Origin of the sequence: Mesorhizobium sp. J428 (genome assembly GCF_024699925.1) — a bacterium.
GTDB lineage: Bacteria > Pseudomonadota > Alphaproteobacteria > Rhizobiales > Rhizobiaceae > Mesorhizobium_A.
The window spans coordinates 3,127,919-4,032,022 of record NZ_JAJOMX010000001.1; the positions used below are offsets into that span (position 1 = coordinate 3,127,919).

827 protein-coding genes, 6 tRNA genes, 63 pseudogenes, 1 riboswitch and 1 other annotated feature (1 of these 898 running past the window's edge) are annotated in these 904,104 nt (G+C 65.6%); of the genes and pseudogenes, 521 read left to right on the plus strand and 375 right to left on the minus strand.

Going from position 1 to position 904,104, the window contains the following annotated elements; all coding sequences use genetic code 11:
• Positions 1-185: 185 nt before the first annotated feature.
• Complete coding sequence (locus LRS09_RS15785) at positions 186-608, minus strand: Lrp/AsnC family transcriptional regulator (RefSeq protein ID WP_257810210.1); 423 nt, start codon at positions 606-608, stop codon at positions 186-188.
• Between the two features lie 128 nt (positions 609-736).
• Here LRS09_RS15785 and LRS09_RS15790 point away from each other — a divergent pair, with 128 nt between their 5' ends.
• Complete coding sequence (locus LRS09_RS15790) at positions 737-1,840, plus strand: saccharopine dehydrogenase family protein (RefSeq protein ID WP_257807762.1); 1,104 nt, start codon at positions 737-739, stop codon at positions 1,838-1,840.
• Positions 1,841-1,950: 110 nt separating this feature from the next.
• Here the strand turns inward: LRS09_RS15790 and LRS09_RS15795 are convergent, their stop codons facing one another.
• The gene (locus LRS09_RS15795; protein ID WP_257807763.1) at positions 1,951-2,799 is read right to left on the minus strand and encodes a MurR/RpiR family transcriptional regulator; all 849 of its coding nucleotides are present in this window, start codon (positions 2,797-2,799) and stop codon (positions 1,951-1,953) included.
• Positions 2,800-2,822: 23 nt separating this feature from the next.
• On the minus strand, positions 2,823-3,794 hold the full coding sequence (locus LRS09_RS15800) for an N-formylglutamate amidohydrolase (protein ID WP_308240307.1): 972 nt from the start codon (positions 3,792-3,794) through the stop codon (positions 2,823-2,825).
• Between LRS09_RS15800 and LRS09_RS15805 the strand changes: the two genes are divergently transcribed.
• The 8 genes and pseudogenes from LRS09_RS15805 (at position 3,769) to LRS09_RS15840 (ending at position 12,146) form a co-directional block, all read left to right on the plus strand.
• Positions 3,769-5,112, plus strand: coding sequence for a M20 family metallopeptidase (locus LRS09_RS15805; protein WP_257807764.1), 1,344 nt, complete (start codon positions 3,769-3,771; stop codon positions 5,110-5,112). The genes LRS09_RS15800 and LRS09_RS15805 overlap by 26 nt on opposite strands.
• 65 nt (positions 5,113-5,177) lie before the next feature.
• A complete protein-coding gene (locus LRS09_RS15810) occupies positions 5,178-6,761 on the plus strand; it encodes an ABC transporter substrate-binding protein (protein WP_257807766.1) in 1,584 nt (527 codons plus the stop codon).
• Positions 6,758-7,734, plus strand: a pseudogene (locus LRS09_RS15815) (ABC transporter permease). Before LRS09_RS15810 ends, LRS09_RS15815 begins: the two are co-directional and overlap by 4 nt.
• A gap of 1 nt (position 7,735) precedes the next feature.
• Positions 7,736-8,674, plus strand: a complete 939-nt coding sequence (locus tag LRS09_RS15820) for an ABC transporter permease (protein WP_257807767.1) — start codon at positions 7,736-7,738, stop codon at positions 8,672-8,674.
• Position 8,675: 1 nt separating this feature from the next.
• On the plus strand, positions 8,676-10,379 hold the full coding sequence (locus LRS09_RS15825; RefSeq protein ID WP_257807768.1) for an ABC transporter ATP-binding protein: 1,704 nt from the start codon (positions 8,676-8,678) through the stop codon (positions 10,377-10,379).
• Between the two features lie 117 nt (positions 10,380-10,496).
• Positions 10,497-10,721 (plus strand): annotated as a pseudogene (locus LRS09_RS15830) (lipid-transfer protein); the annotation flags it as partial.
• 194 nt (positions 10,722-10,915) lie between these two features.
• Positions 10,916-11,080: a hypothetical protein gene (locus LRS09_RS15835; protein WP_257807769.1), complete on the plus strand. Its 165-nt coding sequence runs from the start codon at positions 10,916-10,918 to the stop codon at positions 11,078-11,080.
• A 25-nt stretch (positions 11,081-11,105) separates the two neighbouring features.
• A complete protein-coding gene (locus LRS09_RS15840) occupies positions 11,106-12,146 on the plus strand; it encodes an ABC transporter ATP-binding protein (RefSeq protein WP_257807770.1) in 1,041 nt (346 codons plus the stop codon).
• Here the strand turns inward: LRS09_RS15840 and LRS09_RS15845 are convergent, their stop codons facing one another.
• Both LRS09_RS15845 and LRS09_RS15850 read right to left on the minus strand, forming a co-directional pair.
• Entirely contained in the window at positions 12,147-13,880 is a 1,734-nt protein-coding gene (locus tag LRS09_RS15845; protein WP_308240308.1) for an iron ABC transporter permease, read from the minus strand.
• A 98-nt stretch (positions 13,881-13,978) separates the two neighbouring features.
• Complete coding sequence (locus tag LRS09_RS15850) at positions 13,979-14,950, minus strand: ABC transporter substrate-binding protein (protein ID WP_257807772.1); 972 nt, start codon at positions 14,948-14,950, stop codon at positions 13,979-13,981.
• Between the two features lie 217 nt (positions 14,951-15,167).
• Between LRS09_RS15850 and LRS09_RS15855 the strand changes: the two genes are divergently transcribed.
• The 7 genes and pseudogenes from LRS09_RS15855 (at position 15,168) to LRS09_RS15885 (ending at position 21,828) form a co-directional block, all read left to right on the plus strand.
• Positions 15,168-16,325 (plus strand): ABC transporter ATP-binding protein, encoded by a 1,158-nt coding sequence (locus tag LRS09_RS15855; RefSeq protein WP_257807773.1) that lies wholly within the window; start codon positions 15,168-15,170, stop codon positions 16,323-16,325.
• 20 nt (positions 16,326-16,345) lie between these two features.
• Positions 16,346-17,482, plus strand: coding sequence for an extracellular solute-binding protein (locus tag LRS09_RS15860; RefSeq protein WP_257807774.1), 1,137 nt, complete (start codon positions 16,346-16,348; stop codon positions 17,480-17,482).
• Positions 17,483-17,541: 59 nt separating this feature from the next.
• Positions 17,542-18,363, plus strand: coding sequence for an ABC transporter permease (locus LRS09_RS15865; protein ID WP_257807775.1), 822 nt, complete (start codon positions 17,542-17,544; stop codon positions 18,361-18,363).
• A 26-nt stretch (positions 18,364-18,389) separates the two neighbouring features.
• A pseudogene (locus LRS09_RS15870) lies at positions 18,390-19,203 on the plus strand (ABC transporter permease).
• A complete protein-coding gene (locus LRS09_RS15875; protein ID WP_257807776.1) occupies positions 19,203-20,273 on the plus strand; it encodes a LacI family DNA-binding transcriptional regulator in 1,071 nt (356 codons plus the stop codon). The pseudogene LRS09_RS15870 and the gene LRS09_RS15875 overlap by 1 nt, the downstream one beginning before the upstream one ends.
• On the plus strand, positions 20,270-21,085 hold the full coding sequence (locus LRS09_RS15880) for an inositol monophosphatase (protein ID WP_257807777.1): 816 nt from the start codon (positions 20,270-20,272) through the stop codon (positions 21,083-21,085). Before LRS09_RS15875 ends, LRS09_RS15880 begins: the two co-directional genes overlap by 4 nt.
• Complete coding sequence (locus LRS09_RS15885; protein ID WP_257807778.1) at positions 21,082-21,828, plus strand: phosphodiesterase; 747 nt, start codon at positions 21,082-21,084, stop codon at positions 21,826-21,828. The genes LRS09_RS15880 and LRS09_RS15885 overlap by 4 nt, the downstream gene beginning before the upstream one ends.
• A 116-nt stretch (positions 21,829-21,944) precedes the next feature.
• Here LRS09_RS15885 and LRS09_RS15890 read toward each other — a convergent pair whose 3' ends face one another.
• Positions 21,945-22,247, minus strand: a complete 303-nt coding sequence (locus LRS09_RS15890) for an amphi-Trp domain-containing protein (RefSeq protein WP_257807779.1) — start codon at positions 22,245-22,247, stop codon at positions 21,945-21,947.
• Positions 22,248-22,364: 117 nt separating this feature from the next.
• Positions 22,365-22,541, minus strand: a pseudogene (locus LRS09_RS15895) (DUF3734 domain-containing protein); the annotation flags it as partial.
• Positions 22,542-22,789: 248 nt separating this feature from the next.
• Between LRS09_RS15895 and pstS the strand changes: the two are divergent.
• The 3 genes from pstS (at position 22,790) to LRS09_RS15910 (ending at position 26,758) form a co-directional block, all read left to right on the plus strand.
• Entirely contained in the window at positions 22,790-23,878 is a 1,089-nt protein-coding gene (gene pstS / locus LRS09_RS15900) for a phosphate ABC transporter substrate-binding protein PstS (RefSeq protein ID WP_257807780.1), read from the plus strand.
• A gap of 54 nt (positions 23,879-23,932) precedes the next feature.
• The gene (locus LRS09_RS15905) at positions 23,933-25,666 is read left to right on the plus strand and encodes a Na/Pi cotransporter family protein (protein ID WP_257807781.1); all 1,734 of its coding nucleotides are present in this window, start codon (positions 23,933-23,935) and stop codon (positions 25,664-25,666) included.
• Between the two features lie 108 nt (positions 25,667-25,774).
• Positions 25,775-26,758, plus strand: coding sequence for a DUF808 domain-containing protein (locus LRS09_RS15910; protein ID WP_257807782.1), 984 nt, complete (start codon positions 25,775-25,777; stop codon positions 26,756-26,758).
• A gap of 367 nt (positions 26,759-27,125) precedes the next feature.
• Here the strand turns inward: LRS09_RS15910 and LRS09_RS15915 are convergent, their stop codons facing one another.
• The 5 genes from LRS09_RS15915 to ytfQ form a co-directional block, all read right to left on the minus strand.
• Positions 27,126-27,851, minus strand: a complete 726-nt coding sequence (locus LRS09_RS15915; RefSeq protein ID WP_257807783.1) for a FadR/GntR family transcriptional regulator — start codon at positions 27,849-27,851, stop codon at positions 27,126-27,128.
• A gap of 3 nt (positions 27,852-27,854) precedes the next feature.
• Entirely contained in the window at positions 27,855-28,838 is a 984-nt protein-coding gene (gene yjfF, locus LRS09_RS15920) for a galactofuranose ABC transporter, permease protein YjfF (RefSeq protein ID WP_257807784.1), read from the minus strand.
• Entirely contained in the window at positions 28,835-29,836 is a 1,002-nt protein-coding gene (locus LRS09_RS15925; RefSeq protein WP_257807785.1) for an ABC transporter permease, read from the minus strand. The genes yjfF and LRS09_RS15925 overlap by 4 nt, the downstream gene beginning before the upstream one ends.
• Positions 29,833-31,365: a sugar ABC transporter ATP-binding protein gene (locus LRS09_RS15930; RefSeq protein ID WP_257807786.1), complete on the minus strand. Its 1,533-nt coding sequence runs from the start codon at positions 31,363-31,365 to the stop codon at positions 29,833-29,835. The genes LRS09_RS15925 and LRS09_RS15930 overlap by 4 nt, the downstream gene beginning before the upstream one ends.
• Before the next feature lie 252 nt (positions 31,366-31,617).
• Complete coding sequence (ytfQ, locus tag LRS09_RS15935; protein WP_257807787.1) at positions 31,618-32,577, minus strand: galactofuranose ABC transporter, galactofuranose-binding protein YtfQ; 960 nt, start codon at positions 32,575-32,577, stop codon at positions 31,618-31,620.
• A 134-nt stretch (positions 32,578-32,711) separates the two neighbouring features.
• Here ytfQ and araD1 point away from each other — a divergent pair, with 134 nt between their 5' ends.
• Genes araD1 through LRS09_RS15950 form a run of 3 tightly spaced genes read left to right on the plus strand, consistent with a single transcriptional unit; the run spans position 32,712 to position 36,392 of the window.
• Positions 32,712-33,713, plus strand: coding sequence for an AraD1 family protein (gene araD1 / locus LRS09_RS15940; protein WP_257807788.1), 1,002 nt, complete (start codon positions 32,712-32,714; stop codon positions 33,711-33,713).
• A gap of 13 nt (positions 33,714-33,726) precedes the next feature.
• On the plus strand, positions 33,727-35,469 hold the full coding sequence (araD, locus tag LRS09_RS15945; RefSeq protein WP_257807789.1) for an L-arabinonate dehydratase: 1,743 nt from the start codon (positions 33,727-33,729) through the stop codon (positions 35,467-35,469).
• An 11-nt stretch (positions 35,470-35,480) separates the two neighbouring features.
• Positions 35,481-36,392, plus strand: coding sequence for a Gfo/Idh/MocA family protein (locus LRS09_RS15950; RefSeq protein ID WP_257807790.1), 912 nt, complete (start codon positions 35,481-35,483; stop codon positions 36,390-36,392).
• A 328-nt stretch (positions 36,393-36,720) separates the two neighbouring features.
• Here LRS09_RS15950 and LRS09_RS15955 read toward each other — a convergent pair whose 3' ends face one another.
• The 5 genes from LRS09_RS15955 to ccoG form a co-directional block, all read right to left on the minus strand.
• The gene (locus LRS09_RS15955) at positions 36,721-37,179 is read right to left on the minus strand and encodes a hypothetical protein (protein ID WP_257807792.1); all 459 of its coding nucleotides are present in this window, start codon (positions 37,177-37,179) and stop codon (positions 36,721-36,723) included.
• 443 nt (positions 37,180-37,622) lie between these two features.
• Positions 37,623-37,799, minus strand: coding sequence for a cbb3-type cytochrome oxidase assembly protein CcoS (ccoS, locus tag LRS09_RS15960; RefSeq protein WP_257807793.1), 177 nt, complete (start codon positions 37,797-37,799; stop codon positions 37,623-37,625).
• Positions 37,796-40,189, minus strand: a complete 2,394-nt coding sequence (locus LRS09_RS15965; protein WP_257807794.1) for a cation-translocating P-type ATPase — start codon at positions 40,187-40,189, stop codon at positions 37,796-37,798. The genes ccoS and LRS09_RS15965 overlap by 4 nt, the downstream gene beginning before the upstream one ends.
• Positions 40,186-40,677, minus strand: coding sequence for a FixH family protein (locus LRS09_RS15970; RefSeq protein ID WP_257807795.1), 492 nt, complete (start codon positions 40,675-40,677; stop codon positions 40,186-40,188). Before LRS09_RS15970 ends, LRS09_RS15965 begins: the two co-directional genes overlap by 4 nt.
• Positions 40,674-42,251 carry a cytochrome c oxidase accessory protein CcoG gene (gene ccoG / locus LRS09_RS15975; RefSeq protein ID WP_257807796.1) on the minus strand — a complete coding sequence of 526 codons (1,578 nt, stop codon included), beginning with the start codon at positions 42,249-42,251 and terminating at the stop codon, positions 40,674-40,676. Before ccoG ends, LRS09_RS15970 begins: the two co-directional genes overlap by 4 nt.
• A gap of 163 nt (positions 42,252-42,414) precedes the next feature.
• On the opposite strand from ccoG, the gene LRS09_RS15980 reads away from it, so the two are divergent.
• Positions 42,415-43,836 (plus strand): sodium:alanine symporter family protein, encoded by a 1,422-nt coding sequence (locus tag LRS09_RS15980; protein WP_257807797.1) that lies wholly within the window; start codon positions 42,415-42,417, stop codon positions 43,834-43,836.
• Positions 43,837-43,925: 89 nt separating this feature from the next.
• Here the strand turns inward: LRS09_RS15980 and ccoP are convergent, their stop codons facing one another.
• From ccoP to ccoN, 4 genes are read right to left on the minus strand one after another with little or no spacing between them, the layout of a single operon-like run.
• Positions 43,926-44,789 (minus strand): cytochrome-c oxidase, cbb3-type subunit III, encoded by an 864-nt coding sequence (gene ccoP, locus LRS09_RS15985; RefSeq protein ID WP_257807798.1) that lies wholly within the window; start codon positions 44,787-44,789, stop codon positions 43,926-43,928.
• Between the two features lies 1 nt (position 44,790).
• Positions 44,791-44,943 (minus strand): cbb3-type cytochrome c oxidase subunit 3, encoded by a 153-nt coding sequence (locus LRS09_RS15990; RefSeq protein WP_085463940.1) that lies wholly within the window; start codon positions 44,941-44,943, stop codon positions 44,791-44,793.
• A gap of 9 nt (positions 44,944-44,952) precedes the next feature.
• A complete protein-coding gene (gene ccoO / locus LRS09_RS15995; RefSeq protein WP_257807800.1) occupies positions 44,953-45,684 on the minus strand; it encodes a cytochrome-c oxidase, cbb3-type subunit II in 732 nt (243 codons plus the stop codon).
• A 9-nt stretch (positions 45,685-45,693) separates the two neighbouring features.
• Positions 45,694-47,310, minus strand: coding sequence for a cytochrome-c oxidase, cbb3-type subunit I (gene ccoN, locus LRS09_RS16000; RefSeq protein ID WP_257807801.1), 1,617 nt, complete (start codon positions 47,308-47,310; stop codon positions 45,694-45,696).
• 148 nt (positions 47,311-47,458) lie between these two features.
• On the opposite strand from ccoN, the gene LRS09_RS16005 reads away from it, so the two are divergent.
• Positions 47,459-47,989 carry a hemerythrin domain-containing protein gene (locus LRS09_RS16005; protein WP_257807802.1) on the plus strand — a complete coding sequence of 177 codons (531 nt, stop codon included), beginning with the start codon at positions 47,459-47,461 and terminating at the stop codon, positions 47,987-47,989.
• Here LRS09_RS16005 and LRS09_RS16010 read toward each other — a convergent pair.
• Positions 47,972-48,307 (minus strand): GIY-YIG nuclease family protein, encoded by a 336-nt coding sequence (locus LRS09_RS16010; RefSeq protein WP_257807803.1) that lies wholly within the window; start codon positions 48,305-48,307, stop codon positions 47,972-47,974. The genes LRS09_RS16005 and LRS09_RS16010 overlap by 18 nt on opposite strands.
• A gap of 117 nt (positions 48,308-48,424) precedes the next feature.
• On the opposite strand from LRS09_RS16010, the gene LRS09_RS16015 reads away from it, so the two are divergent.
• Positions 48,425-48,943 carry a DUF2239 family protein gene (locus LRS09_RS16015; RefSeq protein ID WP_257807804.1) on the plus strand — a complete coding sequence of 173 codons (519 nt, stop codon included), beginning with the start codon at positions 48,425-48,427 and terminating at the stop codon, positions 48,941-48,943.
• Here LRS09_RS16015 and map read toward each other — a convergent pair.
• From map to LRS09_RS16030, 3 genes are all read right to left on the minus strand, one after another.
• Positions 48,940-49,722: a type I methionyl aminopeptidase gene (map, locus tag LRS09_RS16020; RefSeq protein ID WP_257807806.1), complete on the minus strand. Its 783-nt coding sequence runs from the start codon at positions 49,720-49,722 to the stop codon at positions 48,940-48,942. The genes LRS09_RS16015 and map overlap by 4 nt on opposite strands.
• The gene (locus tag LRS09_RS16025; RefSeq protein ID WP_085463946.1) at positions 49,719-49,931 is read right to left on the minus strand and encodes a ParD-like family protein; all 213 of its coding nucleotides are present in this window, start codon (positions 49,929-49,931) and stop codon (positions 49,719-49,721) included. Before LRS09_RS16025 ends, map begins: the two co-directional genes overlap by 4 nt.
• 110 nt (positions 49,932-50,041) lie before the next feature.
• A complete protein-coding gene (locus LRS09_RS16030) occupies positions 50,042-50,779 on the minus strand; it encodes a Crp/Fnr family transcriptional regulator (RefSeq protein WP_257807808.1) in 738 nt (245 codons plus the stop codon).
• A 139-nt stretch (positions 50,780-50,918) separates the two neighbouring features.
• Here LRS09_RS16030 and hemN point away from each other — a divergent pair, with 139 nt between their 5' ends.
• The 3 genes from hemN to LRS09_RS16045 all read left to right on the plus strand — a co-directional run bounded on the left by hemN (position 50,919) and on the right by LRS09_RS16045 (position 55,209).
• Complete coding sequence (hemN, locus tag LRS09_RS16035) at positions 50,919-52,265, plus strand: oxygen-independent coproporphyrinogen III oxidase (protein ID WP_257807810.1); 1,347 nt, start codon at positions 50,919-50,921, stop codon at positions 52,263-52,265.
• 44 nt (positions 52,266-52,309) lie between these two features.
• Positions 52,310-54,397 carry an ATP-dependent helicase gene (locus tag LRS09_RS16040; RefSeq protein ID WP_257807812.1) on the plus strand — a complete coding sequence of 696 codons (2,088 nt, stop codon included), beginning with the start codon at positions 52,310-52,312 and terminating at the stop codon, positions 54,395-54,397.
• A 227-nt stretch (positions 54,398-54,624) separates the two neighbouring features.
• On the plus strand, positions 54,625-55,209 hold the full coding sequence (locus LRS09_RS16045; protein ID WP_257807814.1) for a gamma-glutamylcyclotransferase: 585 nt from the start codon (positions 54,625-54,627) through the stop codon (positions 55,207-55,209).
• A 60-nt stretch (positions 55,210-55,269) separates the two neighbouring features.
• Here the strand turns inward: LRS09_RS16045 and LRS09_RS16050 are convergent, their stop codons facing one another.
• The gene (locus LRS09_RS16050; protein ID WP_257807815.1) at positions 55,270-56,796 is read right to left on the minus strand and encodes a UxaA family hydrolase; all 1,527 of its coding nucleotides are present in this window, start codon (positions 56,794-56,796) and stop codon (positions 55,270-55,272) included.
• Between the two features lie 265 nt (positions 56,797-57,061).
• Between LRS09_RS16050 and LRS09_RS16055 the strand changes: the two genes are divergently transcribed.
• Positions 57,062-58,261 (plus strand): MFS transporter, encoded by a 1,200-nt coding sequence (locus LRS09_RS16055; RefSeq protein ID WP_257807816.1) that lies wholly within the window; start codon positions 57,062-57,064, stop codon positions 58,259-58,261.
• A 31-nt stretch (positions 58,262-58,292) separates the two neighbouring features.
• Here the strand turns inward: LRS09_RS16055 and LRS09_RS16060 are convergent, their stop codons facing one another.
• Positions 58,293-59,078, minus strand: coding sequence for a phytanoyl-CoA dioxygenase family protein (locus tag LRS09_RS16060; protein WP_257807817.1), 786 nt, complete (start codon positions 59,076-59,078; stop codon positions 58,293-58,295).
• A 221-nt stretch (positions 59,079-59,299) separates the two neighbouring features.
• Between LRS09_RS16060 and yihA the strand changes: the two genes are divergently transcribed.
• Positions 59,300-59,968, plus strand: a complete 669-nt coding sequence (gene yihA / locus LRS09_RS16065) for a ribosome biogenesis GTP-binding protein YihA/YsxC (protein WP_374684920.1) — start codon at positions 59,300-59,302, stop codon at positions 59,966-59,968.
• A 30-nt stretch (positions 59,969-59,998) separates the two neighbouring features.
• On the opposite strand, the gene LRS09_RS16070 is transcribed toward yihA, so the two are convergent.
• Positions 59,999-60,487, minus strand: coding sequence for an SRPBCC domain-containing protein (locus tag LRS09_RS16070; protein ID WP_257807819.1), 489 nt, complete (start codon positions 60,485-60,487; stop codon positions 59,999-60,001).
• A gap of 113 nt (positions 60,488-60,600) precedes the next feature.
• On the opposite strand from LRS09_RS16070, the gene LRS09_RS16075 reads away from it, so the two are divergent.
• Together LRS09_RS16075 and LRS09_RS16080 are read left to right on the plus strand one after the other, a co-directional pair.
• Positions 60,601-61,527: a LysR family transcriptional regulator gene (locus tag LRS09_RS16075; protein WP_257807820.1), complete on the plus strand. Its 927-nt coding sequence runs from the start codon at positions 60,601-60,603 to the stop codon at positions 61,525-61,527.
• Positions 61,524-61,976, plus strand: coding sequence for a PaaI family thioesterase (locus LRS09_RS16080; protein WP_257807821.1), 453 nt, complete (start codon positions 61,524-61,526; stop codon positions 61,974-61,976). Before LRS09_RS16075 ends, LRS09_RS16080 begins: the two co-directional genes overlap by 4 nt.
• 1 nt (position 61,977) lies before the next feature.
• Here the strand turns inward: LRS09_RS16080 and msrB are convergent, their stop codons facing one another.
• From msrB to LRS09_RS16100, 4 genes and pseudogenes are all read right to left on the minus strand, one after another.
• On the minus strand, positions 61,978-62,475 hold the full coding sequence (gene msrB / locus LRS09_RS16085) for a peptide-methionine (R)-S-oxide reductase MsrB (protein ID WP_257807822.1): 498 nt from the start codon (positions 62,473-62,475) through the stop codon (positions 61,978-61,980).
• Positions 62,476-62,663: 188 nt separating this feature from the next.
• Positions 62,664-63,222 (minus strand): annotated as a pseudogene (locus tag LRS09_RS16090) (fasciclin domain-containing protein).
• A gap of 129 nt (positions 63,223-63,351) precedes the next feature.
• Positions 63,352-64,074 (minus strand): anti-sigma factor domain-containing protein, encoded by a 723-nt coding sequence (locus LRS09_RS16095; RefSeq protein WP_257807824.1) that lies wholly within the window; start codon positions 64,072-64,074, stop codon positions 63,352-63,354.
• Positions 64,071-64,610: a sigma-70 family RNA polymerase sigma factor gene (locus tag LRS09_RS16100; protein WP_257810213.1), complete on the minus strand. Its 540-nt coding sequence runs from the start codon at positions 64,608-64,610 to the stop codon at positions 64,071-64,073. The genes LRS09_RS16095 and LRS09_RS16100 overlap by 4 nt, the downstream gene beginning before the upstream one ends.
• Positions 64,611-64,741: 131 nt before the next feature.
• Here LRS09_RS16100 and LRS09_RS16105 point away from each other — a divergent pair, with 131 nt between their 5' ends.
• The gene (locus LRS09_RS16105) at positions 64,742-66,238 is read left to right on the plus strand and encodes an amidase (RefSeq protein ID WP_257807825.1); all 1,497 of its coding nucleotides are present in this window, start codon (positions 64,742-64,744) and stop codon (positions 66,236-66,238) included.
• Between the two features lie 356 nt (positions 66,239-66,594).
• Here LRS09_RS16105 and LRS09_RS16110 read toward each other — a convergent pair whose 3' ends face one another.
• The 4 genes from LRS09_RS16110 to LRS09_RS16125 form a co-directional block, all read right to left on the minus strand.
• On the minus strand, positions 66,595-67,029 hold the full coding sequence (locus LRS09_RS16110; protein WP_257807826.1) for a periplasmic heavy metal sensor: 435 nt from the start codon (positions 67,027-67,029) through the stop codon (positions 66,595-66,597).
• Position 67,030: 1 nt separating this feature from the next.
• Positions 67,031-67,459 (minus strand): hypothetical protein, encoded by a 429-nt coding sequence (locus LRS09_RS16115; protein WP_257807827.1) that lies wholly within the window; start codon positions 67,457-67,459, stop codon positions 67,031-67,033.
• Positions 67,456-68,013, minus strand: a complete 558-nt coding sequence (locus LRS09_RS16120) for a sigma-70 family RNA polymerase sigma factor (RefSeq protein WP_257807828.1) — start codon at positions 68,011-68,013, stop codon at positions 67,456-67,458. Before LRS09_RS16120 ends, LRS09_RS16115 begins: the two co-directional genes overlap by 4 nt.
• A 79-nt stretch (positions 68,014-68,092) precedes the next feature.
• Entirely contained in the window at positions 68,093-68,815 is a 723-nt protein-coding gene (locus tag LRS09_RS16125) for an outer membrane protein (protein ID WP_257807829.1), read from the minus strand.
• Positions 68,816-69,340: 525 nt separating this feature from the next.
• On the opposite strand from LRS09_RS16125, the gene argB reads away from it, so the two are divergent.
• On the plus strand, positions 69,341-70,237 hold the full coding sequence (argB, locus tag LRS09_RS16130; RefSeq protein WP_257807831.1) for an acetylglutamate kinase: 897 nt from the start codon (positions 69,341-69,343) through the stop codon (positions 70,235-70,237).
• 153 nt (positions 70,238-70,390) lie between these two features.
• Here argB and LRS09_RS16135 read toward each other — a convergent pair whose 3' ends face one another.
• From LRS09_RS16135 to LRS09_RS16150, 4 genes are all read right to left on the minus strand, one after another.
• Positions 70,391-71,830 (minus strand): GMC oxidoreductase, encoded by a 1,440-nt coding sequence (locus LRS09_RS16135; protein ID WP_257807833.1) that lies wholly within the window; start codon positions 71,828-71,830, stop codon positions 70,391-70,393.
• Positions 71,827-71,994: a hypothetical protein gene (locus tag LRS09_RS16140; RefSeq protein WP_176247478.1), complete on the minus strand. Its 168-nt coding sequence runs from the start codon at positions 71,992-71,994 to the stop codon at positions 71,827-71,829. Before LRS09_RS16140 ends, LRS09_RS16135 begins: the two co-directional genes overlap by 4 nt.
• Positions 71,995-72,180: 186 nt before the next feature.
• Complete coding sequence (locus tag LRS09_RS16145) at positions 72,181-73,086, minus strand: DMT family transporter (RefSeq protein WP_257807835.1); 906 nt, start codon at positions 73,084-73,086, stop codon at positions 72,181-72,183.
• A 78-nt stretch (positions 73,087-73,164) separates the two neighbouring features.
• Positions 73,165-73,959, minus strand: a complete 795-nt coding sequence (locus tag LRS09_RS16150) for a GGDEF domain-containing protein (protein WP_308240309.1) — start codon at positions 73,957-73,959, stop codon at positions 73,165-73,167.
• Positions 73,960-74,051: 92 nt separating this feature from the next.
• On the opposite strand from LRS09_RS16150, the gene LRS09_RS16155 reads away from it, so the two are divergent.
• Entirely contained in the window at positions 74,052-74,762 is a 711-nt protein-coding gene (locus tag LRS09_RS16155) for a pyrimidine 5'-nucleotidase (RefSeq protein WP_257807837.1), read from the plus strand.
• Positions 74,759-75,619 carry a DUF817 domain-containing protein gene (locus tag LRS09_RS16160; RefSeq protein ID WP_257807838.1) on the plus strand — a complete coding sequence of 287 codons (861 nt, stop codon included), beginning with the start codon at positions 74,759-74,761 and terminating at the stop codon, positions 75,617-75,619. The genes LRS09_RS16155 and LRS09_RS16160 overlap by 4 nt, the downstream gene beginning before the upstream one ends.
• 6 nt (positions 75,620-75,625) lie before the next feature.
• Here LRS09_RS16160 and LRS09_RS16165 read toward each other — a convergent pair whose 3' ends face one another.
• From LRS09_RS16165 to LRS09_RS16175, 3 genes are all read right to left on the minus strand, one after another.
• Complete coding sequence (locus LRS09_RS16165; RefSeq protein WP_257807839.1) at positions 75,626-76,579, minus strand: DUF1775 domain-containing protein; 954 nt, start codon at positions 76,577-76,579, stop codon at positions 75,626-75,628.
• Between the two features lie 63 nt (positions 76,580-76,642).
• On the minus strand, positions 76,643-77,017 hold the full coding sequence (locus LRS09_RS16170; protein ID WP_257807840.1) for a DUF2946 family protein: 375 nt from the start codon (positions 77,015-77,017) through the stop codon (positions 76,643-76,645).
• 59 nt (positions 77,018-77,076) lie between these two features.
• Positions 77,077-77,928, minus strand: coding sequence for an LOG family protein (locus LRS09_RS16175; protein ID WP_257807842.1), 852 nt, complete (start codon positions 77,926-77,928; stop codon positions 77,077-77,079).
• A 155-nt stretch (positions 77,929-78,083) separates the two neighbouring features.
• On the opposite strand from LRS09_RS16175, the gene dapD reads away from it, so the two are divergent.
• The 5 genes from dapD to LRS09_RS16200 all read left to right on the plus strand — a co-directional run bounded on the left by dapD (position 78,084) and on the right by LRS09_RS16200 (position 81,510).
• Complete coding sequence (gene dapD, locus LRS09_RS16180) at positions 78,084-78,938, plus strand: 2,3,4,5-tetrahydropyridine-2,6-dicarboxylate N-succinyltransferase (protein ID WP_257807843.1); 855 nt, start codon at positions 78,084-78,086, stop codon at positions 78,936-78,938.
• A gap of 3 nt (positions 78,939-78,941) precedes the next feature.
• On the plus strand, positions 78,942-79,319 hold the full coding sequence (locus LRS09_RS16185; RefSeq protein WP_257807844.1) for a DUF805 domain-containing protein: 378 nt from the start codon (positions 78,942-78,944) through the stop codon (positions 79,317-79,319).
• 4 nt (positions 79,320-79,323) lie between these two features.
• Positions 79,324-80,064, plus strand: a complete 741-nt coding sequence (locus LRS09_RS16190) for a hypothetical protein (protein ID WP_257807845.1) — start codon at positions 79,324-79,326, stop codon at positions 80,062-80,064.
• Positions 80,065-80,326: 262 nt separating this feature from the next.
• On the plus strand, positions 80,327-81,274 hold the full coding sequence (locus LRS09_RS16195) for an acyl-CoA dehydrogenase family protein (RefSeq protein WP_257807846.1): 948 nt from the start codon (positions 80,327-80,329) through the stop codon (positions 81,272-81,274).
• Entirely contained in the window at positions 81,274-81,510 is a 237-nt protein-coding gene (locus LRS09_RS16200) for an acyl-CoA dehydrogenase family protein (protein ID WP_257807847.1), read from the plus strand. The genes LRS09_RS16195 and LRS09_RS16200 overlap by 1 nt, the downstream gene beginning before the upstream one ends.
• A gap of 197 nt (positions 81,511-81,707) precedes the next feature.
• On the opposite strand, the gene LRS09_RS16205 is transcribed toward LRS09_RS16200, so the two are convergent.
• Positions 81,708-82,652, minus strand: a complete 945-nt coding sequence (locus tag LRS09_RS16205; RefSeq protein WP_257807849.1) for a helix-turn-helix domain-containing protein — start codon at positions 82,650-82,652, stop codon at positions 81,708-81,710.
• Between the two features lie 256 nt (positions 82,653-82,908).
• Positions 82,909-83,679 carry a GGDEF domain-containing protein gene (locus LRS09_RS16210; protein ID WP_257807850.1) on the minus strand — a complete coding sequence of 257 codons (771 nt, stop codon included), beginning with the start codon at positions 83,677-83,679 and terminating at the stop codon, positions 82,909-82,911.
• Between the two features lie 143 nt (positions 83,680-83,822).
• Between LRS09_RS16210 and dapE the strand changes: the two genes are divergently transcribed.
• Together dapE and LRS09_RS16220 are read left to right on the plus strand one after the other, a co-directional pair.
• The gene (dapE, locus tag LRS09_RS16215; RefSeq protein WP_257807851.1) at positions 83,823-85,010 is read left to right on the plus strand and encodes a succinyl-diaminopimelate desuccinylase; all 1,188 of its coding nucleotides are present in this window, start codon (positions 83,823-83,825) and stop codon (positions 85,008-85,010) included.
• A gap of 1 nt (position 85,011) precedes the next feature.
• On the plus strand, positions 85,012-85,614 hold the full coding sequence (locus tag LRS09_RS16220; RefSeq protein ID WP_257807852.1) for a transporter: 603 nt from the start codon (positions 85,012-85,014) through the stop codon (positions 85,612-85,614).
• Here the strand turns inward: LRS09_RS16220 and truA are convergent.
• The 5 genes from truA to LRS09_RS16245 all read right to left on the minus strand — a co-directional run bounded on the left by truA (position 85,596) and on the right by LRS09_RS16245 (position 89,349).
• Positions 85,596-86,351, minus strand: coding sequence for a tRNA pseudouridine(38-40) synthase TruA (gene truA, locus LRS09_RS16225; RefSeq protein ID WP_257807853.1), 756 nt, complete (start codon positions 86,349-86,351; stop codon positions 85,596-85,598). The two genes, LRS09_RS16220 and truA, sit on opposite strands and share 19 nt — an antisense overlap.
• Before the next feature lies 1 nt (position 86,352).
• Complete coding sequence (locus LRS09_RS16230; RefSeq protein WP_308240356.1) at positions 86,353-86,853, minus strand: N-acetyltransferase; 501 nt, start codon at positions 86,851-86,853, stop codon at positions 86,353-86,355.
• Positions 86,853-87,788 carry a methionyl-tRNA formyltransferase gene (fmt, locus tag LRS09_RS16235; RefSeq protein ID WP_257807856.1) on the minus strand — a complete coding sequence of 312 codons (936 nt, stop codon included), beginning with the start codon at positions 87,786-87,788 and terminating at the stop codon, positions 86,853-86,855. The genes LRS09_RS16230 and fmt overlap by 1 nt, the downstream gene beginning before the upstream one ends.
• Before the next feature lie 71 nt (positions 87,789-87,859).
• Positions 87,860-88,768 carry a phosphotransferase family protein gene (locus tag LRS09_RS16240; RefSeq protein WP_257807857.1) on the minus strand — a complete coding sequence of 303 codons (909 nt, stop codon included), beginning with the start codon at positions 88,766-88,768 and terminating at the stop codon, positions 87,860-87,862.
• 98 nt (positions 88,769-88,866) lie between these two features.
• Positions 88,867-89,349: a hypothetical protein gene (locus LRS09_RS16245; RefSeq protein WP_257807858.1), complete on the minus strand. Its 483-nt coding sequence runs from the start codon at positions 89,347-89,349 to the stop codon at positions 88,867-88,869.
• A 288-nt stretch (positions 89,350-89,637) separates the two neighbouring features.
• Between LRS09_RS16245 and LRS09_RS16250 the strand changes: the two genes are divergently transcribed.
• Positions 89,638-90,270 (plus strand): class I SAM-dependent methyltransferase, encoded by a 633-nt coding sequence (locus LRS09_RS16250; protein ID WP_257807859.1) that lies wholly within the window; start codon positions 89,638-89,640, stop codon positions 90,268-90,270.
• Positions 90,271-90,287: 17 nt separating this feature from the next.
• Here LRS09_RS16250 and LRS09_RS16255 read toward each other — a convergent pair whose 3' ends face one another.
• From LRS09_RS16255 to LRS09_RS16290, 8 genes and pseudogenes are all read right to left on the minus strand, one after another.
• Positions 90,288-90,587 carry a type II toxin-antitoxin system HicB family antitoxin gene (locus LRS09_RS16255; RefSeq protein ID WP_257807860.1) on the minus strand — a complete coding sequence of 100 codons (300 nt, stop codon included), beginning with the start codon at positions 90,585-90,587 and terminating at the stop codon, positions 90,288-90,290.
• Positions 90,572-90,763 carry a type II toxin-antitoxin system HicA family toxin gene (locus tag LRS09_RS16260; RefSeq protein WP_257810215.1) on the minus strand — a complete coding sequence of 64 codons (192 nt, stop codon included), beginning with the start codon at positions 90,761-90,763 and terminating at the stop codon, positions 90,572-90,574. The genes LRS09_RS16255 and LRS09_RS16260 overlap by 16 nt, the downstream gene beginning before the upstream one ends.
• Before the next feature lie 85 nt (positions 90,764-90,848).
• Entirely contained in the window at positions 90,849-93,302 is a 2,454-nt protein-coding gene (locus tag LRS09_RS16265; RefSeq protein ID WP_257807861.1) for an FAD-dependent oxidoreductase, read from the minus strand.
• Positions 93,299-94,186 carry a choline/ethanolamine kinase family protein gene (locus LRS09_RS16270; RefSeq protein ID WP_257810216.1) on the minus strand — a complete coding sequence of 296 codons (888 nt, stop codon included), beginning with the start codon at positions 94,184-94,186 and terminating at the stop codon, positions 93,299-93,301. The genes LRS09_RS16265 and LRS09_RS16270 overlap by 4 nt, the downstream gene beginning before the upstream one ends.
• Positions 94,186-94,494, minus strand: a complete 309-nt coding sequence (locus LRS09_RS16275; RefSeq protein WP_257810217.1) for an ABC transporter permease subunit — start codon at positions 94,492-94,494, stop codon at positions 94,186-94,188. Before LRS09_RS16275 ends, LRS09_RS16270 begins: the two co-directional genes overlap by 1 nt.
• 85 nt (positions 94,495-94,579) lie before the next feature.
• Positions 94,580-96,217 (minus strand): annotated as a pseudogene (locus tag LRS09_RS30355) (ABC transporter permease subunit); the annotation flags it as partial.
• 178 nt (positions 96,218-96,395) lie between these two features.
• Positions 96,396-97,397: a glycine betaine/L-proline ABC transporter ATP-binding protein gene (locus tag LRS09_RS16285; RefSeq protein ID WP_257807862.1), complete on the minus strand. Its 1,002-nt coding sequence runs from the start codon at positions 97,395-97,397 to the stop codon at positions 96,396-96,398.
• 334 nt (positions 97,398-97,731) lie between these two features.
• Positions 97,732-98,700: an ABC transporter substrate-binding protein gene (locus LRS09_RS16290; protein ID WP_257807863.1), complete on the minus strand. Its 969-nt coding sequence runs from the start codon at positions 98,698-98,700 to the stop codon at positions 97,732-97,734.
• Between the two features lie 212 nt (positions 98,701-98,912).
• Here LRS09_RS16290 and LRS09_RS16295 point away from each other — a divergent pair, with 212 nt between their 5' ends.
• From LRS09_RS16295 to LRS09_RS16315, 5 genes and pseudogenes are all read left to right on the plus strand, one after another.
• A complete protein-coding gene (locus tag LRS09_RS16295) occupies positions 98,913-99,701 on the plus strand; it encodes a DeoR/GlpR family DNA-binding transcription regulator (protein WP_257810218.1) in 789 nt (262 codons plus the stop codon).
• Between the two features lie 203 nt (positions 99,702-99,904).
• Positions 99,905-100,924 carry a sulfate ABC transporter substrate-binding protein gene (locus tag LRS09_RS16300; protein WP_308240310.1) on the plus strand — a complete coding sequence of 340 codons (1,020 nt, stop codon included), beginning with the start codon at positions 99,905-99,907 and terminating at the stop codon, positions 100,922-100,924.
• A gap of 83 nt (positions 100,925-101,007) precedes the next feature.
• A pseudogene (gene cysT, locus LRS09_RS16305) lies at positions 101,008-101,845 on the plus strand (sulfate ABC transporter permease subunit CysT).
• On the plus strand, positions 101,838-102,746 hold the full coding sequence (gene cysW / locus LRS09_RS16310) for a sulfate ABC transporter permease subunit CysW (RefSeq protein ID WP_257807864.1): 909 nt from the start codon (positions 101,838-101,840) through the stop codon (positions 102,744-102,746). Before cysT ends, cysW begins: the two are co-directional and overlap by 8 nt.
• Positions 102,747-102,750: 4 nt before the next feature.
• Positions 102,751-103,791, plus strand: coding sequence for a sulfate/molybdate ABC transporter ATP-binding protein (locus LRS09_RS16315; protein ID WP_257807865.1), 1,041 nt, complete (start codon positions 102,751-102,753; stop codon positions 103,789-103,791).
• A gap of 28 nt (positions 103,792-103,819) precedes the next feature.
• Here the strand turns inward: LRS09_RS16315 and aztC are convergent, their stop codons facing one another.
• The 3 genes and pseudogenes from aztC to aztA form a co-directional block, all read right to left on the minus strand.
• Positions 103,820-104,815, minus strand: coding sequence for a zinc ABC transporter substrate-binding protein AztC (gene aztC / locus LRS09_RS16320; RefSeq protein WP_257807866.1), 996 nt, complete (start codon positions 104,813-104,815; stop codon positions 103,820-103,822).
• Between the two features lie 11 nt (positions 104,816-104,826).
• Positions 104,827-105,701: pseudogene (gene aztB / locus LRS09_RS16325) on the minus strand (zinc ABC transporter permease AztB).
• Positions 105,698-106,504, minus strand: coding sequence for a zinc ABC transporter ATP-binding protein AztA (gene aztA / locus LRS09_RS16330; protein ID WP_257807868.1), 807 nt, complete (start codon positions 106,502-106,504; stop codon positions 105,698-105,700). The pseudogene aztB and the gene aztA overlap by 4 nt, the downstream one beginning before the upstream one ends.
• A 198-nt stretch (positions 106,505-106,702) precedes the next feature.
• Between aztA and LRS09_RS16335 the strand changes: the two genes are divergently transcribed.
• The 4 genes and pseudogenes from LRS09_RS16335 to LRS09_RS16350 all read left to right on the plus strand — a co-directional run bounded on the left by LRS09_RS16335 (position 106,703) and on the right by LRS09_RS16350 (position 111,225).
• On the plus strand, positions 106,703-108,004 hold the full coding sequence (locus LRS09_RS16335) for an efflux RND transporter periplasmic adaptor subunit (protein WP_257807869.1): 1,302 nt from the start codon (positions 106,703-106,705) through the stop codon (positions 108,002-108,004).
• 1 nt (position 108,005) lies between these two features.
• Positions 108,006-108,725 (plus strand): ABC transporter ATP-binding protein, encoded by a 720-nt coding sequence (locus tag LRS09_RS16340; protein ID WP_257807870.1) that lies wholly within the window; start codon positions 108,006-108,008, stop codon positions 108,723-108,725.
• Positions 108,715-109,917, plus strand: coding sequence for an ABC transporter permease (locus tag LRS09_RS16345; protein WP_257807872.1), 1,203 nt, complete (start codon positions 108,715-108,717; stop codon positions 109,915-109,917). The genes LRS09_RS16340 and LRS09_RS16345 overlap by 11 nt, the downstream gene beginning before the upstream one ends.
• Before the next feature lie 148 nt (positions 109,918-110,065).
• Positions 110,066-111,225, plus strand: a pseudogene (locus LRS09_RS16350) (acetyl-CoA C-acyltransferase).
• Positions 111,226-111,230: 5 nt separating this feature from the next.
• Here LRS09_RS16350 and LRS09_RS16355 read toward each other — a convergent pair.
• Together LRS09_RS16355 and pncB are read right to left on the minus strand one after the other, a co-directional pair.
• Positions 111,231-112,133 carry an alpha/beta fold hydrolase gene (locus tag LRS09_RS16355; protein ID WP_257807874.1) on the minus strand — a complete coding sequence of 301 codons (903 nt, stop codon included), beginning with the start codon at positions 112,131-112,133 and terminating at the stop codon, positions 111,231-111,233.
• Positions 112,134-112,331: 198 nt separating this feature from the next.
• The gene (pncB, locus tag LRS09_RS16360) at positions 112,332-113,639 is read right to left on the minus strand and encodes a nicotinate phosphoribosyltransferase (protein WP_257807875.1); all 1,308 of its coding nucleotides are present in this window, start codon (positions 113,637-113,639) and stop codon (positions 112,332-112,334) included.
• A gap of 125 nt (positions 113,640-113,764) precedes the next feature.
• Between pncB and LRS09_RS16365 the strand changes: the two genes are divergently transcribed.
• The 8 genes from LRS09_RS16365 (at position 113,765) to LRS09_RS16400 (ending at position 120,555) form a co-directional block, all read left to right on the plus strand.
• The gene (locus LRS09_RS16365; protein WP_257807877.1) at positions 113,765-115,165 is read left to right on the plus strand and encodes a hypothetical protein; all 1,401 of its coding nucleotides are present in this window, start codon (positions 113,765-113,767) and stop codon (positions 115,163-115,165) included.
• Positions 115,166-115,292: 127 nt separating this feature from the next.
• Positions 115,293-116,597, plus strand: a complete 1,305-nt coding sequence (locus LRS09_RS16370; protein ID WP_257807878.1) for an ABC transporter substrate-binding protein — start codon at positions 115,293-115,295, stop codon at positions 116,595-116,597.
• A gap of 66 nt (positions 116,598-116,663) precedes the next feature.
• Positions 116,664-116,948 carry a CopG family ribbon-helix-helix protein gene (locus LRS09_RS16375; RefSeq protein ID WP_257807880.1) on the plus strand — a complete coding sequence of 95 codons (285 nt, stop codon included), beginning with the start codon at positions 116,664-116,666 and terminating at the stop codon, positions 116,946-116,948.
• On the plus strand, positions 116,945-117,250 hold the full coding sequence (locus tag LRS09_RS16380) for a type II toxin-antitoxin system RelE/ParE family toxin (RefSeq protein ID WP_257807881.1): 306 nt from the start codon (positions 116,945-116,947) through the stop codon (positions 117,248-117,250). Before LRS09_RS16375 ends, LRS09_RS16380 begins: the two co-directional genes overlap by 4 nt.
• Positions 117,251-118,132 (plus strand): branched-chain amino acid ABC transporter permease, encoded by an 882-nt coding sequence (locus LRS09_RS16385; RefSeq protein ID WP_257807882.1) that lies wholly within the window; start codon positions 117,251-117,253, stop codon positions 118,130-118,132. It abuts the gene before it with no gap.
• Positions 118,129-119,127, plus strand: a complete 999-nt coding sequence (locus LRS09_RS16390; protein WP_257807884.1) for a branched-chain amino acid ABC transporter permease — start codon at positions 118,129-118,131, stop codon at positions 119,125-119,127. The genes LRS09_RS16385 and LRS09_RS16390 overlap by 4 nt, the downstream gene beginning before the upstream one ends.
• The gene (locus LRS09_RS16395) at positions 119,124-119,855 is read left to right on the plus strand and encodes an ABC transporter ATP-binding protein (protein ID WP_257810220.1); all 732 of its coding nucleotides are present in this window, start codon (positions 119,124-119,126) and stop codon (positions 119,853-119,855) included. Before LRS09_RS16390 ends, LRS09_RS16395 begins: the two co-directional genes overlap by 4 nt.
• A complete protein-coding gene (locus LRS09_RS16400) occupies positions 119,848-120,555 on the plus strand; it encodes an ABC transporter ATP-binding protein (protein WP_257807886.1) in 708 nt (235 codons plus the stop codon). Before LRS09_RS16395 ends, LRS09_RS16400 begins: the two co-directional genes overlap by 8 nt.
• A 14-nt stretch (positions 120,556-120,569) precedes the next feature.
• On the opposite strand, the gene pncA is transcribed toward LRS09_RS16400, so the two are convergent.
• Positions 120,570-121,163, minus strand: coding sequence for a bifunctional nicotinamidase/pyrazinamidase (gene pncA, locus LRS09_RS16405; protein ID WP_257807887.1), 594 nt, complete (start codon positions 121,161-121,163; stop codon positions 120,570-120,572).
• A 178-nt stretch (positions 121,164-121,341) separates the two neighbouring features.
• Between pncA and LRS09_RS30075 the strand changes: the two are divergent.
• The 7 genes and pseudogenes from LRS09_RS30075 to LRS09_RS16435 all read left to right on the plus strand — a co-directional run.
• Positions 121,342-121,809 (plus strand): annotated as a pseudogene (locus LRS09_RS30075) (xanthine dehydrogenase family protein subunit M); the annotation flags it as partial.
• A 3-nt stretch (positions 121,810-121,812) separates the two neighbouring features.
• Positions 121,813-122,178: a hypothetical protein gene (locus LRS09_RS30080; protein WP_308240357.1), complete on the plus strand. Its 366-nt coding sequence runs from the start codon at positions 121,813-121,815 to the stop codon at positions 122,176-122,178.
• Positions 122,175-124,925, plus strand: coding sequence for a molybdopterin-dependent oxidoreductase (locus tag LRS09_RS16415; RefSeq protein WP_257807888.1), 2,751 nt, complete (start codon positions 122,175-122,177; stop codon positions 124,923-124,925). The genes LRS09_RS30080 and LRS09_RS16415 overlap by 4 nt, the downstream gene beginning before the upstream one ends.
• A pseudogene (locus LRS09_RS16420) lies at positions 124,922-126,446 on the plus strand (6-hydroxynicotinate reductase). Before LRS09_RS16415 ends, LRS09_RS16420 begins: the two are co-directional and overlap by 4 nt.
• Positions 126,443-127,303, plus strand: coding sequence for a UPF0280 family protein (locus LRS09_RS16425; RefSeq protein ID WP_257807889.1), 861 nt, complete (start codon positions 126,443-126,445; stop codon positions 127,301-127,303). Before LRS09_RS16420 ends, LRS09_RS16425 begins: the two are co-directional and overlap by 4 nt.
• Before the next feature lie 152 nt (positions 127,304-127,455).
• Positions 127,456-128,040, plus strand: a complete 585-nt coding sequence (locus tag LRS09_RS16430; protein WP_257807890.1) for an amino acid synthesis family protein — start codon at positions 127,456-127,458, stop codon at positions 128,038-128,040.
• On the plus strand, positions 128,040-128,495 hold the full coding sequence (locus tag LRS09_RS16435) for a MarR family winged helix-turn-helix transcriptional regulator (RefSeq protein WP_257810222.1): 456 nt from the start codon (positions 128,040-128,042) through the stop codon (positions 128,493-128,495). Before LRS09_RS16430 ends, LRS09_RS16435 begins: the two co-directional genes overlap by 1 nt.
• A 27-nt stretch (positions 128,496-128,522) precedes the next feature.
• Here LRS09_RS16435 and LRS09_RS16440 read toward each other — a convergent pair.
• Positions 128,523-130,213: pseudogene (locus LRS09_RS16440) on the minus strand (hydantoinase B/oxoprolinase family protein).
• Complete coding sequence (locus LRS09_RS16445) at positions 130,210-132,282, minus strand: hydantoinase/oxoprolinase family protein (protein ID WP_257807891.1); 2,073 nt, start codon at positions 132,280-132,282, stop codon at positions 130,210-130,212. The pseudogene LRS09_RS16440 and the gene LRS09_RS16445 overlap by 4 nt, the downstream one beginning before the upstream one ends.
• Positions 132,283-132,490: 208 nt before the next feature.
• On the opposite strand from LRS09_RS16445, the gene LRS09_RS16450 reads away from it, so the two are divergent.
• Entirely contained in the window at positions 132,491-133,318 is an 828-nt protein-coding gene (locus LRS09_RS16450) for a ferredoxin--NADP reductase (RefSeq protein ID WP_257807892.1), read from the plus strand.
• Between the two features lie 194 nt (positions 133,319-133,512).
• Here the strand turns inward: LRS09_RS16450 and aguB are convergent, their stop codons facing one another.
• Both aguB and LRS09_RS16460 read right to left on the minus strand, forming a co-directional pair.
• The gene (gene aguB, locus LRS09_RS16455) at positions 133,513-134,388 is read right to left on the minus strand and encodes an N-carbamoylputrescine amidase (protein WP_257807893.1); all 876 of its coding nucleotides are present in this window, start codon (positions 134,386-134,388) and stop codon (positions 133,513-133,515) included.
• Positions 134,388-135,419, minus strand: a complete 1,032-nt coding sequence (locus LRS09_RS16460) for a histone deacetylase family protein (protein ID WP_257807894.1) — start codon at positions 135,417-135,419, stop codon at positions 134,388-134,390. The genes aguB and LRS09_RS16460 overlap by 1 nt, the downstream gene beginning before the upstream one ends.
• Positions 135,420-135,550: 131 nt before the next feature.
• Between LRS09_RS16460 and LRS09_RS16465 the strand changes: the two genes are divergently transcribed.
• The 16 genes from LRS09_RS16465 (at position 135,551) to LRS09_RS16540 (ending at position 154,733) form a co-directional block, all read left to right on the plus strand.
• Positions 135,551-137,263 carry an amidohydrolase gene (locus tag LRS09_RS16465; RefSeq protein WP_257807895.1) on the plus strand — a complete coding sequence of 571 codons (1,713 nt, stop codon included), beginning with the start codon at positions 135,551-135,553 and terminating at the stop codon, positions 137,261-137,263.
• 237 nt (positions 137,264-137,500) lie between these two features.
• Positions 137,501-138,595, plus strand: coding sequence for an ABC transporter ATP-binding protein (locus LRS09_RS16470; RefSeq protein ID WP_308240311.1), 1,095 nt, complete (start codon positions 137,501-137,503; stop codon positions 138,593-138,595).
• Between the two features lie 4 nt (positions 138,596-138,599).
• Entirely contained in the window at positions 138,600-139,520 is a 921-nt protein-coding gene (locus LRS09_RS16475; protein WP_257807898.1) for an ABC transporter permease, read from the plus strand.
• Positions 139,513-140,316: an ABC transporter permease gene (locus tag LRS09_RS16480; RefSeq protein WP_257807899.1), complete on the plus strand. Its 804-nt coding sequence runs from the start codon at positions 139,513-139,515 to the stop codon at positions 140,314-140,316. Before LRS09_RS16475 ends, LRS09_RS16480 begins: the two co-directional genes overlap by 8 nt.
• A 25-nt stretch (positions 140,317-140,341) precedes the next feature.
• Positions 140,342-141,376, plus strand: coding sequence for an extracellular solute-binding protein (locus LRS09_RS16485; protein WP_257807900.1), 1,035 nt, complete (start codon positions 140,342-140,344; stop codon positions 141,374-141,376).
• Positions 141,377-141,619: 243 nt separating this feature from the next.
• Positions 141,620-142,816: a serine hydrolase gene (locus tag LRS09_RS16490; protein WP_257807901.1), complete on the plus strand. Its 1,197-nt coding sequence runs from the start codon at positions 141,620-141,622 to the stop codon at positions 142,814-142,816.
• Positions 142,817-142,895: 79 nt separating this feature from the next.
• The gene (locus LRS09_RS16495; RefSeq protein WP_257807902.1) at positions 142,896-144,239 is read left to right on the plus strand and encodes an amidase; all 1,344 of its coding nucleotides are present in this window, start codon (positions 142,896-142,898) and stop codon (positions 144,237-144,239) included.
• A gap of 168 nt (positions 144,240-144,407) precedes the next feature.
• Positions 144,408-145,433, plus strand: coding sequence for a BMP family protein (locus tag LRS09_RS16500; protein ID WP_257807903.1), 1,026 nt, complete (start codon positions 144,408-144,410; stop codon positions 145,431-145,433).
• Positions 145,434-145,604: 171 nt separating this feature from the next.
• Complete coding sequence (locus LRS09_RS16505; RefSeq protein WP_257807904.1) at positions 145,605-147,110, plus strand: ABC transporter ATP-binding protein; 1,506 nt, start codon at positions 145,605-145,607, stop codon at positions 147,108-147,110.
• Entirely contained in the window at positions 147,100-147,561 is a 462-nt protein-coding gene (locus LRS09_RS16510) for a hypothetical protein (RefSeq protein WP_257807906.1), read from the plus strand. The genes LRS09_RS16505 and LRS09_RS16510 overlap by 11 nt, the downstream gene beginning before the upstream one ends.
• A complete protein-coding gene (locus LRS09_RS16515; protein ID WP_257807907.1) occupies positions 147,562-148,611 on the plus strand; it encodes an ABC transporter permease in 1,050 nt (349 codons plus the stop codon).
• A gap of 195 nt (positions 148,612-148,806) precedes the next feature.
• Positions 148,807-149,751, plus strand: coding sequence for an ABC transporter permease (locus tag LRS09_RS16520; RefSeq protein WP_257807909.1), 945 nt, complete (start codon positions 148,807-148,809; stop codon positions 149,749-149,751).
• Complete coding sequence (locus LRS09_RS16525) at positions 149,748-151,031, plus strand: amidohydrolase family protein (RefSeq protein WP_257807910.1); 1,284 nt, start codon at positions 149,748-149,750, stop codon at positions 151,029-151,031. The genes LRS09_RS16520 and LRS09_RS16525 overlap by 4 nt, the downstream gene beginning before the upstream one ends.
• Positions 151,032-151,078: 47 nt before the next feature.
• A complete protein-coding gene (locus LRS09_RS16530; RefSeq protein WP_257807911.1) occupies positions 151,079-151,414 on the plus strand; it encodes a hypothetical protein in 336 nt (111 codons plus the stop codon).
• A 116-nt stretch (positions 151,415-151,530) separates the two neighbouring features.
• Positions 151,531-152,694, plus strand: coding sequence for an Mrp/NBP35 family ATP-binding protein (locus LRS09_RS16535; RefSeq protein ID WP_257807912.1), 1,164 nt, complete (start codon positions 151,531-151,533; stop codon positions 152,692-152,694).
• A 221-nt stretch (positions 152,695-152,915) separates the two neighbouring features.
• Positions 152,916-154,733: an adenylate/guanylate cyclase domain-containing protein gene (locus LRS09_RS16540; RefSeq protein WP_257807913.1), complete on the plus strand. Its 1,818-nt coding sequence runs from the start codon at positions 152,916-152,918 to the stop codon at positions 154,731-154,733.
• A gap of 152 nt (positions 154,734-154,885) precedes the next feature.
• Here the strand turns inward: LRS09_RS16540 and LRS09_RS16545 are convergent, their stop codons facing one another.
• The gene (locus LRS09_RS16545) at positions 154,886-155,563 is read right to left on the minus strand and encodes a Crp/Fnr family transcriptional regulator (protein WP_257807915.1); all 678 of its coding nucleotides are present in this window, start codon (positions 155,561-155,563) and stop codon (positions 154,886-154,888) included.
• A gap of 119 nt (positions 155,564-155,682) precedes the next feature.
• Between LRS09_RS16545 and paaG the strand changes: the two genes are divergently transcribed.
• Positions 155,683-156,477 (plus strand): 2-(1,2-epoxy-1,2-dihydrophenyl)acetyl-CoA isomerase PaaG, encoded by a 795-nt coding sequence (gene paaG / locus LRS09_RS16550; RefSeq protein WP_257807917.1) that lies wholly within the window; start codon positions 155,683-155,685, stop codon positions 156,475-156,477.
• 276 nt (positions 156,478-156,753) lie between these two features.
• Positions 156,754-156,829: transfer RNA gene (locus tag LRS09_RS16555), tRNA-Thr, on the plus strand.
• Here the strand turns inward: LRS09_RS16555 and LRS09_RS16560 are convergent.
• From LRS09_RS16560 to LRS09_RS16575, 4 genes are all read right to left on the minus strand, one after another.
• Positions 156,817-158,346 carry a recombinase family protein gene (locus LRS09_RS16560; protein ID WP_257807919.1) on the minus strand — a complete coding sequence of 510 codons (1,530 nt, stop codon included), beginning with the start codon at positions 158,344-158,346 and terminating at the stop codon, positions 156,817-156,819. The two genes, LRS09_RS16555 and LRS09_RS16560, sit on opposite strands and share 13 nt — an antisense overlap.
• A complete protein-coding gene (locus LRS09_RS16565) occupies positions 158,343-158,681 on the minus strand; it encodes a hypothetical protein (RefSeq protein ID WP_257807920.1) in 339 nt (112 codons plus the stop codon). Before LRS09_RS16565 ends, LRS09_RS16560 begins: the two co-directional genes overlap by 4 nt.
• A gap of 9 nt (positions 158,682-158,690) precedes the next feature.
• A complete protein-coding gene (locus tag LRS09_RS16570; RefSeq protein WP_257807921.1) occupies positions 158,691-159,407 on the minus strand; it encodes a hypothetical protein in 717 nt (238 codons plus the stop codon).
• Positions 159,408-159,543: 136 nt separating this feature from the next.
• Positions 159,544-160,035: a hypothetical protein gene (locus LRS09_RS16575; RefSeq protein WP_257807922.1), complete on the minus strand. Its 492-nt coding sequence runs from the start codon at positions 160,033-160,035 to the stop codon at positions 159,544-159,546.
• Positions 160,036-160,097: 62 nt separating this feature from the next.
• Between LRS09_RS16575 and LRS09_RS16580 the strand changes: the two genes are divergently transcribed.
• Positions 160,098-160,352, plus strand: a complete 255-nt coding sequence (locus LRS09_RS16580; protein WP_257807923.1) for a hypothetical protein — start codon at positions 160,098-160,100, stop codon at positions 160,350-160,352.
• 248 nt (positions 160,353-160,600) lie between these two features.
• On the opposite strand, the gene LRS09_RS16585 is transcribed toward LRS09_RS16580, so the two are convergent.
• From LRS09_RS16585 to LRS09_RS16610, 6 genes are read right to left on the minus strand one after another with little or no spacing between them, the layout of a single operon-like run.
• Complete coding sequence (locus tag LRS09_RS16585; protein WP_257807924.1) at positions 160,601-161,983, minus strand: type IV secretory system conjugative DNA transfer family protein; 1,383 nt, start codon at positions 161,981-161,983, stop codon at positions 160,601-160,603.
• A complete protein-coding gene (locus LRS09_RS16590; RefSeq protein ID WP_257807926.1) occupies positions 161,980-162,282 on the minus strand; it encodes a hypothetical protein in 303 nt (100 codons plus the stop codon). The genes LRS09_RS16585 and LRS09_RS16590 overlap by 4 nt, the downstream gene beginning before the upstream one ends.
• Positions 162,279-162,689, minus strand: coding sequence for a DUF6232 family protein (locus LRS09_RS16595; protein WP_257807927.1), 411 nt, complete (start codon positions 162,687-162,689; stop codon positions 162,279-162,281). Before LRS09_RS16595 ends, LRS09_RS16590 begins: the two co-directional genes overlap by 4 nt.
• A complete protein-coding gene (locus tag LRS09_RS16600; protein WP_257807928.1) occupies positions 162,689-163,297 on the minus strand; it encodes a hypothetical protein in 609 nt (202 codons plus the stop codon). The genes LRS09_RS16595 and LRS09_RS16600 overlap by 1 nt, the downstream gene beginning before the upstream one ends.
• A gap of 26 nt (positions 163,298-163,323) precedes the next feature.
• Entirely contained in the window at positions 163,324-164,565 is a 1,242-nt protein-coding gene (locus tag LRS09_RS16605; RefSeq protein ID WP_257807929.1) for a hypothetical protein, read from the minus strand.
• Positions 164,566-164,580: 15 nt separating this feature from the next.
• Positions 164,581-165,375, minus strand: coding sequence for a sprT domain-containing protein (locus LRS09_RS16610; protein ID WP_257807930.1), 795 nt, complete (start codon positions 165,373-165,375; stop codon positions 164,581-164,583).
• 483 nt (positions 165,376-165,858) lie between these two features.
• Between LRS09_RS16610 and LRS09_RS16615 the strand changes: the two genes are divergently transcribed.
• Both LRS09_RS16615 and LRS09_RS16620 read left to right on the plus strand, forming a co-directional pair.
• Positions 165,859-166,239: a hypothetical protein gene (locus LRS09_RS16615; protein ID WP_257807931.1), complete on the plus strand. Its 381-nt coding sequence runs from the start codon at positions 165,859-165,861 to the stop codon at positions 166,237-166,239.
• 213 nt (positions 166,240-166,452) lie between these two features.
• On the plus strand, positions 166,453-166,806 hold the full coding sequence (locus tag LRS09_RS16620; protein WP_257807932.1) for a hypothetical protein: 354 nt from the start codon (positions 166,453-166,455) through the stop codon (positions 166,804-166,806).
• A 526-nt stretch (positions 166,807-167,332) separates the two neighbouring features.
• Here the strand turns inward: LRS09_RS16620 and LRS09_RS16625 are convergent.
• Both LRS09_RS16625 and LRS09_RS16630 read right to left on the minus strand, forming a co-directional pair.
• Positions 167,333-168,250: a Fic family protein gene (locus LRS09_RS16625; protein WP_257807934.1), complete on the minus strand. Its 918-nt coding sequence runs from the start codon at positions 168,248-168,250 to the stop codon at positions 167,333-167,335.
• An 86-nt stretch (positions 168,251-168,336) separates the two neighbouring features.
• Entirely contained in the window at positions 168,337-168,459 is a 123-nt protein-coding gene (locus LRS09_RS16630; protein ID WP_257807936.1) for a hypothetical protein, read from the minus strand.
• A gap of 1,031 nt (positions 168,460-169,490) precedes the next feature.
• Between LRS09_RS16630 and LRS09_RS16635 the strand changes: the two genes are divergently transcribed.
• Entirely contained in the window at positions 169,491-171,290 is a 1,800-nt protein-coding gene (locus tag LRS09_RS16635) for a ParB/RepB/Spo0J family partition protein (protein WP_257807937.1), read from the plus strand.
• Between the two features lie 49 nt (positions 171,291-171,339).
• Here LRS09_RS16635 and LRS09_RS16640 read toward each other — a convergent pair whose 3' ends face one another.
• From LRS09_RS16640 to LRS09_RS16650, 3 genes are all read right to left on the minus strand, one after another.
• Positions 171,340-171,501, minus strand: a complete 162-nt coding sequence (locus tag LRS09_RS16640; protein ID WP_257807938.1) for a hypothetical protein — start codon at positions 171,499-171,501, stop codon at positions 171,340-171,342.
• A gap of 11 nt (positions 171,502-171,512) precedes the next feature.
• Positions 171,513-172,706: an endonuclease/exonuclease/phosphatase family protein gene (locus LRS09_RS16645; RefSeq protein ID WP_257807940.1), complete on the minus strand. Its 1,194-nt coding sequence runs from the start codon at positions 172,704-172,706 to the stop codon at positions 171,513-171,515.
• A 169-nt stretch (positions 172,707-172,875) separates the two neighbouring features.
• The gene (locus LRS09_RS16650; RefSeq protein ID WP_257807942.1) at positions 172,876-173,448 is read right to left on the minus strand and encodes a recombinase family protein; all 573 of its coding nucleotides are present in this window, start codon (positions 173,446-173,448) and stop codon (positions 172,876-172,878) included.
• 218 nt (positions 173,449-173,666) lie between these two features.
• Here LRS09_RS16650 and LRS09_RS16655 point away from each other — a divergent pair, with 218 nt between their 5' ends.
• The 5 genes from LRS09_RS16655 (at position 173,667) to LRS09_RS16675 (ending at position 176,262) form a co-directional block, all read left to right on the plus strand.
• Positions 173,667-173,984 carry a hypothetical protein gene (locus tag LRS09_RS16655; protein ID WP_257807944.1) on the plus strand — a complete coding sequence of 106 codons (318 nt, stop codon included), beginning with the start codon at positions 173,667-173,669 and terminating at the stop codon, positions 173,982-173,984.
• Positions 173,981-174,727: a hypothetical protein gene (locus LRS09_RS16660; protein ID WP_257807946.1), complete on the plus strand. Its 747-nt coding sequence runs from the start codon at positions 173,981-173,983 to the stop codon at positions 174,725-174,727. The genes LRS09_RS16655 and LRS09_RS16660 overlap by 4 nt, the downstream gene beginning before the upstream one ends.
• 73 nt (positions 174,728-174,800) lie before the next feature.
• Complete coding sequence (locus LRS09_RS16665; RefSeq protein WP_257807947.1) at positions 174,801-175,004, plus strand: hypothetical protein; 204 nt, start codon at positions 174,801-174,803, stop codon at positions 175,002-175,004.
• A 479-nt stretch (positions 175,005-175,483) separates the two neighbouring features.
• On the plus strand, positions 175,484-175,774 hold the full coding sequence (locus LRS09_RS16670; protein WP_257807948.1) for a DUF1778 domain-containing protein: 291 nt from the start codon (positions 175,484-175,486) through the stop codon (positions 175,772-175,774).
• Complete coding sequence (locus tag LRS09_RS16675; RefSeq protein ID WP_257807950.1) at positions 175,771-176,262, plus strand: GNAT family N-acetyltransferase; 492 nt, start codon at positions 175,771-175,773, stop codon at positions 176,260-176,262. The genes LRS09_RS16670 and LRS09_RS16675 overlap by 4 nt, the downstream gene beginning before the upstream one ends.
• A gap of 77 nt (positions 176,263-176,339) precedes the next feature.
• On the opposite strand, the gene LRS09_RS16680 is transcribed toward LRS09_RS16675, so the two are convergent.
• Together LRS09_RS16680 and LRS09_RS16685 are read right to left on the minus strand one after the other, a co-directional pair.
• A complete protein-coding gene (locus tag LRS09_RS16680) occupies positions 176,340-177,260 on the minus strand; it encodes an IS5 family transposase (RefSeq protein WP_257807951.1) in 921 nt (306 codons plus the stop codon).
• 41 nt (positions 177,261-177,301) lie between these two features.
• Positions 177,302-178,056, minus strand: a protein-coding gene (locus LRS09_RS16685) for an IS5 family transposase (RefSeq protein ID WP_257803987.1) whose coding sequence is annotated in 2 segments (ribosomal slippage) — positions 177,302-177,723 and positions 177,723-178,056 — 756 coding nt in all. Because the reading frame shifts where the segments join, the coding sequence is not laid out codon by codon here.
• A gap of 174 nt (positions 178,057-178,230) precedes the next feature.
• Here LRS09_RS16685 and LRS09_RS16690 point away from each other — a divergent pair.
• The 13 genes and pseudogenes from LRS09_RS16690 (at position 178,231) to LRS09_RS16745 (ending at position 189,304) form a co-directional block, all read left to right on the plus strand.
• Positions 178,231-178,554 carry a hypothetical protein gene (locus LRS09_RS16690; protein WP_257807953.1) on the plus strand — a complete coding sequence of 108 codons (324 nt, stop codon included), beginning with the start codon at positions 178,231-178,233 and terminating at the stop codon, positions 178,552-178,554.
• 1,176 nt (positions 178,555-179,730) lie between these two features.
• Positions 179,731-180,063: a hypothetical protein gene (locus LRS09_RS30360; RefSeq protein WP_374684921.1), complete on the plus strand. Its 333-nt coding sequence runs from the start codon at positions 179,731-179,733 to the stop codon at positions 180,061-180,063.
• Between the two features lie 15 nt (positions 180,064-180,078).
• Positions 180,079-180,132 (plus strand): annotated as a pseudogene (locus LRS09_RS30365) (hypothetical protein); the annotation flags it as partial.
• A 61-nt stretch (positions 180,133-180,193) separates the two neighbouring features.
• A protein-coding gene (locus LRS09_RS16695) for an IS3 family transposase (RefSeq protein WP_257804818.1) occupies positions 180,194-181,425 on the plus strand; the annotation gives its coding sequence in 2 pieces (ribosomal slippage) (positions 180,194-180,485 and positions 180,485-181,425; 1,233 coding nt in all).
• Positions 180,478-180,594 (plus strand) — a sequence feature (AL1L pseudoknot). It overlaps the preceding gene by 117 nt.
• Entirely contained in the window at positions 181,311-182,303 is a 993-nt protein-coding gene (locus tag LRS09_RS16700; protein WP_257807954.1) for a CpsD/CapB family tyrosine-protein kinase, read from the plus strand. The genes LRS09_RS16695 and LRS09_RS16700 overlap by 115 nt, the downstream gene beginning before the upstream one ends.
• A complete protein-coding gene (locus tag LRS09_RS16705) occupies positions 182,215-183,435 on the plus strand; it encodes a hypothetical protein (protein ID WP_257807955.1) in 1,221 nt (406 codons plus the stop codon). The genes LRS09_RS16700 and LRS09_RS16705 overlap by 89 nt, the downstream gene beginning before the upstream one ends.
• Positions 183,436-183,524: 89 nt before the next feature.
• The gene (locus LRS09_RS16710) at positions 183,525-183,839 is read left to right on the plus strand and encodes a hypothetical protein (protein WP_257807956.1); all 315 of its coding nucleotides are present in this window, start codon (positions 183,525-183,527) and stop codon (positions 183,837-183,839) included.
• Complete coding sequence (locus LRS09_RS16715) at positions 183,832-184,401, plus strand: hypothetical protein (protein WP_257807957.1); 570 nt, start codon at positions 183,832-183,834, stop codon at positions 184,399-184,401. Before LRS09_RS16710 ends, LRS09_RS16715 begins: the two co-directional genes overlap by 8 nt.
• Entirely contained in the window at positions 184,401-184,712 is a 312-nt protein-coding gene (locus LRS09_RS16720; RefSeq protein WP_257807958.1) for a hypothetical protein, read from the plus strand. The genes LRS09_RS16715 and LRS09_RS16720 overlap by 1 nt, the downstream gene beginning before the upstream one ends.
• A 622-nt stretch (positions 184,713-185,334) precedes the next feature.
• Positions 185,335-186,150, plus strand: a complete 816-nt coding sequence (locus tag LRS09_RS16730) for an ArdC family protein (protein ID WP_257807959.1) — start codon at positions 185,335-185,337, stop codon at positions 186,148-186,150.
• A gap of 114 nt (positions 186,151-186,264) precedes the next feature.
• Positions 186,265-187,867 (plus strand): annotated as a pseudogene (gene istA / locus LRS09_RS16735) (IS21 family transposase).
• Positions 187,764-188,498, plus strand: a complete 735-nt coding sequence (istB, locus tag LRS09_RS16740; RefSeq protein ID WP_257807960.1) for an IS21-like element helper ATPase IstB — start codon at positions 187,764-187,766, stop codon at positions 188,496-188,498. Before istA ends, istB begins: the two are co-directional and overlap by 104 nt.
• Before the next feature lie 338 nt (positions 188,499-188,836).
• On the plus strand, positions 188,837-189,304 hold the full coding sequence (locus LRS09_RS16745; RefSeq protein ID WP_257807962.1) for a MucR family transcriptional regulator: 468 nt from the start codon (positions 188,837-188,839) through the stop codon (positions 189,302-189,304).
• 871 nt (positions 189,305-190,175) lie between these two features.
• Here LRS09_RS16745 and LRS09_RS16750 read toward each other — a convergent pair.
• Positions 190,176-192,890 (minus strand): AAA family ATPase, encoded by a 2,715-nt coding sequence (locus tag LRS09_RS16750; protein WP_257807963.1) that lies wholly within the window; start codon positions 192,888-192,890, stop codon positions 190,176-190,178.
• Entirely contained in the window at positions 192,887-193,345 is a 459-nt protein-coding gene (locus tag LRS09_RS16755) for a MobC family plasmid mobilization relaxosome protein (RefSeq protein WP_257807964.1), read from the minus strand. The genes LRS09_RS16750 and LRS09_RS16755 overlap by 4 nt, the downstream gene beginning before the upstream one ends.
• A 970-nt stretch (positions 193,346-194,315) precedes the next feature.
• Between LRS09_RS16755 and LRS09_RS16760 the strand changes: the two are divergent.
• Positions 194,316-195,232, plus strand: a pseudogene (locus LRS09_RS16760) (integrase core domain-containing protein).
• Between the two features lie 95 nt (positions 195,233-195,327).
• Positions 195,328-196,151: pseudogene (locus LRS09_RS16765) on the plus strand (IS3 family transposase); the annotation flags it as partial.
• A 192-nt stretch (positions 196,152-196,343) separates the two neighbouring features.
• On the opposite strand, the pseudogene LRS09_RS16770 reads toward LRS09_RS16765, so the two are convergent.
• Positions 196,344-197,629 (minus strand): annotated as a pseudogene (locus tag LRS09_RS16770) (IS110 family transposase).
• 137 nt (positions 197,630-197,766) lie between these two features.
• Between LRS09_RS16770 and LRS09_RS16775 the strand changes: the two are divergent.
• The 7 genes and pseudogenes from LRS09_RS16775 to LRS09_RS16805 all read left to right on the plus strand — a co-directional run.
• Positions 197,767-198,069 (plus strand): annotated as a pseudogene (locus LRS09_RS16775) (transposase); the annotation flags it as partial.
• A 165-nt stretch (positions 198,070-198,234) separates the two neighbouring features.
• Positions 198,235-198,645: a hypothetical protein gene (locus LRS09_RS16780; RefSeq protein ID WP_257807965.1), complete on the plus strand. Its 411-nt coding sequence runs from the start codon at positions 198,235-198,237 to the stop codon at positions 198,643-198,645.
• A gap of 162 nt (positions 198,646-198,807) precedes the next feature.
• Complete coding sequence (locus LRS09_RS16785) at positions 198,808-203,289, plus strand: hypothetical protein (protein ID WP_257807966.1); 4,482 nt, start codon at positions 198,808-198,810, stop codon at positions 203,287-203,289.
• Positions 203,280-205,502 carry a glycosyltransferase gene (locus tag LRS09_RS16790; protein ID WP_257807967.1) on the plus strand — a complete coding sequence of 741 codons (2,223 nt, stop codon included), beginning with the start codon at positions 203,280-203,282 and terminating at the stop codon, positions 205,500-205,502. Before LRS09_RS16785 ends, LRS09_RS16790 begins: the two co-directional genes overlap by 10 nt.
• Positions 205,480-207,195, plus strand: coding sequence for a glycosyltransferase (locus LRS09_RS16795; protein ID WP_257810223.1), 1,716 nt, complete (start codon positions 205,480-205,482; stop codon positions 207,193-207,195). The genes LRS09_RS16790 and LRS09_RS16795 overlap by 23 nt, the downstream gene beginning before the upstream one ends.
• 215 nt (positions 207,196-207,410) lie before the next feature.
• Positions 207,411-208,758: pseudogene (locus tag LRS09_RS16800) on the plus strand (UDP-glucose/GDP-mannose dehydrogenase family protein).
• A gap of 147 nt (positions 208,759-208,905) precedes the next feature.
• A complete protein-coding gene (locus tag LRS09_RS16805; protein WP_257807968.1) occupies positions 208,906-209,631 on the plus strand; it encodes a bifunctional 2-polyprenyl-6-hydroxyphenol methylase/3-demethylubiquinol 3-O-methyltransferase UbiG in 726 nt (241 codons plus the stop codon).
• Between the two features lie 114 nt (positions 209,632-209,745).
• On the opposite strand, the gene LRS09_RS16810 is transcribed toward LRS09_RS16805, so the two are convergent.
• The 8 genes and pseudogenes from LRS09_RS16810 to LRS09_RS16845 all read right to left on the minus strand — a co-directional run bounded on the left by LRS09_RS16810 (position 209,746) and on the right by LRS09_RS16845 (position 218,088).
• The gene (locus LRS09_RS16810) at positions 209,746-210,531 is read right to left on the minus strand and encodes a trans-aconitate 2-methyltransferase (protein WP_257807969.1); all 786 of its coding nucleotides are present in this window, start codon (positions 210,529-210,531) and stop codon (positions 209,746-209,748) included.
• Positions 210,532-210,535: 4 nt separating this feature from the next.
• Positions 210,536-211,315 carry a sulfotransferase gene (locus LRS09_RS16815; RefSeq protein WP_257807970.1) on the minus strand — a complete coding sequence of 260 codons (780 nt, stop codon included), beginning with the start codon at positions 211,313-211,315 and terminating at the stop codon, positions 210,536-210,538.
• Positions 211,316-211,809: 494 nt separating this feature from the next.
• Positions 211,810-212,574 (minus strand): annotated as a pseudogene (locus LRS09_RS16820) (transposase).
• Between the two features lie 148 nt (positions 212,575-212,722).
• Complete coding sequence (locus LRS09_RS16825; RefSeq protein ID WP_257807971.1) at positions 212,723-213,559, minus strand: dipeptide ABC transporter ATP-binding protein; 837 nt, start codon at positions 213,557-213,559, stop codon at positions 212,723-212,725.
• On the minus strand, positions 213,556-214,428 hold the full coding sequence (locus LRS09_RS16830; protein ID WP_257807972.1) for an ABC transporter ATP-binding protein: 873 nt from the start codon (positions 214,426-214,428) through the stop codon (positions 213,556-213,558). Before LRS09_RS16830 ends, LRS09_RS16825 begins: the two co-directional genes overlap by 4 nt.
• Position 214,429: 1 nt before the next feature.
• Complete coding sequence (locus tag LRS09_RS16835) at positions 214,430-215,347, minus strand: ABC transporter permease subunit (RefSeq protein WP_257807973.1); 918 nt, start codon at positions 215,345-215,347, stop codon at positions 214,430-214,432.
• A 10-nt stretch (positions 215,348-215,357) separates the two neighbouring features.
• Positions 215,358-216,362 (minus strand): ABC transporter permease subunit, encoded by a 1,005-nt coding sequence (locus LRS09_RS16840; protein WP_257807975.1) that lies wholly within the window; start codon positions 216,360-216,362, stop codon positions 215,358-215,360.
• A gap of 133 nt (positions 216,363-216,495) precedes the next feature.
• Positions 216,496-218,088, minus strand: coding sequence for an ABC transporter substrate-binding protein (locus LRS09_RS16845; RefSeq protein WP_257807976.1), 1,593 nt, complete (start codon positions 218,086-218,088; stop codon positions 216,496-216,498).
• A gap of 507 nt (positions 218,089-218,595) precedes the next feature.
• Here LRS09_RS16845 and LRS09_RS16850 point away from each other — a divergent pair.
• The 3 genes from LRS09_RS16850 (at position 218,596) to LRS09_RS16860 (ending at position 221,824) form a co-directional block, all read left to right on the plus strand.
• Complete coding sequence (locus LRS09_RS16850; RefSeq protein ID WP_374684922.1) at positions 218,596-220,572, plus strand: long-chain fatty acid--CoA ligase; 1,977 nt, start codon at positions 218,596-218,598, stop codon at positions 220,570-220,572.
• 101 nt (positions 220,573-220,673) lie between these two features.
• The gene (locus LRS09_RS16855) at positions 220,674-220,853 is read left to right on the plus strand and encodes a hypothetical protein (RefSeq protein WP_257807977.1); all 180 of its coding nucleotides are present in this window, start codon (positions 220,674-220,676) and stop codon (positions 220,851-220,853) included.
• A 5-nt stretch (positions 220,854-220,858) separates the two neighbouring features.
• On the plus strand, positions 220,859-221,824 hold the full coding sequence (locus LRS09_RS16860) for an alpha/beta fold hydrolase (RefSeq protein WP_257807978.1): 966 nt from the start codon (positions 220,859-220,861) through the stop codon (positions 221,822-221,824).
• 11 nt (positions 221,825-221,835) lie between these two features.
• Here LRS09_RS16860 and LRS09_RS16865 read toward each other — a convergent pair whose 3' ends face one another.
• From LRS09_RS16865 to pgi, 3 genes are read right to left on the minus strand one after another with little or no spacing between them, the layout of a single operon-like run.
• Positions 221,836-222,873: a sulfurtransferase gene (locus LRS09_RS16865; protein ID WP_308240313.1), complete on the minus strand. Its 1,038-nt coding sequence runs from the start codon at positions 222,871-222,873 to the stop codon at positions 221,836-221,838.
• Positions 222,806-223,531 (minus strand): HAD family hydrolase, encoded by a 726-nt coding sequence (locus tag LRS09_RS16870; protein ID WP_257807980.1) that lies wholly within the window; start codon positions 223,529-223,531, stop codon positions 222,806-222,808. Before LRS09_RS16870 ends, LRS09_RS16865 begins: the two co-directional genes overlap by 68 nt.
• A 3-nt stretch (positions 223,532-223,534) precedes the next feature.
• Positions 223,535-225,178 carry a glucose-6-phosphate isomerase gene (pgi, locus tag LRS09_RS16875; RefSeq protein ID WP_257807981.1) on the minus strand — a complete coding sequence of 548 codons (1,644 nt, stop codon included), beginning with the start codon at positions 225,176-225,178 and terminating at the stop codon, positions 223,535-223,537.
• 176 nt (positions 225,179-225,354) lie between these two features.
• Here pgi and LRS09_RS16880 point away from each other — a divergent pair, with 176 nt between their 5' ends.
• A complete protein-coding gene (locus LRS09_RS16880) occupies positions 225,355-226,848 on the plus strand; it encodes a PLP-dependent aminotransferase family protein (protein WP_257807982.1) in 1,494 nt (497 codons plus the stop codon).
• Between the two features lie 140 nt (positions 226,849-226,988).
• Complete coding sequence (locus LRS09_RS16885) at positions 226,989-228,575, plus strand: trimethylamine methyltransferase family protein (RefSeq protein ID WP_257807984.1); 1,587 nt, start codon at positions 226,989-226,991, stop codon at positions 228,573-228,575.
• A gap of 16 nt (positions 228,576-228,591) precedes the next feature.
• Here the strand turns inward: LRS09_RS16885 and LRS09_RS16890 are convergent, their stop codons facing one another.
• Positions 228,592-229,560 (minus strand): nitronate monooxygenase family protein, encoded by a 969-nt coding sequence (locus LRS09_RS16890; RefSeq protein ID WP_257807985.1) that lies wholly within the window; start codon positions 229,558-229,560, stop codon positions 228,592-228,594.
• A gap of 203 nt (positions 229,561-229,763) precedes the next feature.
• On the opposite strand from LRS09_RS16890, the gene LRS09_RS16895 reads away from it, so the two are divergent.
• Positions 229,764-230,894, plus strand: a complete 1,131-nt coding sequence (locus LRS09_RS16895; protein ID WP_257807986.1) for a hypothetical protein — start codon at positions 229,764-229,766, stop codon at positions 230,892-230,894.
• Here LRS09_RS16895 and LRS09_RS16900 read toward each other — a convergent pair whose 3' ends face one another.
• Positions 230,895-232,493 carry a cisplatin damage response ATP-dependent DNA ligase gene (locus LRS09_RS16900; protein ID WP_257807988.1) on the minus strand — a complete coding sequence of 533 codons (1,599 nt, stop codon included), beginning with the start codon at positions 232,491-232,493 and terminating at the stop codon, positions 230,895-230,897. It lies immediately after the preceding gene.
• Positions 232,493-233,503 carry a ligase-associated DNA damage response exonuclease gene (locus LRS09_RS16905; protein WP_257807989.1) on the minus strand — a complete coding sequence of 337 codons (1,011 nt, stop codon included), beginning with the start codon at positions 233,501-233,503 and terminating at the stop codon, positions 232,493-232,495. Before LRS09_RS16905 ends, LRS09_RS16900 begins: the two co-directional genes overlap by 1 nt.
• Before the next feature lie 104 nt (positions 233,504-233,607).
• On the opposite strand from LRS09_RS16905, the gene LRS09_RS16910 reads away from it, so the two are divergent.
• The 3 genes from LRS09_RS16910 to pdeM are packed head-to-tail and all read left to right on the plus strand — an operon-like array spanning position 233,608 to position 237,797.
• Positions 233,608-234,519, plus strand: coding sequence for a class I SAM-dependent methyltransferase (locus LRS09_RS16910; RefSeq protein WP_257807990.1), 912 nt, complete (start codon positions 233,608-233,610; stop codon positions 234,517-234,519).
• 48 nt (positions 234,520-234,567) lie between these two features.
• Complete coding sequence (locus tag LRS09_RS16915) at positions 234,568-237,087, plus strand: ligase-associated DNA damage response DEXH box helicase (RefSeq protein ID WP_257807993.1); 2,520 nt, start codon at positions 234,568-234,570, stop codon at positions 237,085-237,087.
• Positions 237,087-237,797: a ligase-associated DNA damage response endonuclease PdeM gene (pdeM, locus tag LRS09_RS16920; RefSeq protein ID WP_257807994.1), complete on the plus strand. Its 711-nt coding sequence runs from the start codon at positions 237,087-237,089 to the stop codon at positions 237,795-237,797. Before LRS09_RS16915 ends, pdeM begins: the two co-directional genes overlap by 1 nt.
• Here the strand turns inward: pdeM and LRS09_RS16925 are convergent.
• The 5 genes and pseudogenes from LRS09_RS16925 to LRS09_RS30090 all read right to left on the minus strand — a co-directional run.
• The gene (locus LRS09_RS16925; protein ID WP_257807996.1) at positions 237,794-238,261 is read right to left on the minus strand and encodes a DUF3429 domain-containing protein; all 468 of its coding nucleotides are present in this window, start codon (positions 238,259-238,261) and stop codon (positions 237,794-237,796) included. The genes pdeM and LRS09_RS16925 overlap by 4 nt on opposite strands.
• Before the next feature lie 2 nt (positions 238,262-238,263).
• Positions 238,264-239,064, minus strand: a complete 801-nt coding sequence (locus LRS09_RS16930; RefSeq protein WP_257807997.1) for a TIGR02186 family protein — start codon at positions 239,062-239,064, stop codon at positions 238,264-238,266.
• 3 nt (positions 239,065-239,067) lie between these two features.
• Complete coding sequence (locus LRS09_RS16935) at positions 239,068-239,991, minus strand: sulfite exporter TauE/SafE family protein (protein WP_257807998.1); 924 nt, start codon at positions 239,989-239,991, stop codon at positions 239,068-239,070.
• Between the two features lie 182 nt (positions 239,992-240,173).
• Positions 240,174-240,740, minus strand: coding sequence for an SEL1-like repeat protein (locus LRS09_RS30085; RefSeq protein ID WP_308240358.1), 567 nt, complete (start codon positions 240,738-240,740; stop codon positions 240,174-240,176).
• A 51-nt stretch (positions 240,741-240,791) separates the two neighbouring features.
• Positions 240,792-240,887: pseudogene (locus LRS09_RS30090) on the minus strand (hypothetical protein); the annotation flags it as partial.
• Between the two features lie 3,368 nt (positions 240,888-244,255).
• Here LRS09_RS30090 and LRS09_RS16945 point away from each other — a divergent pair.
• From LRS09_RS16945 to LRS09_RS16990, 10 genes and pseudogenes are all read left to right on the plus strand, one after another.
• Positions 244,256-244,726 (plus strand): MerR family DNA-binding transcriptional regulator, encoded by a 471-nt coding sequence (locus LRS09_RS16945; RefSeq protein WP_257810226.1) that lies wholly within the window; start codon positions 244,256-244,258, stop codon positions 244,724-244,726.
• A 183-nt stretch (positions 244,727-244,909) separates the two neighbouring features.
• Positions 244,910-246,707 (plus strand): annotated as a pseudogene (locus LRS09_RS16950) (acyl-CoA dehydrogenase C-terminal domain-containing protein).
• A 65-nt stretch (positions 246,708-246,772) separates the two neighbouring features.
• Positions 246,773-247,945: an acyl-CoA dehydrogenase family protein gene (locus tag LRS09_RS16955; protein WP_257807999.1), complete on the plus strand. Its 1,173-nt coding sequence runs from the start codon at positions 246,773-246,775 to the stop codon at positions 247,943-247,945.
• 7 nt (positions 247,946-247,952) lie between these two features.
• On the plus strand, positions 247,953-248,408 hold the full coding sequence (locus LRS09_RS16960) for an OsmC family protein (RefSeq protein ID WP_257808000.1): 456 nt from the start codon (positions 247,953-247,955) through the stop codon (positions 248,406-248,408).
• A 64-nt stretch (positions 248,409-248,472) separates the two neighbouring features.
• Positions 248,473-249,681 (plus strand): acetyl-CoA C-acetyltransferase, encoded by a 1,209-nt coding sequence (locus tag LRS09_RS16965; RefSeq protein ID WP_257808001.1) that lies wholly within the window; start codon positions 248,473-248,475, stop codon positions 249,679-249,681.
• Between the two features lie 197 nt (positions 249,682-249,878).
• Entirely contained in the window at positions 249,879-252,098 is a 2,220-nt protein-coding gene (locus LRS09_RS16970) for a 3-hydroxyacyl-CoA dehydrogenase NAD-binding domain-containing protein (protein WP_257808002.1), read from the plus strand.
• A gap of 145 nt (positions 252,099-252,243) precedes the next feature.
• On the plus strand, positions 252,244-252,783 hold the full coding sequence (locus LRS09_RS16975; RefSeq protein WP_257808003.1) for a thioesterase family protein: 540 nt from the start codon (positions 252,244-252,246) through the stop codon (positions 252,781-252,783).
• 62 nt (positions 252,784-252,845) lie between these two features.
• Positions 252,846-253,463 (plus strand): 2-hydroxychromene-2-carboxylate isomerase, encoded by a 618-nt coding sequence (locus LRS09_RS16980; protein ID WP_257808004.1) that lies wholly within the window; start codon positions 252,846-252,848, stop codon positions 253,461-253,463.
• A gap of 83 nt (positions 253,464-253,546) precedes the next feature.
• Entirely contained in the window at positions 253,547-254,191 is a 645-nt protein-coding gene (locus LRS09_RS16985; RefSeq protein WP_257808005.1) for a helix-turn-helix transcriptional regulator, read from the plus strand.
• Positions 254,192-254,338: 147 nt separating this feature from the next.
• Positions 254,339-255,193, plus strand: coding sequence for a thermonuclease family protein (locus tag LRS09_RS16990; protein ID WP_257808006.1), 855 nt, complete (start codon positions 254,339-254,341; stop codon positions 255,191-255,193).
• Here the strand turns inward: LRS09_RS16990 and LRS09_RS16995 are convergent.
• The 3 genes and pseudogenes from LRS09_RS16995 to LRS09_RS17005 all read right to left on the minus strand — a co-directional run bounded on the left by LRS09_RS16995 (position 255,156) and on the right by LRS09_RS17005 (position 257,609).
• Positions 255,156-256,833, minus strand: a pseudogene (locus LRS09_RS16995) (lysine--tRNA ligase). The gene LRS09_RS16990 and the pseudogene LRS09_RS16995 sit on opposite strands and share 38 nt — an antisense overlap.
• Before the next feature lie 75 nt (positions 256,834-256,908).
• On the minus strand, positions 256,909-257,346 hold the full coding sequence (locus LRS09_RS17000) for a hypothetical protein (RefSeq protein WP_257808007.1): 438 nt from the start codon (positions 257,344-257,346) through the stop codon (positions 256,909-256,911).
• The gene (locus tag LRS09_RS17005; RefSeq protein ID WP_257808008.1) at positions 257,343-257,609 is read right to left on the minus strand and encodes a type II toxin-antitoxin system Phd/YefM family antitoxin; all 267 of its coding nucleotides are present in this window, start codon (positions 257,607-257,609) and stop codon (positions 257,343-257,345) included. Before LRS09_RS17005 ends, LRS09_RS17000 begins: the two co-directional genes overlap by 4 nt.
• A gap of 87 nt (positions 257,610-257,696) precedes the next feature.
• On the opposite strand from LRS09_RS17005, the gene LRS09_RS17010 reads away from it, so the two are divergent.
• A complete protein-coding gene (locus LRS09_RS17010; protein WP_257808009.1) occupies positions 257,697-258,110 on the plus strand; it encodes a tellurite resistance TerB family protein in 414 nt (137 codons plus the stop codon).
• Positions 258,110-258,926 (plus strand): annotated as a pseudogene (locus LRS09_RS17015) (sterol desaturase family protein). Before LRS09_RS17010 ends, LRS09_RS17015 begins: the two are co-directional and overlap by 1 nt.
• On the opposite strand, the gene LRS09_RS17020 reads toward LRS09_RS17015, so the two are convergent.
• On the minus strand, positions 258,920-259,795 hold the full coding sequence (locus LRS09_RS17020; protein ID WP_374684851.1) for a transporter substrate-binding domain-containing protein: 876 nt from the start codon (positions 259,793-259,795) through the stop codon (positions 258,920-258,922). The pseudogene LRS09_RS17015 and the gene LRS09_RS17020 sit on opposite strands and share 7 nt — an antisense overlap.
• Positions 259,796-260,025: 230 nt before the next feature.
• On the opposite strand from LRS09_RS17020, the gene LRS09_RS17025 reads away from it, so the two are divergent.
• Complete coding sequence (locus tag LRS09_RS17025) at positions 260,026-261,840, plus strand: glycosyltransferase family 2 protein (RefSeq protein ID WP_257808010.1); 1,815 nt, start codon at positions 260,026-260,028, stop codon at positions 261,838-261,840.
• Positions 261,841-261,957: 117 nt separating this feature from the next.
• Here LRS09_RS17025 and ppk2 read toward each other — a convergent pair.
• Positions 261,958-262,847 (minus strand): annotated as a pseudogene (ppk2, locus tag LRS09_RS17030) (polyphosphate kinase 2).
• Positions 262,848-262,983: 136 nt separating this feature from the next.
• On the opposite strand from ppk2, the gene LRS09_RS17035 reads away from it, so the two are divergent.
• Both LRS09_RS17035 and phoU read left to right on the plus strand, forming a co-directional pair.
• Positions 262,984-264,237 (plus strand): ATP-binding protein, encoded by a 1,254-nt coding sequence (locus LRS09_RS17035; RefSeq protein ID WP_257808011.1) that lies wholly within the window; start codon positions 262,984-262,986, stop codon positions 264,235-264,237.
• An 84-nt stretch (positions 264,238-264,321) separates the two neighbouring features.
• Entirely contained in the window at positions 264,322-265,044 is a 723-nt protein-coding gene (gene phoU, locus LRS09_RS17040) for a phosphate signaling complex protein PhoU (protein WP_257808013.1), read from the plus strand.
• A gap of 71 nt (positions 265,045-265,115) precedes the next feature.
• On the opposite strand, the gene LRS09_RS17045 is transcribed toward phoU, so the two are convergent.
• Complete coding sequence (locus LRS09_RS17045; protein WP_085464099.1) at positions 265,116-265,649, minus strand: GcrA family cell cycle regulator; 534 nt, start codon at positions 265,647-265,649, stop codon at positions 265,116-265,118.
• Positions 265,650-266,049: 400 nt separating this feature from the next.
• Here LRS09_RS17045 and LRS09_RS17050 point away from each other — a divergent pair, with 400 nt between their 5' ends.
• Genes LRS09_RS17050 through LRS09_RS17060 form a run of 3 tightly spaced genes read left to right on the plus strand, consistent with a single transcriptional unit; the run spans position 266,050 to position 269,169 of the window.
• Positions 266,050-267,243 (plus strand): aspartate aminotransferase family protein, encoded by a 1,194-nt coding sequence (locus LRS09_RS17050; RefSeq protein WP_257808015.1) that lies wholly within the window; start codon positions 266,050-266,052, stop codon positions 267,241-267,243.
• 14 nt (positions 267,244-267,257) lie between these two features.
• A complete protein-coding gene (gene argF / locus LRS09_RS17055; protein WP_257808016.1) occupies positions 267,258-268,181 on the plus strand; it encodes an ornithine carbamoyltransferase in 924 nt (307 codons plus the stop codon).
• Positions 268,182-268,185: 4 nt separating this feature from the next.
• Positions 268,186-269,169: an Hsp33 family molecular chaperone gene (locus LRS09_RS17060; protein ID WP_257808017.1), complete on the plus strand. Its 984-nt coding sequence runs from the start codon at positions 268,186-268,188 to the stop codon at positions 269,167-269,169.
• On the opposite strand, the gene apaG is transcribed toward LRS09_RS17060, so the two are convergent.
• Positions 269,162-269,554 (minus strand): Co2+/Mg2+ efflux protein ApaG, encoded by a 393-nt coding sequence (gene apaG, locus LRS09_RS17065; protein WP_257808018.1) that lies wholly within the window; start codon positions 269,552-269,554, stop codon positions 269,162-269,164. The two genes, LRS09_RS17060 and apaG, sit on opposite strands and share 8 nt — an antisense overlap.
• A 79-nt stretch (positions 269,555-269,633) precedes the next feature.
• Here apaG and LRS09_RS17070 point away from each other — a divergent pair, with 79 nt between their 5' ends.
• Entirely contained in the window at positions 269,634-270,254 is a 621-nt protein-coding gene (locus tag LRS09_RS17070; RefSeq protein WP_257808019.1) for a CDP-alcohol phosphatidyltransferase family protein, read from the plus strand.
• Positions 270,244-270,630 carry a RidA family protein gene (locus LRS09_RS17075; RefSeq protein ID WP_257808020.1) on the plus strand — a complete coding sequence of 129 codons (387 nt, stop codon included), beginning with the start codon at positions 270,244-270,246 and terminating at the stop codon, positions 270,628-270,630. Before LRS09_RS17070 ends, LRS09_RS17075 begins: the two co-directional genes overlap by 11 nt.
• Here LRS09_RS17075 and LRS09_RS17080 read toward each other — a convergent pair.
• Positions 270,627-271,811 carry an O-succinylhomoserine sulfhydrylase gene (locus tag LRS09_RS17080; protein WP_257808021.1) on the minus strand — a complete coding sequence of 395 codons (1,185 nt, stop codon included), beginning with the start codon at positions 271,809-271,811 and terminating at the stop codon, positions 270,627-270,629. The two genes, LRS09_RS17075 and LRS09_RS17080, sit on opposite strands and share 4 nt — an antisense overlap.
• Before the next feature lie 58 nt (positions 271,812-271,869).
• Positions 271,870-271,947, minus strand: a riboswitch (SAM riboswitch).
• A gap of 127 nt (positions 271,948-272,074) precedes the next feature.
• On the opposite strand from LRS09_RS17080, the gene LRS09_RS17085 reads away from it, so the two are divergent.
• Positions 272,075-273,160, plus strand: coding sequence for a 2'-deoxycytidine 5'-triphosphate deaminase (locus LRS09_RS17085; RefSeq protein ID WP_257808022.1), 1,086 nt, complete (start codon positions 272,075-272,077; stop codon positions 273,158-273,160).
• Here the strand turns inward: LRS09_RS17085 and LRS09_RS17090 are convergent.
• Positions 273,153-273,944: an ion transporter gene (locus tag LRS09_RS17090; RefSeq protein WP_257808023.1), complete on the minus strand. Its 792-nt coding sequence runs from the start codon at positions 273,942-273,944 to the stop codon at positions 273,153-273,155. The two genes, LRS09_RS17085 and LRS09_RS17090, sit on opposite strands and share 8 nt — an antisense overlap.
• 100 nt (positions 273,945-274,044) lie before the next feature.
• On the minus strand, positions 274,045-275,220 hold the full coding sequence (locus LRS09_RS17095; RefSeq protein WP_257808025.1) for a dipeptidase: 1,176 nt from the start codon (positions 275,218-275,220) through the stop codon (positions 274,045-274,047).
• Positions 275,221-275,349: 129 nt separating this feature from the next.
• Here LRS09_RS17095 and LRS09_RS17100 point away from each other — a divergent pair.
• The 4 genes and pseudogenes from LRS09_RS17100 (at position 275,350) to LRS09_RS17110 (ending at position 277,445) form a co-directional block, all read left to right on the plus strand.
• A tRNA-Gly gene (locus tag LRS09_RS17100) sits at positions 275,350-275,423 on the plus strand.
• Positions 275,424-276,196: 773 nt separating this feature from the next.
• Positions 276,197-276,277: pseudogene (locus tag LRS09_RS30370) on the plus strand (hypothetical protein); the annotation flags it as partial.
• Positions 276,278-276,443: 166 nt separating this feature from the next.
• The gene (locus tag LRS09_RS17105) at positions 276,444-276,998 is read left to right on the plus strand and encodes a hypothetical protein (RefSeq protein WP_257808027.1); all 555 of its coding nucleotides are present in this window, start codon (positions 276,444-276,446) and stop codon (positions 276,996-276,998) included.
• 177 nt (positions 276,999-277,175) lie between these two features.
• On the plus strand, positions 277,176-277,445 hold the full coding sequence (locus LRS09_RS17110) for a DUF6460 domain-containing protein (RefSeq protein WP_257808028.1): 270 nt from the start codon (positions 277,176-277,178) through the stop codon (positions 277,443-277,445).
• A 40-nt stretch (positions 277,446-277,485) separates the two neighbouring features.
• Here the strand turns inward: LRS09_RS17110 and LRS09_RS17115 are convergent, their stop codons facing one another.
• Positions 277,486-278,562 carry a quinone-dependent dihydroorotate dehydrogenase gene (locus LRS09_RS17115; RefSeq protein WP_257808029.1) on the minus strand — a complete coding sequence of 359 codons (1,077 nt, stop codon included), beginning with the start codon at positions 278,560-278,562 and terminating at the stop codon, positions 277,486-277,488.
• A complete protein-coding gene (locus LRS09_RS17120; RefSeq protein WP_257808031.1) occupies positions 278,562-278,909 on the minus strand; it encodes a DUF952 domain-containing protein in 348 nt (115 codons plus the stop codon). Before LRS09_RS17120 ends, LRS09_RS17115 begins: the two co-directional genes overlap by 1 nt.
• A gap of 120 nt (positions 278,910-279,029) precedes the next feature.
• Between LRS09_RS17120 and LRS09_RS17125 the strand changes: the two genes are divergently transcribed.
• The gene (locus LRS09_RS17125; protein WP_257808033.1) at positions 279,030-279,461 is read left to right on the plus strand and encodes a hypothetical protein; all 432 of its coding nucleotides are present in this window, start codon (positions 279,030-279,032) and stop codon (positions 279,459-279,461) included.
• Here the strand turns inward: LRS09_RS17125 and LRS09_RS17130 are convergent, their stop codons facing one another.
• From LRS09_RS17130 to galE, 3 genes are all read right to left on the minus strand, one after another.
• Positions 279,462-279,857 carry a hypothetical protein gene (locus tag LRS09_RS17130; RefSeq protein ID WP_257808035.1) on the minus strand — a complete coding sequence of 132 codons (396 nt, stop codon included), beginning with the start codon at positions 279,855-279,857 and terminating at the stop codon, positions 279,462-279,464.
• 123 nt (positions 279,858-279,980) lie between these two features.
• Positions 279,981-280,835 carry a D-alanyl-D-alanine carboxypeptidase family protein gene (locus LRS09_RS17135; protein WP_257808037.1) on the minus strand — a complete coding sequence of 285 codons (855 nt, stop codon included), beginning with the start codon at positions 280,833-280,835 and terminating at the stop codon, positions 279,981-279,983.
• Positions 280,836-280,995: 160 nt separating this feature from the next.
• Positions 280,996-282,045 (minus strand): UDP-glucose 4-epimerase GalE, encoded by a 1,050-nt coding sequence (gene galE, locus LRS09_RS17140; RefSeq protein ID WP_257808038.1) that lies wholly within the window; start codon positions 282,043-282,045, stop codon positions 280,996-280,998.
• Between the two features lie 276 nt (positions 282,046-282,321).
• Between galE and hemA the strand changes: the two genes are divergently transcribed.
• A complete protein-coding gene (hemA, locus tag LRS09_RS17145; RefSeq protein ID WP_257808039.1) occupies positions 282,322-283,599 on the plus strand; it encodes a 5-aminolevulinate synthase in 1,278 nt (425 codons plus the stop codon).
• Here hemA and LRS09_RS17150 read toward each other — a convergent pair whose 3' ends face one another.
• Together LRS09_RS17150 and mscL are read right to left on the minus strand one after the other, a co-directional pair.
• The gene (locus tag LRS09_RS17150; protein ID WP_257808040.1) at positions 283,600-284,772 is read right to left on the minus strand and encodes a pyridoxal phosphate-dependent aminotransferase; all 1,173 of its coding nucleotides are present in this window, start codon (positions 284,770-284,772) and stop codon (positions 283,600-283,602) included.
• Positions 284,773-284,886: 114 nt separating this feature from the next.
• The gene (mscL, locus tag LRS09_RS17155; protein ID WP_257808042.1) at positions 284,887-285,309 is read right to left on the minus strand and encodes a large conductance mechanosensitive channel protein MscL; all 423 of its coding nucleotides are present in this window, start codon (positions 285,307-285,309) and stop codon (positions 284,887-284,889) included.
• 211 nt (positions 285,310-285,520) lie between these two features.
• Between mscL and LRS09_RS17160 the strand changes: the two genes are divergently transcribed.
• Positions 285,521-289,015, plus strand: coding sequence for a NahK/ErcS family hybrid sensor histidine kinase/response regulator (locus tag LRS09_RS17160; protein ID WP_257808043.1), 3,495 nt, complete (start codon positions 285,521-285,523; stop codon positions 289,013-289,015).
• A gap of 1 nt (position 289,016) precedes the next feature.
• Here LRS09_RS17160 and LRS09_RS17165 read toward each other — a convergent pair whose 3' ends face one another.
• From LRS09_RS17165 to LRS09_RS17210, 10 genes and pseudogenes are all read right to left on the minus strand, one after another.
• Positions 289,017-289,652 (minus strand): response regulator, encoded by a 636-nt coding sequence (locus LRS09_RS17165; RefSeq protein ID WP_374684923.1) that lies wholly within the window; start codon positions 289,650-289,652, stop codon positions 289,017-289,019.
• 144 nt (positions 289,653-289,796) lie between these two features.
• Positions 289,797-291,386 carry an FGGY-family carbohydrate kinase gene (locus LRS09_RS17170; RefSeq protein ID WP_257808044.1) on the minus strand — a complete coding sequence of 530 codons (1,590 nt, stop codon included), beginning with the start codon at positions 291,384-291,386 and terminating at the stop codon, positions 289,797-289,799.
• Between the two features lie 2 nt (positions 291,387-291,388).
• The gene (locus LRS09_RS17175; RefSeq protein WP_257808045.1) at positions 291,389-292,069 is read right to left on the minus strand and encodes an HAD family phosphatase; all 681 of its coding nucleotides are present in this window, start codon (positions 292,067-292,069) and stop codon (positions 291,389-291,391) included.
• A 69-nt stretch (positions 292,070-292,138) separates the two neighbouring features.
• Positions 292,139-293,611 (minus strand): mannitol dehydrogenase family protein, encoded by a 1,473-nt coding sequence (locus LRS09_RS17180; RefSeq protein ID WP_257808046.1) that lies wholly within the window; start codon positions 293,609-293,611, stop codon positions 292,139-292,141.
• 11 nt (positions 293,612-293,622) lie between these two features.
• Positions 293,623-294,396 carry an L-iditol 2-dehydrogenase gene (locus tag LRS09_RS17185; RefSeq protein ID WP_308240359.1) on the minus strand — a complete coding sequence of 258 codons (774 nt, stop codon included), beginning with the start codon at positions 294,394-294,396 and terminating at the stop codon, positions 293,623-293,625.
• Complete coding sequence (locus LRS09_RS17190) at positions 294,393-295,391, minus strand: ABC transporter ATP-binding protein (RefSeq protein ID WP_257808049.1); 999 nt, start codon at positions 295,389-295,391, stop codon at positions 294,393-294,395. The genes LRS09_RS17185 and LRS09_RS17190 overlap by 4 nt, the downstream gene beginning before the upstream one ends.
• 30 nt (positions 295,392-295,421) lie before the next feature.
• Positions 295,422-296,248: pseudogene (locus tag LRS09_RS17195) on the minus strand (carbohydrate ABC transporter permease).
• 12 nt (positions 296,249-296,260) lie between these two features.
• Positions 296,261-297,133 (minus strand): carbohydrate ABC transporter permease, encoded by an 873-nt coding sequence (locus LRS09_RS17200; protein WP_257808051.1) that lies wholly within the window; start codon positions 297,131-297,133, stop codon positions 296,261-296,263.
• A 298-nt stretch (positions 297,134-297,431) separates the two neighbouring features.
• A pseudogene (locus LRS09_RS17205) lies at positions 297,432-298,743 on the minus strand (sugar ABC transporter substrate-binding protein).
• A 115-nt stretch (positions 298,744-298,858) separates the two neighbouring features.
• Positions 298,859-299,755, minus strand: a complete 897-nt coding sequence (locus LRS09_RS17210) for a LysR substrate-binding domain-containing protein (RefSeq protein ID WP_257808052.1) — start codon at positions 299,753-299,755, stop codon at positions 298,859-298,861.
• 37 nt (positions 299,756-299,792) lie between these two features.
• Between LRS09_RS17210 and LRS09_RS17215 the strand changes: the two genes are divergently transcribed.
• The gene (locus tag LRS09_RS17215; RefSeq protein WP_257808054.1) at positions 299,793-300,110 is read left to right on the plus strand and encodes a hypothetical protein; all 318 of its coding nucleotides are present in this window, start codon (positions 299,793-299,795) and stop codon (positions 300,108-300,110) included.
• Between the two features lie 6 nt (positions 300,111-300,116).
• On the opposite strand, the gene LRS09_RS17220 is transcribed toward LRS09_RS17215, so the two are convergent.
• The gene (locus LRS09_RS17220) at positions 300,117-301,064 is read right to left on the minus strand and encodes a sugar-binding transcriptional regulator (protein ID WP_257808056.1); all 948 of its coding nucleotides are present in this window, start codon (positions 301,062-301,064) and stop codon (positions 300,117-300,119) included.
• A gap of 190 nt (positions 301,065-301,254) precedes the next feature.
• On the opposite strand from LRS09_RS17220, the gene LRS09_RS17225 reads away from it, so the two are divergent.
• The 5 genes and pseudogenes from LRS09_RS17225 (at position 301,255) to LRS09_RS17245 (ending at position 306,653) form a co-directional block, all read left to right on the plus strand.
• On the plus strand, positions 301,255-302,277 hold the full coding sequence (locus LRS09_RS17225; RefSeq protein WP_257808058.1) for a PotD/PotF family extracellular solute-binding protein: 1,023 nt from the start codon (positions 301,255-301,257) through the stop codon (positions 302,275-302,277).
• A 163-nt stretch (positions 302,278-302,440) separates the two neighbouring features.
• The gene (locus LRS09_RS17230; protein WP_374684852.1) at positions 302,441-303,268 is read left to right on the plus strand and encodes an ABC transporter permease; all 828 of its coding nucleotides are present in this window, start codon (positions 302,441-302,443) and stop codon (positions 303,266-303,268) included.
• Entirely contained in the window at positions 303,268-304,056 is a 789-nt protein-coding gene (locus tag LRS09_RS17235; protein ID WP_257810229.1) for an ABC transporter permease, read from the plus strand. The genes LRS09_RS17230 and LRS09_RS17235 overlap by 1 nt, the downstream gene beginning before the upstream one ends.
• Before the next feature lie 4 nt (positions 304,057-304,060).
• Positions 304,061-305,123, plus strand: a pseudogene (locus LRS09_RS17240) (ABC transporter ATP-binding protein).
• Positions 305,124-305,330: 207 nt separating this feature from the next.
• Positions 305,331-306,653, plus strand: coding sequence for an amidohydrolase (locus tag LRS09_RS17245; RefSeq protein ID WP_257808059.1), 1,323 nt, complete (start codon positions 305,331-305,333; stop codon positions 306,651-306,653).
• Between the two features lie 90 nt (positions 306,654-306,743).
• On the opposite strand, the gene LRS09_RS17250 is transcribed toward LRS09_RS17245, so the two are convergent.
• Positions 306,744-307,208 (minus strand): hypothetical protein, encoded by a 465-nt coding sequence (locus LRS09_RS17250; RefSeq protein ID WP_257808060.1) that lies wholly within the window; start codon positions 307,206-307,208, stop codon positions 306,744-306,746.
• Positions 307,209-307,677: 469 nt separating this feature from the next.
• On the opposite strand from LRS09_RS17250, the gene LRS09_RS17255 reads away from it, so the two are divergent.
• Positions 307,678-309,069, plus strand: coding sequence for a M20/M25/M40 family metallo-hydrolase (locus LRS09_RS17255; RefSeq protein ID WP_257808061.1), 1,392 nt, complete (start codon positions 307,678-307,680; stop codon positions 309,067-309,069).
• Complete coding sequence (locus LRS09_RS17260) at positions 309,066-310,001, plus strand: nucleoside hydrolase (RefSeq protein WP_257808063.1); 936 nt, start codon at positions 309,066-309,068, stop codon at positions 309,999-310,001. The genes LRS09_RS17255 and LRS09_RS17260 overlap by 4 nt, the downstream gene beginning before the upstream one ends.
• A 261-nt stretch (positions 310,002-310,262) precedes the next feature.
• On the opposite strand, the gene LRS09_RS17265 is transcribed toward LRS09_RS17260, so the two are convergent.
• Entirely contained in the window at positions 310,263-311,435 is a 1,173-nt protein-coding gene (locus LRS09_RS17265; protein WP_257808065.1) for a M20 aminoacylase family protein, read from the minus strand.
• A 73-nt stretch (positions 311,436-311,508) separates the two neighbouring features.
• Between LRS09_RS17265 and LRS09_RS17270 the strand changes: the two genes are divergently transcribed.
• Entirely contained in the window at positions 311,509-312,198 is a 690-nt protein-coding gene (locus LRS09_RS17270) for a phosphoribosyltransferase (RefSeq protein WP_257808066.1), read from the plus strand.
• A 73-nt stretch (positions 312,199-312,271) separates the two neighbouring features.
• Positions 312,272-313,021 carry a tyrosine-protein phosphatase gene (locus LRS09_RS17275; RefSeq protein ID WP_257808067.1) on the plus strand — a complete coding sequence of 250 codons (750 nt, stop codon included), beginning with the start codon at positions 312,272-312,274 and terminating at the stop codon, positions 313,019-313,021.
• Positions 313,022-313,028: 7 nt separating this feature from the next.
• Here LRS09_RS17275 and LRS09_RS17280 read toward each other — a convergent pair whose 3' ends face one another.
• The gene (locus tag LRS09_RS17280; RefSeq protein WP_257808068.1) at positions 313,029-314,639 is read right to left on the minus strand and encodes a PAS domain S-box protein; all 1,611 of its coding nucleotides are present in this window, start codon (positions 314,637-314,639) and stop codon (positions 313,029-313,031) included.
• 130 nt (positions 314,640-314,769) lie between these two features.
• The gene (locus LRS09_RS17285) at positions 314,770-315,165 is read right to left on the minus strand and encodes a DUF6455 family protein (RefSeq protein WP_257808069.1); all 396 of its coding nucleotides are present in this window, start codon (positions 315,163-315,165) and stop codon (positions 314,770-314,772) included.
• A 143-nt stretch (positions 315,166-315,308) separates the two neighbouring features.
• Between LRS09_RS17285 and LRS09_RS17290 the strand changes: the two genes are divergently transcribed.
• The 6 genes from LRS09_RS17290 to LRS09_RS17315 all read left to right on the plus strand — a co-directional run bounded on the left by LRS09_RS17290 (position 315,309) and on the right by LRS09_RS17315 (position 321,910).
• Complete coding sequence (locus tag LRS09_RS17290) at positions 315,309-316,616, plus strand: NAD(P)H-dependent oxidoreductase (protein ID WP_257808070.1); 1,308 nt, start codon at positions 315,309-315,311, stop codon at positions 316,614-316,616.
• A 371-nt stretch (positions 316,617-316,987) separates the two neighbouring features.
• Complete coding sequence (locus LRS09_RS17295; RefSeq protein ID WP_257808072.1) at positions 316,988-318,247, plus strand: imelysin family protein; 1,260 nt, start codon at positions 316,988-316,990, stop codon at positions 318,245-318,247.
• Positions 318,248-318,288: 41 nt separating this feature from the next.
• On the plus strand, positions 318,289-319,782 hold the full coding sequence (locus tag LRS09_RS17300; RefSeq protein WP_257808073.1) for a di-heme oxidoredictase family protein: 1,494 nt from the start codon (positions 318,289-318,291) through the stop codon (positions 319,780-319,782).
• Positions 319,782-320,831, plus strand: coding sequence for an imelysin family protein (locus tag LRS09_RS17305; RefSeq protein WP_257808074.1), 1,050 nt, complete (start codon positions 319,782-319,784; stop codon positions 320,829-320,831). Before LRS09_RS17300 ends, LRS09_RS17305 begins: the two co-directional genes overlap by 1 nt.
• Entirely contained in the window at positions 320,821-321,537 is a 717-nt protein-coding gene (locus LRS09_RS17310) for a DUF1513 domain-containing protein (protein ID WP_257808075.1), read from the plus strand. The genes LRS09_RS17305 and LRS09_RS17310 overlap by 11 nt, the downstream gene beginning before the upstream one ends.
• Positions 321,443-321,910 (plus strand): DUF1513 domain-containing protein, encoded by a 468-nt coding sequence (locus LRS09_RS17315; protein ID WP_257808076.1) that lies wholly within the window; start codon positions 321,443-321,445, stop codon positions 321,908-321,910. Before LRS09_RS17310 ends, LRS09_RS17315 begins: the two co-directional genes overlap by 95 nt.
• A 4-nt stretch (positions 321,911-321,914) precedes the next feature.
• On the opposite strand, the gene proC is transcribed toward LRS09_RS17315, so the two are convergent.
• The 3 genes from proC to LRS09_RS17330 all read right to left on the minus strand — a co-directional run bounded on the left by proC (position 321,915) and on the right by LRS09_RS17330 (position 325,085).
• Positions 321,915-322,727, minus strand: coding sequence for a pyrroline-5-carboxylate reductase (gene proC, locus LRS09_RS17320; protein WP_257808077.1), 813 nt, complete (start codon positions 322,725-322,727; stop codon positions 321,915-321,917).
• Between the two features lie 71 nt (positions 322,728-322,798).
• Entirely contained in the window at positions 322,799-324,118 is a 1,320-nt protein-coding gene (locus LRS09_RS17325; protein ID WP_257808078.1) for an O-antigen ligase, read from the minus strand.
• Positions 324,087-325,085: a glycosyltransferase family 2 protein gene (locus LRS09_RS17330; protein WP_257808079.1), complete on the minus strand. Its 999-nt coding sequence runs from the start codon at positions 325,083-325,085 to the stop codon at positions 324,087-324,089. The genes LRS09_RS17325 and LRS09_RS17330 overlap by 32 nt, the downstream gene beginning before the upstream one ends.
• A gap of 150 nt (positions 325,086-325,235) precedes the next feature.
• Between LRS09_RS17330 and LRS09_RS17335 the strand changes: the two genes are divergently transcribed.
• From LRS09_RS17335 to LRS09_RS17350, 4 genes are all read left to right on the plus strand, one after another.
• The gene (locus LRS09_RS17335; protein WP_257808080.1) at positions 325,236-326,351 is read left to right on the plus strand and encodes an acyltransferase; all 1,116 of its coding nucleotides are present in this window, start codon (positions 325,236-325,238) and stop codon (positions 326,349-326,351) included.
• 133 nt (positions 326,352-326,484) lie between these two features.
• Complete coding sequence (locus LRS09_RS17340; RefSeq protein WP_257808081.1) at positions 326,485-327,660, plus strand: glycosyltransferase family 4 protein; 1,176 nt, start codon at positions 326,485-326,487, stop codon at positions 327,658-327,660.
• The gene (locus LRS09_RS17345; protein WP_257808082.1) at positions 327,657-328,457 is read left to right on the plus strand and encodes a WecB/TagA/CpsF family glycosyltransferase; all 801 of its coding nucleotides are present in this window, start codon (positions 327,657-327,659) and stop codon (positions 328,455-328,457) included. The genes LRS09_RS17340 and LRS09_RS17345 overlap by 4 nt, the downstream gene beginning before the upstream one ends.
• Complete coding sequence (locus tag LRS09_RS17350) at positions 328,450-329,325, plus strand: DUF6492 family protein (RefSeq protein WP_257808083.1); 876 nt, start codon at positions 328,450-328,452, stop codon at positions 329,323-329,325. The genes LRS09_RS17345 and LRS09_RS17350 overlap by 8 nt, the downstream gene beginning before the upstream one ends.
• On the opposite strand, the gene LRS09_RS17355 is transcribed toward LRS09_RS17350, so the two are convergent.
• Positions 329,326-330,579: a lipopolysaccharide biosynthesis protein gene (locus LRS09_RS17355; protein ID WP_257808084.1), complete on the minus strand. Its 1,254-nt coding sequence runs from the start codon at positions 330,577-330,579 to the stop codon at positions 329,326-329,328.
• Between the two features lie 261 nt (positions 330,580-330,840).
• On the opposite strand from LRS09_RS17355, the gene LRS09_RS17360 reads away from it, so the two are divergent.
• From LRS09_RS17360 to LRS09_RS17375, 4 genes are all read left to right on the plus strand, one after another.
• A complete protein-coding gene (locus LRS09_RS17360) occupies positions 330,841-333,237 on the plus strand; it encodes a GumC family protein (RefSeq protein WP_257808086.1) in 2,397 nt (798 codons plus the stop codon).
• A 92-nt stretch (positions 333,238-333,329) separates the two neighbouring features.
• Positions 333,330-334,229, plus strand: a complete 900-nt coding sequence (folD, locus tag LRS09_RS17365; protein WP_257808087.1) for a bifunctional methylenetetrahydrofolate dehydrogenase/methenyltetrahydrofolate cyclohydrolase FolD — start codon at positions 333,330-333,332, stop codon at positions 334,227-334,229.
• 148 nt (positions 334,230-334,377) lie between these two features.
• Positions 334,378-335,340, plus strand: coding sequence for a GlxA family transcriptional regulator (locus tag LRS09_RS17370; protein WP_257808088.1), 963 nt, complete (start codon positions 334,378-334,380; stop codon positions 335,338-335,340).
• Positions 335,341-335,475: 135 nt separating this feature from the next.
• On the plus strand, positions 335,476-336,216 hold the full coding sequence (locus LRS09_RS17375; RefSeq protein ID WP_257808089.1) for a carbon-nitrogen hydrolase family protein: 741 nt from the start codon (positions 335,476-335,478) through the stop codon (positions 336,214-336,216).
• Between the two features lie 107 nt (positions 336,217-336,323).
• On the opposite strand, the gene LRS09_RS17380 is transcribed toward LRS09_RS17375, so the two are convergent.
• Entirely contained in the window at positions 336,324-337,100 is a 777-nt protein-coding gene (locus LRS09_RS17380; protein ID WP_257808091.1) for an SDR family oxidoreductase, read from the minus strand.
• Between the two features lie 134 nt (positions 337,101-337,234).
• On the opposite strand from LRS09_RS17380, the gene LRS09_RS17385 reads away from it, so the two are divergent.
• A complete protein-coding gene (locus tag LRS09_RS17385; RefSeq protein WP_257808092.1) occupies positions 337,235-337,477 on the plus strand; it encodes a DUF982 domain-containing protein in 243 nt (80 codons plus the stop codon).
• Here LRS09_RS17385 and edd read toward each other — a convergent pair whose 3' ends face one another.
• The 3 genes from edd to zwf are packed head-to-tail and all read right to left on the minus strand — an operon-like array spanning position 337,478 to position 341,479.
• Positions 337,478-339,295, minus strand: coding sequence for a phosphogluconate dehydratase (gene edd / locus LRS09_RS17390; RefSeq protein WP_257808093.1), 1,818 nt, complete (start codon positions 339,293-339,295; stop codon positions 337,478-337,480).
• 10 nt (positions 339,296-339,305) lie between these two features.
• Complete coding sequence (gene pgl, locus LRS09_RS17395; RefSeq protein WP_257808095.1) at positions 339,306-340,010, minus strand: 6-phosphogluconolactonase; 705 nt, start codon at positions 340,008-340,010, stop codon at positions 339,306-339,308.
• Positions 340,010-341,479: a glucose-6-phosphate dehydrogenase gene (gene zwf / locus LRS09_RS17400; RefSeq protein WP_257808096.1), complete on the minus strand. Its 1,470-nt coding sequence runs from the start codon at positions 341,477-341,479 to the stop codon at positions 340,010-340,012. The genes pgl and zwf overlap by 1 nt, the downstream gene beginning before the upstream one ends.
• A 192-nt stretch (positions 341,480-341,671) precedes the next feature.
• Here zwf and LRS09_RS17405 point away from each other — a divergent pair, with 192 nt between their 5' ends.
• The gene (locus LRS09_RS17405; protein WP_257808097.1) at positions 341,672-343,147 is read left to right on the plus strand and encodes an aldehyde dehydrogenase family protein; all 1,476 of its coding nucleotides are present in this window, start codon (positions 341,672-341,674) and stop codon (positions 343,145-343,147) included.
• On the plus strand, positions 343,144-343,896 hold the full coding sequence (locus LRS09_RS17410) for an SDR family oxidoreductase (RefSeq protein ID WP_257808099.1): 753 nt from the start codon (positions 343,144-343,146) through the stop codon (positions 343,894-343,896). Before LRS09_RS17405 ends, LRS09_RS17410 begins: the two co-directional genes overlap by 4 nt.
• A gap of 7 nt (positions 343,897-343,903) precedes the next feature.
• Here LRS09_RS17410 and LRS09_RS17415 read toward each other — a convergent pair whose 3' ends face one another.
• Positions 343,904-344,143 carry a hypothetical protein gene (locus LRS09_RS17415; RefSeq protein WP_257808100.1) on the minus strand — a complete coding sequence of 80 codons (240 nt, stop codon included), beginning with the start codon at positions 344,141-344,143 and terminating at the stop codon, positions 343,904-343,906.
• A gap of 142 nt (positions 344,144-344,285) precedes the next feature.
• Between LRS09_RS17415 and zigA the strand changes: the two genes are divergently transcribed.
• From zigA to LRS09_RS17430, 3 genes are all read left to right on the plus strand, one after another.
• The gene (gene zigA, locus LRS09_RS17420) at positions 344,286-345,485 is read left to right on the plus strand and encodes a zinc metallochaperone GTPase ZigA (protein ID WP_257808101.1); all 1,200 of its coding nucleotides are present in this window, start codon (positions 344,286-344,288) and stop codon (positions 345,483-345,485) included.
• 92 nt (positions 345,486-345,577) lie between these two features.
• Entirely contained in the window at positions 345,578-346,696 is a 1,119-nt protein-coding gene (locus LRS09_RS17425) for a beta-ketoacyl-ACP synthase III (RefSeq protein ID WP_257808103.1), read from the plus strand.
• A 5-nt stretch (positions 346,697-346,701) separates the two neighbouring features.
• The gene (locus LRS09_RS17430) at positions 346,702-347,265 is read left to right on the plus strand and encodes a sugar O-acetyltransferase (protein ID WP_257808105.1); all 564 of its coding nucleotides are present in this window, start codon (positions 346,702-346,704) and stop codon (positions 347,263-347,265) included.
• A gap of 12 nt (positions 347,266-347,277) precedes the next feature.
• Here LRS09_RS17430 and LRS09_RS17435 read toward each other — a convergent pair whose 3' ends face one another.
• Entirely contained in the window at positions 347,278-347,766 is a 489-nt protein-coding gene (locus LRS09_RS17435) for a CAP domain-containing protein (RefSeq protein WP_257808106.1), read from the minus strand.
• 220 nt (positions 347,767-347,986) lie between these two features.
• On the opposite strand from LRS09_RS17435, the gene LRS09_RS17440 reads away from it, so the two are divergent.
• Positions 347,987-348,205 (plus strand): hypothetical protein, encoded by a 219-nt coding sequence (locus tag LRS09_RS17440; RefSeq protein ID WP_257808107.1) that lies wholly within the window; start codon positions 347,987-347,989, stop codon positions 348,203-348,205.
• A 187-nt stretch (positions 348,206-348,392) separates the two neighbouring features.
• Entirely contained in the window at positions 348,393-348,713 is a 321-nt protein-coding gene (locus LRS09_RS17445) for a hypothetical protein (RefSeq protein ID WP_257808109.1), read from the plus strand.
• Positions 348,714-348,764: 51 nt separating this feature from the next.
• Here LRS09_RS17445 and LRS09_RS17450 read toward each other — a convergent pair whose 3' ends face one another.
• The 6 genes from LRS09_RS17450 to aceA form a co-directional block, all read right to left on the minus strand.
• Positions 348,765-350,048 carry an FAD-binding oxidoreductase gene (locus tag LRS09_RS17450; RefSeq protein WP_257808110.1) on the minus strand — a complete coding sequence of 428 codons (1,284 nt, stop codon included), beginning with the start codon at positions 350,046-350,048 and terminating at the stop codon, positions 348,765-348,767.
• A 107-nt stretch (positions 350,049-350,155) separates the two neighbouring features.
• The gene (locus LRS09_RS17455) at positions 350,156-351,589 is read right to left on the minus strand and encodes a glutamine synthetase family protein (RefSeq protein ID WP_257808111.1); all 1,434 of its coding nucleotides are present in this window, start codon (positions 351,587-351,589) and stop codon (positions 350,156-350,158) included.
• A 92-nt stretch (positions 351,590-351,681) separates the two neighbouring features.
• Entirely contained in the window at positions 351,682-353,229 is a 1,548-nt protein-coding gene (locus LRS09_RS17460) for a WD40 repeat domain-containing protein (RefSeq protein ID WP_257808112.1), read from the minus strand.
• Between the two features lie 66 nt (positions 353,230-353,295).
• Positions 353,296-353,748, minus strand: coding sequence for a response regulator (locus LRS09_RS17465; RefSeq protein ID WP_257808113.1), 453 nt, complete (start codon positions 353,746-353,748; stop codon positions 353,296-353,298).
• A 189-nt stretch (positions 353,749-353,937) separates the two neighbouring features.
• On the minus strand, positions 353,938-354,180 hold the full coding sequence (locus LRS09_RS17470; protein ID WP_257808114.1) for a hypothetical protein: 243 nt from the start codon (positions 354,178-354,180) through the stop codon (positions 353,938-353,940).
• Between the two features lie 97 nt (positions 354,181-354,277).
• Positions 354,278-355,567, minus strand: a complete 1,290-nt coding sequence (gene aceA / locus LRS09_RS17475; protein WP_257808115.1) for an isocitrate lyase — start codon at positions 355,565-355,567, stop codon at positions 354,278-354,280.
• A gap of 237 nt (positions 355,568-355,804) precedes the next feature.
• Here aceA and LRS09_RS17480 point away from each other — a divergent pair, with 237 nt between their 5' ends.
• Positions 355,805-357,253, plus strand: a complete 1,449-nt coding sequence (locus LRS09_RS17480; RefSeq protein ID WP_257808117.1) for an XRE family transcriptional regulator — start codon at positions 355,805-355,807, stop codon at positions 357,251-357,253.
• A gap of 18 nt (positions 357,254-357,271) precedes the next feature.
• Here the strand turns inward: LRS09_RS17480 and LRS09_RS17485 are convergent, their stop codons facing one another.
• Together LRS09_RS17485 and LRS09_RS17490 are read right to left on the minus strand one after the other, a co-directional pair.
• Positions 357,272-358,207 (minus strand): NADPH:quinone reductase, encoded by a 936-nt coding sequence (locus tag LRS09_RS17485; protein ID WP_257808118.1) that lies wholly within the window; start codon positions 358,205-358,207, stop codon positions 357,272-357,274.
• 48 nt (positions 358,208-358,255) lie between these two features.
• Positions 358,256-358,876: a hypothetical protein gene (locus LRS09_RS17490; protein WP_257808120.1), complete on the minus strand. Its 621-nt coding sequence runs from the start codon at positions 358,874-358,876 to the stop codon at positions 358,256-358,258.
• Between the two features lie 133 nt (positions 358,877-359,009).
• Between LRS09_RS17490 and LRS09_RS17495 the strand changes: the two genes are divergently transcribed.
• From LRS09_RS17495 to LRS09_RS17515, 5 genes are all read left to right on the plus strand, one after another.
• Positions 359,010-359,948: a DMT family transporter gene (locus LRS09_RS17495; protein ID WP_257808121.1), complete on the plus strand. Its 939-nt coding sequence runs from the start codon at positions 359,010-359,012 to the stop codon at positions 359,946-359,948.
• 151 nt (positions 359,949-360,099) lie between these two features.
• Positions 360,100-361,194: a polyamine ABC transporter substrate-binding protein gene (locus LRS09_RS17500; RefSeq protein ID WP_257808123.1), complete on the plus strand. Its 1,095-nt coding sequence runs from the start codon at positions 360,100-360,102 to the stop codon at positions 361,192-361,194.
• A 63-nt stretch (positions 361,195-361,257) separates the two neighbouring features.
• On the plus strand, positions 361,258-362,397 hold the full coding sequence (locus LRS09_RS17505) for an ABC transporter ATP-binding protein (protein ID WP_257808124.1): 1,140 nt from the start codon (positions 361,258-361,260) through the stop codon (positions 362,395-362,397).
• Positions 362,398-362,407: 10 nt separating this feature from the next.
• Complete coding sequence (locus LRS09_RS17510; RefSeq protein ID WP_257808125.1) at positions 362,408-363,376, plus strand: ABC transporter permease subunit; 969 nt, start codon at positions 362,408-362,410, stop codon at positions 363,374-363,376.
• A gap of 1 nt (position 363,377) precedes the next feature.
• A complete protein-coding gene (locus LRS09_RS17515) occupies positions 363,378-364,196 on the plus strand; it encodes an ABC transporter permease subunit (RefSeq protein WP_257808126.1) in 819 nt (272 codons plus the stop codon).
• Here the strand turns inward: LRS09_RS17515 and LRS09_RS17520 are convergent.
• Positions 364,193-364,438: a DUF6460 domain-containing protein gene (locus LRS09_RS17520; protein ID WP_257808128.1), complete on the minus strand. Its 246-nt coding sequence runs from the start codon at positions 364,436-364,438 to the stop codon at positions 364,193-364,195. The two genes, LRS09_RS17515 and LRS09_RS17520, sit on opposite strands and share 4 nt — an antisense overlap.
• 66 nt (positions 364,439-364,504) lie before the next feature.
• Complete coding sequence (locus LRS09_RS17525; RefSeq protein ID WP_257808130.1) at positions 364,505-366,316, minus strand: AsmA-like C-terminal region-containing protein; 1,812 nt, start codon at positions 366,314-366,316, stop codon at positions 364,505-364,507.
• 175 nt (positions 366,317-366,491) lie between these two features.
• Between LRS09_RS17525 and LRS09_RS17530 the strand changes: the two genes are divergently transcribed.
• Positions 366,492-368,450, plus strand: a complete 1,959-nt coding sequence (locus LRS09_RS17530) for an acetoacetate--CoA ligase (protein WP_257808131.1) — start codon at positions 366,492-366,494, stop codon at positions 368,448-368,450.
• Positions 368,451-368,732: 282 nt separating this feature from the next.
• On the opposite strand, the gene LRS09_RS17535 is transcribed toward LRS09_RS17530, so the two are convergent.
• From LRS09_RS17535 to LRS09_RS17545, 3 genes are all read right to left on the minus strand, one after another.
• A complete protein-coding gene (locus tag LRS09_RS17535; RefSeq protein ID WP_257808132.1) occupies positions 368,733-370,424 on the minus strand; it encodes an iron ABC transporter permease in 1,692 nt (563 codons plus the stop codon).
• Positions 370,425-370,494: 70 nt separating this feature from the next.
• Positions 370,495-371,538, minus strand: coding sequence for a Fe(3+) ABC transporter substrate-binding protein (locus LRS09_RS17540; protein WP_257808133.1), 1,044 nt, complete (start codon positions 371,536-371,538; stop codon positions 370,495-370,497).
• A 196-nt stretch (positions 371,539-371,734) separates the two neighbouring features.
• Complete coding sequence (locus LRS09_RS17545; protein ID WP_257808134.1) at positions 371,735-375,619, minus strand: PAS domain S-box protein; 3,885 nt, start codon at positions 375,617-375,619, stop codon at positions 371,735-371,737.
• A 213-nt stretch (positions 375,620-375,832) separates the two neighbouring features.
• On the opposite strand from LRS09_RS17545, the gene LRS09_RS17550 reads away from it, so the two are divergent.
• The 3 genes from LRS09_RS17550 to LRS09_RS17560 all read left to right on the plus strand — a co-directional run bounded on the left by LRS09_RS17550 (position 375,833) and on the right by LRS09_RS17560 (position 378,166).
• Positions 375,833-376,279 (plus strand): phasin, encoded by a 447-nt coding sequence (locus tag LRS09_RS17550; protein ID WP_257808136.1) that lies wholly within the window; start codon positions 375,833-375,835, stop codon positions 376,277-376,279.
• 228 nt (positions 376,280-376,507) lie between these two features.
• Positions 376,508-376,584: transfer RNA gene (locus LRS09_RS17555), tRNA-His, on the plus strand.
• A gap of 382 nt (positions 376,585-376,966) precedes the next feature.
• The gene (locus LRS09_RS17560; RefSeq protein ID WP_257808137.1) at positions 376,967-378,166 is read left to right on the plus strand and encodes a tlde1 domain-containing protein; all 1,200 of its coding nucleotides are present in this window, start codon (positions 376,967-376,969) and stop codon (positions 378,164-378,166) included.
• Positions 378,167-378,175: 9 nt separating this feature from the next.
• Here the strand turns inward: LRS09_RS17560 and LRS09_RS17565 are convergent, their stop codons facing one another.
• On the minus strand, positions 378,176-378,976 hold the full coding sequence (locus LRS09_RS17565) for an alpha/beta fold hydrolase (RefSeq protein WP_257808138.1): 801 nt from the start codon (positions 378,974-378,976) through the stop codon (positions 378,176-378,178).
• A 23-nt stretch (positions 378,977-378,999) separates the two neighbouring features.
• Positions 379,000-379,770 (minus strand): IclR family transcriptional regulator, encoded by a 771-nt coding sequence (locus tag LRS09_RS17570; RefSeq protein ID WP_257808139.1) that lies wholly within the window; start codon positions 379,768-379,770, stop codon positions 379,000-379,002.
• Positions 379,771-380,037: 267 nt separating this feature from the next.
• Between LRS09_RS17570 and LRS09_RS17575 the strand changes: the two genes are divergently transcribed.
• Positions 380,038-381,564: an aldehyde dehydrogenase gene (locus LRS09_RS17575; RefSeq protein WP_257808141.1), complete on the plus strand. Its 1,527-nt coding sequence runs from the start codon at positions 380,038-380,040 to the stop codon at positions 381,562-381,564.
• 34 nt (positions 381,565-381,598) lie between these two features.
• Positions 381,599-382,369, plus strand: coding sequence for an SDR family NAD(P)-dependent oxidoreductase (locus LRS09_RS17580; protein WP_257808143.1), 771 nt, complete (start codon positions 381,599-381,601; stop codon positions 382,367-382,369).
• 20 nt (positions 382,370-382,389) lie between these two features.
• Here the strand turns inward: LRS09_RS17580 and LRS09_RS17585 are convergent, their stop codons facing one another.
• Complete coding sequence (locus tag LRS09_RS17585; protein WP_257808146.1) at positions 382,390-382,623, minus strand: hypothetical protein; 234 nt, start codon at positions 382,621-382,623, stop codon at positions 382,390-382,392.
• On the opposite strand from LRS09_RS17585, the gene LRS09_RS17590 reads away from it, so the two are divergent.
• The 6 genes and pseudogenes from LRS09_RS17590 (at position 382,622) to purU (ending at position 388,789) form a co-directional block, all read left to right on the plus strand.
• Entirely contained in the window at positions 382,622-384,118 is a 1,497-nt protein-coding gene (locus LRS09_RS17590) for an ABC transporter substrate-binding protein (RefSeq protein ID WP_257808148.1), read from the plus strand. The genes LRS09_RS17585 and LRS09_RS17590 overlap by 2 nt on opposite strands.
• A 74-nt stretch (positions 384,119-384,192) precedes the next feature.
• On the plus strand, positions 384,193-385,182 hold the full coding sequence (locus LRS09_RS17595; protein WP_257810230.1) for an ABC transporter permease: 990 nt from the start codon (positions 384,193-384,195) through the stop codon (positions 385,180-385,182).
• 8 nt (positions 385,183-385,190) lie between these two features.
• Complete coding sequence (locus LRS09_RS17600) at positions 385,191-386,120, plus strand: ABC transporter permease (RefSeq protein ID WP_257808150.1); 930 nt, start codon at positions 385,191-385,193, stop codon at positions 386,118-386,120.
• Positions 386,121-386,123: 3 nt separating this feature from the next.
• Entirely contained in the window at positions 386,124-386,951 is an 828-nt protein-coding gene (locus LRS09_RS17605) for an ABC transporter ATP-binding protein (protein ID WP_257808157.1), read from the plus strand.
• Positions 386,951-387,734 (plus strand): annotated as a pseudogene (locus LRS09_RS17610) (ABC transporter ATP-binding protein). The gene LRS09_RS17605 and the pseudogene LRS09_RS17610 overlap by 1 nt, the downstream one beginning before the upstream one ends.
• A gap of 170 nt (positions 387,735-387,904) precedes the next feature.
• Complete coding sequence (gene purU, locus LRS09_RS17615; RefSeq protein ID WP_257808159.1) at positions 387,905-388,789, plus strand: formyltetrahydrofolate deformylase; 885 nt, start codon at positions 387,905-387,907, stop codon at positions 388,787-388,789.
• 24 nt (positions 388,790-388,813) lie between these two features.
• Here purU and LRS09_RS17620 read toward each other — a convergent pair whose 3' ends face one another.
• Entirely contained in the window at positions 388,814-389,614 is an 801-nt protein-coding gene (locus LRS09_RS17620; protein ID WP_257808160.1) for an IclR family transcriptional regulator C-terminal domain-containing protein, read from the minus strand.
• 402 nt (positions 389,615-390,016) lie between these two features.
• Here LRS09_RS17620 and LRS09_RS17625 point away from each other — a divergent pair, with 402 nt between their 5' ends.
• The 13 genes and pseudogenes from LRS09_RS17625 to LRS09_RS17680 all read left to right on the plus strand — a co-directional run bounded on the left by LRS09_RS17625 (position 390,017) and on the right by LRS09_RS17680 (position 406,151).
• The gene (locus LRS09_RS17625; protein WP_374684853.1) at positions 390,017-390,988 is read left to right on the plus strand and encodes an ABC transporter permease; all 972 of its coding nucleotides are present in this window, start codon (positions 390,017-390,019) and stop codon (positions 390,986-390,988) included.
• A gap of 13 nt (positions 390,989-391,001) precedes the next feature.
• The gene (locus LRS09_RS17630) at positions 391,002-391,889 is read left to right on the plus strand and encodes an ABC transporter permease (RefSeq protein WP_257808161.1); all 888 of its coding nucleotides are present in this window, start codon (positions 391,002-391,004) and stop codon (positions 391,887-391,889) included.
• A gap of 35 nt (positions 391,890-391,924) precedes the next feature.
• Entirely contained in the window at positions 391,925-393,553 is a 1,629-nt protein-coding gene (locus LRS09_RS17635; protein ID WP_257808163.1) for a peptide ABC transporter substrate-binding protein, read from the plus strand.
• A 191-nt stretch (positions 393,554-393,744) separates the two neighbouring features.
• Positions 393,745-395,557 (plus strand): annotated as a pseudogene (locus tag LRS09_RS17640) (ABC transporter ATP-binding protein).
• A gap of 16 nt (positions 395,558-395,573) precedes the next feature.
• Positions 395,574-396,188, plus strand: coding sequence for a dimethylsulfoniopropionate lyase (locus LRS09_RS17645; RefSeq protein WP_257808165.1), 615 nt, complete (start codon positions 395,574-395,576; stop codon positions 396,186-396,188).
• 64 nt (positions 396,189-396,252) lie between these two features.
• Complete coding sequence (locus LRS09_RS17650) at positions 396,253-397,503, plus strand: sarcosine oxidase subunit beta family protein (RefSeq protein WP_257808167.1); 1,251 nt, start codon at positions 396,253-396,255, stop codon at positions 397,501-397,503.
• An 8-nt stretch (positions 397,504-397,511) separates the two neighbouring features.
• On the plus strand, positions 397,512-397,784 hold the full coding sequence (locus LRS09_RS17655) for a sarcosine oxidase subunit delta (RefSeq protein WP_257808170.1): 273 nt from the start codon (positions 397,512-397,514) through the stop codon (positions 397,782-397,784).
• A complete protein-coding gene (locus LRS09_RS30375; RefSeq protein WP_374684854.1) occupies positions 397,781-398,209 on the plus strand; it encodes a 2Fe-2S iron-sulfur cluster-binding protein in 429 nt (142 codons plus the stop codon). Before LRS09_RS17655 ends, LRS09_RS30375 begins: the two co-directional genes overlap by 4 nt.
• Positions 398,167-400,740, plus strand: coding sequence for a sarcosine oxidase subunit alpha family protein (locus tag LRS09_RS17660; protein ID WP_374684855.1), 2,574 nt, complete (start codon positions 398,167-398,169; stop codon positions 400,738-400,740). The genes LRS09_RS30375 and LRS09_RS17660 overlap by 43 nt, the downstream gene beginning before the upstream one ends.
• Complete coding sequence (locus LRS09_RS17665; protein ID WP_257808172.1) at positions 400,733-401,242, plus strand: sarcosine oxidase subunit gamma; 510 nt, start codon at positions 400,733-400,735, stop codon at positions 401,240-401,242. The genes LRS09_RS17660 and LRS09_RS17665 overlap by 8 nt, the downstream gene beginning before the upstream one ends.
• A 14-nt stretch (positions 401,243-401,256) precedes the next feature.
• Positions 401,257-402,885: an NAD(P)/FAD-dependent oxidoreductase gene (locus tag LRS09_RS17670; protein ID WP_257808174.1), complete on the plus strand. Its 1,629-nt coding sequence runs from the start codon at positions 401,257-401,259 to the stop codon at positions 402,883-402,885.
• 11 nt (positions 402,886-402,896) lie between these two features.
• A complete protein-coding gene (locus LRS09_RS17675) occupies positions 402,897-404,063 on the plus strand; it encodes an FAD-binding oxidoreductase (protein ID WP_257808176.1) in 1,167 nt (388 codons plus the stop codon).
• Positions 404,064-404,186: 123 nt separating this feature from the next.
• Positions 404,187-406,151, plus strand: a complete 1,965-nt coding sequence (locus LRS09_RS17680) for a pyridoxamine 5'-phosphate oxidase family protein (protein ID WP_257808178.1) — start codon at positions 404,187-404,189, stop codon at positions 406,149-406,151.
• Here the strand turns inward: LRS09_RS17680 and LRS09_RS17685 are convergent.
• Positions 406,117-406,929 carry a helix-turn-helix domain-containing protein gene (locus LRS09_RS17685; RefSeq protein ID WP_257808180.1) on the minus strand — a complete coding sequence of 271 codons (813 nt, stop codon included), beginning with the start codon at positions 406,927-406,929 and terminating at the stop codon, positions 406,117-406,119. The genes LRS09_RS17680 and LRS09_RS17685 overlap by 35 nt on opposite strands.
• Positions 406,930-407,298: 369 nt before the next feature.
• Here LRS09_RS17685 and LRS09_RS17690 point away from each other — a divergent pair, with 369 nt between their 5' ends.
• From LRS09_RS17690 to LRS09_RS17705, 4 genes and pseudogenes are all read left to right on the plus strand, one after another.
• On the plus strand, positions 407,299-408,495 hold the full coding sequence (locus LRS09_RS17690; protein ID WP_308240360.1) for a CoA transferase: 1,197 nt from the start codon (positions 407,299-407,301) through the stop codon (positions 408,493-408,495).
• Between the two features lie 74 nt (positions 408,496-408,569).
• Positions 408,570-409,622, plus strand: a complete 1,053-nt coding sequence (locus LRS09_RS17695) for an ornithine cyclodeaminase (protein ID WP_257808182.1) — start codon at positions 408,570-408,572, stop codon at positions 409,620-409,622.
• Position 409,623: 1 nt separating this feature from the next.
• A pseudogene (locus LRS09_RS17700) lies at positions 409,624-410,803 on the plus strand (amidohydrolase).
• Positions 410,804-410,834: 31 nt separating this feature from the next.
• Complete coding sequence (locus tag LRS09_RS17705) at positions 410,835-412,181, plus strand: FAD-binding oxidoreductase (RefSeq protein WP_257808184.1); 1,347 nt, start codon at positions 410,835-410,837, stop codon at positions 412,179-412,181.
• Positions 412,182-412,315: 134 nt separating this feature from the next.
• Here LRS09_RS17705 and LRS09_RS17710 read toward each other — a convergent pair whose 3' ends face one another.
• On the minus strand, positions 412,316-412,891 hold the full coding sequence (locus LRS09_RS17710; protein WP_257808186.1) for a glutamine amidotransferase: 576 nt from the start codon (positions 412,889-412,891) through the stop codon (positions 412,316-412,318).
• Between the two features lie 28 nt (positions 412,892-412,919).
• Positions 412,920-413,708 (minus strand): alanine--glyoxylate aminotransferase family protein, encoded by a 789-nt coding sequence (locus LRS09_RS17715; protein WP_257810234.1) that lies wholly within the window; start codon positions 413,706-413,708, stop codon positions 412,920-412,922.
• On the opposite strand from LRS09_RS17715, the gene LRS09_RS17720 reads away from it, so the two are divergent.
• Positions 413,707-414,252 carry a hypothetical protein gene (locus LRS09_RS17720; protein WP_257808187.1) on the plus strand — a complete coding sequence of 182 codons (546 nt, stop codon included), beginning with the start codon at positions 413,707-413,709 and terminating at the stop codon, positions 414,250-414,252. The two genes, LRS09_RS17715 and LRS09_RS17720, sit on opposite strands and share 2 nt — an antisense overlap.
• On the opposite strand, the gene LRS09_RS17725 is transcribed toward LRS09_RS17720, so the two are convergent.
• A complete protein-coding gene (locus LRS09_RS17725; protein WP_257808188.1) occupies positions 414,213-415,142 on the minus strand; it encodes a LysR substrate-binding domain-containing protein in 930 nt (309 codons plus the stop codon). The two genes, LRS09_RS17720 and LRS09_RS17725, sit on opposite strands and share 40 nt — an antisense overlap.
• Before the next feature lie 236 nt (positions 415,143-415,378).
• On the opposite strand from LRS09_RS17725, the gene LRS09_RS17730 reads away from it, so the two are divergent.
• Together LRS09_RS17730 and LRS09_RS17735 are read left to right on the plus strand one after the other, a co-directional pair.
• Positions 415,379-416,932: an ABC transporter substrate-binding protein gene (locus LRS09_RS17730; RefSeq protein ID WP_257808189.1), complete on the plus strand. Its 1,554-nt coding sequence runs from the start codon at positions 415,379-415,381 to the stop codon at positions 416,930-416,932.
• A 153-nt stretch (positions 416,933-417,085) separates the two neighbouring features.
• Positions 417,086-417,259: pseudogene (locus LRS09_RS17735) on the plus strand (ABC transporter permease); the annotation flags it as partial.
• Positions 417,260-417,295: 36 nt separating this feature from the next.
• Here the strand turns inward: LRS09_RS17735 and LRS09_RS17740 are convergent.
• Positions 417,296-417,571 carry a hypothetical protein gene (locus LRS09_RS17740; protein ID WP_257810332.1) on the minus strand — a complete coding sequence of 92 codons (276 nt, stop codon included), beginning with the start codon at positions 417,569-417,571 and terminating at the stop codon, positions 417,296-417,298.
• Between the two features lie 115 nt (positions 417,572-417,686).
• Between LRS09_RS17740 and LRS09_RS17745 the strand changes: the two genes are divergently transcribed.
• From LRS09_RS17745 to LRS09_RS17770, 6 genes are read left to right on the plus strand one after another with little or no spacing between them, the layout of a single operon-like run.
• A complete protein-coding gene (locus LRS09_RS17745; protein ID WP_257810236.1) occupies positions 417,687-418,109 on the plus strand; it encodes an ABC transporter permease in 423 nt (140 codons plus the stop codon).
• Positions 418,109-418,996 carry an ABC transporter permease gene (locus LRS09_RS17750; protein WP_257810237.1) on the plus strand — a complete coding sequence of 296 codons (888 nt, stop codon included), beginning with the start codon at positions 418,109-418,111 and terminating at the stop codon, positions 418,994-418,996. Before LRS09_RS17745 ends, LRS09_RS17750 begins: the two co-directional genes overlap by 1 nt.
• The gene (locus LRS09_RS17755; protein ID WP_257808190.1) at positions 418,993-419,838 is read left to right on the plus strand and encodes an ABC transporter ATP-binding protein; all 846 of its coding nucleotides are present in this window, start codon (positions 418,993-418,995) and stop codon (positions 419,836-419,838) included. The genes LRS09_RS17750 and LRS09_RS17755 overlap by 4 nt, the downstream gene beginning before the upstream one ends.
• Positions 419,835-420,716, plus strand: coding sequence for an ATP-binding cassette domain-containing protein (locus LRS09_RS17760; RefSeq protein WP_257808191.1), 882 nt, complete (start codon positions 419,835-419,837; stop codon positions 420,714-420,716). Before LRS09_RS17755 ends, LRS09_RS17760 begins: the two co-directional genes overlap by 4 nt.
• A gap of 13 nt (positions 420,717-420,729) precedes the next feature.
• Complete coding sequence (locus LRS09_RS17765; RefSeq protein WP_257808192.1) at positions 420,730-422,277, plus strand: hydantoinase/oxoprolinase family protein; 1,548 nt, start codon at positions 420,730-420,732, stop codon at positions 422,275-422,277.
• Positions 422,267-423,379 (plus strand): DUF917 domain-containing protein, encoded by a 1,113-nt coding sequence (locus LRS09_RS17770; RefSeq protein WP_257808193.1) that lies wholly within the window; start codon positions 422,267-422,269, stop codon positions 423,377-423,379. Before LRS09_RS17765 ends, LRS09_RS17770 begins: the two co-directional genes overlap by 11 nt.
• A 57-nt stretch (positions 423,380-423,436) precedes the next feature.
• Here LRS09_RS17770 and xseA read toward each other — a convergent pair whose 3' ends face one another.
• Positions 423,437-425,005: an exodeoxyribonuclease VII large subunit gene (xseA, locus tag LRS09_RS17775; protein WP_257808194.1), complete on the minus strand. Its 1,569-nt coding sequence runs from the start codon at positions 425,003-425,005 to the stop codon at positions 423,437-423,439.
• Between the two features lie 111 nt (positions 425,006-425,116).
• On the opposite strand from xseA, the gene LRS09_RS17780 reads away from it, so the two are divergent.
• From LRS09_RS17780 to LRS09_RS17790, 3 genes are read left to right on the plus strand one after another with little or no spacing between them, the layout of a single operon-like run.
• A complete protein-coding gene (locus LRS09_RS17780; protein WP_257808196.1) occupies positions 425,117-425,575 on the plus strand; it encodes an SRPBCC domain-containing protein in 459 nt (152 codons plus the stop codon).
• Positions 425,576-425,611: 36 nt separating this feature from the next.
• On the plus strand, positions 425,612-425,857 hold the full coding sequence (locus LRS09_RS17785; RefSeq protein ID WP_257808197.1) for a type II toxin-antitoxin system ParD family antitoxin: 246 nt from the start codon (positions 425,612-425,614) through the stop codon (positions 425,855-425,857).
• Entirely contained in the window at positions 425,858-426,175 is a 318-nt protein-coding gene (locus tag LRS09_RS17790; protein ID WP_257808198.1) for a type II toxin-antitoxin system RelE/ParE family toxin, read from the plus strand. It abuts the gene before it with no gap.
• On the opposite strand, the gene LRS09_RS17795 is transcribed toward LRS09_RS17790, so the two are convergent.
• Entirely contained in the window at positions 426,176-427,129 is a 954-nt protein-coding gene (locus tag LRS09_RS17795) for a LysR substrate-binding domain-containing protein (protein ID WP_257808199.1), read from the minus strand. It lies immediately after the preceding gene.
• A gap of 177 nt (positions 427,130-427,306) precedes the next feature.
• On the opposite strand from LRS09_RS17795, the pseudogene LRS09_RS17800 reads away from it, so the two are divergent.
• Positions 427,307-427,480 (plus strand): annotated as a pseudogene (locus LRS09_RS17800) (DUF1127 domain-containing protein); the annotation flags it as partial.
• A gap of 226 nt (positions 427,481-427,706) precedes the next feature.
• Here the strand turns inward: LRS09_RS17800 and LRS09_RS17805 are convergent.
• Positions 427,707-428,615, minus strand: a complete 909-nt coding sequence (locus LRS09_RS17805) for a DUF937 domain-containing protein (RefSeq protein ID WP_257808200.1) — start codon at positions 428,613-428,615, stop codon at positions 427,707-427,709.
• Between the two features lie 302 nt (positions 428,616-428,917).
• Here LRS09_RS17805 and LRS09_RS17810 point away from each other — a divergent pair, with 302 nt between their 5' ends.
• Positions 428,918-429,925, plus strand: a complete 1,008-nt coding sequence (locus LRS09_RS17810) for a sensor domain-containing diguanylate cyclase (protein ID WP_257808201.1) — start codon at positions 428,918-428,920, stop codon at positions 429,923-429,925.
• Between the two features lie 77 nt (positions 429,926-430,002).
• Here LRS09_RS17810 and LRS09_RS17815 read toward each other — a convergent pair whose 3' ends face one another.
• Positions 430,003-431,376 carry a glutamate--cysteine ligase gene (locus tag LRS09_RS17815; RefSeq protein WP_257808202.1) on the minus strand — a complete coding sequence of 458 codons (1,374 nt, stop codon included), beginning with the start codon at positions 431,374-431,376 and terminating at the stop codon, positions 430,003-430,005.
• Between the two features lie 265 nt (positions 431,377-431,641).
• On the opposite strand from LRS09_RS17815, the gene LRS09_RS17820 reads away from it, so the two are divergent.
• A complete protein-coding gene (locus LRS09_RS17820) occupies positions 431,642-433,300 on the plus strand; it encodes a P-loop ATPase, Sll1717 family (RefSeq protein ID WP_257808203.1) in 1,659 nt (552 codons plus the stop codon).
• Positions 433,297-433,713, plus strand: a complete 417-nt coding sequence (locus LRS09_RS17825) for a hypothetical protein (protein WP_257808204.1) — start codon at positions 433,297-433,299, stop codon at positions 433,711-433,713. Before LRS09_RS17820 ends, LRS09_RS17825 begins: the two co-directional genes overlap by 4 nt.
• Before the next feature lies 1 nt (position 433,714).
• Here the strand turns inward: LRS09_RS17825 and LRS09_RS17830 are convergent, their stop codons facing one another.
• The gene (locus tag LRS09_RS17830) at positions 433,715-434,452 is read right to left on the minus strand and encodes a 16S rRNA (uracil(1498)-N(3))-methyltransferase (RefSeq protein ID WP_257808206.1); all 738 of its coding nucleotides are present in this window, start codon (positions 434,450-434,452) and stop codon (positions 433,715-433,717) included.
• A 41-nt stretch (positions 434,453-434,493) separates the two neighbouring features.
• Positions 434,494-435,135, minus strand: coding sequence for a hypothetical protein (locus LRS09_RS17835; RefSeq protein WP_257808209.1), 642 nt, complete (start codon positions 435,133-435,135; stop codon positions 434,494-434,496).
• Between the two features lie 72 nt (positions 435,136-435,207).
• Here LRS09_RS17835 and LRS09_RS17840 point away from each other — a divergent pair, with 72 nt between their 5' ends.
• Together LRS09_RS17840 and LRS09_RS17845 are read left to right on the plus strand one after the other, a co-directional pair.
• Positions 435,208-435,912: a type 1 glutamine amidotransferase gene (locus LRS09_RS17840; RefSeq protein ID WP_257808210.1), complete on the plus strand. Its 705-nt coding sequence runs from the start codon at positions 435,208-435,210 to the stop codon at positions 435,910-435,912.
• 221 nt (positions 435,913-436,133) lie between these two features.
• A complete protein-coding gene (locus LRS09_RS17845; protein WP_257810334.1) occupies positions 436,134-436,265 on the plus strand; it encodes a hypothetical protein in 132 nt (43 codons plus the stop codon).
• On the opposite strand, the gene LRS09_RS17850 is transcribed toward LRS09_RS17845, so the two are convergent.
• The 4 genes from LRS09_RS17850 to LRS09_RS17865 are packed head-to-tail and all read right to left on the minus strand — an operon-like array spanning position 436,238 to position 439,815.
• A complete protein-coding gene (locus LRS09_RS17850) occupies positions 436,238-437,023 on the minus strand; it encodes a metallophosphoesterase family protein (RefSeq protein ID WP_257808211.1) in 786 nt (261 codons plus the stop codon). The two genes, LRS09_RS17845 and LRS09_RS17850, sit on opposite strands and share 28 nt — an antisense overlap.
• Before the next feature lie 9 nt (positions 437,024-437,032).
• Positions 437,033-437,815, minus strand: coding sequence for a (Fe-S)-binding protein (locus tag LRS09_RS17855; protein WP_257808212.1), 783 nt, complete (start codon positions 437,813-437,815; stop codon positions 437,033-437,035).
• Between the two features lie 40 nt (positions 437,816-437,855).
• The gene (locus tag LRS09_RS17860; protein WP_257808213.1) at positions 437,856-439,001 is read right to left on the minus strand and encodes an alpha-hydroxy acid oxidase; all 1,146 of its coding nucleotides are present in this window, start codon (positions 438,999-439,001) and stop codon (positions 437,856-437,858) included.
• Positions 439,002-439,026: 25 nt separating this feature from the next.
• The gene (locus LRS09_RS17865) at positions 439,027-439,815 is read right to left on the minus strand and encodes an FCD domain-containing protein (protein WP_257808214.1); all 789 of its coding nucleotides are present in this window, start codon (positions 439,813-439,815) and stop codon (positions 439,027-439,029) included.
• A gap of 146 nt (positions 439,816-439,961) precedes the next feature.
• On the opposite strand from LRS09_RS17865, the gene LRS09_RS17870 reads away from it, so the two are divergent.
• The 8 genes from LRS09_RS17870 to LRS09_RS17905 all read left to right on the plus strand — a co-directional run bounded on the left by LRS09_RS17870 (position 439,962) and on the right by LRS09_RS17905 (position 446,433).
• The gene (locus tag LRS09_RS17870; RefSeq protein ID WP_257808215.1) at positions 439,962-441,455 is read left to right on the plus strand and encodes an FAD-linked oxidase C-terminal domain-containing protein; all 1,494 of its coding nucleotides are present in this window, start codon (positions 439,962-439,964) and stop codon (positions 441,453-441,455) included.
• A gap of 62 nt (positions 441,456-441,517) precedes the next feature.
• Entirely contained in the window at positions 441,518-441,769 is a 252-nt protein-coding gene (locus tag LRS09_RS17875; protein WP_257808216.1) for an AbrB/MazE/SpoVT family DNA-binding domain-containing protein, read from the plus strand.
• Positions 441,766-442,173 carry a type II toxin-antitoxin system VapC family toxin gene (locus LRS09_RS17880; protein ID WP_257808217.1) on the plus strand — a complete coding sequence of 136 codons (408 nt, stop codon included), beginning with the start codon at positions 441,766-441,768 and terminating at the stop codon, positions 442,171-442,173. Before LRS09_RS17875 ends, LRS09_RS17880 begins: the two co-directional genes overlap by 4 nt.
• Positions 442,170-443,384: an FAD-binding protein gene (locus tag LRS09_RS17885; protein WP_257808219.1), complete on the plus strand. Its 1,215-nt coding sequence runs from the start codon at positions 442,170-442,172 to the stop codon at positions 443,382-443,384. The genes LRS09_RS17880 and LRS09_RS17885 overlap by 4 nt, the downstream gene beginning before the upstream one ends.
• Before the next feature lie 40 nt (positions 443,385-443,424).
• Positions 443,425-443,805: a DUF4870 domain-containing protein gene (locus LRS09_RS17890; RefSeq protein ID WP_257808220.1), complete on the plus strand. Its 381-nt coding sequence runs from the start codon at positions 443,425-443,427 to the stop codon at positions 443,803-443,805.
• 50 nt (positions 443,806-443,855) lie between these two features.
• Positions 443,856-444,083, plus strand: coding sequence for a DUF433 domain-containing protein (locus LRS09_RS17895; RefSeq protein ID WP_257808221.1), 228 nt, complete (start codon positions 443,856-443,858; stop codon positions 444,081-444,083).
• 157 nt (positions 444,084-444,240) lie between these two features.
• Positions 444,241-445,560, plus strand: coding sequence for a glycolate oxidase subunit GlcF (glcF, locus tag LRS09_RS17900; RefSeq protein WP_257808222.1), 1,320 nt, complete (start codon positions 444,241-444,243; stop codon positions 445,558-445,560).
• 294 nt (positions 445,561-445,854) lie between these two features.
• Positions 445,855-446,433, plus strand: a complete 579-nt coding sequence (locus LRS09_RS17905; RefSeq protein WP_257808223.1) for a hypothetical protein — start codon at positions 445,855-445,857, stop codon at positions 446,431-446,433.
• Positions 446,434-446,881: 448 nt separating this feature from the next.
• Here LRS09_RS17905 and LRS09_RS17910 read toward each other — a convergent pair whose 3' ends face one another.
• The gene (locus LRS09_RS17910) at positions 446,882-447,754 is read right to left on the minus strand and encodes a bile acid:sodium symporter family protein (RefSeq protein ID WP_257808225.1); all 873 of its coding nucleotides are present in this window, start codon (positions 447,752-447,754) and stop codon (positions 446,882-446,884) included.
• A 210-nt stretch (positions 447,755-447,964) separates the two neighbouring features.
• A complete protein-coding gene (locus LRS09_RS17915) occupies positions 447,965-448,729 on the minus strand; it encodes a L,D-transpeptidase (protein WP_257808226.1) in 765 nt (254 codons plus the stop codon).
• Positions 448,730-448,935: 206 nt separating this feature from the next.
• Between LRS09_RS17915 and LRS09_RS17920 the strand changes: the two genes are divergently transcribed.
• Both LRS09_RS17920 and LRS09_RS17925 read left to right on the plus strand, forming a co-directional pair.
• Entirely contained in the window at positions 448,936-449,574 is a 639-nt protein-coding gene (locus LRS09_RS17920; RefSeq protein ID WP_257808227.1) for a DNA-3-methyladenine glycosylase I, read from the plus strand.
• Positions 449,552-449,971, plus strand: coding sequence for a DUF1801 domain-containing protein (locus LRS09_RS17925; RefSeq protein ID WP_257808228.1), 420 nt, complete (start codon positions 449,552-449,554; stop codon positions 449,969-449,971). The genes LRS09_RS17920 and LRS09_RS17925 overlap by 23 nt, the downstream gene beginning before the upstream one ends.
• Positions 449,972-450,020: 49 nt before the next feature.
• Here LRS09_RS17925 and LRS09_RS17930 read toward each other — a convergent pair whose 3' ends face one another.
• Both LRS09_RS17930 and LRS09_RS17935 read right to left on the minus strand, forming a co-directional pair.
• Positions 450,021-450,482 carry a hypothetical protein gene (locus LRS09_RS17930; RefSeq protein ID WP_257808229.1) on the minus strand — a complete coding sequence of 154 codons (462 nt, stop codon included), beginning with the start codon at positions 450,480-450,482 and terminating at the stop codon, positions 450,021-450,023.
• A gap of 8 nt (positions 450,483-450,490) precedes the next feature.
• Positions 450,491-450,724, minus strand: a complete 234-nt coding sequence (locus LRS09_RS17935) for a hypothetical protein (RefSeq protein WP_257808230.1) — start codon at positions 450,722-450,724, stop codon at positions 450,491-450,493.
• Positions 450,725-450,900: 176 nt separating this feature from the next.
• On the opposite strand from LRS09_RS17935, the pseudogene LRS09_RS30380 reads away from it, so the two are divergent.
• The 4 genes and pseudogenes from LRS09_RS30380 to hisG all read left to right on the plus strand — a co-directional run.
• Positions 450,901-451,619: pseudogene (locus LRS09_RS30380) on the plus strand (ATP phosphoribosyltransferase regulatory subunit); the annotation flags it as partial.
• Positions 451,620-451,648: 29 nt separating this feature from the next.
• The gene (locus tag LRS09_RS30385; protein ID WP_374684924.1) at positions 451,649-452,443 is read left to right on the plus strand and encodes an ATP phosphoribosyltransferase regulatory subunit; all 795 of its coding nucleotides are present in this window, start codon (positions 451,649-451,651) and stop codon (positions 452,441-452,443) included.
• Positions 452,444-452,678: 235 nt separating this feature from the next.
• Complete coding sequence (locus tag LRS09_RS17945) at positions 452,679-453,788, plus strand: ATP phosphoribosyltransferase regulatory subunit (protein WP_257808231.1); 1,110 nt, start codon at positions 452,679-452,681, stop codon at positions 453,786-453,788.
• The gene (gene hisG / locus LRS09_RS17950; protein WP_257808232.1) at positions 453,785-454,474 is read left to right on the plus strand and encodes an ATP phosphoribosyltransferase; all 690 of its coding nucleotides are present in this window, start codon (positions 453,785-453,787) and stop codon (positions 454,472-454,474) included. The genes LRS09_RS17945 and hisG overlap by 4 nt, the downstream gene beginning before the upstream one ends.
• Here the strand turns inward: hisG and LRS09_RS17955 are convergent.
• From LRS09_RS17955 to groES, 9 genes are all read right to left on the minus strand, one after another.
• Positions 454,471-454,893, minus strand: a complete 423-nt coding sequence (locus LRS09_RS17955; RefSeq protein WP_257808233.1) for a DoxX family protein — start codon at positions 454,891-454,893, stop codon at positions 454,471-454,473. The two genes, hisG and LRS09_RS17955, sit on opposite strands and share 4 nt — an antisense overlap.
• Positions 454,894-454,999: 106 nt before the next feature.
• Positions 455,000-455,431 (minus strand): DoxX family protein, encoded by a 432-nt coding sequence (locus tag LRS09_RS17960; RefSeq protein WP_257808234.1) that lies wholly within the window; start codon positions 455,429-455,431, stop codon positions 455,000-455,002.
• Between the two features lie 125 nt (positions 455,432-455,556).
• Positions 455,557-456,948, minus strand: coding sequence for a class II fumarate hydratase (fumC, locus tag LRS09_RS17965; RefSeq protein WP_257808235.1), 1,392 nt, complete (start codon positions 456,946-456,948; stop codon positions 455,557-455,559).
• 125 nt (positions 456,949-457,073) lie between these two features.
• The gene (locus LRS09_RS17970) at positions 457,074-458,141 is read right to left on the minus strand and encodes a GGDEF domain-containing protein (protein ID WP_374684856.1); all 1,068 of its coding nucleotides are present in this window, start codon (positions 458,139-458,141) and stop codon (positions 457,074-457,076) included.
• 248 nt (positions 458,142-458,389) lie between these two features.
• Entirely contained in the window at positions 458,390-458,569 is a 180-nt protein-coding gene (locus LRS09_RS17975) for a CsbD family protein (protein ID WP_257808237.1), read from the minus strand.
• A gap of 70 nt (positions 458,570-458,639) precedes the next feature.
• Positions 458,640-459,167 (minus strand): GNAT family N-acetyltransferase, encoded by a 528-nt coding sequence (locus LRS09_RS17980; protein ID WP_257808238.1) that lies wholly within the window; start codon positions 459,165-459,167, stop codon positions 458,640-458,642.
• 5 nt (positions 459,168-459,172) lie between these two features.
• Positions 459,173-459,745: a helix-turn-helix domain-containing protein gene (locus tag LRS09_RS17985; RefSeq protein WP_257808239.1), complete on the minus strand. Its 573-nt coding sequence runs from the start codon at positions 459,743-459,745 to the stop codon at positions 459,173-459,175.
• A 258-nt stretch (positions 459,746-460,003) separates the two neighbouring features.
• On the minus strand, positions 460,004-461,647 hold the full coding sequence (gene groL, locus LRS09_RS17990) for a chaperonin GroEL (protein ID WP_257808240.1): 1,644 nt from the start codon (positions 461,645-461,647) through the stop codon (positions 460,004-460,006).
• A gap of 60 nt (positions 461,648-461,707) precedes the next feature.
• Positions 461,708-462,004: a co-chaperone GroES gene (gene groES, locus LRS09_RS17995; protein ID WP_257808241.1), complete on the minus strand. Its 297-nt coding sequence runs from the start codon at positions 462,002-462,004 to the stop codon at positions 461,708-461,710.
• Positions 462,005-462,303: 299 nt separating this feature from the next.
• Here groES and LRS09_RS18000 point away from each other — a divergent pair, with 299 nt between their 5' ends.
• Positions 462,304-463,110 carry a DUF2189 domain-containing protein gene (locus LRS09_RS18000; RefSeq protein WP_257808242.1) on the plus strand — a complete coding sequence of 269 codons (807 nt, stop codon included), beginning with the start codon at positions 462,304-462,306 and terminating at the stop codon, positions 463,108-463,110.
• Between the two features lie 3 nt (positions 463,111-463,113).
• On the opposite strand, the gene LRS09_RS18005 is transcribed toward LRS09_RS18000, so the two are convergent.
• Complete coding sequence (locus tag LRS09_RS18005; RefSeq protein ID WP_257808243.1) at positions 463,114-465,060, minus strand: TadE/TadG family type IV pilus assembly protein; 1,947 nt, start codon at positions 465,058-465,060, stop codon at positions 463,114-463,116.
• A gap of 128 nt (positions 465,061-465,188) precedes the next feature.
• The gene (locus LRS09_RS18010; protein ID WP_257808244.1) at positions 465,189-466,373 is read right to left on the minus strand and encodes an EAL domain-containing protein; all 1,185 of its coding nucleotides are present in this window, start codon (positions 466,371-466,373) and stop codon (positions 465,189-465,191) included.
• 189 nt (positions 466,374-466,562) lie between these two features.
• Here LRS09_RS18010 and LRS09_RS18015 point away from each other — a divergent pair, with 189 nt between their 5' ends.
• Complete coding sequence (locus tag LRS09_RS18015) at positions 466,563-467,423, plus strand: TIGR01459 family HAD-type hydrolase (protein WP_257808245.1); 861 nt, start codon at positions 466,563-466,565, stop codon at positions 467,421-467,423.
• 4 nt (positions 467,424-467,427) lie between these two features.
• Positions 467,428-468,408, plus strand: a complete 981-nt coding sequence (locus LRS09_RS18020; protein ID WP_257808246.1) for a bifunctional riboflavin kinase/FAD synthetase — start codon at positions 467,428-467,430, stop codon at positions 468,406-468,408.
• A 3-nt stretch (positions 468,409-468,411) separates the two neighbouring features.
• Here the strand turns inward: LRS09_RS18020 and LRS09_RS18025 are convergent, their stop codons facing one another.
• The 3 genes from LRS09_RS18025 to LRS09_RS18035 all read right to left on the minus strand — a co-directional run bounded on the left by LRS09_RS18025 (position 468,412) and on the right by LRS09_RS18035 (position 469,657).
• A complete protein-coding gene (locus LRS09_RS18025; RefSeq protein WP_257808247.1) occupies positions 468,412-468,972 on the minus strand; it encodes an HdeD family acid-resistance protein in 561 nt (186 codons plus the stop codon).
• A gap of 89 nt (positions 468,973-469,061) precedes the next feature.
• On the minus strand, positions 469,062-469,448 hold the full coding sequence (locus LRS09_RS18030) for a PIN domain nuclease (RefSeq protein WP_257808248.1): 387 nt from the start codon (positions 469,446-469,448) through the stop codon (positions 469,062-469,064).
• Positions 469,445-469,657: a type II toxin-antitoxin system VapB family antitoxin gene (locus tag LRS09_RS18035; RefSeq protein ID WP_257808249.1), complete on the minus strand. Its 213-nt coding sequence runs from the start codon at positions 469,655-469,657 to the stop codon at positions 469,445-469,447. The genes LRS09_RS18030 and LRS09_RS18035 overlap by 4 nt, the downstream gene beginning before the upstream one ends.
• A 273-nt stretch (positions 469,658-469,930) precedes the next feature.
• Here LRS09_RS18035 and ileS point away from each other — a divergent pair, with 273 nt between their 5' ends.
• Positions 469,931-472,924: an isoleucine--tRNA ligase gene (ileS, locus tag LRS09_RS18040; protein WP_257808250.1), complete on the plus strand. Its 2,994-nt coding sequence runs from the start codon at positions 469,931-469,933 to the stop codon at positions 472,922-472,924.
• A gap of 192 nt (positions 472,925-473,116) precedes the next feature.
• Positions 473,117-473,788 carry a hypothetical protein gene (locus LRS09_RS18045; RefSeq protein WP_257808251.1) on the plus strand — a complete coding sequence of 224 codons (672 nt, stop codon included), beginning with the start codon at positions 473,117-473,119 and terminating at the stop codon, positions 473,786-473,788.
• 9 nt (positions 473,789-473,797) lie between these two features.
• Here the strand turns inward: LRS09_RS18045 and LRS09_RS18050 are convergent, their stop codons facing one another.
• The gene (locus tag LRS09_RS18050; RefSeq protein WP_257808252.1) at positions 473,798-474,253 is read right to left on the minus strand and encodes a nucleoside deaminase; all 456 of its coding nucleotides are present in this window, start codon (positions 474,251-474,253) and stop codon (positions 473,798-473,800) included.
• 69 nt (positions 474,254-474,322) lie between these two features.
• On the opposite strand from LRS09_RS18050, the gene LRS09_RS18055 reads away from it, so the two are divergent.
• The 5 genes from LRS09_RS18055 (at position 474,323) to LRS09_RS18075 (ending at position 480,590) form a co-directional block, all read left to right on the plus strand.
• Positions 474,323-476,356 (plus strand): pseudouridine synthase, encoded by a 2,034-nt coding sequence (locus tag LRS09_RS18055; RefSeq protein ID WP_257808253.1) that lies wholly within the window; start codon positions 474,323-474,325, stop codon positions 476,354-476,356.
• Complete coding sequence (rsmD, locus tag LRS09_RS18060) at positions 476,356-476,910, plus strand: 16S rRNA (guanine(966)-N(2))-methyltransferase RsmD (RefSeq protein WP_257808254.1); 555 nt, start codon at positions 476,356-476,358, stop codon at positions 476,908-476,910. Before LRS09_RS18055 ends, rsmD begins: the two co-directional genes overlap by 1 nt.
• A 144-nt stretch (positions 476,911-477,054) precedes the next feature.
• Entirely contained in the window at positions 477,055-478,380 is a 1,326-nt protein-coding gene (locus LRS09_RS18065; protein WP_257810238.1) for a pitrilysin family protein, read from the plus strand.
• On the plus strand, positions 478,377-479,723 hold the full coding sequence (locus LRS09_RS18070) for a pitrilysin family protein (protein WP_257808255.1): 1,347 nt from the start codon (positions 478,377-478,379) through the stop codon (positions 479,721-479,723). Before LRS09_RS18065 ends, LRS09_RS18070 begins: the two co-directional genes overlap by 4 nt.
• Before the next feature lie 48 nt (positions 479,724-479,771).
• Complete coding sequence (locus tag LRS09_RS18075) at positions 479,772-480,590, plus strand: patatin-like phospholipase family protein (RefSeq protein WP_257810239.1); 819 nt, start codon at positions 479,772-479,774, stop codon at positions 480,588-480,590.
• Positions 480,591-480,593: 3 nt separating this feature from the next.
• On the opposite strand, the gene LRS09_RS18080 is transcribed toward LRS09_RS18075, so the two are convergent.
• On the minus strand, positions 480,594-482,048 hold the full coding sequence (locus LRS09_RS18080; protein ID WP_257808256.1) for an MATE family efflux transporter: 1,455 nt from the start codon (positions 482,046-482,048) through the stop codon (positions 480,594-480,596).
• A gap of 17 nt (positions 482,049-482,065) precedes the next feature.
• On the minus strand, positions 482,066-483,892 hold the full coding sequence (locus tag LRS09_RS18085; protein ID WP_257808257.1) for a monovalent cation:proton antiporter-2 (CPA2) family protein: 1,827 nt from the start codon (positions 483,890-483,892) through the stop codon (positions 482,066-482,068).
• Positions 483,893-484,120: 228 nt separating this feature from the next.
• On the opposite strand from LRS09_RS18085, the gene LRS09_RS18090 reads away from it, so the two are divergent.
• Genes LRS09_RS18090 through lpxK form a run of 6 tightly spaced genes read left to right on the plus strand, consistent with a single transcriptional unit; the run spans position 484,121 to position 489,682 of the window.
• The gene (locus LRS09_RS18090) at positions 484,121-485,464 is read left to right on the plus strand and encodes a TldD/PmbA family protein (protein ID WP_257808258.1); all 1,344 of its coding nucleotides are present in this window, start codon (positions 484,121-484,123) and stop codon (positions 485,462-485,464) included.
• A complete protein-coding gene (locus LRS09_RS18095; protein WP_257808259.1) occupies positions 485,451-486,251 on the plus strand; it encodes a 3'(2'),5'-bisphosphate nucleotidase CysQ in 801 nt (266 codons plus the stop codon). The genes LRS09_RS18090 and LRS09_RS18095 overlap by 14 nt, the downstream gene beginning before the upstream one ends.
• A gap of 53 nt (positions 486,252-486,304) precedes the next feature.
• Positions 486,305-486,556, plus strand: a complete 252-nt coding sequence (locus LRS09_RS18100) for a DUF4170 domain-containing protein (protein WP_257808260.1) — start codon at positions 486,305-486,307, stop codon at positions 486,554-486,556.
• A gap of 3 nt (positions 486,557-486,559) precedes the next feature.
• On the plus strand, positions 486,560-487,342 hold the full coding sequence (locus tag LRS09_RS18105; RefSeq protein WP_308240314.1) for a lysophospholipid acyltransferase family protein: 783 nt from the start codon (positions 486,560-486,562) through the stop codon (positions 487,340-487,342).
• A complete protein-coding gene (waaA, locus tag LRS09_RS18110; protein WP_257808261.1) occupies positions 487,339-488,664 on the plus strand; it encodes a lipid IV(A) 3-deoxy-D-manno-octulosonic acid transferase in 1,326 nt (441 codons plus the stop codon). The genes LRS09_RS18105 and waaA overlap by 4 nt, the downstream gene beginning before the upstream one ends.
• A gap of 4 nt (positions 488,665-488,668) precedes the next feature.
• A complete protein-coding gene (lpxK, locus tag LRS09_RS18115) occupies positions 488,669-489,682 on the plus strand; it encodes a tetraacyldisaccharide 4'-kinase (RefSeq protein ID WP_257808262.1) in 1,014 nt (337 codons plus the stop codon).
• 7 nt (positions 489,683-489,689) lie between these two features.
• Here lpxK and LRS09_RS18120 read toward each other — a convergent pair whose 3' ends face one another.
• The 3 genes from LRS09_RS18120 to LRS09_RS18130 form a co-directional block, all read right to left on the minus strand.
• A complete protein-coding gene (locus tag LRS09_RS18120) occupies positions 489,690-489,920 on the minus strand; it encodes a DUF2093 domain-containing protein (protein ID WP_085464273.1) in 231 nt (76 codons plus the stop codon).
• 75 nt (positions 489,921-489,995) lie between these two features.
• Positions 489,996-491,816, minus strand: a complete 1,821-nt coding sequence (gene mutL, locus LRS09_RS18125) for a DNA mismatch repair endonuclease MutL (RefSeq protein WP_257808263.1) — start codon at positions 491,814-491,816, stop codon at positions 489,996-489,998.
• 54 nt (positions 491,817-491,870) lie between these two features.
• A complete protein-coding gene (locus tag LRS09_RS18130; RefSeq protein ID WP_257808264.1) occupies positions 491,871-493,946 on the minus strand; it encodes a bifunctional diguanylate cyclase/phosphodiesterase in 2,076 nt (691 codons plus the stop codon).
• A gap of 245 nt (positions 493,947-494,191) precedes the next feature.
• On the opposite strand from LRS09_RS18130, the gene LRS09_RS18135 reads away from it, so the two are divergent.
• Together LRS09_RS18135 and prmB are read left to right on the plus strand one after the other, a co-directional pair.
• Positions 494,192-495,403, plus strand: coding sequence for an acyl-CoA dehydrogenase (locus LRS09_RS18135; RefSeq protein ID WP_374684857.1), 1,212 nt, complete (start codon positions 494,192-494,194; stop codon positions 495,401-495,403).
• On the plus strand, positions 495,403-496,350 hold the full coding sequence (gene prmB, locus LRS09_RS18140) for a 50S ribosomal protein L3 N(5)-glutamine methyltransferase (RefSeq protein ID WP_257808265.1): 948 nt from the start codon (positions 495,403-495,405) through the stop codon (positions 496,348-496,350). The genes LRS09_RS18135 and prmB overlap by 1 nt, the downstream gene beginning before the upstream one ends.
• A 3-nt stretch (positions 496,351-496,353) precedes the next feature.
• Here the strand turns inward: prmB and LRS09_RS18145 are convergent, their stop codons facing one another.
• Entirely contained in the window at positions 496,354-497,532 is a 1,179-nt protein-coding gene (locus tag LRS09_RS18145; RefSeq protein ID WP_257808266.1) for a diguanylate cyclase, read from the minus strand.
• A gap of 92 nt (positions 497,533-497,624) precedes the next feature.
• Positions 497,625-498,611, minus strand: a complete 987-nt coding sequence (locus tag LRS09_RS18150; RefSeq protein WP_257808268.1) for an isopenicillin N synthase family oxygenase — start codon at positions 498,609-498,611, stop codon at positions 497,625-497,627.
• 234 nt (positions 498,612-498,845) lie between these two features.
• Here LRS09_RS18150 and LRS09_RS18155 point away from each other — a divergent pair, with 234 nt between their 5' ends.
• Positions 498,846-499,325, plus strand: a complete 480-nt coding sequence (locus LRS09_RS18155) for a cupin domain-containing protein (RefSeq protein ID WP_257808269.1) — start codon at positions 498,846-498,848, stop codon at positions 499,323-499,325.
• 48 nt (positions 499,326-499,373) lie between these two features.
• Here LRS09_RS18155 and LRS09_RS18160 read toward each other — a convergent pair whose 3' ends face one another.
• A complete protein-coding gene (locus LRS09_RS18160) occupies positions 499,374-500,480 on the minus strand; it encodes a mandelate racemase/muconate lactonizing enzyme family protein (RefSeq protein WP_257808270.1) in 1,107 nt (368 codons plus the stop codon).
• Between the two features lie 164 nt (positions 500,481-500,644).
• Between LRS09_RS18160 and LRS09_RS18165 the strand changes: the two genes are divergently transcribed.
• The 3 genes from LRS09_RS18165 to LRS09_RS18175 are packed head-to-tail and all read left to right on the plus strand — an operon-like array spanning position 500,645 to position 503,411.
• A complete protein-coding gene (locus tag LRS09_RS18165) occupies positions 500,645-501,832 on the plus strand; it encodes a glycine C-acetyltransferase (protein WP_257808272.1) in 1,188 nt (395 codons plus the stop codon).
• On the plus strand, positions 501,832-502,866 hold the full coding sequence (tdh, locus tag LRS09_RS18170; RefSeq protein ID WP_257808273.1) for an L-threonine 3-dehydrogenase: 1,035 nt from the start codon (positions 501,832-501,834) through the stop codon (positions 502,864-502,866). Before LRS09_RS18165 ends, tdh begins: the two co-directional genes overlap by 1 nt.
• Entirely contained in the window at positions 502,863-503,411 is a 549-nt protein-coding gene (locus LRS09_RS18175) for an HPP family protein (protein WP_257808274.1), read from the plus strand. The genes tdh and LRS09_RS18175 overlap by 4 nt, the downstream gene beginning before the upstream one ends.
• Here the strand turns inward: LRS09_RS18175 and LRS09_RS18180 are convergent.
• On the minus strand, positions 503,408-503,614 hold the full coding sequence (locus LRS09_RS18180) for a hypothetical protein (protein ID WP_257808275.1): 207 nt from the start codon (positions 503,612-503,614) through the stop codon (positions 503,408-503,410). The two genes, LRS09_RS18175 and LRS09_RS18180, sit on opposite strands and share 4 nt — an antisense overlap.
• Positions 503,615-503,681: 67 nt before the next feature.
• Here LRS09_RS18180 and LRS09_RS18185 point away from each other — a divergent pair, with 67 nt between their 5' ends.
• From LRS09_RS18185 to LRS09_RS18215, 7 genes are all read left to right on the plus strand, one after another.
• The gene (locus LRS09_RS18185; RefSeq protein WP_257808276.1) at positions 503,682-504,239 is read left to right on the plus strand and encodes a DNA-3-methyladenine glycosylase; all 558 of its coding nucleotides are present in this window, start codon (positions 503,682-503,684) and stop codon (positions 504,237-504,239) included.
• A 66-nt stretch (positions 504,240-504,305) separates the two neighbouring features.
• Entirely contained in the window at positions 504,306-505,205 is a 900-nt protein-coding gene (locus LRS09_RS18190) for an MBL fold metallo-hydrolase (RefSeq protein ID WP_257808277.1), read from the plus strand.
• Complete coding sequence (locus tag LRS09_RS18195; protein WP_257808278.1) at positions 505,202-506,212, plus strand: fumarylacetoacetate hydrolase family protein; 1,011 nt, start codon at positions 505,202-505,204, stop codon at positions 506,210-506,212. The genes LRS09_RS18190 and LRS09_RS18195 overlap by 4 nt, the downstream gene beginning before the upstream one ends.
• Before the next feature lie 46 nt (positions 506,213-506,258).
• Complete coding sequence (locus LRS09_RS18200) at positions 506,259-506,693, plus strand: DUF2059 domain-containing protein (RefSeq protein WP_257808279.1); 435 nt, start codon at positions 506,259-506,261, stop codon at positions 506,691-506,693.
• Positions 506,694-506,734: 41 nt separating this feature from the next.
• Positions 506,735-507,010, plus strand: coding sequence for a hypothetical protein (locus LRS09_RS18205; RefSeq protein WP_257808280.1), 276 nt, complete (start codon positions 506,735-506,737; stop codon positions 507,008-507,010).
• 123 nt (positions 507,011-507,133) lie between these two features.
• Positions 507,134-507,664 carry a TRAP transporter small permease gene (locus LRS09_RS18210; RefSeq protein ID WP_257808281.1) on the plus strand — a complete coding sequence of 177 codons (531 nt, stop codon included), beginning with the start codon at positions 507,134-507,136 and terminating at the stop codon, positions 507,662-507,664.
• Positions 507,661-508,983 carry a TRAP transporter large permease gene (locus tag LRS09_RS18215; protein ID WP_257808282.1) on the plus strand — a complete coding sequence of 441 codons (1,323 nt, stop codon included), beginning with the start codon at positions 507,661-507,663 and terminating at the stop codon, positions 508,981-508,983. The genes LRS09_RS18210 and LRS09_RS18215 overlap by 4 nt, the downstream gene beginning before the upstream one ends.
• Here the strand turns inward: LRS09_RS18215 and LRS09_RS18220 are convergent.
• Positions 508,980-509,315, minus strand: coding sequence for a TIGR01244 family sulfur transferase (locus LRS09_RS18220; RefSeq protein WP_085464292.1), 336 nt, complete (start codon positions 509,313-509,315; stop codon positions 508,980-508,982). The two genes, LRS09_RS18215 and LRS09_RS18220, sit on opposite strands and share 4 nt — an antisense overlap.
• A 133-nt stretch (positions 509,316-509,448) precedes the next feature.
• On the opposite strand from LRS09_RS18220, the pseudogene LRS09_RS30390 reads away from it, so the two are divergent.
• Both LRS09_RS30390 and LRS09_RS18225 read left to right on the plus strand, forming a co-directional pair.
• Positions 509,449-509,514, plus strand: a pseudogene (locus LRS09_RS30390) (hypothetical protein); the annotation flags it as partial.
• The gene (locus LRS09_RS18225) at positions 509,495-510,550 is read left to right on the plus strand and encodes an FAD-binding oxidoreductase (RefSeq protein WP_257808283.1); all 1,056 of its coding nucleotides are present in this window, start codon (positions 509,495-509,497) and stop codon (positions 510,548-510,550) included. The pseudogene LRS09_RS30390 and the gene LRS09_RS18225, both read left to right, overlap by 20 nt.
• Positions 510,551-510,625: 75 nt before the next feature.
• Here the strand turns inward: LRS09_RS18225 and LRS09_RS18230 are convergent, their stop codons facing one another.
• The 7 genes from LRS09_RS18230 to katG all read right to left on the minus strand — a co-directional run bounded on the left by LRS09_RS18230 (position 510,626) and on the right by katG (position 521,354).
• Positions 510,626-511,774, minus strand: a complete 1,149-nt coding sequence (locus LRS09_RS18230; protein ID WP_257808284.1) for an acyl-CoA dehydrogenase family protein — start codon at positions 511,772-511,774, stop codon at positions 510,626-510,628.
• 7 nt (positions 511,775-511,781) lie between these two features.
• A complete protein-coding gene (gene pimC, locus LRS09_RS18235; RefSeq protein ID WP_257808286.1) occupies positions 511,782-512,984 on the minus strand; it encodes a pimeloyl-CoA dehydrogenase large subunit in 1,203 nt (400 codons plus the stop codon).
• Between the two features lie 150 nt (positions 512,985-513,134).
• Complete coding sequence (locus tag LRS09_RS18240) at positions 513,135-514,316, minus strand: acetyl-CoA C-acyltransferase (protein WP_257808287.1); 1,182 nt, start codon at positions 514,314-514,316, stop codon at positions 513,135-513,137.
• A 3-nt stretch (positions 514,317-514,319) separates the two neighbouring features.
• On the minus strand, positions 514,320-516,002 hold the full coding sequence (locus LRS09_RS18245) for a long-chain fatty acid--CoA ligase (protein WP_257808288.1): 1,683 nt from the start codon (positions 516,000-516,002) through the stop codon (positions 514,320-514,322).
• Positions 515,999-518,089, minus strand: coding sequence for a 3-hydroxyacyl-CoA dehydrogenase NAD-binding domain-containing protein (locus LRS09_RS18250; RefSeq protein WP_257808289.1), 2,091 nt, complete (start codon positions 518,087-518,089; stop codon positions 515,999-516,001). Before LRS09_RS18250 ends, LRS09_RS18245 begins: the two co-directional genes overlap by 4 nt.
• A 40-nt stretch (positions 518,090-518,129) precedes the next feature.
• Positions 518,130-518,921 carry a 3-oxoadipate enol-lactonase gene (gene pcaD / locus LRS09_RS18255; RefSeq protein ID WP_257808290.1) on the minus strand — a complete coding sequence of 264 codons (792 nt, stop codon included), beginning with the start codon at positions 518,919-518,921 and terminating at the stop codon, positions 518,130-518,132.
• Positions 518,922-519,125: 204 nt separating this feature from the next.
• The gene (katG, locus tag LRS09_RS18260) at positions 519,126-521,354 is read right to left on the minus strand and encodes a catalase/peroxidase HPI (RefSeq protein ID WP_257808291.1); all 2,229 of its coding nucleotides are present in this window, start codon (positions 521,352-521,354) and stop codon (positions 519,126-519,128) included.
• Between the two features lie 188 nt (positions 521,355-521,542).
• Here katG and LRS09_RS18265 point away from each other — a divergent pair.
• Positions 521,543-522,427 (plus strand): annotated as a pseudogene (locus LRS09_RS18265) (LysR substrate-binding domain-containing protein); the annotation flags it as partial.
• Between the two features lie 6 nt (positions 522,428-522,433).
• Here the strand turns inward: LRS09_RS18265 and LRS09_RS18270 are convergent.
• The 3 genes from LRS09_RS18270 to guaB form a co-directional block, all read right to left on the minus strand.
• Positions 522,434-522,826 carry an MAPEG family protein gene (locus LRS09_RS18270; protein ID WP_257810242.1) on the minus strand — a complete coding sequence of 131 codons (393 nt, stop codon included), beginning with the start codon at positions 522,824-522,826 and terminating at the stop codon, positions 522,434-522,436.
• A gap of 92 nt (positions 522,827-522,918) precedes the next feature.
• A complete protein-coding gene (locus LRS09_RS18275) occupies positions 522,919-524,547 on the minus strand; it encodes an MFS transporter (protein ID WP_257808292.1) in 1,629 nt (542 codons plus the stop codon).
• Between the two features lie 93 nt (positions 524,548-524,640).
• The gene (gene guaB, locus LRS09_RS18280) at positions 524,641-526,146 is read right to left on the minus strand and encodes an IMP dehydrogenase (RefSeq protein WP_257808293.1); all 1,506 of its coding nucleotides are present in this window, start codon (positions 526,144-526,146) and stop codon (positions 524,641-524,643) included.
• A gap of 209 nt (positions 526,147-526,355) precedes the next feature.
• Between guaB and LRS09_RS18285 the strand changes: the two genes are divergently transcribed.
• The 3 genes from LRS09_RS18285 (at position 526,356) to LRS09_RS18295 (ending at position 530,053) form a co-directional block, all read left to right on the plus strand.
• Positions 526,356-527,486 (plus strand): YjgN family protein, encoded by a 1,131-nt coding sequence (locus LRS09_RS18285; protein ID WP_257808294.1) that lies wholly within the window; start codon positions 526,356-526,358, stop codon positions 527,484-527,486.
• On the plus strand, positions 527,476-528,516 hold the full coding sequence (locus LRS09_RS18290) for a M48 family metallopeptidase (RefSeq protein ID WP_257808295.1): 1,041 nt from the start codon (positions 527,476-527,478) through the stop codon (positions 528,514-528,516). Before LRS09_RS18285 ends, LRS09_RS18290 begins: the two co-directional genes overlap by 11 nt.
• A gap of 106 nt (positions 528,517-528,622) precedes the next feature.
• The gene (locus LRS09_RS18295) at positions 528,623-530,053 is read left to right on the plus strand and encodes an MFS transporter (RefSeq protein ID WP_257810243.1); all 1,431 of its coding nucleotides are present in this window, start codon (positions 528,623-528,625) and stop codon (positions 530,051-530,053) included.
• 5 nt (positions 530,054-530,058) lie between these two features.
• On the opposite strand, the gene LRS09_RS18300 is transcribed toward LRS09_RS18295, so the two are convergent.
• Positions 530,059-530,787 (minus strand): RlmE family RNA methyltransferase, encoded by a 729-nt coding sequence (locus LRS09_RS18300; protein WP_257808296.1) that lies wholly within the window; start codon positions 530,785-530,787, stop codon positions 530,059-530,061.
• Positions 530,784-532,226, minus strand: a complete 1,443-nt coding sequence (locus LRS09_RS18305; RefSeq protein WP_374684858.1) for a Ppx/GppA phosphatase family protein — start codon at positions 532,224-532,226, stop codon at positions 530,784-530,786. The genes LRS09_RS18300 and LRS09_RS18305 overlap by 4 nt, the downstream gene beginning before the upstream one ends.
• Positions 532,227-532,455: 229 nt before the next feature.
• On the opposite strand from LRS09_RS18305, the gene LRS09_RS18310 reads away from it, so the two are divergent.
• Positions 532,456-532,529, plus strand: a tRNA-Gln gene (locus LRS09_RS18310).
• A 38-nt stretch (positions 532,530-532,567) separates the two neighbouring features.
• Here LRS09_RS18310 and LRS09_RS18315 read toward each other — a convergent pair.
• A complete protein-coding gene (locus LRS09_RS18315) occupies positions 532,568-533,473 on the minus strand; it encodes a LysR family transcriptional regulator (RefSeq protein WP_257808298.1) in 906 nt (301 codons plus the stop codon).
• Between the two features lie 107 nt (positions 533,474-533,580).
• Here LRS09_RS18315 and LRS09_RS18320 point away from each other — a divergent pair, with 107 nt between their 5' ends.
• The 5 genes and pseudogenes from LRS09_RS18320 to arsK all read left to right on the plus strand — a co-directional run bounded on the left by LRS09_RS18320 (position 533,581) and on the right by arsK (position 540,661).
• A complete protein-coding gene (locus LRS09_RS18320) occupies positions 533,581-534,978 on the plus strand; it encodes a VOC family protein (protein ID WP_257808299.1) in 1,398 nt (465 codons plus the stop codon).
• A 10-nt stretch (positions 534,979-534,988) separates the two neighbouring features.
• Positions 534,989-536,407, plus strand: a complete 1,419-nt coding sequence (locus LRS09_RS18325; RefSeq protein WP_257808300.1) for an FAD-binding oxidoreductase — start codon at positions 534,989-534,991, stop codon at positions 536,405-536,407.
• Between the two features lie 51 nt (positions 536,408-536,458).
• A complete protein-coding gene (locus LRS09_RS18330) occupies positions 536,459-537,985 on the plus strand; it encodes an aldehyde dehydrogenase family protein (protein ID WP_257808301.1) in 1,527 nt (508 codons plus the stop codon).
• Positions 537,986-538,000: 15 nt separating this feature from the next.
• Positions 538,001-539,234, plus strand: a pseudogene (locus LRS09_RS18335) (pyridoxal phosphate-dependent aminotransferase).
• A gap of 215 nt (positions 539,235-539,449) precedes the next feature.
• Positions 539,450-540,661: an arsenite efflux MFS transporter ArsK gene (gene arsK, locus LRS09_RS18340; protein ID WP_257808302.1), complete on the plus strand. Its 1,212-nt coding sequence runs from the start codon at positions 539,450-539,452 to the stop codon at positions 540,659-540,661.
• On the opposite strand, the gene LRS09_RS18345 is transcribed toward arsK, so the two are convergent.
• The 3 genes and pseudogenes from LRS09_RS18345 to LRS09_RS18355 all read right to left on the minus strand — a co-directional run bounded on the left by LRS09_RS18345 (position 540,642) and on the right by LRS09_RS18355 (position 547,294).
• Positions 540,642-541,523 (minus strand): transglutaminase family protein, encoded by an 882-nt coding sequence (locus LRS09_RS18345; RefSeq protein ID WP_257808303.1) that lies wholly within the window; start codon positions 541,521-541,523, stop codon positions 540,642-540,644. The genes arsK and LRS09_RS18345 overlap by 20 nt on opposite strands.
• A 2-nt stretch (positions 541,524-541,525) precedes the next feature.
• A pseudogene (locus LRS09_RS18350) lies at positions 541,526-543,935 on the minus strand (circularly permuted type 2 ATP-grasp protein).
• Positions 543,932-547,294, minus strand: a complete 3,363-nt coding sequence (locus tag LRS09_RS18355; RefSeq protein ID WP_257808304.1) for a DUF2126 domain-containing protein — start codon at positions 547,292-547,294, stop codon at positions 543,932-543,934. Before LRS09_RS18355 ends, LRS09_RS18350 begins: the two are co-directional and overlap by 4 nt.
• A 150-nt stretch (positions 547,295-547,444) precedes the next feature.
• Here LRS09_RS18355 and LRS09_RS18360 point away from each other — a divergent pair, with 150 nt between their 5' ends.
• The 6 genes and pseudogenes from LRS09_RS18360 to guaA all read left to right on the plus strand — a co-directional run bounded on the left by LRS09_RS18360 (position 547,445) and on the right by guaA (position 552,274).
• Positions 547,445-548,722 (plus strand): RsmB/NOP family class I SAM-dependent RNA methyltransferase, encoded by a 1,278-nt coding sequence (locus LRS09_RS18360; RefSeq protein ID WP_257808305.1) that lies wholly within the window; start codon positions 547,445-547,447, stop codon positions 548,720-548,722.
• Between the two features lie 205 nt (positions 548,723-548,927).
• Positions 548,928-549,314, plus strand: a complete 387-nt coding sequence (locus tag LRS09_RS18365) for a PaaI family thioesterase (protein WP_257810244.1) — start codon at positions 548,928-548,930, stop codon at positions 549,312-549,314.
• A 1-nt stretch (position 549,315) separates the two neighbouring features.
• A complete protein-coding gene (locus LRS09_RS18370) occupies positions 549,316-549,966 on the plus strand; it encodes a 5'-methylthioadenosine/S-adenosylhomocysteine nucleosidase (RefSeq protein ID WP_257808306.1) in 651 nt (216 codons plus the stop codon).
• A gap of 60 nt (positions 549,967-550,026) precedes the next feature.
• Positions 550,027-550,299 carry a hypothetical protein gene (locus LRS09_RS18375; RefSeq protein ID WP_257808307.1) on the plus strand — a complete coding sequence of 91 codons (273 nt, stop codon included), beginning with the start codon at positions 550,027-550,029 and terminating at the stop codon, positions 550,297-550,299.
• Positions 550,274-550,708, plus strand: coding sequence for a type II toxin-antitoxin system VapC family toxin (locus LRS09_RS18380; RefSeq protein ID WP_257808308.1), 435 nt, complete (start codon positions 550,274-550,276; stop codon positions 550,706-550,708). Before LRS09_RS18375 ends, LRS09_RS18380 begins: the two co-directional genes overlap by 26 nt.
• Positions 550,705-552,274, plus strand: a pseudogene (gene guaA / locus LRS09_RS18385) (glutamine-hydrolyzing GMP synthase). The gene LRS09_RS18380 and the pseudogene guaA overlap by 4 nt, the downstream one beginning before the upstream one ends.
• A 742-nt stretch (positions 552,275-553,016) precedes the next feature.
• On the opposite strand, the pseudogene LRS09_RS18395 reads toward guaA, so the two are convergent.
• From LRS09_RS18395 to LRS09_RS18420, 6 genes and pseudogenes are all read right to left on the minus strand, one after another.
• Positions 553,017-553,619 (minus strand): annotated as a pseudogene (locus LRS09_RS18395) (AAA family ATPase); the annotation flags it as partial.
• 59 nt (positions 553,620-553,678) lie between these two features.
• Positions 553,679-554,587, minus strand: a complete 909-nt coding sequence (locus LRS09_RS18400) for an SMP-30/gluconolactonase/LRE family protein (RefSeq protein WP_257808310.1) — start codon at positions 554,585-554,587, stop codon at positions 553,679-553,681.
• Positions 554,588-554,654: 67 nt separating this feature from the next.
• Positions 554,655-555,665 carry a zinc-binding alcohol dehydrogenase family protein gene (locus LRS09_RS18405; protein WP_257808311.1) on the minus strand — a complete coding sequence of 337 codons (1,011 nt, stop codon included), beginning with the start codon at positions 555,663-555,665 and terminating at the stop codon, positions 554,655-554,657.
• Positions 555,666-555,756: 91 nt separating this feature from the next.
• Positions 555,757-556,653: a sugar ABC transporter substrate-binding protein gene (locus tag LRS09_RS18410; protein ID WP_374684925.1), complete on the minus strand. Its 897-nt coding sequence runs from the start codon at positions 556,651-556,653 to the stop codon at positions 555,757-555,759.
• Between the two features lie 95 nt (positions 556,654-556,748).
• Complete coding sequence (locus LRS09_RS18415) at positions 556,749-557,504, minus strand: ATP-binding cassette domain-containing protein (protein ID WP_257808313.1); 756 nt, start codon at positions 557,502-557,504, stop codon at positions 556,749-556,751.
• Entirely contained in the window at positions 557,501-558,433 is a 933-nt protein-coding gene (locus LRS09_RS18420; protein ID WP_374684926.1) for an ABC transporter permease, read from the minus strand. The genes LRS09_RS18415 and LRS09_RS18420 overlap by 4 nt, the downstream gene beginning before the upstream one ends.
• Positions 558,434-558,654: 221 nt before the next feature.
• Here LRS09_RS18420 and LRS09_RS18425 point away from each other — a divergent pair, with 221 nt between their 5' ends.
• Positions 558,655-559,569: a GntR family transcriptional regulator gene (locus tag LRS09_RS18425; protein WP_257810248.1), complete on the plus strand. Its 915-nt coding sequence runs from the start codon at positions 558,655-558,657 to the stop codon at positions 559,567-559,569.
• Here the strand turns inward: LRS09_RS18425 and LRS09_RS18430 are convergent.
• The 5 genes and pseudogenes from LRS09_RS18430 to LRS09_RS18450 all read right to left on the minus strand — a co-directional run bounded on the left by LRS09_RS18430 (position 559,561) and on the right by LRS09_RS18450 (position 565,208).
• A complete protein-coding gene (locus tag LRS09_RS18430) occupies positions 559,561-560,511 on the minus strand; it encodes an ABC transporter permease (RefSeq protein WP_257810249.1) in 951 nt (316 codons plus the stop codon). The two genes, LRS09_RS18425 and LRS09_RS18430, sit on opposite strands and share 9 nt — an antisense overlap.
• 28 nt (positions 560,512-560,539) lie before the next feature.
• Positions 560,540-562,046: pseudogene (locus LRS09_RS18435) on the minus strand (sugar ABC transporter ATP-binding protein).
• Between the two features lie 74 nt (positions 562,047-562,120).
• Positions 562,121-563,071: a sugar-binding protein gene (locus LRS09_RS18440; RefSeq protein WP_257808315.1), complete on the minus strand. Its 951-nt coding sequence runs from the start codon at positions 563,069-563,071 to the stop codon at positions 562,121-562,123.
• 115 nt (positions 563,072-563,186) lie between these two features.
• Positions 563,187-564,179 (minus strand): substrate-binding domain-containing protein, encoded by a 993-nt coding sequence (locus LRS09_RS18445; RefSeq protein WP_257808316.1) that lies wholly within the window; start codon positions 564,177-564,179, stop codon positions 563,187-563,189.
• 54 nt (positions 564,180-564,233) lie between these two features.
• Positions 564,234-565,208, minus strand: coding sequence for an NAD(P)-dependent oxidoreductase (locus tag LRS09_RS18450; protein WP_257808318.1), 975 nt, complete (start codon positions 565,206-565,208; stop codon positions 564,234-564,236).
• A gap of 144 nt (positions 565,209-565,352) precedes the next feature.
• Between LRS09_RS18450 and LRS09_RS18455 the strand changes: the two are divergent.
• From LRS09_RS18455 to LRS09_RS18475, 5 genes and pseudogenes are all read left to right on the plus strand, one after another.
• Positions 565,353-566,095 (plus strand): annotated as a pseudogene (locus LRS09_RS18455) (ATP-binding cassette domain-containing protein).
• 25 nt (positions 566,096-566,120) lie between these two features.
• Positions 566,121-567,200: an ABC transporter permease gene (locus LRS09_RS18460; RefSeq protein ID WP_257808319.1), complete on the plus strand. Its 1,080-nt coding sequence runs from the start codon at positions 566,121-566,123 to the stop codon at positions 567,198-567,200.
• Between the two features lie 28 nt (positions 567,201-567,228).
• Positions 567,229-567,996 (plus strand): FadR/GntR family transcriptional regulator, encoded by a 768-nt coding sequence (locus LRS09_RS18465; RefSeq protein WP_257808320.1) that lies wholly within the window; start codon positions 567,229-567,231, stop codon positions 567,994-567,996.
• 40 nt (positions 567,997-568,036) lie between these two features.
• On the plus strand, positions 568,037-569,071 hold the full coding sequence (locus LRS09_RS18470; protein ID WP_257808321.1) for an aldo/keto reductase: 1,035 nt from the start codon (positions 568,037-568,039) through the stop codon (positions 569,069-569,071).
• A gap of 52 nt (positions 569,072-569,123) precedes the next feature.
• On the plus strand, positions 569,124-569,960 hold the full coding sequence (locus tag LRS09_RS18475) for an amidohydrolase (RefSeq protein ID WP_257808322.1): 837 nt from the start codon (positions 569,124-569,126) through the stop codon (positions 569,958-569,960).
• A gap of 83 nt (positions 569,961-570,043) precedes the next feature.
• Here LRS09_RS18475 and LRS09_RS18480 read toward each other — a convergent pair whose 3' ends face one another.
• The gene (locus LRS09_RS18480) at positions 570,044-571,195 is read right to left on the minus strand and encodes a fumarylacetoacetate hydrolase family protein (RefSeq protein WP_257808323.1); all 1,152 of its coding nucleotides are present in this window, start codon (positions 571,193-571,195) and stop codon (positions 570,044-570,046) included.
• A 291-nt stretch (positions 571,196-571,486) separates the two neighbouring features.
• Here LRS09_RS18480 and LRS09_RS18485 point away from each other — a divergent pair, with 291 nt between their 5' ends.
• The 12 genes and pseudogenes from LRS09_RS18485 (at position 571,487) to LRS09_RS18540 (ending at position 584,657) form a co-directional block, all read left to right on the plus strand.
• Entirely contained in the window at positions 571,487-572,221 is a 735-nt protein-coding gene (locus LRS09_RS18485) for a FadR/GntR family transcriptional regulator (protein ID WP_257808324.1), read from the plus strand.
• A 98-nt stretch (positions 572,222-572,319) separates the two neighbouring features.
• The gene (locus LRS09_RS18490) at positions 572,320-573,456 is read left to right on the plus strand and encodes a sugar ABC transporter substrate-binding protein (RefSeq protein ID WP_257808325.1); all 1,137 of its coding nucleotides are present in this window, start codon (positions 572,320-572,322) and stop codon (positions 573,454-573,456) included.
• 68 nt (positions 573,457-573,524) lie between these two features.
• Positions 573,525-575,048, plus strand: coding sequence for a sugar ABC transporter ATP-binding protein (locus LRS09_RS18495; RefSeq protein WP_257808326.1), 1,524 nt, complete (start codon positions 573,525-573,527; stop codon positions 575,046-575,048).
• Positions 575,048-576,094, plus strand: a complete 1,047-nt coding sequence (locus LRS09_RS18500; protein WP_257808327.1) for an ABC transporter permease — start codon at positions 575,048-575,050, stop codon at positions 576,092-576,094. Before LRS09_RS18495 ends, LRS09_RS18500 begins: the two co-directional genes overlap by 1 nt.
• Before the next feature lie 6 nt (positions 576,095-576,100).
• Positions 576,101-577,051: an ABC transporter permease gene (locus tag LRS09_RS18505; protein ID WP_257808328.1), complete on the plus strand. Its 951-nt coding sequence runs from the start codon at positions 576,101-576,103 to the stop codon at positions 577,049-577,051.
• Between the two features lie 300 nt (positions 577,052-577,351).
• A pseudogene (locus LRS09_RS18510) lies at positions 577,352-577,552 on the plus strand (ABC transporter permease); the annotation flags it as partial.
• Positions 577,549-579,021, plus strand: a pseudogene (locus tag LRS09_RS18515) (dipeptide ABC transporter ATP-binding protein); the annotation flags it as partial. The pseudogenes LRS09_RS18510 and LRS09_RS18515, both read left to right, overlap by 4 nt.
• Before the next feature lie 93 nt (positions 579,022-579,114).
• A complete protein-coding gene (locus tag LRS09_RS18520) occupies positions 579,115-581,226 on the plus strand; it encodes a catalase (protein ID WP_257810250.1) in 2,112 nt (703 codons plus the stop codon).
• 27 nt (positions 581,227-581,253) lie between these two features.
• A complete protein-coding gene (locus LRS09_RS18525) occupies positions 581,254-581,763 on the plus strand; it encodes a hypothetical protein (RefSeq protein ID WP_257808329.1) in 510 nt (169 codons plus the stop codon).
• Between the two features lie 213 nt (positions 581,764-581,976).
• On the plus strand, positions 581,977-582,279 hold the full coding sequence (locus tag LRS09_RS18530) for a DUF982 domain-containing protein (RefSeq protein ID WP_257808330.1): 303 nt from the start codon (positions 581,977-581,979) through the stop codon (positions 582,277-582,279).
• Between the two features lie 445 nt (positions 582,280-582,724).
• Positions 582,725-583,144, plus strand: a complete 420-nt coding sequence (locus LRS09_RS18535) for a DUF2231 domain-containing protein (protein ID WP_257808331.1) — start codon at positions 582,725-582,727, stop codon at positions 583,142-583,144.
• A 17-nt stretch (positions 583,145-583,161) separates the two neighbouring features.
• Positions 583,162-584,657, plus strand: a pseudogene (locus tag LRS09_RS18540) (PQQ-dependent sugar dehydrogenase).
• Positions 584,658-584,788: 131 nt separating this feature from the next.
• Here the strand turns inward: LRS09_RS18540 and LRS09_RS18545 are convergent.
• The gene (locus LRS09_RS18545) at positions 584,789-585,292 is read right to left on the minus strand and encodes a cytochrome b (RefSeq protein WP_257808332.1); all 504 of its coding nucleotides are present in this window, start codon (positions 585,290-585,292) and stop codon (positions 584,789-584,791) included.
• A gap of 79 nt (positions 585,293-585,371) precedes the next feature.
• On the opposite strand from LRS09_RS18545, the gene coxB (LRS09_RS18550) reads away from it, so the two are divergent.
• The 5 genes from coxB (LRS09_RS18550) to LRS09_RS18570 all read left to right on the plus strand — a co-directional run bounded on the left by coxB (LRS09_RS18550) (position 585,372) and on the right by LRS09_RS18570 (position 590,514).
• Positions 585,372-586,481 carry a cytochrome c oxidase subunit II gene (coxB, locus tag LRS09_RS18550; protein ID WP_257808333.1) on the plus strand — a complete coding sequence of 370 codons (1,110 nt, stop codon included), beginning with the start codon at positions 585,372-585,374 and terminating at the stop codon, positions 586,479-586,481.
• Positions 586,478-588,985 (plus strand): cytochrome c oxidase subunit I, encoded by a 2,508-nt coding sequence (gene ctaD, locus LRS09_RS18555; RefSeq protein ID WP_257808334.1) that lies wholly within the window; start codon positions 586,478-586,480, stop codon positions 588,983-588,985. Before coxB (LRS09_RS18550) ends, ctaD (LRS09_RS18555) begins: the two co-directional genes overlap by 4 nt.
• Positions 588,985-589,368, plus strand: a complete 384-nt coding sequence (locus LRS09_RS18560) for a hypothetical protein (RefSeq protein WP_257808335.1) — start codon at positions 588,985-588,987, stop codon at positions 589,366-589,368. The genes ctaD (LRS09_RS18555) and LRS09_RS18560 overlap by 1 nt, the downstream gene beginning before the upstream one ends.
• Positions 589,369-589,409: 41 nt before the next feature.
• Positions 589,410-590,000: a cytochrome c oxidase assembly protein gene (locus tag LRS09_RS18565; protein ID WP_374684927.1), complete on the plus strand. Its 591-nt coding sequence runs from the start codon at positions 589,410-589,412 to the stop codon at positions 589,998-590,000.
• Between the two features lie 286 nt (positions 590,001-590,286).
• Entirely contained in the window at positions 590,287-590,514 is a 228-nt protein-coding gene (locus LRS09_RS18570) for a hypothetical protein (RefSeq protein ID WP_257808336.1), read from the plus strand.
• A 158-nt stretch (positions 590,515-590,672) separates the two neighbouring features.
• On the opposite strand, the gene LRS09_RS18575 is transcribed toward LRS09_RS18570, so the two are convergent.
• Positions 590,673-590,987, minus strand: coding sequence for a low affinity iron permease family protein (locus LRS09_RS18575; RefSeq protein ID WP_257810252.1), 315 nt, complete (start codon positions 590,985-590,987; stop codon positions 590,673-590,675).
• A 412-nt stretch (positions 590,988-591,399) separates the two neighbouring features.
• Positions 591,400-591,903, minus strand: coding sequence for a ferritin-like domain-containing protein (locus LRS09_RS18580; RefSeq protein ID WP_257808337.1), 504 nt, complete (start codon positions 591,901-591,903; stop codon positions 591,400-591,402).
• A 177-nt stretch (positions 591,904-592,080) separates the two neighbouring features.
• Here LRS09_RS18580 and LRS09_RS18585 point away from each other — a divergent pair, with 177 nt between their 5' ends.
• Together LRS09_RS18585 and LRS09_RS18590 are read left to right on the plus strand one after the other, a co-directional pair.
• On the plus strand, positions 592,081-592,917 hold the full coding sequence (locus LRS09_RS18585; protein ID WP_257808338.1) for a Ku protein: 837 nt from the start codon (positions 592,081-592,083) through the stop codon (positions 592,915-592,917).
• Positions 592,918-592,926: 9 nt separating this feature from the next.
• The gene (locus tag LRS09_RS18590; protein ID WP_257808339.1) at positions 592,927-593,748 is read left to right on the plus strand and encodes a Ku protein; all 822 of its coding nucleotides are present in this window, start codon (positions 592,927-592,929) and stop codon (positions 593,746-593,748) included.
• 239 nt (positions 593,749-593,987) lie between these two features.
• Here LRS09_RS18590 and LRS09_RS18595 read toward each other — a convergent pair whose 3' ends face one another.
• Together LRS09_RS18595 and LRS09_RS18600 are read right to left on the minus strand one after the other, a co-directional pair.
• A complete protein-coding gene (locus tag LRS09_RS18595) occupies positions 593,988-594,338 on the minus strand; it encodes a helix-turn-helix domain-containing protein (RefSeq protein WP_308240362.1) in 351 nt (116 codons plus the stop codon).
• Positions 594,339-594,365: 27 nt separating this feature from the next.
• A pseudogene (locus LRS09_RS18600) lies at positions 594,366-594,578 on the minus strand (Crp/Fnr family transcriptional regulator); the annotation flags it as partial.
• A gap of 340 nt (positions 594,579-594,918) precedes the next feature.
• Between LRS09_RS18600 and LRS09_RS18605 the strand changes: the two are divergent.
• The 4 genes and pseudogenes from LRS09_RS18605 to LRS09_RS18620 all read left to right on the plus strand — a co-directional run bounded on the left by LRS09_RS18605 (position 594,919) and on the right by LRS09_RS18620 (position 599,368).
• A complete protein-coding gene (locus LRS09_RS18605; RefSeq protein WP_308240315.1) occupies positions 594,919-595,989 on the plus strand; it encodes a sn-glycerol-3-phosphate ABC transporter ATP-binding protein UgpC in 1,071 nt (356 codons plus the stop codon).
• 61 nt (positions 595,990-596,050) lie between these two features.
• Positions 596,051-597,374 (plus strand): annotated as a pseudogene (locus LRS09_RS18610) (ABC transporter substrate-binding protein).
• 238 nt (positions 597,375-597,612) lie between these two features.
• Complete coding sequence (locus LRS09_RS18615) at positions 597,613-598,473, plus strand: carbohydrate ABC transporter permease (protein ID WP_257810255.1); 861 nt, start codon at positions 597,613-597,615, stop codon at positions 598,471-598,473.
• A 1-nt stretch (position 598,474) separates the two neighbouring features.
• Positions 598,475-599,368, plus strand: coding sequence for a carbohydrate ABC transporter permease (locus LRS09_RS18620; protein WP_374684859.1), 894 nt, complete (start codon positions 598,475-598,477; stop codon positions 599,366-599,368).
• Positions 599,369-599,736: 368 nt separating this feature from the next.
• Here LRS09_RS18620 and LRS09_RS18625 read toward each other — a convergent pair whose 3' ends face one another.
• Complete coding sequence (locus tag LRS09_RS18625) at positions 599,737-600,114, minus strand: nuclear transport factor 2 family protein (protein ID WP_257808340.1); 378 nt, start codon at positions 600,112-600,114, stop codon at positions 599,737-599,739.
• 304 nt (positions 600,115-600,418) lie between these two features.
• A complete protein-coding gene (locus LRS09_RS18630; RefSeq protein WP_257808341.1) occupies positions 600,419-601,141 on the minus strand; it encodes an SDR family oxidoreductase in 723 nt (240 codons plus the stop codon).
• A gap of 104 nt (positions 601,142-601,245) precedes the next feature.
• Here LRS09_RS18630 and LRS09_RS18635 point away from each other — a divergent pair, with 104 nt between their 5' ends.
• Positions 601,246-602,220 (plus strand): LysR family transcriptional regulator, encoded by a 975-nt coding sequence (locus tag LRS09_RS18635; RefSeq protein WP_257808343.1) that lies wholly within the window; start codon positions 601,246-601,248, stop codon positions 602,218-602,220.
• Positions 602,221-602,460: 240 nt separating this feature from the next.
• Positions 602,461-603,381 carry an AraC family transcriptional regulator gene (locus LRS09_RS18640; RefSeq protein ID WP_257808344.1) on the plus strand — a complete coding sequence of 307 codons (921 nt, stop codon included), beginning with the start codon at positions 602,461-602,463 and terminating at the stop codon, positions 603,379-603,381.
• A 146-nt stretch (positions 603,382-603,527) separates the two neighbouring features.
• On the opposite strand, the gene LRS09_RS18645 is transcribed toward LRS09_RS18640, so the two are convergent.
• From LRS09_RS18645 to LRS09_RS18665, 5 genes are all read right to left on the minus strand, one after another.
• Positions 603,528-604,343 carry an NAD(P)-dependent oxidoreductase gene (locus LRS09_RS18645; RefSeq protein ID WP_257808345.1) on the minus strand — a complete coding sequence of 272 codons (816 nt, stop codon included), beginning with the start codon at positions 604,341-604,343 and terminating at the stop codon, positions 603,528-603,530.
• Positions 604,340-604,639: a MarR family winged helix-turn-helix transcriptional regulator gene (locus tag LRS09_RS18650; protein WP_257808346.1), complete on the minus strand. Its 300-nt coding sequence runs from the start codon at positions 604,637-604,639 to the stop codon at positions 604,340-604,342. Before LRS09_RS18650 ends, LRS09_RS18645 begins: the two co-directional genes overlap by 4 nt.
• Positions 604,640-605,086: 447 nt before the next feature.
• Positions 605,087-607,267 (minus strand): molybdopterin cofactor-binding domain-containing protein, encoded by a 2,181-nt coding sequence (locus LRS09_RS18655; protein ID WP_257808347.1) that lies wholly within the window; start codon positions 607,265-607,267, stop codon positions 605,087-605,089.
• A gap of 3 nt (positions 607,268-607,270) precedes the next feature.
• Positions 607,271-607,723 (minus strand): (2Fe-2S)-binding protein, encoded by a 453-nt coding sequence (locus tag LRS09_RS18660; protein ID WP_257808349.1) that lies wholly within the window; start codon positions 607,721-607,723, stop codon positions 607,271-607,273.
• Positions 607,724-607,764: 41 nt separating this feature from the next.
• On the minus strand, positions 607,765-608,178 hold the full coding sequence (locus LRS09_RS18665) for a c-type cytochrome (RefSeq protein WP_257808351.1): 414 nt from the start codon (positions 608,176-608,178) through the stop codon (positions 607,765-607,767).
• A 370-nt stretch (positions 608,179-608,548) separates the two neighbouring features.
• On the opposite strand from LRS09_RS18665, the gene LRS09_RS18670 reads away from it, so the two are divergent.
• The 4 genes from LRS09_RS18670 to LRS09_RS18685 are packed head-to-tail and all read left to right on the plus strand — an operon-like array spanning position 608,549 to position 611,875.
• Positions 608,549-609,862 (plus strand): MFS transporter, encoded by a 1,314-nt coding sequence (locus LRS09_RS18670; protein ID WP_257808352.1) that lies wholly within the window; start codon positions 608,549-608,551, stop codon positions 609,860-609,862.
• A 59-nt stretch (positions 609,863-609,921) separates the two neighbouring features.
• Positions 609,922-610,290: a DUF1330 domain-containing protein gene (locus LRS09_RS18675; protein WP_257808353.1), complete on the plus strand. Its 369-nt coding sequence runs from the start codon at positions 609,922-609,924 to the stop codon at positions 610,288-610,290.
• Positions 610,291-610,309: 19 nt separating this feature from the next.
• Positions 610,310-611,290, plus strand: coding sequence for an SDR family oxidoreductase (locus LRS09_RS18680; protein WP_257808354.1), 981 nt, complete (start codon positions 610,310-610,312; stop codon positions 611,288-611,290).
• A 3-nt stretch (positions 611,291-611,293) separates the two neighbouring features.
• A complete protein-coding gene (locus LRS09_RS18685; protein WP_257808355.1) occupies positions 611,294-611,875 on the plus strand; it encodes a DedA family protein in 582 nt (193 codons plus the stop codon).
• A 174-nt stretch (positions 611,876-612,049) separates the two neighbouring features.
• Here the strand turns inward: LRS09_RS18685 and LRS09_RS18690 are convergent, their stop codons facing one another.
• On the minus strand, positions 612,050-612,730 hold the full coding sequence (locus LRS09_RS18690; RefSeq protein ID WP_257808356.1) for a TetR/AcrR family transcriptional regulator: 681 nt from the start codon (positions 612,728-612,730) through the stop codon (positions 612,050-612,052).
• Between the two features lie 79 nt (positions 612,731-612,809).
• Between LRS09_RS18690 and LRS09_RS18695 the strand changes: the two genes are divergently transcribed.
• Positions 612,810-613,550 (plus strand): SDR family NAD(P)-dependent oxidoreductase, encoded by a 741-nt coding sequence (locus tag LRS09_RS18695; RefSeq protein ID WP_257810257.1) that lies wholly within the window; start codon positions 612,810-612,812, stop codon positions 613,548-613,550.
• A 76-nt stretch (positions 613,551-613,626) separates the two neighbouring features.
• Here the strand turns inward: LRS09_RS18695 and LRS09_RS18700 are convergent, their stop codons facing one another.
• From LRS09_RS18700 to LRS09_RS18710, 3 genes and pseudogenes are all read right to left on the minus strand, one after another.
• A complete protein-coding gene (locus LRS09_RS18700) occupies positions 613,627-614,211 on the minus strand; it encodes an intradiol ring-cleavage dioxygenase (protein WP_257808357.1) in 585 nt (194 codons plus the stop codon).
• A 48-nt stretch (positions 614,212-614,259) separates the two neighbouring features.
• Positions 614,260-615,349, minus strand: a pseudogene (locus LRS09_RS18705) (aldo/keto reductase).
• Positions 615,350-615,379: 30 nt separating this feature from the next.
• Positions 615,380-616,372, minus strand: a complete 993-nt coding sequence (locus LRS09_RS18710; protein WP_257808358.1) for an MBL fold metallo-hydrolase — start codon at positions 616,370-616,372, stop codon at positions 615,380-615,382.
• Positions 616,373-616,546: 174 nt separating this feature from the next.
• Here LRS09_RS18710 and LRS09_RS18715 point away from each other — a divergent pair, with 174 nt between their 5' ends.
• Positions 616,547-617,452, plus strand: coding sequence for a LysR family transcriptional regulator (locus LRS09_RS18715; RefSeq protein WP_257808359.1), 906 nt, complete (start codon positions 616,547-616,549; stop codon positions 617,450-617,452).
• Between the two features lie 108 nt (positions 617,453-617,560).
• On the opposite strand, the gene LRS09_RS18720 is transcribed toward LRS09_RS18715, so the two are convergent.
• Complete coding sequence (locus tag LRS09_RS18720) at positions 617,561-617,896, minus strand: Atu4866 domain-containing protein (protein ID WP_257808360.1); 336 nt, start codon at positions 617,894-617,896, stop codon at positions 617,561-617,563.
• Positions 617,897-617,998: 102 nt separating this feature from the next.
• Here LRS09_RS18720 and LRS09_RS18725 point away from each other — a divergent pair, with 102 nt between their 5' ends.
• Entirely contained in the window at positions 617,999-618,889 is an 891-nt protein-coding gene (locus tag LRS09_RS18725) for a LysR family transcriptional regulator (protein ID WP_257808361.1), read from the plus strand.
• Between the two features lie 116 nt (positions 618,890-619,005).
• Here LRS09_RS18725 and LRS09_RS18730 read toward each other — a convergent pair whose 3' ends face one another.
• The 3 genes from LRS09_RS18730 to LRS09_RS18740 are packed head-to-tail and all read right to left on the minus strand — an operon-like array spanning position 619,006 to position 622,290.
• A complete protein-coding gene (locus LRS09_RS18730; protein ID WP_257808362.1) occupies positions 619,006-619,890 on the minus strand; it encodes a bifunctional 2-polyprenyl-6-hydroxyphenol methylase/3-demethylubiquinol 3-O-methyltransferase UbiG in 885 nt (294 codons plus the stop codon).
• Positions 619,891-619,908: 18 nt separating this feature from the next.
• The gene (locus tag LRS09_RS18735; protein WP_257808363.1) at positions 619,909-621,621 is read right to left on the minus strand and encodes a solute carrier family 23 protein; all 1,713 of its coding nucleotides are present in this window, start codon (positions 621,619-621,621) and stop codon (positions 619,909-619,911) included.
• Between the two features lie 33 nt (positions 621,622-621,654).
• Positions 621,655-622,290 carry a carbonic anhydrase gene (locus LRS09_RS18740; RefSeq protein WP_257808366.1) on the minus strand — a complete coding sequence of 212 codons (636 nt, stop codon included), beginning with the start codon at positions 622,288-622,290 and terminating at the stop codon, positions 621,655-621,657.
• Between the two features lie 490 nt (positions 622,291-622,780).
• Between LRS09_RS18740 and LRS09_RS18745 the strand changes: the two genes are divergently transcribed.
• Positions 622,781-623,107 carry an STAS domain-containing protein gene (locus tag LRS09_RS18745; RefSeq protein ID WP_257808368.1) on the plus strand — a complete coding sequence of 109 codons (327 nt, stop codon included), beginning with the start codon at positions 622,781-622,783 and terminating at the stop codon, positions 623,105-623,107.
• On the opposite strand, the gene LRS09_RS18750 is transcribed toward LRS09_RS18745, so the two are convergent.
• Positions 623,108-625,021, minus strand: coding sequence for a PP2C family protein-serine/threonine phosphatase (locus LRS09_RS18750; RefSeq protein ID WP_257808369.1), 1,914 nt, complete (start codon positions 625,019-625,021; stop codon positions 623,108-623,110).
• A 375-nt stretch (positions 625,022-625,396) separates the two neighbouring features.
• Here LRS09_RS18750 and LRS09_RS18755 point away from each other — a divergent pair, with 375 nt between their 5' ends.
• The 4 genes from LRS09_RS18755 to LRS09_RS18770 all read left to right on the plus strand — a co-directional run bounded on the left by LRS09_RS18755 (position 625,397) and on the right by LRS09_RS18770 (position 628,648).
• Positions 625,397-626,206 (plus strand): amino acid ABC transporter substrate-binding protein, encoded by an 810-nt coding sequence (locus LRS09_RS18755; RefSeq protein ID WP_257808370.1) that lies wholly within the window; start codon positions 625,397-625,399, stop codon positions 626,204-626,206.
• A gap of 248 nt (positions 626,207-626,454) precedes the next feature.
• The gene (locus tag LRS09_RS18760; protein ID WP_257808371.1) at positions 626,455-626,955 is read left to right on the plus strand and encodes a 2'-5' RNA ligase family protein; all 501 of its coding nucleotides are present in this window, start codon (positions 626,455-626,457) and stop codon (positions 626,953-626,955) included.
• Between the two features lie 108 nt (positions 626,956-627,063).
• Positions 627,064-627,468, plus strand: coding sequence for a host attachment protein (locus LRS09_RS18765; RefSeq protein ID WP_257808372.1), 405 nt, complete (start codon positions 627,064-627,066; stop codon positions 627,466-627,468).
• A gap of 85 nt (positions 627,469-627,553) precedes the next feature.
• Positions 627,554-628,648, plus strand: coding sequence for a nitroreductase family protein (locus LRS09_RS18770; RefSeq protein ID WP_257808373.1), 1,095 nt, complete (start codon positions 627,554-627,556; stop codon positions 628,646-628,648).
• Positions 628,649-628,652: 4 nt separating this feature from the next.
• Here LRS09_RS18770 and LRS09_RS18775 read toward each other — a convergent pair whose 3' ends face one another.
• Positions 628,653-629,132 (minus strand): SRPBCC family protein, encoded by a 480-nt coding sequence (locus LRS09_RS18775; RefSeq protein ID WP_257808374.1) that lies wholly within the window; start codon positions 629,130-629,132, stop codon positions 628,653-628,655.
• Positions 629,129-629,467, minus strand: a complete 339-nt coding sequence (locus LRS09_RS18780) for a helix-turn-helix transcriptional regulator (protein ID WP_257808376.1) — start codon at positions 629,465-629,467, stop codon at positions 629,129-629,131. The genes LRS09_RS18775 and LRS09_RS18780 overlap by 4 nt, the downstream gene beginning before the upstream one ends.
• Positions 629,468-629,654: 187 nt before the next feature.
• On the opposite strand from LRS09_RS18780, the gene LRS09_RS18785 reads away from it, so the two are divergent.
• From LRS09_RS18785 to LRS09_RS18810, 6 genes are all read left to right on the plus strand, one after another.
• Positions 629,655-630,002, plus strand: coding sequence for a helix-turn-helix transcriptional regulator (locus tag LRS09_RS18785; protein ID WP_257808377.1), 348 nt, complete (start codon positions 629,655-629,657; stop codon positions 630,000-630,002).
• The gene (locus tag LRS09_RS18790) at positions 629,999-630,454 is read left to right on the plus strand and encodes an SRPBCC family protein (RefSeq protein WP_257808378.1); all 456 of its coding nucleotides are present in this window, start codon (positions 629,999-630,001) and stop codon (positions 630,452-630,454) included. The genes LRS09_RS18785 and LRS09_RS18790 overlap by 4 nt, the downstream gene beginning before the upstream one ends.
• 83 nt (positions 630,455-630,537) lie before the next feature.
• On the plus strand, positions 630,538-631,041 hold the full coding sequence (locus tag LRS09_RS18795) for a pyridoxamine 5'-phosphate oxidase family protein (protein WP_257808379.1): 504 nt from the start codon (positions 630,538-630,540) through the stop codon (positions 631,039-631,041).
• Between the two features lie 54 nt (positions 631,042-631,095).
• Positions 631,096-632,211: an aminotransferase gene (locus tag LRS09_RS18800; protein ID WP_257808380.1), complete on the plus strand. Its 1,116-nt coding sequence runs from the start codon at positions 631,096-631,098 to the stop codon at positions 632,209-632,211.
• A gap of 2 nt (positions 632,212-632,213) precedes the next feature.
• Positions 632,214-632,564, plus strand: a complete 351-nt coding sequence (locus LRS09_RS18805) for a Spx/MgsR family RNA polymerase-binding regulatory protein (RefSeq protein WP_257808381.1) — start codon at positions 632,214-632,216, stop codon at positions 632,562-632,564.
• A gap of 1 nt (position 632,565) precedes the next feature.
• Positions 632,566-632,787, plus strand: a complete 222-nt coding sequence (locus LRS09_RS18810) for a type II toxin-antitoxin system HicB family antitoxin (protein ID WP_257808382.1) — start codon at positions 632,566-632,568, stop codon at positions 632,785-632,787.
• Positions 632,788-632,798: 11 nt separating this feature from the next.
• On the opposite strand, the gene LRS09_RS18815 is transcribed toward LRS09_RS18810, so the two are convergent.
• On the minus strand, positions 632,799-634,049 hold the full coding sequence (locus tag LRS09_RS18815; RefSeq protein WP_257808383.1) for an aminopeptidase: 1,251 nt from the start codon (positions 634,047-634,049) through the stop codon (positions 632,799-632,801).
• 295 nt (positions 634,050-634,344) lie between these two features.
• On the opposite strand from LRS09_RS18815, the gene LRS09_RS18820 reads away from it, so the two are divergent.
• Positions 634,345-635,511, plus strand: a complete 1,167-nt coding sequence (locus LRS09_RS18820; protein WP_257808384.1) for a YbfB/YjiJ family MFS transporter — start codon at positions 634,345-634,347, stop codon at positions 635,509-635,511.
• A gap of 113 nt (positions 635,512-635,624) precedes the next feature.
• On the plus strand, positions 635,625-636,902 hold the full coding sequence (gene sbmA / locus LRS09_RS18825; RefSeq protein ID WP_257808385.1) for a peptide antibiotic transporter SbmA: 1,278 nt from the start codon (positions 635,625-635,627) through the stop codon (positions 636,900-636,902).
• 2 nt (positions 636,903-636,904) lie between these two features.
• On the opposite strand, the gene LRS09_RS18830 is transcribed toward sbmA, so the two are convergent.
• Complete coding sequence (locus LRS09_RS18830; RefSeq protein WP_257810258.1) at positions 636,905-637,885, minus strand: polysaccharide deacetylase; 981 nt, start codon at positions 637,883-637,885, stop codon at positions 636,905-636,907.
• Between the two features lie 1,293 nt (positions 637,886-639,178).
• Here LRS09_RS18830 and LRS09_RS18835 point away from each other — a divergent pair.
• From LRS09_RS18835 to LRS09_RS18870, 8 genes are all read left to right on the plus strand, one after another.
• Positions 639,179-639,844, plus strand: a complete 666-nt coding sequence (locus LRS09_RS18835; RefSeq protein WP_257808386.1) for a tetratricopeptide repeat protein — start codon at positions 639,179-639,181, stop codon at positions 639,842-639,844.
• A 7-nt stretch (positions 639,845-639,851) separates the two neighbouring features.
• Entirely contained in the window at positions 639,852-641,285 is a 1,434-nt protein-coding gene (gene der / locus LRS09_RS18840; protein WP_257808387.1) for a ribosome biogenesis GTPase Der, read from the plus strand.
• Positions 641,286-641,427: 142 nt separating this feature from the next.
• On the plus strand, positions 641,428-642,582 hold the full coding sequence (locus LRS09_RS18845; protein WP_257808388.1) for a cell wall hydrolase: 1,155 nt from the start codon (positions 641,428-641,430) through the stop codon (positions 642,580-642,582).
• Positions 642,583-642,816: 234 nt separating this feature from the next.
• Entirely contained in the window at positions 642,817-643,218 is a 402-nt protein-coding gene (locus tag LRS09_RS18850) for an AtpZ/AtpI family protein (protein WP_257808389.1), read from the plus strand.
• 36 nt (positions 643,219-643,254) lie between these two features.
• Positions 643,255-644,004 (plus strand): F0F1 ATP synthase subunit A, encoded by a 750-nt coding sequence (locus tag LRS09_RS18855; protein WP_257808390.1) that lies wholly within the window; start codon positions 643,255-643,257, stop codon positions 644,002-644,004.
• Between the two features lie 73 nt (positions 644,005-644,077).
• Positions 644,078-644,302, plus strand: a complete 225-nt coding sequence (locus LRS09_RS18860) for a F0F1 ATP synthase subunit C (protein ID WP_085464432.1) — start codon at positions 644,078-644,080, stop codon at positions 644,300-644,302.
• Positions 644,303-644,361: 59 nt separating this feature from the next.
• Positions 644,362-644,973 carry a F0F1 ATP synthase subunit B gene (locus tag LRS09_RS18865; RefSeq protein ID WP_257808391.1) on the plus strand — a complete coding sequence of 204 codons (612 nt, stop codon included), beginning with the start codon at positions 644,362-644,364 and terminating at the stop codon, positions 644,971-644,973.
• Between the two features lie 10 nt (positions 644,974-644,983).
• A complete protein-coding gene (locus LRS09_RS18870; protein ID WP_085464434.1) occupies positions 644,984-645,463 on the plus strand; it encodes a F0F1 ATP synthase subunit B in 480 nt (159 codons plus the stop codon).
• Between the two features lie 243 nt (positions 645,464-645,706).
• On the opposite strand, the gene LRS09_RS18875 is transcribed toward LRS09_RS18870, so the two are convergent.
• Positions 645,707-646,360, minus strand: coding sequence for a ribonuclease HII (locus LRS09_RS18875; RefSeq protein ID WP_257808392.1), 654 nt, complete (start codon positions 646,358-646,360; stop codon positions 645,707-645,709).
• A 123-nt stretch (positions 646,361-646,483) separates the two neighbouring features.
• Entirely contained in the window at positions 646,484-647,638 is a 1,155-nt protein-coding gene (locus tag LRS09_RS18880) for a PA0069 family radical SAM protein (RefSeq protein WP_257808393.1), read from the minus strand.
• Positions 647,639-647,781: 143 nt separating this feature from the next.
• Here LRS09_RS18880 and LRS09_RS18885 point away from each other — a divergent pair, with 143 nt between their 5' ends.
• A complete protein-coding gene (locus LRS09_RS18885; protein WP_308240316.1) occupies positions 647,782-648,336 on the plus strand; it encodes a glycosyltransferase in 555 nt (184 codons plus the stop codon).
• Between the two features lie 199 nt (positions 648,337-648,535).
• Positions 648,536-648,822, plus strand: a pseudogene (locus LRS09_RS18890) (GIY-YIG nuclease family protein).
• A gap of 211 nt (positions 648,823-649,033) precedes the next feature.
• Here the strand turns inward: LRS09_RS18890 and moaB are convergent.
• From moaB to LRS09_RS18925, 7 genes are all read right to left on the minus strand, one after another.
• The gene (gene moaB, locus LRS09_RS18895) at positions 649,034-649,585 is read right to left on the minus strand and encodes a molybdenum cofactor biosynthesis protein B (protein ID WP_257808394.1); all 552 of its coding nucleotides are present in this window, start codon (positions 649,583-649,585) and stop codon (positions 649,034-649,036) included.
• Positions 649,582-650,451 carry a 4-(cytidine 5'-diphospho)-2-C-methyl-D-erythritol kinase gene (locus LRS09_RS18900; protein WP_257808395.1) on the minus strand — a complete coding sequence of 290 codons (870 nt, stop codon included), beginning with the start codon at positions 650,449-650,451 and terminating at the stop codon, positions 649,582-649,584. The genes moaB and LRS09_RS18900 overlap by 4 nt, the downstream gene beginning before the upstream one ends.
• A gap of 20 nt (positions 650,452-650,471) precedes the next feature.
• Positions 650,472-650,657, minus strand: a complete 186-nt coding sequence (locus LRS09_RS18905) for a hypothetical protein (protein WP_257808396.1) — start codon at positions 650,655-650,657, stop codon at positions 650,472-650,474.
• A 91-nt stretch (positions 650,658-650,748) separates the two neighbouring features.
• A complete protein-coding gene (locus tag LRS09_RS18910; RefSeq protein WP_257810260.1) occupies positions 650,749-651,585 on the minus strand; it encodes a S49 family peptidase in 837 nt (278 codons plus the stop codon).
• 100 nt (positions 651,586-651,685) lie between these two features.
• Entirely contained in the window at positions 651,686-652,468 is a 783-nt protein-coding gene (locus LRS09_RS18915) for a tRNA1(Val) (adenine(37)-N6)-methyltransferase (protein ID WP_257808397.1), read from the minus strand.
• A gap of 3 nt (positions 652,469-652,471) precedes the next feature.
• Positions 652,472-652,696, minus strand: coding sequence for a DUF2007 domain-containing protein (locus tag LRS09_RS18920; RefSeq protein ID WP_257808399.1), 225 nt, complete (start codon positions 652,694-652,696; stop codon positions 652,472-652,474).
• Between the two features lie 44 nt (positions 652,697-652,740).
• Positions 652,741-653,094 carry an iron chaperone gene (locus tag LRS09_RS18925; RefSeq protein ID WP_257808401.1) on the minus strand — a complete coding sequence of 118 codons (354 nt, stop codon included), beginning with the start codon at positions 653,092-653,094 and terminating at the stop codon, positions 652,741-652,743.
• A gap of 80 nt (positions 653,095-653,174) precedes the next feature.
• On the opposite strand from LRS09_RS18925, the gene LRS09_RS18930 reads away from it, so the two are divergent.
• From LRS09_RS18930 to LRS09_RS18940, 3 genes are all read left to right on the plus strand, one after another.
• Positions 653,175-653,612 (plus strand): YqaA family protein, encoded by a 438-nt coding sequence (locus tag LRS09_RS18930; RefSeq protein ID WP_257808402.1) that lies wholly within the window; start codon positions 653,175-653,177, stop codon positions 653,610-653,612.
• Positions 653,613-653,721: 109 nt separating this feature from the next.
• Positions 653,722-654,735: a polyprenyl synthetase family protein gene (locus tag LRS09_RS18935; protein WP_257808404.1), complete on the plus strand. Its 1,014-nt coding sequence runs from the start codon at positions 653,722-653,724 to the stop codon at positions 654,733-654,735.
• A gap of 106 nt (positions 654,736-654,841) precedes the next feature.
• Positions 654,842-656,857 (plus strand): tetratricopeptide repeat protein, encoded by a 2,016-nt coding sequence (locus tag LRS09_RS18940; RefSeq protein ID WP_374684860.1) that lies wholly within the window; start codon positions 654,842-654,844, stop codon positions 656,855-656,857.
• A gap of 243 nt (positions 656,858-657,100) precedes the next feature.
• Here the strand turns inward: LRS09_RS18940 and LRS09_RS18945 are convergent, their stop codons facing one another.
• A complete protein-coding gene (locus LRS09_RS18945) occupies positions 657,101-657,421 on the minus strand; it encodes a hypothetical protein (RefSeq protein WP_257808407.1) in 321 nt (106 codons plus the stop codon).
• Positions 657,422-657,594: 173 nt separating this feature from the next.
• The gene (locus tag LRS09_RS18950; protein ID WP_257808409.1) at positions 657,595-657,876 is read right to left on the minus strand and encodes a hypothetical protein; all 282 of its coding nucleotides are present in this window, start codon (positions 657,874-657,876) and stop codon (positions 657,595-657,597) included.
• Between the two features lie 199 nt (positions 657,877-658,075).
• Between LRS09_RS18950 and LRS09_RS18955 the strand changes: the two genes are divergently transcribed.
• From LRS09_RS18955 to glyS, 3 genes are read left to right on the plus strand one after another with little or no spacing between them, the layout of a single operon-like run.
• Positions 658,076-659,065 (plus strand): glycine--tRNA ligase subunit alpha, encoded by a 990-nt coding sequence (locus LRS09_RS18955; protein WP_257810261.1) that lies wholly within the window; start codon positions 658,076-658,078, stop codon positions 659,063-659,065.
• Position 659,066: 1 nt separating this feature from the next.
• Positions 659,067-660,317, plus strand: coding sequence for a 3-phosphoshikimate 1-carboxyvinyltransferase (locus tag LRS09_RS18960; protein WP_257808410.1), 1,251 nt, complete (start codon positions 659,067-659,069; stop codon positions 660,315-660,317).
• A 3-nt stretch (positions 660,318-660,320) separates the two neighbouring features.
• Positions 660,321-662,681: a glycine--tRNA ligase subunit beta gene (glyS, locus tag LRS09_RS18965; protein WP_257808411.1), complete on the plus strand. Its 2,361-nt coding sequence runs from the start codon at positions 660,321-660,323 to the stop codon at positions 662,679-662,681.
• Positions 662,682-662,697: 16 nt separating this feature from the next.
• Here glyS and LRS09_RS18970 read toward each other — a convergent pair whose 3' ends face one another.
• Positions 662,698-663,267 (minus strand): hypothetical protein, encoded by a 570-nt coding sequence (locus LRS09_RS18970; RefSeq protein ID WP_257808412.1) that lies wholly within the window; start codon positions 663,265-663,267, stop codon positions 662,698-662,700.
• Positions 663,268-663,413: 146 nt separating this feature from the next.
• On the opposite strand from LRS09_RS18970, the pseudogene LRS09_RS18975 reads away from it, so the two are divergent.
• From LRS09_RS18975 to LRS09_RS18985, 3 genes and pseudogenes are all read left to right on the plus strand, one after another.
• Positions 663,414-664,387: pseudogene (locus LRS09_RS18975) on the plus strand (L-threonylcarbamoyladenylate synthase).
• Positions 664,388-664,396: 9 nt separating this feature from the next.
• Positions 664,397-665,819 (plus strand): annotated as a pseudogene (locus LRS09_RS18980) (FAD-binding oxidoreductase).
• A 189-nt stretch (positions 665,820-666,008) separates the two neighbouring features.
• Entirely contained in the window at positions 666,009-666,575 is a 567-nt protein-coding gene (locus LRS09_RS18985) for a DUF6101 family protein (RefSeq protein ID WP_257808413.1), read from the plus strand.
• A gap of 6 nt (positions 666,576-666,581) precedes the next feature.
• Here the strand turns inward: LRS09_RS18985 and ubiA are convergent, their stop codons facing one another.
• Positions 666,582-667,565, minus strand: a complete 984-nt coding sequence (gene ubiA / locus LRS09_RS18990) for a 4-hydroxybenzoate octaprenyltransferase (protein ID WP_257808414.1) — start codon at positions 667,563-667,565, stop codon at positions 666,582-666,584.
• Positions 667,566-667,692: 127 nt separating this feature from the next.
• On the opposite strand from ubiA, the pseudogene LRS09_RS18995 reads away from it, so the two are divergent.
• Together LRS09_RS18995 and purD are read left to right on the plus strand one after the other, a co-directional pair.
• Positions 667,693-669,112, plus strand: a pseudogene (locus LRS09_RS18995) (sodium:proton antiporter).
• 7 nt (positions 669,113-669,119) lie between these two features.
• Positions 669,120-670,394 carry a phosphoribosylamine--glycine ligase gene (purD, locus tag LRS09_RS19000; RefSeq protein ID WP_257808415.1) on the plus strand — a complete coding sequence of 425 codons (1,275 nt, stop codon included), beginning with the start codon at positions 669,120-669,122 and terminating at the stop codon, positions 670,392-670,394.
• A gap of 1 nt (position 670,395) precedes the next feature.
• Here the strand turns inward: purD and LRS09_RS19005 are convergent, their stop codons facing one another.
• From LRS09_RS19005 to LRS09_RS19015, 3 genes are all read right to left on the minus strand, one after another.
• Positions 670,396-670,689, minus strand: a complete 294-nt coding sequence (locus tag LRS09_RS19005; protein ID WP_257808416.1) for a hypothetical protein — start codon at positions 670,687-670,689, stop codon at positions 670,396-670,398.
• Positions 670,690-670,787: 98 nt separating this feature from the next.
• Positions 670,788-671,015 (minus strand): hypothetical protein, encoded by a 228-nt coding sequence (locus LRS09_RS19010; RefSeq protein WP_257808418.1) that lies wholly within the window; start codon positions 671,013-671,015, stop codon positions 670,788-670,790.
• A gap of 59 nt (positions 671,016-671,074) precedes the next feature.
• Positions 671,075-672,355, minus strand: coding sequence for a caspase family protein (locus tag LRS09_RS19015; protein WP_257808420.1), 1,281 nt, complete (start codon positions 672,353-672,355; stop codon positions 671,075-671,077).
• Positions 672,356-672,491: 136 nt separating this feature from the next.
• Between LRS09_RS19015 and LRS09_RS19020 the strand changes: the two genes are divergently transcribed.
• Both LRS09_RS19020 and LRS09_RS19025 read left to right on the plus strand, forming a co-directional pair.
• Entirely contained in the window at positions 672,492-674,264 is a 1,773-nt protein-coding gene (locus LRS09_RS19020; protein ID WP_257808421.1) for an acyl-CoA dehydrogenase, read from the plus strand.
• Between the two features lie 7 nt (positions 674,265-674,271).
• On the plus strand, positions 674,272-675,024 hold the full coding sequence (locus LRS09_RS19025; RefSeq protein WP_257808422.1) for a crotonase/enoyl-CoA hydratase family protein: 753 nt from the start codon (positions 674,272-674,274) through the stop codon (positions 675,022-675,024).
• A 254-nt stretch (positions 675,025-675,278) separates the two neighbouring features.
• On the opposite strand, the gene LRS09_RS19030 is transcribed toward LRS09_RS19025, so the two are convergent.
• Positions 675,279-675,857: a TetR/AcrR family transcriptional regulator gene (locus tag LRS09_RS19030; RefSeq protein ID WP_257808423.1), complete on the minus strand. Its 579-nt coding sequence runs from the start codon at positions 675,855-675,857 to the stop codon at positions 675,279-675,281.
• A gap of 67 nt (positions 675,858-675,924) precedes the next feature.
• Between LRS09_RS19030 and LRS09_RS19035 the strand changes: the two genes are divergently transcribed.
• The 3 genes from LRS09_RS19035 to LRS09_RS19045 are packed head-to-tail and all read left to right on the plus strand — an operon-like array spanning position 675,925 to position 677,010.
• Positions 675,925-676,302 (plus strand): nuclear transport factor 2 family protein, encoded by a 378-nt coding sequence (locus LRS09_RS19035; protein ID WP_257808424.1) that lies wholly within the window; start codon positions 675,925-675,927, stop codon positions 676,300-676,302.
• Positions 676,303-676,339: 37 nt separating this feature from the next.
• A complete protein-coding gene (locus tag LRS09_RS19040) occupies positions 676,340-676,624 on the plus strand; it encodes a putative quinol monooxygenase (RefSeq protein WP_257808425.1) in 285 nt (94 codons plus the stop codon).
• Positions 676,625-676,647: 23 nt separating this feature from the next.
• On the plus strand, positions 676,648-677,010 hold the full coding sequence (locus tag LRS09_RS19045; protein WP_257808426.1) for a nuclear transport factor 2 family protein: 363 nt from the start codon (positions 676,648-676,650) through the stop codon (positions 677,008-677,010).
• A gap of 139 nt (positions 677,011-677,149) precedes the next feature.
• On the opposite strand, the gene LRS09_RS19050 is transcribed toward LRS09_RS19045, so the two are convergent.
• Positions 677,150-678,508: an esterase-like activity of phytase family protein gene (locus LRS09_RS19050; RefSeq protein ID WP_257808427.1), complete on the minus strand. Its 1,359-nt coding sequence runs from the start codon at positions 678,506-678,508 to the stop codon at positions 677,150-677,152.
• 350 nt (positions 678,509-678,858) lie between these two features.
• Between LRS09_RS19050 and LRS09_RS19055 the strand changes: the two genes are divergently transcribed.
• Positions 678,859-679,590, plus strand: a complete 732-nt coding sequence (locus tag LRS09_RS19055; protein WP_257808428.1) for a hypothetical protein — start codon at positions 678,859-678,861, stop codon at positions 679,588-679,590.
• 139 nt (positions 679,591-679,729) lie between these two features.
• Here LRS09_RS19055 and pdxH read toward each other — a convergent pair whose 3' ends face one another.
• Positions 679,730-680,344 carry a pyridoxamine 5'-phosphate oxidase gene (gene pdxH / locus LRS09_RS19060; RefSeq protein ID WP_257808429.1) on the minus strand — a complete coding sequence of 205 codons (615 nt, stop codon included), beginning with the start codon at positions 680,342-680,344 and terminating at the stop codon, positions 679,730-679,732.
• Positions 680,345-680,493: 149 nt separating this feature from the next.
• Between pdxH and LRS09_RS19065 the strand changes: the two genes are divergently transcribed.
• The 4 genes from LRS09_RS19065 to LRS09_RS19080 all read left to right on the plus strand — a co-directional run bounded on the left by LRS09_RS19065 (position 680,494) and on the right by LRS09_RS19080 (position 683,339).
• Positions 680,494-680,835 carry an RT0821/Lpp0805 family surface protein gene (locus tag LRS09_RS19065; protein WP_257808431.1) on the plus strand — a complete coding sequence of 114 codons (342 nt, stop codon included), beginning with the start codon at positions 680,494-680,496 and terminating at the stop codon, positions 680,833-680,835.
• Positions 680,836-680,910: 75 nt separating this feature from the next.
• On the plus strand, positions 680,911-681,846 hold the full coding sequence (locus tag LRS09_RS19070; RefSeq protein WP_257808433.1) for a DnaJ C-terminal domain-containing protein: 936 nt from the start codon (positions 680,911-680,913) through the stop codon (positions 681,844-681,846).
• A 60-nt stretch (positions 681,847-681,906) separates the two neighbouring features.
• Positions 681,907-682,719: an enoyl-ACP reductase FabI gene (gene fabI, locus LRS09_RS19075; RefSeq protein WP_257808434.1), complete on the plus strand. Its 813-nt coding sequence runs from the start codon at positions 681,907-681,909 to the stop codon at positions 682,717-682,719.
• A 32-nt stretch (positions 682,720-682,751) separates the two neighbouring features.
• Complete coding sequence (locus LRS09_RS19080) at positions 682,752-683,339, plus strand: histidine phosphatase family protein (protein ID WP_257808435.1); 588 nt, start codon at positions 682,752-682,754, stop codon at positions 683,337-683,339.
• 5 nt (positions 683,340-683,344) lie between these two features.
• Here LRS09_RS19080 and LRS09_RS19085 read toward each other — a convergent pair whose 3' ends face one another.
• On the minus strand, positions 683,345-683,590 hold the full coding sequence (locus LRS09_RS19085) for a DUF1344 domain-containing protein (RefSeq protein WP_257808436.1): 246 nt from the start codon (positions 683,588-683,590) through the stop codon (positions 683,345-683,347).
• A gap of 335 nt (positions 683,591-683,925) precedes the next feature.
• On the opposite strand from LRS09_RS19085, the gene aroC reads away from it, so the two are divergent.
• The 12 genes from aroC (at position 683,926) to LRS09_RS19145 (ending at position 693,990) form a co-directional block, all read left to right on the plus strand.
• A complete protein-coding gene (gene aroC / locus LRS09_RS19090; protein WP_257808437.1) occupies positions 683,926-685,038 on the plus strand; it encodes a chorismate synthase in 1,113 nt (370 codons plus the stop codon).
• Positions 685,039-685,156: 118 nt separating this feature from the next.
• The gene (gene ribB, locus LRS09_RS19095; RefSeq protein WP_257808438.1) at positions 685,157-686,257 is read left to right on the plus strand and encodes a 3,4-dihydroxy-2-butanone-4-phosphate synthase; all 1,101 of its coding nucleotides are present in this window, start codon (positions 685,157-685,159) and stop codon (positions 686,255-686,257) included.
• 41 nt (positions 686,258-686,298) lie between these two features.
• Positions 686,299-687,225 (plus strand): histone deacetylase family protein, encoded by a 927-nt coding sequence (locus tag LRS09_RS19100; protein ID WP_257808439.1) that lies wholly within the window; start codon positions 686,299-686,301, stop codon positions 687,223-687,225.
• 5 nt (positions 687,226-687,230) lie between these two features.
• Positions 687,231-687,482, plus strand: a complete 252-nt coding sequence (locus LRS09_RS19105) for an exodeoxyribonuclease VII small subunit (RefSeq protein WP_085464473.1) — start codon at positions 687,231-687,233, stop codon at positions 687,480-687,482.
• Positions 687,483-687,551: 69 nt separating this feature from the next.
• On the plus strand, positions 687,552-687,815 hold the full coding sequence (locus LRS09_RS19110; protein ID WP_257808441.1) for a type II toxin-antitoxin system Phd/YefM family antitoxin: 264 nt from the start codon (positions 687,552-687,554) through the stop codon (positions 687,813-687,815).
• On the plus strand, positions 687,812-688,204 hold the full coding sequence (locus LRS09_RS19115) for a type II toxin-antitoxin system VapC family toxin (RefSeq protein WP_257808442.1): 393 nt from the start codon (positions 687,812-687,814) through the stop codon (positions 688,202-688,204). The genes LRS09_RS19110 and LRS09_RS19115 overlap by 4 nt, the downstream gene beginning before the upstream one ends.
• Before the next feature lie 108 nt (positions 688,205-688,312).
• Entirely contained in the window at positions 688,313-688,603 is a 291-nt protein-coding gene (locus LRS09_RS19120) for a DUF2277 domain-containing protein (protein WP_257808443.1), read from the plus strand.
• Positions 688,600-689,520, plus strand: a complete 921-nt coding sequence (locus LRS09_RS19125; RefSeq protein ID WP_257808444.1) for a pirin family protein — start codon at positions 688,600-688,602, stop codon at positions 689,518-689,520. Before LRS09_RS19120 ends, LRS09_RS19125 begins: the two co-directional genes overlap by 4 nt.
• A gap of 79 nt (positions 689,521-689,599) precedes the next feature.
• Positions 689,600-691,510 (plus strand): 1-deoxy-D-xylulose-5-phosphate synthase, encoded by a 1,911-nt coding sequence (dxs, locus tag LRS09_RS19130; protein WP_257808445.1) that lies wholly within the window; start codon positions 689,600-689,602, stop codon positions 691,508-691,510.
• 160 nt (positions 691,511-691,670) lie between these two features.
• Positions 691,671-691,940, plus strand: a complete 270-nt coding sequence (locus LRS09_RS19135) for a hypothetical protein (RefSeq protein WP_257808446.1) — start codon at positions 691,671-691,673, stop codon at positions 691,938-691,940.
• A 50-nt stretch (positions 691,941-691,990) separates the two neighbouring features.
• Positions 691,991-692,752, plus strand: coding sequence for a TlyA family RNA methyltransferase (locus tag LRS09_RS19140; protein ID WP_257808447.1), 762 nt, complete (start codon positions 691,991-691,993; stop codon positions 692,750-692,752).
• Complete coding sequence (locus LRS09_RS19145; protein ID WP_257808448.1) at positions 692,749-693,990, plus strand: class I SAM-dependent RNA methyltransferase; 1,242 nt, start codon at positions 692,749-692,751, stop codon at positions 693,988-693,990. Before LRS09_RS19140 ends, LRS09_RS19145 begins: the two co-directional genes overlap by 4 nt.
• Positions 693,991-693,993: 3 nt before the next feature.
• Here LRS09_RS19145 and LRS09_RS19150 read toward each other — a convergent pair whose 3' ends face one another.
• The 4 genes from LRS09_RS19150 to LRS09_RS19165 form a co-directional block, all read right to left on the minus strand.
• On the minus strand, positions 693,994-694,698 hold the full coding sequence (locus tag LRS09_RS19150) for an NAD-dependent deacylase (protein WP_257808449.1): 705 nt from the start codon (positions 694,696-694,698) through the stop codon (positions 693,994-693,996).
• On the minus strand, positions 694,695-695,864 hold the full coding sequence (locus LRS09_RS19155; protein ID WP_257808450.1) for a Fic family protein: 1,170 nt from the start codon (positions 695,862-695,864) through the stop codon (positions 694,695-694,697). The genes LRS09_RS19150 and LRS09_RS19155 overlap by 4 nt, the downstream gene beginning before the upstream one ends.
• An 86-nt stretch (positions 695,865-695,950) precedes the next feature.
• Positions 695,951-697,363 (minus strand): metalloprotease TldD, encoded by a 1,413-nt coding sequence (gene tldD, locus LRS09_RS19160; protein ID WP_257808451.1) that lies wholly within the window; start codon positions 697,361-697,363, stop codon positions 695,951-695,953.
• Between the two features lie 79 nt (positions 697,364-697,442).
• Positions 697,443-697,946, minus strand: coding sequence for an invasion associated locus B family protein (locus LRS09_RS19165; RefSeq protein ID WP_257808454.1), 504 nt, complete (start codon positions 697,944-697,946; stop codon positions 697,443-697,445).
• Positions 697,947-698,300: 354 nt separating this feature from the next.
• On the opposite strand from LRS09_RS19165, the gene coxB (LRS09_RS19170) reads away from it, so the two are divergent.
• The 11 genes and pseudogenes from coxB (LRS09_RS19170) (at position 698,301) to rnhA (ending at position 707,399) form a co-directional block, all read left to right on the plus strand.
• Positions 698,301-699,164: a cytochrome c oxidase subunit II gene (gene coxB, locus LRS09_RS19170; RefSeq protein ID WP_257808455.1), complete on the plus strand. Its 864-nt coding sequence runs from the start codon at positions 698,301-698,303 to the stop codon at positions 699,162-699,164.
• A gap of 40 nt (positions 699,165-699,204) precedes the next feature.
• The gene (ctaD, locus tag LRS09_RS19175) at positions 699,205-700,866 is read left to right on the plus strand and encodes a cytochrome c oxidase subunit I (RefSeq protein WP_257808456.1); all 1,662 of its coding nucleotides are present in this window, start codon (positions 699,205-699,207) and stop codon (positions 700,864-700,866) included.
• Between the two features lie 72 nt (positions 700,867-700,938).
• Positions 700,939-701,871: a heme o synthase gene (gene cyoE, locus LRS09_RS19180; RefSeq protein WP_257808457.1), complete on the plus strand. Its 933-nt coding sequence runs from the start codon at positions 700,939-700,941 to the stop codon at positions 701,869-701,871.
• A 2-nt stretch (positions 701,872-701,873) separates the two neighbouring features.
• Positions 701,874-702,029, plus strand: coding sequence for a hypothetical protein (locus LRS09_RS19185; protein ID WP_257808458.1), 156 nt, complete (start codon positions 701,874-701,876; stop codon positions 702,027-702,029).
• A complete protein-coding gene (locus LRS09_RS19190; protein ID WP_257808460.1) occupies positions 702,029-702,658 on the plus strand; it encodes a cytochrome c oxidase assembly protein in 630 nt (209 codons plus the stop codon). The genes LRS09_RS19185 and LRS09_RS19190 overlap by 1 nt, the downstream gene beginning before the upstream one ends.
• 1 nt (position 702,659) lies before the next feature.
• A pseudogene (locus LRS09_RS19195) lies at positions 702,660-703,551 on the plus strand (cytochrome c oxidase subunit 3).
• A gap of 147 nt (positions 703,552-703,698) precedes the next feature.
• Positions 703,699-704,085 carry a DUF983 domain-containing protein gene (locus tag LRS09_RS19200; protein WP_257808461.1) on the plus strand — a complete coding sequence of 129 codons (387 nt, stop codon included), beginning with the start codon at positions 703,699-703,701 and terminating at the stop codon, positions 704,083-704,085.
• Positions 704,082-704,845, plus strand: a pseudogene (locus LRS09_RS19205) (SURF1 family protein). The gene LRS09_RS19200 and the pseudogene LRS09_RS19205 overlap by 4 nt, the downstream one beginning before the upstream one ends.
• A gap of 52 nt (positions 704,846-704,897) precedes the next feature.
• Entirely contained in the window at positions 704,898-705,908 is a 1,011-nt protein-coding gene (gene ispH / locus LRS09_RS19210; RefSeq protein ID WP_257808462.1) for a 4-hydroxy-3-methylbut-2-enyl diphosphate reductase, read from the plus strand.
• Positions 705,909-705,921: 13 nt separating this feature from the next.
• Positions 705,922-706,890 (plus strand): homoserine kinase, encoded by a 969-nt coding sequence (locus tag LRS09_RS19215; RefSeq protein ID WP_257808463.1) that lies wholly within the window; start codon positions 705,922-705,924, stop codon positions 706,888-706,890.
• Complete coding sequence (gene rnhA, locus LRS09_RS19220) at positions 706,887-707,399, plus strand: ribonuclease HI (protein ID WP_257808464.1); 513 nt, start codon at positions 706,887-706,889, stop codon at positions 707,397-707,399. Before LRS09_RS19215 ends, rnhA begins: the two co-directional genes overlap by 4 nt.
• 25 nt (positions 707,400-707,424) lie before the next feature.
• Here the strand turns inward: rnhA and LRS09_RS19225 are convergent, their stop codons facing one another.
• Positions 707,425-707,910 carry a peroxiredoxin gene (locus LRS09_RS19225; protein ID WP_257808465.1) on the minus strand — a complete coding sequence of 162 codons (486 nt, stop codon included), beginning with the start codon at positions 707,908-707,910 and terminating at the stop codon, positions 707,425-707,427.
• Between the two features lie 78 nt (positions 707,911-707,988).
• A complete protein-coding gene (locus LRS09_RS19230) occupies positions 707,989-708,777 on the minus strand; it encodes a protein-disulfide reductase DsbD domain-containing protein (protein ID WP_257808466.1) in 789 nt (262 codons plus the stop codon).
• A gap of 148 nt (positions 708,778-708,925) precedes the next feature.
• Between LRS09_RS19230 and LRS09_RS19235 the strand changes: the two genes are divergently transcribed.
• Positions 708,926-709,534, plus strand: coding sequence for a YqgE/AlgH family protein (locus LRS09_RS19235; protein ID WP_257808467.1), 609 nt, complete (start codon positions 708,926-708,928; stop codon positions 709,532-709,534).
• Here the strand turns inward: LRS09_RS19235 and LRS09_RS19240 are convergent.
• The 4 genes from LRS09_RS19240 to thrC form a co-directional block, all read right to left on the minus strand.
• Entirely contained in the window at positions 709,525-712,344 is a 2,820-nt protein-coding gene (locus tag LRS09_RS19240) for an EAL domain-containing protein (RefSeq protein WP_257810262.1), read from the minus strand. The two genes, LRS09_RS19235 and LRS09_RS19240, sit on opposite strands and share 10 nt — an antisense overlap.
• Before the next feature lie 70 nt (positions 712,345-712,414).
• The gene (locus LRS09_RS19245) at positions 712,415-713,011 is read right to left on the minus strand and encodes a GNAT family N-acetyltransferase (protein WP_257808468.1); all 597 of its coding nucleotides are present in this window, start codon (positions 713,009-713,011) and stop codon (positions 712,415-712,417) included.
• Positions 713,012-713,026: 15 nt separating this feature from the next.
• Positions 713,027-714,319, minus strand: coding sequence for a pitrilysin family protein (locus LRS09_RS19250; protein ID WP_257808469.1), 1,293 nt, complete (start codon positions 714,317-714,319; stop codon positions 713,027-713,029).
• Positions 714,320-714,332: 13 nt separating this feature from the next.
• On the minus strand, positions 714,333-715,736 hold the full coding sequence (gene thrC, locus LRS09_RS19255) for a threonine synthase (protein ID WP_257808470.1): 1,404 nt from the start codon (positions 715,734-715,736) through the stop codon (positions 714,333-714,335).
• A gap of 126 nt (positions 715,737-715,862) precedes the next feature.
• Here thrC and LRS09_RS19260 point away from each other — a divergent pair, with 126 nt between their 5' ends.
• Positions 715,863-716,465, plus strand: a complete 603-nt coding sequence (locus tag LRS09_RS19260; protein WP_257808471.1) for a hypothetical protein — start codon at positions 715,863-715,865, stop codon at positions 716,463-716,465.
• Here LRS09_RS19260 and LRS09_RS19265 read toward each other — a convergent pair whose 3' ends face one another.
• On the minus strand, positions 716,466-717,149 hold the full coding sequence (locus LRS09_RS19265) for an HAD family phosphatase (protein WP_257808472.1): 684 nt from the start codon (positions 717,147-717,149) through the stop codon (positions 716,466-716,468).
• Between the two features lie 157 nt (positions 717,150-717,306).
• Here LRS09_RS19265 and LRS09_RS19270 point away from each other — a divergent pair, with 157 nt between their 5' ends.
• The 3 genes from LRS09_RS19270 to LRS09_RS19280 are packed head-to-tail and all read left to right on the plus strand — an operon-like array spanning position 717,307 to position 719,131.
• The gene (locus LRS09_RS19270) at positions 717,307-718,440 is read left to right on the plus strand and encodes a site-specific DNA-methyltransferase (RefSeq protein WP_257808473.1); all 1,134 of its coding nucleotides are present in this window, start codon (positions 717,307-717,309) and stop codon (positions 718,438-718,440) included.
• A gap of 55 nt (positions 718,441-718,495) precedes the next feature.
• Positions 718,496-718,726: an AbrB/MazE/SpoVT family DNA-binding domain-containing protein gene (locus LRS09_RS19275; RefSeq protein WP_257808474.1), complete on the plus strand. Its 231-nt coding sequence runs from the start codon at positions 718,496-718,498 to the stop codon at positions 718,724-718,726.
• Positions 718,727-718,729: 3 nt separating this feature from the next.
• On the plus strand, positions 718,730-719,131 hold the full coding sequence (locus LRS09_RS19280; protein WP_257808475.1) for a type II toxin-antitoxin system VapC family toxin: 402 nt from the start codon (positions 718,730-718,732) through the stop codon (positions 719,129-719,131).
• Here LRS09_RS19280 and LRS09_RS19285 read toward each other — a convergent pair.
• Both LRS09_RS19285 and mutY read right to left on the minus strand, forming a co-directional pair.
• Positions 719,125-719,734, minus strand: a pseudogene (locus LRS09_RS19285) (HAD family hydrolase). The gene LRS09_RS19280 and the pseudogene LRS09_RS19285 sit on opposite strands and share 7 nt — an antisense overlap.
• Positions 719,731-720,843, minus strand: a complete 1,113-nt coding sequence (gene mutY / locus LRS09_RS19290; RefSeq protein WP_257808476.1) for an A/G-specific adenine glycosylase — start codon at positions 720,841-720,843, stop codon at positions 719,731-719,733. Before mutY ends, LRS09_RS19285 begins: the two are co-directional and overlap by 4 nt.
• A gap of 58 nt (positions 720,844-720,901) precedes the next feature.
• Between mutY and LRS09_RS19295 the strand changes: the two are divergent.
• Positions 720,902-721,400, plus strand: a pseudogene (locus tag LRS09_RS19295) (DUF721 domain-containing protein).
• Here the strand turns inward: LRS09_RS19295 and LRS09_RS19300 are convergent.
• Positions 721,397-721,549, minus strand: coding sequence for a hypothetical protein (locus LRS09_RS19300; RefSeq protein ID WP_257808477.1), 153 nt, complete (start codon positions 721,547-721,549; stop codon positions 721,397-721,399). The pseudogene LRS09_RS19295 and the gene LRS09_RS19300 overlap by 4 nt on opposite strands.
• Positions 721,550-721,715: 166 nt before the next feature.
• Complete coding sequence (locus LRS09_RS19305; protein WP_257808479.1) at positions 721,716-721,964, minus strand: DUF433 domain-containing protein; 249 nt, start codon at positions 721,962-721,964, stop codon at positions 721,716-721,718.
• A 184-nt stretch (positions 721,965-722,148) separates the two neighbouring features.
• On the opposite strand from LRS09_RS19305, the gene LRS09_RS19310 reads away from it, so the two are divergent.
• The 3 genes from LRS09_RS19310 (at position 722,149) to LRS09_RS19320 (ending at position 726,727) form a co-directional block, all read left to right on the plus strand.
• Complete coding sequence (locus LRS09_RS19310) at positions 722,149-722,865, plus strand: DsbA family protein (protein WP_257808480.1); 717 nt, start codon at positions 722,149-722,151, stop codon at positions 722,863-722,865.
• A 51-nt stretch (positions 722,866-722,916) separates the two neighbouring features.
• The gene (smc, locus tag LRS09_RS19315; protein WP_257808481.1) at positions 722,917-726,378 is read left to right on the plus strand and encodes a chromosome segregation protein SMC; all 3,462 of its coding nucleotides are present in this window, start codon (positions 722,917-722,919) and stop codon (positions 726,376-726,378) included.
• A 91-nt stretch (positions 726,379-726,469) separates the two neighbouring features.
• A complete protein-coding gene (locus tag LRS09_RS19320) occupies positions 726,470-726,727 on the plus strand; it encodes a PepSY domain-containing protein (protein WP_257808482.1) in 258 nt (85 codons plus the stop codon).
• A 106-nt stretch (positions 726,728-726,833) separates the two neighbouring features.
• Here the strand turns inward: LRS09_RS19320 and LRS09_RS19325 are convergent, their stop codons facing one another.
• Positions 726,834-727,283, minus strand: a complete 450-nt coding sequence (locus tag LRS09_RS19325) for a hypothetical protein (RefSeq protein WP_257808483.1) — start codon at positions 727,281-727,283, stop codon at positions 726,834-726,836.
• A 476-nt stretch (positions 727,284-727,759) separates the two neighbouring features.
• Complete coding sequence (locus LRS09_RS19330) at positions 727,760-728,104, minus strand: VOC family protein (RefSeq protein ID WP_257808485.1); 345 nt, start codon at positions 728,102-728,104, stop codon at positions 727,760-727,762.
• A 165-nt stretch (positions 728,105-728,269) separates the two neighbouring features.
• Between LRS09_RS19330 and LRS09_RS19335 the strand changes: the two genes are divergently transcribed.
• The 3 genes from LRS09_RS19335 to LRS09_RS19345 all read left to right on the plus strand — a co-directional run bounded on the left by LRS09_RS19335 (position 728,270) and on the right by LRS09_RS19345 (position 731,039).
• Positions 728,270-729,205, plus strand: a complete 936-nt coding sequence (locus tag LRS09_RS19335; RefSeq protein ID WP_257808487.1) for an extensin family protein — start codon at positions 728,270-728,272, stop codon at positions 729,203-729,205.
• A 99-nt stretch (positions 729,206-729,304) separates the two neighbouring features.
• Entirely contained in the window at positions 729,305-730,297 is a 993-nt protein-coding gene (locus LRS09_RS19340) for an extensin family protein (protein ID WP_257808489.1), read from the plus strand.
• 40 nt (positions 730,298-730,337) lie between these two features.
• Positions 730,338-731,039: an LssY C-terminal domain-containing protein gene (locus LRS09_RS19345; protein WP_257808491.1), complete on the plus strand. Its 702-nt coding sequence runs from the start codon at positions 730,338-730,340 to the stop codon at positions 731,037-731,039.
• Between the two features lie 76 nt (positions 731,040-731,115).
• Here LRS09_RS19345 and LRS09_RS19350 read toward each other — a convergent pair whose 3' ends face one another.
• A complete protein-coding gene (locus tag LRS09_RS19350; RefSeq protein WP_257808492.1) occupies positions 731,116-731,634 on the minus strand; it encodes a hypothetical protein in 519 nt (172 codons plus the stop codon).
• Between the two features lie 85 nt (positions 731,635-731,719).
• Positions 731,720-732,322 (minus strand): NADPH-dependent FMN reductase, encoded by a 603-nt coding sequence (locus LRS09_RS19355; RefSeq protein WP_257808493.1) that lies wholly within the window; start codon positions 732,320-732,322, stop codon positions 731,720-731,722.
• Between the two features lie 85 nt (positions 732,323-732,407).
• Between LRS09_RS19355 and LRS09_RS19360 the strand changes: the two genes are divergently transcribed.
• Positions 732,408-732,776 carry a helix-turn-helix domain-containing protein gene (locus tag LRS09_RS19360; protein WP_257808494.1) on the plus strand — a complete coding sequence of 123 codons (369 nt, stop codon included), beginning with the start codon at positions 732,408-732,410 and terminating at the stop codon, positions 732,774-732,776.
• A 99-nt stretch (positions 732,777-732,875) separates the two neighbouring features.
• On the plus strand, positions 732,876-733,835 hold the full coding sequence (locus LRS09_RS19365; protein WP_257808495.1) for a fatty acid desaturase family protein: 960 nt from the start codon (positions 732,876-732,878) through the stop codon (positions 733,833-733,835).
• 6 nt (positions 733,836-733,841) lie between these two features.
• Here LRS09_RS19365 and LRS09_RS19370 read toward each other — a convergent pair whose 3' ends face one another.
• On the minus strand, positions 733,842-734,231 hold the full coding sequence (locus tag LRS09_RS19370) for an acyl-CoA thioesterase (protein WP_257808496.1): 390 nt from the start codon (positions 734,229-734,231) through the stop codon (positions 733,842-733,844).
• A 153-nt stretch (positions 734,232-734,384) separates the two neighbouring features.
• Here LRS09_RS19370 and ppdK point away from each other — a divergent pair, with 153 nt between their 5' ends.
• Complete coding sequence (gene ppdK / locus LRS09_RS19375; RefSeq protein WP_257808497.1) at positions 734,385-737,048, plus strand: pyruvate, phosphate dikinase; 2,664 nt, start codon at positions 734,385-734,387, stop codon at positions 737,046-737,048.
• Positions 737,049-737,290: 242 nt separating this feature from the next.
• Here ppdK and LRS09_RS19380 read toward each other — a convergent pair whose 3' ends face one another.
• Positions 737,291-737,488, minus strand: a complete 198-nt coding sequence (locus LRS09_RS19380; protein WP_257808498.1) for a type II toxin-antitoxin system HicA family toxin — start codon at positions 737,486-737,488, stop codon at positions 737,291-737,293.
• The gene (locus tag LRS09_RS19385) at positions 737,489-737,725 is read right to left on the minus strand and encodes a DUF1902 domain-containing protein (RefSeq protein WP_257808499.1); all 237 of its coding nucleotides are present in this window, start codon (positions 737,723-737,725) and stop codon (positions 737,489-737,491) included.
• A 188-nt stretch (positions 737,726-737,913) separates the two neighbouring features.
• Between LRS09_RS19385 and LRS09_RS19390 the strand changes: the two genes are divergently transcribed.
• Complete coding sequence (locus LRS09_RS19390) at positions 737,914-739,002, plus strand: glycosyltransferase family 9 protein (RefSeq protein ID WP_257808500.1); 1,089 nt, start codon at positions 737,914-737,916, stop codon at positions 739,000-739,002.
• 5 nt (positions 739,003-739,007) lie between these two features.
• Here the strand turns inward: LRS09_RS19390 and LRS09_RS19395 are convergent, their stop codons facing one another.
• A complete protein-coding gene (locus LRS09_RS19395) occupies positions 739,008-739,379 on the minus strand; it encodes a DUF427 domain-containing protein (protein ID WP_257808501.1) in 372 nt (123 codons plus the stop codon).
• 104 nt (positions 739,380-739,483) lie between these two features.
• Here LRS09_RS19395 and LRS09_RS19400 point away from each other — a divergent pair, with 104 nt between their 5' ends.
• The gene (locus LRS09_RS19400) at positions 739,484-740,218 is read left to right on the plus strand and encodes a polysaccharide deacetylase family protein (protein ID WP_257808502.1); all 735 of its coding nucleotides are present in this window, start codon (positions 739,484-739,486) and stop codon (positions 740,216-740,218) included.
• Positions 740,219-740,243: 25 nt separating this feature from the next.
• Here LRS09_RS19400 and LRS09_RS19405 read toward each other — a convergent pair whose 3' ends face one another.
• Entirely contained in the window at positions 740,244-741,632 is a 1,389-nt protein-coding gene (locus tag LRS09_RS19405; RefSeq protein WP_257808503.1) for an aminotransferase, read from the minus strand.
• Positions 741,633-741,738: 106 nt separating this feature from the next.
• A complete protein-coding gene (locus LRS09_RS19410) occupies positions 741,739-742,101 on the minus strand; it encodes a hypothetical protein (protein WP_257808504.1) in 363 nt (120 codons plus the stop codon).
• A gap of 165 nt (positions 742,102-742,266) precedes the next feature.
• Here LRS09_RS19410 and LRS09_RS19415 point away from each other — a divergent pair, with 165 nt between their 5' ends.
• Positions 742,267-743,892 carry a long-chain-fatty-acid--CoA ligase gene (locus LRS09_RS19415; protein ID WP_257808505.1) on the plus strand — a complete coding sequence of 542 codons (1,626 nt, stop codon included), beginning with the start codon at positions 742,267-742,269 and terminating at the stop codon, positions 743,890-743,892.
• 93 nt (positions 743,893-743,985) lie between these two features.
• Positions 743,986-744,768: a DUF1499 domain-containing protein gene (locus LRS09_RS19420; RefSeq protein WP_257808506.1), complete on the plus strand. Its 783-nt coding sequence runs from the start codon at positions 743,986-743,988 to the stop codon at positions 744,766-744,768.
• 13 nt (positions 744,769-744,781) lie between these two features.
• Here LRS09_RS19420 and LRS09_RS19425 read toward each other — a convergent pair whose 3' ends face one another.
• From LRS09_RS19425 to LRS09_RS19440, 4 genes are all read right to left on the minus strand, one after another.
• Entirely contained in the window at positions 744,782-745,435 is a 654-nt protein-coding gene (locus tag LRS09_RS19425) for a mobile mystery protein B (protein WP_257808507.1), read from the minus strand.
• Entirely contained in the window at positions 745,432-745,602 is a 171-nt protein-coding gene (locus LRS09_RS19430) for a hypothetical protein (RefSeq protein ID WP_257808509.1), read from the minus strand. The genes LRS09_RS19425 and LRS09_RS19430 overlap by 4 nt, the downstream gene beginning before the upstream one ends.
• Entirely contained in the window at positions 745,580-745,888 is a 309-nt protein-coding gene (locus LRS09_RS19435; RefSeq protein WP_257808511.1) for a helix-turn-helix domain-containing protein, read from the minus strand. Before LRS09_RS19435 ends, LRS09_RS19430 begins: the two co-directional genes overlap by 23 nt.
• Before the next feature lie 175 nt (positions 745,889-746,063).
• A complete protein-coding gene (locus LRS09_RS19440; protein ID WP_257808513.1) occupies positions 746,064-747,014 on the minus strand; it encodes an MBL fold metallo-hydrolase in 951 nt (316 codons plus the stop codon).
• 131 nt (positions 747,015-747,145) lie between these two features.
• Between LRS09_RS19440 and LRS09_RS19445 the strand changes: the two genes are divergently transcribed.
• The 5 genes from LRS09_RS19445 (at position 747,146) to LRS09_RS19465 (ending at position 751,312) form a co-directional block, all read left to right on the plus strand.
• The gene (locus tag LRS09_RS19445) at positions 747,146-747,748 is read left to right on the plus strand and encodes a biotin transporter BioY (protein WP_257808515.1); all 603 of its coding nucleotides are present in this window, start codon (positions 747,146-747,148) and stop codon (positions 747,746-747,748) included.
• Positions 747,749-747,832: 84 nt separating this feature from the next.
• Positions 747,833-747,907: transfer RNA gene (locus LRS09_RS19450), tRNA-Gln, on the plus strand.
• A gap of 58 nt (positions 747,908-747,965) precedes the next feature.
• A complete protein-coding gene (locus LRS09_RS19455; protein ID WP_257808517.1) occupies positions 747,966-748,889 on the plus strand; it encodes a glycosyltransferase in 924 nt (307 codons plus the stop codon).
• 224 nt (positions 748,890-749,113) lie between these two features.
• Positions 749,114-750,436, plus strand: a complete 1,323-nt coding sequence (locus LRS09_RS19460; protein ID WP_257808518.1) for a DUF2793 domain-containing protein — start codon at positions 749,114-749,116, stop codon at positions 750,434-750,436.
• Between the two features lie 69 nt (positions 750,437-750,505).
• Positions 750,506-751,312: a pirin family protein gene (locus LRS09_RS19465; RefSeq protein ID WP_257808519.1), complete on the plus strand. Its 807-nt coding sequence runs from the start codon at positions 750,506-750,508 to the stop codon at positions 751,310-751,312.
• Here the strand turns inward: LRS09_RS19465 and rfbD are convergent.
• Genes rfbD through rfbA form a run of 4 tightly spaced genes read right to left on the minus strand, consistent with a single transcriptional unit; the run spans position 751,280 to position 754,697 of the window.
• A complete protein-coding gene (gene rfbD, locus LRS09_RS19470; protein ID WP_257808521.1) occupies positions 751,280-752,182 on the minus strand; it encodes a dTDP-4-dehydrorhamnose reductase in 903 nt (300 codons plus the stop codon). The two genes, LRS09_RS19465 and rfbD, sit on opposite strands and share 33 nt — an antisense overlap.
• A complete protein-coding gene (gene rfbB / locus LRS09_RS19475; RefSeq protein ID WP_257808522.1) occupies positions 752,179-753,246 on the minus strand; it encodes a dTDP-glucose 4,6-dehydratase in 1,068 nt (355 codons plus the stop codon). The genes rfbD and rfbB overlap by 4 nt, the downstream gene beginning before the upstream one ends.
• A gap of 15 nt (positions 753,247-753,261) precedes the next feature.
• Positions 753,262-753,816 (minus strand): dTDP-4-dehydrorhamnose 3,5-epimerase, encoded by a 555-nt coding sequence (gene rfbC / locus LRS09_RS19480; protein ID WP_257808523.1) that lies wholly within the window; start codon positions 753,814-753,816, stop codon positions 753,262-753,264.
• A complete protein-coding gene (gene rfbA, locus LRS09_RS19485) occupies positions 753,816-754,697 on the minus strand; it encodes a glucose-1-phosphate thymidylyltransferase RfbA (protein WP_257808524.1) in 882 nt (293 codons plus the stop codon). The genes rfbC and rfbA overlap by 1 nt, the downstream gene beginning before the upstream one ends.
• A 198-nt stretch (positions 754,698-754,895) precedes the next feature.
• On the opposite strand from rfbA, the gene LRS09_RS19490 reads away from it, so the two are divergent.
• A complete protein-coding gene (locus LRS09_RS19490) occupies positions 754,896-755,414 on the plus strand; it encodes a hypothetical protein (protein WP_257808525.1) in 519 nt (172 codons plus the stop codon).
• Between the two features lie 39 nt (positions 755,415-755,453).
• On the opposite strand, the gene LRS09_RS19495 is transcribed toward LRS09_RS19490, so the two are convergent.
• From LRS09_RS19495 to LRS09_RS19535, 9 genes are read right to left on the minus strand one after another with little or no spacing between them, the layout of a single operon-like run.
• Positions 755,454-756,047, minus strand: a complete 594-nt coding sequence (locus LRS09_RS19495; RefSeq protein ID WP_257808526.1) for a prepilin-type N-terminal cleavage/methylation domain-containing protein — start codon at positions 756,045-756,047, stop codon at positions 755,454-755,456.
• On the minus strand, positions 756,044-756,427 hold the full coding sequence (locus LRS09_RS19500; RefSeq protein WP_257808527.1) for a type II secretion system protein: 384 nt from the start codon (positions 756,425-756,427) through the stop codon (positions 756,044-756,046). Before LRS09_RS19500 ends, LRS09_RS19495 begins: the two co-directional genes overlap by 4 nt.
• A complete protein-coding gene (locus tag LRS09_RS19505; RefSeq protein ID WP_257808528.1) occupies positions 756,424-756,906 on the minus strand; it encodes a GspH/FimT family pseudopilin in 483 nt (160 codons plus the stop codon). The genes LRS09_RS19500 and LRS09_RS19505 overlap by 4 nt, the downstream gene beginning before the upstream one ends.
• A complete protein-coding gene (locus tag LRS09_RS19510; RefSeq protein WP_257808529.1) occupies positions 756,903-758,123 on the minus strand; it encodes a type II secretion system F family protein in 1,221 nt (406 codons plus the stop codon). The genes LRS09_RS19505 and LRS09_RS19510 overlap by 4 nt, the downstream gene beginning before the upstream one ends.
• A gap of 10 nt (positions 758,124-758,133) precedes the next feature.
• Complete coding sequence (locus LRS09_RS19515; protein WP_257808530.1) at positions 758,134-759,813, minus strand: GspE/PulE family protein; 1,680 nt, start codon at positions 759,811-759,813, stop codon at positions 758,134-758,136.
• 19 nt (positions 759,814-759,832) lie between these two features.
• The gene (locus tag LRS09_RS19520) at positions 759,833-760,903 is read right to left on the minus strand and encodes a hypothetical protein (protein WP_257808532.1); all 1,071 of its coding nucleotides are present in this window, start codon (positions 760,901-760,903) and stop codon (positions 759,833-759,835) included.
• Positions 760,900-761,436, minus strand: coding sequence for a hypothetical protein (locus LRS09_RS19525; protein WP_257808534.1), 537 nt, complete (start codon positions 761,434-761,436; stop codon positions 760,900-760,902). The genes LRS09_RS19520 and LRS09_RS19525 overlap by 4 nt, the downstream gene beginning before the upstream one ends.
• On the minus strand, positions 761,433-762,059 hold the full coding sequence (gene gspM / locus LRS09_RS19530; RefSeq protein WP_257808535.1) for a type II secretion system protein GspM: 627 nt from the start codon (positions 762,057-762,059) through the stop codon (positions 761,433-761,435). The genes LRS09_RS19525 and gspM overlap by 4 nt, the downstream gene beginning before the upstream one ends.
• Positions 762,052-763,062, minus strand: a complete 1,011-nt coding sequence (locus tag LRS09_RS19535) for a PilN domain-containing protein (protein WP_257808537.1) — start codon at positions 763,060-763,062, stop codon at positions 762,052-762,054. The genes gspM and LRS09_RS19535 overlap by 8 nt, the downstream gene beginning before the upstream one ends.
• A 387-nt stretch (positions 763,063-763,449) precedes the next feature.
• Here LRS09_RS19535 and gspD point away from each other — a divergent pair, with 387 nt between their 5' ends.
• The 7 genes from gspD (at position 763,450) to LRS09_RS19570 (ending at position 769,809) form a co-directional block, all read left to right on the plus strand.
• Entirely contained in the window at positions 763,450-765,537 is a 2,088-nt protein-coding gene (gene gspD, locus LRS09_RS19540; protein ID WP_257808539.1) for a type II secretion system secretin GspD, read from the plus strand.
• 13 nt (positions 765,538-765,550) lie between these two features.
• On the plus strand, positions 765,551-765,877 hold the full coding sequence (locus tag LRS09_RS19545) for a prepilin peptidase (RefSeq protein WP_257808540.1): 327 nt from the start codon (positions 765,551-765,553) through the stop codon (positions 765,875-765,877).
• Between the two features lie 166 nt (positions 765,878-766,043).
• Positions 766,044-766,502, plus strand: a complete 459-nt coding sequence (gspG, locus tag LRS09_RS19550; protein ID WP_257808542.1) for a type II secretion system major pseudopilin GspG — start codon at positions 766,044-766,046, stop codon at positions 766,500-766,502.
• A 56-nt stretch (positions 766,503-766,558) separates the two neighbouring features.
• Positions 766,559-767,350 (plus strand): ABC transporter permease, encoded by a 792-nt coding sequence (locus tag LRS09_RS19555; RefSeq protein WP_257808543.1) that lies wholly within the window; start codon positions 766,559-766,561, stop codon positions 767,348-767,350.
• 170 nt (positions 767,351-767,520) lie between these two features.
• Positions 767,521-768,003, plus strand: coding sequence for a hypothetical protein (locus tag LRS09_RS19560; protein WP_257808545.1), 483 nt, complete (start codon positions 767,521-767,523; stop codon positions 768,001-768,003).
• Between the two features lie 214 nt (positions 768,004-768,217).
• On the plus strand, positions 768,218-768,868 hold the full coding sequence (locus tag LRS09_RS19565; protein WP_257808546.1) for an ABC transporter ATP-binding protein: 651 nt from the start codon (positions 768,218-768,220) through the stop codon (positions 768,866-768,868).
• On the plus strand, positions 768,865-769,809 hold the full coding sequence (locus LRS09_RS19570) for an NAD-dependent epimerase/dehydratase family protein (RefSeq protein WP_257808547.1): 945 nt from the start codon (positions 768,865-768,867) through the stop codon (positions 769,807-769,809). Before LRS09_RS19565 ends, LRS09_RS19570 begins: the two co-directional genes overlap by 4 nt.
• A gap of 202 nt (positions 769,810-770,011) precedes the next feature.
• Here the strand turns inward: LRS09_RS19570 and LRS09_RS19575 are convergent, their stop codons facing one another.
• From LRS09_RS19575 to LRS09_RS19590, 4 genes are all read right to left on the minus strand, one after another.
• Positions 770,012-771,439: a hypothetical protein gene (locus LRS09_RS19575; RefSeq protein WP_257808548.1), complete on the minus strand. Its 1,428-nt coding sequence runs from the start codon at positions 771,437-771,439 to the stop codon at positions 770,012-770,014.
• A gap of 48 nt (positions 771,440-771,487) precedes the next feature.
• Positions 771,488-772,210, minus strand: a complete 723-nt coding sequence (locus LRS09_RS19580; RefSeq protein WP_257808549.1) for a sulfotransferase family protein — start codon at positions 772,208-772,210, stop codon at positions 771,488-771,490.
• 130 nt (positions 772,211-772,340) lie between these two features.
• Positions 772,341-773,576 (minus strand): glycosyltransferase family 4 protein, encoded by a 1,236-nt coding sequence (locus tag LRS09_RS19585; protein WP_257808550.1) that lies wholly within the window; start codon positions 773,574-773,576, stop codon positions 772,341-772,343.
• A 17-nt stretch (positions 773,577-773,593) separates the two neighbouring features.
• The gene (locus tag LRS09_RS19590) at positions 773,594-774,727 is read right to left on the minus strand and encodes a glycosyltransferase family 2 protein (protein ID WP_257808551.1); all 1,134 of its coding nucleotides are present in this window, start codon (positions 774,725-774,727) and stop codon (positions 773,594-773,596) included.
• A 42-nt stretch (positions 774,728-774,769) separates the two neighbouring features.
• On the opposite strand from LRS09_RS19590, the gene LRS09_RS19595 reads away from it, so the two are divergent.
• A complete protein-coding gene (locus LRS09_RS19595) occupies positions 774,770-775,315 on the plus strand; it encodes a sugar transferase (protein ID WP_257808552.1) in 546 nt (181 codons plus the stop codon).
• Here LRS09_RS19595 and LRS09_RS19600 read toward each other — a convergent pair.
• The 3 genes from LRS09_RS19600 to LRS09_RS19610 all read right to left on the minus strand — a co-directional run bounded on the left by LRS09_RS19600 (position 775,290) and on the right by LRS09_RS19610 (position 779,689).
• Positions 775,290-776,243, minus strand: a complete 954-nt coding sequence (locus tag LRS09_RS19600) for an NAD-dependent epimerase/dehydratase family protein (protein ID WP_257808554.1) — start codon at positions 776,241-776,243, stop codon at positions 775,290-775,292. The two genes, LRS09_RS19595 and LRS09_RS19600, sit on opposite strands and share 26 nt — an antisense overlap.
• Before the next feature lie 17 nt (positions 776,244-776,260).
• Positions 776,261-778,240, minus strand: a complete 1,980-nt coding sequence (locus tag LRS09_RS19605; RefSeq protein WP_308240317.1) for a nucleoside-diphosphate sugar epimerase/dehydratase — start codon at positions 778,238-778,240, stop codon at positions 776,261-776,263.
• A gap of 159 nt (positions 778,241-778,399) precedes the next feature.
• A complete protein-coding gene (locus LRS09_RS19610; protein ID WP_257808556.1) occupies positions 778,400-779,689 on the minus strand; it encodes an O-antigen ligase in 1,290 nt (429 codons plus the stop codon).
• Positions 779,690-780,063: 374 nt separating this feature from the next.
• On the opposite strand from LRS09_RS19610, the gene cysD reads away from it, so the two are divergent.
• The 5 genes from cysD (at position 780,064) to LRS09_RS19635 (ending at position 784,447) form a co-directional block, all read left to right on the plus strand.
• Complete coding sequence (gene cysD, locus LRS09_RS19615; protein ID WP_257808558.1) at positions 780,064-780,969, plus strand: sulfate adenylyltransferase subunit CysD; 906 nt, start codon at positions 780,064-780,066, stop codon at positions 780,967-780,969.
• 1 nt (position 780,970) lies between these two features.
• A complete protein-coding gene (cysN, locus tag LRS09_RS19620) occupies positions 780,971-782,875 on the plus strand; it encodes a sulfate adenylyltransferase subunit CysN (RefSeq protein ID WP_257810264.1) in 1,905 nt (634 codons plus the stop codon).
• A gap of 21 nt (positions 782,876-782,896) precedes the next feature.
• Positions 782,897-783,706 (plus strand): 3'(2'),5'-bisphosphate nucleotidase CysQ, encoded by an 810-nt coding sequence (cysQ, locus tag LRS09_RS19625; protein WP_257808559.1) that lies wholly within the window; start codon positions 782,897-782,899, stop codon positions 783,704-783,706.
• A 71-nt stretch (positions 783,707-783,777) separates the two neighbouring features.
• On the plus strand, positions 783,778-784,053 hold the full coding sequence (locus LRS09_RS19630) for a type II toxin-antitoxin system HigB family toxin (protein ID WP_257808560.1): 276 nt from the start codon (positions 783,778-783,780) through the stop codon (positions 784,051-784,053).
• A gap of 79 nt (positions 784,054-784,132) precedes the next feature.
• The gene (locus tag LRS09_RS19635; protein WP_308240318.1) at positions 784,133-784,447 is read left to right on the plus strand and encodes a transcriptional regulator; all 315 of its coding nucleotides are present in this window, start codon (positions 784,133-784,135) and stop codon (positions 784,445-784,447) included.
• 2 nt (positions 784,448-784,449) lie between these two features.
• Here LRS09_RS19635 and LRS09_RS19640 read toward each other — a convergent pair whose 3' ends face one another.
• The gene (locus LRS09_RS19640; protein ID WP_257808561.1) at positions 784,450-785,370 is read right to left on the minus strand and encodes a carbohydrate kinase; all 921 of its coding nucleotides are present in this window, start codon (positions 785,368-785,370) and stop codon (positions 784,450-784,452) included.
• A gap of 29 nt (positions 785,371-785,399) precedes the next feature.
• Positions 785,400-786,623, minus strand: coding sequence for an ROK family protein (locus LRS09_RS19645; protein WP_257808562.1), 1,224 nt, complete (start codon positions 786,621-786,623; stop codon positions 785,400-785,402).
• Between the two features lie 277 nt (positions 786,624-786,900).
• Here LRS09_RS19645 and LRS09_RS19650 point away from each other — a divergent pair, with 277 nt between their 5' ends.
• The 8 genes and pseudogenes from LRS09_RS19650 (at position 786,901) to LRS09_RS19685 (ending at position 799,338) form a co-directional block, all read left to right on the plus strand.
• Positions 786,901-787,866: a sugar ABC transporter substrate-binding protein gene (locus LRS09_RS19650; RefSeq protein WP_257810265.1), complete on the plus strand. Its 966-nt coding sequence runs from the start codon at positions 786,901-786,903 to the stop codon at positions 787,864-787,866.
• Positions 787,867-788,228: 362 nt separating this feature from the next.
• Positions 788,229-789,312: pseudogene (locus LRS09_RS19655) on the plus strand (ABC transporter permease).
• Complete coding sequence (locus LRS09_RS19660; RefSeq protein ID WP_257808563.1) at positions 789,312-790,094, plus strand: ATP-binding cassette domain-containing protein; 783 nt, start codon at positions 789,312-789,314, stop codon at positions 790,092-790,094. The pseudogene LRS09_RS19655 and the gene LRS09_RS19660 overlap by 1 nt, the downstream one beginning before the upstream one ends.
• Before the next feature lie 144 nt (positions 790,095-790,238).
• A complete protein-coding gene (locus tag LRS09_RS19665) occupies positions 790,239-792,707 on the plus strand; it encodes a glycogen/starch/alpha-glucan phosphorylase (RefSeq protein WP_257808564.1) in 2,469 nt (822 codons plus the stop codon).
• A gap of 53 nt (positions 792,708-792,760) precedes the next feature.
• Positions 792,761-794,974, plus strand: a complete 2,214-nt coding sequence (gene glgB, locus LRS09_RS19670; RefSeq protein WP_257808565.1) for a 1,4-alpha-glucan branching protein GlgB — start codon at positions 792,761-792,763, stop codon at positions 794,972-794,974.
• Positions 794,975-794,993: 19 nt separating this feature from the next.
• A pseudogene (gene glgC / locus LRS09_RS19675) lies at positions 794,994-796,257 on the plus strand (glucose-1-phosphate adenylyltransferase).
• A gap of 8 nt (positions 796,258-796,265) precedes the next feature.
• Positions 796,266-797,705 carry a glycogen synthase GlgA gene (gene glgA / locus LRS09_RS19680; RefSeq protein ID WP_257808566.1) on the plus strand — a complete coding sequence of 480 codons (1,440 nt, stop codon included), beginning with the start codon at positions 796,266-796,268 and terminating at the stop codon, positions 797,703-797,705.
• A gap of 4 nt (positions 797,706-797,709) precedes the next feature.
• Positions 797,710-799,338, plus strand: a complete 1,629-nt coding sequence (locus LRS09_RS19685; protein ID WP_257808567.1) for an alpha-D-glucose phosphate-specific phosphoglucomutase — start codon at positions 797,710-797,712, stop codon at positions 799,336-799,338.
• 69 nt (positions 799,339-799,407) lie between these two features.
• Here LRS09_RS19685 and LRS09_RS19690 read toward each other — a convergent pair whose 3' ends face one another.
• The 3 genes from LRS09_RS19690 to LRS09_RS19700 form a co-directional block, all read right to left on the minus strand.
• A complete protein-coding gene (locus LRS09_RS19690; protein WP_257808568.1) occupies positions 799,408-800,055 on the minus strand; it encodes a glutathione S-transferase family protein in 648 nt (215 codons plus the stop codon).
• Positions 800,056-800,157: 102 nt separating this feature from the next.
• The gene (locus LRS09_RS19695) at positions 800,158-800,604 is read right to left on the minus strand and encodes an SRPBCC family protein (protein ID WP_257808569.1); all 447 of its coding nucleotides are present in this window, start codon (positions 800,602-800,604) and stop codon (positions 800,158-800,160) included.
• Between the two features lie 4 nt (positions 800,605-800,608).
• A complete protein-coding gene (locus LRS09_RS19700) occupies positions 800,609-801,223 on the minus strand; it encodes a TetR/AcrR family transcriptional regulator (RefSeq protein WP_257808570.1) in 615 nt (204 codons plus the stop codon).
• A gap of 249 nt (positions 801,224-801,472) precedes the next feature.
• On the opposite strand from LRS09_RS19700, the gene glgX reads away from it, so the two are divergent.
• Together glgX and LRS09_RS19710 are read left to right on the plus strand one after the other, a co-directional pair.
• Positions 801,473-803,458: a glycogen debranching protein GlgX gene (glgX, locus tag LRS09_RS19705; protein ID WP_257808571.1), complete on the plus strand. Its 1,986-nt coding sequence runs from the start codon at positions 801,473-801,475 to the stop codon at positions 803,456-803,458.
• Positions 803,451-805,090 (plus strand): annotated as a pseudogene (locus LRS09_RS19710) (alpha-amylase family glycosyl hydrolase). Before glgX ends, LRS09_RS19710 begins: the two are co-directional and overlap by 8 nt.
• A 20-nt stretch (positions 805,091-805,110) precedes the next feature.
• Here the strand turns inward: LRS09_RS19710 and LRS09_RS19715 are convergent.
• Positions 805,111-805,187 (minus strand) — tRNA-Pro (locus LRS09_RS19715).
• A 145-nt stretch (positions 805,188-805,332) separates the two neighbouring features.
• Between LRS09_RS19715 and LRS09_RS19720 the strand changes: the two genes are divergently transcribed.
• From LRS09_RS19720 to LRS09_RS19740, 5 genes and pseudogenes are all read left to right on the plus strand, one after another.
• The gene (locus tag LRS09_RS19720; protein ID WP_257810266.1) at positions 805,333-806,853 is read left to right on the plus strand and encodes a phosphomannomutase/phosphoglucomutase; all 1,521 of its coding nucleotides are present in this window, start codon (positions 805,333-805,335) and stop codon (positions 806,851-806,853) included.
• An 8-nt stretch (positions 806,854-806,861) separates the two neighbouring features.
• Positions 806,862-809,085, plus strand: a pseudogene (locus LRS09_RS19725) (AGE family epimerase/isomerase).
• A gap of 51 nt (positions 809,086-809,136) precedes the next feature.
• Positions 809,137-809,496 carry a type II toxin-antitoxin system RelE/ParE family toxin gene (locus LRS09_RS19730; protein WP_308240319.1) on the plus strand — a complete coding sequence of 120 codons (360 nt, stop codon included), beginning with the start codon at positions 809,137-809,139 and terminating at the stop codon, positions 809,494-809,496.
• Complete coding sequence (locus LRS09_RS19735) at positions 809,493-809,789, plus strand: DNA-binding transcriptional regulator (protein WP_257808574.1); 297 nt, start codon at positions 809,493-809,495, stop codon at positions 809,787-809,789. Before LRS09_RS19730 ends, LRS09_RS19735 begins: the two co-directional genes overlap by 4 nt.
• Positions 809,790-809,867: 78 nt before the next feature.
• The gene (locus tag LRS09_RS19740; RefSeq protein WP_257808575.1) at positions 809,868-810,449 is read left to right on the plus strand and encodes an NAD(P)H-dependent oxidoreductase; all 582 of its coding nucleotides are present in this window, start codon (positions 809,868-809,870) and stop codon (positions 810,447-810,449) included.
• Here LRS09_RS19740 and betB read toward each other — a convergent pair.
• Genes betB through betI form a run of 5 tightly spaced genes read right to left on the minus strand, consistent with a single transcriptional unit; the run spans position 810,443 to position 815,945 of the window.
• Positions 810,443-811,906: a betaine-aldehyde dehydrogenase gene (gene betB / locus LRS09_RS19745; RefSeq protein WP_257808576.1), complete on the minus strand. Its 1,464-nt coding sequence runs from the start codon at positions 811,904-811,906 to the stop codon at positions 810,443-810,445. The two genes, LRS09_RS19740 and betB, sit on opposite strands and share 7 nt — an antisense overlap.
• A 17-nt stretch (positions 811,907-811,923) precedes the next feature.
• A complete protein-coding gene (locus LRS09_RS19750) occupies positions 811,924-812,070 on the minus strand; it encodes a hypothetical protein (protein WP_257808578.1) in 147 nt (48 codons plus the stop codon).
• Positions 812,071-812,129: 59 nt separating this feature from the next.
• Entirely contained in the window at positions 812,130-813,788 is a 1,659-nt protein-coding gene (gene betA, locus LRS09_RS19755) for a choline dehydrogenase (protein ID WP_257808579.1), read from the minus strand.
• Positions 813,788-815,311, minus strand: a complete 1,524-nt coding sequence (gene betC, locus LRS09_RS19760) for a choline-sulfatase (protein ID WP_257808580.1) — start codon at positions 815,309-815,311, stop codon at positions 813,788-813,790. The genes betA and betC overlap by 1 nt, the downstream gene beginning before the upstream one ends.
• A gap of 49 nt (positions 815,312-815,360) precedes the next feature.
• The gene (betI, locus tag LRS09_RS19765) at positions 815,361-815,945 is read right to left on the minus strand and encodes a transcriptional regulator BetI (protein ID WP_257808581.1); all 585 of its coding nucleotides are present in this window, start codon (positions 815,943-815,945) and stop codon (positions 815,361-815,363) included.
• Positions 815,946-816,061: 116 nt separating this feature from the next.
• On the opposite strand from betI, the gene LRS09_RS19770 reads away from it, so the two are divergent.
• The 3 genes from LRS09_RS19770 (at position 816,062) to LRS09_RS19780 (ending at position 817,795) form a co-directional block, all read left to right on the plus strand.
• On the plus strand, positions 816,062-816,805 hold the full coding sequence (locus LRS09_RS19770) for an SDR family NAD(P)-dependent oxidoreductase (protein ID WP_257808582.1): 744 nt from the start codon (positions 816,062-816,064) through the stop codon (positions 816,803-816,805).
• Entirely contained in the window at positions 816,792-817,277 is a 486-nt protein-coding gene (locus tag LRS09_RS19775; RefSeq protein WP_257808583.1) for a hypothetical protein, read from the plus strand. Before LRS09_RS19770 ends, LRS09_RS19775 begins: the two co-directional genes overlap by 14 nt.
• A 347-nt stretch (positions 817,278-817,624) precedes the next feature.
• The gene (locus LRS09_RS19780) at positions 817,625-817,795 is read left to right on the plus strand and encodes a hypothetical protein (RefSeq protein WP_257808585.1); all 171 of its coding nucleotides are present in this window, start codon (positions 817,625-817,627) and stop codon (positions 817,793-817,795) included.
• A gap of 3 nt (positions 817,796-817,798) precedes the next feature.
• On the opposite strand, the gene LRS09_RS19785 is transcribed toward LRS09_RS19780, so the two are convergent.
• The gene (locus LRS09_RS19785; RefSeq protein WP_257808586.1) at positions 817,799-818,539 is read right to left on the minus strand and encodes a DUF3750 domain-containing protein; all 741 of its coding nucleotides are present in this window, start codon (positions 818,537-818,539) and stop codon (positions 817,799-817,801) included.
• Between the two features lie 79 nt (positions 818,540-818,618).
• On the opposite strand from LRS09_RS19785, the gene LRS09_RS19790 reads away from it, so the two are divergent.
• Positions 818,619-819,620 carry an asparaginase gene (locus tag LRS09_RS19790; protein ID WP_257808587.1) on the plus strand — a complete coding sequence of 334 codons (1,002 nt, stop codon included), beginning with the start codon at positions 818,619-818,621 and terminating at the stop codon, positions 819,618-819,620.
• A 46-nt stretch (positions 819,621-819,666) separates the two neighbouring features.
• Here the strand turns inward: LRS09_RS19790 and LRS09_RS19795 are convergent, their stop codons facing one another.
• Complete coding sequence (locus LRS09_RS19795; protein ID WP_257808588.1) at positions 819,667-821,025, minus strand: TIGR03808 family TAT-translocated repetitive protein; 1,359 nt, start codon at positions 821,023-821,025, stop codon at positions 819,667-819,669.
• Positions 821,026-821,298: 273 nt separating this feature from the next.
• Here LRS09_RS19795 and greA point away from each other — a divergent pair, with 273 nt between their 5' ends.
• Together greA and LRS09_RS19805 are read left to right on the plus strand one after the other, a co-directional pair.
• A complete protein-coding gene (gene greA, locus LRS09_RS19800) occupies positions 821,299-821,790 on the plus strand; it encodes a transcription elongation factor GreA (protein ID WP_257808589.1) in 492 nt (163 codons plus the stop codon).
• A gap of 233 nt (positions 821,791-822,023) precedes the next feature.
• Positions 822,024-823,352 carry an RsmB/NOP family class I SAM-dependent RNA methyltransferase gene (locus LRS09_RS19805; RefSeq protein ID WP_257808590.1) on the plus strand — a complete coding sequence of 443 codons (1,329 nt, stop codon included), beginning with the start codon at positions 822,024-822,026 and terminating at the stop codon, positions 823,350-823,352.
• Here LRS09_RS19805 and LRS09_RS19810 read toward each other — a convergent pair.
• The 5 genes from LRS09_RS19810 to LRS09_RS19830 form a co-directional block, all read right to left on the minus strand.
• Positions 823,342-825,375, minus strand: a complete 2,034-nt coding sequence (locus LRS09_RS19810; protein WP_257808591.1) for a YgiQ family radical SAM protein — start codon at positions 825,373-825,375, stop codon at positions 823,342-823,344. The genes LRS09_RS19805 and LRS09_RS19810 overlap by 11 nt on opposite strands.
• Positions 825,376-825,433: 58 nt before the next feature.
• Positions 825,434-825,820: a type II toxin-antitoxin system death-on-curing family toxin gene (locus tag LRS09_RS19815; RefSeq protein ID WP_257808592.1), complete on the minus strand. Its 387-nt coding sequence runs from the start codon at positions 825,818-825,820 to the stop codon at positions 825,434-825,436.
• Positions 825,817-826,038: an AbrB/MazE/SpoVT family DNA-binding domain-containing protein gene (locus LRS09_RS19820; RefSeq protein ID WP_257808593.1), complete on the minus strand. Its 222-nt coding sequence runs from the start codon at positions 826,036-826,038 to the stop codon at positions 825,817-825,819. Before LRS09_RS19820 ends, LRS09_RS19815 begins: the two co-directional genes overlap by 4 nt.
• A gap of 72 nt (positions 826,039-826,110) precedes the next feature.
• A complete protein-coding gene (gene scpA / locus LRS09_RS19825) occupies positions 826,111-828,234 on the minus strand; it encodes a methylmalonyl-CoA mutase (RefSeq protein ID WP_257808594.1) in 2,124 nt (707 codons plus the stop codon).
• Positions 828,231-829,670, minus strand: a complete 1,440-nt coding sequence (locus tag LRS09_RS19830) for a methylmalonyl-CoA mutase family protein (RefSeq protein WP_257808595.1) — start codon at positions 829,668-829,670, stop codon at positions 828,231-828,233. The genes scpA and LRS09_RS19830 overlap by 4 nt, the downstream gene beginning before the upstream one ends.
• Before the next feature lie 258 nt (positions 829,671-829,928).
• On the opposite strand from LRS09_RS19830, the gene LRS09_RS19835 reads away from it, so the two are divergent.
• Positions 829,929-831,509 carry a helicase HerA-like C-terminal domain-containing protein gene (locus LRS09_RS19835; protein ID WP_257808596.1) on the plus strand — a complete coding sequence of 527 codons (1,581 nt, stop codon included), beginning with the start codon at positions 829,929-829,931 and terminating at the stop codon, positions 831,507-831,509.
• 155 nt (positions 831,510-831,664) lie between these two features.
• Here LRS09_RS19835 and LRS09_RS19840 read toward each other — a convergent pair.
• A pseudogene (locus tag LRS09_RS19840) lies at positions 831,665-832,568 on the minus strand (LysR substrate-binding domain-containing protein).
• A 140-nt stretch (positions 832,569-832,708) separates the two neighbouring features.
• Here LRS09_RS19840 and LRS09_RS19845 point away from each other — a divergent pair.
• Both LRS09_RS19845 and LRS09_RS19850 read left to right on the plus strand, forming a co-directional pair.
• Positions 832,709-833,041 carry a nuclear transport factor 2 family protein gene (locus LRS09_RS19845; protein ID WP_257808597.1) on the plus strand — a complete coding sequence of 111 codons (333 nt, stop codon included), beginning with the start codon at positions 832,709-832,711 and terminating at the stop codon, positions 833,039-833,041.
• A complete protein-coding gene (locus LRS09_RS19850; RefSeq protein ID WP_257808598.1) occupies positions 833,038-833,817 on the plus strand; it encodes an SDR family oxidoreductase in 780 nt (259 codons plus the stop codon). Before LRS09_RS19845 ends, LRS09_RS19850 begins: the two co-directional genes overlap by 4 nt.
• Before the next feature lie 206 nt (positions 833,818-834,023).
• Here the strand turns inward: LRS09_RS19850 and LRS09_RS19855 are convergent, their stop codons facing one another.
• The 4 genes from LRS09_RS19855 to LRS09_RS19870 form a co-directional block, all read right to left on the minus strand.
• The gene (locus LRS09_RS19855; protein ID WP_374684861.1) at positions 834,024-835,376 is read right to left on the minus strand and encodes an RNA polymerase sigma factor; all 1,353 of its coding nucleotides are present in this window, start codon (positions 835,374-835,376) and stop codon (positions 834,024-834,026) included.
• Positions 835,376-835,738, minus strand: coding sequence for a YciI family protein (locus tag LRS09_RS19860; protein WP_257808600.1), 363 nt, complete (start codon positions 835,736-835,738; stop codon positions 835,376-835,378). The genes LRS09_RS19855 and LRS09_RS19860 overlap by 1 nt, the downstream gene beginning before the upstream one ends.
• A gap of 10 nt (positions 835,739-835,748) precedes the next feature.
• The gene (locus LRS09_RS19865) at positions 835,749-836,141 is read right to left on the minus strand and encodes an MAPEG family protein (RefSeq protein WP_257808601.1); all 393 of its coding nucleotides are present in this window, start codon (positions 836,139-836,141) and stop codon (positions 835,749-835,751) included.
• 308 nt (positions 836,142-836,449) lie between these two features.
• The gene (locus tag LRS09_RS19870; protein ID WP_257808602.1) at positions 836,450-837,625 is read right to left on the minus strand and encodes an AraC family transcriptional regulator; all 1,176 of its coding nucleotides are present in this window, start codon (positions 837,623-837,625) and stop codon (positions 836,450-836,452) included.
• Between LRS09_RS19870 and LRS09_RS19875 the strand changes: the two genes are divergently transcribed.
• The gene (locus LRS09_RS19875) at positions 837,600-838,346 is read left to right on the plus strand and encodes an alpha/beta fold hydrolase (protein WP_257808604.1); all 747 of its coding nucleotides are present in this window, start codon (positions 837,600-837,602) and stop codon (positions 838,344-838,346) included. The genes LRS09_RS19870 and LRS09_RS19875 overlap by 26 nt on opposite strands.
• Positions 838,347-838,426: 80 nt before the next feature.
• Positions 838,427-838,660 (plus strand): 2TM domain-containing protein, encoded by a 234-nt coding sequence (locus tag LRS09_RS19880; protein ID WP_257808605.1) that lies wholly within the window; start codon positions 838,427-838,429, stop codon positions 838,658-838,660.
• Between the two features lie 215 nt (positions 838,661-838,875).
• Here LRS09_RS19880 and LRS09_RS19885 read toward each other — a convergent pair whose 3' ends face one another.
• On the minus strand, positions 838,876-839,589 hold the full coding sequence (locus LRS09_RS19885) for a L,D-transpeptidase (protein WP_257808606.1): 714 nt from the start codon (positions 839,587-839,589) through the stop codon (positions 838,876-838,878).
• Between the two features lie 145 nt (positions 839,590-839,734).
• The gene (locus LRS09_RS19890) at positions 839,735-840,415 is read right to left on the minus strand and encodes a haloacid dehalogenase type II (protein WP_257808607.1); all 681 of its coding nucleotides are present in this window, start codon (positions 840,413-840,415) and stop codon (positions 839,735-839,737) included.
• Positions 840,416-840,578: 163 nt separating this feature from the next.
• Between LRS09_RS19890 and LRS09_RS19895 the strand changes: the two genes are divergently transcribed.
• The 5 genes from LRS09_RS19895 to LRS09_RS19915 all read left to right on the plus strand — a co-directional run bounded on the left by LRS09_RS19895 (position 840,579) and on the right by LRS09_RS19915 (position 844,361).
• Complete coding sequence (locus LRS09_RS19895) at positions 840,579-841,448, plus strand: branched-chain amino acid aminotransferase (RefSeq protein ID WP_257808609.1); 870 nt, start codon at positions 840,579-840,581, stop codon at positions 841,446-841,448.
• 158 nt (positions 841,449-841,606) lie between these two features.
• Entirely contained in the window at positions 841,607-842,203 is a 597-nt protein-coding gene (locus LRS09_RS19900; RefSeq protein ID WP_257808610.1) for a superoxide dismutase, read from the plus strand.
• A 183-nt stretch (positions 842,204-842,386) separates the two neighbouring features.
• Positions 842,387-842,815 (plus strand): cytochrome c, encoded by a 429-nt coding sequence (locus LRS09_RS19905; RefSeq protein ID WP_257808611.1) that lies wholly within the window; start codon positions 842,387-842,389, stop codon positions 842,813-842,815.
• A 155-nt stretch (positions 842,816-842,970) separates the two neighbouring features.
• On the plus strand, positions 842,971-843,411 hold the full coding sequence (locus LRS09_RS19910; RefSeq protein ID WP_257808612.1) for a cytochrome c: 441 nt from the start codon (positions 842,971-842,973) through the stop codon (positions 843,409-843,411).
• Positions 843,412-843,422: 11 nt separating this feature from the next.
• On the plus strand, positions 843,423-844,361 hold the full coding sequence (locus tag LRS09_RS19915) for a cytochrome c (protein WP_257808613.1): 939 nt from the start codon (positions 843,423-843,425) through the stop codon (positions 844,359-844,361).
• A gap of 3 nt (positions 844,362-844,364) precedes the next feature.
• Here LRS09_RS19915 and LRS09_RS19920 read toward each other — a convergent pair whose 3' ends face one another.
• From LRS09_RS19920 to LRS09_RS19930, 3 genes are all read right to left on the minus strand, one after another.
• On the minus strand, positions 844,365-845,831 hold the full coding sequence (locus LRS09_RS19920; protein ID WP_257808614.1) for an MFS transporter: 1,467 nt from the start codon (positions 845,829-845,831) through the stop codon (positions 844,365-844,367).
• 11 nt (positions 845,832-845,842) lie between these two features.
• Positions 845,843-846,391 (minus strand): TetR/AcrR family transcriptional regulator, encoded by a 549-nt coding sequence (locus LRS09_RS19925; protein ID WP_257808615.1) that lies wholly within the window; start codon positions 846,389-846,391, stop codon positions 845,843-845,845.
• A gap of 271 nt (positions 846,392-846,662) precedes the next feature.
• Positions 846,663-847,355, minus strand: coding sequence for a helix-turn-helix domain-containing protein (locus LRS09_RS19930; protein ID WP_257808616.1), 693 nt, complete (start codon positions 847,353-847,355; stop codon positions 846,663-846,665).
• A 223-nt stretch (positions 847,356-847,578) separates the two neighbouring features.
• Between LRS09_RS19930 and LRS09_RS19935 the strand changes: the two genes are divergently transcribed.
• Positions 847,579-848,652, plus strand: a complete 1,074-nt coding sequence (locus tag LRS09_RS19935; protein WP_257808618.1) for an acyl-CoA dehydrogenase family protein — start codon at positions 847,579-847,581, stop codon at positions 848,650-848,652.
• A gap of 103 nt (positions 848,653-848,755) precedes the next feature.
• On the opposite strand, the gene LRS09_RS19940 is transcribed toward LRS09_RS19935, so the two are convergent.
• Positions 848,756-850,207, minus strand: a complete 1,452-nt coding sequence (locus LRS09_RS19940; protein WP_257808619.1) for an acetamidase/formamidase family protein — start codon at positions 850,205-850,207, stop codon at positions 848,756-848,758.
• Between the two features lie 276 nt (positions 850,208-850,483).
• Here LRS09_RS19940 and LRS09_RS19945 point away from each other — a divergent pair, with 276 nt between their 5' ends.
• Positions 850,484-852,802: an acetamidase/formamidase family protein gene (locus LRS09_RS19945; protein ID WP_257808620.1), complete on the plus strand. Its 2,319-nt coding sequence runs from the start codon at positions 850,484-850,486 to the stop codon at positions 852,800-852,802.
• A 33-nt stretch (positions 852,803-852,835) separates the two neighbouring features.
• Here LRS09_RS19945 and LRS09_RS19950 read toward each other — a convergent pair whose 3' ends face one another.
• From LRS09_RS19950 to LRS09_RS19970, 5 genes are all read right to left on the minus strand, one after another.
• Complete coding sequence (locus tag LRS09_RS19950) at positions 852,836-853,015, minus strand: hypothetical protein (protein WP_257808621.1); 180 nt, start codon at positions 853,013-853,015, stop codon at positions 852,836-852,838.
• Positions 853,016-853,104: 89 nt separating this feature from the next.
• Entirely contained in the window at positions 853,105-853,386 is a 282-nt protein-coding gene (minE, locus tag LRS09_RS19955) for a cell division topological specificity factor MinE (protein ID WP_257808622.1), read from the minus strand.
• Complete coding sequence (gene minD, locus LRS09_RS19960; RefSeq protein WP_257808623.1) at positions 853,383-854,198, minus strand: septum site-determining protein MinD; 816 nt, start codon at positions 854,196-854,198, stop codon at positions 853,383-853,385. Before minD ends, minE begins: the two co-directional genes overlap by 4 nt.
• A 31-nt stretch (positions 854,199-854,229) precedes the next feature.
• A complete protein-coding gene (minC, locus tag LRS09_RS19965) occupies positions 854,230-854,976 on the minus strand; it encodes a septum site-determining protein MinC (protein WP_257808625.1) in 747 nt (248 codons plus the stop codon).
• A gap of 239 nt (positions 854,977-855,215) precedes the next feature.
• A complete protein-coding gene (locus LRS09_RS19970; protein ID WP_257808626.1) occupies positions 855,216-857,330 on the minus strand; it encodes a S9 family peptidase in 2,115 nt (704 codons plus the stop codon).
• A 133-nt stretch (positions 857,331-857,463) separates the two neighbouring features.
• Between LRS09_RS19970 and LRS09_RS19975 the strand changes: the two genes are divergently transcribed.
• A complete protein-coding gene (locus LRS09_RS19975) occupies positions 857,464-857,823 on the plus strand; it encodes an SH3 domain-containing protein (protein ID WP_257808627.1) in 360 nt (119 codons plus the stop codon).
• A 425-nt stretch (positions 857,824-858,248) separates the two neighbouring features.
• The gene (locus LRS09_RS19980) at positions 858,249-858,668 is read left to right on the plus strand and encodes a MucR family transcriptional regulator (protein ID WP_085464613.1); all 420 of its coding nucleotides are present in this window, start codon (positions 858,249-858,251) and stop codon (positions 858,666-858,668) included.
• A 37-nt stretch (positions 858,669-858,705) separates the two neighbouring features.
• On the opposite strand, the gene LRS09_RS19985 is transcribed toward LRS09_RS19980, so the two are convergent.
• Positions 858,706-859,062, minus strand: a complete 357-nt coding sequence (locus LRS09_RS19985) for a cytoplasmic protein (RefSeq protein WP_257808628.1) — start codon at positions 859,060-859,062, stop codon at positions 858,706-858,708.
• 228 nt (positions 859,063-859,290) lie between these two features.
• Between LRS09_RS19985 and LRS09_RS19990 the strand changes: the two genes are divergently transcribed.
• Both LRS09_RS19990 and LRS09_RS19995 read left to right on the plus strand, forming a co-directional pair.
• Positions 859,291-859,704, plus strand: a complete 414-nt coding sequence (locus LRS09_RS19990; RefSeq protein ID WP_374684862.1) for a helix-turn-helix domain-containing protein — start codon at positions 859,291-859,293, stop codon at positions 859,702-859,704.
• Between the two features lie 194 nt (positions 859,705-859,898).
• Positions 859,899-860,498, plus strand: a complete 600-nt coding sequence (locus LRS09_RS19995; protein ID WP_257808630.1) for a DUF6456 domain-containing protein — start codon at positions 859,899-859,901, stop codon at positions 860,496-860,498.
• Here the strand turns inward: LRS09_RS19995 and LRS09_RS20000 are convergent, their stop codons facing one another.
• Both LRS09_RS20000 and LRS09_RS20005 read right to left on the minus strand, forming a co-directional pair.
• The gene (locus LRS09_RS20000; RefSeq protein WP_257808631.1) at positions 860,499-860,933 is read right to left on the minus strand and encodes a SufE family protein; all 435 of its coding nucleotides are present in this window, start codon (positions 860,931-860,933) and stop codon (positions 860,499-860,501) included.
• 54 nt (positions 860,934-860,987) lie between these two features.
• Positions 860,988-861,338 carry a DUF5330 domain-containing protein gene (locus LRS09_RS20005; protein ID WP_257808632.1) on the minus strand — a complete coding sequence of 117 codons (351 nt, stop codon included), beginning with the start codon at positions 861,336-861,338 and terminating at the stop codon, positions 860,988-860,990.
• 507 nt (positions 861,339-861,845) lie between these two features.
• On the opposite strand from LRS09_RS20005, the gene LRS09_RS20010 reads away from it, so the two are divergent.
• Genes LRS09_RS20010 through LRS09_RS20020 form a run of 3 tightly spaced genes read left to right on the plus strand, consistent with a single transcriptional unit; the run spans position 861,846 to position 864,679 of the window.
• Positions 861,846-863,558, plus strand: a complete 1,713-nt coding sequence (locus LRS09_RS20010) for a HAMP domain-containing sensor histidine kinase (protein WP_257808633.1) — start codon at positions 861,846-861,848, stop codon at positions 863,556-863,558.
• Positions 863,533-864,312: a peptidoglycan-binding protein gene (locus LRS09_RS20015; protein ID WP_257808634.1), complete on the plus strand. Its 780-nt coding sequence runs from the start codon at positions 863,533-863,535 to the stop codon at positions 864,310-864,312. The genes LRS09_RS20010 and LRS09_RS20015 overlap by 26 nt, the downstream gene beginning before the upstream one ends.
• 22 nt (positions 864,313-864,334) lie before the next feature.
• Complete coding sequence (locus tag LRS09_RS20020) at positions 864,335-864,679, plus strand: DUF1491 family protein (RefSeq protein WP_257808635.1); 345 nt, start codon at positions 864,335-864,337, stop codon at positions 864,677-864,679.
• On the opposite strand, the gene LRS09_RS20025 is transcribed toward LRS09_RS20020, so the two are convergent.
• A complete protein-coding gene (locus tag LRS09_RS20025; RefSeq protein WP_257808636.1) occupies positions 864,680-865,681 on the minus strand; it encodes a hypothetical protein in 1,002 nt (333 codons plus the stop codon). It lies immediately after the preceding gene.
• Positions 865,682-865,856: 175 nt separating this feature from the next.
• On the opposite strand from LRS09_RS20025, the gene LRS09_RS20030 reads away from it, so the two are divergent.
• Complete coding sequence (locus LRS09_RS20030; RefSeq protein WP_257808637.1) at positions 865,857-866,048, plus strand: hypothetical protein; 192 nt, start codon at positions 865,857-865,859, stop codon at positions 866,046-866,048.
• Between the two features lie 5 nt (positions 866,049-866,053).
• Here the strand turns inward: LRS09_RS20030 and LRS09_RS20035 are convergent, their stop codons facing one another.
• The 3 genes from LRS09_RS20035 to LRS09_RS20045 form a co-directional block, all read right to left on the minus strand.
• A complete protein-coding gene (locus LRS09_RS20035) occupies positions 866,054-866,602 on the minus strand; it encodes a DUF1254 domain-containing protein (RefSeq protein ID WP_257808638.1) in 549 nt (182 codons plus the stop codon).
• Positions 866,595-867,158 carry a DUF1214 domain-containing protein gene (locus LRS09_RS20040; RefSeq protein WP_257808639.1) on the minus strand — a complete coding sequence of 188 codons (564 nt, stop codon included), beginning with the start codon at positions 867,156-867,158 and terminating at the stop codon, positions 866,595-866,597. The genes LRS09_RS20035 and LRS09_RS20040 overlap by 8 nt, the downstream gene beginning before the upstream one ends.
• 69 nt (positions 867,159-867,227) lie before the next feature.
• Positions 867,228-869,372, minus strand: coding sequence for a transglycosylase domain-containing protein (locus LRS09_RS20045; RefSeq protein ID WP_257808640.1), 2,145 nt, complete (start codon positions 869,370-869,372; stop codon positions 867,228-867,230).
• Positions 869,373-869,685: 313 nt separating this feature from the next.
• Between LRS09_RS20045 and LRS09_RS20050 the strand changes: the two genes are divergently transcribed.
• The 7 genes from LRS09_RS20050 (at position 869,686) to LRS09_RS20080 (ending at position 875,238) form a co-directional block, all read left to right on the plus strand.
• Positions 869,686-871,248 carry an alpha/beta fold hydrolase gene (locus LRS09_RS20050; RefSeq protein ID WP_257808641.1) on the plus strand — a complete coding sequence of 521 codons (1,563 nt, stop codon included), beginning with the start codon at positions 869,686-869,688 and terminating at the stop codon, positions 871,246-871,248.
• A 154-nt stretch (positions 871,249-871,402) separates the two neighbouring features.
• The gene (locus tag LRS09_RS20055; RefSeq protein ID WP_257808642.1) at positions 871,403-871,765 is read left to right on the plus strand and encodes a nuclear transport factor 2 family protein; all 363 of its coding nucleotides are present in this window, start codon (positions 871,403-871,405) and stop codon (positions 871,763-871,765) included.
• A gap of 125 nt (positions 871,766-871,890) precedes the next feature.
• The gene (locus tag LRS09_RS20060; protein ID WP_257808643.1) at positions 871,891-872,277 is read left to right on the plus strand and encodes a cupin domain-containing protein; all 387 of its coding nucleotides are present in this window, start codon (positions 871,891-871,893) and stop codon (positions 872,275-872,277) included.
• An 88-nt stretch (positions 872,278-872,365) separates the two neighbouring features.
• The gene (locus LRS09_RS20065) at positions 872,366-872,962 is read left to right on the plus strand and encodes a pyridoxamine 5'-phosphate oxidase family protein (protein WP_257808644.1); all 597 of its coding nucleotides are present in this window, start codon (positions 872,366-872,368) and stop codon (positions 872,960-872,962) included.
• A gap of 368 nt (positions 872,963-873,330) precedes the next feature.
• Entirely contained in the window at positions 873,331-874,407 is a 1,077-nt protein-coding gene (locus LRS09_RS20070; RefSeq protein WP_257808645.1) for a right-handed parallel beta-helix repeat-containing protein, read from the plus strand.
• Between the two features lie 292 nt (positions 874,408-874,699).
• Positions 874,700-874,909 carry a cold-shock protein gene (locus LRS09_RS20075; protein ID WP_257808646.1) on the plus strand — a complete coding sequence of 70 codons (210 nt, stop codon included), beginning with the start codon at positions 874,700-874,702 and terminating at the stop codon, positions 874,907-874,909.
• A gap of 116 nt (positions 874,910-875,025) precedes the next feature.
• Positions 875,026-875,238 carry a hypothetical protein gene (locus LRS09_RS20080; protein WP_257808647.1) on the plus strand — a complete coding sequence of 71 codons (213 nt, stop codon included), beginning with the start codon at positions 875,026-875,028 and terminating at the stop codon, positions 875,236-875,238.
• An 82-nt stretch (positions 875,239-875,320) separates the two neighbouring features.
• On the opposite strand, the gene LRS09_RS20085 is transcribed toward LRS09_RS20080, so the two are convergent.
• Positions 875,321-878,821 carry a PAS domain-containing protein gene (locus LRS09_RS20085; RefSeq protein ID WP_257808648.1) on the minus strand — a complete coding sequence of 1,167 codons (3,501 nt, stop codon included), beginning with the start codon at positions 878,819-878,821 and terminating at the stop codon, positions 875,321-875,323.
• A 439-nt stretch (positions 878,822-879,260) separates the two neighbouring features.
• Here LRS09_RS20085 and LRS09_RS20090 point away from each other — a divergent pair, with 439 nt between their 5' ends.
• The 29 genes and pseudogenes from LRS09_RS20090 to LRS09_RS20230 form a co-directional block, all read left to right on the plus strand.
• Positions 879,261-880,082, plus strand: coding sequence for a hypothetical protein (locus LRS09_RS20090; RefSeq protein WP_257808650.1), 822 nt, complete (start codon positions 879,261-879,263; stop codon positions 880,080-880,082).
• Positions 880,033-881,256, plus strand: coding sequence for a DNA-packaging protein (locus LRS09_RS20095; RefSeq protein WP_257808651.1), 1,224 nt, complete (start codon positions 880,033-880,035; stop codon positions 881,254-881,256). Before LRS09_RS20090 ends, LRS09_RS20095 begins: the two co-directional genes overlap by 50 nt.
• Positions 881,257-881,419: 163 nt before the next feature.
• Entirely contained in the window at positions 881,420-882,628 is a 1,209-nt protein-coding gene (locus LRS09_RS20100; protein WP_257808653.1) for a phage portal protein, read from the plus strand.
• Between the two features lie 114 nt (positions 882,629-882,742).
• Positions 882,743-883,066, plus strand: coding sequence for a DUF6107 family protein (locus tag LRS09_RS20105; RefSeq protein ID WP_257808654.1), 324 nt, complete (start codon positions 882,743-882,745; stop codon positions 883,064-883,066).
• A gap of 57 nt (positions 883,067-883,123) precedes the next feature.
• The gene (locus LRS09_RS20110) at positions 883,124-883,756 is read left to right on the plus strand and encodes an HK97 family phage prohead protease (RefSeq protein WP_257808656.1); all 633 of its coding nucleotides are present in this window, start codon (positions 883,124-883,126) and stop codon (positions 883,754-883,756) included.
• The gene (locus LRS09_RS20115) at positions 883,753-884,991 is read left to right on the plus strand and encodes a phage major capsid protein (RefSeq protein ID WP_257808658.1); all 1,239 of its coding nucleotides are present in this window, start codon (positions 883,753-883,755) and stop codon (positions 884,989-884,991) included. The genes LRS09_RS20110 and LRS09_RS20115 overlap by 4 nt, the downstream gene beginning before the upstream one ends.
• A 159-nt stretch (positions 884,992-885,150) precedes the next feature.
• Positions 885,151-885,720: a head-tail connector protein gene (locus LRS09_RS20120; protein ID WP_257808660.1), complete on the plus strand. Its 570-nt coding sequence runs from the start codon at positions 885,151-885,153 to the stop codon at positions 885,718-885,720.
• On the plus strand, positions 885,720-886,046 hold the full coding sequence (locus tag LRS09_RS20125) for a phage head closure protein (RefSeq protein WP_257808661.1): 327 nt from the start codon (positions 885,720-885,722) through the stop codon (positions 886,044-886,046). Before LRS09_RS20120 ends, LRS09_RS20125 begins: the two co-directional genes overlap by 1 nt.
• A complete protein-coding gene (locus tag LRS09_RS20130; protein ID WP_257808662.1) occupies positions 886,043-886,228 on the plus strand; it encodes a hypothetical protein in 186 nt (61 codons plus the stop codon). Before LRS09_RS20125 ends, LRS09_RS20130 begins: the two co-directional genes overlap by 4 nt.
• A complete protein-coding gene (locus LRS09_RS20135) occupies positions 886,209-886,619 on the plus strand; it encodes a DUF3168 domain-containing protein (protein ID WP_085464702.1) in 411 nt (136 codons plus the stop codon). The genes LRS09_RS20130 and LRS09_RS20135 overlap by 20 nt, the downstream gene beginning before the upstream one ends.
• 183 nt (positions 886,620-886,802) lie before the next feature.
• Positions 886,803-888,755 (plus strand): hypothetical protein, encoded by a 1,953-nt coding sequence (locus LRS09_RS20140; protein WP_257808663.1) that lies wholly within the window; start codon positions 886,803-886,805, stop codon positions 888,753-888,755.
• A 645-nt stretch (positions 888,756-889,400) separates the two neighbouring features.
• Positions 889,401-889,817, plus strand: a complete 417-nt coding sequence (locus tag LRS09_RS20145; protein ID WP_257808664.1) for a phage major tail protein, TP901-1 family — start codon at positions 889,401-889,403, stop codon at positions 889,815-889,817.
• Positions 889,814-890,152: a gene transfer agent family protein gene (locus LRS09_RS20150; protein WP_257808665.1), complete on the plus strand. Its 339-nt coding sequence runs from the start codon at positions 889,814-889,816 to the stop codon at positions 890,150-890,152. Before LRS09_RS20145 ends, LRS09_RS20150 begins: the two co-directional genes overlap by 4 nt.
• Positions 890,149-890,382, plus strand: coding sequence for a rcc01693 family protein (locus LRS09_RS20155; protein WP_257808666.1), 234 nt, complete (start codon positions 890,149-890,151; stop codon positions 890,380-890,382). The genes LRS09_RS20150 and LRS09_RS20155 overlap by 4 nt, the downstream gene beginning before the upstream one ends.
• On the plus strand, positions 890,367-890,933 hold the full coding sequence (locus tag LRS09_RS20160; RefSeq protein WP_257808667.1) for a phage tail tape measure protein: 567 nt from the start codon (positions 890,367-890,369) through the stop codon (positions 890,931-890,933). Before LRS09_RS20155 ends, LRS09_RS20160 begins: the two co-directional genes overlap by 16 nt.
• A 123-nt stretch (positions 890,934-891,056) precedes the next feature.
• Positions 891,057-891,707 (plus strand): DUF2460 domain-containing protein, encoded by a 651-nt coding sequence (locus LRS09_RS20165; RefSeq protein WP_257808668.1) that lies wholly within the window; start codon positions 891,057-891,059, stop codon positions 891,705-891,707.
• On the plus strand, positions 891,704-892,588 hold the full coding sequence (locus LRS09_RS20170; RefSeq protein ID WP_257808669.1) for a DUF2163 domain-containing protein: 885 nt from the start codon (positions 891,704-891,706) through the stop codon (positions 892,586-892,588). Before LRS09_RS20165 ends, LRS09_RS20170 begins: the two co-directional genes overlap by 4 nt.
• Complete coding sequence (locus LRS09_RS20175) at positions 892,585-893,022, plus strand: NlpC/P60 family protein (RefSeq protein WP_257808670.1); 438 nt, start codon at positions 892,585-892,587, stop codon at positions 893,020-893,022. The genes LRS09_RS20170 and LRS09_RS20175 overlap by 4 nt, the downstream gene beginning before the upstream one ends.
• A 2-nt stretch (positions 893,023-893,024) precedes the next feature.
• Positions 893,025-895,373 carry a glycoside hydrolase TIM-barrel-like domain-containing protein gene (locus LRS09_RS20180; protein ID WP_257808671.1) on the plus strand — a complete coding sequence of 783 codons (2,349 nt, stop codon included), beginning with the start codon at positions 893,025-893,027 and terminating at the stop codon, positions 895,371-895,373.
• 2 nt (positions 895,374-895,375) lie between these two features.
• Positions 895,376-896,908 carry a phage tail protein gene (locus LRS09_RS20185; protein ID WP_257808672.1) on the plus strand — a complete coding sequence of 511 codons (1,533 nt, stop codon included), beginning with the start codon at positions 895,376-895,378 and terminating at the stop codon, positions 896,906-896,908.
• Between the two features lie 20 nt (positions 896,909-896,928).
• Positions 896,929-897,195, plus strand: a complete 267-nt coding sequence (locus LRS09_RS20190; protein WP_257808673.1) for a hypothetical protein — start codon at positions 896,929-896,931, stop codon at positions 897,193-897,195.
• 57 nt (positions 897,196-897,252) lie between these two features.
• Positions 897,253-897,540 carry a hypothetical protein gene (locus LRS09_RS20195; protein ID WP_257808674.1) on the plus strand — a complete coding sequence of 96 codons (288 nt, stop codon included), beginning with the start codon at positions 897,253-897,255 and terminating at the stop codon, positions 897,538-897,540.
• 142 nt (positions 897,541-897,682) lie between these two features.
• A complete protein-coding gene (locus tag LRS09_RS20200) occupies positions 897,683-898,348 on the plus strand; it encodes a response regulator transcription factor (protein ID WP_257808675.1) in 666 nt (221 codons plus the stop codon).
• Positions 898,345-899,760: an ATP-binding protein gene (locus LRS09_RS20205; RefSeq protein ID WP_257808676.1), complete on the plus strand. Its 1,416-nt coding sequence runs from the start codon at positions 898,345-898,347 to the stop codon at positions 899,758-899,760. The genes LRS09_RS20200 and LRS09_RS20205 overlap by 4 nt, the downstream gene beginning before the upstream one ends.
• Positions 899,761-900,099: 339 nt before the next feature.
• A complete protein-coding gene (locus LRS09_RS20210) occupies positions 900,100-900,279 on the plus strand; it encodes a hypothetical protein (protein WP_257808678.1) in 180 nt (59 codons plus the stop codon).
• A gap of 126 nt (positions 900,280-900,405) precedes the next feature.
• Positions 900,406-901,533: a c-type cytochrome biogenesis protein CcmI gene (gene ccmI / locus LRS09_RS20215; protein ID WP_308240320.1), complete on the plus strand. Its 1,128-nt coding sequence runs from the start codon at positions 900,406-900,408 to the stop codon at positions 901,531-901,533.
• Positions 901,533-901,979: a cytochrome c maturation protein CcmE gene (gene ccmE, locus LRS09_RS20220; RefSeq protein ID WP_257808679.1), complete on the plus strand. Its 447-nt coding sequence runs from the start codon at positions 901,533-901,535 to the stop codon at positions 901,977-901,979. The genes ccmI and ccmE overlap by 1 nt, the downstream gene beginning before the upstream one ends.
• Before the next feature lie 4 nt (positions 901,980-901,983).
• Positions 901,984-903,973 (plus strand): annotated as a pseudogene (locus tag LRS09_RS20225) (heme lyase CcmF/NrfE family subunit).
• Positions 903,970-904,104: the start of a cytochrome c-type biogenesis protein gene (locus tag LRS09_RS20230; protein WP_257808682.1), read on the plus strand. It continues 336 nt past the right edge of the window; 135 of the gene's 471 nt are visible here — the first part of the coding sequence; the start codon lies at positions 903,970-903,972; the stop codon falls past the right edge of the window. The pseudogene LRS09_RS20225 and the gene LRS09_RS20230 overlap by 4 nt, the downstream one beginning before the upstream one ends.

Sequence of the window (904,104 nt, forward strand, 5' to 3'; positions counted from 1 at the left end):
TTCCGGCGCGGCCGATTTGGTCAGCCGACCGGAGCGCCTCCACACGTCGTTTCGGTTGCCGAACCGGTCCGGCTGCGCTTGCCAGGGAATGCTGCTGACCGAGAAATGGCGTATGGCTTCGAGAGGAGATCGGCTGTCTCGCTCCTTTCAGCACACAGGCTGAATATGCCCGCGTCCCTGGTGTGCTATCGCTCCACCTTTGTGTCGAGGATCACGGAGGTCTGCGTTCTCTCGACGCCGTCGAGATCGCCGATCTTGTCGATCACGCGATCGAGCGCCGACACGGAGGAGGTCGCGACGATGGCGATGAGGTCGACTTCGCCGCTGACGGAATGAAGCGTCCTGACCTCCCGCATCGCGGTGAGTTCGGCGATCGTCTTGCTGGCGGACTTCGGCTTCACGGTAATCAGGACATGGCCCTTGATCTGGGCGCGCTCGGCGGCGGCGCTTCGCCTCAGCGTGTATCCCGAGATCACCTTGCTGCGCTCCAGCCGTTCGATCCGTGCCTGCACGGTGGTGCGCGATAGGTTCAGCCGCCGCGCCAATTCGGCGACCGGCATGCGCGCATTCTCGGCCAGAAGCGAAAGCAGCAGCTCGTCCTTGTCCATCTTGTCGTTTTGCCCAGAGGGTTCGTCATAATGCTCAAACTTTGTCGTCAACTTTATCACATCCACGGTTTGAAACGCTAATGCCGGCATGGCGTGATGGAACGGCTTCATATCGGAAAGGGATTCTCATGAAAAAGATCGTCGTCGTAGGCGCCGGCAACATCGGCGAGACCATCGCGAACATGCTCGCTGAGACGGGCGACTTCGAGGTCCTGGTCTGCGACCGCGATCCGTCCCGTCTCGAAGGCATCGCGAGGCATCCGAACATCGCCATCCAGGTGATCGACATCGGCGATGCGGCCGCACTTGAAGCACTTCTCAAGGACCGCTTCGCCGTCCTGAGCGCCGCCCCGTTCCATCTGACCACGCGTATCGCCGAGGCCGCCTCCGCCGCCGGCATCCACTACCTCGACCTGACCGAGGACGTCGCCTCCACCAGGCGCGTCAAGGAACTGGCGAAGGACGCGAAGTCGGCCTTCATTCCGCAGTGCGGCCTGGCGCCGGGCTACATCTCCATCCTGGCCAACGACCTCGCCCGCCGCTTCGACACGCTGGAGACGGTGCGGCTCCGCGTCGGCGCCCTGCCGCAATATCCGTCCAATGCTCTCAACTACAATCTCACCTGGAGCACCGACGGCGTCATCAACGAGTATATCGAGCCGTGCGAGGCGGTGGTCGAGGGCCAGTTGACCAAGGTGCCGGCCATGGAGGAGCGCGAGGAGTTCTCGCTCGACGGCATGACCTACGAGGCTTTCAACACCTCCGGCGGCCTCGGCACGCTGTGCGAGACCTATGCCGGCCGCGTGCGTACGCTCAACTACAAGACGATCCGCTATCCCGGCCATGCGGCGATCATGAAGGCGCTGCTCAATGACCTGAACCTGCGCAACCGCCGCGATACGCTCAAGGACATCCTGGAGAAGTCGCTGCCGTCGACGAGCCAGGACGTGGTGGTGATCTTCGTCACCGTGAGCGGCTACAAGGATGGGCGTCTCGTCCAAGAGACGCATGCGCAGAAGATCTACAGCGGCGTCATCGGCGGCCGCCAGTACAGCGCCATCCAAATCACGACGGCGGCTGGCATCTGTGCCGTCCTCGACATGCTCGCCTCCGGCGCGCTGCCGCAGTCCGGCTTCGTCAGGCAGGAGGACATCGTCTTCGCGGACTTCCTCGAGAACCGCTTCGGCCGCCATTACGCGAGTCATCAGACCTCCGCCCGGCACGCTGCCTGACATCCGGCAGGCGGCGCGGGTGTTGGTCATCGCTCGCGCCGCCGGTCGAATGTCCACGAAGAGAAATCTTTTTCTCGCGGTGCGTAAGAGGCGGCTAACGCTTTCGGGGTTCAGGCGCCTTCGGTCACGTCGTTGGCACGCCTCACCTGCTCGATCCGCGATATGCGCGCCCGAAGGCGCGGGCCGTGCATCGCAACCACCTGTGCCACCAGCGCCTCGATATGGGCGAGGGCCGGGACCATCGTGTCGTAGGGCGACTGCACTTCGACCGGGCTTATCAGCGACACGCTCGCGCACGCAGCGGCCGGCGACTGCCAGCGATCGGTGAACAGGATGATCCCTGCGCCCATTTCCTCCGCCTGGACGATGAAATCAACGACATCCCTCTGGTAGCGGCGATAGTCGAAGCCGATCACCACGTCGCGCGATCCCAGATCCACGAGCCGGTCGAAATCGGCGCGCGTGGGCGAGCCGAGGTTGAGCACGCCCGCGCGAAACTGCTCGAGATGACCCGAAAGGATGCCGGCCATGAACCCGCTGAAGCGACCGCCAACGAGGATGATGCTCTTCGCCTCGATGATCATCCGGACGGCGCGGTCGAAGCTGCTCTGAGGCGTCGACGTCCGCGCCTCCTGCAACGCCATGGCTACCGAGTCGATATAGCCCTGCATTGCGCTGTCGCTTGGCGAGGGCTTGCGGCTATCCATCATCTGCAGCGGCGAGCGCAGCCGTTCCTCCACCTCGCCCAGCAGGCTGGCCTGGAATGCGGGGAAGCCCTCGAAGCCGAGCTTTACCACGAGGCGGTTGACGGTTGGGTCCGACACGCCGGCGCGCTTTGCGAGGCTTGCCGCGGTGGTGAGGCCGGCGCCGGGATAATCGCTCAGCAGCACCTGAACGATGCGTTCCTCGGACGGGGTGAAGGAAACCCGGCCGCTGCTCAGAAACTCGCGTATCTGCATTGCGCCCCGTCTGTTGTCCGCGCTCAGATCCTGCCCAGCGCCGCGCATAGTCTGCCTGCCCATTCCTCGACGGCCGCCGTGCTCCGGAGTTGGTCGTTGCGCACTTCGATCAGCAGCGCGTCGAGTCCCCGGGCGTCTCCATGTACGGGTATAGCGTAGTCGTCATCCTCGGCAATGCGATAAGGCTCGTCAAGCGCGAGGCTGAGGCCGGGTGCCTCCGCCGCGACCTCCTTCAGGAAGATCGCCGCGAGTCCACGTGACGCGCCCGCGAGAATCCCGAGATGCCAGGGGCGCGCTTCGCCCAGGTATACAGGCGTGAAACTATGAACGGTCAGCAGCCTGGTCTTGCGGCCTTCCGCGCGGCGGCGGTCGAGAAAATCGGCCACGGTCCGGTGGAAGGGCGTGAACATGCGCTCCACGCGGCGCGTGCGCTCTGGATCGTCTAGCAAGGCGTTGCCAGGAATCTCCGTTTCCTCGGAACGAGTCGGAATGCTGCTTTCGGCCGCCAAGGGGCGGTTCAGGTCGATGAGCAGGCGTGAATAGTTCGCCAGGATCGCGGTCGAATCGAGCCTGCGCGCCATGGCGCGGGTCAGGTCAGCTGCGCCGATGTCCCAGCCGATGTGGTCGCTTTCGGCGCCGACCGCGAGCCCGAGCCGGTCATATTCGGCTGGTATGTGGCATGAGGCATGCTCGCAGACGAGAACCCATTCCGACCAACTCCTGCTGTTCTCGACAGTGGCCGCAGGCGGCCAGTCAATAGAGGAATTTTCGTGAACGATTACAGGTATTTGCGACATGTCTGATCCTGGCGGGAAATGCCCATGCGGCGGTCGGAGGCTGCGGCGGCAGGATTGTAAGAGATCAGATATTTGTCCAGCGATTTTTATCTTATGAAATGATATTGACACTTTCGGGCAACCGATCATAGTGCGGATCGGCGGTCCCGACCGCCACTTCAAGGAGCCTTCCGTGTCCACAGATCCGCAGGACGCCATAGCCCGTGTGTGGGCCGTTCTGGATGCCGAGCCCGACTGGACGGTCGATCTTGCCTCCCGTCTGGTGCGTATCCCTTCCGTCAACCCGAAGTTCCCGGCCGGCAACGGCGACGTCGACATTTCGGGCCGGGAGGCTGAGGTTCAGGCGCTTCTGGATGGCGAACTGCGCGCGCTCGGCCTGACGACGCGCCAGTGGGATGCGCTGCCGGGCCGTCCGAACCTGGTAGCGAGGACATCGGCGGGCGATCCGGACAAGTCGCTCATTCTTTGCGGCCACGTCGATGTCGTCCCGGTCGGCGATGCGTCCGCCTGGTCGTGGCCGCCTTTCAGCGGCGAGGTGCGTGATGGTCGGCTGCTGGGCCGTGGCTCGCAGGACATGAAGGCAGGGCTTGCCTGCTGCGTGGGTGCGATCCGGGCGATCCGCAAGGCCGGCATCGAACTCGAAGGTCAGCTTGCTCTGCATTCGGTGGTCGACGAGGAGGCCGGCGGCTTCGGCGCGCGAGCCGCCGTCGCCGAGGGCGAGCACGCCGCGGCCGTCATCGTGGCGGAGCCGGGGCAGGGCGAGATCTTCCTCTGCCAGGGCGGGCTGGAGTGGCTGCGCGTCACGATCCGTGGTCGTCAGGGCCATTCGGCCTACCGCTACACCGGCTATTGGCCGCAGCCGCACGCCGCACGCACCGGCAACGAGCCAGTCAGTGCCGCCGATATCGCGACCCGGTTCCTGATGGCGCTGCGCGACTATGAAGCCGGCGTCGCGCGTTCAAAGTCGCATCCGCTGATGCCGGCGGGCGTCAATCATTTTGGCGTCGGAGTGGTGCAGATCGGCGCGGGCATGGGCCCTGACGGATTGCCGCAGATCCTGAGCAATCCCGGCATCGTGCCTGATGTTGCCGTCATCGACATCGACATGAAATTCCTTCCGCACGAAAAGACCGCGGAGGTCCGAGCCGACTTCGAGGCCTTCGTCGCCGGCTTCTGCGCCTCGGACCCTTGGCTGCGCGACAATCCGATCACCGTCGAGTGGGAGCTGTACGGACTGCATTTCCCGCCGATGAACACCTCTCCGGATCATCCGATCGTCGGCTCGATCCGCGCTGCGCGCGGGCGGCTCGGCCATGCACAAACGATCCTGCGCGGCTCGATCGGTGTCACCGACGGCGCGCACTATGCAGCCGCAGGCATGCAGGCACTGCGCTACGGCCCGGCGGGCGCGAACCAGCACGGCGCGGACGAATGGGCCGACGTGGCCTCCATCCGCGAGACGACCAAAATCCTGGCCGCCGCAGTCATCGATTGGTGCGGCGTCAGAAGCGAATAACCATCACCCGGCGGGCGAGGGTGCGCAGATGCCCCGCCAGCCAACCGACAGAGAGGACTTGAGATATGACAGTTTCCATTCGCGCCGGGTTCGTGGCGCTCATGATGGCGGGCACCGCGTTTCCCGCGATGGCCGAAACGCTGAATTGGGCGCGCGCATCCGACGTGCAGACGCTCGACCCGCACGCTTATAATGAAGGCATCACCCACACCTTCAATCACCAGATCTATGAACCGCTCGTCGCCCGTTCCGATGACGGCAAGCTGACGTCGGTTCTCGCCGTGTCGTGGGAAAACCTCCAGAGCGATCCGTCGATCTGGGAGTTCAAGCTGCGCGACGGTGTGACGTTCCACGACGGCACGGCGTTTGAGGCGGACGACGTCGCCTTTTCTTTCGAGCGCGCGATGAGCGACACGTCCAACGTCCGCTCCCTGCTGTCCTCGGTCGACCGCGTCGAAGTGGTCGATCCGCTGACGGTGCGCGTCCACACCAAGGGCGTGAACCCGCTGCTGGTCAACAACCTGATCAACATCTTCATCATGAACCGCGAATGGTCGGAGGCCAACAACGCCGCCAAGCCGCAGGACTTCAAGGCGGGACAGGAGAGCTTTGCCGCGACCAATGAGAACGGCACGGGCGCTTATAAGCTGGTCAGCCGCGTTCCCGACAGCAAGACCGAACTTGCGGCCTATGACGGCTACTGGGGCAAGGGCGAGTTCCCGCTCGACATCGACCGCATCGTCTACACGCCGATCCAGTCGCCGGCCACGCGTGTTGCGGCGCTGCTGTCCGGCGAGGTGAACTTCCTGCAGGACGTTCCCGCACAGGACATCGCGCGGCTCGAACAGGCACCGGGCATCAAGGTCGTTCGCGGACCGGAAAACCGCACCATCTTCTTCGGCCTCAACGTCGGCGCCGACAAGCTGGAGTTTGGCCAGGCCAAGGGCAATCCGTTCGCGGACAAGCGCGTGCGCCACGCCATGAACATGACGATCGACCGCGAGGCCATCAAGCGCGTCGTCATGCGCGGCGAGTCCATTCCGCTCGGCACCATCGCTCCGCCCTTCGTCAATGGCTACACCGAGGAGATGGGCAAGGTTCCGCCGGTCGATCTCGACGCTGCCAAGGCGCTGATGGCGGAGGCAGGTTACGGCGACGGCTTCAGCGTGACGCTGCACTGCACGAACGATGCCTTCGTCAACGAGGAGGCGATCTGCCAGGCGGCCAGCGGCATGCTGGGCAAGATCGGCATCGACGTGAAGCTCGACGTCCAGCCGGGCGGCGTGCAGTTCCCGGCAATTGCCAACGGCAAGACCGATTTCTACATCATGGGATGGGGCGTCTCGACCTTCGACAGCCAGTACCTGTTCGACAACCTCGTTCATTCGCGCTCGAACGGCCGCGGCGCCTGGGCGTCGATCAACTACACGAACGCTGATCTCGACGCGAAGATCGAATCCCTGGCGGCCGAGCCGAACATCGAGAAGCGCAACGCGACGATTGCCGACATCTGGAAAGTGGTGCAGGAAGAGACCTTCTATCTGCCGATCCACAACCAGATGCTGGCGCGCGCCAGCGCCGAGAAGATCGGTATCACGCCGAATCTCGGCAACCAGATCTTCGTCAAGAACGTGACCGTGGCTGAATGATCTCTTTCCTGCTTCGCAGGCTGGGACAGGCGGTGCCGGTGATGCTGGTTACCGCCTTCCTCTCCTTCGCCGCGTTCCGCTTCATCGGCGATCCTGTCCAGAACATGCTCGGGCAGGATGCGACGGCGGCAGACCGCGCGCAGCTCGAAGCCGTGCTCGGTCTCGACCAGCCTTTCCCGGTGCAGTTTGCGCGGTTTATCTGGTCGGCGTTGCAGGGCGACTTCGGCATCTCCACCCGTATCGGGCAGCCGGTTCTCCAACTCATCCTGGAGCGGCTACCCGCCACGCTGGAGCTGGCGGTGCTGTCCTTCGCGCTGGCGCTCGCCATCGGCATTTTCCTCGGCGTGACGACGGCGCTGAAGCCGGACTCCCGCATATCGCACATCATCATGACAGGTTCGCTCGTCGGCGTGTCGCTGCCCAATTTTCTTATCAGCATCGGCCTGATCTACGTCTTCTCGGCTAACTCGGCTGGTTGCCGGCCTTCGGCCGCGGCGAGACCGTCCAACTCGGCTGGTGGACTACGGGCCTGTTCACCGTGTCTGGCTGGAAGGCGATCATCCTGCCGGTGCTGTCGCTGGCACTCTTCCAGGTGACACTCATCCTGCGGCTTGTCCGCGCGGAAATGAGCGAGGTCCTGACGTCCGATCACATCCGCTTCGCCAGGGCGCGCGGCCTGCCGGATCGCCTCATCAATTTCAGCTATGCGCTCAAGAACACCATGGTCCCGGTGATCACGGTCTCCGGTCTCCAGCTTGGCACGATCATAGCGTTCGCGGTGGTGACGGAGACGGTGTTCCAGTGGCCAGGCGTCGGCCTGCTCTTCATCAACTCGGTCAATTTCTCTGACGTGCCGATCATGGCCGCCTATCTTCTGCTGGTCTCCCTCGTCTTCGTCGCTATCAACCTGATCGTCGACTGCCTCTACTATCTGTTCGATCCACGCCTTCGCGCCGGCGCCGCGGGGCAATAAGATGAGCGAGCAGCAGCTTTCCTCCAGCGGTCCGTGGCGACGCTTCCGGCGGTCGGAAATCGGCCGTTCCCTCCTGGCTTCCCCAAGCGCGATGATCGCTTTCGCGCTGGTGGTTCTGGTCGCGCTCGCGGCTGCTTTGGCGCCGTGGATCGCGCCGCAAGATCTGCGCGCAGCCGGCTCCTTCGATCTGATGAACGGTTTCACGCCGCCGTTCAGCCGCAACGAATTCTCGGACGCCTTCTTTCTGCTCGGCACTGACGATCAGGGCCGCGACATGCTGTCGGCGATGCTTTTCGGCGCGCGTACCTCGCTCGTCGTCGGCATCGCGGCGGTCGCGCTGTCAGCGTTCATAGGTGTGACGCTGGGCCTGATCGCGGGTTATGCGGGCGGCCGTACCGACGCGCTCATCATGCGCATGGCCGATGTGCAGCTCGCGATCCCGTCCATGCTGGTGGCGCTGCTGATCTTCGGCCTGACCCGCTCGCTGTTGCCCACAGGGATGCGCGACGCCATGGCGATATATGTGGTGATCCTCGCCATCGGCCTGTCCGACTGGGTGTCCTACGCGCGCACGGTGCGTGGCGCGGCGATGGTGGAGATGCGGCGCGAATACATCCAGGCCGCGACGATGATGGGGCGTCCGGCGAGCGCGATCCTGCGCCGCCACCTTCTGCCGAACGTTGCGCGGCCCATCCTGGTCATCTCGACCATCAATTTCGCGCTGGCAGTGATCGCGGAATCGACGCTGTCCTTTCTGGGCGCCGGGCTTCCGCCGAACCAGCCGTCGCTTGGAACCCTCATCCGCATCGGGCAGCAGTTCCTGCTCTCCGGCGAATGGTGGATCCTCACCTTCCCGGCCCTGGTGCTGCTCGTGCTTGCGCTGTCGATCAACATTTTGGGCGACTGGCTGCGCGAGACGCTCGATCCGAGGAGGCGCTGAGATGGAGCCGGTTCTCGAGATCGAAGGCCTGCGTGTCGAGTTCCCGCTGCGCGACGAAACGCTCGTGGCCGTCCACGATGTGACGCTCTCCATCGGAGCGGGCGAGATCGTCGGCGTCGTCGGCGAAAGCGGCGCCGGCAAATCGACCGTCGGCGCGGCGATCACCGGGTTGCTGCAGCCGCCGGGCCGGATTGCAGCCGGTCGCATCCGCGTCAAGGGGGCCGAGATCGACGCGACGGACGCCCGGGCCATGCGCGCGCTGCGCGGCCGGCGGGTCTCGACGATCTTCCAGGACCCGCTGACGAGCCTTAATCCGCTGTTCACCGTCGAGCGGCAGCTGGTAGACACGATCCGGACGCATCGGTCGATGTCGCTGGCCGAGGCCCGCGCGGAGGCGGTGCGACAGCTCGATGCAGTCGGTATTCCCGACCCGGCGCGCCGGGTGAAGAACTGGCCGCACGAGTTCTCCGGGGGCATGCGCCAGCGCGCGGTCATCGCGCTCGCACTCTGCTCGAACCCGGAACTTGTGATCGCCGACGAGCCGACCACGGCGCTCGACGTATCTGTCCAGGCCCAGATCCTCCAGCTCATCAAGACCTTGGCGCAGGAGCGGGGCATTGGCGTGATGCTGATCACCCACGACATGGGCGTGATCGCGCAGATCACCGATCGCGTCGCCGTCATGCAGGGCGGCCGTCTTGTCGAACTCGGCCCCACCCGCAAGGTTCTGGAGCAGCCAGAACATCCCTACAGCCGCGCCCTGATTTCGGTGGTTCCGCGCATGGACGTCAAGCGCGATCGCTTTCCTGTCGCCGGGCTTGGCAAGGGTGTCGACGCGGCACTGGAATGGTTGTCGGCCGGAACGCGCGCCGCAAGCGCGCCGGACGGACCGCTGGTCGAACTGCGCGACGTCGCGATGACCTATGGCGCGCGGAAGGGCCTGCTCTCACGCAAGTCAGGCTTCACCGCGCTCACGGGCATCGATCTGAAGATCGGGCGCGGCGAGGTGCTGGGCCTCGCCGGCGAGAGTGGATCCGGCAAGTCCACCATGGCGCGTATCCTCGCCGGCCTCACGCCTCCAAGCCATGGCGAGATGCTGTTCGCCGGCAGGAACGTGTTCACGGCAAGCCAGTCGGAGCGGATGGAGATTCGTCGCCAGACGCAGATGGTGTTCCAGGATCCGTATTCCTCGCTTAATCCGCGCATGAAGGTGGGAGACATCCTGGCCGAACCGCTGCTGCATCACCGTTTCGTTGCCGGCAAGGCGGCTGCGCGCCCCGTGGTGGACGAGCTGCTGGCCGCGGTTGGGCTTCCGGCCGATGCGGCCCAGCGCTATCCTCATGCCTTCTCCGGCGGGCAGCGCCAGCGCATCTCGATCGCGAGGGCGCTCGCCAGCCGGCCGAGCTTCCTGATCTGCGACGAGCCGACATCGGCGCTCGACGTATCGATCCAGGCGCAGATCCTCAACCTGATGAAGGACCTGCAGGAAAGGCTCGGCCTGACCATCCTGTTCATCAGCCACGACCTGCCGGTGGTGCGCCAGATGTGCGACCGCGTCGCCGTCCTGCAAGGTGGCGAACTGCGCGAGGTCGCCCCGACGGAGCAGCTGTTCACCAGGCCGCAGCATCCTTATGTCCAGCGGCTTCTGTCGCTCATTCCGGCCATGCCTGCGATGGCGGCAATCGACGACGCGCTCCCTGCCTGACGCCATCGCCTCTCGTGTGCGACCTTCGGGGGAGACAGCAACCGAGGCCCGAGGCCCCGCAGCATCCAGGCTGCCGATTTCCTCGCGCTTGACTGGCTGACGGTCGGTTCGGCGGCGGACGGCGACAACACCTATGGCGGCCAGGTCGTGACCAATCCGTCGGGCGGTCTCCTGTCCAAGGGCCATCCGCTCGGCGCGACGGGTCTCGCCCAGTGCTACGAGCTGACCAACCAGCTCCGCGGTACCGCCGGTCCGACGCAGGTCGACAGCGCGCGCACGGCGCTTCAGCACAATCTCGGCCTCGGCGGCGCCTGCGTCGTCACCCTCTACCAGGCGCAGTGAGGCGGCCGGGGCGAGCCATCGGCACAGGCCGGTGTGATCGCGACGATCTCGCCCATTCACATCACCGTCATCCCGTGGTGCGAGATGACCAGGTAGAAAATGCGGAGCTGCGCCTGCAGTGCCCGCATCGGCTTAATACCTGCGCCCGCGCGCGCCGCCGCCGGGCGTATGAGGCGCAGTTCCGGAACGAAGAGATGACCAGCCGCATCGGCCAGCGCGCCATCGTCGACGCGCTTATCGCCGGCCTTCCCCTCACCGACAACGAAAGCGCAATGGATACGATCGCGAAGACCTTCGAGGTGCTGTCGATCAGCGCTTCTGAATTTTCGGCGGTGGCCTTCGGGCCGGACTTTGGATAATGGCGGGGCAATTCGTGGAGATCGGATGACCCATATCGCCCTGCAACAGGTGTCGCGCCGCTACGGCGCAGTTCAGGCCGTAGACGGTGTGTCGCTCGATTTTCCGGGCGGTTCCTTCACTGCCTTGCTCGGCCCGTCCGGCTGCGGCAAGTCCACCCTGCTCAGGCTGATCGCCGGATTCGAGGCACCCGACGCCGGCACAATCTGTTTCGGCGATCAGATCGTAGCCGAGGCCGGGCGACAGGTTCCACCCGAGAAGCGCGGGGTGGGCATCGTCTTCCAGTCCTACGCGCTGTGGCCGCACATGGACGTCGCGGGCAACGTCGCCTATCCGCTGAAGACCCGCGGCGTCGAACGACAGGCCGTCGAGAAACGGGTGGCCGAGGTGCTCTCCGTCGTCGGGCTCGAAGGTTACGGCGCCCGCAAGGTCGACGAACTGTCGGGCGGCCAGCGGCAGCGCGTCGCGCTCGCCCGCTGCCTCGTCGCCGACACCGGCATCATCCTGTTCGACGAGCCGCTGGCCAATCTCGATATGCATCTGCGCGCCACGATGGTCGACGTCTTCCGCGAGATCCATCGGCGCACGCGTGCGACGATTGTCTACGTCACTCACGACCAGGCGGAGGCGCTGGCGCTGGCCGACCGCGTCGCTGTGCTCGACCGTGGCCGGTTGCTGCAGGTCGCGCATCCGTCTCAGGTCTACCGGTCACCGGCGGACGCGACCGTCGCCGGTTTTGTCGGGCGAGGCGCGATTGTCCGCGCGGAGGCGGTCGAACAGGGCGACGGCGCGGTGACGGTGAACGTCGATGGCGTCCAGTTTCCGGCGCGCGGCGATCGTCCCGCAAATGGCTCCATCCGGGTCCTGTTGCGTCCGGAGGCATTGAAGCCGGCCGATACGGGCCTGCCGGCCGTCGTCACGTCGACGATCTATCGCGGGCCCGTCCACGAAGTGCGATTGGCGCTCGGGACCGGCGAGGAGATCGCGCTCGACGCGCCCCATCCTCCCGCGGTCGGAGAGCGGATCCATGTCGCCATCTCGGATGCTTGGATTATCCCGGAGGGCTGATCACCGCCAGGGCAGCACGCCGGCGGGCAGTCGTCCGGAAAGGCGGTCGAGCAGGCCGAGGATCAGCACGACCGCAACGATGGTGGACACCGCGATCGCCGCGGCGTGCGCGGCGAGCCCCGCCTCTTCGAGACTGAAGAGGATGACCCCCAGCGTCTCGTTGCCGCCGGACCAGAGCAGTGCCGATACTGTCAGCTCGTTGAACGCGCCCATGAACACGAGCAGCGCCCCGGCCACCGTGGCAGGGGCGACGAGCGGCGCGGTGATTGTCCACATGCGCCGCAGGGCGCCGGCGCCGGCTGCTGCCGCGGCCTCGTCCAGGTCGCGCGGGATCTGCCGGATCGCCGTGGCGACGGGGCGCGCGGCGAAGGTCGCGAAGCGCATCAGATAGGCGACGAGGATGATCCACGCCGTGGCGTAGAGGCTGCCGATCAAAGGCAGCGGGCGCAGGAACAGCAGGATGCAGGCGATGGCCAGCGTGATGCCCGGTACGGCATAGGGCAGTTCGAGAGCGGCCTGCGCGCCACGTCGCCATCTCGCGCCGAAACGGTCGAGCGCGAGTGCGAACGGGATCACTCCGGCGGCGAGGATGACGGCGGCTGAGGCCGACAGCAACGTCGAATTGCGGAACGCCCGCATTGTCGCAGCCTGTCGCGTCAGAACTTCCGTAAAATTTGCCAGCGTCGCCGTCTCGAAGGTTAGCGTCACCCCGAAGGACGGGACCAATGCCGTTGAGACCAGCGCCAGCGCCGGCAGCACGACCATCAGCAGGATCGCCGTCCAGGCGAGCGCTGTGAGCGGCCAGCACCAGCGACCGAGCGGCAAGCGCGCCGGCAGCCCCCCAGAATAGCGCCCCGCGTCCCGCGTGGCCAATGCCTGCATGGCGACACCGGTCAGCGCCAGCGCGGCGATCACCACCGAAAGGCTCGCCATCTGCGGCAGCACGCCTGGCCCGAAGCTGGACATCTGCCGGTAAATCAGCGTCGGCAGGGTCAGATAGTTCACCGGCAGGCCGAGCAGGGCAGGGATGCCGAAATTGCCGACCCCAGAGACGAAGGCCAGCGCGGACGCCGCAAGCAGATAGGGCCGCATCAGCGGTTGGACGATCGTCAGGAGCAGGTGCGATGTCGAAGCGCCGGCCGCATGCGCGGCCTCGACGAAGTCGCGCGGAATGCGCGCCAGTCCGACCCGCAGCGTCACGAAGACGATCGGTGCATGCTGGACGCCGTAGAGCAGGATGATGCCCTCGCGGCCGATGACGGGATTGGGCGTGCCGGGCGGCGGCGCGATGCCGAGCGCATTGAGCAACGCGCTCGACGGGCCGAACAAGTGCAGCCAAGACAGCGCCGTCACCTGCGGCGCGATCATCAGCGGCAGGAGCAGGAGAAAGCCGAGCGTCCGCCGTCCCGGCATGTCCGTCAGCGCCACGGCGAGCGCGAACGGCGCTCCGATCGCGATTGCCAGCACGGCGCCGAAGAAGGCCGTGTCAAGCGTGTGCCAGGTCGCCCTGAGCGCTGTCGTCGTGGTGATCCGGCCGGCGAAGGCGGCGAGGTCGAGCTCCCAACCCGGCGCGATCGCGGCGAGCAGGAGCCGGCCGATCGGCAGCAGGCTGAGCAGGCCGACGACGGCGGCGACCCAGCAGATGGCGGCGAGGCGGCCCGGCCTTAGCCATGTCGCCCGTATCGCGCCGGGGCTGCGCTGCCCGGCGATGTCGACTGTATGGATCGATGCCAAACGGAGAGATGTCCTCTGAAAAGCCGTCTGGGAGCGCCGAGCCCGGCAGGTGCTAAATTGCCCCGCCGGACCGCGTTCGCAAATCTCCGGACAGGCCCTTACTGGCCCATCACTTCGGAGAATTTTTCCTTATTGGCCGCATCGTTGGCAAGGGTCGCGGCCGCGTCGTAGCCGAGAACCTTGATCGCCGAGCGCTCGGGATAGCCGGCGGGCAGGCCGGCGCTGGCGAGCGCCGGGATATAACCCTGCGACACGGCGAGCTTCTGGCCTTCCTCGGAGAGGATGAAGTCGATGAAGGCTTTCGCCGCCTCGACGTTCTTCGCCGTGGACAGGATCGCGACGGGCTCGGTAACCGCCGACACACCTTCTTTCGGGAAGACGAACTCGACGGGCGCACCCTTCGCCTTCTCGCGCATCGGCATGTAGTCGACGATCATGCCGAAGAGCTTGTCGCCGCCTGACACGGCCTTGAGCACGTCGCCATTGCCGCCGGCCGCCACCGCGCCGTTCTCGGCGAGCTGCTTGTAGAAGTCCCAGCCTCCGGCGAGGTTGCCGGTGAGCGTGACGGTATGGATCATCGCCGCGCCCGAGGTCAGCGGGCTCGGCATCGCGATCAGGTTCTTCGCCTCGGTCCTGGCGAGGTCTTCCCAGCTCGCCGGCACGAACGGGGCCTTGGTGTTGTAGACGATGCCGGTGGTGATCAGCTTGGTGGAGAAGTAGGTCTTGTCCTTGTCCATCAGGCCGGCGTCGAACGCAGCGACGTTAGCCTCGGGATAGGCCATGAGGCGGCCTTGGGCCTTGAGCCCTTCCATCGTCACCACGTCGGCAATCAGCAGCACGTCAGGCTGAGGCTGTCCGGCCTCGATCTCCGCCTGCAGCTTGGAGAGGATCTTCGGGGTTCCGTCGCGCACCCACTCCACGGTCACGCCCGGATTCTTGGCCATGAAGGCATCTGCCGTCTGCTGGGCGTCGGTGTTCGGCTGGCTCGTATAGAGAACCAGCTTGCCCTCGGCGGCCGAGGCCTGGGCGACGCCTGTGGCGAGAAGCAGGGCGGAAAGCAGGATGCGCATTATGAACCTCGTTGGTGATGCCGGACGAGCCGACAGCGACTTTTAGAAACCGCATCCCTACCCATTGCGATTGACGATTGCGTGACAGCCGCGCGGCCGGCCGCAGACACGTGTCTTCGCGAAGCGGCGATCGTCATCTGCCCGTTATGAAAGCCTCCTATCCCTGATCCCGCGGACGAGGTGGCTCCGCAGTTGCACAGCTGTGCAAGGGATTGGGATGAAGGAAGAATCTTATCTACGGATCACCGATCTGTCGGCCGGATATGGCGCGACGCGGGTGCTGGAGACTGTGAGCCTCTCCATCCGCAAGGGCGAGTTCGTCGCCCTTCTCGGCTCGTCCGGCTGCGGCAAGACCACATTGCTGCGCGCCATCGCCGGCTTCGTCCGGCCTTCCTCAGGAACGGTCTCCGTTGCGGGCCGCGACGTCACTCGCCTGCCGCCCGACAGGCGCGGTATGGCGCTCGTCTTCCAGTCCTACGCGCTCTGGCCGCATATGACGGTCGCGCAGAACATCGGTTACGGCCTGAAGCTGAAGGGAATGCCACGCGAGGCGATCGCCCGCCGGGTCGGCGAACTCGAAGGCCTGCTCGGCCTGTCGGGGCTTGGCCAACGCAAGCCGGCGGCCCTGTCCGGCGGCCAGCGCCAGCGCGTGGCGCTGGGCAGGGCGCTCGCCATCGATCCGCAGATCCTGCTCCTCGACGAACCGCTGTCGAATCTCGATGCGCGCATCCGGCTCAAGGTGCGGCACGACATCAGCGCGCTGCAGAAGCGGCTGGGCATCACCGCCGTCCACGTGACGCACGATCGCGAGGAAGCGATGGTGATGGCCGATCGCATCGTCATCATGGAGGCAGGCCGGATCGCCCAGCAGGGACGGCCGGAGGAGATCTACAACCGACCTGCCTCGTCCTTCGTCGCCGCCTTCATGGGCGCGGAGAACATGCTTCATCTCTCCGGCCACGTTGCCGATGGGTCAGCCTCGATCGAGGCCGGCCCAAACAACGATCCCGCCGTGCTGCAGCTGCATGGCCCCGCGCTGAGCAGCGGCACGTTCGAGGCTCGCTTCCGCGCCGAGGCCGCCGAACTCTTGCCCGACAGCCCCGTGTCCCGAAACAGCGATGGCTGCCTGCATCTCTTCGGCCATGTCGAGGCGGTGAGCTATCCGGGCGGCACCTGGCGCCACTCCGTGCGGGTCGGACAGGACGATCTGCTCGTCGATTCCCGAACGCCGTTCGAGCGCGGCAGCGCCGTGCGGGTGCGCATCCCGGCCGACAAGCTCTTCCTTTTCAACGCGAATGGCGTCGTGAGCGCCTCGCACACCGGTTCCCTGCACCACGGCCGGAAAGACCGGGTGCTGGAAGCAGCAGAGACATGATCAAACGGAGACTTCTCCCCATGAAGACAATCCTTCAGGCAGCGCTGGTTCTCGGCATCGCGGCCTCCCCGGCCTCCGCCGCCGAACTCACCGTCATCACCGCCGGCGACCAGAACATGGTCGACTACATCAACGAATATCTCGGCCCACTCTTCGAACAGCAGAACCCGGGCAACACGGTGCGTGTCGTCGGCACCGGCCCCGGCGATGCCGGCTCGCAGAAGATCGTCGAACGCTTCGAGGCGCAGAAGCAGGCCGGCGCGCAGACCTGGGACGTCGATGTCGCCGTCGCCCACGAGAAGTTCATCGGCCCGATGATCAAGGGCGACTATCTCGAGGCCTATCGCGACCGCATCTCCACCGGCAGGCTGGTGACCCGCGCCAATGCCGACATGGCCCTCGGCGCCCCGGTGAAGGGCTATGTGATGCCGATGTTCAACAGCCAGACCGCGATCGCCTACAATCCGGCGCTCGTGCCGAACCCGCCGAAGAGCTACGCCGAGATCGCCGAATGGGCGAAGGCCAATCCGAAGCAGTTCGGCTACAACGGCATCAAGGGCGGCGCATCGGGCGTCTCCTTCGTCATGGGCTGGATCTATGCCTTCGGCGACGGCGATGCCTCGAAGCTGATGAACGGCCCGTTCGAGGAAGCCGAGACGAAGAAGTGGGACGCGGCCTTCGCCAGCCTGAAGGACTTCACCACCAATGCCACGCTGACGCCCGGCAACGCCGGCACGCTCGACCTCCTGTCGCGCGGCGAGATTGCGATGGGTCCGGTCTGGGTCGACATGTTCTACTCGTGGCAGGCCAACGGCCAGCTGCCGCCGGAGTTCAAGCTGGTTCTGCCGGCTCCCGGCATGCCCGGCCAGCCCATGCACTACGTGATCCCGGCCAAAGCCCCGAACAAGGAGCTGGCCGAGAAGTTCGTCGAGCTGGCGACCAGCCCGAAGGTGCAGGCCGAAGGCATCGTCAAGCGCTTCAACTGGTATCCGGGCATCGACGCGCAATACGTCCAGCCCGAACTCGACGAGGCGACCTGGAACAAGCTGTTCACCGACGTCAAGCCGGAAGACCTCGCCACCCACGGCAAGCCGTTCCCGATCGCGCCCTACAACAGTGCGATTCTCGAAGCCTACGAACGCCAGGCCACCAACTGAGCCTGCATCCCCAATGGCGCCGCCCGGTTGGACCGGGCGGCGCATCCCATGGAACGCCCATGCCGCCGCGCCTGCTCGGACTGCTACTCGTCCTGCCTGCCCTCGCCGTGATCGTGCTTCTCTTCGTGGTGCCGCTGGCCGCCTCGGTGATCGGCGCGTTCGAGCTTGAGGGCGGCTACGGGCTTGGCAATTTCACCAAGGCCTTCGAGCTCTACACCTCCGACGTCATCTTCACCGTGCTGATCGTCAGCCTGTCGACGGTCCTGATCGGCCTCTTCTCCGTCGCCATCGGCGGCTACCTGACGCTCGGCGAGAACCCGCGGGCAGTGGCGATCCTGCGCTGGCTCTACCGCTGGCCGATGTTCATTCCCTTCATCGTGGTCGGCCAGGTGCTGCGCACCTTTCTCGCCAAGAACGGCCTGATGAACAACGTGCTGATCGGCGTCGGCATCATCACCCCGCTGCAGGCCGTGAGCCTGCTCGACTGGCGCGGCATCGTCATCGCCTTCGTCTGGAAGCAGACGCCCTTCGTCACGCTGCTGGTGGCAGGCGCGATGGCCTCCGTCGACCGCGGCACGATCGAGGCGGCGCGCAACCTCGGCGCCTCGCGGCTGCGCATCCTCATCGAGATCCTGGTGCCGCAGGTGGCGACGACCGTGATGGTCGGGCTGGTCCTGTCCTTCGTCACCATGATGTCGGTGCTGTCCGTCCCGCTGATGATCAACGCGCAGTCGCCGACGATGATCACGGCCGACATCGCCTTCCGCATCAACGCATATGGCGACTACGGCGTCGCCAACGCGCTGGGGCTGATCTCGCTGGTCGCGACGGCCTGCGTCGCCTGGTTCTATCTGCGCCAGAGCATGAGGGAGCGTTCATGAGTGCGGCGGCGGAAACCTCTGCCCGCATGCGGCAGTCGTCCATCGACCTGTGGTGGGTGCCGCGGGCGCTCGCGCTGGGACTGCTCGCCTTCATTATCTTCGGTCCGCTGACGAACCTCGTCCTGTGGACGGTCGCCGAGAAGTGGTGCTTTCCGCATGCGCTGCCGCTGGAATACGGTCTGGACTACTGGGGCGAGGTGTTCTCGTCGCGCGGCAACGCCATGGAGTCGCTGGGAAACAGCGTTTTCGTGGCGTCCATGACCGTCGTCGTCTCGCTGGCGCTCGCGGTTCCGGCGGGCTATGCACTGGCCCGGCTGAAACTGCCGCTCAGGGGACTGATCCTGCTGGCCTTTCTGATCCCGCAGGCTTCCGAACCTGCCCGTCTACGTCAACATCGCGCGGCTGTTCTACCAGATCGGTCTCAACGGCACGATCGCAGGCGTGGTCCTCGTTCATGTCACGCACGGGCTGGTCTATGCGGTCTGGATCGCGACCGCCGCCTTCTCGGCGGTGGATACCGAACTCGAACAAGCCGCACGGTCCGTCGGTGCCGGTGCGATGCGCGCGTTTCGCGACATAACGCTGCCGCTCGCCGCACCTGGCCTGCTTGCCAGCGCCATCTTCGTCTTCCTGGAATCGCTCGACGAGTTCACCGGCAGCTATTTCGTCGGCGCGCCCGACGTGAACATGCTGCCCCTCCTGCTCTACACCGCGGGGGCGGGGGGCAACTATCAGGTGGCGTCGATCACCGCGCTCTTGCTCCTGATCCCGTCGATCGGCTTCATGCTCGTCGTTGAACGCTTCCTGAAATCCGACGTGCTTTCGAAGGTCGGCCACTGATGTCGTCATCCGCAGAAGTATCCTCCGCGCCGGGACGCGGTTTTGTCAGCGCCCAGCAGGTGGCCGAAAGGGCGGGAGTGTCGCGTTCCGCCGTGTCGCGCGCTTTCACGCCGGGCGCCAGCATCGCCGAGGAGACGCGCGAGAAGGTGATGCGCGCGGCCGGCGAGCTCGGCTACCAGGTCAACGACCTCGCCCGCGGGCTGCTGGCCAACCGCAGCCGGCTGGTGGGACTGGTCGTGACCAAGCCCGAAGTCGGCTTCCGGGCGCATCTGGTCGCAGCCCTCACGCGCATCCTGATCCGGCGGGGCAACATACCGTTCCTGATCAACACCGGCAGCTCCGAGCAGGAGGTGCAGGCGGCTCAGACCGCCCTGTTCGGCTATCGTGCCGAGGCGACCATCATCCTCTCCGGTTCGCCGCCGTCCTCGTTCGTCGAGCTTGCGCGCCAGAACGGACAGCCGCTCGTCGTGATCGGCCGTTCCGAGCCGGACTGCGATCACGTCGCGATCGACAATGCGGGCACGGCGCGTCAGGCGGCGGCGCTTTTCGTCGGCCAGGGCCTGCGCCGGCTCGGACTTGCGGGCTCCGCGTCCGGCACGCCCACCATCGCCGAGCGCGAGCGGGTCTTCGTCGACGAGGCGCGCAGGCTGGGCGCCAGGGTCATCGTCGCCCGCGGCAAGGATTCCGACTATGCCGGCGGCGGCGAGGCGGCGCGCGTCCTTTTCGATCGTCCGGACAGGCCGCAGGCGGTCTTCTGCGTCAACGACCTGATCGCGCTCGGCCTGCTCGACACTGCGCGCGGCCGGTTCGGCCTTCGCGTGCCGGGCGACGTGTCGGTGATCGGCTTCGACGACATTCCCGAGGCGTCGTGGTGCGCCTACGATCTCACCACCTTCCGGCAGGACCCCGACGAGATCGCAGCCAGCGCCGTCGCGCATCTCGACCGGCGGCTCGCCTATCCGGATGCGCCGCCGTCGACCGCATTTCTGGGCGCGCCGCTGATCGTCCGGGGCACCACCCCTCCGGGCCGGGCATCTCGCCCGTCGCCGCAATCGGAACAGTCGTCTTGACCGCTCAAGCCTCCGGCATCGATACCCGCTCCCTGCGCGCGCAGGCCGTCCTGCACGAGGCCGGCAAGCTCGCGCTGTCGCATTTCGGCGCCCTGGCAAGCCTGCCCGTCGAGATCAAGCAGAACGGGCAGGACATCGTCAGCGCCGCGGACCGAGAGGTCGAGACGCTGGTGCGCGACCGGATCGCCGAGACATTTCCCGACGACGGCTTTCTCGGCGAGGAATACGGGCTCTCCGCCGGGTCTTCCGGTTACACCTGGGTCCTCGACCCCATCGACGGCACGAGCTGCTTCGTCCATGGCAGCCGGAGCTGGTGCATCTCCATCGCGCTGCTGAGGGGCGGGGAAACGGTCGCCGGGCTGATCCTCGATCCGAGCGCCGACGAGCTCTTCACGGCCATCTCGCGAGGTGGGGCCTTCCTGAACGGCCAGCCGATCGCGGTCGATCCGAGGACGGACATGCAGCATGGCCTGATCGGGGTAGGGGCCAGCTTCCGCATTCCGCCGCGCGCCGTCTCGGGCTTCATCGAGCGGCTGCTCGAACGGGGCGGGATGTTCGTGCGCAGCGGCTCCGGCGCGCTCAGCCTTGCCCATGTCGCCTGCGGCCGGCTCGCCGGCTATTACGAGCCGCACATCCATGCCTGGGACTGCCTCGCCGGGCTTTGCCTGATCCGCGAAGCGGGCGGCTGGACGGCCGAGTTCGCCGCCGACGGCGACCTGCTGCGCGGCGGGCCGGTGCTGGGATGCCCGCCGCAGCTGCGCGAAAATCTCCTCGACCTGGTCGCCGCCACATCCGCGGAGCGCGCCACATGAAGATCGTCCTCGTATCGGACCTGCATCTCGTCGCGCCCGGCGAAAGCCTGTTCGGCCTCGATCCGCTCAAGCACCTCGAGGACTGCATCGCCGACCTCAACCGGGTCCATGCGGACGCCGATCTGGTCGTCTTTTCCGGTGACCTGACGAACGATGGCGAGGCGTCAGCCTATGCCGCGCTCGCCGAACGGCTGGCGGATCTCGCCGCGCCCTATCGCCTCATGCTCGGCAACCACGACGACCGGGCCGCCTTCGCGGCCGCCTTTCCGCAGGCTCCGATGCAGGACGGCTTCGCCCAGTGCGTCGTCGACCTGCCTGGGTTCCGAGCGGTGCTGCTCGACACGCTTGAGCCCGGTCAAGTCGAGGGCCGGCTCTGCGAGACGCGGCTGGCGTGGCTGGACGGCGCGCTGGAAGGAGGGCGCGACACGCTCCTCTTCCTGCACCATCCGCCATTCGCCATCGGCGTGCCTTCGCTGGACAGCTCGCGCCTGCTCGATGCGGATCCGCTGTTCTACGTCCTGCGGCGCCACGGCAACGTCCGCCATATTTTCGCCGGGCATGTGCATCGTTTCGCCGGGGGCATCTGGCGGGGCATTCCTTTCACCACTTTGCGGGGCACGAACCATCAGTCCGCGCTGAAGCTGGACGGCCCGCATGCCGTCAGCTTCGAGGCGCCGGCCTATGCGCTGGTGCTGGCCGACAGCGACGGCCTCGTCGTCCACATGCACGAGTTCCCCACGTGAGAACGCCAGGAGACAACATCCCCTGGCGCCATCGCATCGACGGGTTCTGAGACCGGGCCGCCTCGGGCGGACGAACGCTTGAGCGCCGCCCGGTCGTATCCGGCGAGCCGATCGGCTCAGGCCTGGACCTCTTCCTCTTCGCCCTCTTCTTCCTCGTCGTCTCCCTGCTCGTCCTGCTCTTCGTCTTCCTCGTCTTCGTCAGCCTCGTCCTTCCAGGAAATCTGGAATTCGATTTCCTGCTGGCCGTCCTCGCGCTCGTGCTCGATCGAGAAAACGGCGTTGCCGGGGATCAGAACGGTCTCGTCTTCTATCTCGATCTCATAATCTTCGCCGGCTTCCAGAGTATCGGCAAGCCGGCGAAGCTCGACGATGAAGTCCTGAAGGGAGTAATTCTTCTCAATGTCGCGATCGGTCGTCATGTCTTTTCTCCACAGAGGCCATCTGGCCCCGCAGAGAGAAACGAAGAGCTGTAAAGCTGCTGTGACACCGGGATGACTGTACGAAATTCCTTTCGAAAAGCCGCCCTTCGAGACCGGTTAGCTCGGATCGTCGCGGTGCACGTCGTGGACGGTCATGCCGATCGATTCAGGCGGCTTCACCAGCCACTTGCGGTGCTTCAGCGTCTTGCGCGTGTCCTAGTAGCCCGCATCCCAGTGTTCCCGCATCGACGTGCCGGAGAACTCGTAGTCCTTGGCGTCCCTCTCATAAACTTTTGCTCCGGCCGGTTGCCGGTGCTCGCGGCGAGACAGCAAGTTGCGTCCGGGTCCGCGGCGCAGCGCTTGGTGAGAAAATACTGTCATTCAAACGTCAACTATTGGCGCTACCGAATCCACGACTTCGCTAAGTCCTGAAGCGCGATCGCGCTCCGGTGTTGGGGACCGTGCCGGATCTACTTTTCCGGATCTGACGTGACTGTGCGTTTCACGCTTTCAGGCTGGCGCGCAGCCAAGAAAGGCGTGCCATGATCGGTGTATTCCTCTCCCAGGCCCGAGGGCTGTCCGGAGTTCAGGGCGTTCTTGCCGCCGTTGCGGCACTCGCCGTTCTTGCCCTGCCGTCGCCCGCCCAGGCAGACCCGATCCAGGGCGCCGGCTCGACGTTCGCCGCGCCGATCATCAACCAATGGTCGCGGGATTATGAGGCGATCCGCACCGACGGCGGCGACTACACCTCACCCGACTGGCGGGTCGACTACGAACCCGTCGGCTCGCTGGCAGGCATCATGCGCCTCGCCCAGCCGGAGACGGACTTCGCTGCCACCGACGCGCCGCTGCCGCCGGAGGATCTGGCGAAGCGCAAGCTGGCGCAGTTCCCGATCGTCATGGGCGGCATCGTCGTGGTGGCCAACATCGACGGCATCGGCGCCGGCCAGCTGCGCCTTTCCGGCCCGGCGCTGGCCGATATCTATCTCGGCAAGATCACCACTTGGTCCGATCCGGCCATCAAGAGCCTCAATCACGACCTTGCCCTGCCGGACGCCCCGATCACCGTCCTGCACCGTGCGGACGGTTCCGGCTCGACCTTCACCTTTACCGGTTTCCTGTCGAAGGTCAGCCAGGAATGGCGGGACAAGCATGGCGCCGAGACCCTGATCGCATGGCCCGTCGGTCGCGGGGAAAAGGGCACGGGGGGACTGGCCGCCCTGTCCGCGGCGACCAGGAACGGCATCGCCTATCTCGAATACGGCCAGGTGGTGCGCGCCGGCCTTCCCTTCGTATCACTGCAGAATGCCAGCGGGGCCTTCGTGCGCCCTGAGCCGGCCGCCTTCCAGGCCGGCCTCGCGACCGTGACATGGGATGCCGCGCGCGGCTTTCATGCCGACACCACCAATCTCGCCGGAGCGGCGGCGTATCCGATGGCGGTCGTGACCTATGCGGTCGTGCCGAAGGATCGCGGCCAGACGCGCATCAACCGCGTCCTGGATCTGTTCCGGGTCGCTTTCAGCCAGGGCGCGGATAAGGCCTCCGCGCTCGGCTACATTCCCGTCGCGCCAGAACTCGCTGGCCAGATCGAAGCATACTGGGCCGAGAGCTTCGGCTCGGTGAACAACTAGGTTCGACAGACCAACAGGCTCTCTTGAGCCGCCCTCTCAGAATCGAGCACTCTCATGGAAATCGATATCTTCAAGGATATTCTTGTGCCGGTCATCGGCGGGCTGGGCATCTTCATGCTCGGTCTCGAATTCATGGCCAACGGCATTCAGGCGCTGTCCGTCAACAGCATGCGCAATTTCCTCGCCAGGGCCGCGGGAACGCCGATCAAGGGCGTGCTGGCCGGAACGCTGATCACGGGTGTCATACAGTCCTCGACCGCGATGACGGTCATGGTCGTCGGCCTCGTCAATGCGGGCGTGGTCGCGCTCAGGCCTGCTATCAGCGTCATCATGGGCGCCAATATCGGCACCACGCTCGGCAACGGGCTGATAGCCCTGCCGCTCGGTCCCCTCGGGCTGATCTGCGGCGGCATCTTCGCGCTGATCTACTGCTTCGCGAAGACCGAGAAAGTCCGCAACATCGCGCTCGCCTGCATGGGCTTCGCGCTGATCTTCTACGGCCTCAACCTGATGACCGGCGGCCTGCGCCCGCTACGCAACATGCCCGAGGTCATGGAACTGCTTCAGACGCTCAAGGCGGACTCGTATTTCAACCTGATCAAGTGCGTTCTGATCGCGGCCGCCATCACCGCGATGATCCACTCGTCCTCGGCGACCATCGGCATCGTCATGGGCCTTGGCGCGGCCGGCGTGCTCGACTGGACGACGGCCGTCGCCTTCTCGCTCGGCGCAGACCTCGGCACCACGATCACCTCGTGGATGGCTTCGCTCAATCTGTCGAAGAACGCCAAGCGGGCGGCCTACGCCCATATATCGTTCAACATCATCGGCGTATGCATCACTGTCCCGCTGTTCTTCATCTCTATCCAGGTTCTGCACTGGGCGATGGGTGCCTTCGGCATGGGCGATCCGGGCGTGGCGGTGGTCGTCGACGGCAAGGAGACTTTCCCGCTGGTGCCGGTGGCCGTAGGCCTCTACTCGACCGTCTTCAATATCTTCAACACCGCGCTCCTATTCCCCTTCGTCGGTGTCTTCGAGCGTGTCCTGTCCCGCGTCGGCCGCACCGACGAAGAGGATGTCGAGGATTACTCGACTCCGAAATACCTCGACAGCAAGCTGTCGGACGACTTCGCCAAGGCTGTGCCCGCCGTCCAGCAGGAGACCGCGCGCCACCTGCAGGCGGGCGCCATGTTCCTCAACATCGCGCGGGGCGACAAGAAGGCGCCGTCCGATCCGGGCGAACACTATCTCGCGACAGACATCCTCAGCCGCGACATCCGCAACTACACGGCCAATCTGATGAAGGAGGACCTGCCTTACGAGCAGCTCGACCTGATCGCTAGCCTCATCGAGGAGGCCGATTTCACCGCCGCGCTGACCGAATCGATGCACCAGGTCGCCCGCCGTGTGAAGCGCGAGAAGTTCTCGTCGCCGGCGCAGGCGATCGTCAACACGGCGCTCGACAAGCTCGACATGTCGCTGCGCGACATCATGCCCGACCATGGCATTCCCGATCCGCGGATGCCTGCCGGTCATGTCAGCTTCCCCGAGGTTGACGAACTGCGCGCCCGCACACTGGCCATGGGACCGAACGCGGGCGCCGGAGAGCGGGGCACGATCCTAGCGCTGCTCGGCTCCATCGAGCGCGCGGAGCTTCTGATCCGCCGCATCGACGCCGAGCGCAAGTCGGTCAACCGGCAGACCGTGGTGGCCCGCGCCGCCGCCCGCAAGGAGAACCGCGAACGGCCGATGGATGAGGGCACGCTGTCTCCTGTTCCGGCCGAATGATCGACTGAAGCGATGGTGTTGCCGCCAACAGGCGGCGACACCATATTGCGACAGCCAGATCGGAGCCGGGTTCCCTGACCTTCAATGGCACCGAACCCGGAGAGGCTTATGAGCGTCGGTCTGATCGCCCTTCTCGACGATGTTGCGGCACTCGCCAAGGCGGCGGCCGCCTCGCTCGATGATGTGGCAAGTCAAGCAGCACAGGCCAGCACAAAAGCCGCAGGCGTCGTGATAGACGACGCGGCCGTGACGCCGCGATACGTCACCGGCTTCTCCCCCGCGCGCGAACTGCCCATCATCTGGAAGATCGCGCTCGGCTCGCTCCGGAACAAGCTGCTCTTCCTTCTGCCGGCCGCCCTCGCGTTGAGCCTGCTCGTGCCGCAGGCGATCACGCCCCTGCTCATGCTCGGCGGCCTCTATCTCTGTTACGAAGGTACGGAAAAGATCTACGAGCTTATCCTCCCGCATGCCGCCCATGCGCAGGAGGCCGAGATCGAGGGAGCGTCGCTCGACGCCCAGACATTCGAGGACCAGAAGGTGGCGGGTGCGATCAGAACGGACTTCATTCTCTCGGCCGAGATCATGACCATCACACTGGGCTCCGTGCCGGATGCCGGGCTGCCGACGCAGGCGGCGGTGCTGGCCGTGGTCGGCATCCTGATCACAATCGGCGTTTACGGCGTCGTGGCGCTGATCGTGAAAGTCGACGACCTCGGACTGATGCTGGCACGCGGCTCGTTGCGCTCGCCCCTGGCCGGGCTGGCGCGTGCCGTCGGTCGCGGGCTGGTGCAGGGTATGCCCTATTTCCTGAAGCTGCTTGGAATGATCGGCACTGCCGCGATGATCTGGGTGGGCGGCGGCATCGTCCTTCACGGGTTCGAACAATATGGCTACGGCTGGCTGAGCCATATCCTGCACGACGTCGGCGAGATGGCCGCACTGGCTGTTCCCGGCATCGGCGCTGTCGTGTCCTGGCTGGTTCAGGCCGCAGGCGCCGGCCTCACGGGCATCGCGATCGGCGCGGTCGCGATTGCCGCCGCGAGCCTGCTGGTGTCGCCGATCCGTCGTTGGGCCCGGGCGCGTGCCGGGTAAATTCGCCGGCACCGCGTTCCGCTGACCGGCCCGGCCGGCGCCCGATCGAAGAGCGATCTCAGGTTTCGGCTTTCCGGGAACCATTCCTTAGCCCGTGCGTTTTCTCCGTTCGACCGGACCATGGGAGGATGTCATGCAACCGATGTTGCGGAGCTTCCTGGCCGAAATTTCGGCCAGCTGGCTGAGAACCACAAAGCGCAAGCCGTTCCAGGCGACATCGATCGGCGGCGAGCAGGAGAGCGTCGGGCCGAAGGATCGACAGCCGACGCCGTCGCGGCGGTCTCAGACCGCATGCTACGTACCGCCGCCACCGCGCAGCGACGATATTGCTTCGAACATGTAGAGCCTGCAGGCAAGCTCACGCAGTCTAGATCTCGGCAAGTTTCGATCCGACCCGGTCGCGGCCTTCCGTGATGACCACCTCGACGGCAGCCGCCGCCTCATCCTCATCCTTTCGCAGGATGGCTCGCGCTATCCTGCGGTGCTTGTCTGCGGAACTGGACTGTCGTGCAGCTTCGCCGAAGGGGGAGCTGAGGCGGAAGCTGGTCACCAGGGCCGCCTCCACCAACGTGCCGACCGAATACATGAACGGGTTCTTGGACGCCTCGGCCAGCGCCATGTGGAAGGCCAGGTCGGCTAAAGCGAACTCCTCCAGCGACCTGGCGTTCTCCATCGCGTCGGCATGCGCGAGCATCTGTTCGACATCCTTTGGCGTCGCATGGCGGCAGGCGAGGCGCGCGGCGTAGGGCTCGAAGGCGAGCCGCATCTCGGCGAGATGGGTCATGAACCGGCTGTCGGCGCCGTTGTCGAGGTGCCAGCGCAGGATGTCGGCGTCGAAGTAGTTCCAGGTCGACTTGTCCGTGACGCGTGTCCCGATGCGGGCCTTCGCGACGATCATGCCCTTGGCGGCCAGCGTCTTCATCGCCTCGCGCAGCACGGTGCGTGACACGCCGAAGCGGGCGGCGAGCTCGAAGTCTCCCGGTAGGGTTGAGCCGCGCGGATAGTCGCCGCCGACGATCGCCCGCCCGAGCGCGTCCACCACCAGCGCGTGGCTGTTGCGGACGCGTTCGCCGGTAATCGCCGCCTTGAGCATGGCTCAGGCCTTCCCGCCGGGAATGACGGCGCGGCGCCGGTCGGCGAGGCCGAGCAGCGCCTTCTGCAGCACGATGAAGACGAGCAGAAGCGCGCCGATGACGATCTTGGTCCACCAGCTCGACAACGTTCCGTCGAAGATGATGTAGGTCTGGATCAGCCCCATGATCAGAACGCCTATGAGAGTGCCCGCGACGAAACCGCTGCCGCCCGTCAGCAACGTTCCCCCGATGACGACGGCCGCGATCGCGTCGAGCTCGACGCCCACCGCCGCCAGCGAATAGCCGGCCGAGGTGTAGAGGGAAAAAACGATTCCCGACAGCCCCGCGAGAAACCCCGACAGCGCATAGATGGCAACCGTGGTGCGCGCCACCGGCACGCCCATCAGCCGCGCCGTCTGTGCCCCGCCGCCGAGCGCGAAGACATTAGCTCCGAAGCGGGTGCGGTGGGCGAGAAGGATGCCGGCGGCGAAGACCAGGAGCATCAGGCCGCCGATCAGCGTCAGTCGCCCCTTGCCGGGCATCAGCCAGTAGAGCGTCTGCAGCCAGTCGTAGAAGGGATGCGAGATCGGCACCGAGTCGACCGACAGCACATAGGCGAGGCCGCGGGCCAGGAACATGCCGGCGAGCGTGACGATGAAGGGCGGCATCTGCAGGACATGGATGATCAGTCCCATCGCCGCACCGAACAAAGTGGTGAGCGCGAGCAGCACGGCGAACACGGCCAGCGGATGCAGGCCGGTATCGCGCAGCATCACCGCGATGAACACGCCGGCAAAGGCGATCACCGAGCCGACCGAGAGGTCGATGCCGCCCGACAGGATGACGAAGGTCATGCCGACCGCGGCGATGCCGAGAAAGGCATTGTCGGTCAGGAGATTGCCGGCAACCCGTGTCGACAGCATCGCCGGGAACTGGATGTAGCAGATGGCATAGGCGAGCGCGAAGATCAGCACCGTCGCGGCGAGCGGCAGGAAGCGGGGGTTCATCGCCTGTCTCCCCTGTGGGCGAACAGGAGTGCGGCGCCCTGCAGTGCCGGGGACTGAAGCACGAGGATGGCGAGCACGATACATGCCTTGATGACGAGATTGAACTCGGGCGGGAAGCCGGCGACCAGGATGCCGGTGTTGACCGCCTGGATGATCATCGCCCCGATCAGCGAGGCGATCAGCGAGAAGTGGCCGCCGAGCAGCGAGGTCCCGCCGACGACGACGGCGAGGATGGCGTCGAGTTCGAGGAACAGGCCCGCATTGTTGGCGTCCGCGCCGCGGATGTCGGCGGCGACGATGATGCCGGCCATCGCCGCGCACAGACCCGACACCATGTAGGCCGTGACGATGAGCAGTCTTGCGTTCACGCCGGCCAGCATCGAGGCGCGCCGGTTGATGCCGACGGCTTCGATCAGCATGCCGAGCGCGGTGCGCCGCACGATCAGCGTCGCCAGCAGGCCGGCGCAGATCCAGATCACCACCGGCGTCGGCAGCCAGAAAAGCGAGCCTGAGCCGATCGAGGCGAGGCCGGCATGGTTGAAGGTGAGGATCATGCCTTCGGTGATCAGCTGCGCGATGCCGCGCCCGGCGACCATCAGGATCAGCGTCGCGACGATCGGTTGGATGCCAAGCACTGCGACCAGCAGCCCGTTCCACAGACCGCACAGCAGCCCCGCGCCGAGCGCGATCACCAGCGTCGCGGGCAAGCCGTAGCCCTGGGTGATGCAGCTCGCCGCGATCGCGCCGCAGATCGCCATCACCGCGCCGACGGAGAGGTCGATGCCGCCGGTGGCGATGACCAGCGTCATGCCGATGGCGAGCAGCGCCACCGGCGCGCCGCGGTTGAGGATGTCGATCGGGCTGCCGTAGAGCCGGCCATTGGCGAAGGAGATATCGAAGAAGCCGGGGAAGACGACGCCGATCATCGCCACCACCACGGCCAGCGTGAGGAGCTGCGGCGCGACCCGCCGCCCGAAGCGCGCGAGCGTCCCGTTCATGCGCTGGTCTCCGGGCTGGGCGACGGCTTGGCAATGGCTGCTACGATGCTGTCGGTGGTGATCTCCTCGCCAACGAGTTCGGCGACATGCACCCGGTCGCGCACCACGATCACGCGGTGGCTGTAGGTGACGAGCTCGTCGAGCTCGGACGAGATGACGAGCAGCGACATGCCGCCGGCACACAGTTCCTCGATCATGCGGATGATCTCGGCATGCGCGCCGACGTCGATGCCGCGTGTCGGCTCGTCGAGGATCAGGAAGTCGGGATTGGTGGCAAGCCAGCGGGCGAGCAGCGCCTTCTGCTGGTTGCCGCCCGACAATTGCCCGATCGGCTTTTCGGCGTCGGGCGTGCGGATGTCGAGCTTGCGGATATAGTCGTCGGCCATCTCGCGCTGGCGGCGCAGCGGCACGGGCTGCATCCAGCCCTGGCGGGCCTGCAAGGCGAGCACGATATTCTCGCGCACGCTCATGTCGCCGATGATGCCGCTGGTCTTGCGGTCTTCCGGCGAGAAGCCGAAGCCGGCGGCGATCGCCTCGCGCGGGGAGGCGAGCCTCAGCGGCTTGCCGTCCTTGCTCACGGTGCCGCCGTCACGAGGTGCTGCGGCGAAGATCAGCTCGGCCGTCTCGGTCCGACCCGAGCCGAGCAGGCCGGCGACGCCCACAACCTCGCCGCGATAGATGGAGAGGTCGAAGGGCGCGATGACGCCGGCGCGGCCGGTTCCCTTGAAGGCGATACGCGGCTGCGCGGCATAATCGAAGCCGCCCCGGCCGCGGTCGCGGGTCTCCTCCGACAGCTCGCGGCCGAGCATCATGTTGATGAGCTGGGTGCGGTCGAGCGTTGCCGCCTCGCGCACGCCGACAAGCTTGCCGTTGCGCAGCACGGTGATGCGGTCGGAGATATCGAACACCTGGTCGAGGAAATGCGAGATAAACACGATGCCGAGTCCCTCGGCGCGCAGCGAGCGCACGACGTCGAACAGCATCCGAACCTCGTCGCGGTCGAGGCTGGCCGTCGGCTCGTCGAGGATCAGCACCTTGCCCGAGAGCGACACGGCGCGCGCAATGGCGATGATCTGCTGGACGGCCACCGAATAGCTATCGAGCGAGCGCGAGACGTCGAGCGTAAGGCCATAGCGCGACAGCATCTCGCGTGCCGCCCGGTTGGTTTCGCGCCGCGAGACAAGGCCGAATCTGCGCGGCTGGCGGCCTAGCAAAAGGTTGTCCGCAACGGTGAGGTTGGGCAGGAGGTTGACCTCCTGGTAGACCGTGCCGATGCCGAGCCGCTGTGCCTCCAGCGTGTCGCGCGGGTCGATCGAGGCGCCGTCGAGCAGGATGTCGCCGCCGTCGCGGCGATAGGCGCCGGTCAGGCACTTGATGAGCGTGGACTTGCCGGCACCGTTCTCGCCGAGCAGCGCATGCACCTCGCCCGCCCTGAGGTCGAAGTCGACCCCGTCCAGCGCCCGCGTGCCGGGAAATGTCTTGCTGAGGCCGACTGCGGCGAGCAGCGTTGGGGTCTCTCCGTCAGCCACAATATCAATCCCAACTAACGTTCAACCGAGAAAATAGCCTATCCGCACGGCAAAGCACCCCCCCTCACCGTCACGCTTCGCGCCAACCCGGGCGAGCCGCTTGTCTCGCCCGTCCTTCGGACCCCCCTGCCCGGGGGAGAGGTGTCGCCAATCGCCGGAGCTGCCACTTCTCGCCCCCACGCAGTGGGGGAGAGGTGGATCGGGCGAAGCCCGAGACGGTGAGGGGGCTGCGCCAATCGTTCGGGTTGAGGCTCAGTAGCCGAGACCCTTGCGAGCCTCGTATTCCTTCGCCGGGTCGTCCTTCTGGGTGTAGAGCTTGGACTCGGTCTGAATGAACTTCGGCGGAACGGTGCCGCTGTCCTTGAACGCCTTCAACGCGTCGAAGGCGGGGCCGGCCATGTTGGGCGTCAGCTCGACGGTGGCGTTCGCCTCGCCTGCCGCCATCGCCTGGAAGATGTCCGGCACGGCGTCGATCGACACGACGAGGATGTCGGTGCCGGGCTTGAGGCCGGCTTCCTTGATCGCCTGGATCGCGCCGACCGCCATGTCGTCATTGTGGGCGTAGAGCGCGCAGATGTTCTTGCCGCCGTTCTCTGCCTTGAGGAAGCTTTCCATCACTTCCTTGCCCTTGGCGCGGGTGAAGTCGCCGGTCTGGCTGCGGATGATCTTGATATTGGCGGCACCTGCGATGCCCTGTTCGAAGCCCTTCTTGCGGTCGATGGCCGGCGACGAGCCGGTCGTGCCCTGCAGCTCGACGACGTTGCAATCCTTGCCGGCGACGGTGTCGACCAGCCACTTGCCCGCGACTTCGCCCTCGTGGACCAAGTCCGAGCCGACGGCGGTCAGGTACAGGTCCTTGTCGGAATCGACCATGCGGTCGAGCAGGACGACGGGGATGTCGGCTTCCTTGGCTTCCTTCAGCACCGCGTCCCAGCCCGTAGCGACCACGGGCGCCACGAGGATGGCGTCGACGCCCTGCGCGATGAAGCTGCGCAGCGCCTTGATCTGGTTCTCCTGCTTCTGCTGTGCGTCGGAAAACTTCAGGTCGATGCCGCGTTTCTCGGCTTCCTGCTTGGTCAGCGTGGTTTCGGCGGCGCGCCAGCCGGACTCGGATCCGATCTGCGAGAAGCCGATCGTCTGCGCCAGCGCGGCAGACGACAGGATGGTCATGGACGCGAGCAGGCTCGCGCCAAGAAGGGTCTTGGCAAACATGGATTTCCTCCCAAACGAGGGCGCATCGGCAGCCCGCGCAGAGAAAAATCATACAATAATACTTTTGTAAACCGCGGAATTCGCCTATGCCTCTGCGGGAAGGCCGACGAGCCCGATTCAGGAGGAAGTGCCGCATGCTCATCTCGCAGGTCGGGAACCCCGACGGGTCGATCATGGTCGTCGCCCGCGAGGGTGGTGACGCCCATGCCGTGAGGGGCGTGCGCAGCGCCTACGAGCTGGTGCGGGACTGCATCCGCTCCGGTCGCGCCGATCTTGCCGCGCATGTCGCTCAGCTCGGCTTCGGCCAGGCGGTTGACCTCGAGGCGGCGCTGGCGGAAGGCCGGCTTCTGCCGCCGCTGACGCATCCCGACCCGTCGCACCTGCACCTGACAGGCACGGGACTGACTCACCTCGGTTCGGCCGCCACCCGGGATGCGATGCACCAGAAGGCGGGCGCCGCCGAGGAGACGCTTACCGACTCCATGAAGATGTTCCGCATGGGCCTGGAGGGTGGCAAGCCGGCAAACGGCGCGGCCGGCGTGCAACCGGAATGGTTCTACAAGGGCAACGGCGCCAACCTCGCGGCACCCGGCGGCGCGCTCACCTCGCCCTTCTTTGCCGAGGACGGCGGCGAGGAGCCCGAGATCGCCGGCATCTACGTCATCGGCGACGACGGCACGCCCTTCCGCGTCGGCTTCGCGCTGTCGAACGAGTTCTCCGACCATGTGATGGAGCGGCGCAACTATCTCTACCTGGCCCATTCGAAACTGCGGCCGGCCTCCTTTGGTCCGGAGATCCGCATCGGCGCGCCGCCTGCCGACATCCGCGGTGTCTCGCGGATCCGACGCGCCGGCGAGGTGATCTTCGAGAAGCCGTTCCTGTCGGGGGAGGAGAACATGTCGCATTCGTTCGCCAATCTCGAGCATCATCACTTCAAGTATGCGCTGTTCCGGATGCCCGGGGATATCCATGTCCACATGTTCGGCACGGCGACGCTGTCCTTCGCCGACGGGGTGAGGACTGAAGTAGGCGACGAGTTCGAGATCGAGGCGCCTGATTTCGGCCTGCCGCTGCGCAACCGACTTGCCCTGGAACCCATCCCGCCGGCGGCGAGGATGGACGTGCGGGCACTCTGAAAGGCTGACGAAGATGACGTTCCGCAAGGCCGAATGGCCGCGCAAGCTGAGGTCGCAGCACTGGTACGGCGGCACCTCGCGCGACACGATCTATCACCGCGGCTGGCTGAAGAACCAAGGCTATCCGCACGACCTGTTCGACGGAAGGCCGGTGATCGGCATCCTCAACACCTGGTCGGACCTGACGCCCTGCAACGGCCATCTGCGCGAGCTCGCCGAGAAGGTGAAGGCCGGCGTGTGGGAGGCGGGCGGATTCCCGGTCGAGGTGCCGGTGTTCTCCGCGTCGGAGAACACGTTCCGTCCGACGGCGATGATGTTCCGCAACCTCGCGGCCCTTGCCGTCGAGGAGCAGATGCGCGGCCAGCCGATCGACGGCGCGGTGCTGATGGTGGGCTGCGACAAGACCACGCCGTCGCTCTTGATGGGAGCGGCGTCGACCGACATCCCCTCGATCGTCGTCACCGGCGGGCCGATGCTGAACGGCTATTTCCGCGGCGAGCGCGTCGGCTCCGGCACGCATCTGTGGAAGTTTTCGGAAGCGGTGAAGGCCGGCGAGATGACGCAGGCGGAGTTCCTGGAAGCCGAGGCGTCGATGAGCCGCTCGACCGGCACCTGCAACACGATGGGCACGGCCTCGACCATGGCCTCGATGGCGGAGGCTCTCGGTATGGCGCTGTCCGGCAACGCGGCCATTCCCGCCGTCGACTCGCGCCGCCGGGTGATGGCGCAGATGACCGGCCGCCGCATCGTCCAGATGGTGAAGGACGATTTGAAGCCGTCCGACATCCTGACCAAGGAGGCGTTCGAGAACGCCATCCGCACCAATGCGGCGATCGGCGGCTCGACCAATGCGGTGATCCATCTTCTGGCGATCGCCGGCCGCGTCGGCGTGGACCTGACGCTGGAGGACTGGGACCGCTGCGGCCGCGACGTGCCGACCATCGTCAACCTGATGCCGTCGGGCAAGTATCTGATGGAGGAGTTCTTCTACGCCGGAGGCCTGCCGGTCGTGCTCAAGCGGCTCGGCGAAGCGGGGCTGCTGCACAGGGACGCGCTGACCGTCTCCGGCGAGACGATGTGGGACGAGGTGAAGGACGTCGTCAACTGGAACGACGATGTGATCCTGCCGGCGGAGCAGGCGCTGACGCAGTCGGGCGGCATCGTGGTGGTCAAGGGCAACCTCGCGCCGAAGGGGGCGGTGCTGAAGCCGTCGGCCGCGACGCCGGAGCTGATGGTGCACCGAGGCCGCGCCGTCGTGTTCGAGGACATCGACGACTACAAGGCGAAGATCGAGGACGAGGCGCTCGACATCGACGAGACCTGCGTGATGGTGCTGAAGAACTGCGGACCGAAGGGCTATCCGGGCATGGCCGAGGTGGGCAATATGGGCCTGCCGCCGAAAGTGCTGCGCAAGGGCATCACCGATATGGTGCGCATCTCCGACGCCCGCATGTCGGGCACCGCCTACGGAACGGTCGTGTTGCACACCTCGCCAGAGGCAGCCGCAGGCGGGCCGCTGGCGGTGGTCCAGAATGGCGACATGATCTCGCTCGACGTGCCGAACCGCTCGCTGACGCTGGAGATTTCCGACGCAGAACTCGCCGCGCGGCTGGCCGCCTGGACGCCCTCGCACGAGAGGCCCGCCTCGGGCTATGCCTGGCTGCACCAGACGCATGTGGAAGGTGCAGATACGGGCGCAGATCTCGACTTCCTGAAGGGCTGCCGCGGCCGCGAGGTTGGCAAGGATTCGCACTGATGGACCAGCGCATGAAAATCGCCCTCGTCGGCATCGGCAAGATCGCGCTCGACCAGCACGTGCCGGCGATCGCCGCATCCGCGGACTGGAGGCTCGCCGCGACCTGCTCGCGCAACGGCTCGGTCGAGCATGTCCAGGCCTTCACCGATTTCGCAGCGCTGCTCGATGCGAGACCCGACATCAAGGTCGTCTCTCTGTGCCTGCCGCCGGTGCCGCGCTTCGACTATGCGGCGATGGCGCTGGAGGCCGGGCGGCACGTGATGCTCGAAAAGCCGCCGGGCGCGACGCTGGCCGAGGTGCATGCGCTGCAGGCGATGGCCGCCGCGAAGGGACTGACGCTCTTCGCCACCTGGCACTCGCGCATGGCGCATGCGGTGGCGCCGGCGAAGGCGTGGCTCGCGGGCAGAACGGTCAGCCGGGCGCACATCACCTGGCGCGAGGACGTGCGCAAGTGGCATCCCGGGCAGGACTGGGTGTTCGAGCCGGGCGGCATGGGCGTCTTCGATCCGGGCATCAACGCGCTGTCCATCCTGACCGAGATCCTGCCGAAGCCGGTTCACCTTACCCGGGCGGAGCTGGAGTTCCCGGCCAACCGCGACACGCCGATCGCGGCAAGGCTCAGCTTCTCCGGCAACGTCACCGCCGACTTCGACTGGCGCCAGGAAGGTCCGCAGACCTGGGACATCGAGATCGAGACGGACGGCGGACGGCTCGCGCTGCGCATGGGCGGCAATGTGCTGGAGATCGACGGCAAGGCGGCGGGGGGCGAGAACACGATCATGGGCGAGTATCCGGCGCTCTATGCGCGGATGGCCGAACTCGTGCGGCAGGGCGCTTCCGATGTGGACCTCGCCCCGATGGTCCATGTCGCCGACGCGCTGACGCTCGGCCGGCGGGTCGCCGTCGCACCCTTCGAATTCTGACCTGCTGGAAGACTTTGCCATGACCCGTTCGCGAAGGGCGGATGAGGGGCATGGCGACAGCTTTCGAAAGTCGGCGCCGCCCCTCATCTGGCTGCCGGACATCGGGCGGGACCCGCTGCCTGCGGCAGCCCCCACCCGTTCTAAGCCTTTCGTCATGCCACTGGCATGACGAATCGCCTGTGGCGACCGGCTTCTCACCCCGTAAACGGGGAGAGAGACGCAGCTCTCCGGCCGCGCGAAATCGTCGACCGCAGCGGATTTTTCGCGGAAGAAGGTAGGATCGTTCTGGGGCATTCACCTCCCTGCACAGGGGCAGGACAGGAGCTGCTCAGGACGTGTCATGCAGTTCGACCGGCACGGCGGCGGCGAGTGCAAGTCTCTCGATGAACGCGTCGAGGCCGTGGATCGCGTTGCCCTCGTTGCCGGCCTCGTCGGAGGCCTGCCCTTGGTGCAGGAACGACAGGCGGCACAGATGCGCCGCGATGGCTTGCATGTAGTGCGCAAATGCCCTGAGCGAATCGGCAATGTCCTCGGCATCGAAGGGATTGCTGCCGAAGCCGACCGGCATCAGGACGGGCGTCCAGGGCCTGCGGGCGGAACTGCGCAGCGTGCCCTCGACATAGGCGCTAAGCAGCGCATTGGCCTGCCAGGCGGCCCACAGCACGCACCAGCGGACCCAGAACGAGCGGCTGGCAGCCTGTTCGGCCATGTCGGCGATCGAGAACAGGCGCATGACGATCCTCGCCTTTAACGCCTGTTCCCTCCCCGCCTTCGCCCTCCAGCCCATCGCCGGCTCCCGTTTGACCGATCACAGTGTGGTGCATTCTCGAAAGGTGGGGATGGAAAAATTTCGGGCGCCAATGGGAACAAGGGGTTAGCGGAGAGTGGGCAGAAATCGATCCATCGGATGGATGTCCCGGAACCGACCGCCGAGGCTCTCAAGACAGCGCTCCCCTCGCGCGATCGTCATCCCGGCGACCGGAGGTCAGCCGGGATCGATTGACCGTGGCGGGTTCGCGCCGACCCTTTTCTTGCGACCGTGGGGTGTTTTCAGCGTGTAACCGGAGAGAGGAATGGATCCCGGGTCGCCTCCGGCGCCCGGGAAGACGGTCGCGTGGGAGGGCGTTGCGCGGAGCGTGCGAGACAGGCGGCTGGCCTCTCCAAGGGACCATGTGAAGCATGGAGGAGGGGCGTGTGGAATAGGGAGGGGGTGGAGGGGCGGTGCAGGGATTACCTCGCCTGCCGCGCCTGTGCCTTCGGCTTGTCCGGCTCGTCGTCGATGAGGATCCGTTCGCCGGCGCCGTCGAGGTCTTCGTACTGGCCGCTGCGCAGTGCCCAGAGGAAGGCGACCAGGGCCAGGCCGCCGAGGAAGAGCGCGACGGGGATTAGGTAGAGGAGGGTGCTCATGCCGGCCTCGTCGCCCGGATGACCAGGTCCGAACCGACCTCCTGCCGCGCCTTGCGGCGCGGAAGCGGTGCGAGGCGGAGTGCGTTGGCGATGACGATGATCGACGAGGCCGACATGGCGACGGCGGCGATCAGCGGCGTGACGTAGCCCAGGATGGCGATCGGCACGGCGAAGGCGTTGTAGAGGATGGCGATCGCGATGTTCTGGCGGATGAGCCGTCCGGCCCTGACCGCCACGTCGCGCGCCACCGGCACCGCCTCCAACCCGTCGCGCAGGAAGACGAAGTCGGCGGCGTTGCGGCCGACGTCGGCGGCACTCGCCGGCGCCATCGAGACATGCGCGGCCCCCAGCGCCGGCGCGTCGTTCAGCCCGTCGCCAACCATCAGCACCTTATGGCCGTCCTGCGCGAGCGCGGTGAGCCGCGCGACCTTGTCGGCGGGCAGCATGCCGGACCGGAAGCTTTCGATGCCGAGTGCCGAGGCGACGCGCGCGCAGGCCGCCTCGCCGTCGCCGGAAAGCATCTCGACCGGGCCGATGCCCGCCGCGACGGCTGCGACCGCGTCCGGCGCGCCGGGCCTGAGCCGGTCCTCGAAGGCAAATTCGGCGACCGCCTTGCCGTCGCGCGAAAGGACGGTGCCGTCGCCCGGGGCATCGGCCGCCCAGGCGGCGCGGCCGAGCCGCCAGACATGACCGCCGGCGCGGCCCTCGACGCCGAGACCGGGCAGTTCGGTGACGTTTGAGAAATTGGGTTGCCGTGAAGGCCAATCGCATATGGCGTCTACCCCCACCCCTCCCCCTCCCCACAAGGGGGAGGGGGACCAGGCGGCAGCGCCACGCTTCCAATCGTGCGGTATCGCAGAAGTTGGCGCCTCCCTCCCCCTTGTGGGGAGGGGCAGGGGTGGGGGTATGACGGCGAGACCTTCGGAGGCGATCGCCTGCGAGAGCGGATGGCGCGAATGGGCGGCGAGTGCGGCGGCGGTGGCGAGGAGCGCGGGCGCGATGGTCTCGGTGCCGACGAGGCGCGGGCGGCCGAGCGTCAGCGTGCCGGTCTTGTCGAAGACGACCGTGTCCGCCTCGGCGAGGCGCTCCATACCGGAGCCGTCCTTGACCATGACGCCGGCCTCGAACAGCCGGCGCGCGGCGACCACCTGCACGATCGGCACGGCCAGCCCGAGCGCGCAGGGGCAGGTGATGATGAGGACGGCGATCGCGATGGTGAGCGCCTGGTGCCAGTCGCCGCCATAAGCCATCCAGCCGAGGAAGGTGGCGAAGGCGGTGAGATGGACGACCGGCGCGTAGAGCGCGGAGACGCGCTCGGCGATGCGGCGGTAGCGGGCGCGGCCGCCCTCGGCGGCCTCCAGCATGCGGATCATTTCGGCCAGGAACGAACCGGAGGCGGCGGCGGTCGCCTCAAGCGTCAGCGGGCCGGTGAGGTTGAGCGTACCGGCTTGGACGGCGGCGCCGGGACCGGTCTGCGCCGGCGCGCTCTCGCCAGTGACGAGGGAACGGTCGAGGTCGGAGCGGCCGTCGATGACGCGGGCGTCAACCGGTATGCGCTCGCCAGCCGCGACCAGCAGGCGCTGGCCGGGCCTGATCTCCTCGACCGGGCGATAGTCGCGGACGCCGTCGTCCGAGATCACCAGCGCGCCGCGGGGCGCGAGCCGGGCGAGGCCGATCACCGCCTCGCGGGCGCGGTCGCGCATCACGTGGTCGAGCGTGCGGCCGATCAAGAGGAAGAACAGCAGCGTCACCGAGGCGTCGAAATAGGCGTAGTGGCCGTGGTTGATCGTCTCGTAGAGGCTCATCGCATAGGCGAGGGTGACGCCGATGGCGATCGGGACGTCCATATTCATGCGGCCATAGCGCAACGCGCTCCAGGCGGAGCGGTAGTAGATGCGGCCGGCGAAAAACAGCGCCGGCAGGGCGATCAGCGCCGAGACCCAGTGGAACAGGTCGCGCGTTGCACCCTCCGCGCCCGACCAGACGGAGACGGAGAGCAGCATGATGTTGCCGGCGGCGAAGCCGGACACGGCAACGGCGCGGATGAGCTCGGACAGCGTGCCGTCCTTGCCGGCCATCGCCTCGTCGAACAGGTTCGGCGCGTAGCCGAGACGGGTGAGCGTGGCGGTGATCGGCGGCAGCGCGCCGTCATGCCACTTCACCGAGACGCGCTTGGTCGACAGGTTGACGCGCGCGGCCTCGACGCCGGGCAGGCGGCCGAGCGCCCCCTCGATCGTCTGGATGCAGGCGGCGCAGTGGACGGCGGGCACGGACAGTTCGATCTGCCGGTCGCCATTGCCGAGGCTGCGCGAGGCGAGCAGCAGCTCCTCGTCGGACGGGATCGCGGCCTGGCTGGCGTCGAACTCGGCACCCGGGGCGCAGCAGCTCATTCGAACCTCCCCTTGCGGATGACGATGCGGCGCATGTCGCGCCAGGGATGCTCGGCGCCGATGTCGGCGGTGAACTGCATGATCCACACGCCGTCGGTCAGGTCTTCGGTGCCGGCTGCAGCTCCAGTGGGGTCGATCGCGAAGACGACATGCGTGTCCTCGCGCGTGGTGACCGGCCGGTGGAAGGTGGCGGATGCGCTGGCGATCGGCACCTTGCGGCCTTGCCCGTCGAGGATCGCATAGCTGATCGCCTCGCCGTCGATGGTGAGCTTGGCCGTGTAGCCAAGCGCCGCCTGCGCCTTCTCCTCGGTAGCCTTCTCGTTGAACTCCTGGCTCGCCACGTAGCTGTTCTGGACGACGAGACCGGTCCAGCTCTTGCGGGCGTAGACGGCCATGGTGACGTTGACCGCGATGATGACGCCGAAGAAGGCGACCATGATGGCGAGCAGGTGCCGGCCGGTGAACTCGTTGGGGCGCGAACGTGTCATCGTCTGGTCTCCGGTCCCTCGAACTGGGCGTCGTAGCTGTCGGTCTCGTAGCTGGACTTGTCCTCGATCACGAAGCGGAACGACTGCACCTTGCCCTCGACATGGTCCGCCGGCTGGCGGACATAGACCTTGAGGGTGGTCAGCTTGTCCGGCTCGACCTTCACCGCGAAGGAACGGTCGGCGGGCTGGTCGATGCCGACGACGCTCATCTCCGCGCCCTTGAGCCCCTGCAGCGTGACGATGATGGTGCGCGGCTCCGGGATCTTATTGAGGAGCTTCACCGTGTAGCCGTTGCGGATCCCCCCGTCCGACAGGGTGACGAAGAGCGGGTTGCGGTCGTGCAGCACGTTGACCTCGAGCCGGTCGCGGGTGAGCAGCGCATAGAGCAGGCCGACGCCGACCAGCGACCAGGCCGCGAAATAGACCAGCGTGCGCGGGCGGAAGATCTTGCGGATATGGAAGTGCGCCAGTCTGTCGGAAAGTTTTCCGTTGGCGTCGCGCACCCGTGTCGGGTCGATGGCCGAGGTGCCTCCGGCGGTGGCGATCGCCATGTTGTCGTTGTAGTCGGCGAGCGTGGCGTAGGAGATCAGGCCGCGCTCGCGGCCGAGCTTGTCCATGACGCCGTCGCAGGCGTCGATGCACAGCGCGCAGGTGATGCATTCGAGCTGCTGGCCGTCGCGGATGTCGATGCCCATCGGGCAGACGGCGACGCAGGCGTTGCAGTCGACGCAGTCGCCGACGGACTGGCCGGCGGCGGCGGCCTTCTTGGCGTGGCGCGAACGCGGCTCGCCGCGCCAGTCGTTATAGGTGACGGTGAGCGAGTTCTCGTCGAGCATCGCCGCCTGGATGCGCGGCCACGGGCACATATAGGTGCAGACCTGCTCGCGCATCAGGCCGCCGAAGGTGTAGGTGGTGGCCGTGAGGACGGCGACGGTGATGTAGGCGATGGGCGCCGCATGGCCGGTGAAGACGTCGACGAACAGGGTCGGCGCGTCGGCGAAGTAGAAGATCCAGGCGCCTCCGGTCGCGACCGCGATGGCCAGCCAGACGGAGTGCTTGGCGACGCGCTTGATGACCTTGTCGACGGTCCAGGGGCCGGCGTCGAGCTTCATGCGGGCGTTGCGGTCGCCCTCGATGGCGCGCTCGACCACGAGGAAGAGGTCGACCCACACCGTCTGCGGGCAGGTGTAGCCGCACCAGGCGCGGCCGACGGCCGAGGTGATCAGGAACAGGCCGACGCCGGCCATCACCAGGAGGCCGGCGACGATGAAGAATTCCTGCGGCCAGATCTCGATGAAGAAGAAGTAGAAGCGCCGGTTCGCCATGTCGATCAGCACCGCCTGGTCGGGCGCGAACGGCCCGCGGTCCCAGCGCAGCCAGGGCGTGAGGTAGTAGATGCCGAGCGTGATCAGCATCACGATCCACTTGAACCGCCTGAAGGCGCCCGTCGCGCGCTTGGGGAAGATCTTCTTTCGCGCCGCATAGAGCGGCTGGCGCACCTTGGCGGAATTCACCGCGGAGGCGTCGAGGCGCTCGATCTCCGTTTCCTTGTCGAGCTTGGATATAACGGTCATGGCATCACACAGGCGAGGGCTGGTCTGTGCCCGACCAATCGCATGCGCGGCGGCGGGGAGCCTTGATCAGGATCAACATGCAAGTTCTGCGTGGACACCGCTAACATCCTCAAACAAAGTGCGGATGGGAGGCTTCATTCCCATGCAGACCGAGGGGTGCCAAATGACTGCTGTAATCGGTTTCCTGAATACGATTTTCTGGGGCTACGTTCTCATTTACGGGCTGCTGGCGGTGGGCGTGTTCTTCACCGTCAGGCTGAAATTCATTCAGTTCGTCCATTTCGGCGAAATGTTCCGCGCGGTGCGTGGCTCCAACGCCGCCGACAAGGCCGGCATCACGCCCTTCCAGGCGCTGTGCACCAGCCTCGCTTCGCGCGTCGGCACCGGCAACATCGCCGGCGTCGCGGTGGCGCTCTATCTCGGGGGGCCGGGCGCGATCTTCTGGATGTGGATGGTGGCGCTGGTCGGCATGGCCACCGCCTATTCCGAGATGCCGCTGGCGCAGCTCTACAAGGTGCGCAACGAGGAGGGACAGTATCGCGGCGGACCCGCCTTCTACATCGCCCGCGGCCTCGGCGTGCCGTGGGCGGGCGCAATCTTCTCGATCTGCCTGATCCTCGCCTTCGGGCTCGTGTTCAATGCCGTGCAGGCCAATTCGATCGCCGACGCGATGGAAGGTGCCTTCGGCCTGCCGAAGCTCGCGACGGGCATCGCCGTGGCGGCGATTACCGGTGTTGTGATCTTCGGCGGCATCAAGCAGATCGCCAGGGTCGCCGAGATCGTCGTGCCGTTCATGGCCGTCGTCTATCTGCTGATGGCGATCTACGTGCTGATCGTCCATTTCGCGGACATTCCGGGCGTCCTCGGCACGATCATCGGCAGCGCCTTCGGCATCGGCGAGGCGGCGGCCGGCTTCACCGGCGGGCTCGCCGCAGCGATGCTGAATGGTGTCAAGCGCGGACTGTTCTCCAACGAGGCGGGCATGGGCTCCGCCCCGAACATCGCCGCCGTTGCGACGCCCGACCCGCACCATCCCTCCTCGCAGGGTTTCGTGCAGGCGCTGGGCGTGTTCATCGACACGATCCTGATCTGCACGGCGACCGCCGTCATGATCCTGCTGTCGGGCGCGCTGGTGCCGGACTCGGGCGTCACCGGCACGCAGCTGACCCAGGCGGCCATGCAGGCGCATATCGGCTCGGCCGGCGTCGCCTTCATCGCGGTGGCGATCTTCTTCTTCGCCTTCACCTCGATCATCGGCAACTACTCCTATTCGGAGAATGCGATGACCTTCCTAGGCGCAGGCACGGGAACGCCCATCATGATCCTGCGCGCAGCGGTGCTCGCGATGGTGCTGTGGGGATCGCTGCAGACGGTCGCGACCGTGTTCGACGCGGCGGATGCGTCGATGGGGCTGATGGCGACGATCAACTTGATCGCGATCGTGCTGCTGTCGGGGACGGTGGCGAAGCTGACGAAGGACTATTTCGATCAGAAGAAGCAAGGCCGGCAGCCGACCTTCGACGCGTCGATGTATCCGGAGCTGAAGGGGCAGATCGAGGCCGACATCTGGTCGCAGAAATCCTGACGCCAAAGCAAAAGGCCCGGCACGAATGCCGGGCCTCTGCGCTGGTCGGATGCCGGAGGGCAATCGCCCTCACAAATGCCCTCCGTCGGCTATTCGCCGCCGCCCAGCGAATGGACGTAGACCGTCAGTTCCTTGACCGTCGCCTCGCCGAGGCGCCCGGCCCAGGCCGGCATGATGCCGTGCTTCGGCGCAGCGATCTGCGCGGCGATCGCCGCCTCGTCCTTGCCGCGCAGCCAGATCGCGTCCGTCAGGTTCGGTGCGCCGAGGTCGCGCATGCCCTTGGCGTCCTCGCCGTGGCAGGAGGCGCAGTTGTCGGCGAAGACCGTCTTGCCGGGCTCGACGAGCGCGGGGTTCGACGGCGTGCCGCTGAGGGAGACGACGTAGGCCGCGGCGGCCGCGATCTGCTCCTTGTCGAGGGCGTCGGCGAAGGCCGGCATCTCGGAGAAGCGCGTCGCGTCGTCGGCGGTGAAGCGGATGCCGTGGCTGATCGTGGTCAGGATATCCTCCGGCTTGCCGCCCCACAGCCAGTCGTCGTCGTTGAGGTTCGGATACCCCGCCGAGCCCGCCGCGCCCGAGCCGTGGCACTGGACGCAGTTGACCTTGAAGGCAGCGGCACCGGCCGAGGTGGCGAACAGCCTCAGCTTCTCGTCGGCCAGGATCTCGTCGATCGGCTTCGACGCGATTGCCGCCGCATAGTCGCCCTTGGCGGCCTGCGCCGCCGCGAGCTCGTTCTTGATCTCGACGCGGCTCGAATAGCCAAGCACGCCCTTGGTGGCGGAGGTGAGCATCGGCCAGGCCGGATAGGCGATGGTGTAGGCAAGCGCCCACAGGATCGTGGCGTAGAAGGTCCAGACCCACCACCTGGGCAGGGGATTGTTCAGCTCCCTGATGCCATCCCACTCGTGTCCGGTCGTGTCGACGCCGGAAAGTTCGTCGATGTGCTTCTCGCTCATGTCAGTCGTCCTTGAGAGGGATTTGCGCCGCTTCCTCGGAAGCCTTGCGGCTGCCGGGGCGGAACGCGAAGAGGATCACGCCGATGAAGAAGACGGTCATCGCGGCGAGGGCCCAGCTGTCGGCGAATTCGCGCATCACGGTGTAGGTTTCCATGATCGCCTCCTATCGCGCGCCGGCGGTGTCGTCGTAGGTCGAGAAGTCGACCAGCGTGCCGAGCATCTGGAGATAGGCGACCAGCGCGTCCATCTCGGTGACAGCGGCCGGGTTGCCGTCGAAGTCGCCCAGCTTCGCCTTCGGGTAGCGCGCCGTGACGCCGGACGTGTCGGCGTTGGGGTCGGCCTGGGCGAGGAAGTCCGCCTGGGCGTTGTCGATCATCTCCTCGCTGTAGGGCACGCCGACGCGGGTGTTGGCCACCAGATGCGTCGAGATCGTCGCCGGGTCGATCGTCGCCGAGGACAGGAAGGCGTAGCTCGGCATGATCGATTCCGGCACCACCGAGCGCGGCTCGGTCAGGTGCTGGACGTGCCACTCGTTCGAGTAGCGGTCGCCGACGCGGGCGAGGTCCGGCCCCGACCGCTTCGAGCCCCACTGGAAGGGATGGTCGTACATCGATTCCGCCGCGAGGCTGTAATGGCCGTAGCGTTCGACCTCGTCGCGGAAGGGACGGATCATCTGCGAGTGGCAGACGTAGCAGCCCTCGCGGATGTAGATGTTGCGTCCGGCGAGCTCCAGCGGCGAGTAGGGCCGCATCCCCTCCACCTTCTCGATGGTGTTCTCGAGATAGAAGAGGGGCGCGATCTCGACGATGCCGCCGACGGTGACCACCAGGAGAGAACCCACGAGCAGGAGCGTCGCGTTCTTCTCGAGGATGGCATGCTTTTCAATCAGTGCCATGGTCGGCTCCTATTCGGCAGGCTGGAGGGCAGGCGAAGGTGAGCGACCGCCGATCGGCTCCTCCTCGCGCTGACGACCGAGGATGGTCATCGTGATGTTGAAGGCCATGATCAGCGCGCCGACGAGATAGAGAGCGCCGCCGAGCGCACGCATGACGTAGTAGGGATGCATGGCCGCGACTGTCTCTGCGAAGGAGTAGACCAGGAAGCCCTGATCATCGTATTCGCGCCACATCAGGCCCTGCATGATGCCCGACACCCACATCACGGCCGCGTAGACCACGATGCCGAGGGTGGCGAGCCAGAAGTGCCACGTCACCATGCGCACCGAGTAGAGCCGCTCGCGGTTCCACAGCTTCGGCACCATGTAGTAGATGGCGGCGAAGGAGATCAGGCCGACCCAGCCGAGCGCGCCGGAATGCACGTGGCCGATGGTCCAGTCGGTGTAGTGGCTGAGCGAGTTGACCGCCTTGATCGACATCACCGGACCCTCGAAGGTCGACATGCCGTAGAAGGCGATCGCCATCACCATCATGCGGATGATCGGATCGGTGCGGATCTTGTCCCAGGCGCCCGAGAGCGTCATCAGGCCGTTGATCATGCCGCCCCACGAGGGCATCCACAGCATGATCGAGAACACCATGCCGAGCGTCTGCGCCCAGTCGGGCAGCGCCGTGTAGTGCAGGTGGTGCGGGCCGGCCCAGATGTAGAGGAAGATCAGCGCCCAAAAGTGGATGATCGACAGCCGGTAGGAATAGACCGGGCGGTTGGCCTGCTTCGGCACGAAGTAGTACATCATGCCGAGGAAGCCGGCGGTGAGGAAGAAGCCGACCGCGTTGTGGCCGTACCACCACTGGGTCAGCGCATCCTGCACGCCCGAGAAGGCCGAGTAGCTCTTGATACCCGTGATCGAGACCGGGATCGCCAGGTTGTTCACCACGTGCAGCATCGCGATGGTGACGATGAAGGACAGGTAGAACCAGTTGGCGACGTAGATATGCGGTTCCTTGCGCTTCAGGATCGTGCCGAGGAACACGACGAGATAAGCAACCCAGACGATCGTCAGCCAGAGATCGACGTACCATTCGGGCTCGGCATATTCGCGGCCCTGCGTGATGCCGAGCAGGTAGCCGGTGGCGGCCATGACGATGAAGAGCTGGTAGCCCCAGAAGACGAACCAGGCGAGGTCGCCGCCGAACAGGCGGGCGCGGCTGGTGCGCTGCACGACGTAGAAGGATGTCGCGATCAGCGCGTTGCCGCCGAAGGCGAAGATGACCGCCGAGGTGTGCAGCGGCCGCATGCGGCCGAAATTGAACCAGGGCTCGATGTTGAGGTCGGGATAGGCGAGCTGGAGCGCCACGACGACGCCGACCAGGAAGCCCACGACACCCCAGAACATGGTGGCGATCGCGCCGTAGCGGATCGGCCCGTCCAGATAGGCGGACTTGTCGACGGTGGCGGCCGGCGAAAGCGCTGTCGTGCGCATCAGCACGATCGTGCTGGCACCGAGCACGAAGAACAGCACCCACATGTGTTGTGCGAAAAGGTTGTCGGTGGCGAAAGCCGCGCCGAGCAGCGCGACGAAGGCGAAGAGCCCAACGCCGATGATGTGTGGTCCGTATCTCATGGAAGGTCCCCGGCTTTACGCATGGGACGGGCCCATGCTTCGGGAGCCTCATCGCGCGGAGCGGCGGGCGATGCCTTGATCCATGTCAAGGTCGCTCCGCCGCACGCGCTGCACAGTCGCGCATCGCCTGCATCAGCCGGAGTCCGCGATGAACATCACGAGGTCGAAGCCTGCCGAGGGGTGCGGCGCGTCGCCCGCATGCCCTCTGTCGGCCGCCTGCGTGCCCGATCAGGCCATGCCGTGCGAGGACGTCTCGCACCTCCATGACGAGAAGCTGGCACTGTGTGATGCGCTGGAGGCGATCGCCGATTCACTGCCCGGACAGGTCGACCGCTTCGAATGCCTGCGCGTCGGCGCGATCCTGGCGCCGGCCATCCGCCGCAGCCATGCGATCGAGGAGAGCAGGATCTTCCCTGTCTTCGAGACGGCCTCGGCCGCGCCGGGCAGGGCGAGTTCGGTGGCGCGGCTCAAGGCCGAGCACCTGGCCGACGAATGCGCGGCGGCCGACGTGTCCGAGGAATTGCTGCGGGTCGGCCATGGCGGCGAGATCGGCAATCCGGAGGCGCTCGGCTTCATGCTGAGGGCCCTGTTCGAGGCGATGCGCCGCCACGTCGCCTTCGAGCGCGAGCACATCATGCCCACGATCGGCCCTCTCGACAGCCTAGATCGCGCCGGCTGAGAGTTTCTCCCGCCAGTCCGCCGCCTTCGCGCGCAGCACCTTGTCGGCCGTGAAGCCGAGCGTATCGTCATCTACCAGTTCAAGCGGTTCGAGCGAGAAGGCGTCTTCGCCGTCGCGTTTCCACGCCGCCTGCAGCGCCTTGTTCATGTGGCTGCCGGCGCGCAGCGTGAACCAGATGCGGTTGCGGATCATGTCGATGTCGGGCGTGTGCCCGACCCACGCCTCGCCCGAGCCGGCCGAGCGCACGACATAGATGGCGGCAGTGCTTTCCCGCTTCTTGTAGGCCGCGACCGCGGCGCGCCTGGCTTCGCGTTCCATGGCAGAACTCCTTCTCTCGACGGTGGCAGATAGGGGCAGTCGCGGAAACTGTCAATATTACCCGGATAAAAATTGACACACTAAATCCGGGCCGTTAGAAGGCGGCAGGAGACGAACATGGACGACAGCCAGAGACTGACGGTTTTCGAGGGCGACAGGATCGCCTTCTCCGGCCCGGCCGACGAGGCAGGCCGCTGGGTTCGCGCCGCGCTGCAGTCCGATCCCGGCAGGATCTTCCTCGCCCTGGACGACGCCGACGGCCGCGTGGTCGACGTCGACCTGCGCGAAGAGTCGGCGCAGCCGGCGCGCGGGCGGGGCCGGCCGAAGCTCGGCGTCTCGGCGCGGGAGGTGACGCTGCTGCCTCGCCATTGGGACTGGCTCGCTGCACAGCCGGGCGGCGCTTCGGTGACGCTGCGGCGCCTGGTCGAGGAGGCACGCCGGTCGGACGCCCAGGCCGCGCATGCCGTGCGCGAGGCCGCCTACCGCGCCATGACCACGCTCGCCGGCGACCGCCCCGGCTACGAGGAGGCGGTGCGGGCGCTCTATGCGGGGGAGGCGGAGCGTTTTCGGGAGCTGACCGGGGCATGGCCGCCCGACATCCGGGATTTCGTGCGCCGGGTGGCGCCGGCCGGCTAGGCCGCGGACCGCATCGCTGCTCCCGGTTCGCCGGCGCGCAGTGTCAGCACGGAGACGCCGGACGCGGTGACGGCGACGGTATGCTCGAACTGGGCGGACAGGGATCCGTCGCGCGTCACGACGGTCCAGCCGTCGGCCTCGGTCCTGACGCTGCGGCGGCCGCGGTTGAGCATCGGCTCGATGGTGAAGACCATGCCTTCGCGCAGCGTGAGGCCTGTTCCCGGCTTGCCGAAGTGGACGACCTGCGGCTCCTCGTGCATCTGGCGGCCGATGCCATGGCCGCAATATTCGTGCACGACGGAATAGCCGTTCTTCTTGGCGTGCCGTCCGATCGCCCAGCCGATGTCGCCAAGCTGCGCGCCCGGGCGAACCGCGCGGATGCCCAGCCACATCGCCTCATAGGTGGTCTGGACCAGCTTCCTCGCGGCCGGGTTCACCTCGCCGACGAGGTAGGTCTTGCTGGAATCCGCGATGTAGCCGTTCTTCTCCAGCGTGATGTCGAAATTGACGATGTCGCCGTCGCGCAACACGTCCGCCTGCGACGGGACGCCGTGGCAGACCACCTCGTTCAGCGAGGAATTCAGCACGAAGCCATAGCCGTACTGGCCCTTGCTCGCGGGGCGGGCCTGGAGGTCGTGGACGATGAAATGCTCGACCATGTCGTTGACTTCGAGCGTCGACAGGCCGGCGAGCGGGGTGCGGTCGAGGAGTTCGAAGACGGAGGCGAGCAGCCGGCCGGATTCGGCCAGCAGCGCGAGTTCCTGCGGCTGCTTGGTCATGCTTCGCCGACCGCCAGCGACTGCGCCGAGACGCCGGCGGAGCTGAGCTCGCGCGCGATGATCTCGCCGAAGCTGAGCGTCGGATTGGTCTCGCACAGCATGCCGATCCTGATCCAGTAGACGGCCTGCGCATTGATCGACCGGCACGACACCTTGCTCGCCCGGCGCAGCTGGTCGTGCAGATCGTCGTCTATGTTCACGATGCCCATCGGGGCGCTCCATATATGGTTCGTATATATAGCGTATATAGATCGTATGGAAAGATTCCAAGGGGGCGTTCGGCCTAGCTTGGGGTGCTACGCAAGCAGTGGCCCGCCGCTCAGCTCCCCGCCCTTATCTCCAGCCGTTCCAGGTTCGGCACGAAGACGTGGCGGTTGCTTTCGATGACGATCACCCCGTCGGTCCGGAGCTTGGTGATCTGCCGGCTGACCGTCTCGATGGTGAGCCCGAGGAAGTCGGCGATGTCGGCGCGCGTCATCGGCAGGTCGAAGGTTGCCGATGCGCTGTCCGGCTCGGCGGTCGGATCGATATGGCGCGCGATCATCAGGAGATAGCTCGCGACCTTCTCGGCTGCGGTCTTGCGGCCGAGCGTGACCATCCAGTCGCGCGCCTCGTCGAGTTCCTTCAGCGTCTGCTCGAGCAGCCTGTGTTCGAGGCCGGGCGATTCACGGATCATCCGATCGATCGTGGACTTCGGGAAAGAGCACAGCAGCACCGGTGTGGCAGCCTCGGCGGTGATCCGGCTCTCGGACTTGAAGGGCCTGCCAAGGAAGTCGGGCGCGAACTGCAGGCCGACGATCTGCTGCCGCCCGTCGGCGAGCGTCTTGGTGAGCTTCACCACGCCGGACAGGATGTTCGAATAGCTCTCGATCCGCTCGGCGTCGGCAACGAGCTCCTGTCCCTCGGCTGCCTTGTGCTTCCACGAGGTCTTCGACAATGCGGTAAGCTGCTCGGGCGTCAGCGCGCCGCAGATGCCGCGGTGCCGCGCCTCGCAGGACAGACAGAGCACGGGCGTTCCGTCGGTGTGTACGTCTTTTCTCAGGTTCTGCGTGCCCATCATCGCCTCTGCCTTTGAGTTAACACCTCGGAATGGCTTTCGCGCTGCGGCAGACTGTCAGACCCGTCCGGACCTTGATCCACGTCAACGTGCGGGGCGTGCGAATGGTGCATCTGTCAGGCGAACAGAGGATCAGGCAGTGACATTCGCCCAGACCAGCCGCCTTGCCGAGACCGCGCCGCGCTACACCAGCTATCCGACAGCACCGCATTTCCACACCGGGATCGACGAGGAGGCCGTGACGCGCTGGATCGACGCCATTCCCGACGGCGACGCGGTGTCGCTCTATCTCCATGTCCCGTTCTGCGACCGGCTGTGCTGGTTCTGTGCCTGCCACACCAAGCAGACGCTGCGCTATGAGCCCGTCTCCCGCTTCCTGCGTTCGCTGCATGCCGAGATCGAGACCGTCGCGGCGGGCATCGGCACGCGCACCCGCGTCGCCGCGATCCATTTCGGCGGCGGTTCGCCGACCATGCTGGCGCCCGCCGACTTCCGCGAGTTGATGGCCCGCATCAGGGCCGGCTTCAAGGGCGCCGACACGGCCGAGCTTTCGGTCGAGATCGATCCCAACGACATGACGGAGGAGAAGCTCGACGTGATGGCCGGCGCTGGGCTGACGCGCGCCAGCCTTGGCGTGCAGGACTTCGACCCCAGGGTGCAGCGCGCGATCAACCGCGAGCAGTCCTTCGAGCTGACGCGCGCGATCGTGCAGGGCCTGCGCAACCGCGGCGTCCGCTCCCTCAACCTCGACCTGCTCTACGGCCTGCCGCACCAGACGGTCGACAGCGTCATGGCGACCGTCGGCCAGGCACTGACGCTGCGGCCGGACCGGATCGCGCTGTTCGGCTATGCGCATGTGCCCTGGTTCAAGAAGCACCAGACGATGATCGACGAGGCGGTGCTTCCGGACGGCGCGGCGCGGCTGGAGCAGTCGCTGGCCGCCGCGCGGCTGGTGATGGAGGCCGGCTACGCGCCGATCGGCATCGACCATTTCGCGCTGCCGTCGGACAGCCTGACGCTGGCGGCGCAGGCCGGCCGGCTGCACCGCAATTTTCAGGGCTATACCGACGACCCCTGCGAGACGCTGATCGGACTTGGCCCCTCCTCGGTCAGCCGCTACCGCGAGGGCTATGCGCAGAACATCGCCTCAACGCTGGACTACCAGCGCCAGGTCGATACCGGCCATCTGGCGATCGCCCGCGGCGTCGAGCTGACGGAGGACGACAAGGTGCGCTCCTGGGTGATCGAGCGGCTGATGTGCGAGTTCGGCTTCTCGTCGGAGGAGGCGCTGGCGCGCTTCGGCCGGGCCTGCGCGCCGGTGCTTTCGGAGGCGGCGCTGCTTGCGCAGACCGACCGCGACGCGCTGCGCGAGAAGGGCGGCAGCTACGTCGTCCCCGCCGGTGCACGGCCCTATGTGCGCACGATCGCCGCGCGCTTCGACGCCTATCTCGCGCGCGGCACGGCGCGGCATTCGCTGGCGGTTTAGCCGGACGCGTTGCGAACAAGCCATGAACGATGCTTCATGGCGGCATGAACCTCGCCGTCCGTGATTCGACCGCCGCTGCTCCGGTGAAGGACTATCTTTCCCGCCTCAACGACGGGCAGCGCCAGGCGGTGGAGCATGGCGACGGCGGCGTGGCCGCGCCCCTGCTGATCATCGCCGGCGCCGGATCCGGCAAGACCAACACGCTGGCGCACCGCGTCGCGCACCTGATCGTCAAGGGCGCGGACCCGCGCCGCATCCTGCTGATGACCTTCTCGCGCCGGGCGGCCGGCGAGATGAGCAAGCGCGTCGAGCGGATCGCCGCGGAGGTGATGGGCGACCGGGCGCGGACGCTGACGGAGGGGCTGACCTGGGCCGGCACGTTCCATTCCGTCGGCGCGCGGCTGTTGCGCGACTATGCGCTGGAGATCGGGCTCGACGCGGCCTTCACCATCCATGACCGAGAGGATTCGGCCGACCTGATGAATCTGGTGCGGCACGAGATCGGCCTGTCGAAGACCGAGAGCCGCTTTCCGGCCAAGGGCACCTGCCTTTCGATCTATTCCCGGACGGTCAACGGCCAGGCGGAGCTGGAGCCGGTGCTGGGGAAATACTTCCCGTGGTGCGCCGGCTGGGCGGACGAGCTGAAGCGGCTGTTCGCGGCCTATGTCGATGCGAAGCAGGCGCAGAACGTGCTCGACTACGACGACCTGCTGCTCTGGTGGGCGCAGATGTGCGCCGAGCCGGCGATCGCCGAACATCTGGGCTCCCGCTTCGACCACGTGCTGGTCGACGAATACCAGGACACGAACCGGCTGCAGGCGGCGATCCTGACCGCGATGAAACCGGACGGGCGCGGGCTCACGGTGGTGGGCGACGACGCGCAGTCGATCTATTCCTTCCGCGCGGCCGAAGTGCGCAACATCCTCGACTTTCCGAACCTGTTTCCGGAGCCGGCGGATGTCGTCACGCTCGACCGCAACTACCGCTCCACAGACGCGATCCTGTCGGCCGCCAACGCGGTGATCGGCGAGGCGCCGGAGCGGTTCGCCAAGACGCTGTGGACGGACCGCCGCTCGGCCGAGAAGCCGGCGATCGTTACCGTGCGCGACGAGGCGGGGCAGGCGAATTTCGTCTGCGAGAAGATCCTGGAGGCGCGGGAGGAAGGCATTGCCCTCAAGAGCCAGGCGGTGCTGTTCCGCGCCGCGCATCATTCAGGTCCGCTGGAGGTGGAACTGACGCGCCGCAACATCCCCTTCGTCAAGTTCGGTGGGCTGAAGTTCCTCGATTCCGCGCATGTGAAGGACATGCTGGCGGTGCTGCGCTTCGCGGAGAACCCGCGCGACCGCGTCGCCGGCTTCCGCGTGCTGCAGCTGATGCCGGGCATCGGCCCGTCGGCGGCGGCGAATGCGATGGAAGCGATGGAGCGCGCGCTCGATCCGGCGCTGGGGCTGCAGTTCTTCCGCCCGCCCGCGCGCGCCGAGACCGACTGGCCGGACTTCGCGGCGCTGTTTTCGGGGCTGCGCCAGAAGCCGGCATGGCCGGCCGATCTGGAGCGCGCCCGCCTCTGGTACGAACCGCATCTGGAGCGGACGCACGAGGACGCGGCGGTGCGCCGCGCCGACCTGTTGCAGCTGGAGCAGATCGCGGCCGGCTATCCCTCGCGCGAACGCTTCCTCACCGACCTCACCCTCGACCCGCCGGATGCCGTGAGCGACGAGGCGGGGCCGCCGCATCTCGACGACGATTATCTTATCCTGTCGACCATCCATTCGGCCAAGGGGCAGGAATGGACCAATGTGTTCGTGCTCAATGCAGTCGACGGCTGCATCCCGATCGACCTCGCGGTGGGCGAGAAGGAGGAGATCGAGGAGGAGCGGCGGCTGCTCTATGTCGCGATGACGCGGGCGAAGGATTCGCTGTCGCTGGTGGCACCTCAACGCTTCTTCGTGCACGGCCAGGCTTCGCGCGGCGACCGCCACGTCTACGCCGCGCGCACCCGCTTCATCCCGGACCACATCCTCGGACAGTTCACGCGTTCCGCCTGGCCGCCGCCGTCCGCCGCGCAGGGACGGGGGCCGCAGCCGGATGTCAGGGTGGACCTGAAGGCGAAGATGCGGGGGATGTGGCGGTAGGGCTGAGTAGGACAGAACCCGCCGGTCTCCAGCGCGGCAGGTTCCTTGCGCGACGCGAGCCGCAGGCGGTATGCTCGCCGAGCTTGGCGGCTGAGGGGGCGACTATGAGGGCTGCGGGACGTCGTCTCACCTTAACGGAGGAACTGGTCTCGCTGGTCGAGAGGACCGAGCCGGATCCCGGACCTGAGCCGGGCACTGTCGACCACAGTGCGGACGAGTTCTTCGCAATGGCGGGCGACCTCGTCTCGGCCGAAAAGCCGTCGGAACTGTGGGTCTTCGCTTACGGCTCGCTGATCTGGAATCCCGAATTCGACATCATCGAGTCCCGCCCGGCGATCGCCAAGGGCTGGCACCGGTCATTCTGCATCGCGATGACGCGCTGGCGCGGCACGCGGGACCTGCCAACCTTGATGATGGCGCTCGACCGTGGCGGCACGTGCAACGGGATCGCCTATCGCCTGCCGGACGCTGATCACCAGTCGCAGGTTGCGCGATTGCTGGAGCGCGAGATCGATGGCAACCCCCCGACCAATGTGCCACGCTGGATCACCGTCCGGACAGAGCGCGGGGCGGTACGCGCATTGACCTTTGTGGCCGACCGGAAGGGGCCGGCCTATGCGGGCAGGCGGGACCGCGACGAAGTCTCCGCGATACTGGCGCGCGCGGCGGGGCATTGGGGATCGGCGGCGACATATCTCCAACGCACGGTCAGCAAGCTGCACGAGCACGGCATATATGACCGGAACCTCTGGGCCATTCAGGCCCGGGTCGCCGAGCACATCATCGCCTCCCAGGGTAAGGGCGGGCGGTAGCCCGACGGCGGCACCGGATGATGCCGTATCGCCATATCCCGCCAGGCTGGCCGACGTTCCCTACATCACCGCCCCGATCTGCCAGGGCACGAACTCGTTGTCGCCGTAGCCGAGTTCTTCCGACTTCGACTTCTTGCCCGACGCCACGGCGAGGATCTCGTCGAAGATCTGCCGACCCTTCTCCGCCACGCCGACGCCCTCAAGGATGTCGCCGCAGTTGATGTCCATGTCGTCCATCATGCGCTCGTACATCGGTGTATTGGTGGCGAGCTTGATCGAAGGGGCGGGCTTGCAGCCATAGGCGGAGCCGCGGCCGGTGGTGAAGCAGATGATGTTGGCGCCGCCGGCGACCTGACCGGTGGCGGACACCGGGTCGTAGCCGGGCGTGTCCATGAAGACGAAGCCCTTCTCGATGACGGGTTCCGCATATTCGTAGACGGCGTTGAGCGTGGTCGAGCCGCCCTTGGCGGCGGCGCCCAACGATTTCTCGAGGATGGTGGTCAGCCCGCCGGCCTTGTTGCCGGGCGAGGGGTTGTTGTTCATCTCGCCGTCGAGGCGGCTGGTGTAGTCCTCCCACCAATGGATGCGCTCGACCAGCTTTTCCCCGACCTCGCGGGTGCGAGCGCGGCGGGTGAGGAGGTGTTCCGCACCATAGATCTCCGGCGTCTCGGAGAGGATGGCCGTGCCGCCGTTCTTGACCAGGATATCGGCCGCGACGCCGAGCGCCGGATTGGCGGTGATGCCGGAATAGCCGTCCGAGCCGCCGCATTGCAGCGCCAGCGTCAGCTGCGAGGCCGGTAGCGTTTCGCGCTGCGCGGCGTTGACCGCAGGCAGCATTTCCCGGATGCGCGCCAGGCCATGTTCGATGGTCTTCTTCGTGCCGCCCGTGTCCTGGATGGTCATGGTGCGGAAGGTGTCGCCTTCCGAAATGCCATAGGTCGATTTCATCCGACCGATCTGGAACACCTCGCAGCCGAGCCCGACCAGCAGGACCGCGCCGAGGTTCGGATTGCCGGCATAGCCCCATTGCGTGCGCTGCAGGATGTCGAAGCCCTCGCCTGAGCCGGCCATGCCGCAGCCGGTGCCGTGGGTGAAGGAGACGACGCCGTCGACGTTTGGAAAGGCGTCGAGCAGGCCGGAGCGCTGCGCGGCCTCCGCCATGAAGCGGGCGACCGAGGCCGAGCAGTTCACGCTGGTGAGGATGCCGAGATAGTTGCGGGTGCCGGCGCGGCCGCTCTCGCGGCGAAAGCCCTCGAAGGTCGACTGTTCCTCGACCGGCAGCACGTTTTCCGGCCGCGCGTCGGCGCAGAACTGATAGTCGCGCTCGAAATCGTGGAGATAGACATTGTGCTCGTGCACCCAGTCGCCTTTTTCGATCGGCTGGCTGGCGAAGCCGATGATCTGGCCGAACTTGCGGACCACTGCGTCCTTCGCGATCGCCCGGCTCGCCATCTTGTGCCCGAAGGGAATTCTTGCGCGCGCAACGATGCCTTCGGCGGCTGTCTCGCCGGCCTCGATGCGCTCGACGGCGATCAGCACATTGTCGTCGGCGCCGAGCCGCAGGGTCCTGGCTGTTCTGCTGTCCACGCTGCGCTCCCCGGGCGGTTGCCCTGCAAACTTGTATGGTAGTTTGCTCGAAAGGTATTGCGTGAGCTGGCCGTGCGCAAGCGGCAGGGTGGTCGCAGATCGAATGGCCGCGCGCGAAGACGGAGGGCATGACGCCCGGCGGATTGCGCTGGCCCATCCGCACAGGCCCGCTGGCTTCGCATTTGGCGCCGTGCAGGTCGGTTTCGCGACACTTTCGCGGCGGCGGGCTTGCCAGCATCCTGCACGATTCCGGGTCAGTCCTGCCATGTCGACGCAAGTCCGCCATCCGATCTGGCTTCCCGCCGTCAGGGCGCCGGGGGCAAGTACCTTTGCGCTGCTCTATGCGGTGGAATCCTTTGCGCGCGCGTCCGTCGCCAGCGTGATCCCGATCCAGGCCTACGAGCTGCTGCACGACAAGCAGGCCGTCTCGCTGCTCTACACCTTCGTGGCGTTGACCGGCCTGTCGGTGACGCTTTTCATGCCGATGCTGATCGTCCGCTTCGCAAGGCGCTGGGTCTACACCGCCGGCGTCGTCTCGCTCGCCATCGGCGCGGCGATGTTCCTGACCGATACGCTGGCCGGCCAGCTTCTCGGCATGCTGTTCCGCGTCATGGGGGCGAGCGCGCTGTCGATCACGCTCAACCTCTACATCATGGACCACATCGCCAAGACCAGGTTTATCGAGGCCGAATCGATGCGCATGGCGTGGTCGACGCTCGCCTGGACCGGCGGCCCGACGATCGGCGTGTTTCTCTACAGCCATTTCGGCCTGTGGGCAGCCTATGGCGTGGTGGTGATGTTCTGCGCCATCCTGCTCGCTCTGTTCTGGTATTTCCGGCTGAGCGACGACAAGGCGATCCGGCCGGGCGTGGCCAAACCGACGAATCCGCTCGCCAATATCGGCCGCTTCCTGGCGCAGCCGCGGTTGCGGCTCGCCTGGGCGATCGCCTTCGGCCGCTCCTGCTTCTGGACCACCTTCTTCGTCTACGGTCCGATCCTGATGGTGGCGACGGGGCAGGGCAGCCTCGCGGGCGGCATGCTGGTCTCGGCCGGCAACGCGCTGCTGTTCTCCGCGCTGCTCTGGGGCAAGGCCGGCCGGCGCTTCGGTGCGCGGCCGACCATGACCTTCGCCTTCGCCGCGGCGTCGCTGATGCTGTTCGCGGCCGCCGCGTTCGGCGAGGTCGCACCGCTTGCGGCCGGCGGCTGCCTGCTTCTCACGGCGTTTTTCGTCATCGCGCTGGATGCGCTCGGCTCCACCGTCTTCATGCGCGCGGTGCGGGTGCACGAACGACCGCAGATGTCGGCGGTCTACCGCACCTATCTCGACCTCTCGGAACTCCTGCCGCCGCTGGTCTATTCCGTGGTGCTGGCGTTCACCGGGCTCGGCGGCGTGTTCGCCACGCTCGGGCTGTTCCTCGCCTTCTGCGGCTGGCTGACGTGGACATATGTGCCGAAGGGGCTATAGCCGCCCGGGACGGCGCCCGGGCGGCTGTCGCCTAAAGACCGCAGGCCCGCCTGATCGCCAGCTGGACAGGCGACGGCGGCAGTGCCGGATCGAACTCGCCGCTGGGCAGAAGCGGCGGCTGCGCCATGAAGCGGGGCCGGCCGGCGCGGTTCGGCTGGGCCGAGTGCACCAGGAAGGGATGGCAGAGATAGACCGTGCCGGCCTCGCCAGTCGCCAGCGCCTCGTCGCAGTGCGCCGTCGACGCGAAGCCGTCCGCGGCGAGCTCGCCCAGCGTCATGCCGTCCTCCCCGCGCGGCAGGAGCTGCCGTGCGATGTCGAGATGCGACCCGGCTCGTATCTTCGTCGGGCCGTCGGCCTCCGTCACGTCCGAGAACAGGAACAGCATGAGCAGCGCCCGTCCGCGGCTTTTGACGTTGACCCGCCATTGCATGAAGTCCGGAGCGTCGGTGCCGAAGCTTACATCGACGTGCCACCCCGCATCTCCGGGATCGTCGGGCGAGGGGAAACGGACGGGAAATGTGCCGAGGCCCGCCGGCGCGATCCAGCGCCCGGCGCCGACAAGCGTGTCGTGCGCGGCGTGCAGGGCCGGCGTGTTCGCCGCCGCCACGAAAGGCGGCGCCGTCATGAACGGAAGCCGGACGACCGGCTTCGTCCAGCCGGCGGGCTCGTCCGGCGACAGGCCCATCGCCTTCCAGAGGATGTCGCGGGCCTCGGCGGCGAGATCGGCGCCGAATGCGCCGGCGAGACTCAGATAGCCGCGTTCGACGAAGTGTTCGACCTGGGCCGCGCCCGGGCCTTGCTGATTGATTGCAGGCATTCCATGCTTCTCCTTCGGAGGCCGCCTCGCGGCTCCGGCAAATCATCTCGGCGCGTTTCCGCGCCCCGGCTCATGCGCGGGTCAGATGATCGGGAAAAAGCTGGACATGAACATCATGCAGGCATTCTAGGGTGGGCGGGGCGTGCCGGCAAGGCACGGATTTGATTGCCGAGGTTGACAAGTCGCGGCCCAGACCCGATGCCGGGCGCAACGGAGCAACAATCGTGACGGCACAAGACAGGGCGGAACTGGCGGGAGGAGACGGGCTGTTCGCGCGGCCGTGGGTGTTCATCCGCGGCGTGCCGGCGATGAAGTTCCTGCCGCCGGAAGGGCCACCGGAGATCGCCTTTGCCGGCCGCTCCAATGTCGGCAAATCGTCGCTGATCAATGCGCTGGTCGGCCAGAAGGGACTGGCGCGCACCTCCAACACGCCGGGCCGCACGCAGGAGCTCAACTACTTCGTGCCGGACGGCCATTCGGGCGAGGGCGCCGACCTGCCGCCGATCGCGCTGGTCGACATGCCGGGCTACGGCTTCGCGCAGGCGCCGAAGGCGCAGGTGGACGCCTGGACGAAGCTGGTCTTCGATTATCTGAAGGGCCGCGTGACGCTGAAGCGCGTCTACGTGCTGATCGATTCGCGTCACGGCGTGAAGGCGATCGACGACGAGGTCCTGTCGCTGCTCGACAAGGCGGCGGTGTCGTATCAGATCGTGCTGACCAAGACCGACAAGATCAAGCCGCCGGCCGTGCCGAAGCTGGTGGCCGGGACGCTGGAGAAGATTCGCAAGCGCCCCGCCGCCTTCCCGACGGTGATCGCCACCTCGTCGGAAAAGGGCGAGGGCATGCAGGAACTGCGCGACGCAATCCTGCTGGCGGCCAGCGGCGGGTGACGGCGCAGTCCCGATCGCCTCGTCAAAGGCTCATCCCTCCGCCCGCGCCTTGAGCGCGGCGTTCATGCGCTCGAAGTCGGCGCGGAAGCGGTTGGTGTCGATCGCCCAGAGAAGCACGCCCCTGAACGCCTCGCCGTGGACGAGGCGGGTGCCGGTCGCGGTCTCTTCCAGCAGGAAATAGTGCTCGCCGTCGAAGATTCGCGGGAAGACGAGCCGGCCGAGCCAGCGCAGCTCCCTGTCCTTTTCGGCGGCGAGCACGGTCGGGCGGAAGGTCATGGCGCTGCCGCCCGCCGGCTGCATGGTGTTTTCGAGCGTCGCGCCGACTTCCGGCGTGCCCTTCATGGCAACGATGAACGGGTTCCATTCCGGATAGGCCGCGCCGTCGGTCAGCACCGACCAGACTTTTGTGGGCGGCGCGTCGATCATCACTTCGGTGCGGACGTCGTTGCGGGGGGCGAGCGCGAAAGCGGCTCCGAGCGCGGCGACCACGGCGGCGGCGGAGAGGAGAAGCGTCTTCATGGCAGGGTCCTTCGGGTTCGATCCAGTGGATGCGCTGCACCCTGGACAAAACCTAGGACGAACTGGCCAATACGAAAATTGTGGAAATCTGTTTGGATGATATACAGAAACGTATGACAACGTCCGATCTCGGCTGGGAATTCTGGCGCAGCTTCCTTGCCGTGGCGCGCACGGGCTCGCTGTCGGCGGCCGCGCGGTCGCTGCGGCTGACCCAGCCGACGCTCGGCCGGCATGTCGACGCATTGGAGGAGGCGCTGGGCGAGCCGCTGTTCGTGCGTTCGCAGCACGGGCTCCAGCCGACGGCGCTCGCATTGTCGCTGGTTCCGCATGCGGAGGCGATGGCTTCCGCCGCCGACAGCCTGCTGCGGACCGCGTCGGGCGAGGCTGAGGGCGAGCGTGGCACGGTGCGGCTGGCGGCGAGCGAGATGATAGGCATCGAGGTATTGCCGCCGATGCTCGCCCGCTTCCGTGAGCGGTATCCGGGCATCGTGCTGGAGGTGGTGCTGTCGAACCGCAACGAGGACCTCTTGCGGCGCGACGCCGATATCGCCGTGCGGATGGTGCGGCCCCGCCAGGCCGCGCTGGTCGCGCGTCATCTGGGCGCGGTCGGCATCGGTCTCTATGCGATGCGGGATTATCTCGCGCGCCGCGGCGTGCCGCAGACTGCGGCCGAGCTTGCGACGCATACGGTGGTGGGCGTCGACCGCGATAATGCGGCGCTGGAGGCGATCCGCATCGGCGGCGAGCCGGTGTCGCGCGAGCTGTTTTCCTATCGCTGCGACAGCGACATCGGCCAGCTCGCGGCCGTCCGCGCCGGCGTGGGCATCGGCATCTGCCAGCACGGCGTGGCCGCACGCGACCCGGACCTCGTGCCTGTCCTGCCCGACCTGTTCCACTTCAGCCTCGACATGTGGCTCGCGATGCATGAGGACTTGCGCTATTCGAGGCGCGTGCGGCTGCTGTTCGACCATCTGGCGGCAGAGTTGCCGGCCTATGCGAAGACCGGGCGGCGTCCGGCGAGAGGGAAGAACGACGCATGAATCTCTCCGAGCAACTGGGCGCGGGACTGTCGGGCATCGAGCAGTTGCGCGCCATCATGGCCTCGGGCAGGCGCGCCGGGATCGCCACGACGATGGACTTCCGCCTCACGGTGATCGAGGACGGCTTCGTCGTCTTCGAGGGAACGCCGGGGCTGCATGTCTACAACCCGATTGGCATGGTGCATGGCGGCTACGCAGCGACGCTGCTCGATTCGGCCTGCGGCTGCGCCGTGCACACCAAGCTGAGCGCGGCGCAGGCCTACACCACGCTCGAACTGAAGGTGAGCTATCTCAAGGCGATGACCGCCAATACCGGCCCGGTGCGGGCCGAGGGAAAGGTGATCCAGATGGGCCGCCGCGCCGCCTTTTCGGAAGGGCGGCTGGTCGACGCCGCCGGCACGGTCTACGCAACGGCGACGTCGTCGCTGCTCGTGATGGAGCGCAAGTAGATCAGGCGCCCTGCGCCGGGTGGAAGGTCAGCGCCAGGCCGTTGATGCAGTGGCGCATGCCGGTGGGCTGCGGGCCGTCGTCGAAGATATGGCCGAGATGGCCGCCGCAGCGGCGGCAGTGGCATTCGGTGCGCGTCATGAAGAAGGAACGGTCCTCCCGCGTGCCGATCGCATTCGGCAGGGACTCCCAGAAACTCGGCCAGCCGGTGCCGGATTCGTATTTCGCGTCAGACGAATAGAGCGGCAGGTCGCAGCCGGCGCAGTGGAACAGGCCCTTGCGCTTCTCGTGGTTGAGCGGGCTGGTGCCGGCGCGCTCCGTGTCTTCGTGGCGCAGCACCTGGTAGACGTCCGGCGGCAGCTGCGCCTTCCATTCGGCTTCGGTCTTGGTGATCTCGAATTCGGCGGCCATCGCGGATCCGCCACGGCCACGCAGCATTGAGCCGCCGGCGAGAACCGCGGCGGCGCCAGCGGACAGATACAGGAACGCGCGTCTGTTCATGGTGTGCTCCTCCAGGCCGCTTCTACATTGGCGCGGCCGTCACGGCGAAATCAACTCAGCTTGAGCTGCCCGCGCCTGTATCCGGAGAAAGACGGCGCTCCGCCCTCCGCGACACGCGCGGAAGAGGGAGCGCCGGACGATCGCGCAGGCTCTCGGGGGTGCGATGGACCCTGCGCGAGCGACGGGAATCACATCTTCGGCAGAGAATACCTTGTCGATGACGTGGATGACGCCGTTGGACTGGTCGACGTCGGCGATCGTGACGGTGGCCACGCCGCCGGTCTCGTCGGTGAGCGTGATCTTGTCGCCGTCCATCTTGGCCTGCAGCGTGCAGCCGCCGACGGTCTTGACCGGATGCGTGCCGCCATCGTCCTTGATCATCTTGCCGATCGCGTCCGACATGGCGTCAACCGCCACGACGTGGCAGGTCAGCACCTTCGTCAGCATCTCCTTGTTTTCGGGCTTGAGCAGGTTGTCGACCGTGCCGGCCGGCAGCGCGGCGAAGGCCTCGTTGGTCGGCGCGAAGACCGTGAACGGGCCGGGGCCCTGCAGCGTCTCGACCAGGCCGGCGGCCTTCACCGCGGCGACGAGCGTGGTGTGGTCCTTGGAATTGACCGCGTTCTCGACGATGTTCTTCTCGGCATACATCGGCGCGCCGCCGACCATCGGATTGGCGGCATGGGCGACGCCGGCAAGGGCGGCGAAGGCGACAGCGGAGGCGAGGACGGAAGACGTGAACTTGCGCATGGCGTGACTCTCCTTGGGTTGTTCCCCGGGCTGGGGATGCAGGGAGCTACGGAAGCCAGGGAGACAAAGTTTCGCGGAGGTGCGGTCACGGTCGCGTGATCGGGTTCATTCGCCGGTCGAGCGCCCGTCTCAGATGCTCCGCAAATCCCCCGCCGCGACTACCGGTCCGGTCGGCGCGCCGGTGGGCGAGCCGCCTTTGGGTTCGAGGCTGATGGCGAAGACGGCGCCGGAGGCGATCTTTTGCTGAAGGTCCTGCGAGACGGCGAGGTGCACGTTCGATCCGGCGGGGATGACGCCGAGCGACTGCGGCGGCTGGTTGTTCTCGATCACCCAGAGTTCGAAGTCGCGATCTGCCGCGCGCTCGCCCGTCACGTGCGACAGGCCGATGTCCTTCGCACGGGCGTCGTAGACGACGAAATAATGCACGTCGCTCTGTTGCGGGGCGAGCGAGGCGACCAGCCGCCCGGCGGGCTCGACCTGAGGCGGCGGCGACACGAGGGGGAGCGCGATATACAGGGCGAGTGCTGCGAGCGCCGCCACCGTCAGCCCACGCCAGAAGGCGAGGCTCTGCCAGAGGCCGGCCCTTGCGGCGGCGGGCGTGGCGGCATTCGCGAAGAGGCGGCGGTCGAGCGCCTGTTTCACCGCGGCCGGAGGCTCCGCCGGCGCGTAAGCGTCTCCCATCGGCGCGAGTGTCACCTCCCAGCGGTCGACCAAGCGTGCGAAGCCGGCGTCCTCTTCGATGCGGCGCGCGGCGGCCGCGCGGTCCTCGGCGCCGAGCGTGCCGAGAACGTATTCGGCGGCGACGGCGTCGTCGCCTCCGAGTTCCCTCTCGCTGTCGTCGGTGCCGTTCATCGTTCCAGGCATTCCCTGAGTTTCAACAGGCTGCGCCGCAGCCAGGTACGCATCGTGTTGAGCGGAACCTTGTACCGCGCGGCGAGATCCGCATAGCTCTCACCCGCAATGTAGGCACCGCGCACGGCGGCTGCCTTGTCCTTTTCCAGTTCATCGAGGCAGGAGAATATCCTGTCACGTTCGCCGCCGGCCACCGCCAGCGCTTCAGGTCCCGGCGCCGGGTCGGCGACGTCCAGCGCCTCGTCCAGGTCGACCGCCGGTCGCCGCCTCTGCCGTATCCGGTCGATCGAATGGTTGCGAGCGATGGCGACCAGCCAAGAGATCGGGCTGAGATCGGAGACGGCGAAACGGTCGGCCTTGGTCCATATCTTGACGTAGACCTCCTGCAGCGCCTCCTCGGCCTCCGTCCGGTCGTTCAAGACACGCAGACAGACGCCAAAGAGTTTCGCGCTCGTCTGCCGGTAGAGCAGATCGAACGCTGCGCGATCCTTCATCGAGGTGCGCACGATCAACTTCGTGATGTCCTGAGGCGTCATCGCGGCCAAGTTAGGGCCTTGCGGGACATTTGCAACGGGCGACGGTGCGCGTCCGACGCGGATTTTTTCCGCTTCATTGCCAAGTTCGCGCGCGGTCGGGTAGCGTCGACGAGGAACGGGGGGAGCGCGCCATGTCAGCCGAACGGGTTTTGTGGGAATACGACGCGGTGGGGCAGGCCGAACTGGTGCGGAAGGGGGACATATCGCCCTCCGAACTCGTCGAGGCCGCGATTGCGCGGCTGGAGAAGGTCAATCCGCAGATCAACTGCGTGGCGGAGAAGACCTATGAGCACGCGCGGGCCGCCGCGAAGACCGTCGACCGTAACGCGCCTCTCGCCGGCGTGCCCTTCGCGATCAAGGATCTCGGTATCGCCCAGAAAGGCATAGCAACCCATTCCGGCAGCCGCGCGCCGGTGTTCGTGCCGGACTTCGATTCCGTTCTCACCGAGCGCTACCGCGCCGCCGGGCTGATCCCGATCGCGACGACCACCTCCCCGGAATACGGTCTGAGGCTGATGACGGAATCGGCCGCGTTCGGCGTCACCCGCAATCCTTGGAACACGGCGCATACGACGGGCGGCTCGTCCGGAGGGTCGTCCTCGATCGTCGCAGCAGGCGTGGTCGCGGCCGCCCATGCCTCGGACGGCGGCGGCTCGATCCGCGTGCCGTCCGCCTGCACCGGCCTCGTCGGCATGAAGACCTCGCGCGGCCGCGTGCCGCTGTCGCCGCTGGTGACGGAGAGCTGGTACGGCTTCGTCGTCGACCATGCGGTGAGCCGCACCGTGCGCGACAGCGCCACGCTGCTCGACCTGACGCATGGGCCCGATCCGCTGGCACCCTATGCTGCCCGCCCGCCGAAGGGAACGTTCGCGGCAGCCGCTGCGCGCGATCCTGGAAGGCTGACGCTCGCCGTCTACCGCGGCTCGCCGCTCGGGCTGGAAATCTCGAAGGAGACGCTGGCCGCGCTGGACACGGCGGTGGCGCTGGCGCGTGAGGGCGGCCATTCGGTCGAGGAGATCGACCTGCCCTATATCGATCGCCAGTTCATGGCGGATTTCGCCGGCAGCGTCGCCTCCGCCGTTGCCGGCCTGCTGCGCATGGAGCGCGTCCGCAACGGCCGCGACATCGCAGGCGATGTCGAGCGCGCGTCGCGGGTGCTGGGCCGATACGGCGAGCTGCGGACCGCCGGCGAGACCTATGCGGCGCTGGAGCGCCTGCATGCGGCATCGCGGCAGCTGATCACCGAGACGGCGAAATACAGCGCCGTGCTGATGCCGATCATCGCGCACCCGCCGCTCGCCGTCGGCGCGATGAACCCCAAGGGCGCAGACGAGCTCATCGAGAACCTGCTCGACAGGCTGCGGCTCACCTGGCTGCTCAAGCTCCCGCAGTTCTTCGGCCAGCTTCTGGACAAGAGCCTCTGGTTCACCCACTGGCCGGCGATCCAGAACATCTCCGGCCAGCCTTCCATTGCCCTTCCGGTGCACCTGACAGAGACCGGCCTACCGCTCGGCGTGCAGGCCGCCGGCCGCCCCGGCGACGAGGAGACGCTCTACAGCCTCGCCGGGCAGCTGGAACGGATTTCCGGCTGGGACAGGCGGCGTGCGCGGCTGGAGATGCCGCGATAGGTCACTTTCTGCCGGCATCGGATCGCCGGGCTTCATAGGCTTCCCGGCAGAGCGGCGATAGGTCAGCGAGATTCTCCTCAAAGCAAGCCTTTACGCGTCCTCCGCCCGGGCGTGTACTCCGGACACAACCTACGGAAGTCAGACATGCACGCGGCGCGCTGCTCGCTCGTCGGCTCGGGCGCGGCGCCTTGCGCAAGACCAGACAGTGAGGCAAGGACAATCGCGAAAGCGGTCGGAAAAATGTATCGCAGACGGGGCAGGCGGTGAATGCGTTTCATCGATATGTTCTCCTGATGCTGATGATACGCTTCGACAGGGCAGACCCTTCGCGAGGGCAGACCTTCGCGCCGCCGTCGTCAGTTCTTGTCCATGAACCGTTGGACCAATCGCTTACGGGTTTCGGCCGGAAGCTCCGCCACCGTCGAAACGAACGCATCCGTAAGTGCGTCGCCGATCTGGCTCCGGTGCTGCCTTGCTTCGTCGATCGCCGCCCGGAGCGCTGCCTGATCCAGCTCCTTTTGCTCCAGGATCGCAGCGCTCCGCGCCAGCGCATCGCTGTACAGCGACATCTGATGGTCTGCCATGGATTTGAGGGCGTCTAGCCGCGCCCTAAGGTTCGTGGAGGCCGGTTCGGGGAGGTGCTCGGCGATTCGGTAGGCCATCGCCATCGGCACCGGTTGAATCAGCCCCATCCGGCTGCGGGTCGCCGATGCTGCCCAGTAGGTCACGACGAAGACATTGACGGCGACAGAAAGGAGGAGAAGCACCGCGAGGGCGCGCCGGCCTGGCATGTCAGCCTCCCATCATGAAGAAAGAGGGATCGCTGTATGAGAACGCGGCTGCAAGAAGGTCGGAAAGGCTTGCGTCGGACGCTCCCGACACCGTGACACCCGAAAGGCCGAGATACGCTCCAAGGAGGCCGGCGGCGACCATGCCCGCGAGGGGGCTTGCGAGAGAGCGAATCCATGTGAACCGCAGAGGCTGGTTCGCCTGTGCGGCGATACGGGCGTTGACCGCCGCGATTGACCGTTCCGCACGCCGTTTCTCTACGACTGGGCCAGCCGTGCCGATGAAATCATCGAACAGCGCTGTCTCGCGCAGGACCGACGCCGCCCAAGGCTGGCGCGCCGCTGCCGTCGCTTCGCTCCGAAATCGTTCGGGCCAGCGCTCGATGTCGGCGCCGAATGTCTCGGCAAGCTCGCGGAAGTCATCTTCGTTCATCTTTGCTCTCCCTGCTTCCAGATCAAGTTCACGTAGTCTCGGCATGCACTGCGGCCGCGGGTCAGAAGCGACTCGAAACTCTTCTCCGATACTCCGAGGATGGACGCCCCGTCCCGAACGCTCACGTCATCGAGATGGAACAGCACCACCGCCGCGCGCTGCCGGTCAGGCAAAGATGCGATGGCGGCGGCGGCGAGCCGACGTCGTTCCAGGTCTATCAATATGTCGTCCGCCGCCGGCCGATCCTCGGCCACCTCCTCCACCTCCGCGAGCCCCTCGTGCTGCCGCTTGCGACGGCGGTCGAGCGCAAGATTGGTGAGGATCTGGTAGAGCCAGGTCGAAAAGCGCGCGCGGCCAGAATCGAAGCGGGCGGCATGGCGCCATACCCTTATGAACGCCTCCTGCGCGATCTCATCCGCATCGGCACTATTGCCGACCAGCCGGGCCGTGAACCGGATAGAGCGGCCCATATGACGGTCCATCAGAACCCTGAACGCACGCTGGTCGCCTCGCACGACGGCAAGCACAAGGGTCTCGTCGTCCAAGTCTTGCACGTCGTCCGCCACCGCCACGAGCCGCTCCGATCGACGCCTTAGAGCATACACGAAAAAGGCCGTCCGCGGCTCGACATGATCAGAAGTGGAGGTTTAGACCGATGCGGACTGTGTGCGCATTCAGTTCGACATTGCTCGATCCGACAACGCCGGTGTCGGTGCCGGAAGGGTCGATGACGCTGCCGTTGGCCGTCTGCGCCAGATGGACAAACTGATATTCGCCGCGCAGCGAGATGGTTTCGGTCACCGCGCGTTCGTAGCCGGCGCCGACCGCGTATCCGGTTGCGATCTTGTCGGGCGTGACGAGGGTGGCGGTGAAGCCGTCCTGTCCTGCAAGATCGATCGTTCCGTCCAGCCCGCCATAGGCAAAGCCGCCGGTCGCGTAGAAGAGATTACGCCCGGCGGCGTAGCCCACGCGCGCCCGCACCGTGCCATACCAGTCTAGGCTCGTAGAGCTCGTGCCGAGCGTTTGGTCAAAGGCAGCGGCGGTTGTTTCGTCACGGAGGTCCGAAACCTGGATATCGGCCTCGACGCCAAAGACAAGGTGGCCTGTCTGCCAGTTGTGACCGGCCTGGAGCCCGCCCGAGAACCCCTCAGGCGACAGCGAGCCCAGCAGGATCGGGGCCATGTCCGGAAATGCCTGAGCGTCGACTTCATCGCTCGATGCTGCGCCGTAACCTGCATTTATACCGGCGTAGAAGCCGCGCCATGAGCGGACGGCAGCCCCGCCAAAGCGATCGACCGAAGGTGACTCGAGATCGCCGGTCGGATCGGCGGCTGCCGCCGCGAAGCAGGCAGCCACCCATATGCAGGAGGCAAGTGCAACGGTACGCACGACACTATTATGCATAAAGAAGACCCTTCGATTGGAAGCCCTTGATCGGGACATGCCGCTAATACGGTCCGACCCGGGATTTCCTTCGCGACCTAAATCGCGGCAGCGCCTTCGAGGGATTTATGCCGCGCTCGCGTATCTGGAGCATCTTCAACGGGAGCATCCTCATGCGGTATATACGAGCACTTCTCTCCGCCCTGGCCGTTGTCGGCTCGACCCGGCTGGCGCCGGCCGCCGACGTCGTCATCGTCGCGCCCAGGCCCGGTCCGGTCCGGGTGGTTTCACCATTGCCGCGGCCAGTCGACGTGGTGATCGTCCGACCAGAGCACTGTTGGATCGAGACCGATTACATTCGAGTGGGCGACAGGCACGTCGTGCGGAGAGTGAAACGCTGCCGGTGAGCCTGCCGGCGGAGTTGTCTCGCGCAGATGCTTTGAACCCGTCGCATTCTTGCGCTAGAACGCCGCCGACCTCTCCAGCCGGGACCGCCTGATGACGACCGATACTGCCGCCACCGCCGAAATGCAGGCGCGCCTGCTTTCCAACGCGCTGCCCTACATGCAGCGCTACGAGAACAAGACCGTCGTGGTGAAATATGGCGGCCATGCCATGGGCGACGCGGCGCTAGGCCAGGCCTTTGCGCGCGATATCGCGCTGCTCAAGCAGTCGGGCGTCAACCCGATCGTCGTTCACGGCGGCGGGCCGCAGATCGGCGCGATGCTCAACAAGATGGGCATCGAATCGAAGTTCGAGGGCGGGCTGCGCGTTACCGACCAGAAGACGGTCGAGATCGTCGAGATGGTGCTCGCCGGCTCGATCAACAAGGAGATCGTCGCGCTTATCAACGCCGAGGGCGAATGGGCGATCGGGCTCTGCGGCAAGGACGGCAACATGGTCTTCGCGGAGAAGGCCAAGAAGACGATGATCGATCCCGATTCGAACATCGAGAAGGTGCTCGACCTGGGCTTCGTCGGCGAGCCGGTCGAGGTCGACCGCACGCTGCTCGACCTTCTGGCCCGCTCGGAGATGATCCCGGTGCTGGCGCCTGTGGCGCCCGGCCGCGACGGCCACACCTACAACATCAATGCCGACACCTTCGCGGGCGCCATTGCGGGTGCGCTGAACGCAACGCGCCTCCTGTTCCTAACCGACGTTCCGGGGGTGATGGACAAGGACAAGAAGGTGATCGCCGAACTGACCGTCGCGCAAGCCAAGGCGCTGATCCGCGACGGCACAATCTCCGGCGGCATGATCCCGAAAGTGGAGACCTGCATCGAGGCGATCGAGCGCGGCGTCGAGGGCGTCGTCATCCTCAACGGCAAGACACCGCACGCGGTGCTGCTTGAACTGTTCACCCAGCACGGCGCGGGAACGCTCATCGTGCCGTAGGGCGGAAGGCGCGGAGCCGCACCTGCGCGAAAGTCATCCCGGACGCCAGAGGCGATCCGAGAACCTTTCTTGTATACGATTGGCTTCCGCCGAGACTCGAACCGGCAATGGATACCGGATGGCCTTCGGCCTCCGGTATGATCAAGCATTGGGTTACGACGCCACCGTCCGCGCCAGGTGCTCTGCCAGCCGCAGTGAGAGCGCAGTGAGCGTGGTCGTCGGCGTGCATTGGCCGGCGGTCGAATAGACGGACGAGCCGGCGACGTAGAGGTTCTCCATGCCGTGCACGCGGCTGTCGGCGTCGACTACGCTGGTGGCCGGGTCGGTGCCCATGCGGGTACCGCCCATGTGGTGGTTGCCGGCGAGCTCCATGTCGGTCGGCCAGTCCTCGCCGTTCAGCACCCAGTCGCTGATGTGCAGGCGGCCGATGTCCTTGAGCGCGATGTCCTCGCCGAAAAGGCGCATCGATTCGATCAGCGTCTTGCGGTCGAGGTCGCCCTTCTTCCAGTGCAGCTCCATGCGCGGCACGCCCGCCGCGTCACGCTCGGTCTGGGACAGGGCGATATGGTTCGATTCGATGGGCGGCTGCTCCCAGTCGATGTGGACGCGCGCGCTGCACTGCAGATGCATGCCGATCGCGGTCGAGACCCATTCCGTGAAACGCGGCGCGTAGCAGGCCATCTCGGCGATCATCTTCTTGGTGCCGTGATAGGGCATGGTCTCGAGCTGGATGTGGAAGTTCGCCAGACCGCGGGCTGCCAGCGCTTCCGGCGTCGGGATCATGAAGCACTCGCCGTCCTCGTCGAATTCGAGCGCGTCCTTGTTGGTGATGAAGGCGTTGCCGGCCCAGTACATCGGATGTTCCATCCAGTAGCGGCCGAGCGCCTTGGCGTTCGGGACCACGGCACCATTCGACTGCGCGTTGGACCACAAGAGCAGGCGGGAGTTTTCCAGCCCACCCGTCGCGACGACGAAATAGGGCGCGGTAAAGTCGCCCGCCGGGGCGCCGGCCGAGTAGAGCTTCGCGCCGGTGACGGCCTTGCCGTTGCCGGCGAGTTCCAGAACGGTGGTGTTGAGCACGACGGCGACGTTGCGGCTCGCCTCCAGCTCGTCGCGGAACTGCGTGCCGAAACGGACCGCGTCGCTCTTGATCAGGTCCATGCGGCCGAAATTGTCGGTGAGCGCATGCGTCGGCTTGAACTCGCGCAGGCCGAGGATCGAGCGCGTCTCGTCGAGGAAGGGCTCGATGTCGGCGTGACGGATCGGCCAGCCCGAGTTCGGGATCCAGGACTTCGGCTCGAAATCGTAGGCGTCGAGAACCCGGCACCAGCCGGCCCAGTGGTTCGACGATCCGCCGAGATAGCGCAGCCGCGTCACGTCCAGGTCGAAATACTGGTCGCCGACGGTGACGCCCTTGTAGAAGTCCTGCGACTCCTCGGTGATCTCCTCGCCGCCCGCTTCGAACAGCACACAGGGGATGCCGCGCGCATCGAGCTTGCGGGCAATGGTGATGCCGGCGACGCCGCCGCCAACGATCGCGACGCGCGGGGCGTGGCTCGCCGCCCGGTAGGCGGCCATGTCCTCGAAGATCATGCGAGGTCGCTCCGCTTCAGGATCCAGCCGTCGACCTCGACAATGTCGTCATGTTGGGTCGGGCGGATATACTTGAAGAGGGCGATGGCGGGCAGGGCGAAGAGAAGCGCCTTGAGGATGCCGCGGCGGCTGGTCTTGGGCAGGGGTGACTCGGATCGTGTCATCGTTGCGGTCCCGGGTTGATACATTCGGTGCTGCCGGTTCAATTCGGCACGCCTGCATCTGCTCAAGCCAGAAGCGTGCCACTGCTGGTTGGCTATCGGGCTTCCGGGCCATTCACGCCCGGCATGGTTTTCAAATCCTTACCGGAGCCATGCGCCCGGAAAATCTTTCGACGGAATGGCTAACCGTCAATCAACGACCAGAAGCAACAGGATTCCGCAGACGATCAAGATACAGCCGATGGTCTCGAAACGGTTGATCTTCTCCTTGAAGAAGAACACCGACGAGGCAAAGGTAAAGATCATCTCGATCTGCGCCAGCGCCTTGACGATGGCCGCCTGCTGCAGCGTCATCGCCATGAACCAGCCGAACGAGGCGCTCGCGCCGACGAAGCCGACGAACAGCGACGGCTTCCAGGCGGCCGCGATGCGGGACAGCTCCGCGCGGTCGCGCGCCAGCATCCACAGCGCCATGATGAGCGTCTGGAAGGAGATCACCACCAGCAGTGTGACAGCGGCCTGCATGGCGAAGGTGGGACCGCCGAGCGACAGCGAGGCCGCCCGGTAGGCGACCGCCGAAATGCCGAAGCAGGTGCCGGAGGCGAGCCCGATCAGCGCCGTGCGTGAGAAGGTGGTGGTGACGAGGTTGCGCAGGGTGAGCGCTGCGTGCGCGACGGAGATCAGCATCACGCCGAACACCGACACCGCGATCGCCATCAATGTGCCCGCCGTCACCGTCTCGCCGAGGAAGACGAGGCCGAACAGCGCTGCCTGCGCCGGCTCGGTGCGCGAATAGGCAGTGCCGACGGCGAAGTTGCGGAACGAGAACAGGTGCACGAGCAGGAATGTCGCGACGATCTGCGTCAGCCCGCCGACGACAACCCAGCCGAGGAATTCGGCCGAGATCGCCGGAAAGGTATAGCCGCCGGCGCGGTTGAGGATGACGGTGTAGAGGACGGCAAAGGGGAGGCCGAAGCCGAAGCGCACGAAGGTTGCGCCCGTCGTGCCCATCACACCCTTGAGGTGCTTCTGGCCGACCGAGCGCAGGTTCTGCAGGAACGCAGACGCGATCGTGATGGGTATCCACAGTTCCAAGAGAGCCCCCGGGGCGAATGTCCGCCGCGGGTCTTAGTCTCTATCGTGCGAGTCTTGCAATGCGCCTGCGACGCCGCCTCATGCCGCCAGCCGCTTCTCGGTCTCGAACATGACGCGGTTGCGGCCGGCATTCTTGGCCCGGTAGAGTTGGCGGTCGGCCTGTCGCATCAGCTCGCCGATCCTGGCGTCCGGCCAGCACATCGTGCCGCCGATGCTGATGGTGAGCTGCAGCGTCCGTCCCTGGCTCGGCATGAAGCCGATCGCCTCGACCTCGGCACGTATGCGCTCGGCGGCGTGTTCCGCTTGGCTGACATCCGTGCCGGAGAGTAAAACCGCGAACTCCTCGCCGCCGATGCGGCCGACGATGTCGGTCTCGCCCGTCGCGCGGCTGATCGCGGCGGCGATCTCCATCAGGGCGTCGTCGCCGACGAGATGGCCGTAATTGTCGTTGATCCGCTTGAAGTGGTCGGCATCGACGAGCAGCAGCGCGCCGCGGTTCGACCTGCGCCGGGTGGCCTCCAGCGTGGCGAAGAACGCCTCGCGATTGAGGAAGCCGGTCATCGCGTCGCGTCGCGCCTTCTCGGCCAGCCTGGCGTTCGCCTGCTCCAGCGCGGCATGGGCGGCGCGAAGCTGGTCGTTGAGCACCTGCAGTCGCTGCTGCTGCCAGTAGGTGAAGGCGCTCGCGGGGAAGGCGATGACCAGCGGACACAGGATCGGCAGCCACAGGGACGCGCCGGATATTCCGATGCCCATCCCGGCGACGACCGCCAGCGAGGCGATGATCGACAGCACCGTCGCCAGCCCTGCCTTGATGAAGATCGAGACCATACTGCGTTCCATGGCGGCGTGATCGCAGATGAGGCTGAAATTCACGTTCAGTCGATCCGTAAAGTTTTAACGATCGTGGATCGATCGTTTCCCGATTGCCGCTTTTCGACCGCCATCGCCATGAAGTATGGAGCGGCATGACCAACAGTCCCGCTCCCGCCAGGTTCGCCCATGTCACCGACTGGGTTTTCGACCTCGACAACACGCTCTATCCGCATCACACGAACCTGTTCTCGCAGATCGACGTGAAGATGACGGCCTATGTGTCGGAGCTGCTGAAGCTGTCCGGCGAAGATGCGCGCAAGCTGCAGAAGCAGCTCTATCTCGAATACGGCACGACGCTGAACGGGCTGATGGAGCTGCATCGCATCGATCCGGACGACTTCCTCCAGAAGGTGCACGACATCGACTATTCCTGGGTCCAACCCAACCCGGTGCTGGGCGAGGCGATCAAGGCGCTGCCCGGCCGCAAGTTCATCTTCACCAACGGCGACCGCGGCCATGCGGAGCGCACGGCCCGCCAGCTCGGCGTGCTGGACGAGTTCGACGACATCTTCGACATCGTGGCAGCCGGGCTGACGCCGAAGCCGGCGCGCGGCACCTACGAGAAATTCGTCGAGCTGCACAAGGTCGCCGGTCCGAGCGCGGTGATGTTCGAGGATCTGGCGCGCAACCTTGTCGTGCCCAAGGCGCTCGGCATGACGACCGTGCTGATCGTGCCCAACAACTTCGAGCCGACCTTCTCCGAGATTTGGGAGCGTGACCCGGCGCTCGACGACGAGGTCGACTACGTCACCGATGATCTGACCGGGTTCCTGCGTACCATATTGGGACAGGCTTCCGCTTGAAGCGGTTCACTTCCGTCGAGGCGCGGATCGACGCGGCCGCGCACCGCGTGCTCGACCGGTTGCCGCAAGGCGGCGTGTCCGGCGCATTGGTCGAATTCGTCGTCTTCGGGCTGAAGCAGGCGTGGGCGTGCCTGTTCGGCGGCGCGCTGCTCGCCATCATGATCGTCACCGCGCTCGCCTGGCCGCAGGATGCGCCTCTCGAGCGCTACGATTTCCTCTTCCTCGCGGCGCTGTCGATCCAGGCGACACTGCTGGCTTTCAAGCTGGAGACGCCGAGGGAGGCCGTCGTCATCCTGATCTTCCATCTGGTCGGAACCGCGATGGAACTGTTCAAGACGAGCGCCGGGTCGTGGATCTATCCGGAGGAGGCGTTCTTCCGCATCGCCGGGGTGCCGCTGTTCTCGGGCTTCATGTATGCCGCGGTCGGCTCCTACATCGCCCGGATCACGCGCATCTTCGACATGCGCTACACCGACTATCCGTCGATCGCCGCGACGGCCGTGCTTGCGGCCGCGATCTACGCGAACTTCTTCCTCCATCATTTCATCTTCGACGCGCGTTGGGGCCTGTTCGCCTTCGCCTTCGTCCTGTTCCGCAGGACGCGGGTGCACTATCGCGTCTTCCGGCACACCCACCAGATGCGGCTGCTGGTCGGCTTTCTGCTGGTCGCGCTGTTCATCTGGTTCGCCGAGAACATCGCGACGTGGTCGCGGGCGTGGATCTACCCCTCGCAGGCGGACGGCTGGACGCCGGTCTCCCTGTCGAAGCTGGGCGCCTGGTATCTCCTGATGATCATCTCGTTCATGCTGGTCAGCCTCGTCCACCGGCCGCGGGGGCCGAGAGACGAGGCTCACTGAGCAGGTTTAGTGCTGGTGCCCACTGCCGCCGGTCGCGGACTTCACCGGCAAAGTGAGCTCGACCTTGCCCGCCTTCTCGAAGGTGAGCGTGACGGGCAGGGACTGGCCCTCCTTGAACGGCTCCGTGACCTGCGTGAACATCAGGTGCAGACCGCCCTGCTTGAGCTCGATGGTCTGACCGGCCGGGATCTCGACCCCGCCGTCGACCGGGCGCATCACCATCACGTTGTCCTTCATCTCCATCGAGTGGATCTCGGACTTGCCGGCAGCGGGAGTCGAGATGGCGACGAGCCGATCCGCCGCCGCGCCGCCATTGGTGATGGTGATATAGCCGCCGCCAGCGGGTTGGCCCGGCAGCATGGCGCGCAGCCAGCCGCCGGAGAGCGTCAGGTCGCCGGCCTTCACGGTGTCGGCCGCTGCGCCGTCGTGGTCGTGTCCGCCGCCCGATGCCGCTGCAATGGTGACGAAGGGAGCGGGGCGCTCCAGCGAATGCGGATCCTGACCTTCTGCCGCGATCTCGTTCCAGGCGACCTGTCCGTCCTTGCAGAGCTGCGTGACGATGAACGGGAGCCGCGTGCCCGGCTCGGCCGAGAGCGTGCCGCTGACGACGAACTCGTCGTAGAAGTCGTCGGCCAGGTCGCCGCCGCTCCAGGTGACGGTCTTGGTGCCCGACGAGACGTCCTTGCCGTGCAGCTTGTAGGCCTTGGCATAGTCGCCCTTTTCGACCGCGAGCTGCCAGCCGGCCTTCGGCATCGGCTTCGCACCGATGAAGCCCTCCGGCAGGTCGACCTTGACCGTGTTGGTGGCTTGGCCGTCGCAGCCGTGCGGAATGCGGACCACGGCCTTGTAGGATCCGGCCGGCGCCTCGGCGCTTTCCAGCGTGGAATGGGCGAAGGCGGTTACGATGGAAACGGCCGTGAGCGCACAGGCTGCGGCCAGGGGAAGGATATGACGACGCATGATGTCTCCTTTCGCGTCTGAAAAGTCATGACGGCCCGCGCGGTCGCGCAGGCCGATGGCTGATCAGGCGGAGAGGGGAGGCGCGCGTATGCCCGGAGGGCGTTCAGGCGGCAGGGAGGCAGGCGCGCGGTCGTCGGTGACGGGGAAGAGGGCAATGGCGACAGCCGGGATCGGCTCCCAGGCCGGCGCCGAGGCAAGGATCGCCTTGGCCATTGCCTTGAGGCCCCAGGCGCCGAGGACGCACTCGCCGCAGTCGTCGTGATGAATCGGCGTGCCATCCGGCAGCGGCTCCGCGCCCAGCATCGTGCAGATCACGAGATGGCCGTTGCTGCTCGCCTGCGCAACCGCCAGCGGCTGCACGGAATGGCCGATCATCAGGACGAGCGCGAGCAAAGCGAAGAGGCGCCGGTCGCGCCTCAGCCTTGCAAACCACGACACTGTCGCCCGATCCCGCATAGGGCATGCAATAACCCGCCCGGCGTGGCCGCGCCAGTGCGTCAAACTGGCTGTTCGATGCCGTAGAACGTCCTGATCACGTCCCATGCCTCGTCGGCGGTGTCGGCGTAGTCGATGATGTCCTGGTCGCCGGGCGAGATCGTGCCCTGCTCGGCGAGGAAGTCGAGGTTGATCGCGCGCGACCAGAAATCGCGACCGAACAGGATGACCGGGACGCGCTCCATGCGGCCGGTCTGGATCAGCGTCAGCGTCTCGAAGAACTCGTCCATGGTGCCGAAGCCACCGGGGAAGATCGCTACCGCCTTGGCGCGCATGATGAAATGCATCTTGCGGATCGCGAAATAGTGGAAGTTGAAGCAGAGCTCCGGCGTGACGAACAGGTTGGGCGCCTGCTCGTGCGGCAGCACGATGTTGAGGCCGATGGACGGCGCGCCGACATCCGCCGCGCCCCGGTTGCCCGCCTCCATGACGCCAGGCCCGCCGCCCGTCACCACGACGAACTCGCGGTGATAGGAGCCGGCCGAATGTTCGGAGCAGAGCCGGGCGAACTTGCGCGCCTCGTCGTAGTAGTGGCTGTTGGCCTTGAGGTTCTTTTCCTGGATTTCGTTCTTCGCGGCCCAGGCCGGGCCGCCCGGCTCCGGAATGCGCGCACCGCCGAACAGGATCACCGTCGAGCGGATGCCGCGCTCCGTCAGGATCATCTCCGGCTTCATCAGTTCGAGCTGCAGGCGCACCGCGCGCGTCTCGCGGCGGGTGAGGAAATCCTCGTCGTTCCAGGCGAGCCTGTAGGTCGTCGCACGCGTCTGCGGCGTGTCGGGAACCGCCTTGGCGCGCTCCAGATCCTCGTCGGAATGAGGCAGCGGCGTCCAGCCGTTCTTATCCATCGGATTCATCAGCAGTTTCCTTACCCGACCGTCTCTGTCCGTCCTGGATTTGCCGTGGGACCACAGTCCGGCGACGATCGAAGCGCAATTGACCCCACTATGCCCATGACATAGGTTCCGCGCGATTTCAGCCTAGCCGTCCAGCCGTTAACGGAGTGTTTTCCATGTCGAAGCCCGATCTGACCTCCCTCGAAAAGACGGTGGAGGCCGCATTCGAGGCACGTGACGGGATCAGCACCACGACCCGCGGCGAGGCGCGCGAGGCGATCGAGACGACGCTGGACCTGCTCGACAAGGGCGAGATCCGCGTCGCGGAGCGCGGCGCCGACGGCACCTGGCACGTGAACCAGTGGATGAAGAAGGCGGTGCTGCTCTCCTTCCGGCTCAACCCGATGGAGATCATCAAGGGCGGACCCGGCGACAGCGCCTGGTGGGACAAGGTCGCCTCCAAGTTCGACGGCTGGGGCGCAATGGACTTCGAGAAGGCCGGCTTCCGTGCCGTGCCCAACTGCGTCGTGCGCCGCTCGGCATACATCGCCCCCGGCGCGATCCTGATGCCGTCCTTCGTCAATCTCGGCGCGTATGTCGGCGCGGGTACCATGGTCGACACCTGGGTGACCGTCGGTTCCTGCGCCCAGATCGGCAAGAACGTGCACCTGTCCGGCGGCGTCGGCATCGGCGGCGTGCTGGAACCGCTGCAGGCCGGCCCGACGATCATCGAGGACAACTGCTTCATCGGCGCGCGCTCCGAGGTGGTGGAAGGCTGCATCGTGCGCGAGGGCTCGGTGCTTGGCATGGGCGTCTTCATCGGCAAGTCGACCAAGATCGTCGACCGCGCGACCGGCGAGGTGATGTATGGCGAGGTGCCGCCCTATTCCGTGGTGGTGGCGGGGACGCTGCCGGGCAAGCCTCTGCCCAACGGCCAGCCTGGGCCGAGCCTCTACTGCGCCGTCATCGTCAAGCGGGTCGACGAGGGAACCCGCTCGAAGACGTCGATCAACGATCTCCTGCGGGACTGAGCGATGGGCGGCCTGTCGGCGCGGCAGCTTCTCTGGCTCTTCTTGCGGATGAACGGCCGCATTAGTCGCGCGGCCTATCTTCTGGCAGGCCTGCTTGCAAATCTGGTGCCCGGTTTCCTGCTTTACCGCTTCACTCTGGCGCCGGTCGAGAGCCAGGCGGCGGATTCCTGGGCGATCGCCTTTGTTCTCATAGGCTTGCTGTCGGTCTGGAGCATTTTCGCATTGAGCGTGAAACGGGTGCATGATCTGGGCAAGCCAGGCCCGTATGCGCTTGCGCTTTTCGTCCCTGTGATCTCCTACGTGGTCTTCATCGTCCTTTGTGTCATGCCTGGCGATCCTGCGCCGAACCGTTACGGCGCCGAAACCAACTCGCCGGGGTGACGCGATGCAGTCCGGTCTCGACACCTCGGCGCGTTACAGGACCATCGACGCCGCCCGGGTGATTGCGACCGCCGAACTGCTCGAGGCGCGCATCGCCGACCGCTTTCCCGAATCCGGCCTGCGCAAGGTGGCTGTCGAGCTGATCGCGCTTGGAAGGGACATCGCCCGCGAGGCGACAGAGCTCGAGGCACCGATCCGCTGGCTGAGGGTGCTCACCGCGGCGACGATCCTGATCGGCGTGCTGGTGATCGGCTTCGTGATGACCATCCTGTCCTTCGACCGGATCGACACCGGCGCCTTCGACTTCGTCCAGGGCATCGAGGCGACACTGAACACGCTGCTCCTGATGGGGCTCGGCATGATCACGCTGACCCAGATGGAGGCGCGGTTGAAACGCCGCAGGGTGTTCACCGGCCTGCATTCGCTGCGTTCGGTGATCCACGTCATCGACATGCACCAGCTGACCAAGGACCCGGCGACGCTGTCGGCGGCGTTCCAGCCATCGACGCATTCGCCCCGGCGGACGCTGGCCGCGGCCGACCTGTCGCGTTATCTCGACTATTGCACGGAGATGTTGTCGATCACCGGCAAGTTTGCCGCTCTCTACGCCCAGTCCGTCAACGACGACGTGGTGGTGCGGGCCGTCAACGACGTCGAGAGCCTGGGCAGCAATCTGTCCCGCAAGATCTGGCAGAAGATCATTATGATCGCCGAGCAGTCCGGCACGCTCCGTCGCCCTAGCTGAGTCAGGGCTCGCCCGTCCTCGGCCGAGTTCCCGCCTGTTCCTTCAAGGTCAAGTCTTCGGGCTCTCCCGGTCAAGACCGCGTATCCCCGCGGCCGCTAGGCTTTCCGGCGGACATGCCCCGCTGCGAACGCCGACGACCGTTTGCTCGGCGCAGGTCCGCCAGAATGCGATAACAACGAAGGGGAATGTCATGAGCATAGATTTCAACCTGAGCGCTGAGCAGATAGCGCTCCGCGACGGAGCGCGCGCCTTTGCAAACTCGGTGCTGAAGGACGTTCGCAAGACGATCGCGCAGTATTCCAAGCCCGACGAGCGCTTTTATTCAACCAAGCCTTTCTTCGGCCAGGGCGTCGATGCGGGCTTCGTGAAGGCGCTCCTACCCAAGGAGGTAGGCGGCTCCGACATCGCGACGCTCGATTTCGCGCTCGCCACGGAAGAGCTGGCCGCCGTCGATGTGAACGTGCCGACTGCCATGCTAGGGAGCGGCCTTTGTATCAAGCCGGTGGCGATGTTTGGAACCGAGGAGCAAAAGAAGCGCTTCCTCACCGATTTCGCCGAAGATGGAACGCGCCTGGGGGCCCTGGCCTTCACCGAAGTGACCGGCGGCGCGAACTTCGACTCGCCTGATCCGCGGTTCGGCGTCAACACCTTCGCGACGCTGGAAGGCGACGAATGGGTGATCAACGGCCACAAGCACTACACCACCAACGGCACCGGCTGGGACGGAAACAACTGCCACCTCTATGCGGTCGTGTGCAGAACGGACCCAAGCAAGAACGCCGAGGAATCTCTCGCGGTGATCATGGTTCCAGGTGCCACTCCCGGCGTGCGGGTCACGGGGCTTCTCGATACGGCCGGCCACCGGGCGACGATCTCTCCGCGGATGGCTTTCGAGAATGTGCGGGTGCCGGCAAACAACATCCTGGGTAAGCCGGGCGACGGGATCAAGATCGTTTCCACGAATTTCGCCTGGACCGCGGCCTTGATCGGCGCCGCATGTGTCGGCGTGATGCGGGCCGCCTACGATCATGCCTTGCAGTTCGCACGCGAGGACTCGCGCTCCGGGCCCCATCCGATCATCGAATATCCGACGGTCGGCTACATGCTTGCCGACATCAAGATGAAGATCGAAGCCTGTCGCTACCTGACCTGGAAGGCGTGCCATCAGCATGCGACCGGTCAAAGGGGGCCGAGCACGAGCTTGCCGTGATGACGAAGGTGTTCTGCTCGGAAACCTGCGTGAACGTCGTTTACGATACGATGCGCCTGGTCGGCGTGGACAGCTACACCGATATGCATCCGCTGGCCGAGCTGATGAACGATGCGATGTGCTTCCCGCTCTATGACGGCGGCAACATGGGTGCCCGTCGACGCAACCTGCACAGCATCATCAAGAGCCCTTCCTACAGCTCGCTGACGGCCCCTTACGCGACCTTCAACGCCTAGGCCGCGTCTGCAAGGTTGCCGGAGGGAGTTGTATCCGGTCGGACCCATTCCGCCAAAAGGAACCGACCAGGTCCGACGTCTCCGGCAGCCTCGCAGGACATCGACGGCGCCAAAGCGGAAGAGAACGCGCGGCATACGCGTCACGAACGGGAAGGCGCAGGCGAGGAGGGCTTATGCCGGGAGACCTTGTCTCCGCGTCAAAGTCCCTTGCTCTGGTGCCTGTAGTCCCTCGGCGGAACGCCGAAATGCCGTCGGAAAGCCCTGCTGAAAGAGGACATGTCGTTGAAGCCCCATCGAAAGGCGGCTTCCGAAATCGTGAGGCACTTCCCCTCGCGCAGTTCGGATGCACACCGTTCGAGGCGCATTCCCAGGATGATCTGCCCGAAAGTCTCGCCGTGCTCCTCCAGCAATTTGTGCAGGTAGCGCGTGGATATGCCGAAATGAGCGGCAACCTTGGCCGGTGCTATCTCCGGATCGGCGAAATTGAGCTGGACATATCGGAGAATAGAATTGCGGAGAGCCGATCTGAAGGTCCGGTTCCGACCGTCATCGCCATCGGGCGCGGAGGCGCGCAGCGACATGGCAGCAAGATCGACGATCGACTTCGTCATGTCGGTCGAGCTGTGGCGAAAACTCTCCGGGGTCCGGGCGACCGAGGCGAGGAAATCGACGACGATCTTGCCGACCGGCGTCCGGCCCGTGACCGTGCGGACCACGAGATCATGGCCGATATGGGAATCGAAGACATGCTTCGGGATCTTGAATGAATATTGCTCCCACTCGTCGCTCACATAGTCGAGAAGGAACGGTTCCGACGAGTCGACAATGGTGAACTCGCCCGGCGTCGTGACGGCAGTCCGGCCGGCCTGGCTGACACGGCAGGTGCCGGCCACCTGCAGATTGAGGAAACAGTAGGCCTCTGAATCGCGGCGTATGCCTTGCGGCGTGCGCGCGATGGTCTGTTTCAGCGAAGAGATGTTGGAAATGCCGATGCCGTCAAACGCATGATCGGTGACGGTCCCGAGGAAATCCGTCTTGAACGACGGTTCCGGGTTGAGCGCGACATAGACGTTGCACAGAACGTCCCGCCAGTAGCTGAAACGTTCCGTCGTCCTGATTTCCGCCAGATCGAAGGTCTTCACACCCACGTCTCCACGTTCTTGCGGGAACACCGGGAAGTCGCGTGAAATAAAGCAACAATTGTGCCAGGGGCGTGCGCCCCGCAGCATTTTTCACGTCCCACCGATGCCCTGATCAGGCGAGACCGGACGCGTTGAAGTCGAAACCGACGTAGAGCAATGGCACACCTGCAGCCTTCGCGCCGCCTCGGTCTTCGCCTTCACGTCATGGATGATATCCAGAACGTGTCCGGCTATCAACGCATCCGGTGCGGAGCGGTCAGGCGGCCGCGCCGGTTCCGTAGGGAGTGATGTCGACGCGGTCCCGGCCCGCATTCTTCGCCACGTAAAGGCGTTCGTCCGCGCTTCGGTAGAGGTCGGCGAAGGTCGCGCGTCGGTCGAAGGTGGTTCCGCCGATGCTGATCGACAGCCGGTGCGGGCGACCACGCGGGCTGAAGGGGAGCGAACCGACGGCCGCGCGGATGCGATCCGCGACGATCACGGTGCGGGCGGCGTCGAGGCTGGGAAGGAAGACGCCGAACTCCTCGCCGCCGAGGCGGCCGACGAGGTCGATCTCCCGCACGGAGGACTTGATCGTGACCGCGATCAGCTTCAGCGCCTCGTCGCCGAATTCATGGCCGTAATTGTCGTTGACCGTCTTGAAGTGGTCGACGTCCACGACGAGGAACGCGCCGCTGCCGAGATCCTGCTGTTTCTCGACCCGCTCAAGATAGCCGTCCACCAGCGCCGTGAAGGCGCGGCGGTTCAGGCAGGAGGTGAGGGGGTCGGTCGCCGCGACATTCATCAGCTCGTGATGGGCGATGGACAGCTCGCGCAGCTTGCTGAGCAAGAAGTAGAAGATCGGCGGCGCCACCACCAGCGGGATGATGAAGTTGTTGAGCGGCTTTTCGCCCAGCTGCCACGTTCCGGTCTCGAACGAATAGGAATCGATCGCGAAGGCGGCTGCGATGCAGAACAGCGTCCCGAAGATCGTGCCGAGATAGACCCGCGCCTTGCCGCGCACGGACAGGTCCAGGCGATCGAAGCGCATTTCCGTTCAACTCCCACTTGGTTCGACTCTCTCATGCCCCGGTTAAGGCATGATAAAGGTATTCCTTTGGCAGCGGTGCTGAGCCATTGCAACCTGTCGCTGGCATCGTGACAGACACCGCCCTTTGGACTAACGCTCGTGCAATGAGCTTGCCTACCGATCCCGCCGCCAACCTCGCTGCCCTGATCCGCTGCCCCTCGGTCACACCGGTCGAAGGCGGGGCGCTGACCGCGCTTGCCGGGATGCTTGCGCCGTTGGGCTTCTCGGTCGAGCGACCGGTTTTCACCGAGCAGGACACGCCCGATGTCGAGAACCTCTATGCCCGGCTCTCCGGCAACGGCCCGCATTTGATGTTCGCCGGCCATACCGACGTGGTGCCGCCTGGCGACGAGCAGGCCTGGACGCACCCGCCCTTCGCGGCCGAGATCGCCAATGGCGAGATGTATGGCCGCGGCGCCGTCGACATGAAGGGCGGCATCGCCTGTTTCGTGGCGGCCCTTGCCCGCCATGTCGCGGCGCGCGGCGCGCCGAAGGGATCGGTCTCGCTTCTCATCACCGGCGACGAGGAGGGGCCGTCGATCAACGGCACGTCGAAGCTGCTCGAATGGGCGGCGGCCAAGGGCGAGACCTGGGATGCATCCATCGTCGGCGAGCCGACCAATCCCGAGCGGCTGGGCGACGCGATAAAGATCGGCCGGCGCGGCTCGATCTCCGGCACGATCGTCGTGCGCGGCGTGCAGGGTCATGTCGCCTATCCGCACCTTGCCGACAATCCGGTGCGCGGCCTCGTTCCGCTGGTCGAGGCGCTGCTGCATCCCGTTTTCGACAAGGGAACGGCCGATTTCCAGCCGACCAATCTCGAAGTGACGACGATCGACGTCGGCAATCCGGCGGCGAACGTCATCCCCGGCAAGGCGACGGCCTCGTTCAACATCCGCTTCAACGACAGCTGGAGCGCCGAGACGATCCAGGCCGAGGTCCATAACCGCCTCGATAGCGCCGCGCGCAAGTCGAAGCTCAGACCCGGCAAGACCGAGCCGGTCGACTACGAGCTCGTATGGCGCGACCGGCCGAGCCCGGTGTTCCTGACCAGCAACGACAAGCTCATCCGCACTTTGAGCGGCTCGATCGAGGCGGTGACCGGGAGGTATCCCGCGCTCTCGACTTCGGGCGGCACGTCCGATGCGCGCTTCATAAAGGACTATTGTCCGGTGGTGGAGTTCGGCCTCGTCGGCAAGACGATGCACATGGTGGACGAGCGCGTGCCGCTCGACGATCTCGAAATGCTGACGCGCATCTACGAGCGCTTCCTTGCGGACTGGTTCGCCTGACATGCCGAGCGGCGAAGAGATACAGACCTATTTCGCCGGCGCCTGGCGGCTGATGATGGGAAAGCCGGACGGCGTGCGCGCGCTCGACGTGTCGGCCGACGGATTCTGGAATTCGTTCTACGCGATCGTCGTGGCGATCCCTGCGCTGGGGGTGGGCTGGGCGGCCTTGGCGCTCGACCTCGCGGGCTATGGACTGGGAAGCCGCCTGTCGATCCTGCTGCGGCTGGCCGTCATCGACGTCACCGCCTGGGTGCTGCCGCTGCTGTGCCTCGGCGTGATCGCGCGGCCGATCGGGATCCTCGACCGCTACCCGCATTTCGTCGTGGCGAGCAACTGGGCGTCGGCGCTGCTGGCCTGGCTGATGCTGCCGGCGACGCTGCTGAATCTCTTCAGTCCGGCAGCCAGCGAGCTCAACGATACCGTCTCGCTGATCGTCTTCATCGTCGCGCTGGTGCTGACCTGGCGGTTGACGAACGCGGTCCTGGCGAAGGGAGCCGCAGTCGCGAGCGCCGTCTTCTTCGGCGTGGTCTTCGCCGGACTGTTCCTGATTTTCTTCCTCCAGAGGCTGTTCGGCCTCGACGGGGCTCAACTCTCGGCCGGATAGTCGACCTTGACGAGATAGAGCCCGTCCGGCGGCGCGACGGGCCCGCAGCGCGAACGGTCGGCCGCCTTCAGCGCCTCCTTCACGTCCAGCGGGGTCCAGCCGCCTTCGCCGACGCGCTTGAGCGTGCCGGTCATCGAGCGGACCTGATTGTGCAGGAAGGACCGCGCCGAGGCGCGGATTTCGATCAGGTCGCCGTCGCGCGTGACGTCCAGCCGGTCGAGCGTGCGCAGCGGGCTGTTCGCCTGGCAGTGCGCCGAGCGGAAGGTGGTGAAGTCGTGCCTGCCGACGAGGTGCTGCGCGGCCTCGTGCATGGCTGCTGCGTCGAGCCGCTTCGGCACCCACCAGGCGCGCTTTGCCTCCAGCGCCAGCCGCGCCCGGCGGTTGACGATCCGGTAGATGTAGTGCCGGGCGGTCGCCGAGAAGCGGGCGTCGAAATCATCGCCGATCTTGCGCGCGGCCAGGATTGCGACGGCGTCGTCGGCGAGGCCGAGATGCGCGTTGAGCGCGTCGCGCACCCGGTCCGCCGGCCAGTCCCTGGCGAGGTCGACATGCGCCACCTGCCCGGCGGCATGCACGCCCGCATCGGTGCGCCCGGCGCCGCGGATCGAGACCTCGTCGCCCGAAAACGCCTTGATCGCGTCCTCGATCGCCTCCTGCACCGAGCGCTGGCCGGCCTGCCGCTGCCAGCCGGCAAAGGCGCTGCCGTCATATTCGATGTCGAGGCGGTAGCGGGGCATCTCAGAGTCCAGAAAAGGCAGGAGCGTAGACGAGCCTGCCGATCGCCGGGGCCTCGCCCAAGGCGAGCGCCTGCAGCGCCTCGCACTGGTAGTCGCTCGCGAAACCAGCCGCGCGATCATGCGCATAGCCAAAGCGGCCGTAATAAGCGGGATCGCCGAGCACGATCGAGAGCGTTTCGCCGCGGTCCTTCAGCAGCATATGCGCGTTCTCGATGAGGGTTGAGCCGACCCTGGTCTTCTGCCGCCGCGGCTGGACCGCGATCGGGGCGAGCGCGACGGCGGCGAAGCGGCCCGCTTCGTCCTCGACGAAGAGCCGCGAGAACAGGACATGCCCGACGATCTCGCCCTCATGCGTCGCGACGAGTTCGAGAACAACGTCATTGTCGGCGACGAGGGCGTCGACCAGACCCGCCTCCGCCGGTTGGCCGAACGCTTCCGTCACGAGCTCCCGTATCGCCGCGCGGTCGCGGGCTTCCGCCGGGCGGATGACGAGGCCGCGGATCATGACAGGCGGTCTCCTTGGGCAAGGCGGACACCGCGCAGAAAGTCCCGCGCCGTCATCGGCCTGCCGCCGGCGCGTTGCACCTCGACGAGGCGCACCGCGCCGTCGCCGCAGGCAATGGCGAGGTCATCGTCCAGCACCTCACCGGGCCGTCCCGAGCCGTCCGACAGCGTGGTGCGCAGCACCTTCAGCCGCTCCGCTTTGCCGTTGACGGAAACCTCACACCAGGCGCCGGGAGCGGGCGACAGCGCCCGGATCGTATCGTGCACCTCGCGCGCCGGCCGCGCCCAGTCGATGCGGGCTTCCGACTTGTCGATCTTTTTCGCATAGGTGACGCCTTCGACGGGCTGCGGCGTAAGCGAAAGCTCGCCGCGTTCGAGCTTTTCCATCGCCTCGACCATCAGCGCCGCGCCCGCCTCGCTCAGGCGGTCGTGCAACTCGCCGCCGGTCATGTCGGAGCCGATCGCGACACGAGCGGTAAGCGCGACCGGGCCGGTGTCGAGACCCACGTCCATCTTCATCACCATCATGCCTGTTTCGGCATCGCCCGCCATGATCGCGCGCTGGATCGGCGCGGCACCGCGCCAGCGCGGCAGGAGCGAGGCATGACCGTTGAAACATCCGAGCCGCGTCCCGTCGAGGATCGGCTGCGGCAGGAGCAGGCCGTAGGCGACGACGATCGCAGCATCCGCGCCGAGCGCGGCGAACGCCTGCTGCTCGGCTTCGCCCTTCAGCGAAACGGGCGTGCGCACGTCGATCCCGAGCTCCGAGGCCACGCGGTGGACGGGCGAGGGGGTCAGCTCCAGCCCGCGCCGGCCGGCGGGGCGGGGTGGTTGTGAGTAGACGGCGGCGATCTCGTGCCCCGCCGTATGCAGCGCGCGCAGCGTCGGCACGGAGAAATCCGGCGTGCCCATGAAGATCAGTCGGAGCGTCATCGCGGCCTTCGTTCACCTCGTTGCCGCCGCATCAACAGCCTCGGCGTGCGAAGGTCAACCCGTCCGGGCGGTCAGCCCCTGACCGCGGCGACGTGACGGGCGAAGTCCGGCGTTTCCATCAGCGCCCGGCAGCGGGCGAAGCGGTTGTCGGCATAGGCGCGGAAGTCGTCGGCGGGATTGCCGTTGGCGAGCTGGATCAGGCCCCATAGCGTCCACAGGAGATCGCACATCGCCTTGTAGATGACGACGCGGCCGCGGTCGCCGGCAGACGGCTCGCCGCCGAAATAGGCGCGCAGCATCTCGTTCTCCTGTGCCGCGTCGAAGCCGCCTTCGACGGAGAGGTCGCCGAGGTCCCACATCGGATCATTCATGCCGGAATATTCCCAGTCGACGATCCACATGCGTTCGCCGGTGTCGAGGAAGTTCTCGCAGAGCGGATCGCAGTGGCAGGCGACGATCGGCAGCGGATGCGCCGCGAGCGCTGCGCGCACCGTCTCGTCCGCCTCGCGCACCACGTCGTGATAGCCGGCGGGCAAGTCGACGTCCTTGGTCGAGAGGATCTTCAGGTAGTCGTCGATCATCGCGAACAGTTCGAAGCGGAACGGGAACACCGCGCCTGAGGTGTGAAGCCTGCGGAAGGCCTCGCCGGCGCGCGCGGGGCTGCCGGGACGCGCGCGGAACTCTTCCGGCGACATCGTCACGGCGTCGGCGAGAAAGCGCGTCGCCATCACGCCGGTGGCGTCGTCGAAGTGCAGCACCTGCGGCGACACGCCGGCCCGCGCCGCCTCGCGCGCGGCAACCGCCTCGTTGGCGCGGCTAATATATTCCTCGGTGCCCTTGCCGGGAATGCGCAGGCAGACCTCGCCGGCCCGATAGACCCGGTTGGTCAGCCCGCCCATGCGTTGCAGCGGGCCGGTGTAGCCGGCGAGAACGGGAATGGAAGCGATGACGGCGCGTACGTCGGCGAGGTCTTCGGTCATGATGCGGCCCGGCTGATCATGCGCAAACCATAGATCAACACCGCCCCCTTTGGACAAGGGGGCGGCGGTTCATCCCGGTCAAACGGGAGCGTGCGCGATTAGTAGCCGCCGGGCGGGAGATAGGTGAGCGCACCTCGGATGGTGACGTTGCAGCCCGGGATGCCGAGGCTGTTGGCGGTGCCCGACATCGTCACCGTCACCGTCGTGGCGGCCACCGCCGAGATCGAGAATTGCGTGTTGATCGACGGAATGGCGACAGGGCGCGCGAAGATGTTTCCCGCGACGCTGACCTGGCCTGCGCCGCGCAGCGTCGGCGTGGCATCGGCGTTGGAAAGCAGCAGCGACCCGTTCGTGCTCATGATCGAGAGACGCTCGGGCGTCGTCTCCGCGCCGACATTGGCGAGGTATTCGACGACGAACGATTCGGAGATATCGTATTCCGCCATGCAGAGGCCAGTATTCGTGCGAGCGGTGATGACGACGATGCCCTTGAACAGCTTGGCCGCGTAGGCCTCGCCGGCGCCGGTGAGCGCGGTTGCCAGGACGACACTGGCAAGAAGGGACTTGCGGCCGATGGACATGTGATGGTCTCCGTTTGGGCGAGAATGCGTCGGGTTTGTATCGAAAGCCAACTTCCGTAGCGTCAATAATCGTGTGGAAGTGTCACCGTGTCGAGACGTTCTTTTGTGGCAGAGGTTTTTTATTCAGAACCAAGTCTTCCTATGCTGGTCAACTTCTTTGTGGCTCTGTCCGGGAAGAAACGTCTGAAATATCCCCGAGCGGATATTTCCGAGCCGAGCGAACTGCCGCACTTGCCCGGCCATGGCGGGTATGGAGTATGCTGCGGACGCGAGACATGAGGACATGCAATGGCCGACGGACATCACGAAGGTGCGCTCGGTCAGGTCTATGGCGCGAAGGCGCCGGCAGAGGTGGCGGCGCTGTACGACCGCTGGGCCGACACCTATGACGCGGAGATGGCGGCAGCGGGCTACCGCCACCCCTCGATCGCGCTTGCGCTTCTCGCGCGCCACCTGCCGCGCGGTGCGACGCCGGTGCTCGACGCCGGCTGCGGCACCGGGCTGGTCGGCGAATGGCTGGGCATCGTCGGCTATCCCGAAATCGAAGGTCTCGACCTCTCCACCGGCATGCTCGAACGGGCGAAGGCGAAGGGCGCCTATGCGCGGCTGCACAATCTGGCGCTCGGCGGCCCGCTGCCTTTCGCCGACGGCCATTTCGCCGGCATTGTCTCGGCGGGCGTCTTCACTACGGGCCATGTCGGCGCGGAGGGGCTGGACGAACTGATCCGCATCTGCCGGCCGGGCGGGGCGATCGTGCTGACGGTGAAGAACACGCTGTGGGAGGGCGGGTTCGCGGCGCGTATCGCCGAACTCGAAGCGCAAAGCCTGGTCAAGCGCGTCGAGGAGACGGAGCCCTATGTCTCGATGCCGGGAGAGGTTGGGACCATTCCGAGCCGGGCGGTGGTCTTGAGACGCTCCTAGGAATCGGCCGGCGGCACTTACGCGGCCTCGTTCATCGAACCGGTCGGGCTGACTGCTGCAACCACTGCATCAGTTGACCAGTCCAAGAACGCGGGATCTGTGCGAAGAACGTCGAGGCTACGCGGGCGCGGCGCTGCGCCCTGCCAATCCTCGAGCGCGAAGGCCAGTGCCACCGATGCTTCACGCAATGCATCGTCTAATGTATCCGCGACGGTGGTGACGCCTATAAGGTCGGGGAACGATACGCCATATCCGCTCCCGGGTTCCTTGTGGATCAGGGCGATGTAATGCGATGTCATCTTCAATCCCTGGGCCATTTTGCCCCTTCGTCGATCGACCGTAAGGTTCCGAGCGGAATGTCCCTGCGCGGATGGGTGACGATGACCGTGCGCCCGTCCGCGTGCCGGAACTTGTGGTGCGAACCGCGCACCGAAACGAGTTCGAAGCCGTCCGCCCTCAGGCGTTTGATGATATCGCGGCTGTCACGCAGCATCAACACGTCTCCCCCGACCCAACCTGGCCATCGGTATCTGAACGCCTCTCCGCCTTTCGCCAGATCCGCTTTGGCGCCACGCGCTCTATCCCTTCACCCTTTCCGCCTTCGGATCGTAGAGCGGCTCCATGTGCAGCGTCGCCGGCACCGTATCCATCGCTACGACCAATTCGTATGTTCCCGAGGCGAGGAAGTCGTCGCTCACACCGTCCGCGTTTCGCACGTAGCCGTAGCCGATGTTTTTCTCCACCGTGTAGCCGAAGCCGCCGGAGGTGAGGTAGCCGACCGGCTGGCCGTCGCGCAGGATCGTTTCGCGGCCTAGGAGCACGACGGTTGGGTCGTCGACGGTGAAACAGGCGAGACGCTTCTTCAGCGGCTGGCCGGCGACGGCCTCCAGCGCGCGGCGGCCGGAGAAGTCGGTGTTCTTGCGCAGCTTCACCGCCCAGCCGAGGCCTGCCTCGAACGGCGTGTCGTTAGGCGTGATGTCCGAGCCCCAGGCGCGGTAGCCCTTTTCCAGCCGCAGCGATTCCAGCGCGCGGTAGCCGACGGGGCGGATGCCGTGGCGTTCTCCCACTTTCATCAGCGCGTCGAACACAACCCCGGTCGCCTCGATCGGTACGTGGAGCTCCCAGCCGAGCTCGCCGACATAGGTGACGCGCAGCGCGCGCACCGTTGCGCCGGCGATCGAGATTTCCCTGACATGGCCGAACGGGAAGGCCTCGTTGGAGACGTCGGCGTCGGTGACAGCGGCCAGCACTTCGCGCGCGCGCGGCCCCATCAGCGACAGGGGCCCGAACTGCTCCGTCACGTCGGTCAGTTGCGCATCGGCGCTGTCCGGCAGGTGGTCGCCTATCCAGGCGAGGTCGTGGGTGCGGAAGCCTGTGCCGGTGACGATGTAGAAGCGGTCCTCGGCGAGCCGCGCCACGGTGAGGTCGGCCTCGATGCCGCCGCGCGAGTTGAGAAGCTGCGTGTAGGTGAGCCGGCCGACCGGCTTCGACACGTCGTTGGCGCAGATCCAGTCCAGCGCCTTCTGCGCGTCCGCTCCGGCAAGCTCGTATTTGGCGAAGGAGGACTGGTCGAAGATGCCGACCTTCTCGCGCACCAGCCGGTGCTCGTCGCCGACCGGGCCGAACCAGTTCTGCCGGCCCATCGAATAGACGTCTTCCGCCGCGACCACCGACGGAGCGAACCAGTTCGGCCGCTCCCAGCCGAGCTTGGAGCCGAAGACAGCGCGATGGGCCTTGAGCCGCTCGTAGAGCGGCGAGACGATGTAGGGCCGCCCGCTCTCATATTCCTCGTGCGGATAGGCTATGGTGTAGTGCTTGCCATAGGCTTCCAGCGTGCGGTCGCGCACCCAGTCGCGGTCGCGGTGCAGCTTCGAGAAGCGGCGGATGTCGACCACCCACAGATCGAGAGGCGCCTCGCCGTCGACCGTCCACTGCGCCAGCACCCAGCCCGCGCCGCCGCCCGAGGCGATGCCGAAGGCGTTGAAACCGGCGCCGACGAACATGTTGGCACATTCGGGCGCAGCACCCAGGATGAAGTTGCCATCGGGCGTGAAACTCTCCGGCCCGTTGACCATCTGCTTCACGCCGACCTCGGCGAGCGCCGGGATGCGCTCGATCGCCTGGGTCATGTGCTGTTCGAAATGGTCGTAGTCGTCGTCGAACAGGCGGAACTGCCAGTCGTTCGGCACGTCGCCATTGGGAGTATTTGGCGTCCACGGCTGCGGATTCGGCTCATAGCCGCCGAAGACCAGCCCACCGACCTCCTCCTTGAAGTAGGTGCGCCGGTCGGGATCACGGATGGTCGGTGCATCCGTGGAAAGGCCCGGTATCTTCTCGGTGATGACGTACTGATGCTTCACCGGCTGCAGCGGAACGTCGATGCCGGCCAGCGCGCCGACCTGCCGCGCCCACTGGCCGGCGCAGTTGACGACCTTGTCGCAGGCGATGTCGCCCTTGTCGGTCTTCACCGCGACGATCCGGCGGCCCTGCATCTCGAAGCCGGTGACACGCACATTCTCGAACAGCTTTGCGCCGTGCATGCGCGCACCTTTGGCGAGCGACTGGGTGATGTCGGACGGGCTTGCCTGCCCGTCTGTCGGCAGCCAGGACGCGCCGACGAGGTCGGAGACGTCCATCAGGGGGAACATCTGTTTCGTCTCGGCAGGCGAGAGCAGATGCATCTCCATGCCGAAGCTCTTTGCCGTGGTGGCGGTGCGGCGGAATTCGGTCCAGCGGTCCTGGTTGGTGGCGAGCCGCAGGCAGCCGGTCATCTTCCAGCCGGTGGCGAGCCCCGTCTCGGCCTCCAGCCCCTTGTAGAGCTCTACCGAATATTTCAGCACCCGTGTGATCGAGGCGGAGGAACGGAGCTGGCCGACGAGGCCTGCCGCGTGCCAGGTCGAGCCGGAGGTGATCTGCCCCATCTCCAGGAGCACGACGTCGGCCTTGTGGTCGCGTGCGAGGTGGTAGGCGGTCGAGCAGCCGATGATGCCGCCGCCGATGACGACGATCTGGGCGTGCGAGGGCAGCGTCATGGCGTGAGGCTTCCGAAACGGGACTGGTAGCGGTCGAGCGCGGCGTCGAGGCGCTGCAGGTTCTCTTCCGTGTAGGCCTCGTAGTCGACGCCCGGTGCGTCGAGATGCAGTTCCGACACCATCGACCACATGGATTCGCGCAGCAGCGAAGCGCACTGCATCGCGGCATGCGCCCGCACCAGTTCGGGCGAGGGCATGTCGCCGAAATAGCGTGCCAGCAATTCGCTGGATTGTTCCTCGTCGAAGCCGGCATTGGAGGCGAGGCCGGCGAGGTCGAACATGGCGGTGGTGAAGCCGGCATATTCGAAATCGATCAGCCACAGCCGCTCGCCGTCGTCGAGGATGTTGGCGGGCAGGAAGTCGTTGTGGCCGAAGATGATCGGCAGCGGCGGCTGTGTCTTCTCGAGGTCGGCGGCGAGTTGGAGGAAGGCCGGCAGCCGGTCGCTCATACGGCTCCCGCCCGCGCGCAGCGAGCGGGCGTAGTCGCGGATGACGTGAAAGACGAGGAAGGCGAAGCCGGCGCCGCTGATCTGGCGCGGCATCTCGACATGGAAACGCCGCACGATGTCGGCGACGCGATCGATATTGTCGGTGACATCGGCCGGCGCGTAGGTCTTGCCGTCGACGAAGCGCGAGACCATCACGCCCGGACCGGTGTAGACCACTTCCGGCGCGAAGCCGCTGGCATGCGCGGCGCGCGCGGTCATGATCTCGCGGGTGCGGAAGACGTGATGGAACGGATAGTCCTGGCCGAAGCGCACGACATATTTGCGGCCCGCGTCCTCGACCGTGTAGCTCTTGTTCGACAGCCCGCCCTTCAGCGGCTTCGGGTCGACGGGACCGGACCAGATCGGCAGCACCCAGATGCGGGCGTTCATTTCCATCAAGATGCACTTCCTCCCATGCCGGCGAGGCCGAGCCTCGCTCTCGTTCTGGCCGCGCCGGCCGAGATCAGCCGGTCGGCGATGATCGCGATCGCGGCGACCGCGAGGCCCGCGATGAGGCCGCGGCCGGTGTCGGCCTTGGTCAGCGCGATGTAGACCTCCTGGCCGAGGTCGCGCGTGCCGACCAGCGCAGTGATGACCAGCATCGACAGCGCGAACATGATCGTCTGGTTGATGCCGAGCATGATCTCGGGCAGCGCCAGCTTCAGCCGGATGCGCGTCAGGATCTGGCCGCGGGTCGCGCCCATCGCCCGGCCGGCCTCGACCACGCGCAGAATCGACACGTCTCAGACCGAGGACCGTGTAGCGGATCGCCGGCACGACAGCATAGGCGACGACCGCGAGCATGGCGGAGAAGTCGCCGACCCGGAACAGCATCACGACCGGCATCAGGTAGACGAAGGAGGGCAGCGTCTGCAGCGTGTCGATGACGAGCGATACGACGCGCCAGAGGCGCTCGTTCTCCGCGCATAACATGCCCACCGGGATGCCGATCAGCGCGGCGAAGAGCACCGAGACGCCGCAGAGGTAGACGGTGATCGCCGCCTTTTCCCACTGGCCGGTCGCGGCGATCAGGAAGGCGAGGACCGCCACCGTCGCCATCAGGCGGACGCCGCCGAGCAGGTAGCCGGCGACGGCGAGAAGCCCGGTCACGCCGAGCCAGGGCAGGTCGGAGAGGAAGCGCTTGAAGGGGACGAGCACGTTGAGCAGCACGGCGTTCTTCACCGCCTCGAACGTGTCGAAGAAGTTGACGTTGATCCACTTCACGGCCTCGGAGAGGAGTGCGCCTGTGGAGATCTCCCACGCCTCGGGCCATCGGCGGACGAAGGGCAGGACCATGCCGAGCGCATAGGTCGCGACGACCAATGCGAGCGCGGCCGCGATGTGCGGATAGCGAGCGGGCAGCGAGGCATCCGGCCGCGGGGCGGCGACGTCGCGCTGCGCGAAGGCCTGGCTCAGCCGGTCGAGCGCGACGGCGAGCGCCACGATGGCGAGGCCGGCGACGAGCCCCGCGCCGATGTCGAGGCGGCGAAGTGCGGCGAGCACGTCGAAACCTAGGCCGCCAGCACCGATCATCGAGGCGATGATGACCATGTTGAGCGAGAGCATGATCACCTGGTTGACGCCGACCATAAGGCTGTCGCGCGCCGAGGGCACGAGAACCCGCCACGTCATCTGCCGCCGCGTCGCGCCGACCATGCGGCCGAGGTCGCGGATTTCGGGTGCCACCTGGCGAAGCGACAGTGCCGTGATGCGCGCCATCGGCGGCAGCGCGTAGATGACGGTCGCGACGATCGCGGCCGTCGGGCCGAAGCCGAACAGGAACAGGATCGGCACCAGATAGGCGAAGGCCGGGATGGTCTGCATCATGTCGAGCACGGGCGTCAGCGCCCGCTCGAAGCGCGGATACCGGTAGGCAGCGATGCCGAGCAGCAGCCCGCCCGCGACGCCGATCGGCACGGCGACCAGCACCGAAGCGAGCGTGGCCATGGCGCTCTGCCACTGGCCGAAGACGAGGATGAAGCCGAAGCAGGCGGCGGCCAGCATCGCGAGCGGCCGCCCGCCGGCCGCGTGGCCCATCAGCGCTACGATGCCGATCACCGCGATCCACGACAGCGGCGGCGCAATCTGCACCGCGCTCGATCCCTGGCCGGACAGGAAGCCGGTGGCCAGCAGGCTGAGCGCGAGGCGGTAGGGCGCCTCGATGAGGGAGGCGAGGAAGCGGGTGAAGTCGGTGAAGGTGAACAGGCCGAAGCTGGCGTCATTGACCAACCATTTCATCGCGTCGGAAATCCAGCGGGCGGCGGGGATTTCCCAAGCCTTGGGATAAACGTCGATCCAGGCAGGCACCGGTGCCAGCCAGAGTATCGTGAAGACGGCGAGCGCGATCAGCCAGGGCACGGAGATGCTGCCCTTGGACATGCGCGGGGCAAACGGTGAGCCGGTTGGTCGAATGATCGAGGTGGTCATCAGAGACCCCCCTCTGTCCTGCCGGACATCTCCCCCTCAAGGGGGGAGATCGGCTGGCACGATGACCTTCGCAAATCGTCGAAGCCAGAAATTTGGCGGAGCCGTTCGAACTGCCAATCTCCCCCCTTGAGGGGGAGATGTCCGGCAGGACAGAGGGGGGTCCGGAGCGTCGCCACCCTTACCCCCTCAGCATCAGTTCGGCGACGTCGCGCCGTTCGAGCCGGCCGACGGGGGTGCCGGCGGCGTCGGTCACTTCCAGCGTCTCGCCGTCCGAGAACAGCCGCGCCGCTTCCGCGATCCGCGTGCCGGCCGCGACGCGGGGGCGGCCTTCAGCAGTGCCCGGCTTCATCAGCGAGCCGACGGCCACCACCTTGGCTTTCGCCACGTCGCGGGTGAACTCGCGCACGTAGTCAGTGGCGGGGTTGAGCACGAGGTCTTCCGGCGTGCCGGTCTGGACGATCTCGCCGTCCTTCATGATTGCGATGCGGTCGGCCAGCCGGATCGCCTCGTCGAAGTCGTGCGTGATGAAGACGATCGTCTTCTTGAGCTTCGACTGCAGCCGCATGAACTCGTCCTGCATCTCGCGGCGGATCAGCGGGTCAAGTGCGGAGAACGGCTCGTCGAGGAACCACAGTTCCGGCTCGACCGCTAGCGAACGCGCAATGCCGACGCGCTGCTGCTGGCCGCCCGAGAGCTGGCGCGGGAAGGAGGCCTCGCGGCCGGTGAGGCCGACGAGGTCGATCATCTCGCGGGCACGCGCCTCGCGCCTGTCGCGCGCGACGCCCTGGATCGACAGCGGGAAGGCGACATTGTCCAGCACGCTCAGATGAGGCAGGAGCGCGAAGTGCTGGAACACCATCCCCATCTGATGACGGCGGATCTCGATCATCCGCTTCTCGTCGGCGGCGAGCAGGTTCTCGCCGTTGAACAGGATTTCGCCTGCCGTCGGCTCGATCAGGCGCGAGAGGCAGCGCACCAGCGTCGACTTGCCCGAGCCGGACAGGCCCATGATGACGAAGATCTCGCCCTCGGCCACGTCGAGATTGACGTCGCGCACCGCGCCGACGAGATCGTTGGCGGCGAGCAGGCCGGCATCGGGCGAGGGATTGGCGGCGATGAACGACCTGGCGCCCTCGCCGAACAGTTTCCAGACATGGCGGCAGGAGAGCTTGGCGGTCATGCGGCGCGGCGAGGCGCAGAACCCCCCTCTGGCCTGCCGGCCGCCCTCCGCTTACGCTCCGGGCGTTCGTCACTCGAAAAGCCAAATCGTTGGCTTTTCGTCCGCTGCGCGGACCGCTCCTCACCCCCCACAAGGGGGGAGATTGGCGCGCGGTTCCCTTGTGGGGGGTGAGCGAACGGTTCGCGGAGCGAATTCATCGTGCCGGTGGCACGATGAAAGGTCAGCGAACGCCGGGTCGCTGCCGGAGGCAGCGGGCACCCGGCCGGATGTCCGGCAGGACAGAGGGGGGCGCGGAGGAGCACGGCTTAGCGATCCTGGTCGGGGAAATTATTCGCTACTTCTTGATCCACTCCGACCAGCGCGCCTCGTTCGCCGCGATCCATTCGGCGGCGACGTCGGCGACTTTCTTGCCGTCGAGATCGACGGCGGTGATCATCTTGCCCATCTCGTCATTGTCGATGGTGAAGGCCTTGATCGCCTTGTAGGCGCCTGGCCACTTGTCCTTCACGCCGGCCCAGCCGACCTTCCAGATCTCGCCAAAGGGCTTGCCGCAATCGTAGAGCGCGTCCGGGTTCGAGCCCCATTTCGGGTCGGTGTAACATTCCTTGGTGTATTCGGGGAATTCGATCCATTCGCCCTTGTATTTGGCCGGCGCCCAGTGCGGCGCGTAGATCCAGAGCAGGATCGGCGCCTGCCGCTGGTAGGCGCTCTCCAGCTCGGCGAAGAGCGCCGCGTCGGTGCCGGCATGGATCACCTCGAAGGGCAGGCCGAGGGCCGCAACGCGCTCGTCGTCGAAGCCGCCCCAGGTGACCGGGCCGCCGAGGTAACGTCCCTTCGGTGCGGTTTCAGCAGTGGAGAATATCTCGGCGCATTTCTCGTCCTTCAGGGCTTCCCAGTTGGGCAGACCGGGACACTTCTCCTTCATATATTCGGGGAACCACCATTCTTCCTTGGCCTTCATGCCGGTGGGACCGAAGTTTTCGACCTTGCCGGTGGCGGTGGCCGCATCCATGGCGTCGCGGCCGGTCGTCTCCCACATCTCCATCGCCACATGCAGGTCGCCCGCCTCGAGCCCCGCGAACTGCGCGAGATAGTCGGCCTGGACGTATTCGACGCTGTAGCCGGCCTTCTTCAACACCTCGCCCATCAGCTCGGTGGTGATCAGCTGGCCGGTCCAGTCGTGCAGCGTGAGTTTGATCGGGTCCGTGGATTCCTGCGCGACGACCGGGCCGCTGAAGGTGAGCGCGGCGGCAAGTGCCAGTCCCGCGCAGGCCGATTTAAGTCCGTGACCTGTGGCAATCATGTCCGAAACTCCTGTCCAAGTGTTCGCCCCGCCTCCGGTCGGGACAACCCCGCAGGAGGTCTTGTATCGGTCCGTCAATCTCACGCAGCGGCAGCCGGCTTGTCAACGATGCATGTGGTGTTTTATGGCTTCATGACCGCAATTCATCACAAAGCGGGCAAGAGCGGTCAGAAATGCCGCCAAAACGGGCAGATGGGTCTGTCATGTCCACAATGGTCCTGTCGAAACGCCACGCCGAGATCCTGCGTATGCTGCGCGAGGGAGATGCGGTCTCGATCTCCGACCTTGCCGCGCGGCTCGGGGTCTCGCTGGAGACGGTGCGGCGCGACGTGAAGCCGCTCAGCGACGACGGGTCAGTGGTGCGCATGCATGGCGCGGTCGGGCTGGCCGGGCTCGGCGGCGAGGCGCCGTTCGAACGGCGCATGCGCGAGAATGCCGCCGCCAAGCGCGCGATCGCGCGCCACGTGGCCGCCACCATCGCCGACGGCGAGTCGATCATGCTCGACACCGGTACCACGACCAGCTTCCTTGCCCGCGAACTGCTCGGCCACCGCAGGCTGACCGTCGTGACCAACTCCTCCGACATCGCCCGCACGCTCGCTACCGTGAACGGCAACAAGGTCTACATGGCCGGCGGCGAACTGAGGAGCGATTCCGGTGCGGCGTTCGGGGTCTCGGCGATCGAGTTCATCAGCCGTTTCTCGGTCGACCATGCGGTGATCTCGGTCGGCGCCGTCGATGCCGAGGGGCTGATGGACTACGACCTCGAGGAATCCGAGTTCGCCCGCACGGTGCTCGCCTGCGGCAGCCGCCGGCTTGCTGTCACCGATCACTCCAAGTTCGGCCGGCGCGGCCTGGTGCGCATCTGCACCTTCGACGCGGTGTCCGCACTTGTCACCGATCTGCTTCCGCCCGCAGATATCGCCGACGCGCTGGCGGCCAGCGGGGCGCTGCTCGAAGTGGCGCGGGTTGATGTCGCGGAGGCGGTCGAACGCAACTAGGCTGCGTTTCGTCGGTATCTTCCGGATTCGCCGACCTTGCCCTGAGAAGGCGCTGCAACGGGTGCGGAATCGACATCTGAATCCGTTCTCCACCCGAAAATCAAAACATCATTCTACATATGGAGAAATTTTTAGGATGAGTTGCTATTTTTAATTCCTACTAATTCGATAGGGTATAGCACGTCACTTTGATGGAGGTCGACATGCTGTTTACCCGAAGATCCGTGCTTTTCTCGGCCGTTCTCGCTGGCTCGGTCCAGTTCGGGGGTATGGGTTTCGCCTTCGCCCAGGACACGCTGAACAACGTTTCCTACGATCCGACGCGTGAGCTCTATCGCGAATATTCCGAGCACTTCGCCAAGGTCTGGAAGGAAAAGACCGGCCGAACGGTCCAGGTCTCCAACAGCCACGGCGGCTCCGGCGCGCAGGTCCGCGCGGTGGTCGAGGGTCTGCCGGCCGACGTCGTGACCTTCCCGCTCGAAGGCGACATCCTCGGCATCGAGAAGGCTGGCCTCATCGAGCCGGGCTGGCAGAGCGAGTTCCCCGCCGAATCCTCGCCCTACACCTCGACGATCGTTTTCCTGGTCCGCGCCGGCAACCCGAAGGGCATCAAGGACTGGAACGACCTGGTCAAGCCGGGCGTGCAGGTCATCACGCCGAACCCGAAGACTTCGGGTGGCGCACGCTGGAACTATCTCGCGGCCTGGGCCTACGAGCTCGAACAGACGGGCGGCGACCAGCAGAAGGCGCAGGACTTCGTCGCAGCGATCTACAAGAACGTGCCCGTGCTCGACACCGGCGCCCGCGGCTCGACCAACACCTTCGTCCAGAACAAGGTCGGCGACGTGCTGATCGCCTGGGAGAATGAGGCGCTGCTGTCGCTCAAGGAGTTCGGCGCGGGCGAATACGAGATCGTCGTGCCGTCGGTCTCGATCCTCGCCGAGGTGAAGGTGGCGATCGTCGACAAGAATGTCGACGCCAATGGCACCCGCGAGATCGCCAAGGCCTTCCTCGACGAGCTCTACAGCCCCGAGTCGCAGAAAATCTTCGCCAGGAATTTCTATCGCCCGCTCCATCCGGAAAATGTCGACCCCGCCGACCTGAAGGCCTTTCCGGAGGTGAAGCTGGTGAAGATCGGCGATGTGTTCGGGGGGTGGGCCAAGGCTCAGCCTGAGCACTTCGGCGATGGCGGAATTTTCGATAAGATCTATTCCAAAGACTGATCTACAGTCATCGCATCAATATCGCAGGGTGTGAGGGATCGTCCCTCACACCCTGCAAGTTTGTAACGGATCAAGGCGGGCCAATGGCGCACTTACGTTTTCGGGAGCCGAGTATCATCCCCGGCTTCCGCCTGACTTTTTCGTTCACCATTCTCTATCTGCTGCTGATCGTTCTCATTCCGATCGTTGGACTCTACGTCAAGGCATTCGAGCTCGACTGGCCCGCCTTCCAGCGCATCATCACCGGCCCGCGCTTCCTGGCGGCCATGAAGCTGAGCTTCGGCGCCTCGCTGCTCGCGGCCCTGTTCAACGTCGTCATCGGCGTGATGGTGGCCTGGGTTCTGGTAAGGCAAGTTCTTCGGCCGGCGCGTCCTTGACGCCGTCATCGATCTTCCCTTCGCGCTTCCGACCGCGGTGGCCGGCATCGCGCTCACCGCGCTCTACGTGCCGCAGGGCTGGGTCGGCCGCTTGTTCGCGCCCTACGACATCTCGATCGCCTACACGCCAGTGGGCATCTGGATCGCGCTGGTCTTCATCGGCCTGCCCTTCGTCGTGCGCACGGTGCAGCCGGTGCTGGAGGATCTGAGCCGCGAGGTCGAGGAGGCTGCCGCAACGCTGGGGGCGCCGAGGCGGACCACAATCCTGCGCGTCGTGCTGCCGCCGTTGATCCCGGCGATCCTGACCGGCTTTGCCCTGGCATTCGCGCGCGCGGTGGGCGAATACGGTTCGGTGATCTTCATCGCCGGCAACATTCCGCGGCAAACCGAGATCCTGCCGCTGCTCATCGTCTTCCGGCTGGAGGAGCGCGAATATTCGGCCGCCGCCGCAATTGCCGCGGTGATGCTGAGCGTGTCGTTCGTGATCCTCCTGCTGATCAACTTCCTTCAAGCCTGGAGCTACCGGAGGTTCGGCAATGGCTGACGTGACAGTCGCGACGTCGCACGCCCCCGCGCGGTCCGGCCGGCAAGGGCACTCGCCGGTGACCGAGGCGCCTTGGGTCAGGTACCTGCTGATCGCCGCGGCGATCGTGGTTCTCGGCTTCTTTCTTGTCCTGCCCCTCCTCACCGTCTTCATCCAGGCGCTCAGCCTCGGCTTCGGCACGGCGCTCGCGACCTTCGGCGACCAGGATGCGATTAATGCGATCCTGTTGACCCTGCTGGTGGCCGCGGTCGCAGTGCCGATGAATGTCGTGTTTGGCATCGCCGCTGCCTGGGCAATCGCGAAATACCGCTTCCGCGGCCGGGCGCTGCTCATCTCGCTGATCGACCTGCCGTTCTCGGTCTCGCCGGTCGTCGCGGGACTGGTCTACGTGCTCATGCTCGGGCCGTTCACACCCATCGGCGCGTGGTTCCTGCAGAATTACGACCTGCGCATCATCTTCGCAGTGCCCGGCGTGGTGCTCGCCACCATCTTCGTCACCTTCCCGTTCGTTGCGCGCGAGCTGATTCCGCTGATGCAGGACCAAGGGACAGGCGACGAGGAGGCAGCGCTGTCGCTGGGCGCCTCCGGCTGGCAGACCTTCTGGCGCGTCACGCTGCCCAACGTGAAATGGGCGCTGCTCTATGGCGTGCTGCTGTGCAATGCGCGCGCCATGGGCGAATTCGGCGCCGTCGCGGTCATCTCAGGCAAGCTGAGGGGCGAGACCGTGACCATGCCGCTGCAGATCGAACTTTACTATCAGGAATTCAGGTCTTTGGCGCAGGTGTCCGCCTTCAGCCTGGCCGCCGTGCTGGCGAGCCTTGCGCTGGTGACGCTGGTCGTCAAATCGTGGCTGGAATGGCGCTATGGCGACCAGCTTGCGGCAACCGGAAGAGGGCATTGAGGCAATGGAACTCAGCATCAGGAACGTCCGCAAGGAGTTCGACCGCTTCCCGGCGCTGCACGACGTGTCCCTCGACATCCGCTCCGGCGAGCTGATCGCGCTGCTCGGACCGTCCGGTTCGGGCAAGACGACGTTGCTCAGGCTGATCGCCGGGCTCGACTTCCCGACCGAGGGCAACATCCTCTTCGGCGACGAGGACGCCTCGTTCAAGTCGGTGCAGGAGCGCAATGTCGGCTTCGTGTTCCAGCACTACGCGCTGTTCCGGCACATGACGGTGGCCGACAACATCGGCTTCGGCCTGCAGGTAAGGCCGGGTGCGACACGTCCCGCCACGTCGGAAATCCGCCGCCGCGCGAGCGAGCTGCTCGACCTCGTGCAACTGTCCGGTCTCGAGAAACGCTATCCGAGCCAGCTTTCCGGCGGCCAGCGCCAGCGCGTGGCGTTGGCGCGCGCGCTGGCCATCGAGCCGAAGGTGCTGCTGCTAGACGAGCCGTTCGGCGCGCTGGACGCGCAGGTGCGCCGCGAGCTGCGCCGCTGGCTGCGCGAGATCCACGACGCGACCGGCCACACCACCGTCTTCGTCACGCACGACCAGGAGGAGGCGCTGGAACTTGCCGACCGGGTGGTGGTGATGAGCCAGGGCAAGATCGAGCAGGTCGGTTCGGCCGACGATGTCTACGACCGGCCGAACTCGCCCTTCGTCTACGGCTTCATCGGCGATTCCAGCGCGCTCCCGGTGCGTATCGAGGCCGGCGAAGTGTGGCTGGACGACCGAACGGTGGGACTGACGGCGAAGGATGTGCCAGACGGCGAGGCGACGCTCTATTTCCGCCCGCATGACATCGACCTTCTGGACGGCTGCGGCGGCTGCATCGCCGGCACGCTGGCCGCCAGCCGCCGCGTCGCGGGAACGCGGCGCGTCGAGCTGGAGGTCGGCGGCCGCGCCGAGCGGGTCGAGATCGAGATCCCGCTCGACCACCCCGCCGCCTCGAAGAGCCGGATCGCCTTCCGCCCGCGCAAATGGGCGGTCTATCCGAAGCGGTGACGGACAGCGCTCAGCTCAGTGCGCGCGCTCAGCTTCCCGTGACGGCGCCGGCAATGGTGCGGATGTTGTAGCGCATCATGTCGACATAGGTCGCCGCTGGCCCGTCCGGCGGCGACAGCGCGTCGGAATAGAGCGCGCCGCCCACCTTCAGGCCGGTTTCCTTGGCGATCTGCTCGATCAGGCGCGGATTGGTGATGTTCTCTACAAACACCGCCGCGGCCTTGTCGTCCTTCACCTGGTCGATCAGCTTCGCCACGTCGGCCGCGGAGGCCTCGGCCTCGGTCGAGACACCCTCCGGCGCGAGGAAGGTGATGCCGTATTCCTTGGCGAAATAGCCGAAGGCATCGTGCGAGGTGATGATCGCGCGCTTCTCGGCCGGGATCGCGGCCACGTCGGCCCGCAGCTCGGCGTCGAGCGCCTTGAGCGTCTCGGTGTAGGCGGCGGCGTTCGCATTGTAGCTGTCGCAGCCGGCGGCGTCCGCAGCGCAGAAGGCGTCGGCGATGTTAGCGACGTAGATCATCGCATTGGGGATCGACTGGAAGGCGTGCGGGTCGAAGGCGCCGTGGTCATGGGCCTCATGCCCGGCCTCCGCATGTTCCTCGCCTTCGTGCGCGTGCTCGCCCTCGGCATGCTTGTCATCGTCATGCCCCGCCTCTTCGTGGCCGTGCTCATCCTCCGCGGTGGGGATAGGCGTTACGCCCTTGGTGAGCTCGACGATGGGAGCCTTGGTGCCGCTGGCCTCGACGACGCGGTTGATGAAGCCCTCGAACTTGAGGCCGTTGGCGAGCACGACTTGCGCATCGCCGATGCGGGCGGCGTCCTGCGGCTTCGGTTCATAGACATGCGCGTCGCCGTTGGGTCCGACGAGGACTGAAAGGTCGATCCGGTCGCCGCCGACCTGCTTGGCCATGTCGCCGATGATCGAGAAGGTCGCGACGACCTTCAGCGGCTCCGCCTGTGCACCTGCGGGAAGGGTGGTCAGCGCGGTCGCAGCCAGAAGGATCGAAGCGAGGGATGTTCTCATGGTCGGGTCTCCTATGCAGTGCGGTGACGGTGGGCGCGCACGCGCCCCTGAAGACGCCGCGCGGGGCGGCGAGGATCGACGCAGCGTAGATCACGCCGGCCGACAGGATGATCGCCGGGCCGGACGGCAGTTCGGCGTGGTAGGAAAGGAGCAGTCCGGCGATCGACGAAGCGATGCCGATCAGGATCGACGCTGCCACCATCGGGCCGATGCGCGTGGTCCAGAAGCGGGCGGCGGCGGCCGGCAGCATCATCAGGCCGACCGCGAGCAGCGTGCCGAGCGCCTGGAAGCCACCGACGAGGTTGAGCACGACCAACGCCAGGAAGATGAAGTGCGTCGGCGTGCCGAGCCGGCTGACGGAGCGCAGGAAGAGCGGGTCGAGGCACTCCGCCACCAGGGCGCGCCAGAACACCGTCACCGTCACCGCGGTGACGAGGCAGACCGAGGCGATCAGCCACAGCGCGTCGTCGGTCAGCGCCAGCACCGTGCCGAACAGCACGTGCATCAGGTCGACCGAGGAGCCGCGCATCGAGACGAGCAGCACGCCGACGGCGAGCGAGATCAGGTAGAACGCGGCCATCGAGGCGTCCTCGCGCTGCACGGTGAGCCGCGACACCGCGCCCGCGCCCAGCGCCACGACCATGCCGGCGATCAGGCCGCCGATCGTCATCGGCACGATCTCCAGCCCGTAGAGCAGGAAGCCGATCGCCGCGCCCGGCAGGATTGCATGCGCCATGGCGTCGCCCGTCAGGCTCATGCGCCGCAGCATCAGGAACACGCCCACCGGGCAGGACGACAGCGACAGGAGCACCGAGCCGAGAAGGGCGCGCTGCATGAAGACGTAGTCGGCGAAAGGGCCGACCAGGAAGTCGTAGGCCGCGCTCATGCCGCCCTCGGGCCGTGATGGTGGTCGTGACCGTGGTGCGAATGGTCGTGGCCGTCGTGGGCATGGTTGTGCTCCGGCTCGCACCACGGCGCATCCTCGCTCCAGGCTTCGGTGAAGCGGCGCGCCTTGAGCAGGTTTTCTGGCTTCAGCACCTCCGCCGTTGCACCCCAGGCGACCGGCTGGCGGGCGAGAAGCAGGGTCTGCGGGAAATGCTCGCGCACCAGATCCATGTCGTGGCTCACCACGATGATCGTGCGCTTCTCGCCGTGCCAGCGTCCGATGAGCGCGACGAGGTCGGCGACCGTGCGCGCATCGATGGCGTTGAACGGCTCGTCGAGCAGGATGAGGTCGGCGTCCTGCACGAGGACTCGGGCAAAAAGGGTGCGCTGAAGCTGACCGCCGGACAGGGTGTCGATCGGCCGTGCCTCGAAGCCTTCGAGCCCGACCGCCGAGAGCGCCCGGGCCACCGCCGCACGGTCCTCGCCGGTGATACGTCCGAGCAGGCCGCGCTTTGGCCAAAGGCCGAGCGAGACGAGGTCGACGACGCGGGCGGGAAAGCCGCGATCGATCTCCGACTGCTGCGGCAGGTAGGCGATGCGCAGCGACGGATCGCGCACGCACTCGCCGGACATCGGGCGCAGCATGCCGACGATCCCCTTCAGCAGCGTCGACTTGCCGGAACCATTCGCGCCCACGACTGCCGTCAGCGTGCCGCGCGCGATCGTGCCGCTCAGGTGATGCACTGCCGGATGGCTGTCGTAGCCGAGCGTCAGGTCGCGAAAGGTGAGGCAGGGCTGGGTCATCGTCTCTCCGCTTGCGGCATGCGCCGCGAGAGGCGATCTACCTATGTTATGTTATTACATTCGTCAATCGCAAAAGGTCGCTCCGGCATCACCCGACGGAGGGCGCAGCGCCGGAAACCGCAGCGTGATTGACGCACGTCAAAGACCGGTCGCCTAAAGAATGTCACTCGACGCCATACTCTTCGTAGCGAGGCAAGCGTGGCCAAAGTTACCCCCTCCGACGGTTCGGTCACCTTGCGGGTGGTCAAAGACGGCGCCCCGGCGCTTTCCTTGCGCGACATCCTCGGCGATGCGGCGCCCAAGCCGTCGCGCTTCGGGAAAGGGGCATGGCGCTGGCTGCTGATCGGCGCGGCCCTTGTCGCCGCCGGCTATTTCGCCTGGGCCTATTTCGCGCAGGGCAGCGGCTACGTCTACACCACGCAGAAGGTCGGCAAGGGCGATCTCACCGTGGTCGTCACGGCGACCGGCACCGTGCAGCCGATCACCCAGGTCGACGTGTCGAGCGCCATATCCGGCATCGTCCGCAAGGTGAACGTCGACTACAACAGCGTCGTCTATCGCGGCGACGTTCTGGCCGAACTCGATGCCGATACCCTCCAGGCTGGCGTCGCCAGCGCGCGCGCCCATCTGGTCGTCGCCAACGCCAATGTCGCCAAGGCCAAGGCGACGGCCGACGCGTCGATTGCCACCTACGAGCGTCAGTCGGCGCTGTTCAACCGGGGCGTCATGTCGGCGCAGACGCTGGAGGACACGCGTCTGACCATGGATGCCGCCGCCGCAGCGCTCAAGGCCGCGGAGGCGGAGGTGCTCGTCGCCGATGCCGATCTGAAACTGGCCGAGACGAATCTCTCCAAGACGCTGATCACCTCGCCGATCGACGGCGTGGTGCTGACGCGCGACGTCAACGAAGGCTCGACGATCGCCGCCTCGCTGTCCGCGCCGGTGCTGTTTTCCATCGCCGACGACCTGAAGCGCATGGAGGTCCAGGTCGACGTCGACGAGGCCGACATCGGCGACGTCGCCGTCGGCCAGTCGGGCACCTTCACGGTGGATGCCTATCCCGACCGGGCGTTTCCGGCCGAAATCACCAAGATCCGCTTCGTCTCCGAGACGATCAACAATGTGGTGACCTACAAGGCCCTGCTCTCGGTGGACAACACCGAACTGCTCCTGCGGCCCGGCATGACCGCTACGGCGGACATCGTGGTCAACACGGTCCGCGCGGCCCTGCTCGTGCCGAATGCGGCATTGCGCTATACGCCGCCGCTGGAGGAAAGCTCCGGCGGTGGGCTCTTCAGCATGTTCAGGCCGCCGAACATGGGCGCGGTGACGACGCCGGACCTGCCGGGCGGTTCGCGCACGCTGTGGGTGATGCGCGACAAGGCGCCGGTCGAGGTGACCGTGGTGACCGGGGCCACCGACGGCCAGAATACGGAGGTGAAGTCCGGCGACCTCGCGGAGGGCGACGCCGTCATTCTCGACGCCGTCGCGGCCAATTGAGATGGCCGTTCCGGTCCCGCCGCCACTGATCGAGTTCCGCGCCGTGACTAAGGTCTACGGCAGCGGCGAAGCCGAGGTGCGGGCGCTCGACGGTGTCGACCTTGCCGTGGCACGCGGTGAGTTCGTCGCCATCATGGGTCCGTCGGGCTCGGGCAAGTCGACGGCCATGAACGTCATGGGCTTTCTGGACGAGCCGACATCGGGCGAATATCTGTTCCAGGGCGTTCCGACGAGCCGGCTCGATCGCGACGAGCGGACCCTGCTGCGCCGCCATATAATCGGCTTCGTCTTCCAGGGTTTCAACCTGCTCGCCCGCACCACCGCGGTGGAGAACGTCGAACTGCCGCTGATCTATCGCGGCATGAACGAGATGGACCGGCGCAAGCTCGCGCTGAAGGCGCTCGGCCAGGTCGGCCTTGCCGAGCGGGCGAACCACACCTCGGCGCAGATGTCCGGCGGCCAGCAGCAGCGCGTGGCGATCGCGCGGGCCATCGTCACCAGCCCGATGGTCCTGCTCGCCGACGAGCCGACCGGCAACCTCGACACAAAGATCAGCCGCGAGATCATAGCCATCGTCACCCGCCTCAACGCGGAGGAGGGCCTGACCGTGATCATGGTCACCCACGAGGACGATATCGCCGCCTATGCGCGCAGGGTGATCCGCTTCGTCGACGGCAAGATCGAGTCCGACAGGGTGCAGGAGCCGGCCAGTGTTCTATGAGACGCTGAAACTTGCCGCCCAGGCGATCCTGCGCAATCCGATGCGCTCGTTCCTGACGATCCTCGGCATCGTCATCGGCGTCGCGGCGGTCATCGCGATGGTGACAATCGGCAACGGTGCGACCGCCCGGGTGACCGAGGAACTGGGCAAGCTCGGCAGCAACATGCTGTTCGTGCGGCCGGGCCAGTTCGGGCCGGGGCGCGCCAGCACCCAGGCGAAATCCTTCACCTCCAAGGACGTCGCCGCGATCCGCGACCAGATTTCCGGCCTGCGCGCGGTCGCACCGATGGCGCAGACGTCGGCGACCGTCATTTTCGGCGGCGAGAGCCGGCAGAGCACCGTCGCCGGCACCAATGCCGATTATCTCGTCGTCGGCGACTGGACGATTTCGGCCGGCCGCTCCTTCCTGCCGGCAGAGGAGCGCGGCACCGCCGTATGCATGATCGGCGACACCGTGCGCGGCAAGCTGTTCGGTAGTTCGCAGCCACTCGGCAGAAGCATCCGGGTCGGCAAGGTCTCGTGCGAGGTGATCGGCGTGCTCGGCGAGAAGGGGGACTCCAGCATGGGCACGGACCAGGACGATGTCGTCCTGATGCCGCTGCGGACCTTTCAGCGCCGCATCTCCGGCAACAGCGACGTCGACACGATCCTGGTCTCGGCACGCAACGGCGTCGCCACCAGCAAGGTCCAGGGCGACGTCGAGCGCCTGATGCGCGAGCGGCGCGGCATCGCCTCGGGCAAAGAGGACGATTTCTCGGTCAACGACATGGCGCAGATCGCCGCCACCATGGCCGGGACCACCAGCATCCTGACCGGCCTGCTGGGCGCCGTCGCGGCAGTCAGCCTGCTCGTCGGAGGCATCGGCATCATGAACATCATGCTGGTCTCCGTGACCGAACGTACGCGCGAGATCGGCATCAGGCTCGCCATCGGCGCGCTCGAAAGGCAGGTCCTTACGCAGTTCCTGGTCGAAGCGACGGTGCTGGCCCTGTTCGGCGGCGTCGTCGGCATCCTGTTCGGCCTCGGCCTTGCCTTCGGCGTTGGCGTCTATCTCGGCATTCCCTTCGTCACCAGCCCGAGCATCATTGCGCTTGCCTTCGTGTTCTCGGCGCTGATCGGCATGGGGTTCGGTTATTTCCCGGCCCGCCAGGCGGCGCGGCTCAATCCGATCGAGGCGCTCAGGCACGAATAGGAACCAACTGGTCCCGCCTCAGGATGCTGCGGGAGAGGTCGGTTGGCGATCGTCTCGGGGCGACAACCGGTTTGCCGGTCCGAAAGGGCAAAGTGTCTTGACGCGGAGCCTTGAGCGCGCTTTGTGTCCGCTCCCGGAGGATTGTTTCATGCACCACGACCCGATCGTCATCGTCGCAGCCCGCAGGACGCCGATGGGCGGCTTCCAGGGCGTCTTGAAGGACAAGACCTCGCCGGAACTTGGCAAGGTCGCCATTTCCGCGGCGCTTGCGCAGGCGGGACTTGGTCCGGATGAGATCGACGAGGTGATCATGGGCTGTGTGCTGCCGGCCGGTCTCGGCCAGGCGCCGGCCCGCCAGGCAGCACTCGGCGCCGGCCTGCCGCAGTCGGTGCCCGCGACGACGGTCAACAAGATGTGCGGCTCCGGGATGAAGGCTGCCATGCTCGGCTACGATTCGATCGCGGCGGGCTCCGCCGGCATCGTCGTCGCCGGCGGCATGGAGAGCATGACCAACGCGCCGTACTCTTGGAAAAGGCCCGGGCCGGCATGCGGCTCGGCCATGGCCGCGTGATGGATCACATGTTCCTCGACGGGCTGGAGGACGCCTATGACAAAGGCCGCCTGATGGGCACCTTTGCCGAGGACACCGCGCGCGAGCTGCAGTTCACCCGCGAGGCGCAGGACGAGTTCGCGCTCGCCTCGCTGGAACGCGCCCGCCGCGCCATCGCCGAGGGCCGGTTCCGCAATGAAGTCGCGCCGATCGGCGACATCGTCGACGACGAGCAGCCCGGCAAGGCCAAGCCCGAGAAGATCCCGACGCTCAAGCCCGCCTTCCGCGCCGACGGCACCGTGACGGCCGCCAACTCCTCCTCGATCTCCGATGGCGCGGCCGCCATCGTCATGATGCGGATGTCCGAGGCCGACCGCCGCGGCATCTCGCCTTTGGCGGTGGTGCGCGGCCATGCGAGCCATGCCCAGGCGCCGGCCTGGTTCTCGACCGCGCCGATCGGCGCGATGAACAAGGTGCTGGACAAGGCCGGCTGGTCAACCGGCGACGTCGACCTCTACGAGATCAACGAGGCCTTCGCCGTGGTCGCGCTGGCAGCGATGCGCGAGCTTGGCCTGCCGCACGACAAGGTCAACGTCAATGGCGGCGCCTGCGCGCTCGGCCACCCGATCGGCGCCTCCGGCGCACGCATCCTCGCCACGCTGCTGGCCGAGATGGAGGCCCGCGACGTCAAGCGCGGCGTCGCCTCGCTCTGCATCGGCGGGGGCGAGGCCACCGCGATGGCGGTGGAGCGCATCTGAGCGCCTCAGCGCGTGGCGCCCGCCCGCCGCGCATTGTCTGCGATCGCCTCGACTACCTGCGCGTAGCGCGGGGCGGGGAGGTCGTGGCCCATGCCTTCGATCTTCAGGAAGCGCGCTCCCGCGATGTGCTTGGCAATGTCCTCTCCCGCCATGATCGGCACCAGCGGATCATCAGACCCGTGGATGACGAGCGCGGGCGCGCGGATCGCGCCGAGCAAGGGACGCAGGCTGCCGGTCGCCGCGATGGCCGCGACCTGGCGGCTCGTGCCCGCGGGATCGAGGCCGTGCGCCAGCTCGCCGAGGATCACTTCGCGCTGGGCGTCGGCGTCGAACGGATACCCCGGGCCGGCGATCCGCCGCGCGAAGGCGATCGCATGCGCGACATATCCCTCGAGGTCCGTCGCGGGCGACGGCCCCGGCCGCATCATCATCGCCATGACCTCCGGCTCGGCCTGCGGCAGGCCCGGCGCGCCTGTGCTCGACATAATGGCGGTAAGCGACAGCACCCGCGCCGGATAGGTCGCGGCAATAAGCTGCGCGATCATACCGCCCATCGAGCGGCCGACGATGTGGGCTTTGTCGATTTCCAGCGCGTCCATTAGCCCGATCGTGTCGGCGGCCATGTCGGCGAGCGTGTAGGGCACGTCGGGCGTGGTTCCTGTTGCCGCTGCCGCTGCAAGTGCTGCGAAGTCGGGCACCGGCGTGCCCGAGAGATGCGTTGAGCGGCCGGCGTCGCGATTGTCGAACCGGATGACGTGGAAGCCGTTGGCGGCGATGCTCGAACAGAACGCGTCGCTCCAGCGCAGCATCTGCGTGCCGAGGCCGGCAACGAGCAGCACCGTCTCGTCCTGCTCCGAGCCGAAGCTCTCATAGGCAAGGGTGATTCCGTTGGACCGGACAGTTGGCATGGCACGACCTCGTCTTCACGCTCGCAGGCGCAAGACAGAGGGATCGCCGGCGAGGCGGAATTCTATCCAGGTAAAAATAGCCGGAGTCAATAATACCCGGATAAAATAATGGCCGCTGCTCGATGAGCGGAGCGATGCCAGGTGCGCTGGTCGTAGAGAGCCGCAGCACGGCTCCGCCCGATGTGCGCAGGCTGCGCCTCACACCTTCAGGCCGATCTCGGCCTGGCCCTCGGTGCCGAAGATCTTCAGGTAGCGCTCGATCTCGGACTTCTCGCCGGTTGCCTTCAGCGGATTGTCAGAGAGCTTCACCGCCGGACGACCATTGGCCTCGACCACCTTGCAGACCAGCGAGATAGCGTTGAGGTTGTCGATCTCGCGCGGTGCGCAGCCCTCGAAGTCGTTCGTCAGGTTGGTGCCCCAGCCGAACGCCATCCGGACCTTGTCGTGGAAGTGGTGGTAGGCGGCGACGATCGTGTCGACGTCGAGCCCGTCGGAGAAGATCAGCAGCTTGTCGCGTGGATCGCGGCCCTTCTCCTTCCACCATTTGACGATGCGTTCGCCGCCCTCGATCGCGGGGGCGCTGTCGGGACGGAAGCCGGTCCAGTCGGCAACCCAGTCCGGCGCGTCGCGCAGGAAGGCGGCGGTGCCGAAGGCGTCGGGTAGCACGATCAGCAGGTTGCCGCCGTAATATTTCTCCCAGTCCTTCAGCACCTGGTAGGGCGCCCACTTCAGGTCCTTCTCGCTGTCGGCGAGCGCTGCCAGCACCATCGGCAGCTCGTGGGCGTTGGTGCCGACCGCCTCCAGGTCGTTGTCCATGGCGAGCAGCACGTTGGACGAGCCGGTGAAGGCGTTGCCGAGCCCTTCCTTTAGCGCCTCGACGCACCAGCGATGCCATAGGAAGGAATGGCGGCGGCGGGTGCCGAAGTCGGAGATGCGCAGGTCGGGCAGCTGCTTCAGCCGCTCCACTTTGTCCCACAGTTTTGCCTTGGCGCGGGCGTAGAGGACGTCGAGAGAGAAGGGGCCGAGCGAGCGCATCGCGGCACGCGAGCGCAGCTCGTTGATGATCGCGAGCGCCGGGATCTCCCACATCGAGGTGTACATCCACGGGCCGGGGAAGGTGAGCTCGAACTGGCCGTCCTTCTTCGTCAGCTCGTAGTCGGGAAGCTGAAAGTCCTTCAGCCAGTCGAGGAACTCAGGCGAGAAGATCTGCTTGCGGCCGTAGAAGGTGTTGCCGGCGAGCCAGATCATCTCCTTCTTCTTGAAGCGGAGCGTGCGGGCATGGTCGAGCTGGTCGCGCAGCTCCTCGATGTCGATCTCGTCGGCGAGCCTGAAGCGGGTGGCGCGATTGATGAGCTGGAAGGTGGCGTCGACCTTCGGGTAGACGCCCCAGATCATCTGCAGCATCAGGAGTTTGTAGAAGTCCGTGTCGAGCAGGGATCGGACGATCGGGTCGAGCTTCCAGGTGTGGTTGTACACCCGGCGCGCGATGTCGGTCTTGGTGGCCATGCTGAACTCTTCCCTCTCTCCGCGGAACTTCCTAGGCGCTGCAACGCGGAAAATCCAGCCGGGTGAAGCGGTTGTGCGGTGTCCGGCTTGCACAGAATCCGGAGAATTGCGCTAGAGTGCGCGTGATGCCTCGTTCCCTCACGCTCCCCTCCGGCCTGCCCGCCGCCCTCTCGCTCCTCTTCTTCCCGACTGCAGCCTTCGCGCATGCCTCCGACCGCGGCTATGTGCTGCTCCTGCCGACCGGGCACTACATCGCCGGCGGGGCGCTTGCCGTGGCAGCCAGTTTCGGCGTGCTGTGGCTGGTTCCCACCGGCGCGCTCGGGCGGCTCGCCGTGCCTAGGCTGACGCTCGCCGCTCGCTCGCCGGACCGACGCGCTGCGACGAGCTGGATTTCCCTTGCGGTGCTCGCGTTGCTCATTGTCGCGGGTTGGCTCGGCAGCCGCGACCCGCTGTCGAACCCGCTGCCGCTCGTCGTCTGGACGCTGTTCTGGATCGGGCTGACGATGCTGACGGGGCTCGGCGGAAATCTGTTCGACTGGCTCGATCCCTGGCGCGGCCCGGCGCGGCTTCTCGGCAGGGAGAAAGGTGCCGCGCCCTCATGGCTCGACCGTCTCGGATACGCGCCCGCGATCGTCCAGTTCGCCGCCTTCGCCTGGTTCGAACTGGTCTATCCCGCGCCCGACGATCCGGACCGGCTCGGCTGGGCGGTGTCGGTCTACTATCTCGTCAATCTCGCCGGCGTGCTCGCGGTCGGCCATGCCGCCTGGACCGCGCGCTGCGAGCCGTTCTCGGTGTTCTTCCGCATCGTGTCGAAGCTGGCCATCGTAGAGTGGCGCAACGGCAGGCTGGCGCTCTGCCTGCCGGGCGGGAAGCTCGTCAATGCCGAGCCGCTGCCGGTCTCCGGCGTGCTGTTCCTGCTCCTGGCGCTTGGCTCGGTCTCGTTCGACGGGCTGATGCGCACCTTCGCCTGGCTGGGCGCGATCGGCGTCAATCCGCTGGAGTTTCCCGGCCGCTCGGCGGTGATGGTCGAGAACACGGCCGGGCTCGTGCTGATGCCGGCCCTGCTCGCGGCGGCCTTCTTCGCCGCGGTTTGGGCAGGCGAGAGGCTGTCGGGCGAGCCGGTGCCGCTCGCCCGTGCGACCGGCACGCTGGTCTGGTCGATCGCGCCGATCACGCTCGCTTACCATGTCGCGCACTACCTGATCGCGCTGCTGGTCAACGGCCAGTACGCGCTGGCCGCGATCTCCGATCCGTTCTCGCGCGGCTGGAACCTGTTCGGCACGGCGGACAACTATATCTCCGCCGGCCTCGTCATGGGGCCGGGCGCGGCGTGGATCCTGTGGAACCTCCAGGCGGGCGCGATCGTCGCCGGCCATGTGCTCGCCGTCGTGCTGGCGCACATGCTCGCGGAGCGGCTGCACACGCGTCCGGGGGCGGCGGTGCGGAGCCAGATACCGCTGACGGTCCTGATGATCGGATATACCGTGTTCGGGCTTTGGTTGTTGTCGACACCGACCGGAGCATGACTTAGGAATAGCGTCGTCGTCGGCGTAGACAGCCGGCATTAAGATTTGCAATCGTTCATTTTTTTCGTCCTTCGCCGTTGACCGGAATTTGGGCTGGCAGGCGAGGCACCAAGCTAAGGGGAACAGCATGGTTGAAGAGCAGGCAAAGGTCAGCTTCCTCCGGAAGAGCATCAACCGACGTACCGCGCTCAAGGGCATCGGTGCCAGCGCCGGACTGGCGCTCGGCCCGGGCTACGTCCGCTATGCGCAGGCGCAGTCCTCCGCGCCGATCAAGATCGGCTTCCAGGCGCACCGCACTGGCATCGGCGCCTCCTATGGCCGCTGGTACGAGAAGACAACCACGGCGGCAATCAAGGCGATCAACGCCGCCGGCGGCATCAACGGCCGTCCGGTCGAGATCATCACCGAGGATGACGGCACCGACGCCAAGCGCGGCCCGGAAGTGGTCGAGAAATTCGCCAACCAGCACAAGGTCGACGTGGTCTACGGCACCCTGTTCAGCCATGTCGTGATCGCCTCGTCGCCGGCCGCGGGCGAGCTGAAAATTCCCTATTACGTCGTGTCGGAAGGACACCACGTCGCCTCGACCAAGATGAACCGCTACGTGTTCCAGCCGGGCATCACCGACGTGAAGAGCCAGATCCAGTCGACCGCGCCGTGGATCGCCGCGAACTACGGCAAGAAGATCACGCAGATCTTCCCGGACTTCGCCTTCGGCCACGACCACCGAGACTACCTGCCGCCGGCGCTGAAGGCGCAGGGCGCCGACGTGGTTGCGCAGATCGCGATCCCGCCGACGGAGACCTCGTTCACCAAATACTTCCCGCAGATCCCGGCCGACACCGACGCAATCTACCACGTCATGATCGGCCCGGCCGTGCTGACCTTCGTCAAGGAGCTCGGCGAGTTCTACGGCTCGAACCGGCCGCAGCTCTTCGGCTTCATCGACTCGCTCGAAGCCGTCGACATCAACTCGCCCGGCCTCGAATTCCTCGACGGCAGCCACTTCTGGGAAGGCGCTCCGCGCTATGCCCAGGCCGATGATACCGAGGCGATGAAGGCCTACCGCGCCGCCGTCGGCATCGACGAGAACGGTGCCGCCGTCGGCGACCCGAAGGATGTCTCGACCGCCGCCCACATGTTCGGCTGCTGGGAGACGCTCTACGTCATCAAGCAGGCGATGGAGGCCGCCGGCTACCAGGGACCGCAGGACCGCGCCAAGCTGGTCGAGGCAACCGAAGCGCTGACCGAGTTCCCGGAAGGGCCGGAGCATCCTCAGGGCGCCAAGACGTTCAACGGCAAGATCCACCAATGCTTCGGCATCCAGAACATCTCGAAGGTCGAGGGCGGCAAGCTCAAGGTCGTGCACAAGACCAAGATCGAGGACGGCCTCTACGAGCCCGAAGGCGACTACACGACACAGCCGCTCTGAGGCACGGGCCTTGCAGGGTAATGACGAGGTATATACCTTGTCATTACCCGAAGAGGAGTGTTCGCCATGGCCAAGGAAGCCGTGTTCACGATGAAGCTCGATGCTGAACTTCGTGACGCCTTCATGGAGGCGGCGAAGCATGCCGATCGGTCTGCATCACAGATCGTGCGCGAGTTCATGCGCGATTTCGTCGGGCAGGACCGCGAATATGTGACCTGGCTTCAGGGCAAGGTGGACAAGGCTCGTGCGGACATCGAAGCGGGCCGTATCCATACGCAGGAAGAGGTCGAGGCGGATATGGATCGACTGATCGCCGATCTGGAGCGCAAAGGGCGCGAGGCTGCCGAGTGAGGCTCGTTTGGACGACCTCTGCAAAGCAGGACCTTGGCGAGATCGTCACCTATATCTGGTATGACAGCCCGTCCGCGGCGAAGCGAATTCGCGAGCGTGTCGAGAAGACGACCCGCTATCTTCGGTCCCAGCCCTATATGGGCAGGGTCGGTGAACTGCCAGACACACGCGAGGCATTCGTTCCACCCAGCTATCGAATCGTCTACCGGATAAGCGACGGAACGGTATCGATCCTTCGCGTCCTGCATACGTCCCGCCAATGGCCGCCCGGCCCCGATGCCCCAGCCGACGAGTCCTCCTGAATGGCCTTTGGACCGCATCTCCTGCTTGCTTCGCTCGAAGGTCTCGTCATGGCGGCGGTGCTGGCGCTGATGGCGCTCGGCCTGTCGCTGGTCTTCGGCGTGATGCGGGTGGTCAACGTCGCCCATGGCGAGTTCTTCATGCTCGGCGCGGTGCTTGCCTGGTATTTCTCGACGCTGGTAAGCGGGCATCCGGCGCTCGGCTTTCTCCTGGCGCTGGTGCTTGCTCCGCTGGTCGTCGGCGCGATTGCGTTTGCGGCCGAGCGGCTGGTGCTTCGGCGCATCCATTACAATCCGGAGGCGACCATCGTCGCCACCATCGGCCTGCTCTATGTCCTCCAGCAGGCCGCGCTAACCTTCTACGGACCGGACGCCAATCCGGTCGTCGCGCCCTTCAATTACCGCGTGCTCCTGCCCTGGTTCGGCTATTCCGGCTACAAGCTGGCGGTGATCGCGGCGTCGATTGTGCTCATCGCGCTGACCTGGCTCGTGCTCACCCGCACTCGGGTCGGCCTCGTCATGCGGGCGACGCAATACGACCGGGAGACCGCGCAGGCCTTCGGCATACCGGTCGACCGCGTCTATGCCGGCGTCTTTGCGCTGGGCGCGATGCTGGCGGCGGTCGCGGCGGTGCTGATCGTCCCGATCCAGCAGGCGCATTACCTGATGGGCACCGACCCGCTGCTCTTGTCCTTCATCGTCGTCATCATCGGCGGGCTGGGCTCGCTGCGCGGCACGGTGGTGGCCGCGCTGCTGATCGGCGTATCCGACGGCATCATCTCCGTCTTCTTCTCGCCGACGCTGGCCAAGATGCTGGCGACGCTGCTGGTGGCCATGGTGCTGGTCTTCCGCCCGCAGGGCCTGTTCGGGACCGCTGCCCGATGAGCGGATACCTGTCCGCCCGCGACGACGCCCGGGTCTGGGGGCTGCACCTTGGCCTGATCGCGCTTCTGTTCGCCGCGCAATATGTCCTGCCCGACTATCACGGCGGCGTGCTCGCCCGCGTCATGGTGCTGGCGCTCTTCGCCATGGGCTACAACGTGCTGTTCGGATACACCGGGCTCTTGTCGCTCGGCCACGCGATGTTCTTCGCCGCTGGCCTCTACGGCGCGGGCCTGCCGATCTACCACTACGGCGTCCACCCGCTGCCTGCCTTCGGCATCGGCATAGGCTGCGGCGTCGCACTGGCCCTGGTCGTCGGCGCGCTGGCGCTGAGGACCACCGGCGTCGCCTTCATGATCGTGACGCTGATGTTCGCGCAGGTCGGCTACCTGATGTCGCTCTGGCTCGGCGATTGGACGCGCGGCGACGAGGGCCTCACGCTGTCGCGCGACGAGCGGATCATCGAGATCGGGCCGATGTTCCTCGACATGACCAGCCGCGACACGCGCTACGTCATCGCCTGGGCGCTGTTTTCGATCGGCCTCGGCATCACGCTTTTGATCGCCCGTTCGCGCTTCGGCCGCGTGCTGGTTGCGATCCGCGAGAACGAGGAGCGCACGCGGATGCTGGGCTTCGACACGTTCGCGAACAAGCTCGCGGCTGTGACCATCTCCGGCGCGCTCTCGGCGACGGCGGGCGCGGCCTATGTGCTGCTCTTCGGCTACATGGGCTCCACCTTCGCCTCGATCCAGTATTCGATCCTGCCGCTCCTCTGGGTGCTGCTCGGCGGGGCGGCAACGACGCTCGGGCCGTTCTTCGGCACGTTGGTGATGTTCTACCTCGCCGAAATGTCGAACGACGCGCTGAACGCCTGGTTTCCCGACGCGCGGCTCAACCAGATCGGCATTGTCGGCCTGGCGCTGATCCTGCTCGTGCTGTTCTTCCCAAAGGGCCTGTTCGGCTCGATCCGCGAACGGTGGCTGAAATGGCTGCCGTGAGCCCGCTCCTTGTCGTCAAGGACCTGCACCGCTCCTTTGGCGGGCTGAAGGCCGTCGACGGTGTCGACCTGACGGTCATGCCCGGCGAGGTGCGGGCGATCATCGGCCCCAACGGCGCCGGCAAGTCGACGCTGGTCGGCCTGGTCTGCGGCCGCATCGCCCCCGATTCCGGCTCGATCGTCTTCGACGGCCGGGACATCACTGCGCTGCCGGCGCATCGGCGCGTCAGGCAGGGCATCGCCTACACCTTCCAGATCACTTCGATCTTTCCGAACTTGACCGTGTTTGACAACGTCGCCCTGCCGGTGCAGCGCAGCCAGCATCATTCGGTCGGTGTTGCGCGGCTGAGGCGCGGCGTGCTGGAGGCGCTGGAACGTGTCGGCCTCTCCGACCGTCTCGACCAGCCCGCCGGCGAGCTGGCCTACGGCCACCAGCGTCTGCTGGAGGTGGCCATGGGCCTGTCGCTGAAGCCGAGGCTGCTGATCCTCGACGAGCCGACGCAGGGCCTGTCGGATGGCGAGATCGAGGGCTTCGTCGCGCTGGTGCGCGAGATCGCCCGCGACGCGACCGTCATGCTGATCGAGCACAACATGGACGTGGTGATGAGCCTCGCCGACCGCATCACCGTGCTCAACTTCGGCAAGGTGCTGGCAGAAGGCACGCCGGAGGAAATCCGCGCCAACGCCCATGTCCAGGCGGCCTATCTGGGGACGCCGGACGATGAGTGACGTTCTCACGATCCAGGGGCTCGACTGCGCCTATGGCGAGGTGCAGGTGCTGCATGGCGTCTCGCTCGCGTTGCGAAAAGCCGAGGTGCTCTGCCTGCTCGGCCGCAACGGGGCGGGCAAGACGACGCTGCTCAAGGCGATCATGGGGCTTGTGCCGGCACGCGCTGGTTCGGTCCGACTGGGTGACACCGAACTCACCGGCCTGCCGGCCTGGCAGGTGCCGAAGCACGGCGTCGCCTATGTGCCGCAGGGCCGCCGCCTGTTCGCCGACATGACGGTCGCCGAGAACATCGAGATCGGCCTGATGACGCGGGGAAGGGGGGCTGCGACGCGCGAGGCGGTGCTCGACCTCTTCCCGCTGCTGCGCGAGCGGCTGAAGCAGCGCTCGGGCACGCTGTCCGGCGGCGAGCAGCAGATGCTCGCCATGGCCCGCGCGCTGTGCCTCGAACCGGACGTGCTCCTTCTGGACGAGCCGACCGAAGGCCTGATGCCGTCGATGATCGCGAAAATCCGCGAGACCGTGGTGGAACTGCGCCGTCGCGGCGTTTCCACCATCCTGGTCGAGCAGCGTGTCGACGCGGTGCTGTCCGTGGCTGACCGAGTGGCGTTCCTTGAGAATGGACGTAATCGCGAGACGGTGGATGTCGCAGTGCTTCGGGCCGATCCGGAGATGGTGAAGCGGGTCGTGGGGGTGGGTTAGCGCTCTACGAGCCGCTAAGCCAGCACCACCCCCGTCTCTTTCATCTTCGCCGTCATCGCCGCCAGAGACCCGCCGAGATCAATCGCCCGGCAGGCATCCATCCTGACCGTCACGTCGAGCCCATGCTTCCTCGCATCGAGCGCGGAGAAGGCAACGCAGAAATCCGTCGCGAGGCCGACCAGCGTCACCTTGTCGATGCCGCGCTCCTTCAGATAGCCGCCGAGGCCCGTCGGCGTGGAATGGTCGTTCTCGTAGAAGGCCGAGTAGGAATCGATCGCCGTTCGAAAACCCTTGCGGATGACGATCTCGCCTTTGGTCCAGACGAGGTCCGGATGGAACAGCGCACCCTTCGTGCCCTGGACGCAATGGTCCGGCCACAGGGTCTGCGTGCCGTAGGGCATCTCGATCGTCTCGAAGGGCTGCTTGCCCGGGTGGCTGGAGGCGAAGCTCGAATGGCCAGCCGGGTGCCAGTCCTGCGTCAGCACGACATGGTCGAACCGTTCGATCAGCCCGTTGACGATCGGCACGATCTCATCGCCGCCCGCGACCGCCAGCGAGCCGCCGGGGCAGAAATCGTTCTGGACATCGATCACCACCAGAGCTTCCATTCGCCTTCTCCACGTGTAGATTTGCAGGGTCGACACTCGCCCGAAGCGCTTCGTTGCGTCAATCATGCAGTGCCGCGCAAGGGCTTTGACAGGGCGGGATCGAAGGTATCATTTGTATGCGAATGAAAATCCCGTGAGGGGCGCTTAGTCCGGGCATGACCCAGCAGCGTACGCCAGGCCGGACACGATCGAGGAAGCGGTGTCGCTTCTCTCGCAGGGGACATGGCGGCTTCTTGCCGGCGGGACTGATTTCTATCCGGCGCAGGGCAGTCGCCCGATCCGCGACCACATCCTCGACCTCAACGATATTGCCACCCTGCGCGGCGTCGAACGCACGGACGCAGGTATCCGCATCGGCGCGCGCACGACCTGGAGCGACATCGTCGGGGCGGATCTTCCACCGGCTTTCGAGGGGTTGCGGCTCGCGGCGCGAGAGGTGGGATCGGTCCAGATTCAGAACACCGGCACCGTCGCCGGCAATCTATGCAACGCCTCGCCCGCCGCAGACGGCGTGCCGGCGCTGCTGACGCTTGATGCCAGTGTCGAGCTTCGTTCCGCAGGCGGCATCCGCATACTGTCGCTACCGGACTTCATCCTCGGCAACCGCCGCACGGCGCTGCGGCCCGGCGAACTCGTGACCGCCGTGCTGGTGCCTGCCTCCGCGGCCGAAGGCCGATCGACTTTCCTCAAGCTTGGCGCGCGGCGTTATCTGGTGATCTCGATCGCTATGGTCGCGGCGCGGATCGCGGTCGAGAGCCGACGTGTCGCGCACGCTGCCATTGCGGTCGGGGCCTGTTCCGAAGTCGCGCAGCGGCTCACGGCGCTTGAGGCCGATCTGATGGGGCAGGAGGCCAATGCATCGCTGGCGCATGTCGTGCAGGACCGCCACGTGGCGGGGCTGACGCCGATCGGCGACGTCCGCGCGGACGCGTCATACCGCAAGCAGGCGGCGCGGGAGATCGTGGCGCGGGCGCTGGCGAGGCTTGCCGGCGGAGCAAAGGACATCGCCGCATGAGCCTTCCGGTGCAGGACATCTCCTTCGAGGTCAACGGCAACAGGGCCAAGGTGAAGGTGTCGCCGGTCGCGCGGCTGTCCTCAGTGCTGCGCGACGAGCTTGGCCTCACCGGCACGAAGGTCGGCTGCGACGCGGGCGATTGCGGCGCCTGCACGGTGCTGGTTGACGGCGCGCCGGTCTGCTCCTGCCTCGTGCCCGCAGCGCAAGCCAAGGGCGCTTCGGTCACGACGGTCGAGGGCCTTGCCAACGGCCATCTGTCGTCGCTGCAGAAATCCTTCCTCGCCCATGGCGCGGCACAGTGTGGCATCTGCACGCCTGGCCTTCTCGTCTCCGCCATGGCCCTCCTCGAGAGCAACCCGCATCCTTGCGAGACAGAGGTTGCCGATGCACTGGGCGGCGTGCTCTGCCGTTGCACCGGATACCGCAGGATCATCCAGGCGGTGATGGCGGCGCCACGCTTCCATAACCTTCCGGACAGCATGCCCGAGATCGGCAAGGCCGTCGGCGCCTCACCGATCCGGCTCGACGGCATTCCGAAGGTAGACGGCAGCGAGCGCTTCGGGGCGGACGAGACGCCGGACGGCGCGCTCGCGGTTGTCGCGATCCGCTCGCCGCACTGGCATGCCGCCTTCGCCTTTGGCGACCTCGATGCCTATGTCGCGGCCCAGCCCGGCGTCGCCGCCGTGTTCACGGCGCGGGATATCCCCGGCCGCAACCGCTTCGGCGTGATCGCGGCCTATGCCGACCAGCCGGCGCTGGCCGACGGTGTCGCGCGATTCCGGGGCGAGGCGGTCGCCCTGGTGGCCGGCGAGAAGGCTGCGATCGAAGAGCTCGACCTCGCCGCCTTCCCGATCGAATGGACGCCGCTGCCACATATGCTGGACCCTGTGGAGGCCCGGCGCGAGGGTGCGGAGCTGATCCATGCCGCCCGTCCCGGCAACATCCTCGCGCAAGGCGCGGTGGAGCGCGGCGATCCGGAGGCGGCGCTGGCGCGCGCCGCCGTCGTCGCCTCGGCGGAGATCGAGACTTCCTTCGTGGAGCATGCCTATATCGAGCCCGAGGCGGGCTCGGCCTGGATGGATAGCGATACGGTGGTGGTGCGCGCGTGCACGCAGAGTGCGGCCATCGACCGCGACGACACGGCGACCGTGCTCGGCCTGCCGCCCGAGCGCGTTCGCATCATACCCACCGCGACCGGTGGGGGCTTCGGCTCCAAGCTCGACGTGTCGGTGCAGCCGCTGATCGGCCTCGTCGCGCTGAAGACGGGCAGGCCGGCGCGGATGGTCTACAGCCGGCAGGAATCGATGATGTCGACCACCAAGCGCCACCCGGCCCGGATGCGGGCGGCGATCGGCGCGGACGCCTCCGGCAAGGTCGCCGGCATGGTCTTTGAAGGCGACTTCAACACCGGCGCCTATGCCAGCTGGGGGCCGACCGTGGCCAACCGCGTGCCGGTGCATGCCTCGGGGCCGTATCTCACGCCCAACTACCGCGCCCTCGGCCGAGCGGTGCATACCAACGGGCCCGTCTCGGGCGCGTTCCGGGGCTTCGGCGTGCCGCAGGCGACGATCATGCAGGAAGCTCTCTACGACGAGCTCGCCATGAAGCTCGGCATCGACCGGCTGGAATTCCGCCTTCGCAATGCGCTGCGCGACGGCGACAGCACGGTCACCGGCCAGCATCTCGCCTCCGGCGTCGGCATCGAGGCCTGCCTGGAGTCGCTGAAGCCGCATTGGGAGAGGGCGCAGGCGGAGGCACGCGCCGCCAATGCGAGGGACGGCCAGAGCCGCCGCGGCATCGGCATCGCCTCCTGCTGGTATGGCTGCGGCAACACCTCGCTGCCCAATCCCTCCACCATGCGCATTGGCATCTCGGCCGACGGCGCGGTGGTGCTGCACCAGGGCGCGATCGACATCGGCCAGGGCTCGAACACGGTCATCGCCCAGATTGCGGCCGATGCGCTCGGCCTGCCGCTGGCGAAGTTTCGCCTCGTCGGCGCCGACACCGCGCTGACGCCGGATGCCGGCAAGACGTCGGCCTCGCGCCAGACCTTCGTGTCCGGCAAGGCGGCACAGAAGGCGGCCACCGCGCTGCGCGAGGCGATCCTTCGCTTCGCCAACGTGTCGGCGGCCGGGCGGCTGCAGCTCGACGGCGCGGCGCTGACGGTCAGCGAGGGCGAGGCGACCCGGCGGATCGATCTTGCGTCCCTGCCGCCGGATGCGCTGGGCTATGCCTTCTCGGCGCAGGAGAGCTACGACCCGCCGACCTTGCCGCTCGACGCGAAGGGGCAAGGCGTTCCCTATGCCGTCTACGGCTACGGGGCGCAGCTGGTCGAACTGGAGGTCGACATGGCGCTCGGCACCGTGCGGCTCATCAAGATCACGGCCGCGCACGATGTCGGCCGCGCCGTTAACCCGCTGCTGGTGCAGGGCCAGGTCGAAGGCGGCATCGCGCAGGGCATCGGGCTGGCGCTGATGGAGGAATACATCCCCGGCCGCACCGAGAACCTGCACGACTACCTGATCCCGACCATCGGCGACGTTCCGCCGATCGAGACGATCATCGTCGAGGTGCCGGACCCGGAAGGCCCCTTCGGTGCCAAGGGGCTCGGCGAACATGTGCTCATCCCCACCGCGCCCGCGATCCTGAACGCCATACGCGACGCTACGGGCGTGCTGGTCACGAAGGTGCCGGCGACCCCGTCGCGGGTGCTGGCGGCGATCCGGTCGAAGGAGCCGACCCCATGAACGAGCTCGCCGAACGCTTCGAATCCCATATGCCCGACGAGAAGAAGGCGGCGGACAAGATCCGTTGCGATGCCTGTCCGGTCATGTGCTACATCGCCGACGGTCGCACCGGCGCCTGCGACCGTTATGGCAATTCCGGCGGCCGCATCATCCGCTGCGATCCGGTGACGATCCTCGACCACGCGGTGGAGGCCGGCCGGCCGCTGGTGCCGTTCGAGAAGGGCCAGCCGTGGGACGGCAATCCGGTCAACACCGACCGCCGCTTCGTCACCGCTATCGGCGCGGGTACGACCTATCCCGACTACAAGCCAGCCCCGTTCATCGTCTCGCAGGAGGTCGAGGGCGTCGATCTCGTCACCGTGGTGACCGAGGGCATCTTCTCCTATTGCGGCGTCAAGGTGAAGATCGACACCGATCGTCATATCGGGCCGGAGCGCGCCGTGGTGCGCGTGGAAGGCGAGGCGGTCGGACATGTCACGACCGCGGAATACGGCTCGCAGATGCTGTCTCTCGGCGGCGTGGCGCATCTGACCGGCGGCTCGAAGTCGGAGGGCCGCGTCACCTGCGAGACGCTGCTCTCGCTCGTCAACAAGCAGGCCGTGGAGCTGTCGATCGACGACGGCGAGACCGTGTCTCGTCCAGGCGGGCAAGCCGCCGGTCATCAGCGGCACGACGGAGCACCGCATGCGCGTGGGCTGCGGCTCGGCCACGATCGGCATGTTCGCCAGCCAGTGGCGCGGGCTCGTCGACGAGGTCGTGGTCGTGGACGACCACATCACCGGCGTCGTCTCCGAGCACCAGGCCGGCAAAGTGCTCGGCTGGGAAGATACCGGCATCAAGATCATCGGCCGGCGCTCCACGCCGGGCCGCTATTTCAAGGTGTCTGAGCCGGGCACCGGCTGGGGCGGTACAAGGCTGCAGAACCCGCTCGACATACTCGGCGACTGGAATGCGAAGAAGGGCGCGCGGCCCGGCCTGTCGATCCTGATGGTGTCCACCACCGGCGAGCATTTCGGCTACTACGAACTCGACGGCGACCTAAAACCGGTGGAGAAGCCGTTTCCGGACCGCCTGCGCAAATCGGTCGAACTCATCGCCGACAACAGCGAGCCGGCGCTCTGCTCGGTGCTCTTCGTCGGTGGCGCGGGCGGCAGCCTCAGGTCCGGCGTGACCGAGAACCCGGTCAACCTGACCCGCTCGGTGCATCGGCTCGAGACCTACGTCACTTGCGGCGGCGCGCCGGTCTATGTCTGGCCGGGTGGCGGTATCACGCTGATGGTCGACGTCACCCGTCTGCCGGACAACGCCTTCGGCTATGTTCCGACGCCGGCGCTAGTCGCGCCGATCGAGTTCACGCTGCGCCGCGACCATTATGAGCAACTCGGCGGCCACCTGTCGGAGATCCGCAGCGTCGAGGATGTCATCGCACGGGGCGGCGAGTTCCTGAACGAGCGCCGCGTCGCCGCCGCGCCGAGGGGCAACGACTGGCCGCCGTTTGCCCACCTGCGGTCCAGGCCTTGACGGGCAGTCCGCAGGTCGCCTGGCTGCCCGACGGCCGGCGTCTGCACATGAACCACGGCCCCATCGACCTGATCGTCGAGGCGTGGGGCGATCCCGGCGAGGTCGCCAGCGCCTACGCCCAGGCTGCCGATCGCTTCGGGACGATCCTCTCCGAACTTGTCGCCGAGCTGCCCGAACTGCGCCGCCCCGCAGGTCCGAGACCGCGCCCGTTCGACGGGCCGACGGCGCGGCGCATGGAAAGTGCGGTCTGCCGCTTCTCGGGGCGATTCATCACGCCGATGGCGGCGGTCGCCGGATCGGTCGCCGACGAGATGCTTGCCGCGATGGTTGCGGGGCGGACGCTCGACAGGGCCTATGTCAACGACGGCGGCGACATCGCGCTGCATCTCGCCCCCGGCGAGAGCATTCGCCTGGCGATCGCGGGCACGAGCAACGGCTTCGGCGACCGGCTGGTCATCCCGCATGCATCCGCCGTGCGCGGCGTGGCCACCAGCGGCTGGCGCGGCCGCTCCTTCTCGCTTGGCATTGCCGATGCCGTCACCGTGCTCGCCCGCGACGGTGCGGCGGCCGACGCGGCGGCGACGGTGATCGCCAACGCCGTTGATCTTCCCGGCCATCCGGCGATTACCCGCATGGCCGCTTCTTCATTGCAGCCGGACAGTGATCTTGGCGAAAGACTGGTCACGACCGATGTGGGCGTGCTCTCTCCCGAGGAAATACACGAAGCCCTTGCCCGCGGCCTTGCGGAAGCAGGGGAGCTTGCCGAAGCCGGCCTGATCGAGGGAGCGGCGCTGTTCCTGGCAGGGACGTCCTGCGTGACGGCCGAGGCCGGACTCCTCTATCGCCCGAACGGCTAGCGCCGGTAGCGGGGCGAAGGCTGCAATCGCTTTCCGACCGAAAGTAGGGAGGCGGACGGCTTGCCTGATATCGGCGTCCGCCTGTATCATCCCAAGGGCAAGTTTCTTGCAGTTCCTCACAATAATTTGCAAACAAATGAACGTTTTTTGATATGACAGACTTTCCTATCCGCAAAATTGCGCTCGTAAGTGAAGAAATCTTTCATGATGGGGGGCCTCCAGCGACCGTCCCGCGCCGGCGCGCAGCGGCTCTCGCGCTGGTCCACAACCCCTTCGCCGGCCGTTTCGAGCCCAACCTGCAACCGGCGATGGAAGACCTCAAGCCGCTCGGCGCGCTGCTGACGGAAAAGCTCATTGCCGCTCTCGGCGGAGACGTCTCTCTGATCGACGGCTACGGCAAGGGTGCGATCGTCGGCTCGGCCGGCGAGATCGAGCACGGTGCGCTCTGGCATGTGCCTGGAGGCTACGCAATGCGCGAGCGTTTGCCTGCGACGAAGGCAATAGTTCCATCTGCAATGAAAGTCGGAGGGTTCGGGAGTTCTCTTGACGTGCCGCTGGGGCACACAAATGCGGCCTATGTCAGAAGTCATTTTGATGCTATGACAGTAAATATTCCCGACGGACCGCGTCCCGACGAGATTCTATACTGCCTAGTCATGTCGTCCGGTCCCCGGATTCACAGTCGCATGGGTGGCCTGGAGGCTTCCCAGGCGAAAGGGGAGGACGGTTTGCGGTGATGGGCAACAACGATATGTTGGGTCCGTCCGACAGCGATGGTTCGGCGGACGCCTATAATCTCCAGGAGCAGATAGGCTTCATATTGCGCAAGGCGCACCAGCGCCATGTCGCGATCTTCTCTTCCCAGATCGGTGATCTGACGCCGCCGCAGTTCGCCGCGCTCTCCAAGCTTCACGACCTTGGCGAGTGTTCACAGAACTATCTCGGCCAGCTGGTCGCGATGGACGCGGCGACGATCAAGGGCGTGATCGACCGGCTCAAGCTGCGGGGCCTCGTGTCGGTGGCGGAGGACAAGGAGGATCGCCGCAGGATCGTGGTGTCGCTGACGCCGGCGGGGCGGGAGACCTTCGCCCGCCTCGCGCCGGTGGCGCAAAACATCAGCCTCACCACGCTGCAACCACTGACCAGCCGTGAATCGCAGACCTTGCTGCGGCTCCTGAACAAGATCAGCTGAACGGGACGACTCGCCCGCTTGGAAATGTCATCCCAGGGGGCCGAAGCGCGCTTCGGCCTCTTCCGCGTCGTAGTAGCCCATCGCGACGTCGTGGGCGACGAGCGCGCGCTCGCGCTGCCGCGGGTCGCCGTAGCCACCGCCACCAGGTGTCTTCACCTGTGCCCCGGTCGCCCGCGGCAAGCGGGATGTCCTGCTCCTTCGACAGATGCGGCGGCACGTGCTCCCTGCCGTTTCGGATCACCTTCACCCTGTTGAGGCCGCCGTTCTCGCCGCCGAGCGCGCCGAGCGGGCCGGTGCGGCCGTGATCCATGACAAAGGATGCGCGCGCCGTGCCGCGCAGGAGCTCGATTTCGTAGGCAAGGCCGAAGCCGCCGCGGTGCCGGCCGGCCCCGCCGGAGCCTTCGTGCAGCGCGTAGTGGCGGTAGAGCACCGGGAAGGCCTGCTCCATCACCTCCACCGGTGGCGATTTGGAGATGCCGATGGTCGAGCATCCGTTCGACAGCCCGTCGGCGGCGGCACTCCCCCCCATAGCCGCCGCCGGAGATCTGGTACATCACGAAGTCCCGCCCGCGCGCCGGGTCGTGGCCGCCCAGCGCGAAATTGCCGCTGGAGCCGGCCGGCGCGGCCGTCACCTGGTCGGGCAGCGCCTGCACCATCGCTGCGAAGACGGCCTCGGCGATGCGCTGCGACACCTCCGCCGCGCAGCCCGAGACCGGGCGTGGATAATGCGCATCGAGGAAGGTCCCTTCCGGCCGATTGACGACCAGCGGCTCGAACGCGCCGGCCGACAACGGCACATCCGGGAAGATGTGTCGGATCGCGAGGTAGACCGACGACAGAGTTGTCGCCAGCACGCTGTTCATCGGCCCGGCACAGGGCGGGCTGGAGCCGGCGAAATCGAAGGTAAGCGTGTCGCCGCGCTTCTCGACCGCGAGCGCGATCGTGAGCGGCTGGTCGACCACGCCGTCGGAATCGACGAAGGCCTTCGACCTGTAGATGCCGTCCGGCATCTCCGCGATCCGCGCCCGCATCTGCTCGGCCGCGCGGCGGCGCAACTCGGCGATCGCATCGGTGACGGTCTTGTCCCCGTAGCGGTCGAGCAACTCGTAGAGCCGGTCCTGCCCGACCATCAGCGCCGCCGCCTGTGCCTTGATATCGCCGATGCGCTGGTCTGCCACGCGGATGTTGGAGGCGATAATGGCGTGGATCTCCGGGTCCATCACGCCCTTCTTGTAAAGTTTCACCGGCGGCAGCCTTAGCCCCTCCTGCTCGACCGAGGTGGCCGAGGCGGAGAAGCCGCCCGGCACCGCGCCGCCGATGTCGGGCCAGTGGCCGGTATTGGACAGCCAGCAGAAGATCCGGCCGTTGCGCCACACCGGCTTGACGAAGCGCACGTCCATCAGATGCGTGCCGCCGAGATAGGGGTCGTTGACGATGTAGATGTCGCCCGGCTCCGGCTGCGCGGCCTTGCCATCGCGGATCATCTCGATCAGCGTGCGGGTCGAATATTGCATGACGCCGACGAAGACCGGCAGCCCGCCGATCCCTTGCGCGATCAGCGAGCCGTCCTCGGCCGAGTAAATGCCGTCGGAGCGGTCGTTGGCCTCCGCGATGACCGGGGAGAAGGCGGCGCGCGAGAAGGTCAGGTCCATCTCGTCGCAGACCTGCTGCAGGCCCGCCTGGATGACGGAGAGCGTGATGGCGTCGAGCGTTGTCATGTCCGCTTCACCTCGATGATGATGTTGCCTTCCTGGTCGCTCGTCACCCGGTCGCCCGGCTCCACGACCGTCGTGGCGTCGAGCTGTTCGAGGATCGCCGGGCCCGTGAAGGCGGCGCCGGGCGGCAGTTTCTCGCGGGCGTAGACCGGTGTGTCGAGCCATCTGCCGTCGAACCAGACACGGCGTGTTTCCACCAATGCGCCTGCGAGGCTATCGGCGCGGCCGGCCGGATCGATCAGCGTCGACAGGTCGACCTCGCCGCGCACGCCGATGACCGACGTGTTGAGGTTGACGAGTGCGGCGCGGATTTCCGGCAGCTTCACCCGGAAGCGGGCATAGTAGGCCTTCTCGAACAGGTCCTGCAGATGCGCCCGCGTCACCTCCGGCGAGGGCAGGGGCACGTTGAGCAGATGCGTCTGGCCGACGAACTGCATGTCGGCGGAATGGACGACGCGGATCGTCTGCGGCTTCACTGCTTCCTTCGCGATCAGCTCGCGCCCCTCGGCCACCTGGCGGGCGAGGATGGTCCTGGCCTTCGCCTCGTCCAGCGCGGCGACGGGCTGGTTCAGCGTGTTGACGAAGTCGTGCCGCATGTCGGCCACCACACAGCCGAGCGCGTTGGTGATGCCCGGCCGCGCCGGCACCAGCACCTTGGGGATGCCGAGCTCGCGCGCCAGCGCGGTTGCATGCAGCGGCCCGGCGCCGCCGAAGGCGAACAGAGCGAAGTCGCGCGGATCGTGGCCCTTGGAGATTGACACCATGCGGATCGCGCCGGCCATCTTGAGATTGGCGATGCGCAGCACCGCGCCCGCCGCCTCGGTCGCGCCGACGCCGATGCGTCCCCCGAGCCTTTCGGCGAAGATCGCCTCGATGTCGGGCACGCCCACCGGCGAATCGACCGCAAGCAACCGCTTCGGGTTGAGCCGCCCGAGGATCAGGTTGGCGTCGGAGATCGTCGGCTCCGTGCCGCCGCGCCCGTAGCAGACCGGGCCGGGTGTTGCCCCGGCGCTTTCCGGTCCGACGCGGATCAGACCGGCATCGTCGATGCGCGCGATCGAGCCGCCGCCGGCGCCCACGGTGTGCACGTCGACCATCGGCACGTGGATCGGCATGGCGTATTCGATCTCGATCTCGTTCGAGACCGCCGGCTGCGCGCCGCGGATCAGCGCCACATCGGTCGAGGTTCCGCCCATGTCATAGGTGACAAGGTTCGGGAAGCCGGCGCGGCGGCCGGTATAGGCGGCGGCCATGACGCCGGAGGCGGGGCCGGACATCACTGTCTTGGCCGCCTCGTTGGTGACGTAGCGGGCGGAAATCATGCCGCCATTGCCGTTCATCATCAGGAAGTCGCGGCTGTAGCCGCGCGCGGCCAGTTCGCCGCGCAGCCGCTCGACATAGCGCTTCAGGATCGGCTGTACCGAGGCATTGACGGCCGCTGTCACCCCGCGTTCAAACTCGCGAGCCTCTGACAGGAGGGAATGGCCGGTGGTGATGTGGTCGTTCGGCCAGAGCTCGGCCGCGATCTCGGCGGCGCGCTTCTCGTGCGCCGGATTGGCGTAGGCATGCAGGAAATGAATCACCAGCGATTCGCAGCCGGCCTCGACCAGCCGCCAGACGGCCGCGCGCATCGCCTCTTCATCGAGCGGCGTGCGCACCGCGCCCGACGCCTCCACCCGCTCGGGAACCTCGAGGCGCAGGTTGCGCGGAATTACCGGCACGAACGTGCCGGTCATGCCATAGGCATTGGGCCGGGTGCGGCGCCCGAGTTCCAGAACGTCGCGGAAGCCCTGCGTGGTGATCAGGCCGGTCTTCGCCAGCCGCCGCTCCAGCACGGCGTTCGTGGTTGTGGTGGTGCCGTGGACGATCAGGTCGATCCGGCCGATCGGAAAGCCGGTCGCGCTGAGTGCGGAAACCACGCCGAAAGCCTGGTTGTCGAGCGTGGTCGGGGTCTTGGCGACGTGGACCTTGCCCCCGCCCTCACCGTCGATCAGGATGAGGTCGGTAAAGGTGCCCCCCACATCGATTCCGGCCACCACATATTCACTGCTTGCCCGCACTTTCTCTGACATCGACTGAATCCGGAATGAGGAACTTTACCGCGGGCGCAATTTGGAACGGGCGACCATTGGCGCGACTTGACCCGAAAAACACAGGCATACTAATAATCCGGGCAGGCAAGGCGACCTCGATCATCGCCCGTGCGCCCCGGCAGATCGATACACCCGGCGCCTGCCCGCTCCATCCTCCCGGCGCAAGCCTGTGACAAGGAAAGACCGAATGCAAGACGCTGCCGTCACGAAGGACGCGACTGTTTCCGCGCTTCCTTTCCCGATCCCCGCGAACGTGCATGCCGAGCGCGTGGTGTCGGTGACGCACTATACCGACCGGCTGTTCTCCTTCCGCATCACCCGGCCGCAGAGTCTGCGTTTCCGCTCGGGCGAGTTCGTCATGATCGGCCTGCCCAATGCCGAGAAGCCGATCTACCGCGCCTATTCGGTCGCGAGCCCTGCCTGGGACGACGAGCTCGAATTCTATTCGATCAAGGTGCAGGACGGCCCGCTGACGCAGCATCTGCAGAAGATCCAGCCGGGCGATATCGTTCTGCTTCGGCCGAAGCCGACCGGCACGCTGGTGCTCGACGCGCTGACGCCTGCCAAGCGCGTGTTCATGATCGCCACCGGCACCGGCATTGCGCCCTTCGCCAGCCTGATCCGCGAGCCCGAGACCTATGAGAAGTTCGAACAGGTCATCCTCACCAACACCTGCCGCGACGCCGCCGACCTGCAATACGGCAACGAGCTCGCCGCGATGGCGAGTGAGGACCCGCTGATCGGCGAGATGGCAGGCGGCAAGCTCGTCTACTATGCGACCACCACGCGCGAGGAGACGCCCAACATGGGCCGCATCACCACGCTGATCGAGAACGGCAAGCTGTTCTCCGACCTCGGCATCCCGCCGCTCGACCCGGCCACCGATCGGGTGATGCTGTGCGGCTCGATGGCGATGATCAAGGACGTCGCGAGCCTGCTCGAAGCCCGCGGCTTCACCGAAGGTTCCAACTCGGCGCCGGCGGAGTTCGTGCTGGAAAGGGCATTCGTGGGGTGAGACGCCGGTTCGCCGGAGGCGAATTCATCGTGCCAATGGCACGATGAAAGGCGGCGAGCGGGTGGGAGCTGCCGGAGGCAGCGGGCTCCGCCTGAGGGCGGTGAAGCTCCACCATTGCAGGTCACCCCATCCACCCGGCTTCGCCGGGCACCGTCGGGGGAAGGGAGGGCGCCGACCGAAGACTGGCCGGCCTGCTAGCCCCCATCCGACCCCGCCAGCGTCCCGTACAGCTCTGGCCTGCGATCCCTGAACAGCCCCCACGCCGCGCGCTCGTTGCGCATGATCGCCCGGTCGAAACTCGCCGTCAGCACCGCCTCGCCCTCTCGTCCCGCGCTGGCCCGCAGTTCGCCCTGCGGCCCGGCAATGAAGGACGAGCCGTAATAAGTCTGGCTGCGGCCGTTGACGACTTCCGTCCCGGTCCGGTTGGCCGCCGCGACAGGCATCAGGTTTGCCCCCGCATGCCCGCGCATGGTGATGCGCCAGTGCTCCATGGAATCGAAATCGGGTCGTCCGGGCTCCGAGCCGATCGCGGTCGGATAGAGCAGGAATTCCGCTCCCAGCAGCGCCATCGAACGCGCCGTCTCCGGAAACCACTGGTCCCAGCAGATGCCGACGCCGATCGTGCCGAAGCGGGTCGGCCACACCTTGAAGCCGGTATCGCCCGGATTGAAGTAGAATTTCTCCGAATAGCCCGGCCCGTCCGGGATGTGCGTCTTCCGGTAGATGCCGAGCGCGGCGCCGTGGTCGTCCACCATCACGACGGTGTTGTAATAGGCCTGGTTCTTCCGCTCGAACAGCGAGACGGGAATGACCACGCCGAGCTCTGCCGCCAGCGCCTGCATCGCCGCCAGCGTCGGGTGGCCTTCGATCGGACGGGCGCGGTCGAAATGGGCCGGATTCTCCTCCTGGCAGAAATAGTGTCCCTCGAAGAGCTCTTGCACGACGACGATGTTGGCGCCTTCGGCCGCCGCTTGTCTGACCAGCCGCGAGGCGGTCGCGACGTTCTCCGCCACGTCGTCCGAACAGGCGAACTGCACGACGCCGAGCGTGACCTTGTTCACCTCCTGCATCACCGGTCCTCAAATCCCGTCAGCACCCCGACGGCGTTGTCGCCGATTTCCTCGACGGCATAGCCGCCTTCCATCACGATCAGCGTCGGCAGGCCGAGTTGCGCGATGCGGCGGCCGATCTTTGGATAGTCTTCCGTCTTCAGCCTGAACTTGGAGATCGGGTCCTTCTCGAACGTGTCGACGCCGAGCGAGACGACCAACACGTCGGGGGCATAGTCCGCTATCCTGCGGCAGCCGTCCTCGAGTGCGGCGCTCCACGCCTCCCAGCTTGTGCCCCAAGGCATCGGATAGTTGACATTGAAGCCTTCGCCCGGCCCTTCGCCGCGCTCGTCGGCATGGCCGAGGAAGAAGGGGTATTCGACCATCGGGTCGCCATGCAGGTTGACCACCAGCACGTCGCCGCGACGGTAGAAGATCTCCTGCGTCCCGTTGCCATGGTGGTAGTCGACGTCGAGGATGGAGACGCGTTTCGCGCCCTGGTCGATGACCCATTGCGCAGCGCTCGCGGCATTGTTGATGAAGCAGTAGCCGCCGGCGAAGGCGGCGCCCGCATGGTGTCCCGGCGGGCGGCAGAGCGCGAAGGCGGCGCGCTCGCCCGCCTGCACGAGACCGGCGGCGGTGATCGCCACGTCGTGCGACGACTTGATCGCATCCCAGGTGCCGGCGACGAAGGTGGCGCCGGCGTCGAAGGAATAATAGCCGAGCTGCGCGTCGATGCCTTTCGGCCGCACGTCGCCGCGCAGGCCGCGGGTCGGCCAGGTGAACGGCATCGCCGTGCCGTCGCGACCGGATTCCATCCAGAGCGGCCACACCGTCGGCAGGAAGTCGATGAAATCGGCGCGGTGCACGCGCTTGGCAATGGCGATGTCGTGCTCGTCAGGCGCAAGGATCGGCCCGAGCTTCACCGCCTCGACCCGTGACCTGACATACTCCGCCCGCGACGGCATCTCGAAGGCCGGCACGACCGCACCAGCGACCAGTTCGACATTGCCGGCATGGCCATGATGGCGGGGCGAGTAGATTGTCTTCATGCGTTGAATCCTGACGAGGCGAGGGGGCTTGGACGGCGACCAAAGGCTAGCGGCTTTGCTTCGCCGTCTGCAAGTCGGCTGTCTGGCCTACCGCGAAACTCCATCTGGACCAAAAATCGCCCGATGGCGCGATGCGCGGAAGCGGTGCTAGCCTGGTCGCAACGATAAAGGGGAACCTCATCTTGCAGGCAGACATGATCGTCACCAACGCGCGGATCCTCACCATGGACGAGGGCAATCCGGCGGCGGAGGCGATGGCGGTCGCGAACGGGCGCATCCTCGCGGTCGGCAGCCGCGCCGAGGCGGAGGCGCTTGCCGGTCCTGGCGCGAAGCGGATCGACACCGCGGGCAAGTCGGTGCTGCCAGGCTTCATCGAAAGCCATCTGCACATCCTGCTCGGCGCCGCCGAGCTTGGCCACCTGCAGCTCTTCGGCGTGAAGGGCTTCGACGAGCTGTCGCGAAAGGTGCGGGACTTCGCGGCTGCCAATCCCGACAGGCCGGTGCTGCAGGCGCAGGGTGCCGACTACACGATCCTGTCCGAGACCGAACCGGTAACGCGGCACCATCTCGACCGAATCCTGCCCGACCGCCCCTTCGCCATGTCCTCGCCCGACCACCACACGATGTGGGCGAACACCAGGGCGCTGGAGATGGCCGGCATACTGCACGGGAGAACGCTTGGCCCCGGCAACGAGATCGTCATGGGCGCCGACGGGCTGGCCGAGGGCGAGCTGCGCGAGAGCGAGGCGATGGGGCCGGTGATGGCGCTGGCCGGCGAGACGCGGCTGCGCCTCGGCATTTCGACCGGCGGCGAGCCCGAAACGCCGCCGACCGCCGCGGAGCGCGCCGCCGATCGCGCCGTGCTGCTGGAGGGCCTGAAGCACGCGGCGCGCCACGGCATCACCTCCTTCCACAACATGGACGGCAACGCCTACACACTGGAGCTTCTGTCGGAACTGCGCGACGAGGGCAGGCTGCTCTGCCGCGCCCGGGTGCCATTCCACTACAAGAACTTCATGCATCTCTCCGATCTCGACCGCGCCTCCGAGATGACCCGCCGCTTCGACGACGAGTGGCTGAAGTCGGGCTTCGTCAAGCTTTTCATGGACGGCGTGCTGGACTCGTGGACGGCCGTCATGGTCGAGCCCTATGCCGACCGCCCCAACTGGGTCGGCGAGCCGCTGTTTCCCGCCGACGAATTCGCCCGCATCGCCACCGAGATCGACCGCCGCGGCCTGCAGATCGCCGTGCATGCCATCGGCGACGGCGCGGTGCGCTCCGTGCTCGACGGCTACGAGGCGGCGCAGAAGGCCAACGGCAGGCGCGACAGCCGCCACCGCATCGAGCACATCGAGGTGACGACCGATGCCGACGTGCCGCGCTTCGCCGAACTCGGCGTGATCTGCTCGATGCAGCCGCCGCATCCGCCTGGCTCTCAAGGCTTGCCGCTGGAGCCGACCGTCTCGCGCATCGGCCGCGACCGCTGGCGGCTCGCCTATGCCTGGCGCACGCTGAAGGACACCGGCGCGCACGTTGTGTTCGCCTCCGACTGGCCGGTGTCGAACGTCGATCCGATCCTCGGCATCCAGTCGGCGATGCTTCGCAAGCCCTGGGCGGAGGGCCTGCCGGACCACAGCTACTCGCTGCACGAGGCGATCGCCGGCTACACGGTCGAGGGTGCCTACACGGAATTCGCGGAAGCCTCGAAGGGCAGGCTGAAGCCGGGCTATCTCGCCGACTTCGTCGTCCTGTCGCACGACGTGGAGGCGGTTGATCCCGAGGCGCTGCACGAGGTCCGTCCGGTGCTGACGGTTTGTGGCGGCACCGTCACCCACGAGGCATGAATGGGTTCCGGCACCGCCCCATCGCGGACGCATGCGCCCGAGTTTCAGGCAGTCTGCCGCGCCTTTGGTCAGAGGAACCGGCGGAGTGCACGGTGAGGCCGGCAAATGCACCCGGCACGCACCTTGCTTGGAGCACATTGAACGGAGATTCAAAGTCGCCATTGCCAAGGCCCATGCCTTGTGCTGACATCGAAGCCGCAACCGCCGCCAAGAGCGGAAGCAAAAACAGGGGATATCGTGCCGGCCAATCCGGATAGGAACGCAATCGACGTTCGCGCGGTTTCAAAAGTCTTCGGCTCAGGCGCCGATCGGGTGGCAGCGCTCGACAACGTCTCGGTCGTCATACGCGAGAACGAATTCTTCACCCTGCTCGGCCCCTCGGGCTGCGGCAAGACCACGCTTCTGAGACTGATCGCCGGCTTCGACTTCCCGACCGACGGACAGATTCTGCTCTACGGCGACGATATTGCGCCGCTGCCGCCCTACAAGCGGCCCGTCAACACCGTCTTCCAGTCCTACGCGCTGTTCCCGCACATGACGGTCGCCCAGAACATTGGGTTCGGGCTCGAAATGCTCGGCAAGCCGAAGGGCGAGGTCGCTGCCCGCGTCGACCAGATGCTGAAGCTGGTGCGCATGGAGGTGCTGAAGAACCGCAAGACCAGCCAGATCTCCGGCGGCCAGCAGCAGCGCGTGGCGCTCGCCCGGGCACTGGCGCCGCAGCCGAAAGTGCTCCTGCTCGACGAGCCGCTCTCCGCGCTGGACTACAAGCTGCGCAAGGAGATGCAGATCGAACTGAAGCGCCTCCAGCACGAGACCGGCATTACCTTCATCTTCGTCACCCACGACCAGGAGGAAGCGCTGACGATGTCCGATCGCATCGCGGTCATGTCGTCGGGCAAGATCCTGCAGGTGGGCACGCCGTGGGACATCTATGACAAGCCAGCGGAGCGCTTCGTCGCGGATTTTATCGGCGAGACCAATTTCGTCGTCGCGAAGATCGTCTCGGCATCCGGCGGCAAGGCAACCGTGACGCTGCCCTCCGGCAACACCATCCCAGCGACCTATGCAGAGGGGCTCGTTCCCTCCGGCGAGGCCACCATCGTCGTGCGGCCGGAGCATGCGCGCGTCGTCAAGGAGGGGGGACATCTGCCGGGCACGGTCGAGACCATCGTCTACTTCGGCACCGACACCAACATCCATGTCAGGCTGGAGAGTGGCGGCGTCTTCATCGCCCGGCAGCAGAATTCGCGCAGCGCCGCCTGCGGGTTCGAAACGGGCGAGCGCGTCGGCATCGCCATCGCCGACGACGCCGCCCAGGTGCTGAAGGATTGAGGCGATGACGACAGCCGCGGAGATCGCAGCCAGGGCCGAGAAGGACGATATCCGCAAGCGCTGGCTGCTCTCCACCCCGGCGCTCGTGATCATCTTCCTGGCCGGCATCGGCCCGCTTCTCGTGGTGCTGATCTATTCGTTCCTGACGCCCGGCCCCTATGGCGACGTCAGGTGGCAGTTCTCCACCGACGCATGGGTCGGCGTCTTCCTGCAGCGCGACATCTTCGACGACACGCTGGGCATCGCCGACGCGCATCTGTCGATCTTCCTGCGCTCGGTATGGCTGTCCTTCCTCACCACGATCCTGACGCTGATCGTCGGCTTTCCGACCGCCTATTTCATCGCCACGCGGTCCGAGAAGACCCAAGCGCTCTGGCTGTTCCTGATCACGATCCCCTTCTGGACCAACCTCCTCATCCGCACCTTCGCCGTGCAGGAGGTGATCCGCAACGAGGGCCTGCTCAACAGCCTTCTCGTCTGGTCGGGCATCGTCTCGGCCCCCGTGCAGATCCTCTATACCGACTGGGCGATCGCGCTGGGCATGATCTATGTCTACCTGCCCCTGATGGTCCTGCCGCTCTACGCTTCGATGGAGAAGCTGGACTTCCGTCTCGTCGAGGCCGGCTACGACCTATACGCCACACGGCTGCAGGTCCTGCGGCGCATCATCATTCCGTTGGTGAAGCCCGGCATCATCGCCGGCTCCATCCTGGTCTTCATCCCTTCGCTCGGCGCCTATGTCACGCCGCGGGTGCTCGGAGGCGGCAAGCAGATGATGCTCGGCAACCTGATCGAGCTGCAGTTCGGCGCCGGTCGCAACTGGCCGCTAGGCGCCGCCCTTGCGCTGACCTTGACCGTCCTCGTCACCGTCGCGCTGCTGTTCTACGTCCGCTACGCCGCGCAGGGAGACCGCCGGCATGGCTAGGTCGACCTTCGACATCAGGGCGCTGCCCGGCTTCGCCACCATTGCGATGATCTGCTTCGCCCTCCTCTACATCCCGATCCTCACCCTCGTCGTCTACGCCTTCAACGAAGGCAACTCGGTCGCGATCTGGCAGGGTTTCTCGCTGCGATGGTTTCGACAGGCCTGGAACAACCAACAGGTCATCGATGCCTCGATCCGCTCCATCCAGATCGCCTCCGTCGCCGCAGTTATCGCGACCGTGGCAGCCACGATGGCGGCGATTGCAACCACCCGGACGCGGCCGTATCGCGGCCTTACCTTCAAATACGCCTTCATCAACCAGCCGCTGATGATCCCGGAGATCGTCACCGCCGTGGCGTTGCTCATCGTGTTCGCCCGTATCAAGGTTGCTACCGGCTATTCCGGCCTCGGCTACCTCATCGCCGCGCACACCGCCTTCTGTATCCCCTTTGCCTACCTGCCGATCCGGGCGCGTCTGGAAAGCATGGACCTGACGCTGGAGACGGCCGCGGCCGACCTCTACGCCACGCCGTGGAAGGTCTTCACCCGGGTGACGCTGCCGCTGCTCTGGCCCGGCATCATCGCCGGCCTCATGCTCGCCTTCGTCATCTCGCTCGACGACGTCGTCATCACCGAATTTGTCAAATCAGGCGGCCAGGATACGCTGCCCACCTACATGCTTGGCCAGCTACGCCGCGTGGTGACGCCTGAGATGAACGCCATCTCGACCGTGTTTCTGGCGATCTCGATCCTCATCGTCACCGTCTTCTTCTTCATCAGCCGACGACGAACCTGACAATCCAGAAGGGAAAGGAAGCGAAATGAAACGTTCAACCATGATCGCGGCGCTGGGAGCCGCGCTGCTTGCCTCGACAGGCCTTGCCCGCGCCGAAGGCGAGCTCAACATCTTCAACTGGGGCAACTACACCTCACCCGAGCTGATCAAGAAGTTCTCCGACGAATACAAGATCAAGGTCACCGTCACCGACTACGATTCCAACGACACCGCGCTCGGCAAGATCCGTCAGGGTGGCCACGGCTTCGACATCGTCGTGCCGTCCGCCTCCTACGTCCAGATCTGGGTCGAGGAAGGCCTGCTGCTTGAAAGCAACCCGAACCAGATGGAGAACTTCAAGAACGTCGATCCGCGCTGGGTCGATGTCGACTTCGATCCGGGCCGCAAATACACGGTTCCGTGGCAGTGGGGCTCCACCGGCGTGTCGGTCGACACCGCGGTCTACAAGGGCGACATCAACACTTCCGCCATCTTCCTCGACCCGCCGGCCGAGCTCGCAGGCAAGATCAACGTCGTGCCGGAGATGGCCGACGTCATGCATCTTGCCATCACCTACATGGGCGGCGAGCCCTGCACAGGCGACAAGGAGATCCTCAAGAAGGTCCGCGACAAGCTGGTCGAAGCCAAGACCAAGTGGATCTCGATGAACTACGGCAACATCGAAGCCATGGCGAAGGGCGACTATGCCGCCACGGTGAACTGGAACGGCGCCTCGCTGCGCATGCGCGACGCCAAGGCCTCGATCCACTACGGCTATCCGAAGGAAGGCTATCCGCTGTGGATGGACAACGCCGCCATCCTCAAGGACGCCAAGAACGTCGAGAATGCCAAGCTGTTCCTGAACTACGTGATGGCGCCCGAGAATGCAGCGCTGATCTCCAATTTCGCCAAATATGCCAACGGCATCAAAGGTTCGGAGAAGTTCATGCCGCCGGAGATGGCGACCGCGCCGGAGATTGTCACCCCGGCCGAATTTGCCGACAAGGGCAAGTTCATGCTCCGCTGCGCGCCCGAGGTGCAAGAGATCTATACGAAGATCTGGACCGAAGTTCAGAAATGACGGGTGCTCTTCTCCCCGCTTGCGGGGAGAAGATGCCGGCAGGCAGATGAGGGGCGGCGCGGACAGGCCGCACGGGCGTCCCCCTCACCCCGCCTCCGCTTCGCTCGGCGGACCTCTCCCCGAGGGGAGAGGAGATCGCGGACGTCGACGCCGACTCCTTCTCCCCGGCGGGGAGAAAGTGGCAACCAGGTGGCCGGATGAAGAGGCGCCGGCAGCGATTGTCGGCATGGATGGGAAGTTCGATTGACGTCCTACCGCAACTCCGATCCGCGACCGCCGATCATGCAGGGCTCGCCGCCCCCGATGATACCGCCGCGCATCGACTGGGACCGGCCGCCGTGGAACCGTTGGTCGTTCCAGCACATCCGCGAGATTCTCCCGACGGTCGAGGTCTGGAAGGGATCGGGTCACGCCTCGCGGTTGCCGCGGGCGGAGCGAGACCTCGACATGCTGGCGGTGCGCTCGGTCCCGGGTGCGTCCTCGACGCTCGCCGGCCTCCTCGACGAGACCTTCACCGACGGCTTCCTGGTGCTGAAGGACGGCGCGGTCGTCTATGAGCGCTACTTCAACGGCATGACGCCGCGCACGCTGCACCTCTCGCAGTCGATGGCGAAGTCTATCACCTCCTGCGTCGCCGGCATCCTCGTCGGCCGCGGCCTGCTCGACCCGTCGCGGAAGGTCACGGACTACCTGCCAGAACTCGCCGACACGGCCTGGAAGGGCGCCACGCTGCAGCAGGTGCTCGACATGACGAGCGGCGTGCACTTCAGCGAGGAATACACTGATCCCTATTCAGAGATCGGACAGATCGACGTCGCCTCCGGCTGGAAACCTGTCCCGCCGGGTGCCGATCCCGGCTTCAAATGGCCCGCGCATGTCTGGGAGCTGATCCTGACGCTGAAGGCGCTCGACCGGCCGCATGGCGAAGCCTTCGACTATCGCTCCATCGAGACCGACGTGCTCGCCTTCGCCATGGAGCGCGTGACCGGAAGGCGCCTGGCCCAGCTCGTTTCGGACGAGCTGTGGCAGAAGCTCGGCTGCGAGGAGAGCGCCTGCTTCACGGTAGATTCGGCGGGCTATGCGCTCGCTGACGGCGGCTTCAACGCCACGCTGCGCGACTACGGCCGCTTCGGTCAGATGGTGCTGGACAAGGGCGCGGGCATCGTGCCGGCCGAATGGATCGACGCGTCGCGAAGCGGCGTGCACGGCCCGCAGTTCAGCACCCACATGCCGCAGGCGTCCTACCGCAACCAGTTCTGGATCGAGGACCCGCGCACCCGCAATCTCCAGTGCCGCGGCGTCTTCGGCCAGCTTATCCACGTCAACTTCGACGCCCGGGTCGTCACGGTAAAGCTGTCGAGCTGGCCCGACTTCACCAGTCCGGAATTGTCCGCAGCGACGCTCTCCGCCGTTCACGCCATTGCCGAGGCCCTGTCATGACCGATCTCGAACTCTGCTACCTGCCAGCCACCGAGGCGCTCTCGCTCTTCAAAAGAAGAAGCTGTCGCCGGTCGAGTTGATGAAGGCGGTGATCGACCGCGCGGAGAAGACGAAGGATAAGATCAACGCCTTCACCTACACCCACTACGACGAGGCGCTGGCGCTGGCGAAGAAGGCCGAGGCGAAATACGCCAAAGGCAAGAAGACCGGCCCGCTTGAAGGTCTTCCCGTCGCAGTCAAGGACGAGAGCTACATCGCCGGCAAGCCGACCTCGAACGCCTCGCTGATCCTCAAGGATTTCGTGGCGGAAAAGACCTCGCCCAACAATGAGCGGATCATGGCGGCGGGCGGCATCGTGCACGCCCGCACCGCGACACCGGAGTTCTCCTGCGCCGGCTACACCTGGTCCAGGCTGTGGGGCGTCACCCGCAATCCGTGGAACACCAAGTTCACGCCGGGCGGCTCGTCCGGTGGCTCGGGCGCAGCGCTTGCCGCGGGCCTTGCGCCGATCGCCACCGGCTCCGACATCGGCGGCTCAATCCGCATCCCGGCCTCGGCCTGCGGCGTCGTCGGCTTCAAGCCGCCCTACGGCCGCAACCCGGACGATCCGCCGTTCAACCTGGATTTCTACTGCCACACCGGCCCGATGGCGCGGACGGTGGAGGACACGATCCTGCTCCAGAACGTGATGTGCGGGCCGGACCCGCGCGACATTGCGAGCCTGCGCCCGAAGCTGACGCTGCCGACGAAATACAAGCCGATCAAGAACTGGAAGATCGCCTTCTCGATGGATCTCGGCCTGTTCGAGGTCGACAGGGAGGTTCAGACGAACACCCGCGCGGCTCTGGACGTCTTCCGTTCGCTCGGGGCGACCGTCGAGGAGGTCGATCTCGGTTGGCCGAAGAACGCGCTCGAGATGGGCATGGCCTATCTCAACCACCTGTTCGGCGCCTCGCTCGCCAGGTTGCTGGAGGAGCATGCGGACGAACTGTGCACCTATACCCGTAAGTTCGCCGAGGACGGCCAGGCATCGAAGGCGACGGAGTTCGTCGCCACGCTGGACACCGCCGCGCAGATGTACTCGACGCTCGGACCGTTGCTGGAGGACTACGACGTCTTTGTCTGCCCCACCAATGCGCTTGCCGCCGTGCCCGCCGACCACGACCAGTCGAAGGACGAGGTGAAGATCAACGGCAAGGCGGTGAACTCGTCGCTCGGCTGGGTGATGACGACGCCGTTCAACATGCTCTCCCGCTGCCCGGTGATTTCCGTGCCGACGGGACATGCGAAGAACCACGTTCCGACGGGCATGCAGATCGTCGGCCGCACCTATTGCGACGAGGACGTGATCCGCGCCGCGATGGCGTATGAAAAGGCGGTTGGCGGATGGTATGGAGCGCCGGCGGACCGGCCGAAGATCTGAGGCCGGGCAATCGCTGCGTTGCAGCCCTGCACCGTTCGCCGACAAATGTAGTGACGCCACGCTGCACTTGATTGCGGCAGGTTCAGACTCGTGCTTAGGATTTGTCCAAACGATAAAAAATCGTGAGGCGGGACAATCTCGTCCCTTGGGCAGCCAGAGGTGGTGGACATGAACAAACCCAACAATCTTATCGTGACGCGTCGCGCCCTGATGCAGGCGCTCGGAGCCGGTGCCGCGCTCGCCGCGATGCCGAGCCTTGCCGGCCGCGCATTTGCGCAGGAAAAGCTCAAGGTGGCGGCCGTCTATACCGTTCCGTTCGAGCAGCAGTGGGTATCGCGCATCCACCAGGCGGCGCTGAAGGCCAAGGACCGCGGCGACATCGACTATGTCGCGACCGAGAACGTCTCCAACACCGACTATGAGCGCGTGATGCGCGAATATGCCGAGGCGGGCAACAAGCTGATCCTCGGCGAGGTGTTCGGCGTGGAGGAGGCCGCCCGCACCGTCGCCGCCGACTATCCCGACACCGCCTTCCTGATGGGCTCGTCCTTCAAGCCGGACGACGCAGTGCCGAACTTCGCGCCCTTCGACAACTACATCCAGGATGCGTCCTACCTCACCGGCATCATCGCTGGCGCGATGACCAAGTCGAAGAACATCGGCATGGTCGGCGGCTTCCCGATCCCCGAGGTCAACCGCCTGATGCATGCCTTCATGGCGGGCGTGAAGGAGACGGCGCCCGACGCGAAGTTCCAGGTCGCCTTCATCGGCTCCTGGTTCGACCCGCCCAAGGCCAAGGAAACCGCCTTCGCCCAGATCGATGCCGGCGCCGACGTGATGTATGCCGAGCGCTTCGGCGTCTCGGACGCTGCCAAGGAAAAGGGCGTGCTGGCGATCGGCAACGTCATCGACACGCAGAAGGACTATCCGGAGACCGTCGTCGCCTCCGCGCTCTGGCACTTCGAACCGACGCTCGACAAGGCGATCGCCGAGGTCAAGGCCGGCACCTTCAAGGCAGCCGACTACGGCGTCTATTCCTTCATGAAGGAAGGCGGCTGCTCGATCGCCCCGCTCGGCACCTTCGAGGGCAAGGTGCCCGCCGACGTCATGGCCAAGGTCGCCGAGAAGGAGAAGGCGATCAAGGACGGGTCCTTCACCGTCGCGATCAACGACGAGGAGCCGAAGTCGAGCTGAGCCTGACGCCGCCGCCCCTTCTCCCCTTGTGGGAGAAGGTGGATCGGCCGTAGGCCGAGACGGATGAGGGGTGTCGGAAGAAACGCCGACCTCTCATTCCGTCCAGCACCCCTCATCCGTCGCCTTCGGCGACACCTTCTCCCACAAGGGGAGAAGGGAAGGCCGCGCCAGATGACCGTCCTCCGCCTTGCCTCGATCACCAAGCGCTTCGGGTCGCTCGTCGCCAACGACGCGATCTCGCTTGATCTCGCGCGCGGTGAGGTGGTGGCGCTGCTCGGCGAGAACGGCGCCGGCAAGACGACGCTGATGAACATTCTCTTCGGCCACTATGTCGCAGACGAGGGCACGGTCGAGGCCTTCGGCAAACCGATGCCGCCCGGCGATCCGCGCGCAGCACTCGATGCCGGCGTCGGCATGGTTCATCAGCATTTCACGCTGGCCGACAACATGACGGTTCTCGAAAACATCGCGCTCGGCACCGAGCCGCTGTTTTCCCCTCGCTTCTCCCGTCAGGCCGCACGGGAGAAGATCAGGAAGCTCTCCGCAGATTTCGGCCTGGAGGTCGATCCCGACCGCATGGTCGCCGCACTTACCGTCGGCGAGCGCCAGCGGGTCGAGATTCTCAAGGCCCTCTACCGCGACGCCCGCATCCTCATCCTTGACGAGCCGACGGCCGTGCTCACCCCGCTTGAAACCGACGCCCTGTTCGCGACGCTGCGAAAGCTCGTCGCCGAGGGCCTGTCGATCATCTTCATCTCGCACAAGCTGCACGAGGTGATGGCGATCTCCGACCGCGTCGTCGTGCTGCGCACTGGCAAGGTTGCCGGTGAGCGCCGCACCGCCGACACGGACCGCAAGGAACTCGCGGCTCTGATGGTCGGCCAGGAACTCGTCCCGCCGCCGGTCCCGGCGCCCGTGCGCGGCGCGATGCTCTTGTCGCTGCGCGCCGTCTCGACCGAAGGCGGCCGCAACCCGCTGCGTGCCGTCGACCTCGTCCTTTATGGTGGCGAGATCACCGGCGTGGCCGGCGTGTCGGGCAACGGCCAGGCGGCACTCGCCGGCCTCCTCTCCGGCACTGTCCGCGCCTCAGCCGGCGACTATGCCATCGCCGGCGCTTCCGTCGCCGACTGGTCCCCCTCGCTGGCGCTTGCCAAGGGCGTCGCGCGCATTCCGGAAGACCGCCATGCGGTGGGTGCTATCGCCGACATGAGCGTGATGGAGAACGTCATCTCCGAGCGCTACCGCACCGCCCGCTTCTCGAGGCGGGGCATCATGGACTGGAAGGCTGCGCGGGCCTTCGCGGAAGAGCTCATCCGCGACTACGACGTCAAATGCCCCGGCCCCGATGCCCGCATTCGGCTGCTCTCCGGCGGCAACATGCAGAAACTCATCCTCGGCCGGGCGCTCGATCCGGAACCCGCTATCATACTCGCCAACCAACCCACCCGCGGCCTCGACGTCGGCGCCATCGCCTATGTCCACGGCCGCCTGCTGGAAGCGCGCGCGAGGGGAGCGGCGGTGCTGCTGATCTCGGAGGACCTCGACGAGATCCTGACGCTGTCGGACAGGATCGTGGTGATGTCGGGTGGGAGGATATCGAGTGCGTCCGCGCGCGCGGAAAGGACGGTGCGGGAACTGGGCGAGCTGATGGCGGGAAGGCTGGACCATGCTGTCTGACGCCGTGAGATATACATCTGCAGTCGTGGACCTGTTGGGCGACAGCGAACTGACCGATGACGAGATCGAGCGGAGAGCCCTTCATCTGACTGGCGACGAGATGGTCACAAGACGCCTCATCGACTGGATTCCCGAGGTGTTCGCTTATGTGCTGATCGGCCACCATCTCAAGCAGTTCGAACTCGACTCCACGTTTCAGGCTCAGTCCGTTTCGGGAGATTGGCGGAGTTTCAGCTTCAGGAGTGAACCGATCGCGGCTTGGGCCGAAGCGATAGCCAACGCAATGATTCAAGACGGACCGCGAGAACATTTCCGGCGCGTTGTTGAGCGAAGCTCCACGCTTGACGCGGCGAATAATGCCCTGAACGCAAACCCGGACTTTGCAGGAATCCTGTCCGGACCGGCGTTCATCGGAATTCCGGCAGAGACCTATGCGGGGCAGGACGCCTAGATGCGCCTTGAACCCAAGCCCGCGCCCACGCTCGCCGTCACGCTCCTCTATCCCGCAGGTGCGATCCTGGCGACGGTGCTCATCGCCTCGCTGCTCGTGCTCGCTGCCGGCGCCAACCCGTTCTCGGTCTTCGGCCTGGTGCTGAAGGGTGCTGCCGGTTCGCAGTTCGCGCTGATGGAGACGCTGACGCGCGCGACACCGCTGGTTTTCACCGGTCTCGCCGTTGCCGTCGCCTTCCGCGCCAAGCTGTGGAACATCGGCGCCGAGGCGCAGCTCTATGCCGGCGCGATCATCACCGTCGTGCTCGGCACCGGCGCGCTGCCGCTGCCGGCCTTCGTCCTGCTCCCGCTGATCATCGTCTTTGCGGCCCTTGCGGGCGCCATACTCCTGCTCGGCCCTGCCGTGCTGAAGGTGCGGTTCGGCGTCGACGAGGTCGTCACCACCCTGCTCCTCAACTTCGTCATGCTGCTGTTCGTGTCGATGCTGCTGGAGGGCGTGCTGAAGGATCCGATGGGCCTCGGCTGGCCGCAATCGCAGAAGCTGATCGCCGACGCCCGCCTGCCGCGCATCGTCACCGGCCGTCGCCTGCATTACGGCTTCGTCCTTGCGCTGGTCTGCGCCGTCTCCGTCTGGTTCGTGATGAAGAAAACGACGCTCGGCTACGAGATGCGCGCCGTCGGCCATAACCCGGAGGCCGCCCGCTTTGCCGGCATGCCGGTCAACCTGATCCTCATCAAGACCGCGCTGATCTCCGGCGGGCTGGCGGCGCTGGCCGGGTTCTCCGAAGTCGCGGGGCTGAAGGGCAATCTGACCCTCGATCTGTCGCCGGGCTTCGGCTACTCCGGCATTGTGGTGGCCATGCTCGCCATGCTCAACCCGCTCGGCGTCGTGGTCGCCGCCATCTTCGTCGCTGGCATCTTCGTTGGTGCGGACGCGATGAGCCGCACCGCGGGCGTGCCCTCCTACATCGCCAACGTGATGGTCGCGACCGCGTTGCTGACCATGGTGACCGCGATCATGCTGACGCGGTATCGGGTGAGGTGGAGGTGATGGGATGGCGAATATGACACCCCCCTCTGGCCTGCCGGCCATCTCCCCCTCAAGGGGGGAGATTACTCACCTCGCCGACGACGCGTCACATCCCCGAGCGCAAGGCAAAGCCGTTCGGGATTGGCCAATCTCCCCCCTTGAGGGGGAGATGTCCGGCAGGACAGAGGGGGGTGTTTCCCACGCCCCAAGCCAGCCATGACCGAAGCCTTCGACATCCTCTTCCAGACCACGTTCTGGGTCGCCGCGATCCGGATCGCCTCGCCGCTGATCTTCGCCACGATGGGCGAGCTGATCTGCGAGCGGGCGGGGGTGCTCAACCTCGGCATCGAGGGCATCATGGTCGCCGGCGCCTTCGCCGGCTGGTTCACCGTATACTCCGGCGGCGACCTGTGGGCGGGCGTCGTGGTCGCGGCGCTGACGGGTGCGGCCTTCGGCCTGCTGCACTCGACGCTCACCGTCCCGCTCGGCCTCTCCCAGCACGTCGTCGGCATCGGCGTCACGCTGCTCGCCACTTCGCTCACCTATTTCACCTACCGGCTCGCGCTGCCCGAGGTCACCTCGCCGCCGAAGATCGAGCCCTTCCAGCCGCTGCCGATCTCGGTTCTCTCGGACATCCCACTCGTAGGCCAAGCCCTCTTCGCCCAGACCCCGCTCACCTATCTGGCCTTCCTCACCGTCGCCGTCGTCGCCTGGGCGCTCTACCGCACGCCTTTGGGTCTCGCCGTCCGCGCCGCGGGCGAGAACCCGTCGGCCGTCGAGGCGCAAGGCATCTCCGTCACCGCTATCCGCATGGGCGCGGTCATGGTGGGCTCTGCGCTGATGGCAGTCGGCGGTGCCTTCCTCACCATGTCGGCGTTCAATTCCTTCTTCTTCGAGATGGTCAACGGGCGCGGCTGGGTGTGCATCGCGCTGGTCGTCTTCGGCTCGTGGCGGCCCGGCAAGGCATTGCTCGGCGCCGTCCTCTTCGCCGCCTTCGACGCCTACCAGGTGCGCCTGCAGCAGGTCACTGGTGGCGTGGTGCCGTACCAGCTCTTCCTGATGCTGCCATATCTTCTCTCCATCCTCGCCCTCGTGCTGGTCGCCCGCCGCGCGACCTATCCCAAGGCGCTGATGGTGCCGTACCAGAAAGGCGAAAGATGACCTTCGACCTCCTCGTCCGCGGCGGCATCCTGCCCGACGGCACCCGCGCCGACATAGGCATCACCGGCGAGACGATCGCGGCCATTGCGCCGAACCTGTCGGCCGAGGCCGGCCGCATCGTCGACGCAACGGACTGCCTGGTCGCGTCGCCCTTCGTCGACCCGCATTTCCACATGGACGCGACGCTTTCCTACGGCATCCCTCGGGTCAACGCGTCGGGCACGCTGCTCGAAGGCATCGCGCTATGGGGCGAGTTGAAGCCGCTGCTGACGCATGAAGCGGTGAAGGAGAGGGCGCTGGCCTATTGCGACTGGGCGGTGTCGATGGGCCTGCTCGCCATCCGCACCCATGTCGATACCTGCGACGACCGCCTGCTCGCCGTCGAGGCGCTCTTGGAGGTGAAGAAGGAGATCGCGCCCTATATCGACCTGCAGCTCGTCGCCTTCCCGCAGGATGGGCTCTACCGAGACCCGACGGCGCGGCAGAACACGATCCGGGCGCTCGATATGGGCGTCGACGTCGTCGGAGGCATCCCGCATTTCGAGCGTACCATGGCCGACGGCACCCGCTCCGTCACCGACCTCTGCGAAATCGCGGCGGAGCGCGGTCTGCTGGTCGACATGCATTGCGACGAGACGGACGACCCGCTGTCGCGGCACATCGAACAGCTCGCCTACGAGACCCAGCGGCTCGGCCTGCAGGGCCGCGTCAACGGCTCGCATCTCACGTCGATGCACTCGATGGATAACTATTACGTCTCGAAGCTGCTGCCGCTGATGGCGGAAGCGCAGGTCTCCGCAATCCCCAACCCGCTGATCAACATCATGCTGCAGGGCCGCCACGACACGTTTCCCAAGCGCCGTGGTATGACCCGGGTGAAAGAGATGCTCGCGCTCGGTATCCGCGTCGGCTTCGGTCAGGATTGCTGTCTCGACCCGTGGTATTCGCTTGGGACTGCCGACATGCTCGACGTCGCCTTCATGGGCCTCCACGTGGCCCAGATGTCGCATCCGGCGGAGATGGCGAAGTGCTTCGACATGGTCACAACCGAGAGTGCGGCCATCATGCATCTCGACTACTACGGCCTCGCCGTCGGCAAGCGCGCCTCGCTCGTCGTGCTCGATGCCGGGAACAAAACCGAAGCCGTGCGCCTGCGGGCGGAACGGCTGGCGGTTGTCGCGCGCGGCAAGGTGGTGGCGGAGCGGCCCCGGCGTGACACGACGCTCGCCCTGCCGGGACGACCGGGCAGCGTGAACCGGCGGCACCGGACGCCGGAGTGACGAAGCCCTCCGCGAGAGGAGGGCATCGACATCTATTCCCAAACGGAATGTCGATTGCCGAAACCCCGGATCTCCAGCATATTCTCTCGATGCGAACCCTCGCTGCCCTCGCTTTTCTCCTCGGCGCGACCACCGTCCCGGCGGCCGCTTTCAGCGATGTCGAGATGGTGCCGGCTTATGTCAACGAATGCCCGGCACTGGCTCTGAACGCCAAACGCTACGAGGAAGTTCTGACCGCCACGCTCGCGGCCAACAGCAACGGCATCAAGGGCGCCGACGAGGCGCGCAGCCGCATCCTTCCCGGCGTCTACATCGAGCCTGGCCAGCGCGCCGCCTTCTGCCGAGAGTACTGTCGGACTACGGACCCAAAGGTCGCAAGGTGAGGGGCCTGGTCCGCGAGAAGTAGGACTCTCTCGCGGCAGGTTTGCCGGCGCACCGCTTGGTTCCCACCTCCATCTGCATTATGTCAGCGCCAAGACGTCACATCGCGAGTCCCGACATGTCCATTTCCAAGGAAACAGTCCTCGAGAAGCTAGCCACCATCAAGGGGCCGGACTTCGAGGGCGACATCGTCTCGCTGGGGCTGGTGTCGGAAATCTTCATCGCCGATTCCAAGGTGTTCTTCTCGATCACCGTGCCCGCCGCCCGCGCCAAGGAGCTCGAGCCGCTGCGCGCGGCCGCCGAGCGCGCGGTGAAATCACTGCCGGGCGTGGCCGGCGCGGTCGTGGCGCTGACGGCGGAGAAGAAGGGCGGCGGCATGGAGGCGGCTCCGCCGCGTCCCGCCCCGCCGCGCCCTGCGCCCGCCGCACGGCCGGCTGCGCCGCCCGCCCCGCCGTCGACGCAGTCCGGCAAGCGCGGAGTGCCCGGCGTCGAGGCGATCATCGCCGTCGCCTCGGGCAAGGGCGGCGTCGGCAAGTCCACCACCGCCGTGAACCTCGCGCTCGGCCTCGCCGCGCTCGGGCTGAAGGTCGGCATCCTCGACGCCGACATCTACGGCCCGTCGATGCCGAAGCTCCTCGGCATCAGGGGCAAGCCGACCACCGTCGACGGCAAGATCCTGAAGCCGATGGAGAAATACGGCCTCAAGGTCATGTCGATGGGCTTCCTGGTCGAGGAGGAGACGCCGATGATCTGGCGCGGGCCGATGGTGATGTCGGCGCTGACGCAGATGCTGCGCGAGGTCGATTGGGGCGCGCTCGACGTGCTGGTGGTCGACATGCCGCCCGGCACCGGCGACGCGCAGCTCACCATGGCCCAGCAGGTGCCGCTCGCCGGCGCCGTCATCGTCTCGACCCCGCAGGACCTGGCGCTGATCGACGCGCGCAAGGGCTTGAACATGTTCAGGAAAGTCGACGTGCCGCTGCTCGGCATCGTCGAGAACATGAGCTACTTCGTCGCTCCCGACACTGGCCGGCGCTACGACATCTTCGGTCATGGTGGCGCGAAGGCGGAGGCGGAGCGTCTCGGCGTGCCGTTCCTCGGCGAAGTGCCGATCGAGATGTCGATCCGCGAGAATTCGGATGCCGGCACGCCGGTCGTGGTGGCAGAGCCGGAAGGGCCGATCGCCGCGGTCTATCGCGACGTGGCGGCTAGGGTGCTGGAGCGCATGCGTGCGGAATCCTCGTCGGGTGCGGCGAAAGGCCCGGCGATCGTTTTTGAGTAACTGTTCGAAATTCCTGGCTTTTCGCCCCGCTCCTACGTTCGTCTGGTTGCTGCCGCTTAAATCCTGACATAACATGTCAGCTAGTCGATGTTTCGTAATGAAACAGGGCGCGACCCAGCGGCCGGTGGAGCAAGGACGGGGATACCCCGCGACACGCCGATCCGGAAAGCCCGCAAGGCAGCGTTTCGGACCGATGGGGCATGGTGTGAGGCGGCTTCGAAATGGCTGACGTGCAGTTCACGCGTCAGCTCGCGACGATTGTTTCTGTGGACGCGGTAGGCTTCTCGCGCCTGATGGGCCAGAACGCCGACGTGGCGGTCGCGGCCTTCGAGGCGCGGGCGGCGATCATCCGGGAGACGTGCCGCAGCTTCGGCGGCGAGATCTTCGGCGCGGCCGGCGACAGTTTCATGGCCGAATTCGGCCTGCCTGCCCGCGCGCTGCTGGCCGCGCTGGCCTTCCAGAAGCGCATCGTCGAGCTCAATTCAGCCACGCCCGAGGACGGCCGCATGGCCTTCCGGGCCGGCATCAACACCGGCGACGTGATCGTGCGCGACCTGAACCGCTATGGCGACGACGTCAACATCGCCGCGCGGCTGCAGGAATCCGCGCCCGAAAGCGGCATCGTCATCTCCGAGACGACGTTCAACCATGTCCAGCGGCTGTCGATCGCCCGCTGCCGCGACATGGGCGAGAAACGGTTCAAGAATATCCTCTATCCGGTGCGCAGCTATCTCGTCCTATCCGCCGAAGCGGACGCCGCCTCCGCCGGCGAGGAGAGCGCGGCCTCGCCGCGCGTGCCGACCATGCCGCTCGGGGCCTTGCCGGCCGGGCCGCCGGCGGTCGCGGTGCTGCCGTTCCGGGCGGCCGGCTCCGGAGCCGAGGCGGAGGCGATGGCCGACGGCCTTGCCGAGGACATCATCATCGGCCTGTCCAATGCGCGCTGGCTGCCGGTCATCGCGCGCAGCTCCAGCTTCCAGTTGCGCGACGCCGCGCTGTCGGACGCCACCGCCGGCCTCGCGCTCGGGGCGCGCTATGTCGTCTCAGGCACGGTGTCGCTCACCGGCCCGTCCATCCGGGTCAGGGCCATGCTGGAGGACGCCGTCGAGGCGAACACGATCTGGGCCGGCACCTTCGACGCCGACGTCGAGGGCATCCCCTCGATCCCCGACGAGATCGGCGGCGAGATCGTGGTGGCGCTCGCCAAGGAGGTCGACCGGGTGGAGCAGGAGCGCTCGTTCCGCCTGCCGGTCGAGAGCATGGACACCTGGCAGCTCATCCGGCGCGGGCGCTGGCACATGGGGCGCCGCACCCATGACGACACCGAGCTGGCGCTCGGCTTCTTCGAACGCGCGCTCGACCGATCGCCCAATTCGACCAGCGCGCTCAACGAGCTGGCCTGGTGGTATTTCTGGCGTTCCTGGCTGCGTTTCGGCCAGCCGCACGACTACGAGGCCGATCTGGTGCAGGTGGTCGCCTATGCCCGCAAGGCGCTGGCGATCGACCCGCACGACGCGCGCCCGCACTGCCATCTCGGCATCGCCGACATCATGCGCGGCCGGCCGGGCTCGGCGCTCAGGCACCTCGACGCGGCGCTCGCGATCAATCCCAGCTTCTCCTTCGCGCATTCCGCCAAGGGCAGCGCGCACAATCTGCTCGGCGAGGCGGCGAAGGCGATCCCGTCGCACCTGCAGGCCGAGAAGCTCAGCCCGTTCGACCTCTACCGCTTCCACAATCTCGGCGAACTGGCCGCCGCCTATGCCTTCACCGGCGATTTCGACGCATCGGCGGACGCCGCCAAGGCGTCGCTGGAACTGTCTCCGGCCTACTGGTATTCCGGCCTCATCCGGGTGGGATCGCTGTTCCGCGCCGGCCGGGAGGCGGAGGCGGCTGCCGAGCTCAATGCCTTCCGGCTGCGCCACCCGCATTTCCGGATGCGCCGGGCCGAGCTGGTTCCCTATGTCGACCCGGCCTCCAACCGCTTCCTGATCGGCAATTTCCGCGCGGCGGAGGAGGGATTGGCGCTGGCCGTTCAGCGCTGAGAGACCGTTTGGAAATTCCACTCTGGCGGCCATCTGATGGCGCTATCTGCGCTTCCGGTGCTCACGGACCTAAATGTCCGCTCCGCGCGTCGCCTGCGGCGACCCCGAAACCACCACCAGCTGACTCACCAGAGCGAATTTCGAAACAGTCTCTAGGGGCCGCCCGCCGGGGGCTGCAGAGCGACATGCGTGCGCAACCGTTCCTCGTCGAGGATCCGGATGCCGTTGCGGCGGATATCGATGATGCGCGCCTCGCGCCACTGCTTGAGGTTCTTGTTGACCGATTCGCGCGTCGCGCCGAGGAAATCGGCGAGCTCGGACTGCGAGATCCCGATCCAGCCGTCGTCGTCCGCGAAGGCCGACGACATGAACAGCAGCCGCTTGGCCAGCCGCGCGTCGACCTTCAGCATCACCTGGTCGCCGAACTCGCCGCTGATCCAGCGGATCCGGGCGCAGAGCAGTCCGATGATCGCGCGCGACAGCGCCGGCGTGCGCGTCACCCGGTCGACGAACTGCGCATGCGAGATCGAATAGACCTCGCATTTTCCCACGCAGGTCGCCGTGGCCGTGCGCGTGCCGCCGTCGAGCGCGCCGATCTCGCCGACGAGGCTGTGCGGCGTCTCCATGTTGGCGACGATCTTGCGGCCGTCGGGGGAATAGAGGGAAATCTCCACCGCGCCCTTGACGATGCCGAAGACGCGGTCGGGAGGATCGTCCTGCATGAAGAGCGTCTCGCCGTCCGCCCAATGTTCCGGCGCATGGCCGTCGAACAGAAGGTCGAACAGCTCCGCGGGCAGCTGCCCGCCCCGCGGCGCGGCCTGTCGCGGCATCCTGGCCCGCCTCATGCAGCTTCACCAATGTGTAGATCAGCGGCCGAAGGCGCCGCAAATTGAATGTGTCCCGTCGGCATGCAAAGAAGACCCCCGAGGAAACCTAGCCCAGGGAAAACATGATGACCAGCGATGCTGTTCTCCACGAGAAGCATGACGGCTATGCCACGGTGACGCTCAATCGCCCGAATCGCCTGAACGCCTTCAACGAGGACCAGCATCTAAGGTTGCGTGCCGCGCTGGAGGAGTGTGCCGCCGACGACGCCTGCCGCGCCGTGATCCTGACTGGCGCCGGCCGCGGTTTCAGCGCGGGACAGGACCTGTCCGACCGCGATCCGACTCTCGGCGGACCGCGCCCGGATCTCGGCCTGACGCTGGAGACCTACTACAATCCGCTGATCCGCCAGATGCGCGCGCTCGGCAAGCCGATCATTTGCGCGGTGAACGGCGTGGCGGCGGGTGCGGGCGCCAACATCGCGCTGGCGGGCGACATCGTCATCGCCGCGCGCTCGGCGAGCTTCATCCAGGCCTTCTCGAAGATCGGCCTGGTGCCGGACGCGGGCGGCACCTGGTGGCTGACGCGGCGCCTGGGCGAGGCGCGCGCCAAGGCGCTGGCGCTCACCGCCGAGCCGCTCGCCGCGCAGACGGCGGCTGACTGGGGTCTGATCTGGAAATGCGTCGACGACGCCGACCTGATGGCGGAGGCGCGCAAGCTGGCGGAAAAATTCGCCAACGGCCCGACGGCGGCCTATGCGCTGACCAAAGAGCTGATCCAGGCGGCCTCGACCAACTCGCTCGACGAGCAACTCGACATGGAGCGCACCTTCCAGCACAAGGCGGGGCAATCCGACGAATATCGCGAGGGCGTCGCCGCCTTTCTGCAGAAGCGTCCGGCGAATTTCCGGGGCAAGTAGGGCGAGCCCGTGCGGCGCCACCGGCTCCCGTCGGCGGCATTTACGATGGCGTGGAGAATTCGCTTCGCTCGGCTTGAATTCCGCAGCCATTGCCGATAAGACGCGCTCCACGCTGCGCCGCTTCGCGGACGGCGCCGGATTGCCGCTTTAGCTCAGTTGGTAGAGCACATCATTCGTAATTAGCGGGTCCGCTAGAGAATGACGTTCGAAGCCAGTGCGTTAGGGCTGGTGAGTGAAAGTTAGTAGGGCCATAGTATGGCCAGTGTGAAGGGTTAAGCCGCTTTAGCTCAGTTGGTAGAGCACATCATTCGTAATGATGGGGTCAGGTGTTCGAGTCACCTAAGCGGCACCAAAACTGACTGCTTCGTCAGTGCCACCCGTCAACGCCTTAAATGGCAAGGCGATTTTGGGGGTTCTAGGCCCCTCAATCCGGCAGTATTCGATGCGATCCGCGAAGGCCAGTTTGAGCACTGTCCGGCGCAATGCGATGTCGCCTGTTTGCCAGAGTTTCCAAGGGTTTGCGAGGAATGTGAGGGCCGGTTCTAGCTGCTCCTCGAATTTTCCCTTCGGTTCAGCCTGTTTGGCCATCTGTTCGGCTAGCACGATCTTGCTGCGCTCCAGTTCGGTGATCTTGCTCTCGTAGTTGCGGATGACTGTCGCGTTCGACGCATCCATGATGCGCGACAAAAGCGTCTCGATCTGCTTTTCCGCTGCCGCGATCTGGCGCTGACCCGACCGGATGATTTCGGAACCTTGCTGACGCCGCTGTTCCCAAGCAACCGCGAACATGGCACGCGCCAGCGAAAATAGCTTCGCCGTCGGTTCCAACCCACGGATCAGTTTGCCGACATCGCCTTCGAGCCGATCTCGTGGGATCGACTTGCCGTAGCTTTCGCAGCTTTTCGTCTGGCAGAGATAGTATGCGTAGGGCTTGTTGCGACCCTTGCTCCAGGAGGAGCGCAGCGGCACACCGCAGCCGGCACAGCAAGCCATGCCGCGCAGAGCGAAATCGTCGCCGATGTTCTTGCGTAGCGGAGCTTTGGATATGCCGTTGCGGCGCTCCTGCACCTTGTCGAAGGTCTCCAGGCTGATTAGCGCCTCATGGTGTCCCTTGAGCCAGGCGATGCCGTAGGTCTCACTGCAAATATACCCCGTGTAGAGTGGCTGCGTGAGGATTTCGGTCACACGCTGCTGCGTCAGTACGCCATTGCGGTCACGAGGGAAGTCGGGAAAGCTTTCGAAGAAGCGTTTGACTTCGGCGTCTGACTGGAAGCGGCCCATTGCCCGCCCTTCGAACGCCTCGCGGACCATCTTCGCGAAAGGCTCATGCGGAAGGAGAATCTTGCCCCGGCCTTTGACGGCCTCATAGCGGTAGCCGATCGCCGCCTGGTGGACCCAATAGCCCGACTGCATGCGCGCCTTCATCTTTTGGGCGACCTGGCGGCCGTTCTGCTTGCGCTCAAGCGCACCTTGGGCCGCCATGATCGTTTCAATGAATTCGCCTTCGGGGCTGTCCTCGAATTTGAAGTTCAGGCACTCGATCTGTGCACCGCGCTTTTTGAACGCGTCGCGCAGATCGAGATGGAAACGGGTGTCGCGGGCGAAACGTTTCAGGTCATCGAAGATGACGACGAAAGGCTCGCCGGGTTGCGCGTCGAGGAAGCTCAAAAGCGCGACCATGCCCGGCCGTTTCATAAAATCGCCACCGCCGCTGATCGTGTCCGGGAACACGGCAGCAACCTCATGCTGTTTGAGTGCCGCGTATTCGCGGCAGCGATGTTCTTGGCTATCTAAGCCATGGCCGTCCTCTTCTTGCGATTTGGACGACACACGGCAATAAAGAAGTGCCTTCTGTTTTGTTTGTTTCATTCGGCCTCCTTTGGCTCGGCGTTATCGGCAGTCTCCAGGATAGCCTTCAGATCGAGCACCTCGCCACACATTTCCGGTTTAGGGTTGAGTTGCCAGCCAAGGTCTACGAAGGCGACAACGATTCTCCACAGTGTTTCGATCAATTCGCGCTTCTGCTCGTCCGAGATATCCTGATCTTCGAAATAGGGTAGCCAGTCGGTCCAGTCGAAGCGCAAGGCCGGCACCGAGACCCTTGAAATGATGTCTTCGCCCGGCGCATGGTGTGACGCGCCTGCCGGTTGATCCGAACGGGCGACCGGCAGGCAGGCTTCATCTGGCTCATGGAGCTTTCGCATAGGCGGCCCTCAGCGCCGATACTGCATGCGGGATTGCGTGGCGCGGGTGCGAGAGGGCGCCGACCCGTTCTCGTCCGATGCCGCCTTGCGCTCGAAACGGCCGCCGCGATCCGATGAACGAGTCCGGCCTCCGTCCCGTTCGGATGCCTGTTCCTCCCGTTGCTGTTTTTCCGCCTCGATCTGCGGGCGGTAGAACTTTTCTTCCATCTCCTTACCCCAATCGTAGAACTCGGCATTCTCCGCGGCCTTGAACTCCTCCTTGATCAGCCGCTTGGCACCGGCATCGGTGATGCCGAGTTCGCCGGCAAGCCTCTGCCCCTGCTGAGCATAGGCGCGGGCAAACGAGATCTTGTCGCCTCTCTCGATCATCTCGCCGACGGCGATGGCGTAGTTATAGGCAACGCCCTTCTGCGCCTGTGTCAGCTTTTCCTCGCGTTCCGCCAGCTCCTCGCGCATCTGGTTCATCGTCTGGCCGGTGCGCGCCTTGAAGAGATCGCGCAGCACCGTCTCGGCCTTCGCCGCGTCGATCTTCTCGGTGCGGGCGAAGGCGTAGGCATAGTCGCCGAGCTTTTCCTTGAAGGCACCGCTCTTCTTGATCTCTCGCTCAATGATGCCGGTGATGGCGATCGATTCATCGAACTGGGCATCGGTGAGCAGGCGGCCGGAAAAGCTCTCGCGAGCCTCCACAACCCGGTCTTTTTCTTTCTGTTCAAAACTGTAGTTCATGGTTCACTCCTTCGGGCAAGTTTAAGAACAATTAGTGAACATTATAGGATGATCATCCTATAATAGGCAAATATTCCTTGCGACAGATTGTTTCATTTTACTTTCCGTAACTTTGGAGATGCATTGGATGGGGCCTTTAGCGCTCGCGATTACGACTCCACTGGCCCCGCCGCTCGATGTGGCTGCGCCGGTCGACCGCCCGTCCGAACTGCTCACGCGCGGTGCCGCGCAGGTTGTTCTCGCGCATCGATTCCTCGACGATGGCTTTGAGGCCCGTACGCTCTAGCTCATCGATCTTCGCAAGACGCTGCTGATGCGCCTGGCGCACTTCGCGTTCGGCTTGCCGCGTGAGCTCATTGGCGTCGAACGCGTCCTCACCCGCCCAGCGTGGCTTCAGATCGAAAGATTTTGCGCCGGCGTCGTCGACGAGACGCTGGCGCACCATTTCCACCCGTGAGTGGTAGCGGGTCTCAAAGCGTTTTTGCTCCTTGATCCGGGCCTCGTCGCACTGGCGCCAGATGTCGGTGACGCGCCGCCACTGGTGTGGGGCTTTCAGGGTGCTCGCCTCATGGCGCAGCGTTGCCAGATCGAAGCTGCGCGAAAGTTCCTCGGAGATGGTCAAAGCCATGGTGAGCCTCGTTTTGCCGGACAAATTTGCGAAGCGCGGATCGATCCAGGCATGCTCTGAGCATGAGATGGTTCGAACACCGCGAGGATGTGGAGGAGTGGCTGCGGCCGCTCGGCTACGATGCGTTCTGGCGCGAGATAGAGCGTTACGCAGTCACACTCGAAGCCAAGGTCAGCTGCGATATGCAGATAGAATCCGGCTCTATCGACGAGGAGACCGTTCTGACCGCACTCAAGGCGCTGGCCGTAGTCGATTTGGTCGAGCGCTACGAACTGGCGCGCCGTCCCGTCGATATGCCCTGGATATCGCTTCATTGAGCGGCCTCCACTGACTTGCGGAACGCAATCCAGCCGCAACGTCCGTCCGTCGCATCGGTGGTGAAAGCGCCATACGGTCCGATGAAGGTGCATCTGGTGTAATGCCGAGAGGCGTAGTCCCCGGCATCGCCGCCCATGAACGAGCGACCAGATGAAGTGCGGCAGGCCATAGAGTTGGTATGCACCAACTGCCGCCATCGGACCGGCGAGCCAGAGCAAATAGGAGAGGCGCAAGAGCCGTGGATGTTTCATGGCCGATGCCCCGTTGCCAGCGTCACTTTCGGGTCGGGGGTGAGCGTGCCGCCTTCCAGCGGGTTGGCGCCAAGCTCATAACAATAGGGCGCGATCTGATTCTGGCGGATTTTCTTGCAATGGATGAAGCCGACATCGGCAATGTGGAGGATTTGTTCGTCGCCCGGCAATCGCATCAGCGCTTCGGCGCTGAAGAGCCGTTCCCGCCCGGTCGAATAATTGCCGGTAAAACTCTGCTTGTCTGAGGCAAGACCCAGCCCGCGCTGAATGTTGAGTGTCTCGCCCATCGCGCGGCTCAGCCTTTCGGCCTCTTCAAAGTTCGAGAATTTGAGATACTGCTTGATCGTGCAGTTCTCTTCGAGAAGTGCGGTTTCTTTCTCCCCGTACTTACGCACGATGTCCTGGCGCGACTGCGTGATGAAGTGGCTGCGTGCAGAGAAAGCGCGCTGGATGGTGACGCGGTTCAGCGCATCGCGCAGCGGCGCGTTGCAGAACTCATCGAGGATATAATCGGCCTTGCCAGCGCCACCGGAAAGCTGCGCATCCATCAGTGCCAAGAAATGTAGTGCGAAGTAGGGTCCCAATCGTTCGGCATAGCGCGCCGGATTGACGAAGCAGACGATCCATTTGTCGCGGATTAGTTCGGCGTGGGTAACATCCGGCGCGCGGCCTGCGTTTGCCAGTGGCCCGAACGAGAAGATCTTGAGCGAGGTGAGCGCCGATCGCAGATGCTGCGCATAATGCTCTGGGTTTTGCTCGCGCATCTCGAGTACCTGGCGTGCGCTCGCCGCCAGCGTAGTATCAAGCGATCCCAGTGCCCCTTTAAGCGCTCTATCCCACAGCAGTGGGTCGGCGAGCAGCGCGTGCAATCCGCCCGGAAAAGCGAGGCGACGATGGCCGTCGAGCAACAGGTTGATGCCGAGTTCAATGAAGCCCGCACGCGGACTTTCGCGCCAATAAAAGTTCTTGTGGTCGTCCTTCGGCTCATCGATCAGCGCGTGGCTCATATTCTCGATAATGAAGGGCAGATGGCTTACCCCGGCATTCAGCGCGGCCACGGCGGAGCCGAAAGCATTGAGCGAAATGCGGTGCGGGTAGTTGGCGCCCATCACGCCAAAATCGTCGAGCACGCCGAACTTGCGGCCGTGCTTAAGGCACATCGGCCCGATCTGCGCCGCGACCTCACCGTTCTTAACGTCATTTACGAACATCGCGCGGCTGTGATCGGAAAGCAGGCTTTGCACCGCAGGGATCGCCACGCAGGTCGTCTTGCCCCCGCCCGCGGCAGCGTAGCAGATCGAGGAACCGGCATTGGCCGGCTCCCAGATCGGACGGCCATCGAAAGTAAGTCCGAGAATGCGCGCTCCAACCTTGGTCATTCGATCATCCCCGCGTTTCGCAGCTGCGCATCGGTGGCGAGCGAGGCCTGTTTGGGCGCGCCCCCTTGCGCGAGATAATCGGCCAGAGCCCGCTCCTTGGCGTAGAGCTCGCGCGCGAGGCGCAGCGCGTTGGAAATGCCCCCGAGGCAGGCCAAGGCAAGCATGATGCCGAGCACACCAAGCCCCCACCAATAGGGAGACGATGGCCAGACTGCCCAGGCGCCAAAGCCGCAGGCGGCAGCGAAAAGAAGCTGAATGTTGATGGCGACGATGACGCCGATGTTGCGAGACGGTGTCATGATGCCACGGGCTCTTGGCTGGCCCGTTTATCGCCGTGACGGGCAACGATCGCCTGCTCGACCGCCGTGCGCACCTGGCGCAAGCGCGAGAGCGGTCCGAAGTTCATCGCGACCTCGTCGTCACGCAGCGCCAGCGAATGCACGCGCAGCGTGCCGAACAGAAGCGCCAGCCCAATTGCGGCGATGGAAACGCCGGTGAGCGTGACGATTTCCGACGCCAGCAAATAGCGGCGGAAGACCAGCGCGAAACCGATCAGGCCAGTGGCCGGCAATCCCGCAAAGAACAGCAGCGGGCGCCCAACCGAGACATATTCGATGCGATCGATGGCGTAGCTCTTGCGCGGCGTGCGCAGCAGCCGGTCGGTCACTTCGAAGCCGCCGCCGCGAAAATAGACGAGCGGTTCCATCACGAACCTGTCTTGGCGGCCGTGCAGCCGCCGCTCGCATGCACCCGCACCATCTTCTGGTCGAACAATTTGAGGCTCGTCGGGCGGATCACCGAGAGCGTGCCGGAGAAGATCGCCCAATCGGTGCGGGTCTCGCCGATCGCCTGGTCGGCAACGCAGCCGCAGACATCGCCGGCGCGAGCGAGATCGCTCGCGGTCTTGTCCTTCAATTGCGCGAGCGAGCGCTCATATGCTTCGCGCGCCGCGCGCTTTTGCTGCTCGATCAGTGCGAAGGTTTGCTGGACCGTGCCGTCAAATCCAAAGTAGTCGCCCATGCCCTGGCTCATGCCGCGCAGGTCGTTCATGAACGGGCTATTGAGCATGCGCCGTGCCTGGTCGGCGGCGAATTCCTGCGCGGCATCGATCTGCGGCAGCGGGATCGATGCCGCCTGTTCGTCCGCCGCCTTGGCGACGAGGTTTTTGAAGTTGCCTTCGCACAAGGGCACATGGTCAGCGCGCACGACGCGCGATGCGATCTCCGGACCGATGATGAAGTAGTTGGCGCCGCCCCAGGCGATGATGGAAACCACCAGCGCTTTCGGCGCGATGTCTGCAATGTCTTTGAGCATGGACGTCATCCTTCTCGAATCGGGATTCAGGTTCGGTGAGTGGGATTGCTACGGACATCAGCGGCATGGCCGTTGGCGATGGGACGGCCGCGGCTTGGCGTCGGTGGACGCGGCGAGCCGTCGCCGTCGTCGTCATCCTCGCTCCTGCGCATAGCGCCGTTGCGCTGCTCCTGCCTGTACGTGTCCCAGGTCAAGGCCCAGAAGGTGTAGGCCCACAGCGTCAGCGGAAAGATCAGCTCCACGACGACGCAGATGGCGGCCACGGGCAAGAAGTGGGCGATGTAAGTGAATGTGTCGGACACGCCGGTGCGCTTCGGGAAAGCAGGCGCGACGACCATCGTCTTCTCGATGCTGGCGACAACGGCCGCGAGACTTTGGCCGTGACGCGTGAGCAGCGCGCCGAGGCGCGCCTGCGCTTCCGGGCGGCCGGGGAGGCTAACGCCTGCCTGCAATTCGCTGGCGTAGGCCGAAAGCAGCGTTAGCGGTGTGACCGCCTCCAAGGCACCAGCATCCTGGCGGATTTTGGCGTCAATCGTTTGCAGGCCCGCACGGCGCTGATTGAGGTCGCGGCTCTCGTCGCCAAGAACCGATTGATATTCAATCAGCCCGGCATGCAGGCGATCAGCAATCTGGTGGCGCTGCGCATCCGCAGCCACGACCTGCTCCCCGATGCTCGTCGCACGTCCGGCATATTCCTGCACGGCGCGCGCCACCGGGCCGTTGCCGCCTTTGCCGCGTCCGGAGATGCACGATTCCGCGATCTCACAGGCGGTCTTTTGCTCCAGGTCCGATACAATGGCGCGGATCGCCGGATCGGCAAGCGAGGCTTGCGCCGCAGCACTGGTCTGCGCGCTGACGTAGGCGCTTAAAGCGGCACCGTGCTCTTGTAGCCGCAGCTCACCCACATCCCGGAATACCAATCCGGAATAGGTCGCGGCAAAGAGGCCAGCGCCAACCGCAAGAATCGAGCCGATGCTCACTAGTGTCGCACCGAGAAAGCCGGTAGTGGCCAGCGGTGCGCCGCGCTCGATCGCCAGCTTGTTGACGCCAAACGCGACGATCGTAGCGCTAAGCGCCAGCGTTGACGCCTTCACAAGCGGCCACCAACCGCTGCCCTCGATAATGTTCGGCATGGCCAGGAACAGCATGATGCCGCTCAAGACGGCGAGTAGCGGCAGCGCGACATCAAGGATCGGCGGCAACCGCCGGCGCTTCGGCAGGCGGAGCGGCTCCGCTACTTGAGACGACGGAATGTTGCCGTGGAACATGACGATCTCCAGTGATTAGCGCGCCGCGAGCGGCAGGTTGCAGGTCGTGCAGGCAAGGTGGGCGTTCGAGCGCGACCACGCCCGAAGGTCGCAGCCGCCGCACACGAAGCGCGTGCGAGTGTTCTTCGCGATCGCCGGCGCCATGGCGGGCGCGGCGACGACGGGGGATGCAGGGCGGTTCATCCGGTTGTCGCGCCACTCGACGACATGGCCGGAGCCGAGCAGCTCGGCGCAGACGCGCTCGAAAAGACCGCCTTCGATGATGTAGTGGGCCATCTGGAAACCGGTGCGAGCCCCTCCGGGCTCGCCGGTTTTGGATGGCATCAGGCCGATCGCTTCCATCTTCTCGGCCCATTGCAGATCATGGTAGCCGCCGGCGCCCTTGCCGCCCTTGCGGTTCGGCTTGCCCAAATCCTCGCGCCACTGGTGCGTCATCTCGTGCACGAAGATCGACAGGCTGCCGACATCGCCCGACGCCTCGAACCAGGTCGGGTTCATCGAGATTTCGTGGGCTGGAATGCCGTCGCGATCCTGGAAGGCGCGTGGACAGAAAGTGCCGAGCGGGCGTCCGCGCTTCAGGGTGATGACGCAGTTCTGCAACTTACCCTGGAACAGCCTTGCATTGTAGAAGTTGAATGCAGCCTGCCACAGAGCGTAGGTTTCCACTGTCGGCAGGCGCGGCCGCGAATTTTTGTACAGATCAAATTTGAGCGCCTCCGGTTCGCGTTCATCCGTCTGGCGGAACAGCGCTTCAAGGACCGGGACTTTTGCGTCGTTGGATGAGTACGCGACGCTCGATGATTTCTGCATGGTCGGCCGCGCTCCTGGTTCGCTATGCCTGCAATTGGGAGCACGCTAGGCTGGACCGGCTGGATCAATCGCAGTCCGATCACAGCGGGAACGTCAGGTTGAGAGCCGTCAAACGGGTTTTTCGCATTATGGCTGGACCAATCACCGACGCCGGACTAGTCACTGGACCAATCACCGAGGTGGAGCGCGCTAGGGTCGCTGAGGCTGCTCGAATCTATTCAATCGGGATGAGCCTGTCCGCGCAGGCACTGGCAGAACGCATCATGCACCATCCAAAGGTGGAGTTGCGGGCCATGCCGCGCGACGGGATAAGACCGCTATCACGCCGCGCCATCGAGAACCTGCTATTGGGCAAGCGCGTCAAGGCGCCGACGATTCATTCGGTGCGGCAGTTTATACTGTTAGAATCCGGCCTGCCGGAGCATCTGTTCCGCATCGACGAAAAGTTGATACGCGCGGCACGCGCGGAGATGGCCTTCCGCGTTGTCGGACAGCGCCCGCACGGGGCATTTCGAGCAGTTCGTGTCGAAGCTGATAGTCACTCAGCAGGAAGGCCGCTACAGCATCCCTTTCGAGATACAATATGATCGGGGCGAACGACTGCTGTTTTCACGCGGCGTCGTTATCATCGACAGGCCGCATTCGCCGGATCAGCAGCGCATCTTCGTGAGCGGCTACTGTGTCCCGGTCGAAGGCCATCTCTGCTGCACAATGTACGATCACATCAATGCCGAGGCATATATAGTCAATATCGACATTCCCGATTTCGCTACACGGCATTTCGGAACCATAAGGAAGGAGCGGGGCACGCTGCAAAGCATCTTCCAGCAAGGCTCAACGCCCGCGCGCGTCTGCTTCCGCTGAAAATCCAAGAGCGCATCGACAAAGTCGTGCTTCGACCGAGTTCGGACGTTCCGAAAATCCACATGGACCTTTTGAACAAATACGGCCGTTTCATGCAGGACCAGGAGTTTACTCTTTGGGCTCAGCCCGAAAATGCTGACATTTTCTGGATTGGCGGAAAAGTATATAGCGAATACTGCTTGAAAATTATTAAGGCGCGACCAGATTATATAGGTGAATGATGAAGATATTGACATAGTATATTTGACTTATTACGAGGCTGTTTATTCGCAAGCCATCGCTGGAAGTGACCTTTCGGAGGTTCGCCGTCTCCATGCAGAGCGCCTTCCGATCAATCACCGGTTCATGGGAACTGAACAGACGGGCCTTCATAAGGCTGCCGCCAGCGGGACAGACGCCTTATTCTACTACTTTCTGCTTCACCCGGATATCGACCTGAGCATCACGGACGTAAACGGCCGTGACGCTGCCAGCTATGCCGAGATTATGGGGCGCTGGGAACGCGGCGAAGAAATTCGGCAGCAGGCGCGTCAAGGCCAGCAACTTAAGTTTTGCCCGAAGCCATAGCAAGGCGCCCGATCCCAACGTTGGCAGCCACCTTGTTCTATCGCAGCAGGCCTATGAGATGACGATCGTTTGCCAATTGACCCGCCCCCTGATTTTCATCCAACTGCTATTGAAGCCTAGCAGTCGATGATACCTCGTAGAACAGGCTGGGCAGTGAACCGCCGGAAGGCAAGCTGTGTTTCGTCGGACGAAACCAGCATTGCAAGGGGCTTCGCCCCGTTGCATCCCCTCTGCTTTGGCGCGGTTCCGGCATCGAGCCGTCACCACGCCAGCGAAACGTCCGCCGTTTCATCGCGTGCAGGCGGAGCGTTCCTGCCCCTCCCGAAACCCAACCCATGACCAATCCTGCACGGATTGGATGCCCGCCAGCGTCTGCCGCTGGACCGCATTAGGGTGTCTGCCGCCCTAAACCGCGCCATGCTTTCCCACATGGAGGCGACTGGTAGGACTTCGCTCTCCCCGGCCCCATCGACCAAGGAGCCTTCGATGCCCCTTGGAACCCTGATATGGAACTTTGCGCCCGATCCTACGGCTGGGGCGATGCGGAGGTCGGCCCGGCAAGCCGGGCCTCAACCTCCTTTTCGATGCGCTCCAGATATTCATCCAGACCCGCATCGAGGCGTTCCAGCATCAACGCCTCGTAGGGTTGCCCGTCTCCCGCGACGCTTCGCCGTTCCAGCGCGTTGAGATAGGTATCCCTCTGCTCTGGACCGATCTCGACGGGCGGCCAGCCGTCCCGCAGCAAAATCAGGTTCATCAGAAGCCGCGCCGTGCGGCCGTTGCCGTCCGAAAACGGATGGATCGCCACCAGCCTGAAATGCGCCTCGAACGCCGTGCGGGGCGCTGCGGGCTGGCCGGACAGCCATACGCCGAGTTCGTCCATCAGCGCGGGGATCTTCACCGGGTTTGGGAAAACCACGCCGGAGCCGACGATGCGCCGCTGGAATTGGCTGTAGACCCCCGCCATGTCCGGCTTCGACTGCGCCATGACCATCTCATGAATCCGGCAGATTTCCGCCTCGCCAATCGGCTTCGCTCCTTCCGCCAGTTCGCGCACGAATTGCAAGGCGTTGAAATGATCGACGGCCTCGAACAAATCTTTCAGTGGTTTTCCGCCCACGGTCACGCCATCCCGCAGTATAAGTGCGGTTTCGCGTAAGGTCAGCGTGTTTCCTTCGATGGCGTTGGACGTATAGGTCAGCCTGATATCGAAATCAGCACGCAACGCTTCAAGCGTTTGCTGCCCGAGAGGGCGCATGGCGTCGAGGCGTTGCTTTTTCTCTTCAATAGACTTCCACATCCTTGATAACATAGCTGATTTCGCGCGCCGTTGCCAGAAATACCATCCGGTGACGACGATTCCGATGGCCGGACCGAGGATGAGTTGGGGGGCACCACTTTGTGCGATTTGCCTTGGGATGTCCCAAGCCGGCAAGCCGAACATGCTGATGGCGCTCGATGCTCGCTTTGCGCGAATGGTCGCACTTTATGGCTAGTCAACCACCGTTGCGGCTGGTCGAAGCGGGGCGACTATCGGATCACGCCGAACGAGATCAGCCCATGCCCGACCATCGAGACCACGCCGGAGAGGAGTGCCAGCCCGATCAGGATGCGGCCATACCAGGTCAAATGGTCGTCACGGCGATCGCGCATCGAACTTGACAGCCTTTTCGTGACTGGCCGCCTTGCGGATAAGCATCTGGAGCAGCCTGGCGTCCGGGACGGGCGACATTGGTGTGGTCCGGCGAAACTCGCTGATTGCCGCCGATGTCGAAACCGCCGGCTGCGAGCGGAAGCCTGACAGTATCAGGTCCATAACGCGGCTCGCTTCCGCATCGTGATTGATGATCTTCGGTTGATCCGCCATGTGACGCCCCGCACGAGCCGCCTCAGCGCATCAATGATGAAGTCTCATTGATTCCTTGTAAAGAGCCGGAAAAGGCGATGGTTATTAGGCCAGATAATGCCCCTCGTTCGCTTCAGGAATTTACCGCACCAAGGCAGTAATTCCTGGATCGTTGGGGTCGTCAAAGAAATAAAGGCGGTAGCCGGCGCGAACGTTGCTGAACGCGCCGGCTAGGTGCGACACGGGAATTGGGGGATATGTCGCACCGCCTCAATCAATAGGATCTTTCCGCCAGACTGGCGAGTTCAAGTTGATGCGGAGCTTTCTCCGCCTTGGTCGCCCCTTTGGCGGCGCACGACCGCTGTTTTGGCATGTGGTGCAAGATTCATTTATGCCGCCCCGGCGTGCGCCGGGCGGGCTCTATCTCGCTTGCGCTCGACCGAACCCCGGCTTCGCACGGGCTGTGCCGGGTTTCGGCCCATGCGGGTCACGATCCCTGACGCGTTGAGTTGCGGCGGCTGGCCGGCAGCCGCCAGGTTTGCTCTGCGCGCGCGTTTGCGCGCGTGAACCCTTTCGTCCAGCTTACACCGACGGCGGGGAGCAAGAGCCAATAGCCGAAGTCCTCCGGCCCGCTCTTTCGCCGCTTCGCGCCTCCCGTGTAGTCGGACCGCGCTTCACGCGCCCCAAGGGGTTCGGCTTTGGCGTCCCCGCCTTACGGTCGACCGACCAACCCGCTGACGCGGGTTTTCTAGTTGGTCGCTCGGCGCTGGCCAGGGGTTCATGCGCGGTCTTTGTCTGGGCCGTGCTGTCAACCCAAGGCTAGAACAAGGAGACAGCCATGAAACTGGACCATTTATCTCTCGAGCAATTGAAGCTCTCCCCTCTCAACGTCAGGTCGAAGGGCGGCGCCGACATTGCCGACCTTCTGCCCTCCATCCGTTCGCTGGGCGTCATCCAGCCGTTGCTGGTCAGGCCAAACTGCGAAGGTTTCGAGATCGTAGCGGGCCAGCGGCGCTACCATGCGCTGGTGAAGCTGGCCGGGGAAGGATATGCCGAGCCCGTCCCCGTCGCCATCATGGAGGAGGGGGACGACGCCAAGGCCATCGAGGCATCGCTGGCCGAGAACGTCGCCCGCCTGCCGATGGACGAGGTCGATCAGTACAAGGCGTTCGCCGCCTTGAAGGCGCAGGGGCTGGGCGTGTCCGAGATCGCCGCCCGCTTCGGCATCACCGAACGGCTGGTCGGTCAGCGGCTGGCCATCGCCAACATCATCGCCCCTATCCTCAACGCCTACCGCCGCGAGGAGATAAGGCCCGATACGTTGCGCCTTCTCACCATGGCGACACCGCGCCAGCAAAAGGCATGGTGGAAGCTGTTCAGGAGCAAGGACGAGCAGGCCCCCACCGGGCACCGATTGAAGGCGTGGCTGTTCGGCGGAGCGCAGGTTCCCGTCTCCAACGCCCTGTTCGACGTCGAACATTATGACGGGGCTATCGTGTCCGACCTGTTCGAGGACGAGCGCTATTTTGCCGACAGCGAGGCGTTCTGGGCGTTGCAGAATACCGCCATTGCCGAACGGCGGGATGCCTGCCTGCAAGCGGGATGGGCCGAGGTCGTGGTGCTCGATACGGGCGAGCGCTTCCAGACATGGGAGCATGTCAAAACCCCGAAGAAGAAGGGCGGCAGGGTCTATGTCGCCATCACGCAGGACGGGGAAGTCACTTTCCATGAAGGCTGGCTCACCGAGAAGGAGGTCCGCCGCTTGGCGAAGGCGGAGGCATCCGGCAAGGGAGGCGAACCAGCCAAGGCCGAGCGCCCTGAGCTGACCAAGACGATGCGGAACTATATCGGTCTGCACAAGCATGCCGCCGTGCGGACGGAACTGCTGGCAAGCCCGTCAATCGCCCTGCGGCTGGCGGTGGCGCATATGGTCGCCGGCTCCGGCCTGTGGACTGTGGAAGCCGAGAAGCAGAAGGCCGACAACACCGCCATCCGCGACAGCCTTGCCGCCTCGCGGGCACAGGCGGGGTTTGCGGAGGAACGGAGCCGTATCCGCGAGCTTCTCGACATCGAGGGCGACGGTCCCGTTGTCTCGCACGGCAACGGCTTCAACCTTGCGCGCCGTTCGCTGGCCGATATCTTCGACAGCCTGATGCACATGGAGGATGCCGCCGTCCTGCGTATCCTCGCCTATGTCATGGCCGAGACGCTGGAAGCGCAGTCGGGCATCGTGGAGGCGCTCGGCGCATTGCTCTCGACCGACATGAAGGGCTGGTGGACGGCGGACGAGACGTTCTTCGACCTCCTGCGCGACAAGATGGCGGTCAACGCCATCCTGCGCGAGGTCGCGGGCGATGTGACAGCCGATGCCCATATCGCCTCGACCGCCAAGGTGCAGAAGAAGATCGTTGCCGACTGCCTCGCGGGCGACAACGGCCGCACCAAGGTCGATGGCTGGCTTCCCCGCTACATGGCGTTCCCGGCGCAGGGCTACACGCCGCGCTTTCCCGAGGCCTTGTTCGGACGCGGCGGAGCAGGCGTCGATGCTGAGGAAGGCGAAGCGGACGACGACAGCGACGATGCTGAAGCATCTGCCGAAGCCGAGGACATGCTTGAAGATCTGACGCAGGCGGCTTAACGGCTCCGCCCGCGAATATGCGCCGCCCGGCCCCGGCCGGGCGGCGTTGCTACATCCAGAAGGGCCTGACCCAACCCAGCCACAAGAAGAGCAGCGCAAGCAGTGCGGTCCCGCCCGCGCCGAGGAAGGATCCCTTGCGGCCGGGCGTCCAGTAGGGAATGGGCTCGGCCTCTCGTGGGACGGAGTGTTGCTCGTTGTCACGCATGCGCATGGAGTCTTCCTTTATTGCCCGATCGTGATCTCGATCGGGCAGTGATCGCTCGGAAACATCGGCGCAAAACTCAAGACGGTATTGCCGCCCGGGAAAGGCTGCGGCGGCGGAAACTTCACGGTTTCGTCGGCGGCCTCCAGCGTGCAGGCCTCGATATAGCCGTCCGGCTCACCCATCCGCACGCCCACGGCTTTTGCTTGCTCCTCGATGGCGATGCGCTGTGCGACGGGAATGTTATTGGGCGTGGGATCGTGGACCAGCGGGTCGGGCCGCAGCAGGATTTCCGTGCCGGGGCCGATGCGCCCGCTCTGCGGCCCGGAAATCAGGAAGAAGTCTCGGCTGCCGATGGAGGAGGGCATATAGGGCTGCCAGTCGAAATTCGCGGCCCCGGCAAAGGCCTCGTGAGCGAGGCGTTTTCGGAAAGAGCGGCTTTGCGGATAGTTGCGCGGCCAGCACTGGCTCTGCTGCGCGGGTTCGATTCTGATTGCGGGATCGACCGCGCGCAAGGCCGCCGCATGACGATCATCCGCCTCAAGAAACTTTCGGTTGTAGTCGCCCGCCACGATCACCGTGCGGCCTTCCGCCGTCCGGTCCCTGATCCAGTTGCCCAGCGTGACGATCTGCTTGTCAAGCACCGCGCAGTCGTCCATCAGGTCAGGATAACGGACCGGGTCGTTGGAATCCTCATCGGCGCAGGATGCCTTGAGATACACCGACAGCACCGTGTAGTCGGCGCCTTCGTGCGTAAAGGCGATGCCGACACCGCCGCGTACCGGACGCTCGCTCTCATAGACGCAGCCTGACCAGTGGGTTTCGCTGAGCGCGTCGAGCTGCACGGGCTGGACCGAGAGGCCAAGGCTTTTGCGCCAGGCAATCGCGGTGAAGATCTCGCCGCGGTCCTGCACACACGCGGCCGTGCCGCAGCGCGTCTCGAACAGCAACTCGTATCCTTCGCCGAGCACGTTGCGCGCGCCCGCCATGCTGCCGATCTCCTGGAGCGCGACAATGTCCGGGTCTGTCCGCGCGATATGATCGCGGATCACCTGCATGTCGGCCTCGGTGCGCACATGCCCGCCGCGCGGCGAGACGCCGGCTTCCTGCGCAAGATTGGCGATATTCCAGCTCATCGCTTTGAGCGGCTCTGCCTGCGCAGGTGTTGCGCCAAGCCCGAGCATCGCGGCCGCAAACAAACGACTGATCATCATGCGAGCTCCCTCCCCAAATAGATATGTCGGGAGAACTATATCTCTAGCCGAAACGAATCATAGTTGGATCGTTTCTTTCGCCTCATAGAAGAATAAACCTTCTCGTCTATGCGCCCTTATAAAGTCTCGGCCAGGGAGACTTGGGGCCGGTCATCCGTGTTCCGGTCACTCAATTCGCCGGTCCTGCCATCGAGCGGTTGATGGCGCGCGTCAGCGTCCACGGTTGAATCCCATGCTCGGCGGCGATCTGCACCCGTGTCGCCTGCTTTGTCTCGATCCGGTAATGCGCATCGAACACCTGCACCGGCGTCAGCTTCGGCGGGCGGCCGAGACGCTTGCCGCGCGCGCGCGCCGCCTCAATGCCTTCCTTCGTCCGCTCGATCAGGTTCTCGCGCTCATACTGCGCATTGGCGCTCAGGGTATTGTATTGCCAGCGGCCATAGGCCGTATCCATGTCCAGCCGCACGCTGGCGATGTGGATGCGTATGCCGCGCTCCTGGAGCTGGAAAAGCTGGTTCGCGGCGTCCCGCACCGAGCGAAAGGCGCGATCGAGCGCCCAGACCACCAGAACGTCCCCCGGCCGCAGCCGCGCGATCACCTCATCGTAGACCGGCCGCTTCCGCGCGACGGCGGAGAGGGTTTCGAGGTGGAGTTCATCGGCCACATGGCGCAGGCCGAGGATTTGCCGGTCCGGGCGCTGCTCGGCCGTGGACACGCGCAGGTATGCAATGCGTCTTGTCATGTTTCCTTTCGTTTCAATGGGTTGGCAAGTTGGCGGATCGCCACATAAACGACCCCTTTTGTGCCCGTCACGCCGCCGCTCCGGCAAGGCGCGGAAACCCGCGATTTCTATAAACATTCTAGCAGATCAGCAGGCCGTTATTCAAATATCAACAAAATCGGTCGTTTATGTTGAGGAATTCTCTCATCGTCAAAAGAACAAGAGCTTTCCTGCCGGGGATGGTTGTTTCGGCTGTTTTGGGCGTCCAGCCGTCTTATGCCGCAAGCCTCACCGCCGGCGACATACTCAAGGAAATGCCGGCCAACGAATTCGTCGTCTATGTCGCTGGCATGGTCGAGGGCTTCGCCTACGCCCGCTTCCGCAAGGATTCCATCGAGGCAGGTCGGACGGTCGAAACCGGGATGCGTTGCATACGCGACTTTTATCTCACCAACCCGAAGATCATTCTCATGATCGAGGATGCATTCCGCCTGCACGCGCAGCACGCGCCGTCCGTCGTGCTGGCCGCCATGCTCAAGAAGGAGTGCGGCGAATGATGCGACTGGCCGGGTCATTGCGCAGGGAGTTTACCAGACGCAGCGAAGCCGCCGCCTTCCAGCGTTTCCAGCAACAGCAACATGAGGAACGCAAGCGCCGGGACCGCGAGGAAGACATCGGCGATGACACGGCCGAACTCCTGGACATGGCGGCACTGATCGTCACCGAACGGGAGATCCGGGAATTCCGCTTCGCAATCACCCGCTACGATGCGGCGACGGTCGAGGCGCTTCTGGAGAATGAAACCGCGCTGGAACTCATCCTCAAGCAGAAGCGGGAAATGCTCACGCGCGCCTATGTGCTGCCGGACGGCCGCCGCGTCTTCAAATCCGAGGACGGCATCCGCGTCTTTGACGAGCACGGCACCGAACTCGATGCCTCCGACGTCGACCCCGATCTCATCGGAGCACGCCATCCGAGCTGGGAAGCCTACAGGCCGATCCTTGAAGAGAGCATGCGCCTCGCCGAAGAGCGCCGTACGCTGCTCGCTTATCAGGCCAAGCTGGACGAGGCACGCGAGCGTCTCGATGCGGGCGACCTGACGCGCGAGGAATTCGAGCGCCTGCGCGGAGAGCTGGTGGTCGACATGCCGGAGGCGGTTCGTAGCAAGATTCCGGGGCTTGCCGGCGAGCGGCAGCCCGAAGCCGGGCAGTCCGCACAAACTGCCGTCGATCTCGACATATCGGACGACATGATTCCGAGTTCCAGCCCGGTCAGCCTGGCGCCGGGCATGGGCCGCTAGGCCGACCACACAGAGCCGAGCACACCGCAACCCACCAGAACTTCACTCCTGAAACCCAGCACAGGAGACGGCGATGGCAACTCACAATGACATCTATCGGGTAGCGAGGGACCCCAATTATCGCATCTTGTATGAGGGAGAACGCATACAGGAGACGTTCGCACGCACCGCCCCAGAGGTGCAGAACGAGATCGACAGGAAGCAAAAAGAAGAAGACCGAGGAAAATATCAAAAACAAGAAAAAGAAGACCGGCCGCCGACGAGGACGCCAAGGTGATCTGCACCGATCTGGTCCGGCAGGGCATGCTCGGCCGCCCCGACTATCTGGGGCGCGCGCGCTATGTCGGGGAGCATCTGACGGATCGGCATATGCGCGGCGCGGCTACCATGCATGGGCGCTGCCGGTGGTTCGGCATATGCGCCGCTTGCGCCGCGCAACGGCCTTCTGGCGTGTCCTGGCGCAGGCGCGGGCCGATCACATCGCGTCCCTCGACGGCGATGCGTCACGCCGGAGCCGCCTCGGTGCGCTTCTCTGCGCCATCGGCCATCCGGTCTGTTATTTGATCGGCGGTCTTGTCCGTGAGCCCGACTGGCCCTCGCTTTATCGGGACCGCGCCACCAGCGTTGCGTTGTGATCATTCGGCGGAACATTGCCTATCTCGCGTCGCAGCACGGTTATGCCGGTGCTGCGGCACAAAAAATATTGTCATGACATTGTCGGGCAATTGTGGTAATCTGAGGTTGAAAGGTAGAAGAATGACCACCCGCACCACCCGATCTGAAAAGCTCGACCTGAGGCTCACGCCAGAGGCAAAGCGCGTCCTGGCAGCAGCGGCCGCCGCCGAACGACGCTCGGTCGGCGATTATGTCCTCGCCACCGCGCTCAGCCGCGCCGAGGAGACACTTGCTGACCGTCGCAGCTTCGGGCTCGACACAGAACGTTGGCAAGCCTTCGTATCGGCACTTGACGCACCGGTTCGCGACATGCCGCGTATGAGGAAATTGCTCAACGACCCAAGCATATTCTCCGGCAATGAAACCGCGTGAGCGTTTTCCGCATCGAAAAGCTGGTACGGCGGCACGCGGTCGACAGCTTCGACTGTGGTGAGGAGGCACTCAACCGCTTTCTGATCCGCTTTGCCCTTGGCAATCAGCAGGCGAGTGCTTCGCAGACCTATCTCGGACTGGTGGATGACGTTGTTATCGGCTTCTACACTCTGGTCGTGGGCGAAGTGGCATACATTGATGCCCCAGAGCGTCTGACCAAAGGGCTCGCCCGCCATCCCGTCCCGATAATGCTGCTAGCCCGTCTTGCCGTTCATCGCGGCTGGCAGGGCAGGGGTATCGGTGCTGGGCTCCTGCGCGATGCGGTCCTACGCACTCTCCAAGCAGCCGATATCGCTGGCATTCGTGCACTCGCCGTCCATGCCAAGGACGATGCTGCCCGTTCCTTCTATCGCCGTTTCGATTTCGTAGAATCGCCCAGCGATCCGCTGCATCTCTTCGCGCTGATGAAGGATCTGCGCAGCCTGTAACCAGCACCGCCGGTTCCGCTCAGGTCTCGATCGGGCATTTCGGCAGGAACGACACATTTTGCGCCAGGCAAGTGCCGTCAGGCTGCGTCCGGCCATTTGAAAGAGAACGCCCTCAAGCCAGGAGAGTCGAGGCGATCAGCGTGTTCAAAAGTGTCGGGGGCGCAACGCCCGTAGGCGGTGTGGACGGATTTGATCAAGATGAATGCCGCTGCGAGAGCGACGATGGAGGCGAAGTTCTGCTTCATCTTCTCGCAGCGCAGGGCTATCCGCTTGAAGCGTTTGAGCTTTCCGACGGTTTGTTCGATGCGGGCGCGGCCCTTGTAGATGGCTTTCGCGAAGAAGCCGGGCTTGCCCCTCTCGTTGGCCTTGCGTGGAATGACCGGGATGATGTCGCGCGAACGCGCCGCCTGGCGGTTGGCCTTGCTGGCGTAACCCTTGTCGGCGACGGCGGCGCGCGGATCGACATCGGGGCCGAGCCCGAGCAGGATCGGGAAATGCGGGGCGTCGCCCTTCTCGCCGCCGGTGAGGTCGAAGGCGATGGGATGGCCGTCGAAGTCCGTCTTCACGTGGATTTTGGTCGAGAAGCCGCCGCGCGAGCGACCGAGCGCCTGACCCTTCTGCCCCCTTTTGCACCGGCAGCCGAGACATGGGCGCGCACGATGGTCGAGTCGAACATCTGCACCAGATGCACCGACGAAGACAGCGCGGCGAGGTGACCTGCTCAGCCGATCAAAGCGCTTCCACACACTGTTCCACTTGCCGAACCGCTCCGGTAGCGCGCGCCAAGCGATATTGTGGACCGAGAAATAGTGCATCGCCTCCAGGAACAGCCGATCGACCCTACCCTTGTCGCCCCGCCGTGGCAAGGAGGCGCGAAACACCTCCAGCGCCACCGACCAATCCGCTCCGCCATCTTCGTGGACATCGCCGACCTCCAAATCAGTCGGCTCTCCATGATTCAGACAAAGCGCATCAAAGGAATCCCCCGCGATCTTCATGCGGCAGTCCGTCCACACCGGCTAGGGTCAGGACTCATTGATCAGAGCCAGAAGATGACGGTGGCTGCGATGCAGATGGCCGAGAAGAAGGTGTGGGCGCATCGGTCGTAGCGGGTGGCGACGCGTCGCCAGTCCTTGAGTTTGGCGAACAGGTTCTCGACCTTGTGGCGGTGGCGATAGAGGGCGGTGTCGTAGGCGTATGGGACTTTGCGGCTACGGCTGGATGGAATGCATGGCTCGATGCCTCTGGCTTCCAGTTCCTCGCGGAACCAGGTGCTGTCGTAGCCGCGATCAGCGATGAGATGAGAGGCGGGCGGCAAGGCGTCGAGCACCAGGCGGGCACCCTTGTGGTCGCTCATCTGGCCTTCCGACAGGAGCAGGATGATCGGCCGGCCGTCACCGTCGCAGACGGTGTGGAGCTTGGAGTTCAGTCCGCCCTTGGTGCGCCCGATACGACGGGGAACATCCCCTTTTTAAGCAGGCTCGCCGCCGTGCGATGAGCCTTCAGATGCGTCGCATCGATCATGATGCGCTCGGGTTTCGGACCCTCGCCGGCAAGTCCGGCGAAGATGCGGTCGAAGACGCCGAGGCGGCTCCAGCGGATGAAGCGGTTGTAGAGCGTCTTGGGCGGGCCGTAGCCAGCCGGTGCGTCCTTCCACTGGAGACCGTTGCGGATCACGTAAACGATGCCGCTCACCACCCGCCGGTCATCGACCCGCGGAACCCCGTGCGACAGCGGGAAGAATGGCGATATCCGCGCCATCTGGCGCTCGCTCAGCAGAAACAGATCACCCATCACGGCCTCCTTCTCGGAGACCGTCAATCACAATTCAATCGGAATTAATAGGTCCTGAGCCTAGATCCGTTGTACAGTTCCTATTCGGACCGTTTCAGCCAGTTTCTTATCGCGAATACAATTGTCGCTGGAGCAGCGATTGCAATCGTGCGAGTTCCGGGAGATGTGAGAAACATGTCTTTCATCTTCTCGGCTTGGCTCAGCATCAAACATGTCATTGAGATCGCGCTGCCATTTTCGCATGATGCATTGCACGTTCACGCCGGCCTGCTGATTTTTCTCACGGCATTGGTGCTCATCAGGCAGCCTCGGATCGCATGGACCTTATGCCTCGGTCTCGCGGCCTGGAATGAGGTGGTCGACCTTATGGCGCCTTACAATACGTTCGCGCCAACGGACTTTTGGTTGCGAGAAGCTGGTCCCGACCTGTTTAACACAATGATATGGCCGACGATCATCCTCGTGATTATAAAATGCCGCAAGGATATTCGTCATTGACTTGACCGATCATATCTCTCTGTTCTGTGGGCTGATCGGCCTCAAAACCGGTCGTTTTTTCACTCAAGAGACAGCAGTCCGTCGAATGCCTAGGGGCCATGCCCGCATCGATTCTTTGTTTGTTAGCGCGTAGTAGTATAGTTTGTCGGCGACGATACCCAGAGACGAGATCCGGGCCTTTGCAGACATTCACGCCGACAAATAATGCTATATCGTGATAGTGCGTTCAGCGCCGACTTGTAATCACAATCTATATCTCCTTTCTGCTTCAACGCAGCGAGGCGTAGCACTTTCGTCAGTGGGATTCGACAGCGTTGACGCGTCGTGCTTCACTTGACACAGCGGGATTTCAATAACAGTGCGTGGAGCCGCGTCGATATCCGCCGACTTCGCTGCCGTCTGTCGTGGCGGCAATCGATCGTCATCGAATATGGCTTTCCGACGTTGGACCGCCGAGAGGTAGGATGAGATACAATTGGGATCGATCACCGACCTTTTGGGAACGTCATCGGGCCAAGGTGATCGCTATGGCGATCATCGGAGTGAGCGGGGCAACCTTGATTTGGGGCGGCCTCATCTAGGCCATCGCAGCGTGGTCATCGCCATGCTGTGGCCTGTGTCAAAGGTCGGCGATATCCCCCAATGTTGGCACCCGTCCTTGGTGGCAAGGGCGCTGCTAACTCGACGGGATGAAGAATCTCGCTTGTCGTCTTCTATCAGGATCTGGAATTCGAGCACGTGAACGACCAGACTGGCGAGGTCGAGCAGATGGAAAGGCTGATTGCGCGAGTTCCGTTCAACGCGGCACAAGTCTGCTCTCCTACCCAACACGGATCAGCCTTTATTGCGCGAATCCGCCTTTGCACCGATCGAGTGTGCGGAAGCTTCGGCAAGGCTACCACCGCAAATATCAAGGATGGCAAAAGAAAATCTATCCGGATATTTTACTATTTTGTAATGAATATAAATACCATATAATACTGGTACAATTTTAACAAAACAATAGAATTCCACGTGAATCATCGCAGTTGTTACGTATTAATTTCGATTATTTGCTTTACCCCTGCTCCTGCGGGCGGGGCGGTTGTCACATGGTCTGGTGTGACCAGCTCCCACTGGACCGAAGCCACCAACTGGGTCGGCGGTGCCGTGCCGGGTAATGTGGATACGGCATTCGTGGATGCCGCGCCGACAGCGGCTGTCGATGGTGTTGCGGCCGCTGCCGTTGCGAATGTTTATGTTGGCAATGCCAACGGTAGTAACGGTTCCCTGTCCCTTCTAAATGGCGGGACGATGAACAGCGGCGGGGAAATCCGCATCGGCAATAGCGGCACGGGAACACTAACGGTCGAGGATGGGGCAGCAGCTTCTGCCGGCACACTCCTTTACGTCGGCAATAACAACGGATCGAACGGGACACTGACCATCTCAAGTGGCGGTGAGGTTAGCAGTGCCCAGTCATGCGTACATCGGTGCTGCCGCTGGCAATGCGGGGTACGGCGACGGTGACGGGGCACGGGATCCGAATTGAGTAGCGATGCGATGTTGTTTGTCGGCAACGGCGGCACGGGAACGCTGACGGTTCAGAATGAACCGCGCCGGGTTGATCGGAGGCTCCAATCCTTGAGAAGGTGGAGCCATGACAAGCAAGACAACGAACAGGTTTTCTCCCGAGGTCCGTGCCCGCGCGGTGCGGCTGGTTCTGGATCACGAAGGCGAGCACACCTCGCGGTGGGCGGCGGTGTCGTCGATCGCCGCCAAGATCGGCTGCACGGCGCAGACGTTGCATGAGTGGGTGAAGAAGGCCGAGCGCGATAGCGGCGTTCGCGCCGGTGTGCCTACGGATGTGGCGACGAAGCTCAAGGCTCTGGAACGCGAGAACCGCGAGCTTCGGCAAGCCAACGAGATCCTGCGCAAGGCGAGCGCGTATTTTGCCCAGGCGGAGCTCGACCGCCGGTTCAGGCCATGATCGCGTTCATCGACGATCATCGTGGGGCGCATGGGGTCGAGCCGATCTGCAAGGTGCTGCCGATTGCCCCGTCGACCTACCATGACCGTGTCGCCAAGCGCGTCGATCCCTCCCGGCTGTCGGTTCGGGCAAGACGGGATGCAGCCTTGAAGGATGAGGTTCGCCGCGTGTTCGAGGCTAACTTCCGCGTCTACGGCGTTCGCAAGGTCTGGCGCCAGTTGCAGCGCGAGGGCTTCGATGTTGCCCGCTGCACGGTTGCCCGCCTGATGAAGGCCATGGGTCTCGAAGGCATCATCCGCGGCAAGCCGCTCCGCACCACGGTGAGCGACAAGGCCGCACCTTGTCCGCTCGATCACGTCAATCGCCAGTTCCATGCCCCGGCACCGAACATGCTGTGGGTCTCCGACTTCACCTACGTCGCGACCTGGACCGGCTTCGTCTATGTCGCCTTTGTCATCGACACTTATGCGAGAAGGATCGTCGGCTGGCGGGTGAGCCGGACGGCGCATGCGAGCTTCGTCCTGGACGCTCTGGAACAGGCTCTCCACGATCGGCGGCCAATCCATCGCGGTGGGCTCGTGCACCATAGTGATAGAGGCAGCCAATACGTCAGCATTCGATACACCGAGCGCCTGGCGGAAGCCGGCGTCGAGCCGTCGGTCGGCAGCGTCGGCGACAGCTATGACAACGCTCTCGCCGAAACCATCAACGGTCTCTACAAGGCCGAGGTGATCCACCGACGCGGACCATGGCGCTCATTCGAGGCAGTCGAGTTCGCGACGTTGGAATGGGTGGACTGGTTCAACAATCGCCGGCTGCTGGAGCCCATCGGCAACATCCCGCCGGCGGAAGCCGAGGAACGCTACTACGCCATGCTGGTAGAACCAGCCATGGCCGCGTGACTCAAACGAAACGGCCTCCGGAAAACCCGGCGCGGTTCACAATAGAGGAAAGGGGCTTCTCGCAAGCCTTGGCTGACCCAAAATCAGGGCTGTCTGAATCTTATCGATCGTTGAGAACATCTCTGCAGTTTTCTGGAACGGACGGTGCTCCACGGACGTTGCTCGTGACCAGTTCTGAGCCTTCAGAGGGAAAGTCGACCACCGTATTCAAGCTGGCAGAAGACTTTGCCTCGCTCGGGGCTAATGTGATCGTCGTCGACGCGGATATGCGAAAGCCTAGCGCTCATCGGATATTTGGCGTCGACAATGCTATCGGTCTCAGCAATGTGCTGACCAGCACGTTCCGTCGGGAGGATATGGGCAAACTGATTAAGCGAAAGGAGCGAATTAGCATAATTACCGCTGGAACGATCCCGCCAAATCCCGCTGACCTTCTGTCATCGACGCGGATGAGCTTGCTGTTGGAGAATCTCGGCCGGAAGTATGACATCGTCTTGGTTGACGCCCCTCCGATCATCGGTCTGTCGGATGCACCAATCTTGAGCCGTTTGACAGAGGCAACGCTTCTTGTGGTCTCGACAAACCAGGTAACACGGAAGTCAGCCCGCACTGCGTTGAAACGGATACGCGCCGCTGGCGCAAACGTGGTTGGTGCGGCTATGACAAAGTTCGCAGTTGGAAAGTTCGACTATAATTACAGCTATAAATACCTGAACTACAACTACTACAATTATGGTAGCGACCTGCCACAATTGGCCGGCGCGACCTTCAAGGATACGGAAACTCGAGATGCGAGCAATTGGTCGTTGGGCGCTCTTTTTGGGCGCCTGCGTCAGCAGTTTGGGAATATCGCTGATCGCATCAAGTCGGTTTCTTGAGAGCGATCGACCCTACCTCGCATCGACAATCTACCCGCTAAATGTTGAAGCGGTGCTGACGCTTGTAGTCAGGGCCTTGAGCTCGGAGAGCGCAGCGCAGCGATTGGACGACTTCGAAGAGCAAATACGACGACAGATCCCCACAAACGCTGGAGACGCTCGTCTTTACAGCGTTTTAGGTGAAATCTATCGTCAAAGAGGGAACACTGCTGCCGCCAATGCGATGTTCGGTCATGCGCTCCATCTGGCGAAGACGGAGGTTAATGCGCTAAAGTGGGACATCCTTCGCCTGCTGACGGATGGCGACTATGCAAGCGCCTTGAACCAACTCGACGTCATGTTCCGCCGTTGGCCCGATAATATTGTGTCAATTGCACCAGTCCTGCCGGAAGTATTCTCCGACCAGGAGGCCTATCCGCTGCTTCTTCGTAGGCTTGAGCAGTTGCCTCCTTGGAGGATTGCTCTATTGCGGGCTTTGAGTGCCGGCAACGGTCCTAACCTAGATTTTGCGTCTCAACTCATAATAGATCTGACTCCTGGAGCGGCGCCGCCATCGAATGCCGAAATAGCGCAGATTACGTCACCGCTATTTTCGCAGAAACAATACGATGCAGCATATCTAACCTTCTTGCTCACACTCTCGCCCGAGCAGCGACCATTATCGGGTTTTATATTTAATGGTTCTTTCGCTGGCAGCCCTTCGGCAAGGCATTTCGACTGGAATCTTCGCTCTCAGCCGGGAGTTAAAGTAAATTTTGGATCGCCATCGACCGGACTTTCAATCGAGTTTGCCAACACGCCAGTCCGGGGCATCGGCGTAGAGCAATACCTTAGTCTCCCGCCCGGCGATTATCAGTTCGAAGCTAATATGTCGGCTGAGGCCGCGCATTTACCGAAGTCGCTCTTCTGGACAATCGATTGTGCCGATCCGACTTCAAGAGTTCTTTCACTCGAGATAGATTCAGGTGACTATCGCGATCGAGTTAAGCATGGCAAGTTTTCTGTCATTCCTGGAAGCTGTCGGCTGTACGTTTTGAGGCTTCAGACCACGGCATTGGCAGAGAACTGGAACGATAGGTATCGGGGACGCGTGTTTGCGAAAAATGTTAGAATAGAGACCGTCCCGCTATGAGCTTTGAACGGAGCCGCATTCGAAAACTACTTCTTGGAGTATGTATCATCGTTTGCTTGTTGTTTGGGGGAGGTACTGAGCGAGGATTGATGGTAGAATATGCGCTTCAGATTCTAACGATCTTTTGCGCAACTTTTGTTTTGATTTATCGACCGTGGTCGAAATCAACACAGTTGGGATTCGCCTTTTTCTTTTTACTGCTCGCTATTGGTTTCGGCCAGTTGATACCTTTGCCATTTTCCCTGCTCGAGTCCTCACGTCCGATTGGCCTTCTTCCCTATGGTGAGGCTGGATCAGCGACTATTCTAGCCCCGATCAGCCTCAGTGTGTCACGTACGCTCGAGGCTACGGTTTTTGCTTTTGGTACCGATCTTGTTTTTCTCTGCGGCAACAAGCTTGGCTGATGACGAACTGGCGGGGCTTATTCCATTTTTTATGATTGGAATTATCTGCAATTTAATTGCAGCACTCTTGCAATACTCATTTAGTGCGAATGCGACCCTGAGTGATATTCTCGGATATAGAACAATGATTGGTATGTTTGCAAACGTTAATCATTTTTCAACACTTGTATTTGCGAGTATTCCAATATTTGTTTATAGTGGGGTATTTCTGCGGAGACGAATTTTTTCTGTTGTGTGCCTTTCGCTGATATTCCTAATATTGCTAGCTGCGGGATCTCGAGCTGGAATTCTGATCGGAATGGGAGCCCTATTTGTTTCAATTGCCTCCCTTCTTTGGCGAGGGCGAATGAGCTCGGGAATCACCCTTGCTTTGATTATCATGCTGGCAATCTACGGTTATGGTGCACTCTCTAAACTTGGCGAGGAGGGTATTGGCCTCGACGCTATACGCGGTGATATCGCGCATACGACGTTGGAAGCTGTTAGGGACAATTATTTGTTCGGTGTGGGTTTCGGAACCTTTGATCTGAGTACCCAGTCTATGAGAAAGCCGAAAACATAATGTCGTTATATATCAATCATGCACACAATGATTTTCTGGAGATCATTCTAGAAGGCGGTCTGGCTGCGGCGGCTCTGCTCGTCGCCTATGCCGTGGCTCTATCCATTCGTTGGATCTACGTTGGACGCGCGGCTCTTCAGCGATTGGTCATTCTATCAATCGCCTTCATTGCGCTTCATTCGATGGTCGACTATCCGCTTCGGACAATGGCGGTCGCCATCACTTTCGCCTTTATGAACGCTCTTTTCTTCTCGACTATAGGGGCAAATGCAAGCCGATCAGCTCGTCCGCTTCCTCCGAGTGAACGATGAGCCTTCAACGACAGCTGTGAAGCGCATAGGTAGAACTCTGACCATCTTCTTCGCGCCGGTCTGACAGAGCACCTTGGAGGAGATACTCGCGCTGGGCGTAGTGGTGTCGGCGGTAGCGTGTCGGCGCGGTCGTAGCCCTCCGATGAGGGCCACGGTCATGCTGTTTTGAGTTTGGCATCGATGTAGGTGCCAACTCCTCGGGAGCAACTCGCTAAGGTGGCTCTGCGGAGTGTCGGTGATACGCGCAGGGACATCGGCGAGCTGGCGAGCTAACCCTGCGGATCGATGTTATTGAGCTTGGCAGTGCCGATGAGGCTTCGTTGATGGCGCCCGCTTGGCATGCGATCTGATCCGACACAGTGCCAACTCCAAGTCCTCGTCCTACGATGATCGCTGCGGACGTCGCGCTGGAGCGGCCCGTTCCTCCATTCTCATCCTTGATCCTGGCCGCGCCTTGAGCGGCCTTCTTCGGGCTGTCCTGGCAGGGCGCAATCGCCCTTGCAACGGCGTACGCCGTCTTTCGCTTCGCCCGCCCTTCGGGTGCAAGGGCGCTCCCGCCCCGCCTCTCCGGACGCCATCAGGCCGCGACGGTCGCAGCCCAGGCAGGCGAAAGGAGAACATCATGGCCCGCATACAGAAATTCGATGTCCATCAGGAGATCACCAACCGCATCGTGGCGGCTCTCGAAACCGCAGGTGAGTTCCGGCTTCCTTGGATCAGAAACAGGGGCGGCTCGATGAAGCGGCCCGTCAACATCGCCTCAGCCAAATCCTACAACGGCGTCAATATCGTCTCTTTGTGGGTGGCCGCACAGGCATGCGACTATCCCTCGCATCTCTGGGGCACGTATCGCCAGTGGCAGGAACGCGGTTGCCAGGTCCGCCGCGGCGAGAAATCCTCGCTGATCGTCTTCTACAAGGAACTGGAATTCGAACAGATGAACGAGCAGACCGGCGCAACCGAGCAGGTCGAGCGGCTGATGGCACGCGCGAGCTTCGTGTTCAACGCGGCACAGGTCGACGGCTTCCCGCTCGACGCGGACGAACCGCTTCCCGGAGAACCCGTCTTCGATCCGATCGAACGGGCGGAAGCCTTCACTCGGACCACGGGTGCGAAGGTCGAGGAGGACGGTGATCGCGCCTGCTACATTCCTTCGCTCGATGTCATCCGCATGCCAGACCGGAAACGCTTCATCGGCACCGAGACGACTACGCCGGCGGAAGGATTCTACTCGACCCTATGCCATGAGCTCGTGCACTGGTCGGGCACAAAGCATCGTCTCGACCGTGACATGACCGGTCGCTTCGGAACCGAGAGCTACGCCATCGAAGAGCTGATCGCCGAACTCGGCGCCGCCTTCCTGTGCGGCGATCTTGGCATAACGCCGGAACCGCGCGCCGATCACGCCCAATACATCTCGAACTGGCTCAAAATGTGAATCGGCATGCAATTTTGACCCCCTAGGCGGGAGGATCGGCGTCCAATTTTGACCCCCCCCTCGTGAAGTCGATCTGCGACCATCCGTTCGTTTTGGCGAGCGGGTGGAGAGGGGATGAAGACAGTGGACACGATTGCCCGGGTTCGGCGTGCCTTTCATGTGCAGGGGTGGTCGCTCAAGCGGATCTGCCGCGAGCTGCACGTGTCGCGCAACACCGTCCGCAAGATCCTGAGGTCCGACGAGACATCGTTCTCTTATGAGCGGGAGCGACAGCCGAAGCCGAAGATCGGACCGTGGAAAGACCAGCTCGACGGGCTCCTGAACGGCAATCTCGGCAAGCCGGCGCGCGAGCAACTGACGCTGATCCGGATCTACGAGGAACTGCGCGCGCTCGGCTATGAGGGCGGCTACGACGCCGTGCGCCGCTACGCCGGGAGCTGGGCGAAGACGAGAGGATCGGCGACGGCCGAGGCCTACGTGCCGCTGCTCTTCGCGCCAGGCGAAGCCTACCAGTTCGACTGGAGCCACGAGATCGTCCTGCTCGCCGGCGTGACGGTGACCGTGAAGGTCGCCCATGTCCGGCTCTGCCACAGCCGCATGATGTTCGTGCGGGCCTATCCGCGCGAGACGCAGGAGATGGTGTTCGACGCCCACGACCGGGCCTTCGCCTTCTTCGGCGGCGCCTGCACGCGCGGCATCTACGACAACATGAAGACGGCGGTGGAGACGGTCTTCGTCGGTAAGGAGCGGCAGTACAACCGTCGCTTCCTGCAGATGTGCAGCCATTATCTGGTCCAGCCGGTTGCCTGCACACCGGCCTCGGGCTGGGAGAAGGGGCAGGTCGAGAACCAGGTCGGGCTGGTGAGGGAGCGCTTCTTCACGCCTCGGCTGCGCTTCAGGAGCTACGAGGAGCTGAACGCCTGGCTGCTCGATAAGTGCGTCGCCTACGCCAAGGCCCACCGCCATGTCGACCAGCCGGAGCGCACCATCTGGGACGTGTTCGAGGAGGAGCGCGGCAAGCTGGTCGAGTATCGCGGCCCTTTCGACGGCTTCCACACGGTTCCCGCCTCTGTCACGAAGACCTGCACCGTGCGCTTCGACAACAACAAGTACTCGGTGCTGTCGACCGCGGTCGGCCGGCCCGTCGAGATCCAGGCCTATGCTGATCGCATCGTCATGCGCCAGGACGGCACGATCGTTGGTGAGCATGCCCGCTCGTTCGGCCGCAACCAGACGGTCTACGATCCATGGCACTACGTCCCGGTGCTGGCGCGCAAGCCCGGCGCGCTGCGCAACGGTGCACCGTTCCAGGGCTGGGAACTGCCGCCGGCGATGGAGCGGGTCAGGCGCAGGCTGAAGGCTGCCGACGACGGCGACCGGCAGATGGTGTCGATCCTGACGGCGGTGCTGTCGGATGGGCTCGCTGCCGTAGAGACCGCCTGCCAGCAGGCGCTTGCCGAGAACGTCTGCTCGTCCGCCGTCATCCTCAACATCCTGGCCCGCCGGCGCGATCCGGCGCCTGCCGTGACCATCCTCACCCCGGATGCGCTTCGCCTGCGACACGAGCCGCAGGCCGACTGCGCCCGCTACGACAGCCTCAGGAGGGCAAGCTGATGGAACGCACCCAGGTTCTGGACCTGATGGGAACGCTGAAGCTCTACGGCATGCGCAGCGCCTACGACGAGATCATGACCACTGCGATCAAGCGCCAGCATGAGCCGCCGAGGGTCGTCGGCGACCTGCTGTCGGCCGAGATCGCCGAGAAGCAGGCGCGCTCCATCAAGTACCAGCTCACCGTCGCCAAGCTGCCGCTGGCCAAGGACATCGACGACTTCGACTTCCCCGGCACTCCCGTCAACGAGACGCTCGTGCGCGACCTCGCCACCGGCGCCTTCGTCGCCGACCAGCGCAACGCCGTGCTCATCGGTGGCACCGGCACGGGCAAGTCGCATCTGGCCATCGCGATCGCCCGCGCACTCATCCGCAACGGAACTCGTGGCCGCTTCTTCAACGTCGTCGATCTGGTCAACCGGCTGGAGACCGAGCACCGCTCCGGCAAGCAGGGACGCATCGCCGACTACCTCACCCGGCTCGACTTCGTCGTGCTCGACGAGCTCGGCTACCTCCCCTTCGCCCAGGCCGGCGGCCAGCTCCTATTCCACCTGATCAGCCGGCTCTACGAGCGGACCTCCATCATCGTCACCACCAACCTCGCCTTCGGGGAATGGCCGGCCGTCTTCGGCGACGCCAAGATGACCACCGCTCTGCTCGACCGGCTCACCCATCACTGCGAGATCATCGAGACCGGCAACGAATCCTGGCGCTTCAAGAACCGCACTCAAAGCTAAAGCCGGAAAGTCTCACCGACGCGCCCGACCGGGCTGCGCAACCCAGACCAGCTCCACCCGGTCGGGCGCTCACCGTCGCGCACTACGAGGGGGTCAATATTGGACGCCGATGCGGGGTCATCTTTGCGCGCCGATTGACACTCAAAATCCTGAAAGACGACAAGAAGGCCGTGTTCACCGCCGCCTCGAAAGCTTCCGAAGCGGCCAATTGGCTGCTGACCCGTGAAGAGGGCGCGCCATAAGGCGCGCACTCTTCCTGCAGATATTGCCTGCCGAACATTTGCCGACTATCGCAGCGACATTGAGTTCCCTTTCGCAATCCCAACAGGAATCTGTCCATGGCCGAGCAAATCGAACGCGACCAGATCACGTCGCTCACCGCCGATATCGTATCGGCCTATGTGTCCAACAATCCGGTTCCGGCCGGTGAGCTTGCCAGCCTCATTGGCGACATTCACAGGTCCCTGACAACTCTCACCACGGGAAAGAAGGAATCTCCTGCCGAGCCGCAAAAGCCGGCCGTTCCGGTGAAGAAGTCTGTCTACGAGGATTACATCGTCTGTCTGGAAGACGGGAAGAAGTTCAAATCGCTGAAGCGTCATCTTGGTGTGCACTACGGTCTCACGCCCGACGAATACCGCGCCAAGTGGAACCTGCCGGCCGACTATCCGATGGTGGCGCCGGCCTATGCCGCAGCCCGGTCGGCATTGGCAAAGACCATGGGGCTTGGACGGAAGAAAGCCGAAGTTCCGGCAACGGCGCCCGCATCGGCAAAACGGGGGCGCAGAGTTGGCGCGAAGACGTAGCTGAATTTTTGCCGGCAAGCAGCCCTGTTGGACCGCAAGCCATTTTCATGGCGCCGACGGACGATTTGTTGGGTGCATTCAGAGCGACATCAACAGGCTCGTCTGCCGACCGTTTCGTGGACCAGTTAGGGGCAGCTATCGCAGGCTACGGTAGTGCGGCCGAACATACGTTCCATCGTCGCGCGTGTAACCGCTGACATAGGAAGTGCGCGGATTGCCGGTTACCGTCGAGATTGCCCCGTATCCGATTGCAGTCCTCCGGCGTCTTTCTTCCTCTAGCCGGGGTAGATGTTCGCCCTGTCCGCCTTCAACGTATCGCTGGCGGTCGACACGCTGATTAAGGCCGTCTCCGAAATAGATGAAGGAGGGGTTTCTTGGAGCAGTTTCCTGCGCATGCGTCATCTCTAGGGAGGTTGTCACAAGAGCAGACAATCCCAATACCCCGATCCTGATGTAGCGCATATGCCCGCCTCGTATTTTGAGTTGAGCATACCCCAAAGCTAAGAATCTATTCTTTCTACAATAGAGACAATTTTTCGCTAAACATTCGTTCAATCGGAAAGCTATCGTGCCGATGACGCCGGTCGAGAGGTCGGCGCGTTTTTCGGTCTGACCGCTCTGCACCCTCCGCAGCTTCGGCAGGTGTAAGCCAACGTTGTAGTGTTGATACGAGGCGATTCAGTAGCCGATGACAAGTTACGCATATCGAAACTTGAGCGGATCGACACGATGCCGACGCCGCGAAGACGCCGGCCGGCGAATCTATGCCCGATCTGGACGCGGCGGCTGACGCGGCAATCTCATATCGCTTCTCGAGCAGTTTGAATCGCAAATGACCGCGATGATGCAGCAGTGCTGCCAGATGGAGCGGTTACGATAGATCGAGCCCCTGTTCCCGTCTCAATCGACGACCACGTTGACGCAAAAGGGAAGCTGCCCATATCGGAATATCGTCATCGCTGACATAGACGCGCAGCGCTTCGCGGTGTCGGGTCATGGCGACATAGCTGAGTGCTTCGTCCATACTGCGCGATGCCAATACATAGGAGCGATCCACGGTTGCTCCCTGCGATTTGTGGATCGTCACCGCGTAGCCATGATCGAAATGGACGTATCGACGCGGGTCGAATGCGACGCGGGCTGACGGTCCGACCTCACCATCGATGGAAACAATGACCTGGTCGGTGTCGACTGTCTCGACGGTGCCGAGCATTCCATTCTTGACGCCGAGGTCGCGATCATTGCGGGTGAACGCGATGCGGTCCCCAGCCGCAAAGGCTCGTGGACCCGTCTCGGTCATGTAAATGGTCTCGGCCGGCATATCTGCCGACAGACGAACTGCACGCCGAATTGCCTGGTTGATGGCGTATACGTCCTTGCGGCGGTGTGCGAAGGCCAACTGCGTCGAGGATGCGCAGGTTTTCCGATCTTGGAGATACTCTTCCAAAAGCGCTGCGAGAGCTGTCTCCCGCGCACTGCTGCGGTGAACTGCCCCCTCTGCGTCATAGGCATTCAGCGCTTCTTGCAAACGCCCTTCGGCAAGGTCGCGAGAAGCATGTCTCTGCCACGCTTCCCGCTGTCGATGTATCGCTGTGAGGCGAGCAGCACCGTGACAATCGATGAGTGCGCGGAAAGGTGTCCCGGCCTCGATGGGCTGAATTTGACCCGGGTCGCCGACCAGCACCAGCTTGGCGCCTATCTGACGAAGCTTGCCGACAATGCGCATCATCTGGCGCGTGCCGACCATTCCAGCTTCGTCGACAACAAGGATATCGCCCTTGGCGATGGGCTCGTAGCCGTTTTTCCAGCTCGTCTCCAGTGACGCCAGTGTTCGACTCTCAATGCCGGATGCATTCCGCAGGCCTTCTGCCGCCTTGCCGGACAATGCGGCTCCGTGCACCTTGACGCCTTGACGCGCCCAAGCGTTGTTGGCCGTCTCCAACATCGTGCTCTTACCCGATCCGGCAAGTCCAACCACGCAGGCCAATTGCTGACCGCCAAGAATATGATGCAGTGCCGCTTTCTGCTCCTCACTCAGTTCAGCACCGAAGCGGTCCTGCAACCGTTCGTTCTGCTCCCGTATCGTCTGTGTGACGTGGTGTGGTGCGATGGCAAGGCCACTCGACATTGCCAAGGCTTGCGCATCTGCCTTCAGCTTATGAACCGCGTTTCGGTAGTCCTTGGTCGTGATATGACCGTCGTCCAGCCGGACAAGTTCCGGGGAGGCCAACGCTTTGTCGATCGCCGGACGCAAAGCGAGAGGATCATCGATGAAGTCCGCCAGAGCCCGCTTGACGTCCAGTTCGCTGAACGACTCGTGCTTATGTGAAATATGCTCCAGGATCAGCCTGGGCTGATCAGCCAATTGGGTTCTGGTGAACGGGATCGGTTCTTTCGGCAGCACCAGCTTCTGCCGCGGGTCTGGCCTCAAGGCCGCGGCGAGGGTTTCGTCCAGCGCCTTCGAAAGGCTACCCCTTTCGCGGTCCATTGCCCTACGGACACGAAGATGCCGGTCGATCAATTCCTGCCGTTCAGCCCGATCGCGGGCGTCGCAGGCTTCGGCTTCTTTTGTCAGTTCGCCGAGCAACAGGTTGTATCGGCCGTTCAATCGTGCCCAGGCGGCTCTGATCCCGCGAGGCAAGCGTTGTTGGCGAGCAAGGTTCTCCGCAATCCTGCGCTTTTGTTGGGCTAACAAGAGCGTGTGGCGCTCTTGGCGCTGTTCGATCACCAAGCGGTTTCGTCGTGCTTCAAAATCCGGGCTGACGGTTGGCAGACGGGATGAACGATCTTTGGTCGGCAATCCCTCGAAGAGTGCCGTTGCTTCCTCCACCGGCGGCAGATCGTCTGGTTCGCCCAGTCGAACGCGCAGCTCCTTCGGCTTCAGCCCCAACCAGCGGGACAGAGACCATACTTTGCCATCGGCATCGACGGCGACGAATCCGCGCCGATCTCCGCGGGCAAGGCAATATCCCTCGTCCCACAGCGAGGCCGCAAAGCTGCCGCGTGAGTCGGATTGTGCCCAGCACTTCTGGAACAGAGATTTGACTGCCTTCGGAGCGTGCCCGGTTCGTTTTGCCTGTCCGGCCTCAGCGCGTGAATAGTTCGAAGGATCGCGGCGGGTGTAATCAATAAACCCTTCGGGTGTCGACCAACCATGGTCGCGATAGAGCGCAATCGACATGTCCATCAGCTTGCGCTTGCTGTGCGCCATGTTGATCGCCTTCATCCGGCGGATATCGATGCGCGACCAGACGCAATGGGCATGACGACGTCCATGCTTCTCATGAAAGACGATTGCACGCGGTTGCCCGCCAAGGCCGAGCTTGGCTTCAATTCGGGTGATGGCCTCCTCGAACTCTTCCACCGTCACCTTCGTACCCGGCGGTGGGTTCAGCGAAAGAGAGAAGAGGTATTTTCGGCACTGAGTGCCCTGAGCGACAGCCTCGACTTCAGCGAAGGCCCCGTCGAGATCGTCGGCGATGAAGCCCACGACGGAATGCACGCTCACATGATCATTGTCGGAGAGGTTCAGAAGATGCCGCGCCAATTCGGCGCCGAACCCCCGTTCATTTCCCTCCAGGATCATCGCTCACGGCCCAGCGCGGCGACCAGTAGGGTGCGGAGGGAAAGCACATATCCATAGGCTTCCTCAATCTTTGCCCGTTCACGCTCCTCAATCACCAGAGTGCCGACATTGGCCTGACGGGCCAATTGATTAAGATTATTGGCGATGCGGGACTGACCCAAGAGACCAAGCGCCTCGGCTACCGCCTTCTTGTCTTCGACGACCGAGCCTGGCCGCCGCGCGCGGCGGCGTTCCTCTTCAGCAAACAGGCAGGCGCGGATATAGGCGCTGAGGGTCATGCCCGCCGCCATGTCCTCCAGCTTCTCACGCTCGGCCTCGGTCAGCCGCAGCGTAACCGGTATCGACTTCCGGCGCCTTTCTGTCCTTTCCCGTTTGGGAGAAGCGGCATTTTTGAATGAAACGGGCAGTGGTGTTGTTACCATGCCGGCGCCGGTGTCTGACTTCGTGCCGCTCATTGGGACGGCCCCGATCGATGCGGGCGTCGACGGGAAACTGGTCCACTTTCTGCGGGTTTCGAGGCTTCCTTTGCTCCTCCGGCGGCCGCCTCGAACTCCCGAAGTCTGCGGGCTACCTCCGGCGAGGCCTTGATTTGACCCGCCCAATTCTCCAGCTCTTCAAGGATTGAGAAGACCGGCTGCGTTTCTAGATTGCTCTCCTTAGGTGCACCAGCAATTTCAACAAGTTTAGTCGGTTCTCCAAATCGTTGGTTGTTCTGGGGCCACAGCGAAGAGCACTCGTTGCTCTCGGTTGCGACCATGTGCCGAGAATCACGATTGGTAACAGAACCCCAGTGTGAATCAGCGTGCAAAATTGGCGCTGACTCAGTTTTCATAGCATTGTAACGAGGAGTGACAATGGTTTCACAAAAGGATCATTGCCATGGTCCAAGCCTTCCGACCGTAGCCTTGTTCCTCTCGGCTTTGTTATTGATGCTGCCCACGGTGAGTCCGATGCGACGCTCATCACCATCCCTCCTTCAACTATGGCGAGTGCCTGTCCGACTCGCGGAACGAGATCAGGACGGGGCACAGCCGGTATCAGCTGCGTTTGGCGGATCTGCCGCCGGTCGGCAAGCTATTCGGCTGGTCGTTCGGGTGCAGCGATGATCGGGATCGACGACTGTGTGTGGCGACGCAACCAGCGCTATGGAACTATCATCTGCGATCTGGAGCGACGCAAGACTATCGCATTGCTTCCGGATCGAGAGCGTCGACGGTCCACAGCCTCAGATCGATACAGTTGCCCGGGACCGGGGGGCGGCTACGTAATTTCGGTGGCGAAGGCACTGCCGAAGGCGAACCAGGTCGTCGAGCGCTGGCATTTGACGGATAACGCCAGCCCGGCCGAGCTGCCTTCTGATTTTTGGCCCGTTCTGAGCTGGAATTTTCCACTTATGATCCCGGTTTCGGGGGAGGGAGGATTTCCGTGAAGAGGTCGAGGTTTACGGAGGTGCAGATCGCCTTCATCCTGCGCCAGGCGGAGGAAGGAACAGCGGTCGCGGAAGTATGTCGTAAGGCAGGCATTTTGGACGCGACGTTCTACAATTGGGAGAAGCGCTATGGCGGCCTGACACCGTCCGTGGTGAAGCGCATGCGTCGGCTCGAGGGCGAGAACAACGGGCTGAAGAAGATCGTCGCCGTCCTGCCGCTCGACAAGGCCATGCTGCAGGATGTTGTCCGGGGAACGCTATGAAGCCTGCCTGCCGGCGACGGCTCGTTGATGAGGTCCGTGCGGATTGGAAGGTGTCGATCCGCCGGGCTTGTGCGACGTTTCGAATCGATACGTCGCTCTATCACTACAGGTCGAAGCGCGGCGAGCAGGCCGACCTCAAAGCCAGAATCAGGGAGATCGCCCAGATGCGGGTGCGCTATGGCTACCGGCGGGTCCATGTCCTGCTGCGTCGCGAGGGCTGGGTGGTCAATCCGAAACGGATCTATCGCCTTTACGAGATGGGCCATCAGCTGCGGAACGGTGAGGCGGACAAGCAAGCGATCCAGTGAATCGATTGCCCGCCGAAGACCGAAGCGCCGAGTGAAGGTGTCGAGTTCGATTTCTCTCGGCCGGGAAAGCCCACGGATAACGCATTCATCGAGTCGTTCAATGGCAAGTTCCAGGCGGAGTGCTTGAACGCCCACCGGTTCCTGAGTCTTGACGACGCCCGGGCCAAGATGGAGGAATGGTGTCAAGACTACATAGTCCGACCCCACAGCGATATCGGCAACAAGCCGCCGATATCGCTCATGAAAGGCTCCTGGCGGCCGTCCCGCCCTCAGCCTCACCACCCCGAAGTTCCGACCCGGAGCGATCCAAACACGCAGAGCAGCTCAGCCGGTCGCAGGTAGAAATTCCACTTATCCAGAGCCATCTCGCAAGTAATCTGACGTTGCCCCCTGGAATGCCCTCGGTTTGAACTGGACTCCGTCGAAAGGAGACGGAGATGAAGAGAAGCCGGTTCACGGAAGACCAGATCATCGGCGTGCTGAAGGAGCACCAGGCGGGAATCCCGACGGCAGAGCTGTGCCGCAAACACGGGATCTCGGAGGCGACCTTCTACAACTGGCGTAATCGCTATGGCGGCATGGAAGTGTCGGACGCCCGGCGGCTGAGGAGCCTCGAGGACGAGAACCGGCGGCTGAAGAAGCTACTAGCGGAATCTATGCTGGACGTCGCGACGCTGAAGGAAGCACTGGGAAAGTTCTGACGCCCAGGACAAGGAAGCGCTTCGTGGCCTGGGCGATCGAAGAGAAGTGCTACTCGCAGCGGCGTGCCTGCAGTCTGGTCGGGCTCGACCCGAAGACCTATCGCTATGCGTCGCGGCGACCGGACGATGCCGCGGTGCGGGCGCGGCTGAAAGAGCTGGCGCTTGAGCGGCGTCGGTTCGGCTATCGGCGGCTGCTCATCCTTCTGCGGCGCGAGGGCATCGAACTGAACCACAAGAAGCTGTTCCGGCTATACCGGGAGGAGCGGCTGACGGTGAAGAAGCGCGGCGGCCGCAAGCGGGCGCTGGGCACGCGGGCGCCGATGACGCTGCCGCAGGGAGCAAACCAACGATGGAGCCTGGACTTCGTATCCGACATGCTCGCCGATGGCAGACGCTTCCGCGTCCTGGTGGTGGTCGACGACTTCACTCGGGAGTGCCTGGCACTCGTGGTCGACACGTCACTGTCGGGCATGCGGGTGGCGCGGGAACTGGACGCCATCGTCGAGACGCGCGGCCGACCGCTGATGATCGTCTCCGACAACGTCCTATGTTGGGAAGAATTGGCGGTATCGGGCGTCAGGTCACGGGGCATCTGAGCGATCAGATACCCTGATAAAGTTGCCCAGGCGGGCTCCGCCGTCAAGAAGCGGTCTCTCCCATAGCAAACACAGAGTACGCACGATGGCGGCTCTCACCGTCCTTAAGACGAGATCCTGAATCCCAAGCGGAAGACCTGAACATTATCTACGAGGTCAGCGAACTGCCTCCACGGCCCTTGTCAGAAAAGGGTTCTTCCGCCTGGGCTCGCCCCCTCGAAGAAGGGACGATAGGGTTCGCCGTGTTTGATCACGGCGTGTACGGTACGCGCCATCTTGGCTGCGATTGCGGTATAGGCTTTGCGACGCAGGTGAGCGTTGTGCCGATCCTTGGCTATGTAGCGCTCGAACCTATCGCGGAAGCTGTTGGTTCGGTGTAGCACTGCGGTTTGCCCTGCCATCCAGAAGGTCCGTCGAAGCCGGGCGTTGCCATATTTTGAGATCTTGCTCTGTCCTCGGAACATGCCTGATTGCACGGTGGCGAGATCCATGCCGCAGAACTTTAGGAACTGGCGATGATGCCCGAAACGGCGCAGATCGCCGGCTTCGGCGAGAATGGTCAGGGCGTTGATCGGCCCAATGCCCGGAACGGTGACCAGTAGCTGGTAGTCGGGATGGTCGGACAGCAGTTCCACAGCGCGGTTCTCGACCTCATCGCGCTGGCGCACCAAGCCGCGACCCTCGGCGAGGACCAGCCGGAACATCCGCAAGGCATCGGACTCTGCTGCTACAGGTAAGCCGACAGAGTCTTTGGCAGACTCGTAAATATCTGAAAGCAGGAGCGTTTTGGAAACCTTCCGGCCGACGACGTTCCAGGCGGCATCAATGAAGGCCTCCTTCGTCATTGCCGAGATCATGTGCGGCGACGGGAACTGTTCCAAAAAGGCCAGGAACCAGTCGCTGCGTGCGCTGCGATGGAACCGCTCGGCTTCAGGGAAATACAGCGGCAGGTAGTGGGTCAGGATCCGGTGCCAGAGTTCGGTCTTGGAGCGCGAGATGATCTCGTGCGTCTTGGAAAGCTCCTGAATGTCGTTCGTGCCCGCGATCAGCGGATCGTGGAAAAACTGGACCGCGCCGATCTCCAGCATGCGCAGGATGACCTGGGCGTCCTTTGGGTCGTTCTTGTCCCAGCTGTTGTGAAGGGCTTCCCGCGTCCGAGCGAGGGCAACCGAGGAGATCAGCTTCAGCTCGAAACCGGCTGCGCCCAGATGATGCGCGAGTGCCCGATGATAATTGCCCGTCGCCTCGAATCCGATCCGGACCGGCAAGCCATACTGGCGAAGAACCGCGATCAGTCGCTCGAAATCCTCGAGGCTGTTCCGGATCGCCAATCGGCGCCGGCGCGCTTTACCGGGAACCGCGATCAGCACCTCATGCCGGTGTTTGGAAATGTCGATGGCTACAAGAAGGGGCGAAACGGGGATAGTGTTGGCGATGGTCATGGCCGGTCTCCTTTACGGTGTGGTTCGCAAAACCACTGTAGAGACCCGAGACCCGGCTATGGCCACCTGCTGCGCTATTTTGAAGGCTGCGCAGGAGGCCATAGCCTTCCCAAACAATCTTCTTCCCGACGTGCTACGGCACCGAGCTGACGTCGCGGGCGATCCTGCAGTGGCAGGAGGACAACCGCGTCGAGTGGCACTACATCGCGCCGGGCAAGCCGACCCAGAACGGCTTCGTCGAAAGCCTGAACGGCCGCTTGCGCGACGAATGCCTCAACGAGCACCTGTTCCGCGGCATGGCAGCGGCACGCCGCATCATTGAAGAGTGGAGGATCGACTACAACGAGCACCGGCCACACACGAGCCTGCGTGGCCTCACCCCGAACGAGTTTGCAAACCGGTCCAGATCGGACCACAAGGAGAACAGAGTCCAGTTATGAATGAGGGCTGATCGGGGGCAACGTCAAATCAGCAAACGGAAGACTTTATACGTTCTTGGGATCCTGAACTTCGATCGGGAGTGTCGGATTGACACCAAGCCGCCGCAATGCAATGCACTTATGATATACCAGACCCCACCCGCATGGATCGCTGAAGGAATTCTCATGAAAATTAAATATCTGATCGTGCTCAGCACCGTCGTATTACTGGCTGCGTGCAATGAAAGTGATACCAATTCCTCATCGACTCCAGTCTCGACTCCTGCGCAACCCGTACCAACGACGGCTACACGTTCAAATATAGAAAGCCTTACTACCAAGAGGGCAGAGGTACGAAAGGAGTTCCTTCGAGCTCGTGAGGAATTCCTAGCAGCCGACGCTGCGCTAAAGTTAAAGCAGACTGAACTTGAAGCTGCTAAGGAGGCCGATAATGAAACCGGTGTTCCTGCTCTAAATAAAGAGCTCGCGGGGCTAAAGTTAACTCGCGGCAACGCCGCTGCGGCGTACCTGACTGCTCGTCGAGATTACGTTGATCTCGTCAACCGCCTCGAAGGTCCGAAACAGGTACAGAATTGACAAGTGTCGTGACGTTGTAGATCGATCAATCTCAATGTGGTCGTATTTCTGCCAGAGCGGCTTGAACAGCCCCGGCATTCCCGGCATTCCAGGCACTGCGGCAGTTGCTTGATTTGAGCTCTGCCGCCACCAGAATGTCGTGGCTGTTTTATGGAGAGACGTTTGTCAACGACGCCATTCCGGACCTGTGTCATCGTGGTCGCGATGCACCGAAGCGGCAGTTCCGCGCTGACTTTCGTGCTTAAGTCGCTGGGCGTCTCGCTCGGTGACAATCTGCTGGACGCGACCGACTCAAATCCAAAGGGACATTGGGAGGCTTCCGACGTCGTCGCTGCGAATGTTCGGATGTTCAAATCGCTGGATTTGTCCTGGGATAGCGTCGAGAAGTTTCCCAACGGCTGGTTCAGTTCGGCGGGTGCGGCCGACCTGGAGGCGTTCGTCGCCGCGACGCTCGAGAACAATTTCAGTAAGAAGTTCCTTTTCGGGTTCAAGGATCCGCGCCTGTGCCGCACCCTGCCTGTTTGGCTATCGCGACTGAAGAGGCACAATGCCAGGCCGCTGTGCGTCCACATTACGCGCAATCCCCTAGAAGTCGCAGCCTCACTCAACAAGCGGGACGGGATACCGGTCGCCCGCGGCCTCATGCTGTGGTTGCGCTATGTCACCGAAGGAGAACTTTACAGCCGATCGTCTGACCGGACTTTTGTCACTTATGAGGATCTCCTTTCCGATTGGCAGTCGGTAGCGGACAAGGTGGCGTCTACGGCGAACATCGTTTGGCCCCGCAACCAGCTCCGCGCCCGGGCCGAGATCGAGGAATTCCTTGAGTCCGACTTGCGTCATCATGTTTCGTCCGACGACAAGCTTCTTCGGCGCACGGATGTTCCCCATCTGGTCAAGGTCGCGTTCGGGGCGCTTCGGGAGCTCGCAGCCGATCCCCGCGATGCTTCGGCAATGGAGGCGCTCGACGGCGTGCGTCGTGACCTCGACAATGCGGATGCCAATTTCAACGCCTTGGTAGCAGGTCTTGAGGGTGAGGTTCGCAATGCAAAGCAGGCCGGCGCCTCGGCGGCGATGCGGCACAAGGAGCAGTTCGCGCAGGTGGGAGAAGGCGTCGCCAGGTTGGCGCAGACAGTTGGGATCCTCATAGGATCGCCGGAAGCCGATGTGAGGACGGTTGGGACCGAGAGCGATGCGGATACGACCCCTCACGACAAGAACCCCGAACCGACAGCGATTCTCCGGATGCTTGACAAAATGGAGAACGAGGTCGGGGAATTCGCCAGGATCCGGGCAGGTGAAACGGGCGCGGCCATCTTGGATTTGTTGCGCGATGTCTCGGGGATTCTTCCATCTGATGTGGCGGAAGAGATTCTACGGCGCAACGAATCGGTTCCGGTGCCGGAATTGTTGGCGACCCTCCGAAAGGGCATGTCGCACCTGACCAACGAGATCGCCGGAGTTCAAGAGCTTCGGCAGAATGTCCAGGAACTGGAACAGCGGCTGGCCAGCGCGGAGCAGGAACGCCAGGCAAGTCTGGTATATCTCGACGAGCTCGGAAATCTCCTCAAGACGGAGCAGCAACGCGCCGCGGCGGCAGTCTCGGCAGCCGCGTCGGCGACCGCCGAGCGGCAGAACCTTGAGGAGCGGCTACTTCGCGCGAAGGCGGAACTGGAACAGCGGCTGGCCAGCGCGGAGCAGGAACGCCAGGCAAGTCTGGCGAATCTCGACGAGCTCGGAAATCTCCTCAAGACGGAGCAGGAACGCGCCGCGGCGGCAGTCTCGGCAGCCGAGTCGGCCGCCACCGAGCGGCAGAACCTTGAGGGGCAGCTGCTTCGCGCGAAGGCGGAACTGGAACAGCGGCTGGCCAGCGCGGAGCAGGAACGCCAGGCAAGTCTGGCGAATCTCGACGAGCTCGGAAATCTCCTCAAGACGGAGCAGGAACGCGCCGCGACGGCAGTCTCGGCAGCCGAGTCGGCCGCCGCCGAGCGGCAGAACCTTGAGGAGCGGCTGCTTCGCGCGAAGGCGGAACTGGAACGCCGGGATGAGTTATACATCGAGGCGGAGGCCGCGCTTACCGAGAGCGTGCGGCGGCTCGAGTCGGAGCGCGCTAGCCTCGTTACGGCTCTGGCCAGAGGTTCGGAAATATCCGAGCGCGCCAAGAAGCAGGCGACTGCTCATATTTCGCGCATGCGAAAGAAAGCGCGGGACAGCAGCGCAGCGCATCGTGAGGAGATTGCCGACCTTGAGAGAAAGTCCCAAGAAATCGCCCGCGCGGCGCGCGAACGGATGGTCAGGGTCGCGACCGCCGTAAGCGAGGCAGACGAGTCCCGAAATCGCTTGCGGGAACGCGCGTTGGCGCGCTTGTCGGACGCGATGGCTGAGCGGACCACCATCGTCGACATGGCGCGCCACCTGACGCGGGCGACAAGCGAGGCGCGGAGGTCGACAGTTGCGGCGGTCGTAGGTGCGGCTGCCGCTTACCGAAATTCTGTTATCCCTGTCCCTGTCCCAAGCCAGACTATCGATTTGGGTGTCATGAGGGTCGAAGCGGAAAGTTACCCGCGCAAACCCGGCTTCATGAGAGCGATCGGTTCGGGCATCTACGGGCGGCGGAACAAGGCGACCGTCGCACGGCTCTTCGATCGCGAATACTACAAGAGCCAGCTCGACGAGCAGGTGCCGTTAGACGAGGACCTCCTTGCCCACTACCTCCGGAGTGGATGGCGCAGGGGGCTGAACCCACATCCGCTATTTAGCGTCCGCTATTATCTTGAGACCTATGCCGACATAGCGTCCAACGACCTTGAGCCGTTCAGCCATTTCCTGCGGCACGGCGACAGGGAAGGCCGCAATCCGCATCCCCTTTTCCTCAACGGATACTACCGCGCGCTGCGTGGCGGAAAGCTGGATACGTCGGTCAGCGTCATCGAGGACTTCCTTGCAAGCGGGACGGAAGGGGTCGACCCGCATCCGATCCTTGATCTCGCCATGGTGGCTTCCGCTTGCGACATGCCCGGCGCGAGCGCGTCCGAGGCGCTGATCCATTACCTGAACCAAGGCTGGCGCGATGGCGTCGATCCGTCGCCGCTGTTCAGCGCCGATTACTACCGTTCGCAATTGGGCGAGGCGGGGACGGCCGGAATCGAACCCTTCGAACATTTCGTTCTCTACGGTGCGCCGAACGGGGTCTCGCCGCATCCGCTGTTCGACATGACGCACTACCGCGCGCAACTCGGGGGAAGAGATCTCCGTCACGTCGATCCGCTCGCGCACTACCTGACACTTGGCGAAGCGGAAGGGCTCACGCCGCACCCGCTGTTCGATCCGGCGATTTGCCGAAAGACAATGTTACCGGGCGAGAATCTGTCACGCGGGCTGCTTTGGCACTATCTCTCCGAGGTCGTTCCGGTGCTGGCGCGGGTCTTTGACGACGCTCACTACCGGCGACAAGTGGGGTCGACCGTCCCCGCGAACATCTCACCGCTGTGGCACTATGTGACGGAGGGATGGCGACACGGTGTCGATCCGCACCCGTTGTTTGCGGTCCGCTATTATCTTGAGACCTATGCCGACATAGCGTCCAACGACCTTGAGCCGTTCAGCCATTTCCTGCGGCACGGCGACAGGGAAGGCCGCAATCCGCATCCCCTTTTCCTCAACGGATACTACCGCGCGCTGCGTGGCGGAAAGCTGGATACGTCGGTCAGCGTCATCGAGGACTTCCTTGCAAGCGGGACGGAAGGGGTCGACCCGCATCCGATCCTTGATCTCGCCATGGTGGCTTCCGCTTGCGACATGCCCGGCGCGAGCGCGTCCGAGGCGCTGATCCATTACCTGAACCAAGGCTGGCGCGATGGCGTCGATCCGTCGCCGCTGTTCAGCGCCGATTACTACCGTTCGCAATTGGGCGAGGCGGGGACGGCCGGAATCGAACCCTTCGAACATTTCGTTCTCTACGGTGCGCCGAACGGGGTCTCGCCGCATCCGCTGTTCGACATGACGCACTACCGCGCGCAACTCGGGGGAAGAGATCTCCGTCACGTCGATCCGCTCGCGCACTACCTGACACTTGGCGAAGCGGAAGGGCTCACGCCGCACCCGCTGTTCGATCCTGGTTTCTACAGCCAAAGAATACCGGCGGCGGAGGTGACCTCGCGTGGTCGCCTTTGGCATTATGTCACTGGCGGTAGTCGCAATATGCGACGAACTCATTGGCTGTTCGACGGCAACTATTTTGCAAAGCGCAGCGGTGTCACGATACCCCCTGGCGAAACCCCTTTGGGGCATTACGTCCGCCACCAGTTGTTCGACGATCCATCGCCGATCTTCGATGTCACGCATTATCTAATCAAGGTGGGCGACAGACTGAACGGACAACATCCGGCTCTGCATTTCCTAAGCACCGACCCGAAAGACTTCGTCAGTCCGCATCCCCTTTTCGACGGTGAGTTCTACAGAGCTCAGCGCGGCGTGGCCGGGGTGACGCATCCGAACCTGCTCATTGACTATCTCGAGGCCGTACCCGCGATCTCCTCCGCGAGCCCCGGTCCGTATTTCGATTCCGCATACTATCTGAAAAGGTATGTCGACATCTCGGGCGGCGGCGTCAATCCATTACCACTACCTGGCACATGGCGCTGACGAGAATCGTAACCCAAGCGAGTACCTTCAATACCGAATTCTATCGTCAGGCGGCGGGCCTTGGCGCCTCAATGAATCCCCTGTCGCACTACGCGACGAGCGGTGCCGAACTTGAATTGCCCGCATCACCCGAAGCGGCTTTGCGCACTAAGCGCGAGGACCTAACTCGCGCCTTCGATGGCGTCGCGCCTACAAGCGATCGGCTTGTGCCCGTTTATCTTCCCGGGGGCCTCAAGCGCGTCGGGCAATGCAAATCGGTGCTCGTCGTCGGCCATACCGCCGGCAAACATTTTAGCGGAAGCGAACGCAGCTTCCTTGATATGCTGGACGGGCTCGCCGCGATCGGGTTGAACGCAGTAGCGGCATTGCCGCAGGACGTCCCGGCATATACCGCGGAGGTTGCGAAGCGAGCCTGCCAGGTCGTGATTGCCAAGTATGGATGGTGGCGAGACAATCCGGTGTCCGCGGAGACTCTCCGGAGATTTGAAGACATTATTTTCAGAACCGGCGTCGATGCGGTTCATGTCAACACGATCATGCTACGCGAGCCGTTGATCGCGGCGGCCAACTGTGGCGTGCCGTCGATCGCCCACATCCGAGAACTCATCACACATGACGAGGCATTGGCTCAGGTCATCGGGGAGACCCCGGAGCGGATCGTCGAAATGACCCTTGAACGGGCCGACTGGATCATTGCCAATTCCCGTGCGACAGCGGAATGCTTCCATAAGGAGGGGTTCACCCATGTCGTTCCGAATACGACTGACTTTGAAGCACTGGACATTCCGAACATCGTCGATCCGTCGGCGGTGCGCTTTGGAATCATATCGAGCAATCTCCCGAAAAAGGGGATCGATGACGTCATCGAACTCGCCCGCGCATGCGAAGACGCGGTGCCCAATTCACGTTTCGTTATCATAGGTCCCGAGAATACATTCATTGATGGCCTCAAATCCAAGCAGGTGCGAGGCGAGCTCCCGTCCAACTTGACCTTTGCTGGCTATGCCGACACGCCATTAGAGGCGATCAGGATGACCAACGTCGTCCTTAGCTTCTCGCATTTTGCCGAATCCTTTGGACGTACGGCACTTGAGGGCATGGCGGCCTGCCGGCCGGTGATAGCCTATGAATGGGGCGCATTGCCCGAACTGGTGGAACACGGGTCGACCGGATTCCTGATCCCCTATCGCCAACCTCTGGCCGCGCTCGATCACGTCCGCGAACTGTGCCAAAGTCCCAAATTGATTGCTGAACTCGGAAGAAGGGGCCGTGAAGCCGCCTTAGAGAAATTCTCCAGGACGCGGTATGCGGAGAGACTCGCGTCAGCTTATTCCACAATATTTGAAGGGGATTGGCCCGCGGATCCAGATGTTGGCGACCCGACTGGCGGTAACACCTCCTTGTCGGACGACATAGCGCGGTCGGCCTCGTCCGTCTCGGCTCTGACGCAGATTGAAGCGGAAACGAGCGGTATGCTCGTGGACGCCGGCAGTGCCGCCGGTCTGTTGGTGAAGAAAGCCAGGGCACTTGCGGACCGACGACCAGCGCCTGAAACACTGAAGGTCGCCTATTTCTGCTGGCATTTCCCTGTGCCGTCGGAAACTTTCGTTCTGAACGAACTGCGGACACTTGTCGAATGGGGCTATGATGTCCGCGTCTTCTGCAAAGAGATCCCCTATAAGGATTTCCGGCCCGATTTCGCCATCGAGTGGGAGCGGGTCTCGTCCCCGGAGCAATTTGCGGAACGCTTGCGGGAGACGGGCAGAACCGTCGTTCATGCGCACTTCACCTATCCCACCGTGACGAACATGGTCCTGCCGGCCTGCGAACTTGCCCATGTGCCGTTCACGTTTATCGCACATGCGCAAGATATCTTTCGCTACAAGAATGACGAACTCAACAGAATCGGTGAAATCGGCCGATCGCAGTGGTGCAGGCGTGTGCTTGTGCCCTCGAAGTTTCATCGGAGGTATATTGCGGAGCGCGGCGTTCCCGAAAGCAAGATCGTCATCAATCCGAACGGCATCGACGCAAAGCTCTATAGTGACGGAAAAACAGAAGGGAGGGAGACGCGACCTTTCCGCCGCGTCGTCGGGGTTCACCGCTTTGTGGAGAAGAAGGGTCTCATTCATCTTGTGCGGGCCGCAAAAAACCTTGAAAACGAAGGTATTGCGGTCGACATCTACGGCTATGGGGATCTCGAAGACGAGTAGCAGAGCAGCAATAGCGGAACTCGGATGTTCCAACGTCACGATACACGGTCCGGTCCGGGATCGCGAACATATGCTGTCTGTGTTCCGTCAGGCGGATCTTTTCGCATGCATATCTGTCCGGGCGGCGGACGGAGATATGGACGGCATCCCCACAGTGCTCATGGAAGCGATGGCCAGCGGATTGCCGGTGATCACAACGAACGCCGCCGGCATACCAGACCTCGTCGTACCCGACCTGACCGGAATCGTTACCGAGCCCAACCCCGAGGCGGTAGAGACGGCGATCAGGCGCTATTTCCAGATGCCGGACGGCAAGGTGGCTGCCATCATACGCGCTGCCCAGGAGAGAGTTGAGAAACACTACGACATCAAGCGCCTGACCCGCACCTTGCTAGCAATATGGGAAGGCCGCGTTTTGGACCTTGTCATAGTGAGCTGGAATAATCTCTCCGAACTCAAGGAAGTCATCGCCAGGCTGCTGCGCAACACGTCCATGCCTTACCATCTGACAATCTGCGATAACCAGAGCCAGCCGGACGTTCGCGCTTACCTCAGCCAGCTTTCGGAAGAACAGGAAGCCGTCTCGGTCATTTTCAACGATCGGAACGCGATGGTGGGGCCGGGCACGAATATAGCCGCCCAGAACGGCTTTGGGGAATACATTCTCTATGTCTGCGGTAAGGAGGGCATGACTTTCCAGCCTGGATGGGAGATTCCGTTTATGCGGACGATGGACGAGAACCCAAAATATGGACTGGCTGGCACCCTGGCTCACTCGCCCACCTATCTCTATGGCAGGCAGTATCCCGGCGGGGTCGCGGAGTTCGGCAAGTTCCGCAACCCGGAATTTGCCAGTGAGAATCCGGATCGCCCGTTTAGCCACGTCCAAGGCGGACTGTTTGCAATCAGGCGGAAAATGTTCGAGGAAATCGGGGGGTTCAGCGAAGCTGTGCCGCACAATTATACGGATGTCGAATACAGCTTCTATGTCGAGAGCAGAGGCTGGGAACTCGGACAGGTGGACGAGATGATATCCCTTTACAACAAGAGCAGGCCGGCCTTGCTCGCACGTTTCGAAGAGACGATGATGTCGGCGCATCCCCCGCAGCTTCAAGAGTTGGAAGTGCTTGATGCGATTTCATCGGGGGGACGCCATATCTGCAACATATGCGGCTGGAATGGTCCGTCCTTTCGAGAGGGCGAGCATGACTTGCGGTGCCCGTCCTGTTCATCCAGTATGGCGGATCGCAGCCTCTTCCGTTGGCTCGCCCCCTCGCCTTACCTTTATCGTCGCCTGCCAGCGCTTTCCGTGGGGCTCACGGGCGAGATTGCCCGCTACTGGCAGCAACAGTTTCAGGGACCTGCTCTAACCTGGCGAGAGTTCGAGGAAATTCGAACAGATGGGCTTCCCAACAAGAGCAGTTCGCTGGAAATCGGGGTGATACGCGGCTTTCCCCTGCGCGACAGCGGATCGAATTCAATGCTTCGCGAGTTCTCGCGAGTGCTGAAGCCCGGCGCACCACTGCTGATCCAATCCGACCCCAATACGCCATTTCACCGCGACTACAAGATGGACAGTGCTATGTCCGAATTATTCAGTTCATCTGGCTTCGACGTCGCCGGGTTGAAAGTATACACCAGCAAGGCAAACGAATTTGATTGGGCGCCGATTTTCATCCTTACCGCATGTTGAGGGGTTTCATTCCTGAATTAGTCTTGCCGTAGTTTCGAGAACCGCCGAATAAGTGAAGATAGAATGAATCTCTAATACGGCGGAACACGGAAGTCTTCTTCGGCCGAGCACCGATCATGCGTCCATCGTAGTCTGCACCATAAACCTGTAAGAGTAGTTTTCGATGTTTGTCCGCCTACCCTCACTGTTGATTGTCTACTAAGGAGATCCGAGGCGTGAAGATTACGATATTCGGAACCGGTTATGTCGGCCTTACAGGCCGCCGTGTTTGCAGAATCTGGTCACGATGTCATGTGTGTTGATGTTGACGAAGCGAAAGTCGCCACGTTGCGGCAAGGTATCGTGACGATCTACGAGCCCGATCTGGAGCGCCTCGTCTTTGAAAACCACGCCGTCGGTCGTCTTCACTTCACATCGATCGCCGCGGAAGGCATATCGCACGGTGAAGTACAATTCATCGCCGTAGGCACGCCCCCTGACCGGGATGGCGCCGCTGACCTTCAATATGTCCTTGCAGTGGCCGATACCATCGGCGAGCACATGGAGGGCCATAAGACCGTTGTGGTGAAATCGACCGTTCCCGTCGGCGCCGGCGACAGGGTGCGTCGCCGGATTGAGGAGCGATTGGCGGCGCGTGACCGAACGGACCTAACCTTCGATGTCGCGTCCAATCCCGAATTTCTGAAAGAAGGTTCGGCGGTCGCCGACTGCATGAAGCCCGACCGGATCATAATCGGGATCGCGACAGAGGGGGCGGACAAGGTGCTGCGCGAAATCTACGCCCCTTTCAACCGCAATCACGAGAAGATCGTCACGATGGACGTGCGCAGCGCCGAACTGACGAAATATGCCGCCAACTGCATGCTCGCCACCAAGATCAGCTTCATGAACGAAATCGCCAACCTCGCCGATCTTCTCGGCGCCGACATCGAACGTGTGCGGCAGGGTATTGGTTCGGATCCTCGTATAGGCTACCACTTCATCTATCCGGGTATCGGCTATGGCGGTTCCTGCTTTCCCAAGGACGTCCAGGCGCTGATCCGAACAGCCGAGGAGACGGGGCTCGACCCGCTGGTGCTCAAGTCGGTCGACCTTCGCAACCGGTCGCAGAAACAGCTCATGGTCGAGAAGATCATGACCCACTACTCCGGGGCGGTCAGAGGCCGCGTCTTTGCGCTTTGGGGGCTCGCCTTCAAGCCCAATACGGACGACATGCGCGAGGCGCCGTCCCGTGTGATCATGGAGGAGCTGTGGAAGGCAGGGGCGACCATCCGTGCCTTCGATCCCAAGGCAATGGAGGAATGCCGGCGCATCTACGGCGAGCGCGAAGGACTGGTGTTGTGCGCCACCCAGGACGAGGCGCTTGAAGGAGCCGACGCGCTGATCGTCGCGACGGAATGGCGTAGCTTCCAGGCGGTCGACTTCAGGGCCCTAGGCAAAAAGCTCAAGGAAAAGGTGATCTTCGATGGTCGCAACGTCTACGACCCCGCGATGGCGGAAGCAAATGGCTTTTCCTATTACGGCGTCGGACGCGGAGCGCCGCTCAAAAGGAACGTTGGTTAGCTTGGGGAACGTGGTGTTTGCCTCGTCCACGGTCACCAGGGCCTGAGCGCGCAGGATACACCGCGTTCTCAACGGCTGACGTGGCGCAGAGCATCCGATGCGAGTTGAGCTTTCGAAATTCACAAGTCCGGAGCAAAAGGTACAGGTATGAATATCTATGGTCGAGACAAAGCGTTTGCTCAACTAAATAAGACGATCGCTCCGGGCGACGGGATGTTCCGGGAGGAAAGTGTCTATTTTTCGGTAGGGGCGAGCGCTATGGATTGCATTATGCTGTCACTCACGGCCGCGCGAAAGCGACCCGACTCTGTCCACCGAATTCTCGATTATGCCTGCGGCTATGGTCGCGTTCTACGGTGGCTGAAGGCGGAATTTCCATCCGCCTATTTACTCGGCGTGGACGCTGATCCAAAGGCGGCTTCTGCGGCCGGTTCTGTGCTGAACGTGGAGACGCACCCGCTCGATGTATCTCTTGCGAATCCGCTTGGCGAATCATTCGACCTGATCTGGGTGGGCTCCCTGTTCACGCACCTTCCCGAAGCAGAATCTGCGCGAGTTCTCGCCTTCTTGCGGGACCATTTGAATCCCGGTGGTGTGCTGGTTTTCACAACGCATGGCGCCCTGGTCGAGTCACGCATTCGATCGGGCGAGCGCAATTATGGCCTGTCGATTGAAGGCGTCGAATCGTTGCTTCGACTTTACGATGCCTCGGGCTACGGCTTTGCATCGTATCCGAAGCAATCCGGCTACGGGATTTCCATTATGCGAACGTCCCATATTGCGCAGATGTGTGAAACCGCCAAGCTTACGCCTGTATGTTTTCGCAGCCAAGGCTGGGCCGGTCACCAGGACATGCACGCTTCACAACGCTAGAGCTGGCCGACCAAGGCACGCGTTCACGTCTTGACCTCAAACCTCCATAGAGAGCGGGAGCGCCGAGCGTCCGTCACGGTCGCGTCTCATCACACTCCGGGGTCTGACAGTGTCTCAACCGTAAGCGGCGTCCGCACGCGGTAGAGGAGCGACCAGAAGACGGATCTCGTTCGTGCGCAGGATATCTTCATTGTATATCCTCCGGAGCCGATCTGGGATTGGAAGTTTTGTTTCCATGCGTTCCTGCGCAAGTATTTCGAATCCGGCGCCTATTGTTGCTTCTGCAATATCGTCGGCGGTCGCGCGATTCAAGGTGAGAAACTGATCCCACTCCCGGTCTTTACGCGATTGGGGATTGTCGGAGTTCATTACCTTGTCGTGGATCACGTCTATCTGGTCCAGCAGGTGCGCCCATGGCCGCTGGTCGTAGCGATAGAGATGAGACCCCTTTGGAGAGTAATAGAGGGGATCGATTTGAATGAACAGGAGCCCATCCGGACGAAGTCTGCCCCTCAACATTCGCATCGTCGTTTCGAGTTGGTCGAAAGGAACATGCTCAAATACCGACCATGCGAAGATTAGGTCTAGGTCAGCGTAAGAAGGGGGAAGGGTGCCGGGCGGAGCCTGACTGATCTCGAGGTTGCTGGGGATGTCTGTTTGAAGAAATGTGCGTAGGGCCTCCCGGAGATGCTCAAGCTGGGCCGGAATTATATCGCATCCGAAGAAAAGAGAGGTCGGATGCCGTAACGCAAAGGAGGAAATGGCAATACCCTGTCCGCAACCGAAGTCCAGAATTCGTGCCTGCTTATTGAAGTTGACCCTGTCCCCGACGAAGTGCCGTACCGTCCCGTATTCATGCGTCACACGCGCCCTGAAGCCGGCGTCGGCAACTTCTTTCATTCGCTCATGCATCGACACGGGAAGCCTCGTCGAACTTGAAGGGGAACAGGCGCCATTCGCTGAGATCGAGCCCGGAGATCTTCTCGGCAAGGTTTATGTCGGATTGAAGCCGGGAATGGACATCCAGAAGTTCGTCACGGGAGAAGCGCGGCCGAACCTGTCCTTCTTTGGGAGCCTCGGCGATCGTCAGATGATCTCCCGCCACGACGAGTTCGTTGCCGACGTTCAGAGCCCGGTTCAGCGCTGCTGGCCCGTCCTCGACTTCAAGAAAGGAAAAGGCGTCGGTAACGAATCTGTGCGGGTTGTTTCTCAGCGTCTCGAAGTGAAGGAAGCATACGTTCTCGCGCCCGAATAGACTTATGACGCGCGCCATCGCATTGGCATGTTGAGCATTGGCGAGATCCATTCCCTGCTGTGGCGTGGTCTCGAGGATCGGTTCGGAGCCTAGGAGCCGTCCTCGGCGATAGTTGTGGAGATACAGCGAGATGTATTTTTCGGTCGGATGGCGAAGACAGATGATGAACCGCAAGTTTGTTCCGAAAGCGTCCTTGATCCGGTGCATGGCCTGCGGGTGATGAAAGTAAAGGGCGGACGCCTCTCCCACCCACCGTTCATTGCCCGCGTCTGAAAATTGTTCGGTGAGATAGTGCGAGACATTCTCCGGCACATAGTCCTTCTTAGAGAAAAAGAGCGGCTCCTTCAGTTTCGTCATAAAGATATCTGGGTGACGGGCGAGATTGGCCTGAAGGTAGGTGGTGCCGGCTTTTTGCTCTCCGGCGATCATGAAATTCGGAACTCTCAATATGCACTCCTGCCCGCAATCCCTTGGAGGCGCTTAGTCTACATACTCGGTCGCGGGCCTTCAATCTCCAAAGGCGAACGACATGCTCGGCGGCGCAGTCGCGGCGGCGTCGTAGGGATCGCGCGCCCATGGTACGCGCTGTCGCCGCCCGCCTTGTGCTATGCGTTGCTCGGACGGTAAGAGTATAATACAGAATTGGCACTCTGGAAGAGGGCCATGTCATAGTCTCGGCTTGCGATAGCTCGACCACTCGCGGGGGCGTTAGCGTTTGGTGTCCATGCGTTTCACTTTCATACGGCGTTCCTTCCAGACGGCTATCTAGGCGGTGATCGGTATCTCGTGGAGATGGTGTCTCACGACGTGGTGTAGCTAGCGGCCTTGGTCGTCGCGCTGTCCGTCATTGCCGAGCTGATCAGCGCGCCACGGCTGGCAGGCAGATGAGGCGATCATCGCTCACTTTCCGGCGCCTTCCAGTGTCATGTAGCAGGCGCGCTGGACGGCCCGCTCGTCGTTCTGTTCCTGCAGCTGCGCGTCGACGAGGCGGACGATGGCGTCGTCGTCGGGAAGATGCAAACCACGTCGATTCCTCGCTTGATCTCGCCGTTGAGGCGCTCGATTGGGTTCGTCGAGTGCAGCTTGGCCCGGTGCTCCTTCGGGAAGGTCATGGCGAGCACGTCCGGCTCGGCGTCATCGAGGATGGCGGCGAGCATTGGCATCTTCGGGCGGACCTGATCGGCGACGGCGCGCCACTGGGCGCTGGCGGCTTCCGATGTCTCCTGCGCGAAGGCTGTGGCGATGAAGGCGGAGACGACGCGTCGGCCTTGTCTGTCGGCATGCGCCAGCACGTTCCTCATAAAGTGCATCCGGCACGCTGCCAGGTGGCCGAGAGCACCTTGGTGACGACGGCCTTGAGCCCTCATGGGCATCCGAGACGACCAGCTTTACGCCCCTGAGGCCGCGCCGGGCGAGCTTGCGCGGGAACTCCGTCCAGATCGCTCGGCCTCCGACGTGCTGATCTCCATGCCCAGAACCTCGCGCCAGCCATCGGTGTTGAGACCGACCGCGATGATGACGGCGACGGACACGATGCGGCCCCCGCGACGCACCTTCAGATAGGTCGCATCGATCCACAGATACGGCCAGTCGCCTTGGATCGGCCGTTCCAGGAGGGCTTTCACCTTGCCGTCGATCTCTCCGCACAGCCGCGACACCTGGCTCTTCGAGATACCGCTCATGCCCATCGCCTTGACCAGTTCGTCGACCGAGCGCGTCGAGATGCCCGGACATAGGCTTCCCGAATTCCTCTAGCTGTTGGAGGATGAAGAACACTGGAGTAGTTTCTAGGCTGTTCACCCTCAACTGCACCACTTCCCCTTCCGGTTCAGCGCCTCACGCCGCCTTTGCCGCTTTGCGCGCGAGACGGGCCTTGATGCTCTCGACGTCGGCGCGCGGGGTCGCGGCGAAGAGGGTCTTGGTGTAGCTGTGCTTCGGGTTTGAAAACACCTCCTCGCGCGGGCCGTATTCGACCGCCTCGCCGAAATACATCACCATCACGTCGTCGGCGATGTAGCGCACCACCGACAGATCGTGGCTGATGAAGACATAGGTGAGCTGGAACTCGTCCTGCAGGTCGGCGAGAAGGTTCAGCACCTGCGCCTGGACGGAGAGGTCGAGCGCCGAGACCGGTTCGTCGAGCACGAGCAGGCTCGGATTGAGCATCAGGGCGCGGGCGATTGCGATGCGCTGGCGCTGGCCGCCGGAGAACATGTGCGGGTAGCGGTTGAAGTGCTCCGGGCCGAGCCCGACCTTGATGAGCATCTGCATGGCGCGCTCGCGCCGCTCGTCGGCCGGGACGTTGGTGTTGATCAGCAGCGGCTCGCCGAGCACGTCGCCGATCTTCTGGCGCGGGTTGAGCGAGCCGTAGGGGTTCTGGAACACGATCTGCACCTTCCGCCGCAACTCCGGCGTCAGCCCGCCCTTTGCGATGTCGACCTTCTGTCCTTCGATCAGCAGGTCGCCCGCGGTCGCCGCGTCGATCATGGTGATGATGCGCGCCAGCGTGGACTTGCCGCAGCCGCTCTCGCCGACGATGGCGAGCGTCTTGCCCTTTTCCACGGTGAAGGAGACGCCCTTGACGGCATGCACCACGCGAGCCTTGGAGAACAGGCCGCCGGGCACGTGATAGTCGCGGACGATGTCGCGGCCTTCGAGGACGACGGTGCTCATAGCGGGCCCTCCATGGGCGGCGTGACGACGGCCGGTGCGGCCTGTTCGAAGATCAGGTCGGAGACGGTCGGCAGCCGGTCGCCGGTGGCGTTGTCGGGAAGGGCGGAGAGCAGGGCGCGGGTGTAGTTGCTCTTCGGGTTCTCGAAGAGGGTGAGGACGTCCGCCTCCTCCATCTTGCGGCCCTTATGCTGGACGATCACCCGGTCGGCCGTCTCGGCGACGACGCCCATGTTGTGGGTGATCATGATCAGCGCCATGCCGTATTTCTCCTGCAGCGAAACCAGCAGGTCGAGGATCTGCTTCTGGATCGTCACGTCGAGCGCCGTGGTCGGCTCGTCGGCGATGAGCAGCTTCGGATTGCAGGCGATCGCCATGGCGATCATGACGCGCTGGCACTGGCCGCCGGACATCTGGTGCGGATAGGAGGTAAGCCGCTCCGCCGGATCGGGAATGCCGACGAGCCGCAAAAGCTCGATCGCCCGCTCACGGCGCTGGTGCCGGTCCATGTGCATGTGGAGCCTCAGCACCTCCTCGATCTGGAAGCCGACCGTGAATGACGGGTTGAGGCTCGCCATCGGCTCCTGGAAGATCATCGCCATGTCCTTGCCGATGATCTTGCGCCGTTCGGCGTCGTCGAGCTTCAGAAGGTCCGTGCCGGCGAAGCTCATCCTGTCGGCGCGCACCTTGGCCGTCCAGGGCAGGAGGCCCATGACGGCGAGCATCGACACCGACTTGCCCGAGCCGGACTCGCCGACGATCGCCAGCACCTCGCGCTCGTCGACCTTGAGCGACACGCCGTCGACCGCCCGGAACGGACCCTGCGCGGTGTCGAACTCGACGACGAGGTTCTCGATTTCAAGGAGTGCCATGTCAGCTCCTCTTCAGCTTCGGGTCGAGCGCGTCGCGCAGGCCGTCGCCCATCAGGTTGATTGCCAGCACCGTGATGAGGATGGCGAGGCCGGGCAGCGTCACCACCCACCAGGCGCGCAGGATGAATTCGCGCGCCTCGGCGAGCATCGTGCCCCATTCCGGGGTAGGAGGCTGCGCGCCCATGCCGAGGAAGCCGAGGGCGGCGGCGTCGAGGATGGCGGTCGAGAACGACAGCGTCGCCTGCACGATCAGCGGCGCCATGCAGTTCGGCAGGATGGTCCGGAACATCAGCCTGAGCGGCTTGGCGCCGGCTACCTTGGCCGCGACCACATAGTCCTTGGTCTTCTCCGACAGCACGGCCGCGCGGGTGAGCCGCACGAAATGCGGCTGCAGCACCAAAGCGATGGCGATCATCGCATTGATGAGGCCGGGACCGAGCACTGCGACGAGGACGAGCGCCAAAAGCAGCGACGGGAAGGCGAGGATCACGTCCATCACGCGCATGATCAGCGTGTCGGTGCGCCCGCCGACATAGCCGGCGATGACGCCGAAGAAGATGCCGACGGTGAGCGACAGTGTCGTCACGATGACGCCGATGAAGAGCGAGAACCGCGCCCCGTAGAGGAGGCGCGAGAGAATATCGCGGCCGACGGCGTCGGTGCCGAGCAGATAGGCCGAGCGGCCGCCCTCTTGCCAATAGGGAGGCACGAGGATCGCGTCGCGATATTGTTGCTGCGGCAGGTGCGGCGCGATCAGCGGCGCAAACAGCGCGAGCACGACGAGGACGACGAAGACCCAAAGGCCGATGACAGCGCCCTTGTTCTCGGAGAAGTAGTACCAGAATTCGGACAGGCGCTGGCCGAGCGTCACCGCGTGGCGATCGGCTTCCTGGAGGGCCTGGGGTGTGGTGGTTGCCATGACGCCCTCCTCAATGCCGGATGCGCGGGTTGATGAGGCCGTAAAGCAGGTCCACGATCAGGTTCACCAGCATGATGATCGAGGCGATGATCAGCAGGCCGCCCTGGATGACGGGGTAGTCGCGCTTGAACACCGAATCGACCATCCATTTGCCGATGCCCGGCCAGGAGAAGATGGACTCGGTCAGGATTGCGCCGGCGAGCATCACGCCGACCTGCAGGCCGATGGTGGTGACAACCGGGATCATCGCGTTGCGCAGCGCGTGCACGCCGATGACGCGCAGCGGCGGCAGGCCCTTGGCGCGGGCCGTGCGCACATAGTCCTCGCCGAGCACCTCAAGCATGGCCGAGCGCGTCTGGCGCGCGATGACAGCGAGGGGGATCGTGCCAAGCACGATCGTCGGCAGGATGAGATGCGAGACCGCGGACCTGAACGCGCCCTTCTGGCCCGAGATAAGCGAGTCGATCAGCATGAAGCCGGTGACCGGCTGGAAGAAGTAGGAGAAGGAGATGCGGCCCGACACCGGCGTCCATTGCAGGAAGCCGGAGAAGAAGATGATGAGCAGCAGGCCCCACCAGAAGATCGGCATCGAATAGCCGATGAGGGCCGTGCCCATGACCGATTGATCGATGAAGGATCCACGTCGGATCGCCGCGATGATGCCGGCCGGGATGCCGAGGATCACCGCGAAGATGATGGCGCAAAGGGAGAGCTCAAGCGTCGCCGGGAACAGCTTGGCGAAGATGGTGAGCACGGGTTCCTTGGTGGTGATCGACCGGCCGAAATCACCGGTGAGCACATTGCCGAGATAGTCGAGATACTGGATCACGATGGGCCGGTCGTAGCCGAGCTCGTGCGAGATCTTCTCGTAGCGTTCCGGCGACATCACCCGTTCGCCCGACATCAGCATCACGGGGTCGCCCGGCAGCAGCCGGATGAAGGCGAAGGCGACAATCGAGACGCCGATGAAGGTCGGGATCAGGACGGCGAGGCGTCCCAGGAAAAAGCGCAGCATGGCCCACCCAAAGGTCTGTGCCGGACGTGCGGCCGCGCGGAACGACAGGTCTCGCGAGGTTCATCCGTGCCGGTACGCGCATAGCAAAGGGGGCGCCCGTCGCCGGGCACCCCCGCGAGGATGCTATGTCAGCTTACTCGGCAATGTCGACGCCCGTGAAGGCGTGATGGCCGAGCGGGCTCATCACATAGCCGGAGACCTTCTTGGACATCGGCATCACGACGACCGAGTGGTCGAGCGTGACCCACGGCGCCTCGCGCTTGAAGACGACCTGGGCCTCTTCGTAGAGCTTGGCGCGCTCTGCCTGGTCGGTCGAGGTCTTGGCCTGCGTCACCAGCTTGTCGAACTCCTCGTTGCACCACTGCGCGCGGTTGTTGCCGCCGACCGCGTCGCAGCCGAGCAAGGTGTGCAGGAAGTTGTCCGGGTCGCCATTGTCGCCGGTCCAGCCGAGGATGACGGCACCGTCGCGGTCCTTGGCCTTCGAGCGGTCGAGATATTCGGCCCACTCATAGGTGACGATCTCTGCCGAGACGCCGATGGCGGCGAGGTCGGCCTGGATGATCTCGGCGGCGCGGCGCGCGTCGAGCATGTAGGGGCGCGCAACCGGCATCGCCCAGACCTTCATCTTCAGGTCCTTGACGCCGGCGGCCTCGAGCGCGGCCTTGGCCGCGGCCGGGTCGTATTTGTCGTCCTCGATCGCGTCGTTGTAGCCCCACATCGTCGGCGGCATCGGGTTCTTGGCCACGGAGGCCGCGCCCTGGAACACCGCGTCGACGATCGCCTGCTTGTTGATCGCGCCGGCAATGGCCTTGCGGACCTCGGTCTTGTCGAACGGAGGCTGCATGGTGTTGAAGGCGAGATAGGCGACGTTGAGGCCGTTCTCTTCCATCACCTGCAGGTTCGGGTCGGCCTTCATGGCGGCGACGTCGGCGGCTGCCGGATACGGCATCACGTGGCATTCGCCGGCCTGGAGCTTCTGGTAGCGGACCGAGGCTTCCTTGGTGATGGCGAAGACGAGGTCGTCGATCTTCTCCTTGCCCTTCCAGTAGTCCGGGTTCGCCTTGTACTGGATGCGCGCGTCGAGCTGGTAGTCGACGAACTGGAACGGACCGGTGCCGACCGGCTTCTGGTTCAGCTGTTCCTTGGTGTTCGCTTCGGCCAGCTTGTCGGCATATTCCTTTGAGACGATCGAGCCGAAATCCATGCCGAGATTGGTGAGGAACGGAGCTTCCTTCTGCTTCAGCACGAACTTGACGGTCATGTCGTCGACCTTGTCGATCGAGGCGATCAGGTCGGGCATCCCCATGCCGGCGAAATACTCCCATGCGCCGCCGGTGACGTAGGCGTTGTACGGATTGTCGGCCTTGAGCTGGCGCTCGAAGGAGAAGATCACGTCATCCGCGTTCATCTCGCGGGTCGGCGTGAAATAGTCGGTGGTGTGGAACTTCACGCCCGGGCGCAGCTTGAAGGTGTACTGCAGGCCGTCGTCGGAGATCTCATAGCTTTCGGCGAGGCCGGGCTCGATCTCGGTGGTGCCGGCCTTGAACTCGACGAGGCGGTTGTAGACGGGACGAGACGACGCGTCGAACGTGGTGCCGGCGGTATAGAGGGCGGGGTCGAAACCCTCCGGTGAGCCCTCCGAGCAGTAGACCAGTGTCTTTGCGCTGGCCACGCCGCTCAGGACGGTTGCGGCAAGCAACGCCGCCGCAAAACTCAGTTTTTTCATAAATAACGCTCCCATTTTTTTACGCTTGAGCCACTGACAGGCTCGCGAAGCCGCATATAAGCATCGAATTCGGAGCATTGGAACTCCCCCCGGCGTGGCGTTGGGGAATGTTTGAAATCCGTCGGGCGCGCGGCGGGATCGGTGGGAAACGCGAGACTTGCGTGCTTCGGTCATCTCACCCTAGATAGACCCACCAAGGATCGATGGCCGTTTGCGGCCGGCATGAAATACAACAAGTCCTGGTGGCACTCTGCCGGGACGTGGAGGGAGCAGGGAATGGCAAAATCGGCAGGAAAGTCCGGTGCGGGAGCACGGGCCGCTGGCAAGTCGGCGAAGGCCGCTGCGCCGAAGAGCGGTCTCGCGGCGCGCACCAAACCGTCCGACATGAAGAAGGCGCCCGCCGAAGACGCGAAGAAATCGACGGCAAAGGCGACGGCGGAGAGCAAGGCGAAGCCGGCCGCCGTGCCGGCGAAGGCGAAAGCAGCACCTGTCGCGAAGGCGAAGCCCGTGGCCGCTGCGAAGGCCAAAGCAGCTCCGGCCACGTCGGCCGCCAAGCTCGCTGTGTCCAAGCCCGCCGCCCCCAAGTCGGCGGCTAAGGCCGCAAAGCCAGCTGCGGCCGCCGCAGCAGCGGCGCCTGCGAAAGCCGCGGCGAAGCCTGCAAAGCCCGCGCAGAAGCCCAAGGCCGCAAAGTCTGCGGAGGCGAAGCCGGAGGCCGTGAAGGCGGCCGCTGCGTCTGCCGAGACGCCGGCGGCGGAGACCGTCAAGCCGGCCACCGCGAAGCCCGCCGCCAAGGCGAAAACCTCGAACAAGCCGACCTCGGCATCGAAGCCCTGGCTGGCGAGCTATCCGAAGGAGATCCCCGCCGAGATCGGTCCGATCCCCTATCAGTCGATCGGCGATCTGCTGGCGGATTCGGTCAAGAAGTTCTCGACCCGGCCGGCCTTCACCTGCATGGACAAAACGCTCACCTATGCGCAGATCGGCGAGATGGCCCAGTCCTTCGCCGCCTTCCTGCAGTCCAAAGGACTGCAGAAGGGAGCGCGGGTGGCGATCATGATGCCGAACGTGCTGCAATATCCGATCGCGATGACTGCGGTGCTGCGCGCGGGCTACACGGTCGTCAATGTCAATCCGCTCTACACGCCGCGCGAGCTCGAGCATCAGCTGAAGGATTCCGGCGCCGAGGCGATCATCATCCTGGAGAACTTCGCCCACACGCTCCAGTCCATCGTCGCCAAGACCAACGTGAAGCACGTCGTCGTCGCCGCGATGGGCGACCTGCTCGGCCTCAAGGGCCATATCGTCAACCTGGTCGTGCGCCGGGTGAAGAAGCTGGTGCCGGCCTGGTCGCTGCCGGGGCACATCAAGTTCAACGATGCGCTCAAGGCCGGCAGCCGCGCTACCTTCAAGCCGGCGAAGGTCGGTCCGGACGACGTCGCCTTCCTGCAATATACCGGCGGCACGACGGGCGTTTCGAAGGGCGCGACGCTGCTGCATCGCAACGTGCTCGCCAATGTGGCGCAGAACGACGTCTGGGTGCAGACCGCCTATCTCAAGCGGGCGAAGCCCGACCGGCTGGTCTATGTCTGCGCGCTGCCGCTCTACCACATCTACGCGCTGACGGTGAACGCGCTGATGGGCATGCAGCAGGGCGCGCAGAACATCCTGATCCCCAACCCGCGCGATATCCCCGCTTTCGTCAAGGAGCTGGGAAAGTATCCGTTCAACATCTTCCCCGGCCTCAACACGCTGTTCAACGCGCTGCTCAACAATCCCGACTTCCAGAAGCTCGACTTCAAGCCGCTGCTGCTGACCTTCGCCGGCGGCATGGCGGCGCAGAAGGCCGTGTCGGAACGCTGGCAGAAGCTCACCGGCTGCATCATCTCGGAGGGCTACGGCCTGTCGGAAACGTCGCCCGTGGCGACCGCCAACCGCTTCGACGCGTCGGAGTTCACTGGCACGATCGGCATCCCGATCCCTTCGACGGAGATCACGATCCGCGACGACGACGGCAACGACCTGCCGCTCGGCGATGTCGGCGAAATCTGCATCAAGGGCCCGCAGGTGATGGCCGGCTACTGGAACCGCCCGGAGGAGACCGCGAAGGTCATGACGGCCGACGGCTTCTTCAAGTCGGGCGACATGGGCTTCATGGACACGCGCGGCTACGTCAAGATCGTCGACCGTAAGAAGGACATGATCCTCGTCTCGGGCTTCAACGTCTATCCGAACGAGATCGAGGACGTGGCGGCAACCCATCCCGGCGTGCTCGAATGCGCCGCGATCGGCGTGCCGGACGAGAAGTCGGGTGAAACGCCGAAGCTGTTCGTGGTCAAGAAGGACCCGGCGCTGACCGCCGACGTGCTGAAGGCCTATCTCCGCGAGAACCTGACCGGCTACAAGGTGCCGAAATACATCGAGTTCCGCACCGACCTGCCGAAGACCAATGTCGGCAAGATCCTGCGGCGCGAGCTGAGAGGTTGATCCTTCTTCCGCAGGAGGCCGCTGCGGCTTTGCGCTGAATCAAGGCGTTGCGGGCCGTTGGTCGTCACGGTGGCTGTCGTGACGACCAATGGGGCAGGACCATGAACAGGGAATGGCACGAGGCGCACCCGCTTGCGCGCAATGCGACGTTCGAGGAGCGCCTCGAATGGCACAGGCAGCACCGCGAGCAATGCGGCTGCCGCGAATCGCCGGCGAACATCCTGAAAGAGCTGGAGAAGCGCGGCCTGCTTGGACCTCGCGCTACTCGCAAGAACGGCTGACCCGCATGCCGTCGCGCCGCGCCGTGCTTCTGGGAGCCGCCGCGGCCGGCGTTCTGGCAGGCGGCGGCGTCGCGACGGCTTCTTTCCGGCGGACGCTGGCGGCAGCCGAGGCGCGCATCTCCCAGGGCAGCTCGACCATCGAAACCCGCCTTGGGACGATAGAATGGGGTGAGGCGGGCACCGGCGCGCCGATCCTGATGATCCACGGCACGGGCGGCGGCTTCGACCAGGGGCTGGCCTTCTGCCGCCGTCTCAGCGCCGACGGCTTCCGGATCATCGCGCCGTCGCGTTTCGGCTATCTGCGCAGCACCTATCCCGATGATCCGAGCTCGGCGCGGCAGGCGGATGCGTTCGTGGACCTGCTCGACCATCTCGGGATCGACAAGCTGCCCGTCGCGGGCGGCTCGGCTGGTGCGTTGTCGGCGATCGAGTTCGCCATCCGCCATTCCGACCGGTGCAGCGCGCTGATCGCGATCGTGCCGGCTTCATATGCTCCAGAGCGGCCGAGCTTCCAGCCGATGAGCTGGTGGCAGGAGAAGACGATGCGGGCGATGCTGGAGTCCGATCTGCTTTTCTGGGCCGCTCTGGGGATGGCGCGCGATACGATGATCGGCACGATGCTCGCGACCGACCCGGCCCTGGTCTCGGCGGCATCCGCCGCGGAACGGGCCCGCGTCGACGAGATCCTCTCCGGCATCCTCCCTGTCAGCCGCCGCAGCCGCGGGCTTATGAACGACGCCCGCCTCGCCTCCGACCCGGCGCGGTCGGAGCTTGAGCGCATCCGCGCGCCGACGCTCGCCACATCAGTGGAGGACGACCGTTTCGGCACGGCCGACGCGGCGCGCCACATCGCGCGCGAGATTGAAGGCACGCGACTCGTCGTCTATCCGACCGGCGGACATGTCTGGGTGGGTCACGACGAGGAATTGTTCGCGGAGGTCGCACGCTTCGTCCGCGGCCTGCCGACATAGACGCCGCCGGCCTACTTCTCTCCCGTCACCACGGGCCGGAGCGGATCCCTGGACCAGTCGAGCATCGATCCGTCATAGACCGAGACCTTCTCGTGGCCGAGCAGAAGCCGTGCGAAGGCCACGTTGCTGGCTGCGACCCCGGCGCCGCAATAGGCGATGACAGACGTGTCGGGATCGATTCCGGCGTCGGTGAACCGTCTTTCCAGAGAGGCAGGATCCAGGTAGCGGCCGGTTTCGGGGTCGACCAGCGTGCCCGTCGGCACGTTGATGCTTTGAGGGATGTGGCCGGGACGTCCGTAGACGATCAGAGAGTCTCCCCTGAATACGTCTGGCGGGAGGGCGTTGACGAGTTGCGAGCTGCCGTCGTCGAGAGCTTTGTTGACGGCCCTGGTGTCAACGAACACGCGCTTGTCGGCCGGCCGCCAGGCAAATTCCTCCAGCGGAGGCGTGGCGGGCGGAACCGCTCCTGCCTTCACGGGGAGGCCTGCGGCCTTCCAGTCGGCAAAGCCGCCGTTCAGCACCGCGGCATTGGTGAATCCGAATGCGCGCAACATGAGCCAGACGCGCGCAGCCCAGCCCGGTTGCGCGGTGGAATAAACCACGACGAAACTGTCCCGCCCGATGCCGAGGGAGGCTGCCATACGCGCGAAATCCTCGAGCGGCGGCAATGTGAACAGCAGGCCTTTGACGGGGACGGACAGGTCACGCTCGAGATCGACATAGCGCGCGCCGGGCACATGGCTTTTCAGGAATTCGGCTTCTCCCGACAGCGGCGCAAAGGGCTTGTCCTTCGCGGCGACGAGCGTCGTCGTGACGTCGAGCACGACGAGCCCCGGCTCGCCGAGCCGCGCGTGGAGCTCCTGCGGCGAGATGAGGAATTCGGGATGCGCATAGCTTTCCATGGCCGATCCGGGTTCCGCCGGCGCCATGATGCGCGGGCAAGAATCTCCTGTCACACGCGCCGCGCCGTGACAACCGGTCCTAGCCGGCGAGGGCGTTCCTCTCGGCGAGAAGCATTGGCAGATCGGCGACGGAGCCGATGATCGCATCGGCGCGCGCGCGCTTGAACGTGCCTTCCGTCCCGGTGCCGGAGAGCACGCCGATCGAGAGCCCGCAACCGGCATTGTGCGCCATCTCGATGTCGTGGCCGTTGTCGCCGATGATGGCCACCTCGGAGGGCGAGAGGCCGGTGAGGTCGCAGAAGGCGAGCACCGTGTCCGGCGCCGGCTTCGGCCGGGCGACCGCGTCGTAGCCGTAGGCGGCGTCGAACATGCCGGCGATGCCGAGCATGAGGATGGTCTGCTGCGCGCCGGCGGTGGAATCGTTGGTCGCCACGCCCATGCGGTAGCCACCCTGATGCAGCGCGGCGAGCGCTTCCTTGACCCCGGCCACGGCCACCGCCTTCGCCGCACCGTTGATGGCGGTGATGCCGTTGAAGCGGACGACGAGCTCCTGGCGCAGCGTCGGTTCCAGGTCCGGATACCAGAGCGCCACGACATCGGCGTTGGTGCCCGCCGCGAAGACCGAATCGGCGACGAAGTGCTTGGCCTTGAAGTCGTAGCCCGCCTGCTCCATCAGCCGGTCCGCCCGCAGACGGTCGCCGCCGGCGGCTTCCAAAGCCATCATGTCGCCGATCGAGAACCAGGTGCGGTCGAAGTCGACCAGCGTACCGTCCTTGTCGAAGAGAATCCCCCGGATGCGCGCCACAGCCTATTCCTCCGTCGCCAATGCGTGAATGTGCGCGACGAGGCCGGCGGTCGATGCGTCCCGCCCGGCGGCCGAGGCCTTGCCTTCGACGACCGGCAGCAGCCCGGTCGCCAGTTCCTTGCCCAGTTCGACGCCCCACTGGTCGAAGGCGTTGATGCCGAACAGCGCGGCCTCGACGAAAACGCGATGCTCGTAGAGTGCGACGAGGCGGCCGAGCGCGAACGGATCGAGTTTCTGGTGGACGATAGTGACGGAGGGCCGGTTGCCCGAGAAGACGCGGTGCGGCGCGATGGTTTCCGCCTTCGCTGCGTCCATCCCTGCTTTCAGGAGCTGCGCGCGCGCCTCGTCCAGCGTGCGGCCGCGCATCAGCGCCTCGGACTGGGCGAGGCAGTTCGCGACGAGCAGCGCGTGATGATGCGCGAGTTCAGGCTCGAACCCTTCGGCCGCGACGATGAACTCGACCGGGATGACGTCGGTGCCCTGGTGCAGCAGTTGGAAGAAGGCGTGCTGGCCATTGGTGCCGGGCTCGCCGAAGACGAGGGGACCGGTCGGCGTCGTGACCGCCGTGCCGTCGATCGCGACGCCCTTGCCGTTCGATTCCATGTCGAGCTGCTGCAGGTAGGCCGGCAGGCGCGATAGCCGCTGGTCGTAGGGGATGACGGCGCGGGCCGGATAGCCGCAGATGACGCGGTGCCACCAGCCGATCAGGCCGAGCACGGCGGGCAGGTTCTCCAGGATCGGCGCGGTGCGGAAATGCTCGTCCATCGCATGCGCGCCGGCGAGGAAACGGCGGAAATTCTCCGGCCCGACCGCGATCATGATCGGCAGGCCGATCGCCGACCATAGCGAATAGCGTCCGCCCACCCAGTCCCAGAAGCCGAAGACGCGCTCTTCGGGAATGCCAAAGGCGGCAGCCTTGTCGATCGCCGTGGAGACCGCCGCGAAGTGCAGCGAAGCGAGGTCGGCGCCGACCGCGGACTGCACCCAGGCCTTCGCCGTGGTCGCATTGGTCATCGTCTCGATGGTGGTGAAGGTCTTCGAGGCGACGATGAAGAAGGTGGTTTCCGGATCGAGCTGTTTCAACACATCCGCAATGTGCGCGCCGTCGACATTGGAGACGAAGTGGGCGCGCGGCCCGTCATGGAACGGGGCGAGCGCCAGCACGGCCATCTGCGGGCCGAGATCCGAGCCCCCGATGCCGATATTGACCACGTCGGTGATCTTCTTGCCGGTCGCGCCCTTCGTGCGGCCGGAACGGATGGAATCGGCGAAAGCGTAGAGCGCGTCGAGCACGCGCTCCACCTCGCCGGCCTCCTTCGAGCGTCCGTCGGCTACTCCCGCCGTCGCGCCGCGCAGCGCGACATGCAGCACGGCGCGGCCCTCGGTCAGGTTGATCGGCTCGCCCGCGAACATTGCGGCTCGCTTGCCTTCGAGGCCGGCCGCGAGGGCGGCTTTCTCGAGGAGCGTCATCGTCTGCGCGTCCACCGCGCATTTCGACCAGTCGAGAAGGAGATCGTCGAACGTCAGCGAGAACGCGCCGAATCGGCCCGGATCGGTCCGGAACGCCTCCCGCATGTCCATGGGCGCCTCGGCGGCGCGATGCCGCCGCAACGATTCGATCGATTCGGAGAGTTCCGCCCGTGCCAATTGGTCCCCCAGCGTGGTCGTCGTCGGCGCAAGCTAGACCGAGATGAGACCTTATTCCACTTCGGAGGCTGGCCCAATTGTCACAATACAAAACGAAAATGTGGCGTAAGTGATTGTGCCAGCCTTGCTGACATGTTAGTTCCAGGCTAGGCTTGCCCATAGAGAGGGAGTCCGCCATGTCGTCGCGAAACGATGCCGCCATCTGGTCCGGCCTGTTCACCATCTCGGCCGAATCCGGCCAGACGCTCCAGGCCCAGATCCGCCAGGCGATCGTAGCCGCCATCCTGGATCGACAGATCGCAGCGTCGATGCCGCTGCCGTCCTGCCGTATCCTGGCGGAGAAGCTCGGCGTCGCCCGCGGCACGGTGGTGCTCGCGTTCCAGCAACTGGTCGACCAGGGCTTCCTGATCGCGCGCGAGCGGCGCGGCCATTTCGTCAATCCCGAAGTGCTCGCCATGCCCGCCCGCGGCCCACAGAAACATGCCGACAACCAGGACGGCGTCGACTGGAAGGCGCGCCGCAAGGTGATGCCCAGCGACCTGCCCAAGCCCTCGAAGCAGAGCAACTGGATCAAGTCGTCCTACCCCTTCGTCTACGGTCAGTTCGATCCGGCACTGTTCCCGACGGCAGAGTGGCGCGAGTGCAACCGCATGGCGCTGGCGGTGCTGGAAATCCGTAACTGGGCGGCCGACATGGTCGACCAGGACGATCCGGCGCTGATCGAGCAGATCCAGGCGCGGCTGCTGCCGCGGCGCGGCATCTTCGCCAATCCCGACGAGATCATCATCACGCTCGGCGCGCAGAACGCGCTCTACATGCTGGCCACGCTGCTGATGGCCAAGGGTGCGCGCGTGGCGATGGAGAACCCGGGCTATCCCGATGCGCGCAGCGTCTTCCGTCTCGCCGGCGCCGAAATCGTGCCGGTGCCGGTCGACAAGGACGGGCTGAAGGTGGGCCAGATCCCGGCCGATTGCGGCTTCGTCTTCACCACGCCGAGCCACCACTGCCCCACCATGGTGTCGCTGAGCGCCGAGCGCCGCGCCCAGCTGCTTGCCGACGCGACGCGCAACAACCAGATCATCATCGAGGACGGCTACGACAGCCAACTCGTCGACGAGGCGCCGCAGCAGGCGCTGAAGAGCATCGATCGCTCCGGCCGCGTCGTCTATGTCGGCTCGATGTCGAAGACGCTCGCACCCGGCCTGCGCCTCGGCTACATCGTCGCCTCCGCCGATCTGATCGCGGAACTCAGGGCGCTGCGCCGCTTCATGCTCAGGCATCCGCCGGCCAACAACCAGCGCGCCGTGGCGCTGTTCCTGTCGCTTGGCCACCACGAGGCGCTGGTGCGCAAGCTCTCCGGCGCCTTCAGCGAGCGCCGCAAGCGGCTCGTCCAGGCGGTGTCGGCCTTCCTGCCCGAATGGAAGTCGTCGCCCGCCACCGGCGGCACGTCGCTCTGGCTCGAAGGTCCGGCGGGCGTGAATGCGTCCGCGCTGGCGGAGATGGCCGCTGCGCGCAGCGTGCTGATCGAATCCGGCGACCGCTTCTTCGACGGCCCTTTGCGGCCGACGAACTTCCTGCGGCTGGGCTTCTCGTCGATCTCGCTCCAGCACATCGAGCCGGGAATCCGCGAACTCGCGACGGCTGCCGGCAGGCGTCCCGCGGCCGCCTGATCTGGACCAGCCGGCGAGGGCCTGTGGCCCAAAAACTGGACTTCCCGGCCTTTGCCGGGCGGCGCAAGACTGGCCCGCATGTGAACGGGCGGCAGTACGGTGAGGACAAGCCGGCGCCGCGAGGAATCGGGGAACCAGTCATGAACGCAGTCTTGCAGGAGCAGGATTTGGGCGATGGCAGCCGCATGCGCCGGTCGGGAGGGCGTGAGGCCCGCCGCGCGATGCGCGCGGCCCCTCTGGCGGAGGACGTGCGGCCGATCCGGCCGGGCATGGAAGGCGGCCGCTACACGCCGCTCGCGGCCAACGACCTGGAGCGCATCCACGAGGCGGTCCTGACGCTGCTCGAGACCGTCGGCTTCGCCAATGCGATCCCGTCCTGCATCGAGACGTGTATCAAGGCCGGAGCGACCCATGGCGAGGACGGCCGGCTGCGCTTCCCGCGCGGACTGGTCGAGCACACGATCCGCATCGCCGCGCGCAACTTCACGCTGCACGGGCAGGACCCGCGGCATGACATGGTGGTGCAGGGAAAGCGGGTGCATTTCGGTACGGCGGGTGCTGCGGTGCACCTGGTGGACGTGGAGAAGCGGGAATACCGGGAATCGCTGCTACAGGACATCTACGACGCCGCCCGCATCGTCGACGGCCTCGACAACATCCATTTCTTCCAGCGGCCGATGGTGCCGCGCGACGTGGTCGACCCGTTCGACATGGACCTGAACACGCTGTACGCCTGCGTGTCCGGCACGACCAAGCATGTCGGCACGTCCTTCACCGTGGCGGACAATGTCGGCCCTGCTCTGGAGATGCTCTATGCGATCGCCGGCGGCGAGGAGAAGTTCCGCGCCCGTCCCTTCGTTTCCAACTCGAACTGCTTCGTCGTGCCGCCGATGAAGTTCGCCGAGGATGCCTGCGGCGTGCTGGAAGCCTGCGTGAAGGGCGGTATTCCGATCCTGCTGCTCTCGGCTGGACAGGCGGGCGCCACGGCCCCGGCCGCGATCGCCGGTGCGGTGGTGCAGGCGGTGGCCGAGGTGCTGGTCGGCCTCGTCTACGTCAACGCCCTCAAGCCCGGCCATCCCTGCATCTTCGGCACCTGGCCGTTTGTCTCCGACCTGCGCACCGGCGCGATGTCGGGCGGCTCGGCCGAGCAGGCGCTGCTGACGGCGGCCTGCGCGCAAATGGCGCATTTCTATGACCTGCCGGGCGGCTCGGCGGCCGGCATGGCGGATTCGAAGCTGCCCGACATCCAGTCCGGCTATGAGAAGGGCATCACCAACGTGCTCGCGGGCCTGTCGGGCCTCAACCTGATCTACGAGTCGGCCGGGATGCACGCCTCGCTGCTCGGCTTCTGCCTCGAAAGCCTGATCATCGACAACGACATGCTGGGCCAGTGTCTGCGCTGCGTGCGCGGCATCGACGTCTCCGACGCGGCACTGTCGGTCGACGTCATCACCGATGTCTGCATCAACGGGCCGGGCCACTATCTTGGCCACGGCCAGACGCTGAAGCTGATGCAGACCGAATATTTCTATCCGGCGATCGCCGACCGCTTCAGCCCGAAGGAATGGAACGAGAAGGGCAGGCCCGACATCGTCCAGCGCGCGATCGCCGAGAAGAAGCGCATCCTGTCGACGGTCTTCCCCGACCACATCCCGCGGTCGCTGGACGACCAGCTGCGGGCGAGGTTCGCCAACATCCTTCTGCCGCGCTCGGCGATGGTCGGATAGCGACCGACCGCCCGCCCTACGCGGCCTTGGCCTGGGCAGAGAGGCCGAGCCTCGCCCGCGCGGCGTCGTATTCGCGCGCGAGCCGGTCGACGAGTTCACCGGCCGAGACGATTTCCTTGACCACGCCGATGCCCTGGCCGCAGCCCCAGATTTCCTTCCATGCCTTGGCCGAACCGAAATCCATCTTGGACGGATCGGATTCGGGCAGATGGTCCGGGTCCATGCCGGCATTGCGGACGGAGCCCTTGAGGTAATTGCCGTGCACGCCGGTAAAAAGGTTCGAGTAGACGATGTCGGCCGCGTTGGACTCGACGATCATCTGCTTGTAGGCGTCGACCGCGCGCGCTTCCTTCGTGGCGATGAAGGGCGAGCCGATATAGGCCATGTCGGCGCCCATCGCCTGCGCGGCGAGGATTGCGCCGCCATTGGCGATCGCGCCCGACAGGAGCAGCGGGCCGTTGAACCACTGCCGGATCTCCTGGATCAGGGCGAAGGGCGACAGTGTGCCGGCATGACCGCCCGCGCCCGCCGCCACCGCGATCAGACCATCCGCGCCCTTCTCGATCGCCTTGCGGGCGTGACGGTCGTGGATGATGTCGTGCAGCACGATGCCGCCGTAGGAATGCACCGCCTGGTTCACCTCCGGCACGGCGCCGAGCGAGGTGATGACGATCGGCACCTTGTATTTCACGCACATGGCGAGGTCGTGCTCGAGGCGGGCGTTCGACTTGTGCACGATCTGGTTGACCGCGAAGGGGGCTGCCGGCCGGCCCGGATTGGCGCGGTCGTGCGCGGCCAGCGTCTCCGTGACTTCGGCCAGCCATTCGTCGAGCTGCGCCTCGGGCCGCGCGTTCAGCGCCGGGAACGAGCCGACGATGCCTGCCTTGCACTGCGCCAGCACCAGCGGCGGGTGCGAGATGATGAACAGCGGCGAGCCCACCACCGGAATCCGCAGGTTCTTGGTCAGGATCTCCGGCAGCGCCATTCTCGTCTCCTCCGTGTCGATTGACGTTTGCGTAAACGTAATGTCTGTCTAGCAGAATGACGGCGGCGCGCAATCTTCGCAAGCCTGCCTTGCCGGTGGACAAGCGCCATCCCGTACCCTGCGCGAAGGCCGGCAGGTTGATTGCCGCCTCACCTGCGGTTAACGATTGCGGGAAAGGGCCTTGCCCGAAGGGAAAACGCCGCTTGGATCCGATCGAACAGGCGATCAGAAACGCATTCACGAAGGGCGATCCCGAGGATCGAGCCTTCCGGGAAAAGGTTTATCGTTCGGCGAGTGCGGCACTCGAGAAGGCGCTCCAGGCGAATGCCTCGATCACGCCCGAAGCCGCAGCGCGGCGGCGCAAGAGCCTGCTCGCCGTCGTCACCAGCGTCGAGTCGGAGTTCGTGCCCGCGGTCGAGCCGGCGGCTCCTTCGGTCTCGCCGCCGGTGGCGGCTCCCTCCGCACCGATGCAGGAGCCGGCGGCCCCGGACATCCCGGCGCCCGCTGCCGCGCGCCGCGAGGAACCGTCGTTCTTTCCGGAGTCGCCTCGGGTCGAGCCGCCGGTTTCGCGCGATCCCGCGCCCGACTGGCCGACCGCGCCGGCCCCGCAGCGCGCCGAACGTCCGGCGCTCGCGGGAGAGCCGCGGCGGCCCTCGGCCGAGCCCGCCGCGCGGTCCGAGGAGAAGCCGAAACGCGGCCGGAGCCGCTGGGGCTCGATCGCCGGTCTCCTGTCCTTCCTCATCATCGTCGGCCTCGCGGTCTGGATCGCGGCGGAGGTCGGTCTGTTTGCCCCAAGGGACAGCGGCCAGCCGCAGGGGTCCGGCCCCGCCGCGTCCGACAGCGGCTCGGGAACGGACGGCGCGCCGCGCAGGCCGGGCGAGGACGAGGCCCTGGAGAACTGGATCGTGGTGTTCTCGCCTGACGATCCCACCACCGTCGCCGCGGCGGCCGGAGCGAAAGCCGAGGTCGTGGACGCGGGCGGCGACAAGGCGATCCGCATCGCGTCCGGCCAGTCCGGAGCGGTGGTGCGCTTCGACATCGGGCAGGGCACGCTGGAGAGGATCACCGGCAAGCATGCAGTGTTCGACATCGTCGCCCGCACCGGCGACGGGCCGGAGACGCAGATGTCCGTCTCGTGCGATTTCGGCGCGCTCGGCGAGTGCGGCCGCAACCGCTACATCGTCGGCTCGCAGCGTTCCGAGTTCCTGCTGCAGGTGGATGTGCCGGCGGGAACGCCGGCGGGGGCGGGCGCGATCGAGATCCAATCGGATGTCGAGGACGGCGGCAAGGCGGTGGAGATCCTGCAGATCAGGGTCAGCGCCACCGCGCCCTGATCAGTCGGGCAGCAGCGCCTGGAGCGTTTCCAGCCGGTCTGCCTCGGCGGTGGGCTTGTCCCATCTCAGCCGCGAGATGCGCGGAAAGCGCATCGCCACGCCGGAACGGTGGCGGGTCGAGCGGTTGAGGCCCTCGAAGGCGATTTCCAGCACCAGCCCGCTCGTCATGTCGGCCCGCACGGAGCGGACCGGCCCGAAACGCTCGATCGTGTTGTCGCGGACATATTTGTCGATCTGCCTCAGTTCCTCGTCGGTGAAGCCGAAATAGGCCTTGCCGACCGGCACGAGCTCCAGATCGGCCTCGTCGCCGGCCCAAACGCCGAAGGTGTAGTCCGAATAGAAGCTCGACCGCTTGCCGTGGCCGCGCTGCGCATACATCAGCACCGCGTCGACCGTGAACGGATCGCGCTTCCACTTGAACCACGGCCCTTTCGGCCGGCCGGGCACGTAGGCGGAATCGTGCCGCTTCAGCATCACGCCCTCGATCACCGGATGCGGCGGCGACATGCGCCGGGCGTTCAGCTCGTCCCACGTGTCGAACGGCACCAGCGGCGAGAGGTCGAAGCGCTGCGGGTCGAGCGAGGGCATCAGCGCCTCCAGCCGCGCCCGCCGCTCGGCGAAGGGCAGGGGGCGCAGATCCTCCGCGCCGAGCTGGAGAAGATCGTAGCAGCGCATGAAGGCGGGATATTTCGCGGCGAGCTTCGCCGAGACCGTCTTGCGGTTGAGCCGCTGCTGCAGGTCGGAGAAGCTGCCCGTCACCGCGGGGGAGCCCACCAGCAGTTCGCCGTCGATCGCCGCCTCGAAGTCCATGGCCTCGAGGAGGTCCGGGAAAGCCGTCGCGACGTCGTCGCCGGTGCGCGAGTAGAGCCGCCGCACGCCGCCTTCGCCGATCGCCTGCACGCGGATGCCGTCCCATTTCCACTCCGCGGCGTAGTCGGCAGGATCAGCCTTCTCGAGGTCGCGGTCCTCGACCGGATGGGCAAGCATGACCGGCCTGAACATGGCGAGCGCCGCCGAGGACGGCCTTTCCGCCCGACCCTCGAGCCAGGCGAAGAGCGAGAGATAAGGCGGCTTCAGCCCGTGCCATAGCTCCTCGATCTCGTTGGCTTCCTTGTTGCCGAGCTCCGCCAGCGCCTGCTTGGCCAGTCGCGCCGAGACGCCGATGCGCAGCCCTCCCGTCGCCAGCTTGATCAGGGCGAAGCGGGCGGGGATATCGAGCCGGTCGAGCAGGTCGGCGAAGATGCGCGGGCCGTCGGCCCGCCCGGCGCGCTGCAGCGTCGCGACAATCTCGGAGAGGCGGGGATCGTGCGTTTCGTCCGGTCTCGGCGTCTCCGGCCAGACGAGCGAGATCGTCTCCGCCAGGTCGCCGACATAGTCGTAGGAATAGCCGAACAGCACCGGGTCCATGCGCTCGGTCACCAGCGTCCTGAGCATCGCCGGCTTGACGGAGGGAATGTCGAGATCGCCCGTCAGCACGGCGAGCGCCAACCCACGGTCCGGATCGGGCGTGGCGGCGAAATAGTCGACGAGCAGCGTCAGCTTGCCGTTGCGCGACGGCGTGAGCACGAGACGGTCGAGGAGCTCGGCGAAGCGGCGCATCAGTCTCCCTCGTCCTCGTAGCCGATCAGGTGCAGCGGCTGGGCGGCGATGCCGGCGAGCGCGCACCACCGCACCAGCGCCTCCTCGCGGCCGTGCGTCACCCAGACTTCCGAGGCACCGGTCTCGGTGATGGTTGCGGTGAGCTCGTCCCAGTCGGAATGGTCCGACAGGATCAAAGGCAGTTCGACGCCGCGCTGCTTGGCGCGCTGGCGGATGCGCATCCAGCCGGAGGCGAAGCAGGCGACGGGATCGGGAAAGCGCCGCGCCCAGCGGTCGGCGAAGGCCGAGGGCGTGCCGACGACGATCGCGCCGGCGAATTGGTCCTTCGTGCCGGACTCGATGGTGGCGGGGGCCAGCGGCCCTAGGTCGATACCCTGAGAAACGTAGTAGTCGCAGAGCCTCGCGAGGGCGCCGTGGATGTAGATCGTCTCGCCATAGCCAGCATCGCGCAGCAGGCGGATCACGCGCTGCGCCTTGCCGAGCGCATAGGCGCCGACGAGGTGGGCGCGCTCGGGAAACTGCCGGACCGACTCCAGGAGCCGCGCAGTCTCCCCGGCGGATTCCGGATGGCGGAAGACCGGCAGGCCAAACGTCGCCTCGGTGATGAAGACATCGCAGGCGATCGGCTCGAAGGCGGCGCAGGTGGGGTCGGCCCGGCGCTTGTAATCGCCCGAGGCGACGATGCGCATGCCGTCCATCTCGACCGCGATCTGCGCCGAGCCGAGGACATGGCCGGCGGGATGGAAAGTGACGCGCGCCCCGCCGATCTCCATCGCCTCGCCCAGCCGGACGACCTGCGCGGAGCCGGCAAATCCTTCGCCGTAGCGGATGCCCATGATGTCCAGCGTCTCGCGGGTCGCCAGCACCTTTCCGTTGCCTGGGCGGGCATGGTCCGCATGGCCGTGCGTCACCAGCGCCCGCTCGACCGGCCGAACGGGATCGATGAAGAAATCGCCGGGCGGGCAGTAAAGCCCTTCCGGACGGGTGTGGAGGAGGTCGCGGGCGCGCATGACATAGAGATAGGCTATCGGCGCGCTCAGGGAAGCCTCTTGCGCAGAGCGATTGGCAGGAGCATAAGCGCGCGCCGTCGGCCGGCGGCGCCAGTCATATCGTCATGAAACCCTTCGATCCGTCTTCCGGTGATGCCCTCGCCGACAGGCGCGCCGACTTCGCCGACATGCTTTTGCAGTCGGGCGATGCCGCGGCCGCTGCCGAACTGATGCTGCAGGCGCTCGAGAAGGCGCCGGGCTGGGCCTATGGCTGGTTTCGGCTCGGCGAGATGCACGAGGCCGCCGGCGCTGTCGCGCCGGCCGCGGAAGCCTTCCGCATGGCGCTGAAGCTCGATCCGGAGGACCACGCCGGCGCCGTGCTCAAGCTCCATCTCACTGGTGCAGCCGAAGACCCCGAGGCGATGCCCGCCGCGTTTGTCGAGACCCTGTTCGACCAGTACGCCGGCAAGTTCGAGACCTCGCTGGTGGTCAAGCTCGGCTATCGCGCGCCGGAACTCCTGTTCGATGCGATAAAGGCGACCCATCCCGGACGCTTCGCCTGCGCGATCGATCTCGGCTGCGGCACGGGGCTGATGGGGGAGCGTCTGCATCCGGTCTGCGACCGGCTCGAAGGCTACGATCTCTCGACCGGCATGCTCAAGGTCGCGCGCGCCAAGGGCATCTACGACGTGCTGGAACAGGCGGACCTCGCCGTCCTCTCCTTCGACACGCCGCGTGCCGATCTGGCCGTCGCGGCGGACGTCTACATGTATGTCGGGGCGCTGGAGACGGCTTTCGCCAACGCCAGGACCATGGTCGTGCCGGGCGGCCTCTTCGCCTTCTCGGTCGAGAAGCTCGACGAGGCCGACGGCTTCGCGCTGTGCGAGACGCGCCGCTACGCGCATTCGCAGGCCTATGTCGAAAGCTGTCTTTCGGATGCCGGCTTCCGGCTGCTGTCGCTCTCGGAAGCGACGATCCGCAAGGATCGGGAGCAGGCGGTGACCGGAATGATCGTGGTGGCCACCCGGCCGGATTGATCGACCCCCCCTTGGCTCCGCGCATGTTCTGCATTAGTTCTGGTTGCGGTGACGCAACAGACGGCCATTCGCTCGCACGCTTCGCCCGCGCATCTTCCCGAACCCTTCCTCGACTGGTTCGCGCAGCGCGGTTGGTCGCCGCGCGCCCATCAGATCGAGCTCTTGTCCAGGTCGCAGGCCGGCAGGTCCGTCCTGCTCATCGCCCCGACCGGGGCGGGGAAGACGCTGGCCGGGTTCCTGCCGTCGCTGGTCGATCTGGCCGAGCGGCCGAAGCGCAAGCCGGGCGAGGCGTTCCGCGGCATCCACACGCTCTACATCTCGCCGCTCAAGGCGCTGGCAGTCGACATCGAGCGCAACCTCGGCAAGCCGGTCGAGGAGATGCGGCTTCCGGTGACGATCGAGACCCGCACCGGCGACACGCCGACCCACAAGCGCCAGCGCCAGAAGCTCGACCCGCCCGACATCCTGCTGACCACGCCGGAACAGCTGGCATTGCTGATCTCGGGCAAGGATGCGGAGCGGTTCTTTTCGGGCCTGCGCTATGTGGTGCTGGACGAGCTGCACTCGCTCGTCACCTCCAAGCGCGGCCATCTCCTGTCGCTTGGCCTCGCGCGCCTGCGAAAGCTGGCGCCGCGGCTGCAGACGGTGGGCCTGTCGGCGACGGTGGCCGAACCGGACGAGTTGCGGCGCTGGCTGGTTGCGCAGAACCCGCCGGGCGACATGGGCGACCTGATCACCGTCGAAGGCGGTGCGAAGCCTGTGATCACGATCCTGGAGACGGACGAACGCCTGCCCTGGGCCGGGCATTCGGCGCGCTACGCCATTCCGGCGGTGTATGACGAGATCCGCAAGCACCAGACGACGCTTCTGTTCGTGAACACCCGCAGTCAGGCGGAGATGCTGTTCCAGGAATTGTGGCGGGTGAACGAGGACTCGCTGCCGATCGCGCTGCATCACGGCTCACTCGACGTCGCTCAGCGCCGCAAGGTGGAAAAGGCGATGGAGGCAGGCTCGCTGCGGGCGATCGTCGCGACGTCGACGCTCGACCTCGGCATCGACTGGGGCGATGTCGACCTCGTCGTCCATGTCGGTGCACCGAAGGGCGCGAGCCGGCTGGCGCAGCGCATTGGCCGCTCCAACCACCGCATGGACGATCCGTCGCGCGCCATCCTCGTGCCGGCCAACCGGTTCGAGGTGATGGAGTGCCGTGCAGCGCTCGAGGCCAACTATCTCGGCGCGCAGGATACGCCGCCGCTGGTCGATGGCGCGCTTGACGTGCTTGCGCAGCACATCCTCGGCTGCGCCTGCGCCGAGCCGTTCCGCGCCGACGAGCTCTTCGACGAGATCCGCTCCGCGGCACCCTATGCCGGGCTCGACCGGCAGACCTTCGACCAGGCGGTCGATTTCGTCGCCACCGGCGGCTACGCGCTGCGGACTTATGAGCGCTATGCGCGCATCCGGTTGACGAAGGACGGCCTGTGGCGCGTCAGCCATCCGCGCGTCGCGCAGCAGTATCGGCTCAACGTCGGCACCATCGTCGAGGCCGCTTATCTCAATGTCCGCTACGTTCGGTCCGGCCGCGGCGCGGCAGGTCGCGGCGGTCCGGTGCTGGGCAAGATCGAGGAAGGCTTCCTCGAAACCATCGCGCCGGGCGACACCTTCCTCTTCGCCGGCAAGGTATTGAAGTTCGAGGGTATCCGCGAGAACGAGTGCTTCGTCTCCAACGCAACCGGGCAGGATGCGCGCATCCCGGTCTATGCCGGCGGCAGGTTCCCGCTGTCGACCTACCTCGCCGACGAGGTGCGCGGCATGCTGGCGGACCCGAAGCGGTGGCAGAGCCTGCCGGACCAGGTGTCGGACTGGCTGCGCATCCAGCGCGACAAGTCGGTGCTGCCGAAGCGCGGCGACCTGCTGGTCGAGACCTTTCCGCGCGGCAACCGCTTCTACATGGTCGCCTATCCGTTCGAGGGCAGGCTGGCGCACCAGACGCTCGGCATGCTGCTCACTCGCCGCATGGAGCGCATGGGCGCGCAGCCTTTGGGCTTCGTGGCGACCGACTATTCGATCGCGGTGTGGTCGATGCGCGACGTCGGCGAGATGCTGGCGTCGCGCAGCATTACGCTGGCCGAGCTTTTCGACGAGGATATGCTGGGGGACGACCTGGAAGCCTGGCTCGCCGAAAGCTGGCTGCTCAAGCGCACCTTCCGCAACTGCGCCGTTATCTCCGGCCTGATCGAGAAGCGCCATCCGGGGCAGGAGAAGACCGGCAGGCAGGTGACGGTCTCGGCCGACCTGATCTACGACGTGCTGCGCGCGTACGAGCCCGACCACATCCTGCTCAAGGCCACGCGTGCGGACGCGGCGACGGGCCTGCTGGACATCCAGCGGCTGGCCGAAATGCTGTCGCGCGTGAAGGGTCGAATCATGCATAAGCCTCTCGACCGCATCTCGCCGCTTGCCGTGCCGATCATGCTGGAGATCGGCAAGGAGCGGGTGAACGGCGGCGCGGCCGACGCGCTGCTGCAGGACACCGAGGACGATCTGATCGAAGAGGCGATGGGCGGGTGATGCTGGCGAGGAGACATGAGGCGGAGACGTTTTCCGCCACCGCCGTGATCGCCGGCGAGGAGGCGTTCTGCGACCGGCGCGGCGCGTTGTTCTTCCCTGCGCATGGACTGCTTGCCGTATCCGACCTGCATCTGGAGAAGGGCTCAGCCTATGCCCGCCGCGGCGTCCTGCTGCCGCCCTACGACACCGCGGAGACGCTGACGAAGCTGGAGGCGGTGATCGCGGATTTCGATCCGCGCATCGTCGTCAGCCTCGGCGACAGCTTTCACGACCGCGTCGGCTCCTCGCACATGCCGTCGATCTTCCGCGACCGGCTGGAGAAGATGATGCGCCGCCGCGACTGGCTGTGGGTTACTGGCAACCACGATCCCGACGCGCCGGAGAACCTGTCGGGCACCAGCGTCACCGAGGTCGCGCTCGGCGGGCTGATCTTCCGGCACGAACCGACCGCAGGCCAGTGCGCCGGCGAGGTCGCCGGCCATCTGCATCCGGGCGCGCACATCGTCCGGCAAGGCCGCTCCGTTCGCCGCCCGTGCTTCGCGAGCGACGGGCTGCGCATGATCATGCCCGCCTTCGGCGCGCTCACCGGCTCGCTCAACGTGCTCGACCGTGCCTATGCAGGCCTGTTCGACTGGCGCGTCTTCAGGGCGCATGTGCTGGGAAGCGAACGCGTCTACGCGCTCAACCGGTCGGTGCTGTTCCCCGGCTAGGCAGTCGCGAGGAACGCCGCCACCATCATGACCACCGCAAAGACGGTCAGCCGCACCCGCCAGCGGCCATACCAGAGGGGCAACTCGTCGCGATGGGCGGAGAGGCTGTCCCACGCGCCCTGCGCGGCGAAGGCGACGGCGAGCAGTGCGAACGAGCCGGGTTCGCCGATCAGGAGCGCGAGCCAGCCGGCGAGAACCGGGATGGCAGTGGCGGCCAGGGTAAGATTCTCGCCCGGCGTCTCATGGGCGATCACAATCCCGAAGCGCGCGCCGCCGAGAAAGGACAGGACGAGCGCGGCATAGGTCTTGAGCAGCGAAATGGTGCCGTCGCGCCAGACGTGATCCTGCGGGATCGACCCCAGCCAGAGGACGAGGATGAGGAACGGGATGCAGCCGGCCAGGACAAGCCGCAGGCCGGGCCTTGCTGGAACGCTGCCTGTCTCGCCCTCGCTGTCGATCGCCATCGTCAATCCTTGCGGAAGATCAGCCGGCCCATCCAGCCGGTGAGCATGGCAAGCGCGACGGCGAAGAGACCGTAGAAGAAGCTGTTCTCATGGGCGACGCGGAACACGGTCTGCTCGAAGCCGGCCTTGACGATGGCGAGGCTGGAGGAGGTCTCCTTCATGAACTCGCCGTTGCGGAACAGGAAGGCCCGCGCCTTGTGCGTGCCCACCGGCACGTTGGGCGGCAGCCTCAGCGTCGCGCGGAAGAGCGTCTGCGACAGGAATTGCACGCCGCCGACGTTCTCGCTGTAGAGGCCTGCCGCGAGCTTGCGGTCGCGCAGCGCCGCGGTGAACTCGGAGATGGTGGCGGGGTTGCCGCTGCGCTCCTGCGGTTCGAGATAGATGTAGGCGGTGCCGAGCGAGAGGCGCTTGTAGCTGTCGGGATTGGTGATGTCCTGCGGCGCGCGCGTGGTGGCGACCGAATAGGACAGCGGCACGTTGACGAAGGTCTGCGATTGCGCGTTGACCCAGACGCCGAGGAAGCGCGACCGGCGCCATAGCACCAGCGGCTGCGCGGGGCCTTCCAGCACTACGATCACGTCATAGCCGCCCTGGCGGCTGATCTGCGCGTCGGCATTGTCGATCGCGCCGAAGATGGTCAGGTCGGCGCCGGAGAAGTCGGAGGTGATCGTGACGCGGTTCGTGGACAGGCCTATCTGGATGTTCTCGGGCAGGTGCGCCGGCGCCTCCTGCTGGGCGAATGCCGAGAGAGGAGCGGCGCACAGGCCCAGCATGACGGCGAGGAGGACGATCGCGGCGCGCATCGCCTAGCTCCCGTCCGGCGAGGCGATCATGTAGACGCTGCCAGGCGCCACGAACATGTCGAAGGCGAGACGCAGCGCAACCGCAAGCACGAGCGCGGCGAGAAGTGCGCGCAACTGGTCGCCGCGCAGCCGCTGGCCCATCCGCGCGCCATACTGCGCCCCGGCCACGCCGCCCACCATCAGCAGGAAGGCGAGCACGATGTCGACCGTCTGGTTCAGCGTCGACTGCACCAGCGTCGTGTAGGCGGTGGTGAACATGATGTGGAACAGCGAGGTGCCGATGACGACGTTGGTCGGGACCTTCAAGAGGTAGATCAGCGCCGGCACCATGATGAACCCGCCGCCGACGCCCATGATCGCGGCGAGGAAGCCGATCGCGGCGCCGAGCGCGAGGACCGGAATGACGCTGACGAACAGCTTGGAAGCGCGGAAGCGCATCTTCAGCGGCAGGCGCAGAATCCAGTTGTGCTGGCCGGATTTCTTGAGGGTCGGCGCCGCACCCGCGCGCGCCTGGCGGATCGCGTTCAGGCTCTCGATCAGCATCAGCCCGCCGACGGTGCCGAGGAAGACGACGTAGAGCAGCGAGATCGCCAGATCGAGCTGGCCGAACGAGCGCAGGATGGCGAAGACATAGGCGCCGATCGACGACCCGATCACACCGCCCCCAAGCAGGACAAGTCCGAGCTTGATGTCCACGGTGCCGCGCTTGAGATGCGCGAGCGTGCCCGAAAACGAGGAGGCGATGACCTGGTTGGCGCCGGTCGCCACCGCGATCGCCGGCGGGATGTTGTAGAAGATCAGCAGCGGGGTGATGAGAAAGCCGCCGCCGACGCCGAACATGCCCGACAGGAAGCCGACCGCCGCGCCCATGGCCAGCAGGACGAAAATATTGACCGACATCTCGGCGATGGGGAGATATATACCCACCCGTCAGACCTGACCGAAAATTGCCCTAAACGCCCGCACTCGCACGCGAATTTCCCGTCCCAGCGTGAGAGGCTCTAGACGGCTCTTGCGCCCACATTGCGGCGAAGTCAAACCGCAATGCGCCCCTCGGCGAATATTCCGCCGACTTTCGGAAATGAAGGTTAAGCCGTCGGCGGGGACGGCTACTTTTTCGCAAGAAGCGCGCGGACGAGCTCTTCGGTGACCCGGCCCGTCGGCTGCATTCCGTTGTCCTTCTGGAACTGGCTGATTGCCGCCGTCGTCTTAGCGCCCATCACGCCGTCGGCGCCGCCCGCGTCGTAGCCGTTCTTGTTGAGGATGAGCTGGATGTTGCGGATGGCCTGCTTCATGTCGACGCTTGCGGTCTTCGAAGGGCTCTCCGTCCAGCCGTCGGGAATGGAGGTGTCGTTCGACTCGACGTCGAGTTCCTTCGGCTTCCACGCCTCGGCCGCTGCGCGGGCGCGCTGCAACTGTTCGGGACGCAGCGCGTTGGCCACCTCGTCGCGCTTCTGAGCGGCGTCCTTGTCGCCGTTCTTCGCGACGAGCGCGAACCACTTGTAGGATTCTTCCAGGTTCTGGGACACGCCCACGCCCTTGGCCGAGAGGATGCCGAGGTTGAACTGGCTGTCCTTCACGCCGAGCTCCGCCGCCCGGGTGAACCAGCGGCCGGCGGATTCGTTGTCGGTGGTGCCATCGGCTCCCATCGCGAACAGCACGGCGAGATTGTGCATGGCGCTGGCGTTGCCCTGCTCCGCCGCCATCTGGTACCAGGTCTTGGCCTTGACGATGTCGCGGGCGACGCCCGTGCCCTTTTCGTAGAAATTGCCGATGCGGTCTGCGCCGGCGCGAAGCCTGCATCCGCGGCCCGCTCGTACCATTTTGCCGCTTCTGCGAGATCCGCCTTCGTGCCGCGCCCTTCGGCGTAGCGGCTGCCGATCTCGAACAGCGCCTTCGGGTCGCCTTGCTCGGCCGCCTCCCGCAGCGCCTGCGGACCGGCTTCGGCCGGTACGACGATCGGCTCGGGGGAAATCTCTTCCGACACCGTCGCTTCGTCCGCTTCCGTCATGGCCGGCTCGGTGGCCGCGGCGTGGGGCACGGCGGCGGTCGTTCCGGCATCGGTCGCGCCGGGCGCGGGGTTTGGCATGGTCACGGGGCTCACCGGTTCGACCGGCTCGACCGTGCGGGGCGTATCGGCTGTCTCGGTGCTTGCCTTCGCCGCCGGCTCTTCGGCCACCGGGGCCGTTTCAACGGCCTTCGGCGCCTCGGGCTTGGATATGGCGACCGGCTCGCCTTCGGCGAGGAAGGCCTTGCCGAGCTGAAGGCCGGCAAGCGCGATCACGACGCCGCCGGCGGCCATCAGCGCCGTCTTGCGGTGGTTCTTGAGAATCCTGCCGAGGCCCGACGATTTCCGTCCACCGGCGATGTCGATGCCCTTCTTCTGGGCTTCCGCCTCGGCCGCGGCAGCCTGCGCGGCGCGGCGGGCGGCGGCGATGAAGTCGGACTTGGCCGCTTCGCCCTCGGCCTGCTGCATCGGCTTGGCACGCTCGTCGCGCACCCGCTTCATGATCGTGCTGAGGTCGGGCGCGCCGGAGCCGGGCTCGAGCGGCCGGTTGGCGATCTTGGGATCGATCGGCTCGTCGATGTCGACAGTGGGCGCGAGAGACTGAGTAGGAAGTTCGTCTCCGGCGAGTGGGACGGCCTTCACGGCGTCCTTGCGCCCGGCGAATGCGCGCGCCAGCCCGCTCAGCATCGAGCGCCTGGCGGGGGCGTCGACGCTCGGCGGGCTTTCGATCTCGTCTTCAAGGGCCGCAGACGCCGCCGCCGCCGCCGCCTCGGCGGGCGTGCGTCTGGTGCGTGTGCCGTCGATGGGGTCCATTGGATCAAAGGCGTCGGCAGGTTCGAGCGGCGGCGTCTCGGCAAGCGATTTGAACGCGCGGGGCGCCGAAGTGCTGCTCGATTCCAGCGTGCCCAGACGATCGACGATCTTGAGCAGGGTGTCGTGGATCGCTTCGAAGGTGCGGGCGTTTCGCTCGTCCGAGCGGCGGGCGAGGGAGTCCAGCGCGTGCAGATCCTTCGCCAGCGCCTCCACGGCGGGTGTGTCCATGCGCGACCCGGCGATCTGGCGGATCGTCTGCTCGGCCGCCGCGCGCGCAGATTCGAGAATCGCATCGCGGCTGCCGGCGATCGACTGCTCGATCTGCTCCAGGCGCGGGCCGATGTCCTCGAATTCGGGGATCGACGGCGCCGGCTTGCGCATGTGTTCGGACAGGCTCGCGACCTGGCTCTCCAGACTCCTGATGAGGCCGGGGTCGATGCCCGCGACCTCGCGCGAAGACTGTTCGAGCCGGGCGGAAATGTCTTCAAGGCGCGCTTCCAGGCCGCTGATCGAGGCCTTGCCCTGCGATCCCACCGACTGGTCGAATCGGCGCGAAAGCTCTTCGAACCGCGCGTCGATCGCGTTCATCAGCGTGGCGTCCTGAGGCTGTTCGAGCCGGGTCGCGAGTTCCTCGATGCGGCCTTCGAGCTCGCGGAAGATGGTCTGCCCGCGCCTTGCGGTCTCGCCCTGCGCTTCCAGCATGTCGGAGATCGTGGAGAAGCGGCTTTCGAGACCGCGCACCACCGAATCGGCATCCTGCGGGGCGAAGCCTGAGTCCAACTTCTCTGCAATCGCCGCGACATGACGCGCGAGATGCTCCAGCGAGGCGTCGGGCATCGCCACGCGGCGCGCCATCTCGTCGACACGCAGCGACAGCATGTTGATCCGGTCGATGATCTCGCCGCTCGGACGGTCATCGTTGAGTTCCTCGATCTGGCGGGCGAGCGAGGCGATGCGCGCCTCGATGCGCTCGAACTGCTCGATCTGCGGCACCGGCGACTGTACGTTGACCGACGAGGCGACGATGGCGCGCGAGATCTCGTCGAGACGTTCGCCGATCAGCGCCAGCGCATCCGGCGCGGCGGCGTTCTGGTGGCGCGCGAACTGTTCGACGGCGCCCGCCAGCGTGCGCACCTTGTCTTCCATCGTGCGCAACGACAGGGATTCGGGCAGGTTGTTGACCGCGTCGCTGATCTCTTCCAGCCGCGCCGTCAGCGCCTCGATCGCCGGATCGCTCCCGCCGAAGCGGTCGTTGGCCGTGACGCGTTCCTCGAAGGCGTCGAACCGGCGGTCGAACTCGTCCCAGCGGCGCTCGACGGCATGGACGCTGTCTTCCCGCGCCAGCCGGTCCATCGTTGCCCTGACCTGGTCGAGCTCGGCCCGGAGCATGCCGATGCCGCGATCGTCGCTGCGCTGGGCGAGCGCGCCGATCGAATCCGAAAGACGCTCCAGCTCGTTTGTCAGGTCGACACCCTGCAGGCCTGAATTGGCTGCCGAATAGGCGCGCTGGATATCGGCGCGCAGCGCCTCGAATTCGCGGCTCAGCCCGCTGGACATCTGCTGTCGCAGTTCCTCGCGCATGCCCTTGAGCTCGGTCGCGATCTTGGAAATCGTCGCGACGCCTTCCTCCTGACGCCTGTTGGTCTCCACGGAGCGGGCGAGATCCTGCATCGAGGAGCCGAACTGGGCGCGGTGCTGCTGAGGCTGCCCATAGTCGCGCGAGCGTGGTTCGTCCTGGTAGTAGGTGCGTTCCGCAGCGTAGCGGTCGCTGGTGCGAAGCTGCGGCCGGGACTCTTCCCTGGACCGGTCGAGCCGGGCGCCGATCGCGTCGAGCGTCCGCCCGATCTCGTCGATCGTCGAGCTGGTGCGCCTCGGACGGCCGGCGTTGAGCTGCTCGAGATAGGACCGCTTGCTGTTCATGGTCGCGCCTGTTCTCAACCTTAGCCGACGTCTTCCGCCGGCCCCAAAAGGAGGCTCCTCACGGAATCGTTAGCGGCTCAGGCCTGTGCGAAGCTGGCCTCGGCGCGCTCGTTTTCCGCCGATCCGGGTGACGGTGAACACACAAGACAGGATAACCACTGTGTTCCGGCGAGCGCACATTCCGCCGGATATGGTAAACAAGGCGTTAACCAACATTACCAAATTGCCTGCGAGCCCTGCGCCGGGCGCATGGCCGATGCGTCATTGCGTCACTTGATTGGCCGGCGAAGGGTCAGTATATGCTTTACGTAAACGTAAGAACGCCACATTTGCTGCGCTCTTTACTCTTATCGTCAAACCGAGGATGATTCGCCGGCCGCGGCGACATACCTTTCGTGCGTCGCCGCACCGGCGCCGATGCACCCTTTAGCAACGGACACAAGAACAATGATGAAACTGGTCCTGGCGGCTGACACCGCCGCGAATGCGTTTGAAAATGGTTCCACCGGGGCATCTGCCGAGCATGGCGAGGATCTCGCCCGCATCGGCGACATGGCCAAGATGTTCGGTGTCACGCTGCGCACCCTGCGCTTCTATGAGGACAAGGGGCTCCTCAATCCGAAACGCGAAGGCACGACCCGGCTCTATACCCGCCGCGACCGTGCCCGCCTCCGTCTGATTCTGCTCGGCCGCAAGGTCGGCTTCACGCTTCGCGACGTGAAGCACATGATCGACCTCTATGATCCCAAGGGGCCGAACACGAAGCAGCTCAAGGTGGTGCTCGACAAGTCGGAGAAGCAGATGGGCCGACTGCTGAAGCAGCGCGAGGCGCTCGACGAAGCGATCGACGATCTGACCAAGGCGATGGACGTCGCGCGCAAGGCGCTGGCGAGCCGTCAGCCGGTCGCCGCGAACGGCTGATCGCTTTTCCTTTTCTGGCATTTTGCCACGGCCGTCCCGCGGGGGCGGCCGTTCGTTTTTTATGTCCCGCGACAAATATTGACGTTTACGCAAACGTCAATATTTGCTAGAGGACCTTAAACGAGACATCCGCCTTCCGGCGCATCCGCCGGGCGGAATGCCGATCTGCCATTGGAGGAATAGATGCCGATTTACCGCGCGCCGGTTCAGGATACGCTTTTCGTGTTGAATGAGGTGCTCGGTTACGAGCGGTATTCGAACCTGCCGGGCTTCTCCGACGCCACTCCCGACATCCTCGAGGCGATCCTGGGGGAGGCTGCGAAACTCGCCGAGAACGTGCTGCATCCGCTGAACCGCGTCGGCGACGTCGAGGGGTGCGAGCGCCATGACGACGGCTCGGTGACGACGCCGAAGGGCTTCAAGGAGGGCTACGACGCCTATCGCGAGGGCGGCTGGCTCGGCCTCTCCATCCCGGCCGAATATGGCGGGCAGGGCCTGCCCTACACGGTGCACTCGGCCGTCGGCGAATACATGTCATCCGCCAACATGGCGCTGATGATGTATCCGGGCCTGACTCAAGGCGCGATCGCCGCGATCCTCGCCCATGGCTCGGACGAGCAGAAGTCCACCTATGTGCCGAAGATGGCCGAAGGCATCTGGACGGGCACGATGAACCTGACTGAGCCGCATTGCGGCACCGACCTCGGCCTGCTGCGCTCGAAGGCGGTACCCAAACGGCGACGGCTCCTACGCCATCTCCGGCCAGAAGATCTTCATCTCGGCCGGCGAGCACGACATGTCCGAGAACATCATCCATCTGGTGCTCGCCCGCATAGAGGGCGCGCCGGAGGGCGTGAAGGGCATCTCTCTCTTCATCGTGCCGAAGTTCAACCTCGGCGAAGACGGCTCGATCGGCGACCGCAACGCTGTCTCCTGCGGTTCGATCGAGGAGAAGATGGGTATCCACGGCAACGCCACCTGCGTGATGAACTATGACGGCGCGCGCGGCTTCCTCCTCGGCGAGGCGAACGGCGGCCTGAAAGCCATGTTCGTGATGATGAACGAGGCGCGCCTTGGCGTTGGCCTGCAGGGCCTTTCGGTGTCCGAGATCGCCTACCAGAACGCCGTCGCCTATGCGAAGGAGCGCATCCAGGGCCGCTCGCTGACCGGCGCCAAGGCCAAGGACAAGAAGGCCGATCCGATCATCGTCCATCCCGACATCCGCCGCAGCCTGCTGACGATGAAGTCGTTCAACGAGGCTGGCCGGGCGCTGATCCTGTGGACCGCGATCAAGTCCGACGTGGCGCACCGCTCCGGCGACGACAAGGAGCGCCAGGTGGCCGACGACCACATGGGCCTGATGACCCCCATCATCAAGGGCGTGCTGACCGACAAGGGCTTCGACCATGCGGTGATGGCGCAGCAGGTGTTCGGCGGCCACGGCTACATCGAAGAGCACGGCATGAGCCAGTTCGTGCGCGATGCGCGCATCGCCATGATCTACGAAGGCGCCAACGGCATCCAGGCGCTGGACCTCGTCGGCCGCAAGCTGGCGATGAACGGCGGCCGTGCCGTGCAGGCGTTCTTCAAGGAGGTCGGCGACTTCTGCGAGGCGAACCGCTCCGACGAGAAGATGGCGCCTTACACCAAGTCGCTGAAGAAGGGCCTGAACGACCTCCAGGCCGCGACGATGTGGCTGGTGCAGAACGGCATGGCGAACCCCGACAATGCGGGCGCGGCCTCGACCGACTACATGCATCTCTTCGGCCTTGTCGCGCTCGGCTACATGTGGGGCCAGATGGCCAAGACGGCGCACGAAAAGCTCGCCGAGGGCGCCAATGGCGACGCGTCGTTCTACGAGACGAAGCTGGTCACCGGCCGCTACTTCATGGAGCGCGTGATGCCCGAGACGGCGGCGCATCTCGCCCGCCTGTCGACCGGCGCCGAGACGATGATGAAGCTGCCGGCGGAGGCCTTCTAGGCGGCGTCTGCGCTTGCTTTTGTTCAAGCTTGAACTATATAAAGCCATCTGCCAGGAGGAACCCAGTGGCCGCAGATCCCGCAACCGTCCTTGACCTGCCGAAGCCCCGCTGGGTGACCGACGACGTCGCCATGCTCTACGATATGGCGACGCGCTTCCTCTCCGAGGAAATCGCGCCGCGCTACGAGGAATTCGAGAAGAACGAAATCTTCGACCGCGAGAGCTGGGAGAAGGCCGGCGCGGCTGGGCTGCTCTGCGCCTCCATGCCCGAGGAATATGGCGGCTCCGGCGGCACCTTCGCGCATGAGAGCGCGATCATCGAGGCGATCAGCCATGTCGGCGTGGACGGCTTCGGCATCGCGCTGCACAATTCCATCGTCGCCCCCTACATCCTGCACTACGGCTCCGAGGAGCAGAAGAAGCGCTGGCTGCCGAAGATGGCGACCGGCGAACTGATCGGCGCCATCGCCATGACCGAGCCCGGCGCCGGATCCGACCTCCAGGGCGTCAAGACGCGGGCCGACAAGGACGGCAACCAGTACCGCATCAACGGCTCCAAGACCTTCATCACCAACGGCCAGCTCGCCAACCTGATCATCGTCGTCACCAAGACCGATCCGTCGAAGGGCGCCAAGGGCACCTCGCTGATCGTGGTCGAGACCGACGAGGTCGAGGGCTTCGAGCGCGGCCGCAACCTCGACAAGATCGGGCTGAAGTCGAACGACACGTCGGAGCTGTTCTTCAACGACGTGCGCGTGCCGACCTCGAACCTGCTCGGCCATGAGGAAGGGCAGGGCTTCATCCAGCTCATGCAGCAGCTGCCGCAGGAGCGCCTGCAGATCGGCACCACGGTCATCTCGGTGATCGAGAGGGCGCTCGCGCTAACGATCGACTACGTCAAGGAGCGCAAGGCGTTCGGCAAGTCGATCCTGGAATTCCAGAATACGCAGTTCAAGCTCGCCGAGCTGAAGACGCAGGCCACCGTTGGCCGAGTCTTCTACAACAACTGCGTCGAGCGCCACGTCAATGGCGGGCTGGACCCGGTGACCGCCTCGATGGCGAAATACTGGCTCTCCGACCTGCAGGGCAAGGTCGTGGACCAGTGCCTCCAGCTCTTTGGCGGATACGGTTTCATGAATGAGTTTCCGATCGCCCGTATGTATCGCGACGCGCGCGTGCAGCGTATCTATGGCGGCACGAACGAGATCATGAAGGTGCTGATCGCCCGGAGCCTCTGAGGTCGACATGTCGAAGCACATCGCCACGCTCCGCTGGAGCCAGGACGAAGGGGACCACTTCTCGCTCGGCCGCTACACGCGGGTGCACGAGATCGCCTTCGACGGCGGCACGACCGTCATGGGTTCGGCTTCGCCTGACATCGTGCGAGAGCCGTTCTCCAATCCCGTCGGCGTCGACCCGGAAGAGATGTTCGTTGCCTCGATCGCCTCGTGCCACATGCTGTGGTTCCTGGACTTCGCCCGCCGCGCCAAGGTCGAGGTGCTGTCCTACGAGGACAAGGCTGAAGGCATTATGGAAACGGATGCGGCCGGCCGCACCTCGATCACCAAAGTGACGCTGCGGCCCAAGGTCGAGGTGTCTGGCGACGCTGGCGACCTCGACGCGATTCATCACAAGGCCCACGAGGCCTGCTTTATCGCCAATTCGGTGAAGACCGAGATTACCGTCGAGCCGGCCGCCTGATCCGCCAGCCGACGCAATGCCTGCCGCCGCCCAGCGCGGCGCAATTAGAAACTGGAGCAAGGAAATGGCTGAGGTTTATGTCTACGACGCCGTCCGCACGCCGCGCGGACGCGGCAAGAAGGACGGTTCCCTGCACGAAGTGCCGGCGGTGCGCCTGGCGGCCAAGGTTCTGGAGGCGGTGCGCGACCGCAACGGGCTCGACACGGGCACGGTCGACGACATCGTCTTCGGCTGCGTCGACCCGGTCGGCGAGGCCGGCTCGGTGATCCCGCGCGCCGCGACCTTCGAGGCCGGCTACGACACCAAGGCGCCCGGCATCCAGCTCTCGCGCTTCTGCGCATCTGGCCTCGACGCGATCAACCTCGGTGCGGCCAAGATCGCCGCCGGCCAGGACGACATCGTGATCTCGGGCGGCGTCGAATCGATGTCGCGCGTCGGCATGGGCATGTCGGGCGGCGCCTGGTTCATGGACCCGTCGGTCGGCCTGCCGTCCTACTTCGTGCCGCAGGGCGTCTCGGCCGACGTGATCGCCACCAAATACGGCTTCTCGCGCGACGACGTCGACGCCTATGCGGTCGAGAGCCAGAAGCGCGCCGCGAAGGCCTGGGAGAAGGGCTACTTCAAGAATTCGGTCGTGCCGATCAAGGACCAGAACGGCCTGACCATCCTCGACCATGACGAGCATATGCGCCCCTCAACCGACATGCAGTCGCTCGCCTCGCTCAATCCGTCCTTCACCATCCCGGGCGAGATGGGCGGCTTCGATGCCGTCGCCATCCAGCGCTATCCCGAGCTGGAGGAGGTCAACCACGTTCACCACGCCGGCAATTCCTCCGGCATCGTCGACGGTGCGGCCGCGGTGCTGCTCGGTTCCAAGAAGGGCGGTAAGGCGATGGGGCTCAAGCCGCGCGCCCGCATCAAGGCCTTCACCAATATCGGCTCGGAGCCGGCGATCATGCTGACCGGACCGGTCGACGTGACCGAGAAGTTGCTCAAGCAGGCCAAGATGAAGCTCTCGGACATCGACCTGTTCGAGCTCAACGAGGCCTTCGCTTCGGTCGTGCTGCGCTATATGCAGGCCTTCGACATCGATCACGCGAAGATGAACGTCAACGGCGGCGCCATCGCGATGGGCCATCCGCTCGGCGCCACCGGTGCGATGATCTTCGGCACCGTGCTCGACGAGCTGGAGCGCCGCGACCTCAACACCGCTCTCGTCACGCTGTGCATCGGCGCGGGCATGGGCACCGCGACGATCATCGAGCGCGTCTGACGCCTCTTTCTTCTCCCCGCCTGCGGGGAGAAGGTGGCCCGAAGGGCCGGATGAGGGGCAGGAGACAACGGTCGCAGGTTCGCGCCGCCCCTCACCTGCCTGCCGGCATCCTCTCCCCGTGAACGGGGAGAGGGACGCAGCTTCACCGTCGCGCCAGTCCGCTGACGAAACCGAAATTCCAGGAGGGAGATCTCCACATGAGCACCTACACCAACTTCAAGGTCGAAACCGACGCCGACGGGATTGCGCTCGTCACCTGGGACATGCCCGGACGCTCGATGAACGTCTTCACCGAAGAGGTGATGCGCGAGCTCGACAGGATCGTCGACGAGGTCAAGGCCGACGCCGCGATCAAGGGCGCCGTCATCACGTCCGGCAAGGACAGCTTCTCGGGCGGCGCGGACCTGACCATGCTCCAGCGCATGCTCGGCGTCTTTGCCAAGGAGAAGCTGAAGGATGCCGACAAGGCGACCAAGGCCCTGTTCGACAACGCCGGCTACATGAGCCAGCTGTTCCGCAAGCTCGAGACCAGCGGCAAACCGTGGGTCTCGGCGATCAACGGTACCTGCATGGGCGGCGCGTTCGAGCTGTCGCTGTCCTGCCACGCCCGCGTCGCGGCGGATTCGGACAAGGTCAAGATGGCCCTGCCGGAGATCAAGGTCGGCCTGTTCCCCGGCGCCGGCGGCACCCAGCGCGTGCCGCGGCTTGCGGACACGCAGGCGGCTCTCCAGATGCTGACCTCGGGCCAGAACCTGTCGCCCGCCAAGGCGAAGGCGATGAACCTGATCACGGCGGTGGCACCGGCCGACAAGCTGATCGAGACAGCCAAGGATCTGATCAAGGGCGGCCTGAAGCCGGTGCAGCCGTGGGACGAGAAGGGCTTCAAGCTGCCCGGCGGCCCGGTCTATTCGGCTGCCGGCGCCAATCTCTGGCCCCCGGCGATCGCCATCCTGCGCCGTGAGACCTACGGCAACTATCCGGCGGCGTCGGCAATCCTGAAATGCGTCTATGAGGGCCTGCTCGTGCCGTTCGATACCGCGCTCAGGATCGAGCAGCGCTACTTTACCGAGATCATGCAGACGACCGAGGCGGCGATGATGATCCGCTCGCTGTTCGTGTCGCTGCAGGAGCTCAACAAGGGCGCGCGCCGTCCGGAAGGCGTGCCGGAGACGAAGTTCAAGAAGATCGGCGTCCTCGGCGCCGGCTTCATGGGCGCCGGCATCGCCTATGTCACCGCGCAGGCGGGCATCCCGGTCGTTCTGATCGACCGCGACATCCCGGCCGCCGAGAAGGGCAAGGCGCATTCCGCCGGCCTGATGGACGGGCTGATCAAGAAGGGCCGCGCGACGGCCGAGCAGAAGGAGAAGCTGCTCGCGCTCATCACCGCGACCGACGACTACGCGCTGCTCGACGGCTGCGACATGGTGGTCGAGGCCGTGTTCGAGGATTCCGAGATCAAGAAGGGCGTGACCGAGAAGGCTGAGGCGGTGCTCAAGCCGGCGGCCATCTTCGCCTCCAACACCTCGACCATTCCAATCACCTCGCTCGCGACGAACTCGAAACGGCCGAAGAACTTCGTTGGCATCCACTTCTTCTCGCCGGTCGACAAGATGATGCTGGTCGAGATCATTCTCGGCAAGAAGACGGGCGACAAGGCCGTCGCGATGGCGATCGACTATGTCCGCGCCATCAAGAAGACGCCGATCGTCGTCAACGACACGCGCGGCTTCTACGTCAACCGCTGCGTGCTGCGCTACATGTCGGAGAGCTACCAGATGCTCATCGAGGGCGTGCCGCCGGCGATGATCGAGAACGCGGCGAAGATGGCCGGCATGCCGGTCGGTCCGCTGGCGCTGACCGACGAGACGGCGGTCGACCTCGCGCAGAAGATCATGAAGCAGACCATCCGCGACCTCGGCGAGAAGGCCGTCGACCGGGAGCAGTTCGCGCTGATCAACACGATGGTCGACACGCACGGCCGCTTCGGCCGCAAGAACGGCAAGGGCTTCTACGACTATCCGGCAAAGCCCGCGAAAAAGAAGCTCTGGCCCGGCCTCAAGGACCTCTACAAGCAGCAGGATCCGGACAAGATCGACGTCGAGGTGCTGAAGCAGCGCTTCCTTGTGACGATCGCGCTGGAGGCTGCCCGCGTGATGGAGGAAGGCATCGTGGTCGACCCGCGCGAGGCGGATGTCGGCTCGATCCTCGCCTTCGGCTTCGCGCCTTACACCGGCGGCGCGCTGTCCTACATCGACGGCATGGGCGCCAAGGCCTTCGTCAAGCTCGCCAAGGACCTGCAGAAGCAGTACGGCAAGCAGTTCAAGGCGCCGAAGCTTCTCGTCGACATGGCCGACAAGGGCGAGACCTTCTACCAGCGCTTCAACCCCTACAAGGACGAAGCGAAGAAGGCGGCCTGACTTTCCTCTCCCCGTTCACGGGGAGAGATGCCGGCGGGCAGGTGGGGCGGTGCACGCTTCCCCGATTGCCGGCGCAACCCCTCATCCGGTCCTTCGGACCACCTTCTCCCCGTCGAACGGGGAGAAGGAGACGCGGAGTCGTTGCATGTGCGTGTGGGGCCGCCTGGCGCGGACGATGCTCACCGCCAGGTCGCGCGGGCCCTACCGGATGGGCGGCGAAAGCCGCCTTTCGTTCCGCTGCCTGCCGACCGACATCGACACGAACCTTCATCTGAACAATGCGCGCTACATGATGCTGGCCGACATCGGCCGCATCGACATCTTCCTGCGCGCCGGCCTGTTCACGCTCGCGCGCGAGCGCCGCTGGGCGCCGATGATGGGCGGCCTGCAGGCGGTCTACGTTCGCGAGATCAGGCTCTGGAAGTGGTTCGAGGTGGTCTCAACGGTGGAGACCTGGGAAGATACGCAGATGATCGGCCGCCATCGTTTCGTGCTGGACGACGGCCGCACCGCCGCGCTCGTGATGACGACGGCGGGCGTGTATGATTCTACCGGGAAGCGCTTCGTCCCGATCGATGAGATCATTTCCATTCTCGGTCACGAATACACGCCACGCCGCCCGACCGAGGAGGAGCGCATCTTCATGGCCTCGCATGCGGGACTGCGCGCATTGGCGAAGGGTTGATAGCGGGGCATACGTCCATCTAGTGTGCTGCGCCGCTCGAAACCGACGAGGATAAGCCGCACATGCCCACCATCGACTACTACATGACCTGCGTTTCGCCCTGGACCTATCTCGGCCATCGCCCCATCCAGCAGGTGGCGGAGCGCCACGGCGCGACACTGGTCGTGAAGCCGGTCAACCTCGGCGAGATGTTCAAGGTGTCGGGCCAGGTCGCGCTCGGCGAGCGGCCCGCGGTGCGCCAGCGTTATCGTTTCATAGAACTCCAGCGTTTCGCCGAGATGCGCGGGCGCAAGCTCAATCCGAAACCGAAATTCTTTCCCGTCAATCCGACACTGGCCGATCACGCGATCATCGCGATCCTTCAGTCCGGCGGCGATCCACTCGCCTACATGGACAGCGTTTTCAGCGCGGTCTGGGCGGATGAAAAGAACATTGCGGACGAAGCGACGCTGGCCGAACTGCTGAAGGCTGCGGGTTTCGACGCGGACGCGATCCTGGCGCGTGCGAATGAGCCGGAGACCGCTGCGATCCGGGCGCGAAACACACAGGACGCCGTCGACGTCGATGCGACTGGGGTTCCCTCCTACGTGCTCGCCGGCGAGCCGTTCTGGGGGCAGGACCGGATCGATCTGCTCGATCGCGCCCTCTCTTCCGGCCGGGTGCCCTTCAAGCCGCTGTGAGTTAAGCGCCTCGCGACTGGACACTCCCGGAGCGGAGAGCTACATACAGGTAAAGGTATTTTTTCCTGTTCGTGGACGAGCCTATGCTCTCGCATGACCGTGTTTGGGCTGCCATCGACGCGCTCGCGGAGCGCTATTCGCTCTCCGCATCTGGCCTCGCCAAGCGCGCCGGACTCGATTCGACGGCGTTCAACAAATCCAAGCGGCAGTCAGTCGACGGCCGCCCGCGCTGGCCGTCAACCGAATCGCTCGCCAAGGTGATGGAGGCGACCGGAGCCTCGCTCGAGGAGTTCATCAATCTCGTGAGAGGGCCGACGGCCTCCGACAGGCTGCCGGCGCAGCCTGCCTCGGTGCCGCTGATCGGCTTCGCTCAGGCGGGCGCGGGCGGATTCTTCGACGATGCAGGTTTTCCTGCCGGGCAGGGGTGGGATCTGGTCGAGATTCCCGCGGGCGCCCGCGACGGCGCCTATGCGCTCCAGGTGCAGGGCGATTCCATGCTGCCTTTGTATCGCCATGGAGACCGGCTGATTGTCGATCCCAACGCAAGCATCCGCCGCGGCGACCGCGTGGTGGTGAAGACCCATGGCGGTGAGGTGATGGCCAAGGTGCTCGAACGGCGGACGAGCCGCGCGATCGAACTGATGTCGCTGAACCCCGAACATCCCGTCCGCACGGTGCCGACGACCGAAATCGCCTGGGTGGCGCGCATCGTCTGGGCCAGCCAGTAGGCCGGTGCGAAGCCTCCCCTCCTCATCTCGGCCGTCGGACTGGCCGGAGCCGTCGCAGCCCTTGCGGTCACGGCCTACAGCTTCGGCCGGCAGGAGCTGCGACCGGACCCGGCGAGCGAGATCCGCCAGTCGGTGCCGGGACGGCCGATGCCCGTGCCGGAGGTGCCGCCTGAACCAGCGAAGACCGATCGGGCGCCTGCTCCGCCTCCAGCGCCTTCGGTCACGGCCCAGGCAGAGCCTGTTCCGGCCTCGCCACCCCCTCCGCCTGCTGCTCCTTCGCCCCGTGCGGTCGGACCGTCGATCATCGCCGTTCCGCCGGTTGATCCGGGCACGCTCGAGCGCGTCGATCCGCGTCCGCCGCTGAGCGTGATCGCGCCGGCCGCGCCGCCGAAGAAGCCTCCGCCCAAGCCGCTCCTGTTCCAACCTGTCGCCGAGGCCGCGGGCGTGATCGCCGCGGGCGGGCGCACGATCATCATCTCGGATGTCGATGTCGTGGGAGATGGGGAGGCCTGCGCGCGTCCCGAAGGCGGCGAGTGGCCGTGCGGCCGCGCTGCGCGCACCGCGTTCCGCTCTTTCCTGCGCAGCCGTGCGGTAACCTGCGACTTTCCCGAAGGCGAGGTACCCGACCGACTGTCGACCACGTGCCGCGTCGGCCCGCGCGACATCGGCGAATGGCTGGTCGAGAACGGCTGGGCGCGGGCGAGCGGCGACAAATATGCGGGGAAGGCCATGGCCGCGCGGGACGCCGGTCGCGGCATCTACGGCAAGGGTCCGGCCGCCCTGCCTCCCGAGCTCTCGTCTCCGGTCGACCTGCCGGCGAGCGGGACTGCGCAGGAACCGGCGGAAGCCGGAGACATATCGATCCTGCCGCCCGAGACCGGCGCGTCGCAGTCGGACGGCACGTCCGAGGGGCAGCCCCCGGCAGCGCCGGAAGCTACCGGGCCGGGCGAAGCCTCGCCCGGTCTCAGCCCGCTGCCGCCGCCGTCTTCGCCGCTCCGCTGAGCTCTCCCGCCAGCGCCCGATCGATGAGGGCCGCGGTTTCCTTCGCGCCGTAGAGGGCGGCGAAGGAGCCGAAGCGCGGTCCGCGTTCCTGGCCGATGACCACCTGGTAGATCATCTGGAAGAAGGCTCCGGAAACGCCCGGCCCGCCGGTCGGGCTCTTCTTCTCGTGATCCTGGTAGCGCTCGATCTCGCGCGCCACGTCGAGCGCGGCGTTCTGGATCACCTCGCCGTCGGTGCCCGAGGGCAGGGCGCGCAGCTTGCCGGCGAGCTCCGCCAGCGCGGCGCGCTCGACTTCGTCCGGCGCGCGGTAGACTTTCGACGGCTTCACGAAGTCGTCGTAGTAACGGATTGCGTAGCCCGCGAGCCTGTCGAGCTCAGGATGCGTCTGCGCGGTCACGCCGGGCGCGTAGCGCGAGATGAAGCCCCAGAGCACGTTGCGGTCATGCGCGTTGGAGGCGCTGACGAGGTTGAGCAGCAGCGCGAACGTCACCGGCAGGTCGATCGGCGGCGGCTGGCCGTCATGCATGTGCCAGACCGGATTGCCGAGCCGCTCCTTCCAGTCCTGCCGCGGATAGGCGGAGAGGAACGCGTAATACTCGTCCACCGCCTTCGGGATGACGTCGAAATAGAGCTTCTTCGCCTGGCGGGGCCGCTGGAACATGTAGAGGCCGAGACTCTCGGTCGGCGCGTAGGTCAGCCACTCGTCGATGGTCAGACCGTTGCCCTTCGACTTGGAGATTTTCTGGCCGACCTCGTCCAGGAAGAGCTCGTAGACGAAATGCTCCGGCGCGCGCCCGCCCAGGATCACGCAGATGCGGTCGTAGATCGCGGCATTGGTCTGGTGGTCCTTGCCGAACATCTCGAAGTCGACGCCGAGCGCCGCCCAGCGCATGCCGAAATCCGGCTTCCACTGCAGCTTCACCGCGCCGCCCGTCACGGGCAGCGTCGTCTCGGTGCCGTCCTCGTCCTCGAAGGTGATCGTGCCGGCCTTGGCGTCGACGTGCTTCATTGGCACGTAGAGCACCCGGCCCGACTGCGGCGAGATCGGCAGGAAAGGGCTGTACGTCGCCTGCCGCTCGGGGCCGAGGGTGGGCAGCATGACGTTCATGATGTCGTCGTGACTTTTCGGCGGCCTTCAGCAGCACAGCATCGAACCGGCCGGACTTGTAGTAGTCGGTGGCGCTGGCGAACTCGTAGTCGAAGCCGAACGTATCGAGGAAGCGCCGCAGCATCGCATTGTTGTGATGGCCGAAGCTCTCGTAGTCGCCCCCGAACGGGTTGGGCACGACGGTGAGCGGCATATGCAGATAAGGTTCGAGGAAGGCGCGGTCCGGCACGTTGTCCGGGATCTTGCGCATGCCGTCCATGTCGTCGGAGAAGCACAGGAGCCGCGTCGGCACCTTGTCCTCGGTCAGCACGCGGAAGGCATGCCGCACCATCGACGTGCGCGCCACCTCGCCGAACGTGCCGATGTGCGGCAGGCCAGACGGCCCGTATCCGGTCTCGAACAGGATGGTCTCAGGCCAGTCGCGCCCCTTGTAGCGGGCGACGATCTTCCTCGCCTCCTCGAAGGGCCAGGCTTTGCTCTCATGCGCCGCGGCAACGATCTCGGGCGTTATGATGGGAGCGGGGGCGGTCATGACATCTACCTTGTTGGCCGGCTTCGGCGCGGCTTGCTAGGTGCATTTGTCTGACGGTGTCAAGGAAAAGCCGGATCAATCGGTGCGCGACACGCGCTTCAACCGCGCCTCGGAATGCATCTTGAGCAGAAGATCGCGGATGTGAATGAAGAAGCGCGGCGGAAGGACCCCAAAATGAAACTGCCCCGGCTTGCTGCGCGACACCGGCCGTAGATCCGGTCCCGGCCAGATGAAGTCGTTGGCTTCGGTCACCACGACGTAAGATCGCTCACCGTCAAGACCGAGATGCGCCTTGACTTGTGGCGGCATTTCGACTGCTTCATCGCTTTGTTTTGGAATCGCATGGGTGATGGGCAACACCGTCGCGATGAGCAGGCGCGGTTCCAAGTTGCGGATTGCAGCGATGACGCAAGGCCGGTCCTTGAGGCCCTCGTCTAGTCCGGCACGGTCTTCAGACCACCACAGATACGAATAATTGATGACTAGACCGGGAATGGGAACCGGTAAGGTCAAGGCTTCCAATCGCCGAGCAGGGCGTCGAGGTGATCGAACTCCCCCGGAACCTTGCTGTTACGGATCGCTTCGAGTGTCGCTTCGTCGAAGTCGGCGACGGAACGAGCGATGCGCCCCTTCACGACGAGGTCGTACATTTCTGCCGACATCAGCACGGATTCCGCATGGCCGTCGCGAGAGATAGCGATCGGCTCAGCCTTGGCCTCTTCCTGAAAACGCTCGAAATCCCGTTGAAACTCGCTGGTCGAGACGATCCTGGTCATCAAAGCCATCTTTCCTGACGGCGGCTCGGCGCTTGTAACGGAGAAACACGCCGCCTACCTTCTCGTCCATAGCATAGGAACCGCATCGTGCCAAAACCCTCCGCCCATGAAGCCCTGATCTATCTGATGGTGGTGACCTCCGCCTCGGATCGAGAGATGAACGATGCCGAGCTCGCCCATATCGGCGATTCCGTGCAGTCCTGGCCGATCTTCATGGACTACGATCCGAGCCGGCTGGTCGAGGCCGCGCGCGACTGCCAGAAGCTGCTGCAGGAAGAGGGCGGGCTCGACAAGGTGTTCGGCCTAGTGCTCGAGAGCGTCCCGCTTCACCTGCACGACACGGCCTATGCCGCTGCCGTCGAGGTTGCGGTCGTCGACCGCGAGATGCGGCTGGAGGAGCGGCGGGTGCTGGAGCGCCTGCGGTCCTGGCTGGCGATCGATGCCGACACGGCGCGCGCCATCGAGATTTCGGCCAAGGCGCGCCATCGCACGCTGACCTGATGGACGCGCTGCCTTCCGAAGGTGCGGTCCGCCTCGCGGCGTTTCTCGCGATCTTCGGCGGAATGGCCGTCTTCGAACTCATCTCGCCGCGGCTCGAACGTCCCGAGATGGTCGGCGCGCTGAAGACGAGACGCTGGTTTACGAACCTGTCGATGGTCGTGCTGTCGTCCATTCTTCTGCGGCTGGTGTTTCCGGCGGCCTCTGTCGGTGCCGCGGTCTGGGCTGAGGCGAACGGCTGGGGCATCTTGCGCGCGATCGGCTTCGATCCGCTCATCGCCGGTATCCTGGCTTTCATCATCCTCGACTTCGCCGTCTGGCTCGAACATCTGGCGAGCCATAAGATCCCGTTGCTGTGGCGGATCCACCGCATGCACCACGCCGACAATGGCTTCGACGTCACGACCGGGCTGCGCTTCCATCCGCTGGAGATCCTGCTCTCCATGGTCTGGAAGGCCGCGGTCGTCGTCCTGCTTGGGCCTCCGGTCGTCGCGGTGCTGGTGTTCGAGATTGTGCTCAACGGGACGGCGATGTTCAACCATTCCAATGTCCGCCTGCCGCTGCCGTTCGACCGCGTGCTCAGGCGGGTCCTGGTGACGCCGGACATGCACCGGGTTCACCACTCGACCATCCGACGGGAAATGGATTCGAACTACGGCTTCAACCTTCCCTTCTGGGACAGGCTGTTCGGGTACCTACAACGATCAACCGGCCAAGGGGCACGACGCGATGGACATCGGGCTCGCCGAATGGCGGGACAACGAATCCGCGTCCCTCGTATGGTCGATGCGGCTGCCTTTCCGGCGCGGCGATCAGTAGAAGCTGACCGGGAAGTAGCGGAGGTAAAGCTCGGCAAAGGAGCCGTTGGCCTGCAGTTCGCGCAGCGCGAAGTTGAAGGCATCGGCAAGTGCCGCCTCCGACGGCCTGACCGCGATTGCGAGACCGAGGCCGAGCTGTTCCGGCGCGAGATAGGGGCCGCCGACGAACCGGCAGCACGCCTGCGAGTCCGAACCGACGAGCCAGAACGACAGCCGCATCCCGTCGCCGAAGGCGCCGTCGATCTTGCCGGCGCGCAGGTCCTCGTAGAGCCATTCGGGACGGCTGTAGGTGACCGGCTTCACGTCGCCGAAATAGCTGCGCAGGATCTTCTCATGCGCCGAGCCGGCCATGACCCCGATACGCTTGCCGGACAGGGCCACATGGAGAGGCTCGGCGACCGCATTCGCCTTCTGCATGACGAAGCGGGCGGGAAACTGGAGGTATGGCCGGGTGAAGACGTAGCTCTCCCGCGTGGCAGGCGTGATGGCGAGCCCGGCCAGGATCGCCTCGCCGTCGCCCTTCGCGAGCGCGTCTTCGAGTTCCGGCCACGGCAGGGCCTGGATCTGGCATTTGTCGCTGATGCCGAGTTCCGCGCAGATGCGCCGCGCCAGATCGACATGGAAACCGGCGAGCCGGCCTTCGGAATCGATGTAATTGAAGGGCGGGAAGTCGACGGTGGTCAAGAAGCGCAGCCGCTGGAGCCCTTCGAGCTGCGGCTTGGGCAATCGCTCCTTCGGGTCCCAGAAGTTGGGGATCTGCGGCTCCGCGGACAGGGCGGCTCCGCACAGCGTGGCCAGCACGGCCAGGATCGCCAGCAGTCGTGTCAAGAAGCTCTCCGGCTGTCTCCGCCGGATCGGGCCGGCGCACATGATCGATGCGGCATAGCATAGCGCGGGATTGCGGCAAACGCCGACACGGCGTCGACATCACACGGAAAAGTGGTGGCATTGACGGACGGGTGCGTCTTTGCAAAAGTGCAACCCATTGGGGAATTCGGCTGCTTGGGGCAGCGGCCGATCAACATGCATGAGCAGTTTTGGATCGGGGCAGTGTGCGGCGCCGGATGCGTGCGCGCGTGCGCCATGCTGCGGGGGCGTGCATGTCCGTTGCGGACGTGTCAGATGCAGGGGGAAGGACGGCGGCGGCTGCGTTCGGCGCACGCCTGCCTGCGCTCACGCCCCGGGCGCGCGCAGAACTCGACGAATGGTCGGCGCTGCTGCGGCGGCTGGGAGTCTCGCCGCAGCGTGCGGCCGATCTCGCCCTGACGGCCGAACGCTGTGGCACCAGCCTGCCGGACGAGCTGCTTGCCTCGGGCGCCGTGGACGAAAACGCGCTCTATTGTCAGATCGCGAAGAAGCTCGGCTTGGCCTTTCGGCCGCAGCTTGCGTCTCGTGAACTGCGGATCGACGCCGGCGACGCGCTCGGACTGTTGAAAGGCAACCAGTCCCGGCTGCTCCAGGTGATCGGCGCCGGCGGCTTCGTCACTTATGTCACGGCGCCGAGACCGGGTGATTGTCCTCGCATTCGGCGTCTGATCCAAGATGCGCCTGGGCTTGCCGAGCGCATCTGCATCGTGCCTCCGTCAGCCGTTCGCCGCGCACTGATCGAGATAGCCGCCCCGCGCCTCACGGCCGCCACCCGCGATGGGCTGTTCGCGGCGCAACCGCGCTTTTCCGCCAGGCTGGTGGCGAACGGCTGGCAGGGGACGCTGTTCGGCGGCCTCGTCGTCAGTCTCGCAACAGCGTTCATCTTCGCGCCAGTGTGGGCCCTGCTCGCCCTGCACCTGTGCGCGACCTTCTTCTTTTTCTGCTGCGTGTGGATACGGCTCGCCGCTGCGTTCGGAAAAATCTCCCGGCCGCGGGTGAGCGCGGTCGGCCTCGATCCTTCGACGCTGCCGGTCTATTCGATCGTCGTGGCACTGCGCGACGAGGCCGACGTGCTGCCGGATCTCCTGTCGGCACTCGGACGTATCTCCTGGCCGCGGGCGCGGCTCGAGGTGAAGTTCGTTTGCGAGGACGACGACCGCAGCACGATCGAGGCGCTGCGCGTGCACGGCCTGCGGCCTTGGGTGGAGATCATCGAGGTGCCGCGCGGCATGCCCGGCACCAAACCCAACGCGTTGACCTACGCACTTCCGCTCACACGCGGCGAGTTCATCGCGGTCTACGATGCGGAAGATCGGCCACATCCGCTCCAGCTCTACGAGGCGTGGAGCCGCTTCCACACGGAGGAAGAAGATCTGGCTTGCCTGCAGGCGCCGCTCGAGATCGACAACGGCGCGGCCGGCATCCTTCCGCGCATGTTTGCATTCGAATACGCGGCCCTGTTCCACCGCTTCCTGCCTTATCTCGCGAGGAAGGGGCTGTTTCTTCCGCTCGGCGGCACGTCCAATCATTTCCGCCGCTCCGCGCTCGAAGAGGTGGGCGCGTGGGATCCCTACAACGTCACCGAGGATGCTGACCTTGGTGTCCGCCTCGCGCGCTACGGCTACCGGACGGGCGTGATCTTCTCTCCCACGGGCGAGGAGGCGCCGGAACGATCGATCGTGTGGCTGAAGCAGCGCACGCGCTGGCTGAAGGGCTGGGCGCAGACATGGCTTGTCCACATGCGCAACCCGGCGGAACTCGCATCCGATATCGGCCTACGCTCCTTCGCTGCGGTCCAGATCCTGCTGGCAGGCCTGCTTGTCTCGTCGCTGCTGCATCCCATGCTGCTGGTGACGGGGATTTTTCTTGCGGCGAGGGCGATCGCTGCCGGGGGGGCTGACCCCGCTGCAGTTCTTTTTCTTCGCCATGGATGCCTTCAATCTCGTCCTGGGGCGGCGCGTTCCTGCTGCTCGGCTGGCGCGCGAGCCGGCCGCCGGCGCGGCGGGGGTTCTGGAAGATCGTCCTGTTTACGCCGCTCTACTGGATGATGATGTCCGCCGCCGCCTGGCGCGCGCTGTTCCAGCTGTTCACCCGCCCGCATCACTGGGAGAAGACGCCGCATGCGCGGCGCCGGCTTAGCCGCGCCGAGACAAAATCGGGCCGGGCTACAATCCGAGGAACGCCGGGCCGTCGCCAATGATCTTCGAATCCTCGGCGCCGATGACGGCCATGTCGCGCCCGGCATAGGGGATCGAGCGGAGGAGGCGCCGTATCACCGCGACCCGAGCCCGGCGCTTGTCGTTCGCGGCCACGATCGTCCATGGGGCATGCGTGCTGTGGGTTCGCTTGAGCATCGTGTCGCGGGCTTTGGTATACTCGTCCCACAGCTTCATGCCGGCGATATCGATCGGCGAGAACTTCCAGTTCTTCAGCGGCGAATGCCGCCGGTCGTGGAAGCGCTTCAGCTGCATCTCCTGGCCGATGCTGAGCCAGAACTTGAAGAAGCGTATCCCCTCCTTGCAGATGCGCTCTTCGAAATAGGGCGTCTCGTCGAGGAACTTCTCGTGCTGCTCGGGCGTGCAGAAGCCCATGACCGGCTCGACACCGCCGCGATGTACCAAGAGCGGTCGAAGGTCACGAATTCACCGGCCGTGGGAAAATGTGTCACATAGCGTTGATAATACCACTGCCCGCGCTCGGTCTCTGTCGGCTTGGTGAGCGCGACGTTGCGCGCGGTGCGCGGGTTCATGAATTGCCTGACAACGAATATCGTTCCGCCCTTGCCGGCAGCGTCGCGCCCCTCGAACACGATCATCACCCGCTCGCCCTTGTCTTGAAGCCAATGCTGCAGCTTCACGAGCTCTATCTGGAGCGTCTCGACCGTCTTGTCGTATTCCTTGCTTGCCAGCTTGTCGTCGTAGGGATAGCCGCCCGACTTCAGCGCATTCTTCTCGACCCAGTCCGGCAGCTTCGGATTGCCGACATCGAAGGTGCGCTCCTTGCCGCCGATCTTGAGTTTCACCTTCTCGGACGGCTGGTCCTCGGTCTTCGCCATGCTGCGGGCACCTTTTTCTCGTTTCAACTCATGCTATTGGGAGGGGGACGCGCGTAAAGCGCGTTGTCGCCGGACCGTGATGGTCGAGGATGGACAGGGTGCCGGCCGCGAGGGCCGCGGGTTTGCCGAGGGGCAGATGGAAGGTTCCGGCCTGGGTGAAAACGTGACGCACCGTCTCCTGTCGGCGCGCTGGATCCTCATCGCCTCCATCGCCGGCATCTTTCTCGTCGCGTCGCAGGGAGGCGCGGGCTACGGGCTTGCGGCCGCCGTCTGCGCCATTGTCATCGCGGTGACCGCGTTCGCGCCCCGCCGCAGTCTGCGCGAGCGCCGGGCGGATCGAGATGCCGAGGCCAATCGGCCGGCGCTGGCCTCGATGACCGCCGAGGCGCTGGCCGCCGCCGTCAGCGACCCGATGGTCATTTTCGACCGCAGCGGCTCGGTCGTCCATGTCAACAGCGCCTGCGCGGTGGCCTTCGCGGGCCTGTCGCCGGGCACGTCGCTGTCGCTGCGCTTCCGCGCGCCGGAAATGCAGGAGATGATTGCCAGGGCGCTGGCGCAGGGACGGCCGCTGTCGATCGACTATTCCGAGAAGGTGCCGGTGGAGCGCTTCTTCCGGGTGACCGTGTCACCCGTGGGCGACGGCGGCGACCGCTTCGTGATGATCTTCAAGGACCAGAGCGAAATCCGCCGCATCGACCGCATGCGGGCCGACTTCATCGCCAATGCGAGTCACGAACTGCGCACGCCGCTGGCCTCGATCTCGGGATTCATCGAGACGCTGCGCGGGCCGGCAAAGAATGATCCTGCGGCGCGCGAGCAGTTCCTCCAGATCATGCAGGCGCAGACCGCGCGCATGGCGCGGCTGATCGACGACCTGCTCTCTCTGTCGCGGCTGGAGATGAAGCCCTTTCTCAGCCCTTCGGACCGGGTCGACCTCAAGCCGCTGATCGAGGGCGTCATCGACGCGCTCAATCCGCTGGCGGAGGAGTCCGGGGTGCGGATCGACGCGGTCCTCGGCGGCGATCCGCTGACCGTGGCGGGCAATCGCGACGAGCTGATCCAGGTGTTCGAGAACCTACTCGAGAACGCCTGCAAATATGGCCGCAGCGGCGGGCTGGTGGAGGTGACGGTCAACCGCGCCGGGCAGCAGAACGGCATCGACATCTCCGTGCGCGACCACGGTCCCGGCATTCCGGAAGAGCACATTCCGCGCCTGACGGAGCGCTTCTACCGCGTCGACGTCGAGACGAGCCGCGGCCAGAAGGGAACCGGCCTCGGCCTCGCGATCGTCAAGCACATCCTCACCCGCCACCGGGCGCGCCTCACCATCGGGTCGCGGCCGGGCGAGGGGGCAACTTTCACGGTTCATTTCCCGCCCGCCGGCATCTGAATGAAACACATGACGGCTTCTTTTTTCCGTCATCGCCATGCTTTAGCGTGTCGATTCAACCTGTCGGAGGTTTGAAGACGCTCAATGCAAACGCAGCACATCGTTCGGGCCTATGATTCCGACCTGAAATATCTGGCAAGCCGGATCGCCGCGATGGGCGGCCACGCCGAGCGGATGGTCGAGCAGGCCGTGCAGGCGCTCGTTACCTCCGACCTCGGTCTTGCGAAGAAGGTGGTCGAGGACGACGCGGTGCTGGACGAGGGCCAGCGCGAGGTGGACGAGAAGGCGATCGTCGTCATCGCGAAGCGTCAGCCGATGGCCGACGACCTGCGCGAGATCATCGGGGCGATCCGCATCTCGGGCGACCTCGAACGCGTCGGCGACCTCGGCAAGAATATCGCCAAACGGGTCGTCGCCGTGACCGAGACGCAGCAGCCGCTCAGCCTGTTCCGAGGCCTGGAAGCGCTCGCAGAGCTCGCGCTGACCCAGCTCAAGGAGGTGCTCGACACTTACGCGTCGCGCTCGATGGATCGTATCCGGTTCGTCCGCGACCGTGACGACCAGATCGACGCGATGTACACCTCGCTGTTCCGCGAACTCCTCACCTACATGATGGAGGACCCGCGCAACATCACCGCCTGCACTCATCTCCTGTTCTGCGCCAAGAACATCGAGCGCATCGGCGATCACGCCACCAACATCGCCGAAACCGTCTACTACGTCGTCACCGGCCAGCAGATGCCGCCCGAGCGCCCGAAGGAGGACAAGAGCCACAAGGTGATGCTCGAGGACCTGGTGGACGATTGAGCAGCGCAGATCCAACGTAAGAAAGGCGGCTCATGGCCGCCTTTTCTTCATTTGGGTTGGCCCAAGGCCGCCTATCGGTTGCGGCGGCGCTCGGCGGCGGGCTGGAAAGCCAGCTTCGCGTGATATTTGCAGTAAGGGCCCGTCTCGGCGGACTCGTTGCCGCAGAAAGAGAAGTCCTCGCTCAAGGGATCGCCGTTGGGCCACTTGCAGGTGCGCTCGGTCAGTTCCACCAGGCGCAGCCGGCGCGAGATCGGCACGACGACGTTGTTCTGCACCGGGCGGATATAGGTCTGGGCGACCGCCTCGGTGTCGAACTGCACCTGCAGCGCCGTGGCTCCGATCGAAGCGGGCATGGAACGGGTCTGGCTCGACATGCGGCCTGCAGACTTGGACACACTGCCGGCGCTCACGGCAGCCTTTGGCGCCTTCTTTTGCCGTGCCGGCGCGGCGGTCGCCCGCCCACGGCTCGACAGCTTGAGCCGATGGACCTTGCCGATCACCGCATTGCGGCTGACGCCACCGAGGCTCGCCGCGATCTGGCTGGCGCTCAGGCCCTCGCTCCAAAGCTTCTTGAGAAGTTCGACGCGCTCGTCATTCCAGTTCATCTATCACGATCCTCGCGAAGTCATGCGGAGCAGGAATCCGAAAGCAACCCGGTAAACCGGGCAATACCACATCTATTCGGATTGATTGGTCCGCCGCACGAAATCTGGTATTTTGTTGTCCTTAAACTACCGATCGCTGGACTCCGTGACAAGAGTCCCGGATGCAACACGAATCGGATTTTTCGGTTTTCCCCAACTTGGGGCAGGGTGCCTGTCGATAGACCGGCAAAGCATCGGACGGCACGCGCCCACCTGCTATCCCTGCATTGACATCGCGGGCGAAAAAACCAATATTCCGCCAGCAGGCCGCCCCTCGGGCGGCTTTTTTGATTTGGGGTTTGAATTCGGCGAAAACAAGGTCCGCGCAGGAAGCCGGGCCACAATGCCGCGGATGGTGATGATGAACAGTGGAGCCCTCTTCGAGACCTTTGCACGTGCGCCTTTGGCCTTCGAGCGAGGCGAGGGTTGCTGGCTCACCACCACGGGCGGCGAGCGATATCTCGATTTTGCCGGCGGCATCGCGGTCAACTCGCTCGGGCATTGCCATCCGCATCTGGTCGCGGCGCTGACCGAGCAGGCCGGGAAGCTGTGGCACGTCTCGAACCTCTACAATGTTCCGGGCCAGGAGCGGCTTGCGGAACGTTTGGTCGCAAACAGCTTCGCCGACCGCGTCTTCTTCACCAATTCCGGCGCCGAAGCGTTGGAATGCGCGATCAAGACCGCGCGGCGCTACCACTATACGAACGGGCATCCCGAACGTTTCCGCATTATCACCTTCGAAGGTGCCTTCCACGGCCGCACGCTGGCGACGATCGCCGCCGGCGGCCAGAAGAAATATATGGAGGGCTTCGGTCCCAAGGTCGAAGGCTTCGACCAGGTGCCGTTCTTCGATCTGGAGGCGGTGAAGGCTGCGATTACACCGGAGACGGCGGCGATCCTGATCGAGCCGCTGCAGGGCGAGGGCGGCATCCGCGAACTGCCGCAGGGCGGCCTCGCTGCGCTGCGTAAGCTGTGCGACGAACACGGCCTGCTGCTCGTCCTCGACGAGGTGCAGACCGGCGTCGGCCGCACCGGCAAGCTGTTCGCCTATCAGTGGACGGATGTCGAGCCTGACATTGTGGCGATCGCCAAGGGGATCGGCGGCGGCTTCCCGATGGGCGCATGCCTGGCGACGGACGCAGCCGCCTCCGGCATGACGGCCGGCACGCACGGCACGACCTTCGGCGGCAATCCGCTGGCCATGGCCGTCGGCAATGCCGTGCTGGATGTTGTCCTGTCCGACGGCTTCCTCGACGAGGTGAGCCGCAAGGGCCTGCTGCTGAAGCAGGGCCTGGCAGCTGTCGCCGACGATTTCCCGCAGGTGGTGGAAGGCATTCGCGGCGTCGGCCTCATGGCCGGCCTCAAATGCCGGATGCCGAACACCGACGTGAACAAGGCGCTGCGTGGGCAGCACCTTCTCGCGGCGCCCGCCGGAGACAATGTCGTTCGTCTCCTGCCGCCTCTGATTGCCGACGACGACGAGATCCGCATCGCGGTCGACCGCATCCGCGCGGCCGCGGCCAACCTCGCCGCAGCGATCGACAACGCCGCCTGAGGCGGGAGAGTTTCATGAGTATACAGCCCAGACATTTCACCGACCTCTCGCTGGTGAGCGCCGAGGATCTGCGCCGCATCCTCGACGACGCCAAAGTGCGCAAGGCCGCGCAGAAGGCCGGCACCGCCGAGCAGCCGTTCGCCGGCAAGGTGCTGGCGATGATCTTCGACAAACCGTCGACCCGCACCCGCGTGTCCTTCGACGTCGCCATGCGCCAGCTCGGCGGCTCGACCATCATGCTCACGGGCGCCGAGATGCAGCTCGGCCGTTCGGAATCGATCGGCGATACGGCGCGCGTGCTGTCGCGTTACGTCGACGCCATCATGATCCGCACCACCGCGCATGAGCGCATGACCGAGCTGGCGGAGAATGCGACGGTGCCCGTCATCAACGGACTGACCGACGACACCCATCCGTGCCAGATCATGGCCGACGTGATGACCTTCGAGGAGCATCGCGGCGCCGTGAAGGATCGCGTCATTGCGTGGTCGGGCGACGGCAACAACGTGCTCCATTCGCTGATCGAGGGCTCGGCGCGCTTCGGCTACAAGCTGAACATGGCGGTGCCCGAGGGCAGCGAGCCCGAACAGCGCTATGTTGACTGGGCGCGCAAGAACGGTGGCCGGCTGACAGTAGGTCATTCGCCGGAGGAGGCGGTCGCCGGCGCGGACGCTGTCGTCACCGATTGCTGGGTCTCGATGAACCAGGAGCACCGCGCCCGCGGCCACAACGTGTTCCTGCCGTTCCAGGTGAATGCCGACCTCATGGCGAAGGCGAAATCCGACGCCCTGTTCATGCACTGCCTGCCGGCGCATCGCGGCGAGGAGGTCACCGACGAGGTGATCGACGGGCCGAACTCGGTGGTCTTCGACGAGGCGGAGAACCGCCTGCATGCGCAGAAGGCCGTGCTCGCATGGTGCCTTTCCGGAGCAGTCTGACGTGATGGAACCGAAACTTGGCGAGTTCGGCTTCGCCGGCGACGACCATGTCGTGCCGTTCGAGGTCGCTCCGCTCGACGTGCGCGGCCGCATCGTGCAGCTCGGGCCGGCGCTCGACCACATCTTGGCCCGGCACGACTATCCCGAACCGGTGGCGCGGCTGCTGGCCGAGGCGATGGTGCTGACAGTGCTGCTCGGCACGGCGCTGAAGTTCGAGGGCAAGTTCATCCTCCAGACCCGCTCCGACGGTCCGGTCGACATGCTGGTGGTCGATTTTGCCACGCCGTCTGCGATGCGCGCCTATGCTCGCTTCGACGCGGACCGTTTGGCCGAGTTCGTCGCCGCGGGCACGACCGCGCCGCAGGACCTGCTCGGCAAGGGCGTGCTCGCCATGACCGTCGACCAGGGCGAATACATGCAGCGATACCAAGGCATCGTCGAACTCGCCGGCCAGTCGCTGGACGAGGTGGCGCGCACCTATTTCCGCCAGTCGGAACAGATCCCGACCGATGTGCGCCTCGCGGTTGCGCGCCATGTCGTGCGCAGCGAATACGGACCCGACGAGCGCTGGCGCGCCGGTGGCCTGATCATCCAGTTCCTGCCCGAGGCCCCGGAGCGGTTGCGCCTGCCGGATCTGCCGGGCGGCGACGGCGATCCGGGCCAGGATTTCTCCGAGATTGCGGATGGAGCATGGCACGAGGCCGTGACGCTGCTGTCGACGGTCGAGGCGTCGGAACTGCTCGACCCGACAGTCGAGTCCGAGCGGCTGCTCTTCCGGCTCTTCCACGAGCATGGTGTGCGCGTGTTCGAAGGAGTTCCGGTGCTCGACCAGTGCTCCTGCTCGCGCGAGCGCATCCGCGGCATTCTGGAGGGCTTCACGGCCGAGGAGATCGCCGATTCCATCGAGGACGGCGAGATCAGGGTCTCCTGCGAGTTCTGCTCGAAGAAATACGAGTTCGACCCAGCCGAGTTCGTCACGTCTAATTGACGGTGCGGATCACGCCCGGAAGGTCCAGCGAAAAGGCTGGGATCGTTACGTCGAACAGCGCGCCTTCCTCATTGCGCATCGTGTAGTGGCCGGCCATGAAGCCGGTCGGCGTGGTGAGCGGGCAGCCCGACGTATACTGGTAGGTGTCGCCGGGATTGAGTTCGGGCTGGTCGCCGACGACGCCCGGGCCGCGCACTTCCTCGACCTTGCCGTTGCCATCGATGATTCGCCAGTAGCGCGTCAGCAACTGCACGAAGCCTTCGGAATTGTTCGCGATCGTCACCCGGTAGGCCCACACATAGCGGCTCTGCTCCGGATCGGAGCGGTCCGGCATGTAGATCGGCTCCACCTCGACTTCGATGTTGCGCGTGACGGCGCGGTACATGATGGTTTCCTGCAGTTGCCCTCGAAGTGTCGCCGAGCGCCTGCCGCCGGTCAACAGTCGATGAAGGTGAGGAGGTCCGATGCTCGACGGTTGGGCGCGCAGACGCATCGACCCGGCGCTTGATGCGATTGCCGGCGCGCTGCATGCGGCCGGCATATCGGCGAACGCGGTCACTCTCTCCGCCTTCGCGATCGGGGCCGGCGCTGCAACCGCTATCGCCCTCGGCCATCTCTGGGCCGGCCTCGTGCTCATCTTTCTCAGCCGCCTGTGCGACGGCCTTGACGGGGCGGTCGCGAAGCGGGCCGGGCGGACCGACCTCGGCGGCTATCTCGACATCGTGCTCGACTTCTCCTTCTACGGCATGATCCCGCTCGCCTTCGTGATCCTCGATCCGGCGAACAACGGCGTTCCCGGCGCAGTCCTGCTCGCCGCCTTCTACGCCAATGGCGCGAGCTTCCTTGCCTTTGCCGCGATGGCCGAGCGGCGCGGCATGAGCAGCGACGCACGAGGGCCGAAATCGCTGTTCTTCACCACGGGTTTGGCAGAAGCAACGGAGACGCTCGGCATCTTCGTCGCCTTCTGCGTGTTCCCGGTTGCGTTCCCCGTCCTGGCCTATTGTTTCGCAGCGATGACGGCGCACACGACGCTCTCACGCCTCATACTCGCATATCGACTGTTTGGAGAGACCAATGGATCGTAGGTCCGTCAGCTCAGGTTCCTATCTCGAACCGATCCTCGGCTTCACCCGTGCGGTGAGGATCGGGCAGCACATCGCCGTCGCCGGCACGGCGCCGATCCTCGTCGAGGGCGGCACGGCGGCGAAAGGCGACGTCTACGGCCAGACGATCCGCTGCCTCGAAATCATCGAGAAGGCAATCGTGGATGCAGGCGGAACGCGTGGCGACGTGATCCGCACCCGCATCATGCTCACCGACATGACCCAGTGGCGCGAAGCGGCGCGGGCGCACGGCGAGTATTTCGCCGAGATCCGGCCCGCCACCACCGTGGTCCAGGTCGTCGGCTTCGTCGACCCGGACTGGCTGGTCGAGCTCGAAGCCGACGCGATCGTCTCCTAGACTGCCGCCTTCAGCGCGCGGTCGAGATCCTCGATGAGGTCGTCCGTGTCCTCCAGGCCGACCGAGAGGCGCAGAGTGCCCGGCCCGATGCCGAGCTCCGCGCGCGCCTCGTCGGTGAGGTTCTTGTGCGTCGTCGTCGCCGGGTGGGTGATCAGGCTCTTGGCGTCGCCGAGATTGTTGGAGATCTTGACGATCTCCAACGCATTGGAGAGGGCGAACGCCGCGCTCTTGCCGCCCTTCACGTCGAAGCAGATCAGCGTCGAGCCGCCCTTCATCTGCCGGGCGATGATGTCGGCCTGCGGATGGTCCTTGCGCCCGGGATAGACCACGCGCGAGATGCCGGAATGATCTGCCAGCCAGTCAGAGATCTTACCGGCGCTTTCCGTCTGCTGCCTGACACGCAGCGGCAGCGTTTCCAGGCCCTTCAGGAGGGTCCAGGCGTTGAACGGCGACAGTGACGGGCCGGTGTGGCGGAAATAGTCGTGCAGGTTCTTGTCGATCCATTCCTTGTCCGAAAGGATCACGCCACCGAGGCAGCGGCCCTGGCCGTCGATATGCTTGGTCGCGGAATAGACGACCACATGCGCGCCAAGCTCCAGCGGCTTCTGCTGCAACGGCGTGGCGAAGACGTTGTCGACCACCACGCGGGCGCCGATCGAGTTGGCGAGCCTGGCCACAGCCGCGATGTCGACCACCTCCAGCGTCGGATTGGTCGGGCTTTCGAGGAAGAACAGCTTGGTATTCGGCCGTACCGCCTTCTCCCATTCCTCCTGCTTCGTGCCGTCGACCAGTGTGGCGTCGATGCCATATTTCGGCATCAGAGTCTCGATGACCCAGCGACAGGAACCGAACAGGGCACGTGCCGCCACGACATGGTCACCGGCCTTGACCGAGCAGAGCAATGCCGCCGAGACGGCCGCCATTCCCGAAGCGGTCGCGCGCGCGTCCTCGGCGCCTTCCAGCGCACACATGCGCTTTTCGAACATGTCGACGGTCGGGTTGGCGTAACGCGAATAGATGAAACCCGGCTCGTCGCCCTTGAAACGGGCTTCGGCGCTCTCGGCCGTCTCGTAGACATAGCCCTGCGTGAGATAGATCGCCTCGGAGGTCTCGCCGTGATGCGAGCGCGATGTGCCCCCATGCACGAGAGCCGTCTGCGGCCGCCAGTTCCTGTTCGCCATGTCCCAAAACCCCAACAACAAAAAACCGGCCGCGAGAAGTCGCAACCGGTCCACAGAGCCTTGCGGCCACACGGTCCTTTAGCGACTTGTTTTACGTGGCTGCAAGCCGACCGGCCAAATCACCACGGGATAACCGCCTCATAGACCTGTGGCCGACTTGCGTCAATCCGGCTGATCCGTAGAGATTCGCGGCGAGCCTGGGCGTGCGGTCCCGGCTGCCGTCGCAGATCCTGTGGGCGGAGAGAGTTCGAGAGAGTGAGTCCTTGCGTCAGACCGGCATCCTTCCCGACCGCGACATCGCCGCCCTGTTTTCCTCCGGCGCGCTGACGAGCGGCCGCCCGCTCGACGCCGACCAGATCCAGCCTGCCAGCCTCGATCTCAGGCTCGGAGAGACGGCCTGGCGCGTACGCGCGAGCTTCATGCCGGGGCGCCACGCGACGGTGGAGGACAAGCTGGCGCGGCTGAAGCTGCACGAGATCGACCTGCGCGAGAGCGCGGTGCTGGAGACGGGATGCGTCTACATCGTGCCGCTGCTGGAGAAGCTCGCGCTCCCGACTGACGTCTCCGCCTCGGCCAATCCGAAGAGCTCCACCGGCCGCCTCGACATCTTCACGCGCGTCATGGCCGACCATGCGCAGGAGTTCGACAAGATCCCGGCTGGCTATACCGGTCAGCTCTATATGGAAGTGAGCCCGCGCACCTTTCCGATCGTCGCCCGCACCGGCTCGCGCCTGTCGCAGATCCGTTTCCGCAAGGGGCATTCCCTTCTGTCGGAGGCCGAACTCGCGGCCCTGCATATCGAGCAGACGCTCGTCGCTTCGGAGGAGCCAAACATATCCGGCGGGGGCATAGCGCTCTCGATCGATCTCGAAGGCGACGCGAACGGGCTGATCGGCTATCGCGGCAAGCGGCACTCCTCGCTTGTCGACGTCGACAAGCGTGCCGCCCACGACATCCTCGACTTCTGGGAGCCGCTCCACAACCGCGGCAGCCGCGACCTGATCCTCGATCCGGACGAGTTCTACATCCTCGTCAGCCGCGAGGCGGTCCACGTGCCGCCCGATGTCGCCGCCGAGATGACGCCCTTCGATCCGCTCGTGGGCGAATTCCGGGTCCATTATGCCGGCTTCTTCGACCCCGGCTTCGGCCATTCCGCGGCCGGCGGCGCCGGCAGCCGCGCGGTGCTGGAGGTGCGCAGCCACGAGGTGCCGTTCATCCTGGAACACGGCCAGGTGGTCGGCCGCCTCGTCTATGAGCACATGCTGTCACGCCCCAAGGCGCTCTACGGCACCGACCTGAAGTCGAACTACCAGGCGCAGGGCCTGAAGCTGTCGAAGCACTTCAGGTAGCGCTGCCCGTCTTCCTGAGCTCACGCACCTCCTCGCGCAGCGCCCTGATCTCGCGCAGGATCTCGTCTTGATCCTCCTGTAGCGCCTCCCGCTCCGCGCTCGCCTCAGCCTCGTGCTCTTCCTCCATCGCGGAGACGATGACGCCGATGAACAGGTTGAGCACGGTGAAGGAGGTCGCGACGATGAACGGGATGAAGAACAGCCAGGCGGTCGGATAGACTTCCATCACCGGCCGCACCACGCCATCCGACCAACCCTCCAGCGTCATCACCTGGAACAGCGTGTAGAGCGAGGCGCCGATGTCGCCGAACCGGTCGGGGAAGGACTGGCCGTAGAGCTTCGTCGCCATCACCGCGAAGACATAGAAGACGAGCGCGAGCAGCAGGATGATCGATCCCATGCCGGGCAGCGCCGTGATGAAGCCGGTGACGACACGCCTGAGGGACGGGACGATCGAGATCAGCCTCAGCACGCGCAGGATGCGCAGCGCGCGCAGCACCGATAGCCCGCCGGTGGCCGGAATAAGCGCCACGCCGACGACCAGAAGGTCGAAGATGCGCCACGGATCCTTGAAGAAGTCGAGCCGGTAGACCGCGAACCGCGCCAGCAGTTCGAGCACGAAGACGGCGAGGATCAGGCTGTCGGCGATGGCCAGCGCCCCGCCGAACGCTGCCACTGCCGAGGGCGAGGTCTCCAGGCCGAGCGTGATCGCGTTGATGAAGATCAGGGCGGTGATGAGCGTTTCGAAGCGGCGCGATTCGATGAGCGTCTTGAGGGCGGTCACGGCGGCTCCGGCGAATGTTGGAAACTCGCAGACAGATGATGCGTGCGCCGCAAGCCGTCAAGCGCGATCCCTAAACAGCGGCGGTAGAAACGGTGGAGAGTTACTGCGGCAGGGTCTCCAGCAGGAAACGGACCTGGCTGCCGCCCATCACCTCGCCGATGTCGGCGGGCGACATGCCGCCCTTCAGCAGCGCCTCGGTAATCTTCGCCATGCCCGTCGCGTCGAACGGCGTCGTCACCGCGCCGTCGAAATCGGACCCGAGCCCGATATTCTCTGCGCCCACCAGATTGGCCGCATAAAGCTGCGCCCTGGCGATGTCGTCCGCGCTCGTGCCGCAGACGGCGACGTCCCAGAAACCGATACCGATCAGGCCGCCCTTGTCGGCGATCGCCCGTACCTGGTCGTCGGTGAGGTTACGGCCGTTGTCGCAGGTGCCGCGCACGCCGGTGTGCGAGACCACGATCGGCTTGGTCGCCATGGCCAGAACGTCGTCGATCTGTGCCATCGAGCCATGCGCAACGTCGACGATCATGCCTCTCGCCTCCATGCGGCGGATCATCTCGCGCCCGGCCTCCGTCAGCCCCGTTCGCGCGACGCCGTGTGCCGATCCTGCCATCTCATTGTCGAAGAAATGCGTTGGCGCCATCATGCGGTAACCGGCGTCGAACAGCACGTCGACATTGGCCGGATCGCCTTCCAGCACCTGGGCTCCTTCCAGCGCGAGCACGCCGGCCACGATGCCGGGCTCGACCTTGCGGCGCGCCAGAAACCGCTCCAGGTCACCGCGGCTGTAGATCATCGTCAGCTTCCCGTCCGATTTCGCCGCGAATTCCTTCAGCCGCTCCGCCTGGTAGAGCGCGCGTTCCTTCAGGCTGGTCCACGTCCTGATCGGCCAACGCTGCGCGACGGCGAGAAGCGTGATGTTGTCGCTGTCGGGCGCGTTGTGATCGATGTTCAGGCCGCGCGGTGTCTTCGATACCACCGAAAAGGCCTGCACCGCGACATTGCCTTCGATCAACCGCGGCACATCCACCTGCGCCCGAATGCCTCTTTCGAGCAGGTCGCGGCCCCACAGCAGCGAATCGGCATGGAGATCCGCGACCGTGAGCGTCTTGTGGAGTTCTGCCGCGCGCTCCGAGACGGAATAGGGTGGCGGTTCGATCACGCCATTCATGGCACGCTCCACCTCGGCGGGCGCGACGAAGAAGAAGATGCCGAGGCCGACGACGATCAGGACAACCAGGACCCCAAGGGCCCATTTCAGGAATCGCGGCATTGTCTCCCCCTCATGCAGACCATCCGACAGGTGCGCGCAAGCATGAGATGCGTCAAGCACCGAGATCCGGCGCCAGCGGAACAAGCGCCTTGACAGCGCACCGTCGGATCGCGGATGACTGTCGCCGCCGCGGGTGTAGCTCAATGGTAGAGCAGCAGCTTCCCAAGCTGAATACGAGGGTTCGATTCCCTTCACCCGCTCCAGCGCTTCTCCGGCCGAGCCACCAGCCTTCAATCCGATGGCGGTTAAACCTTCCCTAGGGGACCCTCTTTACTTGATTCAGTAGAAAAAACGAATCCGAATTGCACCGAAGAGTATGTAGGGCAAACATGCAATCTATGGCGACGTAGAAATCGGCACAGAGTATATTAAGCATCAAGAAAATATCTCGGCAATTGAATTACAATAAGACATATGTGTGACGAATTTCACACAATATGACATATACTATGTAATATAATCCGTATGACTGAGATAAAATCCAATATATTGCAAGATTTTCCTTGCCATCCGGTGTTGCAACTGTATTTTCCGTCCGGTCAAAAATTGAATCCTGGAGGATAGGATGACGAGGTTGTCGCATGCGGCCAAAATCGCCTCGCTGGCGGTTGGAGCCACGCTGCTGCTGGCTGGGACGGGCAGCGCGCAGATCGGAAACGGAGCACAGACGGTTGAAGCCTTTCCGTCCGGCCAATCGTCCGCTTCGGGTCCCGTCGGTCCGGGACTGAGCCGCCTGCCTACCACGACGCCGCGAGTGATGCCTTACCAGGCTACAGGCGGATCACTTCCGGCTGCTCAGGCTGCCGGCGCGATTGGGGAAAGCGGCGTGGGAAATAACGCGTACGGGCTGAACAGCGGCTACAAATGGCCCTATACCATTGCCCGAGTGGCGGTCATGGGCGCCCCGTTTAATACCGGGAACGGCGCGCTGGTTCCTGTTGCAAGCCGTCCGTATCGTTTTTCCGGCAAGCTTTGGATGCGCTTCGGCTCAAGCTGGTATGTCTGCACTGCTTCACTTGTGAAAAAGGGCGTTCTCATCACGGCGGCGCATTGCGTACATAATTATGGCCAAGCTGCCGCTGGTAATGCAAGCGAGGTGCGTTGGTATCCGGCAAACTACTCGTCTACGGGTGGCCCATGGGGGGCACTACCCGGCTCAGTCTTGGCGTATCCCCTTACCGTATTTTTACGGCACCGATACTTGCCAATCTGGTGCTATCGGTGTGGTCTGCAACAACGATATCGCCACAGTTCGGTTGGCACCACGCAACGGCGCCTATGCTGGAACTACTCTTGGCGGCTGGTATGGGTATGGTTGGAACGGCTACAGCTTCCTGGCGACACCCATCTTCGGCAACGCGACGGTCGCGGCGATCACTCAGATTGGCTATCCCTCGGCGATCGACAACGGCTATCTAATGCTGCGCGGCGATACGTTTGGTAAATACATTGCGACCACTGGTGCGAACGGTAAGCAATTGATGAACATTCAGATTGGCTCCGCCATGACCGGCGGTTCCTCTGGCGGTCCTTGGCTCGTCAATTTCGGCACATCTCCGGTTGTTACTGGCAGCGCCTCGCTTGGGAACTCAGCCGTCCGCAACACCGTCGTTGGTGTGACGAGCTGGGGCTATACCGAAGTGGGCGTCAACGTCCAGGGGGCATCTTGGTTCGGCCAGAATGCTGAGTTTCCCCTCGCCGCTTATGGCAGCTACGGCGCGGGCAATATCGGCAAGATCATGTACGATACTTGCACCCAGTCGCCCGCCAATTGCTAATCAGGTGAGCAAGGGCCTCCGGATGGAGGCCCTTGCCAATACATTGCCAGCCGCCGCGCCTAAAATATCTTCTTCTCCATCTGCTCAAATAAGTCTGGCGCGTCCGTTTTGCATCGTCCGCCGGCTTGATCTGGCCGCTTTCGGTGCGTATGCGCGCGCCATGATGGAGGTTTTTCCATGCCCGACGGCGTGAACCGCATTCTTGGCGACAGTCCGCTGCGCCTGCTCCTGAAGTTGGCGGTCGCCTCCTTCATCGTCGGCATGATCATGGCCTCGCTCGGCCTGTCGCCATGGGACATCCTCATCGGCGCCCGAGATTTCCTGGTCCGGCTCTGGAACATGGGCTTCTCGGCCATCGACCAGTTCCTGGGCTACATCCTGCTGGGTGCAGCCGTCGTGGTGCCGATCTGGCTGGTCCTGCGGCTGATCAACTACCGCCGCGGATGATCACGGCTCCAAGGACGAAAGGGCTTACCCGCCGGGCGACTTAATCCAGTCTAGCCTCCGCCCAACGTTCTGTTGCGCTGTCGCGGATGTCGCGGATGGAGGCCAGGCCCTCCCTGGCGGCGAAACGGGACATGCCGGAGACGATATCGCCCGGCAGGCCGGGGCCGGCGTAGATCATCCCCGTATAGAGCTGCACGAGATCGGCCCCGGCGCGGATTTTCTCGATCGCCGTCTCGGTCGACTCAATTCCGCCGACACCCACCACCGGAAAATCGGGGCCCAGTCGCCGGCGCATCCGCGCGAGCATGGCGGTCGAGCGGAGAAAGAGGGGGCGACCTGACAGCCCGCCCGCTTGCCGCGCCGTCTCCGTGTCTTCGAGGCCGCTGCGGGAAAGGGTCGTGTTCGAGACGATCAGTCCATCCAGCTTCTGCGCGAGCAGCTCGCCGGCGATGTTGTCGAGATCGGCATCGATGAGATCCGGCGCGATCTTCAGGAAGATCGGCGTCGCAGCTTCCGTCTCTGCTCGCGCCGCGATCACCCTGCCCAGCAGTTCGGCGAGCGCCTCGCGGCTCTGCAGCGCCCGCAGCCCTGGCGTGTTCGGCGACGAGATGTTGACGGTCAGGTAGGACGCACGTCTGGCGAAGGCGCGCACGCCCGCCTCGTAGTCGGCGATCCGGTCGGTCGAATCCTTGTTGGCGCCGATGTTGACGCCGACGATGCCGCCGCCCTGACGCTTTGCCAGCCTCTGCGCCAGCGCCTCATGGCCCTGATTGTTGAAACCGAGACGGTTGATCACGCCACGGTCGCTCATGAGGCGGAAGATGCGCGGCTTGGGATTGCCGGACTGGGGCAGGGGGGTGACCGTTCCGACCTCTGCGAAGCCAAAACCCAGCCGCAGCAGCGCATCCGGAATCTCACCGTTCTTGTCGTAGCCCGCCGCCATGCCGAGCGGATTGGGAAAGCGCAGACCTGCGACCTCGACGACGAGGCGCGGATCGGGCTTCGCGGGGCAGGCGAGCGGCACACCAGACCTGAGCGCTGCGATCGAGAGGCCATGCGCCGTTTCCGGGTCGAACGCGAAGAGGAGCGGCAGCCCGAATTTGAAAGGAGAGATCATCAGGCGCCGAGGTCCGGAAACATATGGTTGCCGTCGGGGCCGAGCGGCATCTCCCTGACCCAGAGCACGGCGGAAACGGGCAGAGGTGCATAGAGGTGGGGGAAGAGCGCGCCGCCGCGCGACACCTCGTAGCGCATCGCAGCGCCGAATGCGCCGTCGTCGACCGCGATCAGCAGAAGGTCTCCCTGGCCGGCGAAGTGTTTCGCCGCGGTCTCCCGCACCTGATCGGCAGTGGAGAAATGAATGAAGCCGTCCGCGAGGTCGATCGGTGCGCCATCGAACACGCCGGCTTCCACCGCCTTGTCCCACAGCGCGCGCGGCGCGATCTTGTAGATAATCCGTGACATGGCTGCGCTATAGACGACAAGCCGGCGCGCCGGAAGCCGGGCAGACCCGGCCGCGGACATGTCCACCGCATTTCCGGCGTAAAGATCCGGGAAGATCGCGAGACGAGGCAGGAGGTCCCCATGCTCATCGCTAGACTGGCAGCTTTCGCTCTCGCCGCGACCGTTCCGGCCGCCGTCGCGCAGGAGGCGGAGACCCGCTACACGCTCGAAAAGACGCCGGACGGCTATGTCCGCATGGATACCCGCACGGGCGAGATGTCGGTCTGCACGGAGCGCACGGGGCAGCTCGTCTGCCGCCTCGCCGCCGACGAACGTTCCGTCTGGCAGGATGAGATCGACCGGCTGGCACGCCGTCTCGACGAGGTGGAAAAGCGTCTCGGCGCGCTCGAAGGACCGCGTGCACCGCAGACGGCGCTGCCGAGCGAGGAGCAGTTCGAGCAGAGCCTGACCTTCATGGAGCGCTTCTTCCGACGCTTCATCGACATCGTGAAGGATCTGGAAGCCGAGACCGATACTGCAAAGCCCGAAGCTCCGTCGCCGCAGAAGACCTGATCAACCGACGGTCGGCGGCGAATACGGCGTGAGGCCGCCAAGTTGAAGCAGCGCGGAAGCCCCAAACAGCCCGACTGCTACCCACAGCGTCACCTGGGCATAGTGGCCGTAGACTTCGCGCATAATCGTCGTGAAGACGAACCGGGCGTCGGTCTCTGCCGGTCGGTTGACTTCGTCCAGATAGAGCCAGACTTCGCTGTGCCGCGGGTTGCGCGAGGCGGCCGTCATCGCCCTCCAGAGAAGGATCAGGGACATGATGAGCGCCAGCACGGCGCCCGATCTGAACGAAGAAACCGGCGCGAAGGAGAAGCCGACCATTACGCAGCCGATCGCGAGCCAGCCGAACATCACCGCGCGTCCGACGCATTCGACGGCCACCTGCCTGATCTGGTTCATCTCGCTCTCCGGCAGAGCACTATGGGACGATCATTGCTGCGGCGGGGCCGCATCGCAAATCACTTTGCGGAGAAGCCGCCCGGCGGCGTTTCGTTCCCGCGAATGTCCGGAATTTCGCGCGGATCAGGTATGCGTGCCGCCGCGGCTCGCCGCTGCCGGAAGGTAGCGCTGGATCAGCTCCTGCACATGGGCGTTGCGGCCGTTTGCGCTCTCGCCGCCCATCACCGTCACGATCAGGCGCTTTCCGTCGCGGTTCACCGAGGTGACAATGTTGAAACCCGAGGCGCGAATGTAGCCGGTCTTGATGCCGTCGATGCCGCCGGTTTCGAGCAGCTTGTTGTGGCCGCGCACCATCTTGCCGGCATAGGCAAATTCGCGCGTCGAGAAGTAGGCGTAGTGGTGCGGGAAACGCTGTCGCAGCGCCATCCCGAGCAGGGCCATGTCCCGCGCGCAGGTCTGCTGCCCGGCGTCGGGAAGACCGGAGGCGTTGCGGAACGTGGTCTTCGTCATCCCGAGCGCGCGCGCCCTGGCGGTCATGTTCGCCGCAAACTGCGCCTCCGATCCGCCGAGATACTCGCCGACGGCGGCCGCCACGTCATTGGCCGAGCGCACGACGAGTGCGCGGATGGCGCTGTCGACGTCGATCGATCCGCCCGGCTTGATCCCCATCTTGGTCGGTGGCTGCGAGGCGGCGTGGGCCGAGATCGGGATCTGCGTCGACTTGCTGATGCGGCCGGAATCCAGCGCTTCGAACAGCATGTAGAGGGTCATCATCTTGGTGAGAGAGGCCGGATAGCGCATCTGGTCGGCCGAGGCGGAGTAGAGCGTGCGGCCGGTGTTCGCGTCGACGACGATCGCCGCATACTTCTCCGACTGGATCGGCTGGACCTCCAGCACTCTGGTCGGCGAACTCGTGGAACAGGCCGCAAGCAAGAAGGCCATCGTCCCTGCCAGGACAAGCCGCAAGATCGGTCTCATGTTCATTCCGGTCGCCTAGAACCCTCACGTCCCGCCGGAATGGCGGGGATTTGCCCCTCGGCGCCACGTGTCGCGCTGCCGCGGCGCGGCGTCAACTCCCGCGGGAATTGCCGCGCACATGCCTGTGAGTTCTCCAGAAGGTGTTGCGTCGATGCCGCGCTCAGGCACCGATCCGCCCAGTAAAGCCCATCCAGCCGCCCGAATCCTGCGAGTCGGCGTCCCAGATCGCATTGCGCTTCGACAGCGCCTTCTCCCAAGCGATCGAGGTCTCCGCGATCGTGTCGATGCTGTCGTAGCGTGGCACCCAGTTGAGCGTCGATTTCAGCAGCGTCGGATCGGCGATCACGCAGGGCATGTCGCCTTCGCGCCGCGGCCCCAGATGCACCTCGATGCTGCGCCCGCTCGCGCGCTGCACCGCCTCGATCAGGTCGAGCACGGAATATCCGTGGCCGTAGCCGCAGTTCGCGACCAGGTTGCCGCCGCCCGCGCGCAGGTGAAGCAGTGCCAGGCGATGTGCGGCGACGAGGTCGCTCACATGGATGAAGTCGCGAATGCAGGTGCCGTCATGCGTCGGATAGTCGGTGCCGAACACCTCGATGCGACTGCGCTTGCCCAACGCGGCCTCGACCGCGACCTTGACCAGATGCGTCGCGCCCTTGGTCGACTGGCCGGTGCGGCCGCGCGGATCGGAGCCGGCGACGTTGAAATAGCGCAGCGCGGCGTAGTGGAATTCGTGCGCGCGGGCGACATCCCGCAGCATCAGCTCCGTCATCATCTTCGAGACGCCGTAGGGCGTTTCCGGCGCCAGCCTGTAGCTCTCAGGCACCGGATCGGAATGCGTCATGCCGTAGACGGCGGCGGTGGAGGAGAAGATGAAGTTCTTTACCCCGCCGCGCACCGCCGACTCGATCAGGGTGCGCGACTTGGAGGTGTTGTTCTCGTAATAGGCGAGCGGATCGGCGAGCGATTCCGGCACCACGGCCGAGCCGGCGAAATGAATGATCGAATCGATGTCGTTGCGGCGCAGGATCGTCTTCATCAGCTCTTGGTCGGCGATGTCGCCGATGACGAGGCGCGCTTCCGAGGGCACGGCCCAGCTGAAGCCGGTCGACAGGCGGTCGAGCACCACCACGTCCTCGCCGTGGTCGAGCAGTTCCCACACCATGTGGCTGCCGATATAGCCGGCGCCTCCCGTCACAAGTACAGCCATACGAAGCACCCTTTGGCCGACCAAGGCCGGCTAGACGCGCCGGCCACCCGGATTTCCGGTGCCGCAAGGTTAGCGCGAAAGGCTTAAGGAAGCGTAGGCTGAAAACAGAAGGTTACCGGCGTGTCTTGATCCAGGACAAAGCGGCATCGGCCAGAAACGTTCATTTGGGAATAGCTGCTGCGTCGGCAGCGTTTGCCGTGGCAATTTGACCGCAAGCGGCGAATGGATTCCCCCGGCGTCCGGGACTATGTTCCGGCGCGAATGCAGGACTAGGGCATGAACTATCAGCGTTTTTTCCAGGAAGCGATCGATCAGCTCCACGCCGAGCGCCGCTACAGGGTCTTCGCCGATCTCGAGCGGATCGTGGGCTCCTTTCCGCGCGCGATCTGGCGGTCGGGTGGCGAGACCAAGGAAATCACCGTCTGGTGCTCGAACGACTATCTCGGCATGGGCCAGCATCCGGACGTGATCGCGGCCATGCAGAATGCGGCCGGGTGCATGGGCTCCGGCGCCGGCGGAACGCGCAACATCTCCGGCACCAATCATCCGCTGGTCGAGCTTGAGGCTGAACTCGCCGACCTGCACGGCAAGGAAGCTGGCCTCGTCTTCACCTCCGGTTTCGTCTCCAACGAGGCGTCGATCTCGACCATCGGCCGCCTGCTGCCGAACTGCCTCATCCTTTCGGACGAACTGAACCATTCTTCGATGATCGAAGGCGTGCGCCGCTCAGGTGCCGAGAAGAAGGTCTTCCGCCACAACGACGTGCGCCATCTGGAATCGCTGCTCCAGGCGGCGGGGCGCGAGCGCGCCAAGCTGATCGTGTTCGAATCCGTCTACTCGATGGACGGCGACATCGCGCCGATCGCCGAGATCGCCGACCTCGCCAAGCGCTACAACGCCATGACCTACATCGATGAGGTCCATGCGGTGGGCATGTATGGCGGTCGCGGCGGCGGCATCACCGAGCGCGAGGGGCTCGCCGACCGCATCGACGTGATCGAGGGCACCCTGGCCAAGGCGTTCGGAACGCTGGGCGGCTACATCACCGGCACCAAGGAAGTGATCGACGCGGTTCGCTCCTATGCGCCGGGCTTCATCTTCACCACGGCATTGCCGCCGTCCATCGCCGCGGCCGCAACCGCCTCGATCCGCCACCTCAAGGTATCGGGTGCCGAGCGGGAGGCGCAGCAGCGCCAGGCCACGCATACGAAGGACGTTCTGTCGGGAGCCGGCCTGCCGGTCATGCCCTCGCAGACGCATATCGTGCCGGTGCTCGTCGGCGATCCGGAGCTGTGCAAGATGGCCAGCGACCGACTGCTCGCAGTGCACGGCATCTATATCCAGCCGATCAACTATCCCACCGTGCCGCGCGGCACGGAGCGCCTGCGCATCACCCCGACGCCGTTCCACACTGACGGCCTGATCGACGGCTTGAAGGATGCGCTGGTCGAAACCTGGACTGCGCTCGGCATCCCGTTCAGCGACATGCGCAAGCCGGGCATCGAAAAGAGCGACCGGATCATCCCGCTGGTCGTGCCGTCCGCCGGCGGCTGATCAGCGGTTCCTGATCCACGTCGCCAGCCGGTTGGCGGATTCTTCCACCTGATCCAGCCGGCGGTGGAAGCAGATACGGAAGAAACCGGCGCCGTCCTCCTCGAACGCCGTGCCGGGCGCCAGCCCGACATTCGCCTGGTCGACGATGTCGAATGCGGCCTGGCGCACGTCCGTCACCCCATCGATCGAGAAGTAGAGGTAGAACGCGCCCGCGGGCACGCTGAAGCGGGCGCGACCGGTCTCGCCGAGGATACGGCAGACGATGTCGCGCGCCTGATGCGCCCGCTCGACCTGCGAGGCGATGAAGGCGTCGCCCTGATCGAGGGCTGCGACTGCGCCGCGCTGCATGAACTGCGCGACGCCGGAGGTTGAATACTGGATCAGGTTCTCGAACACGGCCTGAAGGTCGGGATGGACCTTGACCCAGCCGACGCGCCAGCCGGTCATGGCCCAGTTCTTGGAGAAGCTGTTGACGAAGAGGATGCGGTCGTCCGGCTCCATCACGTCCATGAAGGAGGGCGCGCGCCGGCCGCCATAATAGAACAGCGAATAGATCTCGTCGGCGACGATCCAGATGCCCTTTTCGCGCGCCAGCGAAAGCAGCGCCTTCAGCGTCTCTATGTCGGCGGTCCAGCCGGTCGGGTTCGACGGCGTGTTGACGAACAGCGCGCGCGTGCGCGGCGTGATCGCCGCCGCCACCTTGTCGATGTCGCAGGTCCAGCCATTGTCGGACCAGTCGAGATGGACCGGAACCGGCCTGGCACCGGCGACGCCCGCCGCGGCGGCGAGGTTCGGCCATGCCGGCGACAGATAGACGATCTCGTCGCCCGCGCCGGCGATGGCGTCGATAGCGAGCTGGATCGACTGCATGCCGGAGCCGGTGACGATGAATTCCTCCGCGGCGAAGTCGCGGCCGAAATGACGCCTGTGGTAGCGCGCCAGTGCCTCGCGCAGTTCGGGAATGCCACGCTGCCAAGTGTAGAACGTCTCGCCGGCGGCGAGCGCCTCCATCGCGGCGCGGGTGATGAAGTCTGGCGTCGGCAGGTCGCCCTCGCCGGCCCAGAGCGGGATCAACCCCTCTTTGCCGCGGCCGTGGTTCATGACGGCGACGATGCCGCTTTCAGGCGCGAGGCGCGCTTCGGGGCGGAGATAGGATGTGATGGAGGCAGGCAAGGAAGGCTATCCGGTTAGGCGAGGCCACTGCCTTAGCGGTTTTGCGGTCCCGACAAAACAGAAATCCCCGGCCACGAGGCGACCGGGGAGCGTACTGTGGACGTCTCCTGACGATCAGGCCTTCTTGGCGAGAAGGTCGCGGATCTCCGTGAGGAGCTGCACGTCTGCGGGGGGAGCGGCTACTTCGACCGGCTTCTCCTTCTCGAGGCGCTTGCGCAGGTTGTTCAACAGCTTGACCATGATGAAGATGATCCAGGCCAGAATCAGGAAGTTGATCACGACGGTGAGGAAGCTGCCATAGGCGAACACCGCGCCCTGCTTGCGGGCCTCTTCCAGAGACGTCGCGGTCACCGAGGACGACAGCGGCAGGAAATAGTTGGAGAAGTCGAAGCCGCCGAAGATCGCGCCTACGATCGGCATGATGATATCGCCCACCAGCGACGAAACGATCAGGCCGAACGCGCCGCCGATGATGACGCCCACGGCAAGGTCCATGACGTTGCCCTTCGAGATGAACTCCTGGAATTCCTTCAGCATCTGGTCCCTCCAAAATGCGAGTTGAACAGGTCGCCTGCAATCCATCGGCGGCCCGATCGCGCGACCATAGCGGATTCCGTTCCGGCAGACAGTGCAAAATTCGCCGCCTCGGCCGTCACCAAAGAGACCTTCCCGCGACTTACGTCGCCCTTGATCGCCCGGCGCAAGATGCGCCATGGTTCGGCCACGCCGGACAAGGAGGAACTCGGGCGTGCAAGGCTGGGTCATCGTCATCATCGCGATCGCCTACGTCACGCTGCTGTTCGGCGTGGCGAGCCTCGGCGACCGCCGCGCCGCCCGGCTCGGCTCGGGGCATTCGCGCCCGTATATCTATGCGGCGAGCCTGGCGATCTACTGCACGTCCTGGACCTTCTTCGGCTCGGTCGGTCTCGCCTCCGAGCGCGGGCTCGAATATCTGGCGATCTATATCGGTCCGGCCCTGGTCTTCCTGTTCGGCTTCCCGCTGCTGCGCCGGGTGATCCGTCTCGCCAAGACCGAGAAGATCACCTCCGTCGCCGACTTCCTCGCCGCCCGCTACGGCAAGAGCTTCGCCGTCGCCTCGATCGCCACCATCATCGCCACCGTCGGCGCCATCCCCTACATCGCCCTCCAGCTCAAGGCGATCTCGGGTTCGGTCAGCCTGATGGTCGAGCACTACAACGGCGCGGCTCCGGCCCTCGATTTCTTCATCGGCGACGTGTCGCTCGCCGTCGCCTTCCTGCTCGCCGTCTTCGCCGTGCTGTTCGGCACGCGCCACGCCGACGCGACCGAGCATCAGGACGGGCTCGTGCTCGCGGTAGCGGTGGAATCGATCGTCAAGCTGGCCGCCTTCCTGGTGATCGGCCTTGCGATCACCTTCTTCTTCCTCGGCGGTCTGGACGGTTTCATCGCGGCCACGTCGGCGAATGCGGAAGTGGCCCAGGCCGCGAACTACCAGACGTCGCCCTCCACCTGGATCGTGATGACCGTGCTGAGCGGCTTTGCGATCCTGCTCCTGCCGCGCCAGTTCTACGTCACCATCGTCGAGAGCCGCAGCGAGGGCGAGCTGCGCACGGCGACCTGGCTCTTCCCGCTCTACCTGGTGGTGATCAACCTGTTCGTCCTGCCGATCGCGTTTGCCGGCCTTACTCTCGTGGGCAATCAGACCTCGGCGGACCTCTATGTTCTGTCCGTGCCGCTGCTTGCCGGCCACGACCTGCTCGCGCTCGCCGCCTTCATCGGCGGCCTGTCGGCGGCGACCGCGATGGTGATCGTGGAGAGCGTCGCGCTCGCCATCATGATCTCCAACGACCTGGTGATCCCGATCTTCGCCCGCGGCATGCTGCGCCCGACCGAGCGCCGGCGCGAAGACCTGTCGACGGTGATCCTCAACATCCGCCGCGCCGCGATCTTCATCGTCCTGTTCGTGGCGTTCCTCTACTATCGCGAGGCGACGACCAACACGCGGTTGGCCTCGATTGGCCTGATGTCCTTCGCCGCCATCGCCCAGTTCGCGCCGGCTTTCGTGGGAGGTCTCGTCTGGCGCGGCGCCAATGCCCGCGGCGCTATCCTCGGCATGACGGCGGGCTTCGCCGTCTGGGCCTACACGCTGCTGATCCCGTCGCTGCTTCCGCCCGACACCGACTTCGTCGCGCACGGCCTGTTCGGCATCGCCGCGCTGCGGCCGCAGGCGCTCATCGGAACCGTCGCCGAGCCGCTGAACCATGGCGTTCTGTGGAGCCTCGCCATCAACACGCTCTTCTTCGTGCTAGGGTCGCTGTCGCGCGCCTCGAAGCCGCTGGAGCGCATCCAGGCCGCGCTCTTCGTGCCGCGCGACCAGAACCCGATGCCGAGTCTGCGCCGCTTCCGCACTGCGGTCACCGCCAACGACCTGCGCGAGACGATCTCACGCTATCTCGGCGTCGAGCGGACGGAGCGCTCGTTCGAGACCTTCGAGAAACAGTCGGGCGCGCGCATCGTCGGATCGGAGCCGGCGAACACGGCACTCATCCGCTATTCCGAGCAGTTGCTCACCAGCGCGGTCGGCTCGTCGTCGGCTCGGCTGATCCTGTCGCTGCTGTTCCAGCGCAACGACAAGTCCTCGCGCGATGCCTTCCGCCTGCTGGACGACGCGTCGGAAGCGCTGCAGCAGAACCGCGACCTCTTGCAGATCGCGCTCGACCAGATGGCGCAGGGCATCACCGTGTTCGACCGCGATTTCCGGCTGACCTGCTGGAACCGCCAGTATCGCGTCCTGTTCGACCTGCCGGAGGAACTGGGGCAGGTGGGCGTCTCGCTCACCCATATCCTCGACCTCCTCGTGCAGCGCGGCGATCTGGTGCCGGGGGCGGAGACGACCATCCTCGACCGCCTGTCGACCTATGACCAGCCCTGGCAGCTGGAGCTCAGGACAAGTGGCCGGATCGTGGAGCTGCGTTCGAACCCGATGCCCGACGGTGGCATGGTGGCGACCTATGCGGACATTACCGCGCGGGTGCATGCCGACAAGGCGCTGAAGGTCGCCAACGAGTCGCTCGAACAGCGCGTCGCCAGCCGCACGGCGGAGCTGACCCGCGTCAACCGCGAACTGGCCGAGGCGCAGATGCTGGCCGAGGAGGCCAATCTCGGCAAGACCCGCTTCCTCGCGGCCGTCGGCCACGACATCCTCCAGCCGCTCAACGCGGCGAGGCTCTACTGCGCCTCGCTGATCGAGCGCACGCGCAAGGGCTCGGAGCGGGAGGCGGCCGCCAACATCGATTCCGCCCTCGATTCCGTCGAGGCGATCCTGGGTGCCGTGCTCGACATTTCGAGGCTCGATGCGGGCGCGATGAAGCCGCAGGCGACCGTCTTCAGACTCGACGGCCTGCTGCGGCAGATCGGAACGGATTTCCAGCCTCTCGCGCGGGAAAAGAACCTCAGCCTGCGCATCGTGCCGTCCAGCATCGCGGTAATGACCGACCGCAACCTGTTCCGGCGCCTGCTGCAGAACCTAGTCTCCAACGCGATCAAATACACCCGCTCCGGCAGCGTGCTGGTCGGCGCGCGCCGCCGCGGCTCGCTGGTCGAGATCCAGGTGGTCGACACCGGCATCGGCATTCCGTCGGACAAGCTGAACAGCGTATTCCAGGAGTTCCTTCGGCTGGATGAAGGCGCGAAGGAGGCACAGGGCCTTGGCCTCGGCCTGTCGATCGTCGACCGCATTGCTCGCGTGTTGCGCCTGGAGTTGAGGCTTGGCTCGACCGAGAAGGGCACGATGTTCTCTGTGCTGCTGCCGATTTCGGCCGCGCAGGAACTCCCGCTTCCGGAACGTGGCCGGGTCGAGCGTCAGGGTGCCTTTTCCGTCGACGGCATGACCGTCTACTGCATCGACAATGACGAGCGGATCCTGGAAGGGATGCGCCAGCTTCTTGAGGGCTGGGGATGCCGCGCGGTGCCGATCTCGGGCAGTGCCGCGCTCGACGCCATGGATGCGAAGGAATTGCCGCGGCCTGACATCGTGTTCGCCGACTACCATCTCGACGACGAGACGGGCTTCGACCTGATTGCTGCCTTGCGACTACGCTTCGGCGAGGACGTGCCGGCGGTGCTCGTGACGGCCGACCGGTCGGCGGATGTGCGCCAGAAGGCCGCGAACCTCGATATTCCGATCCTCAACAAGCCCGTGAAGCCGGCCGGCCTGCGCTCGATGCTCGCCCGCTATCAGCGCACGGCCGCGGCGGCGGAATAGGTCAGGCGGTCGGCAGCGGCTCCGAGCCGATCTTGGAGAGCTGGATCACGGCCTGCGTGCGGCTGTCGACGCCGAGCTTCTGCAGCACGGCCGAGACGTGCGCCTTGATCGTCGCCTCGGACACGCCAAGCTCATAGGCGATCTGTTTGTTGAGCAGGCCCTCTGCGAGCATCGACAAGACGCGCGACTGCTGCGGCGTCAGCGACTGCAGCCGCTGGATCAGGTCGGAAATCTCGGGATCCGCCTCGACGCCGAGGTCGATGTCCTCCGGCGACCAGATGCCGCCGGCGAGCACGGTCGAGATCGCGGTGCGGATATGTTCCATGCTGGACGACTTGGAGATGAAGCCGGACGCGCCGAGGCTGAGCGCGCGGCGGATCGTCTCCGGGTCGTCATGCGCCGACACGATGACGACCGGCACGCCGGCCTGAATGCCGCGCAGCGCGACGAGGCCGGACAGGCCGCTGACGCCGGGCATGGCAAGGTCGAGCAGGATGAGGTCGAGATCGTCGTTGGCCGCCACGATTGCGCGCGCGGTCTCGAAGTCGCCCGCTTCAAGGATTTCCGGATCGCCGCCGATCCCGGCCAACGCCTGTTTCAGCGCGCCGCGAAACAGCGGATGATCGTCGGCGATCATGAACCTGACGCCTGTTGCCACCCGTTCCTCCCGAATATCCGACGGTCTGTTGCCAACGGTATGAGTCAGGACTTTAGGGACTCGGCAAAGCATTTCAAGCGCCGCATCGCCGCGAGAGCCGGAGTTTTCCGGCGATTTCGATGTCTAGCCCCGATGTTCTTCGGCTATCCGCGACAATTCCTGCCAATGGCGGTACATCGCCTTCAGGATCGCATCGTCACGGTCAAAGGCGGAGCGGACGGTCGGATTGGGCATCCGCCGCCGTTCAGGCTGCCTCATGGCCCGGCAGGCAGTGGCAAGATCGGGATGGATGCCGGCCGCCGCTGCTCCGGCCATCGCCGTGCCGAGGAGCACGGCGTCTTCCGCCTCCGTCTCCACCACGTCCACGCCGGTCGCGTCCGCATAGAGCTCCATCAGAAGCGGATTGCGCGTGTGCCCGCCGGTGACGTGCAGGGATTCGATGCTGTAGCCGTACGCGTTCATGTGCTCGAGGATTTGTCGCACGCCGAGCGCGATCGCCACCGCCGTGCGCCAGTAGAGCCGGCACAGCCCGTCGAAGGAAGCGTCGAGCGTCAGGCCGCTGATCGCGCCGGTGGCATGCGGATCCGCGAAGGGCGATCGATTGCCGTGGAAGTCCGGCAGGACGTGCAGGTCTGCCGCCAGATGCGGCTCGCTCGTGCGCAGTTCGGCAATCCTGCCGATGATCCGCGCGTGCACCTGCGCATCGGGCTCGCCGCCCTTGCCGTGCAGCCGGATGATGTGGTCGAGCAGCGCGCCTGTCGCGGACTGGCCGCCCTCCGATTGCCAGAGCCCGGGCAGGGCGGTGCCGAAATAGGGCCCCCAGATGCCCGGCACCATGCGCGCATCGCCGGCAAACGCCATCACGCAACTCGACGTGCCGGCGATCAGCGCCAGGTGCCGGTCGGCAGCCTCGGAGGCATGCGCGCCGATCACGCCGAGCGAGCCGGCGAACGCGTCGATCATTCCGGGACCGACGAGGCAGGATGGCGACAGGCCGAGTTCATCGGCTGCCGCCGGCGTCACCTTGCCGATGGCTGTGCCGACTGCGCTGGCCTCGTCCGGCAGGCCACCGCGGGCGAGCATGTCGCCCAGGCCGACCCTGTCGAAGAAATCGCGCCGCCAACCACCGTCATGTGCCAGGTAGGTCCATTTCGTCGTCAGCGTGCATTGCGAGCGCGCCGTCGTTCCCGTCGCCTTCCAGGTGAGGAAGTCGGCGAGGTCGAAGAAATGACCGGCCGCCGCCCAGGTCGCCGACGCGTTCCGCTTCAGCCACATCAGCTTCGGCGTCTGCATTTCCGGCGACATCACCCCGCCGATATGGTTGAGCACCGGATGGCCGGTGGCGGTGCATTCGTCGGCCTCGGCGAGCGCACGGTGGTCGAGCCAGACGATCGTGTCCCACCCGCTCTCGCCGCCGGCCGACACGGAGAGCTGGCGCCCGTCCGCCCCGCGCACCACCAGCGAGCATGTCGCGTCGAAGGCGAGCGCGCAGATGTCGTCCGGCCCGGCCGCCGCTTTCGTCCTCGCAGACTGCACCGCGCGGCACACGGCACGCCAGATGTCCTCGGAATCATGCTCCGCCTGGTTTGCCGACGGACGGTTCATCGCGATCGGCTGCTCGCCCCGGCCAAGCTGCCGGCCGGCCGCGTCGAAGATGCCGGCGCGGGCGCTGCCGGTTCCGACATCGACGGCGCAGATCAGGCCGCGCGCCACGGTCAGGTCGCCGGCGTGCCCGGAAGGATCAGGTCGGGAAGAAGGCGCATGTCGTCGAAGATCGCGTCCGGTGCGAGCGCCTCGACTGCTGCGCGGAGCCCGCTCGGCGCGGCATGTGTTCCTCCCGTAAAGGCGAGCACCCGCATCCCGGCGCTCTTGGCCGCCTGGATGCCGGCCGGACTGTCCTCGACTACGACGCAGTCCCGCGGCTGCGCGCCCATCTCGCGCGCCGCATGCAGGAAGAGGTCGGGCGCCGGCTTGCCGTGCTTCACCATGGTGGAACTGTATATGTGCGGCTCAAGGCTTTCCAGTAGGCCCGTCAGCGACAATGAGAGTCGTATCCGTTCCGGCTTGGAGGAGGAGGCCACGCAGCGCGGCCCGGAAATGCGCGCCAGCGCGTCGGCGATGAACGGAATCGGCTTCAGGTCGCGGCGGAAGCGGTCGTTCAGCCGTCCGCGCAGCACATCCAGATGCGCGTCGGTGACTTGCAGCCCGAAATCCTCATGCATGATCGACACGATCGTCGCCATCGAGCGGCCGAGGAAGCGCGTATAGGCAAGGTCCGCGGCCAGCGGTGCGCCGAGCTCGACGAAATAGTTCGTCAGCACGTCGATCGAGAGCGGCTCGCTGTCGACCAGCACGCCGTCACAATCGAAGATGACAAGACCGGGGCGAACACTCATGCAACCATCCGTCGCGACCGGGGCTGCCGCCTCCTTGACCCGGCCCGTTTCATTGCGGCACCGCCTTCTCTACGATCCGAGATAGCGGCGCAAGGTCGCCTCCGTGCCGTCGGTCCACAGATGGCGCAGCCATTCGGCGAAGCTTGCTCGAAAGGCGGGCGCTTCGCCGACGGCGCCGTAGACATCGTCCATCGACAGCCAGGCCGACGGCTCCGACCTCGCGGCGTGCGAGACCACCTGCAACCGGTCCCAGCCGGGATCGTTCGGCGCAATCTCGCGGCCGGAATCGCTGACGCCGTAGCAGTAGCGGCACCAGAGTGCCGATTCGAGCGCGAGGCCCGACACGCCTTCGCCGCGCGCCAGCCGGTCCGCGATGCTCGGCACGATGAATTTCGGCTGGCGGTTCGACCCGTCGAGGCAGAGCCGCCGCACCGTGTCGCCGATCTTCGGATTGGCGAAGCGCTCCTCGATCAAGGCGTAGTAGTCGGTAAGACTGGTGTTTGGAACCGGCGGCAGCACGGGAATGATCTCCTCGTGCTCCACCTTGCGCAGGAAGCCCAGCACCAGCGGATGCGCCATTGCCTCATGCACGAACTCGATGTCCATCAGCCCGGCAGGGTAGGCGATCACCGCGTGGCCGCCGTTGAGGATGCGGATCTTCATGTGCTCGTAGGGCGTCACGTCCAGCACGAACTGGACGCCGACCTTCTCCAGCGCCGGGCGGCCGGCGGGGAAATTGTCCTCCAGCACCCATTGCCGGAAGGTCTCGCAGAACACCGGCCATTCGTCCTCTATGCCGAACTGATCGGCGGCGATGTGGCGCTCCCGCTCGCCGGTCGCGGGCGTGATCCGGTCCACCATCCCGTTAGGGAAGGCGATCTCGTTGCGGATCCAGCCGGCGAGCGTAGGGTCGGAGAGCTTCGCCAGCCCCACCACCGCGTTGCGCGTCACCACCCCGTTGTGGGGAATGTTGTCGCAGGACATGACGGTGAAGGGCTGGACGCCCCTTGCCCTACGGCGCTTCAGCCCGGCCACGATCAGGCCGAACACGGTCTTCGGCGAGCCCGGGCGCGCACCATCGGCGACGATCGCGGGATGGGCGGCGTTGAATGCCCCGGTCGCCGGGTCGATGAAATAGCCGCCCTCGGTGATGGTCAGCGAGACGATGCGGATCGCCGGATCCGCGAGCTTTTCAATGATCGCTGTGGCATCGCCGGGTTTCAGGTAGTCGACCATCGCGCCCGTCACCCGCGCCGACATCCGTGTCGCGTCCTGCTCGACGACGGTGGTCAGCCAGTCCTGCCGCTCGAATTTTTCCCGCGCGGCAGCGTCCGCGTCGAGCACGCCCGCGCCGACGATCGCCCAGTCGTGACCGGAGCCGAGATTGAACAGGTCGTCCAGATAGACCGCCTGGTGTGCACGGTGGAAGTTGCCGACGCCGAAATGCAGTATGCCGCCGGAGAGACGCGCGCGGTCATAGCGTGGCACGGCGACGTCCTTGGGCAACCTGTCGAGGTTCTGGGCTGTGAGCCTGGTCGGCATTGTCGTGATCCTCAGCTCATCCAGTTGCCGCCGTCGACGTTGTAGGTCTGGGCGACAATGTAGTCGGCTTCCGCTGAAGCCAGGAAAACGGCCATGCCGGTGAGATCGGCGGCGGTGCCCATGCGCCCATAGGGCACGGCCTCGCCGACCAGCTTCTTCTTCTCGCCCGGCTTGCGGCCCTCATATTTCGCGAACAGCGAATCGACGTGGTCCCAGTGCTCGCCGTCGACCACACCCGGCGCGATGGCGTTGACGTTGATGCCGTGCCGAATGAGGTCCAGCGCCGCCGACTGCGTCAGCGAGATCATCGCCGCCTTGGTAGCGCAATAGACGCCGACGAGCGCCTCGCCGCGCCGTCCGGCCTGGCTCGCCATGTTGATGATCCTGCCGCCGCGCCCCCGCGCGATCATCGATTTCGCTACGGCCTGCAGCATGAACAGCGCGCCCGCGACATTGACCGAGAACAGCCGGTCGTAGCTTTCGCGCGTGATGTCGACGATCGGCGCGAGGTCGAACAGCGCCGCGTTGTTTATGAGGATATCTACGCCGCCCGCGCGCGCCTCGACCGCCTTGACCGCCGCGTCGATCGAGTCCTGCCGCGTCACGTCGAGCGACACTGCATAGGCCTTCGGTCCGATCTCGGCGGCGGTTGCCGTCGCCGCATCGACATTGATGTCGCCGATCGCCACCGTCGCGCCCTCACGCACATAGGCCTCGGCGAAGGCGCGGCCGATGCCGCGCGCCGCTCCCGTGATCAGCGCGGACTTGCCTTCCAGACGCATCAGCGGATCGCCTTTCCGTCCTGGTCGAAGCGGTGCAGCTTGGTGGCATCAGGCGTCAGCCAGACTTCGTCGCCGTGGTCGACATGGATCTCGCCATCGGCGCGCACCGTCAGCGTGCCGACCTCCGAGTTCACATGCAGGAACGTGTCGGAGCCGAGATGCTCGGCGACCCCGACCGTGCCCTTCCAATCGCCGGACGCAGTCGAGACCTTGAGGTGCTCGGGCCGGATGCCGATCGTGGCCGCATTGTGCTTCGACGCCGCGACCCCGGTGACGAAGTTCATCTTCGGCGAGCCGATGAAGCCGGCGACGAAGAGGTTCTTCGGCGATTTGTAGAGTTCCAGCGGCGAGCCGACTTGTTCGATATTGCCGGCGTTGAGCACGACGATCTTGTCGGCCATCGTCATCGCCTCGACCTGGTCGTGCGTGACGTAGATCATCGTCGTCTTGAGCTGCTGGTGCAGTTCCGAGATCTCCAGCCGCATCGTGCCGCGAAGTGCAGCGTCGAGGTTGGACAAGGGCTCGTCGAACAGGAAGGCAGATGGCTGGCGCACGATGGCGCGGCCGATGGCGACGCGCTGGCGCTGGCCGCCCGAGAGCTGGCCGGGCCGGCGTTCGAGATAATTGGTGAGGTTAAGCGTCGCGGCCGCGGCCTTCACCTTGCGGTCGATCGTGGCCTGGTCCTCGCCCGCCATTTTTAACGGGAAGGCGATGTTCTTCGCCACCGTCATATGCGGGTAGAGCGCGTAAGACTGGAACACCATGGCGAGCTTGCGCTTGGCCGGCGCCTCGTTGGTGACGTCGCGCCCGTCGATCTCGATCGTGCCGCCGCTCGTGTCCTCAAGCCCCGCGATGAGGCGGAGCAGCGTGGACTTGCCGCATCCCGACGGCCCGACGAAGACCACGAACTCGCCGTCCTCGATGACGAGGTCGATGTCGGGGATGATGTTCGTCGCGCCGAAGGATTTCGACACGTTCCTGAGCGTGATGTTGCCCATTTCAGTCCCTCCCGGAATGTTGCGTGGGCGCTACTTCACGGCGCCGAATGTCAGGCCGCGCACGAGCTGCTTCTGGCTGAACCAGCCCATGATCAGGATCGGCGCGATGGCGAGCGTTGAGGCGGCCGACAGCTTCGCCCAGAACAGTCCCTGCGGGCTGGAGAACGAGCTGATGAAGGCAGTGAGCGGCGCGGCCTCCGTCGTCGTCAGCCGGATCGTCCAGAACGCCTCGTTCCAGGCGAGGATGATGTTGAGCAGCATCGTCGAGGCGATGCCGGGCACTGCCATCGGCGTCAGCACGTGGACGATCTCGTTCCACAGTGAGGCGCCGTCCATCCGCGCCGCTTCCAGGATCTCGCCCGGAATCTCGCGGAAATAGGTGTAGAGCATCCACACCACGATCGGCAGGTTGATCATGGTCAGCATCACGGCAAGCCCGATGCGGGAATCGAGCAGGCCGAGGTCGCGGAAGATGATGTACATTGGGAACAGCACGGCCACCGCCGGCATCATCTTGGTCGACAGCATCCACATCAGCACGTCCTTGGTGCGCTTGGTTGGCGAGAACGCCATCGCCCAGGCGGCCGGGATCGCGATCAGCAGCGCCAGAAGCGTCGAGCCGACCGACAGGATCACCGAATTCATGAACGGCTTGAAGTAGTTGTATGCTGGCCCTGAACCTCCGCATAGCTCTCGGTCGTGAAGGATGGGATGAGCTGGAAGCCGGCAATAGCCTCGGTCTCGGACTTGAACGAGGTGATGACGGTGTAGAGGATCGGGAAGAAGATGATCAGCGCCACAATCCAGGCGGCGACCGTCGCTACGACCTTGTGCTGCGTGGTAACCCTGCGTGCCATCGTCGTTCTCTCTCACTTGTCCAGGTTCTTGCCGACCGCGCGCATGGCGAAGAAGGCGACGATGTTGGCGAGGATCACGGCGATGATGCCGCCGGCGGACGCCTGGCCGATTTTGAATTCCAGCGACGCCTTCTGGTAGACGAGGAAGGGCAGGTTGGTGGACGCATAGCCCGGCCCGCCGTTCGTCGTGACCAGGATCTCGGCATAGACCGCGAGCAGGAAGATCGTCTGGATCAGGATTACCACCGTGATCGCCCGCGACATGTGTGGCAACGTCAGGTACCAGAACCGCGACAGCGCGCCGGCCCCATCCATCTCCGCCGCCTCCTTCTGCTCGCCGTCGAGCGACTGCAGCGAGGTCAAAAGGATCAGCGTCGCGAAGGGCAGCCACTGCCAGGCGACGATCATGATGATCGAGAACAGCGGATACTGTGCAAACCAGTCGACCGGCTGCAGGCCGAGGAAGCGGGCGAGGTCGGCCGAGACGCCATAGCCCGGGTGCAGGATCATGTTCTTCCACACCAGCGCCGCCACCGGCGGCATGACGAAGAATGGCGAAATCACGAGGATGCGGACGAAGCCCTGGCCGAAGATCGGCTGGTCGAGCAAGAGCGCGAGCAGGATGCCGCCGACGACAGTGATCAGCAGCACCGCGGCGACGATGATCAGCGTGTTGAGGATCGCGAAGAAGAAGGCCGGGTTGGAGTAGAACAGGGCGTAGTTGGCGAAGCCGACGAAGCCGTCGCGCATCGGATTGAGCGGGTTGTACTGCTGGAACGACAGCCACAGCGTGATCGCCAGCGGCACGATCATCCAGATGAACAAAAGCACCACCGACGGCGCCATCATCAGTCGGGCAAGCGTGCGGGTCTGTCGCGTGGCCATGATGTTCCTCCAGTCGTCCGGATTCTCGAAGTCTGTCCCGAATCCCCCTCACCCGGCCTCCGCTTCGCTCGGCCACCCTCTCCCCCCGAGGGGAGAGGAGTTGATCCGACGTTCGCAGCCAATCCCCATTCCAGATGGCGGACAGGCTGACCAACCTCCTCTCCCCACGGGGGAGAGGGTGGCCGAGCGAAGCGGAGGCCGGGTGAGGGCCGGAACGCTACGTCCTCAGATGGTCTGCTGGCTCGGAAAAGGTGGCCGCCCGGACGGGGTCCGGACGGCCGAGGCACCGGGAGGTTGCCTATTGGATGTAGCCGCCTTCCTTCATCGCGGCGGTGGCGGCGTCCTGCGCCTGCTTCAGCGCATCGTCGACCGACATCTGGCCGGCAAGTGCCGCCGAGAAGAGCTGGCCGACGGTGGTGCCGAGACCTTGGAACTCGGGGATCGCGACGAACTGCACGCCGACATAGGGAACCGGCTTCACCGTCGGCTTAGTCGGGTCGGCCGCATTGATCGAGTCAAGCGTCATCTTCGCGAAGGGGGCGGCCTTCTGGTATTCCGGGTTCGCATAGAGCGAGGTGCGGGTGCCCGGAGGCACGTTGGCCCAACCTTCCTTGGAGGCGACGAGGTCGAGATAGGACTTGCCGGTCGCCCAGGCGATGAACTTCTGCGCGGCCTCCGCCTTCTGCGTGCCGGCGGGGTACTGCGAGGTTCCACGCCCACAGCCAGTTGCCGCGCTTGCCGAGGCCGTTGTCGGGGGCGAGCGCATAGCCGACCTTGTCGGCGACGGTGGAGTCCTTCGGGTTGGACACGAAGGAGGCGGCGACCGTGGCGTCGATCCACATGCCGCACTTTCCCTGCTGGAACAGCGCCAGGTTCTCGTTGAACCCGTTGGAGGACGCGCCCTGCGGGCCGGCATCGGTCATCAGCTTCACATAGGTGTCGAGCGTGTTCTTCCATTCGGGCTGGTCGAACTGCGGCTTCCACTCCTCGTCGAACCAGCGTGCGCCGAAGGAATTAGACATGGCGGTCAGGAAGGCCATGTTCTCGCCCCAGCCGGCCTTGCCGCGCAGGCAGATGCCGTTGATGCCGGCGGCGCGATCGGTCATCTTGCGGGCGGCCTCGCCGATGAACTCCCAGGTGGGCGCGTCGGGCATCTTGAGTCCGGCTTTCTCCATCAGGTCGGTGCGATACATCACCATCGAGCTTTCGCCGTAGAACGGCGCGGCGTAGAGCTTGCCGTCGGCCGAGATACCGCCGCGGATGGCGGGCAGAAGGTCGTCGACGTCGTAGTCGGCGCCGAGATTGTCGAGCGGCAGGAGCCAGTTCTGCTTCGCCCAGATCGGAACCTCGTAGGTGCCGATGGTCATCACGTCGTACTGGCCGCCCTTGGTGGCGATGTCGGTCGTGACGCGCTCGCGCAGCACGTTCTCCTCGAGCGTCACCCAGTTGAGCTGGATGTCCGGATTCTTCGAGGTGAAGTCGTCCGTCAGCTTCTGCATGCGGATCATGTCGCCATTGTTGACCGTGGCGATGGTGAGCGTCTCCGCCTGGGCCGACCAGGCAAGGGCAAGCGTGGAACACGCGCCCAGGATGAGCGTCCTGAATGTCATCGATTTCCTCCCAAACAGCCTTATTGAGCAAATGCCTTGGCTTTGGGCAATTACTCACACTCTCTGATTTAGGTCAAGACGGATTCGTTGCTGCGGCGCAGCACGCGGGCGCGCGTCAGGGAGTGGAGCGGGCGAGCTCGCCAAGCAGCCATTCGCGAAAGGCGCGAATCTTCGGCACGTTGCGACGGGCCGACTGATGGACCAGCCAGTAGGAATGGTTGTCATGGCCGAGGATGTCGAAAGGCTGGATCAGGCTTCCGGCCGCAAGTTCCTGGGTGAACATCGCCGGAGTGAGAATGCCGACCCCGAGACCCGCGACGACGGCACGGCCTTCATAGCTCTGCGAGCCGAACTGGCTTCGCGGACGCGTCGCAAGCGCGGAGGCCGCGTCTACCCCGGCGAGGCCAAACCAGGTCGCCCACCAAGGGTCGCCCGCATCGACGATGGGAAGCCTGAGCAGGTCGGCGGGTTCGTGCACGCCGCCGATGCTGGCGGCAAGCGCGGGGCTGAGCATCGGGGTGAAGGTTTCACGAAACAGGAAATGCGAATCCAGTCCGGCCCACTGTCCGATCGAACTCGAGCGTATGGCGACGTCGATGTTGTCGCGCGCCAGGTCGGCAAGAAGGTCCGATGTCTCGATCCGTACCGCGATCCTCGGATTGTCCATCTGGAAGGCGCCGAGATGCAGCGCCAGCCAGTTCGCGGCGAAGGTGGGGATCGTGCTGATCGAGAGCGTGCCCTGGCCGGTCCGCGCGGTCTCGTAGGCCTCCGCGATCTTCCTGAAGGCGTCCGTCGACGCGATCGCCAAGGCCTGCCCCGTCTCGGTCAGCAGCACCTGCCTCGGCCTGCGTACGAACAGCGCGGAGCCGACCCGCTCTTCCAGGACCTTGATCTGGTAGCTCACGGCCGCCTGGGTCATGGCGAGTTCTTCGGCTGCGCGGGTAAAGCTCAGATGCCGGGCCGCCGCCTCGAAGGCGCGAAGTGCTGACAGAGGGGGAAGACGGCTCGACATGCATAAGGCCTGTTGATCTATAGCGCGCCACGTTCGATTGGTCGGCAAGGCGCTGATGGCCCATATCGACGACATCGGATTCTGCCGGAAGGAGGTTTCCATGTCGATCGCAATCATTCGTTCGATCCTTGCCAACATGCGCCGCGCAACACGGGTTCTGATCCGAGAACACGCCAGAAAGCGCAGGAATGCCATGGCTGTGCAGCATCTCGCGGCACTGCCGGCCTATTTGCGGCAGGACGTCGGTCTCCGGGAAGATGTCGACATCGTCGACTTGGTCGAACACGGCATCAGGCAGCGCGCGGCCGACGAGGGCACGCGCCGCGCCCTCGCCATCCTGCCGCATGCGATATAAGCTTGGCTATGGCAGCTGCAGGAGAGCCTCAGCCGTTGCCTCGTCGGTGATCAGCCCATTGACGAGCCGGCCGCGAATGGCGGCGGAAATGGCAGGGAGTTTGGCCTTGCCCATCGCCGCCGCGATGACGAGCGAGCGGGAGCGGTCCGGGATCGGGGCGGACGCGACTCGGTCGTTGGTCATGCCGTCGATGAAGGCGCCGTCCTGGTCGAACGCCCAGCCGACGATCTCGCCGACCGCGCCGGCCTTGCGCAGGGCCAGCAGCTCGGCTTCCGACACGAAACCGTCGAGAACGAGCGGGGCCGTGGGGCCGAGTTCGCCGATGCCGACGAAGGTGACGTCCGCGCGGGCGGCGAGTTCGAGGGTAGGGCGGATCATCGCCTGTGCATGCAGCATGTCGCGCTCGGCCTTCGACGAGGCGATGACCGGCAGCGGCATGGGGAAAGACCGCGACTTCACCGTGTCGGCCATCGTAAAGACAACGTTGTAGTAGGCTGCGGACCCGTCCGGGCCGATATTGCCCGTCAGCGACACCACCTTGTGCTGCGGCCCGTCGATCGAAGGAAGCTGTTCGACCGCAGCCTTCAGCGTGCGCCCCGTGCCCATGGCGAGCACGATCGGCTCGTTCCTGCCGAGCCAGCGCTCGATTTCGGCCGCGACCGCCTGGGCGACGCCGAGCGTGTTGGACGCGGAGCCGGGATCGCTCGGCACCACCTCGCAATAGGACAGGCCGAATCGCTCGGTCAGGTCCTTGGCCAGTGAGAGGCACTGCGCGATCGGATGGTCGATGCGCACCTTGACCAACCCTTCCGCCACGGCAAGCGACACGAGCCGCTGCGCCGACTGGCGCGAGACGCCGAGCTTGGCGGCGATCTGGTCCTGCGTATTGCCGGCGACGTAGTAGAGCCAGCCGGCGCGGGCCGCGTCGTCGAGCTTGGGATTGATCGTCGCCATGAGCCGGCTTTCCGGGAAAACAAGGTCGCGCCTTGATAAGACCTTTCCGCCGCGGCGGGCAACTGCTGCCGTTTCGTCCACCGCTTGCCGTTTCTTTGGGCTTGCGGGCGTATGGCTTCAAAAATAAGCTTGAATGGACAAACCGCCACGCCGGCAAGAGACGGCGGGGGCATATTGACAGGGGCACCTCATGAACATCTTCCGCACTGCGATTCTGGCAGCGGCATCGACACTCGCGCTCTCGGTGGCATCCGCCGAGGCCAAGACGTTGACGATCTCGTGGTGGGGCTTCAACGGCGAGAAGCTCGACCAGTTCATCGTCAAGCCGTTCCAGGAGAAGTGCGGCTGCGAGCTGGTGTTCGAGACCGGCAACAATGCCGACCGCCTCAACAAGATCAAGCAGCGCGGCGGTGCGGGCGTCGACGTCGCCTATTTCACCGATTCCTATTCGCAGATCGGCATCGAGGAAGGCCTGTTCCAGAAGGTCGACCCTGCGAAGATCCCCAACCTGGCCGGCCTCTACGACCTTGCCAAGGATCCGCAGGGCGGCTACGGCCCGGCCTACACGATCGGCCGCGTCGGCATCATGTACGACGAGGCGAAGGTGAAGCCGATCACCTCCTGGGCGGACCTGTGGCGCGAGGACCTCAAGGCCTCGCTGTCGCTGCCGGGCATCACCACGACCGCCGGCCCGATGGTCGTGCTCCTCGCCGGCGACAAGGCCGGCACCGATGCCTTCACCAATGCCGATCCGGCCTTCGCCGAGATCGAGAAGATCAAGCCGAACGTGGTCAAGAACTACAACACGGGCTCCGAGCTGGTGAACCTGTTCTCGACCGGCGAGGTCACCGCCTCGCTGGCGCAGGACTTCGTGCTCGGCCAGCTCAAGAAGGCGGTCCCGACCATCAAGTGGGCCGACCTGCCGGACGCGATCGCGACGCTGAACACGGTCAACATTCCGAAGGGCGCGGCCGAGCCGGAGCTGGCGCACGAGTTCATCAACTTCATCCTAGACCCGAAGTTGCAACAGACGCTGGCCGAGAACGGCGTCGATGCGCCGGTCGCGACCGCAGTGACGCTGACGCCGGAACAGGCGGTGCAGTGGACCTACGGCGCCGACATGATCAAGAACCTGAAGCGGATCGACTATTCCAAGCTCAATGCCGCCAAGGGCGGCTGGATCGAGCGCTGGAACGAGATTTTCGGTGGGTGAGCGACCGGTTCGCGAAGCGAATTCATCGTGCCGGTGGCACGATGAAAGGTCGCGAACGCCGGGGAGCTACCGCAGGCAGCCGGCCCACGGCCGGGCGGCCGGTTTGCGTCCGACGTTATAGTCCCGTGATTGGCCTCCCACTCCTCCCGCCGGCGGCAATGCCATGCTGAAACGCTACATCGGCTGGTGGCTCGCGCTGCCGGCGACGCTGCTCGTCGCGCTGTTCCTCATCCTGCCCGTCGCCGGCACCATCGGCTCGACCTTCGGAGAGGGGGCCGGCCCCTTTGCGCCTTACATCAACTTCTTCTCCAGCGGCTTCCGACGTCGCGTGCTCTGGCGGACGCTGGAAATCTCGCTCGCAACGACGGCCATCTCGCTGCTGCTCGGCTTCCTGACGGCCTATGTCGTCTCGCGCGTGCCGCGCAACTTGAAGAGCGTGCTGATCATCGCCGCCGTGTTCCCGCTGCTCACCGGCGTTGTGGTCCGTTCCTTCGCCTGGCTGATCATCCTCGGCAAGAACGGCATCCTCAACACGACGCTGATGGGGCTCGGCATTACGTCCGAGCCTTTCGCCATGCTCTACACGCAAGGTTCGGTCATCGTGGCGATGGTCTATCTGTTCACGCCGCTGATGATCCTGACGCTCGTCGGCGTGCTGGAGAACATCCCGGACGACCTGATCCAGGCGTCGTCGTCGCTGGGTGCGAGCCCGGGCGCCACGTTCCGGCAGGTCGTCTTCCCGCTCGCCGTGCCCGGCCTGATCGTCGGCGCGGTGCTGGTCTTCACCGGATCGTTCACCTCCTACGCGACGCCGCAGCTTCTCGGCGGGGAGAAGCAGATGGTGATGGGCACGCTGATGTACCAGCAGGCAATGGTGAACTTCGACTGGATCAGCGCCTCGACGATCGCGACGATCATGGTCGTGATCACCATCGCGATCGTGCTCCTGATGACCCGCGTCGCGAAGCGCCTCAACCCGATGGCGACATGATGGCGACCAAGATTCCCCTTCCGCTGATCCTTTTGACGATCGCCGTCTACATCTTCCTGGTCGGCCCGCTGATCATCGTCCTCGGCGCGGCCGTGTCGGACACATCCTATCTCACCTTCCCGCCGCAGGGACTGACGCTGCGCTGGTTCGAGCGCATCTTCGAGATCGGCGCTTTCCGGCGCACCATTGTCACCAGCATGCAACTCGCCGTCCTCGCGACTGCGCTCGCGCTGATCCTCGGCATCCCCGCTGCCTACGCGCTCAATCGCTACCGCATACAGCTGCCGGCCTGGCTGTCGACCGTCTTCGTGCTGCCGATCCTCGTACCGGAGATCGTGCTGGGCTTCTCGCTGCTGAAATCGGTGGCGGTCGGCGCATCGCTGCCGATCTTCCCGACGCTCCTCATCGGCCACACGCTACTGGTGCTGCCCTATGCTGTGCGGGTGATCTCGGCGAGCCTTGCCTCGTTCGACTTCTCGATCGAGGAAGCGGCGATCTCGCTCGGCAGCCCGCCGGCCAAGACCTTCTTCACCATCGTGCTGCCCAACGTCCGCTCGGGCGTGATCGCGGCCTTCATCCTCGCCTTCATTACCTCGATCAACGACGTGTCGACCTCGCTGTTCCTGACCGGCCCCGGCATATCCACCCTGCCGATCCAGATCCTCGCCCATGTCGAGCAGTTCTTCGATCCCGTGATCGCCTCCGTCTCTGTGCTGCTGATGCTTCTCACCGTGCTCGTCATGGCGATCGTGGAGCGGACGCTCGGCCTGACCTTCCTGACGAAGTGACCTCATGACCCAGCCGCTCTCCGTCCGAAACGTCACCGCCCACTACGGCACGACCAAGGTGCTGGAAAACCTGTCGCTCGACGTGGGCGAGGGCGAGCTGGTCTCGCTGCTCGGCGCGTCCGGCTGCGGCAAGACGACGACGCTGCGCCTCATCGCCGGCTTCCTCGAGCCGACCTCCGGCACGATCACGCTCGGCGGGCGCGATCTCACCCGCCTGCCGGCCTACAAGCGCGATATCGGCCTCGTCTTCCAGAACTATGCGCTGTTCCCGCATCTTACAGTGCTCGAGAACGTCGCCTTCGGACTGAAGCAGCGCGGGGTGGCGGGTGCGGAGCGAGAGAAGCGGGCGCGCGGCATGCTGGAGCGCGTCGGCCTGGCGCCGCTCGCCGACCGGCTGCCCGGTGCGCTGTCCGGCGGCCAGCGGCAGCGTGTGGCGCTGGCGCGGGCGCTGGTCATCGAGCCGCCGCTCCTGATGTTCGACGAGCCGCTGTCCAACCTCGACGCCAAGCTCCGGATCGACATGCGCGTCGAGATCCGCCAGCTGCAGCGCGCCAACCGCACCACCGCCGTCTACGTCACCCACGATCAGGAGGAGGCGTTCTCGATCTCCGACCGCGTGGCGATCATGAATGCCGGCCGCATCATGCAGTTCGACACGCCCGAGACGCTCTACCAGCGCCCGGCCAACGCCTTCGTCGCCCGCTTCGTCGGTTTCGAGAACCTGATCTCGATGAAGGTCATCGCCCGCGACGGCGCGGGCGTGACGGCCGAGGCGGCGGGCGGCGCGAAACTGACGCTGTCGCGCGAGCGCTTCGGCGAGATTCCCGACAGCTTCGTCTTCGCGAGCCGCGCGGACGGGCTGAAGGTGATGGCCGGAGCGGGCGAGGGGATGCCGGCGACGACGGGTCTGCGCACCTATCTCGGTCGGGCTTACCGAGTACCAGTGCGAGACAGCCGCAGGCCCGATCGTCGCGAATGGTGCTCTGTCGGAACCGCTGGAGCCAGGCTCGGCTGCGACGCTGGTGCCGGTGCCGGATCAGTGCTGTGTGCTGGGGGTGGAAGCTTAGGGTGGACTTGGCCGGAAACACCCCTCTCTGGCCTGCCGGCCATCTCCCCCTCAAGGGAGGAGATTGGCAGCTCCGGCGATCCCGCTCTTTCTGCGAGGCTGGCGATTGGCGAAAGCCTTCGCGACAGCCGATCTCCCCCTTGAGGGGGAGATGGCCGGCAGGCCAGAGGGGGGGTCTCAAACCCGCGGCTGACGCCGGTCGGTTGCCATGACCCTCCTGCTCACCAACGCCCTCCTCCTCCCCTGCACCGCCGACATGCCGGTGGTCGAGAACGGCTGGGTGCAGGTCGACGGCGAGACGATCACGGCGACGGGCGCGGGCGTCCCGCCCCACATTCCCGGTGCTGAAACGGTCGATTTCGGCGGCGACGTGCTGATGCCGGGCATGGTCAATCCGCACTGCCACATGGCGATGACCTTCTTCCGGGGCCTCGGCGAAGATGTCGACGACCGGCTGTTCCGCTACATGCTGCCGCTGGAGCGCAAGTTCGTCACGCCGCAGGCGGTGCGCGCGGGCAGCGCGCATGCCGCGCTCGAGATGATCATGGGCGGCGTCACCACCGTCGCCGACATGTATTACTACGAGACCGAGGTCGCCGCCGTGGTGGACGAGGCCGGCATGCGCGGTGTGCTCGGCCAGACGCTGGCCGACTTCGATCCGCCCGACCACAAGAGCTTCGACGAAGGCTTTGCGCTGGTCGACAAACTGGTCGAAGCGTATGGCGACCATCCGCGCGTCACGCCCTCGATCGCGCCGCACGCGCCCTATTCGACGGGGATCGAGGTGATGCGGCGCGTCGCACGCTTCGCCGAGGACCATCCCGGCGTGCCGGTGCAGATGCATGTCGCGGAGACCGACCAGGAGGTCGAGTGGGCGCGGACGAATTTTGGCTGCACGCCGGTCGAGACGGTGGAGAAGGCGGGGCTGCTGCGCAAGGGCCTGATCTGCGCCCATTGCATGCAGGTTTCGGAGAGCGACATCGACAAGATGGCGCATGCCGGCGTGTGCGTCGCGCACAATGCGCGCTCCAACGGCAAGGCCGGGCGCGGCATCGCACCGGTCGAGACGATGCGCCGGGCGGGCATTCCGGTCGGGATTGCCACCGACGGCGCGATGAGCGGCAACACGCTCGACCTGTTCGCGCAGTTCGGACCGGTGTCGATGTTCCAGAAGATCCTCGGCCACAGCCGCAAGCCGATGCAGGCGGTGGAGGTGATCCGCATGGCCACCGCGGAAGGCGCGAAGGTGCTGGGGCTCGATGCGACCATCGGCTCGCTGGAGGCCGGCAAGCAGGCCGACCTGATCCGCATCGACCTCTCGGCGCCGCGCTGCCAGCCGATCTACGACATCTATTCGACCCTGGTCTTCACAGCGATGGCGGGCGATGTGCGCGACACGATGGTGGCCGGAAAATGGCTGATGCGCGAGCGCGAGGTGGTGACTCTGGAGCGCAAGAAGGTGATGCGCGACGCGCTGCAGGTCGCCTCGACCTTCAAGGCAGAGATGGCACGGATCGACGCGGGGGCGTGAGCGTACGCGACCTCGCCCGGGCACGCATGCATTGCGCCCGGTTCGGCCGATTCTCGCAGGGGATGGACTGCGCGCGACGTTTGGCGCGGTCTACGATGTGTCGATTGCCTGCTCCCTCCCAGGGGGGAAGGCATTGCTGAGGATGTCGCGACCCTCGCGGCTCGTTTGCCGCGCGCGACCGGACGGTCCATTGCCGTGGTCTTCATCGCCGAATGCGGCCTCGTCCAGGACCGTCAGGCGACGGATCCGCGCTGCCATGTTCAGGATGATCATCGCAAAGGCACGCAGCGACACGGCGAGGGCAAGCGCGTCGGCGGGATCGGTGCCGTAGCGGACCATCGGCACGGCCGGCGACCACAGCCTTCCGGGCTCGTTGCATATCCGACCGACGATATAGTCCCTGACCTCCGCATCGGCCACCCACAGATAGGCCAGTGCGGCCGAGCGAACCGAATAAGACCGGCCGGCCGCCTGTTCGGCGAGATTGGCAAGGGAAAGCAACAGCATGACGATGCGGTCCAGCACGTCCGTCCCTGTCTTTTCCTTCCAACCCATCGCCTGCTCCTTTCGACCGGCCATAGTGTGGGGCATCGCGGGAAAGGGTGGATGGAAAAAAGTTCAGCGTGGAGGAATTGCGAACGAGAACAAGGGATTGCGGGAGAGGGGCGCGGAAATCGATGCACAGTACCTGAAGTTGTGTCTTCGTCTCGCCGGGCTACGAACACCCCCTCCACCACGCTTCGCGTGGCCCTCCCAAGCATACGCCCCCTCCACCGCCTTCGGCGGTCCCCCTCCCCCGTAAACGGGGGAGGATCAGGGCGCGGCCGTGCGGCACCCGATACTCCCCTGCGAAGCGGGGGAGGGGGACCACGCGAAGCGTGGTGGAGGGGGCGTATGCCGCGCGAGGACCACGACAGTGTGGTGGAGGGGGCGTGTCAGCAGGGTCGTAAGGGGCTAGAACTCCCGGGACCGTGGCGATTCCATCCATAGCCGGATGGGATGCCGCGGGCCTACGGAGCATTGCATGACAGAACAGATCGCCCAGCTTCCCGTCGTCCTCGCTCACGCAGAGGCAGGGATCGATGCCTCGCTTCGGCGCCTGTTCGAGCTGATCCGCATCCCGTCGGTCTCGACCGATCCGGCCTACAAGGCCGATTGCCTGCGCTGCGCCGAGTGGCTGGCGGCCGATCTCGCGGGGATGGGCTTCGAGGCTTCGGTGCGCCAGACCACCGGCCATCCGATGGTGGTCGGGCACGATCATTCCGGCGACGGGCCGCATGTGCTGTTCTACGGCCACTACGACGTGCAGCCGGTCGATCCGCTGAACCTGTGGAATTCAGATCCGTTCGAGCCGGTGCTGGTGCCGCAGCCGAACGGCGACGCGCACATCGTCGGGCGCGGCGCATCCGACGACAAGGGCGCTCTGTTCACCTTCCTCGAAGCCTGCCGCGCCTGGAAGGACGTGACGGGCAGCCTGCCGATCCGTGTTTCGGTGCTGCTGGAGGGCGAAGAGGAATCGGGCAGTCCCAGCCTGCCGGGCTTTCTCGAAAAGGCGGCCGAGGAGTTGAAGGCCGACGTCATGCTCGTCTGCGACACCGACATGTGGGACACCGAGACGCCGGCGATCACCACCATGCTGCGCGGCATCGTCAAGGAAGAGTTCTGGGTGCGCTGCGCCGACCGGGACCTGCATTCCGGCATCTACGGCAATGCGGCGCGCAATCCGCTGCAGGTGATGTCGGAGATCATCGCCAGCCTGCGCCGGCCGGACGGCAGCGTGGCCCTCGAAGGTTTTTATGACGGGGTGAAGGAGCTGCCGGTGGAGCTCGCCGAGCGCTGGAGGAGCCAGCCCTTCGATGCCGAAAAATTCCTCGGCGACATCGGCCTTTCCATCCCGGCGGGCGAGAAGGGCCGTTCGGTGCTGGAGCAGGTCTGGTCGCGACCTTCCTTCGAGGTCAGCGGCATTTCGGGCGGCTATGCGGGCGAGGGGTTCAAGGCGGTGATCCCGGCGGAGGCCAATGCAAAAATCTCGTTCCGGCTGGTCGAGGGGCAGGACCCCGACAAGATCGCCGCCGCCTTCCGCGCCCATGTCAGCGCAATGGTCCCGGCCGACTGCTCCGTCGAGTTCCGCAACCACGGCACCAGCTCGGCGACCGTCATGCCGGTCGACAGCCCGCTGCTGACGAAGACGCTCGGCGCGCTGGAGGACGAGTGGGGGCGCTCGGCGATCGCCGGGACGGGCGGCTCCATCCCCATCGCGACCGTGTTCAAGGACAGGCTTGGCATGGACTCGCTGTTCGTCGGCTTCGCCCGCTTCGACAACCGCATCCACAGCCCGAACGAGAAATACGACCTGTCGAGCTTCAGGAAGGGCATCCGCTCCTGGATTCGCGTGCTGGCGGCGTTCGCAGAATGACGCGCAAGGTCGTCATCGACACCGACCCGGGCATAGACGACGCGGTCGCGATCCTGTTCGCACTCGCCTCGCCGACCTTCGAGGTCGTCGGCATCACCACCGTTGCAGGCAATATCAGCATAGGGACCGTGACCCGCAATGCGGGCCGGATCCTGGCCCTGGTCGGGCGGTCCGATATTCCCGTTGTCGAGGGGGCATCGGAGCCGCTGTCGCGCAAGGGGTTCGACGTTGCAGAAATCCACGGCGACGACGGGCTGGGTGGCGTCGCGTTTCCCGAACCGGCCGCCGCGCCGCTCGAGGGGGCGTCGGAGTGGCTTGCCGAGGCCCTGCTCGGCAGCCCTGCCGGCAGCATCGACATCCTTGCGCTCGGGCCACTGACCAACATTGCCCGGCTGGTAGAGGACGATCCCGCAGCCGCCAGACGCATCGGCCGGATCGTCGCCATGGGCGGCGCGGTGGATGAACGGGGCAATATCGGCCCGCGTTCGGAATACAATCTAGCGGCAGACCCCGAGGCGGCGGACATCGTGCTGCGCGCGGGCCTGCCGCTGGTGCTGATTCCGCTCGACGTGACCCGCAAGGTGCGCGCGGGGCGCGATTACCTTGCGCGGCTGAGGGCGTCCGACAGCACCCCGGCGCTCGTCTCGGCCGATCTCATCGAGGCCTATTTCCAGTCGGGCAGCGAGAGCCGGCCGCTGCACGATCCCTGCGTGATGCTCTATGCGGAACGGCCGGGCCTGTTCGGGGTGGAGAAGATCGCGCTGTCGCTCGACCTCGGCGACGGGCCGGACGCCGGCGCGCTGCTGCGGGATGTGGACGGTGGCGTGGCGGTCGAGGTCGCGATGCGGGTCGATGCGGCCGGGGCGCTGGAGCTGCTGGCGAGCGGTCTCGCGGGGTGGACTAGGCGGAGGGGCGTCACGGCAGGTCTGTGACGCGTCGTCGTCCGGCCCTCGGCTATGGCCTCGGGCGTTCGCACCTTTGAAAGGTCCACTGGACCTTTCAATTCGCCTGCGGCGAAACGGGTGCTCACCCCCTCACCGTCTCGGGCTTCGCCCGATCCACCTCTCCCCCATTTCATGGGGGCGAGGAGTGACGCCAATCGCCGACGCTGCACCTCCTCGCCCCCACGCAGTGGGGGAGAGGTGGCACGCGAAGCGTGACGGTGAGGGGGCTTCGTAAAGGGCCGACCGACGTCAGCCGCCGAGTTCCTGTTCGACCAGCCTCGTCCAGAACGCCACGCCGGGCAGGATCGCGTCGTCGTTGAAGTCGTAGCGCGTGTTGTGGTGCAGGGCGCCGTCTTCCGCCGGGCCGTTGCCGAGCCAGACATAGGCGCCGGGCACGCGGCTGGAGAAGATGGCGAAATCGTCGCCGGCAGTGGACGGCGGGAACGCGGTCATCACGCTCGCCGCGCCGAGGGCGGCCTGCGCGGCCTCCGTCGCCCGGCGCGTCGCGTCGGACTCGTTGATCACCGGCGGCATCTGCCGGATGAAGCGGTAGTCGGCCTCGATGCCGTTGGCGCTGGCGATGCCCGCCGCGACCCGGCCGATCTCGGCCTCCACCCGGTCGCGGGTCGCATGCGAATAGGTGCGCGCCGTGCCGCCGATGCGAATCTCGTCCGGGATGACGTTCAGCGCCTTGAAGTCGCCGGCGGCGAGCGCGCAGGCGCTGACCACGGCGGTGTCGATCGGGTCGGTCCCGCGCGAGACGATCGTCTGCAGCGAGGAGAGGAACTGGCCGGCGGCCACGATCGGGTCACGGCCAAGATGCGGTTTGCCGCCATGGGTGCCGACGCCGCGGAAGGTGACGTGCCAGTGGTCGGACGAGGCGAGCTGCGGCCCTTCGACCACCGCCATCTGCCCGACCGGGATGCCCGGCATGTTGTGCAGGCCGTAGAAGCGGTCGATGCGGAAGCGGTCGAACAGGCCGTCCTCGACCATCGCCTTCGCGCCGCCGCGGCCTTCCTCGGCCGGCTGAAAGACGAAATGCACCGTGCCGGCGAGGTCCTTGCGCTTCGCCAGCGCCCGGGCGGCGCCGAGCAGCATGACGGTGTGCCCGTCATGGCCGCAGCCATGCATCTTGCCGGGGACTGTCGAGCGCCAGGGTCGATCTGCCGCCTCAGGCATGGCGAGCGCGTCCATGTCGGCGCGGAGCGCGATCGCCGGGCCATCGGTCTCGCCGCGAAGCGTGGCGACGATGCCGGTCTTGCCGAGGCCGGCTTCGATCTCCAGCCCGCAGCCGGTCAGGAATTCGCGCACGATGGCGCTTGTCCGCTCTTCCTCGAAGCCGAGTTCGGGGTGGGCGTGCAGGTCGCGCCGTAGCGCCACTAGGGCTGCGAGGTCGTCGGGGGCGAGGATCGTATCATTCATGGCTGGACTCATCCTTCGCCGGGCGGGAGAAAGCAACCGTCTGGATTCGGAGTCCCCCCAGGTGGCGCGGTCGATGTCTTACGAACCTCACGATTTCTGGCAGGAGATCCGCCCAGCGGGCGGTTTCTCGCACGAGGCGCGCGGCGGGCTTTCGCATCTGTTTGCGGCGAGCCTGCCGGACGGGCGCGAGATCGCGCTGCCGATCCGCGTGCTGCCCTCGGGCGACCGTGCCGTCGCCTCGCTGATCATCAACCAGGCGAGCTTCGCCGTGGAGGATGCGCTGGCCGAGGCGATGGCCGGCGAGGCGCGGGCCTTCGCGCCGGAGGTCGTGGTGGGCGTGCCGACGCTCGGCCTGCCGCTCGCCGCCAATGTCGCGCGCCGCCTCGGCCATCCCCGCATGGTGGCGCTCGGGACGTCGCGAAAATTCTGGTACGACGATGGCCTGTCGGAACCGCTGCGCTCGATCACCAGTCCGGGCGAAGGCAAGCGGATCTATCTCGACCCGCGCATGCTGCCGCTGCTGAGCGGGCGGGCGTTCGTGCTCGTCGACGACGTGGTGAGCACCGGCACTTCGATCCTCGCGGTGCTGCGCATGCTGGGGAAGGCGGGGCTGCGCCCGCAGGCCATCGTCGTCGCGATGCGGCAGGGAAACGCCTGGCAAGAGGCGCTCGCGGCGTCGCCCTTCGCAGACGTTCCCGTGCGCTCGGCAATCGCCACTCCGCTCCTGTCGCCTGGTATCGACGGAATGTGGCACCCGTTGTGATCGGATCGCGGCTTGTGTTGCCGCGCGGCCTGCGGCACAAGCCGGGCCTGTCCATCCTTTCGGGACCAGAGCCATGACCATCCAGCCCGACCAGCGCCTCCTGCGGCTTTCCGGCGCCCTCAATGTCCGCGACCTCGGCGGCTATGCGACGGCCGGCGGCGGCTCGACCCAGTGGGGCAGGGTGCTGCGCGCGGCGAGCCTGCACAGGCTGGAGGCCGCCGAGCTGGAGGCCCTCGCCGGGCGCGGCCTCGCGACCGTGATCGACCTGCGCCGCGCCGGCGAACTGCACGAGGCGCCGAACCCGTTCTCGCGCCACGGCGGCGTCGCCTATCACCATGTCTCGCTGTTCGACCGGCTGGCGCCGCTGGAGCTGGTCGGCTCAAGCGACAACATCCTGCTCGACCTCTACAAGATCGCCTTGCGCGAGCGCGGGCCCGAATTCGCACAGGTGCTCAACCTGATCGCCGACGCGCCCGACGGCGCCGTGCTCTTCCACTGCACCGCCGGCAAGGACCGGACGGGGCTGATCGCGGCGATCCTGCTGCTGGTCGCCGGCGTCGACCGCGACCAGATCCTGGAAGACTATGCGATGACCGGGCCGCTGATCGCGCCGATGCTGGAGGAACTGGTCGAGCATGCGCGGGCGAAGGGGCTGAACGTCGACGGCTTCCGGCAACTGCTGGCCTGCGAGCCAGCGACGATGGAAGGCGCGCTCGTCGAACTCGACACGGCGCATGGCGGCGTCGAAGCCTATCTCGCCGCGATCGGCCTTCCGGACAGGACGGTCGAACGGCTGCATGACCGGCTGACGCTGCCGGCCTGACGACAAGTCAGCCGTTTCGCATCCGCTTCAGCGCCTGTTCCGCCAGCAGGGCGGACAGGTGACGGAGTAGGTCGTCGGGCACGAAAGGCTTTTCCATGACGGGGCGCCCGCTCGTCGCGAGGAAGCGGCCCGCGTTCGGGCCGAGCGAATCCCCGGTCATGAACAGCATGCTCTCTGCCAGCGCCGGACGATTGTCCCGCAGCCATTCGAAGAGCGCGCTGCCGTCCATCTCCGGCATACGCAGGTCCGAGACGACGATGTCGAACCCGTCGCCCGCGGCTTCGATCCTGGCGCGCGCCTCGCTGCCGTTCGACGCGGTCTCGCAGTCGATGCCCGCCCGCTCGAGGATTTCGGCGACCAGTTCCGCGATCTCGGCTTCGTCGTCGACGATGATCGCTCTCAGCCGCGGCGGCATCGGGGCGGCGGCGGGGCGCGCTTCGTCCGGTGTCGCGCCGGTCGATGCCGAGGCGTCGACGGGCAGGCGAAGTTCGAAATGCGCGCCCGCAGCGCTTTCCAGCAGGGTGAGCGACCCGCCCTGCGCCAGCGCCAGGTTGCGCGAGATCGGCAGACCGATCCCGGTGCCGGCCCCTTCCGGCTTGGTGGTGAAGAAGGCGTCGAAGATGCGTTCGCGGTTCTCGGCGCGGATGCCGGGGCCGTTGTCGGCGACGACGACGGAGAGCATGTCGCCGTCCCGCCTGGCGGTGACCAGCACCCGGCGCTCGCCGCCCATCTGTTCGAGCGCCTGCGTCGCGTTGACCAGCAGGTTGACGATCACGTTCTGGACCTGGTCCGGATCGGCAAAGACCGGCGGCAGGCCGCTTTCGATGTCGCGATCCAGGACGACGCCGTTGGACCGGATACCGTAGAGAACCAGCTCGATCGAGCCTTCGACGAGTGGCGCGATCTCGATCGCCCGTTTTTCCGGCTTCCGCTGCCGCGCGATGGCGAGAAACGTGCGGATGATCCGGGCGCATCGCTGCGCAGCGGTCTCGATCCGCGCGGCCCGATCGGCTGAGGAGGGCCGCGGCCCGCCGGCCTGCAGCTCCTCGCGAAGGATGCCGGACTGGCCGACCACGATCGACAGCGGATTGTTCAGCTCGTGCGCGATGCCGGCCAGAAGCGAGCCGATCGCCGACAGCTTCTCGCTCTGGTGCAGCGCGTCGCGCTGTCGCTCGATCTCGGCCGCCGCCGCTCTTGATGCGGAAAGGTCGCGCAGATTCGCCGTAAACAGACGGCCGCTGGCGAGGTTGACCTCGGTGATCGCCAGTTCCACCGGAATGATGCTGCCGTCCTTGCGTCTGGCGTCCATTTCGACGCGGCGACCGAGCACATGCGGGGTGTTCGTGGCGCGATAGCGCGCCATGCCGTTGTCATGCGCGGCCTTGAGGTGATCCGGGACGATGAGGTGCGATATTTCGCGACCGACCGCTTCCGCCTTCGAATAGCCGAACGTCGCCTCGGCGGCAGGATTGATCGAGACGACCACGCCCTTCTCGTCCACCACGACGACGGAATCGAGCGCGGATTCGATCACCGCCGCGTAGACCCGCGCGTGCTCCTCATGCGTGTTGAGTTGCCGGGTCGTGGTGTCTGCGGCGTCGCCGGCGGGGATGGTCATGCGGAAGGGCGCTTCGGAACCTGGTTCGTGCACGCACCCCACGCCGGTTCGACATTCATCGGCCGGCGCGGGTCGCTCCGATCATCTTTCCGACGCGGGTTGCCCTTATGTCAACTGTCCGACAACCGCCTCAGATGATCGCCGCGAAGCTGGGCTGGTTCGGGCAGAACTCGGCGGCGTGTCCCCGGGCGGTGCCGTTGTCCAGTTCGCGCCGGCAGCGGCCCTTGTCGCCGCATTTCGAGCAGGAGACCGCGACATCGCGGAAGAAGGCGGGCGCCTCGCGCTCGAGCCTTGCGGCGTCTATGCCGTAGGCCTGCATCATCCGGAGCATCAGGCGGTCGGCGCCGACGCCCTTGCCGACGATGTCGCGGAAGTCGGCGACGTCCATTCCGGCGTCGCGCGCAAGCTCGGCAACGACCGACGGATCGCATTCGTCAAGCTCGGCGAGTGCCGCGCGGGCGGAGCGGAAGTCCTGCCACTTCTCCGCCACCCTGTGGAACACCTCGCGTGCGCTGGAAGCGGTCATCGTTTCCTCCTTCGATCCCAGTCGATTTGAGGCGACGCTAGCAGCAGCCCGGCCGCGCCGGGTTGATCTCGATCAACCGCCGGCGTTGACATTGCACCACCGGCAATTCTACCAGCGGCGCCAGAAGTGAACGGAACATGCCGATGACGAATGTCGCACTCACGGGCCTCGCGCGCGAGCTCGCCAGCCGCGCCGACGAGGGCAGGCCGGTGCGCATCGGTGTCATCGGCTCCGGCGAGATGGGCACCGACCTCGTCACGCAATGCATGCTGATGAAGGGCGTCGAGCTCTCGGCCATGGCTACGCGCCGGCCGCATACGGCAAAGCACGCGATCGAACTCGCTTATGGCGAGACGTCGAAGTTCGCCGAGGCCGAGGGTCAGGGCCGCGTCACCGCCGCGATCGAACAGGGCCGCATCGCCGTCACCTCGATCGAGACGATGGTGACCAATCCGCTGATCGACGTGGTGGTGGACGCGACCGGCAAGCCGGGTGTCGCCGCCGACTTCAACCTCCTTGCCATGGAGCATGGCAAGCACCTGGTGATGATGAACGTCGAGGCGGATGTCACCATCGGCGTCTACCTCAAGAAGCAGGCCGAGCGGCTGGGCGTGGTCTACACGGTCGGCGCGGGCGACGAGCCGTCGTCCTGCATGGAGCTGATCGAGTTTGCGTCGGCGCTCGGCTACACGATCGTGTCGGCCGGCAAGGGCAAGAACAATCCGCTGAACCACGATGCGGTGCCCGACGATTACCGCGAGGAGGCGGAACGGCGCAACATGAACCCGCGCATGCTGGTCGAGTTCGTCGACGGCTCCAAGACGATGGTGGAAATGTGCGCCATCGCCAACGCCACCGGGCTGGTGCCGGACGTTCCGGGCATGCACGGGCCGAAGGCCGGGCGCGACGAACTGGCGAAGATCCTCATCCCGCGCGAGGACGGCGGGGTTCTGTCGCGGAAGGGCGTGGTCGACTACACGATCGGCAAGGGTGTGGCGCCCGGCGTGTTCGTGGTGGTGGAGGCGACGCATCCGCGCATCATCGAGCGCATGGACGACCTGCATGTCGGCACCGGGCCGTATTATTCGTTCCACCGGCCCTACCACCTCACCTCGCTCGAAGTGCCGCTGACCTGCGCGCGCACGGTCCTGTTCGGCAAGCCGGACATGGTGCCGCTCGACAGGCCGGTCGCTGAGGTCTGCGCTGTGGCCAAGCGCGACCTGAAGCCGGGTGAACGGCTCGATTCGATCGGCGAGACGATGTACCGGTCGTGGACGATGACGGTTCCGGACGCGCGGGCGGCGCTGGCGATACCGTGCGGCCTGCTGGAGGGCGGCAAGGTCACGGCGCCGGTGCGCAAGGGCGAGTTGCTGACCACTGCCAATGCGGAGCCGGACCGCACGACGAAGCTCTACGCGATGCGGCAGAAGCAGGAAGCGATGATCGGGTAGGGCTGCGCGGGGCTGCCGGCGCTTTACGAGTCCCCCTCACCGTCTCGGGCTCCGCCCGATCCACCTCTCCCCCATCTCATGGGGGAGAGGAGTAGCAGTTGAGATGTGGGTTCCCCTCCTCGCCCCCACGCAGTGGGGGGTGAGGTGGCACGCGAAGCGTGACGGTGGGGGTTAGCCGGCGCGGATCGAGCAGCGCCTCGTGGCACGATGAGCAGGCGCGCGATCGGCTGTTATGTGATCGGTTGAAATCAAGGCAACATGCCCTTATGCCTGAAACATGACTTTTCTTCTCTAGTTAAATGGTGCAGTATCCGGGCGGTCGAAGCACCGGCGCGGGAAGCCGGCTTTGTCGTGTCCGAGGAACAGATCTCATGAAAATCAGCACCTTGCCTGCCGCGCTCTGCGCTCTCGTGGGTTTTTCGGCATCCGCGCTCGCCGTTGAGCCTGCGGCCATCGTCAAGACCTATTCCGACATCGCGCTCGCCGGCTATGAGGACAGCCTGACGACGGCGAAAGCGCTCGATGCCGCCGTGGACGCCCTGATCGCCAAGCCGACGCCCGAGACGCTGGACGCGGCGCGGAAAGCGTGGCTCGCCGCGCGCGTGCCCTACCAGCAGACCGAGGCGTTTCGCTTCGGCAACGCGATCGTCGACGAGTGGGAAGGCCGCGTGAACGCTTGGCCGCTGGACGAGGGGCTGATCGACTATGTCGACGCCGGCTACGGCACCGAGTCGGATTCGAACCCGTTCTATGCGGCGAACGTGATCGCCAACACCAAGATCAGCGCCGGCGGCGACGAGGTCGACGCCGCGACGATTACGCCGGAGGTGATCCAGTCACTGCAGGAGATCGGCGGCTCGGAGGCGAACGTGGCCTCGGGCTACCATGCGATCGAATTCCTGCTCTGGGGACAGGATCTCAACGGCACCGGACCTGGTGCGGGCAACCGCCCGGCGACCGATTTCGACACCGCCAACTGCACCGGCGGCCATTGTGACCGCCGCGCGGAATATCTGAAGGCCGCGTCCGACCTGCTGGTCGCCGATCTCGAGGAGATGGTGGCCAACTGGAAGGAAGACGGCGAGGCGCGCACGACGGTCGAGGGCGACCCTACGGCCGGCCTGTCGGCTATCCTCACCGGCCTAGGCTCGCTCTCCTATGGTGAACTCGCCGGCGAGCGTATGAAGCTCGGCCTCTTGCTGCACGATCCGGAGGAAGAGCATGACTGCTTCTCCGACAACACGCACAACTCGCACTACAACGACATCGTCGGCATCAACAATGTCTATCACGGCCGCTACAAGCGCGTGGACGGTTCGGTCGTGGAAGGTCCTAGCCTCGCAGCACTGGTGCGCGAGAAGGATGCAGCGGTCGCGGACGAAATGGGTGCAAAGCTCGCGGACACGCTGAAGGCGGCCGAGGCGATGAAGGCGCGTGCCGAGACCAAGGAGGCCTACGACCAGATGATCGGCGAGGGCAATGCCGAGGGCAATGCGGCCGTGCAGGCCGTGATCGATGGCCTGGTGGCCCAGACCCGCTCGCTGGAGCGCGTCATTGCGTCGCTCTCGGTGGGTGACGTGACCATCGAGGGCTCGGACAGCCTCGACAATCCGAACGCCGTGTTCCAATAGGAGCTGCCCGCCGGCCCCGTTGCGGGCCGGCCGGTCACGTCATGAAGATCCGTTTGACATCGTTCCTGCTTCTCGCGGCGACCGCGGTCGTCGCGGGCGGGTTGCGCGACGATCTTTCGCCGACGGACCGGGAGCGGGTGCACGACATCACGCTCCCGGCCACGGATTTTTCCAAGCCGGAGAAGTTCGAGAAGATGCAAGGGGGTGCTGCGACGACGCCGAAGGTCGGTGACGCCAATGCCCTGTCGCAGCCCTCGGCCAACCTGTCCTTCGCCGACAAGGAGCGTTTCTCGCTCGGCAACGGCATCTTCCGCAAGGACTGGGTGACGGCGCCCTCCTCGACGCAGGCGTCCGACGGGCTCGGTCCCCTGTTCAATTCGCGCAACTGCCAAGCCTGCCATATCAAGGACGGGCGGGGCCATGCGCCGCTGTCGCCCGGCGCCGACGCGGTGTCCTATCTCGTGCGGCTTTCCGTGCCGCCGGATGAGGAACAGGCCAGGCTGATCGCCGCCGGCGCTCTCGCAGCCGCCCCGGACCCGGTCTACGGCCTCCAGCTGCAGGACAATTCCGCGGCGGGCCTTGCGCCGGAGGGTCGCGTGCACATCGATTACGAGGATGTGCCGGTGGCGCTTTCGGAGGGCGAGACGGTCACCCTGCGCAAGCCGACGCTCACGATCGACAAACCGGGCTTTGGCCCGCTCGCCTCCGGCCTGATGATGTCCGGCCGCATCGCGCCCGCCATGTCCGGCATGGGGCTGCTCGAGGCGATCCACGACGCCGACATCATGGCCCATGCCGATCCGGACGACAAAGACGGCGACGGCATCTCGGGCCGCCCGAACCTGATCGCCGACGGCAAGAGCGGGCTCCTGATCGGCCGTTTCGGCTGGAAGGCGGCGCAGCCGAGCGTCGAACAGCAGACCGCGCACGCCTTTGCCGGCGACATGGGCCTGTCGACGCCGATCCTGCCCGACAATGCCGGCGACTGCACCGAGGCCCAGCCGGACTGCCGCGCCATGCCGAACGGGGCGCAGGAGCGCTACGGCGACACGGAAGTGCCGCAGGACGTGCTCGACCTCGTCGTCTTCTATTCGCAGAACCTCGCGCCGCCGGTGCGGCGCGGCTTCGACAAGCCGGACGTGCTTGCCGGCAAGGCGGCGTTCTACCAGGCCGGCTGCCCCGTCTGCCACGTGCCGAAATATGTCACCAGCCGCAATGCGACGCACGAGGCGCAGCGCTTCCAGCTCATCTGGCCATATACGGATCTGCTGTTGCACGACATGGGGCCAGGGCTGGCGGACGGTCGCTCGGAAGGTCTGGCGGACGGCAGCGAATGGCGCACGCCGCCGCTCTGGGGCATTGGCATCTCGCACAAGGTGAGCGCGGAGGCGGGCTTCCTGCATGACGGCCGCGCCCGCACGCTGCAGGAGGCGATCCTGTGGCATGGCGGCGAGGCGCAGAAGGCGCGCGACAACTACGTGGCGCTGCCGAAGGCCGAGCGCGACGCGCTGGTGAAATTCCTGGAGTCGCTGTGATGCGGAACCTGCTGGGTGCGCTTGCGCTGCTCGCCTCTATCGTCCCGGCTTCGGCGCAGGGCGTGGGCGGGCAGGTACTCGACGGCTTCGTCGCGCCGTCGCTTGCGGATTTCACCCGCTCGACGGCTGGCCTCGCGTCGTCCGTCAAGGCGCTGTGCGAGACGCCCTCCGACGCGACGCTGACAGCCTCGCACATGGCCTTCGCGGCAGCACTTGAGGACTGGGGCCATGTCTCTATCCTGCGCTTCGGCCCGCTCGCGGCCGACGGACGCTTCGAAAAACTCTTCTTCTGGCCGGATGCGCGCAGCATCGGACTGAAGCAGGTGCAGGGGCTGCTGGCGTCCGGCGATCCGGGAGAGATCGCGTCCGGGATGAGCGGGAAGAGCGCGGCGCTGCAGGGCTTTCCCGCGCTGGAATTCGCGCTGTACGGCACCGGGTCGGAGAAGCTCGCGGCGGGCGATCCGTGGCGCTGCTCGGTCGCCGCCGCGATTTCGTCGAACATTGCCTCGATCGCGGCGTCGGTCGCCGGGGAATGGGCCGACGGAATGCCGTTCGCCGCCTCGTTCTCTGCGCCCGCCGAGGGCAAGGAACCTTATCGGAGCGAGGCGGAAATGCAGGGCGAGATCGTCAAGGCGCTCGCCACCGCGCTGCAGTTCGTCCGCTCCGCCGAACTGTCGCCGCCGCTGGGCGAGGCGCCGGCCAAGGCCAACGGCCGCCGCGCGCCGATGTGGCGCAGCGACCTGACCGCGCCGCTGATCGCCGCGCAGGTGGACGGCGTGCGCAGGCTGCTGGCGACCGCCGGCTATGAGCAGTCGCTGCCGGAAGACAGCCGCTACGTGGCTGCCTCGATCCGCTTCGAACTCGACAATGCGATCCGCACGCTGGGCCTGGTCAAGGGGCCGGCCGAACAGGCGTTCGGCACAGAGCCCGACCGCGGCCGTTTCACCTACGCCGAACTCGCACTCCACCACGCTGGCGAGCTGATTGGCAGCGATCTTGCCGCCGCGCTCGGCCTGACCATGGGGTTCAACGCGCTCGATGGAGATTGACCGCCGCACCTTCCTGACGCTTGTCGGCGCCGCCGCCATCGCGCCGTCGGGGGCGATGGCCGCCGACGAGCAGCTCTATCTCGCGGCGCGGGCGCGGGGAGGCCAGCACGAGGTGGCCGTGCTCGACGCACGCGGCGTCGACCGGCTCGTGCTGCCGATCGAGGACCGCGGCCACTCCTTTGCCATCGACCACGTCCGCCGCACGGCCGTCGCCTTTGCGCGTGCGCCGGGCCGCTATGCGGTCGCCTTCGACATCGACGGCAAGGCCGTGCCGCAGCCGCTGGTCGCGGCCGAGGGCCGGCATTTCTTCGGCCACGGCATCTTCTCGCCGGACGGACGGCTGATGTTCGCCTCGGAGAACGACTATGAAGCCGGCAAGGGCGTGACCGGCATCTACGATGTCGGCAAGGGGTTTGCGCGGCTCGGCGAGTTCGACTGCGGCGGCATCGGCCCACACGACGTGGTGCTGATGCCGGACGGCAGGACCGCCTGTGTCGCCAATGGCGGCATCCTCACCCATCCCGACTACGACAAGCTGAAGCTCAACATCGACACGATGGCGCCGAGCCTCGCCTATCTCGACATGGCGAGCGGCGACATCGTCGAGCAAGGTGGCGCTGCCGAAGGAGCTGCACAAGCTGTCGATCCGCCACCTGATCGTCGATGCCCATGGCGCGGTCTGGTTCGGCTGCCAGTACGAGGGTGACAAGGGCGATCGTCCGCCGCTGGTCGGCCGCCACCGCCGCGGCCGCGAGGCGGAACTGTTCGCCGGGCCACCGGACCTGCTGCGCCGCATGGACAACTATATCGGCTCCGTTTCGGTCGATGCCTCGGGCGAGGTGGTGGCGACATCCTCGCCGCTCGGCGGCCTTGTCGCCTTCTGGGATGCCGCGACCGGCCGCTATCTCGGCGAGCAGAGCATGGCCGACGTCTGCGGCGTGGCGCCCTTCAAGCCCGGCCACGTGCTGGCGACCACAGGACGGGGGGCCGTCGACGACATGTCGCCCGCGGCGCGCGCAGCGATCCTGGAGGAGTCCGCGGCGAATCCGGCCTGGGACAACCACCTGCGGCGGGTGTGAGCCTTCACCCCAGCTCCACGCCGCGCCTGCGAGCCGCTTCCACTGCTTCCGTCAGCAGCGTCTTCAGCCGGTCCTCGCCCATCAGCACCGACAGCGCGGCGGCGGTCGTGCCGTTCGGGCTCGTCACCTGTTCGCGCAGGCGGGTGGGCGTTTCGTTGCTTTCCTTCGCAAGGCAGGCCGCGCCGTAGACGGTCTGCATGGCGAGCAGTTTCGCGGTGGCGGCAGGCAGGCCGGCAGCCTCGCCGGCGGCTGTGAGACATTCGATGAAATGGAAGATATAGGCGGGGCCGGAGCCAGACACGGCCGTCACCGCATCCATCAGGCTTTCGTCGTCGATCGTCGCCACCGCGCCCGATACGGACAGGAGGTCGGCGACGAAGGCGCTCGCCTCCTTCGTGACGTTCGGGTTGGCGAAGGTTACCATCATGCCCTTGCCGATCGCCGCCGGGGTGTTGGGCATGCAGCGCACGACCGCGGCTGCTGCGCCCAATATCTCCTCGAACACCGCGATCCGCGTGCCTGCCGCGATGCTGAGATAGGTCGCGCCCATGCCGGCGAAGTGTTGATAGGTGGGCACGACGTCGCGCATCACCTGCGGCTTGACCGCGAAGATCACCAGTGTCGGCGCGGTCTCCTTGGGCATCTCCGCCGCGCTGGCGCCGGTGAGGGCTCCGAGCTCCGCGGCCCGCGCCCGCAGCGCCTCGTTAGGCTCCACAACGAACACTTCGTGCGGCTTGAGCTTGCCCGATGTCAGCCAACCCGACAGCATGGCATGGCCCATATTGCCGCAGCCGACGAGAACAACCAGAACCGACATTTTGCGCCTCCATTCCTGTCAGGGGAATGGACCGGCCTGCCGATCGTTGCAAGGGGCTGGAGAATACTCGCTCAATCCGGAATGCGGGTCGCCACTGGATAGCGCGCGACGAGCCGCAGTCCGAGCGTCGCCATGACGAAGAACAGCCAGACCGGATCGGCGCGGCGGAAGAAGAAGGATTCGAGGAAGGCGTTGAGCGCGGTGAACAGCAGCATCATCATGAACATGTCCGCCAGCAGCACGTTCTCGCGCCGCGGTCCCGAGCGCAGGTAGTCGGACAGCGGGACGATGAGGAAGGCGATGACGGCGGCGATGAGCGCCGGGACGCCCATGATCACGGCGATGTCGAGATAGCCGTTGTGGCCGTGCACGATGCCGCGGATGTCCCAATCGCGGTCGAACGGCTGGTCGGTGTTCATCAGGAACGGGGTTCCCCAGAAGCTCTCGAAGCCGTAGCCGGTCCATGGCCGCTTCGCGATCATCTCGCCGGAGAACTCCCACAGCGCCGTGCGCCCGGTGTAGGTCATGCCCGGAAAATACTCGGCCGCGAGCTGCTTCAGCGGCGCGATGAAGACGATGCCGAGCGTGCCCAGCGCCGTGCCGACGATGGCGAGCGCGAAGATCAGCGGCACCAGCCGCCTCAGGCCGATGATGCCCGGCAGCATGACGAGCAGGATGGCCATCGGGACGAGGCCCGCGGTCGTCTTAGAGCCGGTATTGGCCATGAACAGCATCGCGCCGGCGAATAGGACCGTTCCGATCTTCCGCCAGCCGCGCCGCCACAGATAGAGGCCCATGAAGGACAGGCAGGCCATAACCGGGCCGGCGATGTTCTTGTGGCTGAAAGAGCCGCGCCAGAAGCCCGCATGCTGCGGTTCCATCGAATCCGCACTGTGGATCGCCTCGGTCGGAAAGGCGATGAGGCCGAAATAGCAGAGGCCGACCGTCACCAGCCCGGCGAAGGCGAACACTGTCGACAGGGAATCGGCGTCGCGCGGCACGGTCAGCACGGCTCCGATGGTCAATATGCCGATGAGCGTGAACATCGCGGCGCGGAAGGCCGAGGGCGCATCCGTCGCATGCATCACCGACAGCGCAAGGAAGGCGAGCAGGATCACCCACCACGGGCTGACTAGCGACATCAGCACGCGTCGGTCGACGAAGCAGGCGAGCGAGAAGATCGCGAGTGCGCCAAGCGAGCCGAAGCCGAGCTGGTTGACGATGTCGCCACCCTCCTGGACGCCGGGCGCAGGCGCCGGCTGGAACGGCTTGAAGGAGATGATGACGACCGTCAGCAGCGCGGCCGCGAGGATGGTGCCGATACGCCGCGCCGTGAAGGCGTCGGCGATGCGGTCCCAGTCAATTCTTCTCGGGAGTGCGGTACTGTTCATTGGCATAGCCGAATTCGGCGCCGATCCGGCCCAGAGCAACATAGATCGGATAGAGTGCGATCGATGTCGAGCCGGAACTGGCGTAACGCGCGGCGGCCCTGAGCGGCGAGGCACCAAGCAATGCCAGGCTGCGCGCGACAACCTTGAGCTTGCCGAGAGGGTCCGCGGCCCGCTTGCGCTTCTCGACCAGGGTCGAGATCACGCCGTTGCGCAGCGCGCGCGCCCGGATCCAGTCCGCCTTGACGCGCCGCTCGGGCACAGCTTCGTAGACCGGGGCTTCCGCGCACCAGCCGAGCCGGAAGCCGGCGGCCGCCGAGCGCGAGAGAAAGTCGCTGTCGCCGCCGCCCATGAAATTGAACGCGAGCTCCAGAAAGGGCGAGCCCATCTTCTCCAGCACGTGGCGCCCGATCAGCAGATTGCCGGACGAGTAGAGGGCCGGCACGAGGCCGCTCGTCTTGTAGGGCGTCGAGAAGACCGGATGGCTTTCCCAGTGCTGGTGCGCCGGATTGTCGAACACGGGCAGCTGCGGCCCGCCGACGATGTCGGCCGGCAACGTTTCCGCCGCCCGGCACATCCGCTCCAGCCAGTCCGGATCGGCGATCTCGTCGTCGTCGATGACGAGGAGGTGGCGGAAATTCGGGAACTGGATCAGCGCGGTGAGCCAGCCGGCATTGTAGGCGCTGCAATTGCCGCGCTCATGCGCGATGATCAGCAGGCCGGGAATGCGGCCGCTGTCGAACCACGGGCCCGCCGCCGTCACGCCCTCCCGGCCCTCGGCGTCGTTCTCCATCACAATCACGGCAAGGCGGCGCTGCGTGCGCTGCCGCTCGAGCGAGGCGAGCGTTTCCAGCACCTGCTTGGGGCGGCGGAAGGTCGGCATCGTCACAACCACGTCCACGGCCTGCGCATCGAGGCCGGGGCTGCGGGCGACGAGCGAGATCGCCGGGTCGGAAGGACGGGGGTTCATGTCGGCGCAATGCGTCCGTTTGGCTCCGAATGTCTATGAGGCTTCGTGATTAAGGGCCCGTTAAAAGCCCTGAACGCGACAGCTGGAGGTTGATTTCTGATGCCGTTGCTCTCAAGGTGACGTTCACATCTCGACCGGACAACAATGCCGATGCGGCCAGAAAACCTGCCAGCCCTAACGTCTCTTCGTTTCCTCGCCGCTGGTGCAATTGTCGCATTCCACCTCGGGAAGCAGTTCGATCTCTACCGTGCCGGAATCCTGGCCAATGGGGTGTCGTTCTTTTTTGTGTTGTCAGGCTTCATCCTAGCCTACAATTATCGTGATCTGCCAGATGGCACGGGGCGCTACCTCGTATCGAGATTCGCCCGGATCTGGCCCATACATCTGGTGACTTTCCTGCTGGCTTGCCTGGCACTGGCTCCCTCGGGCGATGTCCTGTCGGCGATTGCAAATCTGCTGTTGCTTCAAGCCTGGTTTCCGCATTCCGCATATGTGCTCTCGTACAATTCGGTGTCGTGGAGCATTTCTGTCGAGGCCTTTTTTTACATCCTGCTACCATTGCTATTGGTGGCGAGTCGGCTCGGCTTGATCGTAGCCGGCATCGCGTCGGCTTCTTTTCTTGCCGCTTGGCTCGTTGGTCAATCGGGCTTGTTCGATGCGGCAACGCAGCGTCATTTTTCGCTGCATTTTCCGCCGATGCGACTGGCGGAATTCGCGTTCGGCGTGCTCGTCGCCCGCTGGTTCGCCGGTGGGCGCGCGGGGCATCGGATATTGTCTGGAACTGCGGCGGAAATTGGCTCGCTGCTCGTGGTCGTCGCCTGGCTCCTGCTGCTCCGCGAGGCGGCGGCTTCGCTGCGGGCAAGCGGCAATGTCGCGCTGTTCTCCTGGCTCGCAATTTGTGCCGGATTCCCCGCATTCGGCCTCCTGATATGCGTGTTCGCAAACGGGGCTGGGGTGTTGTCACGGTTGCTGAGCTTACGCCCCTTCGTCCTGCTGGGAGAGATCAGTTTCGTCACGTACATGTGGCACCAACTCGTTCTGCACTTCATCAGGAGGCAGGGGTACGTCGAAGAGTTCGGCACCGGCGCGGTGCTAACCCTTGGGCTGGTGGCCGTATATGGAGGATCCTATCTGCTGTGGCGGTTCATCGAGGTTCCTGCCCGCAGAATTATCCTGGCGAATGTACGATTTTGGCCGGCAGCAGGAGAGCGTTGCTGGCGTCTAATGCCAGATGCATGTTCCTCCGGCGCCATGAAGACGGGTTAACCGCACATTAAACAAATATTATCTTCGGCTGCCGCTCAGTCCGAATTCCGATACGCCGAAGGTAATTTCGGATACCGGCTTAACCCCTCCGAGATGCGCTCGTGCTAACGCCTCGTGGCAACAGGAAGCCGCAATGCATCTGGTATTCGCCACCTCCATCGTCCCTTCCGGAACCGCCACGACGGGCTATGAGATCGCCAATGCCGCGATCGTCGACGCGCTGCGGCGGGCGGGCGTCAGGGTTACGGTGCTCGGCTTCATCTGGCCGGGCGCGGCGCCGTCCGATCCCGAGCATACGATTGTCCTTGGCGAGGTCGATGTCCGGACGGATAATGCATCGGGTCTGCAGAAGGCGAGCTGGCTGCTCAAGGCGATGTCGACCGGCCTTACATTTTCCTCTGTGAAACTGCGCGCGGCGACGCCCGACCAGGTCCGCGCGGCGCTTGCCTCGATCGGGCCGCATGACGGCTATGTCCTCAACGCCGCCCAGTTCGCCGGCGCCTTCGAGGGCGTGTTCCGCGACCGGCCGTCGATCTTCGTCGCGCACAATGTCGAATACCGTTCGGCCGAGGAGAACGCGGCGGCTGCGCGCGGGCTGATGCAGAAAGTGCTTTATACGCGTGAGGCAGGCCTGCTGCGGGGCATCGAGCGCCGGCTGTGCGACCGTGCCGATTTCGTCTGGACGCTGGCCGAGGACGACCGGCCGCTCCTCGGCATCGATCAAAACGACCGCTCGTCCGCGCTGCCGCTCGTGACGCGCCTCGAGCCGCCTCCGCCGCCGGGTCCGCGCGAGACGACCTGCGACGCGGCGCTGATCGGCACCTGGACCTGGCAGCCGAACCGCATCGGCCTTGAATGGTTCCTCGGCGAGGTGGTGCCTCATCTTCCGGCCGATTTCACCGTCCGGATCGCCGGCAAGACGCCCTCCGACCTCGCGAGCGCACATCCCGGCGTGAAGTTCGTCGGCTTCGTGCCGGATGCGACCGAGTTCGTGCGCTCAGCTCGCGTGATCCCGCTCGCTAGCCGCGCCGGCACCGGCGTCCAGCTCAAGACGATCGAGACCTTTGAGCTGGGCCTGCCCTCCGTTGCGACGCCGCGGTCGCTGCGCGGCATCGCCAACGTGCCGGACAACTGCGTGATCGCCGACGATCCTGTGGGGTTTGCGCGTGCGCTGGTCGATGTTGCGCGCAATCCCGGGCCGGACGCCGACGGCCGTGCGTTCCACGCCGCGCAGCGCGCCGCGCTCGACCGCGAGATCGCACGCGGCCTCGCCCGCATTGCCGCCGCCGGACATGAGGCCGCGGCATGAATCTCCAACCCTCGCCGCCGCCCCAGCCCCGCCAGCCTTCGATGGAGATCCTGGGCGTGCCGGTGGTGGCCATGGGCTGGCAGGAGGCGCTGGACATCCTCGGCGGATATCTGCGCAACCGCTTTTTCATGCCGGTCGGCTTTCTCAACGCGCACAATGCCAACGTCGCCTGCGCCGACCGCGAGTTCGCCCGCGCGCTCGACAGCTTCCTCGTCCTTCCCGATGGCGTGGGCGTGGACATCGCGGCGAAATGGCTGCACGGCCGACCCTTCCCGGCGAATCTCAACGGCACCGATTTCGTGCCGGCACTGATCGCGTCGATATCCTCACCGTTGAAGGTGGCGCTGCTCGGCGCGACGCAGGAGAACGCCGGCGGCGCGGCCGAGCAACTGTCCGCCCTTGCACCCCAGCACGAGTATCGCGTCATCCACGATGGCTACTTCACCAAGGAGCAGGAGCCGGACATCATCGCCGACATCGCCGACTATCGGCCGGACATTCTGCTCGTCGCCATGGGCGTGCCGCGGCAGGAACTGTGGATCGAGCGCAACCTGACGTCCATCCACTGCACGATGCCGATCGCCGTCGGAGCGCTGCTCGACTTCCTCTCCGGCCGCGTGCCGCGCGCGCCGCTCTGGGTGCGTCGTCTGAGGCTCGAATGGCTCTACCGCCTCTGGATCGAGCCCGGCCGGCTGTGGCGGCGCTACGTCGTCGGCAACCCGCTTTTCCTGGCGCGGGTGCTGGCACAGAAATTCGGCGGCTACCGCGCCGGCACGGAGCGCGTGCGCGATGCATGACGTGCTTCGCCGCACGAACGCGATTGTCACGGCAAGCTACAAGCCGGATCTGGAGCGCTGCCGGCTGCTGTGCGAGACGGTGGACCGCTACGTCACCGGCCATTCGCATCACTATATCCTGGTCGCCTCTGAGGATGTCGCGCTGTTCCGGCAGCTCGAAGGGCCACAACGGACGGTGGTGGACGAGCACGACCTGCTGCCGTCCTGGCTGCGGTCCTTTCCCGATCCGCTCTCCCGCTTCCGCAAGCGGGTCTGGCTGTCCGTGCGCACGATGCCGTTGCGCGGCTGGCACGTGCAGCAGCTGCGCCGCATCGCTATCGCGCATCATGTCGGCGAGGAGGCGCTGGTCTATTGCGATTCCGATGTCGCCTTCCTGCGCCCCTTCGATTGCCGTTCCCTGTGGGACGGGGGCGACCTGCGCCTCTTCCGCCGCGACGGCGCGCTTGCCGACGAGGGCCTCGACGACCAGCGGCTGTGGGCGAGCAATGCAGGCAAGATTCTCGGCCTCTCGGCGCAGCCGCGGAACGACTACATCGCGACCGTCATCGCCTGGCGCCGCGACGCCGCGGTGACGATGTGCCAGCGCATCGAGCAGGTGACCGGCCGTCACTGGGTGGCCGGCATCGCCTCGAACAGGCATTTCTCCGAATGCATGATCTACGGCCGCTACGCGGACGAGGTGCTGGAAGGGCAGGGGCACTTCCACGCCTCGAACGAGCTCTGCCGCGTTTACTGGACCGGACCTGCTCTGTCGGACGAGACGTTCCGCGAATTCGTCGCCGCCATGAGTCCGGACCAGGTGGCGATCGGCATGCAGTCGTTCATCGGCACCGATGTCGGCCGCATCCGCCGGCTCATCGAGGCCTGATCAGACGGTCTTCGCCGGCAGCCGCATCGCGCTGTAGGTGAGCAGTGCCGAGGCGATGTAGAGCAGCGCGAAGACCGCGTTCAGCACGATGACGAGCTGGCTGACTTCGAGCGACTGCACCAGAACCACCGCCAGAAGCACCGCCTTCAGGCCGGCGAGCAAAGCGAGGTTGATTGCGCGCAGCAGGGTCTGGCCGCGGGCGAAGAGCAGCTCCGCCTGGTATTCGACGAGATTGCGCAGGCCCGGCACGAACAGGGCCAGTCCCAAGAGCGGCGCGGCCTCCGAAACGTTCCTGCCGAGCAGGGTCGGGAAGTAGTGCAGGATCACCGCCAGCACGGCGAGCGCAGCGGTCGAGGCGACGAAGACCGCCGCCTCCAGCCCGACCCGCCGGATGGTCTTCGCCAGAAGCTCGGGCGTGCGCATCATGCGCTGCACCAGCATCATGGTGAAGGTGCGGATCGGAATCGCGGTCAGGTCCACCAGCCGCATGATCATCGCGTAGATGCCGGCGAGCTGCGCGCCGCCGAGCGCCAGGACCAGCAGCTTGTCCATCTCCATCTGCAGGTAGAACAGGATCTCGGCCCCCGCCACGTAGAGCGAATCCGGCAGGCGGCGCAGATAGACCCTCGGCCTGAGCCTCAGCCGGCAGCGCGGATAGAAGAAGCCGGCCGCGATCAAAAGCGAGACGGCGTTGGCCGCGAGATAGAACAGGCTCCAGGTCGGCAGGTCGCGCACCGGCATGAACGCGAAGGCGCTCGCCGCGATGGCCCTGAGCACCGTGCCGAGGATGACAAGAATGGACGCGCGGCCGAAGCGACCCATGCCGTTGTTGACGATCACCACCGTCTCGACCGGCCGCCAGAGGAGCGCCTCGGCCGCGATCACGGTCAGGAAGACCGGCAGCGCCATCTGACTGCCGAAGAACAGCGCGTGCGCGGTGAAGCTCGCCAGCCCGAGAACCGGCAATGAAATCAGCGCCATGAAGATGAACCCGGCCGTGAACACGCCGATGAGGGCAGGGCGCACGGTGGCGGTGCGGTAGAGCGCGGTGATGTAGCCGAAGGCCAGGATGCGCGACAGCATCACGCCGGCCGCGGACGCGGTCGCAAACAGGCCGAATTCGGCGATCGTGAGCGTGTTGGCCAGCGCGATGAAGTAGATCAGCGAGAAGACCAGTCGTCCGGCTGAGCCGCTGATCGCGCTTGCATAGTCGCGCAGGACGCCGATCCGTCCACGCAGCATCGCGGAAATCATGGAGGCCGGTTTCCGTTCGATTGTTTCGCCGCTCGGCGTGACGCTGGACACGCCGCAACCCTAGCGGGGAAAGTTTAACGTGTCGTTCAGCATTGCTGCTCGCGAAGGCGGAACGGGCGCCGCGGAACACGTGAAAAATGTGTCCATCGCCATATATCTTGCCACAGAAATTAACCATTTGTTTCCCATGGCTCTTTAGCGTGCCTTAACGATTGGGAACCCTCCAGTCGGCAGGCATGACCGAAAAGGCGCTAGGGGCGAATGATCAACCCGGACCATCGAGACCAGGGAAGACCCCCGCGTTCTCTGCTTTCGTTCGGGCAGACTCCGTCGAGACCCGCGGCAGGCGACCCGGCATCGGCCGGCTTCGACGCCGCCGAAACCTCTGCCGCCGAGCGGCACCGCATCGCGCGCGCGCGCCGCGAGGCGCGCTCCAACCGTCTGCTCGAGGCGCTCGCCGCTCTGCCGGAGACCGTCGAGGAGGAAGCGCCTCGCCCTGCCGCCGCCCGGGCGGCACCCGTCGCGCCGGCACCGGCGCCGCCGCCCCGGGCACCCGAAGTGGTCGCGCCGCCGCCGTCCGCCACCGCGCCGGCTCCCGCCGGGGAGCTGTGGCGGCCGCTGATAGACCCGCTGAAGATCTGGAACGGCATCGTCCGCTCGCGCTGGATCATCCTGGCGACGACCGTGGCGGGCGCCGCACTCGGCGTCATGATCGCGCTGTCGACGCCGAAGAAGTTCGAATCCGTCGCCGAGCTCCTCGTCGACCCCCGCGACATCAAGATCACCGACCGCAACGTGACCGAGGGCGGCCTGCCGTCCGACGCCACGCTGGCGATCGTCGAGAACCAGGTGAAGGTGCTCACCTCCGGCAACGTCCTGGCCAAGGTCGTGGACAAGCTGAACCTCGCCGCGGACCCCGAGTTCAATGGCGACGAAAAGAGCTTCGGCCTGGGCGCGCTCGTCTCGGAGCTGAGATCGATCTTCTCGCGCAGCGAGAAGGGCGAGGGCGACCTGCGCCGCGCGCTGGCGATCCAGGGCCTCGCCAAGAGCCTCGACGTCGAGCGCGGCGGCAAGACCTTCGTGGTCTCGATCTCCGCCGTCACGCAGAGCGCCGAGAAGTCGGCGCTGATCGCCAACACGCTGACCGAGACCTTCCTGCAGTCCTACGGCGACATCCAGTCCGACACGGCGGGTCGCGCCTCCGATGAACTGTCCTCGCGCCTTGCCGAGCTGCAGAAGGGCCTCGACGAGGCCGAGCGCAAGGTGGAAGCCTACAAGGCCGAGCGTGATCTCGTCGACGCGCAGGGCCGGCTGATCTCGGACGACGAGATGGTCAAGCTGAACGACCAGCTGACCATCGCCCGAGCCCGCACGATCGAGCTCAACGCGCGTGCCAGCTCGATCCGCGACCTCAATCCCGATGCGGTGGTGGGAGGCAGCCTGCCCGAGCAGATCAGCTCGCCGGTGATGGCGGAGCTGCGCACGCAATATGCGACGGCCAAGCAGGAGGTCGAGCGCCTGTCGGTCCGGCTCGGACCACGCCACCCCGAGCGTCTGGCCGCCGAGGCCCAGCTCGCCGGCGCGCGCGATTCGCTCGCCTCGGAACTGCGGCGCATCAGTTCCTCGATCCAGGTAGACCTCAAGCGCGCGGTGCAACTCGAGCAGGACCTCGCCAGCCGCCTCGCCCAACTCAAGGCGCGCCAGGCGCAGGTCAGCGAGGACCTCGTCACGGTGCGCGAACTGGAGCGCGAAGCGGCCGCCAAGCGCGCCGTCTACGAATCCTTCCTGCTGCGTGCGCGCGAGACCAACGAGCAGCGCGGCATGAACACCGCGAACATGAGCGTCATCTCGGTGGCCCAGCCGCCGCTCGAGCCTCTCGGGCCTTCGCGTAGCATGACAGTGATCGCCGCCACGATCCTCGGCTTCATGGCCGGCGTCGGCATCGGCGGCGCCCGCGGCGCCATCGACAGCCTGCGCTCGGGCGGAGGCGGAAGCCCCGTCCGCCCGGCGCCGCGCCCCGCACCCGGCCGCCCGCGCGACGAGACCGACGACGAGATCGACAGGATCATGCACTCCGCCGCGCGGCGCGAGACATCCGAAGCGGCCACTGCAGCCACGAGGCGCACGGCCGAACCGGCTCCGGCCGTCGCCGCGGCCGAAGCCAGAAAGAGCGCTCCGCCGCAGCCCGAGGCCTATCCGTATGTCCCGACGCAGACGGGCTATCCGGGGCAGCCGATGCCGCAGCCCGCGCAGCCGCCTGGCTGGTACGATCCGCAGGCGGCCTATGCCGCCCAGCAGCAGGCTGCCTACCAGGCCTGGCTTGCCGCGCGCCCGCAGCCGCCTGCCTATCCGCCACAGCCCGCGCCGACGCAGCACTGGGGCGCCTGGCCCGAACAGCCGGGCCATGCCCAGCCGGTCTATCCGCAGCCGCAGATGCCGCTCAACATGCAGTCGCCGCAGCCCTGGCCGGCGCAGCCGCAGTTCGCGCCGCCCGCCGGCTGGCAGCCGCCGCAGGAGATGACGCAGCCGCCGCAGCCCCAGACCTTCCAGCAGGTGCAGGCGGATGCGAGCTCGATCGACGACATCCGCGAAAGCCTGCGCGAATTCCGCACCGCCGTGCGCGAGCTCGCCACCAGCCGCGCGCGCGGCCGCATGTGAAACGGGAATGCGGCATAGTACGCCGCTTTGACAGGTAGGACTCGCCGCTATTTCGTGCCATGACCGCGCCTGCCGAAGCAGGAGGGTGCATCATGGCTGAGATCATCGACGGCAAGAAGGCGGGCGAGGAGGTCGCTGCGAAGGTGGCGAAGGCCACTGCCGAACTGGTCGCGGGAACGGGCGTCAAGCCGGGTCTCGCCGTGGTCATCGTCGGCGAGGACCCCGCCAGCCAGGTCTACGTCGCCTCCAAATCGCGCAAGGCGCGCGAATGCGGCTTTCACTCCGTGCAGCACACGCTGGCGGAGGATACGCCCGAGGCCGAGCTCCTGGCGCTCATCGACGCGCTCAACGCCGATGCCGCCATCCACGGCATCCTGGTGCAGCTTCCGCTGCCCGCGCATATCGATTCCGGCAAGGTGATCCAGGCGATCTCCCCGGACAAGGACGTCGACGGGTTCCATTTCATCAATGTCGGCAAGCTCGGCGCCGGCGTCCTCGACACGGCCTTCGTGCCCTGCACGCCGGCCGGTTCGATGCTGCTGATCGAGCGGATCCACGGCCGCGACCTGTCCGGCCTCAACGCCGTCGTCGTCGGCCGCTCCAACATCGTCGGCAAGCCGATGGCGAACCTGCTGCTCGCCGCCAACGCCACGGTCACGATCGCGCATTCGCGGACGAAGGACCTGCCGGCGCTCTGCCGCACCGCCGACATCCTCGTCGCCGCCGTCGGCCGGCCCGAGATGGTCAAGGGCGACTGGGTGAAGGAGGGCGCGACCGTGGTCGATGTCGGCATCAACCGCATCCCCGCGCCCGAGAAGGGCGAGGGCAAGTCGCGCCTCGTCGGCGACGTGGAGTTCGCGTCGGCCGCGCAGCGCGCCGGCGCGATCACGCCTGTCCCCGGCGGCGTTGGGCCGATGACGATCGCCATGCTGATGGCCAACACCCTCGTCTCGGCCTGCAGGTCGGCGGGGGTGGGAAGGCCGACGTTCTGAGGCAGTAGGCAGTAGGGCTTAGGCAGCAGGGAAGCCGAATTCTGTTGGCGCTTCGTGTCTTGCCGAGTAATCCTCCTGCCTGAGCCCTACTGCCTACTGCCTGCTCCACCTCCTTCCCGCTCCCCTCGGCATCCTGTAGAACGCCGTCATGCCCGACCCCTCTGCTTCCGGCCGGCAATTCGCTTTCCTGCTGGTGGACAAGTTCCCCATGTTCTCGCTAGTGGCGGCGATCGACACGCTGCGCTCGGCCAATCGGATGCTGGGCAGGGATTTCTATTCCTGGAAGACGGTGTCGGCCGACGGCGAGGCGGTGGTGGCGTCGAACGGGCTGCCGCTCAAGATCGACTATGCGATCGCGGACCTGCCGGCGGCGGACATCCTGTTCGTCTGCGCCGGCCTGACCTTCGAGTTCCCCGGCAAGCCCAAGGTGCTCTCGGGCCTGCGCAGCCTCGGCCGCCGCGGCGCCGCACTCGGTGCACTGTCGGCAGGCTCGCACACGCTTGCCGAGGCAGGGCAGCTCGACGGCCACCGCTGCACGATCCACTGGGAGAATCGCGCCGGCTTCCGCGAGCGCTTCCCGGACATCGACTGCACGGGCAACGTCTTCGAGATCGATCGCAAGCGCTATACCTGCGCGGGCGGCACGACCTCGATCGACCTGTTTCTGGAGATCGTCCGCGCGGATTTCGGGGCAGGGGTTGCCAACGAGGTTGCCAACCAGTTCCAGCACGAGCGCATCCGCTCGGCCGGCGACCGCCAGCGCGTCGGGCCCGAACGCGACCTGACCGGCAAGTCGGACAAGCTGCGCAAGATCGTCGAGCGGATGGCGGACAATCTCGACGAGCCGCTGTCGGCGGTGGATCTCGCCAAGGCGGCCGGCCTGTCGGTGCGCCAGGTCGAGCGGCTGTTCCTGCGCCATCTCAACATGACGCCCGGCCGCTACTACATGCGGCTCCGGCTGGAGCGCGCCCGCGAGCTGCTGCGCCAGACCAACATGCCGATCCTCGACGTGGCGATCGCCACCGGCTTCACCTCGCACTCCTATTTCGCGCAGTCCTACCGGCTCCAGTTCGGCCGCCCGCCCTCGGAGGAGCGACGCACGACGTATTGATGCCGTCAGGAGGCGAGGAAGTCGCCGTCGCGAGCGCGTGGGGGAGGTGGTGGAGCGGACGAATCCGGCCGATGCGCGTGGGGAACTGCTTCCCCTCGTATACGTAGCGCCAGAGCTGAAATCAGAAGGCATGACATGACAGCCGTACGGATCGCAGCTGCACAGACTGCCGAATACAGGGAGGACGTTGAGGGCGCTCTGTCCTATGCCGTCGGGGTTTCGCGACAGGCGGAAGCCGAAGGCGCATGCCTGCTTTGTTTTCCCGAGGGATACCTCCAAGGGTATTTTACCGACGAAGCATCTGCACGCAGGGTTGCGCTAGATGTCTCCTCCAGCCGCTTCAATGATCTGATAAAACGTTTCCCGAAAGTCGCGCCCATAATCGTAATCGGTTTCATCGAGGTATCGATGGGCAGGCTATTCAACAGCGCCGTCGTCATAGAAGGGGCGACCGCGGTCGGCTACTATCGAAAAAGGCATCTTCTGCCGGGCGAGAGCGCCTTCTCCGCCGGGACGGATACGCCAGTCTTCACTGCCGGCGGCCTGCGTTTCGGAGTAAACATCTGCTACGACACCAACTTCCCTGCGGCAGCGCAGCGTGTTGCCGACACCGGCGCAACACTCATCGTCTGTCCCGCAAACAATATGATGCGAAGGGACAAGGCAGAAATCTTGAGAGATGCCCATAATTCTGTGCGTGGCGACCGATGTCGAGAGACCGGCCTCTGGCTCGTATCGGCAGATGTCACCGGCGAACGTGACGACCTCGTATCATTGGGGCCGACCGCTGTTCTCAATCCAGAAGGAGAGGTTGTGAAACAGCTACCGTTGGGGAGACCGGGGCTGCTGATAGCGGACATCCCAATCAGCGCTTGATAGAATTCTGCGTAACTCTCCCGCGTTCCTGAGTCATCATAGTCTCGCATCCCAAGGTGGATAAATGCATCGCAAGCTCGATGTGCGATCGCCGGGGCCGATACGGCCTACACCACCACGGGATTCGCCGCGCCGTCCATGCTGATCGACACGCCGGTGATGTAGCTGGCCTTGTCCGAGGCGAGGAACAGCACTGCGTTGGCGATCTCTTCGGGGCTTGCCATCCGGCCGAGCGGGATGCGGGCGACGCTGGCGCGGCGGGCTTCCTCGACGTCGATGCCAGAGAGCCGCGCCTCGGCGGCCAGCCCCTCGGCCACCCGCCCCGTTTCCGTTCCGCCAGGATTGATCGCCACGACACGTGCGCCGCGCGGCGCGTAGGCCGTGGCGAGGCCGGCGGTCACCAGCATAAGCGCCGCATTGGCCGCGCCGCCTGGAATATGAACCCGCGAGGCCACCTTGCCGCCGTTGCCGACGACGTTGACGATCACGCCCGATCCGCGCGCGGCCATAGCCTTCACCACGGGGTCGATCGCGTTGACGTAGGAGAAATATTTCGCATCCATTGCGGCGCGGTAGGCCTGCGGGGTGAGCTCGTCCGGCGGGGTGCGCTTGGCCGCGCCTGCGCTGTTCACCAGCACGTCGATCGCGCCGAGATGCGCCGTCATCGCCGCGATCGCGCCGGCCGCGGCGTCGGCGTCGCTCAGGTCGGCCGCGATGCCGTAGACGCCGGGCAGGGCGGCGCGGGCCTGTTCGATGTTTTCGCGCGAGCGCGACACGATGCCGACGCGTGCGCCTTCCTCAAGGAAAGCCTTCGCGCAGGCGAAGCCGATGCCCTTCGAGCCGCCGGTGACCACGACGCCCTTGCCCTTCAATCCGAGATCCATTGCGATTCCTCCGCGTTTCGCTTGAAGTCAGTCCCGCGCAAGCGATCGTTTGGCAAGATGAAAAGAATCCCGCCGGCGCGTGGAACCTTGGCCGGCCCGGACCGTTGCCGCGACGACTGCCGAGGGGTGATGCCATGCCGATCGACCAGACGTTTCACGAGCCGGTGCTGCTGAAGACCGGAAAGAGCGGTCTTGCCGAGATCAGGACGCTGGCGCAGGCCCGCGATCTTCTGCGGGAAGGCTGGCCCGAGACGCACGGCAAGTGGTACTACGCGGCCGATCGCGCCTGCGCGGACGCGGCCAACGGCAAGGCCTCGGTCCACATCGCCCGGCGCATCTTCGTCTACGCCGCCGAGGAAGCCCGCCTCAGGGCCTGATCAGGCGAAGACGCTCGCGCCAGCCTCAGCCTGACCCACCATGGCCCGGAACGCGCCGAACAGCTCGCGCCCCATGCCGTAGCCATTGGCGGTGAGGTCGGCCGTCACGCAGGTGCGCGTGGCGATCTCCTCCGCCGACAGGAACACTTCGAGTGTGCCTTCCTCGCCGTCGAGACGGATCAGGTCGCCGTCGCGGATCTTGCCGATCACGCCGCCGTCCAGCGCCTCGGGCGTCACGTGGATCGCCGACGGCACCTTGCCGGAGGCGCCCGACATGCGCCCGTCGGTCACCAGCGCCACCTTGTAGCCGCGGTCCTGCAGCACGCCGAGCACGGTGGTGAGCTTGTGCAGCTCCGGCATGCCGTTCGCCTTCGGCCCCTGGAAGCGCAGCACGGCGACGAAGTCCTTCTCGAGCTCGCCCGCCTTGAAGGCCGCGTTCATCTCCTCCTGGCTGTGGAAGACGATGGCCGGCGCCTCGACGCGCCGCCGCTCCGGCTTGACGGCGGAGGTCTTGGCGATGGCGAGGCCGATATTGCCCTTCAGAACCTTGAGCCCGCCGGTGGCTTGGAACGGCTTTGCCGAGGTCGCAAGCACCTTGTCGTCGCCGCTGATTGCGGGCGCGGGCTCGCGCACGACCGTGCCGTCCGCGCCGAGCTTGGCCTCGACCGCATAGGCCGCAAGTCCCTCGCCCCACACGGTCTGCACATCGTCGTGCAGGTAGCCGCCAGACAGAAGCTCGCGGATCAGGAACCCCATGCCGCCCGCAGCGTGGAAATGGTTCACGTCGGCCAGCCCGTTCGGATAGACGCGAGCCAGGAGCGGCACGATGTCCGACAGGTCGGAGATGTCCTGCCAGGTCAGCCTGATTCCGGCCGCCTGCGCCATGGCGATGATATGCATTGTGTGGTTGGTCGAGCCGCCCGTCGCGTGCAGGCCGACGACGCCGTTAACGAAGGAGCGCTCGTCAATCATGCGCCCCACGGGCGTGTAGGCATTGCCGAGATGGGTGATGGCGAGTGCCCGCTTCGTCGCTTCCTTGGTGAGCGCGTCGCGCAGCGGCGTGCCGGGATTGACGAAGGAGGCGCCGGGCGTGTGCAGGCCCATGATCTCCATCAGCATCTGGTTCGAGTTCGCGGTGCCGTAGAAGGTGCAGGTGCCGGGGCCGTGGTAGGATTTCGATTCCGCCTCAAGCAGTTCCGCGCGGCCGACCTTGCCCTCGGCATAGAGCTGACGCACGCGCGCCTTCTCGTCGTTCGGCAGGCCCGAGGTCATCGGCCCGGCCGGGATGAACACCGCCGGCAGGTGGCCGAAGGTCAGGGCGCCGATGACGAGGCCGGGCACGATCTTGTCGCAGACGCCGAGATAGACGGCGGCGTCGAACATATTGTGCGACAGGCCGACGGCAGTCGCCATCGCGATCACGTCGCGCGAGAACAGCGACAGCTCCATGCCCGGCTGGCCCTGGGTGACGCCGTCGCACATGGCCGGCACACCGCCCGCCACCTGTGCGATGCCGCCGGCCTCGCGCGCCGCCTGCTTGATGAGCTGCGGGAAGAATTCGAACGGCTGATGCGCCGACAGCATGTCGTTGTAGGAGGTGATGACGCCGAGGTTCGGCACGACATCGCCGCCCAGCGCCACCTTCTCGTTCGGCGCGCAGACGGCAAAGCCGTGGGCGAGGTTGCCGCAGGATAGAACCGCTCGGTTGGCGCGATTGCCAGTGGCCGCCTCGACGCGGCCGAGATAGTCCTCGCGCAGCGGTCGCGACCGCTCGCGGATACGGTCCGTGATGGCTTCGATGGCTTTCAGGGCGGACATGGCGGATCTCCTACGGAGCCCAGTAGATATCGATCGGTGCTGCTGCGGCGTCGAAAACGCGGGCGATGGGAAGCCTGGGCGCGGCCTGCGCCAGCGCCCGCTCGAGGACAATCTTCTTCGCCTCCCCCTCGATATGGAGCGCGAGGAGGCCGGCGTCCACGAGAAGCGGCAGGGTAAGCGTGATGCGCGGCTCGCCGCCGGATGGGGCATCGACGGACATGACGCGCCGCGGCTGCGACGGGTCGGTCAGCGCGTCGAGGTTGGGCGCGTCGGGGAAGAAGGAGGCGGTGTGGCCATCGGCGCCCATGCCGAGCACGACGGCGTCGAGCCGGGGGCCGAGCAGGGCGACGGCAGCATCGGCACCGTTGGCGGCTGCCTCGGCTGTGGCGGTGTCCGAATAAAGGCCGACGAACCGCGCCAGCCGCGCCTCGTTCCTCAGCAACTTCTCCCTGACCAGACGCTCGTTGGAGCGCTCGGAGGCGGGCGGGACGAAGCGCTCGTCCACCAGCGTCACGACGACCTTCGTCCAGTCGAGTTCCTTGCGCGACAGGGCGTCGAAGAACAGCGCCGGCGTCGTGCCGCCGGAGACGGCAAGCGTTGCGCCGTCCTTCGCCTCGATCGCCGCGCGCAGGCGATCGGCGACGGTCGCGGCAAGCGCGGAGGCGAGCGCGTCACGCGTCTCGAATGCCCGCCACCATGCCTTGCGCGATCCCATCAGGTGCTCTCGTGCCAGGTCCTGCCGTCGCGCTCGATCAGCGCGATGGCAGAGGAGGGGCCCCAGGTGCCGGACGTATAGCCCTGCGTCTCCTGCAGGTTCTCGGCCCATGCGCCCTGGATAGGGTCGATCCACTTCCACGCGGCCTCGACCTCGTCGCGGCGCATGAACAGCGTCTGGTTGCCGCGCACCACGTCCATCACCAGCCGCTCATAGGCGTCGGGGTTCCGCTCCTGGAAGGACTGGGCGAAGCTCATGTCGAGGGCGATGTTGCGCAGCCGCATGCCGCCGGGGCCGGGGTCCTTGATCATGATCCACTGCTTCACGCCCTCGTCGGGCTGCAGGCGGATAACGAGCTGGTTCGCCAGGATGCGGCCGGCATTGTCGCCGAAGATCGAGTGCGGGATGTGCTTGAACTCGATGACGATCTCGGACACGCGGGTCGCGAGCCGCTTGCCGGTGCGCAGGTAGAACGGCACGCCGGCCCAGCGCCAGTTCTCGATCTCGGCCTTGATCGCCACGAAGGTCTCGGTCGAGCTCTGCGCGCCGAGTTCCTCCTGATAGCCCTTCACCGCGCCGCCGGCCGAGGCACCTGCGCGATACTGGCCGCGGACGGTCATCTTGGGCGCTTCCTGGCCGTTGATGCGCTTCAGCGAGCGAAGCACCTTCAGCTTCTCGTCGCGCACCGCGTCGGCATCCATCGAGGAGGGCGCTTCCATGGCGACGAGGCAGAGGAGCTGCAGGATATGGTTCTGCACCATGTCGCGCAGCGCGCCGGCCTTGTCGTAGTAGCCGATGCGGTCCTCCAGGCCGACCGTCTCGGCGACGGTGATCTGGACGTGGTCGATATGCGCCGAATTCCACAGCGGCTCGTAGAGCATGTTGGCGAAGCGCAGCGCCATCAGGTTCTGCACCGTCTCCTTGCCCAGATAGTGGTCGATGCGGAAGATCTGCTGCTCGTCGAAATAGCTGCCGATCTGGTCGTTCAGCGCCTGGGCGGAGGCAAGGTCGCGGCCGATGGGCTTCTCGACGACGATGCGGCTGTTCTTGCAGATCAGCCCGCTGCCCTTCAAATGCTTGGCGATGTCGCCGAACAGCGCCGGCGCGACCGCCATGTAGAACACCCGGATGCGTTCGCTGTCGCCGACCTGCTTCTTGATGGCGTCGAAGCCTTCACCGGTCTTGCCGTCGGCTGCGATGTAGGAGAGGCGGGCGAGGAAGGTGTCGAGCTCCTGTGCGTCGATCTCGTTCGCCTTGACATGGTCGGTGATCGCCTTCCTGGCGAACTCGCGGTACTCCTTGTGCGTCATCTTCGCACGCGAGGTGCCGATGATCCGTGTCGGCTCGGTGAACTGGCCCGCGCGTTGGCGCTGATAGAGCGCCGGCAGCAGCTTGCGCTCGGCGAGGTCGCCGGTGCCGCCGAAGGCGATGAAGTCGAAAGGTTCGACGGGGATGATCTGGCTGGTCATGCTGTGCCCGCTGTCTGTTCCGGAGCGCTCCGGCCCTCGTATAATCTAATCGATTTAAAGTTCCTAGTCCCGCCGGAGCGATTGCTTCAGCTTGACACTGCCCGAGGGAGGGTCTTCTCCTGCGGCACCCCGGCCCGGCGCTATTGCAGTGCAGCATACCGCGCGGCCGGTGAAAAGCGAAAAGGAGCCGATATGGGCACCCACCTGTCTCGAACCGTCGCCGAGGGCGTCGCCTTCATGCAGATCATCGACGGCAAGCCGACCGACGCGCTGTCGGGCGCGCGCATCGACGTGGCTTCCCCCTCGGACGGCAAGGTGTTTGCCTCGATTCCCGCCTCGGGCGAGGCGGATGTCGACCGCGCCGTTCGCTCGGCGCGCAAGGCCTTCGACGAGGGCCCCTGGGGTCGCATGCCGGCGGTCGAGCGCGGCCGCTGCCTGACGCGGCTGTTCCAGCTGGTCGAGAGCCACGGCACGGAGCTTGCCGCGCTCGAATCGCGCGACACGGGCAAGCCGATCCGGCAGGGCAGGGCGGACATCACCGCCACCATGCGCTACTACGAATTCTACGGCGGCGCGGGCGACAAGATCCACGGCGACACGATCCCCTTCCTGCCCGGCTATACTGCGCTGACGCTGCGCGAGCCACACGGCGTCGTCGCCGGCATCATTCCCTGGAACTACCCGCTGCAGATTCTTGCGCGCGTGCTGGGCGCGGCGCTCGCCATGGGCAACACGCTGGTCGCCAAGCCGGCCGAGGACGCCTCGCTGACCGCCATCCGCATCGCCGAGCTGGCGCTGGAGGCGGGCATTCCGCCGGGCGTCGTCAACGTCGTCACCGGCTACGGCCGCGAAGCGGGCGCGGCCCTTTCGGCCCATCCGGGCGTCGACTACGTCACCTTCACCGGCTCGCCGCTTACCGGCACGGCGATCCAGCAGGCGGCCGCGATCAACAACCGTGGCGTGACGATGGAGCTCGGCGGCAAGTCGCCGCAGATCGTCTTCGCCGACGCCGACATCGAGGCGGCCGTTCCTGTGCTCGTCAACGCCATCATCCAGAACGGCGGCCAGACCTGCTCGGCCGGCAGCCGTGTGCTGGTGGAGCGTCCCGCCTACGAGCAGGTCGCGTCTGCGCTGGCGGAGCGCTTCTCGGCGCTGGTCGCGGGTCCCCACGACGCCGACCTCGACCTCGGCGCGCTGATCAACCCGAAACAGCGCGACCGCGTCGCCGGCATGATCGCCGCGGCTGAGGAGGCGGGTGTGTCGGTGCTCGCCCGCGGCTCCGTCGCGAAGGATGCGCCGGCCAGCGGCTGGTACCAGGCGCCGGTGCTGTTCGGCTCCGTCGATCCCGCCGCGACGATCGCGCAGGAGGAGGTGTTCGGCCCCGTTCTCGCGCTCTCCCCCTTCGACGGCGAGGAGGACGCGATCCGGATCGCCAACGGCACCGAGTTCGGCCTCGTCGCGGGCGTGTGGACGAAGGACGGCGCGTGCCAGCACCGAGTCGCCAAGCGCGTCCGCGCCGGGCAGGTCTTCGTCAACGGCTATGGTGCGGGCGGCGGTGTCGAACTGCCCTTTGGCGGCTTCAAGAAGTCCGGCCATGGCCGCGAGAAGGGTTTTGAGGCGCTCTACGACATGAGCGCGACGAAGACGATCGTCTTCAATCACGGATGAGCAGTCGCCTCGAGAACAAGGTCGCGATCGTCACCGGAGCGGCCTCGGGCTTCGGCGAGGGCATGGCGCGGCGCTTCGCGGAAGAAGGCGCGAAGGTCGTGGTCGCCGACCTCAACGCGATGGGCGCCGAGCGCGTCGCGTCCGAGATCGGCGGGAGCGCCATCGCCGTCGGCACGGACGTCACCGTGCGCGCCGAGATCGACGAACTGGTCTACGCGGCCATGCAGGCATTCGGCCGGGTCGACATCATGGTGAACAATGCCGGCTTCACCCACCGCAGCGGCAGCCTCATCGACGTGGACGAGGAGACGTTCGACCTCATCGCCGACGTCAACATGAAGGCGGTTTACTTCTCGACACTCGCCGTCGTGCCGATCATGGAGCGGCAAGGCGGCGGCTCGATCATTACGACCGCGTCGACATCCGGCATCAGGCCTCAGGCGGGCCTGACCTGGTACAATGCTTCGAAAGGCTGGGCGATCACCGCGACAAAGTCGATGGCGCTGGAACTCGCGCCGAAGAAGATCCGCGTCAACTGCCTGTGCCCTGTGTCGGGCGACACTCCGATGCTCGCCCGCTTCATGGGCGGCGACACGCCCGAAATTCGCGCGGAGATCCGCGCCGCCATTCCGCTTGGCCGGCTGTCCACGCCGCTGGACGTCGCCAATGCCGCGCTCTGGCTCGCTTCGGACGAGGCGGCCTTCATCACCGGCGTCGCGCTCGAGGTCGACGGCGGCTTCGACATCTAGCCGGGCTTCAACCTTCGACTTCCGTCTCCGGGCGGTCGCTGCCGGCGGCGTGTTCGGTGCGCCAGGCGCCTGAACTGTCCTGATATTCGATTTCCGCGTCGCGTCCGCCGAGCCTGTGCTCGTTTGCTGCCGCGAGCGCGGCGTTGCGCGCGCTGTCGTGGTTCGGAAACGTCTCGGAAAACACGTCGCCGACCTTGTAGGCCCAGCCGCCGTCATGCTGGACGACGCGATATACGATACCTGGCATTGCTACACTCCTGCGTTTCCGCACCAACAGCATCGGAGCCGGTGCGGTTCCCTCCGGAATATGGATCGGCGCGGCTGTCTTCACAATGCTCGCCGGATGGGTTAAGCGATGTAATGTAATAACATTACAAATCGAGGCTCCCTTGCACGCTCCCCTTTCCAGCCGCCTTCCGGTCACGGTCCTCTCGGGCTTTCTCGGCGCCGGCAAGACCACCCTGCTCAACCATATCCTCCACAATCGCGAGGGCCGACGCGTCGCGGTGATCGTCAACGACATGAGCGAGATCAACATCGACGCCGATCTCGTGCGCGAGGGCGGCGCCAACCTCTCCCAGACCGAGGAGAAGCTGGTCGAGATGACGAACGGCTGCATCTGCTGCACCTTGCGGGACGACCTCCTCAAGGAGGTCGCCGCGCTCGCCGAGGAGCGGCGCGTCGACTATCTCGTCATCGAATCCACCGGCGTGTCCGAGCCGCTACCGGTCGCCACCACCTTCGAATTCCGCGACGAGAAGGGCCGCAGCCTCTCCGACGTCGCCCGACTCGACACCATGGTTACCGTGGTCGACGCGGTGAACCTGCTGCGCGACTACGGATCGACCGATTTTCTGAAGGACAGGGGTGAGGTGGCAGGCGAGGGCGATGCGCGTGCGCTGGTCGACCTTCTCGTCGAGCAGATCGAGTTTGCCGACGTCGTCGTGCTCAACAAGGTCGGCGACGCGGGCGCACGCGCCGCCGATGCGGTGAAGATCATCCGCGCACTCAATCCGTCGGTGCGGCTGATCGAGACCGATTTCTCCAAGGTCGATCTCGACGAGGTGCTCGACACCGGCCGTTTCGACTTCGAGAAGGCGCAGGAGCATCCGCTCTGGTTTAAGGAGCTGAACGGCTTCCGTGACCATGTGCCGGAGACAGAGGAATATGGCGTCCGCTCCTTCGTCTACCGCGCCCGCCGTCCGTTCCATCCGGCGCGATTGCAGGCCTTCATCAATTCCTCCTGGGCGGGCGTGGTACGCGCGAAGGGCTTCTTCTGGCTGGCGACACGGCCCGATTTCGTCGGCGAGCTCAGCCAGGCCGGCGCGCTGGTGAGGACCGGCAAACGCGGCCGCTGGTGGGCGTCCGTTCCCCGGTCGATGCATCCCGACAGCGCCGAATGGCGCGCCGCCATGCAGGACTATATCGACCCGGTGTGGGGCGACCGGCGCCAGGAGCTCGTCTTCATCGGCGTCGACCCGATGGACAAGGCTGAATTGACCGCCCGCCTCGACGCCTGCCTCGTCGACGAGCGCGACTTTGCGCCGTCGCGGTGGCGGGGCCTCCCGGACCCGTTCCCGGCCTGGTAGCGCAGCGGAACGGTTGACGCGGGCAGCGCGCTGGTTTCTTTGGCGGCCCCGGCTATATTTGCTGGAAAAACGCGGGGAAACGGGAAACGCGCATGCACAGGGTCGCCATCACCGGCACGGGCATCTTCACGCCCGACGAGGTCATCACCAATGCGGAACTGGTGGCCTCCTACAACGAATATGCACGCCGCCAGAACGAGGAGCATGCCGACGAGATCGCGGCGGGCAGCCGCGAGCCGATGCCGATGTCCAGCGAAGAGTTCATCTTCAAGGCCTCCGGCATCGAGCGGCGCCATGTGATGAACAAGTCTGGCGTGCTGGATCCCGACCGGATGATGCCGAAGCTCAGGCCCCGCGCGGACGAGGAACTGTCGATCATGGCCGAGATCGCGGTGGACGCGGCGAACAAGGCGCTGGCGCAGGCCGGGCGCACAGCAGGCGAGGTGGATGCCGTGATCTGCGCGGCGTCGAACCACGAGCGCGCCTATCCGGCGATCGCGGTGGAGATCCAGCAGGCGCTGGGCATCAAGGGCTTCGCCTTCGACATGAACGTCGCCTGTTCCTCGGCGACCTTCGGCATACAGGCCGCCGCCGACATGATCCGCTGCGGCTCGGCGCGTTCGATCCTGATGGTCAATCCGGAGATCACCTCGGGCCACCAGGAATGGCGCGACCGCGACTGCCATTTCATCTTCGGCGACGTCTGCACCGCCGTGCTGATGGAGCGCGTCGACGGCGAGGTGCCGGGCGCATGGGAGATCCTGTCGACACGCCTCGTCACGGAGTTCTCCAACAACATCCGCAACAACAACGGCTTCCTGCGCCGCACGCACGACCAGATGGGCGAGCGCCGCGACATGCAGTTCATGCAGGAGGGCCGCAAGGTCTTCAAGCAGGTGGTGCCGATGGTGGCCGAGCTGATGCTGGGACATCTCGCCGACGAGGGCATGAAGCCGTCCGACCTGAGCCGCATGTGGCTGCACCAGGCCAACAAGAACATGAACGACTTCATCGGCCAGAAGGTGCTTGGCCGCGAGCCGTCGCGCGAGGAACAGCCGAACGTGCTGCAGGACTATGCGAACACGTCGTCGGCCGGCTCGATCATCGCCTTCTCCAAGTTCTCGGACGACCTGCCCGCCGGCAGCCGCGGCGTCATCTGCTCCTTCGGCGCCGGCTATTCGGCCGGCAGCGTGATCGTTCAGCGGATGTGACGCCGATGGCCGCCGATCAACCCCGCAGCGCGCGCGAAAAGATGGCGGCGGGCGAGTGGTACAGCTTCTGGGACCCGGAGCTGACGGCGCTGCGCGAGCGGGCGCAGGAGGCGATCTTCGAGCACAACACCCTGCCGCCGTCGAAGCGCGGCAACATCGCGCCCGCGCTGGCCGCCATCCTCGGCGCGGTCGGCGAGGGCTGCCGCATCGAGCAGCCGTTCCATTGCGCCTACGGCGTCAACATCGCGATGGGAGACGGCGCCTACATGAACTTCGGCTGCGTCGTCCTCGATCATGGCGGCGTCGCAATAGGCCGCAAGGCGATGATCGGGCCGCGGGTGCAGATCTACACGGTGGAGCACCACAGGGAGCCTGAACCGCGCAATGCCGGCATGGAGATCGCCCGGCCGGTGGTGATCGGCGACAATGTCTGGATCGGCGGCGGCGCGATCATTCTCGGCGGCGTGACGATCGGCGACGGCGCGATCATCGCCGCCGGCTCGGTCGTTACCCGCGACGTTCCGCCCGGGGCCACCGTGGCCGGCAACCCGGCGCGGGCGGTCGGGTAGGCGCCCGGACGCCTAGCGCGCGACGATCAGCGCCCAGTAGCGCCGGTCTCCCTCGCCCTTGGCGGAGGCCAGTCCGAAGCGGGTGAAGCGGGGGTCGAGCATGTTGCGCCGGTGGCCCGGCGAATTGACCCAGGCCTTGAAGAGACCTTCGAGTCCGAACCGGCCATAGGCGATGTTCTCGGCGGCGGCCGTTTCGACGCCGTTACCACGCACGCGGGTGAGGAAATCCTTTCCCCGGCCGGTCGTGTGCTTCATCCTGCCGGCTGCGGCCATCAGTTCGGCCTGCTGGCGCGCGGCGGCCTCAAGCCGGCTGTCGGGGGCGAGCGGGGAGAGGCCCGCGCCCTTGCGGATGGCAGCGAGATGTTGCTCCGCGGTGGCATTCGCGCCGGCGCCCTCGACCCTGAGCAGCGAGATCGACTGGCACCCCGAGAGCACCAGCACCATCATCAACGCCATCGCGACGCCGAGGGGCCAGAAAATCTTCGCTACTGTCTTGGTCACAACTCTACCCACTCATGCACTGCGGCTTCCAAGAGCGCCGGATCATGGCTTTTTGCGGATCACCGAAGCAGCGGCAGCCGGGCTCCGTGCCCGGCGATGAACTTCTTGTGACAATCCGTGATGGCCGTGCCGGAAACTTGCCCGTGAAAGCACCCGTATCCAGGTCAACCGCCCAATGATGGACGGGGAACACTGATCCAAGGTTAACAGGAGAGAAACCATGACCAAGTTTGCACTCGCCGCCGCGCTGACCCTCATCGCCGGCTCCGCTTTCGCGCAGGAAGTTCCGTTCTGGATCGTCGACGGCGATGTCGTCTACACCGGCCAGACCACCGCCGATGGGGCGGCTTTCACGGGAAATGCCTCCGCAACGGCGCGCTCGGGATTCATGCTCGACGGCGGCAACGTCAACTGGGACCAGAACTACAGCGGCAGGTAAGCCTTCGCAGCATCGGCCCTCGGCGTCGAACGCCCGCCATCAGGCGGGCGTTCGTGCGTCCGGGCTGGGCCGGCCTTGCCGGCGGGACATCCGGCCGCGTTGTGATGAAACCCGATCGCCTCCCGTACATTGAACAGGCAGACCGTTGCAGATCGGTCGACGAATCCGAAACGGAAAGGAGACTATCATGAAGAAGATCATTCTCGCCGCCGCGATCACCGCCGCCGCCGCGGGCGCGGCCTTCGCTCAGGAAGCGCCCTTCACCGTCATGAACGGCGAGGTGAAATATCCCGGCCAGATGGAGCGATACGAGCCGCGCGGTCCGTATTATGGCAATGCCTACTATGGCGACGCCTACGCACAGGTTCCCTCCAGCTACTACGTCGAGGAGCCCGGCTACATGATGGAGCCGCGTTATTCCTACGAACGCGCGCCGTCCAACGCCCCGGGCATCTACGCTTTCGACGGGCTGAACCTGAACAACGACCAGAATTACAGCGGCAAGTAGTGCGCTGCAGTCGAATGGTCGAAACGCCCGCCGAAGGCGGGCGTTTTCGTGTCAGAACCGGTCTCTGAGGGCGAACCAGGAGAGCGCCAGGAACAGCAGCGGCGAGCGGAAGCGCCGGCCGCCCGGGAAAGCCGGGATCTTGAGTTCCTCGAAGAGCTTCAGCCGGTCGCGGTTGCCGGCCACCGTCTCGGCGTAGAGCTTGCCCATGAAGTTGGACAGCATCACGCCGTGGCCGGAATAGCCGCCGGCCGAGATGACGTTCGGCATCACCTCGCGAACGAACGGCTTGCGCGGCACGGTGATACCGACATAGCCGCCCCATCCATGGGTGATCTCGACATCCCTCAGCGCCGGGTAGATCTCGGTGATCTGGCGGCGGATGTGCACGTGGATGTCCTTCGGATCCTTCACGGCGTAGATCTCGCGTCCGCCGAACAGGAGTTCGCCGCTCGGCGCGCGCCGGAAATAGCGCACCACGAAGCGTGAATCCGACACCGACTCGCCGCCGGGCAGAACGGGGCTCGCGGCGCCCAGCGGCACCGTGGCGCCGATGAACGAACCGATCGGCATGATGTGGGCGGCACTGACCGGTTCGAGATTGCCGCCATAGGCGTTGGTCGCGATAAGGCATTTCTGCGCGGTGACAGTTCCGCGCGGCGTCGTGACCCGCACCTTGCCGCCCTGCGCGGCGATCCCAGTCGCGGGTGTGTTCTCGTGCAGGTGCGCACCCGACTCAGCCGCCACCCGGGCCGTGCCGACGAGCAGCTTCATGGGGTGGATGTGGCCGGCGCCCGTGTCGCGCACGCCTCCGACATAGTGCGTCGAGCCGACCCGCTCGGCAGTCTCGGCCGCGTCCATGAGGGAGATGTTCGGATAGCCGAAGCGCGCGGCCGCCTCGGCATATTTTACGTAGTCGGGCAATTCGCGTGTCTTGTGCGTGACGTTCAGATGGCCCGGGCGGAAGTCGATCTCGATCCGGTTGGTCGACGCGAATTCCAACAGATGCGCCTTCGCCTCCTCGGCCAGGTCGAACAGCGCCTTGGCGCGGGTGAAGCCGAGCTCCTGCTCCATCTCCTCCGGTCCGGCGCGCTGGCCGGTGCCGAGCTGGCCGCCATTGCGGCCCGACGCGCCATCGCCGAAACGATGCGCTTCGAGGAGCACGACATTCGTTCCCGCCTTGGCGAGATGGACGGCGGCGGAAAGGCCGGTGTAGCCGCCGCCGATGATGACGACGTCGGTCGCGATGTCGCCGTCCAGGGGCGGGTATTCCGGCCGTTCACCGACGGTCGCTTCATACCAGGAATAACCAGGGGAGATGGGGGAAGTGTAAGGCATGGTGTTCTGCGAAGTGAGTAAGGGAACTACGTCCCGGCGAGCTTTGTGATCAATAGCCTAAGCAACTTCCCGACGCTTTCGATGATCTGCATCAACGAAGCCACCCCTCACACGTTCAGCAGCAGATACTCCCGCTCCCAGGGGCTGATCACCTCCATGAAGGTCTCGAACTCGGCCTTCTTGATGGCGGCGTAGGTCGACACGAACACGTCGCCCAGCATCGCGCGCAGCTGCTCGTCGTTCTCGAACAGCTCCACGGCCTCGAGCAGGCCGCGGGGCAGGTCGATCTCGTCCTCGTTCGCCGTCGTTCCGACCGGTGCGTCGGGCCGGATTTTCTGCTGCATGCCGATCAGGCCACAGGCGAGCGAGGCGGCGAGCGCCAGGTAGGGGTTGGCGTCGGACGAGGGGATGCGGTTCTCGACGCGCCGCGCCGCCGGGTCCGAACGCGGCACGCGGAAGGCGGTCGTGCGGTTGTCGTAGCCCCATTTCGTGTTGACGGGCGCGGAGGCCGCCTGCGTCAGCCGCCGGTAGGAGTTCACGTAGGGCGCGAACATTACGAGGGCTGCCGGCACGTGCTTCTGCATGCCGCCGATGAAGTGGCCGAAGGCGTCCGTCTCCGAACCGTCCTCGGCGGTGAAGACGTTCTTGCCCGTCTTCTTGTCGATGATCGACTGGTGGATGTGCATCGCCGAGCCGGGCTGGCCCTGGATCGGCTTTGCCATGAAGGTGGCATACATGTCGTGCTTCAGCGCCGCCTCGCGGATCGTGCGCTTGAACATGAACACCTGGTCGGCGAGCTCGATCGGGTCGCCGTGGCGCAGGTTGATCTCGAGTTGTCCGGCGCCCTCTTCGTGGATCAGCGTGTCGATCTCGAGACCCTGGCTGGCCGAGAAGTGATAGATGTCGTCGATCAGTTCGTCGAACTCGTTGACGCCGGCGATCGAATAGCCGGACCCGCCGGCGATCGGCCGTCCCGAGCGGCCGACCGGCGGCGTGAGCGGATAGTCCGGGTCAGGGTTCTTGCGCACGAGATAGAACTCGATCTCCGGCGCCACGACCGGCTTCAGTCCCATCCTGGTATATTCGCCGAGCACGCGGCGCAGGACGTTGCGCGGCGTGAACTCGACCAGCCGACCGTCCTGGTGGACGAGGTCACAGATGACCTGGGCCGTCGGGTCCGTTTCCCACGGCACAGAAGACAAGGTCGACAGGTCCGGCACCAGTTTCAGATCGCCGTCGTCCTCCGGATATTCGAAGCCGTTGCCGTCCTCCGGATAGTCGCCCGAGATCGTCATCATGAACGGCGCCGACGGCAGCGCCAGTGACGTGTTGGAGGTGAACTTCGTCGAGGGCATCATCTTGCCGCGCGCGACACCGGCCTGGTCCGGCGTGATGCATTCGATGTCCTCGATGCTGCGCCATTCCAGCCACTGGCTGGCTTCCTTCCAGTTCCTCACGCCGCGATAGTTCTTCAGGAATGCGGGCGTGCGTTCTCCGCCGCCTCGGCCTGACGGTCGGACTTCCTTCTTCGCGGGAGGCATCAATCACCAAGAGATGTTGCTGGTAAAGCCGACTATAGCCGCGCCCTCCGTGACTTGGGAAGGCCCCGGGTCCGGAATCCCGCCGATTCCGGCTATTGCGGGGCACCCGCAAGCACCGCGACGGCCGGCGGACCCGCTTCGCGCCAGATGCGGATCGAGCGGTCGTAACCACCCGTCAGCACGGTGCCCTCCGGTCCGAACGCGACCGAATAGACCGGTCCCCGATGGCCGACATACTGGGCGATCTCGGTGCCGTTCTCGAGATCCCAGAGCCGGGCGGTACCATCCAGCGAGCCGCTGAGGATACGCGTGCCGTCTTGCGACAGGGCGATCGTATAGACGGTCTGGGAATGTCCGTCGAACTGGCGCACAAGCCGCCCGCTCTGCAGTTCCCACAGCTTGATCGTCCGATCGCCGCTGCCGGTCACCGCGAATTTCCCGTCGTGGGTGAAGGCCATGCCGTAGGTGCCGCGCTCGTGCCCGCCCCAGTAGCGCAGCAGCGTCCCTTCGTTGACATCCCAAAGCTTCAGGTCGCCGTCGATGCTGCCGCTCAGCGCGCGGCTGCCGTCGTCCGAGATCGCGACGCCGGCGACCGACCAGCCATGAGCGCGTTCGACGTGCAGTGGCACGAGCTTCTCGAGATCCCAGAACAGCACCGTTCCCGCCTCGTGCCCGCTCACCATCCGCCGGCCGTCGGGGGAGATGGCGATCTTGTTCACGCCGCCATGGTCCTTGACGGAGAACACGTGCAGCGGGGCTCCATCGGCCAGGTTCCTGACGACGATCTCGCCATCGTCGCCGGCCGTGACGATCCGCTTGCCGTCGGGCAGGAAGATGGCCGATCGCACCATGTCGGGATGGCTTGCGACGGTCCTGACCAGCTTCCTGTCCGGGATGCTCCAGAGCTTGATGGTCTTGTCCGTGCTGGCGCTGAGGAAGGAGTTGCCGTCCGCCGCGAGCGACAGCCAGACCACGGCGTCGCGATGACCTTCCGCCTGCGTCGGCATGGGGTCAGGTTTCGGCATCGGCACGGTCGTGACCGGCGGGACTGTTGGCGGGGCGTTTTCGACGGGCGGCGCCGCAGCCGGAGGAGCGGCGGCGGTCTCCTGGGGCGCGGGCGGCGCGACCGTAGGCTCGACCGGAGCCGGGGCAGCAGGCGCAGGCGAAGTCTTTTCCTCCGTGCTCGCCGAAGGCGTCGCGGGTGCGGCCGGCGGCGCCTGCGCACCGGACGGAACGGGTTCGCCTGCCGCCTGTTGTCCAGAATCTTTGACGGGCTGTCCGGTCGTGCGCAGCAAGCCGAACTGATGCGCGCCAAGCGCCACGACGCCGACCACGCCCGCAACGGCGAGGAGAGGCACCAGCAGCGACCGGCTGGGTTTGGAGTCGACTGCGAACCTGCCGAACTGCTGGGTGTTCTGGACGTCGACACGCGGCCTGTCGGCGAGCCTCAAGAGCATGAGTGCTGCTCCGAACAGGCAGACCAAGCCGCTGGCGGCGAGGACCGCCACCAAAGCCGTATCGCTTGTCCATGACAGCGCCGACGACGTGCCGAGCAACAGATAGACGGCGCGAAGGCACCAGATGCCGATCGCCGCCGCCACGATGGCGAGAATACCTTGGGGAAGCCTGCCGAGCAGCATTAGCTCAACCCTCCTCCCCGCACTCTATCCCGCATGACGCAACGAAAGCTACCTGCCCCCGGCGTTTCAGGATCGGCGGTCGCGGACGGTCTCGATCAGCGGTTGCAGCCGTTCCGGCGTAACCGGCTTCGCGACAAGGGAATCGATCAATCCGCCCAGGTCCACGGTGTCCGGTGGCATGTTCTGCACCGTCAGCAGCACGACATGCGGCCTCGTGCCGTCCGACAGGCGCTTCTGCGCAGCGATCGGGGCGAGCGCAGCGTCGCACTCGCGCATGTCGCTGCCGCCATCCAGGATCACCATTAGCGGATCGATGCGGGCGATATGCGGCCCGGCCAGGCCGGGTTCACAGCTCACCGCCTTGAGACGCGCGCGCTCGACAATCCGCGACAGCACGATCAGGTTCACCGGCGAAGCGCTGACCACGATCACAGTCTCGGGCTGGGTGAGCGTCTGTCCGATGATCGCTTCCTGCGCTTCGTCGCGCGAGGCGATCGGGTCGACGTTCTCATTGGGCATCGGGCGGCACCGGCGGGCTGTTGGTCAGGATATTCCCTTAGTCATTTCAGGATCACGGCTCACGTCGAGCCGTAGGGCCTAATGCTGAGGATGAATTTCAACTATAACGGGATTTCCTGTCAAGCAAAGCAAAAAGGCCGGTGGATTTCTCCACCGGCCCTTTCGTCGTCATTTGTGCGAGCAGGACACTCAGCCTTTGTGCGACTGCGTCACAATCACCGGAATCAGCAGGTCGCCCCAGTTGCCTTCGCCGCCGTGGTGGCGGGCCGAGCGGACCAGCTCGACGGATACGCCGGCCTCGACGGCCTTCATCACCGACTGGTTGAGGCGATGCAGGTCGTTGGCGACCATGCGGATCACCGCCTGCTGGTCGTCGTTCATCGACGAGGACTGTTCCTCGGCGCGTTCCTTGACACGGGTCCTTGGGGTCATGGCTGTCTTCCTCAGGCTCTGATGGCCTCTCCAGGGTGTTTCCTCTGATACATCTCTCCGGGGCAGGTGTCCCGGAGATTCTTCGCGAACGGCCCGCTTACTCGGCGGCCGGACGGAACTGCTCGTGCTCGGTCGACTCGTGCATGGCCGTCGTCGACGACTTGCCGCCGGTGATCGCCATCGACACGGCGTCGAAGTAGCCGGTGCCGACCTCTCGCTGGTGCTTCGTCGCCGTGTAGCCGTTCACCTCCGCGGCGAACTCGGCCTCCTGCAGCTCCGAATAGGCCGCCATCTGGCGGTCCCTGTAGCCGCGGGCCAGTTCGAACATGCCGTAGTTCAGCTGGTGGAAGCCGGCCAGCGTGATGAACTGGAACTTGTAGCCCATCGCGCCGAGTTCCCGCTGGAACTTCGCGATCGTCGCGTCGTCCAGGTTCTTCTTCCAGTTGAACGAGGGCGAGCAGTTGTAGGCCAGCATCTTGCCCGGGTAGGCCCTGTGCACGGCTTCCGCGAACTTCCGCGCCTGGGCGAGGTCGGGTTTGCCGGTCTCCATCCAGATCAGGTCGCAGTTCGGCGCATAGGCGATCGCCCGCGCGATGCAGGGCTCGATGCCGTTGCGCACCTGGTAGAAGCCCTCGACCGTGCGCCCGGCGTCGTAGTCGACGAAGGGCTGGTCGCGCTCGTCGATGTCGGAGGTGAGCAGCTTGGCGGCCTCGGCGTCGGTGCGGGCGACGATCAGCGTCGAGGTGCCCATGACGTCGGCGGCGAGCCGCGCCGCGTTGAGGTTGCGGATGTGCGCCGCGGTCGGGATCAGCACCTTGCCGCCGAGATGGCCGCACTTCTTCTCCGACGCCAGCTGGTCCTCGAAGTGCACGCCCGCGGCGCCGGCCTCGATGAACGCCTTCATGATCTCGAACGCGTTCAGCGGGCCGCCGAAGCCGGCCTCCGCGTCGGCGACGATGGGGGCGAACCAGGTGTCGACCGACAGGCCGTTGCCTTCCGACGTCTCGATCTGGTCGGCGCGCTGCAGCGTGCGGTTGATGCGCTTGACGAGTTCCGGCGCGGCATTGGCCGGGTAGAGCGACTGGTCCGGATACATGGCGGACGCCGTGTTGGCGTCGGCGGCGACCTGCCAGCCGGACAGGTAGATCGCCTTCAGCCCGGCGCGCACCTGCTGCATCGCCTGGTTGCCCGACATGGCGCCCAGCGCGTTGACGAAGTTCTCCTCGTGAAGAAGCTTCCACAGGCGGTTTGCGCCCATCTCGGCCAGCGTCTGCCTGATCTGGACCGAGCCGCGCAGCCGCTTGACGTCTTCAGGGCTGTAGGGGCGCTCGATGCCATCGTAGCGGCCTTCCGGCGCGGACGGGACGAGATTGTAAAAATCGGTCATTGCGACTCTCCAGTGACAGGACGGGCATTTCGGTCCCGCCGTTTCCGATGTGACGGTATTTACATCGCAGCGCACCAAAAGCCAGAAAACTTCGAAAAAGCAGCCAAAAAATTAAGTTAGCCTGTGTTGCGATTTACTACGGCGCTGTGTAAATCTGTAAAAGATGTAAAAGCCACGCGATCGCAGGATTGGTCAAAAGTTGTAAATCACGCGTCGCGAGCCACTGGGAGCCGTCCTATGGCCGAGCAGAAGATCTTCGCCGGACCGCGCATCAGGCGCATCCGCAACGCCAAGGGGCTGACCCAGACGTCGATGGCCGAGGGGCTGGGCATCTCGCCGTCCTATCTCAACCTGATCGAGCGCAACCAGCGGCCGCTGACCGTGCAGCTCATCCTCAAGCTCGCCTCCGTCTACAAGGTGGAGCCTGACGAACTGCAGGCCGAGGCCGGCGGCACGATTTCCGCTCTGAAGGAGGTGTTCGCCGACCCCCTGTTGGCCGGCGAGCTGCCCGGGGACCAGGAACTTCTGGAGATCGCGGAAGCCGCGCCCAACGTCTCGTCGGGCGTGATCAAGCTCTTCCGCGCCTATCGCGAGCAGGCCGTGCGGCTGTCGGACCTGTCGGAAATGCTTGCGCGTGATGGCCGCGCCACTGCGCTGTCCTCAGCCCGCCTGCCGATCGATGAGGTGCACGAGGTGTTCGAGCGGCGTCCGAACCACTTCGCCTCGATCGAGGAGGAGGCGGAGGCCTTCACTGCGCTTCTCCAGCCCGGCGACGACCTCGCCGGCGCGCTCAAGGCCTGGCTGAAGCGCGAGGCGGGTATCATCGTGCGCGTACTGCCGGTGGCGACCATGCCCAACTGGCGCCGCCGCTACGATCGCCATTCGCAGCGCCTGTTCATCTCCGAGCGGCTGTCGCCCTTCGACCAGCTGCGCGAGATCGCGATGGAGGCCTGCCTCGTTCGTATGAGCGTGGCGATCGGAGCCGAGCTCCAGGCGCTGAAACTGTCGTCTGACGAGGCGCGCAGGCTGGCGCGCTTCGAGCTGGCGCGCTACGCCGCCCATGCGCTGATGATGCCTTACGGCGCGTTTCATTCCGCGGCGCTGCGGGCCCGCTACGACATCGACGTGCTGCGCTCTCGCTTCGGCGTCTCCTTCGAGCAGGCGGCGAACCGGCTGACAATGCTGCAGCGGCCGGGCGCGCAGGGCGTGCCCTTCTTTATGCTGGAGGTCGACAATGCCGGCCACCGCTTCCGCAAGGCGGGCGCGCAAGGGTTCCCCCAGGCGCGCTTCGGCGGAGGCTGCCCGAAGCTCTCGGTCCATGCCGCCTTCGCCCAGCCGGCCCAGATTCTCGTCGAGGCCGTCGAAATGCCGGACGGGGCGGAATTCCTGACCATCGCCCGCACGCTCGAAGGTCCGCAGGGCGCCTTCAACGAACGCCCCCGCCGCACAGCGCTGCTGCTCGGCTGCGACATCGGCTTCAGGGATGAGATCGTCTACGCGATGGCGCTGCCGGGCGGCCAGCCCGGCACCGCGGCCAAGCCCGGCCAGGTTCCGGCGATCGCCGTCGGCCCGGCCTGCCGGCTCTGCGAACGCTCCGGCTGCCTGGCGCGGGCCGAGCCGCCGGTGACGCGGCCATTGGGGCTGGATGAGATGGTGACGGGACTGAGCGCGTTCGATTTCAGGTGAGGGCCTTCAGGTGAAGTTCTAGGCCACATCCAGCACCACGTTGCCGACCGACCTGCCGGCCTCGACCTCTTCATGCGCTCTCGCGATGTCGCGCAGCAGAAAACGGGGGCCGATCGAGTGGCGGATGCCGCCGTCTTCGAGCGCCTTGGTCAGTTCGGCGATCGTCGCTTTCCTGTCCTCCGGCTTGAGTTCGTAGAGGAGGAAGAACTTCAGCGTGTAGCTGTTCCAGAGCAGGGCCAGGAAATTGAGCGCGATGTCGGTCGGCTGGTTCGAGCCGTAGCAGACCATCGTTCCGTGCGGCGCCATCACGGCCTCCGCGATCAGCCGCGCGCTGGAGGAGAGGTCCATGTCGATGATGCCATCGACGCCCTTGCCCTTGGTCAGGTCCTTCACGACCTTGGCAACATCCTTGGTCTGGTAGTCGACTACGAAATCGGCGCCGCCGCTGCGGGCATGTTCGGCCTTGGCGGCGGAGGCGGTGCCGATCACGCGCGCGCCCCGGGCCTTGGCAAATTGCGAGGCATAGTGGCCGACCGACGATCCGGCGCCGGTGATGAGCAGCGTCTTGCCGCCGACGGGTCCGAACAGGCGCAGGGCCTGCAGTGCGGTCAGCGCCGGAATGCCGAGGCATGCGCCGGTCGCGAAGTCGATCTTCGGCGGCAGGCGCACCGCCTGCTCGGCAGGAAGGACGCAATATTCGGCGGCGGTGCCGAACGGCCGTTTCCACTGCCCGTTCCAGATCCAGACGCGCTCGCCGATGCGGGCGTGGTCCACGCCCTTGCCGACGGCCTCGATCACGCCGGCCCCGTCCGAATGCGGAATGATGCGTGGCCACATCAGCGGCCGTCCGCGCCGGCTCTTCACGTCGGAAGGGTTCACGCCAGAGGTGTGGATCTTCACCCGCACCTCGTTCAGCCCCGGCTCGGGCGTTTCCATCTCGCCGACATGCAGCACCTGCGCCGCGGCGCCGTTGTGCTCGTGCCCAAGCTGCTTGCATCTCGATCACCTCCCACTGCTTTCGGCGCGCAGGCGCCCAGGACCGCTCTTGGTCTCCGAACCGAAGTAATAGCGCATGACAAGGACGCACGACCACAGCACAACGACCGGCGCCAAATGCAGCGTTGCCTCCAACGGGAAACGGCTGAGCAGCAGCCAGTGTGCAATGGAGAGCACGAGCACTGGATAGGCCAGCCGCTGGATCCTCTTCCACCAAACGCCGAGCCGGACCGCCGCTCCGGCATTGGAGATCGACGCGATCCCCGCAAGCAGCGCGAAGGCTGCCCATCCGGTCCACATCGAGGCGAAGGCCATGCCCTCGATGATCCAGTCGAGCCGGCCGATGCTGGCCGAAAAGACGACCACGTGGAACAGGGCGTAGAAGAAGGCCGAGAGGCCGAAGATCCGGCGGCGCGAGACCAGCCAGGCGATCCAGCGGCCCTGCGGGAACAGGGCGCGCAGCGGCGAGAGGCAGAGCGTGACGACCAAGAGCTTGGTCGCGACGTCGCCCGACGGGCGGATTGCAAAGCGCCAAGGTTCGCCGTTCGCCAGCCCCGCGGCGAGGACCATCGCCGGCAAGGCCAGCAGCAGGCAGAGAACGGCGTTGGGTCGCGAAAGGGTCGGCATGTGTCCCGTGTCGCAGGTGATACAAATCAAAGCGCGGGCTGGATCACGCCCCGCTTCGCCTTCTGCTCTAACGCGATAGGAGGATTCGCTCAGGCCGCGCAACCGCGCGGCCGGCAGCATATGGCACCAGGACATGGCAGAGACGGCAGTTCAGGCTTCGCCGAAGCGCGGCGACGAGAGGCTGGGGTTCATCCTGGTCACGCTGTCTGCTCTGTTCTGGAGCTTCGGCGGGGCGATCGCGCGGTTCGTCGAAGCGGGCGACAGCTGGACCGTCGTGTTCTGGCGCTCGGTCTGGGCGGCCGCGTTCCTGATCGGCTTCATGGTCTGGCGCGACGGCGTGCGCGGCACGCTGGCGCTGTTCAGGAAAATGGGTCTGCCGGGTGTCGCCGTGGGCATGTGCTTCGCGATCGCCTCGACCAGCTTCGTCGTGGCGCTCGCCTACACGACGGTCGCGAACGTGGTACTGATGCAGGCCGGCGTGCCGCTGCTTGCCGCCCTGATGGGCTGGATCATCTTCCGCGAGCGTGTCTCGCTTCCAACCTGGTTCGCCATTGCCGCGGTGATCGCAGGCGTAGCGATCATGGTGTCTGAATCCTTCACCGGCGACGTGTCGCCAATCGGCGACGGGCTGGCGCTGCTGATCGCGGTCGCCTTCTCCTCGGCCACCGTGATGACCCGCCGGTTCGCCCATGTGCGCATGACGCCGGCGACCTGTCTCGGCACGCTCATCGCGGCTGCCTTCGCCGCGACGCAGGCCTCGACCGTCATGGTGAGCGGCGTCGACATGGCGTGGCTGTTCGCCTTCGGCGCGCTCAATCTCGGTCTCGGCCTTGCGCTGTTCGCCACGGGCGCGCGGCTGATTCCAGCTGCCTTCGCAGCGCTTCTCGGGACACTCGAAACCGTCCTCGGCCCGGTCTGGGTGTGGCTGATCCACGGCGAAACGCCGTCGGCGCGCACCGTGCTCGGCGGGACGGTGATCTTCGCTGCCCTTCTCGTCCACATCGCGCTCGAATTCCGCCGCCAGGCGCAGCCGCGCAAGCCGGGCGTCACCGGCATGCCCGCGCCGCGCTGAGGTCCCCTGGGCGGCCTCTGGCCGGTTGCCGTTCCGTCCTGGATTTCGAGGCTTGCCGCACTGCGAAAACGCCAATAGGCTGGATTCAAACCCGGCCCTGAAGGACCGCTGTGGGAGCCGGGATTGGGGTTAAGACAGAGGAGAATACTCGATGCGCAAGGCAATCGGGATCACGGCCGCGACCGCACTGGCAAGCATCTTCGCCTTCGGCGCCTTCGCTCAGGAAAAAGTCGTCAACGTCTACAACTGGTCTGACTATATCGACGATTCCATCCTCGAGGACTTCACCAAGGAGACCGGGATCAAGGTCGTCTACGACGTGTTCGATTCCAACGAGATCCTCGAAACCAAGCTGCTCGCGGGCGGTACCGGCTACGACGTCGTCGTTCCCACCGGTGCGTTCCTCGCGCGCCAGATCGAGGCCGGCGTGTTCCAGAAGCTCGACAAGGCGAAGCTGCCGAACATCTCCAACATGTGGGACGTGGTGGCCACCCAGACGGCGAAATACGATCCGGACAACGCCTATTCGGTCAACTACATGTGGGGCACGACCGGCATCGGCTACAACGTCAAGAAGATCCAGGACGCGCTCGGCGTCGACAAGATCGACTCGTGGAAGACGGTGTTCGATCCGGAAGCGATGAAGAAGCTCAACGAGTGCGGCGTCTATATGCTCGACGCGCCGCAGGAGATCATCCCGACGGCCCTGAACTTCCTCGGCCTCAATCCGGACAGCCGTGACCCGGCCGAGCTCGCCAAGGCCGAGGAACTGCTGCTGGCCATCCGGCCCTACGTGCGCAAGTTCCACTCGTCCGAATACATCAACGCGCTCGCCAATGGCGACATCTGCCTCGCCGTCGGCTGGTCGGGCGACGTGTTCCAGGCGCGCGACCGCGCAGCAGAGGCCGACCAGGGCGTCGAGATCGCCTATTCCATCCCCGCGGAAGGCGCGGAGATGTGGTTCGACCAACTGGCGATCCCGGCGGACGCCAAGCATGTCGACGAGGCGCATGCCTTCATCAACTACATCATGAAGCCGGAAGTGGCCGCCAAGGCCTCCAACTACGTCTTCTACGCCAACGGCAACAAGGCCTCGCAGGAGCTTCTCGACAAGGAGGTGCTCGACGACCCCGCCATCTATCCGGATGAGGCGACGATGGCGAAGCTCTTCATCACGCTGCCTTACGATCCGAAGACGCAGCGGCTGATCACCCGGAGCTGGACCAAGATCGTTTCTGGACAGTGACATGAGAAAGCCCCGGCTCTCCCGGGGCTTTTTTCTTCGGGAATAGGGGGCGGGGGACGCCACATGAAATCGCTCGGCAGCATTCGCAGAAGCTTCGCGCCCTGGACGGACGCGACGGCGAAGCCTTACATTGTCTTCGAGAACGTCACGAAGAAGTTCTCCGACTTCGTCGCGGTCAACAACCTGTCGCTCGCCATCTACGAGCGCGAGTTCTTCGCGCTTCTGGGCGGGTCAGGTTCGGGCAAGTCGACGCTGCTGCGCATGCTTGCCGGCTTTGACGAGCCGACGTCGGGGCGCATCCTGCTGGACGGGCAGGACCTGCGCGGCATCCCGCCCTACAAGCGACCGCTCAACATGATGTTCCAGTCCTATGCGCTGTTCCCGCACATGACGGTGGCGCAGAACATCGGCTTCGGTCTGAAGCAGGAAGGCGTGGCGAAGGCCGAGATCGACAAGCGCGTCGCCGAGATGCTCAAGCTGGTCAAGCTCGAGCAGTTCGCGCAGCGCAAGCCCCACCAGCTCTCGGGCGGCCAGCGGCAGCGCGTGGCGCTGGCCCGCTCGGTGGCGAAACGGCCGAAAGTGCTTTTGCTCGACGAGCCGCTCGGCGCGCTCGACAAGAAGCTGCGCGAGGAAACCCAGTTCGAGCTGATGGACTTGCAGCAGAACCTCGGCCTCACCTTCATCATCGTCACGCACGACCAGGAAGAGGCGATGACGATGGCAGACCGCATCGCCATCCTCGACAAAGGGCAACTGATGCAGGTCGCGACCCCGGCCGAGGTCTACGAGGCGCCGGTGTCGCGCTTCGTCGCCAACTTCGTCGGCAACGTCAACATGCTCGAAGGCAAGGTGGCGGAGCGCGCCGAGAAGACGGCCCGCATCACGGGCGCGAGCGGCGCTCAGATCACCGTGGAGAACGCCGGCGAGGCAAAGGCTGGCGACGAGGTCGCCTTCGCGATCCGGCCCGAGAAGATCAAGGTCTCGTCGCGCAGGCCCGAAGGGGCGGCCAATGCGATGGAGGGCGAAGTGTATGACCTCGCCTATCTTGGCGACATGACCGTCTATCATGTGAAGCTGTCGGACGGGCAGGTCGTGAAGGCCTGCGCCCTGAACAGTTCCCGCGTGACGGAAGACCCGCTGACGTGGAACGACAAGGCCTGGATTTCCTTCGCGCCCGACGCCGGCGTCGTGCTGACGCGCTAGGAGAAGGCGCATGTCCGATCTCAGCACGTCCCTTCCGCAAGCCACTGTTCCGCGACCCGATGTCGTGACGCATACGCTGTGGGGCGCCATCAGCAGCCGGCTGGTGATCGCCGTCCCGTACCTCTGGCTGCTGGTCCTGTTCCTCATACCGTTCCTGATCGTCTTCAAGATCTCGCTGTCGCAAACGGCGATCGCGATGCCGCCCTATACGCCCACCTTCGACCTCTCGGCCGGCATTTCGGGCCTGTGGGAGGGGATCAGGGAATTCTCCTTCGACAATTATCTCTGGCTCGTCGACGATCCGCTCTACTTCAACGCCTATGTGTCGAGCGTGGTCATTGCCGGCATCTCGACCTTCCTCGCCCTTCTCGTCGGGTTCCCCATCGCCTACGGCATGGCGCGCGCGCCGACGACGCTGCGTCCGCTCCTCCTGATGCTGGTCATCCTGCCGTTCTGGACGAGCTTCCTGATCCGCGTCTACGCCTGGATCGGCATCCTGAAGCCCGAGGGACTGCTCAACCAGTTCCTGATCTGGACCGGCATTATCGACCAGCCGCTGATCATCCTGAACACGCACACGGCGATCTTCATCGGCATCGTCTATTCCTACCTGCCCTTCATGGTCCTGCCGCTCTATTCGACGCTGGAGAAGATGGACTATTCACTGATCGAGGCCGCGCAGGATCTCGGCTGTCCGCCGATTTCGGCGTTCTGGAAGATCACCTTCCCGCTGGCAATGCCCGGCATCGTCGCCGGCTGCCTGCTGGTCTTCATCCCGGCGACCGGCGAGTTCGTCATCCCCGACCTGCTCGGCGGGTCGCAGACGCTGATGATCGGCAAGACGCTGTGGAACGAGTTCTTCGCCAACCGCGACTGGCCGGTCTCTTCGGCCGTGGCGGTCATCCTGCTCCTGCTGCTGGTCGTGCCGATGATGTTCTTCCAGCGTGCGCAGGCCAAGGCGCAGGAAGAGGGACGGTGAGATGAGCCCGACCTGGTCCCGGTTCAACATCGCCTCGGTCGTGCTGGGCTTCGCGTTCCTCTACCTGCCGATCGTCCTTCTGGTGATCTTCTCGTTCAACGAATCGAAGCTGGTCACCGTCTGGGCCGGCTTCTCGACCAAGTGGTACGGCGAGCTGTTCCGCAACCAGAGCCTCATGGATGCCGCCTGGGTGACCGCGCGCGTCGCCTTCCTGTCCGCGACCTTCGCCACCATCCTCGGCACGATGGCAGCCCTCGCACTCACCCGCTACACGCGCTTCCGCGGCCGCATGCTGTTCTCGGGCATGGTCTTCGCGCCGCTGGTGATGCCCGAAGTCATCACCGGCCTGTCGCTGCTCCTTCTGTTCGTCGCCGTCGGCCTCGACCGCGGCTTCCTCACCGTGACGCTGGCGCACATCACCTTCTCGATGTGCTTCGTCGCCGTGGTCGTGCAGTCGCGGCTGATGACCTTCGATCGCTCGCTCGAGGAAGCGGCGATGGACCTGGGCGCGACGCCGGCGAAGACCTTCTTCCAGATCACGCTGCCGGTCATCCTGCCGGCGGTGGTCTCGGGCTGGATGCTCGCCTTCACGCTGTCGCTCGACGACCTGGTCATCGCCAGCTTCACGTCGGGCCCAGGCGCGACCACGCTGCCGATGAAGATCTACAGCCAGGTGCGTCTCGGCGTGACCCCGGAGATCAACGCCGCCTGCACCATCCTGATCGGCATCGTGGCGACCGGCGTCATCATCGCCTCGATCGTCAACAAACGCCGCGAGGTCCAGCGGCTGCGCGACGAAAGGGCGGCCGAGCGCGGCTAAGGTCCGCGCGGCGGCCGCAAAAGGGCGACCACCAGCCAGATCGGCAGGATCACCATCGAGCCGAGGATGAGGTTCGGTAGCGCCCAGGCCGCACCCTGCTGCAGCAGTTCCATCGTCCGCTCCGGCGTGAGGCCGAGTTCGATCAGGATGTCGGCGGCAGACAGGTCGAGCGCCGACAGGGCCGCGCCCGTCAGCAGCGATACGACCACGATCTTGAATACGCCGGAAATGATCCTGAACATTCCGCGTCCCGCCTGCAGGGCGAGACTATAGCGATTCGCCGCTGAGTTGAATCGGTCTCGCGCCGGCTACGGCTCGAATGTCGCCAAAACCGCCGACATGTAGGGCGCATCCCAGGATCCTCCGATAAAGAAGAACCTTGGTTCCTCTGTCGGAGATTGTGCCGGCTGCGCCCCGGCAGGCGCGCGCTTGTCGAGGCTGAGCGAGAGCGCGAGGCTGCGGCCGACGAAGGGCACGATTCCGTTGAGCGTCAGGGTGTCGCCCGACGTCCACGCCTTGGCCGCATCGATCCGCGCGACCCCGTTGCCGATCGTTGCCTTGAACTCCGCGCCCTCGATCGCGAGGGAGCCGCCTCCGACCGCGCTGAGCGGGAAGAACCCCGCGCCAGGCTGGTTTGCTCTCAGCTTGTCGAGGTTGAAGTCCTGCAGCGAACCCGCCCCGAGCTTGCCGCTGATCGTGCCCTCGGTCATGTAGGGCAAGGAGGTCGTGTCGGTGATCGGGCTCTTGAGCACGACGCTCAGCGACCCCTTCGCCTGCGGGGCGTTGCGGCTCCAACTGACCCGCTCCGCCATCTGCGCCCAGTCGATCCCGACCGCCGAGACCCGCATCTCGCCAATCTCGCCCTCCGGCTTGCGGTCGACCCGGAATCCGGCCTGGATCTCGCCTCCGAGCGCGGTGGCGTCGGAGATGTCGAATGCGGCGAAGCCGCTTCTCACCTGTGCCGTCGCGGCGACGTCGGTCAGCTGGATGCCGCCGCCTGTCGCGCGCCCCGCCGAAAGGCGCAGGTCGAGGCTCAACTGATCCGTGAAGGCGAGGTCAAAGACCGGGCGGTCCGAGGTCTGGCTGAGAGGCGCGGAGAAGGCGGCAAGGAAGCGCCCGAGATCGAGCGTCTCGAAGGCGAGCGTGCCCGACACGCTCGGCACCGGCCCGGACAGGGCGAGCTCCAGCGCACCCGCGCCCGGATTCTCGTTGATCGTCAGACGTGCGTCGGAGAGCTTCACGCCGTTCATGTCGCCGGTCGCGTTGCCAGTCAGGGAAAGCGCACCCATCGCGGCGCCCGGCGGGATGTCGGTCTGCGACCATTCGAGCGCCCGGCGCACGGAAGGCGAGCTCGCCGTCAGTGACCCATCGAAGGAGAAGCCTTCGCTGCGCGACACCACGCCCGAGAATGCAGCCTTGAACGGATCGGACTCGAAGGAGGCCGTCACCGCGCTCGCGTCGTGGGCGGCGAGCTTCAGCGGGGCGTCGACGCGCACGGCGTATCGAATGGATTCGCCTCGCCATATGCCGCTGCCGTTGAGCAGCGCCGGCGAGGCCGCCGTGCCCCATTCGGCCATCCCGCTCAGGTCGGTGGCAATGTCGCGGTCGCCCGTCGCGGTGACCAGTCGTCCCTCCGAGAAGCGGATGACGCCGAGGGCGGGACCGCCGCGCGGCATGTCCTTTCCGGCCGACTTGAGGATTTCGGCAAGACGCCCGCCGTCGGGCAGGAAGGGGAGGTGGAAGCGCTGGCTGATCTGCTCGACGCGCAGCACGGGACGCTCCAGCGTCACCATGTCGAACTCGATCCAGCCGAGCAGCGCCTGCCAGGTGGACAGGTTGACGACCAGCCGTTCGGTCTCCAGCACAGGCGGAGCGTCGGGCGCGCCCCAGCGACGGAAGCTGACATTCTCGAAGACGGCCTTGAGCGAGGGCCACAGCACGAGGTCCGGAGCCTCGCCGAGCGTCACCCGGTATCCGGTGCGCGCCGACAGTTCCTGCGAGATACGGGTGCGCACGATCTGGGTGGAGGCGATGAGCGGCAGGGAGACCAGCACGAGCGCGATCGCGACGCAGGCCGCGACAACCACCCAGATGGCTTTCCTGACAAGGGGAGCCGGCATACATCCTCAATGTCGGTCATTTAGCGCCGACATGCCCCGTTTATCGTAAGGAGGTGCCTTTTCAAGCCATTGTGGCTGGTCAATGACGGTTGCACACAAGCCTTACGTATTTCTGCGACTTGCCCTCGAAGGACGCTACATGCATAACCCGGTCGCTTCCGGGAGAGAGTTGCCGATGACCGCCGCCAAGCCCTTGTGGACCCCTTCCTACGCTGCGGTGGAGGCCGCGCCGATGACGCGCTTCATGCGCGCGGCCGAGAAGGCCGGCGCCGGCCCGTTGTCAGGCTTCGACGACCTGCATCGCTGGTCTATCGACAGCCGGGAAGAGTTCTGGAGTCTCGTCTGGGATTTCGCTGGCATCGTCGGAGAAAAAGGCTCGCGCGTGCTGGTCGACGGCGACCGCATGCCGGGCGCGGCCTTCTTCCCGGATGCGAAGCTGAACTTTGCCGAGAACCTGCTGAAGATGCGCGGCGCGGGGGATGCCATCGTCTTCAAGGGCGAGGACAAGGTCTTGCGCCGCATGTCCTGGGACGAACTGCGCGCACTCGTTTCGCGGCTGCAGCAGGCGTTCACGGCGGCCGGCGTCAAGGCCGGCGACCGCGTCGCGGCGATGATGCCCAACATGCCGGAGACGGTGGCCTGCATGCTGGCGGCCACCTCGCTCGGCGCCATCTGGTCGTCTTGTTCGCCCGATTTCGGCGAGCAGGGTGTGCTCGACCGCTTCGGCCAGATCGAGCCGGTCGTCTTCGTCGCGCCCGATGGCTACTGGTATAACGGCAAGCAGAACAATGTCGTGGGCAAGGTGAAGGCGGTCCTGCAGCAACTGCCGACCGTTCGCCAGGCGATCATCGTCGACTATCTCGGAACGGCGTCGCAGGCGGTGACGGATCTGCCGAACGCGGTGACGCTCGAGGCCGCGATCGAAGGGTTTTCCGCAGCGGAGCCGACCTTCGTCCGGCTGCCCTTCTCCCACCCGCTCTACATCCTGTTCTCGTCCGGCACGACCGGCATTCCGAAATGCATCGTGCATTCGGCCGGCGGCACGCTGATCCAGCACGCCAAGGAGCACCGGCTCCATGCCGGCGTCGAGGACGGCGATCGCGTGTTCTACTTCACCACCTGCGGCTGGATGATGTGGAACTGGCTCGTTTCCGCGCTGGCCGCGAACGCAACGCTGCTGCTCTACGACGGCTCGCCTTTCCATCCGGACGGCAACGTGCTGTTCGACTTCGCCCAGGCCGAGAAGATGACCTATTTCGGCACCTCGGCCAAGTTCATCGACGCGCTGCGCAAGGCGGGCCTTTCGCCGAAGGACACGCATGACCTCTCGACCGTGCGCGTGATCTCGTCCACCGGCTCGCCGCTGTCGCCGGAGGGGTTCGCCTATGTCTACGAGGCGATCAAGCCGGAGGTGCACCTCGCCTCGATTTCCGGCGGCACCGACATCGTCTCCTGCTTCGTGCTCGGCGTGCCGCTGAAGCCGGTCTGGATCGGCGAGATCCAGGGGCCGGGCCTCGGCATGGCGGTGGACGTGTGGGACGACGACGGCAAGCACGTGGTCGGCGAGAAGGGTGAGCTGGTCTGCACCCGCGCCTTCCCGTCCATGCCGGTGATGTTCTGGAACGATCCGGAGGGGGCGAAGTATCACGCGGCCTATTTCGACCGCTTCGACAATGTCTGGTGCCATGGCGACTTTGCCGAATGGACCGAGCATGGCGGCATGATCATCCACGGCCGGTCGGATGCGACGCTCAATCCGGGCGGCGTGCGCATTGGCACGGCGGAGATTTACAACCAGGTCGAGCAGATGCCCGAGATCCTCGAGGCGCTCTGCATCGGCCAGGACTGGGACAACGACGTGCGCGTCGTGCTGTTCGTCCGCCTCGCCTCCGGCGTGTCGCTGGACGAGGACCTGGAGAAGCGCATCCGGACCAAGATCCGCACGGGCGCCACGCCGCGGCACGTGCCGGCCCGAATCGTCGAGGTCTCCGACATCCCGCGCACGAAATCGGGCAAGATCACCGAGCTCGCGGTGCGCGACGTGGTGCACGGGCGGGGCGTTAAGAACAAGGAAGCGCTCGCCAACCCCGAGGCGCTGGACCTCTTCCGCGACCTGCCGCAGCTGCGCGGCTAGAGCCCGGGCTTGGTTAACGATTTATGACGGCGAAATTTACCTAGACTTCAGGGGTGGTACACTTCCGTAAACATCGGCGTACTCCGGTAAGGAGTTGTTAAGAAGCCACCCTGATAGTCGTGTGTAACTTGAGGGAGAAATCCCTGCGTCCGGCCTGGCCGGATCCAGCCATTCGCTCAAGCCCCGTGTGACAGCAAATCTGACTGAGGCGCCATCGGCGCCTCTCTTTTTGCCTGGAGCAGGCCGGACCAAAAGGCCCTGCGCGCTTCTGTTGGAATTGCTCTAGAGTTCCGCCTCGCGGTCGCGCATCAGGGCGCCCGACAACAGCGCCACGGGCACCAGCGAGGTCGCGATGATGGCCAGCGCGGCGATCGCCCCGTCCTCGACGACCCCGCGCGAGGCGTTCTCGTAGACATAAGTCGCGAGCGTGTTGAAGCCGAAGGGCCTGAGCAGGATCGTCGCCGAGAGCTCCTTGATCGTGTCGACGAACACCAGCACCGTCGCGGTGAAGATCGCGGGGCCGAGCAGCGGCAGGATCACCGTCGTCGCGCTCTGCATCGGCGTACGCCCGAGGCTGCGGGCGGCCTCGTCGAGATTGGGCGGCAGCTTCTCGATTCCCGACCGGATCGAGCCCTCGGCGAGCGCGAGGAAGCGCAGCGAGCAGGCGAGGATCACGGCCATCGCCGATCCGGAGATCAACAGTCCGGTCGAAACGCCGAGATACTGCCGGGCCAATGCGTCGACGCCGTTGTCGAAGCGGGCAAGCACGAACAGCAGCCCGAGGCCGAGGATCGTGCCGGGCAGGGCGTATCCCAGCGTCGCGAGCCTGACCAGCATCCCCATCTCGCGCGTGCGCGCCAGCCGCAGCGCATAGGTGAGCAAGAGGGCCGCCGAGACGGTGATGACCGCCGTGCCCGTCGCCGCGACGACGCTGTGGAACAGCGCCCAGCCGAGGGTGGGATCGAAAAACTGATCGAGCCGCCGCATGGCATAGCGCGCGAAGACGTAGAGCGGGATGCCGAAGCCGGCGAGAACGGGGAGGGCAGCCGCGGCCGTCGCAAGCAGCGCCCGCCAGCCCCGCAGGACGGTGCGCGGCGGCCTGACCTTCATCTGCGTCGCGCGCGCCGAGTGGAAGCGCTGGTTGCGCCGCGCCCAGCGCTCGGCCCACAGGACGGCAAAGACGATGGCGAGCATCAGGAGCGCGATCTGCGCGGCACCTTCGAGGCTGCCGCGATTGAGCCAGGTGGAATAGACGGAGAAGGTGAGCGTGCGCACGCCGAGATATTCCGACGCGCCGATGTCGTTCAGCGTCTCCATCAGCACCAGCGCCACGCCGGCCGCGATGGCGGGCTTGGCCACGGGCAGCAGGATGCGCGTCAAGACCTTGAAGGGCGACGCGCCGAGCGTGCGCGCCACGTCCGCGATGTTGCGACCCTGCATGATGAAGACGATGCGGGTCGTCATGTAGACATAGGGAAACAGCACCGCCGACATGACCAGCGCCGCCCCGGCCGTCGAGCGGATGTCGGGGAACCAGTAGTCCGCGCGGGTCTGGAAGCCGAACAGCGCCCGGATCGCGCTCTGGACCGGGCCGGAGAAATGGAAGAACTCGGCGAAGGCATAGGCCGCGAGATAGGGCGGCACGGCAAAGGGCAAGACCAGCGCCCAGGACAGCAGACGGCGGAACGGAAAGTCGAACGCCACCACCAGCCAGGCGCTGACGACGCCGATCGAGGCCGTGCCGAGCGTGACCAGGAAGAGCAGCAGCGCCGTGGTCCGCACGGCGCCCGGCAGCACGTTGCGGAGCAGGTGGGGCCAGTCCTCGCCGCTGCCCGACAGGGCGATGAAGGCGAGTGCGACGACGGGTGCGAGCACCGCAGCCGCGATCAGCACCGCCGGCAGGAGCGCCAGCGCATGACGCGGCCGCCGGACGCGCGACGAACGATCGCTATGTGCCTTTTCCACCAGTGTCATGCGGTGCTCGTCACGACGAAGGCCGGGAAGGTCGCCCCACCCGGCCTTCGCAGATCCACTAGTGTCCGCCTCAGCTCGCCGGGCCGTCGTCGAGGCCGACGCGGTCGACCATCTCGGAGGCGGCCTTGCGGTTCTTGGCGATGTCGGCGAGCGGCAGCGTGTCGGCGTGCAGCGCACCGAAGCCCTTGACGATGTCGGACGGTGCGAGGCCCGGCTCGACCGGATATTCGAACACCTGCTCGGCATAGACCTGCTGCGCCTTGTGCGAGGACAGGAACTGGATGAGCTTCACCGCATTGTCGCGGTTCGGCGCGTTCTTGGCCAGCGCGACGCCCGACACGTTCACATGCGTGCCGCCATTCTCGAAGGTCGGGAAGACGACCTTGATGGCATTCGCCCAGTCCTTCTGCTCGGGATCCTTCTCGTTGGTCATCATCAAGCCGACATAGTAGGTGTTGCCGAGCGCGATGTCGCATTCGCCGGCCGCGATGGCCTTGGCCTGGTCGCGGTCGCCACCGTCGGGCTTGCGCGCCAGATTGGCCTTCACGCCCTTCAGCCATTCCTCGGTCTTGGCCTCGCCCCAATGCGCGATGGCGGCCGAGATGAGCGCCAGGTTGTAGTCGTGCTGGCCCGAACGGATGCAGATCTTGCCCTTCCACTTCGGGTCGGCGAGGTCGGCATAGGTGATCGCGCTGTCGCTCACCCGGTCCTTCGACGCGTAGACGACGCGGGCGCGCTTGGTGAGGCCGAACCAGTTGCCGGACGGGTCGCGGTATTCGGCGGGGATGTTGCCGTTGACGGTGGCGTCGTCGAGCGGCTGGGTGACGCCCGCATCGACCGTCTTGGCGAGGCGCGCGATGTCGACGGTGAGGATCACGTCGGCCGGCGAGTTGACGCCCTCGGCGGCGATGCGCTCCTCGAGGCCCTTGTCGAGGAACAGCACCTCGGTCTCGATGCCTGTCTCGGCCGTGAAGGCGTCGAGCACCGGCTTGATCAGGTCCGGCTGGCGGTAGGAATAGATGTTGACGGTCTGCGCGGACGCGCCCGAGGCGGCCAGCCCGATCGCGAGAGTGACACCGGCGAATGCGGCGTGGCGTGCGAAGGCTCGTATCATGGTCGTCTCCTGCCCTTCGTGATGAGGTTTCCGGTCAGCCGGGACAGCCGCCGGGGCGGAAATCCTGACTGCGCGGCTCCTCAATGAAGCGAAAGGCGTTTTCCGTCAAGGAAAACGTAGTGAATTCAGTGGTTTAGAAACTTTCTAAACAACTTTCCTCATGTTTTTCAGGGACTTGGCGGTCGAGCCTGCGATGTCAGCCGGCAAGGACGCGCTGCGACGGAAAGACGATCTCGACCATCGTTCCCTCGCCGGGGACCGAACTGATGGAGAAGCGCGCCCGGTTTGCCTCGACCATGGCCTTGGTCAGTGGCAGCCCGAGTCCGGTTCCCTCGCCGCGCGGCCGTTTCAGCGCGTTGATCTGCTTGAACGGCTTGAGCGCCTGCTCGATCTCGCCCTGCGACATGCCGACGCCGGTGTCGCGCACCCTGAGCACAACATCACCGGTCGGCTCGTAGGATGTCGAGACGATCACCTGTCCGCCGGCCTGCGTATAGCGCACCGCGTTGGAGAGCAGGTTGAGCGCGATCTGGCGGATCGAGCGGAGATCGGCCACGACGTCGGGCAGCCGCGAGACGAAGGAGGACCGGATGATGACCCGCTCGCGGTTGGCCTGCGGCTGCATCATCGCGACGGCCTCGGCGAGCGTCTCGTTGAGCGAGACAGCCTCGTAGGACATCTCCTGCTCGCCCGCCTCGATCTTCGAGATGTCGAGCAGGTCGTTGACTAGATCGAGCACGTGGTTGCCCGACTTGTTGATGTCGCGCAGGTAATCGCGGTAGCGGTCGTTGACGATCGGCCCGAACTTCTCGTCGATCATCAGTTCGGAGAAGCCGATGATGGCGTTGAGCGGCGTGCGGATCTCGTGGCTGATGCGGGCCAGGAACTCGGTCTTCTGCGAGGAGGCGCGTTCGGCCTCGGCACGTGCCTGGGTCAGTTCCTCTTCGGCGCGCTTCCACTGTGTGATGTCGCGCAGCACCGCGCAGTAGCCGTTGGCGCCGGGCAGCCGGCCGATGGTCATGAACAGCGGAATGAAACCGCCCTGCGCCTCGCGGCCGATCACCTCGCGGCCGTCATTGAGCACGCTCGCAACACCGTTGTCGGAGAGGCCGCCCAGATAGTCGCGCGCAGCGCGCTGGCTCTCGACCGCGAACAGCGACACGAACGGCTTGCCCGCGACCTCGGTGCTGTCGAAGCCGAACAATGCCTCGGCGGGCCGGCTGATCGAGCGGATCGAGCCGTCGTTGCCGATGATGACGATGCCGTCCGTCGCGGTGTCGAGGATGGTGCTCATCTCGTTGACGCGCGATTCCAGGTCCTCGAGTTCCTCGATGGTCGCGACGGGTGCCGACGTCGTCGGCGAGGTGCGCAGGGCGAGCAGCAGCGCCTTGCCGCCTTTCCACGGCACCGATTGCAGCAGCGCATCGACGGGGAATTCCTCGCCGCTTTTGGTGCGCAGCCGTCGGCGATGGTCTTCCGGATCGCGATCCGGGCTGTCCTCGCCGTCGACGAACAGCGCGTCGAGGCCTCCCGCCATATCCAGCTCCGACAGCGAGGTGTAGCCGGTGAGGTCGTGGAATTCCGGATTGGCGAAATACAGCACGTCGCCCGAATGGATCAGGACCGGCACCGGCAGCCGCTCGAGCAGCGACGTGTCGACGGAGCGCGGGGCCTCTTCGGCGGGAGGCGCGGCGTGCTCTGTCTCCGCCGCGGCGAGGGAATACTCATCCGCCTCGGCAGCCGGCTCCGTCGTAGCCGCGGCCTCGTGCAGTTCAACGTCGACGGGCTCCTGATCCGAAGGTTCTTCCTCGACGCGCGCGGCCGCGATCTCGTCTGGCTCGGGCTCGCCGGGGTCGAGATGGTCCTCGACCAGGCCGTCGTCGTCGGCTTCGTCCGGCGTCTCATCCTGCCACTCTTCCTCGTCCGGGCCGGGCAGGTCGTCGGAATAGAGGTGCGGCTCGACCTCGGCGGGGCGCTCGTCCTCCGATGCTGACTCCTGTCCCCCCTCCGCCGGCTGTGTGGGTTCGGATGCTTCAGCTTCCGGCGAAGCCTCGGCGCCCGCCTCCTTGAGCCGCACGCCGATCTCGCGGAACGCGTTCTTCTCGGTCGGCGTCAGCCCGCGCTCGTTCGCGGCGGGACGGTGCTCGGCGAGGCGGATGATCTTGTCCGTCTGCCGGCGTTCCGGCGTCGCGTCGACCGAGATCGCCGGGGTTTCGCCTGCGAACGGATCGTTTGCCTCGGACAGTTCCGCGGCTGCCTCGGGGGAGGGCGCTTCGCCGCTTTTGCCGAGGGAAAAGCCGGTGGCCTCCTCGTCGACCACGGCGTCGCCGACGCGAACCACGCCGAAGCCCCGGAAGCCCTCGAAGGATCGGTCGCGCGCATAGACCGGCAGGGCGGCGAGGTCGACGGGGACCCTGAGGTCCGTTCCCTCGATCGGCCACATCACCGACCGCCCCGACCATGTGTCGCGCCGGTCGAGCAGGCCGGTGATTTCGCCGTCCGGATCGAGGCCGAACGTGTCCGCCACCTCGCGGAACGACTTGCCGACGATGTCGGCGGCACTCGACCCGACGCTGCGGCCGAACTCGTCGGAAATGGCGCTGAAGCGTCCCTGCGCGTCGGTGCGCCAGACGAAGCGGACCGGGCCGGAGCGGAGGTCCGGCCGGAACACGGCATCGTCCACGGCGGTATCGTCGTTCGCGGCGGTCGGCTCTGAGACGTCAGGCGTCTCTTCGACCGCGCCGGTTTCGGACGACGGCTCGCCGGAAAGATCGGATGGAGTGTCGACAGGCTCGGAATCGTCGCGATCCACAGCTTCCGGGGCGATTGCCTCGGCCGTTTCTCCGGCGGACAACATATCCTCGTTCGTATCGCTAAAATCCTCGGCGGCTTCGGCCAACTCGGCCTGCGGGTCCTCACCCGCATCGGACGCGCCGGTCCCGGTATCGTCCTCGACGCCTTCGGGCTCTTCGGCCTGGTCGATCTTTTCGGGCACATCGAGGGACGCCGTCTCTTCGGTCGTGTCCTCGAAATCCTCGTCGACGAGGAACTTTGCCGCGATGTCGGAGACCGCCGCGAGCGTCAGCGGACCGTCGAGATCGGGCAGTGCCGCCTCGTCGTCAGTTATGTAAGGCTCTTCCTCATCGATGGGCTGCTCGATTGGCTCCGGAGCGGCGCTGTCTTCAAAGAGCGGCTCGGGCAGCGGTGTCGGTGCTGGGGCGGCGGCCGTCGGCGCGTCGTCGAAATACCAGGTGTCGGTTTCGGCTGCCGGCGCGGCGGCGGCTCTGGCCGGGGGAGACGGCGGGAGAGCCGGGCTTTTTGGAGCCGCCGTCTTTACGGCAACGTCTTCCGTCCCCGCGGGCTGCGGGTCGTCCACGACGATGACGAGGTTGCGCTCGGGGTCGTCCGACAGGCGGGCGATCCCCACCGGATAGACCATGTCGCCGATGGGCACCAGGCGCTTGATCAGGCGGTCGGCCTCGTGGCGCACGTCGCCCGCGAGGCCGGCCAGCACGTCGCGGGAGGGGCCCGCCGTCATGAAGCCGGGGGAGGCCGCGATAGCCGTGCCGCTGCCGTCGATCAGGGCGGCATGGTGTCCGGCCTCGCCGATGCCGTGGATGGCGCGCGCACCTGTCTCCTCGGGGCTGCGCCTGCCGGCTTCGAGATCGGGCGCGACGAGCATGATGGCAAGCGCGCCGTCGGGAAGGGTCACCTCGCTGGCGAGGAAGCCGACCGCATGGCTGCTCAGCCGCTGCGTCACGCGCACGATGAGCGACCGCTTCGAGCCGATCGCGGGGAAGCCGGGCATGCCGGCGATCTGCCGCCGTGCGGCAAGGCCGAGATTGGATGCGCCGCCGCGCGCCTCCTCGATATCGTCATGGCCGAGCAGCGCAGCACCGGCGCCGTTCGCCCAGACGACCGTATCGAGGTCGACGCTCAGGATCACCACCGCGTCGCCCGCGAGAAAATGCGAGCGGACGGGATCCAGCACGGCGACGTCAATGAACGGATAGATCTGTGTCGGCATCTCGACCGTCACTCTGCTCCACCCCTCGCGCGAATGGTTGTAGTTAACAGACATTTAATACTGGGAGTCGACCGCCCGCGTCCATCATCCGTGCGCATCGCGACGCGGGTTTCGGCGTCTGTGGTTAATCCGGTGCAGCGGTTCCGCTGCACTGCAACAAAGATATTGCACTGCACAATAATATGGTCTATATTGGAATCATCGGTTCGGGTCGATGATTACGTGTCGCGTCCGAGCCCTTAAGGAAACGCTAGGAAGGAAGATAAAATGAGCAAGACCGCCAAGGACACCATTGAATTCCCCACCTTCGACGCTTCGAAAGCGACCGAGCAGCTGCGTGATTTCACGGAGAAGGGCATGGAGCAGACGAAGGAAGTCTACGCGAAGCTGAAGTCCGGCGCCGAAGAGGCCCAGAAGACGTTCGAATCCACCTACGAGACCGCCAAGACCTCCGGCGCCGACCTGTCGCTGAAGACGATCGGTGCGATGCGCGCCAATGCCGAGGCCGCCTTCTCGCATCTTGAAGCGCTGGTCGGCGTGAAGTCGGTTTCCGAGTTCATCGAGCTGCAGACCGCCTGGCTGCGCAAGAGCGTCGAGATGGGCGTCGAGCAGGCCAAGGAGATCCAGGCCGCCTCCACGAAGGCCGCCGAGGACGTCGCCAAGCCGTTCAAGACCGCCTTCGAGAAGTCGCTGAAGGACCTCAAGGTCGCCTGACGATCTCAGGCGTAAGCAATCCCGCGCGCGGTTCTCCTCCTCCCAACCGCTCCGGGTCGGTGGCCGGCTCCTCCTCCCGCCGGCGATCATGGAAAAGACCGGGTCCTCCCCCCGGTCTTTTTCTTTTTGGCGTCCCCGCAGCCGCATCTCGTGGCTTCGGCCGGGCTGAAAAGCCTTGAAATGTGCCGCGGCACGACGTATGAGCCCTGCGTCGCCGACAGGCCCAGTGCCGTTGTAGCTCAGATGGTTAGAGCGCCGGATTGTGGATCCGGAGGTCCTCGGTTCGATCCCGAGCAACGGTACCATTCTTTCAGCCGCCCAGACAGAACGATGCCGTGACTTGTCGCCGGCTCGACAGTTGGCGACAAGCTCAGGCGAGAGCCGGTTCTTCCGGCCTGGAAGAGCGGTCGGCTCTCCTTGTTCCTCCCTCGCGATCCGCCGCCTTCAGATGTACAACGCGGGCGCGCACGTTCGACGCGACGGGTAAGGAGAGCTGTCCTTGTTTGGTCACAGTGCCGCTCTACTGCACAGAATATTAACTCTACCAATTCACCATATGTCGTGCGCCATGGATCCAAACCGGCGTTGTCTTTTGCGAGTGTCGCGGTGCGCGTGAATATGTCGAGATGTGTCCAGCATGGGTCCCGCCGGTCTGACAGGTTTGCTTCGAAGGTCGTCGATATCGCGTTGAGCGCGGCGGCAATGCTTCTGGTCGGCACCGCACTGGCCGAGGCCGCCGACGGCGGCCGTCTCACCGACAGCGGTCGCCACCGTCCCGTCGTGGCGTCGATCGAACCGTTGCTGATGTCCAAGGTCTCGCCTTCCCGTTTCATGCGTATGTCGGCGCTCGCCGTTGCGCCCGTGCCGGCGTCGGCAGCCCCCGAGCGGTATGCCCGCTTCGACCATCTGGACATGCACACGCAGCAGGTTGCGTCGTTTGTCAGCTTGCACCGAACCGAAGCGACGGCGGACGCCGCTGGCGACCGGTTCATTTCCGACCAGGCGAATCCGATGGTCGCATCTCTGGGTTACCCTGCAAAGGAGCAGGCTCCGGCGGACGTGCTCGCTTATGCCAGCCCGTCTCCTCACGCCGAAGGCGGTGCGCTTGCTGCGATCAATTCCGCCGCAGGCATCGGCGCCGACGTCGATGTCGAAGAGGACGAAGACGCCGAGGCTCTGCTGTTGCCGCAGGTCGTTCCCCTCCCGCAAGCACGGCCGCTTGCCCCCGCGGCGGACACTTCGGATGCAGACGCCGAGGCGAAGAGCCGGGCCGAAAGGCCGAATTCGAACGGCCGGTCTCCTGTCGGGAAGGCCGCCGCGGAGGAAGAGGTCAAGACACCGGATTCCTCGCGCCCGGCGCCGAAGGCCGTCGCTATGGTGCGCCCGACCGTCAAGGGCGGACAGGACGAAGAGTCGTCGCCCGGCCTGTTCAAGAAGCTGTTCTCCGGACGGCCGCGCGCCGGCAACGGCGTTGCCGTCTACGACATCAGCGCCGGCAAGGTCTACATGCCCGACGGCAGCGTGCTGGCGGCGGCATCAGGCATCGGCAAGATGGCCAACAACCCCAAATACGTTCATGTGAAGATGAACGGCCCGACGCCTCCGCACACCTATAATCTCAGAATGCGCGAGACGCGGTTCCACGGGGTGGAAGCGATCCGCATGTTGCCGGTCGACGGCAAGAACAAATACGGCCGCGACGGCTTCCTCGCCCACACCCAGCTCCTGCGCGGCCGGCCGGGCCAATCGCACGGCTGTGTCGCCTTCGAGGATTACGAGAAGTTCCTTCGGGCGTTCAAGCAGGGCAAGGTCAAGCAGATGGTCGTCGTCCCCGGAGGAGGCGCAGGCGTGTTCGCCCGGACCGCAGCGAAGGGCAACGACGTCTAGGCTCGCCGACTACCTGCTTCGCCCGGCCTGCAGGAACTTGGCGATCGCCTCATTGACGAAGGCCGGCTCGTCCTGTGCCGCGGAATGCGAGGCGCCCGGGACGAAGGCGAGTTCGCAGTCCGGTATCGTGGCGGCCATGTCTTGCGAGCCTTGCACGCTCACCGACCGCTCGTGTTCGCCGTGCAGGATCAGGGTGCGGGCGGAGATTGCTTTGAGGTCGGACAGCGCAAAATCGGGTTCCGAGACCCAGAGTCCCTGGATGATGCGCTGCCAGTAGGCATCCCACCCGGCGTCGGTCATGTGGGCGCGCAGCTTGCGCACCACTTCCTGCACAAGCGGCCTCGCCGAGGCTTCGAATCCTTCCTGCCTCATCGCGCGGAAATGGTCGACGACCCCGTCATTGTAGCTCGACAGGCTGTAGGGCGTGCCGATCAGCACGAGGTTGGCGATGCGGTCCGGATGGCTGATCGCTGCGTGCAGGGCGCTGCATCCGCCGTCGCTGAAGCCGACGAGGCTCGTGCGCTCTAGTCCGAGCCTGTCCATGAGGCCGATCGCATCCTCCGCGAAGGCGGCGTAGGTGGCGGGCAGCTCGGCACCGCCGCTGCGGCCGTGGCCCCGCGTGTCCGGCAGGATCAGCCGGAACCGGTCGGCGAGGGGCAGCTGGTTGCCCCAGCTCTGATGGTCCATAAGCCCGCCATGCAGGAAGATGATCGGCTCCCCGGATCCCAGGTCGGCATAGGCCAGCCTGTGCGTTCCCAGATCCGCCTCGCGGACATCGCCGGGGATCGGTTCGATCATGTCGCCGGCCATGGTGTCCTCCTCCCCAATCGCCTCTAGCCGTTCGCATCCAGCCTGTCGGCGAGCGTGCCGGGCGCCGCGAACCCCGCCTCGCGGATGACCGAAGCCATGATCCGCGCGATTTCCGGCCTGCGCTCGAGGCACCGGGAGACCGGCCCGGCCGCAACGATCGAGAGGCGCTTTGCATCGAAGGCGATCGGCAGCGAGACGCCGGCGAGGTCGGGAATGTATTCGGAATTGCTCTGGTGGTAGCCGCGATCGGCAAAGGCGCGCAGTTCGGCCTCGATCCGCTCGATCCCCATCGGCGTGGTATCGGAATACTTCTCGAAGACCAGCTTGCGGTAGAGCTGCTCGCGCTCCTTCGGCTTCATCTGCGCCAGGATCGCCCGGCCGGCCGAACTGGCATGGATCGGAACCCGCGTCCCCACCTCCGCGAAATAGCGGATCGGCTGCTGTGATTCCCGCACGTAGAGGAACACCACGGAAAGGCCGGACGCGCAGCCGATCGCCGTCGTCTCGCCGGTACGGGCCGAGATCTTGTCGACCAGGTCCAGCAGTGCGCCCGGAAGCGGGTCCTTCTCGCCGATCACCTGCACGACCGTCTGCCAGCGCGGGCTTGGGAAATAGCCGCCGCGCAGCCGGGGTTCGTAGAAATAGCCCTTCTCCACCAGCGTGCCGACGAGGTTGAACGTGCTGGAGCGCGGCCAGTTGAGACCGTCGGCGATCTCGGCGAGCGTCGCGGGCTCGCCGTGCTTGGCGAAGAATTCCAGTAGCTCGACCACATTGGCCGCCTGCCTGACATGCATGGGCACTCTCCCCCGTCTCGGCGCGGCCGCACGGCCTGCCATTGGCGCATGGGTTTGGCTATAATTCAACCAGATGAATCCGGCAAGTCAGACTTATGGACGCCATGCCTTCCCGAGTTCAGAACCAGGCCGTGTTTAACGTAATGTAATCATTATAGAATCCTCGAAAATGAGAAACCAGACGGAAAAACAGCATCGAAGCGCGATTGACATAATTCCTGATAGTGATCTACGAATTCACAAATAGGCATTTGCCGGGAGGATCACGTGAACGCAGACGGCGCATTGCTTCATCCCGGCAGCGGCCCGCGCGAAACGCTCGCGCGCTACGAGAAGCTGTTCATCGGCGGCGAATGGGTCGCGCCGGAGGACGGCGGGCTGCTGGAAAGCATCGACCCCTCGACAGGCCGCCCCTGGGCGATAGTGGCCTATGGCGGCAAGAAGGACATCGACCGCGCCGTGGCAGCGGCCCGCGCCGCCTTCGAGGGGCCATGGGGCCGCATGCCCGGCCATGAGCGCGCCGCGCTGATGCGGCGCTTCGCCGACCTCTACCAGACGCACGCGCCGGAACTCGCGATCGTCGAGTCCCGCGACAATGGCCGGGCGCTGCGCGAGTCGCGCGTCGACGTCGGCGGCCATCACAATTCCTATCACTGGTTCGCTTCGCTGTGCGACAAGCAGGGCGGCCGGACCATCCCGCTGGACGACAGCGTACATGCCTTCACCACGCGCGTGCCGCTCGGCGTCGTGGGTGCGATCACGCCGTGGAACGTGCCGTTGATGGCGGCATGCTGGAAACTCGGCCCGGCGCTCGCCGCAGGCTGCACGGTCGTGCTCAAGCCGGCCGAGCTGACGCCGGTCAGTTCGCTGGAGCTGGCGCGCCTGTTCGAGGAGGCCGGCTTCCCGGCGGGCGTCGTCAACGTCGTGCCGGGCTACGGCCGCGACGGCGCGGGCGACCATCTGGTCACACATCCCGGCGTCGACAAGATCACCTTCACCGGCGAGGGCGCCACGGCGCGCGAAATCCTCAAGCGCGGCGCGGACACGCTGAAGCGCTTCACCTTCGAGCTCGGCGGCAAGGCGCCGCACATCCTCTTTGCCGACGCCGACCTCGACCAGGCACTCAATGCCGCGACGGGCTCTGCCTGGGCGCTGTGCGGACAAAGCTGCGCGCTGGGCTCGCGCGTGCTCGTCGAGCGTCCCGTCTACGACCGGGTCGTGGAGGAGTTCGCTCGCCGCGCCGCCAGGGTGCGCGTCGGCAGGCCGCTCGACGACGCGACCCATATGGGGCCGCAGGCGAGCCGGCAGCAGCTCGACAAGACGCTCTCCTATATCGGCTACGGCCGCGACGAAGGCGCGAGGCTGGTTTCCGGCGGCGGCCGCATCGCCCGCGACGGTCTTAAGGACGGCTATTTCGTCGAGCCGACGGTCTTCGCCGATGTCGCCAACGACATGCGCATCGCCCGCGAGGAGATCTTCGGTCCGGTCGCGGCACTCATCCCCTTCGACGGCGAGGACGAGGCGGTCGCGCTGGCCAACGACACCAGCTACGGGCTGACCGCCGGCCTGTGGACCCGCGATGTCGGCCGCGCGCATCGCGCTGCCGCCAAGATCCGCGCCGGCGTCGTCTGGGTGAATACCTATCGCTACCTGCGCTGGAGCATCCCCTATGGCGGATTCAGGGCCAGCGGCTGGGGGCGCGAGAACGGCATCGAGGCGCTCGACCCCTATCTGGACACGCGCGCGACCGTCATCAGCACGACGGGCCAGTTTCCGGACGCCTACGCGCAGTGATGCCGAAAGGACAGCAGGGAGGAGAATGAGAAACATGCGTCTGGCCAACAAGCTCGCAATCATCACCGCGGCTGCATCCGGCATGGGCCGGGCCGGCGTCGAGCTCTTCCTCCGCGAAGGCGCCTCCGTCTGCGCCGTCGACATCAATCCCGATGCGCTCGCGGCGCTGCAGGCCGAGCTCGATCCCTCGGGCGGGCGCCTCCATACCGTGCAGGCGGACCTGTCGCAGGCGCAGGGCGCGCGCGACAGCATCCATGCGGCGGCGGCGAAGCTGGGCGGCGTCGATATCCTCTGGGCCCATGCCGGCATTCCCGGCCCCGGCGGCATCGAGGGGCTCGACGTCGCGGAGTACCAGCAGGCCTTCGCGCTCAACGTCCAGTCCGCCACGCTGGGCGCCGGCGAGGTGATCTCTCACATGCGCAAGCGCGGCGGCGGATCGATCATCTTCACCGCGTCGGTGTCCGGCATGGTCGGCTCGATGTGGTCGCCCGTCTATTCGAGCTGCAAGTTCGCGGTGGTCGGCCTGACCAAGTCGCTGGCGCAGACCTTCGCGCCCGACAAGGTGCGGGTCAACGTCGTCTGCCCAGGCCTCGCCGAGACGCCGATGAAGATCGGCTTCACCGGCCGCGGCGTCTCCGCGGAGGCCGCGAAGGCGGCGGAGGACAGATATGTTTCCGGCGTGCCGCTCGGGCGCCTGGTGCGGGCCGACGAGGTCGCGCACGCCGTGCTCTGGCTCGCCTCCGACGATGCCGGTTTCGTCACCGGCATCGAGTTACCGATCGATGGAGGGTTCACCTGCAAGTAGCCGCCGGGAAGGCGGTGCAGTCAAAGCGGCGTTGAGCCGCCTTCGGCGAGAGGGCGGACTGCGGCGACGGACAGACGGATCGACAAAGCTGTCGCAAGAACAGCGAACTTTTCCAGTGAGTTGCGAAAAGAGACAGAAAGGGGAATGACCATGATTACTCGCCGTTCCTTGCTCGCCAGCGCCGCGGCGCTGGCGGTCGCGCCGGGCTTCGTCAGGCTGGCAGCCGCCGCGACGCCGAAGAACATCGTCGTCATGGCGAAGTCCATCGGCGACGTCGTCAACGGCTTCGACCCGGCCGAGGCCTATGTCGGCACCGACTACGAGATCACCAGCAATGTCTACCGCATGCTGGTCACGCTCGATCCGGCCGATTCAACCAAATATGTCGGCGATCTCGCCGAGAGCTGGGAAATCTCGCCCGACGGCATGACGATCACCTTCAAGCTCAAGCCGGGCGTCCTCTTCGAGAGCGGCAAGCCGGTCACCGCCGAGGACGTGGTGTTCAGCCTGCGCCGCCTGATGCAGCTCAACAAGTATCCCGCCGCCGATTTCGCGCAGCTTGGCTGGACGCTCGACGCCATGGACACGATCGTCCAGGCGGCCGACGAGCGGACCGTGGTGCACAAGCTTCCCGAGGTCAGGGCGCACGGCACCGTGCTCAACACGCTCGCCTCGCCGCGCGGCTGCGTGGTCGAGAAGGCGACGGTCCTCGCAAACGAGAAGAACGGCGACCTCGGCAACGAATGGCTGAAGACGCATTCGGCTGGCGCTGGCTCCTACCGCCTGGTCGAGTGGAAGGCGAGCGAGCGGATCATCCTCGAGGCCAATCCAAACGCGGAAGTGCTGCCCGCCGTGCCGCGCCTCGTCATCCGCCACGTCGCGGAGCCCGCGACCCAGCTCCTGCTTCTCCAGAAGGGCGACATCGACATCGCCCGCGACCTTGGCTCCGACCAGATCCAGACCGCGCGGAGCAATCCGGACCTCGTCGAACTCAGCGGCGACACCACCGCGCAGATGAACCTGTGCATGAACATGGCATTCGAGCCATTCAAGAACCCGAAGGTGCTCGAAGCGATCAAATGGGCGGTGGACTGCGAGGCGATCGCCAAGAACATCACCCCCGGGATCTGGGACGTCTGGCAGGCCTCCTTCCTGCCGAGAAACGTACGCGGCGCGGTGCCGAGCACGTTCCACAAGGACACGGCGAAAGCGAAGGCATTGCTGGCCGAAGCCGGGTATCCCGACGGCTTCGCGGTGACGCTCGACCATTTCTCGTCATGGCCTTGGTCTGATGTCGCCCAGGCGATCCAGGCGGACCTGGCCCAGATCGGCGTCAAGGCCGAGCTGATCGCGGCCGAGACCGGCCAGGTCATCACCAAATACCGCGCGCGCCAGCACGAGCTCGTCTTGATCTACTGGGCGACCAATCTCTACGATCCGGACTACAATGCGCGCGCCTTCTGCATCAACACGGATGATTCCGACGACAGCAAGCTGAAGTCGCAGGCCTGGAGAAACCACTTCGTCGATGCCGACCTGTCCGAAAGGGCGGATGCGGCCGGCAAGGAGTTCGACCAGGCGAAACGCGACGAGATGTACGACAGCCTGCAGCGCGACTTCATGGCCCGCGCGCCAGTGTCCTGGCTGCTCCAGAAGAGGGACATCGTGATGCATCGGAAGGAAGCTCCCGGTCTTCATCTCGGTGGTCTCGCCTATCTCAACAGGTTCGCCGGCATCACCAAGTCATGAGTGACGCGGACTTGGCGCAACCGCCTTCGAGCGCCACGAACCTGGGCCACGTGGCGGCCCAGGTGCGCGGTGCGATGTCCAACCTGCTGGGTGTTCTCGTCACCCTGTTCGGACTGGTGCTGCTCACCTTCCTGATCGGCCGGACCATGCCGATCGACCCGGTGGTCGCGATCGTCGGCGACAAGGCGCCGGCCGAGGTCGTGGAGAAGCTGCGGCTGGAGCTGGGGCTCGACGAGCCGCTGATCGTCCAGTTCTGGATCTACCTGAAGAACCTGCTCCAGGGCGATCTCGGCAGGTCGGTGATGACGGGCCAGCCGGTGACCGTGGACATCGTGCAGTTCTTCCCCTCGACCATCGAACTGGCAACGGCCGCGATGGTGATCGCGCTTCTGGTCGGCGTGCCGCTCGGCATCATGGCGGCGGCGCGCCAGGACTCCATTTTCGACAACATCGTCCGCGTGATTAGCCTCCTCGGCCAGTCGCTGCCGGTCTTCGTGCTGGCGTTGATCTGCCTCCTCGTCTTCTACGTGAAGCTCGGAATAGCACCCGGCACAGGCCAGCAGGACGTGATCTTCCAGGGTATGGTGCCGTTCCGGACCGGGATGATCGTGCTCGACTCCGCGCTCGACGGGCAGTGGGACGCGTTCTGGGACGCGCTCGCCCACCTCGCCATGCCGGCACTGCTGCTCGCCTACATCACCATGTCGATCATCACCCGCATGACGCGCGCCTTCATGCTCGACGCGCTGTCCGGCGAATATATCACTACCGCCCGGGCCAAGGGCCTGTCGGAGGGGCGCATCCTGTGGCGGCACGGGCTGGGCAACATCGCCGGCCGCTTGGTGACGGTCATCGCGGTGATCTATGCCGGACTTCTTGAAGGGGCTGTCCTGACCGAGACCGTGTTCTCGCGGCCGGGGCTGGGGCTCTATCTGACGCGGTCGCTGCTCAATGCCGACATGAACGCCGTGCTTGGCGCGACGCTGGTGATCGGCGTCATCTATGTCTGCCTGAACCTGCTGGCCGATCTCGCCCAGCGCCTGCTCGATCCCCGCGTCGATTGAGGCCCGGCATGGTCAACGCTCTTCCCGCCGCGCCCCGAGAGAAGCTTCCTCTGCGCTCCTGGCTGCTGAGTGACACGCCGGATTCACGACGGCAGGCGGCCTGGGGCAGGGCATACCGACGCTGGCTGCATTTTCGCCGCAACACGTTGGCGATGACTGGGCTGGTCACGGTCGTCCTGCTCATACTCGCCGCTCTTGCCGCTCCGCTGCTTGCCACGCATGACCCCGCGGTGATCGACCTCGCCAACCGCCTACAGCGTCCGTCCGCGCAGAACTGGCTGGGCACGGACGAGCTCGGGCGCGACCTCTACAGCCGCGTGCTCTACGGCGCGCGGGTGACGCTGGGCATGGTGGTCGCCGTCGTCGTGCTGGTCGCGCCGGTCGGTCTCGCCATCGGCACGATCGCCGGCTATGCGGGCGGGCTGACCGACCGCATCCTGATGCGTATCACCGACATCTTCCTGGCCTTTCCGCGGCTGGTGCTGGCGCTCGCCTTCGTCGCAGCGCTGCGTCCTGGCGTCACCAGCGCGGTGATTGCGATCGCGCTGACCGCTTGGCCACCCTTCGCACGCCTGGCACGCTCCGAGACGCTGACGATCCGCCGCTCCGACTACATCAGCGCCGTCAAGCTGACCGGCGCATCCTCCGGTCGCATCGTCCTGCGCCACATCGTGCCCTTGTGCGTGCCCTCGATGGTGGTTCGCATGGCCCTCGACATCAGCGGCATCATCATGACCGCCGCCGGCCTCGGCTTCCTCGGCATGGGCGCGCAGCCGCCGATGCCGGAATGGGGCACGATGATCGCCACGACCAGCGGCTTCATCCTCGACCAGTGGTGGGTGCCAACTATTCCCGGCCTCGCCATCCTGGTCGCCTCGCTGGCGTTCAACCTCCTGGGCGACGGCCTGCGCGACGTTCTCGACCCGAAGCAGGAATAGACCATGCTCCTGGAGATGCAGAACCTTCGCGTCAGCTTTCCCGCCCCGCAGGGCATGGTCGAGGCGGTGCGTGGCGTGTCGCTGACCATCGGCCAGGAGAAGCTGGGCATCGTCGGCGAGAGCGGCTCGGGCAAGTCGCTGACCGCGCGCTCGATCCTGAAGCTGCTGCCGAAGCAGGCGAGGCTCTCCGCCGACCGTCTCGCCTTCGACGGCATCGACGTGCTCGGTGCCAATGAGGCGGCGATGCGGCGCATTCGGGGGAAGCGGGCAGGGTTCATCATGCAGGACCCGAAATATTCGCTGAATCCGGTCATGACGGCGGGAAGCCAGATCGCCGAGGCGTGGCGGGCGCATCGCGGCGGCAGCGGGAAGGCGGCACTCGAAGCCGCGGTCGATCTGCTGGCCCAAGTCCAGATACGCGACCCGAAGCGCGTGGCAGGCTCCTACCCGCACGAACTGTCCGGCGGAATGGGCCAGCGCGTGATGATCGCGATGATGCTCGCGCCCGATCCCGAACTGCTGATCGCGGACGAGCCGACCTCGGCGCTGGACGCGTCGGTACAGGCCGAGATCATGCGGCTGATCGAGGATCTTGTGTCGCGCCGCGGCATGGGGCTCGTGCTGATCAGCCACGACCTGCCTCTCGTCTCGCATTTCTGCGACAGGGTGCTGGTCATGTATTCGGGCCGCATCGTCGAGGAATTGCGCGCTTCGGAGTTGAAGCAGGCCCGGCATCCCTACACGCGCGGCCTCCTCGAATGCCTGCCATCCCTCACGCATCCGAGCGCGAGGCTGAGGGTAATGAAAAGGGACCCGTCATGGCTGGCCTGATGATCGAGGCCGAAGGCCTTACAGTCCGCTTCGCCCACATCGAGGCGGTCAAGGCCGTGTCGTTCGGCGTCGAGAAAGGGGCCTGCTTCGGCCTTGTCGGCGAAAGCGGTTCGGGCAAGTCGACGGTCCTGCGGGCGCTGGCCGGCCTCAATGCGGCCTGGACCGGACGCCTGCGCGTCGCCGGCAAGGATCTGGCGCCGCATGCGGTCGAAGGATTTCTTCCGCCGGGTCCAGATGGTGTTCCAGGATCCCTACGGCTCGCTTCACCCGCGCCAGACGATAGACCGCATCCTCAGCGAGCCGCTGCTCGTGCATGGGTTCCAGGACATCGATCTTCGCGTCAGGCGCGGCCTCGACGAAGTGTCGCTGCCGGCGTCGATCCGCTTCCGCTATCCGCATCAGCTGTCGGGCGGCCAGCGCCAGCGTGTCGCCATCGCGCGCGCCCTGATCTCGGAACCGGAGGTGCTGCTGCTCGACGAGCCGACCTCCGCGCTCGACGTCTCGGTCCAGGCGGAGGTTCTCAACCTGATCGGCGACCTGCGCCAGGCGCGGGGGCTCACCTACTTCATGGTCGGCCACAACCTTGCCGTCGTCACCCACCTGTGCCAGCGCATCGCCGTCATGCAGCATGGCGAAATCGTCGAGACCGTGACCGCCGAGGATCTGCGAACCGGCAAGGTCTCGCATCCGCACACGGCCAATCTCCGTCAGCTCTCCCTCGAGCTTACCGAAGCGGACGCCGTTCCGGCTCCTGGGCGCGATGCCGTCCGCCTGTCGTGGTGAGTTTTGCCGCGCGGGCAGGCCGGATGTGGATTGGCACGCCGCGCCTTTGCTGACATGAGATGTGCCGCTTCGAACCGGGATGGGATGATCGCCGCACCGGCTTTCGATTTGAGACATGGCGTGTCGCGTCGAAGCTCGCCGGCCGCCTGTTTTGCTGACAAGAGAGCATCATGAAGACCTACACACTCACCGTCACCTGCCAGTCCCGTCGCGGCATCGTCGCCGCCATCGCAGGGTTTCTCGCCGAGAACGGTTGCAACATCACCGACAGCTCGCAGTTCGACGATCGGGAGACCGGCCGCTTCTTCATGCGCGTCAGCTTCGTCAGCGAGGAAGGCCGCGACATCGATGAATTGCGCGCGGGCTTCGCATCCGCAGCGGCTGCCTTCGACATGGTTCACGCGTTCCACGACGAGGGCGAGAAGACGAAGGTCGTCATCATGGTCTCGCGCTTCGGCCACTGCCTGAACGACCTGTTGTATCGCTGGCGGATCGGGGCGCTGCCGATCGACATCGTCGCGGTGATCTCCAACCACATGGACTACCAGAAGGTCGTGGTGAACCACGACATTCCGTTCCACTGCATCAAGGTCACCAAGGACAACAAGGCCCGCGCCGAGGCCGACCAGATGCGCATCGTCGAGGAGAGCGGCGCCGAGCTGATCGTGCTGGCGCGCTATATGCAGGTGCTCTCGGACGACATGTGCCGGAAGATGTCTGGGCGGATCATCAACATCCACCATTCCTTCCTGCCCTCCTTCAAGGGCGCGAACCCCTACAAGCAGGCCTTCGCGCGCGGCGTGAAGCTGATCGGGGCGACGTCGCATTACGTCACCGCCGATCTCGACGAGGGTCCGATCATCGACCAGGACATCATCCGGGTCACGCATGCGCAGAGCGTCGACGACTATGTCAGCCTCGGGCGCGACGTGGAAAGCCAGGTGCTCGCCAGGGCGATCCATGCCCACATCCATCGCCGCGTCTTCCTGAACGGCGACAAGACCGTGGTCTTCCCCGCCTCGCCGGGCTCCTACGCCTCCGAGCGGATGGGCTGAGCGGCCAGGCGGGAGCGTTGGCCGTCAGGGGCGGCCGAGCGCCGCTCTGGCGGCGATCGCCTCCGCCGCCCTTTGCAGCTTCGGTACGTATTGCCGCTCGATCTGTTCGAGCGACACGGCGTTGCGTGCGGTGACGATGTTGATGCAGCACCGCAGCGCGCCATTGACGATGATCGGCACGCCCGCGCCCGCCTCGCTGTCGAAGAACTCGCCGGACTGTAATCCATAGCCGCGGCGCCGTGTCTCGGAGATGATCGCCGCCAGCCGCTCGGGATGCGCGAGCAGGTCGCGCGACTCCTGCGGATGGGGATTGTCGAACCGCAGGATACGCTCGCGCATGTCGTCGGGGCAGAAGGCAAGCCATGCCCGCCCGGTCGCCGAAATGCTGAACGGAAGCTGTGAGCCCGCGCCGCCGGCCCGGACGACGGAAAACTGGGCCTGCCGGGTGTTGGTGTCGGCGATGACGAGGCGGTCATTGTCGCAGACGACGATGTCTGACGGCCAGCCGAGGTCGAGTCGCAGGTCGGCGATCACGGGACGCGCAATGGTGACGATTTCGTCGACCGCGTTGTAGCCCTGGCTGAGCGCCAATGCATGCAGGCCGACCGCGAACACCTTCCCGGCGGGATCGTAGCTGGCATACCCAGCCGAGCACAGCGTCTCGAGCATCCGCAACGTGGTGGCCTTTGGCAGCTTCGCGCGCTTGTGGACGGCGGTCAGGCCCGCCGGCCCGATGTCGTTCAGCGCTTCCAGCACCTGGAGGACCTTCAGCGAGGCGGACACCGCCTTGTAGACCGGCTTGCGCGCAGTTCCGTCCCCCACCATTCCACCCCCCTACCATCGCTTTTGTCCGCCGCCGGCGGGACGCCGCACTCACCCGAATTGGCGCCGTTGATGATGCCGCTTCTTAGCCCGCGCCAAGCCTTCGATTCACATACTTGAACAACTGGCAGGTGTCATCAGCCCAATTGGTTCATTAGATGAACCCACACTTCTTTTTTCTTCGAAACGGGGCTTTGGCGGCATTTTCGCAATGGACAAGGCGCAAAACCGGTGGAAGACTGATCTCAGGCATGATGTGGAGACCATAGATCGTGTCGCTAGATAAATATAAGGTTCATCTAATGAACCAATCCAATGGGGCATGATGCTGATGAGATCCGATGCGATCCGCATGCGGCGGCATGCGGCATTTTTCGAAGCAGCAGTCGGTCCTCGGAAAGGAGCATGACAGTGCGCGGTGACCTGCTCGGTTACATCCTGCGGCGGATCTTGCACTCGATCCCCCTCGTGATCGGCGTCTCCATCATCAGCTTCGGCATCATGCACATGGCCCCTGGCGGGCCGCTGGCGGTCTATACGCTGAACGCCACCATCACGGCGGCCGACATCGAGCGCCTGCGGGTCGCACTCGGGCTCGATCAGCCGCTCTACGTGCAGTATCTCGGCTGGGCCAAATCCATGCTTTCGGGCTCCTGGGGATACACCCTGTTCGGCGGCCGCCCCGTGCTGGAGGTCATCGTCGAGCGGCTGCCTGCGACGTTCCTGCTGATGGGCACGTCGCTCGCGCTCGCGATGATCATCGGCACCCTGCTCGGCGTGCTCGGTGCCGTCCGGCGCTATTCGGTCTTCGACTATCTGGCCACGACGGGAGCGATGCTGGCCTTGTCCTTCCCGACCTTCTGGTTCGGGCTGATGGCGATCTACATCTTCGCCATCGAACTGCGCTGGCTGCCGTCCGGCGGCATGTATTCGCTCGGGGAGGAGGGCAATGTGCTCGATCTCCTGCGGCACCTCGTCCTCCCCCTGATGGTGCTGACCCTCGTGCTCGTTGCCACATGGAGCCGCTATGCGAGATCGAGCTTCCTGGAGGTCATCCAGCAGGACTACATCCGCACAGCAAAATCGAAGGGCCTGAGCGGCGGACGCGTGCTCGCGCGGCACGCCTTTCCGAACGCGGTTATCCCGCTGATCGCCCTTCTCGGCGTCCAGTTGCCGACGCTCTTTTCGGGCGCGCTGGTCGCGGAGACCATCTTCGGTTGGCCGGGGATGGGACGGCTGTTCGTCGATGCGCTCAACATGAAGGAATACTCGATCCTGATGGGCATGGTCATTTTCACGGCCCTGCTCGTCATCGTCGGAAACCTGCTCGCCGACATCTTCATCGCGCTGATCGATCCGCGCGTGAAACTGGCGTGACGGGGAGGGCGGCATGACCGACATCGCGATCGCGCCCCGCCAGAAGAGCCGCTCTTACGGCCGGATGATCCTGCGGCGGTTCGTCAGCCACCGCATGGCCGTCGCCGGCGCGGTGGTTGTTTTCCTGCTCTGCTTCTCGGCGGCCTTCGCGCAATTCCTCGCGCCGCACGATCCGCTGCAGATCGAGACCGCGCGGCGCTTCATTCCGCCATTCGCATCGTGGGAGTTTCCGCTCGGCACCGACGATCTCGGGCGCGACACGCTGAGCCGGCTGCTCTATGGCGGACAGGTCTCGCTAATCGTCGGCATCGTGGCGATGCTGACGACGATGGTGACCGGCACACTCGTCGGGCTCGCCGCCGGATACTATGGCGGCGTCGTCGACAACCTGCTGATGCGGCTCGTCGACACGCTGCTGTGCTTTCCGCAGGTGTTCCTGCTTCTGGTCATCGCGGCCTTCGTGCCGCCAACCATCCTGTCGATTTCGCTGATCATCGGTCTGACCTCGTGGATGGAGGTCTCCCGGATCGTGAGGGCGCAGGTCTCCACCATCAAGGAGATGGATTTCGTCCAGGCCTCGCGCGGCTTCGGCGCCTCGAACTGGCGCATCATGATCGTCGAACTGCTGCCCAACATCGTCGCGCCGGTCCTGGTCGCCGCCACCCTCAAGGTCGCGACGGCGGTGCTGATGGAATCCTACATCAGCTTTCTCGGCTACGGCGTCCAGCCGCCCCTGGCGAGCTGGGGCAACATGCTCACCAACGCCCAGGGCTACTTCGACACCGTGCCGTTCCTGGCGATCCTGCCGGGCGTCCTGATCACCCTCACCGTGATGAGTTTCAACTTTCTCGGTGACGGCCTGCGAGACGCCTTCGACGCCCGTCTGAAGATAGACCCGTAAGTTCAACATCGGTCCAAAAAAGAGGGAGAACAAGAATGTCGACTAAACTCACAGTGAATCGCCGCACGCTGATCAAGGGAGCCGCCGCCACCGGCCTCATCCTGCCGGTCGGCGGGCTCTACAGACCTGCAATCGCCCAGTCCAACCCCGACCGCGTCATCTTCGCGACGACGCAGGAGCCGGTGCAGTTCAACCCGCTCCTCTACGCCAACGGCGGCACCGACACGATCGTCGAGGCGCTGGTGTTCGACGCCCTGTGGGACGTCGACGACACGGGCGCTTTCGTCCCCAACCTCGCCGCCCGCCTGCCGACTCGCGAGAACGGCGACATCTCGCCCGACGGCAAGACCTGGAAGATCAATCTCAAGCAGGGCGTCACCTGGAGCGACGGCCAACCCTTCACGGCCAAGGACGTAGAGTTCACCTATCAGTCGATCGTCAATCCAAAGGTGGCGGCGCGCATGCGCAGCGGCTTCGACCTGATCGATACGTTGAAGATCGTAGACGACCACACGGTCGAGATCGTGCTGAAGAAATCCTACGTTCCGTTCTACTGGGCCTGGCAGGCGATGCACATCGTGCCGCATCATCTGCTGTCTAGTGAGGCCGACATGAACACGTCGGGCTTCAACGCGCAGCCGATCGGCACCGGCGCGTATCTTCTCAAGTCTCGCACGGCCGGTAGCCATATGGTCTACGAGGCCAACCCGAACTACCATCGCGGCGCGCCCAAGATTAAGCAGTTCATCCACAAGTTCGTGCCCGACCAGTTGGTCGCCTATGGCCAGATGAAGACCGGCGAGATCGATTATTTCGGCCTGGTCGGCATTCCCTACGATCGCTGGGAAGAAGCCAAGACGTTGCAGGACCGCACCTTCCTGCTCAACCCGCAGCCCTATGTGCAGTTCATCTACTTCAACACCGAGAAGCCGCAGTTCGTCGATCCGAAGGTCCGCAAGGCGCTCTACATCGCCTGCGAGATGCAGAAGTCGATCGACGACATCAATTTTGGCTCGACACCGCGCACGCTCTCCTACCTGCATCCTTCGCACTGGGCGTACAACGGCGCGCTGAAGGACGAGACGGCGAACCCGCAGCTTGCGGCGAAGATGCTGGACGAGGCCGGCTGGCGGATAGGCTCCGACGGCATTCGCGAGAAGGACGGCGTGAAGATGAAGTTCACGTGCTCCACCACGGCCGGCGTTCCCTCCCGCCAGGCGAGCCAGCAGCTGTTCCAGCAGAACTGGAAGCAGATCGGCGTGGACATGGAGATCAAGAACATGCCGGGCTCGGTCGTCTGGGGCGAATACACGACCCAGTCGCAGTTCGACACGCTGCTGGTGGCCTGGGAGCCGACGGTCGGCATGGACCCAGACTACTCCGCCCGCTGCCACTCCAAGGCGATCGGCAGCGGCGCGAACTACACGCTCTACAAGAACCCCAAGGTCGACGAGCTCCTCGATCTCGGTGTGACGCAGGAGAACGTCGAGGAGCGCAAGGCCACCTACGCCAAGGTGCAGGAGATCCTGCTCGAGGAGGTGCCCTTCGCGCCGCAGTTCGGCGTGGTCCAGGGCAACATGACGGTGAAGGCGCTGCAGGGCGTCAAGGTCAACCAGTATGTCACCGACGCCGCCTGGAACGTCCACGAATGGTCGCGGGCCTGAAGTTGAAACTGCCGGCGTCCTGGAGCGGGGCGCCGGCGTTCCGACCGGGACCGGCCATCGATTGAATGTCGCCGCCGAGGACGTCGTGCGGTTCGGGATTGCGAGATTTGCTGACGATGTATGCCGGGACAGACCTAGCCTTTGACCCGGCAGCCGGTCGACATTTCGTCCCCGCGGGAAAAAGGGAAGTCATGGATCAGCCGATCCTATCCGTCGAAGAACTCTCCGTTTCCTTTCGCACCGACGACGGGTGGCGCACTGTCGTGCGGGACGTTTCGTTCGACGTGGCCGCGAAGGAGACCGTCGCGCTGGTCGGGGAGTCGGGGTCGGGCAAGAGCGTCACCGCGCTGTCGGTGATGGGGCTGACACCGCCCGGCTCGAGCCGCGTCAAGGGCAGCATCAGGCTGAACGGGACCGAACTGCTGACGCTGCCCGAGCGGGCGCTGCGGCGGGTCCGCGGCAACGACGTCGCCATGATCTTCCAGGAGCCGATGACCAGCCTCAATCCGGTCCACACCATCGGCGCCCAGGTCGCGGAAGCGCTGGTCTCCCACCGCCGGCTTTCGGGAAGCGAGGCACAGGCCGAGGCGCTGCGTCTGCTCGAACGGGTGCGCATCCCCGCAGCGAGGTCCCGCTTCGGCGAATATCCGCATCAGTTCTCCGGCGGCATGCGCCAGCGGGTGATGATCGCCATGGCGCTCGCCTGCCGGCCGAAGATGCTCATCGCGGACGAGCCAACCACGGCGCTGGACGTGACGATCCAGGCCCAGATCCTGGCGCTCCTGAAGGAGCTTCAGGACGAGGAGGGGATGTCCGTCCTGTTCATCACGCATGACATGGGGGTCGTCGCCGAAATCGCGGACCGCACGGTCGTCATGTACGACGGCCGGATGGTCGAGGCGAACGCCACCGAGGCGATCTTCCGCAGCGCGGCCCATCCCTATACGCGCGCGCTCCTGTCGGCGGTGCCCAAGCTCGGCTCCATGACCGGTTTCTCGCGGCCGTTGCGCTTTCCCGTCGTCGACCGCGCGACGGGTCTCTCCGACCAGCCCGCCGAGACGCCGGACACCGTCAGCCACAGCGAACAACCTCTCCTCGACGTATCCGGCCTTACCACCCGCTTCGAGATCCGTTCGGGCATCCTGGGCAAGGTCCGTGGCCGGGTGCACGCCGTCGAGAACGTCTCGTTCCGGCTGAACGCCGGCGAGACACTGGCGCTGGTGGGCGAGTCCGGCTGCGGCAAGTCGACGACCGGCCGATCCGTCCTTCGCCTGACCGAACCGACGTCCGGATCGGTCCGGCTGCAGGGCAGGGAGATATTGCAGCTCCAGCCGTCGGAACTGCGCGAGCAGCGCCGGCACATGCAGATGGTCTTCCAGGATCCCTTCGCCAGCCTGAACCCGCGCATGACGGTCGGCGCGTCGATCGCGCAGCCGCTGGCGATCAACGGCCTGGCCGGCCGCGGCGAGGCGGGCGACCGCGTCCGGCACCTGTTGAAGCAGGTCGGGCTCGAGCCGGACATGGGGGGGCCGCTTCCCGCACGAGTTTTCCGGCGGCCAGCGCCAGCGGATCTGCATCGCGCGCGCACTCGCCGTCACGCCCCGGCTCATCGTCGCCGATGAGGCGGTTTCCGCGCTCGACGTCTCGGTCAAGGCGCAGGTCATCAACCTGATGCTGGAACTGCAGGCGCAGATGGGGCTCGCCTATCTGTTCATCTCGCACGACATGGCGGTGGTGGAGCGGGTCAGCCACCGCGTGGCGGTGATGTATCTCGGCGAGATCGTCGAGATCGGCCCGCGCGCCGCGATCTTCGGCAACCCGCAGCATCCCTACACGAAGCGCCTGCTTGAAGCCGTCCCTGTGCCGGATCCGGCGCGTCGCCTGATCAAGCGCGTCGTCGCCAATGACGAGATCCGCAGCCCGATCCGACCGGCCGACTACGTGCCGCCGGTGCGCCGCTACCGCGAAGTGTCCCCGGGCCACTCGGTGATGATCGAGGCGTGAAGAAGGAATTCCAGACATGGCCATCCAACCGAGACCGCAGCCCCTGCAGGCATTTCTCGACGCCGTGAAACGCGGCTTCGACGAGGCGTCTCCCCGCGAGGAGACGAAGGCGTGTCTGGAGCGGGTGTTCGACAGGCTGCGGCATCCGGTCGAGTCGTCGGCGCCCGCGCCCGCGCGCGTTCCCGCGACCGCCTTTCTCGAAGGCGCGATCGGACCGGCACGCGAGGCCGGAGGCGCGGTGGCGGAACTGGCGGACAGGTTGCGGCAACTCGATCCGTTCCTGTTCTGGCGCGCCCGCGGCGGCTCCGAGGCCGAGGCGGACCTGTCGGGACCCGACGCGATAGCGAACGCGATGGTCGTCGGCCCGAACGGCGTCGAGGACCGGAAGGACGTCTGGGTCGGCCTGTCGCTGGTCCCGCCAGGCGTGCGCTATCCTGACCACCGCCATTCGCCGGAGGAGATCTATCTGTTCCTCACCGACGGCCGCTTCCGCCATGGCGAAAGCGGATGGTTCACGCCCGGCATCGGCGGCTCGCTGTACAACGAACCGAACATCCTCCATTCGATGGAGGCGCCGCCCGAGGGGCCGCTGCTCGCCGTCTGGTGCCTGTTCGATGCGAGGCAGCAATGAACGCCGCGAGCACAGATCGCCATATGCATCCTGTCCGGCACGACACGACTGCGAAAGCAGCGTAATGCGTTACTCCGCCCTCTCGATCTTCCTCAACGGCCTGCGCCGGAACACGGGCTGGACGTCCGCCTGGCGCTTTCCGGAGCCCAAGCCGCATTACGACATCATCATCGTCGGGGGCGGCGGGCATGGCCTCGCCACCGCGCATTACCTCGCCAAGGAACACGGCATCACCAATGTCGCGGTGCTGGAGAAGGGATATATCGGCTCCGGCAATGTCGGCCGCAACACGACCATCATCCGCTCGAACTACCTGCTGCCGGGCAACAACCCGTTCTACGAGCTGTCGCTCAAGCTGTGGGAAGGGCTGGAGCGGGACCTGAACTACAATGCGATGGTGTCGCAACGCGGCGTCATCAACCTCTGCCACAACGACAGCCAGTACGCGGCCTATTTGCGCCGCGGCAATGCGATGCGCATGCACGGCGTCGATGCCGAACTGCTCGACAAGAACCAGGTCAGGGCGATGCTTCCCTACCTGGATTTCGACAACGGCCGCTTCCCGGTGCAGGGCGGACTGCTGCAGCCGCGCGGCGGGACGGTGCGTCACGATGCCGTCGCCTGGGGCTACGCGCGAGCGGCCGATGCGCGCGGCGTCGACATCATCCAGAACTGCGAGGTGACCGGCATCCGTCGCGAAAACGGCCGCGTCGTCGGCGTCGAGACGACGAAGGGCTTCATCGGCTGCAACAAGCTCGCGCTGGCGGCGGCGGGCAACTCCTCACGCGTGGCCGCGATGGCCGACCTCAAGCTGCCGGTCGAGAGCCATGTGCTTCAGGCCTTTGTGTCGGAGGGGCTGAAGCCGTTCATCGATACGGTCGTGATCTTCGGCGCGGGACACTTCTACGTCTCGCAGTCGGACAAGGGCGGCCTCGTCTTCGGCGGCGATATCGACGGCTACAATTCCTACGCACAGCGCGGCAACTTGGCGACCGTCGAGCATGTCGCCGAGGCCGGCGTCGCGCTGATTCCGGCCCTGTCGCGGGTTCGGGTGCTTCGCTCCTGGGGCGGCATCATGGACATGTCGATGGACGGGTCGCCGATCATCGACCGCACGCCGATCGACAATCTCTACCTCAACGCCGGCTGGTGCTACGGCGGCTTCAAGGCGACGCCCGCCTCCGGCTTCTGCTTCGCGCATCTGCTGGCGCGCGGCGAGCCCCATCCCACCGCAGCCCAGATGCGCCTCGACCGGTTCGAGCGCGGCTATGCGATCGACGAACGCGGCCTCGGCGCCCAGCCCAACCTGCATTAGAGCATTCCATGGCAAGTCTGGTTCCCTGTCCCCATTGCGGCGTTCGCCCGAAGGAAGAGTTCACGATCAAGGGCGCCGCGCTGCCGCGTCCGCAGGCCGGCGCGTCGCAGGCTGTCTGGTTCGACTATGTCTTCCTGCGCGACAATCCGCGCGGCCGTTATGACGAATACTGGCATCACAGCGCGGGCTGCCGGCGCTGGCTGGTGGTAACGCGCGACACTGCGAGCCATGAGATTTCCGCCTGCCGCGATGCGGCCGACAAGACGGCGGTGACGGCATGACCTCCTGGCGCCTGCCGACAGGCGGTCTCATCGACCGCTCGGTCTCCGTTCCCTTCACCTTCGACGGCCGCGGCTTCTCCGGCCATACCGGCGACACGCTTGCCTCCGCGCTGCTCGCCAACGGCCAGCGCCTCGTCGGCCGCAGCTTCAAGTATCACCGCCCGCGCGGCATCCTGACCGCCGGCGCCGCCGAACCGAACGCGCTGGTGACAGTCAGCAGCGGCGGCCGCATCGAGCCGAACACTCGCGCGACGATGCAGGAGCTCTATGCCGGCCTCGAAGCGACGAGCCAGAACCGCTGGCCCTCGCTCGGCTTCGATCTCGGCGCCGTCAACGGCGCATTTCGCCCTTCCTCGGCGCCGGCTTCTACTACAAGACCTTCATGTGGCCGGCGGCCTTCTGGGAGAAGCTCTACGAGCCGCTGATCCGTCGGGCGGCTGGCCTCGGTCGCGCGACCTACGAGGCCGATCCGGACAGTTACGAGAAATCCTGGGCGCATTGCGACCTGCTGGTCGTCGGATCCGGGCCGGCGGGCCTCGCCGCCGCGCTGACGGCCGCGCGCGCGGGCCTACGGATCGTCCTGGCGGATGAGCATGCCGAGCTTGGCGGCGCGCTGCTCTCCGAAACAGCGACCGTCGACGGCATGCAGGCTCCCGAGTTCGCGGCGCGCTGCGTCGAGGAACTGCGCAGCCTGCCGAACGTACAGGTTCTGTCGCGCACGACCGTCATCGGCTGGTACGACAGCAACGTCTTCGGCGCGGTGGAGCGCGTGCAGAAGCATGTCGCGGCTCCAGCCGCCAACCGCCCCGTCGAACGCTTCTGGCGCATCGCCGCAAAGCGCGCGATCCTCGCGACCGGCGCCGAGGAGCGGCCGCTGCTGTTCGGCGGCAACGACATCCCGGGCGTGATGCAGGCGAGCGCGATGCGGACCTATCTCAACCGTTTCGGCGTCGCGCCGGGCCGCAAGGCAGCGATCTTCACCACCAATGACAGCGGCTATGCGCTGGCCCGCGATCTCGACCGCGCCGGTGTGGCCCTTGCGGTGATCGTCGACAGCCGGCCGCGCTCGGACGTTGCTTATGATGGACCCGCGCGGGTCATCCGTGGCGCATATGTGACGGAGGCGAAGGGCGGCAGGTCGCTGTCGTCCATCACGGTCGCCGCATCCGTCAGGGTGGAGACGATCGCCGTCGACGCGCTGGCCATGGCCGGCGGCTTCAGCCCGATCATCCACCTGGCGCTGCATCGTGGAGGCAGACCGGTCTGGTCCGACGAACAGTCTGCTTTCCTCGCGCCGCAGGATCTTTCGGGCCTGACTCTGGCCGGCTCAGCCGCGGGTGCCGCGAGTATCGCGGAGTGCGTCTTGCAGGGCTCGGCCCGGGCGATGTCTGTTGCCGAGGAGCTTGGCGGACGGGCTGCGCCGATCGAGGTCTCCGTGACGGGCGATGTCTCGGCACGCCCTGAGCGGCCTCTCTGGTCGATCCCCGGCGTGCGGGGAAAAGCCTTCGTCGACTTCCAGAACGACGTGCACGCCGGCGACCTGAAGCTCGCCGCGCAGGAGGGGTTCGGCCATGTCGAGCTTGCCAAGCGCTACACGACCAACGGCATGGCGACGGACCAGGGCAAGCTCTCGAACGTCAACGCCATCGGCCTGCTTGCCGAGGCGCGCGGCATCTCGCCGGCCGAGGTTGGAACGACGACATTCCGGCCGTTCTACACGCCGGTCTCCTTCGGCGCTCTCACCGGCGCGTCGACCGGCAAGCACTTCCAGCCGGTCCGCAAGTCGCCGCTGCACGGCTGGGCCGAGAAGAATGGCGCAGTCTTCGTCGAGACCGGCCTGTGGTACCGCTCCTCCTGGTTCCCGCGTCCGGGCGAGACAGGCTGGCGCCAGAGCGTCGACCGCGAGGTCCTGAACGTGCGGGCGAATGCCGGCCTCTGCGACGTCTCGATGCTCGGCAAGATCGAGATCACCGGCAGCGACGCCACGGCCTTCATCGACCGCGTCTACTCCAACGGATTCCAGAAGCTGCCCGTCGGCAAGGCGCGCTACGGGCTGATGCTTCGCGAGGACGGGATGATCTACGACGACGGCACCACCAGCCGCCTCGCCGAGAACCGCTACTTCATGACCACGACGACTGCCTACGCCGCCGGCGTCATGGACCATCTGGAATTCTGCGCCCAGGCGCTCTGGCCCGAGCTCGATGTGAGGCTGGCCTCCGTCACGGACCAGTGGGCACAGATGTCGCTCGCCGGGCCGAAATCGCGCCTGATCCTGGAGGAGATCGTCGACGACGACATCTGCGACGAAAAAGTCGGTCTGCTAGCCGCGCGCGAGGTGTCGCTGTTCGGGGGGCGCCTGCGGGGTATGCTGTTCCGTATCTCCTTCTCCGGCGAGCGCGCTTACGAACTCGCCGTCCCCGCCGGCTATGGCGAGAGCGTCGCCGATGCCCTGATGAGGATCGGCGAGAGGCACGGCATCTGCGCCTACGGCGTCGAGGCGCTGGGCGTATTGCGTCTCGAAAAGGGCTTCGTCACCCATGCCGAGATCAACGGCACCGTGGTTCCCGCCGACCTCGGCCTTGGCAAGATGGTGTCGGCCACCAAGCCCGACTTCATCGGCAAGGCCATGCTGGCGCGCGAGGGCCTGTCCGATCCGGACCGGCCGCGCCTGACGGGCGTCGTCCCGATCGACCCCTCGCAGTCCTTCCTGCCGGGGTCGCACATCCTGTCGAAGGGGGCTGCCGTTACGCTGGAGAACGACCAGGGCTACGTCACCTCGGCCGGATGGTCGCCACATGTCGGGTCGACCATCGGCCTGGCTTTGGTGATCCGCGGGCCCGAGCGGCACGGCGAGGAGGTCGTGGTCTGGAACGGCCTGCGCAACGAGACGATCCGTGGGAAGCTCTGCGATCCCGTCTTCCTCGATCCGGCGAACGAGCGGCTGCATGTCTGACATAGAACTGATTCACCGCCCCGTGCTGGCTTCCGCGAAGCCGCTCGGCTCCGGCCGCGTAAGGCTGACGCCGCTGCCGGAAGGCACCGTCCTGCAGGTGTTCGGCCCGGCCGCGAGGGGCGCGTCGCTCGCCGAGATCGCTGCACGGGCCGGACTGTCGCTGCGTCCGAACGGTCCGGGCCAGTGGTATCTCGTCGGCGACGCGCAGGCCCGGCTGGAGCTCCCTGACGGCTTCTCGGTCGTGGACCAGAGTCACGGCCGTGTCCGCATGGCTGTCGAGGGCGACGCTGTGGAGCAGGCTCTCGCCAAGGGCACGGGCATTGACCTATCCCGGTTCGAGGTCGGCCACGCCACGAGCACGCTTGTCGGCCATGTCGGAGCCCATCTCACCCGCACGGCCGCCGACCGCTTCGAGCTCATGCCGCTGCGCAGCTTCGCCGAGAGCCTGTGGCATGACCTGGAGAGAATGGCCGCGGAATATGTCGTAACGTCGGAAAGATGATCCAGAGGCGCGCAATGGCCAAGACAGCACAGATCGACAGGAAATCCACGGCCGGCAAGAACCTTCATGTCGAGGAGCGCATCCCGCTTCTGGTGATCGGCGCCGGTCCAGCCGGCCTCGCCGCCGCCATCGAGGCGGCCCGGCGCGGCCTCTCCGTGGTCGTCGTCGACGAGAATCCGGTGTCCTTCAAGACCATGGGCGAGGAGGTCCCGCTACACTACGGGCAAGGCATGTCGGGTGCCGCGCGCAATCGCAACGCCATGATGGAGGCGTTCGTCGCTTCCGAGCCGTTGATCGAGGCCGCGTTCGAGGCGGGTGTCGACGTGCGGCTCAGCACCGCCTGCTGGGGTCTTTACGGGAACGGGTCGAGCGTACAGTGGCTGCCCGGCACTGTCGCCGGCCTGACCGACGAGGAACGCGGCTGGATGATCGGCGCCGACCATGTGGTGGTCGCGGCCGGCCGCCGCGACATGGGGCTCGGCTTCCCCGGCTGGGAAAAGCCCGGCGTGATGGGCGCGACCGCGGCGGTATCGCTCGCGAAGCAGGGTGCGTTGGCCGCGCGCAGCGTTGTAATGCTCGGAACCTCGACAGAGGCCCTGATGGCCGCGCTGGCGCTGCGCGCTGCCGGTGTAGAGGTCGCCGCCTTGGTCGAGCAGGCTGCCGAACCTGTCGGCGCGGCCGACTTGGTCGAGGCGCTGCGCGCGGAGGGCTGCGAATTCCTCAACGGTCATGTCGTGCGCGAGGCGCTCGGTCGCGACGGCGTCGAGGCCGTTCTCGTCTCGGCCCTCGACGCCGCCGGCCGCCCGGCCGGCGAAGAGCGCCGCATCGCTTGCGACGGGGTCGTGCTCGGGGTCGGCGTCACGCCGGTGGTCGACCTGCTGGACGCGCTCGGATGCCGGATCGTCTTCCAGCCGGAACGCGGCGGCTATGCGCCGGTGGTCGACACCGACCAGCGCACCAGCGTGCGCAACGTCTTTGCCGTCGGCGATTGCGCGGGCATATGGCCGGCCAAGTCGCGCGACAGGAGCATCGCCGAGGCGGAGGGCAGGCGCGCCGCCGCGGCGATCCTGTTCGATCTCGGCCTGGGCGACGGCGGCTCGGAGCCTGAGGGCGTACAACCGGAACAGCCGGCCTACGATCTGTCGGCCTACCGGCTTGCCTGGGTGCGGGCCTCGATCATCGAGGCGCGCGGCGAGTTCCACGTCTGCCAGTGCGAGGACGTCACGGCGCGCGAGATCCTGGAGGTCCGCCCGCCGCGCTATCTCGACTGGCAGGCCGAGCGGCGCAACGATCGCTCGCTCTCGGCGCTCTTGGGCGAGGGGCCTCCCAATCCCGACCAGGTCAAGCGCCTGACCCGCGCCGGCATGGGCCCGTGCCAGGGGCGACGGTGTCGCGAGCAGGTCGCGGCACTCCTGGCTTTGGAGGCCGCCGCGCCGCTCTCGGCAATCCCGCTCGCCTCGCATCGCGCGCCGGTCCGGCCCCTGTCCCTCGCCATCGCCAGCCAGATCCCCGAATCGCCGCAGGAGCGCGAGAACTGGGAAGTCTGGTTCGGCATCCATGCGCAGTGGCGGCCGTTCTGGGACGTGCCGCCGCTCTACACGGTCGCGGACAACGACGCGACCGGACCGGTGGCAAGCGAATGAGCGAGGCGTCGATGAGCGATCTGAAAGGTGCATCCGTCGTCGTCGTCGGCGGCGGCGTGACGGGATTGAGCACCGGCTGGTGGCTGGCGCAGAGCGGCGTCGATGTGCTGGTCATCGAAAAGGGCATGATCGGATGGGAGGCGTCGGGCCGCAATGGCGGCGGCTGCACGCACTTCCAGTCGCCGCTCTTCCTGGAGGAGCAGCGTCTATGGCCGCAGATGGACGAGCTGCTCGGCTATCCGACGGAGTTCTCGCACAACCGCATCCGTCTCGCCGCGAGCGACGATCAGATGGCGCTGTTCGACCGCGCCGTCGCCACCGCCGAGCGCATGGGCTTCAGGTCCGAGCGCCTCGATCCGAAGCAGGTGCGCGACCTCGTGCCGCTTGCGGGCGACAACATCATCGGCGGCCACCTCTACCACTTCGGCGGCCACGCCAATCCTCATCGCACCGTCCAGGCCTATGCCTGGGCGATGCAGGACCATGGTGGCCGGCTGATCCAGCACTGTGCCGTCACCGGCTTCCGCACCGAGGGCGGCCGGGTCACCGGCGTCGAGACCGAGCGCGGCGTGTTCGGCTGCGACCAACTGGTGATTGCGGCCGGCCCGCAGACCGGCCGCTTCTCGGCGATGCTCGGCCAGGAAGTGCCGATGGCGAGCGCGCGGGCCGAGATGATCGTCACCGAGCCGCTGCCGCTGATGGCCTATGGTGGCGTCGACGGCAACGGCCTCTACGGCCGCCAGACCCTGCGCGGCAATCTCGCCTATGGCGGTGGGCCGCACGAATGGCTGGAGCTTCCGGAGGACGGCGCGCCGGCGAAGCCTTCTACGCCATTGATGGGGCATATCGGCCGGCGCCTGCTCGAAATGCTGCCGAAGGCCGCGCACGCCCGGATCATTAGGTCATGGGCAGGAGTGATCGAGAACACGCCGGACGGTAGGCCGGTGATCGACCGGCTGTCCTCGCATCCAAATGTCGTGGTCGCCACCCTTTCCAGCGTCGGCTTCGGCCTGTCGCCGGCAAGCGGGCGGGCGATCCGCGACCTCGTCGTCGACGGCGCCTGCAGCTTCGCGGACATCTCGACCTTCCGGCTGGCGCGCTTTGCGAAGCTGGAGCCCGACTGGCGCGAACTCCAGGGCTGGCAGGCGTTGCACGCGGAGGCGGCCAGGGCGCAGTAGAGGCTTGATCGGGCGGCGCGCGCCGCATTCGCGACGATCTCTGCCGCATCCGCGCTCATCTTTGCGCCCCGGTCGGAACTGCCTGGATCTAAAATCGGCGACCGATCCCCAAGGATGTCCCGAATGGATGCAGACGCCCGACTGTTCATCGAGAACTCGACGCTTCTCTTCATCGCCTCCCGCAATGCGGAAGGGGCTATGGACGTCTCGCCCCGGGGTGGGCAGCCCTGCGTCATGCGGGTGGGCGACGATGGGAAGCTGCGGTTGCCCGACTACACCGGCAACCGCCGGCTCGATACGATCGGTAATCTCCTGAACGATCCGCTTGTTGCGCTGATCGTGCTCAACCGCGGCAGCGACCGGTATCTGCGCATCGTCGCCACCGCCGAAGTGTCGTTCCGGGCCGAGGATCTGGCGTGGTTTCCCGCCGACGAGAATCCGCCGATCAGCGTCATGGTTCTGGCGCCTGCCTCGGTCGAGTTCGTCGACACGGGGGCTTTCGCGCGCGCCGATTTCTGGCTCGATCCGGAGCTGCGCAGGAAGCCACCGCTCGACCTCGCCTCCGTCATCGGCGGCGACAAGCTGGCCCAGGCTGCCGCGGGCTTCGCGCCGGTGCTGAAGAACGAGGCAGAAGAACGCGTGCTGGCGCAGTCGGGCGTGCGCGACGTGTATGGCACGCCGAGCGACGGCGTGCGGAAAAAGGTCTGCGACGTCGCCGGCCCCGGCGGACTCGATTTCATCGATGAAGCGAGCTTCGTCGTTGTGGCGCATGAGGACGAGAATGGCGGGATCGCCATCGACCTAACGGCAGAGGCGCCGCTGTCGGTCATCCCTTTCGACAACCGCCATGCCTACCGTCTGCGGCTGTCCCCCGACATCAGGACGGGCGAGGAAGGCGAATGCGCGCTCCTGACCGTGGCGCCGGGCCGCAACGAACTGCTTCGCGTCAACGGACGGTTCGAGGCAGAGACACGCGCGGTGAAGATCGTGCCGCGCGAGGTGTTCTTCCACTGCTCCGCCGCGTTCTCCCGCTCCCGGGTCTGGCAGCGCGACAGGCGCACCTACTGGTCCGGCAAGCGCCGCTTCGTCTGCGTCGAGCGGGTGTGCGAAAGCCCGGAGGTCTCGTCCTTCGTCCTGACGCCCGTGGACAACGCGCCGATCGGCCCGGTCGAGCCGGGCCAGCACGTCCCCGTCTCCCTCCCCGGCGAGACGGGCGCCGCGCGGCAAAGAAGCTATTCCGTCTCCCGCTGGCCGGATGGGCGGAGCCTGCGCATCTCGGTGCGCCGCATCGGCGCCGGAGGCATGTCCGACCTGTTGCACGAGAAGGTCCGGCCGGGCTCAGAGCTGCTCGTCGGCGTCCCGGTCGGCCGGTTCGTACTGTCGAGCCCGCCCGGTCGTCCTGTCGTCCTGGTGAGTGCCGGCGTCGGAATCACGCCGCTTCTCCCCATGCTCGATCAGCTGGCGCGGGAGGACAGCGGCCGCGACGTGTGGTTCATCCATGCCGCCCGTGACGGCGCGCATCACCTGTTCGCAAGCGAGGCGCGCAGCATCGCCGCAGGCGCGAAGAACCGCGGCATCCGCCTGGTGTCGTGCTACTCCCGCCCGCGCAGGGAAGATCGATCCGATCTCGTCGGCCGTATCGATGCGGCCGCCATCGCCAACCTGCTGCCCGTCGACGCCGCCGATTTCTACATCTGCGGCCCCGAGGCCTTCATGTCGTCGCTTCGCGACGGGCTCGTCGCCCGTGGCACCGCGGCGGAGAACATCCGGTTCGAGGCGTTTACGGCCGCGGATGGCGGCCTGCTTGACCTTTCGGGCAGGCAGGTTGTCGCCGACAGCAAGGTCACGTTCGCGAAATCGGGCAGGACCGCGACCTGGACGCCGGGCGAGGGCTCGCTGCTCGACCTCGCGCTCAGCAACAGGGTCGAGGTGGACTATTCATGCCGGATGGGCGACTGCCAGTCCTGCGTCCAGCGCGTCACCAGCGGGGTCGTCGATTATCCCGCCGGCGAACTGCCGCTGCTGCCGTACAATCATATCCTGCTCTGCCAGGCTATTCCGCGTGGCGATCTGGTGCTCGACTGCTGATTCGTTCGCCGCGATAGGACGTCGGTGCGACACCGGCGACCCTCCGGAACATCGCCGCGAACGCGCTCGGGCTATCGTAGCCGGAGCGCCACGCGACTTCCTGGACCGAGTGGCGCGCTTCGAGCAGAGGAATGGCTGCGCGCACCCGGCAGTTCTCCCGCCACTCGGAAAAACTCATTCCGGTCTCGTCCTGGAAGCCGCGCTCCAGCACGCGCCGGCTCGCTCCCGTCACTCTCGCCCATTCCGCCAGCGTCCGCCGGTCGCCGGGATTCTCCTCGAGCGCATGGCAGATGCGGAGCAGCCGCCGGTCGGCGGGCATCGGCAGCCGATGTCGTTGGTCGCGTCCATGCTTCAGCTCGCTCAGGATCAGGGAAGCCAGATGCGGATAGGTGGCCGGGTCGCCCTCGCCGGCATAGAGATCGACCACCCGCAGCATCAGTTCGCCGAGAAACGGCGAGACGCGCAGCACGCTTATGTCGCGCGGCAGGTCCGAGGCGAGGTCGGGTCGGACATAGATCGAATGATAGAGCGGCGCCTGGGTGGACGACACGCCGTGTTCGACCCAGCCCGGCAGCCACGCCGCGTCGCCCGGTCTCAGCAGGATCTGCCCCGAACGGACGCGAATGGCGGCCGGCGACGTGACGGAGCGAATCAACTGCGCCCGCGGATGGCTGTGCATCTCCCCGTGAGTGGCGCCATCATACCGCAACTTCTGTCCGAAGACGGGCTCGGAACAGACCTGCAGTGCGTCGAAGCTGCGGTTCGGAAGAAATGACATGCTCGGCGACGATGACATTGGGTCCTCGGCGTTCACACCTGGCTGTGCTGTGGGCATTCGGGCGATCCGGCACGAGAGGCTGGACGGGCTCGAACGGCAGTCGCAGGATAAGCGAGCCAGAACGGCGACGCCACCCCGCCATTCCATAAGTCCTGCCTATCAATCTAGCTGGAAACTGCGAATTGAAGCAATGTGTCGGCATGACATAATAGCCGCCTAGGACTTGGTTTGGCGGCAGGACACATCACTCCGGACGACGTCGGACGGGAGCGGCTTCTTTTGGCTGGCACCTTCTAGCGACAGGAAGAAGCTGCCCAAGCCCGCAGCGCGACGTCGACACAGGGGGGCGAGATAGGACCGCTTTCAGGCATAAAGGTCGTCGACCTCACCTCGGTTCTGATGGGACCGTATGCGACCCAGTATATGGGCGATTTCGGCGCCGAGGTGATCAAGATCGAGCCTCCGGCCGGCGACCTGATGCGCAATGTCGGACCGGCGCGCTCGGCGTCGATGGGGCCGCTGTTTCTCAACGCGAACCGCTCCAAGCGCTCGGTCGTGCTGAACCTCAAGACCCCTGAGGGACGCGAGCTTCTGCTGGACCTGTGCCGAGACGCGGACGTCATGGTCTACAATGTGCGGCCCGCCGCGATGAAGCGCCTCGGCCTGTCATGGGAAGAGGTCCGGGCCGTCAATCCGCGTCTGATCTATGCCGGGCTCTACGGCTATGGCCAGCAGGGCCGCTATGCGGCGCGTCCGGCCTATGACGACCTGATCCAGGGCGGCGCGACGCTGTCGCATCTCTTCATGCTTTCGGGCTCGGAGGAACCACGCTACGTGCCGGCCGCTATCGCCGACCGGGTCGTCGGGCTGACGGCGCTGGGCGCCATCCTCGCCGCGATCATCGAGCGCAACCGCTCCGGCGTCGGCCAGCGCGTCGACGTGCCGATGTTCGAGACCATGGTCTCCTTCGTCCTGAGCGACCATCTCGGCGGGTTGTCCTTTGATCCGCCGCTGGACCATGGCGGCTATGCCCGCCAGCTCGCCCGCGACCGCCGCCCGCTGCCGACGGCGGACGGCCATGTCTGCGCGCTGGTCTACACCGACGAGCATTGGCGGCGCTTCCTCAAGGCGGTAGGCCAGGACGGTCTGATGGAGACCGATTCTCGCTTCGCCAGCTTCGCTGCGCGCAACCAGAACGTCACCTTCGTCTACGGCTGGCTGGCGGAGATTTTCCGCACCCGAACCTCCGGCGAGTGGATCGATCTCCTCGACGAGGCCGACGTCCCGGTGATGGCGATGCACACTTTCGAGACCATCCTGCGCGATCCGCATCTGGCGGATGTCGGTTTCTTCGCCGCGGTCGAGCATCCGAGCGAGGGCAGGACCATCGTCATGGCCAATCCGGTGCAGATGTCGGCGACACCGGTCGAGATCGCCCGCTTTGCGCCGAGGCTGGGCGAGCATACGGTCGAGGTGCTGCGGGAGCTCGGCGTGGCGCCGGACCGGATCGCGAATCTGCTCGACCGCGGTATCGTTGCCGAGCCGGCCGCTGCGACTGTCGATTGACTGGGCGGGCTGATCAGCGACGATACGAGACCAACCGCTCGGGCTTGCCCCGACCTAGAAACGGGAGAACGAAGATGCCTCTCAGTCCGCCGGGCCCGCTCAGCCTTGTTCCGTTCGTCAGCGTCCAGCACATGATGCAGCTGGTCGTCGAGTCAGGCGTCGAGCGTATGCTGTCCGACCTCGCCACCTATATCGAACAGGACTTCCGCCGCTGGGAGCAGTTCGACAAGACACCGCGCATCGCCTCGCATTCCAGCGCCGGCGTGATCGAGCTGATGCCGACCAGCGACGGGGTCACCTACGCGTTCAAATACGTCAACGGCCACCCGAAGAACATGCGCAGCGGGCGGCAGACCGTCACCGCCTTCGGCGTCCTGGCCGATGTCGACACCGGCTATCCGCTGCTGCTGACGGAGATGACGCTGCTGACGGCGCTGCGCACCGCGGCGACCTCGGCCGTCGCGGCGAAATACCTTGCGCCCGCCAACAGCCGCGTCATGGCGGTCATCGGCAATGGCGCACAGTGCGAATTCCAGGCGCTGGCCTTCAGGGCGATCTGCGGCATCGACACCGTGCGCCTCTACGACATCGACAGCCGGGCGACGGCGAAGGCGGTCCAGAACCTGATCGGAAGCGGGCTGACGGTCGTTCCCTGCACGAGCGCCGAGCAGGCGGTCGAGGGCGCGCAGGTCATCACCACCTGCACCGCCGACAAGCAATATGCGACGATCCTGTCCGACAACATGGTGGGCACGGGCGTCCACCTGAATGCCATCGGCGGGGACTGCCCCGGCAAGACGGAGCTGCATCGCGACATCCTGCTGCGGTCGGAGATCTTCGTCGAATATCCTCCCCAGACCCGCATCGAGGGCGAGATCCAGCAGCTGGCGCCGGAGCATCCCGTGACCGAGCTCTGGCAGGTCATCACCGGTGCTGCGGCCGGCCGCGCCGACCCGCGCCAGGTGACGCTGTTCGACAGCGTCGGCTTCGCGATCGAGGATTTCTCCGCCCTGCGCTATGTCCACGACCGGATCAAGGGAACCGCGCTCTACACGCCGCTGGACCTGCTCGCAGACCCGGACGAACCCCGTGATCTCTATGGAATGCTCCTGAGAGCCGCCGCCTGACATGACCAATCGACTGTCCTTCCCCCAGCCGACCGAAGACGACATTCGCGAGCTGACTGCCTTCCGCCACGAGCTTCACCGCGCGCCGGAGCTGTCCGGCGAGGAGAAGGAGACCGCGCGTCGCGTCTGCGAGATGCTGGCGCCGACCAAGCCAGACAAGGTCCTGACGGGACTGGGTGGCCACGGCGTCGCGGCGGTCTACGACAGCGGCAAGCCGGGGCCGACCATCCTGTTCCGCTCCGAGCTGGATGCGCTGCCAATCCAGGAGCTCGGCAAGGTCGAGTGCCCGTTCTCAGGTGCCCGGCAAGGCGCATCTGTGCGGCCATGACGGCCACTCGACGATCCTGCTGGGCTTTGGCCGCATCCTGTCGCGAGCGCGCCCGACCAGCGGCCGGGTGGTCCTGATGTTCCAGCCGGCCGAGGAGAACGGCGCGGGGGCCGTCGCCGTGGTCAAGGACCCGCGCTACGCCGAGATCAAGCCCGACTGGGCGTTCTCGCTGCACAATGCGCCGGAGGTGGAGTTCGGTTTCGCCAAGCTGGGCGTCGGCCCGGCGAACTGCGCCTCGCGCGGCATCCGCATCAAGCTGACCGGCAGCACCGCGCATGCTTCGCGGCCTACCGACGGCCGCTCGCCGATGCTGGCGATCTCCGAACTGATGCCGGCATTGCAGGCCTGCGGCAGCGGCAAGCCGCTGGGACCGGGCTTCTCGATGGTCACGGTCACGCATGCCTCGATGGGCGCAGAGTCCTTCGGCGTCGCACCGGGCGAGGCGAAGATCATGGCGACGCTGCGCACGGTCTACGACGACGACATGGAAGACCTCGTCGCGCGGGCGGAGGGGCTGGTCCGCGACGCGGCGCAGCGCCACGGCCTGTCTTGCGCATGGGAGTATGACGACGTTTTCGCTGCCTCGATCAACGAGGCGGAAGCGACGGCCATCCTCTCCGATGGCATGGAGCGGGCGGGAATCGGCCGGCACGACCAGACCGTGCCGTCGGTCGGCTCCGAGGATTTCGGCCAGTTCGGGCTCAGCGGCGCCAAGGCCGCGATGCTCTTCCTCGGCTCCGGTCCGGACTGGCCGCGCGTCCACACGCCGGAATACGACTTCCGCGACGAGCTGATTCCGGTTGGTATCCGCATCTTCTCGGAGACGCTGGCGACGTGCCTGGGAAACAGCTGAGTCGAGGCCGCGCGGGCAGGATCGAAGCGCTTTGACGAAATTCCCCTTCACGGAGGCCGACCCGGTCCAGTTCGGCGGCCCGCTGCCGGATGCGTCGGATGTCGTCGTCATCGGCGGCGGCATCATCGGCGTGACGACGGCGCTGTTCCTGGCGCGGAAGAACATCTCGGTCACCCTTCTCGAAAAGGGCCGCGTCGCCGCCGAGCAGTCGTCGCGCAACTGGGGTTGGATCAGGCAGCAGGGCCGCGATCCGGACGAGCTGCCGGTCATGATCGAGGCGCGGCGCCTCTGGCTGCAACTGGCCGAGGAATGCGGCGAGGACATCGGCCTGAAGCAGGCCGGCATCACCTATCTCGCGCGCACCGATCGCGAGGTGGCCGCGTTTACGGAGTTCGTGCGCCTTGCGAGGACGCACGGCCTCGACACACGCCTCCTCGACACAGACGAGGCCGCGAGCCTGATTCCCTCCATGTCGCGTCGCTACAAGGGCGGCATGACGACGCCGTCCGATATGCGGGCCGAGCCCTGGGTCGCGGTGCCGGCGCTCGCCCGATTGGCTGCCCGGGAAGGCGTCACGATCGTCGAGAACTGCGCGGCCCGCATGCTGGACCGTTCCGCCGGGCGGATCAGCGGCGTCTGGACCGAGAAGGGCCGCATCGCCACCTCCAGCGTGCTGGTCGCCGGCGGCGCGTGGACCTCGCTCTTCCTGCGCGCCCACGGCGTCTCGATCCCACAGCTCAGCGTCAGGGCGACCGTCGCCGCGACCGAAGCGATGCCCGAGATCCACGCCGGCGCCGCTACCGACGAGCACATCGCCTTCCGGCGGCGGCAGGACGGCGGCTATACGCTGGCGGCAGGCGGCGCGAGCCAGCTCTACGTCGGGCCGGACGCCTTCCGCCACGCGACGAAATATCTTCCGGCCCTGCGGACCAATCCGCTCGGCACACGCTACTGGCCCGCCGCGCCGAGCGGTTATCCCGACGCCTGGACGACGCCGCGCATGTGGGACGCCGATCGCGAAAGCCCGTTCGAGCGGATGCGCATCCTCGATCCCAAGCCTGAAGCCGCGGCGCTGCGCGCCATGACGCGGGGATTCCGGGAGCTGTTCCCCCAGCTCGGCGAGGTGCGGCTCAAGACGAGCTGGGCCGGCATGATCGATGCGATGCCGGACGTAGTGCCCGTCGTCGACCGCGTCGCGGCGATTCCCGGCCTCGCCGTCGCTGCCGGCATGAGCGGCCATGGCTTCGGCATAGGTCCCGGCTTCGGCCGTGTCTTGTCCGACCTGATCCGGGGCAACGCGACCGGGCATGACCTGTCCCGCTTCCGCCTGTCGCGGTTCAGCGACGGCAGTCCGATCCGGCTCGGGCCTGCCTTGTAGTCAGGCCAATCCGCCCAGCCATTCCGTGAGAAGCGCCGACGCCGCGGCGGCCAGCGCGCGGCCATGTTGCGCGGCATCGCCCCGCAGCCGGTTGATGTCGATCCTTGCCCCTGCGAGTTCGGCCGCATGCCCGATCAGCCATTGTTCGATGCGCGAGGCATCGGCTTCGGGATGGAACTGGACCGCCAGCAGGGTGCTGCCGCGCGAAAAGGCCTGGTTCGGACAGACAGATGTCGAGGCAAGGTGTGTACAACCGTCCGGAATCTCGAATGCGTCGCCATGCCAGTGCAGTACTGTACGCCGTCGAGATGGCGCAGCGGACTTCTCAGGCCGTCTGCCGATAGGGTGAGGGGCGAGAAGCCGATTTCCTTGACCCCCGTCGGCGCCACCTGCGCGCCCATCGTGGCCGCGATCTGCTGCCCGCCGAGGCAGACGCCGAGCAGCGGCCGGCCCGACGCCAGGCGGCGGGCGATCAGGTCGCGTTCCACGGCAAGGAAGGGATAGATGTCCATTTCGTAGACGCCGACCGGCGCGCCAAGCACGACCAGCAGATCCGGCGCGAGCGGGTCGAGCGCGGCAAGGTCGTCGATGCCCACGTCGCAATAGCGGATGCCGTAGCCCGCTTCGGCGAGTACCGGCCCGAACGTGCCGAGATCCTCGAAATGGACGTGCCGTATCGCGACGGCCGTCTTGCGCGCGGGATCTGTCATTGTCCGTGTCCTGTGATCGAGTTGGCTCTCAGGCAAGTGCCGCGGCTGCGCGATCCAACGCGCCGGAGCCGTGCGGGATGCCGAGCGCCGCCATGCCGGCTTCCAGCGCGCCGAGCACGCCGAGCGTCATGTGGGTGTTGACATGTCCCATATGGGCGATGCGCATGAAGCCGTCGCCGGCGGGATCGCCGTCGGGGGCCATGCCCAGCCCGATGCCCAGCGTCACGCCGGCGTTGGCCTGCACCCACTTCCTCAGATCGGTCGCGAATGGGGTTGCAAACTTCGCCGTGGTGACGGCGTGCGAGCGGTTCGATGGATTGGCGATGTTCAGCCCGATGCCCGATTTCCTGCCGTCACCGTCGCCCCAGGCGTCGAAGGCGGCCCACACGGCTCCCGCCAGCCGCTGGTGGCGACGCCACGCGGCCTCGATCCCTTCCTCGCGAACCAGTATGTCCAGCGATGCGCGCAAGCCGAACAGGTGGTGCGTCGGCGCGGTGCCGCCGAAGAGGTGGTAGAATTGGCTTGGGTCGATCCGCAGCGTCCAGTCCCAATAGGGCGTGCGCCAGCGCGAATTAGCGCCGGCCTTTTTCGCCTTGTCGGTCATCCACACGAAGCCGAGGCCGGGCGGCGTCATCATGCCCTTCTGGCTGGCGCAGACCATCACGTCGACGCCCCACAGGTCCATCTCGAACACATCGCAGCCGAGCGAGGCGATGCAGTCGACCGCGAGCAGGGCAGGGTGGCCGGCCCTGTCGATCGCCGCGCGCACCGCCGCGACGTCGTTGCGCACGGATGTGGTCGTGTCGACATGCGACATGAGCACGACCTTGATCTTCCCCCCCGGTATCCGCCTCGAGCGCGGCGGCGACCCTGTCGGGATCGACCGGCGCCTGCTTGCCGAAGTCCAGCCGCTGGACGGTGACGCCGAGCGCCTCCACCGACAACGCCCAGCCCTCGCCGAACCGGCCGGTCACCAGCGCGAGCGCATGGTCGCCAGGGCTGAACATGTTGGTGTTCGCGGCCTCCCATGCGCCATGTCCGTTGGCAATGTAGATCGCGACGTGATGTCTGGTGCGCGCAAGCCGCTTCAGGTCGTCGTAGATGCCCGGAACGATCTCGTGGAGCTCGCCCGAATAGATGTCCGGCGAGGCGCGATGCATCGCGTTGAGCACGCGGTCGGGCACGACGGAAGGTCCGGGGATGGCGAGGTAGTGGCGTCCAGTCGCGGTCATTCAAGATATCCGAATTGCGCACGTTGCGGGTATCGCGGCGTTCTCGGCGAGGTCAAGCGTGCAGATCGACGCTTGATCGACTCCGGCCGTCATGCGGCCGAAGGCCCGCTCGGATGCGCGTTGCGGTAGGTGGTGCAGTAGCGCAGGAAGCTCTTTGCCGGCTGGGACGGCTCCGACCTCCGGAACGCCACCGAAAGGTCGGCATAGATGGGCTTGTCCGACAGCGGGCGGTAGCAGACGCCGGGGAGGTCGAGGCAGCCGCACGAGCGCGGCACGAGCGCGACGCCCAGGCCGATCGCCACCATCGAGACGATGGTGACGAAATGCGCCGCCTGCGGCCCCATGCGCGGCACGAAGCCGGCGGCCAGGCAGGCGTCGGTCGTGTGCTTGTGGAAGCTGACATTCGGCGGGTGCCTCGGCGTGATGAAGACCTCGTCGCGCAGCTTGGCGAGCGGAACCGCGTCGAGCTTCGCCAACGGATGGCGGCTCGGCAGCGCAAGCGACAGTTCCTCGCGGACGAGCAGCGAGCTGCCGATGCCGAGCGGCAGCTCGATGGGCGGCCGGATGAAGCCGATGTCGAGCTTGCCGGCGGCGATCTCGCGCAGCTGGTGCTCCATCTCCTGTTCCGAGAGCTCGATCTCCACGTCGGGAAAATCGTCGCGGAACGCGGCGAGGATCGAGACCAGCACGCCGGTATAGGTCGCCGAGCCGACATAGCCGATCGCGAGGCGACCGATCTCGCCGCGGCCGGCGCGCCGGGCCGCCACGAGAGCGGTGTCGGCATGAGCGAGCGTCTGGCGCGCCTCTTCAAGAAAATGCTCTCCCGCACTGGTGAGTCGGACCGACCGTTGCGTCCGGTTGAACAGCCGCGCGCCGACGATCTCCTCGAGCGACTTGATCTGCTGGCTGAGATTCGGCTGTGCGATCCCCAGCCGTTCCGCCGCGCGGCCGAAGTTCAGGTCCTCCGCGACGGCCAGAAAGTAGCGCATGTGCCGCAGTTCGATGAGATGCCGGGACATCTGTCGTCCGGCTCTGGATGGCATGGAGTCTACCGGCATTCGAGGCTTCCACGATAAGCTGGGAGTATAAAAACCAACGTTATCGCATATTGGACCTATCCTTCGATAGCTTCCAGTATCAACCTCTGGGAAACCCGCGAAGTCAGAGAGCTTCCGGACCGTCAGCTTGATGGCGCGCGACCAGTCGTGAGCCAGGACGCGGCAAGAAATGCCGGACAAAAAAAGGGGACACTGCAATGAGAACACGCAAATTTCTGGCGTCCGCCGCGATGGCAGCGCTCATGTTCGGCGTCTCTTCCGCATGGGCGCAGAATGTCGTGACGATGGCCACCGGCCAGATCTTCCGCAGCATCGACCCGGCCAAGGTCACCGACTACACCGACTATATGGGCGTCGTGAACCTCTATGACGGGCTCACCAGCGTCGAGCCGGACGGCTCGATCGTCCCCGAGTTGGCCGAAAGCTGGGAAGTGTCGCCCGACGCGAAGGAAGTGACCTACAAGATCCGCGCCGACGCCAAGTTCTCCGACGGCTCGCCGGTCGAGGCGAGCGACGTCGTCTACTCGGTCGAGCGGTTGCTGAAGATCAACCAGGGTCCCGCTACGATGCTGGCCGGCGTGCTCTCGCCCGGCTCCGTGACGGCGGTCGACGCCAAGACGGTGAAGTTCACCCTGGCCAAGAACTTCGCCCCGTTCCTTGCCGTGGTGCCCGCGATCTTCATCCTCAACGAGGAGGCGGTGAAGCCGCATCTCGGCGAGGACGACGGCCAGGCCTGGCTCGCGACCAATGCCGCCGGCGCCGGACCATTCACGCTGAAGCTCTTCGACCGCGGCACGGCGATGACGGTGGTGCGCAACAAGGACTACTACAAGGGCTTCCCCGAGAACCCGATCGACGAGGTCCGCTGGGTGGTGCAGGCCGATGAATCGAGTGTGCGCTCGATGGCCGCATCGGGCGAGCTGACCATGACCGGCCCGTTCCAGTCGCCGGACACGTACCAGGCGCTCGAAGGCATGGGCTACAAGGTCGAGAGTCACCAGACCACCTCGACGCTGTACCTCAAGCTGAACAGCAAGGTCGCGCCGACCGACGACGTGCATATCCGCAGGGCGATCGCGCTCGCCACCGACTATGCGACGATCCGCGAGGTCATCTTCCCCGGCAACAAGCTGACGACGCCGCTGCCCGACACGTTCAAGCAGTTCCACGCCGACGATATCCCGGAGCCGAAGTTCGATCTTGAGGCGGCCAAGGCGGAAGTCGCGAAGTCGAAATATGCCGGCCAGCCGATCCCGATCACGCTCGGCTATCTCACCGGCATCAAATACCAGGAGGAGATCAGCCTTCTGATGCAGTCCAATCTCGAGCAGATCGGCTTCACCGTGAAGCAGGAGGTCAATCCCTGGAACCGCGTCACGGAACTTGCGACCAAGGTCGAGACGACGCCGGCGGCGAGCCAGATATTCTTCAGCGCCACCTATCCGTCGCCGGACTCGATGTTCTTCTCCCAGTATCATTCAAGCGCTAATGGCACATGGGCCTCAATGGAATGGATCGCCGATCCCGAGGTCGACCGTCTGATCGAGGAGGCCCGCGGCACCGGCGATACGGCCAAGCAGGTCGAGCTCTACAAGGAACTGCAGCACAAGCTGGTCGATATGCAGTCGGATGTCTTCCTGCTGACGCAGGTCTCCAAGCATGCGCTGAACAAGTGCCTGCACGGACTGTCCATCATCCCGATGCGCTCGTTCGGCTACGACTTCAGCCGCTACAGCTGGAAATGTGACTGATCGCTCTCGCCGATCTCAGTCTCCTCCCGCGCGGACGTGGAGGGGACCCGCTGTGGTATCGTCCCGGCTGGAATTGAGGTCTGATCTTTGTCCGGCGGCCGCGGGCGAGGCCGCGGCCGTCGCCGAGACTGTCAGATAGGCTGGACGCCACGGATGGAATTCCTCAGCTTTCTTGTACGACGCGTTCTCTGGTCGCTTCTCGTTCTCCTGGGATTGTCGATCGTCATCTTTGCGATCGCCCGGGGCATACCCGGCGATCCGGCGCGCATTTCGCTCGGACCGTCGGCGACGGTGGAACAGGTGGCGGATCTGCGCAACCGGCTCGGCCTCGACCGGCCCCTGATCGAGCAATACGGCCTATTTTTAGGCGGCCTCGTGCAGGGCGATCTCGGCCGTTCGCTGCTGACCGAGCGCCCCGTCGCCTCCGACATACGCGATACGTTCGCGGCGACCTTCGAATTGGTCCTCGTCACCATCACCGTCGCGCTTCTCGGCGGCGTGCCGATGGGCGTGGCGGCCGCGACGTGGCGAAACCGCTGGCCGGACCATGTCGTACAGTTCGTCTCGATCTTCTCGGCGGTCACGCCGACTTTCCTCAAGGCGCTGCTGCTGCAGATCCTGGCCGGCTATGTGCTGCATGTTCTTCCGACAACCGGGCGGCTGTCGCCCGGCATCGATTTCTCAGCCGACCTCACGGGAATGATGCTGTTCGATTCCCTCGCTGCGCGGCCGGCCGGACGTGTTCCTGGACGGGTTGCGCCATCTCCTTCTGCCGGTGATCGCGCTCTCGCTTGCGTCGATGGGACAGATCGCGCGGATCACGCGGGCATCGATGATCGACGTCTCGGGCCAAGACTATATCGAGGCGAACCGCGCCTTTGGCGTGCCCGAACATGTGCGGGTGTTCAAATATACGCTGCGGCCAAGCTTCGTGCCGCCGCTGACCATCCTCGGCCTGCAATTCTCGGCGCTCATCGGCAATGCCTTCGTCGTCGAGCTGATCTTCGCCTGGCCGGGCATGGCCGCCTACGGCATTCGGGCAATCCTGCAGAAGGACCTGAACGCGGTGATGGGCGTGGTCATGGTCTCCGGCGTGTTCTTCGTCATCGTCAACCTCGTCATCGACATCCTGGTCGGGTTCGTCGATCCGAGGGTGCGCATCAGGGGGCGCCGCTGATGTCGGATCTCACCCAAGCCATGGAGGAGCCGCAGCGCCTCTCCAACGCCTACCAGAACTGGTACCGCTTCTCCCGCAATCCGAGCGCCGTCATCGGTGCGGCGATCGTCATCTTCTGCATCCTCGCGGCAATCTTCGCGCCGCTGATCACGCCCTATCCGGAGCATGTCGGCGCGGTGGTCAACTTCCGCGCCCGACACCTGCCGCCGTCGGCCGAATACTGGTTCGGCACCGACAATGTCGGCCGCGACATCTTCACCCGTGTCGTCTTCGGCATGCGCATCTCGCTGCTGCTCGCGCTCGTCGTGCTCGGCACGGCGGTGCCGGTCGGCACCGTGCTCGGCCTGCTCGCCGGCTATTACGGCGGCTGGGTCGAGATCGTCATCATGCGCTTCACGGACATCGCACTGGCGATTCCGGGCCTTGTCATGGTGATGGCCGTTGCGGCGGTCCTGTCGCCTGACCTGCTGACTTCGATGATCGCGATCGCTGCGCTGTGGTGGACCTGGCATACGCGCCTGATCTATTCGATCACGCGGCAGATCCGCATCCAGGACTATATCGAGGCGGCCGAGACGCTCGGCGCGAGCAAGTTCCACATCCTTTTTCGCGAGATCCTGCCGAACTGCGTCTCCGCACTCGCGGTCAAGACCTCGCTCGACTGCGGCTTCGTCATCCTGATCGGCGCGTCGCTGTCCTTCCTCGGCCTCGGCATCCAGCCGCCGACGCCCGATCTCGGCACGATGGTGGCCTCGGGCGCAGCCTTCCTGCCCAGCTACTGGTGGGAATCGATCCTGCCCGGCTGCGCGATCCTGTTCCTCTCGCTCGGCTTCAACCTGCTCGGCGACGGCCTGCGCGACATGTTCGACGTGGAGGACGTGCGATGAGCGAGGCCCTTCTCAGCGTCCGCGACCTCTGTGTCGAGTTCACCACCTACAACCAGACCAGCAAGGTGCTGAAAGGCGTCAGCCTCGATATCCCGGCGCATTCGCAGATCGCGCTGGTCGGCGAGAGCGGGTCGGGAAAGTCGGTCACGATGAAGGCGATCATGGGCCTGCTGCGCCAGCCGCCGGCGAGGATCACCAAGGGCCAGATCTTCTACGACGGGCGCGACCTGCTGACGATGCCGGACCGCGACCGCATCGCGCTGCGCGGCACGGCGATGTCGATGATCTTCCAGGATCCGATGACGTCGCTCAACCCGGTCTTCACCATCGGCGACCAGATGGGCACGATCCTGAAATATGCCGACCGCCGGCTCGGCCGCGGCCGCAACGGGCGCGAGCGCAAGGCAAGGGTGCTGGAGGTGCTTGGCCAGGTCCGGATGCGCGATCCCGAGCGCGTCTTCCAGTCCTATCCGATCATGCTGTCCGGCGGTATGCGCCAGCGCGTGCTGATCGCGATGGCGCTGTTGAGCGAGCCGAAGCTTTTGATCGCCGACGAGCCGGGCACGGCGCTCGACGTCACCACGCAGGCGCAGATCCTGAAGCTCCTGAAGGACCTCGTGGTCGAGCGTGGCCTCGCCCTCCTGATGATCACCCACAATCTCGGCGTCGTGCGCGAGACGTGCAGCTATGTCTACGTCATGAACAAGGGCGTCGTGGTGGAGCACAGCTCGACGACCGACCTCTTCGCAGCACCGCGGGAAGACTACACGAAGGCCCTGATCGGCGCCGTGCCGCGCCTCACCGGCGGCACACGCTACGGCAGCGCGGAGGCCGCGACATGAGCCGGCCGATGCTCGAAATCGTCGATCTGTGCAAGACCTTCCCGGTCCGCTCCGCCCTCGGCCGGGTGACGGGCGAGGTCAAGGCGGTCAGCCATGTCTCGTTCTCGATCGAACGCGGCAAGGTCTACGGGCTCGCCGGCGAAAGCGGCTCCGGCAAGTCCACCATCGCGCGCATGATCATGGGTCTGACGCCCCCGACCAGCGGCGACATCCTGCTCGACGGCGAGAACATCACGACCGGCAGCGGTGCGCCGGACCACAAGCGCAAGGTGCAGATGGTGTTCCAGAACCCCGGCTCCTCGCTCAACCCGCGCCGCAGCGTCGCCCAGTCGATTGGCGTGCCGCTCCACGCTAATGGTTTTCCCCGTGCCGATCGCGCACGGCGCATCACCGAGTTGCTCGACATGGTGCAACTGCCGGCCAACTATGCCGAGCGCTATCCGCACGAACTGTCAGGCGGGCAGAAGCAGCGCGTGGCGATCGCGCGCGCGCTCGCCGTCGCGCCGAAGCTGCTCGTCCTCGACGAGCCGACATCCGCGCTGGACGTGTCTGTGCAGGCCAAGGTGATCGACCTGCTGGTCGACCTCGGGCGCCAGCTCGACCTGACCTTCCTCTTCATCTCGCACGATCTCAGCCTGATGCGGAATTTTGCCGAGGAGGTGGGCGTGCTCTATCTCGGCAGCCTTGTGGAGACCGGCGCGACCTCCGCCGTGTTCGAGAACCCGCAGCACGACTATACGAGGCTGCTCCTGGCGTCCGTTCCGGTCGTCTCGGCCGAGGAGGAGGCCATGCGGCCCAAGATCCCGCTGATCGACGGCGAGATCCCCACCGCCGAACAGCTGCTTGCGCTCAGGCAGGCGGGGCGAATTCAAGAGTGACAAAGGAAATGACATGATCAGGATCGGTATCGATGTCGGCGGTACCAATACGGACGCCGTCGCGATGGATTCGTCCGGCGTGATCGCGGGCATCAAGGCGTCCACCACGGCGGACGTGATGACGGGCGTCGTCAACGCGCTGCGCGCGATCCTGGACGCCTCGAAGCTCGAGGCAGATGCGATCGATGCGGTGATGATCGGCACCACGCATTTCACCAACGCCGTCGTGCAGCGCCGAGACCTGGCGCAGACGGCCGCCGTGCGGCTCGGACTGCCGGCAACGGCGTCGCTGCCGCCGATGGTCGACTGGCCGGACGACCTGAAGGCCGCCATCGGCAACAATGCCTGGCTGGCTCATGGCGGCAACGAGTTCGACGGCCGCCCGGTCTCAGACTTGGACGAGGCGGAGCTGCTCGGCATCGCGGCCGAGATCGCCCGGCGCGGCATCCGCTCGATCGCGATCACCTCCGTCTTTTCGCCGGTGAGCGCGGAGATGGAGAGGCGGGCCGCCGAGATCTTCGAGAAGGCGATCCCCGGCGTTTACGTCACGCTGTCGAGCGAGATCGGGCGCATCGGCCTCCTGGAGCGCGAGAACGCGGCGATCATGAACGCCTGCCTGCGCGAACTGTCCACGCATGTCATCGAGGCATTCCGGGCTGCCATCTCGCAGACCGGCATCAAGGGCCGTTTCTACCTGACGCAGAACGACGGCACGCTGATGGACGCCGCCTTCGCGGAGAAGTTCCCGGTGCTGACCTTCGCATCGGGGCCGACCAACTCGATGCGGGGCGCGGCCTTCCTGTCGGGCGTCAAGGAGGCGATCGTCGTCGACATCGGCGGCACGACGTCGGACGTTGGATCGCTGCACAAGGGCTTTCCACGCCAGGCAACGACGGCGGTCGAGGTCGGCGGCGTGCGGACGAATTTCCGCATGCCGGACGTGTTCTCGATCGGTCTCGGCGGCGGCTCGCGCGTTGTAGAGACCGCGAACGGCATCGAGGTCGGCCCGACTTCGGTCGGCTATAAACTCCTCCAGGACGCGCTGATCTTCGGTGGCTCGACGCTCACCACGTCGGACATCGCGGTCGCCTCGGGCAGCGCCGACCTGGGCGACCGGGCCAAGGTCGCGCATCTCAAGCCGGAGTTCATCGGCAAGGTGCGTGAGAAGATGCAGCAGATGCTGGAAGGCTGCGTCGAACGCTCCCGCCTCTCCGACACGCCGCTGCCGGTGATCGTGGTCGGCGGCGGGTCCATACTGGTCGACGGGCGTATCGGCGAGCTCGGTGTGATCAAGCCCAACCACTACGCGGTTGCCAATGCCGTGGGTGCCGCGATCGCGCAGGTCTCGGGCGAGGTCGACCGCGTCTACGTCCTGTCGCAGACCACGCGCGACCAGGCGCTGGACGATGCGAAGGCGCAGGCGGTGGATGCCGCGGTGGCCGCTGGCGCGGCCCGCGAGACGATCGAAATCGTGGATGTCGAGGACGTGCCGCTGGCTTACCTGCCGGGCAACGCCACCCGCATCCGTATCAAGGCAGTAGGTGAACTCCATGTCGACTAAGGGCTACACACTCACCGAGCGCGACCTCGTCCCCCTCTCGATCGGCGCGGCCTTCCTCGGCACGGGCGGCGGCGGCAATCCCTATCTCGGCATGCTGCGCACCCGCGAGGTGATCCGCAGCGGCGGCGTCGCGCGCATCGTACCTCTGGACGCGCTTCCGGACGAGGCATGGGTCGGCGCGGTGGGTGGTATCGGCGCGCCGGTGATCGGCTTCGAGAAGATCGCCGAGGGCGGCGAGTGCTATCGCGCCATGCGCGCCGTCGAGAATGCTACCGGCAAGACGATGTCCGCGCTGATTCCAGTGGAGATCGGTGGCGCCAACGCCATGGCGCCGATCATCGCGGCAATGATGGCCGGCCTGCCGGTGATCGACGGCGACGGCATGGGCCGCGCTTTCCCCGAGGGGCAGATGACGACGTTTTCGATCTATTCGGATGGGCGACGTGACGGACCGGCGGCGCTCGCCGACGACAAGGGCAACGTTGTCGTTCTCCAGCACGCGATCAACGCCGTGTGGAGCGAGCGCATCATGCGCACCGTCACCGTCGCGATGGGCGCCGGCGCCGGCGCCGCCGGCGCGCCAATGTCGATGGAGTTCGTGCGCCGCGCCGCGATCCCGAACACCATCACCCAGGCGATCGAGATCGGCCAGACCGTTGTCGACGCGCGCGCTAAGCGCCAGAACGTCGTCGAGCGCGTGGTGGAGGCGACGGGCGGCACGCTGTTCTTCGCGGGCAAGGTCACCGATATCCGCCGTGAACTCACCGGGGGCTTCTCGCGCGGCCAGGCGGTTATTGCCGGCATCGATCAGTGGGCGGGCGCCGAGGGCCGGATCGCGATCCAGAACGAGAACCTCGTGCTGTGGATCGACGGCAAACCGGTCATCACCGTGCCCGACCTGATCATCAATATTGAGCTCGATACCGGCGAGCCGCTGACCACCGAAGTGCTGCGCTATGGCCAGCGCATCGCCGTCATCGGGCTTCCCGCCCACGATCTCCTGAAGACGCCGGAGGCGCTGGACGTGATAGGCCCGAAGGCGTTCGGCTATCCCGAGCTCACATTCAGTCCGCTGGCGTTCAAGCGGGCCGCCGCGGCCTGAACGATCGCGAAGCCCGGTGGCGGAAACACGCAGCGGACGCTTGCTGCGGGCGACTGCTCAGAACAGGTCGCCCTGTCCGCTGGGCGGCTTTGCCGTGCCCGATTTCGGCCGTTGGCGTGGCGCCTCGCCGCCGGCCGAGCCGTCACCGGCCACCGCGCTCCTCGTCCCGTCGGCAAACCGCAGCGCAAGGCGCATGCCGTCGGAGATCTCCGCCGCCCGCTTGGCAAGCGTGCCGTCCTCGTGTTCGACCAGTGCAAAGCCGCGGTCGAGGACCGATTTCACCGACAGCGAATCCACCAGCCGTGTCGCCTGCGCCAGACGCTTGCGGCGCTCGGCGAGGAGGGCGTCGACCACCCGCGGCAGGCGCAGGGCCGCGCGCTCCAGCCCGCGGCGGGCCTCGGCGTTTCGGCGGGCGAAAGGTTCGATGGTCAGCCGCGCCGCCGCCGTTTGCAGCCGCAGCCTGCGCCGCTCGAAGTAGGCGTCGGCGCATCTCGGCAATTGCGCCGCGTTGCGCGCGAGATGCCGGCGCGCTTCCGCGATGCCGCGCTCCAGCGTCGCGGGCGAGAGCCGGATCGCGGAAAGCCGCGCCCTTCGCCGTTCGGCCGCCGCCACGGCGGCGCGGTCGAGCCGTCCTGCGATGTCGTCGAAGCGCCGGCGCGGCAGGGCGAAGAGCTGGTCCGGCGAGGGCAGGGCGCGCGCCGCGCTGCGCACCGCCTGCCGCTGCCGGTCGAGATGCCGCGACGTGCAGGTCCTGAGCCGCGCGCCGAGCGAGGTGAGCGTCGCCTCCAGCTCGACCTTCACCGGCACCGCCATTTCGGCCGCGCCCGTCGGCGTCGGCGCGCGCACGTCCGCCGCGAGGTCGATCAGCGTCCAGTCGGTTTCGTGGCCTACCGCCGAGATCACCGGGATGTCCGAGGCTGCCACCGCGCGCACAACCGCTTCGTCGTTGAAGCCCCACAGATCCTCGAGACTGCCGCCACCGCGTGCGACGATAATCACGTCCGGCCGGGCGATATCGCCATCCTCCGGCAGGGCATTGAAGCCCGCCACCGCGTTTGCCACCTCCGCGCCGGTCGTCTCTCCCTGGACGCGCACCGGCCACACCACCACATGCAACGGAAAGCGGTCCGAGATGCGGTGGATGATGTCGCGGATCACCGCCCCCGTCGGCGACGTCACCACGCCGATCACGCGCGGCAGGTAGGGCAGCAATTGCTTGCGGCCGGCGTCGAACAGGCCCTCGGCCTGCAGCCGGCGCTTGCGTTCCTCCAGAAGCGCCATCAGCGCGCCGGCGCCCGCCGGCTCCAGGTTGTCGATGACGATCTGGTATTTCGACGATCCGGGATAGGTGGTCAGCTTGCCGGTGGCGATCACCTCCATGCCCTCTTCGGGCCGGAACTTCAGCTTGCCGAACGTGCCTTTCCAGATCACCGCCTCGATGCGCGACCGGTCGTCCTTCAGCGAGAAATAGGCGTGGCCGGAGGAGTGCGGGCCGCGATAGCCCGAGATTTCGCCGCGCACCCGCACATTGCCGAACGCGTCCTCGACCGTGCGCTTGAGCGCGATCGAGATCTCGCTGACAGAATATTCGTGCGCGTTGGTCGGGGAATCGATGGTCTCATCCATGGCCGACACTGATCGGCAAACCTGTCGCTCCAGTCAAGAACACGAAGGGAACATGGCTTGACGCTCTGGTGGTTCCGCAGGCAGAAACGTCGCCTCGCCGGGGAGAGAAGCATGTCCGAGAAACCGAGCCTCACGCTGCGCCGCCGTCTCGCGGCCGTTCCGAAGCTGGTCTATCGCGCCTGGACCGATCCAGCGATGATCGTCATGTGGTGGGGGCCGACCGGCGCGAAGACGCTTTCCGCCGAGACAGACCCGCGCCCCGGCGGCCGCTATCACATCGTCTTCACCACGCCCGACGGCGAGACCCATGATGTTAGCGGTGAATACCGCGAGGCCGAGGAATTCACCGTGCTGTCCTTCGGCTGGATGTGGCGAACCTTGCCGGACCGCGCCTCGTTCGTGCGGCTGACCTTCGCCGATGACGGCAAGGGCGGGACGGATTTCACCATGCGTCACAGCCAGTTCTACGACGAGCCGGCGCGCGACCGCCATATCCAGGGCTGGACCGGCGCGCTGGACAAGCTGGAGGCGCTGATGGCGCGTCCGGACATCGACAATGTCAATTTTTGACATATATTCGTCGATGTCGCCAACGGGAGTTGCGCCATGAACGTTTCGGTCGGACCCAAATGGGAAGCCTTCGTCGCGGAAGCCGTCGAATCGGGCCGTTACGGCTCGGCCAGCGAGATCGTCCGCGAAGGGCTGAGGCTGGTTGAAGAGCGCGAGGCGAAGCTCGCTGCGTTGCGGCAGATGATCGAGGCCTCAATCGCCGAGGGCGGTGATTACTCAGACGAGGACATCGAACGGGAAATTAATGAGCGGGCCGAGATCTTACGCAGACAGGGCTTCTAGATGCGCCGGATCCGCTATCTTGGCGCCGCGAAACGGGACATTGCCAGGATCTTTGAATTCGTGACGCGAGAGAGTGGAAGTGCGGATATTGGGCTGCGGGTGATCTACCGCATCCGCGAAAAGTGCAGGAGGCTGGCCATGCTGCCCGGCACCTTGGGGCGCTCACGCTCAGAATTGGCTGATGACCTTCGCAGCGTCGCTTCCGGTTCGTATATTATCTTCTTTCGCTATCGGGGGAATCTGGTGGAGATCGCAAACGTGATCGAAGGGCACAGGGATTTGCCCTCTGCCATCAACGAGAAGCTCGACCCCAACTGATCACCACCCCGGCATCACCTGCCCCGGCCGCAGCCGCTTGCTGCGTACGCCGTTGAGCGCGGCGAAGTCGAAGGAATGCTCGTCCGCGGCGGGCGCGGTGATGTTGTCGAGGCTTTCGGTGATGTGGCGCGCCACCGCGTCGATCAATTCCCGCTGGCCAGTGTGGCCGCGCAGGATGCCGATCTGGCAGTCGGGCAGGGGCGCGAAGCCGTCGGCCTCGCCGAGCACCCGCATGCCGGGCCTGAGCGCGCATTCGGGCAGCACCGACACGGCGAGCCCCGACAGAACGCTGGCGATCACCACCGTCGCCGACCATGACGTGAACAGCACGCGGTATTCGCGGCCGGAGCGCTGCAGCGTCTCGGTCGCCGAGCGTCGCCACTGGCAGGTCGGCCGCCCGACCGCCAGCGGCACGACCGGCTCCTCATGCACGGCATGGCTGGCTGACGTCACCCACAGCAGCGGCTCGCGCCGCACGATCTCCGTGACGTTGACGTCGTCGCATTGCGTCACCAGCGCAAGGTCGAGCTGGCCCCGGCGCACCAGTTCGGCGAGATTGAGCGTCGGCTCGCAGATGACCGACATCTCGATGCGCGGATTCGATCGTGCAAAGCGGCCCATGATCTCGGGCAGGAAGCGGTCGGCATAGTCGTCCGGCGTGCCGATGCGCACCTGGCCTTCGAGCTGGGATTCGTCGAAGGCGGCGAGCGTCTCGCGGCTCAGCCGCAAGAGCCGCCTCGCATAGCTCAATAGCCGCTCGCCCTCCTCGGTCAGCTTGTTGGTGCGCCCGTCCTTCTCGAACAGCGGCTTGCCGATCCGCTCCTCCAGCCGCCGCATCTGCATGGAGACGGCCGACTGCGTGCGGAACACCGTGTCGGCCGCCTTGGTGAAGCTGCCGGTGTCTGAAATGGCGATGAAGGTCTGGAGCTGGTCGAGATCGAGGGGCGCGTTCATTGCATCTCTCATCAATCATTGTGATGATTAGGATCAGAAACATTCGTTAGACTAATCGATCTCCGCCTGTCAAATATGGCACGTCCACCAAGAGGGCGCAATTGATCGCCGCCGGAACGCTGCCCGCTGTGTGCCGGCGCGGCGGCCTGCGCCCGGACGTCACGAAGGAGAGATACGATGACGACGCTTGACCGCACCACGTTCCCGCTGACCGGCACCACGCGCCCGGCCGTGGCCGTGCGCGTGATCAACGCCGTCGCCAACCTCCTGCGCGCCTGGAAAAACCGCCGCGAGGTCTACCGCCTTGGCGCCATGACCGATTGGGAGCTGGCCGACATCGGCCTAACCCGCGGTGACCTGCATGTCGCGTGGCGCGAGCCGTTCGGCGTCGATCCGACCACCACGCTGGGAAGCCTCGCCGAAGCGCGCGCCGACAGGCGATGCGCGACGCCACGGAGCGTGCCGCGCGCCAAGTCTGCTGATTTTCGCTTACGCAGGCGCTCCCGTTCACACCCGGCTCCCCGCCGGTCGCCTGCCACTGCCCGGTCCCCTCCCAAGGGACCGGGCTTTTTCGTTCCTAGCGAAGCCTGTCCATTCCTTTCAGATACTGATCGAAGATCGACTCCATCCCCTTCTGGTATTCGTCGCGCTGTTTGGAGCCGCTCTCGAACATGTCGCCGAAGAGGTCGTCATAGGGATTGCGCGCGCGGCCGCTCGGGTTGGTCCGCTGCCGGGGCTGGGGTTCGGGGGCGGGCTCGGCCTTGCGCTGTCCGCCGCGCATCATCTCTTCGAAGATGCGGCCGAGCGGATTGTCGGCCATCGGGTCGGTCTGCCGCTGCCGGCCCTGGTTCCCGGGCTGCGGCGCGCTGCCCGCGGCCCCGCCGAGCATGTCCTTAAGGATCTTGCCGAACGGATTGTCGAACGGATCCATCGGGTTGGGCTGAGGTGTCGGCGCCTGGCGCTGCTGCGGCTGGCCCATCATGCCGCCACCCTGCTTCATCATCTGGTCGATGATCTCGCCAAGGATGTTGCCGCTGGCGCCAAATCCGCCTGCCTGAGCCTGCTGCGGCTGGCCTGTCGTCTGCCTGAACAGGCCGCCCATCATCATCGACGCCATTGCCGGCAGCATCTGCTTCAGGATTTCCTGCTGGATACCGGTCGCTTGGGCCGCCTGCGCGGCCACAGCCCGGGACAGTTCCTTCGAGCCGAACAGGTGACCGAGGATGCCGTTCCCCTCTGCCATGCCGGCGGGCGAGAAGGCGTTCGCCGCGTCGTCGTAATATTTCGCGTGGTTTCCGCTCGCCAGCGCCTGCAGGAAATTCGACACGCCGTAGGGGTCCGACGTGTTGCGCTTCAGCCCCTGACTGAAGGCAGGCGTTAGCGCCTCCATGGCGAGCGCGGCCTGCTGCTGCGACAGGTTGAACTGCCGCGCCATGAGTTCGACCGCGCGGCCGTTCTGCGCCATCATTTCGTAGAGCGGTAGCATCGTGGTCTCCTTGCATGCCTGTCGTTGCCCAAAACGTAATCGGGATTGCACGGTGCTGGAAGGGGTGATGACGAGGGACTTTCCCAACGAGGGGACCGTTGTATTGTATCCAGGTCTTTGCATTTCCGCCGCGCCTGCTAACCTCCGATTCACCAAAGGTGCAGAACCCGGTCGGCTCGAGTGGCCGGATAACCTCTTCTCCTTAGGTATCGTCTAGACGTAGGGGCGGCGTTAGCTCGCTGAAACCGGTTGGTGCTGCCTGATGCGAAAGTGCCGAACCGAAAGCGCATCGGAGAGCCAGCATGCCCTTACTGCGACCGATCGACCGAAACCCGTCGTCCGAACGACTCGAGGCGCATTGCCGCGGGTCAGCGTCGGCAGAGCCCGCCGCCGGCGCGGTGGCCACCGAACTTGCGACGCTTTACGCGGCGCTGGACAACATCGAGAGTGGCGTCATTCTGCTCGACCATGAATTGCGGGCGCAATTCATCAACACGGCCTGCCACAGGATGTTCAATTCTCCTCCGCAATTCGTTGCCGGCAAGCCGCTCTTCTCCGAGATGCTCGAATTTGCCCGGCGGAGCAAAGCCTATGCGATATCGTCGGAGGAACTCGCCAAATATGTATCAGAGCGCCTCGCCTGGGTCGCCTCGGGCAGCCAGACCCCGATCGACCAGCGCCTGAGCAGCGGGAGGGTCATCCGGTGCCAGTGCGCCGTGCTCCCCGCGGGCGGACGCATGCTGACTTACAGCGACATCACCGATATCGTCCATCATGCGGAGGAGCTCGAGCGGCTTGCGACGACCGATGGGATGACAGGCATCTACAACCGGCGTCATTTCATGACATTGGCCGACATCGAATGGAGAAGGTCGCGGCGCTACCGCAGGCCGCTGTCGTTCCTGATGATCGACATCGACTACTTCAAGTCGATCAACGATCGTTTTGGGCACCAGGTCGGCGATCAGATGATCGTGCATCTCACCAAGGTTGCGTCGGTCTGCAAGCGCGATTCGGACGTGCTCGCACGCATCGGCGGCGAAGAATTTGGGCTTCTGCTGCCGGAGACCGATCTTGCGCAGTCCCAGTTGGTCGCCGAACGCCTGCGCCGCGAAGTTGCCGAGAACCCGCTGGTCGCCGAGAGCGACCGGATATCGACCACGATCAGCATCGGTGTGGCCACCCGCGACGATACGATGGCCGGGACCTCGGATCTCATGAAGATGGCCGACCGGGCATTGTACGAGGCGAAGAACGGTGGTCGCAACCGAGTCGTCTGCGCCATCGGCACGGGACGCGCTTCCCCATAACGGTACTTGCCGTGGCCTCGTCGCTGCCCCAGTTTGGCAGTCAGGCTGGTTGAGTGGCGGACGTCACCGGCCTTCGCTCAGTAGGCATATTCCATGAACACAGGCTCGATCGAACCACCCCAGCGCGTGTGGTAGGCGTTGACCATCTCGTGCGCGCTCGTCGTGCCGCGCGCCACCACCTCGTCCAGCGTCGACAGGAAGCTCGTCTCGTCATAGCCGTCGCGGTTCTTGCGGCCGCGGTTTGTGAGACCCAGCCGCGAGATGGCGATAACCTCGCGCGCCACCTCCATCAGCGAGCGGTTGCGGAACATGGTCGCCAGCGCCTGTTCCGGCACCGCGTTGCGCATCGCAAGCACCTCCTCGAAGGTCCAGTCGCGAGTCAGTTCCTCGGCCGCGGCCAGCGCTTCGGCGTCGTAGAGCAGGCCGACCCAGAAGGCCGGCAGCGCGCAGATGCGCCGCCACGGGCCGCCGTCGGCGCCGCGCATCTCGAGGAAACGCTTCAGCCTGACATCAGGGAACAGCGTCGACAGATGGTTCGCCCAATCGCCCATGGTCGGCATCGCGTCCGGCACTTCGTTGCGCGCCTTGCCGGTCATGAACTCGCGGAAGGTCATGTGGGTCATGTCGATGTAGTGGCCTTCGCGGATGACGAAATACATCGGCACGTCGAGCGCCCAGTCGACATAGTCGGCGAAGCCGAAATCGGGCGAGAAGCAGAAGTCGAGCAGGCCGGAGCGCTGGTTGTCGGTATCGCGCCAGATGTCGCCGCGCCAGCTCTGCATCCCGTTCGGCCGCCCGTCGGTGAAGGGCGAGTTGGCGAACAGCGCCGTCGCCAGCGGCTGGAGCTTCAGCGACACCTGCATCTTGCGCCGCATGTCCGCCTCGCTCTCGAAGTCGAGGTTCACCTGGATCGTGCAGGTGCGGTACATCATGTCGAGGCCCTTGGTCCCGACCTTCGGCATGTAGCGCGTCATGATCTCGTAGCGAGACTTAGGCATCTTCGGCGTTTCGGCAAGCGTCCATTTCGGGCTGCCGCCGAGGCCGAGGAAGCGGATGCCGAGCGGTTCGGCGATCTCGCGCAGCTGCGCCAGGTGCGCATTGCCCTCGCGGCAGGTCTGGTGGATCGTTTCCAGCGGCGCGCCGCTGAGTTCGAACTGGCCGCCAGGCTCGAGCGAGATCGCGCCCTGTCCGGTCGGCTCGACCAGGCCGATGATGTTGCCCGCGTCGATGATCGGCTCCCAGCCGAGCTTGTCCTTCATCCCGTCGAGCAGCGCCTTGATGCCGCGCGGGCCGGCATAGGGCACCGGCGCGTTGCCGTCGACATAGAACGGGAATTTCTCATGCTCGGTGCCGATGCGCCACTTGTCGCGCGGCTTGTTGCCGGCGGCCAGATAGCCGACGAGTTCGTCCGTGCTTTCGATCGGGCTGAAATCCGTCGTGTCGCGCGCCATGGTGTCGCCCCCGGTAGTCTTTTGCGCGCGAGCATTGGCCGCAAACCCCCATCTTCGGCAAGCAAAATGTTCTGAGCCAGCCGTCAACGAAACTTGATGGCTTGGGGGCGCGGCCCTACCGCCAATCCCCGATCGTCGCTTGTATCACCGCCATCGCCGCCACCGCGGCGGTGTCGGCCAGTCATCTTTGGAAGATAAGCAACTAATAGTTGAAATATTGATCAAAGTTTGCAATCTGAGGACGCATATCCTCGGAGGCAGAAAAATGGCAAGCTCGATTCGCAGCGACCAGCCCCTTGGGTCAGTCAATTTCCAGCACGACCAAGGCCCCCGATCGCTATCGCTGGTCGATGTTCACGAGCCGTTTCTCTCGGCGCTCCAGACGGAACCGCGTCTGATCTCTGGCAGGAAGGGCAGCGGCAAGAGCACTGTCCTCTACGCTCTTCGCCATTACGATGAACTGCGACCTCGCATCCGATTAATAAGGCCAGAAGGTAATGTCCGGCAGGAACTGGAACGAGCAAGTCGCCATGTGATCGTTATTGCGACCCATCGCGAGTTCGAGCCGATCGTCGAGAGCGTCTATCGCAGAGCTTACGAACAGCAGATAGCCGCTGATGGGTTCCGGACGACCGAGACGCTGAGAGACGAATGGGAGGACAGGCTCTGGTATCAGATCATCTCATATTTCTATTCGCTTCACATCGCCGACCCGCATAGGCGGGCAGAGGAGCAGTTCAAGCATGTGATTGCCTATTGCGATCGGAACTTCCGGAAACGCTACATCGAGCAGAATTATCTTGAGATATCGGACAGCCTGGATTCGAAGGAGATTGCCGAGAAGATAGCTGTCAACGCACGGCGGGAGGTGATGGACCATCTCTCAAATGGACATCGGAAGTGCTTCTTGCTGATCGATTCACTGGAAGAATATCCGATCCACAACGAAAAATGGCTCGATGTCGTGAAAGGCTTCCTTCCCGCCATTGAAGCCATGCAGGCGAAATACAGCCCTCAGATCAACATAATGGCGACCATACCGGAAGAGATAGAATATATCTTTCGTGAACAACCCGGAAGTGAACCAGGTAAGAATTTCTCATCTGTCCATCGCATACGATGGAAGGCGAGAGATCTTAAGAGAATAGTCGCTCTCCGATTCATCGAGCTGATCAAGGAGATTGTGAACGAGGACTCTCTTCTTCATACATATTATGTGCGATACGAGACCAATGTCTTTGAGAAGATACTAAATAGACATGGCAATACAGACCTAACAAGCCATCGCGCCGTCGACGCGTTCTTGGCCGAACTCTTACCTGGAGAAGTAACCAATAGGATCGGGATCAGCGAGCAACTGTGGCCTTACATCATACGACATACTCATATATGCCCCAGGCACCTACTTCTGATCTTGAACGAAGCAATCATCTCTTCAGGGGACTACTGGAGGAGGTTCGGCAGACTCAACGAAGAATCTATCCGCCATGGGGTCTCGAGTGCCGAAAAGGTCATCTGCCCGAATGTATGTGTTCCCTATCAGTCGATCTATCCCGAGATACTCAATCTTGTGAGAATATTTTGTGAGCAGCTGCCATCGTTTTTTGATTTCAGGCAGTTGAGCAAGATGGCGAACGTTCTTGGCAAGCAGTTGATCAACCCCATCACCGACCGGCAGATTGGCAGCGACGGTGCGTGCAGACTATTGTTCAACATGGGCGTCATTGGGCGTGTGGAGAAACCGACCCAGAAGAACGTAATGAGGTATGAAGACACCAGGTATTTTTACACCAAGGAAGGAGTTCCGGAAATTAGCGATCGTTTCGACTATTGCCTGCATCCCGCATTTTCCGGGCTGTATGAAGCCCGTGATCGAAACAGAAACGACCACCGTCTCAGCTATCCGGAAGGAGTCGAGTTATGAAACGAATCGACATTTCCGAGGTCGCGTCCCTGGTCGGATCGCTGCTCATTCTTATCGGAAGCTTCTACACCGCCTATAGGTTGGGCGACCCCTACGCGGTTCGGCGAGGCGGTGCGCTTTTGGTCATCTATTCGCTCCTCTTCGCTTTTCGTGCCCACGTCCTCGACGAAGAGAGAGAGGCACTGGAGCGTACAGCAAACGGAGTTCCGGTGCCCGTGTTCGCGCCGCCGAAGGTGAAGTTCGAGGTCGAGGTAGACGAGGATTTTCGGCATATGCGCCGCTCGAGAGTGATGCTCACGCTCTCTCGCCTCTTCCGCGTCCACCTCATCATGGCTGGAGTCGGAGAAGTGCTGCATGGATTCGGCGATTTGATCTACATCCAACTGTTTGGCGAGATCGTAACATCACACTAACTTACCGCCAGTCGCCGATGGAAGCCTGTATCACTGCCATCGCCGCCACCGCGGCGGTGTCCGCTCGGAGGATGCGGGGGCCGAGCGGGATCGAGGTGACGTAGGGCAGGGCGCGCAGCTGCTGGCGTTCCTCCTCGGAGAACCCGCCTTCCGGGCCGATCAGCAGGCCGAGCTTGTTTTCGGGCACGGCCTGTAGCGCGGGCATCGGGTTGTTGGTCTCCGCGCCCTCGTCGCAGAAGATCAGCCGCCGTCCCGGCTCCCATTCCCAGATAAGCCGTTCGAGCTTCACGACCTCGTGCACCTCGGGAATCGCGAGGATGCCGCACTGCTCGGCAGCCTCCACAACATTGGCACGGATGCGGTCGATGCCGATGTTCGACATCTGCGTGTGCTGGGTCAGCACCGGCTGCAGCACGCCGGCCCCCATCTCGACCGCCTTCTGCACCATGTAGTCGAGCCGCCCCTGCTTGAGCGGCGCGAAGCAGTAGATGAGGTCGGGCAGGGCCGGCTGCGGCCTGACCTGCGTCATCAGCGACAGCCGCACCTTCTTGCGGTTCACCTCGACGAGGCTCGCCAGCCATTCGCCATCGACGCCGTTGAAGACGAGAAGCTGCGTGCCGGCATGCATGCGCAGCACGTTGAGGAGATAGTGGGCCTGTTGCGGATCGGGCTCGATCTCGCCATTCGCCTGCATGGCCTGCGGCACGAAGAGCCGCTGCATTCTGTAATTCGCTCGCATCGCCGGCAGCCATGCGGCAGGCTTGCGGCGAGTTCAAGGCATTATCCGGCGGAGGGATGCCAGACCGGTGCATAGCCCTGCGTCAGGGCCCGCACCGTGCTTCCCGGCGTCAGGAGCACGGCGTCGGCAGCCGGTTCGGAGGCGGGCAGCCAGCGTTGAAACGACCATTCCAGCCAGCCGGCGTCCGATTTCCCGTAAGCCTGTCCGTTGGCTGCAACCATTGCACCCGCAGGAAGTGCGGAGAGGCTGGAACCTGGGATACCCCCGTCCCGGTCGTGCCCCTGTCTGCTCGCCCATCTCTCCTTATACAGCACCGCGTCCATCTCGGGCGCGGTGATCGTCTCTCGCCCTTGTCCCGCCGCGAAGCATCTCGCGAATTCGGTCGCGCGATCGCGCCGGCAGTAGAAGCAGGGCCGGTGTCCGGCGGCAAGCGCTGTCGCCTCGTCGAGGAAGAACAGCTCCGTCCAGCCCGCGCCGCCCGTGGGCGAGTTCCTGCCCATCACCTCGCGCCTGCGGCCGCGAAAGTCGCATTCGCATAGGATCCACGCCCTAGTCGTCCAGCGGCGCTTGAGCAGCGTCTTCGTCGCGGGATCGTGGATCACCCCGCGGTTGCCGGTGAACATGCCGCGCGCCGGCACGGCATGGATCTCGCCGAACGGATCGACCCTGTTCTGCAACGGCATCCGCTCCTCCTTCCCGCCGGCGATACTCCATGATACCGCTCGGGCCTGTCCTGCCCACCCGGAAGCCGCGCGATGAAGGTGCTCGTCGTCGAGAATTATGACAATACCGGCCTCGGCCAGATGGCCACCGCGCTGGCGGAGGCGGGCGCTGAGATCACGCTGGTGCGCGCGCATCGCGGCGACGAACTGCCGGCCGGCGCGGACGGTCATGATGCGATCATCGTGCTCGGCGGCGGCCAGAACGCGCTCGCCGACGAGGAGTATCCCTATCTTCCGGCGCTCGCCGCGCTGATGCGGTCCTTTGCCGATTCGGGCCGGTCCGCGCTTGGCATCTGTCTCGGTAGCCAGATCCTGGCGCGCGCCTACGACGCCGAGAACCTGATCGGCGCGGCACCGGAGTTCGGCTGGCAGGAGGTGGCACTGACGCCCGAGGGGCGCGAAGATCCCGTCCTTTCCGCCGCGCCCGAGGTGTTTCCGATCTTCCAGTGGCACGACGACACATTTGTCCTGCCACGCGGCGCGACGCGCCTCGCCGGCAACGACGCGGCGCACAACCAGGCGTTCCGGGTCGGCCGGGCCGGCTACGGCGTCCAGTTCCACTTCGAGGCCGACCGGAAACTGGTCGAAGAGTGGCACGTGGCCTTTCCCGAGACAATCGCTAAGAAGCGCGCCGGCTGGATGGACATCTATCCCGCCGAGGCGGCAAGCTGTGGTCCCACCGCGGATGCGGCCGGCCTCGCGATCGCCCGCGCCTGGGTCTCGACCATCCGCTCCTGAGCTGCCGGCGTTGCCGGATTGCCCACGTACGGAAACTATCCCCAGCTGTGTGAGACAGCTCCTTTTCATTCGCGTTGGAGACGGATAGAGCCACGCCCGCGCTCGGCGCCGCCGGGTCGCCGGATCATGGCGGAACATTGTTACCGGTCGGGCGTTTTTGTGAAACCAAACGGTAACGTAGAACAGATAAATACTTCAGGACCGAAATCGAGATGACTCCCGTGAAAGCAGCTCTCCTGTCCGTCCTGATGCTGTCCGGCATTGCGCTGTGGGGCGCAGGCATCTACGCCGCCGATGCGGCGGGCGATCACGCCCCGGTGGACGGCTACGGCGTCGTCCAGGCTTCGCGCTGACCGTTAGCGCTCATCTGCAGAATCCGCTTCCGCGTTCCCTCTACCGACAGGGCAGTCAGCACGCCCGTGGAGAACGCCGCGGTGTCCACGTTCACCCTGTTCGGCAGGATCTCCGGCACGCTTGACGGGGTATGGCCGTGCACCACGACTTTTTCGTGCAGCAGCGGCGAATCGAGAAATGCGCTGCGGATCCAGATCAGGTCTTCCGGGTTCTGACGCGCCAGCGGCACGCCGGGCCTGATTCCCGCATGGCAGAAGAAGAAGTCGCCGAAGGCGACGCTGCGCGGCAGCTTGGCGAGGAACTCGAGATGCTCGCGCGGCATCGCCGCCCTGAGCCTGGTGGCCGCCTCCCACGCCAGCGCCTGCGACGAGAAATCGGCCTCGACGCCGTAGGAGAGCGCCGTCTGCCGGCCGCCGTGCCGCGCGAACAGGCTCTCGGCGTTCGGATCGGCGAGAAAGTCCACCAGCCCCGCATCGTGATTGCCGGCCAAGGCGATGTATCGCGCGTCGGTGTGAATCGCGCGAATCAGGAAGTCGATCACGCCCTTCGAGTCGGGCCCCCGGTCGATGTAGTCGCCAACATGGACGACGCGCCAGTCGCCCGGCGGGTTGTCGTCGATCTCCGCCCGGATGGCCTCATGCATCGCCTCCAGCAGGTCGAGCCGTCCGTGCACGTCGCCGATCGCATAGATGCGCAGGCCGGCGGGACCGGCGGCGTCGGTCAGGTGGATGCCTTCCGTTCCGATGCGCTCAGTCATCGCCCGCCCTCATCGCGAACCTCCGATCGGCGGCTCGCCAGTCATTCCGGCAAGCACTTCCGCCACATGCCGCGTCTCTATGGCGGAACCTTGCCGCCTGAGCCGGCCGGCCATGTTCATCAGGCAGCCGAGGTCTCCCGCAAGCAGCAGATCCGCGCCAGAGGCCCCGATCGCCTCCGTCTTCCTTGTCGCAATCGCGTTCGATACGCCTGAGGGCCGGGCGCAGAACGCGCCGCCGAGGCCGCAGCAGAGATCCGCCTCCGGCAGGTCGTGCAGCCGCAGCCCCTCCACCTGGCCGAGCAGGGCGCGCGGCTGGCCGCGGATGCCGAGCTCGCGCAGACCTGCGCAGGAATCGTGATAGGTCGCGATGGCCTCGAGGCGCGCCTCGACGGACGACAGTCCCCTGACGTCGCTCAGGAAGGACACCAACTCGTGCACCTTGGCGGAGAAGGCCGCTACGCGTCCTTCCCAGTCCGGATCTCCCTTGAACAGGGCCGGATAGTCTTTCTTCAGCATGCCGGCGCAGGAACCAGACGGCGCGACGACATAGTCGAACTCCTCGAAGGCCTCGATCGTCGCCTCGGCGATGGCGCGCGCGTCCTTGCGGTCCCCTGCGTTGTGGGCAGGCTGGCCGCAGCACGTCTGTGTCCTCGGAATCTCGACCGTGCAACCGGCCGCCTCGATCAGCTTCGCCGCGGCGAAGCCCACGACCGGGCGGAACAGGTCCACGAGGCAGGTCACGAACAGGCCGACGCGCGGCTTTCCGGTCTCGTCTTCGATGCTCGGACTCATTACCCGCCTGTTCGCTCCGGCGAGATCGTCCGTGCCGGTGTCAGCCCGGCCTGCGGGCCAGCCAGTCCTTGCCCGCGAGCCTGATGTCGCGTTTGCCGCACAGCGCCATCGTCGTGTCGAGCTCCTTGCGGATGATCTCCAGCGCCGTCGTTACACCCAGCTCGCCCATTGCGCCAAGTCCGTAGAGGAACGGCCGGCCGATGAATGTGCCCTTCGCGCCGAGACACAGTGCCTTGAGCACGTCCTGGCCCGAGCGGATGCCGCCGTCGAAAAGCACCTCGATCCTGTCGCCGACCGCGTCTGCGATCTCCTCCAGCTTCGAGATCGACGAATCGGCGCCGTCGAGCTGCCGGCCGCCGTGATTCGAGACGATGATCGCGTCTGCGCCCGACTGGGCCGCCATCTCGGCGTCTTCGCGGTCGAGGATGCCCTTGAGGATCAGCTTGCCGCCCCACTGCTTCTTGATCCACTCGACATCCGCCCAGGAGAGCTGGGGATCGAACTGCTCCGCAGTCCAGGACGACAGCGACGACAGGTCGGTGACGCTCTTGGCATGGCCGACGATGTTGCGGAACGTGCGGCGCTGCGTGCCGAGCATGCGCAGGCACCAGCCGGGGTGGGTCGCCATCTGCCAGACATGCTTCGGCGTGAAGCGGGGCGGCGCCGACAGGCCGTTGCGCAGGTCGTTGTGGCGCTGGCCGAGGATCTGCAGGTCGAGCGTCAGCACGAGCGCTGAGCATTTCGCCGCCTTGGCCCGTTGGATCAGGTTGAGGACGAAGTCCTTGTCGCGCATGACGTAGAGCTGGAACCAGAACGGCTTCGTCGTCACCGACGCTACGTCCTCGATCGAACAGATGCTCATCGTCGACAACGTGAACGGCACGCCGAACTTCTCGGCGGCCCGCGCCGCCAGCATCTCGCCGTCCGCATGCTGCATGCCGGTGAGGCCTGTCGGGGCGAGCGCCACCGGCATCGACACCTTTTCGCCGATCATGGTCGATTCGAGGTTTCGATTGGTCATGTCGACCAGCACGCGCTGGCGCAGCTTGATCTTGGCGAAGTCCTCCTCGTTGGCGCGGTAGGTGCTTTGGGTCCACGAGCCCGAATCCGCATAGTCGAAGAACATCTTCGGCACGCGCCGCCTGGCGAGTTTCTTGAGGTCGTTGATCTCGAGGATGGGTGCCATGGACAATGCCCGTCTGGTTATGAAGTCAGGATCTGCGGTCGGCGCTGCGCGCCCGCTGCAGGAGCCGCAGCCGCGAAATGCGCTGCCATTCTCCCGTCCGCTCGGCGGCGTCAACCGCCTCCGCGACGAAACCGATATGCGCCTCCGCAGCCTGCCGCGCCGCTGCCGGATCGCCGGAAACCACCGCGCCGTGAATCGCCTTGTGCTGGGAAAGCAGTTTCTCGCGCATGCCCGGCAGCGTGTAGATCAGCGAGCGGTTGAAGAAAACGCCGTCGGCCAGCAGCCTGTAGCAGGAGCGCAGCGTGTGCAGCAGGATGATGTTGTGCGCGCACTCGCCGATCGCATTGTGGAACTCGACGTCGATCTCGGCATCCGTGCTGAAGTCCTCGTCGGCGTTCGCGGCTTCCATCCTCGCCATGATGTTGTCGAGCATGGCCCGGTCTTCCGCCGTCGCCCGCCGCGCCGCATAGTCCGCCGCCATGCCCTCTATGTCACGGCGGTATTCGAGATAGTCGGCTGTCGCCTTGCGGTGCGAGGCGATCAGCTCGATCATCGGCGCGGTGAACACCTGGCCGACGATGTCGGCGACGTAGGTGCCGCCGCCGGGCCGAGTCGTGATGAGCCCGCGCTCTTCCAGTGATTTCAGCGCGATGCGCAGGATCGGCCGCGATACATCGAACTGCCCCGCGAGATCGCGCTCGCCCGGCAGCCGGTCGCCGACCCGCAGCACCCCTTCGAGGATGAGCGATTCGATCTGCTGCACGACCTCGTCGGCCGTGCGCAGGTGCTCGATGCGGGAAAAGACGTCGTTCAAGGCCGTGTCTCGACAGTCAGCCGCCCACTCCTAGCGGAACGAGCGATAACTGGTCAACTTTATTGTCCACTTGTTGTGTTGCGCCCTTCGGTCGGCTATTGGTTCGGGAGCGACGAACCGTGCGAAATGGGAAGGAGGCGTCGGCGATGTCGGTTGTAATGCCTGCTCCCGATCCGGGAACGATGCGCCGCCGCGACGAGATCGTGGCGGATATGCGCCTCATCGTGCCCGGCGAGGGGGTCGTCGACCAGCCGACGGGCATGCGCGTCTTCGAGAGCGACGGTCTCACAGCCTATCGCCAGCTTCCCCTCGTGGTGGTGCTGCCGGAGACGACAGCGCAGGTCTCGCGCATCCTCAAATATTGCCACGACCGCAACATCCGCGTCGTGCCGCGCGGCTCCGGCACCTCGCTGTCGGGCGGCGCGCTGCCGCTCGAGGACGCGGTGCTGCTTGTCATGAGCCGCTTCAACCGCATCCTCGACATCGACTTCGCCAACCGGGCGGTCGTCGCGCAGCCGGGCGTCACGAATCTCGGCATCACCACGGCCGTGCAGGACCAAGGCTTCTACTACGCGCCCGACCCGTCCTCGCAGATCGCCTGCTCGATCGGCGGCAACGTCGCGGAGAACTCCGGCGGCGTGCACTGTCTCAAATACGGCCTCACCGCCAACAATGTGCTCGGCATCGAGATGGTGCTGATGGACGGCGAGGTGGTGCGCCTTGGCGGCAAGCATCTCGACTCGGAGGGCTATGATCTGCTCGGCGTCATGACCGGCTCGGAAGGTCTGCTCGGCGTCGTCACCGAGGTAACGGTGCGTATTCTCAAGAAGCCGGAGGCGGCGCGCGCGCTGCTCATCGGCTTCCCGTCCTCGGAGGAGGCCGGCCAGTGCGTCGCCGACATCATCGGGACCGGCATTATCCCCGGCGGCATGGAGATGATGGACCGCCCCGCGATCCACGCGGCAGAGGATTTCGTCCATGCCGGCTATCCGCTCGATGTGGAAGCGCTGCTGATCGTCGAGCTCGACGGACCGGGCCCCGAGATCGACCATCTGATCGGCGAGGTGGAGGCGATCGCGCTTCGCAACGGCTCGACCGAGTGCCGCATCTCGGCGTCGGAGGCCGAGCGCCTGTCCTTCTGGGCCGGCCGCAAGGCGGCGTTCCCGGCCGTCGGCCGCATCTCGCCCGATTACTACTGCATGGACGGCACCATCCCGCGCAAGGAACTGCCAAATGTCCTAGCCGGCATGCGCGAGATGTCAGAGCGCTACGGCCTCGGCGTCGCCAACGTCTTCCACGCCGGCGACGGCAACCTGCATCCGCTCATCCTCTACGATGCGAACATTCCGGGAGAACTGGAGAAGGTGGAGAATTTCGGCTCCGACATCCTGCGCCTCTGCGTCGCCGTCGGCGGGGTCCTCACCGGCGAGCACGGCGTTGGCGTCGAGAAGCGCGACCTGATGCCGGAGATGTTCACCGAGATCGACCTCGACCAGCAGATGCGCGTCAAATGCGCCTTCGACCCGAAGCACCTTCTCAACCCAGGAAAAGTCTTCCCGCAACTGCGCCGCTGCGCCGAGCTGGGCCGCATGCACGTACATCGCGGCCAGATGCCGTTTCCGGACATCCCGAGGTTCTAGGATTGGAAGTAAGGCAATAGTGCCTTACATTGGATGTCGAGGGCCGAATTGGAAACACAACGATGACCACACTCACTGTCACGGCCAAGGGCCAGGTGACGCTGAAGAAGGAACTGCTGCAGCATCTCGGCGTGAAGCCCGGCCAGAAGATCGAGGTCGATGCCTTGCCTGACGGACAACTTACGATGAAGGCCGCACCACGAAAGGGAAGCTGGGAGGAAATCTACGGCATGCTCGCTGGCAAGACCGACAAGGTCGCGACGATCGAAGAGATGAACGAGGCGATTCGAAAGGGCTGGGCCGGCGAGAGATGAGGATCACTGCTGATACCAATATTCTGGTGCGCGTGATCGTCCTCGACGACCTTGCCCAGGCGCGGACGGCTTTGGACATCCTCGTAAAGGCTGATACGGTTTTCCTCCCGGTGCCGTGCCTCTGCGAATTCGCCTGGGTTCTCGAACGGACCTATGGGCTTTCGCGGCAACACATTGCCGCGTCTTTGCGTCAGATTATCCAGCGCGGGAATGTGGAAACAGATGCCCAGGCAGTCGATGCGGGACTTCGTGTTCTGGACGCCGGTGGTGACTTTGCGGATGGCGTGATCGCCTCGGTCGGCGCCCAATCGGGTGCTGATAAGTTTGTTTCCTTCGACCGCAAGGCGGTTGCCCGCGTCAAGGCTGCCGGCCTGTTCGCAGAACTCGCTACTATCAAGACATGACCACCTTCACCCCCACCACCGCCGCCGAGGTTCTCGATGCTGTCCGCTGGGCCGTGGGCGAGGAGCAGCCGCTGGAGATCGTCGGCCGCGGCACAAAGCGCGGCATTGGCCGGCCGGCGCAGACCGAGCATGCGGTCGACCTGTCGCGGCTGACCGGCGTGACGCTCTACGAGCCGGAGGAACTGGTGCTCTCTGCCCGCGCCGGCACGCCGCTGGCGGAGGTCGAGGCGCTTCTCGCCGCGCGCGGCCAGGAATTCGCCTTCGAGCCGATGGATTACGCGCCACTGCTCACCGGGAAGGCCTCTTCAAACGGCAAGTCCGGCACCGTCGGCGGCGCGCTCGCCGCCAATCTCTCCGGACCGCGCCGGCTGAAGGCGGGTGCGGCGCGCGACCATATCCTCGGCACCCACGCCGTCTCCGGCCGCGGCGAGGCGTTCAAGGCGGGCGGCCGCGTGGTGAAGAACGTCACCGGCTACGACCTCTCCAAGGCGATGGCGGGCTCATGGGGCACGCTGGCAGTAGTCACCGATCTTACCTTCAAGGTCCTGCCGCGCGCCGAGACCGAGACTACGGTCGTCCTGCGCCGGCTGGACGACGAGAAGGCGGTTGCGGCGATGGCGGCAGCCATGGGCTCGAGCGCAGAAGTGTCCGGCGCCGCCCACCTGCCCGAACTGGTCGCCGCGCGCGTCGCCGGCGGCATGCTCGGTTCCGATCCGGCGACCCTGCTGCGCGTCGACGGTTTCGGCCCCTCGGTCGCCTACCGTGTCATCATGCTTTCGGAACTCTTCGGCGGCCATGTCGAGACCGTCGATGCGGAGCGCTCGCGCGCGCTGTGGGCCGGCATCCGCGACGTGGCTCCCTTCGCCGATGGTGCGGACCGCCCGGTCTGGCGCATATCGCTCGCGCCGTCCGAGGGCTGGAAGCTGGTCGCGGCACTTCGCATGCAGGCGGCTGTTGATGCCTTCTACGACTGGCAGGGCGGGCTGGTCTGGCTGCGCCTGGAGGACGATCCTGAGGCCGAGCTGGTGCGCCGGTTGGTCCGCAGGCTTGGCGGCGGTCACGCGACGCTGGTCCGCGCTGCCGCCCCGATCCGCGCCGCCGTCCCGGTCTTCGAGCCGCAGCCAGGCCCGCTCGGAGCGCTTTCCGCGCGTGTGAAGTCCGAGTTCGACCCGAAGGGCATCCTCAATCCCGGCCGGATGGCGACCGTATGAACTTCTGGTAGAATATGACGCCGAAACGAGGGGAACCGAGATGACCGACACGAATCCGCCGCCCGCCGCACCGCGCGAGACCGACCAGTGGCTTGAACCCGGCAAGACCAACGTCCAGATCGTCTACTTCCTCTACATCGCCGGCATGTTCATCCCGATCCTGCCGCTGGTCGGGCTGATCATGGCCTATATCAACCGCGGCAAGGCCGGTGGCTGGGTCGACACGCACTACACCTATCTGATCCGCACCTTCTGGATCGGCCTGCTTTACGGCGCCATCGCGGTGATCCTGATGATGCTGCTGATCGGCTTCCTGCTCCTCGTCGCAGTGGCCGTCTGGATTATCGTGCGCTGCATCGTCGGTCTGCAGGCCGCGGGCAGGGGCGAGCCTGTGAAGAATCCGGAGAGCTGGCTGATCTGAAGCCGCGCGCCGCGCTTTCCGCGGGCGGCGCGCTACAGATGGAGGATGCGATGAAGATTTCCGATGTCCTGAGTTCCGACCCGGAAATCGTTTCGGGAGCCGTCGTGTTCAAAGGCAGACGGGTGCCGGTCGCGGGCCTGTTCGAATATCTGCGGGCGCGCGATACGCTCGACGAATTCCTGCTCGATTTCCCGACGGTGGAGCGAGAGCAAGTCGAGGCAGTCATCCAGTTGGCTGGCGAGGACGTCGAGCAGCTTATCCTGAAGCATGCCGCGTGATAGCTCAGTTCGATGGATCCGTGTCTGCACGGCTGGCGAAATCGCTCAACGCTGTGTGTGTCCGCACCTCGCGCTTTCCGAACGAATGGAAGGAGACGCGAAGCTCGGCGAAACGATCATCATCGCGCAAGATGGCACGGTATCTAAGGCATAATTCATGCAAACCACCTTTTCCCTCGCGCAGCTCGCCGATCCGCATGTGGCGGAGGCCGAAAAGATCCTGCGTAAATGCGTCCATTGCGGGTTCTGCACGGCGACGTGCCCGACCTATGTGACGCTGGGCAACGAGCTCGATTCGCCGCGCGGGCGCATCTATCTCATCAAGGACATGCTGGAGAACGGCCGTCCGGCCGACGAGGAGATCGTCACCCATGTCGACCGCTGCCTGTCCTGCCTGTCCTGCATGACGACCTGCCCGTCGGGCGTGCACTACATGCATCTCGTCGACCATGCGCGGGCGCATATCGAGCAGACCTACCACCGCCCCTTCATCGACCGCACGATCCGCGCCGTGCTGGCGCAGGTGCTGCCGTACCCGGGGCGCTTCCGCGCCGCGCTGAGGCTCGCCGCCTTCGGCCGCCCCTTCGCCGGCCTGTTCGGTCGCGTGAAGGCGCTGAAGCCGCTCGCCGCCATGCTCACGATGGCGCCACGCGCCGTGCCCCCCACCTCCACCGTCTCGAAGCCCGCCACTCACGGCGCGAATGCGCCGAAGCGCGGCCGGGTCGCGCTGCTTACCGGCTGCGCCCAGTCGGTGCTCGATCCGGCGATCAACGAGGCGACCGTGCGCCTGCTCACCCGCCTCGGCGTCGAGGTAGTCGTGCCGGAAGGCGAGGGCTGCTGCGGCGCGCTCGTCCACCACATGGGTCGCGAGGAGGCAGCCCTTGCCGCGGCACGCGGCAATGTGGACTCCTGGACGCGTGAGATCGAGCGCGGGGGGCTCGATGCGATCGTCATCACCGCGTCCGGCTGCGGCACCACGATCAAGGACTACGGCTTCATGCTGCGCCTCGATCCGGCCTATGCCGGCAAGGCCGCGCGCGTGTCGGCGCTCGCGAAGGACGTCACCGAATATCTCGCGGCACTCGACCTGCCTGAGCCGTCGCTGGCGACCGGCCTGTCCGTTGCCTACCACTCCGCCTGCTCGATGCAGCACGGCCAGAAGATCACCCGCCAGCCGAAGGACCTGTTGAAGCGCGCCGGCTTCGACGTGCGGGAACCGAAGGAAGGGCATCTGTGCTGCGGCTCGGCCGGCACCTACAACATCCTCCAGCCCGACATCGCGGCGAGGCTGCGCTCCCGCAAGGTCTCGAACATCGAAGCGACGGGTGCGGCGCTCGTCGCCACCGGCAACATCGGCTGCATGACCCAGATCGGCGGCGGCACGTCGCTGCCCGTCGTCCACACCGTCGAGCTGCTCGACTGGGCTTGGGGCGGGCCGCGGCCGGAGGGCATTGCCGTTCTGTCAGATCACGGCTGAATTTGGGGATCCGATGTCAGATATTGCGATCTTCTGGACTGGGCTTACTTTCCTCATAGGGGTCATCATCTTCGCAGTTGAGATGCTTGAGCGTAAGTCGAGAATATCGTCTGAGACGAGAGACAACATCCAAGCCGGTATAGAAGGCGGGATATCCCCCAAAGGGGGTTGTGGGACGTGTTCTCGTCCGACGGGAGCGATGGCGGCGGAGGTGACGGTGGTGGCGACTAGGTCGTGATTGTCGTCCGATAGCTAATCCACATAGGCTCGATGGGGCCGGGAAGGATAAACTCGGTGACTACCGAGGAATCGAAAGTATCGAAGGTTCTTGACCTCCTCAAGCAAGGAAGCCCTGACACGTTTCAGCAGCGGTTTCGATCTGCGGAGCGTCTGATGTTCGACGAGCGAGGCGACGATACGGCTTTCTTGTGTCGTCTCCTTGCGCGCGCGATCGCAAGCGACGAAGAATTCCCGAATGCGGACACCCTGTTGGAACGGGCAGTTTGCCGCGTTAGCGAGAACGAGCTGAGACTGCTCGCAGACATGATCCTCAAGTCGGGCAAGCATATTGAAGATCTTTACGGACTGCCCGCCGTCGTAGCCTCCCAAATTCCAGAGGCCTTTCCGATCGAGGTGTTGCTGCAATTGTATGACTATCGTGGGTGGTTCCAGTCAACGAATCCACTCGCGATACAGAGGGCGTGGCATCTCGTATTCGCTGACCCATTAACCTTTGCGGCCGACATTCCGACCCATGGAGAGCATCCGACTTGGCGCTTGCCGGCTACCGGCGAGACATTCTTGGTCGGAGGCAAATCGAGCGCGCACTGCACTTCATGCGGGCATCCGAGGGGCACATCTGGTCACTCTTAGCCCCGTTCCGGAAGGTCTAGGCCTGTCGCTGAACAAACTCACTCTCGAGACGTGCGCAAATTGCTCAGGTCAGATCTTCTTCTCGCACAGTCCAAACGGAACACTGGAACAGGTGGGACCTCCTCCTGACCCTGGCTTAGATTTTTGCGAAATCTATCCGTTGCCCGTTCGAGCCAGGTTCGCTCCGACGCCGCAGCGATGGACCCGGCAAAGTTGGGCATCGGGGCGTCAGAATCTCTTTCGCTTCGGTGGTCTTCCTGCATGGGTTCAATGCCCCGAGATTCCAGTTGTGCCCGAGACAAACCGGTCGATGAGGTTCCTTGCACAATTCGACTCGTTCCTGGGCGCCGAGGGCGGCGAGACCTTCCTTTGGGGCAGCGGCGGTATGCTGTATGTATTTTGGGACGAAGAGACACGCACGAGCTGCACATTTGCGCAGTGGACCTGACTATTCGCTCACCATCCGCCTCCGCCTCCGCCACAGCACGAACGGGATCGTCACCAGATACATGGTGATGCCGTAGACGCCCGACGGCAGCGAGAACGGCGGCAGGCCCGATGCCTGCTCCGCGATCAATGTGCCGACGGTGATGCCGACCGTCGCATTATGCACTCCGGTTTCGATCGAGATCGCCGTCGCCTCGCCGCGCTTCAGGCTGAAGATCCGTCCGACCACGAGGCCGAAGCCGAGCAGGATGATGTTGAGCAGCACGAGGCTCGGGCCGAGCAGCAGGAGGTTGTCGACGAAAAGCCGCCAGTTCGAGGCGAGCGCGCCCACCACCACCACCACGAACAGCGCCAGCGCGATCATCTCCAGCGGCCGCTCGATCGCCAGCGCGAGGCCGGTCGCGAAGCGCCGCAGCAAAAGCCCCAGCACCGCCGGCAGCGCGGTGATCAGGAACATGGTGAAGCCGAGCGAGGTGATGTTGATCGGCGGCGCGGCCGCGCCCATGAAGTGCCGGGCGAAGAATGCCGCGAGCAGCGGCATCGTCACCACCGCGATCAGGCTCGTCGTGGCGGTCAGCGACACAGCGAGAGCTACGTCGGCCTTCGCCAGCTTGGTCATCAGGTTCGACGTCACGCCGCCCGGGCTGAGCGACAGGATCATCATGCCGACCGCCAGCTCCGGCGACAGCTTGAAGGCGAGCGCCAGCGCATAGGCTACGGCCGGAATGACCACCAGCTGCGAGAACGCACCTAGCGCATAGGCCTTCGGCTGCGTCACGACGCGGACGAAGTCCGCCACCGTCAACCCCAGGCCGAGCGAGAACATGATCACCGCCAGCGCGAGCGGCAGGAACACCGTGATGAGACTGTCCAACGATCCCCTCCCTGATCGGCCGGAAGCGTCCGGCACGACAAGGCTTAGGCAAGATCGGGCGATTCCGCAATCGTATGAGCAGCGTCTCGCGGCAGCACCCGTCCAAAGCAAAGGGCAGCGCGACGGCGATCGCGCTGCCCTTGTCGCCGCGGGTTCCCCCGCCGACGCGGCCGCCCCCGTCCCCTGACGCGGCCTATCCCCTCTCCGGGATCACATGACGATGACCTTGGTCCCCACGTTCACCATTTCGTAGAGCTCGATCACGTCCTCGTTGCGCATGCGGATGCAGCCCGAGGAATTGTTGGTGCCGATCGTCCAGGGCGCATTGGTGCCGTGGATGCGGTAGAGCGTCGAGCCGAGATAGAGCGCGCGCGCGCCGAGCGGGTTTGCCTCGCCGCCGGCCATGAAGGCGGGCAGGATGCGGCCCTTCTTCTTCTCGCGCTCGATCATCTCCGCCGGGGGGCGCCAGTCCGGCCAGGTCCGCTTGTTGCTGACGATCTCGGTGCCGCGCCAGTCCATGCCTTCCTTGCCGACGCCGACGCCGTAGCGCCGGGCCTTGCCGTCGCCGCGCACGTAGTAGAGGAACTTGGACTGCTGATCGATGATGATCGTGCCCGGCTTTTCCTTGCTCGGATACTCCACCTCCTGCGGCAGATAGACCGGGTCCATCTGGAACTGCTTCTTGGTCGGAGCCGGAACGGCGGCGGTGCGCAGGTTGGGGTCGACCGCCCGGCGCTGCTCGGCGCGCCTCAGCTCCCGCAGCCGCGGCTGGTTCATCGCGATGCTGCGCCGCTCCACCGGTGCTGCGACGCGCCGCCCGTCCGGCGCGCGCTTCAGCTGCATCACCCAGGGCGCGGACAGGTCCGGCGAGACGACGAGCGGCGGGCGCTCCGAATAGCGGCTCTGGGCCGCGGCGGGCTGGGCGGCGAGTGCGGCGGCGGTCGCCGCGCCGGCAAGCAGGAGGATACGCAACATCACACTTTTCACTCTCGTTCTGGCGGCACATGATCGGCGGGACGAGCACCGAAACTGTCAGGAGCGTGCATCGCGACCGGTAGCAAAAGGTGAATCGGAATTGATAAAAGGCCGTCGATCGCGGAAACCATTTGGTGTGGTTACCGGCCGGTTCAGGAAAATGGTGAACGGCCGGTAAACCGGTTGTGGCAGGGAAAGGGCGTCGGATGGCGGAATTGGCGGGCGGGCTGATCGAGGGACCGGACGGCGTCGTGCGCTGCTCCTGGCACGGCAACCTGCCGGACTACCTGCACTATCACGACCACGAATGGGGCCGCCCGGTCGCCGACGATCGCCGCCTGTTCGAGAAGCTGTGCCTGGAAGGCTTCCAGTCGGGCCTGTCCTGGCTCACCATCCTGCGCAAGCGCGACAATTTCCGCGCCGCCTTCGACAATTTCGACCGTGAGAAGATCGCACTCTACGGCGAGGCGGATGTCTCGCGCCTTCTCGCCGACAAGGGCATCGTGCGCCATCAGGGCAAGATCCGCTCGGTCATCAACAATGCAAAGCGCGCCGGCGAGCTGATCGACGAGGCCGGCTCGCTCGCCGCCTTCTTCTGGCGCTTCGAGCCGGGTGAGGCGGAGCGGCCCGAACGCATCGACCTCGAACATCTGCGCGCCAATCCGACGACGGAGGTGTCGAAGAAGATCTCGAAGGAGCTGAAGAAGCGCGGCTGGAGCTTCGTCGGGCCGACCACGGTCTATGCATTCATGCAGGCGATGGGCCTGGTCAACGACCATATCGAGGGCTGCGTCTGCCGGCCGGCCATAGAAAGGGAACGCCTTGCCTTCGTTCGCCCCCGTTGAGCCGGGTGCGGCGGCGTATTTCGCGGCCTTGCCGAAGCAGGCCGGCGACGAACTGCTGCGGTTGCGCGAACTGGTTCGCCGCGTCGCAGAGGAGACTGCGGGCGTCGGTCCGCTCGCCGAGACGCTGAAATGGGGCGAGCCGTCCTACGCGCCTGCGAAGGCCGGCATCGGCAGTTCGGTGCGGCTTGCCGCGCTGCGCGACGGCCGCGTGGCGGTGCATTTCATCTGCCACACTGGACTCGTCGGGCGCTTCCACGAGCTCTATCCGAATGTCTTCGACTATCAGGGCAAGCGGTCGATCCTGCTCGAGCCCGGCAGGCCGCTGGACGAACAGGCGCTGTCTCATTGCGTGGCGATGGCGCTGACCTATCACCGCGACCGGCGCTCTTCCGGCTGAAGAAAAACGCCCCCTCCGCCGATCCTCGGGCGGATCGGGAAGGGGGCGATTATCCGGCCCGGGGCAAAGAAGGCCGGAATTCCGATGGCGCGCGGGCGCCTATTTCTCGTAGCGGCCCTTGTAGCCGCTGCCGCCGATGTTCCAGACCAGTGCGCTGCCTTCGACATCGAGCACGATGCCGGTGAAGCCGCGGCTGTCGGGCGTGTGCCGGCCGCTGACGCGGCTGCGGCCTGCGGGGTACCAGCGAGATCTTGCTGCCGTCCTGCGCCCAGCAGCCCTTGCCGTACTGGTCGTTGGCGCCATAGGCGAGCATGAATTCGAACGAACCGTCCTTGCGCAGCAGGAGTTCGGAACCGACCTCCATCACGCCGTTGAGATAATAGTGGCCCGCGAGCCGCTCGTGGCCGCCGCGGCAGCCCACCGTGGCGGCGACGCCGGTCTGCGAATGCACGCAGGCCGCGGCGGTCGCCAGCAGCGCGGAGAGCAGAAGCAGTTTCGCAGCGTGGCGCATGATCGCCCTCACGCCGGCAACGAAGCGCCCGACAGGGTCAGGCTGGTCAGGACGACGATCACGCAGGCGAAGACCGGATAGAGCGCCAGCATCGAGGTGCCGAACGCGCTGCCGGTGGCCATCTCCGCCAGCCGCGGGTCGGCGTCCGGCGAGAAGGCGCCCGGCGCAGGCGAGTGCGCTGTGGTGGTCTCGGCAGCGGGGCGCAGCGTGCGTTCTTCAGGGGTGATGGTCTCGGTGGTCATGGTCGTCGTCCGAATGTCTTGCTGTTCTTTTCAGTGAGTCGTGTTTCAGGCCGATGGCGCGGGGGAGGGGAGATGTAACGCTCCCTCCACCGCCTTGCCCCTCCCGCATCGATCCGCTAGGACACGCCCGCGCGGGAATCCGCGCGTAAAGCCCAAGAAAACACGCGGAATTCCCGATGGCCGACAAATCGCAGAAGATGCTGGCGCGCACGCCGCGCGGCTTTGCGGATCGCACGCCGGAGGACATCCGCGCGGTCGAGCAGATGATGGCCAAGATCCGCGCCGTCTACGAGCTCTACGGCTTCGAGCCGGCCGACCAGCCGCTGATCGAATACACCGATGCGCTGGGCAAATTCCTGCCCGACCAGGACCGGCCGAACGAGGGCGTGTTCTCCTTCCAGGACGACGACGAGCAGTGGCTGTCGCTGCGCTACGACCTGACCGCGCCTATGGCGCGCTACGTGGCGGAGAATTTCGAGCGGCTGCCGAAGCCGTTCCGTTCGTACCCGGTCGGGCTGGGTGTTCCGCAACGAGAAGCCCGGCCCCGGCAGGTTCCGCCAGTTCATGCAGTTCGACGCCGACACGGTCGGCACGCCGGGCGTCGCGGCCGACGCCGAGATGGCGATGATGATGGCCGACGTGATGGAGGCGCTGGGAATCAAGCGCGGCGACTACGTCATCCGGGTGAACAACCGGAAGGTGCTCGACGGCGTGCTGGAGGCGATCGGGCTCGGCGGCGAGGAGAATGCCGGGCGCAGGCTGACGGTGCTTAGGGCGATTGATAAGGCCGATAAATTTCCTCCGGAGGAGGTGCGGAAGCTATTGGGTGAAGGCCGCTGGGATGGCGGAAAGGAAGGTGAAGGCGATTTCACCAAAGGGGCGGGTTTGGATGATAACCAGATCACCCGATTGTCTGGCGCATTTATGTATCTGCTGCCGAACGAGAACCAGGATCAAGCCGACTATTTTGAGGAGTTCTTCAGGGATTTTCGGTCCACCGTGAGCGGTTCAGAAAGAGGCGAAGAAGGAATCTTTGAGCTTCAGCAGATATCCGAACTCTGCATTGCAGCGGGATATAATCGAGACCGCATCCGCATCGATCCCTCCGTCGTCCGCGGCCTCGAATATTACACCGGCCCGGTCTTCGAGGCCGAGCTTCTGGCGGAAATCCCCAACGAGGACGGCCAGATCGTTCGGTTCGGCTCGGTCGGGGGCGGCGGGCGGTATGACGGGCTGGTGTCGCGCTTCCGCGGCGAGCCGGTGCCAGCGACGGGGTTCTCCATCGGCGTCTCGCGGCTGATGTCGGCGCTGAAGGCGCTGGGCAAGCTCGACACGTCCGACACGATCGGCCCGGTCGTCGTGCTGGTGATGGACCGCGACACGGAAAGCCTCGGCCGCTACCAGAAGATGGTCTCGGAGCTGCGCCAGGCCGGCATCCGTGCGGAAATGTATCTCGGCGGGTCGGGCATGAAGCCGCAGATGAAATATGCCGACCGGCGCGGTGCTCCTTGCGTGGTGATCCAGGGCGGCGACGAGCGCGCCGAGGGCGTGGTGCAGATCAAGGACATGGTGGTGGGCGCCGAACTCGCGGCGAACATCGCGGGCCACGACGCCTACAAGGAAGCGCGGCCCGGGCAGGTGACGGTGCCGGAGACGGAGCTGGTCGCCACGGTGCGGGGGATTCTCGAGGCGCAGCGGGCGGAGAAGATGGGTGGCTGAGGCTTTGGCCTGGCCGACCCCCCTCTGGCCTGCCGGCCATCTCCCCCTCAAGGGGGAGATCGGCTGTCGCGAGCGATTTCGCCAATCGCGGACGTTGCCGTTCTGTCGGCTTGCGGGTTCAGGATTTTTGTCCGTCACAGGTTGAGGCAGGTGCCGAAACTGCCAATCTCCCCCCTTGAGGGGGAGATGGCCGGCAGGCCAAAGGGGGTGCGTTCACGCGGCGCATTCGTCGAGCATGACCGCGCTCGCCCAGTCCATCCTCTCCCTCTTCGCCGAGCGCGGCGCGCAGATGATTGACGTGCCGATGCTGCAGCCGGCCGATCCGTTTCTCGACATCGCGGGAGAGGACCTGCGCCGGCGCATCTTCCTCACCGAGAGCGAGACGGGCGAGACGCTGTGCCTAAGGCCCGAATTCACCATCCCGGTCTGCCTCGATCACATCGCCAACCGCGCCGCCACGCCGCGCCGCTATGCTTATCTCGGCGAGGTGTTCCGCCAGCGCCGCGACGGCGAGAGCGAGTTCGTCCAGGCGGGGATCGAGGATCTCGGCGATCCGGACACGGCGCGTGCCGACGCCCGCTCGCTCGCCGACGCGCATGCGCTGCTGGCGATGGCGCTGCCTGGCCTGCCGCTGGCCGTGACGCTCGGCGACCAGACCGTGTTCGAGGCGGTGCTGGCGGCGCTGGGCCTGCCGCGCGGCTGGCAGAAGCGGCTGGCGCGCGCCTTCGGCTCGGCGGAGATGGTGAAGGCAGCCCTTGCCGACCTCGCGGACCCGCCTGCCGGCCGCGGCCTTGCCGGCGAGGCAAACCTGATCGCGGCTTCCGGCGACCGCGCCGCACTTGCCGCCTTCATCGAGGGCGAGATGCGCGAGGCGGGCATTTCGCCGTCGGCCGGCCGCACGCCCGAGGAGATCGCGCGGCGGCTGATCGAGAAGGCCGAGCTGTCGCGCCTGCGGTTGACGCCAGCGCAGCTCGACGCGCTGAAGACCTTCCTCGCGATTCACGTGCCGCTGGCCGAGGCATCGCCGGCGCTCGCCCGTTTCGCAGCCTCCTCCGGCATCGTGCTGGGCCAGGCGCTAGACCTGTTCTCGGCCCGCGCCGACGCGATCCTGTCGAACGGTCTGAAGGCGAAGGACATCGCCTATGACGCGGCGTTCGGCCGTCCGCTGGACTATTACACCGGCGTCGTCTTCGAGATCGCGACGCCCGGCGGGCCGCGCCCGCTGGTCGGCGGCGGCCGCTACGACCGGCTGCTGACGCTGCTGGGGGCCGAAAGGCCGATCCCCGGCGTCGGCTTCTCCGTCTGGCTGGACCGGATCGAGAAGGCGCGGGAGGGCAGGGGATGAGCATCACCATCGCGCTGCCCTCGAAGGGCCGGATGAAGGACGACGCGGTCGCGAGCCTGGCGAAGGCGGGGATCGAGGTGCTGCCGACTACCGATGCGCGCGCCTACAAGACCCGCGTGAAGGGCCGCGACGATGTCGAGGTGGCGTTCCTGTCGGCCTCCGAGATCGCCCGCGAGCTGGCGCAGGGCACGGTCGATCTCGGCGTCACCGGCGAGGACCTGGTGCGCGAGGCGGTGTCCGACTGGTCGGCGCGCATGGGCATCGAGGCGCGGCTGGGCTTCGGGCGGGCGGATGTGGTGGTGGCGGTGCCCGAGGTCTGGTTCGACGTCTCGACCATGGCCGACCTCGACGACGTCGCCGCCGATTTCCGCCAGCGCCACGGCCGGCGGCTGCGCATCGCGACCAAATACTGGCGGCTGACGCAGCAGTTCTTCTCGCAGAAACACGGCATCCAGGTCTACCGTATCGTCGAAAGCCTCGGCGCGACCGAGGGCGCGCCGGCCGCGGGGCAGGCGGACGTCATCGTCGACATCACCTCCACCGGCTCGACGCTGAAGGCCAACCGGCTGAAGATCCTCGACGACGGGGTGATCCTGGAATCGGAAGCCTGCCTCGTCTCGTCGAAAAAGGTGCGCGGCGAGGCGGACGCGGCGACGCTCGCCGAGGTCGTCTCGCGCTTCGGCTAGCCGTTCTCGGCCAGCGGCGACACCTTGTTGCGCCGCTTGAGCCACGCGTCGAGCGACAGGACACCGCCGCCTAACAGCGCGACGAGGATCAGCCCGCCGGCCACGGCGATGTCCTTGAGCAGCATCTGCTGGTGCGTGAAGACATCCGTCGTCTGTCCATAATGGCCGACATAGGTGGCGAACAGGCAGAAGGCGGCGAGCACGGCGGCGACGATCCGCGTCTGGAAGCCGACGACCAAGAGCGCGCCGGCGGCGATCTCGAACAGCGCCGTGACGATCGCGACCAGAAAGGGCACCGGCAGGCCAAGCCCGCCGAAGTAGGCCGAGGCGCCGGGCAGATCCATCAGCGCGCCGTAGCCGCTGGCCAGGAACATCAGCGCGATCATGATCCGCGCCACCAGAAGGCCGGTATTGGTCATGGAAGCCGTCTCCCCCAACGGAATGCGACGGACTTTACGCCTTTTCCCCACGAACGAAAACGCCCGGCGCGAGGCCGGGCGTTCGAGGCAGGGAAGGAATGCGGGCTTAGGCGACCTTGCCGAGGCGGGCGTCGACCGACAGCGCGCCGGGGCCGGAGGCGATCAGCGCCAGAAAGCCGCCGGCGATGGTCAGGTTCTTCATGAAGATGAGCTGGTTCATCATCGACAGCATGCCGTTGGCGGCTTCCGGGAAGTCCGGGATGGCGATCGGGCCGAAATGGAACCAGAAAGCGGTGAAGGCGCAGAACAGCGCGAGCAGCGCGGCCGCGATGCGGGTCTGGAAGCCGACGAGGATGGCGATGCCGGTCAGCGTCTCGAAGATGGCCGAGAGCCAGGCGAGCAGCGTCGGGGCGGGGAGGTTGACCGAGGCGATGTAGCCGGCGGTGCCTTCGATCGAGCCAAACTTCTGCAGGCCGGCGGCGATGAACATGAATGCGAGCAGGATGCGCGCGACGAGGAGAAGGATGTTGCTGTTCATGGAGTGGATCTCTGTTGAGGACGTCGATCCACCCCATACAAGCTTCGCCGACGGCTGGCAGGCCCCCGCGCGCCTGACTCAGTGTTCAGTGAAAGAGAACAATCACGAAATTTTGTTCACAGGCCTCAGCCGGGGCTGATCATCAGCTCCGGCCGCACGATGCGGTCGTAGTCGGAGGCCGAGACGAGGCCCGTCTTCAGCGCTTCCTCGCGCAGCGTCGTGCCGTTCTTGTGCGCGGTCTTGGCGATCTTGGCGGCATTGTCGTAGCCAATGGTCGGCGCGAGCGCGGTGACCAGCATCAGCGAGCGGTTGACACCCTCGCGGATGTTGTCCTCCCGTGCCTCGATGCCGACGACGCAGTTGTCGGTGAAGGACACTGCGGCGTCGGAGATGAGCTGCACCGACTGGAGGAAGTTGTAGGCCATCACCGGGTTGAACACGTTCAGCTCGAAATGGCCCTGGCTGCCGGCGAAGGTGACGGCGGCATGGTTGCCGAAGACATGGACGCAGACCTGCGTCAGCGCTTCGCACTGGGTCGGGTTGACCTTGCCCGGCATGATCGACGAACCGGGTTCGTTCTCTGGCAGCGACAGCTCGCCGAGGCCCGCGCGCGGGCCGGAGCCGAGGAAACGGATGTCGTTGGCGATCTTGAACAGCGCTGCCGCGGTGGCGTTGATGGCGCCGTGCGAGAAGACCATCGCATCGTGCGCGGCGAGCGCCTCGAACTTGTTCGGCGCAGTGACGAAGGGCAGCTTGGTGATCTTCGCGATCCGCTTGGCAACCTTCTCGTCGAAGCCGATCGGCGCGTTGAGGCCCGTGCCGACGGCGGTGCCGCCCTGCGCCAGCTCGTAGAGGCCCGGCAGCGTCGCCTCGATGCGCTTGATCGACGAAGCGACCTGCGCGGCATAGCCGCCGAATTCCTGGCCGAGCGTCAGAGGCGTGGCGTCCTGGGTGTGGGTGCGGCCGATCTTGACGATCTTGGCGAACTTCTTCGACTTCTTGTCGAGCGCCTTGTGAAGGTGCTTCAGCGCCGGGATGAGGTCGTGGACGATCCGCTCCGCGCAGGCGACATGCATGGCGGTCGGATAGGTGTCGTTGGACGACTGGCTCATGTTGACGTGGTCGTTCGGATGCACCGGCTTCTTGGAGCCCATCTGCCCGCCCAGCATCTCGATCGCGCGGTTCGAGATCACCTCGTTGGCGTTCATGTTCGACTGCGTGCCCGAGCCGGTCTGCCATACGACGAGCGGGAAGTGCTCGTTCAGCTTGCCGTCGATCACTTCCTGCGCCGCGTCGACGATCGCCTTGCCGATCGCGGGGTCGAGCCGCTTCAGCTCCATGTTCGCCTCCGCCGCGGCGCGCTTGACGATGCCGAGCGCGCGCACGACCGACATGGGCTGCTTTTCCCAGCCGATCTTGAAGTTGCCGAGCGACCGCTGCGCCTGCGCGCCCCAGTATCGGTCCGCCTGGACCTCGATGGGTCCGAATGTATCGGTCTCGGTGCGGGTCTTGGACAAGCGGTCTCTCCAGCGTTCTGCAATGACGTGTGCGACGTATCCGCTGGACGCCGTGCGTTCAAGCGGTCAGGCCGGGGAGAGGCACGACAAAATCGTTTGAAAGAGATGCGGCCGCCGACGGCGGCCTAATCCTTGCGGTAGATGAACCAGTTCTTCCGCGCCTTGCCGTCCACGAGGGACGAGTGGCGGGTGATCTGGTTGCGGCCACTGACCTTCGAGGCATAGAGCGCGCGGTCGGCCTTGATGTAGAGATCCTCGGGGCCGGCGGCCTCCGAGGCCATGCAGATGCCCAGGGAGATCGTCACCGGGCCGCAGCTCATGCCCGTGTCGGTGCTGACGAAGGGGGCAGCCTCGATCGCAGTGCGGATCGCCTCTGCCACCCGCGAGATGCCTTCCTCGCTCATGCCCTCGCCGATGATGGCGAATTCCTCGCCGCCGGTGCGTGCGACGAACATGCCGGGCTGAACATTCGAGCCGATGATATCGGCGACGATCTGCAGGATGCGGTCGCCGACGGGATGGCCGTGGCGGTCGTTGAAATCCTTGAAGCGGTCGATGTCGGCGATGATGAGGGCGCTGAACATGCGGCCCTTCTCGCTGTCGTAGATCGAGGCGAGGGCGCGGTCGAAGGCGCGCCGGTTCCAGATCTGCGTCAGCGGGTCGGTGTCGGCGAGTTTCTTGTATTCCTCAAGCGTGACCTTGACCTTCTCGAGCTCTGCCGACTTGTCGATGATCGACGTCTCGATCTGGCGGCCCTGTTCCAGGGCAATTTCGGTGGCGGCCGACATGATGCCGACGATCCGCAAGAGGATATCCTGTGTGATCTGGCTGTTGAGCCCGCCGGAGGTCTTGCCGAGAATGCTGCCGTATTTCTCGAGCGAGGAACGCTCGCGCCGCAAGAGCGACATCACCTCCTCGATCTTCGTCGCGACCTGATCGCGCGCTTCCTCCAGCACGTTCCGGCCGTTGGTTCCGGCGAAGTATTTCCGTCCAATCCCGTCCAGCTGGTCCTGCGTCGGCATGGGGCCGAGCGCGCGGACATCGTCGCACAGCGCGTCGTTGGAACCGGTGCAAATCTCGTAGAAGATCTCATAATTGCGGGGCAGGCCGATGATGCCCATCTGGCGCATCGTCATCGCGATCTTCGTCGCAATGTCGGCTGGTTGAAAGCTGTTCGCCGCTGCCGTCCGCATATTCGCCCCGATGTTTCGCGTCCGGGTTGAAAGGCCGTACCGTCCCTCAGGCCCGGCGGCCATAGACCCGCGCGCTCAGGTCCGTCCCACACCGGATCTGCCGCTGCGTGAACATCTAAGGTATGCGCGCTAATATGCGGTTAATCTGCTGGTATCCCGAAGGTGCGGCCAGTGTGAAATGCGATTTTTCTGCAACTTATGGGGGCGGCGTGCAACGCCGCCCCAAATGTTCGTTCGCAGCGATCCGCTCAGAGAGCCTTCTTGACCTTTTCCTTCACGTCGCCGAACCCTTTCTGGATCTTTCCGGTAGTCTTCTCCGCCTTGCCCTTGGCCTCGGTGCTTCGATTGCCGGTGGCTTTGCCCACGGCTTCCTTAACGGAGCCCGTGGCCTGCTTGGCGGCGCCCTTGACCTGATCCTTATTCACCATGTCGCTTTCTCCCGGCTCCTGGATCGGAGCGCGACTGAAACGCGGCAGGCACCGCGCGGTTCCGGCACGGTCAGATCGGCTTGTACATAATCGTCGTCGAATCGAATTCTTGCCCCCTGGGATCGAGGCAGTAGCCGGGGATCACGCCGCTGGTGAGATAGCCGATCGATGCATAGAGCGGTTCGGCATGATCGCCCGTGCGCGTGTCGAGTGTGAGCAGACGGCGGCCGAGCGCCTGCGCCTCCTGCTCGACCCGCAGCATCAGCAGCCGCGCCAGACCACGGCGACGGAAGTCGGGATGCACCATCAGCTTGCGCACCTCCGCCCGGTGCGGCTGGTTGGGCGGCGTGTCGTAGTCGAGCTGGACGGCGCCGGCGATGCGTCCTCCGGCACGTGCGACGAGCAGGAGCAGGTTGCCGCCGTCGAGCCGGGGCAGAACCTTCCTCGCCCAGAAGTCCGCGCCGTCGGCCTGCGAATAGGGAAGGATGTAGCCGATGCTCGCGCCGGCATGGACGCAGGCATGCATCATCTCGCCCAACGCTTCGATGTTTGCAGCGACGTCGTCGCGTCCGAATTCCGTGATGGCGAAGTTTGTCATGGCGATCACGCGATAAATAGGAGGTATTTCGCGCCCGCGTCGACCGGCGTCTCGAACCGGCTTTCGCCGTGGAGCTGGTAGCGCAGGCAGTCTCCGGGCACGAGATCGTGGCGCTTGCCCTCGATCGTCAGTGAAAGCGCGCCTTCCCGCAGCAGGAGATGGTGTTCGAGGCCCGGGCGCGGCGGCAGGGGATAGTCGATGCGCGTGCCGGCCCGCAGTTCGCATTCCAGCACTTCTCCCGCTAGCGCCGCGGAGGGCGGCGACAGCGAACGGCGGACAAAGCCGGCGGCTCTGTCCTCCCAAACCGGCTGCGAGCCGGTCCTGACCAGCGGTTCGAACCGTTCCTCGACCATTCGCATCAGCCGCGACATCGTCAGTCCGTAGGCGGCGCACAGACGCCCCAGCGCCTGGGCGGTCGGGCTGACCTCGGCATTTTCCATCCGCGACAGGGTGGCCCGGCTGACCCCGCTCCGCGTGGCGAGTTCGTCCAGCGACCATCCGCGCTCCGTCCGCAGCGATTTCAGACGATCGGCGATCTGTCGGGCGAATGCGTCGTCTTGTAGGGAAGGAGAATCCATAAACGGGAAAATTTCCCAGATATGAGAGTATGTCAAGGGAGGGATTGCACAAGAGGGAACGCCCTCCTCGGCTTATGTCCGGGAAGGGCGTCCTGTGTCCGTCATCTTCTGTTGGAATCTCTTCCATCGTCTGATGGGACATCCATATAACGCCGGACTTTCCCGCCGGTTCCACGAAGCAACGAGATTTTTTCCGGCAAAACAAAAGGGCGGCCCTTTCGGACCGCCCTTCGCATTCCTGGCAGGTGACGGGACTTCTTAGAAGTCCATGCCGCCCATGCCGCCCATGCCGCCGCCCGGCATTGCCGGCATCGGGGCGTCCTTCTTCGGAGCCTCGGCGATCATGGCCTCGGTGGTGACCAGCAGGCCTGCGACCGAAGCGGCGTCCTGCAGGGCCATGCGGACGACCTTCGTCGGGTCGACGATGCCGAGCTGGATCATGTCGCCATACTCGCCGGTCTGGGCGTTGAAGCCGAAGGTGGCCGACTTGTTCTCGAGGATCTTGCCAGCGACGATGGAGGCTTCAGCACCGGCATTGGACGCGATCTGGCGGGCCGGAGCCTGCAAAGCGCGCTTCACGATGTTGATGCCGGCGTCCTGATCGGCGTTGGCGCCCTTGACCTTGAGGTTGGCCGAAGCGCGCAGCAGCGCGGTGCCGCCGCCGGGGACGATGCCTTCTTCCACCGCAGCGCGGGTGGCGTTCAGCGCGTCGTCAACGCGGTCCTTCTTTTCCTTGACTTCGACTTCCGTCGCGCCGCCGACGCGGATCACCGCGACGCCGCCTGCGAGCTTGGCGAGACGCTCCTGGAGCTTCTCGCGGTCGTAGTCCGAGGTGGTCTCTTCGATCTGCTGCTTGATCTGGGCAACGCGACCGTTGATCTCGGCCTTCTTGCCGGCGCCGTCGACGATCGTGGTGTTCTCCTTCTCGATGCGCACCTTCTTGGCGCGGCCGAGCATGTTGAGCGTCACGTTCTCGAGCTTGATGCCGAGGTCTTCGGAGATGACCTGGCCGCCGGTGAGGATCGCGATGTCCTCGAGCATGGCCTTGCGGCGATCGCCGAAGCCCGGAGCCTTGACGGCGGCGATCTTCAGGCCGCCACGCAGCTTGTTGACGACGAGCGTGGCCAGGGCCTCGCCTTCGACGTCTTCCGAGATGATGAGGAGCGGCTTGGAGGTCTGCACGACAGCCTCGAGCACCGGCAGCATGGCCTGCAGGTTCGACAGCTTCTTCTCGTGCAGGAGGATGTATGCGTCCTCGAGCTCGGCGACCATCTTGTCGGGGTTGGTGATGAAGTAGGGCGACAGGTAGCCGCGGTCGAACTGCATGCCTTCGACGACCTCGAGCTCGGTCTCGGCGGTCTTGGCTTCCTCGACCGTGATCACGCCCTCATTGCCGACCTTCTGCATGGCCTGCGCGATCATCTCGCCGATCTCCTTCTCGCCATTGGCGGAGATGGTGCCGACCTGCGCGACCTCTTCGGAGGTCTTGATCTTCTTGGTGGTCTTGGTCAGCGTCGCGACGACCTCGGCGACGGCGAGATCGATGCCGCGCTTCAGATCCATCGGGTTCATGCCGGCCGCAACGGCCTTGTGGCCTTCCTGGACGATCGCCTGGGCGAGAACCGTGGCGGTCGTGGTACCGTCGCCGGCGATGTCGTTGGTCTTCGAGGCCACTTCGCGCACCATCTGGGCGCCCATGTTCTCGAACTTGTCCTCCAGCTCGATCTCCTTGGCGACGGTGACGCCGTCCTTGGTGATGCGCGGAGCGCCGAACGACTTGTCGATCACGACGTTGCGGCCCTTCGGGCCCAGCGTGACCTTCACCGCGTCGGCGAGGATGTTGACGCCGCGGAGCATGCGCTCGCGGGCATCACGGGAGAATTTTACGTCTTTGGCTGCCATGTTCTTGCTCCTGGGCCATCAGGCCCGACTAAACCTGGTTGGAGAGTTACGGGCGATCGTTCAGACGATGATGCCCATGATGTCGGATTCCTTCATGATCAGAAGGTCTTCGCCATTGAGCTTCACTTCGGTGCCGGACCACTTGCCGAACAGCACGCGGTCGCCCGCCTTGACGTCCAGCGGAACCAGCTTGCCTGCCTCGTCGCGAGCGCCGGAACCGACGGCGACGATTTCGCCTTCCTGCGGCTTCTCCTTGGCGGTATCGGGGATGATGATCCCGCCTTTGGTCTTCTCCTCGGATTCGACCCGGCGGACGACAACGCGGTCGTGCAGCGGCCGGAACTTCGACTTTGCCATGTTCTTGATCCCTTGAGCGAAGCGGTTTGTAACGTCCGATGTTTCGGGCCGTCTGTTAGCACTCACCTATGGCGAGTGCTAACGTGGCGGTGAGATAGGCCGTCGCCATTTTCATGTCAAGGACCGAGGCCGCGATGACAGCGAAGCCGCACGAGACCGTGAGAGGACAGAACCGCTGCGGGGGCGTATGCTGCCAAATACTGCCGCGTTGATATGGCAGGCGGTAACCCGGCGATGGTTCGAGGGGGCGCCGTCGTCGCAAGGTCCGCTCCGATCCTTGGCTGTGAGGAGGAATGGCCATGACCGACTTCCACGTCTATGCCGGCGCCGAGCATACGATCGACCGTCCGCATGTCCGCAAGATCTCGCTGAATGATGTCCGCGAGGCGCTGCGGAAGGGGCTCGACGACTTCCGGGACAAGCCGTCCCATGTCGTGTTCATTGCGCTGATCTATCCGATCGTCGGCGTTGTGCTCGCCCGCTGGAGCTCTGGCGAGGACACACTGCAACTGCTTTATCCATTGATATCCGGCTTTGCGCTGATCGGCCCGTTTGCAGCACTTGGCCTCTACGAGATCAGCCGTCGCCGCGAGCTCGGCCTCGACACGTCGTGGCGCCACGCGCTCAACGTCGTCCGCGCGCCCTCCGTTCCGGGCATCGCGGCGGTGGGTCTGATGCTCGTCGCGCTGTTCCTGGCGTGGCTCCTCACTGCTGATGCGATCTACAAGGCGATCTACGTCGGGGACCGTCCGTCGACCATCGCAGCGCTGCTGGCCGACGTCATCGGCACGCAACGCGGCTGGACGCTCATCGTCGTCGGCAACGCCGTCGGCTTTCTCTTCGCGGCGGTCGCACTCGTCCTGACGCTGGTGGCCTTTCCGATGATGCTCGACCGCGATTGCGGCGCCGTGGCGGCCATCGAGACCTCGGTGCGTGCAGCTCTTGCCAATCCCGTGCCGGTCGCGGTCTGGGGTCTTGTGGTTGCCGCAGGGCTGTTGCTCGGCTCGCTGCCCCTCTTCGCCGGCCTGGCAGTCGTCATGCCGATCCTCGGCCATGCGACATGGCACCTCTACCGGGCGCTCGTCGCACCAGGGCGGGGGAGATGAGCCTCAGCCGACGATTCGGAGGTTGGACAGCTCGTCGGCGATCTTCCTGAATGTCTCGGCCAGATCGCCGCCCTTCGTGTTCCAGAACAGCTTCTCGTCGCGGATGCGCGAGAAGGACGCACAATTGGTGAGTCCGTCGATCTGCGCCTGCGTCGCGGCCTTCTCGGCCGTGGTTCCCTTGGTCGCGTCCAGATCGAGCGCGACCGTCATGATGATGACGTTCTTGCCCTTCGCGTTGGTGCAGGTCGTGGCGAGATGCTCGTCCATCGCCTTCGAATAGGTGGCGTTGGCGTAGTCCGTCTTCGTGATCGAATTGCTGGTGCCGAGGAAAAGGCGGCCGTAGGTGTAGGCGTTGGTGTAAGGCACGAGGTAGCCGAAGGCCGAATAGATTGCCTTGGAGCCGGCGAGATCGTTGCCGCCGTAGTTCCAGTAGGTGCCTGAATAGGTGTGCGCGGTGACGGAAGTCGGCGTGTAATAGGTGTTGGCGCCGTCGGTCAGCACGATGACGACCTTGTCATTGCCCTTCTCTGAATCGGCGCGGCCCTCGGTGAAGGGTTCTCCGCCCGAGACGGTGCGCCAGCCCCAGGCCAGCCCTTCCGGCACATTCGTCGCACCGTTGGGGGCCATCGCATCGATGGCCGCCTTGATCTTGTCGATGCCGGTCTGGCTCGAGACATCGACGAGGGGGGTGATGGGAGTGGTCGAGCAACTGCTGTTGGGGCCCTGGTCCAGTCCCATAGCTGCGGTGCCGGTGGCGGCCGGCGTGTAATATTTCGGCATATAGCGCTGGCGCACGGCGGCGCTGGAATTCGTCGATCCGTCCTTCCACCAGTTATTGTTCGCCGGGCGGCTGTTGCTGTCGGTCTGGTCGGTCTCGTCCGGCGCGAACATCGGAACGAACAGGGTCGCGGGAACCGAGCTGCTCGGAGTGGTATCGTTCGTGTTGTACGGATACGGGCGCGCCTCGACGCAGCCTTGCCAGGACGCGAAGCTGACCTGATCGGTGTAACCGACGTCTCTCGTGCCCCATGTCTTGCACGTCTTGCCGTCCCACTTGTATTCCACGCAATAGGACTCGGTTCCGGTTTTGACCCAAACCTGTCGCTTCATATCCTTGTAGAGCGTGAACCGGGTTACCACCTTGTCCTTCTCCGTCCCCCATCCGGTTCCGCGCTTGTAGTAGGCGCCGCCACTGAGCTCGACCTTCTTCGTCGAATCGGCCGCGCCCATCGTCGACCAGTCGAAATTCTCATGGTGGATCGGCGAGATGCCGGTGGTGTCCATCCAGGTGGACGTCTCGTGGCTCGACCCGACATTGACCGAGGCCGCGAATGGCACCAGCGAGAACTGCACCGGCTTGTCGACCTGCTTCATCTGAGCCGCCTGGGCCGAGATCGTGTCGACCAGCTGTTTGGCGGCGGCCTTGAGGAGATCGATGCGCTTTTGCCCGGAGCCCGTGCCGACAAAATCCATCGAGCCGGAATTGTCGAGGACGAGCGCGACCTCGAGCGTGTTCTTCAGCTTGATCTCTGTGCGCTCGGTGAAGTTGATCTTCGTGGAAGCGCCCGTGACGTGGTGGACCAGGTTTGTGAAAGGCGAGAAGAAATAGGGCCTGTACGTCAGCGTCGCCGACATTTTGAGCGTGCCGCCGCCGGTATTGTTCTGCGGCAGGACGACGGAAAGCGTGGTGTCGGCGGGATCGACGGCGTTCAGGTTTGCCTCGAAGAAATCGCCGGCATAGGCGATCAGATCGGCGTCGGACGCCCCGGTGATGGCCTGCCGCGCCGTCGCGATGCCGGCGGCGTCGAGGGCATTGAGAACGTCCACCCGCTGGCGGTTCATCTCGGTGAAATCAATGGCGAAAGCGAGACCGCCCAGCAACGGGACGGTCAGGATCGCCGTCATCATCGCAAACTGGCCGCTCTCATTCCTGCGGAAACGCCGGATCATCGTAAACCTGCCCCTACGGAGCCCTGGCTAGAGATCAGGATCGCAGAGAGCCGCTAATTTCCGGTTTTCCGGGTAGCTCAGAATTCTGCGCAGGGCTTGAACAGACGTTAACTATGTCTTGCCCGCTGTCATCGGGCGGGAAGCGTGGCCGGATCGCCGGAGACGGTCGGTTTCAGCTTGCGAGGCGGCGAAAAGCACTCGCCCCGCATCATGTCCACGCCGAGGTCGAGGAGAGCGACGGCATCTTCATCCGTGGCGACGTCGGTCGCGACGATGGTCATGCCCGACCTGGCGATGAGCTCGGCCAGATCCGCTCCCGCCACCGCCTTGCGACGGCCTCGCTCGCGGTCCAGCAGCCTGTCCGCGGCAAGCTTGACGATGCGCACGCCCTGTAGCTTGAGCCGCTCCAGACCGTTCTCCTCCGCTGGCCAGCCCTCGGCCGCAAGGGCCGCGCCCGATACGGCCAGCCTGACGATGCCGTGCTGGACGGGCTTGTCCTTGGTCGTGAAGAGCTCGGCGGGGATCGAGAAGATCAGCCCTCTGGCCAGCCCGGAATGCAGGTTGAGAAGGCCGCAGACCTCTTCGAGCGCCGCTTCGTTGCCGAGCAGTGCCGCGGAGACGGCGACGTGCAGCGGAAGCCTGGCGCCCTCGGCCCCGAGCTGGCGGCGGCTTGCATGCATGGCGGCCTTGACCAGCGCGAGCTCGAACGCAGCAAGGTCGGCCTGGTCGATCGCCGACGACAAACCCCGCACGATACGCTCGGACCTGTCCTCCAGCACGAGATGTGCAAGCACCTCGAAGCCAGCCGCCGCGCCCTGCGACACCGAGACGATCGGCTCCAGGCTGAGTTCGAGCTCGCGATCGGCCCATCCGGCGGGCAGCGACGTTCCGACTGTCGGCTTTGCCGCGGGCCTGACTTCGTCCGCTCCCCTTCCGGCCTCGTCACCGCAGCTGTTGGCCGGCGGAGCGTCCGTGGCTTCCGTCGAAGCACCCGGGCGGGCGTCGATCCGGTCGAGCATCCCGCCGATCTGCCGGTCGATCGTTGCGGTGAGCGACCCGAGCGTGAGCGAATTCCGTTCGTTGCCAGCCGCGAGCTCTTTGAGCGCGCCGTCGAGCGTGTGGGCGAGGCGGTCGATGTCGCCCTGCATTCGTTCGGCCTTGAGAAACAAATATGCCGCCAGCGCAGCCGTGACCGCGGCAAGTAGCAGCGTCACGAGAGTGAGGAAGGGCCAGAGCGCCGACGGGCCTGCGGCCGCGAGCGCCAGCCCGGCGCAGATGATAAGTGCCGCCGCGGTGATCGCGAGATATCGCATGCGCAGCTTCACGTGCCTCCGGGCGGTTTCCCGAACATCTCGCGGCCGCGGCGCCGATGTCCTGTCCTTAGGACATGTCGCATGAGGCCGGTTTCTTGTTAAGCGAAAGCTGGTGACAGGGTGAACCGGTTCGGTTAATCCGCTGCGGTCGCTTCTCGCGGCGGTGAAATCTCGTCAACCGGAGGCTCGATGGCCCATCGCGCGGACAGGATCGGCTCGCTTCAGGACATCGAGGGACGCTATGGCGTGATCCTCTCCGACGTCTGGGGCGTGGTCCACAACGGCGTGCGCGCCTTTCCGGACGCCTCGCAGGCGCTGTCGGCGGCGCGCTCTCGTGGACTGGCCGTGGTGCTGATCACCAACGCACCGCGCCCGCGAGCTGAGGTGCAGGCGCAACTCGACATCCTTGGTGTGCCGCGCGACGCATATGACCGCATCGTGACGTCCGGAGACGTGACGCGCGACCTGATCACGGAAGGCGCACGCAAGATCTTTCACATCGGTCCCGAGCGTGACCTGTCGATCTATGACGGGCTCGACGTGGAGCTCGTCGAGGAGTTCGAGGCCCTGACCGTCGTCTGCACGGGCCTGTTCGACGACGATACCGAAACGCCGGAAGACTATGCCGACATGCTGCGGCGCCTTCGCCAGCGCGACCTTCCCTTCGTCTGCGCCAATCCGGACATCGTGGTGGAAAAGGGCGACCGGCTGATCTGGTGCGCCGGGGCGTTGGCGCGCGACTACGCCCAGCTCGGCGGCCGCACCCGCATTGCCGGCAAACCGCACCGCCCGATCTATACCGCGGCGCTGCAGGCGGCCGCCGAGGTTCTCGGCCGAGACGTGTCCGAGCGCGACGCGCTGGCAATCGGCGACGGCGTCCTGACCGACGTCAAGGGCGCTGAACAGAACGGCATCGACATCCTCTACGTGACCGGCGGCATCCATGCGCGCGAATACGGCGAGACGCTCGAGCCTGATCCGGCCATGCTGGCCGCGTTCCTGGAGAAGCACGGCCGCCATCCCGTCGCCGTCATCCCGAGGCTGCGCTGACGCCATGCCGGAATTCGCCCGCGTCTCGGACCTGTCCACGCTGCCCACCCGGTTGCGCGGCGGCGTGGTGGCCATCGGCAATTTCGACGGTGTGCATCGCGGCCACCAGACCGTGCTCCAGCGTGCGCTCGACGAGGCGCGGGCGATCGGCGCGCCCGTGCTGGCCCTGACGTTCGAGCCGCATCCGCGCCAGCTCTTCCGCCCGGATATTCCGCTGTTCCGGATCACGCCTCCGGACCTCAAGGCACGACTGATCGGCACGCTCGGCTTCGACGCCATCGTGGAACTGCCGTTCACCCGCGCTTTCGCCGCGCAGACAGCGGAGGAGTTCATCGATCACGTACTCATCGAGGGGCTGGGGATCAGGCATGTGATCACCGGCTTCGACTTCCATTTCGGCAAGGACCGCCGGGGGGGGCCGGCCTTCCTGATGGAGGCGGGGCGCGTGCGCGGGTTCGAGGTCACGCTGCTCGACGCCTTCCGCGACGAGGGGGCGGAGGTGATCTCGTCGAGCCGCATCCGCAACCTGCTCTGCGAGGGCGACGTGGCGCAATCCGCCGGCCTTCTCGGCTACCGCTATACGGTCGACGGCGTCGTCTCGCGGGGCAAGCAGCTCGGCCGCACGCTGGGCTTTCCGACCGCCAACATGGCGCTTGGCGACGACAACGGCCTGAAGCACGGCATCTATGCCGTCCGGCTGCGCGACGGCTCGGGAACCTTGCGGGACGGGGTGGCGAGCTTCGGACGGCGCCCGACGGTCGATGAGGCTGGCGAGCCGTTGCTGGAAACCTTCGTCTTCGACTTTTCCGGCGACCTCTACGGCCAGGCCTGCGCGGTCTCGTTCTTCGGCTTCCTGCGTGGCGAGGAGAAATTCTCCTCGCTCGACGACCTCGTCGTCCAAATCCGCCGCGACGAGGAAGAGGCGCGCGCCCTTATGTCGGGCGTCCGGCCGCTCGGGCCGCTCGATCTCAGCGTCGCGTTCTGACGCCTACTTCTTCAGCGCCAGGCCGACCGCGATGAACGTCCATCCCTGGAAGATCAGGTCGATGGCGAGGAACATTCCGAGCACCCACAGGCTGTTCACCGGCCAGCCCGCGGCGATGATGAGGCCGAGCAGCACGGTGACCACGCCGCCTGCGACCACCCAGCCCCAGCCGCTGCTTGGCCGCTCCTTGAAACCCACCCAGATGCGCAGCGCGCCGGAAGCGAGCAGGCCGGCAGCCAGCATGAAGGTCAGCACCGCCGAGGCGAGCAGCGGGTTCATGAAGGCGACGACACCCGACGCGGCATAGAGGATACCGCTCAGGAGCCACCAGAAGAACCCGCCCCAGTCCTTGACGCTGAAAGAATGGATGATCTCGCCGATGCCGGCGATCAGCATCAGCGAGCCGACGACGAAGACCGAGGCGACGGTGGCGGTGAGGAGATTGGCGGCCGCGATGCCGCCGGCCACGAGCAGGAGCACGCCCAGCGCGACGAACCAGCCCCATTTCGCCCTCGCCTCGCGGAGCGCTTCGCCGAGGCTGCCGGTGGGGGAGGGGATCGTCATGGCGCGACTCCTGTATTGGATGCTGTAAGGCTAGCACGCGAGGCGCGATCCGGGGAGGGCTTTTTGCGGATGCCGCCGCGCGCAGGATGTCAGGCCTCGAGCAGGCCCAGCGGGCGGAAATGCTCGAAGTCGCGGTCGTCGTGCAGCAGATGGTGGCCGTTTTCGATGCAGTAGGTCGCGATGACGACGTCGATGGTCTTGCGGACGGTCCTGCCGAGCGATCTCAGAATTCGGTAGTTCCGTGCCGCCTTCGGCGCCAGTTGTGGAGCGCTCAGCGTCACATGATGGAATTGGCGCAAAAAACGCTCGATCCTTTCAGCTTGAAGATCGCTACGCGCGCCCTGCAAGACTTCGATGAGGATCAGATCACCAATCAGAATCTGATCGGTGTCGGCGAGTTGCCTGAGCTGAATAACCTGTCTTGTCGGGGACCGGTTGAACCAGTCGATCCACACCGAACTGTCGACGACGATCATTTGATTTCGCCGAAGTCTCGTCCTTCGCGCATTTCCTCAAGATTGCCTTCCCAGCCGATGCCCCAAAGTGCATCCAACGCCTCACGTTGCCGATGAAGGCGGACAAATTTTTCAAGCGCGGCCTCGATTGCAGCTTTCTTCGTCGAGACGCCCGCGATCTTTTTCGCCTCCTCAAGGAGTTGCTCGTCGATATCGATATTGGTCCGCATTACCGCATCCAATGTGTATGAATTTCCCTAATCATACACATTGCCGCTTTCACTCGCAATGAACCCCTTCCGTCCGCGCGGTTCCTGCGATACAGAGCCCGCATGACCCCGCGCCACCTCCTCAGCGCCATACGAATTATCGGCCCGGCCGTCCGGCCGGCCTGAACGGCTGCCGACGGTCCGGGTTTTCCCGCGCATTTGCGCGTCTTTCCATCCGTGATATTGGCCTGCCCGCGCGCTGTGGCGCTTCCGGGCAAAACCCTGCGACCGATCATGACCGACACGAAGATCGACTATTCCACCACGCTCTACCTGCCGCAGACGGATTTTCCGATGCGCGCCGGCCTGCCCGAGAAAGAGCCGCAGATCGTGGCCCGCTGGCAGGAAATGGGACTCTACAAGCTGTTGCGGAAGGACGCCGCCGGCCGGCCGAAATATGTGCTGCACGACGGCCCGCCCTACGCCAACGGCAACATCCATATCGGCCATGCGCTGAACAAGATCCTCAAGGACATCATCACGCGCTCGTTCCAGATGCGCGGGTTCGATAGCAACTACGTGCCCGGCTGGGACTGCCACGGCCTGCCGATCGAGTGGAAGATCGAGGAAGAGAACTACCGCTCGAAGGGCAAGGCGAAGCCGGACCTGTCGCAGCCGGACGCCATGGTCGAGTTTCGCCAGGAATGCCGCGCCTATGCCGAGAACTGGATCGCGATCCAGGCCGCGGAGTTCCAGCGCCTCGGCGTCATCGGCGATTTCGACAATCCCTACACGACGATGAACTTCCACGCGGAAAGCCGCATCGCGGGCGAATTGCTGAAATTTGCAATGTCCGGCCAGCTCTACCGCGGCTCCAAGCCGGTGATGTGGTCCGTGGTGGAGCGCACCGCGCTTGCCGAGGCCGAGGTCGAGTATCAGGACTACGAAAGCGATACGGTCTGGGCGAAGTTTCCGGTAAAGGAGTTCTTCCGCCGCGTTGCGACCGGTCCGGGTGAGAACGATTTCCGCCTGGAAGAGGTACCGGTCTCGGTGCTGATCTGGACGACGACGCCCTGGACCCTCCCGGGCAACCGCGCGATCGCCTTCTCGCCGAAGATCCAGTACGGCATGTATCGGGTGGTGTCGGCCGAGAACGAGTACGGGCCGCAGCCGGGTGAGCGTTTCGTTATCGCCGATGCGCTTGCGGACTCGTGCGCCGAAAAGGCCAAGGTGACCCTCGAGAAGGAGAGTGCCGTTCATGCGGCCGTGCTGGCCGAGATGACGGCCGAGCACCCCTTCAAGGGCCTCGCTGGCGGCTACCAATTTACCGTCCCGCTGCTCCCCGGAGATCATGTGACCGACGACGCCGGCACCGGCTTCGTGCACACCGCGCCCGGCCATGGCCGCGAAGACTTCGACGCCTGGACGGATGCGGCGAAGGATCTTCGGGCCAAGGGCATCGATACGGCGATCCCGTTCACAGTCGACGACGCCGGCTTCTTCACCAAGGATGCGCCGGGCTTCGGGCCGGACCGCGAGGGCGGCCCCGCGCGCGTCATCGACGACAACGGCAAGAAGGGCGATGCCAACAAGGCAGTGATCGACGAGCTGATCGCCCGCAACATGCTGTTCGCGCGTGGCAAGCTGAAGCACCAGTATCCGCATTCCTGGCGGTCGAAAAAGGCGGTCATCTTCCGCAACACGCCGCAATGGTTCGTCCACATGGACAAGGAACTCGACGGCTACGGCCTGCCGGCGGGCGCGGAGAGGGCTCAGTCGGACACGCTGCGCACCCGCGCGCTGGCGGCGATCGATGCCACCCGCTTCGTGCCCGCGCAGGGCCAAACGCGGCTGCGCTCGATGATCGAGGAACGTCCCGACTGGGTGCTCTCGCGCCAGCGCGCCTGGGGTGTGCCGATCTGCGTCTTCGCCGACGAGGACGGCAACGTGCTCAAGGACGATGCCGTAAACGCCCGTATCCTGGAAGCCTTCGAGAAGGAAGGCGCCGATGCATGGTTCGCCGAGGGCGCGCGCGAGCGCTTCCTGGGCTCCCGCGCCAACGAGCCTTGGACGATGGTCAAGGACATCCTCGACGTCTGGTTCGATTCAGGCTCGACCCACACCTTCACCCTCGAAGATCGGCCCGACCTGAAGTGGCCGGCGGACGTCTACCTCGAAGGATCGGACCAGCATCGCGGCTGGTTCCATTCCTCGCTGCTGGAAGCCTGTGGCACGCGCGGCCGTGCGCCCTACAATACGGTCGTCACCCACGGCTTCACCATGGCCGAGGACGGCCGCAAGATGTCGAAGTCGCTGGGCAACCAGGTGTTCCCGCAGGACGTGATGAAGCAGTCCGGCGCCGACATCCTGCGGCTGTGGGTGGCGACGACCGACTATTGGGAGGACCAGCGCCTCGGCAAGTCGATCATCCAGACCAACATCGACGCCTACCGCAAGCTGCGCAACACGATCCGCTGGATGCTCGGCACGCTGGCGCATGACAAGGGCGAGCAGGTCGCGCTCGCCGACATGCCGGAGCTGGAGCGGCTGATGCTGCACCGCCTGTCGGAACTCGACGAGATCGTGCGCAAGGGCTACGACGCCTTCGACTTCAAGCGCATTGCCAAGTCGCTGCTCGACTTCGCCGTGGTCGACCTGTCGGCCTTCTACTTCGACGTCCGCAAGGACGCGCTCTACTGCGACGCGCCGTCGAGCGTGCGCCGCAAGGCCTCGGTCGTGGTCGTTCGCCATCTCTTCGACTGCATGGTGAAGTGGCTGGCGCCGCTCCTGCCCTTCACCACGGAGGAAGCCTGGCTCGACCGCAATCCGGGCGCGCGTTCGGTGCATCTGGAGCAGTTTCCCGAGCTTCCCGCCAACTGGCGCGACGAGGCGCTGGCCGAGAAGTGGCGCAAGGTCCGCCTGGTCCGCCGCGTCGTCACCGGCGCGCTGGAGCTGAAGCGGGCGGAAAAGGCCATCGGCTCGTCGCTGGAGGCCGCCCCCCGCGTGTTCATCGCCGATCCGGAGCTCGCGGCCGCCGTCGCGGATGTCGACATGGCAGAGGTCGCCATCACCAGCGACATTTCCGTCGTGGCGGGCGAGGGGCCAGTTGACGCTTTCCGTCTCGACGAGGTGAAGGGCGTCGCGGTGGTGTTCGAGGCAGCGCCTGGCACGAAATGCGCCCGTTCGTGGCGTTATACGCAGGATGTCGGCTCGGATCCGCAGTTCCCGGACGTGTCAGCGCGCGACGCGGCGGCGCTGCGTGAGCTCGAGGCGCTGGGCCGTCTTTAGCGATTGTTCGCATTTGCCAGGCAATGTGACCGGACGGCAACGCCCGGTCGTTGCCGGAACGAATGCCATGGGATAAACAGGCTTGAATTCCCGGCGCCATCATTTTGCCGGATCGGGATGGGTTATCGGTGTCGGATGAAGGCGCCGAGGCTGGATGACCTTCCGAACGACACGAAGCGGACGAATATGAAGATGACCATCGAGCACGCCCGCATGACCCGCAGGATTTCCGCCGGTGCCCTCGTGGCCGTTTCGGCGGTCGCGCTGTCCGGCTGCGTCGGCATGGCGCCGACCTACGGCACCGGCAAGGCCGCCGACACCCAGCTGATGGAGGACGTAACCGGCATGTTCTCGCTGTCCGGCAGCAAGAAGCGTGAGCAGATCGACTACAAGCCCCGTCCCGAACTGGTGAAGCCGGCGGATACAAAGAACGCCCCGCTTCCTGCCCCGCAGGACAACATCACCACCGCTTCTGCTGGTGCCTGGCCCGAATCACCAGAGGCGCGGCTCGCCCGCGTCCGTGCCGACGCGACGCAGAACCGCGATAACCTCGGCTTCGAGCCCGAAGTGGATATGCCGATCGAGAAGAACCGCCGGACGGTGCGCGCCACCCGCGGCGACGACGTCAATCTCGACGGCAGTTCGGTCTCGGTGGACAAGCAGCGCAAGGATTTCAACGAGCGCCTCGCGATGAGCAACCAGGGCAGCGCGACCGAGCGCCGCTATCTGAGCGAGCCGCCGCTGGAATATCGCCAGCCCGCCGCGACCGCTGCGACCGACGACGTCGGCGAAGACGAGTGGAAGAAGGAAAAGCGCCGCAAGGCCGGCCACACCAAGAAGGGCTCCAGCTGGTGGCCGTTCTAGGCCAGTTCGTCAGAAGCGCCTTTCGGCGAAGAACGATCTGAGCAGGCTGGCGGCTTCGCTTTCCGCCAGTCCATCATAGACCTCCGGAGCGTGATGGCAGGTTGGCTGGGCAAAGAAGCGCCCGCCGCTTTCGACCGCGCCTCCCTTCGGATCTCTCGCCCCGTAGTAGAGCCGCCGCAGCCGCGCGAAAGAGATCGCCGCGGCGCACATGGCGCAGGGCTCCAGCGTGACGTAGAGGTCTGCTCCTGTCAGCCGCTCGCTGCCGGTTTCAGCGCAGGCCTGGCGGATGGCGAGGATCTCCGCATGCGCGGTCGGGTCTGCGAGCTCCCGCGTGCGGTTTCCGGCGCGTGCCAGAACGATCCCGTCGCGCACGATTACCGCGCCCACGGGCACTTCGCCGCGCTGGGCGGCGGCGCGAGCCTCGTCAAGCGCTTCGGTCATGAAATCGCGTCGCGATACGTGCATCTTTCCCTGAATTCCCTCGCGCGAATACTGCGCACCTGTTAGTTACCCGCCTCGAGAGGCAAAGGCCACATGAGCGACGAACGAAAGAAATCTCCTGGCAACCGCGGTCCCGGCGGACGCGATCCCGGCGGACGCGGCCCTTCGGGCGGGCCGAAGGGTGGCAAGCCGAGCTACGGCAAACCTGCTCGAAAGAAGGGCGACCGGCCGGCTGCCTATCGGACAGAACGTACCCCGCGGCCTGCGGGCGCCGCGGCCGAAAAGCGTGAGCCGAGGCCACGCCGCGACGATACGGCAGCATCGGCCGATGCTCCGAACAGGAGTTTCAAACCACGCGGAGAGGGTCGTAGCGAAAAGCCGGCGCATGGCGAGGGCCGTCCGTTTCGCAAGTCTACCCCGGGCGAGCGTCCCTTCGCGGCCAAGGGCGGCGACAGGCCGCATCGCAAGCCGGCGGAAGGTGGCGAGAAGCGCGAGTTCCGCCCGCGCCGCGACGCTGCAGCGAGGGAGACCGAGGGACCGAAGCGCAGCTACCGTCCGCGTTTGGACAGCGACCGCCCGCAGTCGGATCGGGGCGATCGGCCTTTCCGCAAGCCGGCGGACGCCGCTGGCAAGTCTTACCGCAAGTCCACCGAAGCCGGCGAGAAGCGGGAATTCCGCCCGCGCCCCGACGGCGATCGTCCCGGCCGCAGGGAACGGGCCGAGGGTGCCGACGCGCCCAAGCGCAGTTTTAGGCCAAGGGAAGAAGGCGCCGAGGGGGCTCGTCGGCCGCGCAATGATTCCGAGCGTCCGTTCCGGGCAAGGGTGGATGGCGACCGGCCCTTCCGCAAGCGCCCTGATGGCGACGCGTCGCGCAGCGGCCCGCGCGCTTCCGCGACCCGGCGTCCCGAACGCGACGTGGCGGCGCCCGAGGAAGGCGAGCGCATCGCCAAGCGCCTGGCGCGCGCGGGCATTTCCTCGCGGCGCGATGCCGAGGAGATGATCGCGGCCGGCCGTGTAAAGGTGAACGGCAAGGTGCTCTCCTCGCCCGCGGTCAATGTCGGATCCGACGACGTGATCCATGTCGACAACGAGTTGATCCCGGCGATCGAGCGGACGCGGCTCTTCCTGTTTCACAAGCCGGGCGGGGTGGTCACCACCAACCGCGATCCCGAGGGGCGCAAGACCGTCTTCGACGTGCTGCCGCAGGGCCTGCCGCGGCTGATGACCATCGGCCGGCTCGACATCAACACGGAAGGTCTGTTGCTGCTGACCAATGATGGCGGCCTTGCCCGCGTGCTCGAACTGCCCGCCACGGGCTGGCTGCGCCGCTACCGCGCCCGCGTCCATGGCCGCGTGGACGAGAAGGCGCTTGCCTCGCTGAAAGACGGCATCGCCGTCGACGGTGTGTTTTACGGCTCGATCGAGGCCTCGCTCGACCGCGAGCAGGGCACCAATGCCTGGCTGACGATCGGCCTGCGCGAGGGCAAGAACCGTGAGGTGAAGAACGTGCTCGGCGCGCTCGGCCTCGACGTGTCGCGGCTGATCCGCATTTCCTTCGGGCCCTTCCAGCTCGGCGAACTCGCCGAGGGCGCGGTGCAGGAGCTGAAGGGCAAGGCGCTGCGCGACCAGCTCGGCGACCGGCTGATCGCCGAAGCCGGCGCGAATTTCGAGGCGCCCATCGTTACCGAGTTCTCCAACAAGCCCGTCGTCCGCTCGCGCGACGCCGAGCCCCAAGCCGCGCCGGCCAGGCGCGAGCGGCGCGCCGAGCCGGGCGAGGGCGGGCTGATCAAGAACCGTAAGCGGGCACGGGAGGACCATCGCGAGGACGTGCTCGGCCGGCTCGGCACCAAGCCGGATCGCGGTCGCTTCGAAGGCAAAGGACCGGCTGGCGGCAAGCCGCGTGGCAGGACCGAAAAACCCTTCGAGCCACCAAAGTCTCGCAGCGCGAATGTGTGGATGGCGCCGGGCGCGCGCCCGCAAGGCAAGCAGGGCAAGGCGGATGAAGATGCGCCGCCCGGCCGGCGCTCGGAGGGCGCGCGCGATGGCAGCCAGGGCCGCAAGCGCCCAGCTGCGGCCGACGCATCCTTCCGTCCGCGCGGTCCCCGCAAGCCGCGCAAGGACGATTGATGCGCATCGTCGGCGGCGAGTTCCGCGGCCGCCCGCTTGCGACGCCGCGCTCCAGCGCGATCCGGCCGACCACCGACCGGACGCGCGAATCGGTCTTCAACGTGCTCGCCCACCGCTATGCGGACCGGCTGGAAGGCGTGCGTGTGCTCGATCTCTTTTCCGGCACCGGTGCGCTCGGGCTGGAAGCCCTGTCGCGCGGTGCTGCCTTCTGCGTCTTCATCGAGGAATCGGCGGAGGGACGCGGCCTGGTACGGGAGAATGTCGAGGCGTTCGGCCTGCAAGGCCGCACCAAGATCTTCCGCCGCGATGCGACGTCTCTGGGCCTCTCGGGAACGCTGGGCAGCTTCGGCCTGCTCTTTGCCGATCCGCCCTACGGCAAGGGCCTAGGCGAGCGGGCGCTCGCTTCGGCGCGGGACGGCGGTTGGGTCGTTCCGGGTAGTCTGTGCGTGGTCGAGGAGGCCGCGGATGCGCCGTTTTCCCCCGGCGACGGCTTCGAGATCGCCGACGAAAGGTCGTATGGCGACACGATCATCCGCTTCATCGAGGTGAAGTAGGACAACAATTTTTCGCGACGGCCATGTTGCGGACACGCGCTTTGGCGACATGTCCGGCTACAATCGCCTGATTCATGGAGGGCTTGGGCATTGCGGCATCATTTCTATCGACACCTTGCCACGGCGAGTGCGCTCGCCATCGTCATGCTCGCCTCGCCGGCCGTCATGGCACAGGAGGTGCGGCAGGAGCCGGTCACCGACTTCACCCTCGCCAACGGGCTCGAAGTGGTCGTCATCCCCGACCATCGGGCGCCGGTGGTCACGCACATGATCTGGCTAAAGGTCGGCGGCTCCGACGAGGAGCCCGGCAAATCGGGCATCGCGCATTTCTTCGAGCATCTGATGTTCAAGGGTACGACGAACGCCAAGCCCGGCGAGTTCTCCCGCCGCGTCGCCGAAATCGGCGGCCAGGAAAACGCCTTCACCTCCAATGACTACACGGCCTATTACCAGCAGGTCTCGCCCGACGTGCTGCCAGACATGATGCGTTTCGAGGCCGACCGCATGCGTAACCTGATCCTCACGGACGAGGTGATCGGGCCTGAGCGCGACGTCATCCTCGAGGAACGCAATTCGCGCGTCGACAGCGATCCGGGCGGCATCCTCGCCGAGGAGATCGATGCGACGCTCTACCAGAACCATCCCTACGGCACGCCGGTGATCGGCTGGAAGCACGAGATCGCCCAGCTCAACCGCAAGGACGCGACCGATTTCTACGACCGCTACTACGCGCCCAACAATGCGGTGCTGGTGGTGGCCGGCGACGTGGATGCCGAGACGGTGAAGAAGCTTGCCGAGGACACCTACGCGAAGGTGCCTCGCGGGCCGGACCTTCCGCCGCGCATCCGCCCGACCGAGCCCGAGCAGAACACGGCGCGAACGGTGACGCTGAAGGACGCGCGCGTCGGCGTGCCGAGCTTCCAGAAGAACTGGCTCGTGCCTTCGTACACGAGTGCCGTGCGCGAAAAGCTGGACGGCGAGCCCGAGGCGCTCGACCTTCTGTCCGAGATCCTCGGCGGCGGTATCCGCAGCCGCCTGCACCAGGAACTGGTCGTCAAGCGCGGCATCGCCTCGTCGGCCGGCGCCTATTATCAGGGCACCGCGCTCGACGACACCGACATCACCTTCTACGGCTCGCCGCGCGGCGCGGCGACGCTCGCCGAGGTCGAGGCCGCGATCGGTGCCGAGATCGCGAAGCTGATCGAAAGCGGCGTGACGCAGGAAGAACTCGACCGCGCACGCAACCGCTTCCTGCGCAGCCTGATCTTCGCCCGCGACAGCCAGTCCGGTATGGCGCGCATCTACGGGTCGACGCTGACCACGGGCGGCACGATCCGGGACATCGACGAATGGCCGGACCGCATCAAGAAGGTGACGCCGGACGACATCCGCGCTGTCGCGAAGAAATATCTGTCGCCCGACCGGGCAGTGACGGGCTACCTGCTGCCCGCGGGAGGAAACGCCGGATGATCACCCCTCGCATGGCCGCCGGCCGCGTCGTCGCCTTCGTTTCGCTGGTTCTCCTCTTCGCCTTGCCGGGTCTCTCTGCGGCACACGCCGAGGTGAAGATCCAGGATGTCGTGTCGTCCAGCGGCGTCCGGGCTTGGCTGGTGGAGGACTATACGGTTCCGATCGTCTCGATCCGCTTCGCGCTGCGTGGCGGCTCGACCCAGGACCCGGTCGGCAAGGAAGGGCTCGCAAACCTGATGACGGGCCTGTTCGACGAAGGGGCAGGCGATCTCGACAGCGACGCCTTCCAGCTCCGGCTGGACGACGCGGGTGCCGAGATGAGCTTCAGCGCTGGCAGCGACGCGATCTATGGCTCGATGCGCATGCTCGCCGAAGGCCAGGACGAGGCCTTTGCACTCTTGCGCATGGCGATCCAGCAGCCCCGCTTCGACGCCGAGCCGCTGAATCGCATCCGCGACCAGATCGTCGCCGGCATCCAGGCGAGCGCGCTCGACCCTTCGACCAAGGGCGAGATCGCCTGGCGCGAGGCCCTCTACGCCGGCCATCCCTATGCGCGGCCGGACGAGGGCACGGAGGCGACACTGGCGACCATCACGCCCGACGACGTCAGGCAGTTCCACGGCCGCGTTTTCGCGCGCGGCAACATGGTGGTCGGCGTGGTCGGCGCCATCGATGCCGAGACGCTGAAGCGACGGCTGGACGAGCTGTTCGGCGACCTGCCGGCCGAGCCGACCCTGTCGCCGGTCGTGCGCGCCGAGCCGAAGTTCGCGCAGCAGATCAACGTCGCCTCCAACCTGCCGCAGACCACGCTGCAGCTCGCCTGGCCCGGCATCGAGCGCAACGACCCGCAGTTCTTCGCCGCCTATCTGATGAACCATATCCTCGGCGGCGGCTCATTCTCGTCGCGGCTGTTCGAGGAGGTGCGCGAGAAGCGCGGCCTTACCTACGGGATCAGCTCCGCGCTGGTGAACCGCGATTATTCCTCGGCGCTGGTCATCGGCACCTCGACGCGAGCCGATCGCGCGGCCGAGACGCTGGCGTTGATCCGCTCCGAGGTGGCGAAGATGGCGGCGGAGGGCCCGAGCCAGGCCGAGCTCGACTTCGCCAAGAAATATGTGATCGGCGCCTACGCGATCAACAATCTCGACACGTCGGGCGCGATCGCCCGCACGCTGGTCGAACTCCAGCTCGACGGCCTGGGCATCGACTATATCGACCGCCGCACCGCCCTCATCGAGGCAGTGACGCTGGACGACGTGAAGGCGGCTGCGAAACGGCTGCTCGAGTCCGAGCCTGCGGTGATGGTGCTGGGTCCCGCGCTTTCTCAGGGCGCCGTCCAGTGATGGCGCCCGCCGCCGGGCACAGGCACGGGGGGCGGTCCGACCTTCGCGCTGGCCCTCGGCGGCGGTGGTGCGCGCGGGCTCGCGCATATCCATGCCATCGAGGCGCTGGACGAGCTCGGCATCAGCCCGGTCGCGATCGCCGGCTCCTCCATCGGTGCGATCATGGGCGCGGGCATGGCGGCGGGCATGACCGGCGAGGAGATCCACCACTACGCCAAGTCGATCCTCGGCCGCCGCGGCGAGGTCGCCAGCCGCATCTGGAAGTCGCGGCCCGGCAGCCTGCGCGAGGCGGTGGCCGGCGGCTTCCGGCTCGGCCAGTTCGACATCAGCCGCATCCTCAAGGCATTCCTGCCGGAAGCGGTGCCGGACACGTTCGAGGAGCTGAAGATCCCGCTCAAGGTGACGGGAACCGACTTTTACGGGCACAAGGCGGCCGTCTTCGAAAGCGGCGACCTGTTCTCCGCAATCGCCGCATCGGCCGCCATTCCGGCCGTGTTCCGCCCCGTCCTGCGCGACGGCAGGTATTATATCGACGGCGGCTTCTACAATCCGGTGCCCTTCGATCTCCTGCTCGGCAAGGCCGACATCCTGATCGCGATCGACGTCGTCGGCGCGCCGGACGGCGACCCCGCCAAGGCGCCGAGCGCGCTCGATCTGATGTTCGGCACCAGCCAGTTGATGATGCAGTCGATCATCGAGACGAAGCTCGCGCAGTGCAGGCCCGACATCTTTCTCCAGCCGCCGGTTTCCCGCTTCCGGGTGCTCGACTTCCTGAAGATCGACACGGTGATGAGCGAGACGGCGGCGCTGAAGGACGAACTCAAGCGCGCCGTCGAGGCGGCGGTGACGGCGCACGAGCGGCGGTAGGCCTTACTGCAGCGTCGCGGCCTTTCCGGTCGAGAAGGGCGAGTTCGCGGTCGGCGGCGGGGCAGGGATACTGTCCTCTGCGCCGGACGCGGCGGTTCGTGCGATCCGTCTCACCAGCCAGAAGCACACGATCGCCGAGGCGACGCCGAAGACGATGGCGCCGAGTGCCCATCCCGCAACCACCCCCTTAGCCCCGTAATAGGTGGAGCCGACCCAGACGAACGGGATGATGCCGAGCGTCGAGCGGCCCCAGTTGAACAGCGTGCCGTAGCCGGGAAAGCCCAGATTGTTGAACGCCGCATTGGCGACGAACAGCGCCCCGTTGAACAGGAAGCTGCCGGCCGCGAACAGGCAGAAGAAGACCACCAGCTCGTGCGCCTCGCCATGCGCGCCAAACAGGTCCGCCACCTGGTTCGAGAACAGGGCGAGCAGCGCCCAGACCGCCAGGCAGTAGACCAGCGTGACGACCAGGCTGTCGCGCATCGTCTCCATCAACCGGCCGTAGAGTCGGGCGCCGTAGTTCTGGCCGAGGATCGGCCCCACCGCGCCGGACAGCGCGAAGATGACGCCGAAGGCGACCGGGATGATGCGGCCGATGATGGCCCAGCCGGCGACTGCGTCGTCGCCGAAATCGGCCATCCGCACCGTGACGTAGGTGTTGCCGACCGGCGTGGCGATCTGCGTCAGCAGCGCCGGCACGCCAATGCCGAAGAACGGTCGCGTGGCGGCCCTCAGGCGCGCAAGATCGGGCATACGGATCAGCCGGTGCACCACATGCGCGCCGTGCAGCCCCACCGCGAGGATGATGAAGCGCGACAGCACGGTCGCGATCGCAGCACCCGTGATGCCGAGGTCGAAGCCGAAGATGAGCAACGGGTCGAGGATCGCCGCGGCCACCCCTCCGGACAGGGTCACGTACATCGCGCGCCTTGCGTCGCCGACCCCGCGCAGGATGCCGGTTGTGCACATACCGAGCGCCATGACCGGCGAGGACGGCACGACGATGCGCAGGAAGTCGACGCAGATCCGCGCCGTTTCGCCCTTGGCACCCATCCAGCCCACCAGCGTGTCGAGGAACGGCCACATGGCGAGCGAGAGCGCCGTCGTGGCGACGGCCATGAACACCATCGAGGCGCCGCCGAGCCGGGCCGCCTCCGTCCGGTCACCGCGTCCGAGCGCGCGCGACACCAGCGCCGACGCCGCGATGGTGAAGCCGATCGACACCGAGATCGTGAAAAACAGCAGCGTTCCGGCAAAGCCGATCGCCGCCGCCAGCTCTTGCACGCCCAGCATCGAGATGTAGAACAGGTTGAGCGCGTCGACGATGAAGATCGCGATGAGGCCGATCGACCCCGTGGCCGTCATCGAGATCACGTGCCGCAGGGTCGAGCCGGATGTGAACCGGGCCGCGCGCGGTCGCTCGGCCGGCTGTGCCGGCTGCGTCCCTTCCTGTGCCATGTCCGACCTTCCTCCGCTCAGCCGGGCGCTGCCGACGGTTCTTTCTTGTCCGCTTCCTCGATCGCCTTGTCGAGCCGGCGCGCCTCGCGGCTCGGCCGGGTGAGCGGCTCGGGCGAGACGGGCGACGTCGTCAGCGTGCTGTTGCCGGCATATGTGCCGCCACTTGCCTGCATGGCGAGGCGCTCCTCGTCGCGCCGCCGCACGTCTTCGGCAATCTCCAGCGCCTCCATTTCCGATACGCCAAGCCCTTCGAGGGTGCGGCGGCCGAACATCAGGCCGGACTCGAACGTTTCGCGTATCTCGTATTCCACGCCCTTGGCGCGCAGCTGCAGCGTGTGGGTGCGGTCGTAGGCGCGGACATAGAGCTTCACGTCGGGATAGTCGTGCTGGATCAGGTCGACAATCTTGTCCGTGGTTTCCCGCTCGCGGGTGCACACCGCGACGATCTTGGCGTCGCGGATACCGGCCGCCTCCAGCACGTCCTTGCGCGTGCCGTCGCCGAAATAGATGCGGAAGCCGAACTTCTCGACGGCGCGCACCCGGTTGGCCGAATTGTCGATGATCGTGACCGATGTGCCGCCCGACAGCAGGATCTGCGACGCGATCTGTCCGAAGCGCGAGAACCCGATCATGAGCACGTCCGCGCCGGCCTCGTCGAAGTTCTCCTCGATCTCGTCCGCGTCCAGCGGCGCCTTCAGGCGCTGGCCGAGGCGCACCACGATCGGCGTCAGCGCCATGGAGATGGTGACGATGGCGATCAGCAGCGATGCCGTCTCCTCCGACAGGATCGCGGCGCCGGTCGCCGCCGAAAACAGGACGAAGCCGAACTCGCCGCCCTGCGGCAGGATCAGTGCTACCTGCAGCGCGTCGTCATGACTGGCGCCGAAGAGGCGAACCAGCGGATAGATGAGCACGGCTTTCACCAGCATCATGATCGGCACCGCGACCAGGATAGCGACCCAGTGGTCGCGGATCACCGCGAGGTCGAGCGACATGCCGACCGCCATGAAGAACAGTCCGAGCAGGATGCCGCGGAAAGGCTCGATGCAGGCTTCAAGCTCGTGCCGGTAGGACGAATCCGCCAGCATCACGCCAGCGAGGAACGCGCCCATCGCCATGGACAGCCCTGCGAGCTGCATCAGAGTCGCCGCGCCCAGTACGACAAGCAATGCCGCGGCGATCATCGCCTCGCGAGCACCGGTGTTGGCGATGATGCGGAACAACGGGTTGAGCAGGTAGCGGCCGGAGACGAACAGGGTCGCCACAGCGGCGACCGCGACCGCCAGCTCCCGGTAGCCCGTTTCCTCGGTCTCGACGGCGAAGGGTGCCAGGATCGGGATCACGGCGAGCAGCGGCACGATCGCCATGTCCTGCAGGAGCAGGATGGAGAAAGAGATCTGGCCGTAGCGCCGGTTGAGCGCGCCCTGCTGTTCGAGGATCTGGGTCGCGAACGCCGTGGACGACAGCGCGAGGCCGAAGCCGGCCAGGATGGCAGCCGGCAGCGAGAAGCCGGCGAGCACCACCGCAAGCGCCGTCAGCACAATGCCGGTGGAGACCACCTGTGCGATGCCGAGGCCGAATATGTCCTTGCGCATGGCCCACAGCCGCGCCGGCTTGAGTTCCAGCCCGATGATGAACAGCAGGAACACGACGCCGAGCTCGCCGAGCTGAAGCAACTGGTCGCTGCCGGTGATCAGCAGTGTGACAGGTCCGATGGCGATGCCGGCCGCGATATAGCCCAGCACCGTTTCAAGCCCGAAGCGCTTGAAGAGGGGCGCTGCGATGACCGCGCCTCCCAGCATCAGCAGCACCTGGGCGTAGATCACTGGTCCGTGTTGTTGCATCGGCGGTCTCGTTTCAGGCTGGTGGCGCCATGAGATGACCGCCACCCATTGCAGAACCTGGGTGGGAACAATAGATGGGGTCCGGAGCTATGTCCGATCAGATTGAGTCATTTCTGTTTCGAAACGACGCGAAATGACCGGACGTCCGCAGCTATGCCCGGCCGCTCGTCGCTCCGCACCTGCGCAAGTCCGCCGCACGTGTCCAGTCGCAGCATGTTGGAAGCCGTCATGACAGATTCCCCCGATTCGAAGAAACTGGCCGAGCGCGTCGCCGCCCTGGTGGATGCGGCGAAGCGGGCAGGGGCCGACGCGGCCGACGCAGTCGCCGTTCGCTCGCGGTCGAAGGGCGTCACGGTGCGGCTCGGCAAGGTCGAATCGACCGAGGCATCGGAAAGCGACGACATCTCGCTGCGCGTGTTCGTCGGGCAGCGCGTCGCCAGCGTCTCGGCCACGGCTTCCTCGGACGCCGGTACGCTCGCCCAGCGTGCGGTCGCCATGGCGAAGGTCTCGCCGGAGGACCCTTACCAGGGGCTTGTCGATCCGGCGCTTCTTGCTGACGGCGTCGTCGACCTCGACCTGTTCGACCCGACGGAGCTGTCCGCCGAGCAGTTGCGCGAGGCCGCGCTGGAAATGGAAGAGGCCGCGCTCGCCATCAAGGGTGTCTCCAATTCGGGCGGTTCGAGCGCCAGCGCCGGCATGGGCGGCATGGTGCTGGCCACTTCGCACGGCTTCGTCGGCCACTACGCCGCAACCCGCTTCTCGCGCTCGGTCAGTGCCGTCGCCGGAGAAGGCACCGGCATGGAGCGCGATTACGACTTCTCCTCGCGCCAGCACTATCTCGACCTTGAAAGCGCGGCCGCGATCGGCAGGAGCGCCGGCGAACGCGCGGTGCGCCGTCTCGGCGGGCGCAAGGTGCCGACCGGCACTGTGACGGCCATCTTCGACCCGCGCGTCGCACGCGGCATCGCGGGCCACCTCGCCGGTGCGATCAACGGCGCCAGCGTGGCGCGCAAGACAAGCTTCCTGCGCGATATGATGGGCAAGCAGGTCGCCGCCGCGGCCATCACCGTCACCGACGATCCGCTGCGCCGCCGCGGCCAGTCCTCGCGGCCCTTCGACGGCGAGGGCGTGCGTGGAAAGCCCCTCACCATGGTCGATCGCGGCGTGCTTCAGCACTGGTTCCTATCGAATTCCGCCGCGAAGGAGCTTGGCCTAAAGACCAACGGACGCGGCGCGCGGTCCGGCTCGTCCGTGTCGCCGACCTCGACCAACCTGGCGATCGAGCCGGGTGCCATCTCGCCGAAGGACATGATCGCCGGTCTCAAGTCGGGCTTCTACGTGACCGAGGTGTTCGGCCAGGGCGTCAACATGGTGACCGGGGAATATAGCCGCGGCGCCTCCGGCTTCTGGATCGAGAACGGCGAGCTGACCTTCCCGGTGACGGAGGTGACGATCGCCTCCAACCTCAAGGACATGTTCCTGGCGCTCGTTCCGGCGAACGATCTCGACCGCAACTTCGGCACGGCCGCGCCAACGCTGCTGATCGAAGGGATGACCCTTGCAGGCAGTTGAACCCCGGCTGACGGCCTTCGAGGCCGACCTCGCTTTGATCGCCGACGCTGCGCTGCGCGGCGGCGAGATTGCCATGCGCTATTTCGGCCGCAAGCCGGACGTCTGGATGAAACCGGGCGATTCCCCCGTCACCCAGGCCGACATCGCCGTCGACACCTATCTGCGCGAGACCCTGCGCGCCGCCCGGCCGGAATACGGCTGGCTGTCGGAGGAGACCGTTGACACGCCCGACCGGCTGAAGACCGAGCGCCTGTTCGTCGTCGACCCGATCGACGGCACCCGTGCCTTCATCGACAAGCGCGACACATGGTGTGTCAGCATCGCCGTGGTCGAGAAGGGCCGTCCGCTCGCTGGCGTGCTGGCGTGCCCGGCCAAGGGAGAGTTCTACTCCGCCGCGCTCGGCGGCGGCGCGTTCCTGGACGGGACGGGCCTGTCGATCCGCGCGACCGACGCGTCGCCGTCCATCGCCGGGCCCAAGCCGATGGTCGATGCCGCGCGCGAGCGCTTTCCGGACCTGCGCACCGTGCCTTACATTCCTTCGCTCGCCTACCGGCTGGCGATGGTCGCGGCCGGTCGCATCGACGCCACATTCGTCAAGCCTAGGTCGCACGACTGGGATCTGGCGGCCGCCGACCTCATTCTCACTGAGGCTGGCGGCGGGATTCGTGCGCGGGAGGGCGGTTCGCCATTCTATGGCGGCGTCAGTCCGCAGCACGGCTCGCTTGTCGCGGGCGGCCCTTATCTACTAGACAGGCTCTCGGATATTCTGATCCGCCAGGACGCCTGAATCGGCCGCGCGATTTGCGACCGGTCGGAACCGAACGCTACGAGGAGAAGGCCATGTCTGACGATGGCGAAAGGAAGCAACTTTTGCATCTCGTCTTCGGCGGCGAGCTGAAGTCGCTGAAAGGCCTGGAATTCCGCGACCTCGAAGGCCTCGACATCGTCGGCATCTTCCCCGACTACAAGTCGGCCGAGCTGGCCTGGCGCGCCAAGGCGCAGGCCAGCGTCGACAATGCGCACATGCGCTATTTCATCGTCCATCTGCACCGCCTCCTCGACCCCGATTCGCAACAGGCGACCGGGCGCTAGACGGTGAGTGTAGGAGACATGTCGGCCGAGGACGAGGCGCCGCAGCCCGTGCGCAAGCGCAGCCCGATCGGCCGTCTCTGGCGGAAGATCCGCAAGCCGCTGGCACAATCGACCGTGGTGAAGAACCTGCTCGCCTCTGCGATCGCGTCGGGCCTGCGCTTCGTCAAGGCGACGAACCGGATCGCGCCCGGCTCCGACCCGGTGGACAGCTTCCTCGACGTCCGCTCGAACAACATCTACGTGCTCTGGCACGGCCAGCATCTGCTTGCCCCGGCCTTCGTGCCGAAGGGGCAGCGCCTGCCGACCATGTTCTCGCGCAGCGCCGACGCCGAGCTCAACGCGCTCGCGGCAAGCCGCCTCGGGCTGGAGCCCGTCAGGGGCTCGGGTGGACGCGACGGCAAGCACTCGATCGAAAAAGGCGGGGCGAGGGCGCTGATTGCCCTCAAAAAGGCGCTCGACCAGGGCAAGTCGGTCTGCATGATCGCAGACATACCGCACGGAACTCCCCGCGAGGCGGGGCTCGGTGTGATCACCCTGTCGAGGATATCCGGCCGGCCCATCGTCGGCGTCGCCTTCGCCACAAGCCGGCGCAAGGTGCTCGAGAAAAGCTGGGACAAGACGACGATCAACCTGCCCTTCGGGAGCTGCGGCATCGCCTCCACCGAGGAGATCCAGGTGCCGGCCGGCGCGTCGGAGGCGGAGATGGAAGACTACCGCCGTCGCCTGACCGACGCGCTTAACGTGGCGACGAAACGCGCCTACAGCCTGGCGGACGACCGCACATGAGCGAACGCTGGGCACGCGCACTGTTGGGCACATATCGCTGGGCTGGCGCCGCGGCCTATCCGCTGGTCGGCGGCTACATCGCCTGGCGCACCAGCAAGGGCAAGGAAGAGCGCAGCCGCCGGCGCGAGCGCTACGGCATTCCGGGCACGGCGCGCCCGTCCGGGCCGTTGGTGTGGTTCCATGCCGCGAGCGTCGGCGAGACGCTGGCCGTTGCGCCGCTGGTCGAGCGGATCATGGGCCTCGGCATCAACGTGGTGCTGACCACCGGGACCGTGACCTCTGCGGCCGTTGTGCGCGACCGCTTCAGCGAAGGCGTGATCCACCAATATGTGCCGCTGGATCTCAAGCCGGCGCTGAACCGCTTCCTTGCACATTGGGCGCCGGATCTTGCCATTATTGCCGAGTCCGAGATCTGGCCGATGACGATCCTGGAGCTCGGTTCGCGCCGCATCCCGCAGATCCTCGTCAACGGCCGGATGTCGGACCGCTCCTTCGAATCCTGGAAGAAGCGCTCCTACATCGCCGAGGCACTGTTCGAGAACCTCTCGCATGTCATCGCGCAGTCGGAGATCGACGGCGAGCGCTTCCGAACGCTGGGTGCAAGGCCGGTGACGGTGTCGGGCAACCTGAAGGGCGACACCGAGCCGCTTCCGGTTGACGACGCCGCGCTGGCGCTGATCTCCAGCCAGATCGGCAAACGCCCGACATGGGCGGCGGTGTCGACCCATGAGGGCGAGGAGCAGGTGGCCGCCTCCGTCCACCGTCTCCTGAAGCAGCGGCACCCCGACATCCTGACGATCATCGTGCCGCGACATCCCAAGCGCGCCGACGCGCTGGAGGCCGAGTTCGCGGCCGTGGGGCTGAAGGTGGCGCGCCGCAGCCGCAACGACCGCATCCTTTACGACACCGACATCCTGCTCGGCGACACGATCGGCGAGATGGGGCTCTATCTGCGCCTGACCGAGATCGCCTTTGTGGGTCGCTCGCTGACGGCGGAGGGCGGCCAGAACCCGCTCGAGCCGGCGCTGCTCGACACGGCGGTGCTGGCCGGGCGCAACGTGCAGAACTTCCGCGACGCCTATCAGAAGCTGGTCGACCGCGGCGGCGCCCGGCTGGTCCGCGACGCCGACATGCTGGCGGGCGCGGTGAACTTCCTTCTCACCAACCCGGCCAAGCGCCGCGAGATGATCGCAGCGGGCCGCGAGACGGTCGAGACCATGCGCGGCGCGCTAAACCTCACGCTCAAGGCGCTGGAGCCTTATGTCCAGCCGCTGATCGTCAAGGCGCGCCTCGAACAGGCCAACGGCCGCAGGATGAGGTAGGGCAATGGCCAGCGAGGCCCCGCCCTTCTGGTGGGATCGTCCCGACTGGAGGTCGGCGCTGCTGTGGCCGATATCGTCCGTCTACGGGCTGGTCGCGGCCCGCCGCATGCTGACCGCGCGGCGCGAGCATGTCGGTGTGCCTGTGCTGTGCGTCGGCAATCCGACAGTCGGCGGCGCCGGCAAGACGCCCGTCGCCATCGCGCTCGCAAAGCAGGCCCGCAGCATGGGTCTGGAGCCGGGCTTCCTGTCGCGCGGCCACGGCGGCAGCCTGTCGAAGCCGCATCTGGTCGATTCGCACCACGACAGCGCCAAGTCGACGGGCGACGAGCCGCTCCTGCTCGCCGGCGAGGCGCCGACCGCGGTGACGCCCAACCGGGCGGCGGGCGCGCGGCTTCTGATCGCAGAGGGATGCGATTTCCTCATCATGGATGACGGGTTCCAGAGCGCGCATATCCATTACGACTACGCGCTCCTGGTGGTGGATGCGCAGCGTGGGCTCGGCAACGGCCACATCATTCCGGGCGGACCGGTGAGGGCGCCGCTGGTCGACCAGATCCGCCATGCCCACGCGGTTCTGCGCATGGGCGAGGGCGACGCGGCCGATGCGCTGGTTCGGCTCGCCGCGCGCGCCGGACGCCCGATCTACGATGCGGTCGCTCGGCCGCGCCCCGGCAGCGGGGTCGAGGGCTGCGCACTTCTGGCCTTCGCCGGCATCGGCCATCCGGACAAGTTCTTCCGCACCGTCGAGGAGGCGGGCGGCAGGCTCGTCGCAACACGGCCTTTCCCCGACCATCACTACTACACCGACGAGAACCTCGCCGAGCTGCTGGACCAGGCGGATGCGGCGGGCGCCGACCTGGTCACGACGGCGAAGGATGCCGTGCGCATCCGCCATGCCTCCGAGGTCGCCGCGCGGCTTCTGCGGCGGCTCTCCGTCATCGAGATCGACCTGGAGTTCGATCCGCCGGGGATTCCGGAACGGATCATCGGCGACACGATCGCTGCGTTCGAACGGTAGGGATTGCTCAGCCGCGCTTGCGCAGGCCGGGATTCGCGTCGATTTCCCGCTTCAGCGAGATGGCGGCGGTGAGATAGGCCTCCTGCCGCGCGACGCTCCAGTATTTGAGCTCGTCGAGCGGTATCGCCTCGCCCGTCACTGCGCAGCGCACGAACGAGCCCGGGCTGGCGACCTGGAAGTCGCCGTCGAGATAGCGAATGCGCGCTTCCTTCGCGCCGGGGCCTTCGAAACGGTTCATGTCTGCTCGCGTTTGAAGCGCCTCATCCGCCATACTTCGCGCGGGAAATCAAGCTGCCGCCGTGGCGCAGGCCGCTTATCGCCGGCCGAACAGGCGTTCGATGTCGGCGAGCTTCAGCTCGATATAGGTCGGGCGGCCGTGATTGCACGTTCCGGACCCCGGAGTCGCCTCCATCTGCCGCAGGAGCGCGTTCATCTCCTCCGGCCTCAGCTTGCGGCCCGACCGCACCGAGCCGTGGCAGGCCATCGTGGCGGCGATCGCGTCGAGCCTTCGTGTCAGGGTCTCGGTCGTGTCGTGTTCGCCGATCTCGTCGGCGAGATCGCGGATCAGTTGCCCGGCGTCGACCTCGCCCAGCATGGCCGGCGTCTCGCGCACGGCGACCGCGCCCGGGCCGAAACGTTCGACCGACAGACCGAAACGGCGCAGCGTGTCCGCGTGTTTGGCGAGCCGTTCGGCGTCGTCCTCGCCGAGATCGACGATCTCGGGCACCAGGAGCATCTGCGCGGGAACGTCGCGGCTCGCCAGCGCCGTCTTCAACTGCTCGTAGACCAGCCGCTCATGCGCGGCGTGCTGGTCGACGATGATGAGGGAGTCCCGCGTCTGTGCGACGATGTAGTTCTCATGCACCTGCGCACGAGCCGCACCCAGATCACGGTCGAGCAGGTCCACCGACGGCTCCGACGCATCCGCGCGCATGTCGGTGGAGCGTGCCGTCTCGAACACGGCCTGCATCGCCTCGCCGAAGCCGCCCGCCGGGCCGAAGGAGCGGGCAGGCTGCGGCGCCGTCCAGAGAGGAGCGTGCACACCGCTTTCGCCGCGAGGCCAGGCCGGCGCGGCGGCTCGGTCGCTGTCCGCGCGGAACGCGGCCATCATGCCGTCCGCCCCGCTGGTCGCCGCCCGGATGCCGGAGCGCGCCAGTGTCTCGCGGATCGCACCGACGATCAGGCCGCGCACCAGGCCCGGATCGCGGAAGCGCACGTCGGACTTGGCCGGATGCACGTTGACGTCGACCAGGGCCGGATCGAGCGTCAGGAACAGCGCGGTGACCGGATGCCGGTCGCGCGGCAGAACATCCGCGAAGCCGGCGCGCAACGCGCCCGCGATCAGCTTGTCGCGCACCGGCCGGCCGTTGACATAGGCGAACTGCTGCAGCGCGTTCGCCCGGCTGTAGGCGGGGATGGAGATGTAGCCGTCGAGCCGCACGCCCTCCCGCAGCGCGTCGACCAAAAGCGAATTCTCGGCGAATTCGCGGCCAAGCACCTGTGCAACGCGTGCGAGCCGGCCTTCCGGGCCTTCTCCGGCAGGGGCGAGGTCGAGCGTGCTCCGGTCGGGTCCGGACAGGCTGAATCGGACTTCGGGGAACGCGATCGCAATGCGCTTGACCGTGTCGGCGATCGCGGTCGCTTCCGCGCGTTCGCCTTTCATGAACTTCAGCCGTGCCGGCGTCGCGAAGAACAGGTCGCGCACTTCCACCAGCGTGCCGCGATTGGCAGGCGCCGGGCGCACCGCCGCGACACGGCCGCCGTCCACCGCGATCTCAGCCCCGTTTGCGGCGCCGACCGTCCGCGAACGGATGGCGAGCTTCGACACTGAGCCGATCGATGGCAGCGCCTCGCCGCGGAAGCCCAGCGCGCGGATGTCGTTGATGTCGTCGGTGAGCTTGGAGGTGCAATGCCGCGCCACCGCAAGCGGCAGCTCGGCCTCCGGAATGCCCGAGCCGTCGTCGGTGACGCGGATGAGGCTGAGCCCGCCGCCGGCCGTCGCGACGTCGATACGCGTCGCGCCCGCGTCCAGCGCGTTCTCGACCAGTTCTTTGACGACGCTCGCCGGCCGCTCGATGACCTCGCCGGCGGCGATCTGGTTCACCATCGTTTCAGAGAGGGGGCGGATCGGCATTCCGCCATCTTACCGGGATTCGCCCCGGCGGCGAAAGCGGCGAAGGCGATTGTGTCAGGCGACGTTGCTTGCAGCGAGGCGGATGACCGGTTTCTTCGGCGAGCGCTGCGCCAGCCAACTGCGCGCCTGGTCGATCGGCATCGGGAAGGCGATCGAGTAGCCCTGCACCTGCTCGCAGCCGATCTTGAGCAGCGAGGACAGTTCCTCTTCCGTCTCCGCGCCCTCGGCAATGATGGAGATGCCCAGCCCGCGCGCGAGTTCGGTGATCGCCTTGACGATCGCGCTGTTGTCGCCGTTGGTGTTGATCTTTTGCACGAAGCGGCGGTCGATCTTGAGCCGGTCGATCTCGTTCGGGTTGACGTGGCTGAGCGAGGCGTAGCCGGTGCCGAAATCGTCGAGCTCAAGATGGACGCCGGCCGCGCGGATCAGCCTGAGCTTGCCGGCGATGCCGGTCTTCTCGTCGTCCAGGATCACCGACTCCACGATCTCGAGGGAGAGCTTCTGCGGCGGCAGGCCGTGTTTCTCGAGCGTGCTGAACAGGAACCTGGCGAAATCCACCTCGCGCAGTTCCGAGCCCGACGCGTTCACGGCGAGCCGGCCGAACTGGATTCCGTTGTGGTGCCACTCCGCCGCCGTTTCGATCGCCTTGTCCATGACGATCCTGCCGATCTCGGCCATGAGGCCGGTCTTCTCGGCGATCGGGATGAACTCTCCCGGCGAGATCATGCCGCGTTCGGGATGCGGCCAGCGCACGAGCGCCTCGATGCCGGCGACCGCGCCGTTGAGCAGCGACACCTGCGGCTGGAAATAGACCTCGAAGGAGCGGTCGGCGATTGCGGAGCGCATGTCGCGCTCCAGCATCTTGCGGTAGTCGAGCTCGCGGCGCAGTTCGTCTGAGAAGAAGCGGAACGAGCCGGTGGCGGATTTCTTGGCGTTGTAGAGCGCCAGGTCCGCATGAACCAGGAGGTCGCTCGCATTGTCGGCGTCGACCGGATAGACGGCGATGCCGGCGCTGGCAGCGCACTGGATCGTCACGCCCTCGAAATCCATTGGCTCGCCGATGCGGTCGAGCACCCGCTTGGCGACCATCCCGATGTCCTCGGTGCGGCCAGCGCCAGTGAGCACGATGACGAATTCGTCGCCGCCGAGCCGCACGCACATGTCCGAGGCGCGCGAGGTCTCGCGCATGCGCTGCGCAGTCGTTGCCAGCACGTAGTCCCCGGCTGCATGGCCGATCGTGTCGTTGATCTGCTTGAAGCCATCAAGGTCGATCTGCAGCACCGCGATACGCTCGCCGCGGCGCTTTGCGCCGCTGATCTGCGTGTCGAAATGGTCGATCAGGAAGGCGCGGTTGCGCAGTCCCGTCAGCCCGTCATGCGCGGCGAGGAAAGCCATGGAGTTGCGCGCTTCGATCAATTCGCTCGTCTTGCGGCCGATTGCGTTCGCCATCGGGCGGAAGATGAAGATCGCCACGGCGCCGAGCAGGAGAAGGGTGAGCACGTACAATGCCCGGTGCACCGTGAGCATGTCGCCGAGGCGGGTGTTGATCAGTACCTGGAGGCGCTCGCGCAGCTCCGTATAGGCGAGCAGCGTGGTGTTCGCGACGGTGGCGTCGAGATGCGCGAGTTCGAAGCGCGGCGAATAGCCCGACGCCATGACGTCCATCCCGGCCTCCTGTTCGCTGGCGGCGACGAAGCGGCGCGCGCGGGCGGCAAGCTCGGTGGTGAAGTGGTCGAGATGGAACGGTTGCGCAAACAGGACCTGTTCGAACATCGCGCGGTCGCGTGGCTGCACGCTTGCGTCTTCGACGCCCGACAGGTCGAGCAGCTTGTCGTAGTTGCGTTCGAAATCGGTGATTGAAGCCGAGAGGGCTGCGAGCATCTCGGGCCTCGCCTCCGGCCGGGTGAGTTGCACCTGGTTCGCGAGGAACACGATGCGCTGCGAGAGCGTGCCCTGCGTGCCGACGAGCATGAGGAGCTCGCGGTTGGCGCGGTGCTCGGAAAGCTTCTGATCGAGCAGCCAGTATGACGCCGTCGCCATCGCGGCGATCAGGGAGAGCGCGACCCAGTAGGTGACCTTCATCTGCCGTGTCAGGCGCGAAGGTCCCACAGTCTGAGAGGTGTCGTCCATCAAGAGGCGTCCCGGATGCGCATGTGTCCGTCTGCATTCTTCTGGCGAGGAGGTTAATGTCTGGAGAAGGAAACCCCGATTTGCACCGCCTGCACCGGCTATCGGCGTTGCTGGTTAGGGACGATTTGAACACATGGCTAAAAAGCGATGAATGCCCGCGCTCGACAGGCCGCCGACGAAGGGCTTTCGTCGGGCCACGAAATCGGCTTTAAGGGCGCCGGATTTCTCGCGAAGGAATGAAGCCGATGAACATGGAACACAGGCCGGCCAAACTGGCGGGTTTCGTCTGGAACGATCCCTTCCTCCTGGAGGACCAGCTTTCGGAAGACGAGCGCATGATCCGCGACGCGGCGGCCGCATTCGCCGCCGACAAGCTCGCTCCGCGCGTTGAAGACATGTATCTCAACGAGACCTCCGACCCGTCGATTTTCCGCGAGATGGGCGAGGCGGGCCTGCTCGGCGTCACGGTTCCAGAGGAATATGGCGGCATCGGCGCCAACTACGTCACCTACGGTCTCGTTGCCCGCGAGGTGGAGCGCGTCGATTCGGGCTACCGCTCGATGATGAGCGTACAGTCGTCGCTGGTGATGTATCCGATCTACGCCTACGGCTCCGAAGAGCAGCGGAAGAAGTATCTGCCGAAGCTCGCCTCGGGCGAGTTCATCGGTTGCTTCGGGCTCACCGAGCCGGAGGCGGGCTCCGATCCGGGCGGCATGAAGACGCGCGCTGAGAAGACCGCGGGCGGCTTTCGCCTCAACGGTGCCAAGATGTGGATCTCCAACGCGCCGATCGCCGACGTGTTCGTGGTCTGGGCGAAGCTGAAGAACGAGGACGGCAAGGACGAGATCCGCGGCTTCGTGCTCGAGAAGGGCATGAAGGGCCTGTCGGCGCCGAAGATCGAGGGGAAGCTCAGCCTTCGCGCCTCAATCACCGGCGAGGTGGTGATGGAGAACGTCGAGGTCGGCGAGGATGCGCTGCTGCCCAACGCGCGCGGTCTCGGCGGTCCTTTCGGCTGCCTCAACCGCGCCCGCTACGGTATTTCCTGGGGGGCGCTCGGCGCGGCGGAGGACTGCTGGTTCCGCGCCCGCCAGTATGGCCTCGACCGCAAGCAGTTCGGCAAGCCGCTCGCCGGCATGCAGCTCTACCAGAAGAAGCTCGCCGACATGCAGACCGAGATCTCGCTCGGGCTGCAGGCCAGCCTGCGCGTTGGCCGGCTGATGGACGAGCACAAGATGGCGCCGGAGATGATCTCCATCGTCAAGCGCAACAACTGCGGCAAGGCGCTCGACATCGCCCGCCAAGCCCGCGACATGCACGGCGGCAACGGCATCCAGATCGGCTACCACGTCATGCGCCACGCGGCGAACCTGGAGACGGTCAACACCTATGAAGGCGCGCACGACGTGCACGCGCTGATCCTCGGCCGCGCGCAGACCGGGCTGCAGGCGTTCTTCTGATGGTCGCGGCCGCGATGGCAAGCGCAGGCGATCCGCGCAACGAGGTAGCGGAACTCGTCACTCTGCGCGACGCGCTGCGCTATGCCGTGTCGGCCTTCTCGGCCGCCGACCTGCATTTCGGCCACGGCTCCGACAATGCGCTCGACGAAGCTGTATTCCTGATCCTGGAGACGCTCCACCTGCCGGTGGACGATTTCAACGCCTTCGCCGACGCACGGCTCACCCAGCGCGAAAAGGCCCTGCTCGGCGAGCTCATTGCGCGCCGCGTCGAGGAGCGGCTGCCGGCGGCGTATCTCACCGGCCGCACCTATCTGATGGGCGTGCCGTTCCGCAGCGACGCCCGCGCGCTCGCTCCCCGTTCCTTCATCGCCGAACTGCTGCGCTCGCCGCTCTTCGACGGCACGGACGAGGGGATCGGCCTGATCGATGACCCGCTGTCGGTGACGTCGGTTCTTGATCTCTGCACCGGCGGCGGTTCGCTGGCGATCTTCGCGGCTTACGCCTTTCCGAATGCCGAGGTTGACGGCGCGGACCTGTCGCCGCAAGCGCTGTCGCTCGCGGCCGAGAACGTCGCCGACCACGGGCTGGAAGACCGCGTCAACCTGTTCCAGGGTGATCTGTTCGACGCTGTGCCAGGCCGCACTTACGACCTCATCATCACCAACCCGCCCTATGTCGGACGCGAGGCGATGGAGGCACTGCCGCAGGAATTCCGCCACGAGCCGGCAATGGCGCTCGACGGCGGCGAGGACGGTTTCGACATCGTCCGCCGCATCCTCGCGGAGGCGGGTAAACACCTCAATCCGGGTGGTGGACTGCTCTGCGAGATCGGAACCGACCGCGATCTGCTCGAGGCCGAATATCCCGATACGCCCTTTCTCTGGCTCGACACCGAAGGCAGCGAGGGCGAAGTCTTCTGGCTGACGCGCGAGCAGCTGCCGGACTGACGGTCAGGCGCGGATGCGGCGGGCCCTGGTGGTGATCGCCTTGCACACCTGGTTCCGGCCCGCAGCCTTCGCCTGATAGACGGCGGCGTCAGCCTCTTCCATCAGCCTGGCAAATGATCTCGGCCTGTCCGGGCTGCGCACGCTGAAGCCGATGCTCGCGGTCACGACGCGCCTGATCCGCTTCGAACCGGACGCATGGACGTTTTCTATGTTGGTGCGCATCCGTTCCGCGACAGTTTCGGCGGTGTCCTGCGTGGTCTCGGTCAGCACCACGACGAATTCCTCGCCGCCCAAACGCGCGACGAGGTCAAGATGCGGCCGCACACTGGATCGCAGCGCCTCTGCGACCGCCACGAGGCAGACGTCGCCTTCAACATGGCCGAATGCGTCGTTGTAGGACTTGAAGTGGTCGATATCGACGACGAGCACGGCACAGGAGGCAGGCGCCGCACGTCCGAACGACATCAGCCGGCGGCGATTGGCGACCCCGGTGAGCGGATCGGTGGTGCTCAGCACCTCGAGCTCGCGGTTCGCGCTCTCCAGCGCCGCGCCGCGCTCCTCCAGGCGTTCGGCGAGGCGCTTGTTCTCGATCGACAGGCGCAGAGCCAGGACGAGCTTCCGTCCGAGATCGCGCCCTACCAGGGTAGCGAAAGGAGCGAGCAGGAAGAAGCCGATGGCGACGACCCAGCTGAATTCGAGCGAACTGAACAGTGCGCCGACCGCGTAGCACCAGAAGATCGGGAAATGGAACAGGTTGTAGGCCGTCTGGTGCACCACCGAGGGGATCGAGACGGTGACGGCGCAGAGGCCGATCGCGATCGTCACCAATGCCTGCTGCTCGTTCGCTATGCTGAGCATCCAGCCGCCGCCGATGCCCCAGGTCAGGCCGGACAGGAGGTGCATCACGCAGACGAACCGTTCCCACGTGCGGTCCGTCCAACTTTCCGGCATCCCGCGCACGCGCATCGCGGCCGTAACCACGTTGGTGGCGGCGATAGCGAAAATGCAGGCGAACCAGAGCAGTAGGCCCGCCGCGATATCGGCGGACCAGTAGACGTAGACGGCAAGCGACGCCCCGATGACGCTGAGGAACGAGGCAGGGGACGAGCTGTGGATCGCGTCCATCTGCAAGGAGAGAATCGACCTGTCGTCGCGTGTCGGCTCTAAAGCTGCTGTCGGCACGAAACATCTCTCCCCGGAAGCGGCTATCCTAGCGGAACCAGCTTTAACAATTGATGTCGTGCCTGCCTGCTGCGCGGATGCAACTATCGAAGCTATTTGGTCGTCGACCTGAACTTGCTCATGAGATAGGGGCCTGACCGGACCGGCTCGTATTTCGGCCGCTCACCGGCTGCTAGGAACGGCGGCAGCACCGCGATTTCCGCATCCCAGTTCGGCTGGTGAAAGAAGGCGAGGCTCTGGCGACGCTCCCCGCCGCCTTCGTCCACTCCCGGATTGACCACGCGATGGAGCGTGGAGACCCAGCGGTCGTTGGTCCACAATCCCATCAGGTCGCCGATATTGATCACGAAGGCGCCGGGCACGGGCGGCACCGGCGTCCATTCGCCATCGGGCGAGAGGATTTCGAGTCCCTTCGAACCCTCCTGCGGCAGGAGGATCGTCAGCGTGCCGTAGTCGGTATGCGCGCCCGCGCGCAGCTGCCCCGGCTCCGGCGGCACCGACTGTTCGGGATAGTTCAGCGCCCTGAGTGCGCTGATCGGATGGTCGATGAAGGAATCAAAATAGCGTTCCGGCAGGCCGATCGCGACAGCAAAGACGCGCATGATGCGCTGCGCCAGATCCTCCATCGCCTCGTAATATGTCGTCCACGCCGCCCGAAAGCCGGCTGGCGTCGCCGGCCAGATCGTCTCGGCATAGCAGAAGGCGAGCGCGTCCTTGTCGTCCAGTCCTGCCGGAACCGAAAGCGGCCCGCCGTTGAAACTCTCCTTCAGGTCCGGCGGTGTATCCACGCCCTTCGACTTCGCGAGCGCCTCCAGCTTGGGGCCGAGATAGCCGTAGGGATAGCCGGCATAGGGCGCTCGAGCGGCGTTCTTCTCGTCGTAGGGGAGGTCGAAGAACGCCTTGGCCTGGTTCCAGACGCCGTCGATCACAGACTGCGGCACGCCGTGATTGGTGATGGCAAGGAAACCGGTGGAGCGGCAGATCCCGTCGACCTCGGCGCCGAGTACCTCGCGTTCGGCGCCGCCGGCCTTTTCGAACCGGCCGAGATCGAAAACCGGAAATGCTGCTGTCCTGGCCATGCCCGTCTCCATATTGCGATGCCGGACAATAACCCGGCGCGATGGCATGTCGACAGGCCGGGAACGGCCTTGAGGTGGGAACTCCGCCGCGCAGTGGTTTCCTCATCGTAACTTTCAGGTTTCACGGCGCCGGTGAAGGGCCGCCCACGCGCCTTCGAGCCGAAACGCGGCGCTCCTAGATCGGGCCAGCCGCGGCGGCGACGCCGCGCCGCGCTCATGAAAGGACAAGACACTATGAGCATCCAGAAAAAGTCGGCCCCCGCCGAGCAGCTCCTCATGTTTCTCGACACGCTGGTGAGTGTGCGCCTGTCGGCCTCCGCCGGCGAGGACCGCATCAGCATCATCGAGCATCGCATGCCCTACGGCTCCAAGACGCCGATGCACATCCACCGCAACGAGGACGAAGTCTTCCACGTGCTCGACGGCACGATGCGCTTCCGCGTCGACGGCAAGGATACCGTGGCGCATGCCGGCCAGATCGTCATGGCGCCGAAGGGCATTCCGCACGCCTTCCGCGTCGAATCGGTCTCCGGCGCGCGCTGCCTGACCATCACCACCGGCGGCGATTTCGAGCGCATGCTGCGCGAGATGGCCAAGCCCGCCGCATCGGCCGAGCTGATGCCCTATGTCGAGCCGAACCTGCACATCCAGCAGGCGCTCGCCATGGCCTGCGCGCGCAACAACATCGACATCATCGGCGGGCCGATCGCCTGAGCGGACGGATAGTGGCATGCGGGCGACCGGCAGCCTGCATGCCATCGGTCAAAGCGCGTACTCGAACAGCGGGCGACCGAAGACCGTCGTGTCCACCTCGACTCCGAGGCCGGGTCCGCCGGGCGGCGTCATATGCCCGTTGGCGATGCGGAAGTCCGCGCGCGCGTTCGACACCGTCACCCAGTTGTGGAAGTCCACCGTGTGCTGGCGCAGGCCCTCGGGCGTCGACAGGAGGAGGCCGGCATAGGCCGCCGTGTCGATCTGCGCGCCACCCGTATCCTCGATCGTGATCCTGAGGTTCCTGGCGATCGCGATGTCGCGGAGCAGCTTGGCCTTCGTCACCCCGCCGACACGTGCGAGCTTGATCGTGATGCCGTCCACCAGTCCGTCGGCGATGGCGCGAAGCAGCACGTCGGCGCCGTCGATCGTCTCGTCCAGCACCAGGGCCCGGTCGCAGGAGCGGCGGATCGCGAGGTTCTCCTCATAGCTCTCGCAGGGCTGCTCCAGAACATAGTCGAGGTTGCGTGTCGCGGTCAGGAAGCGGCGCGTCTCCATCGTTCCCCAGCTGCCATTGGCATCGCAGAACAGCACCGTATCCGAGGGCACCGCGGCGCGTACGGCGTCGAGCCGGGCGATGTCCTCGTCGACGTCGAGCCCGACCTTGACCTGCAGGCGGCGGTAGCCTTCGGCGATGTATTTGCGCGCCCGGGCAGCCATGGCCTCCGGCGCCTCCTGCGCGAGCGAACGGTAGAGCGGCACGGAATGGCCGTCGCCGCCGCCCGACAGGGTCGCGAGCGACAGGCCGCTCGTTTTTCCCGTCAGATCCCACAGCGCCATGTCGATCGCGGACTTGGCGTAGCCGTGCCCCTTGAGAATGAGATCCATCCTGCGGTTCAGAGTCTCTATGGCCGCGGCATCGGCCCCCAGCAGAGTCGGCGCGAGCTGGCCGATCGCGGCCCGCGCGCCTTCGGCGAACGCCGGATCGTAGAAGCTGCCGAGCGGCGCCGTCTCGCCGTAGCCGGTGACGCCTTTCGCGCTGGTGATTCCGACGATGGTCGAGTCGAAGCCTTCCGCGCTCCTGCCGCCGGAGCAGCGATAGGTGCCGTCGCGAAACGGCTGCCATTGCCGGTAGACCGTGATGCGCGAAATGGTCATGTGCCAACTCCCCGGGCCGCCAACGGGATCGACCCGAGCCCCGGTGACAGGCTAGCCGAGCGCTCACGGTTCTGCTGAGCGAAATGCGGCGGCTGGGGTGGTCGCTTTTTCGATAGATTTCCGCACGCGCAGGCGCAATTGTCCCCGTCACACGGGAGACGACCATGCGCGACGCCTTTATTTCGCACCTCGCGACCGAACTCGACGGACTGAAGTCCACCGGTCTCTACAAGAGCGAGCGCGTCATCACCTCGATGCAGTCTGCCGAGATCGAGGTGGCAGGCGGTGCGCACGTGCTGAATTTCTGCGCCAACAACTATCTCGGCCTCGCCGACCACGAGGACCTGCGCGCGGCCGCCAAGGCCGGTCTCGACCGCTACGGCTACGGCATGGCCTCGGTACGCTTCATCTGCGGCACGCAGGAGGAGCACAAGCAACTGGAGGCGCGTATCTCGTCCTTCCTCGGTTTCGAGGACACGATCCTCTACGGCTCCTGCTTCGACGCCAATGGCGGCTTGTTCGAGACGCTGCTGTCCGAGGAGGACGCCGTCATCTCCGACGCGCTGAACCATGCCTCGATCATCGACGGTGTACGCCTCTCCAAGGCCCAGCGCTTCCGCTATGCCAACAACGACATGAAGGCGCTGGAAGAGGAATTGAAGAAGGCCGAAGCCTGCCGCTTCAAGCTCATCGCCACCGACGGCGTGTTCTCGATGGACGGAATCATCGCCAATCTCGCCGGCGTCTGCGATCTTGCGGAAAAGTATGGTGCGATGGTCATGGTCGACGACAGCCATGCCGTCGGCTTCGTGGGGAAACATGGCCGCGGCTCGGCTGAGCATTGCGGCGTCGAGGGCAGGGTGGACATCATCACCGGCACGCTCGGCAAGGCGCTCGGCGGCGCCTCGGGCGGTTACACGTCGGGCCGGCGCGAAGTGGTCGACTGGCTGCGCCAGCGCTCCCGGCCATACCTGTTCTCCAACACGCTGATGCCGGCGATCGCCGCAGCCTCACTGAAAGTGTTCGACATCGTCGAGAAGGGCGCTGCATTGCGCGCAAAGCTCGCCGGCAACGCCGCGAGATTCCGCGACAAGATGGGCAAGGCCGGCTTCACCCTCGCCGGCGCCGACCATCCGATCATCCCGGTCATGCTGGGCGACGCATCGCTCGCGCAGGAGATGGCGGCGCGGATGCTGAAGCGGGGGATTTACGTCATCGGCTTCTCGTTCCCGGTGGTGCCGAAGGGCCAGGCCCGCATCCGGACGCAGATGTCGGCGGCGCATTCGCAGCACGATATCGACAGGTGCGTGGAGGCGTTTGTGGAAGTGGGCAAGGAACTGGGGGTCGTCTGATGTCCAACATGATGCGCGCCCTCGTCAAAGCCCGGCCGGAGCCCGGCATCTGGATGGAGCGCGTGCCGATCCCGGAGATCGGACCGAACGACGTATTGATCAAGGTCAGGAAATCGGCCATCTGCGGCACCGACGTGCACATCTACAATTGGGACCAGTGGGCGCAGAAGACCGTGCCGGTTCCGATGGTGACCGGCCACGAATTCGTCGGCACGGTGGCCGACGTCGGTTCGGCCGTGACCGAATACAAGCTCGGCCAGCGCGTCTCGGGCGAGGGGCACATCGTCTGCGGCCATTGCCGCAACTGCCGCGCCGGCAGGGGGCATCTCTGCCGCAACACGCTGGGCGTCGGCGTCAACCGGCCAGGCTCCTTCGGCGAATACGTCGCGATCCCGCAGCACAATGTCGTGCCGATCCCCGACGACATCCCGGAGGAGGTGGCGGCAATCTTCGATCCGCTCGGCAATGCCGTCCACACCGCGCTGTCCTTCGATCTCGTCGGCGAGGACGTGCTGGTCACCGGCGCCGGGCCGATCGGCATCATGGGCGCGCTGGTGGCGCAATGCGTCGGCGCGCGCAAGGTGGTTATCACCGACATCAATCCCGTCCGCCTCGATCTCGCGAAGAAGCTCGGCGTCCAGCACGTCGTCGATGCCTCGAAGGACAAGCTCCGCGACGTCATGCGCGACATCGGCATGACGGAGGGCTTCGACGTCGGACTGGAAATGTCGGGCGCCGCGCCCGCCTTCCGCGACATGATCGACACGATGAACAATGGCGGCAAGATCGCCATCCTCGGCATCGCGCCGACCGGTTTCGAGATCGACTGGAACAAGGTGATCTTCAAGATGCTGCATCTCAAGGGGATCTACGGCCGCGAGATGTTCGAAACCTGGTACAAGATGATCGCGCTGGTCCAGGGCCCGCTCGATGTGACGGGGCTCATCACGCACCGCATTGATATCGACGACTACATCGACGGCTTCGAGGCGATGAAGAGCGGCAATTCTGGCAAAGTGGTGATGGACTGGTGAGGGGCCGTATAGAGCGTGACGCCGAGGCGAAATTTCCGAGCTCGAAGTTCCTGAAGAGCTTCATCACACGCCATGAACGTTCAGTCGATGGCATATCGAACATCAAGGCCGGTATCGCCGCCATAGCGGGTATGCTCGCGGTGGGCTATCTCGCCTATGTGACTGGTCAACCGCTGTTGCTGGCGCCGCTGGGATCGACGTCTGTCCTGCTGTTCGCCCAGCCGAGCAACCCTCTGTCCCAGCCGATCAACGTGATGATGGGCTTCCTGATCGGGGCGGTCGTCTGCGAGGCGGTATTTTTCGCGCTACCCGGCACCTGGCTCGCGGCCGCGGTCTCGGTGGGGCTCGCGATCGTTCTGATGCGGGCGTTCCGCGTCACCCACCCACCGGCCGGCGCGTTGCCGATCCTGGCCTTCGGCCAAGGCCTGCACGGCGTCAAGCTGTTCGCCGTCGTCTTCGTCGGCTGCACGATCCTGGTGGCATTGGCGCTGATCGTCCACCGCATCCCACCGAGGCGCCAGTATCCCCTGCGCGTCGAAGGCTAGACCTCGTCGAAGCGGCTGCCTTCCCTCGAGGGGTCTTTCCGCAGCACTGCCTCCTCGAGCTCGTTGGGAAGGGCTTCGTCGCTCTCCTGATACGGATTGTCGTCGTCTTCCTCGGGAAGTTCGCCGCTCGGCTCTTCGTCAAGCAGATCTTCCGGAAGCTCTACCAGCGGAACCTCTTCGCGTTCGGTCGGTCTGTCGGCCATCTTGCATTCTCCTTGCCTTTCCTCCCCAACCGTTCGAAGTGGCATCGGTTCCCGTTTCCTGAGCGCCATGACGACATCCTCCGACCTTGCCGCCTTCTTCTCCCGCTCTTCGACCGAAGTCGCGCGCGACCTGATCGGCGCCACGCTGCTGGTGGACGGCGTCGGCGGCAGGATCGTCGAGACGGAGGCCTATGCGGGCGACGATCCCGCCTCCCACAGCTTCCGCGGGCCGACGGCGCGCAACGCGGCGATGTTCGGGCCGCCGGGGCACGCCTATGTCTACCGCTCCTACGGCATCCACTGGTGTCTGAACTTCGTCTGCCTGCCCGGCAGCGCGGTGCTGATCCGGGCGCTGGAGCCGCTGGCGGGGATCGAGGTGATGGCGCAGCGCCGCGGAACGGAGGATCCGCGTGCGCTGTGCTCCGGTCCGGGACGTCTGGCGCAGGCGCTGGCAGTCGACGTCTCGCTCGACGGCGCGGCCCTGTCGCGCCCGCCCTTTCACCTCGAAGCCGGATCGGGATCGGCCGACATCGCCGTCGGCCCCCGCATCGGCATAACCAAGGCGGCCGATATGCCATGGCGCTTCGGCCTCGCCGGATCGCCTTTCCTCAGCCGGCGGATGTGACGGGCTCGACGCAGCCGGGGCGGGCGGATAGCTTCGACGGTTGATAGTCCGCCGTCCGGAAGAGTCATGACCGCCCAACTCGTCACTCTCGGCTCGAAAGGCGGCCCCGCGATCCGCCCCAGCGGGCCGTCGCCGACCTCCTCGCTGCTGCGGCTCGGCGGCCGAACGATCGTCGTTGACTGCGGCCTCGGCGTCTCTCGTGGGCTGGTCGAGGCCGGCGTCAACCTCAAGGAACTCGACCTCATCTTCATCACCCACTTGCATTCCGACCACGTTCTGGAACTGGGCGGCCTGTTGCATACCGCCTGGACGACCGGGCTCGACCGCGAGGTGCGCGTCTTCGGCCCGCCGGGCACCGGTCACTACTGGTCGCGTTTCGCGCAGGCGCTGGAGTTCGACATAGAGATCCGGATTGCCGACGAAGGCCGGCCGGACATCCGCGATCTCGTGCGGATCGAGGAATTCGTCGAAGGGCCGGTGCTGGACGAGGCCGGGCTGGCGGTCTCGGCGCTGCGCGTCGACCATCCGCCTGTCACCGACTGCTTCGCGCTGCGGTTCGATCATGCCGACAGGCGCATAGTGTTCTCGGCCGACACGGCGCTTTTCCCGCCGCTTGCCGATTTTGCGCGGGGCGCCGACGTGCTGGTCCACGAGGCGATGCTCGCCGACGGCGTCGAGCGGCTCGTCGCCCGCACGGGCAACGGCGCGCGGCTGAGGGAGCATCTGCTGGTCAGCCACAGTTTCGCGGCGGATGCCGGCCGCATCGCCACCGAAGCAGGTGTCGGGCGGCTGGTGCTCAACCATCTCATTCCCGCCGATGATCCCGCAATCACGCCCGACCATTGGGTCAGGGCCGTGCGGGAGACGTGGCAAGGGCCGTTGACAATTGCCCGCGACGGGCTGTTGGTTGAGTTCGGAACGGCCGGACGCGACAATGAGGAACCGGCCGCGGGAGGAATTGCATGAAGCTTGCCTCGGTGAGGAATGGCCGCCGCGACGGTCGTCTGGTCGTCGTCTCGCGCGATCTGACGCGCTGCACGGACGCCTCCTATCTCGTGCCCACCCTGCAGTCGGCGCTCGATGACTGGCGGCGCATCGCCCCGCATCTGCAGGCGCTCGCCGAATCGCTCGAGCACGGCGCGGTGCCGTTCGAGCGTTTCCACGAGCACGACGCGCTGTCGCCCCTGCCGCGCGCCTACCAGTGGGCGGATGCCTCGTCCTTCCTCAATCACGTCGAACTGGTCAACACGGCCCGTGGGCGCGAGGTCCCGGAAAGCTTCAGAACCGAGCCGATGATCTACCAGGGCGGCTCCGACGCGTTCCTGGCGCCGCGCGAGTCGATCCCGCTCGGCGACGAAACCTGGGGCCTCGATTTCGAGGGCGAGGTGGCCGTCATTGTCGACGACGTGCCGCTGGGTGCCGACGCGGCCACTGCGCGCGAGGCGATCCGGCTGGTCATGCTCGTCAACGACGTGTCGCTGCGCTACCTGGCCGCCGGCGAGCTCGCCAAGGGCTTCGGCTTCTACCAGGCGAAGCCCTCGTCCGCCTTCTCGCCCGTCGCCGTGACGCCGGACGAGCTGGGCGAGGCGTGGAATGACGGCAAGGTGCACCTGCCGCTGAGCGTCGACCTCAACGGCAGGCCGTTCGGCCGGGCGAACGCCGGCATCGGCATGTTGTTCGACTTCGGCGAGATCATCGCGCATGCCGCCAAGACGCGGCCCATCTGCGCAGGGTCGATCTTCGGCTCCGGCACCGTGTCGAACAAGGGCGAGGATGGCCCCGGCAAGCCGGTTTCGGACGGCGGCGTCGGCTATTCCTGCATCCTCGAACAGCGAACCGTGGAGAAGCTACTGTCCGGCTCCTCCGTCACGCCCTTCATGAAGGCGGGCGATACGGTGCGCATCGAGATGAAGGACGAGCGCGGCCATTCCATCTTCGGCGCGATCGAGCAGACGGTCGAGTTAAAGGGCTGAGAGACCGGGGGTGAGGATGGCTAGGTTTGCTTATGCCGCGCTTTTGTTGCTGAGCCTCGTCGGCTCGTCGGCAGCACAGGACGAGTTGCGCAACGCGGCGGAGCGCTATGTAAAGCTGGACGCGGTCCAGGACCTGCTCGACTTCATGCTTGGTCCGGGCTTTCTGGAGCCTCTGATGGGGGCATTGGCCGGCGACAAGTTGAAGCCTGATCTCAAGTCGCAGATGGTGGCGATCGGAACTGAGGAACTCGCGAAGATAAGACCCTCGGTCGAGGCGGCAATGGCGGAGGCAGCAGCCGAGATCTTCAGTGTGAAGGAGATCGAAGCCCTGATCGCTTTCTATAGCTCGGAGCATGGAGCGTCGGTGATCAGAAAGATGCAGCCGTTTAACAATGCCTATCTCGTCCGCATCACTCCCGATCTGCAACGCCTGCAAGCCGTCATGGAAGCGCGGGTTCGCGAGATTGCCAGCCCCCGATAAGCCAAGAGGTTCGAATGCGAGACGCGCTCCAGAACCCAACCATGTTCTTCGCCTTCTGCGGTCTGTGGGCAGCGGCGATGATCGCGATGTGGATTTCGGTGACGCGGCTCTGCTATGCCATCGAGGCACGCTCCGGCCGTCCTATACTGGGAAACGGCCTGCCCGGCTTCGCCAACGTCTTTCCGGTCGCTTTCAATTTTGGCGTGGCGAAGGACAAAGAGACTCAGCGCATGCGTTGGCGAATGATCCAGCGATTGCTGGTCATCGGCGTAGGATTTGCGTTCTTTTTGATCGTGCTGCGTGAGGCGGACATCTGAGTGCTTTACGCATCCGCCGAAGATTGTTATGAAACATACCAATCCGGTGCGTGTGTTTGCCTTGTGTAATCAAGGGAGATAGCGTCACTCTGGGGAGACTGAAGGTAACGTTCGGGAGGCGGCGTGAACCTTTCATCTATCGTGCACGCGCTTGCGAGATGGCTGGCCATCCTGGGCGGTCTTTTTCTCGTCGCCATAACGGTCATGACGGTGATCAGCATCGTCGGCCGCGCCTTCATCTCGGTCGGGCTCGGGCCGGTTCCCGGCGATTTCGAACTCGTTGAGGCGGGAATCGGCTTCGCGGTATTTGCGTTCCTGCCGTGGTGCCAACTCAACCGCGGCCATGCCGACGTCGACCTGTTCACGAGCTACCTCTCGCCCGCGGTGAATCGCGTCCTCAATTTGCTCTGGGAAATCGTCCTGGGGCTGGTCACGATCCTCATCGCCTGGCGCCTGTGGGTCGGCATGCTCGAGAAGCGCGAGTATGGCGAAATCACCTTCATCCTGCAGTTCCCGATCTGGTGGGGCATGGCCCTGTGCGCGGGCGCCGCCGTGGTCGGCGTAATCGTTGCCGTCTACATGATCGCGATCAGGGTGATGGAAGTCGTGCAGGGACGTTCCCTGCTGGCCCCGGCGGCGGGAGCAGTCCATTGAGCGCGCTCGAGATTGGCCTCTGGTCGTTTCCCGTCCTTCTGGTTCTCATTTTCCTGCGCATGCCGATCGGGTTGGCGATGCTGATCTGCGGTCTCGGCGGGTCATGGATACTGGCGGGCAGCACGATCCCGATCATGGCCAAGCTGAAGTCCGAAACCTACTCCACCTTCGCCAGCCATTCGCTGTCGATCATTCCGCTGTTCCTGTTGATGGGGCAGTTCGCCGGCCTCGGCGGTATGTCGCAGTCGTTGTTCAAGGCGGCGAACGCCTGGCTGGGCCACCGGCGTGGCGGCGTGGCGATGGCTGCGATTGGTGCCTGCGCCGGCTTCGGTGCGATCTGCGGTTCCTCGCTGGCGACGGCGGCCACGATGGCGCAGGTCGCGCTGCCGGAGCTGAAGCGCTACGGCTATTCGGGCGGGCTTGCGACCGGAACACTGGCGGCCGGCGGCACGCTCGGTATCCTGATCCCGCCGTCGATTGTGCTGGTGATCTACGCCATTCTCGCCGAGCAGAATATCGCCAAGCTGTTCCTCGCTGCCTTTGTGCCCGGCATCCTCGCGGCGATCGGCTACATGATCGCCATCTCGATATATGTCCGGCTCTACCCCGAGACGGCCGGGCAGTCGCCGCGCCTGCCCTATGGTGAGCGCTTCCGCGCCCTCGTCGACGTATGGCCGGTGTTGCTGGTTTTCCTCGCCGTGGTGGGCGGCATCTATTTCGGCTGGTTCACGCCGACGGAGGGTGCTGCGGTCGGCGCCGCCGGCACCGGCCTGATCGCTTGGATCAATGGCGGTTTGACCCGGCGGACACTCGTCCAGTCGATCCTCATGACCGCCAGCGCGACTGCGATGATCTTCTTCATCGTCTTCGGCGCGGCGATGTATAACGGCTTTCTCGCGCTGACGCAGATGCCGCAGATAGCCGCCGCCTACATATCCGGCCAAGGCTTCAATCCGTGGGTCGTCATGGTCGGAATCCTCGTCCTCTATCTGATCCTCGGCTGCGTGATGGATTCGCTGTCGATGATCCTGCTGACGATCCCGATCTTCTTCCCGATCGTGACGGCGCTCGACTACGGCCTCCAGCCGGAGGAGTTCGCCATCTGGTTCGGCATTCTGGTGCTGATCGTGGTCGAGGTCGGCCTAATCACGCCGCCGGTCGGCATGAATCTGTTCGTCATCAATTCGATGGCGAAGGAAACGCCGATCCTGGCGACCTACAGGGGCGTGACCCCCTTCGTCATCAGCGATCTCGTCCGCACCGCTATCCTGGTGGTCTTCCCGGCGATCTCGCTTTTCATGCTGCGATGGCTGTACTAGCCGCGCAGCTGCTTCGCCATCATGTAGAGGTTGGTCGAGCGTGCGCCGGAGCGGCAGTAGGCGAAGATCGGGCCTTCCATCTCGTCCAGCGCATCGGCCATCTTCTCGACGTCCTCGGACGTGATCGCGCCGCTGACAACGGGGATGTAGCGGAACTCCAGCCCCGCCGCCTTTGCCGCCGCCTCGATGCCTTCGTGCGGCACGGCACCGTCTTCCGGATCCGGACGGTTCGAGATGACGCTCTTGTAGCCGGCGGCCTTGATGGTCGGGATGTCCTCGGCGGTGATCTGGCCGGTCACGGCGAAGTCGTCGGTGATCTTGCGGTATTCCATCGGACACGATCCTCGTTCTGGTGCGCGGACTCATGCCACCACTGATGCCGGGGAGCAATGGTTTTCGGGACCGGGGAGGCTGGGCCATCCCACCGCCGTTGCCTCGCTTCGGTCGCCGGTCTAACCACGACCCATGAACACGGATCTCGACATCGTCATCATAGGAGCCGGCATCGCCGGTGTCGGCCTCGCGGCAGCGCTTGGGGCGGGGCCGAGGGTCGCGATCCTCGAGCAGGAAGCCCGCCACGGCTACCAATTCGACCGGGCGGTCGGCTGCGATCTATATCCGCAACTACGGCAATGCCGTCATCCGGGTGCTGAACGCGGCGAGCGCGCCGCTGTTCGAACAGGGCGATGCCAGCCTCTTCCCGCATCCGCTGCTGACCCCGCGCGGCGTGCTAAACGTCGCCGACGTGGACGGGCTCGCCAGGCATGAGGCGATGCTCGAAGGCGCGCACGGCATGGAAATCCTGACACGCGAGCAGGCGCTTGCCATGGTGCCGGCGCTACGTCCGGAGAAGCTGGCAGCCGCGGCCTACGAACGCGATGCACAGGACATCGACGTGTCGGCGCTGCACGAGGGCTGGTTGCGCAATGCGCGGGCCAATGGCGCGACGCTGATGGTCGGCACGCCGATGCTCTCGGCGGCGCGCGAAGGCGGCCGCTGGCGGATCGACACGCCAGGGGGAGCGCTCACAGCGACCATCCTTGTGGACGCGGCGGGCGCCTGGGCCGATGACGTGGCGGGGAGGGCGGGTGTCGCCTCGCTCGGCCTGCAGCCAATGCGCCGTTCGATAGCGGTGATCCCGGCGCCGGAGGCATATGACATCGCCGGTTGGCCGCTGATCGCCGATTCCGCCGAGGGCTGGTACGCCAAGCCCGATGCAGGAAAGCTCTACGTGTCGCCGACCGAGGAGATTTCGGTCGATCCGCACGACGCCTATGTCGACGACATGGTGCTGGCCGAAGGGCTTTGGCGCTTCGAACAGGCGGTGGACGTTCCGGTCAACCGCGTCGAGCGCAGTTGGGCCGGCCTGCGCACCTTCGCGCCCGACCGCACCCCGGTCGTGGGCTTCGGCGACGACGGGTTCTTCTGGCTGGCGGGGCAGGGCGGCTACGGCATACAGACCTCCCCGGCCCTGTCGGCGCTCGCCGCTGCGCTGGTCAAGGGCGAGCGGCCGCCAGATGAGCTGGAGGCGCTGTTGCCGGCCCTGTCGCCGACGAGGTTCGGATAGAGGCCCTGCTGCCTTGTCTTTTCCCGCAAGGTGCAGGCAGGCCAGCGGTCCCGGAACGACGGTTGGCCTCGATGCCTACGCCGCCTTGTCGAACAACCCTCCAAGCGCGGCGAGCCTGCGCAGATGAAAATCGCCATCGCCGAAGAGCGTGTTCATCATCGTCAGGCGCTTGAAGTAGTGCGTGACGGCATATTCCATCGTCATGCCGACGCCGCCGTGCAGCTGGATGGCGTTTTCGCCGGCGAGCTTACCGCCACGGCCGAGTTCGGCTTTGGCCGCATGCATGGCGCGGGCGCGCTCTGCTGCGTCGTCGCTGTCTGCCATCATGGTCGCGAACATGGCGATTGAGCGCATCTGCTCCGTGGCGATGAACATGTCGACCGCCTTGTGCTGAAGCACCTGAAATTGGCCGATGGCGACGCCGAACTGCTTGCGCACCTTGATGTAGTCGACGGTGAGTTCGTGCATGGCCGACATGACGCCGACGGCCTCCGCCGCGAGCGCCGCAATCGCCTGGTCGACGACGGTGCGGACAAGCGGCATGCCGCTGCCGGGATCGCCCAGCACATGTTCAGCCCGCACATTGTCGAAGGAGATTTCGGCGGCGCGCAGGCCATCCTGGGTCGGGTAGCCGCGCCGCGAGACGCCTGCGGCACCTGCGTCGACGACGAAGACGCCGACACCCGCCTCTTCGCCGGGCCTACCGCCGGTGCGTGCTGTGACGATCAGCTTGTCGGCGCTGTCGCCATGCAGGACCAGGCTCTTGGCGCCGGAGAGCTTCCAGCCGGAGCCATCCTTCGCAGCGGTGGTGGAGACATGCGCGAGGTCGTAGCGCGCGCCGCGCTCGACTTGGGCGAAGGCGTATTTGGCCGAGCCGTCGGCGATGCCGGGGATCAGCTCACCCTTCTGGGCGTCGCTGGCGCCGGAACGCAGGAAGCCGCCGCCGAGCACGACGGTCGCGAAATAGGGCTCCAGCGCCAGCACCCGGCCGAAGGATTCCATCACGATCATGGTCTCCACCGGCCCGCCGCCGATGCCGCCATGCTCCTCCGCGAAGGGCAGCGCCATCAGGCCCATCTCGGCATAGGCGGACCACATGTCCGGGCTGAAGCCCTCAGGCGCGGCCATGTATTTCTTGCGCTCCTCGAAGCCGTAGCGGTCCTTCAACAACCGGTCGAGCTGGTCCTTGATGAGCGACTGTTCCTCGGTCAGGTCGAAATCCATTGCGTCCTCACAATCCCAGCACGGCCTTGGCGATGATGTTCTTCTGGATCTCGTTCGAGCCGCCGTAGATCGAGACCTTGCGATTGTTAAAATAGGACGGCGCGGCGTGCGCCGCGTATTCGGGCCCGTCGAAAGGCTCGTTGCGGCCGTCGAGGTCGTGGCTTTGGTAGGGCAGGGCGAACGGACCCATCACCTCCATCAGGAGGTGCGTGGTTGCCTGCTGGATCTCCGAGCCCTTGATCTTGAGGATTGAGGACGCAGGATCGGGCTTGCCGGTATTGCCGCGCTTGGCATCGGCGGCGACGACGCGAAGCTGGGTCAGTTCCAGCGCCTTGAGGTCGATTTCGATCGAGGCGAGCTTCTCGCGGAAGCGCTCGTCTTCAATGAGAGGCCTGCCGCCGGAGAGTTCAAGCGCCGCGAGTTCGCGGATGCGGGCGATGCGCTGCTTGGACACGCCGATGCGGGCGATGTTTGTGCGCTCGTTGCCGAGCAGGAACTTTGCGTAGTCCCAGCCCTTGTTCTCCTCGCCGACGAGGTTTTCGACGGGCACGCGCACGTCGGTGAGGAAGACCTCGTTGATCTCGCGGCCGCCGTCCATCGTCACGATCGGGCGGACCTCGATACCGGGCGTCTTCATGTCGATCAGCAGGAAGGAGATGCCTTCCTGCTTCTTGGCCTCGGTGTTGGTGCGCACGAGGCAGAAGATCCAGTCGGCATATTGCGCAAGCGTGGTCCACGTCTTCTGGCCGTTGACGATGTAGTGGTCGCCGTCACGCACCGCGCGGGTCTTGAGCGAGGCGAGGTCGGAGCCGGCCCCGGGCTCCGAGAAGCCCTGGCACCACCAGTCGTCGAGATTGCGGATGCGCGGCAGGAAGCGCTCCTTCTGTGCCTTTGAGCCGAAGGTGTAAATGACCGGCCCCACCATGTTGACGCCGAAGGCGAGCGGCTGAGGGGCAGGGAATTTCTGCAGTTCCTCCAGGAAGATATACTGCCGCATCGGGTCCCAGCCGGTGCCGCCGTGCTCGACCGGCCAGTGCGGCGCACCCCAGCCATGCGCGTTCAGCACGCGCGACCAGGCGACGAGGTCCTCCTTGCCGAGATACTCGCCGTCCACCGTCTTGCGGCGAATCTCGGGATCGAGGTTCTCGGCGAAGAAGGCGCGAACCTCCTCGCGGAAGGCGTTTTCCTCGGGCGTGAAGCGAAGGTCCATTGGCGTTCTCCCTCTTTTCTCTTCTCCCCGTTCACGGGGAGAAGGTGGCCCGAAGGGCCGGATGAGGGGCATTTTCTGTCCGACGCAGGCGCTGCCCCTCATCTGCCTGCCGGCATCTTCTCCCCGTGAACGGGGAGAAGATGGTTGTCCTCACACGATCTCCAGCAGCCCAGCGCCGCCCATGCCGCCGCCGATGCACATGGTGACGACGGCATACTTTACGCCGCGGCGTTTGCCCTCGATCAGCGCGTGTCCGGCGAGCCGCGCGCCACTCATGCCGTAGGGGTGGCCGACCGCGATCGCGCCGCCGTCGACATTGAGCTTGGCCGGGTCGATGCCGAGTCGGTCGCGGCAGTAGATCACCTGCACGGCGAAGGCCTCGTTGAGCTCCCACAGGCCGATGTCGTCGATCTTCAGGCCATGGCGTTCGAGCAGCCGCGGCACGGCGAAGACCGGACCGATGCCCATTTCGTCGGGCTCGCAGCCGGCGACGTTGAAGCCGCGGAAGATCCCGAGCGGGGTGAGGCCGCGCTTCTCGGCCTCCTTGCTGCTCATCATCACCGAAGCGGCCGCGCCGTCCGAGAGCTGGCTGGCATTGCCGGCGGTGACGACACCGCCCTCGCGCACCGGCTTGAGGCCGGCAAGGCCTGCCGCCGTCGTGTCGGCGCGCGGTCCTTCGTCATGCGCGACCTCGATCTCCTTGTAGGAGATTTCCTTCGTCTCCTTGTCGACCACGGCCATACGCGTCTTCATCGGCGCGATCTCCGTGGCGAAGCGGCCGGCCTCGCGGGCAGCGGCGGTGCGCTTCTGCGATTCCAGAGCATATTCGTCCTGCCGCTCGCGCGAGATGCCGTAGCGCTTGGCGACGACCTCTGCGGTGTCGATCATCGGCATGTAGGCCGCCGGGTGCAGCGACAGCAGCTTCTCGTCCTTGAGCCGGAACGTGTTCTGGTGCTCGTTCTGAACGAGGCTGATCGATTCCAGGCCGCCGGCAATGCCGATCTTGACGCCGTCGTTGCGAATGGCGTTGGCAAGCAGCGACATCGACTGGATGCCCGACGAGCATTGCCGGTCGATCGTGGTGCCGGCGGTCGTGACAGGCAGGCCGGCCGTCAGCAGCGCGCGGCGCGCGACGTTGACACCGTCGGTGCCCTCAGGCATCGCACAGCCCATGATGACGTCCTCGATCTCGGCGCCCTCGATGCCGGAGCGCTTCAGCGCATGCCCGATCGCATGGCCGCCGAGCGTCGCGCCCGTGGTGTCGTTGAAGGCGCCGCGATAGGCCTTGCCGATCGGCGTGCGGGCGGTGGATACGATGACGGCGTCGACCATTCTTCAGGCTCCTTGGCTTTGGGATGCGGCCTTGTCCCGCTCTTCCCGCTTGAGTTCGAGTTTGGAAAGCTTGCCCACCGGCGTTCGCGGCAGGGCTGCGCGGATATCCAGCGCGGCGGGCACTTCGTGCGGGCCAAGCCGGCTCTTGAGGAAGGCGCGCAGGCCCTCCAGCGTCAGTTCGGCGGCGCCTGCGCGCAGCTTGACGAAGGCCTTCGCCGCCTCGCCGCGATAGTCGTCGGGAATGCCGATCACCAGCACCTCCTCGACGTCCGGATGTTCGTAGATCACCTGCTCGATCATCTGCGGATAGACGTTGAAGCCGCCGGAGATGATCATGTCCTTCTTGCGGTCGACGAGGAAGAAGAAGCCGTCCTCGTCCATGTGGCCGATGTCGCCCGTCAGGAACCAGCCTTCGGCGAAGGCAGCCGCATTCTCTTCCGGCCGGTTGAGATAGCCGGAGGTGACGTTGGCGCCCTTCACCGCGATCTCGCCGGTCTCGCCGGAAGCGAGTTCGCGGCGCGGATCGTCGAGCGAAACGATGCGCATGCGGATGCCGGGCAGCGGCAGGCCTATCGTGCCCGCCTTGTCGGGACGGCCGCGCGGGATGTTTGTGCCGGCGGGCGAGGTCTCGGTCATCCCCCAGCCGCCGAGCAGTTCGATGCCGGCGAGGTCTTTCAGCCTGCGTGCGACCTCGACGGGCAGGGGGGCGCCGCCGGAGCCGCAATAGTGCAGCGAGGAGATGTCGCGCTTCTCGAAGCCGTGCAGGGAGCAGATGGCGATCCACATCGTCGGCACGCCGGGGAAGACGGTCACTCCCGCCTCGATTTCGGCGAGCGCTGTCTCGGCGTCGAAGCGCGTGTGCAGGACCATCGTCTGGCCGTCGATCAGTGCACGCAGCATCACGGCGACCAGCGCGTAGATATGGAACAGGGGAAGGACCAGCAGCACCTTTTCCTGGCCGAGCCGCGTTAGCCCGTCCGCTGCGCTCCAAAGCGCGTAGGAGGAGGCGGCTGCCGACATGTTCGCATGCGTCAGCATCGCCGCCTTGGGCAGGCCGGTCGTGCCGCCGGTATATTGCAGCAGGGCAAGATCCTCGACTGCGACGGGCGGGAAGGCTGTGGGGACGGTGGCTTCGACGAAGTCGTCCCAGGCGGTCATGCCGTCTGCGGCGGGCAACGGGCCGGTGAGCGGAGATGGGCCGAAGCGTACATCGTCGCCGACGATGATGCGGTCCACCAGGCCGGACCCGAGGAGCGGAACGACGCCGGCCGCGATGCTGCCGATATTGGTGGTGACCAGCGTCCGCGCTCCGGAATCGGAGAGCTTGTGGGCGATGACTTTCGGCGCGTCGAGCGGGGAGAGATGCACCACCGTCGCGCCAGCCTTCAGCGCGCCGAAGAAGGCGTAGGGGTGGTAGAGCGTGTTGGGCAGGAGAAGCGCGACCCGGTCCCCCTTGCCGATGCCGATTGCCGCGAAACCGGCCGCGGCGCGGTCGGCCTCACGTTTCAGATCGCGGTAGCTGATCTTCGCGTTGCGGAAGATAAAGGCGATCGTATCGCCGAATTGCTCGGCGCTCCGGTCGACAGCCTCATGGACGGGCCAGGTGTCGAGGGCAACGTCCGGGGAGAAGCCCCCCGGATAGGACCTGGCCCAGGGCCAGGCGTCGCCCGCGATCGCCTGGATCATGCAGCGGCCTTGGTGGCATCGGCGAAGCTGCCGTTTTCGGCGGCCAGCTTCCTGAGCAGCGGCGAGGGCTTGTAGACCTCCTTGCCGGTCTTGCCGTACCAATAGTCGAGCCGCTCGACGATCTTCGGCAAGCCGACGAGCTCGGCCCAGAACATCGGGCCGCCCTTGCCGACCGGGAAGCCGTAGCCATTGACCCAGACCGTGTCGATGTCGGAGGAGCGGATGGCGATGCCCTCCTCCAGGATGCGCGCGCCCTCGTTGATCATCGGATACATCATGCGCTCGGTGATCTCCTCGTCGGAGATGTCGCGGCGGTTGACGCCCTTCTCGCGCGCCTTTTCGACAATCAGCGCCTCGACCTCCGGATCGGAGACCGGCGTGCGGCCGTCCGGATAGAGGTAGTAGCCCTTGCCGGTCTTCTGACCGTAGCGGCCCTGCTCGCACAGCGCGTCGCCGATGGCTGCCGTCTTGCCGAGCGACTTGCGCGTGCGCCAGCCGATGTCGAGGCCGGCGAGGTCCCACATCTGGTAGGTGCCCATCGGCCAGCCGAAATCGGTGAAGACCTTGTCGGCCTGGGCAGGCGTCGCACCCTCGAGCAAAAGGTCCTCGGCCTCGGCGCCGCGGGCGCCGAGCATGCGGTTGCCGACGAAACCGTGGCAGACGCCGACGACCACCGGCACCTTGCCGATCGCCTTGCCGACGGCGATCGCGGTGGCGATGACGTCCGGCGCGGTCTTGGCGCCGCGTACGATCTCCAGCAGCTTCATCACGTTGGCCGGCGAGAAGAAGTGCATGCCGAGCACGTCCTGCGGGCGGCTGGTGAACTTCGCGATCTCGTTGACGTCGAGATAGGAGGTGTTGGACGCTAGGATCGCGCCCGGCTTGGCGATTTTGTCGAGCGTGCTGAACACCTTCTCCTTGACGCCCATCTCCTCGAAGACGGCCTCGATGATGAGGTCGCAGTCGGCGAGATCGGCGTAGTCGGTCGTGCCCTTGAACATCGACATGCGCTTCGCCTTGGCCTCCTCGGTCAGCGAGCCGCGCGAGACGGAGATGCCGTAGTTCTTCTCGATGACGCCGAGGCCGCGCTTCAGCGCTTCGTCGGACATTTCGAGGATGGTGACCGGGATGCCGCCGTTGACGAAGGACATCGAGATGCCGCCGCCCATGGTGCCGGCGCCGATGACGCCGACCTTGGCGATCTTGCGCGGCTTGTCCTCCTTGCCGACGCCCGGCACCTTGTTCGCCTCGCGCTCGGCGAAGAACAGGTGGCGCTGCGCGCGCGACTGGTCGCCCTTGACGAGTTCGAAGAAGAAGTTGCGCTCGGCCTTGGCGCCTTCGGCATAGGGCATGGTGACGCTGTTGCGCACCGACTGCGCGCAGGCCTTTGGCGCGTCGAGGCCCTTCGACTTCTTCAGCACCTCCGCGATCTCGGCGTCGAAGGCCGCGATGTTCGCACGTACCGGCGCGAGCTTGTCGTCGCGCTGGCTGACGGGCACGAGAGAAGCTTTCGAGGCGATCTTTTCACGGGCGAACTTCACGGCATTGGCGACCAGGTCACCCTCGACGACCGCGTCAACGATGCCTGAGGCCAGTGCATCCTTGGCGCCGATCGGCGTGCCGGACACGATCATCTTGAGTGCCTTGGACGGGCCGGCGAGTCGCGGCAGGCGCTGCGTGCCGCCGGCGCCGGGCAGGATGCCGAGCTTCACCTCGGGCAGGCCGACCTTGGCCGCGGCGTCGGCGACGCGGAAATGGCAGCCCATGGCGAGTTCGAGACCGCCGCCGAGCGCGGTGCCGTGGATTGCTGCGACCGTCGGCTTCTGGAAGGTCTCGATCCGGTCGATGATCTCGGGCAGGAACGGATCCTGGATCGGCTTGCCGAACTCGGAAATATCGGCGCCTGCCACGAAGGTGCGCCCCGCGCAGGCGAGCACCATCGCGTCCACCGACGCATCGTCGCGAAGTTCAAGCAGCACCCGGTGCAGCGGCTCGCGGACGTGGAACGACATCGCGTTCACTGGCGGGTTGTCGATCGTCACGATGGCGACATTTCCGTCGCGGGTGACAGTCACAGGTTGGGACATCAGCTACTCCAGGTGGGTCGGTGCGAAAGAATGGTCGCCGTTAGGCGAGCCGGGCGGTATTGATGAACTGGCGGATCAGGGCGGTGACCGCAGCAGGCTGCTCCACGCAGGGGATATGGCCGGCATCCGCGACGATGCGGAAATCCGCGCCGCGGATGAGGTTGGCGGTCGAGCGCACGAGATCGGGCGGCGTCGAGCCGTCCTGATCGCCGACGATGCAGAGGACCGGCACCTTGAGCGCCCGGGTCGATTCCGTCAGGTCGCTGTCGCGCAGCGCCGCGCATGTGCCGAGATAGCCGGCGAGCGGGGAACGCACGAGCATGGCGCAGCAGCCGGCGAATTCCGCATTTGAGGGCGAGCGGAAGGCCGGCGTGAACCACAGCTTCATCACGGCGTCGGCGATGCTCTCGATGCCGCCGGCCTCGACGGTCGCGATCCGTGCATTCCAGCTTTCCTGCGTGCCGATCTTGTGTGCGGTGTTAGACAGGACGAGGCCGCGCACGAGATCCGGACGAATGGCGGCCAGACCCTGCGCAATGACGCCGCCGACGGAAAGGCCCACGATCACCGCCGCCTTCACGCGCAGTTCGTCGAGCAGCGCTGCGAGGTCGTTGACATGGTCGCTCATCGCGTAGGGGGCCGGCGTCGCCTCCGAGAGGCCGTGACCGCGCTTGTCGTAGCGGATGATGCGGAAGTCGGGACGCAGCGCTGCCGCGACCTTGTCCCAGATGCGGAAGTCGGTTCCCAGCGAGTTCGCAAACACGATGACGGGGCGATCGCCGCCCGTGTCCTCGTAATGCAGCACGATGCCGTTGGCGTGCGTGAAATTCATAGTCGGAACTCCTCCCTGTCCCGAAACATACTACCGAGTATGTTGCAAGGGCAACATCCGGTCAATCGTCGGGTTTTTATGCAGAGGGTGCATAATCCAAAAGCGGCCCAGCCCCAACGAAAAACGGGCGCGGATCTCTCCGCGCCCGTCTTTCGAGCAGAAATTCAGGCTGATGTGGCGGGCTCCCTGACGGGTGCGCCGCGATCAGGCGATGTCGAAACGGTCGGCGTGCATCACCTTGGCCCATGCCGAAACGAAGTCGTCCACGAACTTCGCCTTGGCGTCGGCGCTGCCATAGACTTCGGACAGCGCGCGCAGCTGCGAATGCGAGCCAAAGACCAGGTCGACGCGGGTGCCGGTCCACCTGAGTTCGCCGCTCGCCCGGTCACGTCCCTCGAACACGCCCTCGATGCCCGCCGCCGGCTTCCACACGGTCGCCATGTCAAGCAGGTTGACGAAGAAGTCGTTGGTCAGCGTCTCGGGCGTGTTCGTGAACACGCCATGGGTCGAGTTGCCGACGTTCGCGCCGAGAACCCTCAGGCCTCCGACGAGCACGGTCATTTCCGGCGCCGTGAGCGTGAGCAACTGCGCCTTCTCGACCAGCATCTCCTCGGCGGAGACGGTGTACTTGCCCTTTAGGTAGTTGCGGAAGCCGTCGGCGATCGGCTCTAGCACCGCGAAGGACTCGATGTCAGTCTGCTCGGCCGTGGCGTCGGTGCGGCCGGGCACGAACGGAACCTCGGTCGGGTATCCTGCCTTGGCGGCCGCCTGCTCGACGCCGGCATTGCCGGCCAGCACGATCAAATCGGCGAGCGAGACCTTCTTGCCGCCGGCCTGCGCCTCGTTGAACTCCTTCTGAACGGCTTCGAGCTTTGCAAGAACCGTCGCGAGCCGGGCCGGCTGGTTGACCTCCCAGTCCTTCTGGGGTGCGAGCCGGATGCGCGCGCCGTTGGCGCCGCCGCGCTTGTCGGAGCCGCGGAAGGTCGAGGCCGAAGCCCAGGCGGTCGAGACGAGGTCGGAGATGGAGAGGCCGGAGGCGAGGATCTTCGCCTTGAGGGCTGCCGCGTCCTGCTCGTCGATCAGCACATGGTCGACTTCCGGCACCGGATCCTGCCAGATCAGTTCCTCGGCGGGCACGTCCGGACCGAGATAACGGGCACGGGGACCCATGTCGCGGTGCGTCAGCTTGAACCACGCGCGGGCGAAGGCATCCGCGAACTCGTCGGGGTTCTCGTAGAACCGCCGCGAGATCTTCTCGTAGACGGGATCGAAGCGCAGGGCGAGATCGGATGTCAGCATCGCGGGTGCGTGCCGCTTGGACTTGTCGTGCGCATCCGGCACCGTGCCTGCGCCCATGCCGTGCTTCGGCGTCCACTGGTGCGCGCCGGCCGGGCTCTTGGTCAGCTCCCATTCGTAACCGAACAGGTTCCAGAAGAAGTTGTTCGTCCACTTGGTCGGCGTCGAGGTCCAGGTGACTTCGAGGCCGCTGCCGATCGTGTCGCCGCCCTTGCCGGTGCCGAAGCTGCTGGCCCAGCCCAGGCCCTGCTGCTCGATGCCGGCGGCTTCCGGCTCCGAACCGACGAGCTTCGCGTCGCCTGCGCCGTGGGTCTTGCCGAAGGTGTGGCCACCGGCGATCAGCGCGACGGTCTCTTCGTCGTTCATCGCCATGCGGGCGAAGGTCTCGCGGATGTCGCGGGCCGAGGCGATCGGGTCCGGATTGGCATTCGGACCCTCGGGATTGACGTAGATGAGGCCCATTTGGACGGCAGCCAGCGGGTTCTCCAACTCGCGATCGCCCGAATAACGCTTGTCGTCCAGCCAGACGTTCTCCTTGCCCCAGTAGACGTCTTCCTCGGGCTCCCAGACGTCGGCGCGTCCGCCGGCGAAGCCGAAGGTCTTGAAGCCCATCGATTCGAGCGCGACGTTGCCGGTGAGGATCATCAGATCCGCCCAGGAGATCTTGTTGCCGTATTTCTGCTTGATCGGCCAAAGCAGGCGGCGGGCCTTGTCGAGGTTGACATTGTCCGGCCAGGAATTGAGCGGCGCAAAGCGCTGCTGGCCGGCTCCGGCGCCGCCGCGGCCGTCAGCGGTGCGGTAGGTGCCGGCGGAGTGCCAGGCCATGCGAATGAAGAGGGGACCGTAGTGGCCGAAGTCGGCCGGCCACCAGTCCTGCGAATCGGTCATCAGCGCGGTGAGGTCCTTCTTCAGGGCCTCCAGGTCGAGCTTCTGGAATTCCTCGGCATAGTCGAAGTCCTCCCCCATCGGATCGGAGAGCGAGGAGTGCTGGTGCAGAATCTTCAGGTTGAGCTGGTTCGGCCACCAGTCGCGGTTCGATCGCATCGACGGGTTCGAGGCGATCGTCGCGCCATGGGCCACCGGGCATTTCGGCTCCGGGTTGGCTTCCGTGTTTTCATTGACCTCTAGCGCGTCCATATCGTTCTCCGATCGTATCCCGGCGCCCCCCGTGGAGCGGGGTACACCAATGTGTCGTGCGAATTCCCTTGGCTGCCGCGCTCGAAGCGGATCTTTAGGCGGCTGCCTAGTCTGGAATGGTTCCAAACTAGAAAACCCAGACGATAAACGCAAATTGCGTTTCATGTTCGTCGTGATAATCTGATCTTATGATCAGATTGACCGTCCGGCAGATGGAATATTTCGACGCGCTGGCGCAGACGCGCCATTTCGGCCGCGCGGCGGAGCTCGCGGGCGTGACGCAGCCGGCGCTCTCGGCGCAGATCGCGGAGATGGAGCAGCGGCTGGGATGCCGGCTGTTCGAGCGTGGCGGCAAGGCAGTCGGCATGACCGAGGACGGCCGGGCGCTCCAGCCGCGCATCGAGGCGATTCTCGACGAGATCCGTGACCTGGAAACCACCGCCAGGCGCGGCCGGCTGGCGATGGAGGGCAAGCTCAGGCTCGGCATCATCCCCACCGTCGCGCCATACATCCTGCCGAAGGTGCTGCCCGAACTTCGCGGCCTCTTCCCCTCGCTGACGCTCGAACTGCGCGAGTCGGTGACGCGGACGCTGGTCGACGAGACGCTCGGCGGGCGCATCGACGCCGCACTTGTCGCTCTGCCGCTCGAGGAGGCGGGGCTCGCCGCCGAGCCGGTCTTCGAGGACACGTTCCTGCTTGCGATCCCGGCGTCGGAGCCGGGCTTCGTCAAACCCCCGGTGCCGCCGGAGAGCCCGGTGCTCGAACGGCTGATGCTGCTGGAGGAGGGACATTGCATGCGCGACCAGGCGCTGGCCGTCTGCGGCAGCGCCCGCCCGGCCGCGATGGCGAACTATGGCGCGACCAGCCTCACCACGCTGTTGCAGATGGTCGCGCATGGCTTCGGCGTGACGCTGATTCCTTCGATTGCGCTACCATCGGCCGGCGAGATGCGCGACGTGCGGATCGTTCCCTTCGCCGAGCCGGCGCCGGCCCGCACGCTCGGCCTTGTGTGGCGTCGCGGCAGCGCGCGCGGCAACGAATGCGCAGCACTCGCCGCGACGCTGAAACGCCTGTTCGGCTCAGACGAGGCCGGCGATGTGCAGCGCGAACCAGACCCAGATCACCAGCAAGGCGAGGAAGCCAACGACGAAGGCGGGCTGGCGGTGGCGGATGCGGTTGGTGGTGACGTGGATCGCGGCGTGCACGCAGCGTGACAGGACGAAGATCCAGGCCAGCGCGACGGTGAGCATGTTGACGCCGTTGGCCACGTAGAGCGCCAGGCAAGCCGCGAAGAACAGCACCGGCAGTTCGAACTGGTTGGCGAGGTTGTTGCGGACGAACAGGCTTTCGGGCGGCTCGTTGCGGTTCTCGCGGAAGTCGGACGTCCTGACGCTTCCGGCCCGCACCGCAGCCTTGCGGCGCACCGAGATCAGCGCATAGATCGCGTAGATCAGGGCCACCTGCAGCAGCATCGGCCAGAAAATGGCGGTCTGGTTCAAGTCGGCCTCCCAGTGTCCGCGCCGACGCTACCCGATTCGCGGTGGCATGCAATCCACGGTGGCGCCTACAGGATATCTGGCGTGCCTTTGAGTGGCATGTCGTCACTCACCGGCACGGTCTGGCGCTCGATCATCCGGTGCACGCGCGGCCGCGCCGGCCCCTTGTGCAGCTTCTGCAGTGCTTCGTTCACTTCGGCATCGGCTTGCGTGCGGCGCTGATTGTGCCGCAGATACTCGATCCAGGTCGGGACATGATAGCTCTCGGTCCAGACCTCGGGGTTCTCGAGATCACGCAGGAGCGCCCATTGCCGCGCACCGTCGCGGATCCGGATGCGCCGGCGCGCCGTCATCGCGGCCAGGAAGGCGGGCACGTTCTCCTGCGCGATCGTGTAGTCGACCATGATCATGATCGGCCCGCTGCGGGCCTTGAGGTCGAGACGCAGCTCTGGTTCCCGGAACTGATCGAGCGGATCGAGGTTGAGCGCGCCGAACTCAGGCAGGCGGTGCCATAGCCCGACGGCGACGCTGGCGATGAGGACAGCACCCGATACGATGAGCGCCGTGGCCGGACCGGACGCATCCGCAGCCGCGCCCCAGAGCCAGCTTCCCATTGCCATGCCGCCGAACGTGGCCGTCTGGTAGAGCGAGAGTGCGCGGGCCACGACCCAGCGCGGGGTCGACAGTTGCACCGTGACGTTGAACAGCGACAGCGCAAACACCCAGCAGGCGCCGGCAGGGAGCAGCAGCAGGTGGCTGAGCCAGACATTGCTGCTGAGGGCGACGAGGATGTTGCTCAGGCCGAAACCGATGCAGGCGAGCCGCACGATCCACTCGTTGCTGAACCGTTCGCGCACGATACCGTTGATGAAGCCGCCGAGGATCGCGCCGACGCCGAAGGCGCCGAGCAGGCCGCCATAGGTCAGTGCGCCGCCACCGACGAGCTCGCGCGCCACCAGCGGCAGCAGAGCCAGAGACGAGATCGCGGCGATGCCGAACAGCCAGGCGCGGAACATCACGATCAGGAGGTTTGGCGACATCGAGACGTAGCGCAGGCCCGCTGACATTGCGCTGAGGAAACTCTCGCGCGGCAGGGCTCGCGGCGGATAGACCGGCTTCCAGCGCCACAGGGCTGCGATCAGCGTGATGTAGCTCACGGCATTGGCGAGGAACGCCGCCGCGACACCGGCTGTCGCGACGATGATGCCGCCGACCGCCGGGCCGACGGAGCGCATAAGATTGAAACCCATCGAGTTGAGCGTCACGGCGGCCGGAAGGTCTTCGCGGGGCACGATGTCGCCCACCGAGGCCTGCCAGGGCGGATTATGCAGCGCCGTGCCGCAGCCGAGCAGGAAGGTGAAGGCAAGCAGCAGCCACGGCGTGATCCAGCCCTGATAGGCGATTGCCGCGAGCGCCACCGACACGACCATCATCATGATCTGCGCGAACAGCATGATCCGGCGCCGGTCGAAATTGTCGGCGAGCGCGCCCGAGGCGAGCGAGAACAGCATGATGGGCAGGGTGGTGGCGCCCTGCACCAGCGCGACCATGCTGTGCGAATCGGAAATGGTCGTCATCATCCAGCCCGCGCCGACGCCCTGGATCAGCCCGCCGAGGTTGGAGACGAGCGTCGCGATCCAGAGGGCTCGGAAGGTCGGGTGCCGGAACGGGGCTAGGGTCGATGCGCGCTGCGGCACCTTGCGGCTTCCTCCTGCCAGGGGAGATTCGTCCCCTATAGCATAGGGACGCGGCGCGTGGTCGAATGGTTCCTTTGGCTGCGCCGATCTGGCCTACATTCCGCCCGGATAGTTCGGGCTCTCGCGCGTGATCGTCACGTCATGGGCGTGGCTCTCGCGCAGGCCGGCCGAGGAGATACGCACGAACTGCGCCTTCTCGCGGAACTCCGCCAGGTCGCGCCCGCCGACATAGCCCATCGCCGCCTTCAGGCCGCCGGTGAGTTGGTGCAGCACACCGCCGACCGGACCCTTGTAGGGAACCTGGCCCTCGATGCCTTCCGGCACAAGCTTGAGCGTGTCGCGCACCTCGGCCTGGAAATAGCGGTCGGCCGAGCCGCGGGCCATCGCGCCGACCGAACCCATGCCGCGATAGGCTTTGAAGGAGCGGCCCTGGTGCAGGTAGACCTCGCCGGGGCTTTCCTCGGTGCCGGCGAGCAGCGAGCCGATCATCGCGGCATTCGCACCGGCGGCGAGCGCCTTGGCGAGATCGCCGGAATATTTGATGCCGCCGTCGGCAATGACCGATACGCCTGACTTCGCGGCTTCCTCGGCGGCCGCGATGACGGCGGACAATTGGGGCACGCCGACGCCGGCCACGATGCGGGTGGTGCAGATCGAGCCCGGACCGATGCCGACCTTGACCGCGTCCGCGCCCGCGTCGATCAGCGCGCGGGTGCCCTCGGCGGTGGCGACGTTGCCGGCGAGGATGCGCACCGAGTTGGAGAGCTTCTTCGCCTTGGTGACGGCGTCGAGCACGCGCTGCGAATGGCCGTGCGCCGTGTCGATGACCAGCAGGTCGACGCCGGCCGCGATCAGCCGCTCGGCGCGCTCGAACCCGTCCTGGCCGACGCTGGTGGCGGCGGCGACCCGCAGGCGGCCCTGAGCGTCCTTGGAGGCATTGGGGTTGAGCTGCGTCTTCTCGATGTCCTTGACGGTGATCAGTCCGACGCAGTGGCCCTTTTGGTCGACCACCAGCAGCTTTTCGATGCGATGGCTGTGGAGCAGACGCTTGGCCTCGTCCTGGTCAACGCGGTTCTCGCGCACGGTGACGAGGTTTTCCCGCGTCATCAGCTCGTAGACCTTCTGCGACGGGTCGGAGGCGAAGCGCACGTCGCGGTTGGTGAGGATGCCGACGAGGCGTCCCGTGCGCTGGCCGCCTTCGCCGCCGTTCTCGACGACCGGGATGCCGGAGATGCCGTGCGCCTTCATCAGCGCCAGCGCGTCGGCCAGCGTGGCGTCTGGGCCGATGGTGACCGGGTTCACCACCATGCCGGACTCGAACTTCTTGACCTGGCGGACCTGCTCGGCCTGTTCGTCCGGCGACAGGTTGCGGTGGATGACGCCGATACCGCCGGCCTGCGCCATCGAGATGGCGAGCCTGGCCTCGGTGACCGTGTCCATCGCCGCCGACAGGATCGGGATATTGAGTTCGATATCACCAGCGATCCTGGTGCGCACGTCGGTCTCGCCCGGCATCACGTCGGAATGGCCGGGCTGGAGCAGCACGTCGTCGAAGGTGAGCGCCTGGGCGCCGGTCGCGGTCTCGATGATTTTCGCCATTGGCCGATCCTTGAATACGAATATGGCGCTGACGCCCGGGGTGTGGGCCGCGCCGACTCGAAATTTCCCTTTCAGGATTGGCAGCGGCTGGTAACACGACTGCGACGGAATGCAAAGCATCGAATCCGCTTCCGCTGTCGCGCGTTTCACTTGCAAGCCTCTGCCGGGGGTTGCAAGTTACCGGCCGTCGATGGGGATCGGGGACAGGCATGGCGACGACACAACCCTGGGGGAGGGCGGCACAGCCGCTGTCTTCGGAGCCACCGAGAAGCGTTGGAGGAAGCGTCGAGCCTTTCGTCTTCACCGGCACGACCCGCGAATATTTCGGCATCTGGATCGTCAACATTCTGCTGACCATCGTGACGTTCGGCATCTACTCTGCCTGGGCGAAAGTAAGACGGCTGCGCTACTTCTACGGCAACACGCATCTGGCAGGGTCCAGCTTCGACTACCATGCACGGCCGGTGCAGATCCTGATCGGGCGGATCATCGTGCTGATCGTCCTCATGGTCTACAACGTCGTCCTCAACGTGGTGCCGCCGGCGGGCCTCGTCTTGGTCCCGCTCTTCGTCCTGGCGCTGCCCTGGTTCGTCATGCGCGGGCTGCGCTTCAATGCGCGGGTGACGAGCTTTCGCAATGTCCGCTTCGATTTCCACGGCGGCTACTGGGGCGCGTTTCGCGCCTATGTGCTGGGTGGTGCCGTCACCTGGCTGACGCTCGGTATCCTGGCGCCCGTCGCTTCGCGCTGGATGTGGCGCTATATGCTCGCCAACACGATGTATGGCGGCAGGCCGATCACGAGCGATCCGGCGCTGCGCAAGCTTTACGGCCAGTGGCTCCTGCCGGCGGTGATCCTGCTCGCGACCCTCGTGGTGCTGGGCCTGTCCGCACTGGCGCTCGGCAGCGCGCTCTATGCGCTTTACGAGGATGTCTCGACCGGCACGAACGACGCGGACGCCGTCGTTGTTGCGATCCTGCAGGTGCTGATGACGTCCTTCCTGCCTTTCATTGTCATCCTCGCCATCGTGACGTTGATCTACCGCGCCGGCACGCGCAACGTGGCTCTGAACGCCACGGTGGTCGATGGACGCCACCGCTTCCGCTCCGCCATCCATCGCGGCCGCTTCACCTGGATCACCGTGACGAACCTGGTCGCGACCGTCCTGTCGCTCGGCCTCGCGCGGCCGTGGGCGGCGATCCGCATGGCGACGTTCCTGGCGGCCGCCACCGCGCTCGAAGTCTCCGGTTCGCTCGACGACTATCTTGGCGACGTGCAGGACACCGGTTCGGCGGTGGGCGCCGAATACATGGACGTCGAGGGCTTCGATTTTGGCTTCTGAACCCGTCCGCGGCGCCTGGTTTCCGCCGGGGTCGAGCCGCAAGGTCGAGGCGGCTATCTCGAGGGCGGGCGACGGCGACCTGATCGTTGTGGCCGGCGAGGCTGTGCTGGCACGAGCGGCCCCGGCCGAAATCGAATTTTCCGTGCGCGTGGGCTCAATCCCGCGCCGGCTGTCTTTCCCGGACGGCAGCCTGTTCGAGACGGCGGACAATGACGGCGTCGACGCTATCGCAGGCGCCGCAGTGCGCGCGGCAGGGGCCATCCACCAACTCGAGCGCTTCAGGCCGCGCCTGTTCGTCTTCGCCGCGCTCGTCGTGGGGCTCTGCTTCCTGATCTACCGCTTTGCGGTGCCGGTGCTGGTGGAGGTGGCGGTCGCGATCACGCCGCCGGTGGTGCCGCAACTGATGAGCCAGGGCGCGCTCGCCTCGCTGGACGAGACGCTGCTGGCGAAGAGCGAGCTGCCGGAAGCCCGACAGGCATCGATCCGCGAGGGTTTCTCTGCCCTTGCGGCGCTGACGCCGCGCGGGGAGAGAGGCTATGCGCTACACTTCCGCAAAGGCAGCTCGATCGGCCCGAACGCATTTGCGCTGCCCGACGGTTCGATCATCCTCACCGACGAACTCGTGACGCTGGTGCCGGGCCAGGATGCAGTCCTCGGCGTGCTGGCGCATGAGATCGGCCATGTCGAGCGCGAGCACTCGCTGCGCCAGCTCTACCGCGCGGCGGGCATCGCGGCCCTCATCATGCTGATCGGCGGCGACATTGGCGCGGGCGCGGAGGACATCCTCGTGCAGGGATCGGCGCTCGCGGGCCTCTCCTATTCGCGCGGACAGGAAGCAGAGGCCGACAGATCGAGCGTCGAGCTGATGCTGAAGGCAGGCAAGGACCCGGAGGCGATCGTTGGCTTTCTCGAGATCATGCGCGACAAGCTGGAAAAGGGCTCCGGGACGGATTTCTTATCCACTCATCCTGCGACGCAACAGCGGATCGAGGCCGTGAAGGCGTATGCCGAGGAGCTGGCGAAGAAGTAGCCCTCAGGCAAAGCGGCTGGCCCTGTCGATCGGTGGCGACAAGCCGCGCGCTCCGTGCTAACCGCGCGGCGACATGCAGGATCGCGCAAATTCTTCCTCCACATCCATGGAGCCTGCCCCGCTCGGCAGAACGGCACCTCTGGTGCTGGCGGTCGCATTGTTCATGGAGCAGATGGATTCGACCGTCATCGCGACCTCGCTGCCGGCGATCGCCTCCGACATCGGCACCAGCCCGGTCGCACTGAAGCTGGCGCTCACCGCCTATCTCGTGTCGCTGGCGATCTTCATCCCGGTGAGCGGCTGGATGGCGGAGCGCTTCGGCGCCAAGCGCGTGTTCCGCATCGCGATCGGCGTCTTCGTCGTCGGCTCGGTCGCCTGCGCGTTCGCGGGCTCGCTCGGAGCCTTCGTCGTGGCGCGCTTCGTGCAGGGCATGGGCGGCGCGATGATGACACCAGTGGCACGGCTCGTTCTGGTGCGCGCGACGCCGAAGTCCGAACTGGTGCAGGCGATGGCGTGGCTCACCATACCGGGTCTGATCGGCCCCCTGATCGGCCCGCCCGTCGGCGGCTTCATCACCACCTTCTTCACTTGGCACTGGATCTTCCTGATCAACCTGCCGATCGGACTGGCCGGCATCTATCTCGCCGGTCGCGTGCTGCCCGACATCGAGCCGAGCGGCGGCGGTTCGCTCGACAGGAAGGGCTTCGTGCTGTCGGCTCTGGCCGCCTCGGGCATCGTCTTCGGCCTGTCGGTCGTCAGCCTGCCGGCGCTGCCGCCCGTCGTTGGCCTGGCGACCGCGCTGTTCGGGCTCGTGTGCGGCTGGCTCTACGTGCGCCATGCTCGGCGTACTCCATTGCCGATCCTCGACCTCAGGCTCTTCTCCAATCCTGTCTTTCGTGCCGCGATCCTCGGCGGCTCGCTGTTCCGCATCGGGGCGGGCGCGGTGCCGTTCCTTCTGCCGCTGTTCTTCCAGCTCGGCTTCGGCATGACGCCGTTCCAGTCTGGCATGCTGACATTTGCCTCGGCGGGCGGCGCGATCCTGCTCAAGTTCATGGCCTCGGCGGCGCTCAGGGCCGGCGGCTTCCGCAACGTGCTGATCGCGGGCGGCCTGGCAGGGGCGGCCTTCATCGCCATCAATGCGTCCTTCACGGCCGGGACACCCTGGCCTGTCATCGTGGCCGTGCTGTTCGCCTCCGGCTTCCTGCGCTCGCTGTTCTTCACCTCGGTCAACGCGCTGGTCTTCGCCGAGATCTCGGAGGCCCAGGCCGCGCAGGCGACAGCGCTGGCGGCTGCAACGCAACAGATTTCGATCGCGCTGGGCGTGGCGGTGGCGGGCGGGGCGCTGGAGGCGATCTCGCTGATCACCGGCGAGGCGCTGACGACCCACGCTTTTGTCTGGGCCTTCCTTATCGTGGCGGCGCTCACCTCGCTCGCCGCCCTGCCTTTCGTCTGGCTCGATCCCGACGCCGGCAGCTCGGTGTCCGGCAAGGCCCCGGTGGCGCGCTCGACGACACCGATCAACCCGCCTCAGGAGTGAGGGCGTCAGTCCTCGGAGCCTGAGAATACCTGATCCACGTCCTTTCGCCCCTTGAAGTCCTTCGCGAGCAGGAACAGCTCCACCGACTCGTCGCGCGAAGCCGGCGGCTTGACGTGATGCACCGACTTGAAGTTTTGCTTCAGCATGGTCAGGAGGTCGTTTGCCGTGCCGCCCTGGAAGGTCTTGGTGAGGAAATGTCCGCCGGGCTTCAGCACCGAGATTGCGAAGTCGGCGGCCACCTCGCCGAGATGCATGGTTCGGATGTGGTCGGTGCGGCGATGGCCGGTGGTGGGTGCTGCCATGTCCGAGATCACCACGTCGGGCGGGCCGCCGAGCGCCTCGATGAGGGCGGCGGGCGCGTCGTCGTCGAGGAAATCCTTCTTCAGTATCACGCAGCCCGGCACCGGGTCCATGTCGAGATAGTCGATCGCAGCGATCAGCGGCTTCGCGTCGGTCGAGCCGAGCTTGCGCGCCGCGACCTGGCACCAGCCGCCGGGGGCGGCCCCTAGGTCCACCACCCGCATGCCGGACTTCAGCAGCTTGTAGCGCTCGTCGATCTCGATCAGCTTGTAGGCCGCGCGCGAGCGGTAGCCTTCCGCCTTGGAGCGCTGCACATAGGGGTCGTTCATGTGCCGCTCGAGCCAGCGGCGCGAGGATTCCTTCAGTCCGCTCTTCTTCTTGATCTTCGTTCGGAGGACGCGGGTCGGCCCCTTGCCAGAGGTCGGCTTCTTCATGGCGCGCTCCGCCAGCGGTTGCGCCGCCAGGCGCCGTCCGACGCCATCAGCTCAGTGAGGATGCCTTCGCGCAGGCCGCGGTCGGCGACCCTCAGCCGCTCCGACGGCCAGACCTGACGGATCGCCTCAAGGATGGCGCAGCCGGCGAGCACGAGGTCGGCGCGGTCGGCGCCGATGCAGGGATTGGCGACGCGGGCGGCGAAATCCCAGCCCAGCAGCCGCTCGGTCATTGCGTCAACATCGGCGCGTTCCAGCCACAGCCCGTCGACCCGCTTGCGATCGTAGCGCTCGAGCCCGAGATAGACGCCGGCGAGCGTCGTCACCGTGCCGGAGGTGCCGAGGAGATGGAAACGGCCGCCGCCGACGAGGCGGCCGAGCCTGTCGCGCCCCTCGAAGGCATTGAGCATGCGCGCGACGTCGGCCACCATGTCGTCGAAGACCTCGCGCGTGACGTGGCGGCCGCCGAAGCGTTCGGCGAGCGAGACGACCCCGACCGGCAGCGAGGTCCAGGAGACGATGTGGCGGGCGAGATGCGGGCTGCGCTCGCCCGAAAGATCAATCAGTGCGATCTCCGAGGAGCCGCCGCCGATGTCGAACAGCACCACCGCCTCTGTGTCCGGCTCGACCAGCGAGCCGCAGCCGGAGACGGCGAGCCGCGCCTCGGTCTCGCGGTCGACGATCTCGAGCTCAAGCCCCGTCGCCTCCGTGACTCGGCTGAGGAACTCTTCGCCATTGCCGGCCGAGCGGCAGGCCTCGGTCGCGATCAGCCGTTTCATGCGGATCTCGCGCAGGCTGAGCTTGGTGGCGCACACAGCGAGCGCGTCGATGGCGCGGGCCATCGCGGCGTCGCCGAGCCGGCCGGTGGCCGTCAGTCCTTCGCCCAGCCGCACGATGCGCGAGAAGGCGTCGATGACGCGGAACTGTCCGGGCCGGGTCGGCACCGCGACGAGCAGCCGGCAATTGTTGGTGCCGAGGTCGAGCGCGGCATAGACCGGCTGGTCGCCTGGGCGCGGCGCGCGCGGATAGGCCGCCGCGCCGTTCCTGCCGTTCGGTGCGCCCGCGGATTCGCCGGAAGAGGAGGCGCCTGCCGAGGGGGCGTCAGCCGCACCGCTGGATGACTGCGGTGTGCCGTGCGTCGCAACGGCAGCGTGCGCGCGATTCTCGGTCCCCGCATGTGCGGCCGGGCCTTGCGGATCCTTCGCGCCGGCCTGGGGCGCCGGCACTGCTGACCCGTCGCGCGCAAAAACCTTGCGGCCGCGCTTGCGCTTTCGCCTTTTGCGATGTGTCTGGCTGGGGGCCACGGCCCGCTCGCGCGTCGCCGCTTTGCCTGGCTGCCGCGGTTGTCCGCGATCGCCGCCGGACGTTCGGCGTTCGTCGCCGGTTTCGTCCGGATGCCCCCCGCGATGCGGCGCATTGCCGCTCGTGTCGGGGTCGTCCACGTGATGTCCTTCGTGCGCGGCGCGAACCCGATCGGGACGCGGCATCGCGCTTTGTCTAGCGTTGACGATAACATAGCAGTCCGTTGGCCAATCACCAAGGGGCTTGCGAGGAGGATCACACGACGGCGACCGTCCGGCACATGCCTTGAATTCGCCTTTGGGCTTGACTATTTCGCTCCCGTCGATAAAAGCCGCCGCACCATAGCCGCGACGATTTTCTCGGCAGCGTTGGGGAATAGGTTAACGGTAGACCCACGGACTCTGACTCCGTTAGTCCTGGTTCGAATCCAGGTTCCCCAGCCAACAATCTTCAGTTCCGATCCGCGCACCGTTCCGGCATCTCACGCCAGCCGCGTGCCGACCTGGCTCAGCAGCCAGGCCTGGAAGGCCTGGGCCAGCGTGTCGTCGCGTTTGCTCTCGGGCAGCACGACATAATAGCTGTTGTCGGTCGGCATCGGGCGGTCGAAAACGATGCGCAGGCGGTCCGACGCGATCTCGTCCTCGATCAGGTAGAGCGGCAAAAGCGAGAAGCCCATGCCGCGCACGGTCGCCTCGATTACCATGGCGAACTGGTCGAAGCGGTTGCCGCGATAGGCCTGCTCGCCGCCGAGGCCGTTGAGCTGGAACCATTCGGCCCACAGTTTTGGCCGGGTCGCGAGGTGCAGCAGCGGCCGGGTTTCGAGATCCGCCGGCTCGCGCACCGCGCTTGCCCCGAGGAGCGCGGGACTTGCCACCGGCAGGATGACCTCGCTGCACAGATAGGTGCAGACGGCGTTGGCCCATACCGGCTGGCCGTAATGGATGGCGAGGTCGACGTCCTCCGCCTCCAGGTCGAACGGCTGCGCGCGGGAGGCGACGTCGACGGCGACGCCCGGATGGCCTTCGAGGAAATCGCGCAGGCGGGGCATAAGCCAGCGGCTGCCGAAGGTGGGCAAGGTAGCGATCGACAGCACCGTGCGCCCGTCGGCGCCGGCGCGGGCGCGCAGCACCATCTCCTCCGACTGCGCCAGCAGGCGCTGCACCGAGGGCAACAACTGGCGGCCGGCGTCGGACAGGACCGCGCGCTGGCGCACCCGCTCGAACAGAAGCACGCCGAGCTGCTGTTCCAGCGTCTTGACTTGCCGGCTGACCGCGCTCTGCGTCAGGTTCAGTTCGGTCGCCGCACGGGTGAAATTGCCGTGGCGGGCGGCGCTTTCGAAGGCCTGCAGGACCATCAGGTCAGGGATCAGGGTTCGGCTCAGGTTCATTCCGGTTCCGCATCAAGTCAGTCAAAGACATCATGAGAGCGCGCGCGTAAGCTCAGATATGATCCGGATCGCGAATGATGGCTAGCATAAATTCGAGACCGATCCCGATGACCGATACACGCTTCGTTTCCGCCGACGACATCCGTTCCGCCTTCTCAGCCGCGATGTCGGCGATGTATCGCGACGAGGTGCCGGCCTACGGCACGCTGATGACGCTGGTCGCGCGGGTGAACCAGCAGAAGCTTTCGGCCGATCCGACGCTGAAGGCGCGGCTGGAGGCGACCGATTCGCTCGACCGCATCTCCGAGGAGCGGCACGGCGCGATCCGGCTCGGCACGCCGCAGGAACTGGCGATGATGCGCCGGGCCTTCGCAGTGATGGGCATGTATCCGGTCGGCTATTATGATCTGTCGACGGCGGGCGTGCCGGTGCATTCGACCGCGTTCCGGCCGATCGGCGATGCGAGCCTGAAGCGCAATCCGTTCCGCGTCTTCACCTCGCTGCTGCGGCTCGACCTGATCGCCGATGCGGCGCTGCGCGAACAGGCCGCAGAGGTGCTCGCGTCGCGAAAGATCTTCACCGACGAAGCGGTGCGGCTGATCGAAAAGGCGGAAAGCCAGGGCGGGCTCGGCGAGGCGGATGCGAAGCAATTCGTCGCCGAGGTGCTGGAGACGTTCCGCTGGCACGACAGGGCGATCGTCGATGCCGGCATGTACAAGCGCCTGCACGATGCGCACCGGCTGATCGCCGATGTGGTCTCGTTCAAGGGGCCGCACATCAATCACCTGACCCCGCGCACGCTCGACATCGACAAGGTGCAGGCGCTGATGCCGGAGCACGGCATCGCGCCGAAGGCCGTGGTGGAAGGTCCGCCGACCCGCGAGTGCCCGATCCTCTTGCGCCAGACCTCGTTCAAGGCGCTGGAGGAGCCGGTTTCCTTCATCGGCGACAACGGCGAGTGGCGGGAAGGCTCGCACACCGCCCGCTTCGGCGAGATCGAGCAGCGCGGCGTGGCGCTGACGCCGAAGGGCCGCGCGCTCTACGATGCGCTGCTGAACGAGACGCGCGCCAAGGTGCGCCCAGCCGCCGACGGCTCGAATGCGGACGCCTATGAGGCGGCACTTGCCGAGGTGTTCAAGGCGCTTCCGGACGACTGGAACGAGCTGCGCAAGGCGGGGCTCGGCTATTTCAGCTATTCGCTGACCGAGAAGGGCCGCGCCGTCGCCGGCCGCAGGGTCGACCTCGAAACGGCGATCGCCGACGGCCTCGTCCAGTTCGACCCGATCGTCTATGAGGACTTCTTGCCTGTGAGCGCGGCCGGCATCTTCCAGTCCAACCTCGGCGACGAGGCGGCGCAGGAATTCGTCGCGAGCCCCAACCAGATCATGTTCGAGCGCGATCTGGGGGCTTCGGTGCTGGACGAGTTCGCCCATTACGCCGAGATCGAGCGCGCCTCGATCGAGGCCTGTTTCGCGGTGATCGGCCAGGCCGTCGCCGCCGAGTGACGGACGCACGATGATCGAAGCGGGGCACATCGAGGCATTGCGGGCGTTGCTCGGCGAGAAGGGTCTTCTCGTCGCGGCGGCCGACATGGCTGCCTACGAGACGGGTGCGCGCTACGACAAGGGCAGGGCGGCCTTCGTGGCGCGGCCGACTTCGACGTCGGAAGTCTCCGCGGTCGTCGCCTATTGCGTGAGGCATGCAATCCCGCTGGTGCCGCAGTCCGGCAATACCGGCCTCGTGTCCGGCGCGACGCCTGACGCGAGCGGGGCGCAGGGCGTGCTGAGCCTCGACCGGCTGACCGGCGTGTTCGAGCTCGACCCGGTCAACCGCACGGTGCGGGCGGGCGCAGGGCTGCGGCTGTCGGACCTCAGCGGCCGGCTGGAGGAACAGGGCCTGTTCTTTCCGATCGACCTCGGGGCGGACCCGCGGCTGGGCGGCATGGTAGCGACCAACACCGGCGGCTCGCGCTTCCTGCGCTACGGCGACGTGCGCCGCAACACTCTGGGCCTCACCGTAGTGCTGGGCGACGAGGCCGGCACGGTGCTCGACCTCTCCTCGGCATTGCGCAAGAACAACACGGGCGTCGACTGGAAGCAGCTGTTCGTCGGCACGTCGGGCGCCTTCGGCGTCGTCACGGAATGCGTGCTCAACCTCGAACCGCTGCCGCGCCAGAGCGCCACGGCGCTGCTGGTGCCGTCGTCGTCCGAGGCGGTGCCGATGCTGCTGATGGCGATGGAGAATGCGCTGGGTTCGTATCTCTCCGCCTTCGAGGGCATGTCCGGCAATGCGGTGCGGGCGGCACTGGACCACGTGCCGTCGCTGCGCAATCCCTTCGGCGACGGCCGCGTGCCCGACTTCGTCATCCTGACGGAAGTGTCGCGGACGAACGCGCCGCGTGCGGGCGAGCAGCCGCTCGACGCCGTGCTGGAAGAGGTGCTCGCAGACATCTGGGAGAAGGACGATGCGCTTCTGGCGGACGCCTTCGTCGGCCCGCCGCACGAGATCTGGGCATTGCGCCATGCGCTGTCTGAGGGCGTCAAGCATCGCGGACGGCTGATCGCCTTCGACCTCGCCTTCCGGCGCGGCGATATCATGCGATTCCTCGACAGGATGAAGGCTGAGATGCCGGATCGCTTTCCGGGTGTCGAGATCTGCGACTTCGGCCATGTCGGCGATGGCGGCGTGCACTTCAACCTTGTCGTGGCGAAAGACGATCCGCGCCTCGCCGACGGGGCCTTCGAGGCGGCGCTGCGCGAATGGGTCTTTTCGGTCTGCGTCGAGGATTTCCAGGGTAGTTTCAGCGCCGAGCATGCGATCGGCCGCAAGAACCAGGTCTTCTACGACCGCTACACGCCGGCGCAGATTCGACGGTTGTCGGCGGCGCTGAGGGCAGCCACCTCGCCCGGGGAGCTCGGTGCGATCCAGTTTTGAGACGAATGGCGGCGCAGCCGCTGCAATGACGAGAACAGTGGAGAAGGACAGATGAGCAAGAGCGTCGACGTGAAGCAGGAGACCGCCGCGATCCTGGACCGGCTGGGTGTGCCGCGCGCGGCCTGGACGGGCGGCGGCATGGCCTCGTTCAGCCCGGTGAGCGGCGAGGAGATCGCCAGCCTCAAGGCCGTGTCGGCCGCCGAGGCGGGCGCCGCGATCGAGGCCGCGCACGAGGCCTTCAAGGAATGGCGGCTGGTGCCGGCGCCGAAGCGCGGTGAACTGGTGCGGCTGCTCGGCGAGGAACTGCGCGCCGCCAAGACCGATCTCGGCCGCCTCGTCTCGATCGAGGCCGGCAAGATCACCTCGGAAGGCCAGGGCGAGGTGCAGGAGATGATCGACATCTGCGACTTCGCCGTCGGCCTGTCGCGCCAACTCTACGGCCTGACGATTGCCACCGAGCGTCCCGGCCATCGCATGATGGAAACCTGGCACCCGCTCGGCGTCGTCGGAATCATCTCGGCCTTCAACTTCCCGGTCGCCGTCTGGTCGTGGAACGCGGCACTCGCGCTGGTCTGCGGCAACGCCATCGTCTGGAAGCCGTCGGAGAAGACGCCGCTCACCGCGCTCGCGAGCCAGGCGATCCTTGAAAAGGCGATCGCCCGCTTCGGCGGCGCGCCGAAGAACCTGTCGACGGTGCTGATCGGCGATCGGGCGGCCGGTGAGGCGCTTGTCGACCATCCGAAGGTGGCGCTGGTTTCCGCGACCGGCTCGACCCGAATGGGCAAGGAAGTCGGGCCGCGGCTCGCCAAGCGCTTCGCCCGCTCGATCCTCGAGCTCGGCGGCAACAATGCCGGCATCGTCTGCCCCTCGGCCGACCTCGACATGGCGCTCAGGGCGATCGCCTTCGGCGCGATGGGCACGGCCGGCCAGCGCTGCACGACGCTGCGCCGCCTCTTCGTGCATGACAGCGTCTACGACCAGCTCGTGCCGCGGCTGAAGAAGGCCTACACCAGCGTCTCCGTCGGCAACCCGCTGGAGACCTCGGCGCTGGTCGGTCCGCTGATCGACAAGGCGGCCTTCGACGGCATGCAGAAGGCGCTCGGCGCGGCGAAGGCCGAAGGCGGCGCGGTGACGGGTGGCGAGCGCGTTACCGACGCGGGCAAGGAGACGGCCTATTACGTCAAGCCGGCGATCGTGGAGATGCCGAAGCAGTGCGGCCCGGTGCTGGAGGAGACCTTTGCGCCGATCCTCTACGTCATGAAATATTCGGACTTCGACGAGGCGCTGGAAGACCACAACGCGGTGGCTGCCGGCCTGTCGTCTTCGATCTTCACCCTCAACGTGCAGGAGGCCGAGCGCTTCCTCGCTGTCGACGGCTCGGATTGCGGCATCGCCAACGTCAACATCGGCACGTCGGGCGCGGAGATCGGCGGCGCGTTCGGCGGCGAGAAGGAGACGGGCGGCGGCCGCGAGAGCGGTTCGGACGCCTGGAAGGCCTATATGCGTCGCGCCACCAACACGGTGAACTACTCCAAGGCGCTGCCCCTGGCACAGGGCGTCTCGTTCGACATCGAATAAGGACGAGCAGGCATCATGACCATCGTCTCCAAGATCAAGGAGGCGGGCTTCCGGCCCGCCTCGCGGATCGCCACGATCGGCGTCTCGAAGATCCTGCAGATCGGCGCGCGGGCCGCCGCGATGAAGAAGGATGGCCTGCCGGTCATCATCCTCGGCGCAGGCGAGCCGGATTTCGACACGCCGGACAACGTCAAGCAGGCCGCGAAGGCGGCGATCGACCGCGGCGAGACGAAATACACCGCGCTCGACGGCTCGCCTGAGCTGAAGAAGGCGATTGTGGCGAAGTTCCGCCGCGAGAACGGTCTCGACTATGCGATGGACGAGGTGACGGTCGCGACCGGGGCAAAGCAGATCCTGTTCAACGCCTTCATGGTGACGATCGATCCGGGCGACGAGGTCATTATCCCGACGCCGTGCTGGACTTCCTATTCCGACATCGTCGAGGTCTGCGGCGGCGCATCCGGTGCTGATCCCCTGCGACGCTTCCGCCGGCTTCCGGCTCAAGGCCGACCAGCTCGAAAAGGCGATCACGCCGAAGACCCGTTGGGTGCTGCTCAACTCCCCGTCGAACCCATCGGGCGCGGCCTATGGCGAGGCGGACTACCGGCCGCTGCTCGATGTGCTGCTGCGGCATCCGCATGTATGGCTGATGGTCGACGATATGTACGAGCACATCGTCTACGACGATTTCCGGTTCGTCACACCCGTGGCGATCGAGCCGAGGCTCAAGGAGCGGGCGCTGACGGTCAACGGCGTCTCGAAGGCCTATGCGATGACCGGATGGCGCATCGGCTATGCCGGCGGACCGAAGCCGCTGATCAAGGCCATGGCCGTGATTCAGAGCCAGGCGACCTCTTGCCCGTGCTCGGTGAGCCAGGCGGCTTCCGTGGAGGCACTGAACGGGCCGCAGGATTTCCTGGCGGAGCGGCGCGATAGCTTCCGGCACCGGCGCGACCTCGTCGTCGCCGGCCTGAATGCAATCGACGGCATCGACTGCCGCATGCCCGAAGGCGCGTTCTACACCTTCGCCGGCTGCGGCGGGCTGATCGGCCGGACAACGCCGTCCGGCAAGCGGATCGAGACCGACGCCGATTTCACCGACTACCTGCTCGAAGAGGCGAATGTCGCGGTGGTGCCGGGCTCGGCCTTCGGGCTCTCGCCTTACTTCCGCATCTCTTACGCGACATCCGAGGGTGAGCTGGAAGAGGCGCTGCGCAGGATCGCGGAAGCCTGCACACGGCTTGCCTGATCAGAGATCCGCGGGGCGGACGCTTCACGGCTCGGAGATCCTTCCCCGCGATCCTCGCCCTGTCGGCTACGGCGGCGGCACAGTCCGTCCGGCTCGTTGATCCAGCGGGTGGAGACGATTGACGCGAGGCGTTGGGCGCTTCAGGAAGGGGCGTCCCGCTGGTGTCCCTCCGTGATATCTCCCCAGGCCGTCTTCGCCGCAAAGGTGCTGCCCCGATGAGCGCGGATCGCGCATCCGCCGCGGTCATCTGGGCGCTCGGCGTCACGCAGATCGCCGGCTACGGCACGCTATTCTACAGCTTCGCGATCCTCGCTCCCGGTATCTCGGCCACATTTGGATGGCCGCAGGCCTGGATCTTCGGCGCATTGTCGCTGTCGCTGATCGCCGGAAGCTTGGCCGCCCCGTCGGCGGGCCGCCTTGCCGACCGGCTGGGGGCAGGGCGCACCATGACCGCCGGCTCGCTGGCCGCGGCCGCCTCGCTCATCCTCGTCGCCGCCGCGCCCAACGCCTATGTCTTCGTCGCGGCGCTTCTGGTCATGGAAGTCGCCGCCACCTTCGTGCTCTATTCCGCCGCCTTCGTCGCCATCGTGCAGGTCGGCGGCAGCCGCGCCTCGCTGTCGATCACGCATCTGACGCTGATCGCCGGCTTCGCGTCGACCGTCTTCTGGCCGTTCACGACCTGGCTGCATGGATCGCTCGACTGGCGGCAGGTCTTCCTGGTTTTCGCGGCGCTGCATCTCGCGGTCTGCCTACCTCTGCACGCCTGGATCGCCAGCCACGCGCGGCGAGCGAGGGCAGGCGAGGCCGTGGCGTCGCCGCAGGAGACGGCTCCGGCGGCGGAGGCCGCGTCGCCGGCGCGGCGCGCGATCTTCCTCCTCATGCTGGCCGGCTTCGCGGCCGAAGGCTTCGTCCTGAACTCGATCCTGATCCACATGGTGCCGCTGACGGTTGCGCTCGGCATGGGAGCGGCGGGGCTGTGGGCCTCGACCCTGTTCGGCCCCTCCCAGGTCGCGAGCCGGCTGGTCAACATGGTGTTTGGCGGCCGTCTGCCGCAGGTCTGGCTGGCCGTCATCTCCGCCTTGCTGCTGCCGGCCGGGCTGCTGATCCTGGTCGGCACGACGCCGTCGCTTGTCGGTGCGCTTGCCTTCGTGGTGATGTTCGGCCTCGGATCAGGCTTGAACAGCATCGTCGGCGGCACCTTGCCGCTCGAGCTGTTCGGCCAGGTGGGTTATGGCGCGATGGTGGGGTGGGCAAGCTCTGCGCGGCAGTTCTCAGCCGCCTTCGCTCCTTTCGCCTTCTCGGCGATGCTCGAAAATCTCGGCGTGGTCCCGTCGCTGCTGACGCTCGTGGGCATTTCGCTCGTCGCGGTCGCATCCTTCGCGACGATCGCAGTGCTGCGCCAAAACGCTAGTCAGCGACCGGGATAACATCCACCGACTGTTCGGAGGAGTGCCGGCCGACCGTGCGCAGCACGCCGACGATCGGCGCGACGTCGGCATAGTCTCGGCCGTAGCCGATGACGATATGGTCGTTGCCGGCGAGCATGGCATTGGTCGGGTCGAATTCGCGCCAGCCGGCCTCGCGCCCGCACCACACGCTCACCCAGGCATGCATCGCGTCGGCCCCCTCCAGCCGCTCCTTGCCGGGCGGGGGGATGGTGCGGATGAAGCCGCTGACATAGCAGGCCGGGATTCCGAGCCCGCGCAGGCCCGAGATCATCACATGCGAGAAATCCTGGCAGACGCCGGCCCGGAGGTGAAACGCCTCCGGCGACAGTGTCCGCACATTGGTGGCGTCGGGCTCGTAATCGAAGTCGCCGTGGATGCGCCGGCACAGGTCGAAGGCGAGCTCGAACACGCTGCGCGTCGAGGCGATGCTCTCCTGCGCGTAGGCGGTGATCGCCGGATCGATCGGCGCATGCAGGCTGCCGGCGAGGTAGTGTTGCGGCGAGTTGGGATCGAGCGAAAGGGTGGCGTCGATCTCGGCCTTCAGCCCCTCGACGGTCGGCGAGATGTCGAGCGGCGGCTCGGCGCGCGTCACGCTGACCCGCGCCTTCATGGTGAGGTCGAGCGTGTCGTGCGGCTCGCGATAGGCGATCGAGGTGACCGCATTGCCGAAGAAATCGGTGAAGGTTCGACTCTCGGTCGGCTTCGGGTCGAGCGCGATGTTGGCCGCGATCACGCGCTGCATGCCGGGCAGCGTCAGCGGCATGGTGCGCAGGTGATGCCGGCCGCCTTCGACGGTGGCGGGATAGTCGTAATGCAGGTTCAGGCGGATATCGTAGAGCATCGTCAGGTGAAATAGCTGCGCGAGAGCGCGTCGTATACGGCGCCGAGGCCGAACACGACCTCGTTGAGCTGCGCCGTGTCCAGGTCCTTCGCCTCGGCGATGGACAGGCGGGTATGCAGGTTCAGCACCTCCTTGGCGGCGGCGGTGAGATGGCCGGTCTCGTTGCCCGGCAGTTCGCCGATCTCCTCCTTCAGCCGGTCGAGCTGGAAGACGATCGAGCGCGGATTGAGCGGATCGAGCGCCAGCAGCTCGATCACCGAACGCCGGCTGGCGCTGACGCTGAACTGGCGGCGATGGGTGAGCACGCTGTCGCCGATCTCGAGCAGCATGTCGAGGCCACCGTCGGGCGCCTTGGCCGAGGCGAGCGCGCCGAGGATGCGCGCCATATGGATGCCGCGCTCGATGCGGCGGCCGATCTCGAGGAAGCGCCAGCCGGTGAAACGGTACATGTTCTCGTGCACGAGGCCCGAGAAGCCGGCGAGCTTGCGCAGGATGACGGTCATGGCGCGCGCCGCGTCGTCGCCGGGCTCCACCTTGTCGGCGAAGCGGTGCAGCGTCTTCGACAGGTCGTTGAGCGCCAGCCAGCCGTCGGGCGAGAAGCGGTCGCGAATCTGGCCGGCGCTGCCGGTCGCATGCCCGATGGTGCGCAGCACGCCGGGCGATACGGCGCAGGTCGCGTCGACGCCGAGGAAGTCGAGATAGGAGCGCACGGTCGTAAGCAGCGGCAGGCCGGGATCGACTGCCTCGGCGAGGCGCACGTGATAGGCGCGCAGGATGCGCATCTGTGCTCTCGAGTCGCTCCGAGTAGCGGCCGAGCCACATCATGTTCTCCGCCGCGCGGCTCGGCAGGTTGCCGGTGCGGGTGCGCGGGACTGGGACCGAATCGTCCGGCAGCAGCGTTTCCTGCTTTACCGACCGGTCGCTGGCAATCCAGACATCGGCCGCCTGCCCGCCGCGCTGCATGGTGATGGCGGTGGCGTCGTTGGTGCGGCCGATGCGGGCGAATCCACCAGGCATGATGGTCCAGCCGTCCTTGGTGCGGGCGGCGAAGACGCGCAGCGACATCGGCCGCGGCACGAGCCGGCCATGGGTGTAGACCGGCGTGGTGGACAGCGTCACCGCCTCCTGCGCGGCGAAGGCCGTGCCGTCAGCCGCGAGCCGCGCCAGCAGAACGTCGCGTTCCCGCGGGTCGAGGGCGGAGCCGAGGCGGGTCATCTCCGGATCCTCGAAGGGAAGCCGGGTCGACAGCGCTGGGCCGACCACCATGCGGTCGAGATTGTCCATCACATGCCGCTGTTCGGCCGCCTGCCCGCACCACCACGTCGCCACCGAGGGCAGCTTCGGCTCCGTGCCGTTGAGGGCGCGGGCGATGCCCGGCATGAAGGCGAGGAAGGCACGCGTCTCGACGATGCCGGAGCCGAGCGCGTTGACGACGGCGAGATTGCCGCTCCTCAGCGCTTCGACGATGCCCGGCGTGCCGATCCGGGAGTCGCCCTTGAGTTCGAGCGGATCCATGAAGGTCGCGTCCATGCGCCGCCACAGCACGCTGACCGGCTTGAGGCCCGAGACGGTGCGCACCATCACCTTGCCGTCGAAGACGCGCAGATCCTCGCCCTCGAGCAGCGTTATGCCGAGATACCGCGCGATCCAGGCATGCTCGAAATAAGTCTCGTTGAGGGGACCGGGCGACAGGATGCCGGTGCGGCCGGTCTGGTCGCCGCCGAGCGAGAGCAGCGTGTCTCGGAACTGGCGGAAGAAACCGGCGAGCCGGTGGACGTTCATGTCGCCGAACACGTCGGACAGCGCGCGCGTCGTCGCGACGCGGTTCTCCAGCGCGAAGCCGGCGCCCGACGGCGCCTGGGTGCGGTCGCCAAGCACCCACCAGCGCCCATCCGGTCCCCGCCCCAGTTCGAAGGCACAGAAATGCAGGAAATGGCCGCCGACCGGCTCGATGCCGACCAGCGGGCGCAGGAATTCCGGATTGCCGGCGACCAAAGCGGGCGGGATCAGTCCGCGCCCCACCAGCAGGTTCGCCCCGTAGATGTCGGCGACTATGCGTTCGAGCAGTTCGGCGCGCTCTTCCAGCCCGGCCGAGATTTCGTCCCACTCGGCCTGCGAGATGATGAGCGGCAGGTGAGCGAGCGGCCATTCGCGTTCCCGCGCGCCCTGGCCCTCATAGACCCGGTAGTAGACCCCGGCGTCGCGCAGATACTGGTCGGCACGGGCGAAGCGTTCCGAGCGCTCCTTGTAGGGGATGTCGGACAGCGCCGAGATCAGCATGTCCCAGCCGGGCCTGACCTCGCCGGATGCGTCGAGCATCTCGTCGGTCACGCCGGGGATCGGCCTGTATCCCGACAGAAGGCTGCGGCCGGGCTTGGCCGCTGCATCCCGTTTCTGTTCGCTGGCGATCACCTGAGCACCGGCCGCCGCAGGTCGAGCGTCATCGGGAAGTCGAGATTGGGCAGCTCCGCCGGGGGCACGAAGACCGAGGGCGTGTGTCCGCGCGGCTCGAAGCGGGCGAGCCGCCGCGCCTCGGCCTCGTTGGCGTTGACCGGAAAGGTCTCGTAGTTGCGGCCGCCCGGATGCGCGACATGGTAGATGCAGCCGCCGATCGAGCGGTTCGACCAGGTGTCATAGATGTCGAAGACGAGCGGCGTGTTGACCGGCAGCACCGGATGCAGGCCCGACGCAGGCTGCCACGCCTTGTAGCGCACGCCGGCGACCGCGGTCTCGCGGCTGTCGGTCTGCGTCATCGGCACGACGCGGCCGTTGCACAGCACCTTATGGCGCTCTGGGTTGAGCCCGTCCGTGCGCACCTGCAGCCGCTCGACGGAGGAATCGACGAAACGCACCGTGCCGCCGATCGCGCCCTGTTCGCCCATCACGTGCCAGGGCTCCAGCGCCTGGCGGAGTTCCAGCTTGACGCCCTCGTACTGGACCTCGCCGCAGAAGGGGAACCGGAACTCGAGCTGCGCCTCGAACCATTCCGGCGCGAAGTCGAAGCCGTGCGTGCGCAGGTCCTGCAGCACGTCCTGGAAATCCTGCCAGACGTGCCAGGGCAGCATGAAGCGATCGTGCAGCGAGGTGCCCCAGCGCACGAAGCGGCCATCGGCCGGGCCGGCCCAGAAGCGGGCGATCAGCGCGCGGATCAGCAACTGCTGAGCGAGGCTCATGCGGGCGTTGGGCGGCATCTCGAAGCCGCGGAACTCGATCAGGCCGAGCCGGCCGGTCGGGCCGTCCGGCGAGAACAGCTTGTCGATGCAGATCTCGGAACGGTGCGTGTTGCCGGTGACGTCGACCAGAAGGTTGCGGAACAGCCGGTCGACCAGCCAGGGCAGGGGAGGCGGCCCATTCGCCGGATGCGGCACCTGCGCCATCGCGATTTCCAGCTCGTAGAGCGGATCGTGGCGCGCCTCGTCCACACGCGGCGCCTGGCTGGTCGGCCCGATGAACAGGCCGGAGAACAGGTACGAGAGCGAGGGATGCCTCTGCCAGTGCAGCACCAGACTCTTCAGGAGGTCCGGCCGGCGCAGGAACGGGCTGTCGGTCGGCGTCGCGCCGCCCACCACGACATGGTTGCCGCCGCCGGTGCCGGTGTGGCGGCCGTCGATCATGAACTTGTCGGCGCCGAGCCGGCTCTGGCGGGCCTCTTCATAGACCGCCTCGGTCGTCGCCACGCAGTCCTTCCAGTTCGCGGAGGGATGGATGTTGACCTCGATGACGCCGGGATCAGGCGCGACGCGGATGACGTTGAGGCGCGGGTCGTGCGGCGGGGCATAGCCCTCGATGTGGATCGGCAGACCGATCCGCTTCGCTGCCTCCTCGGCGGCCGCGACCAGCTCCAGATAGTCTTCCAGCGCCTCGGTGGGCGGCATGAACACGCAGAGCCGGCCGTCGCGCAGTTCGGTCGAGAGCGCCGTGCGCACGGCCCCGCCGATCTCGGTCAGCGTCTGCTCGACGCGGTCCTGCTGCTCCGTCGCCGCCGTGAAGGATGCGGCCGTCTGGCGCTGCGCCATCTCGTCGGCGCCGTCCGTGGTGGTCGAAGCGGGCAGGATCTCGGCGCGCGGCGGCAGAGCGCCGCGCGGCACCGTCGGATCGACCGGGACAATGTAGGGAAACTGCGCAGGCGGCACATAGGGCAGGGCGCCGAGCGGCAGACGATAGCCGACCGGTGAGTCGCCCGGCACCAGGAACAGCCGGCCGCGGCGCGTCTTCCATTTCTCGCTGCGCCAGCGCGGACCGGCTGCCGTCGCGGCGGCGTTCCAGCGCTGAACCGGCAGCACGTAGCCGCTCGGATTGGTCAGCCCGCGCTCGAACACGCGGGCCATGCGGCTGCGCTCCTCCGGATCGGCGAGCTTCGAGTTCGACGGATCGACATTGTCGGGCAGCTTGCTTTCCTTAAGCAGCCATTCGCCGGGGTCTTCATAGGCCTCCGCGACCATCTCTCGTTCGACACCGAGTTCCGAAGCGATCTCGGTCAAGAGCCGCTGCGCGTCCTGCGGCTTCGCGGCGGTCTTCTCGCCTTCCCTGGCGATCAGCTTCTCGTCGGCCCAGACCGGCTCGCCGTCGTGGCGCCAGTAGAGCGAGAAGGTCCAGCGCGGCAGCGTCTCGCCCGGATACCACTTGCCCTGGCCGTAATGCAGGAAGCCGGTAGGCGCGAAGCGCTCGCGCAGCCGGCGGATCAGTGCATCCGCCTTCTCCCGCTTGGTGGGGCCGACGGCGGCGGTGTTCCATTCGGCCGATTCGAAATCGTCGATCGACACGAAGGTCGGCTCGCCGCCCATGGTGAGCCTTGCGTCCTGTTCCTTCAGGACCGCGTCGACCTTGTCGCCCAGGGCATCGAGCCTCGCCCAGGATTCATCCGAGAACGGCTTGGTGATGCGCGGATGCTCCGAGACGCGGTCCACGCGCATGGCGAAGTCGAAACCGACCTTGGCATCGCCGAAATAGCCGCCGGAGATGGGTGCCGCGTTGCGGTAGTGCGGCGTAGCCGCCAGCGGCACGTGGCTCTCGCCGGTGAGCAGACCGGACGTCGGGTCGAAGCCGATCCAGCCTGCGCCGGGCAGGTAGACCTCGCACCAGGCGTGCAGATCGGTGAAGTCGACCGACGTGCCGGCCGGGCCGTCGAGGGAGACGAGGTCGGGCTTGAGCTGGATCAGGTAGCCGGAGACGAAGCGGGCGGCGAAACCGAGATTGCGCAGGATCTGGACCAGAAGCCAGCTCGAATCGCGGCAGGAGCCGGTACGGAAGCCGAGCGTCTCCTCTGGCGTCAGCACGCCCGTCTCCATGCGGATGATGTAGCCGATCTGCTGCTGCACCTTGGCGTTGAGCGCGACGAGGAAGTTCACCGTGTTCGTTTCAGAACGATCGATTCCCGCCAGGAAATCCAGCAGCAGAGGCCCGGCCGGCTCGGGCTTGCGGTAAATCGCCAAGTCCTCCCGGATCTCCTCCGGGTATTCGAACGGCCAGGTCTCCGCGCTCTCTTCGACGAAGAAGTCGAACGGATTGTAGACCGTCATGTCGGCGACGAGGTCGACCTCTATCTTGAACTCCGTCACGGGCTCCGGGAACACGTAGCGCGCGAGGAAATTGCCGTAGGGGTCCTGCTGCAGGTTCACGAAGTGATTGGACGGACTGACCTTCAGCGAATGGCTCAGCACCTTGGTCCGCGAATGCGGCGCCGGCTGGAGGCGTATGACCTGGGGGCCGAGCACGACCGGCTTGTCGTAGGTGTAGTGCGTCAGATGGTAGATCGCCGCGTGGATCGCCATGGTGCCTCTTTTGGGTGCCCGTTACCCACTCTATCCACAATTTCACGGCTGCCGCCACCTCCATATTGCACTGCGGAACGGCGCGCGCGGCCCCCCGTTGGCCTTTTGCCGGCGTCCGCTATATGACGCCTCGCAAGAAAGGGGTGTGCGATGCGACTGGGCGGGAGGCTGGCGGCGGCTATCGAGGTTCTGGAAGACATGGAGCGACGGCATCGTCCCTCGGCCGACGCGCTGAAGGACTGGGGTCTGTCGCACCGATTCGCCGGCGCGGGTGACCGCGCGGCGATCGGCAACATCGTCTATGACGCGCTGCGCCGCCGGCGGTCTGCCGGATGGCTGCTGAGCGATGCCGCGCCGCGCGCCTGGGCGTTCGGCGGATTGATTCTCGAGACGGGCCGGACGGCCGCCGAGCTCAACGCGTCGCTCGACGGCGACCGCTTCGCGCCGCCGCCACTGACGGAGGCCGAGATCGCCGCCGTCGCCGCGCGCGACCTGGCGGACGCGCCCGAAGCCGTCCGCGCCGACGTGCCCGACTGGTGCGTGCCGCTGCTGGAGACAGCCTTCGGCGGCGACTGGGTCGAGGAGGCGCGGGCGCTCGCCGCCCGCCCGCCGCTCGACATGCGTGCGAACACCCTGCTTGCCACGCGCGACAAGGTGATCGGCGAACTCGCTGGCGCCGCACCCGCGGCGATCGCGCCCGACGGCATCCGCATTCCGCCGATCGAGGGCGACGGCCGGCACCCGAACGTCCAGGTCGAGCCCGCCTTCCAGAAGGGCTGGTTCGAGATCCAGGATGAAGGCTCGCAGATCGCCGCCCGGCTCACCGGGGCGGCACCCGGCATGCAGGTGCTGGACCTGTGCGCCGGGGCCGGCGGCAAGACGCTGGCGCTGGCGGCCATGATGGACAATCGCGGCCAGATTTTCGCGCACGATTCGGAGAAGGCGCGGCTGGCGCCGATCTTCGACCGCCTGAAGCGCGCCGAATGCCGCAACGTGCAGGTGATCGCCAATCCGGCCGGCCTCGCCGATCTCGAAGGCCGCATGGACCTCGTCCTTATCGACGCGCCCTGCACCGGCTCGGGCACCTGGCGCCGCCGGCCTGACGCCAAATGGCGGCTGACCGAGCGCCAGCTCGACGTGCGCATCGCGGAGCAGCGGTCGATCCTCGACAATGCCGCCCGCTACGTGAAGCCGGGCGGGTCGATCGCCTATGTCACCTGCTCGGTCTTCCCGTCCGAGAACCAGGACCAGGTGGCGGCCTTCCTCGACCGGCATTCCGACTTAGAGTCAACCGATCACGCCGCTCTCTGGACGGGCATGTTTCCGAAGCATGCCGAGAGGGCGCGGACGGGAGAGCACGGCGTCGTGCTGACCCCCTTGCGCAGCGGCACCGACGGCTTCTTCTTCGCCTCGCTGCGTCGGACCTGATGCCGGGATCTCCTTCGCCTCGCACGGCGATGATCTGCTTCGCTGGCTCGACCGATCGCTGCTGCGCTGCAGCATTGAGCAATTGCGGTGCGGGCCGGCCTTTGCGATAAGGCAGGCTTGCGGAGGACAGAGCGTGAAGGCGAACACACAGATCGATGCCGACTATGAGGAGCGCGTGCGCTCGAGCTTCGCGCGCCAGGTGGTGATGTCGACCATCGGCGCCGAGCTGACCAGCGTGACGCCCGGCACGATCGAGATCGAGATGCCCTATTCGACGGCGCTGACCCAGCAGCACGGCTTCCTGCATGCCGGCATCATCTCGACGGCGCTGGATTCGGCCTGCGGCTATGCGGCCTATTCGCTGATGCCGCCGGAGGCGGCGGTGCTGACCATCGAGTTCAAGCTCAACATGCTCTCACCCGGCAAGGGCGAGCGCTTCCTGTTCCGCGGCTCGGTGACGAAGCCCGGCCGCACGATCATCGTCGCCGACGGCCAGGCCTATGCCTATGCGGCGGACGGCGAGGCACGGCTGATCGCGACCATGACCGCGACGATGATGACCATCACCGGCCGCGAAGGCCTGGCGGGGTAATATGACGTTCGAGGTGCCGACATTCGCGGGGAGGCGGGTCCTGTTCGTGATGGCGGCCGAGGCCGAATACGGCCCGCATCTGAAGGCGCGCTTCACCCCGCTCATGACCGGCGTCGGGCCGGTCGAGGCGGCGATCGCGCTCACCGCGACGCTGGCGGGCCACGCCTCGCAAGGCGCGCTGCCCGACCTCGTCGTGTCCCTCGGCTCCGCCGGCAGCCGGTCGCTGGAACAGACGGGAATCTACCAGGCCACCGCCGTCTCCTATCGCGACATGGACGCTTCGCCGCTGGGCTTCGAGAAGGGCGCCACGCCCTTCCTCGACCTTCCGGCCGTGGTGCCTTTGCCGCTGCGCATTTCGGGCATCGCCGGGGCGACGCTGTCGACCGGTGCGAACATCGTCTCGGGCGCTGCCTACGATGCGATCGACGCCGACATGGTGGACATGGAGACCTTCGCGGTGCTGCGCGCCTGCCAGCGCTTCGGCGTGCCGCTCGTGGCGCTGCGCGGCATTTCCGACGGCGCGGCCGACCTGCGCCATGTCGGCGACTGGACCGAATACCTGCATGTCATCGACGAGAAGCTGGCGGGCGCGGTGGATCGGCTGGGACAGGCGATCGCGAAGGGCGAGGTGCCGATCATCGGCCGAGACTGACTGCCCATTGCGAGGAAACAGCCTCCACAGTACATTTGGTACAGTCATCGGAGGCGCGAAATGGGCGCGATACACATCGAGGGCATCGAGGAGACGGTCCTGAAATCCATCGCGCTGCGCGCCGAGCAGAACGGCAGAAGCCTCGACGAGGAAATCCGCGCGATCCTGGCAAGTGCCGCAAGCGAGAAGCCGGACCGGCTGACGCCGGAGCAAGCGAAGGCGCGTGCGGATGAGTTCGCGGCTATCCGGGCGATGACCAAGGGCTACTCGCCCGAGACGGACAGCACCAAGATAATCAGAGAGATGCGTGACCGCGGCTACTCTAATTATTGATGCAAGCGCGCTGGTCAAACTCCTCGTAGGAGAGCCGGATTCGGAGAAGTATGCACTTGCTATAAGAGATGGCAGGCGGCTTGTGGCCCCCGCTCATATCCTTGCCGAAACCGGAGAAGTGGTTAGCCGCAAGATACGTGCCGGCCACGTGGACGCTGCTCAACTGCGGGCTATAGTGCAGCAGCTAGAAACCGAACTCGAGGTCCTTCCTCTTGTTGATTTGCTCGAGGAGGCGGTTGGCATCGCATTGGACACAGGCGCAAGCGTCTACGACTGCCTCTATGTCGCCGCGGCGTCTCGTCATAGTCGACCATTGCTCACCGCCGACGCCCGCCTGATATCCTGCCTCGCGGGAACCCGCTACGAGCCGTTGCTGATTCCGCTCGACTCGGCTAATGCCCCGCGATGACAGCCCATCCCGACTCCATTCTCATCATCGACTTCGGCAGCCAGGTCACGCAGCTGATCGCGAGGCGCGTGCGCGAGGCGGGGGTCTACTGCGAGATACACCCTTTTCAGAACGCCCAGGCTGCGTTCGAGAAGCTACAGCCGAAGGGCGTCATCTTCTCCGGCGGCCCGGCCTCGGTGACGACCGAGGGCAGCCCGCGCGCTCCGCAGGTGGTGTTCGACGCCGGCGTGCCGATCCTCGGCATCTGCTACGGCCAGCAGACGCTTGCGACACAGCTCGGCGGCACGGTGGAGGGCGGGCATGCCGCTGAGTTCGGCCGCGCCGACGTCGAGATCAGGAAGGCGAGCCCGCTGTTCGACGGCTTCTGGCAGGTCGGCGGCCGCTATCCGGTCTGGATGAGCCATGGCGACCGCGTCACCAAGCTGCCCGACGGCTTCGAGGTGATCGCCACCTCCGAGAACGCGCCCTTCGCCATCGCGGCAGACGAGAAGCGGCATTACTATTCCACCATGTTCCACCCCGAAGTGGTCCATACGCCCGACGGCGCGAAGCTGCTCTCCAACTTCGTGCACAAGATCGTCGGGCTGAAGTCGGACTGGACCATGTCGGCCTATCGCGCCGAGATGATCCGCAAGATCCGCGACCAGGTCGGCACCGAGCGCGTGATCTGCGGCCTGTCCGGCGGCGTCGATTCCTCCGTCGCGGCGGTGCTGATCCACGAGGCGATCGGCGACCAGCTGACCTGCATCTATGTCGACCATGGCCTGATGCGCCTGGGCGAGAGCGAGCAGGTGGTCGGCATGTTCCGCGACCACTACAACATCCCGCTGGTACGTGGACGCGTCCGATCTGTTCCTGACCCAGCTCGCCGGCGTCAGCGACCCGGAGGTGAAGCGCAAGACGATCGGCCGCCTGTTCATCGAGGTGTTCGAGGCCGAGGCCGGCAAGATCGCCGCCGACGGAAAGGGCGCCCCGAAGTTCCTCGCGCAGGGCACCCTCTATCCCGATGTGATCGAGAGCGTCTCCTTTTCCGGCGGCCCCTCGGTGACGATCAAGAGCCACCACAATGTCGGCGGCCTGCCCGAGCGGATGAACATGCAGCTCGTGGAGCCGTTGCGCGAACTGTTCAAGGACGAGGTCCGCGCGCTCGGCCGCGAACTCGGCCTGCCAGAGAGCTTCATCGGCCGCCATCCCTTCCCGGGCCCCGGCCTCGCCATCCGCTGCCCCGGCGGCGTGACGCGCGAAAAACTCGACATCCTGCGCAAGGCCGACGCGATCTACCTGGAAGAGATCCGCAAGGCGGGCCTCTACGACACGATCTGGCAGGCCTTCGCCGTATTGCTGCCGGTGCAGACCGTCGGCGTGATGGGCGACTACCGCACCTACGACTTCGTCTGCGCGCTCCGCGCCGTTACCTCCGTCGACGGCATGACCGCGGACTTCTACCCCTACGACATGACCTTCCTCGGCCGCACGGCGACGCGTATCATCAACGAAGTACGAGGGATCAACCGGGTGGTCTATGACGTAACGAGCAAGCCGCCCGGGACGATCGAGTGGGAGTGATCTAAGGTCGTTTCCGACCATCTCGCTTCGTGCGATCAGGCGCTCGACATTCTGACGGCGTTCCACACCATATTCGGGAGCAGTCGATACCTACGCCCCGGCTGATATGACGGCGATACGCCCGTCAGCAACGCAACGCTCAACCGTGTAATTGACACGGTCGTAGGGCGCATCCGAGAGACTGCCCCTGATTTTCAGAGCTTCGGTGTTCACGACTTGCGACGTACATTCTCGACTGGACTGCACTGCGCCAAGTTTGATGATCGTCGGCTCGAGATGAGCTTGGGCCACGCGGCTCGGAACCGGATCGCGGTTATCTACAACGTGAACCGCTACCTCGTCGAAGGGAAGATCATGATCTCGCGGTAGATGGTGGACCGGGACGGGCCGGTGCGGGCGTGAACGGCTTTTATGCGGACAATACGGTCTGCTAGAGCATGGCCGCGCTGCCTCCTGCGGGGTGTTGCAGAGGCCAGACAAGGCGATGATTTGTTGTTGTGCAATAGACATTTAGCTGGTGGTAGTAGTGTGGCGGGGAGGCGGTGGAAAATAGGATAGTTTTACAGCCCGAGCCCTCTTCCTCTGCCAAGTCCGAGCCCATGATGGAAGGCAAGTTCCCGCCCCAGGCTGCGGCCTGAGTCGGATGCCATGCCGAGGTCCTGTTTGCAGCCGGCAATAATGGATTAAAGCCGCGAATGCGTTGCCATGTCGCCGGCCTGATACTGGCGCTGGCTGGCTTGATAGAGCTTCTGCCAGCGCTCGACGAAGCGGTTGGCCCGGCGCTGCGGCGGATAGTTTCGATGTCTGCGCCCCCGTGACGCTCATGGATCGAACGGAAGGCGGTACCCGCCTCGATTGACTGCAGCTGCTGAGGATCGCCGACCAGCCCCACCTTTGCGCCCGCTTCCGCCGCATGGGACAGCACACGCTCCATCTGGCGCGTGCCGACGATGCCGAGAGCGCGCCTTTCCGTGATATACGCCGACGCATCGACCTGCTCGCCGGACAGGACAAGACCACGCAGTTCGGCGCGGGCAGGGGCTGCTTCACGGTCACCTTCACTCACCTCATGGCGTTCGCGCTCTGCCATCATCTCCGCGGCACGATGCAGGCGCTGTTTGGCCTCGATCATCTCCTCGCCGCGCCCGTCTTGCCCCAACGCCACCAGATCGGGCGAACGCCCTATGGCGCCGACCACTTCGTTGAACTGGTCGATGCAGTCGCTGTAGTGCGCGAATATTGCCGCGTCGCGGCGCGTGAAGGTGGACTGCTGATGCGTGATGGTGCCGAGTGCAGCCGTCGATTGTTGCACTTGACGTTGCCCCCGATGCGCCCACACTTTTTTCTCGGCCATCTGCATCACAGCCGCCGTCATCTTCTGGCTCTGATCAATGTATCCTGAGCCTAGGTGCAGCCCCGTGCATTAACGTAGACCGACCGCAGCGTCGTGGTGGCGCAGATGAACAGGCGATTGCGCTTCGGGCCGCCGAAGCAGACATTGGCGACCACCTCGTCGATGAGGATCTTGCCGAGCAGCGTGCCGTCGGGCGCGAAGCAGTGCACTCCGTCGCCGGCCGACGACCAGATGCGACCCTCGGTATCGACCCGGAAGCCGTCGAACATGCCGGCGTCGCAGTCCGCGAAATCGACACCGCCTGCGAGTGACGCTCCGTCGGCCGATAGGGTATAGCGGCGTATTCTCGGGATGCAGTCCGCGAAATGCGATCTGCCGGTGTCCGCGACATAGAGAAAGGCCTCGTCCGGCGAGAAGGCGAGCCCGTTCGGCTGCTTCATGTCGGCGACCACCCGCGTGACACCGCCTCCGGAATCGATCCTGTAGACATGGCGGCCGTCCTGCTCCATCGGCGCCGCGTCGCCCTCGTAGTCGCTGTCGATCCCGTAGGACGGATCGGTGAACCAGACCGAACCGTCGGACTTGACCACGACGTCGTTGGGCGAGTTGAGACGCTTGCCCTCGAAACTGTCGGCCAGGATCGTGCGGCTGCCGTCGATCTCGTATCGGCTCACGCAGCGACCACGGTGTTCGCAGGTGATGAGGCGGCCCAGCCGGTCCACCGTATGGCCGTTCTGGTTGCGGCATGGCTGCTCGAAGATCGCCACCTGGCCGTTCATCTCGTCCCAGCGCAGGATGCGGTCGTTGGGGATGTCCGACCAGATCAGGTAGCGGCCGGCCGCGAAGTAGGCGGGGCCTTCGCACCAGCGCCCTCCCTGCCAGAGGATTTCGGGCCCTGCATTCTGGTGGATCAGACGGCCGAAACGTTCGTCGTGAATCTCATAGTCGATCGCGGGCAATCTGCGCTTCCTCCCTGAGGGCTGACCCCGAAGCCGCAAGGACGCGCGGCTTCCCATTCCTCGACGATCAGCCGATTTCCACGATCGCCTTGATCAGTCCGGCTTTTTCGTTTGTCCAGTGGGGAATGTCGCGCACAGCCCCAGTCAGGTCAGTTCGATGCGTAATCAGGCGATCCACCGGCACCGAACCTTGTCGCATTGCCTCGATGACGCGCTCGAAATCCTCCGCCGTGGCGTTTCGGCTGCCGAGGAGCGTCAGTTCCTTCCTATGGAAGTCGGGATCCATGAACCGGATCTGCTCCTTCACCACGCTGACCAGCACATAGCGGCCGCCATGCGCGGCGTAGTCGAAACCCTTCTCCATCGCTCCCGGGTTTCCAGTCGCATCGAAGACTACGTCGAATCCTTCGCCGGAGGTGAACCGGTCCAGCGCATGCGACCTGTCCCCATCGGCGGCGATCGGTGTGACGCCGAGGATGGCGGCCGTTGCGCGCGCGCGCTCCGTCTCGCGATCCAGCACCGCGACAGCGCCCCCGGAGAGCCGCGAGAACAGGGCAACACCGAGCCCGATCGGGCCGGTCCCAACGACGAGCACCCGGTCCCGTGCCGTCACCGCGGCACGTCGCACCGCATGCGCGCCGATCGCGAGGAACTCGACGGTCGCCGCCTGGTCGAGCGACAGGCCGTCGATAGGGATCAGGTTTCCCGGCGGAACCGCCAGGAGGCCCGCCATGCCGCCGTCCTGGTGCACCCCCAGCACCGACACGCGCACGCAGCAATTGGGTTTGCCGCGCCGGCAGGCAATGCAGCCGCCGCAGGACAGGTACGGATTGACCGCGAAGCTCTGCCCGGGCCCGATCCCGGAGCCGGCAGGCGCATGCACCACCTCGACGGCGAGTTCGTGGCCCATGATCCGCGGATACAGCAGGAACGGATGCTTGCCCTCGAAGATATGATAGTCGGTTCCGCATATGCCGACGCGGCGTGGCCGCACCAGCGCATAAGACGGGTCTGGTGTCGGGGCCGGGCGCTTCTCGACGATCAGCTTGCCCGGCTCGACGCAGACGAGGGCTTCCATGGACTGCACGTAGGTGTCTTTCGATGTCCGTGCGACGGGCGCACTCTCGCAGGAAGACGAGGGGCCGGCTGCGCGCCGGCCCTCGCATCGGCTATTTGAACTCGGCCATGTTGGCCTTGGTGACGAGGGCCGCGCCGGAATCGATCAGCGACTCGACCTTCTCGCCCCGGATAGCGTTGACCAGGGCCTCGACGCCGAGCGACGCCATCTTGGTCGGGAACTGGGCGACCGTGGCATTTTCGATGCCGGCCTCGAGCGCTTCGGCCTCGCCGCAGCAGAAGTCGAAGCCCACCAGGATCACCTTGCCCGCCAGATTGGCGTTCTTGATCGCCTGGGCGGCGCCGGCCGCCGGGGGGCCGCAGGCCGCGTAGATGGACTTCACGTCCGGATTGGCGGTGAGGATATCCTGCGCCACGTTGATGCCCTTCTCCTCGGTGCAGTCGGTCGCGCCGCTGCCGACGATCTTGACGTCCAGCCCGCCGAGCCCTTCCTTCATGCCCTTGACGCGATCGTCGAGCGACGGAACGCCGGGCACGCCCTCGAGGATACCCATCGTGTCGCCGGGCTTCAGCACCGACTTCAGATACTCACCGGCGATCTTGCCTGCGTTGTAGTTGTTTGTGGTGGCCAGCGCCGTTCGTCCGGTCCAGCCGGGGATGTCGTTGTCCATCAGCACGACCTTGACGCCGGCGCCGATGGCCTTGTCGAGCGCCGTGGCGACGGTCGGGTCGACTGGGGTGAGGGCGATGCCCTGCACGCCCTGCGTCACCATCGACTCGATCTGCGCGATCTGGCCTTCGATGTCGGTCGCCGAGGCGCCTTGGCCGAAGACCATCTCTATGCCTGGATTGGCCGCCGCGTAGTCCTTCGCCGCGTTCTCCATGGTGGCGAAAAACGGCACCGGGAACTTGGTGATGAAGCCGATTTTGACCGTATCGGCTGCGGTTGCCGGGGCGACGAGGCTGAACGCGACGACCGCTCCCGTCAGTATTGATCGGAACCTCACAGTGCTCCTCCCTCTTCTATGGACCGCTCCCCTCGAGCGATCTCCGGATCGCTTCCGTTTCCCGGAAGCGAATTCGTTCAGGCCTCTGCGCCGACGATCAGCGACACCAGTTCCTGCTGGTTGGCGCGATCCGGTTTCAGTTCGCCCATCTTGCGGCCCTGCCGCAGCACCACGGCGCGGTCCGCGAGGTCGATGACCTGCTCCATGTTGTGGGTGATCAGGATGACCGCGTTGCCTTCGTCGCGCAGCTGCCTGACCAGATCGAGAACCTTGCGCGACTCCCGCACGCCGAGCGCGGCGGTCGGCTCGTCGAGGATAACGACCTTGCGGGCGAAGACCGTCGCGCGCGCCACGGCGATCGCCTGCCGCTGACCGCCCGACATCAGCGCCACCGGGGCGTCGGACCTGGGCAGTCTGACCTTCAGCCGATCGATGACCGAGGCTGCCTCCCGATCCATCTCGCGGGCACGCAGGAAGCGCAGGCCGCGCGGCAACCACTTCGGAAATGCCAGCTCGCGGCCGCAGTAGAAGTTCTGCGCGGGCGTCAGGTTGTCGAACAGTGCGAGGTCCTGGTAGACGGTCTCGATGCCGGCGCTTCGTGCAAGCGCGGGCGTCGACAGGGATGCTAGGTCTCCGTCGAGGCGGATCTCGCCTTCGTCCAGCGTGTGCACGCCGCTGATGCCGCGCACGAGGGTGGATTTGCCGGCGCCGTTGTCGCCCAGAAGCGCCAGAACCTCGCCGCGATACGCGTCCAGGCTGACGCCCTTCAAAGCGTGGACCGCGCCGAAGCGCTTATGGCCGTTGCGGACCGAGAGAACCGAACCGGCGCTCATTGGGCCCTCGCCTGGTTCGCCCGCGCACGCCCCTCGAGATGGTTGCGCAAGACGTCCGCCTCGACGGCGAGCACGATGATCAGCCCGATGGCGATCATCTGGTAGAAGACGTCGACATTGAGCAGGTTCAGAGCGTTGCGGATGACGCCGATCATCAGCGCGCCGACCAGCGCATGGCCGAGATGGCCACGCCCGCCGAGGAAGGAGGCGCCTCCGATGATGACCGCTGCGATCGTGTCGAGCTCGAGCAGGTTGCCATAGAGCGGCGAACTGGCACCCGTGCGGCCGGACAGGACGACGGCGCCGATGCCGGCGCAGAGGCCGGCAAAGGCATAGGTCGAGACCAGCACCCACTTGACCGGGATGCCCATCTCCACGGCCGCCTTCGGATTGCCGCCGACCGCATAGGTCCAGCGGCCCCAGACCATGGTCTTCATTATCACCAGCACGAGAAGCGCGACGCCGAACACGACGAAGAAGGAGTTGGGCACGCCAAGCGACGACGTCTCGCCGAGGTAGTTCACCGCCTCGGGCATGCCGCGCATGGTCGTGTGGTTGATCGACAGTTCGAGCGCCAGGCCCCTGCAGATGCTGAGCGTCGCGAGCGTGATGATGAAGGGATGGGGCAGGCGGCCGAACACATAGACCGCGCCGTTGACGAAGCCGACCAGCGTGCCTGTCGCCAGCATCGCGAGGACGACCAGGAAGGCCGAATCCGAGATGCGGAAGACCAGTCCGCCGATGACGGTCGCCAGCGCGAGATTGGCTCCGACCGAGAGGTCGATGCCACGCGTCAGGATGACGAGCTGCTGTCCCATCGCCACGATGGCGATGACGGCCGTCTGGGCGAGTATGTTTCCGATGTTGACCGGCTTGAGAAAGTTCGGCGTCAGGAGGCTGATGGCCAGCACGAGCAGTGCAAGAATCAGGATCGGGCCGATGCTCAGCAGCCTTAGGCCAAGCGCCACCGCACCGCCGCGATCCGCATTGCCGCGGGCCCCGGACATTGCGTCCGGATCCCTCGTTGCCTCGGCCAACGCGGCCTCCTCCCCCATCGGTTTCTTATAGAGAAAAAGCCATTCAAAAGCGCTCGTCAAATTGTTTTTTATCGATTAAAAGTCATCTATCAGTCGCTGCGGAAGAGATGGATTTGAAGACGGACACCGTGTTCAAGCGCGCGTTCAACGACGCCATCGACCTCATGTCGCGCCTGGAGGACGGCGAGCCGCTGCCGTCGGAGAACACGCTGAGCATCCGCCTTGGGGTCAGCCGCACGACCGTGCGCAAGGTCATCGCATCGCTTAAGGCCAGCGGGGTGATCTCCGGCGCCGGACGGGAGCGCAACGTGCATCCCGCGAGCGAGGCGATGCACAGGTTTCCGCAGGACGAGACCGTGCCGATGGCCGCGCAGGTCGAGGAGCGCTTCATGGAATGGCTGCTGCGCGACAATGCGCGGCCGGGCACTGCGATCAACGAGCTCGATCTCGCCCGCAAGTTCGGTGTGGCGACGACCGGCATTCGCGAATTCCTGAACGGCTTCCAGCGCTTCGGGCTGATCGAGAAACGCCCAAATGCCGGATGGGTGTTCAAGGGCTTCACGGCGAGCTTCGCGCTGGAGCTTTTCGAGATCCGCGAGATGTTCGAACTGCGCTCGGCGCGCGCGCTGGCGGCGCTGCCCGAGAGCTCCCAGCACTGGCGCCAACTCGAGGCACTGCGGCAGGAGCATCTGGCGCTGCTCGCCGAGATCGAGACGCGCTACCATGACTTTTCCGATCTCGACAGCCGGTTTCACCGGCTGATCAGCACGGCCGCGCCGAACCGTTTCATCGACTCCTTCTACGACATCATCACGGTGATCTTTCACTACCACTACCAGTGGAACAAGCACGACGAGCGGCAGCGCAACGAGGTCGCGGTCCGGGAGCACCTGACCTATATCGAAGCACTGTTCAGCCGGAACATCAGCATGGTCGAACTGGCATGCAGGGCGCATCTGGCGTCGGCGCGCGACACCCTGCTGCGCTCGACATCCAGCCAGGAGCTGCTTGGCCGCGGTTCACCCTGACTGCGCCGTTCGTTTCGAGAACTGCTGATCGGCCAGCACCCCGATCAGGATCACCGAACCCATAACGGCGAAGTTGAGCGAGCTCGGTATGCCGAGCAGGTTGACGAGGTTCTGCAGCACCTGCAGCAGCACCGTTCCCAGCACGACGCCGAGGATCGACCCTTCGCCGCCCCTGAGCGAGCAGCCGCCCAGCACCGCCGCCGCGATCGCGTAGAGCTCGTAGAAATTGCCGTGCGACGAAGGCGAGATCGAACGCGTGTACATCGCGATGAACACCGCCGCGACGGCCGTCAGCGCGCAGCAGATTACATAGGCCGTGATCACGACGCGCGTGGTGTTGATGCCGCTGTAGCGCGCGGCCTCCTCGCTCTTGCCGACTGCGAAGAGATGCCGCCCGTAGACGGAACGGTGCAAAACGATGCCCATTACGAGGGTGATCAACAGGAAAGCGATAAGGCTGTGGGGGATGCCGTAAAGCCGCCCCGCGACCAGCCATTCCAGTGTGGGGAAACTGGCGCCGAAGGGGAAGCCCGCCGTCGCATCCTCAGTGTAGTAGCGCGCGATGCCGCGATAGATCAGGAGGCCGCACAAGGTCACGACGAAGGGCTGCAGCCCGACCCGGGCGACGAGGAAACCGTGCAGCAGGCCGATCAGGCAGCCGAGCGCCAGGACAACGAGGAAAACGAGACCGGGTGAAAGCGTGCCGGCCGCCACCAGATCGACGAACAGCACGCCGAGCAGCGCGATGATCGAGCCGACCGAAAGCTCGATGCCGCCGGAGATGATCACGAAGGCCTGCGCCACGGCGAAGATGCCGAATAGGCCGATCAGATTGGCCGTGTTCGACAGGTTGATCGGCGACAGGAAGCGCGGATTGATGATCGCCACCACCGTCCCCACGACGATAATGAGGATCAACAGCGACAGGTCTTTCCGGCTGATCATCGCTCCGTTCCCCCAGCAGTCCCCTTCATGCCGCCAAACGTCCCACCGCCAGTGAGAGGATAGCGCTCTCGCTCAGTTCGTCGCGGCCGAGAAATCCGGCGATGCGGCCTTCGTGCATCACCGCCACCCGGTCGCTGATGCCGATGACCTCCTCCATGTCCGACGAGATCATCAGGATGCCGACCCCACGGTCGGACAGCGCTCGCATGATCCCGTAGATCTCGTTCTTCGCGCCGACATCCACGCCGCGCGTCGGCTCGTCGAAAACGAGAATTTTCGGCGCCATCGACAGCCACTTCGCCAGCACGACCTTTTGCTGGTTGCCGCCCGATAGCGCGCCGGCTTTCACAGCAACCGTCGGTGTGCGGATGTCGAGACTGCGACGCTGTTGCTCGGCGTTTTCCTCCTCGGCCCGCCGGTCCACCAGTCCGAACCGCGAATGCGCGTCCATGCTGGCGAGCGTCACATTGCTGCGGATCGCGAAATCGAGAATGAGGCCGGAGCGCTTGCGGTCCTCCGGTATGAGGTAGAGCCCGTGGCCGATCGCGGCGCGCGGCGACGTGATCGCGGCGGCTGTGCCCGCGATGCGGATCTCGCCGCCCTTGAGCGGATCGAGGCCGAAGATGGCGCGGGCGAGTTCGGTGCGGCCGGAGCCGACGAGACCGGCGAGGCCAAGAATCTCGCCCTGCCGCACGTCGAGGCTGACCGGTTGTTCCGGCCGGTACGCGGTGCAGACGCCGTCAAGCTGCAACACCGCCTCGCCCGGCGGCCGAGCGGGCTGGCGGTAAAGTGTCTTCAGATCGCGCCCGATCATCATCCGGATCATCGTCTCGGCATGGATCGCCGTCTTGTCCAACTCGCCGACACATTTGCCATCGCGCAGCACCACCACCCGGTCCGCGGCCCGCTCAATCTCGGCCAGCCGATGCGAAATGAGCACCACCGACACGCCCTCGGACTTGAGCCGCGAGATCACGGCGAGCAGCCGCTCAGTCTCCGACGCCGTTAGGCTCGATGTCGGTTCGTCCATGATGATGAGGCGCGCGTTGAGGGACAGCGCCTTGGCTATCTCGACGAGCTGCATCTGCGCCAGCGAAAGGACGGCGATCGGTGTGTCGGCGGAAAAATCTGCGCCGAGTTGGCGCAGCAGCGGCTGCGCGCGACGGTTCAGTTCGCCGTCGTCGACGAGGCGCAGCGGGCCTCTCCGCCGAGGCTCGCGGCCGATAAAGATATTGGCAGCGACGGTCAGGTTCTCGAAGAGATTGAGTTCCTGGTGCACGAAGGCAATGCCGCCGCGCATCGATTCTGCCACCGTGAGGCGCGAAAGGCCCTGGCCGTCGAGTCTCGATCGTGCCCGAACTAGGTTCGGTGACGCCTCCAAGGATCTTCATCAGCGTCGACTTGCCGGCACCGTTCTCGCCGACGAGACCGACGACCTCTCCCTTGCAGATCGAGAAATTCACGTCGCTGAGCGCCCTCACGCCGGGGTAGCTCTTCGAGATGCCGACCACCTCCAGGTAAGGCTGTTGCATGTTGGGTCGCAATCTCCGTGCAGTCGCCAAACAGGCCGGCCGGGAGGCCGAACCGGCCTGTTCGCTCCAAGGCGTCAGCCGCCGATGCGCGACTTCAGCTCCGCCTCGAACGCGTCGACATTACCTTTGTCGATCATCTTCGTCGGCACGATGATCAGCTTGTTCTCGGGAACGACCGATTTGTCGCCCTCGAGATACTTCGCCATCAGCTTCATGCCCTGGTAGCCCCATTCATAAGGGTCCTGCACGACCGTGCCGGCGATGGTGCCTTCCCTGACGCCGCCGAGGGTGATCGGGTCCTCGTCGAAGGCCACGACCGTTACCTGGCCGAGCTTGCCGGACTCCTTCAGCACTTCATAGATGCGCGGCGGATTGTAGGAATAGAAGCCGACCATGCAGTCGATGTCGGGATTGGCGGCGAGCGCATCCTCGACATTGCGCTTGGCGCGCGTCATGTCGATGTCGTCGCCGCGCACGTCGATCAGCTCGACCTTCGAGCCTGCGATCGTCGCCTTCATGCCTTCGATGCGCTCGCGCGCATTGTCGGCGCCGGGCAGGCCAACGAAGCCGATGCACTTGCCGCCGTTCGGCAGCGCCTTCAGCGCGATCTCGCCCGCCTGCTTGCCGGCATCCACGTTGGACGAGCCGATATAGGCGATGCGGTTGGTGTCGGGCGCGTCCGAGTCAGTCGTGAACAGCGGCACCTGGCCGCCGACCCGGTTGAGCGCATCTGTCGAGGACTTCGGATCGACGGCGCTGACCATGATCGCCGAGACGCCTGCGGCCACCAGGTCGTCCATCAGCCGCTGCTGCACCGCGGCCGCCGCCTGTTCGGGATATTTGAACTGCAGGTCGTAGTTCGGCAATTCGCCCTGTGCCTTCTTCACGCCCGCTTCCGCGAGCTTCCAGAAGTCGGACGCGCCGTTGACGACGAAGGCCATCGCCTTCTTGTCTTGGGCAAGGCTTGTGGATGCCGTCAGCGCGGCGACGAGCGTCAGGGCGACGGTTGAAAATCGCAGTCTCATGTCACTCTCCTTCGGTTTCGAATGGACAAAGACAACCGCTCCGCGTCACGCATTCGGGCGGGGCGGACCGGTAGGTGGATGCCGCCAAGCAGGGAGCCTGGCGGCAGGGAGGGGATCAGCCGCCGATGCAGGTGGCGGCGGTCTCCTGCGTGCATTCGTCGAGACCGGTGAACATCGGATCCTCGACCTTCTCGCCCTTGATGAGCTGGATCAGCACGTCGGGCGCGCGCAGGCCCATCTCGAACGGCCGCTGGCCGACCTGCACATGGCTGTGCCCGGCCTTGAGCGCGTCCATCTGCGGCGGCAGCGTGTCGCCGGCGATAATGACGAGGTCCTTGCTCTTGAGCCGCGGCTCCAGCGCGGTCGTGGTCGCGGCGTAGGCTTCGGGGCCGAACTGGGCCCAGCCGCCGACCAGGATGAAGGCGTCGAGATCGGCATTGGCGCCGGTCACGTCGGCAAGCTGCTGGTTCGCTGTCGGGATGTCGTCGTTGGTGTAGAGCGGACAGCCGTCGATCTCGGTCCAGCCGCCCTCGCCCTTCAGGCGTTCGGTGCCCTTTGCGCCGCTGACGGTGTCGCGGAAGCCCGCGGCGCGCTCGTTGATGTTGGCGGCCGCGACGTTGCCGAGCTGCAGGCAGACCGTGCCGCCCTCGGGCTTCAGGGTCTTCAGGTGGCCGGCCATCTTGACGCCCATGTCGTAGTTGTAGGTGCCGAGATAGGTCTTGCGCAGCGCTGCGTCTTCGGGAAGCAGGTCGGCGTCGATCGTCATGATCGGGATCGTCGGAGCCTTCTCCTTCAGCATGGCGGCCATGGCGGGCGCATTCGACGGCGAGATCGCGATGCCGGCCACGTCCGGTCGGGCGATCAGGTCGGCGACGAGCTGCACTTCGCCCGCCTCGTCCGACGACAGCGCCGGGCCGGTATAGAGACATGTGTATTCAGACGTCGGGTTGTTCTCGTTCCACTTGGCGCAGCCATTGCCGAGCACGGTGAAGAACGGATTGTCGAGACCCTTGACCACCACGGCCAACGTCTTCTTCTCCTGCGTGATGGCCTGACCGGTGGTCATGGCAAGGACCGCGACCGCGGCCAGAAGCATTGTTTTTCTCATGTCATTCCTCCCTTGGCTTGATGAGACTTCGCGGGAACTTCCCGCTTCGCTTCCTCACCCCGGATACCAGACCCGCCGCGGCTCTTCGGCCGGCCGAACGTAGTCCCAGGCTGAATCGATCAATCGTCGAAGGTCATATGCCGGCCGCCAGCCGAGTTCGGCCTTGGCGCGGCTGTTGTCCAACCAGTTGCTGACATAAGATGCCCGGATCGGCGTCGCCGGCAGGCCGCGCGTCTCGGCGAGATGGGCGGCGACTGCGCCGTAGTCCACCGGCTCGTCCATCGCGATGTTGTAGAGACGCTGGCGTGCGACCGGCGCCGTCAGGGCCAGCACGATCGCCTCTACCAGGTCGTCGACATGCACGAAGTTGCGTTTCAGCGGCGTTCCATCCGCCTCCTGCAGCAGCGGCACCGCACCTTCGCGCAGCGAGCGTTCCGCGACGTCCGGCGGAACGAGCGTCTTCCAGTCCGGTCCGCCGAAGACGTCGTCGCCGAAGGACAGGCTGTAGCGGAAGTCGTCCTTCTCCATGATCCACGGCGCGCGCAGGCAGCACCAGTCGATGCCGTACTGGATGCCGTACTGCTCGACCATAACCTCCTCGATCACCTTGGACAGCGCATAGCAGCCCGGATAGGCCATGTGCGGCGCATCCTCGGTGATCGGGGCGGGGTGGCGATGGAAGAAATGCCCGACGGCTGCGTCGCCGCCGATCAGCACGAAGCGCTCTGCGTCCGGGCTCTGCCGGAACTCCTCAAGAAGCCAGAACAGGCCCTTGACGGTCACGTCCATGACCTCGTCCGGCGTCTCCTTGCAGGTGGCGAGATGGACAACGTGTGTGACCCCGCGCATGGCCTCGCGGCAGACCGTCCTATCGGAGATCGAGCCGACGACGACGGACAGCCCGTCCTCCTCCGTCAGCCTGCGGTTGTGGCAAAGCGCTCGAATGGCAGGCGCAGGCACCTCGCGCCTCAGCCGCGAGATGAAGGCGCGCCCAACCTTTCCGGTGGCTCCCGTGACCAGGATCAGCATGCGTTTCCTCCCGCACCCATAAAAGCGCAGCACCTGCCCATGCGTCAATATATTGTCGGATAAATCCGATAAATCTCTTTTCGACCTATTGACCGGGATAGGATTTGGCTTGCAAATGAGCGGGCGACGACGGCGGGTGAGGGCATGACGGCGCTGAGACTAACGAACATTTCCAAGCACTTCGGGGCGATCCACGCGCTCAACGACGTGTCGCTGTCACTCGAGCCGGCGGAGGTGCTGGGCCTCATGGGCGACAACGGGGCGGGCAAGTCCACCCTGGTCAAGATCATCGCCGGCAACTTTCCGGCGACCGCGGGGACGATCCATATCGAGGATCGCGAGGTCCACTTTTCCGAGCCGGTGGACGCGCGCCGCAACGGCGTCGAGATCGTCTACCAGGACCTGGCGCTGTGCAACAATCTGACGGCCGGCGCGAACGTCTTCCTCGGCCGGGAGTTGCGGAAGGGCTGGGGTCCGTTCAAGATCCTCGACTACAAGCAGATGTATGCGCGGGCGGGCGAACTCTTCGCCGAGCTGAAATCAGAGACGCGGGCGCGCGACCTCGTGCGCCAGATGTCCGGCGGCCAGAGACAGGCGGTGGCGATTGCGCGCGTACCCGCCTGTCGCAGCCCAAGATCGTCTTGATGGACGAACCGACCGCCGCGATCAGCGTGCGCCAGGTGGCGGAGGTGCTGAACCTGATCCGCCGGCTGCGCGACCACGGCATCGCCGTGATCCTGATCAGCCACCGCATGCCCGACGTGTTCGCGGTCGCTGATCGGGTCGCGGTGCTGCGACGCGGTCGCAAGGTCGCCGACAAGCCGATATCGGCCTCGTCGCCCGAAGAGGTCACGGGCCTCATCACCGGCGCGATCGAGACCGCCTGACCATCGCGAGGAGATGTCCGGACCCATGGCCGTCACGCTTCAGGACACGATCGACAAGCAGCAGCACGGCGCGATCGGCCATGTGCTGGCGAGCCAGACCTTCTGGGTTTTCCTCGCGGCGGTGCTGGCGTTTGGCTATCTGTCTTTAGCCACGACGTCCTTCGACACGCCGCAGAACCTGTTCAACGTGGCGCGCAACTGCGCCTTCGTCGGGATCATCGGGCTCGGCATGACGGCGGTCATCATCACCGGCGGCATCGACCTTTCGGTCGGCGCGGTGCTCTGCCTCGCCGGCATGGTCGCCGGCATGATGATGAGCTGGAACTACCCGATCTGGATCGCCGCGCCCTGCGCGCTCGCGGCCGCGCTCGCCTGCGGCTTCGTCAACGGTTTCCTGATCGCCCATATCGGCATGCCGCCCTTCGTCGTCACGCTGGCGATGATGTCGTTCGCGCGCAGCGTCGCGATGGTGCTTTCGGGCAATCAGATGGTTTACCAGTTCGGCGTCGACCACGCGAAGATGGTGGCGATCGGCGGCGGCTCGACGCGCGGCTGGTTCAACACGATGGCCGCGGCCGCGGGACCAGACACGGCTCTCGGCGGTTTTTTCGCCTGGCTCGGCCAGAACATATTCGTCCCCAACCCGGCGATCTTCCTCATCGTCTTCGCGCTCGCCTTCGGCTTCACCTTCCGCTGGACGCGCTGGGGGCGCCACATCTTCGCGATCGGCGGCAACGAGAAGGCCGCCACCCTGACCGGCGTGCCGGTCAAGCGCATCAAGGTCAGCGTTTACATGCTCTCTGCACTGATGGCGGGCATTGCCGGCATCCTGCAGGTCGGCTGGCTGGGCACGATCACCACGGGCATGGGCACCGGCATGGAACTCGTCGTCATCGCGGCGGTGGTCATCGGCGGCGCCAATCTCGCCGGCGGCGGCGGCACCGCCTTCGGGGCGGTGGTCGGCGCGGTGTTGATAGAGATGATCCGCAACTCGCTGACCCTTCTCGGAATCAATCCTTTCTGGCAGGGAGTGTTCGTGGGGTCCTTCATCATCACAGCCGTCGCGTTCGACCGGATCCGGGCGAGCCGAAATCCGGAGAGCTGACGCCGCCATGTCGGAAGCGGAACATTGAATGGCGACGAAGCCGCGCACCATCGGACGGGAGGCCCCGCGCATTGGGGGAACCTTCGTGCATTTCTCGGTGGCCAACGAGATTGGGCAACGGATCGTCCGGGGCGACTATCCGCCGGGCACGATCCTGCCCAACGAAGCCGAATGGTCGGCGATGTTCGGCGTCGGCCGCTCGGTCGTGCGCGAGGCGATCAAGATGCTGATGGCCAAGAACCTGCTCGCGTCGCGGCCGAAGATCGGCAGCTGGGTGGAGCCGCGGGAGCGTTGGAACCTGCTCGACCGCGAAGTGCTCACCTGGTACGCGGCGTCGCCTGAGCGCCGCACCTTCCTCAAGACCGTGCAGGAGTTCCGCTACATCATCGAGCCGGAAGCCGCCGCGCTCGCCTCCCAGCGGCGCAGCGAGACCCAGATGGAAGCGATCAGCAAGGCCTGCCACGAAATGGGCACGGCCCGGACACTGAGCGAGCGCACCGCTGCGGATACACGCTTTCATCTGGCAATCCTGCGCGCGGCCGGCAACGAACTGCTGCTGCCGCTGGGCGCCCTGATCGACTCGGCCCTGGAAGGGCTGTTCGTCTTCGTTACCCGCGAGGTCAACGACCTGCGCCATGCGCAGGACCTGCATGAGGAGATCGAACGCTGCATCCGCCTGCAGCGCCCTGAGGCGGCGCGCAAGGCCGTGAGGCGGCTGCTTGCCAATACGGATGCCGTCATCGCCACCCAGGATTCCGGAGGATCGGGCGTCCGCAGCGCCGTCGGCGCATCATGACTGCGGCAGCTCCGTGCAACAGCGTGAGTGGCAAGCCGGCATGAAGGCTTCCGACACTGTCGCCCTGCGCGCCACGCGCCCCGTTCCCCTGACGCGGATGGGGTTCGGCGGGGCGCCGCTCGGCAACCTTTATCGCAGGATCTCGGAAGACGATGCACAGGGTGCGCTGCAAGCGGCGTGGGCCGCCGGCATCCGCTACTTCGACACCGCCCCCCAATACGGCCTCGGCCGGTCCGAGCAGCGCTTCGGCGCCGCGATCCGGAGCTGGGACCGCCGGGCGCTGACGCTGTCCACCAAGATCGGGCGGCTTCTGGTCGACTGCGCGCCGGACGAGGTGACGCCCGAGGCCTTTGTCGACGTCCCACAGAAGCGCATCGTGTTCGACTATTCCTACGACGGCGTGATGCGCAGCCACGAGGCAAGCCTGCAAAGGCTCGGTGTCAATGCCGTCGACATCCTCCTGGTGCACGATGTCGACACGTTCTCGCAGGGCAGTGCGGACGCCGCCGACGCCCGCGTACGCGAATTGTTCGACCGAGGCGGCTATCGGGCCCTGATCGAGCTGCGCGATGCGGGCGTGGTCAAGGCAATCGGCGCCGGCGTGAACGAATGGCAGGTCTGCGAACAGTTGCTCGGCCTCGGCGACTTCGACTGCTTCCTGCTGGCCGGCCGCTACACGCTGCTCGAGCAGGAGGCGCTGGAGAGCTTTCTGCCGCTTTGCGTGCAGCGGGACGTCGGCATCATTCTGGGCGGCCCCTACAATTCCGGCATCCTCGCCACCGGAGCCGTGGATGGCGCGCGCTACAACTACGCGCCTGCGCCGCCGGAGGTCATGGAGCGCGTCCGGCGCATCGAGGCTGTGTGCGCCGCGCACGGCGTCAGACTGATCGAGGCGGCGCTGCAATTCGTCATGGGTCACCCCGCCGTCCGCACCGTCATCCCCGGCGCCGTCAGTGCGGCCGAGGTCGAGGCCAATGTCGAAATCTTCTCGCGTCCGCTGCCCGCCGCGCTCTGGTCCGACCTGAAGAGCGCCGGCCTGCTCAGAAGCGACGCGCCGGTGCCGGAGGAACACTGATGCGGCGCAGGCTTGCTCCGGCAGCGCCGGTGATCGCGCGGATGCTGGCCGGATGACCAGGAGGATCGATGCGCATCAGCATTTCTGGCGGCTGTCGCGCGGCGACTACGCTTGGCTGACGCCGGACCTCCACACCATCCATCGCGACTTCCTGCCCGAGGATATCAAGCCCCTCCTCCGGAGCAACGGGATCTCCGGCACCGTTCTGGTGCAGGCCGCGCCGACCGAGGCGGAAACGGAGTTTATGCTGTCGCTCGCCCGGGACCACGCCTTCATCGAGGCCGTGGTCGGCTGGGTGGATTTCGAGGCTGCCGACGCGCCGGCCCGCATCGCTAAGCTCGCCGCCGACCCAAAGCTCAAGGGCCTGCGCCCGATGATCCAGGACTTGCCCGACGACGACTGGATGCTGCGCCCCAGCCTGGCGCCTGCCTTTCGCGCGCTGATCGGGCAGGGGCTCGTCTTCGACGCCCTCGTCCTACCGCGCCACCTGACCAATCTCTCCGTCTTGCTCGCCCGCCATCCCGGTATGCGCACAATCATCGACCATTGCGCAAAGCCGGCGATCGCGGCCGGCGATATTGCTGGCTGGGCACACGACATGCGGCGGCTCGCTTCCGAGACCGAGGCGTTCTGCAAGCTCTCGGGCCTCGTGACGGAGGCGGATGCTGGATGGTCGGTCGAGACGCTGCGCCCTTGCGTCGATTTCGTGCTCGAGCATTTCGGACCCGACCGGCTGATCTGGGGCAGCGACTGGCCGGTCTGCCTGCTCGCCTCCGACTACGCGTCATGGCTGGAGGCGACCGATGTCTTGCTGGGAGGCTGCACGGACGGCGAGCGCGACGCGATCCTCGGCGGCAACGCGATCCGCGCCTACGGGCTGGCGAAGTAGAACCTTGAGCTGAACCGGTCCGTCCCGGTTCTCCCCGGAGCAACCGGCGCCTCGCAGCCACGCTCGAAATCGGGCGAGCCGCCCTAGATAAGTCCGCGGGCCGCGAGGTTGCGCATCAGAGCGCGAGTGCCGAAGTTCCACTCCGCGCACTCCGTCGACAGCCGGACCGTATTGCGCAAATGTCCGAGCCCGCGTGAGGCGATGGTGACAACGTCGCCGACCTTGTGGGTGAAGCCTTCGCCTGGCACGTCGCGGTCCTGAACGGGCGCAAACAGCGTTCCCAGGAACAGCATCAACCCGTCAGGATACTGGTGGTGCCTTCCGATGGTCTGGCGGACGAGATCCTCCGGATCGCGGCTGATCTCCTTCATCGAGGAATGGCCCTTGAGCGTGAAGCCGTCCTTGCCCTTCACTGTCAACTCGAGTTCGGCGGCGCGCACCGTATCGAGCGTGAAGGCGCCGTCGAAGAGGCGGATCATCGGCCCGATGGCGCAGCTTGCATTGTTATCCTTCGCCTTCGACAGCAGCAGGGCCGAGCGCCCTTCGACGTCGCGCAGGTTGACGTCATTGCCGAGCGTGGCGCCCACGATGCGGCCGCGCGACGAGACCGCCAGCACGATCTCCGGCTCCGGATTGTTCCACCTGGAGATCGGGTGCAGGCCGACATCCGCGCCGGGTCCGACCGAGGAGAGGACCTGCGCCTTGGAGAACACCTCGGCATCGGGGCCGATACCGACCTCGAGATACTGGCTCCAAAGCCCTTCGGCGATCAGCGCCCGCTTGACCCGTGCAGCTTCGTCGGAGCCTGCTCTCACGTTGCGCAGCGACCCGCCGATCGCCGCACCCACGCGCTCGCGCACGGCGCGCGCCTTTGCGGGGTCGCCGGCCGCCTTCTCCTCGATAACGCGTTCGACCATGGAGGAGGCAAAGGTGACGCCGCAGGCCTTCACGGCCTGCAGGTCGCAGGGCGCCAGAAAGTGCGGCCGGGTGGCGTCGCCGGGGGGATTGGCGGCAATCTCGGCCAGCGGTCCGACTGGCTGTCCGGGCGCATGCCGGACATAGTCACCCGGAGCCGCGTGTTCGCAGACGTCGGAAACCGTCGGCGCAGCGGAAGCCGTGATGTCTACCACCATCCCGTCGCGCAAGGTGACCACCGACGGTCCGTTGGCCTCCGGCGACCACACCCGCCCCAGGAAGACCCCGTCCCGATCTTCCCCACCCGCAAAGAAGCTCATCGCAATCCTTCCGCCTCGAACAATCAGGGACCGAGTCTCGCGCCGATGCACAAAACGAGCCGTTCTGGTTGGACAAATAGCGTTGCAGGCGACTGCCAGTCAATGAGGGCCGTCCCGCCGCGGGCTTGGCGCCGCGCTGTCCTATCTTCGACGCATGGAGTCGGGATACGCCCCAGATCGCGTGATCCCGCATGCGGGTGAGTTCCATGTTGACACGCATTTTCTACATCTTTACCAGTTCTGGTCCGACAAATAGGCGGGCATTGGCATGTTCGGGATGGGGCTTGGCGGATGACGGTGGCTGCGGCAACGGCGCAACCGCGGTCGGATGCCGTGCCGGTCGTAGGTTCGGCCGTCGACATCGTGGTCCGACAGATCCGCGCGCTGATCGCGGATGAGGGGTTGAAGGTCGGCGACAGCCTGCCGACCGAACGCGAACTCTGCGCCCGCTTCAGTGCCAGCCGCAACACCGTGCGCGAGGCGATGCGGATTCTGAAGGCCTACGGCATGGTCGAGGTCAGGCCGAAGGTCGGGGCAACGATCACAGACAACCGCATGTCGCGCGCCTTCGAGCTGTTCTCGTTCAATACGATGGAAGTGTCGCGCAAGACCTTTGCCGACGTGCAGGCCTTTCGCGATCTGATCGAGGTCGGCGCGGCCGATCGAATCATCGAGCGGCTGGGTGAGCGGGATGTCGCCGAACTGCATCGGATCAATGTACGCCTCTCCGGCATCCAGGACCTTCAGGAGGCGTCTGAGGTGGACTATTCCTTCCACCTGCGGCTGGTCTCCATACTCGGAAACGACGCGATCCTGGACGTCTATTCGGTAATGAAGCCGATCGTCCTGCGCATCATGCAGAAGGGTAAGACGAGACGCACCTTCAAGACGCAAACCTATGCCGAACATGAAGGCGTCGTTGACGCACTGGCCGCCCGCGACCTGCTCTCATTCCAGTACCGGCTGCGCAACCACCTGATGACCGGCTTCAAGTTCTTCAACGAGGAGATGGAGGCATCGGCCTGACGCATACCGGGCGGAGGAGGCCCGGGCACGAGCTGAGGCGAGCGGCGCCAGCCCGCCCAAGCATCCCCCAACTGGCGCGAACCATGGGAGGAACCAGTATGAAAAGACTTCTGCAGTTCACCGCCGCCATCGGAGCGCTCGCCCTCTCGGCGCAGCTCGCCCTCGCGGGACCCGCCGTAGTGTCTGGCCCCGGAGCCGACCCGGCCTGCTTCGCGCCCTGGTCGGCGGACACGAAATATATGCAGTGGGAGGCCAAGCCCGGCCCTTACAAGATCGCGATCGTCAACGGCTTCGTCGGCAACACCTGGCGCATCCAGATGATCAAGACCGCCAAGGCCTTTGCCGAGGATCCGGCCATCAAGGACAAGATCAAAGAGTTCAAGGTCGTCTCGACCGGCACCGACGCGCCGGCGCAGCTTGGAGCGATCGAGGACTTCATAAACCAGGGCTTCGACGCCATCGTCACCATCGCCGTGTCGCCGGACGGTTTCGACCGCGTCATCCGGCTGGCCGACAAGAACAATGTGGTGCTCGTGCCCTTCGACAACGTGCTCGACACCGACGCGGTCATGCAAGTGAACGAAGATCAGCTCGCGATGGGCAAGACCTGGGCGGAGTTCGTGCTGAAGGAACTCGCGGCTCAAGGCAAGACCTCCGGCAAGGTGCTCGAGGTCCGCGGCCTGCCGGGCAATTCGGTCGACCGCGACCGCTCGATCGGCATCAACGACACGCTGAAGGCGTCGGGCGGCACCTGGGAGGTCGTCCAGGTCGTCGGCAACTGGGACGACGGCACCGCGCAAAAGGTGACCGCCGATGCGATTGCCGTGCACGGCAAGTTCGACGCCATCCTGGCGCAGGGCGGCACGACAGGGGTCGTGCAGGCGATGATCGATGCCAAGCACCCGATGGTGCCGATCGCGGGCGAATCCGAGAACGGCTTCCGCAAGCTGGTCGCCAAGCACTCGGCGGAAGGGCTGAAGGGCATCTCCATCGGTCAATCGCCGGGCCTCGTCGCCATCGCCATGAAGGCGGCGGTCGCAGCGCTGGAGGGCCAGGTCATGCCGCAGCTCATCTCCGTGCCGCTGCCGGTCGCCACCTACGACCAGCTGAAGGACGGCGAGAACTTCTGGAGCGACCTGCCGGACAACTTCTTCACGGTGAACGAGTTCCCGCCCTGTGGCGTGAACGTCTCCGGCCCGGCGATCATGTCGAAGTCCGAAGAGGACGTGAAGTAGCGATAGCGTCATCTACGGCCCCGCCATTGCGGCGGGGCCGTTCCTTCCTCGCAAACCGTGACGCCCGCATGTCTGTTCCCATCATCGAATACCGCGGAATCTCGAAATACTTCGCCGGGGTGAGGGCGCTGGAGAAGGTCGATTTCTCCTGCCGTGCAGGCTCCATCCATGGCGTGCTCGGCGAGAACGGTGCCGGCAAGTCGACCCTCATCAAGATCATGGCCGGCGTGTTGCGCCCCGATGCCGGCGAGATCCTGCTGGACGGCCGTCCGGTTTCGTTTGCCGAGCCGCAGGCGGCGGCCGACGCCGGCATCGTCTGCATGTTCCAGGAATTGTCGCTGGTGCCGGACCTCTCCGTCGCCGACAACATCTCGATCGCGCGCCCGCCGCGCCGCTTCGGGCTGATCGACCGCCGCGCCCAGGCAGCGCGGGCGGAGGCGCTGCTGGCGCGGGTGCGTTGCGAGGACATCGACCCGAATGCGCTGGTGCGCGAGCTGTCGCTGTCGCGGCGCCAGATGGTCGAGATCGCCAAGGCACTCGGCCGCGACCCGAAGGTGCTGATCCTCGACGAGGCGACCTCGGCGCTGACAGCGCGCGACGTGCAGACCGTCTACGACCTGCTCGGCGAACTGAAGGCGCAGGGCGTCGCGACCCTGTTCATCTCGCACCGCATGCACGAGGTCGACCAGCTTTGCGATACGCTGTCGGTGTTCCGAAACGGCCGTCACATCGAGACCTTCGCCAAGGGCGACAAGAGCGAGCGCGACATCGTCCGGCTGATGATCGGTCGCGACGTCGAGGCCCAGTTCCCGCCCAAGCCGGCCCCGGTCCCGGCGGTGGAACGCGGCGCGCCGTTGCTGAGCATCCAGGGGCTCGCCTGGCAGAACCGGTTGAACGGCATCGACCTCGCGGTCCACGCCGGCGAGATCGTCGGGCTCGGCGGTCTCGACGGCCAAGGGCAGAAGGAGCTCTTGCTCGCGCTGTTCGGCGTGCTGCGCGATGTCGAGGGCACGGTCGTGATCGGCGGTAGGACGGGCGTGCCCCGCTCGCCGGCCGCCGCCAGGTCCGGCCGCACGCGGATCGCTCTGGTCCCCGAAGACCGCAAGACCGAGGGCCTGATGCTCGGCATGCCGATCGCCGACAACCTGCTGGCGTCGTCGTTCTCGCGCATCTCGCGAGGGCCGTTCCTCGATCCGGTGCTTGCGAAGCAGTCGATCGACGACGGTATTGAGCGGCTCAAGATCAAGGCCGGCTCGGCGTCCGACCCGGTGACGACGCTCTCGGGCGGCAACCAGCAGAAGGTCGTCATCGCCAAGTGGCTGATGATCGATCCCGACATCATCCTGCTCAACTACCCGACGCGCGGCATCGATGTCGGCACCAAGCAGGAGATCTACCGGCTGATGCGCGAGCTCGCCAATGCCGGCAAGGCGATCCTGTTCTATTCGTCTGACTATGCCGAGCTGATCGGCTGCTGCGACCGCGTCTCGGTGCTCTATGGCGGCCGTGTCGTCAGCGAGAAGGAAGGCGACCAGCTGACCGAGGAGGGGCTGATCGCCGCCTCGCTCAACATCGACGTCGAGGCTGCCTGATGCACCAGCCCGCTTGGAAGAGGTGGCTGCAGCAGAACCTCGGCTTCGCCTCCGCGCTCCTGCTGCTCGCGGTGATCTACCTCGTCTACAACATGCTGCATCCGCGCGGCTTTTCGTCCGCAGTCGCAGTCCAGAACGCCAACGAGACCGCGGCGATCGCCTTCGTCGCCATGGCGCAGACAATCCCCGTGCTGATGGGCGGGCTCGACCTGTCGATCGGGGCGGTGATGACGCTGACCAATTGCATCGCATCCGAATTGGTCAACGGCTCGCCCACCGAAATCGTCTTCGGCATGATCGTCACCCTTTTGTCGGGCACGGCCTTCGGCCTGGCAAACGGACTGATCGTGGTCTACGGACGCATCCAGCCGATCATCGCGACGCTGGCGACCGGCGCCATCGCCATTGGCCTGGCGCTCATCGTGCGGCCGAAGCCCGGCGGCGATGTCGACGGAGACCTCGGTTGGGCGCTCACCAATTCGGTCTGGGATTTCGCCGACACCTACGGGCTCGCCGATGGCGGCGACGCCTGGTGGCTGAGGCCCTTCGCCGACATTCCCGTGCCTCTGGTCGTCGTCCTGATGGTGACAGCCCTGGTGTGGGTGCCGTTCCGCCGCTCCGTCACCGGACGCACTGTCTATGCGATCGGCTCGGCGGAGGGGGCCGCCTTTATGTCGGGCCTGCCCATCGCGCGGGCCAAGATCGCGGCCTTTACCCTTGCCGGCTTCTTCGCCGCCTGCGGCGGGCTCTATCTCGCGATCCAGACCTCGTCGGGCAATGCTGATCTCCAGCAGGCCGGCGCCTACACGCTCAACTCCATCGCCGCCGTCGTGCTCGGCGGCACATCCCTGCTCGGCGGCATCGGCGGAGCGGTGGCGAGCCTCGTCGGCGCGGCCATCCTGCGCGTCATTTCCTTTTACTTCCGCATCCTTGACATCGACCCGCTGCTGCAGCCGCTGATCGAAGGCCTGGTCCTGTTGACTGCCGTGTCCTTCGGCGCGATCCGCACCTTGCGGGTCAAGAACAAACTCGATCTGTTCAGGTAGCCCGCCATGCGCCTTGCCGTCTCGCCGGAAAACAAGCCGATCCTCATCGCCTCCCTCTTCGTGGTGGCGATCCTCTTCGCCGGCACTGCCTACACTCTGTCGACCACCGGCACCGCGCCGCTTCTGTCGCCCGGCTATCTGCTTCAGCAGTTGCAGACCGGCTCCTTCCTTGGCATCTGTGCGGCCGGCATGATGATGGTCATCCTGCTCGGCCATATCGACCTGTCGGTGCCATGGACGCTAACCGCGGCGGCGATGACAGCGACGGCGGTCGGCGGCGATCTCGCGCTACCCACTGCGCTCGCCGTCGGGCTCTCTGTTGGCCTCCTCAACGGCTTCGGCGTTGCCTTCCTGCGCATCCCCTCGATGATCTTCACGCTCGGCGTCGACACCGTGCTGCGCGGGCTGATGGTCGCGCAGACCGGTGGCTTCGCGCCGCAGGACTCGGCGACGCCGCTGATGCTCTACCTCGCCAAGGAGCGCATTCTCGGCATTCCGGTGGCGATCTTCGTCTGGGTCGCGACCTCGATCGTGATCGCGGTGATCCTCAGCCGAACAGGTTTCGGCCGCTCGATCTATGCCACCGGCTCGCGCGAGGCAGCGGCCTTCCTGTCCGGCATCCGCACGCGCCTCGTCATCGTCGGCGCTTTCGTCGTCTCGGGCCTGTGCGCGGCGACGGCCGGCATCCTGCTCGCCGGCTATTCCGCCAAGGCCTACCAGGGCATGGGCAACAGCTTCCTCCTGCCGGCCATCGCGGCGGTCGTGCTGGGCGGCACCCACATCCTCGGCGGGCGCGGCCGCTATGCCGGAACGGTCGTCGGCGTCGTCCTCATCGTCCTGCTCAACTCGGTCCTCTCGATCATGCAGATGCCCGAAGCCGGCCGGCAGATCATCTATGGCGCCGTCATCATCGGCATGCTTCTCGTCTACGGCCGGAACCAGCGGGTGATCTCCTGAGCCGGTCTCCAGGATCATCGACGATCCTTTATGCTGCCAACCTTGGTGTTGCCCGCTCAAACAATCGCAGGAATCGGGTGTTGCGGGCCCCCGCAACCAAAGTTTCCTACGACAGCTGATGATTCGAAACCCCGACTTCCGAGAGGACGTCTAGGTTTGTCGTTTGCGGCAAACCGCAGGATCGCCGCCAAGTCGCCTCGCGACACGATCTGCAGTTCATTGCCCTTGGGGATGAGTTCGATCCAATCGACGAGGGAGCGGTAGGTCAGTGCTACCCGTGCCGTCGTCTTCTCTTTCTGGAGAGCACTCTCCTTCATGGGCCTCGGTGACCCGAACTACATGTCCTGGGGCTACATGATCGGCGCCGGCCGCACTGTAATCCGCCAAGCCTGGTGGATGAGCGTGTTTCCCGGCATAGCCATCCTTCTCACCGTCGTGGCGATCAACCTCGTCGGCGAGGCGCTGAACGATGCCCTCAATCCACGGATATCCCGGGAGTGACAAACGCCTTGCTAGCCATCGACAGTCTGGCCTTGGCGCTCCCCGAAGGCGCCGACAGGTCCTACGCGGTCGACGGGGTCAGCCTTTCTGTGGCGGCGAACGAGATCGTGTGCCTGGTGGGCGAGAGCGGCTCCGGCAAGTCGATGATCGCCCACACGATTCTGGGGCTGCTTCCGAACAAGGTGCGCGCCGAAGCCGGCGCCGTCCACTTCGGCGGTCGTGACCTCCTGCGCCTCTCCGCCCGGGAGATGCGTGCCTTGAGGGGCTCGGCAATCGCAATGATCTTCCAGGAGCCGCAGACCGCACTCAATCCGCTCAAGCCGGTCGGCGCCCAGGTAGCCGAGGCGATCCGCACCCATGACCCTGCCGCAAGCCGGCAGGCTGTCTCGACCCGGGTCCTGGAACTGTTCGAGCAGGTCGGCCTGCCCGATCCGTCGACACTGGCCTCCGCCTATGCGTTCCAGCTTTCGGGCGGGCAGCGCCAGCGCGTGATGATCGCGATGGCGTTGGCCAACAATCCGAGCCTGCTGATCGCCGACGAGCCAACCACCGCGCTCGACGTCACCACCCAGCGACAGATTCTCGACCTCATCCGGCGCCTCCAGGCCGAGCGCGGAATGGGCGTGCCGTTCATTACCCACGACATCGGGGTCGTAGCGGACATTGCCGACCGGGTTGTCGTCCTGCGCTACGGCCGCGTGGTCGAGCACGGACCGGCCGAGGCCGTTCTCAACAGCCCTCGCGAGCACTACACTAGGGAGTTGCTCGAATCCGTGCCGGGACGCGGCGCACTGCGCCGGGCGAAGGACGAGACGGCGCCGCTGATCGAAATCCACAAGCTCGAGAAGACCTTCGTCACCCGCCAGGGCTTTTTCTCGCCACCGCGCCGGGTTGTTGCCGCCGAAGCGCTGGACCTCGAACTCAGCCGCGGCCAAACGCTCGCGGTGGTCGGCGAGAGCGGTTCCGGCAAGTCGACCCTGGCGCGAATGATCCTGCGCCTGATTGAGGCCGACCGCGGCGATATCCTGTTCGAAGGAAAACCCGTGCGGAGCATGGGCCGCGAGGCGCTTCGCCAGTTCCGCCGCCACGCCCAGATCGTCTTCCAGGACCCCTATGCCTCGCTCGACCCGCGCATGAAGGTTGGCGAAAGTATCGCGCTCGGGCCGATGGTCCATGGCGCCTCCCGCGTGGAGGCACAGCGGCTGTCGCATGAATGGCTGGAGCGTGTGGGACTTTCCTCACAGGCGGCCGGCCGCTTTCCGCACGAGTTTTCGGGAGGGCAGCGACAGCGGATCTGCATCGCCCGCGCGCTTGCGTTGCGGCCGAGCCTGCTGATCGCTGACGAGGCCGTCTCGGCCCTGGATGTCTCCGTTCAGGCGCAGGTGCTCGGCCTGCTGGCGGAGCTGAAGGAAGAGATGAACCTCTCGATGCTTTTCATCACCCATGATCTGAGAGTTGCGCGCGAGATCGCCGTGGCGATCGTTCATGCGCAGGAACCGAAACGAACACCGCAGCATTGTGGGAAAACTGCCAAGCCGCACATCTTCCGGAAGGAAATCAGAATGGCCAAGAACGCTAGACAGTCGACGGACACGTCCGCGACGATCCACGATCAAAAGCTCGTGCGAGGGAACGGAGGCGAACTGCATCAGATCGCCGAAGGGGACACCGACGTCCTAACGACGGCCCAGGGAGGCCCGGTGGCCGACGACCAGAACACCCTGAAGGTTGGCCAGCGCGGGCCGACGCTGATCGAGGACTTTCATTTCCGCGAGAAGATCTTCCACTTCGACCACGAGCGCATCCCAGAACGTGTCGTCCACGCGCGCGGCTATGGCGCCCATGGGTTCTTCGAGACCTATGAATCCCTCGCCGCCTACACGCGCGCCGACATCTTCCAGAGGGCAGGCGAGAAGACGCCTGTCTTCGTGCGCTTCTCCACGGTGGCAGGCTCGAAGGGCTCGTTCGACCTGGCGCGCGACGTGCGCGGCTTTGCCGTCAAGTTCTACACGAAGGAAGGCAACTGGGACCTGGTCGGCAACAATATCCCGGTCTTCTTCATCCAGGACGCAATCAAGTTTCCGGACGTCATCCACTCGGTCAAGCCGGAGCCGGATCGCGCCTTTCCACAGGCTCAGTCCGCGCACGACAATTTCTGGGACTTCATCAGCCTGACGCCGGAATCGATGCACATGATCATGTGGGTCATGTCCGACCGGGCCATCCCGCGCTCGTTCCGATTCATGCAAGGCTTCGGCGTGCATACATTCCGGCTGGTCAACGCCAAGAACGAATCCACTTTCGTCAAGTTCATTTGGAAGCCGAAGCTCGGCATGCAGTCGGTGGTCTGGAACGAGGCCGTGAAGATCAATGGCGCAGACCCGGATTTTCACCGACGCGACCTCTGGAATGCCATTTCCTCGGGAGACTTCCCCGAATGGGAACTCAACCTGCAGCTCTTCGACCAGGACTTCGCCGACAGCTTCGACTTCGACGTTCTCGACCCGACCAAGCTCATCCCGGAAGAGATCCTCGCGCCCATCCCGGTCGGCCGTCTGGTGCTCGATCGGATGCCCGACAATTTCTTTGCCGAGACCGAGCAGGTTGCGTTCATGACGCAGAACGTGCCGCCCGGCATCGACTTCTCCAACGATCCGTTGCTCCAGGGCCGCAATTTCTCCTATCTCGACACGCAACTGAAGCGGCTCGGTAGTCCCAACTTTACCCACATCCCGATCAACGCGCCGAAATGCCCGTTCCATCATTTTCAGCAGGACGGGCACATGGCCATGCGCAATCCTGTCGGACGGGTGAACTACCAGCCGAACTCGTGGGGAGAGGGGCCAAGAGAAAGCCCGCTGAAGGGCTTTCCGACTTTCGCCAATCCCGAAGAGGGGCAGAAGGTTCGCCTTCGCCCAGAAAGCTTCGCCGATCACTACAGTCAGGCGCGGCAATTCTTCATCAGCCAGACCGCGACCGAGCAACGGCACATCGTGATGGCGCTGACCTTCGAGCTCAGCAAATGCGAGAACCCAATCATCCGGGAACGCATGGTTTCTCATCTGCTCAATATCGACGAGACGCTGGGTAGCGCGGTGGCCGACAGGCTGGGCATCAAGAAGCTGCCCAAGCCGGCCGACGCAGCGGTTCCGCCGCGTGACGATCTTCCGCCCTCGCCAGCCTTAAGCATCCTCGAGAACGGACCGGAGAGTTTCGCAGGCCGGAAGGTCGGCGTGCTCGTGAGTGCCGGCGCCGATGCGGCGTTGCTGAAGAAGCTGAGGTCGGCGATCGAGCAAGAGGGCGCGGTGATGGAGGTCGTTGCGCCGAAGGTCGGCGGCGTCGAGGCGGCGGACGGCAGCTGGATAGAAGGCAAGCACATGATCGACGGCGGACCGTCGGTCCTGTTCGACGCCGTGGCGCTGATCCTGTCGGAGGAAGGGGCCGAACGCCTAGCCGGCGAGGCCGCAGCGCGTGAGTTCGTCGCCGATGCCTTCGCCCACTGCAAATTCATCGGCTTCTCCGCCGGAGCCATTCCGCTGTTGCAACGGGCTGGCGTCGATCCGGAGGCCGACGAAGGCCTCATCGGTTTTGATGAACCGAAATCCGTGGCCGCGTTCATTCAATCCTGCCGCAAGCTCCGCCTCTGGAGCCGGGAAATGGCAGTCAAACTGTAGTTGGAGGGGAGTCACAGGGAGCCTCTCATGCAGATCATTCACACCGAAGTCGAACATGCCACTGCATCGACCGGGGAAGCTGTCCTGCGCGTGTTCTTTCGTGGCGAGGGTGGGGATTGCGTCACCGTCGACATGGCGCAGTCCGACCCAGGCAACGACGAGGCAGCACTTGAGCGAGCACGGGCGATCTTGGTCCAGACCGCCAGATTCGATCTCGCGGCAAATGACTACGATACCCAGAGCAACGGCAATTTCGACGAGGTCGCCGTCGCCGCTGCGAGTAACGAGAACGGCGAAATCTACATTTTCGAGTATCGTGACGGCGAGAGCAGCCGGCAGGTTCCCCCGTCCAGCATGCCGAGCTTCGAAGCGGCGCGCGAGGAGGCAGTTCGGTGCGCGATCGATCTCCTGGCCGACCTGCAACCGGGCACGGACGATCTCTCCGGCTGGCTGGTGCGTGTGCACAGCATGAACGGCGATCTGCTCTGCTCGATCGACGTGCAGGAGGCCGAAGCGGCCCGACAGGCGACGGAATGACGACGGAAGATCTCAACAAGAGCTGTCCCACCAGTCAGGAAACCTGCAGGCGCTCGACGATTAGGGCCGGGAGGTCGCCCATCCGCCGTGAGGGCGCGTTGCCGATATGAAGCGATCTTGAACATGGCTTGACCGCGCCCATATCGAGTGCGGCCGTCATCGCTGTCAGCGTCGGCCTTGAACACAAGCAACTCGTTCAACTTGGAGGATCTGATGAACGATCGGATGTTTGACAGCCCCGTCTACGTAAAGGACGGAAGCACCCTGGTCAGGGAAATCGCCTGCCTGGAGGATGCCCTGGATTTTCTGGAAGACTGGCCCGCGAACCGTCGGAATCTGGTTTATGAGACGGCCTTGCGGGCGTGTCGACGCGTCTATGAGGCGGACTATCCGCTTTCCGCGGCCCGCGACGCGTTCAAGGGCTTCGCGAAGTCTGCACACATCCTGAAGGACGTTGACGCGCCGTTCCCGTGGATGACCATGGACAAGGCGAAGGGCGGCGGCGTGATTGCCTGATCTTGCCCTGGGCGGCGCCGACATGGCGCTGCCCCATTCCGGTCTGGTCTGACTCATCAACGACAGGGTAGGTGGCAGACCTAGTTACTTGAGACGTCTTGTACACCTAGCGAGCAAAGAGGTCATCGGGATCCGGTCTGTCCGCCATGCAGGCAAGCCGTGCGAGCAATTCCGCTCGCGGGCCTGTTGCAACCCGTCCCTTGCGGGCGCGACGCATCGGGAGAGGACATATGCCCGACGCAGTCTTCTTTCTTCGTCGAAGGAGGTCTCCGTTACGGCCCTGCCAGAGTGCGTTTTAGCAAGCCACTCAGGTCGAGCTCAAAGGAACGTCGGAAATTGGCAAACCAAAAGCCACCAAAGCCCCCGCTCTTTTGTCATCCCGTGCAGGAACCAAACGGGCTCTCGTTCGTATGGGATTGAGTTAAGCTTAATGGACGACAGACTCATGACCTATCAGCATTCGCTGCCTACGGGGAATTGGGCGTTCGACTCGGCCTATAGAACTCTCGCGACGTTTCCCATCTGCGCCTTTAGCCTGACGGTTTTCACCGACGTCGCATACTGGCGCTCTGCCAATCTCCTGTGGTTGCATTTCTCCGAGTGGCTTCTGCTAGCGGGACTGGTCTTTGGCATTCTGGCGGCGGCTGCCCTGCTGGCCTCATACGTCGTCAGTAAAGTCCGCCCGGCCTGGCCTCATGCCATCGGCGGCGTGGTCGTATTGGCGTTGGCCGCGCTCAACAGTTTTATCCACACTGCTGATGGATGGACCGCGGTCATGCCCTGGGGCCTCGCGATCTCTGTCGTGACCGTCCTTGCAATGATCGTCACGGGGTGGATCGGTTCGAGGCACGTCCATCATGTCTAGAGACTCCTCCCACCACATTGCCGCTCTCATGTACCGTCGCGCTTCTCGTCGCCTGTAGCGGGCAGTCTGACATCGACGTGACCGAGCAGTACGGGCCCGAGCCCGTCCTTCCCGAGCCCGAATGGAGCCTTTGGCCGGATTTGAAGGTTGCCGAGGTCGTCGGATGGCAGGACGGACAGGTGCCGATCGTGCCGGAGGGGTTGGTCGTGACGCCCTATGCGACGGATCTGGCCAATCCGCGCACCGTCCACACACTGCCCAACGGCGACATTCTGGTCGACAGTCGAAGGCCCCGCCGGGCAAACCTCTCAACCGCCCAAAGGACTTCATCCGCGGCTTGATCATGAGCATGGCGTCCGGCGGCGGCGATGGCAAGGACACCAATCTCATCACGCTGCTCCGGGATACCGACCGGGACGGCACGGTAGACGAGCGCAGCGATCTGCTGACTGGCCTGACTTCGCCCTTCGGCGTCGCCTGGCACAACGGCCGGCTCTACGTTGCCGCGGCCGACGCCATCCAATCCTATCCCTACGAGCTCGGCCAGGCCGAGATAACCGCCGAGCCGACCCTGCTGACTCCGCTTCCGGGCGGCCCGATCAACCATCATTGGACGAAGGACCTGGCGCTCAGCCCCGACGGGCGGTTCCTCTACGCATCCGTCGGCTCCAACTCCAATGCGGGCGAGCGTGGTCTCGAGGCCGAGAAGGGTCGCGCTGCTATCTGGCGTGTCGATATCGAGACCGGCGCGGCCAAGGTCTTCGCGTCGGGCATTCGTAATCCCAACGGGCTGAACATCCATCCTCAAACCGGCGAGCTATGGACCGTCGTGAACGAGCGCGACGAACTGGGACCGAACCTCGTTCCCGACTATATGACGTCGGTGAAGGAAGGCGGCTTCTACGGGTGGCCATGGAGCTACTACGGCCAGCACGTCGATCCGCGCCTGCATCCCAAGCGGCCCGACATGGTCGAGCGGGCGATCTCGCCTGACTACGCCCTGTCCAGCCACGTCGCCGCGCTGGGTCTGGCCTTTACCAACGATTCCGCCCTGCCAGAAGCCTATCGCAACGGTGCCTTCGTCGGCATGCATGGCAGCTGGAACCGCAGCGTTTTCAATGGCTACAAGGTCGTCTACATTCCCTTCGCCAACGGCCAACCGTCCGGAATGGCCCAGGACATCGTTACGGGATTCATCGATGGTGACAAGGCGCGCGGCCGACCCGTTGGCGTCGCCATAGACGGCACGGGCGCTCTTCTCGTCGCCGATGACGCTGGCAACACAGTCTGGCGTGTCGCGGCGTCGGACGGTGCCGTAACTCCCGAGCCTATTCCAACCGACAGGGTCACCACTGCCTCGGTGCCGGCCGCTTCAGCCCGTCAATCGCCTGACGCCGCAACACCTCCTTCGGCTGAGTCTCCTCCGGTAAATGCAGCCGACGAACCGCCGCAGACCGACATCGCGCCAGCCGTATCGCCGACCGACGGCCTTGCTCCGCCGGAGGAGGAGTAGATGTCTGTGCTGCTCCAGAACCTTGCTGTCGAAGTGTGTCAGGGCGTCAGCGATTACGGAACGCCATTCGCGCCGGACCTACTGCCCGTGCCGTCGCCTAGATCCAATCCATCGCCTCGGCCGCTATTGGTCTAATCTCGCTGCGGACTGAGCATCCGCATCAGCACGTCGGACCGGCGGACGAAGTGTTGAAAAAGCGCGCCGCCGATATGCACGGCGATCGCCCCCAGCAGCGCATTCGTGAGCCACTCGTGCACCTTCGCCGATGCTGCGACGCCGGCGAACCAGGCGACGGCCCCTGAAAGCGGCAGCGCTATGAGCAGGGCATAGATGAGCAGGTGAACCGCTTCGGCTGCAAGCTGCAGCAGCCTGGGCTCGTCGGCCGGCGGTGGAGGGGCGCCGCGCGTCAGGCGCAGATAGATCCTCAGCAGCGCAAGCATCAGCACGAGCGTCCCCGCGCCGATATGCATGTTCGTCAGGACCGCAGCATCGGTCGGAGTGGGCTGACCGCTCCGGAAGCCGCGCCAGGCCTTTTCGATGCCGTCATGTGCGAGGAACTGAAACGCCACAAGCACCAGGACGATCCAGTGAAGCGCCACCTGCGCCCGCGAATATCCTGTGACCTTGGCTGCCATGGTTCCTGTCGCTGTGCCCGAGAGTATGACTATGATCCCCTAACGACAAAGTCGACAGGTCGCCGCTGGTTCCGGTCAGGTGACCGCGGCAGGCGGAACCTTCAGGGCCGGTGGAAGTTTGCAGGGTATCACACCAACGCATGCGGAGGGGCGCATCGCGACAGCCACGCCCAGTCACAATCGGCCAACCCGAATACTGCGACGGCACGTTCGGCGCTTTCTAACGACCGTTCTCCCGTTGCCGTTGGCTGCGTGCAATACCGGCATTCAGTCCGCGCTGGATCCCGCCGGCGAGGAGGCTGTGCAAATCGCGACGCTGTTCTGGGTCATGACTGCCGGTGGCCTGGCGATCTGGGCCTTCGTTGTCGCGTTGTCGCTTCACGCTTCCCGTTGGAAGCGGAGACCCATCTCGGAAGACAATGCCGGCCGCCTCATCCTGCTGGGCGGAGTCGTCTTTCCTGTCGCCGTCCTGACGGCGCTGCTGTCCTACGCGCTCTGGCTGATGCCTTCGCTCAGGCCTTTCGCCGGGGGCAAGCAGGCTGGACTTCGCATCGAGGTGGCCGGTAGCCAGTTCTGGTGGCATGTCGTCTATGATCGTCCCGGCGGCCAGCCAGTCGCGTCGGCCAACGAGATCAGGCTCCCAGTCGGCGAGCGCGTCGAGTTCCAGCTGACCAGCCGCGACATGATCCACTCGTTCTGGATCCCAGCGCTCGGGGGCAAGATGGACCTCATCCCCGGCCGGACCAACCGGCTATCCCTTATGGCCACGCGGGCCGGCACCTACCGTGGCCAGTGCGCCGAGTTCTGCGGCACCTCGCACGCGCTGATGGCTTTCCCGGTGGTCGCCATGGAGCCGACCGCGTTCGATGCCTGGCTGGATGAACGCAGCCGCGCTTCGACCGGCGTCAAAGCCACGTCGGTCGGGCGTGATGTGTTCCTGCGCGAGCGCTGCGGCGATTGCCACCGGATCGACGGAACGCCGGCGCAGGGCACCGCCGGGCCCGATCTTTCCCATCTCGGCTCGCGACTCACTATCGGCGCCGGCCTGCTGGTCAACGACGCCGAAACGCTGGCGAGGTTCATCGCACATCCGGCGTCGCTCAAGCCGGGCGCTCAGATGCCGGCCTACCTCCATCTTTCGGATGCGGACCTCGGCGCGATAGCCGCGTGGCTGAAGGGGCTGCAATGAGCAAAGCGAAGCACCAGGAACGCGACAAGGCGGCCGAGGAGACGCAGCTGCGTGCCGTCTGGGCGACGCCGAAGGGCTGGCGCTACTGGACCTCCGTCAACAACACCCAGGTCGGACTCTGGTACGGCTCGACGGCCTTCGCCTTTATGCTGTTTGCCGGCCTGCTCGGGCTGCTCATCCGGGCGCAGCTCGCAGTCCCCCAGAACGACCTGCTGACTGCCGAGACCTACAACCAGGTCTACACGCTGCACGGCACGGTCATGATGTTCCTCTTCGCCGTGCCGATCTTTGAGGCGGTGGCTATCTTCCTGCTGCCGCCGATGCTTGGCGCGCGCGAACTGCCCTTTCCCCGGCTCGGCGCCTTCGGCTTCTGGTGTTTTCTGATCGGCGGTGTCTTCGTCTGCGGCTCGATCTTTTTTGGCGCGGCCCCGAACAGCGGCTGGTTCATGTACCCTCCGCTTGCCACATCGGAGCAGGCCGGCATCGGCGCCGACATCTGGCTGCTCGGCCTGTCCTTCATCGAGGTCGCGTCGATCGCCGCCGCCGTAGAGCTGATCGTCGGCATCATGAAGTGCCGCGCGCCCGGCATGCGCGTCAACCTGATGCCGCTGTTCGCCTGGTATCTGCTGATCGTCGCGGGGATGATCCTGTTTGCGTTCCCGCCACTGATCGCGGGCGATCTGCTGTTCGAGATGCAGCGGATGTTCGATTGGCCGTTTTTCGATCCGGCGCGAGGAGGCGACCCGCTGCTCTGGCAGCACCTCTTCTGGATCTTCGGCCATCCGGAGGTCTACATCATCTTTCTGCCAGCCATCGCGCTTCTGGCGATGATTGTGCCCACCTTCGCCGGGCGGCCGATCATCGGTTACTCCTGGATCGTGCTCGCGGCCGTCGGCACCGGCTTCCTGTCGTTTGGCCTGTGGGTCCACCACATGTTCGCGACCGGCCTGCCGCAGATTTCGCTCGCCTTCTTCTCCGCCGCGTCGGGCGCCGTCGCGATCCCGACCGGGGTGCAAATCTTCGTCTTCGTCGCCACCATGCTGGCGGGTCGCGTCGTCTTCTCGATCCCGATGTTGTTCGCCATTGGCGGCATCGCCATCTTTGTGATGGGCGGCCTGACCGGCGTTATGGTCGCGCTTGTGCCGTTCGACTGGCAGGCGCACGACAGCTACTTCATCGTGGCGCACCTGCACTACGTGCTGATCGGTGGCATGCTCTTCCCGGTATTCGCCGGCCTCTACTACTATTACCCGCTGATCGACGGGAAGCACATGTCGGACCGCGTCGGGCGGTTCGCCTTCTGGCTGATGTTCACCGGCTTCAACATCACCTTTCTGCCGATGCACCTCACCGGCCTGCGCGGCATGCCGCGCAGGGTTTACACCTATCCGGCCGACCTTGGCTGGGACTGGCTCAATCTGATCTCTACCATGGGCTCGATCGTGCTCGGGATCGGTATGTTCGCAGTCGTGGTGGACGTGACGCTGCATCGGCGCAACAAGCCGCGCGGCGAGCAGAACCCATGGAAGGCGGGAACGCTGGAATGGATCAACGAGCCGGAGGAGAACTGGGGCGTCCGCTCGATCCCGCATGTCGAGAGCCGCTATCCACTGTGGGACCAGCCGAACCTCGCCCGCGAGGTCCGCGCCGGCGACTGGTACTTGCCCGACGCCAATGAGGGACACCGCGAGACGCTCGTCACCTCTGTGCTCGACGCCGAGCCGGAGCAGGTGCTGCGCGTCGGCGGAACGTCCCTTCTCAGCATGTTCTCCGCCGCTGCGCTCGGAACGGTGTTCGTGGCGCTGACCTTCAAGTGGTGGATCCTGTCGATTCTCTCCGGTGTCGTCTTCCTGGCGCTCGTCCTCTGGTGGCTGTGGACCGGCACGGGCGAAATCCCAGAGAAGGACGATAAGGAGATCGGCCGCGGCATCAGCCTGCCGCTCTACGCGTCGGGCGTGAAGTCCACCGGCTGGTGGGCGATGTTCATCACCATGACGGGTGACGGCACCGCATTTGCAAGCCTCGTCTTCGGCTACTTCTTTTTCTGGACGATCCACGAGGATTTCACCGGTGGCACGGACGGTCCGGGCGCCTTCTGGCCGCTGACGGCGCTCGCACTGTTGATCGCCGCATGGGCGGCGACGGTCGCCGCGCGTGAGATGAACCGCGTCGGCATGGTGGCGGCCGTCCGCGTGCTGCTCGCCCTTGGCGTATTGCTCTCCGCCGCAGGCTGCGCGGCGGGTCTCGCCGGGCCGTGGAACGCCGGACTGGACCCGACCACCCATGTCTACCCGGCAATCGTCTGGATCCTCGTCATCTGGGCGGCGGTGCACGGGGCGGTCGGCATCATCATGCAGCTCTACTGCCTTGCCCGCAGCCTCGCTGGCCGGTTCAGCCCGCGCCATGACATGGAGCTGCGCAACGTCGCGCTCTACTGGCACTTTATGCTGGTCACCGCGCTGGTGACCTTCCTCGTCGTCGGGCTGTTTCCGGAGGCGCTGTGATGTTCCGCCTGTTGCCGAGAGAAGTCGAATCTCTATGGACGCTGTTCACAGCGCCAGTTGTCTGGGCCCTGCATTTCCTCAGCTGCTATGTCGCCGCTGCGATCTATTGCGAAAAGCCCGGCATTCTCGGCACCGACTTCCTTACATTGCGCACTGCTATCAGCGTTTTGACTCTGCTGTCCTTGGCCATGATCGTCGTTGCGGCGGTGCTCGCCTGGCGGCAGTGGGGATTCGGTTCGGGCGACCCGCCGCATGACGATGCGACGCGGCGCGACCGTCTGCTGTTTCAGGGTTATGCGACGCTGCTTCTGTCTGGCCTCAGCTTCATTGCCGTCATCTTCACCGCATTGCCGGCGCTGTTCATCACGGACTGCCTGCGTTGAGGCGCGCTTTGCTCGCTGCCGGTCTTCTCGTTCTTGCCCTCGTGTGGCTCGGGCCGTTGCTCGGGTCCTGGCGGGAGTCCCTTCTGGCAGGCATGGTGGCGCATATGGGCATCGTCGCGATCGCCGCGCCGCTGATTGCGCTTGGCCTGCCGACTGCATGGCGCTTCGGCCCGTCCATGCCTGCCGCGCTGCCGGTGGTGGCGTCGCTCGTCGAACTGTTCGCGGTATGGGGCTGGCACGCGCCCGCCATGCGCGCCGCCGCCGAAGCTTCGATGGCTGTTACGGTCGCCGAGCAGATTTCATTCCTTGTCGTCGGTGTGCTGCTCTGGTCGACCAGCTTTGCCGCGCCGGGCGAACGGATGCATGCGGCGTCGGGCGCGGCGGCGCTTCTGCTGACCTCGATCCACATGACGCTGCTCGGTGCGCTGCTGGCGCTTAGCCCACGTCCGCTCTACGGCGCCGGTGACGTCACCTGCTTCGGCATCGTGCTCGATGCTGGCCAGGACCAGCAGCTCGGCGGCGTTGTCATGCTGGCGGTTGGTGCCGTCGTCTACCTCGCCGGCGGTCTGTTGCTTGTGAGCGGACTCACGCACAGCGGAGACCGCGAGCCAGGTTCCAAGCACCAGTTGTAACGTGGAACCATGTCTGCCCAGGTTCCTCGGTGTGCTCCGAGTACGTCTGCCATTCCCTGGTTGCGAAACTGCTGTGCGATGGCTTTGAGGTGGGATGCTGACGCAGCGCGATGCGCCGATCGGTAAGCGTGAAATGCCCTTACGTTAGCGCGCGTCGTCATAGAAATGACTCGCGATTGTAGCGATACGGTATCATGCTAGTGACATTGCCCGCGCACGCTTGGTTCCGGGGCGGCTGAAAAGGGCACTACGCTTTCGTCCCGCACAGGCAAAGGGAACGGGTGCGATGCCATTCACCGGTTTTGCCGATCAATGTGACATAGACATCATGACCGAGGCGCTCGGCATCTACTGCCGTGAGCGAGGAATTATCGACGAGGACAGCAGGTCCTTTGCAGCTGAGCGGATCGCGTCGCTGTTCTTCGCAGGAATCGCGACTGTCGAGGAAATCCTGGAGGCGTTGCGATCAACCGACCAAGGTGGCGGGGATCAAGGCATTGGGGCAGCGGCATAGGGACAATGGTCCGCCGGCCCGTTTGACGCCTTGGTGAGCGTCTCTATCTCCCGTCGCCAGTCACGTACGTGATCCGGCGCTTGCGGGGCTACCTTTTGGAACCCACGCGTTCAACCTCACGACGATGGCGATGGAACTGAAGATTCCTGTCGGCGAACTCATCGAAGAGGTCGGACCTCTGGCTGCTGCGATTGATCCCGATCTCGCAGGTCAGGCGCGGCGCATCTGGCTTCGTCCTCAATCTTGCGGATACGCGCCGCGATTTCGTCCGGATCGGCGTGCTCAAGGCCGATGACGTCGTTACGCGTCTCGCTCAGCCTTAGAATGATCTCGTCGAGCTTTGCGTGGATGGCGGCGGTGTCTCGGTAGCCTTGGATAAGGACCACGCCGGTGATGATGATCGCCGCGACCGACAGCGCGTATGTGACGACGTCCGTCCAGCCGAATGGCACCAACGCCGTGCAGGCGAGCATGGCAAGCAGGACGACGTAGAAGCCCGGCGGCCGAGACAGGAAATCCGCCGATCGGAAGAGGATGCCGTTGCACGACCAGCTGTCCCGATCTCGCGCGCCGGCGGCGGTGGGCCCGCCGCCGGACACGTCCGGCTCACTCCTTAACATAGGCGCCGGGCTGACGCCCGCTCCTTGGGGCCTTTGCGTCCTTGGAACGCTCGGCAATGGCAGGACCAAGGCCGGACGTCTTCTGGGGCGCGGGACTGGGCGTCGCACGTTTGCCGGCTTTTTCGTCGCTCGTGCTCGTCAGCCATGCCCCGTCACCGGGAGGCCGACTCCCGGCGGCTTCCCGTGAGAACTCGTCCTGGGCATCCGCATCCTGCCTGGCCGGCGGCCTGTGGGCTCGATCTCCTTGCGCGGTCATGACATCCTCCTATTCGGCAGCCATCAGAGCCTTCTTGTTGGCGGCGTTCTCCGCGAAGTCGGTAAGGTTGCCGTCGGTCGCCTTCTCTTCCTTCAGCGTGTCCTCGAAAAGCTTGGCTGCCTCGGGCTTTCCGAGCATCTCCGCCCATCTGCGCAGCGTTCCATAGCGGGTAATCTCGTAGTGCTCGACGGCCTGCGCAGCGGAGACCAGACCGGCATCGAGAGCCGGCGTATCCTTGAACTCCTCGAGGATTTCCTCGCCTTCCTCGATGATGCCGTCGATCGCCGGGCAGGTCTTGCCCTGGGCGCGTTTTCCGAAAATTTCGAACACCTGCTGGAGACGCTCGACTTGTCCTTCCGTCTCGTCGCGATGTTTTTCGAACGCCGCCTTCAACTTGTCTGACTTTGCCCCGCGCGCCATCTTCGGCAGCGCCTTCAGGATCTTGCGTTCAGCGTAGTAGATGTCCTTCAACGTATCGAGGAACAGGTCCTCAAGCGTCTTTTCCTTTGCCATTTGAACAACCTCCTCTGCAATCACACCCGCGTGATCGACCGGACTGGAACAGCGCGCGCGGATGAAGGTTCCATCACCCCGACATTTCTTCTGCAAAGACCGAGGGCAGCGGCGGCGCAGATGCGGAACCCGGACGCGTCGTCCGGCGTTGTCCGGCATCGATAAAGGAGTATTGGCGTGACACGCCCCAGAGCGCAGTGGAAAGGCCATCTCAAGCTCGACGAGATCACCTGTCAGGTCGCGCTATATTCGGGAGCTTCGACCGCTGAGCGCACACGCTTTCACACGGTCAATAAGGACACCGGCAATCGGGTGAGGCGCGAGTTCGTCGACGAAAAGTCCGGCAAGCCGGTGGAGCGCGACGACCAGGTCAAGGGCTATGAGACCGACCAGGGCGATTTCGTCATCCTCGAGCAGGAGGAGATCGACGCCGCGATTCCCGAGAGCGACAAGACCATCCGCATCGAAGCCTTCATTCCATGCCGGGAGGTCGATACCGTCTATTTCGACAAGCCATATTATCTTGCTCCCGTCGACAAGGTCGCGGAGGAGGCATTTGACCTAATACGCGAGGGGATGAAGAAGAAGAAGGTCGCAGCACTCGGAGAAGCAATTCTCTTCCGACGTGTCCGCAAGCTGATGATCCGTCCCTTCGGCAACGGCGTTGTCGCCAACACATTGAACTTCGATTACGAAGTGCGCTCCGCCAAAGAGGCGTTCGACGACATCCCCGCTGTCAAAATCAAAAAGGACATGCTCGATCTTGCTGGCCACATCATCGGCACGATGGCTGGGAATTTCGATCCATCCAGCTTTGATGATCGTTACGACGCTGCACTTGCTGAACTCGTCCGCGCCAAGATCGAGGGGCGGCCGATCAAGGCACCGAAGAAATCGAAGCCCGGCAAGGTCGTCGATCTGATGGAGGCGCTGCGAGAAAGCGCGAAGATCGCGGATAGGCAACCGCGCAAGTCGGCCGGCAAACGTCCGGGCTCGGGGAAGAAGGCGGCGTGAGGAAGGACCATGGCGCGCAATGCTTTCTGGAGAGGCTACCTCAAGCTGTCGCTGGTAAACTGTCCCGTAACGCTGACGCCCGCGACGTCGGAGAGCGAGAAGATTCGCTTCCATACGATCAACCGCAAGAGTGGCCGGCGCGTGCGCAGCCAATATGTCGACGCCGAGACTGGAAAGGTCGTCCGGCACGAAGTGAAAGGATACGAGACGGAGGAGGGGAAGTTCGTCACCTTCGAGGACGAGGAACTGGAGGCGGTGGCACTCGAAAGTGCGCGCATGATCGACATCGACAGCTTCGTGCCAGCCGATTCCATCCCTTGGATCTGGTACGACAGCCCCTACTACGTCGTGCCGTCGGACAAGGTCGGAGAGGAGGCCTTTGCCGTCATCCGCGAGGCCATGAAAGAGAAGGACGTCCTCGGTATCTCCCGTCTGGTTCTGAATCGGCGAGAGAGGGCGGTTCTGCTTGAACCGCGCGGCAACGGCATCGTCCTGTGGACGCTGCGCTACGGAGATGAAGTGAGGGATCCGGCCGAGTTCTTCAAGGACATCGACCCGGCCCGGGCGGATTCGAAACTGTTGAACATGGTGGGCGATCTGATCGAGGAGCGCTCGAAGCCGTGGAATCCCAAAATGGTCCAAGATCCCGTCCAGCAGAAGTTGCAGGACATTGTCGCGGCCAAGAAGCGCAGGGGAAAGGTCGCGCCGAAAGCCAAGGCCGGCGCAGAGGCGGAAGGTGCGTCTAACGTCGTCAGTCTCATGGACGCCTTGAAGAAGAGCCTCGAAAAGAACCCTTCATCGGCGAGGAAGGGCTCTTCCCGCAAAACATAAGGTGACAGCACCGCAGCGATATTCCGTGTCGCGCAGAACCGGATGTGGCGCCGGGCTCGGTCGGGTAGGATGAGGTGGATTGGTGCGCCGTTGAATGCATCGCAGAGCGCCTGCGTGATAATCTTCAACCTGACACTCGGCATCCTTCTCGGGGGCACTGTCGTGGAAATCCGACTTGTCCGTCTCGCTGCTATGGCGATCCGCCTTCTCGGTAAGACCGACCCGGAGCGACCAACGTCCTAAAGCCAGTTCGTGTGTCGCCGAAGCCTGGGCGCGGCGTTCGCGATAGCTCGCAGCTTGTCTATGTCTTGGATAGTCACTCGGCCGCCTCGAACGGTGAGGATGCCAGAATCCCGCAAGTCTTTGAGGCTGCGGTTCGCGTGGACCGTCGTCATCCCGGTCCCGTCGGCCAGTTCCGGCTGGGTGAGCGGAATGTTGAAACTTCTGCCGGTCTCAGTGCCCCCGATGAGGACCCTTTCGTATAAATCGAGGAGAAGCGCCGCGATCCGCTGCGGTCCTTTCATCTTTCCGACGAGACTGAGACGGCGCATGAGGTGGACGCGCTCTTCCTGCGCCCACATGAAGAGCATGGCCGCCAGTCGCGGGTGCTCGTGGAAGACCTTTGCAAAGACGCTCAGAGGCAGAACCTCCACTACTGCGTCTGTGGCTGCCTGGATCGTGTCGGCGGCGAGGTCGCACGCCATGCTCGGCATGCCGACCAGATCACCGGGAAGATGTATCTTCGTGATCTGGCGGAAGCCGTCCGGAAGATCGACGCTGCAGTAAAGCCAGCCGGACTTAAGAAGGTATAGGTGTGGCTCTGGATCGCCTTGATGCCGTAATCGGACGGTCCGGTTTCGGTGTGAATTGTGATCAGGTCATCTCGCGACCTATGCCAAGTCTGAGCTCTGAGTTCACCCCTAATAGGCTGGATCAAAAGCGTGTTGAACTCTTTATGGTTCAAACGAACCACTGGGGTTACCTCCCACCGTTAAGCCCATAACAAAAGATCCATCACGCGTGCCCGGCTGCCGTTCCTTCGGCACCTTGCGCCGGGTCGAAGCTCGGTTGCAGGATCCACGGGTTTACACGTCCTCTCTCGCCAGCTACCGTCTCCCACCGGTGCGTGCGGAGGGGGCGAGCCGGACAAGGGCTACTTGGGAGGAACTCTTGGCTTCGGTTGCGATCCGCAACGTCTATAAATCCTTCGGTTCGGTCGAAATCCTGCATGGCGTCAGCGTCGATATCGACGATGGCGAGTTCGTCACGCTGGTAGGCCCGTCGGGCTGCGGCAAGTCGACTTTGCTTCGGATGATCGCTGGTCTCGAAGGCATCAGCGGGGGCGAGATCGCCATCGGCGGCCGTGTCGTCAACCACGTCGCGCCGAAAGAGCGCGACATAGCCATGGTGTTCCAGAACTACGCGCTCTATCCGCACATGACGGTCGGCGAGAACATGGCCTTCTCGCTGATGCTCAAGAATGCGCCCAAGGCCGAGAGGGAGGAGCGCGTGCGGCGTGCCGCCGAGATCCTCGGCCTCACGCCGCTACTCGATCGCTATCCGCGACAGCTGTCAGGTGGCCAAAGGCAGCGGGTCGCCATGGGCCGCGCCATCGTCCGCGACCCTCAGGTGTTTCTCTTCGACGAGCCGCTATCCAACCTCGACGCGAAATTGCGCGTCGCCATGCGTGCCGAGATCAAGGAACTGCACCAACGGCTGAAGACCACCACGGTCTATGTCACGCACGATCAGATCGAGGCCATGACGATGGCCGACAAGATCGTCGTGATGCATGACGGCATCGTCGAGCAGATCGGCAAGCCTCTCGAACTTTACGACCGGCCCGGCAACCTGTTCGTTGCGAGTTTTATCGGCTCGCCCGCGATGAATCTGCTGAAGGGCAGCATCGGCGCTGACGGTGCGCCCGCCTTCCACGGCGCCGGCGGTATCCGATTGCCGCTAGATGGTTCGACGCCCGCGGCGCCCGGCGACGCCGTCGTGCTCGGCGTGCGCCCCGAGCATTTGCGGCTTGCCGAAAGCGGCTTGCCGGTCACCGTTGCCGTGGTCGAGCCGACCGGCTCGGAACTGCAGGTCATCGGGCGCACGCCTGGCGGCGATGAGGTCGTCGCCAACTTTCGAGAGCGTCACGAATTGCGGCCGGGCGACGTGATCCATCTCGATGCGGAGCCGCGGCTCGTGCATCTTTTCGACGCGGAAGGGGGGCAGAGGCTTGCCGCCTGAGCGGCGGCGGGAGTTTTCGGCAAAGCAGAACTGACACATCGCCAAAGGAGGAGACAAGACGATGAGATTCACCAGACGTGACATCATCCGCACCGGCGCCGGCGCGGCCGCAGGGTTGGTCGGCAGTCAGTTGATTGGGCGGCCGGCCTTCGCACAGGCCGAACCCAACTATACGCCTGAGCCGGGCGCGTCGCTTCGCGTGCTGCGCTGGTCGCCCTTCGTTCAGGGCGACGAAGATTCCTGGATCGCCAACACCAAGAAGTTCACCGAGGCGACCGGCGTGCAGGTGCGCATCGACAAGGAGAGCTGGGAGGATATCCGTCCCAAGGCCGCAGTGGCGGCCAATGTGGGCTCCGGCCCGGATATCATGTGGGTGTGGTTCGACGATGCCCACCAGTATCCCGACAAGCTCATGGATGTCACCGATCTCGCCGACTATCTCGGCGGCAAGTACGGTGGCTGGTACGAAGGGGGCAAGGGCTACGCCACCAGGGACGGCAAGTTCATCGGCCTGCCGCTGGCGGCGATCGGCAATGCCATCGTCTATCGAGAGAGCTGGGTAAAGGAAGCCGGCTTCTCCGAATTCCCCAAGGACACGGCGGGCTTCCTCGAACTCTGCAAGGCGCTGCAGAAGATCGGCCATCCCGCCGGCTTCACGCATGGCCACGGCGTTGGCGACGGTAACAATTACGCCCACTGGCTGCTGTGGAGCCATGGCGGCAAGATGGTCGATGAGAGCGGCAAGGTGGCGATCAACAGCCCTGAGACCGCCAAATCGATCGAATATGCCATGGAGCTGTACAAGACTTTCATCCCCGGCACCGAAAGCTGGCTCGACGTCAACAACAATCGCGCGTTCCTGGCGGGCGAACTCGGCGTCATCGCCAACGGCATCTCGGCCTACCGAACCGCCCAGATCAACAAGGATAGCGATCCGAAGCTGGCTGAGATCGCGAAGGACATCCGCACTACCAACCTGCCGATCGGCCCCGTCGGCCAGTCGGTCGAGCTGCATCAGACCACAACGGCAGTGATCTTCAACTACACGCCCTATCCGAACGCCGCGAAGGCCTATCTCAAATTCATGTTCGAGAAGGAACAGATGGCCGACTGGATCGAGAAGTCGCTCGGCTATTGTTGCCAGTCGCTGAAGGCCTATGCCGACAATCCGGTCTGGAGTGCCGACCCGAACGCCGCTGCCTATTCTCGCGCTTCCGAGACGCTGCGCCCGAATGGCTATGCCGGCCCGCTCGGCTATGCGTCTGCCGCCACCATGGCCGACTACGTCCTGGTCGACATGCGCAGAAGCGGTCACAGGGGCGGCGACTCCGCAGGAGGCAATGGAAAAGGCCGAGAAGCGCGCCAACAGGTATTATCGGGTGTAGGCGTCAGGCTGAACCTAACTCTGCGTTACCGCGTCAAGAGCATCCCTCCCATGGACAGGGAAGGTTCGACCCGTTGCTGCGGCGCCTCCCGCCCTCCCTCGTGAATCAAGGGAGGGCGCCAAGTGAGGCCGGTTGGAGCGTGTCAGATTGAGGAGTGGCCATGGCTACCGCCGTCACCGCTGCAAAACCAATTCCGGTAAGCCGTTCTCGGCTCTCCGAGAGCCGCGGCTTCCTGGCCATGTGGTTCATGCTGCCGGCGGCGGTGCTGCTGATCGTCTTCCTGACCTACCCGCTGGGGCTGGGCGTCTGGCTTGGTTTCACCGACACCCGCGTCGGCCGCGAGGGCATCTTCATCGGGCTGGAGAACTACGAATATCTCTGGGACGACTCGATCTTCTGGCTCTCGGTGTTCAACACGCTTCTCTACACGATCACCGCGTCGATCCTGAAATTCGCGCTCGGTCTCTGGCTCGCCTTGATCCTCAACGAGAACCTGCCGCTGAAGTCCTTCTTCCGGGCAATTGTGCTTTTGCCCTGGGTGGTGCCCACCGTGCTGTCGGCGATCGCCTTCTGGTGGATTTACGATTCGCAGTTCTCGATCATCTCATGGGCACTGATCGAACTCGGACTGATCGACCACCGCATCAACTTCCTGGGCGACCCGAACAACGCCCGGGCCGCCGTCATCGCCGCCAATGTCTGGCGCGGCATCCCTTTCGTGGCGATCACGCTGCTCGCCGGCCTGCAGACCATTCCGCAGTCGCTCTACGAGGCCGCGACGATTGACGGCGCCAGCCGCTGGCAACTGTTCCGCTGGGTGACGCTGCCGCTGCTCACTCCGATCATCGCCATAACGATGACCTTCTCGGTCCTGTTCACGTTCACCGACTTCCAGCTCATCTATGTGCTGACGCGCGGCGGTCCGGTCAACGCTACCCATCTGATGGCGACGCTTTCCTTCCAGCGCGGCATCTCCGGCGGCCAGCTCGGCGAAGGCGCGGCGATCGCAGTGGCGATGATCCCCTTCCTGCTGGCCGCCATCCTGTTCAGCTATTTCGGGCTGCAGCGCCGGCGCTGGCAGCAGGGCGGAGGCGACTAGAATGGCTGTGACTGAGACTCGCTCCCCCAACCAGGGCGACGATGGAGGCATGGGTTATCTGCAAAGCATGCCGCGCCGCGTCGTCACTATCTACGTGCCGCTTGCCATCTTCGTCTTTGTGCTGCTGTTCCCGTTCTATTGGATGGCGATCACGGCGGTGAAGCCGAACGAGCAGATGACCAATTTCAACGACTACAGCCCGTTTTGGGTGGTCGGCCCCACGCTGGAACATATCCGTTACCTGCTGTTCGACACCTCCTATCCAGGCTGGCTGCTGAACACGATCGTGATCTCGGTCGCCTCGACCTTCCTGTCGTTGCTTGCCGCGGTGTTCGCCGCATATGCGATCGAGCGGCTGCGCTTTTCCGGGTCGCGGCAAGTGGGGCTGGCAATCTTCCTCGCCTATCTGGTGCCGCCCTCGATCTTGTTCATTCCGCTCTCCGTGATGGTGTTCAAACTTGGTCTCTACGACACGCCTTTCGCGCTGATCCTGACATATCCCACTTTCCTGGTGCCGTTCTGCACCTGGCTGCTGATGGGCTATTTCCGCTCGATTCCGTTCGAGTTGGAAGAATGCGCGCTGATAGACGGCGCAAGTCGCTGGCAGATTCTGACCAAGATCATCCTGCCGCTGTCGGTGCCGGGGCTGATCTCGGCCGGCATCTTCGCCTTCACGCTGTCGTGGAATGAGTTTATCTACGCGCTGACGTTCATCCAGTCGTCGGAGAACAAGACCGTGCCCGTCGGCGTGCTGACGGAGCTCGTACGTTCCGACGTCTACGAGTGGGGGGCGCTGATGGCCGGAGCGCTTATCGGTTCTCTGCCGGTCGTGATCCTCTATTCCTTCTTCGTGGAGCACTACGTCTCGTCCATGACCGGTGCCGTGAAGGAATAGGCCTCGGCTCAGGCATCGAAGTGCCCATTGCTCAGGAGACCGAGAGCCGACGAGCCTCCAGGCACGTTGTCAGACAGCCGTTTCGAAAGGTCGACTTCGCGGTGCCGGGCAAACGACTGCCCAGGCAATATCGGGTTCACGCCGGATTGGGGGCGCCGCGTCAACGCAAGGGCCCCCAAACTGTCCGTCGTCAAAGGCCTTTGGCACAGCTGGCGGCGTAAATTAACAGACAGCCAGCCTCGTCTCCGGCCGGTTTCGGGCGGCAGGTTTGCGGGTCTTCATCTGTGCCATGGCGGATTCGCCACTGCCGCCCCTGAATCCGCGCTTTCCGATGGGCGACGTTTGCCTTGCCGCATGCTCACCTTGCCCTAGCCGCTTGTTCTATTGAGCAATACCCAGAGGCGCGAAATTCTCCCGTCGACGACTTCGGCCATATCAGCTCCCGTGACGGCAACCGGTCCGCCTTGGGGGCCGGCTTCCCAGTGCAATACACCCATGCCGTGATGCCCGACCGCGTTGCCGACAGGCGTGAAGCGGAAGTCGGGGCCGAACCGTTCCAGAAGAGCACCGGCGACGGCGGAGATTGCCGCGCGACCCTCCAGGACAGCGTCTGGCTCGTACATGATGGGATTCGCAACGAACAGTTCGCCGATCGCCGCTTCGCGTCGAGCGCTATCGCGTTCATTAAAGACGCGTGCGAGATTGCTGCCAAGCAGCGCGTTAAAATCGGGCTCATCGATCGACATTTGTCTATTGCCTCTTGTTGTGCGGGTCGAGCGGCAGCCTCGGGCCACCAGCGGCGCCGGACTGTCGGTTGCGGAATTCCTGTTTCAGGGGTGCAGAGCGCGCGCCTCAGCGGCGCCTCCCATGAAAGGGTAGTCTACATAGCTCTCCGGTCCTAGTGTGAACCACGTTCCACGAGCGTCGGGCAAGAGGGCGCGCATGCCTCGAGCACGAGTCATCGGCGCCATAAGGATGCGGTTGGGGGACGTCATGGCGTCAGGCCGAATCGGGTCGGGAAGGCTTGGCATAACAAATCCCCTAACAAGATCAGACCAGGCGGGAAGCGCCGTCGACGTGCAGGACCTCGCCATTCATGAAGCCGTTGCTCATGAGAAAGACGACGGCGGCTCCGACTTCGTGCGGCGTGCCGAGCCGATGAAGGGGGAGCTTTTCCTTCAGTGCCTCGACATATGCTTGGCGGCCGTCCCCCAGGGCGCGGGCGAGCAGCGGCGTATCGGTCGTGCCGGGCGCGATTGTATTGAAGCGGCGAGGCGCCATTTCCAGCGCCAGGCCGCGGCCGAGCGCCTCCATCGCTGCCGAGGCGGCAGCCAGCACCGCTGTGCCGTAAGCGGTCGGACGGTCGGACAGAGCGCCCGAGATGAAGGTCACCGACCCAGCGGCGTCGAGCCGGTCGCCCAGCGCGCGAAGTGCATGGACCGCTGCCCAAATGCGCTCATCGAACGCTCGCCTCAGATGCCCGACGTCAGCCTCCAGAATCGTGCCGGCGACGAAGGTGCCGGCCAGGAGCACCAAATGATCGACGCGATCGATCTCCGCGAGTGCAGCCGCAGTGGTTTCGGGCTTGGTCACATCGGCGGCACGCCAGCCGGCGAAGCCGTTCTCGGCGGCGATCCGCTCGGCACCGATGGCATCGAAGCCAATCACGATCACCGTTGCGCCCGCCGCCTTGGCTTGCTGGGCTGTCGACAGCCCGATGCCGGAGGTGCCTCCGAAGATGACGACGGAGCGATCCTTGAGCGTTTCATTCATGCGCCGGGCCTTGTTTGGAGCGCACAACGAGCGCAGCTGAAATGACCCTACGAAGAAGAGCGTAGCTTGATAATCTGGGCCGTATTCGCTTTAATTATTCCGCGATGGAACAAATCACTCTCGACCGCCTTACCGGCCTGATTGCCTTCGCGCGTGCCGGCTCGGTGGGCAGCTACACCGCGGCGGCGCGAACTTTGGGCGTCTCGCCCTCTGCGATCAGCAAGAGCGTGCAACGCCTGGAGCGTCACCTCGGCGTGCGCCTGTTCAGCCGGACGACCCGCTCGTTAACCCTCACGCCGGAAGGACGGGACCTTCACGAACGCACTCTTCGCCTGCTGCGCGAGGCGGAAGCAATCGAGCAAGCTGCGCTCGCCGCCCGGGCCGAGCCAGCCGGCGTTCTGAAGGTCACCGCGCCCCTGCCTATCGGGGTGCATATTCTGGCACCGGCCCTGCCGCGCTTCAGGGCGCGCCATCCAAAGCTTTCGATCGATCTGAGGCTGGGTGACCGCTTCGCCGACTTGATCGAGGAGGGCATCGACGTAGCCATCCGCGTTGGAGATCTCGCCGACTCCCGCCTGATCTCGCGATCACTCGCGCCGCACAATGTCTGCGCGTTCGCATCTCCAGATTATCTGGCGCGGCGCGGAACACCGCGGAGTCCCGCCGATCTCGACGACCATGATTGCGTGAATTTTCGTTTCCAAAGCTCGGGGCAGGCCCTGCGCTGGTCTTTTTCGCAAGGCGATCGCACCTTCGACATCTTGCCGGATGCGGCCATTATCACAGACGTCAGCGACGCGGTCGCGGCGATCCTGGCCGCCGGAGGCGGTATTGGAATTTCGCCCAATTACGTCGTCGCGAGTTATGTCGATAGGGGGAAGCTTGTCCCGCTTCTGCAGGACTATATCGCGCCGCGCTCCACGATCACCGCAGTCTGGCCCGAAAGTCGCCGGGCAAGCCCCAACGTCAAGGCATTTATCGATTTTTTGAGCGAGCTCTTCCCAGGTGAGACGGCTTGGGATGCCACGGTACGAGCGAAATACAGCGCGTCATCACTTCTCGCAGGCGACGTGCCGTAGCGTGGCGTTCGGCCGAGATGACGGCATGATTTGGTGCGGACTTGTTGTCGGCATACCGGCGGGCATGCGCATTGGATCAGTGCTCTGATCGGCACAGCGCCTGCGCAATCCCGGCGTATTGAATGGCGGACGATCAGGATGCGGAAGGCCTCGAAAAACTTGCCCAATCCTGCAGTTGGCGATATGTTTTCAATTGAGGGTCGGGTTCTGCGCTGGCCTTGAAACCTTCCGGAGGTGCGTGTGCCGCCATCGCTGTTCGGGGCAGTCACCGCCTATATCGAGGCCCAGGGTGGAGGGCAGGGCGTGTTCCCGACGCCGCTTGGCGGCTTCAATATCGTCCGCTCCTTCAAGGAAAGAATGCGGATGCGGCAGGTTTACAAGCCGTCCATCTGCGTCGTGCTCCAGGGAGCGAAGGAAATCATCCTCGGGGAAGACACAATTCGTTACGGCACAATGGAGTGCCTGGCAGTCGGCATGACGCTGCCGGCGACGGGGCACATCGTCGAGGCGAGCCCGGATGCGCCATATACCGGCTTAACCCTTGAGCTGGACGTGGCCATGATCCGCGACGTGCTGGAACAGCTCGAAGTGCCTCCGGCGCCCCCGACCGGTTCCGGTCCGTGCCTGTTCGTGCGGCCGGTCGATGAGCCTTTGGCCGAGTGTGTCTTCCGCCTTCTGCGGATGTGCGAGACGCCACAGGCAATCCCGATCCTCTTTCCGTCCGTCATGCGCGAGATCTGCTACTGGCTTTTGAGCGGTCCGAACGGCGGCGAACTCTGCAAGCTGGTCGAGCCCGAGTCGAACACTGCGCGGATCGCGAAAGCCCTTCATCTCATGCACGAGGACATCGCCCGGACGCTGCGTATGGAGGAATTGGCGGACGTGGCGCGAATGAGCCTTTCGTCGTTCCATCAGCATTTCAAGGCGATGACTTCGATGACGCCGCTGCAGTTCCAGAAGCAGTTGCGTCTTCTCGAGGCACGGCGCCTGATGGTGACTGAGGACGCAAGCGTCACCGAGGCCGCCTATCAGGTCGGGTACGAAAGCGCGTCCCAGTTCAGCCGCGAATATTCCCGGACGTTTGGCATCGCTCCGAAGCGCGATGTCATGAACCAGCAACGCCTGTACAGCGAATATGTAGGCAGAATGCAGACTGCATAGTTGCTAGACCATGCCTTGAGAGGGACTGCTCCCGTGAACAATGCCAGGAGCGGCTCTTTCGGTGATCCCGATCGCTTGTCGGCTTATGCGATGTCTCGGACCTGGGCGCCGTCGCTCAACTGGCGGCGGTCCTGCCAAGCGCGGCTTCACATCAGCCTTTCCTGCACGGCCTGATAGACAGTCCGCACGACCGGCTGGAAACCAAGCTTCCGGGCAAGCGAGACGTCCATGTGCAGGCGCCATGGATTGTCGAGCGGGGCAGAGGACGGTTCCATCGTGCCTCCAACGAGCCCGACAAGCTCATAGATAGAGGTGGGAGCCTCATCGGCGATGTTGACGATGCGCCCGTCCATCGCGCCGGTCAGCGCCAGGCTCATGGCGGTGGCGATGTCGCGATGATGGACCAGGCTCATCCGCTGGGCGGGATGCATTTTGAAGCTGGTCACATGACGGGGCAGTTCTTCCAGATGCCCGTCCTTGTCGCCATAGACGAAGCCGAACCGCTGGATGGACCAGTTCAGCCCGCTTTCGCGCAGCGCCTTCTCCGCAGCGAGCTTGCTGGCGGGGTAAGCCTGTTGAGGATCGGCGGCATCGTCCTCCCGGCCCGGGTGCGGACTGTTGGCGTCATAGACATTGGATGTGCTCGCCAGGATGAAGCGCGCTTCGGGCGCTCGCGCCTGCGCCGCCGCGATGAGATTGCGCGTGCCTTCGAGGTTGCTCTTCCAGATCAGGTCGGTGTCGGGCGTCCGGAAAACGGCTGCGAGATGGATGATCGCCGATACGCCCTCCATCGCTTCCGTGAGGGAGTCAGGATCGAAAAGGTCCGCTCCGATGGTGCTTACGCCGGCGGGCGCCTCTTTCCCGCTGCGCATGATCGCGCGGCAGTTCACGCCCGCTTCGACAAGACGGGGGAGCAGACGGGCTCCGACGAGACCCGTTGCGCCGGTCACCAGGACGGTCATGGATAGGTTCCTTTCTGAAGAAGGGTCTCGAGCCGCTGTGTCGCGGTTTGGAGAACCTTGATTGCGGTTGCGATTTCGGCGTCGTCGACGCCATCGAACGCGACTGAGCGAATAAAGTTGAGATCCGGCAACTCGCCCCAGAGCTTGGCGCCGGCGGCCGTCATGCGGAGAAGCTTTTGCCGCTGGTCGACCTCATCGGCCTCTTGCGCAACCAACCCCTTGCGCACCAGCGTTGCGACAATGCCGGTCATTGTCGCTCGCTCGATCTCGAGCAGCCGCACGAGATCGCGCTGCATGGTCGGCCCGCTCGTTGCGAGCTGGTACAGCACGTGCCCACTGGACGGAGCCGAGATCGTAGGGGCGCAGAACGGAATCCATGACCGCCCGGCCGGCGAAGTAGCACCGCTTGGCCCATGCTCCCACCAGCTCGCGGCCCGAAGCTCCTCGTTCGTCGACCAATGCAGTACCTCAAATCTGTTTGGTACCTAATCAATATGCTAGGTACCAAACAGATGTCAATCGGTGTGCTTGATCATCATCGAGCGCCGGGCGTTCCGGAGGGGGACCACCGGAGTTCACACGCTCTGCGACTTGTCCCACTCCATGTTCCGCTGTGGATACGAGCTGGCGCTGCTTGCATTTTGCTCTGACAGACACCCAAGGGCTGCCGCGCTCGAAAGGCGCGACAATCCGAGTGCGGCGTGGACTATGGCTGCCGGTAGCGCGGTTTGCCCAACTCTCCCTCAGGCGCGACCGCCCGGAAAGGGCAGATGAGTCCCGGCTATGCCAGTCAGCGCGCGCAAGGCATTTGCGATGGCCGGCGCCGTCATGGGCACGCCGATCTCGCCACCACCGCTGGGTGCCTCACCCGATTCTACGAACCGCACTTCGATCTCAGGGATATCGGACATCCGGATCGGCTCGTAATCGTAGAAGTTATTCTGATCGATCTGTCCTGCGGTAAAAGTCGAACGCTCGCGAAGGACGCTCGACAGGCCGAACATGACGCCGCCCTCGACCTGGGCGCGGTAGGCCTGCGGATGGATCACCACTCCGGGATCGATGGCGGCCCAGAAGCGGTGGACGCGCAGCTGCTCGCCCTCATAGGAGACCTCCGCCACGCCTGTCGCCAGCGTCTTCTTGTAGCCCGCAAAGGCCAGACCGTGTGCCCGCCCCTCGGGCGCATTTCCGAAATCGGCCATCTCCACGGCCGCGTCGAGCACAGCGAGCGCACGTGGCGACCCGGCGAGCAGTCTGCGCCGGTAGCTGACCGGGTCTACGCCTGCGCGGCCGGCGAGCTCGTCCAGAAAGCACTCCCGGGCAAAGCAGTTGGGCGCCCAGCCAATCCCGCGCCAGGCAGAAAGTCGCGACTGCCGCGGGACAAGGACATGCTCCGCCTGAAATGCGGGAAACGCATAGTCCGAGCTTTCGCTGCCTTCCATCACCAGGGGGTCGCGGCGGGTCTCCGGATTCCAGCGGTCCGGCATCGCGAACTGAAAGATCGAAGGCGAGGCGACCCGGTGGCGTAGGGCTGTAGGATAGCCCTCGGCGTCCACCGCCGCATCCAGGCGATGCACAGTCGCCGGGCGGAGCCAGCCATTCTTGACATCGTCCTCGCGGGTCCAGACCAGCTTCACCGGCCGTCCGGAAGCCCGCGACAGCAGCAGCGCGTCGCGCATCTGCTCACGGGCGAAGACCGTCCGTCGACCGAAGGCGCCGCCCATCTGCATGGCATGGAAGCGGATGCGGTCGGGCGTGGTGCGCAAGACCGCGGCCGCCACCATGATCGAAGCCGTCTGGCTCTGGGTGCCCAGCCATATCTCCGCGCCCATCCCGTCCGCGTCGACCGATACAACAGCGTTCAGCGGCTCCATCTGGGCGTGATAGACGTGTTCCGTGGTGTAGCGGCCGGTGACGACGTCGGCGCCGTTGAAGCTATCCGGGATGTTTCCACGAGAGGCCCAAACAACGGCATCGGCCGACATGTCGTCGGCCGCCCCGGCCAGGGCAATCAGTTCGTCGGCGCTGTTCGCGTTGCGGAATGGCGAGGTCTCGGTCCAGCTGACATCCAATGCGTCACGCCCGGCGACCGCCGAGGTGAAGCTCTGCGCGAGCACGGCCACGGCATGATCCATCACGATCACATCCACCACGCCGTCGACTGCGCGCGTGGCCGCATCCGAGATCAGGGTCGGCGTCTCGCCCTCGACCGGCGGCAAAAGCTCGACGGCATAGACCATGCCCGGCACTTCCACGTCGATCGAATACACGGTCTTTCCGGTGGTCTTGTCGGGAATGTCCAGCCGCTCGACATCCGTGCCGATGATGGTCCACTCGGCACGCGGCTTGAGCTCGGCTTCCGGCATCTCGCCGCTTGGCCAGGCCGATCTTGGCAAGGCAGCGACGTCGCCATAGAGCATGGACGATCCGCTTGCGGCGTGGGAGATCGTGCCGCGTCGGGTGGTGATCTCTCCGGCCGGGACGCCCCAATGCGCGGCGGCGATCTGGATCAGGATGTGGCGCGCCTGCGCTCCGGCTTGCCGCAGGTGAGAGAAATAGCCTTCCACGGACGAACTGCCGGCCGCGAAGAGGATACCGCCGGCATTGGGGTTGCCATAGACACCCGCCGGATCGGAACTGACCTGTTCGGAAGAGACGGTGGACCAGTCCGCATCCAGCTCCTCGGCGATGATCATCGGCAGGGCGGTGTTGACGCCCTGGCCCATCTCAGCGGGGCCGAACATGATGGTCGTGCGGTTGTCGGAGGTGATCGTCACCCAGGCATTGATCTTGGCATCAGCTGTCGATTGTGCCTCGGCCGTGGTCGGCAGGAGAGAAACGCCGCCCGTGGCCAGGAAGGCGAAGGTGAGGGCGCTGGCCCCCTTGAGGAAACCGCGACGCGTGGGGTGTGAGGGCTCGGTCATGGATCAGCTCTCCCGAGCCGCGCGTTCGATCGCGCGGATGATGCGCGGATAGGTCCCGCAGCGGCAGAGGTTGGCCGACATCTCGTCGACGATTTCCTGCCGGCTGGGTTTGGGATTGTGTGCCAGAAGCGCGGCCGCGCGCATGATCTGGCCCGACTGGCAATAGCCGCATTGCGGCACCTGCTCGACAATCCAGGCCTGCTGGACTGCGTGGTCACCGCCGGCCGACAGACCTTCGATCGTGGTGATGGTGCTGCCTTCGGTATCTCCAAGCATCACCTGGCATGAGAACGTCGCTTGCCCGTCGACATGGACCGTGCAGGCGCCACACATCCCGGCGCCGCAGCCGTAGCGGGTGCCTTTCAGGTTCAGTTCGTCCCGGAGGGCCCACAGAAGCGGTGTGTCGGGACTGGCGTCGACTTCGACCGTTCTGCCGTTGACGTTGAGATTGATCATGTTGGCTCCTTGCGTACGTGTTGCGCTTGTGGCTTTCGAGATCACTCCCCGTCGCTGCTCTCTCGAAGGAACGAGATGATTGCAGCTCGCTGCGCCTGATCGGCGACGCGAACGGCCATGGTCGTGCCGGGAACGGTGCGGCGCGGGTCGCCCAGGAAACTGTCGAGCGTCTCTTCATCCCAGACGAGGCCTGCGTCCTGCATGGCTTGCGAGTAGCGCGCGCCGGTCAGGCTTCCCGCCTCCCGCCCGAACACTCCGGCCAGAGAAGGACCTGTCCCGCGACCTCCCGTGTCGATGCTGTGGCAGGACGCGCAACGTTGCCGGAACAGGCGTTCGCCATCGGCGGCGGCTTGCGCATGTGCCGACTGCCAGGCCCCCGTGGTGAAGAGCGCCAGGAGGCCAACGGTTGTGAACGACAGGCCGGACGCGCCGTATCGCTTGACTGAACTGTCCATTGCGCGTCCTTTTTTCATCGGCAGTCCTAACGCTGAGCATCCTGCGGTCGGGCAGAATTGCCCGAAGCGGAAAGACGCTATGAAATCGAACGATTGAGGCGCGCTTTGTGCGTCCGGATCGACGCGAGCTGCGCTGTTTCCGCCAGGAATGTAAGCTCACCATCGTCAGGCACTGGATGCCTGAAACTTGGAAAAACTTGCCTAAAACTGCAGCGGCCGATCACGTAGTCGTCATTGCCGACGCATCCCGCCGCGCCACCCGCCTGCAGACGCCGTTTGCAGGATTAGGCAAATTTCTTGAAGGTTCGGGCATTCTGATCATTGGACGCTCCCCTTAGCCTGTTAGGCGACAAGCGAGAGCAGTCCAGGAATGACAGAGACATCAGCGCGATCAACGGCAACGGCGATAACGCGATCCCATCACGCTGACATTCCCAGCGATGCATATGCCGAAGGCTGGCGCCTCTCGGCCATTTGCATTGTTCTGGTTCTCATCAACGCGTTCTCTCAGATCGATCGAATTCTGCCATTCATTCTGGCCGAGTCCATCAAGGCCGACCTGGACTTGAGCGATACACAGATGGGCCTGCTCACCGGCCTGGCATTCGCCGTCTGCTATGCGCTTCTGTCATTGCCACTTGCACGGGCGGCCGATCGAGGATCACCGAGGTTTGTGCTTGTCTCCTGCATCCTGCTCTGGAGCACGATGACTGCGCTCGGCGGATTCGCGGCAAGCTTCCTGTTTCTGGCCCTGACCCGATTTGGCGTCGCGTTTGGCGAGGCAGGCGCGGTCCCTGCCGGACATGCGCTGATTGCGAGAAGGATCCGGCCCGAACGACGTGGTTTCGTCATCGGATTGTTCGCCATGGGGATCCCGCTCGGCACGATGGCCGGCTTTGCCGCCGGCGGCGCAATCGCCGACACCCTGGGCTGGCGCACCGCGCTGATCGGTGCCGGGGCGATCGGCATCGTGATCGGGCTCGTGACGACCCTTGTCGCCGGTCCTACCCCGCCCCTCCGTCGTCCTGCGGACGACAACGAGCCGTTCCTGCGTACCGCACTCAATCTGCTGGCTACTGCGCCATTTCGTTGGCTGTTCGCCGGCGCCATATTCATCGGCTTCGCTTCGGCACCGTTCTACGCATTCATCGCGCCGTTTCTCATTCGCTCCCACGGCTACAGTGCCAGCGAAGTGGGCCTCTCCTTCGGGCTTCTGCAGGGGCTGATGGGCATTGTGGGCGCGTTGGGTGGCGGCCGCTGGTTTGACCGCGTCGTACGATCCGGCACGGGCAAGGTCCTCGGACCTCCGGCAATTCTCCTGCTGCTTGCCAGTCTGACGACGACAGCCGCGCTGTTCATGCCCGCGGGATGGATGTCGATCGCGCTTCTCGTCCCATGCATGCTGTCCTTCTCCTTCATGATGCCCTGGGGGTTCGGCGCCGCGCATCTCGTTGCCGGCCCTGGCCGGCAGGCGCAGGCATCGAGCCTTGTGATGATCGGCATTGGCCTGGTCGGCCCGGCGCTGGGGCCAGTCCTCGTCGGCATCATCAGCGACGCAGCTAATGCGGCGAGCATTTCCAACGGCTTGGGGCTGGGATTGCTGATCGTGCCGACCGGCAGCGCATTGGCCGGTCTAGCCTTCCTGGTCGCGAACCAGCGCGTCGCAGATTTCCTTCGAAAGTAGCCGCAGGGAACGACCGGACCCAGGCGGCCTCCTTCCATCACCACAGACCCGAGATTGGCATGCTTACTCTCATTGAAAATGCACTCGAAGACTTCCTGGACGAAGACGACGGACAAGCCATCGTGATGTTGAATCTCCTGCGGTTCCGAGAGGACGGCGGCAGGGAGCGATACATGGAGTACCTGACCGTCGCCACGCCGATCGTCGCCCGTTTCGGGGCGGAGATCGTCTATGTGGGCGATGGCCTCCCGGCGCTTTCGGCGGAGCCCGGACAAGCCTGGGACGCCGTGGCCCTCGTCCGCTACCCCAACCGCCGGGCTTTCGCTGCCATGGCAATGGACGCCGACTACCGGGACAAGGCAGCGCCGATGCGCGAGGCGGCACTGGCTGAGGCCGTATTGCAGCCTCTCCAGACGGCTTCAGCGTAAAGCTACGAAAGGGTTCCAGATGCGAAAGAATTGGACCACTCAAGACATGCCGTCGCAGAGCGGCAGGACAATCGTCGTTACGGGCACCGGTGGCCTCGGCTTTCACGATGCACTTGCGCTTGCGCGCGCAGGCGGCGACATCATCATCGCCGGGCGAAACCCTCGCAAGGGAAGCGACGCCGTCGCCCGCATCAGACAGTCCGTGCCCCACGCGAGCGTGAGCTTCGAACCTGTCGATCTCGCGGATCTGATGTCTGTTGCCGCATTCGGGCAGCGCTTGCGCGAGCGCCGCGAGCGGATCGACACGCTGATCAACAATGCCGCCGTCATGGCGCCGCCGCAACGCCAGACCACGGCGGACGGCTTCGAGCTTCAGTTCGGAACCAACTATCTCGGCCACTTCGCGCTGAGTGCGCATCTTTTGCCGTTGCTGAGGCGTGGGCAGGACCCTCGCGTTGTCACCCTGTCCAGTATCGCCGTGCGCCGGAATGCCGCCATCAACTTCGAGGATCTCCAGGCCGAAAAGGCCTATCAGGCCATGCCGGTCTATGCGCAATCCAAGCTCGCCTGCCTCATGTTTGCCCTGGAACTCCAGCGCCGGAGCGACGAAGCCGGCTGGGGCCTGACGAGTATCGCTGCCCATCCCGGGATTTCGCGAACCGACCTTCTGCACAACGCCCCGGGCAGGCACAGTGCTCAGGGACTGTTGCGATCGTTCCTGTGGTTTCTGTTTCAGCCGGCGGCGCAGGGAGCTCTGCCCACATTGTTCGCAGCCACGTCACCTGACGCCAGAGGCGGCAGGTATTACGGGCCCGACAGGTTTTCCGAGACACGCGGCTATCCGAGCGAGGCGGCAATCCCGGCAGCCGCACTGGATTTGCACGTCGCCCGGCGGCTCTGGGACGTGTCGGAAACGCTGGCGGCTGTAGATTTCGCCGCTGCGGCGGCAACATCTCTCCACACCAGTCAGAGCGGGTCCAGTCTTGCCGCGAAGGCCTGAGGGATGGACCCGCTCGGGAGCCTCGTCGACTGGATTGCACTCTACGGACTGATTGGCTTGTTCGCTGCAGGGCTGGCGGAACGTTTCATACCTGCCTTGCCCTCCCATGGTATGTTGGTTGCGATCGGCATTGCCGCGGCCGGAGGAAGTTGGTCGCTGCCCGCCGCTTTCATCATGACGACCTGCGGAAGCTTGTTCGCCAGTCTGGCCCTGTTTCTCGTCGTCCGGGCTGTCGGGCAGGACATGTCCGCCAAGCTTCTGTATGGAATTGGGCGGCTCCTGCGCCTGCCGTCGGAACGCATCGACAGGATGCTGGGCTCGCTGCGGGCGCATGACCGGAGCCTGTCCCTGATTGCGCAGATTGTCCCGACTGTCCGTTTCGTCGCGCCGCTGGCTGCTGCACTTGTTCGCCTGGATGCGTGGCGCTTTGCGGCCGGCACTCTGCTGGGCATCGCCCTGTGGAATGGTGTGTTCCTCATTGCGGGCTACGTGGCCGCGCAGTCGATCCCCGACATCAACGCATCAGCCTTGGCCATTAAATTCCTGCTCTTCGTCCTCGCGGTTGAGACATTGTCGGTATGCTGATCTGGCGGCTGCTTGGGAGAACCAGTTGGCGCCAGGCCTCCTCTGAGGATCAGGCATGCTGAACAGTTTATCGGAGACCCTCCGGTTCTTCCGGCCCGCGCTGCCTCCTGCCGCCGTTTACGTGCCACGACCGCCGGCAGCCGCTGTCGCGATAGCGTGTCGCTTCTGTGAGGATCAGGTCTTGTCCTGTATCCCGTGATCAATCGTGGCCGTGATCTGGTCCCAGCCGGCCAGGGCGATCTCCGCAATGGCCGCGAGTTCGGCGCGATCCGCTCCGTCACGGGCGCGGATCGCCATGCCACTTTGTACGGTCTGCACAAACCTCGCCAACTTGGTCGTGTCTGCCGTGGCCTGGAGATCCCCGTCGTCCTTTGCTTTGTCGAAACGGGCCTTGAGGAGATCGAAGCCCCCTGCACGGGTGGTTCGCATGAACTCGCCGAGTTCGGAATGTCCTTCGCTGCCCACCGTGGCGAGCGTCGCCATGCATCCATGCGGCAGATCGCAATCGCCACCCGTCATGGCCACGGCGGAATCCTGGAGAAACGCCAGAGCCGCCTCTCGCGCGGTCGTGGCCTTCTGGAAACGGGTCCAGACCAATCCCTGGTAGGTCGTGTAATAGTATTGGAGCGCTTCCGCGTAGAGCGCGTCCTTCGAGCCGAAGGCCGCATAGAGGCTCTTCGTTCCGATCCCCATCGTATCCGTCAGATCAGCGATTGAGGTCGCCTCGTATCCCTTGATCCAGAACAGCCTTGTCGCGGCTGCGAGCGCAGCCAGGCGATCAAATTCCCGCGGCCGACCTCGGGTGGGACCTGTCGGCGTCGGGTGCTCCGGAGAGGTTGGGAATTTATTATGCATCGAACGATGCATAAATCAGTTGACGACGCTTTGCAATGGATCTACAGATTAATGCATCGATCACTGCATAAAAGGAACGATTATGGAATTGCTTGGAAAACGCGCTCTGGTGAACGGTGGCTCACGCGGAATAGGGGCTGCGATCGCGATTGCGCTCGCCGAGAATGGGGCCGATGTCGCGCTTACCTATCAGCGCTCAGCGGATCGGGCTGCGGCGGTGGTTCGGTCGATCGAGGAGAAAGGCCGGCGCGGGCTTGCCATCAAGGCGGATAGTGCCGACCCGAAAGCCATCATTCGTGCCGTCACCGAGACTGTCGAGACGCTTGGAGGTCTTGATATTCTGGTCAACAGCGCTGGCATCGGAACGGCCGGGATGACCGCGGACCTGTCGTTGGCCGACTTACAAGCCATGCTTGATATCAACGTTCGCGCACCAGTCCTCTTCGCCCAGGCAGCGATCCCTCACCTATCGTCAGGAGGCCGGATCGTCTCCATCGGTTCTTCACTTGCCGAGCGTGTTCCATTCCCCGGGGTGACGGCCTACGCCATGTCGAAGTCGGCACTTCTGTCGTTCACACGAGGCCTTTCGCGCGAACTCGGCCCCCAAGGTATTACCGTGAACCTCGTTCTGCCGGGGTCGACTGATACGGAGATGAACCCGGCCAATGGCGAGAATGCCGACTATCAGCGGAGCCTGACGTCACTGGGTCGATTTGGCGAGCCCGGTGAGGTCGCCAGCGCCGTCGCGTTCCTTGCCGGCCCCACCGCAAGTCTGATTACGGGTGCGGTCCTCAATGTGGACGCCGGCTTCAATGCCTGAGCTAGCCCGCCATCTTGGCAAGTCGCCCGGGGTGCCGATCCTGCCGGCACCTTCCGGCCGAACGGACTTGGTTCATTCAAACGACGAAATCGAAACGTCCGAACCGTCCGTCGCCGGTTTCCTTCATGTCGAGGAGAAGTGTCTCGTGAAAGAGGCGATCTCCGACGTTTCCAGCCTCGCCGGGAAAATAAAGCTGGGTGGTGAGGACGCGGCCACCCGGGCTCTGGACCTTGAAATGGAAATGACGCGTTCGGCCGGGATATAGCGCGGGCACGATGGTGTTGAACCACCAGCGCCCCTGCACGTCGGTGAACTGATGTCCGCGAAGGCGGAAGCCAACGCTGTCGTACTCGCCGTTTTCGTCCGCATGCCAGATTTCGACCAGGCATCCGGCGAGAGGCCGGCAGCGCCTATCGAGGACAAATCCGGCAACCGTTATCCGTTCACCGTCCAGGGCGTCTGCATGGAGTTCGCGATTGTGCGGAGAATTCGGCTTGAAGAACGGACCGGCTTCCCGTTCGAGGGTGAGGTCGTCTGCGTCGCGACATTCCAGGGTCAGAGGAAGTTCAGGGCCCGCTTGCGCGAATGCCTTCGCTCGGGCGGCGTGGATCAGAGGCAGGGTTAGAAATGCGATCAACAGGGATCTTCGGCTTGACGGCAAGGTCGGTCTCCAGGTCTCGAACTCAGGGGCATCGCATGCACTGATCGGTCATTGCAGTCGTCGCACGGCGTTGGCCTGCGCCTCCCGGATCAGACCGGAGTACATGTTCTCCTTGCCGGGATACCAGGGCATGGAACCGATCGAGCCGAAGCCGGGGATCGTCTCCATATGAGCGACCATGCGGGCGCGCATGCGTTCGTCGGGAAGCGGCCCGGTCATCGCCTGGACATTGTCGCTCATGTGATCCGGGTTCGACGTGCCGCATAAGTGCGCTGGTGACCGCCGGGTGCGCCATGACCCATTTCAGGAAGAACTGCGCCCAGCTCGTCGCGCCGAACTCCTCGGCGAAACCGGGAAGCGCATGTCCCTCGACCACCTTCATCAGCCGTGCCTTTTCGAGCGGCAGATTGATCAGCACGCCGACGCCCTTGGCGGCGGCCGCAGGAAGCAGGCGGCGCTCGGCATCGCGGTTGAAGATCGAGTAGTTGGTCTGGATGAAATCGACGTCGTCGCGTTCGACGATCGCCAGGAGTTGCTCCTGCGCAGCCGATTCGTGATGGGTCACACCCACATGGCGGATCAGGCCTTCCTTCTTCCAGGACTTCATCAGCGGGACGATGACCGGCGCATTGGTGATGCTGTGGCACTGCATGAGATTGATCGTGTCGCGCCAGGTGCGAAAACGCGACTGCCGGAAGCTCTCGACCGCATGGCTTTCGTCGCCGAGATATTCGCCCGTGGCCCAAACCTTGTTGGCGAGGAACATCTCGCCGGACCCTTCGAACTCGCCCATGAACTGGCCGACGCTGACTTCGGCCGAGCCGTAGAGCGGTGAGGTGTCGACGACGCGGCCGCCGGCTGCGACGTAGCGCTCGAAGACCTGACGAAGCGCGTCGCGGCTGTCGCCGGGCTTCAGGTCGAAGGTCAGGAAGGTGCCGAGGCCGAGGGCGGACACCCGTTCACCGGTGCGGGGAACGGTACGGGTCAGCACCTCGGCGTTGGTTCCGGAGGTCGACGCCGCCGGGCCGGTAGCTTGGGCCTGCGCTGCCACGGTGGTCGGGGCGGCGAGGGCCAGGCCGGTTGCCGTTGCGCCGACCGTGCCGAGAAAGCTGCGACGATTGATGTTTGACGAGGTCATGAGAGGTCTCCTGCTCGGCTGTCGCTGAATTCAGAACTGCCAGTTGGTGGGAACCCACGCGTAGCCGCCATCTGTCTTCAGCATCCGGCCAAGGCCGGGGAAGGGGAAGTGGAAGCCGAGCACCGGAATGCGGTCGGTTGCAGCCCTGTCGAAGATGCGCCGGCGGGAGGCGAGGGCCGTTTCCTTGTCGCGATCGGGTCCGGGCAGCCAGGGATTGTCGACGTTGACGACCGGGTGATAGGCGAGGTCGGCCGTCAGCAGCAGTTGATCGCTGCCAGAGTGGACGAGGAAGGTTGCCATGCCCGGCGTGTGACCGGATGCGACGAGGGTCGTGAGACCCGGCACAATCTCGGCACCGGCTTCATAGAGCTCGACATTATTCATGACTGGCTCGAGGCTGTTCTTGATGTTCGCCGCGAAGCGCAGGCGGAACTCTTCGGGCACCGGCATGTAGGAGAGATCCGGATCGGCGCGGACGAAGAAATCCCAGTCCGCCTTCGGCATGAAGACCGTCGCGCGGGGGAAAGCCCTGCCGCCGTCAGCGGTGCGGAGGTTGCCGACATGGTCTGGATGGGTGTGCGAGATGACGATCGTGTCGATATCTGCCGCGCCCAGGCCAATCGCCGCGAGGTTTTCGAAGATGCGGCCGCCGTTCGGACCCATCGTCTCCCCGGCGCCGGCCTCGATAAGAATCCGCCGCCCGCCGGTTTCGATCAGGAGCGTATTGAGGTTCAGCGTCATATGGTCGGTCGCAAGGAAAGCTTGCCGCAGCACCGCCTCCAGCTCCGCCTCGGGCGCGTCGCTTGCATAGACACGCGGAGGGGCGCCTATGACGCCGTCGCTCAAGACGGTCGCGCTGATCTCGCCGACGCGGAAGCGATAGTGACCGGCATTGCCCCTCAGCGAAGGCGCGGCCTGGGCATTCGCGCTGCCGAAGCCGCCCAAAGCCGGGACGACCATGCTCGATGCACCTGCGACAGCGGACAGCATGATGGCGCGTCTGTTGAGAGTAAAGGCACTCATCGGTTTTCCCTTCTTGCTGCGGCGCGCTCCTGCTCCTTCATTTGCCCCGGGCCGAAAATGGCTGGCGAAGGGAAGCAGGCAGGGCGCGATGTTTAACTCGCACCCACCATGACATCAGACGATTGATCGGATAAGACGTGCAAATGTGATCAGCTTGATTAGGGATACTTCCCAATGAATCCTGTTCGCCTGGACAGCTTTGATGTGTTCGTCTCGATCGTCCGCTGCGGTGGCTTCCGGGCGGCGGCGCTCGAGCGCGGCGTGTCGTCATCGGCGCTGAGCCAAACGGTGAACGCGCTCGAAGAGACCCTGGGCATCCGGCTCCTCAATCGCACGACGAGAAGCGTGTCTCCCACGGAGGCCGGGAAACGTCTCCTTGAGAGGTTGGCGCCCGCGCTGAGCGACATCAGGCTAGCGATCGCGGAAGTCGACGAGTTGAGGGACACTCCGTCCGGAACGCTCCGGATCAATGCCCCCGCGCCAGCGGTCGATCATTTTCTTTGCCCGTTGGCATTCGACTTCATGGATGCCTATCCCGAGGTGAGCATCGAAATCATCAGCGACGCGGCGGTTATCGACATCGTGGAACAGGGCTTCGATGCAGGCGTCAGATTCGGCAAGCAGCTGGCGCAGGACATGATCGCGCTGCCGCTTGGTCCGCCGCTTCGCTATGCGATCGTCGCGTCACCGGATTACGTCGAAAAGCACGGGCAACCGAAGGTACCGCACGATCTCGTCAGTCATGACTGCATCAAGCGGAGATTTCCCGGAGGCACTTTGGTCACCTGGCGATTTGCCGACGGAAACGAAGAGATAGAGCTTACTCCCAAGGGCCGCCTGATGGTCAGTTCGGCGCATAATGAGTTGCAGGCGGCGCTGGCCGGCAAAGGAATAGCCCATATTTTCGATGACTATGCCAAGCCCCATATCCTGAACGGCGGGCTGGTGGAGCTCCTCTCCGATTGGAGCCCGACCTTGCCGCACTGGTTTCTGTATTATCCGAGCCGCCGCCTCCCGAGCGCTACAATGCGCGCGTTTCTCGATTACGTGAGGCGCTACGACTGGCGGGCCCGAACGTGACGGCCCTGCCGTGGCGAAGCTTGGACGGCCTTCGAGGACGTCAGACCTCAGACACCCGACTGTCCAGCCGCTAGAGGCATGCGCGTCGCTTCCGCTGCTTGGGGGGCGTCAGGGCCTTGCGACTGGATCCGCTCGACGGCGCAATACCATGCCGCCGTGATGCAAGGTGTCGGGGTCCACGAAGTCGCCGTCGGCGGTGAAGCCGGTGTCGTCCCAATATTCGATATGCGTGCCGGTCACCTCGTAACGGCCTTCATAGGCGCGCTCGCGTGAGCCGCGCGCTTCGACATAGCGGCCGTTGGGCAGGAGCTCGTGGCGGACACGACCATCGTCGGTCACCCACATGCCGGCATAGGGATGGTTGGTTCGCAAGGCGGGCTCCTCGGCATGTACGGATGGGCTCAAGAGTGTGGCGGTCATCAGGACTGCAAATGCATGTCGCATGGTCGGGCTCCTGGATGTCACTCTGCTGACCGGAAGCTAAAGACGACTGGAAAGGATGACAATTTGCCTAATCGTGAATAGGTCGGTAATCTCACATTACCAATGGCTGCCGATCTCACGGGCATCTCTGTCTTTCTGGCCGTCGCGGAGATGCGAAGCTTCCGCGCGGCCGCCGAGCATGTGGGTGTGACGCGCCCGGCGGTAAGCCAGGCCATCCGTCGCCTCGAAGATCGCCTTGGCGTCGCGCTGATCCAGCGCACGACGCGAAGCGTCAGCCTTACCGAGGCCGGCGAGCAGCTTTTCCAGCGCGTGGCGCCGGCCATTGCGGAAGTCGGCCTGGCCTTGGACGCCGCGGCGGATCGGGACATCGCGCCGAGCGGCCTTTTGCGGCTCGCGGTATCCTCGATCGCGGAACGGTTCATCTCGGGACCGCTGCTGGTCGGCTTCGCGGACGCCTATCCGGCAGTCCGGATCGATGTGACGGTGACGGACGAGGAATTCGACATCGTGGCGGAGGGCTATGATGCCGGGGTGCGGCTTGGCGAGGTGATCGACCAGGATATGATCGCCATCCCGGTGTCGGGCGAGCAGCGCCAGACCGTGGTCGCCGCACCTGCCTACATAGAGCGCTTCGGGAAGCCTTCGCATCCGTCCGAGCTCGCGCAGCATCGCTGCATCGGCTGGCGTCCCGCACCCCAGACGGCACCTTACCGCTGGGAATTCGGCGAAGAAGGGCGCGAATACGACGTCTCCGTCAATCCGGAGATCACCACCAACGACATGTGGCTGATGATCCGTACGGCCTGCGCGGGCGGAGGGATAACCTTTGGCATGGAGGAGACCTTCAGGCCCTATGTCTCATCCGGCCAGTTGGTGCCTCTGCTCGAAGACTATTGCCCGCCCTTTGCAGGCTTTTTCCTATATTTCCCCAACCGTCGGAACCTTGCCCCGAAGCTTCGGGCCCTGGTCGACCATGTGAAGCGGTGGCGATAGCGACAGGGGATTGCCGGGGCAGCTCCGGCGATTCGACGGCGACCCGCTCAACTGTCTAACTGCACGATCGTTGTCATCACGGTCACGACGCGTATCAGCCAGCAGGCCAGGCTCGTTCAGTTTCGGGGACGCGCGATCACCAGATAGCCGTAGCCCAGGTCGGCGGGCAGCGCGCTGCATGCCAGGTCGTCGATCAGCGCCAGCGTTTTCGATTTCGTGACGACGGTCTCCGGCAGCATGCTTTCGCTCGTCATCCGCTCGATCACATAGCCCGCCTCGGTAAGATCGGCCTGGATCTCGCCCCCGTGGAAAAGGTGGTAGAAAAGCGGAACGGTGCCTGCGTCGGACACCCGTTCGTACTGGATGTCACCTTCTTCGAATTCTCCGGCCTGCACGCGGGGTGCATATCGGGCTTGCTCGGCCCGAAAACGCCGCATCGCATTGGGCAGACCGAGAACCAGGTGGCCATGCGGCAATAGCGCGTCGCGCAGTTCCAGGAGCAGCGCCATGCGCCGAGAGCGCCCGGCCACATGGCCCAGCACACCGAAGCCCAGCAAGGCGACGTTGAAACCACCATCCTCGCTGACCTCGGTGCGATAAATCGCATCGCCGGGCTCGCATATCACGACACGGTCGGCGAGGTTCATGTCGCGCGCGCGATTCGCCAGGGTGACGCGTGCGGTGGTGCTGATGTCGACGGCGACGACGTGAGCCGCGTGCGATTTCGCCAGGCTAAGGCAATAGCGTCCCTCGCCGGCACCGTAGTCGAGAAGGCGGCCCTCGATGGGAAGAAGCTGTTCCAGCGTGCGCAGGGTTCGCCTGTTCGGCCGGGGGTAACGCGACTGGTAGAGGCCGGAGGCGAAATAGGTGTCATAGCTCTTGCCTATGTCGACCTTCTCGCCGCCGCCCGGTTTCGCGTCCGCGCGAGGCGGCGTCGCGGGTATGCCGGCCTCATCCTGAGGCAAAGGCGTTCGCTGGGGCCGAGGCCTGGTAGTCTTCATCGCCGTTGTCCGCCCTCTTCAATCCTTGAATGTCAGGCGCAGCTCGGCTTGGTTGCCCACCGTTCGCGTCCGGACGCCGTCGGCAAGGCGATTGATGAGATAGCCGGCCATGTGGCGCGGGGCATCGACATCCTCGATCATCTCTTCCGCGCTCGGGCGCCGGTTGGAGAGTTCCGAAAGCGTCCCCTTGTAGCGAACGAAGATCGTCAGGTTGTGCTCGTCCAGCTTGGTTTCGATCTCGACCGTCTCGCAGTCGTCGGCGAGCATGTGGTTGTCCATCAACAATTCGAAGGTCTGCCAGGAGGCGAGTTCGGCTCGCTTGATCGACTCGTGACGTGCCCCCCAGATGCGGCCCTGGCTTTCGATGAATTCGATCATTTCGTCGAAATGCGTCGAGGCAACCGTGAAGACCCTGCGTGTCCGGCGACCGATGCCGATGCGGAAAATGGACTGGAGGATCACCGCCAAAGTCAGCACGAGCGCGAACTGGGAAAAATCGAAATAGCGGGCGACCGGGAGCATGTTGTCCAGGCTTTCCCGGATATCGCCATAGGTCAGGAAGACAAGCATCGGTATACCGATGGCGAGCGTGCGGCGGTTGTCCAGCATCCGCAAGCCGATCATCTGGATGCCGCCGATCGTGGCGAAGGACGAGAGAAACAGGAAAAGTGCGCCGAGCACTTCGGGCGGCAGGATCATCCACGCGACGATGATCTTGGGGCAAAGGGCAATCACGAGCAGCAGGCCCGCGGTCCAGGCGGCGAGATGGCGGCTGGTGCAACCAGAAGCAAGCGCCAGGCTCGCCGCGCCGCCGCTGGCGACCATCGGCAGCGCGTTGATGGCCGAGGCGAATATCTGCGCCAGCCCTTCGGCGCGCACGCCGCGACCGATGGACTCGAAATCCGGTCGCGAGAAGTCGGCGTCGTTGAAGCGCTGCGCCGCGATCTGCACTCCCATGGAGGTCAGCGACAGCGAAAAGCCGGTCACGATGGCCGGCACCAACAAGTCCGGGTCGAACTGCCAGCCGAACTGCTGCAGGGAGGGCAGGCGAAAGAAGCTGGCGTTGTTGAAAACCGCGAGATCGGAGGGCAGCACGATGCCGGCCGCAAAACTGAGAAGGAGGCCGACGCCCAACCCGGTGACGGTGGCGAACAAGCGAAGAGTGCCCTTCACCCAGACATTGCAGATGACCATCACCGCCAGCGTCGCTGCCGCGATGCCGATACGCTGGGGGGAGGGGCCAGCCCCGTCATCCACGGAGAAAATCAGCTTCAGCCCGATCACGCCAATGCCGGAACCGATCAACAACATGGCAAGGCCGGCCACTTCCACCGTGAAGATCGCCTTCAGGCGTCGGATGATGAAGCTGAAAATGATCATCGACAGGCCGCAGATCCCGAACATGCCGAAGCCACCGGGAAGCCCCGATGTCGCCGTGGCGAGGGCAAGGATCGGCAATACGGAGGTCGTGCCCTGGACGGGAAGAAATATGCCGGCGCCGATGCCGAAGCGGCCAAGCGACTGGAGAAGCAATGCCGCTGCCGAATAGATCAGGCTGCAGGCCGCGAGATTGAGGAACTGGATGTGATCCATGCCTGTGGTGCGGGCAAACAGGGCGGGCACGGCCATCAGCGCACCGAGGAAGGCGGCCTGCTGCAGTGCCAGGCCGAGTGCGAAGCGCGCGGGCGGCACTTCGTCTATCCAATAGAGAAGAGTGTCCGGACGGCGCATCGACAGTCTTCCAGGCTGGTCGGCGGTTGGGGGCTAACTCACAGGCAACAGGGGGATGCTCTCGCCCGCCCTCGTCTGCCACAGATCTCCTGTCTCGAGGTCGAACCACCAACCGTGCAGTTGCAGTGTTCCTTCATCCACGCGCTCGCGCAGCCACGGATAGGTCAGCAAGTTCTTGAGAGATCCGGCGATCGCCGCCCGTTCCACCAGGAAGGCGTTTTCCCGCAGCAGATCCAGCGAGACTTCGCGTCGTCCGCCTTGGGTATCGGGGTCATTGACGTGCAGCCTGCAGGCATCGATGGCGATTTCCACCCAGTCGTTGATGAAGTCCCGCGCCATACGCTGGCCACTGGCGCCGTTGATCAGCGCCTTGATGCCTCCGCAATGAGCGTGGCCCATCACGACGATGTGGTCGACCTTGAGGTCGCGGACCGCATATTCGATAGCCGCGCCCGTGCCGTGCAGCGAGGGACCCGGCTGATAAGGGGGAACCAGATTGGCGACGTTGCGCACCGTGAACAGTTCACCCGGCTTCGCGCCCGAAAGGATGGCCGGATCCACCCGGCTGTCCGAACACGAGATCATCAGGGTTGCCGGCGCCTGGCCGTCCTCGACGAGCGACTGCATGAGGCCAGCTTCACGCCCGTAATGGCTGGCCTTGAATGCCATGATGCCCGCGGTGAGGTGGCTGATGTCGCGGCAGGAGCAGCCTGGAAGTTGATCTACGCCCACATTCGTCCCCTGTGCCAGTCGTCGGATGAGAGGCCCGTAGACAGAACCGCCATCCTGCCGCAGAGGCAGGTTCGCAGCCTTTGCAGCCAAGACATGGAATGTGGAGAGAAAACGTGAAGATTTTGTTCCGAAGCGCAGCGGAAATCCGGCAGCGTGCCGATAGCCGCTGTTTCGTCACCTTGCCTTGAAACCGGCTCGACGCCGTTACCTGAAGGCAGGCAGCAAGACTATGAGCACCGGCGTTAATTTTCCGCATCGCCGGCGGACTCCGACTCGTCTGCAATGGCCGGCGATGGTCTACCCCCGCCGCGGATCGAAGTTTTGTCGTCCTAACGGAACACTTCGCTTCCAGCTTGCGTGGAATCTTTACCTTTCGGAGACAAGAGACAATTGTCCTTTCCGGGATTCAACAGGAATCAGGTTTGTCATGGGCATCACATTCGAAAGGGTGGGCAACGCGACCGTCGCCAGCCTGCAGGGGCGGCTCGACAGCAGCAACTCTTCCGCTGTCGAGACTGAACTCTTTAGTCAACTGGGCGATGGCGGTTTCGTTCTGGATGTCAGCAAGCTCGACTACATTTCAAGCGCGGGCTTGCGGGTGGTTCTCGTCGTGGCCAAGCGCCTGAAGCAGTCGGGCAGCGCGTTCCTACTGGCTGGCATGCAGCCGCATATCCGGGATGTGTTCGAGATTTCCGGCTTCCTCAGCATTCTCGCCGTGGCGGAGAATCGCGACGAGGCGCTGACGCGCCTCTGATCAGGACTGGCTGCTGCGCGGACCATTGTAGCGGATGACAAGGCAGGTGATGTCATCCGACTGTTCGGCGGCGCCGACGAAATCGCCGACAGCGTTTGTGACATCGGCAAGCACGAGTTCGACGGTCAGCCTATGCGCATCGGTCAGTGCGCTACGCAGACGCGCCTCGGTGAATTCCCTCCCTTCGCCGTCCATCGCCTCCGATATGCCGTCGGTATACAGAAACAGCGTGTCACCCTCCGTCAGGATCACGCTCTTTTCCGCATAATCAAGTCCGGGCGCCACCCCCAATGCTACGCCTCCGGTGCGCGGCAGGTCCTGCACGCTGCCGTCCTGGCGCCGGATGACCATTGGTGGGTTGTGCCCGCCATTGGCATAGGTCAGCGTGCCGGTTTCCGTGTCGAGAATGCCGTAGAAGGTGGTTACGAACAGGTCCATCGGGTTCTGCCCGCACAGCATCGTGTTCGCCGCCGCGAGGCAGGCGCCGGCCGAGCGGTTCTCACGCGCGCTGGACTGCAACACGGTGCGGGAGATCGCCATGAAGAACGCCGCCGGCACACCCTTGCCCGAAACGTCGGCGATCACGATGCCTAGATGGCGGTCGTCTATGGTGAAAAAATCGTAGAAGTCGCCGCCAAGTTCGCGGGCGGGAATCATCGTCGCGTTGCCCGCATAGGAAGGGTGCGCGGGCAGCCCCTGCGGAAGGATTGCGGCCTGAAGGGAGCGTGCCGCATCGAGCTCCGCCTCGACCCGACGTTTGGATTCCTCCAGCAGTCTGTTCTTCTGCTCCAGTTCCGTCGTGCGCGCGCGGACCTGGGCCTCGAGATGTTCCTCGCGAGCCTGGACCTCGATTGCCATGTGCTGGAATACGCGGGCCAGCGTGCCGAGCTCATCGGCCCGCCCGGCAAGCGTGTTCAGGCTTTCCGGGCGAAAGATGCGGCTGTCGATTTGCGTTGCGGCCGCGGTCATTGCGGAGACCGGGCGGGCGATGCGGCCGGCAAACAGTCCGGCGACGCCGACGCCGACCGCAAGCACGAGACCTGCGGCAAGCATGCCGTAGTAGAGATAGTCGAGAAGCATGTCCTCCAGCCGCTGCGTCGACATCGACAGGACGGTTGCGCCAATGGTGATGCCGGCCGTATCGCGGATGGGCGCGGCCACGAGAAGACGACCTTGCCCGAAGTCGAAGTCGGCGGCGGTGCCTTCGATCGCCCTCGCCGCGAGCCTGCCGGCGGCCGCCGGCATGTCGTCGCCCACCGAAGCCATCGATACCTGCGCGTCGTCGAAAACCTGTATCGCCCTTATCCCGTCACGATTGATCAGCGCGGCCAGGAGAACTGGCAGGCTGTTGGCGGCGCGCACCGGGTCGAGAACGGCATCTGGTTGGCCGGCAATCAGCGCCCGCCCGCCGTCCACACGCACGCCGACGTAGCGGACGCCGTCGATCGCTCCGCCGAGCGGCAGGCGGAAGCGGCGGCCGCTCGTCAAGGCATCCAGCGCTGCACGAGGCAGGCCGTCTGGAAGGCTCTCGCCGCTGACCACCGCTCCATAGTCGCCAACGGAACTTGCCAGCACCGTAAGGTCCTTGTCGACGAGCCAAAGCGAGGAGATATTGCCGCGTGCAGCGACTTCCGCGAGCAGGTTTCCGAAGTCCGGACTGGCCTGCGCCGGCATGCTGGCAATGGCGAAAGCCAATGTGGAGAGATCGTCGACAAGGACCGACTGCATCTCCTCCAGCGATATCTCGGTGAGGCGGGCGCTTTCGGCGACAATGCGGGCGACGGCCTGCGCCTGCGCCTCGGCCTGCTCGATGAGCGCGTGTCGTCCGAGCCAGCCGAACACGACGCTGATTGTGATGATCGCCAGCGTGATGCAGGCGGCGACCATGAGGATGAGGCGCCGGGTCAGGGTCACGCCCCGCCTCCGTCGGCGGGCGCCTTGATCTCTTCCTGTATTATGGCGATCGTCCCCAATGTCGCTGCGAGATCGAGTCGGCGTTCGAGCGGAGGGGCACCAGCCATGAGGCGTCGCTCCCCTCGGTGAGGAGATATCCTCTTGATCTTGAACGAGACCGGGTAGGGCTGTCGCAAAGCCAAAGACATTTTGAGGGTAACACGATTCATGCGTTTCGACGCATCCTCTCAGCAGCATCGACGTAATTTATGAACGAGTGTGTTTCAAACTGGAGAGAATTTGCAGTCGGGGTGTTGAGAGGTCCACACATGGCGAGATTTGCGTTGGTTGCGATTGCCTGGACGTTGATGTGCCCAGTCCAGACGGAGGCGGTTCATGCCGGCACGCTGTCGCAAATTGCCGAAAGTGGGGTCATTCGGGCTGGGCATAAGAGCTGACGCCGTACCGTTTGCCTATCTGGCCGAAGACGGCAAACCGGAAGGCTTTTCCGTCGACCTGATAGAGGAGATCCGCGCCGCGGCGGAGGCGCGTCTCGGGCGACCGGTGCGGACGGAACTGAGCCGGGTAACGCCGTCGAATCGCTTGCAGATGGTCGCATCCGGCGCGCTCGATATCGTTTGCGAGATTACGACGCCGACTTGGGACCGTGAGAAGCTCGTGGACTTTTCGGTTCCCTTTTTCAGGGATGGCACCCGTATTCTGGCGTTCCGGGATACGCTGAAAACCACGCCGGACATAAAGGACATGACGATCGGCGTGGCTGAGGGCACGACGACAGGCGATATCCTGACAGAGGCCTTGCCGGGAATGGTGACGCGTGCCTACCCGTCGATGGACGAGGCATTCGCTGCGCTCAGAAGCGGCGAGGTCCAAGGGGTGGCCAATATCGGCATCATCCTGCTCGGCTTGTCGCGAAAGCTGGAACCGGACCGCAGCGTCGTTCTGCTGCCGCGCACCGAGCCCCTGGGCAATGAGACAATGGCCTGCATGCTGCCGCAAGACGACAGCGAGTGGCGGGATTTCGTCAACGCCACCATCATCGGGCTGACGCGTGACCTTGCCGACTATCGCGGCCGCTACATGCAGATTTATGATAAGTGGTTCGGACGCGAGGGCCGACTGGTCTATCCTCTGGACCGGTCGACCCGCGATTATCTGCTGCACGCAAACATCTGGGCGCGATAGGCTCTTGAACCGCAGAGCAGGGGCGGCGGATCAAGGTTCGGTCGCCAAGGGCCGGTCACGTTCAAGCGCCACGCTTGCTGCCGAGCTTGAAATGTTCATGTTTTGTTCTATTCTGTCTTCCGCGATCCTCTGGGAGTTCGCGAAATGGAACAATTGTCGTTCGACCTGCCGTCGCTGCCTCGCGCGACGGTTCACGTGCTCTTCTTCGCGCTGCGGCCTGATGCGGCCGTGAACGCCGAGGTGGATCGATGCCTGCCTATCTGGCGCGGCCGGCTCGGCCTGCGCGGCAAGGTGGTGGCGCCCGCATGCGCCGGCACGTTTCCCTGCTGGTGCTCGGGCCGCGGACGCTGTTGCCGGACGGTCATGTCGAGCGCGTTTGCAGCGCGACGGCCGGTTTCTCCTGCCCGCCGTTCGAAATCCGGTTCGACAGGATCATGGATTTCGGAGGCAGCATCGTCCTGACCGGCGGCAACGGCAATCCGGCGACGGACACTTTCCGGCAGGCCCTCGCGACGCGGCTGCGGAATTTGCTGCCACGGCAGCAGGGCCGGTTCACGGCCCACATGACGCTGCTGCACGACCAGGCGGCCTCCTTCACGACCTCCAGGATCGAGCCGCTGGGCTGGATCGTTCGAGACTTCGTCCTCATCGAGAGCTATCAGGGCGAAGGGTTCCATGCCGAAGCCGGCCGCTGGCCCCTTGCGCACGGTGCGGCCGTCCCTGCAATCGATGCTGTTGCGGCGACTTGACGAGGATCAAGGTCTTTTACCTCGGTGCGGCCCAAAGGAGGAGCAAGACCGACGAGGCCTCCGTTCGGGCGTGCGCGTGGGCGGTCGAGAGAATGCGGGAGAAAGCGAATGATCCTACTCAATGAAACGACCGTCGCCGTGGTCGACGGCGCGAGGCTCCGCCTGTTCCGGAACAGGGGCCATGAACCGCAGATCGATCTCGTGGAACTTGCGGAGCCAGCGATCGCTGCCGAAAACCAGGGCTCGGGCGGGCGCCATCACAGTTCGACCGCCAATCCAGACATGTCCCGTCTTGCCGAGGACAATTTCGCAGCCGCGGCGGCGGACCACCTCAATCGCCAGGTGCTTTCAGGCGAAATCGGCACGCTTTTCGTCATCGCCGATCCGCGGACGCTGGGAGAACTGCGCCGCCACTTCCATGACACGGTGCGCGCGAAGCTCGTCGGGGATCTCGCAAAGGACCTCACGGCGCAGGACAGGCAGGACATCGAGAGGATCCTCGCCAAGGCATAGACGGGTCATTCCAGTCCGCCGACGCCGGGGCATCCGGGGCTCGGGTCAGGGATCGGTGAACAACCCCGCGAAAGGAGATCGCAGCATGAACAGGCGTCGTCTTCTTGGGGCAATGGCCGGACTCGCCGTCCTTGGTGGCGGTGGCGTCTTCGCTTGGAACCGGGCCACCGGATCGCTCGCCGACTACGAGCGCTATGCGGCCCGCCTTCGTGCGCCGCTTTCCGGGAGGCCGGATCTGAAAAACCTCGTCCGTTATGCGACGCTGGCCGCCAACAGCCATAACACGCAGGCCTGGCGGTTCGCCGCGACGCAGACCGCCATCGGCCTCTTGCCGGACGAGAGCCGCCGCACGCCGGTGGTCGATCCGGACGACCATCATCTTTATGTCAGCCTGGGCTGCGCGGCGGAGAACCTCGCCATTGCGGGGCGTGCCGGCGGCTGGCCGGGCGAGCTGCTGGCAGCACCGGGCGACGGCAGTGCGATCGGCTATGATTTCGCGGAAGGCGCAGCGCAGGCCGATCCGCTGTTCGACGCCATCCCGCTGCGCCAGTCGACGCGCGCCGACTATGACGGCCGGCCCGTCGCACCGGCGGATCTGGCAGCGCTCGAGAAGGCAGCCGCCGAGCCCGGCGTCCGGCTGGTGATCCTGACCGAGGAAACGGCGCGGGCGAAACTGCGCGACCTGATCGTCGCCGGCAACGACGCCCAGATGATGGCCCCCGCCTTCGTGGCCGAACTGCTGCAGTGGATCCGCTTCAACCCGCGCGACGCCATGCGCACGGGCGACGGGCTGTTGTCCGCCGCAAGCGGCAGCCCGTCCCTGCCGGGCGCGGTCGGCCGCCGCCTCTTTCCGCTCGTCGCCACGCCGAAGGGCGAGGCGGACCGTTATGCCCGCCAGGCCGCGTCGACCCCCGCCTTCGCCGTGTTCCTCGCCGATCGCGCCGACAGCGGGCACTGGATCGCGGTCGGCCGCGCCTGCCAGCGCATGCTGCTGACGGCGACGACGCTCGGGCTGCGGCACGCCTTCGTCAACCAGCCGGTCGAGGTGGCCGCGTTCAGGTCCGATCTCGCCGCGCTCGCGGGCGAGGCGGGCAGGCGGCCCGACCTCGTTCTGCGGCTCGGCTACGGGCCAACGATGCCGTATTCGCCGCGCCGCCCGGTGGAGGCGGTGCTGGTATAGCGGCCTACTTGCCCGCCTTGATGTGCTCCACCATCTGGGTCACGACAGTGCCCCAGCCGTCGTGGAAGCCCATTTCCTCGTGGCTCTTGCGGGTCTCGTCATTGCCGTGAATGGCGATCGCCTTGTAGCGTGTCCCGCTGCCGGCGGGGGTCAGTTCGAGGACCGCCGTGAAGAACGGCTTGGCCGAGGGGCGGTAGCCAGGCAGCAGCGTGTCGGTGAAGACCAGCCGCTGGTGCGGGACCACCTCGAGGTAGCACCCGACATTCTCGAACTCCTGGCCTTCCGGCGAGCGCATCGTCGAGGCGAAGATGCCGCCGGGGCGCAGGTCGATCTCAACCGAGGTGATCGACCAGGGCTTGGGCACGAACCACTCCTTCAGGCTGGACGGGGTCGTCCACGCCTTCCAGACAAGTTCTACGGGAACGTCGATCTCGCGCTCCAGAACAAGGTCCAGCTTCGGGTCGATCTTGATCACGGACGTCATTCGGCATTCTCCTCTCTGATGGACAAAAGATAATTGTCGAGCCGGTCGAGCCGGCGCTCCCACAGGGTGCGCTGCTTGCCGAGCCAGTCCTCCGCGAGCTTCAACTGCTCGGAGGCGACCTGATAGGTGCGCACGCGGCCTTCCTTGCGCGACCGCACGAGACCGCAATTTTCCAGCACCCTGAGATGTTCCATGAACGAGGGCAGGGCCATCTTGTAGGGCGCGGCGAGTTCCGAGACCGAGGCCTGCCGCGCGCTCAGCCGCTCGATCACGCTGCGCCGCGTCGGATCCGCGAGCGCGCGAAAGATGCCGTCGACCGCGGACGGGCTGGGCATCGATGTGGTCTGCTCCTGCAGCATCTCGGGTGAGGCTCTCCAGCGGCGTCGCGCGCCGCAGGCTGGATACCTCATTAATATACTTAGGTCAAATCCTAAGTGTTGGCTGGTGGCAGCTCACTAAGAAAGTTAGGCACTTGCTAAACTATCGCTTGACGCAAGGCGTCGCTCGCAGATAGTAAAGCATATGCTTAACCAATCGACCGATCTCGACCGTATGTTCCACGCGCTCTCCGACCCCGGCCGCCGGGCGATGCTCGATCGGCTCGTGCGCGGTCCGGCGAGCGTCAAGGACCTGGCGGAGCCTTTGGCGATGAGCCTGCCGGCGGTACTGCAGCATCTCCAGGTGCTCGAGGTCGGCGGACTGGTGACGTCGCAGAAGATCGGCCGGGTGCGCACATGCAGCCTGCGTCCCGATGCGCTGCGCGCGGCGGAGGCCTGGCTCAGCGACCGCCGCGGCATCTGGGAAAGCCGGTTCGACCGGCTGGGCCAGTTCCTTTCCGAACAAGACGATCAATCAGGAGACAGGTCATGAGTGTCACGCATGCGTCCTTCACCATCGAACGCGATTATCCCCAGCCGCCCGCCAGGGTGTTCGCCGGCTATGCAGACCCCGCCGCCAAGCGCCGCTGGCTGATCGAGGGAGAAGGCTTCACGGTGGAAAGCTACCAGCCGGGCTTCGGGGTAGGGGAGGCCGAACATTCAAGCTTCCGCTTCAAGGGCGGCCCGCTGATCACCAACGACACGGTCTACACCGATATCGAGGAGGGACGGCGCATCGTCTTCACCTACTGGATGACGCTGGAGGGCAAGCCGATGTCGACCTCGCTGGTGACGGTGCTGATCGAGCCGAACGGAACAGGCACCAGGATGACCTTCACCGAACAGGGCGCCTACAACGAGGGCTTCGCCGACGTCGCCGGCCGCGAGCAGGGCACGCGCCTTCTGCTCGACGCGCTGGAGCGAGACCTGTCCGCGAACGGCTGAAAAGCGTTGGCACGCATGATGTCCGGAACCAAGGCCGCGGGAGACGGTTTCCCCATCTCTCAACCGCTAGGGAAGGACGAAAAATGGCCCGTGAAGAACAGACCGACAAGACCCCCGCAGAATTGATCGACCGCGCGTGGGATCTCGCCGAGTCGATCGGCATCTGCAACTTCAACACCTGGAACGGCCGCGAGCTCCACTCGCGTCCGATGGATGCCAAGATCGAGCGCGACGAGGAGGCGGTCTATTTCCTCACCGACGTGGAAAGCTACAAGGTCGATGAACTGGAGCGCTTTCCGGTATCGACGCTCTCCTTCGCAGACCCGGACTCGTACAAGTTCGTCACGATGACGGGCAGGGCGAGCGTGTCGAACGACCGGGCAAGGATCAAGGAATTCTGGTCCGACGCCAACAAGATGTGGTGGGATTCGGAAGACGATCCGCGCATCCGTCTCGTCACCTTTATCCCCGACGACGCCGAGATATGGGACAGCCCAGGCAAGGTGATCTCGGGTATCAAGATGCTTACCGCCGCGGTCACCGGCGCCAAGCCGAAGCTCGGCGACCACGCCAAGGTCGCGATGTAACGCCCTCGACATCGGGAGCCCGCTCGGCCACCTTCGCAGGTCGGAGGTGGCCGCATGCATATCAGGGAATTTGCCGTCGAGACGTGGATGAATGCGCACGAGACACGGTGCGCATGGAACCTCGCGGAAACCTGTGTCGCCTCGATCACCGTGCAGGAACTGCTCGACCTTGCCGGCAAGGGCAATTCCTCCCTCGACGACCTTCTGCCGATGAAGCTCACTTACGGCGCCATCGAAGGATCGGAGCGGCTGCGCGAGGCCATCGCCGCGCTCTACGAAACGAAATCGGCCTCCGACGTGCTCGTCACCCACGGCGCGATCGGCGCGAACGCGCTGGTGTATCAGGCGCTTGTAGGCCCGGGTGACGTCATCGTGTCGGTCCTGCCTACCTACCAGCAGCACTATTCGATCCCCGAAAGCCTCGGCGCAGAGGTGCGGCCGCTCTGGCTGCGCGCGGAGGACGGTTTCCTGCCCGATCTCGACCGCTTGCGCGATCTAGCGCGGGGCGCGAAGCTCATCGCACTGACCAACCCGAACAATCCGACCGGCGCACTGATCGACCGTTCGATGCTGGAGGAGATCGTCGCGATCGCGCGCGGCGCAGGCGCATGGCTGCTCGCCGACGAGGTCTATCGCGGCGTCGATCAGGAGGGCGACGGCTTCACCGCCTCTCTCGCCGACCTCTACGAGAAGGGCATCTCGACCGGCTCGATGTCGAAGGCCTATGCGCTGGCGGGCCTGAGGCTCGGCTGGATCGTCGCTCCGAAGGAAGTCCTCTCGGCCGCGATGATCCATCGCGACTACAATACGATCAGCGTCTCGATGATCGACGACCATCTCGCCGCCCTTGCGCTGGAAGCGCGCGACCGCGTCTTGGCGCGCAGCCGCGACATCACTCGTGGCAACCTCGCCATCCTGTCCGACTGGGTCGCCGCCGAGCCGCTGATTTCCTGGGTCAGGCCGCGCTCCGGCACCACCGCCTTGCTCTGCTACGACCTGGACATGTCCTCGGTCGAGTTCTGCTCGCGCCTGCTCGACGAGACCGGCGTACTCCTTGTCCCCGGCTCCGCCTTCGACATGGACGGACACGTCCGCATCGGCTACGCCAACGCCCCGGACATCCTGCGCGAGGGACTCGCGCGCACCTCGATATTCCTGAAAGGGCTTTGATCTTGGCTGCCACGCTCTACGGCTTCAAATCCTGCAGCACCGTCAAGTCGGCGCGCAAATGGCTCGACGACCATGGAGTCGAGCACAGCTTTTTCGACTACCGCGTCGACAAGCTCGACCCGAAGGTGGTGGACGACTGGTTCAAGCGGGCCGGGTGGGAGGCGGTGTTCAACCGCAACTCCACCACCTTCAAGGAACTGCCCGAGGCCGAGAAGGAGGGAATCGACGCGAAGAAAGCCCGCGCCATGATCCTCGCCGAGACCAACCTCATCAAGCGCCCGGTGCTCGACACCGGCAAGGCCCTGCTCTTCGGCTTCAAGGCCAACGCCTACGCGGGAGCTACGGGGAAGTAGCTTGCCTCGGAACCATGCCATCGCGGTCTTCTGGTCGGACGCAGACAAGGCGTGGATAGCCGATGCGCCGAACCTCAAGCCCTGCTCGGCCTTCGGTGCGACGCCAGAGGAGGCGGTGAGCGAGCTGCGGGCCGCGATGGCTGCGTGGATCGAGACGGCCAAGGCAAACGGCATGCCGCTGCCTGAGCCATTGTTTCGACAGGCACTGCCTGCCGCCGAGTAGCTACCGAGTAGCTACGCCCACTCGCCCTTGCGGAACACCGGCTCGCGGCGGCCGTCGACATGCATGCCGTCGATGTCTACCTCGTCCGAGCCGATCATCCAGTCGATGTGGATGAAGCTCTTGTTGCCGCCGCGTGCCGCGATCTCTTCCGCCGAAAGATTCGCGCCGTCGATGAAGCACTTCGAATAGCACTGGCCGAGCGCGATGTGGCAGGCGGCGTTCTCGTCGAACAATGTGTTGTAGAACAGGAGCCCGCTTTTCGAAATCGGCGAGGAGTGCGGCACCAGCGCGACTTCGCCGAGCCGCGAGGCGCCTTCGTCGGTCTCCAGCACTTTCCGCAGCACGTCCTCACCGCGCGAGGCCTTCGCCTCGACGATGCGTCCGTCCTCGAAGCGCACTTCGATGTTCTCGATCAGCGTGCCCTGGTGCGACAGGGGCTTGGTGGAGCGCGCGGTGCCCGACACGCGCCTTGCATGCGGAGTGGTGAACACCTCCTCGGTCGGGATGTTGGGATTGCAGGTGATGCCATTCTTTGCCGTCGAGGCGCCGCCCTGCCATTCGTGCCCGTCGGCCAGCCCGACGACGAGATCGGTTCCGGGTCCCTTGAAATGCAGCGCGGAAAAGTTCCGGCCGTTGAGCCAGGCTGTGCGCTCGGCGAGCTGGGCGTTGTGCGCCTTCCATTCGGCTACCGGATCGTCGCGGTCGACCCGGCTCGCCGCGAAGATCGCATGCGCCAGCTTGGCCACCGCCATCTCCTCGCTGTCCTGCGGAAAGACGAGCTTCGCCCAGCTCGGCCCGGGATAGGCGACAATGTTCCAGTTGATGTCGAAACCGGCGATCTTCTCCAGCGCCGGCTGGTAGGCGATCGAGTTCGCCTTGTTGGCGCGAGCGACCTTGGACGGGTCCTCGCCCGACAAGAGCATCGGATTGTCGCCGACGATGGCAAGCCGCGCGGCATTGCCGGAGAACGCCTTCGCCATGCCCTCGTAGAGCCAGCTCGACGCCCGGTCGAAGCTCTCGTCTGGCGCGTTTTGGTAGCGCGAAAGCGTGATTTCTTCGTCGGAGAGGAACGGCGTTACCAGTCCCGCGCCTGCCTTGTAGGCGTGGTCGACGATGCGCCGCACCAAAGGCAGCGCCGACACCGGCGCGGTCATCACCAGATCCTGGCCAGGTTCCAGTCTGAGGCCCACCTTCACCGCGACTTCGGCGAGGCGGTCGAGGTGGGCGGGATCGATGATGGCGTGATTGTAGGGATAGTCCATGTCGCACATCCTGGCTGGGGATCGGTCACCCGGATGTGCGACGTCTCGGCCCCGATCGCAAGGGTGAAATGCGCGTCGCCGGTCAGCCCAGCCCGAAGAAGGACAGCACCGCGAGCACGACCACGATCAGGCCGATGAGGTAGATGATGCCATTCATGTGCTCTCTCCATGTGGTGGTGTTTCGGTTTTCCAACTGCCTTCCTTTGAAATCGTTCCCCCGCCGCACGGCCGCTATGCGCTCTGGACCAGTGCTTTTGCGTTGCAACATGCGCGTCTCCAGCTAGGTTGCGCGTCGATGCCGACCTCCTCCGTCTCGCCCTATCGCTACGCCCTCGGCGGCATGATCGGCATGGCCGCTGGCATGGGCATCGGCCGCTTCATCTACACGCCGCTGCTTCCCGGCATGATGGAGGAACTCGGCCAGTCGGCGTCGGATGCCGGCCTGATCGCATCGGCCAACTTCCTCGGCTATCTCGTCGGCGCCGTGCTTGCCGCCGGCGGCTGGGCGCAGGGCCGTGAACGCGTGCTGATGCTGGTCGGCGTCGGCGGCACCGCCGTGCTCGCGGCGCTGATGGCGCTCACCGACAATCTTTTCGCCTTCATGGCGATCCGCTTCCTGGCCGGGGTGGCGAGCGCCTTCATGCTCGTCTTCCTGGCGACGATCGTCTTCGGCCATCTCGCCAGAGCCGGCCGGACTGACCTTCAGGCGCTACATTTCGGCGGCGTCGGGATCGGCATCGCCGTTTCCGCGATAGCCAGCGGCGCGATGGTGATGTGGCATGCGCCCTGGCAGGCGGGCTGGATCTCCGCCGCGGTCCTGTCTGCGCTCAGCTTCGTGGCTGTCCTCCTTCTTGTGCCAGACGGCCCCGTCGCCGCGGCCGAGGCGGGGCGGGAGCCGCCGCTGCCGAAAAGCCCGGCGCTGCGGCGGATGATCCTGTCTTACGGTCTGTTCGGCTTCGGCTATGTCGTCACCGCCACCTTCCTGGTCGCCATCGTGCGGGCGGGCGAGGGCGGGCGCCTGTTCGAATCCGTAGTCTGGCTGGTCACCGGCCTGTCTATCATCGCCTCGACCTGGTTCTGGAATGCCGCGGCCTCCCGCCTTGGCGCAACCACCGCCTATGCCGTCGGCATGCTCGTCGAGGCGGCGGGCGTGATCGCGAGCGTGGCGATCGGCGGCTATGCCGGCCCGCTCATTGCAGCGGTGCTGCTCGGCGGCACTTTCGTCGCCGTGACGGCCATCGGCCTTCAGATCGCCCGCCGGCTGGCCGACGCCTCGCCGCGCAAGGGGCTGGCGATGATGACGGCGGCCTTCGGCGTCGGCCAGATCCTCGGCCCCATCGTCGCCGGCTACCTTGCCGACATGACCGGGTCCTATGCCTGGCCTTCGGCCGTGGCGGCGCTGGTCCTCGTCGCCTGCGCCTTCCTCGCCTGGGATGCCGGGCGCCGCACCGGCGTCAGGTGACAGAGACGGCGCTTCTCGCGTGACCAAAACGTAATGATTGCGGCCATTCCAATCGCCGCATTCTTGTGACTTGATGCGACCACCGAATCCGCAGTCACAAGGATTTCCCGCCCGTGTTCGTATCGTTCTTTCCCAAGCCGAAGCTGTTTTTTATCAGCGCTGTCGGCTGGGCTGCAGTCATGATCCTGGCGTGGTACTTTGCCGGTGAACAACTCGGCGCGGCCCTTTGGCCAGCGGTAGCTGATGCCGAAGCCGCTCGCCTCCTAAATCCGCTGCGGTTCATCACCGCACCGTTTATCTGGTTCTATGTCTACTTCTGGCTAGGGGTTCTGCTCTTTTATCTGTTTTGGCGCTGGTACTCGCCGCATCCGTGGTTGAACTGGTCCGTTCTCGGGACTGCCTTGATCATCTTCGCGGCTTATTTCAACGTTCAGGTTTCGGTTGCTTTGAACGATTGGCGTGGCCCGTTCTACGACTTGATCGTCAAGGCGTTGACCCCACCTGCCTCCGTCGAGCTTGCAGATGTCTATAGTGGTGCCGGATCGTTCTTGGCCCTGGCTTTGGTGGGAATAACCGTCAGTGTATTGAGCATATTTTTCTCCAAGCACTACATTTTCCGGTGGCGCACCGCGATGAACGACTTCTACGTCGCCAATTGGGAGCGCTTGCGCCGTATCGAAGGCGCATCCCAACGTGTTCAAGAAGACACGATGCGATTCTCCGAGATCATGCAAAGCATGGGGGACAAGTTCGTGGATTCGATCATGACCTTGATCGCCTTCACGCCGCAGCTGATACTCCTCTCGGCGAGCGTCTCGGAGATTCCGATCCTCGGGGCCATTCCTTACCCGCTTGTTTTCGCCGCGATCGGCTGGGCGCTTTTCGGAACTGTGCTTCTGGCTGTCGTGGGTGTCAGGCTTCCCGGACTGGAGTTTAGAAACCAGCGTGTCGAGGCAGCATTCCGCAAGGAACTGGTCTACGGAGAAGACGATCCGACGCGAGCACAGCCGATCACGTTGACCGAGCTGTTCGCAAATGTGCGTCGCAACTATTTCACCCTTTATGCGCACTACGTCTATTTCGACGTGACGCGTTACCTCTACCTTCAGACCGACGTGATCTTCGCGACGCTTATCCTGGCTCCTTCGATTGCCGCCGCCAAGTTCTCGTTTGGTGTGTATCAGCAGATCGTATCGGCCTTCACCCAGGTCACGAACTCGTTCCAATATCTGGTGAATTCTTGGCCGACGATCGTGACGCTGATCTCGATCTACAAGCGCCTTCGCGCTTTTGAAGCCACGCTTGACGGCGAGGCTCTGCCCGAGATTGACCGGCGCTATCTCGAGCGTGAGGCGGCGGGAATGAAGCCGGAAGACCAGCCGGCGTCTTAAGATCAGCCGCCGGCGGCGGCCGTGTCGACCGGTCGGGGCGGATTGGCGCGGAGCCAGTCCGCGTAGGATACGCAGGCGACGTCCGGCCTGACGCAGACCTCGCGCGCGAAGCGTTCGAGCGCAGTCCAGTAGGCGCCGCCGTTCATCGGCTGGAAGTGGAAGCCGATCTGCAGCGGCGTGCGCGCGCCGCCAAGTTCCGCCTCGAAGGCGCCCTTGAAGGCCTGGTAGGTGCGTTCGGCGAACTCCTCGGCCTGGCTCGCGCGCTCGAACCCGCCCGAGTGGCGGACGAAGAGATTGTAGTCCATCGCGATGATGCGCCGGCCCTTCGGTCCCTCGGGGATCATCGGCAGGGCGAATTCGGTGAGCGCGGCGCGCCGCAGCGGCGCTTGCGGCCCGCGCGATACGCCGCTCGCATCGTAGGCGAAACCGGCCTCGGCGAGAGCCGGCGCGAGGCCGGCCGAGGTCGAGAGGTAGGGCACGCGGAAGCCCTTGAAGCCGTGCCGGACGAAGTCGTCCCAGCCGGCCGGCGCGTTTCCGCCGCTGGCGGTCCAGGCCTTGGCCATTACCTTGCCGAATGTGTTGAACTCGGCGGTCCAGTCGGCTTGCGACCAGTCCTTGCCGTCGAAATGGCCGCAGGCGTGGCTCGCTATGTCATGGCCCGACTGGTAGGCCGCCCAGACATGGCCGAGCCGCGCCTGGACGTCGGCGGCGGTGTCGCCGAAGCCGACATTGGAGCGGCCGGCGCGCTTGCCGGGCGCCTGGTAGCCCGCTTTCGCCTCGGTGGGGATGAAGTAGACGCAGGACAGGAAATAGGTGAAGCGCGCACCCGTCTCGTCGGCGAGCTTCAGGCTGCGCTCCCACAGCGCGTTGTCCTTCGCGCCGTCGAAGGAGATGATGACATATTGCGGGGAGGGGCCTGCCGCAGCCGCAGTCGCGAGAGACACTGCGAGCGCCGAGACACAGGAACGCACCAAAGACTTCATACCCGACCCGCACTTTTCGTCGTGCGGTCGGTAGCCCGAGAATATGGCGGCGGCGCGGAGAGAGGGCGGCGATCCGCCGGCATGGTTAATGGCGGTGGCCTCCGGCGATAAGCGCGCAGTTTCAGCTCGCGCGAGATTGTCGACCGCAGCGGATTTTTCGGCGGACGGAAGCGGGATCGGTCTGAGGCGTTCACCTGTCCTGCACGGGGCAGGACAGGTGCTTCTCAGGACGTGTCGCAGAACTCGACCGGGTACGGCGGCGGCGATGGCGCGCCTCTCGATGAGCGCGCCCAAGCCATGGATCGCGCCACCCTCATTGCCAGCCTCGTCGGAGGCCTGACCCCGGTGCAGGAACGACAGACGGCGCAGATGCGCCGCGATGGCCTGCATGTAGAGCCCGAATGCCCTGAGTGAATCGGCAATATCCTCGGCATCGAAGGGATTGCTGCCGAAGCCGGCCGGCATCATGACGGGCGTCCAAGGCCTGCGTGCGGCGCTGCGGAGCGTGCCTTCGACATAGGCGCTAAGCAACGCATGCGCCTGCCAGGCGGCCCACAGCACGCACCAGCGGACCCAGAACGACCGGCTGGCGGCCTGTTCGGCCATGTCGGCGATCGAGAACAGGCGCATGACGATCCTCGCCTTTAGCGCCTGTTCCCTCCCTGCCTTCGCCCTCCAGCCCATCGCCGGCTCCTTTCATCGCAGCCAGTGTGGTGCATGTCTGGAAGGGTGGGGATGAAAAAAGTTGGCGGTCGTGAGAATCTCGAAGCGGGGCAAGAGGTTGGCGAGGGAAGGGGCGGAAATCGGTCCATCGGATCACGTGCCAGAACTGACCGCTCTGGCTCTTCTCAAGACAGCGCACACCGTCCGCGATCGTCATCCCGGCGACCGGAGGTCAGCCGGGATCGATTGACCTTGGCGGGTTGGCGCTGACCCTTTCTGCGATCGCGAGGGTGTTTTCGGCGTGTAACCGGAGAGAGGAATGGATCCCGGGTCGCCTCCGGCGCCCGGGAAGACGGGCCGCAGGGGGGGCGTCGCACAGAGCGAGCGAGACAGGCGGTTCGCCCCGGCACGGACCATGCAGAGCATGGTGGGGGGCGTTGGGTCTGATCGGATACTCGCCCGCGGTGCGCAGTTCTCTCGCCGTCCCGGCATCTCACCGGCCGGCAGGTTCGCCGCACGAGCCGGCGCGTCGCAGCCATAATTTCCCCGTCGCCCTTCCATAGCGGCGGATTTCGGCTAATAAGGCCGCTCTGAACGCGCGTCAGCGCGCCCTGAAGCCACGGTAGGCAGATGTCCGACGACAGTTTCATCCGCGAAGTCAACGAAGAGATCCGCCAGGAGCAGGCGAGGGCCATCTGGGACCGTTTCGGGCCGATGCTGATCGGCGCCGCCGTTCTCGTGGTCCTCGGCACGGCGGCCTGGGTCGGCTACGACTACTGGCGCACCCAGACGGCGAACGCCTCGGGCGACCGGTTCTCGCAGGCGCTGTCGCTCGCCAATGCCGGCAAGAACGACGAGGCGATCGCGGCGCTCGAGGCGCTGGAGGCCGACGGCTACGGCGCCTATCCGCTGCTCGCCCGCATGCGTGCCGCCACGGTGCTTGTCGACAAGGGCGATTTCGACGGCGCGGTGAAGCAGTTCGACGAGGTCGCTGCCGACGGCTCGATCCCCGGCTCGATCCGCGACATGGCGCGGCTGCGCGCGGCGCTGATCCTGGTCGACCATGGCACGCAGGCGGACGTCGCCTCGCGCGTCGAGGCGCTGACCGCCGAGACCAATCCGCTGCGCCACTCGGCCCGCGAGGCGCTGGCGCTCGTCGCCTGGAAGGAGGGCAGGTTCGCCGACGCGCTGACTCTGTTCGACCAGATCGCCGCCGATTCCGCCGCCCCGCGCAACAACCGCGAGCGCGCCACCCTGATGTCCGAACTGATCCGCAGTTCGGGTTCTGCGTCCTGACGCGCCCATGACCTACACCGTCGCCATTGTCGGCCGTCCCAATGTCGGCAAGTCGACGCTGTTCAACCGCCTCGTCGGCAAGCGTCTGGCGCTGGTGGACGACACGCCGGGCGTGACGCGCGACCGGCGCCGCCACGACGCCAAGCTCTACGACCTCTATTTCGACGTCATCGACACGGCCGGCCTGGAGGTCGCCGACAAATCCTCGCTCGCGGGGCGGATGACCGCCGGCACCGAGAAGGCGCTCGAAGAGGCGGATCTCGTCTTCTTCATCATCGATTCGAAGGCGGGCGTGACGCCCGACGACCGCACCTTTGCCGACGTCGCCCGCCGCTCGGGCAAGCCGGTGATTCTCGTCGCCAACAAGGCCGAGGCGCGCGGCGCGGAAGGCGGCATGCTGGAAGGCTGGGAACTCGGCCTCGGCGAGCCGGTGCCGATCTCCGCCGAGCACGGGCTGGGCCTGCCCGACCTGCGCGACGCGGTGATCGCGGCACTCGGCGAGGAGCGTGCGCTGGGCGAGGACGAGGCGGAGCTCGATCCGCTCGACGATGCGCCGCTGATCGGCGAGGATATTGCCGACCCGGATGCGGAAGAAATCCCCGCCTACGACGCGACCAAGCCGATGCGCATCGCCGTCATCGGCCGCCCCAACGCGGGCAAGTCGACGCTCATCAATGCGCTGATCGGCGAGGAGCGGTTGCTGACCGGCCCGGAGGCCGGCATCACGCGCGATTCGATCTCGGTCGAATGGGAGTATGCCGGCCGCAAGCTCAAGCTGTTCGACACGGCCGGCATGCGCCGCAAGGCCAAGGTGCAGGAGAAGCTCGAAGTGCTGTCGGTGCAGGACGGCCTGCGTGCCATCCGCTTCGCCGAGGTCGTGATCATCGTGCTCGACGCGACGATCCCCTTCGAGAAGCAGGACCTGCAACTGGCCGACCTGATCGTGCGCGAGGGCAGGGCGCCCGTCATCGCCTTCAACAAGTGGGACCTGATCGACAGCCCGCAGCAGACTCTGGCCGAACTGCGCGAGAAGACCGAGCGGCTTTTGCCGCAGGTGCGCGGCATTCAGGCGGTGCCGGTGTCGGCCGAGACCGGGCGCGGGCTCGACAAGCTGATGCAGGCCGTGATGGCCACGCACGAGACCTGGAACATTCGTATTTCGACCGGCCGTCTTAACCGTTGGCTGGAGGGCATTCTGGCGCACCACCCGCCGCCGGCCATCGCCGGACGCCGGCTGAAGATCAAATACATCACCCAGGCGAAGACGCGCCCGCCGGGCTTCGTGTTGTCCGTCACCCGGTCGGACGCCTTCCCGCAATCCTATTTGCGCTATCTGATCAACGGCTTGCGCGAGACGTTCGGTATCCGAGGCGTGCCGGTGCGCATGGTGCTGCGCGAGACGGACAACCCGTTTGCGGGCCGGGCGAAGAAGCGCGGCTGAAACCACATTCCTGCTTTCGGGCCGCCTTATTGCCGTCCCGACGCGGCTGTTAACCGCCCATCAAGGTTAATGCATCACCTTGGCCTTCAAGTTGAGTGATGTCGCGTCCTGGAGAGTGCTTGTGCTTCGTCGGAAGGTTTCTGTGCGTCGTTCGCCGCTCGTGGGCAAACGCAATCTGACGTCCCCCATCCTTGTCGGTCTTGCGCTGTGGCTCGGCTTCCCGACCATCGCGGCCAAGCAGGACATGACCAGTCTGATCTCGGGCGGCGATTCGGGGGCTGCCCGCTGGGGCGCTTTCGTCGAGCGCGCGGTCGCGGGCTCGGTCCATCAGGGCGAGATGAAGTTCACCGACGCGATGCCCACCGGTTCGATCTCGGGGGCGGGCGTGCGCACCGCAGAGCTCGGCGCCGTCGCCTTCCGTGGCAAGACGGAAGCGAGCGACACGCCGGACGAGGCGCGCATCCACCGCGCCGACAAGCAGGGCCGCATCCTCAAGGTCGCCCCGGTCGCCCCGCCCAAGGCCTTCAACGCCGGCTCGGTGTTCGAGCGCCAGAGCTGGCTGCGTCCCGTCGTCGGCGGCACGGAGGCGATGGCCTTCGTCAAGCCGGAGATCAAGGGCAAGGAGATCGAGATCGCCAGCGCCTTCTATGTGCGCCAGGAGAAGAGGAAGGACCCCGGCGTGCCGGCGATGCTCGCCTCGCTGGTCAACAACGACAAGGCCGACATCCTGGCCACCGCCTATGCGCCCGCCAAGCCCGACTACGCCAAGGCCTCGCCCTTCGCGAGCCTGCTGAAGGAGGAAGACCCCAACGCCGGCCGCTTCGTGCCGCCGATGGCGCCGGGCGACCATGCCTGGATGAAGGAGCCGCTGCCGGCGCACGTCTTCACGTCGGCCGAGCAGAAGTGCCTTGCGACCGCGATCTATTTCGAGGCGCGCGGCGAGAGCCTGCGCGGCCAGGCCGCTGTCGCCCAAGTCGTGCTCAACCGCGTCCGCAACCCGACCTATCCGGGCACGGTCTGCGGCGTCGTCTACCAGAACTCCAGCTGGCGCAACCGCTGCCAGTTCTCCTTCGCCTGCGACGGCATCCCGGATCGCGTGCTGAGCCCTGCCGCCTACAAGACCGCCGAGGAGATCGCCATGGCGGTCACCGCCGGCAAGATCTTCATCGAGGAGGTCGGCTCCTCGACGCATTACTATGCGCAATATGTCAGCCCGCGCTGGGCGCGCTCGATGGAGAAGATGAAGAAGATCGGCCTGCACATCTTCTACCGCACCTATGGCGGCGGCTGGAGCTGAGCCCGCGCCTCGGATGAGGCGTCCGTGTGCCCCCGTGTGGCGCGGATTCGGCACATGCGCGTCCGCAAATGCTCCGGGCGGTTTGTCGCACCGGATCAAGTGGCTGATTTTCCTCACTAAAATACATACACAACCAATCGCTTCCCCGGCTTGACTGGGGGGAGGCCCCTAACTATGTTGCGGCCGACTTTAAAGCGGGCTGCGGGGTGTGGCAGGCCGGACGGGGAGGTTGCGGTGGCCGGACCGAAAAGGCCAGTCGAAACCGGTGGCTCCGGACCAGGACTTCCACCCACGGGGCACCGTGAAGGCGATCTCGACAAGCGTATGCGCGACCTCGAGGCGGCGATCGCGGCGCGGCGACCCGAAAGGAAGCCCGACGGTCCCGCGGCGCAGACTGGCGGCATGTCCGGAATGGGCTACGCGCTGCGTCTGTCGAGCGAGTTCATCGCCGGCGTGGTCGTCGGAGCGGCGATCGGCTGGATCGTCGACAGGATGGCGGGGACGTCCCCCTGGGGGCTGATCGTCTTTCTGTTTCTCGGCTTCGGCGCCGGGGTGTTGAACATTCTTCGTTCGGCGGGTCTCATCGCCGAGCACAAGATCCGGAAGCCGGACGGCGACGGATCGAAAGACACGTAAAGAGCGCCATTCGGCGCACGAAGGACGAGGGCAAAGGTGGCAAACGATCCCATCCACCAGTTCGTGATCAACGAGATCGTGCCGATCGATATCGCCGGCATGAACTTCTCGTTCACAAATTCCTCGCTGTTCATGGTCGCGACCGCCGTCGGCGCGGCCGCCTTCCTCTACCTGACGACGTCGAGCCGCGGCCTGATTCCGAGCCGCATGCAGTCGATCTCGGAAATGTCCTACGAGTTCATCGCCAACATGCTGCGCGACGCCGCCGGCACGGCTGGGATGAGGTTTTTCCCGCTCGTCTTCTCGCTGTTCATGTTCATCCTCGTGGCGAACCTGTTCGGCATGTTCCCCTACTTCTTCACCTTCACCAGCCACATCATCGTCACCTTCGCGCTGGCGATGCTGGTGATCCTGACGGTGGTGGGCTACGGCTTCTACAAGCACGGCTTCGGCTTCCTGAAGCTGTTCGTGCCGCATGGGGTGCCCGGCATCCTGGTGCCGCTGGTCGTGGCGATCGAGGTGATCTCGTTCCTGTCGCGTCCGATCAGCCTCTCCGTCCGTCTCTTCGCCAACATGCTGGCCGGCCACATCACGCTGAAGGTGTTCGCGGGCTTCGTGACCTCGCTGTCGGCGATGGGTGCCGCAGGCGTTGCCGGCGCCGTGCTGCCGCTCGCCATGACCGTGGCGCTGACCGGTCTCGAATTTCTCGTCGCCTTCCTGCAGGCCTACGTCTTCGCGGTGCTGACCTGCATGTATCTCAACGACGCCATCCATCCGGGACACTAAGGACCGGGACCCTGTCACCGGCGGGCAGCCGCCAGAACACGACATCCTCGATACCTACCCAAGGAGTTTTGAAATGGACGCAGAAGCAGCTCGTTACATCGGCGCAGGCATCGCATGCCTCGGCATGGGCGGCGCAGGCATCGGCCTGGGCTCGATCTTCGGCAACTACCTGGCGGGCGCGCTGCGCAATCCGTCGGCTGCTGACGGCCAGTTCGGCCGCCTGATCTTCGGCTTCGCCGTGACGGAAGCTCTGGGCATCTTCTCGCTGCTCATCGCGCTGCTCGCGCTGTTCGGCTGATCGAAGACGAAACCGGGCCGGGCCGCCCTCGCGCGGCCTGTCCGGCATAGGGGAATTACATGTTCGTGACACCTGGCTACGCGCAGGAACACGCTCCCGCCTCGGGCACGACCCAAGGCGGCGATGCGCATGGTGCTGCGGAAGGCGCTGCCCATACCGAGGCTCCGGCGGGCGGCGAACACGGCAAGGCCGGCTTCCCGCCGTTCGAGCCGACCTATTTCCCCTCGCAGTTACTCTGGCTGGCGATCACGTTCGGCCTGTTCTACCTCTTCCTCAAGAAGGTGGTGCTGCCGCGCATCGGCGGCATCCTCGAGGTGCGCCGCGACCGGATCGCGCATGATCTGGACACGGCCGCCCGCCTGAAGGAGGACGCCGACGCCGCCATTGCCGCCTATGAGCAGGAACTGGCCGACGCAAGGGCGAAGTCCAACAAGATCGCCAACGATGCCCGCGACGCGGCGAAGGCGGAAGCCGACGCCGAGCGCAAGCAGGTCGAGGCCCAGCTCAACACGCGGCTGGCCGACGCCGAGACCCGCATCGCCCAGGTTCGCGCCTCGGCGATGAAGGATGTCGGCGCGATCGCCGAGGAGACCGCCGCCGCGATCGTCCAGTCGCTGGTCGGCTCCGCCGACAAGGCTGCGGTCGCCGCCGCGGTCAAGTCGGCCGAATAGGAGACGCGCCATGGACGCCACATTCTGGGCAACAGTCGGCCTCGTCATCTTTCTCGCGATCGTCGTCTATCTCAAGGTTCCGGGCATGATCGCCGGCCAGCTCGACAGCCGAGCCGACAAGATCCGCGACGAGCTGGAAGAGGCGCGCAAGCTGCGCGAGGAGGCACAGCAGCTGCTCGCCGAATACCAGCGCAAGCGCAAGGAATCGGAAGCCGAGGCCGCGAGCATCGTCGACGCCGCCAAGCGCGAGGCGAAGATCCTGGCAGCCGACGCGAAGACGAAGACCGAGGAATACGTCGCCCGCCGCACCGCCTTTGCCGAGCAGAAGATCGCCCAGGCCGAACGCGACGCGATCGCCGAGGTCCGCGGCCGTGCCGTCGACATCGCCATCGAGGCGGCGCGCAAGGTGCTCGGCGACAAGGTCGACGCCAAGGCCGCCGGCCAGCTCTTCCAGGCCTCGGTCGACGCGGTCAAGACCAAGCTCAACTGAGGGCGGACAGGCTCCACGAATTGCGGCCCTGGGCAATGCCCGGGGCCGTTTTCGTTTGAGTGCACCGCGTTGCTCCGTCATTCCGGGGCCGCGTAGCGGAACCCGGAATCCAGATCGCCGGCTTTGTCCCGTCCAGGTCTCTAATTGCAACATTGCTGCCCTGGATTCCGGGTTCCGCTGCGCGGCCCCGGAATGACGGCGCATGCGTATCAACGACTTCGATATTCAATTCTCCAGAGCCCTCTACGCCGCCTTGAACGGGGAGAAGGACATGCGGTGCAGGCCGGGCAGGGGGCCGTGGGTGTTGATGCCGGCGAAATGCACCTCCGTGGCGTAGCCGGCGTGGCGCTCGAAGCCGTAGGCGGGGTGGATCGTGCCGCAATGGGCGAGCATGCGGTCGCGGGTGACCTTGGCGACGATCGAGGCAGCTGCAATCGACTGCGAGCGCTGGTCGCCCTTGACCAGCGCCTGGCCCTCGCAGGCGAGGCCCGGCGGGATGTCGCGCCCGTCGGCGAGCACCAGCAGCGGCGGCAGCGAAAGGGCGGCGACCGCGCGGCGCATCGCCTCCAGGCTCGCCTTGCGGATGTCGCTGCGGTCGATCGAGACGGCGCAGACCGAGGCGACGCCGACCGAGATCGCCGAGCCGATGATGGTGAGATAGACCCGCTCGCGGGCCTCCAGTGTCATGCGCTTGGAATCGTCGAGGCCATCGGGGATGGCGTCGGGGTCGAGGATGACCGCCGCTGCCACCACGGGACCTGCGAGCGGCCCGCGGCCGGCCTCGTCGGTGCCCGCCACCGGCCATACGCCGCGCTTGCGCGAACGCCGCTCCACGCTGAAGTCGGGCTTCAGCGGGATGTCGAAAAGAAGCGGAGAATCGGAACGCGGGCGAGCCATATTGCGGCGAGACTCGCACCGCGTCCGATTCTCCGCAAGGCCTTCCGGTGGGGGAACCGGCAAGGCGCCGTCCGAGGCGGGGACAACGTCGGACGGGAAGAGGATCGGGACGCGCAGGCTCTCTCAGAGCAGCATCAGTTGCTCCCCCTTGGCGTTGGGAGCCTTGAACAGGTCGGTGCGCAGGGGGCGCTTCTCGACGTTGAGGCCGAGCCGCTTGGCCGTCATCTCGAAGCGGCGGCCGATCTGCCAGGCATAGGGACCGGTGCCCTTCATCCGCTTGCCCCACTCCGAATCGTAGTCCTTGCCGTCGCGCATCGAGCGGATCAGCGAGGTCACGTGGCGGTAGCGGTCGGGATAGTGGCGCAGCAGCCATTCCTTGAAGACCGGGCTCACCTCCAGCGGCAGGCGCAGGATGATGTAGCCGGCCTCCTTCGCGCCCGCATGCGCGACCGATTCCAGGATCCGCTCGATCTCGTGGTCGGTCAGGCCCGGCACGACCGGCGCGACCATGGCCGAGACCGGGATGCCGGCCTCAGACAGCGCGCGCAGCGCCTCCAGCCGGCGCGACGGCGTCGCCGCGCGCGGCTCCATCGTGCGGGCGAGCTTCGGGTCGAGCGTGGTGACCGAGAGCGCGACCTTGGCGAGACCCTTCTCGGCCATGCGGCCGAGGATGTCCGCGTCGCGCATCACCAGCGCCGACTTGGTGACGATGCCGACCGGATGGTTGAACGCCTCCAGCACCTCCAGGACCTCGCGCATGATGCGCCATTTCTTCTCGATCGGCTGGTAGGGGTCGGTGTTGGTGCCGATCGCGATCGTGCGCGGCTTGTAACCTTCCTTCGACAGCTCCTTTTCGAGCAGGCGCGCGGCATCCGGCTTGGCGAACAGCTTGGATTCGAAGTCGAGACCCGGCGACAGGCCCATATAGGCGTGCGTCGGGCGGGCGAAGCAGTAGACGCAGCCGTGCTCGCAGCCGCGATAGGGGTTGATCGAGCGATCGAAGGAGATGTCCGGCGACTCGTTGCGCGTGATGATCGCGCGCGGCTTCTCCACCTGCACCTCGGTCTTGAAGGCCGGCAACTCGTCCAGCGAGGACCAGCCGTCGTCGAACACGTGCCGCGACAGGGGCTCGTAGCGGCCCGACGGATTGATGCCGGCCGCACGGCCGCGTCGCCGGTCGTCGCCGACGCGCAGTCCGCTCTGGTCGATGATGGCATTGGCCATCGCAGCCCTTCCTTCCGTGAAGGCTGCAATATCGGCGCTGCGAATCTGTTCCATGGCGGCGTTTCCGTAAGAGAATCGGCTGGCGAATCGTCTCTGCGATGAAATTATTCCTACGTCGGCGTCGGGAACAAAGCAAGAACAAACATCGCCGCGTCGCACAACTGGCCTTTGAGCCGGCTTTACGCTAAGCGAACCTGATGCTCACGGTGCTGATCGAGACGCATAACGACGAGGAGGGGCTCGCGCGCACGCTAAGCTCGCTTGTGGCGGGCTCGGTGGAGGGCGTCGTGCGCGAGGTTCTGGTCCACGATCGCGGCTCGACCGACCAGACGGCCTATGTGGCCGATCATGCCGGCTGCGGCATGATTGCCGAGGGCGAGCTCGCGGCGGGGCTGCGTCGCGCGCGCGGCGACTGGCTCATGGTGCTGGAACCGGGCGCCCGCCTGACGGAGGGCTGGACGGAGGCGGTGATGCTGCACATGTCGAGCGGCACGACGCCGGCCCGCTTCTCGCGCTCGCGCATCGGCCGGCCGCGCTTCCTGGCGCGCCTGTTCTCGACCAGGCGCCCCTTCGCCGACGGGCTGGTCATCACCAAGCGGCAGGCGCTGGCGCTGCTGAAGGGGGGGCGGCGACCTCGCCTCGATCACCCGCGGCCTGTCGACCAGGCGGATCGCGGCGGAGATTATTGCCTCGCCGAAGAGGTAGGGGTGTCTCCCGCGCTACCGTCATCCCGGGCGCCAAAGGCGACCTGAGACCCATTGACCGTCGGGAGAAAGGCGCTGATCACCTCACCTAGGCCGGGTTTTTTCGGCGTGTAACCTGAGAGAAGAATGGATCCCCGGTCGCCTTCCGCGCCCGGGATGACGATCGCGCTGGAGGCAATGCCCCTAGAATGGCGAAAACAGAGATGGTTCCATTGCCTGTGTCGCGGAAGTGGGATTTGCTTTTCCCATGCCAGGGCACGTCTACATCATGGCCTCGCGAAAGCACGGCACGCTCTACACCGGCGTGACCTCGGATCTTACCGCAGGGTCCAGGAGCACCGGGAGGGCGATATCGCGGGGTTCACACAGCGATATGACGTGAAGCGGCTGGTCTGGCACCGCTTCTATCACGACATCGAGGATGCCATCGCCGACGAGAAGCGCATCAAGCGATGGCGCAGGAAGTGGAAGCTCGAACTGATCGAGGCGCAGAATCCGGCGTGGATGGATCTCTTCGATGAGACTTCACTGTAGGCGACGTTCAAACCTGCCGCCGTCATCCCGGGCGCCGAAGGCGACCCGGGATCTATTGACCGCCGAGAGAAAGGCGCTGCCAATCTTGCCACGGATTCGGGTGTTCTCAGTGTGTAACCGGAGAGAGCAATGGATCCCGGGTCGCCTTCGGCGCCCGGGATGACGATCGCACAGGGAGACAAGGCGTACGGGTTGACGCCCAGAGCGTGTCTTACCCCTTGCCCCCGCGCCTCAAATGCTCGTCCAGCCGCGGCATGATTTCCACGAAGTTGCAGGGCATGTGGCGGTAGTCGAGCTGGGCCTTGATGATGCCGTCCCAGGCGTCCTTGCAGGCGCCGGGGGAGCCGGGGAGGACGAAGACGAAGGTGGCGTTGACGACGCCGCCGGTGGCCCGCGACTGGATCGTGGAGGTGCCGATCTTGTCGTAGGAGATGCGGTGGAAGACTTCCGAGAAGCCGTCCATGCGCTTCTCGAAGATAGGCTCCAGCGCCTCAGGCGTGACGTCGCGGCCGGTGAAGCCGGTGCCGCCGGTGGTGATGACCACGTCGATGCGCTCGTCCTTCGACCAGCCGAGCACCCTGTCGGCGATCAGCGCCTTGTCGTCGGTGACGATCGCGCGGTCGACCAGCACGTGGCCGGCTTCCGTAATACGGTCGGCGAGCGTCTGGCCCGATTTGTCGTCGGCCAGCGTGCGGGTGTCGGAGACGGTCAGCACCGCGATGCCGACCGGGATGAAGGGGCGGGATTCGTCGATGCGGCTCATGCGGGCATCTCCCCCGAGATGGTGTTGCGCGTCGCCGCAACGAACCAGCCCGGCCTGCGCTTGCGGATCTCGCTCGCCGCGCGCTTGGCGAGGTTGCCGCTCTCGAACAGGCCGAAGCACGTGGCGCCCGAGCCGGACATGCGCACGAAGTGCGCGCCGGCCTTGCGAAGCGCGGCGAGCGTCTCGCCGATGGCCGGCTCCAGCGCGCGCGCCGGCGCTTCGAGGTCGTTGCGGGTGGTCTCCAGCCAATTGCACAGCGTGTGGAAGTCGAGCCGGGCGGGCAACGGGGGCAGCGGTTCGCTGTCGCGACTGATAAGTGCCGCAAAGACCGCCGCCGTCGAAACGGCGACGCCGGGATTGGCGAGCACGATGCCGAGGCCCGGGAAGCCGTCGACGGCCACGATCTCCTCGCCGATGCCTCGCGCCAGAAGCGGCCGGGCGGCGAGGCACATAGGCACGTCGGCGCCGAGGCCGAGGCCGATGCGGGCGAGGCGGTTTTCGTCGGGGGACAGGTCCCAGAGCCGCGCAAGGCCGCGCAGCACGGCGGCCGCGTCGCTCGACCCGCCACCCACGCCGGAGGCGACCGGCAGGTTCTTCTCCAGCGTGATGTGAACGGGGTCGCGCCTGCCGAACTCGGCGCGCATCGCCTTCAGCGCGCGCAGGACGAGATTGCCGTCGTCGACCGGCAACCCGTCGGCATAGGGGCCGGTGATCTCGAACCGGTCCTCGTCCGAGGGGGCGATCGTCACGCGGTCGCCGAAGCGGGTGAATGCGACGAGGCTGTCGAGGAGATGGTAGCCGTCAGGCCGCCGGCCCGTGACGTGCAAGGCGAGATTGAGCTTGGCCGGCGCGAGGACGGCCGTCATGTCCTGGATCAAGGCTGATGTCAGTCTTTGGCGACGCGGTATTCGCCGGTGACGGGATCCTTGACCAGCGTTCCGGTCGCCCTGTTCTTCGCTTCCTGCTCGGCCCGGCGCAGCCGCGCCGAAACGCGTTCCGCCTCGCGGATGAAGGAGCGATAGCCGACATAGGCGACGACGCCGACGACGATGAGCAGGATCAGTTGCGGCATGTCCTTGGCGCCTCCTCAGCGCAGACACAGACCAGTTTCATGCCGGCACCGGCCGGCGTTCCGAAGCATACTATGCCCGTTTCGCGGCAGATCAAAGGCCGAACCGCGCCCAGAGCGCGCGTTCGCTTGCCGCATCCGCGATTCCTTGCGCCGCAGAGGCGGCGATGTCCTGCGTTCCGCGACCCGAGAGGCTTCCGCCCAGGAGCCCGATCCGGCGGCCGAACAGCCCGCGCTGCGGCGAGATCAGCTTGAGGCGCACCTTGTCGCCGTAGCGCTCGCGCAGGAAGCCGCGCATGTCGCCCAGCGCGTCGACGAGGCCGAGCACGAGGCCGCGCTTGCCCGACCAGAACAGGCCGGTGAACAGGTCCGGATCGTCGGCGAGCTTTACCCCGCGCCGGTCCTTGACGAGATCGATGAAGGTCTCGTGCACTTCGAGCTGGAGTTCCTTCAGCTTCTGGACGTCCTCGGGGCGCTCCTCGCGGAAGGGATCGAGGACCGCCTTGTTGCGGCCGGCGGTGTGGACGCGCCGCTCGACGCCGATCTTCTTCAGGAGCTCCGGGAAGCCGAACGAGGCCGAGACGACGCCGATCGAGCCGACGATCGAGGACGGGTCGGCGATGATCTCGTCGCCGGCCACCGCGATCATGTAGCCGCCGGAGGCGGCGACGTCCTCGACGAAGACGAGCACGCGCTTGTTCTTCTCCTCGGCGAGGTCGCGGATGCGTTTGTAGATCAGCCGCGACTGCACCGGAGAGCCGCCGGGCGAGTTGATGGAGATCGCCACCGCCGGCGCGTTCTTGAACGCGAACGCCTTCTCGATCAGCCCCGCGGTTGAGGCCAGCGACAGCGAGGGCCTGAACTGGCCGCCGCCCGCCATGATCGTGCCCTGCAGGCGGATGACGGGGATAGTCACCACGTCGGATCGCATGGACGAGGGCAGCAGGCGCTTGAGAAAGCTGAACACAGGCGGGAGACTCCGGTTTTCTTCGATGTAGGGAGCGGACGCGAAAGCGCAATGGCGGCAGGGCTCAGTCGCCGAACAGGCTCGCCTGCCCGTTGACGATCGCATCGGCGCGGGCGGAGAGGGCGTTTCCCTGCGCCGCGTGCAGCACCAAGGGCGGCAGGAGTGTCAGCGCGGCGCGCGATCCGCGCTTGCCGCGCACGACGATGCGGATCGCCGGCTCCTCCGGGCGCGGATGGACCGGCACGATCTCGGCCCCGCCGAGCCGGCCTTCGAAGGCCGACAGGATCTGCGGCAGCGACACCGGCCGCGCAATGATCGCGACCATGCCGCGCGGCTTCACGATGGCGGCGGCGGTGCGGACCCACGCCTCGATCGTGCCGGCCTGCATGACATGGGCGGATCGGCGCAGGCCGTCGGGCGTGGCGCGATCACGCGGCGCGTTGAAGGGCGGGTTCATGATCGCGGCATCGAAGGAATTGTCCGCGAGCCCGGCCGCCGCGCGCGCCTTGCCGGCAAGCTCGACGTCGACGGCGAGGATCTTAGCGCGACCGGAGAGGACCGCGTTTTCGGCCAGGGCAAGCGTCAGCTGCGCCGCCTCCAACATCGCCGGCTCGCGTTCCACCAGCGTCGCGCGGGCGCCGGGGCAGCGGGAGAGCACGGCAAGGGCGGCGGCACCCGCTCCGGCGCCGAGATCGGCGAGGCCGCCGGCAAAGCCGCCCGGAACAGCGGCCGCCAGCACCAGCGCGTCCATGCCGGCGCGGTGGCCGTCCCGCGGCTGCACGAGGTGGAAGGCGCCGCGATGGAAGGCGTCGAGCGTGTGGCCGGCGGGCAGCAAGGGCGGCGTCACGTCTCAGGCGTCGCGGATTTCGTCGGCGACGCCGGCTTCGGCGAGAAGCGTGCGGGCCTCGTCCAGGCGGCCTTCCTCGACCATGACCCGGCGCTGCAGGATGCCGATAGAGCCTTCCGTCATCGACATGTTCTGGTCGGCGACGAAGAAGATGATGCCGGCATCGCGCAGCAGCGCCTCGATGAAGGAGATGACGACGGGGTCGTTGGTGCGGACGAGTTCGATCATGACCAACCGTGGCAGGTGAACGTCCGGAGGTAAAGCCCGGACGGTCAGCCGAGTTCCCTGCGTCTGAAGGCGGCGATGCGCGCGACGAGGTCGACCGGCACCGGCTTGTCCAGCGGAAAGCGGACTGTGCCTCTCTCGTTGACCTCGTAGGGTGCGAGGTCCTCCCGGAACGCCGCGACGAGGTCCTTGCCTGCCGGGTAGAGCGACCAGTGCTTCTTCCAGCCGGCGAAGAAAAGGGCGACGCCGCCGGGCAAGCGATAGGCCGGGATTTGGTAGGAGATCACTTCCTCCGCATCCGGCAGCGCCTCGCGCAGCGTTGCCCTGACGACATCGAGCACCTCCCGGGTAGCCTGTGGCTGCGTGTCGAGATAGGCGTCGACGGTGGCTGGCTTTGTCATCGGCCGATCCTCCTGCCTGCCATCTTGTGGCGCGACATGGCGCGCGTTGCAATCGTCTCGCGGGCGTGGTGCATCGGGCGATGTCCGATCTCGCCGCTTATGCCGGCCTCTTCGCCGTTGCCTTCGTCGCCGCAACCATCCTGCCGGCCCAGTCCGAGGCGGCACTGGTGGCGCTGCTCGTCGCCGGCGCGCAGGAGCCGGTCGCGCTCGTCGCCGTCGCGAGCGTCGGCAATACGTTGGGCGCGGTGGTGAACTGGGCGCTGGGGCGCGGCGTGAGCCGCTTTTCCGGCCGGCGCTGGTTTCCCGTGACGCCGGCCCAACTCGACCGCGCGACCCGCTGGTATGGCCGCTGGGGGCGCTGGAGCCTGCTGTTGAGCTGGGCGCCGGTGGGCGGCGATGCGCTGACGGTCGCGGCCGGCGTGCTGCGCGAACCGCTGTGGAGTTTCGTCCTGCTGGTTGGATTGGCGAAGACGGCGCGCTATGTGGTGCTTGCGGCCGCCACGATGAACTTTGTGTGACCGCATGCGCCGGTTCCGCGCCAATTCGCCGCTTGCCCAATCGGTGACGGCGGACATAGGGTCGCGGCGAAAAATGCCGGGTCTACCGGCCCGAGACGGGAGTATGTCCGTGGGTGTTGTTGTATCGCTCGACGAAGGCAAGAAGACCGCCTCGGTCAAGCCGCTGGTCGAGCTGACGTCGGCCGACATGGCGCGGGTCAATGAGCTGATCCTGTCGAAGGCCGGCTCGAACGTCGAGATGATCCCCGAGATCGCCAACCACCTGATCTCCTCCGGCGGCAAGCGGCTGCGCCCGATGCTCACGCTCGCGGCGGCGCAGATGTTCGGCTATTCCGGCGACGGCCACGTCAAGCTCGCCACCAGCGTCGAGTTCATGCACACGGCCACGCTGCTGCACGACGACGTGGTGGACGAGAGCGACCTGCGCCGCGGCAAGAAGACGGCGCGGATGATCTGGGGCAACCAGGCAAGCGTGCTGGTGGGCGACTTCCTGCTCGGCCAGGCCTTCCGCATGATGGTCGACGTCGGCTCGCTCGACGCGCTCGACATCCTGTCCACCGCCGCTTCCGTCATCGCCGAGGGCGAGGTCTGGCAGCTCGCCGCCGCGAAGAACATGGAGACGACCGAGGACGAATACCTGCAGGTGATCAAGGCGAAGACCGCCGCGCTGTTCTCGGCCGCGGCCGAGGTCGGCCCGGTGATCGCGGGTGCGACGCGGGCCGAGCGCAACGCGCTGCGCTCCTACGGCACCAATCTCGGCCTCGCCTTCCAGCTCGTCGACGACGCGCTGGACTATGGCGGCAATTCCAAGGACCTCGGCAAGAACACCGGCGACGATTTCCGCGAAGGCAAGCTGACCCTGCCGGTGATCCTCGCCTATCGCCGCGGCACGGCGGCGGAACGCGAGTTCTGGAAGGGCGCTATCGAGGACGGCGTCTCGGGCGACGCCGAGCTGGAGAAGGCGACCGGGCTGATGATTCGCCACGGCGCCATCGCTGACACGGTCGGCCGCGCCCGCCATTTCGGCGACATCGCCCGCGACGCGATCGCGCCGCTGAAGGCGACGCCGCAGAAGCAGGCGCTGCTGGAAGTCATCGACTTCTGCATCAGCCGGGTGGTCTGAACCGGACACCGGCGCGGTCGATGCGCAGGTTGAAGCCTGTCCGCAAAAAGGCCATGCTTGGGTGTGATTTGTGCGAAGCTTCACCAGGCGCGCTGAAAGGGTGGCGATGCGGATGAGAAAGTTGGGCTGGCTTGCCTCCGTGGCGCTCGCCGTCGTCGTCGGTGCGACCGCCGCCCCGGCATCCGGACAGACCTCTCCAGAGTCTCTGGGCGTGACCTCGTTCTCCGGAGCCTATCTGGCCGGCCGCGCGGCCGAGGCCGACAACGACCTCGACGCCGCGATCGAATATTACAAGCGCGCGCTGGTCTCGGAGCCCGAAAACCAACCCGTGCAGCAGAGCATCATGCTGGCGCTGATCGCCGACGGCCGGTTCGAGGAGGCGCTGCCCTTTGCCGAGCGGCTGAAGGCCGTGCCCGACGTCGAGCGTTTCTCGCGCGTGGCGCTCGCCGTCGACGCCTTCCGCAAGAAGGACTATGCGGAAGCCGAATACATGCTGAAGCTCAGCCTGTCGTCCGATCTCGACAAGCTGATCGCCGGCGTCATGACCGCCTGGGCCAAGGCCGGGGCCGGCGACGCCAAGGGCGGGATGGAGTATCTCGGCACGCTGGAAGGGCCGCAGTGGTACGGCCTCTTCCTCAACATCCACCGTGCGCTGATCGCCGACTATGCCGGCCTGAAGGACGAGGCCGAGAAGGCCTATGACGAGACGGTGGTGGCCCGCTCCGCCGCCGACGTTGCACCGGAAGCCTATGTCCGGCTGATCGAGGCCTATTCCGGCTTCCTGGCGCGCAAGGGCGACAAGGCCAAGGCGCTCGACGTGCTGCGCCGGGTCGACGAGTTCTCGCCCTCGCGTCCCTCGACGGCCGCGTTGCGCAAGGACATCGTCGGCGGCCGGCCGATCCCGCTGCTGGCACCCACTCCGCAGGAGGGCGCGGCCGAACTGCTGCTCGACGTCGGCAGCGCGCTCAACCGCGGCGGCGGCGAGGCCTTCGTGCGTCTCTACCTCCAGTTCGCCCGGGCGCTGTCGCCGAAGAACGACGCGGTGCTGATCCAGCTCGGCGCGGTGGCGGAGCAGCAGCAGAAGCTGGAAGAGTCGATCAAGTTCTACGGCGAGGTCTCGCCGAAATCGCCGATGAAGCGCATCTCCGAGCTTCAGCTCGGCCTCAACCTCGCCGAGCTGAAGCGCACCGACGAGGCCATCTCGCACCTCGCCAAGCTGATCGAGACGGATCCGTCCGACATGCGCGCCTATCTGGCGCTGGGCGGCACCTATGCCGGCGAGGAGAAGTTCCGCGAGGCAGCCGGCGTCTACGACCGCGCCGTCGCGCAGCTCAAGAATCCGGTGCGGTCCGACTGGAGCGTGTTCTACCAGCGCGGCATCGCCTACGAGCGCCTGAGGGAATGGCCGAAGGCAGAGCCGAACTTCAAGAAGGCGCTGGAACTGTTCCCGAACCAGCCGCAGGTGCTGAACTATCTCGGCTATTCCTGGATCGACATGAACATCAACCTCGAGGAAGGCCTCGAGATGATCAAGAAGGCGGTCGACCTCAGGCCGTCGGACGGGTTCATCATCGATTCGCTCGGCTGGGGCTATTACCGGCTCGGCCGCTACGAGGAGGCGGTGACCGAACTCGAACGCGCGGTTGCGCTGCAGCCCGCCGATCCGGTGCTCAACGACCATCTGGGCGACGCCTACTGGCGCGTCGGCCGCAAGCTGGAGGCGACCTTCCAGTGGTCGCATGCGCGCGACCTGAAGCCCGAGCCGGACATCCTGGCCAAGGTGACCGAGAAGCTTGCCAAGGGCCTGCCGGACGAGCCGCCGCGCGCGATGGCCGCGCTCGACACGAAGCCCGACACAAACACGGCCACGGATGCATCGCCCGCCGACGGTCCGAAGGTCGAGGTCGCGCCGGAGCCTCAGCCGACGCAGCAGGCGGCGGCGCCCGCGGCCCCGGCACAGCCGGGCCAGTCCTATACGGTGGGGCCGGGCCAGTCGCTCTGGTCTATCGCGGTGGACAAGCTCGGCGACGGACAGCGCTTCGGCGAAATCCTCGATCTCAACCCGGCGCTGGGACGCAATCCGAACCTGATCTATCCGGGGCAGGAACTGAAGCTGCCCTGACGGGGCGTTTCGAATCCAGGGCGTAAGCCCCCTCATCCGGCCGCTTCGCGGCCACCGAGCCGGGGCGAGCCGACGGTCTCGCCCGTCCTTCGGACCCCCGAGGGGAGAAGAGGGAGCCAGGCGCTGATGGTTCGGCGGTTTCTTCGGTCCCTCCAAAGGGGAGCCGGGGTCTCACGTCTCCTCTCCCCTCGGGGGAGAGGTCCGCCGAGCGAAGCGGGGGCGGGATGAGGGGGGTGACGCGTATCAGTTGCTGATGCCGTAGCGCGGCTTCACAGGGCAGGCGACCCAGGCGCCGTTTTCGCGCTTGGAGCAGGTGAGCCTGAGCTTCGACAGCTTGCGTTCCGCCGGGTTCTCCTTGACGCAGAGGCAGTTCGCCTCCGACATCCTCAGCACGTCGCAGCCCGGCGTGACGCAGAGATAGCCCGTCACCTCGTCGCGCTCGTTGAAGCCGCCGTCGCGACCGGAGGGAAAGTTCTGCGCCATTGCTGCGGTGGCGCTGGCGGAAAGGCCAATAGCGAGCAGGCCGGCGAAGCCGAACGCGCGGCGGGGGATGTATCTCTGCATTGGGGTCTCCTGTCTGCGCTCAGAGACTGTTTCGAAATTCGCTCTGGCGGCCATCTGATGGCGTTTTCTGCGCTTCCGGTGCTCACTTACCCAAATGTCCGCTCCGCTCGTCGCTGACGCGACCCCGAAACCACCACCAGCTGACTCGCCAGAGCGGATTTCGAAACAGTCTCTCAGCGCGGCGCATCGCACTGCTGCCGGCTCTTCATGTCGGTGCAGGCATAGCGCACGTTCTCGCGCCGCGTCTCGTTCGGATTGAGCTTCTGGCACAGGCAGCTGGTGCCGGGAAGCGCGACCGTGTCGCAGAACGGCGTTACGCAGCGATAGCCGCTGACCGGATCGTAGGCGTCCCCGGCATAGGCCGCGCCGCCCGCGTCCTGCGCGCGAGCGGCCCCTGCCGCGCAGACGGCGAACAGTCCCGCGGTCGCGACGAGTCGAATGATGGTGGCCGGCATGACAATTCTCCCTGCGGTCATTGATCTCATGACACCAACGCTGCGCCCATGCCGTCTCGTTCAGGGCGGCGATCACATTCGCGCGACCGGGCGAGCCTTGACCCCCTGTCGCGCGGGGAATAGGACGGCGCCGACCCTTTTCGCCTGAGAGAGGCTACCCGTGACCGCACTTCAGCAGGCCGGCCACCGCCCGGCCTACATGGACCCGACGCGCTCGTTCCAGGGCCTGATCCTGACGCTGCACGACTATTGGGCGCGCTATGGCTGCGTCGTGTTGCAGCCCTACGACATGGAGGTCGGTGCCGGCACGTTCCATCCGGCCACGACGCTGCGCGCGCTCGGCCCCCGCCCGTGGCGGGCCGCCTATGTGCAGCCCTCGCGCCGACCGAAGGACGGCCGCTACGGCGAGAACCCGAACCGGCTGCAGCACTATTACCAGTACCAGGTGATCCTGAAGCCGAACCCGCCGAACCTGCAGGAGCTCTATCTCGGCTCGCTGGCGGCGATCGGCATCGACCCGCTGCTGCACGACCTGCGCTTCGTCGAGGACGACTGGGAGAGCCCGACGCTGGGCGCCTGGGGGCTGGGCTGGGAGTGCTGGTGCGACGGCATGGAAGTGTCGCAGTTCACCTATTTCCAGCAGGTCTGCGGCATCGAATGCGCGCCTGTGTCGGGCGAACTGACCTACGGCCTCGAGCGGCTGGCGATGTATGTCCAGAACGTCGACAACGTCTACGACCTGAACTTCAACGGGCTCGAAGGCGACGAGAAGGTGACCTACGGCCAGGTGTTCCTGCAGGCCGAGCAGGAATATTCGCGGCACAATTTCGAATACGCCAACACCGAGGCGCTGTTCCGCCACTTCGAGGACGCCGAGCGCGAATGCCAGGCGCTGCTGGCGGCGGGAGCGCCGGTGAGCGCCGATCCTGAGCATTCGCGCGGCTTTGCCACGCTGATCGATACCGGGTCACATTTGACCGGAGATGACAAACGGAAGCATCATCTAATGGTGTTTCCGGCCTACGACCAGTGCATCAAGGCGAGCCACGCCTTCAATCTGCTCGACGCGCGCGGCGTAATCTCGGTCACCGAGCGGCAGAGCTATATTCTGCGCGTGCGCAATCTTGCCAAGGCCTGCGGCGAGGCCTTCCTGCTGACGGATGCCGGCGGCATGGAGAAGGCCGCCTGACATGGCGCGCGAAGCCCTCACCATCCTGCCCCCGGGACGGCCGCTCGTCGGCCGCGCTGCGCCGCCGGGCTCGAAGTCCATCACCAACCGCGCGCTTTTGCTGGCCGGTCTGGCGAAGGGCACGAGCCGGCTGACGGGCGCGCTGAAGAGCGACGACACGCGCTACATGGCAGACGCGCTGCGCGCGATGGGGGTGAGCGTCGCCGAGCCGGACGCGACGAGTTTCGTGGTCGAGAGCTCGGGCGTGCTGAAGGCGCCGGAGAAGCCGCTGTTTCTCGGCAATGCCGGCACCGCGACGCGCTTCCTGACGGCGGCCGCAGCCCTGGTGAACGGCACGGTCGTGGTCGACGGCGACGAGCATATGCGCAAGCGGCCGATCGCGCCGCTGGTGGACGCGATGCGGTCGCTCGGCATCGACGTGTCCGCGCCGACCGGCTGCCCACCGGTGACGGTGCACGGCACGGGCGGCTTCGCGGCCGAAAAGATCCTGATCGATGGCGGGCTTTCCAGCCAGTATGTCTCGGCGCTCCTGATGATGGCGGCGGGCGGCGGCAGGCCGGTGACCGTCGAGCTCACCGGCGAGCATATCGGCGCGCTCGGCTATATCGACCTGACGACGGCGGCCATGACCGCCTTCGGCGCCAGGGTGGAACGGCTGGACGCCATCCGCTGGCGCGTGGAGCCGACCGGATACCGCGCCACCGACTATCTGATCGAGCCTGACGCCTCGGCCGCGACCTATCTCTGGGCGGCGGAAGTGCTGACCGGCGGGGCGATCGACCTCGGCGTGCCGGCGGGCGAGTTCTCGCAGCCGGACGCGAAGTCGCACGAGCTGATCGCCGCCTTCCCGCATATGCCGGCCGTGATCGACGGTTCGCAGATGCAGGACGCGGTGCCGACGCTGGCCGTGCTGGCCGCCTTCAACGACACGCCGGTGCGCTTCACCGGCATCGAAAACCTGCGCGTCAAGGAATGCGACCGCATCCGCGCGCTCTCGACCGGGCTGAACGGCATCCGGCAGGGGCTGGCGACGGAGGAGGGCGACGACCTCGTCGTCGCCTCCGACCCGGCGCTGTCCGGCTCGACCCCGGCGCGCATAAACACCTTCGCCGACCATCGCATCGCCATGAGCTTCGCGCTTGCGGGGCTGAAACTCTCCGACATCACCATCCTCGACCCCGACTGCGTGGGCAAGACGTTCCCGGCCTACTGGGACACGCTCGCCGCGCTCGGTGTCTCCTACAAGGCCTGACCCATGCCGGACCTTCTGCTCGAACTCCGCTCCGAGGAAATCCCCGCCCGCATGCAGCGCAAGGCGGCGGGCGACCTGAAGAAGATGATCACGGACGGTCTGGTCGAGGCCGGGCTGACCTACGAGGCCGCGCGCGAATACTGGACGCCGCGCCGGCTTGCCCTCGACATCCGCGGCGTCACCGCGCGCTCCAAGGACGTGCACGAGGAGATCAAGGGCCCGTCCACGTCTGCGCCCGAACAGGCGATCCAGGGTTTTCTGCGCAAGGCGGGGCTGTCGGACGTCGGCCAGGCGCATGTCCATTCCGATCCGAAGAAGGGTGATTTCTACGTCGCCCACATCTCGAAGCCCGGCCGCGCGGCAGAAGAGGTGATCGCCGAGCTGGTGCCGGCGACGATCCGGAAATTCCCGTGGCCAAAGGAGATGCGCTGGGGCGCGGCGTCGGGGCCGAAGGGCCGCCGCTACGGCAGCGTCGAGGGCAGGGGCGGCGAGGTGCTGCGCTGGGTGCGCCCGCTGCAGTCAATCGTCTGCACCTTCGGGCCGGAGACCGAGGAGCCGGTCGTCGTCTCCTTCGAGGTCGACGGCATCGCGTCGGGCAACGTCACCTACGGCCACCGCTTCCACGCGCCGGGCGCGATCACCGTGCGGCGGTTCGACGACTATGTCTCGAAGCTGGAGGCCGCCAAGGTCGTGCTCGACGCCGAGCGGCGCAAGGAGATCATCCGCTCGGACGCGAAGAACCTTGCCTTCGCGGCCGGGCTGGAATTGGTCGAGGACGACGGCCTGCTGGAGGAGGTCTCGGGCCTCGTCGAATGGCCGGTCGTGCTGATGGGCGAATTCGAGGAGGACTATCTCCAGATTCCGGCTGAGGTCATCCGGCTGACCATCCGGGCGAACCAGAAGTGTTTTGTCTGTGCGCCGCCGGCCGGCGGCCTTTCGGACGGCTTGACGCTGAGTGACGGAAGGCTCTCCAACCGCTTCCTGCTCACCTCAAACATCGAGGCCTCGGACGGCGGCGCCGAGATCGCGCGGGGCAACGGCAAGGTGGTGCGGGCGCGGCTGTCGGACGCGCTGTATTTCTGGCGGACCGACCAGGCGAACCTGCCGGACCTCGACGCGCTGAAGGAGAGCGCGGCGAAGTTCGGGCTGGACCTCGCCAGGCCGCTCGACCAGCGCATGGCGCGCCTCGACCACCTCGGCGTAACGTTCCACGCCAAGCTCGGGACGCAGGGCGAACGAGTCGAGCGCATCGCGCGGCTGGCGGAGGAGATTGCGCCGCTGGTCGGCGCCGATCCGGCGCTCGCCCGCCGCGCGGCGGTGCTGGCCAAGGCCGACCTGCAGACCGAGGTCGTCGGCGAGTTCCCCGAGTTGCAGGGCGCGATGGGGCGGAAATATGCGCAGCTGCAGGGCGAGAATGCGTCCGTTGCGGCTGCGATCGAGGAGCACTACAAGCCGCAGGGGCCGTCGGACTCCATTCCGACCGATCCGGTGTCGATCGCCGTGGCGCTGGCGGACAAGCTGGATGTGCTAACAGGCTTCTGGTTCATCAACGAGAAGCCGACGGGCTCGAAGGATCCTTACGCCCTGAGAAGGGCCGCGCTCGGCGTCATCAGGATCGTGCTGGAAAATGGCCTCGACTTTTCCATCGATCCCGTCAACGACGTGCAGGTGCTGCGCCACCAGATCGGCGCGTCTCCCGCAGCGGCCGAGAAGCTCGGCGCGATCCTGTCGGCGTCGGTTGCCGGCGGCCTGTTCGGCGATCGCGCGCGCGCCTTGATCGCCGACGCCAGGGGCGATGCTCCGGAGTGGCTGCCGCTGGTCGAGCAGCATGACCCGTCGGTCAGCGACGATCTCCGGTCGTTCCTCCAGGATCGGCTGAAGGTCTACCTGCGCGACAGCGGCATGCGCCACGACATCGTCGATGCGGTTATCACGCCGGAAAGCTGCAACCTCCTTGCGATCGTCCGCCGCGTCGAGGCGCTTGGCGCGTTGCTCGAGACCGACGCAGGAAAGAACCTGCTCGCCGGGACAAAGCGCGCGGCGAACATTCTGGCGGCGGAGGAGAAGAAGGGGACGGCGGTCGCCGGCGAGGTCAATCTCGCCCTTTTCCGCCATCCGTCGGAGACGGCGTTGTTCGACGCGGTGAATCAGGCCGAGAGGAAAGCGGCGCAAGCGGTTGGCGAACAGGACTTTTCCGCTGCCATGCGCGCGCTTGCGGCACTGCGTGAGCCAGTTGATTCATTCTTCGAGGATGTTCTCGTGAATGATGAGGATCAGGCCGTGCGGGCAAACCGGCTGGCGCTGCTGGCGCGCATCCGCTCAGTCACCGGCCAGGTCGCCGACTTCTCGAAGATCGCCGGCTGAGGTTCGACGGGCGTCCCTATTGGACGCCCTTGAGCGGGGCGATGCCGTTCGGGGGCGCAGGCGGTTCGGCTGTATCGTCCACGGCCGGTTCGGGCGCCTTCGCCGGCTCTGACCCTGACTTTCGGGCAGGTGAGGACGCCTGTGTCACCGGAACCGTCTCCGGCGTCGAGGCAGCATCGCCGCCGGGGAAGGCGTCTCCCCGGATGCCGCCGCGCATCACCAGCGGCATGCTGGCAAAGAGCGACCGCGCGGGCTTTTCCGGCTTGACCGCGGCGACTTCGAAATCCTCGACCGCGGGCGCGCCCATCGCGGTGACGGAGGCGCTGACAATTGTCTGGGCGACCGGCATGCCGAGGCCGCGCGGCATGGGAGGCGGATAGCGCAGCGCCGGCAGCGTCTCATTGGGCCGGGCCTGGCTCGTCACCGCGGCGGCCGGCCTTGCTGCCGCGGCGATGTCGGGGGCTGTGCCGAGATGCATGACGGATGGAGACACGTCACCATGAAGAGGCAGCGTCACGAAGGACGAGGCGGACGCGCCGGTGGAGGCGGCGATGCCGGCAAAGAGGGCTAAGCAGTAGAGGCGCATCGAGGATCAGGCTCCTGAAGCGGGTATCGGAAAGCTAGGCTAGCCGGGTTAATTTGACGTGAGGTTGCGGAATCGATCGAAACTTTAACGATTGACGCCGTGGCCAGCGGTTGTATGTCGCTCGCGACGAAGGAAGTTTTCCGCACTTGGCGAAGATCATCCCAGCAGACAGCGCCCTCGACGAAGCCGCGGCCACCCTTGCCGCCGGCCAGCTCGTCGCGATCCCGACCGAGACCGTCTACGGGCTCGCCGCCGACGCGACCAATGGCGAGGCGGTGGCGCGCATCTTCGAGGCGAAGGGCCGGCCGCGCTTCAACCCGCTCATCGCTCATGTCGACGGATTTCCGCTCGCCGAGCGCATCGCCGTGTTCGATCCGCTGTCGCGCCGGCTGGCCGAGCACTTCTGGCCCGGCCCGCTGACGCTGGTGCTGCAGCTCGCAGACGCCAGCCCCGTCCACCCGCTCGTCACTGCCGGCCTCGAAACGGTCGCGGTGCGGATGCCGCGCGGCATCGCCCAAAACCTCATTGCGCGGCTCGGCCGGCCGCTGGCCGCGCCGAGCGCCAACTCGTCCGGCAAGGTGAGCGGCACGACGGCACAGGCCGTGGAAGCCGACCTCGGCGCGCGCATCGGCCTGATCGTCGATGCCGGCCCACGCCGGTGGGGCTGGAGTCCACTATTGTGAAGATAGAGAACGGCCGCCCGATGCTCCTGCGGCCCGGCGGGGTGACGGTGGAGGAGATCGAAGCGTTTCTCGGCACGCCGGTGGAACGCTTTTCGGGGAGCGGCATCCAGGCGCCGGGCATGCTGTCGTCACACTATGCGCCCGCTGCCGCCGTCAGGCTCAACGCCGAAGAGGTGCGCGAGGGCGAGGCGCTGCTCGCCTTCGGGCCGAAGCGCGTCGCCGGCGCGGAACGGGTCGTCGCGATGCTAAACCTGTCCGAGGCCGGCGATCTCCGGGAGGCGGCGGCGAACCTCTTTTCCCATATCCAGGCGCTCGACCGCCGGGGCGCGCGCGCCATCGCCGTGGAGCCGGTGCCGCGCCATGGGCTCGGCGAGGCGATCAACGACCGGCTGGCGCGCGCCGCCGCACCGCGCGACGATCCGCCGGGATCAGACTAGGACATACCGATGACCGCGATGCCGGAAGACGCCCTGCTTGATCGTTTCGCCGCCATCGTCGGCCCGGCTCATGCGCTGCGCTCCGAGATCGACATCGCGCCTTACATCACCGAGCCGCGCGGCAGGTATGGCGGCATCGACGCGCCTTGTCCTGCGGCCCGGCAGCGTCGCGGAGGTGAGTGCGATCATGAAGCTCGCCACCGAGACGCGCACGCCGATCGTGCCGCAGGGCGGCAATACCGGCCTCGTCGGCGGCCAGATGCCGGACGGGTCGGGGCGCGAGGTCGTGCTGTCGCTGTCGCGGCTCAACCGCATCCGCGAGATCGACCTGCAGTCCAACACGGTGACGGCCGAGGCGGGCGTGATCCTGCATGCGCTGCGGGAAGCGGCCGACGGGGTGGAGCGCCTCTTCCCGCTCTCGCTCGCCTCGCAGGGCTCCTGCGAGATCGGCGGCAACCTGTCGTCCAATGCGGGCGGCGTCGGCGCGCTTGCCTACGGCGTCGCGCGCGATCTCTGCCTCGGCCTCGAAGTCGTGCTGCCCACCGGCGAGGTGCTGGACGACCTGCGCAAGCTGAAGAAGGACAATACCGGCTACGACCTGAAGGACCTGTTCGTCGGCGCGGAAGGCACGCTCGGCGTCATCACCGCCGCCGTGCTGAAGCTGTTCCCGAAGCCGAAGGGCAGGGAGGTGGCCTGGATCGCGGTGGAAGCGCCGGACCAGGCGCTGGTGCTGTTTGGGATGGCTGCCGCCAAGGCGGGACCGTCGCTGACGGCCTTCGAACTGATGTCCGACCGCACGCTCGATTTCGTGCTGCGCCATATTCCGGGCACGGCCGCGCCGCTGCAGCAGGCCGCCCCGTGGAACGTGCTTCTCGAAATCTCGTCCGGCCGGTCGGCAGAGGACGCCGCTGGCCTGATGGAGGAGATCCTGTCCGAGGCCTACGAGACCGGTGCGCTGACGGACGCGGCGGTGGCGGCGAGCCTGGCGCAGGCGGACGCCTTCTGGCACCTGCGCGAATCCATGTCCGAGGCGCAGAAGGGGGAAGGCGGCTCGATCAAGCACGACATTTCGGTTCCGGTCGCCTCGATCCCCCGCTTCATCCGTGAGGCGGGCGAGGCGGTGGCCTCCGTCTCGCCGGATGCCCGCGTGGTCTGCTTCGGCCACATGGGCGACGGCAACCTGCACTACAATGTCTCGCAGCCGGCAGGCGGCGATACGGCGGCGTTCCTGGCTCTCTATCCGGCCATGAACCACGCCGTGCACGACGTCGTCCGTTCCCTCGACGGCTCGATTTCCGCCGAACACGGCATCGGCCGCATGAAGCGGGACGAGCTGATCGCCACCGCGCCGCCGGTGGCGATCGACCTGATGCGCCGCGTCAAGCGCGCTTTCGACCCCGCCAACATCATGAATCCGGGCAAGGTTATCTAAGTATTCGTAATTGTTGATGGAATCTTGCAGGTGGTCGCAAAGCGATAACCATTCGCGGCATTCAGAACAAATTTAACCGAACTTCTAAGGCACCCGGTAACGGGCCGCGCCTAGTCTCTGCACATAACGAGCGGGAAAACCCGCCGTCGGGAACCGGAAACGGCTCTCGGGAGCAACAGGGAATAGGCGATGCAGAACATCCATCTGAAGCCGGTCTGGGCCGGTCAGGAACTGCGGCTGGATCCGTTCCGGCTGCCGCAGGTCGTCAGCTACGCGACCCGCGACGACCAGGGTGACGTGACTTTCTCCATCGACCATCGCGGTGTCGTCGTGCGCCGCGTTCTGGAAATGAGCGGCCTGCCGGTGACGCTTGTCATGCCGGCGCAGGCGTTCCGCGGCATCGCCGCCCGCGCCATCGAGGATGGCGAAGGCAATGTCACCGTGACGCTCGAACTTATGCACAACGACCCGGCGCTGTCTGTGCCGCTGCTGGTGGCGCACGACCTCGAGGATGTCGCCGCCGACTGGCGCGCTTGGGCGGAGGCCTATCGCCTGCCGATGCTTCTGGTCGAGGCCGACGGCGTGGCCCGCAATCTCGAGGAATCGCTCGGCGCCGTCCGCAAGGGCGAGCCGAAGCTGCGCCGCAAGCGCTCGTCTTCGCAGCCGCGCCGCCCGCGCTTCCTGGCGCGGCGCAAGCAGGGCGACCTCGGCCTGCGGCTGGTGGTCGCCGGCGAGGAAATCATCGCGCCGGAGTGAGGTGCCTCAGATCAGCGGCCTGACGGCGGGCCAGACCGCGCCGCCGATCAGGCCGAGGAAGATCAGCCAGCCCACGACATTATTCGACTTGAACAGGCGCAGGCACTGGTCGGGATCGTCGATGTCGAGCGTCCTGACCTGGCGCGCCATATGCGCGCCGGCCGCGAGCAGGCCGGCCAGTGCCGGCATCGGCACTTCGGCCAGCGCGAAGGCCCAGGCGAACAGGATCAGCGTTCCACTGTAGAGGCCGACGAGCCAGTAGACCGTGTGTCGGCCGAACAGCCGCGCCGTCGAGCGCACGCCGACGATCGCATCGTCTTCCTTGTCCTGATGCGCATAGATCGTGTCGTAGCCGATCACCCACAGGATCGAGCCGGCATAGAGCAGCAGCGCCGGCGGATCGATCTCGGCGAACTCCGCCGCCCAGCCCATCAGCGCGCCCCAGGAAAACGCAAGTCCCAGAACGAATTGCGGCCAGTTGGTTATTCTCTTGGCAAAGGGATAGGCCGCCACGACGGCGAGCGAGGCGATGCCCAGCAGGATCGCGAAGGAATTGAACTGGACGAGCACGACCAGGCCCAGAAGCGCCTGCGCGATGACGAAGATCCAGGCCTGGCGGCGGGTGACCTGGCCGGACGGCAGCGGGCGCGACCGCGTCCGCTCCACCTGGGAATCGATGCCCTCGTCGACGATGTCATTGTAGGCGCAGCCGGCGCCGCGCATCGCGACCGCGCCGACGAAGAAGAGGAAGAGGTGCCACGGCGACGGCAGAAGCGTGGACAGCGGCTCCGCGGCGGTTGCATAGGCGCTCGCCGCGAGCGCCGCCGACCACCAGCAGGGCCACAGCAGCAACTGCCAGCCGATCGGCCGATCCCACCGCGCGAGCTGCGCATAGGGCCAGACGGGGCGGGGCAGAAGCTTGTAGACCCAATGTCCGGACGGCGCGTCGGCGACGCGGCCCTGGACGCCTCTTGTCTGCACGGTTTCCATGCTGCGTGAGTGGCAGGACGGGGCAGGGGCGTCAAGCTCGCGGAGCGCCGCAGGCTAGCGAACTCAAAGCGTTTGCGAATCCCTGACCGCGCCGCTAGGGAGAGGCGACATCAAAGGGGATGGATGAATGCCGGGACGGAGACTTCTCGCCGCCTTCCTGTTGTCGCTCGCGACGCTGCCCGCCTCGGCGGCGGAAGCGCATGGCCTGCCGGGCGCGGCGATGTCGCTGCTTTGGGCGCTGCCCTTCGCCGGCATCCTTTTGTGCATCGCCACCGGCCCGCTGCTCTACGCCCATTTCTGGGAACACCACTACGGCAAGATCAGTGCTGTGTGGGCGGCGCTCGTCATCGTGCCGATGGCGCTGGCCTTCGGGCCGATGGTCGCGGCCGAGGCCGTCGCGCACACGATGCTGCTCGAATACATCTCCTTCATCATCCTGCTGTTCGCGCTCTTCACCATCGCCGGCGGGATCTGGATCAGCGGCAACATCCACGGCACGCCGGCCATGAACGCGATCCTGCTCGCCATCGGCATGGTGCTGGCCTCGATCGTCGGCACGACCGGCGCCTCGATGATCATGATCCGGCCGCTGATCCGCGCCAACGACAACCGGCCGTTCAACGTGCACGTCGTCGTCTTCTTCATCTTCCTTGTGTCGAACATCGGCGGCTCGCTGACGCCGCTCGGCGACCCGCCACTTTTCGTCGGCTTCCTGCGCGGCGTCGACTTCTTCTGGACGACGCAGCACCTGATCTGGGAGACGCTGTTTGTCGGCGGGCTGGTGCTGGCGGTCTTCGTCGCGATCGACGTTTGGCTTCATGTCCGCGAGGAGGGGCTGCCGAAGATCAAGGATCCGACGCCCGACACGCCGGTGCGGATCTTCGGCATCTTCAATTTCCTCCTGCTCGGCGGCGTGATCGGCGCGATCCTGCTCTCCGCCTCCTGGAAGCCCGGCGTCGCGTTCACGCTGCTCAACGTTCCGGTGGAGCTGCAGAACCTCGTCCGCGACGTGCTCATCCTGGCGCTGGCGATCGTCTCGATGGTGACGACAAAACGGCATGTACCGGAAAGCCAACGGCTTCTCCTGGGGGCCGATCAAGGAGGTCGCGAAACTGTTCGCCGGCATCTTCGTCTGCATCATCCCGGTGATCGCGATCCTGAAGGCCGGCATGGACGGCGCGCTGGCGCCGCTGGTCTCGCTCGTCACCGGGAGCGACGGTGCGCCGAACGAACTGGCCTATTTCTGGATGACAGGCTTCCTCTCCTCCTTTCTCGACAATGCGCCGACCTATCTCGTCTTCTTCGAGCTCGCCGGCGGCGACCCGCAGACCCTGATGACCACGCTCGGCCTGACGCTGACGGCGATCTCGGCGGGCGCGGTCTTCATGGGCGCGAACACCTATATCGGCAACGCGCCTAACTTCATGGTCTATGCGATCGCCCGCGAGCAGGGCGTCAACATGCCGAGCTTCTTCGGCTACATGCTGTGGTCGGGCGCGGTGCTGATGCCCGTCTTCCTGATCGCGGGCTTCCTCTTCTTCGGGTGACCTCTCAATGAACGTTCTCCTCATCGGCTCGGGCGGGCGCGAGCAAGCGCTGGCCTGGAAGCTGTCGCAGTCGCCGATGCTGACGGCGTTCTATGCCGCGCCCGGCAATCCGGGCATCGCCGAGGTCGCGACCTGCGTGCCGGTCGACGTGGCGGACCATGCGGCGGTCGTCGCGTTGTGCCGCGAGAAGGCGATCGATCTCGTCGTCGTCGGCCCCGAGGCGCCGCTGGTGGCCGGCATCGCCGACGACCTGCGCGCAGCGGGCATCAAGGTGTTCGGGCCCTCGGCGGCAGCGGCCGAGCTCGAAGGATCGAAGGGCTTCACCAAGGATCTCTGCGCCGAATACGGCATTCCGACCGCCGCCTTCGGCCGGTTCGACAATGCGGCGGATGCGGCCGCCTATGTGCGTGGCGTCGGCGCGCCGATCGTCGTCAAGGCCGACGGGCTCGCCGCCGGCAAGGGCGTGACGGTCGCCATGACGATTGAGGAAGCGCTCGCGGCGGTGGACGACTGCTTTTCCGGCAGCTTCGGCGCTGCCGGCGAGGAGGTCGTGGTGGAGGAGTTCCTAACCGGCGAGGAGGTGAGCGCCTTCTATCTCTGCGACGGGCGCACCGCGCTGCCCTTCGGCTCGGCGCAGGACCACAAGCGCGTCGGCGAAGGCGACACCGGCCCGAACACCGGCGGCATGGGCGCCTATTCGCCGGCGCCCGCGATGACGCCGGAGATCGAGGCGCGGGTGCTGAACGAGATCATCGAGCCGACGCTGCGCGGCATGGCGGCCATGGGACGTCCGTTTTCAGGCGTCCTCTTCGCCGGACTGATGCTGACGGAGGAGGGGCCGAAGCTGATCGAATACAATGTCCGCTTCGGCGATCCGGAGACGCAGGTGCTGATGATGCGCCTGAAGGACGACCTGCTGGTGCTGCTGTCGGCCGCGGCCGACGGCCAGCTGGCGCATATGTCCGCCCGTTGGCGCGACGACGCCGCGCTGACGGTGGTGTTCGCGGCGGAGGGCTATCCGGCGGCACCGCGCAAGGGAACCGAGATCAGGGGGCTGGAAAAGGCCGCGGGCGACGGTGTCCGTGTCTTCCATGCCGGCACCGCCCTGGAGGACGGCCGGCTGGTGGCCAATGGCGGCCGCGTGCTCAACGTCACCGCTGCCGGCAGGACGGTCGGCGAGGCGGCGGCGAAGGCCTATGCGGCGGTGGACGCCATCGACTGGCCGGGCGGGTTCTGCCGCCGCGACATCGGCTGGCGGGCGATCGCGCGCGAGAGGGGATAGGCTATCTCGGCCCGCCCTTGCGGACCGAACCGGTGGTGATCTTGGCGTCGGAGAGTGCGATCAGGTGGAGGGCGAAGGCCTGGTCGCGGGCGAAGCGCTCGATGATCTCCCGCCGCGCGTTCGGGCGTTTTTCCCATTCCTCGAGATGCAACTCGCAGGCCGCCGGTCCGAGCTTGTCGGAGCACTCGACGAAGCGCTTGGCGAAGTCCGCGCCCGGATCCTTCCGCTCCGCCAATGGCGCGAGCGCCGCGGCAGCGAGAACGCCACCGGCGAGAAGGATCGGCAGGGTCTTCACGGCTGGAACTCCGGACGGATGCGAAGCCCCTGAATGGCGGGCGCCTGGTTAATAAAATGCAAACAGGATATTGAAAATACTGTGTTTCTGACGGTGCGTCAGCCGAAATAGCCGGTCATCGGATTGGGCGGAGGCATGGTCGGCAGCGTCCCGTCCGCCCTCCGCCTCTGGTGGTGCGCGAGGGAGCATTTCGCCGAGCACAGCACGCCGCGATCGGTGTAGTAGGCCGGACCGTGGTCGATGTTTCCGCCATGATAGGCGAAGTCATCCGCCCCGAACGGCAGTCCGCATTCGATGCAGGCGAATTTCTCGGGGCGGGCAAGCATGGTCGGTCTCACGGCTGGTCGGGCGCCCGCGCTGGACGGTACCAGGCAACCTACGACATTCAGCGCAGGTAGTCACGGTTCTCGACGATCACCCAACGGCCGTCGTCCTGCGCCACCCGATAGGTTTCGCGCTCCTGCTCGGCGAGCACCCGGCCGTCCCTGAAGTGGAATTTCATCGAATAGGAGGCGTCGAAGGACGCCACGCCGTCTTCGTAGCCGCGGAACCACAACTGGTAGCGAACCACCTCGACGGCATCGAGCCGCTTGAACAGCTTTCGCCGCGCTGCTTCGATCTCCGGGTAGCGCCGCATCTTCTTTCCGACGAACTGGCGCGCCTGCGGGGACCACTGGGCGAGATAGGCGTCGATGTCCAGCATCGTCCAGGCGTTGAAGAGGTCGTGGATCGGCTGCTGCATCGGCGTGAAGTCGCGCGCCACCTCCGGCAGGGAAGCTGCCCGGGTCGTCGCATGCGACGCCTCGATGTCGGCCTGCGCCACGACGGGCGGCGCGCCGGCCGCGCTGCGGGCGAAGACGAACTCTCCCAGCGCATGGCCGGGAAGCGCACCGAAGGTCGGCGTCTGCACGTTGTTGCTGGCCCTGGGCAGGAGATAGGCGGAGAGTTCCGGGAAGGTGATCGTGCTGTCGCCATCCAGGTCCGCCTGGCCGGTTTCCGTCGCTTCAAGGAAATAGTAGGTGAACCAGGACAGTCCGTTCGGTCCGCCATCGAGCACCTGCTGGTCGGGGCCGCCCGCCGCGATGAACTGCCTCGCCTGCCTCGCCGTGATCTGCTCCATATAGTCCGGCCGCGTCGTGTCGAAGGCGCGTACGCCGCGCAGGATGCCGATCGATCCGCCATAGCAGGCGTTGAGCACGAAGAGCTGGTGCCGCACGCCGGTCATGGTCTGCGAGATGGAGCGGAGTTCCTCCATGCCGATCATGCTGCCGACGCCCGTTGCCCCGCTCGGCACGAGGTAGCCGAGCTCCTGGTCGCCGATCTTTTCCGTCGAACCATGGCCGCCGAAGAAGACGAGCAGCCGGTCGCGGTCGGTCAGGTCGCGCGCGGCGGTGTGGAGCTCATTGAGGATCTGCTCACGGCTTGCGTTCTGGTCGAGGAGAAGCCGCACGTCGTAGCCCTGCGCGCGCAGGAAATCGGCGACGCGCCGCGCATCCGCCACGGCGTAGGAGAGGTCCTGGAAGCCGCCGCCGTATTTGTCGATGCCGATGACGATCGCCCGGCTGGTCGAGAAATCCACGGCCGACGCTGAACCTGCGCAGAGCTGGCTCCAGCAGAGGCACAGCAGCGCGAGAAATGTCCGAGCAAGTCGCGCCGCGAACGGCACCGTCGTTGCTCCCCCTTACACGTCAGCAGCAAATTCTGCCCCAACGGCAGCGGAGAGTCCATGCGTCCGGTTTGACCTTCGCCGCGGAACGCAATAGGCGGTGGCGACCGCGTCAGCAGAATTCAGGGAGGTCCGGATGTATCGCGCGCCCGTCGAAGAGATCGCCTTCACGCTGAAACATGTGGTGGGGCTGGACAAGGGGATCGAAGAAGGCCGTTTCGGCGATCTTTCCTCCGACCTCGTCGACGCGGTGCTGCAGGAGGCCGGGCGCTTCGCAACCGACGAGGTGGCGCCGCTCGGGCTCGCGGGCGACCGGCAGGGCGCGCGCTTCAAGGACGGCAGCGTGACCATGCCCGACGGCTGGCGCGACCTCTACCATCGCTGGATCGAGGGAGGCTGGAACGGCCTGTCCGGCCCGGTCGACTTCGGCGGCCAGGGCCTGCCGGTCATGCTCGGCATCGCGACGATGGAGATGTGGAACTCCGGCTCCGTCGCCTTCGGCCTCGGCCCGACGCTGACGCAGGGCGCGGTCGAGGCGCTCGACAAGCACGGATCGGAGGAGCTGAAGGCCGTCTATCTCGAAAAGCTGGTCTCCGGCGAGTGGATGGGGACGATGAACCTGACCGAGCCGCAGGCCGGCTCCGACCTCGCAGCACTTCGCGCCCGCGCGGTGCCGGTGGGCGACGGCACCTACCGCATCTTCGGCCAGAAGATCTTCATCACCTATGGCGAGCACGACTTCACCGACAACATCGTGCACCTCGTGCTCGCGCGCCTGCCCGACGCGCCGGCCGGCACACGCGGCATCTCGCTGTTCCTCGTGCCGAAGTTCATTCCCGACGCCGACGGCAGGCCCGGGCGCCGCAACGACGCCTTCTGCCATTCGATCGAGCACAAGCTCGGCATCCATGCCTCGCCCACCTGCACCATGATCTATGGCGACGGCCGCGCCGAGGGCGAGCCGGGCGCGATCGGCTGGCTGGTCGGCGAGGAGAACCGCGGCCTCGCCTGCATGTTCACGATGATGAACAATGCCCGCCTCGCGGTCGGCATCGAGGGCGTCGCGATCGCCGAGGCCGCCTACCAGAAGGCGTTGGCCTATGCCAACGAGCGCCGGCAGGGCAAGGCGCCTGGCTACACCGGCGAGGGCATGAGCCCGATCGCTGCGCACCCGGACGTCAAGCGCAACCTCCTGACCATGAAGGCGCTGACCCAGGCCGCACGCGCCATTGCCTATTCCTGCGCCCATGCGCTCGACATGGCGCATTCGTCGGAAGGGGCGGACGCCACCTTCTGGCAGGAGCGCGCCAACCTGCTCACCCCCATTGCCAAGGCGTTCTCGACCGACATCGGCGTCGAGGCAGCCTCCATCGGCGTGCAGATCCACGGCGGCATGGGCTTCATCGAGGAGACGGGCGCGGCCGTGCTCTACCGCGACGCGCGCATCGCCCCGATTTACGAGGGCACCAACGGCATCCAGGCGATCGACCTCGTCACGCGAAAACTGCCGCAGTCGGGCGGCGAGCATGTGCATGCCTACATCGCCGAGCTGAAGGCCGATGCAGAGGCGCTGCGCAACTCGAACCTGTCGGGCCTCGGCCGCACCGCCGACCGCCTTGACGCTGCACTCGCCGACCTGGAAGGTGCGACGCGCTTCCTGCAGAAGGCCATGGCCGACGGCAGGATGGCGGAAGCTCTGTCCGGCGCGACGCCCTATCTCAGGCTGTTCGGCCTCGCCTCCGGCGGCGCCTATCTGGCGCGCGGCGCAGTCGCCGGCCGGGATGTTGCCCGCGTGTCGCTGGCGCGCTTCTTTGCCGAGAACCTGATCGCCGAATGTGCGGCGCTCCGCGACCGGGTGGAGAACGGGGCGGAGAGCCTGGAAGCGGCCACGGCCGCGCTGGCAAGCTGAGGTCGATATGAGCGAGCACATCGTCGTCGAACGTCACGGCGCCGTCCAGACCATCCGGATGAACCGTCCGGACAAGAAGAACGCCATCACGCGCGCCATGTACGGCGCGATGGCGAAGGCGCTGACCGAGGGCGACGCCGATCCCGCCATCCGCTGCCATGTCATCCTCGGCGTGCCCGGCGCCTTTTCAGCCGGCAACGACATGGCCGACTTCATGGTCATCGCGATGGGCGGAGAGGGCGGCCCGGAGGTCTTCGACTTCCTCATGGCTCTTGCCCGCTCGGCGAAGCCGATCGTCTCGGCGGCGGACGGGATCGCGGTCGGTATCGGCACCACGATCCATCTCCACTGCGACATGACCTTCGCCACGCCGCGCACCGTGTTTCACACGCCTTTCGTCGATCTCGGCATTGTGCCGGAAGCCGGCTCGACGCTGATCGCGCCGGCGCTGCTGGGCACGCAGCAGTCCTTCGCACTGCTGGCGCTCGGCGAGCCGTTCTCGGCCGAACGCGCCATGGCGGCGGGACTGATCTACGAGGTGGTGCCGGAGGAAGAGCTGGAAAGCCGCGCCATGGGGGCGGCAGCCGCGATCGCGGCGAAGCCGCCGGAGGCCCTGAAACTGTCGCGCGACCTGATGCGCGGCAACCGCGACGCGCTCGTCGAGCGGATCAAGGAGGAGGGCAGGCTGTTCACGGCGCGGCTGAAGTCCGACGAGACGAAGCAGGCGCTGATGGCGTTTATGAGCCGGAAGAAGGGGTAGGGGCGGACCGGCGATGGGAATGGACAGACTAGGGTCGTGTTCCCGATTCGGAATGTCACGAAGGGGAAAAGTGGACTGGCCGCTATTGGGCGGGCGAGTCGGAGAACGGCCCGTGGTTTGGCGGCCAAAGTCCGCGACAGATAGACCGCTTCTTGCGATCGAGTTTTGCGACGAAAATTACCTTGAAGAAACAGCGCCTGGGACATCGACCCAAAGCTCATGAATTTCGACTGATTTGCGCCATCCGCCGCTTCTCAAGGCCGGACCAGCAACCTTTTCAGTGCTTCGCGTACAAGGGCGGGAACGGCCGCCGGATCGTCAAGGTATGCGGCTTCGAGCAGGCCGTCTGATAGGGCGACAAGCAACGAGGCAGTCACAGAAGGGGTCGGATCGCCGTCCGCCTGAAGGAGGTCCCGTAGGACGCCGTGATACCAGGCGCGGCGCGCATCGATGGCTTGCCGCACGGGACTTTTAGGGTCTGGATATTCGGCCGCCGCGTTGAGAAAGGGGCACCCACGCCAACCTCCTGCGACCACGGCCTCGCTGATGCGCTCCATGACCGCCGCGATCATTTCCGCTGGCTGTTGCTCGGGAAGTGCTGACACGGCATCCCGTCCGATCCGATCCTGCTCATTGATATATGCGAGGACGAGATCGTCCTTCGAAGGGAAGTGATTGTAGAACGTCGCCTTGGCTACGCCCGCCTCCGCGATGATGCGGTCGATGCCGACCGCACGAATGCCCTCAGTGTAGAAGAGACGGGTGGCGGTATCGAGCAAGCGGCGGCGCGCGACGCTGGCTCCAGAATCGGTCCGCGAAACGGTTTTGTTCATGTGCTTGACTCTAACAGACAGGTCTGTATGCTGCAAATAGACAGACCTGTCTGACTAGGAGGTGATTATGCAGACGAACGAAACAGTCGAGATCATGCGCCGGTTCAACCAGGCGTTCCGCGATCACGAACCGGCGATCCTGAAGGACCTGATCGCCCCGGACTGCGTGATGGAGTCCATTCAGCCGGCGCCCAATGGAACGCGATACGAAGGCTATGACGCCTGCCTCGTATTCTGGGAGGCCCTAGCCAAAGATCCGGTCGCGCATTTCGACGTCGAAGACACGATCACAATGGGTGATCGCGCCATCATCCGCTGGCGGTTCAATTTCGGCGACGGGGAATCGGTTCGCGGCGTCAACCTGATGCACGTCCGTCACGGACGAATCATCGAGGCGCTGGGTTACTCAAAAATCCCCGGCCAGTCGGCGCCCCTTCCTGAGTGACAGCAATAATCAATCAGCGCTTCAAGGAGGAGAACTCATGATTATCATCGCTGGCTACACCCGCACCGATGCTGAGAAGCGGGACGGTGCCGTGCGAGCTTTCAAGGGCTTGGTCGAACGCGCGAGGGCCTATGACGGCTGTCTCGACTTTTCCATAAGCGCGGACGCGGTCGATCCGGAGCGCGTCAATCTCTTCGAGTGCTGGCGTGACCAGACCACGCTTGACGCCTGGCGCAAGGTCGCGAAGGGGGGTCCGAGGGGAAAACCCAGGGAGGTGGCTGTTAGCCTCTATCGCACCGACAAGTCCGAAAAACCCTTCTAGACCTGATCTCAAGAGGTGAAAAGATGAATGCCGATAGCAAAATCACACGCGAAGTCGTCACCCGTTTCCATAATGCTTTCGCAAGGCATTGCCCCGAAAACCTCGACGATCTGATCGGTGAAGGCTGCGTTCTCGAGAACACGGCTCCCGCACCTGATGGCGCGCGCTATGAAGGGCGTGAAGCTTGCCTCGAATTCTGGAAGGGGATTGCGTCCTCTGCGAACCTCGCCTTCCAAGCCGAAGAAATTTGGGCCAGTGAAGATCGCGGGATCATCCGATGGCGGCTCAGCTGGGGCGACAGCGCGGCGAATTGGGTCCGAGGGGTAAACATCATGCGCGTTCGGGACGGAAAGATCGTCGAAGGGCGAGGATACGTGAAGGGATAAAACATCAGGGGGCCGAAAGCGGTCGTGCCAGACCTCGATCTGTGTCGGCAAGATGCGGAAGCCCGCCCAGCGAGGCCGGCACGGATATCTCTGAACGGATAGCGGGCGGCGCAGGGGCCGCCCGCATCCGCCTTGTGTACTATTCGCTTTTCGCCGCGAGGAAATCCGCCACGTCGAGCAGGATGAACTCGTTGTTGGCGGCCTTGCCGATCTCGCGGCCGCCGGAGAAGGGCAGGTTGTTGTCGTTCGCCACCATGATGTGCGTGTCGTCGACGCGCATCACGTCCTCGATCGTGAAGAAGGGGAAGGTGAGCTTGCCGGCGGTCGCGTTCGGCCCGACGATTGCGGCGATGGCCTTGTTGTCGGGGTCCTGGATGTCCATCAGGTTGATCGTGCCGATGCGGGTGATGAAGCCGTCGTCGCTGACCTTGGCGGTGTCGACCAGGACGATGTTCTTCACCTTGGCCGGCTGCGGATAGCAGGCCGACATGTCTTCGCCGGCGCAGGCGACAGAGGCGTCGCCCTCGCCGTTGTCGCGTTCGATCACCAGCGCGCGGGTGTCGTCGATGAAGTTGAAGTCGCCGATTGCCGTTGCACCCTCGGCGAGCTGGAACTTGTAGCTGGTGCCGGTCCAGTCGCGCTTGGCGGTGTCGAAGGTGATGACGCGCAGGAACGAGCCTTCCGGCTTGCCGTCCTCGCCGAGCAGCGGCTTCTCCAGCATGCCCCAGAGCAGGTTGGTGCCGGGCTGCAGCGCCATGCCCTCGTAGCCGCCGGACCGCTGGACGCGGAAATCCTTGCCGGCGACGGCGGGGACGACGACGCCGGGCGTGTCCGGGCCCTTCAGCGCCTGACCGTCGAGCATGGTCTGGTGGACGGAGAGCACGCGGCCGTCGAGCGAGGCGCGGATGACGAAGGGGCCGAACTCGTCGCCCAGCCAGATCTCGTCGTTGAGGAACTGGATGCTCTCGGGATCAAAATCGGCGCCGGTGAGATAGCGGCTCTCGGTGCCTTCATAGGCGATGCGGAACGGCACCTTGCGGTCCGGGTCGCGCAGGAAGACGGTCTCGGCGCGCTCGACCTTGCCGGTTGCGAAATCGGGCTTCATGCGGTGGAAGAACAGCATGGCGTCCGGGCTGTTGACCTTGGAGCCGAAGCCATTGTCGGTCAGCGTGTAGACGCTGCCGTCGGCGGCGCGGTTCATGGCGAAGCCCGACATGCCCTGCACGGGCTGGCCGAGGAAGGGCAGCGAGATGCCGGTCGGGTGCTTGCCGTAATTGGCGCCGACGTCGCCCATGACGCTCATCGGCTTGTCGTTGCGGGCAGCGCCCGTGAACTTGCCGGAGGTCCAGGCGTCGCGCGGCGCATCGGCCGGCGGCGCCACCATGGTGAATGCCGGCAGATAGGCATGGCCGGCGAGCTTGGCGGGGAACACCTGCTCGGCCTGTGCCGAGGTTGCGATGACGAGCAGGGCGGCGGAGGCGAGTAGCGATCGGATCAAGGCGGGGCTCCTTCGGAGGAATGGAAACCCGAACCGACTAACCGTCCCGCGTGACAGGACCTCTACCCTTGCATGACGAAACGATGTCGCGGGTGTTGATAGCCGGGAGTGCCTGCTCTTTCGGACCTCTAGGCCGATGCGCTTCGGCCTCAGATCACGCCCATCGAGCATCGCCGCGGCGTTCGGATCTCCTGCGCCGCGATCCGGCGCAGCCCTTCGCCAACGCGGCAATCCTCACACTTTGGATTTCGAAAGCCGTGACCAGGCTGGATACTGAATCCAGTGGACACCAATGAATTCTGCCGGTTTACTTGACGTTAGGGAATGTCGAACACTTGGGATATCTCAATATGAAAACCGTCATTGCATCCGCGGGCGTCGCCCTGGCGTTGTATGTGTCTTGCGCGCACGCTGAAGTTCAGGATTGCATCGAGATCGTTTCCCTGCCGGCAGTGATCACCCAACAGGGGATCCATTGCATGAAGAGGGATCTCGCCACCTCCGCCACGACCGGCAATGCAATTACCATCAACGCCAACAACGTGACCATCGAGATGAACGGCTACAAGCTCGGCGGCTTGGGCGGCGGCGTGAACACTCAGGCAACGGGCATCTCGGCTTACAATCGTCAGAACATAACCATACGTAACGGCGCGATCCGCGGCTTTCTTCACAATGTCAAAATCGAAGGCCCGCAGATCGGAGGGTCGAGCGCTGGTCATCTCATCGAAGATGTCAGGAGTGAGAGTGCGCGCTATGTCGGTTTGTGGGTGATGGGCTCGCATTCGGTCGTGAAAGACAACACGGTGACCTTGACCGGCGGCGGAACTTTCACGTCCGCGTACGGCATCGTCGTTCAGTTCGGCGAGGGGCATTCCGTCATGGACAACATCGTCAACGACGTTTCGGAGAGCATCCTGGCTTACGGCATCATAGCGTCGGACACGATTGGCGCGGTCGTCGAGGGTAATCAGGTCCGGGATGTCGTAGCTGGTACTCGTACGGCATCTTCTCATCCGGAGAGCGGAGCGTCATCCAACGGAATACTATTATCAACTTCTCGGTCGGCACTACCGGAATAGACGGCCAGGCGACCAACGACGCGTGTATCGGGAACGCGGTCACGAATTTCACCACGCCGCTCAGCGCATGCTCGCTGTCCAGCGGAAATCTGACGTTCTGAGACTTTCAGCCAGAGCGAGGATCGGCCTGCGACGGACTTTACGGATACAGCCGCGTCTTCTCCCAGCCGCCGGCGCCATGCGTAAACACCACGCGGTCGTGCAGGCGGAACGGCCTGTCGTGCCAGAACTCGATCTGCGTCGGCATGATGCGGAAGCCCGACCAGTGCGGCGGGCGCGGAATCTCGCCGATCGGGTGGCGCGCTGTGTATTCGGCGACCGCCTTCTCCAGCGCGAAACGGCTTTCGAGCGGCCGCGACTGCTTCGACGCCCAGGCGCCGATGCGGCTGCCGCGCGGCCGGCTGGCGTAGTATTCGTCCGCCTCGGCGTCGCTGACGATCTCGACCGGCCCGCGCACCCGCACCTGCCGGCGCAGGCTCTTCCAGTGGAAGCACATGGCAGCCTTCATTGAGCCAAGGATCTCGCGGCCCTTGACGCTCTCGAAATTGGTGTAGAAGACGAAGCCGCGCTCGTCATAGCCCTTGAGCAGGACCATGCGCACGTCGGGCAGGCCGTTTTCGTCGACGGTCGCGAGCGCGAGCGCGTTCGGGTCGTTGATCTCGCTCTTCGTCGCGTCATAGAGCCATTCGCCGAACAGGCGAAGCGGCTCGTCGGCGAGCGTGAAGTCACTTTCCGTTAACCCTGGCGCGGCCATACTTCCACCCTGAACTGATTTGGTGGGGAGATTGCGCATTGTCGCGCGCAGCGCAAGCCACAGGACGCGAAAGGAAGGGGGCCAGCGACAGGCTCCTTCCGGCATTCGTTCTCGCCTCCTGCGCCGGCCTTGCCGGTTGCGGCGGCGGGATGAGCCTGTCGAAGATCGAGGCGGACCGATCCATCCTCACCAGTGCTGTCGAGCCTGCCCCTGCGCCGAGCTCCCAGGCCATCTCGGACCAGACCACCATCCGCAACGCCGTCTCCTCCGCGAATCTGGATGAGCTCAGCGGTAAGCCACTCGCCTGGGCCAATGTCGACACCCAGTCGCGCGGATCGATCTTCGACGTCGTCGAGACCCGGAAGAAGGACGTGCTCTGCCGCCGGTTCCGGACCTCGCGCGAGAGCTTCGACGGCGTGGCGCTCTATTCGGGCGAAGCCTGCCTCGGCCGCGATGGAGCGTGGTATATGCGCGCATTCTCACAAAGCTGACGTGGCCGGTCTGGAATTTCTTCCTAGACTCGCTCATATACGGGACAACTCAGTCCATTCTGGAATTGGCTTCACATGCGCAATCCCTACGACGTTCTGGGCGTTGCCAAGACCGCTTCGCCCAAGGAGATCAAGGCCGCGTTCCGCAAGCTCGCCAAGCAGCATCATCCGGACCAGAATCCGGACGATCCGAAGGCGAAGGACCGTTTCGCGGCCGTCAACCAGGCCTATGAGATCCTCGGCGACGAGAAGCGCCGGGGCGAATTCGATCGCGGCGAGATCGACGCGGAGGGCAAGCCGCGCTTCGCCGGCTTCGAGAATGCCGGCGCCGGCGGTGATCCGTTCGGCGGCTTCCGCCGGTCCGGGCAGGGGCCGGGTGGCGCGCGCTTCGAGTTCCGCTCGACGGGCCCCGGCGGCCCGGGCGCCGGCGGTTTCGGCGGCGCGGGCGACATCTTCAGCGAACTGTTCGGCTCCGCTTTCGGGCGAGGCGAGCCGGAGATGGGCGGCCGCGGCGCGCAGGCGCCCGAGATGAAGGTCAATCTCGACGTCTCGATCGAGGAGGCAGCCACCGGCGTGCGCAAGACGGCGCTGTTCCCGGACGGCCGCAAGGTCGGGGTCCAGCTTCCCGCCTATCTGGAAGACGGCCAGGAGATGCGGCTCCAGGGCGAGGGCGCGCTGCTGCCGACCGGAGGGCGCGGCGACGCGGTCGTCAGAATCCGTTTCCGCAAGCATCCGCGCTATACGCTCGACGGGCGCGACCTGCGCGTCGACCTGCCCGTCAGCCTGCGTGACGCTGTCCTCGGCGCGAAGGTGCCTGTCGACACGCTCGGCGGGCGCGTGGCCGTGACGGTGCCGCCGTGGTCGAGCTCCGACCGCGTGCTGCGCATCAAGGGGCGCGGGCTGCCGACCAAGGCCGGCGACAAGGCGGACCTCTACGTGCATGTGCGCGTCATGCTGCCGGAGGGCGGCGATGCCGAGCTCGAAGCGCTGATGAGGAAGCGCGGCGCTTGATGCGGCAGCATCCCTATGCGATAGCCAGCACAAAATGAGGCTGCGCAGGGAGTAAGCGACATGGCGGCTGGACAGGGCCTGATGGCTGGCAAACGCGGCCTGATCATGGGCGTCGCGAACAATCGCTCCATCGCCTATGGCATCGCCAAGGCCTGCGTCGACCACGGCGCCGAGATCGCGCTGACCTATCAGGGCGAAGCGTTCAGGAAGCGCGTCGAGCCGCTGGCCGAGGAGCTCGGCGCCTATGTCGTCGGCCATTGCGACGTCACCGAGATGGCGACGCTGGACGCGGTGTTCGACGCGCTGAAGGAGAAGTGGGGCAAGATCGATTTCGTCGTCCATGCCATCGCCTTCTCCGACAAGGACGAGCTGACCGGCCGCTATGTCGAGACGACGCGGGACAATTTCCTGCGCACCATGGACATCTCCGTCTATTCCTTCACGGCGGTGGCCAAGCGCGCCGAACCGCTGATGACCGACGGCGGCTCGCTGTTGACGCTGACCTATTACGGCGCCGAGAAGGTGATGCCGCACTACAACGTCATGGGCGTCGCCAAGGCGGCACTCGAGGCGAGCCTGCAGTATCTGGCGGTCGACCTCGGGGCCAAGAATATCCGCGTCAACGCCATCTCCGCCGGGCCGATCAAGACGCTCGCCGCCTCCGGCATCGGCGACTTCCGCTACATCCTGAAGTGGAACGAGTACAATTCGCCGCTGAAGCGCACCGTGACGATCGAGGAAGTGGGCGATTCCGGCCTCTATTTCCTTTCCGATCTGTCGCGCGGCGTCACCGGCGAGGTGCTGCACGTCGATTCCGGCTATCACGTCGTCGGCATGAAGGCCGTCGACGCGCCCGACATCTCGGTCGTCTGACCGTCTCCAGACCTTTCGAAGAGGAAGCGGCAATGTCCCCGCCGATCTACATCGCGCGCCACGGCCAGACCGCCTGGAACGAGATCGCGCGCGTCCAGGGGCAGGCGGAGGCCGATCTCACCGAGAAGGGGCGGCGGCAGGCGGCGCAGAACGGCAGGACGCTCGCGCGTCTCATTCCCGACCCGTCCGGGTTCCGCTTCGTTGCCAGCCCGATGCGGCGCACGCGCGAGACGATGGAGATCATCCGCGCGGAGATGGGACTGCCGCGGGAGGGCTATGCGCTCGAACCGCGCATCGTCGAGGTGCATTTCGGCGACTGGCAGGGCTTCACCTTCGCCGAGCTGGAAGCCGCCAATCCGGGCTCGACCTCAACGCGCGATCTCGACAAATGGAACTTCGTGCCGCCGGGGCAGGGCGCCGAGAGCTATGCCATGCTGGCCGATCGCATCCGGCCCTGGCTGTCGGAACTGGAGGGTCCAGTGGTGGTCGTCACCCATGGCGGGGTGGTCCGCTCGATCTTCCGAATCCTCAACGGAATATCGGACCATGACGCGGCGATGATGGACGTGGCACAGGACCGCATCCTCGAAATCCGCGACGGCCGGATCGGCTGGGTCTGACCCGTTCAGTCGGGGATGATCTGGAGGACGATCTTCTCGCCGTTGATCTCGTCGTACGAGATCGTCACGTCCATGCCCTCGCTGTAGTCCTCGAGCGCAAATTCCTCGGACAGCTTGAAGGACTCGCCGCCCTTGAGGGTGAGCGTCATGGTCGACTTGTCGATCTTGGCGATGGTGCCCTCGGCGTCGGCGGCATAGGCGGACGAGGCGAAAAGAAGAAGTGCGGCCAGCGCGCCGGAAATGGCTTTCATGCGTTCCTCGGTTCTGATGGGGCGCCGCCGCGGGCTGGCGCAGGTCGTGGATGCGTGAACAAACAGCTAAGCCGCGAATGTGTCAAAAGTTAAATTCAGATGCCTGCATCCGGCCGCGGCATGTTTGACCGGTGGATGAATCGCCAATAGAAGGCACCCCAGACCGGCTGAGAGACTGTTTGGAAATTCTGCTCTGGCGGCCATCTGATGGCGTTTTCTGCGCTTCCGGTGCTCACGGACCCAAATGTCCGCTCCGCTCCGGTTCTCGAAACCACCACCAGCTGACTCGCCAGAGCGAATTTCGAACAGTCTCTGAGACCGACGGGGTCCACGTCATGTCGCATAACACCTTCGGCCATCTTTTCCGCGTGACGACCTGGGGCGAGAGTCACGGGCCGGCGCTCGGCTGCGTGGTCGACGGCTGCCCTCCGGGCATCCGTTTCAAACTTGCGGACATCCAGCGCGACCTCGACCGCCGGAGGCCGGGACAATCCCGTTTCGTGACCCAGCGCCGCGAGCCCGACGAGGTGAAGATCCTCTCCGGTGTGGTGACCGACGATGACGGCGAGACGCTGGTCACCACCGGCACGCCCGTCTCGATGATGATCGAGAACGTCGACCAGCGGTCGAAGGACTATGGCGATATCGCCAGGCAATACCGTCCGGGCCATGCCGACTACGCCTACGACCAGAAATACGGCATCCGGGACTATCGCGGCGGCGGCCGTTCCTCGGCGCGCGAGACGGCGGCCCGCGTCGCGGCGGGCGCGCTGGCGCGTCTTGTCGTGCCCGGCGTCTCCGTGCGTGGCGCACTGGTGGCGATGGGCGACAAGGAGATCGACCGTGCCAACTGGAACTGGAATTTCGTCGAGGACGCGGAAAACCCGTTCTTCACGCCGGACCCCGCCTCGGTGCCGCTGTTTTCCGACTATCTCGACGGCATCCGCAAGGCGGGCTCGTCGGTCGGCGCGGTGATCGAAATCGTGGCCGAGGGCGTGCCGGCCGGCCTCGGCGCGCCGCTTTATGCCAAGCTCGACCAGGACATCGCGGGCAACCTGATGTCGATCAACGCCGTCAAGGGCGTCGAGATCGGCGAGGGCTTCGCCGCCGCGCGGCTGACCGGCGAACAGAACGCCGACGAGATGCGCATGGGCAATGACGGCAAGCCCGTTTTCCTGTCGAACCATGCCGGCGGCATCCTCGGCGGCATCTCGACCGGCCAGCCGATCGTCGCCCGCTTCGCAGTCAAGCCGACCTCCTCGATCCTCACCCCGCGCAAGTCCATCGATACGTCCGGCCACGACGTTGACGTGATGACAAAGGGCCGCCACGACCCCTGCGTCGGCATCCGCGCCGTGCCGATCGGCGAGGCGATGGTCGCGTGTGCCATAGCGGATCATTATCTGAGGCATCGGGGGCAGGTAGGCAGGAGGGCAGTAGGGCAGTAGGGCAACGTATCGCGCTGCTTGAACGCTCAATACCCGACTGGGCGTCTTTCCCTTACTCCCCTATTCCCTTATTGCCCTACTGCCCTATTCCCTACCTGCCTGCGAGCGAAGCGAGCCAATGCCCTACGATCAGAAACGCATCGTCGAAGCTCTCCGCGCCTTCGAGCGCGGCGAGATCGTGGTCGTCATGGACGACGACGGCCGCGAGAACGAGGGCGACCTGATCGTTGCCGCCGTTCATTGCACGCCGGAGAAGATGGCATTCATCGTGCGGCACACATCCGGCATCGTCTGCGCGCCGATGCCGCGCGAGGAGGCGCGCCGCCTCAATCTCGCGCCGATGGTGGCCGAGAACGATTCGGCCCACACCACCGCCTTCACCGTCTCGGTCGACTTCCGCCACGGCACGACGACCGGTATTTCCGCCGAGGACCGCACGGCGACCGTGCGCAACCTCGCCAATTCCAACGTCGGCCCGCATGACTTCGCCCGGCCGGGCCACATCTTCCCGCTGGTCGCCCGCGAGGGCGGGGTGCTGATGCGCTCGGGCCATACCGAGGCCGCCGTCGACCTGTGCCGGCTCGCGGGCCTGCCGCCGGTCGGCGTCATCTGCGAACTCGTTAACGATGACGGCACGGTCATGCGCGGCCCGCAGGTCACCACCTTCGCGGCCGCCCACGGCCTCAAGCAGGTTTCCGTGGCCGATCTGATCGCCTATCGCCAGCGGCAGGAGACGCTGATCGAATGCGTCGCCAGTTTCGATATCGACACGGTCGGCGGCCGAGCGAAAGCGCATGCCTACACGTTGCCGTGGGATCCGATGCAGCACCTCGCCGTGGTCTACGGGGATATCCGCGACGGCACCGACGTGCCGGTGCGCCTCCATCCAGAGAACGTGGTCGCCGACGTGCTCGGCGGGTCGAGCCGGCTGGACGCCATCATGAAGATGATGGGCGAGGAGAAGCGCGGCGTCATCGTCTATCTGCGCGAAGGCTCGGTCGGCGTCGCCCACCAGGCGCGCAATCGCCCCGTCAATAGCGACCAGGAGACCCATGCCGAAGCGTTGCGCCGCGAAAGCGAGTGGCGCGAGATCGGCCTCGGCGCCCAGATCCTGAAGCATCTCGGCATTTCCTCGATCATCCTGCTGTCGTCCCGCGAGCGCCACTATGTCGGCCTCGAAGGATTCGGCATCAAGATCGCCAGGACCGAGATCGTCTAGCCGATGGCCAATTCGGGCCGGTCGTCCTATATGATGACGGCATGACCACCCGCCTCTACAGCAATCCGATCCATCTCGACCACCTGACGCCGCCCGGGCATCCCGAGCGGCCCGACAGGTTGCGGGCGATCGAAAAGGTGCTGGAGCACGAGGCGTTCTCGGTGCTCGACCGCGTGCAGTCGCCGATGGGCGATCCCGCCTCGATCCTGCTGGCGCATCCAAAGCACTATGTCGACCGGATCGAAGCCGCCATCCCCGAGACAGGCATGGCGCGGATCGACAGCGACACCTCCGTGAGCCCGAAGAGCTGGGAGGCGGCGCTGACCGGAGTCGGCGCGGCGAATGCGGCGGTGGACGACGTGTTCGAGGGCAGGGCGGCCAACGTCTTTGTCGCGACGCGGCCGCCGGGCCACCACGCCGAGAAGGTCAAGGCGATGGGCTTCTGCCTGTTCAACAATGCCGCGATCGCCGCCCGTCACGCGCAGAAGACGCATGGCGCCGAGCGCGTCGCGATCGTCGACTGGGACGTGCATCACGGCAACGGCACGCAGGACATCTTCTGGACCGACCCGACGGTGCTCTACTGCTCTACCCACCAGATGCCGCTCTATCCGGGCACCGGGGCGAAAACCGAGACGGGCGTCGGCAACATCGTCAACGCGCCGCTGGCGCCGGACACCGACGGCGAGGTCTTCCGCGACGCCTTCGAGAGCCGCATCCTGCCGGCGCTAGACGCCTTCCGCCCCGACCTCATCATCATCTCCGCCGGCTTCGACGCGCATCACCGCGATCCGTTGGCCGAGATCAACCTCGTCGAGGACGATTTCTCCTGGGCGACCGGAAAGCTGATGGACCGCGCCGCGCGTTTCTCGTCCAACCGGCTTGTCAGCCTGCTGGAGGGTGGCTACGACCTGCAGGGACTCGCGCTGTCCGTGGCCGCCCATGTCGGCCGCCTGATGAGAGGTTGACCCCCATGGCCGAAGACGCCAACGACGACATCAAGGCGATGAGCTTCGAGCAGGCGCTGGAGGCGCTGGAGCGCATCGTCGAGAACCTGGAACGCGGCGACGTGCCGCTCGACCAGTCGATCCGCATCTACGAGCGCGGCGAATCGCTGAAGGCGCACTGCGATCGGCTCTTGAAGGCTGCCGAGGACAAGGTCGAGAAGATCCGCCTGTCTCGCGACGGCAAGCCGGCCGGCGTCGAGCCTCTGGATGGGGCGTAAGCGACGGCATTTGTTGCCCGTATCGTCGCTCGGTGGTAAACTGGCTAGGTCTGGCCAAGGAGCCTAGCGATGTTAAAGGTGAATATTCTAGAGGCGAAAAACTCGCTGTCGCGTCTGATCGAGGCTGTCGAGAGTGGCGCCGAGCCCGAGATCATCATTGCCCGTAACGGCAAGCCTGCGGCCAGGCTGGTTGCCATTCAGACACGCCCGACGGGCAAGCGGCCATTGGGGATGTTCCGGGATGGGACCCCTCCGTTGGATCTCGAGACATTCAACGCGACCGATCCGATCATCGAGAAGCTGTTCGCGGGCGAGGCCTCGGCCGAACCGTGAGGCTGTTGCTCGATACTCATATCGCGATTTGGGCCGCCAAGAATCCCGAGCGCATTGCTGAAGCAGTGCGGCTGGACATCGAAGACGCCGGTAACGAAGTCGTGGTCTCTGTCGTTGCGATCTGGGAAATTGCGATCAAGAGGCAACTGGATCGAAACGATCCGCCGCCTTTCTCGGCGACGGAGGCGATCGACGCTTTCAGCCGTCTGGGTTTCCAGCTTTTGGACGTTACCGCGACTCATGCTGCAAAGGTAGAAACTCTGCCCCTGCACCACGGTGACCCGTTCGACAGACTGATGGTGGCGCAGGCATTGTGCGAGCCGATGCGCCTGATCACGCATGACAAGCGCCTGACCGCTTACACCGATCTGGTGACCTACGTTCCATAGTGGCCAAGACCACATTCCCTTGTCGGCGACAAACAATTGGCCGCTTACAGCGATACGATCATCTCCTGGTAGGCGCTGCCCGACCCAACCGGACAAAGGAGCGATCCCGTGTGCCGCAACATCAAGCAACTGTTCAACTTCGATCCTCCCGCGACGGACGACGAAGTGTATGAGGCCGCGCTTCAGTTCGTGCGCAAGGTTTCCGGCGCGAATGCGCCGTCGAAAAAGAATCGGAAGGCATTCGACCGGGCGGTCAGGAAGATCACGGCGGCCACCCGCGAATTGATCGATACGCTCGATACGACCCAGCCGCCGAAGGATCGCGACGAAGAGACCGCCAAGGCGCGGGCGCGATCCGCATTGCGTTTTTCCCCGTCACCTGTGATCGTATTCGAATGAGCTATTTTCCCGTACGCGACCCCGAGCCCGGCGACGCCTTCTCCTGCGACGCCATCGAACTGATGGTCATCCCCAACGCCAAGGACATCGGCGGATTCGAGGTGCGCCGGGCGCTGCCGACGGCGAAGCGCCGGCTCGTCGGGCCCTTCATCTTCTTCGACCGCATGGGCCCCGCGATCCTGCGCGCGGGCCAGGCGATGGACGTGCGGCCGCATCCGCATATCGGCCTGTCGACCGTCACCTATCTCTTCGACGGCCACATCCGCCATCGCGATTCGCTCGGCACCGAGATGGTGATCGCGCCGGGGGACGTGAACCTGATGACCGCTGGCCGTGGCATCGTGCATTCGGAGCGCACGCCTCAGGAGCTTCGCGGCGCACCGATGTCGATCTCGGGCCTGCAGACCTGGATCGCGCTTCCCGACGGCAAGGAAGAGATCGCGCCGGAATTCGCCAACACGCAGAAGGCGCACCTGCCGGACTTCGACGACGGCGGCGTCACCGGCTCGGTGGTGATCGGCGCGTTCCAGGGGCTGGCCTCGCCGGTCAAGGCCTATTCCGACACGCTCTATGCTTCGCTGCGCCTCGATCCCGGCGCGCGCGTGCAGATCCCGGCGGATGCCGAGGAGCGGGCGATCTACGTGCTGGAAGGGTCGGTGATCATCGCCGGCGACCGATTCCCCTCCGACCGCCTGCTGGTGTTCCGGCCCGGCGACGAGATCATCATATCCTCGGAGACGGGCGCGCATTTCATGCTGTTCGGTGGAGCCTCGCTTGGCTCGCCCCGCCACATCTGGTGGAACTTCGTCTCGTCGTCGAAGGAACGCATCGAGCAGGCCAAGGAAGAGTGGCGGACGGCGAAGTTCGACATCGTTCCCGGCGACGAGGAAGAGTTCATTCCTTTGCCGGCCAGCTAGGCTGCGACGGAGGCCCACGTTTACTTTTCGGGCCGCACTGCCTATGTCGGCAGCACTATAGGAAAAAGAAGCCGGACAATTGCCCTCTCCGTCCACGCCACTCCTCGACAAGGTCCGCATCCCTGAGGACCTGCGCAAGCTGTCGGAAGCCGAACTGCCGCAGCTCGCAGCCGAACTGCGCGAGGAACTGATCGACGCGGTCTCGCAGACCGGCGGCCATCTCGGCGCCGGGCTCGGCGTGGTCGAGCTGACCGTGGCGCTTCACTACGTCTTCAACACGCCGGACGATCGCCTGATCTGGGACGTCGGCCACCAGGCCTATCCGCACAAGATCCTGACCGGGCGGCGCGACCGCATCCGCACGCTCAGGAGCGAGAACGGCCTGTCGGGCTTCACCAAGCGCGCCGAGAGCGAATACGACCCGTTTGGCGCGGCACATTCCTCGACCTCGATCTCGGCCGGGCTCGGCATGGCGGTTGCCCGCGACCTCGACGGGCGGAAAAACAATGTCATCGCCGTGATCGGCGACGGCGCGATGTCGGCCGGCATGGCCTATGAGGCGATGAACAATGCCGGCGCGCTCGACGCCCGGCTGATCGTCATCCTCAACGACAACGACATGTCGATCGCCCCGCCGACGGGCGCGATGAGCGCCTATCTCGCGCGCCTCGCCGTCGGCAAGACCTATCTCGGCTTCCGCGATTTCGGCAAGAAACTGACCTCCTACCTCGGCAAGCGTGCGGACCGCGCCATCACCCGCGCCGTCGAGCATGCGCGCGGCTACGTGACCGGCGGCACGATGTTCGAGGAGCTCGGCTTCTACCACATCGGCCCGATCGACGGGCACAATCTGGAGCACCTGATCCCGGTGCTGAAGAACGTCCGCGACAATGGCGACGGGCCGGTGCTGATCCACGTCATCACCAAGAAGGGCAAGGGCTACGGCCCAGCCGAGGCGGCGGAAGACAAGTATCACGGCGTCAACAAATTCGACGTCATCACCGGCGCCCAGGCGAAGGCGCCCGCCAATGCGCCCGCCTACACCAAGGTTTTCGCAGAGGCTCTCGTCGACGAGGCGCTGCGCGACGACAAGATCGTCGCGGTCACGGCGGCGATGCCTTCCGGCACCGGCCTCGATCTGTTCGGCGAGGCATTCCCGACCCGCACCTTCGACGTCGGCATTGCCGAGCAGCATGCGGTCACTTTCGCAGCAGGCCTTGCGACGGAAGGCTTCAAGCCCTTCGCCGCGATCTATTCGACCTTCCTGCAGCGCGCCTACGACCAGGTGGTCCACGACGTGGCGATCCAGAAGCTGCCGGTGCGTTTCCCCATCGATCGCGCCGGCTTCGTCGGCGCCGACGGGCCGACGCATTGCGGCGCCTTCGACGTCGGCTTCCTGGCATCGCTGCCGGGCTTCGTGGTGATGGCGGCCGCCGACGAGGCGGAACTGCGCCACATGGTGCGCACTGCGGCGGAGTATGACGAGGGCCCGATCTCCTTCCGCTATCCGCGCGGCAACGGTGTCGGCGTCGAGATGCCGGCGCGGGGTTCGTTCCTCGACATCGGCAAGGGACGCATCCTGCGCCAGGGTTCGAAGGTGGCACTTCTGTCGCTCGGCACGCGCTTGGCGGACTGCCTGCTGGCAGCCGAGGAGCTCGATGCCGCCGGCCTGTCGACCACCGTCGCCGACGCCCGCTTCGCCAAGCCGCTCGACACCGATCTCGTCGGCCGGCTGGCACGCGAGCACGAGGTGCTGATCACGGTGGAGGAGGGGGCCGTTGGCGGCTTCGGCAGCCAGGTGCTGCAGTTCCTCGCCATGAACGGCCTGCTCGACAACGGGCTGAAGGTGCGCCCGCTCTGCCTGCCGGACGAGTTCACCGATCACGCCAAGCCCGAGAAGATGTATGCCGACGCGGGCCTCGACGCCGCCGGCATCGTCCGCACGGTCTTCGCCACGCTCCATCGCGAGATCCGCGCCGCAAGCGCGTGAGCCAGGCTGAATCAATTTCTCAGGCACGTGAATCAGCCTGGCAGCGTCTTTGCATAAGACTCTGTTTACGCTGCAGTTTGGCGTTTTCCTAACCCTGTCCTTTGGCCGTTTTTCAATCGGCCGCTGGTAGAACGCTTCCCGGGACAGGGAGCATAACAACATGAAAACGACGATTGTCGCGGCGCTGGCCCTCGCCGCCTCGCTGACCTCGGCGATGGGCGAGCAGCGCTACGACCGCAAGCTCGAAGCGGCCGCGATCAGCATTGCCGCCTCGAAGATGGGCGACCTGCGCGGCGGCTTCGAAGTGGACACCCGGCCGGTGTTCGTGACGCCGATCGACCGGTCGCAGCCGACGCATCTTTCAGCCGGGCGCATGGACACGACGCCGACCGGCTCGGTCAGGATGGCTTCGCGAAGCGTCCGCTTCTGAGCAACGCTCGCAGGCTTGCTTTCGCCGGCCCGACCGGCCAAGGAAGCTCGATGTCCGCCGCAAGCCCCGCCAACCGCCAGCGCCTCGACGAGCTCCTCGTCGTCCGCGGCCTCTTCGCCAGCCGCTCGCGCGCCCGCGATGCGATCGAGCGGGGCACCATCACCGTCTCGGGCAAGGTCGAGACCAAGCCGGGCAGGGTGGTCGAGCAGGGAGCAGACATCGCCGTGGACGATCCGGCGCGCGGCTATGTCTCGCGCTCCGCGCTGAAGCTCGTCGCGGCACTCGATCATTTTTCGATCGACCCGTCGGGCTGCCATGCCCTCGATGTCGGCGCCTCGACGGGCGGCTTCACCCAGGTCCTGCTGGAGCGGGGTGCCGCCTCCGTCGCCGCCATCGATGTCGGCCGCGACCAGCTGCACGAGAGCCTGCGCGCCGATCCGCGTGTCCGGGCAATCGAGGGCCTGAACGCGCGCGACCTGACGATCGAGCATCTCGACGGAAGAGCACCGCAGATCGTCGTCGCGGATGTGAGCTTCATATCGCTGAAGCTGGCATTGCCGCCGGCGCTCACCCTCGCGGCACCTGGTGCGGCCGCCGCGTTTCTGGTGAAACCACAGTTCGAGGCCGGCCGCGAGGCGATCGGCAAGGGCGGCCTGCTGCGCGATCCGGCGCTGGGCGAAAAGATCGCTGAGGACATGTCGTCCTGGCTGGAGACGCAGCCCGGCTGGCGCTCGCTCGGCATCGCGCCGTCGCCGATCGCGGGCGGCGACGGCAACCGCGAATTCCTGCTCGGTGGGAGGAAGGACCGGTGAACGTGCGGCTCAGGATCGACTCGCTCGGCGGCCAGGGCGACGGCGTGGCCCGGACCGAGCGCGGCCAGGTCTTCGTTCCGTTCACCCTGCCGGGCGAGATCGTCAACGCGGCCGTCGAGCGCGACCGCGGCACGCTGATGGCGGTGGTTGAACCGTCGCTGCTCAGAGTCGAGCCTCCGTGCCGGCATTTCGGCACCTGCGGCGGCTGTTCGCTCCAGCACATGGAGGGTGCGGCCTATCGCGCCTTCAAGGCGGAGCGCGTCGCCTCGGCGCTGAAGCGGGAGCGGATCGACGTGGCGCTCGAACCGTTGGTCGACTGCGCGCCCGACAGCCGCCGCCGCGTGGTGCTGAGCGGCCGCAAGACGACAGGCGGCATGCTGCTGGGCTATCACCGCATGCAGTCGGGCGAGATCGTCGACATCGAGGAATGCCGCATCGCCGTGCCGTCGATCGTTTCGGCCTTGCCGCTGCTGCGCGACCTTGCCGGCGTCGTCTGCCAGAACACGAAGCCTTTCCATGTCACGGTGACCGCGACGGAGACCGGCCACGATGTCGCCTTCGCCGATGTCGGCGACGTGCCCGACGCGGCGCGGCGGGCGGCGGGCGATATGGCGATCCGTCAACGTCTGGCGCGGCTCTCGATCGAGGGCGACATCGTGGTCGAGCATCACAGGCCGGCCATCCGCTATGGCAGCGTGGACGTCTCGCCGCCGCCCGGAAGCTTTCTCCAGGCGGTCGCCTCCGCCGAGGAGGCGATGGCCGGCCTCGTCATGGCGCACCTTGCCAAGGCCAAGCGCGTGGCCGATCTCTTCTGCGGCTCCGGCGCCTTTGCGCTGCGCCTTGCCCGTGGCTCTGAAGTCCATGCCGTGGAGGCGGAAGCCGCTCCTCTTGCCGCCCTCGACCGCGGCTTCCGTTTCTCGACGGGGCTGAAGCGCGTCACGACGGAGAAGCGCGATCTCTTCCGCCGGCCGCTCACCTTCAAGGAACTCGATGCGTTCGACGGCATCGTCTTCGATCCGCCGCGCGCGGGCGCCGAGGACCAGTCGCGGCAGATCGCGCGGTCAAACGTGCCGAAGGTGGCGGCGGTGTCCTGCAATCCCACGACGCTCGCCCGCGACCTGCGCATCCTCATCGACGGCGGCTACAGGCTGGTCGGCGTGACGCCTGTCGACCAGTTCCTCTGGTCGCCACATGTCGAGGCGGTGGCGCTGCTGGAGAAACCGCGCAAGCGGCGGTGACGGTCAGGCCTTTGCCAGCAGCCGGTCGACAAAGGCCGGCACAGTGGTGGACGCGGGGCCGCGGATCACCTCATTGAAGAGCTGCGTGTTGTCCGACGTGTCGAGATTGATCTCGACCGTGCGCGCCCCGGCGGCACTGGCCTCCTCGACGAACTGGGCGGCGGGGTAGACGTTGCCCGAGGTGCCGATGGCGACGAACAGGTCGGCTTGCCCGAGCGCGCGGTAGATCCGCTCCATCTGGTAGGGCATTTCACCGAACCAGACGATGTCCGGTCGCATCCGCCCGACGATCGAGCAATGCGGGCACTGCGAATAGGTCGACATGTCCGTCTTCCACGGGCAGCGCATGCCGCAGGCCTCGCACAGGCCGGAGTTCAGCTCGCCATGCATGTGGATGAGCCGGCGCGAGCCAGCCGATTCGTGCAGGTCATCGACGTTCTGCGTGACGAGCAGGAAATTGTCGCGCCAGGCGCCTTCGAGGCGCGCCAGCGCATGATGCGCTGCATTGGGTCGCGTGTCGCGAAGCTGCCGCCGGCGCTTGTTGTAGAAGTCGTGCACCTTCACCGGATCGTGGGCGAAGCCCTCCGGCGTGGCGAGCTGGCGATGGTCCACTTTCGCCCAGATCCCGTTCTTGTCGCGGAACGTGTCGAGTCCGGACTCCACGGATATGCCCGCGCCGGTGAGGACGACGATGGAGGGGATAGTCAACTTTGCCCTCCCGCGGGGTCAGTAATCTCAAGCACGCTCGTGCTGATGAACCTCTTCGGATGTGAGGTGTATTCCAGTCCTGTGAGAATGCCGAGCTTCTCGAGCTTACTGAGTGCATTCTGCGCAGCCGGAAAACTGACCTGAAGCAGCGCAGCAGCCTCGGGAGCGGAGATGACGGGGGACGCGAAAAGTCGATCGGCGATGATGGCATAGCGGGCCGACCCACCGGAATCAGCGATCTTCTGGCGAAATTCGGCACGAAGCATCAACAGACGCTCGATGGTCTCTGCGGATCGTTGGCAAGCATTACTGACTGCATCGAGGAAAAAAACGATCCATTCAGTCCAACGGCCGTACCGCGATACGTCGAGCATCATGTCGACATAGTCCGATTTGCGACCTTCGACCGATGGACTGAAGTAGAGGAGTGGCTGCTGCAATGCGCCTCTTTGGATCAGGTATATTGGAATCAGAATTCTCCCCACTCGGCCGTTGCCGTCGGCGAATGGATGGATCGTCTCGAACTGATAGTGCATTAGCGCCGTATCGATCAACGGTGGAATTCCGTTGTCGTCCGGACGGTTGAGATAGCGCTCCAGCGACGCCATGGCGAGTTCGGTCTCGTTGGGTGGCGGGGGCACGAAGCGAGCATCTTCAATTCGCCGGGATGCTCCGCCGATGAAGTTCTGATGGGTCTTGAACTCGCCGGGTTGCTTGTTTGCCCCGCGACTGTTCGCAAGGCCTGAGAGAAGGGTTCGATGAGTCGCCTTGATCAGGCGATTGGAAAGTGGGATTTCCTCCAGCATACGTCGCGCCTCATCAAACGCCCGTACGTAATTCCGGACTTCCTTTGTCGCCTCATCGACATATTGATCTGCGTCTGCTTCAGCCAACGCCAGTGCATTGGCAGTTGTGAAAGTGCCCTCCATTGCTGAAGACGATAACGCTTCTTGCCGCTGCAGCGGACGAATGACGATGAGCGGGTTTTCTAGTTGATGCGCAAGTCCGTTCAATTCACCGATAGCCTGCATAGCCCGGCTGAAAGAGCCGATGATGCGCGGGTAATCGATTTCCGGAGGCAGCGGGTTGGGAACGAAGGCCTGCTGGCCTGAGATCGTCGGAATTAAAGTCCCAGCCGGACTATCTTTAAAATCGGTCGGCTTCATTAAAGCCTCCTTGAATCGATCGGTCATAAATTAAAGTTTTGAGAGAAAAACTATAATTTATGACCATCAAATTCAAGCGGCCTTAATCACGCCTTCGTCCCGCCGACCGTCATCTGGTTCATGCGCAGGTGCGGTTGGCCGATGCCGACGGGCACGCCCTGGCCAGCCTTGCCGCAGGTGCCGATGCCGGTGTCGAGCTTCAGGTCGTTGCCGACCATCGTCACGCGGTGCATCGCGTCGGGTCCGTTGCCGATCAGCATCGCGCCCTTGATCGGCTGGGTCACCTTGCCGTCCTCGATCATGTAGGCCTCGGTGCAGCCGAACACGAACTTGCCCGAGGTGATGTCGACCTGGCCGCCGCCGAACGACACGGCATAGATGCCCTTCTTCACCGAGGCGATGATCTCCTCCGGCGTCTTGTCGCCGGCGGTCATGTAGGTGTTGGTCATGCGCGGCATGGGCTGGTGGGCATAGCCCTCGCGGCGGCCGTTGCCGGTCGGGCGCATGCCCATCAGGCGGGCGTTCTGCCGGTCCTGCATGTAGCCGACCAGCTTGCCGTCCTCGATCAGCACGTTGTAGGCCGAAGGCGTGCCCTCGTCGTCGATCGTGAGCGAGCCGCGCCGCTCCATGATCGTGCCGTCATCGACCACGGTCACGCCCTTCGCCGCCACCTGCTGGCCCATCAGACCGGAGAAGGCGGAGGTCTTCTTGCGGTTGAAGTCGCCTTCGAGCCCATGGCCGACCGCCTCGTGCAGCATCACGCCCGGCCAACCGGAGGCCAGCACGATGTCGAAGGTCCCTGCAGGGGCGGGGACCGCCTCCAGGTTCACGAGCGCCTGGCGCAGCGCCTCGTCTGCGCCGTCTCTCCAGGCACCGTCGGCGACGAATTCATCGAAGCTCTTGCGTCCGCCGGCGCCGCACGAACCGGTCTCCTGCCGGTCGCCTTCGCCGACGACCACCTGGATGCTCATGCGCACAAGCGGGCGGATGTCGCGGGCGATCTGGCCGTCGGCGCGGACGATCTCGACATGCTGCCAGGAGGCGGTGAGCGAGGCGGTCACCTGCCGCACACGCGGGTCGCGGGCGCGCACATAGGCGTCGATCTCCTGCAGGATCTTCGCCTTGGCCTCGAATCCGGGCGCTTCGATCGGGTTCGCGTCGCCGTAGAGATGGCGGTTGGTCCGCGCCGGCGCCTCCGCGAGCGTCCCGGAATAACCGGTCTTGACGGCCGACACGGCGTCGGCTGCGCGCCGCAGCGCCGCGCCCGACAGTTCGCTCGAATGTGCGTAGCCCGAGGCCTCGCCCGCGACGGCGCGCAGGCCGAACCCCTGGTCGGCCGAGAAATTGGCCGTCTTCAGCCGGCCGTTGTCGAACATCAGCGCTTCGGACTGGCTCTGCTCGAGGAACAGTTCGCCGTCGTCGGCGCCGGTGATCGTGTCGCGCACGATCTGCCGGATTTCCTCGTCGGAAATGTCGAACTGGGTGAGCAGGCTGTCCATCGCGCGGGTCCCGGCTGGTTGGAATGTCACCCGCATATAGGCATGGGGGCCGCGCGCAGCAATCGCGCAGCCGGACCCGTCAGGGAAGGGCGGCGAAACCTTCCGCGAAGCCCGTGAGGTCAACGGGGATGCCGATGCCTTCCTCCGGCGCCTGGAAGACGATGAACACCGCCGACTTGCCGGTCTTGAACGTGTCGAGGAGCTGCTTCTCCAGGATCACCTCGGCGTAGCAGCCATCCTCGAAGCAGCGGGCGAAATAGGCGCGGCCGATGTCCTTGCCGTCGACATAGAGGCCGAGGCCGTTCGGCAGGAGCACGCCGAGCGGGGTCAGCACGCGCAGGATCTCGGCCTTGTTGTCCGCGGTGCGGAACACGACGACGGAAAGCCCCATCTCGGGCCGCTCCTCGGCGACGACGTTCTGCATCATTGCGCACTGCTCGGCGCTCGCGCCCGCAGGCGTTGAGCAGACCATCGACCATGCGCCGTGGGTGCCCTTCACCGTCTCCTGCTGCTGCTGTGCCGAGGCGGGCGTCGAGGCGGCCGCGCAGCACAACAGCGCAGACAGTATAAAGCGACGGATCATCGTGAACTCCGTGACGAATCAGGCAAAGTTACCGCGCGGGGCCCCGCATTTCAAAGCCGGCGGGCCCGCGCCGCGCGATGCGCTGGGCAAAACCGCTGTCTGAGGAAAATCCGCCGGAATTGCGGCCTCGCCGGCGAGCCGCCGGAAACGCACGCAAAGCAGAGGTAAAAGGCTGTTCCACACGGACTTTCGGGCATTTCCGCGCAGGCGGCGCGGCGCGCGCAAAAATGCCGCATGCGCCGGACGATGGCTTTCTTGCGGTCGGATTGAGAGTATGGTTTTAACGCGCCAACGGTGGGACCCTGTCCGCTGCACGCGGGTCCGGACAAGACGTTGCGGGAGACGATCGTCGTGATGAAGAGATTTTTGGCCAGCCTCGCGGCAACTCCGGCCTTTTTGGCTGCTGCTTCCGCCTATGCGGCCCAGCCCGAGCCCTGGCAGGCCCGGTTCCAGCCGGCGGCCACGGCGATCATGGAACAGATAACCTGGTTCGAGCACTACACGCTCTGGTTCATCATCCCGATCACGCTTCTCGTGCTGATCCTGCTCGCGGTCGTGATCATCCGCTTCCGCGCAAGCGCCAATCCGGTTCCGTCGCGCACCAGCCACAACACGCTGATCGAGGTCATCTGGACCGTCGGGCCTGTGGTGATCCTGCTGTTCCTCGCAGTTCCGTCCTTCCAGCTCCTGACCGCGCGTACGCCGCCGGAGGAGCCGTCGCTCACCATCAAGGCGACCGGCAACCAGTGGAACTGGGACTATGAATACCAGATCGAGGAGCCGCTGACCTTCAACTCGGCCATGCTGCAGGAGAATGCGCGCCAGGCGGCGGGCAAGGAGGACGTGAAGGCCTATCCGCGGCTTCTCGCCGTCGACAACGAGGTCGTCGCGCCGGTCAACGCCACCGTGCGCGTACTCGTCACCGCCACCGACGTCATTCATGCCTTCGCGATGCCGGCCTTCGGCATCAAGACCGATGCCGTCCCCGGCCGCATCAACGAGATCTGGTTCAAGGCGACCAAGGAAGGCCTCTACTACGGCCAGTGCTCGGAGCTCTGCGGGAAGGACCACGCCTTCATGCCGATCGCGATCCGTATCGTGACGCAGGAGCAGTACGACACCTGGCTGACCGCCGCGAAATCCGACCTGTCCGGCGCCAATCGCGCGCTCATGGCCGCAGTCGACACCAACAAGAAGGTTGCCGACGCGGGCCAGTGAGCCCTTTGCGTCGCTGAACAGGAACGAACGGAGCGGACATATGGCAGGCGCTGCAGCTCACGACGACCACAGCCACGCGCACGGCGCGCCAGCAAGCTTCGTCAAGCGCTGGCTGTTTTCGACCAACCACAAGGACATCGGCACGCTCTACCTGATCTTCGCGATCATGGCGGGCATCATCGGCGGCTTCCTGTCGGTGATGATGCGCTGGGAGCTCGCTGAGCCGGGCATCCAGATTTTCACCGGTCTCGCCCAGATGGTCTACGGCTTCGAGGGCGACGCCGCCATCGACGGCGGCAAGCACATGTTCAACGTGTTCACCACCGGCCACGCGCTGATCATGATCTTCTTCATGGTCATGCCCGCGCTGATCGGCGGCTTCGCCAACTGGATGGTGCCGATCATGATCGGCGCGCCCGACATGGCGTTCCCGCGCATGAACAACATCTCGTTCTGGCTGCTGCCGCCGGCTTTCATCCTGCTGCTCACCTCGATGTTCGTGCCCGGCCCGACCGGCGGCTTCGGCGTCGGTGGCGGCTGGACGATCTATCCGCCGCTGTCGACCTCCGGCCAGCCTGGCCCGGCGATGGATCTCGCGATCCTGTCGCTGCACATCGCCGGCGCCTCCTCGATCCTCGGCGCGATCAACTTCATCACCACCATCTTCAACATGCGCGCCCCGGGCATGACGCTGCACAAGATGCCGCTCTTCGCCTGGTCGGTGCTGATCACCGCCTTCCTGCTGCTGCTCTCGCTGCCGGTTCTGGCGGGCGGCATCACCATGCTTCTGACGGATCGGAACTTCGGCACGGCCTTCTTTGCGCCGGAGTTCGGCGGCGACCCGATCCTGTTCCAGCACCTGTTCTGGTTCTTCGGTCATCCCGAGGTGTACATCCTGATCCTGCCGGGCTTCGGCATCGTCAGCCACATCGTGTCGACCTTCTCGAGGAAGCCGATCTTCGGCTATCTCGGCATGGCCTATGCGATGGTCGCAATCGGTGCGGTCGGTTTCGTCGTGTGGGCGCACCACATGTATACGACCGGCATCGCACTCAACACGCAGCGCTACTTCGTCTTCGCGACGATGGTCATCGCGGTGCCGACCGGCGTGAAGATCTTCTCCTGGATCGCGACGATGTGGGGCGGTTCGATCTCGATGCGCACGCCGATGCTGTGGGCGATCGGGTTCATCTTCCTCTTCACCGTAGGCGGCGTGACGGGCGTGCAGCTTGCCAACGCAGGCCTCGACCGCTCGCTGCACGACACCTACTACGTCGTGGCGCACTTCCACTACGTGCTGTCGCTGGGTGCGGTGTTCGCGATCTTCGCCGGCTGGTACTACTGGTTCCCGAAGATGACGGGCTACATGTATTCGCCCTTCATCGCGCGCGCCCATTTCTGGATCACCTTCGTCGGCGTGAACCTTGTGTTCTTCCCGCAGCATTTCCTCGGCCTCGCCGGCATGCCGCGCCGCTACATCGACTATCCGGACGCGTTTGCCGGCTGGAACATGGTGTCGTCGTACGGCTCCTACATCTCGGCCTTCGGCGTGCTGGTGTTCCTCTACGGCGTCGCCGAAGCCTTCATGAAGAAGCGCGTCGCCGGTGCCAATCCGTGGGGCGAGGGCGCCACGACGCTGGAGTGGCAGCTGCCTTCGCCGCCGCCTTATCACCAGTGGGAACAGCTGCCGAAGATCAAGTGATCGGCGGACGAATGAAGGAAACCGCCGGGCTCCGGCGGTTTCTACCTTAAAGGTACGTGAACGGGCGCCTTGATGGCAATTGTTGAGAATATCGGCCGTGAAGACATCCGCCTTTCGGAGGCGATGGCCGGCGACTATTTCGCGCTGCTCAAGCCGCGGGTGATGGCACTCGTCGTCTTCACGGCGATCGTCGGGCTTGCCGCGGCGCCGACGCCGATCAATCCTTTCATCGCCTTCATTGCGATCGCCTGTGTCGCGGTCGGTGCGGGTGCATCTGGCGCGCTCAACATGTGGTACGACGCCGACATCGACGCCGTGATGTCGCGCACCGCCAGCCGCCCGATACCCAGCGGCCGCGTCCAGCCGAGCGAGGCGCTGGTCTTCGGGCTCGTGCTGACCGCGCTGTCGGTGATGACACTCGGCGTGCTGGTCAACTGGGCGGCTGCGGCGCTGCTCGCCTTCACGATCTTCTTCTATGCCGTCATCTATACGATGTGGCTGAAGCGCTGGACGCCGCAGAACATCGTCATCGGCGGTGCCGCGGGCGCATTTCCTCCGATGGTCGGCTGGGTCGCCGCAACCGGTTCGATCAGCCTCGAGAGCGTCATCCTCTTCCTGATCATCTTCCTGTGGACCCCGCCCCATTTCTGGGCGCTTGCTCTCTTCAAGAGTGAAGATTACGCGCGGGCCGGCATTCCGATGATGCCGAACGTCGCCGGCGCGCTTTCGACGCGCCGCCAGATGTTTGCCTATTCGCTGGTGCTGGCGCCGTTGGCCGTCCTGCCTGCGATCCTCGGCTATGTCTCGTGGGGATACGGCGCGATCGCCGTGGTTCTCGGCGTGGGGTTCGTCTGGAAGGCCTGGAAGGTGCTCGCCATGTCGGCCGAAGACACGGTAATGAAGCCCGCGAGGCAGCTCTTCGTCTTCTCGATCATCTATCTGTTCGCGATCTTCGCGGCCTATCTCGTCGACGTCGTCGCCTGGCGTCTCGCGGCCGGAGTGTGACGATGGAAAACGATCTCGTCACGCTGAGCCCCGCACAGAAGAAGGCGCGCCGCAGCCGCAACGTCGCCATCGGCCTTGCGCTCGGCGTTCTTGTGATCCTGTTCTATGTCGCGACGATCGTGAAGTTCGGTCCCGCCATTCTCGACAGGGCGATGTGATGGCCGGCGATCCGCAGACCGAACGGCGCCAGCGCTCCAACCGCGTGATCGCGGCGTCGGGCTTCGCCTTCGTCGCGGGCATGGTGGGCATGGCCTATGCCGCGGTGCCGCTCTACGCGATGTTCTGCCAGATCACCGGCTATGGCGGCACGACGCAGCGCGTCGAGCAGTATTCCGACAAGATCCTTGACCGGAAGATCACTGTCCGCTTCGACGCGAACGTGTCCGGCGGCCTGCCCTGGGACTTCAAGCCGGTGCAGCGCGACGTGACGATGCGCATCGGCGAGACGACCCAGATCGCCTACCAGGCCCGCAACGAATTCAACGTGCCGACGGCCGGCCGCGCGAGCTTCAATGTGACGCCGGAGCTGGCCGGCGCCTACTTCAACAAGGTCGAGTGCTTCTGCTTCACCGATACGTCGCTGAAGCCGGGCGAGGCGCTCGACATGCCCGTTGTCTTCTACGTCGATCCGGACATCGTCAACGTTCCGGAACTGGCGCATCTGAAGACGATCACCTTGTCCTACACCTTCTTCCCGATCGACGCGACGAAGCCCGTGGCTGTTGCGCCGAACGGGAAAGATGCTAGGACCGAACCAAAGACGCAAACGACGGAAATCGGGGGTTGAGATGGCCGAAGCGCACGCCAAACCGCAACACGACTATCACATCATCGATCCGAGCCCGTGGCCGTTCCTCGGCTCCATAGGCGCGCTCGTTATGGCCCTTGGCGGCGTGGCCTGGATGCAGTCGCTGAAGAGCGGCTCGCTGCACCTGTTCGGGCTCGAACTCGCCGGAGCGAACTACTGGATTTTCGCGATCGGCCTCGCGATCGTCCTATACACCATGTACGGCTGGTGGTCGGACACGATCAAGGAAGCGCATGAGGGTCACCACACCCGCGTGGTGTCGCTGCACCTGCGCTACGGCATGATCATGTTCATCGCCTCCGAGGTGATGTTCTTCGTCGCCTGGTTCTGGGCCTTCTTCGACGCAAGCCTCTTCCCGAACGAGGTGCACCAGGTGGCCCGCGACGCCTATACCGGCGGTGTCTGGCCGCCGAAGGGCATCGAGGTTCTCGATCCTTTCCACCTGCCGCTCTACAACACGATCATCCTGCTCCTGTCGGGCACGACCGTGACCTGGGCGCACCATGCGCTGCTGCATGACGACCGCAAGGGCCTCGTCTGGGGCCTGACGCTGACCGTCGCTCTTGGCGTGCTGTTCTCCTTCGTGCAGGCCTACGAATACATCCACGCGCCGTTCACCTTCCACGACTCGATCTATGGCGCCACCTTCTTCATGGCGACCGGCTTCCACGGCTTCCACGTGATCATCGGCACCATCTTCCTGCTGGTCTGCCTGATCCGCGCGATGCGTGGCGACTTCACCCCGAAGCAGCATTTCGGCTTCGAGGCGGCCGCCTGGGTACTGGCACTTCGTCGACGTGGTGTGGCTGTTCCTCTTCGTCAGCATCTACATCTGGGCTTCCCAAGGCGCGACGATCGCGGCAGGCCACTGAGGCGGCCGACAGATTCGGGACGCGGCCGGAGAGATCCGGCCGCGTTTTCTTTTGGGCTGTTGCAATCGGTCTGATCGACGGCCCGGGACCGCGCGACTATTGTCCACGGGCCGACCCGGTGCCGGCTTGTCGAAGGAGGAATGTCCGATGAATGGCGACCAGGCCCATTATCCGCCGGTGGAGCCGTTTGGCGCGGGCTTTCGCGGCCGCTGCCCGCGCTGCGGCGAGGGCCAGCTGTTCGACGGCTACATCAGCCTCAAGCCGCGCTGCACGGTCTGCGGCCTCGACTACGACTTCGCCGATTCGGCGGACGGCCCGGCCGTCTTCGTCATGCTGATCATCGGCTTCATCGTCGTTGGCCTGGCGCTCTGGCTCGAAGTGTCTTACGGCCCGCCGCTGTGGGTGCACTTCCTGCTCTGGGTGCCGCTGGTACTCATCCTCTGCCTGCCGACGCTGCGCTGGCTCAAGGGCATCATGATCGCGCTGCAATATTCCAACAAGGCAGCGGAAGGGCGGCTGGACAAACCGAAATGAGCCGCCCGCTCGACGACCGTGCCCCTGCATCTGGCTTCCCCTGGGCGCTGACGCTGGTCACGATCCTGTGCCTGGCCATCCTTCTGGCGCTCGGCACCTGGCAGGTGCAGCGGCTTGCCTGGAAGGAAGCGCTAATCGCCACGATCGACAGCCGCGTTACGGCCGCGCCCCTGCCGCTGGCGGAGGTGGAGAAGGCGGCTGGCGCCGGTGAAGACATCGAATACCAGCCGGTCGCGGCGGCCGGCACCTTCCTGCACGATAAGGAACAGTTCTTCTTCGCCACGCATGACGGGCAGTCGGGCTGGTATGTCTACACGCCGCTCAGCCTGGCCGACGGCCGGTTCGTCTTCGTCAATCGCGGCTTCGTCCCCTTTGACCGGAAGTCGCCAGCCACCCGCGAGCAGGGGCAGGTCGCGGGTGAGGTGAGCCTCGTCGGGCTTGCCCGCACCGCGCCCGCCGCCAAGCCGTCGTCGCTGGTGCCGGACAACCAGCCGGCCGAGAACGTGTTCTACTGGAAGGACATCGCCGCCATGACCGCCAATGCCGGGCTGGAGCCGGCATCGGTGTTGCCGTTCTTCATCGACGCCGCGAAGTCCGACGTGCCGGGGGGTATCCCGTCGGCGGCGTGACCATCATCGACCTGCCGAACAACCATCTCCAGTATGCGGTGACCTGGTGCGGCCTCGCAGCGGCGCTGGCGGGCGTCTATGTCGCCATGCTGCTGCGCCGCCGCAAGCCTGTATCGGCCGCGCGCACTTGACAGCGGGCGACCTCGCCCCCCATGTCCGGGCGTCAATGCAAGCAGGAAACAGATGCTCGACCGTCCCCAAAAGCCGCCGCTGACGATCCGCCTGTGCGGACCGCGCGGCTTCTGCGCGGGCGTCGACAGGGCGATCCAGATCGTCGTGCTGGCGCTGAAGAAATACGGCGCCCCGGTCTATGTGCGCCATGAGATCGTGCACAACCGCTACGTCGTGGAAGGCCTGCAGAATCTCGGCGCCGTGTTCATCGAGGAACTGGACGAGATCCCCGACGCGCACCGCGATTCCCCCGTCGTCTTCTCGGCGCATGGCGTGCCCAAGTCGGTGCCGGCGGACGCCGAGGCGCGCAACCTCTTCTATCTCGACGCGACCTGTCCGCTGGTGTCCAAGGTGCACAAGCAGGCGATGCGCCACCAGCGCCTCGGTCGCCACGTCGTGCTGATTGGCCATGCCGGTCATCCCGAGGTGATCGGCACGATGGGGCAGCTGCCGGAAGGCGCGGTGAGCCTGGTCGAAACTGAAGCGGAGGCGAGCGCATTCGACGCGCCGGACGGCGTCGAGCTCGGCTTCGTCACGCAGACGACCCTGTCGGTGGCCGACACGGCCGGCGTGATTCGCGCGCTGGAGACGCGGTTCCCGAACATCAAGGCGCCCGCGGCCGAATCGATCTGCTACGCGACGACCAACCGCCAGGAGGCGGTCCAGGCGGCAGCCCCCGGCGCGGACCTTTTCCTCATCGTCGGCGCGCCCAATTCGTCCAATTCCAAGCGTCTCGTCGAGGTCGCCGAGCGGGCGGGCGCAAAGAGGTCGCTGCTCGTGCAGCGCGCGTCGGAAATCCCGTGGGACGAAGTCGGCGAGATCGGCACACTGGGCCTGTCGGCGGGCGCATCCGCCCCGGAGATCATCGTGGACGAGATCATCGAGGCCTTCAGGCAGCGGTTCAATGCAACGCTCGAGCTGGCGATCACGGCCGAGGAAACCGAGAACTTCCCGGTCAACCGGGTGCTGCGCGACGTCGAGCTGACGGCCGCCGACATGGCCTTCGTCAACGGCGCTGCGTAAGGACACAGTCTGGATGGCCGTCTATACCGACATCACCGAGACGGAGCTGGGCGCGTTCCTGACCGGCTACGACCTCGGCGAGTTGCGCTCCTATCGCGGCATCGCGGAAGGCTCGGAAAACTCCAATTTCGTGCTGCACACCGGCAAGGGCGAGTTCATCCTCACCCTCTACGAAAAGCGGGTGGAGGAGGTGGATCTGCCGTTCTTCCTCGGTCTGATGCAGCATCTGGCGCTGAAGGGCATCACCTGCCCCTTGCCCGTCGCGCGCAACGACGGCTCTCTGATCGGCCGCCTCGCAGGCCGCCCGGCCGCGATCATCACCTTCCTCGAAGGCATATGGCCGCGCCGTCCGACGGCTCCGCAGTGCCGCGAGGTCGGAAAGGCGCTGGCCGGCATGCATCTGGCGAGCGCGGATTTCACGCTGTCGCGGCCGAACGCGTTGTCGGTGGAGGGATGGCGCAAGCTGTGGGCCGGCGCCCGCGAGCGCTCCGGCGAGGTCGATACGGGATTGAAGGAGGAGATCGACAGGGAATTCGAGCTGTTCGCTCACGCCTGGCCGACGGACCTGCCGTCCGGCGTGATCCATGCCGACCTGTTTCCCGACAACGTCTTCTTCCTCGGCAACAGGCTGTCGGGGCTGATCGACTTCTATTTCGCCTGCAACGATTTCTACGCCTACGACGTCGCAACCTGCCTCAACGCCTGGTGCTTCGAGAAGGACGGCGCCTTCAACATCACCAAGGGGGCGGCCCTCCTGTCCGGCTATGAGAGCGTGCGGCCGCTGTCCAGCCGGGAAAAGGACGCCCTGCCGGTGCTCGCGCGCGGCTCGGCGCTGCGCTTCACGCTGACGCGGCTTTACGACTGGCTGACCATTCCGGACGGCGCGCTGGTGCAAAAGCGCGATCCGATGGAATTCGTCCGCCGCTGGCGCTTCCACCGGCAGGTGGCGTCGGCCACGGAATATGGATTGATCCCCGCATGAAGACGGTCGAGATTTTCACCGACGGCGCCTGTTCGGGCAATCCCGGGCCGGGCGGCTGGGGCGCGATCCTGCGCTTCAACGGCACGACGCGGGAACTGTCGGGCGGCGAGGCCGAGACCACCAACAACCGCATGGAGTTGATGGCGGCGATCGAGGCGCTCAACGCGCTCAAGGAGCCGTGCGAGGTGCTGATGCACACCGACAGCAAATATGTCATGGACGGCATTTCCGGCTGGATTCACGGCTGGAAGAAGCGCGGCTGGAAGACGGCCGACAACAAGCCGGTGAAGAATGTCGAGCTGTGGCAGAAGCTGGACGAGGCGAACCGCCGTCACAAGGTGACATGGCACTGGGTGAAGGGTCACGCCGGCCACGACGAGAACGAACGCGCCGACGAACTCGCGCGCATGGGCATGGCGCCGTTCAAGGGCAAGGGCCGCACGCCCGATCCGATCGTCGCCGCGGCGCGGACGCCGCGGCTGATGGGCAACTCGACCCGCAAGGCTTGATCCTGACGATCAGGCCGTCTGGCGGTCAGAGCTGTTCGAGAATGCGCGCCGCGCCCGAGATCTCGGCCTTGCCGGGCGTTTCCTCGATGTTGAGCGTCTTCACCACGCCGTCGTCTACGATCATCGAGAAGCGCTTGTAGCGCGTGCCCATGCCTGCCTTCGACAGGTCGTTGTCCAGGCCGACCGCCTTGGCGAAGTCGGCACTGCCGTCGGCGAGGAAGGTGATCTTGCCGTCATTGCCGGCCGACTTCGACCAGGCGTTCATCACGAAGACGTCGTTGACCGAAACGACCGCGATCGCATCCGCGCCCTTGGCGAGGATCGCGTCGTGGTTCTCCAGGAAGCCGGGCAGGTGGTTCATGCTGCAGGTGGGCGTGAAGGCGCCGGGAACGCCGAACAGGACCACCTTCTTTCCGGCGAAGAAATCGCCCGTGCTGACATTGGCAGCACCGTCGTCGGTCATGGTCTTGAGCGTGGCGTCGGGAAGCTTTTCGCCGGGGGCGATGGTCATGATCTGCTCCTTGGAAGGGTCTGGTTCTCGGATGGGCGTGGGCCGGACATAAGGTCTCAGGCGGATTTGTCCAGTGCCTCACGGAAGAGAGGATTGGCCCTCGACCGCCTTGCCGCCGGCGACGAGCGTGTAGTCGAACGCGACCGTTCCGGCTGCCGGCGGCCGACCGATGACGGGGATGCGGAACGCGGGCCGCTCGCCGGTCGCCTCGAGCACCGGAACGCCGAGCAGCCAGCCCTTCGGCGCGACGACAAACAGCTCGGCGCCCTGCGGATCGGCGGGCAGCGCAGCGTCGGCGACGAGTGACTGGCCATCGTCGCGCAGGCCCGCCAGGCCGAATTCGGCGGAGGCAGCGGAGGGCAGGCGGCCGTAGCTCTCGAGGATGACCGGGTCTACTGTTCCGGCCTCGCCGCCGGGCGTGACCGACAGCCTTGCCTGCACCGGCACGCAGATCTCCTTGCAGATGCCGAGAAGGATGTCCGCGTCGATCGCCGTGAACTTTTCCGGGTCTCCGACCTCGAAGGTGAGGGGCAGGGCGACCGGCTCGACATAGCCGGTCGACACCTCTTCGCCTTCCCGAAAGCGTTTCGGGGCTGGGTAGGAGAATACGGCGTCTTCGACATTTATGCTGGCCGACACGTCGATCTGCGGCGCAATGCCGGAGGCGCCGGGATCCTTCCAATAGGTCTTCCAGCCGGGCTGGAGATCGATCTCGAGGACGCCCTTCATCCGGCCGTCCGCGCTAGCCGCATCTTCCGTGACGAGCCGCAGCCTGGCGCCCTCCGTCTCGAACCAGTCGCTCGAGGCGGCCTGCGCAAAGCCGCATGCCGACAGAACGATCGCAAGGGAGAAAACGATGCGCTTCATGGGCGTCTTCATGCGCCCCCGGCTGCCGGGCCGCAACTCGCCCGGGCGGAAATCCGATCAGATTTCGGTGACGTGAAACGAATCGGCGCGGCAAACTTGCTCAAATCTGCATCTTCCGTGACGGGACAATTCGCGTTACGCTTTTCGGATGGACATTCTGCGCCATAACCGGAGACCGCACAGCGGCGGTTTCCTCAACGACCAGTTCCTCATCGCCATGCCGGGCATGAAGGACGAGCGCTTCTCCCGCGCGGTCATCTATGTCTGCGCGCACAGCGAAGAAGGTGCGATGGGCCTGATCATCAACCAGGCCCAGCAGATGCGCTTCCCCGATCTTCTCGTCCAGCTCGGCGTCATGGACGAGACGAGCGCGATCCGCCTGCCGCCGCAGACGCGCGACTTCCAGGTCCGCAACGGCGGCCCGGTCGACCGCAGCCGCGGCTTCGTGCTGCATTCGGACGACTATCGGGTCGACTCCTCGCTGCCGGTCGCCGAGGACATCTGCCTCACCGCGACGGTCGACATCCTGCGCGCGATTTCGAAGGGCAGGGGGCCGCGCCATGCGCTGATGGCGCTTGGCTATTCCGGCTGGGGCGCAGGGCAGCTCGAACGCGAGATCATCGAGAACGGCTGGCTGACCTGCCCGGCCAATCCCGACCTGCTGTTCGACACCGACATCGACCGGAAATACGACCGGGTTCTCGCCTCGATCGGCATCGACCAGGGGCGGCTCAGCCATTTTGCTGGTCACGCCTGAGCGGCTGAATACTGTTCCTTCAGCAGCTTGACCGCATTGTCGGCCGTCATCGGCGAGCCGAAGGCGAAGCTCTGGACATATTCGCAACCCATCTGGCGCAGCTGCAGCGCAGCCGCCTCGTCCGGCACGCCCTCCGCCACGACCGACAGGCCGAGGTCGTGCGCCATGTTCACCATCGAGCGCAGCAGCACGTTCTTCTTCGGACTGGTGTCGTCGACGAAGCTCTTGTCGATCTTGATCGTGTCGAAGGGGAAGCGGGTAAGGTAGGCGAGCGACGAATAGCCGGTGCCGAAATCGTCGAGCGAAAGGCCGATGCCGAGCTGCTTGAGCCTGTTCAGCACATGGGCCGACTGCTCCGGGTTGTCCATCACCAGCGACTCGGTGAGCTCCAGCCGCAGGCAGCGTGGCTTGAGGCTCGAACGGGCAAGCACGGAGCGCACGTCGGAAACGAGGTCGCGGCGCAGCAGCTGGCGGCTCGACAGGTTCACCGACACGGAGATCGGGTTGTCTCCGGCGAATTTCTGCCAGGCTCCGAGGTCGTCGGCCGCCTGCTGCATGGCGAACAGGCCGAGCTGGACGATCAGGCCGCAGCTCTCGGCGATAGGGATGAATTCGGACGGCGGGATGACGCCGCGGCGCGGGTGTTCCCACCGCAGGAGCGCCTCGAAGCCGGCGACGGTGCGGTCTTCCAGCCGCACGATCGGCTGATAGACGAGGCGGAACTCGCCCTTCTCGATCGCGCGCCTCAGGTCGGATTCGAGCTGCAGGCGATCGCTGCCGAACGAGCGGAAGGCGGGCCGGAACGGCTCGATGCGGTCGCCGCCGAAGCGCTTGGCCTGATGCATGGCAAGCTCGGCGTCCTTCAGCATCTCCTCGGCCGAGCTCTGCGTCGAGGTCCACGAGATCAGGCCGATGGAGGCCGTGAGCACGATCTCGCGCTTGGCGAAGGTGATCGGCGCGCTGATGGCATGCCGGATCGCATCGGCGATCGCCGCCACGCGGGCCGGGTCCTGCTCCGACAGCACCATCAGGGCGAACTGGTCGCCCGTGACGCGCGAAAGCGAGTCGCGCGGCTTCAGCAGCCTGTGCAGGCGGCGCGCAATCGTCAGGAGGATCGTGTCGCCCGCCGACATGCCGAGGCTCTCATTGACATGCTTGAAGCGGTCGATGTCGATCGCGAAGACGGACGGGCGGACATTCTCCTCGGACTTGGCGATGGCGACCACCGCTTCAAGCCGGTTGAGGAACAGTTCGCGGTTGGGCAGACCGGTGAGATTGTCGTGGATCGCGTCGTGGAGCAGGCGCTCCTCGGCCTTCTTCTGCTCGGTCACGTCGACCAGCGTGCCGACACAGCGGATGATCTCGCCGTCCGAGCCGATCACTGGCCGCGCTTTCAGCGAGTACCAGTGATAGTGGCCGTCGGCGCCGCGCAGGCGGAAGCTCTGTTGGATGCGGCCGCGCCGGTGCTCCAGCACCACGTCGAGCGTGGTGCGGAACGGATCGCGGTCCTCGGGGTGCAGCGCCGGCAGCCAGTTGCGGGCCGGACCGTTGAGACTGCCCGACGCGAGGCCGAGCGGGTCCGCCACGTCGGGCCGCGTCACCACGCGGTCGCGCAGCACGTCCCAGTCCCAAACGATGTCACCGGCTCCGGTGATGGCGAGCGCCTGGCGCTCCATGTCGGAGAACAGGCCCTGGTTCAGTCCGCCGCCGGCAAACGCGTGCTGCATCACGGTGAAGCCGATGAGCAGGATGATCAGGATCAGCCCACCGCCCAGCGCCGGCTGGACGATGTCGTTGTTGAGCATGCCGGTGACCGCGAGCCACGATCCGGCGAGCCAGACGAGCACCATCAGCCAGCTCGGGATCAGCATGATGGCGCGGTCGTATCCGCTGGCCGCCAGATAGGCGATCAGGCCGATGCCGACGATGGCGGTCGCCGCGAAGGAGAGGCGTGCGATGCCGGCGGCGATCGCCGGATCGAAGATCGCGACGCCCGCGATCATGGCGAGGCCGAGGATCCAGGCCAGCGCGCCATAGCTGAAATGGTCGTGCCAGCGGTTGAGGTTGAGATAGGCGAAGAGGAAGACGACGAAGGTGGCCGCGAGCGACACTTCGGCGCCCGCCCGCCAGATCTGCTCGTTGCCCGGGGCGATCTCGATGACCTTGTTGAGGAAGCCGAAGTCGATCGAGATATAGGCGAGCACCGCCCAGGCGAGCGCGGCCGTGGCCGGGAACATCGACGTCCCCTTGACCACGAACAGGATGGTGAGGAAGAGCGCCAGGAGGCCGGAAATCCCAATGACGATGCCGCGGAACAGCGTGTAGGAGTTGACCGAATCCTTGTAGGCGTCCGGCTGCCACAGATAGACCTGCGGTAGCGAGGGCGAAGCCAGCTCGGCGACGAAGGTGACCACAGAGCCGGGGTTGATCGTCACCAGGAAGATATCGGAGTCGGGGCTCTCCTCGCGATCGAGCGCGAAGCCCTCGGACGGCGTGATCGAGACGATGCGGTTGGAGCCGAGGTCGGGCCAGATCAGGCCGGAGCCGACCAGCCTGAAATGCGGCGCGACGATCAACCGGTCGAGCTGCTGCTCGGTGTTGTTGGCGAGCGCGAACACGCCCCAGTCGCCCGAGGAGCGGGGGCTCGACGCCTCCACCTCGATGCGCCGCACGATGCCGTCGGCGCCGGGCGCGGTCGACACCTGGAACGTGTCGCCCTGATTCCGGTAGATCTCGACCGCCTTGGACAGGTCGAGCGCGATGTCGTCGCGGGAAATGTCGATGATTTCCACGGCGCTTGCCGGAAGCATCGCGAGGAAAACCAGCAGCAGTGCCAGAAACGGCGCGAACGCATGAATCCGTCCGGTTCTAGTCAAGCGGTCAGCCCTGTTCCTGCTTGCTCCCGCCGTCGCCGGCAATGAGCGCGTAGAGAAGATGATCCTGCCAGGCACCGTTGATGCGCAGGTAGGAGCGCAGAAGTCCTTCACGCCGGAATCCGGCTTTTTCAAGCACGCGGATCGAACGATCGTTGCTGGGAATACAGGCAGCCTCGATCCGGTGCAACCTGAGCGTCTCGAAACCGAACCTGACGACGAGGTCGACGGCCTCGTGCATGTAGCCCTTGCCGGCATGGCCGACCCCCATCCAGTAGCCGATCTGCCCGGATTGCGCGACGCCGTGGCGGATGTTGCCGAGCGTGATGCCGCCCGCGAGCTTTCCCGTGGACTTCTCGAAGATGAGGAAGGGTATGCCGCTGCCCTGCGCCATCTCCTCGCGATACCGGCGCATGCGCTGGCGCCAGGCGCCACGGTCAAGCTCGTCGGCAGCCCATTTGGGTTCCCAGGGCGAGAGGAAGTGCTGGCTTTCCCGGCGAAGTGCTGCCCACTGCCCGTAGTCGGACGTGACCGGGGGGCGCAATGTAACCTTCTGGCCCGCAAGCGTCGGCTTCGGCTGACGGAAGAAGGGCAGCGCGAACATCTCGTTCGCGTCCGGTCAGACGGCGATTTTCCGCAGCAGCGGCGAAGGGCCGACAAGCGTGTCGCGGATCGCGTCGTAGGACGCCAGTCCGCTGATCGGGCCGATGCCGGCCACCGTGGGGGTCGACGAAAACAGGCGCGAGGACAGATCGGTGAGCCGTTCGGTGGTGATCTTCGAGAGACGCTCCAGAAGCTCGTCCATCACGATCGGCTGGCCATAGAGCATGATCTGCCGGGCGATCTGCGAGGCGCGGCTTGCCGCGCTCTCGCGCGACATCAGCAGACCTGCGCGATATTGGGCGCGCGCGCGGTTGAGCTCTTCCTCGGAAATGGTCTCGCCGGCCTTGCGCAGCTCGTCCATGATTACAGGAACGAGCTCGGCGATATCCGCCTGGCCCGTCGCTGCATGCACGCCGAACAGCCCCGTGTCGGAAAAGCCCCAGTGGAAGGCATAGACGGAGTAGCAGAGGCCGCGCTTTTCGCGAACTTCCTGGAAGAGGCGGCTCGACATGCCGCCGCCGAGGATCATGGAGAGGAGCTGCGAGGCATAGAAGTCGCGCACGTGATAGGCGCGTCCCTCGAAGCCGAGGATGATCTGCGCGTCCTGCAGGTCGCGCACCTCGCGGAAATCGCCGCCGGTATAGGCGGCGACTGCCGCCGGCTTGCTGGTGCAGGTCGCCCGGAAGCTGCCGAGATGCCTTTCGACCAGCTTGACGAACTCGTCATGGTCCACCGCGCCCGCGGCAACCACGACCATGCGGTCGGCCGCATACTGGCGCTCCAGGAAGTCGCGGATGTTCGCCGAGGTGAAGGACTCGACAGTCGTCGGCGTCCCGAGGATGGAACGGCCGATCGTCTGGTTACGGAACGCGACCTCGGTGAAGCGGTCGAATACGATGTCGTCCGGCGTGTCGTGCGCGGCACCGATCTCCTGCAGGATCACGTGCTGTTCGCGTTCGAGTTCGTCCGGATCGAAAGAGGAGTCGGTCAGGATATCGGCCAGGATGTCGATCGCCAGCGGCACGTCGTCCTGCAGCACGCGGGCATAGAAGGAGGTCGTCTCGACGCTGGTCGCGGCGTTGATCTCGCCGCCGACATTCTCGATCTCGGAGGCGATACGCCAGGCGGAGCGTCGCGACGTGCCCTTGAAGGCCATGTGCTCGAGCAGGTGCGCCATGCCGTGCTCTTCGGGACGTTCGTCGCGCGCGCCGGACTTGACCCAGACGCCCAGCGCTACCGTTTCGATGTGGGGCAGGTTTTCGGTTGCAACCGTCAGGCCGTTCGACAGACGGCTTACCTCAACGCCCATGCGCACTCGCTCCCTAGACACGCTCCGCAGCGGCTCTGGACCGGGCGGATATATAGTCTTCTATCATTTTCAGGTCCGAGGGAAGCACCTTGTAGTTTTCGGGCCTCGTCATCAGGTCGGACAGCCATTCAGGCAGGGCGGGAGCGATACCCGTAGCCGATTTCACCGCGTCGGGGAACTTGGCCGGATGGGCAGTCGCCAGAACGACCATGGGCGATGCGCCCGTCCGTCCCTGCGCCACACGCACCCCGATCGCGCTGTGCGGATCAAGGAGGTAGGAATTGCGAGACAGGATCGACTTCATCGTCTCGGCCGTCTCAGCCATCGAAGAGCGGCCCGCGTCGAACTCGGAGCGGATCGCCGCCAGATGTCCGTCGGCGATGGTGAATGCGCCCGACTGCTTCAGCCTGTCCATGTAGCCGCGCACCGCGGCGGCGTCGCGGCCGGCTGCCTCGAACAGAAGCCGCTCGAAGTTGGACGAGACCTGGATGTCCATCGAGGGCGAGGTCGTTGGGACGACGCCACGGGTCTCGTAGGTTCCGCTCGCCAGGGTGCGGGTCAGGATGTCGTTGTCGTTGGTGGCGATGACCAGCCGATCGACCGGCAGACCCATCCGCTTGGCGGCGTATCCGGCGAAGATGTCGCCGAAATTGCCCGTCGGCACGGTGAAGGAGACGGCGCGGTCCGGCACGCCGAGCGACAGCGCCGAGGAGAAGTAATAGACAATCTGGGCCATGATCCGGCCCCAGTTGATCGAGTTCACGCCCGACAGCATCGCCCGGTCGCGGAAGGCATGGTCGTTGAACATGCCCTTCACCAGCGCCTGGCAGTCGTCGAAATTGCCCTCGACCGCGACCGCATGGACGTTGGATGCGCCGGAGGTCGTCATCTGGCGCTGCTGCACCGGCGAGACGCGGCCGTTGGGGAACAGGATGAAGATGTCGGTGCGCTCGCGCCCCGCAAAGGCGTCGATCGCCGCCCCGCCAGTATCGCCTGACGTGGCGCCGACGATGGTCGCCCGCTGGCCGCGCTCGGCCAGCACATGGTCCATAAGCCGGGCGAGCAGCTGCATCGCCACGTCCTTGAAGGCGAGGGTGGGGCCGTGGAACAGTTCCAGCAGGTAGCTGTCGCGGCCGTGCTGCACGATCGGGCAGACGGCGTCGTGGCGGAAGGTGGCATAGGCCTCGCGCACGATCTTCGCGAAGGTGACCTGCGGGATCTCGCCGCCGACGAAGGGCGTCAGAAGGCGGATCGCGAGGTCGGGGTAGGAGAGGCCGCGCATGGCGCGGATGTCGGCGGCGGAGAAGGTCGGCCAGCTCTGCGGCAGGTAGAGGCCACCGTCGCGCGCCAGCCCGGCAAGCAGCGCGTCGGAAAAGCCGAGAATGGGAGCCTCGCCCCGGGTGCTGACGAATTTCATCTGTGGAAGCCTGTCGCCTGTGCGTGGTCGGTCTGTCGTCTCGCCCGAAAAAGCGCCGCAATCCGGGTCGCAATCTGAAGTCGGCGTTGGTATAGAGGGCCGCGTCGCGCGAGGAAAGTGTAGTTCATGCAGTCAGTTTCGTTCGGTGTCCGCAATCTCGGCAAATTCGCGGCCGCAGGCTTTATGCTCTTCGCCGCCGGGTGCCAGTCGAGCGACACCGCGGGCGTGCTCAATCTGGGCGGCGGCAGTGCCCAGGCCGAGCAGAAAAAGGTCGGCATCGAGGAACTGCGTGCCTTCTGCCCGCGCGTCCAGCTGCGCGACGGCACCGCCTATTACGACAGCTATACGAAGGACGGGAAGGATAAGGACGGCAATGCCGACCCGACCAAGATCGTCTACCAGGCCTCCATCGGCGACATGACGCGCTCCTGCACCTACGGTGCCGGCACGATGACGGTGAACGTCGCGGTGGCCGGCCGCGTCGTGCCCGGCCCGGCCGCGAAGGACGGCTCGGTCAACCTGCCGATCCGCATTGCCGTGATGCGCGGCGACGAGGTGCTTTACAGCCAGCTGCACCAGTATCCGGTCAGCATCACGGCCCTGGGGGGAGCCTCCCAGTTCGTGTTCAACGATCCGAACGTGACCTTCCCGACGCCGCCCGACACCAAGTTCGTCGTCTATGCCGGCTTCGACCAGGGGCCGGAAAAGAAGCCTAAGCAGACGAACTGATCACTCGGCCCATTCGGACAGCGCCGCCAGCACGGTCTGGAAGTCGGCGAGACGGCGAATGACCGTCTCCGCGCCGGCTTCCGTGAGCCGGTCGGCATGTCCCGGATAGCTGTGCGATGCACCGGTGAAGCCGATCACCCGCATGCCGGCCGCGCGCGCCGCATGCACGCCGTGGACAGAGTCTTCCAGGACGAAGGTGTTCTCCGGATCGGCGTTCAGCATCTTCGCCGCATAGAGGAAGACGTCCGGCGCGGGCTTGGGCCTCGCCTCGGGAATGGCGCGCGAGGAGAAGATGCGGTCGCCGAACAGCGGCTTCAGCCCGGTCTTCGTCAGCATCATGTCCAGCCGGTCGAGCGTCGAGTTCGAGCAGATGCAGCGCGGGGCTTCGACGCGCGCAACCGCCTCGCGCGCGCCGTCGATCGCGCGGATCTCCCTCGCGATGCGCGCGTCGAGCAGCTTGCGCTCTTCGTCGATCAGCGAGGCCTGCAGGGGAACCGCCGAGAGCTTCTCGACCTCCAGGAGGATGTCGTGGAACGTCAGGCCCGCAAAGCGCTCGGCCACCTCCTCCGCCTCGATGGGAAACCCGGCCGCGGTGATCAGCTCCGCGTCGACGCGGGCGGCGATCACTTCGGAATCGACGAGCACGCCGTCGCAATCGAAGATGACGAGATCTGGCTGGGGCATTGAGACGTCCTGGAGGTCCGGGAGGGGAGGGCGCGGCGAATACACCAAACCGCGCGCCTCCGCAAACTGCGGGCGCAAGCCACTCACTTCATTAAATATTTACCCAGCTCGGTAACCATAACGGCAGGTAAACGTAACGCGTATCGTGAGTGTGCCGATGTCCGCCATTCGTCTCGTCGACGACCTTTCTGCCGTTTCCGCCAAAGCCGAATGGCTCGACACGATCCTGAAGGGGGATTGCGTCGCGGCCCTCGAACGCCTGCCCGAGAAATCGGTCGACGTGATCTTCGCCGACCCGCCCTACAACCTCCAGCTCGAGGGCGACCTGCACCGCCCCGACCAGTCGAAGGTCGACGCGGTCGACGACGCCTGGGACCAGTTCGAGAGCTTCGAGGTCTACGACGCCTTCACCCGCGCCTGGCTGTTGGCCGCGCGCCGCGTGCTGAAGCCCAACGGCACCATCTGGGTGATCGGCTCCTACCACAACATCTTCCGCGTCGGCGCCAAGCTGCAGGACCTCGGCTTCTGGATCCTCAACGACGTGATCTGGCGCAAGACCAACCCGATGCCGAACTTCCGCGGCCGCCGCTTCCAGAACGCGCACGAGACGCTGATCTGGGCCTCGCGCGACCAGTCGGCCAAGGGCTACACCTTCAACTACGATGCCATGAAGGCCGCCAACGACGACCTGCAGATGCGCACCGACTGGCTGTTCCCGATCTGCACCGGCGGCGAGCGGCTGAAGGACGAGAACGGCGACAAGGTCCACCCGACGCAGAAGCCGGAAGCGCTGCTGGCGCGCATCCTGATGGCGTCGACCAAGCCGGGCGACGTGGTGCTCGATCCCTTCTTCGGCTCTGGCACCACGGGCGCCGTCGCCAAGCGGCTGGGCCGGCACTTCGTCGGCATCGAGCGCGAGCAGTCCTACATCGACGCGGCGACGGCGCGCATCGCGGCGGTTGAGCCGCTGGGCGCCGGCGAAACGCAGGTCATGGGCGGCAAGCGCGCCGAGCCGCGCGTCGCCTTCGGCAGCCTGGTCGAGGCCGGATTGATCGCGCCCGGCGCGGAGCTTTCCGACGCCCGCCGCCGCTGGACGGCGCAGGTGCGCGCCGACGGAACCCTCGCCATCGGCCGCGACGCCGGCTCGATCCACCGCCTCGGCGCGATGGTGCAGGGCCTGGAAGCCTGCAACGGCTGGACCTTCTGGCATGTCGAGCGCGAAGGCCGGCTGGAGCCGATCGACGCGCTGAGGCGGGTCATCCGCGACCGGATGGTGGCTGTGGGGGCTTGAGTGGCGACCGCCCCGGTATTACCTTGATGCAACATAGGTAATACTGGAGGCTCGAATGGCCACCACGGTCACATCAAAAGGGCAGGTGACGATCCCCAAGCAGGTCCGCGACGTGCTTGGAATCGTGCCCGGCACGAAGGTTGAATTCAAGCCTGCGGGCGACGGGACTTTTGTATTGGTTCGAGCAGACGGTCAGCCGAGGCGCTCGAAATTTTCGGCTTTTCTCGGTCATGCCGGAAAAGGGCTTTCAACGGACGAGATCATGGCGCTGACCCGTGGTGAGTAGCGGGTGATATTCGTTGATACGAACGTCATTCTGGATGTTGCGACCTTCGATCCTAACTGGGCGATCTGGTCGCTGGACCAGCTTGAATTGGCAAGCGCGTCTGGACCGTTACTGATCAACGAAATTGTCTACGCTGAGCTGTCCGTGGGCTACACCCTGATCGAAGAGCTAGACGATCTGGTGGAGCAGATGGAACTGGAGATGCTTCAGATTCCACGATCCGCGCTGTTTCTTGCTGGAAAGGCTTACCAGAGATACCGCCAGTCAGGTGGGACGCGAACCGGCGTCTTGCCCGACTTTTTCATTGGTGCTCACGCTGCGGTATTGCAGGTTCCCGTCCTCACCAGAGACGTCGCTCGATACAGAGCATACTTCCCAACGGTTCGCTTGATCGCTCCTCAGTGAACACCTAGCCGCTTCAAATCCGCTTCCAGCTTGTCCGCACCCTCGAACAGCACCGCCTGCCAGCCGGCGTCGATCGCGCCTTGCACGTTTTTCGGACTATCGTCGATGAACAGGCTGGCAGCCGGTTCGAGGTCGAAATCAGCGGCATGTCGGTCGTAGATCGCACGGTCTGGTTTGATCAGGCCGATCTCGCCGGAGACCGTCACGCCGCGCGGCCGGTTGAGGAACGGAAACCGCACGCGGGCTTCGGCGAAGGTGTCGGCGGCGAAATTGGTCAGCATCGTCACGTCGCGGCCGTCCTCGATCAGGCCGAGCATGATCGCGACCGAATCCTCGTAGTGATGCGGGTACCATCTCGTGCCAGTGCTGGCGGAAGGAACGGATGTTGTCGGCCTCGTCCGGATAGCGCTCGATCAGCAGCGCCTCCGCGTCGCCCCATGCCCGGCCGCGATCCTGCTCTATGTTCCAGTCGGAAGTGCAGACGTTCTCGAAGAACCAGCGCCGCCGCGCCTCGTCCGGGATCAGGCGGCTGAAGGGCAGGTCGGGATCATAGTGGATCAGCACCTTGCCGATGTCGAACACGATATGGCGGATCTCGGTCATTCGGGTCTCCGTCGAGGCTTCTGGGTGGCGCCCTCTATCGCAGCCTCGATCACCTTTTTCATGACGGTGGGCAGTGCTTCGCTGTGGATTGTCGCGCGGGAAGACCACCAATGTCCCGGTGGGGGAGCCGTGTCGACATAGGCGAGAAAGACCGACAGTTCGAGCTCGAAATGAGTGAAGACGTGGGAGATCGAGCCTTTCAGGCGCCAGTTCGCGCGGAAAGGGGCGGCTTCCGCGCCGGTCGCTCCGTCGATCCGTGCGGTCCAGTCCGTGCCAGGCACCTCCGCCATTCCGCCAAGCAGCCCTTTCTCGGGCCGCTTTCGCATGAGCACCGCGCCGTCGCGGCGCACCGCCACGAAGGCCGCGCCGACGCGCTTTGGCTTCTCCTTCTTCGCGGCCTTGACCGGATAGAACTCCGGATCGCCCGCCTTCAGCGCCCGGCAACCGTCGCGCAAGGGACAGAGCACGCAGGCCGGCCGCTTGGGCGTGCAGATCGTGGCGCCGAGGTCCATCATCGCCTGGGCGAAATCGCCCGGCCGGCTCTGCGGAACGGCGGAGGCCACGAAGGCGCCGATCTCGGGCTTTGCCTCCGGCAGCGGCGTGGCGATGGCGCGATAGCGCGTGACGACCCGCTCGACATTACCGTCGACCACCGCCGACGGGCGGTCGAAGGCGATCGCCGAGATCGCGGCAGCGGTGTAGGGTCCGATGCCCGGCAGTGTCCGCAGCCCAGCCTCCGTGTCGGGGAAGCTCCCGCCATGCTGGTCGACGACTATCTCGGCGCATTTCTTGAGGTTGCGGGCGCGGGAATAATAGCCGAGCCCAGCCCAGGCCTTCATCACGTCGTCTACGGTTGCGGCCGCGAGGTCGCCCACTGTCGGCCATTTCTCGACGAAATTGCGGAAATAGGGCCGCACCGCCGAGACGGTGGTCTGCTGCAGCATGATCTCGGACAGCCAGACCAGATACGGGTCCTGCCGCAGGCCGGCGGCGACCTTTACCGGTGGCACGCGCCAGGGCAGGTCGCGGGCATGCCGGTCGTACCAGGCGAGCAGAAGTTCTGCGAACCCGTCTGCCTGCCTCGTGGAATAGGTGGGTAGGGATGTCATCGCGCGGCGGGTTGGTGTAGGTGTCCGGTTCGTTGGGAGGTGCTTCGGCGCTGGGTTCATGGCAGGCAATTCATCACCCCGCAATGCACGACCGGTCGGAGACTTCGCTGCGGCGATCCTCGACCCGGTGCTGCGCCGCAAGACCGGCGTCTCGACGGCGCTCGCAGTCGTGGGAGGAGATCGCCGGCCAGCGGCTCGCACAGGCGTCGCGACCCGAGAAGATCCTCTGGCCGCGCCGCGCGGGCGAGGACGACCCGTTCGAGCCGGCGACGCTGGTGATCGCCTGCGAGGGCGCCTCCGCGCTGCAATTGCAGCACCAGACAGGCGAGATCATCTCCAGGGTGAACGCCTTCCTGGGCTTCGCCGCGATCGGCCGCATCCGCATCCTGCAGAAGCCCATCGCGGACACCGGCAAGGCCAGACGCCCCCGCCCGCGCGAACTTTCCCGCGACGAGACGGCCTCGGTCACGCAATCCGTGGCCGGCATTGAGGACGATGCGCTGCGTGCCTCTCTGGAAAAGCTCGGCCGCGCGGTGAAATCGAGCAAGGCGCGTTAGCTTACGTCGACAATCGAATGCGATCCGGGCGCAGCGCGCCTGGCGAGTTCCGCGATCTTCGCGGTGTTCTCGATCACGATCCGACGGCGATTGGTCGGAATCGTGATGACGGCGAAGCTGCGCCTGCCGAGCGACTGCTGCGACTGCATGTGCCCGTCGCATGTGATGAAGACATCGCAACCGACAGATTCGATGCGGTCGAGCAACGGTCCGTCGTCGAGCCCCTTCCAGCTTTGGGGAAACGGCCGCGCCCGAATTCCAAAGGGTTCAAGCGCCCGGGCCAACTGCCTCGGAACGCTCTCATCCAATTGTGCCTCAATCATGGGTCGACGAAGATCGAATCGCCGACGGAATAAGCTGTATGAGCGCTACAGCGTCGCTTCTGGAGATCGTCGGATATTCGTCCAGTATTTCGTCGAGGGACATCCCGTCGGCCAGATTGTCGAACAGGACTTCGATCGGCACACGCGTCCCCCTGAATACAGGGCGCCCGGCGAGGACATTTGCATCGCTCGTCACGATACGTCCAAGGTCCTTCAGGACAATCGCATCAATGTATGTCATTGCCGTTGCACCTTTCGGCTCAACAATATCACATCCGGCGCGTCAGGCCATGTCGCGATAGCGTGTTCGTGAACGGGGCGTCAGAAAACGGTATTGGGATTGCGGACAATCTTGCCATAATTGGCGTGCTAAGCGGCATCTGCTAGTCGCTACACCGCATTTCTCTCGGCAACAGGTGATTCACATGAGCTTTTCGATGCGTCGCAGGGACGTTCTTCTCTCGCTTGGCGCGGTTTCCGCGGTAGCGCTGCTGGCGGCATGCAGCGACGATGCGCCGAAGCAGCAGGCCAGCGGCTCCGAGCCCGCGACCCCTGCAACGCCATCGAAGCCCGCGGTCGCAGCGCCGGCCTCGCAAGGTACCGTCGACATGGCCAAGCTGCTCGAGGCCGGCTCGCTGCCCGAACAGGTGCTCGGCAAGGCCGATGCTCCGGTGACCATCGTCGAATATGCCTCGATGACCTGCCCGCACTGCGCGCATTTCCACGAGACCACGCTGCCGGAAATCAAGACCAAGTATATCGACACCGGCAAGGCCCGGCTGATCATGCGCGAATTCCCGTTCGATCCGCGCGCGGAAGCCGGCTTCATGCTCGCCCGCTGCTCGAACGACAAGTATTTCCCGATGATCGACGTGCTGTTCAAGCAGCAGAACAACTGGGTGCGGGCTCAGGATGCGCAGTCGGCGCTTCTGCAAATCTCCAAGCTTGCAGGTTTTTCACAGGAGTCCTTCAACGCCTGCTTGACCAACCAGAAGCTTCTGGACGACATCAGGGCGGTGCGTACGCGTGGCGCCGACGAGTTCAAGGTCGACTCGACCCCGACCTTCTTCATCAACGGCGACAAATATGCGGGAGCCCTTACGGTTGACGAAATGTCGGCCATCATCGACGCCAAGCTCTGACGCGCCTTCGGGCGCGCGCTTCAGCGCGCCCGCACGCCGGGATGATGCCTGATGCGCTTCTCCCGGCTCCGCCTCCTCGGCTTCAAGTCCTTCGTCGAGCCCTCCGAATTTGTCATCGAAGGCGGGCTCACAGGCATCGTCGGCCCGAACGGCTGCGGCAAGTCGAACCTGGTCGAGGCGCTGCGCTGGGTGATGGGCGAGAGCTCCTACAAGAACATGCGCGCGTCCGGCATGGACGATGTCATCTTCTCGGGCTCCGCGACGCGCCCCTCGCGCAACACGGCCGAAGTCACGCTCTTCCTCGACAACACCGACCGCAGCGCGCCCGCCGCCTACAATGACGGCGACGAATTGCAGATCTCGCGCCGCATCGAGCGCGAGGCGGGGTCCAATTACCGGATCAACGGCAAGGAGGCGCGCGCCAAGGACGTGCAGCTTCTCTTCGCCGACCAGTCGACCGGCGCGCGCTCGCCCTCGATGGTCGGGCAGGGGCGCATCGGCGAGCTGATACAGGCCAAGCCGCAGGCACGCCGGGCGCTTCTGGAAGAGGCGGCCGGTATCTCCGGCCTGCATACCCGCCGGCACGAGGCGGAACTGAGGCTGCGCGCGGCCGAGCAGAACCTCGAACGGCTGGAGGACGTGGTCGGCGAGCTGGAGAGCCAGATCGAGAGCCTGAAACGCCAGTCGCGGCAGGCCTCGCGCTTCAAGGCGCTCTCCGCCGACATCCGCCAGGCCGAGGCGACGCTGCTGCACCTGCGCTGGACGCTCGCCAAGGCGCAGGAGGCCGAGGCGCAGAGCGCGCTGTCGGCCGCGACCAACGTGGTGGCCGAGCGCGCCAAGGAGCAGATGGACGCCGCCAAGGACCAGGCGGTCGGCGCGCATCACCTGCCCGGCCTGCGCGAGGAGGAAGCGAAGGCGGCGGCTGCGCTGCAGCGGCTGACGATCGCGAGGACCCAGGTCGAGGAGGAAGCGCAGCGCATTCGCTCCCGCCATTCCGAGCTCGAAAAGCGCATCGCCCAGCTCGACGCGGACATCGCCCGCGAGGAGCAGATGGTGCGCGACAATGGCGATATCCTGAAGCGGCTGGCCGACGAGGAGGCCGCGCTCAGGGCCGAGGAAGAGGGCGCAGTCGACCGTGAGCGGGAGAAGCGCGCCGCCTTCGAGGAAGCGTCGACGCAGCTGACGCTCTCGGAAGCCGCGTTGAGCAAGCTCACCTCGGAACGGGCGGAAGCCTCGGCGCAGCGCACCCAGGCCGAGCGTTCGCTGCGCGACGCGGCCGAGCGGCGCGACCGGCTCGACCGGCAGCTCGCCGACACCGACCGCGAGGCGGCCGAGATCGCCGCGAAGCTGGCCGGCCTGCCGGACCCTGCCGAGAAGCAGAAGCTGGTCGAGCAGGCGACGGAGGCGGTGTCGACTGCCGAAGCCGCGACGATCGCGGCCGAGAAGGCGGTGGAGGCGGCGCGTGGCCGCGAGGCGGCGGCGCGGCCGGCCTTGCAGGCGGCGCGGGCGGAACTCGCGCGGATCGAGACCGAGGCGCGGACACTCGCCAAGATGCTGAACGCGCAGTCGGGCGGGCTTTTCCCGGCGGTGGTGGAGCAGATCAAGGTCGACAAGGGCTTCGAGACGGCGCTCGGCGCAGCACTCGGCGACGACCTTGACGCCGCACTGGATCGTGCCGCGCCCGTGCACTGGGCGGCCGACATCGCGGGCGCCGGAGCCGACCCGGCTCTGCCCGCAGGTGCGCGGCCGCTGGCCGACGTGGTGCGGGCGCCGTCGCAGCTCGCCCGCCGGCTGGCGCAGGTCGGCATCGTTGAGGCGGCGGACGGGCCGCGGTTGCAGAAGCAGCTTGCGACAGGCCAGCGCCTGGTCAGCCGCGAGGGCGCGCTGTGGCGCTGGGACGGGCTGACCGCGAGCGCCGACGCGCCGACGGCGGCGGCGCTCAGGCTGGCGCAGAAGAACCGGCTCGCCGAGCTGGAGGCCGAGGCCACGACAGCGACGGTCGCGGCGCGTTCCGCCGAAGCCGCGCAGGCCGAGGCGGAGGCCGCGACCAAGGCGGCGGTGGAGACTGAGCGCAAGGCGCGCGACGACTGGCGCGCGGCGCAGCGGGCAGTGACGGAGGCGCGCGATGCGCTGGCGAAGGCGGAGGCCGCGGCCGGCCAGCTCGCCGGGCGGCGCTCGGCGCTGGAAGCCTCGCGCGCACGGATCGTGGAAAGCCGCGACGAGGCGGCGGGCGCCTTTGCGGAAGCCGAGCGGGCGCTGGCAGCGGCGCCCGACCTGGGTGATCTCCAGTCACGGCTCGACCGCATGTCGGCCGACGTGGCGCTGGATCGGGCGAAGCTTGCGGACGCGCGCGCCGCCCATGACGGGCTGAAGCGCGAAAGCGAGGCGCGGCGCGGGCGGCTTGAGACGATCGCGGCCGAGAGCCGCAACTGGGTGTCGCGCGCCGAGAACGCCGACCGGCAGATCGAGGCCCTCGCCGCGCGCAAGGCCGAGACGGCGAGCGAGTTTGCCGCTCTTGCCGATGCGCCCGACGAGCTGGACGAGCGCCGCCGCGCGCTGCTGAGCGAGATCAGCAAGGCGGAGCAGTTGCGCAAGCAGGCGGCCGACCGGCTGCAGGAGGCCGAGAACCGGCAGGCCGCGCTCGACAAGGCCGCGACCGGCGCGATCCAGTCTTTGTCGGAGGCGCGCGAGGGGCGCGCCCGCGCCGAGGAGAGGCTCGCCGCCGCCGACGAGCGCCGCCGCGAGACGGAAGCCCGCATCCAGGAGGCGATCGGCGTCGCGCCGCATCTGGTGCTGAAACAGGCCGGACTGGAGGCCGATGCCGAGCTGCCCGAGATGGGCGAGGTGGAGCGGCGGCTGGAACGGCTGAAGATCGAGCGCGAGCGGCTGGGCGCGGTCAACCTCCGCGCCGAAGAAGAACAGAAGGAACTCTCAGAGCGGCTGGAACTGATCGTCTCGGAGCGCGAGGACATCGTCGAGGCGATCAAGAAGCTGCGCCAGGGCATCCAGAGCCTCAACCGCGAGGGCCGCGAGCGGCTGCTCGCCGCCTTCGAGGTGGTCAATGCGCAGTTTCAGCGCCTGTTCACGCACCTGTTCGGCGGCGGCACGGCGGAACTGCAGCTGATCGAATCGGAAGACCCGCTGGAGGCGGGGCTGGAGATCCTGGCGCGGCCGCCGGGCAAGAAGCCGCAAACGATGACGCTGCTCTCCGGCGGCGAACAGGCGCTGACGGCGATGGCACTGATCTTCGCCGTGTTCCTCACCAATCCCGCGCCGATCTGCGTGCTGGACGAGGTCGACGCGCCGCTCGACGACCACAATGTCGAGCGCTTCTGCAACCTGATGGACGAGATGGCGGCCTCGACCGACACGCGCTTCGTGGTGATCACCCACAACCCGATCACCATGGCGCGGATGAACCGGCTGTTCGGCGTGACCATGGCCGAGCAGGGCGTGAGCCAGCTCGTCTCCGTGGATCTCCAGACCGCGGAGCGTATCCGCGAGGCGAGCTGACGCGGCGTAGCCTCACGGACATTTCACCGTCGCGGGGTTGCGCCCGGCCGTTCAGGCTCCATAACGGCTGCGCAGTCCAAAGGAGACGATCATGAAGCACCTCATCCTCGCCGCCCCTTTCGTCCTTTTCGCCGCGGCACCGGCCTTCGCCGACGATCGCCCGCCGGCGCCGGATGAGCGCGTGCGCATCGAGGCGGCGCTGAGGGCCGAGGGTTACACGTCCTGGGGCTCGATCGAGCTCGACGATAATCGGGTCTGGGAAGTGGACGACGCCATCGACGCCGAGGGCAAGGAGTGGGACCTCGAACTCGACACGCAATCGCTGGTGATCTCGAAGAAGGACGATTGAGTTCTGAGGTCGCGCGAGATCGTCGACCGCAGCTCATTTTGCGCGGAAGAAGGCAGGATCGATCTGGGGCATTCACCTCTCCACAGGAGGAGAAGGATAGCGCTTCTCAGGACGTATCGCGCAGCTCGATTGGCGAGACGACGGCGTCAGCCAAGCGCGGAAGGCCGGCGCAGCGCGCGTCACCCTCATTGCCAGCCTCGTCGGAGGCCTGACCCCGATGCAGGAACGACAGACGCGCCAAGTGCGCGGCTATGGCCTGCATGTAGTGGCCAAATGCCCTCAGCGAATCGGCGATGTCCTCCGCATCGAAGGGATTGCTGCCGAAGCCGGCCGGCATCGGGACGGGCGTCCAGGGCCTGCGTGCGGAACTGCGCAGCGTGCCTTCGACGTAATCCCGGAGCAGCGCATTCGCCTGCCAGGCGGCCCACAGCACGCACCAGCGGACCCAGAACGACCGGCCGGCGGCCTGTTCGGCCATGTCGGCGATCGAGAACAGGCGCATGACGATCCGCGCCTTTAACGCCTGTTCCCTCCCTGCCTTCGCCCTCCAGCCCATCGCCGGCTCCCGTTTGACCGGACATAGTTTCGGGCATGTTCGGAAAGGGTGGATGAAAAGAATCGGCAAGCCAACGGGAGCAAGGGGTTAGCGGAGAGTAGGCAGAAATCGATCCATCGGATGATGTGTCAAGAACTGATCGCTCGGGCTCTTCTCAAAGCAGCGCACACCGTCCGCGGTCATCATCCCGGCGACCGGAGGTCAGCCGGGATCGATTGATCTTCGCGGGTTGGCGCCGACCCTTTTTTTGCGATCGTAGGGTGTTTCGGCGTGTAACCGGAGAGAGGAATGGATCCCGGGTCGCCTGCGGCGCCCGGGATGACGATCACGTAGGGCGGGCGTCGCGCGGGACGGCGCGACAAGCGGCTCGCCCGGCAAGAATCATGCGGAACATGGTAGGGGGCGCCATACGCGATGGCGAACCACAAGCGCACGTCAGCCCCTTTTCACCCCATCGGCCGTGCCGGTCCGGTCTCTCACTCTCCCCACACCGCCAGTTCGTTGCCGGCGGGGTCGGCGAAGTGGAAGCGGCGGCCGCCGGGGAAGGAGAAGATCGGCAGCACGATGCGGGCGCCGGCGGCGGTGACGGCTTCGAAGGTCTCCTCGAGATTTTCCGAATAGAGGACGGGCAGGGGCTTTGCCGGGGCCTCGGCCTTGTCGCCCTGGAAGCCGCCTTCCAGTCCTTCGTCGAAGGCCGCGTAGGTTGGGCCGTAATCGGTGAACGACCAACCGAAGACGGAGGCATAGAAGGCCTTGACGCTGTCCATAGAGCCTCCGGCGGCGGACAGTTCGAGATAATCGAGCTTTCCGGTCTTGCGCATGGTGTACTCCTCACAATGTTCTTGTTATGTTCTAATAACCGCTCCCGGCGGCCGCAAGCGGAATCTTCGTCCGGCAAGCCAGGCCTCGGGGAACCAGGTCCGGCGGATGCCGTTGTCGGGGCGATGATCCGTCTCCCCCAATCCCCAACAGTCCGGTTTCGTTGCATGTCGGCGGCGCTGTTCGCGCTGGCGGTGATCGTGGCTGTCCCTGCCGCGAAGGGGGCGGAGGACGTGCCGATGCCGCAGCCGCGACCCGAGCGGCCCGGCGATCCGGACGGCGCGTCGCCTCGTGACGGCGAAGCCGAGAAGGGCGTGGCGGGTGAGAAGGGCGCGGGGGACGAAACCGGCTTGCCGGATGCCGGCGAGGCGCCGAAGCCCGAGCCGCGGCCTGAGCAGGCAGGGGAGGTGAAGGAAGAGGATCAGCCCCCGGCAGATGCCGGCAAGGCTGAGCCGTCGCCGAAGCCTGAAGCACGCTCCGACCGGGCGGGGAAAGACGAGGTCCCGACCGATGCAGGTGAGGCCAAGCCGTCGCTGATGCCGCCGCCGCGTCCGGCCGAGATGCCGGCGGAGGAGACGGCCTGCCGGGCGCGGCTGAAAGAGCTTGGCGTCGCCTTCGAGGAAAGGCCGCAGCTCGCGGATGCGGCGGGATGTTCGGTGCCGTGGCCCATTGCCGTCTCCGCGCTGTCGAAGGAGGTGGCGCTGGCGCCCCAGGCGGTGATGAACTGCGCGACTGCCCAGCGCGCGGCGGAGTTTTCGCGCGACCAGATCGAGCCGAAGGCGTCTGCGATCCTCGGCTCGGATTTGACGTCGATCCGGCAGGATTCGGCCTATGTCTGCCGGCCGCGCAACGGCACGACCAAGCTGTCCGAACACGCCTTCGGCAATGCGCTCGACATCGGCGCCTTCACGCTGAAGGACGGAAGGACGGTCGAGGTCGGCAAGGTGTCGAAACGGCAGGAGGGCGAGTTCATGCTCGCCGTGCGGCTGGCGGCCTGCGGGCCGTTCACGACGGTGCTCGGCCCCGGCTCCGACGCCGACCACGCACTGCACTTCCACTTCGATCTCGCCACGCGGCGCAAGGGGTCCGCCTTCTGCCAGTGACGCCGCAATTCGGCCGCAGGGGTGAAGGCGGCCGCTGAACTTTCCTTTACGTTTCGGTCCTATCCTTGCCGGTCGAGGGGCAGGACAGGGAAACCCGACATGGGCTTTATCGCGCGCGGCTTCGCGGCGGCGACATCGCTTGGCGCGGCGGCAGGCATCCTCGCCGCCTGCTCGTCCTCCGACGTCCTGCGCCCGGACATCGACATCACGCCGACCGCGGCCGTGGTGGCGCCGGTGTCGATCGCGCCTCCGGCGAGCGTCACCTACGCGGCGCCGCCCGCGCCGGTCGAGCAGAGCGTGCCGCCGATGACGGAGCCGGCCGTGGCGGAACCGGTCTACCAGGCCGCGCCGGCCGTCGCGGCACAGGTGCCCGCCGGCTCCATGTCGGTGATGGCGCCGCCGCCGATCGACGAGGAGGCGGAGGATGCCCCGGTCGTGCAGGCGGCGATCACGCCGGCTCCCGGCCTGCAGCGGCTGGTGCCGTCGAACCCCTATATGAACCAGCCGCCGGAATACCGCGACCGCAGCTCGGTGCCGCGCACGATGCCGCAGAGCGAGGTCGACTGCCGGCGCGAGCTGAAGCGCCTCGGCGCGACGTACCAGGACCTGCCGCCGATCGGCAACGGCCAGTATTGCGGCATCGACTACCCGGTGAAGCTGTCGAAACTATCGGGCGACATCGCGATGAAGCCGGCGGCGACGCTGTCCTGCCGCATGGCGCTGCAGGTGGCGAAATGGACCAAATACGAGCTGGGTCCGTCGACGCGCCGGCGCTATTTCACCGGCGTCAAGGCGATCCATCAGGGGTCGAGCTATTCGTGCCGCAAGATCAACGGCTCGCGCAACATGTCGGAACACGCCAAGGGCAACGCGCTGGACATCATGCGCATCGAGCTCGACAGCGGCAAGGACATCGGGGTGGTGAAGAAGGGCTTCTTCTCCTTCCGCGAGAAGGGGCTGCTGAACAACGTCCGCGCCGACGCCTGCGACTATTTCTCGACGGTGCTTGGGCCGGGCTACAACTACGACCACCGCAACCACTTCCACTTCGACATCGCCCAGCGCCGCAGCGGCCGCAAGGCGTGCAAGTGAGCGCTTCGCTCATATAAGTTCTCTGCAAAGAGGAGCGGCCATGGCGCGGAGACGGGTGTCGGCGAGGCGGGCGATCATCGGCACGGCGTTTGTCGCGGCGGTGTGGGGTTTCATCGCCTATCTGGCCGCGCCCTTCTTCTGGTCGGAGATCGAGAGCGGGCGGCCTCCGCAGCCGATGCTGACCACCACGCCGCTCGGCATTCCCGGCGATCCGATCAATTTCGGGCTGGTCGGCGCGGAGGCGGAGGTGGTGGCGGCCTTCCACGCGATCGGCTGGCGGCCGGCCGACGCGATCACGCTGAAATCAGCGCTTGCGATCGGGCTGAGCGTGCTGCTCGACCGGCCCTATCCGGACGCGCCGGTGAGCAACCTCGTCTATGAGGGTGAGCGGCAGGATCTCTCCTTCGAGAAGGAGGACGGGGCGAGCGCCGGCCGGCGCCATCACGCGCGGCTGTGGAAGGTCAAGGGAGACGGCGCGCAGGAGCGGTCCTTGTGGCTGGGCACAGTGAGCTACGATCGCGACGCCGGCCTGTCGCACGACACGCTGCAGATCACCCACCACATCGCGCCCGATCTCGACGCCGAGCGCGACGCGCTGATCGGCCGCTTCGAGGCGGCGGGGCTGCTGGAGAGCACGAGCTGGATCGACGGTATCGGGCCGACGCAGGACGGCCGCAACGGCGGCGGCGACCGCTATTTTACGGACGGAAAGGCACGGGTGGGGGTGTTGAAGGCGAAGTGAGGATTTGCGGGAGGTCGCGTGGCGGACTGGCCTCGGGTCCCTGGAGGACGGAACGACCGACCGTGCGCCAGGTCGCCTACTCTTTCCTCTGCCGCGCCTCCCATTCGTCCTTGAGATCCGGCATCGGGTCGTCGACGTGGTCGGGGTGGACGGCTGTGGGATGGGGGGCGTGGGCGAGGACCTTCCAGTGGCCGTCGCGGTCCTTTTCGAGCACGAAGGTCGTCTCCACCGCGGTCTGGTAGGTCTTTTCCGCCGCCCAGGCGTAGAACCAGCCGCGTTCCCGCACGACCGCCTTGGCGAGGTCGTCATGTAGGGTGAGCTTGCGGATCTCGTAGTCGAACCTGAGCGCCGTGGCGGCGAGCTCGAAGGGCGGGCGCGGCTGAGCGTAGGCGGGCTTGGGGCCGCAGTCGTCGACCTTCGGCCAGTCGAGCACGGCGCCTGAAGCGATCAGCGGATAGGGGCTCTCATCGGCTTTCGCCCGTTTGTACCAGTCGTCGATCAGTTGCCTGACCGGCGCGTCGGAGACGAGCGAACTCGCCGGCGCCGGTTGCGGCGCGGCCACGGCCAATGCTGCGAGAAGCGTGCGTCCGAACATGAGCCACCCCGGATTGCCCGGGGTGGAGATGGCCGGGAAATCCCGGCGAAAATGCGGAGATACCCGTGTCGCGGGACGCCATCGCTCAGGCGGCGATCGAGGCTTCCTCGGCTTCGGCCTTGCGGGCGGCGAGAAGGGCCTTTGACCACCAGACGACCTGGTTCAGCATGTCGTCGGCCGACTGCTTCAGGTGCTCCAGCTCCTCGAGCTTCTTCTGGCCCTGCATGACGGGCAGCATGTCAGCCCAGACGATGTGGACGCCGGCCCGGACGGGTGCCATCTGGGTCTCGATCGCGATCAGGCGCAGGTGTTCGACCGCGCGCGCGCCGCCGACGCCGCCATAGCCGACGAAGCCGACGGCCTTCTTGTTCCACTCGGTATAGGCATAGTCGAAGGCGTTCTTGAGCACCGCGGTGGGGGCGCGGTTATATTCGGCGGCGGTGAAGACGAAGCCGTCGAGGCTCGCGACCTTCTTCTGCCACTTCTGCGCCACTTCGCTCTTCGAGGGCGCCCAGGCGGGCGAGGCCGGCTCGTCGAAGAAGGGCAGCGGGAAGTCGCGCAGGTCGATCAGCTCGACCTCGATGTCGCCGCGGGCCTTGGCGATCTCGTAGATCCACTGTGCAGGCTTGTCAGCGAAGCGGCCCTCGCGGGTGCTGCCGATGACGATTCCAATCTTGGGTTTGGACATGATAGGCTCTCCTGAAGAAATCTGGTATCTTTGGGATACCGACGCTACATAAGAGAGCGGTGGAAACGCGCAAGGAGGCACTTTCGTGAAACCAGGTCACCCTTACCATACAGAAGACTGCCGCGCGGTGAGCGAGGTGCTGTCCCGGGTGGGCGACAAATGGACGGTTCTGGTCGTCCAGTATCTTGGCTCGGGGCCGATGCGCTTCTCGGAACTGAAGCGCACGATCGGCGGCATTTCGCAGAAGATGCTGACCACTACGCTGCGCGGGCTGGAGCGCGACGGCTTCGTCACGCGCACCGTATTTCCAACGATTCCGCCGCGCGTCGACTACCAGTTGACCGAGCTCGGCCAGGAACTGCTGACGCCGGTGACTGCGCTGGGCGAATGGGCCCGCATGAACATCCTGCGCATCCGCGAGGCGCGCGAGCGCTTCGACGAGACCGTCGTCTGACGCAACCCTGCCGGCGGAAAATCGCGCTGGTGCCTATGGTTAGCAGAGCGTAAACTTTCGTTTGTTCAACGGTCTGTCCACGCTACGGAAACGTCGCCGATGATGGAATACGGCTACAATCTCGACCAGAAGACGGTGAAGGCGCTCTCCGAGCTGAAGCCGTGGCGCACCGCGGCGGCGATCGTCTTCGACTGGGCCGTGATCGCGGCGGCGATCGCCTTCTCGGAATGGATGGACACCGCCTGGGCGCTGGTGCTCGCCTGGCTCGTCATCGCCGGGCGCATGCATGCGATGGGCGTGCTGATCCACGACTTCGCGCATTACCGCTTCATCCCGAACAAGAAGGTCTCGGAATGGGTCGGCGACGTGCTGCTCGCCTGGCCGCTGCTCACCTTCGTCGACGGCTATCGCAAGAACCATCTCGCGCATCACCGCTACACCAATACGGAGAAGGACCCCGACTGGAGGATCAAGCTCGGCACGCGGCACTTCACCTTCCCGCAGAGCTGGCAATACGCCATCATGAACCTGCTCGGCTACCTGGTCGGCATCTCGTCCTACCGCGACATGAAGTCGATCGTGGTGCGGCTGTCGGACGACGAGGGGCGGCCGCTGCACTACCAGCTCAAGCGCCTCGGCTTTTATGTAGCGGTGGCGTTCGTGTTTTTCCTGACCGGCGCCTGGCACGGCTTCCTGCTCTACTGGCTGCTGCCGTTCTTCACCTTCATGCTGCTCTTTCTCTACATTCGCTCCGTCGCCGAGCATTTCGGCTCGATGGACTATGAAAGCGAACTGGGCTCGTCGCGCACGGTCTATCCCTATCTGTGGGAGCGCGCCTTCTTCGCCCCGCACAACGTCAACTACCACCTCGACCACCACCTCTATCCGAGCGTGCCGTTCTACAACCTGCCGAAGCTGCATGCGGCGCTGATGGCCGATCCGGAATTCGCCGCCGGCGCGCACATCACGCGCGGCTATTCGACCGGGCTGGTGCGCGAATGCCTGGCGCCCAAGGCGCAGACGCAGGCGTCGGCGGGCAACCCGGCGCCCGCCGAATAGGCCGGCTCACTCGGCCGGGATCGGTGCGGGCTTGCCCTGCTGGTCGAGCGCGACCATGACGAAATCGGCATGGGTGACCTTCTCCATCACGTCGGAGAGGTAGCGCTGCGCCCAGGCTTCGAGCGACAGCGTCATCGAGGTGCGGCCGACGCGGGTGATCTCGGCATAGATCGACAGCGTGTCGCCGACCTTCATCGGCTTGGCGAAGAACATCTTCTCCACCGCGACGGTGACGACGCGGCCCTTGGCCCGCTCGGCGGCGCGGATGCCGCAGGCAAGGTCCATCTGCGCCATGACCCAGCCGCCGAAGATGTCGCCTGCGGCATTGGTGTCGGCCGGCATCGCCAGCGTGCGCAGCACCAGCTCTCCCGCGGGTTTGGCGTCGGTGTCGGTCATTGCGGCGGCCTCCCTTTGCTTCGCACCTAGTCGGCGCGCATGTGCCAGTCAACGGGTCGCACCCCGAGGGTCGCGCGTGAACGAATTTTGTTATCGTGCCGCTGAGCATAATCCGCTATTGGGCGCTCACGCTGGGAGTCCGGAGAGGTGCAGATGACCAAGTGGGTGTTTTCGTTCGGCGACGGTCGTGCCGAGGGCAAGGCCGGCGACAAGAACCTGCTGGGCGGCAAGGGGGCGAATCTCGCCGAGATGTCGTCGCTGGGCCTGCCGGTGCCGCCCGGCTTCACCATCACCACCGAGGTCTGCACGCATTTCTATGCCAACGGCCGCTCCTATCCGGCAGAGCTGAAGGGTCAGGTCGAGGCCGCACTTGCCGAGATCGGCCGCATCACCGGCAAGGCCTTCGGCGATCCGGAGCGCCTGCTGCTCGTCTCGGTGCGCTCCGGCGCGCGTGCGTCGATGCCCGGCATGATGGACACGGTGCTGAACCTCGGCCTCAACGACGAGACGGTGGAAGCGCTGGGGCGCGATTCGGGTGACGAACGCTTCGCCTGGGACAGCTATCGCCGCTTCATCCAGATGTTCTGCGACGTGGTGCTGGAGCTCGACCACGAGGTGTTCGAGGAGATCCTCGAGGAGGAGAAGGACCGCAAGGGCTACGAGCTCGACACCGAGTTCTCGGCCGGCGAACTGCGCCACCTCGTTGCGCTCTACAAGGAGAAGGTCGAGGCCGAGCTGGGAAAACCCTTCCCGCAGGACCCACACGAGCAGCTGTGGGCCGCGATCGGCGCGGTGTTCTCCTCATGGATGAATGCGCGCGCCATCACCTATCGGCGCCTGCACAACATTCCCGAATCGTGGGGCACGGCGGTGAACGTGCAGGCGATGGTGTTCGGCAACATGGGCGAGACCTCGGCCACCGGCGTTGCGTTTACCCGCAACCCGTCGACCGGCGAGAAGGCGCTCTACGGCGAGTTCCTGGTCAATGCGCAAGGCGAGGACGTGGTGGCCGGCATCCGCACGCCGCAGAACATCACCGAGGCCGCGCGCATCGCCGCCGGTTCGGACAAGCCGTCGCTGGAAAAGGTGATGCCGGATGCCTTCAGGGACTTCGTGACGATCTCGCAGCGGCTGGAAAAGCACTACCGCGACATGCAGGACCTCGAATTCACCATCGAGCGCGGCCGGCTGTGGATGCTGCAGACCCGTTCGGGCAAGCGGACTGCCAAGGCGGCGCTGAAGATCGCCGTCGAGATGGCGGCCGAAGGGCTGATCAGCCGCCAGGAGGCCGTCGCCCGCATCGACCCGTCCTCGCTCGACCAGCTGCTGCATCCGACCATCGACCCGAAGGCGACGCGCGAGATGATCGGCTCCGGCCTGCCTGCCTCGCCGGGCGCGGCGACCGGCGAGATCGTCTTCACCTCCGATGAGGCGGAGGAGGCGTCCAAGGCGGGTCGCAAGGTGATCCTGGTGCGCGTCGAGACCAGCCCGGAGGACATCCACGGCATGCATGCCGCCGAGGGCATCCTGACCACGCGCGGCGGCATGACCAGCCACGCGGCGGTGGTGGCGCGCGGAATGGGCAAGCCCTGCGTCTCGGGCGCCGGCGGGCTGCGCGTCGACACCAAGAACGGCACGCTGATGGCGATGGGCGTGACGCTGAAGAAGGGCGACATGATCACCATCGACGGCGGCAGCGGCCAGGTGCTCAAGGGCAAGGTGGCAATGCTGCAGCCGGAGCTCTCCGGCGACTTCGCCCAGATCATGCAGTGGGCCGACGAGACGCGGCGCATGAAGGTGCGCACCAATGCCGAGACACCGGCGGATGCACGCATGGCGCGCTCCTTCGGCGCCGAGGGTATCGGGCTCTGCCGCACCGAGCACATGTTCTTCGACGGCGACCGGATCGTCGCCATGCGCGAGATGATCCTGGCCGACACCGAGGCCGGCCGTCGCGCAGCGTTGGCAAAACTGCTACCGATGCAGCGCTCCGACTTCGTCGAGCTGTTCGAGATCATGGCGGGCCTGCCCGTCACCATTCGCCTGCTCGACCCGCCGCTGCACGAATTCCTGCCGAAGACCGAGGCGGAGATCGAGGAGGTCGCGGCGGCGATGGGCGTGTCGGCCGACAAGCTGCGCCACCGCACCGAGACGCTGCACGAGTTCAACCCGATGCTCGGCCATCGCGGCTGCCGCCTGGCGGTAAGCTATCCCGAGATCGCCGAGATGCAGGCCCGCGCCATTTTCGAGGCGGCCGTGGAGGCGGCGAAGAAGACGGGCTCGGCCGTGGTACCGGAGATCATGGTGCCGCTGGTGGGGCTGAAGTCGGAGCTCGACTTCGTCAAGGCGCGCATCGACGCCTCCGCCAAGGAGGTGATGGCCGAGACGGGCGTGACGATCGACTATCTGACCGGCACGATGATCGAGCTGCCGCGCGCGGCCCTGCGCGCGCACGTGATCGCCGAGACGGCGGAGTTCTTCTCCTTCGGCACCAACGACCTGACGCAGACGACCTTCGGCATCAGCCGGGACGACGCGTCGAGCTTCCTCGAAACCTACCGGCAGAAGGGCGTGATCGAGCAGGACCCGTTCGTCTCGCTCGACATCGACGGCGTCGGCGAACTGGTGCGCATCGCCGCCGACAAGGGCCGCACGACGCGGCCGGGGATAAAGCTCGGCATCTGCGGCGAGCACGGCGGCGACCCGGCCTCGATCTCGTTCTGCGAAGACGTCGGGCTGGACTACGTGTCCTGCTCGCCCTTCCGCGTGCCGATCGCACGGCTGGCGGCGGCGCAGGCGGCGGTGCGGAAGGGGTAGGGCGCTTCATCAGAACGTCTGCTGGCGCCCCCCTCACCCGGCCTCCGCTCCGCTCGGCCACCCTCTCCCCGAGGGGAGAGGAGGTTCGCAGTCGTCTGCGCCATCTGGATTCGAGATTGGCTGCGAACGCCGGATCATTTCCTCTCCCCTTGGGGGAGGGTGGCCGAGCGGAGCGGAGGCCGGGTGAGGGGGACGCCCAACCCGCATCTGGCTTGTGGTGCAGACCTTGTTCCGAGCCGGGCTCAGAAAGCTTTAGGCAGGCCCGCCTGACGAAGGATCGCATTGGCGGTGTGGCGGCTGGGAATGCCGATCGGCACGGCGAAGCTTCGATTGTTAAGTGGGCTGCGCCAGATCTCGTGGCTGCCCTTGCCTTGCCGGACCAGCGTGCAGCCCGCGGCGCGAAGAAGTTCCCTCAGCGGCCGGTCGAACTGCGGCGCCATTCAGGCGGCCGCGAGCTCGGCTTCTCGCAGGGCCGTTATCTGCAGGAACAGCGACGCCGGATCGACGTCCGGATGATTGTCCGGCAGGAGATCGAGCGCCATGGCGGAGATCTTTTCAAGGAGACCGTCCAGCGTCGACGCGTCGGCGGCGGCCGGAATGTCGTCGCAATGGCCCGTCCAGACCGATGCTTCATCGTCCCAGGCCGCAGTGATGGTGAATATGACGGGTTTAGACATGCCGGCTCCGCTCCGAGGCTACGTCTTATAACACTGGACAGGCACAGAGGGGAGAGGTTGTCGGCAAAGGGCTGGGCACCGCTGGTTGCCGGGCTCTGTGATCTTTTCCTTGACTATTGTGGCGACCTTGCCGTTCGGTCGGCCGTCCGCAGTACGCCGTTCGAACCCGTGACAGGCCTCCGCATACGATGACCATGCCCCTTGCGCGCCCAGCCCCGACCGGAGGCGCGATCCGTTCGATCCTGGTCATCCAGACGAAATATATCGGCGACGTGGTGCTTTCGTCCGCGCTGACGGCGGGGTTGCGGCGCAGCTTCCCGGGTGCCCGGATCGACATGGCCTGCGAGAGACATCTCATCGACTTCGTCCGCGACAACGGCGTCGCCGACGGGACGATCGGCGTCGAAAGGGCAAAGACGCGCGGGTCGATCCCGGACCGGCTCGCCGTGCGCCTCAAGCTGCTGAGGCAGGTGCGGGCCGGCGGATACGACCTGTCGATCGACATTGCCGACAGCACCACCTCGCAACTGGCGCAGTGGGCGGTCGGGGCGCCGGTGCGCGTCAGCTATGATCCGCCCGAGAAGCGCTCCGTGCTCGGCATCTTCGGCCGACCCTGGACGCATCCCTGCCCGCGGTTCGGCACGGGAACCCATTATGTCGACCGCTATCTCGCGCCGCTCACGGCGCTGGGGATGGATGCAGGCGGGCTTTCGCCGCGGCTGACGCCGTCGCCGGCGCGGCAGGCGGAGGCGGATGCGCTGCTGGCGGCCGAGGGGCTTGAGCCGGGCGGCTTCATTGCCGTGCATGCGGGCGCGCGCACAGAGCCGCGCCGCTGGCCGCCGGAGCGTTTTGCGGCGGTGCTGGCCGAGGCTTCGTCACGCTACGGGCTGAAGGTCGCCCTGATCGGCGGGCCGGACGAGCGCGAGCTGTCGCAGGCGGTGGCGGACGGGTGCGGCGGCACGGTGCTGGCCGGGCGCCTGCCGCTCGCAGCACTGCCGGCGCTGATGTCGCGAGCGGGCCTCTTCGTCGGCAACGAGAGCGGGCCGATGCACATCGCCGCCGCCGTCGGCGTGCCGGTGGTCGGCCTGTTCGGCCTGACCGATCCGGCGGTCTGGGGACCGGTGTCAAAGCGCGCTGCGGCGATCAGGCCGCCGATGCCCTGCGCCTGCGTGCGGCCGGGCGTCTGCGTGCCCGACGACACCAACAAGGCGTGGTGCGTGACCCGGATCGGCGAGGCCGAAGTGGCCGGTGCGATCGACCGGGTGCTTGGCGGCTGAGCGCGTTACGCCTCGATCGTCACGCGGTCGGGATAGAAGGCGCCGTGGTCGCGGATCGCCTCCATCTCGTCAAAGGGCGTCTCGTAGGCCCACATCGCGTTCTCGCCGCGGCTTCCGGCGGGCGTGACGCTCCAGTAGGAGGCGTCGCCCTTGTAGGGACAGTGGCTGGCATGCGTCGTCTTCACGAGCGTCGAGAAATCGATGTCGGCGAAGGGGATGTAGAGCACCGGCGGGTAAGGCGTCTCGGTGAGCCTCAGCGCGCGGGCGGTGCGCGCGATCACCTTGCCGCCCGCCGAGACGGTGACCGGGCCGGGATAGGGCTCGACGGCGATCGACTTGGCGGGATTGCGGGCGAAGCCGGGGGAGGGGTTGGCCATGGTCGCTCTCCTTTGTCGATGCGGCATCACCGATCTTGCGGCCGCCGCGAATTTGCCGCAAGGCGGGACAAGATCACGACTGCTCGACCGCCGGACGCATCCCGATGAAACCTGCCCTGCTCGCTGCGCTCGCGGCCGCCCTCCTGTGCTCGCCGGCGGCGGCCGGAAGCCGTCTGGTCGAGCCGCAACTGCATCTCGAAAGCTCGGCGGGCGGGCGGCGCGTGGCGCTGACGCTCGATGCGTGTTCCGGCGCCACCGACACGCGCATCCTGTCGACGCTGGTGGAGAACGCCATTCCGGCGACGATCTTTGTCACGGCGCGCTGGCTCAAGCGCAATCCAGACGCGGTGCGGCTGCTGCTCGCGCATCCGGACCTGTTCGAGCTCGAGAACCACGGCGCGCGCCATGTGCCGGCGGTGGACGAGGCGGTGCATATCTACGGCATCGCGGCCGCGGGGTCGCCGCAGGCGGTGGCAGCGGAGGTGGAGGGCGGGGCGAGCGGCATGACGGCGCTGGGTCTCGACAAGCCGCGCTGGTTTCGCGGCGCGACGGCGAAATACACGCCATCCGCGATCGCCGAGATCCGCAGGATGGGCTACCGCGTCGCCGGCTATTCGGTGAATGCGGACGAGGGTGCGCTGCTGGGGGCCGCGACCGTCGAGAAGCGTGTCGCGGCGGCGCGCGACGGCGACGTCATCATCGCCCACATCAACCAGCCGACGCGCCAGGCGGGCGCGGGACTGGTGAAGGGCCTGCTGCGGCTCAAGGCCGACGGCGCAACCTTTGTGCGGCTGGCGGACGTGGCCGAGACGGGGACGGACGGCACGGCGGAGCCGTGAGGGGGCGACTGCCTTAGGAAAGCCCTCAGGCGGCGCGGAGGGCTTCCTTGCTGACCCAGGCCTCGGTGTCGGCGAGCGCCTTTTCGAAGCGGTCGAACAGCTCGTTGAGTTCGGCCTCGGTGATGATCATCGGCGGGCAGAAGGCAATCGTGTCGCCGATGGCACGCAGGATGGCGCCGTGGCCTTCGGCGAACTTCGCCAGCCCAGGGCCGACGCCCTTCTTGCCGTCGAAGGAGCGCTTGGTGCGCTTGTCGGCCACCAGCTCCACGCCGCCGACGAGGCCCGAATAGCGCACCTCGCCGACGAGCGGGTGGTCCGCGACGGCCTTCAGCCGCGTCTCGAAGACGGGCGCCAGCGCCCGCACTTTGCCGACGATGTCGCGCTTCTGGTAGATCTCGATCGTCTTCGCGCCGACGGCGCAGCCGAGCGGATGGCCGCCATAGGTGAAGCCGTGGCCGAACGTGCCGATCTGGCGCGAATGGTCGACATAGGCCTGATAGATGTCCTCCGGCACCAGCACCGCGCCGAGCGGCACATAGGCCGAGGTGAGCTGCTTGGCGGCGGAGATGGTGGTGGGCACCATGCCGTGCGTCTGGCAGCCCCACCAGTTGCCGGTGCGGCCGAAGCCGTTGATGACCTCGTCGTCGATCAGGATGATGTCGTGCTCGTCGAGCACTTGCTTGATCGCCGGATAGTAGCCGGCCGGCGGGACGATGACGCCGCCGGCGCCCATGACGGGCTCGGCGATCATCGCCGCGATCGTGTCCGGCCCCTCGCGCTCGATCAAATCGCGGAGGGAGCCCACAATCCTCGCCAGGAACTCGGCCTCCGTCTCGCCGTCCTCGCCGAAGCGCCAGTAGTGCGGGCAGTCCGTGTGGATGACGCGGTCGACCGGCAGATCCCAGCCCATGTGGTTGTAGGGCAGGCCGGTGAGCGAGGCGGCCATGATGGTGACGCCGTGATAGGCCTTCTGGCGCGAGATGATCTTCTTCTTGTTCGGTCGGCCAAGCGCATTGTTCATGTACCAGGCGAGCTTGACCTGAGTGTCGTTGGCCTCGGAACCGGACGAGGTGTAGAACACTTTCGAGATCGGGATCGGCGCGATCTCCTTCAGCTTCTCGGCCAGCTCGATCGCCGGCTCCATGCCCTTGGCGCCGAACAGGTGCGAGTAGGACAGCGTGCGCAGCTGCTCGGTGGCGGCCTCGATCAGCTCCTCGTCGCCATAGCCGAGGCCGGTGCACCACAGACCCGCCATGCCCTCGATATAGGCCTTGCCCTGCGTGTCGTAGACATAGACGCCCTTGCCGCGCTCGATGACCAGCGGACCGATCTCCCGCAGCCTGTGGAGCGGCGTGTAGGGGTGAAGCAGGGCTTCGACATCGCGCGCCTGAACGTTGGTGAGCGGGGCATTCATGACAGGTCTCCGGTGTTCGGCCGGAGACTAGCGAAGATTCAGCAGTGCGGTAACCCCGCGGCGAGCCTGGACCAAACGCATTCGGCCAGCTGGCGGCGAAAACCTGTCAGGCCGCGATGGCGGGCATGCGCTCCATTACCTGCGACCACGAGCGGGCGAGGCGGGCAATGGGGTTGCTGCTCTCGGCGACCTTCTCGATGCGGGTGCTGAGGCCGTCCTCGCCGAGGATCACCAGCACCAGTTCGTGGTCGCCGCGCTCGCCGAGACTGATGACCGCGACGCGGCTGCAGTCGGCAATGGCCGCCGTCGGCATGGTGAAGAGGAGCGCGCCGCCGGTCGCTCTGGCTGCCGCGGCGGCTGCCTCGTCGAAGCCGGCCTTGACGTCTTCCAGATCGAGCGCGAATTCGAGCTCGACCACTTCGAGCGAGGGCCTGACGGGGACTGGCGCGCTGGCCGCATGCGTTTCCATGGGAGACTCATCCTGAAGGTCCGCCTGAGCGAGCTATGCCGGCGAGAATGGCCGCAATGTGGCGTCTGCGGCGCTGTCCAAGGTTGACGAAAAGTCATTCCGGCGGCACTGGACAAGTGCTTCGCGCCGCACGAAATTCGCGCCGGTGCCTTCGGGAGGAATTCTATGCTTGGACTGATGCAGGAGTGGCCGCTGGTCTGCCACAAGGTGATCGATCATGCCGCGCGGCAGCACGGCCACCGCGAGATCGTTTCGCGCTCGGTGGAAGGCCCCATCGTGCGCACGACCTACAAGGATGTGCGCGAACGCGCGCTGAAGGTGGCGCAGCTTCTGGCGCGCGACGGCTTCAAGCGCTCCGACCGGATCGCCACGCTGGCCTGGAACACCGGCAACCATCTCGAGGCCTGGTACGGCATCATGGGCATGGGCGGCGTCTACCACACGCTCAATCCGCGCCTCTTTCCCGAGCAGCTGGTGTGGATCATGAACCACGCCGAGGACCAGGCGCTGTTCGTCGACCTCACCTTCATGCCGCTGGTCGAGAAGATCGCGCCGATGGTGAAGTCGCTCAGGAAGGTGATCGTCTTCACCGACAAGGCGCATATGCCGGCCTCCGCGCTGCCCGATGTCGTCGCCTATGAGGAATGGCTGGCGGACGGCGACGGCGATTTCCGCTGGGTCGACGTCGAGGAGAACGAGGCCAGCGGCATGTGCTACACCTCGGGCACCACGGGCGACCCGAAGGGCGTGCTCTATTCGCACCGCTCGAACGTCATCCACGGCATGATGGCGGCGATGCCGGACGCGATGGGAATCTCGTCGCGCGACGTGATCCTGCCCGTCGTGCCGATGTTCCACGCCAATGCCTGGGGCCTCGGCCAGAGTGCCCCGATGATCGGCGCCAAGATGGTGATGCCCGGCGGCAAGATGGATGGAGCCTCGATCTACGAGCTTCTGGACACCGAGAAGGTAACCTTCTCGGCCGCGGTGCCCACCGTGTGGCTGATGCTCTTGCAGCACCTCGAGGCCAACAACCTGACGCTGCCGCATCTCAACAAGGTGGTCATCGGCGGCTCGGCCTGCCCGCGCGCGATCACCGAGAAATTCGAGAAGAACTACGGCGTGCAGGTGATCCATGCCTGGGGCATGACCGAGATGAGCCCGCTCGGCTCGCTGTGCACGATGAAGCCGGAATACCAGGACCTGACCGGGGAGGCGCTGCTGGACGTCAAGCAGACTCAAGGCTGGTCGCCCTTCGGCGTCGAGATGAAGGTGACGGACGACGACGACCGCGAGCTGCCGTGGGACGGCAAGACCTTCGGCCGCCTCAAGGTGCGCGGCCCGGCGGTCGCCAAGGGCTATTACGGCGGCGCGGGCAAGGAGCAGTTCGACGCCGACGGCTGGTTCGACACCGGCGACGTCGCCCACATCAACACCAACGGCTACATGCAGATCACCGACCGCTCGAAGGACGTGATCAAGTCGGGCGGCGAGTGGATCTCCTCGATCGAGCTGGAAAACCTCGCCGTCGGCCATCCGGAGGTGGCGGAGGCGGCGGTGATCGGCATCGCGCATCCGAAGTGGGACGAGCGGCCGCTGCTGGTCGTCGTCAGGAAGCCCGGCAAGGAGCCGACCAAGGAACAGATCCTCGGTTTCATGGACGGCAAGATCGCCAAATGGTGGATGCCCGACGACGTGGTCTTCGTGCCCGAAATTCCGCACACGGCCACCGGCAAGATCCAGAAGACGACGCTGCGCGAGCACTTCAAGGGATACAAGCTGCCGGCGTGAGGCGGCAGCGAATGCAGGGCCGGGGACTTTGAGTTCCCGGCCAAATCGGCATAAGTGACCGCCGGTCTTCGCAGCGAGGGAGCTTCCGGTCACATGGCGGCAGTCGTCGAACGGCGCGTTTCGCGCGCGGCCCGCTGGTCGCGGCGGCTGGCTTCCTTCGCGGCCGTGCTGTTCGTCACCTCCGGGCTAGGGCACCGCTACGGCTTCGTCGACACGCTCTCGTTCTTCTGGCTGCTCGGCATCGTTGGCGCGCTCGGCATTGCCGCACTCTGCTGCGCAGCCTTCGGCTTCAACCGGCTGTGGGAAAGGGGCGACAAGGGCGGGCGCGATTCGGCCGCGGGCGCGCTGATCGCGCTCGTGGTGCTGGCCCCCTTCATCGTCTCGGCCTGGCGGGTCGTGACGCTGCCGTCGCTGACGGACGTCTCGACCGACGTGGTCGATCCGCCGCAGCTGCCGCTGGCGGCGGCGGAGCGGAGCGGGGCAACCAATCCGGTGACCGCGCCGACGCCGCGCGACGCCGAACTGCAGCTCGAAGACTATCCGGGCGTGATCGGCCGCCGCTACGAGGTGGCACCCGACCTGGTGATCCAGGCGATCGTGAAGCTGGCGCAGGACCGCGGCTGGACGCTGCGCGGCGAGCTGCAGCTTGCCGAGGGACAGAGCGAGATCACGATCGGGATCGTCGCCTACACCTTCCTGCTCGGATTTCCGGTGGACGTCGCCGTGCGCGTGGTGGACGAGGACGCGGCGGTCTATGTCGACATGCGCTCGGTCTCGCGCTGGGGCAAGCACGACCTCGGCGACAATGCTCGGCGCATCGAGGGGTTTTTGACTGAGCTGGATGCGGCCGTGAAGGGCGAGCCGGTGACGGAGTAGGGGGCGGCGCCCTTCACCTCACTGCTACCGCCTTCTCAGATGGAAGGTCGCCGCAGACTCGCCGGCAGCCGAGTTCGTGCCCAACGAAGGTCAGCAGCGGTCCCATATCGTGGGCGTCCGCTGCTTGCAGCGCTGTTATGTATGCCGCGCGCCGGTCATTCGTCTTTTGAAGGTCTGAGCCCGCTGCCCAATCGATAGGGTCGGCGCTGTAAACCTTCTCGAGAACGACATCAGCCATGATGCGAGCATGCCGGCCGTTGCCGTTAGGAAATGGATGAATGAAGACGGGCTTGTGATGCAGGCGCACCGCAGCCTCGATTGCCGGGTATGTGTCGTGGGCAGCCCAGTATTGCGCGTCGTCCATTAGCCCGCGCAGTTGAACGCCGATCTGCACCGGATCGACGCCGATGTTTTTGCCCGTCGTGCGGAAGCTGCCTGCCCAATCCCATACATCGCCGAAAAGACGACGATGAAGCTCCACCGCAAAATCAGCGGTGAGAATGTCCTTACGCCGCATGCGTGCGAGCCAGCGGAGCCCAGAGGCGATGTTCGCCTGTTCGAGTTCGTCGAGTTCGCCCTGCGTCCGGAGGTGTTTGTATTTGAGCCCGCCGATCTCGTTGGGGTCGAGCGGGGTAGCTCCCTCGGGATAGTCGAGCGTGATCGTCACTTGTCCTCCCAAAAGTCAGAAGGCATTTCGTAGATCAACTCATTCGTGAGACGGGTGACCTCCTGCTGGGTCCGGTCGGGGGACACAGCCTGGTTCTCAAGCGCCATGTGCGTAGCGACCTTGCCGACGATCGCCTGCGCCTTTTTACGTGCCTGCGCGATAATCACATTTTCGATGGTGTCCGGTGGGACAAACGCGTACGAACCGGCAGCCCATGGCTTCCGCGGCTGCCTGCATGGATTTTAGGGTGACGCCGCCTTCCAATTCGGCCTTCTCGGCCTGCGCAATGCGGGCGCGCGTGACGCCCATGCGTCTGGCAAGCTGCGCGCCGGACATGCCGAGGGCTTTTCGCACCGTTCGTATCCAGCCTTCGGGCGGGGTCTCGATCCTGTTGCCCTGCGACCTATCGACGATGGCTCGATATTGTTCGCGAACAGCCTGTTTGACGGACATTTGTAAACTCATATATCGACGGAAAATTACAAAACGTCAATATATAGCTATACAAGCAGAGCAAATATGTCAACACATCTATTGACATATGCTCGCCGTGTGTGCGCAACCGACGTAGAATTGCTCGACATGTGCCGAAATGGCAGCAACTTATCCATGCTGGTGGTCAAGGGGCTTAAGTCCGTCGCGGCCAGTGTCGTGAACCGACACAAGCCGTCCTCACCCCGCCCGGGCACACCCCGTCGAGCGACACGTCCGTCTCGGCCACCGCCGCGCCTTTCGCGACGAGATCCTCGATATGCGCCAGCACGGATAGGCCCGCTGCGTTGTGGAGCTTCGGGTCGGTGTCGCGGTAGATCGCCTTGACCATGTCGGGGATGGTGCGGTCGCCTTGCCGCAGCCTTTCCAGGATGGCGCGCTCGCGCATCTTGCGGTGTGCTTTCAGGCCGCGCAGGAAGGGGAGCGGCTTGCGCAGCGGGCCGCCGTGGCCGGGAAGGTAGAGCCGGTCGTCGCGGGCGAGCAGCCGGTCGAGCGAGGCCATGTAGTCGGACATCGAGCCATCGGGCGGCGCCACGATCGAGGTGGACCACGCCATGACATGGTCGCCGGAGAACAGGATGCCGGTGCCTTCGAGGCCGAACGACATGTGGTTGGCGGCGTGGCCCGGCGTGAAGACGCCGCCGAGCCTCCAGCCGTCGCCTTGGACCGTTTCGCCGTCGCCGAGACGCACATCGGGTGTGAAGTCGAGGTCGCCGCTGGCGTCGAGCGGGTTGGTCTCGCCGATGCGCAGCGGCCGCGAGGCGCGGTGCGGCCCCTCGGCGACCGTGGTCGCGCCGGTCAGTTCCTTCAGCCGTCGCGCGAGCGGCGAGTGGTCGCGATGGGTGTGGGTGAGGACGATGTGGCTGACCGGGCGGCCGGCGATCGCACGCCTAAGTGCCTCGAAATGCGCATCATCCTCGGGGCCGGGATCGATGATGGCCAGCGTTTCGGTGCCGACGAGATAGGTGTTGGTGCCGTAGAAGGTGAACGCGCTGGGGTTGTTGACCGTCATCCTGGACACGCCTGGGGCGATCGGGACGGCCGATCCGTAGGCCGGGTCGAAGGCGGTCTGGAACTCGATGGCCATGCGGAAACATCCTGGGAGGGGCGGACGGCTGAGCGGCGAAAGCGGTTGCCGCATATCATGGAAGCCCATATACCGAAACCCGGATGAGGATCGGCCGCCGCGCGGCCGTTTTTGTGAGGGAAGCCAACGAAATGTCCAACGCCATCGTCATGCGTCCGCTTGTCAGCCTCGCCTTGCCGCAGGGCGGCGTGGCGCGCTTCGCCGCGCAGGCGGCCCTCGTCGTCGCCGGCACGCTGATCCTGACGATCGCCGCCAAGACCAGGGTGCCGCTCGGGCTGGTGGACATCAATCTCGGCACGCTGGCGGTGATGGGCCTCGGCGTCGCCTATGGCTGGCGCCTCGCTCTGGTGACGCTCATCGCCTACCTCGCCGAGGGTGCGGCCGGGCTGCCGGTATTCCAGGGCACGCCGGAAAGGGGCATCGGCCTCGCCTACATGATGGGCCCGACAGGCGGATACCTGCTCGGTTACATCGCAGCCGCCGTCATCGCCGGCTGGGCGGCGGACCGCGGCTTCGACCGCAACCCGCTGAAGCTCGGCGCGGCACTGCTGGTCGGCGAGGCGCTGGTGCTGGGCCTTGGCTTTGCCTGGCTCGCGACCCTGATCGGCGCGGAGAAGGCCTGGCTCGGCGGCGTGGCGCCGTTCGTCTATGGCGATCTCGTCAAGGTGGCGCTGGTGGCGGTTGCAGCCCCCGCCGTGTGGTCGGTCTTCTCGGCCTTCGGCGCGAAGACGTAAAACCACCTCAAGGACCGACGACCGCGTTGCACGTCGTCCGCCGAACCACTATAAGGCCGCCATCGCTCTGGCGGCCTGCCGGATTGGGGCGTAGCCAAGCGGTAAGGCAGCGGTTTTTGGTACCGCCATTCCCTGGTTCGAATCCAGGCGCCCCAGCCACCTTTTCCGACATGCGCCGTCCGCAACGAATGCACCACGTTCGACGGAAAGGCTGCACGTGACCACCCGGGTGGCGATTCTCGCCTGCGTCCATAATGGCGAGCGCTTTCTTGCCGAGCAGTTCGCCTCGCTCGCCCGCCAGACCGTGTCCGACATCGACGTCTGGGTCTCCGTCGACGGCTCCTCCGACGGCTCGATGGAGCTTCTGGGGGAGATCGCATCCGGCTGGACGAAGGGGCACTTCACCATCCTGCGCGGGCCGGGCGAGGGGTTTGCCGAGAATTTCCGTTCGCTGATGGTCAATCCGGACATCGATGCGGACTACTATGCCTTCTGCGACCAGGACGACGTCTGGGCGCCCGACAAGCTGGAGGCGGCGATCGGCTGGCTGTCGCAGCAGCCGGCCGGGACGCCGGCGCTCCACGGCAGCCGCACGCGCATCGTCGACATCGAGGGGCGGCCGGTGGGCTTCTCGCCGCTGTTTACCGAGCCGCCGAGCTTCCGCAACGCGATCGTGCAGTCGATCGCCGGCGGCAACACGATGGTGATGAACCGCGCGGCGCACGACCTGATGGCCGAGGCCTCGCGGCGCAGCGGCTTCGTCAGCCACGACTGGTGGTGCTACATGATGGTGACCGGCGCGGGCGGCGCGTTCCATTATTCGCCGCAGCCGCGCATCGACTATCGCCAGCATGTCGGCAACCTGGTCGGCTCGAACGACGGGCTGCGGGCGCGGCTGGGCCGCACCGGCTTCCTGCTCAGCGGCGGCTTCGCGCGCTGGACCGACCGCAACCTCGCCGGCCTGCAGGCCTGCCGCGACCTGCTGACCGAGGATGCGCGGGACGTGCTCGACCGCTTCGAGGCGCTGCGCAAGATGTGGCTGCCGCGGCGGCTGATCGAGCTGCGCCGCAGCGGCGTCTACCGGCAGAGCAGCAAGGGACAGGCGAGCCTCTACATCGCGTCTGCAATCAACCGGCTCTGAGCCTGCGCGGAAATTCGATGCCGCCTAGCGCGATTTGCGGGCTTGGCGACGTGGATGGATTTCTTCGTCCTCGAGAAAAGTGCGGCGACGGCCGGGTCGATTCGATGAGGGTTTTCAGCGCGTTGAGGTGGGGCGGGCAGGGAGGTGTGCCCGTGACGCAGGGCTGATCGATCAACGGGTGCGGCAGAGCGGGCGATTCTTGCGCGACGAACGCGGAGAACGCCATGGCAGACCAGACCCCGACCCTGAAAATGCCCTACATCATGCCCTCGCAGGCGCAGAAGCACGTGACGCACAACCAGGCGCTCGAAATCCTGGACGCGGTGGTGCAGCTCTCGGTGCTGTCGAAGGCGGCTGCCGCGCCGCCGGGCGATCCGGACGAGGGCGACCGCTATATCGTCGGAGCGGCGCCCACGGGCGCCTGGAGCGGCCAGGCCGGCCGGATCGCGGTGGCGCGGCCGGGCGGCTGGGCGATCATTCCGCCGCGCGCCGGCTGGATCGCCTGGATCGCGGACGAGGAGGCGCTCGCTTTGTTCGACGGCACGGACTGGGTCGACGCGGTGGCCGCCGGCCTCAATCCTGTCGCGCTGGTGGGCGTGAACGCGACGGCGGATGCGGGGAACCGGATCTCGGTGGCGAGCGCTGCCAGCCTGTTCAGCCACGAGGGCGGCGACCACCGGCTGAAGATCAACAAGGCGGATGCCGGCGACACGGCCTCGGTGCTGTTCCAGAGCGGCTTTTCCGGCCGCGCCGAGTTCGGGCTGGCCGGCGAGGACGACTTTTCGGTCAAGGTGTCGCCCGACGGCAGCGCGTGGACGCAGGCGCTGGCGGTGGACGCGGCAAGCGGGCTGGCTGTCGTCGCCGGCGATCCGGTGGAGGATCTCGGCGTCGCGACGCGGCGCTATGCCATGTCGCGGCAGGGCGACACGATGACGGGCGCCTTGCAGCTGCATGGAACGGCGCACACGCCGCAGGCCGGTCCGGCCGGCACGATCATGCATGTGTCGAACCAGGGCGATGCGACGCGCGTCCTATTCGACAATTACAACAGCGGCGCGGGCGGCCCGAACTTCACCTTCCGCAAGGCGCGGGGCACCGCAGCGGCACCCTCGGCGCTGCAGAGCGGCGACCAGGTCTTCAACATCGCGGCCTTCGGCTACGGCGCGACGCAGCACAACGCCGTGTCGCTCGGCGGCATCGTCGCCCGCGCGACCGAGGCCTGGACGGATACGGCGCGCGGCCTGGACATGGCGTTCTCGGTCTGCGTCAACGGCACGGCGAGTGCGGTGCCGCATCTGAGGCTCACCGGGCTCAACGTCCGCTTCGGCGACGGCACCGGCAGCCCGATCGCATTGCAGATGAACGGCGCGAATACGATCGTCAGCGCCGAGCGCCACCTGATGCTGCGCGCCTACGCGGTGGCGGGGCTGCCCTCTGCGGCGCCGGAAGGGCAGGTGATCTACGTCTCCGACGGCAGCTCCAACCGGCGCATGGCGGTGTCCGACGGAACGAACTGGCGCTTCCCGGACGGAGCGGTGGTGTCGTGACCATCGCCTCGGGCGGCCCGACATGCTAAGCTCTGGCCTTCGCTTCCGCTGTCGTGACGGGCCGCTGCCATGCTGCTGAAAGGTGGTCGCACACCCATTGTCCGAGACATGGGCGGGTTCGTCATCCACGCGAACATGCCGGGGTGGCTGCTCCCCAAAACCCGCGACCATGGGCATGGCCCCCTGGCGATGGTCGTGGAATCGATCCTCCATCCAGGTCGCCTCATCGCAATGCACGAGCACCGCAACGATGAGATCGTCTCATGGGTGCCCGACGGCGTCATGCGCCACGACGACAGGGCGACGGGACCGCTCGTGATAGACGAGGGGCATCTGATGGTGATGAACGCCGGCCGCAGCTTCTGGCACTCGGAAGAGACCCTGCCCAGCGACCCGCCGTTGCGCATGCTGCAGATATTCGTGAGGCCGCGCGAGGCGGATCTCGACCCCGGCATCCAGCACGGGGCGGTCGCACCGGCCGCTCGGAACGCCTGGCGGCATCTGTTCGGACCGAAAGGCGGCAACGCCCCCTTCTTCGTGCGCAATGCGGTCGACTTCTTCGATATCAGGCTGGATCAGGGAGCTTCGGTCGAATTCCCGGTCATGCAGGGACGCGATCTCTATTTCTACGTCTTCAGCGGCTCGATCGCCGCCGGCGGCGAAGCTTTCGCCGAAGGAGAGCAAGGATTGCTTCCGGGCGGCGGATGTCTTGGGCTCGAGGCGAAAGAGGGTTCGCTGGTGGTCGCTTTCCTGATCGATCCGGCCGCGGCGGTCACCAGAAAGGGCACGGTGGGTGACAACGCGAAGATACCCCCCGCCTTCGCGATACGGGTGCTCAGGAAGCTAGCCCCCTTGCGGCGGTTGTGGCGCGGCTAGAAGGCGAGCGACCACGGCGTCCGTGCTGTCCTGCCAGTCGGGCGCGGTCCAGCCGAAGGTTTGGGTGAACTTCGCGGTCGACAGGCGGGAGTTGGCGGGGCGGCGCGCCTTGGTCGGATAGTCGGAGGCCGGGATGTCCTTCACCCGCGCCGAGGGGCCGCCATTGGCGCGGCTCGCCTCAAAGATGCGGCGGGCGAAGCCGCTCCAGTTGGTCGTGCCGCTGCCGGCGAGATGGAAGATACCGAAAACATCGTCCTGCCCTGACACGAGCCGGGGGGCGATGTGGAGGACCGCGTCGGCGATGTCGAGCGCCGAGGTCGGGTTGCCGTGCTGGTCGGCGACGACGGTCAATTCGTCGCGGCTCGCGGCGACGCGCAGCATGGTGCGGACAAAATTGTTGCCGAACGGGCTGTAGACCCAGGCCGTGCGCAGGATCGCGTGGCGTGGATTGGCAGCGGCCACCGCGTGTTCGCCCGCGAGCTTGGACGCGCCGTAGACGCCGATCGGGCCCGTAGGGTCGGTCTCGACATAGGCGCCGTCCTTGGAACCGTCGAAGACGTAGTCGGTCGAAAGGTGAATGACGGGGACGCCGAGCGCGTGCGCGGCGGCTGCGACCGCACCGGCGCCGGCCCCGTTGACCGCATGCGCGAGCGCGGGCTCGTCCTCGGCCTTGTCGACCGCGGTGTAGGCGGCCGACGAGACGACGAGATCGGGCCGTGCGGCTTCAAGCGCGGGCGCGATGGAGGCCGGGGTCGCGAGGTCGAGGTCCGGACGGCCGACGAGCACGATCTCGACGTCCGCACGGCCGCCGCAGCGTTCCTTCAGGCTCTGCGCGACCTGACCCTCGCGGCCGGTGACGGCGATCCTCACTCCGCGGCCTTCTGAGCTTCGCCGAGGCGCTGGCCGGAATACTTCTCGCGGCGGATCGGTCCCCACCACCATTCGTTGGCGAGATACCAGTCGATGGTGCGGGCAAGGCCTGTCTCGAAGCTCTCCTGCGGCGTCCAGCCGAGTTCGCGCTTGATCTTCGAGGCGTCGATCGCGTAGCGGCGGTCGTGGCCGGGCCGGTCGGTGACGTAGGTGATCAGGTCGCCGTAGCTGCCCTTCTTGCGCGGGCGCTTGCGGTCGAGGATGGCGCAGATCGTCTGCACGACCGAAAGGTTGGTGCGCTCCGAGTTGCCGCCGACATTGTAGCTCTCGCCGTTGACGCCCTTCGTCGCGATCGTCGCCAGCGCACGGGCGTGGTCCTCGACATAGAGCCAGTCGCGCACATTCTCGCCCTTGCCGTAGATCGGCAGGGGCTTCTCGTCGAGCGCGTTGAGGATGACCAGCGGGATGAGCTTCTCGGGGAAGTGGAACGGGCCGTAATTGTTGGAACAGTTGGAGAGCACGACCGGCAGACCGTAGGTCTCGTGCCAGGCGCGCACCAGATGGTCGGACGCGGCCTTGGAGGCGGAGTAGGGCGAGGAGGGCGCGTAGGGCGTCTCCTCGGTGAAGATGCCGCTGTCGAAGGGCAGATCCCCGAACACCTCGTCGGTCGAGATGTGGTGGAAGCGGAAGCGCTCCTTCTTGGCGCCGCTCAGGCCGCGATAATATTCGAGCGCAGCCTTGAGCATGCGGAACGTGCCGATCACGTTGGTCTCGATGAAGGCCTCCGGCCCGTCGATTGAGCGGTCGACATGGCTTTCGGCCGCAAGGTGCATGACCACGTCGATGTCGTCGCGCTTCAGGATGTCGAGGATCGAGCCGTCGTCGCAGATGTCCTTCTGCTCGAAGCGATAGTTGTGCTGGTTCTCGATCGGCCGCAGCGAGGCGAGGTTGCCGGCATAGGTCAGCTTGTCCACATTGGTGATGTTGTTCGACAGGTCGGAGCAAATGTGCCGGCAGACCGCCGATCCGATGAAGCCGGCACCGCCGGTGACGAGGAAGTTCATGCGGAATACCTCATGTCAGTCGAAGAGATCTGCATTGGCAAGCAGCGGTGCATTCTTGTCCTTGTCGGAGAGCGTGAAACCGCCGGAGATGGTGGGCCACGCCACGCCGATCGCCGGATCGTCGAACCGCAGCGACCGGTCGTGCTCCTTGGAATACAGGTTCGTCACCTTGTAGAGAACCTCGGTGTCGGGAACCAGCGTGACGAAGCCGTGGGCGAAGCCCTTCGGGACGAGGATCTGGTTCCAGCGCTCCGCCGAGACTTCGAGCGCCTCCCACTTGCCGAAGGTCGGCGACGAGCGGCGGATGTCCACCACCACGTCGAGGATCGCGCCGCGCGTCACGCGCACCAGCTTGTCCTGCGCGAAGGGCGGCAACTGGTAGTGCAGGCCGCGCAGCACGCCGGCGGCGGCCGAATAGGAATGGTTGTCCTGAACGAAGCCGAGGTCGACGCCGGCGGTCTTCAGCTCCGCGGCGTTGTACGTTTCGGAGAAGAAGCCGCGGTGGTCACCATGCTTCTTCGGCAGGATCTCGAGCACATCCCCGAGCCCGAGCTTCCTGACTTCAACCATCACATTTCCGCTATTTCTGCGACCCTGCGCCTGAGATAGGCCGCATATTCGTTCTTGCCGAGCTTGGCAGCGCGGGCAAGCACCCGATCCGCCGATACCCAGCCTTTTTCGACCCCGATCTCTTCGGGGCAGGCGATCTTGATGCCCTGCCGGTGCTCGATCGTGCGGACGAACGAGGACGCCTCGTGCAGGCTGTCATGCGTGCCGGTGTCGAGCCAGGCATAGCCGCGGCCAAGCTGATGGACGTGCAGCGTGCCGCGTTCGAGATAGACGTTGTTGACCGTCGTGATCTCGAGCTCGCCGCGCGCCGACGGCTTGATCGACTTGGCGATCTCGACGACTTCGTTGTCGTAGAAATAGAGGCCGGTGACGGCCCAGTTCGATTTCGGATTGGCCGGCTTCTCCTCGATCGTCAGCGCCTGGCCGGTGACCTTGTCGAAGGACACCACGCCGTAGCGCTGCGGATCCTCGACATGATAGGCGAAGACGGACGCGCCGCCGGTGCGCTGCGCGGCCTGCTGGCAGAGGCTGGAGAGCCCCTCGCCGAAATAGATGTTGTCGCCGAGGATCATCGCCACATTGTCGTCGCCGACGAAGCTGTCGCCGATGATGAAGGCTTCGGCGAGACCGTTTGGCTGCGGCTGAACCGCATAGGAAAGGCTGAGGCCGAACTCGCCGCCGTCGCCGAGCAGTTCCTGGAACACCGGCAGGTCGCGCGGCGTGGAGATGATCAATATCTCGCGGATGCCGGCCAGCATGAGCACGCTCAGCGGATAGTAGATCATCGGCTTGTCGTAGATCGGGAGGATCTGCTTCGAGACAGCCAAAGTCAGAGGGTACAGGCGGGTGCCACTACCGCCCGCAAGGATGATGCCCTTCATAGGTAACTCTCTACGCCCCACTCAAGATGATAGAAGAAACGTCTCCAAGCCCCGCAGGCGACCTATCACGAGCGCGCGCACCCAGTCCATAACGTTTTGCTTCGCCCGGAAACTCGATGCTGGATGGCCCGCCAGCCTCGCGCAAGCCGCCGGGGTTAGGCTGGCGAACATCGGCACTTTCTGCGCGGAGCTGGCAGCATGAGTCTTTTCGGATCGTTGCGGACGAGCTATCCGCCCGCCACCACACAGATCGGCCGCATGCCGACCGTCTCCGACAATCCCTCGGATGGCGGCCAGGGCAATGGCGGCAACGAATTCCTCTCCCTGGTCGACGGAGGCACGTCCGCGTCGGACGGCACCTCGACCGGCAAGCTGTCGATCTATTCGGCGCTCTCGCCTCAGGACGCCTATCGCGCCTCGCTGATCGGCAGCCTGCTGGACGACGGCACGAGCGAGAACGCGGGCGGCGACAAGGCGGCGGACGATCCCGCGGTGAAGAATCCAATCGGCGAGATCACCGGCGACCTGGAGGCCGGCGCGACTGGGAGCTACGAGGCGTCGGAGGCCGACGAGGTGACGAACGGGCTGCAGGGCGACCGCGCCGACAACATGCTGCCCAAGGCGGGCGGCAAAGGGGACGACGAGGCCGAGAACCAGGTCGCCGCGGAAGGCACGGTCACGAACGCGCTGCCCAAGATGGACGCGCCGCCGGCCTGAGGAGCTTCCGGCCAGCTTTCCGCGCTGCCGGATACTCTCTCATGATACCCGGGCGATCGTCGTGGCTGAAACCGTCTTTCCCGCGACAGAGCGGGAAATCCTGATCTTGACCAGCTTCGGCAGTATGCCGGCCTTGGAGAAGGACGACATAAAGCTGACGCCATCCTCCGAATAGGTGAAGTCGATCCTGTCGAAACTGTCGAGGATGATGATCGTCGAGCGCGTTGCCTCGGCGGCGTCCGGTTGCCGGCGCATCGCCATCGATTGCACGAGGCGCGGCGCGGCGGCCTGATCGTCGATGTAGATGTCGATGTCGCGCAGGGCCAGCGAATAGAAGCCCTGGCGGGTGACGGCGGCGAAGCGCATCTGCGTCGCCCGGCCGTCGAACATCTTGACGTTCTCCTCCTCACTGTCGGGAAGGCTGGCGAGCTTCGCCGCCGACAGCGTACTGGCGAGGTGCGACAGCGCCCCCTCCAATTCGGCGCGCACGATCACCTGCTCGCGCAGCCGCGCGACAGAGTTCAGCTGGCCGAAGACGCCGGCCATCATCCCCGCCATGACCGCGACGACCGAGAGCGCCACCAACACCTCGATCAGGACGAAGCCGTCGCGGGAGGAGGACGGCCTGGTCATGGCGCGACCTGCAGCGGCGGATTGCTGATGAATGTCTGGTAGGTATAGGACGGCCCTCTGGCGCCGCGCGGCCAGATAGTGGCCGTGAGCGCCAGCAGCTGCCGCGCATGCCCGTCGCGCACGGCGCGGGCGACAATCCGCCACGGTTCGCCGGAATCGAGCTCGCCCTCGAAATCGCCCTCGTTCCTGATATCGGGGAATTCCTTCGCGGCGAGCGACGCGTAGACGAGGCCGGCGGCCTGGATGTCGGCCGCGCGCACCAGCGTGGTGGCGCTCTGGGAGATGGTCTGCATGCCGACACCGAGCGCGACCGCGAGGATCGCGAAGGCGACGATCGTCTCGACGAGGATGAAGCCGCTCTCTTTGCCGTCCGTGGTCATTGCGACGTCCCCACGCGCAGGCGCGGCAGGCCGGTCAACCAGTTGACTTCGATGCGCGCCTCGGTGCCGGCGGCGTTGCGCAGCAGGATTTCCGCGCCCGACGAGCTGCCGTCCGCCCGGAAGACGAGATAGTAGGTCGACCCCTCCGGCGAGACGAATTCGGAGCTCGCGATCATCCGAACCTCCTGATCGTCGGGCAACTGCACCGGGGTCGATCCGGTAGGATAGACGTACTGCTTAGCCCCGGCATTGATCGCGAACAGCGTGTTGCGGCCCTTGAGGATTGCGTCGCTGCGCGCGCGGAACAGCATGGATTGCATCGCTTCCGCGCTCATCAGCGGCGTGATGCGGTTTTCGCGGCGCGCCAGCGTCGAGCCGACGGAGCCGAGCACAAGCGCAAGGATGGCGAGCGTGACGAGGAACTCGACGAGGGTGAAGCCCGCCTCGGAATGCAGGGGAGGGGCAGGGCGCGTGCTCACCGGATCGCCATCTCGTTGATGGAGAGCAGCGTCGTCATCACCGAGATGACCAGGCTGCCGACCAGCCCGCCGAGGACGATGGTCATGGCCGGGGTGAGCAGCGCCAGCGCGCGGCTGATGGCGCGCTGCATCTGCGCCTGGGTCATCGCACCGGAGCGGCCCATCATCGTGGCGAGGTTGTTGGATTCCTCGCCGAGCCGGACCAGCGCCAGGATCGAGTCCGGGAAGGCATCGGAGGATTTGAGCGCCTGCCAGATCGGCTCGCCAGAGGCGACGCGCAGGCGCGCCTGCATCAGCTTCGCTTTGTGGCCGGCGGACGGCGCGGTGTCGGCTGAGAGGCTCATTGCGTCCAGCATCGGCACGCCGTTGCCGAGAAGCAGCGACATGGTGTTGAGGTAGCGCTCGCGCGTGGTGCTGCGGATCAGTCCGGAGATGACCGGAAGGCGGGCCGCGACGTCCATGAACCTGGCGCGCACGGCGGGGCGCTGGAAGAAGACGGCCATAAGCAGGCCGAGCCCGCCGAGACAGGCGAAGATGAGCAGGCCGAACTGCTTGATCGTCTCGCCGAAGCCGCCGAGCGCGCGAATGAGGAAAGGCGGCTCGGCGCCGGCATTGGAGAAGATCGGCTCCAGCGCCGGCACGAGATAGAGCGAGAGGACCAGCAGCGCGCCGACCATGATGAGCAGCAGGAAGGCCGGGTAGATCATCGCCTCGGTGATCTCGGACTTGCGCTTCGCGCGCAGCGCATGCGTCTTGGCGAGCTCGGAGACGACGATGTCGAGCCGGCCGCTGCTCTCGCCCGAGGCGACGAGCGCCACCACGTCCGGCGGCATGTTGGGCTGGCTGGCGAAGGCCTCGGCCACCGATTTGCCCTCGGTGATCTGCGAATGGATCGCCTGGATGCGCGCCTTCTGGCCCTTGTTGGGTTCGGCGTCGCCGACGGCCTTGAGCGCCACGTCGACGTTGAAGCCTGAGCCGATGATGACCGCCAGCTCGCTGAGGAAATGGGTCAGGTCGAGCTTGGGCTGGAAAAGGCCGCGGAAGGACGAGGGACTGGCCGTCCCGGCTGACGCGTCGACCTGCTTCAGCTCGTAGGGGATCTTGCCAGCCTGCGAGAGCTGGCGCACCGCATCCGCCCGGTCGATCGCGGTGACATAGCCGGTGTCGTGGCCGCCGGACTGGGCGTAGGCGCGGAACTTGAAACGCGTCGCGGTCACGGCCGGTCACTCATTGCAGGATCTCGTCGGCGAGGTCCGAGGTGAGTTCGAGGCTCAGGACGCGCTGCACCTCCTCGCGCGTGGTGACGCCGTCGGCGACGAGGCGGGCGGCCTGCGCCGACATGGTGAGGAAGCCATTCGCGGCCGCACGTTCCTGCATCTGCTCCTCGCCGGCGCCGCGGCTGATCATCGAAGCGATTTCGGGCGAGACTTCGAGGATCTCGTAGGCGACGGTTCGGCCGGCATAGCCGCTGCCGCGGCAGGTGTTGCAGACGGGATGGATGCCGTTGACCGCCGGGGCCTGCACGCCGTGGCACTTGGGGCAGAGCTTGCGCACGAGGCGCTGGGCAGCGACCGCGCGGATGGTCGCGCCGATGAGATAGCCGTCGATGCCCATGTCGAGCAGGCGGGTGAGCGCGCCGGCGGCGCTGTTGGTGTGCAGCGTCGAGAAGACCAGGTGGCCGGTGAGCGATGCCTGGATGGCGATCTGGGCCGTCTCGGCGTCGCGGATTTCGCCGATGAGGATCACGTCCGGGTCCTGGCGCAGGACGGAGCGGAGTGCACGCGCAAAGGTGAGGTCGATGCCCGGGTCGACCTGGAGCTGGGTGATGCCGTCAAGGCGGTATTCGACCGGGTCCTCGACGGTGAAGATCTTCACCTCGTCGGGATCGCGCTCCTTGAGCAGGGAATAGAGCGTGGTCGTCTTGCCGCTGCCGGTGGGGCCGGTGATCAGCACGATGCCGTTGGGGATGTGGGCGAACTCCTTGAACCTGGCGATCGCCTCGGCGTCGAAGCCGAGCGCGTTGAGGGACAGCGCCACGCCCGACTTGTCGAGGATGCGCAGCACGAAGGTCTCGCCGTGGACGGAGGGCAGCACCGAGACACGCAGGTCGATCTCCTGACCGCGCACGGTGACGCGCATGCGGCCGTCCTGCGGCATGCGCCGCTCGGCGATGTTGAGGCGCGACAGGATCTTGATGCGGGTGGCGATGCCGGCATGCATCGACTTCGGCGCGGTCTCGGCGACCGTCAGCAGCCCGTCGCAGCGGAAGCGGATGCGCAGGTGGTCGATCGTCGGCTCGACATGGATGTCGGTGGCGCCGCGGTCCACCGCCTGCTGGATGATGTTAGCGACGAAGCGGATGACCGGGGCCTCGCGGGCGAAATCGCGCAGCCGCTCGATGTCGTCGGTGTCGGCGAGGTCGTCGTCCACCGCCATCAGCAGGCTGTCGGGGCTGTCCAGCTTGGTCTCCTTGAGCGTGCGCAGCCGCTCGGCGATGGCGCTGCGCGGGAACACCCGCAGCTCCGGTTCGCAGTCGAAATGGTAGCGCAGCACGTCGAGCGTCGAGCGGGCGAAGGGATCGGCGGCGGCGACCAGCACGCGGTTCTCGACGAACGCCAGCGGCAGCACCTGGTTGGCCTCGAGGAAATTCATTCCGATGCCGCGGACGAGCGCGAGGTCGACCTCGTCGGGCACGGCCGGCAGGACCGGCACGCCGAGGAAGGCCGACAGATGCTGGGCGAGATCACTTTCCCTGAGCAGGCCGAGCTCGATGAAGACGGTGTCGACCGGATGGCCGGTCGAGCTGTGGGCGTTGCGTGCGCGCTTGACGGATTCGGCCGTGAGGATACGGTTGTCCCCGAGCCAGGACAGGAAGTCGGAAAAGGTCGGATATTCCGCAAGTCTCATGGAAAGGGCATCCGTCTCATTACGGGTCGCTGGCGAGCACCGCCGCCACGCCGGCTCCCAAAATCATATCGCATTCGACGAGGCCGCTGAAGTCGCTTTCCCCTTCGGGTAGGAACTCGGGGTTCGAGGTCCGCTCGACGATGGAAAACTCGCCGGTGTCATTCTCGCTCGCCGTGAGCACGGCTCCGGCATATCCCGACATGCCGCCGTCGACCGTGCGCAGTTCCACATCGACACGGTAGGTCTTGGCCCCTTCTTCCTCGTCGGGAAGGATAAAGGGAAATTTGGGCGTGGGCTTCGACGGCAGGACGCTCGACAGGCGGGTCGAGATACGCGGGCCGAGGATCGTGTCGGCGGTGTTCCGGGTCGAGAACACCTCGGTGAGCGCGCGGACCGGCTTCCCGCGGAAGCCCTCGAAGTCGTAGAGTTCTTCGACCGCCTCGAAGGGCATGCGCTTCAGGCCGCCGGCGACGCGATCCTCTGCACCGGCCGCGGGTGCGACCTGGGGAGTGCGCTGCGGATCGGCTTGGTCGCCTCCGTTTCCACCGTCGCCATTGCCGTTACCGTCGCCATTGCCATTGCCATCACCGTTGCCGTCGCCACCACCTCCACCACCTTCACCGTCTTCAGGCGGTCGGGTGCGGTAGGCGATCAGCGCCTCCGTCAGCTCGGCGATGTCGCCCGAGGGGAAGCCGAGGGCGCGGAAGCCTTCCGAGACGAGCTCGGCCGGGGCGTTGTTGATGCCGATCAGGCCGCGCTGATCCTGAATCCGCGCCTCGACCAGGTAGCGCGTCGAGCGGCATCGCAGCGGCTCGGAGCGGACCTTGATCTCCTCGTTGCGGGGTTCTGTCGGGGGCGCTGCAAGATCCCGCGCCAGAACCGTCAGCAACCCGTCGGCGATCGTCTCCAGCCGTTGCTGCTGGAGCTGGTTCGAGGCGACGAGCAGTTCGGTCCGCGCGCCCAGAACGAGCGGCGCTAGAATCGCGGTCACGGCGAGAAGAAAAAGCAGCACCATCAGGAGCGCGAAGCCGGCCTCGGCGTCCCGCGGCTCGCCATCCCGCGGGAGGGCGGGAGGAAGGAGGCGGCTCATTGGCCCGAACTGACCTCGGGGTAGAGTTCGAACGACATGCTTTCCTTGCCGCGCCGGATGGTGACCGACCCCGGATCGATCTTGCCGACCTCCCAGCCCTGCAGCACGTCGCCGACCAGGACCCATACCGGATCGGGCGATTCATCGAGCTGGAGCAGCGCCTTCATGTCCGCGACGCCGGCCGAGCTGACGCCGATGAGCCGTATCGCCGGCGCGGGGAGAGCCTGCACCTCGGGCTCGACAACCTGCTCGGCGACCGGCTCCACCTCCGGTTCGGCGGGCGGCGCGGGCGGCTGCCACGGGCGGCGGGCCTTGTCGAACAGCGGGCGGGAATAGGTCTGGACCGGGCTCATCTGCGAGAAGTCCAGCACTTCGCCGAGTTGGGGCTGGTCGGCCACGCCGCCCGCCCGCCCCGCCTCGCGCGGCGAGGCGATGGCGCCGGTGCCAGCCGGCCGTTCAAAGACCGCCCAGGCGGCCGGCCAGATGGCGAGATTGGCGGCGAGAACCGCTGCAATCTTGAGAGCCGTCTTCATTGCGTCGCCCCCGCGGCGGGAGCGGCGGACTGCGGCGCGGGCGTGGCTATGGGCGGCAGCGCACCGTAGAACTGCACCCGCAGGACGAGCTGGGTGGGGCCGTCGCCCAACCCTTGCGAATCCAGCGTCGAATGGAGCTGGGCCTGGCGGATGATCAGATAGGGCTTGGCCGCCTCGATCGCGAAGATCGTGCCCTGTATGCCTTCGTTCGGGCCGGTGATGTCGGCGCGCAGGCCGGCGAAGCGCATGCCCTTCTGCTGCAGAGCGGGCGCGTTGCCGACGGAGGTGATGGAGACGCCGTTCTGCCGCGCGACGCCGTCGAGCCAGGTCTGCAGATCGGCCTGGATGACCGCGTCGCTGGCGCCTGTCAGGAATTCCGGCCGGTCGTCGGCGGCGATCGCGGCCTTGGCGGACTCTTCCATCATCGGCTTCAGCGCCAGCACCGCGCGCAGGCGGCCGAGCGTTTCGCGCTGCTCGCGAACCGCGTCGCGGCTGGCATAGACCGAGGAGACCGCGGCCACCGTCAGGAGGCCGGCGCCGGCGACGCAGCCGACCAGCAGGCCGATCGCTGCGAGGCGGCGGGTGCGCGGCCCGGCGTTGAGGATGCGTGTCAGGCTATCCATCGCCGTTCTCGATCTTCATGGCGATGGAGAAGCGCTCGCCTTCCTGGTTCACGACGCGCACGACTGGCTCCATGAAGGTCGGCGCGCTGAACAGCGGCGAGGACTCCAGGATCGGGATGAGCGCCGCGGCGGACGCCGAGAAGCCGGCGAAGCGCACCATGTCGCCGCTGACGCTGATCTCGGTAAGCCAGGTGTTGTCGGGGATCGCCCGCGACATCTCCTCGATGACGCGCACGACCGGCACGGTGTCCTTCTTCTCGTCGCGCACGACGCCGATCTGGGCGATCTTGGCGTCGCGGGCGGCAAGCACAGCGCGCAGCTCGCGCACCTCGCTCTCGGCCGCCTCCACCTGCTCCGCGACATCCGCGCCCGCCACGGAATAGCGCCAGTGGGCCGCGCCGACGAGCGCGACGAGGCCGGCGGCGGCGGTGGCGAGGCCGATCGAAACGGCCCGCTCTCCGAGCCTGGTGGCGGCGGACACGCCCATCACCTCCCGCAGGCTCGTCGCATCCACCGGATAGAGCTCGCCGCCATCGGAGAGCGAGATCGAGGCGACGCGCCAGCCGCCGGAGCGCAGGCCTTCGACCACCGGGACCAGGGCGGACTTGCGCACCGTGTAATAGGAGCTGTCGGTGACGCGCTCGTCGAACCGTGTCGCCAGCACGAAGAATTCGTCGGGATTGAACGGTGTGGCGGACTGAAGGTCGAGCTGCGCCATCGCCATCTTGCGGCCGCGCGGCAGGCGGATCGCCGCCAGGCTGCGCTTCAGGTAGCGCTCCGGCTCGATGACGATGCCGACTGCGGGCTTGCGGCCGCGGCGGCCGGCAAGCTGGTCGAGGAGGGGGGCGATCTGCGACGGCTCGGCGGCGAGGCGGGGCTCCGTCCCGTCGACGGAGATCTCCGCGCCGGCCCTGACGAGCCGCACGGTGGCGCCGACGGCGGGTGCCTGCTGACGGAAGCGCGCACCGAAGGCCCGGCCGAGCTCGTCCGGCCACCAGCTCATCAAATCCGAAAGAAAGTTGGCGAGGGCCACTGTTCCAAACCTTCGTCAGCGCATCCGGGGTCTATATCCCCAATTTTATTGCGACGAAACCGATTCCAGTCCGGTGCGGCCAAACTATGATAAATCGCGAGATGTTCAACGTTGAACGCTCCCGGGCGATACTGTTGCATCTTTTCCCCGCCGACTGTGAATTGCTGCATAGATTAACTGCGGTTCCGGAGTTTTCTTGCCTTGCCAACCCTTTTGTGGCTTGGTGACGAAAGGGGGAGATCGGCAACAGGCTCTCGGAGCCTGTTCGGTTGAAAAGATCGGAGCCTCGCCCCTGAAGAGCTAATGTTTCTGCTGTTGTGGCGGTGTAGTACTCGGGCATGATCAAGTAGGCCGATAATGTATCGAGTGCTCGCCATCGTGATTCTGGTCGCAATTCTGACCAGCTGCGCGTCCAACTCGAAGGACGGCGTGTTCTCCTCCATAATGACCAATCTGGACGACAACGGCCGCCCGCTGCCGCCGGAGAGTTCGGGCATGTCGCGCCGGCTGACCGGCAGCGACGCTGACAACTTCGAGGGGGTAAGTGCCGACGGCAGCGGCCAGTTCGTCTCCAGCCGCGCGCCTTATACCGCCGAGACGGGCAATTCAGGGCAGACGGAATACCGCCTGAACCTGGTCGACGCGCCGATCGCGGCGGCGGTCAAGAACGTGCTTGGCGATATTCTCGGCCTTAACTACACGATCGACCCGCGCGTCCGAGGTTCGATCACGCTGCAGACCAGCGCGCCGGTGAACCGCAACACGCTGGTCGACATCCTCGAGACGACGCTGGGAGCGAACGGTTTCGCAATCGTCAAGAACTCCGGCACCTACAACATCGTGCCGCTGTCGGAAGCGCTGGCCAAGACGCCATCGGTGAGCGTGCCCTCGACCTCCAGCCGCACGCCGGGCCTCAAGATCCAGGTCGTCGAACTGCAGTACATTTCGGCCGAAGAGATGCGCGTCATCCTGGCCCCGATCAGCCGCGAAGGGTCGATCCTGCGCGTCGACAATGCACGCAACTACATCATGATCGCCGGCACGAATCCCGACCTCGCCGCAATGCGCGAGGCGATCCAGGTCTTCGACGTGGACTGGATGAAGGGCATGTCGGTCGCGCTCCACCCGCTGAAGACCTCTCGCCCCGACGCGGTGGCGAAGGAACTCGAGACGATCTTCCGCGCGCAGGAGGGACCCGGCACCAACCTGATCAAGTTCGTGCCCAACGAGCGACTGAACTCCGTGCTCGTGATCACATCGCGGCCGCAATATCTCGCGCGCGCCGAAGGCTGGATCCGGCAGCTCGACCGGCTGGCAAGCACCAGCGAGGAGCAGCTCTTCGTCTACCAGATCCAGAATCGGTCGGCCGAGGAGATGGCGAAGGTGCTGCAGTCGGTACTGTCCAAGCAGTCAGGCGACCCGCTGGAAAGCACGCCTGCCGTATCGCCGGATCTGCAGACCGAACTGGTGGCGAGCGAGCCGGCCAACCCTGAGTCGCCGGGCTCGTCGCCTACATCCTCCGGCACGTCCGGTGTACCCTCCGTCGTTGCTGACACCGAGAACAACGCGCTGTTGATCTCGACGACCGCGCGCAACTACGAGCGGATCGAGCGCATCCTGCGCCAGATCGACGTGCTGCCGACGCAGGTGCTTCTGGAGGCGATCATCGCCGAGGTGACGCTGACGGACGAACTGAAGTTCGGCGTCCGCTGGTTCTTCGAGAACGGCGATTTTAGCATCGGCTTCTCCGACCTCGCGAGCGGCGGCACGGGCCCGTCCTTCCCGGGCATGGCCTGGAGCTTTGCCTCGAACAGCCTCGAATTCACGCTCAACGCATTGTCGAGCGTGACCAACGTGAAAGTGATCTCGTCGCCGACGCTGATGGCGCTGAACAACCAGAAGGCGACGCTGCAGATCGGCGACCAGGTGCCGATCGCCACCCGCACGGCGACCAGCGTGGACGATCCGGATGCGCCCATCGTCAGCACGATCACTCTGAAGGATACGGGCATCATCCTGAACGTCACGCCGCGCGTGAACACGTCCGGCCGTGTGCTGCTCGACATCGAGCAGGAGGCGAGCAACGTGGTGCGCACGACGACGTCGGGCATCGATTCGCCGACCATCCAGCAGCGCAAGGTCCAGACGCGCGTCGCCGTCAACGACGGCGAGGCGCTGATCATCGGTGGCCTGATCCAGGAGCGGAACTCGAAGCGGAAGGGACAGATTCCTATCCTGGGCGAGATTCCCGTGCTGGGGAATGCGTTTAAGAACAAGGAGGACGTCATCGAGCGCACGGAACTGGTGATCTTTATCCGTCCGAAAGTCGTCCGCAACGTGCAGGAAGCCCGCTCGGTCAACGAAGAATTCCGCAAGCGGCTGGATTTCGGCGCGAGTGAAACGCCCGGCAACCGCGTCAAGCGCGACCTGAAGCGCCTGCAATAGGGTTGCCACCGCGATGCAGGGTCCCGACATCGCGTTCGGCGCGCCACTCGTCGTCCTCCTCCTGGCCATCGCCATCGTCGATTTCCGCAGCCTTGTGATCCCCGACGCGCTGAACGGGCTGCTCGCGGCGCTGGGGCTCGTTTGGGTCTGGCGTGCCGCGGGCGCCTTCCCGATCTGGCAGATCGTCTTCGCGGCGGGTCTGCTCGCCCTGTTCTGGCTGATGCGGGCGGGCTTCCTCAGGCTGCGCAAGGTGGCGGGACTCGGCCTCGGCGACGTGAAGATGGCCGGCGCCTGCGCCCTGTGGTTCAGTCCATGGAACCTGCCGATCTTCCTTTTTTGACCGCAATCTCCGCGCTCCTCTACGTCGCCTTGAGGGCGAGTGTGAGCGGTCGGCTTGACAGGAACGCGAGAGTTCCGTTCGGTCCCTTCCTCGGAACGGGGCTGTTCGCGACCTGGCTCGCGGAACAGTCCGGCATTGCGACGTTTATTCCTGACAGGGGGTTCTGATGATTCGAGGATCGTATCCGTGGCGCCGGCGGCAAGAGCGGCGGCGGGGGAGCGAAGGGCAGGACGGCTTCACCCTCGTCGAACTGCTCGTCGTCCTTGCGATCATCGCGCTGATCGCCGGCCTCGCCGCACCCCAGGTGCTGCGCTATCTCGGCTCCGCTCGCTCGGACGCCGCCCAGGCGCAGATCAAGAACATCGAGAGCGCGCTGGAACTGTTCTACATCGACAATCTGCGCCGGCCGAGCAACGAAGAGGGCCTGGCCGTGCTGAACGAGCCGACGCCGGAACTGCAGGCACGCTGGAACGGCCCCTATCTCAAGAACGCGGATTCGCTGAAGGATCCGTGGGGCAATCCCTATGTCTACCGCGTCACCGACACGACCGTGGAGATCATTTCCTACGGCCGTGACGGCAAGGCCGGGGGCACGGGCGAAGACCGCGACATCACCAACCGCTGAGCCCTGGGCGCGGCCCTTCACGCATGGAGGCGGGCCCGCGCGGGCCTGCGCGGACAATGAAGTTCCTGAAAGATGCGGTCGGAGATTTCGTGTCGGCCTTCCGCATGCGCCGCATCTGGCTTGCGCTTGCCAACGAGGAGATTTCCGATCAGCACCGGCGCACATCGCTCGGGCCGTTCTGGCTCCTGATCAACTACCTGATCTTCGTCGGCACCTTCGTCTTCATCATCGGGCGCGACGATGGCGTGCCGAACTACACCGCCTATGTCGCGCTCGGGCTGCTGGTGTGGTTCTACATTATGGAGACGATGAATTCCGGCGTGTCGCTCTTCGTGCGCGAGGAAGCCTTCATCAAAGGCACGACGCTGCCGCTGTCGCTCTACGTGCTGCGCATGACGATGCAGGCGCTGATGCGCGCCGGCTATGCCGCGCTCGGCTGCGTGGCGCTCCTCTTTCTCAGCGGTGCCGATCTGAGCTGGTGCTGGCTCTGGTCGGCGGCGGCGATCCTCCTGATCATCCTCGTCACGCCGGCGGCGATCACCATATTCGCCTTCCTCGGCGCCTTCTTCCCGGACAGCCAGTTCATCGTCCAGAACCTGACGCGCATCGGAATGTTCCTCACGCCGGTCTTCTGGGCGCATACGGGGGGGAATGTGTTCGGTGTGCGCGGTATCTTCTACTACTGGAACCCCTTCACCTATTTCCTCGAGATCGTGCGGGTGCCGATCCTTGCCGGCAACGTGCCGGTGCGCTCCTTCATCCTCTGCCTCGGGATCTCGCTGGCCGCGTGGTTGGTGGCTCTCGTCCTTTACGGCCGCCTGCGCCGTCAGGTCGTGTTCATGCTGTAGACGCCATGAGGCCTTATGCTAGTCTGAAACCATGCCGCTGCGCTGTTCCTGAATGCAGGATGAATGCGCCGTTGCGGCTCCGTTCAGGCCTTTTGTCGCAGGATGGCAGGAACGGTGTAAGGAGTTCCGTAGTTTCCTTGCGGAACCAGTCGTTCGAAAGGATCATCGAGATGTTCAGGTCGATCGCACTTTCTGCTGTGATGGCCGCAACGCTTGTCGCCGGAGCCATGCCCGCCATGGCCCAAGGGGCGGCCGGGAGCACATGTTCTTCCGACGACCCCTCCTGCGGCGGACTGCGAATGGGCGGCCGTCCGGGCGTGTCCGGTCCTCCACGCGAGGTTCCGGGAGATCCGGGCTACTATCGGCCGGACCCGAGGCCGCCGCGTCCGCCCCGGCCCCCGCACCATCCGCGCCCGCCTTACTATCCGCCGCCGTACTACAATCCGGCGCCACCGCCGCCTTACTACTATTATGCGGACCGCATCAGCTGCCGCGAGGCGCGCAGCATCGTGCGGTTGGAGGGCTTCCGGAACGTGAAGGCGATCGACTGCGAGGGACGCCAGTATCAGTTCCGAGCGATCTATCGCGGCCGCCCGGTGATCGTGGTCGTCAGCTCGCGCAGCGGCAATATCCTCGACGTCCGGTATCGTTAAGAGACGCCTTGGGGTGCGCCCGCCGCCGCTTCGAAGGAAGCGGCGGCGGGTGCGTGATCGCGTAACATTGCCATCCGCGGCAGCGCCTGCTACCCCACGCGTCGTATACATGTTGACCGGAATGCGATGGTCCTGATCCGCGCGGACAATCTGAGCCTGACCTATCGGCTGCGGCGGCGCCTTTCGCTGGCGCGCAACACGATGCCCCTTCCGCATGGCGGCAGGATCGAGGGCAACGGGCGGGGTACAGCATGTGCGCGCGCTCGACGGCGTCAGCTTCTCGCTGGAGGCGGGCGACCGGTTGGGGCTGGTCGGCGGCAACGGCGCCGGCAAGACCACGCTCCTGAAAATCCTCTACGGAATCTTCGAGCCGACCGGCGGCGTGATCGAACGCGAGGGCAGGGCGGACGCGCTGTTCAACATAAATCTCGGCTTCCGCCGCGAAGCGACCGGCCGCCGCAACATCGTGCTGCGCGGCCTCATTAACGGCTGGACCGACGAGCAGATCGCCGAGAGGATGGAGGACATCATTGCCTTCAGCGAACTGGGCGACTTCATCGACATGCCGATGAAGGCCTATAGCCAGGGCATGGCGGCGCGGCTCGCCTTTTCGGTGGCGACGAGCCTCGAGCCGGAAATCCTGCTGATGGACGAATGGATCGGCGCCGGCGACCCGGAATTCCAGGCCAAGGCGCGCAGACGCATGATGGAAATAGCCGAAAAGGCCGGCATCATCGTGCTCGCCAGCCACAACCACCAACTCCTGCGCAAGATCTGCACCAAGGTGCTGAAGCTCCATCATGGCAAAGTGGCGCATTTCGGCCTCGCCGAGGAGTATTTCTCCTCCGAGAAGGAAGAATCATGATCGGCGTCTACGGCGCGGACGGTTTCATCGGTAGGCACCTGGTGCGTCGGCTGATCGAGCGGGGCCGGCCGGTGCGCGCCGTGTCGCGGCGCTTCGACCGCGACTTCGCGGACGAGGTCGAGGACCTGGCCGACCTGGTCGCCGCCGATCTGTCGCAGCCGCTGGCGATGGCGTCGTCGTTGCAGGACGTCTCGACTGTGGTACAGCTCATGTCGAGCTCGAGCCCCGGCCTCAAGAACGACCACGCCGTCGCCGACATCACCGAAAATGTCGTGCCGCATGTGGAGTTCCTGCAGAACTGCCTGCGTGCCGGCGTGAAGCGCTACATCTTCCTCTCCTCCGGCGGCACGGTCTACGGCCCCGGCGCGCCGGTCCCGACGCCCGAGACCGCACCGACCAACCCGATCAACTCGCACGGGCTGACCAAGCTGTTCGTCGAAAAATACATCCAGATGCACGGCCATGTAGACGGGCTGGAATACATCATCCTGCGGGTCGCCAATCCGTTCGGGCCGGGCCAGACCTTTCGCAAGGGCCAGGGTCTCGTGCCGGCCATCATCGAGCGCTGGCAGAAGGGCCAGCCGGTGCGCATCTTCGGCGACGGCGCGGCGCGGCGCGACTACATCTTCATCTCCGATGTGATCGACGCGATCGAGGCTGCGATCGCTGTCGGCGGTAATCCGCAGCATATTCTCAACGTCGGCAGCGGCGAGACGCGCTCGATCAATGAGGTGGTCGAGGCGATCGAGGCGGCGGCCGGCTTCACGCTGCAGCGCGAATACGTGGCGGCGCGCTCGACAGACGTGGACGTCGCCTGTCTCGACATCTCCCAAGCCCGTGCAGTGCTGGGCTGGACGCCGAAGATGGAGTTCCGCGCCGGAATCGCGACGACCGTTTTGCAGATGGTAGTAGACACGCCCGGGAAGACTGAGACGCGCTAAGGAATTGTTCGGCGGGGCGTGCACGGCGGCTGTTCACAGCTTTTTTCGCTTCCGGCGCTTTCAAGACCCCGCGGGTTGCTGCGCTGGGGCTCGTATCGGGATGTCTGCACGGTCGAACTATTTGTGTTATCGCAAGCTTACAACATGCCCGTAAGAGAAGATTATGTCCTGCTAGTCAGGGCCTTCAAAGCGATATGTCATGTCAGCCCACAAGGAAAAGTGTCAGACCAAACATTAAGACGAACAGGACGTAGAGCCCTTGAATTGCCACCAAAGCCTTGCTCCCGCTTTCATTCATCCCGCGCTCTCTTGTGGCAATCTTGAGCAGGAAAGCACCTGAGACAGCCATGAGTGGGCCAAAAAGCGGCCAGTAACGAGAATGACCCGGATGAACAAAAGGCTGAACAAACAAGCAGAGGGTGAACATCTTAAGGCACAAGCTCTCAAGCTGCTCTCGCCGGCTATTCAGGATAATGGTTCCATTCGCGAGGGCAAGTGCAAGTAGAAATGGAAAATACAGAACTCCAGTCCAGAGCTCAATAAATCGGCCGACCCAGTCGACTGTCTGTTTGCTCAATCTCAGTTTGCTTCTTGGAAGAAACCTGTCCTGTGCAAAACCGGCGGGCCGAAGCAGGAAGCGCTGAAAGTTAGCACGAACCTGTTTCAAATATCGAGCAATAGTCAATCCGTGCGTGGCATTTGAAGTCATCGTCTTCTGAGCTTGAATCTCGCTGACTCCATGTTCTGCTGCATAGGCTCGAGAGAAATTCACAGTATCAAGCCAGATATTGCCGGTTACCACTGGGCAAGGTTGGAAACATAGACGCTCTCTGTCTCCGAAAGTGATTCCAAACGAAAGGGCCGGTGTGGATGTCGAAATAATTGTATCACCAAGTTGGCGGCTCGCCGTAATGCTCCACGGTGCTAAGCCGACAATGCACAGGAGCGCTCCAGTCGTCAGGGAGCCTGTTCGCTTGAGAAGTAAATTCCATTTCCCACTGAGGACGAATACAGAGAAAAGAAAAATATGAACGGCAACTATGATGAGAATACTGTTTCCACGCAGATAAAAAGCGAAACACAAAAGTGTCTCTATAATAAATATTTCCCAAAATCCGGCCTTGTCTTCTTCAAATGCCAGATTGGATAATTTCCAAATCCGACTGAGGATGATTATTAAAATTAATCCCATCGGCAGGTCACTCCAAATGCCGGGGGTGAAGAAATGCCAAGTAATATCGAGTGATGGAAAGATAAAGAGAACCATCGCATATCGATGACCGAAGGTGCTATATATCTCCCTAAGAGCCCAAACCCATAATAGAAATGTCAGTATGTTTGCATAGAGACGCAAGATCACATAGTTTGGTGTCGGGTCTATTGCATAGATAGGTGCGAGGATGAGAGGAATGCCAGGGGTAAACCATCCATTTCCGACAACTGCCGTTCGCGCCTCCAGGAATGTCAGATTTCCAGCAAGGAATTGTCCGGCGGCTGCCCCAGCAGAGGTGTAGAAAACCTCATCATCGAAGATTGGGACGCTTGCAACGTAAGCCCAGGATAGAATCCAGAAAAGAGCGCCGAGCGAAGTGGCCATCTTCAAAAACCGACGTCTTTGAATGTTTTCCATCGCTCAACTTCTGAAATTGAGGTCGGCAATAATAAGGGGCGAATTCAGCTATTCGGATGCCTCAATAACGTTATTATCCCCCAGCTCAATTTCTGATTTGTCCGCGATCTTCCGGGCGCCCAGCAAGTCGATTGCGTCTTGATAAAGCAGCTGATCAAATACATTGAATTCCCGAACAATCTTCAAGGTTTCTTGAGGAATTTCCCTCTCATATGCACCTTTGTTGACGGAGCCAATATCTGCTGGCAGGTTGGGGACAATATTACGGAGTCTATCCAACGAAGACGTCATGTCCTCAAAAATTCCGATATATTCAAAGTATTTGTAAAGATTTTCTCTGGCAGCAGAATAAACATTGCGGCCAGCTTCCCCGTACCTTGCCTTGTTAGCGACCCCAGAAATAACGCGGCAAAGAAAGTTGTCAAACTCCCAGTGCTTAGCGGTATTTAGGTATTCTTCTATTCTTTCGAATTCCCGGGTCTTGTCGCCGATCGCGCTTCGATCATTGTTTCTGAGATGATGGAAGTGTGAAATTGTGCGTGCAATCGGTTCGCGCAGAAAACATGCGTATCTCGGCTCGACATTTACTGCTTTATGTGCGCCGAAGACATAGTGGCCGAATAGTATTTTGGGCTTTCTCTCATATGCGAGATTCATATTGAATCCCTGCTCTCCAGGGTAGTGAAAGATGATATCCTCACCAGATCGCCTCAATGCATCTTTCAAAGAGCCACCGGCGGTCTTGGTGATATGCATAAATAAAAGCGTCAACTTACACTCCGTAGATATTGAGAGTCGCGCACTGCTTAACCGAGCAGGAATTAAGACGACATGGCAAGGGCTATACCGTCCGTCTCACGTTAGATGAACATCATTCATGGCCATTAAGGTGTCCTAGTGACTATGATTTTTCTATCGACGAAGCCATCGCGGCTAAATACTTCGCCACCTTGTCGGCTTCTCTATCCCAAGTTGCTGCGCTGGCCCGCTTCATAGCGGCCTTAGAGAACGAAGCACGCAGCTCATCATCGTCTAAAAACCTATTGATGGCATCCGCTATTCCGTCGACCGTCATCTCGCAATAGAGCGCTTCGTCGCGGGTCAGCAGCCAGTTGGCATTCGGCGTGTCGTTGACGACCATCGGGCAACCGCACGCCGCAACCTCGAGCGGCAGCAGCGAGAGGTTCGTGGCGGACAGAATCAGCGCCACGTCGCATTGCGAATAGAGGTCTGGCAACTGCTCGATGGGCACGGTGCCAGCGTTCAGATGCGGAAAGGGGATGGCGTAGCCGCTGACATCCCAGCCAGCGAAGATGACCGCCGCATCGGGCCGCTCCCTGCATACCCGGTCGAGCGCCAGAAGTCCCAGCTCGAAGCAGCGGCGCGGCGTTACAGGTCTCGCGTAGAACAGGATGTGCTTGGTCGGGTTTTCGCGTCGTCCAAGAGGTCGGTATAGATCGGTGTCGCAGCCGAATGAAAAGGCGAAGGTCTTCATCCCGTAATCGGCGGCGAGCTTTTCCGCCAGCCAGGTACCCGCTGTGATGCCTGTAAGACCCAGTCTGTACGTATCCTCGGCGAACGCGTACTCGCTTCCCTGAGCATAGAAGGACGGCTCGAAGTCCTGTACGAAATAGAGCCGCTCCAATGTGTCCTGGTATTTCGCTACCCAGTAGGCCGTCTGCCAGCCGGTTGCCACGAGGTAATGGCACGGTTCGATCGATCTCACGCCAAGCGAGACTGTTATATCTCGATCGCCGAATGCCTCAGCGAAGGCCTGCTGTGCCTCGGCTGGGTTGCTCCAGCGATGCGGCTCCATGATCACGACGTGCTGATAGGGAAAGCCGCGCTGGCGCAGCAGACTCATCATGCGCACGATGTTGATGTGCCCCCCCGAGGAGGCCTGGAAGTCCGGAATGAGCCATGTCATCGACCGCTCCGGCACATTCTCAGGTGTGATCTTCAGCCCGTAGCCCTGCTCCTCGCCCAGAATGAAGCCGTAGAAACCGATGACGTCGCGCTTGCCCTGGACGGCGGTCTGCGTCTTTCGCGCCCCGTAGCTGAGCGCCTTGGCGATCGCAACGCGCAGTCCGTCGCGCTGCGCTACACGTCGGAAACGGGCTATATTTTCTCTCAGCATCGAAGAACCCCTCGATTCTATTGCGCGTGAAGCTGCCGGTCGCGCGACAATGCGCGTTCGTGCCGCTCCGTGAATCGAGGTCGCTTGGTGCCCAGATAGTAGCCGATCTGTCTGGCGAGATTGTCGGCCGGCCGCATCAAACTGGCGAAAGGCGCGCGCCAGAGCCAGCCGTTGCGCCATGCAAGCATGACGTCGCGGCCGCTGGTGCGCCATGCCTGACGAAACGCATTGCCCTTGGTCGCGCAGAGCTGGTAGCCGAACAGTTCGTTGAGGGCCCGTGCCTCGTCATAGCTACGCTGCAGCCTCTCCCACGGCGAGTAGTCGTGAGAGTGATAGACGACCGAATCATAGGCGAAGGCCTTCGTGTACCCGGCCTCGACGGCCTTCTTGGCCCAGAGCTGGTCCTCGGCGAAGTCGACGTCAGGATAAGGCAGCTCGCGCCAGACCGACTTTCGCATGCAGGAGGAGTTGTCCGAATAGAAGTGATAGACCTGCCGCAGGCCTTGATTACGGACATACTCGCGTGCATCCGTGATTTTCACCTTTGGCCAGTTCTTCAAACCTTCGAAATGCGTCTCGAGTTCCCAACGCGTGAAGGGGGTGGCGTTCTCGTAGGCGATGTGACGGCCGAACACGCCGGCAACGGTCTCGTCCTCGCGCAGAGGCCGGACAAGCTCCCGCAGCCAATGTTCGTCTGCCGGCACCGCATCATGGGTCAGGAAGGCGCAATATTCGCCGCGCGACAGCTCCACGCCCAGATTGCGTGTCTTGCCGTGGCCAAAGGAAGAAGCAGGAATCTCGACGATTCGGAAGCGGGGATCATCGCCTGGAACAGCCTCCTTCGATCCGTCGCTCGATCCCGAATCGATGACGATGACCTCGAACGGCGCGTCCAGCTTCTGCTTCTTGAGCATGTCCAGGACGCGACGAAAGTGGGGCAACCCGTTTTTTACGGGTATGATGACCGAAACCAGAGGCTGTTCCACGCCTGTGTAAATCCCGAACTCTTCCGCATGTGCGGTAAGATATGCTGCACTGCCCCTAAAAGAATGGGTTAAAGCCTCTGCTCGCCTCTGACAAGGCGCTATTCGTTCTTGACACCTCCGAGGAGTATGCCTTCTGGCGTTGAATTGATCCGCGATCCGTTGCATCACCGGCGCGCGGCCGGCGCCCTCACCTGAAAGGCCATCAATGTGCTCTTGCGGCTGACGGAAGCGTCGATTGCCCTGATCGGACTGGTCGTCACGTCGCCGCTGGTGCTGGCAGCGGCGCTCGCGGTGCGGGGCACGTCGCCGGGACCGGCCGTGCTGGTCCAGCAGCGCGTCGGCCGACATGAGACGCCATTCCGTTGCCTCAAGCTGAGGACGATGTGGAAGGACACCCGCGCCGTGCCGACGCACGAAGCGGCGGTGAGCGCGGTGACGCCCGTCGGGCGCTTCCTGCGGCGCACCAAGCTGGATGAGCTGCCGCAGCTCTGGAACGTGCTGCGGGGCGAGATGAGTTTCGTCGGGCCGCGGCCCTGCCTGCCGACGCAGGAGACGCTGATTGCCGCACGGCGCGCACGCGGCGTCTATGCGCTCCGGCCGGGGATCACCGGCCTTGCCCAGGTGCGCGGCGTCGACATGTCGGACCCGGAGGCGCTGGCCGTCATCGATGCCGAATATCTCGCCAAGCGATCGGTCGCCCTCGACCTGCGCATCCTGCTCGCGACGCTCATCCCCGGTGTTCCTGCGCCCTGAGCGCCGCGGCGAGCCTTTCCAGGCTGGCAAGGCTGTCCGGATCGGGCGTCCAGCCCTCCGCCACCAGAGAAGCCGGATTGCAGGTCTGCGAGGCGGTCAGCGCCGCCCAGTCGGCGCCGCGCCCAGCAAGGGAGGCGGAGGTGGCGAGCAAGGCCTCCGGCACGGCGAAGAGGCGAGGGGGCGTGCCGAGCCCGCGCCGGAAGGCCGCCAGGATCTCGGGGATCGAGACCGGGGCGGCGTCGGTTGCGAGATAGGTCGAGCGCGCGGGCATCGCGGCGGTTAGCAAGGTCTCGACTGCGCGGGCGGCGGCATTGGACGAGATTAGGGAGCGGCGTCCGCGCAAACCGGCCAGCGGCAGCGGCGCGGGCGTGCGCGCGAGGCGCATCAGAAGGCCCAGATTGCCGCGCATGCCGGTGCCGTAGACCGGCGGCAGGCGCAGGACGAGCGGCGTCAAGCCGGGCGCGGCCGCAGCGAGTGCCGCAAGCTCGCCATCGCGCTTGGATCGTCCGTAGGGCTGGGATGGAGCAGGCACGGTCTCGTCATCAATCGCGATGTCGATGCCGGGATCCGCGACGGCGCGGATCGAGGAAACGTAGACGAAACGTGCCGCGCCTTCGCGCGCGGCGGCTTCGGCGAGGCTCCCGGTCAGTTCGACATTGCTCGCCACCAGCGCCTGCGCGTCGGCGGGCCGGTCGTTGTTGAGCGCGGCGCAATGGACGATCGCGTCCAGCCCGCGCACGGCGGTGCGGAAATCGGCCTCCGGGGCAGCGGGCGGCGGAAGCAGGCGCGCATCGGTGGCCCGCGCAGGGTTCCGCGACAGGGGACGGACCGCAAAGCCGACGTTCGACAGGTGGCGGGCGACGTGGCCACCCAGGAAGCCGCTCGCGCCGGTAATGCCGACATGGACGGCGTCGCGCCGCTTGTCCACCGGTTGTCCGGAGCCGCTCAGGTGGCGACCTTGAGCGGAATCACCTCTTCGGCGACTGGGCCTGCGTCGTCGATCGTGCGGTAGAGCCGGCGCAGGCGGTCGACGGCAGCGTCCTTGTCGTCATCGTCGATACTGTCGCGCAGATCAGCGAGTGCTCGACGGACCTCCTGCCAGCCAAACAGGCCGGTCTTGAGGCCGAACAGGCTGTTCACGTCAAGCGAGACGAGCAGTTCGCCTTCCGCGCAGAGGGTTTCGTGCAGCTTCTCGCCCGGCCGAACGCCAGTGAACTTGATCTTGATGTCCTGATGCGGCTGCTTGCCGGCGAGGCGGATCATCGTCTCGGCGACTGTCAGGATCGACACCGGTTGGCCCATGTCGAGCATGTAGATGCCGAAATTGTCGATGTCTCGCCGTGTGGCGGATTCGGCCGCGGCCATGATGACGAGATCCACGGCCTCGCCCATGGTCATGAAATAGCGGGTCATCTCGCGGTCGGTGATCGTGACCGGACCGCCCGCCATGATCTGCTTCTCGAAGACGGTGGCGACGGAGCCGTCGCTGCCGAAGACGTTGCCGAAGCGGACGGAGATGTAGATCGGCTTCGGACCCTTGTCGCGCGTCCGGATGCGCTCGGAAAAGTGCAGCGAATTGACGATCTGCTCGGCGCCGCGCTTGGTCAGGCCAAGCATCGAGGTCGGGTCGGCCGCCTTGTCGCTGGAGATCAGCACGAAGTGCGGCACCTTGCATTCGGCCGCGACCTCGGCGCAGACGAGCGTGCCGAATACGTTGGTCTTGACCGCGGAGACCCAGTTGTCTTCCAAAAGCGGCACATGCTTGAGCGCGGCGGCGTGGAAGATGATGTCGGGCTGGAACTCCGATACGACGCGCGTGAACTGGGCCTTGTCCGTCACGTCGACGATCCGGCAGGTCAGCCGCTCGCAATAGTCTTCTGACAGCGACTGTTCGAGCTTGAAGACGCCGAATTCGGACTGGTCCGCGACGAGCACGGCCTCGCAGCCGAGTTCCAGCGACCGCTTGACCAGGTTGCGCCCGATCGACCCCGCTCCGCCCGTCACCAGCACGCGCTTGCCGTCGATGAAGGCGCGGATACGCTCAAGGTCGGTGGGCACAGCCGGCCGGCGCAGGATCGTCTCCATCTCGACGGTCTGCAGGACGAGCGCCGCACCGCCGCGCAGCTTCGAGAAGCCGGAGAACTGCAGCACCTCGATGCCGCCCTTGCGCGCCACGCGCACGAGCTCGGAGAACTTGCTGAGATCCGTCTGCCCGCCGCCGCCGAAGATCAGCAGGTCGACCCGCTTGGTGTCCTTCGCGTAGTCCTCGATGATGCCGGACACATCGGGCCAGACCGCGACGACACTCACGCCGCGGATCTTGTCGCGGGTGTTGACGTTGGGCTCGGTCGCGACGATGCCGATGATCTGCGTCTTCTCCTTCTCGGTGTTGGTGAAGCGGATGATGTGGTCCGCGTCTTCGAGCTGGCCGACGAACAGGGCGCGGCGATGCCCCGGCCTGTCGTTGCGCTTGGCGCCGAGCTGCCAGCCGGTGCCCTCGCGCAGGTAGCGGTAGAGCAGGCGGGGAGCGGAGATCATCGTGAAGGTGACGAGGAAGAAGACGATGAACTGGCGCTCGTTGAGGCCGGTCATCGGCGTGTAGAGACGCGCGGCCTGCGACGTCAGGTAGAGAGCGACGGTAAGGATGCCGCAATTGCTGATGATGTTGAAGAAGTCGGGCGTCGAGGCGAAGCGCCAGACCGTGCCGTAGAGGCCGCCGAGGCGGAACAGAACATGGCTGAAGACGCCCACGCCCGCCCACACGGCGAGGCCGCCCCAGGAGAACGGATCGAAGGACAGATTAGAGAGCGAGAGTGCGAGCGCCAGCGGGACCGAGATCAGCACCATCACGATATCCATCGTGATGATGAGCGCGCGCCGGAGGCGCGGCTGCAATTGCAGGGCTGACGTTACCAGTTGGTTCACGCGGGTTGTCCCTCACACGCCACCTCAAGGCAGCGTGATCGCATTATCCATAAGCCCCTGACGGCTTTTGTGCAAAGTTTCACTAAAGAAATCCAGAGCTCCGAGAGTATTCCGTTCCCTTTTTGCAACACACGCTGTCCTATTCTCATAGTCCAGGAATCAACCAGTGGACGAAGCTGGCCGGTCGATTGCCACCCGGCTGCCGTCGTCGAGCCGCCTGTAGCGCGGCGTACTCGACGGGCCGAACACCAGATAGGTGCCCGTGATCATGCTGTAGAGATAGAAGGAATCGACAATGTCGTGGCCGAAGCTGATGTTGACCGCGCCGTTGACCAGATAGGTGGCGCAGACGACCACCATCAGCGTGTAGCCGATTCGCCCGAGCTCGTCCTTTTCGGCACGGCCGGCGACCCAGAGCGGCACGACGAACATCGCGATGACCGCCGCGAGGCCGAAGACGCCCGACCGCATCAGCGCGTTGAGGACGAGATTGTGAGCGTGCGAGAAGGTGATCTCCTTCTCCCCCTGTTCGCTTGCCGCGGCCTGGAGCGCGCCGCGCGCATGGGCCGGACCCTGGCCGAAGATCGGGGCCTGCTCGATCAGTTCGATCGCCGCGCTCCAGACGCGCAGGCGCTGACCGAGCGAATTGTCGTAGTTGCCGGCGTCCACCTTTTCGAAATCCCTGACCAGGCTCATCACCCTGGTCTCGACGGTCGAGTAGCCGAGGGAGGCGACGACCGCCGCCGCCGCCACGACCGCGAGCGCGGTCTTGCGCGTGAACACCGCCCTCGGCACGAAGTCGAGCAGCCAGGCGAGCAGCAGCGGTGAAATGACCAGCATGGGCCAAAGGCTGCGCATGCCCGACAGGATAAGCGCCACCGCCGCGGAAAGGGCGGCCGCAACAGCGAACTGGCGCATACGACCGTCGCGGTAGATCGCGATGGCGATGCAGAAGCCGAAGAGCGCGGCTGAAATCAGCGCGAACGGCCCGGAATTGCCCGCCAGGCCTTCGGCGCGCGGAGCCCCGCGGACGAAGATTTCGACCAGCGCGGACAGTCCCGCAGCCAGGCCGCCGGCGATCGCGCCGTATTCGGCCCAGCGCAGCACGTCGGCGCGCGGTGTCAGTGACAGGCGGCCGAAGACGATCAGGAAGGCGATAAAGGGCAGGTTTGCGCCGATGCCCTGCAGCAGGTCGTCCGGACCTGTGTAGTTGACCAGCGTCGAGAGCGTTTCGGCGGCGAAATAGGCGAGGAAGGCCATGCCGATGATGCGCACGCCGCGCTCGCGCGGAAGAGCGATCAGTCCCTGCGACAGGCGCCAGAGGCCGACCGGCAGAGCGCCCACGTAGAGGATGCTGACCAGGCTTCCGCCGGCGGCGCCGCCGCCGATCACCGCGGCGGTGAACCAGCGGTTGATCTCGTCGAGTGTTGGCCTGCGTATGGCTTGCAAGAAGCTTCCGTTCGATCGATTGACTTCCGGCAGGTATCATCCGCCATTGTGCGGACGCAACCTTGATGCTGCAATGCGGAAGGATCAGTCGTTCAAAAGACGTTTCGCGGCGAAATCCGCCGCGTGCTGCCGTTCAGTAACGCAAGATGACAGATTCGATAGAAGATTTTTCTACACGAGGCTCGAGTAACGCGGATTCTTATGTTGTCGCTACCGGACGAAACCGTTAGAAGCCGCCCGACATGCGTGACGCCCGCAACCGCGGCGCGGCACCTTCCCATGAGACGCGACGGCGTGCGCCGCTCGGCCACCGCGAGCGAAGCAGCCGACACGGACGATGTCCGTGCCGACCCACGATCTGGAAGCAGGCCACAATGACCGCACACATGACTCATCTGCAGAGGCTTGAGGCGGAATCGATCCATATCTTCCGCGAGGTCGCCGCGACCTTTTCCAAGCCGGTGATGCTCTATTCGGTGGGCAAGGATTCGTCCGTGATGCTTCATCTGGCGATGAAGGCTTTCTATCCGGCGAAACCGCCCTTTCCGTTCCTGCACGTCGACACGCGGTGGAAGTTCCGCGAGATGATCCAGTTCCGCGACCAGATGGCCGAGAGGCTCGGCTTCGATCTGCTCGTGCACATCAATCCGGAAGGCATCGAGAAGAACATCGGGCCGTTCACGCACGGATCGAACGTGCACACGCACATCATGAAGACGGTTGGGTTGCGCCAGGCTCTCGACAAATACGGCTTCGACGCGGCCTTCGGCGGCGCACGCCGCGACGAAGAGAAGTCGCGGGCCAAGGAGCGCATCTTCTCCTTCCGCAACGCCCAGCACACCTGGGATCCGAAGAACCAGCGGCCGGAGATGTGGAAGATCTACAACACCCGCATTGCCTCGGGCGAATCGATCCGCGTGTTCCCGCTGTCGAACTGGACCGAGCTCGACATATGGCAGTACATCCTGCAGGAGAACATCCCGATCGTCCCGCTCTACTATGCCAAGAAGCGGCCGATCGTCGAACGCGACGGCATGCTGATCCTGAAGGACGACGACCGCATGGAACTGCGCGACGGCGAGGTGGTGGAGGACCGGCTGGTGCGCTTCCGCACCCTCGGCTGCTATCCGCTGACCGGGGCGATCGATTCCGACGCCGAGACATTGGAGGAGATCGTGCAGGAGATGCTGATCGCCCGCACGTCGGAGCGGCAGGGGAGGGCCATCGACAAGGACGAGGCGGGCTCCATGGAAAAGAAGAAGCGTGAAGGATATTTCTGAGATGGAGCACGTGGCGCCCAAGCCCGCCGCCGCCAGCGCGGTCCACGCCTTCCTTCACGAGCAGGAGAACAAGGAGCTTCTGCGCTTCCTCACCTGCGGCTCGGTCGACGATGGCAAGTCGACGCTGATTGGCCGGCTGCTCTACGACACCAAGCTGATCTTCGAGGACCAGCTCGCTTCGCTGGAGAAGGACTCGAAAAAGTTCGGCACCACCGGCGACGACATCGACTTCGCGCTCCTGGTCGACGGGCTGGAGGCTGAGCGCGAGCAGGGCATCACCATCGACGTCGCCTATCGCTTCTTCGCCACGCCGAAGCGCAAGTTCATTGTCGCCGACACGCCCGGTCATGAGCAATATACCCGCAACATGGCGACCGGCGCCTCCACCGCCGATCTCGCCATCGTCCTGATCGACGCACGCCAGGGCGTGCTGCGCCAGACCCGCCGCCATTCCTTCATCGCTTCGCTGCTGGGCATCCGCCACATCGTGCTGGCGGTGAACAAGATCGACCTCGTTGGCTTCGACCGTGCCGTGTTCGACCGGATCGTCGGCGACTACCGCGCCTTTGCAAAGGATCTCGGCTTCGAGACGCTGACCCCGATCCCAATGTCGGCCCGCTATGGCGATAACGTCACGCAGCGTTCCGGCCGCATGGCCTGGTACACGGGACCGGCCCTGCTCGAGCATCTCGAGGCGGTGCCGCTGTCCTCGCACAACGAGAAGAAGCCGTTCCGCTTCCCCGTGCAGTACGTGAACCGCCCCAACCTCGACTTCCGCGGCTTCGCCGGCACGATCGCCTCCGGGTCGATCTCGCAGGGCGACCCGGTGGTTGTGGCGAAGTCGGGCAAGCCGAGCCGCGTGAAGCGCATCGTCGTCCAGGGCGGCGACCTCAAGACCGCGTCCGAAGGGCAGGCCGTTACCATCGTTCTGGATGACGAGATCGAGGTATCCCGAGGAAACATGCTGGTCGCGCCGGACGCGAGGCCGCATGTCGCCGATCAGTTCACCGCCAACATCGTCTGGTTCGACGAGCACCCGATGCTGCCCGGCCGCTCCTATCTTCTGCGGACCGAGACCGACCAGATGAACGCGACGGTCACGGAGCTGAAGCACCGGATCGACGTGAATACCTTTTCGCATGAGGCAGCCAAGTCGCTGGAGCTCAACGAGGTGGGCGTCTGCAACATCTCGACCCAGTCGCCGGTCGCCTTCGACACCTATGCGGAGAACCGCGTCACCGGCGCCTTCGTCCTGATCGACCGGATCACCAATGCCACTGCCGGCGCAGGCATGATCCTGCATCCGCTGCGCCGCGCGTCGAACGTCCACTGGCAGGCGCTCGACGTCGACCGTAAAGCGCGTGCGGAGCTGAAGCACCAGAAGCCGGCCGTGCTGTGGTTCACCGGCCTGTCGGGCTCCGGCAAGTCGACCATCGCCAATCTGCTCGAGAAGAAACTGCACGCCAACGGCAAGCACACCTACATCCTCGACGGCGACAATGTCCGCCACGGGCTGAACCGCGACCTCGGCTTCACCGAGGAGGACCGCGTCGAGAACATCCGCCGCGTGGCGGAGGTATCGCGGCTCATGGTCGACGCCGGGCTGCTGGTGCTCGTGTCGTTTATCTCGCCCTTCCGGGCCGAGCGCCGCATGGCGCGCGAACTGATGGGCGAGGGCGAGTTCGTCGAGGTGTTTGTCGACACGCCGTTCGAGGAATGCGCGCGCCGCGACCCGAAGGGGCTCTATGCGCGGGCGCTAAAGGGCGAGATCAAGAACTTCACCGGCGTCGATTCGCCTTATGAAGCGCCGGAACATCCCGACGTGCACCTCAAGACCTCCGGCCGCTCGCCGGAGGACCTGACCGAGGCGCTGGAGGCATGGTTGCGCGAGCGCGGCTATATCTGAGAAACGATGCCTGAGGCGGCGATGACGATCGGAATGGACGACGCGGCGATCCTGGCCGAGCTGGAACGCCTGGCGCTTCTGGCCGGGGCAGAGATCATGGACGTGTTCCATGCCGGGATCACAGTGGAGGAGAAGTCCGACCACTCCCCGGTGACGGAAGCCGACCGGCGCGCCGAGATCGTCATCCTCCAGGGATTGCGCGCTGCCTTTCCGAATGTGCCCTGCGTTGCGGAGGAGGAAGCGTCAGCCGGACTTTTGCCGCCCGCGCTGGGCGATACGTTCTTCCTCGTCGATCCGCTGGACGGAACCAAGGAGTTCATCAAGCGCCGGCCAGACTTCACCGTGAACATCGCGCTGGTGCGCAAGGGCGTGCCGGAGATCGGCGTGGTCTATGCGCCGGCCCAGGGCACGCTCTATTCGGGTCGTCCGGGCAAGGCCTATGCGGTCGCCGTGGACGAAAAGCATACGCCGACGGATCGCAGCGAGATCAACGTGCGCGATTGCGCCAGTCCGAAGACGATCGTCGCCAGCCGTTCGCACCGCACGCCGGAGACGGACGAGTTCATCGACAGGCATGACGGCGCCGAGATCGTCTCGGTCGGCTCGTCGCTGAAGTTCTGCCTGCTGGCGAGCGGCAAGGCCGATCTCTACCCCCGCTTCGGCCGCACGATGGAATGGGACACGGCGGCCGGCGACGCCGTGCTGCGCGCCGCAGGCGGCCGCACGACCCTGATCGACGGCGGGCCCTTCACCTACGGCAAGCGCAACCAGGCCGAGGACGTCGACTTCGCCAATCCCTGGTTTGTCGCCGAAGGCGGGGCCAAGGGTTGACTTTGCCCTGATCTTGGCTAGATTTCCCGTATTGGGAAATCACGTTGCGCGTTATCGCCAGAAGCACGCTTGTGGAATTCGCACGCCGCCATCCCGATGCGCAGGCGTCGCTCGACCATTGGTATCGGCTCGCGATGAAGGCGAGCTGGAGTTCCACGGCAGAGATCGCTGCAGCCTTCTCCAAGGCGAAGGTGCTGAACGCGGAACGGGTCAGGTTCGAGGTCGCCGGCGGAAACTATCGGCTCATCGTGGCCTTCGATTTCGTGCGGCAGATTGCGTTCGTGAAGTTCGTCGGGACCCACGCCGAATATGACCGCATCGATGCGCTGACCGTGTCTGCGCACTGAGGACGCCGAATGGATATTCGTTCTATCGCCACTCCTGAAGATCATTCGCGAGCCCTGGCCGAGATCGAGCGCTTGTGGGGTGCCGCGCCGGGGCACCGAGGAGGGTGATCGGCTGGACCTCCTAGCAACTTTGGTCGAGCATTACGAGCAGCATGCCTTTCCGCTCGGGGATGCCGACCCCGTCGAGACGATCCGGATCCACATGGATATGACAGGGCGCGCGCAGAGCGATCTTGCGGCACTGTTCGGTTCGGCCTCGCGGGCTTCGGAGGTGCTCAACCGCCGCCGGGCTCTGACGATGGAGATGGCGTACCGGTTGAACTCCGAATGGGGCATTCCGGCGGAAGCGCTGATCCGGCCGCACGAACTGCAGGTTCCGAAGCGCCGCGCGTGAGCTTACAGCTCCTCCCTTCGCGGCGGGTTTGCGCCCGCCCGCGAGACGGTGACCGCGGCGGCGCGGACGCCGAGGTCGAGGGCGGCGCGGATGTCGTCCTCGGCGAGCCGGGCGATCGCTATCTTCGTCAGCAACCCCTTTTCATGCAGTGCGGCGAGCACGCCGGCGTTGAACGTGTCGCCGGCGCCGACGGTGTCGACCACATCGACGCGCCGGGCGGGCACCTTGACGGTCGCGGTTGCGGTGTAGCCGGTGGCGCCGTCGCCGCCGCGGGTGACGAGGACAAGCTTCGGGCCGAGTGCCAGCCAGCGGCGGGCGATGTCGTCGGGGCTGCCGCTCTCGCCGAACCAGGCGAGGTCCTCGTCGGAGAGCTTGACGATGTCGGCCATGGCGACCATGCGCATCATGCGGGCGCGATGGGCGGCGGCGTCGGGGATGAAGTTCGGGCGGATATTGGGGTCGAGCATGGTGACGCGGCGGCTATGCTCGCGGCGCATCAGCGCCTCGTAGGCAGACCCGCACGGTTCGGGGATCAGGCTGATCGCGCCGAACAGCATCGCTGATACCTCGTCGCCCAGCGCCGGCAGGTCGGCGACGGAGACCATGCGCCCGGCGGTGTTCTCGTCGTAGAAGACGTATTTCGCCTGGCCGTTCGTCAGCTTCACGAAGGCCAGCGTGGTGGGGCGGTCCGAGAGCGGCGAGTAGCGGGTGCCGACGCCGCTTTCGGCGAGCGTCTGGCGCAGCATGTCGCCGAACAGGTCGCTGGACAGGCCGGTGAAGAACTCGACCGGCGCGCCGAGGCGACCCAGCGCGATCGCCGTGTTGAACACCGCGCCGCCCGAATAGGGGGCGAAAGCGATTTCGCCGCGCGTGGTCTCGCGCGGCAGCATGTCGATCAGGGCCTCGCCGCAGCAGAGGATCATGCGGACTCCGGGAACATCTGGGCGGGCACTCAACTGCCCCGCGTCATGGCGATCTGGCCGATCAGGAAGCGGTCGGACAAGGGAAGGCTTGCGCCGCCGAGCGCGCGGGCATGGATGCCGACGGTGCCCTCGCGCACGACCGGCAGTTCCAGCCCCTCGATGTCGAACTGGCGCAGCTTGAGCGCCACGGCCTCGACGAGCTTCGAGCGGACGCCGCTCGGCATCCAGCCGTCGATGACGGCGGCCTCGAAATCGATCACGGCGGAGGAGGCGACGATGGCGTAGGCGAGGCCCGCAGCCGCGGTGTCGATCCAGGTGTCGAGATGGGGCGAGAGATCGCCCCATTCCTCCGGTGAGGTCCACAGGATGCCGCCGTCGCGGCGGGCAGAGATCAGCGCCCTTTCGAGCACGGCGATCGAGGCGATGTCGATGAGCTGGACGGGCCGGCCGGAGGCGTCGGGGACCGGCATGGAGCCGAGCGCGCCGGCATTGCCGGTAGGCCCCGCATAGAGCGCGCCCTCCAGCACCACGCCACCGCCGATGAAGGCACCGACATAGAAGTAGACGAAGTTGCGGAAATCGCCGGTCTGCCCGAAGACGAGCTCGGCACCGCAGGCTGCAGTCGCGTCGTTCTGGAGGTAGACGGGGAAGGGGAGCTCGGCCGAGAGTGCCGCCCGGATGTCGATCGAGCGCCACTCGTCCATCACCGAGCGCGGCGCGCCGACGGCGTCCGCCCAGTTCCACAGTTCGAACGGCATGGCGATGCCGAGGCCGGCGACGCGCCGGCGCTGCGTGGCGTCGAGCCGGCCGAGCAGGTCGGCAATGCCGGAGCGCGCGAATGCGAGCGTCGCGCGCGCCTCCGGATAGGCATAGGTCGAATGCGCCATGCCGCGGATCGCGCCGCAGAAGTCGATGAGCACGAGGTCGGCGCTGCGGCGGCCGATCTTCAGGCCGAGGAAGAACGCGCCCTCGGGGTTGAGCGACATCGGGACGGAGGGCTGGCCGACCTTGCCGCGGATCGGCTCGCCGCGCAGCAGCAGCTCCTCGCCTTCGAGCTCACGCATGATGACCGAGATCGTCTGAGCAGACAGGCCAGTGATGCGGGCGATGTCGGTCTTGGCGAGCGCGCCGTGCTGACGCACGAGCGAGAGGACGAGGCGCTCGTTGTAGTCGCGCATGCCGCTCTGGTTCGTGCCCCGGCGGGAGCCGAGATCACGCGGTGCATTGTCCGCGCGCAGCGCAGCGCTGTCCATCGTGCCCCTCCCTGGGCGCTGTCGATTTTCGGGGCAGTCTGACGCCGCATATTGAATGTGTCAATAATAAATAAGTGTGAATTATCTATTGACTCATCGCGATTCATCGTGTTCGCTTAGGGTGTATCCTGGCCCTCGTGGCGGGTGCCGCCGTCAGGGAGGCCGGCGTGATGCCTTCGACATCGTCACTTTTCCCGGGAGGACTACCGTGACCACATCCGCAATCCTGAAAACAACCGTCTTCGGCGCGGCCGCGGCTGCGCTCCTGGCGCTGTCGATGCCCGCTTCGGCCGCCGGCGTCGGCGCCTGCCTGATCACCAAGACCGACACCAACCCCTTCTTCGTGAAGATGAAGGAGGGCGCGACCGCAAAGGCCGCCGAGATCGGCGTCGACCTCAAATCCTATGCCGGCAAGATCGACGGCGATTCCGAGAGCCAGGTGGCTGCGATCGAGACCTGCATCGCCGACGGCGCCAAGGGCATCCTGATCACCGCGTCCGACACGGCCGGAATCGTGCCGGCGGTTAAGAAGGCGCGCGACGCGGGCATCCTCGTGATTGCGCTCGACACGCCGCTGGAGCCCGCGGATGCGGCCGATGCGACGTTCGCGACCGACAACCTTCTCGCCGGCGAGCTGATCGGCAAGTGGGCCGCGGCGACGCTGGGCGACAAGGCCAAGGACGCCAAGGTCGCCTTCCTCGACCTGACCCCGTCGCAGCCGACGGTCGATGTGCTGCGCGACCAGGGCTTCATGAAGGGCTTCGGCATCGACGTGAAGGACATCAACAAGATCGGCGACGAGGATGACCCGCGCATCGTCGGCCACGACGTGACCAACGGCAATGAGGAGGGCGGCCGCAAGGCGATGGAGAACCTGCTCCAGAAGGATCCCGGCATCAATGTCGTCCATACCATCAACGAGCCGGCCGCCGCAGGCGCCTACGAGGCGCTGAAGGCGGTGGGCATGGAGAAGGGCGTGCTGATCGTCTCGGTCGACGGCGGCTGCCCGGGCGTGAAGAACGTCGAGGCCGGGGTGATCGGCGCGACTTCGCAGCAATATCCGCTGCTGATGGCCTCGCTTGGCGTCGAGGCGATCAAAAAGTTCGCTGAGACGGGCGAGAAGCCGAAGCCGACCGAGGGCAAGACCTTCTTCGACACCGGCGTGGCGCTGGTGACCGACAAGCCCGCTGAAGGCGTGCCGTCGATCAGCGTAAAGGAAGGCACGGAGAAGTGCTGGGGGTGAGAACCCGGTTCGCGCAGCGAATTCGCCGTGCCGGTGGCACGGCGAAAGGGTTCGAACGCCCGGGAGCTGCCGCAGGCAGCGGGACCCGGGCCGGGCGACGGTGGAGCGTGCAGCCCCCTCATCCGGCCGCTTTGCGGCCACCTGAGCCGGGGCGAGCCAACGGTCTCGCCCGTCCTTCGGACCCCCGAGGGGACAAGGGGCGGCGGGACCCGGACCGGAGACGGTGGAGCTGGCGGATCCTTCATTGCTCTTGATTCCCGCCTTCGCCGGGCGGACCATACTGAAAAGCTCCTTCGGGCGGCGTGGCCGTCCGCAGGAAGCCGATCGCCCGGCTTAGGGGCGGCTTCAGGGAGGAGGCCAAGATGGCCGATACGGTACCGGCTTCACAGCCATCGCAGGAATTCGAGAAGGTGCTGGTCGACAGCTCCAAAGCCGTCGCGTCGTTCGACGGACATGAGAGAGGCCCATTGCAGAAGGCGCAGCACTTCCTGCACGGCAATCCGGCGGCGGTGCCGCTGATCGTGCTGGTGCTGTCGCTGCTGATCTTCGGCGTGATCCTCGGGTCGAAGTTCTTTTCCGCCTTCACCATGACGCTGATCCTCCAGCAGGTGGCGATCGTCGGCATCGTCGGCGCGGCGCAGACGCTGGTGATCCTGACTGCCGGCATCGACCTGTCGGTCGGCGCGATCATGGTGCTGTCGTCGGTCGTGATGGGCCAGTTTGCGTTCCGCTACGGCCTGCCGCCGTCGATCGCGGTGCTGTGCGGCTTCGCGGTCGGCGCGCTGTGCGGCTGGATCAACGGCGTGCTGGTGGCCTACTGGAAGCTGCCGCCCTTCATCGTGACGCTGGGCACCTGGCAGATCGTGCTGGCCGCCAACTTCCTCTATTCAGCCAACGAGACGATCCGCAGCCAGGACATCGAGACGCAGGCGCCGCTGCTGCAGCTCTTCGGGGCGAGCTTCCGGGTCGGCAACGCCGTCTTCACGCTCGGCGTGGTGACGATGGTGCTGCTGGTGCTGCTGCTCTGGGTACATCCTCAACCATACCGCGTACGGCCGGCATCTCTATGCCATCGGCGACGATCCGGACTCGGCGGAACTGGCCGGCGTGCGCGTCAAGCCGATGCTCGTGTCGGTCTACGTGATCTCGGGGCTGATCTGCGCGTTGGCCGGCTGGGCGCTGATCGGGCGGCTAGGTTCGGTGTCGCCGACGGCGGGCCAGTTCGCCAACATCGAATCCATCACGGCGGTGGTGATCGGCGGCATCTCGCTGTTCGGCGGGCGCGGTTCGATCCTCGGCATGCTGTTCGGCGCGCTGATCGTCGGCGTGTTCTCGCTCGGTCTAAGATTGTGGGGCACCGACCCGCAGTGGACCTATCTCCTCATCGGCGTGCTGATCATCGCGGCGGTCGCGATCGACCAGTGGATCAGAAAGGTTGCAGGCTGATGTCCGCGAAACCCATCCTCACAGCGCGCGGCCTCGTGAAGCGCTACGGCCGCGTCACCGCCCTCGACCGGGCCGATTTCGATCTCAATCACGGCGAGATCCTCGCCGTGATCGGCGACAACGGGGCGGGAAAATCCTCGCTCATCAAGGCGATCTCCGGCGCGGTCACGCCCGACGAGGGCGAGATCGAGCTGGACGGGCAGAAGGTGGCGTTCAAGTCACCGATGGAGGCGCGCGCCGCCGGCATTGAGACCGTCTACCAGAACCTGGCGCTTTCGCCGGCGCTTTCGATCGCCGACAATATGTTCCTCGGCCGCGAGATCAGGAAGCCGGGCTTCATGGGGCAATGGCTGCGCATGCTCGACCGTCCGGCGATGGAGAAGCGGGCGCGGGAAAAGCTGTCAGAGCTCGGCCTGATGACGATCCAGAACATCGGCCAGGCAGTGGAGACACTGTCGGGCGGCCAGCGCCAGGGCGTTTCGGTGGCGCGCGCGGCGGCCTTCGGCTCGAAGGTCATCATCATGGATGAGCCGACGGCGGCACTCGGCGTGAAGGAATCGCGCCGCGTGCTGGAACTGATCCTCGACGTGCGCCGGCGCGGCGTGCCGATCGTGCTGATCTCGCACAACATGCCGCATGTCTTCGAGGTGGCCGACCGCATCCACATCCACCGGCTGGGGCGCAGGCTCTGCGTCGTTGATCCGAAGCAGATTTCGATGTCGGACGCGGTGGCGCTGATGACAGGGGCGAAGAAGCCGCCGGAGGATGCGCTGGCGGCCTGACGAGCTTCGGCGCGGAACCTTGCGCGCCGAAGAATACCGTTTGAGTTCCGGATTTTCGCCGCTAGCATGAGGTTCGGGAGGAGTGAAGGAAACCTGGAGCGGCTGGCGGCCGAGGGGTCCGCCGTTTCCGACATGAGGGCGACCATGAACCAGGCGATGACGACAGACCTTCCCAGACCTTCCCTGAAGAGCAGCGATCCGGCGGAACTCGCCGAGGAGGTCCTCAACTGCCTGACCTATCGCCTCGGCAAGAACGCGTCGGTGGCGACCCGGCACGACTGGCTGACGGCCTCGATCCAGGTGGTGCGCGACCGCGTTATCGAGCGCTGGATCGAATCCACCAAGGCCGCCTACGACACCAAGGCCAAGCGGGTCTACTACCTGTCGATGGAGTTCCTGATCGGCCGGCTGATGCGCGACGCCTTCTCCAACATCGGCATGCTTGAGGACATGCGCAAGGCGCTGGCGACGCTCGGCGTCGACATCGAGACGATCGCGGCGCTCGAACCGGACGCAGCGCTCGGCAATGGCGGCCTCGGACGGCTCGCAGCCTGCTTTATGGAGAGCATGGCGACCGTCAACGTTCCCGCGCACGGCTACGGCATCCGCTACGTGCACGGGCTGTTCCGGCAGGAATTCTCCGACGGCTGGCAGGTGGAGCTGCCCGAAACCTGGCTCGACCACGGCAATCCGTGGGAGTTCGAGCGCCGCGAGCGCTCGATCGAGATCGGCTTCGGCGGGACTGTCCAGTCGGTGACCGACGCGAAGGGGCGGCTGGAACGGCATGTCTGGAAACCGAACCACAGCGTGATCGCGGTGGCCTACGACACGCCCGTCGTCGGCTGGCGCGGGGCGCGGGTGAATACTCTGCGCCTCTGGTCGGCGCTGCCGGTCGACCCGATCATGCTCGCCGCCTTCAATGCCGGAGACCATATCGGCGCGCTGCGCGAGAGCAACATGGCCGAGGCGCTGACCCGCGTGCTCTATCCGGCGGATTCGCATATCGAAGGCCAGGAACTGCGGCTGAGGCAGGAGTATTTCTTCTCCGCCGCGTCGCTGCAGGACATCATACACCGGCATCTCGGCCAGTACGGCGAGCTTCTGTCGCTGCCCGACAAAGCCGCGATCCACATGAACGACACGCATCCGGCGATCGCGGTGGCCGAGCTGATGCGGCTGTTGATGGACGTGCACGGCCACGACTTCGACACCGCCTGGGACATTTCCAAGCGCACCTTCGCCTACACCAACCACACGCTTCTGCCCGAGGCGCTGGAAAGCTGGCCGGTGACGGTGTTCGAGCGCATCCTGCCGCGCCACATGCAGATCGTCTATGCGATCAACGCGCAGGTGCTGCACGAGGCCCGCGCCAAGGAAGGCTTCACCGACGCGCACATCCGCTCGATCTCGCTGATCGGCGAGGACGGCGAGCGGCGCGTGCGGATGGGCAACCTGGCCTTTGCGGCCTCGCACTCGATCAACGGCGTGTCGGCGCTGCACACCGACCTGATGAAGCAGACCGTGTTCCACGACCTGCACATGCTGTATCCGGACCGGATCAACAACAAGACCAATGGCATCACGCCGCGCCGCTGGATGATGCAGGCCAATCCCGGCCTCACCTCGCTGGTGCGCGAGGCGATCGGCGACGGCTTCCTCGACGACATCGAGAAGATCGCCGAGCTGGACAAGTTCGCCGACGATGCGGTCTTTCGCGAGAAGTTCGCCGCCGTGAAGCGGGCGAACAAGGAGCGCATGGCGACACTCGCGCATGAGCGGACCGGCGCGTGGATCGATCCGTCGGCCCTGTTCGACATCCAGATCAAGCGCATCCACGAATACAAGCGCCAGCTGCTGAACATCCTGGAGGCGGTGGCGCTCTACGACCAGATCCGCAGCAATCCGGACAAGGACTGGGTGCCGCGCGTCAAACTGTTCGGTGGCAAGGCGGCGCCGAGCTACCACAATGCCAAGCTGATCATAAAGCTCGCCAACGACGTCTCGCGGGCGATCAATGGCGATCCTTCGGTGCGTGGCCTGCTGAAGGTCGTGTTCATGCCGAATTACAACGTCTCGATGGCCGAGGTAATGGTGCCGTCGGCGGATCTCTCCGAGCAGATCTCGACCGCGGGGCTGGAGGCGTCCGGCACCGGCAACATGAAGTTCGCGCTCAACGGCGCGATCACAATCGGCACGCTCGACGGCGCCAATGTCGAGATCAAGGAATGCGTCGGCGACGACAACATCGTCATCTTCGGCCTGACGGCTGAGGAGGTCGCCGAGCGCCGCAAGGGCGGCTACGATCCGCGCGCGATCATCGAGGGCTCTCCCGAACTGTCGCAGGCGCTGTCGGCTATCTCGTCCGGCGTGTTCTCACCGGACGATCCGAACCGCTATCGCGACCTGATCGATGGCCTCTACAGCCACGACTGGTTCATGGTCGCGGCGGATTTCGACGCCTTCTGCAGGGCGCAGCGCGAGGTCGACCACCTCTGGAGGAACAGCCCGCAATGGCTGTCCAAGGCGATCCGCAACACCGCGCGGATGGCGTTCTTCTCGTCCGACCGCACCATCAGGCAATACGCCCGCGAAATCTGGAACGTGCCCGTCTGATCGGAGGAGACGATCCGGGAGCTGCATACCGAGCAAGGGGGGAAGACGAGGGCATGAGGAGGACGACCCCCAAGGCCGCGGCGAAGGCCGCGGACGGACGCGCGTCCGCCGGCGACGTCGATGCCGTCGTCGCCGGAACGCATGGCGATCCGTTCGCGATCCTGGGCGTCCACCCGGCGGGCAAGGGATATGTCGCGCGCTGCTTCATCCCCCACGCAGGCAGCGTCGAGGCGTTCACGCTGGACGGCTTGGCGTGCGGCGTTTTGCAGATGCGCCATGGCGCAGGCTTCTTCGAGGGCGAGGTGAGCCTCAAGGCCCGCCAGCCGCTGAAATACCGGGCGGCCAATGCGGGCGGCGAGTGGTGGATCACCGATCCTTATTCCTTCGGCCCGGTGCTGGGGCCGATGGACGATTACTACATCGCGGAAGGCTCGCATCTCAGGCTCTTCGACAGACTGGGCGCGCATCTGATCGAGCACGAGGGGGCGAACGGCATCAATTTCGCGGTCTGGGCGCCGAACGCGAAGCGCGTCTCAGTCGTCGGCGACTTCAACGACTGGGACGGACGCCGCCATGCGATGCGCCACCGCAAGGATGTCGGCATCTGGGAAGTGTTCGTGCCCGACATTGGCGCGGGCCGGCCCTATAAGTTCGAGATCATTGCTGGAAACGGCAAGGCGGTGCCGCTGAAGGCCGATCCCTTCGCCTTCCGCTCGGAGCTGAGGCCGGCAACGGCCTCGGTGACCGAGAAGCCGCTGGCGCATGAATGGGGCGACCAGGCGCATCGCGACTTCTGGCGCAGCGTCGACATCCGCCGCCAGCCGATCACGACCTACGAGGTGCATGCCGGCTCCTGGCAGCGTCGCGACGACGGCACCTTCCTGTCGTGGGACGAACTCGCCGACCGGCTGATCCCCTATGTCGCCGACATGGGCTTCACCCATATCGAATTCCTGCCGATCACCGAACATCCCTACGATCCGTCATGGGGCTACCAGACGACGGGGCTCTACGCCCCCACCGCGCGCTTCGGCGAGCCGGAAGGCTTCGCCCGCTTCGTCGACGGCGCCCACAGGGCTGGGATCGGCATCATCCTCGACTGGGTGCCGGCGCATTTTCCGACCGACGCGCACGGCCTGTCGCGCTTCGACGGCACCGCGCTCTACGAGCACGCGGACCCGCGCAAGGGCTTCCATCCCGACTGGAACACGGCGATCTACAATTTCGGCCGCCGCGAGGTGAAATCCTACCTCGTCAACAATGCGCTGTTCTGGGCGGAGAAATACCATCTCGACGGGCTGCGGGTCGATGCGGTCGCCTCGATGCTCTACCTCGACTACTCCCGCAAGGAAGGCGAATGGGTGCCGAACGAGTTCGGCGGCCGCGAGAACCTGGAGGCGGTGCGCTTCCTGCAGGACATGAACAAGGCGGTTTACGGCCATCATCCCGGCGTGATGACCATTGCGGAGGAATCGACCTCCTGGCCGAAGGTGTCGCAGCCGGTGCACGAGGGCGGGCTCGGTTTCGGCTTCAAGTGGAACATGGGCTTCATGCACGACACGCTTGCGTATCTGTCGCGCGAGCCTGTGCACCGCAAGCATCACCACGACGAGATCACCTTCGGCCTGCTCTACGCCTTCTCGGAGAATTTCGTCCTGCCGCTCAGCCATGACGAGGTGGTGCACGGCAAGGGGACGCTGCTCAGCAAGATGGCGGGCGACGACTGGCAGAAGTTCGCGACATTGCGCGCCTATTACGGCTTCATGTGGGGCTATCCGGGCAAGAAGCTCCTGTTCATGGGGCAGGAATTCGCGCAGCGCGCCGAATGGAGCGAGGCGAAGGCGCTCGACTGGCAGCTGCTGCAATACGGCCCGCACGAGGGCGTGCGCCAGCTCGTGCGCGACCTGAACCACATCTACCGCTCCAAGCCCGCGCTACACGCGCGCGACTGCGAGCCGGAGGGCTTTGCCTGGCTGGTGGTCGACGACCGGCAGAACTCGGTCTTCGCCTGGCTGCGCTCGGCGCCCGGCGCGAACCCGGTCGCGGTCGTGTCCAACTTCACGCCGGTGCGGCGCGAGAACTATCGCATCCCGCTACCGCGGGCAGGCGAATGGCGCGAGATCGTGAATACCGACGCTGGTTTCTACGGCGGCACGGGCGCGGGGAACTTCGGGCGGGTGATCGCCCTTGAAGGCGGGGGAGGAGCGGGGGCGGAGGTGACCTTGCCGCCGCTGGCCACGCTCATGTTCGAGTTCGTTCCGCAATGACGGACAAGGGGAGGAGTGAATGGTGAACAAACGCCCACAGCCGCTGGCCCGCGATGCCATGGCCTATGTGCTGGCCGGCGGGCGCGGCAGCCGGCTGAAGGAACTGACGGACTATCGCGCCAAGCCCGCCGTTTACTTCGGCGGCAAGACGCGCATCATCGACTTCGCGCTGTCCAACGCGCTCAATTCCGGCATCCGCCGCATTGGCGTGGCGACGGCAGCACAAGGCGCATTCGCTGATCCGCCACCTGCAGCGGGGATGGAACTTCTTCCGCCCGGAGCGCAACGAGAGCTTCGACATCCTGCCCGCCAGCCAGCGCGTGTCGGAGACGCAGTGGTACGAAGGCACGGCCGACGCGGTGTTCCAGAACATCGACATCATCGAGGCCTACGGGCCTGAGTTCATGGTGATCCTGGCCGGCGACCACATCTACAAGATGGACTACGAGCTGATGCTGCGCCAGCACGTCGACATGAACGCCGACGTGACCGTGGGTTGCCTGGAGGTGCCGCGCATGGAGGCGACGGGCTTCGGCGTCATGCATGTCGACGAGAAGGACAAGATCATCGCCTTCGTGGAAAAGCCGGCCGATCCTCCTGGAATTCCAGGCAATCCGGATTTCGCACTGGCCTCGATGGGCATCTACGTCTTCAAGACCAAGTTCCTGATGGACCAGCTGCGGCGCGACTCGGCCGACCCGAATTCGAGCCGCGACTTCGGCAAGGACATCATTCCGTGGATCGTCGCGAACGGGAAGGCGGTGGCGCACCGTTTCGCCAAGTCCTGCGTGCGCTCCAACTATGAGGACGCGCCGTACTGGCGCGATGTCGGCACGATCGACGCCTATTGGGAGGCGAACATCGACCTCACGCATGTGACGCCCGATCTCGACATCTACGACCGCGACTGGCCGGTATGGACCTATGCCGAGATCAAGCCGCCGGCGAAGTTCGTGCACGACCAGGACGGGCGGCGCGGCACCGCGGTGTCGTCGCTGGTGGCGGGCGACTGCATCATCTCGGGGGCGGCGCTGCGCAAGAGCCTGCTCTTCACCGGCGTCCGGGTGAACTCGTTCTCGTCGCTGGAGGAGGCGGTGGTGCTGCCGGACTGCATCATCAGCCGCAATGCAACGCTGAGGAAGGTCGTGATCGACCGCGGCGTGAAAATTCCGGAGGGTCTTTCGGTCGGCTTCGACCCGGAGCTTGACGCGCAGCGTTTCAGGCGCTCGGAAGGCGGCGTATGCCTGATCACGCAGCCGATGATCGATCGGCTGGCCAATTGAGGATGTAGATGCAGGTTCTGTCGGTCGCTTCGGAGGTCTATCCGCTGGTCAAGACGGGCGGCCTCGCCGATGTCGCGGGAGCATTGCCAGCGGCGCTGAAGGCGCATGGCGTGTCGATGCGGACCCTGCTGCCGGCCTATCCGGGCGTGGCGGAGCAGTTGAAGAAACGCAAGGCGGTCGCGACCTTTCCCGACCTGTTCGGCGGCAAGGCGACGGTGTTCGTCGGAGCCGCGGCCGGGCTCGATCTTCTCATCCTCGACGCGCCGCACCTCTACGACCGCAAGGGCGGGGCCTATGGCGACCCACATGGCAACGACTGGGACGACAACTGGCGCCGCTTCGCCGCGCTCGGCAGGGCGGCGGCCGAAATCGCGGCCGGCGCGGTGAAAGACTACCTGCCGGACCTGGTGCATGCGCATGACTGGCAGGCGGCGATGGCGCCGGCCTATATCCGCTTCACCGGCAAGCGACCGGTGCCGACCGTGATGACGGTGCACAACCTCGCCTTCCAGGGCCAGTTTCCCGTCTCGATCTTCGGCGGGCTCGGCCTGCCGGGGGCGGCGCTTTCGCTCGACGGGGTCGAATATTACGGCGGCGTCGGCTTCCTGAAGGCGGGGCTGCAGCTTGCCGATGCGATCACCACGGTGAGCCCCACCTATGCGCTGGAGATCCGCACGCCGGAGTTCGGCATGGGGCTGGACGGGCTGGTGCGCGTGCGCGACCACGTTCTGCACGGCATCGTCAACGGCATCGACACGGAGGTGTGGAACCCCGAGACCGACCCGCATCTGGCGGCGACCTATTCGGCGAGATCGCTCGGCGCACGCGCAAAGAACCGCCGTGCGGTCGAGGAACGCTTCGGCCTTGCGCGCGACGAGGAGCCGATCTTCTGCGTGATCAGCCGGCTGACCTGGCAGAAGGGCATGGACGTGCTCGCCTCCGCGGTCGACGACCTGGTGGGCATGGGCGCGCGGCTGGCGGTGCTGGGCTCCGGCGACAACAGCCTCGAAGGTTCGCTGCTGGCGGCGGCCGCGCGCCATCCCGGCCGGATCGGCGTCGTGATCGGCTACAGCGAGCCGCTGTCGCACCTGATGCAGGGCGGCTGCGACGCGATCCTGGTGCCGTCGCGCTTCGAGCCGTGCGGACTGACCCAGCTCTATGCATTGCGCTACGGCTGCATCCCTGTGGTAGCCCGCACAGGGGGGCTTGCCGACACGATCATCGACGCCAACGAGGCGGCCCTTTCGGCCGGCGTCGCGACGGGGGTGCAGTTCTCGCCGGTGGACGGGGACGCGCTCCGGGTCGCGGTGCGCCGCACGCTGGCGCTTCATCGCGACCGCAAGGCATGGGCAAACATGCAGAAGCAGGGCATGAAGTCCGACGTCTCCTGGACGCATAGCGCGGCGCGCTATGCCGACCTCTATCGCTCCCTCGTTGCCGCAGGATGAACGCATGATCCGCACTGTTGCCACCAAACCCTATGACGACCAGAAGCCTGGCACGTCCGGACTGCGCAAGAAGGTGCCGGTGTTCCAGCAGGAGAACTATGTCCAGAACTTCATCCAGTCGGTGTTCGACAGCCTGGAGGGATTTCAGGGCCAGATGCTGGTGATCGGCGGCGACGGCCGCTACTTCAACCGCGAGGTGATCCAGATTGCGCTGCGCATGGCGGCCGCCAATGGATTCGGCAAGGTGATGGTGGGGCAGGGCGGTATCCTGTCGACCCCGGCCGCCTCCAACATCATCCGCAAATACAAGGCGTTCGGCGGGCTGGTTCTGTCGGCGAGCCACAATCCGGGCGGGCCGCATGAGGATTTCGGCATCAAATACAACGCCTCGAACGGCGGCCCGGCGCCGGAGAAGCTGACCGACAGGATCTATGCGCGCACCAAGGTGATCGACAGCTACAAGATCGCGGAGTTCGCCGACGTCGATATCGACACGGTCGGCACGTTCGAGGCCGGCGGCATGACGATCGAGGTGATCGATCCCGTGGCCGACTATGCCGAACTGATGGAGAGCCTGTTCGACTTCGCGGCGATCAGGGCGATGTTCGCCGGCGGCTTCACCATGGCCTTCGATGCGATGCACGCGGTCACCGGACCCTATGCGGTCGAGATCCTTGAGAAGCGGCTGGGCGCTGCGAAGGGGACGGTGCGCAACTTCGTGCCGCTGCCGGATTTCGGCGGGCACCATCCGGACCCGAATCTGGTGCACGCCAAGGATCTCTACGACCTGATGATGTCGGCCAAGGCGCCCGACTTCGGTGCGGCTTCGGACGGCGACGGCGACCGCAACCTGATCATCGGCCGCGGCATCTTCGTCACGCCGTCGGACTCGCTGGCGTTGCTGGCGGCCAATGCGCGCCATGCGCCGGGTTATGCCGGCGGGCTGAAGGGCATTGCCCGCTCGATGCCGACATCGGGCGCGGCGGACCGGGTGGCGCAGAAGCTCGGCATCGGTATGTACGAGACGCCGACGGGCTGGAAGTTCTTCGGCAACCTGCTCGACGCCGGCATGGCGACGATCTGCGGCGAGGAGAGCGCCGGCACCGGCTCGGACCATGTGCGCGAAAAGGACGGGCTGTGGGCGGTGCTGCTCTGGCTCAACATCCTCGCGGCGCGGAAGGAGCCGGTGAAGGCGATCGTCGAGAAGCATTGGGCGGAGTTCGGCCGCAACTACTATTCCCGCCACGACTACGAGGGCGTGGAGACGGAGAGGGCCAACGCTCTGATCTCCGGCTTGCGGGCGCAGCTGGCATCCTTGCCGGGTAGGAGCGTGCGCGGGCTGACGGTGGAGACCGTGGACGACTTCTCCTACCTTGATCCGGTGGATCATTCGACCTCGAGCAACCAGGGCATCCGCGTGCTCTTCCAGGGCGGCTCGCGCGTGGTGTTCCGCCTCTCCGGCACGGGCACGTCGGGCGCGACCCTGCGCGTCTACATCGAGCGCTACGAGCCCGATGCGGCCAAGCACGGCATCGAGACGCAGGAAGCGCTGGCCGACCTGATCGCGGCGGCCGAGGAGATCGCGGGGATCAAAGCGGCGACCGGCATGGATGTGCCGACTGTGATTACGTGAGCGCGCCGGATCGCGTGCCGGCGCTCTTCGGATGATAACTCCATTCCCTCGGCGAAGTATGCCGGCGGTTCAGCCGACAGGCGGTGCGTTGACCGCGAGCTGCGCGGCGAAGGCCCGGCGGTAGGCGGGCCGGGCTTCACCGCGCGCCACATACGCCGCGAGGTTCCGGAATTCGTCGAGAATGCCGGAGGGTCGCAAGCGCAGGAGAACGGACACCATCAATAGGTCTCCAGCGCTGAATGTCCCGTCAAGCCATTCGGCATCGCCCAGCCGGGCCGAGAGCTGGTTCAGCGGGGCGCGGACACGGTCCTTCACCAGTGGAAGGCGCTCCGCGCTCCACGGCATGTCCCTTTCATGGATCGTTGCATTGGCCAGTTCGAGGATCGGCGGCTCGACGGTGTTGAGCGCGGCGAACATCCAGGTGATCGCGCGAGCACGGGATTCGCGATCCTCGGGCAGCAGGCCTGGGTGCCGCTCGGCAATATGAAGGACGATAGCTCCCGTTTCGAAGAGCGAGAGGGAACCCTCTTCGTAGGTTGGAATCTGACCGAAGGGATGGACGGCCAGATGATCGGGCCGCTTCATGTCGGCGAAGGACACAAGGCGCACCTGATACGGCAAGCCTGCTTCCTCGAGCGCCCAGCGAACACGCGTGTCCCGGGCAAGTCCCTTGCCGCCATCCGGCGACCGTTCGAATGCCGTGATGGTTATCGTCATCTGCGTCTCTCCGGTTTCGGGCTGAGCCGGATTCCTGGCCGGCGCGATCCCGTCTCCGCTTTGATGTGAGGAGACGGGTCGCAGGCTGCGTCAGGCGCCGCTTCACTCGTCCTTGATATCCGGCTCGACCACCTGGGCGAGCTGGAGGAGGGATTCCTGCCAGCCGAGATAGCAGGCGGCTTCGGGGATCATATCGGGCACGCCGGCCTGCTCGATCCTGATGTCGGTGCCGCAGAAGACCTCGGTGAGTTCGATGGTGACGACCATCTCGCCGGGCATGAAATCGCCGTCGAAGCGGTCGGTGTGAACGATCCTCTTGCCGGGCACGAGCTCCTTGTATTCCACGCTGAAGGAATGCGCCTGGCCGGTGGTGAAGTTGCGGAACGACATGTGGTAGCCGCCGCCGACCTTCGCCTCGAAGCGGTCGATCTTGCCGAGGAAGCCGTAGGGCGGCAGCCAGCGGCACAGGGCGTCGGCGTCGACGAAGGCCTTGTAGACCTTTTCCGGCGGGGCCTTGAGGACGCGATGCAGGCGGATGGTGCTGGGCATGACTTTACTCCTTGTCAGTTGCCGCGGGAAAGAGGGTTTCGAGGTAGCGCCGAAGGTGCGCGAGGTTGGCGCGCGCGACGTCGGCGCCCTGCCTGGCCTTGGCCTGGATGAACGAGCCCTGGAGGGCCGCCTGGATGAAGTAGCCGAGGCTTTCGGGCGTCCAGTCGGCGGCGGGCGCGTAGAGCGCCTTGGCCGCGACGATGTCGGCGACGATCTCGTCGATGTGGCCGCTCATGCCACCCTCGGCGGCGGCGAGCAGCGCCGGATGGCTCGCATGCACCTCTTGCACGAGCGTGCCGAGCAGGCAGGAGAAGTCGGTGATCGGCATGTCGAGCAGAGCGATGCGGAGGTCGACATAGCCGAGCAGGCGGTCGAGCGGATCGGAAAGCTGGCGGTAGGGCGCGGTGCGGAAAACTTCGCCGGTGAAGGCGTTCCAGTGGGCGATCGCAGCCAGGAGCAGCTCTTCCTTGCTCTTGAAGTGATGGAAGAAGCTGCCCTTCTTCATGCCGGCGCGGGCGCAGATGTCGTCGACCGACGTGCCGGCATAGCCCTGCTCGCGGATGAGTGCGATCGCGGCATCGATGAATTTCTGGCGGGAGGGATGGATCGCTTCGGTCATGGAACATACCAACTGGTTAGTTGCTAATAAACCAACTGGTTGGTATGTTGTCAAGACAAAGGATCAGAAATTTTGGACCCAGGCGGTGAATGCCTACTGGCTCTCTAATGCGGGCAGCTCACTCCTGATCCATACCCCAAGTGGCTGCTCGTTCGGCGAACGGGCAAAAGCTTGTTTCGCAATGCAGCAAGATTGTTATTCTGCGTCGCCGGACCTTCCCGGCGATCGCGAATCGACCTCGGGACCCGCATGTCGCCAGCACTCGGAGCAAGACCTGACGGATCGGCGACCGAGTTCGTGGTCTGGTCGGGCCGGGCCGAACGGATGTGGGTCTCGCTGTTCGAGGAGAGGGGATCGCGCGAGACGGACCGGATCGAGCTGTCGCGGCGAGACGACGGCGTGTTCGCCGCGATCGTGCCGGGCGTTGGTGCCGGCTGGCGCTACGGCTTCCGCGCCGACGGCCCCTACGATCCGCAAAACGGGTTGTGGTTCGATCCCGGCAAGCTGCTGATGGACCCGTACGCAGTGGCGATCGATCGCCCCTACACGTACGATGCGCGGCTGGCGGCGCGGCGTGCGGACGGCGTCGACAGCGCTGCACTAATGCCGAAGGCGGTGGTGACGCACTTGCCGGAGCTGGCGCTCCAGCAGCCGTTTTTCGGACCGGGTGGGCTGGTCTACGAACTCAACGTCCGCTCCTTTACCAAGCTGCATCCGGATGTGCCGGAAGAGCAGCGTGGCACGATCGCGGCGCTCGCGCATCCGGCAGTGATCGATCACCTGACGAAACTCGGCGTCTCCGCGGTGGAACTCATGCCGGTGACGGCGTGGATCGACGAACGCCACCTGGGTCCGCTCGGGCTGCGCAATGCCTGGGGCTACAATCCGGTGTCGTTCATGGCGCTCGACCCGCGCCTGGCGCCGGGCGGAATCGCGGAGCTGCGCGACACGGTCGCGGCGCTGCGAGCGGCGGGCATCGGCGTGATCCTCGACGTCGTCTTCAACCATACCGGCGAGAGCGACATCTTCGGCCCGACGCTGTCGCTACGCGGGCTCGACGCGCAGGCCTATTACCGCCATGCGCTGGACGGGTCGCTGGTCAACGACACCGGCTGCGGCCATACGCTCGCCTGCGACCATCCGCGGGTGAGGGACCTGATCCTCGCCTCGCTGCGCCATTTCGTCGAGCAGGCGGGCGCCGACGGCTTCCGCTTCGACCTCGCGCCGGTCCTCGGCCGGACTGCCGAGGGCTTCGACGCCCGCGCGGCAACGCTGCGCGCGATCGCGACCGACCCGGTGCTGGCCGACCGCGTGCTGATCGCCGAGCCATGGGACATCGGGCCGGGCGGCTACCAGCTCGGCAATTTTTCCGGCCGCTGGCTGGAATGGAACGACCGTTACCGCGACGACGTGCGCCGCTACTGGCGCGGCGACCGGGGAACGGTGGGAAGCCTGGCGACGCGGCTGGCCGGCTCGTCGGACGTCTTCGGACGCGAGGGGAACGCAACGACGCGCAGCGTCAACTTCGTCGCGGCGCATGACGGCATGACGCTCGCCGATCTCACCGCCTACGCGCACAAGCACAACGAGGCCAACGGCGAGGACAATCGTGACGGCCACGACGAGAACTTCTCGTGGAACCACGGGGTGGAAGGGCCGAGCGACGACCCGGCCGTTCTGATACGGCGTCGGAGCGACGCGGAGGCGATGCTGACGACGCTGTTCCTGTCGCGCGGCACGATCCTGCTCGCCGCCGGCGACGAGTTCGGCCGCACGCAACGCGGCAACAATAACGCCTATGCGCAGGACAATGCGATCACCTGGCTGGACTGGGCGGGCCGGGACCTCGAACTCGAACGGCTCGTCGCAGCGCTGTCGTCGCTGCGCAGCAGGCTGGGGCTCGATGCGCAGGCGTTTTTCGCCCCGGCAGGCGGAGACGAGGGCCCCGCGTCCGCCGAATGGCTGTGGACCGACTGGACGCCGATGACCGAGGCGCGCTGGAACGATGCCGACAACCGCCACCTCGCGCTGGTGGTCGCGCAGCCCGGGCATCCACGCGCGGCGGCGCTGTTCAACGCCGACCGGCGCGCCGTCGCCTTCGTGCCGAAGGTGCGCGACGGGCACGCCTGGCGCGAGGTCACGCCGGCTCCGGTGACGAGGGCGGAAGGGGCCGGCGCGATCCGGCTCGAGGGACGATCCGTGGCAATTCTTGTCGAAGAGGCGATCGATGGCTGAGAAGCGGCCCGAGGCGAATACGGACTGGTGGCGCGGCGGGGTGCTCTACCAGATCTATCCGCGTTCCTTCCAGGACTCGAACGGCGACGGGGTCGGCGATCTCGCCGGCGCGACCGAGCGGCTGGATCACATCGCCTCGCTGGGCGTCGACGCGATCTGGCTGTCGCCCTTCTTCCGCTCGCCGATGGCCGACATGGGTTACGACGTGTCGGACTATTGCGACGTCGACCCGCTGTTCGGCACGCTGCAGGACTTCGACCGCTTCGTGGAGGAGGCGCACCGGCGCGGTATCAAGGTCATCATCGACCTCGTGCTCTCGCACACGTCGGACCAGCACGCCTGGTTCCGCCAGAGCCGCTCGTCGCGCGACAGCGACAAGGCCGACTGGTGCGTGTGGGCGGACGCCAAGCCGGACGGGACGGCGCCCAACAACTGGTTGTCGATCTTCGGCGGACCGGCCTGGGAATGGGACACAGTGCGGCGGCAGTACTACATGCACACGTTCCTCGCCTCGCAGCCCGACCTCAACTTCCATCATCCGGAGGTCCGGAAGGCCGTGCTGGACACGGCCCGCTTCTGGCTCGACAGGGGCGTCGACGGCTTCCGCCTCGACGCGGTGAACCACTATTTCCACGACCGGAAGCTGCGCGACAATCCGCCCTCCAACCGCGCCCGCACGGGCGACGTGCCGGAGACCAACCCCTACGGCTACCAGGACCATCTCTACGACAAGACGCAGCCGGAGAATGTGGCGTTCCTGACGGAATTCCGGCGTGTGCTGAACGAATATGAGGGCCGGGCGGCTGTCGGCGAGGTGGGCGACGGCGAACGGTCGCTGAGGACGGTCTCGGCCTATACCGAGGGCGGCGACAAGCTCAACATGTGCTACACGTTCGACCTGTTGGCCGACGATTTCGACCCGGCGCACATCCGCCGCTGCGTCGGCGACTTCGAGGCGACGGTGAAGGAAGGGTGGGTCTGCTGGGCCTTTTCCAACCACGATGTGCGCCGCCACGCCTCGCGCTTCAGCAAGCCGGGCGACGACACGGACCGGGTGGCGAAGTTCGCGCTGACGCTGCTCGCCTGCCTGCGCGGCTCGATCTGCCTCTACCAGGGCGAGGAACTGGGGCTGGAGGAGGCCGACATCGCCTTCGAGGATCTGCGCGACCCCTACGGCATCCGCTTCTGGCCAGGCTTCAAGGGCCGCGACGGCTGCCGCATGCGCCGATGCCGTGGAGCGGCGACCTGCGCAATGGCGGCTTCTCGACGGCGAAACCCTGGCTGCCCGTTCCCGCGACCCACCTGGAGCGGGCAGTCGACCGGCAGGGAGGCACCGGCACGGTGCTGGCGCATTACCGCGAGATGCTGGCCTTCCGCAGAAGGCACAAGGCGCTGGTCGGCGGCTCGATCCGGTTCGTCGGTAAAGACGAGGACGTGCTGGCGTTCGAACGCGAGGAGGAGGGAGAAAGGCTGCTCTGCCTGTTCAATTTCGCGCGGGAAGAGAAGCGATGGAAGATTCCGGCCGCACTGCGACCGTCCAAGACGCTCGATCTGCCCGGCCATGCCACCGGATCGGATGGCGGATATGCCGTAATCGCGCCGCTCGGAGCGGTCGTGCTGCGCATAGGCTGAGGAAATATCGGGAAAATTTCTGGTCGGAGTGGCAGGATTTGAACCTGCGACCCCCTCGTCCCGAACGAGGTGCGCTACCAGGCTGCGCTACACTCCGTGAACCAGTCGGCGGGCTTATAACGTCCGCCCCCTGAACCTGCAAGCGCATTCGCGAAACGATTTCTTGCGATTTCCCCGCTATCGTCACGGCCGCGGAGGAGGGACCAGTGCTCCCGCTGCGCGATCATGTGGAGTTGGACCGAGTGACGTTCAAGCCGGTGGCCGATGCAAGGCCGAACACCTTTGAATTCGAGACAACGCCGCTCGTGAAACCAACCGGCTTTCGCGAATACGACGCGCGCTGGTGGTTCGGACATCCGGGCTCCGACAAGGCGCCGGAATTGAACCTGATCGGGGTGCAGGCGCTGGGCATGGGGCTTGGCACGATGATTCGCCGTGCCGGCATCGCGCCCGACATCGTCGTTGGCCACGACTTCCGTTCCTATTCGCTGTCGATCAAGCTGGCGCTGACGGCGGGGCTGATGGCCGCCGGGGCGCAGGTGAAGGACATCGGGCTGGCGCTGTCGCCGATGGCCTATTTCGCGCAGTTCGCACTCGACTGCCCCTCCGTCGCCATGGTGACCGCCTCGCACAACGAGAACGGCTGGACCGGCGTGAAGATGGGCTCGGCGCGGCCGCTGACCTTCGGGCCGGACGAGATGTCCGAATTGAAGCGGATCGTGCTTGCCGGCGACTTCGATCTCGCGGGCGGAGAGGGCTACGAGTTCGTGGAGAATTTCCGCGAGGCCTATCTCGCCGACCTGACGAAGGGCGTGCGCATCTCGCGGAAGCTGAAGGTGGTTGCAGCCTGCGGCAACGGCACGGCCGGAGCCTTCGCGCCGCAGATGCTGGAGGCGATCGGCTGCGAGGTCGTGCCGCTCGACGTCGAGCTCGACCACACCTTTCCGCGCTACAACCCGAACCCGGAAGACATGCACATGCTGCATGCGATCCGCGACGAAGTGCTGCGCACCGGCGCCGATGTCGGGCTGGGCTTCGACGGCGACGGCGACCGCTGCGGCGTGGTCGACAATGAGGGCAGCGAGATTTTCGCCGACAAGGTGGGCGTGATGCTCGCGCGCGACATTTCCGGCGAGCATCCGGGCTCCCGCTTCGTAGTCGACGTGAAGTCGACCGGCCTGTTCATGACCGACCCGGTGCTGAAGGCGCACCGCGCCGTTACCGATTACTGGAAGACCGGCCATTCGCACATCAAGCGGCGGGTGAAGGAACTCGACGCGATCGCCGGCTTCGAGAAGTCGGGGCATTTCTTCTTCAACCCGCCGATCGGCCGCGGTTACGACGACGGACTGGTGACGGCGATCGCGGTGTGCCGCATGCTCGACCGCAATCCGGGGAAGTCGATGGCGGACCTCTACCGTGACCTGCCGCTGACCTTCGGCTCTCCGACGATGTCGCCGCACTGCGCCGACGAAGTGAAATACGATGTGGCGGACCGCGTCGTGAGGCGCTTCCAGGCGATGCGCGGGGCAGGCGAGACGGTCGCGGGGCAGAAGATCGCCGACCTCGTGACGGTGAACGGCGTGCGCGTCGTCGCCGAGGATGGCACCTGGGGTCTGGTGCGCGCCTCATCCAACAAACCCGAGCTAGTGGTGGTGGTCGAGAGCCCTGTGTCGGAGGAGCGCAAGCGCCAGATGTTTTTTGCCGTTGATGCCGTGCTGCGGGAGAACCCCGAAGTCGGCGCCTACAACCAGACGATCTGAGGTCGACGATGGCCGCTCCGATCTCCTGCTTCGTGATGAGCGGCGGTGTCGGATCGCGGCTGTGGCCACTGTCGCGCGAGGACAATCCGAAGCAGTTCCACGATCTGGCCGGCGACGGCTCGATGCTGGTGCGCACCATCCGCCGCCTGCGCGCGCGTGTGGTGGGCGAGGCGCCGGTGAGCCTGATCGCCTCGGAGCGCCATGCCGAGCGCGTGCGCGACGATCTGGCTGGCCTCGATCTCGGCGGCGGCATGGCCGTGTTCGAGCCGATGGGGCGCAACACAGCGGTGGCGGTCGCGGTCGCGGCGGTGCTGGTTCTGGAGAAGGGAGACGGCCTGGCGCTGGTGGTGCCCTCCGACCACTCGATCTCGACCGACCGCCAGTTCTGGGAGACGATCGAGAAGGGCGTGCCGGCCGCCGAGGCGGGGCAACTGGTCGTCTTCGGGGTCCGACCGACGCATCCGGAAACGGGCTATGGCTATATCGAGGCGGACGGCGAGGGCGACGTGCGGGCGGTGCGGCGCTTCGTCGAGAAGCCGGACCTCCCGACGGCCGAATCTTATCTTGCCGCCGGCACCTTCTTCTGGAATGCCGGCATGTTCCTGTTTCGCGCCAGCGCCATGCGGGATGCGTTCCTGAAGCTGCAGCCAGAGATCTGGTCGCAGGCCGCGCAGGCCTGCCGCGCGGCCGCGCGGCAGGTGTCGGGGCTCTATCTTCCACAGGATATCTATGCGGCCGTGCCGTCGATCTCGGTTGACTACGCGATCATGGAAAAGACCGCCGGCATCGCTATGGTGCCGGCCGGCTTCCGCTGGAACGACCTCGGCTCCTGGCAGTCGCTGCTGGAGGTCAGTCCGACCGACACGGACGGCAACGTGGTGGTCGGCGACGTGGTCGCGATCGACACGGAGAACTCCTATCTGCGCAGCCAGGGGCGGCTGCTGTCCGTGATCGGCATGAAGGACGTAGCGATCGTCGCGACGGCGGACGCAACCTTCGTGGCGCCGGTCTCGCAGAGCCAGAGCGTCAAGAAGATCGTCGAGCGGCTGGAGAAGAGCGGCCGGCTGGAGACGAAGTTCACGCCGGCGCAGGACCGCGTCATCGCCAACGGCGCCTGGCTGCCGCGCGTGCGGCACTGGCTGTTCGAGGAGGCGCTGCCGCTGTGGTCGACCGCCGCGATCGACGAACGCTACGGCGGCTATTACGAGGCGATGGGCTTCGACCGCCGCCCGATCCCGCGGCCGAAGCGCATGCGCACGATGGCGCGGCAGATCTTCGCCTTCTCGGTGGCCCAGACCTATGGCTGGGACGGGCCCGCCGAAAAACTCGTGGCCCACGGCGTCGATTTCATCGCCTCCAGGGGTCGCACGCCCGACGGCGGCTGGGTGCGCACGCTTGACGTCGACGGCTCGGTGCTGGACGCCACCGAGGATGCCTATGACCATGCCTGCGTGCTTTTGGCGCTCGCGCATGCGCACCGGGCCGGCAATCCGGATGCGTTGGCGCTCGGCGAGGCGACCTTCGCCTTTCTCGATGACAGGCTGGAGGATCGCAACATGCGCGGCTTCCTCGAGACCTCGCTGGGCGAGGGGCTGCGCCGCACCAACCCGCATATGCATCTGCTGGAGGCCTTCCTCGCCTGGGTACGAGGCGACCGGGAACCGGCAGTACCTGCGCCGCGCCGCACGCATTATCGACCTGTTCCGCAGCCATTTCTTCGATACAGACTCCTGGACGATCGGCGAATATTTCGACGACGACTGGAAGCCTGCGGCAGGCGAGAAGGGCCAGTGGACAGAACCCGGGCACCATTTCGAGTGGGCTGCGCTGCTGGTCGAGTTCGCGCGGCAGAGCGGCCAGAAGGACCTGATCGCCTTTGCCCGCAAACTCTACGCCTCGGCGATCGCCAACGGGCTGAACCGCGCGACGGGCCTCGCCTACGGCGCCGTGTCGCGCGAAGGCATCCCGCTGGAGCGCACCTCGCGCAGCTGGCCGCAGACGGAGGCGATCAAGGCCGCGATGGCGCTGGACGATACAAGCGGACCCGACATGAAGCCGGAGATCGAGGCACGCCTCGGTCGCCTGTTCCGCTGGCACATCGATCCGGCGCCCTCGGGACTGTGGATCGACCTGATCGACGAGCGGGGCAGGGCGCTCGCCAAGGACGCGCCGGCGAGCATCCTCTACCACATCGTCACCGCGCTGGCGGCCTATATGAAGCGATATGGGTAGGCGCTTGAAGGTCTACGGAGTTTCCGTATACTTGCTGTCGTGCACACCGTCGTGGAAACGCCTGCCTACCTCGCATCCGCGAAGGACGAGGGCGTCGATGACGACGAACGGGCTGAGATCGTCCGGTTCCTGGCCGACAATCCGAGTGCCGGTGATCTGATTGTCGGGGCTGGTGGGGCGCGCAAGGTCCGATTTGCCGGCCGTGGTCACGGAAAGAGCGGCGGCTATCGGGTCATCACCTTCTTCGCAGGCGACGATATCCCATTGTTCCTGCTCGACATCTACGGCAAGGGCAATCGCGCAAATATGACGAAAGCCGAGCGGAACGAGCTTCGAGCGATCCTCTCGGAACTGCCGAAAACATGGCGGGCAGCGAGGGTCGAAAGAATGAAGCGGAGACACGGAAAATGACGAAGCCAGGATCGCGAATTCTTCAGGGTGCCCGCGAGGCGCTGGCCTTTGCCGGAGGGCGGGCGGACGCGGATGCCTTTCGTGTCCATGTGCCGGAGACGGTGGATGTGAAAAGAATCCGGCGCAAGCTCGGTCTATCCCAGCAGGCGTTCGCCGCTCGCTATGGCTTTACCGTCGGGCGGGTGCGTGACTGGGAGCAGGGTCGATCGCCTGTGGATACGCCGTCACGAATCCTTCTGCTCGTCATCGAAAACGAGCCGGAGGCCATCGAACGGGCGCTCGCGGCCGCATAGGCTGATCCAGACGAGTTGATCTCGCTCAAGGTCGGCCGCTAGGCAACCGCTAGGTTTCTCTGCGTTGGAGAAGCCGCCATGCCCCAGAAGATACTGGTCATCAACGGTCACCCGGATCCGCGGCCGGAGCGTTTCGTCCATGCGCTCGCGGCGGCCTATGCCGAGGGGGCGGAGGCAGGCGGGCACGAGGTGCGGCGGATTGCGATCGGCGAGCTCGACATCCCGGTGCTGACACGGCGGGAGGACTGGGAAAACGGGCCGGTGCCGCAGCCACTGAGCGATGCGGCTGCCTCGATCGCCTGGGCCGATCATCTGGTAATCGTCTATCCGCTCTGGCTGGGCGATGTGCCGGCGTTGCTCAAGGCCTTTCTCGAGCAGTTGGGACGCCCGGGCGTCGCCATCGACAAGGGGGCAAGGTCGCTGTCGCCGGGCTTATGGAAGGGCAAGTCGGCGCGCCTCGTCGTGACGATGGGCATGCCGGCCTTTGTCTACAACTGGTATTTCGGCGCGCATTCGGTGAAGAGCCTGAAGCGCAACATCCTCAATTTCGTCGGCATCTCGCCGGTGCGCTCGTCGATCGTCGGCATGGTCGAGGGCTCAGCCGAAAACCGCGCCGAATGGCTGGAGACGATGCGGGCGCTGGGGCGACGGGCTCAGTAGGGGCTCTCGACCTTCCCCGTCTCGACATAGACGGACTTGACCTGGCTGTAGTGGCGCAGTGCCTCCAGCGAATTCTCGCGGCCGATGCCGGAGCTCTTCGCGCCGCCGAAGGGGATTTCGACCGGCGAGAGATTGTAGTGGTTGATCCACAGCGTTCCCGCCTGGAGGTCCGCCACGACGCGGTGGGCGCGGGCCATGTCCTGGGTGAAGACGCCGGCCGAGAGGCCGAACTCGCTGTCGTTGGCGCGGGCGATCACTTCGTCTTCTTCGTCGAAGGCAAGCACGCTCATCACCGGGCCGAAGATCTCTTCCCGGGCGATGGTCATGTCGTCGGTGACGCCGGTGAAGACGGTCGGCTCGACATAGAACCCGTTCTCGAAGCCTTGCAGCTTCGGCGCGCCGCCGCCGGTGGCGAGGGCAGCACCTTCCTTCTTGCCGATCTCGATGTAGCCCAGCACCTTGTCGTGCTGCGCCTTGTTGATGAGCGGGCCCATCTGCGTCTCGGGGTCGAGCGGGTCGCCGAGCCGGATCTTCTTGGTGCGCTCGACCAGCCGGTCGACGAAGCGGTCGCGCAGCGCGCTCTGGACGAAGACGCGGGTGCCGTTGGAGCAGACCTGGCCGGTCGAGTAGAAATTGCCGAGCATGGCGCCGGAGATCGCGTTTTCGAGGTCGGCATCCTCGAAGACGATGAGCGGCGACTTGCCGCCGAGCTCCATCGTCGCGTGCTTCATCTGCGAGCCGGCGAGCGCCAGCACCTTCTTGCCGGTCGGCACCGAGCCGGTGAGCGACACTTTTGCCACCACCGGGTGGCCGGCGAGCGCGGCACCTACATCGCCATAGCCCTGCACCACGTTGAACAGCCCGTCTGGCAGGCCGGCCTCGGTGTAGATCTCGGCGAGCGCCAGGGCGGAAAGCGGGGTGTTCTCCGACGGCTTGAAGATCATCGCATTGCCCATGGCGAGCGCGGGTGCGGACTTCCAGCCCGCGCCCTGGATCGGGTAGTTCCACGCGCCGATGCCGACGCAGACGCCAAGCGGCTCGCGGCGCGTGTAGGCGAAGGGGCCGCCGAGGTCGACATAGTCGCCGTGGAAGGCAGCGACCGCGCCGCCGAAGAATTCGAGCGCGTCGGCCGCCGAGGCGGGGTCGGCGACCAGCGTCTCCTGGATCGCCTTGCCGGTGTCGAGGGTCTCCAGGCGCGCCAGTTCCGCGTTGCGTGCGCGCAAGATGTCGGATGCACGGCGCAGGATGCGGCCGCGTTCGACCGGCTTCAGCCGCGCCCAGGCGGGCTGGGCAGCCCGCGCCGCCTCCACCGCCAGTTCCACGACGTTTGGCGTCGCCGAATGCAGCGTGGCGATGGTTTCGCCGGTGGCGGGATAGATGACCGGCAGCGCCTTGCCGCCCTCATCCTCGACGAAGCGGCCGTTGATGTAGTGCGAGGCTTTTGGCTGGGCGGTCATGCGGCGCTCCTGCGGCGTCAGTTCTTCTGGATGGACAGGCCGTTCTGGTCGACCTTGATCTCGACGCCTTCCGGCTTCGATTGCTCGCGCCACACATAGATGCCGAGCACCACCACGACGGCGACCAGCACGCCGATGATCAGGTAGAGATTGTTGGTCTTCATTGTCTGTTCCTTGCTGTTTCCACCCTCATAGCCCGCGCGCGTCCGATGCGGAAGCCGGGCTACCGGTCGCTTTCGCGCCAGCGCGGGTTGATCCAAGGCTCCTGATTGGAGGGCGGCAGGGGCGTCTTGCCTAGTATGTGGTCGGACGCCTTCTCGCCGGTCATGATCGACGGCGCGTTGAGGTTGCCGTTGGTCACGCGCGGGAAGATGGAGGAATCGGCAACGCGCAGGCCCTCGACGCCGATCACGCGGCACTCCGGGTCCACGACGGCATGGGCATCGTCCGCGCGGCCCATCCGGCACGAGCCGCAGGGGTGGTAGGCGCTCTCGACATGCTCGCGGATGAAATCGTCGAGCTCGTCGTCGCTCTGCACGTGGCTGCCGGGCGAGATCTCCTTGCCTCGATAGGGCGCAAACGCCTCCTGGCCGAAGATCTCGCGGGTGAGGCGGATGCAGTGGCGGAAGTCGGCCCAGTCGTCGGGGTGCGACATGTAGTTGAAACGGATCACCGGCGGCATGGCGGGCTCGGCCGAGCGCAGCGTGATCGAGCCGCGCGACTTCGACCGCATCGGCCCGACATGCGCCTGGAAGCCGTGCGACTTCGCCGCCGACTTGCCGTCGTAGCGCATGGCGGCCGGGAGGAAATGATACTGGATGTCGGGATAGTCGACGCCGGCCTTCGAGCGGACGAAGGCGGCGGCTTCGAAATGGTTGGTTGCGCCGAGCCCATCGCCCCAGACCAGCCAGCGCGCGCCGATCAGCGCCTTGGAAAAGGGGTTGAGCACGGAGTGCAGTGTGACGGGCTGCGTCGCCTCCTGTTGGATGTAGAGTTCGAGATGGTCCTGCAGGTTCTGGCCGACGCCGGGCCGGTCGGCGACCACGCCGATGCCGTGTTCGGCCAGATGCGCGGCAGGTCCGATGCCCGACAGCATCAGCAGCTTGGGTGAATTGATCGAGGAGGCGGCAAGCACGACCTCGCGTTTTGCCTTAACGACCTGAATCTCCGTACCAAGCTGGATCTCGACGCCTGTGGCGCGGTGATTCTCGATCACAACGCGCCGCGCCATGCCCTTGAGAAGACTCACGTTCGGCCTTCTGAGCGCCGGCCTCAGATAGGCATTGGCAGCCGACCAGCGGCGGCCCATGTGGATGGTCTGCTCCATCCAGCCGAAGCCTTCCTGCTTGGAGCCGTTGTAGTCCTCGGTGGTCTCGAAGCCCGCCTGCTTGCCTGCCTCGACGAAGGCCCGGTAGAGCGGATTGAACAGCTGGCCGCGCCGGACATGCAGCGGGCCGTCTGTGCCGCGCCAGCCCTCCTCGCCACCATGCGAGTGCTCCATCCGCTTGTAGTAGGGCAGCACGTCGGCATAGGCCCAGCCGGCCGCGCCCTGCGCGGCCCAGTGGTCGAAGTCGCGTGCATGGCCGCGGACATAGACCATGCCGTTGATGGAGGAGGAGCCGCCGATGACCTTGCCGCGCGGGGTGGCGAGCACGCGGTTGCCGAGATGCGGCTCGGGCTCGGTGCGGAAGCCCCAGTCGTAGAGGCTCATGTTCATCGGGATCGACAGGGCCGACGGCATCTGGATCAGCGGGCCGAAATCCGAGCCGCCATGCTCGATGACGATGACCGTGTGCTTGCCGTCCTCGGAGAGCCGGTAGGCGAGCGCGCAGCCGGCAGAGCCGGCGCCGACGATGACGAAATCGGCTTCGCGCTGCGCCATCACTCGCCCCTCGGCCAGCGTTTGGACTCTTCCAGCACGTTCAGGTCCATGTGGTTGCGCATGTAGCGCTCGGACGCCTTCTGCAGCGGCTGGAAGTCCCAGGGGTAGTAGGAGCCGTTGCGGAGCGCCGGGTAGATCACCCAACGGCGAGCCTGGCTCTCGCGCACCTCGGCGTCGAAGCGCGCCATGTCCCAGCGCACGCGGACCGCAGCCATGAACTTGCCGACGAGATCGGCGTAGGCCGGGTCGGCGGCCAGATTGGTCTTCTCGAGCGGATCGGCGTCGAGGTCGAAGAGCTGCGGCGGGTCGAGGTCGCAATGGACGAACTTGAAGCGGCCGTCGCGGATGGCGACCAACGGCGCATAGGAACCTTCGGCGGCATATTCCATCAGCACCGGCTCGGCGCGCGCATCGCCCTTCGCCAGCGGCAGCAACGACTGACCGTCGGTCCAGGGCATGATCGCCGTCATATCGATGCCGGCGAGGTCGCAGAGCGTCGGGCAGATGTCGAGGTTCGACACCGGCGTCGTGACGAGGTCTGCGGGCACGCCCTTGCCGGCGATCATCAGCGGCACGCGGGCCGAGCCCTCGTAGAAGTTCATCTTGAACCAGAGGCCGCGCTCGCCGAGCATCTCGCCGTGGTCGGAGCAGAACAGGATGACCGTGTCGTCGGCCATGCGGGTGCGGGCGAGCGTGTCGAGGAGTTCGCCCACCTTGTCGTCGATGTAGGAGATGTTGGCGAAGTAGCCGCGGCGCGAGCGGCGGATCTGCTCCGTCTGGATATCGAAGGACGCGTAGTCGCTGGCGAGGTAAAGCCGCTGCGAATGCGGGTCCTGCTTTTCGTGCGGTATGAAGCCGACGGTCGGTTCCAGATGCGCACAGTCCTCGTAGAGGTCCCAATATCTGCGCCGTGCGACGAACGGGTCGTGTGGGTGGGTGAAGGAGACCGTCAGGCACCAGGGCCGGCGGGCCGGGTTATCGTGCTCACGCGACAGCTGGTAGAGCTTCTGGCTGGCGAGGAAGGTGACCTCGTCGTCATATTCGAGCTGGTTGGTGGTCTCGGCGACGCCGGCGCCGGTGACGGAGCCGAGATTGTGGTACCACCAGTCGATGCGCTCGCCAGGTTTGCGGTAGTCGGGCGTCCAGCCGAAATCGGCCGGGTAGATGTCGGTCGTCAGCCGCTCCTCGTAACCGTGCAGCTGGTCCGGTCCGACGAAATGCATCTTGCCGGAGAGACAAGTGTAGTAGCCGGCCGCGCGCAGGTGGTGCGCGAAGGTGGGGATCGAGGAGGCGAACTCGGCAGCGTTGTCGTAGACCCGCGTCCGCGACGGCAGCTGCCCGCTCATGAAGGAGGCGCGGCCAGGCGCGCAGAGCGGTGAGGCGGTGTAGTTGTTGGCGAACCGTGCCGAGCGGGCAGCCAGCGCCTTCAGGTTCGGCGCATGGAGGAAGTCGGCGGGGCCATCGGGGAACAGCGTTCCCGTCATCTGGTCGACCATGACGATGAGGATGTTGGGGCGGGTCATCGGAGGCTCTCCAACATTTCCGCCCTGTGGGCGCGGCGGTCCTGGTGCTTCATCCCGCCCTCGCCAGATTGAGCGAGACATAGTCCTCCACCAGCGCGATGGCCGAGGCAGGGTCGGGCGCGCCGTTCTTCAGCGCGCGGCGGATGTAGAGGCCGTCGATCAGCGCCGCGATGCCTTCCGCGACATGGAGGGCATCGGGACGCGGCAGGAGGCGCAGCAGGGCGTCGGTCAGGTTCGAGTGGAGCCGCCGCGCATAGATCGCGAGAAGCCGGCGCATCTCGGGCGAGCGCTGCGCCTCGACGTAGAAGGCGAGCCAGGCCGCCACCACTTCCTCGCCGAACTGCGGCGCGGAGAAGTTGACCGCGATGATCGCCGACAGGCGCTCGCGCGGCGTCTCGGCCCGGGCGAGTGCGGCTCGCAGCTCGCGGCCGAGATCGGCCAGCAGCGAGCGCATCGTTGCCCTGAGCAGGTCGTCCTTGGCGCCGAAATAATGATGCGCGAGCGCCGACGATACGCCGGCGCGACCGGCGATCTGCGACATCGTCACGTCAAGCGAGCCGTGCTCGCCGATGGCGGCCACCGTGGCGTCGATCAGGGCGCGGCGGCGCAAGGGTTCCATTCCGATCTTCGGCATGGAGCGAGGCTATTTTTTATTGACGCGTCAATCAATAAAAATACCGCCACCCGATGCCGCGATTGCGCCAGTCATGCGGGCTTTACCCGCAGCGCCGCTGCGTTCATTCTGCCATCATGAGACATGCGGCGGTGGTGACCGGCGGTGCATCTGGGATCGGCCTCGCGGTGGTGACGCGGCTGCTTGAGGACGGCTGGCCGGTCGCCGTGATCGACTTCAACGCCGACGCGCTCGTCCAGGCCGAGAACGACCTCGAGGGCGAGAACGTCATCTTCGTGCAGGCCGACGTCACCGATGAGGACGAGGTGACGGCGGCCTTCGACGAGATCGTCGACAGGGTGGGCCTGATCGGCGGATTGGTGAACTCGGCCGGGGTGGCCAAGGCCGCGAGCGTCGAGGACACGACGGCCGAATTCATGCGCGAGATGCTGGAAGCCAACCTCGTCGGGCCGTTCCTCGCGTCCAAGGCCGCGCTGGAGCGGATGGGCGAGACGCTGGCGATCGTGAACATCGGCTCGGTCTCCGGCCTGCGCGCCAATCATGGCCGGCTGGCCTACGGCTCGGCAAAAGCGGGGCTCAAGCTGATGACCGAGGTGATGGCGGTGGAGCTCGCGACGCAGGGCGTGCGGGTCAACAGTGTGGCACCGGGGCCGATCGACACGCCGATGGTGGCGCGGCTGCACGGGGCGCCGGAGAAGGCGCTGTGGCGCGAGCGCATCCCGCAGGAGCGCTACGGCCGCGCCGACGAGGTGGCGGGCGCGATCGCCTTTCTTCTGTCACCGGAGGCGAGCTATATCACCGGCCAGACCGTCGCCGTCGACGGCGGGTTCCTGGCAGGTGGTATCATTGCCCAAGACTAGACTGTCCGTTGCCGCAGTGCTGTTCGCTGTCGCATGCCCGGCCTGGGCTGAGCCCGATGTCGGCGATGTCTCGAACCGGTTCTGCGAACTTCAGACGGCCGACGACATGGCGGGTCTGCGCGAGCTGATGACGGCGGACCTGCGTGCGATCGTCGAGGACGCCGAGGAGCGCAACGCCGCGGTCGCCGACGCATCCGGTCATGACAGCGCGCCGCTCGCGGCGGGGATCCCCTATCGCGGCGTGGTCGCCAGGCCGGCCTCCTGTCTGGCGTCGGGCGTTTCGCCTGCGACCAATGTCACGATCGTGGACATCGCCTATGCGTCCGAGAAAGGCGAGCGGTGGACCGACAGGCTTGTGCTGAAGGCCGAAACCGGCGAGATGCGCGTCGACGACATCCTGTTCGCGTCCTTTCCGACGGACACCTATCAGGCCGGCCTGCGCCGCGTGCTGGCCGACACGTTCGATCAGTAAGGGGTGATCAATGAGGGGGACCACCTTGAAGCGCAGCCTGCTCGCCGCCCTGTTGTCGCTGACCGCTTTCGGCGCATCGGCGCAGGATCAGCCCCAGCGCGCGGAAGCGGCCCTGGGCGAGGCATTCTGCCTGATGAAGGACAACCCGGAGGCGGCCGGTCCGTTGCTGCTGGTGACGCCGGCGCTGGCGGCCGAAATCCGTGCGGCGATGGCGAAAAACGCCGAGATCCAGAAGGCGCATCCAGACGAGAAGCCGCCGCTCGGCGACGGCGTGCCGTTCCAGAGCTACCAGGACGTCTCGCCAAGATGCGAAGTGGGCACGCTCGAGGGTGAGGGGGGCCGGCGCCGTGGTCGAGATCAGGCACGGTTTCCCGGACGAGCCGTCCGCAAACTACTCCGACCGCCTCGTCCTCGGTGCAGGCTGGAACGAGGGCACGCTCGGCATCGACGACATTCTCTACGGCGCGGAAGGCGACCACGGCACGCTGCGCAAGACGCTGGTCGCGGCGTTCGAATAGCGCTCAGAAGATCTCCCATCGCCCATAGGCGGGGATCTTGAGCGCCGGCCGGGCGATGTCGATCCCGGCCACCAGGCCCATGAAATGCAGCTCCAGCCCGCTGGTCGCGCCGACCGACAGGCCGGCAAGCCCGTGCAGCGTGGCGTAAAAATCTCCCGTCGCGGCCGACCAGCCGATTGCGCCGATGCCCGCCGCGAAGTCGCGGCCGGTCGCATTGGGCGGCATCGTCGCGCCGAGTTCCGGCACGGAGCGCAGCACATGCGCGACGAAGCTGTTGGAGTTCGGCCCCGGCCAGACGTGATAGTCACCCGGCTTGGAGAACGGGTAGGATGCGACCGCGGCCTCGACCTTCGGGATCACCGCTTCGGCGGCCTTGCCCTCCAGCGCGTGGACGATGAAGGGCTCGTTCGAATACCAGCGCCCGTCGGCGGGCCGGCTGTTCTTGCGGATCGGCGCGCCCCAGCCGACCTTGTCGTAACGGTCATAGGAGGCCGCGCCCGCCTGTTTGGTGACGATCCAGCTGTGCAGCGAGAACGCACCCTTCAAACCGCCGGTGCGCGCGGCGAGCACATAGACGGCCGCTTTCCGGTCCGCCTCGGCTTTCGGCAGGAGGCCCGACGACGACCAGTCGGCGGAACTCCAGGTGCCCGGCCGGTCCTGCAGCATCCACCAGCCGGCGGTGGCGAGCGCCGGGGTGACGAAGACGAGCAGGATGAACAGCAGGAGATGCTTGAACAGCTTCAATTCGACAACCTCAGCCTTGCCGAACCCGTGCGATCGGGTGCATGAGCCGATGAAATGGGGTGGGCAAGATGGTGAAACGATGACGAACCCGGTTCTTGTCGAGGTGCTGCGCGGCGGCAAGGTAGAAAGCCGCCACGAGGGCTCGATCGCGGTGGCCGATGCCTCGGGCGCGCTGGTCCTGTCGCGCGGCGACATCGCGCGACCGGTGTTCCCGCGCTCCGCGGTGAAGGTGATGCAGGCGCTGCCGCTGGTCGAGAGCGGGGCGGCGGATGCGTTCGGCCTCGGCGCCAAGGAACTGGCGCTGGCCTGCGCCTCGCACAGCGGCGAGCCGGAGCATGCCGCACTTGCTCGCGCGGTCCTGGCCAAGGCGGGGCTCGCGCCGGAAGCGCTGGAATGCGGCGCGCACTGGCCGACAAGCCAGGAGGCGACGATCCGGCTGGCGCGTTCGGGCGAGGTGGCGAGCGCCCTGCACAACAACTGCTCGGGCAAGCATTCGGGCTTCCTGTGCGGCTGCCGCCACATCGGGCTGAACCACAGGGGCTATGTGAAGATCGGCCATGACTACCAGCGGCTGATCGCGGCGACGATGGAGGAGGTGACGGGGGCAGCGCATCGCGAGGACAATTCCGGCACCGATGGCTGCTCGATCCCGACCTATGCCGTGCCGCTGACCAACCTTGCGACCGGTTTCGCGAAGCTCGCGACCGGCGAGGGGCTGTCGGTTGGGCGCGCAAGCGCGGCGCGGCGGCTGTTCGAGGCCTGCATGGCCGAGCCGTTCTACGTCGCTGGCACCGGCCGGGCGGATACGGCCATGATGGAGGCCGGCAAGGGCAGGGTATTCACCAAGGTGGGCGCTGAGGGCGTCTATTGTGGCGCCATTCCGGAGCTCGGCCTCGGCTTCGCGCTGAAGATCGACGACGGCACCGGGCGCGGGGCGGAGGCGGCGGTGGCGGCGCTGCTGGCGCACCTGCTGCGTGACGACGAGGCGCTGGCGGCCCGCTATGCCGGGATGGCCTCGGTGAAGCTGACCAACTGGAACGGGATCGAGGTCGGCGAGGTGAGGGGGCTGCCGGTCAGCTGACCCGGTCGGCTTTGCTGACCCGGTCGGCTTTGCTGACCCAGTCAGTTCAACTGACCCGGTTGCGCTCGATCGTCAGCCTCGGCAGGTCCGACGGCTCGACGGCAAGGTCCTTGGTCGCGGGTTCGGACCAGCGATGGCCAATGATGGCGCCGCGCAGGGCACCGTCGATGATGTTGTCCGAAATGACCGCGGAGCCCGTGCCTTCGACCACCGAGACGGCGATGCCTTCGCCCGCGTTGCGGATGACGTTGCCGGTGGCCACCACGTTGCGCATGAACGGGCCCCAACCGATGTTCATGCCGTAGAGTGGAGCATTCTCGATGACATTGCCGGTGACCGAGGTGTCGGCCTCGACCGAGATGCCGACGCCGAAGCCGGGCGCATCGGCGGTGTAGGGGCCGGTCTGCGACAGGTTGCGCACCAGGTTGCCGGTGACGGTGGCAAGCCGCCCGCCCTCGTTGAAGTTGACGACCGAGATGCCGTTGGCGCCGCCGTCGACGATGTTGTTGGCGATCACCGCGCCCTCGAAGGCGAATTCGGCATAGATTGCCGTCTCGCCGGAACGCCGGCAGGTATTGCCGCTGATCTGGACGTTGCCGCCGGAATTGGAGCGGATGGCGGAGAAGGCGCAATCGGCGATCTGGTTGCCGGAGACGATGACGTTGCCGGCGCGGAAGACGTTGATGCCGTTGCCGTTCTGGCCGGTGCCGCCGGCCCGCGCCATGATGCGCTCCACCCGGTTGCCGGTGACGATCGTGCCGTCTTCCGCCGGCTGCCAGCGGTGGACGAGGATGCCGCCATTGCCGCAGTCCGCGACCGTGTTGCCGGTGATCTGCAGGCGGCCCGCCTCGACGCTCCAGATGCCGGCGTCGGCCACATTGGAAATCTCGCTGCGTTCGATGCGGCCGGAGACGCGCTCCAGCGCCAGCCCGTTCTTCGACGAGCCGATGACGCGGCAGTTGTCGAGGACGAAGGCAGCGACGCCGCGCGCGTCGACGAGACCCTGAGCGGTATCGCCGAGCCAGCGGTTGGCGCCATCGATGACGAGGCCGGAGAGCTCAATATGGTCGGCGCCTTCGGTGGCCAGCATGTGGCCGTCGCCGGCATGAACGAGCCGCGTCGCGCCCGGCACGCCGGACAGCCGCACGCGGCGCGGCAGGGTGATTTTGGCGATAATATATTGGCCGGGCGGCAGGAAGATCGCGGCGTCCTCGTCCGACGCCTTGTCCAGCATCGCCGAGAAGGCGCGGCTCTGGTCATCAAAGCTGCTGGGATGCACGCCGAACTCGCCGGCATCGATCGCGCCGCGCATGGCGGCGCCCGCCGGTCCTGCCAACAGGCTGGAGGCGACCGCGGGCAAGGCGAAGCCGGCCGAGGCGGCGAGGAAGCTGCGTCTGTCCAGCATTGGCACGGGTCTCCCGGTGGAACGTATCTTCTTGCATGGGGTGTGCCAAGGCGCTCCCCCCTCACCCCAGCTCCGCTCCGCTCGGTGGACCTCTCCCCGAGGGGAGAGGAGGTTTGCTGTCGTCTCCGCCATCTTGAGTGGAGATTGCCAGGAACGTCGGATTGCCTTCCTCTCCCCTCGGGGAGAGGGTGGCCGAGCGGAGCGGAGGCCGGGTGAGGGGGCGGCAGGCGAGGGCCATTGTCCGTCCGCTGCCGAGGCGGTAGCTTGCCTGTCATGAGCAGGGCATTCACCAAGGAAGACGACGACACCGAGGCGATCGCGATGATCGGCGAGCGGCCGGTCAGCGCCGAGCGCAATCTCGTGACGGGCGAGGGACTGCGGCAGATCGAGGCGGAGATGGGGCGGCTGCGCGACGAGCTGTCCCAGGCCGAGAAGTCGCAGGAGCGTGTCGCCGTCGCCACCATCCTGCGCGACCTGCGCTACTGGACGTCCCGCCGCGAGACGGCCGAACTGTCGGAGCCGGAGGCGGACTCGCAGGTGGTGCGCTTCGGCATGACGGTGGTGCTGGAAGGCGAGGACGGCAAGCGCCGCACATGGCGGATCGTCGGCGAGGACGAGGCGGATGCGGCACAAGGCACCATCAGCCACGTTTCGCCGATGGCACGCGCGTTGTTCGGCAAGCGCGTCGGCGACGTGGTGACGGTGGCGGGCAAGGAGTGGGAAGTGGTGGGACTGTCCTCTACGTCTCCCGCGCCTCAGCCCTAGCCAGCGGCGGTCATCCCGGCGGCTAAAGGCGACCCGGAATCCATTCTTCTCTCCAGTCGACCTTGCTCCTGCGCCAGGATTCCGTGGGCAATGGGTCCCAGCTGACATGCGGTCGCCCGGATGACGGCGCGGTCGATTCTTCCACGCCTTCGAGCCGCCGGGAGCGCATTGTCTCGATGGTCAGGGGCGGCTCTGTCGCCTATAAGGGCGTTTTCCAGCCTGAATGCCCTTCCGTGAACCCTTCCGTCCGCCTGCAAGCAACGCTCGAACTTGTGCAAGAAATCGACCACGTCGCGCGTCCCGTCGATGCCGTCGTCTCGGCCTGGTTCAGGACCCGACGCTATATCGACGACCGCGATCGCGGCCTGATCCTTCAGACCGTCTATTCGCTGCTCAGGCATCATGCGCGGCTGGGCTGGTGGCTGGAGGGCCAAGGCCGCGAGGATGTGCCCCGCAACCGGCTGATCGCCTGGCTCGCGCTGAAGGAGGGGAGGACGGTCGATCAGGTGAAGAACCTGTTCAATGGGGCGAAGTTCTCGCCGGCCGTGCTGAGCGAGCGCGAGCAGGCGCTGCTGGCGAAGCTGGAGGGCCACGCGATCGACCATCCGGCCATGCCGGAGGAGGTGCGGCTCGAATGTCCGGACTGGGCGGCCGATGCGCTGCGAGCGCGGTTCGGCGAGGCCTTTGCGGGCGAGATGGCGGCAATGCTGACGGCGGCCCCGCTCGACCTGCGCGTCAATCCGGTCAAGGCCACGCGGGACGACATGCTTCGGGCGCTCAAGGGGTTCGGCGTGAAGGCGGAGGCGTCTGCCTTGGCTCCTTTCGGCATCCGTGTCGACGAGCGGCTGTCGCTGGCACGGCTGCCGATGCTGAAGAGCGGCGAGGTCGAGATCCAGGACGAGGGCTCGCAGCTCGTCGCTCTGCTGGTCGAAGCGAAGCCTGGCGAGCGCGTGGTCGACTTCTGCGCCGGGGCCGGCGGCAAGACGCTCGCCATCGCCGCACAGATGGACAACAGGGGCCATGTGATTGCCTGCGATGTCAGCGAAGGCCGTCTGAAGCGCGGCGCGGAACGGTTTCGCCGCGCGGGGCTGCACAATATCCAGACGCGGCTGCTGGCGAGCGAGACGGACAAGTGGGTCAAGCGCCATAAAGGCGGCTTCGATCGCGTGCTGGTGGACGCGCCGTGCAGCGGCACCGGCACATGGCGGCGCAATCCGGACGCACGCTGGCGCTCGCCGGAGGAGAAGGGCCTCGATGCACTGGTGGACATGCAGGGCCGCATCCTGGCAAGTGCGGCGCGGCTGGTGAAGCCCGGCGGCCGGCTGGTCTATGCGACCTGCTCGATGCTGCCGCAGGAGAACGAGGACCAGGTGGCGGCGTTCCTGGAGGCGCATCCGGGCTTCAAGGCGGTGCCGCTCGATGAGGTCGCGCCGCAGGTGAAGAACTCGGCGCATCCGGAGTATCTGGCGCTGACCCCTTCGCGGCACGACACCGACGGCTTCTTCGCCGCCGTGATGCAGCGGGAGGCCGCGCCGACGCCGGACGCGCCGGCTACTTCTTGAACATCTGGACGCCCTTGGTCGTGAACTTCTGGCCGCGGCCGTTGTGGCGCGTGGGACGTTTGACGCCGGCGGCCTTGCCGGTTCCGGCCGGCTGGAAGTTCGGCACGAGCTGGTCCGGGCGCGGGCCGATCAGGTCGGCGCGGCCCATCTCCTTCAAGGCATCGCGCAGCAGCGGCCAGTTGTCCGGGTCGTGATAGCGCAGGAAGGCCTTGTGCAAACGCCGCTGCTTGGCGCCGCGAACGGTCTCGACCTTGTCTGTGCCGCCGCGACGCACGCCCTTCAGCGTGTTGACGCCGGTGTGGTACATCGCGGTTGCTGTCGCCATCGGGGAAGGCAGGAAGGTCTGCACCTGGTCGGCCCGGTAACGGTTCTTCTTCAGCCACAGCGCGAGGTGCATCATGTCCTCGTCGGTCGTGCCCGGATGCGCCGCGATGAAATAGGGGATCAGGTAATACTGCTTGCCTGCTTCCTTCGCAGCGGCGTCGAACATTTCCTTGAACTTGTCATAGGTGCCGATGCCGGGCTTCATCATCTTGTCGAGCGGCCCGCGCTCGGTGTGCTCGGGCGCGATCTTGAGGTAGCCGCCGACGTGATGGGTCACCAGTTCCTTGACATATTCCGGGCTCTTGACGGCGAGGTCGTAGCGCACGCCGGATGCCACCATCACCTTCTTGACGCCCTTCGTCTCGCGCACCTTGCGATAGAGGCTGATCAGATCGTCATGCGAGGTGTTGAGATTGGGGCAGATGTCGGGGAAGACGCAGGACGGCAGCCGGCAGGCGGCCTCGATCTTCGGGTCCTTGCAGGCCATTCGGTACATGTTGGCGGTCGGCCCGCCGATGTCGGAGATGACGCCGGTGAAGCCCGGCGTCTTGTCGCGGATCTTTTCGATCTCCTGCAGGATCGATTTCTCCGAGCGGTTCTGGATGATGCGGCCTTCGTGCTCGGTGATCGAGCAGAAGGTGCAGCCGCCGAAGCAGCCGCGCATGATCGTCACCGAGAACTTGATCATGTCCCAGGCGGGTATCTTGGCGTCGCCATAGGACGGGTGCGGGGCGCGGGCATAAGGAAGGTCGTAGACCGCGTCCATCTCGTCGGAGGTCAGCGGGATCGGCGGCGGATTAAGCCAGAGGTCGCGATCGCCATGGCGCTGGACGAGCGGGCGCGCATTGCCAGGATTGGCCTCGCGGTGCAGCACGCGCGAGGCGCGCGCATAGGCATCCTTGTCGGTCTCGACCTGCTCGAACGACGGCAGACGGATCACCGTGTCGCCCTTGGTGCGGGTGGCGCCCTCGTCGGCGGAATCGATGTCGTCGGCGTGGAGTTCGGTGAAGCCTTCCGGCACGCGGCGGAACAGGGCGACGCCCCGGACGCTGTCCAGATCCCGCACGGTCTCGCCTGCGGCCAGCCGGTTCGCCACCTCGACCACGGCGCGCTCGGCATTGCCGTAGATCAGCAGGTCGGCCTTGGCGTCGGCCAGGATCGAGCGGCGCACCTTGTCCGACCAGAAGTCGTAATGCGCGATGCGGCGCAGCGACGCCTCGATGCCGCCGAGCACGATCGGCACGTCCTTGTAGGCCTCGCGGCAGCGCTGCGTGTAGACGATGGTGCAGCGATCCGGCCTCTTCCCGCCCTCCCCGCCGGCCGTATAGGCGTCGTCGCTGCGGATCTTCCGGTCGGACGTGTAGCGGTTGACCATGGAATCGAGGTTGCCGCCGGTGACGCCGAAGAACAGGCGCGGCCTGCCCAGCGCCTTGAACGGTTCCGCCGACTGCCAGTCGGGCTGCGAGATGATGCCGACGCGCAGGCCCTGGGATTCGAGCAGGCGGCCGATGATCGCCATGCCGAAGCTCGGATGGTCGACATAGGCGTCGCCGGTGACGAGCACGACGTCGCATTCGTCCCAGCCGAGCGCCGTCATTTCGGCACGGCTCATGGGCAGGAAGGGCGCGGCCCGTCCGGTGTGAGGCTTGCGCGCCGACAGTGGAATGACGGCTTGCTGGGCGCTGGCTATGGTTTCCATCGGTCCGGCTTATAGAGCGCTGGAGGAGCGATTTCAATTTGGCCCCATGCGAAGCCGTTCAGTCGAGCTTTAACGCGTGATCACGAAAGAACGCCGCCGCCCCGCCCTCATCGATCTCGCCGGCCGCAAGCGCCATCGTGAACAGATAGACCCGCCCGTCGTCGGCGGTCATACGATAGCCGTTCAGTGCGAGAAACAGCATTGCGGTGACAATCGCCGTTCGTTTGTTGCCGTCGACAAACGCGTGATTACGGGCGAGTCCGAATGCATAGGCGGCAGCCAACTCGAAGATGTCCGGTGTGCCATACGCGGCCTTGTTCTCGGCGCGGTGGAGTGCCGATTCCAGGGCATTGTCATCGCGCAAGCCCTGCGCGCCGCCGTGGCGGCGCAACTGTTCTGCGTGAAGAGCTTCAACGACCTGTCGGCTCGGAAACCTCCAGCTCATTCCGCGAGCTTCTGGAGTGCCACCTTGTAGCGGTCCATGATCTCCCGCGCCGCCGCCATCTGCTCCTCGAATTCGTCGCCCGCCTTCTTGAGAACGATTTCGCCCTTGTTCTCAGAGATGACGACCGAGTCACCTGCTTTGAGATTAAGGTTCTGGAGCACTTCCTTGGGAAGGATGACGCCTTCGGAATTTCCGATCTTGCGAATGACGGTGTTCATAACAATCTCGAATGTTGCAACATTCATTACAACATAGTTGCCCATGAGTTGCAACGCTTGTTGTAACTCTGACTACCCCGCCATCAACCGGTCCATCAGGTCGTTCGCCGCCTCCGGGATCACCGTGCCGGGCGGGAAGATGGCGGCGGCGCCGGCCTTGAGAACGGCATCGAAGTCGTCGGGCGGGATGACGCCGCCGGCGATGATCATGATGTCGGAGCGGCCGGCGCGGTCCAGCGCCTGCTTGAGTTCGGGGACCAGCGTCAGGTGGCCGGCGGCGAGCGAGGAGGCGCCGACGATGTGGACGTCGTGGTCGATGGCGAGTTTTGCCACTTCCTCCGGCGTCTGGAACATGGCGCCGACGGTGACGTCGAAGCCGAGGTCGATGAAGGCGGTGGCGATGACCTTCTGGCCGCGGTCGTGGCCGTCCTGGCCCATCTTGGCGACGAGGATACGCGGGGCTGAGCCGTGCTTGGCCTTGAAGGCCTCGACCTTGTCATGGACGATGTCGACCACGGGCAGGTCGCCGACCGCCTTGCGGTAGACGCCGGAGATGGTCTTCACTTCTGCCGCGTGGCGGCCGAACACCTTTTCCATCGCGAAGGACATTTCCCCGACGGTGGCGCCGGCGCGGGCGGCGCGGATGCAGAATTCGAGCAGGTTGCCGTCGCCGTGCGCGGCCGTGGTCAGTGCGTCGAGCGCAGTCTCGACGGCGGTAACGTCGCGGGTGCCCTTGAGCTGCTGCAGCTTGGCGAGCTGGCGGGCGCGGACCTCGGCATTGTCGACCTTGAGCACGTCGACCTCGATGTCCTGCTCGGGCTTGTGGACGTTGACGCCGACCAGCGCCTGTTCCTGGCTGTCGATGCGGGCCTGGGTGCGGGCCGAGGCCTCCTCGATGCGCATCTTGGGGATGCCGGCCTCGATGGCCGCCGCCATGCCGCCGAGGCTCTCGACTTCTTCGATATGGGCGAGCGCACGCGTGGCGAGGTCGTGGGTAAGGCGCTCGATGAAGGCCGAGCCGCCCCACGGATCGATGACGCGCGTGGTGCCGGATTCCTTCTGCAGCAGGATCTGCGTGTTGCGGGCGATCCGGGCCGAGTGGTCGGTGGGCAGCGCCAACGCCTCGTCGAAGGAGTTGGTGTGCAGCGACTGGGTGCCGCCCTGGGTCGCGGCCATCGCCTCGATCATCGTGCGCACGATGTTGTTGTAGGGGTCCTGCGCGGTGAGCGACCAGCCCGAGGTCTGGGTGTGGGCGCGCAGCGCCAGCGACCTGGCGCTCTTCGGCGAGAAGTTCTTCTGCATCAGCGCGGCCCAGATGAGCCGGCCGGCACGCTGCTTGGCGACTTCCATGTAGAAGTTCATGCCGGCGTTCCAGAAGAAGGAGAGGCGCGGCGCGAAATTGTCGATGTCGAGGCCGGCCGCGACGCCGGCGCGCGCGTACTCGATGCCATCGGCGATGGTGTAGGCGAGCTCGAGGTCGACCGTCGCCCCGGCCTCCTGGATGTGGTAGCCCGAGATCGAGATCGAGTTGAACTTCGGCATCTCCCGCGACGTATAGGAGAAGATGTCGGAAATGATCCGCATCGACGGCTTCGGCGGGTAGATGTAGGTGTTGCGGACCATGAACTCCTTCAAGATGTCGTTCTGGATGGTCCCGGCGAGCTTGGCCGGCGGCACACCCTGTTCCTCGCCCGCGATGATGTAGAGCGCCATGATCGGCAGCACGGCGCCGTTCATGGTCATTGACACGGTCATCTGGTCGAGCGGGATGCCGTCGAAGAGCTGGCGCATGTCGAGGATGGAATCGATAGCCACGCCTGCCATGCCGACGTCGCCGGCGACGCGCGGATGGTCGCTGTCGTAACCGCGGTGGGTGGCGAGGTCGAAGGCGATGGAGAGGCCCTTCTGGCCGGACGCGAGGTTGCGGCGGTAGAAGGCGTTGGATTCCTCGGCCGTCGAGAAACCGGCATATTGCCGGATGGTCCAGGGCTGCTGGACATACATGGTGGGGTAGGGGCCGCGCAGATAGGGCGCAGTGCCGGGCATGTTGTCGAGGAAGGGCAGGCCGGCGAGATCCGCCTCGCCGTAATGCCGCTTGACAGCGATGCCTTCGGGCGTGTCCCAGACGGAGGCCGCCGCGGTCGGCGCCTGCGTCTTCGGGGCGCTCCAGTTGACGGTCGAGAAATCAGGGATCATCGGGCGGGCTCCGCGAACTGGTCGAGGCGATGCGGCGGCAGGGGCTCGCAGCTCAGGGGGCCGTCCTTCACAACGGTCCGCCGTTCGGCCGCGAGCACAGTCACCGGCCGCTCTTTCGCCATCGGATAAAGAGTGGTGCCGACGATCGGGCGCTTGCCCTCAGCCACCGCCGCGCGGCGCTTTGCGGCCTCCGCGCCGATGCGGGCCTGGAGCTTGCCGGCGGCGAGGCTCTCCATGATGCCGCCGTCGGCTTCGATCGCCTGGAATTCGCGCCAGGCGGCCGCGCAAAGCGCATCGGTGAGCGCCTCGACGCTGCCGGAGCCGGCCATCGGGTCGGCGACGAAGCCGACATGGCTTTCGTCGGCCAGGACGAGCTGCGTGTTGCGCGCGATGCGGCGGGCAAAGGCGTCCGGCAGGCCGTGCGCGATGGTGTAGGGCAGGATCGAGACGGAATCGGCCCCGCCCGCGACCGCCGCGAAACAGGCGATGGTGGTGCGCAGGATGTTGGTCTCGGGGTCCTTGTGCGTCATCATCCGGTAGGACGTCTCGGCGTGGATGACAGCCGGCGAGGGGTCGATGCCGCAGACCTCCTGCAGGCGCAGCCACAGTTTGCGCAGGGCGCGGAACTTCGCCGTGACGAGGAGCTGGTCCTGATCAGCGGAAAGCACGAAGCCGACATGCGGGGCGGCGTAGACGAGCGGCTGGCGCGCGTCCTCGAACATGCGCAGATGCGCGGCCGCGGTAGCGAGCGCCGCACCCAGCTCCTGCGCCTCGGTGGCGCCGGCATTGTGGTAGACGCGGCCGTCGGCCTCGACCAGCACGCCCGGCACGCCGAGCGCGAAGAAGTGGGCGAGCGACTGCGGCAGCGACGCCCGCATCGCCTCGATCGACATGCGCAGCCGTCCCGTGCCGGCGAACAATGCCGCGGGATCGATGCCGAAGGCGAGCTTGAGCCGCGACAGGTCCCGGCGCTTGGAGACGATGGCATGCACCAGCCAGTCGACGGCAGCGCGGCTGGCCGGATGGACGTCGATGCGGACATGCGTCTCGGCGAAGGAGACGCCGTCGAGCGCCTGGGTCAAGGCCTCGCCGGTTGCCGGCAGGCCGTAGCCGAACGCGTTGGGGGCGCCTTCGAAGACGAGGGAAAGCCCGGTCGCGCCGCCAGCGAGATCCTCGCGCACCTGCGCGTTGGCGCGGGCCGGATCGGGGTCGTCGACGCGCTGGATCACCTGCCAGGGACGCTCGACCTGGGCGCGCACGACATGAGCGGCCCCGGCGCGGCGCTCCGACAGCGGCTCGATGCGGATCCCGTCGTCGGTGGACGAGACGAGCGCGTCGTCGAAATCGGCCTCGCCGATCGCCTTGCGGGCCAGCTTCAGCCATTCCTCACGGCCGGCCTTCGGGAACGTCGTGGTCGTCAGAAGCGATTCGTCCATGAACTCTCCGGCGATCTTCCTGCGTCCCCTTCCCACCGAAGGGTAGGGGCAGGGGGAAGCCGCCGCAATGTAAAAGTCACGATCGCGCTCCCCCGCTGATGCGCCAGCAGATATGCGGAACAGCCGGCCTTATGCAACCATCCTTTCGGCAAATTCGCCGCACAGCCATTGTGGGGCAGACAGGCGGTTATTATACCGGGCGATCGTGGCGACGCCGCCGCGCCGAGATCAGAATTCGCACTGCGGAGAAAAGACCCGATGTGGGAGAAGCAGGATCAGAAGATCTTCCTTGGAGCGAGCCGCACACCTGCCAACGAGTATCAGAAGGCGGAAGACCTGCTGCTGAAATACGGCAACCGGCACGGCATCGTCACCGGCGCGACCGGCACCGGCAAGACGGTGACGCTGCAGATCCTGGCCGAAGGATTTTCCAATGCGGGCGTGCCGGTGTTCGCGGCCGACATCAAGGGCGACCTCTCCGGCGTCGCGGCGATGGGCGAGGCGAAGGACTTCCTCGTCAAGCGCGCCGCCGACGTGAAGCTCGACCCGTATGATTTCCAGGAGTTCCCGGTGATCTTCTGGGACCTGTTCGGCGAGCAGGGCCACCCGATCCGCGCGACCGTGTCCGAGATGGGGCCGCTGCTTCTGTCGCGGCTGATGAACCTGACCGATGCGCAGGAAGGCGTTGTCAACATCGCCTTCAAGCTTGCCGACGAGGAAGGCATGCTTTTGCTCGACCTCAAGGACCTGCAGGCAATGCTGGCCAACATGGCGGAGCGGGCTGCCGAGATCGGCGCGCGCTACGGCAACGTCACCCGGCAGTCGGTCGGCGCCATCCAGCGCAATCTTCTCGTGCTCGAACAGCAGGGCGCGGCGAACTTCTTCGGCGAGCCGGCGCTGAAAATCGCCGACCTGATGCGCAAGACGCCGGACGGGCGCGGCGCGATCAACGTGCTGGCCGCCGACAAGCTGATGAACAATCCGCGCCTCTACGCGACCTTCCTGCTATGGCTGATGTCGGAGCTGTTCGAGGAACTGCCCGAGGTGGGCGACCCGGACAAGCCGAAGCTCGTCTTCTTCTTTGACGAGGCGCATCTTTTGTTCAACGACGCGCCCAAGGCGCTGGTCGAGCGCGTCGAGCAGGTGGTGCGCCTGATCCGCTCGAAAGGCGTCGGCGTCTATTTCGTGACGCAGAACCCGCTCGACGTGCCGGAGACTGTGCTGGCGCAGCTCGGCAATCGCATCCAGCACGCTCTCCGCGCTTATACGCCGCGCGAGCAGAAGGCGGTGAAGACGGCCGCCGACACGTTCCGGCCGAACCCTGACTTCGACTGCGCCCAGGCGATCACCCAACTCGGCACCGGCGAGGCGCTGGTCTCGACGCTGGAGGAGAAGGGCATTCCGTCCATGGTGCAGCGGACGCTGATCCGCCCGCCCGCCTCGCGTCTCGGCCCGATCTCGCCCGAGGAGCGCAAGAAGGTGATGACCGACAGCCCGGTCGCCGGACAGTACGACGAGACGATCGACCGCGAATCCGCCTTCGAGATCCTGCAGAAGCGCGCAAGCCAAGCGCAGGACGCCGAGGCGAAGGCGCGCGAGCAGGAGGAACTGGCCGAGCCGCAGGGAAGGTCGCGCTGGACGCTGCCGGATTTCGGCGGCGGCGACGGAGGCGGCTACTCCCAGCCGCGCGGCCGCACCTCCTCCGCACCGCGCCCGCGCACGTCGAACCGCCAGTCGGTGACGGAAGCCGCGATCAAATCGGTCGTCCGCTCGGTAGGGTCGTCGGTCGGGCGGGCGATCGTGCGTGGGGTGCTGGGGAGTTTGAAGAAGGGGTTCTAGGGGCGAGGAGGCGGAGGGCGACGTCCGCGGAGCCGTCTCGTGACCGCTTTGTGACATCGCGCCATAAGACGCTGTCGCCGCGAATGCGGCCAAGGCTGCGATCAGTCCAAGATCACGCCTGGCAAATGTCAGGCGGGCATTTCCGACGCTGTTGCCTAGTTCGGGGCGCTGGCAAACTCACGGGCGGCCTGGATGAATGCGGTGAAGGCGGCAGGTGGGTTCTTTCGGCCGGGGTAGTAGAGCGCCAGCGGCGCCAGACTCGGGGTCCAATCTTCGAGAACGCGGACAAGCCGCCCGGCAGCAATGTCATCGCGCACGTCTGCTTCCATGACATACCCGATTCCGATGCCATTCTGCGCAGCGATCCGGACAAGGCTCGGTTCATCGAGGGTGATGGCACCCTGGACATCGATCTGCAGCGGGGTCCCGTCCTTCTCAAATCGCCATCGGAACAGGGCGTTGTTGGGAAGGCGCGAACGGATACATCGAAACCGGTAAAGGTCGTCCGGTACGGTCGGTTTGCCGTGGATGCGCAGGAAATCCGGTGAAGCGACGACCGCATTTTCACGCCGAAGTCCGAGCGAGACGGCGATCATGTCGGTGGGGCATGAGGTCGGCCGGCCTGAGGCCCATGTCAAACCCGCCGGCGATGACGTCAACCAGTCTTCCCTCCGTAACCAGGTCGATATGCACCTGAGGATAGCGCCGCAGAAATGGGAGGATGAGCGGCGCCATCACCTCCCGGGCCGCTGATGCGAAGGCATTGATGCGCAAGGTCCCGGTAGGCGTCTCCTGAAGCGACTGCGCGGCCAGCACTGCGTCGTGGATTTCCGTCATTGCCGGCCCGACCCGCTCGACAAACGCCTTTCCCGCGTCGGTCAGCGAAACGCTTCGCGTCGTTCGGTTGAACATGCGGACGCCCAAGCGCTGCTCAAGCTTGGCGATGGCGTTGCTCAGGGCTGTCGTGGACAGGCCGAGATCAAGCGCCGCAGCGCGGAAAGAGCCGTGACGGGCGATACTCAGGACGGCATCCAGGTCAGAAAGGAAGTCCCTCGTCATTATCCCTCTTTTCGAAATTCCTCGTTCCTATTTGTCCCAGTTATCGCAGCATTCGTCCAGTCTTAGATTAGCAATGTCGGCCCCAGAAAGGGTCGTGCCTGTAGTCGGCAAGGCTGCACAGACGATCTGGAGACCTGAAAATGACTGTCAAACTACCCGAAAGCATCGAGGCGTATTTCGCCGCCGAACATGACGGAAGCCCCGACGAGCTCGCCGCCGTCTTTACCGAGAAAGCCATCGTCAAGGATGCAGGCGAGAGCCTTGTGGGTCACGAAGCCATCCGCCAGTGGAAGGTCGACTACACCCAGAAATACGGCCACGTCACAACGGAACCTTTCTTCGTCACCACAGAGAACGGCAAGACCCAGGTAACGGCGCATGTTACCGGCAATTTCCCCGGCAGCCCGGTCGATCTGCGGTACTTCTTCGTCCTCGCCGGCGACAAGATCGCCGAGTTGGAGATCACGGTATGACGCCGTTCCTCACATTGCAGGGCCGTCGGGCCCTGATCACCGGCGGTACCCTGGGTGCCGGCGCCGCCACCGTGGCGCTCTTCCGGGAGCTGGGCGCGCGCGCACTGACGACCGCGCGCACCAAGCCGGCGGACTTTGCCGGCGACGGTTTCGTTGCAGCAGATCTGACCACCAAAGACGGGGTCCAGGCTGTCGTGCAGGCGGTGCATCGGGAACTTGGCGGGCTCGACATCCTCGTCAATGTCCTGGGCGGCTCTTCTGCTCCTTCGGGCGGCTTCGCAGCACTTGACGAAGCGGAATGGGACAAGGAGTTCAATCTCAACTTCTTCCCGGCTGTCAGGCTCGATCGCGCTCTCATCCCGGGCATGATCGCTCAGGGAAGCGGCGTGGTCATTCACGTGACGTCGATCCAGAATCGCCTGCCACTGCCGGAGGCGACCACTGGCTATGCATCGGCCAAGGCGGCGCTGAACACCTACAGTAAGAGCCTTTCCAAGGAGGTTTCTCCGAAGGGGGTTCGGGTGGTGCGCGTGTCTCCCGGCTGGATTGCCGATCGGGGAACCAATGGTCTGGCGCTCCGCATCGCCGAACAGGCCGGCATTGGCTACGAAGAAGCGATTCAGGTGATCATGAACTCGCTTGGAGGCATTCCACTGGGGCGGCCCGCCGAACCGAGAGAGGTCGCCGACCTGATTGCTTTCCTGGCCTCGGATCGAGCGTCATCCATAACCGGGACTGAGCATGTAATCGACGGGGGCACGGTTCCAACCGCCTAGCCGCGGTGCGCGTCGGCTCTCGGCCCACGCAGGAACCTGCATGACTTTGCGTTGTTGCTCGGCAAGGCAAAGGCAGCGATAAGTGGCAGGTCTTGGGTCTGCCACATCGCCCGCAAAATGAGCGGAATGGAGTCGGAAGTTGCTGTCGGCGCAATCATGTGTCGCGTGCTGGGGAGTTTGAAGAAGCGGTTCTGATGGAGTCTCGGTCAAGGATACGCAGATGTAGTCGGCGTATCCGCCTCGCGACCTGCGCGAACCGAAGCCGATGGCTGGCCTGTGGTGGAAAGCGGATCTGATCGCCCGGCAGCAGACACTTGCTCGATCGAGAGCGTGGTGGCGGGATGTGAGATGAGGAACTTGTTTAGAAGCCGGCGATCTGCATCGTTGTCCGTGAGCGCGAGTGCTGCAAGCCAGTTACGCCTTGCTTCTTCTATATTGCCGGCCTTGGCATACACAGCAGCCGCCGCAGCATGAAAGGGCTGGAAGCCTTCAAGGTCCGGCCGCAGCCTGCCAATCAGCGATAAGGCGGCGGGAACCCGGCCGGTTTCGGACAATGCCACGGCGTGGTTCAATCGGATGATCGGGGTCGGCTCCAGGAGGAGCAGGACGGTATAGAGATCAACGATCTGCGGCCAGTCGGGGCCTTCCTCGGCCATCTGGCAGCTGCTGATGGCCGCCTTGATCTGAAACGGACCGGCACGCTTGCGCGCCAATGCGCCATCAAGCAGAGCGCGTCCTTGCGTGATGCCCGCTGTGTTCCACAAGGAGCGGTCCTGCTCCGCGGGCGGCACGGTTGCACCGTCGGCACTGACGCGGGCAGCACGCCTGGCATCAGTTAACAGCATGAGCGCCAATGCGCCCTCGATCTCGGCCTCCGCCGGGCATAGGCTCAGAAGCAACTGCGTGAGGAATATGGCTTCCGAGCAGAGATCGCGCGGCTCGCCGGGTCCGGCAATGTAGCCCGTGGTGAAGATCAGATAGAGCGTGGTCAGCACCGTCTGCAGCCGCGCATTCCATTGCTCGGGCTCGGGAACCGCGAAGGGAATGCCGGCAGCCTTGATCTTGGCTTTTGCCCGGCTCAACCGCTGGCCCATGGTGGGCGCGGCGTCGAGGAAGAGTCGTGCAATTTCCTCGGTCGTCAGGCCGCAAACGGTCCGCAGCGTCAGGGCCACACGGGACTTTTCCTCGAGCGCGGGATGGCAGCAGGTAAAGATGAGGCGCAGCCGTTCATCGGGAATATCCTCGGCCGCCACATCGGGATCGAACACCGCAAGCTCGGCAAGGGTCGCCTCGCGCCTGGCGCTGCGGCCTTCGGTGCGGAGACGATCCAGCGCTTTGCGGCCAGCTACCTTGATCAGCCAACCCTGCGGGGATGCGGGCAGACCGCTGCGCGCCCAATGGACCTGGGCGGACAGGCAGGCTTCCTGCAAGGCGTCCTCGGCAAGCTGAAAGTCGCCCAGGCGCGCAACGAGCGCGGCCATGAGCCGCCCCCGGTCCTGCCGCAACACCTGCGTCAATGCGCGTGTAACGGCAATGGCCTGCGGGGCGGCTCCGGGCATCAGATGTTGGCCGGATTGTAGTTCATCAGGGGTCTCACCTCGATGGTGCCCCACGTCGCGACAGGCAGCATTTGAGCATAGCGCAATGCGGCGTCGAGATCGGGAACGTCGATGACGTAATAACCGCCCAGATGCTCACGGGTCTCGGCGAAAGGGCCATCCATCGTCTCGACCTTTCCATCGCGCACCCGGAGCGAGGTTGCAGTCTCCACGCCTTCCAGCGCTTCGCCGGCGCGCAGGACGCCGTCCGCATTGGCGCGGTCGTTGAAATCGGAAAAACCCTGCATCATCGCCTGGAACTCGGGCGTGCCATAGACGGGTTCGGCATCCGGAGCCGTATAGATCAAAAGCATGTATTGCATCGACAAGTCCTCAAGAGCCGAAGATGGTGAAGACGAGGCACACCATAACGTTAAGCGTGGCGAGCAGGCTAGCGGTGTTGCCGACGATCCGCAGCGGGTGAGCAGCGTTGTTTGCTTTCAGGCCGAACGGATGGACGATCCGACCAACCAGCAGCAGTGCCCCGGAGGTGTGCAGCCATATGGCGGCGGCGTCATTGCCTTCAGCAATGACCATCAAGGGCAGGACGATAGCGACCCATTCCACGAAATTTCCGTGCTGGCGCACCTTTTCGTGCAGAACGACGTTGCCTCCATCGCCGATCGATATCTTTAGTTTGGAGCGGGCAACGGTTACCCGAAACCAGAGGATCAGAAACAGCACGGCCAGGGGAAGTGCATAGAGCGCAGTGACTTGAAACAGCATGGTGTGTCCCTTGTAAGGTTACGACACCCCAAGGACGCCGCCAGCACTGCCGATTTCGACATCCCTATGTCCGGCGGCTCTTTTTTTGACTCTCAGAGCAGGCTGCCGGGCGCGGCGCGATCATTCTGGCGGTAATACGACGGCAAGAGTGATTGCTTTCGGATGTCCAAGGACGGAGCCGGGGACCGACTTCGATCGGAAGCGGCCATCGGCCGCGCGATCGTGCGCGGCGTGACGGGGAGCTTGAAGGGGTTTTGAGGGAGGCGAGCTGCGCCGTGATTTCGCAGCCTTGGAGCAGAATCAAAGACTTAGTAGAGGCTGCCGCGGGTGGCTGCCGGCGGATGGCCGAACTGCGCCTTGTAGGCCCGGCTGAACGCGGCTTCGGATTCATAGCCGATGTGGCGGCCGACTTCGCCGACCCTTGCATCGCTGCGCTGCAACATCCCATGCGCCAGGAGAAGCCGCCAGCGCGTCTGGTAGTGTAGCGGAGGGGCACCGATCAGCAGCGCGAAGCGTTCGGCAAAGTTCGAGCGCGACATGCGGGCCAGCGCGGCCAGTTCAGCAACGGTGCGGATACGAAACGGCTCTTCGTGGATTGCCTTCAGCACTCTGCTGATCCGCGGGTCGGCTAGCGCGCCCAGCCAGCCGCGATCCTCAGGCTTTGCCGTTCGCACCCACAAACGCATCGCATGGATCACCAGCACGTCCATCATCCGCGAGGCCAAGACCGCTGCACCGGCACGGGCATCCGCCGCTTCGGCCAGAAGCGTGCGGACCGTCCCGGCGAGCCAGTCGCCACCCTCGGTGCCGGCGGGGACATGGATTAGCGAAGGCAGGACCGCCAGCATCGAGGTGAGGTTGTCTCCCTGAAACCGGAACGTTCCGGAGATGAGCCGGACGGTCGAACCTTCGCCCGGAAAGCGCAGCAGCGAGCCTTGAGGATACATATAGCGAGCCAAGGCAGTGTTTAGCGGGACCGGAACCCCGTCGCCCATGCCGATCACGTGCGCGCTTTCCTGCGGCAGGAGAATGAAGTCGCCGCTACGGACCATCACCTGGTGACCATCGCTGGCCGTCACCATGACCTCACCCGTCTCGACCAGGTGAAAACAGGCGGCGCCTGCTGCAAAGGACAGCGCCCAGGGCGCAACCAGATCGACTGAAAACACCCGTTCGCCGGCCAGACGGATCAGACCGAGGATCTGTGACAGGAAGTCGTCGCTGAGTCCTGTCGGCGAACCAGGATGGCCGGATTCCAGGGCAAGTCTTCCCGAGGTGCGGTCATGGTTCGGCATGCGGCCTTCCCTTAGATATTGCTCACCGAACGCGAGAAACCCCAGCAAACCGGGGCGCAGCGCGAGGTACAAAACCTGAAACCGCAGTCTGAACCGGCCAACGGGCAACGGCAAGCGACTTTGCCGATCGTCCAGACGTGGCCACACCAAAAGGAGACGAACAATGAAATCCCTTATTTCCGCGCTCATGCTGGGCACTGCTGTGCTTGGCGCCCCTGCGCCCGGCGCCGCAGAACCTATCCGCAACATCGTCCTCGTTCACGGCGCCTTTGCCGACGAATCGAGCTGGGACAAGGTCGCGGTGATCCTGACCAACCGTGGCTACACCGTCACCCAGGTCGCCAATCCGCTGACCTCGCTGGCCGACGACGTGGCCGCGACCAATGCGGCGCTCGACGCTCAGGACGGCCCGGCCGTTCTGGTCGGTCATTCCTGGGCCGGCGTGGTGATCGGCGAAGCCGGCAATCACGCCAATGTCGCATCGCTCGGCTATGTCTCGGCCTTCGCTCCTGACCGGGGCGAGTCTCTGACCGCGCTGCTCTCGGCTGGCGAGCCAAGCGAAGGTGTCAAGGCGATCCGTCCGAACGACCAGGGCGGGCTGGTCTTCGACCAGGCGGCCTTCCCGGCGCTGTTTGCCGGCGACCTGCCAGTGGCGGAAGCCGAGGCGATGGCGGCGGCGCAGCTGCCCTCCAACCCCGCCAATTTCGAGGCAGTGGCGGATGTGGCAGCCTGGCATGACAAGCCCAGCTTCTATGTCGTGACCACTGCCGATCGAGTGGTGCCGGCCGCTGCCCAGCACTTCTTCGCCGGCCGCATCGGCGCCGCGATCACCGAGATCGACGCCAGCCATGCCGGTCTCGTCTCACGGCCCGAAGCAGTGGCCGATGCCATCGAAGCCGCGACGCGTTGACCCCGCGAACCGGGCACCGGCGAAACCTGCTGGTGCCCGTGACGCGAGACCATGAAACCCAAATCCAAGAGGAGACTGTCATGACCACGCATTCTTACACTCCCAAGGCTCCGCTCACCCTGAACCAACGCCAGCTCGGCTTCAGCATCCACGCCATGGTCTTCGTGCCGGTCATCCTGGCGCAGCTGATCATCAACTACATCATCGGCGGCTACCCGTGGTCGCTCTGGACACTCGCCGGCTGGGGCATCGGCCTTCTGGCCCACTGGTTCTTCGTCCTCGGTCCCGGTGCCCGGCATCGCCGACTGGACTGAACGTGCCGCTGGCACAGACCAAACACCCCGCCGCCGAGGCAGTGGGGTGTTTTCGTTTGGGCCGGTGTGGCCTGCTCGAAATCCAGGATCAGTCCACCTCGGCCAGGTTTGCCGATAGCCGACTCCTGAAGCGTTTCGGCGAGATGCTGCCCGAGAGGCGCAAGTTCCAACAGTCGGGGTAGATTTCCGTCCAGTTTGTTGGAACTTTCCAGCCGTCAGGCGGTGGCGAGGCCGGAGGTCACCAGGATCGGCGACTTGTTCGGGACGCGGTCGAAGAGGTCGATGATGTCCTGATTGAGCAGGCGCACGCAGCCGGAGGAGACTGACTTGCCGATCGACCACCATTCCGGCGAACCGTGCAGGCGGTAGAGCGTGTCCTCATTGTTCTGGAAGATGTAGAGGGCGCGCGCGCCGAGCGGGTTGTCGAGGCCGGGCGGCATGCCGCCATTGGCGGCGCTCCACTTGGCGAGCTCCGGCTGGCGGCCGATCATCTCGTCGGGCGGCGTCCATTTCGGCCACGCCTTCTTCCACTGGATGACGGCCCGGCCCGACCATTCGAAGCCGGCGCGGCCGAGGCCGACGCCATAGCGGATCGCCTCGCCGCCGCCGCGCACCAGATAGAGGAAGTGGGCAGACGTATCGACCACGATCGTTCCGGCCGGCTCGCCGGTCGGATCGGCGACCACCTGGCGCAGGAACTGGCGGTCCATCTTCTCGATCGGGATGGCGGGAAGCTGGAAGCCTCCGTCCTCGCGCGCCGCATACATGGTCGCATAGGAGCCGAAGGCCGGGTCGACGCCGAATTGCGGGCGCTGCGCCATCTCAGGCGGCGGCGTGGTGCCAACGGTCGTGCAGCCCGACACCGCGAGCGCGGCGCCGCCGGCGATGAAGGCCCGGCGGCTGAGATTGGGGGAGGAGGTGAATGTCATGATATCCCGAAGCCCTTGCTTATTTTGGCGCAACGCCGGCCCTCCTCTCCGGTTGCAGCGCGAAAGCTTTAGGCTTGGTAAATCCGGCGTGAAGGTGGGCAAAGCTTGACGAAGATGTGACCGGGCCGGCCCTGTTGCGCGAACGTCACAGGGAGCGTGCGGCGAGGCCTTCGAGCGAGGTCAGGATCAGGTCTGGCGCGAAGTCGGCATATTCGTCCGGCTGGCCGGTGCGGTTGATCCAGACGGTGCGGAAGCCGAACTTCTTCGCGCCCGCCGCGTCCCACCGGTTCGACGATTGGAACGAGACCTTGTCCGGATAGAGCCGCCAGGCGGTGGTGACCAGATCATAGACGGAGGGATCGGTCTTGAAGCGCCGCACCTGGTCGACCGAGAAGATCTCGTCGATGACGAGGTCCAGCCCCGCCGATCTGACGGCGGCGTCGAGCATGGACGCCGACCCGTTGGAGAGGATCGCGATGCGGCCGCCATGCGCCTTCAGTTCCTTGAGGACGGCGGGGATCTCTGGATAGCAGTCGAGGTGCCAGTAGGCGTCGAGCAGGGATGTCCGGATCGACGGATCGACCGTCGGCACCTTGCGGAGCGCGAAGTCGAGCGCCTGCTCGGTCAGCTGCCAGAAATCGAGATAGGCCCCCATCAGCGTGCGGGTCCAGGAATATTCGAGCTGCTTGGCACGCCAAATCTCGGAGAGAAGCTGGCCGTCCGGGCCGATCTTCGCCGCATGGCGCCTTACCGCCGCATGAACGTCGAACAGGGTGCCGTAGGCGTCGAAGACGAAGGCGGAATAGGAGGAGGGGCGCGGCTGCATCGGCACTGAGTCTGAGTCCACGTAGCCGGGCGGGTCAAGCCTTGGATGATCCGAAGACACGAACTTTGGACCAAGAGTGCCTGCCGACAGGCATTTGACGTTGGCATTTCGCGGGAATTGACTAGAAAGACCGCAGCTGATCACGACCCGGCAGGCTTTCCCGATGTCTTTTGCTACTCCCGCTCCGTCGCTGACCTGGACTTATGTCGATGGCGACTGGCACGAAGGCAATGTCGCGCTCCTCGGCCCGCGCAGCCATGCGATGTGGCTTGCCTCCTCCGTATTCGATGGCGCGCGCTGGTTTGAGAATGTATCGCCGGACCTCGATCTGCATTGCGAGCGCGTGAACCGGTCGGCGACGGCGCTCGGCCTCGCCCCGCTCATGTCGGCCGAGGAGATCGAAGGCCTGACCTATGAAGGATTGAAAAGATTCGACGGCAAGACGGCGGTCTACATCCGCCCGATGTACTGGGCCGAGGACGGCGGCTACATGGGCGTGCCGGCCGATCCGGCGACGACCCGGTTCTGCCTGTGCCTCTACGAATCGCCGATGATTCCCTCGTCCGGCTTTTCGGTCACCGTCTCGCCGTTCCGCCGCCCGAGCCTCGAAACGATGCCGACCAATGCCAAGGCGGGGTGCCTCTATCCGAACAACGGCCGGGCGATCCTGGAGGCGAAGTCGCGGGGCTTCGACAATGCGCTTGTGCTGGATATGCTGGGCAACGTTGCCGAGACGGCGTCGTCGAACGTGTTCATGGTGAAGGACGGCGTGGCGTTCACGCCCGTTGCCAACGGATCCTTCCTGTCAGGCATCACCCGCTTCCGCACGATTTCGCTTCTGGCCGAGGCGGGCATCCAGACCGTGGAGAAGGTGCTGACGGTGCGCGATTTCATGGATGCGGACGAGATCTTCTCGACCGGTAACCACTCGAAGGTCGTGCCCGTGACGCGCATCGAGGAACGCCACCTGCAGGCTGGCCCGGTCGCCAAGAAAGCCCGCGAGCTTTACTGGGACTTCGCGCATTCCGCCTGAACCGGGGGAAGCTATTCCGCCCACAAACGTGAATCTGGTGACGGCCGCCGTTCCCTTCCGCCACCTGACGTCCTAGATAGGGAACGAAGCCGCCGGAGCGGGATTGCCATAGGGATCCCGCGTCGCGCGCAGTTTCATTTCAAACAGGAGATTGAGCCATGGCTTTCGAATTGCCCCCGCTGCCCTACGACTACGAGGCGCTGCAGCCCTTCATGTCGAAGGAGACGCTCGAATATCACCACGACAAGCACCACAAGGCCTATGTCGACAACGGCAACAAGCTGGCGGCCGAAGCCGGTCTCGACGGCAAGTCGGTCGAGGAAGTGGTGAAGGCGTCGTTCGGCAAGAATGCCGGCCTCTTCAACAACGCAGCCCAGCATTACAACCACATCCATTTCTGGAAGTGGATGAAGAAGGGCGGCGGCGGCAACAAGCTGCCGGCCAAGCTGCAAAAGGCGGTCGACAGCGACCTCGGCGGCTACGACAAGTTCAAGGCCGATTTCATCGCCGCCGGCACGACGCAGTTCGGCTCCGGCTGGGCCTGGGTGTCGGTGAAGGACGGCAAGCTCGAAATCTCCAAGACCCCGAACGGCGAGAACCCGCTGGTGCACGGCGCGTCGCCGATCCTCGGCGTCGACGTATGGGAGCATTCGTACTACATCGACTACCGCAATGCGCGCCCGAAGTATCTTGAGGCGTTCGTCGACAGTCTGATCAACTGGGACTACGTACTGGAGATGTACGAGAAGGCCTGATCCGGCGCTGGTTCCGGAAGGAACGACCGATCGGAAAGCCCCCGGCATTGCCGGGGGCTTTTTGCATATGCTATCACGAAAGCGTGAAGCGGAAGGTTGGGCTTGGCGGAAATATGCGGGCTGTTGCAGCGTTGAAGGTTCGGGGACACGCTCTCCGATCATAGCCAGCCTGGAGCCAGCCATATGAAATCTCTTGCACTGTCGCTTGCCATCGTCGCCGCCGCATTGACGGCGGCCCATGCCGACCCGATCGCCGACCGCAAGGCGCTGATGAAGGAGCGCGGCGGCCTCGTCGGCCAGATCGCGCCGATCGCCAAGGGCGAGCAGCCCTTCGACGCCGCCAAGGTGGCGGAGGTGTTCACCGCGCTGCAGGCCAACGCGGAGAAATACGACGTCGACGCCCTGTTCCCGGCCGACAGCAAGACCGGCGACACGAAGGCCTCGCCGAAGATCTGGGAGGACATGGCCGGCTACAAGGCGCAGGCCGAGAAATACAAGGCGGATGTGACCGCCGCGGCTGCCGCGAAGCCTCAGGACGTCGACGCATTCCGTGCCGAGTTTGGCAAGGTGACAGCGAATTGCGGAGCCTGCCACCAGGCCTGGCGCCTTTAGGGCAAAGCTCCGCGCACGTTCGGTTGATCGCCGCGCCGGCGCGCGGCGATCACCAAAGCGTGACTCGACGTGAGGCGACAGCCGGAAAAATCCGGGCGATTTGAGGATGTTAGAGGGATTCCCCTCGATCTTCATCCAGCCCGGAGCCAGACATAATGAAGTTCGTAGTCCTGTCCGTGTCCATCCTTGCCCTGAGCGCCTCGGCTGCGCTGGCGGAGCCGATCGCCGACCGCAAGGCGCAGATGAAGGCGCGCGGCGCGCTGGTGGGCGAACTGGCACCGATCGCACGTGGACAGCGGCCCTATGACGCCGCCAAGGTGATGGCGACGCTGGAGGAAATGTCGAAGAACGCCGAGACGGATGTCTCCGTGCTGTGGCCGACCGGCAGCGAGGCGGGCGACCACACCTCTGCGCCGAAAGTGTGGGAGGACCCGTCCGCCTTCAAGGCGGCCGTGGACAAGTACCCAGTCGGACGTCGATGCCGCGGTTGCAGCGAATCCGCAGGACATCGACGCTTTCCGGCCGCTGTTCGGTGCGATAACCTCGAATTGCGGCGCATGCCACGAGGATTTCCGGGTCAAGCGCGGCTGATCTAGGGGGAGAGGCGATGGCTGGAGCGGTTCGCAAGCTTATCGTCGGCGCAGCGCTGCTTGCGGCGGCCGGCGGCGCGGCTTTCTGGTTCCTGACGGCGCCGGAGCGGATCCCCGAGGCGGAGATCGCAGCGCTCGCGCCGGGAGACGCGGCGCGCGGCGAGCGCATCTTCTACGCGGCTGGCTGCGCCTCGTGCCATGCCTCGGCGGAGGCGGACCCGAGCCAGCCGCCGCGGCTTGCCGGCGGCCTGAGACTCGTCACCGATTTCGGCACCTTTGTCGCGCCGAACATCTCGCAGCACCCGACCGACGGCATCGGCGCCTGGTCGCTCGCCGACCTGGCGAACGCCATGCAGAAGGGCGTTTCGCCGGACGGCCGGCACTACTATCCGGCCTTCCCGTATGCCTCTTATACCCGCATGAAGCTGGCGGACATCGCCGACCTCCATGCTTTCATGAAGACGCTGCCGGCGGTCGAGGGCAGGGCACCGGGCAACGAACTTGGCTTTCCGTTCAACATCTCGCGCGGCATCGGTCTGTGGAAGCTGGTGAACCTGTCGCCGGCCCCGGTGCTTTCGCTGCCCGGCGCGTCGGAACAAGTGCTGGCGGGACAGTATCTGGTCGAGGGGCCGGGGCACTGCGGCGAATGCCACACGCCGCGCGACTTCACCGGCGGCATCGACAAGGCGCAGTGGCTGGCGGGTGCAGCGGCGGCGGAGGGCGACGGCGTCGTGCCGAACATCACGCCGCAAAGCGCTGCCATCGGCGGGTGGTCCGAGAGTGACATCGCCGAATATCTGAAGAGCGGCTTCACGCCGGACTTCGATTCGGCGGGAGGCGCGATGGCGGTGGTGGTTAAGAACACCGGACACCTTTCCGACGACGACCGCGCCGCGATCGCCGCCTATCTCAAGGCCGTGCCGGGACGGCCGAACGGCTATCCGGCGACGCAGTGATCCTCAGGCCTCGACAGGCATGGCCTGCGCGGCCTGCGGCCCGGTGGCAGGGCGCGCCGGCCGCTTGAGGAAGAGCACCAGGAACGCGACGGCGATGAAGCTGCAGAGGCTGTAGACCAGGGCCGCCGAGAGCGCGCCGATGAAGGCCGGGTGCGGCCCGGCGCCGGAGGCAAAGCCGCCGGTCAGGCTGGAGAAGAAGATCTGCCCGGCGATGGCGATGCCGAAGGCGCTGCCGAGCTGCTGGAAGGATTGCAGCGAGCCGGCGCCCGAGCCTGCGTCGCGCGGCTCGACGCTCGCCAGCGCAGTCTGCATCAGCGGCGCGATCGCGGTACCCATGCCCAAGCCGGAGAAGAGCAGCGGCGCGAGGAACTGCCAGTGATCCACGGCATCGCCTATGCCTTGCACGACGAAGCGCAGCCAGGCCATGCCGCAGAGCAGGATGAGCGCGCCGGTCGCGATGCGCTGGCGGTGCCAGCGCGAGCCGATGCGGCCGTTGAGGATCGAGGCGACCAGCACGCCGACCGGGAAGGGCATTGTGGTCAGGCCGGCCATCAGCGGGGTAAAGCCGAAGCCCTGCTGCAGGAAGATGGCCAGGAACAGGAACACCGCCATCGAACCGGAGAAGAAGATCAGCACCATGCCGCCGCCGAGCACGAAATTGCCGTTGGCGAGCAGCGAGGCCGGCAACAGCTGGCTGAGCCCGCGCGCCGCCCGCGAACGCTCGTAGAGCACGAACAGCGCTGCGCCGATAAGGCCGGCGACCAGCATGACGAACGCCCAGAGCGGCCAGCCGAGCGTGTGGCCCTCGATGAGCGGGAAGATGACGAGCAGGATGGAGACGACGGCGAGGGCGATGCCGCCCCAGTCGTTGGTGAGGTTCGGATGCCGTTCCGTCGCGGGCACGATCGCGCGGGCGGCGAGCAGCACGGCAATGCCGATCGGGATGTTGACCAGGAAGATCGGCCGCCAGTCGAGGCCGAAAAAGTCGCCGCCGATCAGCAGGCCGCCGATGAGCGGCCCCGTGACCGAGCCGAGGCCGGCGGTGAGGCCGAAGAAGGAGAAGGCGTGCGCTCTTTCCTCCGGAGGAAACATGGATTGGGCGATGGCGAGAACCTGCGGCATCATCATTGCGCCGGTGAGGCCCTGCAGGATGCGCGCGCCGATCAGCACATCGGTGGTGGGCGCGAGGCCGCAGAGAGCGGAGAAGAAGGTGAAGCCGGCGACGCCGGTCATGAACATGCGCTTGCGGCCGATCTGGTCGCCGAGCCGCCCGAAGGGCAGCAGCGCCAGCGCGAAGGCCAGCACATAGGCGGCCACCACCCATTCGATCTCGGAAGAGGAAGCGCCGAGGCTCGCCTGGAGCCGCGGCAGGGCGACGTTGACGATCGAGACGTCGACCATGTTCATGAAGGCTGCGGCCAGGAGGGTGAGGAGCGCGGCCCAGCGGCGGGGGTAGGCGGAAGTGGTCATGGAAGAACCTGTCAGAGTTCGGAGGACGGGCTGCGGAAACAGCGCTCGAGCTCGGAGAAGACCCGGTCGAGCGCTTCCGCGGACGGATTTGGTTGCTTGGTCGTGGCGATCATGCCGCCGATGATGATGGAGGCGGCGGCAGACGGGTCGAGATCGGCGCGGAACGTGCCGTCGGTGCGGCCGGCTTCGAGGATCGCGCGCCATTGCTGGTGCCAGTAGCCGCGCATCGGAGCCATGGCGGCGGCCACCGCAGGATCACGCCGGGAGCGCTCCTGCATCTCGCCCATCACGAGATATCGGTCGGGCGTGTTGAGGAAGGTGTCGCGGAAGTCGGCGAACTCCAGTCGCATGCATTCGAGCGGTGTGAGGCCGCCGCGCGGGCGGGCCCTGTGCTGGGCGATGAAGTCGTCGCGCAGCGACTGGGCGACGAGCGTGATCAGCGCCTCCTTGGAGGGGATGTGGTAGTGCAGCGTCGCGATGTTGATGCCGACCCGCTCGGCGATGTCGCGCATCCGCAGGCCCTCGAACCCGCGCTCGGCGATCAGGCGGCGTACGGCCAACGCGATTTCGGCGCGACGCAGAATCGCCGTCGCGGCGGGGAAGTTCCAGCGTATCGGTCATGGCCATCAATCAGTTGATTGAGAGGCAATCAATCAGTTGATGGAGAGAATGTCAAGAGTGCACGGCCCTGGGGAAGGAAGGGTCGAGCGGCCTGCCAGCCAGCAGCGATCGGGCGAGGTCTTGTCAGTGCTCCTCGCTCGCTTGTGCGGTGACAAGCGCCTGTGGAGCCGGGTGAACGGTCCGGCCGCGGCGCGGCCTGCGATCGCAGCCCTACTGCACGCGCCGTGGAATCGGGGCGAAGGCGCTGAGGCCGAGCCACTGCGGCATCGAACGCGCCAGATGCGGGTCGCCTTCGATCTTGATCTGGCCGCTCTCGGTCTCGTTCTTGATGGTCGTCAGCCCCATCCAGACTGCGGTCATCGCGCGCAGGGAGCTCTTGACCAGGAGGTCGAGCTCATGGCCCGGATCGAAATTGCACAGATCGACCGAGCCGCCTTCGACGACCAGCCACCATCTTTTCTGCGCCTGCGGAAGCTCCGAATACAGAAACTGTATCGTGCAGCGCCTTTCCGGCAGGAGGCCGGCGTTGAGGCTGCGGCGCATATCCCACATCAGCAGCGACGGGTCGAGGTTCTTCAGGGTGAGGCGCGATTCCATCCAGCGCTGCGCCCAGTTACCCAGGCCCATGATCACGGGCCGCAGCTCCTCGCCGGCTTCGGAAAGGCGATACTCGACCGTGCCGTTGGGCTTGCGGGAGGCGACGATCACGCCCGCCTGCTGCAGCTCCTTCAGCCTTTTCGACAGCAGCGCCGGAGACATTTTCGGCACGCCGCGGCGCAGGTCCGTGAAACGGGTGCTGCCGCAGAGGAGCTCCCGGACCACCAGCGTCGTCCAGCGGCTGCACAGGATCTCGGACGCCATCGAGACCGGGCAGAACTGACCGTAGCCACCGCGTTCCTGCATCGCCGAGCCTCCATTGGGCCGGACCAGAATACTCTACAAGCGAGGCGCCGGAAACAGCGAGGTTCACTTTCTGAACTGGATCGGCTGCCGGGCCCCGAGAGATCATGGAGCATCAGATCAATGGAGGTTTCCATGTCAGCCACACTCAACTTGAAGGAATATTCAGCGACTGCGATCGGGTACACCCCGCGACGTGGTCGCGGCCGCCCACCGGATCGCGCCGATGCTTGCCGCGCGCGCCGAGGAGGTCGACGAAACCGGCCGGTTCGTGGCCGAAAGCTACGACCTCCTGAAGCAGGAAGGCCTGGTCGAGGCAGGCGTGCCCTCCGAGCTCGGGGGCGGGGGTGCCGAGGTCGCGGACCTGGCAGAGATGCTCAGGGTGATGGCGCGCTCCTGCGGCTCCACCGCACTTGCCTTTGCCATGCACACCCATCAGGTCGCGATCCCGGCCTGGCGCTGGCGGCACCAGAAGGTCGCCGCGGTCGAACCGCTTCTGCGCCGCGTGGCGGCCGAGCGCCTGGTGCTGCTGTCGTCGGGCGGTTCCGACTGGATCGGGGGTTCCGGCAAGGCCGAGAAGGTGGACGGCGGCTATCGCGTCAATGCGCGCAAGGCGTTCACGTCCGCAGCCGAGGCAGGCAGCATCCTGATGACGGGAGCCATCGTCGAGGATGAGAGTGGCAATCACTCAGTCATCCATTTCGGCGCGCCGATGAAATCCGCCAATGTGCGGATCGAACAGACGTGGCGGACGCTTGGCATGCGCGGCACCGCCTCGAACGACGTCGTCATCGAGGACCTGTTCGTTCCGGACGCGGGTGTCTCGTTTTCCCGCAAGGCGGGGGAATGGCATCCGGTGTTCCAGACCATCGCCACGATCGCGTTTCCGCTGATCTATGCCGTCTATCTCGGCATTGCCGAGAGTGCGCGCGACATCGCGGTCGGGCTCGCGAACACGAGACCCGGCGCCGATGCGGCCATCGCCGGTCGCATGGATACGGAGCTCCGCGCGGCCCAGCTTGCGCATGGCTGGATGCTGGACGCGGTGGCGCGCAATGCACCATCCGCGGACACCGTCAACGAGGTGATGATCGGCCGCACGCTAGTGGCGCGCCATGGGATCGAGGCGGTCGAACTTGCGATGGAACTGGCAGGTGGCGCCTCGTTCTACCGCAAGGCGGGCCTGGAAAGGCGGTTCCGCGACATCCAGGGCGCCCGCTTCCATCCGCTGCAGAGCGGCCCGCAGGCGCGCTATGCCGGGGCTGTGGCGCTCGGTCGCCCGACGGCTGAAATATTCTGATCGGCAGACCGGATATCGCCTCCCTCGTTGGGGCGGGCTCCCGGTCCACCCGAACCTCGCCGGCGCGACGCCGCGCCGGCAAGGCTTTGGCAAGAGGAAGGACTCAGGCGCGTCCGGAGAAGAGGTCCTTCTTGACGATGCCGTGGACGCCCCAATTTCCGTCGACGACCTGGGTCACGCCGAAGTCCACGCCGATCGAGATGATCGAGATCGCCTCGTCCTCGGTCAGGCCCTTGGTCGTCATGAGGAAGTGCCGCATCTTCTTGAACGCGTCCTGCAGCGCGAGGTCGACGGAGGACTTCGAGTAGATCTCGCTCTGCGCGTTGGCGCCCAGTTCGGCGAGGTAGTTGCCGATGCTGAAACCGTGGACCACCCACTCCGTTTGCGTCTCCAGCATGGGATAGCCGAGCTCTTCCAGCGGCGTGCCGGCGAGGTCGGCCTTCTTGTGCAGGATAAGCTGGAAGGTGCCTGTGAGCGAGCATTCGATCGCGGTGCCGCACAGCTCGCTGTCGCCCTGCGACGCATGAGGGTCGCCGACCGAGAGCAGCGCGCCGTCGACCGAGACGGGGTAATACATCGTCGCGCCCTTGCCGATGCGCCAGTTGTCGATATTGCCGCCGGTGTAACTCGGCGGGATCGAGTCGACGTAATCGGCTTCTGTGGGCGCCAGGCCCAACGTGCCGAAATGCGGGCGGATCGGCACGCGCACGCCCTTGAGGATGTCAAAGTTGCGCGTCACGGTGGAATGGTTCACCGGCACGCCGGGATAGTCGATCGTCGGATGCACCACGCCGAACGGGTCGGTCTGGGGTGTCCATTTGAAGTTGTAGACCGCCTCCGCCCAGCTCTTGCCACCGGTCGCATCGACCTCGTAGATCGTGATGACCTCGCGCTTGTCGCCGCCGAGCAGGTGGTTGTAGTGGAAGCCCCAATTGGCCGCCGCGTTCGATCCGAACGCCTTGCCGGCGAATTCGGGATTGGCCGAGGGGCGCGGCACGCAGTCGAGGATGCGCACCTCCAGCACGTCACCCGGTTCGGCGCCGCGCACATAGACCGGGCCGGTCATGATGTGCACGCCCTGTCCGTCGCCCGAGCCCTTCTTGTAGACGGCCGGATCGGTGGAGCCAGCACCGCGTCGGTCGACGCCTTTCTTGTCCTTGGTCCACTCGTAGACGCTTTCCGCGCCTTCATCGCCCTTGACCATGCGCTCCAGATCGTCGGCGGCGTGATGCGTCAGCGTCTCGATCGTGACGATGTCGCCCGAGTCGATCTCGATGCGGGGCTTCAGTTTCTTGGAGAAATAGCCCCAGTGGACGGTCTCGGCATTTGCCGGCAGGTGATGATAGCTCGCGGGTCCGCGCTGGCGGGCGGCAGTCGCCTGGGCAAGCGCCGGCGTGACCAGGCTGGCACCACCGGCTGCGCCGAAGGCCGCGAGCCCGCCCGCGGCCAGGAGACCGCTTTTCAGGAAGGACCGCCGCTCGGGGTTCAGGTCCTCCCGAAAGGCTTTGTAGTGCGCTTCGAAATGAGGGCAATGAACGTCGTCACCTTTGCACATGTTGCTGTTCCCCTTTGGCTTGTGATGGTGTTCGCGTGGCCCATGATGGCCGGCGAACGACCGGTTGCAACCGCGGCCAGCGCGCCGCCGCATTGCTCGAAACTCCAGCGGGTGGAGAGAATGTGATTTTATATCAATGAGTTGCGACGCACGCGGCTTTTTCGGGTGCGTTCAGGTGTGGGTGAAAGTCAAAACTATCGACGCGTGGGAACAAATATCCGCGAAGAATTTCGGGTTAGTGTTCGACACAGGTATGAACGCGTATGATTGGACCCGATGACGGTAGCGCAGCTCAACCTCGACGCGGTGCCCACGGACGGCCGCTTCACCATATGGCGCGACCAGCTGCTCGAAATGGGGCTGGCGCCGCTGATCGATTCCGGGCAGCTGGGGACCGGCACTCTCGTCTCCTTCACCTCGCCTGGCGGAACGAGAATGGCGATGGTGTCGGGCCGCGACCAGGAGTTCGGCTTCGACGGGCGAAGTCTCCAGCCCGACAGCCTGATGCTGATCCTGGTTCTGGCCGGGCGCGGGCGCCTGTCCGGCGCGCGCCGCTCCTTCGAACTCGCCGAGGGCGACCTGACGGTGCTAGCCCCGACGGGCGAGACACGGCTGGACATGCGCGGCGACTTCTCGCTGCTGACGCTCGACCTGCCGCGCGGCGCGGTCGCAGCGCGGCTCGGGCGGAACCGCGTGGCCTTTCCGACCGTGCTCGGCGCGAGCGTGGCGGCGTCGGCGGCGCGGCCGGTGCTGCGCACGCTGGCGATGAACCTTCGCTCGCTCGATCCGGGCGATTTCGCCGCGGCCGAGATCGCTGTCACCGAATTGGTGACGAGCGCGCTGCTGGCCGAGACGAGGGGCTCCGGCGACGAGCGGACCGACGTGCAGCGTGCGAATTTCCGCAGGGTGGCGGCGGCGGTCGAACGCCGGCTCGGCGAGCAGGGGCTGTCGATCCAGGATCTCGCCCGGCAGGAGGGCCTGTCCACGCGTTACGTCCAGCGCCTGTTCGAGCAGCATGGCGAGAGCTTCTCGGACTACGTCCGCCGGCTGCGGCTGGAGCGCTGCCGGGCGGAACTGGCCGATCCCGCGCGCGGCCGCGAGAACGTGGGAACGATCGCCCAGCGCTGGGGCTTCCGCGACCAAGCCTATTTCAGCCGGGCGTTCAGCGCCGCCTACGGCCAGACGCCGCGTGACATGCGGCGCGTCGGGACCGGCGGGGCCGACGATACCCGCCCGCTGCAACGGGGCAAGCCGCTGCACCGACCGACGGGCCGGCTCGTCCTGCCGCTGCTCGGGCGTGGTCGCAGCATCGGTCCCGACAGCAACCTGTTCGCTTCCGAAAGCCTGCAGAAGCAGACGGACTTCCACCTGCCGGCAAGCGCACAGTCGGTCCACTGGGGCTATCTCAGCAAGAACCTGCCGCCGGTGCTCACTGTCCTGCCGGGCGCGACGGTGACCGTCGAGACGCTGACGCAGCACGCCGGAGACGATTTCGAGCGCATGATCCTCGGCGATACGGGCGCCGAGAGCGTTTTCGCCTGGACGAAGGAGACCAAGGCCGTCGACCGGCGCGGCGCCGGGCCGATGAACGCCTCGATCTTCGGCCGCGGGGCGGGCGAAGGGTTCGGCGTCCACATCCTTACGGGACCGATCTTCGTGCGCGGTGCGGAACCGGGCGACACGATCGAGGTGGAGTTCCTCGACATCCGGCCGCGCCCCAGCGCCAATCCCCAGTTCGCGGGCAAAGCCTTCGCCTCAAACGCCTCGGCGTGGTGGGGCTACCAGTATCAGGATCCGATCGTGCCCGGCGCGCGGCGCGAAACCGTCACGATCTTCGAGATCGACCTTGCCAAGCCTGACGTGGCGCGGCCTCTCTACAACTATCGCTGGACCGCGCAGACGGACCCGTCCGGCGTCGTCCACGAGACGATGGACTATCCGGGGATCGTGGTCGACCATGGCACCGTCACGAAGAACTGGCGGGCCCTGAGCGGGATCGAAATCCCCGCCCGGCTGCATTTCGGCGTGGTCGCGCTGGCACCACGCGAGGACGACCTGGTCGATTCGATCCCGCCGGGCTATTTCGGCGGCAACATCGACAATTGGCGGCTAGGAAAAGGAAGCCGCATCTTCCTTCCGGTTTCGGTGCCCGGAGGGCTGCTCTCGATCGGCGACGGCCACTTCGCCCAAGGCGACGGCGAGGCCAACGGCACAGGGCTGGAATGCTCGCTCACCGCCGACATCCGTCTGACCCTGCACAAGATGACGGCCGAGACACAGCCGTTCCTGCGCGCGTTGAGCGGCCCGCTCATCGAGACGGAGACGCACTGGGTCATCCAGAGCTTCAGCTATCCCAACTATCTGCGCGAGCTGGGCCGCGACGCGCAGTCGAAGGTCTACCAGCGGTCCTCGATCGACCTTGCGATGCGCAATACCTTCCGTCAGGCGAGGCGCTTCCTGATGGAACATCACAGCCTGAACGAAGAGGAGGCGAACTGCCTGCTGTCCCTCGGCGCCGATTTCGGCGTCACGCAGGTCGCCGACGGCAATTTCGGCGTGCACGTGACGATCCCCAAGGCGCTGTGGAAGCCATAGCGCAGCGGGGAACGTAGCTCGCCGGGAACGCCGTCAGGCGGCGGCCTGCCTCGGCTCGCCCGGGGCGAGGCCGGCGGCGCGTTCGCAATGCTCGACGTGTTTTTCGAGCGCGTCTTTCGACAGCACCGCACTGATGGTGCAGATGTCGCGGTTCTGGAACTTCGGCAGCCGCTGAAGTTCCTGCAGCCGCACGAGCAGGGCGCCACGGGTCATGTTTCGTCTCCTTCTTTGGGAACGCGCCCGACCGCGGCATCGCCGCCGGTTGGGATCGTTCCGGGCGGTGTCCCCCGCCAGTTCGAAGATCAGGCGGCCTTCTTCTTCTCCACCTTCTTCTCGGCATGGAGAGGGATCTCGATGTCGACTTCGAGGGTGGAGACCTTGTCGCCGCGCTCCATCGTGACGCTCACCTTCTCCGGATCGATCGTCACGTGCTTGGCGACGACGGCGAGGATCTCCTCGCGCAGGATCGTCACGAGGTCGGACTGGCCGCCGATATGGACCCGCTCATGGGCGAGCAGGATCTGCAGGCGCTCGCGCGCAGCCGGCGCCGAGCCCTTGCGGTTGAAGAACGTGAACAGGCTCATGCCGCCCTCCTTCCGAACATCTTTGCCAGGATGCTGCGCTTCTCTCCCGGGATGGTGACCGGGATGGTCTCGCCGGCGAGGCGGCGGGCCGCCTGCGCATAGGCCATGGCCGGCGCGCTGCGGGCATCGGCCAGCGTGACCGGCGTGCCGAGGTTCGAGGCGCGGAGCACGTCCATCGATTCCGGGATGATGCCGATGAGCGGGATCGAGAGGATCTCGAGCACGTCGTCAACCTTGAGCATGTCGCCGCGGGCGGCGCGGGCGGGGTCGTAGCGGGTGAGAAGCAGGTGCTTCTCCATCCGCTCGCCGTTCTCGGCCTTGAGCGTCTTCGAATCGAGCAGGCCGATGATGCGGTCCGAATCGCGCACCGACGAGACTTCCGGATTGGTGACGATGACAGCCGCGTCCGCATGGCGCATGGCGAGCGTGGCGCCGCGCTCGATGCCCGCCGGGCTGTCGCAGATGATCCAGTCGAAGTGCTTCTTCAGCGTCTCCATGACACTGGCGACGCCCTCGGCGGTGAGCGCGTCCTTGTCGCGGGTCTGGGAGGCGGGCAGCAGGAAGAGCGTCTCGACCCGCTTGTCGCGGATCAGCGCCTGGGGAAGCTTGGCGTCGCCCTGCACGACGTTGACGAGGTCGTAGACGACGCGGCGCTCAGCACCCATCACCAGGTCGAGATTGCGCAGGCCGACGTCGAAATCGATGACGACTGTCTTTTCGCCGCGCTGCGCGAGCGCGGCTCCCAGCGCCGCCGTCGACGTCGTCTTGCCGACGCCGCCCTTGCCCGATGTGACTACGATAACCTTTGCCATGTGTCTCTCCTGTCCCCCTGTTCCTGCCGTCTCAGTTCAGTGTTTCCGCCATGATGGCGTCGCCTTCGAGCCAGAACTGCACGGCCTGGCCGCGCAGCTTCCTGTCCATGTCCTCGGCCGTCTTGTAGAGGCCGTCGATCGCCAGAAGCTCGGCCTCGAGCTTGCGGCAGAAGATGCGCGCCGAGACGTTGCCCACGGTGCCGGCGAGAGCGCGGCCGCGCAGCGTGCCGTAGACGTGGATCGAGCCGCCGGCCACGATCTCGGCGCCCGAGGCGACCGAGCCGATGATGGTGACGTCGCCCTCGGGGAAGACGACCGATTGGCCGGAGCGCACCGGCTCGCGGATGATGATAGAGGGCACGGAACGGGCCGGCCGGATGTCGATCTGCGCCGAGGGGGCGGCGGCCGGCTCTTCAGCCTGCGCTTCGCTGGCGGCCTCCTCGGAGGGGGTCTCGAAGTCGGGACCGGGGCGGCCGCCCTTCATGGCGGGCGGCATGCCGGGGCCGATGAGCGACGGGCGCGCGCCCTCGATGCCCATGATCCAGACATTGCGCTTGCCGAGCTCGGCGATCAGCTCGGCGAGGCCGGCCTTGGTGATGTCGACGTTTTCGAGGTCGAGCACGACGGGCCGGTTGAGGAAGAAGCCGGCGGAGCGCGATGCAAGATCGTCGAGCCGCGCGAGCCAGTCTTCTATCGGGAGTTCGGGGGAGAGCGTCAGGGCCAGGAAGGACCGGCCCTTGAGGCGGATCGGACGGTTGTCTGTTAGCGATTCGGTCATCTTGGTTAACGCTCTGTTGCGTCGACCAAATATGGGCGAGATGGTTAATCAAAGGTTAACGGCGAACGTCGCCGCTTACTCTCCAACCTAGCGACGGAAATGGTATAAGGTACTGGAATATCAGAGAAATCCTGACGCACCGCTTGTTCGCGGTGCGTCAGCCAATCGTTAAAATATCCTCATCGCCCAGATGGCCGCCGGAATCACGCGGAGGCGTCTCCCGGCGCCCGGAGGAAGGCTCACGACGACGGCGGCACGTGGTCCTTCCCGGTGACCTTCAGCGCGAAGGCGTAGGTGTAGGCGATCTCCTCCAGGCGGCTGAAACGGCCCGACGCGCCGGCGTGCCCGGCGTCCATGTTGATGCGGAAGAGGGCCGGATTCTTCGACGTCGAGCGCTCGCGTAGCCGGGCCACCCACTTCGCCGGCTCCCAGTAGGTGACGCGCGGGTCGGTGAGGCCGGCGACCGCCAGGATCGGGGGATAGGGCAGGGCCGCGACGTTGTCGTAGGGGCTGTAGGAGAGGATGGTGCGGTAGTCCGCCTCCGAGACGATCGGATTGCCCCATTCGGGCCATTCGGGCGGGGTGAGCGGTAGCGTGTCGTCGAGCATGGTGGTCAGCACGTCGACGAAGGGCACTTCGGCGACGATCGCACCGAAGGCGTCGGGCGCCATGTTGGCGACTGCGCCCATCAGCATGCCGCCGGCAGAGCCGCCCTGCGCAACGATGCGGTCGTGCGCGGTGAACTTCTCCGCCACGAGATGACGGGCGGCGGCGATGAAGTCGGTGAAGGTGTTGACCTTCTTCTCGCGCTTGCCGTCCTCGTACCAGCCATAGCCTTTGTCCTTGCCGCCGCGGATATGGGCGATGGCGTAGACGAAGCCGCGGTCGACCAGCGACAGGCAGTTGGTGTTGAAGCCGGCCGGGATGGTGATGCCGTAGGAACCGTAGCCGTAGAGCAAGAGCGGCGCGGTGCCGTCGAGCTTCGTGTCGCGGTGATAGAGCAGCGACACGGGGACCGTCTCTCCGTCAGGCGCAGGCGCCATGACGCGGCGGGTGACGTAGTGGTCCGGATCGTGGCCGGAGGGCACTTCCTGGGTCTTGAGCAGGACGCGTTCGCGGGTCGCCATGTCGTAGTCGTAGACCTGGCCGGGCGTGGTCATCGAGGAGTAGGAGAAGCGGATCACGGTCGTGTCGTATTCGGCGGAGCCGCCGAGGCCGAGCGAATAGGCCTCCTCGTCGAAGGCGATCATGTGCTCCGCACCGGAGGCGCGTTCGCGCACGACGATGCGCGGCAGCCCTTCCTTGCGCTCCAGCCGCACCAGGAAGTCGCGGAAGCTCATGACGGAGAGGATCAGGCGGCCGGGCTCGTGCGGCACGACCTCGCGCCAGTTGGCGCGCGACGGGTCGGAGGCCGGCGCGGACATGATCTTGAAGTCCTTGGCGCCGTCGGCATTGGTGAGGATGAAGAACTCGTCGCCGCCTTCCTCGACCTCGTATTGCAGGCCTGGCTCGCGCGGGGCGACGATCTTCGGCTCGGCGGACGGGTCGTTTGCGGGCAGGATGCGGTATTCGGTGGTCTCGTGGTCATTGATGACGACGAAGATCCAGTCATTGTTGCGCGCGCCGCCGACATTCATGAACATGCCCGGATCTGTCTCCTCGTAGACCAGCCGGTCGGCCGCCGCGTCGGTGCCGAGGCGGTGGTAGAAGAGCTTTGACGGGCGGTGGCTGGCGTCGAGCCGGGCGTAGAAGAAGCCGTCGCCCGCCGCGTCCCATACGCCGCCGCCGCCGGTGTCGGCGACCGTGTCGGCAAGGTCCGCACGGGTGTCGAGGTCACGGACGCGCAGCGTGTAGAACTCGGAGCCCTTGTCGTCGACGCCCCACAGAAGCTTGCGGTGGTCGAAGGAATGGTCGACGCCGCCGATGCGGAAATAGGCCTTGGTCCCGGCTTCCAGGTCGCCGTCGAGATAGATGTCCTCCGGGCCGCCTTCGCGCGGGGTGCGGAAGAAGCGCGGCTGCTCGCCGCCCTTCTTGTAGGACGAGCCGTAGGCATAGGGGCCGTCCTTCATCGGCACGGAGGAATCGTCCTCCTTGATGCGGCCCTTCATCTCGGCAAACAGCACCTTCCGCAGTTCCGCCGTGTCAGCCATCAGCGCGGTCTGGTAGGCGTTCTCGTCCTCCAGATGCCTGCGGATCGCCGGGTCGAGCACGGCCGGGTCCTTGAACACCTCCTGCCAGTTGTCGGCGCGCAGCCAGGCGAATTCGTCGACCCGGGTGATGCCGTGGCGGGTGTCTTCGACGGGGCGGCGCTCGGTGACCGGGGCGGGCAGGTCCGGGAAGGGGCTCTTCGTCATCAGGCGGTCTTTCGCTGTTGAATGCGGAATGAACGGAGGGATCAGGAGGGGTTCAAGTAACAGAAATTAGTTCTGACGGCATGGGCGCGAAACAACCGACACCGATACAGCCCGAAACATGGAGGACATCATCATGAAGCGCACTCTGCTCGCCGCATCTCTCTTCTTCGCCGTCGCCGCAGCCGCGGGCGATGGCCACGCCGCCGCTTTCTCAGCCTGGCAGGTGACCGACGTCTCCTGGGGCGATACCCTCAACGTCCGCAAGTATCCAGCCAGCTATTCGCAGAAGCAGTCGGCCTATCCCAACGGCACCGTGCTGCAGATGACCGGCCGCTGCACCGACGGACTGAACCTGTTCGACATCTCCGGCAAGTCTGAATGGGCGCAGAAGCAGGCCGTGCGCTATCGCTGGTGCGAGGTCTGGCACGATCCGAAAAACGACGGTGACTTCACCACCGGCTGGGTCTACGGCAAATACATCCGCCCGCACTGACGGTCGGAACGCGCTCTCGCGGCTGAAACACGAAAAGGCCCGGAAGGCCAGCGCCTTCCGGGCCTTTGCGCGTGCATCGATCAAGAATCCGGTGCAGTTTCCCCAGCTGCGCGCCATAATTCTGAATGAAACCACAAGTTTGCATTTTGTTAACAAATGTTTCCAGCTGACTTGCACGACTTGTTCATTCTGGCGGTCTCGACGCGCGGAAGTTGTGAAAGCGATTTTGCAGATCAATTTGATCTGGACTGACTTGGAAGACTCTGGTGAGAAATTCGATTTCGTAATTGACTTATACTGTTGCTCACTCCATTTGTTGCGCGGGGATTGCGAATCGAAGGGCACTCTGTTCCGCGTCCCCGCAATCCCGGCGGATACAGACAAAGCCCAAAATCATCCTGACGTACTAGCTAAGGGGCACTGCAATGGACATCAACGAAAGCAGCCTAAGGAGCGGCGACACGCTGATCGAACTCACGGCGGACGTTGTCGCCGCCTATGTGAGCAACAATCCTGTTCCCGTTTCCGAGCTTGCGAATCTGATTGCGGACGTTCACGCCGCGCTCGGGCGCGTCGGCGGGACCGTGGAGGCGCCGCCGGCCGAGAAGCAGAAGCCGGCCGTCAACCCGAAGAAGTCGATCCACGACGAGTATCTGGTCTGCCTGGAAGACGGCAAGAAGTTCAAGTCGCTGAAGCGTCACCTGATGACCCATTACGGGCTGACCCCCGACGCCTACCGCGAGAAGTGGGGCCTTGATCCGAGCTACCCGATGGTCGCGCCGAACTACGCCGCCGCGCGCTCGCAGCTGGCGAAGAAGATGGGGCTCGGCCGCAAGCGCAAATAAGCATCGCGAATTCGGGCATCGGGCTGCCCGAGGACGTTCAACCCGCTCGCAGCCAGTGCTGCGGGCGGGTTTGTTTTTGCCGGGTGGTCTCCTGCGGTGATCCCGCCTCCTCCGACCGCGGGTCTTGCGCCGCCAGCCGGTCGAGCGCCTGCTTGAGCGCGATGTGGCGGTTGAGATCGTAACTCCAGTGCCTGCGCATACCTTTGAGCCGCTCGCGCTCCATGAGCCGAGCAATGCGCGCCGCGATCCGGCGACGCTCGATGCCTGTCGCTGCAAGTGCTGCCGCAAGATCGATACCTGAGATCAGGAAGAAGGCGGCTGTCTGCCGGGCCTGCCGCTCGAACTCGTCCTTCTGCTGCCGAAACCGGCTGGCTTCCAACGCAAATTCACTCATCTGGTCGCTCCGTGACTGTCGGCCGGAGCTTCGTTCGAGCGGCGGAGGGCGCGGATAGATTCGTTGCGCCCAGCGAATGCTTGCGCCTGATTTCTCAATGGAATCAAAGCAACGAAGAATCCAATGAGGGAAAACTTTCCTATTTCTGTTCACACCTCCGCGCGCCGCCGATATAAGAAGAAATTCCTATAACGGGAAGAAATTCCTATAACGGATGGAGGGAACGGAGTGGCGACGATACAGGCCTTGCGCAGAGATCCGAACGAGGCGCCCGAACCGCCGCCCCTGCGATTCCCTCAGGTCCGCTCCGTCCATCGCATCGAGCGGAACATCGAGCTCTGCGAATGCATGATCGACATCGCGGCAGCACTCTTCAACGTGAGCGGCCGCGACCTGCGGCATCCCGGCCGCTCCTCGCATTCCGTGGCGCGGGTCCGCCAGATCGCCATGTATGTCGCCCATGTAGCTCTCGGCCTGTCGATGAACGAGGTCGGCAGGGGCTTCGGCCGCGACCGCACGACGGTGCTGCATGCCTGCCACCTGGTGGAGGACATGCGCGAAGACGGCGAGTTCGACCGGATCGTCGCCATGACCGAGCGCGTGGCGTGCGCAGCACTTCGCAACCGTGACGGAGCCTATTGAGATGGCGAACGACAAGACTGCAAAATGGCTGACGCTCCGCGCCATCGCCGACGGAAAATGCCGCGTCGAAGCGGGCGACGGGCCGCGGGACATCGTGCTCACCGATGCCGAAGGCGGGCTGCACCGTGCCCGACCCCGCGGTCCTGCGCACGCTGGCTCGCGAGGCGCTCGTCCGGCGTCGCGGAGAGGTGTTGATGCTCACGGTCCCGGGCAGGGCGCTGTTGCGCAGGGAGGGCGGGTCCAATCCATTCGAGGCGCGGCGCCGGGATCTGGAGCTCGACGACGTCGAGACGCCGGACGGCCGTGCGATCACCCTGGTAAACCTGGCTGAATCGCCGCTCAGGCAACTGATGCAGCTTAAGACCCGGAACGGGGACGCCTTCCTGACCAGACGGGAGTTCGAGGCCGGCGAGCGGCTGCGCGCCGACTATACGCGCGCACAGATGCTGCCGCGGCTCGGCGCCAATTGGGAGCAGCCGATCGCGACAGGCCGCCGCGCCGGCTCATCTGCCGACCTGTCCGACGGGGCGATCGCGGCAAGGGGGCGGGTGGAGCGTGCAGTCGAGGAGGTCGGCCCGGAGCTGTCCGGCGTGCTGATCGACGTCTGCTGCTTCCTGAAGGGGCTGGAGACGGTTGAGGCCGAGCGCAGCTGGCCGGTCCGCTCCGCCAAGCTGATGCTCAAGGCCGCGCTTGGCGCGCTGTCGCGGCACTACCAGCCGGCGGCGACAGGGAACAAGCGCCGGCAGATCCTGTCATGGGGCAGCGAGGGCTATCGGCCGTCGATCGGCGGCTGATCAGGCGGCGGCCGCCGCGGCGTCGCGGCGGATGCGCGCCACCATCGAGCGCAGGCCGTTGGCGCGCTGCGGCGTCAGGTGCTCGTCGAGCCCGAGGCGCTTCAGCACCGCCTCGGCGTCGATGCGCGCGATCTCGCTCGCCCGGCGGCCTGAGAACAGCGCCAGCATGATCGCGACGAGGCCGCGCACGATATGCGCGTCCGAATCGCCGATGAAGCGCATAACCGGATCAGGCCCGTCGCCGCGCGTGGTCTCGAGCCAGACCTGGCTGACGCAGCCCTGGACCTTGTTCTGCGGCGTGCGGGCCGATTCGGGGAAGGCGGGCAGGTCGCGGCCGAGATCGATCACGTAGCGATAACGATCCTCCCACTCTTCGAGGAATTCGAAATCGTCGAAGATCTGCTGGATGCCCGGGTTGAGTGCCGTATCGCTCATGCCCTGCATATAGGTCGAAAGGGGCGGCCGTCACAATGGCCGCGCCGGCAAAGCCTATTCGGGCTTGGCTTCCTCGGAAGCCGCGGCCGGATCGGTCTGTGCCGCCGGCACTGTTCCGGTGGTCGTCGCGTCCGGCTCGCCGAACTTGTCGTCCAGCAGTTCGAAGGCGATACGCGAGGCCTCGCGGGCCCGCACACCGATGGTGTGGAGCGCGGCCTTGCCGGTGACGCAGACATCCGGCTTGCGCTCGCAGATGCCGCTGATGTCGCCGACCGCCTCGCGCGCCGCCGACAGCGCCTGGATCGGCCCGACCGATTCGGCCGTCTCATTTCCGCCGGAGCCGCCGAACGGAATGATCAGCAGAACGAGCGAAAGCCAGAAAGCGCAGCGGATCAGAAAGCCCATCGTCGCAGTCCCCGTGCCGGTTCGTTTTCGGGCGTTTTTGCAGATGCAATGCGCCCTTGACGCAACGACTGTCGCACCGACGCGCAAATGGCGGCTTGCAGCGAAAGCGACGATTTGGCGCGAATTCGCATCAAATTCGAAACATCCGGATTTGATTCAAAAACGATGAAAACTTGAATCGATGGCTTAACTTCGGATTAACCATATAAGCTGTTGAAGAAATTAGATATTCTTCTCTGGTGCGCCGTAGCGGAGACGAGATCGCGCCGTTTCCGGACGGTCGGACGGGCATAACGCCGCGTTTACCATGACGGCACTTCGCGTCTTTCCGCCATCCTCAAGGCCGGTGTTTCGGCCCTCGCGGAGACGGAAACGGGTCCGCCTTATTCATTCTTTAAACGGTGGGTGCGAGGGTCGGTCCAAGGAAGCAGATCCGCTCTGCGGAAGTGTCTCGGGTAGACCGGTTTGAGTTCAGTTGCGTCCAGCGTCATCGGGTTTTCGGCAGGAATGGCCGCGAGCTGCGACCGTCTCGTCGCCCCCACCGTCGGGGGTCTCGAGCGCGCGCGCCAACGGCGCCTTATCGCCGTATTGCTTGCCGGCCCCTTCGTGCTCGCGGGTGTCTGGCCGACCGTGTTCGCCGCCGGCCTGCCGCGCGATCTGAGCTTCGGCATCCTGACGCTGGGCTTCATGATGGCCTGGGCGAGCATCGCCTATGTCGCGACGCGCGCCGACCTCCCCAACGCGGCCTCGGCGGCGCTCGCGGCCGCGACCATGCTGCTGGCCGTGGCGATCGCCGGCGCGGGTGGCCTGTCCTCCCCCGTGATGCTGATCGCAGGCGCGCTCGCCTTCGAATCCTGGTGGGTCATGCGCAGCCGCAGGGCGCTCGTCTGGGGCGGCGTCGCCGCCGCCGTGGCGATCGTCGCGCAGCCCGTCATCGGAATGCTCGGCCTTGCGCCGGCCCCTGCCTTCAGCGCGTGGCACTGGCTCGTGCCGCTGGCCTATGGCGCCATCGCCGCGCCGCGCCTGGCGAGCGCCATACGCGAGGAAATCGAGGCGTTGCGCCAGCCGCGCGAAACGGCGGTCGAGGACGTGCTCGACGCCGTGGTGCTGCGGATCGCCCGCAGCGGCGACACGACCGATGTCGGCGGCCGCAGCGAGGCGCTGCTGGGCGTCGCGCCCGAACTGCTGCTCGGCGAAGGCTTCTTCGAGCGCGTGCATGTGAGCGACCGGGTCGAGTTGATGCGCGCGCTGGCGGATGCCGATCGCGGCCATACGGACTTCGAGCTGCGCATCCGCGTGGCGGGTGACAGCGCAGGCACTTTCCGCAGCTTCGCGGCCGAGCTGCACGGCGGGTCGCCGCGCCTGCTGGTGCTGCGCGGCAACGGCAAGGTGGAGGCGTTGCGGCACGAACTGGCAGAAGCGCGCGAGCAGGCCGCCGGCAGCGACGTCGCCAAGGCGCGCTTCCTCGCCGCCGTGAGCCACGAGCTGCGCACGCCGCTCAACGCCATCATCGGCTTCTCCGACATGCTGGCCTATGAGATGGTCGGCCGCTTCACCGATCCGCGCCAGAAGGAATATGCCTGCCTGATCCGCGATTCCGGCGGCCATCTGCTGAGCGTGGTCAACTCGATCCTCGACGTTTCGAAGATCGAATCGGGCGCCTATCCGATCCGGCCGGAGCCGTTTCGCTTCGCCGAGGCCGCGTCCACCTGCCATGCGATGCTGGCGCTGCAGGCGGCCGAGAAGTCGGTCGAGCTCTCCAACCGCGTCACGCCGGCCGTGGGCGAAATCTGCGCCGACCGACGCGCGGTGCAGCAGATCCTGATCAACCTGCTCTCCAACGCGGTGAAGTTCACGCCGCGCGGCGGTTCGGTGAAGCTCGACGCGCGCCGCCACGGCCGCATGATCACCTTCGAGGTGGCCGACACCGGCATCGGCATCGACGAGGAGGACCTTGCGCGGCTCGGCCGGCCATTCGTACAGGTGCATAACGACTATACCCGCCAGTTCGACGGCGCGGGGCTGGGGCTTTCCATCGCCAAGGGCCTGGTGGCGCTGCATGGCGGTGCGATGTCGATCCAGAGCTCGCCGGGCGCCGGCACGGTGGTGAGCGTGACCCTGCCGATCGAGGAGCATGCAGTGATGACCACGCCCGAGCCGAAGGCGCAGGACACGGAGGTTGAGGAGTACGACGGTGCGACGTTCCGAAAGTCGGCTTGAAGAAGACAGCCCCGTCGGCGCCTTCCTGCGCGACGGCATCTATGCGGCCGGGGCTGCGATCTCGCGCAATCCCGTCCTGGTCGGCGGCACCACCGCTTTCCTGGTGACGCTGTTCTACGTCTCGGCCAACGCGCTGTGGTACCAGCCGCAACCGCATGCGAGCGCCTTCTTCATCACCCGCGAGATGCCGAACTACGTTGCGCCGCTGCCGGAGACCGACCCGTTCCAGGACGAGGAGGAAGAACACTCCGCCGCACCGCCTCCCGCGGCCGCGCCGCGCCTGCCGGCGGACCCGACCGTGCAGCAGGTGCAGGACATTCTCGGCGACCTGAACCTCTATACCGGCTCCGTGGACGGCATCGCCGGCCCGCAGACCAAGAAGGCGATCGCGGACTATCAGAAGCTGGTCGGGCTCGATCCATCGGGTGAGATCGACCAGAGCCTGCTCGACGAATTGATGGCGCGGCGCGCGCCGCAGAAGACGGACGACGCATTGCCGCCGCCGCCAGCGCCGAGGCCCGCCCGCGTCGAACCCGTGGCCGCGGTCATTGCGCAGCCGCCGCGCGAAGACGTGCTCAAGATACAGGCCGGGCTCAAGGCTTTCGGCAACGACGGAATCGAGCTCGATGGCAAGCTCGGGTTGAAGACCAAGACGGCTATCCGCGAGTTCCAGTCGCTGTTCGGACTGCCGGTGACCGGCGAGCCGGACGAGAAGCTGCTGGTCAAGATGCGCCAGATCGGCTTGACCAACTGAGCTTTCCCGCGCAGGGAAGGCCATGCGCGTCACCAGCGATCTCTGGGTCTCGGCCCTGTTGCGTCGGGCCTTCGGCGAAGGCGGCTTCGGCGCCGTGCTGCGCCGCGGCGGCGACAGCGCCGGCGCGATCTTCATCGTCACGCGCGACAGGATGGGCGAGGCGACCCTCTACGGCCCGGCGCCGCAGACCGGCTATGACGATGCGCGGCCCGACGACCGGCTGTTCGTGGAACTGATGCGGACCACCGACGGTGCGCGGATCGACGAGCGGCTGGCGAAGGAGAGCCGCTTCGATCCGGACCTGTGGCTGGTCGAGATCGAGCCGGGACGGCCGGACGCCGACCTCTTTCCCCTCATGAAGCCGTGATCAAGAGGCCCTGAGAAGCCGCGCTTCACCGGCGACGGCTTCGGCGTCGGCCTGCCGCCGCACCAGCGCGGCGACGCTCTCGGCCTTGAGCCGGCGGATCTCGTCGCGGCCGGCCTCGACATGGATGAGATTGTAGTGCTCGACGAACAGGCGGATCGCTTCCGCATGCGGGTGGGCATTCGGGTCTATGGCGCTGACCACGAGGAAGGCCTGCTCGACGCTCAGACCGAGACCGCGCAGCACCAGGACCAGCGACCGCCGCAGGGCGCGCTGCGACAGCGGCCGGGCCTGCGTGTACGCGATGTCGGCGGTGTCGGCGAGCGCGGTCTGGAACAGGGCGGGCACGCCGGTGAGCGCCGTATCGCGCAGCTTGCCGTAGCCGGTCGGAGCCGGCTGGGCCTCGGGATCGGAAAGCGTCGGCTTTGCCTCGCCGCCGACAGCCATCATCGCGCGCAGCCTGGCGCGTGCGCCCTCGGCCGCGCCGGAGGGGCGCGGGATCGCCGTCTCGGCGCTGGGCGACAGGACGATCTCTTCCTCCAGCGATGGCGGCTGATTCGGCTCTGCGTCCACCGCTGCCTGCGCGGCAGAGGCCGCTTCCAGCGCACGGATGAGCCGGGCGATCGCCGGGTTGAGGGAAGCGCGGTTGGCGATGGCGCGCGCATGGCCGATGCCGTGGCGGGCAATCAGGCCGATCAGATCGACATCCTTCAGCGCGCGCGACCGCATCAAGATCGGGGCGGAGATTTCGAGCGGCTCGGCTGCGAGACGCCGGACCAGACCGGCGGGTGCGGGCCGGCATTCCGACAATGCGGCGGCGACGTAGCGGCGGGCTTCCGCCGAAACCTGATCGTAGAGGGGCAGGGTGAGATCGTCGAGCTGGACTGCGTTCTGCCGTGTCGGCCGGGTGAGGGCGCAGAAGGCGGAGACGGAGGCGCGGAAAAGCCTTTCGGCCTTGCCCTCCTCGCCGCGTATGGCGATCTCTCTGAAGTCTGAACTGGACACGGACGCTGCTGATACTCGACGCGGAACTGGCGTGAACGACCGCAAACGGCGGATTTCACGGGGCATTCTTCAGTTTAGAGATGATCCGTTAGCAGTCCGTTAACCGTATGGGCGTCTCATCGATGAGAGGTTGAGTTGCAGTCGCAAGGAGTGTGCATCCAGAAAGGCGGATCGAATGGCGACCATACTGAATTTCCGGCCGAGACAGTCGACGATTTCCAGACCAAGGGAGGGCAGTGGCCCGGCCCAGGTGGTGTTCTTCACCGGCGTGCGCTACGAGCGCTCCGCGTCGGGCGAGGCGCGAAAGGTCGAAGCGAAGGGTGACGACCGCCAGCTAGGCTCGCAGCAGGCCACGCTTCCCCACTGACGCCGTCAGCCCGCTCCCGTCTCGCAGCGCGCGGCGGAGATGTGGCGCTCGACGGTCTGCCGCCAACTCGGATCCGGCACGAAGCTGCGCAGGATGACCATGCCTTCCGAAATGTCGGTCTCCACGAAGACGGCGTTCTCGTAGTTCGCCGGCATCGCCTTGCGAAGCTCGATCAGCTGCAGCGGTTTCGCCACCACCACGTCGAGGATGCCGCCGGTGGCGGTGCGGTCGCTGAGGCTGAAGACGTTCTGGCCTCGCCGGTCGAACACCGACAGCGACCAGTAAGGAACGTGCCCCGGCGAGAAGACATGAACCGAGCCGTCATCGAGGTCGAACCGGCAGGCCGCCACCTCGAACATCGGATCGGCATTCGCGAGCGCCTTGGCCGCAGGGCCGGCGCGGTCGAGCCGGTGGATCACGTAAGGCGGACCCGCCTCGGACACGAGCGCCCATGAATCGCGCTCGGAGTAGAACGGGATCAGGAAGACGATCGCGATGTGCACGATGCCCGCGCCCACAAGTCCGATCAGCACGGCATAGAGAAGCCTAGCCATTGCAGCCGACCCTCAGAACCTGCGGCAGCTCGGTGCCGGCGATGTCCTCGTTGGAGGCCGCGGGCGTGTCGTAGAGGGTGAGCACCAGCGCCATCATGCCGTCGCCGGACAGGGCGAGCCAGTTGCCCGGGGAGGGTTGGCGGCTCGCGGTGACCACGACGGAGCCGTCGCTCTCCCGCATCAGCGCCTGCGAGGACAGCGCCGCCGCGCGGGCGACGCCTTCGCCTGTGACATGCAACGTCCAGAAGCGGGCGGAGGGCACCTGGCCCTCGACACGGTAGGTGCAGAACAGCCGCAGCGGCTCCCCGCCCGAATCGCGGCCGGTGGTGAAGGCGATGCCCTCGGCGCGGCCGAGCGGCAGGTCGGCCTCGCGGGCGACGCGCGCCTTCGAATAGGGATCGGCGTCGGGCGAGCCGGCATTGGGATAGGCGGTCCAGCCGCGCACGGTGAGCGCGCCGACGCCTTCCGCGCTCTCCAGCGCATACCACGCGCTGGCCGCGCCGCCACCCACGGCGATCACCGACGACAGGAGTATGGTCAGGGCATCGCGGAGCATCGGGTCAGGCGGGCCGGAGGGAAACGGCGACCGGTCTAACGCGGCCGCGCGGGGGCAGGCAAGGGCGGGTCACAAGGCCGACAGGGTCTCGCTGGCGGGCGGCGCGATCTTCGGAGCCTCCTCGAATCGCTTCGACAGCGACATCAGGAAGGACGTCGTCTCGGCGGACAGGGAACGCGGCAGCTCCGGGGCGGGGGCGGCGTTCTCCGCAGGCTTGGCCGCGGCCACCGCCGGCTCCTTGGGCTTGTCGATGAAGGGATTGTCGATCAGCGGGATCGGCTTCAGCTCGACGTTCTGGTGCGCATAGGCCATCAGCCGCTGCCAGGTCATCGCCGGCAGCGAACCACCGGTCATGTTGCGGGTAGGCGTCGATTCATCGTTGCCCATCCAGACGGCCGCCAGGTAGTTGCCGGTGAAGCCGACATACCAGGCATCCTTGTAAGCCTGGGTCGTGCCCGTCTTGCCCGCGCTCCGTATGCCCGGCAGTGCTGCACGGCGCGCGGTTCCCGTCTCAGGGATTTGAACGAGAATACTGTTCATCGAGGCCACCGCCTGTTCCGACAGCACCCGGTGCGGGGGAGAGGCGTCGCGGCCGTGGTCGTAGACGATCTCGCCCGAATGGGTGGTGATCTGCGTGATGCCGTGGCGCGTGCCGGCCATGCCGCCGTCGGCGAAGACCTGATAGCCCGTCGCCTGGTCCATCACGGTCAGGCTGGAGGTGCCGAGCACCATTGTTTTGTCGGAGAAGACGGGCGATTCAACGCCCATGTCCTCGGTGAGCTTCTTGATCGGCGCGATGGTGAGGTGCTCCTTGGCGAGCCTGACCGGCACGGTGTTGATCGACTTGATCAGCGCGGTGGCCAGCGTCATGCGGCCCGAATAGCCGCGCGAATAGTTCTTCGGCGACCAGTTGCCCCACGAAATCGGCGCATCGGAGATGACCGACTCCGGCTTGAACCCCATTTCCATCGCGGTCGCATAGACATAGGGCTTGAACGACGAGCCGGTCTGCCGCTCGGCCTTGGTGGCGCGGTTGAACTGGCTCTCGCCATAGTCGCGCCCGCCGACGATCGCCCGCACCGCGCCCGAATGGTCGAGCACGACGATCGCGCCCTGCTTGACGCCGTAATCCTTGCCGAACTGGCGCAGGTGGAATTCGAGCGACTCTTCCGCCGCCCGCTGGAGGTTGAGGTCGATCGTGGTGCGCGCAACCAGCGAATGCGAGGGCGCGGCCGCCGCGATGCGCTTGACCTCGTCGAAGGCCCAGTCGAGGAAATAGTCCGGCCGCTGGGTGTCGCCGCGGTCGACCGGAGTGGCCGGGTTACGCCGCGCCACCAGCACCTGGCCCTCGGTGAGGAAGCCGCCGTCGACCATCGCGGTCAGCACGACATTGGCCCGGGCGCGTGCGGCGGGCAGGTTGATGTGCGGGGCATATTTGGCCGGCGCCTTGAACAGGCCGGCCAGCATCGCGGCCTCGGCGAGGTTCACTTCCTTGATGCCCTTGCCGAAATAGAAGTCGGCCGCCGCGGTGATGCCGAAGGTGCCGCCGCCCATATAGGCGCGGTCGAGATAGAGCTGCAGGATTTCCTTCTTGGTGAGGTTCATCTCCAGCCAGACGGCCAGGAACGCCTCCTTGACCTTGCGCTCGATGGTGCGCTCGTTGGACAGGAACAGGTTCTTGGCGAGCTGCTGCGTCAGCGTCGAGCCGCCCTGGACGACGGAATTGGCGCGCACGTTCTCGCCCATGGCGCGGAACAGGCCGAGGAAATCAATGCCGTAGTGCTCGAAGAAGCGGCGGTCCTCGGTGGCGAGCACGGCCTTGATGACATGGTCCGGCATCTCGTCGATCGGCACGGAATCGCGCTGGATGATGCCGCGCTGGCCGATCTCGTTGCCGTAGCGATCGAGGAAAGTGACGGCGAATTCCTGCTGCGAGCGCCAGTCCTTGGACGTCTCCTCGAAGGCGGGCATGGCGAGCGCCAGAAGGACGACGGAACCGGCCGCGCCCATGGTGAATCCTTCGGAGAAAAGCTCCACCAGCCCCCGCCGCCAGCCGGAGACGCGGAAACGGCGGAAGAAGATGGTGACGGTTTCCCACCCCTGGCCGAGGCGAAAGCCGAGGTCGTAGAGCGATGAATCGATCCACGCGTCGAGCTCGAGCAGCTTCGTCGCTCTCGGCGCCCGCGATTGTCTCTTCCCCGTGCGATCGTCCATAGCTCTTCAGCCCGCCGCCAGCGGCCGCATAGATGCGCCCGAGCACGGCAATTTCGGGGCAGTCCCCACCCCGACCCCTCGCGCGGCCCTTGTCGGCTATTTTGACCGGATGGACAAGGCGGATTCCGGACCGGAAACGGATTGTTGATCGGGCAAGCGGCGGCGTCTGTGAGGTGCCAGCCGGTCGGAAGGCAGCCCGTCGATCCCCCGGCAGCAGGACCTCGTGTCCAAGTATCTCCGTCCGCAGCAAAGGCTGCGGATTTGTCGGGAATCCTGTTAGGATGAAGTGTCACTGGTCTTTTGGGGTAGGCAAGTGCGCACCGCCGTCACCCGGTATGCGAAGAGCGGAGAGGCGAGGATCGCCTATCAGGTGGTCGGCCACGGCACGCTCGACCTCGCGCTGATCCCGGGCTTTCCATCCAACCTTGAAATCCTGTGGGAGGACGCCGATTACAGCCGCCTGGTCAAGCGGCTGTCGGCGTTCTGCCGGCTGATCCTGTTCCAGCCGCGCGGTTCGGGGCTCAGCGACGGTATCGACCCGCGTGCGCTGCCCGATCCGCGGGCCTTGGTAGACGACATTCGCTCCGTCATGGATGCGGCCGGCTGCGGCCGGGCGGCGCTGCTTGGCGCATCGGACGGGGCAGCTCAGGCCATTTCGTTTGCCGCGACCTACCCCGAGCGGACGCGGGCGCTGGTCCTCGCCGGCGGCTATGCCTTCTTTCCGGATGCGGCGGCGGACGCGAGACGGATGCGTGCGAATGTCGAGGCGACCGAAGCCACCTGGGGAACGGGGGCCAGTCTGGCGCGGATGGCACCCGGCCGGGCCGACGACCGTGCCTTCGCGGACTGGTGGGCGCGTCTGGAGCGCTTGTCGGCGAGCCCGACGGCGGCGCTCCTCCAGGCGCGGACGAGTGCTGCGCTCGACGTGCGCGGCCTGCTGCCGGCCGTTGCCGCGCCCGCGCTTCTGCTACACCGGAGCGACGATGCGCATGTCAGGGTCGAGAGCAGCCGGCAGCTCGCCCGCGCCCTGAAGGATGCGAGGCTGGTGGAACTGCCCGGTCGCGACCATCCGGTCTGGATGGGCGACGTAGACAGCGTCGCGGATCTTGTCGAGGAGTTCCTGACGGGCGAACGCTCCGTGGCGCACGGAGACCGCGTTCTGGCGGTGTTGCTGGTCGCGCGAGTGGTCGGCACAGCCGGCGGTCTGGCTGCGGCCGTGACGAGCCGGCATCTTCAGGAGCGCATGGAGCTTTTCCGCGAAGCGTTGCCGCGGATCGTGACCCGGCACGGCGGCTACGGCCGATGGTCCGGCTCGGACCGGATCGATGCACGCTTCAACGGCGCGGCCCGCGCCGCAAGCTGCGCCATCGTGCTGAGGGAAACCGCGGCCTCGCTCGGCCTGGCGATCGCTCAGGGCATCCATGTCGGCGAGATCGACATGGCGCTCGAGCCGCTGTCGGGCGAAGCGCTCGACGTTGCCGACAGGATCGCCGCCGCGGCCCGGCACGCCGACATCATGCTGTCCCGGCTGGCGAGCGAACTGGTCTCGGGGTCGGGACTGCAATTCCTCGATCGCGGCCGCGTCGCGGTCGACGGGATGCGCGAGCCCCTACCGATCGTGGCACTGGCAAGCGAGCGTCATCTGGAGCCGTTGAGCCGCAGCAAGGTGCGCCCGACGGATCTCGGCATCCTCAGCCCGCGCGAGCGGGAGGTTCTCGAACTCGTCGCAGACGGCCTCAGCAACCCGCATATCGCGGTGCAACTTGGCCTGAGCGAACATACGGTGAAGCGGCACGTCGCAAACATCCTCCTCAAGCTCGACATGCCGACGCGGGCCGCGGCCGCCGGACTGGTGGCCCGCAGGACGGCGCAATGAGAAGCTGGCCCGATCGGGCCATCGGCGGCATGGCGCTTTCGGTGGAAGTGGGACGCAGAAGGAACGATTAGGTTGCGTCCAACAGATCGAAGCCGTCCCCCCAAAGACGCCTTCCGGCGCAAGGGCGGCACGGCTACAGCGACAGGAGGACGCCATGCTTGCCAAGACAAATCCCGTCACCGGCGCGGCGATCAAGCGTGCCATTGAAGCGCGCGACGGCCGCACACTCGCATCGTTTTACGCAGACAACGCGGTGACGCGTATCGTCGACCGCAACAACCCGCCTAGCACGCCGAGAGAGATCAAAGGGCGCGGCGCGATCTCAACCTTCTGGGACGACATCTGCAGCCGGACGATGACGCACCGCGTGGATGTGACGCTCTCAGACGGCGAGCAGATGGCCTTCACCCAGGCCTGCACCTATCCGGACGGCGCGAAGGTGTTCTGCATAGCGCTGCTCAAGCTGGAGAACGGGCTGATTGTCGACCAGACGGTCGTCCAGGCCTGGGACGAGTAATCCAGCGCGGAACAGTTTCCGGCAGTCCAATCGACGGTCCGGACGCCGTGAGGCGGGCCCGGAAAGGTCGCGGCGCGCCTGCGCCGGACGGGTGCGCGACAACACCAACAGGAAAGGATCGAACCATGCTGGTCGAAAACGCGAAATTGGCGGAGCTGAAGAATTTCGGGAAACCCGACGAGGTGCGCGAGTTTCCAAAGGGCCGCCTGGAACTCATCAAGGTGGGCGGGGCCACGATCGGTCGCGGCGTGTTCGAGCCAGGCTGGCGCTGGGCGACGTCCGTGCAACCGATCGCCAAGACGAAAAGCTGCGAGGCGCCTCATTTCCAGTATCACGTGGCGGGCGTGTTGCGGATCAAGATGGACGACGGCTCGGAATTCGACTGCAGGCCGGGCGATGTGTCGCTGCTGCCGAGCGGGCACGATGCCTGGACGGTCGGGGACGAGCCGGCGGTGGTCGTCGATTTCCAGGGAATGATCGACTACGCGACCGCGGGCCATTCGCACGGGTGACGGCGGCGCAACCACAACGATCACGCGATACCCGCAGTGCCGACCGGTGTCGCCGCCTGCAAACGGAAACCGAGGGTGAGTGAGGATCATGACGACGCTGTTTCATGAGGGAAATCGGCGGCTGCAGGACGAGTTCGACAGCCGCCGGATCGCCGGTCGGCTGGAGAGCTTCGCACGCACCGAGTTCACCGCCGACGACAGGGCCTTCATCGAGAGCATGCCCTACTGCTTCCTAGCGACGGCGGACGCCGAAGGCCGTCCTGACTGCTCGTTCAAGGGCGGCATGCCGGGGTTCGTGCGCGTCACCGGCCCGGGTGAGCTCGCGTTTCCGGACTATGACGGCAACGGCATGTTCAAGAGTCTGGGCAACATCCTCGTCAATCCGGCCGTCGGCCTGCTGTTCATCGCCATACATGGCAGGCCCCAGCGCCTGCGCGTAAATGGCTTGGCAACGGTGAGCCGCGACGACCCGCTTCTCGCCGAAACGGTGGGCGCGCAGCTCATCGTTCGCGTCGCTGCGCGCGCGATCTTTCCCAACTGCCCGCGCTATGTGCCGTCGATGCAGCTTGTCGAGCCATCGATCTATGCGCCGAGGCCCGGCCGCGAACCGCCCGAGCCAGCGTGGAAGGATTTTCCCGCGTTCAAGGACGTCGTTCCCCCACGCCAGCCAACATTCAAAGGGTGAGCCCCGGAGCCGGCCGCACGCCGCGCACGCTGTGGGTGCACACCGACCGAAAGGCCGCTTCTGCCCCTTGAGTTTCCCCAGGGTTCGGTTCCGCAGTGACGGTAGGGAAATGGGCATTTCGTCGATGGCCACGGAATCGCGCTGGATGATGCCGCGCTGGTCGATCTCGTTGCCGTAGCGGTCGAGGAAAGTGACGGCGAACTCCTGCTGCGAGCGCCAGTCCTTGGACGTCTCCTCGAAGGCGGGCAGGGCGAGCGCCAGCAAAAATCCCGTTCGCACAGCACTTTACCCTCGGGAAACCCTTAGCTGCCATTGAATTCCTCTCCGCTCCGGCGCTAGGATGACGCTGGGGAATTGGGGGATTTTCGATGAACATCGTCAGGTTGGCGGCGCTCGTAGTCGTTTGGCTGGGGCTTTCGCAGGCGGCCCAGGCGCAGACGGTCAGTTGCGCGGAGATCGCGACGCTGCCGGCGGTGATATCGCAGCCCGGCGTCTACTGCCTGAAGAAGAGCTTCTCGCTGAGCATGAGCGACGGCATCGCGATCGAGGTGCTGGCCAGCAATGTCACCATCGATTTCAACGGCTTCAAGATCGGCAATCTCATGGCCGGCGAGGAAACGCTTGCGATGGGCGTCGGCGTGTTCGAGCGGCGCAATGTCGTGCTGCGCAACGGCAACTTCCGCGGCTTCATGATGACTATCGGCCTGCTCGCCTCCGACCCGGAAAGGTCTTCGGGGCATCTGGTCGAGAACATGATGATCGATTCCAGCCTGGTCTACGGCATCTTCGCCATCGGCAACGGAGTGGTGTTGCGCAACAACCAGATCGTCAACTCGGCCGATACGCGGATCAGCTCGACCAGCGTGACGCGGATGCTGGCAAAGGCCGGCGCGAGCCGCGTGAATAGTCAGCTGCGCGCGATGCGGGCGAGCCGCTCGCGGGCAAGTGCGCGGGCCAGCGCGTCCGGCGTCGCGCCGCAGATCGTCACGCCCGGCGTGGCGCCGATCATGGCGGCCGTGACCAACAGCGTGATCGAGCGAAACACGATCTCGTCGGTGCGCGCCGTGGGCGAGGCGGACGGCATCGTGGTGGTGGCCGGCCAGGGCGTGGCGGTGCGCGACAATTTCATCGCCGGCCTGCGCGCCGGCGGTTATGTCGCCGGCATCGGCGTGTCGGATTTCTCCGAAAATATCCTCCTTCAGAACAACACCATCCTGGACGGTGAGACGACCGGCGTGGACACGGTCTACGGGATCGAGTCGCTGGCCGCGGGCGGCGTCATGTGCCTCAACAACGTGATCGCCGGATTTTCCACCGCCGCCTCCTTTGGCTGCGTGCCGGCGACCTGCGATGACGGCCGCGACGATTCCTGCACGAAGCCGACGACGGGCGCGGCCGTGAGCAACGGGCGCGTGCCGGCAGGCACAAGCCTGCGGACGCGGTAGAGATGCCCCTGCCGCAGACGAGGCTGCGATAAGGCCGGCGTATCGCCACCGTGAGGCGGTAAGGCCGGGCATCTGGCCGACCACGAATGTCCGGCCGCAAGAGGCCGAAAAATGCGAGGCCTTGTTTCGAACACCGTTTGCGCCTATATGTCGCTCATCGATCTTGCTTGTTGAACTTTCTTTCTGGCGCCTGGCGCTGTCTGCGATCTTCCTCTCTCAAAATCGATCTGAACCGTTTGCCATGCGTAGGCAGGGCAAGCCATTTGCTACGACCGATTGACAGGAAATCGTCATGAACACTGGTACCGTGAAGTTCTTCAATGCGACCAAGGGCTACGGCTTCATCGCTCCCGACAATGGCGGCTCGGACGTCTTCGTCCATATCTCCGCCGTCGAGCGCGCCGGCCTGCGCACCATCGTCGAAGGCCAGAAGCTGAGCTTCGAGGTTGTGCAGGACCGCCGCAGCGGCAAGAGCGCTGCCGAGAACCTGCAGGCCGCGTAAGGAATCGTCTTCGATCCGCGACCGCGGATATGCCGGCGCGGATCGTCGAGACGACTGGAGAGGTCGGGCCCACGCCCGGCCTTTTTGCTTTTCGGGGACAGGAAAGGAACGACGCCATGAGCGATGTCACCCAACAGAACCTGTTCCGGCCGGCCCGTTCAAAGGCCGAGTCGAAGGCAGACACGACCAACAACGCAGCCCGCGCGATCCTCGACGACGAGGCCGCCCGGCGCGAAGCCAAGACGGCGAAGCTGAGGCAGGCGCGCCTGGAGAGCGAGGCGCGGTCCGCGGCCGCCGCACCGACGCCGAAGGCAAGGAAGAAGAAGTAGCGATGAACGCTCGGTCGTGCCGCTCACGCCCGCGTATCGGGATCTCCCCCGACGCCGCCGGAGCGGCTCGCGCCGTTCCGGCCTAGCCCTGTCCCGATTTCGGCGCGGGACCCTTTCCCGTCATGGCGCTGAGGATCGCCGCTTCGAGGTCGGCCTGCCAGAAAGGCTTCGCCAGGCGCGGCAGCTCGTCGGACATGCCGGGCGTCCGCTCGGCATAGCCGGTCGCGAGGATGATCGGAACCTCCGGCCGAATCGCCCTCAGTTCCCGCGCAAGTTCGGTCCCCGTCATCTTCGGCATGGCGTGGTCGGTCATGACGAGATCGAACTGCCCCTCCCTGAACAGGTCCAGCGCCTCGGCGGCGGAACTCGCCTCCACGACCTGGTGGCCAAGATCCTCGAGCATGGCAACGGAATTCATCAGGACGAGAACGTCGTCGTCGACGCACAGGACGCGCAGGGCCTTATGCTGCCGGCCGGTTTCGACCGGCGCCGGAACAACATTCTCCTCTGCCGCAAGCGGGGCGGCGCCGCCCGCGGGCAGCCAGATCTCGGCGGTCGTTCCGACCCCCGGACGGCTGGCAAGCCTGAGTGTTCCGCCGGACTGTTCCGCCAACCCCTTGACCATGGACAGGCCGAGCCCCGTGCCCTTGCCGACACCCTTGGTCGTGAAGAACGGTTCGGCAGCCTTCTTGAGCGTTTCTTCGTCCATGCCTTCGCCCGTATCCGTGATCGAGATGCAGACATAGCGGCCGGGCTTGAGGTCGCCGGTCGGTTGCGAAAGCACCTCTTCACGACCCCCGATCATGATCGATCCCGATCCCGGCATCGCATCGCGTGCATTGACGGCAAGATTGAGCAGCGCGGATTCGAGCTGATACGGGTCGGTAACGACGGCCGGGAGGCTCGGCGGGAAGCTCGTCTCGATGCTGAACATCGGACCGAGCGACCGCTGCAGCAGCTCGGTCATGCCGGCCACCAGCCTTTCCGCGTCGACGTCCTGGATGTTGAGGTCCTGGCGGCGGGCAAAGGCGAGCATGCGCTGGGTGAGCGCGCTGCCGCGCTGTGCGCCCTGGACGGCATTGTCCACCAGCCTGAGCAGCGCCGGGTCGTCGGGCAGGCGTCGACGCAACAGTTCGAGGCTGCCGAGAACCGCCATGAGCAGGTTGTTGAAGTCGTGCGCGATACCGCCCGTGAGGTTGCCGATCGCCTCCATCTTTTGCGCCTGGCGAAGCTGTTCCTCGGCCAGGGTTCTCTCGGCCACCGCGGCGCGGACCCTTTCCTCCAGCGTCGAATTCAGCGACTGCAGCGCCTGCTCGGCGCGTCGCCTCTCCTGAAGCTCTCGTTCGACAGATTCAAGAAGCCTTGCGTTGTCCAGGGCGCTCGCCGCGTGGCCTGCGATGCCGAGGATGGCCTGTTCGTGGACCTCCGTGAAACGGCGGGGCTCGGCATGGCCGAAGAACAGGCCTCCCAGCACTTCGCCCGTGCGCGACACCACCGGAACCGCCAGGTAGGAACGGACGGGAAGATGGCCCTCGGGCATTCCCTTGTTCGGCGCGTTTCGGCCATAGCGGGGATCGAGAAGAATATCGTCCGAGCGGACGACGCCTTCGCCCTCGAATGTCGGCCTGAACACGTGCGTGGCGCGCGGCATCGGATAGCCCGCGAAGGCGTCGCGCGATGCGCCGGACAGGGCATAAAGCATGTAGCTGTCGCCTGCCTCGTCGACGACGTTGTAGAAGAAGGCGCCGAACTGTGCACCGGTGAGTTCGACACCCGCATCCGTGACCGTCTGCACGATGCTGGCAAGATCTCGGTCCGCGGCCACAGCCGCGCCGGTGTCGTTGAGGAGTTGCAGGCGCATCTCGGCACCCTTGCGCGCCGTGATGTCGTGCACCGCGCCGACGAAACGGACGGCCTTGCCATTGTGGAACTCGGCGCTGCCGGTCGCCGCGATCCAGCGCAGCACGCCGTCCTCAATGCCGACGGTGCGGTACTCGATGTCGAACGGGTGAGGGTCGCTCGCGGAGAGTGCAATCCGCACCGCTTGGTCGGCCCGCTGTCGGTCGTCGGGGTGGAGACCTGCAAGGAAGCTGCCTTCGTAGGTGACATGCGCGTCGGGCGGCAGGCCGAACAATTGTTTGCAGCGCTCGTCCCATCGCAGCGCGCCCGTTTGCGGGTCAAAGTCCCAGGTTCCGATCGAGGCCGCGGCGGTGGCAAGCCGCAGCCGCTCCGCCGCATCCCGGGACGCCTGGTCGGAACGGACCCGCTCGACATGAGCCCAGGAACGTTCGGTGACTTCGCGCAACAGCGAAAGCTCCCCGTTGCTCCAGTGATGAGGACCCTTGTGGTGGATCGCCATGAGGGCGGTGAGACGGCCTTCTTTCACCAGCGGCATGCAGATGGTCGAGCCGATGCCGATGGCCTGGAAGGTCGCGGCTTCTTCGGGGGCAAGCTCCTTCAGGTTGTCGTTGACGATCAACGGAAGACCTCGGCCCAGGACATCGACGGCCTTGCGGCCGAAATCGGCGAGGCTGTAGTAGCCGACGATGCTGGGCGAGCCGGGCGCGCTCCAGTCCCCGCGGATGGTGAAGTGATCCTGATCCGCCTCCATGTCGGCATAGGCGCAGATCGCGACGCCGAGATGCTGCCCAAGCATGCGTGTGGTCGTCGCAAGGATGGCGTCGGCATCGAGGCTCGCCGAGGTCTCGAGCGCAAGCTCGTCCAGAAACCGCAGCCGGGTCTCGCTTTCCCGCAGCGCGTCCTCCGCGGCGCGTTGCTCTGTGACGTCGTTGCAGCAGCCGACGAAATTGATGAACGTGCCGTCTGCCGCGATCTGGGGCACCCCCGTTTCCTCGAACGTGCGCCACTCGCCGTCGCGACGCCTGATCCGGTAGGTCAGGCGGAAGGGCTCGCATGCGGCGAAGCTACGGTCGTAGGCCGCAAGAACCTCCTCCCGGTCGTCGGGATGAACATTATCAAGCCAGCCCTCGCCGAGTTCGGCCGAGAGCGGGCGGCCGGTGAAATCGAGCCACGGCTGGTTGAACCACGTGCAGCCATAGGAGGAATCGGAAATCCACATATAGGTGGGTGCCGCGTCGGCGATGTTGCGGAAGCGATCCTCGCTTTCCCTGAGCTTGCGATCGGCCGCAACGCGCTCGGTGGTCTCGACCACGATGGCCATGACCCCGATCGGCTCCCCGAGTTCCCCCAGAACGGGGGAATAGTCGAGATCCATAAAAACCTGCTCGGGGGCACCGTCGCGCCGGTAGAGCGTCAGTTCCTGGTCGCGATAGGACAGGACATCGCCCCGACCCAGAACCACCTTCATCACATTGTCGTTGAAGTCGGCGACCTCGGGCCATCCCTCCCGCACGGCGGAGCCGAGCAGCGACGGGTGCCGTTCGCCTGCGAAGCGCGAATAGGGGTCGTTATAGATCATCGTTCCCCGCTCGCCCCAAAGAGTGACGATCGGAACCGGCGAACGCAGTATCGCTCCAACGATGGTCTTCAGAGGAGACGGCCAGATGTCGATCGGCCCGAGCGGTGTGGCGGTCCAGTCATAATCGCGGATCAGCGCCGCCATGAGGCCGCCCCCCGCCAGGAACCCGTATCCTGAAGTCGCGATGTTCACATTCCACCCCAAGACGAACGCACGGCGAAGGAAGAATGTGGGGAGAAACAAATGGTTGCGGCGGGGTGCCGGATTTATTGCCGGTCAAGTGCCAAGGTAGCGGCTAGTGGGCAAGATGGACTTCGTCGCAATGCTGGTAGATGCCGACCGTGTCTCGCTTCAAAGCGTTCGATCGGATTGCAATGAACGGCGACAGCGCTTTCGCGGCAGGTATCGTCCGTGGCATATTCCTCACCGTGCGGGCTTCGTACAAAATGATAGGAAAATATCCCTTGACGCCGTAACGGTGGTCTGGTAGGGTTTCGTCATCGTCGGAAGTGTGCCTCTCAAGCTCCTTTTCGGAGTGGGGTGCCCCAGCGGTTTTCATTTCATGACATCGTCGGAGCATTGGATGGGCCGCGGGATCAGCGAGGCGCAGTGGCTTGCCGCGCGCGAGCTCTCGGAAGGCCAGCCCCCGACCAGGGTGCGGGTGGCGGCCGTGCTGGGCGTCGACAATTCCCACGTCTATTCCCGTTCTTCCGCCGAGGGCTGGAAGACGATCGACCATCGCAACCAGGAGATCCGCGGCCTTTATCGCGAGGTCCAGACGATCGCCGCTGCCCTGTCGGGGCGCGAGCCGCCGGAGGAGGAGGTCGCGAACATGCCGCCTCCAGACGCCAAGGGGAAGGAGGCGGTGCGACCGGGCGGACCGCCGCCTCCCACCGGCGCGCCGGCGGACCCGGCCGCGATGCGGGCGAACGTGCCGGAACCGGCGATGGGCTCGGACGCCGGGGAACGTGCCGCGCGCGACCCTGCAGCAGGACCCGCTCCGGCGGTTGCCGTGCCCGATTGGGACAGGATGGACCCGGTCGAGCTGCTCGCCAATGCCAGCGGCTTCGTCGCGCGGCAGGTCGGCCGGCTGATCGAGAATGCCGACCGACGCGGCGGGCGGCTGGACAAGGCGCAGGTCGAAGGGCTCGCGGCGCTCGGCAAGATGATGGACCGCTGGGAGGCTCTGGCGGCCGAACGGACGAAGGACAACAAGAAGAAGAGCGATGAGAAACTCGCCGACGTATTCAAGAGAATTGACCGCCGCATTGTCGAACTCGCTGTCGAAGGCGCCGAGTTCCTCGACCAGCGGCGCCGGCGAGGACGAGGCGCGACGCGTCGACGCGGAGTGGCTGATGCGGGGTCGCCCGGCGCAGATACCGATCTGGCGCAGCCTGCTTCCTGATCCGCCCGAGACCTGGCTGGTCGTCGGCGGGCGCGGTGCGGGCAAGACGCTTCTGGGCGCCGAATGGGTCAATGGGCTCGTGCGCGGCTTCCCGCCTTATTCGCGACGGCCGAAATACCGGAACATCGCGCTGGTGGGCGAGACGCTGGCCGACGTGCGCGAGGTGATGATCGACGGCCCGTCGGGGATCCGGACCGTCGCGCGCGGCTCGCGGCCGCGCTTCGAGGCGACCCGACGACGGTTGGTGTGGGACAACGGCGCGGTGGCGCAGGCGTTCTCGTCGGAGGATCCGGACAGCCTGCGCGGGCCGCAGTTCGACGCGGCCTGGTGCGACGAGTTCGCCAAGTGGAAGAATTTGCAGGCGACTTGGGACATGCTGCAGTTCGGGCTTCGGCTTGGCGAACCGCTGCAACTGATCACCACCACGCCGCGGCCGGTGAAGCTCTTGAAACAGCTGATGGCGCATGAGCGGGTGCATGTGACGCAGATGCGCACGGCCGACAATGCGCAGAACCTGGCGGCCGGCTTTCTCGCCGCGGTGAAGGAGCGCTACGGCAAAACGCGGCTGGGCCGCCAGGAACTGGACGGCGAGCTGGTCGAGGACCGCGACGACGCGCTGTGGTCGCGGGCGCGGATCGAGGCCGAGACCGCGCCGGCCGGCGAGCTGCGGCGCATCGTGGTGGCGGTGGATCCGCCGGCCTCGGCGACCAAGCGCTCGGACGCCTGCGGCATCGTGGCGGCGGGGCTGGAGGCGGACGGGCGCGCCGTGGTGCTGGCGGATGCAAGTGCCGCCGGTCTTTCGCCGCTCGAATGGGCGGGCAGGGCGGTGGCGCTGTATCACCGCCTCGGCGCCGACTGTATCGTCGCCGAGACCAACCAGGGCGGCGACATGGTCGGCACGGTGATCGCGCAGGTGGACCCGGCCGTGCCGGTCAGGCCGGTGCGCGCCAGCCGCGGCAAGTGGCTGCGCGCCGAGCCGGTGGCGGCCCTCTACGGACAGAGCAAGGTGCGGCACGCGGAGCGTTTCGCGGCACTGGAGGACGAGATGTGCGACTTCGGCCCGGACGGCCTCGCCAACGGCCGCTCGCCTGATCGCGTCGACGCGCTGGTCTGGGCGGTGACGGAACTGATGCTGCGGCAGCGGGCGGAGCCGCGGGTGAGGGGGATGGGGTAGGGGAATAGGCAGTAGGCAGTAGGCAGTAGGAGAATTACGAACCGCTTGGTTAGGCCGCAATATAAGCGAAACAGCGATAGTTGGGCTCATGAAGTCCGCACCTACTGCCTACTGCCTACTCCGCTCACCATTCCACTTTAACAAACTCCAAGGAGGAGCCTCGATGGCTTGGACCTGGCCGTTCGCCGGGCGCGGACGCGTGCGCCTTTCAGAGACGCAGGAGAGGCGCGAGCCGGTCGCGTTGCGAGCAGCTTCGACTCAAGTGGCGGCGACCAAGGCGGCGACCGGCTTCGTCGCGCTGCACATGCAGGGCGAGGCGGCGTGGACCAGGCGCGATTATGCCGGGCTGGCGCGGCAGGGCTACATGATGAACCCGGTCGCGCATCGCTGCGTGCGGCTGGTGGCGGAGGCGGTCGGGGCGGCGCCGCTGGTGCTCTACCAGGGCACGCAGGAGCTGGAGCGGCATCCGGCGCTGGATCTGCTCGCCGCGCCCAATCCGCGCCAGACGGGTGCCGCCTTCATGGAGGCGCTGGCCGGCCATCTGCTGATCTCGGGCAACGCCTATGTCGAGATGGCCGAGGCCAGCGAGGATGCGCGGGAGCTGCATCTGCTGCGGCCGGACCGGGTAAGTGTGGTGGAGGACGCCAATGGCTGGCCGGTGGCGCTCGACTACCGGACGGGCAGGGCGAAGCGACGCATCGCGCTGGGCGAGGCGGCGCTGCACCTAGCGTTGTTCCATCCGCTCGACGACCATTACGGCTTCCCGCCGCTGGAGGCGGCGCTGACCGCGCTCGACCTGCACAATGCGGCGGGGCGCTGGAACAAGGCGCTGCTCGACAATTCGGCCCGGCCCTCCGGCGCGCTGGTCTATGCGCCGAAGGAGGGGGGCAACATGACCGACGAGCAGTTCGACCGGCTGAAGGTCGAGCTGGAGCAGACCTATTCGGGCGCGGCCCATGCCGGGCGGCCGATGGTGCTTGACGGCGGCCTCGACTGGAAGGCGATGGGGCTGACGCCGAAGGACATGGATTTCCTCGAAGCGCGCAACGGCGCCGCCCGCGACATCGCGCTCGCCTTCGGCGTGCCGCCGATGCTGCTCGGCATTCCGGGCGACAACACCTATGCCAATTACCAGGAGGCCAACCGCGCCTTCTACCGCCTGACCGTGCTTCCGATGGTCGGCCGGATCGCGGACGCGTTTTCGCAATTCCTGTCGGCCCGCTTCGGCGAGGAGCTTCGGCTCTGGTACGACGCCGACGGGATTGAGGGTCTCTCGCTGGAGCGCGAGGCGCTGTGGCGCCGGCTGCAGGCGGCGGACTTCCTCACCGACGACGAGAAGCGGGAGGCGGTGGGGTATGGGAGGAGGCAGTAGGCAGTAGGCAGTAGGCAGTAGGCAGTAGGGAAGAGGATCCCTCCATGCCTGGTCGCCGGCTGCGATGACCGCCTAAGCCCTACTGCCTACTGCCTCCCGAAGGGATCATCCAACATGACGGATCTGTCGAACACGACCTGGCTGTGGGTCGCGAAGGGCCTTGGCGCGGTGGCGGGGTCGGCGATCTCGATCGCCTATGTGCTGCCGAAGGGGCGCCGCGAGGCGGCGATCCGCTTTGCAGTGGGCGTCGTCGCGGGGCTCGCCTTCGGCGGCGCGGCCGGCATCAAGATCGCGGCGGAGCTCGAGATCGCCGACCGGCTGGGGCCGGTCGAGACGACACTGATGGGCTCGGCGGCCGCGAGCCTTTGCGCCTGGTGGGCCGTGGGGCTCGTCTCGCGCCGTCTGGCGCGGAAGCCGGCGGACGCGGCGCGCGACTGATCGCGGGCACCCGCGTGCCGGCACGGAGCCGGAGAGTACAATCACAAGGAGAGCGAGATGACGGTGGAGCCGGCGCGCCGGCCTGTCGAGCGCAAGTTCGCGGGCGTGGTGCTGGAGGATGTCGAGGCCGACGGCGCCTTTTCGGGCTATGCCAGCCTGTTCGGCAAGGTGGACCTGTCGCGCGACGCGGTGGAGCCGGGCGCCTTCCTGCGCTCGCTGAGACGGCGCGGGCCGGAGAGCGTGCGGATGCTGTTCCAGCACGATCCGAACCAGCCGATCGGCAGGTGGACGACGATCCGCGAGGACGCGCGCGGGCTCTACGTGCGCGGCCGGCTGACGCCGGGCGTGGCGCGGTCGCGCGAGGTGCTGGCGCTGATGCGGTCCGGCGCGCTCGACGGGCTGTCGATCGGCTTCCGCACCGTGCGGGCGCGAAAGGATGCCGGCACCGGCGTGCGGCGCATCCTCGAGGCGGATTTGTGGGAAATCTCGGTCGTGACCTTCCCGATGCTGCCGGAGGCGCGGATCGACCGCGTCAAGGGAACCGGCCCGGCGGGCATCACGCGGATGCGCCGGGACATCGTGCGGCAGCTACGCGGCGAGGCCGCGGCACTGAGACAGGCAGGGCTGGCGAAGCGGTTCCGCCAGGCAGCGCAGACACTCCAGACAGAAGAAGAGGACAGGTTCGCATGAGCAACGACACGCATGCGCCCGAGGTGAAGGGCGCCGACATTTCCGAGGCCTTCGGCGAGTTCATGAGCGCCTTCGAGGCATTTCGGGAGGCCAATGACGAGCGGATCGCGCAGATCGAGACCCGTTTCGGCGAAGACACCGTGACGGCCGAAAAGGTGGACCGCATCGGCAAGGCGCTCGACGAGCAGAAGCGGGCGATGGACCAGCTGCTGCTGCGCAAGGCGCGGCCGGCGCTCGGTCGCGAGGCGGGCGGGCGCGTTGCGAGCGAGCATAAGGAGGCCTTCGAGGCCTATGTGCGGCGCGGCGACGAGCGCGGCCTGCAGGCGGTGGACATCAAGGCGATGTCCTATGGCTCAGGCCCCGACGGCGGCTATCTGGTGCCGGAGGAGACCGAGACCGAGATCGGCAAGCGGCTGGCGAACCTGTCGCCGATCCGCTCGATCGCCTCGGTGCGGCAGGTGTCGACCGCCGTGCTGAAGAAGCCGTTCGCGGTGTCCGGCCCGTCGTCGGGCTGGGTGGCGGAGACGGCGTCGCGGCCGCAGACCAACACGGCGACGCTGTCGGAGCTGTCGTTCCCTGCGATGGAGATCTACGCCATGCCGGCGGCGACCGCCTCGCTGCTGGAGGATAGCGCGGTCGATCTCGACCAGTGGATCGCCAGCGAAGTGGAAGCGGCCTTCGCCGAGCAGGAGGGCACTGCCTTCGTCACCGGCAACGGCACCAACAAGCCGAAGGGTTTCCTCGACTATACGGCGGTCGCGGACGGCTCGTGGAGCTGGGGCAACCTCGGCTATGTCGCGACCGGCGTCGACGGGGCATTGCCGGCGTCCCACCCCTCCGACAAGCTGATCGACCTGATCTACAGCCTGCGGGCGGGCTACCGGCAAAACGCGGTGTTCGTGATGAACCGCAAGGTGCAGGCCTCGATCCGCAAGCTGAAGGATGCCGACGGCAACTATCTCTGGCAGCCGCCGGCGGGCCCCGGCGCGCGGGCGATGCTGATGGGCTTCCCGCTCGTCGAGGCCGAGGACATGCCGGACGCGGCGGCGGATTCGCTGTCGATCGCCTTCGGTGATTTCGGCCGCGGCTACCTGGTGGTCGACCGCACCGGCGTGCGCGTGCTGCGCGATCCCTATTCCGCCAAGCCCTACGTGCTGTTCTACACCACCAAGCGCGTCGGCGGCGGGGTGCAGGACTTCAACGCGATCAAGCTGATGAAGTTCGGGGAGGCATAAACCGGCGCCGCCCGGCCGACTGGACTCGGCTGGATGCGCTTCCGGTGCTCGCGGACCTAAATGTCCGCTGCGCTCCGGTTCTCTCCAGCCGGCCCATTCGACTCGCCGGCCCCGGTTTCTGTCCTCCCCGAAATCAGTTGCGAGCAACCCGGAGCACTCATGACCCTTTATCGAACCGTGGATCCCGCGGGCGAGCCGGTGACGCTCGCCGAGGCGAAGGCGCAGTTGCGTGTCGCGCATGACAGCGAGGACGTGCTGATTGCGGGCCTGATCCGGGCGGCGCGGGCCGAGGTCGAGGCGCAGACGGGGATGGCGCTGATCGACCAGTCCTGGCGGCTGTCGATGGACGACTGGCCGCACGATGGACTGGTGCGGCTGCGCCGGCATCCGGTGAAGGAAATACTGTCGGTCACCGTCTATGGCGAGGAAGGCGAGGCGGCGGTGCTCGATCCCGGCAGCTACGAGGCGGACCTGGCGAGCCGGCCGGCAAGGCTGCATTTCACATCGCCGCCAGCACCGGAGCGACGGCTGAACGGCATCGAGGTCGATTTCACGGCCGGCTTCGGCGAGGCAGGGACCGACGTGCCGGACCTTTTGAAACGCGCCGTCTTGATGCTGGTGGCGCACTGGTATGAGTTCCGCGCCGCCTATGGCGCGGCGGACCAGCCGGTGTCGATCCCCGCCGGCTTCGACCGGCTGATCTCGACCTATCGGACGGGGCGGCTGTGATGCGGGTCGACCCTGGAGAACTGCGCACGGAACTCGTGCTGGAGGAGGCTTCACGGACGCCGGACGGCGCGGGCGGGTTCACGGAAAGCTGGACCCAGATCGCGACTGTGTTCGCGCGGCTGCAGGCGATCGTCGCGCGGGAGAAGTTCGGCGCTGACCAGACGATCGAGGAGGTGACGCATCGCGTGACGATCCGCCATCGCCCGGACGTCGCGAGCGGGATGCGCTTCGTCATGGGAGACCGGATCCTGTCGGTCCTGACAGTGCACGATCCCGACGAGACGGGGCGCTATCTCGTCTGCCGGACCAGGGAGCAGGGCCGATGAAGGTTGCGCTCGGACTGACCGTGGACGGACTGATCCGCGCGCTGCGGGGGCGCGGGCAAGCTCTGGCGGAAACGATGGAGGTTCGCTACCGTCGCGAGGCTCATGTTCCGCGCAAGCCGAAGCGGGCTAACTCCGTACGACGGATCGAGGGGAGGGATCGCGATGACGTCGCCGGCCGTTGACCTGCAGAGGGCGATCCATGCGCTGCTGACGGCGGACGCCGCGCTGGTGGCGCGGCTGGGCGGGCAGAAGGTGTTCGACGCCACGCCGCCCAATGCGGCCTTTCCCTATGTCAGCTTCGGCCGCACCTCGATCTACGACTGGAGCACCGGAACCGAGAGCGGCACGGAGCAGCTCTTCACCATCCATGTCTGGTCGAAGGCCAAGGGCAAGACCGAGACGCTGGAGATCATGGAGACGATCCGCCAGCTGATCGACGCCGCGCCGAAGGAACTCGACGGGCACGCGCTGGTGAACATGACGCTTGAATTCGCCGAGGCCCGCTACGACGAGGACCTGTCGGTGCACCACGGCCTGCTGCGCTTTCGCGCGGTGACGGAGCCGGTGGGGTAGGGGCGAAACTGCGCCTCATCTTCCAGGGACCTGCCAATTTCAGCGTTCCGGAGCGGCTATTTATGCCGCGCCGAGGAACGAGATAACCGCCTGCGCCTGATCGCCCCAGACGTCTGATACGGCGACGGCGTCTTCACCGTCGCACAACCACCTATCCACCTTAGACATGAAATGGAGCACCCCATGCCCGGTGATATGCTTGCGTCTGTTTATGATCCAACAAATGTCGCCGCAGACGCATTTGACCGAGACAACCACTACGGCCCCGTCATTTGGCCCGTCTCCTCCCGCGCCGATATCTATGCGCTCGACACGACGGCCATCACGACCGTCAACCTAACTGAACGGGGGCGTGTCGGGCTGTTTGTCTGGACCGCAGGCAACTTCACGTCGCTTGTCGCGGCCGATCCGATGGAGGGTATCTACGTCCCTTCGTCTAGCGTGGCGACTTCGTCCGGTTGCTGGGTGCGTCAGCGGGATACGCTAGTCGTCAAGGCAGAATGGTGCGGCGTCAAGGCGGACTTCAATACCACATCTCGCACGGGCACAGATGACACAGCCGCATTCCTTGCGGCATTCAACCTCGCAAACACGGTTGCTCGCGGCTATCTCGAAGTTGGGCCGGGCGTGATGGCAGTGACCTCCGTCCTGCTCAAGACGGTGTCGGGCGTCCCCAGCTTCATAACCTTCAAAGGCACGCGCATCTACGGCATCGCGACCACAGCGCAGGACGCGATCGTCATCCTTGAGGACTACCGCCACTTCAACATCAAGGATCTCGATATTGTATCGGATGGGGGAAGCGCTTCCGCTCTGTTCCACCATAACTACGGGTGCGCCCTCCAGCTCCGATCCGTCATCGCCAACGCCACCCCGACACAGTTTGGGACTATTGACGGCCTGCTCATGTCTGCCATCAAGAATGGTCTTGTCATCGGCAATCTTTATGGACAGGCGGCACAGGCGGCCATCGCACAGTCGGAGATATTCATCCGAAATGCCCGGACGATCGGCGTCATGCGACCGTTCTACATGAACGCGCTCAACTCCATCGTCACCACAACCGGGTGTGTTTGGCTTGTGCAGCAGAGCGGATCACATTCGTCATGGTGGGTGAACGCGGACACATGGAACGTTCGATGCGACGAGGGCAGCTTTCAGAGCATCGGCGACGAGTTCCAGAACGCACTCACCGTGGGCTACATGCTCTACGGCAAGGGGATGACGCTCGTCCAGCCTCAGTGGGAGTGCGGCAATTCCAGCTACCTCAATGGGTCGTGCTCGATTTCGCAGAACTCCGGCGGGTTCGTCGCGGGGCTCCAGGGTCCGCTGTTCGTGGTGGCGCCGGGGACTACCGGGACGCTCTCCATTGACCAAGCATACTTCCGCCGAGTGACAGAGTCGCAGTGGCTGGCCGGAGTGGCGGTTGCCAGCAATGTCAACCTCGTGGAAGCCGACGAGGCTCCTGACTTTGAAATAATGCTGTCAAACAGCAAGTTCCGCGAGTTCCGGTTTGATCCCAACAACGCTCCAACCAAAGCGTTCGTTCGTGGTGGTCGCCTCTCCGCCTCCAATGTCATCCTTGAGAACCACAGTTCCTTTGCATCCTACCGCTTCAAAGGCGGGCACGGCCCCATCATCACCGGAGCTGATGTCAGTGGAGCATCCATGTCCGCGACGGCCGACCTCAGCACGCCCAAGGGTGGATGGGCGCTCACTGGGCTGACGGGCGGCAATTTTCACCGCAGCACAGACAGTCCTCCACCGGGCCACACTCTGTATATTGCCATCGAAAGCGTTGGCACGGCTGGCTCGATCGCCACACCGGGAGATACGACGGACACCCGCGTGAAGGGCGGCGAGGACTATATCCTTGACTGGTGGTGCAAGAAGATCAGCGGCGATGGAGGGCTCTACATCATCACCTCGCAGCTTACGGCAGGCGGCGCCAGCCTCGGCATCACCACGACAACCTGGTATAAGACTGGAGCCCAGATGGTCGATGAAAGCCTCGATGACTGGAACAGAACGCGATGCCCGATCAAGACCGATCCGAGGTGTGCCTACCTTCGCATCGCCGTGCAGGTCGGTGCTACAGCAATCCGCTCGGGCCTTGCCGGTTTCGTTTTGCACTAACTAGCAACACTTCCCCTGTTAGCCTGATTTTTTTGGACGTCGGGCTCACTCGACATGCCTCTGATTGTCGCGAGGCAAACCTCTGCGCCATCGAGCAGGCGCGGGCAGCAGTGTCCATCGATCGGCGCGCGGCCGGGACGCACGGCTAAGATGGTGAGGTATCGCATGGCACTCCCCGGGTTCCGGACCGGGGAGTTGGAAAGCCGTCAGCAGATGACCGCACCGGCCTTTGGGCTTTCGCCCTGGACATTGCTGACGCCTTCCCGACCAAAGTTGACGAGTGTGGGTGATGCCTGCACACGGCACCGGGGCTGAAGGAGCTTCCACGCTAGTGTGACCATGTGGGCCACGCCAGGTAAAGAGATAACCACCGGCGCAGGCCTGCGCCGGCCGGCAGATCGCCATGTTCGCTGGCCTCGTCCCGGTTCGCGGCACAAAGCCGGCCGGCGCTCGATCTGCGGCTACCGAAGACGCGTCCGACAGGCGCTCCATACGGGAACATCGGCATTCTGCGAATCCGCTCGCTGTTGAAAACTTTCTACGAACGACTTTATGAGGCAGATAAACCGGCAAAGATCGCTCTCATCGCGCTCGCCCGCTGCCTTACGGATCTTGGCAACCAAATCCACATAAGAGGAGACCTTCATGGTCGCACAGAAGGGCAAGGACCTGCTGCTGAAGCTCGACCAGAGCGGGGCGGGCAGTTTCGTCACGGTGGCGGGGCTGCGGACGAAGCGGCTCGCCTTCAACAGCGAGACGGTGGACGTGACGGATTCGGAGAGCGCGGGACGCTGGCGCGAGCTTTTGGCGGGCTCCGGCGTGCAGCGAGCCTCGCTGTCGGGCGCGGGGATCTTCAAGGACCAGGCGTCGGACGCGGCAATCCGCAGCGCGTTCTTTGCCGGCGCGATCCGCGACTGGCAGGCCGTGGTGCCGGATTTCGGAACGGTGGAAGGCCCGTTCCAGATCACCTCGCTCGAATATACCGGCGCGCATGACGGCGAGGTGACCTTCGAGATCGCGCTGGAATCGGCCGGACTGGTCGCCTTCGAGGCCGCGGCATGAGCGTGAACCGGCATCGCGGCGAGATCGCTGCCACGCTGGACGGCAGGCCGTTCAGGCTTTGCCTGACGCTTGGCGCGCTGGCCGAACTGGAAAACGCGTTCGCGGCCGAGGACCTGTCCGCGCTCGTGGCCCGTCTTTCCGCAGGACGGCTGTCGGCTTCGGACATAGTGCGCATCCTCGGCTGCGGGCTGCGCGGCGCCGGCCACGAGGTGAGCGACGAAGAGGTGCGCGCGATGCGCTGCGAGGACGGCATCGCCGGCTTCGCGCGGATCGTGGGCGAGCTTCTGACGGCGACGTTCGGCAGCGCGAAGGAGCGCCCGAACTCGGACCCTTGAGTACCGCAGCGGGCGCGCCGGCGGCCTTTCCCTGGGAGCAGGTGATGACCATCGGGCTCGGCCTGCTGCGGCTTTCGCCGAAGGATTTCTGGACGATGAGCCCGCGCGAATTCGACCGCGCGGTGCGGGTGCTGTTTCCGGCGGGAGACGGCGCGCCCGGTCGAGCGTCGTTCGAGGCGCTGATGCGCCGCTTTCCGGATGAGGAGAAAGAGGGATGGACGAAGAGGTGATCGTCTCGGTCAGGGCGGACACGGCACCGTTTGCCGACGCGCTGGCGGAGTTGGAAGGCCTGGCGGACGCGTTTGGGTCGCAGCTGACCGGCGCGCTGAAATCGGCGGTGATCGGCGGCAAGGAACTGGACGACATCCTGCGCCGGGTTGCGCTGAACCTCGCCGGCATGGCGCTGAACCAGGGCATGGCGCCGCTGCAGTCGCTGTTCGGATCGTTCTTCTCCGGCCTGCTGGGCGGGATCCTGCCCTTCGAGAAGGGCGGCGTGCCGGGGCGGGTGACCCCGTTCGCGGCCGGCGGCTTGGTCGCCGCGCCAACCTATTTCGGCATGCAGGGCGGGCTTGGCCTGATGGGCGAGGCGGGCGCTGAGGCGATCATGCCGCTGGCACGCACTGCCGACGGGCGGCTGGGCGTGGCGGCCGGCGGCGGCGCGGCCACGCAGACAATCGTGTTCAACGTGACAACGCCCGATGCCGCCTCGTTCCGCAAATCCGAGGCGCAGGTCTCCGCGATGCTGGCGCGGGCGGCGTCGCGGGGGATGAGGGGATTGTAGGGGAGCAAGGGAATAGGGGAGTAAGGCAGTAGGGCAGTAAGTGATTGTTTAGGCTGGCTGTTTGCTTCGTAGCGCGCACGCTTCCCCTACTCCCTTACTCCCCTGCCAAGGGAACAAACCACCATGACCGACCTTTTCACCTTCCACGACGTGGTGTTTCCGCTCGCGGTCTCCTTTGGCGCGACCGGCGGGCCGGAGCGGCGCAACGAGATCATCGAGCTGATGTCAGGCCGCGAGACGCGCAATGCGCGGTTTGCGCATGCAAGGCGGCGCTATGACGCCGGCACCGGGTTGCGCTCGGCGGACGACCTCTACGATGTGCTCGCCTTCTTCGAGGCGCGGCGCGGCTCGCTGCACGCGTTCCGGTTCCGAGATCCGTTCGACATGAAGTCCGGGCGGCCGGAGGCGGAGCCGACGGCGATCGACCAGCCGATCGGTGTCGGAGACGATGGGACGGCGACTTTCCAGCTCGTCAAGACCTATGGCGAGGGCGACGATGCCTATGTGCGGCCGGTGACGAAGCCGCTGGCTGGCAGCGTGCGGGTAGCGGTGGACGGCGACGAGGCGGAGGAGGGCGTGGCGTTTGCTGCCGACGCGGCGACGGGCGTCGTAATATTCCTTCCCGGCCATGTGCCGGGCGAGGGTGCAGTGGTGACGGCGGGGTTCGCGTTTCATGTGCCGGTGCGCTTCGATACCGACCGGATCGAGGCGAGCCTGGCGAGCTTTCGCGCCGGCACGGTGCCGACCATCCCGCTGGTCGAGGTGGTCGCATGAGCGGATTTTCAGAGGATTTCCTCGCGCATCTGGCGCGGGACGTGACGACGCTTTGCCACTGCTGGACGGTGGCGCGGGCGGACGGGATGGTGATTGGTTTCACCGACCATGACCGGGTGCTTACGATTGGCGGTGTCGTCTGCGAACCGCAGAGCGGCATGACCGCGACCGAGGCGCGCGACGCGATCGGGCTGGCGGGCGACGCGACCGATGTCGAGGGCGCGCTGTCGTCGGATGCGATCAGCGAGGCGGACATCGCGGCTGGCCGCTATGACGGCGCGGCGGTGACGACCTATCTCGTCAACTGGCGTGCGCCCGAACAGAACGCGGTGCTGCGCAGGGCAACGGTGGGCAAGATCACGCGCGCGGACGGCGCATTTCGCGTCGAACTGAATGGGCCGGCGGCGGCCTTGGAAAAGCGGGTGGGGCGGCACTTCCGCCGGACCTGCGACGCGCGGCTGGGTGACGGGCGCTGCGGCGTCGACCTGACGCAGGAAGGGTTTCACGGTGCTGGCGCGGTGACGGAGCGGCGAGGGGCGGAGGTCGCGGTCTCGGGGCTCGACGCCTTCGCGGTAGGCTGGTTCGCGCATGGCGAATTGACGTGGACGAGCGGTGCGCTCGAGGGGCGGGCGGCGCGGATCTCCGTGCATCGCAAGGAGGGCAGTCGCGTGACGCTGACGCTCGATGAGGGCGGCGAGGGTGTCGAGACGGGCGACGCATTCACGTTGGTCGCGGGCTGCGACAAGCGCTTCGAAACCTGTCGAACGAAATTTGCCAACCGACTCAATTTCCGCGGCTTTCCGCATATGCCGGGCAATGACGCGGCCTATGCCTATGTGACCGACGGCATCGAGTTCGACGGCGGGGCGCTGGTACCGTGAGCGCGCCGGCGGACAGGATCGTCACCGCGGCACTTGGCTGGCTCGGCACGCCCTATCGGCACCAGGGCGCGCGGAAGGGCGTGGGCTGCGACTGCCTTGGCCTGGTGCGCGGCGTGTGGCGCGAGGTCTATGGCGCGGAGACCGAGGCGCCGGGGCCCTATGCCGCCGACTGGGCGGAGACGGGCGAGGGCGACCCGCTGATGGCGGCCGCGCGCCGGCATTGCCGGGAGAAGGCGGAACGGTCCGTCGCGGCAGGCGACCTGCTGCTCTTTCGCATCCGGCCGAGACTGCCCGCCAGGCATTGCGGCATCGCGCTCGCGCCGGACCGGTTTCTCCATGCCTATCAGGGACATGCGGTGGTTTCCTCGCCGCTCGACCCGCACTGGCGCCGCAGGCTCTGCGGCACGTTTTCCTTCCCCGACCTTCGAGGCTGACCATGGCGACATTGATCCTGCAGGCCGCCGGGGCATTTCTCGGCGGCTTTTTCGGCACGACCGGCGCGGCCGTGCTGGGCGCCGCGGGATCGATGGCCGGCTACCTGATCGACCGCGCGCTGATCAATTCGACGCTGCATCGCGAGGGGCCGCGGCTGAGTGCCATGAGGCCCTTCACCGGCGAGGAGGGCGCGCCGATGGCGCGCGTCTACGGTGCCGCGCGCATCGGCGGCACGCTGATCTGGGCGACGCGGTTCGAGGAGGCGAGCCACACCGAACGCCAGGGCTTCAAGGGCGGCGCGCGGACGACGACCTATTCCTATTTCGCCAATGCCGCCTTCGGCCTTTGCGAGGGCGAGATCGCCGGCATCCGCCGCGTCTGGGCCGACGGGCGCGAGGTGGATCTGAGCGAGGTCGAGATCCGCATCCATCGCGGCGGCGAATTGCAGATGCCCGACACGCTGATCGATGCCAAGCAGGGCGAGGGCAAGACACCCGCCTATCGCGGCACGGCCTATGCGGTGCTGGAACGGTTTCCGATCGGCGACTATGGCAACCGCATCCCGCAGATGCAGTTCGAGGTGCTGCGGCCGATCGGCGATTTCGGCGCGCGGCTGCGGGCGGTGGCGCTGATTCCCGGCGCGACGGAGCACGGGCTGGCGAGCGAGCGCATCACCAAGACGATAAGGCGCGGCGAGACGGAGATCGTTAACCGGCACGTGCTGTTCGCAGAGACCGACATCGACGCCTCGCTGGACGAGCTCGCCATGCTCGCGCCGAACCTGAAGCATGTCGCGCTGGTGGTGACCTGGTTCGGCGACGACCTGCGCGCCGGCGAATGCAGCCTCTATCCGGCCGTGGTGGAGGCCGAAGGGCCGTTCCTCGGCACCGGCTGGAGCGTGAATGGCGTGAGCGCGGCCGACGCCCGGACGGTATCGCAGCATGGCGGAGGTGCGGCCTATGGCGGCACGCCGTCGGACCGTTCGGTGGTGCAGGCGATCGAGGCGATCAGGGCGCGGGGATGGGAGGTGACGCTTTATCCGTTCCTGATGATGGATGTGCCGCCCGGCAACGGGCTGCCGGACCCGCATGGCGCGACAGAGCAAGCGGCCTATCCGTGGCGCGGGCGGATCTCGTGCTTTCCGGGGCCGGAGCAGGAGGGCAGCGCGGACGTGACGGAGGCCGCGCGGGCGCAGGTCGCCGCCTTCTGCGGCGCGGCGGCGGCGGGCGATTTCGCCGATAGCGACGACACGGTGATCTTCACCGGCGAAGCGGACGACTGGGGCTATCGCCGGCTGGTGCTGCATTATGCGCATCTGGCAGTTCTTGCCGGCGGCGTCGACGCCTTCCTTATCGGCTCCGAACTGCGCGGACTGACGACATTGCGCGACGGGGCGAACGCGTTTCCCTTTGTCGAGCAGCTGGTGGCGCTTGCCGCCGATGTGCGCGGCATTCTGGGCGGTGACACCAAGATCACCTACGGCGCGGACTGGAGCGAGTATTTCGGCCACCACCTGGAGAGCGGTGACGTCTTCTTCCACCTCGACCCGCTGTGGGCGAGCGGGGACATCGACGCGGTGGGCGTCGACAACTACATGCCGCTGTCTGACTGGCGCGACGAGGATTTTTCCGGCGGCAATCCGGACGGTTTCGCCGCACCCTACGACCGCGACGGGCTACGTCGCGGCATCGCGTCCGGCGAGGGGTTCGACTGGGTCTATCCGGACGCCGAGGCAAGGCGGGCGCGGGAGCGAACGCAGATCGCGGACGGGCTGGCGGGCAAGGACTGGGTGTTTCGCTACAAGGACCTCCGTTCGTGGTGGGCGAACCCGCATTTCGACCGCATCGGCGGCGTGGAGAATGCGGCGCCGACGGCCTGGGAGCCGCAGTCCAAGCCGCTCTGGTTCACCGAACTGGGCTGTGCCGCGGTCGACAAGGGGCCGAACCAGCCGAACGTCTTTCCGGACCCGAAATCGTCGGAGAATGCGCTGCCCTATTTCTCGAATGGCGGGCGCTCCGACCTCGCGCAGCGGCGGTTCCTGGAGGCGCATCTTCGCCACTGGACGCCGGGCGGGGAGGATTTTGTCGAAACGGACAATCCTGTGTCGAACGTCTATGGCGGGCGCATGCTCGACCCGGAGCGGGTCTATGCCTGGGCCTGGGACGCGCGGCCGTTTCCGGCCTTTCCGCTGGAGCGCGAGGCGTGGCGCGACGGCGAGAACTGGCTCGCCGGCCACTGGCTGAACGGCAGGCTCGGCGCGGTCGAGATCTCCGACCTGATCGAAAGCGTCTGCGCCGGATGCGGGCTTGAGGCGGATGCGCGGGCGGCGGACGGGATGGTGGCCGGCTAGCATTGCCGCAGCCTGGCAGCGGGCGCGACGCGCTGTCGCCGCTGGTCGAGCTGTTCGACCTGGCCTTCGATGCCTCGGGCGAGACGCCGCGCTTCGCCACCATCGGTGCATCGGCAGGGGCGGCCTTCGCCATCGACGATCCGGTGTCGGCGGGCGAGGGGCGGCCGGCGATCGAGCTGACAAGGCCGCCGGACCTGGAGCTTCCGACCGAGGCGCTGCTGGGCTTCGGCGACCCGCTCGACGACTACCAGTCGGGCGCGGCGCGCGCGGCGCGCGGAGGCGGGCAGAATGTCGCCAGCCTCGACCTGCCGGGCGCGATCGAGGCGGGGCAGGCGGAGGCGCTTGCAGCGGACTGGCTGCGCCGCGCCTGGACCGGCCGCGAGACGGCGCGTTTCGCGGTGCCGGCGCGGCAGCGCACGCCGCGGCCGGGAAGCCTGGTGGCGCTGCCCGGACGCGCCGAGGGCGAGTTCGTGGTGAGCGCCATCGAGGAAGGGCTGACGCGGCAGATCGAGGCGCGGCGCATCCTGCGTCTGCCGCCTGCGCCCGACCGGGCGAGATTGCCGGCGCGGCGCGCGACAGGCAGCGCACAGCCGGGCGCGCCGCTGGCGCTGTTCCTCGATTTGCCGTCGGCGGGCGGCGAGGCGGCGCATGAACGGTTCAGGATCGCGGCCCATGCGAAGCCCTGGACGACGCAGCAGGTCTACTGCTCTCCGGAGGAGACCGGCTTCGAGCTGCGCACGACGCTGACGCGCCGCGCCACGATCGGCGAACTGACGCAGGGATTGCCGTCCGGCGTGGAGGGCAGGCTGGACGAATTCGGCGCGGTGGTCGTGCGGCTTTATGCCGGCGCGCTGTCGAGCGTGCCGCTGGCACAGATGCTGAACGGCGCGAATGTGCTGGCGATCCGCTCGGCGGCGGGGAGTTGGGAGCTCGTGCAGTTCGCCGACGCCGAGGAGATCGAGCCGGATGTCTGGCGGCTGACGCGGCTCTTGCGCGGCCAGCTCGGCACAAACGACGCGATGGTGGCGGGCGCAGCGGTAGGCGCGGACGTGGTGCTGCTGGACAGTGCCGTGCAGGCGGCGGGACTGCGCGAGGGCGAGGCGGGGCTGGAACTCTCCTGGCGGGTCGGCCCGGCCGGACGCGAGTTCGGCGCCGAGATGACGGTGACCGAGACCCATATCGGCGGCGTGCGCGCCGGCCTGCCGCTCTCGCCGGTGCATCTGACGGCGGAAAAGCAGACGGACGGCGGCTTCACCTTCAGCTGGGTGCGGCGCGGGCGGCTCGACGCGGACAGCTGGACGGGCGTCGAGATCCCGCAGGACGAGCCGTTCGAGACCTATGTGCTGCGCATCGGCGAGCCGGGCGAGGCGGCGGTGCGGCAGGTCACTGTCGGCTCGCTGTCATGGACCTATGCGGCCGCGAGCGTCGCCGCGGATTTCCCCGTGCTGCCGGACGAACTGGAACTCGACGTGCGGCAGCTCGGCCACGCGGGCGAGGGTATCGCTGGGCGGCTGACATTCGCGGCCGCCGGCTGAGCGGGCGGCCAACCGGACATGTGACGGGCCCGGATCGAACCGACTCGTTCCAACAGACCATCCCAACCAAGGAGACGACCTATGACCACGGCAAAACCCTGGTACTCTCGCGCACGATCTGGGCTTCGATCGTGGCCGTGCTGTCCGGAGGCGCGGGCTACTTTGGTATCCCGATTGGCGGAGTGGAGAACGGCGAGCTGACGGACGCAGTGCTGCAGGCGGTGTCGGCCGTGGCGGGGCTCGTGGCGATCCTGGGGAGGCTGACGGCCAAGGATCGGATCGGGTGAGGTCTGCGTCGGCATCATTCATTCCCCGTTCAGCCGATCTGCGCTAGAACGCTGGCCATGAACACGTTCTCCACCCTCAGGCGCGCCATGATCGCGCTGCTGCTCACCACCTCGGCGGCGTTCGCCGCGCCGGTGGCGGCACCTCTCGATGCGCCGGTGCTGGCACAGCCGGTCGCCGCGAATTGCAACGCGATCGCGCAGCAGATGGCGGCGCAATATGGCGGCAAGGCGCGTGCGACTCTGCAGAATCGCGGCGGCCAGCAGGTCTGTGTCGTCGTCATCGTCGTCGAAGGCAAGAACGGCCAGCGCGCGCAGCGCATCGAGCAGGTCGTCCCGGCGAATTGACGCCGGGTGCGCGAATGGCGCCGGCCGCGTCGCGGATTCGCCGGTCGGCAGGGTTGCGCGGCGGTCCGGCTTGCGAGGAGCGGCGCGAGGTCATGGCGCGGATTTCCGCCAGCCGGTTGCGTGAGGGAACAGAGGGGGACGAATGCGAATTCTGGTCGTCGAGGATGACAAGGAGCTGAACCGTCAGCTGTCGGAGGCGCTGGTCGATGCCGGCTATGTCGTCGACCGCGCCTATGACGGCGAGGAGGGGCATTTCCTCGGCGACACCGAACCCTATGACGCGGTGGTGCTCGACATCGGCCTGCCGCAGATGGACGGCATCTCCGTGATGGAGAAATGGCGCCGCGAAGGGCGCAAGATGCCAGTGCTGATGCTGACCGCGCGCGACCGCTGGAGCGACAAGGTCGCCGGCATCGACGCCGGCGCCGACGACTACGTGACCAAGCCGTTCCACATCGAGGAAGTGCTGGCGCGCATCAGGGCGCTGATCCGCCGCGCGGCGGGGCATGCCTCGTCGGAACTTGTCTGCGGGCCGGTGCGGCTCGACACGGCGGCCTCGAAGGTCGACGTGGACGGCAAGCCGCTCAAGCTCACCTCGCACGAGTTCCGCCTGCTCGCCTATCTAATGCACCATGTCGGCAAGGTCGTCTCGCGCACGGAGCTGGTGGAGCACCTCTACGATCAGGATTTCGACCGCGATTCCAACACGATCGAGGTCTTCGTCGGCCGCCTGCGCAAGAAGATGGGCATCGACATGATCGAGACCGTGCGCGGCATGGGCTATCGCCTGCGCGAGCCCGATGCGTGACCGGCGAGGCGCAGGGCGCTGAGCGGAGCGTGCGGCGGCCGACAATCTGGCTGCCGAAATCGCTCGCCACGCGCGTCATCACCTTCTCCACCATCTGGGCGATCCTCGCTCTGGTGGTCATCGCGACCGTCGTCTCGACGCTGTTCCGCGAAGCTTCAGAGCGCGGCTTCGACAGCCTGCTTTCTGCCAATCTCTTCAACCTGGTGGCCTCCGTCGGCGCGGACGACGGCGGCAACCTGACCGGCACGCCTGAGCTCGGCGACGAGCGCTATCTCACGCCTGATTCCGGCTGGTACTGGTCTGTCGAGCCGCAGACGGCGGGGCTGAAGGGTGACCTGCGCTCGGCATCACTACAGGCGACGATACCGGCGCCCTCCGTGACGGAGGTGCCGTTCGAGAGCGGCTTTCAGCGCAGATACAAGGCAACCGGGCCGAACGGCCAGAGCCTTGCGGTGCTGGAGACGGAAGTGGTGCTCGGCGCACCGGACCGCATCGCGCGCTATCGCGTGATGGGCAATCTCGACGACCTGAATGCCGAGATCTCCTATTTCAACCAGCAGCTCTACACCTATCTGGCGCTGTTCGGCGTCGGCATGATCGCGATCAACGCCGCGGCGATCTGGCTGGGGCTGCGCCCGCTCGGCCGCGTGCGCGAGGCCTTGCAGAGCGTGCGCGAGGGCACGGCGAAGCGACTGGACGGAACCTTCCCGGCCGAGATCGAGCCGCTCGCCAACGAGACCAATGCGCTGATCGAGAACAACCGCCGCATCCTGGAGCGCTCGCGCACGCGGGTGGGCAACCTGGCGCATTCGCTGAAGACGCCGCTCGCGGTGCTGACCAACGAGGGCCACGCGCTGGGCGGCGAGAAGGGCCGGCTGATCTCCGAGCAGACCGGCGCGATGAAGCAGCAGATCGACCACTACTTGCAGCGCGCACGTATCGCGGCGCAACGCGAGAGCGTGGTATTCCGAGCGCCCGTCGTGCCGGTGCTGGAACGGATGACGCGGGTGATGGCGAAGCTCAACCCGAAGATCGACGTCGCCTTCGAGCATGAGGGCGGCGATGTGGTCTTTGCCGGCGAGCGCGAGGACCTGGAGGAGATCGCCGGCAACCTGCTCGAGAACGCGATGAAATGGGGCCGGACGCAGGTCATGGTCACGCTGGCCGACCCGGCGCCGGACGCGGCCGACAGTTTCGTCATGACTGTGGAGGACGACGGGCCCGGGATTCCCGAGGACAAGGCGCGCGAGGCGCTGAAGCGCGGCCGCCGGCTGGACGAGTCGAAGCCCGGCACCGGGCTGGGCCTCGCCATCGTTTCCGACCTCGTGGCGGAGTATGGCGGCACGCTGAGGCTCGAACGGTCGGAACTCGGCGGACTGCGCGCCGTTGTGCAAATGCGAAAAGCCGCATGACAGCGGAACAAAATTAGGACAAACATCGCCCCTAGGGCTCCCCGAAGGCGCGATCGCGGACGCATCGGAACCGGATGGAATGAAAATATCGGCAGGGATAGTCGCGGTGGCGCTTACGCTTGGCGGATGCGCGACCAGCAATACGGGTGCATCGGGCGTGTCCGGCTTCGCCGGCCAGCCGACGCGCCCCTCCGCGCAGCCGGCCGGGCAGGCGATCATCAAGGCGATGGCCGGCGGGCTGATCGGCGGCAATGTCGGAACCGGCCTGTCCAGTAACGAAAAAGTGCAGGCGCTCGAGGCAGAGCACGCGCGCTCGAATATTCGCAGCCGGGCCAGCCGGTGGCCTGGGGCGACAAGGGCTCCGGCCGCTACGGCGAGGTCGCGGCGGCGCAGCCATACCGCGTCGGCTCGCAGGATTGCCGACAATACACGCATACGGTGACGCTTGGCGGCGCCCAGAACGTCGCGCGGGGCACGGCCTGCCGCAATTCCGACGGCAGCTGGACACCTCTGACCTAGCGGTCTGCCAGCTTTGCTGCAGATCAAAGCGGCGCAGCTTGCGCCCGCATAGGGACATCATCGTTCGCCATAACCGGCAAAAGGCCGCATCCCGCCTCTGTTGGCAGGGGAAGGGGCGATGGCTAAATGGTGCCCATGTTGTTCTGGATCGCCGCCGCTGCGCTGACGCTTGCCGCCTGCCTGGCGGTGCTGGTGCCGTTGACGCGCCAGCGCGCGGCCGCCGCCGACGGTGGCCATGACGTCGAGGTCTATCGCGACCAGTTGCAGGAGGTCGAGCGCGACGCTGCGCGCGGCGCCATCGAGGCCTCGCAGGCCGAGCAGGCCAAGGTGGAGATCGCCCGACGGCTGCTGAAGGCCGACGCCGATGCGCGATCCGCGCGCGCGGCAGGCCAAGGCGGCGCGGTGCGTATCGCCGGACTTGTCGGCGTGCTCGTCATTCCGCTGGTAAGCTGGGGCCTCTACACGACGATCGGCGCGCCGGGCCTGCCGGGCGAGCCGCTGGCCGAGCGCATGGCGCGCAACCCGTCCGAGAGCACGGTCGACGAACTGGTGGCGCGGGCCGAAAAGCACCTTGCAGAAAATCCCGACGATGCGCGCGGCTGGGAGGTGCTGGGCCCCGTCTACATGCGCCAGCAGCGTTTCGCGGATGCCGCGACCGCCTGGCGCAACGCGATTCGACTTGCCGGTTCCAACGCGCAGCGCGAGAGCGCGCTCGGCGAGGCGATCGCCGCTGCGGCCGGCGGCGTGATCACCGCCGAGGCGCATGCTGCCTTCGAACGGGCGCTTACGCATGATCCGAACGAGCCGAAGGCGCGTTTCCTGCTGGCGAGCGGGCTGGCGCAAGAAGGCAGGATTGCAGAGGCCGCGGAGGCCTGGCGGACGCTGAGGGCGGTTCTCCCCGCCGATTCGGGCTGGCGCGAGCCGGTCGATCGCGCGATCGCGGAAGCCGAGGAACAGCTCGGCGCACCCGCGGCGAAGGGACCGGACGCGGATGCTGTGGCTGCCGCGAACGAGATTTTGCCGCAGGACAGGCAGCAGATGATCGAAGGCATGGTGGCGAGCCTCGACGAGAAACTGCGCGCCAATCCCGATGACCTGGAAGGATGGCAGCGCCTCATTCGTTCCTATGTGGTGCTCGGCCGCGCCGACGATGCAAAGGCCGCGCTCGGGCGTGCGCTGGCCGGCCTCGAAGGCGACAAGAAGGATCAGGTGAGCGCGTTCGCGGCGGAGCTCGGGGTGAGGGTGGACGGCTGATGACCAGGAAGCAGAAACGGCTGGCGGTGATCGCGGGCGCGCTGGTGTTTCTTGGCAGCGCGACGGGACTGACCTTTTACGCGCTCGGCCAGCGGACCTCCTATTTCTACATGCCGGCGGATCTCGCCGAGAAGCCGGTGGAGCCCGGCCAGCGCATCCGCCTTGGCGGGCTAGTGGAGAAGGGCTCGATTCAGCGCGGGCAGGGCACCGAGGTCGAGTTCGCGGTGACCGACCAGATCAAGGTGGTCAAGGTCGTCTACAACGGCCTGTTGCCCGACCTTTTCCGCGAGGAACAGGGCGTGGTCACCGAAGGCACGTTCGACGCCCGCGGCGTCTTCGTGGCGGACAGCGTGCTGGCCAAGCACGACGAGAACTACATGCCGAAGGAAGTGGCCGACAGCCTGAAGGAAAAGGGCGTCTGGCAGCATACCGGCGACGGAAGCTGAGCAGATGGTCGAGATCGGACACTTCGCCCTCGTTCTCGCCTTCGCGCTGAGCCTCGTGCAGGCATCACTGCCCTTCATCGGCGCGCGAACGCGTCAGGACCGGCTGATGGCGGTCGGCGGGCCGGTTGCGGTGACCGGCTTCGCGATGACCGCGCTGTCGTTCCTCGCGCTGATCGTCGCCTATGTGCAGTCCGACTTCTCGGTACTCAACGTCTGGGAGAACTCCCATTCGGCCAAGCCGCTGCTCTACAAGATCACCGGCACATGGGGGAACCACGAGGGCTCGATGCTTTTGTGGGTGCTCATCCTCACCTTCTTCGGCGCGCTGGTCGCCGCCTTCGGGCGCAACCTGCCGGCGGTGCTGAAAGCGGATGTGATCTCGGTGCAGGGACTGATCGGCGCGGCCTTCTTCCTGTTCGTGCTGACGACCTCCAACCCGTTCGTGCGGCTCTCGCCGGCACCGATCGAGGGCAACGACCTCAATCCGGTGCTGCAGGACGTCGGGCTCGCGATCCATCCGCCGCTGCTCTACCTCGGCTATGTCGGCTTCTCGGTCTGCTTCTCCTTTGCCGTGGCGGCGCTGGTCGAGGGCAGGATCGATGCGGCTTGGGCACGCTGGGTGAGGCCCTGGACGCTCGCCGCATGGATATTCCTCACCGGCGGCATCGCGATGGGCTCCTACTGGGCCTATTACGAGCTCGGCTGGGGCGGGTTCTGGTTCTGGGACCCGGTCGAGAACGCCTCCTTCATGCCATGGCTCGCGGGGACGGCACTGCTCCACTCGGCAATCGTGATGGAACGGCGCGAGGCGCTGAAGATCTGGACGATCCTTCTGGCGCTGCTCGCCTTCTCGCTGTCGCTGCTCGGCACCTTCCTCGTGCGCTCGGGCGTCTTGACCTCGGTGCATGCGTTTGCGACCGATCCGACGCGCGGTGTGTTCATCCTTGCGTTGCTCGCCTTCTTCGTCGGCGGCTCCTTCTCGCTCTTCGCGTTCCGCGCGCAGTCGCTGCAGGCGGGCGGCCTGTTCCAGCCGATCTCGCGCGAGGGCGCGCTGGTGCTCAACAATCTCTTCCTGACCACGGCGACGGCGACCGTCTTCGTGGGCACGCTCTATCCGCTGGCGCTGGAGGCGCTGACCGGCGAGAAGATTTCGGTGGGCGCGCCCTTCTTCAACCTCACCTTTGGCGCGCTGATGGTGCCGCTTATCGTCGCCGTGCCGTTCGGGCCGTTGTTGGCATGGAAGCGCGGCGACCTCTTCGCGGCAGGCCAGCGCCTGTTCGCGGCTGCGGGAGCGGCGGTGCTGGCGGGTCTCGTCGCCATCTTCTTCGTCGACGGGACGACGGCCTTCGCCGCGGTGGGCTTCGGGCTGGCGACCTGGCTGCTGATCGGCGCGGCGACCGACCTGGTGCTGAAGGCTGGCATTGGCAGTGTGAGCGCTTCGGTCGCGCTGCGCCGCTTCACCGGCTTGCCGCGCTCGGTGGTCGGCACGGCGCTGGCGCATTTCGGACTTGGGCTGACCGTGCTCGGCGTGGCTGCCGTCAGTTCGCTGCAGGCGGAGCGGATCGTCGCCATGCAGCCGGGCGATACGGTCGCGATTTCGGGCTATGTGCTGAAGTTCGACCGCATGGAGCCGGTGCGCGGTCCGAATTTTACCGAGGACCGGGCGCACTTCGCCTTGTCGAGCGCGGGCGGCCGCAGCCTCGGCGAGATTGTCTCCTCGAAGCGCGTCTATACCGCGCGGCAGATGCCGACAACGGAGGCGGGCATCGCGACGCGCGGCTTCAGTCAAGTCTATGTCTCGCTCGGCGATCCGGCCGCGAATGGCGGCACGGTGGTGCGCGTCTGGGCATAAGCCGCTGGTGACGCTGATCTGGATCGGCGCGCTGGTGATGATGGCGGGCGGGATGATGTCGCTTGCCGACAGGCGCCTGCGGGTCGGCGCACCGGCCAAGCGGAAGCTCAAGGCTGCGCCGGCCGGGGTGCCCGCCGAATGAGCGTCCGGCGTCTTCTGATCCTGCTCGCGGCGCTGTTTCTTGCCGTCCAGCCTCTGGCCTTGCGTGCAGTGACGCCGGACGAGGTCCTGCCGGATCCGGCGCTGGAGGCGAGGGCGCGCGCGATCTCGGCC

What these genes read in the sequence shown, in the direction of transcription:
- LRS09_RS19830 (WP_257808595.1), bottom strand. Translation starts at nt 829,670, where the DNA reads ATGGACGAATCGCTTCTGACGACCACGACGTTCCCGAAGGCCGGCCGT.
- LRS09_RS16260 (WP_257810215.1), bottom strand. Translation starts at nt 90,763, where the DNA reads ATGCTGCGTGACAGCCGCGATATCATCAAACGCCTGAGGGCGGACGGC.
- glcF (WP_257808222.1), top strand. Translation starts at nt 444,241, where the DNA reads ATGCAAACCACCTTTTCCCTCGCGCAGCTCGCCGATCCGCATGTGGCG.
- LRS09_RS19885 (WP_257808606.1), bottom strand. Translation starts at nt 839,589, where the DNA reads ATGACATTCACCTCCTCCCCCAATCTCAGCCGCCGGGCCTTCATCGCC.
- LRS09_RS18595 (WP_308240362.1), bottom strand. Translation starts at nt 594,338, where the DNA reads ATGCTCTTCATGTGGGCGCAGGAAGAGCGCGTCCACCTCATGCGCCGT.
- LRS09_RS16600 (WP_257807928.1), bottom strand. Translation starts at nt 163,297, where the DNA reads ATGCTCAAAGACATTGCAGACATCGCGCCGAAAGCGCTGGTGGTTTCC.
- LRS09_RS16830 (WP_257807972.1), bottom strand. Translation starts at nt 214,428, where the DNA reads ATGGCACTCCTTGAAATCGAGAACCTCGTCGTCGAGTTCGACACCGCG.
- LRS09_RS16525 (WP_257807910.1), top strand. Translation starts at nt 149,748, where the DNA reads ATGACCTTCGACCTCCTCGTCCGCGGCGGCATCCTGCCCGACGGCACC.
- LRS09_RS19025 (WP_257808422.1), top strand. Translation starts at nt 674,272, where the DNA reads ATGAGCGAGCACATCGTCGTCGAACGTCACGGCGCCGTCCAGACCATC.
- LRS09_RS18580 (WP_257808337.1), bottom strand. Translation starts at nt 591,903, where the DNA reads ATGGCAAAGGAAAAGACGCTTGAGGACCTGTTCCTCGATACGTTGAAG.
- LRS09_RS15840 (WP_257807770.1), top strand. Translation starts at nt 11,106, where the DNA reads ATGACCCATATCGCCCTGCAACAGGTGTCGCGCCGCTACGGCGCAGTT.
- LRS09_RS18885 (WP_308240316.1), top strand. Translation starts at nt 647,782, where the DNA reads ATGCTCACGGTGCTGATCGAGACGCATAACGACGAGGAGGGGCTCGCG.
- LRS09_RS17945 (WP_257808231.1), top strand. Translation starts at nt 452,679, where the DNA reads ATGACCGCGCTCGCCCAGTCCATCCTCTCCCTCTTCGCCGAGCGCGGC.
- LRS09_RS19380 (WP_257808498.1), bottom strand. Translation starts at nt 737,488, where the DNA reads ATGGCGCCGCAGTTCGACCGGCCGCTGAGGGAACTTCTTCGCGCCGCG.
- LRS09_RS17915 (WP_257808226.1), bottom strand. Translation starts at nt 448,729, where the DNA reads ATGTTGCGTATCCTCCTGCTTGCCGGCGCGGCGACCGCCGCCGCACTC.
- LRS09_RS17815 (WP_257808202.1), bottom strand. Translation starts at nt 431,376, where the DNA reads ATGGCGCGCGACACGACGGATTTCAGCCCGATCGAAAGCACGGACGAA.
- LRS09_RS18830 (WP_257810258.1), bottom strand. Translation starts at nt 637,885, where the DNA reads ATGAAGTCTTTGGTGCGTTCCTGTGTCTCGGCGCTCGCAGTGTCTCTC.
- LRS09_RS19185 (WP_257808458.1), top strand. Translation starts at nt 701,874, where the DNA reads ATGGAAAACGATCTCGTCACGCTGAGCCCCGCACAGAAGAAGGCGCGC.
- LRS09_RS18015 (WP_257808245.1), top strand. Translation starts at nt 466,563, where the DNA reads ATGGCCCATCGCGCGGACAGGATCGGCTCGCTTCAGGACATCGAGGGA.
- LRS09_RS19240 (WP_257810262.1), bottom strand. Translation starts at nt 712,344, where the DNA reads ATGCTTCCGGCAAGCGCCGTGGAAATCATCGACATTTCCCGCGACGAC.
- LRS09_RS16905 (WP_257807989.1), bottom strand. Translation starts at nt 233,503, where the DNA reads ATGCGCGCCCGCGACCTCCTCCACACCCGTCCGGAAGGGCTTTACTGC.
- LRS09_RS17850 (WP_257808211.1), bottom strand. Translation starts at nt 437,023, where the DNA reads ATGACTGAGCGCATCGGAACGGAAGGCATCCACCTGACCGACGCCGCC.
- LRS09_RS15915 (WP_257807783.1), bottom strand. Translation starts at nt 27,851, where the DNA reads ATGCTCAAGGCGGCGATTACCGGCGAACGCGTCCGCAACAGCCACGCG.
- LRS09_RS19325 (WP_257808483.1), bottom strand. Translation starts at nt 727,283, where the DNA reads ATGGGCTGGAGGGCGAAGGCAGGGAGGGAACAGGCGTTAAAGGCGCGG.
- LRS09_RS18375 (WP_257808307.1), top strand. Translation starts at nt 550,027, where the DNA reads ATGGGCGCGATACACATCGAGGGCATCGAGGAGACGGTCCTGAAATCC.
- LRS09_RS17740 (WP_257810332.1), bottom strand. Translation starts at nt 417,571, where the DNA reads ATGCAGCACATAGCCGGCCAGGATCTGCAGCAGCAGCGCCTTGAGGAA.
- LRS09_RS19860 (WP_257808600.1), bottom strand. Translation starts at nt 835,738, where the DNA reads ATGCAATACATGCTTTTGATCTATACGGCTCCGGATGCCGAACCCGTC.
- LRS09_RS19055 (WP_257808428.1), top strand. Translation starts at nt 678,859, where the DNA reads ATGAAAACCGTCATTGCATCCGCGGGCGTCGCCCTGGCGTTGTATGTG.
- LRS09_RS15980 (WP_257807797.1), top strand. Translation starts at nt 42,415, where the DNA reads ATGACTGCTGTAATCGGTTTCCTGAATACGATTTTCTGGGGCTACGTT.
- LRS09_RS16885 (WP_257807984.1), top strand. Translation starts at nt 226,989, where the DNA reads ATGAACGCAGTCTTGCAGGAGCAGGATTTGGGCGATGGCAGCCGCATG.
- LRS09_RS17285 (WP_257808069.1), bottom strand. Translation starts at nt 315,165, where the DNA reads ATGACCGCTTCCAGCGCACGCGAGGTGTTCCACAGGGTGGCGGAGAAG.
- LRS09_RS18050 (WP_257808252.1), bottom strand. Translation starts at nt 474,253, where the DNA reads ATGCACGTATCGCGACGCGATTTCATGACCGAAGCGCTTGACGAGGCT.
- LRS09_RS16705 (WP_257807955.1), top strand. Translation starts at nt 182,215, where the DNA reads ATGCGAGCAATTGGTCGTTGGGCGCTCTTTTTGGGCGCCTGCGTCAGC.
- LRS09_RS18745 (WP_257808368.1), top strand. Translation starts at nt 622,781, where the DNA reads ATGGGCATCACATTCGAAAGGGTGGGCAACGCGACCGTCGCCAGCCTG.
- LRS09_RS16055 (WP_257807816.1), top strand. Translation starts at nt 57,062, where the DNA reads ATGTCGACGCAAGTCCGCCATCCGATCTGGCTTCCCGCCGTCAGGGCG.
- LRS09_RS17115 (WP_257808029.1), bottom strand. Translation starts at nt 278,562, where the DNA reads ATGATCTCTCCTTTCAAATTCGGGCTGCCGCTCCTCTTCGCGTTCGAC.
- LRS09_RS18665 (WP_257808351.1), bottom strand. Translation starts at nt 608,178, where the DNA reads ATGGACAGTTCAGTCAAGCGATACGGCGCGTCCGGCCTGTCGTTCACA.
- LRS09_RS17620 (WP_257808160.1), bottom strand. Translation starts at nt 389,614, where the DNA reads ATGGTGGGGGACGGAACTGCGCGCAAGCCGGTCTACAAGGCGGTGTCC.
- LRS09_RS17645 (WP_257808165.1), top strand. Translation starts at nt 395,574, where the DNA reads ATGGCCATCCAACCGAGACCGCAGCCCCTGCAGGCATTTCTCGACGCC.
- LRS09_RS20010 (WP_257808633.1), top strand. Translation starts at nt 861,846, where the DNA reads ATGGCCGCGAGCTGCGACCGTCTCGTCGCCCCCACCGTCGGGGGTCTC.
- LRS09_RS17810 (WP_257808201.1), top strand. Translation starts at nt 428,918, where the DNA reads ATGCCCTTACTGCGACCGATCGACCGAAACCCGTCGTCCGAACGACTC.
- LRS09_RS16880 (WP_257807982.1), top strand. Translation starts at nt 225,355, where the DNA reads ATGTCGTCGCGAAACGATGCCGCCATCTGGTCCGGCCTGTTCACCATC.
- LRS09_RS19995 (WP_257808630.1), top strand. Translation starts at nt 859,899, where the DNA reads ATGCTCACGGTCCCGGGCAGGGCGCTGTTGCGCAGGGAGGGCGGGTCC.
- LRS09_RS16625 (WP_257807934.1), bottom strand. Translation starts at nt 168,250, where the DNA reads ATGTTCGGCTTGCCGGCTTGGGACATCCCAAGGCAAATCGCACAAAGT.
- LRS09_RS18905 (WP_257808396.1), bottom strand. Translation starts at nt 650,657, where the DNA reads ATGCCGCAACTGATCCTGCTCATCGTCGTCGGCGTCGTCGCCTATGTC.
- minC (WP_257808625.1), bottom strand. Translation starts at nt 854,976, where the DNA reads ATGACCGAATCGCTAACAGACAACCGTCCGATCCGCCTCAAGGGCCGG.
- minD (WP_257808623.1), bottom strand. Translation starts at nt 854,198, where the DNA reads ATGGCAAAGGTTATCGTAGTCACATCGGGCAAGGGCGGCGTCGGCAAG.
- LRS09_RS17765 (WP_257808192.1), top strand. Translation starts at nt 420,730, where the DNA reads ATGATCAGGATCGGTATCGATGTCGGCGGTACCAATACGGACGCCGTC.
- LRS09_RS17470 (WP_257808114.1), bottom strand. Translation starts at nt 354,180, where the DNA reads ATGACCCCAAGGACCCGTGTCAAGGAACGCGCCGAGGAACAGTCCTCG.
- pgl (WP_257808095.1), bottom strand. Translation starts at nt 340,010, where the DNA reads ATGGGATCGCGCAAGGCATGGTGGCGGGCATTCGAGACGCGTGACGCG.
- LRS09_RS19490 (WP_257808525.1), top strand. Translation starts at nt 754,896, where the DNA reads ATGAGTCTTTTCGGATCGTTGCGGACGAGCTATCCGCCCGCCACCACA.
- LRS09_RS18715 (WP_257808359.1), top strand. Translation starts at nt 616,547, where the DNA reads ATGAATCCTGTTCGCCTGGACAGCTTTGATGTGTTCGTCTCGATCGTC.
- LRS09_RS19010 (WP_257808418.1), bottom strand. Translation starts at nt 671,015, where the DNA reads ATGCTTGCCCGCCCCGAGAAATTCGCCTGCATCGAATGCGGACTGCCG.
- ccoN (WP_257807801.1), bottom strand. Translation starts at nt 47,310, where the DNA reads ATGAGATACGGACCACACATCATCGGCGTTGGGCTCTTCGCCTTCGTC.
- ccoG (WP_257807796.1), bottom strand. Translation starts at nt 42,251, where the DNA reads ATGACCGTTATATCCAAGCTCGACAAGGAAACGGAGATCGAGCGCCTC.
- pcaD (WP_257808290.1), bottom strand. Translation starts at nt 518,921, where the DNA reads ATGAATTTCACGCACGCCAACGGCATCGTGCTGCATTACGAGGACACG.
- LRS09_RS20020 (WP_257808635.1), top strand. Translation starts at nt 864,335, where the DNA reads ATGCGCGTCACCAGCGATCTCTGGGTCTCGGCCCTGTTGCGTCGGGCC.
- pdeM (WP_257807994.1), top strand. Translation starts at nt 237,087, where the DNA reads ATGCTGGCGAGGAGACATGAGGCGGAGACGTTTTCCGCCACCGCCGTG.
- LRS09_RS17585 (WP_257808146.1), bottom strand. Translation starts at nt 382,623, where the DNA reads ATGACGACGATGTTCTTCGGCGTCGCGGCGGCTGCCAGCCTGACGAAG.
- argB (WP_257807831.1), top strand. Translation starts at nt 69,341, where the DNA reads ATGACGACCGATACTGCCGCCACCGCCGAAATGCAGGCGCGCCTGCTT.
- ccoP (WP_257807798.1), bottom strand. Translation starts at nt 44,789, where the DNA reads ATGAGCGAGAAGCACATCGACGAACTTTCCGGCGTCGACACGACCGGA.
- LRS09_RS19700 (WP_257808570.1), bottom strand. Translation starts at nt 801,223, where the DNA reads ATGACCGAAGCGATCCATCCCTCCCGCCAGAAATTCATCGATGCCGCG.
- LRS09_RS20195 (WP_257808674.1), top strand. Translation starts at nt 897,253, where the DNA reads ATGAACACGTTCTCCACCCTCAGGCGCGCCATGATCGCGCTGCTGCTC.
- aztA (WP_257807868.1), bottom strand. Translation starts at nt 106,504, where the DNA reads ATGACCCAGCCCTGCCTCACCTTTCGCGACCTGACGCTCGGCTACGAC.
- LRS09_RS18940 (WP_374684860.1), top strand. Translation starts at nt 654,842, where the DNA reads ATGCGGATGAGAAAGTTGGGCTGGCTTGCCTCCGTGGCGCTCGCCGTC.
- ribB (WP_257808438.1), top strand. Translation starts at nt 685,157, where the DNA reads ATGCCCTACGATCAGAAACGCATCGTCGAAGCTCTCCGCGCCTTCGAG.
- LRS09_RS16690 (WP_257807953.1), top strand. Translation starts at nt 178,231, where the DNA reads ATGTCTTTCATCTTCTCGGCTTGGCTCAGCATCAAACATGTCATTGAG.
- cyoE (WP_257808457.1), top strand. Translation starts at nt 700,939, where the DNA reads ATGGCAATTGTTGAGAATATCGGCCGTGAAGACATCCGCCTTTCGGAG.
- LRS09_RS16745 (WP_257807962.1), top strand. Translation starts at nt 188,837, where the DNA reads ATGGCCGAGCAAATCGAACGCGACCAGATCACGTCGCTCACCGCCGAT.
- LRS09_RS19770 (WP_257808582.1), top strand. Translation starts at nt 816,062, where the DNA reads ATGAGACATGCGGCGGTGGTGACCGGCGGTGCATCTGGGATCGGCCTC.
- LRS09_RS15955 (WP_257807792.1), bottom strand. Translation starts at nt 37,179, where the DNA reads ATGGGCTGGAGGGCGAAGGCGGGGAGGGAACAGGCGTTAAAGGCGAGG.
- LRS09_RS18780 (WP_257808376.1), bottom strand. Translation starts at nt 629,467, where the DNA reads ATGCCCAGCCCGTCCGCGGTCGACGGCATCTTTCGCGCGCTCGCGGAT.
- LRS09_RS18250 (WP_257808289.1), bottom strand. Translation starts at nt 518,089, where the DNA reads ATGTCCCAACCTGTGACTGTCACCCGCGACGGAAATGTCGCCATCGTG.
- LRS09_RS16015 (WP_257807804.1), top strand. Translation starts at nt 48,425, where the DNA reads ATGGACGACAGCCAGAGACTGACGGTTTTCGAGGGCGACAGGATCGCC.
- LRS09_RS19030 (WP_257808423.1), bottom strand. Translation starts at nt 675,857, where the DNA reads ATGAACAAAACCGTTTCGCGGACCGATTCTGGAGCCAGCGTCGCGCGC.
- LRS09_RS20145 (WP_257808664.1), top strand. Translation starts at nt 889,401, where the DNA reads ATGGTCGCACAGAAGGGCAAGGACCTGCTGCTGAAGCTCGACCAGAGC.
- mutY (WP_257808476.1), bottom strand. Translation starts at nt 720,843, where the DNA reads ATGACATCCCTACCCACCTATTCCACGAGGCAGGCAGACGGGTTCGCA.
- LRS09_RS18945 (WP_257808407.1), bottom strand. Translation starts at nt 657,421, where the DNA reads ATGCAGAGATACATCCCCCGCCGCGCGTTCGGCTTCGCCGGCCTGCTC.
- LRS09_RS18240 (WP_257808287.1), bottom strand. Translation starts at nt 514,316, where the DNA reads ATGGTCGACGCCGTCATCGTATCCACCGCCCGCACGCCGATCGGCAAG.
- LRS09_RS20085 (WP_257808648.1), bottom strand. Translation starts at nt 878,821, where the DNA reads ATGGCGGCGCTGATCCGCGATTATGACTGGACCGCCACACCGCTCGGG.
- LRS09_RS19275 (WP_257808474.1), top strand. Translation starts at nt 718,496, where the DNA reads ATGGCCACCACGGTCACATCAAAAGGGCAGGTGACGATCCCCAAGCAG.
- LRS09_RS15795 (WP_257807763.1), bottom strand. Translation starts at nt 2,799, where the DNA reads ATGCAGATACGCGAGTTTCTGAGCAGCGGCCGGGTTTCCTTCACCCCG.
- LRS09_RS17630 (WP_257808161.1), top strand. Translation starts at nt 391,002, where the DNA reads ATGACCGACATCGCGATCGCGCCCCGCCAGAAGAGCCGCTCTTACGGC.
- tldD (WP_257808451.1), bottom strand. Translation starts at nt 697,363, where the DNA reads ATGGACAGCCTGCTCACCCAGTTCGACATTTCCGACGAGGAAATCCGG.
- LRS09_RS17580 (WP_257808143.1), top strand. Translation starts at nt 381,599, where the DNA reads ATGCGTCTGGCCAACAAGCTCGCAATCATCACCGCGGCTGCATCCGGC.
- LRS09_RS20100 (WP_257808653.1), top strand. Translation starts at nt 881,420, where the DNA reads ATGGCTTGGACCTGGCCGTTCGCCGGGCGCGGACGCGTGCGCCTTTCA.
- LRS09_RS16270 (WP_257810216.1), bottom strand. Translation starts at nt 94,186, where the DNA reads ATGGAAATGAACGCCCGCATCTGGGTGCTGCCGATCTGGTCCGGTCCC.
- LRS09_RS19080 (WP_257808435.1), top strand. Translation starts at nt 682,752, where the DNA reads ATGTCCCCGCCGATCTACATCGCGCGCCACGGCCAGACCGCCTGGAAC.
- LRS09_RS18650 (WP_257808346.1), bottom strand. Translation starts at nt 604,639, where the DNA reads ATGCAGCGCGATCTCGTGCGGCTGCTCGAGATCGAGCGAGCGACAATG.
- coxB (WP_257808455.1), top strand. Translation starts at nt 698,301, where the DNA reads ATGAAGAGATTTTTGGCCAGCCTCGCGGCAACTCCGGCCTTTTTGGCT.
- LRS09_RS16155 (WP_257807837.1), top strand. Translation starts at nt 74,052, where the DNA reads ATGACCAACAGTCCCGCTCCCGCCAGGTTCGCCCATGTCACCGACTGG.
- betI (WP_257808581.1), bottom strand. Translation starts at nt 815,945, where the DNA reads ATGCCGAAGATCGGAATGGAACCCTTGCGCCGCCGCGCCCTGATCGAC.
- LRS09_RS15810 (WP_257807766.1), top strand. Translation starts at nt 5,178, where the DNA reads ATGACAGTTTCCATTCGCGCCGGGTTCGTGGCGCTCATGATGGCGGGC.
- LRS09_RS15800 (WP_308240307.1), bottom strand. Translation starts at nt 3,794, where the DNA reads ATGGCGTCCTGCGGATCTGTGGACACGGAAGGCTCCTTGAAGTGGCGG.
- LRS09_RS19870 (WP_257808602.1), bottom strand. Translation starts at nt 837,625, where the DNA reads ATGAGCGCGGAAATAAGGGATTTCATTGTTCGTCTCCTTTTGGTGTGG.
- LRS09_RS18920 (WP_257808399.1), bottom strand. Translation starts at nt 652,696, where the DNA reads ATGATCGAACTCGTCCGCACCAACGACCCCGTCGTCATCTCCTTCATC.
- LRS09_RS16840 (WP_257807975.1), bottom strand. Translation starts at nt 216,362, where the DNA reads ATGCTGCGCTTTTTCCTGGGACGCCTCGCCGTCCTGATCCCGACCTTC.
- LRS09_RS19910 (WP_257808612.1), top strand. Translation starts at nt 842,971, where the DNA reads ATGAAGTTCGTAGTCCTGTCCGTGTCCATCCTTGCCCTGAGCGCCTCG.
- LRS09_RS16200 (WP_257807847.1), top strand. Translation starts at nt 81,274, where the DNA reads ATGACGAAGGTGTTCTGCTCGGAAACCTGCGTGAACGTCGTTTACGAT.
- LRS09_RS15790 (WP_257807762.1), top strand. Translation starts at nt 737, where the DNA reads ATGAAAAAGATCGTCGTCGTAGGCGCCGGCAACATCGGCGAGACCATC.
- LRS09_RS18485 (WP_257808324.1), top strand. Translation starts at nt 571,487, where the DNA reads ATGACGGTGGCTGCGGCAACGGCGCAACCGCGGTCGGATGCCGTGCCG.
- LRS09_RS18165 (WP_257808272.1), top strand. Translation starts at nt 500,645, where the DNA reads ATGCGCGACGCCTTTATTTCGCACCTCGCGACCGAACTCGACGGACTG.
- LRS09_RS17975 (WP_257808237.1), bottom strand. Translation starts at nt 458,569, where the DNA reads ATGGTGAATAAGGATCAGGTCAAGGGCGCCGCCAAGCAGGCCACGGGC.
- hisG (WP_257808232.1), top strand. Translation starts at nt 453,785, where the DNA reads ATGAGCATCACCATCGCGCTGCCCTCGAAGGGCCGGATGAAGGACGAC.
- LRS09_RS17290 (WP_257808070.1), top strand. Translation starts at nt 315,309, where the DNA reads ATGACGAATGTCGCACTCACGGGCCTCGCGCGCGAGCTCGCCAGCCGC.
- LRS09_RS16275 (WP_257810217.1), bottom strand. Translation starts at nt 94,494, where the DNA reads ATGGGCGCGACCCGCGGCCAGATCCTGACGCGCATCCGGCTGAAGCTG.
- LRS09_RS16340 (WP_257807870.1), top strand. Translation starts at nt 108,006, where the DNA reads ATGGCCGTTCCGGTCCCGCCGCCACTGATCGAGTTCCGCGCCGTGACT.
- LRS09_RS18985 (WP_257808413.1), top strand. Translation starts at nt 666,009, where the DNA reads ATGCAGAACATCCATCTGAAGCCGGTCTGGGCCGGTCAGGAACTGCGG.
- LRS09_RS19155 (WP_257808450.1), bottom strand. Translation starts at nt 695,864, where the DNA reads ATGAAGCCGACCGATTTTAAAGATAGTCCGGCTGGGACTTTAATTCCG.
- LRS09_RS18785 (WP_257808377.1), top strand. Translation starts at nt 629,655, where the DNA reads ATGCTTAACCAATCGACCGATCTCGACCGTATGTTCCACGCGCTCTCC.
- LRS09_RS20035 (WP_257808638.1), bottom strand. Translation starts at nt 866,602, where the DNA reads ATGGCTAGGCTTCTCTATGCCGTGCTGATCGGACTTGTGGGCGCGGGC.
- LRS09_RS19915 (WP_257808613.1), top strand. Translation starts at nt 843,423, where the DNA reads ATGGCTGGAGCGGTTCGCAAGCTTATCGTCGGCGCAGCGCTGCTTGCG.
- LRS09_RS19845 (WP_257808597.1), top strand. Translation starts at nt 832,709, where the DNA reads ATGACTGTCAAACTACCCGAAAGCATCGAGGCGTATTTCGCCGCCGAA.
- LRS09_RS16265 (WP_257807861.1), bottom strand. Translation starts at nt 93,302, where the DNA reads ATGACGCTGCCCTCGCACGCCCAGATCGTCGTCATCGGCGGCGGCATC.
- LRS09_RS17035 (WP_257808011.1), top strand. Translation starts at nt 262,984, where the DNA reads ATGGAAGGTTCCGGCCTGGGTGAAAACGTGACGCACCGTCTCCTGTCG.
- LRS09_RS16030 (WP_257807808.1), bottom strand. Translation starts at nt 50,779, where the DNA reads ATGGGCACGCAGAACCTGAGAAAAGACGTACACACCGACGGAACGCCC.
- LRS09_RS18815 (WP_257808383.1), bottom strand. Translation starts at nt 634,049, where the DNA reads ATGGACTATCCCTACAATCACGCCATCATCGATCCCGCCCACCTCGAC.
- scpA (WP_257808594.1), bottom strand. Translation starts at nt 828,234, where the DNA reads ATGATCCCTGATTTCTCGACCGTCAACTGGAGCGCCCCGAAGACGCAG.
- LRS09_RS17460 (WP_257808112.1), bottom strand. Translation starts at nt 353,229, where the DNA reads ATGCTGCTCGGCAGGCTTCCCCAAGGTATTCTCGCCATCGTGGCGGCG.
- LRS09_RS17655 (WP_257808170.1), top strand. Translation starts at nt 397,512, where the DNA reads ATGGCAAGTCTGGTTCCCTGTCCCCATTGCGGCGTTCGCCCGAAGGAA.
- LRS09_RS19390 (WP_257808500.1), top strand. Translation starts at nt 737,914, where the DNA reads ATGACCATGCCCCTTGCGCGCCCAGCCCCGACCGGAGGCGCGATCCGT.
- LRS09_RS17020 (WP_374684851.1), bottom strand. Translation starts at nt 259,795, where the DNA reads ATGTGCGCCGGCCCGATCCGGCGGAGACAGCCGGAGAGCTTCTTGACA.
- LRS09_RS16815 (WP_257807970.1), bottom strand. Translation starts at nt 211,315, where the DNA reads ATGATCGCCGGAGAGCAAAAAGCCGGCACCACCTACCTTCAGGCCAAT.
- glyS (WP_257808411.1), top strand. Translation starts at nt 660,321, where the DNA reads ATGCCGGACCTTCTGCTCGAACTCCGCTCCGAGGAAATCCCCGCCCGC.
- LRS09_RS16665 (WP_257807947.1), top strand. Translation starts at nt 174,801, where the DNA reads ATGGCAACTCACAATGACATCTATCGGGTAGCGAGGGACCCCAATTAT.
- LRS09_RS15855 (WP_257807773.1), top strand. Translation starts at nt 15,168, where the DNA reads ATGAAGGAAGAATCTTATCTACGGATCACCGATCTGTCGGCCGGATAT.
- LRS09_RS19330 (WP_257808485.1), bottom strand. Translation starts at nt 728,104, where the DNA reads ATGCGCAAGACCGGAAAGCTCGATTATCTCGAACTGTCCGCCGCCGGA.
- LRS09_RS19135 (WP_257808446.1), top strand. Translation starts at nt 691,671, where the DNA reads ATGAAAACGACGATTGTCGCGGCGCTGGCCCTCGCCGCCTCGCTGACC.
- LRS09_RS18680 (WP_257808354.1), top strand. Translation starts at nt 610,310, where the DNA reads ATGCGAAAGAATTGGACCACTCAAGACATGCCGTCGCAGAGCGGCAGG.
- lpxK (WP_257808262.1), top strand. Translation starts at nt 488,669, where the DNA reads ATGGCCAGCGAGGCCCCGCCCTTCTGGTGGGATCGTCCCGACTGGAGG.
- LRS09_RS19585 (WP_257808550.1), bottom strand. Translation starts at nt 773,576, where the DNA reads ATGCTGAGAGAAAATATAGCCCGTTTCCGACGTGTAGCGCAGCGCGAC.
- glgA (WP_257808566.1), top strand. Translation starts at nt 796,266, where the DNA reads ATGCAGGTTCTGTCGGTCGCTTCGGAGGTCTATCCGCTGGTCAAGACG.
- LRS09_RS18970 (WP_257808412.1), bottom strand. Translation starts at nt 663,267, where the DNA reads ATGCGCCTCTACTGCTTAGCCCTCTTTGCCGGCATCGCCGCCTCCACC.
- rnhA (WP_257808464.1), top strand. Translation starts at nt 706,887, where the DNA reads ATGAAGACGGTCGAGATTTTCACCGACGGCGCCTGTTCGGGCAATCCC.
- LRS09_RS19230 (WP_257808466.1), bottom strand. Translation starts at nt 708,777, where the DNA reads ATGAAGCGCATCGTTTTCTCCCTTGCGATCGTTCTGTCGGCATGCGGC.
- LRS09_RS16710 (WP_257807956.1), top strand. Translation starts at nt 183,525, where the DNA reads ATGGTAGAATATGCGCTTCAGATTCTAACGATCTTTTGCGCAACTTTT.
- LRS09_RS18480 (WP_257808323.1), bottom strand. Translation starts at nt 571,195, where the DNA reads ATGAGCTTCTTTGCGGGTGGGGAAGATCGGGACGGGGTCTTCCTGGGG.
- LRS09_RS19575 (WP_257808548.1), bottom strand. Translation starts at nt 771,439, where the DNA reads ATGGAAAACATTCAAAGACGTCGGTTTTTGAAGATGGCCACTTCGCTC.
- LRS09_RS20005 (WP_257808632.1), bottom strand. Translation starts at nt 861,338, where the DNA reads ATGGGCTTTCTGATCCGCTGCGCTTTCTGGCTTTCGCTCGTTCTGCTG.
- LRS09_RS17790 (WP_257808198.1), top strand. Translation starts at nt 425,858, where the DNA reads ATGCGCCGGATCCGCTATCTTGGCGCCGCGAAACGGGACATTGCCAGG.
- LRS09_RS15925 (WP_257807785.1), bottom strand. Translation starts at nt 29,836, where the DNA reads ATGAACGGGACGCTCGCGCGCTTCGGGCGGCGGGTCGCGCCGCAGCTC.
- LRS09_RS16650 (WP_257807942.1), bottom strand. Translation starts at nt 173,448, where the DNA reads ATGACAAGACGCATTGCATACCTGCGCGTGTCCACGGCCGAGCAGCGC.
- LRS09_RS18465 (WP_257808320.1), top strand. Translation starts at nt 567,229, where the DNA reads ATGGCGACGAAGCCGCGCACCATCGGACGGGAGGCCCCGCGCATTGGG.
- LRS09_RS19640 (WP_257808561.1), bottom strand. Translation starts at nt 785,370, where the DNA reads ATGATCCTCTGCTGCGGCGAGGCCCTGATCGACATGCTGCCGCGCGAG.
- LRS09_RS17535 (WP_257808132.1), bottom strand. Translation starts at nt 370,424, where the DNA reads ATGACACTGGTGGAAAAGGCACATAGCGATCGTTCGTCGCGCGTCCGG.
- cysD (WP_257808558.1), top strand. Translation starts at nt 780,064, where the DNA reads ATGACCGCACACATGACTCATCTGCAGAGGCTTGAGGCGGAATCGATC.
- pdxH (WP_257808429.1), bottom strand. Translation starts at nt 680,344, where the DNA reads ATGGCCGCGCCAGGGTTAACGGAAAGTGACTTCACGCTCGCCGACGAG.
- LRS09_RS18405 (WP_257808311.1), bottom strand. Translation starts at nt 555,665, where the DNA reads ATGGAAGCCCTCGTCTGCGTCGAGCCGGGCAAGCTGATCGTCGAGAAG.
- LRS09_RS15965 (WP_257807794.1), bottom strand. Translation starts at nt 40,189, where the DNA reads ATGAGCTGCTGCGCCCCGGGTGCCGAGTTCGACGCCAGCCAGGCCGCG.
- LRS09_RS16480 (WP_257807899.1), top strand. Translation starts at nt 139,513, where the DNA reads ATGGCTAGGTCGACCTTCGACATCAGGGCGCTGCCCGGCTTCGCCACC.
- LRS09_RS18370 (WP_257808306.1), top strand. Translation starts at nt 549,316, where the DNA reads ATGACGTTCGAGGTGCCGACATTCGCGGGGAGGCGGGTCCTGTTCGTG.
- LRS09_RS17440 (WP_257808107.1), top strand. Translation starts at nt 347,987, where the DNA reads ATGACCAAGTTTGCACTCGCCGCCGCGCTGACCCTCATCGCCGGCTCC.
- LRS09_RS17275 (WP_257808067.1), top strand. Translation starts at nt 312,272, where the DNA reads ATGACCATCCAGCCCGACCAGCGCCTCCTGCGGCTTTCCGGCGCCCTC.
- LRS09_RS18160 (WP_257808270.1), bottom strand. Translation starts at nt 500,480, where the DNA reads ATGACCATTTCGCGCATCACGGTCTACCGGCAATGGCAGCCGTTTCGC.
- LRS09_RS19750 (WP_257808578.1), bottom strand. Translation starts at nt 812,070, where the DNA reads ATGAAGACCAACAATCTCTACCTGATCATCGGCGTGCTGGTCGCCGTC.
- aguB (WP_257807893.1), bottom strand. Translation starts at nt 134,388, where the DNA reads ATGCAGGAGGTGAACAAGGTCACGCTCGGCGTCGTGCAGTTCGCCTGT.
- LRS09_RS17350 (WP_257808083.1), top strand. Translation starts at nt 328,450, where the DNA reads ATGCATGACGTGCTTCGCCGCACGAACGCGATTGTCACGGCAAGCTAC.
- LRS09_RS18100 (WP_257808260.1), top strand. Translation starts at nt 486,305, where the DNA reads ATGTCTGACGATGGCGAAAGGAAGCAACTTTTGCATCTCGTCTTCGGC.
- LRS09_RS17980 (WP_257808238.1), bottom strand. Translation starts at nt 459,167, where the DNA reads ATGACAAACTTCGCCATCACGGAATTCGGACGCGACGACGTCGCTGCA.
- LRS09_RS18360 (WP_257808305.1), top strand. Translation starts at nt 547,445, where the DNA reads ATGCGACTGGGCGGGAGGCTGGCGGCGGCTATCGAGGTTCTGGAAGAC.
- LRS09_RS19415 (WP_257808505.1), top strand. Translation starts at nt 742,267, where the DNA reads ATGCTTGGACTGATGCAGGAGTGGCCGCTGGTCTGCCACAAGGTGATC.
- LRS09_RS19895 (WP_257808609.1), top strand. Translation starts at nt 840,579, where the DNA reads ATGTCTTTTGCTACTCCCGCTCCGTCGCTGACCTGGACTTATGTCGAT.
- LRS09_RS18730 (WP_257808362.1), bottom strand. Translation starts at nt 619,890, where the DNA reads ATGAAGACTACCAGGCCTCGGCCCCAGCGAACGCCTTTGCCTCAGGAT.
- LRS09_RS16890 (WP_257807985.1), bottom strand. Translation starts at nt 229,560, where the DNA reads ATGGCGCTGCCGGAGATCCTGACCAAGAACCTGCGGATTCCGGTGGTG.
- LRS09_RS17760 (WP_257808191.1), top strand. Translation starts at nt 419,835, where the DNA reads ATGAGCCGGCCGATGCTCGAAATCGTCGATCTGTGCAAGACCTTCCCG.
- LRS09_RS18065 (WP_257810238.1), top strand. Translation starts at nt 477,055, where the DNA reads ATGCTCGCCTCGCCGGCCGTCATGGCACAGGAGGTGCGGCAGGAGCCG.
- pimC (WP_257808286.1), bottom strand. Translation starts at nt 512,984, where the DNA reads ATGGACCTTCGCTTCACGCCCGAGGAAAACGCCTTCCGCGAGGAGGTT.
- LRS09_RS18770 (WP_257808373.1), top strand. Translation starts at nt 627,554, where the DNA reads ATGAACAGGCGTCGTCTTCTTGGGGCAATGGCCGGACTCGCCGTCCTT.
- LRS09_RS19815 (WP_257808592.1), bottom strand. Translation starts at nt 825,820, where the DNA reads ATGAGCTGGAGGTTTCCGAGCCGACAGGTCGTTGAAGCTCTTCACGCA.
- LRS09_RS18525 (WP_257808329.1), top strand. Translation starts at nt 581,254, where the DNA reads ATGCAGATCATTCACACCGAAGTCGAACATGCCACTGCATCGACCGGG.
- LRS09_RS17325 (WP_257808078.1), bottom strand. Translation starts at nt 324,118, where the DNA reads ATGAACAGTACCGCACTCCCGAGAAGAATTGACTGGGACCGCATCGCC.
- LRS09_RS19245 (WP_257808468.1), bottom strand. Translation starts at nt 713,011, where the DNA reads ATGTTCGCGCTGCCCTTCTTCCGTCAGCCGAAGCCGACGCTTGCGGGC.
- LRS09_RS15820 (WP_257807767.1), top strand. Translation starts at nt 7,736, where the DNA reads ATGAGCGAGCAGCAGCTTTCCTCCAGCGGTCCGTGGCGACGCTTCCGG.
- LRS09_RS18045 (WP_257808251.1), top strand. Translation starts at nt 473,117, where the DNA reads ATGACCATCGAGCACGCCCGCATGACCCGCAGGATTTCCGCCGGTGCC.
- LRS09_RS17465 (WP_257808113.1), bottom strand. Translation starts at nt 353,748, where the DNA reads ATGCCCAATGAGAACGTCGACCCGATCGCCTCGCGCGACGAAGCGCAG.
- LRS09_RS16925 (WP_257807996.1), bottom strand. Translation starts at nt 238,261, where the DNA reads ATGGCGATCGACAGCGAGGGCGAGACAGGCAGCGTTCCAGCAAGGCCC.
- ileS (WP_257808250.1), top strand. Translation starts at nt 469,931, where the DNA reads ATGACCGACACGAAGATCGACTATTCCACCACGCTCTACCTGCCGCAG.
- LRS09_RS17780 (WP_257808196.1), top strand. Translation starts at nt 425,117, where the DNA reads ATGTCCGAGAAACCGAGCCTCACGCTGCGCCGCCGTCTCGCGGCCGTT.
- LRS09_RS17200 (WP_257808051.1), bottom strand. Translation starts at nt 297,133, where the DNA reads ATGGCCACGCGACAGACCCGCACGCTTGCCCGACTGATGATGGCGCCG.
- LRS09_RS18625 (WP_257808340.1), bottom strand. Translation starts at nt 600,114, where the DNA reads ATGTCGATCGATGAGCCCGATTTTAACGCGCTGCTTGGCAGCAATCTC.
- LRS09_RS17660 (WP_374684855.1), top strand. Translation starts at nt 398,167, where the DNA reads ATGTGGCCGGCGGCCTTCTGGGAGAAGCTCTACGAGCCGCTGATCCGT.
- LRS09_RS16680 (WP_257807951.1), bottom strand. Translation starts at nt 177,260, where the DNA reads ATGAAGATCGCGGGGGATTCCTTTGATGCGCTTTGTCTGAATCATGGA.
- LRS09_RS16535 (WP_257807912.1), top strand. Translation starts at nt 151,531, where the DNA reads ATGTCCATTTCCAAGGAAACAGTCCTCGAGAAGCTAGCCACCATCAAG.
- LRS09_RS17680 (WP_257808178.1), top strand. Translation starts at nt 404,187, where the DNA reads ATGGATGCAGACGCCCGACTGTTCATCGAGAACTCGACGCTTCTCTTC.
- LRS09_RS16860 (WP_257807978.1), top strand. Translation starts at nt 220,859, where the DNA reads ATGCCGTCGCGCCGCGCCGTGCTTCTGGGAGCCGCCGCGGCCGGCGTT.
- LRS09_RS19535 (WP_257808537.1), bottom strand. Translation starts at nt 763,062, where the DNA reads ATGAGCTGGTGGCCGGACGAGCTCGGCCGGGCCTTCGGTGCGCGCTTC.
- LRS09_RS17795 (WP_257808199.1), bottom strand. Translation starts at nt 427,129, where the DNA reads ATGAACGCGCCCCTCGATCTCGACCAGCTCCAGACCTTCATCGCCATT.
- LRS09_RS17025 (WP_257808010.1), top strand. Translation starts at nt 260,026, where the DNA reads ATGTCCGTTGCGGACGTGTCAGATGCAGGGGGAAGGACGGCGGCGGCT.
- LRS09_RS16795 (WP_257810223.1), top strand. Translation starts at nt 205,480, where the DNA reads ATGGGGATCTCGAAGACGAGTAGCAGAGCAGCAATAGCGGAACTCGGA.
- katG (WP_257808291.1), bottom strand. Translation starts at nt 521,354, where the DNA reads ATGGACGCGCTAGAGGTCAATGAAAACACGGAAGCCAACCCGGAGCCG.
- LRS09_RS18925 (WP_257808401.1), bottom strand. Translation starts at nt 653,094, where the DNA reads ATGACAAAGCCAGCCACCGTCGACGCCTATCTCGACACGCAGCCACAG.
- LRS09_RS19355 (WP_257808493.1), bottom strand. Translation starts at nt 732,322, where the DNA reads ATGTCCAAACCCAAGATTGGAATCGTCATCGGCAGCACCCGCGAGGGC.
- purD (WP_257808415.1), top strand. Translation starts at nt 669,120, where the DNA reads ATGAACGTTCTCCTCATCGGCTCGGGCGGGCGCGAGCAAGCGCTGGCC.
- LRS09_RS18150 (WP_257808268.1), bottom strand. Translation starts at nt 498,611, where the DNA reads ATGGCCAGGACAGCAGCATTTCCGGTTTTCGATCTCGGCCGGTTCGAA.
- LRS09_RS19665 (WP_257808564.1), top strand. Translation starts at nt 790,239, where the DNA reads ATGAACCAGGCGATGACGACAGACCTTCCCAGACCTTCCCTGAAGAGC.
- LRS09_RS15885 (WP_257807778.1), top strand. Translation starts at nt 21,082, where the DNA reads ATGAAGATCGTCCTCGTATCGGACCTGCATCTCGTCGCGCCCGGCGAA.
- LRS09_RS16545 (WP_257807915.1), bottom strand. Translation starts at nt 155,563, where the DNA reads ATGCCGCGACAGGCCGCGCCGCGGGGCGGGCAGCTGCCCGCGGAGCTG.
- LRS09_RS17355 (WP_257808084.1), bottom strand. Translation starts at nt 330,579, where the DNA reads ATGATTTCCGCGATGCTGCGTGGACGGATCGGCGTCCTGCGCGACTAT.
- LRS09_RS18090 (WP_257808258.1), top strand. Translation starts at nt 484,121, where the DNA reads ATGACAGATTCCCCCGATTCGAAGAAACTGGCCGAGCGCGTCGCCGCC.
- LRS09_RS19445 (WP_257808515.1), top strand. Translation starts at nt 747,146, where the DNA reads ATGTCCAACGCCATCGTCATGCGTCCGCTTGTCAGCCTCGCCTTGCCG.
- gspD (WP_257808539.1), top strand. Translation starts at nt 763,450, where the DNA reads ATGTATCGAGTGCTCGCCATCGTGATTCTGGTCGCAATTCTGACCAGC.
- LRS09_RS20080 (WP_257808647.1), top strand. Translation starts at nt 875,026, where the DNA reads ATGAGCGATGTCACCCAACAGAACCTGTTCCGGCCGGCCCGTTCAAAG.
- LRS09_RS18710 (WP_257808358.1), bottom strand. Translation starts at nt 616,372, where the DNA reads ATGAGTGCCTTTACTCTCAACAGACGCGCCATCATGCTGTCCGCTGTC.
- LRS09_RS16245 (WP_257807858.1), bottom strand. Translation starts at nt 89,349, where the DNA reads ATGTCCATCGGCCGCAAGTCCCTTCTTGCCAGTGTCGTCCTGGCAACC.
- LRS09_RS16315 (WP_257807865.1), top strand. Translation starts at nt 102,751, where the DNA reads ATGGAACTCAGCATCAGGAACGTCCGCAAGGAGTTCGACCGCTTCCCG.
- LRS09_RS18190 (WP_257808277.1), top strand. Translation starts at nt 504,306, where the DNA reads ATGACCGCCCAACTCGTCACTCTCGGCTCGAAAGGCGGCCCCGCGATC.
- LRS09_RS16045 (WP_257807814.1), top strand. Translation starts at nt 54,625, where the DNA reads ATGGCGGGCGACCTCGTCTCGGCCGAAAAGCCGTCGGAACTGTGGGTC.
- LRS09_RS16560 (WP_257807919.1), bottom strand. Translation starts at nt 158,346, where the DNA reads ATGAAACAAACAAAACAGAAGGCACTTCTTTATTGCCGTGTGTCGTCC.
- LRS09_RS18450 (WP_257808318.1), bottom strand. Translation starts at nt 565,208, where the DNA reads ATGCTGATCCTGGTCACGGGAGCCACCGGAAAGGTTGGGCGCGCCTTC.
- LRS09_RS18010 (WP_257808244.1), bottom strand. Translation starts at nt 466,373, where the DNA reads ATGCGATATCTCGCGATCACCGCGGCGGCACTTATCATCTGCGCCGGG.
- araD1 (WP_257807788.1), top strand. Translation starts at nt 32,712, where the DNA reads ATGCTCATCTCGCAGGTCGGGAACCCCGACGGGTCGATCATGGTCGTC.
- LRS09_RS18720 (WP_257808360.1), bottom strand. Translation starts at nt 617,896, where the DNA reads ATGCGACATGCATTTGCAGTCCTGATGACCGCCACACTCTTGAGCCCA.
- LRS09_RS17340 (WP_257808081.1), top strand. Translation starts at nt 326,485, where the DNA reads ATGCATCTGGTATTCGCCACCTCCATCGTCCCTTCCGGAACCGCCACG.
- LRS09_RS17135 (WP_257808037.1), bottom strand. Translation starts at nt 280,835, where the DNA reads ATGAGACCGATCTTGCGGCTTGTCCTGGCAGGGACGATGGCCTTCTTG.
- LRS09_RS16210 (WP_257807850.1), bottom strand. Translation starts at nt 83,679, where the DNA reads ATGCGCTTCGATCGCCTGGACCTGTCCGTGCGCGGCAAGGCGCGGGTC.
- LRS09_RS17895 (WP_257808221.1), top strand. Translation starts at nt 443,856, where the DNA reads ATGAAGATTTCCGATGTCCTGAGTTCCGACCCGGAAATCGTTTCGGGA.
- fmt (WP_257807856.1), bottom strand. Translation starts at nt 87,788, where the DNA reads ATGACGCTCCGACTGATCTTCATGGGCACGCCGGATTTCTCCGTGCCG.
- LRS09_RS19065 (WP_257808431.1), top strand. Translation starts at nt 680,494, where the DNA reads ATGAGCCTGTCGAAGATCGAGGCGGACCGATCCATCCTCACCAGTGCT.
- LRS09_RS18500 (WP_257808327.1), top strand. Translation starts at nt 575,048, where the DNA reads ATGCACCAGCCCGCTTGGAAGAGGTGGCTGCAGCAGAACCTCGGCTTC.
- LRS09_RS18135 (WP_374684857.1), top strand. Translation starts at nt 494,192, where the DNA reads ATGAACATGGAACACAGGCCGGCCAAACTGGCGGGTTTCGTCTGGAAC.
- LRS09_RS18955 (WP_257810261.1), top strand. Translation starts at nt 658,076, where the DNA reads ATGGACCCGACGCGCTCGTTCCAGGGCCTGATCCTGACGCTGCACGAC.
- LRS09_RS19310 (WP_257808480.1), top strand. Translation starts at nt 722,149, where the DNA reads ATGAGCTTTTCGATGCGTCGCAGGGACGTTCTTCTCTCGCTTGGCGCG.
- LRS09_RS18590 (WP_257808339.1), top strand. Translation starts at nt 592,927, where the DNA reads ATGGCGCGCAATGCTTTCTGGAGAGGCTACCTCAAGCTGTCGCTGGTA.
- LRS09_RS17650 (WP_257808167.1), top strand. Translation starts at nt 396,253, where the DNA reads ATGCGTTACTCCGCCCTCTCGATCTTCCTCAACGGCCTGCGCCGGAAC.
- LRS09_RS17525 (WP_257808130.1), bottom strand. Translation starts at nt 366,316, where the DNA reads ATGCCGGCTCCCCTTGTCAGGAAAGCCATCTGGGTGGTTGTCGCGGCC.
- LRS09_RS19980 (WP_085464613.1), top strand. Translation starts at nt 858,249, where the DNA reads ATGGACATCAACGAAAGCAGCCTAAGGAGCGGCGACACGCTGATCGAA.
- LRS09_RS16445 (WP_257807891.1), bottom strand. Translation starts at nt 132,282, where the DNA reads ATGTCAGAGAAAGTGCGGGCAAGCAGTGAATATGTGGTGGCCGGAATC.
- xseA (WP_257808194.1), bottom strand. Translation starts at nt 425,005, where the DNA reads ATGGATGAGACCATCGATTCCCCGACCAACGCGCACGAATATTCTGTC.
- LRS09_RS16750 (WP_257807963.1), bottom strand. Translation starts at nt 192,890, where the DNA reads ATGATCCTGGAGGGAAATGAACGGGGGTTCGGCGCCGAATTGGCGCGG.
- LRS09_RS19940 (WP_257808619.1), bottom strand. Translation starts at nt 850,207, where the DNA reads ATGTGCAAAGGTGACGACGTTCATTGCCCTCATTTCGAAGCGCACTAC.
- groL (WP_257808240.1), bottom strand. Translation starts at nt 461,647, where the DNA reads ATGGCAGCCAAAGACGTAAAATTCTCCCGTGATGCCCGCGAGCGCATG.
- LRS09_RS16990 (WP_257808006.1), top strand. Translation starts at nt 254,339, where the DNA reads ATGCCCGTGCCGGAGGTGCCGCCTGAACCAGCGAAGACCGATCGGGCG.
- LRS09_RS17245 (WP_257808059.1), top strand. Translation starts at nt 305,331, where the DNA reads ATGACCCTCCTGCTCACCAACGCCCTCCTCCTCCCCTGCACCGCCGAC.
- ytfQ (WP_257807787.1), bottom strand. Translation starts at nt 32,577, where the DNA reads ATGTTTGCCAAGACCCTTCTTGGCGCGAGCCTGCTCGCGTCCATGACC.
- LRS09_RS19820 (WP_257808593.1), bottom strand. Translation starts at nt 826,038, where the DNA reads ATGAACACCGTCATTCGCAAGATCGGAAATTCCGAAGGCGTCATCCTT.
- LRS09_RS16780 (WP_257807965.1), top strand. Translation starts at nt 198,235, where the DNA reads ATGAAAATTAAATATCTGATCGTGCTCAGCACCGTCGTATTACTGGCT.
- LRS09_RS16855 (WP_257807977.1), top strand. Translation starts at nt 220,674, where the DNA reads ATGAACAGGGAATGGCACGAGGCGCACCCGCTTGCGCGCAATGCGACG.
- LRS09_RS19515 (WP_257808530.1), bottom strand. Translation starts at nt 759,813, where the DNA reads ATGAGACTTGCGGAATATCCGACCTTTTCCGACTTCCTGTCCTGGCTC.
- LRS09_RS17725 (WP_257808188.1), bottom strand. Translation starts at nt 415,142, where the DNA reads ATGTCCCGGCATCTCATCGAACTGCGGCACATGCGCTACTTTCTGGCC.
- LRS09_RS17890 (WP_257808220.1), top strand. Translation starts at nt 443,425, where the DNA reads ATGACCGACACGAATCCGCCGCCCGCCGCACCGCGCGAGACCGACCAG.
- LRS09_RS17595 (WP_257810230.1), top strand. Translation starts at nt 384,193, where the DNA reads ATGTCCAACCTGCTGGGTGTTCTCGTCACCCTGTTCGGACTGGTGCTG.
- zwf (WP_257808096.1), bottom strand. Translation starts at nt 341,479, where the DNA reads ATGACCAGCCAGATCATCCCCGTCGAACCTTTCGACTTCATCGCCTTC.
- gspM (WP_257808535.1), bottom strand. Translation starts at nt 762,059, where the DNA reads ATGGATAGCCTGACACGCATCCTCAACGCCGGGCCGCGCACCCGCCGC.
- LRS09_RS16430 (WP_257807890.1), top strand. Translation starts at nt 127,456, where the DNA reads ATGACAGACTTTCCTATCCGCAAAATTGCGCTCGTAAGTGAAGAAATC.
- LRS09_RS19735 (WP_257808574.1), top strand. Translation starts at nt 809,493, where the DNA reads ATGACGAAGCCAGGATCGCGAATTCTTCAGGGTGCCCGCGAGGCGCTG.
- LRS09_RS19125 (WP_257808444.1), top strand. Translation starts at nt 688,600, where the DNA reads ATGAGCTATTTTCCCGTACGCGACCCCGAGCCCGGCGACGCCTTCTCC.
- betB (WP_257808576.1), bottom strand. Translation starts at nt 811,906, where the DNA reads ATGACCGCCCAGCCAAAAGCCTCGCACTACATCAACGGCCGCTTCGTC.
- LRS09_RS18645 (WP_257808345.1), bottom strand. Translation starts at nt 604,343, where the DNA reads ATGACCGTCCTGGTGACCGGCGCAACGGGTCTCGTCGGAGCCCGTCTG.
- LRS09_RS17045 (WP_085464099.1), bottom strand. Translation starts at nt 265,649, where the DNA reads ATGAACTGGAATGACGAGCGCGTCGAACTTCTCAAGAAGCTTTGGAGC.
- LRS09_RS18195 (WP_257808278.1), top strand. Translation starts at nt 505,202, where the DNA reads ATGAAGCTTGCCTCGGTGAGGAATGGCCGCCGCGACGGTCGTCTGGTC.
- LRS09_RS20095 (WP_257808651.1), top strand. Translation starts at nt 880,033, where the DNA reads ATGCGGGGTCGCCCGGCGCAGATACCGATCTGGCGCAGCCTGCTTCCT.
- LRS09_RS18120 (WP_085464273.1), bottom strand. Translation starts at nt 489,920, where the DNA reads ATGAACCGTTTCGAAGGCCCCGGCGCGAAGGAAGCGCGCATTCGCTAT.
- LRS09_RS17125 (WP_257808033.1), top strand. Translation starts at nt 279,030, where the DNA reads ATGCTCATCGCTAGACTGGCAGCTTTCGCTCTCGCCGCGACCGTTCCG.
- LRS09_RS17410 (WP_257808099.1), top strand. Translation starts at nt 343,144, where the DNA reads ATGAGCAGTCGCCTCGAGAACAAGGTCGCGATCGTCACCGGAGCGGCC.
- LRS09_RS20165 (WP_257808668.1), top strand. Translation starts at nt 891,057, where the DNA reads ATGACCGACCTTTTCACCTTCCACGACGTGGTGTTTCCGCTCGCGGTC.
- LRS09_RS18020 (WP_257808246.1), top strand. Translation starts at nt 467,428, where the DNA reads ATGCCGGAATTCGCCCGCGTCTCGGACCTGTCCACGCTGCCCACCCGG.
- LRS09_RS16105 (WP_257807825.1), top strand. Translation starts at nt 64,742, where the DNA reads ATGTCAGCCGAACGGGTTTTGTGGGAATACGACGCGGTGGGGCAGGCC.
- LRS09_RS16910 (WP_257807990.1), top strand. Translation starts at nt 233,608, where the DNA reads ATGAAACCCTTCGATCCGTCTTCCGGTGATGCCCTCGCCGACAGGCGC.
- LRS09_RS16640 (WP_257807938.1), bottom strand. Translation starts at nt 171,501, where the DNA reads ATGCGCATGCGTGACAACGAGCAACACTCCGTCCCACGAGAGGCCGAG.
- LRS09_RS20130 (WP_257808662.1), top strand. Translation starts at nt 886,043, where the DNA reads ATGAAGGTTGCGCTCGGACTGACCGTGGACGGACTGATCCGCGCGCTG.
- prmB (WP_257808265.1), top strand. Translation starts at nt 495,403, where the DNA reads ATGGTCGCGGCCGCGATGGCAAGCGCAGGCGATCCGCGCAACGAGGTA.
- LRS09_RS16070 (WP_257807819.1), bottom strand. Translation starts at nt 60,487, where the DNA reads ATGAAGACGCTTCTCCTCTCCGCCGCCGCCGTGGTCGCCGCGCTCGGA.
- LRS09_RS19400 (WP_257808502.1), top strand. Translation starts at nt 739,484, where the DNA reads ATGAAACCTGCCCTGCTCGCTGCGCTCGCGGCCGCCCTCCTGTGCTCG.
- LRS09_RS18790 (WP_257808378.1), top strand. Translation starts at nt 629,999, where the DNA reads ATGAGTGTCACGCATGCGTCCTTCACCATCGAACGCGATTATCCCCAG.
- LRS09_RS17095 (WP_257808025.1), bottom strand. Translation starts at nt 275,220, where the DNA reads ATGCCGCGATTCCTGAAATGGGCCCTTGGGGTCCTGGTTGTCCTGATC.
- LRS09_RS17720 (WP_257808187.1), top strand. Translation starts at nt 413,707, where the DNA reads ATGAGCACGACCTTGATCTTCCCCCCCGGTATCCGCCTCGAGCGCGGC.
- LRS09_RS15850 (WP_257807772.1), bottom strand. Translation starts at nt 14,950, where the DNA reads ATGCGCATCCTGCTTTCCGCCCTGCTTCTCGCCACAGGCGTCGCCCAG.
- LRS09_RS18765 (WP_257808372.1), top strand. Translation starts at nt 627,064, where the DNA reads ATGATCCTACTCAATGAAACGACCGTCGCCGTGGTCGACGGCGCGAGG.
- minE (WP_257808622.1), bottom strand. Translation starts at nt 853,386, where the DNA reads ATGAGCCTGTTCACGTTCTTCAACCGCAAGGGCTCGGCGCCGGCTGCG.
- moaB (WP_257808394.1), bottom strand. Translation starts at nt 649,585, where the DNA reads ATGAGCCGCATCGACGAATCCCGCCCCTTCATCCCGGTCGGCATCGCG.
- LRS09_RS19215 (WP_257808463.1), top strand. Translation starts at nt 705,922, where the DNA reads ATGGCCGTCTATACCGACATCACCGAGACGGAGCTGGGCGCGTTCCTG.
- LRS09_RS16240 (WP_257807857.1), bottom strand. Translation starts at nt 88,768, where the DNA reads ATGACCGAAGACCTCGCCGACGTACGCGCCGTCATCGCTTCCATTCCC.
- LRS09_RS17685 (WP_257808180.1), bottom strand. Translation starts at nt 406,929, where the DNA reads ATGTCATTTCTTCCGAACCGCAGCTTCGACGCACTGCAGGTCTGTTCC.
- LRS09_RS17970 (WP_374684856.1), bottom strand. Translation starts at nt 458,141, where the DNA reads ATGCGGACGGCAGCGGCGAACAGCTTTCAACCAGCCGACATTGCGACG.
- LRS09_RS17600 (WP_257808150.1), top strand. Translation starts at nt 385,191, where the DNA reads ATGGTCAACGCTCTTCCCGCCGCGCCCCGAGAGAAGCTTCCTCTGCGC.
- hemA (WP_257808039.1), top strand. Translation starts at nt 282,322, where the DNA reads ATGAACTATCAGCGTTTTTTCCAGGAAGCGATCGATCAGCTCCACGCC.
- LRS09_RS17330 (WP_257808079.1), bottom strand. Translation starts at nt 325,085, where the DNA reads ATGAACCCCCGTCCTTCCGACCCGGCGATCTCGCTCGTCGCCCGCAGC.
- LRS09_RS19335 (WP_257808487.1), top strand. Translation starts at nt 728,270, where the DNA reads ATGTCGGCGGCGCTGTTCGCGCTGGCGGTGATCGTGGCTGTCCCTGCC.
- LRS09_RS17235 (WP_257810229.1), top strand. Translation starts at nt 303,268, where the DNA reads ATGGCGACCAAGATTCCCCTTCCGCTGATCCTTTTGACGATCGCCGTC.
- yjfF (WP_257807784.1), bottom strand. Translation starts at nt 28,838, where the DNA reads ATGAACCCCCGCTTCCTGCCGCTCGCCGCGACGGTGCTGATCTTCGCG.
- glgB (WP_257808565.1), top strand. Translation starts at nt 792,761, where the DNA reads ATGAGGAGGACGACCCCCAAGGCCGCGGCGAAGGCCGCGGACGGACGC.
- LRS09_RS18535 (WP_257808331.1), top strand. Translation starts at nt 582,725, where the DNA reads ATGACCTATCAGCATTCGCTGCCTACGGGGAATTGGGCGTTCGACTCG.
- LRS09_RS17530 (WP_257808131.1), top strand. Translation starts at nt 366,492, where the DNA reads ATGACCGCCGCCAAGCCCTTGTGGACCCCTTCCTACGCTGCGGTGGAG.
- LRS09_RS17210 (WP_257808052.1), bottom strand. Translation starts at nt 299,755, where the DNA reads ATGTCGAGCCGTCTTCCCCCTCTGTCAGCACTTCGCGCCTTCGAGGCG.
- LRS09_RS19950 (WP_257808621.1), bottom strand. Translation starts at nt 853,015, where the DNA reads ATGACCCGTGGCGCCCTGCTCGTGCGGCTGCAGGAACTTCAGCGGCTG.
- glgX (WP_257808571.1), top strand. Translation starts at nt 801,473, where the DNA reads ATGTCGCCAGCACTCGGAGCAAGACCTGACGGATCGGCGACCGAGTTC.
- LRS09_RS16810 (WP_257807969.1), bottom strand. Translation starts at nt 210,531, where the DNA reads ATGAAAGAAGTTGCCGACGCCGGCTTCAGGGCGCGTGTGACGCATGAA.
- LRS09_RS15865 (WP_257807775.1), top strand. Translation starts at nt 17,542, where the DNA reads ATGCCGCCGCGCCTGCTCGGACTGCTACTCGTCCTGCCTGCCCTCGCC.
- LRS09_RS19270 (WP_257808473.1), top strand. Translation starts at nt 717,307, where the DNA reads ATGTCCGCCATTCGTCTCGTCGACGACCTTTCTGCCGTTTCCGCCAAA.
- LRS09_RS16515 (WP_257807907.1), top strand. Translation starts at nt 147,562, where the DNA reads ATGCGCCTTGAACCCAAGCCCGCGCCCACGCTCGCCGTCACGCTCCTC.
- LRS09_RS18230 (WP_257808284.1), bottom strand. Translation starts at nt 511,774, where the DNA reads ATGGATTTCGACCTGACCGAGGAACAGTCGCTCATCAAGGACCAGCTC.
- LRS09_RS16005 (WP_257807802.1), top strand. Translation starts at nt 47,459, where the DNA reads ATGAACATCACGAGGTCGAAGCCTGCCGAGGGGTGCGGCGCGTCGCCC.
- LRS09_RS17250 (WP_257808060.1), bottom strand. Translation starts at nt 307,208, where the DNA reads ATGGGTTGGAAGGAAAAGACAGGGACGGACGTGCTGGACCGCATCGTC.
- LRS09_RS20090 (WP_257808650.1), top strand. Translation starts at nt 879,261, where the DNA reads ATGGGCCGCGGGATCAGCGAGGCGCAGTGGCTTGCCGCGCGCGAGCTC.
- LRS09_RS16825 (WP_257807971.1), bottom strand. Translation starts at nt 213,559, where the DNA reads ATGAGCACCGTCGTCCTCGAAGGCCGCGACATCGTCCGCGACTATCAC.
- LRS09_RS19435 (WP_257808511.1), bottom strand. Translation starts at nt 745,888, where the DNA reads ATGTCCGTCAAACAGGCTGTTCGCGAACAATATCGAGCCATCGTCGAT.
- LRS09_RS18080 (WP_257808256.1), bottom strand. Translation starts at nt 482,048, where the DNA reads ATGGCACAGGAAGGGACGCAGCCGGCACAGCCGGCCGAGCGACCGCGC.
- LRS09_RS17545 (WP_257808134.1), bottom strand. Translation starts at nt 375,619, where the DNA reads ATGTCTGTTAACTACAACCATTCGCGCGAGGGGTGGAGCAGAGTGACG.
- LRS09_RS15875 (WP_257807776.1), top strand. Translation starts at nt 19,203, where the DNA reads ATGTCGTCATCCGCAGAAGTATCCTCCGCGCCGGGACGCGGTTTTGTC.
- LRS09_RS17930 (WP_257808229.1), bottom strand. Translation starts at nt 450,482, where the DNA reads ATGCGCCACGCTGCGAAACTGCTTCTGCTCTCCGCGCTGCTGGCGACC.
- LRS09_RS18495 (WP_257808326.1), top strand. Translation starts at nt 573,525, where the DNA reads ATGTCTGTTCCCATCATCGAATACCGCGGAATCTCGAAATACTTCGCC.
- LRS09_RS19570 (WP_257808547.1), top strand. Translation starts at nt 768,865, where the DNA reads ATGATCGGCGTCTACGGCGCGGACGGTTTCATCGGTAGGCACCTGGTG.
- LRS09_RS18620 (WP_374684859.1), top strand. Translation starts at nt 598,475, where the DNA reads ATGGCTGTGACTGAGACTCGCTCCCCCAACCAGGGCGACGATGGAGGC.
- LRS09_RS16960 (WP_257808000.1), top strand. Translation starts at nt 247,953, where the DNA reads ATGTCGAAGCACATCGCCACGCTCCGCTGGAGCCAGGACGAAGGGGAC.
- LRS09_RS18755 (WP_257808370.1), top strand. Translation starts at nt 625,397, where the DNA reads ATGCCGGCACGCTGTCGCAAATTGCCGAAAGTGGGGTCATTCGGGCTG.
- LRS09_RS16565 (WP_257807920.1), bottom strand. Translation starts at nt 158,681, where the DNA reads ATGCGAAAGCTCCATGAGCCAGATGAAGCCTGCCTGCCGGTCGCCCGT.
- waaA (WP_257808261.1), top strand. Translation starts at nt 487,339, where the DNA reads ATGAGCGAACGCTGGGCACGCGCACTGTTGGGCACATATCGCTGGGCT.
- LRS09_RS16025 (WP_085463946.1), bottom strand. Translation starts at nt 49,931, where the DNA reads ATGGGCATCGTGAACATAGACGACGATCTGCACGACCAGCTGCGCCGG.
- LRS09_RS16400 (WP_257807886.1), top strand. Translation starts at nt 119,848, where the DNA reads ATGAGTGACGTTCTCACGATCCAGGGGCTCGACTGCGCCTATGGCGAG.
- LRS09_RS16185 (WP_257807844.1), top strand. Translation starts at nt 78,942, where the DNA reads ATGGGCGGCCTGTCGGCGCGGCAGCTTCTCTGGCTCTTCTTGCGGATG.
- LRS09_RS18205 (WP_257808280.1), top strand. Translation starts at nt 506,735, where the DNA reads ATGTTCTTCGCCTTCTGCGGTCTGTGGGCAGCGGCGATGATCGCGATG.
- purU (WP_257808159.1), top strand. Translation starts at nt 387,905, where the DNA reads ATGAAGACCTACACACTCACCGTCACCTGCCAGTCCCGTCGCGGCATC.
- ccmI (WP_308240320.1), top strand. Translation starts at nt 900,406, where the DNA reads ATGGTGCCCATGTTGTTCTGGATCGCCGCCGCTGCGCTGACGCTTGCC.
- LRS09_RS16500 (WP_257807903.1), top strand. Translation starts at nt 144,408, where the DNA reads ATGAACAAACCCAACAATCTTATCGTGACGCGTCGCGCCCTGATGCAG.
- LRS09_RS16460 (WP_257807894.1), bottom strand. Translation starts at nt 135,419, where the DNA reads ATGAAGACAATCTACTCGCCCCGCCATCATGGCCATGCCGGCAATGTC.
- LRS09_RS17080 (WP_257808021.1), bottom strand. Translation starts at nt 271,811, where the DNA reads ATGGCGAACAGGAACTGGCGGCCGCAGACGGCTCTCGTGCATGGGGGC.
- LRS09_RS17710 (WP_257808186.1), bottom strand. Translation starts at nt 412,891, where the DNA reads ATGACAGATCCCGCGCGCAAGACGGCCGTCGCGATACGGCACGTCCAT.
- LRS09_RS17305 (WP_257808074.1), top strand. Translation starts at nt 319,782, where the DNA reads ATGCGGAACCTGCTGGGTGCGCTTGCGCTGCTCGCCTCTATCGTCCCG.
- dapD (WP_257807843.1), top strand. Translation starts at nt 78,084, where the DNA reads ATGTCGAAGCCCGATCTGACCTCCCTCGAAAAGACGGTGGAGGCCGCA.
- LRS09_RS19690 (WP_257808568.1), bottom strand. Translation starts at nt 800,055, where the DNA reads ATGACGATAACCATCACGGCATTCGAACGGTCGCCGGATGGCGGCAAG.
- LRS09_RS19410 (WP_257808504.1), bottom strand. Translation starts at nt 742,101, where the DNA reads ATGGAAACGCATGCGGCCAGCGCGCCAGTCCCCGTCAGGCCCTCGCTC.
- LRS09_RS18505 (WP_257808328.1), top strand. Translation starts at nt 576,101, where the DNA reads ATGCGCCTTGCCGTCTCGCCGGAAAACAAGCCGATCCTCATCGCCTCC.
- LRS09_RS18030 (WP_257808248.1), bottom strand. Translation starts at nt 469,448, where the DNA reads ATGATCGTCGTCGACAGTTCGGTGTGGATCGACTGGTTCAACCGGTCC.
- LRS09_RS16520 (WP_257807909.1), top strand. Translation starts at nt 148,807, where the DNA reads ATGACCGAAGCCTTCGACATCCTCTTCCAGACCACGTTCTGGGTCGCC.
- LRS09_RS18910 (WP_257810260.1), bottom strand. Translation starts at nt 651,585, where the DNA reads ATGCGATCCGACGTGGTGACTATCCCCGTCATCCGCCTGCAGGGCACG.
- argF (WP_257808016.1), top strand. Translation starts at nt 267,258, where the DNA reads ATGAGTATACAGCCCAGACATTTCACCGACCTCTCGCTGGTGAGCGCC.
- mutL (WP_257808263.1), bottom strand. Translation starts at nt 491,816, where the DNA reads ATGCCGATCCGCCCCCTCTCTGAAACGATGGTGAACCAGATCGCCGCC.
- LRS09_RS19880 (WP_257808605.1), top strand. Translation starts at nt 838,427, where the DNA reads ATGACCACGCATTCTTACACTCCCAAGGCTCCGCTCACCCTGAACCAA.
- LRS09_RS19970 (WP_257808626.1), bottom strand. Translation starts at nt 857,330, where the DNA reads ATGACGAAGAGCCCCTTCCCGGACCTGCCCGCCCCGGTCACCGAGCGC.
- map (WP_257807806.1), bottom strand. Translation starts at nt 49,722, where the DNA reads ATGACCAAGCAGCCGCAGGAACTCGCGCTGCTGGCCGAATCCGGCCGG.
- LRS09_RS20115 (WP_257808658.1), top strand. Translation starts at nt 883,753, where the DNA reads ATGAGCAACGACACGCATGCGCCCGAGGTGAAGGGCGCCGACATTTCC.
- LRS09_RS18445 (WP_257808316.1), bottom strand. Translation starts at nt 564,179, where the DNA reads ATGAGAAAAACAATGCTTCTGGCCGCGGTCGCGGTCCTTGCCATGACC.
- LRS09_RS17335 (WP_257808080.1), top strand. Translation starts at nt 325,236, where the DNA reads ATGCGGCCAGAAAACCTGCCAGCCCTAACGTCTCTTCGTTTCCTCGCC.
- LRS09_RS16755 (WP_257807964.1), bottom strand. Translation starts at nt 193,345, where the DNA reads ATGAGCGGCACGAAGTCAGACACCGGCGCCGGCATGGTAACAACACCA.
- LRS09_RS17665 (WP_257808172.1), top strand. Translation starts at nt 400,733, where the DNA reads ATGTCTGACATAGAACTGATTCACCGCCCCGTGCTGGCTTCCGCGAAG.
- LRS09_RS19460 (WP_257808518.1), top strand. Translation starts at nt 749,114, where the DNA reads ATGGCAGACCAGACCCCGACCCTGAAAATGCCCTACATCATGCCCTCG.
- LRS09_RS17870 (WP_257808215.1), top strand. Translation starts at nt 439,962, where the DNA reads ATGTCGGTTGTAATGCCTGCTCCCGATCCGGGAACGATGCGCCGCCGC.
- LRS09_RS16945 (WP_257810226.1), top strand. Translation starts at nt 244,256, where the DNA reads ATGAAACTGGTCCTGGCGGCTGACACCGCCGCGAATGCGTTTGAAAAT.
- LRS09_RS17515 (WP_257808126.1), top strand. Translation starts at nt 363,378, where the DNA reads ATGAGCCCGACCTGGTCCCGGTTCAACATCGCCTCGGTCGTGCTGGGC.
- LRS09_RS19545 (WP_257808540.1), top strand. Translation starts at nt 765,551, where the DNA reads ATGCAGGGTCCCGACATCGCGTTCGGCGCGCCACTCGTCGTCCTCCTC.
- proC (WP_257808077.1), bottom strand. Translation starts at nt 322,727, where the DNA reads ATGTCGGTTCTGGTTGTTCTCGTCGGCTGCGGCAATATGGGCCATGCC.
- LRS09_RS18320 (WP_257808299.1), top strand. Translation starts at nt 533,581, where the DNA reads ATGACCGATACACGCTTCGTTTCCGCCGACGACATCCGTTCCGCCTTC.
- LRS09_RS16605 (WP_257807929.1), bottom strand. Translation starts at nt 164,565, where the DNA reads ATGTTCCACGGCAACATTCCGTCGTCTCAAGTAGCGGAGCCGCTCCGC.
- LRS09_RS17520 (WP_257808128.1), bottom strand. Translation starts at nt 364,438, where the DNA reads ATGTTCAGGATCATTTCCGGCGTATTCAAGATCGTGGTCGTATCGCTG.
- LRS09_RS17880 (WP_257808217.1), top strand. Translation starts at nt 441,766, where the DNA reads ATGAGGATCACTGCTGATACCAATATTCTGGTGCGCGTGATCGTCCTC.
- LRS09_RS16505 (WP_257807904.1), top strand. Translation starts at nt 145,605, where the DNA reads ATGACCGTCCTCCGCCTTGCCTCGATCACCAAGCGCTTCGGGTCGCTC.
- LRS09_RS16110 (WP_257807826.1), bottom strand. Translation starts at nt 67,029, where the DNA reads ATGCCAGGCCGGCGCGCCCTCGCGGTGCTTCTCCTCCTTTCTGTCGCC.
- LRS09_RS18630 (WP_257808341.1), bottom strand. Translation starts at nt 601,141, where the DNA reads ATGAATGAAACGCTCAAGGATCGCTCCGTCGTCATCTTCGGAGGCACC.
- LRS09_RS20200 (WP_257808675.1), top strand. Translation starts at nt 897,683, where the DNA reads ATGCGAATTCTGGTCGTCGAGGATGACAAGGAGCTGAACCGTCAGCTG.
- LRS09_RS16140 (WP_176247478.1), bottom strand. Translation starts at nt 71,994, where the DNA reads ATGACACGATCCGAGTCACCCCTGCCCAAGACCAGCCGCCGCGGCATC.
- LRS09_RS20160 (WP_257808667.1), top strand. Translation starts at nt 890,367, where the DNA reads ATGGACGAAGAGGTGATCGTCTCGGTCAGGGCGGACACGGCACCGTTT.
- LRS09_RS30385 (WP_374684924.1), top strand. Translation starts at nt 451,649, where the DNA reads ATGTATCTGCTGCCGAACGAGAACCAGGATCAAGCCGACTATTTTGAG.
- LRS09_RS19500 (WP_257808527.1), bottom strand. Translation starts at nt 756,427, where the DNA reads ATGACCACGGACGGCAAAGAGAGCGGCTTCATCCTCGTCGAGACGATC.
- LRS09_RS16720 (WP_257807958.1), top strand. Translation starts at nt 184,401, where the DNA reads ATGTCGTTATATATCAATCATGCACACAATGATTTTCTGGAGATCATT.
- LRS09_RS19795 (WP_257808588.1), bottom strand. Translation starts at nt 821,025, where the DNA reads ATGCTGGACAGACGCAGCTTCCTCGCCGCCTCGGCCGGCTTCGCCTTG.
- LRS09_RS18570 (WP_257808336.1), top strand. Translation starts at nt 590,287, where the DNA reads ATGCCATTCACCGGTTTTGCCGATCAATGTGACATAGACATCATGACC.
- LRS09_RS17430 (WP_257808105.1), top strand. Translation starts at nt 346,702, where the DNA reads ATGGCCGCCGATCAACCCCGCAGCGCGCGCGAAAAGATGGCGGCGGGC.
- LRS09_RS17625 (WP_374684853.1), top strand. Translation starts at nt 390,017, where the DNA reads ATGACAGTGCGCGGTGACCTGCTCGGTTACATCCTGCGGCGGATCTTG.
- LRS09_RS19300 (WP_257808477.1), bottom strand. Translation starts at nt 721,549, where the DNA reads ATGCAGTCGCAGCAGTCGCTCGGCAGGCGCAGCTTCGCCGTCATCACG.
- LRS09_RS16930 (WP_257807997.1), bottom strand. Translation starts at nt 239,064, where the DNA reads ATGCGCGCCGCGATCGTCCTCCTCGCCGTCATGCTGGGCCTGTGCGCC.
- LRS09_RS18655 (WP_257808347.1), bottom strand. Translation starts at nt 607,267, where the DNA reads ATGACCGAGCCCTCACACCCCACGCGTCGCGGTTTCCTCAAGGGGGCC.
- LRS09_RS17960 (WP_257808234.1), bottom strand. Translation starts at nt 455,431, where the DNA reads ATGAACAGCAACATCCTTCTCCTCGTCGCGCGCATCCTGCTCGCATTC.
- LRS09_RS16655 (WP_257807944.1), top strand. Translation starts at nt 173,667, where the DNA reads ATGGTTGTTTCGGCTGTTTTGGGCGTCCAGCCGTCTTATGCCGCAAGC.
- LRS09_RS16630 (WP_257807936.1), bottom strand. Translation starts at nt 168,459, where the DNA reads ATGCGCGATCGCCGTGACGACCATTTGACCTGGTATGGCCGCATCCTG.
- LRS09_RS16805 (WP_257807968.1), top strand. Translation starts at nt 208,906, where the DNA reads ATGAATATCTATGGTCGAGACAAAGCGTTTGCTCAACTAAATAAGACG.
- LRS09_RS17510 (WP_257808125.1), top strand. Translation starts at nt 362,408, where the DNA reads ATGTCCGATCTCAGCACGTCCCTTCCGCAAGCCACTGTTCCGCGACCC.
- LRS09_RS20140 (WP_257808663.1), top strand. Translation starts at nt 886,803, where the DNA reads ATGCCCGGTGATATGCTTGCGTCTGTTTATGATCCAACAAATGTCGCC.
- LRS09_RS19020 (WP_257808421.1), top strand. Translation starts at nt 672,492, where the DNA reads ATGTATCGCGCGCCCGTCGAAGAGATCGCCTTCACGCTGAAACATGTG.
- LRS09_RS16385 (WP_257807882.1), top strand. Translation starts at nt 117,251, where the DNA reads ATGGCCTTTGGACCGCATCTCCTGCTTGCTTCGCTCGAAGGTCTCGTC.
- LRS09_RS16580 (WP_257807923.1), top strand. Translation starts at nt 160,098, where the DNA reads ATGAGATGGTTCGAACACCGCGAGGATGTGGAGGAGTGGCTGCGGCCG.
- LRS09_RS16435 (WP_257810222.1), top strand. Translation starts at nt 128,040, where the DNA reads ATGGGCAACAACGATATGTTGGGTCCGTCCGACAGCGATGGTTCGGCG.
- groES (WP_257808241.1), bottom strand. Translation starts at nt 462,004, where the DNA reads ATGGCAAAGTCGAAGTTCCGGCCGCTGCACGACCGCGTTGTCGTCCGC.
- LRS09_RS17385 (WP_257808092.1), top strand. Translation starts at nt 337,235, where the DNA reads ATGCCGATCGACCAGACGTTTCACGAGCCGGTGCTGCTGAAGACCGGA.
- LRS09_RS16255 (WP_257807860.1), bottom strand. Translation starts at nt 90,587, where the DNA reads ATGGCCCAGGGATTGAAGATGACATCGCATTACATCGCCCTGATCCAC.
- LRS09_RS16595 (WP_257807927.1), bottom strand. Translation starts at nt 162,689, where the DNA reads ATGGAACCGCTCGTCTATTTTCGCGGCGGCGGCTTCGAAGTGACCGAC.
- LRS09_RS16165 (WP_257807839.1), bottom strand. Translation starts at nt 76,579, where the DNA reads ATGCGTCGTCATATCCTTCCCCTGGCCGCAGCCTGTGCGCTCACGGCC.
- LRS09_RS17495 (WP_257808121.1), top strand. Translation starts at nt 359,010, where the DNA reads ATGGCAGAGACGGCAGTTCAGGCTTCGCCGAAGCGCGGCGACGAGAGG.
- LRS09_RS15825 (WP_257807768.1), top strand. Translation starts at nt 8,676, where the DNA reads ATGGAGCCGGTTCTCGAGATCGAAGGCCTGCGTGTCGAGTTCCCGCTG.
- LRS09_RS18875 (WP_257808392.1), bottom strand. Translation starts at nt 646,360, where the DNA reads ATGGCTCGCCCGCGTTCCGATTCTCCGCTTCTTTTCGACATCCCGCTG.
- LRS09_RS16965 (WP_257808001.1), top strand. Translation starts at nt 248,473, where the DNA reads ATGGCTGAGGTTTATGTCTACGACGCCGTCCGCACGCCGCGCGGACGC.
- LRS09_RS18365 (WP_257810244.1), top strand. Translation starts at nt 548,928, where the DNA reads ATGTCGACCATCGGCGCCGAGCTGACCAGCGTGACGCCCGGCACGATC.
- phoU (WP_257808013.1), top strand. Translation starts at nt 264,322, where the DNA reads ATGCAAACGCAGCACATCGTTCGGGCCTATGATTCCGACCTGAAATAT.
- LRS09_RS18055 (WP_257808253.1), top strand. Translation starts at nt 474,323, where the DNA reads ATGAGCGACGAACGAAAGAAATCTCCTGGCAACCGCGGTCCCGGCGGA.
- istB (WP_257807960.1), top strand. Translation starts at nt 187,764, where the DNA reads ATGGAACGCACCCAGGTTCTGGACCTGATGGGAACGCTGAAGCTCTAC.
- LRS09_RS17750 (WP_257810237.1), top strand. Translation starts at nt 418,109, where the DNA reads ATGTCGGATCTCACCCAAGCCATGGAGGAGCCGCAGCGCCTCTCCAAC.
- LRS09_RS20070 (WP_257808645.1), top strand. Translation starts at nt 873,331, where the DNA reads ATGAACATCGTCAGGTTGGCGGCGCTCGTAGTCGTTTGGCTGGGGCTT.
- LRS09_RS17875 (WP_257808216.1), top strand. Translation starts at nt 441,518, where the DNA reads ATGACCACACTCACTGTCACGGCCAAGGGCCAGGTGACGCTGAAGAAG.
- LRS09_RS19590 (WP_257808551.1), bottom strand. Translation starts at nt 774,727, where the DNA reads ATGCAACGGATCGCGGATCAATTCAACGCCAGAAGGCATACTCCTCGG.
- LRS09_RS17300 (WP_257808073.1), top strand. Translation starts at nt 318,289, where the DNA reads ATGAAGATCCGTTTGACATCGTTCCTGCTTCTCGCGGCGACCGCGGTC.
- LRS09_RS19305 (WP_257808479.1), bottom strand. Translation starts at nt 721,964, where the DNA reads ATGACATACATTGATGCGATTGTCCTGAAGGACCTTGGACGTATCGTG.
- LRS09_RS19835 (WP_257808596.1), top strand. Translation starts at nt 829,929, where the DNA reads ATGTGGGAGAAGCAGGATCAGAAGATCTTCCTTGGAGCGAGCCGCACA.
- LRS09_RS16080 (WP_257807821.1), top strand. Translation starts at nt 61,524, where the DNA reads ATGAATCTCTCCGAGCAACTGGGCGCGGGACTGTCGGGCATCGAGCAG.
- LRS09_RS17885 (WP_257808219.1), top strand. Translation starts at nt 442,170, where the DNA reads ATGACCACCTTCACCCCCACCACCGCCGCCGAGGTTCTCGATGCTGTC.
- LRS09_RS17070 (WP_257808019.1), top strand. Translation starts at nt 269,634, where the DNA reads ATGCTCGACGGTTGGGCGCGCAGACGCATCGACCCGGCGCTTGATGCG.
- rfbC (WP_257808523.1), bottom strand. Translation starts at nt 753,816, where the DNA reads ATGGTTGAAGTCAGGAAGCTCGGGCTCGGGGATGTGCTCGAGATCCTG.
- LRS09_RS15990 (WP_085463940.1), bottom strand. Translation starts at nt 44,943, where the DNA reads ATGGAAACCTACACCGTGATGCGCGAATTCGCCGACAGCTGGGCCCTC.
- LRS09_RS17565 (WP_257808138.1), bottom strand. Translation starts at nt 378,976, where the DNA reads ATGGCCGGCGACATGATCGAACCGATCCCCGGCGATGTCCGCGAGGCG.
- LRS09_RS17935 (WP_257808230.1), bottom strand. Translation starts at nt 450,724, where the DNA reads ATGACCACCGAGACCATCACCCCTGAAGAACGCACGCTGCGCCCCGCT.
- LRS09_RS19900 (WP_257808610.1), top strand. Translation starts at nt 841,607, where the DNA reads ATGGCTTTCGAATTGCCCCCGCTGCCCTACGACTACGAGGCGCTGCAG.
- LRS09_RS19930 (WP_257808616.1), bottom strand. Translation starts at nt 847,355, where the DNA reads ATGCAGGAACGCGGTGGCTACGGTCAGTTCTGCCCGGTCTCGATGGCG.
- LRS09_RS16970 (WP_257808002.1), top strand. Translation starts at nt 249,879, where the DNA reads ATGAGCACCTACACCAACTTCAAGGTCGAAACCGACGCCGACGGGATT.
- LRS09_RS18900 (WP_257808395.1), bottom strand. Translation starts at nt 650,451, where the DNA reads ATGACGGCCGTCCTCGCGCCGGCCAAGCTCAATCTCGCCTTGCACGTC.
- LRS09_RS17190 (WP_257808049.1), bottom strand. Translation starts at nt 295,391, where the DNA reads ATGGGCAACATCACGCTCAGGAACGTGTCGAAATCCTTCGGCGCGACG.
- paaG (WP_257807917.1), top strand. Translation starts at nt 155,683, where the DNA reads ATGATGACCAGCGATGCTGTTCTCCACGAGAAGCATGACGGCTATGCC.
- LRS09_RS16075 (WP_257807820.1), top strand. Translation starts at nt 60,601, where the DNA reads ATGACAACGTCCGATCTCGGCTGGGAATTCTGGCGCAGCTTCCTTGCC.
- LRS09_RS19645 (WP_257808562.1), bottom strand. Translation starts at nt 786,623, where the DNA reads ATGGACAGCGCTGCGCTGCGCGCGGACAATGCACCGCGTGATCTCGGC.
- LRS09_RS19890 (WP_257808607.1), bottom strand. Translation starts at nt 840,415, where the DNA reads ATGCAGCCGCGCCCCTCCTCCTATTCCGCCTTCGTCTTCGACGCCTAC.
- LRS09_RS16060 (WP_257807817.1), bottom strand. Translation starts at nt 59,078, where the DNA reads ATGCCTGCAATCAATCAGCAAGGCCCGGGCGCGGCCCAGGTCGAACAC.
- LRS09_RS19100 (WP_257808439.1), top strand. Translation starts at nt 686,299, where the DNA reads ATGACCACCCGCCTCTACAGCAATCCGATCCATCTCGACCACCTGACG.
- LRS09_RS19695 (WP_257808569.1), bottom strand. Translation starts at nt 800,604, where the DNA reads ATGCCCAGCACCATCCGCCTGCATCGCGTCCTCAAGGCCCCGCCGGAA.
- LRS09_RS18035 (WP_257808249.1), bottom strand. Translation starts at nt 469,657, where the DNA reads ATGCGGACCAATATCGATATCGACGAGCAACTCCTTGAGGAGGCGAAA.
- LRS09_RS16985 (WP_257808005.1), top strand. Translation starts at nt 253,547, where the DNA reads ATGCTCTCGCATGACCGTGTTTGGGCTGCCATCGACGCGCTCGCGGAG.
- LRS09_RS19190 (WP_257808460.1), top strand. Translation starts at nt 702,029, where the DNA reads ATGGCCGGCGATCCGCAGACCGAACGGCGCCAGCGCTCCAACCGCGTG.
- LRS09_RS19495 (WP_257808526.1), bottom strand. Translation starts at nt 756,047, where the DNA reads ATGACCAGGCCGTCCTCCTCCCGCGACGGCTTCGTCCTGATCGAGGTG.
- pncA (WP_257807887.1), bottom strand. Translation starts at nt 121,163, where the DNA reads ATGGAAGCTCTGGTGGTGATCGATGTCCAGAACGATTTCTGCCCCGGC.
- LRS09_RS17825 (WP_257808204.1), top strand. Translation starts at nt 433,297, where the DNA reads ATGAAACGAATCGACATTTCCGAGGTCGCGTCCCTGGTCGGATCGCTG.
- LRS09_RS19225 (WP_257808465.1), bottom strand. Translation starts at nt 707,910, where the DNA reads ATGACCATCGCCCCCGGCGAAAAGCTTCCCGACGCCACGCTCAAGACC.
- LRS09_RS19740 (WP_257808575.1), top strand. Translation starts at nt 809,868, where the DNA reads ATGCCCCAGAAGATACTGGTCATCAACGGTCACCCGGATCCGCGGCCG.
- LRS09_RS18070 (WP_257808255.1), top strand. Translation starts at nt 478,377, where the DNA reads ATGATCACCCCTCGCATGGCCGCCGGCCGCGTCGTCGCCTTCGTTTCG.
- LRS09_RS18660 (WP_257808349.1), bottom strand. Translation starts at nt 607,723, where the DNA reads ATGATCAATCTCAACGTCAACGGCAGAACGGTCGAAGTCGACGCCAGT.
- LRS09_RS17730 (WP_257808189.1), top strand. Translation starts at nt 415,379, where the DNA reads ATGAGAACACGCAAATTTCTGGCGTCCGCCGCGATGGCAGCGCTCATG.
- LRS09_RS17635 (WP_257808163.1), top strand. Translation starts at nt 391,925, where the DNA reads ATGTCGACTAAACTCACAGTGAATCGCCGCACGCTGATCAAGGGAGCC.
- LRS09_RS18760 (WP_257808371.1), top strand. Translation starts at nt 626,455, where the DNA reads ATGCCTGCCTATCTGGCGCGGCCGGCTCGGCCTGCGCGGCAAGGTGGT.
- LRS09_RS17310 (WP_257808075.1), top strand. Translation starts at nt 320,821, where the DNA reads ATGGAGATTGACCGCCGCACCTTCCTGACGCTTGTCGGCGCCGCCGCC.
- LRS09_RS16575 (WP_257807922.1), bottom strand. Translation starts at nt 160,035, where the DNA reads ATGGCTTTGACCATCTCCGAGGAACTTTCGCGCAGCTTCGATCTGGCA.
- ccoO (WP_257807800.1), bottom strand. Translation starts at nt 45,684, where the DNA reads ATGGCACTGATTGAAAAGCATGCCATCCTCGAGAAGAACGCGACGCTC.
- LRS09_RS17220 (WP_257808056.1), bottom strand. Translation starts at nt 301,064, where the DNA reads ATGGCGACGATCAATCCCAAGCTCGACGACGCGGCCCGCGCCGGCTGG.
- LRS09_RS19165 (WP_257808454.1), bottom strand. Translation starts at nt 697,946, where the DNA reads ATGATCCGTCGCTTTATACTGTCTGCGCTGTTGTGCTGCGCGGCCGCC.
- LRS09_RS18155 (WP_257808269.1), top strand. Translation starts at nt 498,846, where the DNA reads ATGAGCATCCAGAAAAAGTCGGCCCCCGCCGAGCAGCTCCTCATGTTT.
- smc (WP_257808481.1), top strand. Translation starts at nt 722,917, where the DNA reads ATGCGCTTCTCCCGGCTCCGCCTCCTCGGCTTCAAGTCCTTCGTCGAG.
- LRS09_RS16585 (WP_257807924.1), bottom strand. Translation starts at nt 161,983, where the DNA reads ATGACCAAGGTTGGAGCGCGCATTCTCGGACTTACTTTCGATGGCCGT.
- thrC (WP_257808470.1), bottom strand. Translation starts at nt 715,736, where the DNA reads ATGAAATTCGTCAGCACCCGGGGCGAGGCTCCCATTCTCGGCTTTTCC.
- LRS09_RS20040 (WP_257808639.1), bottom strand. Translation starts at nt 867,158, where the DNA reads ATGCTCCGCGATGCCCTGACCATACTCCTGTCGTCGGTGATCGCCGTG.
- LRS09_RS18285 (WP_257808294.1), top strand. Translation starts at nt 526,356, where the DNA reads ATGGCGACGACACAACCCTGGGGGAGGGCGGCACAGCCGCTGTCTTCG.
- LRS09_RS17450 (WP_257808110.1), bottom strand. Translation starts at nt 350,048, where the DNA reads ATGCCTTACACTTCCCCCATCTCCCCTGGTTATTCCTGGTATGAAGCG.
- LRS09_RS19850 (WP_257808598.1), top strand. Translation starts at nt 833,038, where the DNA reads ATGACGCCGTTCCTCACATTGCAGGGCCGTCGGGCCCTGATCACCGGC.
- LRS09_RS16700 (WP_257807954.1), top strand. Translation starts at nt 181,311, where the DNA reads ATGGGTGGACTGGTTCAACAATCGCCGGCTGCTGGAGCCCATCGGCAA.
- LRS09_RS16390 (WP_257807884.1), top strand. Translation starts at nt 118,129, where the DNA reads ATGAGCGGATACCTGTCCGCCCGCGACGACGCCCGGGTCTGGGGGCTG.
- LRS09_RS18460 (WP_257808319.1), top strand. Translation starts at nt 566,121, where the DNA reads ATGGCCGTCACGCTTCAGGACACGATCGACAAGCAGCAGCACGGCGCG.
- LRS09_RS17715 (WP_257810234.1), bottom strand. Translation starts at nt 413,708, where the DNA reads ATGTCGCATGTCGACACGACCACATCCGTGCGCAACGACGTCGCGGCG.
- LRS09_RS19070 (WP_257808433.1), top strand. Translation starts at nt 680,911, where the DNA reads ATGCGCAATCCCTACGACGTTCTGGGCGTTGCCAAGACCGCTTCGCCC.
- truA (WP_257807853.1), bottom strand. Translation starts at nt 86,351, where the DNA reads ATGCCCCGCTACCGCCTCGACATCGAATATGACGGCAGCGCCTTTGCC.
- LRS09_RS16670 (WP_257807948.1), top strand. Translation starts at nt 175,484, where the DNA reads ATGACCACCCGCACCACCCGATCTGAAAAGCTCGACCTGAGGCTCACG.
- LRS09_RS18560 (WP_257808335.1), top strand. Translation starts at nt 588,985, where the DNA reads ATGTTCCGCCTGTTGCCGAGAGAAGTCGAATCTCTATGGACGCTGTTC.
- LRS09_RS17770 (WP_257808193.1), top strand. Translation starts at nt 422,267, where the DNA reads ATGTCGACTAAGGGCTACACACTCACCGAGCGCGACCTCGTCCCCCTC.
- LRS09_RS16290 (WP_257807863.1), bottom strand. Translation starts at nt 98,700, where the DNA reads ATGATTGCCACAGGTCACGGACTTAAATCGGCCTGCGCGGGACTGGCA.
- LRS09_RS16465 (WP_257807895.1), top strand. Translation starts at nt 135,551, where the DNA reads ATGCGCGGAAGCGGTGCTAGCCTGGTCGCAACGATAAAGGGGAACCTC.
- LRS09_RS19440 (WP_257808513.1), bottom strand. Translation starts at nt 747,014, where the DNA reads ATGGCCATCGAGTTCCAGACCGCCTTCGACCCGGCCTACGGATCGGCC.
- LRS09_RS18950 (WP_257808409.1), bottom strand. Translation starts at nt 657,876, where the DNA reads ATGCCGGCCACCATCATTCGACTCGTCGCGACCGCGGGACTGTTCGCC.
- LRS09_RS18300 (WP_257808296.1), bottom strand. Translation starts at nt 530,787, where the DNA reads ATGAAGAAGCCGACCTCTGGCAAGGGGCCGACCCGCGTCCTCCGAACG.
- LRS09_RS18220 (WP_085464292.1), bottom strand. Translation starts at nt 509,315, where the DNA reads ATGGAATACCGCAAGATCACCGACGACTTCGCCGTGACCGGCCAGATC.
- LRS09_RS19340 (WP_257808489.1), top strand. Translation starts at nt 729,305, where the DNA reads ATGGGCTTTATCGCGCGCGGCTTCGCGGCGGCGACATCGCTTGGCGCG.
- LRS09_RS16250 (WP_257807859.1), top strand. Translation starts at nt 89,638, where the DNA reads ATGGCCGACGGACATCACGAAGGTGCGCTCGGTCAGGTCTATGGCGCG.
- LRS09_RS16190 (WP_257807845.1), top strand. Translation starts at nt 79,324, where the DNA reads ATGCAGTCCGGTCTCGACACCTCGGCGCGTTACAGGACCATCGACGCC.
- LRS09_RS19565 (WP_257808546.1), top strand. Translation starts at nt 768,218, where the DNA reads ATGGCGGCAGGATCGAGGGCAACGGGCGGGGTACAGCATGTGCGCGCG.
- LRS09_RS19350 (WP_257808492.1), bottom strand. Translation starts at nt 731,634, where the DNA reads ATGTTCGGACGCACGCTTCTCGCAGCATTGGCCGTGGCCGCGCCGCAA.
- LRS09_RS19555 (WP_257808543.1), top strand. Translation starts at nt 766,559, where the DNA reads ATGAAGTTCCTGAAAGATGCGGTCGGAGATTTCGTGTCGGCCTTCCGC.
- LRS09_RS17380 (WP_257808091.1), bottom strand. Translation starts at nt 337,100, where the DNA reads ATGGATCTCGGATTGAAGGGCAAGGGCGTCGTGGTCACCGGCGGCTCG.
- LRS09_RS18440 (WP_257808315.1), bottom strand. Translation starts at nt 563,071, where the DNA reads ATGAGACTGCGATTTTCAACCGTCGCCCTGACGCTCGTCGCCGCGCTG.
- LRS09_RS15950 (WP_257807790.1), top strand. Translation starts at nt 35,481, where the DNA reads ATGAAAATCGCCCTCGTCGGCATCGGCAAGATCGCGCTCGACCAGCAC.
- LRS09_RS17050 (WP_257808015.1), top strand. Translation starts at nt 266,050, where the DNA reads ATGAACAGTGGAGCCCTCTTCGAGACCTTTGCACGTGCGCCTTTGGCC.
- LRS09_RS17130 (WP_257808035.1), bottom strand. Translation starts at nt 279,857, where the DNA reads ATGAACCAGATCAGGCAGGTGGCCGTCGAATGCGTCGGACGCGCGGTG.
- LRS09_RS30375 (WP_374684854.1), top strand. Translation starts at nt 397,781, where the DNA reads ATGACCTCCTGGCGCCTGCCGACAGGCGGTCTCATCGACCGCTCGGTC.
- LRS09_RS18930 (WP_257808402.1), top strand. Translation starts at nt 653,175, where the DNA reads ATGTCCGATCTCGCCGCTTATGCCGGCCTCTTCGCCGTTGCCTTCGTC.
- LRS09_RS19790 (WP_257808587.1), top strand. Translation starts at nt 818,619, where the DNA reads ATGACGAACCCGGTTCTTGTCGAGGTGCTGCGCGGCGGCAAGGTAGAA.
- rfbA (WP_257808524.1), bottom strand. Translation starts at nt 754,697, where the DNA reads ATGAAGGGCATCATCCTTGCGGGCGGTAGTGGCACCCGCCTGTACCCT.
- LRS09_RS17360 (WP_257808086.1), top strand. Translation starts at nt 330,841, where the DNA reads ATGATCAACCCGGACCATCGAGACCAGGGAAGACCCCCGCGTTCTCTG.
- LRS09_RS18865 (WP_257808391.1), top strand. Translation starts at nt 644,362, where the DNA reads ATGTTCGTGACACCTGGCTACGCGCAGGAACACGCTCCCGCCTCGGGC.
- LRS09_RS19265 (WP_257808472.1), bottom strand. Translation starts at nt 717,149, where the DNA reads ATGCCCCAGCCAGATCTCGTCATCTTCGATTGCGACGGCGTGCTCGTC.
- LRS09_RS17860 (WP_257808213.1), bottom strand. Translation starts at nt 439,001, where the DNA reads ATGGCACCCATCCTCGAGATCAACGACCTCAAGAAACTCGCCAGGCGG.
- ccmE (WP_257808679.1), top strand. Translation starts at nt 901,533, where the DNA reads ATGACCAGGAAGCAGAAACGGCTGGCGGTGATCGCGGGCGCGCTGGTG.
- LRS09_RS17260 (WP_257808063.1), top strand. Translation starts at nt 309,066, where the DNA reads ATGACGCGCAAGGTCGTCATCGACACCGACCCGGGCATAGACGACGCG.
- LRS09_RS19320 (WP_257808482.1), top strand. Translation starts at nt 726,470, where the DNA reads ATGAAGCACCTCATCCTCGCCGCCCCTTTCGTCCTTTTCGCCGCGGCA.
- LRS09_RS17405 (WP_257808097.1), top strand. Translation starts at nt 341,672, where the DNA reads ATGGGCACCCACCTGTCTCGAACCGTCGCCGAGGGCGTCGCCTTCATG.
- LRS09_RS17180 (WP_257808046.1), bottom strand. Translation starts at nt 293,611, where the DNA reads ATGCCGACCAGGCTCACAGCCCAGAACCTCGACAGGTTGCCCAAGGAC.
- LRS09_RS19985 (WP_257808628.1), bottom strand. Translation starts at nt 859,062, where the DNA reads ATGAGTGAATTTGCGTTGGAAGCCAGCCGGTTTCGGCAGCAGAAGGAC.
- LRS09_RS19035 (WP_257808424.1), top strand. Translation starts at nt 675,925, where the DNA reads ATGCAGACGAACGAAACAGTCGAGATCATGCGCCGGTTCAACCAGGCG.
- LRS09_RS19660 (WP_257808563.1), top strand. Translation starts at nt 789,312, where the DNA reads ATGTCCGCGAAACCCATCCTCACAGCGCGCGGCCTCGTGAAGCGCTAC.
- aroC (WP_257808437.1), top strand. Translation starts at nt 683,926, where the DNA reads ATGTCGCATAACACCTTCGGCCATCTTTTCCGCGTGACGACCTGGGGC.
- LRS09_RS17415 (WP_257808100.1), bottom strand. Translation starts at nt 344,143, where the DNA reads ATGCCAGGTATCGTATATCGCGTCGTCCAGCATGACGGCGGCTGGGCC.
- LRS09_RS18735 (WP_257808363.1), bottom strand. Translation starts at nt 621,621, where the DNA reads ATGCGCCGTCCGGACACTCTTCTCTATTGGATAGACGAAGTGCCGCCC.
- LRS09_RS16095 (WP_257807824.1), bottom strand. Translation starts at nt 64,074, where the DNA reads ATGAACGGCACCGACGACAGCGAGAGGGAACTCGGAGGCGACGACGCC.
- LRS09_RS19560 (WP_257808545.1), top strand. Translation starts at nt 767,521, where the DNA reads ATGTTCAGGTCGATCGCACTTTCTGCTGTGATGGCCGCAACGCTTGTC.
- LRS09_RS18635 (WP_257808343.1), top strand. Translation starts at nt 601,246, where the DNA reads ATGGAACAAATCACTCTCGACCGCCTTACCGGCCTGATTGCCTTCGCG.
- LRS09_RS20060 (WP_257808643.1), top strand. Translation starts at nt 871,891, where the DNA reads ATGCTGGTCGAAAACGCGAAATTGGCGGAGCTGAAGAATTTCGGGAAA.
- LRS09_RS19935 (WP_257808618.1), top strand. Translation starts at nt 847,579, where the DNA reads ATGCTTGCCGCGCGCGCCGAGGAGGTCGACGAAACCGGCCGGTTCGTG.
- gspG (WP_257808542.1), top strand. Translation starts at nt 766,044, where the DNA reads ATGATTCGAGGATCGTATCCGTGGCGCCGGCGGCAAGAGCGGCGGCGG.
- LRS09_RS17225 (WP_257808058.1), top strand. Translation starts at nt 301,255, where the DNA reads ATGAACATCTTCCGCACTGCGATTCTGGCAGCGGCATCGACACTCGCG.
- LRS09_RS19420 (WP_257808506.1), top strand. Translation starts at nt 743,986, where the DNA reads ATGGCGGCAGTCGTCGAACGGCGCGTTTCGCGCGCGGCCCGCTGGTCG.
- LRS09_RS15860 (WP_257807774.1), top strand. Translation starts at nt 16,346, where the DNA reads ATGAAGACAATCCTTCAGGCAGCGCTGGTTCTCGGCATCGCGGCCTCC.
- LRS09_RS17110 (WP_257808028.1), top strand. Translation starts at nt 277,176, where the DNA reads ATGCCCGACGGCGTGAACCGCATTCTTGGCGACAGTCCGCTGCGCCTG.
- LRS09_RS20120 (WP_257808660.1), top strand. Translation starts at nt 885,151, where the DNA reads ATGACCCTTTATCGAACCGTGGATCCCGCGGGCGAGCCGGTGACGCTC.
- aceA (WP_257808115.1), bottom strand. Translation starts at nt 355,567, where the DNA reads ATGACCGATTTTTACAATCTCGTCCCGTCCGCGCCGGAAGGCCGCTAC.
- LRS09_RS19810 (WP_257808591.1), bottom strand. Translation starts at nt 825,375, where the DNA reads ATGGAAACCATAGCCAGCGCCCAGCAAGCCGTCATTCCACTGTCGGCG.
- LRS09_RS19040 (WP_257808425.1), top strand. Translation starts at nt 676,340, where the DNA reads ATGATTATCATCGCTGGCTACACCCGCACCGATGCTGAGAAGCGGGAC.
- LRS09_RS18185 (WP_257808276.1), top strand. Translation starts at nt 503,682, where the DNA reads ATGACGACATCCTCCGACCTTGCCGCCTTCTTCTCCCGCTCTTCGACC.
- LRS09_RS16865 (WP_308240313.1), bottom strand. Translation starts at nt 222,873, where the DNA reads ATGCGATCATCGGCTCCGTCGCCGATCTGCCAATGCTTCTCGCCGAGA.
- LRS09_RS19905 (WP_257808611.1), top strand. Translation starts at nt 842,387, where the DNA reads ATGAAATCTCTTGCACTGTCGCTTGCCATCGTCGCCGCCGCATTGACG.
- LRS09_RS17670 (WP_257808174.1), top strand. Translation starts at nt 401,257, where the DNA reads ATGGCCAAGACAGCACAGATCGACAGGAAATCCACGGCCGGCAAGAAC.
- LRS09_RS17855 (WP_257808212.1), bottom strand. Translation starts at nt 437,815, where the DNA reads ATGAGTCCGAGCATCGAAGACGAGACCGGAAAGCCGCGCGTCGGCCTG.
- cysQ (WP_257808559.1), top strand. Translation starts at nt 782,897, where the DNA reads ATGACGATCGGAATGGACGACGCGGCGATCCTGGCCGAGCTGGAACGC.
- mscL (WP_257808042.1), bottom strand. Translation starts at nt 285,309, where the DNA reads ATGCTGAAGGAATTCCAGGAGTTCATCTCGAAGGGCAACGTCATGGAC.
- LRS09_RS16530 (WP_257807911.1), top strand. Translation starts at nt 151,079, where the DNA reads ATGTCGATTGCCGAAACCCCGGATCTCCAGCATATTCTCTCGATGCGA.
- LRS09_RS16730 (WP_257807959.1), top strand. Translation starts at nt 185,335, where the DNA reads ATGGCCCGCATACAGAAATTCGATGTCCATCAGGAGATCACCAACCGC.
- LRS09_RS18000 (WP_257808242.1), top strand. Translation starts at nt 462,304, where the DNA reads ATGACCGACTTCCACGTCTATGCCGGCGCCGAGCATACGATCGACCGT.
- LRS09_RS18130 (WP_257808264.1), bottom strand. Translation starts at nt 493,946, where the DNA reads ATGGACGACACCTCTCAGACTGTGGGACCTTCGCGCCTGACACGGCAG.
- LRS09_RS16510 (WP_257807906.1), top strand. Translation starts at nt 147,100, where the DNA reads ATGCTGTCTGACGCCGTGAGATATACATCTGCAGTCGTGGACCTGTTG.
- LRS09_RS18740 (WP_257808366.1), bottom strand. Translation starts at nt 622,290, where the DNA reads ATGGCATTCAAGGCCAGCCATTACGGGCGTGAAGCTGGCCTCATGCAG.
- LRS09_RS16475 (WP_257807898.1), top strand. Translation starts at nt 138,600, where the DNA reads ATGACGACAGCCGCGGAGATCGCAGCCAGGGCCGAGAAGGACGATATC.
- LRS09_RS19855 (WP_374684861.1), bottom strand. Translation starts at nt 835,376, where the DNA reads ATGCCCGGAGCCGCCCCGCAGGCCATTGCCGTTACACGCGCATTGACG.
- LRS09_RS19110 (WP_257808441.1), top strand. Translation starts at nt 687,552, where the DNA reads ATGTTAAAGGTGAATATTCTAGAGGCGAAAAACTCGCTGTCGCGTCTG.
- LRS09_RS16660 (WP_257807946.1), top strand. Translation starts at nt 173,981, where the DNA reads ATGATGCGACTGGCCGGGTCATTGCGCAGGGAGTTTACCAGACGCAGC.
- LRS09_RS17550 (WP_257808136.1), top strand. Translation starts at nt 375,833, where the DNA reads ATGAGCAAGACCGCCAAGGACACCATTGAATTCCCCACCTTCGACGCT.
- LRS09_RS19250 (WP_257808469.1), bottom strand. Translation starts at nt 714,319, where the DNA reads ATGGGCGTTGAGGTAAGCCGTCTGTCGAACGGCCTGACGGTTGCAACC.
- aztC (WP_257807866.1), bottom strand. Translation starts at nt 104,815, where the DNA reads ATGAGAACATCCCTCGCTTCGATCCTTCTGGCTGCGACCGCGCTGACC.
- LRS09_RS19975 (WP_257808627.1), top strand. Translation starts at nt 857,464, where the DNA reads ATGAAGCGCACTCTGCTCGCCGCATCTCTCTTCTTCGCCGTCGCCGCA.
- LRS09_RS16375 (WP_257807880.1), top strand. Translation starts at nt 116,664, where the DNA reads ATGGCCAAGGAAGCCGTGTTCACGATGAAGCTCGATGCTGAACTTCGT.
- araD (WP_257807789.1), top strand. Translation starts at nt 33,727, where the DNA reads ATGACGTTCCGCAAGGCCGAATGGCCGCGCAAGCTGAGGTCGCAGCAC.
- LRS09_RS16365 (WP_257807877.1), top strand. Translation starts at nt 113,765, where the DNA reads ATGCCTCGTTCCCTCACGCTCCCCTCCGGCCTGCCCGCCGCCCTCTCG.
- LRS09_RS17490 (WP_257808120.1), bottom strand. Translation starts at nt 358,876, where the DNA reads ATGCCGACCCTTTCGCGACCCAACGCCGTTCTCTGCCTGCTGCTGGCC.
- LRS09_RS19525 (WP_257808534.1), bottom strand. Translation starts at nt 761,436, where the DNA reads ATGAAGACGGCTCTCAAGATTGCAGCGGTTCTCGCCGCCAATCTCGCC.
- LRS09_RS19385 (WP_257808499.1), bottom strand. Translation starts at nt 737,725, where the DNA reads ATGTCTAAACCCGTCATATTCACCATCACTGCGGCCTGGGACGATGAA.
- msrB (WP_257807822.1), bottom strand. Translation starts at nt 62,475, where the DNA reads ATGAACAGACGCGCGTTCCTGTATCTGTCCGCTGGCGCCGCCGCGGTT.
- LRS09_RS19945 (WP_257808620.1), top strand. Translation starts at nt 850,484, where the DNA reads ATGACGGTAGCGCAGCTCAACCTCGACGCGGTGCCCACGGACGGCCGC.
- LRS09_RS17830 (WP_257808206.1), bottom strand. Translation starts at nt 434,452, where the DNA reads ATGCGAGCGAATTACAGAATGCAGCGGCTCTTCGTGCCGCAGGCCATG.
- LRS09_RS17295 (WP_257808072.1), top strand. Translation starts at nt 316,988, where the DNA reads ATGAAAATCAGCACCTTGCCTGCCGCGCTCTGCGCTCTCGTGGGTTTT.
- LRS09_RS17165 (WP_374684923.1), bottom strand. Translation starts at nt 289,652, where the DNA reads ATGATCGCCGACGATCATCCGCTGTTTCGCGGCGCGCTGAAACAGGCG.
- guaB (WP_257808293.1), bottom strand. Translation starts at nt 526,146, where the DNA reads ATGGCGAAAATCATCGAGACCGCGACCGGCGCCCAGGCGCTCACCTTC.
- ppdK (WP_257808497.1), top strand. Translation starts at nt 734,385, where the DNA reads ATGACCAAGTGGGTGTTTTCGTTCGGCGACGGTCGTGCCGAGGGCAAG.
- LRS09_RS16570 (WP_257807921.1), bottom strand. Translation starts at nt 159,407, where the DNA reads ATGAACTACAGTTTTGAACAGAAAGAAAAAGACCGGGTTGTGGAGGCT.
- LRS09_RS20105 (WP_257808654.1), top strand. Translation starts at nt 882,743, where the DNA reads ATGACGGATCTGTCGAACACGACCTGGCTGTGGGTCGCGAAGGGCCTT.
- LRS09_RS17540 (WP_257808133.1), bottom strand. Translation starts at nt 371,538, where the DNA reads ATGATACGAGCCTTCGCACGCCACGCCGCATTCGCCGGTGTCACTCTC.
- LRS09_RS17675 (WP_257808176.1), top strand. Translation starts at nt 402,897, where the DNA reads ATGAGCGATCTGAAAGGTGCATCCGTCGTCGTCGTCGGCGGCGGCGTG.
- LRS09_RS20045 (WP_257808640.1), bottom strand. Translation starts at nt 869,372, where the DNA reads ATGGACGATCGCACGGGGAAGAGACAATCGCGGGCGCCGAGAGCGACG.
- LRS09_RS20180 (WP_257808671.1), top strand. Translation starts at nt 893,025, where the DNA reads ATGGCGACATTGATCCTGCAGGCCGCCGGGGCATTTCTCGGCGGCTTT.
- LRS09_RS20075 (WP_257808646.1), top strand. Translation starts at nt 874,700, where the DNA reads ATGAACACTGGTACCGTGAAGTTCTTCAATGCGACCAAGGGCTACGGC.
- LRS09_RS16790 (WP_257807967.1), top strand. Translation starts at nt 203,280, where the DNA reads ATGGCGCTGACGAGAATCGTAACCCAAGCGAGTACCTTCAATACCGAA.
- LRS09_RS16115 (WP_257807827.1), bottom strand. Translation starts at nt 67,459, where the DNA reads ATGAACGAAGATGACTTCCGCGAGCTTGCCGAGACATTCGGCGCCGAC.
- LRS09_RS20170 (WP_257808669.1), top strand. Translation starts at nt 891,704, where the DNA reads ATGAGCGGATTTTCAGAGGATTTCCTCGCGCATCTGGCGCGGGACGTG.
- dapE (WP_257807851.1), top strand. Translation starts at nt 83,823, where the DNA reads ATGAGCTTGCCTACCGATCCCGCCGCCAACCTCGCTGCCCTGATCCGC.
- LRS09_RS17590 (WP_257808148.1), top strand. Translation starts at nt 382,622, where the DNA reads ATGGCGAAGTCCATCGGCGACGTCGTCAACGGCTTCGACCCGGCCGAG.
- LRS09_RS18670 (WP_257808352.1), top strand. Translation starts at nt 608,549, where the DNA reads ATGACAGAGACATCAGCGCGATCAACGGCAACGGCGATAACGCGATCC.
- cysN (WP_257810264.1), top strand. Translation starts at nt 780,971, where the DNA reads ATGGAGCACGTGGCGCCCAAGCCCGCCGCCGCCAGCGCGGTCCACGCC.
- LRS09_RS17985 (WP_257808239.1), bottom strand. Translation starts at nt 459,745, where the DNA reads ATGGATTCTCCTTCCCTACAAGACGACGCATTCGCCCGACAGATCGCC.
- LRS09_RS19365 (WP_257808495.1), top strand. Translation starts at nt 732,876, where the DNA reads ATGATGGAATACGGCTACAATCTCGACCAGAAGACGGTGAAGGCGCTC.
- LRS09_RS18775 (WP_257808374.1), bottom strand. Translation starts at nt 629,132, where the DNA reads ATGACGTCCGTGATCAAGATCGACCCGAAGCTGGACCTTGTTCTGGAG.
- LRS09_RS19465 (WP_257808519.1), top strand. Translation starts at nt 750,506, where the DNA reads ATGCTGCTGAAAGGTGGTCGCACACCCATTGTCCGAGACATGGGCGGG.
- LRS09_RS19685 (WP_257808567.1), top strand. Translation starts at nt 797,710, where the DNA reads ATGATCCGCACTGTTGCCACCAAACCCTATGACGACCAGAAGCCTGGC.
- LRS09_RS17785 (WP_257808197.1), top strand. Translation starts at nt 425,612, where the DNA reads ATGAACGTTTCGGTCGGACCCAAATGGGAAGCCTTCGTCGCGGAAGCC.
- LRS09_RS19395 (WP_257808501.1), bottom strand. Translation starts at nt 739,379, where the DNA reads ATGGCCAACCCCTCCCCCGGCTTCGCCCGCAATCCCGCCAAGTCGATC.
- LRS09_RS18085 (WP_257808257.1), bottom strand. Translation starts at nt 483,892, where the DNA reads ATGCAACAACACGGACCAGTGATCTACGCCCAGGTGCTGCTGATGCTG.
- LRS09_RS18345 (WP_257808303.1), bottom strand. Translation starts at nt 541,523, where the DNA reads ATGCTCTACGATATCCGCCTGAACCTGCATTACGACTATCCCGCCACC.
- pstS (WP_257807780.1), top strand. Translation starts at nt 22,790, where the DNA reads ATGATCGGTGTATTCCTCTCCCAGGCCCGAGGGCTGTCCGGAGTTCAG.
- LRS09_RS17955 (WP_257808233.1), bottom strand. Translation starts at nt 454,893, where the DNA reads ATGACCAATACCGGCCTTCTGGTGGCGCGGATCATGATCGCGCTGATG.
- ispH (WP_257808462.1), top strand. Translation starts at nt 704,898, where the DNA reads ATGCTCGACCGTCCCCAAAAGCCGCCGCTGACGATCCGCCTGTGCGGA.
- LRS09_RS16100 (WP_257810213.1), bottom strand. Translation starts at nt 64,610, where the DNA reads ATGACGCCTCAGGACATCACGAAGTTGATCGTGCGCACCTCGATGAAG.
- tdh (WP_257808273.1), top strand. Translation starts at nt 501,832, where the DNA reads ATGTCCAACATGATGCGCGCCCTCGTCAAAGCCCGGCCGGAGCCCGGC.
- LRS09_RS16540 (WP_257807913.1), top strand. Translation starts at nt 152,916, where the DNA reads ATGGCTGACGTGCAGTTCACGCGTCAGCTCGCGACGATTGTTTCTGTG.
- LRS09_RS18325 (WP_257808300.1), top strand. Translation starts at nt 534,989, where the DNA reads ATGATCGAAGCGGGGCACATCGAGGCATTGCGGGCGTTGCTCGGCGAG.
- LRS09_RS16370 (WP_257807878.1), top strand. Translation starts at nt 115,293, where the DNA reads ATGGTTGAAGAGCAGGCAAAGGTCAGCTTCCTCCGGAAGAGCATCAAC.
- LRS09_RS19370 (WP_257808496.1), bottom strand. Translation starts at nt 734,231, where the DNA reads ATGACCGACACCGACGCCAAACCCGCGGGAGAGCTGGTGCTGCGCACG.
- arsK (WP_257808302.1), top strand. Translation starts at nt 539,450, where the DNA reads ATGAGCGCGGATCGCGCATCCGCCGCGGTCATCTGGGCGCTCGGCGTC.
- LRS09_RS16590 (WP_257807926.1), bottom strand. Translation starts at nt 162,282, where the DNA reads ATGACACCGTCTCGCAACATCGGCGTCATCGTCGCCATCAACATTCAG.
- LRS09_RS17500 (WP_257808123.1), top strand. Translation starts at nt 360,100, where the DNA reads ATGCGCAAGGCAATCGGGATCACGGCCGCGACCGCACTGGCAAGCATC.
- LRS09_RS16040 (WP_257807812.1), top strand. Translation starts at nt 52,310, where the DNA reads ATGAACCTCGCCGTCCGTGATTCGACCGCCGCTGCTCCGGTGAAGGAC.
- LRS09_RS19085 (WP_257808436.1), bottom strand. Translation starts at nt 683,590, where the DNA reads ATGAAAGCCATTTCCGGCGCGCTGGCCGCACTTCTTCTTTTCGCCTCG.
- LRS09_RS18675 (WP_257808353.1), top strand. Translation starts at nt 609,922, where the DNA reads ATGCTTACTCTCATTGAAAATGCACTCGAAGACTTCCTGGACGAAGAC.
- LRS09_RS17425 (WP_257808103.1), top strand. Translation starts at nt 345,578, where the DNA reads ATGCACAGGGTCGCCATCACCGGCACGGGCATCTTCACGCCCGACGAG.
- LRS09_RS18025 (WP_257808247.1), bottom strand. Translation starts at nt 468,972, where the DNA reads ATGACGATCCCCTCCCCCACCGGCAGCCTCGGCGAAGCGCTCCGCGAG.
- LRS09_RS18005 (WP_257808243.1), bottom strand. Translation starts at nt 465,060, where the DNA reads ATGATCCGGCGTTTCCGCAGGAATGAGAGCGGCCAGTTTGCGATGATG.
- LRS09_RS19865 (WP_257808601.1), bottom strand. Translation starts at nt 836,141, where the DNA reads ATGCTGTTTCAAGTCACTGCGCTCTATGCACTTCCCCTGGCCGTGCTG.
- LRS09_RS18800 (WP_257808380.1), top strand. Translation starts at nt 631,096, where the DNA reads ATGCATATCAGGGAATTTGCCGTCGAGACGTGGATGAATGCGCACGAG.
- LRS09_RS20000 (WP_257808631.1), bottom strand. Translation starts at nt 860,933, where the DNA reads ATGAGCGATACGGCACTCAACCCGGGCATCCAGCAGATCTTCGACGAT.
- LRS09_RS15835 (WP_257807769.1), top strand. Translation starts at nt 10,916, where the DNA reads ATGACCAGCCGCATCGGCCAGCGCGCCATCGTCGACGCGCTTATCGCC.
- LRS09_RS18685 (WP_257808355.1), top strand. Translation starts at nt 611,294, where the DNA reads ATGGACCCGCTCGGGAGCCTCGTCGACTGGATTGCACTCTACGGACTG.
- LRS09_RS17480 (WP_257808117.1), top strand. Translation starts at nt 355,805, where the DNA reads ATGGCCGAGCAGAAGATCTTCGCCGGACCGCGCATCAGGCGCATCCGC.
- LRS09_RS17820 (WP_257808203.1), top strand. Translation starts at nt 431,642, where the DNA reads ATGGCAAGCTCGATTCGCAGCGACCAGCCCCTTGGGTCAGTCAATTTC.
- der (WP_257808387.1), top strand. Translation starts at nt 639,852, where the DNA reads ATGACCTACACCGTCGCCATTGTCGGCCGTCCCAATGTCGGCAAGTCG.
- LRS09_RS18880 (WP_257808393.1), bottom strand. Translation starts at nt 647,638, where the DNA reads ATGGAACAGATTCGCAGCGCCGATATTGCAGCCTTCACGGAAGGAAGG.
- LRS09_RS20125 (WP_257808661.1), top strand. Translation starts at nt 885,720, where the DNA reads ATGCGGGTCGACCCTGGAGAACTGCGCACGGAACTCGTGCTGGAGGAG.
- LRS09_RS16450 (WP_257807892.1), top strand. Translation starts at nt 132,491, where the DNA reads ATGCAAGACGCTGCCGTCACGAAGGACGCGACTGTTTCCGCGCTTCCT.
- LRS09_RS18355 (WP_257808304.1), bottom strand. Translation starts at nt 547,294, where the DNA reads ATGGCGATCCACGCGGCGATCTACCATCTGACGCACTACACCTACGAC.
- LRS09_RS16610 (WP_257807930.1), bottom strand. Translation starts at nt 165,375, where the DNA reads ATGCAGAAATCATCGAGCGTCGCGTACTCATCCAACGACGCAAAAGTC.
- LRS09_RS20135 (WP_085464702.1), top strand. Translation starts at nt 886,209, where the DNA reads ATGACGTCGCCGGCCGTTGACCTGCAGAGGGCGATCCATGCGCTGCTG.
- LRS09_RS17005 (WP_257808008.1), bottom strand. Translation starts at nt 257,609, where the DNA reads ATGACCAGGATCGTCTCGACCAGCGAGTTTCAACGGGATTTCGAGCGT.
- galE (WP_257808038.1), bottom strand. Translation starts at nt 282,045, where the DNA reads ATGGCTGTACTTGTGACGGGAGGCGCCGGCTATATCGGCAGCCACATG.
- LRS09_RS17255 (WP_257808061.1), top strand. Translation starts at nt 307,678, where the DNA reads ATGACAGAACAGATCGCCCAGCTTCCCGTCGTCCTCGCTCACGCAGAG.
- LRS09_RS17695 (WP_257808182.1), top strand. Translation starts at nt 408,570, where the DNA reads ATGCCTCTCAGTCCGCCGGGCCCGCTCAGCCTTGTTCCGTTCGTCAGC.
- betA (WP_257808579.1), bottom strand. Translation starts at nt 813,788, where the DNA reads ATGGCGCAGCGCGAAGCCGATTTCGTCATCGTCGGCGCCGGCTCTGCC.
- LRS09_RS18270 (WP_257810242.1), bottom strand. Translation starts at nt 522,826, where the DNA reads ATGCTGCTGCAGGTGGCCCTGATCTACGCGATCTATGCGCTGATCTCG.
- LRS09_RS17175 (WP_257808045.1), bottom strand. Translation starts at nt 292,069, where the DNA reads ATGAGTGTTCGCCCCGGTCTTGTCATCTTCGATTGTGACGGCGTGCTG.
- LRS09_RS17505 (WP_257808124.1), top strand. Translation starts at nt 361,258, where the DNA reads ATGAAATCGCTCGGCAGCATTCGCAGAAGCTTCGCGCCCTGGACGGAC.
- LRS09_RS19260 (WP_257808471.1), top strand. Translation starts at nt 715,863, where the DNA reads ATGCAGTCAGTTTCGTTCGGTGTCCGCAATCTCGGCAAATTCGCGGCC.
- LRS09_RS18475 (WP_257808322.1), top strand. Translation starts at nt 569,124, where the DNA reads ATGACCAGGAGGATCGATGCGCATCAGCATTTCTGGCGGCTGTCGCGC.
- ctaD (WP_257808334.1), top strand. Translation starts at nt 586,478, where the DNA reads ATGAGCAAAGCGAAGCACCAGGAACGCGACAAGGCGGCCGAGGAGACG.
- LRS09_RS15910 (WP_257807782.1), top strand. Translation starts at nt 25,775, where the DNA reads ATGAGCGTCGGTCTGATCGCCCTTCTCGACGATGTTGCGGCACTCGCC.
- LRS09_RS17455 (WP_257808111.1), bottom strand. Translation starts at nt 351,589, where the DNA reads ATGCCTCCCGCGAAGAAGGAAGTCCGACCGTCAGGCCGAGGCGGCGGA.
- fabI (WP_257808434.1), top strand. Translation starts at nt 681,907, where the DNA reads ATGGCGGCTGGACAGGGCCTGATGGCTGGCAAACGCGGCCTGATCATG.
- LRS09_RS17605 (WP_257808157.1), top strand. Translation starts at nt 386,124, where the DNA reads ATGCTCCTGGAGATGCAGAACCTTCGCGTCAGCTTTCCCGCCCCGCAG.
- ccoS (WP_257807793.1), bottom strand. Translation starts at nt 37,799, where the DNA reads ATGAGCACCCTCCTCTACCTAATCCCCGTCGCGCTCTTCCTCGGCGGC.
- LRS09_RS18725 (WP_257808361.1), top strand. Translation starts at nt 617,999, where the DNA reads ATGGCTGCCGATCTCACGGGCATCTCTGTCTTTCTGGCCGTCGCGGAG.
- LRS09_RS16300 (WP_308240310.1), top strand. Translation starts at nt 99,905, where the DNA reads ATGCTGTTTACCCGAAGATCCGTGCTTTTCTCGGCCGTTCTCGCTGGC.
- LRS09_RS16135 (WP_257807833.1), bottom strand. Translation starts at nt 71,830, where the DNA reads ATGATCTTCGAGGACATGGCCGCCTACCGGGCGGCGAGCCACGCCCCG.
- LRS09_RS18245 (WP_257808288.1), bottom strand. Translation starts at nt 516,002, where the DNA reads ATGATCCAGGCGATCGCGGGCGACGCCTGGCCCTGGGCCAGGTCCTAT.
- LRS09_RS17805 (WP_257808200.1), bottom strand. Translation starts at nt 428,615, where the DNA reads ATGCTACCGCTCTACGAAATGATGGCGCAGAACGGCCGCGCGGTCGAA.
- LRS09_RS18820 (WP_257808384.1), top strand. Translation starts at nt 634,345, where the DNA reads ATGCCGACCTCCTCCGTCTCGCCCTATCGCTACGCCCTCGGCGGCATG.
- LRS09_RS19875 (WP_257808604.1), top strand. Translation starts at nt 837,600, where the DNA reads ATGAAATCCCTTATTTCCGCGCTCATGCTGGGCACTGCTGTGCTTGGC.
- LRS09_RS18575 (WP_257810252.1), bottom strand. Translation starts at nt 590,987, where the DNA reads ATGCTCGCCTGCACGGCGTTGGTGCCATTCGGCTGGACGGACGTCGTC.
- pncB (WP_257807875.1), bottom strand. Translation starts at nt 113,639, where the DNA reads ATGGCCACCAAGACCGACATCGCGCGCCGGGTGTACAACCACACCTGG.
- LRS09_RS16635 (WP_257807937.1), top strand. Translation starts at nt 169,491, where the DNA reads ATGAAACTGGACCATTTATCTCTCGAGCAATTGAAGCTCTCCCCTCTC.
- LRS09_RS18870 (WP_085464434.1), top strand. Translation starts at nt 644,984, where the DNA reads ATGGACGCCACATTCTGGGCAACAGTCGGCCTCGTCATCTTTCTCGCG.
- LRS09_RS16355 (WP_257807874.1), bottom strand. Translation starts at nt 112,133, where the DNA reads ATGCCAACTGTCCGGTCCAACGGAATCACCCTTGCCTATGAGAGCTTC.
- rsmD (WP_257808254.1), top strand. Translation starts at nt 476,356, where the DNA reads ATGCGCATCGTCGGCGGCGAGTTCCGCGGCCGCCCGCTTGCGACGCCG.
- LRS09_RS18295 (WP_257810243.1), top strand. Translation starts at nt 528,623, where the DNA reads ATGGAGCCTGCCCCGCTCGGCAGAACGGCACCTCTGGTGCTGGCGGTC.
- LRS09_RS18960 (WP_257808410.1), top strand. Translation starts at nt 659,067, where the DNA reads ATGGCGCGCGAAGCCCTCACCATCCTGCCCCCGGGACGGCCGCTCGTC.
- LRS09_RS18615 (WP_257810255.1), top strand. Translation starts at nt 597,613, where the DNA reads ATGTGGTTCATGCTGCCGGCGGCGGTGCTGCTGATCGTCTTCCTGACC.
- apaG (WP_257808018.1), bottom strand. Translation starts at nt 269,554, where the DNA reads ATGTACCGCGCCGTCACGCGCAACATCGAAGTCGAGGTGGAGCCGATC.
- LRS09_RS18835 (WP_257808386.1), top strand. Translation starts at nt 639,179, where the DNA reads ATGTCCGACGACAGTTTCATCCGCGAAGTCAACGAAGAGATCCGCCAG.
- LRS09_RS17265 (WP_257808065.1), bottom strand. Translation starts at nt 311,435, where the DNA reads ATGAATGATACGATCCTCGCCCCCGACGACCTCGCAGCCCTAGTGGCG.
- LRS09_RS19045 (WP_257808426.1), top strand. Translation starts at nt 676,648, where the DNA reads ATGAATGCCGATAGCAAAATCACACGCGAAGTCGTCACCCGTTTCCAT.
- LRS09_RS18530 (WP_257808330.1), top strand. Translation starts at nt 581,977, where the DNA reads ATGAACGATCGGATGTTTGACAGCCCCGTCTACGTAAAGGACGGAAGC.
- LRS09_RS16220 (WP_257807852.1), top strand. Translation starts at nt 85,012, where the DNA reads ATGCCGAGCGGCGAAGAGATACAGACCTATTTCGCCGGCGCCTGGCGG.
- LRS09_RS15890 (WP_257807779.1), bottom strand. Translation starts at nt 22,247, where the DNA reads ATGACGACCGATCGCGACATTGAGAAGAATTACTCCCTTCAGGACTTC.
- LRS09_RS17370 (WP_257808088.1), top strand. Translation starts at nt 334,378, where the DNA reads ATGCCCGACCCCTCTGCTTCCGGCCGGCAATTCGCTTTCCTGCTGGTG.
- LRS09_RS30085 (WP_308240358.1), bottom strand. Translation starts at nt 240,740, where the DNA reads ATGCACAATCTCGCCGTGCTGTTCGCGATGGGAGCCGATGGCACCACC.
- LRS09_RS18415 (WP_257808313.1), bottom strand. Translation starts at nt 557,504, where the DNA reads ATGAGCGCCGGTTCGGTTCTCTCGGTCCGCAACGGCCATAAGCGCTTC.
- LRS09_RS19140 (WP_257808447.1), top strand. Translation starts at nt 691,991, where the DNA reads ATGTCCGCCGCAAGCCCCGCCAACCGCCAGCGCCTCGACGAGCTCCTC.
- LRS09_RS17075 (WP_257808020.1), top strand. Translation starts at nt 270,244, where the DNA reads ATGGATCGTAGGTCCGTCAGCTCAGGTTCCTATCTCGAACCGATCCTC.
- LRS09_RS19405 (WP_257808503.1), bottom strand. Translation starts at nt 741,632, where the DNA reads ATGAATGCCCCGCTCACCAACGTTCAGGCGCGCGATGTCGAAGCCCTG.
- LRS09_RS19920 (WP_257808614.1), bottom strand. Translation starts at nt 845,831, where the DNA reads ATGACCACTTCCGCCTACCCCCGCCGCTGGGCCGCGCTCCTCACCCTC.
- LRS09_RS18490 (WP_257808325.1), top strand. Translation starts at nt 572,320, where the DNA reads ATGAAAAGACTTCTGCAGTTCACCGCCGCCATCGGAGCGCTCGCCCTC.
- LRS09_RS16835 (WP_257807973.1), bottom strand. Translation starts at nt 215,347, where the DNA reads ATGGCAACCACCACACCCCAGGCCCTCCAGGAAGCCGATCGCCACGCG.
- LRS09_RS18330 (WP_257808301.1), top strand. Translation starts at nt 536,459, where the DNA reads ATGAGCAAGAGCGTCGACGTGAAGCAGGAGACCGCCGCGATCCTGGAC.
- ctaD (WP_257808456.1), top strand. Translation starts at nt 699,205, where the DNA reads ATGGCAGGCGCTGCAGCTCACGACGACCACAGCCACGCGCACGGCGCG.
- LRS09_RS16485 (WP_257807900.1), top strand. Translation starts at nt 140,342, where the DNA reads ATGAAACGTTCAACCATGATCGCGGCGCTGGGAGCCGCGCTGCTTGCC.
- LRS09_RS17835 (WP_257808209.1), bottom strand. Translation starts at nt 435,135, where the DNA reads ATGCCGTTGCAGAACAGGGTCGATCCGTTCGGCGAGATCCATGCCGTG.
- LRS09_RS16295 (WP_257810218.1), top strand. Translation starts at nt 98,913, where the DNA reads ATGGTCCTGTCGAAACGCCACGCCGAGATCCTGCGTATGCTGCGCGAG.
- LRS09_RS17920 (WP_257808227.1), top strand. Translation starts at nt 448,936, where the DNA reads ATGGCGGAATTGGCGGGCGGGCTGATCGAGGGACCGGACGGCGTCGTG.
- LRS09_RS16010 (WP_257807803.1), bottom strand. Translation starts at nt 48,307, where the DNA reads ATGGAACGCGAAGCCAGGCGCGCCGCGGTCGCGGCCTACAAGAAGCGG.
- LRS09_RS17375 (WP_257808089.1), top strand. Translation starts at nt 335,476, where the DNA reads ATGACAGCCGTACGGATCGCAGCTGCACAGACTGCCGAATACAGGGAG.
- LRS09_RS15785 (WP_257810210.1), bottom strand. Translation starts at nt 608, where the DNA reads ATGGACAAGGACGAGCTGCTGCTTTCGCTTCTGGCCGAGAATGCGCGC.
- LRS09_RS15905 (WP_257807781.1), top strand. Translation starts at nt 23,933, where the DNA reads ATGGAAATCGATATCTTCAAGGATATTCTTGTGCCGGTCATCGGCGGG.
- LRS09_RS19520 (WP_257808532.1), bottom strand. Translation starts at nt 760,903, where the DNA reads ATGAGCCGCCTCCTTCCTCCCGCCCTCCCGCGGGATGGCGAGCCGCGG.
- LRS09_RS17755 (WP_257808190.1), top strand. Translation starts at nt 418,993, where the DNA reads ATGAGCGAGGCCCTTCTCAGCGTCCGCGACCTCTGTGTCGAGTTCACC.
- LRS09_RS18470 (WP_257808321.1), top strand. Translation starts at nt 568,037, where the DNA reads ATGAAGGCTTCCGACACTGTCGCCCTGCGCGCCACGCGCCCCGTTCCC.
- LRS09_RS18315 (WP_257808298.1), bottom strand. Translation starts at nt 533,473, where the DNA reads ATGAACCTGAGCCGAACCCTGATCCCTGACCTGATGGTCCTGCAGGCC.
- LRS09_RS20110 (WP_257808656.1), top strand. Translation starts at nt 883,124, where the DNA reads ATGACGGTGGAGCCGGCGCGCCGGCCTGTCGAGCGCAAGTTCGCGGGC.
- LRS09_RS18520 (WP_257810250.1), top strand. Translation starts at nt 579,115, where the DNA reads ATGGCCAAGAACGCTAGACAGTCGACGGACACGTCCGCGACGATCCAC.
- LRS09_RS16415 (WP_257807888.1), top strand. Translation starts at nt 122,175, where the DNA reads ATGAGCCTTCCGGTGCAGGACATCTCCTTCGAGGTCAACGGCAACAGG.
- greA (WP_257808589.1), top strand. Translation starts at nt 821,299, where the DNA reads ATGAGCAGGGCATTCACCAAGGAAGACGACGACACCGAGGCGATCGCG.
- edd (WP_257808093.1), bottom strand. Translation starts at nt 339,295, where the DNA reads ATGTCCGCCCTGAAAGCCATCGAAGCCATCACGGACCGTATCCGCGAG.
- LRS09_RS15970 (WP_257807795.1), bottom strand. Translation starts at nt 40,677, where the DNA reads ATGACACGTTCGCGCCCCAACGAGTTCACCGGCCGGCACCTGCTCGCC.
- LRS09_RS16495 (WP_257807902.1), top strand. Translation starts at nt 142,896, where the DNA reads ATGAAGGCGGTGATCGACCGCGCGGAGAAGACGAAGGATAAGATCAAC.
- LRS09_RS17120 (WP_257808031.1), bottom strand. Translation starts at nt 278,909, where the DNA reads ATGTCACGGATTATCTACAAGATCGCGCCGCGCGCGCTGTGGGACAAG.
- LRS09_RS16980 (WP_257808004.1), top strand. Translation starts at nt 252,846, where the DNA reads ATGCCCACCATCGACTACTACATGACCTGCGTTTCGCCCTGGACCTAT.
- LRS09_RS17280 (WP_257808068.1), bottom strand. Translation starts at nt 314,639, where the DNA reads ATGACCATCCCCGCCGGCGACGCCGCAGACACCACGACCCGGCAACTC.
- LRS09_RS16175 (WP_257807842.1), bottom strand. Translation starts at nt 77,928, where the DNA reads ATGAATCCGATGGATAAGAACGGCTGGACGCCGCTGCCTCATTCCGAC.
- LRS09_RS17570 (WP_257808139.1), bottom strand. Translation starts at nt 379,770, where the DNA reads ATGCATGTCAGGCAGGCGGCCAATGTGGTCGAGCTACTGGAATTCTTC.
- LRS09_RS19650 (WP_257810265.1), top strand. Translation starts at nt 786,901, where the DNA reads ATGCCCGCTTCGGCCGCCGGCGTCGGCGCCTGCCTGATCACCAAGACC.
- LRS09_RS18795 (WP_257808379.1), top strand. Translation starts at nt 630,538, where the DNA reads ATGGCCCGTGAAGAACAGACCGACAAGACCCCCGCAGAATTGATCGAC.
- LRS09_RS16645 (WP_257807940.1), bottom strand. Translation starts at nt 172,706, where the DNA reads ATGATGATCAGTCGTTTGTTTGCGGCCGCGATGCTCGGGCTTGGCGCA.
- LRS09_RS16900 (WP_257807988.1), bottom strand. Translation starts at nt 232,493, where the DNA reads ATGCGCCGCTTCGCCGAGCTCCTCGACCGTCTCGTGCTCACGCCGTCG.
- cysW (WP_257807864.1), top strand. Translation starts at nt 101,838, where the DNA reads ATGGCTGACGTGACAGTCGCGACGTCGCACGCCCCCGCGCGGTCCGGC.
- LRS09_RS17060 (WP_257808017.1), top strand. Translation starts at nt 268,186, where the DNA reads ATGGAACCGAAACTTGGCGAGTTCGGCTTCGCCGGCGACGACCATGTC.
- LRS09_RS18690 (WP_257808356.1), bottom strand. Translation starts at nt 612,730, where the DNA reads ATGCATAATAAATTCCCAACCTCTCCGGAGCACCCGACGCCGACAGGT.
- LRS09_RS16285 (WP_257807862.1), bottom strand. Translation starts at nt 97,397, where the DNA reads ATGACCGCCAAGCTCTCCTGCCGCCATGTCTGGAAACTGTTCGGCGAG.
- LRS09_RS17270 (WP_257808066.1), top strand. Translation starts at nt 311,509, where the DNA reads ATGTCTTACGAACCTCACGATTTCTGGCAGGAGATCCGCCCAGCGGGC.
- LRS09_RS17445 (WP_257808109.1), top strand. Translation starts at nt 348,393, where the DNA reads ATGAAGAAGATCATTCTCGCCGCCGCGATCACCGCCGCCGCCGCGGGC.
- LRS09_RS18180 (WP_257808275.1), bottom strand. Translation starts at nt 503,614, where the DNA reads ATGGCCGACAGACCGACCGAACGCGAAGAGGTTCCGCTGGTAGAGCTT.
- ubiA (WP_257808414.1), bottom strand. Translation starts at nt 667,565, where the DNA reads ATGGAAACCGTGCAGACAAGAGGCGTCCAGGGCCGCGTCGCCGACGCG.
- LRS09_RS17230 (WP_374684852.1), top strand. Translation starts at nt 302,441, where the DNA reads ATGCTGAAACGCTACATCGGCTGGTGGCTCGCGCTGCCGGCGACGCTG.
- betC (WP_257808580.1), bottom strand. Translation starts at nt 815,311, where the DNA reads ATGACCCGCCCCAACATCCTCATCGTCATGGTCGACCAGATGACGGGA.
- folD (WP_257808087.1), top strand. Translation starts at nt 333,330, where the DNA reads ATGGCTGAGATCATCGACGGCAAGAAGGCGGGCGAGGAGGTCGCTGCG.
- LRS09_RS20150 (WP_257808665.1), top strand. Translation starts at nt 889,814, where the DNA reads ATGAGCGTGAACCGGCATCGCGGCGAGATCGCTGCCACGCTGGACGGC.
- LRS09_RS20030 (WP_257808637.1), top strand. Translation starts at nt 865,857, where the DNA reads ATGGCGACCATACTGAATTTCCGGCCGAGACAGTCGACGATTTCCAGA.
- LRS09_RS17840 (WP_257808210.1), top strand. Translation starts at nt 435,208, where the DNA reads ATGAAGGTGCTCGTCGTCGAGAATTATGACAATACCGGCCTCGGCCAG.
- LRS09_RS19200 (WP_257808461.1), top strand. Translation starts at nt 703,699, where the DNA reads ATGAATGGCGACCAGGCCCATTATCCGCCGGTGGAGCCGTTTGGCGCG.
- LRS09_RS18545 (WP_257808332.1), bottom strand. Translation starts at nt 585,292, where the DNA reads ATGGCAGCCAAGGTCACAGGATATTCGCGGGCGCAGGTGGCGCTTCAC.
- LRS09_RS17345 (WP_257808082.1), top strand. Translation starts at nt 327,657, where the DNA reads ATGAATCTCCAACCCTCGCCGCCGCCCCAGCCCCGCCAGCCTTCGATG.
- LRS09_RS19235 (WP_257808467.1), top strand. Translation starts at nt 708,926, where the DNA reads ATGGACATTCTGCGCCATAACCGGAGACCGCACAGCGGCGGTTTCCTC.
- LRS09_RS16845 (WP_257807976.1), bottom strand. Translation starts at nt 218,088, where the DNA reads ATGAAAAAACTGAGTTTTGCGGCGGCGTTGCTTGCCGCAACCGTCCTG.
- LRS09_RS16975 (WP_257808003.1), top strand. Translation starts at nt 252,244, where the DNA reads ATGTGCGTGTGGGGCCGCCTGGCGCGGACGATGCTCACCGCCAGGTCG.
- LRS09_RS19105 (WP_085464473.1), top strand. Translation starts at nt 687,231, where the DNA reads ATGGCCGAAGACGCCAACGACGACATCAAGGCGATGAGCTTCGAGCAG.
- LRS09_RS20065 (WP_257808644.1), top strand. Translation starts at nt 872,366, where the DNA reads ATGACGACGCTGTTTCATGAGGGAAATCGGCGGCTGCAGGACGAGTTC.
- rfbB (WP_257808522.1), bottom strand. Translation starts at nt 753,246, where the DNA reads ATGAACTTCCTCGTCACCGGCGGTGCCGGCTTCATCGGATCGGCGGTC.
- LRS09_RS19345 (WP_257808491.1), top strand. Translation starts at nt 730,338, where the DNA reads ATGGCGCGGAGACGGGTGTCGGCGAGGCGGGCGATCATCGGCACGGCG.
- LRS09_RS20055 (WP_257808642.1), top strand. Translation starts at nt 871,403, where the DNA reads ATGCTTGCCAAGACAAATCCCGTCACCGGCGCGGCGATCAAGCGTGCC.
- LRS09_RS18860 (WP_085464432.1), top strand. Translation starts at nt 644,078, where the DNA reads ATGGACGCAGAAGCAGCTCGTTACATCGGCGCAGGCATCGCATGCCTC.